828 protein-coding genes, 6 tRNA genes, 1 other RNA gene, 15 pseudogenes and 4 riboswitches (2 of these 854 cut by a window edge) are annotated in these 914,180 nt (G+C 62.9%); of the genes and pseudogenes, 406 read left to right on the plus strand and 444 right to left on the minus strand.

The features are described 5' to 3' along the window. The 4 genes from V1290_RS13860 to V1290_RS13875 form a co-directional block, all read left to right on the plus strand. Positions 1–1,514: the 3' portion of an AMP-binding protein gene (locus V1290_RS13860; protein WP_334364928.1), read on the plus strand. Its footprint begins 2,422 nt before the window's first position; only the last 1,514 of its 3,936 coding nucleotides appear in the window; its start codon lies off the left edge, out of view; its stop codon occupies positions 1,512–1,514. A gap of 10 nt (positions 1,515–1,524) precedes the next feature. Continuing rightward, positions 1,525–4,044: a condensation domain-containing protein gene (locus V1290_RS13865; protein ID WP_334364929.1), complete on the plus strand. Its 2,520-nt coding sequence runs from the start codon at positions 1,525–1,527 to the stop codon at positions 4,042–4,044. 492 nt (positions 4,045–4,536) lie between these two features. Further along, on the plus strand, positions 4,537–5,415 hold the full coding sequence (locus tag V1290_RS13870; RefSeq protein ID WP_334364930.1) for a Bug family tripartite tricarboxylate transporter substrate binding protein: 879 nt from the start codon (positions 4,537–4,539) through the stop codon (positions 5,413–5,415). 388 nt (positions 5,416–5,803) lie between these two features. Continuing rightward, positions 5,804–6,295 (plus strand): hypothetical protein, encoded by a 492-nt coding sequence (locus V1290_RS13875; RefSeq protein ID WP_334364931.1) that lies wholly within the window; start codon positions 5,804–5,806, stop codon positions 6,293–6,295. 1,379 nt (positions 6,296–7,674) lie between these two features. Here the strand turns inward: V1290_RS13875 and V1290_RS13880 are convergent. Further along, positions 7,675–7,953 carry a hypothetical protein gene (locus tag V1290_RS13880; RefSeq protein WP_334364932.1) on the minus strand — a complete coding sequence of 93 codons (279 nt, stop codon included), beginning with the start codon at positions 7,951–7,953 and terminating at the stop codon, positions 7,675–7,677. Between the two features lie 554 nt (positions 7,954–8,507). Here V1290_RS13880 and V1290_RS13885 point away from each other — a divergent pair. After that, positions 8,508–9,260, plus strand: a complete 753-nt coding sequence (locus tag V1290_RS13885) for a hypothetical protein (protein WP_334364933.1) — start codon at positions 8,508–8,510, stop codon at positions 9,258–9,260. A gap of 405 nt (positions 9,261–9,665) precedes the next feature. On the opposite strand, the gene V1290_RS13890 is transcribed toward V1290_RS13885, so the two are convergent. Together V1290_RS13890 and V1290_RS13895 are read right to left on the minus strand one after the other, a co-directional pair. After that, positions 9,666–10,748 carry a 5-methylcytosine restriction system specificity protein McrC gene (locus V1290_RS13890; RefSeq protein ID WP_334364934.1) on the minus strand — a complete coding sequence of 361 codons (1,083 nt, stop codon included), beginning with the start codon at positions 10,746–10,748 and terminating at the stop codon, positions 9,666–9,668. Next, the gene (locus V1290_RS13895; RefSeq protein WP_334364935.1) at positions 10,745–13,312 is read right to left on the minus strand and encodes an MrcB family domain-containing protein; all 2,568 of its coding nucleotides are present in this window, start codon (positions 13,310–13,312) and stop codon (positions 10,745–10,747) included. The genes V1290_RS13890 and V1290_RS13895 overlap by 4 nt, the downstream gene beginning before the upstream one ends. Before the next feature lie 753 nt (positions 13,313–14,065). Here V1290_RS13895 and V1290_RS13900 point away from each other — a divergent pair. Then, the gene (locus V1290_RS13900; RefSeq protein WP_334364936.1) at positions 14,066–15,844 is read left to right on the plus strand and encodes a hypothetical protein; all 1,779 of its coding nucleotides are present in this window, start codon (positions 14,066–14,068) and stop codon (positions 15,842–15,844) included. Positions 15,845–16,331: 487 nt separating this feature from the next. Continuing rightward, positions 16,332–17,357 carry a hypothetical protein gene (locus V1290_RS13905; protein ID WP_334364937.1) on the plus strand — a complete coding sequence of 342 codons (1,026 nt, stop codon included), beginning with the start codon at positions 16,332–16,334 and terminating at the stop codon, positions 17,355–17,357. Positions 17,358–17,597: 240 nt separating this feature from the next. Here the strand turns inward: V1290_RS13905 and V1290_RS36520 are convergent, their stop codons facing one another. Then, entirely contained in the window at positions 17,598–17,882 is a 285-nt protein-coding gene (locus tag V1290_RS36520) for an HNH endonuclease (protein WP_442894987.1), read from the minus strand. A gap of 215 nt (positions 17,883–18,097) precedes the next feature. Here V1290_RS36520 and V1290_RS13910 point away from each other — a divergent pair, with 215 nt between their 5' ends. Both V1290_RS13910 and V1290_RS13915 read left to right on the plus strand, forming a co-directional pair. After that, a complete protein-coding gene (locus tag V1290_RS13910; RefSeq protein ID WP_334364938.1) occupies positions 18,098–18,370 on the plus strand; it encodes a type II toxin-antitoxin system HicB family antitoxin in 273 nt (90 codons plus the stop codon). Then, positions 18,370–18,702: a hypothetical protein gene (locus V1290_RS13915; protein WP_334364939.1), complete on the plus strand. Its 333-nt coding sequence runs from the start codon at positions 18,370–18,372 to the stop codon at positions 18,700–18,702. The genes V1290_RS13910 and V1290_RS13915 overlap by 1 nt, the downstream gene beginning before the upstream one ends. Positions 18,703–19,864: 1,162 nt before the next feature. Here V1290_RS13915 and V1290_RS13920 read toward each other — a convergent pair. From V1290_RS13920 to V1290_RS13935, 4 genes are all read right to left on the minus strand, one after another. Continuing rightward, the gene (locus tag V1290_RS13920; protein WP_334364940.1) at positions 19,865–21,769 is read right to left on the minus strand and encodes a DEAD/DEAH box helicase; all 1,905 of its coding nucleotides are present in this window, start codon (positions 21,767–21,769) and stop codon (positions 19,865–19,867) included. Between the two features lie 188 nt (positions 21,770–21,957). Beyond that, positions 21,958–22,800 (minus strand): HamA C-terminal domain-containing protein, encoded by an 843-nt coding sequence (locus V1290_RS13925; protein ID WP_334364941.1) that lies wholly within the window; start codon positions 22,798–22,800, stop codon positions 21,958–21,960. Between the two features lie 1,549 nt (positions 22,801–24,349). After that, positions 24,350–24,424, minus strand: a tRNA-Glu gene (locus V1290_RS13930). A 126-nt stretch (positions 24,425–24,550) separates the two neighbouring features. Next, positions 24,551–24,889: a hypothetical protein gene (locus V1290_RS13935; RefSeq protein ID WP_334364942.1), complete on the minus strand. Its 339-nt coding sequence runs from the start codon at positions 24,887–24,889 to the stop codon at positions 24,551–24,553. Between the two features lie 70 nt (positions 24,890–24,959). On the opposite strand from V1290_RS13935, the gene V1290_RS13940 reads away from it, so the two are divergent. Both V1290_RS13940 and rpoH read left to right on the plus strand, forming a co-directional pair. After that, positions 24,960–25,973: an RluA family pseudouridine synthase gene (locus V1290_RS13940; protein WP_334369017.1), complete on the plus strand. Its 1,014-nt coding sequence runs from the start codon at positions 24,960–24,962 to the stop codon at positions 25,971–25,973. A 215-nt stretch (positions 25,974–26,188) separates the two neighbouring features. Beyond that, positions 26,189–27,085 carry an RNA polymerase sigma factor RpoH gene (gene rpoH / locus V1290_RS13945; RefSeq protein WP_334364943.1) on the plus strand — a complete coding sequence of 299 codons (897 nt, stop codon included), beginning with the start codon at positions 26,189–26,191 and terminating at the stop codon, positions 27,083–27,085. Positions 27,086–27,323: 238 nt separating this feature from the next. Here the strand turns inward: rpoH and V1290_RS13950 are convergent, their stop codons facing one another. The 4 genes from V1290_RS13950 to V1290_RS13965 form a co-directional block, all read right to left on the minus strand. Then, a complete protein-coding gene (locus V1290_RS13950) occupies positions 27,324–27,947 on the minus strand; it encodes a peptidoglycan recognition protein family protein (protein ID WP_334364944.1) in 624 nt (207 codons plus the stop codon). A 35-nt stretch (positions 27,948–27,982) separates the two neighbouring features. Next, entirely contained in the window at positions 27,983–29,206 is a 1,224-nt protein-coding gene (locus tag V1290_RS13955; protein WP_334364945.1) for a GGDEF domain-containing protein, read from the minus strand. 765 nt (positions 29,207–29,971) lie between these two features. Beyond that, complete coding sequence (locus V1290_RS13960; RefSeq protein WP_334364946.1) at positions 29,972–30,589, minus strand: LysE family translocator; 618 nt, start codon at positions 30,587–30,589, stop codon at positions 29,972–29,974. A 50-nt stretch (positions 30,590–30,639) separates the two neighbouring features. Next, positions 30,640–31,041, minus strand: a complete 402-nt coding sequence (locus tag V1290_RS13965) for a response regulator (RefSeq protein WP_334364947.1) — start codon at positions 31,039–31,041, stop codon at positions 30,640–30,642. A gap of 153 nt (positions 31,042–31,194) precedes the next feature. Here V1290_RS13965 and V1290_RS13970 point away from each other — a divergent pair, with 153 nt between their 5' ends. Next, complete coding sequence (locus V1290_RS13970; protein ID WP_334364948.1) at positions 31,195–32,040, plus strand: SDR family NAD(P)-dependent oxidoreductase; 846 nt, start codon at positions 31,195–31,197, stop codon at positions 32,038–32,040. 234 nt (positions 32,041–32,274) lie between these two features. Here V1290_RS13970 and V1290_RS13975 read toward each other — a convergent pair whose 3' ends face one another. The 3 genes from V1290_RS13975 to V1290_RS13985 all read right to left on the minus strand — a co-directional run bounded on the left by V1290_RS13975 (position 32,275) and on the right by V1290_RS13985 (position 35,562). Continuing rightward, positions 32,275–33,081: a lytic murein transglycosylase gene (locus tag V1290_RS13975; RefSeq protein WP_334364949.1), complete on the minus strand. Its 807-nt coding sequence runs from the start codon at positions 33,079–33,081 to the stop codon at positions 32,275–32,277. Between the two features lie 183 nt (positions 33,082–33,264). Then, positions 33,265–34,509, minus strand: a complete 1,245-nt coding sequence (locus V1290_RS13980; RefSeq protein WP_334368994.1) for an IS4 family transposase — start codon at positions 34,507–34,509, stop codon at positions 33,265–33,267. Between the two features lie 261 nt (positions 34,510–34,770). Then, positions 34,771–35,562: a lytic murein transglycosylase gene (locus V1290_RS13985; RefSeq protein ID WP_334364950.1), complete on the minus strand. Its 792-nt coding sequence runs from the start codon at positions 35,560–35,562 to the stop codon at positions 34,771–34,773. A 285-nt stretch (positions 35,563–35,847) separates the two neighbouring features. Between V1290_RS13985 and V1290_RS13990 the strand changes: the two genes are divergently transcribed. Further along, positions 35,848–37,404, plus strand: coding sequence for a hypothetical protein (locus tag V1290_RS13990; protein ID WP_334364951.1), 1,557 nt, complete (start codon positions 35,848–35,850; stop codon positions 37,402–37,404). Here the strand turns inward: V1290_RS13990 and V1290_RS13995 are convergent. Then, positions 37,367–38,320, minus strand: a complete 954-nt coding sequence (locus V1290_RS13995; protein WP_334364952.1) for a DUF817 domain-containing protein — start codon at positions 38,318–38,320, stop codon at positions 37,367–37,369. The genes V1290_RS13990 and V1290_RS13995 overlap by 38 nt on opposite strands. A gap of 75 nt (positions 38,321–38,395) precedes the next feature. Then, positions 38,396–39,742: an MFS transporter gene (locus tag V1290_RS14000; protein ID WP_334369018.1), complete on the minus strand. Its 1,347-nt coding sequence runs from the start codon at positions 39,740–39,742 to the stop codon at positions 38,396–38,398. Positions 39,743–39,893: 151 nt separating this feature from the next. Between V1290_RS14000 and V1290_RS14005 the strand changes: the two genes are divergently transcribed. Next, entirely contained in the window at positions 39,894–40,130 is a 237-nt protein-coding gene (locus V1290_RS14005) for a hypothetical protein (protein ID WP_334364953.1), read from the plus strand. 394 nt (positions 40,131–40,524) lie between these two features. Here V1290_RS14005 and rpoD read toward each other — a convergent pair whose 3' ends face one another. Together rpoD and dnaG are read right to left on the minus strand one after the other, a co-directional pair. Beyond that, positions 40,525–42,636, minus strand: coding sequence for an RNA polymerase sigma factor RpoD (rpoD, locus tag V1290_RS14010; protein ID WP_028350222.1), 2,112 nt, complete (start codon positions 42,634–42,636; stop codon positions 40,525–40,527). Between the two features lie 337 nt (positions 42,637–42,973). Then, the gene (gene dnaG / locus V1290_RS14015) at positions 42,974–44,974 is read right to left on the minus strand and encodes a DNA primase (protein WP_334364955.1); all 2,001 of its coding nucleotides are present in this window, start codon (positions 44,972–44,974) and stop codon (positions 42,974–42,976) included. A gap of 193 nt (positions 44,975–45,167) precedes the next feature. Here dnaG and V1290_RS14020 point away from each other — a divergent pair, with 193 nt between their 5' ends. Beyond that, complete coding sequence (locus tag V1290_RS14020; protein ID WP_334364956.1) at positions 45,168–45,734, plus strand: chlorite dismutase family protein; 567 nt, start codon at positions 45,168–45,170, stop codon at positions 45,732–45,734. A gap of 6 nt (positions 45,735–45,740) precedes the next feature. Here the strand turns inward: V1290_RS14020 and V1290_RS14025 are convergent, their stop codons facing one another. Next, positions 45,741–46,139 carry a gamma-glutamylcyclotransferase family protein gene (locus tag V1290_RS14025; RefSeq protein WP_334364957.1) on the minus strand — a complete coding sequence of 133 codons (399 nt, stop codon included), beginning with the start codon at positions 46,137–46,139 and terminating at the stop codon, positions 45,741–45,743. 153 nt (positions 46,140–46,292) lie between these two features. Here V1290_RS14025 and V1290_RS14030 point away from each other — a divergent pair, with 153 nt between their 5' ends. Beyond that, the gene (locus V1290_RS14030; RefSeq protein ID WP_334364958.1) at positions 46,293–47,144 is read left to right on the plus strand and encodes an N-formylglutamate amidohydrolase; all 852 of its coding nucleotides are present in this window, start codon (positions 46,293–46,295) and stop codon (positions 47,142–47,144) included. Positions 47,145–47,166: 22 nt separating this feature from the next. Here V1290_RS14030 and V1290_RS14035 read toward each other — a convergent pair whose 3' ends face one another. The 3 genes from V1290_RS14035 to V1290_RS14045 all read right to left on the minus strand — a co-directional run bounded on the left by V1290_RS14035 (position 47,167) and on the right by V1290_RS14045 (position 49,912). Continuing rightward, positions 47,167–47,784, minus strand: coding sequence for a LysE family translocator (locus V1290_RS14035; RefSeq protein ID WP_334364960.1), 618 nt, complete (start codon positions 47,782–47,784; stop codon positions 47,167–47,169). 93 nt (positions 47,785–47,877) lie between these two features. After that, positions 47,878–48,423: a hypothetical protein gene (locus V1290_RS14040; protein WP_334364962.1), complete on the minus strand. Its 546-nt coding sequence runs from the start codon at positions 48,421–48,423 to the stop codon at positions 47,878–47,880. Positions 48,424–48,466: 43 nt separating this feature from the next. Continuing rightward, a complete protein-coding gene (locus V1290_RS14045; RefSeq protein ID WP_334364964.1) occupies positions 48,467–49,912 on the minus strand; it encodes an LVIVD repeat-containing protein in 1,446 nt (481 codons plus the stop codon). A gap of 120 nt (positions 49,913–50,032) precedes the next feature. Here V1290_RS14045 and V1290_RS14050 point away from each other — a divergent pair, with 120 nt between their 5' ends. The 4 genes from V1290_RS14050 to V1290_RS14065 all read left to right on the plus strand — a co-directional run bounded on the left by V1290_RS14050 (position 50,033) and on the right by V1290_RS14065 (position 53,825). Further along, complete coding sequence (locus V1290_RS14050) at positions 50,033–50,347, plus strand: ArsR/SmtB family transcription factor (protein WP_334364965.1); 315 nt, start codon at positions 50,033–50,035, stop codon at positions 50,345–50,347. Then, positions 50,340–50,807: an SRPBCC family protein gene (locus V1290_RS14055; protein ID WP_334364966.1), complete on the plus strand. Its 468-nt coding sequence runs from the start codon at positions 50,340–50,342 to the stop codon at positions 50,805–50,807. Before V1290_RS14050 ends, V1290_RS14055 begins: the two co-directional genes overlap by 8 nt. After that, positions 50,804–51,316: an SRPBCC family protein gene (locus tag V1290_RS14060; RefSeq protein ID WP_334364967.1), complete on the plus strand. Its 513-nt coding sequence runs from the start codon at positions 50,804–50,806 to the stop codon at positions 51,314–51,316. Before V1290_RS14055 ends, V1290_RS14060 begins: the two co-directional genes overlap by 4 nt. Before the next feature lie 280 nt (positions 51,317–51,596). After that, positions 51,597–53,825 carry an ATP-binding protein gene (locus V1290_RS14065; protein WP_334364968.1) on the plus strand — a complete coding sequence of 743 codons (2,229 nt, stop codon included), beginning with the start codon at positions 51,597–51,599 and terminating at the stop codon, positions 53,823–53,825. 278 nt (positions 53,826–54,103) lie between these two features. Here the strand turns inward: V1290_RS14065 and V1290_RS14070 are convergent, their stop codons facing one another. The 3 genes from V1290_RS14070 to V1290_RS14080 all read right to left on the minus strand — a co-directional run bounded on the left by V1290_RS14070 (position 54,104) and on the right by V1290_RS14080 (position 57,930). Further along, positions 54,104–55,714: an acyl-CoA synthetase gene (locus V1290_RS14070; RefSeq protein ID WP_334369019.1), complete on the minus strand. Its 1,611-nt coding sequence runs from the start codon at positions 55,712–55,714 to the stop codon at positions 54,104–54,106. Between the two features lie 142 nt (positions 55,715–55,856). Further along, entirely contained in the window at positions 55,857–57,383 is a 1,527-nt protein-coding gene (locus V1290_RS14075; RefSeq protein WP_334364969.1) for an FAD-dependent oxidoreductase, read from the minus strand. A gap of 91 nt (positions 57,384–57,474) precedes the next feature. After that, positions 57,475–57,930, minus strand: a complete 456-nt coding sequence (locus V1290_RS14080; RefSeq protein ID WP_213288810.1) for a GatB/YqeY domain-containing protein — start codon at positions 57,928–57,930, stop codon at positions 57,475–57,477. A gap of 277 nt (positions 57,931–58,207) precedes the next feature. Here V1290_RS14080 and carA point away from each other — a divergent pair, with 277 nt between their 5' ends. From carA to V1290_RS14095, 3 genes are all read left to right on the plus strand, one after another. Then, positions 58,208–59,398, plus strand: a complete 1,191-nt coding sequence (gene carA, locus V1290_RS14085) for a glutamine-hydrolyzing carbamoyl-phosphate synthase small subunit (protein ID WP_334364971.1) — start codon at positions 58,208–58,210, stop codon at positions 59,396–59,398. 155 nt (positions 59,399–59,553) lie between these two features. Then, positions 59,554–60,054, plus strand: coding sequence for a PaaI family thioesterase (locus tag V1290_RS14090; protein WP_334364972.1), 501 nt, complete (start codon positions 59,554–59,556; stop codon positions 60,052–60,054). 145 nt (positions 60,055–60,199) lie between these two features. Continuing rightward, positions 60,200–60,733 (plus strand): hypothetical protein, encoded by a 534-nt coding sequence (locus V1290_RS14095; RefSeq protein WP_334364974.1) that lies wholly within the window; start codon positions 60,200–60,202, stop codon positions 60,731–60,733. Between the two features lie 12 nt (positions 60,734–60,745). Here V1290_RS14095 and V1290_RS14100 read toward each other — a convergent pair whose 3' ends face one another. Together V1290_RS14100 and V1290_RS14105 are read right to left on the minus strand one after the other, a co-directional pair. Then, the gene (locus V1290_RS14100; RefSeq protein ID WP_334364976.1) at positions 60,746–61,084 is read right to left on the minus strand and encodes a hypothetical protein; all 339 of its coding nucleotides are present in this window, start codon (positions 61,082–61,084) and stop codon (positions 60,746–60,748) included. A gap of 203 nt (positions 61,085–61,287) precedes the next feature. Then, entirely contained in the window at positions 61,288–62,397 is a 1,110-nt protein-coding gene (locus tag V1290_RS14105) for an HlyD family secretion protein (RefSeq protein WP_334364978.1), read from the minus strand. 248 nt (positions 62,398–62,645) lie between these two features. Between V1290_RS14105 and V1290_RS14110 the strand changes: the two genes are divergently transcribed. The 8 genes and pseudogenes from V1290_RS14110 (at position 62,646) to V1290_RS14145 (ending at position 72,961) form a co-directional block, all read left to right on the plus strand. Next, positions 62,646–63,311: a hypothetical protein gene (locus V1290_RS14110; RefSeq protein WP_442894988.1), complete on the plus strand. Its 666-nt coding sequence runs from the start codon at positions 62,646–62,648 to the stop codon at positions 63,309–63,311. Between the two features lie 123 nt (positions 63,312–63,434). Further along, the gene (locus tag V1290_RS14115) at positions 63,435–65,039 is read left to right on the plus strand and encodes a DUF1254 domain-containing protein (RefSeq protein WP_334369021.1); all 1,605 of its coding nucleotides are present in this window, start codon (positions 63,435–63,437) and stop codon (positions 65,037–65,039) included. Positions 65,040–65,367: 328 nt separating this feature from the next. Beyond that, positions 65,368–66,801, plus strand: coding sequence for a DUF1254 domain-containing protein (locus V1290_RS14120; RefSeq protein ID WP_334364979.1), 1,434 nt, complete (start codon positions 65,368–65,370; stop codon positions 66,799–66,801). A 77-nt stretch (positions 66,802–66,878) separates the two neighbouring features. Then, entirely contained in the window at positions 66,879–69,203 is a 2,325-nt protein-coding gene (locus V1290_RS14125) for a DUF3604 domain-containing protein (RefSeq protein ID WP_334364980.1), read from the plus strand. A 260-nt stretch (positions 69,204–69,463) separates the two neighbouring features. Then, a complete protein-coding gene (locus V1290_RS14130) occupies positions 69,464–70,165 on the plus strand; it encodes a peptidylprolyl isomerase (RefSeq protein WP_334364981.1) in 702 nt (233 codons plus the stop codon). 74 nt (positions 70,166–70,239) lie between these two features. Next, a pseudogene (locus V1290_RS14135) lies at positions 70,240–71,205 on the plus strand (HupE/UreJ family protein). 300 nt (positions 71,206–71,505) lie between these two features. Then, positions 71,506–72,495: a SphA family protein gene (locus V1290_RS14140; RefSeq protein ID WP_334369022.1), complete on the plus strand. Its 990-nt coding sequence runs from the start codon at positions 71,506–71,508 to the stop codon at positions 72,493–72,495. A 31-nt stretch (positions 72,496–72,526) separates the two neighbouring features. Then, on the plus strand, positions 72,527–72,961 hold the full coding sequence (locus V1290_RS14145) for a DUF2721 domain-containing protein (RefSeq protein ID WP_334364982.1): 435 nt from the start codon (positions 72,527–72,529) through the stop codon (positions 72,959–72,961). Positions 72,962–73,040: 79 nt separating this feature from the next. Here the strand turns inward: V1290_RS14145 and V1290_RS14150 are convergent, their stop codons facing one another. After that, positions 73,041–73,349 (minus strand): hypothetical protein, encoded by a 309-nt coding sequence (locus V1290_RS14150; RefSeq protein ID WP_334364983.1) that lies wholly within the window; start codon positions 73,347–73,349, stop codon positions 73,041–73,043. 181 nt (positions 73,350–73,530) lie between these two features. Beyond that, on the minus strand, positions 73,531–74,064 hold the full coding sequence (locus V1290_RS14155; protein ID WP_334364984.1) for a Dps family protein: 534 nt from the start codon (positions 74,062–74,064) through the stop codon (positions 73,531–73,533). Between the two features lie 122 nt (positions 74,065–74,186). Here V1290_RS14155 and V1290_RS14160 point away from each other — a divergent pair, with 122 nt between their 5' ends. The 5 genes from V1290_RS14160 (at position 74,187) to V1290_RS14180 (ending at position 80,365) form a co-directional block, all read left to right on the plus strand. After that, positions 74,187–74,891 (plus strand): class I SAM-dependent methyltransferase, encoded by a 705-nt coding sequence (locus tag V1290_RS14160; protein ID WP_334369023.1) that lies wholly within the window; start codon positions 74,187–74,189, stop codon positions 74,889–74,891. Positions 74,892–74,972: 81 nt separating this feature from the next. After that, positions 74,973–75,048: transfer RNA gene (locus V1290_RS14165), tRNA-OTHER, on the plus strand. Between the two features lie 252 nt (positions 75,049–75,300). After that, on the plus strand, positions 75,301–78,765 hold the full coding sequence (gene carB / locus V1290_RS14170; protein WP_334364986.1) for a carbamoyl-phosphate synthase large subunit: 3,465 nt from the start codon (positions 75,301–75,303) through the stop codon (positions 78,763–78,765). 209 nt (positions 78,766–78,974) lie between these two features. Next, on the plus strand, positions 78,975–79,448 hold the full coding sequence (gene greA, locus V1290_RS14175) for a transcription elongation factor GreA (protein ID WP_141686413.1): 474 nt from the start codon (positions 78,975–78,977) through the stop codon (positions 79,446–79,448). Positions 79,449–79,954: 506 nt separating this feature from the next. Continuing rightward, the gene (locus V1290_RS14180; RefSeq protein WP_334369024.1) at positions 79,955–80,365 is read left to right on the plus strand and encodes a DoxX family protein; all 411 of its coding nucleotides are present in this window, start codon (positions 79,955–79,957) and stop codon (positions 80,363–80,365) included. A gap of 154 nt (positions 80,366–80,519) precedes the next feature. Here the strand turns inward: V1290_RS14180 and V1290_RS14185 are convergent, their stop codons facing one another. Continuing rightward, entirely contained in the window at positions 80,520–80,999 is a 480-nt protein-coding gene (locus V1290_RS14185; protein WP_334364988.1) for an Lrp/AsnC family transcriptional regulator, read from the minus strand. Positions 81,000–81,277: 278 nt separating this feature from the next. Between V1290_RS14185 and trxB the strand changes: the two genes are divergently transcribed. From trxB to dapA, 3 genes are all read left to right on the plus strand, one after another. Then, positions 81,278–82,243 (plus strand): thioredoxin-disulfide reductase, encoded by a 966-nt coding sequence (gene trxB, locus V1290_RS14190; RefSeq protein WP_334364989.1) that lies wholly within the window; start codon positions 81,278–81,280, stop codon positions 82,241–82,243. Positions 82,244–82,245: 2 nt separating this feature from the next. After that, on the plus strand, positions 82,246–83,166 hold the full coding sequence (locus V1290_RS14195) for a LysR family transcriptional regulator (RefSeq protein ID WP_028350191.1): 921 nt from the start codon (positions 82,246–82,248) through the stop codon (positions 83,164–83,166). 581 nt (positions 83,167–83,747) lie between these two features. Continuing rightward, complete coding sequence (gene dapA / locus V1290_RS14200) at positions 83,748–84,680, plus strand: 4-hydroxy-tetrahydrodipicolinate synthase (protein WP_334364990.1); 933 nt, start codon at positions 83,748–83,750, stop codon at positions 84,678–84,680. A gap of 48 nt (positions 84,681–84,728) precedes the next feature. Here the strand turns inward: dapA and V1290_RS14205 are convergent, their stop codons facing one another. After that, positions 84,729–84,869 (minus strand): hypothetical protein, encoded by a 141-nt coding sequence (locus V1290_RS14205; protein ID WP_334364991.1) that lies wholly within the window; start codon positions 84,867–84,869, stop codon positions 84,729–84,731. Positions 84,870–85,104: 235 nt separating this feature from the next. Between V1290_RS14205 and V1290_RS14210 the strand changes: the two genes are divergently transcribed. Then, complete coding sequence (locus V1290_RS14210) at positions 85,105–85,239, plus strand: hypothetical protein (protein WP_334364992.1); 135 nt, start codon at positions 85,105–85,107, stop codon at positions 85,237–85,239. 64 nt (positions 85,240–85,303) lie between these two features. Here the strand turns inward: V1290_RS14210 and V1290_RS14215 are convergent, their stop codons facing one another. From V1290_RS14215 to V1290_RS14240, 6 genes are all read right to left on the minus strand, one after another. After that, the gene (locus V1290_RS14215; RefSeq protein ID WP_065743187.1) at positions 85,304–85,984 is read right to left on the minus strand and encodes a ParA family protein; all 681 of its coding nucleotides are present in this window, start codon (positions 85,982–85,984) and stop codon (positions 85,304–85,306) included. A 176-nt stretch (positions 85,985–86,160) separates the two neighbouring features. After that, positions 86,161–86,490, minus strand: a complete 330-nt coding sequence (locus V1290_RS14220; protein WP_334364993.1) for a hypothetical protein — start codon at positions 86,488–86,490, stop codon at positions 86,161–86,163. 99 nt (positions 86,491–86,589) lie between these two features. After that, positions 86,590–86,940 (minus strand): hypothetical protein, encoded by a 351-nt coding sequence (locus V1290_RS14225; RefSeq protein ID WP_334364994.1) that lies wholly within the window; start codon positions 86,938–86,940, stop codon positions 86,590–86,592. Positions 86,941–87,069: 129 nt separating this feature from the next. Then, positions 87,070–87,146, minus strand: a tRNA-His gene (locus tag V1290_RS14230). A 214-nt stretch (positions 87,147–87,360) separates the two neighbouring features. Further along, positions 87,361–87,795 (minus strand): phasin, encoded by a 435-nt coding sequence (locus tag V1290_RS14235; RefSeq protein ID WP_334364995.1) that lies wholly within the window; start codon positions 87,793–87,795, stop codon positions 87,361–87,363. A gap of 267 nt (positions 87,796–88,062) precedes the next feature. Then, positions 88,063–88,446, minus strand: a complete 384-nt coding sequence (locus tag V1290_RS14240) for a phasin family protein (protein WP_334364996.1) — start codon at positions 88,444–88,446, stop codon at positions 88,063–88,065. Between the two features lie 290 nt (positions 88,447–88,736). Here V1290_RS14240 and V1290_RS14245 point away from each other — a divergent pair, with 290 nt between their 5' ends. Then, on the plus strand, positions 88,737–91,778 hold the full coding sequence (locus V1290_RS14245; RefSeq protein WP_334369025.1) for a PAS domain S-box protein: 3,042 nt from the start codon (positions 88,737–88,739) through the stop codon (positions 91,776–91,778). A 36-nt stretch (positions 91,779–91,814) separates the two neighbouring features. On the opposite strand, the gene V1290_RS14250 is transcribed toward V1290_RS14245, so the two are convergent. After that, positions 91,815–92,534: a glutathione S-transferase family protein gene (locus V1290_RS14250; protein ID WP_334364997.1), complete on the minus strand. Its 720-nt coding sequence runs from the start codon at positions 92,532–92,534 to the stop codon at positions 91,815–91,817. 317 nt (positions 92,535–92,851) lie between these two features. Between V1290_RS14250 and V1290_RS14255 the strand changes: the two genes are divergently transcribed. From V1290_RS14255 to V1290_RS14265, 3 genes are read left to right on the plus strand one after another with little or no spacing between them, the layout of a single operon-like run. Next, positions 92,852–93,820: a Bug family tripartite tricarboxylate transporter substrate binding protein gene (locus tag V1290_RS14255; RefSeq protein WP_334364998.1), complete on the plus strand. Its 969-nt coding sequence runs from the start codon at positions 92,852–92,854 to the stop codon at positions 93,818–93,820. Further along, a complete protein-coding gene (locus V1290_RS14260; RefSeq protein ID WP_334364999.1) occupies positions 93,817–94,302 on the plus strand; it encodes a tripartite tricarboxylate transporter TctB family protein in 486 nt (161 codons plus the stop codon). Before V1290_RS14255 ends, V1290_RS14260 begins: the two co-directional genes overlap by 4 nt. Then, positions 94,302–95,801, plus strand: a complete 1,500-nt coding sequence (locus tag V1290_RS14265; RefSeq protein ID WP_334365000.1) for a tripartite tricarboxylate transporter permease — start codon at positions 94,302–94,304, stop codon at positions 95,799–95,801. Before V1290_RS14260 ends, V1290_RS14265 begins: the two co-directional genes overlap by 1 nt. A gap of 138 nt (positions 95,802–95,939) precedes the next feature. On the opposite strand, the gene V1290_RS14270 is transcribed toward V1290_RS14265, so the two are convergent. Continuing rightward, positions 95,940–96,839, minus strand: coding sequence for a hypothetical protein (locus V1290_RS14270; protein WP_334365001.1), 900 nt, complete (start codon positions 96,837–96,839; stop codon positions 95,940–95,942). A gap of 270 nt (positions 96,840–97,109) precedes the next feature. Here V1290_RS14270 and V1290_RS36525 point away from each other — a divergent pair, with 270 nt between their 5' ends. From V1290_RS36525 to V1290_RS14290, 5 genes are all read left to right on the plus strand, one after another. Beyond that, positions 97,110–97,466 (plus strand): CPCC family cysteine-rich protein, encoded by a 357-nt coding sequence (locus V1290_RS36525; protein WP_442894989.1) that lies wholly within the window; start codon positions 97,110–97,112, stop codon positions 97,464–97,466. Positions 97,467–97,697: 231 nt separating this feature from the next. Beyond that, positions 97,698–98,543 carry a metallophosphoesterase family protein gene (locus tag V1290_RS14275; protein ID WP_334365002.1) on the plus strand — a complete coding sequence of 282 codons (846 nt, stop codon included), beginning with the start codon at positions 97,698–97,700 and terminating at the stop codon, positions 98,541–98,543. Positions 98,544–98,818: 275 nt separating this feature from the next. Then, positions 98,819–100,129, plus strand: a complete 1,311-nt coding sequence (locus V1290_RS14280) for an adenylate/guanylate cyclase domain-containing protein (protein ID WP_334365003.1) — start codon at positions 98,819–98,821, stop codon at positions 100,127–100,129. A gap of 51 nt (positions 100,130–100,180) precedes the next feature. Beyond that, the gene (locus tag V1290_RS14285; RefSeq protein WP_334365004.1) at positions 100,181–100,306 is read left to right on the plus strand and encodes a hypothetical protein; all 126 of its coding nucleotides are present in this window, start codon (positions 100,181–100,183) and stop codon (positions 100,304–100,306) included. Positions 100,307–100,372: 66 nt separating this feature from the next. Next, positions 100,373–103,702 (plus strand): adenylate/guanylate cyclase domain-containing protein, encoded by a 3,330-nt coding sequence (locus V1290_RS14290; RefSeq protein ID WP_334365006.1) that lies wholly within the window; start codon positions 100,373–100,375, stop codon positions 103,700–103,702. A 21-nt stretch (positions 103,703–103,723) separates the two neighbouring features. On the opposite strand, the gene V1290_RS14295 is transcribed toward V1290_RS14290, so the two are convergent. Together V1290_RS14295 and V1290_RS14300 are read right to left on the minus strand one after the other, a co-directional pair. Then, entirely contained in the window at positions 103,724–104,209 is a 486-nt protein-coding gene (locus V1290_RS14295; protein WP_334365007.1) for a Crp/Fnr family transcriptional regulator, read from the minus strand. Positions 104,210–104,345: 136 nt separating this feature from the next. After that, positions 104,346–104,663: an ArsR/SmtB family transcription factor gene (locus V1290_RS14300; RefSeq protein ID WP_247518417.1), complete on the minus strand. Its 318-nt coding sequence runs from the start codon at positions 104,661–104,663 to the stop codon at positions 104,346–104,348. Positions 104,664–104,734: 71 nt separating this feature from the next. On the opposite strand from V1290_RS14300, the gene V1290_RS14305 reads away from it, so the two are divergent. The 3 genes from V1290_RS14305 (at position 104,735) to V1290_RS14315 (ending at position 108,777) form a co-directional block, all read left to right on the plus strand. Continuing rightward, positions 104,735–105,700: a threonine/serine dehydratase gene (locus tag V1290_RS14305; protein ID WP_334365009.1), complete on the plus strand. Its 966-nt coding sequence runs from the start codon at positions 104,735–104,737 to the stop codon at positions 105,698–105,700. A 196-nt stretch (positions 105,701–105,896) separates the two neighbouring features. Further along, complete coding sequence (locus V1290_RS14310) at positions 105,897–106,922, plus strand: Fe(3+) ABC transporter substrate-binding protein (protein ID WP_334365011.1); 1,026 nt, start codon at positions 105,897–105,899, stop codon at positions 106,920–106,922. Between the two features lie 208 nt (positions 106,923–107,130). Continuing rightward, positions 107,131–108,777, plus strand: coding sequence for an ABC transporter permease (locus V1290_RS14315; RefSeq protein WP_334365012.1), 1,647 nt, complete (start codon positions 107,131–107,133; stop codon positions 108,775–108,777). 384 nt (positions 108,778–109,161) lie between these two features. Here the strand turns inward: V1290_RS14315 and V1290_RS14320 are convergent, their stop codons facing one another. From V1290_RS14320 to V1290_RS14350, 7 genes are all read right to left on the minus strand, one after another. Beyond that, positions 109,162–109,815 (minus strand): GNAT family N-acetyltransferase, encoded by a 654-nt coding sequence (locus V1290_RS14320; protein WP_334369026.1) that lies wholly within the window; start codon positions 109,813–109,815, stop codon positions 109,162–109,164. Between the two features lie 4 nt (positions 109,816–109,819). Next, positions 109,820–110,470, minus strand: a complete 651-nt coding sequence (locus V1290_RS14325) for a 3-oxoacid CoA-transferase subunit B (protein WP_334365013.1) — start codon at positions 110,468–110,470, stop codon at positions 109,820–109,822. Beyond that, entirely contained in the window at positions 110,470–111,207 is a 738-nt protein-coding gene (locus V1290_RS14330; protein ID WP_334365014.1) for a CoA transferase subunit A, read from the minus strand. The genes V1290_RS14325 and V1290_RS14330 overlap by 1 nt, the downstream gene beginning before the upstream one ends. Before the next feature lie 83 nt (positions 111,208–111,290). Next, positions 111,291–112,064: a hypothetical protein gene (locus tag V1290_RS14335; RefSeq protein ID WP_334365015.1), complete on the minus strand. Its 774-nt coding sequence runs from the start codon at positions 112,062–112,064 to the stop codon at positions 111,291–111,293. Beyond that, positions 112,064–112,192 (minus strand): hypothetical protein, encoded by a 129-nt coding sequence (locus V1290_RS14340; RefSeq protein WP_256441645.1) that lies wholly within the window; start codon positions 112,190–112,192, stop codon positions 112,064–112,066. The genes V1290_RS14335 and V1290_RS14340 overlap by 1 nt, the downstream gene beginning before the upstream one ends. 77 nt (positions 112,193–112,269) lie before the next feature. Further along, entirely contained in the window at positions 112,270–112,722 is a 453-nt protein-coding gene (locus V1290_RS14345; RefSeq protein ID WP_334365016.1) for a hypothetical protein, read from the minus strand. A 26-nt stretch (positions 112,723–112,748) separates the two neighbouring features. Next, positions 112,749–116,018 (minus strand): CHAT domain-containing protein, encoded by a 3,270-nt coding sequence (locus V1290_RS14350; RefSeq protein ID WP_442895060.1) that lies wholly within the window; start codon positions 116,016–116,018, stop codon positions 112,749–112,751. 499 nt (positions 116,019–116,517) lie between these two features. Between V1290_RS14350 and V1290_RS14355 the strand changes: the two genes are divergently transcribed. Beyond that, entirely contained in the window at positions 116,518–118,458 is a 1,941-nt protein-coding gene (locus V1290_RS14355; RefSeq protein ID WP_334369027.1) for an AsmA family protein, read from the plus strand. A gap of 69 nt (positions 118,459–118,527) precedes the next feature. Here the strand turns inward: V1290_RS14355 and V1290_RS14360 are convergent, their stop codons facing one another. From V1290_RS14360 to V1290_RS14370, 3 genes are all read right to left on the minus strand, one after another. After that, positions 118,528–119,064: a hypothetical protein gene (locus tag V1290_RS14360; RefSeq protein WP_334365018.1), complete on the minus strand. Its 537-nt coding sequence runs from the start codon at positions 119,062–119,064 to the stop codon at positions 118,528–118,530. A 216-nt stretch (positions 119,065–119,280) separates the two neighbouring features. Continuing rightward, positions 119,281–119,493 carry a hypothetical protein gene (locus V1290_RS14365; RefSeq protein ID WP_334365019.1) on the minus strand — a complete coding sequence of 71 codons (213 nt, stop codon included), beginning with the start codon at positions 119,491–119,493 and terminating at the stop codon, positions 119,281–119,283. After that, entirely contained in the window at positions 119,483–119,869 is a 387-nt protein-coding gene (locus tag V1290_RS14370; protein ID WP_334365020.1) for a hypothetical protein, read from the minus strand. Before V1290_RS14370 ends, V1290_RS14365 begins: the two co-directional genes overlap by 11 nt. Before the next feature lie 97 nt (positions 119,870–119,966). Between V1290_RS14370 and V1290_RS14375 the strand changes: the two genes are divergently transcribed. From V1290_RS14375 to V1290_RS14400, 6 genes are all read left to right on the plus strand, one after another. Then, complete coding sequence (locus V1290_RS14375; RefSeq protein WP_334365021.1) at positions 119,967–120,146, plus strand: DUF3072 domain-containing protein; 180 nt, start codon at positions 119,967–119,969, stop codon at positions 120,144–120,146. Positions 120,147–120,391: 245 nt separating this feature from the next. Continuing rightward, a complete protein-coding gene (locus tag V1290_RS14380; protein WP_334365022.1) occupies positions 120,392–121,666 on the plus strand; it encodes an SDR family oxidoreductase in 1,275 nt (424 codons plus the stop codon). Beyond that, complete coding sequence (locus V1290_RS14385; RefSeq protein ID WP_334365024.1) at positions 121,666–122,142, plus strand: DUF2269 family protein; 477 nt, start codon at positions 121,666–121,668, stop codon at positions 122,140–122,142. Before V1290_RS14380 ends, V1290_RS14385 begins: the two co-directional genes overlap by 1 nt. 335 nt (positions 122,143–122,477) lie before the next feature. Further along, the gene (locus V1290_RS14390; RefSeq protein WP_334365026.1) at positions 122,478–123,863 is read left to right on the plus strand and encodes an ABC transporter substrate-binding protein; all 1,386 of its coding nucleotides are present in this window, start codon (positions 122,478–122,480) and stop codon (positions 123,861–123,863) included. A gap of 221 nt (positions 123,864–124,084) precedes the next feature. Beyond that, complete coding sequence (locus tag V1290_RS14395; protein ID WP_334365027.1) at positions 124,085–124,957, plus strand: carbohydrate ABC transporter permease; 873 nt, start codon at positions 124,085–124,087, stop codon at positions 124,955–124,957. Next, positions 124,954–125,805, plus strand: coding sequence for a carbohydrate ABC transporter permease (locus tag V1290_RS14400; RefSeq protein WP_334365028.1), 852 nt, complete (start codon positions 124,954–124,956; stop codon positions 125,803–125,805). Before V1290_RS14395 ends, V1290_RS14400 begins: the two co-directional genes overlap by 4 nt. Here the strand turns inward: V1290_RS14400 and V1290_RS14405 are convergent, their stop codons facing one another. The 3 genes from V1290_RS14405 to V1290_RS14415 are packed head-to-tail and all read right to left on the minus strand — an operon-like array spanning position 125,806 to position 128,716. Continuing rightward, entirely contained in the window at positions 125,806–126,624 is an 819-nt protein-coding gene (locus V1290_RS14405) for an ABC transporter permease (RefSeq protein WP_334365029.1), read from the minus strand. It lies immediately after the preceding gene. Further along, positions 126,621–127,535: an ABC transporter permease gene (locus tag V1290_RS14410; protein ID WP_334365030.1), complete on the minus strand. Its 915-nt coding sequence runs from the start codon at positions 127,533–127,535 to the stop codon at positions 126,621–126,623. Before V1290_RS14410 ends, V1290_RS14405 begins: the two co-directional genes overlap by 4 nt. Continuing rightward, positions 127,532–128,716 carry an ABC transporter ATP-binding protein gene (locus V1290_RS14415; RefSeq protein ID WP_442894121.1) on the minus strand — a complete coding sequence of 395 codons (1,185 nt, stop codon included), beginning with the start codon at positions 128,714–128,716 and terminating at the stop codon, positions 127,532–127,534. The genes V1290_RS14410 and V1290_RS14415 overlap by 4 nt, the downstream gene beginning before the upstream one ends. A gap of 169 nt (positions 128,717–128,885) precedes the next feature. On the opposite strand from V1290_RS14415, the gene V1290_RS14420 reads away from it, so the two are divergent. After that, the gene (locus V1290_RS14420; RefSeq protein ID WP_334365031.1) at positions 128,886–129,386 is read left to right on the plus strand and encodes a GlcG/HbpS family heme-binding protein; all 501 of its coding nucleotides are present in this window, start codon (positions 128,886–128,888) and stop codon (positions 129,384–129,386) included. Positions 129,387–129,424: 38 nt separating this feature from the next. Then, entirely contained in the window at positions 129,425–130,735 is a 1,311-nt protein-coding gene (locus V1290_RS14425) for a tetratricopeptide repeat protein (protein ID WP_334365032.1), read from the plus strand. A gap of 24 nt (positions 130,736–130,759) precedes the next feature. On the opposite strand, the gene V1290_RS14430 is transcribed toward V1290_RS14425, so the two are convergent. The 4 genes from V1290_RS14430 to V1290_RS14445 form a co-directional block, all read right to left on the minus strand. Next, positions 130,760–131,776, minus strand: coding sequence for an adenylate/guanylate cyclase domain-containing protein (locus tag V1290_RS14430; protein WP_334365033.1), 1,017 nt, complete (start codon positions 131,774–131,776; stop codon positions 130,760–130,762). 14 nt (positions 131,777–131,790) lie between these two features. Beyond that, complete coding sequence (locus V1290_RS14435; RefSeq protein ID WP_334365034.1) at positions 131,791–133,251, minus strand: glycerol-3-phosphate dehydrogenase; 1,461 nt, start codon at positions 133,249–133,251, stop codon at positions 131,791–131,793. 93 nt (positions 133,252–133,344) lie between these two features. Next, positions 133,345–134,862 (minus strand): ABC-F family ATP-binding cassette domain-containing protein, encoded by a 1,518-nt coding sequence (locus tag V1290_RS14440; protein WP_334365035.1) that lies wholly within the window; start codon positions 134,860–134,862, stop codon positions 133,345–133,347. 403 nt (positions 134,863–135,265) lie between these two features. Continuing rightward, entirely contained in the window at positions 135,266–137,971 is a 2,706-nt protein-coding gene (locus V1290_RS14445) for a sensor domain-containing protein (RefSeq protein ID WP_334365036.1), read from the minus strand. Between the two features lie 258 nt (positions 137,972–138,229). Between V1290_RS14445 and V1290_RS14450 the strand changes: the two genes are divergently transcribed. Beyond that, a complete protein-coding gene (locus tag V1290_RS14450) occupies positions 138,230–139,333 on the plus strand; it encodes an NAD(P)/FAD-dependent oxidoreductase (protein ID WP_334365037.1) in 1,104 nt (367 codons plus the stop codon). Between the two features lie 86 nt (positions 139,334–139,419). On the opposite strand, the gene V1290_RS14455 is transcribed toward V1290_RS14450, so the two are convergent. Further along, entirely contained in the window at positions 139,420–139,605 is a 186-nt protein-coding gene (locus V1290_RS14455) for a YdcH family protein (RefSeq protein WP_057858669.1), read from the minus strand. A 240-nt stretch (positions 139,606–139,845) separates the two neighbouring features. Between V1290_RS14455 and V1290_RS14460 the strand changes: the two genes are divergently transcribed. From V1290_RS14460 to V1290_RS14470, 3 genes are all read left to right on the plus strand, one after another. After that, positions 139,846–140,052 (plus strand): YdcH family protein, encoded by a 207-nt coding sequence (locus V1290_RS14460; RefSeq protein ID WP_028350152.1) that lies wholly within the window; start codon positions 139,846–139,848, stop codon positions 140,050–140,052. 217 nt (positions 140,053–140,269) lie between these two features. Beyond that, complete coding sequence (locus tag V1290_RS14465; protein ID WP_334369029.1) at positions 140,270–140,518, plus strand: hypothetical protein; 249 nt, start codon at positions 140,270–140,272, stop codon at positions 140,516–140,518. A gap of 28 nt (positions 140,519–140,546) precedes the next feature. Then, positions 140,547–140,798, plus strand: coding sequence for a hypothetical protein (locus tag V1290_RS14470; RefSeq protein WP_028350150.1), 252 nt, complete (start codon positions 140,547–140,549; stop codon positions 140,796–140,798). Between the two features lie 126 nt (positions 140,799–140,924). Here the strand turns inward: V1290_RS14470 and V1290_RS14475 are convergent, their stop codons facing one another. Further along, positions 140,925–141,611, minus strand: a complete 687-nt coding sequence (locus V1290_RS14475) for a GGDEF domain-containing protein (RefSeq protein WP_334365039.1) — start codon at positions 141,609–141,611, stop codon at positions 140,925–140,927. A 151-nt stretch (positions 141,612–141,762) separates the two neighbouring features. Between V1290_RS14475 and purE the strand changes: the two genes are divergently transcribed. Both purE and V1290_RS14485 read left to right on the plus strand, forming a co-directional pair. Continuing rightward, positions 141,763–142,251 (plus strand): 5-(carboxyamino)imidazole ribonucleotide mutase, encoded by a 489-nt coding sequence (gene purE, locus V1290_RS14480; protein ID WP_334365040.1) that lies wholly within the window; start codon positions 141,763–141,765, stop codon positions 142,249–142,251. Further along, the gene (locus V1290_RS14485) at positions 142,248–143,351 is read left to right on the plus strand and encodes a 5-(carboxyamino)imidazole ribonucleotide synthase (RefSeq protein ID WP_334365042.1); all 1,104 of its coding nucleotides are present in this window, start codon (positions 142,248–142,250) and stop codon (positions 143,349–143,351) included. Before purE ends, V1290_RS14485 begins: the two co-directional genes overlap by 4 nt. Before the next feature lie 25 nt (positions 143,352–143,376). On the opposite strand, the gene aqpZ is transcribed toward V1290_RS14485, so the two are convergent. Further along, positions 143,377–144,099, minus strand: coding sequence for an aquaporin Z (gene aqpZ / locus V1290_RS14490; protein ID WP_334365043.1), 723 nt, complete (start codon positions 144,097–144,099; stop codon positions 143,377–143,379). A gap of 245 nt (positions 144,100–144,344) precedes the next feature. On the opposite strand from aqpZ, the gene rpsU reads away from it, so the two are divergent. Continuing rightward, positions 144,345–144,647, plus strand: coding sequence for a 30S ribosomal protein S21 (gene rpsU, locus V1290_RS14495; RefSeq protein ID WP_028350145.1), 303 nt, complete (start codon positions 144,345–144,347; stop codon positions 144,645–144,647). Positions 144,648–144,844: 197 nt separating this feature from the next. Continuing rightward, positions 144,845–145,516 carry a tetratricopeptide repeat protein gene (locus tag V1290_RS14500; protein ID WP_334365045.1) on the plus strand — a complete coding sequence of 224 codons (672 nt, stop codon included), beginning with the start codon at positions 144,845–144,847 and terminating at the stop codon, positions 145,514–145,516. Here the strand turns inward: V1290_RS14500 and V1290_RS14505 are convergent. The 16 genes from V1290_RS14505 to V1290_RS14580 form a co-directional block, all read right to left on the minus strand. After that, the gene (locus V1290_RS14505; RefSeq protein WP_334365046.1) at positions 145,513–146,568 is read right to left on the minus strand and encodes a hypothetical protein; all 1,056 of its coding nucleotides are present in this window, start codon (positions 146,566–146,568) and stop codon (positions 145,513–145,515) included. The two genes, V1290_RS14500 and V1290_RS14505, sit on opposite strands and share 4 nt — an antisense overlap. Positions 146,569–146,761: 193 nt before the next feature. Continuing rightward, positions 146,762–147,046 (minus strand): cupin domain-containing protein, encoded by a 285-nt coding sequence (locus V1290_RS14510; RefSeq protein ID WP_057847321.1) that lies wholly within the window; start codon positions 147,044–147,046, stop codon positions 146,762–146,764. Between the two features lie 15 nt (positions 147,047–147,061). Continuing rightward, positions 147,062–148,159, minus strand: coding sequence for a calcium:proton antiporter (locus V1290_RS14515; protein WP_334365047.1), 1,098 nt, complete (start codon positions 148,157–148,159; stop codon positions 147,062–147,064). Positions 148,160–148,163: 4 nt separating this feature from the next. Then, positions 148,164–149,018 (minus strand): alpha/beta hydrolase, encoded by an 855-nt coding sequence (locus V1290_RS14520; RefSeq protein ID WP_334365048.1) that lies wholly within the window; start codon positions 149,016–149,018, stop codon positions 148,164–148,166. Positions 149,019–149,075: 57 nt separating this feature from the next. Then, a complete protein-coding gene (locus tag V1290_RS14525; RefSeq protein WP_334365049.1) occupies positions 149,076–149,513 on the minus strand; it encodes a serine hydrolase in 438 nt (145 codons plus the stop codon). Then, entirely contained in the window at positions 149,429–150,145 is a 717-nt protein-coding gene (locus V1290_RS14530) for a serine hydrolase domain-containing protein (protein WP_334365050.1), read from the minus strand. Before V1290_RS14530 ends, V1290_RS14525 begins: the two co-directional genes overlap by 85 nt. A gap of 14 nt (positions 150,146–150,159) precedes the next feature. Then, positions 150,160–151,557, minus strand: a complete 1,398-nt coding sequence (locus V1290_RS14535; RefSeq protein WP_334365051.1) for an NAD(P)(+) transhydrogenase (Re/Si-specific) subunit beta — start codon at positions 151,555–151,557, stop codon at positions 150,160–150,162. Positions 151,558–151,604: 47 nt separating this feature from the next. Beyond that, a complete protein-coding gene (locus V1290_RS14540; RefSeq protein WP_161850089.1) occupies positions 151,605–151,922 on the minus strand; it encodes a proton-translocating transhydrogenase family protein in 318 nt (105 codons plus the stop codon). Positions 151,923–151,933: 11 nt separating this feature from the next. Beyond that, a complete protein-coding gene (locus V1290_RS14545; RefSeq protein ID WP_057847316.1) occupies positions 151,934–153,061 on the minus strand; it encodes a Re/Si-specific NAD(P)(+) transhydrogenase subunit alpha in 1,128 nt (375 codons plus the stop codon). A 135-nt stretch (positions 153,062–153,196) separates the two neighbouring features. Further along, positions 153,197–153,349, minus strand: a complete 153-nt coding sequence (locus V1290_RS14550; protein ID WP_171709814.1) for an aa3-type cytochrome c oxidase subunit IV — start codon at positions 153,347–153,349, stop codon at positions 153,197–153,199. Positions 153,350–153,432: 83 nt separating this feature from the next. Beyond that, entirely contained in the window at positions 153,433–153,819 is a 387-nt protein-coding gene (locus tag V1290_RS14555; protein ID WP_334365052.1) for a type II toxin-antitoxin system death-on-curing family toxin, read from the minus strand. Further along, positions 153,816–154,076 (minus strand): AbrB/MazE/SpoVT family DNA-binding domain-containing protein, encoded by a 261-nt coding sequence (locus V1290_RS14560; protein WP_334369030.1) that lies wholly within the window; start codon positions 154,074–154,076, stop codon positions 153,816–153,818. The genes V1290_RS14555 and V1290_RS14560 overlap by 4 nt, the downstream gene beginning before the upstream one ends. 131 nt (positions 154,077–154,207) lie before the next feature. Then, positions 154,208–154,795 carry a dioxygenase family protein gene (locus V1290_RS14565; RefSeq protein ID WP_334365053.1) on the minus strand — a complete coding sequence of 196 codons (588 nt, stop codon included), beginning with the start codon at positions 154,793–154,795 and terminating at the stop codon, positions 154,208–154,210. A 100-nt stretch (positions 154,796–154,895) separates the two neighbouring features. Next, the gene (locus V1290_RS14570; RefSeq protein ID WP_334365054.1) at positions 154,896–156,758 is read right to left on the minus strand and encodes a M3 family oligoendopeptidase; all 1,863 of its coding nucleotides are present in this window, start codon (positions 156,756–156,758) and stop codon (positions 154,896–154,898) included. Between the two features lie 42 nt (positions 156,759–156,800). Next, positions 156,801–157,244, minus strand: a complete 444-nt coding sequence (locus V1290_RS14575; RefSeq protein ID WP_334365055.1) for a hypothetical protein — start codon at positions 157,242–157,244, stop codon at positions 156,801–156,803. Beyond that, positions 157,241–157,573 carry a helix-turn-helix domain-containing protein gene (locus V1290_RS14580; protein ID WP_334365056.1) on the minus strand — a complete coding sequence of 111 codons (333 nt, stop codon included), beginning with the start codon at positions 157,571–157,573 and terminating at the stop codon, positions 157,241–157,243. The genes V1290_RS14575 and V1290_RS14580 overlap by 4 nt, the downstream gene beginning before the upstream one ends. 147 nt (positions 157,574–157,720) lie before the next feature. Here V1290_RS14580 and V1290_RS14585 point away from each other — a divergent pair, with 147 nt between their 5' ends. From V1290_RS14585 to V1290_RS14605, 5 genes are all read left to right on the plus strand, one after another. Continuing rightward, the gene (locus V1290_RS14585; RefSeq protein WP_334365057.1) at positions 157,721–157,993 is read left to right on the plus strand and encodes a hypothetical protein; all 273 of its coding nucleotides are present in this window, start codon (positions 157,721–157,723) and stop codon (positions 157,991–157,993) included. 120 nt (positions 157,994–158,113) lie between these two features. Then, entirely contained in the window at positions 158,114–158,758 is a 645-nt protein-coding gene (locus V1290_RS14590; RefSeq protein ID WP_334365058.1) for a TerC family protein, read from the plus strand. Positions 158,759–158,860: 102 nt separating this feature from the next. Further along, positions 158,861–160,360, plus strand: coding sequence for a sigma-54-dependent transcriptional regulator (locus V1290_RS14595; protein ID WP_334365059.1), 1,500 nt, complete (start codon positions 158,861–158,863; stop codon positions 160,358–160,360). Positions 160,361–160,720: 360 nt separating this feature from the next. Then, entirely contained in the window at positions 160,721–162,865 is a 2,145-nt protein-coding gene (locus V1290_RS14600; protein WP_334365060.1) for a L,D-transpeptidase family protein, read from the plus strand. A gap of 253 nt (positions 162,866–163,118) precedes the next feature. After that, positions 163,119–164,762: a DUF882 domain-containing protein gene (locus tag V1290_RS14605; RefSeq protein WP_334365061.1), complete on the plus strand. Its 1,644-nt coding sequence runs from the start codon at positions 163,119–163,121 to the stop codon at positions 164,760–164,762. 168 nt (positions 164,763–164,930) lie between these two features. On the opposite strand, the gene V1290_RS14610 is transcribed toward V1290_RS14605, so the two are convergent. Together V1290_RS14610 and V1290_RS14615 are read right to left on the minus strand one after the other, a co-directional pair. Continuing rightward, the gene (locus V1290_RS14610) at positions 164,931–165,206 is read right to left on the minus strand and encodes a DUF2312 domain-containing protein (RefSeq protein WP_028351317.1); all 276 of its coding nucleotides are present in this window, start codon (positions 165,204–165,206) and stop codon (positions 164,931–164,933) included. A 189-nt stretch (positions 165,207–165,395) separates the two neighbouring features. Then, complete coding sequence (locus tag V1290_RS14615; protein ID WP_028351318.1) at positions 165,396–165,698, minus strand: DUF1244 domain-containing protein; 303 nt, start codon at positions 165,696–165,698, stop codon at positions 165,396–165,398. Between the two features lie 187 nt (positions 165,699–165,885). Between V1290_RS14615 and V1290_RS14620 the strand changes: the two genes are divergently transcribed. Both V1290_RS14620 and pyk read left to right on the plus strand, forming a co-directional pair. Beyond that, positions 165,886–166,470, plus strand: coding sequence for a DUF1036 domain-containing protein (locus V1290_RS14620; protein ID WP_334365062.1), 585 nt, complete (start codon positions 165,886–165,888; stop codon positions 166,468–166,470). Next, positions 166,467–167,903 (plus strand): pyruvate kinase, encoded by a 1,437-nt coding sequence (gene pyk, locus V1290_RS14625; RefSeq protein WP_334365063.1) that lies wholly within the window; start codon positions 166,467–166,469, stop codon positions 167,901–167,903. The genes V1290_RS14620 and pyk overlap by 4 nt, the downstream gene beginning before the upstream one ends. Before the next feature lie 159 nt (positions 167,904–168,062). Here the strand turns inward: pyk and V1290_RS14630 are convergent, their stop codons facing one another. From V1290_RS14630 to V1290_RS14645, 4 genes are all read right to left on the minus strand, one after another. After that, a complete protein-coding gene (locus tag V1290_RS14630) occupies positions 168,063–168,488 on the minus strand; it encodes an OsmC family protein (protein ID WP_334365064.1) in 426 nt (141 codons plus the stop codon). A 105-nt stretch (positions 168,489–168,593) separates the two neighbouring features. After that, the gene (locus V1290_RS14635) at positions 168,594–169,268 is read right to left on the minus strand and encodes a TetR/AcrR family transcriptional regulator (RefSeq protein ID WP_065743132.1); all 675 of its coding nucleotides are present in this window, start codon (positions 169,266–169,268) and stop codon (positions 168,594–168,596) included. Between the two features lie 268 nt (positions 169,269–169,536). Then, on the minus strand, positions 169,537–170,667 hold the full coding sequence (locus V1290_RS14640) for a ribonucleotide-diphosphate reductase subunit beta (RefSeq protein WP_334365065.1): 1,131 nt from the start codon (positions 170,665–170,667) through the stop codon (positions 169,537–169,539). A 25-nt stretch (positions 170,668–170,692) separates the two neighbouring features. After that, positions 170,693–173,599, minus strand: coding sequence for a ribonucleoside-diphosphate reductase subunit alpha (locus tag V1290_RS14645; RefSeq protein ID WP_334365066.1), 2,907 nt, complete (start codon positions 173,597–173,599; stop codon positions 170,693–170,695). Between the two features lie 116 nt (positions 173,600–173,715). Next, positions 173,716–173,935: riboswitch (cobalamin riboswitch) on the minus strand. Between the two features lie 132 nt (positions 173,936–174,067). Continuing rightward, positions 174,068–174,281: riboswitch (cobalamin riboswitch) on the plus strand. Positions 174,282–174,442: 161 nt separating this feature from the next. Here V1290_RS14645 and metE point away from each other — a divergent pair. Further along, on the plus strand, positions 174,443–176,785 hold the full coding sequence (gene metE, locus V1290_RS14650) for a 5-methyltetrahydropteroyltriglutamate--homocysteine S-methyltransferase (protein WP_334369031.1): 2,343 nt from the start codon (positions 174,443–174,445) through the stop codon (positions 176,783–176,785). A gap of 44 nt (positions 176,786–176,829) precedes the next feature. Further along, positions 176,830–177,030: a hypothetical protein gene (locus V1290_RS14655; protein WP_057847301.1), complete on the plus strand. Its 201-nt coding sequence runs from the start codon at positions 176,830–176,832 to the stop codon at positions 177,028–177,030. 131 nt (positions 177,031–177,161) lie between these two features. Here V1290_RS14655 and ftsH read toward each other — a convergent pair whose 3' ends face one another. The 3 genes from ftsH to ybgF form a co-directional block, all read right to left on the minus strand. After that, the gene (ftsH, locus tag V1290_RS14660; RefSeq protein ID WP_334365067.1) at positions 177,162–179,084 is read right to left on the minus strand and encodes an ATP-dependent zinc metalloprotease FtsH; all 1,923 of its coding nucleotides are present in this window, start codon (positions 179,082–179,084) and stop codon (positions 177,162–177,164) included. Between the two features lie 269 nt (positions 179,085–179,353). Beyond that, positions 179,354–180,385, minus strand: a complete 1,032-nt coding sequence (gene tilS / locus V1290_RS14665; protein ID WP_334365068.1) for a tRNA lysidine(34) synthetase TilS — start codon at positions 180,383–180,385, stop codon at positions 179,354–179,356. A gap of 50 nt (positions 180,386–180,435) precedes the next feature. Then, on the minus strand, positions 180,436–181,581 hold the full coding sequence (gene ybgF / locus V1290_RS14670; RefSeq protein WP_334365069.1) for a tol-pal system protein YbgF: 1,146 nt from the start codon (positions 181,579–181,581) through the stop codon (positions 180,436–180,438). A gap of 181 nt (positions 181,582–181,762) precedes the next feature. Between ybgF and V1290_RS14675 the strand changes: the two genes are divergently transcribed. Then, positions 181,763–182,686 carry an alpha/beta fold hydrolase gene (locus tag V1290_RS14675; protein ID WP_334365070.1) on the plus strand — a complete coding sequence of 308 codons (924 nt, stop codon included), beginning with the start codon at positions 181,763–181,765 and terminating at the stop codon, positions 182,684–182,686. A 4-nt stretch (positions 182,687–182,690) separates the two neighbouring features. Here V1290_RS14675 and pal read toward each other — a convergent pair whose 3' ends face one another. The 7 genes from pal to tolQ all read right to left on the minus strand — a co-directional run bounded on the left by pal (position 182,691) and on the right by tolQ (position 190,508). After that, positions 182,691–183,182: a peptidoglycan-associated lipoprotein Pal gene (gene pal / locus V1290_RS14680; RefSeq protein WP_057838504.1), complete on the minus strand. Its 492-nt coding sequence runs from the start codon at positions 183,180–183,182 to the stop codon at positions 182,691–182,693. Between the two features lie 302 nt (positions 183,183–183,484). Then, positions 183,485–184,225: an N-acyl amino acid synthase FeeM domain-containing protein gene (locus V1290_RS14685; RefSeq protein WP_334365071.1), complete on the minus strand. Its 741-nt coding sequence runs from the start codon at positions 184,223–184,225 to the stop codon at positions 183,485–183,487. Positions 184,226–184,378: 153 nt separating this feature from the next. Next, positions 184,379–186,718 (minus strand): putative bifunctional diguanylate cyclase/phosphodiesterase, encoded by a 2,340-nt coding sequence (locus V1290_RS14690; protein ID WP_334365072.1) that lies wholly within the window; start codon positions 186,716–186,718, stop codon positions 184,379–184,381. A gap of 182 nt (positions 186,719–186,900) precedes the next feature. Beyond that, positions 186,901–188,232 (minus strand): Tol-Pal system beta propeller repeat protein TolB, encoded by a 1,332-nt coding sequence (gene tolB, locus V1290_RS14695; RefSeq protein WP_334369033.1) that lies wholly within the window; start codon positions 188,230–188,232, stop codon positions 186,901–186,903. Between the two features lie 71 nt (positions 188,233–188,303). Next, a complete protein-coding gene (locus tag V1290_RS14700) occupies positions 188,304–189,227 on the minus strand; it encodes a cell envelope integrity protein TolA (RefSeq protein WP_334369034.1) in 924 nt (307 codons plus the stop codon). A 53-nt stretch (positions 189,228–189,280) separates the two neighbouring features. Continuing rightward, on the minus strand, positions 189,281–189,757 hold the full coding sequence (locus V1290_RS14705) for a biopolymer transporter ExbD (protein WP_065743115.1): 477 nt from the start codon (positions 189,755–189,757) through the stop codon (positions 189,281–189,283). A gap of 37 nt (positions 189,758–189,794) precedes the next feature. Continuing rightward, positions 189,795–190,508, minus strand: coding sequence for a protein TolQ (gene tolQ, locus V1290_RS14710; protein ID WP_028351338.1), 714 nt, complete (start codon positions 190,506–190,508; stop codon positions 189,795–189,797). An 806-nt stretch (positions 190,509–191,314) separates the two neighbouring features. Here tolQ and V1290_RS14715 point away from each other — a divergent pair. Next, positions 191,315–192,208: a ferritin-like domain-containing protein gene (locus V1290_RS14715; RefSeq protein ID WP_334365073.1), complete on the plus strand. Its 894-nt coding sequence runs from the start codon at positions 191,315–191,317 to the stop codon at positions 192,206–192,208. Between the two features lie 110 nt (positions 192,209–192,318). Here V1290_RS14715 and V1290_RS14720 read toward each other — a convergent pair whose 3' ends face one another. The 12 genes from V1290_RS14720 to V1290_RS14775 form a co-directional block, all read right to left on the minus strand. After that, on the minus strand, positions 192,319–192,693 hold the full coding sequence (locus tag V1290_RS14720; protein ID WP_334365074.1) for a hypothetical protein: 375 nt from the start codon (positions 192,691–192,693) through the stop codon (positions 192,319–192,321). Between the two features lie 26 nt (positions 192,694–192,719). Further along, complete coding sequence (locus tag V1290_RS14725) at positions 192,720–195,848, minus strand: efflux RND transporter permease subunit (protein ID WP_334365075.1); 3,129 nt, start codon at positions 195,846–195,848, stop codon at positions 192,720–192,722. Between the two features lie 14 nt (positions 195,849–195,862). After that, on the minus strand, positions 195,863–197,518 hold the full coding sequence (locus V1290_RS14730) for an efflux RND transporter periplasmic adaptor subunit (RefSeq protein ID WP_334365077.1): 1,656 nt from the start codon (positions 197,516–197,518) through the stop codon (positions 195,863–195,865). Positions 197,519–198,155: 637 nt separating this feature from the next. Then, positions 198,156–198,641: a DUF2852 domain-containing protein gene (locus V1290_RS14735; protein WP_334365078.1), complete on the minus strand. Its 486-nt coding sequence runs from the start codon at positions 198,639–198,641 to the stop codon at positions 198,156–198,158. A gap of 108 nt (positions 198,642–198,749) precedes the next feature. Continuing rightward, on the minus strand, positions 198,750–199,475 hold the full coding sequence (locus V1290_RS14740; protein ID WP_334365079.1) for a TetR/AcrR family transcriptional regulator: 726 nt from the start codon (positions 199,473–199,475) through the stop codon (positions 198,750–198,752). 120 nt (positions 199,476–199,595) lie between these two features. Continuing rightward, entirely contained in the window at positions 199,596–199,961 is a 366-nt protein-coding gene (locus V1290_RS14745) for a hypothetical protein (RefSeq protein ID WP_334365080.1), read from the minus strand. 80 nt (positions 199,962–200,041) lie between these two features. Further along, a complete protein-coding gene (locus V1290_RS14750; RefSeq protein WP_334365081.1) occupies positions 200,042–200,467 on the minus strand; it encodes a YciI family protein in 426 nt (141 codons plus the stop codon). A 153-nt stretch (positions 200,468–200,620) separates the two neighbouring features. Continuing rightward, positions 200,621–201,037, minus strand: coding sequence for a YciI family protein (locus V1290_RS14755; RefSeq protein ID WP_334365082.1), 417 nt, complete (start codon positions 201,035–201,037; stop codon positions 200,621–200,623). A 132-nt stretch (positions 201,038–201,169) separates the two neighbouring features. Beyond that, positions 201,170–202,378, minus strand: coding sequence for a serine hydrolase domain-containing protein (locus V1290_RS14760; RefSeq protein ID WP_334365083.1), 1,209 nt, complete (start codon positions 202,376–202,378; stop codon positions 201,170–201,172). Continuing rightward, complete coding sequence (locus V1290_RS14765; protein WP_334365084.1) at positions 202,320–202,778, minus strand: nuclear transport factor 2 family protein; 459 nt, start codon at positions 202,776–202,778, stop codon at positions 202,320–202,322. The genes V1290_RS14760 and V1290_RS14765 overlap by 59 nt, the downstream gene beginning before the upstream one ends. A gap of 11 nt (positions 202,779–202,789) precedes the next feature. Further along, on the minus strand, positions 202,790–203,443 hold the full coding sequence (locus V1290_RS14770; RefSeq protein ID WP_334365085.1) for a glutathione S-transferase family protein: 654 nt from the start codon (positions 203,441–203,443) through the stop codon (positions 202,790–202,792). A 54-nt stretch (positions 203,444–203,497) separates the two neighbouring features. Beyond that, complete coding sequence (locus V1290_RS14775) at positions 203,498–204,043, minus strand: dihydrofolate reductase family protein (RefSeq protein ID WP_334365086.1); 546 nt, start codon at positions 204,041–204,043, stop codon at positions 203,498–203,500. A gap of 115 nt (positions 204,044–204,158) precedes the next feature. On the opposite strand from V1290_RS14775, the gene V1290_RS14780 reads away from it, so the two are divergent. The 3 genes from V1290_RS14780 to V1290_RS14790 all read left to right on the plus strand — a co-directional run bounded on the left by V1290_RS14780 (position 204,159) and on the right by V1290_RS14790 (position 207,502). Further along, the gene (locus tag V1290_RS14780; RefSeq protein ID WP_334365087.1) at positions 204,159–204,656 is read left to right on the plus strand and encodes a winged helix-turn-helix transcriptional regulator; all 498 of its coding nucleotides are present in this window, start codon (positions 204,159–204,161) and stop codon (positions 204,654–204,656) included. Positions 204,657–204,865: 209 nt separating this feature from the next. After that, entirely contained in the window at positions 204,866–206,551 is a 1,686-nt protein-coding gene (locus V1290_RS14785; RefSeq protein ID WP_334365088.1) for a methyl-accepting chemotaxis protein, read from the plus strand. Positions 206,552–206,713: 162 nt separating this feature from the next. Next, positions 206,714–207,502: an SDR family NAD(P)-dependent oxidoreductase gene (locus tag V1290_RS14790; RefSeq protein ID WP_334365089.1), complete on the plus strand. Its 789-nt coding sequence runs from the start codon at positions 206,714–206,716 to the stop codon at positions 207,500–207,502. A 32-nt stretch (positions 207,503–207,534) separates the two neighbouring features. Here V1290_RS14790 and V1290_RS14795 read toward each other — a convergent pair whose 3' ends face one another. Further along, on the minus strand, positions 207,535–207,759 hold the full coding sequence (locus V1290_RS14795) for a hypothetical protein (RefSeq protein ID WP_334365090.1): 225 nt from the start codon (positions 207,757–207,759) through the stop codon (positions 207,535–207,537). 269 nt (positions 207,760–208,028) lie between these two features. Here V1290_RS14795 and V1290_RS14800 point away from each other — a divergent pair, with 269 nt between their 5' ends. Next, positions 208,029–208,466, plus strand: coding sequence for a hypothetical protein (locus V1290_RS14800; protein WP_442893678.1), 438 nt, complete (start codon positions 208,029–208,031; stop codon positions 208,464–208,466). A 181-nt stretch (positions 208,467–208,647) separates the two neighbouring features. On the opposite strand, the gene V1290_RS14805 is transcribed toward V1290_RS14800, so the two are convergent. The 5 genes from V1290_RS14805 to V1290_RS14825 all read right to left on the minus strand — a co-directional run bounded on the left by V1290_RS14805 (position 208,648) and on the right by V1290_RS14825 (position 212,162). Further along, positions 208,648–209,061 (minus strand): VOC family protein, encoded by a 414-nt coding sequence (locus V1290_RS14805; RefSeq protein WP_334365091.1) that lies wholly within the window; start codon positions 209,059–209,061, stop codon positions 208,648–208,650. 163 nt (positions 209,062–209,224) lie between these two features. After that, positions 209,225–209,761: an SRPBCC family protein gene (locus tag V1290_RS14810; RefSeq protein ID WP_334365092.1), complete on the minus strand. Its 537-nt coding sequence runs from the start codon at positions 209,759–209,761 to the stop codon at positions 209,225–209,227. Between the two features lie 32 nt (positions 209,762–209,793). Next, positions 209,794–210,207: a DoxX family protein gene (locus tag V1290_RS14815; RefSeq protein WP_334365093.1), complete on the minus strand. Its 414-nt coding sequence runs from the start codon at positions 210,205–210,207 to the stop codon at positions 209,794–209,796. Positions 210,208–210,525: 318 nt separating this feature from the next. Beyond that, a complete protein-coding gene (locus tag V1290_RS14820) occupies positions 210,526–211,797 on the minus strand; it encodes an RNA polymerase sigma factor (RefSeq protein ID WP_334365094.1) in 1,272 nt (423 codons plus the stop codon). After that, positions 211,794–212,162, minus strand: a complete 369-nt coding sequence (locus V1290_RS14825; protein ID WP_028349210.1) for a YciI family protein — start codon at positions 212,160–212,162, stop codon at positions 211,794–211,796. Before V1290_RS14825 ends, V1290_RS14820 begins: the two co-directional genes overlap by 4 nt. A gap of 335 nt (positions 212,163–212,497) precedes the next feature. Between V1290_RS14825 and V1290_RS14830 the strand changes: the two genes are divergently transcribed. Next, entirely contained in the window at positions 212,498–213,463 is a 966-nt protein-coding gene (locus V1290_RS14830; RefSeq protein WP_334365095.1) for a 2-hydroxyacid dehydrogenase, read from the plus strand. Positions 213,464–213,678: 215 nt separating this feature from the next. On the opposite strand, the gene V1290_RS14835 is transcribed toward V1290_RS14830, so the two are convergent. Next, positions 213,679–214,338 (minus strand): TetR/AcrR family transcriptional regulator, encoded by a 660-nt coding sequence (locus tag V1290_RS14835; protein ID WP_334365096.1) that lies wholly within the window; start codon positions 214,336–214,338, stop codon positions 213,679–213,681. Between the two features lie 107 nt (positions 214,339–214,445). Here V1290_RS14835 and V1290_RS14840 point away from each other — a divergent pair, with 107 nt between their 5' ends. Beyond that, a complete protein-coding gene (locus V1290_RS14840; RefSeq protein ID WP_334365097.1) occupies positions 214,446–215,090 on the plus strand; it encodes a glutathione binding-like protein in 645 nt (214 codons plus the stop codon). Between the two features lie 172 nt (positions 215,091–215,262). Here V1290_RS14840 and V1290_RS14845 read toward each other — a convergent pair whose 3' ends face one another. From V1290_RS14845 to V1290_RS14885, 9 genes are all read right to left on the minus strand, one after another. After that, a complete protein-coding gene (locus V1290_RS14845) occupies positions 215,263–215,829 on the minus strand; it encodes a TetR/AcrR family transcriptional regulator (protein WP_334365098.1) in 567 nt (188 codons plus the stop codon). A 4-nt stretch (positions 215,830–215,833) separates the two neighbouring features. Continuing rightward, complete coding sequence (locus V1290_RS14850; RefSeq protein WP_334365099.1) at positions 215,834–216,301, minus strand: nuclear transport factor 2 family protein; 468 nt, start codon at positions 216,299–216,301, stop codon at positions 215,834–215,836. A 121-nt stretch (positions 216,302–216,422) separates the two neighbouring features. Continuing rightward, positions 216,423–216,875 (minus strand): tol-pal system-associated acyl-CoA thioesterase, encoded by a 453-nt coding sequence (gene ybgC, locus V1290_RS14855; RefSeq protein ID WP_334365100.1) that lies wholly within the window; start codon positions 216,873–216,875, stop codon positions 216,423–216,425. Positions 216,876–217,091: 216 nt separating this feature from the next. Continuing rightward, complete coding sequence (locus V1290_RS14860; protein ID WP_334365101.1) at positions 217,092–218,003, minus strand: metallophosphoesterase; 912 nt, start codon at positions 218,001–218,003, stop codon at positions 217,092–217,094. 203 nt (positions 218,004–218,206) lie between these two features. Continuing rightward, positions 218,207–219,256, minus strand: a complete 1,050-nt coding sequence (gene ruvB / locus V1290_RS14865; protein WP_334365102.1) for a Holliday junction branch migration DNA helicase RuvB — start codon at positions 219,254–219,256, stop codon at positions 218,207–218,209. Next, complete coding sequence (locus tag V1290_RS14870; RefSeq protein WP_065726757.1) at positions 219,253–219,672, minus strand: cytidine deaminase; 420 nt, start codon at positions 219,670–219,672, stop codon at positions 219,253–219,255. The genes ruvB and V1290_RS14870 overlap by 4 nt, the downstream gene beginning before the upstream one ends. Positions 219,673–219,713: 41 nt before the next feature. Then, entirely contained in the window at positions 219,714–220,334 is a 621-nt protein-coding gene (gene ruvA / locus V1290_RS14875; RefSeq protein ID WP_334365103.1) for a Holliday junction branch migration protein RuvA, read from the minus strand. 292 nt (positions 220,335–220,626) lie between these two features. Beyond that, positions 220,627–221,154, minus strand: coding sequence for a crossover junction endodeoxyribonuclease RuvC (gene ruvC, locus V1290_RS14880; protein WP_334365104.1), 528 nt, complete (start codon positions 221,152–221,154; stop codon positions 220,627–220,629). A 231-nt stretch (positions 221,155–221,385) separates the two neighbouring features. Beyond that, complete coding sequence (locus V1290_RS14885; protein WP_065743088.1) at positions 221,386–222,132, minus strand: YebC/PmpR family DNA-binding transcriptional regulator; 747 nt, start codon at positions 222,130–222,132, stop codon at positions 221,386–221,388. A gap of 200 nt (positions 222,133–222,332) precedes the next feature. Between V1290_RS14885 and V1290_RS14890 the strand changes: the two genes are divergently transcribed. From V1290_RS14890 to V1290_RS14905, 4 genes are all read left to right on the plus strand, one after another. Next, positions 222,333–224,102 carry a methyl-accepting chemotaxis protein gene (locus tag V1290_RS14890; RefSeq protein ID WP_334365105.1) on the plus strand — a complete coding sequence of 590 codons (1,770 nt, stop codon included), beginning with the start codon at positions 222,333–222,335 and terminating at the stop codon, positions 224,100–224,102. A 294-nt stretch (positions 224,103–224,396) separates the two neighbouring features. Further along, positions 224,397–224,876, plus strand: a complete 480-nt coding sequence (locus tag V1290_RS14895; RefSeq protein ID WP_442895061.1) for a (2Fe-2S)-binding protein — start codon at positions 224,397–224,399, stop codon at positions 224,874–224,876. Continuing rightward, complete coding sequence (locus tag V1290_RS14900; protein WP_334365107.1) at positions 224,873–225,889, plus strand: FAD binding domain-containing protein; 1,017 nt, start codon at positions 224,873–224,875, stop codon at positions 225,887–225,889. The genes V1290_RS14895 and V1290_RS14900 overlap by 4 nt, the downstream gene beginning before the upstream one ends. A 5-nt stretch (positions 225,890–225,894) precedes the next feature. Beyond that, positions 225,895–228,102, plus strand: a complete 2,208-nt coding sequence (locus V1290_RS14905) for a xanthine dehydrogenase family protein molybdopterin-binding subunit (protein WP_334369036.1) — start codon at positions 225,895–225,897, stop codon at positions 228,100–228,102. Between the two features lie 13 nt (positions 228,103–228,115). Here the strand turns inward: V1290_RS14905 and V1290_RS14910 are convergent, their stop codons facing one another. The 5 genes from V1290_RS14910 to V1290_RS14930 all read right to left on the minus strand — a co-directional run bounded on the left by V1290_RS14910 (position 228,116) and on the right by V1290_RS14930 (position 230,720). Next, positions 228,116–228,937: a TIGR00282 family metallophosphoesterase gene (locus tag V1290_RS14910; RefSeq protein WP_334365108.1), complete on the minus strand. Its 822-nt coding sequence runs from the start codon at positions 228,935–228,937 to the stop codon at positions 228,116–228,118. Between the two features lie 3 nt (positions 228,938–228,940). Continuing rightward, complete coding sequence (locus V1290_RS14915; protein WP_334365109.1) at positions 228,941–229,516, minus strand: 5-formyltetrahydrofolate cyclo-ligase; 576 nt, start codon at positions 229,514–229,516, stop codon at positions 228,941–228,943. A gap of 195 nt (positions 229,517–229,711) precedes the next feature. After that, positions 229,712–229,872: non-coding RNA, 6S RNA (gene ssrS / locus V1290_RS14920), on the minus strand. Between the two features lie 141 nt (positions 229,873–230,013). Next, complete coding sequence (locus V1290_RS14925; RefSeq protein ID WP_028349229.1) at positions 230,014–230,397, minus strand: cell division protein ZapA; 384 nt, start codon at positions 230,395–230,397, stop codon at positions 230,014–230,016. After that, positions 230,394–230,720, minus strand: a complete 327-nt coding sequence (locus V1290_RS14930; RefSeq protein WP_334365110.1) for a DUF4164 domain-containing protein — start codon at positions 230,718–230,720, stop codon at positions 230,394–230,396. Before V1290_RS14930 ends, V1290_RS14925 begins: the two co-directional genes overlap by 4 nt. A gap of 287 nt (positions 230,721–231,007) precedes the next feature. Here V1290_RS14930 and tkt point away from each other — a divergent pair, with 287 nt between their 5' ends. From tkt to V1290_RS14970, 8 genes are all read left to right on the plus strand, one after another. Continuing rightward, on the plus strand, positions 231,008–232,993 hold the full coding sequence (gene tkt, locus V1290_RS14935; RefSeq protein ID WP_334365111.1) for a transketolase: 1,986 nt from the start codon (positions 231,008–231,010) through the stop codon (positions 232,991–232,993). Between the two features lie 140 nt (positions 232,994–233,133). Next, positions 233,134–234,141, plus strand: a complete 1,008-nt coding sequence (gene gap / locus V1290_RS14940; RefSeq protein WP_334365112.1) for a type I glyceraldehyde-3-phosphate dehydrogenase — start codon at positions 233,134–233,136, stop codon at positions 234,139–234,141. A 129-nt stretch (positions 234,142–234,270) separates the two neighbouring features. Further along, positions 234,271–235,467, plus strand: coding sequence for a phosphoglycerate kinase (locus V1290_RS14945; RefSeq protein WP_334365113.1), 1,197 nt, complete (start codon positions 234,271–234,273; stop codon positions 235,465–235,467). 50 nt (positions 235,468–235,517) lie between these two features. Continuing rightward, entirely contained in the window at positions 235,518–236,585 is a 1,068-nt protein-coding gene (gene fba / locus V1290_RS14950; protein WP_334365114.1) for a class II fructose-bisphosphate aldolase, read from the plus strand. 114 nt (positions 236,586–236,699) lie between these two features. Continuing rightward, positions 236,700–237,725 carry a class I fructose-bisphosphate aldolase gene (locus V1290_RS14955; protein ID WP_334365115.1) on the plus strand — a complete coding sequence of 342 codons (1,026 nt, stop codon included), beginning with the start codon at positions 236,700–236,702 and terminating at the stop codon, positions 237,723–237,725. 2 nt (positions 237,726–237,727) lie between these two features. Further along, complete coding sequence (locus V1290_RS14960; protein ID WP_334365116.1) at positions 237,728–238,438, plus strand: thiamine phosphate synthase; 711 nt, start codon at positions 237,728–237,730, stop codon at positions 238,436–238,438. Positions 238,439–238,447: 9 nt separating this feature from the next. Beyond that, entirely contained in the window at positions 238,448–239,593 is a 1,146-nt protein-coding gene (locus V1290_RS14965) for a tetratricopeptide repeat protein (protein WP_334365118.1), read from the plus strand. Between the two features lie 40 nt (positions 239,594–239,633). Continuing rightward, on the plus strand, positions 239,634–240,428 hold the full coding sequence (locus V1290_RS14970; protein WP_334365119.1) for an inositol monophosphatase family protein: 795 nt from the start codon (positions 239,634–239,636) through the stop codon (positions 240,426–240,428). 201 nt (positions 240,429–240,629) lie between these two features. On the opposite strand, the pseudogene V1290_RS14975 reads toward V1290_RS14970, so the two are convergent. Next, a pseudogene (locus V1290_RS14975) lies at positions 240,630–240,826 on the minus strand (transposase); the annotation flags it as partial. Positions 240,827–241,105: 279 nt separating this feature from the next. Here V1290_RS14975 and V1290_RS14980 point away from each other — a divergent pair. Then, the gene (locus tag V1290_RS14980; RefSeq protein ID WP_334365121.1) at positions 241,106–242,038 is read left to right on the plus strand and encodes a hypothetical protein; all 933 of its coding nucleotides are present in this window, start codon (positions 241,106–241,108) and stop codon (positions 242,036–242,038) included. A gap of 143 nt (positions 242,039–242,181) precedes the next feature. On the opposite strand, the gene V1290_RS14985 is transcribed toward V1290_RS14980, so the two are convergent. Then, on the minus strand, positions 242,182–243,393 hold the full coding sequence (locus tag V1290_RS14985) for a Crp/Fnr family transcriptional regulator (RefSeq protein WP_334365122.1): 1,212 nt from the start codon (positions 243,391–243,393) through the stop codon (positions 242,182–242,184). Positions 243,394–243,445: 52 nt separating this feature from the next. Continuing rightward, positions 243,446–243,691, minus strand: coding sequence for a DUF1127 domain-containing protein (locus V1290_RS36530; protein WP_334411814.1), 246 nt, complete (start codon positions 243,689–243,691; stop codon positions 243,446–243,448). A 139-nt stretch (positions 243,692–243,830) separates the two neighbouring features. On the opposite strand from V1290_RS36530, the gene V1290_RS14990 reads away from it, so the two are divergent. The 3 genes from V1290_RS14990 (at position 243,831) to V1290_RS15000 (ending at position 246,639) form a co-directional block, all read left to right on the plus strand. Further along, positions 243,831–245,381, plus strand: a complete 1,551-nt coding sequence (locus V1290_RS14990; protein ID WP_334365123.1) for a winged helix-turn-helix domain-containing tetratricopeptide repeat protein — start codon at positions 243,831–243,833, stop codon at positions 245,379–245,381. Between the two features lie 224 nt (positions 245,382–245,605). Continuing rightward, the gene (locus tag V1290_RS14995; protein WP_442894122.1) at positions 245,606–245,848 is read left to right on the plus strand and encodes a hypothetical protein; all 243 of its coding nucleotides are present in this window, start codon (positions 245,606–245,608) and stop codon (positions 245,846–245,848) included. A 236-nt stretch (positions 245,849–246,084) separates the two neighbouring features. Beyond that, positions 246,085–246,639 carry a thioredoxin family protein gene (locus tag V1290_RS15000; protein ID WP_334365124.1) on the plus strand — a complete coding sequence of 185 codons (555 nt, stop codon included), beginning with the start codon at positions 246,085–246,087 and terminating at the stop codon, positions 246,637–246,639. A 343-nt stretch (positions 246,640–246,982) separates the two neighbouring features. On the opposite strand, the gene V1290_RS15005 is transcribed toward V1290_RS15000, so the two are convergent. Then, positions 246,983–247,474, minus strand: a complete 492-nt coding sequence (locus V1290_RS15005; protein ID WP_334365126.1) for a peptidoglycan-binding domain-containing protein — start codon at positions 247,472–247,474, stop codon at positions 246,983–246,985. A gap of 418 nt (positions 247,475–247,892) precedes the next feature. Between V1290_RS15005 and V1290_RS15010 the strand changes: the two genes are divergently transcribed. After that, the gene (locus V1290_RS15010) at positions 247,893–248,138 is read left to right on the plus strand and encodes a hypothetical protein (RefSeq protein WP_334365127.1); all 246 of its coding nucleotides are present in this window, start codon (positions 247,893–247,895) and stop codon (positions 248,136–248,138) included. A 463-nt stretch (positions 248,139–248,601) separates the two neighbouring features. Here V1290_RS15010 and V1290_RS15015 read toward each other — a convergent pair whose 3' ends face one another. From V1290_RS15015 to V1290_RS15025, 3 genes and pseudogenes are all read right to left on the minus strand, one after another. Beyond that, on the minus strand, positions 248,602–249,024 hold the full coding sequence (locus V1290_RS15015) for a hypothetical protein (protein ID WP_334365128.1): 423 nt from the start codon (positions 249,022–249,024) through the stop codon (positions 248,602–248,604). Positions 249,025–249,035: 11 nt separating this feature from the next. Beyond that, positions 249,036–249,257 (minus strand): hypothetical protein, encoded by a 222-nt coding sequence (locus V1290_RS15020; RefSeq protein WP_334365129.1) that lies wholly within the window; start codon positions 249,255–249,257, stop codon positions 249,036–249,038. 121 nt (positions 249,258–249,378) lie between these two features. Then, a pseudogene (locus V1290_RS15025) lies at positions 249,379–249,642 on the minus strand (hypothetical protein). 377 nt (positions 249,643–250,019) lie between these two features. Between V1290_RS15025 and V1290_RS15030 the strand changes: the two are divergent. The 3 genes from V1290_RS15030 (at position 250,020) to V1290_RS15040 (ending at position 251,649) form a co-directional block, all read left to right on the plus strand. After that, positions 250,020–250,808: a mechanosensitive ion channel family protein gene (locus V1290_RS15030; RefSeq protein WP_334365130.1), complete on the plus strand. Its 789-nt coding sequence runs from the start codon at positions 250,020–250,022 to the stop codon at positions 250,806–250,808. Between the two features lie 2 nt (positions 250,809–250,810). After that, positions 250,811–251,140: a hypothetical protein gene (locus tag V1290_RS15035; RefSeq protein ID WP_334365131.1), complete on the plus strand. Its 330-nt coding sequence runs from the start codon at positions 250,811–250,813 to the stop codon at positions 251,138–251,140. Positions 251,141–251,373: 233 nt separating this feature from the next. Then, positions 251,374–251,649: a hypothetical protein gene (locus V1290_RS15040; protein WP_334365132.1), complete on the plus strand. Its 276-nt coding sequence runs from the start codon at positions 251,374–251,376 to the stop codon at positions 251,647–251,649. A gap of 303 nt (positions 251,650–251,952) precedes the next feature. Here the strand turns inward: V1290_RS15040 and V1290_RS15045 are convergent, their stop codons facing one another. From V1290_RS15045 to V1290_RS15055, 3 genes and pseudogenes are all read right to left on the minus strand, one after another. Next, positions 251,953–255,108 (minus strand): multidrug efflux RND transporter permease subunit, encoded by a 3,156-nt coding sequence (locus V1290_RS15045; protein WP_334365133.1) that lies wholly within the window; start codon positions 255,106–255,108, stop codon positions 251,953–251,955. Positions 255,109–255,117: 9 nt separating this feature from the next. After that, positions 255,118–256,323 carry an efflux RND transporter periplasmic adaptor subunit gene (locus tag V1290_RS15050; protein WP_334365134.1) on the minus strand — a complete coding sequence of 402 codons (1,206 nt, stop codon included), beginning with the start codon at positions 256,321–256,323 and terminating at the stop codon, positions 255,118–255,120. A gap of 308 nt (positions 256,324–256,631) precedes the next feature. Continuing rightward, positions 256,632–256,898: pseudogene (locus tag V1290_RS15055) on the minus strand (SAM-dependent methyltransferase); the annotation flags it as partial. A 289-nt stretch (positions 256,899–257,187) separates the two neighbouring features. Between V1290_RS15055 and V1290_RS15060 the strand changes: the two are divergent. The 3 genes from V1290_RS15060 (at position 257,188) to V1290_RS15070 (ending at position 259,941) form a co-directional block, all read left to right on the plus strand. Next, positions 257,188–258,183, plus strand: a complete 996-nt coding sequence (locus tag V1290_RS15060) for a flagellar motor protein MotA (RefSeq protein ID WP_334365135.1) — start codon at positions 257,188–257,190, stop codon at positions 258,181–258,183. A 175-nt stretch (positions 258,184–258,358) separates the two neighbouring features. After that, the gene (locus V1290_RS15065; protein WP_028349258.1) at positions 258,359–259,384 is read left to right on the plus strand and encodes a peptidoglycan -binding protein; all 1,026 of its coding nucleotides are present in this window, start codon (positions 258,359–258,361) and stop codon (positions 259,382–259,384) included. Positions 259,385–259,491: 107 nt separating this feature from the next. Continuing rightward, a complete protein-coding gene (locus tag V1290_RS15070; protein ID WP_334365136.1) occupies positions 259,492–259,941 on the plus strand; it encodes a GNAT family N-acetyltransferase in 450 nt (149 codons plus the stop codon). 18 nt (positions 259,942–259,959) lie between these two features. Here V1290_RS15070 and V1290_RS15075 read toward each other — a convergent pair whose 3' ends face one another. Continuing rightward, positions 259,960–261,813: an ABC transporter ATP-binding protein/permease gene (locus V1290_RS15075; protein WP_334365138.1), complete on the minus strand. Its 1,854-nt coding sequence runs from the start codon at positions 261,811–261,813 to the stop codon at positions 259,960–259,962. Positions 261,814–261,993: 180 nt separating this feature from the next. On the opposite strand from V1290_RS15075, the gene rpmE reads away from it, so the two are divergent. Beyond that, positions 261,994–262,221, plus strand: coding sequence for a 50S ribosomal protein L31 (gene rpmE / locus V1290_RS15080; protein WP_057833964.1), 228 nt, complete (start codon positions 261,994–261,996; stop codon positions 262,219–262,221). 188 nt (positions 262,222–262,409) lie between these two features. Here the strand turns inward: rpmE and rcdA are convergent, their stop codons facing one another. Further along, entirely contained in the window at positions 262,410–262,922 is a 513-nt protein-coding gene (rcdA, locus tag V1290_RS15085) for a protease adaptor protein RcdA (protein ID WP_334365141.1), read from the minus strand. Positions 262,923–263,425: 503 nt separating this feature from the next. Continuing rightward, positions 263,426–263,617 carry a DUF1192 domain-containing protein gene (locus tag V1290_RS15090; RefSeq protein ID WP_065726730.1) on the minus strand — a complete coding sequence of 64 codons (192 nt, stop codon included), beginning with the start codon at positions 263,615–263,617 and terminating at the stop codon, positions 263,426–263,428. Between the two features lie 121 nt (positions 263,618–263,738). Between V1290_RS15090 and V1290_RS15095 the strand changes: the two genes are divergently transcribed. Both V1290_RS15095 and V1290_RS15100 read left to right on the plus strand, forming a co-directional pair. Next, the gene (locus tag V1290_RS15095; protein WP_334365142.1) at positions 263,739–264,737 is read left to right on the plus strand and encodes an NAD(P)H-quinone oxidoreductase; all 999 of its coding nucleotides are present in this window, start codon (positions 263,739–263,741) and stop codon (positions 264,735–264,737) included. Positions 264,738–264,858: 121 nt separating this feature from the next. Beyond that, entirely contained in the window at positions 264,859–267,735 is a 2,877-nt protein-coding gene (locus V1290_RS15100) for an EAL domain-containing protein (RefSeq protein ID WP_334365143.1), read from the plus strand. Positions 267,736–267,829: 94 nt separating this feature from the next. Here V1290_RS15100 and V1290_RS15105 read toward each other — a convergent pair whose 3' ends face one another. After that, the gene (locus V1290_RS15105; RefSeq protein ID WP_334365144.1) at positions 267,830–268,114 is read right to left on the minus strand and encodes a DUF7662 domain-containing protein; all 285 of its coding nucleotides are present in this window, start codon (positions 268,112–268,114) and stop codon (positions 267,830–267,832) included. A gap of 133 nt (positions 268,115–268,247) precedes the next feature. Between V1290_RS15105 and V1290_RS15110 the strand changes: the two genes are divergently transcribed. Then, on the plus strand, positions 268,248–269,774 hold the full coding sequence (locus V1290_RS15110) for a GGDEF domain-containing protein (RefSeq protein WP_334365145.1): 1,527 nt from the start codon (positions 268,248–268,250) through the stop codon (positions 269,772–269,774). An 84-nt stretch (positions 269,775–269,858) separates the two neighbouring features. On the opposite strand, the gene galU is transcribed toward V1290_RS15110, so the two are convergent. Then, on the minus strand, positions 269,859–270,737 hold the full coding sequence (galU, locus tag V1290_RS15115; protein WP_334365146.1) for a UTP--glucose-1-phosphate uridylyltransferase GalU: 879 nt from the start codon (positions 270,735–270,737) through the stop codon (positions 269,859–269,861). Between the two features lie 231 nt (positions 270,738–270,968). Here galU and V1290_RS15120 point away from each other — a divergent pair, with 231 nt between their 5' ends. Further along, entirely contained in the window at positions 270,969–272,363 is a 1,395-nt protein-coding gene (locus V1290_RS15120) for a lytic murein transglycosylase (RefSeq protein WP_334365148.1), read from the plus strand. 160 nt (positions 272,364–272,523) lie between these two features. Continuing rightward, the gene (locus V1290_RS15125) at positions 272,524–274,239 is read left to right on the plus strand and encodes an SGNH/GDSL hydrolase family protein (protein ID WP_334365149.1); all 1,716 of its coding nucleotides are present in this window, start codon (positions 272,524–272,526) and stop codon (positions 274,237–274,239) included. Between the two features lie 139 nt (positions 274,240–274,378). On the opposite strand, the gene V1290_RS15130 is transcribed toward V1290_RS15125, so the two are convergent. The 3 genes from V1290_RS15130 to V1290_RS15140 all read right to left on the minus strand — a co-directional run bounded on the left by V1290_RS15130 (position 274,379) and on the right by V1290_RS15140 (position 276,121). Then, positions 274,379–274,753: a CsbD family protein gene (locus V1290_RS15130; protein WP_334365150.1), complete on the minus strand. Its 375-nt coding sequence runs from the start codon at positions 274,751–274,753 to the stop codon at positions 274,379–274,381. A 93-nt stretch (positions 274,754–274,846) separates the two neighbouring features. Next, the gene (locus tag V1290_RS15135; RefSeq protein WP_334365151.1) at positions 274,847–275,581 is read right to left on the minus strand and encodes an SDR family NAD(P)-dependent oxidoreductase; all 735 of its coding nucleotides are present in this window, start codon (positions 275,579–275,581) and stop codon (positions 274,847–274,849) included. 27 nt (positions 275,582–275,608) lie between these two features. Next, entirely contained in the window at positions 275,609–276,121 is a 513-nt protein-coding gene (locus V1290_RS15140; RefSeq protein WP_334365152.1) for a GNAT family N-acetyltransferase, read from the minus strand. Positions 276,122–276,217: 96 nt separating this feature from the next. Here V1290_RS15140 and V1290_RS15145 point away from each other — a divergent pair, with 96 nt between their 5' ends. Together V1290_RS15145 and V1290_RS15150 are read left to right on the plus strand one after the other, a co-directional pair. Then, positions 276,218–276,997, plus strand: a complete 780-nt coding sequence (locus V1290_RS15145; RefSeq protein ID WP_334365153.1) for an SDR family NAD(P)-dependent oxidoreductase — start codon at positions 276,218–276,220, stop codon at positions 276,995–276,997. A gap of 100 nt (positions 276,998–277,097) precedes the next feature. Beyond that, positions 277,098–277,985 (plus strand): TauD/TfdA dioxygenase family protein, encoded by an 888-nt coding sequence (locus V1290_RS15150; RefSeq protein ID WP_334365154.1) that lies wholly within the window; start codon positions 277,098–277,100, stop codon positions 277,983–277,985. A 138-nt stretch (positions 277,986–278,123) separates the two neighbouring features. Here the strand turns inward: V1290_RS15150 and V1290_RS15155 are convergent, their stop codons facing one another. Further along, positions 278,124–278,774: a YqgE/AlgH family protein gene (locus V1290_RS15155; RefSeq protein ID WP_334365155.1), complete on the minus strand. Its 651-nt coding sequence runs from the start codon at positions 278,772–278,774 to the stop codon at positions 278,124–278,126. A gap of 137 nt (positions 278,775–278,911) precedes the next feature. On the opposite strand from V1290_RS15155, the gene V1290_RS15160 reads away from it, so the two are divergent. Further along, positions 278,912–279,745: a protein-disulfide reductase DsbD domain-containing protein gene (locus V1290_RS15160; RefSeq protein WP_334365156.1), complete on the plus strand. Its 834-nt coding sequence runs from the start codon at positions 278,912–278,914 to the stop codon at positions 279,743–279,745. A gap of 135 nt (positions 279,746–279,880) precedes the next feature. On the opposite strand, the gene V1290_RS15165 is transcribed toward V1290_RS15160, so the two are convergent. Next, a complete protein-coding gene (locus V1290_RS15165) occupies positions 279,881–280,255 on the minus strand; it encodes a hypothetical protein (RefSeq protein ID WP_334365157.1) in 375 nt (124 codons plus the stop codon). A 4-nt stretch (positions 280,256–280,259) separates the two neighbouring features. Next, entirely contained in the window at positions 280,260–280,412 is a 153-nt protein-coding gene (locus V1290_RS15170) for a hypothetical protein (RefSeq protein ID WP_334365158.1), read from the minus strand. Positions 280,413–280,716: 304 nt separating this feature from the next. Between V1290_RS15170 and V1290_RS15175 the strand changes: the two genes are divergently transcribed. The 3 genes from V1290_RS15175 (at position 280,717) to V1290_RS15180 (ending at position 283,448) form a co-directional block, all read left to right on the plus strand. After that, complete coding sequence (locus V1290_RS15175; protein WP_334365159.1) at positions 280,717–282,075, plus strand: oligosaccharide flippase family protein; 1,359 nt, start codon at positions 280,717–280,719, stop codon at positions 282,073–282,075. Positions 282,076–282,129: 54 nt separating this feature from the next. Further along, entirely contained in the window at positions 282,130–282,420 is a 291-nt protein-coding gene (locus tag V1290_RS36535) for a type II toxin-antitoxin system RelE/ParE family toxin (protein ID WP_442894990.1), read from the plus strand. Between the two features lie 200 nt (positions 282,421–282,620). Then, the gene (locus tag V1290_RS15180; protein WP_334365160.1) at positions 282,621–283,448 is read left to right on the plus strand and encodes a sulfite exporter TauE/SafE family protein; all 828 of its coding nucleotides are present in this window, start codon (positions 282,621–282,623) and stop codon (positions 283,446–283,448) included. A gap of 160 nt (positions 283,449–283,608) precedes the next feature. Here V1290_RS15180 and V1290_RS15185 read toward each other — a convergent pair whose 3' ends face one another. The 12 genes from V1290_RS15185 to cysG form a co-directional block, all read right to left on the minus strand. After that, a complete protein-coding gene (locus V1290_RS15185; RefSeq protein WP_028349284.1) occupies positions 283,609–284,397 on the minus strand; it encodes a 3-hydroxybutyrate dehydrogenase in 789 nt (262 codons plus the stop codon). A gap of 5 nt (positions 284,398–284,402) precedes the next feature. Continuing rightward, complete coding sequence (locus V1290_RS15190; RefSeq protein WP_334365161.1) at positions 284,403–285,578, minus strand: patatin-like phospholipase family protein; 1,176 nt, start codon at positions 285,576–285,578, stop codon at positions 284,403–284,405. 137 nt (positions 285,579–285,715) lie between these two features. Continuing rightward, a complete protein-coding gene (locus V1290_RS15195; RefSeq protein ID WP_334365162.1) occupies positions 285,716–286,213 on the minus strand; it encodes a CAP domain-containing protein in 498 nt (165 codons plus the stop codon). A 91-nt stretch (positions 286,214–286,304) separates the two neighbouring features. Next, on the minus strand, positions 286,305–287,354 hold the full coding sequence (locus V1290_RS15200; RefSeq protein ID WP_213248446.1) for a sulfate/molybdate ABC transporter ATP-binding protein: 1,050 nt from the start codon (positions 287,352–287,354) through the stop codon (positions 286,305–286,307). Next, the gene (gene cysW / locus V1290_RS15205) at positions 287,344–288,321 is read right to left on the minus strand and encodes a sulfate ABC transporter permease subunit CysW (protein ID WP_334365163.1); all 978 of its coding nucleotides are present in this window, start codon (positions 288,319–288,321) and stop codon (positions 287,344–287,346) included. Before cysW ends, V1290_RS15200 begins: the two co-directional genes overlap by 11 nt. Before the next feature lie 10 nt (positions 288,322–288,331). Next, positions 288,332–289,138, minus strand: coding sequence for a sulfate ABC transporter permease subunit CysT (gene cysT / locus V1290_RS15210; protein WP_334369038.1), 807 nt, complete (start codon positions 289,136–289,138; stop codon positions 288,332–288,334). 69 nt (positions 289,139–289,207) lie between these two features. After that, positions 289,208–290,197, minus strand: a complete 990-nt coding sequence (locus V1290_RS15215; RefSeq protein WP_334365164.1) for a sulfate ABC transporter substrate-binding protein — start codon at positions 290,195–290,197, stop codon at positions 289,208–289,210. Between the two features lie 137 nt (positions 290,198–290,334). Then, a complete protein-coding gene (locus V1290_RS15220) occupies positions 290,335–291,057 on the minus strand; it encodes a phosphoadenylyl-sulfate reductase (RefSeq protein WP_442893781.1) in 723 nt (240 codons plus the stop codon). A gap of 5 nt (positions 291,058–291,062) precedes the next feature. Beyond that, on the minus strand, positions 291,063–291,578 hold the full coding sequence (locus tag V1290_RS15225) for a DUF934 domain-containing protein (protein WP_334365167.1): 516 nt from the start codon (positions 291,576–291,578) through the stop codon (positions 291,063–291,065). After that, positions 291,565–293,220 (minus strand): nitrite/sulfite reductase, encoded by a 1,656-nt coding sequence (locus tag V1290_RS15230; RefSeq protein ID WP_334365168.1) that lies wholly within the window; start codon positions 293,218–293,220, stop codon positions 291,565–291,567. The genes V1290_RS15225 and V1290_RS15230 overlap by 14 nt, the downstream gene beginning before the upstream one ends. Positions 293,221–293,233: 13 nt before the next feature. Further along, a complete protein-coding gene (locus tag V1290_RS15235; RefSeq protein WP_334365169.1) occupies positions 293,234–293,545 on the minus strand; it encodes a DUF2849 domain-containing protein in 312 nt (103 codons plus the stop codon). Then, on the minus strand, positions 293,542–294,978 hold the full coding sequence (cysG, locus tag V1290_RS15240) for a siroheme synthase CysG (RefSeq protein WP_334365170.1): 1,437 nt from the start codon (positions 294,976–294,978) through the stop codon (positions 293,542–293,544). The genes V1290_RS15235 and cysG overlap by 4 nt, the downstream gene beginning before the upstream one ends. A gap of 253 nt (positions 294,979–295,231) precedes the next feature. On the opposite strand from cysG, the gene cysD reads away from it, so the two are divergent. The 4 genes from cysD to V1290_RS15260 all read left to right on the plus strand — a co-directional run bounded on the left by cysD (position 295,232) and on the right by V1290_RS15260 (position 300,626). Further along, complete coding sequence (gene cysD, locus V1290_RS15245) at positions 295,232–296,026, plus strand: sulfate adenylyltransferase subunit CysD (protein ID WP_028349295.1); 795 nt, start codon at positions 295,232–295,234, stop codon at positions 296,024–296,026. Positions 296,027–296,050: 24 nt separating this feature from the next. Continuing rightward, positions 296,051–297,967 carry an adenylyl-sulfate kinase gene (cysC, locus tag V1290_RS15250; protein ID WP_334365171.1) on the plus strand — a complete coding sequence of 639 codons (1,917 nt, stop codon included), beginning with the start codon at positions 296,051–296,053 and terminating at the stop codon, positions 297,965–297,967. 200 nt (positions 297,968–298,167) lie between these two features. Beyond that, positions 298,168–300,330 (plus strand): malate synthase G, encoded by a 2,163-nt coding sequence (locus tag V1290_RS15255; RefSeq protein ID WP_334365172.1) that lies wholly within the window; start codon positions 298,168–298,170, stop codon positions 300,328–300,330. Between the two features lie 95 nt (positions 300,331–300,425). Beyond that, positions 300,426–300,626 (plus strand): CsbD family protein, encoded by a 201-nt coding sequence (locus tag V1290_RS15260; protein WP_028349298.1) that lies wholly within the window; start codon positions 300,426–300,428, stop codon positions 300,624–300,626. Between the two features lie 51 nt (positions 300,627–300,677). Here V1290_RS15260 and V1290_RS15265 read toward each other — a convergent pair whose 3' ends face one another. Then, positions 300,678–300,830, minus strand: coding sequence for a Thivi_2564 family membrane protein (locus V1290_RS15265; protein ID WP_156908724.1), 153 nt, complete (start codon positions 300,828–300,830; stop codon positions 300,678–300,680). Between the two features lie 205 nt (positions 300,831–301,035). Between V1290_RS15265 and V1290_RS15270 the strand changes: the two genes are divergently transcribed. Then, positions 301,036–303,129: a methyl-accepting chemotaxis protein gene (locus tag V1290_RS15270; RefSeq protein ID WP_334365173.1), complete on the plus strand. Its 2,094-nt coding sequence runs from the start codon at positions 301,036–301,038 to the stop codon at positions 303,127–303,129. Between the two features lie 45 nt (positions 303,130–303,174). On the opposite strand, the gene V1290_RS15275 is transcribed toward V1290_RS15270, so the two are convergent. Then, positions 303,175–303,813: a DUF2865 domain-containing protein gene (locus V1290_RS15275; RefSeq protein ID WP_334365174.1), complete on the minus strand. Its 639-nt coding sequence runs from the start codon at positions 303,811–303,813 to the stop codon at positions 303,175–303,177. A gap of 35 nt (positions 303,814–303,848) precedes the next feature. Then, a complete protein-coding gene (locus V1290_RS15280) occupies positions 303,849–304,607 on the minus strand; it encodes a L,D-transpeptidase (RefSeq protein ID WP_334365175.1) in 759 nt (252 codons plus the stop codon). Between the two features lie 296 nt (positions 304,608–304,903). On the opposite strand from V1290_RS15280, the gene V1290_RS15285 reads away from it, so the two are divergent. The 3 genes from V1290_RS15285 to V1290_RS15295 all read left to right on the plus strand — a co-directional run bounded on the left by V1290_RS15285 (position 304,904) and on the right by V1290_RS15295 (position 307,015). Then, positions 304,904–306,007 carry an AI-2E family transporter gene (locus V1290_RS15285; RefSeq protein WP_334369040.1) on the plus strand — a complete coding sequence of 368 codons (1,104 nt, stop codon included), beginning with the start codon at positions 304,904–304,906 and terminating at the stop codon, positions 306,005–306,007. A gap of 66 nt (positions 306,008–306,073) precedes the next feature. Beyond that, on the plus strand, positions 306,074–306,433 hold the full coding sequence (locus tag V1290_RS15290; protein ID WP_334365176.1) for a DUF883 family protein: 360 nt from the start codon (positions 306,074–306,076) through the stop codon (positions 306,431–306,433). Positions 306,434–306,565: 132 nt separating this feature from the next. After that, on the plus strand, positions 306,566–307,015 hold the full coding sequence (locus V1290_RS15295) for a hypothetical protein (RefSeq protein WP_334365177.1): 450 nt from the start codon (positions 306,566–306,568) through the stop codon (positions 307,013–307,015). Between the two features lie 264 nt (positions 307,016–307,279). On the opposite strand, the gene V1290_RS15300 is transcribed toward V1290_RS15295, so the two are convergent. The 5 genes from V1290_RS15300 to V1290_RS15320 all read right to left on the minus strand — a co-directional run bounded on the left by V1290_RS15300 (position 307,280) and on the right by V1290_RS15320 (position 312,494). After that, the gene (locus tag V1290_RS15300) at positions 307,280–307,696 is read right to left on the minus strand and encodes a hypothetical protein (protein WP_334365178.1); all 417 of its coding nucleotides are present in this window, start codon (positions 307,694–307,696) and stop codon (positions 307,280–307,282) included. A 229-nt stretch (positions 307,697–307,925) separates the two neighbouring features. Beyond that, positions 307,926–309,200, minus strand: a complete 1,275-nt coding sequence (locus tag V1290_RS15305) for an MFS transporter (RefSeq protein ID WP_334365179.1) — start codon at positions 309,198–309,200, stop codon at positions 307,926–307,928. Between the two features lie 450 nt (positions 309,201–309,650). Beyond that, complete coding sequence (locus V1290_RS15310) at positions 309,651–310,262, minus strand: LabA-like NYN domain-containing protein (RefSeq protein ID WP_334365180.1); 612 nt, start codon at positions 310,260–310,262, stop codon at positions 309,651–309,653. A gap of 295 nt (positions 310,263–310,557) precedes the next feature. Continuing rightward, on the minus strand, positions 310,558–311,556 hold the full coding sequence (locus V1290_RS15315) for a DUF808 domain-containing protein (protein WP_334365181.1): 999 nt from the start codon (positions 311,554–311,556) through the stop codon (positions 310,558–310,560). Between the two features lie 131 nt (positions 311,557–311,687). Next, on the minus strand, positions 311,688–312,494 hold the full coding sequence (locus V1290_RS15320; RefSeq protein WP_334365182.1) for a response regulator: 807 nt from the start codon (positions 312,492–312,494) through the stop codon (positions 311,688–311,690). Between the two features lie 313 nt (positions 312,495–312,807). On the opposite strand from V1290_RS15320, the gene V1290_RS15325 reads away from it, so the two are divergent. After that, positions 312,808–312,999, plus strand: coding sequence for a NepR family anti-sigma factor (locus V1290_RS15325; RefSeq protein ID WP_028349309.1), 192 nt, complete (start codon positions 312,808–312,810; stop codon positions 312,997–312,999). After that, entirely contained in the window at positions 312,999–313,547 is a 549-nt protein-coding gene (locus V1290_RS15330) for a sigma-70 family RNA polymerase sigma factor (protein WP_028349310.1), read from the plus strand. Before V1290_RS15325 ends, V1290_RS15330 begins: the two co-directional genes overlap by 1 nt. 116 nt (positions 313,548–313,663) lie before the next feature. Here the strand turns inward: V1290_RS15330 and V1290_RS15335 are convergent, their stop codons facing one another. From V1290_RS15335 to urtA, 15 genes are all read right to left on the minus strand, one after another. Further along, on the minus strand, positions 313,664–314,908 hold the full coding sequence (locus V1290_RS15335; RefSeq protein WP_334369041.1) for an IS4 family transposase: 1,245 nt from the start codon (positions 314,906–314,908) through the stop codon (positions 313,664–313,666). 268 nt (positions 314,909–315,176) lie between these two features. Then, positions 315,177–316,835 (minus strand): CHASE domain-containing protein, encoded by a 1,659-nt coding sequence (locus V1290_RS15340; protein ID WP_334365183.1) that lies wholly within the window; start codon positions 316,833–316,835, stop codon positions 315,177–315,179. 355 nt (positions 316,836–317,190) lie between these two features. Continuing rightward, positions 317,191–317,823, minus strand: coding sequence for an urease accessory protein UreG (gene ureG / locus V1290_RS15345; protein ID WP_334365184.1), 633 nt, complete (start codon positions 317,821–317,823; stop codon positions 317,191–317,193). A 166-nt stretch (positions 317,824–317,989) separates the two neighbouring features. Further along, on the minus strand, positions 317,990–318,727 hold the full coding sequence (locus V1290_RS15350) for an urease accessory protein UreF (protein WP_334369042.1): 738 nt from the start codon (positions 318,725–318,727) through the stop codon (positions 317,990–317,992). Beyond that, the gene (ureE, locus tag V1290_RS15355; protein ID WP_334365185.1) at positions 318,708–319,262 is read right to left on the minus strand and encodes an urease accessory protein UreE; all 555 of its coding nucleotides are present in this window, start codon (positions 319,260–319,262) and stop codon (positions 318,708–318,710) included. Before ureE ends, V1290_RS15350 begins: the two co-directional genes overlap by 20 nt. 51 nt (positions 319,263–319,313) lie before the next feature. Next, on the minus strand, positions 319,314–319,613 hold the full coding sequence (locus V1290_RS15360; RefSeq protein WP_028349315.1) for a putative quinol monooxygenase: 300 nt from the start codon (positions 319,611–319,613) through the stop codon (positions 319,314–319,316). A 46-nt stretch (positions 319,614–319,659) separates the two neighbouring features. Next, the gene (gene ureC / locus V1290_RS15365; protein WP_334365186.1) at positions 319,660–321,375 is read right to left on the minus strand and encodes an urease subunit alpha; all 1,716 of its coding nucleotides are present in this window, start codon (positions 321,373–321,375) and stop codon (positions 319,660–319,662) included. Between the two features lie 139 nt (positions 321,376–321,514). After that, on the minus strand, positions 321,515–321,820 hold the full coding sequence (locus V1290_RS15370) for an urease subunit beta (protein WP_334365187.1): 306 nt from the start codon (positions 321,818–321,820) through the stop codon (positions 321,515–321,517). A 9-nt stretch (positions 321,821–321,829) separates the two neighbouring features. Beyond that, positions 321,830–322,132 (minus strand): urease subunit gamma, encoded by a 303-nt coding sequence (locus V1290_RS15375; RefSeq protein ID WP_057841053.1) that lies wholly within the window; start codon positions 322,130–322,132, stop codon positions 321,830–321,832. Positions 322,133–322,172: 40 nt separating this feature from the next. Then, complete coding sequence (locus tag V1290_RS15380; protein ID WP_334365188.1) at positions 322,173–323,000, minus strand: urease accessory protein UreD; 828 nt, start codon at positions 322,998–323,000, stop codon at positions 322,173–322,175. A 36-nt stretch (positions 323,001–323,036) separates the two neighbouring features. Beyond that, positions 323,037–323,732: an urea ABC transporter ATP-binding subunit UrtE gene (gene urtE / locus V1290_RS15385; protein WP_334365189.1), complete on the minus strand. Its 696-nt coding sequence runs from the start codon at positions 323,730–323,732 to the stop codon at positions 323,037–323,039. Positions 323,733–323,925: 193 nt separating this feature from the next. After that, entirely contained in the window at positions 323,926–324,687 is a 762-nt protein-coding gene (gene urtD, locus V1290_RS15390) for an urea ABC transporter ATP-binding protein UrtD (protein WP_334365190.1), read from the minus strand. A gap of 4 nt (positions 324,688–324,691) precedes the next feature. Next, positions 324,692–325,858 (minus strand): urea ABC transporter permease subunit UrtC, encoded by a 1,167-nt coding sequence (gene urtC, locus V1290_RS15395; protein ID WP_334365191.1) that lies wholly within the window; start codon positions 325,856–325,858, stop codon positions 324,692–324,694. Beyond that, positions 325,855–327,468 (minus strand): urea ABC transporter permease subunit UrtB, encoded by a 1,614-nt coding sequence (gene urtB, locus V1290_RS15400; protein WP_334365192.1) that lies wholly within the window; start codon positions 327,466–327,468, stop codon positions 325,855–325,857. Before urtB ends, urtC begins: the two co-directional genes overlap by 4 nt. 186 nt (positions 327,469–327,654) lie before the next feature. Then, a complete protein-coding gene (urtA, locus tag V1290_RS15405; protein WP_334365194.1) occupies positions 327,655–328,971 on the minus strand; it encodes an urea ABC transporter substrate-binding protein in 1,317 nt (438 codons plus the stop codon). Between the two features lie 542 nt (positions 328,972–329,513). On the opposite strand from urtA, the gene V1290_RS15410 reads away from it, so the two are divergent. From V1290_RS15410 to V1290_RS15420, 3 genes are all read left to right on the plus strand, one after another. After that, entirely contained in the window at positions 329,514–330,956 is a 1,443-nt protein-coding gene (locus V1290_RS15410; RefSeq protein ID WP_334365195.1) for a DEAD/DEAH box helicase, read from the plus strand. 23 nt (positions 330,957–330,979) lie between these two features. Next, the gene (infA, locus tag V1290_RS15415; RefSeq protein WP_334365196.1) at positions 330,980–331,267 is read left to right on the plus strand and encodes a translation initiation factor IF-1; all 288 of its coding nucleotides are present in this window, start codon (positions 330,980–330,982) and stop codon (positions 331,265–331,267) included. Between the two features lie 269 nt (positions 331,268–331,536). Continuing rightward, positions 331,537–331,749, plus strand: a complete 213-nt coding sequence (locus tag V1290_RS15420) for a cold-shock protein (RefSeq protein ID WP_002714433.1) — start codon at positions 331,537–331,539, stop codon at positions 331,747–331,749. Positions 331,750–331,877: 128 nt separating this feature from the next. On the opposite strand, the gene V1290_RS15425 is transcribed toward V1290_RS15420, so the two are convergent. Further along, on the minus strand, positions 331,878–332,450 hold the full coding sequence (locus tag V1290_RS15425; RefSeq protein ID WP_334365197.1) for a TadE/TadG family type IV pilus assembly protein: 573 nt from the start codon (positions 332,448–332,450) through the stop codon (positions 331,878–331,880). Positions 332,451–332,469: 19 nt separating this feature from the next. After that, entirely contained in the window at positions 332,470–333,009 is a 540-nt protein-coding gene (locus tag V1290_RS15430) for a TadE/TadG family type IV pilus assembly protein (protein ID WP_334365198.1), read from the minus strand. On the opposite strand from V1290_RS15430, the gene V1290_RS15435 reads away from it, so the two are divergent. Then, positions 332,999–333,133, plus strand: a complete 135-nt coding sequence (locus tag V1290_RS15435; protein ID WP_334365200.1) for a hypothetical protein — start codon at positions 332,999–333,001, stop codon at positions 333,131–333,133. The genes V1290_RS15430 and V1290_RS15435 overlap by 11 nt on opposite strands. 72 nt (positions 333,134–333,205) lie before the next feature. On the opposite strand, the gene V1290_RS15440 is transcribed toward V1290_RS15435, so the two are convergent. The 3 genes from V1290_RS15440 to V1290_RS15450 form a co-directional block, all read right to left on the minus strand. Beyond that, positions 333,206–333,709, minus strand: coding sequence for a pilus assembly protein N-terminal domain-containing protein (locus tag V1290_RS15440; protein ID WP_334365201.1), 504 nt, complete (start codon positions 333,707–333,709; stop codon positions 333,206–333,208). A 136-nt stretch (positions 333,710–333,845) separates the two neighbouring features. After that, the gene (locus V1290_RS15445; protein WP_334365202.1) at positions 333,846–334,676 is read right to left on the minus strand and encodes a sterol desaturase family protein; all 831 of its coding nucleotides are present in this window, start codon (positions 334,674–334,676) and stop codon (positions 333,846–333,848) included. Positions 334,677–334,823: 147 nt separating this feature from the next. Continuing rightward, positions 334,824–336,269 carry a hypothetical protein gene (locus V1290_RS15450; protein ID WP_334365203.1) on the minus strand — a complete coding sequence of 482 codons (1,446 nt, stop codon included), beginning with the start codon at positions 336,267–336,269 and terminating at the stop codon, positions 334,824–334,826. A 383-nt stretch (positions 336,270–336,652) separates the two neighbouring features. On the opposite strand from V1290_RS15450, the gene V1290_RS15455 reads away from it, so the two are divergent. The 10 genes from V1290_RS15455 to V1290_RS15500 all read left to right on the plus strand — a co-directional run bounded on the left by V1290_RS15455 (position 336,653) and on the right by V1290_RS15500 (position 346,712). After that, entirely contained in the window at positions 336,653–336,820 is a 168-nt protein-coding gene (locus V1290_RS15455; protein ID WP_334365204.1) for a Flp family type IVb pilin, read from the plus strand. 310 nt (positions 336,821–337,130) lie between these two features. Next, complete coding sequence (locus V1290_RS15460; protein ID WP_334365205.1) at positions 337,131–337,655, plus strand: A24 family peptidase; 525 nt, start codon at positions 337,131–337,133, stop codon at positions 337,653–337,655. Positions 337,656–337,781: 126 nt separating this feature from the next. Next, on the plus strand, positions 337,782–338,573 hold the full coding sequence (gene cpaB / locus V1290_RS15465; protein ID WP_334365206.1) for a Flp pilus assembly protein CpaB: 792 nt from the start codon (positions 337,782–337,784) through the stop codon (positions 338,571–338,573). Between the two features lie 17 nt (positions 338,574–338,590). Continuing rightward, on the plus strand, positions 338,591–340,054 hold the full coding sequence (locus tag V1290_RS15470) for a type II and III secretion system protein family protein (protein ID WP_334369043.1): 1,464 nt from the start codon (positions 338,591–338,593) through the stop codon (positions 340,052–340,054). Between the two features lie 9 nt (positions 340,055–340,063). Next, positions 340,064–340,816, plus strand: a complete 753-nt coding sequence (locus tag V1290_RS15475) for a CpaD family pilus assembly protein (RefSeq protein WP_334365207.1) — start codon at positions 340,064–340,066, stop codon at positions 340,814–340,816. Further along, positions 340,813–342,084 carry an AAA family ATPase gene (locus V1290_RS15480; RefSeq protein ID WP_334365208.1) on the plus strand — a complete coding sequence of 424 codons (1,272 nt, stop codon included), beginning with the start codon at positions 340,813–340,815 and terminating at the stop codon, positions 342,082–342,084. The genes V1290_RS15475 and V1290_RS15480 overlap by 4 nt, the downstream gene beginning before the upstream one ends. Before the next feature lie 22 nt (positions 342,085–342,106). Then, on the plus strand, positions 342,107–343,573 hold the full coding sequence (locus tag V1290_RS15485; RefSeq protein WP_334365209.1) for a CpaF family protein: 1,467 nt from the start codon (positions 342,107–342,109) through the stop codon (positions 343,571–343,573). A 7-nt stretch (positions 343,574–343,580) separates the two neighbouring features. Beyond that, positions 343,581–344,558, plus strand: a complete 978-nt coding sequence (locus V1290_RS15490) for a type II secretion system F family protein (protein WP_334365210.1) — start codon at positions 343,581–343,583, stop codon at positions 344,556–344,558. Positions 344,559–344,568: 10 nt separating this feature from the next. Beyond that, positions 344,569–345,543 (plus strand): type II secretion system F family protein, encoded by a 975-nt coding sequence (locus tag V1290_RS15495; RefSeq protein ID WP_334365211.1) that lies wholly within the window; start codon positions 344,569–344,571, stop codon positions 345,541–345,543. A gap of 452 nt (positions 345,544–345,995) precedes the next feature. Further along, on the plus strand, positions 345,996–346,712 hold the full coding sequence (locus V1290_RS15500; protein ID WP_334365213.1) for a hypothetical protein: 717 nt from the start codon (positions 345,996–345,998) through the stop codon (positions 346,710–346,712). Between the two features lie 41 nt (positions 346,713–346,753). On the opposite strand, the gene V1290_RS15505 is transcribed toward V1290_RS15500, so the two are convergent. Beyond that, positions 346,754–347,590, minus strand: coding sequence for a tetratricopeptide repeat protein (locus V1290_RS15505; RefSeq protein WP_334365214.1), 837 nt, complete (start codon positions 347,588–347,590; stop codon positions 346,754–346,756). A 129-nt stretch (positions 347,591–347,719) separates the two neighbouring features. Here V1290_RS15505 and V1290_RS15510 point away from each other — a divergent pair, with 129 nt between their 5' ends. Continuing rightward, complete coding sequence (locus V1290_RS15510) at positions 347,720–349,102, plus strand: leucyl aminopeptidase family protein (RefSeq protein ID WP_334365215.1); 1,383 nt, start codon at positions 347,720–347,722, stop codon at positions 349,100–349,102. Then, complete coding sequence (locus V1290_RS15515) at positions 349,095–349,937, plus strand: C40 family peptidase (protein ID WP_334365216.1); 843 nt, start codon at positions 349,095–349,097, stop codon at positions 349,935–349,937. Before V1290_RS15510 ends, V1290_RS15515 begins: the two co-directional genes overlap by 8 nt. Positions 349,938–349,968: 31 nt before the next feature. Here the strand turns inward: V1290_RS15515 and V1290_RS15520 are convergent, their stop codons facing one another. The 6 genes from V1290_RS15520 to V1290_RS15545 all read right to left on the minus strand — a co-directional run bounded on the left by V1290_RS15520 (position 349,969) and on the right by V1290_RS15545 (position 358,515). Next, on the minus strand, positions 349,969–351,594 hold the full coding sequence (locus V1290_RS15520; RefSeq protein WP_334369044.1) for an ABC transporter ATP-binding protein: 1,626 nt from the start codon (positions 351,592–351,594) through the stop codon (positions 349,969–349,971). Positions 351,595–351,600: 6 nt separating this feature from the next. Continuing rightward, a complete protein-coding gene (locus V1290_RS15525) occupies positions 351,601–352,779 on the minus strand; it encodes an ABC transporter permease (RefSeq protein ID WP_334365217.1) in 1,179 nt (392 codons plus the stop codon). Further along, positions 352,779–353,891, minus strand: a complete 1,113-nt coding sequence (locus V1290_RS15530; RefSeq protein WP_334365218.1) for a microcin C ABC transporter permease YejB — start codon at positions 353,889–353,891, stop codon at positions 352,779–352,781. Before V1290_RS15530 ends, V1290_RS15525 begins: the two co-directional genes overlap by 1 nt. Beyond that, the gene (locus V1290_RS15535) at positions 353,891–355,774 is read right to left on the minus strand and encodes an extracellular solute-binding protein (RefSeq protein ID WP_334365220.1); all 1,884 of its coding nucleotides are present in this window, start codon (positions 355,772–355,774) and stop codon (positions 353,891–353,893) included. The genes V1290_RS15530 and V1290_RS15535 overlap by 1 nt, the downstream gene beginning before the upstream one ends. Positions 355,775–355,788: 14 nt before the next feature. Next, the gene (locus V1290_RS15540; RefSeq protein WP_334365221.1) at positions 355,789–357,684 is read right to left on the minus strand and encodes an extracellular solute-binding protein; all 1,896 of its coding nucleotides are present in this window, start codon (positions 357,682–357,684) and stop codon (positions 355,789–355,791) included. 282 nt (positions 357,685–357,966) lie between these two features. After that, positions 357,967–358,515, minus strand: a complete 549-nt coding sequence (locus tag V1290_RS15545; RefSeq protein WP_334365223.1) for a c-type cytochrome — start codon at positions 358,513–358,515, stop codon at positions 357,967–357,969. 201 nt (positions 358,516–358,716) lie between these two features. Here V1290_RS15545 and V1290_RS15550 point away from each other — a divergent pair, with 201 nt between their 5' ends. Further along, positions 358,717–359,463, plus strand: a complete 747-nt coding sequence (locus V1290_RS15550; protein ID WP_334365224.1) for a 3-deoxy-manno-octulosonate cytidylyltransferase — start codon at positions 358,717–358,719, stop codon at positions 359,461–359,463. Between the two features lie 119 nt (positions 359,464–359,582). After that, positions 359,583–360,443, plus strand: a complete 861-nt coding sequence (locus V1290_RS15555) for a prephenate dehydratase (protein ID WP_334365225.1) — start codon at positions 359,583–359,585, stop codon at positions 360,441–360,443. A 706-nt stretch (positions 360,444–361,149) separates the two neighbouring features. Here the strand turns inward: V1290_RS15555 and V1290_RS15560 are convergent. Next, positions 361,150–362,169, minus strand: a complete 1,020-nt coding sequence (locus tag V1290_RS15560; protein WP_334365226.1) for an LLM class flavin-dependent oxidoreductase — start codon at positions 362,167–362,169, stop codon at positions 361,150–361,152. A 381-nt stretch (positions 362,170–362,550) separates the two neighbouring features. On the opposite strand from V1290_RS15560, the gene metF reads away from it, so the two are divergent. From metF to maiA, 3 genes are all read left to right on the plus strand, one after another. Further along, entirely contained in the window at positions 362,551–363,465 is a 915-nt protein-coding gene (gene metF, locus V1290_RS15565; RefSeq protein WP_334365227.1) for a methylenetetrahydrofolate reductase [NAD(P)H], read from the plus strand. Between the two features lie 4 nt (positions 363,466–363,469). Next, complete coding sequence (metH, locus tag V1290_RS15570; RefSeq protein WP_334365228.1) at positions 363,470–367,330, plus strand: methionine synthase; 3,861 nt, start codon at positions 363,470–363,472, stop codon at positions 367,328–367,330. A 159-nt stretch (positions 367,331–367,489) separates the two neighbouring features. Further along, positions 367,490–368,152 (plus strand): maleylacetoacetate isomerase, encoded by a 663-nt coding sequence (maiA, locus tag V1290_RS15575; RefSeq protein WP_334365229.1) that lies wholly within the window; start codon positions 367,490–367,492, stop codon positions 368,150–368,152. A 135-nt stretch (positions 368,153–368,287) separates the two neighbouring features. On the opposite strand, the gene V1290_RS15580 is transcribed toward maiA, so the two are convergent. After that, positions 368,288–368,920 (minus strand): glutathione S-transferase family protein, encoded by a 633-nt coding sequence (locus tag V1290_RS15580; protein ID WP_334365230.1) that lies wholly within the window; start codon positions 368,918–368,920, stop codon positions 368,288–368,290. A 182-nt stretch (positions 368,921–369,102) separates the two neighbouring features. On the opposite strand from V1290_RS15580, the gene V1290_RS15585 reads away from it, so the two are divergent. Continuing rightward, the gene (locus V1290_RS15585; RefSeq protein WP_334365231.1) at positions 369,103–369,522 is read left to right on the plus strand and encodes a DUF6636 domain-containing protein; all 420 of its coding nucleotides are present in this window, start codon (positions 369,103–369,105) and stop codon (positions 369,520–369,522) included. A 150-nt stretch (positions 369,523–369,672) separates the two neighbouring features. On the opposite strand, the gene V1290_RS15590 is transcribed toward V1290_RS15585, so the two are convergent. From V1290_RS15590 to V1290_RS15620, 7 genes and pseudogenes are all read right to left on the minus strand, one after another. Then, complete coding sequence (locus tag V1290_RS15590; protein WP_334365232.1) at positions 369,673–370,266, minus strand: GNAT family N-acetyltransferase; 594 nt, start codon at positions 370,264–370,266, stop codon at positions 369,673–369,675. Between the two features lie 6 nt (positions 370,267–370,272). Continuing rightward, entirely contained in the window at positions 370,273–371,775 is a 1,503-nt protein-coding gene (glpK, locus tag V1290_RS15595; protein ID WP_334365233.1) for a glycerol kinase GlpK, read from the minus strand. A 201-nt stretch (positions 371,776–371,976) separates the two neighbouring features. Beyond that, positions 371,977–372,752, minus strand: a pseudogene (locus tag V1290_RS15600) (SDR family NAD(P)-dependent oxidoreductase). Positions 372,753–372,924: 172 nt separating this feature from the next. Beyond that, positions 372,925–374,064 carry a pimeloyl-CoA dehydrogenase small subunit gene (gene pimD, locus V1290_RS15605; protein ID WP_334365234.1) on the minus strand — a complete coding sequence of 380 codons (1,140 nt, stop codon included), beginning with the start codon at positions 374,062–374,064 and terminating at the stop codon, positions 372,925–372,927. A gap of 185 nt (positions 374,065–374,249) precedes the next feature. Then, a complete protein-coding gene (gene pimC / locus V1290_RS15610) occupies positions 374,250–375,440 on the minus strand; it encodes a pimeloyl-CoA dehydrogenase large subunit (protein WP_334365235.1) in 1,191 nt (396 codons plus the stop codon). A gap of 177 nt (positions 375,441–375,617) precedes the next feature. Then, complete coding sequence (gene pimA, locus V1290_RS15615; protein WP_334365236.1) at positions 375,618–377,309, minus strand: dicarboxylate--CoA ligase PimA; 1,692 nt, start codon at positions 377,307–377,309, stop codon at positions 375,618–375,620. Between the two features lie 198 nt (positions 377,310–377,507). Then, complete coding sequence (locus V1290_RS15620) at positions 377,508–379,604, minus strand: 3-hydroxyacyl-CoA dehydrogenase NAD-binding domain-containing protein (RefSeq protein WP_334365237.1); 2,097 nt, start codon at positions 379,602–379,604, stop codon at positions 377,508–377,510. Positions 379,605–379,771: 167 nt separating this feature from the next. On the opposite strand from V1290_RS15620, the gene V1290_RS15625 reads away from it, so the two are divergent. From V1290_RS15625 to V1290_RS15665, 9 genes and pseudogenes are all read left to right on the plus strand, one after another. Next, complete coding sequence (locus V1290_RS15625) at positions 379,772–380,635, plus strand: IclR family transcriptional regulator (protein WP_334365238.1); 864 nt, start codon at positions 379,772–379,774, stop codon at positions 380,633–380,635. A gap of 69 nt (positions 380,636–380,704) precedes the next feature. Next, the gene (locus tag V1290_RS15630; protein WP_334365239.1) at positions 380,705–381,502 is read left to right on the plus strand and encodes an ABC transporter ATP-binding protein; all 798 of its coding nucleotides are present in this window, start codon (positions 380,705–380,707) and stop codon (positions 381,500–381,502) included. Then, the gene (locus tag V1290_RS15635) at positions 381,499–382,212 is read left to right on the plus strand and encodes an ABC transporter ATP-binding protein (RefSeq protein ID WP_334365240.1); all 714 of its coding nucleotides are present in this window, start codon (positions 381,499–381,501) and stop codon (positions 382,210–382,212) included. Before V1290_RS15630 ends, V1290_RS15635 begins: the two co-directional genes overlap by 4 nt. An 11-nt stretch (positions 382,213–382,223) precedes the next feature. Further along, positions 382,224–383,102 (plus strand): branched-chain amino acid ABC transporter permease, encoded by an 879-nt coding sequence (locus V1290_RS15640; protein ID WP_334365242.1) that lies wholly within the window; start codon positions 382,224–382,226, stop codon positions 383,100–383,102. A 2-nt stretch (positions 383,103–383,104) separates the two neighbouring features. Continuing rightward, entirely contained in the window at positions 383,105–384,118 is a 1,014-nt protein-coding gene (locus V1290_RS15645; protein ID WP_334365243.1) for a branched-chain amino acid ABC transporter permease, read from the plus strand. Positions 384,119–384,354: 236 nt separating this feature from the next. Then, positions 384,355–385,584: an ABC transporter substrate-binding protein gene (locus tag V1290_RS15650; protein WP_334365244.1), complete on the plus strand. Its 1,230-nt coding sequence runs from the start codon at positions 384,355–384,357 to the stop codon at positions 385,582–385,584. Positions 385,585–385,745: 161 nt separating this feature from the next. Next, positions 385,746–386,972, plus strand: coding sequence for an ABC transporter substrate-binding protein (locus V1290_RS15655; protein ID WP_334365245.1), 1,227 nt, complete (start codon positions 385,746–385,748; stop codon positions 386,970–386,972). Between the two features lie 124 nt (positions 386,973–387,096). Beyond that, the gene (locus V1290_RS15660; protein WP_334365246.1) at positions 387,097–388,386 is read left to right on the plus strand and encodes a glycerate kinase type-2 family protein; all 1,290 of its coding nucleotides are present in this window, start codon (positions 387,097–387,099) and stop codon (positions 388,384–388,386) included. Between the two features lie 177 nt (positions 388,387–388,563). Then, positions 388,564–390,618 (plus strand): annotated as a pseudogene (locus V1290_RS15665) (EAL domain-containing protein); the annotation flags it as partial. Between the two features lie 153 nt (positions 390,619–390,771). Here the strand turns inward: V1290_RS15665 and V1290_RS15670 are convergent. Next, positions 390,772–391,290, minus strand: coding sequence for a MarR family winged helix-turn-helix transcriptional regulator (locus tag V1290_RS15670; protein ID WP_334365247.1), 519 nt, complete (start codon positions 391,288–391,290; stop codon positions 390,772–390,774). A gap of 172 nt (positions 391,291–391,462) precedes the next feature. Here V1290_RS15670 and V1290_RS15675 point away from each other — a divergent pair, with 172 nt between their 5' ends. The 3 genes from V1290_RS15675 to V1290_RS15685 are packed head-to-tail and all read left to right on the plus strand — an operon-like array spanning position 391,463 to position 395,006. Further along, on the plus strand, positions 391,463–392,503 hold the full coding sequence (locus V1290_RS15675; protein WP_334365248.1) for a branched-chain amino acid ABC transporter permease: 1,041 nt from the start codon (positions 391,463–391,465) through the stop codon (positions 392,501–392,503). Positions 392,504–392,508: 5 nt separating this feature from the next. Further along, the gene (locus tag V1290_RS15680) at positions 392,509–394,278 is read left to right on the plus strand and encodes a branched-chain amino acid ABC transporter ATP-binding protein/permease (protein ID WP_334365250.1); all 1,770 of its coding nucleotides are present in this window, start codon (positions 392,509–392,511) and stop codon (positions 394,276–394,278) included. Then, positions 394,275–395,006, plus strand: coding sequence for an ABC transporter ATP-binding protein (locus V1290_RS15685; RefSeq protein ID WP_334365251.1), 732 nt, complete (start codon positions 394,275–394,277; stop codon positions 395,004–395,006). The genes V1290_RS15680 and V1290_RS15685 overlap by 4 nt, the downstream gene beginning before the upstream one ends. A 68-nt stretch (positions 395,007–395,074) precedes the next feature. Here V1290_RS15685 and V1290_RS15690 read toward each other — a convergent pair whose 3' ends face one another. The 9 genes and pseudogenes from V1290_RS15690 to V1290_RS15730 form a co-directional block, all read right to left on the minus strand. After that, positions 395,075–396,226, minus strand: a complete 1,152-nt coding sequence (locus tag V1290_RS15690) for an ABC transporter substrate-binding protein (protein ID WP_334365252.1) — start codon at positions 396,224–396,226, stop codon at positions 395,075–395,077. A gap of 88 nt (positions 396,227–396,314) precedes the next feature. Further along, positions 396,315–396,734 (minus strand): acyl-CoA thioesterase, encoded by a 420-nt coding sequence (locus V1290_RS15695; RefSeq protein WP_334365253.1) that lies wholly within the window; start codon positions 396,732–396,734, stop codon positions 396,315–396,317. A 13-nt stretch (positions 396,735–396,747) separates the two neighbouring features. Beyond that, on the minus strand, positions 396,748–397,509 hold the full coding sequence (locus V1290_RS15700) for an SDR family NAD(P)-dependent oxidoreductase (RefSeq protein WP_213248619.1): 762 nt from the start codon (positions 397,507–397,509) through the stop codon (positions 396,748–396,750). Positions 397,510–397,543: 34 nt separating this feature from the next. Further along, on the minus strand, positions 397,544–399,433 hold the full coding sequence (locus V1290_RS15705) for a feruloyl-CoA synthase (protein ID WP_334365254.1): 1,890 nt from the start codon (positions 399,431–399,433) through the stop codon (positions 397,544–397,546). Position 399,434: 1 nt separating this feature from the next. Next, positions 399,435–400,235 (minus strand): crotonase/enoyl-CoA hydratase family protein, encoded by an 801-nt coding sequence (locus V1290_RS15710; RefSeq protein WP_334365256.1) that lies wholly within the window; start codon positions 400,233–400,235, stop codon positions 399,435–399,437. Positions 400,236–400,345: 110 nt separating this feature from the next. Then, a pseudogene (locus V1290_RS15715) lies at positions 400,346–400,806 on the minus strand (DUF3237 domain-containing protein). 16 nt (positions 400,807–400,822) lie between these two features. Continuing rightward, positions 400,823–402,139, minus strand: a complete 1,317-nt coding sequence (locus V1290_RS15720; protein WP_334365258.1) for a TRAP transporter large permease — start codon at positions 402,137–402,139, stop codon at positions 400,823–400,825. Positions 402,140–402,145: 6 nt separating this feature from the next. Further along, positions 402,146–402,655, minus strand: a complete 510-nt coding sequence (locus V1290_RS15725; RefSeq protein ID WP_334365259.1) for a TRAP transporter small permease — start codon at positions 402,653–402,655, stop codon at positions 402,146–402,148. Between the two features lie 78 nt (positions 402,656–402,733). After that, positions 402,734–403,750 carry a TRAP transporter substrate-binding protein gene (locus tag V1290_RS15730; RefSeq protein ID WP_334365261.1) on the minus strand — a complete coding sequence of 339 codons (1,017 nt, stop codon included), beginning with the start codon at positions 403,748–403,750 and terminating at the stop codon, positions 402,734–402,736. Between the two features lie 279 nt (positions 403,751–404,029). Here V1290_RS15730 and pobA (V1290_RS15735) point away from each other — a divergent pair, with 279 nt between their 5' ends. Continuing rightward, positions 404,030–405,199 (plus strand): 4-hydroxybenzoate 3-monooxygenase, encoded by a 1,170-nt coding sequence (pobA, locus tag V1290_RS15735; protein WP_334365262.1) that lies wholly within the window; start codon positions 404,030–404,032, stop codon positions 405,197–405,199. 230 nt (positions 405,200–405,429) lie between these two features. After that, a complete protein-coding gene (locus V1290_RS15740) occupies positions 405,430–405,855 on the plus strand; it encodes a PaaI family thioesterase (RefSeq protein WP_334365264.1) in 426 nt (141 codons plus the stop codon). A gap of 22 nt (positions 405,856–405,877) precedes the next feature. On the opposite strand, the gene V1290_RS15745 is transcribed toward V1290_RS15740, so the two are convergent. Then, on the minus strand, positions 405,878–406,771 hold the full coding sequence (locus V1290_RS15745; protein WP_334365265.1) for a LysR family transcriptional regulator: 894 nt from the start codon (positions 406,769–406,771) through the stop codon (positions 405,878–405,880). Between the two features lie 117 nt (positions 406,772–406,888). Here V1290_RS15745 and V1290_RS15750 point away from each other — a divergent pair, with 117 nt between their 5' ends. Further along, the gene (locus V1290_RS15750; RefSeq protein ID WP_334365266.1) at positions 406,889–407,521 is read left to right on the plus strand and encodes a pyridoxamine 5'-phosphate oxidase family protein; all 633 of its coding nucleotides are present in this window, start codon (positions 406,889–406,891) and stop codon (positions 407,519–407,521) included. On the opposite strand, the gene V1290_RS15755 is transcribed toward V1290_RS15750, so the two are convergent. Together V1290_RS15755 and V1290_RS15760 are read right to left on the minus strand one after the other, a co-directional pair. Further along, the gene (locus tag V1290_RS15755; protein ID WP_334365267.1) at positions 407,522–408,250 is read right to left on the minus strand and encodes a glutathione S-transferase family protein; all 729 of its coding nucleotides are present in this window, start codon (positions 408,248–408,250) and stop codon (positions 407,522–407,524) included. Between the two features lie 61 nt (positions 408,251–408,311). Then, positions 408,312–408,557: a hypothetical protein gene (locus V1290_RS15760; RefSeq protein WP_334365268.1), complete on the minus strand. Its 246-nt coding sequence runs from the start codon at positions 408,555–408,557 to the stop codon at positions 408,312–408,314. Between the two features lie 102 nt (positions 408,558–408,659). Here V1290_RS15760 and V1290_RS15765 point away from each other — a divergent pair, with 102 nt between their 5' ends. Beyond that, on the plus strand, positions 408,660–409,358 hold the full coding sequence (locus V1290_RS15765; protein WP_028351726.1) for a helix-turn-helix transcriptional regulator: 699 nt from the start codon (positions 408,660–408,662) through the stop codon (positions 409,356–409,358). A gap of 46 nt (positions 409,359–409,404) precedes the next feature. Further along, positions 409,405–409,794 (plus strand): YkgJ family cysteine cluster protein, encoded by a 390-nt coding sequence (locus V1290_RS15770; protein WP_334365269.1) that lies wholly within the window; start codon positions 409,405–409,407, stop codon positions 409,792–409,794. A gap of 51 nt (positions 409,795–409,845) precedes the next feature. On the opposite strand, the gene V1290_RS15775 is transcribed toward V1290_RS15770, so the two are convergent. Together V1290_RS15775 and V1290_RS15780 are read right to left on the minus strand one after the other, a co-directional pair. Continuing rightward, on the minus strand, positions 409,846–410,250 hold the full coding sequence (locus V1290_RS15775; RefSeq protein ID WP_065747542.1) for a hypothetical protein: 405 nt from the start codon (positions 410,248–410,250) through the stop codon (positions 409,846–409,848). 181 nt (positions 410,251–410,431) lie between these two features. Further along, complete coding sequence (locus V1290_RS15780; RefSeq protein WP_334369045.1) at positions 410,432–410,785, minus strand: DUF3307 domain-containing protein; 354 nt, start codon at positions 410,783–410,785, stop codon at positions 410,432–410,434. A gap of 424 nt (positions 410,786–411,209) precedes the next feature. On the opposite strand from V1290_RS15780, the gene V1290_RS15785 reads away from it, so the two are divergent. After that, a complete protein-coding gene (locus V1290_RS15785; RefSeq protein WP_334365270.1) occupies positions 411,210–412,616 on the plus strand; it encodes a TAXI family TRAP transporter solute-binding subunit in 1,407 nt (468 codons plus the stop codon). Positions 412,617–412,685: 69 nt separating this feature from the next. On the opposite strand, the gene V1290_RS15790 is transcribed toward V1290_RS15785, so the two are convergent. Both V1290_RS15790 and V1290_RS15795 read right to left on the minus strand, forming a co-directional pair. Next, entirely contained in the window at positions 412,686–413,549 is an 864-nt protein-coding gene (locus tag V1290_RS15790; RefSeq protein WP_334365271.1) for a DUF6537 domain-containing protein, read from the minus strand. A gap of 17 nt (positions 413,550–413,566) precedes the next feature. Then, on the minus strand, positions 413,567–414,232 hold the full coding sequence (locus V1290_RS15795; protein ID WP_334365272.1) for a Crp/Fnr family transcriptional regulator: 666 nt from the start codon (positions 414,230–414,232) through the stop codon (positions 413,567–413,569). Between the two features lie 263 nt (positions 414,233–414,495). Here V1290_RS15795 and V1290_RS15800 point away from each other — a divergent pair, with 263 nt between their 5' ends. Beyond that, positions 414,496–415,281 (plus strand): enoyl-CoA hydratase/isomerase family protein, encoded by a 786-nt coding sequence (locus tag V1290_RS15800; protein WP_334365273.1) that lies wholly within the window; start codon positions 414,496–414,498, stop codon positions 415,279–415,281. Positions 415,282–415,290: 9 nt separating this feature from the next. Here V1290_RS15800 and V1290_RS15805 read toward each other — a convergent pair whose 3' ends face one another. Then, positions 415,291–415,725 carry a DUF6157 family protein gene (locus V1290_RS15805; protein WP_334365274.1) on the minus strand — a complete coding sequence of 145 codons (435 nt, stop codon included), beginning with the start codon at positions 415,723–415,725 and terminating at the stop codon, positions 415,291–415,293. Positions 415,726–415,751: 26 nt separating this feature from the next. Next, a complete protein-coding gene (locus V1290_RS15810) occupies positions 415,752–416,393 on the minus strand; it encodes a glutathione S-transferase family protein (RefSeq protein WP_334365275.1) in 642 nt (213 codons plus the stop codon). A gap of 89 nt (positions 416,394–416,482) precedes the next feature. On the opposite strand from V1290_RS15810, the gene V1290_RS15815 reads away from it, so the two are divergent. The 3 genes from V1290_RS15815 (at position 416,483) to V1290_RS15825 (ending at position 419,725) form a co-directional block, all read left to right on the plus strand. Next, on the plus strand, positions 416,483–417,511 hold the full coding sequence (locus V1290_RS15815; RefSeq protein ID WP_334365276.1) for a helix-turn-helix transcriptional regulator: 1,029 nt from the start codon (positions 416,483–416,485) through the stop codon (positions 417,509–417,511). Positions 417,512–417,614: 103 nt separating this feature from the next. Then, positions 417,615–417,863 carry a hypothetical protein gene (locus V1290_RS15820; protein WP_334365277.1) on the plus strand — a complete coding sequence of 83 codons (249 nt, stop codon included), beginning with the start codon at positions 417,615–417,617 and terminating at the stop codon, positions 417,861–417,863. Between the two features lie 230 nt (positions 417,864–418,093). Then, complete coding sequence (locus V1290_RS15825) at positions 418,094–419,725, plus strand: ankyrin repeat domain-containing protein (protein ID WP_334365278.1); 1,632 nt, start codon at positions 418,094–418,096, stop codon at positions 419,723–419,725. 186 nt (positions 419,726–419,911) lie between these two features. Here V1290_RS15825 and V1290_RS15830 read toward each other — a convergent pair whose 3' ends face one another. The 8 genes and pseudogenes from V1290_RS15830 to V1290_RS15865 all read right to left on the minus strand — a co-directional run bounded on the left by V1290_RS15830 (position 419,912) and on the right by V1290_RS15865 (position 428,504). Further along, positions 419,912–420,610 carry a nitroreductase gene (locus tag V1290_RS15830; protein ID WP_334365279.1) on the minus strand — a complete coding sequence of 233 codons (699 nt, stop codon included), beginning with the start codon at positions 420,608–420,610 and terminating at the stop codon, positions 419,912–419,914. A gap of 154 nt (positions 420,611–420,764) precedes the next feature. Then, a complete protein-coding gene (locus V1290_RS15835) occupies positions 420,765–422,009 on the minus strand; it encodes an acyl-CoA dehydrogenase (RefSeq protein WP_334365280.1) in 1,245 nt (414 codons plus the stop codon). Between the two features lie 180 nt (positions 422,010–422,189). Further along, positions 422,190–423,434, minus strand: coding sequence for an acyl-CoA dehydrogenase (locus tag V1290_RS15840; protein WP_334365281.1), 1,245 nt, complete (start codon positions 423,432–423,434; stop codon positions 422,190–422,192). A gap of 155 nt (positions 423,435–423,589) precedes the next feature. Beyond that, the gene (locus V1290_RS15845; RefSeq protein WP_334365282.1) at positions 423,590–424,717 is read right to left on the minus strand and encodes an acyl-CoA dehydrogenase family protein; all 1,128 of its coding nucleotides are present in this window, start codon (positions 424,715–424,717) and stop codon (positions 423,590–423,592) included. 111 nt (positions 424,718–424,828) lie between these two features. Beyond that, positions 424,829–426,700, minus strand: coding sequence for an AMP-binding protein (locus V1290_RS15850; protein WP_334365283.1), 1,872 nt, complete (start codon positions 426,698–426,700; stop codon positions 424,829–424,831). A gap of 41 nt (positions 426,701–426,741) precedes the next feature. Beyond that, positions 426,742–426,825: pseudogene (locus V1290_RS15855) on the minus strand (enoyl-CoA hydratase/isomerase family protein); the annotation flags it as partial. Positions 426,826–427,001: 176 nt separating this feature from the next. Continuing rightward, a complete protein-coding gene (locus V1290_RS15860) occupies positions 427,002–427,760 on the minus strand; it encodes an SDR family NAD(P)-dependent oxidoreductase (protein ID WP_065747553.1) in 759 nt (252 codons plus the stop codon). 69 nt (positions 427,761–427,829) lie between these two features. Continuing rightward, positions 427,830–428,504 (minus strand): TetR family transcriptional regulator, encoded by a 675-nt coding sequence (locus tag V1290_RS15865; protein WP_334365284.1) that lies wholly within the window; start codon positions 428,502–428,504, stop codon positions 427,830–427,832. Between the two features lie 148 nt (positions 428,505–428,652). Between V1290_RS15865 and V1290_RS15870 the strand changes: the two genes are divergently transcribed. The 6 genes from V1290_RS15870 to V1290_RS15895 all read left to right on the plus strand — a co-directional run bounded on the left by V1290_RS15870 (position 428,653) and on the right by V1290_RS15895 (position 435,502). Next, positions 428,653–429,825 (plus strand): acetyl-CoA C-acetyltransferase, encoded by a 1,173-nt coding sequence (locus V1290_RS15870; protein ID WP_334365285.1) that lies wholly within the window; start codon positions 428,653–428,655, stop codon positions 429,823–429,825. Positions 429,826–430,009: 184 nt separating this feature from the next. After that, positions 430,010–431,551 carry an acyl-CoA synthetase gene (locus V1290_RS15875; RefSeq protein ID WP_334365286.1) on the plus strand — a complete coding sequence of 514 codons (1,542 nt, stop codon included), beginning with the start codon at positions 430,010–430,012 and terminating at the stop codon, positions 431,549–431,551. A gap of 165 nt (positions 431,552–431,716) precedes the next feature. Further along, complete coding sequence (locus V1290_RS15880) at positions 431,717–432,895, plus strand: alpha/beta fold hydrolase (RefSeq protein WP_334365287.1); 1,179 nt, start codon at positions 431,717–431,719, stop codon at positions 432,893–432,895. 106 nt (positions 432,896–433,001) lie between these two features. After that, positions 433,002–434,474, plus strand: a complete 1,473-nt coding sequence (locus tag V1290_RS15885; protein WP_334365288.1) for an amidase — start codon at positions 433,002–433,004, stop codon at positions 434,472–434,474. Positions 434,475–434,549: 75 nt separating this feature from the next. Further along, entirely contained in the window at positions 434,550–435,110 is a 561-nt protein-coding gene (locus V1290_RS15890) for a hypothetical protein (protein ID WP_334365289.1), read from the plus strand. A gap of 38 nt (positions 435,111–435,148) precedes the next feature. Next, the gene (locus tag V1290_RS15895) at positions 435,149–435,502 is read left to right on the plus strand and encodes a nuclear transport factor 2 family protein (protein WP_334365290.1); all 354 of its coding nucleotides are present in this window, start codon (positions 435,149–435,151) and stop codon (positions 435,500–435,502) included. Between the two features lie 158 nt (positions 435,503–435,660). On the opposite strand, the gene V1290_RS15900 is transcribed toward V1290_RS15895, so the two are convergent. Continuing rightward, positions 435,661–436,749: a Zn-dependent alcohol dehydrogenase gene (locus V1290_RS15900; protein ID WP_334365291.1), complete on the minus strand. Its 1,089-nt coding sequence runs from the start codon at positions 436,747–436,749 to the stop codon at positions 435,661–435,663. A gap of 50 nt (positions 436,750–436,799) precedes the next feature. Further along, complete coding sequence (locus V1290_RS15905; RefSeq protein ID WP_334365292.1) at positions 436,800–438,581, minus strand: acyl-CoA dehydrogenase family protein; 1,782 nt, start codon at positions 438,579–438,581, stop codon at positions 436,800–436,802. Between the two features lie 158 nt (positions 438,582–438,739). On the opposite strand from V1290_RS15905, the gene V1290_RS15910 reads away from it, so the two are divergent. Together V1290_RS15910 and V1290_RS15915 are read left to right on the plus strand one after the other, a co-directional pair. Then, positions 438,740–439,441, plus strand: coding sequence for an SDR family NAD(P)-dependent oxidoreductase (locus V1290_RS15910; protein WP_334365293.1), 702 nt, complete (start codon positions 438,740–438,742; stop codon positions 439,439–439,441). Between the two features lie 110 nt (positions 439,442–439,551). Next, positions 439,552–440,382 (plus strand): enoyl-CoA hydratase, encoded by an 831-nt coding sequence (locus V1290_RS15915; protein WP_334365294.1) that lies wholly within the window; start codon positions 439,552–439,554, stop codon positions 440,380–440,382. Positions 440,383–440,446: 64 nt separating this feature from the next. Here the strand turns inward: V1290_RS15915 and V1290_RS15920 are convergent, their stop codons facing one another. Together V1290_RS15920 and V1290_RS15925 are read right to left on the minus strand one after the other, a co-directional pair. Continuing rightward, complete coding sequence (locus V1290_RS15920) at positions 440,447–441,079, minus strand: GNAT family N-acetyltransferase (protein ID WP_334365295.1); 633 nt, start codon at positions 441,077–441,079, stop codon at positions 440,447–440,449. Between the two features lie 72 nt (positions 441,080–441,151). Next, entirely contained in the window at positions 441,152–441,355 is a 204-nt protein-coding gene (locus V1290_RS15925; protein ID WP_028351757.1) for a DUF1127 domain-containing protein, read from the minus strand. A 116-nt stretch (positions 441,356–441,471) separates the two neighbouring features. Here V1290_RS15925 and V1290_RS15930 point away from each other — a divergent pair, with 116 nt between their 5' ends. From V1290_RS15930 to tcuB, 4 genes and pseudogenes are all read left to right on the plus strand, one after another. After that, a complete protein-coding gene (locus V1290_RS15930) occupies positions 441,472–442,371 on the plus strand; it encodes a transcriptional regulator GcvA (protein ID WP_057841145.1) in 900 nt (299 codons plus the stop codon). Positions 442,372–442,565: 194 nt separating this feature from the next. Then, positions 442,566–443,957, plus strand: coding sequence for an FAD-dependent tricarballylate dehydrogenase TcuA (gene tcuA, locus V1290_RS15935; protein WP_334369046.1), 1,392 nt, complete (start codon positions 442,566–442,568; stop codon positions 443,955–443,957). A gap of 67 nt (positions 443,958–444,024) precedes the next feature. After that, entirely contained in the window at positions 444,025–445,056 is a 1,032-nt protein-coding gene (locus V1290_RS15940; RefSeq protein WP_334365296.1) for an esterase, read from the plus strand. 34 nt (positions 445,057–445,090) lie between these two features. Continuing rightward, a pseudogene (tcuB, locus tag V1290_RS15945) lies at positions 445,091–446,198 on the plus strand (tricarballylate utilization 4Fe-4S protein TcuB). Between the two features lie 63 nt (positions 446,199–446,261). Here tcuB and V1290_RS15950 read toward each other — a convergent pair. Both V1290_RS15950 and V1290_RS15955 read right to left on the minus strand, forming a co-directional pair. Beyond that, positions 446,262–446,852 carry a DedA family protein gene (locus V1290_RS15950; RefSeq protein ID WP_334365297.1) on the minus strand — a complete coding sequence of 197 codons (591 nt, stop codon included), beginning with the start codon at positions 446,850–446,852 and terminating at the stop codon, positions 446,262–446,264. A 340-nt stretch (positions 446,853–447,192) separates the two neighbouring features. Further along, positions 447,193–448,218: an AraC family transcriptional regulator gene (locus tag V1290_RS15955; RefSeq protein WP_334365298.1), complete on the minus strand. Its 1,026-nt coding sequence runs from the start codon at positions 448,216–448,218 to the stop codon at positions 447,193–447,195. Positions 448,219–448,543: 325 nt separating this feature from the next. On the opposite strand from V1290_RS15955, the gene V1290_RS15960 reads away from it, so the two are divergent. Continuing rightward, positions 448,544–449,425 carry an MBL fold metallo-hydrolase gene (locus V1290_RS15960; protein ID WP_334365299.1) on the plus strand — a complete coding sequence of 294 codons (882 nt, stop codon included), beginning with the start codon at positions 448,544–448,546 and terminating at the stop codon, positions 449,423–449,425. Positions 449,426–449,476: 51 nt separating this feature from the next. After that, positions 449,477–450,145: a DUF1326 domain-containing protein gene (locus V1290_RS15965; RefSeq protein WP_334365300.1), complete on the plus strand. Its 669-nt coding sequence runs from the start codon at positions 449,477–449,479 to the stop codon at positions 450,143–450,145. Positions 450,146–450,334: 189 nt separating this feature from the next. Here the strand turns inward: V1290_RS15965 and V1290_RS15970 are convergent, their stop codons facing one another. From V1290_RS15970 to V1290_RS15980, 3 genes are read right to left on the minus strand one after another with little or no spacing between them, the layout of a single operon-like run. Continuing rightward, positions 450,335–450,748, minus strand: a complete 414-nt coding sequence (locus V1290_RS15970) for a Rieske (2Fe-2S) protein (RefSeq protein WP_057860734.1) — start codon at positions 450,746–450,748, stop codon at positions 450,335–450,337. Then, positions 450,748–451,857, minus strand: a complete 1,110-nt coding sequence (locus V1290_RS15975) for an amidohydrolase family protein (RefSeq protein ID WP_334365301.1) — start codon at positions 451,855–451,857, stop codon at positions 450,748–450,750. Before V1290_RS15975 ends, V1290_RS15970 begins: the two co-directional genes overlap by 1 nt. Beyond that, complete coding sequence (locus V1290_RS15980) at positions 451,854–452,933, minus strand: amidohydrolase family protein (protein WP_334365302.1); 1,080 nt, start codon at positions 452,931–452,933, stop codon at positions 451,854–451,856. Before V1290_RS15980 ends, V1290_RS15975 begins: the two co-directional genes overlap by 4 nt. Positions 452,934–453,071: 138 nt before the next feature. Between V1290_RS15980 and V1290_RS15985 the strand changes: the two genes are divergently transcribed. Next, positions 453,072–453,554 carry a CinA family protein gene (locus V1290_RS15985; protein WP_334365303.1) on the plus strand — a complete coding sequence of 161 codons (483 nt, stop codon included), beginning with the start codon at positions 453,072–453,074 and terminating at the stop codon, positions 453,552–453,554. A gap of 141 nt (positions 453,555–453,695) precedes the next feature. On the opposite strand, the gene V1290_RS15990 is transcribed toward V1290_RS15985, so the two are convergent. The 3 genes from V1290_RS15990 to V1290_RS16000 form a co-directional block, all read right to left on the minus strand. Then, positions 453,696–455,003: an HlyD family type I secretion periplasmic adaptor subunit gene (locus V1290_RS15990; RefSeq protein WP_334365304.1), complete on the minus strand. Its 1,308-nt coding sequence runs from the start codon at positions 455,001–455,003 to the stop codon at positions 453,696–453,698. After that, a complete protein-coding gene (locus V1290_RS15995; protein ID WP_334365305.1) occupies positions 455,000–456,748 on the minus strand; it encodes a type I secretion system permease/ATPase in 1,749 nt (582 codons plus the stop codon). The genes V1290_RS15990 and V1290_RS15995 overlap by 4 nt, the downstream gene beginning before the upstream one ends. A 473-nt stretch (positions 456,749–457,221) precedes the next feature. Continuing rightward, positions 457,222–457,491 carry a GlsB/YeaQ/YmgE family stress response membrane protein gene (locus V1290_RS16000; RefSeq protein ID WP_171581084.1) on the minus strand — a complete coding sequence of 90 codons (270 nt, stop codon included), beginning with the start codon at positions 457,489–457,491 and terminating at the stop codon, positions 457,222–457,224. Between the two features lie 135 nt (positions 457,492–457,626). Here V1290_RS16000 and V1290_RS16005 point away from each other — a divergent pair, with 135 nt between their 5' ends. Next, positions 457,627–457,866: a hypothetical protein gene (locus V1290_RS16005; RefSeq protein ID WP_334365306.1), complete on the plus strand. Its 240-nt coding sequence runs from the start codon at positions 457,627–457,629 to the stop codon at positions 457,864–457,866. 226 nt (positions 457,867–458,092) lie between these two features. Here the strand turns inward: V1290_RS16005 and V1290_RS16010 are convergent, their stop codons facing one another. The 7 genes from V1290_RS16010 to V1290_RS16040 form a co-directional block, all read right to left on the minus strand. Then, a complete protein-coding gene (locus tag V1290_RS16010; protein ID WP_334365307.1) occupies positions 458,093–459,076 on the minus strand; it encodes an ABC transporter ATP-binding protein in 984 nt (327 codons plus the stop codon). After that, complete coding sequence (locus V1290_RS16015; RefSeq protein ID WP_334365308.1) at positions 459,073–460,485, minus strand: amidase; 1,413 nt, start codon at positions 460,483–460,485, stop codon at positions 459,073–459,075. The genes V1290_RS16010 and V1290_RS16015 overlap by 4 nt, the downstream gene beginning before the upstream one ends. Next, complete coding sequence (locus V1290_RS16020) at positions 460,482–460,679, minus strand: hypothetical protein (protein ID WP_334365309.1); 198 nt, start codon at positions 460,677–460,679, stop codon at positions 460,482–460,484. The genes V1290_RS16015 and V1290_RS16020 overlap by 4 nt, the downstream gene beginning before the upstream one ends. Further along, positions 460,676–461,767, minus strand: a complete 1,092-nt coding sequence (locus tag V1290_RS16025; RefSeq protein ID WP_334365310.1) for an ABC transporter ATP-binding protein — start codon at positions 461,765–461,767, stop codon at positions 460,676–460,678. The genes V1290_RS16020 and V1290_RS16025 overlap by 4 nt, the downstream gene beginning before the upstream one ends. Positions 461,768–461,770: 3 nt before the next feature. Further along, positions 461,771–462,649, minus strand: a complete 879-nt coding sequence (locus V1290_RS16030; protein WP_035728661.1) for an ABC transporter permease — start codon at positions 462,647–462,649, stop codon at positions 461,771–461,773. A gap of 12 nt (positions 462,650–462,661) precedes the next feature. Continuing rightward, positions 462,662–463,615, minus strand: coding sequence for an ABC transporter permease (locus tag V1290_RS16035; protein WP_334365311.1), 954 nt, complete (start codon positions 463,613–463,615; stop codon positions 462,662–462,664). Positions 463,616–463,827: 212 nt separating this feature from the next. After that, positions 463,828–465,486: an ABC transporter substrate-binding protein gene (locus V1290_RS16040; RefSeq protein ID WP_334365312.1), complete on the minus strand. Its 1,659-nt coding sequence runs from the start codon at positions 465,484–465,486 to the stop codon at positions 463,828–463,830. A gap of 204 nt (positions 465,487–465,690) precedes the next feature. Here V1290_RS16040 and V1290_RS16045 point away from each other — a divergent pair, with 204 nt between their 5' ends. Continuing rightward, positions 465,691–467,304, plus strand: coding sequence for an ABC transporter substrate-binding protein (locus tag V1290_RS16045; RefSeq protein WP_334365313.1), 1,614 nt, complete (start codon positions 465,691–465,693; stop codon positions 467,302–467,304). 181 nt (positions 467,305–467,485) lie between these two features. Here V1290_RS16045 and V1290_RS16050 read toward each other — a convergent pair whose 3' ends face one another. Together V1290_RS16050 and V1290_RS16055 are read right to left on the minus strand one after the other, a co-directional pair. Next, positions 467,486–469,711: a CHASE2 domain-containing protein gene (locus tag V1290_RS16050; RefSeq protein WP_334365314.1), complete on the minus strand. Its 2,226-nt coding sequence runs from the start codon at positions 469,709–469,711 to the stop codon at positions 467,486–467,488. Positions 469,712–469,800: 89 nt separating this feature from the next. Then, positions 469,801–474,459, minus strand: a complete 4,659-nt coding sequence (locus V1290_RS16055) for a VCBS domain-containing protein (RefSeq protein WP_334365315.1) — start codon at positions 474,457–474,459, stop codon at positions 469,801–469,803. Between the two features lie 671 nt (positions 474,460–475,130). Between V1290_RS16055 and V1290_RS16060 the strand changes: the two genes are divergently transcribed. Next, positions 475,131–475,934 carry a transglutaminase-like cysteine peptidase gene (locus V1290_RS16060; protein WP_334365316.1) on the plus strand — a complete coding sequence of 268 codons (804 nt, stop codon included), beginning with the start codon at positions 475,131–475,133 and terminating at the stop codon, positions 475,932–475,934. 249 nt (positions 475,935–476,183) lie between these two features. Next, positions 476,184–478,364 carry a PQQ-dependent dehydrogenase, methanol/ethanol family gene (locus V1290_RS16065; RefSeq protein WP_334365317.1) on the plus strand — a complete coding sequence of 727 codons (2,181 nt, stop codon included), beginning with the start codon at positions 476,184–476,186 and terminating at the stop codon, positions 478,362–478,364. 130 nt (positions 478,365–478,494) lie between these two features. Here V1290_RS16065 and V1290_RS16070 read toward each other — a convergent pair. Continuing rightward, positions 478,495–479,545, minus strand: a pseudogene (locus V1290_RS16070) (HD-GYP domain-containing protein). 277 nt (positions 479,546–479,822) lie between these two features. Beyond that, complete coding sequence (locus V1290_RS16075) at positions 479,823–480,170, minus strand: PilZ domain-containing protein (protein ID WP_334365318.1); 348 nt, start codon at positions 480,168–480,170, stop codon at positions 479,823–479,825. Between the two features lie 57 nt (positions 480,171–480,227). Here V1290_RS16075 and V1290_RS16080 point away from each other — a divergent pair, with 57 nt between their 5' ends. Continuing rightward, on the plus strand, positions 480,228–480,512 hold the full coding sequence (locus V1290_RS16080; protein ID WP_334365319.1) for a hypothetical protein: 285 nt from the start codon (positions 480,228–480,230) through the stop codon (positions 480,510–480,512). A gap of 442 nt (positions 480,513–480,954) precedes the next feature. After that, positions 480,955–481,893, plus strand: coding sequence for an AraC family transcriptional regulator (locus V1290_RS16085; protein ID WP_334365320.1), 939 nt, complete (start codon positions 480,955–480,957; stop codon positions 481,891–481,893). A 180-nt stretch (positions 481,894–482,073) separates the two neighbouring features. On the opposite strand, the gene V1290_RS16090 is transcribed toward V1290_RS16085, so the two are convergent. The 6 genes from V1290_RS16090 to V1290_RS16115 form a co-directional block, all read right to left on the minus strand. Continuing rightward, positions 482,074–483,273: an ABC transporter substrate-binding protein gene (locus V1290_RS16090; RefSeq protein WP_334365321.1), complete on the minus strand. Its 1,200-nt coding sequence runs from the start codon at positions 483,271–483,273 to the stop codon at positions 482,074–482,076. A gap of 90 nt (positions 483,274–483,363) precedes the next feature. Continuing rightward, positions 483,364–485,202, minus strand: coding sequence for an AMP-dependent synthetase/ligase (locus tag V1290_RS16095; protein WP_334365322.1), 1,839 nt, complete (start codon positions 485,200–485,202; stop codon positions 483,364–483,366). Positions 485,203–485,397: 195 nt separating this feature from the next. Beyond that, complete coding sequence (locus V1290_RS16100) at positions 485,398–486,177, minus strand: ABC transporter ATP-binding protein (protein WP_334365323.1); 780 nt, start codon at positions 486,175–486,177, stop codon at positions 485,398–485,400. A 10-nt stretch (positions 486,178–486,187) separates the two neighbouring features. Continuing rightward, positions 486,188–486,946, minus strand: a complete 759-nt coding sequence (locus V1290_RS16105) for an ABC transporter ATP-binding protein (RefSeq protein ID WP_028351788.1) — start codon at positions 486,944–486,946, stop codon at positions 486,188–486,190. After that, positions 486,943–488,094, minus strand: coding sequence for a branched-chain amino acid ABC transporter permease (locus V1290_RS16110; RefSeq protein WP_334365324.1), 1,152 nt, complete (start codon positions 488,092–488,094; stop codon positions 486,943–486,945). The genes V1290_RS16105 and V1290_RS16110 overlap by 4 nt, the downstream gene beginning before the upstream one ends. Next, positions 488,094–488,969, minus strand: a complete 876-nt coding sequence (locus V1290_RS16115) for a branched-chain amino acid ABC transporter permease (RefSeq protein WP_334365325.1) — start codon at positions 488,967–488,969, stop codon at positions 488,094–488,096. The genes V1290_RS16110 and V1290_RS16115 overlap by 1 nt, the downstream gene beginning before the upstream one ends. Before the next feature lie 288 nt (positions 488,970–489,257). Here V1290_RS16115 and V1290_RS16120 point away from each other — a divergent pair, with 288 nt between their 5' ends. Beyond that, complete coding sequence (locus V1290_RS16120) at positions 489,258–490,010, plus strand: ABC transporter ATP-binding protein (protein WP_334365326.1); 753 nt, start codon at positions 489,258–489,260, stop codon at positions 490,008–490,010. Then, a complete protein-coding gene (locus tag V1290_RS16125; protein WP_334365327.1) occupies positions 490,007–491,530 on the plus strand; it encodes a permease in 1,524 nt (507 codons plus the stop codon). The genes V1290_RS16120 and V1290_RS16125 overlap by 4 nt, the downstream gene beginning before the upstream one ends. Before the next feature lie 60 nt (positions 491,531–491,590). Here the strand turns inward: V1290_RS16125 and V1290_RS16130 are convergent, their stop codons facing one another. Next, on the minus strand, positions 491,591–492,475 hold the full coding sequence (locus V1290_RS16130; RefSeq protein ID WP_442894175.1) for an alpha/beta fold hydrolase: 885 nt from the start codon (positions 492,473–492,475) through the stop codon (positions 491,591–491,593). Between the two features lie 208 nt (positions 492,476–492,683). On the opposite strand from V1290_RS16130, the gene V1290_RS16135 reads away from it, so the two are divergent. Together V1290_RS16135 and V1290_RS16140 are read left to right on the plus strand one after the other, a co-directional pair. Then, entirely contained in the window at positions 492,684–493,502 is an 819-nt protein-coding gene (locus V1290_RS16135) for an MBL fold metallo-hydrolase (protein WP_334365329.1), read from the plus strand. 102 nt (positions 493,503–493,604) lie between these two features. Then, the gene (locus V1290_RS16140) at positions 493,605–494,654 is read left to right on the plus strand and encodes an amidohydrolase family protein (protein ID WP_334365330.1); all 1,050 of its coding nucleotides are present in this window, start codon (positions 493,605–493,607) and stop codon (positions 494,652–494,654) included. Here the strand turns inward: V1290_RS16140 and V1290_RS16145 are convergent, their stop codons facing one another. The 3 genes from V1290_RS16145 to V1290_RS16155 form a co-directional block, all read right to left on the minus strand. Next, positions 494,655–495,911 (minus strand): aminopeptidase, encoded by a 1,257-nt coding sequence (locus V1290_RS16145; protein ID WP_334365331.1) that lies wholly within the window; start codon positions 495,909–495,911, stop codon positions 494,655–494,657. It lies immediately after the preceding gene. 299 nt (positions 495,912–496,210) lie between these two features. Then, positions 496,211–496,498 carry a DUF1330 domain-containing protein gene (locus tag V1290_RS16150; RefSeq protein WP_334365332.1) on the minus strand — a complete coding sequence of 96 codons (288 nt, stop codon included), beginning with the start codon at positions 496,496–496,498 and terminating at the stop codon, positions 496,211–496,213. Between the two features lie 58 nt (positions 496,499–496,556). Continuing rightward, positions 496,557–498,443, minus strand: a complete 1,887-nt coding sequence (locus V1290_RS16155; RefSeq protein ID WP_334365333.1) for a DEAD/DEAH box helicase — start codon at positions 498,441–498,443, stop codon at positions 496,557–496,559. A gap of 305 nt (positions 498,444–498,748) precedes the next feature. On the opposite strand from V1290_RS16155, the pseudogene V1290_RS16160 reads away from it, so the two are divergent. After that, positions 498,749–499,470 (plus strand): annotated as a pseudogene (locus V1290_RS16160) (DNA-3-methyladenine glycosylase I). 34 nt (positions 499,471–499,504) lie between these two features. Here the strand turns inward: V1290_RS16160 and V1290_RS16165 are convergent. Next, positions 499,505–500,737: a rhodanese-like domain-containing protein gene (locus V1290_RS16165; RefSeq protein ID WP_334365334.1), complete on the minus strand. Its 1,233-nt coding sequence runs from the start codon at positions 500,735–500,737 to the stop codon at positions 499,505–499,507. A gap of 59 nt (positions 500,738–500,796) precedes the next feature. On the opposite strand from V1290_RS16165, the gene V1290_RS16170 reads away from it, so the two are divergent. Then, entirely contained in the window at positions 500,797–501,720 is a 924-nt protein-coding gene (locus V1290_RS16170) for a LysR family transcriptional regulator (RefSeq protein WP_334365335.1), read from the plus strand. 7 nt (positions 501,721–501,727) lie between these two features. Here V1290_RS16170 and V1290_RS16175 read toward each other — a convergent pair whose 3' ends face one another. Both V1290_RS16175 and V1290_RS16180 read right to left on the minus strand, forming a co-directional pair. Then, positions 501,728–502,327: a thiamine pyrophosphate-dependent enzyme gene (locus V1290_RS16175; RefSeq protein ID WP_334365336.1), complete on the minus strand. Its 600-nt coding sequence runs from the start codon at positions 502,325–502,327 to the stop codon at positions 501,728–501,730. Beyond that, on the minus strand, positions 502,324–502,890 hold the full coding sequence (locus V1290_RS16180) for a thiamine pyrophosphate-binding protein (RefSeq protein WP_334365337.1): 567 nt from the start codon (positions 502,888–502,890) through the stop codon (positions 502,324–502,326). Before V1290_RS16180 ends, V1290_RS16175 begins: the two co-directional genes overlap by 4 nt. 244 nt (positions 502,891–503,134) lie before the next feature. Between V1290_RS16180 and V1290_RS16185 the strand changes: the two genes are divergently transcribed. The 3 genes from V1290_RS16185 (at position 503,135) to V1290_RS16195 (ending at position 504,757) form a co-directional block, all read left to right on the plus strand. Continuing rightward, a complete protein-coding gene (locus V1290_RS16185) occupies positions 503,135–503,818 on the plus strand; it encodes an RNA polymerase sigma factor (protein WP_334369047.1) in 684 nt (227 codons plus the stop codon). Positions 503,819–503,902: 84 nt separating this feature from the next. Further along, positions 503,903–504,424 carry a DUF4142 domain-containing protein gene (locus tag V1290_RS16190; protein ID WP_334365338.1) on the plus strand — a complete coding sequence of 174 codons (522 nt, stop codon included), beginning with the start codon at positions 503,903–503,905 and terminating at the stop codon, positions 504,422–504,424. A gap of 9 nt (positions 504,425–504,433) precedes the next feature. Continuing rightward, entirely contained in the window at positions 504,434–504,757 is a 324-nt protein-coding gene (locus V1290_RS16195) for a cupredoxin domain-containing protein (protein ID WP_334365339.1), read from the plus strand. Between the two features lie 16 nt (positions 504,758–504,773). On the opposite strand, the gene V1290_RS16200 is transcribed toward V1290_RS16195, so the two are convergent. Beyond that, entirely contained in the window at positions 504,774–506,849 is a 2,076-nt protein-coding gene (locus V1290_RS16200) for a methyl-accepting chemotaxis protein (RefSeq protein WP_334365340.1), read from the minus strand. 137 nt (positions 506,850–506,986) lie between these two features. Beyond that, positions 506,987–507,060 (minus strand) — tRNA-Gly (locus V1290_RS16205). A 139-nt stretch (positions 507,061–507,199) separates the two neighbouring features. Between V1290_RS16205 and V1290_RS16210 the strand changes: the two genes are divergently transcribed. The 5 genes from V1290_RS16210 to V1290_RS16230 all read left to right on the plus strand — a co-directional run bounded on the left by V1290_RS16210 (position 507,200) and on the right by V1290_RS16230 (position 510,174). Next, positions 507,200–507,778 (plus strand): methylated-DNA--[protein]-cysteine S-methyltransferase, encoded by a 579-nt coding sequence (locus V1290_RS16210; RefSeq protein ID WP_334365341.1) that lies wholly within the window; start codon positions 507,200–507,202, stop codon positions 507,776–507,778. Between the two features lie 9 nt (positions 507,779–507,787). Next, positions 507,788–508,627, plus strand: coding sequence for a helix-turn-helix transcriptional regulator (locus V1290_RS16215; protein ID WP_334365342.1), 840 nt, complete (start codon positions 507,788–507,790; stop codon positions 508,625–508,627). 54 nt (positions 508,628–508,681) lie between these two features. Beyond that, the gene (locus tag V1290_RS16220; RefSeq protein WP_334365343.1) at positions 508,682–509,041 is read left to right on the plus strand and encodes a VOC family protein; all 360 of its coding nucleotides are present in this window, start codon (positions 508,682–508,684) and stop codon (positions 509,039–509,041) included. Positions 509,042–509,177: 136 nt separating this feature from the next. Further along, on the plus strand, positions 509,178–509,579 hold the full coding sequence (locus V1290_RS16225; protein ID WP_334365344.1) for an SRPBCC family protein: 402 nt from the start codon (positions 509,178–509,180) through the stop codon (positions 509,577–509,579). A gap of 127 nt (positions 509,580–509,706) precedes the next feature. Continuing rightward, on the plus strand, positions 509,707–510,174 hold the full coding sequence (locus tag V1290_RS16230; protein WP_334365345.1) for a hypothetical protein: 468 nt from the start codon (positions 509,707–509,709) through the stop codon (positions 510,172–510,174). Positions 510,175–510,307: 133 nt separating this feature from the next. On the opposite strand, the gene V1290_RS16235 is transcribed toward V1290_RS16230, so the two are convergent. Further along, a complete protein-coding gene (locus tag V1290_RS16235) occupies positions 510,308–511,747 on the minus strand; it encodes an MATE family efflux transporter (RefSeq protein ID WP_334365346.1) in 1,440 nt (479 codons plus the stop codon). Positions 511,748–511,954: 207 nt separating this feature from the next. On the opposite strand from V1290_RS16235, the gene V1290_RS16240 reads away from it, so the two are divergent. The 5 genes from V1290_RS16240 (at position 511,955) to V1290_RS16260 (ending at position 517,437) form a co-directional block, all read left to right on the plus strand. Then, positions 511,955–513,292 carry a PQQ-dependent sugar dehydrogenase gene (locus V1290_RS16240; RefSeq protein WP_334365347.1) on the plus strand — a complete coding sequence of 446 codons (1,338 nt, stop codon included), beginning with the start codon at positions 511,955–511,957 and terminating at the stop codon, positions 513,290–513,292. Between the two features lie 143 nt (positions 513,293–513,435). Beyond that, on the plus strand, positions 513,436–514,659 hold the full coding sequence (locus V1290_RS16245; RefSeq protein ID WP_334365348.1) for an acyltransferase family protein: 1,224 nt from the start codon (positions 513,436–513,438) through the stop codon (positions 514,657–514,659). 11 nt (positions 514,660–514,670) lie between these two features. Continuing rightward, a complete protein-coding gene (locus V1290_RS16250; protein WP_334365349.1) occupies positions 514,671–515,804 on the plus strand; it encodes an ABC transporter permease in 1,134 nt (377 codons plus the stop codon). Beyond that, a complete protein-coding gene (locus V1290_RS16255; RefSeq protein WP_334365350.1) occupies positions 515,801–516,526 on the plus strand; it encodes an ABC transporter ATP-binding protein in 726 nt (241 codons plus the stop codon). The genes V1290_RS16250 and V1290_RS16255 overlap by 4 nt, the downstream gene beginning before the upstream one ends. Before the next feature lie 14 nt (positions 516,527–516,540). Continuing rightward, on the plus strand, positions 516,541–517,437 hold the full coding sequence (locus V1290_RS16260; protein WP_334365352.1) for an alpha/beta hydrolase: 897 nt from the start codon (positions 516,541–516,543) through the stop codon (positions 517,435–517,437). Positions 517,438–517,456: 19 nt separating this feature from the next. Here V1290_RS16260 and V1290_RS16265 read toward each other — a convergent pair whose 3' ends face one another. After that, positions 517,457–518,563 carry a 2'-deoxycytidine 5'-triphosphate deaminase gene (locus tag V1290_RS16265; RefSeq protein ID WP_334365353.1) on the minus strand — a complete coding sequence of 369 codons (1,107 nt, stop codon included), beginning with the start codon at positions 518,561–518,563 and terminating at the stop codon, positions 517,457–517,459. Positions 518,564–518,682: 119 nt separating this feature from the next. Beyond that, a riboswitch (SAM riboswitch) is annotated at positions 518,683–518,762 on the plus strand. A gap of 71 nt (positions 518,763–518,833) precedes the next feature. Here V1290_RS16265 and V1290_RS16270 point away from each other — a divergent pair. After that, on the plus strand, positions 518,834–520,027 hold the full coding sequence (locus V1290_RS16270; protein ID WP_334365354.1) for an O-succinylhomoserine sulfhydrylase: 1,194 nt from the start codon (positions 518,834–518,836) through the stop codon (positions 520,025–520,027). A gap of 156 nt (positions 520,028–520,183) precedes the next feature. Here the strand turns inward: V1290_RS16270 and V1290_RS16275 are convergent, their stop codons facing one another. From V1290_RS16275 to V1290_RS16285, 3 genes are read right to left on the minus strand one after another with little or no spacing between them, the layout of a single operon-like run. Further along, positions 520,184–521,215, minus strand: coding sequence for an SGNH/GDSL hydrolase family protein (locus tag V1290_RS16275; protein WP_334365355.1), 1,032 nt, complete (start codon positions 521,213–521,215; stop codon positions 520,184–520,186). A gap of 12 nt (positions 521,216–521,227) precedes the next feature. Next, positions 521,228–521,989, minus strand: coding sequence for an SGNH/GDSL hydrolase family protein (locus tag V1290_RS16280; RefSeq protein WP_334365356.1), 762 nt, complete (start codon positions 521,987–521,989; stop codon positions 521,228–521,230). Then, positions 521,986–523,245: an OpgC domain-containing protein gene (locus tag V1290_RS16285; protein WP_334365357.1), complete on the minus strand. Its 1,260-nt coding sequence runs from the start codon at positions 523,243–523,245 to the stop codon at positions 521,986–521,988. The genes V1290_RS16280 and V1290_RS16285 overlap by 4 nt, the downstream gene beginning before the upstream one ends. A gap of 252 nt (positions 523,246–523,497) precedes the next feature. On the opposite strand from V1290_RS16285, the gene apaG reads away from it, so the two are divergent. Then, complete coding sequence (gene apaG, locus V1290_RS16290; RefSeq protein ID WP_028351829.1) at positions 523,498–523,890, plus strand: Co2+/Mg2+ efflux protein ApaG; 393 nt, start codon at positions 523,498–523,500, stop codon at positions 523,888–523,890. Between the two features lie 504 nt (positions 523,891–524,394). Here the strand turns inward: apaG and V1290_RS16295 are convergent. The 3 genes from V1290_RS16295 to V1290_RS16305 form a co-directional block, all read right to left on the minus strand. Continuing rightward, complete coding sequence (locus V1290_RS16295; RefSeq protein ID WP_334365358.1) at positions 524,395–525,396, minus strand: Hsp33 family molecular chaperone; 1,002 nt, start codon at positions 525,394–525,396, stop codon at positions 524,395–524,397. 197 nt (positions 525,397–525,593) lie between these two features. Beyond that, positions 525,594–526,520 (minus strand): ornithine carbamoyltransferase, encoded by a 927-nt coding sequence (argF, locus tag V1290_RS16300; RefSeq protein WP_334365359.1) that lies wholly within the window; start codon positions 526,518–526,520, stop codon positions 525,594–525,596. Next, positions 526,520–527,728 carry an aspartate aminotransferase family protein gene (locus tag V1290_RS16305; RefSeq protein WP_334365360.1) on the minus strand — a complete coding sequence of 403 codons (1,209 nt, stop codon included), beginning with the start codon at positions 527,726–527,728 and terminating at the stop codon, positions 526,520–526,522. The genes argF and V1290_RS16305 overlap by 1 nt, the downstream gene beginning before the upstream one ends. Before the next feature lie 496 nt (positions 527,729–528,224). On the opposite strand from V1290_RS16305, the gene V1290_RS16310 reads away from it, so the two are divergent. Further along, positions 528,225–528,734, plus strand: a complete 510-nt coding sequence (locus V1290_RS16310; protein ID WP_028351833.1) for a GcrA family cell cycle regulator — start codon at positions 528,225–528,227, stop codon at positions 528,732–528,734. A 574-nt stretch (positions 528,735–529,308) separates the two neighbouring features. Here the strand turns inward: V1290_RS16310 and phoB are convergent. From phoB to V1290_RS16360, 10 genes are all read right to left on the minus strand, one after another. Then, complete coding sequence (gene phoB / locus V1290_RS16315) at positions 529,309–530,013, minus strand: phosphate regulon transcriptional regulator PhoB (protein ID WP_028351834.1); 705 nt, start codon at positions 530,011–530,013, stop codon at positions 529,309–529,311. Positions 530,014–530,023: 10 nt separating this feature from the next. After that, positions 530,024–530,740 (minus strand): phosphate signaling complex protein PhoU, encoded by a 717-nt coding sequence (gene phoU / locus V1290_RS16320; protein WP_334365361.1) that lies wholly within the window; start codon positions 530,738–530,740, stop codon positions 530,024–530,026. Between the two features lie 11 nt (positions 530,741–530,751). Further along, positions 530,752–531,573: a phosphate ABC transporter ATP-binding protein PstB gene (pstB, locus tag V1290_RS16325; protein WP_334365362.1), complete on the minus strand. Its 822-nt coding sequence runs from the start codon at positions 531,571–531,573 to the stop codon at positions 530,752–530,754. Next, the gene (gene pstA / locus V1290_RS16330; RefSeq protein ID WP_334365363.1) at positions 531,570–532,415 is read right to left on the minus strand and encodes a phosphate ABC transporter permease PstA; all 846 of its coding nucleotides are present in this window, start codon (positions 532,413–532,415) and stop codon (positions 531,570–531,572) included. The genes pstB and pstA overlap by 4 nt, the downstream gene beginning before the upstream one ends. A gap of 1 nt (position 532,416) precedes the next feature. After that, entirely contained in the window at positions 532,417–533,415 is a 999-nt protein-coding gene (pstC, locus tag V1290_RS16335; RefSeq protein ID WP_334365364.1) for a phosphate ABC transporter permease subunit PstC, read from the minus strand. A 148-nt stretch (positions 533,416–533,563) separates the two neighbouring features. Beyond that, positions 533,564–534,574: a phosphate ABC transporter substrate-binding protein PstS gene (pstS, locus tag V1290_RS16340; protein ID WP_334365365.1), complete on the minus strand. Its 1,011-nt coding sequence runs from the start codon at positions 534,572–534,574 to the stop codon at positions 533,564–533,566. 139 nt (positions 534,575–534,713) lie between these two features. After that, the gene (locus tag V1290_RS16345) at positions 534,714–536,012 is read right to left on the minus strand and encodes an ATP-binding protein (RefSeq protein WP_334365366.1); all 1,299 of its coding nucleotides are present in this window, start codon (positions 536,010–536,012) and stop codon (positions 534,714–534,716) included. A 46-nt stretch (positions 536,013–536,058) separates the two neighbouring features. Beyond that, entirely contained in the window at positions 536,059–537,117 is a 1,059-nt protein-coding gene (locus V1290_RS16350) for a lysylphosphatidylglycerol synthase domain-containing protein (RefSeq protein ID WP_334365367.1), read from the minus strand. 277 nt (positions 537,118–537,394) lie between these two features. Next, on the minus strand, positions 537,395–537,691 hold the full coding sequence (locus V1290_RS16355; protein WP_334365368.1) for a hypothetical protein: 297 nt from the start codon (positions 537,689–537,691) through the stop codon (positions 537,395–537,397). 2 nt (positions 537,692–537,693) lie between these two features. Continuing rightward, positions 537,694–539,088: an OmpA family protein gene (locus tag V1290_RS16360; protein WP_334365369.1), complete on the minus strand. Its 1,395-nt coding sequence runs from the start codon at positions 539,086–539,088 to the stop codon at positions 537,694–537,696. A 168-nt stretch (positions 539,089–539,256) separates the two neighbouring features. On the opposite strand from V1290_RS16360, the gene V1290_RS16365 reads away from it, so the two are divergent. Together V1290_RS16365 and V1290_RS16370 are read left to right on the plus strand one after the other, a co-directional pair. Continuing rightward, on the plus strand, positions 539,257–540,315 hold the full coding sequence (locus V1290_RS16365) for a polysaccharide deacetylase family protein (RefSeq protein ID WP_334365370.1): 1,059 nt from the start codon (positions 539,257–539,259) through the stop codon (positions 540,313–540,315). Between the two features lie 203 nt (positions 540,316–540,518). Next, positions 540,519–541,319: an SDR family oxidoreductase gene (locus tag V1290_RS16370; protein WP_334365371.1), complete on the plus strand. Its 801-nt coding sequence runs from the start codon at positions 540,519–540,521 to the stop codon at positions 541,317–541,319. A gap of 146 nt (positions 541,320–541,465) precedes the next feature. Here V1290_RS16370 and V1290_RS16375 read toward each other — a convergent pair whose 3' ends face one another. The 6 genes from V1290_RS16375 to V1290_RS16400 all read right to left on the minus strand — a co-directional run bounded on the left by V1290_RS16375 (position 541,466) and on the right by V1290_RS16400 (position 548,263). Then, positions 541,466–541,750 (minus strand): hypothetical protein, encoded by a 285-nt coding sequence (locus V1290_RS16375; RefSeq protein ID WP_334365372.1) that lies wholly within the window; start codon positions 541,748–541,750, stop codon positions 541,466–541,468. Between the two features lie 27 nt (positions 541,751–541,777). Beyond that, positions 541,778–543,214: a benzoyl-CoA 2,3-epoxidase subunit BoxB gene (gene boxB / locus V1290_RS16380; protein ID WP_334369048.1), complete on the minus strand. Its 1,437-nt coding sequence runs from the start codon at positions 543,212–543,214 to the stop codon at positions 541,778–541,780. Positions 543,215–543,375: 161 nt separating this feature from the next. Beyond that, the gene (boxC, locus tag V1290_RS16385) at positions 543,376–545,064 is read right to left on the minus strand and encodes a 2,3-epoxybenzoyl-CoA dihydrolase (protein WP_334365373.1); all 1,689 of its coding nucleotides are present in this window, start codon (positions 545,062–545,064) and stop codon (positions 543,376–543,378) included. 106 nt (positions 545,065–545,170) lie between these two features. After that, positions 545,171–545,689 (minus strand): DUF309 domain-containing protein, encoded by a 519-nt coding sequence (locus V1290_RS16390; RefSeq protein ID WP_334365374.1) that lies wholly within the window; start codon positions 545,687–545,689, stop codon positions 545,171–545,173. 36 nt (positions 545,690–545,725) lie between these two features. Then, positions 545,726–546,544 carry an alpha/beta fold hydrolase gene (locus V1290_RS16395; protein ID WP_334365375.1) on the minus strand — a complete coding sequence of 273 codons (819 nt, stop codon included), beginning with the start codon at positions 546,542–546,544 and terminating at the stop codon, positions 545,726–545,728. Between the two features lie 171 nt (positions 546,545–546,715). Further along, complete coding sequence (locus tag V1290_RS16400; RefSeq protein ID WP_334365376.1) at positions 546,716–548,263, minus strand: benzoate-CoA ligase family protein; 1,548 nt, start codon at positions 548,261–548,263, stop codon at positions 546,716–546,718. Positions 548,264–548,356: 93 nt separating this feature from the next. Between V1290_RS16400 and V1290_RS16405 the strand changes: the two genes are divergently transcribed. Next, positions 548,357–549,295 carry a helix-turn-helix transcriptional regulator gene (locus V1290_RS16405; protein ID WP_334369049.1) on the plus strand — a complete coding sequence of 313 codons (939 nt, stop codon included), beginning with the start codon at positions 548,357–548,359 and terminating at the stop codon, positions 549,293–549,295. Between the two features lie 71 nt (positions 549,296–549,366). On the opposite strand, the gene V1290_RS16410 is transcribed toward V1290_RS16405, so the two are convergent. Both V1290_RS16410 and V1290_RS16415 read right to left on the minus strand, forming a co-directional pair. Further along, positions 549,367–549,855, minus strand: a complete 489-nt coding sequence (locus V1290_RS16410) for a GNAT family N-acetyltransferase (protein WP_334365377.1) — start codon at positions 549,853–549,855, stop codon at positions 549,367–549,369. A 3-nt stretch (positions 549,856–549,858) separates the two neighbouring features. Beyond that, on the minus strand, positions 549,859–550,650 hold the full coding sequence (locus V1290_RS16415) for an IclR family transcriptional regulator domain-containing protein (RefSeq protein ID WP_334365378.1): 792 nt from the start codon (positions 550,648–550,650) through the stop codon (positions 549,859–549,861). A 97-nt stretch (positions 550,651–550,747) separates the two neighbouring features. On the opposite strand from V1290_RS16415, the gene V1290_RS16420 reads away from it, so the two are divergent. Both V1290_RS16420 and V1290_RS16425 read left to right on the plus strand, forming a co-directional pair. Then, the gene (locus V1290_RS16420; RefSeq protein ID WP_334365379.1) at positions 550,748–552,106 is read left to right on the plus strand and encodes an aromatic ring-hydroxylating dioxygenase subunit alpha; all 1,359 of its coding nucleotides are present in this window, start codon (positions 550,748–550,750) and stop codon (positions 552,104–552,106) included. Between the two features lie 118 nt (positions 552,107–552,224). After that, on the plus strand, positions 552,225–553,661 hold the full coding sequence (locus V1290_RS16425) for a glutamine synthetase family protein (RefSeq protein ID WP_334365380.1): 1,437 nt from the start codon (positions 552,225–552,227) through the stop codon (positions 553,659–553,661). A 148-nt stretch (positions 553,662–553,809) separates the two neighbouring features. Here V1290_RS16425 and V1290_RS16430 read toward each other — a convergent pair whose 3' ends face one another. The 7 genes from V1290_RS16430 to V1290_RS16460 form a co-directional block, all read right to left on the minus strand. Continuing rightward, positions 553,810–554,538 carry an ABC transporter ATP-binding protein gene (locus V1290_RS16430; protein ID WP_334365381.1) on the minus strand — a complete coding sequence of 243 codons (729 nt, stop codon included), beginning with the start codon at positions 554,536–554,538 and terminating at the stop codon, positions 553,810–553,812. Next, positions 554,531–555,298, minus strand: coding sequence for an ABC transporter ATP-binding protein (locus tag V1290_RS16435; protein WP_334365383.1), 768 nt, complete (start codon positions 555,296–555,298; stop codon positions 554,531–554,533). Before V1290_RS16435 ends, V1290_RS16430 begins: the two co-directional genes overlap by 8 nt. Next, the gene (locus V1290_RS16440; RefSeq protein WP_334365384.1) at positions 555,291–556,238 is read right to left on the minus strand and encodes a branched-chain amino acid ABC transporter permease; all 948 of its coding nucleotides are present in this window, start codon (positions 556,236–556,238) and stop codon (positions 555,291–555,293) included. Before V1290_RS16440 ends, V1290_RS16435 begins: the two co-directional genes overlap by 8 nt. Beyond that, positions 556,235–557,152, minus strand: coding sequence for a branched-chain amino acid ABC transporter permease (locus tag V1290_RS16445; RefSeq protein ID WP_213289778.1), 918 nt, complete (start codon positions 557,150–557,152; stop codon positions 556,235–556,237). Before V1290_RS16445 ends, V1290_RS16440 begins: the two co-directional genes overlap by 4 nt. A 147-nt stretch (positions 557,153–557,299) precedes the next feature. Then, on the minus strand, positions 557,300–558,475 hold the full coding sequence (locus tag V1290_RS16450; protein WP_334365385.1) for an ABC transporter substrate-binding protein: 1,176 nt from the start codon (positions 558,473–558,475) through the stop codon (positions 557,300–557,302). Between the two features lie 412 nt (positions 558,476–558,887). Then, positions 558,888–559,775: a sigma-70 family RNA polymerase sigma factor gene (locus V1290_RS16455; protein WP_334365386.1), complete on the minus strand. Its 888-nt coding sequence runs from the start codon at positions 559,773–559,775 to the stop codon at positions 558,888–558,890. Further along, a complete protein-coding gene (locus V1290_RS16460) occupies positions 559,776–560,105 on the minus strand; it encodes a hypothetical protein (protein ID WP_334365387.1) in 330 nt (109 codons plus the stop codon). Between the two features lie 223 nt (positions 560,106–560,328). On the opposite strand from V1290_RS16460, the gene V1290_RS16465 reads away from it, so the two are divergent. Then, positions 560,329–561,603 (plus strand): NAD(P)/FAD-dependent oxidoreductase, encoded by a 1,275-nt coding sequence (locus V1290_RS16465; RefSeq protein WP_334365388.1) that lies wholly within the window; start codon positions 560,329–560,331, stop codon positions 561,601–561,603. Between the two features lie 35 nt (positions 561,604–561,638). Here the strand turns inward: V1290_RS16465 and V1290_RS16470 are convergent, their stop codons facing one another. The 4 genes from V1290_RS16470 to V1290_RS16485 form a co-directional block, all read right to left on the minus strand. After that, positions 561,639–563,309, minus strand: coding sequence for a tannase/feruloyl esterase family alpha/beta hydrolase (locus V1290_RS16470; protein WP_442894991.1), 1,671 nt, complete (start codon positions 563,307–563,309; stop codon positions 561,639–561,641). Positions 563,310–563,556: 247 nt separating this feature from the next. Further along, a complete protein-coding gene (locus V1290_RS16475; protein ID WP_334365389.1) occupies positions 563,557–564,771 on the minus strand; it encodes an ABC transporter substrate-binding protein in 1,215 nt (404 codons plus the stop codon). A 78-nt stretch (positions 564,772–564,849) separates the two neighbouring features. Further along, positions 564,850–565,173: a 2Fe-2S iron-sulfur cluster-binding protein gene (locus tag V1290_RS16480; protein WP_334365390.1), complete on the minus strand. Its 324-nt coding sequence runs from the start codon at positions 565,171–565,173 to the stop codon at positions 564,850–564,852. Between the two features lie 10 nt (positions 565,174–565,183). After that, positions 565,184–566,419, minus strand: a complete 1,236-nt coding sequence (locus V1290_RS16485) for a cytochrome P450 (protein ID WP_334365391.1) — start codon at positions 566,417–566,419, stop codon at positions 565,184–565,186. A gap of 80 nt (positions 566,420–566,499) precedes the next feature. Between V1290_RS16485 and V1290_RS16490 the strand changes: the two genes are divergently transcribed. Then, complete coding sequence (locus tag V1290_RS16490) at positions 566,500–567,030, plus strand: MarR family winged helix-turn-helix transcriptional regulator (protein WP_334365392.1); 531 nt, start codon at positions 566,500–566,502, stop codon at positions 567,028–567,030. Between the two features lie 236 nt (positions 567,031–567,266). Here V1290_RS16490 and V1290_RS16495 read toward each other — a convergent pair whose 3' ends face one another. Continuing rightward, the gene (locus tag V1290_RS16495) at positions 567,267–568,466 is read right to left on the minus strand and encodes an ABC transporter substrate-binding protein (RefSeq protein ID WP_334369051.1); all 1,200 of its coding nucleotides are present in this window, start codon (positions 568,464–568,466) and stop codon (positions 567,267–567,269) included. Positions 568,467–568,602: 136 nt separating this feature from the next. Here V1290_RS16495 and V1290_RS16500 point away from each other — a divergent pair, with 136 nt between their 5' ends. Beyond that, positions 568,603–569,130: a MarR family winged helix-turn-helix transcriptional regulator gene (locus V1290_RS16500; protein WP_334365393.1), complete on the plus strand. Its 528-nt coding sequence runs from the start codon at positions 568,603–568,605 to the stop codon at positions 569,128–569,130. A gap of 4 nt (positions 569,131–569,134) precedes the next feature. Here V1290_RS16500 and V1290_RS16505 read toward each other — a convergent pair whose 3' ends face one another. Next, positions 569,135–570,997, minus strand: a complete 1,863-nt coding sequence (locus V1290_RS16505; protein WP_334365394.1) for a feruloyl-CoA synthase — start codon at positions 570,995–570,997, stop codon at positions 569,135–569,137. 113 nt (positions 570,998–571,110) lie between these two features. Here V1290_RS16505 and V1290_RS16510 point away from each other — a divergent pair, with 113 nt between their 5' ends. Continuing rightward, positions 571,111–571,659 carry a MarR family winged helix-turn-helix transcriptional regulator gene (locus tag V1290_RS16510; RefSeq protein WP_442894992.1) on the plus strand — a complete coding sequence of 183 codons (549 nt, stop codon included), beginning with the start codon at positions 571,111–571,113 and terminating at the stop codon, positions 571,657–571,659. A gap of 220 nt (positions 571,660–571,879) precedes the next feature. Beyond that, on the plus strand, positions 571,880–573,688 hold the full coding sequence (gene atzF, locus V1290_RS16515) for an allophanate hydrolase (RefSeq protein ID WP_334365395.1): 1,809 nt from the start codon (positions 571,880–571,882) through the stop codon (positions 573,686–573,688). A 93-nt stretch (positions 573,689–573,781) separates the two neighbouring features. On the opposite strand, the gene V1290_RS16520 is transcribed toward atzF, so the two are convergent. From V1290_RS16520 to ugpB, 10 genes are all read right to left on the minus strand, one after another. Then, positions 573,782–574,486 carry a GntR family transcriptional regulator gene (locus V1290_RS16520; protein WP_247512078.1) on the minus strand — a complete coding sequence of 235 codons (705 nt, stop codon included), beginning with the start codon at positions 574,484–574,486 and terminating at the stop codon, positions 573,782–573,784. Beyond that, complete coding sequence (gene hpxZ / locus V1290_RS16525) at positions 574,483–574,911, minus strand: oxalurate catabolism protein HpxZ (protein ID WP_334365396.1); 429 nt, start codon at positions 574,909–574,911, stop codon at positions 574,483–574,485. Before hpxZ ends, V1290_RS16520 begins: the two co-directional genes overlap by 4 nt. A 2-nt stretch (positions 574,912–574,913) precedes the next feature. After that, entirely contained in the window at positions 574,914–576,311 is a 1,398-nt protein-coding gene (locus tag V1290_RS16530; protein WP_334365397.1) for an AtzE family amidohydrolase, read from the minus strand. 7 nt (positions 576,312–576,318) lie between these two features. After that, positions 576,319–576,501, minus strand: a complete 183-nt coding sequence (locus V1290_RS16535) for a DUF4089 domain-containing protein (protein ID WP_334365398.1) — start codon at positions 576,499–576,501, stop codon at positions 576,319–576,321. 19 nt (positions 576,502–576,520) lie between these two features. After that, the gene (locus tag V1290_RS16540; protein ID WP_334365399.1) at positions 576,521–578,308 is read right to left on the minus strand and encodes an ABC transporter ATP-binding protein; all 1,788 of its coding nucleotides are present in this window, start codon (positions 578,306–578,308) and stop codon (positions 576,521–576,523) included. A 244-nt stretch (positions 578,309–578,552) separates the two neighbouring features. Beyond that, positions 578,553–579,452, minus strand: coding sequence for an ABC transporter permease (locus V1290_RS16545; RefSeq protein WP_334365400.1), 900 nt, complete (start codon positions 579,450–579,452; stop codon positions 578,553–578,555). A 9-nt stretch (positions 579,453–579,461) separates the two neighbouring features. Continuing rightward, positions 579,462–580,475, minus strand: a complete 1,014-nt coding sequence (locus V1290_RS16550) for an ABC transporter permease (RefSeq protein WP_334365401.1) — start codon at positions 580,473–580,475, stop codon at positions 579,462–579,464. Between the two features lie 230 nt (positions 580,476–580,705). Continuing rightward, complete coding sequence (locus V1290_RS16555; RefSeq protein WP_334365402.1) at positions 580,706–582,328, minus strand: ABC transporter substrate-binding protein; 1,623 nt, start codon at positions 582,326–582,328, stop codon at positions 580,706–580,708. A 229-nt stretch (positions 582,329–582,557) separates the two neighbouring features. Then, a complete protein-coding gene (locus tag V1290_RS16560) occupies positions 582,558–583,511 on the minus strand; it encodes an aminoglycoside phosphotransferase family protein (protein ID WP_334365403.1) in 954 nt (317 codons plus the stop codon). A 108-nt stretch (positions 583,512–583,619) separates the two neighbouring features. Next, positions 583,620–584,933, minus strand: coding sequence for a sn-glycerol-3-phosphate ABC transporter substrate-binding protein UgpB (gene ugpB / locus V1290_RS16565; protein ID WP_442894993.1), 1,314 nt, complete (start codon positions 584,931–584,933; stop codon positions 583,620–583,622). Positions 584,934–585,571: 638 nt separating this feature from the next. Here ugpB and V1290_RS16570 point away from each other — a divergent pair. The 13 genes from V1290_RS16570 (at position 585,572) to V1290_RS16630 (ending at position 598,999) form a co-directional block, all read left to right on the plus strand. Next, entirely contained in the window at positions 585,572–587,578 is a 2,007-nt protein-coding gene (locus tag V1290_RS16570; protein WP_334369054.1) for a sensor histidine kinase, read from the plus strand. Next, a complete protein-coding gene (locus V1290_RS16575; RefSeq protein ID WP_334365404.1) occupies positions 587,548–589,293 on the plus strand; it encodes an ATP-binding response regulator in 1,746 nt (581 codons plus the stop codon). The genes V1290_RS16570 and V1290_RS16575 overlap by 31 nt, the downstream gene beginning before the upstream one ends. After that, a complete protein-coding gene (locus V1290_RS16580) occupies positions 589,290–590,027 on the plus strand; it encodes a response regulator (RefSeq protein ID WP_334365405.1) in 738 nt (245 codons plus the stop codon). The genes V1290_RS16575 and V1290_RS16580 overlap by 4 nt, the downstream gene beginning before the upstream one ends. 261 nt (positions 590,028–590,288) lie before the next feature. Continuing rightward, on the plus strand, positions 590,289–591,533 hold the full coding sequence (locus V1290_RS16585; protein WP_334368994.1) for an IS4 family transposase: 1,245 nt from the start codon (positions 590,289–590,291) through the stop codon (positions 591,531–591,533). 413 nt (positions 591,534–591,946) lie between these two features. Further along, positions 591,947–592,558 carry a sigma-70 family RNA polymerase sigma factor gene (locus tag V1290_RS16590; protein WP_334365406.1) on the plus strand — a complete coding sequence of 204 codons (612 nt, stop codon included), beginning with the start codon at positions 591,947–591,949 and terminating at the stop codon, positions 592,556–592,558. Between the two features lie 177 nt (positions 592,559–592,735). Then, positions 592,736–592,936 carry a hypothetical protein gene (locus V1290_RS16595; RefSeq protein ID WP_334365407.1) on the plus strand — a complete coding sequence of 67 codons (201 nt, stop codon included), beginning with the start codon at positions 592,736–592,738 and terminating at the stop codon, positions 592,934–592,936. 236 nt (positions 592,937–593,172) lie between these two features. Next, entirely contained in the window at positions 593,173–593,862 is a 690-nt protein-coding gene (locus tag V1290_RS16600; protein WP_334365408.1) for a cytochrome c biogenesis CcdA family protein, read from the plus strand. A gap of 16 nt (positions 593,863–593,878) precedes the next feature. Beyond that, positions 593,879–594,445: a thioredoxin family protein gene (locus V1290_RS16605; protein WP_334365409.1), complete on the plus strand. Its 567-nt coding sequence runs from the start codon at positions 593,879–593,881 to the stop codon at positions 594,443–594,445. A gap of 146 nt (positions 594,446–594,591) precedes the next feature. After that, positions 594,592–595,992: a cytochrome ubiquinol oxidase subunit I gene (locus V1290_RS16610; RefSeq protein WP_334365411.1), complete on the plus strand. Its 1,401-nt coding sequence runs from the start codon at positions 594,592–594,594 to the stop codon at positions 595,990–595,992. Then, a complete protein-coding gene (gene cydB / locus V1290_RS16615; RefSeq protein WP_334365412.1) occupies positions 595,989–596,999 on the plus strand; it encodes a cytochrome d ubiquinol oxidase subunit II in 1,011 nt (336 codons plus the stop codon). Before V1290_RS16610 ends, cydB begins: the two co-directional genes overlap by 4 nt. A 29-nt stretch (positions 597,000–597,028) precedes the next feature. Then, entirely contained in the window at positions 597,029–597,127 is a 99-nt protein-coding gene (locus tag V1290_RS16620; protein ID WP_334365413.1) for a DUF2474 domain-containing protein, read from the plus strand. 176 nt (positions 597,128–597,303) lie between these two features. Then, a complete protein-coding gene (locus V1290_RS16625; RefSeq protein WP_334365414.1) occupies positions 597,304–597,903 on the plus strand; it encodes a L,D-transpeptidase in 600 nt (199 codons plus the stop codon). Positions 597,904–597,958: 55 nt separating this feature from the next. After that, the gene (locus tag V1290_RS16630; RefSeq protein ID WP_028351901.1) at positions 597,959–598,999 is read left to right on the plus strand and encodes an amino acid ABC transporter substrate-binding protein; all 1,041 of its coding nucleotides are present in this window, start codon (positions 597,959–597,961) and stop codon (positions 598,997–598,999) included. 171 nt (positions 599,000–599,170) lie between these two features. Here the strand turns inward: V1290_RS16630 and V1290_RS16635 are convergent, their stop codons facing one another. After that, positions 599,171–600,310, minus strand: coding sequence for an acyl-CoA dehydrogenase family protein (locus V1290_RS16635; RefSeq protein ID WP_334365415.1), 1,140 nt, complete (start codon positions 600,308–600,310; stop codon positions 599,171–599,173). Positions 600,311–600,685: 375 nt separating this feature from the next. Between V1290_RS16635 and V1290_RS16640 the strand changes: the two genes are divergently transcribed. Beyond that, positions 600,686–601,930 carry an IS4 family transposase gene (locus V1290_RS16640; protein WP_334368994.1) on the plus strand — a complete coding sequence of 415 codons (1,245 nt, stop codon included), beginning with the start codon at positions 600,686–600,688 and terminating at the stop codon, positions 601,928–601,930. A 40-nt stretch (positions 601,931–601,970) separates the two neighbouring features. On the opposite strand, the gene V1290_RS16645 is transcribed toward V1290_RS16640, so the two are convergent. After that, the gene (locus tag V1290_RS16645; RefSeq protein ID WP_334365416.1) at positions 601,971–603,155 is read right to left on the minus strand and encodes an acyl-CoA dehydrogenase family protein; all 1,185 of its coding nucleotides are present in this window, start codon (positions 603,153–603,155) and stop codon (positions 601,971–601,973) included. Between the two features lie 163 nt (positions 603,156–603,318). On the opposite strand from V1290_RS16645, the gene V1290_RS16650 reads away from it, so the two are divergent. After that, entirely contained in the window at positions 603,319–603,864 is a 546-nt protein-coding gene (locus tag V1290_RS16650; RefSeq protein WP_334365417.1) for a carboxymuconolactone decarboxylase family protein, read from the plus strand. Positions 603,865–603,953: 89 nt separating this feature from the next. Then, on the plus strand, positions 603,954–604,448 hold the full coding sequence (locus V1290_RS16655; RefSeq protein ID WP_334365418.1) for a VOC family protein: 495 nt from the start codon (positions 603,954–603,956) through the stop codon (positions 604,446–604,448). Positions 604,449–604,459: 11 nt separating this feature from the next. Here V1290_RS16655 and V1290_RS16660 read toward each other — a convergent pair whose 3' ends face one another. Together V1290_RS16660 and V1290_RS16665 are read right to left on the minus strand one after the other, a co-directional pair. Beyond that, entirely contained in the window at positions 604,460–604,960 is a 501-nt protein-coding gene (locus V1290_RS16660; RefSeq protein ID WP_334365419.1) for a DUF2938 domain-containing protein, read from the minus strand. Then, a complete protein-coding gene (locus V1290_RS16665) occupies positions 604,953–605,816 on the minus strand; it encodes a class I SAM-dependent methyltransferase (RefSeq protein ID WP_334365420.1) in 864 nt (287 codons plus the stop codon). Before V1290_RS16665 ends, V1290_RS16660 begins: the two co-directional genes overlap by 8 nt. A 92-nt stretch (positions 605,817–605,908) precedes the next feature. Here V1290_RS16665 and V1290_RS16670 point away from each other — a divergent pair, with 92 nt between their 5' ends. After that, entirely contained in the window at positions 605,909–606,385 is a 477-nt protein-coding gene (locus tag V1290_RS16670; RefSeq protein ID WP_334365421.1) for a helix-turn-helix domain-containing protein, read from the plus strand. On the opposite strand, the gene V1290_RS16675 is transcribed toward V1290_RS16670, so the two are convergent. The 4 genes from V1290_RS16675 to V1290_RS16690 all read right to left on the minus strand — a co-directional run bounded on the left by V1290_RS16675 (position 606,348) and on the right by V1290_RS16690 (position 609,936). Next, positions 606,348–607,580 (minus strand): MFS transporter, encoded by a 1,233-nt coding sequence (locus V1290_RS16675; protein WP_334365422.1) that lies wholly within the window; start codon positions 607,578–607,580, stop codon positions 606,348–606,350. The two genes, V1290_RS16670 and V1290_RS16675, sit on opposite strands and share 38 nt — an antisense overlap. Positions 607,581–607,688: 108 nt before the next feature. Then, positions 607,689–608,048: a nuclear transport factor 2 family protein gene (locus V1290_RS16680; RefSeq protein WP_334365423.1), complete on the minus strand. Its 360-nt coding sequence runs from the start codon at positions 608,046–608,048 to the stop codon at positions 607,689–607,691. A 14-nt stretch (positions 608,049–608,062) separates the two neighbouring features. Beyond that, positions 608,063–609,307 carry an MFS transporter gene (locus V1290_RS16685; RefSeq protein WP_334365424.1) on the minus strand — a complete coding sequence of 415 codons (1,245 nt, stop codon included), beginning with the start codon at positions 609,305–609,307 and terminating at the stop codon, positions 608,063–608,065. Positions 609,308–609,441: 134 nt separating this feature from the next. Further along, positions 609,442–609,936 (minus strand): type II toxin-antitoxin system HicB family antitoxin, encoded by a 495-nt coding sequence (locus V1290_RS16690; protein ID WP_334365425.1) that lies wholly within the window; start codon positions 609,934–609,936, stop codon positions 609,442–609,444. Positions 609,937–610,029: 93 nt separating this feature from the next. Here V1290_RS16690 and V1290_RS16695 point away from each other — a divergent pair, with 93 nt between their 5' ends. After that, positions 610,030–610,899, plus strand: coding sequence for a protein-L-isoaspartate O-methyltransferase family protein (locus V1290_RS16695; RefSeq protein ID WP_334365426.1), 870 nt, complete (start codon positions 610,030–610,032; stop codon positions 610,897–610,899). 14 nt (positions 610,900–610,913) lie between these two features. Here the strand turns inward: V1290_RS16695 and V1290_RS16700 are convergent, their stop codons facing one another. Further along, positions 610,914–611,600, minus strand: a complete 687-nt coding sequence (locus V1290_RS16700) for a DUF938 domain-containing protein (RefSeq protein WP_334365427.1) — start codon at positions 611,598–611,600, stop codon at positions 610,914–610,916. Positions 611,601–611,636: 36 nt separating this feature from the next. Next, positions 611,637–612,026, minus strand: a complete 390-nt coding sequence (locus V1290_RS16705) for an ArsR/SmtB family transcription factor (protein ID WP_334365428.1) — start codon at positions 612,024–612,026, stop codon at positions 611,637–611,639. 218 nt (positions 612,027–612,244) lie between these two features. Here V1290_RS16705 and soxC point away from each other — a divergent pair, with 218 nt between their 5' ends. From soxC to V1290_RS16755, 10 genes are all read left to right on the plus strand, one after another. Continuing rightward, positions 612,245–613,489, plus strand: a complete 1,245-nt coding sequence (gene soxC, locus V1290_RS16710) for a sulfite dehydrogenase (protein ID WP_334365429.1) — start codon at positions 612,245–612,247, stop codon at positions 613,487–613,489. Further along, positions 613,473–614,147: a c-type cytochrome gene (locus tag V1290_RS16715; RefSeq protein WP_334365430.1), complete on the plus strand. Its 675-nt coding sequence runs from the start codon at positions 613,473–613,475 to the stop codon at positions 614,145–614,147. Before soxC ends, V1290_RS16715 begins: the two co-directional genes overlap by 17 nt. 59 nt (positions 614,148–614,206) lie before the next feature. Next, positions 614,207–614,527: a sulfur oxidation c-type cytochrome SoxX gene (soxX, locus tag V1290_RS16720; RefSeq protein WP_334369055.1), complete on the plus strand. Its 321-nt coding sequence runs from the start codon at positions 614,207–614,209 to the stop codon at positions 614,525–614,527. A 56-nt stretch (positions 614,528–614,583) separates the two neighbouring features. Beyond that, the gene (gene soxY, locus V1290_RS16725; RefSeq protein WP_057841278.1) at positions 614,584–615,078 is read left to right on the plus strand and encodes a thiosulfate oxidation carrier protein SoxY; all 495 of its coding nucleotides are present in this window, start codon (positions 614,584–614,586) and stop codon (positions 615,076–615,078) included. Positions 615,079–615,094: 16 nt separating this feature from the next. After that, the gene (gene soxZ, locus V1290_RS16730) at positions 615,095–615,406 is read left to right on the plus strand and encodes a thiosulfate oxidation carrier complex protein SoxZ (protein WP_057841279.1); all 312 of its coding nucleotides are present in this window, start codon (positions 615,095–615,097) and stop codon (positions 615,404–615,406) included. Next, on the plus strand, positions 615,403–616,269 hold the full coding sequence (gene soxA, locus V1290_RS16735; RefSeq protein ID WP_334365431.1) for a sulfur oxidation c-type cytochrome SoxA: 867 nt from the start codon (positions 615,403–615,405) through the stop codon (positions 616,267–616,269). The genes soxZ and soxA overlap by 4 nt, the downstream gene beginning before the upstream one ends. After that, positions 616,266–616,583, plus strand: a complete 318-nt coding sequence (locus tag V1290_RS16740) for a hypothetical protein (protein ID WP_442894994.1) — start codon at positions 616,266–616,268, stop codon at positions 616,581–616,583. The genes soxA and V1290_RS16740 overlap by 4 nt, the downstream gene beginning before the upstream one ends. 26 nt (positions 616,584–616,609) lie before the next feature. Next, positions 616,610–618,358 (plus strand): thiosulfohydrolase SoxB, encoded by a 1,749-nt coding sequence (gene soxB / locus V1290_RS16745; protein WP_334365432.1) that lies wholly within the window; start codon positions 616,610–616,612, stop codon positions 618,356–618,358. Continuing rightward, positions 618,355–618,816 (plus strand): DsrE family protein, encoded by a 462-nt coding sequence (locus tag V1290_RS16750; RefSeq protein ID WP_442893686.1) that lies wholly within the window; start codon positions 618,355–618,357, stop codon positions 618,814–618,816. Before soxB ends, V1290_RS16750 begins: the two co-directional genes overlap by 4 nt. Positions 618,817–618,939: 123 nt before the next feature. Then, entirely contained in the window at positions 618,940–619,980 is a 1,041-nt protein-coding gene (locus tag V1290_RS16755) for an MBL fold metallo-hydrolase (protein WP_334365433.1), read from the plus strand. Positions 619,981–620,197: 217 nt separating this feature from the next. On the opposite strand, the gene V1290_RS16760 is transcribed toward V1290_RS16755, so the two are convergent. From V1290_RS16760 to V1290_RS16770, 3 genes are read right to left on the minus strand one after another with little or no spacing between them, the layout of a single operon-like run. Beyond that, positions 620,198–621,031: an ABC transporter substrate-binding protein gene (locus V1290_RS16760; protein WP_334365434.1), complete on the minus strand. Its 834-nt coding sequence runs from the start codon at positions 621,029–621,031 to the stop codon at positions 620,198–620,200. Beyond that, positions 621,031–621,813 carry an ABC transporter ATP-binding protein gene (locus V1290_RS16765; RefSeq protein ID WP_334365435.1) on the minus strand — a complete coding sequence of 261 codons (783 nt, stop codon included), beginning with the start codon at positions 621,811–621,813 and terminating at the stop codon, positions 621,031–621,033. Before V1290_RS16765 ends, V1290_RS16760 begins: the two co-directional genes overlap by 1 nt. Then, positions 621,810–622,853 carry a FecCD family ABC transporter permease gene (locus tag V1290_RS16770; protein ID WP_334365436.1) on the minus strand — a complete coding sequence of 348 codons (1,044 nt, stop codon included), beginning with the start codon at positions 622,851–622,853 and terminating at the stop codon, positions 621,810–621,812. The genes V1290_RS16765 and V1290_RS16770 overlap by 4 nt, the downstream gene beginning before the upstream one ends. Before the next feature lie 134 nt (positions 622,854–622,987). Then, positions 622,988–623,187, plus strand: a riboswitch (cobalamin riboswitch). 113 nt (positions 623,188–623,300) lie between these two features. Here V1290_RS16770 and V1290_RS16775 point away from each other — a divergent pair. The 7 genes from V1290_RS16775 (at position 623,301) to V1290_RS16805 (ending at position 630,610) form a co-directional block, all read left to right on the plus strand. Next, on the plus strand, positions 623,301–625,595 hold the full coding sequence (locus V1290_RS16775) for a TonB-dependent receptor (RefSeq protein WP_334365437.1): 2,295 nt from the start codon (positions 623,301–623,303) through the stop codon (positions 625,593–625,595). Between the two features lie 468 nt (positions 625,596–626,063). After that, positions 626,064–627,050 (plus strand): methyltransferase, encoded by a 987-nt coding sequence (locus V1290_RS16780; RefSeq protein WP_334365438.1) that lies wholly within the window; start codon positions 626,064–626,066, stop codon positions 627,048–627,050. Between the two features lie 23 nt (positions 627,051–627,073). Continuing rightward, positions 627,074–628,252 (plus strand): 4-hydroxybenzoate 3-monooxygenase, encoded by a 1,179-nt coding sequence (gene pobA, locus V1290_RS16785; RefSeq protein ID WP_334365439.1) that lies wholly within the window; start codon positions 627,074–627,076, stop codon positions 628,250–628,252. A gap of 398 nt (positions 628,253–628,650) precedes the next feature. After that, positions 628,651–629,409, plus strand: a complete 759-nt coding sequence (locus tag V1290_RS16790; protein ID WP_334365440.1) for an ABC transporter substrate-binding protein — start codon at positions 628,651–628,653, stop codon at positions 629,407–629,409. Positions 629,410–629,548: 139 nt separating this feature from the next. Next, the gene (locus V1290_RS16795) at positions 629,549–630,058 is read left to right on the plus strand and encodes a methyltransferase family protein (protein ID WP_334365441.1); all 510 of its coding nucleotides are present in this window, start codon (positions 629,549–629,551) and stop codon (positions 630,056–630,058) included. 15 nt (positions 630,059–630,073) lie between these two features. Continuing rightward, complete coding sequence (locus V1290_RS16800) at positions 630,074–630,313, plus strand: hypothetical protein (RefSeq protein ID WP_051379883.1); 240 nt, start codon at positions 630,074–630,076, stop codon at positions 630,311–630,313. 6 nt (positions 630,314–630,319) lie between these two features. Then, on the plus strand, positions 630,320–630,610 hold the full coding sequence (locus V1290_RS16805) for a hypothetical protein (RefSeq protein ID WP_334365442.1): 291 nt from the start codon (positions 630,320–630,322) through the stop codon (positions 630,608–630,610). A 30-nt stretch (positions 630,611–630,640) separates the two neighbouring features. Here V1290_RS16805 and V1290_RS16810 read toward each other — a convergent pair whose 3' ends face one another. Continuing rightward, positions 630,641–630,883 (minus strand): hypothetical protein, encoded by a 243-nt coding sequence (locus V1290_RS16810; RefSeq protein WP_057841290.1) that lies wholly within the window; start codon positions 630,881–630,883, stop codon positions 630,641–630,643. 177 nt (positions 630,884–631,060) lie between these two features. On the opposite strand from V1290_RS16810, the gene V1290_RS16815 reads away from it, so the two are divergent. Continuing rightward, positions 631,061–631,222 (plus strand): hypothetical protein, encoded by a 162-nt coding sequence (locus V1290_RS16815; RefSeq protein WP_334365443.1) that lies wholly within the window; start codon positions 631,061–631,063, stop codon positions 631,220–631,222. 104 nt (positions 631,223–631,326) lie between these two features. On the opposite strand, the gene V1290_RS16820 is transcribed toward V1290_RS16815, so the two are convergent. Further along, a complete protein-coding gene (locus tag V1290_RS16820; RefSeq protein WP_334365444.1) occupies positions 631,327–632,628 on the minus strand; it encodes a hypothetical protein in 1,302 nt (433 codons plus the stop codon). A gap of 174 nt (positions 632,629–632,802) precedes the next feature. Here V1290_RS16820 and V1290_RS16825 point away from each other — a divergent pair, with 174 nt between their 5' ends. Then, complete coding sequence (locus V1290_RS16825; protein WP_334365445.1) at positions 632,803–634,017, plus strand: MFS transporter; 1,215 nt, start codon at positions 632,803–632,805, stop codon at positions 634,015–634,017. A 172-nt stretch (positions 634,018–634,189) separates the two neighbouring features. Beyond that, positions 634,190–635,932, plus strand: a complete 1,743-nt coding sequence (locus tag V1290_RS16830) for an N-acyl-D-amino-acid deacylase family protein (protein WP_334365446.1) — start codon at positions 634,190–634,192, stop codon at positions 635,930–635,932. Between the two features lie 312 nt (positions 635,933–636,244). Here V1290_RS16830 and V1290_RS16835 read toward each other — a convergent pair whose 3' ends face one another. Further along, positions 636,245–637,531: an MFS transporter gene (locus V1290_RS16835; protein WP_334365447.1), complete on the minus strand. Its 1,287-nt coding sequence runs from the start codon at positions 637,529–637,531 to the stop codon at positions 636,245–636,247. A gap of 257 nt (positions 637,532–637,788) precedes the next feature. Here V1290_RS16835 and V1290_RS16840 point away from each other — a divergent pair, with 257 nt between their 5' ends. From V1290_RS16840 to V1290_RS16855, 4 genes are read left to right on the plus strand one after another with little or no spacing between them, the layout of a single operon-like run. Further along, the gene (locus V1290_RS16840; RefSeq protein WP_334365448.1) at positions 637,789–638,475 is read left to right on the plus strand and encodes an ABC transporter ATP-binding protein; all 687 of its coding nucleotides are present in this window, start codon (positions 637,789–637,791) and stop codon (positions 638,473–638,475) included. Further along, a complete protein-coding gene (locus V1290_RS16845) occupies positions 638,472–640,934 on the plus strand; it encodes an ABC transporter permease (protein ID WP_334365449.1) in 2,463 nt (820 codons plus the stop codon). Before V1290_RS16840 ends, V1290_RS16845 begins: the two co-directional genes overlap by 4 nt. Further along, complete coding sequence (locus tag V1290_RS16850) at positions 640,924–642,009, plus strand: lipocalin-like domain-containing protein (protein ID WP_334365450.1); 1,086 nt, start codon at positions 640,924–640,926, stop codon at positions 642,007–642,009. The genes V1290_RS16845 and V1290_RS16850 overlap by 11 nt, the downstream gene beginning before the upstream one ends. Before the next feature lie 30 nt (positions 642,010–642,039). Then, complete coding sequence (locus tag V1290_RS16855) at positions 642,040–642,432, plus strand: MAPEG family protein (protein WP_334365451.1); 393 nt, start codon at positions 642,040–642,042, stop codon at positions 642,430–642,432. A gap of 148 nt (positions 642,433–642,580) precedes the next feature. Here V1290_RS16855 and V1290_RS16860 read toward each other — a convergent pair whose 3' ends face one another. From V1290_RS16860 to V1290_RS16870, 3 genes are all read right to left on the minus strand, one after another. Further along, a complete protein-coding gene (locus V1290_RS16860; protein ID WP_334365452.1) occupies positions 642,581–643,774 on the minus strand; it encodes an ABC transporter substrate-binding protein in 1,194 nt (397 codons plus the stop codon). A 146-nt stretch (positions 643,775–643,920) separates the two neighbouring features. Continuing rightward, positions 643,921–647,073 carry an efflux RND transporter permease subunit gene (locus V1290_RS16865; protein WP_334365453.1) on the minus strand — a complete coding sequence of 1,051 codons (3,153 nt, stop codon included), beginning with the start codon at positions 647,071–647,073 and terminating at the stop codon, positions 643,921–643,923. Then, on the minus strand, positions 647,070–648,281 hold the full coding sequence (locus tag V1290_RS16870) for an efflux RND transporter periplasmic adaptor subunit (protein WP_442894176.1): 1,212 nt from the start codon (positions 648,279–648,281) through the stop codon (positions 647,070–647,072). The genes V1290_RS16865 and V1290_RS16870 overlap by 4 nt, the downstream gene beginning before the upstream one ends. 402 nt (positions 648,282–648,683) lie before the next feature. Here V1290_RS16870 and V1290_RS16875 point away from each other — a divergent pair, with 402 nt between their 5' ends. From V1290_RS16875 to V1290_RS16905, 7 genes are all read left to right on the plus strand, one after another. After that, a complete protein-coding gene (locus V1290_RS16875; protein WP_334365455.1) occupies positions 648,684–649,838 on the plus strand; it encodes an iron-containing alcohol dehydrogenase in 1,155 nt (384 codons plus the stop codon). Between the two features lie 16 nt (positions 649,839–649,854). Beyond that, complete coding sequence (locus V1290_RS16880; RefSeq protein WP_334365456.1) at positions 649,855–651,405, plus strand: AMP-binding protein; 1,551 nt, start codon at positions 649,855–649,857, stop codon at positions 651,403–651,405. Positions 651,406–651,697: 292 nt separating this feature from the next. Beyond that, the gene (locus V1290_RS16885) at positions 651,698–653,293 is read left to right on the plus strand and encodes an ABC transporter substrate-binding protein (RefSeq protein WP_334365457.1); all 1,596 of its coding nucleotides are present in this window, start codon (positions 651,698–651,700) and stop codon (positions 653,291–653,293) included. Positions 653,294–653,475: 182 nt separating this feature from the next. Then, complete coding sequence (locus V1290_RS16890) at positions 653,476–654,423, plus strand: ABC transporter permease (RefSeq protein ID WP_057841301.1); 948 nt, start codon at positions 653,476–653,478, stop codon at positions 654,421–654,423. A gap of 4 nt (positions 654,424–654,427) precedes the next feature. After that, positions 654,428–655,321 carry an ABC transporter permease gene (locus V1290_RS16895; RefSeq protein WP_334365458.1) on the plus strand — a complete coding sequence of 298 codons (894 nt, stop codon included), beginning with the start codon at positions 654,428–654,430 and terminating at the stop codon, positions 655,319–655,321. Further along, the gene (locus tag V1290_RS16900; protein WP_334365459.1) at positions 655,321–656,334 is read left to right on the plus strand and encodes an ABC transporter ATP-binding protein; all 1,014 of its coding nucleotides are present in this window, start codon (positions 655,321–655,323) and stop codon (positions 656,332–656,334) included. Before V1290_RS16895 ends, V1290_RS16900 begins: the two co-directional genes overlap by 1 nt. Beyond that, complete coding sequence (locus tag V1290_RS16905) at positions 656,331–657,323, plus strand: ABC transporter ATP-binding protein (protein ID WP_334365460.1); 993 nt, start codon at positions 656,331–656,333, stop codon at positions 657,321–657,323. The genes V1290_RS16900 and V1290_RS16905 overlap by 4 nt, the downstream gene beginning before the upstream one ends. Before the next feature lie 140 nt (positions 657,324–657,463). Here the strand turns inward: V1290_RS16905 and V1290_RS16910 are convergent, their stop codons facing one another. The 7 genes from V1290_RS16910 to V1290_RS16940 all read right to left on the minus strand — a co-directional run bounded on the left by V1290_RS16910 (position 657,464) and on the right by V1290_RS16940 (position 666,154). Then, on the minus strand, positions 657,464–659,425 hold the full coding sequence (locus V1290_RS16910; RefSeq protein WP_334365461.1) for an acetyl/propionyl/methylcrotonyl-CoA carboxylase subunit alpha: 1,962 nt from the start codon (positions 659,423–659,425) through the stop codon (positions 657,464–657,466). 11 nt (positions 659,426–659,436) lie between these two features. After that, positions 659,437–661,053: an acyl-CoA carboxylase subunit beta gene (locus V1290_RS16915; protein WP_334365462.1), complete on the minus strand. Its 1,617-nt coding sequence runs from the start codon at positions 661,051–661,053 to the stop codon at positions 659,437–659,439. A gap of 92 nt (positions 661,054–661,145) precedes the next feature. Further along, the gene (locus V1290_RS16920) at positions 661,146–662,012 is read right to left on the minus strand and encodes a 3-keto-5-aminohexanoate cleavage protein (protein ID WP_334365463.1); all 867 of its coding nucleotides are present in this window, start codon (positions 662,010–662,012) and stop codon (positions 661,146–661,148) included. A 63-nt stretch (positions 662,013–662,075) separates the two neighbouring features. Further along, positions 662,076–662,897 (minus strand): AraC family transcriptional regulator, encoded by an 822-nt coding sequence (locus tag V1290_RS16925; RefSeq protein ID WP_334365464.1) that lies wholly within the window; start codon positions 662,895–662,897, stop codon positions 662,076–662,078. Positions 662,898–663,010: 113 nt separating this feature from the next. Then, positions 663,011–663,667: a glutathione S-transferase family protein gene (locus V1290_RS16930; protein ID WP_334365465.1), complete on the minus strand. Its 657-nt coding sequence runs from the start codon at positions 663,665–663,667 to the stop codon at positions 663,011–663,013. 35 nt (positions 663,668–663,702) lie between these two features. After that, a complete protein-coding gene (locus V1290_RS16935; RefSeq protein WP_334365466.1) occupies positions 663,703–664,857 on the minus strand; it encodes an acyl-CoA dehydrogenase family protein in 1,155 nt (384 codons plus the stop codon). A 142-nt stretch (positions 664,858–664,999) separates the two neighbouring features. Continuing rightward, a complete protein-coding gene (locus tag V1290_RS16940; protein ID WP_334365467.1) occupies positions 665,000–666,154 on the minus strand; it encodes an acyl-CoA dehydrogenase family protein in 1,155 nt (384 codons plus the stop codon). A 191-nt stretch (positions 666,155–666,345) separates the two neighbouring features. Here V1290_RS16940 and V1290_RS16945 point away from each other — a divergent pair, with 191 nt between their 5' ends. Further along, positions 666,346–667,893, plus strand: a complete 1,548-nt coding sequence (locus tag V1290_RS16945) for an acyl-CoA synthetase (RefSeq protein ID WP_334365468.1) — start codon at positions 666,346–666,348, stop codon at positions 667,891–667,893. A 251-nt stretch (positions 667,894–668,144) separates the two neighbouring features. Here V1290_RS16945 and V1290_RS16950 read toward each other — a convergent pair whose 3' ends face one another. Both V1290_RS16950 and V1290_RS16955 read right to left on the minus strand, forming a co-directional pair. Beyond that, a complete protein-coding gene (locus V1290_RS16950) occupies positions 668,145–668,354 on the minus strand; it encodes a cold-shock protein (protein ID WP_334365469.1) in 210 nt (69 codons plus the stop codon). Positions 668,355–668,531: 177 nt separating this feature from the next. Beyond that, complete coding sequence (locus V1290_RS16955) at positions 668,532–669,296, minus strand: helix-turn-helix domain-containing protein (protein WP_334369058.1); 765 nt, start codon at positions 669,294–669,296, stop codon at positions 668,532–668,534. A gap of 256 nt (positions 669,297–669,552) precedes the next feature. On the opposite strand from V1290_RS16955, the gene V1290_RS16960 reads away from it, so the two are divergent. From V1290_RS16960 to V1290_RS16970, 3 genes are all read left to right on the plus strand, one after another. After that, entirely contained in the window at positions 669,553–671,823 is a 2,271-nt protein-coding gene (locus tag V1290_RS16960) for a marine proteobacterial sortase target protein (RefSeq protein ID WP_334365470.1), read from the plus strand. 229 nt (positions 671,824–672,052) lie between these two features. After that, positions 672,053–672,631 (plus strand): class GN sortase, encoded by a 579-nt coding sequence (locus tag V1290_RS16965; RefSeq protein ID WP_334365471.1) that lies wholly within the window; start codon positions 672,053–672,055, stop codon positions 672,629–672,631. A 165-nt stretch (positions 672,632–672,796) separates the two neighbouring features. Then, positions 672,797–675,019, plus strand: coding sequence for an acetate--CoA ligase family protein (locus V1290_RS16970; RefSeq protein WP_334365472.1), 2,223 nt, complete (start codon positions 672,797–672,799; stop codon positions 675,017–675,019). A 304-nt stretch (positions 675,020–675,323) separates the two neighbouring features. On the opposite strand, the gene V1290_RS16975 is transcribed toward V1290_RS16970, so the two are convergent. Beyond that, positions 675,324–676,085, minus strand: coding sequence for a S1 family peptidase (locus V1290_RS16975; protein ID WP_334369060.1), 762 nt, complete (start codon positions 676,083–676,085; stop codon positions 675,324–675,326). Between the two features lie 108 nt (positions 676,086–676,193). On the opposite strand from V1290_RS16975, the gene V1290_RS16980 reads away from it, so the two are divergent. The 3 genes from V1290_RS16980 (at position 676,194) to V1290_RS16990 (ending at position 679,268) form a co-directional block, all read left to right on the plus strand. Then, a complete protein-coding gene (locus V1290_RS16980; RefSeq protein WP_334365473.1) occupies positions 676,194–676,829 on the plus strand; it encodes an HAD-IA family hydrolase in 636 nt (211 codons plus the stop codon). 107 nt (positions 676,830–676,936) lie between these two features. Further along, positions 676,937–677,884 carry an AAA family ATPase gene (locus tag V1290_RS16985; protein ID WP_213290194.1) on the plus strand — a complete coding sequence of 316 codons (948 nt, stop codon included), beginning with the start codon at positions 676,937–676,939 and terminating at the stop codon, positions 677,882–677,884. Positions 677,885–677,891: 7 nt separating this feature from the next. Next, positions 677,892–679,268 carry a vWA domain-containing protein gene (locus tag V1290_RS16990; protein WP_334365474.1) on the plus strand — a complete coding sequence of 459 codons (1,377 nt, stop codon included), beginning with the start codon at positions 677,892–677,894 and terminating at the stop codon, positions 679,266–679,268. Positions 679,269–679,274: 6 nt separating this feature from the next. Here V1290_RS16990 and V1290_RS16995 read toward each other — a convergent pair whose 3' ends face one another. The 3 genes from V1290_RS16995 to V1290_RS17005 are packed head-to-tail and all read right to left on the minus strand — an operon-like array spanning position 679,275 to position 683,346. Then, entirely contained in the window at positions 679,275–681,503 is a 2,229-nt protein-coding gene (locus V1290_RS16995; RefSeq protein WP_334365475.1) for a xanthine dehydrogenase family protein molybdopterin-binding subunit, read from the minus strand. Further along, entirely contained in the window at positions 681,500–681,997 is a 498-nt protein-coding gene (locus V1290_RS17000; RefSeq protein WP_334365476.1) for a (2Fe-2S)-binding protein, read from the minus strand. The genes V1290_RS16995 and V1290_RS17000 overlap by 4 nt, the downstream gene beginning before the upstream one ends. After that, positions 681,991–683,346 (minus strand): cytochrome c, encoded by a 1,356-nt coding sequence (locus V1290_RS17005; protein WP_334365477.1) that lies wholly within the window; start codon positions 683,344–683,346, stop codon positions 681,991–681,993. The genes V1290_RS17000 and V1290_RS17005 overlap by 7 nt, the downstream gene beginning before the upstream one ends. A gap of 243 nt (positions 683,347–683,589) precedes the next feature. Between V1290_RS17005 and recQ the strand changes: the two genes are divergently transcribed. Then, a complete protein-coding gene (recQ, locus tag V1290_RS17010; RefSeq protein WP_334365478.1) occupies positions 683,590–685,452 on the plus strand; it encodes a DNA helicase RecQ in 1,863 nt (620 codons plus the stop codon). 9 nt (positions 685,453–685,461) lie between these two features. On the opposite strand, the gene V1290_RS17015 is transcribed toward recQ, so the two are convergent. Then, positions 685,462–686,475, minus strand: a complete 1,014-nt coding sequence (locus V1290_RS17015) for a 1-aminocyclopropane-1-carboxylate deaminase (RefSeq protein WP_334365479.1) — start codon at positions 686,473–686,475, stop codon at positions 685,462–685,464. A gap of 160 nt (positions 686,476–686,635) precedes the next feature. Between V1290_RS17015 and V1290_RS17020 the strand changes: the two genes are divergently transcribed. Both V1290_RS17020 and V1290_RS17025 read left to right on the plus strand, forming a co-directional pair. Next, the gene (locus V1290_RS17020; protein ID WP_334365480.1) at positions 686,636–687,100 is read left to right on the plus strand and encodes an Lrp/AsnC family transcriptional regulator; all 465 of its coding nucleotides are present in this window, start codon (positions 686,636–686,638) and stop codon (positions 687,098–687,100) included. 95 nt (positions 687,101–687,195) lie between these two features. Beyond that, the gene (locus V1290_RS17025; RefSeq protein WP_334365481.1) at positions 687,196–687,756 is read left to right on the plus strand and encodes a hypothetical protein; all 561 of its coding nucleotides are present in this window, start codon (positions 687,196–687,198) and stop codon (positions 687,754–687,756) included. 68 nt (positions 687,757–687,824) lie between these two features. Here V1290_RS17025 and V1290_RS17030 read toward each other — a convergent pair whose 3' ends face one another. Both V1290_RS17030 and V1290_RS17035 read right to left on the minus strand, forming a co-directional pair. Then, positions 687,825–688,094 carry a hypothetical protein gene (locus V1290_RS17030; protein ID WP_334365482.1) on the minus strand — a complete coding sequence of 90 codons (270 nt, stop codon included), beginning with the start codon at positions 688,092–688,094 and terminating at the stop codon, positions 687,825–687,827. 17 nt (positions 688,095–688,111) lie between these two features. After that, positions 688,112–688,309, minus strand: a complete 198-nt coding sequence (locus V1290_RS17035) for a hypothetical protein (RefSeq protein ID WP_334365483.1) — start codon at positions 688,307–688,309, stop codon at positions 688,112–688,114. 255 nt (positions 688,310–688,564) lie between these two features. On the opposite strand from V1290_RS17035, the gene V1290_RS17040 reads away from it, so the two are divergent. Then, positions 688,565–688,870, plus strand: a complete 306-nt coding sequence (locus V1290_RS17040; protein WP_028351971.1) for a hypothetical protein — start codon at positions 688,565–688,567, stop codon at positions 688,868–688,870. Between the two features lie 417 nt (positions 688,871–689,287). Next, positions 689,288–690,268, plus strand: a complete 981-nt coding sequence (locus tag V1290_RS17045; RefSeq protein ID WP_334365484.1) for a Bug family tripartite tricarboxylate transporter substrate binding protein — start codon at positions 689,288–689,290, stop codon at positions 690,266–690,268. 60 nt (positions 690,269–690,328) lie between these two features. Here the strand turns inward: V1290_RS17045 and V1290_RS17050 are convergent, their stop codons facing one another. Then, entirely contained in the window at positions 690,329–691,198 is an 870-nt protein-coding gene (locus V1290_RS17050) for a tetratricopeptide repeat protein (protein ID WP_334365485.1), read from the minus strand. A gap of 117 nt (positions 691,199–691,315) precedes the next feature. Further along, positions 691,316–691,972: a FecR family protein gene (locus V1290_RS17055; RefSeq protein ID WP_334365486.1), complete on the minus strand. Its 657-nt coding sequence runs from the start codon at positions 691,970–691,972 to the stop codon at positions 691,316–691,318. A gap of 292 nt (positions 691,973–692,264) precedes the next feature. Between V1290_RS17055 and V1290_RS17060 the strand changes: the two genes are divergently transcribed. Next, positions 692,265–694,859: a VCBS domain-containing protein gene (locus tag V1290_RS17060; protein ID WP_334365487.1), complete on the plus strand. Its 2,595-nt coding sequence runs from the start codon at positions 692,265–692,267 to the stop codon at positions 694,857–694,859. Positions 694,860–694,904: 45 nt separating this feature from the next. Here the strand turns inward: V1290_RS17060 and V1290_RS17065 are convergent, their stop codons facing one another. Then, positions 694,905–695,918: a Bug family tripartite tricarboxylate transporter substrate binding protein gene (locus tag V1290_RS17065; RefSeq protein WP_334365488.1), complete on the minus strand. Its 1,014-nt coding sequence runs from the start codon at positions 695,916–695,918 to the stop codon at positions 694,905–694,907. Positions 695,919–696,131: 213 nt separating this feature from the next. Between V1290_RS17065 and V1290_RS17070 the strand changes: the two genes are divergently transcribed. Together V1290_RS17070 and V1290_RS17075 are read left to right on the plus strand one after the other, a co-directional pair. Continuing rightward, complete coding sequence (locus V1290_RS17070) at positions 696,132–697,046, plus strand: 2-dehydro-3-deoxygalactonokinase (RefSeq protein ID WP_334365489.1); 915 nt, start codon at positions 696,132–696,134, stop codon at positions 697,044–697,046. Between the two features lie 12 nt (positions 697,047–697,058). Further along, the gene (locus tag V1290_RS17075; protein WP_334365490.1) at positions 697,059–697,697 is read left to right on the plus strand and encodes a 2-dehydro-3-deoxy-6-phosphogalactonate aldolase; all 639 of its coding nucleotides are present in this window, start codon (positions 697,059–697,061) and stop codon (positions 697,695–697,697) included. 145 nt (positions 697,698–697,842) lie between these two features. On the opposite strand, the gene V1290_RS17080 is transcribed toward V1290_RS17075, so the two are convergent. Beyond that, the gene (locus V1290_RS17080; protein ID WP_334365491.1) at positions 697,843–698,781 is read right to left on the minus strand and encodes an MBL fold metallo-hydrolase; all 939 of its coding nucleotides are present in this window, start codon (positions 698,779–698,781) and stop codon (positions 697,843–697,845) included. Between the two features lie 113 nt (positions 698,782–698,894). Here V1290_RS17080 and V1290_RS17085 point away from each other — a divergent pair, with 113 nt between their 5' ends. The 3 genes from V1290_RS17085 (at position 698,895) to V1290_RS17095 (ending at position 702,384) form a co-directional block, all read left to right on the plus strand. Continuing rightward, on the plus strand, positions 698,895–699,890 hold the full coding sequence (locus tag V1290_RS17085; protein WP_334365492.1) for a LysR family transcriptional regulator: 996 nt from the start codon (positions 698,895–698,897) through the stop codon (positions 699,888–699,890). Between the two features lie 376 nt (positions 699,891–700,266). Then, positions 700,267–700,842: a TRAP transporter small permease subunit gene (locus V1290_RS17090; protein WP_334365493.1), complete on the plus strand. Its 576-nt coding sequence runs from the start codon at positions 700,267–700,269 to the stop codon at positions 700,840–700,842. A gap of 6 nt (positions 700,843–700,848) precedes the next feature. Further along, positions 700,849–702,384: a TRAP transporter large permease gene (locus tag V1290_RS17095; RefSeq protein ID WP_334365494.1), complete on the plus strand. Its 1,536-nt coding sequence runs from the start codon at positions 700,849–700,851 to the stop codon at positions 702,382–702,384. Between the two features lie 202 nt (positions 702,385–702,586). Here the strand turns inward: V1290_RS17095 and V1290_RS17100 are convergent, their stop codons facing one another. Both V1290_RS17100 and V1290_RS17105 read right to left on the minus strand, forming a co-directional pair. After that, on the minus strand, positions 702,587–703,696 hold the full coding sequence (locus tag V1290_RS17100) for a TRAP transporter substrate-binding protein (RefSeq protein ID WP_334365495.1): 1,110 nt from the start codon (positions 703,694–703,696) through the stop codon (positions 702,587–702,589). Positions 703,697–703,977: 281 nt separating this feature from the next. Beyond that, positions 703,978–704,067, minus strand: a tRNA-Ser gene (locus V1290_RS17105). Positions 704,068–704,263: 196 nt separating this feature from the next. On the opposite strand from V1290_RS17105, the gene V1290_RS17110 reads away from it, so the two are divergent. Continuing rightward, a complete protein-coding gene (locus tag V1290_RS17110) occupies positions 704,264–704,614 on the plus strand; it encodes a hypothetical protein (RefSeq protein WP_334365496.1) in 351 nt (116 codons plus the stop codon). A 173-nt stretch (positions 704,615–704,787) separates the two neighbouring features. Here V1290_RS17110 and V1290_RS17115 read toward each other — a convergent pair whose 3' ends face one another. The 5 genes from V1290_RS17115 to V1290_RS17135 form a co-directional block, all read right to left on the minus strand. Further along, positions 704,788–706,248 (minus strand): trehalose-6-phosphate synthase, encoded by a 1,461-nt coding sequence (locus tag V1290_RS17115; RefSeq protein ID WP_334365497.1) that lies wholly within the window; start codon positions 706,246–706,248, stop codon positions 704,788–704,790. A 196-nt stretch (positions 706,249–706,444) separates the two neighbouring features. Next, positions 706,445–707,281 carry a trehalose-phosphatase gene (otsB, locus tag V1290_RS17120; RefSeq protein ID WP_334369061.1) on the minus strand — a complete coding sequence of 279 codons (837 nt, stop codon included), beginning with the start codon at positions 707,279–707,281 and terminating at the stop codon, positions 706,445–706,447. A gap of 15 nt (positions 707,282–707,296) precedes the next feature. Next, complete coding sequence (locus V1290_RS17125) at positions 707,297–708,790, minus strand: MFS transporter (RefSeq protein ID WP_334365498.1); 1,494 nt, start codon at positions 708,788–708,790, stop codon at positions 707,297–707,299. A gap of 452 nt (positions 708,791–709,242) precedes the next feature. Beyond that, the gene (locus V1290_RS17130; RefSeq protein ID WP_334365499.1) at positions 709,243–709,578 is read right to left on the minus strand and encodes a transposase; all 336 of its coding nucleotides are present in this window, start codon (positions 709,576–709,578) and stop codon (positions 709,243–709,245) included. Then, entirely contained in the window at positions 709,575–710,192 is a 618-nt protein-coding gene (locus tag V1290_RS17135) for an IS110 family transposase (RefSeq protein WP_334365500.1), read from the minus strand. Before V1290_RS17135 ends, V1290_RS17130 begins: the two co-directional genes overlap by 4 nt. A gap of 368 nt (positions 710,193–710,560) precedes the next feature. Here V1290_RS17135 and V1290_RS17140 point away from each other — a divergent pair, with 368 nt between their 5' ends. Then, positions 710,561–710,911: a DUF3175 domain-containing protein gene (locus V1290_RS17140; RefSeq protein ID WP_334365501.1), complete on the plus strand. Its 351-nt coding sequence runs from the start codon at positions 710,561–710,563 to the stop codon at positions 710,909–710,911. A gap of 297 nt (positions 710,912–711,208) precedes the next feature. Here the strand turns inward: V1290_RS17140 and V1290_RS17145 are convergent, their stop codons facing one another. Further along, entirely contained in the window at positions 711,209–713,179 is a 1,971-nt protein-coding gene (locus V1290_RS17145) for a methyl-accepting chemotaxis protein (RefSeq protein WP_334369062.1), read from the minus strand. A gap of 525 nt (positions 713,180–713,704) precedes the next feature. Between V1290_RS17145 and V1290_RS17150 the strand changes: the two genes are divergently transcribed. From V1290_RS17150 to V1290_RS17165, 4 genes are all read left to right on the plus strand, one after another. Continuing rightward, positions 713,705–714,190 carry a (2Fe-2S)-binding protein gene (locus V1290_RS17150; protein ID WP_334365502.1) on the plus strand — a complete coding sequence of 162 codons (486 nt, stop codon included), beginning with the start codon at positions 713,705–713,707 and terminating at the stop codon, positions 714,188–714,190. An 83-nt stretch (positions 714,191–714,273) separates the two neighbouring features. Next, a complete protein-coding gene (locus V1290_RS17155) occupies positions 714,274–716,619 on the plus strand; it encodes a xanthine dehydrogenase family protein molybdopterin-binding subunit (RefSeq protein WP_334365503.1) in 2,346 nt (781 codons plus the stop codon). Between the two features lie 14 nt (positions 716,620–716,633). Continuing rightward, positions 716,634–717,434 (plus strand): FAD binding domain-containing protein, encoded by an 801-nt coding sequence (locus tag V1290_RS17160; protein WP_334365504.1) that lies wholly within the window; start codon positions 716,634–716,636, stop codon positions 717,432–717,434. Positions 717,435–717,609: 175 nt separating this feature from the next. Continuing rightward, on the plus strand, positions 717,610–718,722 hold the full coding sequence (locus V1290_RS17165; protein WP_334365505.1) for a CaiB/BaiF CoA transferase family protein: 1,113 nt from the start codon (positions 717,610–717,612) through the stop codon (positions 718,720–718,722). Positions 718,723–718,878: 156 nt separating this feature from the next. Here the strand turns inward: V1290_RS17165 and hppD are convergent, their stop codons facing one another. Beyond that, positions 718,879–719,997: a 4-hydroxyphenylpyruvate dioxygenase gene (gene hppD / locus V1290_RS17170; protein ID WP_334365506.1), complete on the minus strand. Its 1,119-nt coding sequence runs from the start codon at positions 719,995–719,997 to the stop codon at positions 718,879–718,881. 122 nt (positions 719,998–720,119) lie between these two features. On the opposite strand from hppD, the gene V1290_RS17175 reads away from it, so the two are divergent. Together V1290_RS17175 and V1290_RS17180 are read left to right on the plus strand one after the other, a co-directional pair. Next, the gene (locus V1290_RS17175; protein WP_334365507.1) at positions 720,120–720,584 is read left to right on the plus strand and encodes an Lrp/AsnC family transcriptional regulator; all 465 of its coding nucleotides are present in this window, start codon (positions 720,120–720,122) and stop codon (positions 720,582–720,584) included. Between the two features lie 111 nt (positions 720,585–720,695). Beyond that, positions 720,696–721,007, plus strand: coding sequence for a DUF1272 domain-containing protein (locus tag V1290_RS17180; RefSeq protein WP_334365508.1), 312 nt, complete (start codon positions 720,696–720,698; stop codon positions 721,005–721,007). A gap of 103 nt (positions 721,008–721,110) precedes the next feature. Here V1290_RS17180 and fahA read toward each other — a convergent pair whose 3' ends face one another. The 5 genes from fahA to V1290_RS17205 form a co-directional block, all read right to left on the minus strand. Further along, positions 721,111–722,382, minus strand: a complete 1,272-nt coding sequence (fahA, locus tag V1290_RS17185) for a fumarylacetoacetase (protein ID WP_334365509.1) — start codon at positions 722,380–722,382, stop codon at positions 721,111–721,113. Positions 722,383–722,604: 222 nt separating this feature from the next. Continuing rightward, positions 722,605–723,951 (minus strand): homogentisate 1,2-dioxygenase, encoded by a 1,347-nt coding sequence (hmgA, locus tag V1290_RS17190; RefSeq protein ID WP_334365510.1) that lies wholly within the window; start codon positions 723,949–723,951, stop codon positions 722,605–722,607. A gap of 3 nt (positions 723,952–723,954) precedes the next feature. Beyond that, complete coding sequence (locus V1290_RS17195; protein ID WP_334365511.1) at positions 723,955–724,911, minus strand: MBL fold metallo-hydrolase; 957 nt, start codon at positions 724,909–724,911, stop codon at positions 723,955–723,957. A 33-nt stretch (positions 724,912–724,944) separates the two neighbouring features. Beyond that, on the minus strand, positions 724,945–725,178 hold the full coding sequence (locus V1290_RS17200) for a DUF2783 domain-containing protein (RefSeq protein WP_334365512.1): 234 nt from the start codon (positions 725,176–725,178) through the stop codon (positions 724,945–724,947). A gap of 9 nt (positions 725,179–725,187) precedes the next feature. Next, positions 725,188–726,801, minus strand: a complete 1,614-nt coding sequence (locus V1290_RS17205) for an FAD-dependent oxidoreductase (RefSeq protein WP_334365513.1) — start codon at positions 726,799–726,801, stop codon at positions 725,188–725,190. A gap of 184 nt (positions 726,802–726,985) precedes the next feature. Between V1290_RS17205 and V1290_RS17210 the strand changes: the two genes are divergently transcribed. Next, a complete protein-coding gene (locus tag V1290_RS17210; protein ID WP_334369063.1) occupies positions 726,986–727,513 on the plus strand; it encodes a MarR family winged helix-turn-helix transcriptional regulator in 528 nt (175 codons plus the stop codon). A 24-nt stretch (positions 727,514–727,537) separates the two neighbouring features. Here the strand turns inward: V1290_RS17210 and V1290_RS17215 are convergent, their stop codons facing one another. From V1290_RS17215 to V1290_RS17225, 3 genes are read right to left on the minus strand one after another with little or no spacing between them, the layout of a single operon-like run. Next, on the minus strand, positions 727,538–727,882 hold the full coding sequence (locus tag V1290_RS17215) for a RidA family protein (protein WP_334365514.1): 345 nt from the start codon (positions 727,880–727,882) through the stop codon (positions 727,538–727,540). 14 nt (positions 727,883–727,896) lie between these two features. Then, on the minus strand, positions 727,897–728,778 hold the full coding sequence (locus V1290_RS17220; RefSeq protein WP_334365515.1) for an NAD(P)-dependent oxidoreductase: 882 nt from the start codon (positions 728,776–728,778) through the stop codon (positions 727,897–727,899). A 12-nt stretch (positions 728,779–728,790) separates the two neighbouring features. After that, complete coding sequence (locus V1290_RS17225; RefSeq protein ID WP_334365516.1) at positions 728,791–729,597, minus strand: N-acyl homoserine lactonase family protein; 807 nt, start codon at positions 729,595–729,597, stop codon at positions 728,791–728,793. Positions 729,598–730,061: 464 nt separating this feature from the next. On the opposite strand from V1290_RS17225, the gene V1290_RS17230 reads away from it, so the two are divergent. The 4 genes from V1290_RS17230 (at position 730,062) to V1290_RS17245 (ending at position 736,587) form a co-directional block, all read left to right on the plus strand. Continuing rightward, positions 730,062–731,546, plus strand: coding sequence for a caspase family protein (locus tag V1290_RS17230; protein ID WP_334365517.1), 1,485 nt, complete (start codon positions 730,062–730,064; stop codon positions 731,544–731,546). Positions 731,547–731,688: 142 nt separating this feature from the next. Next, entirely contained in the window at positions 731,689–732,366 is a 678-nt protein-coding gene (locus tag V1290_RS17235) for an OmpA family protein (RefSeq protein WP_334365518.1), read from the plus strand. Between the two features lie 145 nt (positions 732,367–732,511). Next, positions 732,512–733,435, plus strand: a complete 924-nt coding sequence (locus V1290_RS17240; RefSeq protein WP_334365519.1) for an efflux RND transporter periplasmic adaptor subunit — start codon at positions 732,512–732,514, stop codon at positions 733,433–733,435. After that, a complete protein-coding gene (locus V1290_RS17245) occupies positions 733,435–736,587 on the plus strand; it encodes an efflux RND transporter permease subunit (RefSeq protein ID WP_334365520.1) in 3,153 nt (1,050 codons plus the stop codon). The genes V1290_RS17240 and V1290_RS17245 overlap by 1 nt, the downstream gene beginning before the upstream one ends. Positions 736,588–736,700: 113 nt before the next feature. On the opposite strand, the gene V1290_RS17250 is transcribed toward V1290_RS17245, so the two are convergent. Further along, the gene (locus V1290_RS17250) at positions 736,701–737,375 is read right to left on the minus strand and encodes a Crp/Fnr family transcriptional regulator (protein WP_065747796.1); all 675 of its coding nucleotides are present in this window, start codon (positions 737,373–737,375) and stop codon (positions 736,701–736,703) included. A 217-nt stretch (positions 737,376–737,592) separates the two neighbouring features. Between V1290_RS17250 and V1290_RS17255 the strand changes: the two genes are divergently transcribed. Both V1290_RS17255 and V1290_RS17260 read left to right on the plus strand, forming a co-directional pair. Further along, positions 737,593–739,653 (plus strand): AsmA family protein, encoded by a 2,061-nt coding sequence (locus V1290_RS17255; RefSeq protein ID WP_334365521.1) that lies wholly within the window; start codon positions 737,593–737,595, stop codon positions 739,651–739,653. A gap of 230 nt (positions 739,654–739,883) precedes the next feature. Continuing rightward, entirely contained in the window at positions 739,884–742,331 is a 2,448-nt protein-coding gene (locus V1290_RS17260) for an adenylate/guanylate cyclase domain-containing protein (protein ID WP_334365522.1), read from the plus strand. Positions 742,332–742,666: 335 nt separating this feature from the next. On the opposite strand, the gene V1290_RS17265 is transcribed toward V1290_RS17260, so the two are convergent. Continuing rightward, entirely contained in the window at positions 742,667–742,933 is a 267-nt protein-coding gene (locus V1290_RS17265) for a hypothetical protein (RefSeq protein WP_334365523.1), read from the minus strand. Between the two features lie 233 nt (positions 742,934–743,166). Next, positions 743,167–744,747: a winged helix-turn-helix domain-containing protein gene (locus V1290_RS17270; protein WP_334365524.1), complete on the minus strand. Its 1,581-nt coding sequence runs from the start codon at positions 744,745–744,747 to the stop codon at positions 743,167–743,169. Positions 744,748–745,092: 345 nt separating this feature from the next. Between V1290_RS17270 and V1290_RS17275 the strand changes: the two genes are divergently transcribed. The 4 genes from V1290_RS17275 to V1290_RS17290 all read left to right on the plus strand — a co-directional run bounded on the left by V1290_RS17275 (position 745,093) and on the right by V1290_RS17290 (position 748,327). Continuing rightward, complete coding sequence (locus tag V1290_RS17275) at positions 745,093–745,968, plus strand: class I SAM-dependent methyltransferase (protein ID WP_334365525.1); 876 nt, start codon at positions 745,093–745,095, stop codon at positions 745,966–745,968. A gap of 82 nt (positions 745,969–746,050) precedes the next feature. Beyond that, positions 746,051–746,923, plus strand: coding sequence for an alpha/beta fold hydrolase (locus V1290_RS17280; protein WP_334365526.1), 873 nt, complete (start codon positions 746,051–746,053; stop codon positions 746,921–746,923). 71 nt (positions 746,924–746,994) lie between these two features. After that, positions 746,995–747,894, plus strand: a complete 900-nt coding sequence (locus V1290_RS17285) for an efflux RND transporter periplasmic adaptor subunit (RefSeq protein WP_334365527.1) — start codon at positions 746,995–746,997, stop codon at positions 747,892–747,894. A gap of 151 nt (positions 747,895–748,045) precedes the next feature. Beyond that, entirely contained in the window at positions 748,046–748,327 is a 282-nt protein-coding gene (locus V1290_RS17290) for a GIY-YIG nuclease family protein (RefSeq protein WP_334365528.1), read from the plus strand. Positions 748,328–748,492: 165 nt separating this feature from the next. Here V1290_RS17290 and V1290_RS17295 read toward each other — a convergent pair whose 3' ends face one another. After that, positions 748,493–749,329 (minus strand): caspase family protein, encoded by an 837-nt coding sequence (locus V1290_RS17295; RefSeq protein ID WP_334365529.1) that lies wholly within the window; start codon positions 749,327–749,329, stop codon positions 748,493–748,495. Positions 749,330–749,742: 413 nt separating this feature from the next. Between V1290_RS17295 and V1290_RS17300 the strand changes: the two genes are divergently transcribed. The 8 genes from V1290_RS17300 to V1290_RS17335 all read left to right on the plus strand — a co-directional run bounded on the left by V1290_RS17300 (position 749,743) and on the right by V1290_RS17335 (position 761,583). Next, the gene (locus tag V1290_RS17300) at positions 749,743–751,476 is read left to right on the plus strand and encodes a hypothetical protein (RefSeq protein WP_334365530.1); all 1,734 of its coding nucleotides are present in this window, start codon (positions 749,743–749,745) and stop codon (positions 751,474–751,476) included. 287 nt (positions 751,477–751,763) lie between these two features. Beyond that, positions 751,764–752,495, plus strand: coding sequence for a thermonuclease family protein (locus V1290_RS17305; protein ID WP_334365531.1), 732 nt, complete (start codon positions 751,764–751,766; stop codon positions 752,493–752,495). 78 nt (positions 752,496–752,573) lie between these two features. Next, a complete protein-coding gene (locus V1290_RS17310; protein WP_334365532.1) occupies positions 752,574–753,377 on the plus strand; it encodes an LssY C-terminal domain-containing protein in 804 nt (267 codons plus the stop codon). A 152-nt stretch (positions 753,378–753,529) separates the two neighbouring features. After that, positions 753,530–754,714, plus strand: coding sequence for a pyridoxal-phosphate-dependent aminotransferase family protein (locus V1290_RS17315; protein WP_334365533.1), 1,185 nt, complete (start codon positions 753,530–753,532; stop codon positions 754,712–754,714). 480 nt (positions 754,715–755,194) lie between these two features. After that, complete coding sequence (locus V1290_RS17320) at positions 755,195–756,265, plus strand: ABC transporter ATP-binding protein (protein WP_334365534.1); 1,071 nt, start codon at positions 755,195–755,197, stop codon at positions 756,263–756,265. A 25-nt stretch (positions 756,266–756,290) separates the two neighbouring features. Next, entirely contained in the window at positions 756,291–757,358 is a 1,068-nt protein-coding gene (locus V1290_RS17325; protein ID WP_334365535.1) for a substrate-binding domain-containing protein, read from the plus strand. A gap of 187 nt (positions 757,359–757,545) precedes the next feature. Next, on the plus strand, positions 757,546–759,258 hold the full coding sequence (locus tag V1290_RS17330) for an ABC transporter permease (protein ID WP_334365536.1): 1,713 nt from the start codon (positions 757,546–757,548) through the stop codon (positions 759,256–759,258). Positions 759,259–759,465: 207 nt separating this feature from the next. Further along, a complete protein-coding gene (locus V1290_RS17335) occupies positions 759,466–761,583 on the plus strand; it encodes a S9 family peptidase (protein ID WP_334365537.1) in 2,118 nt (705 codons plus the stop codon). Positions 761,584–761,706: 123 nt separating this feature from the next. Here the strand turns inward: V1290_RS17335 and V1290_RS17340 are convergent, their stop codons facing one another. From V1290_RS17340 to V1290_RS17365, 6 genes are all read right to left on the minus strand, one after another. Next, positions 761,707–762,426, minus strand: a complete 720-nt coding sequence (locus tag V1290_RS17340; RefSeq protein ID WP_334365538.1) for a ribonuclease activity regulator RraA — start codon at positions 762,424–762,426, stop codon at positions 761,707–761,709. A 134-nt stretch (positions 762,427–762,560) separates the two neighbouring features. Next, the gene (locus V1290_RS17345; protein ID WP_334365539.1) at positions 762,561–763,652 is read right to left on the minus strand and encodes an SMP-30/gluconolactonase/LRE family protein; all 1,092 of its coding nucleotides are present in this window, start codon (positions 763,650–763,652) and stop codon (positions 762,561–762,563) included. 135 nt (positions 763,653–763,787) lie between these two features. Further along, on the minus strand, positions 763,788–765,524 hold the full coding sequence (gene araD / locus V1290_RS17350) for an L-arabinonate dehydratase (protein ID WP_334365540.1): 1,737 nt from the start codon (positions 765,522–765,524) through the stop codon (positions 763,788–763,790). After that, positions 765,521–766,384: an ABC transporter permease gene (locus V1290_RS17355; RefSeq protein WP_334365541.1), complete on the minus strand. Its 864-nt coding sequence runs from the start codon at positions 766,382–766,384 to the stop codon at positions 765,521–765,523. The genes araD and V1290_RS17355 overlap by 4 nt, the downstream gene beginning before the upstream one ends. An 11-nt stretch (positions 766,385–766,395) precedes the next feature. After that, entirely contained in the window at positions 766,396–767,160 is a 765-nt protein-coding gene (locus V1290_RS17360; protein ID WP_334369064.1) for an ABC transporter ATP-binding protein, read from the minus strand. 5 nt (positions 767,161–767,165) lie between these two features. Then, a complete protein-coding gene (locus V1290_RS17365; protein ID WP_442895062.1) occupies positions 767,166–768,173 on the minus strand; it encodes an ABC transporter substrate-binding protein in 1,008 nt (335 codons plus the stop codon). A 108-nt stretch (positions 768,174–768,281) separates the two neighbouring features. Here V1290_RS17365 and V1290_RS17370 point away from each other — a divergent pair, with 108 nt between their 5' ends. The 3 genes from V1290_RS17370 (at position 768,282) to V1290_RS17380 (ending at position 773,195) form a co-directional block, all read left to right on the plus strand. Beyond that, complete coding sequence (locus V1290_RS17370) at positions 768,282–769,001, plus strand: GntR family transcriptional regulator (RefSeq protein ID WP_334365542.1); 720 nt, start codon at positions 768,282–768,284, stop codon at positions 768,999–769,001. 195 nt (positions 769,002–769,196) lie between these two features. Then, on the plus strand, positions 769,197–769,634 hold the full coding sequence (locus tag V1290_RS17375; RefSeq protein ID WP_334365543.1) for a response regulator: 438 nt from the start codon (positions 769,197–769,199) through the stop codon (positions 769,632–769,634). Positions 769,635–769,691: 57 nt separating this feature from the next. Then, positions 769,692–773,195, plus strand: coding sequence for a PAS domain S-box protein (locus V1290_RS17380; protein ID WP_334365544.1), 3,504 nt, complete (start codon positions 769,692–769,694; stop codon positions 773,193–773,195). Positions 773,196–773,286: 91 nt separating this feature from the next. Here the strand turns inward: V1290_RS17380 and V1290_RS17385 are convergent, their stop codons facing one another. From V1290_RS17385 to V1290_RS17415, 7 genes are all read right to left on the minus strand, one after another. Further along, positions 773,287–773,928: a response regulator transcription factor gene (locus V1290_RS17385; protein WP_057841383.1), complete on the minus strand. Its 642-nt coding sequence runs from the start codon at positions 773,926–773,928 to the stop codon at positions 773,287–773,289. Between the two features lie 343 nt (positions 773,929–774,271). Further along, positions 774,272–774,595: a PilZ domain-containing protein gene (locus tag V1290_RS17390; RefSeq protein WP_334365545.1), complete on the minus strand. Its 324-nt coding sequence runs from the start codon at positions 774,593–774,595 to the stop codon at positions 774,272–774,274. Between the two features lie 3 nt (positions 774,596–774,598). After that, positions 774,599–775,471, minus strand: coding sequence for a CheR family methyltransferase (locus V1290_RS17395; RefSeq protein WP_334365546.1), 873 nt, complete (start codon positions 775,469–775,471; stop codon positions 774,599–774,601). 29 nt (positions 775,472–775,500) lie between these two features. Then, complete coding sequence (locus V1290_RS17400) at positions 775,501–775,890, minus strand: response regulator (protein ID WP_334365547.1); 390 nt, start codon at positions 775,888–775,890, stop codon at positions 775,501–775,503. A 24-nt stretch (positions 775,891–775,914) separates the two neighbouring features. Continuing rightward, positions 775,915–776,388, minus strand: a complete 474-nt coding sequence (locus V1290_RS17405; protein WP_334365548.1) for a chemotaxis protein CheW — start codon at positions 776,386–776,388, stop codon at positions 775,915–775,917. Positions 776,389–776,422: 34 nt separating this feature from the next. Next, positions 776,423–779,131, minus strand: coding sequence for a hybrid sensor histidine kinase/response regulator (locus V1290_RS17410; RefSeq protein WP_334365549.1), 2,709 nt, complete (start codon positions 779,129–779,131; stop codon positions 776,423–776,425). Between the two features lie 253 nt (positions 779,132–779,384). Beyond that, complete coding sequence (locus V1290_RS17415; protein WP_334365550.1) at positions 779,385–781,664, minus strand: DUF1522 domain-containing protein; 2,280 nt, start codon at positions 781,662–781,664, stop codon at positions 779,385–779,387. Between V1290_RS17415 and V1290_RS17420 the strand changes: the two genes are divergently transcribed. Beyond that, positions 781,654–781,815 carry a hypothetical protein gene (locus tag V1290_RS17420; protein WP_334365551.1) on the plus strand — a complete coding sequence of 54 codons (162 nt, stop codon included), beginning with the start codon at positions 781,654–781,656 and terminating at the stop codon, positions 781,813–781,815. The two genes, V1290_RS17415 and V1290_RS17420, sit on opposite strands and share 11 nt — an antisense overlap. Before the next feature lie 74 nt (positions 781,816–781,889). On the opposite strand, the gene V1290_RS17425 is transcribed toward V1290_RS17420, so the two are convergent. After that, complete coding sequence (locus tag V1290_RS17425; RefSeq protein ID WP_334365552.1) at positions 781,890–782,306, minus strand: response regulator; 417 nt, start codon at positions 782,304–782,306, stop codon at positions 781,890–781,892. 459 nt (positions 782,307–782,765) lie between these two features. Here V1290_RS17425 and V1290_RS17430 point away from each other — a divergent pair, with 459 nt between their 5' ends. The 3 genes from V1290_RS17430 to V1290_RS17440 all read left to right on the plus strand — a co-directional run bounded on the left by V1290_RS17430 (position 782,766) and on the right by V1290_RS17440 (position 784,525). Further along, complete coding sequence (locus tag V1290_RS17430) at positions 782,766–783,491, plus strand: Crp/Fnr family transcriptional regulator (RefSeq protein ID WP_334365553.1); 726 nt, start codon at positions 782,766–782,768, stop codon at positions 783,489–783,491. Between the two features lie 271 nt (positions 783,492–783,762). Further along, positions 783,763–784,155: a response regulator gene (locus V1290_RS17435; RefSeq protein ID WP_028348548.1), complete on the plus strand. Its 393-nt coding sequence runs from the start codon at positions 783,763–783,765 to the stop codon at positions 784,153–784,155. A 124-nt stretch (positions 784,156–784,279) separates the two neighbouring features. Continuing rightward, on the plus strand, positions 784,280–784,525 hold the full coding sequence (locus V1290_RS17440; protein ID WP_334365554.1) for a hypothetical protein: 246 nt from the start codon (positions 784,280–784,282) through the stop codon (positions 784,523–784,525). A 101-nt stretch (positions 784,526–784,626) separates the two neighbouring features. Here V1290_RS17440 and V1290_RS17445 read toward each other — a convergent pair whose 3' ends face one another. Continuing rightward, positions 784,627–785,193: a response regulator transcription factor gene (locus V1290_RS17445; RefSeq protein WP_442894995.1), complete on the minus strand. Its 567-nt coding sequence runs from the start codon at positions 785,191–785,193 to the stop codon at positions 784,627–784,629. 465 nt (positions 785,194–785,658) lie between these two features. Between V1290_RS17445 and V1290_RS17450 the strand changes: the two genes are divergently transcribed. Further along, positions 785,659–786,057, plus strand: coding sequence for a hypothetical protein (locus V1290_RS17450; protein WP_442895063.1), 399 nt, complete (start codon positions 785,659–785,661; stop codon positions 786,055–786,057). Between the two features lie 8 nt (positions 786,058–786,065). Here V1290_RS17450 and V1290_RS17455 read toward each other — a convergent pair whose 3' ends face one another. The 4 genes from V1290_RS17455 to V1290_RS17470 form a co-directional block, all read right to left on the minus strand. Beyond that, positions 786,066–786,272 carry a hypothetical protein gene (locus V1290_RS17455; protein WP_028348539.1) on the minus strand — a complete coding sequence of 69 codons (207 nt, stop codon included), beginning with the start codon at positions 786,270–786,272 and terminating at the stop codon, positions 786,066–786,068. 98 nt (positions 786,273–786,370) lie between these two features. Further along, positions 786,371–787,375 (minus strand): glycoside hydrolase family 3 N-terminal domain-containing protein, encoded by a 1,005-nt coding sequence (locus V1290_RS17460; protein ID WP_334365557.1) that lies wholly within the window; start codon positions 787,373–787,375, stop codon positions 786,371–786,373. A gap of 232 nt (positions 787,376–787,607) precedes the next feature. Then, complete coding sequence (locus V1290_RS17465; protein WP_334365558.1) at positions 787,608–788,450, minus strand: DUF3313 domain-containing protein; 843 nt, start codon at positions 788,448–788,450, stop codon at positions 787,608–787,610. A gap of 29 nt (positions 788,451–788,479) precedes the next feature. Beyond that, positions 788,480–789,523 (minus strand): alpha/beta hydrolase family protein, encoded by a 1,044-nt coding sequence (locus V1290_RS17470; RefSeq protein ID WP_334365559.1) that lies wholly within the window; start codon positions 789,521–789,523, stop codon positions 788,480–788,482. Positions 789,524–789,693: 170 nt separating this feature from the next. Between V1290_RS17470 and V1290_RS17475 the strand changes: the two genes are divergently transcribed. Next, complete coding sequence (locus tag V1290_RS17475; protein WP_334365560.1) at positions 789,694–790,296, plus strand: TetR/AcrR family transcriptional regulator; 603 nt, start codon at positions 789,694–789,696, stop codon at positions 790,294–790,296. A gap of 34 nt (positions 790,297–790,330) precedes the next feature. Here V1290_RS17475 and V1290_RS17480 read toward each other — a convergent pair whose 3' ends face one another. Further along, the gene (locus V1290_RS17480; protein WP_334365561.1) at positions 790,331–790,558 is read right to left on the minus strand and encodes a hypothetical protein; all 228 of its coding nucleotides are present in this window, start codon (positions 790,556–790,558) and stop codon (positions 790,331–790,333) included. A 386-nt stretch (positions 790,559–790,944) separates the two neighbouring features. Between V1290_RS17480 and V1290_RS17485 the strand changes: the two genes are divergently transcribed. From V1290_RS17485 to V1290_RS17500, 4 genes are read left to right on the plus strand one after another with little or no spacing between them, the layout of a single operon-like run. Beyond that, positions 790,945–791,616 (plus strand): tetratricopeptide repeat protein, encoded by a 672-nt coding sequence (locus V1290_RS17485; RefSeq protein ID WP_334365562.1) that lies wholly within the window; start codon positions 790,945–790,947, stop codon positions 791,614–791,616. 15 nt (positions 791,617–791,631) lie between these two features. Then, complete coding sequence (locus tag V1290_RS17490) at positions 791,632–792,837, plus strand: efflux RND transporter periplasmic adaptor subunit (RefSeq protein ID WP_334365563.1); 1,206 nt, start codon at positions 791,632–791,634, stop codon at positions 792,835–792,837. Between the two features lie 5 nt (positions 792,838–792,842). After that, the gene (locus tag V1290_RS17495) at positions 792,843–794,081 is read left to right on the plus strand and encodes an ABC transporter permease (protein ID WP_334365564.1); all 1,239 of its coding nucleotides are present in this window, start codon (positions 792,843–792,845) and stop codon (positions 794,079–794,081) included. Further along, positions 794,078–794,797, plus strand: coding sequence for an ABC transporter ATP-binding protein (locus V1290_RS17500; RefSeq protein ID WP_334365565.1), 720 nt, complete (start codon positions 794,078–794,080; stop codon positions 794,795–794,797). Before V1290_RS17495 ends, V1290_RS17500 begins: the two co-directional genes overlap by 4 nt. A gap of 179 nt (positions 794,798–794,976) precedes the next feature. On the opposite strand, the gene V1290_RS17505 is transcribed toward V1290_RS17500, so the two are convergent. The 3 genes from V1290_RS17505 to V1290_RS17515 all read right to left on the minus strand — a co-directional run bounded on the left by V1290_RS17505 (position 794,977) and on the right by V1290_RS17515 (position 796,914). Beyond that, positions 794,977–795,363, minus strand: a complete 387-nt coding sequence (locus V1290_RS17505) for a hypothetical protein (RefSeq protein WP_334365566.1) — start codon at positions 795,361–795,363, stop codon at positions 794,977–794,979. Between the two features lie 52 nt (positions 795,364–795,415). After that, positions 795,416–795,505 (minus strand) — tRNA-Ser (locus V1290_RS17510). A 308-nt stretch (positions 795,506–795,813) separates the two neighbouring features. Further along, entirely contained in the window at positions 795,814–796,914 is a 1,101-nt protein-coding gene (locus tag V1290_RS17515; protein WP_334365567.1) for an ROK family protein, read from the minus strand. Between the two features lie 334 nt (positions 796,915–797,248). Here V1290_RS17515 and rplU point away from each other — a divergent pair, with 334 nt between their 5' ends. The 3 genes and pseudogenes from rplU (at position 797,249) to V1290_RS17530 (ending at position 798,786) form a co-directional block, all read left to right on the plus strand. After that, positions 797,249–797,629 (plus strand): 50S ribosomal protein L21, encoded by a 381-nt coding sequence (rplU, locus tag V1290_RS17520; RefSeq protein WP_334365569.1) that lies wholly within the window; start codon positions 797,249–797,251, stop codon positions 797,627–797,629. Between the two features lie 159 nt (positions 797,630–797,788). Further along, complete coding sequence (gene rpmA / locus V1290_RS17525; RefSeq protein WP_028348532.1) at positions 797,789–798,058, plus strand: 50S ribosomal protein L27; 270 nt, start codon at positions 797,789–797,791, stop codon at positions 798,056–798,058. A 124-nt stretch (positions 798,059–798,182) separates the two neighbouring features. Beyond that, a pseudogene (locus V1290_RS17530) lies at positions 798,183–798,786 on the plus strand (GNAT family N-acetyltransferase). 179 nt (positions 798,787–798,965) lie between these two features. On the opposite strand, the gene V1290_RS17535 reads toward V1290_RS17530, so the two are convergent. Then, positions 798,966–799,880 carry a DMT family transporter gene (locus V1290_RS17535; protein ID WP_334365570.1) on the minus strand — a complete coding sequence of 305 codons (915 nt, stop codon included), beginning with the start codon at positions 799,878–799,880 and terminating at the stop codon, positions 798,966–798,968. 217 nt (positions 799,881–800,097) lie between these two features. Between V1290_RS17535 and V1290_RS17540 the strand changes: the two genes are divergently transcribed. From V1290_RS17540 to V1290_RS17620, 17 genes are all read left to right on the plus strand, one after another. Then, positions 800,098–800,580: a MaoC family dehydratase gene (locus V1290_RS17540; protein ID WP_334365571.1), complete on the plus strand. Its 483-nt coding sequence runs from the start codon at positions 800,098–800,100 to the stop codon at positions 800,578–800,580. A 203-nt stretch (positions 800,581–800,783) separates the two neighbouring features. Then, complete coding sequence (gene obgE, locus V1290_RS17545) at positions 800,784–801,836, plus strand: GTPase ObgE (protein WP_334365572.1); 1,053 nt, start codon at positions 800,784–800,786, stop codon at positions 801,834–801,836. Between the two features lie 90 nt (positions 801,837–801,926). Further along, complete coding sequence (proB, locus tag V1290_RS17550; protein WP_334365573.1) at positions 801,927–803,069, plus strand: glutamate 5-kinase; 1,143 nt, start codon at positions 801,927–801,929, stop codon at positions 803,067–803,069. 106 nt (positions 803,070–803,175) lie between these two features. Further along, a complete protein-coding gene (locus V1290_RS17555) occupies positions 803,176–804,468 on the plus strand; it encodes a glutamate-5-semialdehyde dehydrogenase (RefSeq protein ID WP_334365574.1) in 1,293 nt (430 codons plus the stop codon). 31 nt (positions 804,469–804,499) lie between these two features. Beyond that, positions 804,500–805,132 (plus strand): nicotinate-nucleotide adenylyltransferase, encoded by a 633-nt coding sequence (locus tag V1290_RS17560; RefSeq protein WP_334365575.1) that lies wholly within the window; start codon positions 804,500–804,502, stop codon positions 805,130–805,132. A gap of 231 nt (positions 805,133–805,363) precedes the next feature. Further along, positions 805,364–805,717, plus strand: a complete 354-nt coding sequence (rsfS, locus tag V1290_RS17565; RefSeq protein ID WP_334369066.1) for a ribosome silencing factor — start codon at positions 805,364–805,366, stop codon at positions 805,715–805,717. Positions 805,718–805,824: 107 nt separating this feature from the next. After that, complete coding sequence (gene rlmH / locus V1290_RS17570) at positions 805,825–806,307, plus strand: 23S rRNA (pseudouridine(1915)-N(3))-methyltransferase RlmH (protein WP_334369068.1); 483 nt, start codon at positions 805,825–805,827, stop codon at positions 806,305–806,307. A gap of 148 nt (positions 806,308–806,455) precedes the next feature. Then, entirely contained in the window at positions 806,456–807,730 is a 1,275-nt protein-coding gene (locus V1290_RS17575; protein ID WP_334369071.1) for a murein hydrolase activator EnvC family protein, read from the plus strand. Beyond that, positions 807,727–809,082, plus strand: a complete 1,356-nt coding sequence (locus V1290_RS17580; protein WP_334365576.1) for a S41 family peptidase — start codon at positions 807,727–807,729, stop codon at positions 809,080–809,082. Before V1290_RS17575 ends, V1290_RS17580 begins: the two co-directional genes overlap by 4 nt. Positions 809,083–809,254: 172 nt before the next feature. Further along, positions 809,255–810,457, plus strand: coding sequence for a divergent polysaccharide deacetylase family protein (locus V1290_RS17585; RefSeq protein WP_334365577.1), 1,203 nt, complete (start codon positions 809,255–809,257; stop codon positions 810,455–810,457). A 96-nt stretch (positions 810,458–810,553) separates the two neighbouring features. Further along, the gene (locus tag V1290_RS17590) at positions 810,554–811,057 is read left to right on the plus strand and encodes an RNA pyrophosphohydrolase (RefSeq protein WP_057842610.1); all 504 of its coding nucleotides are present in this window, start codon (positions 810,554–810,556) and stop codon (positions 811,055–811,057) included. Positions 811,058–811,109: 52 nt separating this feature from the next. Continuing rightward, complete coding sequence (locus V1290_RS17595) at positions 811,110–811,607, plus strand: RNA pyrophosphohydrolase (protein ID WP_334369073.1); 498 nt, start codon at positions 811,110–811,112, stop codon at positions 811,605–811,607. 158 nt (positions 811,608–811,765) lie between these two features. Then, on the plus strand, positions 811,766–811,996 hold the full coding sequence (locus V1290_RS17600; RefSeq protein WP_334365578.1) for a hypothetical protein: 231 nt from the start codon (positions 811,766–811,768) through the stop codon (positions 811,994–811,996). A gap of 561 nt (positions 811,997–812,557) precedes the next feature. After that, positions 812,558–813,010 carry an Hsp20 family protein gene (locus tag V1290_RS17605; protein WP_213250974.1) on the plus strand — a complete coding sequence of 151 codons (453 nt, stop codon included), beginning with the start codon at positions 812,558–812,560 and terminating at the stop codon, positions 813,008–813,010. Positions 813,011–813,102: 92 nt separating this feature from the next. Continuing rightward, positions 813,103–813,603: an Hsp20/alpha crystallin family protein gene (locus tag V1290_RS17610; protein WP_334365579.1), complete on the plus strand. Its 501-nt coding sequence runs from the start codon at positions 813,103–813,105 to the stop codon at positions 813,601–813,603. Between the two features lie 75 nt (positions 813,604–813,678). Next, a complete protein-coding gene (locus tag V1290_RS17615; protein WP_334365580.1) occupies positions 813,679–814,002 on the plus strand; it encodes a hypothetical protein in 324 nt (107 codons plus the stop codon). Positions 814,003–814,141: 139 nt separating this feature from the next. Beyond that, positions 814,142–815,248: a trypsin-like peptidase domain-containing protein gene (locus tag V1290_RS17620; RefSeq protein ID WP_334365581.1), complete on the plus strand. Its 1,107-nt coding sequence runs from the start codon at positions 814,142–814,144 to the stop codon at positions 815,246–815,248. A 137-nt stretch (positions 815,249–815,385) separates the two neighbouring features. Here V1290_RS17620 and V1290_RS17625 read toward each other — a convergent pair whose 3' ends face one another. The 5 genes from V1290_RS17625 to V1290_RS17645 all read right to left on the minus strand — a co-directional run bounded on the left by V1290_RS17625 (position 815,386) and on the right by V1290_RS17645 (position 820,470). Then, a complete protein-coding gene (locus tag V1290_RS17625) occupies positions 815,386–815,793 on the minus strand; it encodes a F0F1 ATP synthase subunit epsilon (protein WP_334365582.1) in 408 nt (135 codons plus the stop codon). 116 nt (positions 815,794–815,909) lie between these two features. Next, on the minus strand, positions 815,910–817,352 hold the full coding sequence (gene atpD, locus V1290_RS17630) for a F0F1 ATP synthase subunit beta (RefSeq protein ID WP_028348512.1): 1,443 nt from the start codon (positions 817,350–817,352) through the stop codon (positions 815,910–815,912). Between the two features lie 54 nt (positions 817,353–817,406). Then, entirely contained in the window at positions 817,407–818,285 is an 879-nt protein-coding gene (locus V1290_RS17635) for a F0F1 ATP synthase subunit gamma (RefSeq protein ID WP_334365583.1), read from the minus strand. A 95-nt stretch (positions 818,286–818,380) separates the two neighbouring features. Then, on the minus strand, positions 818,381–819,910 hold the full coding sequence (gene atpA / locus V1290_RS17640; protein WP_334365584.1) for a F0F1 ATP synthase subunit alpha: 1,530 nt from the start codon (positions 819,908–819,910) through the stop codon (positions 818,381–818,383). Continuing rightward, on the minus strand, positions 819,910–820,470 hold the full coding sequence (locus V1290_RS17645) for a F0F1 ATP synthase subunit delta (protein WP_334365585.1): 561 nt from the start codon (positions 820,468–820,470) through the stop codon (positions 819,910–819,912). The genes atpA and V1290_RS17645 overlap by 1 nt, the downstream gene beginning before the upstream one ends. A 642-nt stretch (positions 820,471–821,112) precedes the next feature. On the opposite strand from V1290_RS17645, the gene V1290_RS17650 reads away from it, so the two are divergent. After that, complete coding sequence (locus V1290_RS17650; RefSeq protein WP_334365586.1) at positions 821,113–821,601, plus strand: septal ring lytic transglycosylase RlpA family protein; 489 nt, start codon at positions 821,113–821,115, stop codon at positions 821,599–821,601. A 290-nt stretch (positions 821,602–821,891) separates the two neighbouring features. Here the strand turns inward: V1290_RS17650 and V1290_RS17655 are convergent, their stop codons facing one another. Beyond that, complete coding sequence (locus V1290_RS17655; protein ID WP_334365587.1) at positions 821,892–824,102, minus strand: primosomal protein N'; 2,211 nt, start codon at positions 824,100–824,102, stop codon at positions 821,892–821,894. Between the two features lie 147 nt (positions 824,103–824,249). Between V1290_RS17655 and V1290_RS17660 the strand changes: the two genes are divergently transcribed. After that, entirely contained in the window at positions 824,250–825,221 is a 972-nt protein-coding gene (locus V1290_RS17660) for a tyrosine recombinase XerC (RefSeq protein WP_334369074.1), read from the plus strand. Positions 825,222–825,341: 120 nt separating this feature from the next. Then, positions 825,342–825,932 carry a DUF4337 domain-containing protein gene (locus V1290_RS17665; protein ID WP_334365588.1) on the plus strand — a complete coding sequence of 197 codons (591 nt, stop codon included), beginning with the start codon at positions 825,342–825,344 and terminating at the stop codon, positions 825,930–825,932. A gap of 113 nt (positions 825,933–826,045) precedes the next feature. Here the strand turns inward: V1290_RS17665 and V1290_RS17670 are convergent, their stop codons facing one another. From V1290_RS17670 to V1290_RS17725, 12 genes are all read right to left on the minus strand, one after another. Beyond that, the gene (locus V1290_RS17670; RefSeq protein WP_334365589.1) at positions 826,046–826,576 is read right to left on the minus strand and encodes a hypothetical protein; all 531 of its coding nucleotides are present in this window, start codon (positions 826,574–826,576) and stop codon (positions 826,046–826,048) included. Positions 826,577–826,700: 124 nt separating this feature from the next. Beyond that, a complete protein-coding gene (lpdA, locus tag V1290_RS17675; RefSeq protein ID WP_334365590.1) occupies positions 826,701–828,101 on the minus strand; it encodes a dihydrolipoyl dehydrogenase in 1,401 nt (466 codons plus the stop codon). Positions 828,102–828,136: 35 nt separating this feature from the next. After that, complete coding sequence (locus tag V1290_RS17680) at positions 828,137–828,883, minus strand: SDR family oxidoreductase (protein WP_334365591.1); 747 nt, start codon at positions 828,881–828,883, stop codon at positions 828,137–828,139. Between the two features lie 79 nt (positions 828,884–828,962). Continuing rightward, positions 828,963–830,204, minus strand: a complete 1,242-nt coding sequence (gene odhB, locus V1290_RS17685) for a 2-oxoglutarate dehydrogenase complex dihydrolipoyllysine-residue succinyltransferase (RefSeq protein WP_334365592.1) — start codon at positions 830,202–830,204, stop codon at positions 828,963–828,965. 150 nt (positions 830,205–830,354) lie between these two features. Next, complete coding sequence (locus V1290_RS17690) at positions 830,355–833,312, minus strand: 2-oxoglutarate dehydrogenase E1 component (protein ID WP_334365593.1); 2,958 nt, start codon at positions 833,310–833,312, stop codon at positions 830,355–830,357. A gap of 135 nt (positions 833,313–833,447) precedes the next feature. Next, a complete protein-coding gene (sucD, locus tag V1290_RS17695; protein ID WP_057842589.1) occupies positions 833,448–834,332 on the minus strand; it encodes a succinate--CoA ligase subunit alpha in 885 nt (294 codons plus the stop codon). A 39-nt stretch (positions 834,333–834,371) separates the two neighbouring features. After that, on the minus strand, positions 834,372–834,848 hold the full coding sequence (locus V1290_RS17700; RefSeq protein ID WP_065744742.1) for a DUF1579 family protein: 477 nt from the start codon (positions 834,846–834,848) through the stop codon (positions 834,372–834,374). Positions 834,849–834,850: 2 nt separating this feature from the next. Further along, a complete protein-coding gene (gene sucC / locus V1290_RS17705; RefSeq protein WP_334365594.1) occupies positions 834,851–836,050 on the minus strand; it encodes an ADP-forming succinate--CoA ligase subunit beta in 1,200 nt (399 codons plus the stop codon). A 130-nt stretch (positions 836,051–836,180) separates the two neighbouring features. Next, positions 836,181–837,149: a malate dehydrogenase gene (gene mdh / locus V1290_RS17710; protein WP_065744744.1), complete on the minus strand. Its 969-nt coding sequence runs from the start codon at positions 837,147–837,149 to the stop codon at positions 836,181–836,183. A 257-nt stretch (positions 837,150–837,406) separates the two neighbouring features. Continuing rightward, positions 837,407–838,591 carry a cell division protein ZapE gene (gene zapE, locus V1290_RS17715; RefSeq protein WP_334365595.1) on the minus strand — a complete coding sequence of 395 codons (1,185 nt, stop codon included), beginning with the start codon at positions 838,589–838,591 and terminating at the stop codon, positions 837,407–837,409. 200 nt (positions 838,592–838,791) lie between these two features. Further along, positions 838,792–839,328, minus strand: coding sequence for an RNA 2',3'-cyclic phosphodiesterase (gene thpR / locus V1290_RS17720; RefSeq protein ID WP_028348494.1), 537 nt, complete (start codon positions 839,326–839,328; stop codon positions 838,792–838,794). Between the two features lie 180 nt (positions 839,329–839,508). After that, entirely contained in the window at positions 839,509–840,219 is a 711-nt protein-coding gene (locus V1290_RS17725; RefSeq protein ID WP_442895064.1) for an arylesterase, read from the minus strand. On the opposite strand from V1290_RS17725, the gene V1290_RS17730 reads away from it, so the two are divergent. The 4 genes from V1290_RS17730 to V1290_RS17745 all read left to right on the plus strand — a co-directional run bounded on the left by V1290_RS17730 (position 840,218) and on the right by V1290_RS17745 (position 845,375). Beyond that, entirely contained in the window at positions 840,218–840,931 is a 714-nt protein-coding gene (locus tag V1290_RS17730) for an ABC transporter ATP-binding protein (RefSeq protein ID WP_334365596.1), read from the plus strand. The genes V1290_RS17725 and V1290_RS17730 overlap by 2 nt on opposite strands. Continuing rightward, the gene (locus V1290_RS17735; protein WP_334365597.1) at positions 840,928–843,498 is read left to right on the plus strand and encodes an ABC transporter permease; all 2,571 of its coding nucleotides are present in this window, start codon (positions 840,928–840,930) and stop codon (positions 843,496–843,498) included. The genes V1290_RS17730 and V1290_RS17735 overlap by 4 nt, the downstream gene beginning before the upstream one ends. Before the next feature lie 242 nt (positions 843,499–843,740). Continuing rightward, the gene (locus V1290_RS17740; protein ID WP_334365598.1) at positions 843,741–844,532 is read left to right on the plus strand and encodes a Bax inhibitor-1/YccA family protein; all 792 of its coding nucleotides are present in this window, start codon (positions 843,741–843,743) and stop codon (positions 844,530–844,532) included. A 312-nt stretch (positions 844,533–844,844) separates the two neighbouring features. Beyond that, on the plus strand, positions 844,845–845,375 hold the full coding sequence (locus tag V1290_RS17745; protein ID WP_334365599.1) for a GNAT family N-acetyltransferase: 531 nt from the start codon (positions 844,845–844,847) through the stop codon (positions 845,373–845,375). A 112-nt stretch (positions 845,376–845,487) separates the two neighbouring features. Here V1290_RS17745 and V1290_RS17750 read toward each other — a convergent pair whose 3' ends face one another. Then, positions 845,488–845,859, minus strand: a complete 372-nt coding sequence (locus tag V1290_RS17750; protein ID WP_334365600.1) for a DUF2794 domain-containing protein — start codon at positions 845,857–845,859, stop codon at positions 845,488–845,490. Between the two features lie 1,302 nt (positions 845,860–847,161). Between V1290_RS17750 and V1290_RS17755 the strand changes: the two genes are divergently transcribed. Beyond that, complete coding sequence (locus V1290_RS17755) at positions 847,162–847,368, plus strand: hypothetical protein (RefSeq protein ID WP_334365601.1); 207 nt, start codon at positions 847,162–847,164, stop codon at positions 847,366–847,368. Between the two features lie 2 nt (positions 847,369–847,370). Continuing rightward, a complete protein-coding gene (locus tag V1290_RS17760) occupies positions 847,371–847,751 on the plus strand; it encodes a DUF1036 domain-containing protein (protein ID WP_334365602.1) in 381 nt (126 codons plus the stop codon). Between the two features lie 233 nt (positions 847,752–847,984). Here V1290_RS17760 and V1290_RS17765 read toward each other — a convergent pair whose 3' ends face one another. Next, on the minus strand, positions 847,985–848,746 hold the full coding sequence (locus V1290_RS17765) for a DUF1223 domain-containing protein (protein ID WP_334365603.1): 762 nt from the start codon (positions 848,744–848,746) through the stop codon (positions 847,985–847,987). Positions 848,747–848,904: 158 nt separating this feature from the next. Further along, positions 848,905–851,625, minus strand: a complete 2,721-nt coding sequence (acnA, locus tag V1290_RS17770; protein WP_334365604.1) for an aconitate hydratase AcnA — start codon at positions 851,623–851,625, stop codon at positions 848,905–848,907. 225 nt (positions 851,626–851,850) lie between these two features. Between acnA and ccmA the strand changes: the two genes are divergently transcribed. The 6 genes from ccmA to V1290_RS17800 all read left to right on the plus strand — a co-directional run bounded on the left by ccmA (position 851,851) and on the right by V1290_RS17800 (position 855,573). Further along, complete coding sequence (gene ccmA, locus V1290_RS17775; protein WP_334365605.1) at positions 851,851–852,453, plus strand: heme ABC exporter ATP-binding protein CcmA; 603 nt, start codon at positions 851,851–851,853, stop codon at positions 852,451–852,453. 271 nt (positions 852,454–852,724) lie between these two features. Next, on the plus strand, positions 852,725–853,393 hold the full coding sequence (gene ccmB, locus V1290_RS17780) for a heme exporter protein CcmB (protein ID WP_334365606.1): 669 nt from the start codon (positions 852,725–852,727) through the stop codon (positions 853,391–853,393). Positions 853,394–853,472: 79 nt separating this feature from the next. Next, a complete protein-coding gene (locus tag V1290_RS17785) occupies positions 853,473–854,204 on the plus strand; it encodes a heme ABC transporter permease (RefSeq protein WP_334365607.1) in 732 nt (243 codons plus the stop codon). A 1-nt stretch (position 854,205) separates the two neighbouring features. Further along, on the plus strand, positions 854,206–854,370 hold the full coding sequence (ccmD, locus tag V1290_RS17790) for a heme exporter protein CcmD (protein WP_334365608.1): 165 nt from the start codon (positions 854,206–854,208) through the stop codon (positions 854,368–854,370). A 14-nt stretch (positions 854,371–854,384) separates the two neighbouring features. Next, positions 854,385–854,978 (plus strand): DsbE family thiol:disulfide interchange protein, encoded by a 594-nt coding sequence (locus tag V1290_RS17795; RefSeq protein WP_334365609.1) that lies wholly within the window; start codon positions 854,385–854,387, stop codon positions 854,976–854,978. 235 nt (positions 854,979–855,213) lie between these two features. Beyond that, positions 855,214–855,573, plus strand: a complete 360-nt coding sequence (locus V1290_RS17800; protein ID WP_334365610.1) for a ComEA family DNA-binding protein — start codon at positions 855,214–855,216, stop codon at positions 855,571–855,573. A gap of 132 nt (positions 855,574–855,705) precedes the next feature. On the opposite strand, the gene V1290_RS17805 is transcribed toward V1290_RS17800, so the two are convergent. Both V1290_RS17805 and ftsY read right to left on the minus strand, forming a co-directional pair. Then, entirely contained in the window at positions 855,706–856,308 is a 603-nt protein-coding gene (locus tag V1290_RS17805; RefSeq protein WP_334365611.1) for a septation protein A, read from the minus strand. After that, on the minus strand, positions 856,308–857,252 hold the full coding sequence (gene ftsY / locus V1290_RS17810; RefSeq protein WP_334365612.1) for a signal recognition particle-docking protein FtsY: 945 nt from the start codon (positions 857,250–857,252) through the stop codon (positions 856,308–856,310). Before ftsY ends, V1290_RS17805 begins: the two co-directional genes overlap by 1 nt. 220 nt (positions 857,253–857,472) lie before the next feature. On the opposite strand from ftsY, the gene V1290_RS17815 reads away from it, so the two are divergent. Further along, the gene (locus tag V1290_RS17815; protein ID WP_334369076.1) at positions 857,473–858,108 is read left to right on the plus strand and encodes an RluA family pseudouridine synthase; all 636 of its coding nucleotides are present in this window, start codon (positions 857,473–857,475) and stop codon (positions 858,106–858,108) included. Positions 858,109–858,294: 186 nt separating this feature from the next. Here the strand turns inward: V1290_RS17815 and mtaB are convergent, their stop codons facing one another. Together mtaB and dapF are read right to left on the minus strand one after the other, a co-directional pair. Continuing rightward, entirely contained in the window at positions 858,295–859,560 is a 1,266-nt protein-coding gene (gene mtaB, locus V1290_RS17820; RefSeq protein ID WP_334365613.1) for a tRNA (N(6)-L-threonylcarbamoyladenosine(37)-C(2))-methylthiotransferase MtaB, read from the minus strand. Between the two features lie 5 nt (positions 859,561–859,565). Then, positions 859,566–860,438 carry a diaminopimelate epimerase gene (dapF, locus tag V1290_RS17825; protein WP_334365614.1) on the minus strand — a complete coding sequence of 291 codons (873 nt, stop codon included), beginning with the start codon at positions 860,436–860,438 and terminating at the stop codon, positions 859,566–859,568. A gap of 180 nt (positions 860,439–860,618) precedes the next feature. Between dapF and V1290_RS17830 the strand changes: the two genes are divergently transcribed. Both V1290_RS17830 and V1290_RS17835 read left to right on the plus strand, forming a co-directional pair. Then, positions 860,619–861,329: a GyrI-like domain-containing protein gene (locus tag V1290_RS17830; RefSeq protein WP_334365615.1), complete on the plus strand. Its 711-nt coding sequence runs from the start codon at positions 860,619–860,621 to the stop codon at positions 861,327–861,329. 5 nt (positions 861,330–861,334) lie between these two features. Beyond that, the gene (locus V1290_RS17835; protein ID WP_334365616.1) at positions 861,335–862,030 is read left to right on the plus strand and encodes an SIMPL domain-containing protein; all 696 of its coding nucleotides are present in this window, start codon (positions 861,335–861,337) and stop codon (positions 862,028–862,030) included. Between the two features lie 156 nt (positions 862,031–862,186). On the opposite strand, the gene V1290_RS17840 is transcribed toward V1290_RS17835, so the two are convergent. Then, positions 862,187–863,251 (minus strand): MBL fold metallo-hydrolase, encoded by a 1,065-nt coding sequence (locus V1290_RS17840; RefSeq protein WP_334365617.1) that lies wholly within the window; start codon positions 863,249–863,251, stop codon positions 862,187–862,189. A 488-nt stretch (positions 863,252–863,739) separates the two neighbouring features. On the opposite strand from V1290_RS17840, the gene ffh reads away from it, so the two are divergent. The 8 genes from ffh to V1290_RS17880 all read left to right on the plus strand — a co-directional run bounded on the left by ffh (position 863,740) and on the right by V1290_RS17880 (position 869,695). Beyond that, positions 863,740–865,290: a signal recognition particle protein gene (gene ffh / locus V1290_RS17845; protein WP_334365618.1), complete on the plus strand. Its 1,551-nt coding sequence runs from the start codon at positions 863,740–863,742 to the stop codon at positions 865,288–865,290. A gap of 142 nt (positions 865,291–865,432) precedes the next feature. Beyond that, positions 865,433–865,765 carry a 30S ribosomal protein S16 gene (gene rpsP / locus V1290_RS17850; RefSeq protein ID WP_334365619.1) on the plus strand — a complete coding sequence of 111 codons (333 nt, stop codon included), beginning with the start codon at positions 865,433–865,435 and terminating at the stop codon, positions 865,763–865,765. 19 nt (positions 865,766–865,784) lie between these two features. Further along, complete coding sequence (gene rimM, locus V1290_RS17855) at positions 865,785–866,309, plus strand: ribosome maturation factor RimM (protein WP_334365620.1); 525 nt, start codon at positions 865,785–865,787, stop codon at positions 866,307–866,309. A gap of 10 nt (positions 866,310–866,319) precedes the next feature. Beyond that, a complete protein-coding gene (gene trmD, locus V1290_RS17860; RefSeq protein WP_334365621.1) occupies positions 866,320–867,039 on the plus strand; it encodes a tRNA (guanosine(37)-N1)-methyltransferase TrmD in 720 nt (239 codons plus the stop codon). 108 nt (positions 867,040–867,147) lie between these two features. Next, positions 867,148–867,528, plus strand: coding sequence for a 50S ribosomal protein L19 (gene rplS / locus V1290_RS17865; protein ID WP_028348467.1), 381 nt, complete (start codon positions 867,148–867,150; stop codon positions 867,526–867,528). Between the two features lie 233 nt (positions 867,529–867,761). Further along, positions 867,762–867,896: a hypothetical protein gene (locus V1290_RS17870; RefSeq protein WP_256470161.1), complete on the plus strand. Its 135-nt coding sequence runs from the start codon at positions 867,762–867,764 to the stop codon at positions 867,894–867,896. A gap of 76 nt (positions 867,897–867,972) precedes the next feature. Beyond that, positions 867,973–869,379 carry a 3-isopropylmalate dehydratase large subunit gene (gene leuC, locus V1290_RS17875; RefSeq protein WP_334365622.1) on the plus strand — a complete coding sequence of 469 codons (1,407 nt, stop codon included), beginning with the start codon at positions 867,973–867,975 and terminating at the stop codon, positions 869,377–869,379. 103 nt (positions 869,380–869,482) lie between these two features. Then, complete coding sequence (locus tag V1290_RS17880) at positions 869,483–869,695, plus strand: hypothetical protein (protein ID WP_334365623.1); 213 nt, start codon at positions 869,483–869,485, stop codon at positions 869,693–869,695. Between the two features lie 79 nt (positions 869,696–869,774). Here V1290_RS17880 and V1290_RS17885 read toward each other — a convergent pair whose 3' ends face one another. The 4 genes from V1290_RS17885 to V1290_RS17900 form a co-directional block, all read right to left on the minus strand. Further along, the gene (locus V1290_RS17885; RefSeq protein ID WP_334365624.1) at positions 869,775–870,413 is read right to left on the minus strand and encodes a hypothetical protein; all 639 of its coding nucleotides are present in this window, start codon (positions 870,411–870,413) and stop codon (positions 869,775–869,777) included. Between the two features lie 189 nt (positions 870,414–870,602). Next, positions 870,603–870,911: a hypothetical protein gene (locus tag V1290_RS17890; protein WP_334365625.1), complete on the minus strand. Its 309-nt coding sequence runs from the start codon at positions 870,909–870,911 to the stop codon at positions 870,603–870,605. 132 nt (positions 870,912–871,043) lie between these two features. Then, positions 871,044–871,313 carry a hypothetical protein gene (locus V1290_RS17895; RefSeq protein WP_334365626.1) on the minus strand — a complete coding sequence of 90 codons (270 nt, stop codon included), beginning with the start codon at positions 871,311–871,313 and terminating at the stop codon, positions 871,044–871,046. A 291-nt stretch (positions 871,314–871,604) separates the two neighbouring features. Continuing rightward, a complete protein-coding gene (locus V1290_RS17900; RefSeq protein ID WP_334365627.1) occupies positions 871,605–871,934 on the minus strand; it encodes a hypothetical protein in 330 nt (109 codons plus the stop codon). Positions 871,935–872,042: 108 nt separating this feature from the next. On the opposite strand from V1290_RS17900, the gene V1290_RS17905 reads away from it, so the two are divergent. The 3 genes from V1290_RS17905 to V1290_RS17915 all read left to right on the plus strand — a co-directional run bounded on the left by V1290_RS17905 (position 872,043) and on the right by V1290_RS17915 (position 874,043). After that, entirely contained in the window at positions 872,043–872,441 is a 399-nt protein-coding gene (locus V1290_RS17905; RefSeq protein WP_334369077.1) for a metallopeptidase family protein, read from the plus strand. A 110-nt stretch (positions 872,442–872,551) separates the two neighbouring features. Beyond that, complete coding sequence (leuD, locus tag V1290_RS17910) at positions 872,552–873,157, plus strand: 3-isopropylmalate dehydratase small subunit (protein ID WP_334365628.1); 606 nt, start codon at positions 872,552–872,554, stop codon at positions 873,155–873,157. A 58-nt stretch (positions 873,158–873,215) separates the two neighbouring features. Further along, positions 873,216–874,043 carry a hypothetical protein gene (locus V1290_RS17915; RefSeq protein WP_334365629.1) on the plus strand — a complete coding sequence of 276 codons (828 nt, stop codon included), beginning with the start codon at positions 873,216–873,218 and terminating at the stop codon, positions 874,041–874,043. Between the two features lie 127 nt (positions 874,044–874,170). Here V1290_RS17915 and V1290_RS17920 read toward each other — a convergent pair whose 3' ends face one another. Then, a complete protein-coding gene (locus V1290_RS17920) occupies positions 874,171–875,049 on the minus strand; it encodes an HpcH/HpaI aldolase/citrate lyase family protein (protein ID WP_334365630.1) in 879 nt (292 codons plus the stop codon). A gap of 101 nt (positions 875,050–875,150) precedes the next feature. On the opposite strand from V1290_RS17920, the gene V1290_RS17925 reads away from it, so the two are divergent. Then, positions 875,151–875,798, plus strand: coding sequence for a carbonic anhydrase (locus tag V1290_RS17925; protein WP_334365631.1), 648 nt, complete (start codon positions 875,151–875,153; stop codon positions 875,796–875,798). Positions 875,799–875,931: 133 nt separating this feature from the next. On the opposite strand, the gene V1290_RS17930 is transcribed toward V1290_RS17925, so the two are convergent. Further along, positions 875,932–876,966 (minus strand): aspartate-semialdehyde dehydrogenase, encoded by a 1,035-nt coding sequence (locus V1290_RS17930; RefSeq protein ID WP_334369078.1) that lies wholly within the window; start codon positions 876,964–876,966, stop codon positions 875,932–875,934. 189 nt (positions 876,967–877,155) lie between these two features. On the opposite strand from V1290_RS17930, the gene V1290_RS17935 reads away from it, so the two are divergent. Next, positions 877,156–877,887 (plus strand): hypothetical protein, encoded by a 732-nt coding sequence (locus V1290_RS17935; protein WP_334365632.1) that lies wholly within the window; start codon positions 877,156–877,158, stop codon positions 877,885–877,887. Positions 877,888–878,106: 219 nt separating this feature from the next. After that, positions 878,107–878,490, plus strand: a complete 384-nt coding sequence (locus V1290_RS17940; protein ID WP_334365633.1) for a hypothetical protein — start codon at positions 878,107–878,109, stop codon at positions 878,488–878,490. Positions 878,491–878,650: 160 nt separating this feature from the next. Here V1290_RS17940 and leuB read toward each other — a convergent pair whose 3' ends face one another. Next, complete coding sequence (gene leuB / locus V1290_RS17945) at positions 878,651–879,763, minus strand: 3-isopropylmalate dehydrogenase (RefSeq protein ID WP_334365634.1); 1,113 nt, start codon at positions 879,761–879,763, stop codon at positions 878,651–878,653. A 254-nt stretch (positions 879,764–880,017) separates the two neighbouring features. Here leuB and V1290_RS17950 point away from each other — a divergent pair, with 254 nt between their 5' ends. The 6 genes from V1290_RS17950 to V1290_RS17975 all read left to right on the plus strand — a co-directional run bounded on the left by V1290_RS17950 (position 880,018) and on the right by V1290_RS17975 (position 888,346). Continuing rightward, positions 880,018–881,214 (plus strand): YbfB/YjiJ family MFS transporter, encoded by a 1,197-nt coding sequence (locus V1290_RS17950; protein ID WP_334365635.1) that lies wholly within the window; start codon positions 880,018–880,020, stop codon positions 881,212–881,214. Positions 881,215–881,438: 224 nt separating this feature from the next. Continuing rightward, positions 881,439–882,608 (plus strand): saccharopine dehydrogenase family protein, encoded by a 1,170-nt coding sequence (locus V1290_RS17955; protein ID WP_334365636.1) that lies wholly within the window; start codon positions 881,439–881,441, stop codon positions 882,606–882,608. 148 nt (positions 882,609–882,756) lie between these two features. Next, complete coding sequence (locus V1290_RS17960) at positions 882,757–884,538, plus strand: Rieske (2Fe-2S) protein (RefSeq protein WP_334365637.1); 1,782 nt, start codon at positions 882,757–882,759, stop codon at positions 884,536–884,538. 638 nt (positions 884,539–885,176) lie between these two features. After that, on the plus strand, positions 885,177–886,250 hold the full coding sequence (locus tag V1290_RS17965) for a TRAP transporter substrate-binding protein (protein WP_334365638.1): 1,074 nt from the start codon (positions 885,177–885,179) through the stop codon (positions 886,248–886,250). Between the two features lie 133 nt (positions 886,251–886,383). After that, entirely contained in the window at positions 886,384–886,944 is a 561-nt protein-coding gene (locus tag V1290_RS17970) for a TRAP transporter small permease subunit (protein WP_334365639.1), read from the plus strand. A 19-nt stretch (positions 886,945–886,963) separates the two neighbouring features. Further along, positions 886,964–888,346, plus strand: coding sequence for a TRAP transporter large permease (locus V1290_RS17975; RefSeq protein ID WP_334365640.1), 1,383 nt, complete (start codon positions 886,964–886,966; stop codon positions 888,344–888,346). Positions 888,347–888,455: 109 nt separating this feature from the next. Here the strand turns inward: V1290_RS17975 and V1290_RS17980 are convergent, their stop codons facing one another. The 3 genes from V1290_RS17980 to V1290_RS17990 all read right to left on the minus strand — a co-directional run bounded on the left by V1290_RS17980 (position 888,456) and on the right by V1290_RS17990 (position 890,623). Next, positions 888,456–889,241 carry a molybdopterin-dependent oxidoreductase gene (locus tag V1290_RS17980; protein ID WP_334365641.1) on the minus strand — a complete coding sequence of 262 codons (786 nt, stop codon included), beginning with the start codon at positions 889,239–889,241 and terminating at the stop codon, positions 888,456–888,458. 17 nt (positions 889,242–889,258) lie between these two features. Then, positions 889,259–889,888, minus strand: a complete 630-nt coding sequence (locus tag V1290_RS17985) for a cytochrome b/b6 domain-containing protein (protein WP_334365642.1) — start codon at positions 889,886–889,888, stop codon at positions 889,259–889,261. 180 nt (positions 889,889–890,068) lie between these two features. After that, positions 890,069–890,623, minus strand: a complete 555-nt coding sequence (locus V1290_RS17990) for a fasciclin domain-containing protein (protein WP_334365643.1) — start codon at positions 890,621–890,623, stop codon at positions 890,069–890,071. A 429-nt stretch (positions 890,624–891,052) separates the two neighbouring features. On the opposite strand from V1290_RS17990, the gene V1290_RS17995 reads away from it, so the two are divergent. Continuing rightward, positions 891,053–892,327, plus strand: a complete 1,275-nt coding sequence (locus V1290_RS17995) for an IS4 family transposase (protein ID WP_334369079.1) — start codon at positions 891,053–891,055, stop codon at positions 892,325–892,327. Between the two features lie 36 nt (positions 892,328–892,363). Here the strand turns inward: V1290_RS17995 and V1290_RS18000 are convergent, their stop codons facing one another. Beyond that, positions 892,364–893,125, minus strand: a complete 762-nt coding sequence (locus V1290_RS18000) for an SDR family oxidoreductase (protein ID WP_334365645.1) — start codon at positions 893,123–893,125, stop codon at positions 892,364–892,366. An 88-nt stretch (positions 893,126–893,213) separates the two neighbouring features. Between V1290_RS18000 and V1290_RS18005 the strand changes: the two genes are divergently transcribed. The 11 genes and pseudogenes from V1290_RS18005 to V1290_RS36540 all read left to right on the plus strand — a co-directional run bounded on the left by V1290_RS18005 (position 893,214) and on the right by V1290_RS36540 (position 907,225). Continuing rightward, positions 893,214–894,740, plus strand: a complete 1,527-nt coding sequence (locus V1290_RS18005; protein ID WP_334365646.1) for a malonate--CoA ligase — start codon at positions 893,214–893,216, stop codon at positions 894,738–894,740. 520 nt (positions 894,741–895,260) lie between these two features. Next, entirely contained in the window at positions 895,261–895,659 is a 399-nt protein-coding gene (gene sdhC / locus V1290_RS18010; RefSeq protein WP_334365647.1) for a succinate dehydrogenase, cytochrome b556 subunit, read from the plus strand. A 14-nt stretch (positions 895,660–895,673) separates the two neighbouring features. Next, on the plus strand, positions 895,674–896,048 hold the full coding sequence (sdhD, locus tag V1290_RS18015) for a succinate dehydrogenase, hydrophobic membrane anchor protein (RefSeq protein WP_334369080.1): 375 nt from the start codon (positions 895,674–895,676) through the stop codon (positions 896,046–896,048). Between the two features lie 3 nt (positions 896,049–896,051). Next, positions 896,052–897,908 carry a succinate dehydrogenase flavoprotein subunit gene (gene sdhA / locus V1290_RS18020; RefSeq protein WP_334365648.1) on the plus strand — a complete coding sequence of 619 codons (1,857 nt, stop codon included), beginning with the start codon at positions 896,052–896,054 and terminating at the stop codon, positions 897,906–897,908. 24 nt (positions 897,909–897,932) lie between these two features. After that, complete coding sequence (locus V1290_RS18025) at positions 897,933–898,718, plus strand: succinate dehydrogenase iron-sulfur subunit (protein WP_334365649.1); 786 nt, start codon at positions 897,933–897,935, stop codon at positions 898,716–898,718. 148 nt (positions 898,719–898,866) lie between these two features. Next, the gene (locus tag V1290_RS18030) at positions 898,867–901,020 is read left to right on the plus strand and encodes a hybrid sensor histidine kinase/response regulator (RefSeq protein WP_334365650.1); all 2,154 of its coding nucleotides are present in this window, start codon (positions 898,867–898,869) and stop codon (positions 901,018–901,020) included. Between the two features lie 118 nt (positions 901,021–901,138). Then, the gene (locus V1290_RS18035; protein WP_334365651.1) at positions 901,139–903,133 is read left to right on the plus strand and encodes an ABC transporter ATP-binding protein/permease; all 1,995 of its coding nucleotides are present in this window, start codon (positions 901,139–901,141) and stop codon (positions 903,131–903,133) included. A 252-nt stretch (positions 903,134–903,385) separates the two neighbouring features. Further along, entirely contained in the window at positions 903,386–904,213 is an 828-nt protein-coding gene (locus V1290_RS18040; protein WP_334365652.1) for an FkbM family methyltransferase, read from the plus strand. Positions 904,214–904,255: 42 nt separating this feature from the next. Next, on the plus strand, positions 904,256–904,642 hold the full coding sequence (locus V1290_RS18045) for a VOC family protein (RefSeq protein ID WP_334365653.1): 387 nt from the start codon (positions 904,256–904,258) through the stop codon (positions 904,640–904,642). 83 nt (positions 904,643–904,725) lie between these two features. Beyond that, positions 904,726–904,957, plus strand: a pseudogene (locus V1290_RS18050) (hypothetical protein). A gap of 209 nt (positions 904,958–905,166) precedes the next feature. Further along, positions 905,167–907,225 (plus strand): annotated as a pseudogene (locus V1290_RS36540) (OmpA family protein). A gap of 55 nt (positions 907,226–907,280) precedes the next feature. Here the strand turns inward: V1290_RS36540 and V1290_RS18060 are convergent. Next, positions 907,281–908,237 carry a homocysteine S-methyltransferase family protein gene (locus tag V1290_RS18060; RefSeq protein WP_334365655.1) on the minus strand — a complete coding sequence of 319 codons (957 nt, stop codon included), beginning with the start codon at positions 908,235–908,237 and terminating at the stop codon, positions 907,281–907,283. 199 nt (positions 908,238–908,436) lie between these two features. Between V1290_RS18060 and V1290_RS18065 the strand changes: the two genes are divergently transcribed. Then, positions 908,437–909,072, plus strand: a complete 636-nt coding sequence (locus V1290_RS18065) for a TetR/AcrR family transcriptional regulator (protein WP_334365656.1) — start codon at positions 908,437–908,439, stop codon at positions 909,070–909,072. 128 nt (positions 909,073–909,200) lie between these two features. Here V1290_RS18065 and V1290_RS18070 read toward each other — a convergent pair whose 3' ends face one another. From V1290_RS18070 to V1290_RS18085, 4 genes and pseudogenes are all read right to left on the minus strand, one after another. Next, positions 909,201–910,955: an alkaline phosphatase gene (locus tag V1290_RS18070; protein WP_334365657.1), complete on the minus strand. Its 1,755-nt coding sequence runs from the start codon at positions 910,953–910,955 to the stop codon at positions 909,201–909,203. Between the two features lie 266 nt (positions 910,956–911,221). Next, positions 911,222–912,559 carry an argininosuccinate synthase gene (argG, locus tag V1290_RS18075; protein ID WP_334365658.1) on the minus strand — a complete coding sequence of 446 codons (1,338 nt, stop codon included), beginning with the start codon at positions 912,557–912,559 and terminating at the stop codon, positions 911,222–911,224. 211 nt (positions 912,560–912,770) lie between these two features. Beyond that, positions 912,771–913,532, minus strand: a complete 762-nt coding sequence (locus V1290_RS18080) for a phosphatase PAP2 family protein (protein ID WP_334365659.1) — start codon at positions 913,530–913,532, stop codon at positions 912,771–912,773. Positions 913,533–913,803: 271 nt separating this feature from the next. Continuing rightward, positions 913,804–914,180: pseudogene (locus V1290_RS18085) on the minus strand (hypothetical protein) (it continues 117 nt past the right edge of the window).

Consider the following 914,180-nt stretch of genomic DNA (forward strand, 5'->3'; position numbering starts at 1 on the left):
AGTGGCAGCGAGCGTGGCTGCGGACGCGGGCTGCCGAGGAGCAGCTGGGCTACTGGCGTGCGCAGCTCGAAGGGCTGACCGAGCTACCCCTGCGAACAGACCGGTCGCGCCCACGAATGTGGACCGGGCGGGGCACCCGGCATCCAGTGGAGCTCTCGATCAGATTGTCGCGTCGTATCAAATCTCTGAGCCGCGCCCACGGCGCCACCCTGTTCATGACGCTGCTCGCGGCATTTCAGTGCCTTCTGTACCGGTATACGCAGCACGAAGATATCGCGGTCGGGTCATTGATCGCCAACCGCAACCAGATCCAGCTCGAACGGCTGATGGGGATGTTCGCGAATACGATCGTTTTGCGGACTGACCTAACGGGCAATCCTAGTTTTAGCGAGGTTCTGCGGCGCGTCCGCCAAGTGACACTCGACGCCTACCGAAACCAGGATCTCCCGATCGAGGAGATCCTGAAAGCCCTCCGAGTTTCGCGCAATACGGATCGAAACACTATGTTTCAGGTGATGTTCATTCTACAAAACGCGTCGCCCAGAGTTCCAAAACTCCCGGAACTTTCCGTGCAGTTTGTAGATGTGGACCCCGGCACTGCCCGTTTCGATTTGTTGCTCGAGTTGATTGATGCCGATGAGCGTCTGGCTGGTTGGCTTGAATACAGCACTGACCTCTTTGAGGCTCCAACTATCGCCCGAATGGCGGCGCATTTTCGGACACTGCTGGAGGCAATCGTCGCGAATCCCGAGGAGCGAATCTCGCGGCTGTCCCTGCTGTCGGAGGGAGAAAGCAAGCGGATCCTGATCGATTGGAATCAGACCCGGACCGAGTTCGGCCGCTTCCATACTTTTTTCGAACGGTTCGCGCGGCAGGCCAAGCGCACCCCAAGCGCCACGGCGGTCTCCACCACGCAGGTTCGGCTCAGCTATCGGGAGGTTGCCCGTCGAGCCTCGGCGATCGCCGATCGGCTCGCCCTGGAAGAAGTTGGGCCTGACGTCGTCGTCATTTTGCTCGTCGAACGAGACGTCGACTTCCTGGCGGCGATGATCGCGGTGCACCAGGCCGGCGGGGCGTTTCTTCCCTTGGATCCAGCGTTTCCCGCGGCTCGGCTGGCACAGATCGTCCAGCACAGCCGCGCACCGCTTGTTCTCGCGGGAGAAGACATCGCCATGACGCTCAAAGAGGCGTTATCCGGTATGCATGCCCAACGGCGCCCGCGCATCCTGAGCCTCGAACAACTAGCTCAGACCATGCCGCGTCGACCCGCCCGCCAGGTCCCGCCGGGGCCTTCGAGCTTGGCCTACGTCATCTACACATCGGGCTCCACGGGCGTTCCGAAAGGCGCCATGGTCGAGCAACGGGGCCTTTTCAACCACCTCTGTTCCCAGATTTTCGACCTCCAGCTGTCCGCCTCGGACGTGGTCGCCCAGACGGCGCCGCAGAGCTTTGTGATCGCCGTCTGGCAGTTCCTCGCACCTTTGATGATAGGGGGCGCGCGCCCACATCTGTGACGACGAAGTCGTGCGCGACCCGGTGTTGCTTGCGCAGGAGATAGGGCGCGAGGGAGTGACGGTGCTGCAGATTGTGCCGGCGCTGTTGCGCAGCATTCTCGAGCGGACACCAAACGAGCCCGCCCTTCGCATGCTGAGCCGACTTCGCTGGCTGATGTGCTGCGGCGAGTCCCTCGCACCTGATCTCCTTCAAGATTGGTTCCGTCACTTTCCAAACGTTCCCGTGATTAACGCCTATGGTTCAACAGAGGTGTCCGACGACGTGGCCACGCATCACCTTTGGGCCCCAACGAAATCGCTCGCGACCGTGCCGATCGGCCGTCCTATAGCAAATACACGCTTGTATGTGCTGGACGCCCACCTGCAGCCGATGCCAATCGGGGTCGCGGGGGAACTCTTCGTCGGCGGTATCGGCGTGGGCCGTGGGTACCTCGGTGACCCGGAACAGACCCGGCGCCACTTCATTCGTGACCCGTTTTCAAAGTCTCGGACAGCCCGCTTGTACAGGACCGGGGATGCGGCCCGTTGGCGCGGAGATCGGACACTAGAGTTTCTTGGCCGCTTAGACCACCAGGTGAAAGTCCGAGGATGCCGGATTGAGCTCGGGGAGATCGAGCATGTTCTTTCGGGGCACCCGGATATCCAAGCCGCCATCGTGCTGTTGCGGGATGACCTCGCCGGCGAGGAGAGGCTGGTTGCGCATATTGTAGCTGTGGCCGGCCGGCAGCCGGAGGTCAATGAGCTCCGTGATTTCCTCAAGACGAAGCTTCCGCACTACATGATCCCTGCAGGCTTCGTCTTCCTGGAGCGCATGCCACTGACGACTCACGGCAAGGTCGATCGCCGAGCGCTAGTGGCGATCAGCCGGCAGCTTACGGTGGCGGCCGCGGAGTTCGTGGCGCCGCGCAACACCGTCGAGCAAATCCTGGCCGACATATGGGCCCTTTTGCTCGGAATCGATCAAGTTAGCGTCTTCGACAACTTCTTCGACTTAGGCGGTCACTCCCTCTTAGCGGGCCAGGTATTGTCCCGTGTCGCAAATGCCCTTGGAGTGTCGTTGCCGATAAAGGCGCTTTTCGAAGCACCTACGGTGGAGGCGTTGGCCCGGCAAGTGGAGAAGGCCCGCGAGACACAGCCGAACGACACGTCACTCGAGATCGCTCCATTTGAGCGAGGCGGTCCCCCTCTGGTATCGATCGTGCAGGAGCAATTGCTGAGGATTGAACGGGAAGTCCCTGGACTGCCTCAGTTCACCCTACCCTTTGCCTATCGGCTCCAGGGTGCGCTGGACATCCCGGCACTCGCGAGAAGCCTGACCGAGGTAGTGCGCCGGCACGACTCCTTGCGCACGCGATTTGCCTGGGTGGACGAACGGCCCGTCGCGCTCGTGGCGCAGCCATCCGAGATCGGTCCATTCCTCGTCGTCGAAGACCTTGCCGCTGGTACAAAAAACAATCACGCCGAGGCGCTACTGCTCAAGAAGGCCAAGTTGCGAGCCGAGCAAGAAGCCTGGACACCATTCGATCTGACGCGTGCGCCGTTGTTCCGGACGCGCCTCCTGCGGCTCGATGCCGACGACCACATTTTGCTTCTGATCCTGCACCACATCATCGTCGACGGTTGGTCGATCGGAATCTTCCTTGATGAGGTCTCGGAGCTCTATTCAGCTTTTGTAGGCGGTCAGCAAGCCCAGTTGTCAGAAGCAGTACTTCAATTTTCTGATTTCGCGCGCTGGCAGAGTTGGTGGTGCACTACCGATGGGCCGGCCCGGGAACTCGCCTATTGGAAGGAGTGCTTGCGACAAGCCTCAGCAATCTTTCCGCCCAACGGTGACCGTCGAGGCGCGCAGCTGAGCTGGCGCGTTGCTCATGAACCAGTTGATCTGCCGAATGACTTGGTCGCACGATTAAGCGCGTTGAGCCGCAGGCAAGATGGGACCCTGTTCATGACGCTACTGGCCGGCTTCAAGGCGCTCCTGATGGCTCGAAGTGGCCGCAATGACATTTGCGTCGCCACGCCAATGGCGAACCGCACTCAATTGAGGACGGAGTGCGTGATAGGCCCTCTGGCGAATACAACGCTGATCCGTACAAAAATCAATGCAGATATGTCGTTTGAAGAGGCGCTGCTTTGTGTGCGCGACTCGGTCTTGAATGCCTACGCTAGGCAAAGACTCCCTTTTGATATCCTTGCCGGCCGACTAGAAGAAGAAGCTCTGGATGCAGCATCGCTCACCCAAGTGTTTTTCGACCTTCGGAACGCATTTCGTCGGCCATTCAAACTGCCGGATGTGGCGGTCAGGTCGTTCGGAGACATTCATCGGGAGGGGCAACCGCGCCTCCCGATCGATCACACTTGGCTTACAGTGACACTCAAGGAGGCACCGTCGGGCATCACAGGATCGTGGAGCTACAAGACGGATTTGTTGGAGGCCAACAACCAAAAGCATTGGATAGCGGACTACAAAATGATATTGACCAAAGCAGCCGCAAACCCCGAGACGACAGTCGGCCAGTTGATCGGACGTTGAGCGTAAGTCGCGAGTCGGACTGCGCAGGTCATCAAGAAATTACCTGTGAGTAAAAGGGCCGAGGAGGAAGCAATGGCAATCCATCTTTTTCTAAGACAGATCGACCTCGATACGTTGACCGATCCCCAAAAGAGGGCCCTTAGAAAGATATTGTCTGATCGGCAGCGAGTGTTTGAATCGGACATAAAGCGTGTCGACCGCGCGCTCGGGAAGAAGCGGAAAACGAAGCGGCCTGCGAAACGGTAAACCACGAAGCACCCCAGCGATAGCTGATTGGTGCTGCAGGTTCGATTCTATTGCAGCGAAGCGCTGTGCGGCTTCCGGCGCCAAAGCTGCATCAGGACGCGGAGCTTTTCGAGTAAGCCTACAGATATCTAAGAGTATTATCGGACGGCGACTCGAATAGCTTTGTTTCTGGATGTCTAAGGTTTTGGGAGAAACAGCACAGGTATCGGCCGCATCGGCGCGGCCGCATTTATGGCGAGAGGCAGTTTGAAAGTCTTCTGCGATAATCGCGTCCCGAGATTGACGCCGCTGTTTTTTGCTGCGGTTCTGACGCTCTCTAGTCCCGCGCTGCCGGATGTGGGCCAGATCAGGTTGGTCGTGGGATTTGCCGCCGGCGGAACTTCTTCAACCGCGGCCAGAATCTTTGCTGAATCAGTAGAACACATTACGCGAAGTTCAACGATCGTGGAAAATCGACCTGGTGCGGGAGGAGCAGTAGCGGCGGATTGGGTACTGCGACAAAAGGGGACTCAGACGCTCTTACTCATGTCCTCCACGTCGGCGCTCAAAACAGCCCCTCAGAGCGGACTCGTCCCTATCGGAATTTTCGCGACCTTCCCATACGTTGCTGTCACGAGAAAGGATTCTCCCGCACATCTTTCTGAATACATGAACGAGGCGTCGCGCGAAGAGAAGTATCGCACCGTAGCGACCGCAGGCGCTGGAAGCATTTCCCACCTAATAGGTACAAAGCTTTTCAACGAGTACGGAGTGCCGATGGTGCATGTGCCGTATCAAGGATCGGCGCCAGCGATCCTCAGTGTCGCTGGGGGGCACGTAGCGCTTGCGATTATTCCTTTTCCGGATTTTCTCCCATTTCAAGACACGCTTCGCATTCTTGCGCGAACCGGCAGTGGGATTGAGACGGAAGGATGGGTCGGCATCTTCGCTCCGCCCGAAACAGTATCAGAGGAAGCCGCCCGACTCTCGGAGATTTTCCGGCAAGCATCCCAACGGTCCCGACAAAAATTCCAAAATCTCGGATTTGAGCAGGCATGGCGATCCGGCACTGAGGCGCGCGCGATGCATGAGAAAGATTACGCACAGTGGCTATCACTAATTGAAGTGCTCGGCCTTCAACCCTGACACAAAGGCGGCCGGCCATAAGTGACTACGGCCTGACATCATGCGTACGCATCCGGCGGCGGCCGCCTTGCCGGGTAAGACGGGGTGTTTAGAACTGCCCCTACGAACAGTGATGAGTTCAGTGCCCAGGTCGCTAATCGGCGTGGAGTCCGGACGCCGATCGGCGTATTAAGCATTGATCGGCCTAGCGATGGAGGGACGCTATCTGACACTTTTCACACCTGGTGCGATTGGGAACTACTCGTTTGCGTTAGGTGGTGAGCCAATCCAGCCAAAGGTACAACGATTGGCATTGGCGCCGCATCCGAATTGGTAACAGCGAAGCACCACTCGCGGTCGATCTGTGGTATCATTTCTCTTATGGGGCTCCGACAAAGGGAGGCCTGCTATGAAGACACGCGAGCAGAAGCGAAGCAACGCTATTCGCGAAGGCTTCGACTTAGTTTCCGAATTGCTGTCCAGGGACGTCCTACTGGAAATTCAGAACGGCTTGGTAAACGCCGACACCCGCAGTGCTGTGCGCTCGGACGTTCATGCGTATTTGGCATCTAAAGGTGTCTCCATCCCAGAAGGCATTCTTGTAACAATTGTGCAATCGCCGCCGGCTCAGGCCATGATTGCGCCTCCAGGCCTGGAACATCTCATCACACTGCCTCCCATAACTTGCCCGCCTGGCATGATACCAACATTGGTCACCGGCACCGTGCGGGTTTGCGCGGACTATGGGTATATTAAAATCTCAAATCCAAATCCGGACCGCCTGGAAGGCGAAGACCCCTATATTCTGAATGTATTTGGGTGTCTCCGCTTTGAAGACCGCGAGGAAGAGCGGTGGTATTGCAGGTGGCCAAATTTGACGCCGGCGATACCAATCAATTAGCCCAGTGTGGCTACACCCACGTGACAATGGTAACAACGTTGCGGCCGGCGGGAGTCACTTCCGACCGACCGCTCGTTCGCTTTGATGGCCCCGGACCGCTGATCTGAACGGTGCTGAGCCGCGTAAACTCCGGTAATGTCGGCTTGTTGGACAGGGACATCTCCGCCATCCCGCTCGGGTCGAGACTAGTGATCTGGGGGCGATATCCCGGCGGCCGCGTGTGAGCACAGTCGTGTCGAGCTGAAGGTGATTCGCTTCATGCAGCACCGCGCGCTTACTCATCCCCTCGCTGCGCCTTGACAGTCTTCCTGCTAACATATGTTGAGGATCTCGACCTTCGCCGCCCGCTTACCTCTGAGGCGCGCCCCAGATTTTGAGCCAGCCTTGTGTGTCGGTTGCTTGCAAGCACAGAGCACTCGGACGCGCACCGGGCGTGCTTTTTGCTTTCAAGGATAGAATCCGACCGACCGTGCCATTTTGATGTCCCGCAGAGGGGCTCGCTTTAACTAAAACTTTAGACAAACAGGTTGGCATTGTTGGACTGAGCCGACCAAGCGATTTTCTGGAAGCCGCCCCATGGATCGCGCTCTATCGCTCGATCTATTGCATTCTGGACTGACCCATGAAGTCCCATTTTTCGATTGGCGATCGTGTTCAAATGAGCGCCCTCGGCGCATCACGCTGCCCGCGGCATGCTGACAAGACAGGCACTGTTGTCGGGCGCAGCATCTAGGTTAATTGCGCCCGCGTCCTGCTTGACGGAAACAAGTCACCAATTTCCGTTCATTGCGACTATCTTGACGCGATTCCGCCGGCCAATGCAGCGATGCAATCTCGTTGATGTCGTGCCGCAATTCGTTGAACGCGATGGCGCTTGCTGGTCAGATCACCATACCACCGCCCACCTGTTCACGAAGGCAGCGGCATGTATGGCGGTAAAGATATGGGCTGAGAACAGGCAGGTAGGGGAGCTGCATCCAATTCGTGGAAGAGCGCGTGCGGACCTTCATCGCTTCGCATTCCTTCATAGCGTCCCTCAGGACCTCAACCTCCGCAGGGTTAAACTCCCGGGCAAAGCGTCGTGTGTTTTGAGCAATTCTGCGCGAAAAGCGCAGTAAGGGGGAGCTGTCGGGGAGCGAGCAGTTTTTCCATTTACTCCTCGGATACTAAAGCTAGATCGGAGGAAGCAGTTTCTCACTATCCGAACTCAATCTTCATCGAAAGACCCAGGTGCGTCGGTAATACGGCGAGGAGCGCTGCGGTGCAGAGTGATAACACAGCCAAACTCAGATGTGGTTGCGCCCCGCCCCACAATTAGATGAAGGTGCGGGCCGCGGATCTTCACCGTCGTCAGGGCGTGTGAGACTCAATCTCGAAGACTACTTGCGTCGGCGACGCCTGAGGGCAGGCCGGCCGGAGTTGAGCTTGCTGAGCCGCTTGGCATTTGCCGCGACGCGCCTTCGATACATGCGAATTATTTCGTCCGACGACGCACCTTCCAACATGCGCACGTTAGCCTTAAAGGCAGCCTCTAACTTTTCGGCAACCATCAACCTGGCTTCGCGTCGGGCGCCTCTATCGCCGCGCATCAATTTCATCAACCGCAAGCCGATCACCCGGTTGGCCTCGACACCCAACATTATCCACGGATGGAACATCGTTTTTCCCAGAACTAAACTGAGTGCTGACTGCCGCTCTACCGCACGCTCAAGCGGTGATTGGCCAAGAATTCGGAGCGCCGATAATTACCATCTCACGCAGGGTCCGCGGAATGCTGTCGCCGCCAACATCAAGTGTCATGCGCCAATTCTGTTCCTTGGTTACAAAGTCCGAGCTGCGGCGCGCTTGCATCAGCGCAGCGGGCGCGGCGCACTCCATCGGCGTAAGCTGGTGACGCGCTCTCGATGTTCATGGTGCAGCGAAAGGCGTGTGGCTTGCGCTGTAGCCGCTCTGTCATGCGCGAATATATATATATATATATATATATATATATATATATATATATATATAACGTACAGAACGAGCTGCAGCACTGCATCGGGGGACCCCCGTTATCCCGATGCGGGCCGTAACATGACTCTTGCATGAGCGGCTCTGGGACTCAGATCTGGCTTTCCAGGTCCAAATGAATCCACGCCGTCGCCAGATTTGAGCCGCATTGTGACCCAGGTCGCGGCCAACGGTCGTGCGGGGCGCAACACCGGAGTTTCCCATGTCCGGTCATTTGCGATTTTGCTTCCCGGCTTTTGTACTTTTCGCAGGTCTCTCGCCATCGCCTGCGTATTCGAATGCTTTGGCGAACTTTTTCAGTTTCAATTCCGCGCCCCAGCAAGCCACAGCGCCCGCTGCCGCGAAAGAAGAGTGCTTTCCGCTGCCGGGCACGCCCACCGCCGGCCTGCGCTGGGTATATCGTCTGGATGGCCACCGCAAATGCTGGTTCCAAACCTCTGAGGACATCGCGGTGAAAAAGCAGGTTCGATATCGCAGGGCGAAGCCTCCTGTCGCCGCTCCCGGTGAGACAGAGAGCACGCAACGCAAGCGCAAGGCCGTGGTGGATGCGCGTGCGGAGCTGCTGCGCTCCGCGCCGGCGGAAACATCTCTACCGATGCGAACCGCGCCCGAGCTCAAGGTGGTTGATGCTGCTCCGGTGCTAGCTACGGGGGCTGCAGCCTTCGTGCCACCGGCACCAATCGAAAAGCTAGAGATCGATCGGATCACGCCTGACCACCGCACGAGACGTCAAGTCGACGTGGAGACACTTCTGGCGGCTACACCGGCGACTAGAGACGCCGCCGCCTCCGTGTCTGCCGTGCCGGTCGCCTATCCCACCGCCGAGGAAGTTGATGACGGGCGGAGCTGGACGACAACTTGGCTTGGCGTGCTGCTGATGGCGCTCGGGCTCGTCTCCGTCTTAGGCTCGAGCCGGACCGTCCGGGCAAGCCTTGCTGTTGCGCGGTTGCGTTAGGCGGACCTGGCGGTCCTTAGGCGTGCTCCAAGGCGGAAAGTACCCCGCGAGCAGTGTTTTCCGCGTCACACCTGAAGGCTGACACCACTACCCTTGGAGCCTAACAGCCTAACCTGCGCAGGATCAAGCTCGGACTCAAGAACTCACACGGCGAGTGGCAGGTTTAGCCTCAATCATTCGGTTCACCGGCACCTCACGACAGATCAATCGCTATGAAACCTGTAGAACAGTTGACCTTGGTCACTCTTCACGGGGCCCATCATGGATCGACCTCGCCGAGAATCGCGTCAACACGACGGAATTACGCTTCGCGGTCTGTCTCAACTGACTTTCGCAACAGAATCTGCCAGCCACGGACTTCTGGATATCAGCCACTCCGCCCGCTTAAGGGCATAAGCATCCATTTTAGTTCGAAGCTTGCTCAAGCCCGTCGTGATGTGGAGGCATTTTGGTGCCCAAACCCTCAAGCAAACCGATCAGCGCAGATTGAACCTGTGTCCAAGGCCTTCTTAAGTCGATTGCGGCAACAGCTATCTCGTGTCCGTCCATGCGATACCTGTGCAAACATCCATCACCTGGCGAGGCATATACGAGAGCACCCCGAACAGGCAGCCCCGGGGCTCTATCTGACGCATGCTTCATGTAGGCGAAGAGCTGATATAGATGAGTAGATCGGATCTTCGGTGTCCCAGACGACCGCGGGAACGGATCAGCGTAGAACTTCGCGTCCATGACCACAGTACTGCGCGGAGATCGCAATACTATGTCGGTGCGCATAATCGGCACGAGGGTCGGATCGCCGCCTGGGCCGGAGTCGAGCCGCCATCGCATGTCCTCGCGGCGGACCGTGAAGGCGCTCTGTTCATAGAAGTAGAAGTTCCTCAGGAAATCCTCAAATACGCGCGACATCCGCTCCTCATCACGCAAGATATCGGAAAATCGACTGCCGGAACCAACCTCGTCCGGCAGCATCGCGCGGCAAACGAACTCGCAAAGTCTCATGAGCGCAGAATATTGAGCGTTGTTGCGCGAAAGTTGGACGCTACGGAAAAGGCCAGGCCTCAGTCTAAGCACTGACACCCCTCCCATTCTCCCGCAAATCAAACGCAGCTCGTGCGCAAGTGAAGGTTTGATCAGATGATGGTTGGCCAGTACGACAGCTGTCGACTTGATGATCTGGTTGTGTAGAACATCCTGACGAAGTTCATCGACCTGGCAGGAGATTGCGCCCCTTTGAAGCGTTTGCTCTTTGATTGTCCGATCAATGAGGAGGCGTCCGCGAGGCGATCTGAGTTCTTCCTCGAAGCTGATATAACCTCTGTCTAGGCCTCTCCGGAGGAGGCGACGAGCTCCATTGATCAATACCCGAGCAAAAAGATTCGGAAGATCCGGGCAATCATCGACCCCGGCTTCTGTAGATCCACCCTCCGGAAATCGTTCCCAAGCGTAGCAAAAAAGGTAGTAGATATTACGAATGGGGATTGTCACGGGTCAGCCTTGAGCAGACGTTCTCGCCAATCGGCCGCTTTCTTCGGTTCATCAAACCAGTACTCTTCGAGAAGAGGTCGTATCTCAGTTTCAATGATGCGTTCGTACCAATCGTGGGAGTATGAGCTCTCGTCGTAGGGTACAAAGAAGCTATGTCCAATTTGAAATCCTGGCCCAAGATTGATGGTGTCACTAGCAATCGCTTCATTCAACTCAATCATCCGCGACGTGATACGATCTAAAACGGCCTCCGGAATTTCCATAGCTGACAAATGTTCTCTGAATCGCGGAGATGAGAACTGCGGCTCGAGGGTTACAAACGCGAATCGGCGACGGAGGGCATAGTCAACCATGGAAAGGGATCGGTCCGCCGTGTTCATCATACCGATAATGAAGAGGTTATCTGGCACATAAAATTTCTTGTCATCGGACCGGGCATAAGTCAGCCGAGTTGCCCACCCCAAATCCCGCTTGTCCTGTTCGATGAGGAGCATCAACTCCCCAAAAATTTTCGAGAGGTTGCCACGATTAATCTCATCGATAATGAGTACGTAATCGCGACTCGGATCAGCGATTGCTGCCTGACAAAACCGCAGGAAGACGCCATCTCTGAGGTCAAAGCCCCCTGTGGCAGTGGGCCGATAGCCTTGGACAAAATCCTCATAGGCATAGGCCTGGTGAAACTGCACAGCTTCTATTCGGCTTGGAGCGTTGTGCCCCATCAGGGCAAACGCGAGTCGCTTGGCAACGAAGGACTTCCCGACACCGGGAGCTCCTTGGAGAATGATATTTTTCTTGGATCGCCAGACCGCAAGGATCCTCTCAACCTCTTCTTGCGACATAAACAGGCCTGACATGGCGTCGTGGATTGAATAGATCTCCTCCTCAATGGGAAGCGGGGCCGGATCCGGTGGTGACGTGAGATCTTGCGCGGCAGATCCTAGCTGGGTACCGACGATCTGATCATACGCTTTCAAGAGCACTTCCAGAACTTGTTCGAACTGCTCGTCAGACGGAAACTCGCGTACATCAAAACGCGCGTTCGCTATAGTGCCGGCCTTGTACTGTCGAACCCTCCACTTGTCCGACTTTAGATCGATATCGCTGCCGAGCTTGAGGCTACTTTCTGTCACCCAGCCGATCTGTGCCTGATAACCTTCAGATCGTTCGCTTAACGTCCGAACGGCGGCGCTTCGACCGAGCTCATTGGCAAGGGAGGTCATACCCTGCATGAGGGTTGCATAGATGATGGAGAGGTCTTCAGATACGAGAAGTGCAACATAGATTCCCGACTGGGTACTGGTCGTCACCTCTCGATTTAGAAGGGCAATCCACGGTACGGCAGCCCATACGCCTTTCCCAAGACTCCACTGCGTGGTGACGTGCGGACGTTTCGCAACACTGGCCAAATTATCTAATCGAGTTTGGATTTCCTCCATAAGATCCCAGAGATCTGGAACCTGGGAAAAGGGCTGCTGTCGAGCGACGTCGAGCTTTTGGCCCATCTCGCCGAATAGTGATGCGAAGGACCGTCCCACCGTAGCTGACTCATCGCGCTCCAGAATAGGCTGGCGACCAGGCTCCGCTCGTATCGAAGATATGAGCGGCCGGAAGGTGTGCGCCATGCCACGCACGACAGCTGAGAGGTCCGCTGCATCAAGCTCCTCGCCAACGAACCACCGTGTTACTCCCCCTCCACCTTCCTGAGCGCCTGCAGGAGATTTGAAGTAGCGGAGCCATGCTGAAAAATCGTCGAACTCACGTCGACCCGGTTCCAGCCGAGACTTTCGCCGGAAATCCCACCGGTTGCCGAGCGAGCGTTCGAATTCAACCGCGGCTGCACTGCCGGGATCCGGCAATTGCCGATAAATGGCAGGTGCTGCTGCCCGAAGCCTAGCTTTAAGCTTCGCATCAGAGAAATCCGATGGATGCGTTGACACGTAGAAACCTAGTTCAACGCCTTTGCCGGACACAATTGCGAATAGCTGAGGGTTGCCTAAAAATTCCGCAGCGTTCTCTCGACGATAAACGCCAAACCAAAGGTCCTTGGGAATCGCGCCTCGAACACCGCTCTTCAGGTGAAACCCGGAGGTGAGACGTACGTCATAATCAGCACTTCCTAGCTCCTCCTGGACCGCGCGCCCCAGTCGGCCCAACGCAGCATGTACCCTCTCGTAAGCAGCTCGCTCTTCTGAAGACAGGTCGGCGTATCTGGCGCGATCACGACTCAACCGCAGAAGTTCGACATCCCCAGATTGGATTTGAATGCGTTGAGGCTCGGAGGGACCTCTTACTTTGAATCCCAAGCTCTCGAGCTTAGTTCGCACCGTAGCGTCGCCCCCACTGAATTGATCAGACCGGAGCGGCCCCTCTGTTGGGAATTGCTTACCGACAGCGACACCTACAATGGCTTTGCTGTCATACTCCCTTCCCTCGTGCTCCAAATAGTAGGTTCGAGTGGGGCCGTAGCCGTAACGTGCGAGAAATGCCTCACGGCCAAGTTCATCGTATTCAGCGATGGCGCTGAGTACAGCGGACCTTTCGGTTAGTGCGGACAGCGACACGACTTGCCCCCAAATCAGTTCCTACGATCACTCTTGAGCAAAATCGAGCGTTCAGATCAAGTTTACGGTGTCTCAAAACGGTCTTAGGGCGGTTCTTGATGGAGCAGCGAAAGCCCACCAGCGTCCTAGGGTATTGGATGTCCGGGTATGCGCCACAACCGGACCTGAGCGGTCGGCTCGTTCATTCCCGATTATACCTCACAAGAAGACCGCGGCATCTCCGCAGCGAAAGTCACGAATGCTCGGAAGTGCGACGCCAAAGGCACCACGTGGCCTTAGCCGCCATTGGCAGTTCGGCTATGCAAGCGTCCCGGCAGGAGTTATCCGTTCGGCCTGTGGAGCACACTTCGGTAAGCTTGAATACTATGCTACAATCTTAAGTTAATTTCATAAATGAGGGCTAAGCGTCATGAGATCGAACCGATCAAAGCGCATCATTAAACCTCTCCACTCCGTCACAGTAACACCGCCTGAATCAGTACGGACGGAAGCTCCCCGCAGTGAGAGGAGAGTTAGCTTTCAGCCTGAGGAAATTGCGAATGAGCGTTGGGGCGAACGCAAACAATAACGATGGCTTACTTGCGGTTGCCACGCGAAAACGATTTTCGAGGTCCTTTTCAATCCGTTCGCTGGAGTTTCAAGCGCGGGCAATGGGCTTAAAAGCCTAAACTGTTATTTCGTTATACTCTGTAGCCCCGGCCCCAGGGCGTACCCAAGGCGATTCGAGGCCGGCTTCGTTAATGAGGGACATCGATGAAAGGGAATGACTTTTATGAGGCCCTGACGCCGTTCGTCTCGTTGACGCTGGGACGACCAAAGCCGGCCTTCAAGGAAGCGGCTCTGGCAAAAGCCGCTATAGATGGCGTCAAGGCATTGCTCGCATCAGCTGTGTCCGAAAAGATCGTACGCGATATTGTTGAAGCGTCCTCAATGGTTGATCCTAGGAGTGGGGCGGCTGTCAGCTCATTTCGATACAAGCGGCATACTTCGCCTGGATGGACATCGGATGCACGGATTGTCGACGTAGAAAATCACCTTGCCGTCGCGATAGCACTAAACGGACTTGTTGCGCTTCACTTTTCTGATGCGCGTCTTCGCGGCTCTGTACGACTCAATCTAATCGCTGACGTACATAAAGACCTGCCACTATCCTGGCTCTTTGCGGTCCCCCGAGGCATCATGAGCGCCGCCTTCCTCCAAGACGGTGAAGCTCGAACAATGTGGCTGTCGGGCACCCATCGGCGCAACGCCTTGAAGGCGGACACGAAGATCCTCTCAGGCCTTGACCTCGATTATGCGCTCGACCCCTTTGATGATCAAAGTTTCTTTTGGTCTGCGGCGCGCTCGCGAAACGCAAAATTGAACGCGATTATTGGCGTATCGCCTGGTAGTTCGCGAGTGTGGACTAGGAAAACAGCGAGCTTCGATGACTTCGTCAGTGTCACCGCGTCAGTTCTTGTTCAACTGAGAACCGCTAAAAACCCTCTTGACACGCCGTTTCGCTATTTGGCCTCGCCACTCACGACCATCGATCCGAAGGAGGTGCATTCCGCATTTGATGTCAGTCTGGTGCCGGACGAACTTTCGCCCGAGCGTGAAGATGATGAGTCTGAGAGCTCGGCATCTTCAGCCTTCGTTTACGAAACCAATTTAGTCATTGATCAAGGCCAACCATCTTCTCCCTCTTTTTCGATGGAAGCTAAGCGCAACGGTCAATCGCTTGGCACGCTCAGTGTCGAAGTTAAGCTGGATCCAGCTGGCAAGGTGAGATTTGCGGTCAAGTCGATCAAGACTGATCAGCCAGAGCTTCTCGACGCGATTGCGCACCATATCGTGGCTGGCGAGCGGGTAAACGTTCGATATGATTCAGGGCACAGCATTTCCGCAGGACACGTATTCACGTTACGGAATCGCCGCGTGCCGTTTCATGGGTTTGAGGGGCGCGATTTTTCACACTTTGATATCTCGAAGGAGAAGCCATCCAGCCTCGACCGAATCGGCAAAGAAGATAGCCTGTTCTGCTGGGTCCAACGGAACTTTGGTGGATGGCTGGCCTGCGATGACGGGTCGATGGAGAAGGCCGATTTCATCCACCTGGATAATCGCGCCAAACCAAACGTTCTATCACTGATCCATGTCAAAGGTGCGAACAGCACGGCTGCCCGCCGCGGCATTTCCGTCTCGGCGTACGAGGTTGTGACAGGCCAGGCGGTCAAGAACCTACTTTGGCTCGATCAAAAAAGGTTGGCTGAAGGCCTAGCTTCGTCCGTTCGCGCATCCAACTACTTTTGGCGAGATAAGAAGGGCATCAACAAGCGCGACTTTGTTCGACAGCTCGATGGCGTTGGCAGCAATTATGAGACGCGGGTAATCGTGTTGCAGCCTCACGTTTCCGCGGCCCGCCACCTGAACTCTTCTTCGGGCGCAGCTGCGCAGCGATTGCGCATGGATCAGCTGAATGTGCTGCTCGCAAGCGCTGAGAGAACCTGCGGCGCGTTGGGCGCGAAGTTTAGTGTCATTTGCGACGTCTAAAACGAAGCCGATCACTAGCCGTTAAGCCGCCCCTGATCTCCCATACCGAACCGAGAACCGAGCTATCGGCAGAACTCCTCGCCGCGCCTTCCGACGATACAGTTCGCGGGTCCCAACTTTTGCGTCGTCGATGCAGGCAATTCGGAGCCGCACCTCCTTTCGGCATTAGATTTATTAAGGGTCACGAACCACAACGCCCTTTCGTGGGCCTGGGGAATCACTCTGCGCGCTCATTTCGAAAGGGGTCCCGATCCCACACCATCGGACTTTCAAGCAATCGATAATTATCCCTTGAGAACACAATCGATGCGTGTATCTTAACCAAAAAGGGGGCGCGGATGGGGTTCATAAAGATCGTGCTCGCGGTCGTACTAACGGTGGTTTCTAGCTCTGCGATTTGGGCTCAAGACGCTTGCCGGTCTGGTCAGTTCTGCAGTTGGTGCCGGGTCAACGGAGGGAATTGCGCCGTAGGCGGAGCACCGCCCGATTGTGTCTGCAACTGTTTCCGGAAAGGTTTTGTGGAGCCGTTTACTCGAACGAGTTGCGACTTTACTCCGCGGCGTTCGTTTCAAGAGAAGATGAAAGCGCCCGCGCCTGGGGCAGAAAAATGAATGGGCGACCAACAACGCTACTGTTGCCATTGGTTTTAGCGACCACCCTGTCTGCTTGTGGCACCTACGTCCCGCAACTTCATGAAGCTTGGGAGCCCGCCGACGTCAGTGATCCTAGTTTGGTTCAGCGGATAAAGCAAAGCATCTACTGCGAACTGCGGACGGCTGTCTACAACCAGAAAGGCCAAGCCGCGACCGCCAACCCTGGAGGTGAAGCAATCCCAAATGACTGGGGCGCGCAGATTACACTTACCCTGCAAGTCGACGAATCCGGATCAATCAGTCCGGGTGCTACGTGGAACAGAAGTTTGGGAGGAACAGACCTATTCACACTTGGGGGAGGCGCCACAATTTCCTCCGATGCATCTCGCATAGACAAGTACTATTCGTACTTCAGCGCGATTCAGCTGAAGCAAAATTTGGGATCGCCAGATACATCCTGTATGGAATTTGATGAGAGCGGCCACCTTGTGGCTCTCGATAGGCGCGGTTCTACGCCTTTGATATCAGGAAAGCTTGGCATTGAGGCATGGCTTAAGGGCGCGCTTATCCAGCAGAACGCCATTCCGTCCTCACCAGAGCTTAAGGGATCGTTCAAAAAACTGGAGGTTCTCTCGTATGACGTCAAATTTACAATAGTAACTTCAGCCTCAATAACGCCGACGTGGAAGTTCGTGACCTTTACCGCTGGCGCATCCGGAGGGACTTTCGCGTCCGCGGGCCGAACACGCACGCATGAACTCCTTCTAACGCTCGGACCGGCCGACATTGCCGTAGTACCTGAAAAGGGGAAAAAGAAACTTGTCAGCGCACCTTCTGGCGCGGCACAGAATGTCCACTTTGCTAGTGAAATAGGACAGGCCGTAGCTGGCGCGCTGCGTGCGACGACGCCCGCGCGTTGAACTTATGATCACCATAGGGATCGCGCTTGGCAGAACATCTATTCTGACGGCTGATCGCGCGGCCTGCTGAAAAGCCAAATTGGTGAAGCTTTAGAAGAGCCTTTCAGTGCGCGTTTTGGGTCATGGACAATTTCGCGTTAGTCAGTATTTCGGTGATAGTCGAGCGGATTACAGATCGCGCTGGCGTCCTACCGAGCCGCTATGCGTCAAGAAGTGCGATCCGGCTATAGCGAGGCTGTCTCATAACGTGGTTTCAAGCTTAGCTTCCGTAGCCTTTACGTTCTGCTCAATAACGGCATTATGCTCCTTTGCGTCCCGGCCGTGAGTGACACGCTGATGGCAGTTCGGGCAAACAGCCGCCACGTTTAGCGGATGATCCGCACCTCCTTCCCTTGAGGACGATGTAATAATCTTCAGGTGGGCGCGGAACGATCGAGGGCATCCGTTCACGCATATACGCAAACTCCCGCAATGTGGCCGGAGACTACCGCGCGGGCGGAATTTTGGGACTCGTACTTTTTGCATGCAGGGCTATCTGCAACTTATATCGAAAGCATCAAGGCGGCAGGCCTGCCGATGACGGCGCGGCACCTCGACAGGATGCGCGTGCTGCTTGAAGACTAGCGCCAGCATCGCTGAGGACTGAGACGCGATCCTCGCTGAGCTGCTTCAAACGCCCGATAAATTCGATATATGTATTAGGCAAGTTGTCCGGTTCATCGACACGTCAGGGAACTCAAATGACCGAGCCGTCACAATATCCCGTCGTGATCTGGCCGCTCGATCCCGAGGACGGCGCCGGCTTCGGCGCGGTCGCTCCCGACCTTCCTGGCTGCACCTCCGATGGCGCACCGCCACAGGAAGCGCTCGCCAACGTGCAGGACGCCATTGTTTGTTGGATCGAAGCGGCGACCGACATGGGTCGCCCGATCCTACCGCCCAGCGCTTACTGGCCCTGGCAAGCACAAAGCAATTGCCTACCAGACCAAATTTGCGACCAAGGGAGACCATGATGTTTAAAGTCTATATTTCAGTCGTACTTGCCATGCTCGTTTGTATTTCGCCGTCTCTGGCCAGAGGTGTGATTATTATGGACGAAATATGGGATGCGGGCATCTATTGTCCCACTTCTAGCCCTGCGATTGATGGTTTTTACTCGATGGTTGAAAAGAAATGTAAGGGCAAGAGTTCCTGCCGGGTTAGAGCAACCATGGTCACGACAAAACAGGATTTGCTTCGGCATCGCTGCACGGGGTTTTTCGTGGCGCCACTTTGCCGCGGAACACCAGTGAACGTCGAGAGCCGCTACGACGTGTTCAAAACGCTACTGGTTTCTTGTAAGTAAGCACCGGCTGGCATGATCACCGCCGCGGCCTCTTTATATTTTCTTCGCAGGAGTATGTCGAAGCAGTCCGATCAAACTTGCACGTGAGACCGGCGCAACATTTGAGCGTTTGGTCAGTGGGAGAGCACCTGTCGTATTGGTCAACGCACTTTAGGTCCGCAGCAGGAATAACACGGTCCCACGGAGTGTAGAACTTCGGAGCGTAGCCCCTTGGAGAGAATTGTTGTGCGCCAGCCGGAAGCGTCGAAGCGACAACTACCGCGCAGATTGCTAATAGCGCCAATCTCATCGCTGACCTCCATCATTAGTCGTTCGAAGGTCGCATATTAATAAATTCGGGTCACTGGGTCACGGCCATCTTTGGCGGCTGGAACTTGAGCCGGATATCGGCACAACGCTTGCCGCAGCGCGAACAGGTGAGCTTGTCCTCGATGTCGGATCCCTCCGCCCAGCCGATCTCGCCCGCAATATCCCGAACTTTATAAGGTCGATCGATTATTTCATGCAGGGCCAGGCTTCAGCCAACGCCTTGGAAAAAAGGGCCGAGGCAGGTGGATGCCGCTCGCCGGCTTGTCGCGCAGGTACTTGCAGAATAGGTCGATAGACTGCCCAAATTTAACATTCGGCGGGCAGTAAGCCTCTACCGTAAACATCAAGGGTCGCGGCTAGTTTAGCGGCGGCGTCATATCACCTAGCGTATATGCTTGATCACGCAACTCCAAAATGCTCGGTGCCGACGCTTGATCCGTCGCGACCAATTCATACTCGTGCGCGCGGCCACTTATCGCTCCCGGCTTTGGCACAGCCATGACTTTTGGTTCGGGCGTGTAGGTAGTATCCCGGACGATAGATGACGGTCTGGCTACGAGATACCGCGGCCCCTTCGGAGTACCGTCACTCCAGTGTTTTTGACCGACCGTTACATCCGCGCGAAAGCGCGTAGCCATTGCATTCCGCTCGCGCAAGCCACGAGGGAATTCAACCCGCATTGATCTTGCAAAATACTCCAAAGGTCTTACGCGTGGTCTAGTAACTGATTTGTTTTCATCTCGGCAGGTTTCAAGCAGAACGCCTTCGTAATGGTCGCCTATCGAGAAATCCTGATCGTCGTCACCCAACAATCGTCTCCTTAGATCAGCGGCCGGAATCGATTGGCCGACATCTATGCAATGCCGCGTGCCAACAATTGTAGCTCAAACGGACTCAGCGAATTTCGAACTGGATTGCTTGGTACCTCCAGCGCTTTCCTAGAGGCACCCACATCGTCGACTGGAAGGTGGCGCGAAAGGCGCTGCACAAGCGGCAAAGGAACGCCGAATTCATCTAATGCCCGCAGTTCCCCTGGCAAAAAGAGATTTTGGAGTTGCGAAGCGTACACGCGATAATTTGCAATATCCTCACCGAGAACCGCGTCCACAACATCGTTCAGCGCTCGAAGGACTTGCGGAAATGTATACTCTGCTCCTCGCATAAAATTGAAACAGCGATCAATCTCTGGCTGGGCTTCTAGTCCTTTTTTGCTAACCAACCCGTCGAAATAGCTGCGAATCGAGCCGCTGGTACGCAATCGATTGGCGAACATAGCCAGTTGGCGGGGCGAACGGATATCATGCTTCTGGAATTCCAGAATGTTCCACGGGGCATTGAAAGTCGCTTCGATTTGATCAAACGTCGGCAGCCCCTTCCAAAATAACAACGAGTTGGAGTCGTCGGCTTCATCTCGGATACGATCTGCGAGTGCATTTAACCCGTCAATTCCAAACTCGGCCCACGTTGAAAGAACTCTTGTCGGAAGGGCGCTTGCTTCGGAGATTGCGCGCTTTCGTCGCCTCGCAACAGGCGTCAATGCATCATCTTGTAACTGGAGCAGCAATTCAGGAGCCATTAGTTCATCGGCATTGAATAGCGGAACGCGGACGTCAAATTGGGTTTGATCAGGAGGGACATTGTAGAGAAAAACTTTTCCAATATTGTGTTTAAACATTCGGCCTGCGCGTCCTTTGATGTTATCAAAGGTGAAGCGATCTAGCTTGCTCGTGCTAATATTGCGATCATATATAAATACGTTTTCAGCTGCGGTGTTAATGCCTTCGATCATCGAAGATGTGCAGATTATCGCGGCGATGTCAGTTTGGTTGAAAAGCGAAATCATCAGATGAGCGATTGAGCGAGGAATTCGACCGTGATGTATTCCTATGCCTTTAGCGACTGCGCCCGCCAATATCCATTCAGGGTGAAAGTTTTCACGCAGCCATTCGGACAGACTCACGCAAAATTCCGAATGGCGGATCAATTTCGACTTGATTAGATGATCTGCGAGACGTGCGGCCGCTGGCGGTGATTGCACGTAGATTAGAGAGCTGGCGCGTCCGACGGAGACAAGGTCCTCGACCAGCTTTTCAGGGCTTGGACCAACGTCCGTTCTGTCGATGATATCCGCCGTTACGGGGCTGTACCTTGTTTTGATGAACTCCACGCCCGGACGGAAGTTCGCGGCGTTTGGGACATCGTCTATCGACGGTCCGAGGAAGTAAATCTGCTTTGCTCGTTTTCCGTACCGGGCAAGGATTGTATTTAGCGCTAGTGATCGTTTGTCGTTACGATCCAAGTCAAGTTTGTAAAATTCATCGATGATGAAGAGATCGATCCGATCTAGGTCTTCCCGTTCTAATAATCGCTCTTGAGTTCCTATGAAAATTGCCTGTTTAGTCGAACGCTGTTCAGCGCTCCGAGTAATAACTTGATAGTCAGGAAACCGTTGCTCCATTCTGCGACGAAACTCATCTAGAAGTGCTATTGTCGGCACGACGGCAACAACAGTCGTCGGAGCGCGATAGGCCACCAACGCATCGATTAGAAGGCTTTTCCCGAAGCTAGTTGGAGCCGAGAGAATGACGCTTCGTCCCTCTGCGAGTTTATGAAAAACTACTGCCTGTTCGATATGGAAAACGATATCGGGAAGCCCCGGCGCTCGCATAGTTTCGATAGCAAGCTCATCGCGCCAGTTTGCACTACGCCCGACGATATATGGATATAGACCGGCTTCACGCGCAATTGCGTCAATCATACTGCCAACGCCGGGCAGCTTCTTATCGAACTCCGCTCGACGGTCAAGAAGGCGAATTATTAAGTCTAAAGCATCCGCCCGATTGCTGTCGGACCTCTGAAAGAAATACGCCACTGAGCGGGCTAGCGAGAAGATGTCATCGCTTGTGTAGTCCGTTTTAGCGAATCGAAGCAGCAACTCGTTATGGGTCATAGGAAGGATTGAACTCGACGGTTGACGGCTGACTCGAGTTTGCCCTTGCAATCGAGCGGGATGAAGATCACGACAAAATTAACTTCTGCCGGAATGCGCTCGGCAAAATATTTTTTAGCGGCGTTCAGTTCATCTGTTACTGACGATAAGTATTCCTTGCTCCGTTCGCTAGATAGCTTTGTAGCGTCGAAATCAGCCGCGATGCAGATCGGGACCACGATGCGCTTTATGATTTGGTCAAGTGAGGTTTCTTCCTCGAAGAGCCAAGCAAGTTCTCTTTCATAAGGAGCATGTTCATCAATCTTCGGCCCGATCAGAGCCTTCATTTCCGTGAGGAAATCAGGACTCCAGAGGGGCTCGACGGAAGCGAGCGCTTTGTACCGGGCAGCTTGAACGTCATCGTACAGCTTTGCCTCTCCGAGCCAAAGCTCAAGCTGCCCCTCTTCGTTCATTAGTACGTGCACAACGTCAACGCTTGTTACACTGTCGTTTGTACGCATCTTGTAGAAAAGGCGCGCAACGAAGGGCGCTGTGCCGAACTCCTGCCGACATGCTGCATGGAGCAGAATTTCACCGACCTCGCCGCGCTTTGAGGGATCATCAGTATCGAACAAGCGTCGGCAAGAACGCGCGAGCGTTTTACTTGGTTCGAACAAGAATGCTTCCCGTTCTTTCGGCCTAAGTGCGACATCTGGCAACCAATCGAACAAATGCTCTGCAAGCTGCCGGTAGCGCCACGTCCCCATTTCGAAATCGGGACACAGTACGATGCTATCGCGCTCTCCCGGAATTTCGGCAATCCGCTTGAGCAGCTTGGCAGGCAACGGAAAGCTGACCATTCGCTAACAATTCCGGGCTTTTAAAATCTGCAGACTTGCAATGTTATTGGGATACTACCCGCTGTTGCAGTTTCGGCAACTCCTGCTAGTGGAATACTTGTAGATGAGCTGCCTCGTTGCGCCGCAAAATGGCGACGCGTTCGCTCCTACCTTTGGGTCAAACCTCTGAAGGGTATGGCAGCGGCGATCGCGCTCTCGGTCTGCGCGGCACGGCTCCGTGCTGCGATAGAGATGTCTTGGGACATACCACATCGCTTACGCAGGGTTCTGCCCTGCGAATTCTGCTGCCGTTTGATCGTTAAACGAGCGCACGGGTGCGTACTCTTGAGTAGTATTCTCGGCGCCGCTCATAATATTCGCCGCTGCTGCCGACGGACTGAATCCAGATTGCCTCGGCATCGCAGGCAACGCAGCCCTTCGGCGGGACGCGGTGCGCGTTCTTCACGAAAGGATCGAATACGTGGTCGGGAATATAGACATTCAGATGGGCGTCAGGCCGAGGCGTCGCTGTGGTAGGACGCTCGCGCACCCATGTGCAGGTTAGGCCACGCGCGCCTCGTTCTCTCAAAAAGCGGCCAGCTGGCTTTCGTTACTCCCTCAGCGGGTCCCCGTGAATTTCGTCGCGTCCAGGGTGCGGGGCCAATTGATGTCCACGGCTGTGTTTAGCGGAGTTGATGCGGCGAAGTCCTGTGGCGCGAAGATTGGGGACACTCACCCCGAATGCAGTCCGACCACCCCTTCCGTGATCCGTATGGCATTCGGCACGCCAATTGCTCGCGCACGGTGCGCGAATCACGCCGGTCCAGTATGGGGGTAAGAAGTCTTTTAGGATCGAGAGGGGCTGCCGCTGGAGAACTAGGCGCGAACGGGTTAACCATTAAAATCTCACTCGGAATCCCCAATATGCGAACACAAACTTGGCAGGTTCCAGCTTGTGTTGGTTAGTTTGTTCTCGGTACTTTGTTGCGGGAATACCTCGCCGAGGTAATTTTTTGATGTCCCACGCGCCTTACCCCCAGCCTGCCCCCGCCGTAGATTGGGTTCACCGAATTTTCAGCTAAGTGCTGGGGCCGCAAACAAGGACTCGAACCTGTGACCCCTGAAAGGCTCGCGTATGCTCCAGACCCTTCGGTGGCTACTAAGCCGGCTACCTTCGGCTTCCTTGCAAATCCCGTAAAAGGCCAATAATTCTTGCACGGTAAGTAGTAGCTAAGTGTTGGCGCGCCCGAAAGGATTCGAACCTCTGACCCCCAGATTCGTAGTCAGGGGCTAATGGGATTGGCTCACTCTGCTCAATTTGGGCAATAGCGCTTGGATGCGCCGATGCAGAGGTTTCAGAAAGCCATATGAGACGCGGCCGCGACCCGGCGGGCTTCTTCGCGCACAGATCGGGTGCCCCTTCAGCGACCTTCCAAAGGCTCTCGGGGAGCACCACTTCGGATTTTGTGCGATGGATGCGCGCGTTGCGCAGCGTCTTCCGAGCGCCTGCCCGGATATTGGACTCGCGTTGGACTCGCGCGGTGAAGATCTTGCTAAGTCATTGAAATCATGGCGCTCCCTAGGGGAATCGAACCCCTGTTTCAGCCTTGAGAGGGCCGCGTCCTAACCGCTAGACGAAGGGAGCGTGTGCTTCAGGGAATAGCCTCGAAATGTGCGGTCGGCAAGGCAAGTCTGAAGCCTTCGCACGGGTGGTTAACCCTGTTGCTTCGGGTCCTCGTGCCGACCCGGCGCACACCCGATCCGCCCGGCCTCAGGGTTCATTGACGAATTTGAGCTTTCCGGCGGGTTTCAGCGTCTTGGCGTCGAAAGTGCGGATTTCGGTCGCCCCGCTTATATCCAGCGTCAGCACCAGCCGCTCGCCGGCCACCGCCGTCGAGACGATGCGGGCGCCCCTGGGCAGGGTTTCCGTGATGTCCGTCGTGCCAGGGGTGGGGCTTCCCTCGCCGCGGTAAAGACGGTACCCGACGGCGATCAGGACCACGGCCACCGCGAGCGCCGAGGTCAGGCCCGCGATCAGCATCATCCGCCGCACCCGCGCGATCAGCGCGGCCTGTTCGGGGGTCGGTTCGGGCGCAACGGTATCGGTCATGCAAGGCTCTTTAGAGCATGATCCGGAAAAGTGGAAACCGGTTTTCCGAGAGGATCATGCGTCAAACATGATGGAACAGAGATCATCGAACGGCGGTCAAAGGCTGGAGGTCACCGTCGGCGGCGACGAGGGATCGCCCCGCCTCGACCGCGTGCTCGCGGTGCTCCGCCCGGAACTGTCGCGCTCGCGGTTGAAGGCGCTGATCCTGGCCGGTTCCGTCACCGTCAAGGGCGCCCCCATCCGCGACCCCGCTTATCATGTCGCGCGAGGCGATACGATCACAATCGATGTCCCCGAAGCCGCTCCGCCGGAGCCTTTGGGCGAGGATATCGCGCTCGATATCGTCTATGAGGACGACGACATCATCGTCATCGACAAGCCCAAGGGGCTGGTCGTGCATCCGGCCGCCGGCCACGAAAGCGGCACGCTGGTAAATGCATTGATCGCGCATTGCGGCGCCAGCCTTTCCGGCATCGGCGGCGTACGGCGGCCGGGCATCGTGCACCGGCTCGACAAGGACACGACGGGCCTGATGGTGGTTGCCAAGAACGACCACGCCCATCAATCGCTGACCGTGCAATTCGCCGATCACGGCCGCACCGGTCCGATGCAGCGCGGCTACATGGCCTTCATCTGGGGCGTGCCCAACCGCCAGCGCGGCACGGTCACCGCCCCGATCGACCGGCATCCGTACGCCCGCGAAAAAATGGCGGTGCGCCCGGGCGGACGCGAGGCCGTCACCCATTGGGTATTGCAGGCGGCCTATCAGGGGCGCGACGGCAAACCGGTCGCTTCCCTCCTCGCCTGCCAGCTCGAGACCGGGCGGACCCATCAGATCCGGGTGCACCTTGCCCATATCGGCCACCCCCTGATGGGCGATGCCGTCTATGGCCCACACTTCAAGACCAAGGCGCGCCACCTCGGCCCCGAGGGCCAGGCGGCGCTGGCCGCCCTCGGCCGGCAGGCGTTGCACGCTTATCTGCTTGCCCTGGAACACCCCCGAACCGGAGAACTTTTGCATTGGGAGGCGCCCCTGCCGGAGGATCTCATCCTTCTGCAAAACGCCCTGGAAGCGGCCCTATGACGCAGGCCTTTCAGGAAACTTAAGCTATGCCAATAGCTTATGGCTGCCACACGGGGACGTGACGTCAGCATTCCTTCCCTATTTGTTCGTTTTTTGCTATGTTGCATATGCGTTGAATATCCAACGCGGAACATCGCAGCCTGATTGGCTTTAACACAGCGATCACCTGCCGGGCCCGCCGCTATCGGGGGCCTGAACCACTGGAGGGCGCTCAAATGGCCCGTACAGCTACGTTACCGGTTCTCAATGGAGAATCCGGTCTCTCTAGATACCTCGCCGAGATCCGCAAATTTCCGATGCTGGAACCCCAGCAGGAATACATGCTCGCCAAACGCTGGCGCGAGCATGACGATCGCGACGCGGCACATCACCTTGTCACCAGCCATCTCCGGCTCGTGGCCAAGATCGCCATGGGCTATCGCGGCTACGGCTTGCCGATCTCTGAAGTCGTTTCAGAGGGCAATGTCGGCCTGATGCAGGCGGTCAAGCGGTTCGAGCCCGAGAAGGGTTTTCGTCTCGCCACCTACGCCATGTGGTGGATCAAGGCCTCGATTCAAGAGTACATTCTGCGTTCATGGTCGCTCGTGAAAATGGGAACCACCGCGAACCAGAAGAAGCTCTTCTTCAACCTGCGCAAGGCGAAGAGCAAGATCTCTGCGCTGGACGAGGGTGATCTCCGCCCCGATCAGGTAAAGCTGATTGCCAAGCGTCTCGGCGTGACGGATCAGGACGTGATCGACATGAACCGCCGTCTCGGCGGCGACGCGTCGCTCAACGCGCCGATCCGCGACGACGGCGAAGCCGGCGAATGGCAGGACTGGCTGGTCGACAACTCGCCCAACCAGGAAGCCGTGATGGCCGAGCACGAGGAGTTCGATCATCGCCGTCAGGCGTTGAACGGCGCCATCGGCGTGCTCAACCCGCGCGAACGCCGCATCTTCGAGGCGCGGCGCCTGGCGGAAGAGCCGATGACGCTGGAAGACCTCGCCGCCGAATTCGGCGTCTCGCGCGAACGCGTGCGGCAGATCGAGGTCCGCGCTTTCGAAAAGGTGCAGTCGGCCGTCAAGGGCACGATTGCCCGGCAGGAAGCCGAACTCGAAGCCGCGCACTAATTCGCGGCAGAGGTATCAAGTAACGAAAGCCGGCGGCAACGCCGGCTTTTTGTTTTTGGGGGTGCTGCTCCACCACGCTGTCGTCCCTGCCTCCGTGCGCAATCGCGCACTTGGCGCAGGGACCCATACGCCGCGGCCCGCGGAAATGGCACATGCGGAGAAGGCTTTGCTTCAACGACGAAGTGCAGTGGTTATGGGCCCCTGCGTTCGCAGGGGCGACAAGCTTGATGCAGCCCGCCTACTCCTCCCACTCCCGCGCCATCTTGGCCAGGGCACAGCCTTCGCAATAGCGCGCGTCCTTGAAGTCGATCCAGTTGTGCGCATAGACGCGATCGATGGGAATGCCGTAACGGGCGCGCAGCACCTTCACCAGGATTCGCCACGCCGCTACTTGCGCATCCGTCGGGCCCCGCGTCACATCAGGATAATTGCCGGCGAATTCGACGCCGACTGAATTGCTGCCGACCACCTGGCGATAGGTCGGGCCGTTGTCGATGTACTTGTTGTCGTTGCGGTTGGCGCCGTCGCCATGCGTCGGAACGAGATGTTCGCCGACCGCCCAGTACACCGTGCCGTCGGTTTCGACCCATACCATGACGCCGCGCCGCGTCGGGTCCTTCGATTGCGCCAGCGCGCCACCGCGCGCGGAGCCAGCCGGCCCCTCGGTCTGATGCACGATGATGTTGCGCCAGGGATGGGCCTTTGCGAGATCGCCCCATGGCGCCAGCCAGACCATCTTCAAGCCGGGAATATCCGGCGTGCCCGACGAACGCGCGATCGCGGCGAGGTCGGGCGATTGCGCGCAGGCGCAAGCAGGAAGCGACAGAGCGAACAATACCGCCGCGACGACGCGAAAATTCATGACCGAGGTCCAGTGACGAACCTTAGTAGCACGCCTCAGGCCCGCTTGCGGAGGGCCACGTCCGCGGCCGTTTCGGCTTCAGGCACCAGCGGCGGCGCCGGATCGTAGACAGCAAAGCCGTTTCGGCCGGCCTTCTTGACGTCGTACAGCGCGTGGTCGGCGGCAGCGATCAGGCGATCGGGGAAGCCGCCCATCTCGCGGGTCCATTGGGCGACGCCGATCGAGACGGCGATCGGAATGTCGTTGCCGGTGCATTGTTCGGCGTCCGCGCGGCAGACCTCCAGTACGCGGCGCGCGATCATCGCGCCCTCGCGCAGCGTCGAGGACGGCAACACGATGCAGAACTCGTCGCCGCCGGTGCGTGCCAGCATGTCGCCGGGCCGCAGCCGGGTTTGCGCCATCAGGGTGAAATGCTGCAGGCAGGCGTCGCCCGCGGCGTGACCGTAGGTATCGTTGATGCCCTTGAAGCCGTCGAGATCGATCACCAACAGCGCGAAGGGCTGACCGCTGCGTTCGGAGCGCGCGCACTCTTCCGTGAGCCGCTGCACCAGATAACGGCGATTGCCGACGCCGGTAAGGTCATCGAGCAGCGCCAGATCCGCGACCTCGTTGCGCAACCGGTCCATCGCCATCAGCAGGAAGCCGAAATTCAGCGACATCGACAGGAACACCAGCACCAGGATGACGACCGACTGCGCCGGGGTGAAATGCATGTAGGAGAAGCCGGGCCCCATGCCGGTGACCGCGCCGGTCAACCGAGCCGCGAGAATGATCATGATGATGATGGTGACGACGCCGGCCAGCCGGGCGCCCGGATTGGCGCGCCCTTCGTGCGGAGTCAGCAACAGCTTCAGGCCCATCGCCATCGGCAGTACTTGGGCGATCGTAAAGACGGTCATCCGCGCTGGCACGCTGTCGTAGACAAAAATGAAAAAGGACAGACCGACAAAGGCAAAGCCGGTGGTCAACGCGGTGCGAAGCCACGAAACGGGCCGGGTGAAGAATTTCTGAATTCCCATCGTGGCAAGGCAGATCGCCAGTACCAGCGTGGTGCCGGCGAACAGCAACGGCACGAGAGAATCCGGGAAGACTACGCGCAGCATCGCCATCGCAGCGCCCGCCGCCGCCGTGAACGCCGAGCCGGTCCAGAACCGCGCGGCCTCGAACGACGGATAGCATCGCATGACGTAGGCCCAGATCAGGCCCAGCGCGAGAAAATTGATGACGAACACCGTCCACAGCGTAGGAACGCTCAGCATCGCGAACTCAGGACGCGCGCGCGTCCCGTCTCCCCTGTTATCTCACGACCGCCTGGGACTTTCGCGCGCCAGCCTTCTCCCACGACAATCCCCGTCGTCTTACGGACAAAATGCATCTGCGCCGCTTAACGGACCCTGAGGGCCGCCGGCCAATCCAAACCGTGGTTTTGAATTGATGAAGATCGCGCGCGTTCGGACATCGTTAAGCATGATGCGCGCGCATGCGAGCGGCAGCGGCGATGCTCGTTTCGGCAAAAATCGCATCAAAATGCATAACAACTGTGGATAACGTGATGACACCGCCATGACGGCACGCGGCAGCAGCCTGCGAATCTGCTGGGATCGTGTGCGAGGATGTTGCGAGGCTGGCCCTCCGCCAAGCATGCCTCGGTGTCGCGTTTCAATCCATGAAAACCTTGAGAGGATACTATGGCTAAGAAAGCGAAGAAGGCGAAAAAGGCGAAGGCCAAGAAGGCCAAGAAGTCGAAGAAGAAGTGAATTTCGGCCCGGGTGGAGTGCTCAGCTCCGCCCGGGCTCCCAACTCCGGGTTAGTTTTGGAGAATGGCGGGCCGCGGGTCCGCCTTTTTGATTCCGAATCTATTCGCCGTCGTCCCTGCGGACGCAGGGACCCATAACCACAATCCTTCGTAATAGATGAAGATGTCCGCCGCGGTGCCCGAAGAGAAGCCGCGGCGTATGGGTCCCTGCGTTCGCAGGGACGACGGAAGGGCAATGTTCGGATTGTCGCCGCGCGCGGCGCAGGCGTCACCGCTCCGCAAGCGCCAGCTTCGCCCCGAGCGCGGCAAATCCCGCCGCAAAGCTGCGGCGCAGCCATGCCATCACCTTCGGCCGGGTGATGACGCGGTCGCGCATCGCGGCCGCAAAGAGGCCGTAGAGCGCGAACACCGCAAACGTCATCGCCATGAACGCTGCGCTCAATTCCAGCATCCGCGCCAGCGGATGCGGCTCGTCGAGCGCAACGAATTGCGGCAGGAAGGCCAGGAAGAAGATCGAGAGCTTTGGATTGAGGATGTTGACCAGGACGGCGGTCACGATGACGCGCCGGCTGGAGCGCGCCTTCGCGGCCGGGCGCGTGTCGATGGCAAGCGCGCCCGTCTCGCGCAACGCCTGCCAGGCCATGTAGAGCAGATACGCCACGCCGCACCATTTCAGCGCGGCAAAAGCCAGAGCACTGGTGTGCAGCACGGCGGCGAGCCCGAGCATGGCGGCCAGCATATGCGGCACGATGCCGAGGGTGCAGCCGAAGGCCGCCGCGGTACCGGGCCGCGCGCCCAGCGTCAGCGCCACCGCCAGCGTGTACAGCACGCCGGTGCCGGGGGAAGCGACCACGATCAGCGAGGTCAACAGGAACGACAGGGTCATGCCCTGCTATTAACACGACGACATTTGGCGCGAAAGCAGGGCGGCGGCGCTCACGGGCGCGGTCCGCCGCCGTGCTCTCGTTGATAGACCATGCGCTCCGCCTCGCGGATCACGTCGAGCGGCGCCCAGGGCTTGGCCCAGAACTGCACGCCGTCGGGCAATTCCTGATGCAGCGGCTTGCCCGAGGTGACGATCACGCCCATCTCGGGATTGTACTTCCTTGCGATGTGCGCGAGTTCGACACCGTCCATGTTGCCGGCAAGCTGCACGTCGGTCATCATCAAGACCAGACTGCCGGCAGCGCGCTCCAGCACCAGTTCAGCGGCCTCGGCGCTCTCGCATTCGATGACATCGACCTCACTCTCCTCCAGCAGCAGGCAGATCATGTTCCGCTGCATCGGGTCGTCCTCGACAATGAGGGCCGTTGCGCGATGGGGTTTGGATTGTCCCATGTGAGCCTCCTCTCAGGATCGCGTCGGCTGGCGATGCCGCCCCTCTGTCGGGTATTCGACACTAAGCGCGGAAACCGCTTTATGGTTCGGTTCCAATTTGCGAAAGTTTGCGGGAACCTACCTGTTTTCGACCTGCAAGGAGTTCGATCCGACATGACTGCGATATCTGGAAGCACGGCCGCCGTGACCGGCGCCGCCAGCGGCATCGGCCGCGCGCTGGCGCTGGAACTGGCCGCGCGCGGCTGCGATCTCGCGCTCGCCGACCGCGACGAGGCCGGGTTGCAGCAGGTGGCTGCCGAGATCGGAAAAGCGAACAAGCGCAAGGTAACGATCCACCGCGTCGACGTCGGCGAGCCCGCCCAGATCCGGGAGTTTGCCGACGCGGCAATCGCCGCGCATCCGGAGCTGAACATCGTCATCAACAATGCCGGCGTCGCGCTGCTCGGTGCCTTCAACGAGGTCGACCAGGCGCAGATGGAATGGCTGATCAACATCAACTTCTGGGGCGTGGTGCACGGAACGCGCGCTTTCCTGCCGCATCTATCGAAGCAGCCCGAGGCGCATATCGTCAACCTCTCCTCGATCTTCGGCATCGTCGCCCCGCCCGGCCAGACCGCCTATTGCGCCGCCAAGTTCGCGGTGCGCGGATTTTCGGAAAGCCTGCGGCATGAGCTCGCGATGGCGAACAGCCCGGTGAAGCTCTCGGTGGTGCATCCCGGCGGGGTCCTGACCAACATCGTGCGCAACTCCCGCACCGGCAACGGCATCGCCGACAATGCGCGCCGCGCCGAATCGATCGAACGTTTCGACGCGATCGCCAGGACCACGCCGCCGGCCGCGGCGCAACGCATCATTCTCGGCATCGAGAAAAACCAGCCGCGCATTCTGATCGGCAACGACGCGAAGTTCATGGACCTCTTGCAGCGGTTTCGCCCGGCGACCTATTGGGCGGTGTTGGCGAAGCGGATCGGGAGGGTGGCGGAGGAGAAGGGGAAGTGAGCTTGAGGTGGCGCGCGATCTATCAAATGTCGTCCCTGCGAACGCAGGGACCCATACGCCGCGGCAGTTCTTGTTACAAAAGACAAGTTAACTACGACCTCGCAAAACAACTTCGGCCGGTGGCTATGGGTCCCTGCGTTCGCAGGGACGACGGAAGATTTTCATGTTTGAGATCGACGAGCTGACATACATCCGCGTTCTCGCGACGCATCTCGCCCGAGGCTTGCATCTTCGTCACCGCCCCGCCAGACGATCCGCAAAATACCCAATCGTCTTGCGGTAGATCGTCGCCCTGTTCCACTCCCGCATGGCTTCGAAATTCGCGGTGCCTTCGCCGTATGGCGCGCCGGGCTTGAAGCCCGACACGTGCAGCAGGTTCGCGGTGGAGGCGAGCACGTCGGGCACGCTGTGGCGCAGGTCGACATGGCCGTTGCCGTCGAAATCGACACCGTATTTGATGTAGGACGACGGCAAAAATTGCGTCTGGCCGATCTCGCCGGCGAAGGCGCCGATCAGGTCGCGCAGCGGGAGATCGCCGCGCTGCACGATCTTCAGCGCGGCCAGCAATTCGCCCTGAAACAGTTCGGTGCGGCGGCAATCATGGGCCATGGTCATCAGCGTGCGGACCACCGGCATCTTGCCGATGTCGCCCTTGCCGTAATCGCTCTCCAGCCCCCAGATCGCGACGATGATCTGCGGCGGCACACCGAACTTCTGCTCGATGCGGGCCAGCAGTGACGCGTGCCTCAGCAGCATCTGCCGCCCGATGTTGATGCGTCCGGGGCCGACGCGGGTCGAGACATATTGCTCGAACGTCTTGTTGAAGGTGCCGCGCTGGCGGCGGTCGAAAGCGAGCACCGCCGGATCCTGCGTGATGCCCGCGAACGCCTGACTGATCACCGCCTGCGACACTCCGGCCGCCTGCGCCTCCGCCGCCATCGCCGATACGAAGGTGTTGAAATCGCCGCCACAGCGGGCGGCGTAAGTGGGGGTGGAGAAGATGACGGCGCCGAGAAAAATGGCCCAACGAAATATGCGCATGCGAATCCCTTGTTGCGTCTCGGGCTAATCATGCCACGGGAAAGCGGCACACGAAACCTCGTCGTCCCCGCGCACGCGGGGACCCATACGCCGCGGCCGATATTGTTAAAGCGGACTGGTTGACGGCTTGGCTTCAACAATCGCCGCCTGTGGTTATGGGTCCCTGCGAACGCACTAGGGCATCTACACGCTTGCCGGGCCATATACGAGGAGTTGGAAGCGAGCCATTCCCATGTGGAAGGTGATTGGTCCAGGTGGGCGATGAGAGGCGTAACCGGTCCATCCGCCGAGCTTTGCGATGATCCATGCCGCCCAGGCGACAGTGTTGGGGCGATGGTGGTTCTTCTGGAGCTCGGTGCGGCCTTTCAGGGTTTTGTTGATGGCCTTGAGCGCTTCGATCTCGTCCGGCGTGAACACAAATTCGACCTGCAATTGTTCGCCGCCATTGCGGGCTTGAACGAGCTGGATGACGATACATGCTACTCTGGTGGCGATCGCCACGAGTTTGATCAGGCCTTCAGCGCTGTCGAGCTGACTATCCTCGATGCGCAGACCCTGGCTCTTCAGCGAGCGAAAGAGCTGTTCGATGATCCAGCGCTGCTTGTACCAGGAGACGATCCGCCAGGCATCGGCGGCGGTGACGACCGGATGAGTGGTCAGGAGCAACCAATGAATGGGCTTGGCGCTCTTCGGGGGGTGCAACTCGACGACCTCCACGAAGCTGACTTTGACGCCCTGTGGCAGGTCTTTCACGCCGGGGCGCTGCGGTCGTTTGAGCACAACGGTTCCCAGGCGCATGGAGAGGTGGGCCTGGCGACCGTGGCGATCCATTCGCTTTGGTAGATCGATCACCGCCTTGTCGCAGAAGCGGGCCCGCGCGACCGCCTGATAAAGCGTGCCGCCATCGACCAGCGCATGGTCGTGCATGGCGCGCGACAGGAGGTGGACATTGTCAGCGGGTGTCAGCGACCAGTGAGCAAAGAAATCCCCCTCGCGGTCGTTGACGACGGTGATCATACGAGCAGCGACCAGAACCTCGCAGCCTTGCTTAGCCGTCGTCACCCAGCGCGCCGATTCCTTGTCGGCCAAGGCGCGCTTCTCGTGAGCGATCCTGGCCTTGCGCTTGCGCGTCCACACCTCACCGCCGGTGAGCCCGAGACAGACCCCGCTATCGGCATCGACCGCCATCATGGCATGCAGCAGCACGCCGCGAGCATTGCCTTTGCCGACCTTGCCCAAGTCGCGCCGATGTCCCGGACGAGTGTGGAAGTTGATCTCGCTGGTGTCCTGGATCGACAGCACATGACGCCCGCTGACCGCCATCGACGTCTGCAGGCTCCAGCCTTCAATCAGCTTGTCGATCGTGACTTGCGGATTGTTCACAAACCGCCAGAACGCCATGTTCGCGGCCCAGTTGCCCTGCGCCATCTGGCGCAAACAGACACTGCGCGTGCAAAGCATAGCCCGGAGAAGCGCCGCCCCCTTTTATCGAGGCGAACGTCTCCAAACTTACCCAGGGACAAATCCGGTTCCTGCTGCATCTCTGGCGCTCCTTCGAATCAAAGCGCCAGAGAGAGAATCATACAAAACGCTGCGGCGAACGCACATCATGCCGCCCCGAGTCAATCTGTCGCGTCCCCAAGACGTGTAGATGCCCTAGTGCGTGCGCAGGGACGCCGCAACTGGCCGCTACTCCCCACCATCAATCTGGCGGCCCATCAGCGCGATCGCCTTCTGATAGACGCCCGCGGCATTCCAGGCCTGGATGGCCGCAAAATTCGGCTCGCCCGGCTGATAGCCGGCGCCCGCGCGCCAGCCATGCGCCTTCAAAAAGTTCGCGGTCGACATCAGCGCGTTGGCCGAGTTTTCGAGATTGCCGGTACCGTAAGCCAAAATGGCCTTTGGCATGAACTGCGTCTGGCCGACCTCGCCATGCATCGAGCCGCGCTGGCTGGCAGAGAGCGCGCCGCGATCGATCAATTGCAGCGCCGCGTAGAGGTGCTCGGTGAAATAGGCCGAGCGCCGGCAGTCATAGGCGAGCGTCGCGATCGAGGCGAGCATGTTCTGATTGCCGCGCTGGCTGCCGAACCCGGTCTCCATCCCCCAGATCGCAAGCAGCGGCCCCGGCGGCACGCCATAGCGGCTCTGAATGGAGGCAAACAGCGCGGCCTGCGATTGCTTGAGCTGCCTCCCCCTCGCGACGATGGTGGTGGCCCCGCGCTTCGCCAGAAACTGATCGAGCGAGAGATTGAAACTGCGCTGGCCGCGGTCGGCATTGATGGTCGCTTGCGCATAGTTCGTCGCCATCAGGGCGGAGATTGTGGAGGCGCCGATGCCCTTGGCCTGCGCTTCGGCGGCGAATTGCTGCTTCCAGGCGGCGTAGCCAGCGGACGAGCTGCCGCATTGGGCGGCGTGGGCGTGGGGGCTTAAGGACGCGAACAATGCGACGGTGGCGCTGAAAGCAAATGCGATACGAAGCATGGAAAGACCATTCCTGAGAGAGCACTGCAAGTACGCATCGGTTTCTAGCACGTCCTCAGCCGCGCTTCGAGAGTTGCGGCAGATGCATGGGCAGAATCTGCTAGCCCTTGGCCATCTCGAAAACGGCCATGATTGCGACTAATTTGAATCGATCGATATGCCGGCCGTTCGTTGAACCGCCGCGTCGAATTGGTGGCGCTGTAACGCCAACGCGTGGGCCGACGCCCGCCTTGGCGCTTCCCAGGGACAATGGCCATGCCCAGGTCCAGTGGTTTAAAAGTCGGAATGGCAATTGTGATCGCCGCGCTCTTGGCAAGCCAGAATGCGGCCGCCCAGGCGCCAACGCTTTCCATCGACCCTTCACGATTGCCCCGTCTCGGCACCATCGACGAACGCTTTCAATCGTACAATGTAGAAATGGTCGAGGTCACCGGCGGACGGTTCTGGAAACCCTACAGGACGAGTGCCTCGGCGCCATCTGCTCGGGGCGCCGGTAACGCCGAAAATGTCCCGGCGGGCGTGAACCCCGATCACTACGCGTATCGGGCGCCGATCGACCTGTCGAACCGCCGGCTGCGTATCTTGGCGGCCGCGCTGGCCCCCGCCTACCTGCGCGTCAGCGGCACCTGGGCCAATAGCACCTACTTTGCAGAAAGCGATGCGACGCCTGCGACGCCGCCTGACGGCTTCCGCGCGGTGCTGAGCCGCGAGCGCTGGAAAAGCGTGATCGACTTTGCCCGCGCCGTCAGCGCAGAAATCGTGACGTCGATGGCCATAAGCCCCGGTGTCCGGGACGCAGCAGGCCGATGGCGGAGCGATCAGGCGCGTCGGTTGTTCGCCTACACCAGATCTATCGGCGGCAGAATTGCCGCCACCGAGTTCATGAACGAGCCGACGCTGGCCGCCATGGGGCGCGCGCCGAAAGGATACGATGCGGCGGCCTACGGGCGGGACTTTAAAGCCTTTGTTGCTTTCATCAGGGCCAGCGAACCGGATGTGATCGTTCTGGGCCCCGGTTCGATCGGCGAGACAACGGCGTCACAATCGCCCCCGCAATCCAGCTCCGATTTTCTTGGTACGCGGGATCTGCTTGCTGCATCCGGTCCCGGCATCGATGCTTTTTCCTATCATCACTACGGCGCCCTCTCGCAACGATGCTCCGGGATTCCGGGCCAGACCACACCAGAGGCCGCACTTTCGGAAAGCTGGCTTAAGAGCACGGAGCAAACGCTCTCGTTCTACCGATCGCTCCGGGACGAGTTTGCGCCTGACAAGCCGATGTGGCTGACCGAAACCGCCGAGGCCGCCTGCGGCGGCAATCCCTGGGCTTCCACTTTCCTCGATACGTTCCGATATCTCGATCAACTTGGCCGGCTTGCCAGGGCCGGCGTCCAGATGGTGGCGCACAACACGCTGGCGGCCAGCGACTACGGCCTGCTTGACGAGACGACGTTGCGACCGCGACCAGACTACTGGGCGGCGCTGCTTTGGCGCAGACTGATGGGCACGACCGTTCTCGACGCCGGCGTGCACGCTGGCGTGCACCTCTACGCGCATTGCCGACGAGGCATGCGTGGCGCCGTCACACTGCTCGCCATCAATACGGACAAGACGAGCGCCGCAAAGCTGCGATTGCCCGCGGCCAGCGAGCGTTACACGCTGTCGGCGGATCATCTACAAAGCGCCGGCGTGAAGCTGAATGGAACGGTTTTGGAGCTCGGCCCAAATGACGATCTTCCGCCGCTTGCCGCGGTGACATCGCCGTCGGGTTCGATCGAGATTCGGCCGGCCACGATTGTTTTCCTCACGGTCGGGGATGCCAAGAATCCGGCATGCGCTTGAATTTCCTGCGGATGCCGGTCGCACGCTTGCGCGGCGGATTGATCAGGCTCACCAGCGTGTAGCTGATGATCAGCAGCAAAAACCATGATCCGAGCTTGCCGACGGACACCATCGACCAGCCGTGCCGCTGTGACGGATAGAGCCAGATTCTGGTGAACGTGCCGATGTTCTCCGAAAGCCAGATGAAGAGCGAGACCAGCACGAGCCCGAGCAGCAGCGGCATCGAACGGTGATCATGCCAAACCTTGAAGTAGACGCGAGTGTGCAAGAGCAGCCAGGCGGCCCAGGCGAACAGCAGCCAGCGCAGGTCGATCATGTAGTGGTGGCTGAAGAAGTTGACGTAGATCGCGATGCTGAGCACGACCATCGCGAGGCGCTGCGGATGACCGGTGAACTCGAAATCGAATAGCCGCCACGCGCGGCAGAGATAACTGCCGATGCAGGAATACATGAAGCCGGAGAACAGCGGCACGCCGCCGATCCGGAAGAAATTGGGCTCCGGATAGATCCAGGAGCCAACAGAGGTCTTGAAGATTTCCATCGCCGTTCCGACGACGTGATAGATCAGGATCACCTTCGCTTCCTCAAGAGTCTCGAGCCGGCCCGCGAGCAGCGCGGCCTGAACGGCGATCATGCAGAGAAACAGAAGGTCGTAGCGGGCAAGCGGCGCGCTTGCCGGATAGAAGAGCCAGGTTGCGACCATCAGGAAAACGGCGATGCCGCCGAACAGGCAGGCCCATGCCTGCTTCACGCCAAAGCGGAGGAATTCGTAAAGCGCTGAAGTCCAGCGACGGCGGGCCATGAAGCGGCCGAGCCGACGCTCGCCCGCGATGAAAGGGCGCAGCGGCGGCCAGATCGCGGCGGCGCTTGGGTTGGGATGCGGGGAAACGGCAGGCGCTTTTGCGAGGTCATGCACGCGGCGGAGCGTGGCTAGGGATCACGATCAAAGCTGGGCAAAGATTTGCAGATTTCGCCGAGATAAAGTGCAGTTTCATTCTGCGTTCAGCCGAAGGCAGAGCATGGCGCTCGCCAGCGCTGAAATGCCTAGCAGCACCAGCACGCCGGGAAATCCGGTCAGCGCGAAGACGATACCGCCAAAGGTCACCCCGACCGTGCCGCCGAGAAAGCTGCACGAATTGAGCATGCCGGAGCCCTTTCCCGCCTGCAGTGGTGGCAGTGTCGCAAGTCCGAGTCGCGGCGCCGATGCGTAGACAAGTGCTATCCCTGCGCCGGCGACAAACAGGCCGGGCATCAGCAGCGCGAACGTTGCGTTCGTCTGAAACGACAACCAGATGATGGCGCAGCCGACGGCGAGGAGGAGCGATCCGCCTGTCAGCATGCGCCGCATACCGATCCTCGTTGCAATCAAGGGAGCCGCGCGCGCGAAGGCAAACAGCGCAATCGAGAGCGGCACAAGGGAAAGGCCCGCCGCTACGGCGGACATGCCAAGCCCATCAACGGCCTGCGCAAAGAGGTTGTAGTAAAGCAGCAGCGTCATGATGTCGAACATCACGAGAAACAAGAGGCCGGCGGCAATCGCGAAATTCCGGTTCGCGAACAGGCCGAAGTCGACCAGCGGCTGAGGGCGCCGCGTCTCCGTCCGCAGCAATAGAGGAAACGCGATCACCGCCAGCGCAAGCGGGACGATGGCAGACAGCGGGTTGGTGCGGACATGTGCCAACGCCTGCAATCCCGATATCAGCGTCACCATGAAGAGTGCGAGAAGGCCAAGTCCGCCCCAGTCCATCGAAATCGCGCGCCGGCCGCCGGCGCCGGGATGCCGCAGCAGCATCAGGCCGGCGGGCACCATCGCAATGACGTTCAGCCAGAAGATGAAGCGCCAGCCCGCGTAATGCGTCACGGCTCCGCCGACGAGCGGCCCGATGCTGAAGCCGAGCATCAGAAAACCGGTCCAGGCGCCGATCGCCTCCGGGCGCCGCTCGTCAGGTGCGGCTTCGGTCACCGCCGCAAGCGTGCCGGCCACGGCAAACGCGGCTCCCAGCCCTTGCAGCGCCCGCGCGCCGACCACCACGAAGCCGGCCGGCGCCAGCGCGATGAGCAGCGACGCAAGTGCGAACACGGCGATGCCGGCAATCGAGGACCTTTGCGCGCCGAGCTGATCCGCCGCGCCGCCGCCGACAATGATGAAGATGGCGGCGGTCAGGAGATAGGCATTGACCACCCATTCGAGCTCCGCCGGACCAAGCTGCAGGCTGCCCTTCATGTCGGGAAGCGCCGCCATGATCGCCGTGCTGTTGTCGCCCACCCCCAGCATGGCAAGGCAGCAGGCCATCAGCACCGGTCCGAGGTCGCTCTTGGTGTTGGAGGCTGCCGGCATCACCAATGCCCTTTCCGCTTGTTCCAGGCGAACAGTATGCCGGCAAGGCGGTTATAGACAAATCGCCTCACCGGCGTGGCCGCGGGGCAGATCGGCGCGCAGCGAGGGTGATTTGCTTTGACAGCGGCGGCTCTATCGAGGACAAGCCCGCATGGCCAAGAAACCCGGGACCAATCCCAAAGGCGAGTTCGCCTTTTTCAATGTCGTCTATGAAGACGACTCGCAACGCTCCAACCGGCGCGTGCCTTCAGAGCTGCTCGGCGGGCTCGACGGCGACGAGCCGGCGCGCGGATACATCATGGAGCAGGACCGCGAAATCGCCGAGAAATCCGGCCGCGCGCCCCTGGCGATCAAGAGCATCAGCCGGGTTGGGGCGAAGAAGAAGTAGGCTCGCAGGCAAGGCCCGATTGCATCAACCAACGTCGCGATCGTCGGAGAGCGGTGTTGTCCACGTGCTCAACTACCAGCGGAGCAAGCGGCACCCCCTCCCTAACCCTCTCCCGCAAGGGGAGAGGGAACCCTACCGCCGATGCGTCCCTGACTCGTGCCAATCACATCAGGGATAGCCAAGATGTGAGGTGAGCAGACTGGTACGGCTCCCTCCCCCTTGCGGGGCAGGGTGGGGAGAGGGGTGGCCCCGGGCGCTGGCGTGAGAATTTGGCGCGACCTCAGCAAACAAAAACGGCGGGCTTTCGCCCGCCGTTCTTTGTCGATGGATCCCCCGGGATCCTGTCTTCGCCGAGGCTTCGCCGAGCAAGCAAGTCCGGCAATGACAGGCAGTACTAGTTATCGAGGAAGCTCCGCAGCTTCCGGCTTCTTGACGGATGCTTCAGCTTGCGCAGCGCCTTGGCTTCGATCTGGCGGATGCGCTCTCTCGTGACCGAGAACTGCTGGCCGACTTCTTCCAGCGTGTGGTCGGTGTTCATGCCGATACCGAAGCGCATGCGGAGCACGCGTTCTTCGCGCGGGGTGAGCGAGGCCAGGACCCGCGTGGTGGTTTCGCGCAGGTTGGACTGGATCGCCGCATCGATGGGCAGGATCGCGTTCTTGTCCTCGATGAAATCGCCGAGGTGTGAGTCTTCCTCGTCGCCGACAGGCGTCTCCAGCGAGAGCGGCTCTTTTGCGATCTTCAGGACCTTGCGGACCTTCTCCAGGGGCATGCCGAGCTTTTCGGCGAGCTCTTCCGGCGTCGGCTCGCGGCCGATCTCGTTGAGCATCTGGCGGCTCGTGCGCACGATCTTGTTGATGGTCTCGATCATGTGCACGGGGATGCGGATGGTGCGGGCCTGGTCGGCGATCGAGCGCGTGATCGCCTGCCGGATCCACCACGTGGCGTAGGTCGAGAACTTGTAGCCGCGGCGATACTCGAACTTGTCGACCGCCTTCATCAACCCGATGTTGCCTTCCTGGATCAGGTCGAGGAACTGCAGGCCGCGGTTGGTGTACTTCTTGGCGATCGAGATCACGAGACGCAGGTTGGCCTCGACCATTTCCTTCTTGGCCTGGCGCGCCTCGCGCTCGCCCTTCTGCACGCCGTGCACGATCTTGCGGAATTCGCCGATCTCAAGACCCGTCAGCGCCGCCAGCGACTGGATCTCGTGGCGCAGCTCCTTGATGCGGTCCTTCTCGTGATGGACGAAATTCTTCCAGCCCTTGGCCGACAATTTCGAGACGCGGTTGAGCCAGCGCGGATCGAGCTCCGAGCCCTGGTAGTTGCGCAAAAAGTCTTCGCGTGCGACGCCGTGGCTGTCGCCGAGGCGCAAGAGGCGGCCTTCGAACGAGACCAGCTTCTTGTTGATGTCGTAGAGCTGCTCGACGAGGCTGTCGATGCGGGCCTGGTTCAGGCGAAGCGACTTCACCTCGACGATGATCTCGTCCTTCAGCTTCTTGTACTTGCGCTCCTGCGAGGGCGAGAGCGACTCGCTCTGAAGCTGGTTGGCGATGTCCTGCTCCTGAAGACGCCGCAGCTTCTTGTATTCGGAGGCGATCTTGTCGAAGGTCTCGACTACCTTCGGCTTCAGCTCGGCCTCGATCGCGGCCAGCGACATCTGGTTTTCGAACTCGTCGTCATCCATGTCGCCTTCGGCGGCGGCTTCCGCCGGATCCTTCTCTTCCGTCTCCACATCGCCCGCGGGCGCTGCGCGGAACGGGGTCGCCGACGGGGGAGCAGCCGGCGGCGCGACATGCGCGGGCGCGGCCTCGCCGTTGGCGGCCTGGCCGTCGCCCGCGGGGGCGGCGATCATTGCCGGGTTCATGTTGTTCTTGGCGTCGGGGCCAGCATAGGTGGCTTCGAGATCGATGATGTCGCGAAGGAAGATCTTTCCTTCGTTGAGCTCATCGCGCCAGATGATGATGGCCTGGAAGGTCAAGGGGCTTTCGCAGAGACCCGCGATCATCGCCTCGCGGCCGGCCTCGATGCGTTTCGCAATCGCGATTTCGCCTTCGCGCGACAGCAATTCCACCGTGCCCATCTCGCGCAGATACATGCGGACGGGATCGTCGGTGCGCTCGCCGGGTTCGGATTTCTTGACCTCGGTGACAGCCTTCGCCGTGACCTCGACAAGCTCGTTGTCGGTGTCGTCGTCGGCCTCTTCCTTCTCGGCCTCTTCATCGGCCTCTTCGGCCTCGGAGACGTTGATGCCCATGTCCGAGAGCATCGACATGATGTCCTCGATCTGCTCCGGCGAGGTGGTGTCGGAGGGCAAGACTTCGTTGAGCTGATCGAAGGTCACGAAGCCGCGCTTCTTGGCCTGCTTGATCATCTTCTTGACCGCGGCATCCGTCAGGTCGAGCAACGGCGACGGCGCGTCGGGGCTATCCTTCTCAGGGGCGTCCGCTGCCTTGTCGTCTTTTTCCTTGTCCTTAACCTGCAGCGTCTTTGCCTTGGTGGCCATTCATCAAGCTCCCGAAACGCGCTTCATGCGGGCGTGCGTCGCCGCCCGCGCTCTTCAACTCAATTCGTTCGAGATGACGTCGTTCGATCGTCACCTTGCTCTGTTCATTCGCCTTCGCATGATCGGTCGAAAGCGGCACCCGCTTTTCCGCACCATGGTTACGACGCGCAAAGGGCGGCGCAGACCATCGCCACCCCTGCCTTCCGCATCACCGGTTCTGTCTTTCGTAGCCCGAAGGCCCTTAAGCTTTGCTTAACCCTGTTTTTGCCGCCAAATCATGGATTTGGCGAGTCTTTTCGCGGGCTCGGCCAAGGCCTTCCGCATCATTTTTTAACCGTCAAACGCTTTTGCGGAACCGGCCCGAAAGCTCGCCAAAACCCTCAATCAGGGCCTCGGTGCCATCGAGGGAGTCCAGCCGGGCGCCGACATCCTTCAGCCACGCCAGATTGGCCTCGCTGGTCTCCTCGGCCAATGCCAGTTCGGCATCTTTCTTCTCCCTAAGTAGGGCGTGCGTTTTCTGATGCAAGACAACGAGTTGCTGCCAAGTGGCCAAAACGTCCTCGCGCGCCGCGCCGGGGCGGGCGGCCCACACCGCCACCGTCGTGATCGCTCGCTCAACCCGTTGAAGAACCTCGCCTAATCCACGCGCTTCGAGATCCGCGCGCATTTTCTCGGCCTGCTCCTCGACGTCGGGAGAATGATGATGGTCGTTGGCGAAGGCCGTAATAATACCGGCGCGGAGCTTGGTGGCCTCGGGATGCGCCAGTTCCAGCATAGCCACCTCCTCCAGATGGTCGTGCAGCAGCCAAGGGTGGTTAATCAGGGATTGCAGGATCAAGGCCTCGCGGCGGGACATCGCGCTGCGCTGGCCGCGCATGATCGGGCTGGTCGCAAGCTGGGGGCTCGCCGCCTGGTAGGGGCCGGGGGCGATTCCTGAAGTTATCCCCAGCGGGCGGCCGCGGGGGGCGAATCGGCCGGCCGGGCTCGCTCCGCGCGGGGCAAACGCGCGGGGTGATTCGGGGCGGCCGGGCCGGTAATTACCGCGGCCGTAACCGCCGCGGCCGGCATCGGGCGCAAAGGTGCGCTGCAGGCGCTCGGCGAGATCCTGGCGATAGTAGCGACGCACGACCTCGTCGCGGATGCCGTTAGAGAGTTCGTTGATCCGCGCTTCCAGCGCGGCGCGCCGTTCGGGAGTCGCAAACGTGCCGCCTTCGATCTCGCGCGACCAGATCATGTCGGCGAGCCCGCGCGCGGCGCCGATCACCTCCTCGATCGCAACCCGGCCCCCGGTGCGGGCGAGGTCATCGGGGTCCTGTCCCTCCGGCAGCAGCGCGAAGCGCAGGCTTTTGCCGGGCGCGAGATTGGGCAGCGCCAAGTCGGCGGCGCGGTACGCTGCTTTTCGCCCGGCGCGATCGCCGTCGAAGCAGAGGATCGGCTCGTCCGCCATCTTCCAGAGCAGTGCGAGCTGGTTTTCGGTGAGCGCGGTGCCGAGCGGGGCGACGGCGCCGGCAAAGCCTGCGGTGACCATGGCGATGACATCGACATAGCCTTCGACCACGATCAGTGGCGAGCCGTCATGCGCCGCCTGTCGCGCGGGGCCAAGGTTGTAGAGATTGTCGCCCTTGTGAAACAGCGGGGTTTCCGGCGAGTTCAAATATTTTGCCGAAACGTCCTTTTCCAGCGCGCGGCCGCCGAAGGCGATGACGCGGCCTCTGGCGTCGGCGATCGGAAACATCACGCGGTCGCGGAAGCGGTCGTAAGGAACGGGAATATCGTCGCCGCCGACGAGCAGCCCCGCTTCCACCATGTCCTCGGTGGAAATGCCCTGCGCGCCCAGATGCTCCTTCAGCGCAAAACGCTCGCCCGGGGCATAGCCGAGGCGAAACTGCAATTGCGTCGCCGACGAAATGCCACGGTCGCCGAGATAGCCGCGCGCCTTGGCGCCGTTGCGTGAGGCCAGCGTATCGGCAAAGAATTTTGCCGCGAGTTCCATCACGTCATGCAGCGTCTTGCGGCGCTGCTCGTGGCGCGCGGCATCTGGCGTTGCCGCCGGCAACGGCAGGCCGGCCATGGCGGCGAGGCGCTCGACAGCCTCCGGAAACGAGACGCCTTCCGTCTCCATGACGAAGTCGAAAATATTGCCGTGCTTTCCGGTCGAGAAGCAGTGATAAAACTGCTTCTGGTCGTTGACCGTGAAAGAGGGTGTCTTCTCCTGTTGGAACGGCGACAGCCCCTTAAACTCCCGCCCCGCTCTCTTCAGCTTGACGCGCCGGCCCACGACTTCCGAAACTGAAAGCCGGGCGCGCAGTTCGTCGAGAAATTGGGGCGTGAAGCGCATGGGTGGAGTTTTGCCGAGTCGTAGGGCCGTGCCAACCGACCATGGATATAGGGCCGGGCCGCTAAAAGGCGAAGTCGGCCGGATTTCTCGCCGCTATTCACAGCCCCATCCGTCATTCTGGGGCGTCCGAAGGACGAACGCGGAATGACGGAGACAGCTTGAATCGCCGCCGGTTCCGCGCTTCCATAGCCGCATGTTCGCGATCTTCCGGGGTGGCAGGAGCGGGGCGTGGCGGGTGACGCGGTTTGCGCCGGTCAAGGGCGCGTCGCTTTCGCCGACGCCTTCGCTGTCGGTCGTGCATTCCCTGTCGATCACGCTGCCGATCCTGCCCTCGCCGACCTCGTGGCGGCTCGCCGGCTTCGCCAGCCATCTGCGCTATACCGAGCGCGCCGAGAAGACGCAGCTTGACGCCGTGCGGGCCGAGATCGGCCGACCTGAGGCAACCTTTGCGGCGCTGATCCCGATCAAGAAATCGGCGGCGTGGTGGGAGCTGACGCAGGAGGAGCGGCGGCAGATCTTTGAGGATAGATCCCACCACATCGCCGACAGCCTGAAATACCTGCCGGCGATCGCCCGCCAGCTTTATCACAGCCGGGACCTCGGCGAGCCCTTCGACTTCCTGACCTGGTTCGAATACGCGCCCGCACATGCGGAGGCATTCGAGGAGCTGGTTCGCACGCTGCGCGCGACCGAGGAATGGCGCTATGTCGAGCGCGAGGTGGATATCCGGCTGGAGCGCGAGCGGCTGGATGCGGGCTGACTCGTCCTACATCTCCAGAAACTTCCCCGAGGCGATGCGCGGCAAGCCGGCGACCGGCCAGTTGTAGACATAGGTCCACGCCTCGCCGGCGGTGCCGTCTTGCAGCGACAGCGGCAGCATGCGGCGGATGTATTCGGTCGGTTCCGGAAACCCGGCGCCACAGGCCTCATACATGTCGAACTCGGCCAGCAACGCGTCGCGATCGCGCAAACGATAGAGCTCACCGAACACGACGTCGTTGGCGTCATCCGACAGCACCAGCCCCGGATAATGCTTGATGAGATAAAGCCGGCCGCGGCAGGTGGCGGTGCCCAAAAAATCCGCACTACGCGACAATAGCTGCGCCATCGGATGGTCGAAGCCGCGCATCAGCGTGCCGTAGACGAACAGTCGATCTGAAATCATGGAATTTCTATGTCATTGCGCGCGAAGCGATGCAATCCGCCGGGCGGCCTGTCGCCGAAACGGCGTTGTGGGGAAGCATCCGGAGCGCATCGTCAACGATCATCGATTCTGATACGTCTCATCGAGCAGCAACGCTCTCCCGAGGGAACTACGTTGAACGACGCCGCCGGCCCCGCCCTGCTCCTCAGCGCCGAGGATGTTCCTCCGGTCCACGAATACAACACCGCAGGCCGCTCGCCCTTTCTGCTCACATGCGACCATTATGGAAGACTCATTCCGCGCGTGCTCGGCGACCTCGGCCTGCCCGAGAGCGAACTGACACGCCATATCGCCTGGGACATCGGAATTGCCGGCGTCGCGGAAGCGCTCTCAAAGCATCTCGATGCCCATCTGATCGTGCAGCGTTACTCACGGCTCGTCGTCGACTGCAACCGCCCGCCGCACGTCGCAAGCTCGATCCCACGCATCAGCGAGGCGACCACGATCCCCGGCAATGAAGGCATTTCGCGCGAGGCCGCCGCGATACGGCGGGCGCAGATCTTCGATCCCTACCACCGGCGCATCGACGAGATCATCGACCAGCGCGGAAACGCTGCCATGCCGACGGTGCTGGTATCGCTGCACAGTTTCACGCCGGTCTATGCCGGGATTGCACGACCCTGGCATATCGGCACGCTCTACCACCGCGACAAGCATCTGCCGCCGCGCTTGCTGCAAGCGTTGCGCGCCGAGGGCGATCTGGTGGTTGGCGACAACGAGCCTTATGCGGTCAGCGACGAGACCGACTACACGATCCCCGTGCATGGCGAGGCGCGCGGGCTGATGAATACAGGGATCGAAATCCGTCAGGATTTGATCTCGGATCCCGCCGGCGAGAAAGCCTGGGCGGATCGCCTGGCGCGGATACTTGGGGAAATTGGGGAGATGTTGCGCAAGCAGCAATTGATCGCGTCTCGCCAAGGCGAAGGTCGCGTTCCCTTGCAACTCGCGGCCGATCGGGACTAGCTACATCGCTTGGACCGCGAGCTCACCGCGCCCGCGTCAGTGCCAGCCAGATGCCGCCGCCGATCATGAAGCCGCCGGAGACGCGCGACACCAGCCGCGTCCGCTGCTTGGAGAAGAACATTCGCGCGCGTCCGGCCAGCAGCGCGTAGACCGCGTCGGTCGATGCCGCGATCATCATGAAGGTGACGCCGAGCAGCGCTACCTGCGGGAAGTGGTCCTTCTCCATATCCATGAACTGCGGAATGAACGCGCCGAAGAACACCAGCACCTTCGGATTGGAGAGCAGGACCAGCAGCCCCTGCAGAAAGAAGCCGCCGCGCGGCGGCGGTGGCGGCTCGTCGGCGTTGACGCCTTCGGCAGGCTGCCAGATCAGCTTGATGCCGAGCCATATCAGATAGGCAGCGCCGGCAAAGCGCACCCAGTCGAACCAGTAGCCCATCGTCGCCATCAGCGACGTCAGCCCGACCGCGACGATGCCGATCACGATGGCGAGGCCAGTTTGCGCGCCGGCGCAATTGATCAGCGCCGCGCGGGTGCCGTGCCGCAGGCCGTTCGCGATCAGCAGCGTGACGACGGGACCCGGCAACAGCGCGAGCGCAATGCAGGCGGCGACAAAGGCGAGATAGACCTGAAGGGACATGCGAGAACTCGGTGGGAGAGCGGGTACGTCATTATGCATGCGGGGGCGAAAGATGGAAGCCGCGCTTCCTGCTCCCTCTCCCCGTCTCAACCGTCATCGCCCCTCCATCGCGGCCATCATCCAGCGCGTCATTTCGCGGGTCGCCAGCAACGCCAGCGCCGCGCGCCGCGTTTCCCACGCGTCACCGTTACCGTGCGCGACGGCAACGAGGAGGTCGCAGCGGCGCGAGACGGCAATGCCGATGGCAGCGCGCCGCGAACCATCGGATGGTTTGAGATCATAGGCCCTGGTCCGCCCGGCCATATCGGCGACCTGCACGACCTCGCCCGGCGCGAGCGGCACGAAATATTGGCTGATCAAATCAACATCCGCGACGCGGTCGACTTCGTCGTCGTCGGCGACGCCGCGGTCGCAGTTGCAGAAGCCGATTTTCGGCCGAACGTATACCTCGATGCCGTCACCACACGACGCGCCGCGGCAACGAAAGGCGCGTCCCGCGGGCCAGCCATCGCGCGGGAACGACCAGGCGATCTCCTGCCACGAGCCTTTCTGTTCGCCTTGCTGTTCGTCTTTCTGTTCACCTTGGCGCGGCACGATGTGCTGGTAGGCCGCGGCGCCCGACAACGCACCGAGCGCCACGGCCGCAACAACGATGACCGGCCATCGGCGCATCACCGCCTCATCACGGCAGGCCGGCGACGGCGCGCGCCGGGCCGGTCAGTTCCAGGATGTGCAGACCGGTATTGGCGCGATCGACGATGTAGATGTAGCCGCGTTCGTCGGTTTCGACATTGTTGGTCTGGATCGCGACCTTGCAGCGATCCTTGCCGTCGATCTTGACGCAGCGCTTGTCGGTCGCGGCCGTGATCGACGGGATGAAATAGCCGACTTCCCTGGGATGATAGGGATCGCGAATGTCGAGCGCGCGGACGCCGGCATTGAAGAAGGCGATGAACGCCATCTTCTTGTAGAAGACCCGTGCCATGCTCTCGTTGGAAGAATGCGCGCCGAACCGCCCGCCCCGTTCGCAGAACGTTCCGCTCGCTTCCGGCACGGTGTAGCTCGAGATCATCATCGGCGCCTTCTCGACCGTGACGTCAGCGAACCACACCATCTGCCGCGGCTCGTTGCATTCGTTCAAAATCGCCTCATCGACGATCATCACGATATCGCGGGTTTTGCCGTCCTTGTCGCGCGCGAACTCCGCAATTTGCATGCCCGGCATCGGGAACGTCGTATGCGCACCGTTGAACGGCGACATGGTCAGCCGCGCAATTTCCGGGATCCGCAGATTGTCCGGGGTTGGCTCCTTGGGCCCGTTAAGCAGTTTCTCGCGATCGACGATCTGCAAGATTCCGCCCTTGTTGGTGCCGTAGCCGAAATAGACCCGGTTGCCGGAAGGTCCCGTCGAGATCGGCCCGTGCAATTCGGTCGGCACTGCACCGGTCGAGCCCGGCTCCTGGCCGGGCAGACCGAAATCGCGGATCTTTTGCGGGTGCGCGGGATCGGAGAGATCATAGACCTGCGTCATGCGGCGCGTGCGCCAGTCCGGCGCGCCCGACACCAGGAAGGCAATGCCGGTGTCGCATTCCCACCAGCTCTTGTGCGTGTCCTTTAATCCCGCAATCCGCCTGATCAATACGGGACTGGCGGGATCGGCAACGTTCCAGATTTCATGCGCCTCGCCGCCGTAGGTGCGCAGCATATAGACCGCGTTGCGATCGCCCTTCGGCAGCGCCTTGCCGTCGCAAATTCGCACCATCTGCGCGCCGCCGCCTTCATATTTGCCCTCCTGGCCCGGCAGGTGACGCAGATATTTCGGCTGCGAGGGATCGGTGACGTCGACGATCGACGTGCCGTTCGGCTCAGTCTTGCCGGTCTGCGGATTGAGCGGCGCGGGAATCTCGTCGCTGCCGCCGTGATGGCCGATATAGGCGATCCAGCGGTCGCCCTGATGATGGATGGTGGGCTGGTAGGCGCTGCGCGCCTGCAGGTCGCTGGTTCCAACCAGCTTCATGTTGAGCGCTTCAGGCGGCGCCCCGATCACTTGTTGCTGCGCAAAAGCGATGCCTGACGATGCAAGGAAACAGATCGCGAAAGAGGCTGCGAGTTTGAGGCGACCACTCATGTTCCACCCCGACTGTTTAAGGCCAGTCTGCGCTGGCTGACCGCACGATAACACAGGCTGTGGACCGCGCCCAACACACGCCCTTGACATGCAACCTTTTGGTTGCCTAATATCTGCCCCATGGATGAGGTCTTCAAAGCGCTTGCCGACGCGTCGCGGCGCTCGCTGTTGGACAGGCTTCACGCCAGAAACGGACAGACGCTGAACGAACTTTGCGACGGCCTCGACATGACGCGGCAGGCCGTCACCAAGCACCTTGGGATTCTCGAGGCGGCCAACCTCGTCACGACACTGAGACATGGCCGCGAGAAGCTGCACTACCTCAATCCGGTTCCGATCCATCAGATCGGCGAACGCTGGATCAAGAAATTCGAGCGCGGGAAACTCTCCGCGCTCTCTGAGTTGAAACGACGGTTGGAGAAGCGTGATGAGTAAGCCGGAATTCGTCTACGTCATCTATATCGAGACCACGCCGGAGAAATTGTGGGAGGCACTGACGTCCAGCGCGTTCTCCAAACGCTACTGGTTCGGCACCGAGCTGAAGTCCGACTGGAAGGTTGGTTCGCCGCTGGCGCTGGTCATGAACGGCACCACGACCGATACCGGGGAGATTCTCGAGGCCGATCGGCCGCGGCGGCTCTCCTACACTTTCAAGCACGTGACCAACGAGGCATACCGCAACGAGAAGGCTACGAAGGTGGTCTTCACCATCGAGCAGCACGGCAGATTAGTGAAGCTCACGCTCACGCATGAAGGTTTTGCGGAGGGCAGCAAGCTGTTGGACGGCATCTCCAAGGGATGGCCGGCCATTATGTCCAGCCTCAAGAGCCTGTTGGAATCCGGCACTGCGCTCGAAATTCCGGTTTCCGCTCTCGGCATCGAAGGTGTGTCATGAACATCAAAGACTTCAAACCCGCCATCGTCTACACCATCTACATCGCCTCGACGCCGGAGAAAGTGTGGGAGGCACTGACGCAAGCGGAGTTTTCCAGGCAGTATTTCTCCGGTCAGGCGGTCGAGGTCGATCTCAGGGTCGGCGGCGCCTTCATCATGCGCACCCCGGACGGCGCCCTGCATATCTCGGGCGAGGTGATCGAGTGCGAACCGCTGAGGAAGCTCACCGTCACCTTCAACGTCAACTGGCCGGCACTGCTCGAAAAGCTCGGGCCGACGCTCGTCACCTACGAGATCGAGCAGGCCGGCGATGTAGTCAAACTGACGATGCTGCAATCGCATGACCGGGAAATCAGCGACGACATCCTGTCCGGCGGACGTACAGGCTGGCCCGCAATCCTGTCGAGCCTGAAGAGCCTGCTGGAGACCGGCACCGCGCTGACAATCAAGATGCAGCCGCCGGAGCGGATGCTGGCCGCGCTGAAGGAACTGGGGATCGGGACACCGTAGGTCTCGCTGTCGTCAGCTGTTCGTCGTCCCTGCGAACGCAGGGACCATACTCCGCGGCCGTTGTTGTTGGAAAAGTTGGAACTACCGGCGTGCAAGTTATTGCCGCCAGTGGTTATGGGTCCCTGCGTTCGCAGGGACGACGGTGACCGGGATACAGTTCTCCGCGAGTGGACTCATGCCCGCCTAAGGGATATTGCAGCACGAGTCTAAGATGGCACGCAGATTCAACGTTATTCTATCGCAACACGAACCGCTGATTTAAGCGCGGAACGACGCACCGATGAGCCTGCGCACACGGTTATTGATACTGGTTATCGCCGCGATGCTGGTGCCGGCCATCCTTGTGGGACTGCGCTTCGTGCAGAATCGCGCAAGCGAAATCGAAGCCGCACGCGCCAGCCTGTCGGCGACCGCCAACGATATCTCAAGCGATCTCGATGAGAAAATTCAGGGCACGGCCCAGCTTCACTATGGTCTGGCCCGCGCCCGCGACCTCGATACGCGCGACAAGGCGGCTTGCTCCGCCTTCCTGTCCGCCGTGCGCGAAGAGTATCCGCGGTACACCGGCATCTTGACCATCAATCCGGACGGCAGCCTGTTCTGCGACTCGTTGCGAACCGACCAGACGCTCGATCTCAGGGATCGCGAATATTTCAAGCGGGCGCTGGTTGCACACGGCATCGTCACACTCCAGCCTGTGTTCGGCCGGTTGACGGGGACCTCCGTGTTGCAGATCGCCTATCCCGTTCGCTCGGAAACAGCAGAGCTGAAATTCATCCTGCTCGCCTCGTTCAATCTGAAGAAATTCGCCGATGACCACGACAAGCGGCTGTCGAACGACAATCAGATTCTGCTCGTCGACAGGAACGGCACGATCCTCGTCGCGCCCGAGGGCAAGGACTGGACCGAACCGCCCGGCACATCGATGGCAACTTCGGAGCTGTTCCGGTTTGCGACCTCACCGAATCATGAGTCGTTTCGCGAAGTAGCCGGGCGGCACGGCCGAACCCATGTCTGGACCGCCGCGCGCTCCCCCTCGGTGCGCGATGCCGGACTTTACCTTATGGTCGGGCGGGCCAAGGACGGTCTGGTGGCCGCAGCCAATCGCCGCCTCTACGAGGACCTGGCGATACTTGCGGTGGCCTCGCTGCTGTTGCTCGCAGGCGTATGGGTTCTGGCGACGATGAGCATCGGCCGTCAGATCGGACGCCTGGCTGCGATGGCGACGAAGCTCGGCGTTGGCGATCTGAGCGCGCGGATTGCTCCACCCCATCCGCGCGGCGAGCTCGGCGGGCTGATGACATTGCTCAACGGCACCGCTGAATCGCTCCAGCATCAGCGCGCCGCCATCGACGAGCTCAACCAGAAGCTCACCCAATCCCAGAAAATGGAGGCGATGGGTCAGCTCACCGGCGGCGTGGCGCATGATTTCAACAACCTGTTGACCGTCATTCTCGGCAATGCGGAGCACCTTGCCGAGAAGCTTGCGACACACAAGGAATTGCAAAAGATCGCCGAGAGCATCGCGACCGCCGCCGAACGCGGCTCGGACCTGACGCGCAGCCTGCTCGCGTTTGCGCGCAAGCAGCCCTTGATGCCGAAGCACATCGACATTGGCCAGAAGATCGTCGGCATGGAGCAGTTGCTGCGCCGGACGCTCGGAGAGCATATCGAATGTGAATTCCGGCTTGATCAAGAGCTGTGGCAGGCCAGCGTCGATCCCGGCCAACTGGCGTCGGCACTGCTCAACCTGGTGCTGAATGCGCGCGACGCCATGCCGCTCGGCGGCAAGCTGACGGTCGAGGTGCAAAATACGTCACTCGGTGAATCCGACGTGGACGTCAACGGTGAGGCGCGTCCCGGCTATTATGTCATGATCGCCGTGACGGATACCGGCACCGGCATGACGGCCGAAGTCGCCAGCCGCGCCTTCGAGCCGTTCTTCACCACCAAGGAGGTGGGCAAAGGCACGGGTCTCGGCCTGAGCATGGTTTACGGATTTGCGCAGCAATCCGGCGGGTCGATGCAGATACGCTCCGAACCGGGACATGGCACCGCCGTCAAGCTGTTCTTCCCCCGCGTTGGGGCAATTCAGACGACCGCCGCGCCGTCCGCCGGTCAGCCGGCCGCGCCCATAGGCAGCGAGACCATTCTCGTCGTCGAGGACGACGACATGGTGCGCCGCTATGTTGAAGGTGAATTGAAGGCGCTCGGCTATCGCGCCATCGTCACACGCAACGCGGCTGCGGCGCTCGAAATATTGCGCGGCCCGGACAGCATCCATCTCCTGTTCACGGATGTCGTGATGCCCGGCGGCATGTTCGGAACCGAGCTTGCGAAGCAAGCAGCCCGCCTGCGGCCTCAGTTGAAGATCCTCCTGACTTCCGGCCATAGCGAACATCCCGTCGAGGCGATCGATGGGGCCGGCCGCGACGTACGGATTTTGAACAAGCCCTACCGTCGGCACGATCTGGCATCGATGCTGCGTTCGGTCCTGAAGGCGAGTTGACCTCACTGTCGTCCCTGCGAACGCAGGGACCCATACTCCGCGGCCTTTGTTGCTGGAAAGGACAGATAACGACCGGCGTACAAAACAACTTCCGCTGGTGGTTATGGGTCCCTGCGTTCGCGGGGACGACGAAATAGAGGCGAGAATCCCTCAACTTGTCGCCCCTGCGAAGGCAGGGGGCCCATAACCACCGGCTTTCGTTGTGTGATAAGGTGTCTGCTACCGCGCTCTCGATAGATCACGCGGTATCGGCCCCTGCGTTCGCGGGGACGACGAAACTAACCCAGCGCCCGCAACTCGCGCCGCAACACCTTTCCGGTTGCGGTCATCGGCAGCGTGTCGGCGAACTGCACGAAGCGCGGGTATTCGTGGGCGGCGAGCTGCACTTTCACGAACTCCTGGATTTCGCGCGCCAGCGCATCGCTCGCGGCAAAGCCCGGGCGCAGCACGATCCAGGCCTTGATGGATTCGGTGCGGATCGGATCGGGTATGCCGACCACCGCCGACATCGCCACCGCCGGATGCTTCATCAGCGTATGTTCGATCTCGGAGGGGCCGACGCGATAGCCGGCGGTGGTAATCACGTCGTCCTCGCGGCTGACGTACCAGAAATAGCCGTCCTCGTCCTGCACGCCGAGATCGCCGGTCAGCAAAAATTCGCCGGCATATTTCTTCGCGGTCGCTTCCGGGTTCTTCCAATATTCGATCATGGTGCAGGGACAGGGCTGGCGCACGCCGATGATGCCGCGCTCCCCCCTGGGCAATTCCTCGCCGCGATCATTGACGATGCGGACGTCGAAGCCGGGTGTCGCCTTGCCCATCGAACCGGGGCGGATCGGAAACAGGTTCGAATTGCTGCCGATCACGAGGTTGCATTCAGTCTGGCCGAACACTTCATGCGCGTCGATGCCGAAGGTTTCGCGCACCCAGCCGAGCAATTCGCCGCCGAGCGATTCACCGCCGGTAAAAATGCTGCGCAGCTTTACGCCGGAATTCCTCACGCCGGCCTGCCGCATCAGTTTCAGCGCGGTCGGCGGCAGGAACGTGTTGCGGATGCTTAAGTCCGCCATCATCGCCATCGCTGCCTGCGGCTCGAACTTGCGCGCGCGATGGCCGACCAGGGGAATGCCGTGATACCAGAACGCCAGCAGGCCGTTGATCAGCCCGCCGATCCAGGCCCAGTCGGCCGGTGTCCACATCAGGTCGCCGGGCCGCGGCAGGAAGTTGTGGCACATCTCGACATTCGGCAGATGGCCGAGCACCACGCGATGCGCGTGCAGCGCGCCCTTCGGATTGCCTGTGGTGCCGGAGGTGTAGATGATCAAGGCGGGATCGTCGGCTGCGGTGTCGACGGTCGCAAAATCCGGCGACGCGGCCTTCAGCGAGGACCAGAACGGCTTTGTGCCGGGAGGCGCGCGGTCGCCGATGACGTAAACGTTCTTTAGCTCAGGAAGACGATTGCGTATTTTCGCAAGCTTCTCCCAACCGGCCTCGTCGGTAACGACAGCCTTGGCCTCGGAATTCGACAGGCGGAACTCCAGCGCGTCCTCGCCGAACAGCGCGAACAGCGGGATCGAGATCATGCCGGAACGAAACGCGGCGAAATGCGCGATCGGCAGTTCAAGAGATTGCGACAGGAACACCGCCACGCGGTCGCCGCGCGACAGGCCGTCGGCTTTCAGGACGTTGGCAAAACGGCGCGACTGCTCCGCGACGTCGTCGAAGGACGTGCGCGTCGTGGCGCCGCCCTCGTCGACATAGATCAGCGCCAGCCGGCCTGAGCCATCCCCATGCCGGTCGCAGCACGCGGTTGCCATGTTGAAGCGAGCGGGAATGTCCCAGCGGAAGTTGCGGTAGAGTTCGTCGTAGGTTGAGGCTTCGGTGAGCATGTTGGGCGACCCATCCCTAACGTCCGTCATGGCCCGGCTTGTTGCCGGCCATCAACGTTCTTGTTGCTTACCGCGAGTTTAAAGACGTGGATGCCCGGGACAAGCCCGGGCATGACGCGGAGCGAGGTTTTGCAGCCCTGACTTAAGGCGCCCGCGCCTTCTCCATCGCAAGCTCTGCCTCGAGGCTTGCGAGGTCCCGATAGATCGAGGCGACGGCGAGCACGCGGCCGTTGCGCTTGTACTGCAGCAGGCAATCCTTGCCGGCGATGTCGCCGTCGACGGTGATTTCGTCCCATTTCTCGGCGTAGCCGACATAATTGATCGGCACATCGTAGTGCTGGCTCCAGAAAAACGGCACCGCATGGAACGGCTCGCGTTGCCCAAGCATGTTTCGCGCGGCGGTCTGGCCCTGACGCTCGGCCACCACCCAATGTTCGACACGAATGGTCTCAAGGGAATGCGGATCGGGCCAGCGCGCAATATCGCCCGCGGCATAGATGCCAGGGACGCTGGTTTCCAGATAGGCATTGACCGTGACGCCGCGATCGATCGCCAGCCCGGCCTGCTCGGCCAATTCAAGGCGCGGACGCACGCCGACGCCGACCACCACGATATCGGCGTCGATCGCGCCGCCGCTTTTCAGCGTCGCGCGTTTGCCGTCGATCCCGGTTACGGTGTCGCCGAGATGGAAGATGACGCCGTGCTCTTCATGCAGGGCACGAACGAAGTCGCCCATCTCAGACCCCAGCACGCGCTCCATCGGCCGCTGCTCCAGGCCTACGACATGGACCTCGATATTTCTGGCGCGCAGCGACGCCGCGACTTCGAGGCCGATGAAGCTCGCGCCGATCACGACCGCGCGTTGCGCGCCGCCGGCCAATGCAATGATGGCGCGGGAATCGGCCAGTGAGCGCAGCACGTGGACGTGTGGCTGATCTGCGCCCGGTATCGGCAGGCGCACCGGCTCCGCGCCGGTCGCCAGCAGCAAGCGGTCATAGGGGATGGTCTCGCCGCCTGACGTGACGACATGGCGCGCGTTGGGATCGATTGACGTGACCTCGGTGTTGAGCCGCAGGTCGATCTTTGCCTCGGCGTAGAAATCATCCGGCCGCAACGGCACCCAGTCCTCCGGCGCGCTGCCGGCGAGATAGTCTTTTGACAGGTTCGGCCGGTCTACCGGTGCCGCTGCCTCATGGCTCAGCATCACGATGCTGCCGCGATAATCCTGCCGCCGCAGCATCTCGGCGGCGGCAAAACCTGCCGCGCCACCGCCTATGATCACGATTTGGCCGGGCGCATCGGTGACGCCCTTCACCTGCGGCTTGGGCTGTTCACGCTTCTCCCGTACAAAGATGCGACCGTTTTGCTGCTCGACCTTCCAGACCGCAACCGGGCTAAGCGCCGGCGCCCGGATCGCCTCGCCGGTGCGCAGGTCAAAACAGGCATGATGCCAGGGACAGCGGATTCCCTGGCCAGTCACGAGTCCTTCGGCGAGCGGCCCGTGATAATGGGTGCAATGCGCACCGACCGCGAAGAGCTCCGAGCCCGAACGCACCAGCAGCACTTCATCGTCGCCGACATGGCCGAGCAACATCTCCCCTGCGAATTCGGACGGGGCTATGCCCTTTGACAGATCGGGACCGGCGGGCAGAGCTTGCTGGTCAGCCATGCCTTCCTCCGCTCGCGTTGCGCTACGTCATCGCTCCGAGTTTGACTCAAACGATGCTTCATCCGCGCGAAGGTTCCCGAGCGTAGAAAATTTATCCAGTCAGCGCCGCCTTCACGAGGCCGCTGGCCTTGCCGAAATCCATCTGCCCGGCGAATTTCGCACGCAGCACGCCGATCACCTTGCCCATGTCCTTCATGCCGGCGGCGCCGGTCTCGGCGATGGCGGCCGAGATCGCGGCCTTCACCTCGTCGTCCGACATCTGCTTCGGCAGATAGGCGGAGATCACCGCGATCTCCTCGCGCTCCTGCGCGGCAAGCTCGGCGCGGCCGCCCTTGTCGTAGAGCTCGACCGATTCCTGGCGCTGCTTGATCATCTTCTGCAGCACGCCGAGCACGTCGGCATCCGACAGTGGTGGCTTGCCCTGCCCGCGCGCGTCGATGTCGGCGTTCTTGATGGTCGAATTGACCATGCGCAGCGTGGAGAGCTTGCGCTCGTCCTTCGCCCTCATGGCGTCCTTGACCGCATTGTTGATGTCGTCGCGCAGCATGGGTGCCTCACTGAGAAAGAATGGTGCCGCCGGAAAGATGCCGGGTTATGTAACGATTCCACCTATATAGGACGGGAACGACCAGGATCGGCAGTCGAATTGCCCTACCGGTTCCAGATTCGACCGGATTTGGTGAAAAACCGGAAAACCCGGCTCAAGGTCCATAGAACCGGCTGTCAAATATGCGGCAAACGCATGTGAATAGCCGGTTTTCTTTGGCTTTTCTTGGCCTTCCGGCTTTGACGCGCGGGGGTGCTTGCGACTATGAAGTGCGCTCATGACAACATCTGAAAACGCTTCAGCCTGGCCGGACCATAAACCGACCGCGCTCCTCGTGCTTGCCGATGGTACCGTGCTGGAGGGATTTGGCCTCGGCGCAGAAGGCCACGCCGTCGGCGAAGTCTGCTTCAACACCGCGATGACCGGTTATGAGGAGATACTCACCGATCCCTCCTATGCCGGGCAGCTCATCACCTTCACCTTCCCGCATATCGGCAATGTCGGCACCAACGACGAGGATATCGAGACGGTGAACATGGCGGCGACGCCGGGCGCGCGCGGCGTTATCCTGCGCACGGCCATCACCGATCCCTCGAACTACCGCGCCACGCGGCACCTCGATCAGTGGCTGCGCGCCCGCGGCATCATCGGGCTGTCGGGCATCGATACGAGGGCGCTGACTGCGCTGATCCGCTCCAAGGGCATGCCGAACGCGGTGATTGCGCATGCCAAGAACGGCGTGTTCGACCTGCACGGCCTGAAGGAAGAGGCGCGCGAATGGCCCGGCCTGGAAGGCATGGATCTGGTGCCGATGGTAACTTCCGGCCAGCGCTTTACCTGGGACGAGACGCCGTGGGCCTGGCAGAACGGCTTTGGCCGGCAGAGCGAACCTGAGTTCAACGTGGTCGCGATCGACTACGGCATCAAGCGCAACATTTTGCGGCTCCTGGCCGGTGAAGGCTGCAAGGTCACGGTGGTGCCGGCGACGACCTCGGCCGAAGACATTCTGGCGATGAAGCCGGACGGCGTGTTTCTTTCCAACGGCCCGGGCGACCCGGCCGCGACCGGCAAATATGCGGTGCCCGTGATTCAGCAGGTGATCCAGTCCGGCACGCCGACTTTCGGTATTTGCCTGGGTCATCAGATGCTGGGCCTGGCCGTCGGCGCCAAGACCATAAAGATGCATCAGGGCCATCACGGCGCCAATCATCCGGTCAAGGACGAAACCACCGGCAAGGTGGAGATTACCTCGATGAACCACGGTTTTGCCGTCGACCAGGCGACCCTGCCCGAGGGCGCGATGCAGACCCACATCTCGCTGTTCGACGGCTCCAATTGCGGCATCGAGCTCAAGGGCAAGCCGGTATTCTCGGTGCAGTATCATCCGGAAGCCTCGCCGGGGCCGCGTGACTCGCATTACCTGTTCAAGCGGTTTGCGGATCTGATGCGAGAGAAGAAGCGGGCGTAAGCCGCTCACTTGTCATTGCCGGGCTTGACCCGGCAATCCATCTTCTTGAAGAGCGATGGATGCCCGGGTCGAGCCCGGGCATGACGGCTGGTATGTGCCGAAAAGCGCTATGACTTCCTGCGCGGTTTATTATGATGGCCACAGGACGCATTCCCATGGATGACAAACCCGCCGCCACCAACGTCGAATACGGCGTAGCGCCGACCGACGTCATGGCCTCGATGTCCGGCCTCGACTTCGTGCGCGCCATCTTCGACGGCAAGTTGCCAGCGCCGCCGATCATGCAGAACGTCGAGCCGTTCGATTCCACCGCCGAGAAGGGACATGTGGTGTTCTACAGCGTGCCCGGCTTCCGGCATTACAATCCGATCGGCTCGGTGCATGGCGGCTATGCCGCGATCCTCTTGGATTCCGCGATGGGCCTTGCGGTGCATTCCGCCCTTCCCGCCGGCACCGGCTACACCACGCTGGAGTTCAAGATCTCTTTCATCAGGGGCATGACAAAGGATACCGGCCCTGTCCGCACCGAGGGCAAGACGCTCAATGTCGGCCGCCGCGCCGCCACCGCCGAGGCGCGGATCACCGACGCCAACGGCCGCCTGCTCGCGCATGCGACGACGACGTGTCTGGTTTTCGAGATTCCGAAGGGAACGTGAAGCGCGGAGGGCGGTTTTGAATTGTAGGGTGAGCAAAGGCGCACTTGCGCCGTGCCTACCATTCACGTCCCTGCTCGGATGGTGGGCACGTCGCTAGCGCTCCTTTGCCCACCCTACGATTTGCTGCGATTTGTGGAGAACACCCATGTCCATCGTCAGCGCCGATATCGAGCCGCTCACCTTCGTGTTCGAGGATGACGGCCTCGTGCCCAACAATCCCCTGCCGCTGCTGGTTTACAAAGGCGCGGTCTATGTCGCCAACGATCACCCGGAAAAGACCATCGAGGCGCTGTTCGGCGGCAATGGCTGGGGCGCGATGTGGCGCAACGGCGTCTACGACTATGTGCACTACCACGCCACCGTACATGAGGCGCTCGGCGTCGCCCGCGGCCGGGCCCGCGTCCGCTTCGGCGGTATCCGCGGCAAGGAGTTCGAGATCACGCCCGGCGATGTCGCGATCCTTCCCGCCGGCACCGGGCATCAATGCGTGTTCGCCAGCCCCGATTTCTGCGTGGTCGGCGCCTATCCGCCGGGACCGCCGATGCAGATCACGCGGCCGACGCCGGAGAACCACGCCAAGGCGCTGAAGACAATCCCGGAAGTGAAGCTGCCGAAGACCGATCCGGTGCTGGGCGAAGACGGGCCGCTGGTCCGGCTGTGGAAGCGCGGCACGCGATGAGGCGGGGCGCCGTCATCCGCGCCTGGCAATCGGGACATTAGGTTCGGAAAAAGCCTCCGGCATCGGTTCGCTCGACGAAACCCGCATCGCCGCGATCCGCGCGACAAAAAGCCCGATCACGAGATTTGTTCGTTCGATCTCCAGCTTGTCGCGGATCGGCCCATGCGGCTCGGTCGCGCACAACGTCTTGATGCATTCGAGGGTGCGGGACAATGAATCGACCACCGCCCAGATCGGCTCGATCGACGGCACCGCCGATTGTGAGCCCGGCGTGTGTCCGGCCGGCTGGCCGGAGGGGCTGACCCGATGGCCGGACGATGCCACGTCACGGAATTCGATAATTTTCTGCATCGCTTAATTTTTCCAAACCTGAGGAGCCGCGGCACACGACCAAGCTGTACCCGCATCATTCTGCTTGGGGTCGTTGGCCACCACCGATCATATTGGCGCCTCCCACACGCTCGCTTAAATTGATTATCGGAATCTTGCAGGCGACCATTTGTGCGCGCGGCTTTTTTTGCGCATCGCCAGCACTTGGCGCCGTCGTTCGACGGCTAGAGGTATGCCATGTAGGAGCTCACCCACACCAGAATTGACGCCAGCAGCCCGATCACCCCGGCGTTGTTGGCAAAGGCTGTGGCGTTGCCGGACATGCCCAAGCGCAGCGTATCACGATTTATCCCCTCGGGAATCGATATCTCCGCCGGAAACACCGTCGCGCCGCCGAGCGCATTGGTGCGAGCGAGCGTGCCCGACGCGGCGATCTGTCCCTGTCCGATGCCCTTTGGAATGCCGATGATTTTGGCGTGATAGATCCGGCCCGGCACGTTGTCGAACACGATGTCGACCGCGGTGCCTTCCTTGATGGTCTGGAAGCCGTTCTGCGAGAACATGCCGACCAGCGTGATCTCCTTTTCGACAATGAAGGACATTGCCGATCGCAACTGAAATGCGCGATCGCCGACGGTCAGGGCGACCACGGTGACATAGCCGTCGGCGGGCGCACGGATGGCCGTCTGCGACAATTCCCAGTTGGCGTGGTCGAGCTGCGCCTGAAGTTGCGCGACCGTGGTGTTGACGCCGCCGATCTCGGAGTCGAGCGCGAGCTTGGCGCTCTGCTGCGCCGCCTTGGCAGCGGTGAGCTGCGCCGACACGGTCTCGTACTGAACCTGCTTGTCCTGCGCCTGAAATTGCGTGTTGGCATCGTCGGCGGCGAGCGTCTCGATGTCGGCGAGACGCTTCTTGTTGTAGGCGGCCTGTGCGGCAAGTCCCTCCACATTCGCGGTTGCCTGTTCGTAATTTGCTTTGAGGATTTCGGTCTGCTGCTTCGCTGCCGCGAGCGAAGCCTGAAGCTGCTTGACCTTGTACTCAAACGGCGCCGGGTCGATCTGAAACAGCACGTCGTCCTTTTTCACCGGCACGTTCGGCTTGACCGGGATTGCAACAATTTGTCCGGTCACATTCGGCGTCACTTCCACGACGCGGCCAGTCACCGTCACACGCCCCGAGGGCGTGAGATAATTAAAAAGCGCCAAAAATGTCGCGAGGATAAATCCGCCGACGAGCAGCGAAATTGTCCCCGACACCCAGCCCCACCGCACGAGCTTGAATTTCGAGAACACGAGCCACATCGCAAGGATGTAGAGGCAAAAAATGATAACCATGGCTGGCGTCCCTTTGCCGGTTGTGCTAATATTTCCCGTGGAGGTAGCCGAAGCATCACTCTTCTAAAGTCAACCTTAGACTGCAAGAGACGGCAAGCTTAAGACCTTTAATTCCAGCGCGTTTTTGATTCTGCAGACGCCACACAGCGTAAACTGCAGCCGGAATTGTATTTCTTCATTGCCGACCTCTCGCTTGGAGCGAGAGCGCCGATCGAACTTCTTCGCGCAATTAGTAAGGAGTCGATGTCATGCGCACAAAAATGAATCAGATTTTCGGATTGCTGGCTCTGGCCACCACCCTATGCGGTACGGACGCAGCGCTTGCCCAGAACGCTGCAACACCGCCCTCCATGAAAACCATCGGCGCGCCGGCCAAGCCCGAGATCGTGCCCTCGCTGTTCGTGCTCAACTCCCGCGGCGCGACGCTGCTGGGCGACACCCTCACTCTGACCGGCGTGTCACCCAGTTCGATCATCTTTGCAGACCGTCCGGTGCGGGGCGCGGGCCATCAACCCACCGCCGACGTGATCGCGGAATGGGGATCGGGCGAGGACAGTTTTGCAAAGAATCCGCCGAACGCGACGGTCTCCGTGCTCGGCAAGGATGGTTCGGTGAAGGACGCCGTCGTGGTCCTGAAGAATCCGAAGCTCGAGGGCGACAAGCTCACCTTCAATGTCCAGACCCTTGAAGGCGATCTTGCCGGCGCCGACGGCGGGGCCGCGCTCTTCATCGACATCATCGGCCGTCCGTTCACGCCGCTGTCGTTTGCCGGTTTCGCCCGGCGCAGCGCATTCCGCGGCGCGATGTATGCCGGCGCGCTCGGTGCGGCAGCGTATGGTGCGGCTGCGTACTACCACCCCTACGCGTACGCCCGTCCGGCCTGCGGCTATTATCCGTATCCGCCCTGCTATTGAAACGAATGAAGACACGGGGAAGCACGCGCTTTCCCGTGCTCAATCGACTGGTCCGCCTTCGACCCGTGATTGAACGTATCAGTGCTTGAAAGGAATGCCGCCGTGAAACAGCTTGTCGAACTGATGACAGCAGCCGTCGTCTGCGCAACACTGGCGCTGCCTCACTTGGCCGTGGCCCAGACTGCCGCCGCAATCCCTCCTTCGCTCGTGACGCCGGACAAGGTCGAAACACGGATCGGCACGCTCGAGTTCAAGGACGGCGCGCCCACCATCGAAACCGCAGAGAAGGTCCGCGACACGCTGGACTTCACACGCGCCCTGAACGTGTACAACAACAGCTTCCGCGGCGCATCGGCGTATGCCCTGGGAAAGGGCTTCCAGAGTATCGGCGCCGAGGACAACACCCCGATCATCTTCTCCGATTTGATGGACGCAAAGTCGCTGTTTCTCACCGCCAACGCTGACACCATCTACTACATGGCGGTAGTGAACCTGTCGAAGGGCCCGATGGTAGTCGAGCAGCCCCCGTTGGGACTAGGCACCATCAATGACATGTGGTTCTCCTGGATCATCGACATCGGCTTCCCGGGGCCGGATCGCGGCGAGGGCGGCAAGTACCTCATCATACCGCCCGGCTACGACGGGCCGCTGCCCGAAGGTGGCTTCTACATCGCGCGTTCGAAGACCAACCGCGTGCTGTACGCAGCGCGATCGTTCCTGACCAATAATGATCCCAAGCCAACCGCTGAACTGATCAAGAAGCATCTCAAGATCTATCCCTACACGCCGGGCGGCGTGGGTACGAGCATCGCGACAGCCCTGGAAGGCAAGGTGCGGCTCGCCAAGAACCCGCCTGCTCCCGAGACCAAGTTTATCGAGGCCAGCGGCAAGTCGTTCAACACGATTCCGCCCGGCGATTACGGCTTCTTCGAAATGATCAATGAGAACGTCCAGCAGGAACCGGCCACCAGTTACGACGTAGAACTCGCCGGGCAAATGGCCGCCATCGGTATCGTGAAGGGCAAGCCGTTCAAACCTGATGCGCGGATGAAGAAAATACTCACCGATGCTGCCGCCGTGGGGAACGCGGCCGGTCGCCTGCTGAACTGGCGCTACGCCGTGTCCCATCCGGAATGGGCGTACTATCCCAACTCGATGTGGGGAAGCATGCTGTGGGAAGGTGGAGCCAACTTCGAGACACCGCCGCCGGAGTTCACCAGGGAGGGCATGTTCAAGCCGCTCCCGCCGACCGGCGCACGGACTCTGGATTCGAGGACGGCGTTCTATTACGGCTACACGCTCGATTCACCGGGCATGATCATGCGCATTCCCGACGTCGGCTCGCAATATCTCATGGGCTTTGTCGATTCCGCCAACAACCCCTTTGACGGCGGCAAAACCTACAAGGTGACGCTGCCCAAGGGCATCCCCGCGCGGGCATTCTGGTCGTTCACGCTTTACGACAACCAAACGCGATCGCTGCTCGACACGCCGCAGCGCTATCCGCGCGCCGGCAGCCAGACCTATCCATCGCCAGCCGCCGAAGCCAGTGCCGACGGCTCAACGACCGTCTATTTCGGCCCGACGCAGCCGCAAGGAGTGCCGCGCGGCAACTGGATTCAGACCATGCCCAACAAGGGCTGGTTTACGATCCTTCGTCTCTACAGCCCGCTTGAGCCCTTCTTCACCAAGGAATGGCGGCCGAGCGAGATCGGGTTGGTCCAGTGAGTCGTCTCCAATCCACGACCGCAAGTAACAACTGAATCAAATCGCTGAGTGGGAGGATTCGACATTGGAGGAATTGTGACGCTGACATTGTCTCTCTGCCTCGCACCGCTTTCGAAAGGATGATTCGAGAGACGAATATCAGCGCTTGATGGCGAGCTGCGCGCCAACATCGCGAACAGCCATTGATTTAGATCAAAGAATGCCCCGTTGCCGGTTTCATTCGGCAGGAATGAAAATCGTGCCAGACCTCTGCAAGAATTGTTGAAGGCCTGGAAGACAATCCATCGATCAGCACTGCTTCCACACGCTATTGTAACGGAGACGTCCCATGAAATTCACCCGTCGCAACGTCACGATTGGCGGCATGAGCCTGCTCGCCGGGGCCTCCATGAGCACCATGAGCCGGGCCGAGCTCGGTGAACTCCTCGGTATCGGTGAGGGACTTGAGGACTTCGCGCTCGCTACCGACGCCTACATCTTCGGCTATCCGCTAGTGACGATGGAGATGACACGCAGGGTTATCACCAACGTCGCGGCACCGGCGGGAACGCGAGCGCCGATGGGTCAGATCATCAAGCTGCGTCAATATCCCAACGCGGCATTCCGTGACGTAACAGCGCCGAACGCGGACACGCTTTACACCAGTGCGTTCTTCGACGTCGGCAAGGAGCCGTGGGTACTCAGCATCCCGGACATGAAAGGTCGTTACGCACTGTTTCCGATGCTGGACGGGTGGACCACCGTGTTTCAGGTGCCGGGCAAGCGGACTACCGGCACGGGCGCGCAGACCTACGCGATCACGGGTCCCGGATGGAAAGGCACGCTGCCCTCCGGCGTGAAGGAATATGAATCGCCGACCAGCATCGTGTGGCTGCTTGGCCGTATCTATTGCACGGGTACGCCCGAAGACTACGCCGAGGTGCACAAGCTGCAGGACGAATGCAAGCTGGTGCCGTTGAGCTCCTATGGCAAACCCTACACACCGCCGCCGGGCACCGTAGATGCGTCTCAAGACATGAAGTCGGCCGTGCGCGATCAGGTCAACCGCATGGACGCGGTGGCCTATTTCACGCTGCTCTGCAAGCTCATGAAGGATAACCCGCCTGCCGCCGCGGATGCGCCGGAGCTTGGAAAGTTCGCCAGGATCGGAATCGTGCCGGGGCAGGATTTCGATCCGAGCAAGCTCAAGGCGGATTTTGTCAAGCGCATTCCGGAAATCGCCAATGACCGGATCATGCTCCAGTTCAAGATCAACAAGGACATGAAGGACGAGAACGGCTGGGGCTTCACGACCAAGACCGGAATCTACGGCACCGACTATCTGATGCGCGCGCTGATCACTGCCATTGGCCTCGGTGCCAACCGCCCGCAGGATGCCGTCTATCCGACATCGCAGAAGGATGCCGAAGGGCGGAAATACAACGGCGCCAACAAATACGTGATGCGTTTCCCGAAGGGGCAGTTACCGCCGGCAGAAGGCTTCTGGTCGCTGACGATGTACGATTCCGGCTATTTCTTCGTCAACAATCCGATCAACCGCTACTCGATCAGCGCGCGGGAGAGCCTGAAATCCAATCCCGACGGCTCCACCGAGATCTACATCCAGAAGGATTCGCCGGGTAAGGATAAGGAATCCAACTGGCTTCCGGCACCAGCGGGCGATTTCGTCCTGATGATGCGGCTGTACTGGCCGAGCGAGAAGGACCCCTCGATCATCAATGGGTCGTGGAAGATTCCGGAAGTGAAGAAAGCCGAAGCCTGAAGCTGGCCGGCATCGGGGCGCGCGAAATGCGCGCCCCCTGTCGATCTGGAATTGAGACATGTGAACAGAGGCATGACATGAAGAGTTTCAATCATAGCAGCCGGATCGCATTGTTCGCTTTTGCAGCCTGCACAGCGTTGACATCGCCGGCCTCCGCGCAAACCACCCCGGAGCGAAACGCGTATTTCGGGGAGACCCACGTCCATACGGGCTGGTCATTCGACGCCTACATCTTCGGCAACACCAAGACCGGGCCGGAGGAAGCCTACAAATATGCGACGGGACAGATCATCCAACACCCAATGGGTTATCCGATCAAGATCACGACCCCGCTGGACTGGATGGGCGTGACCGATCACTCCGAATATGTCGGGACGGTGAAGCTGGCGAATACTCCTGGCTCGGCCCTGAGCAAGCTGCCGATCGCCGAGAAGCTGAAGGTTCGCACCCCTGCCGATATTCAGAGAATATATCTTTGGCTCGGCTATACGATCGTCGACAAGAAGCCGATCAAGGAATTGATCAGCCCGGAAGTAGCCGGCAACATCTGGAAAGAGAACAATGCGATCGCCGATCGCTTCAACAAGCCCGGCAAATTTACCGCGTTCTGTTCCTACGAATGGACGTCGACGCCCGACAACCGGAACATGCACCGTAACGTGTTTTTCAAAGACTGCGCCAAGGTGCCGGAGCTGCCGTTCAGCGCCATCGACTCGTCGGCTCCGGAAGACCTGTGGGACTGGATGGACGTCCAGCGCAAGGCCGGCAGCGAACTGCTAGCGATCTCGCACAACGCCAACCTCTCCGACGGAATCATGTTCCCGACGGAGGTGGATTTCAAGGGACGGCCGATCGACAAGGCCTGGGCCGAGTCGCGCGAACGCAATGAGAAACTGTCCGAGATCAAGCAGATCAAGGGGCAGTCGGAGACGCATCCCAGCCTGTCGCCCAACGATGAGTTCGCGAATTTCGAGGTGCTGACTTATCTGCTCGGCGATCCGGCGGGACGCTTCCCGACTATCCCGGGCAGCTACATTCGCGACGCCTACAAGACCGGCATCGCGATGCAGGATTCGAAGGGTTACAACCCCTACAAATTCGGTATCGTCGGCGGCTCCGACTCGCACAATACCGGCGTCCCCTATCGCCAGGATAACTTCTATGGCGGCCACGCCCGCAACGACGGGGATGAAAAGCAGCGCATGTCGGGTCACGTGTTCGCCGGCCTCGACGTTCGTCTCGAAAATCCCGCCGGCCTCACCGGCCTGTGGGCCGAGGAGAACACGCGTGCTTCGCTGTTCAATGCCATGCAGCGCAAGGAAACCTTTGCCACCAGCGGACCGCGTATCCAGCTACGCTTCTTTGGTGGATGGGATTACAGCCAGGACGCAAAGGACGTAAAGAACAGGGAAATCTGGAACATCGTTCCGGATTGGCTGAAGGACCGGCTGTGGGTCCGTACCGCCTATGCGCAAGGCGTGCCGATGGGCGGCGACCTGCCGTCGAAGCCGACCGACAAACAGGCACCGTCCTTTGCGGTCTGGGCGGTGAAGGACCCGACATCGGGCAATCTTGACCGCATTCAAATCGTCAAGGGATGGACCAAGGACGGCCAATCTTTCGAAAAGGTCTTTGATGTGGTGTGGGCAGGCAAACGCACGCCCGATCCGGTCACCGGCAAAGTCCCGCCGATCGGCAGTACCGTCAACATTCAGGAAGCGACCTACAAGAACACGATCGGCGCGGTCGAACTCAAGGGCGTATGGAGTGATCCGGAATTCGACCCCGGTCTCAACGCGTTCTATTACGCCCGAGCACTTGAAATCCCGACGCCGCGGTGGACCACGATTCAGGCCAAGAACCTCGGGATCAGACCTCCAGACATCGTGGCGGCCACGGTACAGGAGCGCGCGTGGGCTTCGCCGATCTGGTACACGCCAACCGAGCAGGCGCGCTTGGCCGCGAAACCGGGCACGACCATCGCGAGCCTTCAACAGCAGTCTGGTACGACCACGCTGAATGATGACCAACTCAAGGATCTGATCGTCGGCAAGTCGACATGGATTCGCAACAATGCGACCGGGAGCGTCTTCCAGGTCATCTGGAGTTCGGCCGGCCGGCGCCTGATCACCAATGTTGACGGAACGCTGCCGCAGCCGGGGCAAGTCGGCGACGTGCTGCATAGCGGTGAACTTGGCTCGCCATCGTCCTATTCAATCAAGGACGGCAAAATCGTCACCGCGTTCGGAAACCTGCCTTACGAGGTCACCGTCTATAAGGTGGGCGACAAATACTTCGGCGCGCGCAGCAATGAATACGGCTATGCCAATTATGAGATCGTTCCGACACCGGTAAATCTGGAGAATCTCAGTCTGGGTCAGGCTGAGCGTTCTCCGTTCTAATGGTACAGGTTGTCAGCAAGGGCCTGTGAGTGTTGCCAAATCGTCCAACGGATGGGGATGCTGCGTCCGGTAAGAATCCGGACGCAGCCGCGGCGGATCAGCCATCGCTGTTGCGACGATGGTCGCGTGAACCGCTGGTTCATTTTCTTCTGATCGGCCTGGCACTGTTTGTTGGCTACAGCGTCTTGCATCCCAAATCAGAAGCCACATCCGAATCCAACCGGATCGTTCTAACGCAAGACGATTTCATTCAGATGAGTGTGGCCTGGCTGGCGCAGGGCCGGCCTCCGCCAACTCCGGCGCAGATGCAAAACCTAATTGAACTCAAAGTTCGCGAGGAGGTGCTGTTTCGGGAAGCAATGGCGCTCGGGTTGGACAAGGACGACACGATCGTGAAGCGGCGCCTGGCGCAGAAAATGGAATTTCTGGCCGAGGGCGCTGCAATCGATAACGACCCTTCGACCGATACGCTCAGGGCCTGGTTCAAGGACAATCAGCAGCGATTTGCCCTGTTGCCACGCGTCTCGTTCCGTCATCTTTATTTTTCTTCCGATCGACACGGTGAACGTGCTCAGGAAGCCGCCGCGAAAGCCCTGGAGCAAATCTCGGGGAAGTCGGGCGATTCGAAGGATGCTGCGACGCTTGGTGATCCCTTCATGTACCAGGATTACTACGGCGATCGGTCATTCGACGATATGGCCAAGCTATTCGGGCTGAATTTTGCCCGAGCGCTCGCGAACATCAAGCCTGGCTCGTGGCAAGGACCGGTGGAATCCGGGTACGGCTGGCACCTGATTTTTGCCGACTCTTCCGCGCCGAGCAGGGTGCCCGCCTTCGAGGAAATCGAGTCGGACATCAAGGCAGGTTGGATCGCCGACCAGCGCGCTCAGGCGAAAGCAAAGGCCTACGAGACGATGCGGGCACGCTACGAGGTCGTGCTGCCCGAGAAGCCGCCAAACTAGACCACAACGGTTGCCCGATCCTGCGGAGAAAGTTCTTGAACTTGCGATCGGCATCTCTCGGCATTTTTTTCGCGATGCTCGCACTTCTGAGCAGCGCGTCCGCGCACGAATCTCGTCCAGCATACATGGAAGTGACCGAGATTGCGCCGCACCGCTATCAGATTGTCTGGCGCACGCCGCTGTTATCAGGCATGCGGCTTCCCGTAGCGCTCCGATTCCCGGAAAAAACCCGCAACGTCACCGAGCCGACGCTTCGCGAACTCCAGGATTCGCTGATCGAGCGCAGGCTGATCGAACTCGACAACGGGCTGACCGGCGCCCGCATCGAAATCGTCGGCCTGCAGGCGACCATCACGGATGCGCTGGTGCGCGTGCAGTTGCTCGACGGCACCTACTCCACGACCCTGGTGCGCCCGTCCAAACCGTGGATCGAGATCGCAACCTCGCGCAGTTCGCTTGAGGTCGCCACCACCTATCTGATGCACGGTGTGGAGCACATCCTGTTGGGCTACGACCATTTGCTGTTCGTACTGGCCCTGATCCTGATCGTGCGTCGCGGCCGGGTGCTTCTGATCACGGTCACTGCCTTTACTGTTGCACATTCGATCACTCTGAGCCTTGCCACATTGGGGGTTGTGCACATACCCGGTCCGCCGGTCGAAGCAACGATTGCGTTGAGTATTCTCCTTCTTGCCTGCGAGATCATTCGATCCGACCGGGGACAAGCCAGCCTGACCGCGCAATAGCCCTGGCTGGTCGCGTTCTCGTTTGGCCTGCTGCATGGATTTGGCTTCGCCGGCGCGCTGACTGAAATCGGCCTGCCCCAGGGAGATATTCCGCTTGCGCTGCTTGCGTTCAATGTCGGCGTGGAGGCCGGACAACTGGTCTTCATCGCAGCCGTCCTGGGCGCCCTGGCATGCGCCAAATGGATCAGATTACCGGCTTTCCTCGAACGTCATGCGAGGCCGGTGACGACCTATGCGATCGGGATCATGGCCGCATACTGGTTTATTGCGCGATTAGCTGGATTCGCCGCCTGAGCGGGCGAGCGATCACATACCGGACCTCGGACGTGGGTTCGTCCGCGAAACCCCCGTTGAGGTGCATAGCAGGCGATTGCCTCGTGACCTCAACGCAACAGTCGCGATGGATTTTCGATGTAGACCGTTTCGCAGAGCGATACCTTACGACGGGACATTCAATCTATGCCAATCTAGGGTTGATCACTGTGATCTCGAGCCATTAGGGGCAAACAGATGGCGCACAACATTCCTCAACGAGATTCAGGCCGTCGGCACATTTGGCGCGGCATCGGCGTGGTTCTGCTGATATTCGGCGCCATGCCGGAAGCCGCCTACGCCGACGAGAGCGGAATTTCCTACTGGCTTCCCGGACGCTTCTCGAGCTTTGCTGCGACACCGGCGGTGCCGGGCTGGTCCATGGCCGCGGTGTATTATCACACCTCGGTCGAAGCATCGGGCGCCGTCGCCGCGGCACGGCAGATTCAGATCGGCAGATTTCCGGCAACGGTGAACGTCGATTTCAATGCCAGCCTGAACGCACAAGGCGATCTTATTCTGCTCAATCCCACCTACACTTTCGCCACACCTGTGCTGGGCGGCCAACTGGCCATCGGCGTCACCGGCATATTCGGCCGGGCAAGCACCGGCATTGACGGAACGCTCACCGCGGCAGTCGGACCGATCGTGACGACCCGCACGGGAAGCATCTCGGATTCACTCACTTCCGTCGGCGACCTGTATCCGCAGGCCACGCTGAAGTGGAATGCCGGCGTGCACAACTTCATGACCTATCTGACCGGAGACATTCCGGTGGGCGCCTACAACCCAGCGCGCCTCTCTAACCTCGGCATCGGTCACGCCGCGATCGACGCTGGCGGCGGCTACACCTACTTCAATCAGGCCGCCGGGCACGAATTCTCCGCCGTCGCGGGTTTCACCTACAACTTCAAGAATCCCGACACGCAATACCAGAACGGGATCGACTTCCATGTCGATTGGGGAATCTCGCAGTTCCTCTCCAAGCAGTTCTTCGTTGGTTTCGTCGGCTACGGATACCAGCAGATCACTGACGACTTCGGCCAGCATCCGCAGCTCGGCGGTTTCCGGTCCCGCGTCTTCGGCATCGGCCCGCAGTTCGGATATCTGTTTCCCGTCGGCGACATGCAGGGATATCTGAATCTAAAAGGCTATGGCGAATTCGCCGCCGAGAACCGGCCGGCGGGATGGAATATCTGGCTGACATTCGCGATCTCGCCAATGGCTCCGACCAGCACCGTGACGCCAACGCGCCGGGTGGTAACGAAGTAAGGCATCAATCGCGCGCAGAAAGCGGCAACCGATGCTACCCGATACGCCGACCGTCAGTCAGCTATCCCATGTCATTTCGCAGGCGGCGGCGCCTGCGTTTCTTCTCGGCGCTTTGGCAGCTTTCATAGCCGTCCTGATTTCCCGCCTGAACAGAGTGATCGATCGAACGATTGTCCTCAACGGCATCTCCGAGGATGACACCGTCAGATGTCGGCTCAAGGCTGATCTTCCACGTTTGATGCGACGTGCGGTCATGCTGAATCGGGCAATCTTCTGGGCGGTGATCGGAAGTATTTCGGCAACGCTCGTTGTCATCGTCGCGTTCGCAAGTGCGTTCCTCCAGATTCAGCATGAGCGCGGGGTGGCCATCCTGTTCATGGTGGCCCTCGGTGCCTTCACGGTATCGCTTGTCGATTTTGCCCGGGAGGTGCGCATTGCGTTGAGCGAGTTCGATCATCACGCCTGACGCAGTGACGCTCTCGCCTCGCCATCACCCCATTAGCCGGCGGCAGCCAGCGCCAAGCGCGCTCGTGAAACCAGCGCAGCTAACGCGCCCACTGCCCCATCTGCAGGCACGTCTGCAAACTGACGTAACTTGGCGTACCGCCGATGCCCTCTTGCGAGATGCAGCTTGCCCGGCTTGGCGCGGGGAATTTCGACCATTGGCTTGCGAGCTGCCGCTTCGCCTTCTGTTCATCGTTCACGCAGCTCTTTATCGACTGATCAACGGTGAGGCCGGCAGTCGCGGCGACGTCGAGCTTGCAACTCCGGGCAATGTCGAATTTCGGCACGCCGTCTGCGACCGCAACAACCATCTGCGAGCTCAAAACGATCATCGAGAAAGAAATAGGCATGTCCAGCCCCCTTCCGATCGCAACCAAAGCTTCCGGGCGCAGCCGCTTCTATTTAGAGCTGCAGCGCCAGTCTATGCCAAAATCGGCCGGAACGCGACGGGAATGTCAAATTGGAAGGCAATCGCCGCAGAACGCAGGGACGGCAAAGCCCGCCCTGCGGATCTGCGAATCGCATCCGTGGTTAGGCCACGTTGGCGCCTTCCTGGCGGCTGGCCTCGAACAGGAACCAGGTGCGGCGCTCGGTCTCGTCGATGAAGGTTTCGAGCAGGCCCGCCGTGCCGGAATCCTCGTGCTCGTCGGCGAGCTTGTGCGCCTTGCGCATCGCCGCCGCCACATGCTTGTTGTCTTCCATCAGCTCGCGCAGCATTTCGCGCGGCGGCACGTAGTCCTCGTTATTGTCCTTGATGGTCTGCAGCTTGGCGACCTGCCCGATCGAGCGCAGCGTGGTGCCGCCAAGTTTGCGGACCCGTTCGGCGAGTTGGTCGGTGGTGGCGAAGATCGCTTCCGACTGCTCGTCCAGCATAAGGTGATAGTCGCGGAAATGACGACCGCTGACGTGCCAGTGGAAATTCTTGGTCTTCAGATAGAGCGCAAATGCGTCCGCCAGCAGCGTATTGAGCGAGGCCGATATCTTGTCCACGGCGGCCGGCGGCAGGTCGGTCGGCGTATCGAGGTCGGCGGATACCTTGTCGGATTTATTGCTGGTTTTGCTCACGTTGAACCTTCCTGTTAGGAAATGGGCACGACGGCATTGGCAGGGAGCGCCGGACCGTCTAACGCCCCACCTAGGTACCGGTTCCGTTACCGGAACCCCCAGTTTTGCCGGACCCGACTGCGATGGACGAATGGATCGACTACTACGACTCCACGCATACGATTTATGTGAGCAGGCTGCATCGCGACCTGCATTTCCAGGTCATCGCGCGCGATATCATCGGCTATATCGCTTCGCCCGACGCGGTCGTGCTGGACTATGCCTGCGGCGAAGCGCTGTCGGCTGCCAAGGTGGCGGACGCCTGCGCAAAACTCTATCTGGCCGAACCGGCGCCCGGCGTCCGCGGCCGGCTGATCGCGCGTTTTGCGCCGAACACCAAGATCCGCGTCCGCTCGCTCGAGGATCTCACGCGAATGGCGGAAAGCTCGGTCGACCTCGTCGTCATGAATTCGGTCGCGCAATACATGACGCCAGGGGAGTTGGATTCGGCGCTTGCCGTCATTCGCCGGTTGTTGAAGCCCAACGGTCGCTTGGTGCTCGGCGATATCCTGCGGCCAGAAGTCGGCATGGCCAAAGACGTGCTGGCGCTCTTGAAATTCGCCGCCGCGCACGGCTTCCTGAAAGACGCGCTTTATGGCCTTGCGAGTACGGCGCTGTCGGACTACCGCCAACTGCGCACGCGCGTCGGGCTGCAACGCTACCGTGAAGACGAGATGATCGAGAAGCTCGCCGCCTCAGGCTTCACCGCCTCCCGCGCGCATCAGAACATCGGCCACAACCCGTGGCGGATGACATTCGTCGCGCGGCACGCATTCCAGCGCCATTGAGCGCGACGCGCGTTGAGGTTGTTTTAACCCTAAAGCACGGTAAGGATGGTTCACCGCGCCGTGATGGGCAATGATTGCTACGGCCCGGTGGCGGAAGCGTCGACGCGGGAGCAGTGCAATGCTCTTTATCCTGGTTCAAATCCAGGCCGGGCCTCCAGCCTTCGCTGGCTTCGCCAGCTACGGCTCGGCAAGCCCGCCCAATACCCCTCCCCCTCCGAGGCACCCCTGCCGCTCCGCAGCTCGAAGAGCGAAGGCGGGAAAATCGCGGTTGATGAGGGGGTTTGGGGGTTTCGCGGGTGCGGAATCTGGTCTAAAGACCACCCGCGCGCGAGGGTGACCCGCGCTCTTGGCTTAGGGGACGCGCGGCTGCGCGCCCTTTTTTTGTGCCCAAAATCCAGTCTGAGAGCTGATGCCCAAAAGAACAGATATCTCCACCATCCTGATCATCGGCGCCGGTCCCATCGTGATCGGCCAGGCCTGCGAGTTCGATTATTCCGGCACCCAGGCGGTGAAGACGCTGAAGGAAGAGGGCTACCGCATCGTCCTCGTCAATTCCAATCCGGCCACCATCATGACCGATCCGGAATTGGCGGATGCGACCTATATCGAGCCGATCACGCCCGAAATCGTCGCCAAGATCATCGAGAAGGAGCGCTACGTCATCCCCGGCGGCTTTGCGCTGTTGCCGACCATGGGCGGGCAGACCGCGCTGAACTGTGCGCTGTCGCTGCGCCGTCAGGGCACGCTCGACAAATTCGACGTCGAGATGATCGGCGCCACCGCTGACGCGATCGACAAGGCCGAAGACCGCCAGCTCTTCCGCAACGCGATGGAGAAGATCGGTCTTCAGACGCCGAAATCGCGGCTCGCCAATGCCTCAGCGCTGAAAAAGTCCTATCGCGACAAATACCTCGCCGAACGCGAGAAGCTAACGGGCGACGCGCTGGATGAGCTCGAACGGCAATGGACGATCGGCGAAAACGAGCGCCGCAAGCGCTACCAGGAGCACGCGCTCGGCGAGGCGCTGATGGCGCTGTCCGAGATCGGGCTGCCGGCGATCATCCGCCCCTCCTTTACCATGGGCGGCACCGGCGGCGGCATCGCCTACAACAAGGAGGAATTCCTCGACATCATCGAACGCGGCCTCGACGCCTCCCCGACAAACGAAGTGTTGATCGAGGAATCCGTGCTCGGCTGGAAAGAGTTCGAGATGGAGGTGGTGCGCGACAAGAAGGACAATTGCATCATCATCTGCTCGATCGAGAACCTCGATCCGATGGGCGTGCACACCGGCGATTCCATCACCGTGGCGCCGGCGCTGACGCTGACCGACAAAGAATACCAGATCATGCGCGATGCCTCGATCGCGGTGCTGCGCGAAATCGGCGTGGAGACCGGCGGATCCAACGTGCAGTTCGGCGTCAACCCCGACGACGGCCGCATGGTGGTGATCGAGATGAACCCGCGCGTGTCGCGCTCCTCGGCGCTCGCATCAAAAGCCACCGGCTTTCCGATCGCAAAAGTCGCCGCCAAGCTCGCGGTCGGCTACACGCTCGATGAAATCGCCAACGACATCACCGGCGGCGCCACGCCCGCCTCGTTCGAGCCGACCATCGACTATGTCGTGACCAAGGTCCCCCGCTTTGCGTTCGAAAAGTTTCCCGGCGCCTCCACCACGCTGACGACCTCGATGAAGTCGGTCGGCGAAGTCATGGCGATCGGCCGCACGTTCCAGGAGAGCCTGCAGAAGGCGTTGCGCGGGCTCGAGACCGGACTGACCGGGCTCGACGAGATCGAGATCGAGGGGCTCGGCCGCGGCGACGACAAGAACGCGATCCGCGCCGCGTTGGGCACGCCGACGCCGAACCGCATCCTGCAGGTGGCGCAGGCGATGCGGCTCGGCTGGTCGAACGAAGACATCTTCAATTCCTGCAAGATCGATCCGTGGTTCCTCGCCGAGATGCGCGGCATCATCGACATGGAAACGAAGATCAGGACGCACGGCCTGCCGCCGAACGGCTATGGCATGCGCATGCTGAAGGCGATGGGCTTTTCCGACGCACGGCTTGCCGTGCTGTCCGAGTCCACCGAAGCCGAGATCACCGCGAAGCGTCACGCGCTCGGCGTACGCCCCGCTTTCAAGCGCATCGACACCTGCGCCGCCGAGTTCGCCTCCCCCACCGCCTACATGTATTCGAGCTATGAAGCGCCGTTTGCGGGCGCGCTGGCCGACGAGAGCGCGCCCTCCGACCGCAAGAAGGTCATCATTCTCGGCGGCGGCCCGAACCGGATCGGCCAGGGCATCGAATTCGACTATTGCTGCTGCCACGCCTGCTTCGCGCTCGACGATGCCGGGTATGAAACCATCATGATCAACTGCAATCCGGAGACGGTGTCGACCGACTACGACACCGCCGACCGGCTGTATTTCGAGCCGCTCACTGCCGAGGACGTGCTGGAAATCGTCGCCACCGAGCGGCAGAACGGCACGCTGCACGGCGTGATCGTGCAGTTCGGCGGCCAGACCCCACTGAAGTTGGCGCGCGCGCTGGAAGCCGCCGACGTGCCGATCCTCGGCACCTCGCCCGACGCCATCGACCTCGCCGAGGACCGCGACCGTTTCAAGCGCGTTCTCGACAAACTGAAGCTAAAGCAGCCGAAGAACGGCATCGCCTATTCAGTCGAGCAGGCGCGGCTGGTGTCGGCCGATCTCGGCCTGCCGCTGGTGGTGCGTCCGTCCTACGTGCTGGGCGGCCGCGCGATGCAGATCATCCGCGAGGAAACCCAGCTCGACGATTACCTGCTCGGGACGCTACCCGAGCTGGTACCGGCCGACGTCAAGGCGCGCTACCCCAACGACAAGACCGGGCAGATCAATACCGTGCTCGGCAAGAACCCGCTGCTGTTCGACCGCTATTTGTCTGATGCCACCGAGATCGACGTCGATTGCCTCTGCGACGGCAACGACACCTTCATCGTCGGCATCATGGAACATATCGAGGAAGCCGGCATTCACTCCGGCGATTCCGCCTGCTCGCTGCCGCCGCATTCGCTGGACGGAAAGATGATCGAGGAGCTCGAGCGGCAAACCCGCGAGCTCGCACTCGGCCTCGACGTGGTCGGCCTGATGAACGTGCAGTATGCGATCAAGGACGACGAGATCTACGTGCTCGAGGTCAATCCGCGGGCGTCGCGCACCGTTCCGTTCGTCGCCAAGGTCGTCGGCACGCCGGTGGCGAAGATCGCTGCACGGATCATGGCCGGCGAGAAGCTCGCCGATTTCAAGCTGAAGAAGAAGCAGCTCGGCCATGTCGGCGTCAAAGAGTCGGTCTTCCCCTTCGCGCGCTTCCCCGGCGTCGATACCGTGCTCGGTCCGGAGATGCGCTCGACCGGCGAGGTGATGGGCATCGACCGCTCGTTCGAGGTGGCGTTCGCAAAAAGCCAACTCGGCGGCGGCACCCGCGTGCCGCGCAAGGGCACCGTCTTCGTCTCGGTGCGCGAGATCGACAAGACCCGTATCGCCGAGGCGGTCCGGCTCTTGCACTCGCTCGGCTTCAAGGTGATGGGCACCTCGGGCACCCAGCGCTTCCTCGCCGACAAGGGCATTCCGACCGAGAAGGTTAACAAGGTGCTGGAAGGGCGGCCGCACATCGTCGATGCCATCACCAATGGCGACATTCAGCTCGTTTTCAACACCACCGAAGGGCCGCAGGCACTGGCCGACAGCCGTTCGCTGCGGCGGGCTGCCCTCTTGCATAAAGTGCCGTATTACACCACTCTTTCGGGTGCTGTTGCGGCCGCCCAGGGCATCCGCGCCTATCTGGGCGGGGACCTTGAGGTCCGCACGCTACAGAGTTATTTTTCCGAAAACTGATCGTTTGCCGGGCGAAAATGCCCGCGAAACGATTGGCAATAAGCCGGCATGGCTGGAACCCACCGCCCTTTGGATGTTGTAAGGCCCCTGACGGGGCCTAAAATCAACGGGCTGGCGGGTTCGTGTGTCGAGTTCCTGATCGAAATCGAAAGCGTGGCTCGTGCGCGCAACTTCTGGCGGCTCGCACGAGGGAAGGACGGAAAGAGATGATGGACAAGGTTCCGATGACTGCTAGCGGGTATGCCGCCCTGGAGGTCGAATTGAAGCAGCGCCAGTCGGTGGAGCGTCCGCGCATCATCGAGCATATCGCCGAGGCGCGCTCGCATGGCGATCTCTCCGAGAACGCGGAATATCACGCGGCCAAGGAAGAGCAGTCGCACAACGAAGGCCGCATCGCCGAGCTCGAGGACAAGCTCGCGCGCGCCGACATCATCGACATCTCGAAGCTGTCCGGCGACACCGTCAAGTTCGGCGCGACCGTCACGCTGGTCGACGAGGACACCGAAAAGAAAGCGGTGTGGCAGATCGTCGGCGAACCGGAAGCCGACGCCAAGAAGGGCCGCATCTCGATCACCTCGCCGCTGGCGCGCGCCCTGATCGGCAAGAAGAAGGGCTCGACCGTGGAGGTCGTGGCTCCCGGCGGCGCCAAGGCCTACGAGATCACCAAGGTTGAGTGGCGCTAGAGCGCTATGACGTTCTTCGAATCGTCATCACGCTCTATCTCGTTTATTTGAGCATGATCTGTTCGGAAAACCGGTATCCACTTTGCGCTGACGCGGCCCTCCGGGTCCGGATCATGCTGTAGTCACCTGCAAGTTACTGTTGCGACAAAGCCGCGTTTTTCACGCGGCTTTTTTGTTGCCGCGGTGGTGACAGGAATGTGAGTAGTGGTGCGGCGGATTTCAGAATATCCGAATCCCGGACGATGTTTATAGACTATAACTAACTGGAGCGGGGCGTGCCGGCGTTGCGAAACATCGGCATTTTGCGGCGATGAGCTGCAGGCTGCTGCCGAGGCGGCATCGTGCTGCGCTGCAATCGCAACAATGTCGCGAAGCTGTGCGGTGAAGGGGAATGATTCAATCTCAGGGGTGTTGTGTCGGCATCACACGCGATCCGACAAGACCGTGTAATCTCGTGGCGCTAAGTTTTAGCGCGTCAAACAAAGGGGGACTAGGACATGGAACAAATCGACAAGATGCTCGCGAAATGGCAACCGCCGGCGCTGAGCCTGTTTCGCTTCATCACCGGGCTGTTGCTGTTTCAGTACGGTGTCGCGAAGATTCTGAAGTTTCCGACTATTCCGGAGGGTAACGCTGCCGCGTTCCTCAACAAGGTGCAGTTGATGTCGCTACCGGGAGCCGCCGGTATGATCGAGTTGATTCTAGGCGGGCTTTTGCTGCTCGGACTGTTCACGCAGCCCGTGGCTTTCATTCTCGCCGGCGAGATGGCCTTTGCCTATTTCATCGGTCATGCGCCGAGGGGCTTCTTTCCGCTCATCAACGGCGGCACGCTCGCGATCCTGTTCTGCTTCGCCTGCCTTTATCTTTCGACTGCAGGCGGCGGTCCATACAGCATCGACGCGATGCGGAAGAAGTAAAGCTGAGGTCTCACCTCGTCATTGCGAGCCACCCGGTCGGCGCGAAGCGCCGCCGGATGACAGGCTCCGCGAAGCAATCCATCTCTCCGCGTGGGAAGAATGGATTGCTTCGTCGCTTTCGCTCCTCGCAATGACGGGGATAGGCTGGAGCACCTCACCCCGCCACCTTCATATCGAGCGGCACCGCCGCTTCATATTTCGAATTGTGCAGCACCAGCGACGTCCTGACGTTGCGCACATGCGGCGCGGCCGTCAGGTGCGTGACGAAATCCTGAAACGTCGCCATGTCGGGCGCGACGCATTTGAGGATGAAGTCGATCTCGCCCGACAGCATCCAGCATTCCCGCACCAGGGGCTCGGCGCGGACGAAATCCTCGAACGCACGCAAATCCGCATCCGCTTGGCTGGACAAATGGACCGAAGCAAACACGGTGACGTCGAAGCCTAGCCGACGCGGATCCAACAGGCCCCGATAGCCCTGGATGTAGCCTTCTTCCTCCAACGTGCGGACCCGGCGCAGGCAGGGCGGCGGCGAGATACCGACGCGCTTGGCCAGTTCCACGTTGGTGATTCGGCCGTCGGCCTGGATTTCGGCAAGAATTCGAAGGTCGATTTCGTCAAGATTCTTCGACACGCGCGTCGGGTTCCCTAATTCTGGCCGCGTGGGCTGGCCTTACTGGCAACTCTCTTAGCGCACGCCGTGCAGCTTGCGCAATTTTATTGCGCGCATGACGCCATATTTCGCGATTGTTACTTCAGTTCCGGGGAAAATTCGCTGGGATGAATTGCAATTCTTGCATAGCTACCCAGATATCTTAGACTTGGATTTGACACTTTCAGCGCCGTCGACCTCCTTCCGGGCGCTTTCTACTCAAGTCAAAACAAACCCCCGAATAAGAGAGGGATCCGCCGATGCCTGCGCCTATCCATGCCAAGGTCGTCATTATCGGTTCCGGCCCCGCCGGCTACACCGCGGCGATCTACGCGGCGCGCGCGATGCTGGAGCCGGTGCTGATCCAGGGCATCCAGCCCGGCGGACAACTCACCATCACCACCGACGTGGAAAACTATCCGGGCTTTGCCGACGTGATCCAGGGCCCCTGGCTGATGGAGCAGATGGAGAAGCAGGCGGCCCATGTCGGCACCAAAATCGTCACCGATTTCGTCAACAAACTCGAACTGGCGCAGCGGCCGTTCCGCCTGACCTGCGATAGCGGCGACGTCTATCTGGCGGAAACCGTGGTCCTCGCCACCGGCGCGCAGGCGCGCTGGCTCGGCATTCCCTCGGAAGAAAAGTTCAAGGGTTTTGGCGTCTCGGCCTGCGCGACCTGCGACGGCTTCTTCTACCGCGGCAAGGAGGTGATCGTGGTCGGCGGCGGCAATACCGCGGTCGAGGAAGCGATGTTCCTGACCAACTTCGCCTCGCAGGTCACCATCGTGCATCGCCGCGATCATTTCCGCGCCGAGCGCATCCTGCAGGACCGGCTGTTCAAGAATCCGAAGATCAAGGTGGTGTGGGACTCGGCGATCGACGAAATCTGCGGCACCGAGAACCCGAGCAAGGTCACCCATGTGCGCCTGAAGAATGTCAGGACCGGTGCACTCACGAGTGTTGCGGCCGACGGCGTCTTCATCGCCATCGGGCATGCGCCGGCCACCGACCTCGTCAAAGGCCAGATCAAGCTGAAGCCATCGGGCTATGTCGAGGTGGCGCCGAACTCGACCGCAACCTCGATACCCGGCCTGTTCGCCGCCGGCGACGTGGCCGACGAAACCTACCGCCAGGCGGTTACGGCCGCCGGCCTCGGCTGCATGGCGGCCCTTGAGGCCGAACGCTTCCTGGCTTTGCGCGCGAGCGATCGCGCAGCGGCTGAATAGTCATGCCTAGAACACGAGACGGATTTGACATGGACTGGGACAAGCTGAAGGTCTTTCACGCGGCGGCGGAAGCGGGAAGCTTTACCCATGCCGGCGAGCAATTGGGGCTCTCGCAATCCGCGGTATCGCGGCAGGTCAGCGCGCTAGAGCAGGAGCTTGCGGTGTCGCTGTTCCACCGCCACGCGCGCGGGCTCATCCTCACCGAGCAGGGCGATCTTTTGTTCCGCACGGCGCATGACGTCTTCATGCAGTTGCAGGCGGCGCGCGCCAAACTCACCGACAGCCGCGAGCGGCCGAGCGGCGACCTCAAGATCACGACGCCGCCCGCGCTCGGCATCAACTGGCTGATCCCGCGGCTCGACGAGTTCACCGCGCTTTATCCGGATATCCGTATCTCGCTGATCGTCACCGACGAGGATCTCGACCTGTCGATGCGCGAGGCCGACGTCGCGATCCGGACCCGCAAGCCGACCCAGCCCGACCTGATCCAGCGCAAGCTGTTCTCGATCGGCTTCCATGCCTATTGCTCGCCGGAATACATCAAGCGCTTCGGCACGCCGCGGACGCTGGACGACCTCGACTCGCACCGCATCATCATGCTCGGCGATGCGCAGGTGCCGCCGCATCTGCAGAACCGGAGCTGGCTGATCGATGCCGGCCGCAACGGCTCGGGCCCGCGCGAGGCCTACTTCAAGGTGAACAACATCTTGGGGCTCGTTCGGGCCTGCCAGCAGGGGCTCGGCATCGCCGCCCTGCCCGACTATCTGGTCGAGGAGAACAACCGCCTGGTGCAGTTGTTCGGCGAAACCGATTCGATCGCGGTGGACACGTATTTCGTTTACCCCGAGGAACTGAAGACGGTCGCACGCGTGCAGGTATTCCGCGACTTCGTGGTGAGCAAGGCGCAGCGCTGGCCCTCCTAGAGCATGATCCGGAAAAGTGGGGACCGGTTTTCCTCGGGGACAAACGCGAAGCGTTTGCCCGGAGATCATGCTCCAAAATAAGAGCTAGAACGGTGGCGCTTCGTCTTTCGCTTTCCGGATTAGCCTATTTTATGGAGGCCCCGCTCTTCGCATGACTGACATGCGGCTCGGACGGTTGCTGCAGGGCACTGATGAGGATCATAGTGCTCAAATGCTGAGCGGTCGCGTCGCGCATATGTCCCCCTCCTCCAGTGACGCGGCGGTTCAGTAATCCCTCTTGGAAGGTGATTGTGTCGGCCTCACGTGGCCAATACCTCAAGCCGGGCTCTTTCGGGCCCGGCTTTTTTTCGCGTCAATGTCATGTTCCCGCACAGATTGACATTGAGGTTCTCGGCCTCCATCATCTGCACATGATCACGAGTTCGTGCGCAGCACTGTCGTCGAAAAAAGGTCCCCATCCGGGGACCCGAGATCGACGCGCGCGCTAGTCTGTCGCGAACCCACGATCCCGAACCCCGCCGTCTGGACGGGGTTTTTTGTTGGTCCCGTCTCCGGCGCTTACCCCCAAAGGAGATGGAACGATGACTGCCCCTTCGACCAACGACCTGGCAAGCCGGCTGCAGGGCCTGTGGCTGCCGCTGATCACGCCGTTTCGCGACGGCGAACTCGACGAGGCGTCGCTGCGCCGGCTCGTCCGACACTATGCGGCTGGCCCCGTCGACGGCTTCGTTCTCGCGGCGACGTCGGGCGAAGGCATGTCGCTCCGCGCAGACGAACTCGAGCGGCTGGTGACGCTGACGCAGAGCGAACTCTCCGCCACCCGGCGTCACTTGCCGATCCTGCTCGGCCTATCCGGCGCCTCCACCGCGAAGATGCTCGATGCGCTGGATGAGACGGCGACCTGGCCGATCGACGGCTATCTGATCGCGAGCCCCTATTATATCCGGCCGTCGCAGCGCGGCCTCGTGCAGCACTTCACCGCGCTCGCCGATCACGCCTCATGGCCGATCGTGCTCTACAACATTCCCTACCGGACAGGCGTCAGCCTCACCAATGAGACGTTGCTGCAACTTGCCTTGCATCCAAACATTGTCGGCATGAAGGATTGCGGCGCCGACCGCGCGCAGTCGATTGACTTTCTGGCGAGACGGCCAGCAGGCTTTCGCGTGCTGACCGGCGAAGACGCGGAGTATCACGACGCGCTCGCCGACGGCGCCGATGGCGCAATTCTGTTGTCGGCGCATCTGGAGACCGAGGCCTTCGCATCGCTGCGGACGCTGCTCACGCAGGGCGACCGCGACGGCGCGCGGGCGTGCTGGAAGGAGCTCTCCCGGCTGTCCCGGCTGTTGTTCGCCGAGCCGAGCCCGGCGCCCGCAAAATACTGGCTGGCGCGCAACGGACTGATCGACAGCGCCGAGGTTCGCCTGCCAATGGTGGAGATAAGCGCAGAGTTGGCGGCATTGCTCGACGAGGAAGTCGAACAGCGGAGGCCACAGCTTTTGCGGCGGGCTTAAGCATGGCATCGGCTCCCTCTCGCCCGATGGCGAGAGGGAGAAATGGAATTAGCTCACCAGCAGGCGATAGGCCATCACGGGTGCGAAGCCGAGCAGCATCGCCCAGGCGGCGAATGACGACACCAGAAGAACGTCGTGCATGCTCTGGGCGTACTCGGCAATCGGAAATTTCTTGTCGTAAGTGCTCATCGTTTTTCCCCCGTCGTTTTTCTGAGCGGGAGATCCATACGCCTAAAATTCTAACGTTACGGGGGAGGCTTCGATCGACTTTGACGGCATGCGGTCACGGAAAGTTAACCAGACATGGCGGTGGTTAATCGGCGGTAGCAGGTGCGGTCAAATGCAAGCAAAATCGCAACCGGCTTTTTAAAACCGTTGGCGTATCAACATCCCCATATACAACAGAAAAACGCGGGGGCGCGTCGTGCATTTCGAGAACAACAGCATTCCTGGACAACAGGGCTTTTCAACCGAGGACATTCTGTGGGCTGTCGGCGTCTGGTCGGTGATCCTGACGCTGTCGCCGGTGGTCGTGTTCTACGTGCTGATGGTGGCGTAACAAAAAGAAAAACGCGCGGGGCCCGCGCGTTCTTTATCAGTCCGGCAGATCGAGAGCGGCGTTGTTACGCCGCCTGCTTGTGCATGGCGCCCGATGCCGACGCCGTTCCGCGGATCGCCTTGATCGAACGCTCGATCGCGCCCCACAGCCTGCTGATCTCCGCGGCCGCCCGGCCTTCCGCGTAATATTCGCGGGCGCCTTCGCCCTGGCTCAGCGCCATGATCAGATCGGCGCGGTTGGTGATCTGGCCGCTCCACACCGGCGCGCGGAATTTCGCCAGCGCTTCACGTGCGATGCTGACGATGCGGCTCTCGGCGCCGTCGCGTTCGGCAGGCGCACCGTTGATCACGACCGCGTAGGGCTTGCGCGCCGAACGGCAGGTCTGAATGGTTTCCTGCACCGCGTTGACGTCGAACACGCCGGGCCGCGCCGGAATGATCACCATGGTGGCGTTGCGGATCGCATCGTCGACGACGGCCGACAAATTCGGCGGCGTGTCGATGAACACCCATTCGATGCCATCGCGCTTGGCGGCAGCGACGATGCCGCTGACGGAATTCACCGCGGCCTTGATCGGCGGCTCGTTGGTGCCGCGCAATTTGTGCCAGAGCGTAAGCGAGCCCTGCGGATCGGCATCGACGAGCAGGATGGGCTTCGTTGCCTTGTGAACATGGGCAGCGAGGTGAGCAGCCAGGGTACTCTTTCCCGAGCCCCCCTTACGTGATGCGAAAACAATTACGTTCATATCTTGGCCTCCAGTTGACCCCAGAAGCCGAAAATGAATCAGCGCGGTGATTCGTGAAAGAAAAATTTATCACCCGCCGTGATGAAGCCACTTAATTGCCAATAAGGCTGGTTTTTGAGTCACACCGTGCAACCCCGGTGACCTTGAGAAGGAATCGAAAGCTCACCTTGCCTGGCTCACTGCGCGCCTTTTGTGCGCTCGCGTTCGAGCTTTGCGCGCTGGCGTTCGAGCCATTTGCGTTCGATCCATCCAAGCCCCAGCGACAACGGCTTCTGCAGTGGCGGGATGTCCTGCGCGAACAAAAGGAGTCCGAGCGGCAGCATCCAGAGCCCGAGCACAGGCAGGAAGCTGAGAAAGCCGCCGGCGACCAGCAGTATGGCAAGCGGTACTCGGACGTAGATCGACGACGGCTTGCGCACCCAGCCGACGAACTTCGCCGGCCCCGATGGCAGCTTCCTCTCGAACCAGGCAAAATGCCGGTCGAGCTCTTTACTGTGATCTATCAATGAACCCTCTCCTCTTCTCCATGGGAGATGTTCACTGAATCGGCCGCTGGCAAGCGTCAGTCTGTCGCGAAAAGCGACCTTGAAACGGGCGCGCTGCCGTCAGGTCGCAGGCTTTTTCGGCTTTTTTCGCGGCTTGGCCGCAGCGGCTTTGCGCGGGGCTGCCGGCCGGATGATGGTCGGCCGGCCCACCGGCCGGGCCGTGATTTCATCGGGCTCGGGACGGAAGTGCGCCCGGCAAGCCGGCGAGAGCTGCGACTTGTTGCGCACCATGCAGGCGGTGACGCGGCTGATGTCAGGGATATCGGAGCTGCAGAGGCGGAACGCGTCCCCGGTGCAGGCCTGCTCCTGTTCGGGTGTATAGGTCTGACTGACGGCGGGCGAGATCGAAACGGCTAGTGCGCCGGCAAGCAACAATCCGAGCTGAAAATTTTCGATCCGAAAAATCGCCATGAATTCCCCCAAGCCGCAATGATTCCCGGAATTGTGGGTGAACGAGTGGGGCTTGGCAAGCACGGCTGGACAACGCGCCACAGCACAAGTGTCACGACAGGTCGGGAGATAATTCAGCGACTGAAGGATTGGTACAGTTGGGTGGGCTCGAACCACCGACCTCCTGTTCCACAGACAGGCGCTCTAACCAACTGAGCTACAACTGCATCCCTCACGCGGGGCCCCAAAAGGGGGTCGCGAATGGGCCGGAAACTAGGTGCAACGCCGGCCTTTGGCAAGGCCGGGAAGCATCTGATTATAGTCGTTTCGGGCGCGTGTTGCGTTCAAACGCGGATCGCGCCGGGGCCCGCAAAATGGTCCCGTAACAGCAAAAAGCCCGGGCCGCTTCGCCCGGGCTTTTCGTTGGCGATGCGAGCCCGATCAGGCGGCGGGCTTGTAGTACTTCGAGGCGGAGGCCTTGATCGGCTCGACGGTCTCGGTCGCAACCTTCTGGCCAAGCTCGGCAAGCTCCTTGGCCTGCGCGGTGAAGGCCTCGTACTGCTTCTTGGCGTGCGCAGTCCACAGTTCGAGCGCTGCCGCCGGCGTCTTCACGCCGAGCAGCTCCTGCGCGAAATCGAGCGAGGACGAGGTGTTGGCCTTGAAGAACTCGATCAGCTTGGCGTTGTACTCGCTGGCGCCCTTGCTGGCGGTAGTGAACACGGCCTCGATGGTGCCATTGTGGGTTTCGGCTGCATCCTTGAACTTGGCGTAGTTGTCGCGGGCCTGCGAAACGCCTTTTTCGGCGAGTGCGCGCATCTGCTCGGGAACTTCGAAGGGAATGATGGAGGCGGAGAAGGGATCGGTGGAGCTGGTCACAGGTTGCATCCTTCACAATGGGGTTAATCGATGTTCCCCTGGCGGGTGCCGGGCGGACGACCGGAAGGAACGCCAAAAGGGATCACGTACACACACGCACTCACGGAAGTTTGCCCATCCACGGGCTCGCCCAATAAGCACCCATATCGTGTCAAATTTGTGCAACGCACTGCAATTTCTGGTGCGACGCCGCATAGGGAACCCGCACCGGATGCGCCTTCCAGCCGGTCCATTTGGCGGTTGCAGTACTGCCCGCTGCGGGCGGGGTCAGGCTTTCGGCTTCGCCGCATCCATGGCGGCCTTGCCGACGATCTGGCTCATCTCGCTGGCCTGCTCCGCCAGCACACGCATTTGCCCCTGCACATATTCGCTGTGCAGCCGCGTCACCTCGGCCAGGTCCTTGGCCTTCAGAAGTGACTGCGCGTAATCGAGCGACCCCTGCACGTTCTTCTCGGCATAGGCGACAGCCTTCTGCCGGACATCCTTGGCACCCTCGCGCATCGAGGCATTACGCTCCTCGATGGTATCCGCGGTGGTCTGCGCGGCGGCGACAAATTTCTCAAACGTCTTGCGGGCCTGCTCCAGGCTCGCTTCCGCCATCGATCGCATTTCCTTGGGTATCTCGAAACGGTCTCGCACTTCGCCACTCATGGTGCGTTCCTTTGCATTGGCTGGGATTGCGTCCGGATACTGTCAGGGGGCCGCTCCGGGGACGGATGCGGCGCCGGGAGGTTCCCCGTTGAACCCTTGACTGCCGTTTGCAACCACCCAACGCGGCGGCCAGCCAAAGGGTCCAGCCGGGGTTAAGGTTATCCGCCGCTTAAACCACGGCCGGACGGCCGGGCCGTGGACCTGCTGCCGCCGGCTTGCGATAGTAACGATCCCTTAAGGTTATCGGCATTTTGGTGCCGATCGTGGCGCCGGACGGTCATGTAGTTGCGATGAAGGACGCGGAATTTCAGTGGCGGATGCAGAGCGATCCGCGATTGGCGGCCTATGCGGCGAGCCGCCTGCCGGCATGGCTGTGGACGGCCGACGGCAGGCGGATCCTGTGGGCCAATCCGGCCGGCGCCCGCATGTTCGGCGCCGCCAGCGCCGCAGCCCTTGCTGAGAAGACCTTCGGACCGGCCGACCGGCACCGGCGGCAGATCGCGCGGCTCGCAGGACGGCTGCTCGCCAACGGCGCCATCCGCCTGGAGCGGTTACAGGGGTTTGGCGCAGCGCCCGGCATGCTTGCGACCTGCGGCTGTTCGCGGTTCGACTTTCCCAATGGCAGCCATGGTGTCTTGATCGCGGCCGGCGACATCGCGCTGATCGCGCCGCGGCCGGCGCGGGCGCATGAGCAGCCCGAGAACGAGATGCGGCCCGAGGCCACAGCGTCAAAACCAGCCCCGCAGCCGAGCGCGCCCGTCATGGAGCAAGTGGCCGTGCCGCAGCCGGCTCCCGATTACGAACAGCCCGCGCAATCGGGCGAAGCGCCCGCCGAGTTTGCATTGTTCGATGCGTTTGCCGAGCCAGCCGCCGCGGAGGAGCCGGCCGCGACTGAGCCCGCTCCACCCACCCCATTCCCGGCGATCGAAGCATTCGCCAGGCAGCCGACCCGCCGCCTGCCGCTGCGCTTCACCTGGCAGATGGATCGGGAAGGCCGCTTCACGCTCGGCACCGACGAATTCACCGGCCTGATCGGCCCGCGCACCACGGCCGGCTTCGGGCGGCCATGGCGCGAGATCGCCGAGAACTTTGCGCTCGATCCCGACGGGCGGATGATGAAGGCGTTCGCCACATGTGCTACCTGGAGCGGCATCGTGCTGAACTGGCCGGTCGATGGCGGCGGCACTCTGCCGGTTGAACTGTCCGGCTTGCCGATTTTCGATGGGCAGCGGAATTTCACCGGCTATCGCGGCTTTGGCGTCTGCCGCGATTTCGACGCCCTCGCCCTGCTCGCCGCCCTGCGCCTGGCGGAATTGACCGGCGAGATGGCAATGCCGCAAGAGCCGCCCGCCCCGGAATTTCCCAGCCCGACAGGCGTTGCACCGCCTTTGGTCGACGATTTGCCCGAACCGATTGCTGCCGAGACTTCACATCAAAACGATTTGGAAACGCCCGTGGAACCTCCCAAGGAAAGCGTGAAGGAAAGCGTCGAGCAAAGCGTCAAGGAAAGCGCCAACGAAGCCTTGAAGGACACCGTGACGGAATTGCCCACAGATGCTCCCAACGTGGTGCCATTCCGCGTCCCCGGCGAGGCGAAGCCGCTATCGCTGACGCCGGTCGAAAACAGCGCCTTCGACGAACTCGCGCGGCAATTGTCGGCGCGGCTCGTCACCGAGAATGGTAACGAGGCGGTGCCGAACGTCACCGGTGAAACGATCTTTGAACCAACCGTCGCATCGTTCGCGCGCGAACCAGCCGGCGGGCCGCCCGAATGGTTGGCCTCGCCCGAACCGCCCGCGCATGGCGAAGCCGCGCGCGACAAGGCGCTGCTCGATCTCTTACCCGTCGGCATCCTGATCTACCGCCTCGACCGCCTGCTGTATGCCAACCCCGCCTTCCTGACGCAGATGGGCTATGCCAGCCTGCATGCGCTGGAAGAGGCCGGCGGCCTCGACGCGCTCTATGTCGAACCCGGCACGTCGAATGCGTCCTCGACATCGGACACCGGGAGGCCGGTGACGATTTCCGCAAGCGGGCCTGCGGATGCAAACGCGCCGTCATCGGCCGCCGAGGCCCGCCTCCACACGATTTCATGGGACGGCGATTCGGCGCTGGCCCTGATCTTCTCGACCACGCGCCATGAGGGCGCGGCGATCGCCGCCGCCATCTCGCAAGCCGAGCCGGTAGCGGAGCTGGACATCCCCGAACCGTCCGATGTCGGCCATGCCAACGCCGAAGAACTCGCCGCCATCCTCGACACCACAGCCGAAGGCATCCTGATGTTCGATGCCGAAGGCAACATCCATGCAGCCAACCGCAGCGCCGAAGCGCTGTTCGGCTATGACGGCGACGAACTGGTCCAACGCAATCTCGCCGATCTCTTTGCGCCCGAAAGCCAGCACGGCGTGTTCGAATATCTCGCCGGCATCAAGGCCTCCGGTGTCGAAAGCCTGCTCGATCACGGCCGCGAGGTGCTCGGCCGCGAAAGTAAGGGCGGCATCATTCCGCTGTCGATGACCATCGGCCGCACCCGCCCAGACGGCCCGAATTTCTTCGCGGTGTTCCGCGATCTCTCGCAGGCCAAGAAGACCGAGAGCGAGTTGCGCGAGGCGCGACGGCTGGCGGAACGCGCCGCCAACGCCAAGGCCGACGTGCTGGCCCGGATCAGCCACGAGGTGCGAATGCCGCTCAACGCCATCATCGGCTTTGCCGAAGTGATGATCGGGGAGCGTTTCGGCGCGCTCGGTAACGAGCGTTACCGCGAATACATGAAGGACATCCGCGCCGCCGGCGAACACGTGATCGCCATCGTCAACGACCTGCTCGATCTCTCTCGGATCGAAACCGGCAAGCTCGATCTCGCCTTCACCAACCAGAATCTCAACAAGATGGTCGAGAGCTGCGTGGCGGTCATGCAGCCGCAGGCCAACCGCGAGCGCATCATCATCCGCACTTCGCTCGCGCACACGCTGCCGCCTGTGATCGCAGACGCGCAGGCGTTGCGCCAGATCACGCTAAACCTGATCGGCAATTCGATCCATCTCGCCAATGCCGGCGGCCAGGTCATCGTCTCGACCGCGCTGTCCGATTTCGGCGAGGTGATGCTGCGGGTCCGCGACACCGGCCACGGCCTCAACGACAACGAGGTTGCCGCAGCCCTCGAGCCGTTCCGCACGCGGGCGCCGTCAGATCAGTCCGAGAGTGCGGCCGTCAGCCTGTCGCTCACCAAGGCGCTCGTCGAAGCCAACCGCGCCAAATTCCAGATCAAGACCGGCGGCCGCTCCGGCACCCTGATCGAGATCGTGTTTCCGCCCGCGGTGGTGCGGGCGTAGCCGGAGACGAACGGGCGTGGGTAGCCGCAGCGTCGATCACGTCGCTATTGGCGAGAGAAACGCTGGAACGCTGCGGCCATCGCTGCGCAAATAGTCGGCCATCGGTCGAACGACCTTGATGACGGCCGGTCTCGTCGTCATGCGCTGCCGCCATTGCAGAAGTCTCGGCGTTTCGCCGGTCATGTCGGCACCCATGCGGGCACCGAAGAGCTGGGCCATATAGAACGCGATATCGGCAAAGGAGTATTCGCCGGCGAGAAACTCGCGGTCACCAAGGACACGCTCCATGGTTCGATAATAGGCAGCAGCGGCCTCGCGCGCGGGCGTCCCGGCGGGATCGCCTGGCCTATTCCAGAGCGGCATCAATTTGATGATATGCGGGAAATAGACCTCGTCCGATTCATGCTCCAATCGGCGAGCCCAGGCTCGCGCGGCAGGGGTCGCAGGCCACAGCGCAGGGCTCGGCTTGATGTCTTCGAGATACTCGAAGATCTGGGTGGAATCGAAAATCTCGAGATCGCCATCGATCAGCACCGGGACCTGGCGCTTCGGATTGATGCGCAGGACTTCCGGATGCTTCGGCGCATAACCCTCCTTCTGGGTGAAGGGGACCATGACCAGTTCGAAATCGATGTCCTTCTCGTGTGCAGCGATCTGAACCTTTGCGCCGAACATGCTCAGGGCGGCGGAGAACAGCCGCATCTTGGGGCCGCTGCTTCGATCGGCTTCTCGACCGGATTGAGCATTCTCGTGCATCGATTTCGCCTCAATCATCAGCGGCGCGTTCGCCTCCGAGGCCGTGGCCCCTTCGTCATCGCGTCTTATTCAGGCGCCACAGCCAGGCCAAGGCAACGCAAAGCACGCTGCCTGTTCGGACGTGTGCCGAGCAATTGGCGTTTCACTTTCGGTCAGGCAAGTGCCGAAGGCCAAAAACGCACGAGCTTCAAAGCCCTGACGAAATCTGAAAGATCCGGTCCGCCCCCACAAAGGTCCTTCTGGACAGCGGCGGGTTTTCCGGCTGATATGCGACGAATTGACACACAGCGGCTCCGCGTGAGCCTGGAGGAAATCCCATGATGCCGTTTCATACGCGCCTGTTCGGCGCGGTCGTCGCGTTGACGCTTGCAGCCACAGCACCTGCCCTCTCGCAGCAGCTCGAGCTCAAGATCATGGCGCCCGCAGCCCCCGGCGGCGGCTGGGATCAGACCGCCCGCGCGATGCAGCAGGCTTTGGTCGCCGCCAAGATCGCCCGTAGCGTCCAGGTCACGAACGTTGCCGGCGCCGGCGGCAGCATCGGCATCGCGCAGTTCGTCAATGGCGCCAAGGGTGACGGCAACCAGATGATGGTGAACGGCTTCGTCATGGTTGGCGCGCTCGCCATGAACAAGTCGCCGGTGACGCTCGAACAGGTGACGCCGATTGCGCGCCTCACCGAGGAAATCCAGGTGATCGTGGTGCCGGCGAATTCGCCGCTCAAGACAGCGCAGGATCTTGCCGCGGCCGTGAAAGCCGATATCGCCAAGGTAACCTTTGCCGGCGGCTCGGCCGGCGGCGTTGATCATGTGATGGCAGCGTTGTTTGCGGGAACGATCGGCGCCGACGCCAAGAAGATCAACTACATTCCATTTTCCGGCGGCGGCGAGTCGCTGGCGGCCATTCTCGGCGGCAAGGTCACCGCAGGCATTTCGGGCCTGAGCGAATACGAAGGACAGATCAAATCCGGCAAATTGCGCGCACTCGGCGTGACCTCAGAGAAGCGTATCGCCGGGATCGATATTCCGACCTTCAAGGAACAAGGGATCGACCTCGTGCTCGCCAATTGGCGCTCGGTCGTCGCGCCTCCCGGCATCACGCCGGAGCAGCGCAAGACGTTGAGCGAAACGGTCGAGAAGATGGTCCAGTCGGATGCCTGGAAGGACATCCTCAAGCAGAAGGGCTGGGATGACGCCTATCTTTCCGGCGATGCGTTCGCCGACTTCCTGAAGAAGGAAACCGCGCGTGTCACCGACGTCTTGAAGTCGGTCGGCCTCGTCAAATCATGACGGACCTTCCGCAGGCCCCGGCGGCGCGGCGCATCGATCGTGCGGGCCTGGTCGTTGCCGCGGCGCTCGCAGCGCTTGCCGCGGTGCTGGTATGGGACTCCAGGCAACTGCCGGCTACCACCATGTACGGCATGGGGCCCGAGGTGATGCCGGTCGTCGTCGCGATCGGGCTCGGCCTGCTCGCGATCGGCAATCTGATCGATGCGTTGCGCAGCAACCTGCCGCCGCGCGAGAGCGCCGATCCCAAGCCCGTGCTGCTGATCCTCGGCGGACTTGCGCTGCTGATCGCCATCATCGGGCTCGGCGGCGGCTTCATCCTGGCGACATCGGCGCTGTTCGTCACCACCTCGGCGGCGTTCGGGCGCCGCGCCATCCTCGCCGACCTCGTCATCGCGCTCGTGATGACCACGCTGATCTATCTCGCCTTCGATCGGCTGCTGACGTTGAGCCTGCCTGCCGGCCCTCTGGAAAGACTGCTGTAATGGAAACCTTCGCTGCGCTTGCGCATGGCATGGCCGTCGCCGTCCAGCCGATGAACCTGCTTTATGCGCTGATCGGCGTGTTCCTCGGCACTGCCGTAGGCGTGCTGCCCGGCATCGGACCGGCGCTCACCGTCGCGTTACTGTTGCCGGTGACCTACAAGCTCGATCCCGGCGGCTCGCTGATCATGTTCGCCGGAATTTATTACGGCGGCATGTATGGCGGATCGACCACCGCCATCCTCATCAACACGCCCGGCGAGAGCGCGTCGATGGCAACCGCGCTCGAGGGCAACAAGATGGCCAAGGCCGGCCGCGGCGGTCCGGCGCTGGCGACGTCGGCGATCGGCTCATTCGTCGCGGGCACCATTGCCACCATCGGCCTGGCTTTTCTCGCACCGTGGCTGGTGGATTTTGCCGTGCGCTTCGGGCCTGAAGATTATTTCGCGCTGATGTGCGTGGCCTTCGTGACGGTGTCTGCGACCTTCGGCGATTCGCCGATCCGCGGGCTGACCAGCCTGTTCATCGGGCTGACGCTCGGGCTGATCGGCATCGACAAGCTCACCGGCCAGGCCCGGCTCGCATTCGGCACGCCCGAACTGCTCGACGGCGTCGAGGTGACGACGCTGGCCGTCGGCCTGTTCGCCGTCGGCGAAGCGCTTTACGTCGCTTCGCGCCGCCATCACGCCGAGGAAAAGATCGAGCCGGTGCGCGGCTCGCTGTGGATGACGAAGCAGGACTGGATGCGGTCGTGGAAGCCGTGGCTGCGCGGGACGATGTTCGGCTTTCCGATTGGCGCGCTTCCCGCGGGTGGCGCGGAAATTCCGACATTCCTGTCCTACTCGACCGAGAAGCGGCTGTCGAAACATCCGGAGGAATTCGGCAAGGGCGCGATCGAAGGCGTCGCGGGGCCGGAAGCTGCCAACAACGCCTCCGCCGCCGGCACGCTAGTGCCGCTATTGACGCTCGGGCTTCCGACCTCGGCGACGGCTGCGATGATGCTGGCGGGCTTTCAGCAATACGGGCTGAACCCGGGACCGCTGCTGTTCGCCGAGCGGCCCGATCTGGTGTGGGGGCTGATTGCGAGCCTCTTCATCGCCAACGTGATGCTGCTGGTACTCAACCTGCCGCTGGTCGGGCTATGGGTAAAACTGCTCGCGATCCCGCAGCCGTGGCTGTACGCCGGCATTCTCGTGTTCGCGACCATGGGCACCATCGCTGCAAAGCCGTCGGTGGTCGAGCTGTCGATGCTGGCAGCCTTCGGCGTGTTGGGCTTTCTGATGCGCCGGTTCGACTTCCCGATCGCACCTGTCGTCGTCGGTCTCATCCTGGGGCCGATCGCCGAAAGCCAGTTGCGCCGGGCGCTCGCCATCAGCCTCGGCGATCCCATCGTGCTGCTGCAGAGTCCGATGTCGGCGACGCTGCTCGGCATTGCGCTGATTGCGCTAGTAGCGCCGTTCGTGCTGAAGGGGCTCGGCCGGTTCAAGGCGAGCGAGGACTAGGCTCAGTATTCATCAATCCAGATTCGTGAGCGCGGCTTGATCGATGTCCGCTATCCAGCGCTTTGCGGACTCGAATCAGACGTCGCCTGAAGTCCGAAAAGGGCCACTAGCGGACATGCTCATCTTGTTAATAGGTCCCTACCTCGTCGTGTGCGAAAAACTTTCGGACAGCGCTTGACTTGGGACGAGAGGACAATTCTCTGGCGCTCGATCATCGGGAGGGCGAGTGTCGAACGCAGGGTAGTTCACGTTAAAACGAATATCCCCGACGACTGAGGGAACCGGCCCGCGGTAGAAATCTCCCGGCCCAGTCAAAAGTGCCGAGATATACGTCGTCCGCCGAAAAATTAATAAGGGATTGAAGAGCCCAACGCCAAGCCGGTTGATGTCCAAATAATAGCTGAAACTTACAAATCCGCCCTTTCTTGCAACCGTCTCGTACGGGTCCGGGCGCACGTTGGTGTTTCGATATTGAGCCCCAAACGAACGAAGCAATGCGTGCGAGGCTGCAACCCTCTCGTAGACAGAGGGCTTTCCATCGATCAGCCTTTCGAACAGCTCATCGAAACGAGCCCTAGCTTCCTGGTCATTCGACGTAAAACTACCCGGCGTGTTTGACGATAGCTCCTTCGCACGCCGCAAATAGTCGCGATATTGGACGTTCGATACCGGACCAAAGGAGCACTCATCCTGTTCACCGTTCGTAATATAGGTAAGCAACAGCGGCCCGCCGTAGGCGGCCGCAAGAACCAGCATGATCGCCAAAGGTAGCCATTTCCGCACTCTCAATGTTCGTCGGCTAATCCAAACCCCGAGAAGTGCAGCCACCAAAAATGGCGGAAGATATAGGTAAGAGCCGGGCAAACCCTTCTGAATGGCGAAAATCGTCGCGCCGATCGAGATCATAACGGAAACTATAATGCCGCGCCTGTAGCCCAGCATCGCGCTAGCTACCCAGCCAATGACTACTCCCGGAATAGCGGCGAATAGGAAAACTATTATCCATACCCAAACGATAAAGATGACGGTCCCCGTCATGACGACCTCTCGCCTGTTGTCGCCGCCACTCGTAGATCAGAACCGTCGCTCATACGTCCATTGAAACGGTAAAACTTGAATCAAACGACTGCTTTGGGTCAAAATGCGACATCGCCGGCCTAAGAATGCGCATCCGCTTTTCCCCCAAGATCGGACTTTACAGGTCGATGCAGCCACTTCTGCCCAGGGCCAGAAGCCGAACCGAGACGGCGTCTTTTCAGCAAGGGCCCCATGACAAACCATCGGGCTTACAGGTAAACTCCCCTCCCAATGCCGCCCAGCCCTTTATTCCCTTGTCCGTGCTGTGGATTTCCCACTCTTTCCGAGAGGAGTGCATGGGAAATCTGCTGCGTTTGCTGGTGGGAAGATGATGGTCAGGGCGATGTAAGCGTCAATGAGGTTTGGGGAGGACCGAACGGGAGCTACTCGCTCGCCGCAACGCGCGCGAATTTTTTCTCGCATGGCCACATGTACGACCGGGGAAAAGGAATCCAGATCGTTGAGCGACCCTCAATAGAGCGAAGCGCATTGCTATCCTACGTTCGCGGCGTGCTTGACTCTCATGAGGCTCTCGACCCAGGCAAGCTTCAAAAGTTGATCAATGCTGATCGAGAGGCGCGCAATTGATTGGCCCTTTTTGGGGCGCACGCGAGTCCGTTCAGGGTCATTCGCGTCGATTTGCCATATCTACGATATGTCCGATATCCGGCCCATTTCGGACCTGCCAGTAATCTTTCTATCGGGGGACCGGTCCTGTCTGAACATCAGGGTCGGCACAAATCTTGCTCGAATCCCCTCTGCCTGAATGCATCCGACTGCGGATCGCCTGTTTCCCGGGCATATTTGGATTTGATCATCATGCGCTGCCTCGTTGTTGCCGATCTGCATTATTCGTTGCCGCAATTTGACTGGCTGCTCGCGGCGGCTCGTGAATTCGACGTGGTCATCTTTGCCGGCGACGCGCTCGATATCTCCTCGTTCGTCGACTTCCGCGCGCAGATTCTGGTGGTGAAAAAATACCTGTCGCTGCTGTCCCAAGAGACACGCGTCATTCTCTGCTCCGGCAATCACGATCTCGACGACCGCAGCGCCGAAGGCGAGAAGATCGCGCGCTGGATCGGTGACGTCCGCGAGCTCGGCATCGCCTGCGACGGCGACAGCCTCACCGTCGGCGATACGCGCTTCACGGTGTGTCCGTGGTGGGATGGGCCGCTGGTCAAGAGCCGCATCGAAACCCAGCTTCGTGATGCTGCGCTCGAGCGGGTGGATCGCTGGATCTGGGTGCATCACGCGCCGCCTGCGAATTCGCCAACGAGCTGGGGCGGCAAGCGGTTCTTCGGCGACGTCGAACTGGTGCAATGGATCGCGCAATACCAGCCGTCGATGGTGATATCGGGCCATGTGCATCAGTCGCCCTTCATCCCCGACGGCGCGTGGTTCGACCGCCTCGACACAACCTGGGTCTTCAACACCGGCCTGCAGCATGGCCGTCCGCCGGTCTATATCGTGATCGATCTCGACGAGAGCGCAGCATTCTGGATTGCCGCCGGTGAAGCGCAGCGCATCGATTTGCGCGCGCCCTTGCGGCGGCCGGCGAAAACGATCGAGACGCCGCCGCCTTGGCTTATATCCTTGGGTCGGATCGCCGATCCGCTTTTCTCCTCATCGACAAGCGCCGGAGAAGTTCGAAAAAGGCCCGTGTGACAGCGCAGGACTGCATCCATATCGTTCGTTGGACGCTCGTGGGTCCTGCGCTACGAAGTACGAGGCCCACCACTCGGCCACCGCGCGACCATGCACGGAGCAGCACATTGAAGCTGGCTTGTGTGATGGCTGTTCTGGTAAGCAGCAGCCGATTACCGCATGCCGAAGCCGAGCTACGCGGTTTTGGCTTCCGCGCACCGCGGCAAGCTGGTAAGATTTAGATCGCACCTGCTCACCGGAAGCCGATCACGCCACGTTATGTGAAGTGATGTGCAATGGTTCCGAAAACGCAATACGCAAAGAGCGGTGATGTTCGCATCGCCTATCAGGTTGTCGGCGAAGGGCCGTTCGACCTCGTGTTCGTTCCCGGTTTCATTTCCAACCTCGATGTCGCTTGGGAAGAACCCTATCGTGCGCGAGTCTGGACCCGCTTGGCGGCCTTCGCCCGCCTGATCATGTTCGACAAGCGCGGCACCGGGCTTTCTGACAGGACGGTTGGCGTGCCAACCCTGGAAGAGCGCATGGATGACGTTCGCGCCGTCATGGATGCCGTGGGCTCGGAGCAGGCCGCCCTGTTCGGCATCTCCGAAGGCGGCGCGATGTCAGTCCTGTTCGCGGCCACCTACCCGGAACGCACCCGAGCACTGGTCCTGTATGGCGCCTATGGCCACTTCCGCTCGTGGGTTTTGGCGCCGGACGAAATCGAAGGCGCCCTGGAACGCATGGAGAAGAATTGGGGGACCGGCGAGAGCCTCCGTTTGTTCGCGCCCAGCGTGGCATCAGATGAGACGTTCAAGCTGGCATGGGCCCGCTTTGAACGTCTCGGTGCAAGTCCCTCTGCGGTCGTCGCACTTATGAGAATGAACAGCGAAATCGATGTCCGTCCAGTCCTACCGTCGATCCAGGTGCCAACGTTAATCATTCATCGACAAGGGGACGTTCGCGTCAACGTTGAAGCCGGCCGGTTCATGGCCCGGCAAATCCCCAACGCAAAATATCTTGAACTGCCCGGCAGCGATCACCTGTTGTGGACTGGCGAAACAGAACGGGCATTGGATGAGGTTGAGGAGTTTCTGACAGGATCGCGGTGCGCAATCGAATCTGATCGCGTGCTCGCCACGGTTCTGTTCACTGACATTGTGAACTCAACCAAGCGTGCCGAGACGATCGGGGATCGCGCATGGCACGATGTGCTTGACCGGCACAACGCTCTCGTGCGGCGGGAGATCTCGCGACATAGAGGGCATGAAGTAAGGACAATGGGAGACGGCTTCCTGGCAACCTTTGACGGGCCGGCTCGATCAATCCGGTGCGCGCTGGCGATCAATGAGGGCGTTGAAGCGCTTGGGCTGCAGGTGAGGGCCGGCCTTCACACCGGCGAGATCGAAATCACCGATACTGATCTGAGCGGCATCGCGGTCCACATTGCATCACGCGTTGCGACGATGGCAAAGCCCGGGCAGGTTCTGGTGTCGAATACCGTCCGTGATCTTGTCGCAGGCTCGAACATCCGGTTTCACGATGAAGGCAGTCATTCCCTCAAGGGCATCACAGAAAGCGTCAGATTGTTCGCAGCCGAACGTTAGTGGCGCAACGCGCGTGTTGCGCAACGAGTTGTCGTGTTGCTTTGAAGACAGATGCTGCGCGAATTTTTGTCGCCGGCTCCCGTTCAATTTGCCGGCGTCGTCGATCATATCAGCCTGGTTGTTGCACGTGATTTTTCGATGAGCCCGCAGCCCAATACCGCATCCCGCAAATATTGAATGGCATTTTTTTAGCAGTAGTCCAAAATCCGGCCAGCCGCCAGCCAGAACAGTTCGGTGGAGCCAATGCAGCAGATTGCAGACTGGCTCGAGAAGCTTGGGCTTGGACAATACGCGTTGCGTTTTGCCGAGAATGGAATCGATATCGGTGTCCTTCCCGAGCTAACGGATCAGGACTTCGACAGACTCGGAGTCCTGCTCGGCCATCGCCGCAAGATGCTGCGCGCGATCGCCGAACTCAAGCAAGTCGAATTAGTCGACGAGCCGGCTCGTCAGCATAATGCCGAGCGACGCCACCTCACCGTGATGTTCTGCGATCTGGTCGGCTCGACTGAGCTGTCTGCTCGCCTTGATCCAGAGGACATGTGGGAGGTGATCCGCGCCTATCGGACGGCCTGCGCCAGAGTTATTACCACCTACGACGGCAGCATCGCCAGGTTTGTCGGCGACGGAGTGCTCGCCTATTTTGGTTACCCCCGCGCGCACGAGGATGACGCCGAGCGCGCCGTGCGAGCCGGGCTCGACATGATCGCCGCAATAAGGCCGCTCGAAACGCGCGCGGAACAGGTTGAGGTGCGGATCGCGATCGCGACTGGACTTGTCGTGGTGGGCGACCTCATCAGCGGAGGCGCGTCGGAGCAGCAGGCGATGGTCGGCGATACGCCGAACATCGCCGCCCGGCTCCAGGGCCTGGCTGAGCCGGGGGCGGTTATCGTCGCTGCTTCGACGCGCGAGCTGCTTGGAGAATTGTTCAATTTCCGTGGCCTCGGCATGCGCCAGGTCAAGGGCATCTCCGAACCCATCGCGGTCTGGGCGGTCGAAGGTGGGGCGGCGTCGGAGAGCCGCTTCGAGGCGGTGCGCACGGCGCGCTCGCTGGGCTTTGTCGGCCGTAAGGCAGAAATCGAATTCGCGCTCTCGCGCCAGCAGTTGGCGTGGCAGGGGCAAGGTCAGGTGGTGTTGATTTCCGGCGAGGCCGGGATCGGCAAATCGCGCCTGGTCGCAATGCTCTGCGAGAACCCTGTGTTGGGGGCACACTGCCGGGTGCGGTATCAGTGCTCGCCTTACCACATCAACAGTGCGCTTCATCCCTTTGTCGCTCAACTCGAGCGCGGCGCCGGTATCAGGTCACAGGACACGCCCGAGCAAAAGCTCGACAAGCTTGAGGCAATGCTTGCACTTGGAACGCAGCAGGTGGCCAACGCGGCACCGCTGATCGCAGCACTGCTTTCGATCGCAACGGGCGAGCGCTATCCGCCGATCGGCTTGAATCCGGTGCAGCAGCGGCGACAGACGTTCGCCGCCCTCCTCGATCAGCTCGAGGGTTTGGCCCGGCAGCAACCTGTGCTGATCGTCTGCGAGGATATGCATTGGGCCGACGCCACGACACTTGAGCTGTTCGATCTCGCGGTCGACCGGATCAGGGGCTTGCCGATCCTCGCGCTCATGACTTTCCGGCCCGAGTTCGAGCCGCCTTGGGCGGGTCTCGCCAATGTCAGCCTGCTGCGGCTCGACCGACTTGACCGGCAGGACGCGCGCACTCTGATCGAGCAGGTGACCGTCGGTCGACAGCTGCCAGGCGAAATGATGACGCGGATTATCGACAGGACGGATGGCATCCCGCTGTTTATCGAGGAACTGACCAAGACAATACTGGAATCCGGACTGCTGGTGGAAGATGCCGGGCGCTATCGCCTTGATCGTCCGCTACCGCCACTCGCCATTCCCGCGACGCTGCAAGACTCGCTGATGGCGCGCCTTGACCGACTGGCGCCGGTCAAGGAAGTGGCACAGATAGGCGCCGCCATTGGCCGCGACTTCTCATACACATTGCTGCGGTGTGTGGCAGGGCGCGATGATCTGACGCTGAACACCGCGTTGAGGCAACTGGAAGAGGCCGAACTGCTATTGCGCCGCGGGACGCCGCCGGATGCGAGCTACAGCTTCAAGCACGCGCTGGTCCAGGAAGCGGCGTATGAGAGCCTGCTCAAGAGCCGCCGGCAACTGCTGCACAAACATATTGGCGATGTGCTGCGCGATCAGTTTCCGGCCATCGCCGAGACCGAGCCCGAAGTCGTGGCCTATCACTTCACCGAAGCGGGACTCGACGGGGTTGCTCTCGATTGGTGGCTCAAGGCAGGCCAGCAGGCGCTCAAGCGCTCCGCCTATACCGAGGCAATCGCGCATCTCGGCAAGGCAATTGCAATTGCCGACGGGCTGCCGGATGACCCGGGCCGAACCATGAGCCGGCTTCATCTTCAAATCATCTACAGCCGCGCACTGCGGGGCAGCCTCGGGCACAGCGCGCCCCAAACCGTCGCCGCATGGACGCGCGCCCGGCAGTTCGCGGCTGATATCAATGATCCGGTTGAGCTGGCGCCGATCTATTCGGGATTGTTCAATGCCTGTCTGACGCATGGCGAGATCGCGCCGATGTGGGAGTTGGCGGATGCAACCATGCACGCCGCCAATAGACATCCGGACTCCCCAGTGGCCGCAGTTGTCGCGCATTGGACAAACGGGGCGACCTGCTGGTTCGGCGGCGACTATATGAACGCGAGAACGCATCTTGAGCAGGCGCTTGCGGCCTATGGTGCGGAACCGAATCTGGAGACCTTCAGGGCTTCAACGCTGGACCTGCCGTTCGTCATCATGAGATTTCTTGCTCTGGTGCTTTGGCCGATCGGACAGGTTGATCGCGCCCGCCGGCTCGCCGCGGAAGCGGTGCGTTCCTCGGGAGAAAAGCGAGCGCTCTCCCAAGCCAATGCGCTCGTCCATAAGGCGGTTTTCGACGGACTGTGCGGCGGGCCGTTACAGCAAACAGAGACAATCCTTGCGCTCGCCCTCGCTCGCGACCATACGATGCCGTTGTATGTAGCCGCGGGCACATACCTCACTGGCCTTGCAAAGTGGCGCGCCGGCGACCGAGAGGCCGGGCTTGCGGAAATGCGTCGAGGTTGGACCTTGCTGCATGAGAATGACTGTTACCTTTGCGAACCCTTTTGGGGAATGCAGGTTGCGATGGCGAATGCAGCGGCAGGACAAACGGACGCTGGGTTGGAGATACTGCGCGAGTTGATCGACGTGACAGAACAGTCTGGTCAGCATTGGCTCGATGCCGAACTGCATCGTGCTCGGGGTGAGCTTCTGTTGCGTCGCGACCCGACGAACCTCTACGGGGCCGAAGGCGCCTTTAACCGGGCGCTTGAGATAGCCCGAAGCCAGCAGACGAAAGCTTTCGAATTGCGCAGCGCAATTGGACTTGCGCGTCTTTGCATCAACAACGGCCGGGAAGCGGCCGGATCCGAGGTGGTCGCGCGAGCGCTCGTCGATTTTGAAACGGGGCAAGACTTCCCCGAAATCGAACAGGCGAAGAAACTGCTCAGGACAAGGCGCTAGCCGATGCTTCTGCCAATGCGGCTAGAGTCTGGAGTCGGATTGCCGATCCGAGCCTGGCGAAACCTGCGTCGGCGGCAGGTTGATCATGCTCTGCAGGAGTTCGCCGACCATCGAGAGATGGTTACCGTGGTCACCATACTGATGCATGAGATCGGCGAGATAGGTGGTCGCGACATTGAGGCGCTGCGCAAGCAACCGCGCGATCAACAGCGCCACCGCCGGCTGGTCGCGCAGGAACGCCGCGGCGTCGTCGAACTCGTAGACCACCGAATCGGAAGCGGCGCGCACGGTCGCTGTATGGGGCTGCTCGAGCAGCACCGACATTTCGCCCAGCATCGCCCCCGGCTCGCTGAGGACGGCCACGACGCTGTCGCCCTTGATGACCTCAAGCCGCCCTCGGATCAGGACAAAGAGATGCCCGGTCTTGCCGCCCTCGTCAATGAGAACGGTGCTGGCCGGCACCTCCCGTTCCACTCCTCCGGTGCAATAGTCCAGTACCGCGCGCATTGGCATCATCTCCGCTCTAGCCAAGACTAGGCACTGATGATGCCAACGTCGAACGGATAACGTGCGCTTCGCTGCTCAAAATGTCGGCACGGAGCGCCCAGCGTCGGCGCGCGCTGGCGCAGCCCACGACCGAACATCAGATCTTTTCGAGCATGGCGGCTTTCAGCTTGGCGATGCGCGCTTCGTCGCGCTTGTAGAACGTCCACTGCTTGACGCGCTTGGCGCTCACCAGTCCCGCCTGCGACAATATCTTCAGATGCTCGCTCACGGTGGGTTGGCTGACGCCGAGCTTTTCGGCAATCAAGACCCCGCACACGCCGTCCTTGACGAGGTCGCCGTCGACCTGCGGGCGAAAATGCGCCCGGGGGCGTTTCAGCCATTCCAGGATCAACAGCCGCCGATCGCTGGCGAGCGCGCGAAAAGCAGACTCGACGTCATCCTCGAAAGAAGCCATATTGCTAATTAGCTAAATGACTAATTCATGTCAATCGAGCCTTGATCGACAAAGCCTTGGGAGTCGTTGCAATGGATGCCTCAGCGGATGTCGTAACGTCGGAATTGATCGTCCAATGCGAGCGGCTGATCCGGCCCTTTATCCGGCGGACGCCGGTCGTCGAGGTCGATGGCGCCGAGTTTGGGCTTCCCGGCCGTCCGCTGACGCTCAAGCTCGAGCTTCTGCAGCACTCCGGCTCGTTCAAGGCACGCGGCGCTTTTGCCAATCTATTGACCCGCGATGTGCCGCAGGCCGGCGTCGTCGCGGCGTCGGGCGGCAACCATGGCGCGGCAGTCGCCTATGCCGCGATGAAGCTCGGCAAGCCGGCCAAGATTTTCGTTCCGAGCGTCGCTTCGCCGGCGAAGGTGCAACGCATCCGCGACTATGGCGCCGACCTCGCGATCGAAGGCGACCGCTATGCCGATGCGCTCGCGGCAAGCGAGATATGGGCGCAGCAAACCGGCGCATTGCCGGTGCCGGCCTTCGACCAGAAGGAAACCATGACGGGACAGGGAACGATCGGCCTTGAGCTCTCGGAGCAGGCACCGGACATCGATACCCTGCTTGTAGCGGTGGGCGGCGGCGGGCTGATCGCCGGGATCGCGGCCTGGTATGCCGGCCGCATCAAGGTGGTCGGCGTCGAGCCGCTTGCATCGCCCACGTTGACCAGGGCCCTTGAAGCCGGCCATCCAATCGATGCCGAGGCCGGCGGGCTGGCTGCGGATTCGCTTGCGCCGCGGCGCGTCGGCGAACAGGTCTTCCCGATCGTCCAGAAATATGCGCGACAATCCGTACTGGTTTCCGACGCCGCGATCGCCGACGCACAGGCGACGCTTTGGCGCGCCTTGCGCATCGTTGCAGAGCCGGGCGGCGCAGCAGCGTTCTCCGCGATCCTGTCGGGCACCTACAAGCCCGCCGCCGGCGAACGCGTTGGTGTCATCATCAGCGGCGGCAACACCGCCGCTGTCGATTTCGACCTCGCTGCTGACAGCCGATAGGTCGTGCCCCGGTTATCTGCGCCCCCGCCGTGCTTCACGGGTTGCATGGTGCGACAGCTCGCCATGTTTGGAATCGCTCTAAACTATAGCGTGGAATCCTTCTAAATCGAGCCGTTCGCGACATCCGGTCGCTGACGGCACCATGGCCGCTGCGCTACTGAGACGGGCATCTTCATCAGCTTAGTCGGGCAGCCCCATGATCAATATTCGCGCTACCGCCGCAACCGCAGCGTTGCTTTGTCTTACCGCGTTCGGAGCCTCGACGGCGTTCGCCGACGGCGAGGTCAACGTCTACACCTACCGCGAAACCAAGCTGATCCAGCCGCTGTTCGATGCCTTCACCAACGACACCGGCATCAAGGTCAATGTCGTCTCCGCGAGTTCTGGTCTCGAGCAGCGCATGAAGGCGGAAGGCGCCAACAGTCCCGCCGACGTACTGCTGACGGTAGACATCGGCCGCATCGACGAGGCCGTGCAGGCCGGCGTCACCCAGCCGATCAAGTCGGTGGTGATCGACGAGATCGTGCCGGCGCAATATCGCGATCCGGACGGCCACTGGGCCGGCATTTCGATGCGCGCGCGGGTGATCTACGCCTCGAAGGACCGCGTCAAGCAGGACAAGATCACCTATGAAGAGCTCGCCGATCCCAAATGGAAGGGCAAGATCTGCATCCGCTCCGGCCAGCACATCTACAACAACGGGCTGTTCGCGGCGTATACCGCCAAATACGGCGAGGCCAAAGCCGAGGAATGGCTGCGCGGCGTCAAGGCCAACCTGGCGCAGAAGCCCTCCGGCGGCGACCGCGAAGTCGCGCGCGATATCGCGGCCGGCAAATGCGACATCGGTGTCGCCAACACCTACTATTGGGCGCTGATGATGAACAACGATCCCGAGAAGAAGCCGTGGGCGGAAGCAACGAAAGTGGTCCTGCCGACCTTCGAAGGCGGCGGCACCCATGTCAACCTCTCCGGCGTGCTGCTGGCCAAGCAGGCGCCCAACAAGGCCAACGGCGTCAAGCTGATCGAATGGCTGGTCGGTGAAAACGCGCAAAAGATCTACGCCGACTCAAACTACGAGTATCCGGTTCGCGCCGGCGTCGCCGTCAATCCGACGATTGCAGGCTACGGCAAGCTCAATGCCGACCCGCTGCCGATCGCCAAGATCGCCGCCAACCGCAAGGCGGCCTCGACGTTGGTGGACAAGGTCGGATTCGATAATTGAACGGCTGCTATCTTCTTTGAAGTAGAACCGTGAGCACGCACCACGCACCGCTGCGTTCCCTCCCCCCTTGCGGGGGAGGGTTAGGGAGAGGGGTAAGCCACACGGGCAGCATCGCTCGCGGCCAGCCCTCTCCCCCGCCCTCCCCCGCAAGGGGGCAGGGAGCCCACCTGCACAAGCGGAGAGGCCTTAGCCCGCTTCGTGTGTCGACGTGAGTCCCGTCACGCGCCCGGGCCGCATCGCGGCAGCGATTGCGGTTGCGACCGCCATCCTCGTCGCAGCCCCCGTCATCTCGATCATTGCGCTCGCGCTGCAGCCGGCGCCTGACGTCTGGCAGCACCTGATCGACTACGTGCTACCGGCCACCATCCTCGACACCGCGCTCCTGCTCGGCGGCGTCGCTGTCCTGTCGCTTGCGATCGGCACCGGCACCGCGTGGACGGTTTCGCTGCATGAATTCCGCGGCCGGAAAATGCTGCTATGGCTGCTGCCGCTGCCGCTTTCGATCCCGACCTATCTCGCGGCTTACGTCTATGTCGACCTGTTCGAGCCGCTGGGCCTGGTGCACAAGACACTCGCGCACTGGCTTCCACTGCAGGACGCCGTGCGCATGCTTCCGAATTTGCGCTCGCTGCCGGGCGCGGTCGTTGTGATCGCGCTGGTGCTTTACCCCTACGTCTATCTTTCGGCGCGCACGATGTTCCAGTGCCAGAGCGCGGAGTTCGCCGAGGCCGCGAAGACGCTCGGCGCCAGCCGCTGGACCACCTTCTGGCGTATCTCGCTGCCGATGGCACGTCCCGCGCTGGCGGTCGGCGTCGCGCTGGTATCGCTGGAAACGCTGAACGACATCGGCGCCAGCGAGTATCTGGGTGTCCGTACCCTCACGGTGTCGGTGTTCACGACCTGGCTCAACCGCGGCAGCCTCGCCGGCGCCGCGCAGTTGTCCTGCTTCATGCTGGCGATCGTGGCCGGTCTGATCGCAGTCGAACGTTACGGACGCCGCAATGTCACGACGGAGTTTTCCGCCGAAAGCCCGCGGCTCACGCCGCGGACCCGACTCGCCGGCATCAAGGGCGGATGTGCATTCGCGGCCTGCCTGCTGCCGGTGGTGCTGGGATTCCTTGTGCCGCTATTGTACCTCGCGCAGCAGAGTTTCAAGCGCGGGCTTTTTGCCAATTTCGACGCAGCGCTGTGGCGCGATGCATTCAACTCGGTCGCCTTCGCAAGCATTGCCACGTTGACTGCGCTGCTGCTCGGCTTTGCGACCATTCTCGCGTGGCGCTGGCGGCCGAATGGGTTGCGCTTGGTCGCAATGAACATCGCGCAGACCGGCTACACGCTGCCGGGGCTGGTGCTGGCGCTCGGCCTGCTCGCACCGGTGCTCGCCATCGACAACGGACTGAACGCACTCGCCGGATGGCTTGGACGATCGCTGCCGGGATTGATCGTGGTCGGCTCAGGTGCTGCCGTGGTGATCGCCTATGTGATCCGGTTTCTGGCGGTGCCGACCGGATTCATCAAGGCAGGGTTCGAGCGGATCCCGCACGACTACGACGACAGCGCACGCGCCGCCGGCGCCGGCCAGACCACGACGATGCGGCTGATCCATCTGCCGCTCTTGCGCCCCGCCATGCTCGGCGCGGTCATCGTCGTATTCGTGGATTGCCTGAAAGAGTTGCCGGCGACGCTGCTGTTGCGGCCACTCAACGTCGAAACGCTGGCGACCTCGATCTACCAGTACGCCAGCCGCGGCAGTTTCGAGGAAGGCGCGCTTGCCGCGCTCCTGATCGTTGCCGCCAGTATCGGCCCGGTGGCGTGGCTGACGCGATTTTCGGACGTACCGGCCGGGCCGGCGTGAAGTTGAGATTTCCGTCGTCCCCGCGAACGCACTAGTGGATGCACACATGTTGCAGTGCGATTCAGGCTTCATATGCAATTTTAGAATCGAAGATGCGAGCTCATCGAAATTTTGGAATCGAGGCTGGCGTTTTCGCGCAAGATCGGAGTCCAGCGCTTCGGTGGGGTGGAGAGCGCGCGCAGCAAAACTACGTCGCAACACTTGAGAAGTGCAAAAACCCTTGGCTTTTCATGAGTATTTGCGGCGCAACAAGTGTGCATGCCCTAGTGCGAACGCAGGGACCCATAACCACCGGCCGTTGTTGTTACGAAGGCAACTGGCCCCAGCGCCAAAAACGAGAGGCCGCGGAGTATGGGTCCCTGCGTTCGCAGGGACGACACGCGTCTAAATTCCGCGCACAAATCGCCGGAAGCCCGGCGAACCGGTCAACGCTTCGAACGCCGGATCGCGTTTTTCTTCGGCGAATGCAAAACCCGCCTTCGCATAACACCGTTCCGCCGCCTCGTTGCCGATCAGAAACGAGATCGATGCGTGATTGAAGCCCGCAGTCTTTCCGGCAGCCAGAGCATGCCCGATCAGCGCCTGCACCAGCCCCCGCCCGCGATATTCCGCCAGTGTGGCGACATGTTCGATCAGCCAGTCGCCCTCGCCGCCCTGCACCCAGCAATTCGCTCCATAGGCGCCGCGCCGGAAGATCGCCTTCAGATCGACGGCGCTCAGCCCTATCGCGGTCGCCACCTCCTGGATCGCCGCCCGCGCGGCGGTCTCGGTGCCTTTAGCGGGCAGCGCGCAGAGCGATGCCGCCGGCTCACCCTCGACTTCAGCGACGATGAATTGGGTGATGTGCCACCACGATTGCGTTGGCGCGATCGCGATGCATTCGACGAACGCAAGGCATTGCGGCTCGTCCCAGCCAAGCGCGATGTCGAACCAGCCGCGCGGGAACGGGCCGCGCTGCGAGGACAGGATGTTGCGGGCAATGAAGCTTGCGTCTTCGGGACGCGCGGGACGGATCGCAAGTTGCGACCGCCCCGCCATCACGTTAAGCGTTCTTCAGCGCGACGCGGAACTCGGCTTCGGTCTTTGCCTTTACCTCATCCAGCGTCACGCCATCGGCGAGCTCGATCAGCGCCATGCCGTCCTTGCCGTGCTTGTCGATGGTGAAGACCGCAAGGTCGGTCACCACCATGTCGACCACGCGCTCGCCGGTCAGCGGCAGGTCGCATTTCTTCAAGAGCTTCGGGCCGTCCTTGGCGGAATGCTCCATCACCACGACGACGCGCTTGACGCCGGCGACGAGGTCCATCGCGCCGCCCATGCCCTTCACCATCTTGCCGGGGATCATCCAATTGGCGAGGTCGCCGTTCTGCGCCACCTGCATCGCGCCGAGGATCGAGAGATCGATATGCCCGCCGCGCACCATGCCGAACGAATCCGCCGACGAGAAATAGCTGGTCGACGGCAATTCGCTGACCGTCTGCTTGCCGGCGTTGATCAGGTCGGCGTCCACCTCGTCCTCATAGGGGAACGGGCCCATGCCGAGCATGCCGTTCTCGCTCTGCAGGCTGACGTCGATGCCTGCAGGGATGTAGTTCGAAACCAGCGTCGGAATGCCGATGCCGAGATTGACGTAATAGCCGTCGCGCAGTTCCTTCGCGGCGCGCGCCGCCATCTGTTCGCGGGTCCAGGCCATCAGATTTCTACTCCCGTTGCCGCCGCGGACGCGCTCGATGGGCGCGGGCGGGTGTTGCGGAACTCAATGCGCTTCTTGGCCGTGCCGACCTCGATGATGCGTTTGACGAAAATGCCGGGCGTGTGGATGTGGTCGGGATTGAGTTCGCCGGCCGGAACCAGGTGCTCGACCTCCGCCACCGTGATCTTGGCGGCGGTCGCCATCATCGGGTTAAAATTGCGCGCGGTCTTGCGGTAGATCAGGTTGCCGGCGGTGTCGCCCTTCCAGGCGTGGACGATGGCGAGATCGGCGAACAGGCCGCGCTCCATGATGTATTTATCGCCGTCGAACTCCTTCACTTCCTTGCCCTCGGCGATCAACGTGCCGACGCCGGTCTTGGTGTAGAACGCCGGGATACCGGCGCCGCCGGCGCGGATGCGTTCGGCCAGCGTGCCCTGCGGATTGAACTCGAGTTCCAGTTCACCGGCGAGGTATTGCTGCGCGAACAGCTTGTTTTCGCCGACATAGGACGAGATCATCTTTTTGATCTGGCGCGTCTCCAGCAGCCGGCTCAGCCCGATGCCGTCGACGCCGGCATTGTTGGAAACCACCGTCAGATTCTTGACGCCGGAATCGCGGATCGCGTCCGACAGGGTTTCGGCGATACCGCACAGACCGAAGCCGCCGGACATGATCATCATGCCGTCCTTGAGAACGCCGTCGAGTGCCGATTTGGCGTCGGGATAAACCTTGTTCATGCAAATAAGACCTGATGGAGGGAACGGCCGAAGGCCGGCATGAGCGGATTATTAGGCGAATTTTTCGCGGTGCGTCAATGCGCTCAGCCGCCAATAACGCCCTTCAGACCGGCATACAGGGACCCGGCCGCGGTCCCCAAGATACCCACCATGGGCCCGGCCGCCGTCATCAGATCCTGAATGATCCGAGCGCGGCGGCGCAGGTGCTCCGCGCCGACATGCCGACCGACGAGCAGGCCTGCGGCCTTGTAGGCAAGCGGGTTGGGCTTGCCGCCGCCCTGCGTCACCGTTTTCGGCAGCACATCGACAATCAGGAAGCCGAGAATGTTGCCGGTCGCGAAAGCGAGCGCGATGCTGGCGGTATATTCGATCACCTCTCGCCATTCGATCCAAGGTCCGGGCACGATCGGAACGTTGTCGTTGATGCCGGTTACGGTGAGCATGCATGTCACGGCGATCGCCGCCGTCAAAAGCCCGACCGCAATAGCGCCGCGCCATCCGATTTTCAGATGCGAATGCATCAGGAAGCCAAACGGCAGCGGAATGACCACCGAAGCAAGCCGGAGATAGAGCGGGGTAATGTCCAAGATGATAGTGATGAGGGTGTGAGCGGCCACCAGCAGGATGACCGGGATCAGGACATAGGCGAGCGAATGAACGCCGTAGTATCGCAAAGGGGACCGAATCCGCTCGATGCGGGCATTGGTCCGATCGAGTTCACGCTGCAGGGCGTCGAGTTCGATGACGATTTTCTCGATCTCGATGATGACAGGGCGTACGATCCGCAGATCCCGCGAGCAATGTTTGCAGACGACTGCCTCATCCTTGATCGTTTCGGCGCAGAACGGGCATTCCATCAGGCTGACCGATTTTTTCTGCGGCGCCTGAGCGCCTCGAGTTCGCTCTTCGCGCGCTCCAGTTCGAGGCGCAACGTGTCGCGCTTGCGCGCCAGTTCGTCACGCTCCACCATCAGCGATTGCGGCACCGCGATCTCCCGCGAGCAGGAGCCGCACACCAGCGCCTCGGGTGGATTTTCCCTCGCGCAGTATGGACAGGCGGCGCTCAGGGGACGACCTTCAGGATGAAGCTCGTAGTCCCGACACGCCCGTCGGTGTCCTTGATGTCGACCCGCACCATGTGCTCGCCAGCCGGCAGTTCGACCTCCGGCATATCAATCCCGCGCGGCCCAACGAAGGATTTGACCCGCGACGTGAGATCGACGTTCGGGGTCCGGAGATAGGTCATCTTGACCGAATCCGGATCGATCTTGGCCCCGCCATAGGGTTCGAATTTGAGCTGAAGCCGCATCGGAGACCGGAGCTGCCCGCCGCCGGTCAGGAGATCGACCTTGGGTCCCCGCGTGATTCCGCGCCGCTCGGCCGCGACCGCGCCTTTCGGCGGCGGCAGCGCGGCTTCCTCGGCCGTGATCAAAACCTGCGCCGCTTTCGCCGGCAGCGCTCCGGCGGCGATAATCGCAATACTTCCCAGCAAAAACCGCAAGCCGCAGATACGCACGATCGTTCTCCCCCTGCCCTTCAACATTATCTCACGCCGCCATCGCCGATGATGGTGTACGGCGCCCAAAACAACGGATGTGCATAAGCGAATTCGGTCTTGCCGTCGGCACCAGTGTAGCCGGGGCCGTCCACCAGAGCCATCATCGCCAGCCGCAGCGCTTCACCGCGCGTCAATTTGGGATCCTGCGCCTGGCGCCTGAACAGATCGGTCACCAGTTCACGCGCCGACTGCGAGTGAACCGACCAGTTGGTCACCAGCAGCGCGCGGGTGCCGGCGTAGAAAAACGCGCGGCCGAGGCCTGAAGCGGCCTCGGCACCGGCGCCTGCTCCGGCGCCGGTGTTGCACGCCGACAGCACGACCCAGTCGGCGTCGAGCTTCAGCCCAAGGATTTCCTCCATCGTCAGCAGGCCGTCGCCATCGCCTCCGGTAACAGTGGGCGATGACAGCGCCAGCGCCGGCTGCGACAAGCCGTTCAGCTCGCCGGGTACGAGACCGTGGGTGGCGAACGCCAGCACCTTGAACCCCGAAAGATCCATCGTCTTCACCGCCTGCTCGCTGGCCTGCTTGCCGAGGTTGAGGACTTTCGACGGATCGGCCTGCAGCGCCAGCGCGATCGACTTCAACTCGTCCGACGTATCGGGCAGCCGCGGCAACATCGCCAGTTCGGCGCTGTCGACGCCATCGAGTTTCGGGCTGTTGCGCCGCTTCAGTGGACCGCCTCGCGTCGTGTTGCCGGAGGCATCGGCGACCCTCACCTTGTCGGCGTTGTCAGCCTCAGCTTCCTGTTCCTTGCTGAAGTAAGGATCGCCGAACGCGATCAGTTCGCCGCGGTTGGGCTTGCCGGGCGGCAATTGACGCAAGGTACGCAGCGCCGCGGCCGATGGAACGGTCGTGACCGCGTGCGTCCGCGCCAGCCACGGCACATCCTTGTAGCTTGCAAACAGCGGATCGTCGTCGCCGCGGATCTCGGTCGGCGCCGTTGGCAACAGCGACAATGGCAACAGGCCGAGCGCGCCATTGGTCACCAGGATCAGATTCTTGGCTGGCCTCCATCCGCTCTCGACCGGCTGCAGCAGCAGCGAATAGAGCTCATGCGCGAGCTTGAGATCGAACGGCGGAATGTCCGAGATCATCGCCGCCTGCGGCTCCAGCGCCTCGCGCAGCTTGCGCACCTTGCTCTCGATGTCGCCGCTACTCGCCTTGATCGCAGCGAACGCGACCGGGCCGTTCTTCGGAACCGCCCAGACGAAACTGCTGCTCTGTCCGAAGTAGAACGACAGCATTGCTTCGCCATCGGCCAGTGTCTCCCTGATCTGCTCCACGGATGGCGATTTCGGCGCGACCAGGTCTGCATAAACCGGGAATCGCCGGCTGATCTCCTGGCGCGCTTTCAACCGTTCGGCGCGCAGTGCATTGATCGAGGCGTTGATCGCGTGAACGCCCTTGTCGTCGCGCTCGTGCGACGGCAGCGACAGCACGTTGTTCAGCGTTCCCAGTTGCGCATTCACCTGCTTGCCGAGGTCCTGTTCCTTGCGGACCAGTTCGGCCAGCGCCGGATCCTTGGCGGCGGCGCGCGCACTTGACGCCGCCAACGCCTGCTGCACCGAACGGCCGCGAATGGCGTCGGCTAGGCTGAAGGTTTCGACGCCGACATCGCCGGACAGGTTCTTCTCCTGCGCCAGCATGTTGAGATAGGCTTCGACGATGCCCTGCAGGCGCTGATTGCGCGCCGCCACCGCCGTGGTGTCGTCGTCATCGGCGTTCTCGCGCGACGACGCCATCAGGATCGGGATCGCCGTCCTGAGCTCGCGGATCGCATCCTGGTCGCGTCCGGCCCGCATCAAGCCGATCGCCAGCGTGCCGCGCGCCGAGGCGGTATCGAGATGATTTTCGCCGACCCGGGAAATCTGCTTCTTCAGGAGCTGTTCAGCCGCGGCAATGCCGGCTTCGATTTGGCCGGAGGCATAGAGCGAGTAAATGCGCCCGCCGTTGAGTTCAAAAGCCTCTCGCCGCGCCGGCTCCCATTTCGCGATCGCCTTGTCGATCTGCGCAAAGACCGCGATCGCATCCTTTCCCTTGCGCTGCAGATTCAAGATGTTGCCGAGCTGCGACAACAACTGCACAGTCGAAAGAGAATCTTCAGCGACGCCAACCGTCCGGGTAATGTCTAGGCTCACCCTGGCCAGTTGCTCCGCTTCGGCGTAACGGCCTTGCTCGACGAGAATGCCGGCCAATCCCGCGATAAAGCGCGGCGTGGTGGGATTGTATTTGCCTTGGTTTTTCAACTGCGACAGCAGCCCCCGGCGAGCATCGACCTCGGCTTCCGCAAAGCGTCCTTGCCGCGCTTTCATTCGGGCCTGGTTCAGGATGTTGAGATCGACGGCGAGCACCATGCTGGACTCGGAAGGCGGATTCTCCGCACCCGACAATATTGGCTTGATCGCAGCGCGCTTGCGCAGCTCGGCGAGCTTGTAGGAGGCCTCGGCATCGCGGAATTGCCCCCGCGCTTCGAACAGCATGGCGCGGCCGATTTCGACTTCGGCTTCCCAGTTCTGACCGTAGGTATTGTAGGTCGACCGCATGATCGGATGGCCGCTGGTTCGCGCTTCCTGGAGCAGCGGCTGGCTGCGGCGCAGGTAGGCCTCCGCCTGCGCGATATCGCCCATCTGGATCAGGATGCCGGCGATCGCGCGGTTCGCACCGACCAGGTACCCCCTGGCCCCCTTCTGATTGGATGTCTCGCGAAGCAGCCGCTGAAACAGTTCAAAAGCCTTCTTGGGATCGCCGGCGGCCATGTACTGTTGGGCGGCAAGCGAAATCAACCTTCCCATCATGTTGGCCGAAACCGCGCCGCGGCCGACTTCGATGGCCTTGTTGGCGTCGGCGATAGTATCGGCGAGCCGGCCGAGCTGGGCCCTGGCGTTGCCGCGATCGAAGTAGAACTGCGCCAGATCTTCGCGCGATTCCTTGCCGGTCGGCTTGGTATCGGCCTCGGCCTTCAGTTTCTCGATGGTCTTGAGATCGGGCTTCTCGCTGTCCAGGATCGCGGTGATGTCGGTGATGGTTCGCGGCGGAGCGACGAATCCAGCGGGCAGCGCGCTGCCGGGCGCAACTTTCGGTGCGGCTTCGGTTGGAATAGCGACGGCGACATTGGCGCGACCATTAGCCTTGTCGAGGGCGGCCATCACGCAGGCGCGGACTTGCGGCGTCGCCTTCTGGCGACAGGCTTCGATGTTTCCCGCTCCGCCGGAGGCTCGCATGCAAGCCTGAACGATGGGCCTGCCGACCGTCATGCGGCAGCTTTCCCGGGCGGTCTCGACGCTGAGCGCCTGCGCCGCCGGCGCGGTTACCGCAAGCACCGCCGTCGCGATGGCGCATCTTGACGTAGCGGCTTGGATTGCAAGGAAATTGGCAGCCCTAAAACGCAGGTGAGAATTAGTATGCGAGGACATTTAATGACCCCCAATAATAAAACATTAACGATGTGCAATAAGGAAATACTAGCAAGCCGGCCCAAGGCTGTCATGGAATTCCAAAGCCGGGCATGCAGGGACTTCTGGTCGCACCCGGAATCGTACGGGCTTTTGGGCGGAGCGGGCTGTAAAGGCCTGTGATCACGACCCAGGAACCGGCGTTGTCGGCCTTGAAAGCGTCAAGAAAACCCTTCAAGTTGCGAGGGTTGGCACAGGGTTACCATGCGTCGCCTGCCCTGATCGGCAGGACACTAATCAACAAGACCTTAAACACAGAAACCCGACTTCGGTTTAGCCAGATCCGGATATGTCACTGACGATGGCCCAAGGAATGAAGCGCCTCGGGATGCCGGTTGCGGCGCTGTTCGGCATGGCCGTGCTCGCCCTGATCGGAACCTCCTGGTTCATCAACCGCGACGCGTTGCGACAGGCGGTCGAGGCACAGATTCGCGCGGTTACCGGGCTCGATCTGGTCGTCACCGGCGCGATCGACGTATCGGTGTTTCCGGGCAGCTATGTCTCGTTCCACAATGTCGGGCTGAAGGGCGGCGGCACCACCGACCCCGCGCTGCAGGTCGATGTATTGACCGCAAATCTGCGCCTGCTGCCATTGCTGCTCCGCCGCTTCGAAATCGCAGACGTCATGATGTTGCGGCCGCATATCCGCGTCGTCAGAGAGGCCGGCGGCCAGAGCAACTGGACGCCGTTCGTCGAACGCATCGCGCGCACGATGAAGCCCGGCGCCGAAAACCAGGTGTCGTTCTCGGAAATCAGGATTCAGGACGGCGTGCTCAAATACGAGGATGCCGCCAACCGCGCCACCGAACAGCTCAGTGACATCGATCTCTCGCTGGCCTGGCCGTCGATCTCGCGCTCGTTCGCGGCGACCGGACAATTCGACTGGCGCGGCGAACGCGTCGACGGCTCGATCTCGGCCAGCGACTTCGTCGCGATGCTCTCGGGCGACCGCTCGGGTCTGAAGGCGCGGCTGGTCAGCGCGCCGCTGAAGCTGGCCTTCGACGGCTCCTTGGCCAACCGCACCAGCCTGATGATGGACGGCACGGTTACCGTCGACAGCGTGTCGCTGCGCAACGCGTTGCGCTGGATGGGACAGCCGGTGCCTGGCAGCGGCGGGTTCGGCCGCTTCGCGCTGAGGGCCCGCGCCAATGTCGTTGGAGCCTCGGTTGCGCTGACGAATGTGAATGTCGAACTCGACGGCAATGTCGCCGAGGGCGTGATGACGGTTGCCAATAACGGCCGCCAGACGCTGCAGGCGACGCTCGCCGCGGGCAACCTGGATTTCACGCCCTATATCTCGACCGTCCGCCTGCTTGCGAGCGGCGCGCGCGACTGGAACCGGCAATTGTTCGACCTCACCTCGCTCTCCGCCACCGACCTCGACATGCGCCTGTCGGCAGCGAGGGTGACGGTCGGCCCGACGAGACTCGGTCGCACCGCGTTCGGCGCCAATCTGCGCGGCGGCGCGCTGGCGCTCTCGGTCGGCGAAGCGCAGATGTATGGCGGCATCGCCAAGGGCTCGTTCGGCATCGCGCGTTCGGACGCGATCGCCGACGTCAAGGCGCAGTTCCAGTTCACCGATGTCGATCTGCAGACCTGCGCCAGCGAATTGTTCGGCATCACCAAGCTTTCCGGCCGCGGCAATCTCGGCGTCTCGTTGATGGCATCCGGCTCAAGCCCGTTCGGCCTCGCCTCCTCGCTCGACGGCACCGCCACGCTCACCGGTCATGACGGCGCGATCGCCGGCTTCAATGTCGAGCAGTTGCTGAAGCGGCTGGAGCGCCGCCCGCTATCCGGCGGCGGCAATTTCCGCTCCGGCACGACCCCCTACGACAACCTCATCGTTTCGGTGCACTTCAACGACGGCATCGCCACCATCGAGGATATCCGCGTGGACGGACCGACCACGCGCCTGACGCTGACCGGCACCGCTTCGGTGCCGAGCCGCGAATACGACCTCAAGGGCGTCGCCAGCCTGACCTCGGCCGCCGCCGGCGACAAGGGCTTCGAACTGCCCTTCGTGGTGCAGGGCCCGTGGGACGATCCGCTGGTGTTTCCCGATCCGGAAAGCCTGATCCGCCGCTCGCCGGGCGCAGCGCCCCTGCTCGATGCGGTGAAGGATCGCAAGACGCGCGATGCGGTGCGCTCGGTGATCGAACGGTTTACTGGTGGAGGATCGCGGCAGGCGGTACCGGAGGCGGCGGCGGACGCGCCGGCCAATGCACCGGCGAAGGCGAATTAACGTAGGGCGGGACTAGCGTCAGCGTAATCTGCCTTAACGCCCCGAGTTGGCGGATTGCGCCTGAGCCTGTCATCGGGCCGCGCCGTGCGCGGACCCGTTGGGCTCATCCGCCCGTCTACCGTACTGGCCTTGGTAGCTAGAAAACATAGCGACGACATCGACCAATGCGGCAGCTCCCGCCGCAATGACGATCGCCAACGTGAACGCGTGAAGGAGATACTTCTTATACGCAGGCCGCTTTTCGCGCTCGGCCGCAAATTCTTTTGCGAACGGTTTTGAGAAAACGAGGATCAATGCGGCAGCCAGACTCAGAACTCCCATTGTCGCGCCCCAGATGACGCCGACATGCACCCGGCCAGCAAAGCCCCAAAATGCAAAGGCGGCAGATCCCACAGCAAGAAAGTAAAATGCCGCACCTGCGTATCGCGCAATTTTGCTGAACAACCAGAGGCCCACCAAAATAACCAGCGCTGCCACCGCGTGGACCGCAAGACCAGAGCTAAAGCGTGGCAGATACCACTGCGAATAGATGAAAACGCTGCAATTCACCGCCGCGATCAAAGCCAAAAGGTAAAGCGCCGCCCTATAGCCGCATCGCTCGAACATCCAACCTCCTCCAAATTATTACGCTCAATTCCATCGCAAGCGATCTTCAGGGAATGTTGTTGCTGCGGCCACCGATGCTATGCGGCCTGTTGAGGAAGTAATCCCGATTGCCCAGCGCCGCCTCGGCATATTGATCGATTGCGACAACGATCGCCTGGACATGGGCATGGCACCATCCTTCCCGCGTCGCCCTGATCCGAACCTCCGCCAGGGCTTTTAGCCACGGCGGGTTATCTGCGTTGGGGTCGTACCATCTGAGCGGTCCTGACATCGCCTGCCTCTGTTGATGAAATCTTCCAACTCCGCCCGCTTGCGCGCGAGCAGGAGCTGCGCCTGCGCGTTATCCAGGCCGGATTGATTGAGCTGACGAGCAAGCTGATCCAGTTCGGCAATCTGCCGGCGCAGGGCCTGAATGGCATCATCGCTCACGGCGGCCTCGAGCCTTCTCCGTTCCGATTGAATCGGAACGGGGCTCTGGATTTTTTATTTGACGCGTTTTCTTGCCGCGAACCGGTTCCCATTTCGCTGGAAAACGCTCTGGCGCCCCGATCGCAGGCTTCCTGCTGACCGCACGGACATCGAGCTTCAGCAGCTCATCGACATTGAGCAGCCGCTCTTCGCCGCCGAGCCGGTTCCGCTCGCCGATGAGGCCGACCATGGTGACCCGCATGGCCATCAGACGCGTTGCTGTTTCCGAACAGTCCTCATCGCGGTTGAGCTGTTTGCGGATGTTATCCTCCACGCTCAGCATCTCCGATCGTAAGAACCTGATTTTCCTGCGAATTTCATTCAATTTGTTGTCCATGGGGCCACCTCGCTGCGGTAGAACCCCATAAGAACAAATAAAGAACAAATTTCAAGTTAAGAGTTCGCATCGAATCGAAGATTCTTTGGGGTTTCAGATGTCCCGGCTATCGGACCAGATGGATGCGCCGATGACGCCGCGCCAATTGGCTGCGCTGCGCACGCTCAGCGCCGAGGCCTACCAGCCAAAACTGCTCGAGAAAAACCTGACGGCCAGGGAAGCCGAGCGGCGGATTGCCGCGCTGAAGGCGGAGATCGAATTGGCGAATTCGTTCTGAGCCGCCTGCCCGGTCCCCGTGACCGGAACGAAGGGACATGGAGCGCCGCCATAGCCCAAACCGATGCGCCACCTTCAATCCAAAACCGACCTGAGCCCGGTTTGATCCAGGAACATTGCTCTTCGCTGCGTGCTTATCCCTGAATGAAGGAAAGCCGTCATGCGGTGCCGCGTGCAGGCCTGGAGGAATTCGTTCGGGGCGTACGTTCTCGGAAGCAGGTGTGACTTCTCGGCGCGGAGCCGGTCATGAAAATTGCCGTTGTAGGGGGGACCGGATTGATCGGATCGGCAATCGTGGCTCACCTGTTCTCGCGTGGTCATTCCGTCGTTTCAATGAGCAGAAGCGACCATTCCGGCCCTGGAGCTCACAGGGTCGATATCTCCGAGGCGAAGTCGCCCGCATACTGGCTGCCGCATCTCGATGGCATCGAGGCGGTTGTGAATTGCGCAGGCGTACTTCAGGACAGCCCCGGCGATTCCACCTCAATGGTGCATCATCACGGCATCGCAAATCTCTTTGCCGCTTGCGAGCAGCTCCAGATCCGTCGCGTCATCCATTTTTCCGCCATCGGCGTCGACCGCGAAACCCCGAGCGATTTTTCCCGATCCAAATTGGCCGGCGACAAAGCGCTGATGGAGCGCGATCTCGATTGGGTCATCTTGCGGCCTTCCGTGGTGATCGGCCGCGCGGCCTATGGCGCCAGCGCGCTGATGCGAGGCCTGGCGGCGCTGCCCGCCATTCCCGTGATGCCGAACACGGGACAGCTCCAGATCGTACTGCTTGAGGACGTGGTACGGACCGTGGAGCACTTTCTTGACCCCGCCGCGCCCGCGCGGCAGATTATCGAGCTGGTCGGCTCGCATCGCTATTCCTTCGGCGCGGTCGTTGCGCTGTTCCGCCGCTGGTGCCGTTGGCCGCCGGCGCGGGAGCTGCACCTGCCGCGGTTCGCTTCCAGCCTCATGTACAAGTTCGGCGACATGGTTTCATATCTCGGCTGGCGGCCTCCCGTGCGCAGCACCGCCGAACGGGAGATTGGCCGCGGCGCCGTCGGCAATCTTGAAGACATGCAGCGGCTCGGGCTGCATCCCAAAAGCCTTCCGGAATTCTTCGCATCCGAACCGGCTTCCGTGCAGGAACGCTGGTTTGCCGGCATGTACCTGGTCAAGCCCGCGATCTTTGTCGTTCTATCCCTGTTCTGGCTCTCGACCGCGTTTGTCTCGCTGGGGCCCGGCTGGGGTTATGGCATGGGCCTGATGGGCGAAGGCGGCGTGGAAGGAACGGCCGCCACGCTCACGATCATCGCGGGCGCCCTGGCCGATCTGGTCATTGGACTTGCGATCGCCTACAGGCCGACCAGCCGCTACGGCCTCTATGCGGCCATCGCGATTTCCTTCGCCTACGCGATCATCGGCACCATCCTGGTGCCGCGGCTCTGGGCCGATCCGCTGGGGCCGATGCTGAAGATCTGGCCGATCATCGTGTTGCATTTCGCGGCGCTGGCCGTGCTCGAGGACCGGTGATGCTGTATTTCGTCCTCAAATATCTCCATGTCGTCGGTGCCGCCGTGCTGCTCGGCACGGGCGCGGGCATCGCCTTCTTCATGCTGGCGGCTCACCTCGGCGGCAAGCCGGCCGTGATCGCAGGCGTCGCCCGCATCGTCGTGATTGCCGACTTCATCTTCACGGCGACCGCCGTCGTCGTGCAGCCCATCACCGGCACGCTGCTCGTGCTGAACGTCGGCTATTCGTTCTGGGACGGATGGATCGTCTGGTCGATCGTGCTGTACGTCATCACCGGCGCGCTGTGGCTGCCGGTGGTGTGGATGCAAATGCGCCTGCGCGACCTCGCCGTGATCGCAGCGGCGGAAGGCAAGCCGCTGCCGATAGAATATCACCGGATTTTTTGGCTATGGTTCGCGTTTGGCATTCCGGCGTTCACTGCGGTGGCGATCATAATGTGGCTGATGATCGCCAAACCGCAGATCGGGGTTTTCTGAAATGCGCCGGCAATCGACGAGGACATTGAGCGAAGCGATAGCCGCGGCTTTCATCTCCGCATCTTGGCTCGCTCCTGCGGGCGCTGAACCTAGCTAGCGCCTTCGACGCCAGGCGCTGAGCCAAACTCCCCGGCTTCCGGCATCCGAGGACGCAAAAATGATTGAACCAAAATGGTTGAACCAAAACGCCCCCGCGTGCGCAGACATCTTTGCCGCATTTGCGCCCTGAATATCCCCCTACAGAAGTTTGCATCGCCCCATCTGGATCGCGCCGCGCGCATGGGCTAGTCTTTTATCCAACCGGTTAACAAGCCGGCGTTTTCAGGGAGAACATCGTGATATCCAAAAAACTAGGTGGGCTTTCACTTGCGGTCGCTGCGGTCGGGCTGTTTTACGCCACTGCACCCGCACTGGCCCAGCAAAAGACCATCACCGTCTGGTTCGGCAAGGGCTTTTACAAGTCCGAGGACGACGCGCTCTTGGAGGCGATCAAGAAATTCGAGGCCAAGACCGGCATCAAGGTCGAACTGTCGCAATACGCCATTCAGGATATGATCCCGAAGACGGTGGCGGCGCTGGATTCGGGCACTGTGCCTGATGTCGCCTATTCCGACAGCTATGACGTGCAGGCGCAGGGCAAGTGGGCCTATGAGGGTAAGCTCGAGGATCTCTCCGATATCCTGCTGCCGATGAAGTCGGCGTTCGCGCCGAACACGCTGGAAACCGCGCTGCTCTATAACGACGTCGCCAAGAAGAAGGGCTATTACGGCTTTCCGCTGAAGCAGCAGAGCATGCACGTCCAGATCTGGAAGGACATGCTGGAACAGGCCGGCTTCAAGGAAAGCGACATCCCGACCAAATGGGAAGACTATTGGTCCTTCTGGTGCAACAAGGTGCAAGCCGCCAGCCGCAAGGCCACCGGTCAGCGCGTCTATGCCGTCGGCCAGCCGATGGGCGTGGAATCCACCGACTCGTTCCAGTCGTTCTACACCTTCATGGACGCCTACGACGTCAAGCTGGTCGATGACGACGGCAAGCTCCTGGTCGACGATCCTAAGGTGCGGGAAAACCTGATCAAGGCGATGAAGGATTACACCGACACGTACATCAAGGGCTGCACGCCGCCCTCCTCCACCACCTGGAAGGATCCGGACAACAACGTCGCCTTCCACAACAAGACGATCGTGATGACGCACAACTTCACGATCTCGATCGCGGCGAAATGGCTCGACGACGCCAACAACCCGGCGCTGACGCCGGAGCAGCGCGCGCTCGGCAAGAAGAACTACGATGAGACCATCATCACCGCGTCCTTCCCCAACAAGCCGGACGGCACGCCGATCAAGTATCGCTCCGACGTCAAGACCGGCCTGATGTTCACGGTCGCCAAGAACAAGGCGGAGGGCAAGGAGTTCATCAAGTTTCTGCTGCAGGAGGAGAACGTCCGGCCCTATATCGAAGGCGCGCTCGGCCGCTGGTTCCCGGTAACGACAGCCAGCCAGCAGAGCCCGTTCTGGCAGGCTGACCGGCATCGCAAGGCGGTGTACAATCAGTTCACGGGCGGCACCACGCCGTTCGACTTCACCAAGAACTGGAAGTTCACGATCTTGAACAACGAGAACGTCTGGGCCAAGGCGATGAACCGCGTGGTGAGCGAGAAGGTGCCGGTCGACAAGGCCGTCGACGAACTGATCGCCCGCCTCAAGCAGGTCGCGGGTTAGCGTAAGCAATGCCGGCCGCCGCGAACGTATGGTGCTTGTCGTCCCTGCGAAAGCAGGGACCCCCGCGTGAGCGCTTGCGCTCATCGCGAGGCCGCGGCGGTCGTTTTGCAAAATGCCGGTCGACGACCTTGCGCAATAACAACGACCTGTGGTTATGGGTCCCTGCGTTCGCAGGGACGACGGCGTAGCTGCGGCCGGCATCTCGTTCCAAGAGTATACGTATGGCAATCACGCTTTCGGGCGATCAGGCAATTCCAAGCCCGCCTTTGTCAGCCCGGCTGACCACACCGCAGGTCTGGGGCATCGTGCTGCTCGCCCCCTATCTGCTGGTGTTCCTGGCCTTCGTGGTCTATCCGGTCGGCTACGGGCTGTGGCTGGCGCGGCATCCGGCGAGCTATGTCGCGCTCTATCACGACCCGATCTTCGCGCGCGCCGCCGTCAATACGCTGATCTTCCTCCTGGTCGGCATCAATCTGAAAATGGCGATCGCGCTGTTCCTGTCCGGCTTCTTCGCCCAGCAGCGCACCTGGATCAAATGGCTGTCGGTGCTGTTCATCCTGCCCTGGGCGGTGCCGTCGATCCCGACAATCCTTTCCGTGCGCTTCATGCTCAATCCGGAATGGGGCGTCATCAACCAACTGATCTTCAAATTCACCGCCGAGGACGGCCCGAACTGGTTGAACGATCCGAGCGTCGCGCTCGCCATGGCGATCGGCGTGCACATCTGGAAATCGCTGCCGTTCTGGACGCTGATCCTGATGACCGGACGACTAGCGATCTCGCACGATCTCTACGAAGCCGCCGAGGTCGACGGCGCAAGCTGGTCGCAGAAATTCCGCTACATCACCTGGCCGTCGATGCAGACGCTCTACATTACCTGTACGCTGCTCTCGATGATCTGGACGCTGGGCGACTTCAACAGCGTGTATCTGCTCACCGGCGGCGGCCCCGCCGACCTCACCCATGTACTGGCCACGCTCGGCATCCGCTATCTCCGGCTCGACCAGCTCTCGCTCGCGATGGCCTCCATCGTCTGCGCGCTGCCGTTCGTGTTGCCGCTGGTCTATTTCATGATGAAACGGTTGTCGCGATGAAGCTGCCAACACTCCGCGAGATCGGCACCGAAGCAAAATTGCTGCTGATCGGCATCCCCGTGCTCATCTGGACGCTCGTGCCGATCTACCACATGTTCCTGTTCGCGATCTCGCCGAAGGAAGACGCGTTTTCCGGCAAGCTTTGGCCCACGCATCCGACGCTGAACAATTTCAAGATCGTGTTCTACCAGGAGCACTACTTCCTGCGCGATTTTTGGATCCAGTTCTTCAATTCGGTGGTGATCGCCCTTTCGGCGGGCGCGCTGACGCTCTTGATCGCGACCGCCGCGGCGTTCTCGATCTCGCGGCTGCGCGTTCCCGGCGGGCGCTGGGTGATGAATCTGGCGCTGTTCACCTATTTCATCCCGGCGGCATTCCTCGCCGTGCCGATGTATCGCACCATGGGCAATTACGGCCTCCTCAACAATCACTGGTCGCTGATTCTCGCGATGGTGACGATCGCGTCCCCTTACGCGATCTGGGTTTTGAAGCAGGCGTCCGACAAGCTGCCGGTCGAACTTGATGAAGCCGCCACCATGGACGGCGCTACCACCCTGCAACTGTTCCGGCTGGTGTATGTGCCGCTGATGATGCCCTCGCTGGTGGCGATCGGCACCTACGCGATCCTGCTCGCCTGGAACGAATATCTCTACGCGTTCCTGCTGCTGTCGAAGGATACCGAGATCACGCTCCCCGTGGCGCTTGGCAACTTCCTGGCCGCCGACGACTCGCCCTGGGAATTGCTGATGACCACCGGCTTCATCTACGCGCTGCCGCCGGCCGCGATCTATTACGCGTTCAAGCGCTACATGGTAGGCGGACTGACGGCCGGCGCGGTGAAGTCGTGACTACAGCGGCGCCGCGCTCTTAGCCTCCGAGCTCGACAGCTTCGCAGCGAGCGAAGCGAGCACGATGAGCACCGCGATCAGCGCGATCACCATGGTGCAGATCGCGTTGATCTCCGGCTTTACCCCCAGCCGCACCTCGGAATAGATCCGGATCGGCAGCGTTGCCGAGCCGGGGCCGATGGTGAAGCTTGCGATCACGACATCGTCGAGCGAGAGCGTGAAGGCCAGCATCCAGCCTGCGGCAATGGCAGGCACGATCAGCGGTAGCGTCACCCGAATAAACGCCTGCACCGGATCGCAACCGAGATCCATAGCGGCCTCTTCCAGGCTGCGATCGAGCGAAGCGAGGCGCGACTGCACCACCACGGTGACGAAGCACATCGTCAGCGTGGTGTGCGCGATCGTCACGGTCCAGAAGCCGCGCTCGGCGTTGAGCGCCACGAACAACAACAGCAGCGACAGCCCTGAGATCACCTCGGGCATCACCAGCGGCGCGTAGAGCATGCCGGAAAACAGCGTCCGCCCCCTGAAGCGCTCGCCGCGAACCAGCCCGACTGCCGCGAGCGTGCCGAGCAGCGTTGCGATCGTGGCCGATACCGCGGCGACGCGAAGGCTCATCCATGCCGCATCCAGCATCGCGCGGTCGTTGAAGAATTCATGATACCAGCGCAGCGACCAGCCGCCCCACACCGTGACCAGCCGCGAGGCGTTGAAGGAATAGATGACGAGGATCACGATCGGCAGATACAGAAACGCCATCCCCAGCGCGAGCGCGGTGATGTTGAATGGCGAGATCCTGCCGATACGTTGCGCCATCATCGATCGCCCTCCAATGTGCGGCGCTGCAGCCGGTCGTAGAGCAGTAGCGGCGGCACCAGCAGCACCAGCAAGGCGACCGCGGCGGCGGCGGCGACTGGCCAGTCCTTGTTGGTGAAGAATTCGAGCCACAGCGTCTGGCCGATCATCATCGAACCGGAGCCGGCCAAAAGATCGGGGATCACGAATTCGCCGATGATCGGAATGAAGCACAGCAGCGCGCCGGCGCCGACCCCAGGCAAGGACAACGGGAACGTCACCAGCCAGAACGCCTGAAGCGGCGACGAACCGAGATCGCTTGCGGCTTCCAAAAGCGAGGGGTCCATCTTCGAAAGCGTCGCGTACAGCGGGAGGATCATGAACGGCAGATAGGAATAGACGATGCCGAGATACATCGCAGTATCGGTCGAGAGCCACACCACCGGCGACGAGACCAGATGCAGCGCGAGTAGAATTTTATTGAGCAGCCCGTCATGCTGCAAAATATTGATCCAGGCATAGATGCGGATCAGGAACGAGGTCCAGAACGGCACGATCACCAGCATCATCGCGATCGGCTGCCAGCGCTGCGGTAGCCGCGCCATGCCATAGGCGATCGGATAGCCAATCAAGAGCAGGATCAATGTCGAGGTTACGGCAACAACGACGCTGCGCAAATAGGAGCTGATGTAGAGGCTGTCCGAGATCAGCAGCCTGAAATTATCGAAGGACAACTGCGCGAAGGCCGCGCTGATCGCAGCCCATCCTTCGGAGAAATCGAACACGGGCACATAGGGCGGCTGCGCGATCGCGGTCTGCGACAGGCTGATCTTCACTACGAACCCGAACGGCACCAGGAAGAACAGGACCATCCACAGGTAGGGCGCGATGGCGGCATACCGCGCCGGCTGCGCGAAGATGCGGCGCGTGCTCATCGCTCCAGCACCACGCAATCGTCGGGCGTGAACCACGCCACCACGCGCTGACCGGCGCTCAAAGTGTCGATATCAAGCCGCGCAGTATTGGCGATCGACGAGCGTACCACCGCGCCGGAATCGAGCTTGATCTTGTAGACGGTCGAGCCGCCGAGATAGCTGACATCGGCAACAACGCCCTCGAGCCGGTTGATTGCCTGCAAGGTGCCCGTATCCGATGCCGGGCCGCGGCGCGACAGCTTGACCTTCTCGGGGCGTATCGCGACCGAGACCACCGTCTTGCCGACGAGATCGCGCGGCTCGGCGACCACGATGCTTCCGCCGTCGCGGGTCGCAATCGTCAGGCGATGGTCTTCCTGCGAGGTGACCTCGCCGTCGAACACATTGACGTCGCCGACGAACTGGGCGACCCAGCGCGAGGCGGGCGCCTCGTAGAGATCGCGCGGGGTAGCGACCTGTTCGAGCCGGCCGGCATCCATGACGCCGATCCGATTCGCCATCGTCATCGCCTCTTCCTGGTCGTGGGTGACGACAATGAAGGTCATGCCGAGGCGGCGCTGCAGTTCCATCAATTCGAGCTGCGTGCTTTCACGCAGCTTCTTGTCGAGCGCCGCCAACGGCTCGTCAAGCAGCAGGACCTTGGGCCGCCGGGCCAGCGAGCGCGCCAGCGCCACGCGCTGCTTCTGGCCGCCGGAAAGCTGATCCGGCCTGCGCTTCTCCATGCCCTCGAGCTTGACCAGCGCGGCCATCTCGCCCACGCGGGTATCAATGGCGGCGCGCGCCATCCCGGCGCGCTTCAGGCCGAACGCGATGTTGTCCCAGACCGAGAGATGCGGAAACAGCGCGTAGTTCTGGAACATCATGTTGACGGGCCGCTCATGCGGCAGCACCGGCGCGATATCGCGGCCACCGAGCAGGATGCGGCCCTCGTCCGGGGTTTCGAAACCGGCAAGCATCCTGAGCAGCGTGGTCTTGCCGCAGCCGCTCGGGCCCAATAGCGCAAAGAACTCGCCTGCGTTGACGTCGAGCGAGAGCCGGTCCACGGCGCGGAAACTGCCGAATTTCTTGGATACGCCTTCGATGCGGAGCAGCGGCGTGTCGCCGGCCGGCGCCATCGGCGTCGCCTGCGCTACAGCCGTGTTGATTTTCGCTGTGTCGATCTCAGGCGATTGCCCGCTCATGTCATTTGCCTGCGCCATCATGGCCGCACGCTAGCGGCGGATCGCCATCCGCTCAACCGGCCCGGAACAAGCAGCCACAATATTCTGGATGCAGCTCCCGTCTCTGGTAAGGTTCGGAATTCGCAGAAAGCCGGCCGCCGCGCGCGATGGGAATGATCGGGAGAGATTGATGACCGTTCGAAATTTGGTGGCAGCGACGGCGATCTCTTGCCTGCTCGCCAGCTCGGCCGCCGCCCAGGAAGCCATCGTCACCTACAAATCGCTGAGCCCCGAGGTGGCGCTCGATCTGGCGCGCGCGACGCTGGCGGATTGCCGCAAACGCGGCTTTCAGGTGTCGGTCGCCGTGGTCGATCGCTTCGGCGTGACGCAAGTATTGCTGCGCGACCGCTTTGCAGGCGCACATACGGTTTCGACCGCTTCGGGCAAGGCATGGACGGCGGTGAGCTTTCGCACCAGCACGGCCGAACTCGTCGCCAACAGCCAGCCCGGAACGATGCAGTCCGGAATCCGCGATCTGCCGGGCGTCGTCATCATCGGCGGCGGGCTGACGGTCGAAGCGGCAGGTTCGCTGCTGGGCGCTGTCGGCGTCTCCGGGGCTCCTGGCGGCGACGCGGACGAAGCCTGCGCCAAAGCAGGCATCGATGCCATACGCGACAAGCTCGACTTCTAGACCTGACGATGTCATCGCACGCCCCTAGGACAAGAACGATGAACCGCGACAGATATGACCTCCAGCTGACAACCGCCTCGGATCGCGCCGCGGCGCATTATCGCGAAGGCGTCGACTGCATACTGTCGGCCTGGCACGGTGCCGAGGACGCCTTCGACAAGGCGATAGCGGAAGATCCCGGCTTTGCGCTGGCGCATATCGGCCGCGCCCGGCTGCATCAGCTCAACATGGAGGGCAGCAAGGCGCGTGCCGTGGCGGCGCAGGCCCGTGAACTGGCCGCCGGCGCGAGCCCGCGCGAAAAAAGCCATGTCGAGATCATGGCCGCCGTGATCGAGAGTAAGCCGAAGGTCGCGGTGACCGGCGCCGAGGCGCATCTCGAAGAGTATCCGCGCGACGCGCAGGTGCTGTCGATCCTGCTCGGCGCGTTCGGTCTCTACGCGTTCTCGGGCCGTCCCGATCACGATGCGGCCAAGCTCGCGATCTGCGAACGCCACGCACGCCATTATGGCGAGGACTGGTGGTTTGTCAGCTACCTCGGCTGGTCGCACACCGAGGCGGGAAATCTCTCCACTGGCCGGACGCTGTCCGAGCGCGCGATGGGGCTGCGATCGGCCAACGCCAACGCGGCACATGGTCTCTCGCATGCGATGTTCGAGCAGGGCGACATGGAGGCCAGCCGCGGCTTCCTTTCGCAATGGATGCCGGCGCATGAGCGCCAGAGCTTTCTGCATGGGCACCTGGCCTGGCACGGCGCGTTGACATTGCTCGACGCCGGCGATCCCGACGGCGCGCTTGCGATCTACGAACAGCATATCAAGCCGGCGGGCCGGCCATATCCGCCGCTGAACATCTTCACCGACGGCGCCTCGCTGCTGTGGCGGCTTGCGCTGGCCGGCCAGACCGGGCTGGAGGCGCATTGGCAGGATATCGCCGCCTATGGCGAAAAGTACTTTCCGCAAGCCGGTGCACATTTTGCCGACGTTCATTTTGTGCTGGCCACCGCAATGACCGGCAGCGATGCGCTGGAGACGCGATTGGCGCAGGTCGAAGCACGCGCAGCCGACGGCAAGCTGTTGCCGGGGCAGGCTGCCATCGACCTCTGTCGCGGCATCCGGGCGTTTGCGGAAGGCGACAATGCGGAAGCGATCCGCCTGCTCGAACCGGCCCTTGCCGACTTGACGCGGATCGGCGGCAGCCACGCCCAGCGCGAATTGTGGGAGGACACGCTGATCGTGGCGTACCTGCGCGCCGGTCGCGGCGAAGCGGCCGCGAGCCGCATCTCGGCCCGGCTTGACCGTAGGCCTTCGGCGCGTGACGAGGCCTGGTCGCGGCAAGCGCAGCGAAACTAGGCGAGGTCAAGCAGGTCGCGACGATCAGCCACGTCGCTCGACGGCAAACACCTCGATTGCCGCCGCCCGTCCCCGCAAGCGAACTTCGCCGAGCGCTTCGACGGCGAAAACCGGCTTCAGCTTCATGTGGCGCAGCAGGTCGGAAGACACCAGCAAGTTCCGGCCAACCTCCTTGCAGTGCTCCTGCAGCCGCGCCGTCACGTTCACGGTATCACCGAAATAGGCAAGCTGGCGGCGTGAGCTGCCGCACTCGCTGATCACCACGTAACCGGCATGCAGGCCAGCGCGGAAGCTCGGCACCATGCCGAACTCTTGCCGATAAGAGTCAGCTTTGTTCGCTATACTGTCGGCAATCGCGAAGAAGCATTCGATGCAGCGCGCCCCCGACATCCTGTCATCGAGCGGCCACGTCACGATGACCTCATCGCCGACATAGGCGTGAACCTCGCCGCCATGCGCGACGATCGCACCATCGATGTCGAAGAAGAAGCGGGTGAGCAGGCCCTGCACGCGCAGTTCGCCCATCGTCTCCGCGAGCGAGGTCGAACCTGCGAGATCGAGAAACATCAGCACGCGCGCTTCCCGCACCGGGCTTCGGTATCGCCCGAGCGCTACGTTGAACAGCACGCGGCTGCCGACCAGCCGTGTCAGTTCGAAGGTTGACAGGACGATCAGGGATGCGAAGAAGCTAAACGCAACGACAATGGGAAACTTCTCCATCAGCCACTTCGTCTCGATCCATTCCCAGTACAGCGTTACCTGCAAGACCAGCGCCGCGCTCGCGACCACGATGGCCATAGTCGCTGAGCGCACCGCCAGATCCATCAGTAACGGCCATTTGCTGATCCACGCACTTCGTCGCGACGTGAAGTAGAGATGAACACCCCAGGCGGCCAGCGTGATGCCCATCCCATGCAACATGCTCCGGAGATAGTACGGCAACGTTGCTTCGATCGGATCGTCAATGAAATAGCGATAGGCTATTCCCCCGAGCAAGCCGATGATCGCCAGGAAGACGGTTGGCCTGATCACGCCCCGCATGTCGCACCCATTCGTCAGACGGCCGCTGCCATGAACGCCGCCAGCGCGTCGCGGTCCTCCGGCAGCATGGTGAGGCCAAGCTTCGAGCGCCGCCACAAGACATCGTCCGGAAAGCGCGCCCATTCCCGCTGCATGAGATAGCGGACCTCTGCGCCCGTCAATTCCGGTCCGAAAGCAAGGCCGAGTTCGTCGCGCTCCTTGGCGTCGCCCAGGATCGCCTTGACGTTCGAGCCGTAGGCCGCGACCAGGCGCCGCGCTTGATCCTCGCCGAGAAATCGCCAGCGCTCGCGCACTTCGTCGACTTCGTTGTCGAAGCGGTCCCAGGCAAAATCACCGCCGGGCAGCGGCGCCGTCGCGGTCCAGCGCGGCGACATCGGATAGAACGGCGTCAGCTTCGAGACCGCCTGCTCTGCGCGCAGCCGCGACGTCGTGACGTCGCCGCCGAACACCGTGAGCAGCGGCGCTCTTCCGCGGCCGTGGTCGAGCGTCATCGCCCCGTCGCGTCCGCTCGCGGCGTTCCGCACCATGTTGGCCCCGGAAAGCGTACGCACCACATCGACCGTCTCGATCCGCTCGCGGAAATAGCGGTTCGCCGCATCGCAGAGATAGGCGACGTCACCGGCCGCCATCGCAACGATGGCTGGATCGCCCTTGAAAGCATGGTTGACGGTGCCGATCAGGGTAAAATCGCGCTCATAGGGGCTTGCGAAAATCAGTCGTCCATCGCTGTTCTGGAATACATAGATATTGTCGCTGTCGAACAGACGACGGACCACGATCTGGTCCATCTGCTCGGCGGCAACCTTCGGCGGCGGCACGCGCAACACCGTCTCGGCGACGGACGACGTCCAGGCGCCGCTGGCGTTGACGATCGCCCTTGCCGTGATCACCTGGCGAAAACCGCGATCGATCGTCACCAGCCGCCATTCCCTGCCCCGTTCGGCCCGGGTGCAGCGCGCGCCGGTGCGAATCACCGCGCCGCGCGCCGCGGCATCGACGGCCGTGAGCACCACCAGCCGGGAGTCGTCCACGACACAGTCGGAATACTCGAAGGCGGTGCCGAACGGGCGCTTCAGCGCGTTGCCGATCGGATGATGCGTGACGTCGACAGTCGCCGAGGCCGGCAGACCGCTGCGCGAGGCCAGCCGGTCGTACAACAGCAGCCATGAGCGCAACTGCCAGTCCGGGCGTTCATCCGAATGGGCGGGAATCGCAAAGCGCATCGGGCGGACCAGATGCGGCGCGATCCTGAGCCAGATGTCGCGCTCGGCGAGCGCCGTCCGAACCCGCAAGAAATGCCGGCGCTCAAGGCTTGCCAGATCGCCGTGAATCAGCCGAGGCGAGGCCGACGAGGCGCCCGCGGCGAGATCGCCCTGCTCCAGCAGGATGACGCGCAGGCCGCGGCCTGCGGCGTCCCGCGCGATGCTGACGCCGTTCAACCCGCCGCCAATGATCGCGAGATCGTAGTCCGCCATACGCTATGGGTGACTGGAGAGAAGCTGACTTCACTACACTAGGTCATGATGGCCAAAAGTGGATGGCGCTCCTGGAAATGAATCAAGCGCCGCTCAGCCGGTTGCGCCGATCGATGCGAAAAAGCGCTCCGGTCCTTCCAGTTCCACCAGCTTCTTTTTTTCGATCAGCCAGAACCGGTTTCCTACCGTTCGCATGAAGTTGCGATCATGTGAAACCAGCAGGCAGCTTGCCTGATGCTCCAGCAATTCGTCCTCCAGCACTTCCTGCCCCTCGATGTCCAGGTGATTGGTAGGCTCGTCGAGCAGATAGAAGTTTGGCTGGGCAAGCCGCAGCAAGAGCATGCCGAGACGCGCCTTCTGTCCGCCGGAAAGCCGGCAGATCGGACGGCGCTGCATCGCAACCGACAGGCCTGCTCCGGCGAGCAATGCGCGCGCACGCTGATCGCCGACATCGAATCCGCTGACGATCGTGTGCATCGGCGTGTCGGCATCGGCAAGATCCTGTCCGCAATAGCCGAGAGCAAGCGACTGCGTAACCTTGATACAGGCCCGCATGGCTTCCGGGTTTTCGATCGCTTGGCGCAGCATCGCCACGAACCGGGTCTTGCCCGCCCCGTTCGGTCCCAGGAGCACGATCCGGTCTCCCTTGCAGATGAACTGCTTGCCGGTCTTGAACAGCAATCTGCCGTCCGGGGCAGAGACGGCGGCATCGTTCAGCGCAATCAGAACCTTGGCGTGTGTTCCGCGATTGGCCAGCTTGATCATCCCCGCGGGTCGCTCCAGATGCGCGGGTTTTGCCGCATCTTCCAGCCTCTCCGCCCGCTGCTTTAATTGCTTGGTTTTTTGCAACAGAAGGTCGCTGCCGGAATTGATGCCGATATTGTTGAGCTTTGCGGCGCGTTGGCGAAGCTGCGCGGCCGCCTTTACGTCACGTTGGTAGCGCCGTTCGTCCGATGCATCGATCTCGCTAAGCGCGACGCGAGCCCGCGTGTAGGGCAGGGAAAATATTTGCGACTGCTCGGGTCTCAAGAATACCGTGCGGTTCGTGGTTGCGTCGAGAAAGGCCCTGTCATGGCTCGAAATGACGACCGGCATATCGCGCGGCAGCGCGTTCAGCCAATCTTCAAGCTGACGGATCCGGGCGAGGTCCAGATGGTTGGTTGGCTCGTCGAGCAACAACACGTCGGCCTCGGTCACCACGACGCGGGCAAGCAAGGCAAGCCGCTGCCAACCGCCGCTCAGTTGCTTCAGCGGCCTCTGCCGCAGCGCCTCGGGCACCTCCAGCGATTCCAGAGCAATTTCGACTCTCCAGCTCTCGCTTTGCCGTCGTTCGACGGGTAGCGCCTCGAGCACCGCCGCCTCAAACGGCGTATCCATCAGCACCGACGGCACGTCCTGCTCGACATAGCCGATGGTCAGTCCGCGCGATCTGGTGATCTCGCCTTCTCCTGGCTCCATCAGGCAGGCAATGCAGCGCAGCAGCGTGGATTTGCCGCGCCCATTGGCCGCGACGAGCCCGATACGGTCACCGGCATTGACGACAAGGTTCAGTCGGGAAAACAGCGGAGCATTCAGCGTCACGCCGAGATTGCGGATAGTGATAAGGGTCATGATCGTTTTCTGGTCTTGCCGGCGACCACGGCATCCGGGCATGCAGCCATCAGCGGATGTCCGTGTCGAAGCGCGGCGAGGTACTGAAATGCGGGCGTGAACGAGCAACCGTTCGACGCCGCAATTGCAACGAGGGCAGACCAGGAAGAGATTTGCGAAAGGTCTCTGGTCAGCCCTGCAAACGCATTTGCAGGGCGTTGACGGGGCCACGCTGGCGATAGTGCCGGAAAAATGTCGTCACCGCGCAGCCCTCCTTTCTCGATCAGATAGGCCGTCAAAGTAGCCGGGCAGGCAAAGGAAGGCAAGCAAAGGCATCGTCGAGCTCAAATCCGAAAAGCCCGAAAGGTTACGCGCTCAATGGCATCATTGGGTCGTGAGACATCGGTGACGCAGTTTGGCGAAATCAGGCGCTGGCGAGCTTGCGCGCAGCCTCGATGGCATTTGCGACGCTGCGGCCGACCAGCGCGGCGTAGTGCCCGATAGGTTGGGGCTTGCCGAGGAAATAGCCCTGCACCGCGTCGCAGCCCTCGTCGGCGAGGAAGCCGAGCTGTTCCTGGGTCTCCACGCCTTCGGCAACAATCGACATTTCGAGGCCGTGGCCGAGATCGATGACGGCGCGCACGATCGCCGCCGATTGCGGATTGCGCCCGAGATTCATGACGAAGGCGCGGTCGATCTTGATCTTGTCGAACGGGAAGGCCTGCAGATAGCTCAGCGAGGAATAGCCGGAACCGAAATCGTCCATCGAGATGCGCACGCCGAGCGCCTTCAGCCGCCGTAGCAGTGCCAGACCGCGGTCAAAATCCTCGATCAGCACGCCTTCGGTGATTTCGAGCTCGAGCCGGTCGGGCGCGAGGCCAGTCTCGAGCAGGATCGAATGCACCAGGCTGACCAAATCGCCGTGCATGAATTGCGCCGGCGACAGGTTGACGGCGATCTGCATCGGCACCGGCCAGGAGGCAGCCTCCCGGCAGGCTTCACGCAGGATCCAGACGCCCATTTCGACGATCAGGCCGCTTTCTTCGGCAAGTGGAATGAAATCGCCGGGCGACACGAAGCCGCGCACCGGATGTATCCAGCGCGCCAACGCCTCGAAGCCGATGACCTTGCTGTTAGCGATCGTCGGGCCCGCCGCGGCCTGCGGCTGGTAGTACAGCGACAATTCGCCGTTCCTGATCGCCATCGAAAGATCCTGGTGCAGCACGCGGCGATCGCGAATCTGCTGGTCCATCTCGGGCTCGAAAACATTGATCGAGCCGCGCGACTTCTGCTTGGCGCGGAACAACGCCGCGCCGGCATTGGCCAGCAACGAAGCGGCATCCGGACCGTTATGCGGAAAAACCGAGATGCCGGTCGTCATACCAGTCCGCACCGATTTGCCGTCGATCACGAACTCGTCTGACAGCGCCTGCGCGAGTTTTTCGGCAAGCGCCTTGCCCGCCTCCGGCTGCTTGCCGTCGATGATCAGGCCGAACTCGTCGCCGGAGAGGCGGGCCACCACGCCGCCGCGGGCACAAGCCTGGATGCGGCCGGCAACCTCGATCAACAGCTTGTCGCCGGTGGCGTGGCCGAATACGTCGTTGATTTCCTTCAGGCCGTCGAGGTCGACGCACAACACCGCGAATTCCTCGTCCGTGCCGGCACAGGCCTCGATCATCTGGGCCAGCGCCTGCAGGAAAGCGGCGCGGTTCGGCAGATCCGTCAGGCCGTCATGGTAGGCCATGTGCGCCATCCGCGACTCGGTCTGGCGGCGATCGGTGACGTCCTCATGGGTCTTGATCAGATATTGCGGCTCGCCGGCCTCGTCGAGCACCGTCATGCGGCGGGTCAGGAACAGCCGCAAGCCATCCTTGGTCGAGATCGGGTGCTCTTCGGTGAGCAGGCCACGCTTCTTGATCGCGGCCTCGTCGCGGGCGATGATCAATTTGGCTTCGCGCGGATTGAAGATGTCGGCGGCGGTCAGGCCGGTAGCATCCTCACGGCGGCGATTGAGAATGGTCTCGGCGCTGCGGTTGGCGAGCAAATACCGGCCGTCGCTGACACGCTCGACGATCAGCGACACCGGGATGTTGTCGACCACCAGTTCGAGGAATTTCTTGGTGTTTTCGAGTTCGCGCGACAGCGACCGGCGGTCGGTGACGTCGTCGAACAGCGTAATCAGGAATTCCGGCTTGTTGTTCTCGTTGCGCGCGACGACGCGGTTTGCGGAGACAACGCGCTTTTCGTCACCCCGTTCGACGACGTATTCGCTGCGGTGATAGCCTTCCGGCGCGGTCAGCGCCGCCTGGTCCGCCGCTTCGATGCTTTTCGCGGTTTCGGGCCGGGAGATCTCGTCGGCGCGCCTGCCGATGATGTGATCGCGGGAGAAACGCGAGAATCGCTCGAACGCTCGGTTGGCGAAGATATAGCGGCCGTCCTCGATGTTCTTGGCGGCGACGCAGACCGGAACGTTGTCGAGCACCGATTCCAGAAACTTGGTGGTCGATGCCAGCTTGCGCGACAATTGGCGCTGCTCGGTGCAATCCTCATGCGTTCCGATCGTCCCGCCATTGGGCAGGCGGAAGATCTTCGACAACACCGATCGACCGTTCGGCAGTTCGGTGACGACACCTTCCGGGCGGCGGGCAAGCTTGCCGAACTCTTCGGCGGTGTGATTGAGCAGTCCCCGCTCGCGCCGCAGTTCGAGCAGTTCGCGGCCGGTCATGCTGCTCGAAATCTCGGTGCGGCTCAGCCCGTACATTTCGAGGAAACGCTCGTTGCAGAAGACCACGCGGTTTTGCGCGTTGGTCATCATCACGCCCTGGTTGAGATTGTTGAGCGCCGAACTGATGAACGCGCTGCGCTGCAATTGCGCGCGCTTCGCCCCGCGCAGCGCCGACAAAATCCAGATGCCGATCGCGGCCAGGAAGGAGGTGACGACGATCCCGCCGAGCAGGAACTCCCAGGCCATAGTGGAATCGAATTCCCCGATATGGCTCGCCGGCGCAAAGCCGCTCGAGGATGCGGCCCCCCAAGCCAGCCCGCACGGCGCGGCAATGGCGAGCAGACAGACGAGGACCTGCGCCGGAATCCAATTCTTCCGTCCTGCCTGCCGGTTGCTGTCAGCCATTACCCACCCGAGGTTTGCGGGTGGAGTGTCTGGCTTGACGGGTTTGGATCGGGTAAACGACTACCCGCACAATTCTAAAATATGACCCAAATTACGGCAATTGGCCCGACATGATTAATGCTTCGTTAATGGGACTGCGTTTACTGCGTATTTCGAGGCAAACCAACGGGTTGTTCGACAGCTCCACCGAACCCAACGATGATTGCCGAGCGTGGCAAGCGCCGATTTCGGCGCCAGATTTCCGGGCCTGAAGCTGACATGGACAAGGTCGATTGCGTCGTCATCGGAGCGGGGGTGATCGGGCTCGCGATCGCACGGCGCCTGGCCCAGGCGGGCCGCGAAGTGATCGTGCTCGAGGCCGCCGAGGGTATCGGCACCGTCACCTCCTCGCGCAACAGCGAGGTGATTCATGCGGGCATCTATTACCGTGCCGGCAGCCTGATGGCGCAGATGTGCGTCAGCGGCAAGCGCGCGCTCTACCGGTATTGCAGCGACCACGGCATTCCGCATCGCAATTGCGGCAAGCTGATCGTGGCGACGACGCCGAAGGAAACCGAGAAGCTGCAATCGATCCGCGCGCATGCCGAGGCCAACGGCGTCGACGACATGCAGTTGCTGACGGGCGAAGCGGCGCGCGAACTGGAGCCGGCGTTGAATTGCGATGCGGCGCTGTTGTCGCCATCCACCGGCATCATCGACAGCCACGCCTACATGCTGGCGCTGCGGGGCGATGCGGAAGAAGCCGGCGCGGCTTTCGCATTCCACACCCCGCTGTTGCACGCGCGAACCAACGCCGGTCATATCGAAATCGAAGCCGGCGGCGATGCGCCGATGACCCTTGCGTGCAACCTGCTCGTCAATTCGGCCGGATTGGGCGCGCCCGCGGTGGCGCGCAGCATCGAGGGCATGCCGATCGAAATGATTCCCTGCGCTTATCTCGCCAAGGGCAATTATTTTAGCTGCAGTGCGAGGGCTCCATTTTCGCGCCTGATCTACCCGGTGCCGGAGCCCGGTGGGCTGGGCGTGCACCTCACGCTCGACATGGCCGGACAGGCCCGGTTCGGCCCCGACGTCGAATGGGTCGAGAGTATCGACTATGCGGTAGACCCTGCTCGCGCCGAACGATTCTATCCCGCGATCCGGCGCTATTGGCCGACGCTGCCGGACGGCGCGCTGATGCCGAGCTATTCCGGAATCCGGCCGAAAATCGTGCCGCCGGCCGTCGCCACGCAGGATTTTCTCATCCAGGGTCCTGCCGATCACGGCATCGCCGGACTGATCAACCTGTTCGGCATCGAATCGCCGGGACTGACTTCATCGCTCGCGATCGCCGATCACGTCGGCGCGCTGGCGGAGCTGTGACGGAGGCCGAAGCATCACCGACAGGCGGACGAGCGCATCGGCGCCCATCCGGCCGTGTGGGGATTTTCGATACTTTGCTGGACTACTTAGTGGAGGGTTTCGTCGGCGGTTTGCTTCAACCGCTCGATCTGATCCTTGACCATCAACTTGCGGCGCTTCAACTCGACAATTTGCAGGTCGTCTGTGGAAAGGTGCACGAGCGCTTCGTGCAATTCATTCTCGAGAATCTTGTGCTTACGTTCAAGCTCAACAAGATGCGCCTGTAGTGCCATACGAAATCTCCTCGGTGGGTGAAACCTCAGATTCGATCCGGACGTGCGAGTGTACACCAGCCGCCGAATCTGTCGATGGGTATCCAGAATCGGGGCCTCTCATATTTTCGGATTTATCTGTAACCAATCGTGACTATGGAACCCGATCAGCTTGCGGAGCGGCCTCGCAGGGACGATATTCACCGCCAGCTTCCGAAGAATCCGTTCGCAACCTGATCGCGCTTTCAGCTAACGTACGCCATGACCGACGATGATGAGCGCGAGCTTGAAACCGAGCTCGCCAGGCTGCAGCAGGAGCATCGCGATCTCGATGCGGCGATCGATGCGCTGCATCAGTCGCCGGCGCCGGACTTGTTGCGGCTGCAGCGGCTGAAGAAGCGCAAGCTGCAGTTGCGCGACCGCATCGCCTTCATCGAAGACCAGATCACGCCCGACATCATTGCCTGATCGTTGCGCTTGCCGCGCCGCGCTGGTTCGGCGCGCAAAACCGTGCGCCTTTCGGCAGATCCTTTTCCCCGACATCCACACCGCGGCGGCTTGTGGGCTTGGCGGACGGCCAAAAAACAGGCCTCCGGCTGGCGGATGCGGCTTGACTCGACTAGAACAAAAAGAGAACATATCTTCGTGCCAGCCTCGGGAGTCCAGCCATGTCCACACACCGCCCCTGTCCGACAACAACCGTTACGAGCAGGCCTGCGATCAGGCGATCGCGATGTGGGACGGCAATCTGCGCTCGACCATCAAGGCGCTGATCATGGCGAACGAGTATCTGGAAATCGAACTGGAGGAGCTGCAGGCCGCGATAGCAGCCGGCTGTGTGCCGGCGAAAGCATTTTCGAGCGAAGTGGATACCGGTTCGCGTGAAGAAAACGCGTCAAAACAAAGACCACGTGCGAGTAGCAACGCGGCCTGATCCGGAGCGATCACACTGGAGCGATACAATGGCCGATGTCACCTATTACGTCGCAATGCCATTCCTGCAGGACGATAGCGGCTCGCCGGTGGCGGGCGCCGCGGAAGAGTGTCAGAGCCCGACCACCGCGTTGCGGCGCGCCGAGACGATGTCGCGGATGGCCGGCAGCATCGGCGCCGTTGCCTTCAGCCGCAGTGGCGATCCCATGATGGGTGAATTCGGCGATGCGAAACTGCTGCGCAAGTTCGGCAACGTGCCGGACGATCTCAGCGGGCTTTAGCCAGATCGTTGATCGGAATTTGTAGGGTGGGCAAAGCGCAAGCGTGCCCACCAACTTTTCTTCCATGCTCGTCTGATGGTGGGCACGGCGCGAAGCGCGCCTTTGACTCAGTAGGATTGGCCCACACTACGCCTTCGCCTCATGCCGCCGCAGCGCCTTGCGCACATACATGGCGCTGTCGGCCGCTTCCAGCGCACGACCGGCTTCGGAGTGGGTATCGAGCACTGAGACGCCCGCGGAGGCGCCCGCGGTAATGGTGCGGCCATCGAACACGAAGCTGAGGCGATCGATCGCCTCCTCCAGCGCGGCCGCCTTGGCCCTGGCGTCGGTCTCGCTGAGATTCCACAACAGCAGCGCAAACTCGTCGCCGCCGAGCCGGCCCACCATGTCGGAAGAGCGCACCTGCGCCAGCAGCGCCGCGGCAACGGCCTTGAGCACCTGGTCGCCCGCGGCATGTCCGAAGGCGTCGTTGATCGGCTTCAGCCGATCAACATCGAGCACGACCAGGGCACCGGAGGCGCGATAGCGCTTCATATAGGCGATCGCGCGATTGAGCTCGCGCTCGAAACCGCGCCGGTTCGGGATGCCCAACAGGAAGTCGGTATCGGCGGAGGCCTGAAGTTCCTCGATCTGCGCCTGCGTCCGGGCCAGTTCGGCCTTGAGACGGCGAATCGTTGCCTTGGTGCCGTTGGATACCGCTGGCGGCCGGGACGCCTGGCCGGACGCCCGTCTTGGAGCGGTTTCTCGCCCGGAAGCCGCGCTTTTGGGGCGTTTTCCGGCCCTGGAGGCGGTCGCCCTGGTTTTCTTCTTCATGGCCTTCCCTGTGCAGGCACGCTTATGAAGGCTTGCCGGGATTCACCAAGACAGGATAGTCCATTCCTGATCCCTTGCCACGCCTTGGATGAGCCCCGGGCCGACCCTATAATCGGCCTATGTTTCTGGATTCCCGAACAGAATTGACGAGATGACCGCACCGATCGCCATCATTATGGGCAGCCAGTCCGACTGGGAGACCATGCGCCACGCCGCCGAGACGTTGGCGGCGCTCGGGATCGATTGCGAAAAGCGCATCGTCTCGGCCCACCGGACCCCGGACCGGCTGTTCGCCTTCGCCAAGGGCGCCAAGGCTCTGGGTTTCAAGGTCATCATTGCCGGCGCCGGTGGCGCGGCGCACCTGCCCGGCATGGCGGCGGCGCTGACGGAACTCCCCGTGTTCGGCGTTCCCGTCGAATCCAAGGCGCTGTTGGGGATCGATTCGCTGTACTCGATCGTGCAGATGCCGGCCGGCGTTCCCGTCGGCACGCTGGCGATCGGCAAGGCCGGCGCCATCAACGCCGCGCTGCTCGCGGCAAGCGTGCTCGCGCTGAATGACCCGGCGCTGGCGACGCGATTGGTCGCCTGGCGCAAGCAGCAGACGGATGCGGTCAAGGAGCGCCCGGAGGGTTCGGCGTGACGGTTTCAGACAAGGTGAAGCTGAAGCCGGGCGACACCATCGGAATTCTCGGCGGCGGACAATTGGGCCGGATGCTGGCCATGGCGGCGGCGCGCCTCGGCCTTAAATGCCAGGTGTTTTCGCCGGACCCGGACTCGCCCGCGTTCGACGTGGTGCTGAACGCAACCTGCGCCGAATATGCCGACGTCGAGGCGCTCGAATTGTTCGCCAATGATGTCGACGTCATCACCTATGAATTCGAGAACGTGCCGGCCGCCACCGCCATGGTGCTGGCTGCGCGCCGTCCGGTGTTGCCGGCGCAGAAAATCCTCGAAACCACGCAGGACCGGCTGATCGAGAAGGATTTCATCAAGCGGCTCGGCATCGATACCGCCGACTATGCCGACGTGTCGTCGGCGGAAACCCTGCAGAGCGCCATTGCCCGCATCGGCCTTCCCGCCGTGATCAAGACCCGCCGCTTCGGCTATGACGGCAAGGGCCAGGCGATCATTCGTGAGGGTGACGACCCCGACCGCGTTTGGGAAGAACTCGGCACCAAATCCGCGATCCTCGAAGCCTTCATTCCCTTCGAGCGCGAGATCTCCGTGATCGCCGCGCGATCGGCGGATGGCCATGTTGAATGCTACGACGTCACCGAAAACGAGCATCGCGATCACATCCTGAAATTCTCGCGCGTGCCGGCCGCGATATCGGATGAGTTGGCCGCACAGGCGCGAGCCGTTGCCGAGAAGATCGCTCATGCGCTCGACTATGTCGGCGTGCTCGCGGTCGAGCTGTTCGTCGTTGCCGGAAACGGCGGACCGCACGTGTTGGTCAACGAGATCGCGCCGCGGGTGCATAATTCCGGGCACTGGACGCTGGACGGCGCCTCGATCTCCCAGTTCGAGCAGCACATTCGGGCGATTGCCGGCTGGCCGCTCGGCAAGCCGGTTCGTCACGGCCAGGTCACCATGACCAACCTGATCGGCGACGATATCCTCGACTGTGAGCAATGGCTGACGGTTCCCGGCGCCACGGTTCATCTTTACGGCAAGGGCACACCGCGGCCGGGCCGCAAGATGGGCCATGTCACTGAGGTGGCTCCGGCAAGCAAGAAGTAGTTCGCCCGTCGGGCGCGTTTGCAGATCAGGCGGTCTTCAAGCCTTCCACGACGCCGGCCGGCTCCTCGCTGAGCCAGCGATAGATCGCGCCGCCGAGCGCACCGCCGATCAAGGGCGCAACCCAGAACAGCCAAAGCTGCGCCAGTGCCCAGCCGCCGACGAACAGCGCGGGCCCGGTGCTGCGCGCGGGATTTACCGACGTGTTGGTGACGGGGATACTCACGAGATGGATCATCACCAGCGCCAATCCGATGGCGAGCGGCGCAAAGCCCGCAGGCGCCTTGCCGTGGGTGGCGCCCATGATGATGAACAGGAACGTCATGGTCATCACCACTTCGGTGATGAAGCAGGCCACCATGCTGTACTGACCGGGCGAATGCGCGTCATAGCCATTGGAGGCAAAGCCCTTGGCCAGATCGAAGCCGGGCGCGCCGCTTGCGATCACATAGAGCAATGCCGCAGCAGCAACAGCACCGATCACCTGCGCGATCACGTAAGGAACGATCTGCTGCGCCGGAAACCGTCCGCCGGCCGCGAGGCCGATCGTGACGGCGGGATTGAGATGACAGCCGGAGATGTGGCCGATCGCATAGGCCATGGTCACGACGCTCAGGCCGAATGCCAGGGACACACCGACCAGGCCTATACCGACCTCCGGAAAACCGGCGGCGATGACCGCGCTGCCGCATCCCGCAAAAGTGAGCCAAAACGTGCCGATCGCTTCGGCGGTATATTTTTTGGTATTCATACTCGCCTCCCGCATGTTTTTGCGCTGCTGGATGTTAGGGAGGGGCCCGTGAAGGGCTCGTTATTTGAGGAAACGGGCCCGTATCAGCCGATTTTCGCAGCTTTCCGGGGCCGGAAACCGCCTTCTCAGGTGGACATCTGCGGTTTTGTCTGCTACATGCCCGCGCTCAGGGTTGAGGACCAGGCCTTTCGCCGGCCCTTCGCTTTACCAGAATTCCTATCCGATCAATTGAAAGAGGATGCCGCGTGCAGGTTCTCGTCCGCGATAACAATGTCGATCAAGCCCTCAAGGCGCTGAAGAAGAAGATGCAGCGCGAGGGTATCTTCCGCGAGATGAAGCTCCGCGGCCACTACGAAAAGCCGTCCGAGAAGAAGGCCCGTGAAAAGGCCGAAGCCGTGCGCCGCGCGCGCAAGCTGGCCCGCAAGAAGCTGCAGCGCGAAGGCTTGCTGCCGATGAAGCCCAAGCCGGTGTTCGGCGCCGGTCCCGGTGGCGACCGTGGTGGCGCCGGCGGCCGTGGCCCGGGCGCAGGTCCGCGCGGACCGCGCTAAGCAGTTCGCTAGGTTTGAATGAAAAACGCGGGCCCTTGGGTCCGCGTTTTGTTTTTCGCGCTTCTGTTCCACAGAATTCGGGCGCGCCCGAAAATCAGCGCTCTCGCGCGCGGCCTGCTCGATCACTCACATCGCCGTCGACGCCGTTGCGGCCATTTTGACCGATGCATTTTGCGAGCCTTCGGGTTACCTATGCCATGTTCGACGCGCGAGAATTCCGCCGCATGGCCGTTACCGATTGCAATACACTTCCCTGCGCTTCGCGCTTCACGGCCGCATCCATCGTGCTGCTCGCGATCGTTCTCGGCCTGCCCCTCGGCGGCTGTTCGTTCGACCTGGGATCGTGGGGATCGGACAAGGAAAAGCCACAGGCCGTCGAGCAGAAGCCGACCGGCACGATCAGCGGACAAAGCGTCAGCGATGCCCAGGGCCACGCAACGCGCGGCCAGACGCTCGCCAAATCCGGCAAGGCCGAGGAAGCGCTCGCGGAATTCGAGCGCGCGCTCGCACTCGATCCCTACAACGTGCAGGCGCTGTACGGCCGCGGCCTGATCTATCAAGCCGACAAGCAGCATGAGCAGGCGATCGCCGATTTCACAGCGGCCAATGGCCTGACGCCGCAACGGGTCGAGCCGCTGCTGGCGCGGGCGAGCAGCTACCTTGCCATCGACAAGGCAAAGGAAGCCGCTTCCGATCTGGACGAAGCGGTGCAGGCCGATCCCAACAGCGCGCCAGCTTGGTCGGCACGTGGCGTCACCTATGAGCGCCTGGGCGAAAAGGCCAAGGCGTTCACATCCTACGGCCGTGCGCTCGCGCTCCGCCCCAAGGACGAAGCCGCACGAAACGGGCTCGCCCGTACGGGCGGTTAGCGGCTTTCTGTCGAAGACCGCAGACTATTTCTCGGGAGCACCGCGTGGAAGATCGACTTCGCAGTCGACAGCGCGTCCTCGGCAGCCGCCGTGGCGCGTTCGCGGACGGAAGGCTCCGCAACTTCGGCACGCAGATCGAGCGGGCGCGAGACCGGAATTTCGGCGGGCGGGACTGGGCGGTTCGGGTCCGTGGCCTCAGCATAAGGCGGCCGTGCCTGCGGCGAAACCTGACCATTGGGTTCGCCAGCGGGTGAGCCCGAGACCATGACCGGCGGCGGCAGCGGACGAAGCGCGGGCGCATTCACGGCAGCAGGCGCACTTGCGACCCTGGGTGCTTCGGAAGCACGGGGTGCTTCGGGAGCACGGGCCGTCTCGGGGGCGCGCGGAGACGTTTCGCCATTGGCGCGCAGGCGTTCGATCGCGGCGCGCGCCAGATCGTTGGCGTCGCGCCGTTCATCCGGAGTAACCGCAGTCTCGACCGGGGCGGCCGGCGCAGCCGCCACAACCGGAGTGGCCTGGGACGCCGCCGGCTGCACGGGCGACGGCAGCACGACCCTGATCTTTTCCTTTTCGCGCGGCGCCGCTGCATGACGGCGCTGATCGGCCGGATTGCTGGTGGCGTCGGCCGGGTTCTCGGCCGATTTCACGTCGGACTTAGGATCGGAAGGCTTGGAATCGGAGGATTTAGCATCGGCTTTGGCGTCAGCCTTCGCTTCGGACTTTTCTTCGGCTTTCGCTTGGGCCTTTTCAGCCACCGCCGGTCGTTCGGCAGCGGTCTTCTCCATGATGGCCTTCTCGGAGATACCCCTCGCCTTGACGCCTGCGGCCGGAAGATTGCTGACGCTGGCCGTGGTCTCAGACGTCTTCGCATCGGACGTCTTGGCACCGGATTTGGCTTCAGCCTTGCCGGGATTGGCGGCCGACGCCGCCGCCGCGGGAGCGTCCGCGCTGGGCTTGGCCACGATGTAGTGGTTGACGATGTACGCCCCGATGACCGTCGCGGCCACCGAGGGGAAGATGTCCACCGCAAATTTCTTCACGTAATTCAGCATTCCGGCCACTCCCCGCGGCCCTTTAATTGCTGGAACTTTGAGGCACATTGAGGGATCAACTGCGACGGATCGGTGGCAATTCAGCAGTTCTCGTGCAGGTCGGACGACACCGGCTTGGGTCGGCTAAAGTTACCTAGCTGGTCCGGGTCACAGGGCGAGGCCCGGAAACAGCCTAGAACCCGCGGCTAGGTGGTCAGGGCTTCAGCTCGACCTCCAGGAACACAATCTCGCTTGCGGTCTCGTTCAGCACGTCGTGCTGGACCCCAGCTTTCCGGAAATAGGATTTGCCGGAGGCGAGCTGCGCCTTGGTGCGTTCGCCGTTGGGCGCCACGATCGTCATCTCGCCCGACGTCACCGGCACTATCACGTAATCCATTTCATGGGTGTGGTGGCCGGTGGCACTGCCCGGAGCCAGCCGCCATTCGGTGACGCGGACTTCTGATGTGTCGACCTGAACGTCGGATTTGGCGGCAAGCATTTCATTCTTCTCCGATTACGGCACGAACACCATAAACACGAACACGGCAAACACTACCATGTGCACCAGCCCGAACAGGATGTTGGTACGGCCGGTGCCGAAGGTGAGCATGCTCAGGAAGAACGTGAGCAGCAGCAACACCATGCCCTGACCATTGAGCCCGAGCACGAGTTCCTTGTCGAGCGCGTAGGTGGCCACGCCGACCGCGGGAATAGTCAGCCCGATGGTTGCCAGCGACGATCCGAGCGCGAGATTGATACTCTTCTGCAGATCATTGTTGCGCGCCGCTGCAATAGCGGTGACCCCCTCCGGAAGCAGGATGAGGACCGCGACCAGAACGCCCGCGAACGCCGGCGGGGCACCGATCATCGCGGTTACGACGTCGACCACGAGCGAAAATTTCTTCGCCAGAAGCACCACGGCAAGCAGGGAGATAAGCAGCAGCGCGACGCTGAGCGCCAGCATCCGGTTCGACAGGGATGATGCTTCGGTGGCAGCACCGTCGCCTCCCTTGATGAAATAATCACTATGCCGGATAGTCTGGGTATAAAGGAACACGCCGTAGAGCATGAGCGTGACCAGGTCCACAAAGCCAAGCTGCGCCGACGAATAGATCGGCCCGGGCGCCGTCAGCGTATAATTGGGCATGATCAGCGTAATGGTCGCCAGCACGAACAGCACGCTGAGATAAAGGTTGGCGCCCGAGACCTGAAAATCCTGCTCGCGGTAGCGCAAGCCGCCAATGAAGATGCAGAGGCCGACCAAGCCGTTGCACACGATCATCACCACCGCAAACACGGTGTCGCGCGCCAGCGCCGGCTGCGGCTTTTCGCCGAGCATGATGGTGGCGATCAGCGCGACCTCGATGATGGTGACGGCGAGCGTCAACAGCAGCGTGCCATAGGGTTCGCCGATCCGCTCGGCAATCACCTCGGCATGGTGCACGGCTGCGAATACGGTGCCGAACAGGATCGCCAGCAGCGTGGCCGCGAACAAAGACCCGCCAACTGACGGCGTAAAGTTGAGCCCGAGACCCGTGGCCGCGGCAAACAGCACCATCGCCAGCGCGGGGAATATCCAGGCCGATCGCGGCATCGGTTTATGTGCGCTCATGCGGTCAAGTTCCCCGGTTCGTGGACGGAAGATACGCCCGTCCATGCTGCGACCATCCCTGCGCAAGGTTGATAAAATTCCGCGCGATTTCAATCGCGCCGAAATTGTCCAGATCGTTGTGACCTCCCCGGGCAAGGCGGACAAACCGTTTCGGCTCGTTCGCCAGCGCGAACAGCCGTTCGCCAAAGGTAACGGGTATCGTGGGATCGAGCGCGCCATGCATCATGAGCAGCGGAACCCTGATCCGGGCGATGTGCCGGTCGGAGTGAAATCGATCGCGCATAAATAGCCGCACCGGCGCGAACCAGAACGCGGACGCGGCGACGTCCACAATGGAAGTATAGGACGATTCCAGGATCAGCTTTCCGACGGGCTGCTCGCCCGCCAGCGCAACTGCGACGCCGGTGCCAAGCGAGAATCCCCACGCAACGATTCTGTCCGCGCTGTATCGCGCTGCCGTGAAAGCATAGGCCGCCGCGGCATCCTGCAGCAATCCCTGCTCGCTCGGCTGCCCGCTCGAGCCGGCATAGCCGCGATAGGAGAGCGCGACGATTCCTATCCCGTCGGCGACCAGGCCGCGAAAACGGCCGAAGAAGCCGGCGAGATAATCGCCATTGCCGTGGAAGTAGAGGACGACCGGACGCCCCGGCTTGGCCGGAACATGCCAGACGATGACCTTCTCACCGTCGGTCGTGGTCAGGACATGTTCTTCTGCTTCGGGAAAGCCCGCCGCTTGCGGCGGCGTGCGCACGCTTGTCGGAGCAGGAAACAGCACGGCGCGCTGCGCGAAGAACAGCGCGAGCAGACCACAGATATAACCCGCCGAAGCGATGATGAGCAGCCATTTCAAGGTGGTCATGACTCTGCGATGCTTACAGGCAACATTGCCTATCGGCCAGTGTGATCTCCCAGGCTATTACAACACGCTCGCTAGCACGACTTCACGGATCACCCGGATCGGCGGCATCCACTGATTCCCGTCATTGTAGTTACCAGCCGTAATAGCTACCGAAATGTCGAGTTCAGGAAACACGAATAGTCTCTGACCTCCGTAACCGAATGCCCCAATCCAGTGAGCGATCGGGCGGTTCGGCGGTTTACCGTACTGGAGATCGCCAATGTACCAGAAATAGCCATAGCGACGCGCTTCATCGACAGCGACATAACTCTTGAATGATTGCTCGAGCCAACCCGCCGCCACGACCTGACGGCCTTCCCATTCTCCGCGATTGAGAATGAACTGGCCGACGCGCGCGAGATCGCGCGGCGTCATGCGCAGGCCCGAAGAGGGCGCGGGCTCGCCGTTGAAACCTTTGGTCCATTCGATCCGTCCAACGCCGATCGGGTCGAACAACGCGGTCCGGACAAAATCGGGCAGCGATTCCAGCGAGTGCCGGGCTTGGCCATGAACGGTCGACTGAAGATATAGCGATAACAATCTGGCGAGGCTTCCATCAATACCTCGCTGTTGTTCGGGTCTTCGTAGGGAATGTCCTCGTTCCAATCCAATCCGAGCGTCATCGTCAGGGCATGCGCCACTGTCATGCGCCCATGCCGCGGGTCGGTAGCGAGATCCGCGCATTCGGGGAACGACGCCAATATCGGCTGATCGAGAGTCGGGACCTTTCCGGCCGCTAGTGCTACGCCGTAGAGCAGGCCGAGAACGCTCTTGGTGACGGAGCGCAGGTCGTGCAGCGTGTCCGGCCCGAACGCGACGCGGCCGATGGAGCGACCCCAGTTTTCGTCTTCGCCGTCGAAATAGCGCTCGAACACCAGCTTGCCGCGACGCGCGACAACAACACTATGCAAGCCCCAAATGCGCCGGTCGGCAATCAGTCCATCGAGGCGCGATTCGATATCGGGAGCAAAGCCTGTTTCAGTTCGCGGTACTTTGCGCCACTCGAATGCCACTGCCGAGAGTGGACAGATGACGGCACTGCCGACCGTCGCCGCGGCGCCAATGATCATCTGACGACGCGCGAACATGGTGCCCCGATCGGTTACATCCCCTTGACGATGTTCTCGGTGACCTTCTTGGCGTCACCGAGCAGCATCATGGTGTTGTCGCGATAGAACAGCGGATTGTCGATGCCGGCATAGCCCGATGCCAGCGAGCGCTTGATGAACATCACGGTGCCGGCCTTCCAGACCTGCAGCACCGGCATGCCGTAGATCGGCGAGGTCTTGTCCTCTTCCGCGGCCGGATTGGTGACGTCGTTGGCGCCGATCACGAAGGCGATGTCGGCCTGGGCGAATTCGGAGTTGATGTCCTCGAGTTCGAACACCTCGTCATAGGGCACGTTGGCTTCGGCGAGCAGCACGTTCATGTGGCCGGGCATGCGGCCTGCGACCGGGTGAATCGCGTACTTCACCTCGACACCTTCCTTCTTCAGCATGTCGGCCATTTCGCGCAGCGCGTGCTGGGCCTGCGCCACCGCCATGCCGTAGCCGGGCACGATGATGACCTTGGAGGCGTTCTTCATGATGAAAGCGGCGTCGTCAGCCGAGCCGAGCTTGGCGGGCTTCTGTTCGCCGGAGCCGCCGCCCGCGGCCGCCGTTTCGCCGCCGAAGCCGCCAAGGATGACCGAGATGAACGAGCGATTCATCGCGTGGCACATGATGTAGGATAGGATCGCGCCCGAGGAGCCGACCAGCGCGCCGGTGATGATCAACGCGGAATTGCCGAGCGTGAAACCGATGCCGGCCGCGGCCCACCCCGAATAGGAGTTCAGCATCGAGATTACGACCGGCATGTCGGCGCCGCCGATCGGGATGATCATGAGCACGCCGAGCACCAGCGCGATGATGGTGATCAGCCAGAAGTCGAGCGCGCTGCCTGAGCGGACCAGGCCAAAAATGAAGAACACCAGTGCAAGCGCGAGCGCGATGTTGATGATGTGGCGGCCGGGCAGGATAATCGGCGCCCCGCTCATGCGCGCGGAAAGCTTCAGGAACGCGATCACCGAGCCGGTGAAGGTCAGCGCGCCGATGGCGACGCCGAGCGACATTTCAACCAGGCTGGATGCGTGAATCGCGCCGGGCTTGCCGATATCGAAGGCTTCCGGTGCGTAAAAGGCGCCGGCGGCGACCAGCACCGCGGCCATGCCGACCAGCGAGTGGAAGGCCGCGACCAGTTCCGGCATCGACGTCATCGGCACCCGCCGCGCGATGACAGCGCCGATGCCGCCGCCAATGGCGATGCCGAGCACGACCAGCAGCCAGGCCACGCCGTCCGCCGGCGGATGGCTCGCGAGCGTCGTGCCGATCGCGATCGCCATGCCGATCATGCCGAACAGATTGCCCTGGCGTGACGTTGCGGGGCTGGACAGTCCGCGCAGCGACAGGATGAAGAGCACGCCCGCCACGAGATACAGCAATGCAGCCAGATTGGCGTTCATCTCAGGTCCCCATTGTCTTTGTCACCCGCGAGGTGCACGCCGTCATTTCACTTGGCCTTCTTCTTGTACATCGCCAGCATGCGCTGGGTGACAAGGAAGCCGCCGAAGATATTCACACAGGCAAAGATCAGCGCGACGAAGCCGAAGCCGCGCGCCCAGCCCGAGCCGCTCGAGATCATCGGCACGCCGACCGCGAGCAGCGCACCGACCACGATCACCGAGGAGATCGCATTCGTCACCGACATCAAAGGCGTATGCAGCGCCGGCGTCACCGACCAGACCACGAAGTAGCCGACGAAGACCGCGAGGACGAAAATCGACAGCCGAAATACGAAGGGGTCGACGACTTGGGCGACATGCTCCATGGCTTCTCTCCTTAGGCTTTCGGCTGGAAGTTCGGATGGATGACGGCGCCATCCTTGGTCAGCGCGGTGGCTTTCACCAGTTCGTCTTCCCAATTGACCGCGAGCGCCTTGTTCGCCTTGTCGACCAGCGTCTCGATGAACGAGAACAGGTTGCGGGCGTAAAGGCTCGAGGCCGATTGCGCCACGCGGCCGGCGACATTGGTGTAGCCGACGATCTTGATGCCATCGAGATCGACGACTTCGCCGGCCTTCGCGCCCTCGACGTTGCCACCGCGCTCGACGGCGAGATCGACCAGCACCGAACCCGGCTTCATCGATTTGACCATCTCGGCGCTGACGAGCCTTGGCGCGGGGCGGCCCGGGATCAGCGCGGTCGTGATCACGATGTCCTGCTTCTTGACGTGCTCGGCGGTGAGCGCGGCCTGCTTTGCCTGATACTCTTTCGACATTTCCTTGGCGTAGCCGCCGGCGGTCTGGGCGTTTTTGAACTCTTCGTCCTCGACCGCGAGGAATTTGGCGCCAAGCGATTCGACCTGCTCTTTGGTGGCCGGACGCACGTCGGTTGCGGTAACGACGGCACCGAGCCGGCGCGCGGTCGCGATTGCCTGCAGGCCGGCAACGCCGACGCCCATCACGAACACCTTCGCCGCCGGCACGGTGCCGGCCGCCGTCATCATCATCGGGAACGCGCGGCCAAAGGACTCGGCCGCCTCGATCACCGCGCGATAGCCGGCGAGATTTGCCTGCGAGGACAGTACGTCCATAACTTGTGCGCGGGTAATGCGCGGCATCAGTTCCATCGCAAACGCCGAGACGCCGGCATCTGCGATCGTCTTCAGCGCCGCCTCATTGCCGTAAGGGTCCATGATGGCGATGACCAGCGCGCCGCGCTTGTACTTGGCGAGTTCTGAGGCCTCCGGCCGTTTCACCTTGATGATGATGTCGGCGTCCTTCAACGCGTCCGCGCTGACTGTGGCGCCGACGGCGGTGAATTCGGAATCCGGCAGGCCCGACTTGATGCCCGCACCCGGTTCGATCGCAACTTCAGCGCCCAGCGCCTTGAATTTCTTGATTGTGTCCGGGGAAGCGGCAACCCGCGGTTCGGACGGATCGATTTCCTTGGCAACGGCAATTTTCATGAGGCCTCCCCGGCGCGGCGGGCGCGCGCAAGCAAACTAGCGTCTTTTTCGCTTAGTTGGATACCGGTTTCGCAACCGGCATGCGTGCGAATTTTCTTGCCACCGCCGGGGCCCGGCGGTGCAGGCAGCGACGCGTCAGGTCAGGAAATAGCCCATCAGGGCGACAATGATTACGACGGCGGCGGTGCCGTATTTGACCAACATGATGAACCCTTCATAGGTCTGCTCATGGGCCGCGTAGTCGTTGCCGTCAGCGGTCGTGTAGGCCACTTCGTTATGGTCTGCCATCGGTATCCCCAGTCAAAATCCGCGTTTCTCGCGTGCAATTACCGCAAAGCGTTTGGGAGGGCAACGGCCCCCTGCCTATCGGGTCATTCGGAAGGCCAATTATCCCGGATCCAGCGGGCCAGGCTTTCTTCGCTGACCTCGCCCGCGGCGAGGGAGAGGATGATGGCGGTGGCGTGCGCCGGATCGGGCGCAAAGGGTATGTCGTTGACGCGCAAGAAGACCATCATGGCGTGGAACGCGATCCGCTTGTTGCCGTCCACGAACGCGTGATTACGGGCAAGACCGAACGCATAGGCTGCGGCGAGCGCTGCCATATCGGTCTGCCCGTAATTCCATTGGTTCACTGGCCGCAAAATCGCCGACTCAAGAAGGCCACGGTCTCGAATGCCTTCCGGTCCACCGAATATCGCCAGTTGCTCGGCATGCATGTCGATGACTTCATCGACGTCGAGCCAAATTGGCTCACTCATTTTGCAAGCGCTGCAAACGTATCGCGATATTCGTGCATGACCTTGCGGGCGATTTCCATGGTCCGCGCGTGCTTCGGATTGAAAGGTGAGAGCCGCAGACTGCCATCCGGTTGCTCGACCGGATAGAACTTGTCTCCCTCCTTGAGATTGAGCCGGGCAAGAAGCTCTTTTGGCAGGATCACGCCGACCGAGTTACCGATCTTCCGGATTTGAAGGGCGGTGTCCTCCAGCCTGTATTCGCGAGAGGCTTCTTCCATTCCGCGAGGGGTTTTGCTCATGACACCAGCTCCGTGTTGTACAATATGTATAACACGGCTCTACGGTCCGTTCAACGAATGTTTTACTCTGGGTTCTCCACTCGGTCGCTCGGCCGGAAAGCGAGCCGCCCCTAAGCCACCACGAAATCGAAACGCCCGGCGAGCCAGCCGGCGTTCTTGGCCGTGCGTACCAGCAACTCCTTGCGAAACAGGCCGTCAGTGCGGTTCAGCGCTTCGCCCGGGAAATAGAGCTGAGTGGTCAGCATGCGGCCGCCGCGCGGCTGCACCTTCACGTGGATATGGCGTGTGCGGCCGACATAGGCGCCGGGCACGATGCTGCGCAACCTGTAGCGCCCTTCCGCATCGGAGAACTGGTGACCGCGCAAGCGAAAACCGGAATTGTCATATCGGCCCTTGTCGTCGGCCTGCCAGAAATCCAGCAAGGCTCCGGCGACCGGCTTGCAGGCGCGGGTAAGAACGAAGCCGACCAGCTCGATCGGCTGTCCCGCCATGCCTTCTTCAATCAGCTCGACGCGCTCGGGCGAAGAGGGCTTGAAGAACGGCCCTTCGGTCTGCGCCACTGTTGCGGCGTCGCCGTCGTGGCATGCGGGGGTGAGGGCTAGCGGGGCCTCAGCAATGCTGGCGTCAATCGTGAGCAGCGAACCGGCGGCGAAGACGCCCGCTCCAAGCACCGCGCGCCGTGTTGGGGTGTCGATCATGGGGCACTCCCCTCTTGTCGCCCCTATCATGTAGGGTGACAGCGGCGGAAATTGTATCCGTGCCCATCACAATTCCGTTTCGTGCCAGCGGCCGAACCCGTCAGCCCATCGCTTCCAGCTCGTCAATCATGCCTGCGATGACCGACAGCCCGCCGTCCCAGAATTTGGGATCCTTGGCATCGAGCCCGAATGGCTTGAGCAGCTCGGAATAATGCTTGGTGCCGCCGGCGGCGAGCATGGCGAGATAGCGCTCGGCGAAACCCTCGGCGGCGTTTTCGTAGACGGCGTAAAGCGAGTTCACCAGGCAATCGCCGAACGCATAGGCGTAGACGTAGAACGGCGAATGGATGAAGTGCGGAATGTACATCCAGAAATTCTCGTAGCCCGGACGGATATCGATGGCCGGCCCGAGGCTTTCACCCTGCACGCTGAGCCAGATCTGGCCGATGCGCTCGGCGGTCAGTTCGCCGTTCTTGCGCTCGGTGTGCACGGCGCGCTCGAACGAATAGAACGCGATCTGCCGCACCACGGTGTTGATCATGTCCTCGACCTTGCCGGCCAGCAGCGCCTGGCGCTGCTTGGCGTTTTTGGTCTGCGACAGGAGCCTCTTGAAGGTCAGCATTTCGCCGAACACGCTTGCCGTCTCCGCAAGCGTCAGCGGCGTCGGCGCCATCAGCGCGCCGTTCTTCGCGGCCAGCACCTGGTGCACGCCATGGCCGAGCTCATGCGCCAGCGTCATCACGTCGCGCGGCTTGCCCTGGTAATTCATCAGCACATAGGGGTGCGCCGAGGGCGTGGTCGGGTGCGAGAACGCGCCTGGCACCTTGCCCGGCCGCACCGGTGCATCGATCCAGCGGTCGGTGAAGAAACGTTCCGCGATATCAGCCATCTCGGCGGAGAAGCCGCGATAGGCCGTCAGCACCATCTTCTGCGCCTCGGGCCAGGCGATCGTGCCGGCCGCCGCGAACGGCAGCGGCGCGTTGCGGTCCCAATGCGCCAGCTTCTTCTTTTTGAACCAGCCGGCTTTCAGATTGTAGTAGCGGTGCGACAGCCGCGGATAGGCCGCACGAACCGAGCCGACCAGCGCATCGACGACCTCGCGTTCGACGCGGTTATTCAGGTGGCGCGAATCCGCAACGTCCTGGAAGCCACGCCAGCGATCGGAAATTTCCTTGTCCTTGGCGAGCGTGTTGGTGACGAGGGCAAAGGTCCGCTCATTATCCTTGAACGTTTTCGCCAGCGCCTGCGCGGCGGCCTTGCGCTTTTCCGGCGCACGGTCCTGCAGCAGATTGAGTGTCGGCTCGATCGCGAGCTCCTTGGTCCCGACCTTGAAGCGCAGGCCGGAGATGGTCTGGTCGAACAGCCGGTTCCAGGCGGCATAGCCGCTCTGGGATTTTTCGTGAAACAACTGCTCGACGCGATCTTCGAGCTGATACGGCTTGTCCTTGCGCAGATCCTCGATCCACGGCCGGTAATGCGCGAGCTCGGGCGTTTGCATCGCGCGCTCGATCGCGGCGTCTTCGATGCGGTTGAGTTCGAGCGCGAAGAACAGCAGATGCAGCGAGGCCGCCGTCAGCCGCTCGGAGACGTCGCCGTAGAACTTGGAAATCACGGGATCGACGCTGTCGCCGGCATGAACGAGGCCTGCATAGGAGCCGAGCCGGCCGGCCAAATCGTCGATCGCCTCGTAGCGCCCGACCGCCTCCGCCAGCCAAAGACCGCCCTCGTCGCGGGCAACGCCTTCCGCCAGCTTGCCCTTGTAGTCCGTTTCAAACGCGACGCAGTCGGTATCCATCTTCTGCAGATCGCGAGCGATTTCAGGCGCGTCGATGCCGGAGTAAAGATCGGCGAGATTCCATTCCGGCAATTTGCCGGTTTTGGGTTTGGCTGCGCTCCCCTTGCTGCCCTTGACGGGCTTACGGGACGTATTGACGGCTCGGGAGGTCGCAGATTTTGCGCTCATGACACTTTCAAAATTGAGAGGTGATCAGGAAATTGGGCGAGATCAGGCGAAAGCCGAAAGCTGCGGTGCCAATTGGACAAGCAGTTCCTCGCTTTCGGCGAGCATCGGCTCGACCCTTTCATTCATCACGCTACGGATCGCGCACCACAACACGATCGCGCGCACCATAAGCCACGCCGTGCTCGGGACTGCCGCCCGCGCGTGCAACGCGACGAGATCGAGGTTTCGGTGCTCGAAGAGCAACCGTCCAAAACCATCCTCAAGGATATAACGTCCGCCGATCCGCGACACACACAACTCGCAAGCCTGATCCGGAAGCGGTCCCAGCAGGTAGAACTGGGCATCGCGCTTCTCCGTCATGCCGGTTTCCCATTCGCGTCCGGTGCCCGGCGCAAGCGCTGCGCTCAGAGCCGCGACAATGGTGCTGAGTTCTCGCTCACTCCACTCACCCGCGTCCTGTTTGCGCTCGAACGCAACCACGCTCATGTGCTTTCCGCTCCGAACAGCAGCCGGTGCAATTCCGGCTCGTAGTACCTTAACAGATGCCTAGCGAAGGCGGCCGGTTCAAGACCCAATTCGCCGGCCCAAGCTCCCATAATTTCAGTTGGAACTCGACTGAACCCGTTCTCGACCTGGGAGATGAACGTGTAATATTTCAGGCCGAGGCGAGCAGCGAGATCCGCCTGCGACAATTCGGCATCCGCCCTCCGCTGCTTCAGCCAATCCCCGGCCAGTTTCCGCAACTGCTTGGCGTCCGGCGCGGCCTTGGCCGGCTGACGTTCAGCGGAACCATCTTGATGTTTTACTCGTTTCATGATTACTAAACTATCTGGAATGAATGACCGGGTAGGTAATGTTCCCTACCACAATCTCAGCTCGCGAATAAGAATCCGATGGCATTCTTGGACCGCAGTCAGATTGTTGAAACGACCGCCCGCACCCCTGCGGCTCGCGGCAAGGAGTTGTTCGCCGGCATCCTGCTCGTGGCGCTGATTGCGACCGTGGGAATCCGGAACGTGGTGCCGGCGGAGGCGCTGGCGCCCGCGATCGTCACCCTGCTCTTCGGCGTTGCCGCATTGACGGCCGGCTTCGCGCTGCTCTGCCGGCGCGACCGATTCCGCATCATGTGGTTCGACCTCGCCGGAAGCCTGACGTTCATCGGCGTCGTTCTGTCCGTTCTGATCGAACCGGATCAACTCGTCGAGCTCTTCGCCCTTTCCGACCAACCTGAGTAACGGAAGCAGTTTTTCGCAGCCTGACTGCGCCCTTTTACATGTGTTCGTCCAAGCCCGGGCCCCTCTGGCAGTTCACGCAAACTGCGATGTCGGATTGGACACTTCAACGGAGTGGCCCAAATGCTAGAGTTGATCTCCTCTCAATCCCTGACAGCGCTTTTCCAGGTCGTGATGATCGATCTGGTGCTCGCCGGCGACAATGCGATTGTCATCGGCCTTGCGGCCGCGGGGCTACCCTATGATCAGCGCAGAAAAGCGATAGTGGTGGGCATTCTGGCGGCAACGGCGCTGCGCATCGGCTTCGCCTCCGTAACGGTCCAGTTGCTGCAGATCATCGGACTGCTGCTCGCCGGCGGCGTCCTGCTGCTTTGGGTGTGCTGGAAGATGTGGCGCGAGTTGCGTACGTCGCATCATGACGAACCGAAATTGCAGAGTCTCTCAGCTGCAAGCACGATCGATGCGTCCGCCCCTGAACGTCATCGGAAAACGCTTGGCCAGGCCGTCTGGCAGATCACGCTGGCCGACGTCTCGATGTCGCTCGACAACGTGCTCGCCGTCGCGGGCGCAGCGCGCGAGCATCCGATGGTTCTGATTTTCGGCTTGGCGCTCTCCATCGCGCTGATGGGGCTTGCCGCCAACTTCATCGCCCGCCTGCTGGAGAAGCAGCGCTGGATCGCCTATGTCGGCCTCGCCATCATACTCTATGTGGCTCTCGACATGTGCTATCGCGGCGCGCTTGAAGTGTGGCCGCACCTCAGCGTCTAGCCGCTTCTCAACAACGCCGTTTTTCAACGTTTAAGAGAACGTTAATCGGCATCGGCGAAATTGCCCCGATTCGGTACAATACAGTAGCGTGCGGGGAGAGCCATGGCTGCCACCATTTTGATTGCCGACGACGACGCCGTGCAGCGCCGTTTGGTTGAAAACATGGTGCAGAAGTGCGGCTATGAGCCCCTGGTCGTCGACAGCGGCGATGCGGCCGTGGCCTTGCTGACCCCACCGGACGCGCAAGCGATCGACGCGGTCGTGCTCGACCTCGTAATGCCCGGCCTCGACGGGCTCGGCGTGCTCGCAAAAATGCGTGAAGCAGGCCTGAGCATCCCCGTCATCGTGCAGACCGCGCATGGCGGCATCGACAACGTAGTTTCGGCAATGCGCGCCGGCGCGCAGGATTTCGTGGTCAAGCCGGTCGGCTTCGAACGGCTACAGGTGTCGCTGCGCAACGCGCTCAACACCTCAGCGCTCAAGGGCGAATTGCAGCGCATCCGCCACAGCCGCGAGGGACGGCTGACCTTTGCCGACATCATCACGCGCAGCGAGACTATGGCAGCCGTGCTGCGCACCGCGCAGAAGGCGGCGGCATCAAGCATTCCTGTTCTGATCGAGGGCGAATCCGGTGTCGGCAAGGAATTGTTTGCCCGCGCCATTCACGGTTCCGGCGAACGCAAGGCAAAACCCTTCGTCGCGGTCAATTGCGGCGCCATTCCCGACAATCTCGTGGAGTCGATCCTGTTCGGCCATGAGAAGGGCGCCTTCACCGGTGCCACCGAACGGCACATGGGCAAGTTCGTCGAAGCTTCCGGCGGCACGCTGTTTCTCGACGAGGTCGGCGAGCTCCCGCTTGCGGCGCAAGTAAAGCTTTTGCGCGCGCTGCAGGAAGGAACCGTCGAGGCGGTCGGGGGTCGCAAGCCGGTGAAGGTCGACGTCCGCATCATTTCCGCGACCAACCGCAAGCTGCTCGATCTCGTGAAGAGCGGCGCGTTCCGCGAGGACCTGTTCTACCGGCTGCACGTGCTGCCGCTGACCATCCCGCCGCTGCGGATGCGGCGCGAAGACATCCCGCATCTGTTGCGGCATTTCCTGGCGCGCGTTGCCGCCGAGGAGAACCGCACCATCACCGGCATCAGCGGCGAGGCCGTGACCCATCTCGCGCAGCTCGATTGGCCCGGCAACATCCGCCAACTCGAAAACACGGTGTACCGCGCCGTCGTCATGAGCGAGAGCGATCAGCTCGGCCTGTCTGATTTCCCGCAAGTCCTCGGCCAGGGCGTACCGGACGGCCAGATAACGCACAGCGAGCCGTTGGTCGTCGCGCCGTCGACGGCGCCTGCCATGGTTTCGGGTAGCGAAATACCAATTGCCCCGCTCGCCACTGCCGGCAGCCTTTCGATGCTAACGACCACCGGCGAGGTGCGGCCGCTCGAAGACATGGAAAACGAGATCATCCGTTTCGCGATCTCGCATTATCGTGGCCAGATGTCGGAAGTCGCGCGCCGGCTCAAGATCGGTCGTTCCACGCTCTATCGTAAGCTCGATGAAGCTGCCGCCAACGACCCGGCCGAAGGCGGCGCGCAGGACGCTAGTTGAGACGCGAGCAACGGGCGCTTACGCGATTACGGCGCCCGCGTGGCAAAGATCGTGGCAAACCAAGGACATCGGTCGTTCGGAAGCTTTTGAACCGTGGCTTGGCGGTGACAGACAAATGGCGGGTGGCGTGGCAAAAACTGCGTGACCCGAATGCAAACGGGTAGTTTGAGGTCAGTTTGTCGTGAGTTGTCCCGCATGGCGCTGGCTGCATGAGAGGGGCACATGTATCGTCTGCGTTTGAATCGCGACTGCAGGCGTACGACTGAGAAACCGACCGAAGCCAGCGCTTTCCCGCGCAAGCTATGAACCATTCCAACGACTGTTCCATGTCGGGGCAGTTTCGCCCAAGGGGGTGTGACGATGCGTGACTGTTCGAATCGTGCAGGATTTGACCGCGTGCTGATGGCCGTCGCGGCAACCTTCCTCACGGTATCAGCGACCTCAGCACTGGCGGCTCCGTCGGATACGCCGCGCGCCAGTGCTGCCGAACTCGCGATCGACGCAGCCATTCCCCGTCCCGAGCCCGCCAACGTTCCGCCTCCCACCATCGGCGATTTCAAGATGGACTCGACCGGCGCGGTGCCCGATGCGGCCAAGGCCACAGAGAAGCCGGTCGAACCGGGGACGGCTCCGAAGGCGGCTGAACCCAAGACGGATATCAAGCCGACGGAGAACGTCACCGCGCCGGCGGCCAAGCCGAGCGACGCCGCCACAACCACGCCTCCGGCTGCGACAGCCATCGCGCCCGCCCCCGAACCTGCCAAGGAGCCGGTGAAGGTCAGCACCGTCGCGCCGGCCGACCAGCCGGTCGCCGACCGGTTGCGCGACATGCTCGGCGCCAAATCGCTGCGCTATTTCGACCGCAAGAACGAGCGCGCTGCCGTCGAGAAGTTCTACTCGGCACGGGACTATGCGCCGCAATGGACGCAAGCCGGCAAATTGACCGACAGCGGCAAGGGCGTTATCGCCCGCCTGAAGGACGCCGCCGCCGAAGGCCTCAATCCGGCGGATTATCCGGTGCCGGATTTTGCCGCCACTTCGCCGGACCAGCTCGCCGAAGCCGAACTGAAACTGACCGCGAGCATGCTCGACTATGCGCGACAGGCCCAGAGCGGCCGGATGCACTGGTCGCAGGTCGCTGGCGACATCCTCTACCCCGAGCACCCGACCGACCCGGCGGAAGTGCTCGCCAACATCTCGACCGCCAAGGACGCTTCGGCGGCGCTCGACGGCTACAACCCGCCGCACAAGCTCTACAAGGATCTGAAGGCCAAGCTCGCCGAGCTGCGCGGCCAGGGCGACGGACCGATGATCCACATCGCCGAGGGTCCGGCGCTGGCGTACAAGGCCGCCACCAAGAAGCAGGGCGAGGTCGCGCCGGAAGACCCGCGCGTGCCGCAACTGCGCGCCAAGCTCGGCGTCACCGAAAATCCCGACGGCACGTATTACGACGCCAAGGTTGCTGCCGCCGTCCGCAAATTCCAGGAGAGCGCCGATCTCAAGCCGACCGGTGTGCTCGACGACCGCACGGTCAAGGCGATCAACAGCCCGAAGCGCGACCGGCAGATCGATACGGTCCTCGTCAATCTGGAGCGCTTGCGCTGGTTGCCGCGCCAACTCGGCGCTGCCTCGCTCGGCAACGCCTATGTCATTCTCAATGTGCCCGACTTCACGCTGAAGGTGATGCAGAACGGTCACCCGGTCTGGACCACCCGCGTGGTGACCGGTAAGCCGGGCAAGCACGCCACGCCGATGCTGACGGAAACGATGAAGTTCATCACCGTCAACCCGACATGGAACGTACCGCCGTCGATCATCTACAACGAATATCTGCCTGCCCTGCAGCAGGATCCGACCGTGCTGGATCGCATGGGTCTGCGGCTCGAGCGCAACCGCGACGGCAGCATCCACATTTCGCAGCCGCCCGGTGAAGCCAATGCGCTCGGCCGCATTCGCTTCAACTTCCCGAACAAGTTCCTGGTCTATCAGCATGACACCCCGGACAAGCACCTGTTCGCGAAGGAAGAACGCGCGTTCAGCCATGGCTGCATGCGCGTGCAGAATCCGGATCAATACGCCTCGACCCTGCTCAATATCGTGATGCCGAACGAGCGCTACACGCCGGAAAAGATCCGCAGCATGTACGGCCGCAGCGAGATCGACCTGAAATTCCCGACGCCGATTCCGGTCAACATCACCTACCAGACCGCTTTCGTGGACGACGCCGGCAAGCTGCAGATTCGCAAGGACATCTATGGCCGCGACGCCACGATGATCGCCCTGCTCAGGAACGGTCGCAGCAAGGATTTGGAAGCCATGGTTGCCCATTCGCAACCGAGCTATTCGCGCCCGTCCGGCTCAAGCCTGCCGGCCGGCGTCAACTTCGCCAGCGACAACACCTTCTCCTCCGGCCCGTCATTCTTCGAGCGCCTGTTCGGCGGTCCGTCGCCCATGACGCCGCCGGCCCCGATTGGTCGCCGGCCGCAACCGCGTTTCACCCGGTAATCCGGAGGACTACGGTCAGTAGCGCGGAATTGCCGAATGAAATCAACAATCTCTCTTCGGCGGAGAGATTGATTGGTTAACCATTAGCCATCCCGGATTCGGCAGGGCACGTTTTCGCCACAGTCCACGCGTTAGGTTAAGGCTTGCTTGGGGGCAGGACGGTAAACCTCGGTTAACCCTCCTGCTTTAAGAAAGCGTTCATCGTCTTTTGCCGGGGGTCTGCAAAAGAACACAGTGAACGCTCGTCGACTGGGTGGGCTCATACGTGCTGGCTGGTTTCGCGCGCCAATTCAATCCGCTTGCTCTGCCAAAAGCCGGATATCGGATCGGCTTGACGTCGCTTTTGCTGCTGGCTGGCGCGGGCACGGTGCATGATGCGACGGCGCTGAACGAAACCCGCACCCTCTCCTTCCACCATACCCATTCCGGCGAAGATCTCACCGTCACCTTCAAACGCGACGGGCGCTACGACGAAGAGGCGCTGAAGAAGCTCAATCACTTCCTTCGCGACTGGCGCAGCCAGGACTCCACCACGATGGATCGGCACCTGTTCGATATCATCTGGGAAGTCTATCGCGACGTCGACGGCAAGAAGCCTATCCAGGTCATCTCCGCCTATCGCTCCCCCGCCACCAACTCCATGCTCCGCCGCCGCTCCTCCGGTGTGGCGCGTTTCAGCCAGCATATGCTCGGCCACGCCATGGACTTCTACATTCCGGACGTGCCGCTGGAGCAGATCCGCGCCGCCGGCCTCCGCTTGCAGCGCGGCGGCGTCGGCTTCTACCCGACCTCCGGATCGCCTTTCGTCCACCTCGATACCGGCAGCGTTCGTCACTGGCCGCGCATGACCCACGATCAGCTTGCCAGGGTATTCCCGGACGGACGCACGGTGCACCTGCCGTCCAATGGCGGTCCGATGAAGGGCTATGAACTGGCCCGCGCCGACATCGAACGCCGCGGCAATGGCGACAGTGCCGCAACCATCAAGATGCCGAACCTGTTCGCAGCGCTGTTCAGGGGCGGCAAGACGACTGAAGAGGATGACGAGGCCGCCAGCGCCCCCGTCAAGAACGAGAAGCCTGCACCGAACAGTGTGGCTGCTGTGAAATCCGCCGAACCGGTCCCGACCCCGCGCGCAAAGCCGGTCGGCGCGACGATCCAGCTCGCCTCGGCCGACGCCCAGATCGTGTCGGCGCCCAAAGCTCGAGCCGAGCCCAAGCCTGAGACGAACAAGCCTGAGACGAAACAGGTTGCGCAGGCGTCCGCCGACAAGGCCGAGCCGAGGCCGCAAACGCCGGCCGATATCATCAATTCCCGCGGTTTCTGGGACGACGTACCGACCGCGGCGAACCAGGCAACCCCGGCGCAGGTTGCGGCCCTGCGCGCCCGCCAGGCGCTCGCCGCCGCCACCGATCCGCGGCCGACCGCCAGCGTCAGCGACGCGTTCAACAAGGCGATGGCCTATGCGCCGGCCGCTTCTTCGCCGCTCGATCGCTCCAACATCGTCGCCGCCTCCGCAGCTATCCCGCGCCCCGCCCGCCCGGTGCGCAACTCCGGCGCCGCTGCGACCGAAATCAACACCGTTGTCGCCAAAGGCACCCAGGGTCAGGACAGCGTGGTCGCCACCTCGACCCGCCTTGCCGCCGCACAGGGCAACAATGTCTGGATGAGGGTGGTGATGCTGGCGCCGAGCGCCAGCAGCGCGATGTCGACGACCGTGCTCGGCGACACCGAGATGACCCAGATGCGCGCCCACTTCGTCAAGCCGCAGGCCGCGGTCTCCATGACTTTCTCGGAAGATCCGATGATGGGCATGACCTGCGACCGTTTCACGGGATCGGCAACCGCGCAACTGCCGACGCAGTCGTTCGTGCTGCGCACCGCCGCGCTGCGCTAGGTTCCGGTCGTACTGCTTCCACAAGCTCCCTGTCGTCCTCGCGGACCCCATAACCACGAACGTACGCGTTGGAGCCGGCTGTAGCCTCGGCTTTGCTCAACATCACCATTTGTGGTTATGGCCCCGGCTCGCGCTCACTTCGTTCGCTTGGCCAGGACGACGGAAACCTCACAGCATCCCGAGCGCCTGCATGTAGGTTTCCAAAATGGTTTCCTGCTCGGCGCGCTCGTTGGCATCCTGCTTGCGCATCCGCACGATGGTGCGCAGCGCCTTGGTGTCGAAGCCGTTGCCCTTGGCTTCGGCATAGACGTCACGGATGTCGTCGGAGATCGTCTTCTTCTCTTCTTCCAGACGCTCGATGCGCTCGATGATGGCCTTGAGCTGGTCTTTGGCAAATCTTGTCGCGGGCTCGTCCTGGACGGCTGCAGCGGCGGAGGTGGCCATCGGATACTCCTGAATGGAACTGACGGTGATGCTGAAAGATCAAGCGCCGCACGCGTTACCGCACGGCGCTTTTTTCGCAGATGACCCTCAAGATCGGGGGGCCTCGCGTCAAGGCAGCATCGCGCTCATCCACAGCGCGCCCACAGGAAGGTAGGAATCGTAGCCCGGAAGAATCTCACCGACGGCCAATCAATGCCCGGGATGAACCTTCTTCATCGCGGCTAGCTGCTCGGGCGTGGCGGTGCCCTGATATTTCGCCTTCCACTCCTCATAGGGCATGCCGTAGACCGCCTCGCGGCTCTCGTCCTTGCTGACGGCGACACCTTTGGCGTCGGCCTCTTCCTTCATCCAGTTGGAGAGGCAGTTGCGGCAGAAGCCGGCCAGATTCATCAGATCGATGTTCTGGACGTCGGTGCGGGCACGCAGGTGGCCGACCAGGCGCCGGAAAACGGCGGCTTCCAGTTCTGTTCTGGTTTTGTCGTCGATCGTCATGGTCTTGGACCCCGCGTCACATTGATATCAGGTGGGAATCGTCACAGATTTTGCCATATCTGCGCGCAAAATTGGCTACCTCACAAGGGAGTCCCGGTTTCCCATAGCGCGGGAAAGGCGTTCCCGGCCGTTGACAGGGCCCGCCGGGTCACGCGAAATCGTCAATGATTTGATATAGCTTCGCCGCATGATCGGAAAAGATTCGCGCTGCTTGCCTTCCCTCCCCGCTCGCGTGACCGCCGCCGGCCTTGCGCCGCTGCTTGCACTGGCGGTGGCGTGTCTGTGGAGCAGTCCAGCGGCGGCCGATTTCCGGCTCTGCAACAACACGTCCAGCCGGGTCGGCATCGCGCTGGGCTACAAGGATGCCGAGGGCTGGACCACTGAAGGGTGGTGGAACGTGTCGTCACGCAGTTGCGAGACACTGCTGCGCGGAACTCTTGTTGCGCGCTACTATTACATCTACGCGCTTGACTATGATCGCGGCGGCGAATGGTCGGGGCAGGCCTTCATGTGTTCGCGTGATAAGGAATTCACCATCAAGGGTACCGAGAACTGCCTGGCGCGTGGCTATGACCGCACCGGGTTCTTCGAGGTCGATACAGGCGAACAGCGAGCGTGGACAGTGCAATTGACAGAAGCCAACGAGCAGCCCGCGCAGCGCGTGCCGGGAATTCCAGGAACAATGGGACCGGGAGGCCCCGGCGGGGTTCCCGGCCTGTCCAATCCGCCGGCCGGACCGGGTCTGCCGCCAGCCCCGGCGCCCAAGCAATGAGACGGCTTCGTCGTATCAAGATTCTCGCAACCCTCGGCCCGGCATCGTCCGACAGCGCGATGATCCGGAAGCTGTTCGAGGCGGGTGCGGACGTGTTCCGCATCAACATGAGCCACACGCCGCACGACAAGATGCGCGAGCTGGTCAATACCATCCGCAATGTCGAGAGCAGCTACGGCCGTCCGATCGGCATCCTCGTCGACCTGCAGGGACCGAAGCTGCGGCTCGGCGCGTTCACCGAAGGTTCGATCCAGTTGAAGAACGGCCAGAGTTTTGTACTCGATTCCGACAAAGCGCCGGGAGACAACAACCGCGTGCAGTTGCCGCATCCGGAAATCCTCGCAGCACTTCGGCCGGGCCATGCGCTGCTGCTCGACGACGGCAAGGTGCGGCTGATCGCCGAGGAAACCACGTCCGAACGCGCGGTAACGCGCGTGGTGATCGGCGGCAAGATGTCGGACCGCAAGGGCGTCAGCCTGCCCGATACCGACCTGCCGGTGTCGGCGATGACGCCGAAGGATCGGGCCGATCTCGAAGCAGCCCTGGTGACCGGTGTCGACTGGATCGCGCTCTCCTTCGTGCAGCGCGCCGAGGACGTCCATGAAGCCAAGCGGATGATCCGCGGCCGCGCCGCTGTCATGGCCAAGATCGAAAAGCCGCAGGCGATCGACCGGCTCGCCGAGATCATCGATGCTTCCGACGCGCTGATGGTGGCGCGCGGCGACCTCGGCGTCGAGCTGCCGCTGGAGCGGGTGCCGAGCCTGCAGAAACAGATGACGCGGATGGCGCGCCGCGCCGGCAAGCCGGTGGTGATCGCAACCCAGATGCTGGAATCGATGATCCAGGCGCCGGTGCCGACGCGCGCCGAAGTCTCCGACGTCGCGACCGCGGTTTATGAAGGTGCCGACGCCATCATGCTGTCGGCTGAGTCGGCCGCCGGCAAATTCCCGGTCGAGGCGGTTTCGACCATGAATCGCATCGGCGAAGAGGTGGAGCGCGATCCGACCTATCGCTCGGTGCTGTCGGCGCAGCGGGCCGAACCGGAGAATACGGTCGGCGACGCCATCGCGGACGCCGCGCGGCAGATCGCCGAGACGCTGGAATTATCCGCGGTCATCTGCTGGACCTCATCGGGCTCCACGGCGATCCGCGTGGCCCGCGAGCGGCCGAAGCTGCCGGTGGTGGCGATCACGCCGAACCTTGCGACCGGCCGCAAATTGTCGGTCGTCTGGGGCGTGCATTGCGTGGTGGCGGAAGATGCGCACGACCAGGACGACATGGTCGACCGCGCCGGCTCGATCGCGTTTCGTGACGGCTTCGCCAACGCAGGCCAGCGCGTGATCATCGTCGCCGGCGTGCCGCTTCGCATCCCCGGCACCACCAACATGGTACGCATCGCCACTGTCGGTGGGGAAGGCAAGCCGGAGAAGTGATGGCGCGTAGGTGATGGCGCGGCCGTCAGCTCCCGCCGTCCTTCCGGGGCGCGCGCACGCGCGAACCCGAAAATCCAGAGCTTGTGGCGCGAGAGATTCTCAGGTGCGCAATTGCGCACCATAGTTCGCCGCTTCGCGCCGCCCCGGAATAACGGAGAACTACTGCAGCTTCGCGTCCAGCGTGATCTTCGTGTTCAGAAGTTTCGAGATCGGGCAGCCCTCTTTGGCCTTACCCGCCAGCTCCTGAAATTTCGTGTCCTCAGCGCCCGGAATCTTCGCATTCAGCGTCAGATGAATCGAGGTGACGGCGAAACCATCGCCCTGTTTTTCCAGCGTCACGTCTGCCTTGGTTTCCATGTGCTCGGCGGTGAGCTTGGCTTCGCCTAGAATCAGCGACAGCGCCATGGTGAAGCACGCGGCGTGCGCCGCGCCGACCAGCTCTTCCGGATTCGAGCCGGCTTTGCCCTCGAAGCGGCTCGAAAAGCCGTAAGGATAATCATTCAGCGCGCCGCTCTTGGTCGAGATCGCGCCCTTGCCGTCCTTGATGCCGCCCTGCCATTTGGCGGACCCTGATGTCGTGCTCATCGCATGCTCCTGATCGCGGGTTGGACCGTCGATAAGCCGCAGCGTGGCAAATGGTTGCGACACAAATGGTTGCGGCAAAGGGCGTGTCGCAAAGGGGGAGGGTTTCTAGGCCCCGACCAGCGCCTTTGCCGGCAGCACCGCCTGCACCACGAGGCCGCGGGCGCGGGCATCCATCACGCCGACGGCGCGTAGCGCCAAAAGTGTGACCGTCTGCACGGCGTCGCGCAGCTTCGCGGGGTCATCCAGATTCTCGGGCGCCAGCGGGCCAACCAGCGATTCATGCAGCGCACCGAGCAGCGCGGTGGCGGCGAGCGCGGTATCCTGCGCCGGCAAATGGCCGGCGCGCACCGCGGCGTCAATTCTGGCAGCGATCTCGCCGGAGATTTCGCGGCGGCTGGCAAGCCGCGACACCGAGACGTCGACATCAACGGGTTCGGCCAGAATGCCCCAGGCGAGCTTGCGCTGCGACAGCACATGTACGGCAACCGTGGTGACGGCGGCGGCGAGCGCCGACGACGGTCCCGGCGCCGCATCCGCCGCGCGGCGGATCGCGGCCAGTTCATCCCGCGAGACCTCGGCGATCAGTTCGGAAATCAGTTCGGCCTTGGAGGGGAAGTAACGATAGACGGTGCCGGCCGCGACATTGGCGCGGACCGCAACCGGGGCGATCTGCACCGCCGCCATGCCGCCTTCGGCCGCAGCATCCCGCGCCGCCGCCAGTATGGCGCTACGCCGCGCCGCCAGTCGCTTTACGACCTGATGGGTTCGCCGATAGACCATGGCGCGTTTTCCGTCCCCGGCGCGCCCTCGAGCCCCGCGGAGCCTGCCAGAACGCGCACACCTTCAATGTCTTGAGCGATAAGAAGCGCTATCGCTTTGAAGAAGTGAACAACTATTCACGGCTGATGACAAGACGGTTTTGCAACGCGGATCTGCAGAGGTTTTGCCGGCGGGGCTTGCGAGCTATTTGCCTCAACACTGGCCGGTTTGGCATGCGCCGGGTTCCCCGCGTTCGCGGGGACGGCGTGTTGGGAGGGTATGGCTTCCCCTACTCCCAGCTCAGCGCACCGCCGTTCTGGTACTCGATCACCCGCGTCTCGAAGAAATTCTTCTCCTTCTTCAGGTCCATCGCTTCCGACATCCAGGGAAACGGATTCTCGGTCTCGTCGAACACCCGCTGCAGCCCGAGTTGCGCGCAGCGGCGATTGGCGACGAAGTGCATGTAGCTCTCGCACAGCGCCGCATTCAGCCCGAGAAACCCGCGCGGCATGGTGTCTCGCCCGTAGGCCGCTTCCAGTTCGGCCGCCTCGCGCACCATGGCGCGGACTTCGTCCTGGAACGCCTTGGTCCATAGATGCGGGTTTTCGATCTTGATCTGGTTGATGACATCGATGCCGAAATTCAGGTGAATGGACTCATCGCGCAGGATGTACTGGTACTGCTCGGCGATGCCGACCATCTTGTTGCGGCGGCCGAGCGAGAGAATCTGCGCGAAGCCCGTATAGAACCACATGCCTTCGAATATGACGTAGAAGGCGACGAGATCGCGCAGGAACGCCTGGTCGGCTTGCGGCGTGCCGGTCCTGAAATCCGGATCGTCGAGATGCTGCGTGTGCTTCAGTGCCCAGGCCGCTTTGTCGGTAATCGACGGCACCTCGCGATACATGTTGAACAGCTCGCCCTCGTCCAACCCCAAGCTTTCGACGATGTATTGGAAGGTGTGGGTGTGCACCGCCTCCTCGAACGACTGCCGCAGCAGATATTGCCGGCACTCCGGATTGGTCAGATGGCGGTAGATCGCCAGCACGATATTGTTGGCGACCAGGCTTTCGGAAGCGGCGAAGAAGCCGAGGTTACGCTTGATGGCGCGGCGCTCGTCTTCCGTCAGCCCGTCGCGCGATTTCCACAGCGCGATGTCGGCCTGCATGGAAACTTCTGTAGGCATCCAGTGATTGTTGCAGCCGGCGAGATATTTCTCCCAGGCCCATTTGTACTTCAGCGGCAGCAATTGATTGACGTCGGCGCGGCAGTTGATCATCCGCTTGTCGTCGACAGATACGCGTCCGCCGCGACGATCTATCATGCCGAGGCCGGTTTGTTCGGCCTGGGTAACGGATTGCACCACGACGGGCGGCGGCGTCTGACGCGGGGATGCGGATGGTTCGGACCAGTCGAGCATTGTGATTTCCTCTTGTTCTTGCTGCTTACTGGCAGGCTTCGCATTCGGGATTATCGATCGAGCACGCCACCGCACCGGTCAAATCCGGCGCGGTGGCGGCCGGCGCGACGATGAAGGGGGCTGGAGCCATCATCGCCGCGGACGCGACGCTGTTGAGCTTGCCGTCGGTCCCCCGGAGCGTGGACTTTTCGACATGCGTCGCGCTGCGCGAGCGCAGGTAATAGGTCGTCTTCAACCCGCGCGCCCACGCCAGCCGATAGAGCGCATCGAGCTTCTTGCCGCTAGGGTTGGCGATATAGAGGTTGAGCGACTGCGACTGGTCGATCCATTTCTGCCGGCGCGATGCTGCCTCGATCAGCCAGGCGCTGTCGATCTCGAACGCGGTGGCATAGAGCGCCTTGAGGTCGTCGGGAATGCGATCGATGGCCCCTAAGCTGCCGTCGAAATATTTGAGGTCGTTGACCATCACTTCGTCCCACAACCCGCGCGCCTTGAGGTCGCGCACCAGAAATTCGTTCACCACGGTGAAGTCGCCGGACATATTCGACTTGACGTAGAGATTCTGGTAGGCGGGCTCGATCGACTGCGCGACGCCGCAGATATTGGAAATCGTCGCGGTCGGCGCGATCGCCATCACGTTCGAATTCCGCATGCCGGTCGCCTTGACGCGCTCGCGCAAGCTATCCCAGTCGAGTGTCATCCCGCGGTTCATCGCGAGACTGCCGCGGGCTTCCGCCAATAGTTCGATCGAATCGATCGGCAAGATGCCCCGGCTCCACAGCGAGCCATCGAACGACGGATACCGCCCGCGCTCGGCCGCCAGATCGACGGAGGCCGAAATGGCGTAATAAGAAATCATCTCCATGCTGGTATCGGCGAACGTTACCGCCGCATCTGAAGCCATCGCAATCCGCATCGCCTGCAGCGCGTCCTGGAATCCCATCAGCCCGAGACCGACCGGGCGGTGCCGCAGGTTCGAACGCCGCGCTTCGGGGATGGTGTAGAAATTGATGTCGATGACATTGTCGAGCATCCGCATTGCCGTCGTCACACTGCGTTGCAGTCGCGCCTCCTCCAGCCGGCCTTCCCGCACATGATTGAGCAGGTTGATCGAGCCGAGATTGCAGACGGCGGTCTCGTCATCCGACGTATTGAGCGTGATTTCCGTGCAGAGATTCGAGGAATGAATCACGCCGGCATGGCGCTGCGGCGAGCGCAGATTGCAGGGATCCTTGAACGTGATCCAGGGATGCCCGGTCTCGAACAGCATGGTCAGCATCCTGCGCCAGAGATCGGTGGCGCGGATCTGCTTGAACACGCGGATCTCACCCCGCGCCGCCTTTGCTTCGTAAGCTGCATAACGCTGGGCGAACGCCTCGCCGTAGAGGTCATGCAGATCGGGCGCCTCGTCCGGCGAGAACAGCGTCCATTCGCCGTCGGCCTCGACGCGCTGCATGAACAGGTCCGGCACCCAGTTCGCGGTGTTCATGTCATGGGTGCGGCGGCGATCGTCGCCGGTGTTCTTGCGCAGGTCCAAAAATTCCTCGATGTCGATGTGCCAGGTTTCGAGATAGGCGCAGACCGCGCCTTTGCGCTTGCCGCCCTGGTTGACGGCGATCGCGGTGTCGTTGGCCACTTTCAGAAACGGCACCACGCCCTGGCTTTCGCCATTGGTGCCCTTGATGTGCGCGCCGAGCCCACGCACCCGGGTCCAGTCGTTGCCGAGCCCGCCGGAGTATTTTGCGAGCAGCGCATTGTCCTTGACCGACTTGAAGATGCCGTCGAGATCGTCGGCGATGGTGGTGAGGAAGCAGGACGACAATTGCGGCCGCAGCGTGCCGGAATTGAACAGCGTCGGGGTCGAGGCCATGAAGTCGAACGACGATAGGAGATCGTAGAACTCGATGGCGCGCGCCTCGCGGTCGATCTCACGGATCGCCAGTCCCATCGCGACGCGCATGAAGAACGCCTGCGGCAGCTCGATGCGATTGCCGTGCACATGCAGAAAGTACCGGTCGTACAGCGTCTGCAGACCCAGAAACTGGAACGCCAGGTCGCGTTCCGGCTTCAGCGCGACTGCAAGCTTTTTCAGGTCGAAGCGGGCCAGATCGGGATCGAGCAGTTCGGCCTTGATGCCTGCCTTGATATAGGCTGGAAAGTACTCGCCGTAGCGCTCGGCCATCTCGGCCTGCGACGCGCTGGTCGGCGCATCATGCACGAAAGACAGCACCTCGGTGCGCAGCTTGTCGAGCAAGAGCCGCGCGCTGACATAGGCGTAGTTCGGCTCCTGCTCCACCAGCGTGCGCGCGGCCATCACCGCCGCCAGCGCCAGTTCGTCCTCGCTGATGCCGTCATAGAGATTGCGCTGCGTCTCGGCGAGCACCGCCGTGGCGCCGACTCCCTCGAGACCGGCGCAGGCTTCTTCGATGATCAGCGTCAGCCGCGCGATGTCGAGCGGGACCTGCGCGCCGCTGGCCAGCGTGACACGTAACGAGGGCTTCCCCGATGGCTGGGCGGCCTTGGCCACGTCCTGTCCGGCGCGCTGGCGCGTGCGTTCCTCGCGATAGAGCACATAAGCGCGCGCGACCTTGTGGTGCTCGCTGCGCATCAGGGCGAGTTCGACCTGGTCCTGCACGTCCTCGATATGGAAGGTGCGGCCCTCGCTCATCCGGCGCGACAGCGCGCCGACGACGTCCGAGGTCAGTTGCTCGACGATTTCATGCACCCGGCGGGAGGCCGCCGCGCCATGTCCCTCGACCGCCAGAAACGCCTTGGTCATCGCGACCGAAATCTTGCTCGCGTCGAATTTCGAAACCGTGCCGTTGCGGCGAATCACCTGCATCGGCGGCTGCGCTTCCGAGGCGGCAAGCGATTCGGGGCGCAGTCGGATGAATGGAGCGACGTTGGCTTCGCGATCGGGAGAGAGTGACATCAAGAGACCCCGTGATGGTGTTGGGGCCGGATGTCGGAGAAGACGCTGCTTCAAATGCGCGGCGAGAAACGCCGGCATGAGTCCGCAAGCGCCGCCGGGACACCCCGCCCGTGGACGTTTTTTTCGGTGTCGCGGCAGGTCTCCTGGCTCGCAGGTCGCCGTCGTTCCCGTGTCTTCCCAATGCGATGCCGCATCAGTGACGTAAGATTCGGAAACAACTCACTGCTTACAGTTGCGGGGGCAGCGCCGGATTTTCGCGGCAAATACGCGATACACCGGCTTCCCTCTTAGCCACCATGTGTTGGGTCATGGCGGACCGTGACTGCTATATTTGGTGCGATTTGAACGAACGTGTCAATGGGGGAGCGGGCGATGTGCAAGAATTTCGGCGACGGAACCCCGCGGCTGTGAACAACGATGACAACGCGCCGGTGAATGTCGCCGAGTTGACGCGCCTGCCGCGTTGCCGATAAGTGGACCCGTCGTGGTTCTTCGGGAGACGTTCTTCCGAAGCTAAGAGGGAAGCCGGTGCGGCCGAAAAGCCAAAGCCGGAGCTGCCCCCGCAACTGTAAGCGGCGAGCCGCTGTCCAACAAAGTCACTGAGACCTCGCAAGGTTTCGGGAAGGCCGGACAGCAGCACTGACCCGCGAGCCAGGAGACCTGCCTCGACAACATACACGTCCTCGGGCGGGGTGTCCCGGTGGTGCGGTTGCGATTTTCCGCGCGCGCTCTGCCGTTCGCGAAAATCCAGACGTGTCACTTCGGCCTTTGCCCCCAACTTTTGGGGTTAAGCCAATGTCTACTTCCAATGCTACTTCTTCCAAAGCTACGTCTACTTCCACCATCTCCACTTCTTCGCTTCCCGTTGCCTCCCTCGGCGCGCCGCGCATCGGTCCGCGCCGCGAGCTGAAATTCGCTTTGGAAAGTTTCTGGTCGGGCGCAACCGACGAGAAGGCGCTGATCGAAACCGGCGTGGGGCTTCGTGCCGCCAACTGGGCGCGCCAGAAAAAACTCGGCGTTAGCGTGATCCCGTCGAACGATTTCTCGTTCTACGACCACGTGCTCGACACATCAGTGATGGTCGGCGCAATCCCGGAGATCTATCGCTGGAACGGCGGGCCGGTCTCGCTTGCGACTTACTTCGCGATGGCCCGCGGCGCGCAAGGCAAGCCGCATGAGGCGAGTTGCGGGCATGCCGGTCACGGACATGACGATGCGCACGGCGTGCCGGCGCTCGAGATGACAAAATGGTTCGATACCAACTACCACTACATGGTGCCCGAACTGACGAAGGATCAGAAATTTATCCTCGCCTCGCGCAAGCCGATCGAGGAATACGAGGAAGCCAAGGCGCTGGGCTATCAAACCCGCCCCGTGCTGGTCGGCCCCGTCACGTTTCTCAAACTCGCCAAGAGCAAGGATGCCGGCTTCAATCCGCTGTCCCTGCTTGATCGCTTGCTGCCGGTTTACATCGAGGTGCTGCGCGAACTTGCCTACCGGGGCGCGGAATGGGTGCAGATCGACGAGCCGTGTCTCGTGCTCGATCTCGATATCGTCGCCCAGCAGGCGTTGCATCATGCCTATGCGGAGATCGCGAGCGGCGTGCCGCAGCTCAAGATCATGCTGACGACCTATTTCGGCGCACTCGGCGCCAACCGCGACACCGCGATATCCCTGCCCGTCGCCGGCCTGCATCTCGACCTCGTGCGCGCGCCGGAGCAGATCGACGACCTCGCCGGAGTTCCTGATAACCGCGTGCTGTCGCTCGGAATCATCGATGGCCGTAACATCTGGCGCGCGGATTTGAGCCGGCTTCTCGACCGGCTCGAGCCCGCAATCGCCAAACTCGGCAAGCATCGTGTGCAGATCGCCCCCTCCTGCTCGCTGCTGCACGTCCCGATCGATCTGGCGCTGGAGACCGGGCTCGATCCCGAAATCAAGAGCTGGCTCGCGTTTTCGGTGCAGAAGCTCGAGGAACTGGCTACGCTCGGAACAGTGCTGGCCAGTGGGCGCGCAGCGGTCGAGGCCACGCTGAAAGCCTCGGACCAGGCGGCGACCTCCCGCAAGGTCTCGCCGCGCATTCACGATGCGAAGGTAACGGCACGCGTTGCCGGCATCAATGAACCGATGCGCTTCCGCTCCAGCATCTTCGCTGAACGCGCCACCGTTCAGCGCGAGCGCTTCAATCTGCCGGCGTTCCCGACCACCACCATCGGCTCGTTCCCGCAAACCGCCGACGTCAGGAATGCTCGCTCCGCTCACGCCAGGGGTGCCCTCACGGACGAAGCCTATAAGCTCTATCTGCAGAATCAGACCGCCCGCGCCGTGCGCTGGCAGGAAAATATCGGGCTCGACGTTCTCGTGCATGGCGAGTTCGAGCGCAACGACATGGTGCAGTATTTCGGCGAACAGCTCGCAGGCTTTGCCTTCACTACGCACGGCTGGGTGCAATCCTACGGATCGCGCTACGTTCGCCCGCCTGTGCTATTCGGCGACGTCTCGCGCCCAAAGCCGATGACGGTCGAGTGGTGGCAATATGCCCAGTCGCTGACGAAAAAGCCGATGAAGGCGATGCTCACGGGGCCCGTCACCATTCTGAACTGGTCGTTTGTCCGCGACGACATTCCGCGCAGCGAAGCCTGCCGGCAGATCGCGCTCGCGATCCGCGACGAGGTCGCCGATCTCGAAGCCGCCGGCGCTGGCATGATCCAGATCGACGAGGCTGCGCTGCGGGAGGGCCTGCCGCTGCGCAAGTCCGAATGGAAGGTTTATCTCGACTGGGCCGTCGACGCCTTCCGCCTCTGTTCGTCCGGCGTGCGCGACGAAACGCAGATCCACACCCACATGTGCTACTCGGAGTTCAACGACATTATCGGCGCGATCGGCGCGATGGACGCCGACGTGATCTCGATCGAGACCTCGCGCTCGAAGATGGAACTGCTCGATGCATTCAGGGATTACCGCTATCCGAACGAAATCGGCCCCGGCGTCTACGACATCCATTCGCCGCGCGTCCCCGAGATCGGCGAGATGACCGGCCTGCTGAAGCTGGCGCGAGAGCGGCTCCAGGATACCCAGATCTGGATCAATCCGGATTGCGGATTGAAGACCCGCAAATGGGAGGAGGTCCGACCCGCGCTCGCCAACATGGTTGCCGCGGCACGCGAATTGCGGGCGATGGCGTAACCTGCCCGCCCCGTCTCTCATCAAGGCAAATCAAGGAGGACGTCATGCGCTTCTGGATCGAATGTACGCGATTTGAGACGGGGCAATCTACCCACATCAACATTGCCCTCGTCGGCAGCATGTGGCGCGACGGCGAGCGCACGGTGCTCGCCTTTGTCGGCGGCGATGGGCAAAAGGTCGAAGTGGTCGAGACGCCGGAACACATTCTGGCCGTACACCTCGGGGCGCCGGCCGCGGCGCCATGAAGGTTCGAAGTCAATCCCGGTCTGCACCAGATGCTATTGGCCCGCGTCTATTCGCGACAAAGGGGCCGATCACAAGCACAAAAAAACGCGGCGTCACCGCCGCGTTTTCGTCGTTCAGAACTGACCGCCGCTTACGCCTGGGGCTGCGGCTCCAGACCCGGGTCCGGATCGGGACGCGGGCGCGGCTTGCCGGCCGGGGGTACGGCAGAAGCGCGCGGCGCGCTCGGCTCCAAGACCGATTCGCGGTTGGGCTTCTTGCCCTTCAACAGATCGATGATCTCGTCGCCGCTCAGCGTCTCGAATTCGAGCAGGCCCTTGGCCAGTGTCTCGAGATCCTCGCGCTTCTCGGTGAGGATCTTGGTGGCCTCGTTGTAGCCTTCCTCGACCAGCCGCTTGATCTCCTTGTCGATCTTCTGGACGGTCGCTTCCGAGGCGTTCTGCGTGCGCGACACCGACATGCCCAAAAACACCTCGTCCTGGTTTTCGCCGTAGGACACGGTGCCGAGCTCTTCCGACAGGCCCCAGCGCGTCACCATCATGCGCGCCAGCCGCGTCGCCTGCTCGATGTCGGAGGCCGCGCCCGAGGTGACCTTCTCGCGACCGAAGATCAGTTCTTCCGCGACGCGGCCGCCCATCATGATGGCGAGGCGCGAGGTCATCTGCTCGAGCGACATCGACAGCTTGTCGCGCTCGGGAAGCTGCATCACCATGCCCAGCGCGCGGCCGCGCGGGATGATCGTCGCCTTGTGGATCGGATCGGTCGCGACGACGTTCAGGCCGACGATGGCGTGGCCGCCCTCGTGATAGGCCGTCAAGAGCTTCTCTTCCTCGGTCATGACGAGCGACTTGCGCTCGGCACCCATCATCACCTTGTCCTTGGCCTCTTCGAACTCGGCCTGCGTCACCATACGCTTGTTGCGGCGGGCAGCCGTCAGCGCCGCCTCGTTGACGAGGTTCATCAAGTCGGCGCCGGAGAAGCCCGGGGTGCCGCGCGCGATGGTCTTGAGGTTGATATCGGGCGCCAGCGGCACCTTGCGAACGTGAACTTTCAGGATCTGCTCGCGACCGACGACGTCCGGGTTCGGCACCACAACCTGGCGGTCGAAACGGCCGGGACGCAGCAGCGCGGGATCCAGCACGTCAGGCCGGTTGGTCGCGGCGATCAGGATCACGCCTTCATTGGCTTCAAAACCGTCCATCTCGACCAGCAACTGGTTGAGCGTCTGTTCGCGCTCGTCATTGCCGCCGCCGAGGCCCGCGCCGCGATGACGGCCGACCGCGTCGATTTCATCGATGAAGATGATGCAGGGTGCATTCTTCTTGGCCTGCTCGAACATGTCACGGACACGAGAGGCGCCGACGCCGACGAACATTTCGACGAAGTCAGAACCGGAAATGGTGAAGAACGGCACGTTGGCTTCGCCCGCGACCGCCCGCGCGATGAGCGTCTTGCCGGTGCCGGGAGGACCGACCAGCAGCACGCCGCGCGGAATCCGTCCGCCGAGGCGCTGGAATTTTCCGGGGTCGCGCAGGAATTCGACGATCTCCTGCAGGTCCTGCTTGGCTTCGTCGACACCCGCGACATCTTCGAAAGTGACGCGGCCATGGGCCTCCGTCAGCATCTTGGCGCGCGACTTGCCAAAGCCCATCGCCTTGCCGGCGCCGCCCTGCATCTGGCGGGACAGGAAGATCCAGACGCCGATCAGCGCGATGAAGGGCAGCCACGAAACGAGCAGCGACACGAACCAGGGCACGTTGTCGCCGGGCGGCTTGGCGGTGATCGAGACCTTGCCGTCATAGAGACGCTTCACCAGCGTCGGATCATTCGGTGCATAGGTCTGGAACGAGGAGCCGTTGGTAAAGGTGCCGTGGATTTCCGGCCCCTGGATCACGACGTCGCGCACGCGGTTCTGATCGACCTCGCTCAACAACTGCGAAAACGTGATGTCCTGCGAGGACGTACGCTGACCCGGATTCTGGAAAAGCGTGAACAATGCCAACAGCAGCAAGACAATGATGACCCAGAGGGCGAAGTTGCGCAGATTGGCGTTCATTGATCTTCCTTCGTGGTCGCGCGGATCGCGGCCCTATGTCCTTGGTAGTAACCCTAGAATATTCCTTGGGTAGTGAGGCGAGAATCCCCGGTCCACTGCACCCAATCTAGGTGGCGCCCGGGTCAATGCCAAGGGAACCACACGGGACTATTTAACGCATCTTAACGCGATTCCCGGTCAAAAAATGGCGCAAAAGGCCAGTGTTTTTCCGGGGTGGTTAAGGCTCTCCGTCCCGACATTGCGGATATATTGGGAGATAGGAACGCTTCTCACGCCCGGCTACCCCGCGGCGGCGCTGCATCGACATAAATTCGGCCTCCGGTAAGGCTGATCGCGGCCCCGGCAAGCGTCTGCTTCAGTCTTGATTGCTTTTGGCCGTTCGCAATGGCGTTGTCCAGCACTGCCAGCAGCGCCTCGACCTTGCCGAGTTCCGCAGGTCCTTCGTGACCGGCCCGGTCAATCGCGCGCTTGAGCAGCCGAAGCCGGATTTCCTCGGGCAGACCGGCAAACGCCTGGGCATCGAACCCGAAGCGCGTGGCATCATCGCGATCTCTCACCGCGAGATAGCGCTCGGCGCCGTCGGCCAGCACTTCAATCGCGGCATTCGCCCGCGCCAGCCTTGATGCCAGCCGCGCCAGATTTCGGCTGTCACCGCCCTCCTCTGCCAAAGCCGGCATCAATGCACGCAGCCGCGGCCGCGTGAAACTCACGTCGCGATTGGTGGGATCATCGGCAAAGGCGATCTTTGCCTTGTCCAACGTCGCAACGAGCCGGGACTTCGGGATGTCCAGCAACGGCCGCGCCAGCCACACGCCCTCTCGCTCGCTCTCGCGCGCCATCGCCGCGAGACCGGCGATGCCGCTGCCGCGCAGCATCCGCATCAGCAGTGTCTCGGCCTGGTCGTCGCGGGTATGCGCGGTCAGGATGTGCGTCGCGCCGCTCGCCCGCGCAGCTTTCGCCAGCAGGCGATAGCGCGCCTCCCGCGCTGCGGCCGGCAAGCCGGTCTTCGGCTTGGCGCCGGTCCAGCGCAGCGTGCGATGGGGCAGATCGAGCGAGCGGGCGAGACGCTTGACCTCGCGCGCCTCGCGGGCGGCCTCCGGCCGCAAGCCATGATCGACTGTGACGGCGATCAACCGCGGCCCGCGCAACAGCGCACGGCGCCAGCGAGCGGCAAGCCACATCAGGGCAAGGGAATCGGGCCCGCCGGACACCGCCAGCACGAGCGCGGGCGCGGCCTTCCAGTGCGCGAACAGCTCTTTCGCTTGCTGTACCGAGATCGGCGCGTGGTCGTCATCAGGCATGGCATCGCCAGTCTATTCGAGACCGATGGCGGCCTCGACCGGCTTATGCTTTAGCACTTAACCCGCTTTTGCTCACGATCGACGGCGGCTTTGACGCCGGCAGATGCGCGCGGATATTTCCGCGTCACCTCGCCGAGCGCTGCGCAGGCGGCTTCCTTTTCCTTCAGCGCCGCCAGCGACTGCCCGAGCCGCAAGAGCGCGTCCGGCGCCTTGCCTGATTTGTCGAACTTGGTGGTCACGCCGAGGAACGCTTCGGCGGCGTCGCGATATTGCTGGCGCTGGAAATAGCTTTCGCCGAGCCAGTATTGCGCATCCCCAATCAGCGGATCGCTCGGATATTTCTGCGCAAAGTTCTTCATGGTCTCTTCGGCCAGCGCATAATCCTTGCGCTGCATGTAGCCGATGCCGAGATCGAACTCGTCCTTCGACGTGGCCGAGGGCGGCAACGGGGTCAGCGCGGCGCTGGCGCCGGGCCCCGGGCCGCGCGGCGGCGGTGCGGCTGCAGCGGGGGGCGGCAAGGCGCCACCGGGATCGCGCGGACCGCCCAGATTGAGCGGCTCACCGGGTCCGCGTCCGCCCGGCGCGCCGACCGAAGCTTCATTTCCGATCGGCAATTGGCCGCCGCCGAGTGCACGCGGCGCACCGGGAGCGTTGGGATTCTGGCTGGGGTCGAACGCGTCGCCGCGGCGGCGGCCGCCGACCGCCGGGGCTGCCGGCTCCTGCACGATGGGCGCCGGCGAGGCGATCTGCGGTTGCCGGTCATAGCCGGGTTGGGCCTGCGGATAGCCCTGCGGCTGACGAGCCCCCTGCTGCGGATAGGCTTGCTGGGGATAGCCCTGTTGCTGCGGCGGGCCGGGTTGAATTGGAGGCGGTGCGGCAGCCATGCTGGGCTGCGCCGCCGGAGGCTGGCCGCCCGGTGCCGGCGGCGCGGCGCCGAGCTGGCGCAGCCGCTCTTCGAGCTGGCGGTTGCGGTACTGCAGTTCCTCGTTCTGGCCGGTCAGTTGCCGGAGCTGGTTTTCCAGCCGCTGGATCCGCATCTCCAGATCGGCGTCGTCGGACTGCGCCTGGACTTGCGGGGAGCCTTGCGGAGAACGCTCCCACGGGAACGTGATCTGTGCGGCCGAGGGCTGCACAGACAAAGCCAGCATCGCGGCAATCGCCGCGGCGCCGGCAGCATTGAGGAATCTGAGTGACATTTTGCCCTGACGACGAAAATCACGTGTCAAACGAAAGCAGAACACATTGAGAGAGGGAGTACGCCAGAATTGTGACTGGCGTTTCCGAATCGGTTCGCTGCAGCCCGGTATGGTTTAGTATCCCCTTCAAGACAAGCCGCCCGACGCGGCCGACCGTTCACAAATCGAGGGAGACCCGCCGATGCACGTGTCCGTGAACGGGGTGCGGCTGTTCTTTGATGTCGAGGGCGCGAAACTCGTGCCCGACGGCCCGGTGATGCGGGAAAAACCGGTGCTGCTGATGCTTCACGGCGGTCCGGGTTTCGACCATTCGATCTACCGGCCGGCCTACTCCGCCTTGGCCGATATCGCCCAGATCGTCTACCTCGACCACCGCGGCAACGGCCGCAGCGAGGACGGCCCGCGCGAGCGCTGGACCTTGGCGCAATGGGGCGACGACGTGCACGCGTTCTGCGAGGCCCTTGGCATCGTCGATCCGATCGTCCTCGGCGCGTCGTTCGGCGGCATGGTCGCACTCGCCTATGCCACGCGCCATCCGGATCACCCGTCCAGACTGATCCTCATCAGCACCGAGGCCGCCGGTGGTTCCTATCGGGAACGGCGCGTAGCGCTGTTTGAGCGCTTCGGTGGGCCGGAAGTGGGTGCGCTGGCTCGGCGCCGGTTTCTGGAGCCTGAAGGCCCCCTGGATCAGGCAGAGCGCGACGCCTGGCTGAGGCTGGCCATGCCGGTCTATACGCGAATGCCGCGCGATCCGGACATGGCAAGGCGTGCGGTCAGCCGTCGAGAGGTGGCGCTGCACTGGTTCGCAAGACCCGACGGCGAGAGCGACAAGTTCAACCTGTTTCCGGATCTCGGTCGCATCCGCTGCCCAACACTCGTGCTCGGCGGCGAGGACGACCCGATACATCCGATCGAGAGCCAGGCGGATATCGCCGCCGCGCTGCCGCCGCATCTCGTGCAGTTCGAGCGCTTTGCCGGTTGCGGCCACGGCGTGGTCAATGATGACCCCGAACGCACGCTGGCAGTCATCCGCGATTTCATCCTGCGCCCAAAAATAAAGCCGGCGCCCGAAGGCGCCGGCTTTGAAACTCTGCGAAAGGCCTGACGGCTCAGGCGCCGGCGTTCAGCACCGTGACGGCGCGGCGGTTCTGCGACCAGCAGGAGATGTCGTTACAGACCGCCACCGGGCGCTCCTTGCCGTAGGAGATCGTGCGCATGCGGTTCGGGTCGATGCCGCGCGAGGCGAGATAGCTGCGCACCGATTGGGCGCGGCGTGCGCCGAGCGCGATGTTGTACTCGCGGGTGCCGCGCTCGTCGGCATGGCCTTCGATGGTGAAGGAGTAGCGGTTGTAGGTCTGCAGCCACTGCGCCTGCTTCTCCAGCGTGGCGATCGCCTGCGGGCTCAGATCGGTCTGGTCGCTCTCGAAGAACACGCGGTCGCCGACATTAACCACGAAGTCCTGCTGGCTACCCGGGGTTGCCGCGCTGGCCATCGCGCCATCGGCGCCGACGTTGTTCTTGGCGCAGGCGCCCATCGACAGCGCCACAGCGACCACAGCCGCCAGCTTCCATCCCTGGAGGATACGCATCTGGTATTTCATTCCGGAGCCTCCAACGCTCACGTTTTTCGACTGTTGTCTGGTCTACAGGTCGATGGTTAAGCAAACATTCCGTCAACCTTGATGGAACCTTGCCAGACCCGATCAAATGCCGACAAACCGTGAAAAGCGACTGCGATAGTTAATGGTTTGTAAATGTGGCGCGAGGGTGAAGGCAAGTGCGCAGGGGCCGAAATCACCGGATTTGCGGCGTTTGGGCCACGGTGACCCAGGAATGACAAGTCGCGGAATTCGGATAGGTCCCTAGGGGGCCGGATGGTCCGGTCCGTCGTTGTTCGGCCGGTTCAGGAAATCGGAACGATCGAGGCCTGCTCGAAAGATCTGACGACCCCGCGCGGCGTGGAATGGCGCTCACCGGCGCGCTGGAACAGCATCCGCCGCTCGACGGACGTCGAACGCATGATGGGAAAACGGGTCATGACCTTTTCCCGCACGGCCCGGTAATCGGACGCCATCAATGCCACCTTGGGCAAGAAGCCCGGAAACGAACGCGGTTCGGCGATGACCTCGGACATGAAGACCCGGCGATAGAACGCCTGGTGCTCGGCACGAACTAGCGCGAGCCCGGTATCAGCGTTGAAATGCTCGCATGCCATGTAGGCCAGCCTCACCGTCAGGTAGGGAAGGTCAGGGAACCGCCTCGCTTTTTCGGGGAGCGCAGCAAGACGAAGCGGATCGATGAGAACTTCACCTTGATCGAGGCGCGGGTGAAGAACATCGCCGAACAAGTCGGCTGAACCGGAAATCCGACATTCTGACGTCACGACGTTGAGGCGGATAGAACTACAGAGTTCTCCGTCGACATAGATTCCGAAAATCCAGGCGTTGGGCGCATCGTCGTAGTGATCGCTGACGCGCTGAGACTCTGACGGTGCGGTTACTCCGCCATGCAGATAGGCTTTGTACCGCATCAAATAGATGCAATCTTTTTCCTCGGGAGTTTCCATGAGTCGGTAATCGACTCGATCAGACAACCCTGACTCCGGCCCAAAGAGCGAAGTGCGCGGTTCGGCTCCGGCCTTCATCTGTACTCCTAACCTTCCACAACAACTTCCACGAGTGCGAAAGATTAACGGCTCCTTAACAAAATTGCAAAGGCTTAGACACGTTAGGGTTAACCTTGCAGCCCGCAAAAACCCGGAGTAGCCGTGTCGAGAGCACGAACATATTGGGACTGATTACGCTGACGCGATCGATCGCGAAGAAACAGCGATGAGCTGGTCGTCAGGCATGCGGCGACCGTGCGACGCATTGAGCAACTGCCGGACGCGCACGGCCGGGACCGGCGGGCTGAACAGATAGCCCTGCGCTTCGGTTACCGCCCCGTCGGCGCTGATCAATTCGAGTTGCTCGTTGGTCTCGATGCCCTCGACCACGACCGACATTCCAAGATCGGCTGACAGCCGCGCCACGCCGCGCAGGAGCGTCAGCGGACGGTCGCTATCGATCCCTTCCAGGAAGGAGCGGTCGATCTTCACCTTCTGCAATGGGAAGTTGTGCAGATAGCTAAGGCTCGAATAGCCGGTGCCGAAGTCGTCGAGCGAGATCCGCACGCCGAGCGAATGCAATTGCGACAGCACGTCGTGGGTCAACTGCGTGTTACGCAGCAGCGAGGATTCGGTGATTTCGATTTCGAGCCGGTTCGCCGGCAGGCCAGAGACCTCGAGTGCATAGCGGACTTCGCTGAGCACGTCGCGCTGATGGAACTGCTGCGGCGAGAAGTTGACGGCAACGCTGACGGCTTCGGGCCATTTCATGCATTCCATGCAGGCCTTGCGCAAAATCCAGCGGCCGAGATCGACGATCAGGCCCATATCCTCGGCGATTGGAATGATATCGGTCGGCGAAACCGTGCCGCGGACTGGATGATTCCAGCGTATCAGAGCCTCGCAGGTCGATATACGGCCCGACTTGAGGTTGACCAGTGGTTGGAAGAACAGCTCGAACTCCTCGTTGGCCAGCGCCTTGCGCAGGTCCAGTTCGAGGATACGGCGGGACTCGACGATTTGCGCCATCTCCTCCCGGAAGAAGCAGAAGGTGCCGCGGCCGTCGGCCTTGGCGCGATAGAGCGCCATGTCGGCATTCTTGAGCAGTGTGTCGGCGCTGACGCCGCGCGAGGTCATGGCAATGCCGACGCTGGCGCCGATCTCGACCAGATGGTTGTCGATCTTGTAGCGCTCGCTCAGGCGATCGACGATGCGCCGCGCGAGACCGGCGGCGTCGTCGGGAGACTGGATGTTCTGCTGGAACACCACGAACTCGTCGCCGCCGAAGCGCGCCACGAAATCCTCGGGCCGCAGCATCTCGCGCAGGCGAGCGGCCACCGCGCACAGCAACTGGTCGCCGCAGGGATGGCCGAGCGTGTCATTGACCTGCTTGAACTGGTCGAGGTCGACGAACAGCAGCGCTGACAATTGTTCGGCGCCCTGCTGGGCTGCCAGAAGATGTCCGATCTCGTCGCGGAAATTGACCCGGTTGGGGAGCTCGGTGAGCTCGTCGTAGCGGGCCAGATGGCTGATCTTGGCTTCGGAGTTGCGCCGCTCCGTAATGTCTTCCAGGAGCACCACCGCGCCGCCGCCGGCCATTGGCTGGAAGGTCCACGATAGCGAACGGTTTCTGGTGATGTCGGGGTCGGCGGTGATGACGTCCTTGGCCTGTGAATTCTCGATTTCGGCGAGGATCATTTGTCCACTCGCCGCCGAGATCGATCCGGCAATCACGCAGGCGGCGATGATGTCGGGCGCGCTCGCACCCTGCTGCACGAGATCTTCGGACAGATCCATCATTTCGCAGAAGCGGTGATTCATCACGGCAAGCTGTCCGTCGCCGCGGAACATGCACAGACCGTGGGGCATGTTGTTCAAGGCGGTATCGAACTGTCCGGCGAGCGCCGCCTCGCGCTCGCGCGCCAAGAGCGCCCGCAAGAATATGCCGTGCAAATTGGCCGACATCTGCATGACAACGATAAGGAATGCCGCGGTGATAACCGACATCGCGACGTAATAGGGCGTGCCACGCAGCGCCAGCGCGATCACGGTTGGACCGAAGGCAAGTACAGCCTGCAACTGGAATGTCCATTGCCGTCCATAGGCCCGGCCTGCGCCTCCCGATAAGACCCCCGTAATGACGGACAAACAGATCATATGGGCGACGGCATCGTCGCTGCTCAGCATGGTGACGGCGCCCCATATGCCGATTGCAGCGGCCTGGATAATCGCCCCGATCTGATATCGCTTTTTCCACCGCTCAGCTTCATCGGCCGTCAGGTTCGCTTTGCACGCTTGGTAGCGTTGCAAATCGAAAGCCCGGATCGCACCAGCCAACAGCAGAAGCCCGACGCACACCCAGATCAGATTTTCGCCGGTCTTCAGCGCCGTCAGGCTCGACGCGACGGCCAGGAAGAAGATGCCGACGTGCACCGGACCTTGAGTTTCGAACAGCGAATCGATCAGCGCCGCCGCAATCTTCGGCGATATCTGTCGCTGATCGGGCTCTCCGCTCTGATTTGCGAGCTGCATAGGGGGTGTACTGGCGTCCTGGTCGGATGCGTAGTTTTACCCTCTGGAGATGAAGTCTTTCTGAGGGAACATCGTTACCGAGACGTTGCCTTCGATGGACAAGCAACAAAATTGCCTGAAAAATCAGCAGGCTAGGCAATGCTTGCCGATCAATGACAGGTCGTCCGCGCGGCCCGGTTCCATTATGACAGCAGCGGAGACCACGCCGGGTCGGAGGCGAAACCGGGCGTTGGTACGCGCAATTCGTTGCGACCGGAGATATCGACCGTGTACAGCGACGGCCCGCCGCTGCCACCGGGATCGCGGAAGAACATGACGACCCGGCCATTCGGCGAAAAGGTCGGACCTTCGTTGTGGAAGCCGGAGGTAAGAATGCGTTCGCCCGAGCCGTCGGTCTTCATGATGCCGATGGCAAACGCGCCGCCGCCCTGCTTGGTGAAGGCGATGTAGTCGCCGCGCGGCGACCACACCGGCGTCGAATAGCTGCCCTCGCCAAACGAAATGCGCTGCGCCCCACCGCCGGTGGCCGGCATCACGTAGATCTGCGGCTTGCCGCCGCGATCGGATTCGAAGCAGATCCGGCTGCCGTCAGGCGAATAGGACGGCGAGGTGTCGATCGCCGGCGTATCGGTCAGACGCGTCGTCGATTTCGAACGCAAATCCATCACGAAGAGATTGGAGTTGCCGCCCTGCTGCAGGCTCATGATGATGCGCTGGCCGTCCGGCGAGAACCGCGGCGAGAACGACATGCCGGGGAAATTGCCGACGATCTCGCGCTGCCCGGTCTCGACGTTGAACAAATAGACGCGCGGATCGCCCTGGCCGAACTCCATGTAGGTGATCTCTTGCGTAGACGGCGAGAAGCGCGGCGTCAGCACCAGGTCGGAGCCCCTGGTGAGATATCGGACATTGGCGCCGTCCTGATCCATCAGTGCCAGCCGCTTGACGCGGCGCTCTTTCGATCCGGTCTCGTCGACGAAGACGACGCGGCTGTCGAAATAGCCCTTCTCGCCGGTCATGCGTTCGTAGATCTGGTCGGAGATGATGTGCGCGATCCGCCGCCAGTATTCCGGCGAGGTGAAGTATTGCTGGCCGGTGAGCTGCTGGTTGGTGTTGATGTCCCAGAGGCGAAATTCCGCTTTCAGGCGGCCATCGCCCTGCCGCGTCATCCGGCCCGTCACCAGCGCCTGCGCGTTGATCTGCTTCCAGCTCTGGAATTGCGGCGCAGTGTCGATGTTGGTGATGCGCTCGATATGAGCAGCCTGATCGATCGGCGCGAACAGCCCGCTGCGCTTGAGATTGTTGGTGATGACCTGCGCCACGCCGACGCCAACCTCGGCATCGCCGGGCGTGCCCGCCACGAAATTCGGAATCGCGATCGGCAGCGGAACGAACTCACCTTCAGGGATGGGGATCCGCTTCGGCGCCTGTGCGAAGGCATTGCGACCGCCGGCGACCGCGCCAAGCGCAGCCATTCCGGTAATGATCTGCCGGCGGTTCAGGCGGAACGGCATTTTTGGCAATCCATCTTTGTCAGTCATCGCTTCGATCTTGCTCATGTGTGATCGCCAACGGGCGAGCGCAATCAGACTTTTTCTTTGAACACCGGCGCGAAGTATTTCCATTCCTCATAAAACGCCGCCGGCAGCTTGTACGGCTGGCATTCGATGATCGCGCGTAACGCGCTCTCCTGATAGACCCGCAGGAACGGCGTCGCCGGAACGCCTTCCGGAACCGGCGCGCCCTCAAGCGTGCCGTCGCGCTTCAGACGGATAGCAAACGCGACTTCAGGCTTCTGCGATTCTATCCCGCCATAGGGCTTCTTCCAGCAGCGCTCGACCTGCCGCTGGAACATCGAACCCCAGGTTGCGGAATTATCCGCAGCTGCGCCCTTGGCCGTGCCGAGGGCCGCATTGGAATTCAACGTGTCGCCGGTCGTGGCCTGACGCGACGGATCACGCTTGTCGAGCAGGGCCGCGATCTGGTTCTGATCGAAGTGCCGTTCCACGATTCTCTGCTTCTGCGGCTCCGGCGGCTTGGCGGCCTGCACCGGCTTGGGCGGCGGCTTCTTCTCTTCCTTCTTGAGGGTGTCGCCGATCGGATCGACCTTCGGCGGATCGGGCTTTTTCTCGACCTGCTTCGGCTCTTCCTTCGGCTTCTCGACGACCTTTGGCGGATCGGGTTTCTTCTCGACCGGCTTCTCCTCGACCTTCGGCTGCGGAGGCGCCGCGGTCTCGGTCACGACAGGCGCTTTCTCGGTGACCTTGCCGACGGCGTCATCGACCGGCTTGGCTTCGGCGACCTTCTCGACCAGCGGCTTCGGGTTTTCCTTCTTGCCGGTCTTCATGCCCGCCATCACCTTGGCAAGCTGGTCGGACGAAACGACATCGACAGCCACCGACTCTTCCGGCGGCATTTCGAGCGCTTTGGTCGAGAACGACAGCATCACCCACCCCAGCACGAGGACGTGCAGGGCAACCGACGCCATCACCGTCTTGTCGACCTTGATCTTCACCTGCGCTTTTCCGCTCCGCCGTCAATCACCGCGCGCCGCTGCATGGCTCAGGAGCCCTGCTCCGGCACGATGACGATATTCGCCTTGAACCCTGCCGTCCGAATATACCCCAATAATTTCATCATATCCGTGTAACAGACGTCCTTGTCCCCCCGCAGGTATACCACCCTCTCGGCCTCCGACCGGGTCTCCTTGATCGCCGTTATCTTGGGCAGGAGCTCATTGGCCGGAATCAGCGTGTCCCCGAGATAAAGCTCGACGTTGGAATTGCAGGCACCGCCGGTGCGCTTGACCGACAGCGTCAGCGGCGGCGCGTTGGCCTGCAGTTGCTTGCCGCCGCCGGCGACGGGCAGATCGATATCGATGGTCGAGGTCATCAACGGCGCCGCCACCATGAAGATGATGAGCAGCACCAGCATCACGTCGACCATCGGCGTGACGTTGATCTCCGCCATCACCGCGGCACGACGCCGGCCGCGACGGCCACCACCGCCTCCGGCCGAACCTGCCATGTTCATCGCCATGATCTTGATCTCACGATGCGCTCGTCATTGGCCGCCCTCACGCCCGCTCGTCGATCTGGCGGGACAGGATGGCTGAAAACTCGTCGGCAAAACCTTCCAGCCGCTGCGCCTGCCGGTTCACCTCGGACGTGAACTTATTGTAGAAAATCGTCGCCGGGATGGCGGCGATAAGACCGATAGCGGTCGCAAACAGCGCCTCCGCGATGCCGGGCGCAACGACCGCGAGCGAGGTGTTTTTCGAGGCCGCGATCGACTGGAAGCTTGACATGATGCCCCAGACGGTTCCGAACAGGCCGACGAACGGGCCGGCGGAGCCGACCGTTGCCAGCACCAGAAGCCGCCGCTCCAGCCGCTCGACCTCGCGGGCGATCGAGACGTTCATCACCTTCTCGATCCGCATCTGCAATCCGGCAAAGGAGCGCGACTGGCTCTCGAACGAGCGCTTCCACTCGCGCATGGCGGCGACGAAGCACGCCGCCATCGATTGCGTCGGTTTCGCCGAAAGCGCGCGATAGAGCTCCTCGATCGACTGTCCCGACCAGAACGCCTGTTCGAAGCGGTCCATCGCGCGCTTGGTGCGCGAATAGAGGAAAATCTTGTCGATCGCGATCGCCCAGACCCAGACCGAGCAGGCGAGCAGGCCCAGCATGACCGACTTCACGACCCAGTGGGCCTGCCAGAATAACGCGATCAGCGACACGTCGGCCGAGACGAGCGGCAGAGCTGACGGAGCCACGTCGGCGGGATTCATGAGCAGTATCCTCTCAACGCAAGTGTCCCTAATTCCTCCGGGAGCAAATGGCCGCCGGTTTCACAGCCGCGCGTCGGGCGCGGCGATTTGCGCCAGCGCGAGAGCCTGTTTCCTGTCGCATGGGGGGCCCGCCGAAAGCCGGGCATTGCTTCCCCTGCCAACATGTCAAAACGAGGGCTGCCAGCGCGTCATTCCGTCCCTAACCAGACGCTAAGCTTAGTTAACTTTCGGTTACCAATAGGGAATTCCACTGCCGGAAGTCCAGTGCGGCCGGGCGGTTACGGGGCTCTGGGGTCCGAGTTCCAGGCCCGGATAGGTCGTGCCGGCCGGTGGCTTCGCTCTTCGAGACGGCCGCTCCGCGGCTCCTTCAGGGCGAGAGAACAAGGAATTTGCCGTCGTCCCTGCGAACGCATGCGAACGCAGGGACCCATACTCCGCGGCCGCTATTATTGGAAAGGACCAGATGACAAAGACCTCGCAAAACCAATTGCCGCCGGTGGTTATGGGTCCCTGCGTTCGCAGGGACGACGGAAGAGCTTTCGGACTCAATTTCAAAGAGATCAGAAGTGATTTGCCCATGGCGCATTCGCGCCTTTGTCCACTCTTGCATGCACAGGCCAAGCATGGCTCAGCGGCCTCACGACGTCGTGCCTGCCTGGTTTCGAGCTCGCTTGGAACGCGACCTGCCGCCTAACGTTGTACCGCCCCAGCACTGGCTGGGTACCGAGGTCGCGCCATGAGCGCCCTCAATAGCGCTGAACAGCGAGTGGCGCGGCCCCTCGATCCAGAACGGAGGAGGCTACGCCATGGATGCATTGCGCATTTCCCGCCGGCAATCGATCGCCGGCCTATCCGTCGCAGGACTCGCAGGACTGCTTATTCCACCTGCCTATGCCCAGCAGAAGCGCGAGACCACGGGCGTTGGGATCGGCAAGAAGGGAGCAGCGATCGACGACGAGGACATTTTCACCTTCGCGCTGAACCTCGAATATATGGAAGCCGAGTTCTATCTGCGTGCAACGACCGGCAAGGGCATCAGCGATACCGATGCCGGTATGGATGCCGGCAGGGTGGTGGGCGGCCACGAGGCCCAATTCAAAGAGAAAGCGATCCGCGAGTTCATTGAAGAGACGGCGGAGAACGAACTGGCCCACGTTCGCTTCTATCGCAAGACGCTTGGTCGAAGCGCCATTTCAAGACCAGCGATCGACTTCGACGCCGGCTTCAAGGCTGCTGCTCAGGCAGCCGGATTGCCTGCCGATTTCGATCCCTTTGCCGATGACATGTCGGTCCTGCTCGGCGGCATGCTGTTCGAGGACGTCGGCGTGACTGCCTATACGGGCGCGGCTCCCCTGCTCAAGAAAAAGGAATTCGTGGAGGCTGCGGCGGGGATACTTGCTGTTGAGGCCTACCACATGGGAATGGCGCGCTCCCAGCTCTACATGATGGGCGAGAAGGCATGGGACGCCGCCAACGCAATCTCGGATGCACGGGATAAGATTGACGGGACACCCGAAAAAGAAGACGAGGGGATCAGGGTCGACGGCAAAGCCAACTTCGTGCCTTCGAACCCCGACGCGATCGCCTTCCATCGCACGCCGCAGGAGGTGCTGCGTATCGTCTATCTGACCGACAAGGCCGGCGTCAGCAAGGGCGGGTTCTATCCCAATGGAATGAACGGAGAGCTCAGGAGCACCTGACGGTTCGCAGGTTGGCAAAGCAACGGGTCGCAACTACGGAAAACCAGGCGTCAGCACCTGCCGTTCGTCATGGCCGGGCAAGCAAGCCCAGCCATGACCGGCAAACGAGATTAGTCGAAACGCGCGTTCGTCGTTTTTCCGTCCGGCCCGGTGAGCTGAACCGCGCCCTTGACGGTTTGCTGAAGTGGCGAACCGGCCTTTCCTGCAAGCGCGCCCGACTCGCCCGGCCGTAGTTCGATCCTTTCCGCCCTGCCGCCAACCTGAAAGATGGCGACGCCTTTGAAGCCGGCGGCATTCATCGGCTTTTCGTCGGCGTCGCTGATGAAGATTTCAATACTATCGCCCTTGGTCACGAGTTCGGCGTGATAAGGTTTTGCTTCAGCAAGGCGCCCGCCATGCGGCCCCTTCGATGAGTGAGCCGCGGCTGGCGAGGCCATCAAGGCAATCAGAAGCGCAAAACGAACGACAACGCTTGTGTGTCTCATGTGAATTCTTCCTTTTCCGCGTTGCGTCAGTAGGAGTGAGCCGGAGCGGTTCGTTTGCCCGTGTCGTCGGCCTGCCGCTGCAACAAACGCGCAAGCGGCTTTTTCCCGAACCACAGGAACAGCACCGGCGTCACGACGGTATCGAGCAGTGTCGCGCTGACGAGGCCCCCGAAGATCGTCACCGCAACGGGATGGAGAATCTCCTTGCCCGATTCATCGGCGCCGATCAGGAGCGGCACCAGCGCCACCCCCGCCGACAGCGCCGTCATCAGGACCGGTGTCATCCGTTCGAGGCTTCCCCGGACGACCAGCTCCTTCCCGAACGCCATGCCGTCGTGCAGCGCCAGATTGATATAGTGGCTGATCTTGAGGATGCCGTTGCGCGCGGCGATGCCGGTGAGCGTGACAAAGCCGACCAGGCTCGCAACCGAGAGCGGCTGATCCGTGATGGCCAACGCGGCAACCGATCCGATCAAGGCGAGCGGAATGCCGCCCATGATGATCAGCGCCAGCACCGCGGACCGATAGCGGCTGTACAGGATCGAGAAGATCAGAGAGAGCGAGATGAGCGCGAGAATGCCGATGGTCCGGCTCGCTTCTTCCTGCGCCTGGAAGGTTCCTTCGAGGCTTGCGGTCACGCCCGATGGCAGTTTCGCCGCTTGCAGCTCGCCGCGAATTCCCTCGACCAGCTTGGCCATGTCGGCCTTGGCGTCGGAATTTGCGAGGATGACGATGCGCCGCCGTCCGTTTTCCCGCAAAATCTGATTGGGTCCGTCGGTCTCCGTGATATCGGCGATCTGCCGCGCCGGTATCCATCCGGTCGGCGTCTTGATCAGGAGATCGCCGAGCTTTTCCGTGGTTCGCAGACGGTCCGGCAGGCGCATGACAACGTCGAAGCGGCGATAGCCGTCGACGACGCGCGATATCACGCGGCCGCTTGACAGCCGCGACAATTGCTCGACAACCGCGCCCGGCTGAACCCCGTAAAGCGCGGCGCGGGTATAGTTGACGCGGATTTCAAGCTGCGGAATTCGCACCTGCTTTTCGACCTGGAGGTCCTTGATACCGGGCAGACCGGCGATCCGGCTCCGGATTTCCTCGGCGGTACCGCGCAGGGTGTCGAGATCCTCGCCGAACAGTTTCAAGGCGATCTCTGCCCGGACACCGGAGAGCAGGTGATCGAGCCGGTGCGAGATCGGCTGTCCGACGTTGGCGGATAGCGGCAGGACAGCGAGGCGCGAACGTATGTCGGCAACGATGTCCGCCTTCGCACGATCCGAATGCTTCAACGCGACCTCAAGGTCGGAGGAATGCACGCCTTCCGCATGCTCGTCCAGCTCAGCGCGGCCAGTCCTCCGGCCCACGCTGATCACCTCCGGGACGTCCAGCAGCAGCCGTTCGGCGATTGCGCCGACGCGGTTGGATTCTGCCAGCGAAACGCCGGGATTGAAGGCGAGGTTGATGGTGAACGTGCCTTCGTTGAATGCCGGCAGAAAGGCGCGCTTGAGCTGGAACGCGCCCCATCCCGCCGCCGCTACCGCGATCAAGGTCAGCGCCAGCAGAAGCTTCCCGCGGACGAAGGCCGCATCAAGTGCGGCGCGGTTGATGCGCTTGAGCTGTCGCACCAGCCAGCCTTCGCCCTCCGCCATGCGTTTGGCACCCGGCAGCAGGTAATAGGCCATGACCGGCGTGAGCGTGATCGACACCACAAGGCTTGCGAGAATGGAAATGATGTAGGCTTGGCCGAGCGGGGCGAACAGCCGCCCTTCGACGCCGGAGAGCGCGAACAACGGCACGAACACCAGCACGATGATCGTCGTCGCATAAACGATGCCGGAACGGACTTCGCTGGAGGCGGCAACGACGACGTCGAACACGCTCCGCGAATTGCCCTGCTCCCTGTTTTCCCGCAGCCGCCGAAAGATATTTTCGACATCGACCACCGCGTCGTCGACAAGCTCGCCGATGGCAATCGCAAGTCCGCCGAGCGTCATCGTATTGATCGACAGACCAAGAAGCTTGAAAACGATCGCCGTGGTCAGGATCGATACGGGGATGGCCGTGAGCGAGATGGCCGTGGTGCGCCAATTGAGAAGGAATGCGAACAGGATCACCGAAACGACGATGGCCGCCTCAATCAGAACCCGGCCGACATTACCGAGCGAATTCTCGATGAAGTCCGCCTGGCGAAAGACGACCTCGTCGGCCTTGATGCCGAACGGAAGCGACGGCGCGAGTTCGGAAAGCGCCTGCTCGATCTGACCCGTCAACCGCACGGTATCGATGCCGGGTTGCTTTTCGACCGAGACAATGACGGCGGGCTTGCTCATATACCCGGCATCGCCGCGCTTTATCTTGGGCGCGAAGTCGACATCCGCGACCTGACGCATGTAGACCGGCCTGCCGTCGATGGTGGCCACGACGATGCTTCGCAGATCCTCCAGGCTTGTCGTCCGTCCGATATTCCGGATCAGGTACTCGCGGGTGTTCTGGTCGGTGAAGCCGCCGCCGGTATTGGTTCCGAACTGGGCGAGCGCAAGCTCAAGCTGTTCATAGCTCACCGAAAGCGCTCGCAACGCCGAAGGCTGCGGCGCAATCCGGTATTGCCTGACTTCCCCGCCGATCGGGATCACCTGTGCGACGCCGGGGATGGCGAGCAGGCGCGGACGGATCGTGAAGTCGGCGACCTCGCGCACTTCCATGGGCGATGCCGTATTCGAGGTCACGGCCACGAGAAGGATCTGCCCCATGATCGAGCTGATCGGGGCGATCTGCGAGGTGACATTGAGGGGAAGCTGACTTTGAACCCGTGCCAGACGCTCGGCCACGAGCTGCCGGTTGCGGTAGATATCCGTTCCCCAGTCGAACTCGACGTAGACGATCGAAAGCCCGATTCCCGAAACCGAACGAACGCGGCTGACGCCGGGAACGCCGTTCATCTGGGTTTCGATCGGAAATGTGATGAGCTGCTCGACCTCGGGCGGCGCATAGCCTTCGGACTCCGTCATGATCGTGACCGTCGGGCGGTTAAGATCAGGAAATACGTCCACGGGGAGTTGTCGGGCGGTGTGGGCGCCGAGAACCACGAGCAGGCCGGCCAAGGCGAGCACGAAAAGCCGGTTGCGGAGCGAGGCGCTGACGAGAAGCGAAAACATCAAGACGCCTCCCTTCAGCGTACGTGTTCAAGGAGCTCGGCTCCTTGCGAGACGATTCGCTTGCCGGCGGCAACGCCCGACATGATCAGCACGTTCTCGCCGTCGAGCGGCTCCGCGCGCACGCTCCTCGGCGCGAACCGCTCGGGCCCGACATGCTCATAGACGAAGTCCTGGCCGTTCGAGCCGCGGACAAGGCTGGTACGCGGGACCGCGATTCCTTCTTTCTCTTCCCGCGTCGGGACAAGAACGGTCAGGAACTGCCCCGCCCTCAAGCCGGCGGTATCGCCGACGATGGAAAAATGCACCGGTACCGACTGGCTGCGGTCGGCAAAGCCGGCGCCGCGATATTCAAGGTCGAGGCTCCGGCCCGAATAGGTCGTGGCGCGCGCGCTCGTTGCGCCTTCGATGGTCTCAAAGCTCAATGCTTCGACCCACAGGCGCGACGGATCGACGATGTTGAAGACGATCGAACTCGGCTGCACGATCTGTCCGGCGACCGCAGTGCCTTCCGCGATCACGCCGGCCACCGGAGCGACGAGCGCTTCGGGTTCGCGACGGGCCTTCTCGATCGAGGCGCGGCGGTCGCGCAACCCTTCGAGTTCAAGGCGGGCCTCTTCGAGCTGTGTTCGGGACACGGCACCGCCCGCCGCGAGCTGCTCGTAGCGCGCCACGCGCCGCTCGACGATCGAGATTTGCTGATCCAGTTCACCCTGCCGCTGGCGCATGTCGGACAGATCGATGGCTTGCAAAGGCGGCGTGACGTAGCCCAGAATATCCCCCTGCTTCACGCGGGTGCCGAGCCGGGGAAAGCCGCCCGTCGACGCCGACAGCCGACCACCGACGGAAGACTGCACGTAACCGCTGGCGGCGGGGTCCGGAATGATACGACCGGGAAGCTCGGCGACCTTGGGATGACGCGCCTTCTCCGTCACCAGCGAGCGCAGGGCAAAGATGCGCTGGACGGACTTCGGAACGAACACCGTGCCATCCGAAAGACGTTGGGCACGTTCCTCCGAATTTGCCCTGATCGCGACCTGCCCCTTTTCCTCCTCGTGACCGTGGCCTTCATGCGCCCGGCCTTGCTGCACGCTGCCGGCGAGTGCCATGCAAGCCAGGGCGACAATGGCCGCGCGGCGGCGGCGCAGGGCAACCGCCGCGACAAGAAGACCCGCAACAAATCCGCCACCGACATGCAGAGCCGTGCGCAGGTCGGCTGACGATCCGGCCTGCGCAACCCGCGATGCAGATGTCTGCGGTGGCGTTTCGATGCTTACCGGCAGGATGTCGGTCAGGTCCCTGGCCGAGATCGAAACGACAAGATCGGTTCGGCCGCCCTTGGCGAGCCAGGGCGCCGCCAGCCGATAGGCGCCATCCGGCTGCTCGCTCGGCGTGGCAGGCCCGGCAGGCGTCTCAACGACCAGGCTGGCGCCGGTGACCGGCTCATTGGTCGCGAAACGGTCCACATAGATATCGATGGCGTCGCCGCGAGCGACCGCAACCAGCTCAAATTCTGCGGAGGCGGCTTCGCCGCGCGGCGCCGCACTGACGCTCGCCGGCGGCTCATCGGCGTGGTCATGGCCTTCATGGGCCGGTGCAGCCGTTGGCGTGGCGCAGGTCGCAACAACGGCAAAGGCGATGGCGCGCGAGATGCGCCGAAACTTTCGAAACATGGCAGTCGTCCTCACTCGAGATTCGTGCCGCGAGAAGCGCCACACGCGGGCGCGCTCACGCGGATTCAGCACTCAGAGGGACGTTCTGGGAGGACGCTCGAAAGATTCCGGGGTGCGGCGTACCCCCGCCTGCGACGGCGGAAAACCTAAGCGCGAGATTTTCTGCAGATAAGGAATGAACAGCGATGCACTGGGAAGTCCCGAAGGGCAACACGAGCCGAAGGCCGAGGAGCAGCACCCGCCCATGCAGGGTCTTTCCGGGGACGCTTGATCTCCATCCTGGTCCAGCTTCGCCTCCGCCGCGGCGGAGAGAGTGGCCTGGTGATGGGTGCTTGCCGTCGCAATGGATGCAACACTCGCGTGATGCGCGGCATGATGTTGATGACCAGAATGGGCCTTGGCTGCAGACGGAACGAACGAAAGCACGGCCAAGACGACCGCCATTCCGAGCATTCGCTGCATCATTCCAAGGAACATCATTTGCCGATTATAGGACGAACGCCGCCGCAGTTACAGCGTTTCAAGGTTGCCGTCCATGCAAAACAAACCGCCCACCTGCTTCTCGCAGATGGGCGGTTGTATCCGCCGTCAGGCGTCATGGGGGCATCACGCCCGCGGCTGAATGCGCATTTCGAGCTCAGCCCTGCTGCGGCTGGTCGTTCGGCGGGGTCGGGCGCTGCTTGTGCTGCGCCATGAAGGCGTCGAACTCTTCCTTGTCCTTGGCGTGGCGCAGACGCTCGAGGAAATTCTTGAATTCGACTTGCTCTTCCTCGAGCCGGCGCAGGGTTTCCATGCGGTACTCGTCGAAGGCGCGGTTGCCGCTGGACGGCGGGCCGAAGCCGAAGCCGCCAAAGCCGCGGCGCTCCATGCGGTCGCGCATCCGGTCCATCTTGTACTGCATCCGCTCCATCTTGTTCTGCCAGCGGTCTCCGTGGCTCCAGCAACCCATTTTTCTGCTCCCTAGTGTGAAAAAGAGAAGGGCAAGCCCGATCGGCCACCAGATGATGAAGCCGAGGATAGTCACCACGATCCAGCCGGGGTGCCAGGGGCTCTCAAGCATATGCGGTCGATAGGTCTGTTCCGTCGGACCGCGCCATCGATTGACATCTGCGGTGTAGGCCATTTCCCTCTCCATGACGGCGATCACGCCGTTGTGAATGTAAATAACATTTACATACCTAAACCATCCCGCGTTTTTGTCAAGCGCGCGGCTGGACGCACCTTCGAAAAATTATTTGCGGGTTCCCCAAGGGCCTGAGGGCGCGCCACCTTCCGGCGGCACCGGCGGCGGGCCGGACGGTTTCTGGTCTGACGGCCGGCGGTCGGTCGGGAAGCCGAGGCCGCGCAGATAAATCAGCACTTCCGCTTCCAACAGTTCTTCCGGCGACATCGGCAATTTGCGGCGCGCGGCGTCGCCGCGGCCGAACAGCGAGGCTATGCCGTGCGACATCGACCAGATATGCAGCGCCATCATCATCGCCGGCGGCCGCGGCGTTCCGGGCGGCGTCATCGCCGCCAGCCGCTCGGCGGCAGCGCGGATAATGGCGAATGCGCGCTCGCTCGCAGCCATCAATGTCGGGTTGGAATCGACTGGAATCCCGGATTCGAACATCGCCGAATAGAACGCCGGCTCGTTGCGCGCGAAGGCGAGATAGGCCTTGCCGACCCGCTCGAACGCCGTGACCGTGTCGGGGCGGCCGTCGTCCCAGGCCTGCGTCAGCAGCGCCTCAAACTGCTCGAAGCCGCGCTGCGCGATCGAGGACAGCAATTCGTCGCGGTCGCGAAAATGGCGGTAGGGCGCGGCCGGACTGACGCCGGCCATGCGTGCGGCGTCCGCAAAGGTGAAGCCGGCCGGGCCCTTTTGCGTAATCAGGTCGAGCGCCGCCTGCAGCAATGCCTCTTTCAGATTGCCGTGATGGTAGCCACGCTCGCCGCGGCGGTCCTTTTGCCAGCTCATGTTAAAGGCTTTTACATGAGGTGGCCGTAAAGGTCACTTAATTTGAGGCCGTTAACTGGTGTTCATCAAGATTAACGGCGTACGGGCGGCGCAAATTCCGACGATTCCAGCCGCCCCGGTCTAACCGCCCGGGATCGGAAGGACCGGCATGATCTCCACGCGCTCGCCGGGAAAGATCGTAAAGTGCGGGTGGTTCTCGAACATCTTTGCGGCGTCCTCATGCGAGCCGGCGCACACCACCGTGAAGGCGCCCATCTCGTTGGCGACGTCGGCAATACCGTTTGAATCGACCTTCTTGGTCTTGCCGAGCGGGCCGCCCATGGCGACGAGCGCCGCCTGGTGCTTTTCGACCCAGGCCTTCCATGCCGCTATTCCCTGCTGCTCCCTGGCGCGCCGCTCAGCCTCCGGCAGCGCATTCCAGGCCGCCATTTTCGCACTGGTCTTGCTGCCGAGGAAGACGGCGAGGAACGTATCGTTGGTGCTCATGAGGTTTCTCCTCCCTTGCGGTTGACGGATTGCGATAGGCCTGTCGACTTGACGGCGCGCGGAGCCCAGTTACTCCAGGTTCACCGCGCCTTGTGCGCATTTCCCTTCTGCAGCTCCTCGAAGCCTTTGGCGGCCTGCTGCACTTCCTCCGAGAAATCACCGATTTCCTGCACCTGGCGGATTTCGATGATCTCGTTTTCGGACGCCGGGCACTTCTTCGCCCACTCGATCGCCTCCTCGCGCGACTTCACGTTGATCATCCAGTAGCCGCCGAGCACTTCCTTGGCCTCCGTGAACGGGCCGTCGGTAACGACGGGCTTGCCGGTGGCGAAGGAGACCCGCGCACCCATCGAGGGCGGATGCAACCCGTCGAGCGCGATCAGCACGCCGGCCTCCTTCAGCGCCTCGTTGTATTTCATCATCGCCTTGACCCGTTCAGGGTCGAGCTGAACGTCCGGCGGCGCGGTCTCATAGCCCAAGGGGATCATCAGCATCATGAATCGCATGGTGGGTGTCCTTGTTCGGGTGTGGTCATTCCGGGATGGTCCGAAGGACCAGACCTCAGATGTGCAATTGCAGATCGGGGAATCCTTGGATTCTCAGGTGCGCAATGGCGCACCATAGTTCGATGGTTCGCATCGCCCGGAATGACGGGAGAATTATTTCTTCGCAGTCTGCGCCCGCAGCCGCTCTTCCTGCTCGCGAAGTTCAGGCGTGAGGGCTTCGCCGAAATCCTCGGTCGAAAACACCTGGCGGATCTCGACCTCGTCTCCATCGCCGAACGGCGCGCGCTTCATCCAGCCGATCGCTTCATCGAGCGATTTGGCGTTGATCAGCCAGAAGCCGGCGACGAGATCACCCGAGTGCGGGAACGGACCGCGGCTGGCACTGCCCTGCCCGCCTGCATACCTGATCCGCGCACCATTCGAGGTCGGATGCAGGCCCTCGCCCGCTTCCATCATGCCCGCCTGGACCAACTCCTCGTTGAATTTGCCCATCGCCGCCAGTTGTTCCGTAGTCGGCATCACGCCTGCTTCCGAATCCTTGTTTGCCTTCACAATCACCATGAATCGCATCGTCATTCTCCGTATTGATCTTCTTGGGCCAGCCACTTGCCGCGTCGGCCTTCGTCAACAAGACGAGCGGGCTTTTACGCCGCCGACATGTCCTGCAAAATTATTTCGGAAGTAATTTGACCAGCCGGCCGGTCAATCGTCGATCGCCTGATAGGCCGAGGTCCAGAAGTCGGTCATTACCCGCGGCGGCTGCGGCGATTCCAGCATTCGCTGGGTCAGGACGATCCCGGTGAGGCCTTCGCTGGGGTCGGAATACCAGGACGTGCCGTAGCCGCCGTACCAGCCGAAACGGCCGGGCGTATGAGCGAGATCGTCACGCCGGGTGAAGACCGAGACGCCAAAACCCCAGCCGCTGTTGTCGCCGAAAAAGAGTTCGGAACCCTGCTTTTGCTCGGAGGTGAGTTGATCGCTCGTCATCAGTTCAACCGACGGACGCGACAGAATGCGTTCCCTGCCGAGCCGGCCACCATTCAGCAGCATCTGGGCAAACGCGTTGAAATCGTCGGCAGTCGACACCAATCCGGCGGCGCCATTCTCGAACACCGGCGGGCTTGCATATTTGCCGGTGGCAGGATCATCGAACACTTTCAATTCGCCGCTCGCTTGATCGCGCGCATAGGCGGTCGTGAGCCGGGCGCGCTTTTCCTCGGGCACGTGGAAGCCGGTGTCTTTCATGCCGAGCGGCGCGAAGATGCGATCGCCCAGGAAATTTGCAAGGCTCATGCCCGCGACGCGCGCGATCAGCACGGAGAGGATTTCGCTGCCGCTGTTGTAGAGCCAGCGCTCGCCGGGCTGATAGATCAGCGGCAGCGTGCCGTAGCGGCGCATCAATTCGTCCGGTGGAAACGAGGGAAACACCGGCCCAGGCGCAAAGCCCGCTTCCGCAATCGCCTTCTGGATCGGATAGCGATCGGGAAATATCGGGATCATGCCAAGGCCGAGCCGGAAGGTCAGGAGATCGCGCAGCGTGATGGCGCGCTTCGCCGGCATCGTATCGTCGATGGCTGCGTCGATCGCACGCAGCACCTTGCGGTCGGCCAATTCCGGCAGAAAGGCATCGACCGGGTCATCGAGCCGCAATTTGCATTCCTCGACCAGGATCATCGCGGCCGCCGCCGTCACCGGCTTTGTCATGGAAGCGATGCGAAAGATGCTGTCGCGCTGCATCGGCGTGCCGCCGATCGCCATGCTTCCCATGGCATCGACATGAATTTCGCCGCGGCGGCTGACCAGCGCCACCAGGCCGGGAACACCGCCGTGCTCGACATGCCCCGAGAGGACCTCATGCAAACGGCCGAGCCGCGATCTCGACAGTCCACCGGCATTTGAATTTGTCGGCATGGCTTATGCTCCTCTCGGAATTGCAACCGGCCTCTCCGCCACGACGATCCGGCCTGCCATCCTGGTAGGCCGCGCCGAAATAGACATCGATGCGCTTTACCTTGTCGCCGTCGAACACGAAGAATTCGGTATTGCGGAAGCTCTTTCCGCCCTTGGCCGTGCAGCGGTAGGTCACAAAGGCTTGATCGCCGTCGACGAGAATCCGCTCCAGCTCGTGCCGTTCGATCCAGTCGCTGTTCTGCCAGCAGCGCGCGAAATAGGTCGCCTTATCGACGTTGTCATCGAACGGACTGGTGAAGCGGAAATCCTCGCTGAAGGCATTCTCGACGAATTGGCGATCGTTGGACAGATAAGCTGCGAAGATCTTGCGGATCGTCTCCGCCTTGTTTGCTTCGGCCATTCAGCGCTCCTTTAGGGCTCTTTGGGCACCATCTGGAAATACGGCTCGGCCTCCTTCAACACACGCGCGACGGAGGGGCGCACTTTCAGCCGTTCGAGATAGGCGCTGAGGTTTTTCTGCGCTTCGCCGAACGGCACCGCCATGTTGCCGTAGAACAATGACGGCACTGCCGCGCAATCGGCGAGGCTGAAATCCTGGCCCATCGCCCAGCCGCCGTTCTCCATCTGCTGCTCGATCATGGCATAGGAAATGTGCAACTGCGCCCGCGCCTCCTCGACGCCGTACGGGTCCCGCTTGCCCTCGGGCCGCAGCCGGTCCGTCACGATCTTCTGCATCGGCAGATGCACATAGAGATCGTAGAAGCGGTCGCGCAGCCGGGTCTGCAAGGCGCGGACGGGATCGTCGGGAATAAGCCGGGCGCGGCCGCGATAGTATGAATCGAGATATTCGACGATGATGCTGGATTCCGGCACGGTCTGATCCCGTGCATCGTCGCGCAGCACCGGGAACTTGCCGATCCCCCACAGCTTCAGCAGCGCGGCGCGCTCGGCCGGATTGCCGAGATCGACGAGATTCGGCCGGAACGGAATGTCGTTCTCGTAGAGCGCGATCAGCGCCTTCCAGCAGAACGAGGCCAGCGGGTGGAAGTGCAGCGTCAGCGACATGGAAAACTCCGGTTTGCCGTTTGCAAGACGATCCGCGTCTGGTGATGCCGACATTTATGGCGCCGGCACGTAGCGCAGGATCACGATGCCGGTCGACAACGGCCGGCTGTCGAGCAGCTTCAGCTTGACCTTTTCGCCCGGCTTGAACAGCGGCGTTCCGCCGCCGAGGATGACAGGGCTTACCGCGATACGGAACTCGTCGATCAGCCCATGCGGGATCAGGCTGCTGGCGAGATCGGCGCTGCCGAACAGAAAAATGTCCTTGGCGCTGTCGCGCTTCAGCCGTGCGACGGTCTCCGGCACATCGGCGCTGAACACCTGGGTGTTGTTCCAATCGGATTTCTTCACCGTGCGCGAGAAGACATATTTCGGCGCGGCATTCATGAAGTCGGCAACCTTGCCTGTCGCGCTCGGCCAGTGGCCCGCCATCAGCTCATAGGTGACGCGGCCGAACAGCAATCCGCCGGCGGCGGTCATCTGCTCGATCGACAATTGCTCCAGCTCCTCGCCCCAGACGTCGGAATGCCAGGAAATGTCGCGGTTCGGGCCTTCAACGAAGCCGTCCAGCGTCATCAGGTTCCACATGATCAAGTTCGCCATTGCGATCTCTCCCTAAACTGATTGCGAATTGCAACTGGTTGCAGGATGACCGAACTGGTGCAATATTGCAAGCAGTTTTTTGAGGGTGCCTTGGTGCCCGCCTTTGGAGACGACCATGACCGATGCCCAGCGCTCCGGCTGCCCGATCAATCTTTCGCTGGAAGTGCTCGGCGACAAATGGAGCCTTTTGATCATCCGCGACATGATGTTCGGCAACCGGCGGCATTTTCGCGAGCTTCTGACCAAATCGGAGGAAGGCATCTCCTCCAACATCCTCGCCGACCGGCTGAAGACCCTGCTTGAGCAGGGCATCATCACCCGCGAGGACGATCCCACGCACAAGCAGAAGGGAATCTATTCGCTGACGGAGCAAGGCATCGAGCTCTTGCCCGTTCTCGCGCAGATGGCGGCCTGGGGTTACAAATATCTACCCGTCACCGAGGAACTCGGCATCCGCGCACGGCTGCTCAGCGAGGGCGGACCGAAAATGTGGGCCGAATTCATGGACGAGTTGCGCGAGAGCCATCTCGGCGCCAAACGGCGCAGGCGTAGCGGTCCTTCGGTCGGTGAGCGACTGCAGGCAGCGTATGAAAGCGTCGTGAACGGAAGATAGCCAAGGGTCCCCGGCCGCATGCTCCTCGGCGCGGGCGTCGCGCGGGGGAACATTCCCTAAGATCAGCATTACGTCGCGATGCTATCCGTCATCTTACGGAGAATATCGTTAACGCATTCTTTTTTCATTTGATCAAACGTGGCTCGGACAAGGGGGCTCGGCGGCATTAACCAGCAGCCTCGTCATTTACCCATGCAATGAGGCCTACGGTGTTTCAATTTCTCAAGAGCTCCTCGACAGACAAAGCGCTTGCCGACGCTCTCGGCCGCTCGCAGGCCGTTATCGAGTTCGGCATGGACGGCACGATTCTCACCGCCAACAACAATTTCCTCAAGGCCCTCGGCTACTCGCTCGGCGAAATCAAGGGCAAGCATCACAGCATGTTCGTCGATCCGTCGCAGCGCGACAGCCAAGCGTATCGCGACTTCTGGACAGCGCTCAAGCGCGGCGAATACCAGGCCGCCGAATACAGGCGGATCGGCAAGGGCGGTAAGGAAGTCTGGATCCAGGCGACCTACAACCCCGTGCTCGACGGCAGCGGCAAACCCTGCAAGATCGTGAAATTCGCGACCGACATCACTGCCCGCAAGATCAAGAGCATGGAGGATGCCAGCCAGGTCGCCGCGATAAACCGTACGCAGGCGGTCATTGCGTTCGAGATGGACGGCACCGTCATCACCGCCAATGACAACTTCCTGAAAGCGATGGGCTACGCGCTCGCCGAAATCAAGGGCAAGCATCACAGCATGTTCGTCGGTCCGTCGGAGCGCGACAGCGCCGCCTACCGGCAGTTCTGGGCGGGCCTCAACCGCGGCGAAAGCCAACAGGCCGAGTACAAGCGGATCGGCAAGGGCGGGAAGGAAGTCTGGATTCTCGCCTCCTACAACCCCGTGCTCGATGAGAAGGGCAAGCCGTTCCGGGTGGTGAAATTCGCCACCGATATCACCAGCCAGAAACTTTCGACCGCCGATCTCGCCGGCCAGATTGCCGCCATCGGCAAGGCGCAGGCCGTGATCGAGTTCAAGATGGACGGTACCATCATCGGCGCCAACCAGAACTTCCTCCGGACAGTCGGTTACGCGCTGGACGAGATCCGCGGCCGGCACCACAGCATGTTCGTCGAGCAGACGGAGCGCGACAGCGCGGCCTATCGTGAATTCTGGGCGGCGCTCAACCGCGGGGAATATCAGGCGGCCGAATACAAGCGGATCGGCAAGAACGGCAAGGAGGTCTGGATCCAGGCGTCCTACAATCCGATCCTCGACCTCAACGGCAAGCCGTTCAAGGTGGTGAAATACGCCACCGACACCACCGCGCAGGTGCTGGTCCGGATGGGCAACGAGCGCGTGCGCGGCATGATGGAATCGGTGGCGGCAGGCGCCGAGGAACTGAACGCCTCGGTCCGGGAAATCTCCGAAGCCATGACCAAGTCGCGCGAGACGGCGGCGACCGCGGTCGGGCGGGTCGAGGCGGCCGACGCCCAGGCGCAGCGGCTGAACGAAGCGGCGCAGGCGATGAGCGGCATCGTGGAGCTGATCGGCAACATCACCGGCCAGATCAACCTCTTGGCGCTCAATGCGACGATCGAATCGGCGCGCGCCGGCGAGGCCGGACGCGGCTTTGCCGTGGTGGCTTCCGAGGTCAAGAACCTCGCCACCCAGGCCAAGCAGGCGACCGACAAGATCGGCCAGGAGATCAGCAATCTCAACGGCATCTCCGGCGACGTCGTCGGCGCGCTCGACAGCATCAAGAGTGCGATCCAGGGCGTCAGCGAATATGTCACCGCCACCGCGGCCGCAGTCGAGGAGCAGAGCACGGTGACCGGCGAGATGTCGGCCAACATGCAGCGCGCCGCCGCGGAAGCGAAGGCGATCGCGCAGCGCGCGGGCGGCTAGATACCATCATCGAATGCGTCAGGTACGGGACAGCCGCCCGTACCGGATTGCTATGCCGGGCTCAGCCGGCAGCGCTGAAGTCTGCATCACTGTCGCCGGGACATGCGACGGGGGCTGGGTTATAGGAGCGGGAAATCTTCTCTCTCGCAAACGGACCCGCCCATGCCCCCCTCCCCGCAAAAAGTTGCTCTCGTCACCGGCGCCGCGCGCGGCATCGGGCTTGCGACGGCGAAACGCTTTCTCGCCGAGGGCTGGCAGGTAGCGCTGCTCGACATCGAAGGCGAATTGCTGCGCGGCGCGGTCGAAGGCCTCGCCGACCCCGACAATACGCTGGCGCTGCATTGCGACGTCTCCGACGGCAAGGCGGTGGCGAACGCTGTGGCGGCGGTGAGCGAGCGTTTCGGCCGGCTCGACGCGCTGGTCAACAATGCCGGGATCGCGGTGTTCGCGCCGCTGCTCGACACCTCGGATGACGACTGGAACCGCATCCTGCAGGTCAACCTCACCGGCCCATTCCTGTGCACCAAGGCGGCGGCGTCCTTGATGCGCGAACATGGCGGCGGCGCGATCGTCAACGTCACGTCAATCTCGGCAGTGCGCGCCTCCACGCTGCGCTCGGCCTACGGCACCAGCAAGGCGGGGCTCGCGCATCTGACAAAGCAGCTAGCCGTAGAACTCGCTTCACTCGGCATTCGCGTCAACGCCGTAGCGCCCGGCCCGGTCGAGACCGCGATGGCAAAGCAGGTCCACACGCCGGAAATCCGCGCCGACTATCACGACGCCATTCCGCTCAACCGGTATGGCCTCGAAGAGGAACTGGCGGAAGCGATCTTTTTCTTGTGCAGCGATCGCGCGAGCTACATCACCGGGCAGATCCTCGCAGTCGATGGCGGTTTTGATGCCGCCGGCATCGGTCTGCCGACGCTGCGGGGCCAGCGGCGGAACGGGTAGTTCCTCGGTGGCTGTGTTGCTTGGAGTGCGGATCAGAGCCCAGTACGAATGACCTTGGCTGGCGGCCCGTCATTGCTGGATCGAGGAGGCAGATCATTGTTCAGCGCGCCGCGATGCAGCAACACCGTCCTTTCCAGTGGAACATCCGCTCGCATACTCGGCGTTCCCAGTGCGAACGCCGTCACGAGCAATAAAATGCCCGCACAGATAATGCTGAGAAAGAAATGATCCATGCGGTCCACAACGAAGGGCTGCACAGTTCGTTCCGCTGGGCTGCGCGGCAATTTCGATAAGCAGCGCTGCGCTTCTCGGCGACCGTAAGCCCGGTTCCGCGTGGCTCGTGAAGCTACGGTGGACACCGCCGCCTTGTTACCATGGATCCTGCTGGCGCGCGCCGCACTCACCTGCCACGCCGGGGTTGGCAACCTTACCGGGCCCGGGGGTCTCCGACGCGGACGCTTGACCAAACCTTGCCACATGTCCCAGCGTAACTGGGCCGGGGGCAGTGCTGACGGAGGAGCTGCACATGGGAATGGCGGTCATCAAGCTCATCGTTGTCGCCGCCGCGCTGTTGGCGGCAATTATGCCGGTGCGGGCCGAGATTCGCATTCTCGCCAGTCCCGGCGGACAGGTCGGGCCGTTTCTCGAACTGTTCGATCGCGTGCGCGAGACCGGGGAGCGGGTGGTGATCGACGGGCCATGCCTGTCCGCCTGCACGCTGGTGCTGATGACGGTGCCGGCCGAGCGCATCTGCGTGACGCGCCGGGCAGTCCTCGGATTCCACGCCGCGCGCTCGATCGACGGCCGCGGCCGGATCTATGCCGAGCCGGAAGCCTCGCGCGCGGTGCAGGCAGCCTATCCCGACCAGGTGCGGGATTGGATCAGCCGGCACGGTGGACTGACGTCGCGGATGTTGCTGCTGCGCGGGCGTGACCTGGCGGCGATCTATCCAAGGTGCAGATAGGATTCGTCGCTGTGTAGGGTGGGCTAAGGCGCACTTCGCGCCGTGCCCACCATCTTCCTTGTGGCGCGAATGGTGGGCACGCGGAGCCTGTCATCACTCCGCGAGCGCCCTTGCGCTCGTCGCTGGGCGCGCGTTCGCGCGACCCGTTGGCTTTGCCCACCCTACGGCTACGAATTTGCGCTCACATATCTTCCTTGGGGCAGTTCACCATCCAGGGAATGCCGAACTTGTCGACACACATGCCGAAGCCGTTGGAGAAGAAGGTCTTGCCGAACGGCATCCTGATCGTGCCGCCCTCGGCGAGCGCATTGAAGCGGCGTTCGGCGTCGGCGGGATCTTCGACCGCCAGCGCAACCGACATGCCCTGCGGCTGATGGTAATCGCCGGGCGTCGCGTCGGAGGCCATCAGCACTTCGCCGTCGATGGTGATGCGGGCATGCATGATCTTGGTTTTCCAGTCCGCCGGGACCGGCATGTCGGCGGGCCCCTCGCCATACGGCATCTTCGCTTCGATCCGAGCGCCCAACACCTTCTGATAATAGTTCAGCGCTTCCTCGCAATTGCCGTTGTAAAACAGATAGGGATTGACCTGCATCGGTGGCTCCTTTGGTTGTCGATCAGTCGCGTCCGCGGCGTTCCCCGGATGAAGTGCAGCGCGTTGGCGATGCGCTGCTGTTCCGGGGTCCATCAATTGGGTCCCGGCTCTGCAGCGCACCACTTCGCGGTGCGCCGCGTCCGGGACACGAGCGCGGCAACACTCATTTTTCGGTGAGCGTCTTCAGATTGGCGAGACCAGCTTCGAAATCCCTGCCGATCATGCGATCCAGGTTCATGAACACCTGGATCAGCCTCGACATGAAGTTCGCCGGACCATGCATCAGCCATGTGACATGGGTGCCATCGCCCTGCGGCAGCATTGTGAACTCGGCGGTGTTGTGGCCTTCGAACGGCTTGAAGAAATCGAGCTTGATGACGATTTTCTGCGGCGCCGCGGCCTCGAGAATTTCCATGCGGCCGGAACCGACATTCTTGTCGCCGTCCCAGGCATAGACGGCACCCTTGCCGCGCTCCGCACCGCTATAGGTGCGCTTCATCGCCGGGTCCTTCTGCTCGTAGGGCGACCAGCTCCGCCACTGCTGAAAGTCGGAGATCAGCGGAAATATCCTTTCCGCCGGCGCCTTGATGCTGATCGCGCGCTGTACCCGTAACGTATTCGGCTTGGTCGCGGCGAGAATGAGCACGATGGCGACGGCAATCGCCAATATGGCGGCGATAACGGTAATGACTTCCAGCATGTCGAGCTCCGTGAACAATCGGTTGAAGCTAATCAGCGGCGAAGGGGGATCAAGCTGCGCAGGTTCTTGTCGCGCAGCCACAGCCCGCCCCACAGCATCAGGCCGAGATAGAGCCCGAACAGCGTGTGCGTAAGCAGGGGGCTATCGATCCGCACATGCGAAGCGATCGCGCCGCCGAGATAGCCGGTGAGCAGGATGGCCCCTAGGATCGAGGTCGGCGGAATGGCGTAGAGCACGGTGCAGACGATGGTGATGGCGCCGAGGCCGCGCATCAGCGCGTCGCTCGAACCGTAACCCATTCGGTCCATGGTTTCGGTGACGACCGGCCACGGCACCAGCTTGATGGCGCCGTCGATCAGAAGGAACAGGATGACGAGGCCGGAGAGGATGCGGCCCGTCCAGCGTGCCGGGTTTGAGACAGGCGCGGTCTCGGCGATGACGGTCATGATCGGTCCCCGTTGTCTTGAATGGCTGCTCGGATTCAAGACGAACGGGGGTAGCGGAAACCGACAGGGTGAGCGAAATTTTTCGACAAGGACGCCGTAATGCCCCGGGCTAGTCCCGGCATGATCATTGCTCGCGGTGTGCATCACCCTCCCCTGGAAGGGTAGGGTCGGTTCGCATGTAGCGCAGCGAAATGCGAAACGGGGTGGGGTGATCTCTCAACTCGGGCTCTGTTGGATGCGGAGAGACCGTCACCCCACCTCGGTTCGCATTTCATGCGAACCGATCCTCCCCCTCCAGGGGAGGATAAGAGGAAGAGCTTACTTCCCGGCCTTCTTGCCGCGGGGCTGGCTGTCGCGCTGCAGGCGGTCGAGGTGCATGCGGATGTGGGCGGCTTCGGCCGAGGTGTTGGCGAGCGCGATGGCGCGGTCGAAGGCCACGCGGGCCTCGTCGTTGCGGCCGAGCTGCATCAGGAAGGCGCCGCGCACGCCGAAGAAATGAAAATAGTTCGACAGTCGCGCCGCCAAGGGCTCGATCATGTCGAGCGCGGCTTCCGGCCCTTTCACCTTGGACACCGCGACCGCGCGGTTCAAGGTCACCACCGGCGACGGCTGCATGATCTCCAGCGCGCCATAGAGCAGGTCGATCTGGGTCCAGTCGGTATCCTCGGGCTTCTCGGCGCGGGCATGCAGGGCGGCGATCGCGGCCTGGACCTGATAGGGGCCACTGCGGCGATGGCGCATCGCCTTGTCGATCAGCGCCAGCCCCTCGGCGATCAGAGCCTTGTTCCATTTCGAACGGTCCTGGTCGTCGAGCAGGATCACGGCGCCATCGGCATCGAACCGCGCATCTGCCCGCGCATGCTGCAGCAGCAACAGCGCGGTCAACCCCATGATCTCGGGCTCGCTCTGGAACAACCGCAGCAGCAGCCGCGCCAGGCGAATGGCCTCCTCGCACAAAGGTGCGCGAATCTCGGCGGTGTCGCCAGAGGCCGAGTAGCCCTCGTTGAAAATCAGGTAGATCATGGCGGCGACGGAGGCGAGGCGCTCGGAGCGCTCCGCTGCGCCCGGCGTTTCGAACGGCACGTTGGCATCGGCGACGCGCGCCTTCGCCCGCGTGATGCGCTGCTCCATCGCGGCTTCCGAGACCAGGAAGGCGCGCGCGATCTGCTTCACCGTGAGACCCGAGACGATGCGCAGCGCGAGCGCGATCTGCTGCGTCGCCGGCAGGTCCGGATGGCAGCAGATGAACAACAGCCGCAGGATGTCGTCGCGGTAATGCGAGCCGTCGAGCCGCTCGGCAAGCTCCTCCTCGGCGTCGTCGAGGTCGGAGATCGCCTCATCCTCGGGCAGCGCCGTCTGCTTCCTGCCGCGCCTGATGTCGTCGATCGCGACATTGCGCCCGACCATGATCAGCCACGCCGCCGGATCGCGCGGCGGGCCGTTTTGCGGCCAGCTCTTCAGCGCGCGCAGGCAGGCGTTCTGAAAAGCTTCCTCGGCGGTATCGAGGTTACGGAAATAGCGCAGCAGCGCGCCGACCGCCTGGGGGCGAGCCGAAGTCAGTGCGGCATCGATCCAGGCAGTATCGGTCATGGCTGCACGCTCCCCGCCGTGAAGTGGCCGACGGGACGGATCTCGTAGGCGCCGCCGGGATTGGCCGCGCCGAGATCGCGGGCGACGCCGAGCGCCTCGTCGAGGTCCTTGCAGTCGACGAGATAGAAGCCGAGCAACTGTTCCTTGGTTTCGGCATAGGGGCCGTCCAGCACCAGCGGCGGATCGTCCTTGCGCAGCGTGGTCGCCGCCGTGGTCGGCAACAGACGCGCGACCGGGCCGAGCCGGCCCTGTTTGGTCAATTTGTCCTGCACAACGGACAATTTCTTCATGACCGCGGCGTCCTGTTCCTTGGTCCAGGAACCGACGGTGTCTTCATCGTGATAGCAAAGAATGGCGTACAGCATGAGGCTCAAGCATCTCCGTTGTCTTGATGACGAACGATTATGCCCGGAGCCGACAGGCGCGTCGAAGAAATTTTGAAAATGCCCTGCCTGCCGTCAGGGACCTACAATCGGCGGCGGTGGTGGATTGAAATGCCTGTAGGCATGAATGGCCGCCTTGGAACAAAGGCTGCACACACCGAGAATGAGAACGATGCACCTGAGCGTTTTCATCCGACGGCCCCGACTCTGATTGACCATGCAAGGTCTCCCTTGTCGGATGAAAGGAGGCTAGAGAAACACCTCGGTCCGCGATGTGAGGCGGGTCACGCCGGGTTGGCGACGCGAAAGGAATGGCAATGACGAAGGGTGCGCTTGCGCTGCTGGTGCATGGCGGGACCGAAAACTGGTCGCCGCAGCGCTGGAAGAGCCGGTTCGACGAGGTTTGCGCTGGGCGGTCCGTGCTACTGTTGCCGGATGCGTCGTTCGATCCAGCGGAGGTGCATTACGCGGCGGTGTGGAAGCCGCATCCGGGCGAGCTTGCCGCCTTCCCCAACCTGCGTGTCATCTTCAATCTCGGCGCGGGCGTCGATGCGCTGATGGCCGATCGCTCATTGCCTGACGTGCCGCTGGTGCGCGTCGCGGTCGGCGACCTCACCGCGCGGATGACCGAATATGTCGTGCTGCATGTCCTGATGCACCACCGGCAGGAGCCGTACTTGCGGGAATCGCAGCGCGAAAAGCGTTGGGCGCCGAAATCGCAATGGGCGGCGGGCGCAATTACGGTCGGTATCATGGGGCTGGGTACGCTCGGCACTGACGCCGCCGACGTGCTGCGGCGGCTGGGCTTTCGTGTCGCAGGCTGGAGCCGCAGCCCGCGAACGATCGAGGGCATCGAATGCTTTCACGGCGAAGCGCAGCTCGAGGCATTCCTGCGGCGCACCGACATTCTGGTATGCCTCCTGCCGCTGACGCCGGAGACGCGGCACATTCTCAATCGCGGGCTGTTTGAGAAACTGAATCGCACGAGCCCGCTCGGCGCGCCGGTCGTGATCAACGCCGGCCGCGGCGGCCTGCAGAACGAGGCCGACATTTTGCAATGCCTCGATGACGGCACGCTCGGCGGCGCCTCGCTCGACGTCTATGCCACCGAGCCGCTGCCCGCCGACAGCCGGTTCTGGACCCATCCAAAGGTGGTGCTGACCCCGCACAATGCCGCCGATACCGATCCCGACGAGATATCGAAATACGTCGCGCAGCAGATCGCGCGGTTTGAGGAAGGCGGCGCGCTGGAGAATGTGGTGGATCGAAAGCGGGGCTATTGACGATGTCGTCGTCCCTGCGAACGCAGGGACCCATACGCCGCGGCCCGCGGAAATGGCACAAGGCGAGACGGCTTTGCTTCAACGACGAAGCGCAGTGGTTATGGGCCCCTGCGTCCGCAGGGGCGACGGATAGAGTGTCGGCCGATCTCAAACAATCAGGTCGCTAAGATCGCGCCACTCAAAAGTCCCTGCGTTCGCAGGGACGACGGAGAGAGTTATTTCGCCGCCCCGACCATCACGTCGATCGCACCGTTGACGATCGCCTCCAGTTCCTTGCGCGGCACCTGAGCGCGGGCGCGGATGGCGATGGTGTGAATGGTGGCGGAGGCAAGTTGCGCCAGCACGGTCGCGTCGGCGCTCACCGGTAGCTCGCCCTTTTCCTGGGCGAGCCGGAAACAGGTGGCAAATGCCTTGTCGAGTTCGGCAAAGCCTTCCAGCACCATCGCGCGGATATCGGGGTCGTGCACGGCCTCGGAGGCTGCGGTCATCACGGTGAAGCACCCGCGCGGACCGGATTCGCCGGACAGATAGATGTCGAGCGCCACCGCGTAGATGCGTTCGAGGCGTTTTCGGATCGGCAGTTCGTTCCGGAAGATGTCCCCCATCGCGACCCGCGCGTCGTCGCGATAGCGACGGTAGCTCTTGATGAAGAGTTCGCGCTTGTCGCCGAACGCGCCATAGAGGCTCGGCCGGTTCATGCCGGTGGCGGCGGAGAGATCGTCGAGCGAGGTGGCCGCAAAACCGTCCTTCCGAAACAGGTCAAGCGCCTTGCCGAGCGCCACGGCCGGCTCATAGGCGCGCGGGCGGCCCCGCCGCTTGGGCTGGACGGGAGCGTCGATCCGGGGGACCGAAGGCTTCTTCCTTTTTTGTACCATTTCGCAAATAATTCCTTGACCGGATCTATATTATGCGGAACAGTATAAAAATCAATCCTGCCCGCCTTGAACGCCGGCCGATTGATCAACCGCCAAGGAGGCAAATCATGGACCTGTATTTCTCGCCGCTCGCCTGCTCGCTGGCGACCCGGATCGCGCTGTATGAAGCCGGCGTCGATGCCAACTATCTCGAAGTCGATCCCAAGACCAAGGTGGTGCAGAAGGACGGCTCGGATTTCCGCACCGTCAACCCGCTCGGGCTGGTGCCGACGCTGCGCACCGACGACGGGACCCTGCTGACGGAGAACGCGGCGATCCTGCAATATGTCGCCGACCGCTTTCCGGGCGCCGGCATCTCGGCCAACTCCGCTGAGGAGCGCAGCCGCCTGCATCAATGGCTGTGCTTCATCGGCACCGAACTGCACAAGGCGCTGTTCGTGCCGCTGCTCGACAAAACGGCGCCGCAGGACGCAAAGACTTATGCACTGAACAAGAATATGTCGCGGCTCGACTATCTCGAGAACTACCTGAAGGGCCGCGAATTCCTGCTCGATCACTTCAGCGTCGCGGATGCCTATCTCGTCACCATCATCAACTGGACGATGGCGACGCCGCCGATCGAACTGGCGAAGTGGCCGGCAGTGAAGGCCTATCACGAGCGGCTGCGCGCCCGCCCGAGCATTGCAAAGGCGGTCGCCGAGGAGTTCGAACTCTACAAGGCCGAGCTGGCGCGGCATAAGGCAGCGGCGTAGGGCGCCGTCGTGTCCCGGACGCGGTGCAGCACCCCCTTGGTGATGCACCGCAGAGCCGGGACCTATTTCACGGCATGCAGTGGACCCCGGAACAGCAGCGCACCGCCGGAGTCGCGCGAAGCGCGATCCCGAGCGCGCTGCGCAGCATCCGGGGAACGCAGACGATAAGCCGTCACGCCGGCGGCGCCAGCAGCCGCTTCGTCAGATCGCTCAACGCGCGACGAAAAACTTTGGCGTCGCCCCGCGCCCGTGCCAGCACGAGCGCGCCCTGAATGGTGAGCAACGCATCCTCGGCGCGCCGCTGCGCCTGGCTGTTCGTGAGCCCGGATCGCCGCAAGAGCTGCGCCAGCGCCGTTTGCCAGCGCGCGAAATAGCCATCGACCGCTTCGGCAAAACTGTCGCGCGCCGAGCCGAGCGCCACCATGCCGACCAGGCAGACGCGATCGCCCGAGTGGAAATATTGATCGACGCCAGCGATCATCGCAGCGATGGCGCGCGCGGGATCGTCGGCGGTGCGCAAGGGGGCGAAGATATGAAGTTCGAACCAGCCATCGATCTCGGCCAGCACCTCGGCGGCCATCTGCTCCTTGCCGCCGGGGAACAGATGATAGAGGCTGCCCTTGCCGAGCCCGGTAGCCTCCGTGATCAGCGTCAGCGAGGCGCCCTCGTAGCCATGCGCGCGAAACACCTCGCCGAGCGCGCGCAGTACCTCTCCACGTTCGACACCTCTTTTCAGCATCTGATCATAGCGGGTTCTCGCTCAGTCCCGCGACATCCGCCGGGCGCGGACCCGGGGCCGGCCAATGGAAGCGACGCTCGCTTTCCTTGATGGCGATATCGTTGATGCTGGCCTCGCGCCGCCGCATCAGGCCGTGTTCGTCGAACTCCCACTGCTCGTTGCCGTAGGAGCGATGCCACTGCCCGGCATCGTCGTGCCACTCATACTGGAAGCGCACGGCAATGCGGTTCTGATCGAACGCCCAGAGATCCTTGATCAGGCGGTAGTCATGCTCCTTCGCCCATTTGCGGGTGAGGAATTCGACGATCGCCTCGCGGCCCTGGAAGAATTCGGCGCGGTTACGCCAGCGGCTGTCCTCGGTATAGGCCAGCGATACCCGGACCGGATCGCGCGAATTCCAGGCGTCCTCGGCCATGCGCGCCTTCTGGGCTGCGGTTTCGCGGGTGAAGGGCGGCAGCGGCGGACGCGACATGAGGTTTTCTCCGGGTTGGCGCCGGAAGATTGTACCGATCGGTACAGAGAGTCAATATCCATAGCGTTTTCGAGCGAAGTGGACGCCGGTTCGCGTAAAGAAAACGCGTCAAAACTAAGGTTTACTCCGGCGCCAGATCGGCCTTCATCAACAACCGCAGCGATTTCGGGATCGGCTTCGCCCGTCCCTCGCTGATGAAGGCAACGCGCACCGCGGCCTTGATGAGGACATCCTCACCTCGCCGCACCTCCTGTGCCAGCGTGATGGAAGCGCCCTTCACAGCAACTGGCCATGTCACCACGTCGAGGACGTCATCCATCCGCGCCGGCCGCAGGAAGTCGAGCTGCATCGAGCGCACCACGAACGCAAAGCCCGGTGTCTCCTCCTGCGCCTGCTCGAACAGCGCATGCTGCGAGGCGCCCATCAGCCGCAGATGATTGGTGCGGCCGCGCTCCATGAAACGCAGGTAATTGGCGTGGTAGACGATGCCGGAAAAATCAGTGTCCTCGTAATAGACACGGACCTGCATGTGATGGCGGCCGTCGCGGATCTCGCCGTCGAGGGAGGGAATCATTTCAAATGATTTACTTGCTCGCGAGCCAGCCTGAGAAACTCTTTCAGATCCCAAGGCACAACACGCCCCGCCTCCACGTCAGCCATACCCTCTTCGATAAGGCTCTTGAGCACAGCGAACTTCCTAGCTTGTTCAGCGGATGAATCCATAAGGTCCAAAGTAACAGCTTTGGTACCGAATGCACAGATGGCGCAACTGTTACGTTGAGCAGCAAAACTACGCCACCGCCGGCCGCCCCGCCCCCAGCGTCACCAGCACGATTTCCGGGGGCACCCCAAGGCGGAACGGCATGATGCTGCAGCCGAGGCCGCCGGAGACGACGACGTCGCAGTTCATCTTGATGTGGCCGTAGGCGAGCTGCTGGCCGGACGGCGAGATCGGCGACCAGCCCAGCATTCGCACCTGGCCGCCATGGGTGTGTCCGGAGAGCTGCAGCGCAACGCGCGAGGGCACGCGCCGCGCGACGTCAGGCTCATGCGCCATCAGAACCACGGGCGCGTCGTCGGTGATCTTCGCCAGCGTCGCGCCGAGATCGTCGACGCCGATCCGCTTGAGCGGCCTGAAGCGGCGCGCCGGCACATAGGCGAGCTGGTCACCGAGACCGGCGAGCCAGAACGAGTGACCATTCTTGCTGAGCTTCTTCGCGTCGTTTTCGTACACCGGGATACCGACCGCTTCCAGCGCACGGCCCGCGCTCGGCAGCCCCTGCCCGTTGCGCTGCACTTCCTTGTCTTCCCACCAGTCGTGATTGCCGAGCACCGCATGCACGCCGAGCGACGCCTTCAGTCCGGCCAACGCTCCCGCCCATTCGGCGTCGGGAATGAAGCGCGTCACCTTGCGATGTCCGGCCACGTAGTCGCCGAGCATGACAACGATGTCAGGCTTGAGCGCATTGGTGCGTTCGACGATCTCACCGATATGATCGAGCGACATCCAGGGATCGCAGGCGTGGAGGTCGGCGATGGCGGCGATCCTGAGCTCGAGACCTTCAGGCCATTGCGGCGGCGAGATATTGTACCGCTCGACGCGAAGCCGGACGACCGGCGCGCTGAAACCGTAGGCGGTGGTTGAGGCGCCCAGCGCGCCCAGGCCACCCATGGACTTCAAGAAATGACGGCGTGTTAACATGTGATCCAATCGTGATGCAGCGCCAACATGGTGGCGGATTGGGCCCGAATTGGGGTGCGTTTGTGCAGAACGTTAGCAGACCTCCAGCAGCTTCTCACCAGCGATTCTGCCCCGCCAGCGCGTCCAGCCACGCCTTCAGTTCATCGGGGGCGCACGGGCTATTTTGCCCTTCGTGCACCGCTGGAAGGATTGGATTCGAACGCTCAGTCGTCGCTATCGCCATTGCCGAACAGGCCGAACTGGGCGGGATCGCGTGCGGGCTCTGCAAGCCCCAGGTGGCGGAAGGCGTGCGAGGTCAGGAGCCTGCCGCGCGGGGTGCGCTGCAAATAGCCGCACTGGATCAGGAACGGCTCGATGATGTCCTCGATTGCATCGCGTGGTTCGGACAACGCGGCCGCCATGGTCTCGACGCCGACCGGGCCGCCGCCGTAGTTCAGCGCAATGGTCGTGAGATAGCGCCGGTCCATGGCGTCCAGGCCGGCGGCATCGACTTCCAGTGCGCTCAGCGCGTGGTCGGCGATGGCGCGGTCGACCGAGCTGGCGTCGGCTGCGGATGCAAAATCGCGTACGCGGCGCAGCAGGCGGCCGGCGATACGCGGCGTGCCGCGGGCGCGGCGCGCGATCTCGTTGGCCCCGTCAGGCGTCATGCCGATGTTGAGCACGCGGGCGCCGCGGCTGACGATCTTCTCCAGCTCTTCCTCGGTGTAGAAGTTCAGCCGGATCGGAATGCCGAAGCGGTCGCGCAGCGGATTGGTCAACAGCCCTGCGCGCGTCGTGGCGCCGACAAGAGTGAACTTTGCGAGATCGATCTTCACCGAACGCGCCGCCGGCCCCTCGCCGATGATGAGGTCGAGCTGAAAATCCTCCATCGCAGGGTACAGCACCTCCTCGACGGCCGGGCTGAGGCGATGGATTTCGTCGATGAACAGCACGTCGCGCTCTTCGAGATTGGTGAGCAGTGCGGCGAGATCGCCGGCCTTGGCGATGACGGGACCGGAAGTGGCACGAAATCCTACGCCGAGCTCGCGCGCGACGATCTGCGCCAGCGTGGTCTTGCCGAGGCCGGGAGGCCCGACGAACAGCACGTGGTCCAGCGCCTCGCCACGCTTTCGCGCGGCCTCGATGAAGATTGAGAGATTCTTGCGCGCCTGCGCCTGGCCGACGAACTCGGACAGCAATTGCGGACGCAGCGCGGTGTCGCCGACATCGTCGGACCGGCGCTCGGGCGTGACGATGCGGGAGGGGGTGTTCACCCGTTGCCCCTCCGGTACTTGTTGGGCAAAAGCTCGCCGATGGTGACGACCTTCGGCTCGCGACCATTGTCGGGAACGATGACCCGCGCCTTTGCATCGTAATCGTGGATCAGCTCGCGACAGATGCCGCAGGGCGATACCACGGCGATACTGCCGGGCTCGTCCGGCTTCGGATGGCGCACGGCGACGATGGTCTCGATGCCGCGATCGCCGGTTTCGGTGATGGCGCGCCCAATGGCGATCGCCTCCGCGCAGACGGCGATCCGACCAATATAGGCATCGATATTCACACCGGTGACGATGCGGCCGTCGCGGGTGCGCATCGCAGCGCCGACCTCCTGCCACTTGTTGCGATAACGCGGCCTGATTGCGTCAATCGCGGCGGCAATTAGTTCCTGGTCTTTCTCGCTCAACATGGCAGCAACGCATTCCTTCGACAGTCAGTGGCGAACATAGCCTATTTCGCCAGTTCCTTCAGGCCCAGCCGGATCAGTTGGGCCGTCTCGGCATTCTCGCCCGCGCTGCGCGAGGCGGCGGCGATGGCGGCGGCGGCCTGCGGCTGGCCGTAGCCGAGATTGACCAAAGCCGAGATCGCGTCGGTGACCGGGCGCGGCGCGCGGTGGCTGTCGATGGCGCCGGCGAGATGCACCACGGCGGGATCGACATTGGCGAACGCGGGCGCCTTGTCCTTCAATTCAGAGACGATGCGCTCGGCGACCTTTGGCCCGACGCCGGGGGGTGTGCGCGACACCGCGGCCTTGTCGCGCAGCGCAATCGCATTGGCGAGTTCAGCCGGCGGCAGCGTCGACAGCACGGCGAGCGCGACCTTGGCGCCGACGCCCTGCACGGTCTGCAGCAGGCGAAACCACTCGCGCTCGGTATCGGTGCGGAAGCCGAACAGTTTTATCTGATCCTCGCGGACATAGGTCTCGATCGACAGCACCGCAGCCTCACCGGGCGACGGCAGCGCCTGCAGCGTGCGCGAGGAACAATGCACCTGATAGCCGACGCCGCCGACATCGAGGATCACGTAATCCTCGCCGTAAGAATCGATCAGGCCTTTGAGTTTGCCGATCATTGGGGCAACTCGCTCGCGATGGTGGACCCAACGTTAGCGAGGGGCGCACTAGCGGACGGGTTCCCTCCCCCCTTGCGGGGGAGGGTTAGGGAGAGGGGTGCCGCTTGCTCAGTTGTCTGAGGCGAAGCACTCGCATCCTCACTCATCATCTTGCGGCGTTCGTTGATGGATTGTCGCCGCACGACTTTGATCGGAGCCCGGGGCTTACCCCTCTCCCCAACCCTCCCCCGCAAGGGGGGAGGGAGCCTGATGAGTGTGCTCTCCTCACTTGGCATTACATGGCCACGGCTCATCATGCGCTCGCCACTTTCATCCGCAGCGCCGCGCTCTGGCGGTGGTGGGCATGGGTGATGGCGATCGCCAGCGCGTCGGCGGCGTCGGCGGATTTCGGTTCGGCCTTCGGCAGCAATATCTTCAGCATCACCGCGATCTGGTTCTTGTCGGCGTGGCCGGCGCCGACCACGGTTTTCTTGACCTGGTTGGGCGCATATTCCGCAACCGATATGCCGAACATCGCGGGCGCCAACATGGCGACGCCGCGGGCCTGGCCGAGCTTCAGCGTCGCCACGCCGTCCTTGTTGACAAAAGTCTGCTCCACCGCGGCTTCCGCCGGCCTGAAATCGCCGAGCACGGCGGCGAGCCCCTCATGGATCGCGAGCAGGCGGCTCGCTATGGGCAGGTTGTCCGGCGGCTCCACCGAGCCGCAGCCGACGAAGACGAGCCGGTTGCCCTCGGTCTCGATCACGCCCCAGCCGGTGCGGCGCAGGCCGGGGTCGATGCCGATAATCCGGACGGGGTGGCGAATCGGTGGGGATGTCATGGCGTAGTGATAACGCCAGAGCCGGATGAACGAAACATAAAGAGAACGGAAATCCCCTGGATGCGGGCTGTCGTGCCGGAGGGTTAATGCGCCTTAATCGTCGAACCATCGTCGTCCCTGCGAACGCAGGGACCCATAGCCACCGGCTTTGATTGTTTCACGAAGTAACTATCCCATCACGCTACGGAGAAGCCGCGGCGTATGGGTCCCTGCGTTCGCAGGGACGACAGCCTACCCGCCCATCTTGGCGACCAGCGCGTCGGAGACTTCGAAATTGGCGTAGACGTTCTGCACGTCGTCGTGCTCGTTCAAGAGATCCATCAGCTTCAACAGCTTCTCGCCGGTCTCATCGTCGACAGCGACCGTGTTCTGCGGCTTCCAGGTCAGCGCTGCCTTGCGGGCTTCGCCGAACTTGGCTTCCAGCGCTTTCGCAACCTCGCGAAAGGTTTCCTGCGAGGCGTAGATCTCGTGGCCGCTTTCGCTGGATACGACGTCGTCGGCGCCGGCCTCGATCGCGGCTTCCAGCATCGCGTCGTCGGAGGCCTTGCTGGCATCGTATTCGATGATGCCGGTGCGGTCGAACATGAAAGCGACCGAGCCGGTTTCACCGAGATTGCCGCCGGACTTGGTGAAGTAGGAGCGGATGTCGGAGGCGGCGCGGTTGCGGTTGTCCGTCAGCGCCTCGACGATGATGGCGACGCCGCCAGGGCCGTAGCCTTCGTAGCGGATCTCGTCATAGCTCTCGCTCTCACCGCCGATCGCCTTCTTGATGGCGCGCTCGATATTGTCCTTCGGCATGTTTTCCTGGCGCGCCGCGATCACGGCCGCGCGCAACCGGGGGTTCATCGCCGGGTCCGGCGTTCCAAGCTTGGCGGCGACCGTGATTTCGCGGGCCAGCTTGCTGAACAGCTTGGACTTCTGCGCATCCTGCCGGCCCTTGCGGTGCATGATGTTCTTGAATTGGGAATGACCGGCCATGCGGAGTCTCTTGGATTCGTCCCGGGGATGTAGGGGGTGAAGCGCGGCCTTATAGGCCGACAATTGGCCGAAATCAAAGATTTACAGCCCATCCGGGTATGCCGGTACTGCCGCGCGCCGAAATATCAGGCAGTTGTTAACCATGATTTCATGCTCGGATGAGAGGATTTCGCACCGATGCTCAACTTTTAAGAGACGTCATGGCCTTCGGTTTGTTCAAAAAGCGGGTGCCGGAACCGGTCTTGCCTGCCGTCCGGCCCAAGGCTCAGACGGCGGCTCAGCCAGCCGCCGCCGTGACGGAGGCCGGCTCTGGCGATGGCGAGTCGGCCAGGGCGATCCTCGAACTTCTGGAACTCGAACTCGGCGCGATGATCCGCCAGCTCGAGCGCGCGGCCAATTCGGTCGCCGGCGGCGCCGAGGCGACCGCTGCGACGCTCACCACCATTCGCCAGCGCACCGGCGCCCTGACGAGCCGCACCAGCGCTGCACAGGACACGGCGACGACATTTTCGCACGCCGCCGATAAGTTCACCCAATCGGCGCAAGGGATCGGCTCCCAAGTGCGCGACGCCGGCAAGCTCGCCGACCAGGCCAGCGAGGCCGCCCGCGAAGCCGGCGCCAATGTCGACCGCCTGAGGGAATCATCGGCAGCGATCGGCAACGTGGTCAACCTGATCGCGCAGATCGCGCGGCAGACCACACTCTTGGCGCTCAATTCCACCATCGAGGCCGCACGCGCCGGCGAAGCCGGACGCGGTTTTGCCGTGGTCGCCACCGAAGTAAAGGCGCTCGCGGTACAGACCCAGAACGCGACAGAGGAAATCACCAAGAAGATCGAGGCGCTGCAGCGGGATGCCGCGGGCTCCGTCGATGCCGTGCATCGCATCACGCAGGCGATCGAGGCGATCCGCCCGGTGTTCGAGACCGTCAACGGCGCGGTCGCCGAGCAGAGCGCGACCACCGGCGAGATGGCCGACAATGCGGCCTCCGCTTCGAGCTTCATCGCTTCCGTCGGCGCCAGCGCCGCCGAAATCGACAGCGCCACCAAGGAAGCCGAGGCCCATGGCGAAAGCGTCGCCAAGGCCGGACGCGCCGTCACCACCTTTGCGCAGAAGCTCAAGGCGCGTTGCGCGGTGCTGTTGCGGCAAGGCGAGCGCCCAGAGCGCCGCGAACAGCAAAAGCTACCTTGCAGCCTCAAGATCGAAATAAAGACCCCGCATGGCGTGATATCGGCGCCGGTCTACGAGATTTCGATCGACGGCATCCTGGTCAGCGGACCGGACGCCGAAAGGCTCGTGCAGGGCCAGAGTTTTGAGGCGACGCTGCAGGATATCGGCGCTTGTCGCATTCGCGTCAGTGAGCGCTCGAAGGCCGGCACGCAGGCCCGGTTCGAGCGGTCGAATGCCGCGCTGACCGAGAAGATCGAAGACAAGCTGTGGTCGATTCAGGACGACAACACCGAAGCGGTCACCCGCGCGATGGAAGCCGGCGCAGCACTGAAGAAGATTTTCGAGAACGGTATCGATAGCGGCGCCATCTCGATGGAAGACATGTTCGACACCAACTATGTCGAGATAGCCGGCAGCAACCCGGTGCAATACCGCACCAAAATCCTGGACTGGGCCGATCGCGCGCTGCCGCCGTTCCAGGAAGCGTTCCTTGCCAGGGACAAACGGATGGCGTTCTGCGCGATGATCGACACCAACGGCTATTTGCCGGTGCACAACAAGATCTATTCGCACCCGCAGCGGCCGGGCGACGTCACCTGGAATACCGCCAACAGCCGCAACCGCCGCATCTTCAACGATCCGGCCGGGCTCGCCGCCGGGCGCAATCAGCGCGCCTATCTGATCCAGAGCTACGCCCGCGACATGGGCAACGGCAACACCGTGATGATGCGCGAGATCGACGTGCCGATCCGCGTCAAGGGCCGCCACTGGGGCGGCTTCCGCACGGCCTACCGGCTGTAACCACACTCGCCCTCACCGCGCATATTGCATCAAATTGCATGCGCCGTTTCGCGCCATTGCGCCGATGGCTGCCTGAAAAGCGTGCCGTGAAGCGGATGCGCCTATCGCGCTTTCGCCCTGAACCTTCCTTGTTCGAACTCGTTGATAGCCAGGGTTGGAACCGCGGCTGACGGCTCCCCCAGTCCCGCGCGACCCCACGCGCACCAGCCAAGGCAGGCGGAGATAGGCAGGCGGAGATCAAGCAGGCGGAGGTCAAAAATGGCCCGATCTGGCACAGCAAAGCGTGTAACGCGGATGGCCACCGTGCCGGAGAAAATTCCGATCAGGCTGACCGTCAACGGCAACCGTATGGAACTGACGGCCGCCCCGTGGACGACGTTACTCGACGCGCTACGCGATCATCTCGACCTGACGGGCACCAAGAAGGGTTGCGACCACGGACAATGCGGCGCGTGCACCGTTCTGGTCGACGGGCGACGGATCAATTCCTGCCTGACGCTGGCGGTGATGAAGCAAGGCGCCGAAATAGTCACCATCGAGGGCCTTGCACACGACGGCGAGTTGCATCCGCTGCAGCAGGCCTTCATCGATCACGATGCATTTCAGTGCGGCTACTGCACGTCGGGACAGATCTGCTCGGCCGCCGGGCTGATCGCCGAGGGCAAGGCCAAAACGGCCGACGAGATTCGCGAACTCATGAGCGGCAACATCTGCCGCTGCGGCGCCTATCCGCACATCGTGGCGGCGATCCAGCAGGCGATGGAGCGATCATGACCCCGTTTCAATATGCGCGCGCAAACGACGTCGCCGACGCCATCAAGCAGATTGCCACCGACCCTTCCGCAAAATTCATCGCGGGCGGCACCAACCTGATCGACCTGATCAAATATGATGTCGAGGGACCAAGCCGGCTGATCGATATTTCGCACTTGCCGCTCAGGGGCGTCGAACCAACCTCCGCCGGCGGCGTTCTGATCGGCGCGATGGTGCCGAACACCGACCTCGCCTACCACCCCCTGATCGAAGGGCGCTATCCACTGCTCTCGCGCGCGATACTATCAGGCGCGTCGCAGCAGTTGCGCAACATGGCCTCGACCGGCGGCAACCTGCTGCAGCGGACGCGCTGCTTCTACTATTACGACACGGCGACGCCGTGCAACAAACGTGAGCCGGGTAGCGGCTGCTCGGCGATCGATGGCGTCAACCGCATCAATGCGATCCTCGGAACGAGCGAGGCCTGCATCGCCACGCATCCTTCCGACATGTGCGTGGCACTCGCGGCGCTCGAAGCCACCGTGCATGTCACAGGTCCGGCCGGGAAGCGCACCATTGCGTTTGCGGATTTCCATCGCCTGCCCGGCAACACGCCGCAGCGCGACACCAATCTGGAGCCCGATGAGATCATCACGGCCATCGAGCTTCCGCCGAAAGGGTTTAGCGCGAACTATTCCTACCTGAAGATTCGCGATCGTCTGTCGTACGCGTTCGCGCTGGTATCGGTGGCAGCAGCGCTCGAACTCGACGGCGACACGATTAAGGAAGCCCGCCTGGCGCTCGGCGGCGTTGCACACAAGCCATGGCGCAGTACCGCGGCCGAAGCGGCCCTGCTCGGACAACGCACTGACGCGACCGCATTTGCGAAGGCCGCGGATTGGTTGCTGCACGGCGCCAAAGGCTACGGACACAACAACTTCAAGATCGGCCTGGCGCGGCGCGCCATCATACGAACGCTCGGCCAGGCCGCGCAGGGCACGCCGCAGTCGACCTCCGACAAGAAAATACGGTGAGTGCCATGGCAGCCTATATCGGATCGGCGACATCCCGCGTCGACGGCAGGGCCAAGGTCACCGGCGAAGCCAAATATGCCGGCGAGTTCAACGTCCCCGGCCTCGTCCGTGGCTATGTTGTCGAATCGACGATTCCGAAGGGGCGGATCGTGCGCATCGACACCAGCGGGGCGCTGGAGGTTGACGGCGTGATCGACGTGCTGACCCATCGGAATCGGCCGCAGATGGCCGACAAGGACGACGCGTACAAGGACGAAGTAGCGACGGAAAAAGGCTCACCCTATCGCCCGCTCTATGACGACATCGTCCTTTTCAGCGGACAACCGCTCGCGCTGGTACTGGCCGAGGATTGGGAAACCGCGCGCGTCGCCGCCTCAATGGTGAAAGTCGAGTACCAGAAGGAGCCGCACGTCACCGACTTGCACGCAGAGCGCAGCAGGGCGTTTGCCATCGACGCGCCGGAGAAGCCGCGCGGCGATGCCGAAAAGGCATTCGCGTCCGCCGCCCTGCGTCACGCGGCCGAATATTTCATTCCGACCGAGCATCACAACCCGATGGAGCTGTTTGCCTCGACCGCGATCTGGGAAGACGGCCGGCTCACCGTCTACGACAAGACGCAGGGCGTGCAGAACGTGCAGCAATATCTCTGCGGCGTGTTCAAGATGAAGCCGGACGCGGTTCGCGTCATGTCGCCGTATATGGGCGGTGGCTTCGGCTCCGGCCTGCGCCCGCAATATCAGGTTGTTCTGGCTGTGCTGGCGGCGCGCGCGCTCAAACGTCCGGTTCGCGTCATGCTCAGCCGGGCACAGATGTACGCCCTCGGCCACCGGCCCGCGACCATCGAGCGCCTTGCGCTCGGCGCCAACAGCGACGGCACGCTCGACGCGATGACGCACGAGGCCATCGCCGTGACCTCGCAGTTCGAGGAATTCGCGCGCAACGATACCGGCTGGGGCAATCTGCTTTACAAGAGTCCCAACGCGAAATTCGAGCACAAGCTCGTGATGCTCGACGTGCCGACGTCCTGCGACATGCGCGCACCGGGGGCTGCGACCGGCGTCTACGCGCTCGAATGCGCGATGGACGAACTCGCCGTCGCGCTCAAGATGGACCCGGTGCAGTTGCGGCTGCAATGCTATTCCGACCGCGATCAAGGTACGGATATTCCCTATACCAGCAAGCAACTGCGTGAGTGTTACCGGCAGGGCGCGGCGGCGTTCGGCTGGGACAAGCGCGAAGCGGAGCCGCGCTCCATGCGCGAGGGCAACGACCTGGTCGGCTGGGGCATGGCATCAGGCGTGTGGGAAGCGCTGCAGATGCCGGCCACGGTGCGCATCGTGCTGACGGCGAACGGCCATGCGGAAGTCGCGACCGCGGCCTCCGATATCGGCACCGGAACATATACGATCATGGCGCAGGTCGCGGCCGACATGCTCGGCCTGCCGATCGACAATATCAGCGTCAAGCTCGGCGATTCCACGCTGCCGCAATGTCCGCTCGAAGGCGGCTCGTGGATCGCGTCCTCGGTGTGCAACGCGATTGCCAATACCGCCCGTGCGGTTCGCGGCGACTTGCTGAAGCTTGCAATCGGCATGAAGGATTCGCCGCTGGCAGGCACCGGCGAGGCCGACGTCGCGGTGATCGACGGCAAGATCGTCAGCAAGCGGGATGCGACCCGCGCGGTCTCGATTGCCAGCGCGATGCAGTCCGGCAACGCCGATCGCATCACGCGCGAGGAAGCCAACAAGGTTGCCGAAGACAAGTCTCACGCGCGCAACGTCCACTCGGCCATCTTCGCGGAGGTCAAGGTGGACGAACAGCTTGGCGCGATCCGCGTGACCCGTGTGGTCAATGCCGTCGCCGCGGGCCGCATCCTCAACCCGAAGACCGCCTACAGCCAGGTCATGGGTGGCGTGGTCTGGGGAATCGGCATGGCGCTGCACGAGGAAACGCTGTTCGACCATCGCTTCGGACGCGTCATGAACGCCAATATCGCCGAATACCATGTGCCCGTGAATGCCGACGTGCACGACATCAAGGTGATCTTCGTCGACGAGCCGGACGAGATCGTCAACCCGCTCGGTATCAAGGGCCTCGGCGAGATCGGCATTGTCGGCGTGGCGGCGGCGATCGCCAACGCGGTCTATCATGCGACGGGAAAGCGCGTGCGCGACCTGCCGATTACGCTCGACAAGGTGGTTCAATTCAATTGAACGCCGCGCGGCCTCACGCCCAAAAAGCCGGCACAGCCGGCTCGAGTCTGCCGCCGGCACGCACCGGCGCAACACGCAGCGCGAGACCGGTTAAATCATCGGTCTCGACCGCAACACCGCTGAGTGTCGCCGCGCCTGCGGCCGGCTCGAAACGGGCTGATGGAATACCCGTCGTAAAGCGCCGCAGCGGCTCTTCCTTCTGCATGCCGATGATGGAATCATAATCGCCGGTCATGCCGGCGTCTGTCATGTAGGCGGTGCCGCCGGCGAGGATCTGATGGTCGGCGGTCGGCACATGGGTGTGCGTGCCGACGACAAGGCTGGCGCGGCCATCGCAGAAATAGCCGATGCCTTGTTTCTCGCTCGTCGCCTCGCCATGGAAATCGACCACGATCGCATCCGCGGCTTCGCGCAGCGGACAGGCCTCGAGTTCCTGATTGAGCACCGCGAAGGGATCGTCGAACGGCGTCATGAAGATGCGGCCGATCGCGTTGATAACGAGCGCGCGCTTGCCGTTCTTGGTATCGACCAGCGCCGCTCCACGGCCCGGCGTGCCCTTTGGATAGTTCGCGGGCCGGACCAGTTTCGGCGCGCGCTCGATGAACACCAGCGCCTCGCGCTGATCCCAGGCGTGATTGCCGAGCGTGATGGCATCCGCCCCGGCGTCGAGCAATTCCTGATAGACTGCCTCGGTGATGCCGAACCCGCCGGCGGAATTCTCGCCATTGACGACGACGAGGTCGAGCGCCCAGTCCCTGATCATGCCGGGTAGATATGCCGCGACCGCGGTGCGCCCTGCTCGGCCGACCACGTCACCAACGAAGAGAATACGCAAAGTTCAGCTCCGGAAATCGAACACTTTCTTGTCCGTTAGCACATAATCCAGCGCCACGTCGTGCGGAGCTGCGGGAACGGCTTTTATTTCCTGCACGGAAAAGGCGGTGCCGACAGCCGTAATGGCCTTCGCCTTGCGCAAGTGGGCGAGCGTGAAATCGTAATGTCCGGCGCCATAGCCGATGCGGTGGCCGGCGCGATCGAACGCCGCCAGCGGCACCAGCATGATATCGGGCACGAGTTCGGCCGCCGCTGGCGACGGTTCGAGAATGCCGAGCGGCCCCATCATCAGCCTATCGTCGGGCGACCACGCGCGAAACGCCAGCGATTTGCCGCGCGACAGCACCGCCGGCAGTGCGAGCTTTGCGCCCTGCTCGGCGAGCTTGCGCATCAGGGGCGCGGGATCGATCTCGCTGCGGATCGGCGAATATCCTGATACGACGAGCCCTGGATCGATTTCGAACGGCAGGCCGCGCTTCGCCATCGCCTGCGCCGCAGCCGCGCGCTGTTCGTCGTTCAACGCATCGCGTTTCGCCAGAGCTGCGGCGCGGAGGTCGGCTTTCGAAAGGGTTGCCGTCATGCAGTATCTTTCCGCTGTCATCACCCGCGACCTGTCCGCCGAAGCTCAACGAGCGAAGGCGAAAGGCGGGTGATCCAGTATTCCAGAGACTTCAGTGATTCAACCGAGACGCCGCGGCGTACTGGATACCCCGCATGCGCGGGGTATGACGGGACGTGCGCGGGTAGGACGAGGTCGCAAGCAACAAAACGAAAGTGCGAGGCCGCGAACGCCGTTGAAGCACTCGATCCCGGAGTTCCCTACGAAAGTAGGTGGGCACCATATGTCCGGATCCACGGACCCGGCCAGGGACAGTTCCCTAAAGGATCGATAAGGCCCCGGGGATATATGGCTCCTGACGCACGACGCAGCTTCGCGAAGCCAATGTAGGCGTTACGGACCGAATCCGCCAGCGGTAATGGGTACAGTTGCGATCGCCCTTAGATTGCGCTTCACTTCACCCTCCCCTGGAGGGCCCTCCAGGGGAGGGAAAAAGAAACCAGCGCCAACGCTCGGTCTTACCCGATCGCGACGCCGCTGCCGATGGTGCGGTTGATGACCTGCGTGGTTTTTTCGATGCGGTCGGCGGCGGCGTTGAGCGCGTTGGCGACGGCGACCTGGGTGGCCTTGGCGCGGTCGGCGGCGGCGGTGCGGACGTTGCGCAGGGTTTCGAGTTCGCCCTCCAGCGCGCGGATGCGCGCGTTGGCATCCAGCAGTTCGTCGCACACGGTGAGCGCGGCCATCACGGTGAGACGCGCATCGCCGATTTCGCCGAACTTGCCGCGCAACTCTCCGACCCGCGATTCCAGGCTCTCGGCGAGCTTCAACAGCCGCACCTCCTGCCCTTCCTCGCAGGCCATGCGGTACTGCCGGCCGTTGATGGTGACGTTGATGTGACTCATTCACTCTCCCCGGCGTCGGCATCGAGCACCGCACGGATGGTGCCGATTGCGGCATCCAGCTTTTCCGATATCTCGCGGTTGGCGCGCTCCAGCCGCCGCGTCTTCACCAGCGAACCGTCGAGTTCGTCGGCGAGCCGCGAGCGATCGGCGCCGAGCGCCTGGATCCGGCTCGCCAGCTCGTTCTCGTCGCGGTCGGCGTCGCGCCGCCGCTCGGCCGCAGCCTCGAGCGCATCGAGCGCCATCATCAGGCGCCGTGTGGCGGCGTCGATGTCGGCATAGACCGGCTCGGCATTGCCGGCCCCGTTGGTGTGACGATCGCTCATGAGAGACAGCGCGCACCCTCGCGGTAGGCCCGCCGCGCGGCAGCAAAATCCGCGGTTCGGCAAGCGGTTAGAGCACGAAATTTACGTGGCAAGCGAGCCAAGCGCAACGCCCGCGCGAAGCTATGCACTGCTAAGCAACTTTTCGCATGGCAAGGGCGTTTCCACGCCTTGGACTCCCGGGGATTGAGGTGCTATCCAGCCCGCACTTTCCCTCAAACACGCCCGTATTGCGGCCTTCGCCCGGTACATACCCTAACCAAGCACCTCATTTCAGGCGGATTTCCATCATGACGCAGGTCGATCATACCCGTATGGCCAATGCGATTCGCGGGCTTGCCATGGATGCCGTCGAAAAGGCGAAATCCGGCCATCCCGGCCTGCCAATGGGCGCCGCCGACATCGCGACCGTACTGTTCACGCAGTTCCTCAAATTCGATGCGGCGGCTCCGACCTGGCCCGACCGCGACCGCTTCGTGCTCTCGGCCGGCCACGGCTCGATGCTGCTCTATGCGCTTTTGTACCTGACCGGCAACAAGGACATGACGCTCGATCAGATCCGGAATTTCCGTCAGCTCGGCTCCAAGACGCCGGGACATCCGGAGAATTTCGAGACCAGCGGCGTCGAGACCACCACCGGCCCGCTCGGCCAGGGCATCGCAACCTCGATCGGCATGGCGCTGGCGGAAAAGATGCTGGCCGCCGAGTTCGGCAAGAAGGTGGTGAGCCACCACACCTACGTGCTCGCCTCCGACGGCGACCTGATGGAAGGCGTATCGCAGGAAGCGATCGCGATGGCCGGGCACTGGAAGCTGAACAAGCTGATCGTGCTGTATGACAACAACGGCATCTCGATCGATGGCCCGACCTCGCTCGCCGATTCGGTCGACCAGGTTAAGCGCTTCAAGTCCGCGGGCTGGGCGGCCGAACTGATCGATGGCCAGGACCCGAAGGCGATTGCCGCCGCGATCGCCCGCGCGCAAAAATCCAACAAGCCGTCGCTGATCTCCTGCAAGACCACGATCGGTTACGGCGCGCCGACGCGGGCCGGCACGGCGAAGGCCCATGGCGAGGCGCTCGGCGCCGACGAGCTCAAGGGCGCCAAGGAAAAGCTCGGCATTTCGCTCGACGCCTTCTCGGTGCCTGACGATGTGCTGAAGGCATGGCGTGCCGCCGGTAGCCGCGGCGCTGCCGCGCGCGAGGAATGGGAAAGCGTTTTCGCCGAGCTCGGCCCGCGCAAGCGCGCCGAGTTCGAGCGGCGGATGCGGCACGAGCGGCCGGCCGCGCTCTCGAAGGCGCTGCGGGCGCACAAGAAGGCGCTATTGGAATCGCCGCTGAATGTTGCCACGCGGAAATCTTCGGAAGCCGCGATCGAGGCGATCGCCGCTGCGATGCCGATGGAATTCCTCGCCGGCTCCGCCGACCTCACCGGCTCCAACAACAACAAGGCGAAGTCGGCCGTGGCGTTCTCGGCCAAGGCGCCGAAGGGCCGCTTCATCCATTACGGGATCCGCGAGCACGGCATGGCCGCGGCGATGAACGGCATCTTCCTGCATGGCGGCTTCGCGCCGAACGGCGCGACCTTCCTGGTGTTCACGGACTATGCAAGGCCTGCGATGCGGATCGCCGCGCTGATGGGCGCGGGCGTCGTCTACGTGATGACCCATGATTCGATCGGGCTCGGCGAGGACGGGCCGACGCATCAGCCGGTCGAGCATCTCGCGGCGCTTCGCGCCATTCCCAACATGCGCGTGTTCCGCCCGTGCGACGCCGTCGAGGTCGCGGAATGCTGGGAACTGGCGCTCAACCGGGTCGATGGCCCGACGGTACTGGCGCTGACCCGCCAGAACCTGCCGCAGCTTCGCACCAGTGCCCCCAACGATAATCCTTGCGCGCATGGCGCCTATGAGCTGGTCGCGGCGCAGGGCGAGGCAAAAGTGTCGCTGTTCGCCTCGGGCTCCGAGGTCGAGATCGCGGTGGCAGCCCAAAAGCAACTGAGCGAGCGTGGCATCGCGTCGCGGGTGGTCTCGGTACCCTCGCTCGAGCTCCTGCTGGCGCAGCCGGCGGACCGAAAGAAAGCCATTATCGGCAATGCGCCGATCAAGGTCGCCATCGAGGCCGCGGTACGCTGGGGCTGGGACGCCGTGATCGGCCAGGATGGTGAATTCATCGGCATGCACGGTTTCGGGGCCAGCGCTCCGGCCAAGGACCTTTTCAAGCACTTCGGAATTACAGCCGAGGCTGCGGTTAACGCTGTCCTGAAGCGCGTGGGCTGACGGTTGAGCTGTGGGGGAAAAAGGACTACCTAAACCCCCATATTGACCGTTCCCGCCCGGCCGAACCGGGCGTTCCGCCGTCAGCACCTCCGTGGAACGTCTTCGCGGGGCGGGCACCGGCTATCAGAGGAGAAACCAGCATGGCAGTCCGCATCGGGATCAACGGATTTGGCCGCATCGGCCGCAATATCTTGCGCGCCATCGCAGAATCCGGCCGCAAGGATATCGAAGTGGTCGGCATCAACGATCTCGGCCCGGTCGAGACCAACGCCCACCTGCTGCGTTTCGATTCCGTGCATGGCCGTTTCCCCGGCACCGTGACCGTCGACGGCGACTCGATCAGCCTCGGCAACGGCAAGATCAAGGTTTCCGCCGAGCGCGACCCGTCGAAGCTGCCGTGGAAGGCGCTCGGCGTCGACATTGCGCTGGAATGCACCGGCATCTTCACGGCCAAGGACAAGGCCTCCGCACACCTGACCGCCGGCGCCAAGCGCGTGCTGGTCTCGGCGCCCGCCGACAACGCCGACGCCACCATCGTCTACGGCGTCAACCATGACACGCTGACCAAGGATCACCTGGTCGTCTCCAACGGCTCCTGCACCACCAACTGCCTGGCGCCGCTCGCCAAGGTCTTGAACGACACCGTCGGCATCGAGACCGGCTTCATGACCACGATCCACGCTTACACCGGCGACCAGCCGACGCTCGACACCCTGCACAAGGATCTCTATCGCGGCCGTGCGGCGGCGATGTCAATGATCCCGACCTCGACCGGTGCGGCGAAGGCGATCGGCCTCGTGCTCCCCGAACTGAAGGGCAAGCTCGACGGCGTCGCGATCCGCGTGCCGACCCCAAACGTCTCGGTGGTCGATCTCAAGATCGTCGCCAAGCGCGCAACCGATGCCAAGGAAATCAACGCGGCGATGAAGCGCGCCTCCGAGCAGCAGCTCAAGGGCATCCTTGGCTACACCACCGCGCCGAATGTCTCGATCGACTTCAACCACGATCCCCACTCGTCGACGTTGCACGAGGACCAGACCAAGGTGCAGAACGGCACGCTGGTGCGCGTGATGTCCTGGTACGACAATGAATGGGGTTTCTCCAACCGCATGGCGGACACCGCCGTGGCGATGGGGAAGCTGCTGTAAGTCTCGTGTCCCGGACGCGGCGCGGCACGAAGTGGTGCGACGCAGAGCCGGGACCCACTCCAGCGTAGAGGTCCCGGTTCTGCACAGCGGCGCTTGGCGCCGCAGTGCGCCCGGGACAAGAGAGCGCAAATGCCGAAAACATTCCGCACCCTCGATGACGTCGACGTGAAGGGCAAGCGCGTGCTGCTGCGCGTCGACCTCAACGTGCCCATGGAGAACGGCCGCGTCACCGACGCGACCAGGCTCGAGCGCGTCGCGCCGACCATCACCGAAATTTCCGACAAGGGCGGCAAGGTGATCCTGCTCGCCCATTTCGGCCGCCCGAAGGGGCGCGACGCCAAGGATTCGCTGAAACCCGTCGCGGCAGCGCTCAGCCACGTCATCAAGAAGCCGGTTGCGTTTGCCGACGACTGCATCGGCGAGGCTGCCGCCAAGGCCGTCGGCGCCATGAAGGACGGCGATATCCTCTGCCTGGAAAACACCCGTTTCCATAAAGAGGAAGAGAAAAACGATCCGGCGTTCGTAGCCGAACTGGCAAAGCTCGGCGACATCTGGGTCAACGACGCCTTTTCGGCGGCGCACCGCGCGCACGCTACGACCGAAGGTCTTGGCCACAAGCTGCCCGCCTACGCCGGCCGCACCATGCAGGCCGAACTCGACGCGCTGGGCAAAGCACTGGAAGCGCCGACCAAGCCGGTTATCGCGATCATTGGCGGCGCAAAAGTCTCCACCAAGATCGACCTGCTCGAAAATCTCGTTACCAAAGTCGATGCGCTGGTGATCGGCGGCGGCATGGCCAACACCTTCCTGCACGCGCAGGGCGTCGGCGTCGGCAAGTCGCTGGCGGAAAAAGACCTCGCCGCAACCGCGCTGCGTATCCTGGAAAAAGCCACCGCTGCGAACTGCGCCATCATCCTCCCCGTCGATGCCGTGGTCGCCTATCACTTCGCCGCCAACTCGCCCTCGCACGCCTATGGTCTCGACGCTATCCCGGCCGACGGCATGATCCTCGACGTCGGGCCGCAATCGATCGCGCGGATTCACGCCGCGATCGACGACGCCGCGACGCTGGTCTGGAACGGCCCGCTCGGCGCGTTCGAAATGACACCGTTCGACCGCGGCACGGTGGTTGCGGCCAAGCACGCAGCGGAGCGCACCAAGGCGAAGAAACTGATCTCGGTCGCCGGCGGCGGCGACACGGTCGCGGCGCTGAATCAGGCCGGCGTGGCCGATGATTTTTCCTACGTCTCGACGGCCGGCGGCGCGTTTCTCGAATGGATGGAAGGCAAACCGCTTCCTGGCGTCGAAGTTCTCAAACTGCGTTAGACCTGGACTCAATGAAGCGCCGAAGGCGCGGCAAATACAGGAGAATTTGAATGGCTCGCATTACCTTGCGTCAACTGCTCGATCATGCGGCAGAGCACGATTACGGTGTGCCGGCGTTCAACATCAACAACATGGAGCAGGCGCTCGCCATCATGGAGGCTGCCTCCTCGGTCGACGCGCCCGTCATCATCCAGGCCTCGCGCGGCGCGCGCTCCTATGCCAATGACGTGATGCTCAGGCACATGATGGACGCGGTCACCGAAATCTATCCGCAGATCCCGGTCTGCGTGCATCTCGACCACGGTAACGAGCCCGCGACCTGCATGACCGCGATCCAGGCCGGCTTCACCTCGGTCATGATGGACGGCTCGCTCAAGGCCGACGGCAAGACCCCCGGGGATTGGGACTACAATGTCGGCGTGACCAAGACGGTCACCGACATGGCCCATCTCGGCGGCATCTCGGTGGAAGGCGAGCTCGGCGTGCTCGGCTCGCTGGAGACCGGCATGGGCGACAAGGAGGACGGCCATGGCGCCGAGGGCAAGCTCTCGCACGACCAGTTGCTCACCAACCCCGACGAAGCCGTGAAGTTCGTCAAGGAGACCAAGGTCGACGCGCTGGCGATCGCGATGGGCACGTCGCACGGCGCCTACAAGTTCACGCGCAAGCCGGACGGCGACATCCTCGCCATGAACGTGATCGAGGAAATCCATCGCAAGCTGCCGAACACGCATCTGGTGATGCACGGCTCGTCCTCGGTACCGCAGGACCTGCAGGAAATCATCAATGCCAATGGCGGCAAGATGAAGCCGACCTGGGGTGTGCCGGTATCCGAGATTCAGCGCGGCATCAAGAACGGCGTGCGCAAGATCAACATCGATACCGACAACCGCATGGCGATGACCGGGCAGATCCGCAAAGTCTTCAAGGAGAATCCTGAAGAGTTCGACCCGCGCAAATATCTCAAGCCCGCGATGGAAGCGATGGCCAAGCTGTGCAAGCAGCGGCTGCAGGAATTCAATACCGCAGGCCAGGCCAGCAAGATCAAGAAGGTACTGACGACGGCCGAAATGGCCAAGCGGTACGGCAAGGGTGAACTGGACCCGCGGGTCGCCTGAGCCGGCGCCCCGCGCCTTGCAAACACCCGGGGTGCGACGAACGTTTTCTAGGCAATTGCCCGAGAACCGCCTATTTTGGTGCGCAAGGGCATGATGTTTTCGGAGAACGTTCCCATGAATCTTGCTGACCTCAACAAGGTTGCCCTCGCCATGGTCACCCCAGGCAAGGGCATTCTCGCCGCCGACGAATCCTCGGGCACGATCAAGAAGCGTTTTGACGCCATCAAGGTCGAATCCACGGAGGAGAACCGCCGCGACTACCGTGAAATGCTGTTCCGCTCCACCGAGGCGATGAGCAAGTACGTCTCGGGCGTCATCCTCTACGACGAAACCATCTGGCAGAACGCCAAGGACGGCACGCCGCTGGTCAAGCTGATCGAGCAGTCCGGCGCCATCCCCGGCATCAAGGTCGATGAAGGAACGCAAGCGCTGCCGCACTGTCCGGGCGAACTGGTGACCGTCGGCCTCGACAAGCTCGCCGAGCGCCTGAAGAAATATTACGAGCGCGGCGCGCGCTTCGCCAAGTGGCGTGCAGTGATCGATATCGGCAGCGGCATCCCCACGCAGACGGCGATCCAGGTCAACGCGCATGCGATGGCGCGCTACGCCGCGCTGTGCCAGACGGCGCAGATCGTGCCGATCGTCGAACCGGAAGTGCTGATGGACGGCGATCACGATATCGACCGCTGCTACGACGTGACCCAGCGTGTGCTGAACAAGACATTCCAGGAATTGCGGGTCCAGCGTGTCGAGCTCGAGGGCATGGTGCTGAAGCCCAACATGGCCATTTCAGGCAAGAAGTGCGGAAAGCAGGCTTCCGTCGAGGAAGTTGCGGAGAAAACCGTCCGTCTCCTGAAGGCGTGCGTTCCCGCGGCCGTGCCCGGCATCGCCTTCCTCTCTGGCGGACAATCCGATGAGGAAGCGACCGCGCATCTGAATGCCATGAACCGGATCGGCGGCCTGCCCTGGCGGCTGACCTTCTCCTATGGCCGGGCGCTGCAGGCGGCGCCGCAGAAGGCGTGGTCGGGTAAGGCCGAGAACGTCGCCGCAGGCCAGCGCGCGTTCACACACCGTGCGCGGATGAACGCGCTGGCGAGCAAGGGCGAGTGGGACACCGGCCAGGAAAAGAAGGTCGCCTAGACTTGTCCAACAAACCCGTTCCGCCGCGCCCGGCGCCGCGCCTCTATCTCGCGACGCCCGAGGTGGACGATCCATCGCAGCTCGCAAACCAGCTTCCGGAGCTGTTGGCCGCGGCCGACGTCGCGGCGGTGCTGCTGCGGCTGAAGCAGACCGACCAGCGCACGATGATCGCGCGCGTGAAAGCACTCGCGCCCGCGATCCAGAATGGCGGCGCGGCGCTGTTGCTCGACGGCCATGTCGAGTTGGTGGCGCGTGCTGGCGCCGACGGTGCGCATCTGACCGGCCTCGCCGCGCTGGAAGACGCCTGGCCGTCGCTGAAGCCGGACCGCATCGCCGGCATCGGCGGCCTTGCCACGCGGCACGATTCGATGGCCGCGGGCGAAGCGGGCGCCGACTACGTGCTGTTCGGCGAGCCCGATGCCAAGGGCCAGCGGCCATCGACTGAAGCGATTGCCGAACGCCTGCAATGGTGGGATGAACTGTTCGAGCCGCCCTGCGTCGGCTTTGCCGCCTCGCGCGAGGAGCTTTTCGAATTTGCGGCTGCCGGCGCCGATTTCGTGCTGGTCGGCGATTTCATCTGGGCCGACCCGCGCGGCGCCAAGGCGGCGCTGATCGACGCCGCGCAGGTAATCGCGCAAGCGTACGAAGCGGCGTTCGGAAAAGCCAGAGCTGGTACCGATAAGTCCGGCACGGATAAGGCCGGGCACGGATAACGCCGGATAATGAAACTCCTGCGTCCCATATCGCTGCTTGCGGGCCTCTTGATGACGATGGCCGGCGCCTCCGCGCAGGTCTCGCTGACGCCGCCTGCCGCGCAGCCGCCCGCCAGCCCGCCGCCGGCGAAAAAGGAAGCGCCGCCCAAGCCAAAAGCTCCGCCTGCGGCGAAGCAGCCCGCCGCGCCGCCGAAGCCAGCGGCAGCACCCAAACCGGCGGCAACGCCCACGCCCGCCCCCTCGCCCACGGCGGCCTTCGAGGATCCCAACGTCGATCTCGTCTACGGCGCCTACCAGCGCGGCATGTACAAGACGGCGTTCGATCTCGCGACGACGCGCGCGCAATATAACGGCGACCCAAAGGCGATGACGATGCTGGGCGAGCTCTACGCCAACGGGCTCGGCATCAAGCGCGACTATGCGAAGGCCGCTGATTGGTACCAGCGTGCGGCCGATGCCGGCGACCGCGAGGGCATGTTCGCGCTCGCTATGATGCGGCTGTCCGGCCGCGGCGGGTCTACCAATCGGGAGCAGGCCGTCAAGCTCCTGGCCTCCGCGGCCAAGCTCGGCAACCCGAAGGCGGCCTACAATCTGGCGCTGCTCTACCTCGACGGCAACACGCTGCCGCAGGATGTCCGGCGCGCTGCCGAACTGCTGCGCGTTGCAGCCGACGCAGGCAGTCCGGAAGCACAATACGCGTTAGCTACCTTCTACAAGGAGGGCACCGGCGTGCCGAAGGACATCGACAAGGCGGTGCGGCTGCTGCAGGCGGCATCGCTAGCCGACAATGTCGACGCCGAGGTCGAGTACGCGATCGCGCTGTTCAACGGCACCGGCACGCCGAGGAACCAGGTTGCGGCGGTCGCGCTGTTGCGGAAGGCAGCGCGGCAGAACTCGCCGATCGCGCAGAACCGCCTCGCCCGCGTGCTCGTGAGCGGCTTGGGGGTGCAGATGGACAAGATCGAAGGCCTGAAGTGGCACCTTGTCGCCAAGACCGCCGGCAAGGGCGATCCCGAACTGGATGAGAGGCTCTCGGAGCTCAATCCCGAGGATCGCGCCAAGGTAGAGGCGGCGGCGCGGAAATGGACCGGTACCGCCGACAAATCACGCCTTGACGGCGGCATATCAGCAGGGCACCCAGTCCCTAAACCCTGACGGCATTGCGCCGTTCCCTCTCACTATAAGCGCTCGCATCATGCTGTATTCAGCCCTTATCAACGTCATGGTGAAAGCCGCGCGTCGCGCCGGCCGCAGCCTCAAGCGCGACCTCGGCGAGATCGAGCATCTGCAGGTGTCGCTGAAGGGGCCGGCGAACTTCGTCACCAAGGCCGACAAGCGCGCCGAGGAAATGCTGTACGAGGACCTCGCCAAGGCACGGCCCGGCTACGGCTTCATCGGCGAGGAAGGCGGCACGCGCGAGGGCGCCGACAAGACCCACACCTGGATCGTCGATCCGCTCGACGGCACCACCAACTTCCTGCACGGCATTCCGCAGTTCGCGATCTCGATCGGCCTGCGGCGCGAAGACACCGTCATTGCCGGCGTGATCTACAACCCGGCCAATGACGAGTTGTACATCGCGGAGCGCGGCAAGGGCGCGTTCCTCAACGACCAGCGGCTGCGCGTCGCCGGCCGCCGCCAGCTCAACGAATGCGTCGTCGCCTGCGGCCTGCCGCATATCGGCCGCGGCGACCATGCGCTGGCGCTGAAGGAAATGGCCGCGCTGCAGAACAAGGTCGCCGGCTTCCGCCGCTTCGGCGCCGCCTCGCTCGACCTCGCCTTCGTCGCCGCTGGCCGCCTCGACGGCTACTGGGAACGCAACCTGTCGCCGTGGGATGTCGCAGCAGGGCAGATCATGGTGCGGGAAGCAGGCGGCACGATCTCTGATATCGGCGGCAATGACGATGCGCTGAAGACCGGGCACGTGGTCTGCGGCAACGAGTTCGTGCACGGCGAATTGGTGAAGATACTCGGGCCGCTGGGAAAATAGGGCGACGGTTCCAAGCCGCGCGCCGTCGCTTCATCCGCGATCGGGTGATGCAGCCTTCCGGAGGCGGCGGAAGCACACGGAGGAGCCTCGGCGCTCCCAGCCAAAAATATTGAAAACAACCCCATGCACAGTAGCCGGCACTCGTCGAGTGCCGAAGTAGCATTTGACACGTCGGGCAAATCAGCGAGACAAGACCATCATCCACCGATGGTAGCGATTATAACAAGTCGTGCGGGGGCCATAGGTCGCGGGCATGTCGCGCCATGGCGCACCTGAACGCAGGACCCAACGATGCCATCGAGCACGCGGCGGCCATCTACTCGCCGAACGCCGCGCGGCTTGTTCGGCAATATCGGCTTAATGGCGGTCCACTCATGTTCGCTGAATTCGTAGCGCATGATTCGAGGCTTCGGTTTCGAAGCTTGAATGACGTCCAAGGTAGCGCCATCAATCCGCCCCGGCCCCTAGCGAAACCGCCAATGCTCTGAATTTACTTCCGCTTTCGGAGGCATAGCCGACATGGCCGGACTTGCCGCTGGGTCGCCCGTGTTGCGATCGACCCGTTGCGGACATCAGGAGTCGCTCAACGAACGGTAGCTGAGGCCATCCCCTGGCCCTTACAGTGTGCTACCTTGAGCCGGCACGATCCCCTGTCTTCGGCCCGGAGCCGTTGCACCGTGACCCATGATCATAACCTGGCATGGACCGAGGAAGGCCGCTTCCGCGGTGCCCTCGACGATGTGATAATCATCCCACTTGTTTTTGTCGCGCTCGCTGCAAACAAAATCCTGCGTTTCATTCTTTCGATCTTGATGCGGCTGCTCGACTACGCCTTCCCTTTAGCAATGCAGATTGTTTGGCTTCCGCTCTTCGCGGCCAGGGTTCTTGGCAATGTCATCGTTACTGTCATAAACGGCGCGTTGCGCTTCCTTCCCCTTTCCGAGACGAAACGTCGACAGTGGAGTCTATCGATCCGCCGGAACTGGTGGTGGCTCCGGCGGAAAATCAGCTATCGGGCGTTCGAACATGCTGTGTACATTGCCTTTGAAAGCGGCATGGCATGGGTGTTCCGAAAATGCCGACATCTCACTCCGAACACCGCATTGCTCGTGATCCTGGGTGCGGTACTTTGGCTCCCGATCTCTTTCGGGGCTGCAACGGCAATGCACGCGATATTGTTTGCCAAGGTCACGTCCTGGCCGGCTTGGATGCAACTCTTGCATCCGCTGGCAACGGTCATCGCCAAGAGCAAGCTTTTGGTGCTGCCGGTGTACCCGGCCGCCTGGCCACAGGCCAAGAAACATCCGTTCGTTCAGCGCGTATTCAAGAGCTATGAAACCATCAAGCGCCTGTATGTGATCAAAAAGGTCGGTTTTCGCTATCGGCAGGCAGATACCGCCGGCGTCGCGGCGGTTGAAAGGCTCGAGCGCACCGCCGGCCTCGCATCGGCGGTAAGGTGGCTGGGCAACGCGCATGTCGCCGAACATTTCGGCGTCGAAAGGCCCACTCAGAAATTGCGTTCGTTCTTCTCGAGATGGTCAATTCAGTTCTCTGCCGAATACTACGAAGCGAAGGAACGGCAAGCCTCAGGAGCAAGCGACGAACGCTGAGATGATCATTGGGCTGAACCGGACTCCGCGTGGCCATCGCGGAATCGACGCGAATGACCCGAACCGGAAATTGTTGCCTCGCGAGACCCGCACTGCGTCGGGATGTCCTGTTACCAAAAGTGCGGGACATCAAGAGCCAAAGGTTAAGCTATGTCATCCGTAGCTAGAGTCTGCCGCGCGGCTTTCTCTTGTGCGATAATTCCTTCGAGCCGCGAGATGTTTTCCAGCAGGCGCTGGCTGGTCAGGACGAGAAAGTAATAGCCGAATTGCGGATTTTGAAAGTAGATTTCGAGCAGCCTTTCATAAGTTATGGTCAGGACTTGTCCGTCTTCTATGCATTCGACGGTCGCGGTTCGCCGTTTATTGGGAGTAAGGAAGCCAAGTTCGCCCATGAGACGTCCCGGCGGAATTTCGACGCTGATCTCCGTGACCAGGAACTTTCCAGTGACCGTCAGGAACATCTCGGTGGCCGCATCATCTTTCTTGAACAATTTATCGCCGCTGCGATATTTGCGCTCGGTCATGAACGGTTTGAGCCATTCCAACGAGGTATCGCCCTCCGTCGCGATGCGTGCCCTCTTGATCAGATTGAGCATCTGGCGGAGGCGAATTGCATTGATCGGCAGCAACAGCAGATACAGGATAAAAGTCCCGACGTTTCCGGAGAGCGCGCCAAAGGCGACGAAGAATGTACAGCCGGCCATGTTCGCGACGCGCAGCGGCACCATTGTATGCATCAGCAAGGTAGCGACAAGAAAGATGGCGCCAACCAGGGCGAACATATTGGCAAGCGTGATGTTGGCCAGCACAATTTCCAGCAGCCGGTTGAATAGTGCGTCGTAGGTGATGTTGTTCGGATCGAGACCCATCTGAACCAGAATCTTTGCGATCCTGAGATTGTCCGCCGCCGCATCAAGAATGCGGTCTAGTATCGTTGAAGAATCCGCACTGCTGGACTCCATCGGATCATCCTCCGCGCAAAGCCGTCGGTATTCGTCGGATATCCCGGATACTGATAATTGAAGTCGGATAACGACCGTTTGAGTAAGATTACCAGCGGTCTCGGTGCAATCGATCGATTTTACCTCGGGCGGTGAATTCGGCAATTGCCCGCTCTCTAGTTCGCTTTGCCGTTGCATCTGCCCTGAGCTGAAGAGAGGTAATGCCGGCTCCCAGGCGGCTTTCGCAAGTGCAGGGCAATAGTGTCGCAAAAATCGGGAACTTCCGAGTCTGGCACTTTTCGGACCTGACAGGGTTTGGCTGACGATGCCCGTTGTTGAGGGCAAAGCGGGCTTCCCAGTTGCGCACTCAGACTTCTGAGTTTGACCCATATCGGAAGTCAGCGTCTGCGCCACGACGCCTCGGTAGTGACCATTCCGACCGTCCACCGCTGCCAGATATCGACATTCATTTACCGGATAGGATGCCTCGCGGATCGCAATCTCGGTGCGAGGCGACGTAGTCGATTTCGCCGCGCGTAATACCGATATCCATAAGCTCCCTGTCACTTAAGTCGCACAAGTTGGCCAGTAATCTCCGGCGTTTGCGCCACTCCTGAAATGCATTCCAATATGTTTCGAGAGGACTGTACGCCTGCCGCCTTGCGGTTACCGGCCCCAGCTCAGTGGTCTCGCGGATCGTGCTCATTAGCATGTGTCCTGTCTGGACTGTTCACTAGGCAGAAGTTGCCGCAAGATGCGCGGGCGGGCTTAACTGGTGGCTTACATTTCTCTTACCGGCGGCTTACTCTTCATGCGCTAGTACAGAGGCGCCACCGAGAAGGAATGGCAGCTTGCGCTATCTTTTCGAGGAATGCGCATTCGACACCGACCGGCGCGAGCTGCATCGGGGGACCGATGCGGTGTCGATCACACCGCAGGTTTTTGACCTGCTCGCTTACCTGATCCGCAACAGGGAGCGGGTTGTCAGCAAGGACGACCTCATCAAAGCCATTTGGAATGGGCGCAGCGTCTCTGACGCGGCGCTGACGACCCGCCTGAATGCCGCCCGGGGTGCAATCGGCGATTCCGGCGAGGAACAGCGCTTCATCAAAACACTACCGCGCAAGGGCTTCCGCTTCGTCGGACAGGTGCGGGAGGCGCGAGAAGTTGCGGGCCCAAATCCGGGCGATGCGCCCGAGAGCGCTCTTGTTCCCGACAGGCCCTCCATCGCCGTGCTGCCGTTCGCGAACATGTCTGGCGATCCCGAGCAGGAGTACTTTGCGGACGGGATGGTTGAGGAGATCACTACCGCGCTTTCGCGGTTCAAATGGTTGTTCGTGATCGCTCGAAATTCGAGTTTCACCTTCAAGGGCAAAGCCGTCGACATCAAGGAAGTCGGGCGCAGGCTTGGCGTGCGCTATGTCCTTCAGGGGGCGGTGCGCAAGGCGTCGGGGAAAGTTCGCATCACGGGCCAGTTGATTGAAGCGGCTACGGGCGCACACATTTGGGCGGACAAGTTCGAGCGTGACATGACAGAAATTTTCGCGCTGCAGGACGACATCACGGTCGCCGTTGTCTCAGCTATTCAGCCAAAGTTGTTTCAAACAGAAATTGCAATGGCGACGCGGCGGCGACCGGAAGACCTCACCGCGTATGATCTTTTGCTCCGGGCTATACAGCAAGCCGTCCCATTGACTCGCGAAGGGTTGGCCGAGGCACTCCGACTGGTCCAGCGTGCCTTGGAGCTTGACCCTGGGCTTGCTGGTGCTGCCGCTCTGGCAGGCGCCTGTCACGCGGAAAACGTGGTTAGGAACTACGCCATCGATCTTCAATTCGAACGCAAGGAAGCCGTTCGGCTCATGCGCTTGGCATTGAGCCTCGACGATGGTGATCCAGACACGTTGGCAAGTGCTGCCTTGATCTCGGCACTTCTGGTCGGCGATTGTGAGACTGAGATCGAGATGTCCGACCGGGCGGTTAAGCTCAACCCAAATTCATATCGCGCGTGGCACTGCAGAGGCTGGGTCTATAAGATTGCGGGGCAGCCAGAGGAAGCGATCCGGAGCTTTGAACGTGCCATGCGCATGAGCCCAGTAGACCCGCAACTATACACAGCGTTTACCGGGATGGGATTTGCCTTTATTGAGCTTCGTCGCTTTGACGAGGACATCGTTGCAGGGAAGAAAGCCCTGCGGCAGAACCCTGGCTATCCAGGACCGTACCGCTGCCTCGCGTCCGCTTTCGCCCATCTCGGACGCGACGCTGAGGCCCGTGAGGCGGCGGCTCGTGCGGTTGAGATCGACCCCGCTTTCACAATATCGGCGTGGATCGCTCGGAGCCGGATATCAACAAATGCGAAGCTGATGATTGAGGGTTTTCGCAAAGCGGGGTTGCCCGAGTAGTTCTCCAATGTCCACGAGGTGATTGAATAGCGGCACTCTTCTGCGGCGCACGAGTCCGGTTATGGCCCCGATTCGGACATTGAGGACGTCGGCTTCGGCCGCAACCATCTGCGCTTCGATATGGGTGTTGACTCGCAGGCACGCGCACCATGCATGGGGCCTTGGCGCGGAACCGCCGCGCGCAGTAGGCGTTGTTGTCGCGGCCGCACCGACGGGAGAACGCGATGAAAATGTCCTTGTGCACGGTACTATGTGCGGCCGCATTGATGTTCGCGGCCGGTGCTGCCTCCGCTGATCCCTGGAAGGACGAGAGTGGTAAGGGCCGCTGGCGCGGTGATACCGGGTGGGGCGACTCGGAGCGCAAATCCAAGTTTCGCACCGCCGGCGGCTGCGAGGTCGAGTGGAAAAAGGGCGAATACGAAGAGAAGGTGAAGTGCAAGCCCGGCCGCTACGGCTACCGATACTGATCCGCATTGCCCACTCTACCTGCAAGGAGTAGTGCCGCGCAATGCACGGGCGCCATCGTGTCAATCCGCAATGGCAGCTTTTGGCCCACACCGACGAAATCCCGCGCTCGTCCAAATGTCGGCTGTTAAGGGTCGACCGGAAATGCCTGACGTATGGCCAAAACGACGCGACTGGCGAGCAGGCTTTGGAAACTGTGCCCCCCGTCAGCATATATTTGGGCACAAGGAGGTGCGATATGGCGACAACAGCTACTCAAGTCGTTCTTGATACGCCTGCGGCGGAGTTTCGGCTTCCGGCCACCGACGGCAAGACTTACGCACTGGACGACGTTGCGGGCGAAAAAGGCACGGTCGTCGTCTTCATCTGCAACCATTGTCCCTATGTTAAAGCGGTGATCGACCGCATGGTTTCGGACGCCCGCGTGCTGATGACGGAGAGCATAGGCTTTGTGGCGATTTGCTCGAACGATGCGGCGAGCTATCCCGAAGACTCATTTGAGAATATGAAGCGTTTCGCGAAGGCTCATGATTTCCCGTTTCCATATCTCCACGACGAGACCCAGACAGTCGCTCGGGCGTATGGAGCGGTCTGTACGCCGGACTTCTTCGGTTACAATGCCGACCGCAAGCTCAAGTATCGCGGCCGGCTCGACGAAGGCCGCACAACTCCGCCTCGCGCGGGGGCGCCCCGAGAGCTTGTCGAGGCCATGCGCGCGATTGCGACCACCGGTCTGGCGCCGGCTGACCAAAAGGCGTCTATTGGCTGCTCGATCAAATGGAAGGACGAGTAAAGCCGAGCCCTGTCACCATGTTTCGTATCTAAGACCGCCGCGTGCGGCAGCATTTGCTGCACATGTGCGATTTTGACTAGCGGCATCACGAGGGCCCAACGGCGGCTGCCGGAGTCGCATTTCGCCCCTTCTGCTTCAGGTCTGCTTCCAGGGCAACACGGACATCAACCGGTGAGATACCCGGCTAAGTCGGTCGGAAAATGGACCCATCTCCGACATAACGCTCCGGCCCCTAGCCACGCGCATGCCCTGAGTTCGCCCTAGGCGATTCGATCGTCACAGCCGTCCTACAAAGTGCTAGGCTGCTTAGGACGTATTTCCAACTATCTTGAGGCTGGGCGAGTCACCTGCGGAATAGTCCGCCCACCACACCCCCCACAACGCCGTGCACCGCGCCGCCGAGCGCGCCGATTGGACCGCCGACACCACGCGAATGGCGAGTATGGCTCCCAGCGCGACGACGGTCTTGACGGCCGGATTTGCTAGCCTCTGCCGCGGCGTCCGTTAGTACCCTGTGCTGGGCGGCGTTGAGGAAGCCAGTGGTAGGGTAGCCGTGCTCCTCCTGCCAGCGCGCGATGACGGCACGAGTCGATTCGTCGAACTTCCCATTGACCTTGGTCTTGAACCCGAGCTTGGTTAGCCCACGTTGCACTCCACGACGCTTTGCCTTGGTGAGGCCGATCTGTTCCTCGGTCTCCTGAGTCGCTTCGTCGGTAGCGATTGCCGTTTCGGCGGGGGCCAACGCTTCGCGAGGCGTGCTGCTCAGACCAGCCTTAGCAAAGTGCGCGCTGTCGACGATCGCTAGGATGCACAATGCCAGGATCAAGGCGCGCATGGCCTTCCTTCGCCCCCAAGTCTGCCGATGGTTCGGTCTAGAAAGTAAAGATACACCGCGCCGTCCTGAACTATCAACGTCCGACGGCGCCACTCCGCTTCGTCGCAGAGGTAACTGTTGCCCGCGGCACACGGTTCCCTAGCCTCGCGCCGATTGTTACGCCGCATTGCACGCGGGGGGCATGGGATCGGCGCATCGCCCTTGCAGCTTAGAGACGTCTAGAGCAAGCGCCGCCGAAGTCAGCTTCTGGCCCCAAGCCGCCGGTAAAGGCCGATTAACTGAGTGACCCACTTTGATTTTGCGAGCATTTTTTGCGAGATCGATGCGCGAATGAACACTGCATGAACGCCGGTTTCAGCCAATGAACAACCGCACGGCGCTAAGCGTAACCAGATCAGACGCCAGAGGAGGATGGGCAATGAAATACGCACTCGCCGCGCTCTGCGCACTCACAATGCTGGCGGCTCCGGCCGCTGCCGATCCATGGAAAGACGAGAGCGGCAAAGGCCGCTGGGGCTACTATGATCGCGGGCACCGCGCCTACGGTTATGACCGCGAATACAAGCAGGAATTCCGCCAAGGAAACTGTAAGATCGAACGCAAGTGGGAGCGCGGCGGCGAGTATAAGGAAGAGATCAAGTGCAAAGGCGGATACCGCTACTAGCTACACTACCGCAGAGCGTTGTCGTCCTGCTCGCCTTCGGTGTCATCTGGCTAGCAGTGGTAGCCGCAATCATCGGTACATTCGCCTTGTTCAAGTAAGGCCGCCTCAGTTGGCGGCCTCTTTCGTTTCGAATGTCACCTGTTGGCCCATAGCGTCGTTTCGCTGCTATGCAGCGGCACGTCGGCTATCGGGGCCTAGCGGACTCTGGCGCGGCGTCAGCCCGGCAAATTTATGGGTGCACGGACTGGATGCATCGGCCGCCGCCTGCGCCAAGACTTCTCGACGGCCCGAGACCGCAAGTCCCTGCCAAGCCCTGCGCGTCGCGGGGTCACGGAGCATAACAGCGTCTCTTCAGAGGAAAAAGTCATGAAAAAGCTTGGCATAAACATCGCCCTGGTTGCCAAACACCAGCGTAAGTCGGCATAGAGCGGCTCCGCCACAGCAACGACGCCGATTTGCGTTCTCAGCCGAGAGGTCGGCTTTGCCTGAAATGGAAATTGTTCGGAGTGAACCTCCTGGCCACGGCGCGCGCCTGGCCCTCGCATGTCTCCAGCGCGATCTTCTGGGCAAGCATGACGTCTCCGATCGGCAGAGCGCCGATCGGCATGAAACACAGCCCCTCCTGCAGGCGACCTCTTTTGTCGATCTCGCACACATTCACCGAGGCCCCGGCGTGGATCCTGTACCGCTTTCCGCTGTCGCTTCCGACGACCTCGAAGTAGCCCTTTCTGGCGAACTGCTCTCGCTGTGCCGGCGACAACCATTCTCGCAAGAGCCGCAGCGAGCGGCCCTCCGCCGTGCCCTCGGCGCCGTGCCTGATGAAGAGGGCTCGCGTCGCGCTTATGCGCGAGCGGCCGCCCGGCGGCCACGGTCGAAAGCCGAACATGGCCGGGCCGGTTACCCGCCGACCAGCCTGGGGAAGAAGACAGTTTCTTCCGCAGTGGGGTCGAACGATCGTAGGTGCGAGGTCTGACCCGGACCCGTCCTAACTGCCGCGGTGAAGCCGGCATTGGTGAGCTCGTAGAACCGCTGCTCCGCTTTCGCCAGTTCTTGTGCGTCATCCGAATTGAAGGGGTGACGGCGGTCGCCGCTGCGGTCCATCACGATCTGGATCGGCATGATCGTCCTCCTGGGATTGCTGGTGGCAAGGACCTGCTCCAGTATCCGACCGACCTCACGGACTTTCAAGAAGAACATTCCATCGCAATCGCCGGTCGTCTGCCGATCGCAGCAAGCGCAATCAGGCTGGCAGACACTCCGGGCAGGTGTCGCCGAGCGAGTCCAGGACGTCCCGAACTTCAGCGACGGCCGCCTCCGGAGAGACGCCGGACGGCGGATCCTGACGGGCGATGACGAGAGCGCGCTCTTGGGCATGGGGGATCAGCGCGGGCCTGCATCCAGCCATGCTCCTCGCATCGCGGATCGCTCCGGCTTCCTGCAACACGGAGACGGCCCAGCCCCGCAGCGTCCTCATGGCGGGCTGCCGTTCCTTCGTCATCCGCATCGAAATGGCTCCTGCCGAAGACCAATCTGACCGAACCGTCTTCCGTTCCGGGGACCGGTTCTGACCAAGCGCGTGATCCATCGCGATCCGAATTCCGCTGGCGCCATTCAACGGTGGAAGCTGGCGAACGCGTCATCCGGATGCTGGCCGACATGCGCCGCTAAGGCGGCGATCGCGCGCGGCGATGCATGGTCCGGCTGCTCGCCGGGATGGGATCGGTGCCGCCTTCGCAGCTGCAAAATCCCCGTCTCACCCCAAAGTTCTGACTTAGAACTGCAAGCGTCAGAACCTTTCCGGTGTTCACGGTGTTGACTTTGTGAGTTCCGCGCGCTGGACGGGGACGAAGCCGTCCGCGCCCTCACCGGGAGGAAGTCACCATGAATACGACGTTTACGAGCATTCGGGATTGGAGCGAGGCTTTGCTCACATCCCTTGCGGCCGCGATGGCCGTATTCTTCGCCGCCATTCCCAAGATCCTTGCATTTGCCGCGATCCTAATTATCGGCTGGTTCGTCGCGGCCTTAGTGGCAAGCGCAATCGCGGCGGTGCTTCGGCGAGTCCGCTTCAACGAACTATCCACGCAATCGGGGTTCACCGGCTTCGTTCATAACATGGGGCTGGAGACTGATGCCTCGGGAGCGATTGCCCTCACGACGAAATGGTTCATCAGGCTGATCGCGCTTGTGGTTGCGTTCGACGCTTTGGGTCTACCGGCTGTTTCGGACGTGTTGCGACAACTCCTGTTGTGGATTCCCAACCTTATCGTCGGAATCGTCGTTCTCGTCATCGGTGGCTTGGCGGCGAATGCCCTGGCTAACTTGGTCCGAGGCGCCACGGCACAGGCCGACCTGGGCAATCCCGACCTCCTCGCCAAGATTGCAAAGGTCATGGTGTGGGCCTTCGCCATCGTCATAGCCGTGAACCAGATCGGTGTTGCACAGACGTTGGCCAACACGCTGTTCACGGCTGTCGTCGGCGCAGCAGCTCTCGCGCTCGGTCTGGCCTTCGGGCTCGGTGGACGAGAGACTGCAGCCGAGATTGTCCGTCGATGGTACGACTCGTCGCGAGGTGTCGCGTCGAAGCTCGACGAAGCTGCTGAAGCCGGCCGTCGCTTGGGCGAACACGCGGCAGGTACTTCCCAACCGCCGCGCCAGTCCAGCAGGTGAACATGATGATACCGGAAGACGCGAAGGCGACGATTGAGCATGTTCCGCAGAACACTGGACGCGATGGTGCCGTCGACCTTGTTGCCAAGATGCACGAGTTCGGCGTCTTCTCGCATTCTGCCGCCGCCAGGGAGCTATACTGCAGCTCGAACGGGGCACGCTGGTACCTAGCCTGTGACGCTGACAGAGTTTCTGTTGTGCACGTGCCCAACGTCTCTTCCGGCGGACGCACGGAGAAGTTAGAGATCAGGGAATTCTTAGCGCGAGGCGGAGACGGACCGGAGCATCAAGAGTTGTTGCGTCTCATTGGGACGCTGGTGGAGGCTATTTAGCCCGAGGGCGCTGCTGTCTTGATCTCGCTGCTGCGCCATAGGCCTAGCCTCCAATCACAGGGCCAATGGTGTGAGGTGGCCCGGCCTTGGCTCTCAAACCTCGTACAGGGGCAGCTACGCACGCATTCATGAGTACAAGCGAAGCGGACGTTGTTTCGATATGCTGTCCTCAAAGGGACTGAAGACAACCGCTCGGTGAGTTCGCGGCCATCATTGCGCGCATTGGAGGCCTCATGCGATTCATTTTCCGTGTTCTCGCCGCATCCGCGGTTCTCGTCTTCTATCTCCCCGTGATCTCGGGAGTCATGCTTGCGACTGCTGATGCGACTGGTGGGTTGCCGGGCACTCTCACCGGCTGGTGGAAGTATATCGGCGATGTGATCGCCGAAGGCGCTGGCTTTTCTGCAAGCTACAAAGAGAACATGTTCACTATATGGGGCATCGCCGCGCTCCTCAGCGTCATCGGTCACACACTGCTTTCGATTTCGAGGGCGTGGATGCATCGATGAGGAATTTCGGAAACCCCGCTATTTGCCTTAACGCAACCCGAAGGGAATGACTGCGCGGTCGTGCACCAGATCGCTCGCGGCCTGCGCGGCTGTCCGCTTCCGGCACATAGCGTCGTTTCGCTGCTATGCAGCGGCACGTCGGCTATCGGGGCATGGCGGGGTCTGGCGCGGCGTCAGCCCGGCAAATTTATGGGTTCACGGACTGGATGCATCGCCGCCGCCTGCGCCAAGGCTCCTCGACGGCCCGACGCCGCAAGTCGCGGCGAAGCCCTGGCGTCGCGGGGTCACGGAGCATGACAGCGTCTATGACTTCACCGGCGCCGGCGGGCCAGCCACCTCGGCTGCCGCCGCTTCCTCCACCTTCTCCCGGTCCCCCGCCAGCACGCGCTGCACAGAGACGAAGAACACCGGCACCATCAACAGCGCCAGGATCACCACCGCGATCATGCCGCCCATCACGCTGGTGCCGAGCGCCTGCTGGCTGGCGCCGCCGGCTCCCGTCGCAATCGCCATTGGCAGCACGCCGCAGACGAAGGCTAGGCCGGTCATCAAAATCGGGCGGAAGCGCAACGAACAGGCTTCGACCGTCGCTTCAATCAGCGGCTTGCCCTGCGCGCGCAAATCCTTGGCGAATTCGATGATGAGGATGGCGTCTTTCGCCGCCAGGCCGATGATGGTGATCAGGCCGACGGTGAAGTAGACGTCGTTCGGCAGCCCCCGCATGGTCGCGGCAATCACCGCGCCGCAGATGCCGAGCGGCACCGTCAGCAAGACCGCAAGCGGAATGGTCCAGCTCTCATAGAGCGCGGCAAGCAGCAGGAACACCACCAGCACCGAGAGGCCGAGCAGGAACGGCGCCTGCGAGCCCGACAGCTTTTCCTGCAGCGATTGGCCGGTCCATTCGAAACCGAAGCCGCGCGGCAGCTTGTTGGCCAGCCGCTCCATCTCGGCGATGGCATCGCCGGAGGTGAAGCCGGGCTTGGCTTCGCCTGAGATGCGCACGGCGGGATAGTAGTTGAAGCCCGCGATCTGGGTCGGGCCCTTCGACCACTGGACCGTGGCGAAAGCGGAGAACGGCACCAACTGACCGCGGCTGTTCTTGACGTTGTAGTTGAGGATGTCGTCGGCGTTCATGCGGCTGGCGCGGTCGGCCTGCACGATCACGCGCTGCATCCTGCCGCGGTTCGGAAAGTCGTTGATATAGTTCGAGCCGAGATTGGTCGAAATCGTCTGATTGATGTCCTCGAAGGTGACGCCGAATGCGCCGGCTTTTTCGCGGTCGATCATCAGATTGACCTGTGGCGCCGGCGGCAGGCCCTCGACATAGACCTTCTGCAGGATGGGGCTGGCGTTGGCTTCCGCGATCAGCCGGTCGGATGCGGCAACCAGCGCCGGATAGCCCTTCTGGCCGCGGTCCTGCAGGCGGAATGAGAAGCCGGAGGAATTGCCGAGGTTGTCGATCGGCGGCGGCTGCAGCGCCGAGATCCTGGCGTCGCGGATCGACGAAAGCTCGCGGTTGATGTCGGCGACGATCGCGGCGGCGGAATCCTTTTTGCCCCGTTCCGACCAGTCTTTCAACGTGATGAAGGCCTGCGCGGTGTTCATGCCCTGGCCGAGGAAGCTGAAGCCGGTGAGGAACGTGACGTCCTCGACGCCGGCGCGATTGAGCAGATACTTCTCCACGGCCCCGACCGCCGCTTCGGTGCGGGCGTAGGAGGAGTCGGACGGCGTCTGCACGTCTGTCGTGATGAAGCCCTGGTCGTCGACCGGCAGGAAGCCGCCGGGCAGCCGGACGAAGGCCCAGCCGAGGCCGATGAGCAGCGCAGCGTAGATCAGCATCAAACGCCCGGTGCGCTTCAGCGAGCCCTGCACCGTGCGCGAATAGCCGCCACGGCTCGTCTCGAGCACGCGGTTGAACCAGCCGAACACGCCCTTGCGCGCATGGCCGTGGCCGGCCTCGACCGGCTTCAACAGCGTCGCGCACAGCGCCGGCGTCAGCGAAAGCGCCAGCAGCGCGGAGAAAGCGATGGCCGAGATCATGGTGACCGAGAACTGGCGATAGATGATGCCGACCGAACCCGGGAAGAACGCCATCGGCACGAACACGGCCATCAGCACCAGCGTGATGCCGATGATGGCGCTGGTGATCTGCGACATCGCCTTGCGGGTCGCTTCCTTCGGCGGCAGGCCCTCTTCCGCCATGATCCGCTCGACGTTCTCGACCACGACGATGGCGTCGTCGACGAGAATGCCGACCGCCAGCACCATGCCGAACATGGTCAGCATGTTGATGGAATAGCCGGCCGCCATCAGCATCGCACAGGTGCCGAGCAGCGCCACCGGCACCACGATGGTCGGAATGATGGTGTAGCGGATGTTCTGCAGGAACAGGAACATCACGATGAAGACCAGCACCACCGCTTCCACCAGCGTCATCAACACCTTGTTGATCGAGGCCTTGACGACGGGCGTGATGTTGTACGGGATTTCGTAACCGATATTGGCCGGAAAGAATTTTGACAATTCCTTCATCTTGGCTTCGACGGCGCTGGCGGTGGCAAGCGCGTTGCCGGTCGGCGACAGCAGCACCGAAAGGCCCGCCGTCGGCTTGCCGTTGAGCCGCGTGTTGAACTGGTAGCTCAGGCCGCCAATCTCGATGCGGGCGACGTCGCGCAGCCGCACCGTCGATCCATCCGGATTGGCGCGCAGCGTGATGGCGCCGAATTCATCCGGCGATGAGAGCTGACCCTTGACCAGCACCAGCGCGGAAATCCTCTGCTCCGGCGTGCTCGGCTCGGCGCCGACGCTGCCCGAGGCGACCTGGGCGTTCTGCGCCGAGATCGCCTTGTTGACGTCGTCGGCGGTAAGGCCGTAGCCGACCAGCTTGGCCGGATCGACCCAGATCCGCAGCGAACGTTCGGTGGAATAGAGCGTGGCGCGGCCAACGCCGGGAATGCGCCTGATCTCGCCGAGCACGTTGCGGATCATGAAGTCGCCGAGGCCGATTTCGTCGAGCGAGCCGTCGGCCGAATTCAGCGTAATGATCTGCAGCACGGCAGAGGAGGCCTCCTCGACCAGGATGCCCTGCTGGATCACCGCGCGCGGAAGCCGAGCCTCGACGCGCTTGAGTCGGTTCTGCACTTCGACCGACGCCGCACCCGTCTCCGTGCCGGGCACGAAGTTGGCGATGATTTCGACCTGTCCCAGCGAGTCAGAGGTAGATTCGAAATTGAGGATGCCGGAGGCGCCGTTGAGTTCCTCCTCGATCAGCCGCGTGACGCTGTTGTAGAGGTTCTCCGGCGACGCGCCGGGATAGCTGGTCGAGATCGAGATCGAGGGCGGTGCGATGATCGGATATTGCGCGACCGCCAGCAACGGGATCGAGATCGCGCCGATCAGGCAGATGAAAAGCGCGACCACCCAGGCGAAGATCGGCCGGTCGATGAAGAAGCTGGGCATGTCCCGGTCTCAGCGGGACGCTTGCGCTGCCGGTGCTGGCGGTATCGAACCAACCGAGGCATCCGCATCGATCCACGCCTCCGCCTTGACCTTGTCGCCGGCAACAAACTTCTGGAACCCGTCGACGATGACGCGGTCGCCCTCCTTGAGGCCCTCGCTGATCAGCCACACGCCGTCCTGCATCGGGCCGGTGCGGACCGGCTGCGTCGCGACGCGGCCGTCGTCCTTGACCACGAAGACTTCGCTGCCGCCGCCGGCATCGCGCTGGATCGCCTGCTGCGGCACGGCCATGGCATCGGAATCGATGCCCTGTTCGATCAGGACGCGGACATACATGCCGGGCAGTAGTTCGCGATTCGGATTCGGAAACTGTCCGCGCAGCGTGACCTGCCCGGTATAGGCGTCGACCTTGGCATCAGAGAACAGAAGCTTGCCGGGAATCGAATAGGCCGGACCATCGTCGAGCACGAGGCGGACCTTGGCCACGTCGGGCGCGATCCGGTCGAGGTCGCCGCTTTCGAGCGCACGGCGCAGCTTGTTCATCTCCGCGATCGATTGGGTGAAATCGGCGTAGATCGGGTCGAGCTGTTGGATCGTGGCAAGGCTGGTGGTCTCGTTCTGCACCACCAGCGCGCCTTCGCTGACCAGTGCGGCGCCAACGACGCCGCTGATTGGCGCACGAATCGTCGCATAATCGAGATTGAGCTTCGCGCGGGCGACATCGGCCCTGCGGCTTCCAACTTCGGCTTCAGCCTGGCGTTGGGCTGCGATGGCCTTTTCGTTCTCTGCCTCGGGCGCCGCGCGCTGGCTGGTCAGCGTCGCAATGCGCCGGGCGTGCTGGGTGGCGAGATCGAGCGCAGCTTCCGCCTTGTCCAGCGCGGCTTCGCTCGCCTGCAGTTCCACCTCGAACGGTTTGGGGTCGATCCGGTAGAGCGGATCGCCGGCCTTCACCTCGGTGCCCTGCTGGAACAGGCGCTCGACGACGATGCCCGAAACCCGCGCACGGACTTCCGAGACCCGGGTGGGTGCGATTCGGCCGGGCAATTCACGAACGATGGCGCGGGGCTGAGATCTGACGGTGAAAGTGCCTACTTCAGGCTCGGGCGGCTTTGCCGCTGCGGTCGCGGCGATCGGTTCATTGCAGCCAGCCAAAAGCGGCGCCATCGCAGTCAACATCACAATGATGCATGCCGATTGCGTTCGTAGTCCGGACATTGAAAGCATTGCCCCAGTTCAGGTTGGAAGGCGCGAGTTGAGCATTCGCGACGTTGTCGTACGAGTCTTGGGAACTCACGGTTGGTGGAAGATAGGATAGGGACAGGCTGCTGCGACGCAATACGATTTCGCGGCGGCCCAATGTCACACAACGCTATCACACTGAACTACCGCTCATTTTTCCAGATTCACTTGATTGTGAGACGGTTCCATTGCGTTTGGCCGGAAACAGACGGCCGGGAACCCGCCGTTTCGCTGCAGCAGATGACCGCGCGGGAGGCATCCGGCACGAATCGGTTAACTTCGGGCTAAGGCGCCTTGAGCCGGTAATGGCTGATGCCCCACTCGCTGCCACCGGCGTAACCGAACAGGCCTGCGGTGGCGAGCAGGAACCAGCGCCAGCGCCGCATCCACAGCGCAGTCTCGCCGCCATAGACCTTGCGAAGCACGCGCTCGATTTCGTCGCGATGTCGGTCGAAGTTCGCCAGCCGGTCCTGCACGTTGCGCTGACAATGCATGCCGCTCCAGCGCCATTCCTTTTCGACCCCGAACAGATCGGCATATTGCCGGATCAGATGCAACCGGCAGTCGCGATACCGCCACTGCTCCTGCACCACCCAGGCGCCCGCCATCAGAACCGGGAAAGATGCGGCAATGGCCAACCACGCCTCGGGATATAAGAACGTCATGAAAAATCTCGGTTGGACATCGAACCGTTCCAAAATACGCTGATGTCAAAGCCGGGTTTCGGGAAGATGTTCCACCACCGTCGGCCCGAAATCGCGGCTTGCCAGCTTTTTTCTCCAGCCCGCTGTGCCATATTGGCGCCAGCGCGGCTTTTCGTAACCGGATGACACCCCGCAAATGCCTTCAGGCCCCTCCTCCCGCTCCGAAATGGAGATCGAGCTGAGCAAACTGTCCTCGCCACGGATTTTCCTGGTGCGGATGCTCGTGTTCCTGGTGCTCTGCGCGCTGGTCACGGTCGTGCTCTACAAGCAGATCACCGTGGCGTTCTTTGCCAACCCTGGCCTTAACGCGCTGATCGGCGGGGTGCTCCTGATCGGCATCATCCTGTCATTCCGGCAGGTGGTTCGGCTCTATCCGGAGGTGGCCTGGGTCAACAGTTTCCGCATCGCCGATCCGGGGCTCGCAATCGACCGGCGCCCGACCCTGCTGGCGCCGATGGCGGCAATTCTCGGCGGCGAGCGTACCGGGCGCATGACGATATCGCAGCAGACCATGCGGCACTTGCTGGATTCGATTGCGACGCGGCTGGACGAAGCCCGTGATATTTCCCGCTACATGACAGGCTTGCTGGTCTTCCTCGGCCTGCTTGGCACCTTCTGGGGCCTGATCGAAACCGTCGGTTCCGTCGGCAAGGTGATCGACGGCCTGAAAGTCGGCGGCGATGCCGGCTCGCTGTTCGACACCCTCAAAGAGGGCTTGGCCGCGCCGCTCGGCGGCATGGGCATTTCGTTCTCGTCCTCGCTGTTCGGCCTCGCGGGCTCCCTGATCCTGGGCTTTCTCGACCTGCAGTCGAGCCAGGCGCAGAACCGCTTCTATACCGACCTTGAAGACTGGCTCGCCTCCACCGTGCGCGAATATGGCGATGGCAGTTCCGGGATCGGCGGTGAACTGCAGCATGCAATGGAACGTATCCGCGCGGTGGTGGAAGAGAGCGGCGGCAGCCGCAACACCACGGCGGCGATGGCCAATCTGGCCGAGGCGATCCAGGGCCTGGTTGCGCATATGCGCACCGAGCAGCAGATGATCCGCGAATGGGCCGACGGTCAGGGCGAACAAAACCGCGAGATCAAGAAGCTCCTGGAACGGATCGCCAGACAGCCCGAGAAGAGCTGAAGTGGAAAGTTCGTGTCCCGGACGCGGCGCAGCAGGCAAAAGCGCGTTTACGCGCGTCTTCGACACGCTATGGTGATGCGACGCAGAGCCGGGACCCAGCACGAATAGGTCCCGGCTCTGCGGCGCAGCGTTTCCACGCCGCGCCGCGTCCGGGACACGAGATTGGAGACGACAAATGGCCCTCGCCCGTGCACGCCGCAGTGAATCCGGTTTCAACTATTGGCCGGGCTTCGTCGATGCGCTGTCGACGCTGGTGCTGTCGATCGTGTTCCTGCTGTCAGTGTTTTTGGTGGTGCAATTCTTCCTGTCGCAGGAGGTCACCGGCAAGGACAAGGCGCTCGAACAACTCAACGCCAAGATCGCGCAGTTGAACGACCTGCTGTCGCTGGAAAAGCTCGGCAAGATCACGCTCGACGACCAGCTCGCGCAATTGCGCGCCGGCCTCGCCGCCGCGGAAGGCGAACGTGACCGCATCAAGGGGCTTTACGAGGGGTTGAGTGGTGCCGGCGACGCCCAGGGCCGCGCCAATGAGCTCAACAAGGCGCTCGAATCCGAAAAGGCGGTGAGCTCGCGCGCGCTCGCCCAGATCGAGGTGCTGAACCAGCAGATCAGCGCGCTGCGTCGCCAGCTTGCGGCGCTTGAGGAAGCACTGGAAGCCTCCGAAAAGCGTGACAAGGAATCGCAGGGACGGATTGCCGATCTCGGCCAGCGCCTGAACGTCGCGCTGGCGCAACGCGTGCAGGAACTGTCGCGCTACCGTTCGGAGTTCTTCGGCCGTCTGCGCGCCATTCTGGGCAATCGCCCCGATATCCGCATCGTCGGCGACCGCTTCGTATTCCAGTCGGAAGTGTTCTTCGATACCGGCCAGGCGGTGCTGCTTCCCGAGGGCCGCTCCGAACTCGACAAACTCGCCACCGCGCTGATCGATCTGGACAAGCAGATACCGAGCGAGATCGGCTGGGTGCTGCGGGTCGACGGCCACACCGACATGCGCCCGATCAACTCGCCGCTGTTCAAGTCGAACTGGGAATTGTCGTCGGCGCGCGCCATCTCCGTGGTGCAATATCTGGTTTTCCTCGGCGTTCCCGCGCAACGGCTGGTCGCCGCCGGTTTTGCCGAATTCCAGCCGCTCGATTCAGCACCCAACGAAGACGCCTACAAGCGCAACCGCCGCATCGAGCTGAAGCTGACGGAGCGTTGAGGTGATCGAGCCCGTCATTGCCGGGCTTGACCCGGCAATCCATCAAGAGAAGGGTTTCTCTAGTAGATGGATGCCCGGATCAAGTCCGGGCATGACGAGTATGTAGTATGAGCACCTCCTTCAATCTCCGCTTCTATCGCGCAGAGGATGAAGCTGCGGCAATCGCGCTGTGGCATCGCAGTTGGCAAGAAGCCTATCCCCAGATCGACTTCGCCTCGCGGCTGAAATGGTGGCGTGAGCGCTGGCGCAAGGATATCGTACCGAAGGCCGAGATTATGGTCGCGGAACAAGACGGCGCGCTAATCGGCTTTGTCACCGTCGACCGCGATGGCTATCTCGACCAGCTTGTGGTTGCACCGGAGCACTGGGGCACCGGCGTTGCGTACATGTTGGTCGACGAGGCCAAAGACCTCTCGCCGAAGGGCATCACGCTTCTGGTCAACAAGGACAACGCCCGCGCGATCCGCTTCTACGAGCGCAACGGCTTTGAACATGCCGGCGAGGATGTAAACCCGACGTCAGGCAGGCCGGTGTTGAAGATGGAATGGAAGGCGTAACACCCTCACCCAGATCGGCTACACGCCCTCGAACTGCAGCCGCGCCAATCGCGCGTACAGTCCGTTCGCCGCGACCAGCTCGGCATGCGTGCCCTGCTCGACGATCCTGCCCTGGTCCATCACCATGATGCGGTCGCAGGAGAGCACGGTGGCGAGGCGATGCGCGATGACGAGCGTGGTGCGGTGGCGCATCAGCTCTTCCAGCGCGGTCTGCACCAGCGTCTCGCTTTCGGCATCGAGCGCTGACGTCGCTTCGTCGAGCAGCAGTAGCGGCGCGTCACGCAGGATCGCACGCGCAATCGCGATGCGCTGGCGCTGGCCGCCGGACAGCGTCACGCCGCGCTCGCCGAGTTGCGCCTCGAAGCCGCCGGGCAGCTTGCGCAGGAATTCGGTGGCGTGCGCGAGATCGGCGGCGCGCTCGACCTCGGCGTCGGTGGCATCGGGCCGGCCGAAACGGATGTTTTCGCGCGCCGTGGCCGCAAACACCACCGAGTCCTGTGGCACCAGCGCAATCCGCGAGCGCACGTCAAGCGGATCCGCCGATTTGATCGGCACGCCGTCAAGCGAGATCGTGCCCTTGGCCGGATCGTAGAACCGCAGCAGGAGATGAAACAGCGTGCTCTTGCCCGCACCCGAGGGACCTACGATCGCGACCTTCTCGCCGGCCTTGACCGAGAGCGAAACCTGATCGATCGCGAGCACATCCGGCCGCGCCGGATAGGCAAAGCTGACGTTCTCGAACCCGACGTCGCCGCGCGCAGGCTGCGGCAGCGCGACGGGCTGCGGCGGGGCCGTGATCTGCGACTTGACCCGAAGAATCTCGAACAGCCGCTCGGCGGCGCCGGAGGCGGCCGAGACTTCGCCCCATACCTCGCTAAGCTGTCCGAGACCGGCGGCGGCGAACGCCGCATACAGTACGAACTGACCGAGCCGGCCCGGCGTGATCTGGCCGGTCAGCACGTCGTGCGAGCCGACCCAGAGAATCGCCACCACGCTGGAGAACACGATGAAGATGATGATCAGCGTCAGCACCGCGCGCGCCCGTGTCGAGCTGCGCGCCGCCTCATAGGCCTGTTCGACATCGCCGCCGAAGCGGGCGGTGGCCATCCGTTCGCTGGTATAGGCCTGCACGGTCCTGATCGCGCCGACCAGTTCGGAAGCGTACGCGCTGGCATCCGCCAGCGTATCCTGCGCGTTGCGCGACAGCCGCCGCACCCAGCGCCCGAAGGCGACCAGCGGGATCACGATCACGGGGATCGCCAGCAGCACGAAGCCTGAAAGCTTGGGGCTCGTGATCACCATCATGGTGGCGGCGCCGATGAACAGCATCATGTTGCGCAGCGCGATGGATACCGAGGCGCCGACCGCGGACTTGATCTGGGTGGTATCGGCCGTCAGCCGCGACACCAACTCGCCCGAACGCGCGGAATCGAAAAATGCGGGCGAGAGTGAGATCAGATGCGCGAACACGTCGCGCCTGACGTCGGCAACGATGCGCTCGCCGATCGTCATGACGAGGTAGTAACGCGACGCGCTGGCGGCGGCGAGCACCGCGACGACCGCGATCATGACGCTGAAATAGCTGTTGATCAGGGCGATGCCTTCGGGACTGAAGCCGAAATCGATCATGCGCCGGATGGCGATCGGCACGACCAGCGTGGTGATCGCCGCGACCGTCAACGAAATGAAAGCGAGCGCCGCACGCCCGCGGTAGCGCGCAACATAGGGCGCGAGCGCCAGCAGCGGGCGCAGCCTGGCGCCGGTCCTGGCCGGCGATTGCGTCAACTGGCGCTCGATGAAGGCCTCTTCCTCGAGCAGGGCGTCACGCGGCGGCGTGCCGCGGGGGGCTTCAATCTGTTCCACTGCGCTCATGAAATCCGACCCGTCTTTTCTGCCCCCAGATAGGCCTCCGCGCCCCCCTCTGGCAAATCGGGAGATTCCCAATCAGGACATATACGTAGCTTGTTTTGACAGGCTTCCTGAGCTATAGAGCCGGCAAATCCCGTATCCCCTGACAGTTGAGACGGGCGCCGGCGCGCCGAAGGATATGCCATGAAAGCCGAAATTCATCCGAATTATCATACGATTACGGTCGTGATGACCGACGGGACAGAGTACCAGACCCGCTCCACCTGGGGCAAGGAAGGCGACAAGCTGAACCTCGATATCGATCCCAAGTCGCACCCGGCCTGGACCGGCGGCTCGCAGCAGATCCTCGACCGCGGCGGCCGAGTGTCGCGCTTCCAGAAGAAGTTTTCGGGCTTCCTCAAGAAGGACTGAGGCCGTCCGGTCCTGCTTTCTTTGGGTTCAGAAATGCGAAACGCCCCGGTCAGCCCGGGGCGTTTTTATTTTGGTGCTGCGGCCTATCCTCATCATCGCGAGGAGCAAAGCGACGAAGCAATCCATCGCTCCGCATGCGCTGAGAGATGGATTGCTTCGCTACGCTCGCAATGACGGCGGAGAGAACCTTACTGCTCGAACGCCGCTTTCAACCTGTTGAGCTGCGGCACCAGCGGATTGCCGATCGGCCCGCGTTCCGCGGGCGCCGCGTGGATCGAGATATCGAGGCGACGGACCCGCGTCTGCAGGCTCATCGATCGCGCAATCAGATCCTGCAATTGCTGCGGGAGCTTCTCGATCATGTCCTGCGGCCCGGGATCGGCGGCCGTGAGCTTGACCTTGGTCTTTTCCCGATTGGCCTGGGTCAGCGTCATCTCGCCTTCCTTGACCGCGCGATGCAGCAACAGCCATGACGCAAGCTGCATCAAGCGGGTGGTCAGGCGCATGCTTTCGGTTGCGTAAGTAAGGCTGACAGAACGTTCGAGCGCCTTGGCTTCGGTGCGGCCGTCGCCATCGAGATAGGCGGCGGTTTCCTCGACCAGATCCATGCCTTCCCGGAAGAGAGTTCCGAACGCCACCGAATTAGTCAGCCGCTCGCTGAACAGAACGAGCGCGGATTCGCTTTGCGAACGGTCCGCCATGGTTAACGCCCTCACGCCACTATTTGCCCCAACCGGCTGTGAACCACCGGCTTATGATGAACAAATCATTGCTCGGGCGAAGTCGAGAGTCCAGCGGCAACCGGATTTATGGTTTCCAGCTCGTGGGGGCACAAAATAGCCGTGGAAAGCACAAAAAAGAGCCGCCGTTTCCGGCGGCTTTTGAAGTTGATAACAGGGAGGCGTCAAACAGAGTGGACAGGAGCCACTCGGTGTCCAAACGAGGACGATGACAGTCATAATCGAGAAAGCTTAACGGACCGTAAACGAACGATTTTCTTTAGAGATTGTTTGCCATGTCGGCCATTGGCCGAGTTTGTGATTGACTTCATCCACGGGTCGTCCCTGCGAACGCAGGAACCCATAACCACCGGCAGATGAAATTGAGGGAAAGTCGGCCAGCGGCCCTGCCACAAGATGGGGCCGCGGCGTATGGGTCCCTGCGTTCGCAGGACGACCAGGAATGAGCGCGCGTTCTAAAAATCCTACGATTTGAAGAAACTGTTCGCGGCGTCCTTTGACGCGCGCTTTTTGGTGACGGCCTCTTGCAGCCGCGCGATTTCCGAATTCAAGAGCGCGATGCGCTCCGTCAGTTCCTCGACCGAGAGCAGCGACAGGTCCTGGCCGATCTCATGGCTGATTTTCTTCCGTGGCTTGTCGTCGTCTTCGATGGCCATGCGTTTCCTCCTTTCGGCATTTCCCTGCAGATCTGGCCGTCCCTTCTCGCGGTTGCCAGCCGCAGCCGGGCTGGCTAATCAGAGGCTGCCTTCAATTCTCAGCCTTTCGCAAGGACAAATCATGGAAAAGCTGCCCGCGCAAATGACCGTCATCGGCATCAGCAAGCCAGGCGGCCCCGAAGTGCTGTTGCCCGAAACCCGCAGCGTTCCAGCGCCCGGCCCAGGCGAGATCCTGGTCAAGGTGATGGCGGCGGGTGTCAACCGCCCCGACGTTGCGCAGCGGTCGGGCGCTTACCCGCCGCCGCCCGGCGCCAGCGACCTGCCCGGCCTTGAAATCGCGGGCGAAGTGGTGGCGCTTGGCGAAGGCGCCAAAAAGCACAAGCTCGGCGACAAGGTGATGTCGCTGGTCGCGGGCGGTGGCTACGCCCAGTATTGCATTGCGCAAGACGCGCAGGCGATGGCGGTGCCGCCGTCGCTGTCGATCCAGGAAGCCGGCGCGATCCCGGAAACGCTGATGACCGTCTGGCACAATGTGTTCGAGCGCGGCGCGCTCAAGCCCGGCGAAACGCTTCTGATCCACGGCGGCTCGTCCGGCATCGGCACCATGGCGATCCAGCTTGCGAAAGCGTTCGGCTCCAAGGTGATCGTGACCGTCGGCTCTCAGGACAAGATCGACGCCTGCCTCAAGCTCGGCGCCGACCGCGCGATCAATTACAAGACCGAAGACTTCGTCGCCGTGGTCAAGGCGGAGACCAACAATGTCGGCGCCAACCTGATCCTCGACATGGTCGCCGGCGACTATGTCGATCGCAACTATGACGCTGCCGCGGTCGATGGCCGTATCGTGCAGATCGCGACGCTCAACGGCCCCAAGGTCACCGTCAACATTGCCAAGGTGATGGTGAAGCGACTGACCCATACCGGCTCCACGCTGCGCCCCCGTACTAATGCGGATAAGGCAGCGATGGTCGCCGCGATCGAGGCCAAGGTGATGCCGCTATTGCGCGAAGGACGTGTAAAACCGCTGATGGACAGCTCATTCCCGCTGGAAAAAGCGGCCGACGCGCACCGGCGGATGGAGACCTCCGCACATATTGGCAAAATTGTGTTGTCGGTCTAGCCGATCGCGAGCGAAGCGCGGGTGGAAACCCTTTGATTTGCTTCGCTTTCATGTCATTTATCGCGGCAACGCCGACCCCGTTCGCTGGGCCGGGAGAATCGTTGGTCGCGGAGTACTGACATTGCGTCTGATCAGGTGCCTTGCGCTATTCGCGCTGGGCCTCATGATTGTTATGGCCGCGCCTGCGGCGCATGCCATCGACGCGGTCAGCGTCCGCAGCGACGCGCCTGCCATCGATCTCACCGCAGTGCTCGACCATCAGCGCAGCGAAACCGATCGTATCCAGGTTTCGACAGCGCCGGGAACCGATGGCATCGTCCGCCGTATCGAAGTGCGCGCCCGCGAGGGCGGACAGAACTGGGTGGTGTTCGCGCTTGCCAACAATACCGACGACCAGCTCGATCGTCTGATCGTCGCGCCGCACTATCGGATCGTGTCATCGGGTCTGTTGTGGCCCGACCTCGGCCTGTCGCGCATCGCAACCATCACGCCATCGACCGGCGATCGTCCCGAGCGCCAGGAAAGCGCAACGGCCGACATCTTCCGCATCACGCTCGACCCCGGCGCCGTCATCACCTTCGTGGCGGAGCTGCGCACCGACAAGCTGCCGCAGCTCTATCTCTGGGAACCCGACGCCTACAAGGACAAGGTCAACTCGTTCACGCTCTACCAGGGCATCGTGATCGGCATTTCCGGCCTGCTGGCGCTGGTGCTGACGATCCTGTTCGTGGTCAAGGGCAGCATCATGTTCCCCGCCGCAGCCGCGCTGGCCTGGGCGGTGCTGGTCTATATCGGCGTCGATTTCGGCTTTTGGGGCAAGGTGCTCGACATGTCGAACAATGCCGAGCGCGTCTGGCGCGCGGCCGGCGAAGCGATCCTCGCAGCGACGCTGCTGGTGTTTCTGTTCGCCTATCTCAACTTGAGCCGCTGGCATGTGCGCTATTCCCACATCACCGTCGGCTGGCTGGCCTTCCTGGGATCGCTGGTAGCGCTGGCGCTGTTCGATCCCGCGGTCGCCTCGGGCATTGCGCGCATCTCGCTGGTCTTGATCGCCTTCGCCGGCTTTGCGCTGATCGTCTATCTCTCGACGCATGGTTTCGACCGCGCGGTGTTGTTGATCCCGACCTGGTTCCTGCTGGTGGTCTGGGTGATCGCCGCCGGCATGACGGTGGCGGGAAGCGTCACCAACGACATCGTAGGTCCGGCGCTGCTCGGCGGCCTCGTGCTGATCGTGATGCTGATCGGATTTACGGTGATGCAGCACGCGTTCGCCGGTGGCGGCGCGACAACCGGCATCGTCTCCGACATCGAGCGCCGCGCGCTGGCGCTGACCGGCTCTGGCGACCTGATCTGGGACTGGGACGTCTCAGCCGACAAGGTGTTCACCAGCCCGGAGACCGAAAGCCTGCTCGGGCTGAAGCGCGGCACGCTGGAAGGTCCGGCCGCAAAATGGCTGGAGGTGCTGCACCCGCTCGACCAGGATCGCTTCCGTGCCGCGCTGGACAGCGTGCTCGACCAGCGCCGCGGCCGGCTGGTGCAGGATTTCCGCCTGCGCACGCCTGACGGCCACTTCATGTGGTTCGCGCTGAAGGCGCGCCCGGTGGTCGGCTCCGACGGTGAAGTCTCGCGCGTGGTTGGAACGCTGACCGACGTCACCGAAATCAAGAACGCCGAAGAGCGCATGCTGCACGACTCCGTGCATGACAACCTCACCGGCCTGCCCAACCGCAAACTGTTCATGGATCGCCTCGGCGCGGTGGCGAATTTCGCCAAGAGCATGCCGAACCTGCGGCCGACGCTGATGGTGATCGACCTCGATCGCTTCAAGCAGGTCAACGATTCCGTCGGCATTGCGGTCGGCGACTCCATCCTGCTGACGCTGGCGCGTCGGCTGACGCGCATCCTGAAACCGCAGGATACGCTGGCGCGGCTGGCCGGCGACCAGTTCGGCCTGATCCTGATGTCGGAACAGGACCCGGCACGTATCACCGCCTTCGCCGAAACCATCCGCAAGACCATCCGCGCGCCGATCGCCTTCAACGACCGCGAGATCTTCCTGACCGCGTCCATCGGGCTCGCGCTGTCGGATCCGCAGACGCAATTGTCCGACGAGATCATCAAGGACGCCGAGCTTGCGATGTATCACTCCAAGCGCATCGGCGGCGACCGCATCGACGTCTACAAGCCGGCGATGCGCGCGCGAAAGACCGACCGCCTGACGCTGGAAAGCGAATTGCGCCGGGCCATCGAGCGGCAGGAAATCACCATTCTCTACCAGCCGATCGTACGGCTGGAAGATCGCTCGATCGCCGGCTTCGAGGCCCTGGCGCGCTGGGATCATCCCAAGCTCGGCCGGATGTCGCCGTCGGAATTCATCACGATTGCCGAGGAGATCGGCCTGATCGTCGATCTCGGCATGTTCGTGCTGGACCAGACGGCGCGGCAGCTCTCGGTATGGCAGCGCGCGATGCGCTCGCGCGAACCGATCTTCGCCTCCGTCAACGTTTCCTCGCGGCAGTTGCTGCGCCATGACTTGATCCACGATATCCGCACCGTACTGTCGCGCTCGTCGGTGGCGCGCGGCACGCTTAAGCTGGAGCTCACCGAGTCGCTTGTGATGGAGAATCCGGAGCATGCCGCGCAGATGCTGGCGCGCATTCGCGAACTCGGCACCGGACTATCGCTGGACGATTTCGGCACCGGCCATTCCTCGCTGGCATACCTGCAGCGCTTCCCCTTCGACACCATCAAGATCGACCAGTCCTTCGTGCGCACCACCAGCCGCGGCACGCGGCCGGTGATCCTCAAATCGATCATTGCGCTGGCGCATGACCTCGGCATGGACGTGGTGGCTGAAGGCGCGGAGACGGATTCGGATGCGGTCGAGCTCTATCAGTTGGGCTGCGAATACGCGCAAGGCTTTGCCTTCGGCGAGCCGATGGACGCCGACGCAGCGATGCGGCTATTGACCGAAGAACGGCTGGAAGCGGCGAGCTAATGTCTTCGTCGCCCCTGCGAAAGCAGGGGCCCATACGCCGCGGCTTTTCCGTGAAACGATGGGGCTAATTGCCTTCTACAACAACGCCCGGTGGTTATGGGTCCCCACGTTCGCGGGGACGACGGCGGTCTTGAGGCATTCTCTTGAACTTCACGCTCGTTCCATCCGCCTGCCGCGTTGCGATGTAGCCGGCTTCGAGGCAGGCCTCGCGCTGCGGCATCTTCTCCTGCGGGCTCCGCAACGTCTCCCACCATGACGCACGGTGCGCGGCGCGCGGCAGCGCCGCATCGATGATCTCCTCGATCTCTTCGAAGCTCAACACGAATTCGGTGCGCGTCTGCGCCTTCAGATAGTCCCGCAACGGATCGTAAACGTTCACGCGTGTCCTCTTAAGCGAATTGCACAAAACCGTCGGCGCCGGCAACTGAATGTTAACTGTCTACCATATCGCCGTCGCCGCTTAAGACCGCAACAATTTATCCGGCGCATACCGGAAGGCTTGGAGCGGATGAATGCTATTCGAGCGGCAAAGCGACGTAGCCAGAAAGGGTTGGTTCAGGAAAGACTTCGGCCGCCGCCCCTGGCGATTGTCCGTAAAGCTGTTGATCGCGTCGTCGGTCGCGGCCGTGATCGGCTTCTCCGCGATTTGCACCAGCGTCATGTTCGACATGCGCCGCGGCGAGGAAGAGCTGGCGCGGCAGACGCTGGAAAATCTGGCCTCGAGCATCGACGCCGATATCAGCCGGAATATCGAACTCTACGATCTGTCGCTGCGTAACGTCGCCACCAATCTGGTGATGCCGGAGATCGAAAAGGTCAGCAAGGAGATTCGCCATCTGATTCTGTTCGATCATGCCGCGACTGCCAGGCATTTCGGCGCGATCCAGGTGTTCGACGCGCAGGGCAAGCTGACCATCGATGCGGCAAGCCTCGACCCCGTGCCGGAGGATCGCAGCGATGAGGAATACTTCTTCGTCCATCGCGACAAGCCCGACGTGGGCTTGTACATGAGCCGTCCGATGCTGCATCGCAGCGCCTATTCGATCGTGCTCAGCCGACGCGTCACCGACGCCGATGGTGGTTTTCTCGGTGTGGTCGTGGGCTCGATCCGCTTCAGCTATTTCCACGATTTGTTCGGGCGGCTGACACTCGATCCCACCGATACGATCACGGTATTGCGCCGTGACCGGACGATCATCATGCGCAAGCCGTTCGACCTCGACATCGTCGGCAAAAATCTGGCAGAGCGAAAAAACTGGAATCCGGCAAATCTGACGCAAGGCGGGTCCTACGCCGGGGTCGGACCGGTGGACCCGACACCGCGGCTTTACGTTCGAAGCGCCAATACGAGCCTGTTCTTTGTCGTAGTTGGAAAACCGCTGGCGAGCATCCTGAGCCTCTGGCACCGGGAGGTGATCCGGATCGGCGCGGTCATGGTGGCCCTGATCCTGTTCGTGTTCGGCACCACATTGTTCCTCGCACGCGAGATCGGCCGCCGCGCCGAGGCTGAGGAAAAGCTGGAAGAGCTTGCGACCACCGACGCGCTCACCGGCCTGAAGAACCGGCGCAAATTCGATTCCGAGATCGACCTGGAATGGCGGCGGGCGACGCGCAACCAGACCCCCGTCGCGGTGCTGATGATCGATGCCGATCATTTCAAATCGTACAATGACACGTTTGGACATCAGGCCGGCGACCAGGTGCTGGTCGGCATTGCGATCTGCATTTCGGATTCGGTGGGGCGAGCCGGCGACTGTCCGGCCAGATACGGCGGCGAGGAATTCGCGGTACTGCTGCCCGGCCTCTCGGCGGTGGAAGCGCTCACCGTCGCCGAAACCATCCGCCTCAAAGTCGAACAATGGGCCGAAGACCCCAGCGTGACGACGGTGAGTATCGGCGTGGCGAGTATGACGCCCACGGCAGCGATCGATTGGTCCTATCTGATCGAAGCGGCCGACAAGGCCCTCTACGCGGCCAAGGCCAACGGCCGCAACCAGTCGGTGGTCGCCGCCATCCCGCAGCTCGCGCTGGTGGCTTAAGGCACAGTCTCGTCATGCCCGCCACCCGGTCCGGCCGCTGGCCGACCGGATGACAGCGGAGAAATGCGGAATGCGTCCTCGCCCCTATTCCACCAGATACTTCTTCATCTCCGCGCGCAGGCCTTCGCGCAGCTCGGCGCGGGCCATGCCGTAGGCGATGTTGGCGCGAAGGAAACCGGATTTCGAACCGCAGTCGTGCCGCTCGCCCTCGAATTCCACGCCGTAGAACTTTTGCGTCTTGGCGAGAGTTTTCATCGCATCGGTGAGCTGGATCTCGTTGCCTGCGCCGCGCTCCTGGGTTTCGAGGATCTTGAAGATTTCCGGCTGCAGGATGTAACGCCCGGTGATCGAAAGGTTTGACGGCGCGGTGCCCTTCGGCGGTTTCTCCACCATGCCGTCGACCTCGAACATGTTTTTGGCCAGGCGCTTGCCGACGCCGCAGATGCCATACTGGTGGGTGAATTCGTCGGGCACCGCCTCCACCGCGAGCAGATTGGATTTGGCGCCGAGTTTCGCTGCGGCCTCGATCATCTGCTTCAGGCAACCCGGGCTGTTGAGCACCAGTTCGTCCGGCAGCACCACGGCGAACGGCTCATCGCCAACAATATCGCGTGCGCACCAGACCGCGTGGCCGAGGCCGAGCGGCGCCTGCTGGCGGGTGAAACTCATGGCGCCGGCTTCGGGCTGGTCGCGCGCCAGGATGTCCTGCTCGGCCTTCTTGCCGCGCTGAGCCAGCGTGGTGTCGAGTTCGAACATCCGGTCGAAATGGTCCTCGATCACCCCCTTGTTGCGCCCGGTGACGAAGACGAAATGCTCGATGCCGGCCTCCCTGGCCTCGTCGACCACGTATTGAATCAGCGGCTTGTCGACGATGGTCAGCATTTCCTTCGGCATCGCCTTGGTGGCGGGCAGGACGCGGGTGCCGAGGCCGGCGACCGGGAAGACGGCTTTACGGATTTTCATGGGATGTCGGGCGCCTTGATATTGAGATTTGGAAATGAGGAAAGTGCTTTGATTGCACGTTGATAGCCGGTTTGCACCCTTGAACAAAGGCGGATGTATGGTGGCGTTCCCGCCCGACTTGCGCCTCCCCTTGCGCGCGCCGGGCGGGACAACAAAATGCCCTCTGTTAAGCTATTGGAAACCGTGTCAGGGCCTTCTGGCACGGGGTTGGTTTCGACGGACGGGTACGGCATGGGCCTCTTGGAACGAGTGACGAGTAATCGAACCGGCGCGATCTTAATCGCCGCAGCGCTGTTGTGTTCCAGCGGCCAGTCCCAGGCCCAATCTCAAGCCCAATCCTCCGGCAACGGGGTTTCGAACTTTTTCGGCAACATCTTCTCAGGTCAGAAGGCCGTGGCGCAGCAGGCTACGCCCGGCCCGGACGGCAGTCCGCCGCCCTGGAGCGGCGAAGACGGCGCCTCCGGCCATCCGCTGATGACGGCATCCGCGATCCGGCAGGCGGCGGCGAATTTTCAAAATTGCATCGCCTCGATGTGGCCGGATGCTGCGCGCCGCAACATCACCCAGCAAAATTTCGAGCGCTTCACCGCCGGCCTCGAGCCTGATTTGCGTATCATGGACCTGATGGACTCGCAGCCCGAATTCACCAAGGCGATCTGGGACTATCTCGACATCCTCGTCAACGACAACCGCCTTGCCAAAGGCAGCGAGATCCTCGCCCAATACAAGCCGCAATTCGACGCGGTGGAGAAAGCCTATGGCGTCGACCGCTACATCATCGCATCGATCTGGGGCATCGAATCGAACTACTCGACGCAAGTGGGCGACCGCAACGTGGTCCGATCGACCGCGACACTGGCCTGCATCGGCCGCCGCCAAGCCTATTTCAAGGATGAATTCCTCACCGCGATCGAGATCCTCAACCGCGGCGATCTCAGACCCGAACAGATGCGCGGCTCCTGGGCCGGCGCGTTCGGGCCGACGCAGTTCATGCCGACCGCCTTCAAGCGCTATGCCGTCGACGCCGACGGCGACGGCCGCCGCGACGTCGTCGACAACGTCGCCGATCTGATCGCCTCCACCGCCAACAACCTCAAGAAAGACGGCTGGCAGACCAGCCGGAGCTGGGGTTACGAGGTAGTGCTGCCGGAGGGTTTTAATTTCATGCTGGCGGACAAGTCCAAGGCGATGACGATTGCGCAGTGGCAGAGCCAGGGACTGAAGCGGGCCGATGGCAAGCCGTTTCCCGACACAACCGAGAGGGCCTATCTGCTGGCGCCGGCCGGCATGCAGGGGCCCGGCTTCCTGATGCTGCAGAATTTCCGGGTGATCATGAAGTACAACCCGGCCGAGGCCTATGCGCTGGCGATCGGCCATTTTGCCGACCGCCTGCGCGGCGGGCCGCCGTTCGTGCAACCCTGGCCGCGGCAGGAACGGGTGCTGTCGCGGGCGGAGCGACTGGAACTGCAGCAGCTCCTGGCGCAGCGCGGCTTCTACAAGGGCACGCCGGATGGCCAGTTCGGTGGCCAGACGCGGGAGGCGCTCCGCAGCTTCCAGGCTTCGATCGGAGCGCCAGCGGACGGATTTGCCTCTTCCGACGTGCTGGAGCGGCTGCGGGGCCGTTAAGACCTGTTTTCAGCGCCTAAATGACCCTGAAAACCACGATTCGGCAGGAGCCTTGACGCTGGGCCTGGAACCTCGGTTTATGGGATGTGAAATCTGCCCGCTTGCGGCCCGATTCCGCTGCTATATTTGACGCTTCACGATCCATTTGCGACCGAGCCGGATGCGAAAGCCAACGTCCTTCTTGCGCGTGTTTACCGAGACCGGGCCACTGGTGGCGCTGGCGGTTGCGATCGCGCTTCTGATCGGGATCGTGGGACCCGCGTCGGCGCAGTTTTTCAATTTCGGCGGCTTTGGCGGGCCGCCGCAGCGGCAAGCGCCGCAGCGCGGCTGGTTCGGCGGCGATATCTTTTCGCCATTCCAGCAGCAGGCCCCGCAGGCGCCGCGCCAGGATTTCTCACGCGCGCCCGCGCCTGCCAAGCGAGACACGGTGCCGGAACGTAACGTTCTGGTGCTCGGCGACGCCATGGCCGACTGGCTCGCCTATGGCCTGGAAGACGCCTATTCCGAGCAGCCCGACATGGGCGTGATCCGAAAGCACAAGACCGTCTCCGGCCTGATCAAGTATCAGCCGCGCGGCGAGCCCGCCGATTGGACCGCGGCCGCCAAGGGCATCCTCGCCACCGAAAAGCCCGATGCCATCGTCGTCATGCTCGGCCTCCACGACCGCCAGGCCATCCGCGAGGCGGTCACCGAGAAGAAGACCGACAAGAAGGAAGACAAGAAGGACGCGCGCGGCAAGACAGATACCAAGACAGATACCAAGCCGGCGGAGGCAAAGAAGCCGGAAGGCTTGGCTGACACGGCAAAGCGCGACGATAAGCCGGCCGATGCCGAATTGTCGCCTGACGATGCAGCCGATAACGACACGCCACAAAACGCCGCACCCGCGCGATCTGGCGGCGGACTTTACGAATTCCGCGACGAGCACTGGGTCGAGCTCTACACCAAGAAGATCGAAGAACTGATCGGCGTGCTGAAATCCAAGGGCGTCCCGGTGTTGTGGGTTGGCCTGCCGGCGATCCGCGGGCAAAAGGGAACGGCCGACATGCTGTTCCTCGATGCGCTGTATCGCGACGGCGCCGGCAAGGCTGGCATCACCTATGTCGATATCTGGGATGGCTTTGTCGATGAAGCCGGCCGGTTCCTGCAGAAGGGTCCCGACTTCGAAGGCCAGATCCGCCAGCTCCGCACAGCCGATGGCGTCTTCTTCACCAAGCCCGGCGCCCGCAAGCTCGCGCATTATGTCGAGCGCGAGGTGACGCGCCTGCTGGCTGCCCGCTCCGGGCCGATCGCGGTGCCGATCGAACCGGCAACGCCGGAGGCCAATGTCGCGCCCGGCCAGCCGGCGCCGCGTCCGCTTGCCGGACCGGTCATGCCGCTGGTGGCCTCTTCCGTCGGCACCGATCAACTGCTCGGCGGTCCCGGCTCGCGTCCGGCAGCAGTCGACGCGCTCGCCGCGCGCACGCTGGTGAAGGGTGAAGCGTTGGCCGCGCCGGCCGGCCGCGCCGACGACTACGCATGGCCTCGTCGCGAGATCGGCCGCGAGCCGGCGAAGGGCGATACGCCGATGGCGGCCACCTCACCGAGCGGAACCGCGGCAGCCGCCCCGCCACAGAAGCAGCTTTTACTGCCGCCGCCGCAGCAAACGCTGCAGCAACAGAAGAGACCACTGCCGCCGCCGATGCAGATCCGCCCGGCGCAAAACAACGGGCCATCGCTACGTGACTTCTTCGGCGGCTTCGGTGCGGCGCCGCGGCCGCCTGCACCACCCGCGGCTGCACCGCCGCGTGGACCCGCTGCTCTTCCGGGCGCGCCGCGGCCGCCGGGCAATGTCGGGCGCTCGGCAGAGGTTCCGCCGGGCAATTTCACGCGATGATTTAGATGGTCCTCACCATGGTGAGGAGCGCGTCTTCGCGCGTCGGCGGACGATGCTTCACATCGCCGCGCGAACCATGAAGCCGCGATGCCGCCATCCTTCGAGACGCGGCCAAGAGGCCGCTCCTCTCAGGACGAAGTTAGCCGTAATAGCGCCAGCGCGGCGGCGGGCGGCGCGGCGGGCGGGTCATCAACAGCGCCAGCGCAAAGCCAATTCCGGCTGCGACCAACAGCGCACCGAGCGGATTTTCCTGCACAGTTTTCGCTACCGTCTGCTGGCCGCTACGAATGGTTTCGCCGCTGTGCTCAATGGCGTCCTTGGCATAGCTGACGGCGGTGTCAGTGGCGTCGCGAGCGGCGTCCTTGGCCTGGCCGTAGAGATTTTGCACGGTGCCCGCCGCTTCGCGCACGCGGCCCTCGGCTTGCGTCTTCGCATCGCCAGCCATGTCGCCGACGGTGCTTTCGACCTTACCCGCAAAATCCTCGGCCGAGCCTGCAATCCGATCCTTGTCCATCGCGGTCACTCCTGTTTTCCGAGGACGTAACCGGAGAGACCCCGTTCGGGTTCCTACCGCGATCGAAACGCACTTCTAATCAAGATGCCGGGCTTACAGGATCAGACCACCGTCGACCACGATGGTCTGGCCGATGATGTAGGACGCAAGCGGCGAGGCCAGGAACAGCGCGGCACCGGCCATGTCGGCCGGCGTGCCGAGCCGTTTCAACGGGATCCGCTCGAGCGCGCCTTCGAGGCGTTTCGGATTGGCGGTGGTGGCCTTGGTCATCTTGGTGTCGACCAGGCCGGGCGCGATGCCGTTGACGCGGATGCCATCCCCGGCCCACGCCTCGCCGAGCGTGCGCGTCAACCCGACCGCGCCGGTCTTCGAGGCGTTATAGGCCGGATTGCCCATGGTCGAGTGATAGGCGGCGGTCGAACTGACGATGATGAGCGAGCCTTTGCTGGCACTCAGCATTGCATGGAATCTTGTCGCACAGGCCATCAGGCTCATCAGGTTGACTTCAACCACCTTGCGAAAGCCATCCATCTCGAATTCGCCGCGGCGGTAGATCACCGCGCCCTGCGCCAGCACCAGCACGTCCAGTTTCGTGAAGGATGGCTGGAAGGATTCAATGGCCTGCGCGTTGCTGACGTCGAGTTGAAAATACTCCAGCCCGTCAAGATGCGAGCCTTCGCCGGGCGAATAGTCGGCGGCGCTTTCGCGGGTACCGCAAACGGCGACACGCGCGCCCTTGGCACTAAAAGCCTGCGCGATGCCATTGCCGATCCCGCTGGAGCCGCCGACCACCAGCACCTGCCTGCCGCTGAAATCCAGTTCGCTCATCCCTGCGATCCTCCTTTGTGCTCTAGTTCAACCTTCGTCGAGGAATTCGACCATCAGGACCTGGTCGTAATATCGCCCGTCATACTTGAGGCCCCTCTTTTCATAGCCGTATTCGACGAAACCCGCGGCGCTGTAAAGGCGGCGCGCGCCTTCATTCTCACTCGCCACAGTCAGTTGAACCATCTCCACGCGTCCGCGTGCATGGTCGAGTACCGCCGCAACGAGCTTCTTGCCGAGCCCCAAGTTTCTTGCAGTGTCTCGAACATACATGCCCCAGAGGGTCGCCCGATGCGCTTGCTTCGTACCTTCCTGCGCAGCATAGGCCGCGACGCCTCCGAGCGTCTCCTCAATGAAAGCGCCGAAGATGGCGGTACGGCCAAGGACGGCTTCGAACCACGACAGCGGTAACGCGCTTTCCTTCTCAAACGTGCTGCCGAAGGCTTCCGGATTTCGCTGCAGGCCTTCCAGCCGGATATCCCTGAATAGCGCAGCGTCCGAAGGCTCCAGGCGGCGGATCTGCAGGCCGCGAATATTCGTCACGTTTGCACCTCGCTCGCCTCGTTTGACCTGTCTGCGGATCGGTGCCAGCCTTGTCAATCCTGCAACGCGCACCTCGCATCTTTGTCCGGATCCGCCATGTCAGATTTCAAGGAGCTCAGTCGTTCGGTCAAAGGTTTGACCGTTCTCGTCACCGGTGCTGCCAGCGGCATGGGCCGCGCGACCGCGCTCGTGTTCGCGGCCGAGGGCGCCAACGTCGCGGTTACCGATTTAAACGCCGAGCTTACCCAGGTGGTTGCCAGCGAAATCGCAGCAAATGGCGGCGCGGCGAAAGCGTGGACGCTCGACGTCGCGAAGCCCGACGACATCATCAAGGTGGTCAATGAGGTTGCCGCACATTTCGGTGGACTCGACATCGTCATCAACAATGCCGGCATCTCCGTGCACGTGGCGATCGACGAGGAAGGTTATGAAGCAGCCTGGGACAAGGCGCTGGCCGTGATGCTGAGCGCGCATCCACGTATCATCCGCGCCGCGTTGCCGCATTTGCGCCGATCGAACTGCCCGCGGATCGTCAATATCGCCTCCACCGAGGCGCTCGGCGCGACCGCGCTACACAGCCCCTACTCGGCAGCGAAAGCCGGCGTCACCGGCTTGACGCGCTCGCTCGCCGTCGAGCTCGGCCGCGAAGGCATCACCGTGAACTGCATCTGCCCGGGCCCGATCCGCACCGCGATCACCGAGCGGATTTCCGAAGAGCACAAGACGATCTATGCCAAGCGCCGCACCGCACTCGGCCGCTACGGCGAGCCGGAGGAAGTGGCGCACATGACGCTGAGCCTCTGCCTGCCGGCGGCTTCGTTCCTGACCGGCGCGGTGATCCCGGTCGATGGTGGCTTGATGGCGCGGAATGCGTAGCGGGCATGCGTCCGCGGCGTTGACTTGGACATTTCGGCGAGTAATTTTTCTTACAAACAGAGCGGGCAAAACCGCCCGCCGCGCTTTCGGGAGAGACGCCATGGTGATCGCAATCCGGCAATTGCATCCGCATTTTGTCGGCGAAGTATCCGGGCTTGATCTGCGACAACCCCTGACGCCGCAGGAAGCAGCCGACGTCGAAGCCGGCATGGACAAGTACGCCGTGCTGCTGTTCCGCAACCAGGACATCACGGACGAACAGCAACTCGCATTTGCGCTGAATTTCGGCAAGCGCGAAGACGCTCGCGGCGGCAATATCGTCAAGCCTCAGGATTCGCGCCTCTCGACCGGCCTCAACGACGTCTCCAATCTCGGCAAGGACGGCAAGCCGTTGCCGCGCGACAGCCGCGCGCATCTGTTCAACCTCGGCAATTGCCTGTGGCATTCCGACAGCTCGTTTCGTCCGATCCCGGCGAAGTTCTCGCTCTTGTCGGCGCGGGTGGTGAATCCGAAGGGCGGCAACACCGAATTCGCCGACATGCGCGCGGCCTATGACGCGCTCGACGACGACACCAAGGCCGGGATCGAGGACCTGATCTGCGAACATTCGCTGATGTATTCGCGCGGCTCGCTCGGCTTCCTGGATTATACCGACGAAGAAAAAGAGATGTTCAAGCCGGTGCTGCAGCGGTTGGTGCGGACGCATCCGGTGCATCGTCGCAAATCGCTGTATCTGTCATCGCACGCGGGCGCGATTCTGGGCATGAGCATGCCCGAGGCGCGGTTATTGCTGCGCGACCTGACCGAGCACGCCACGCAGAAGGAATTCGTCTACGTCCACAAATGGACCGTGCATGACCTCGTGATGTGGGACAACCGCCAGACCATGCACCGGGTGCGGCGCTACGATCAGTCGCAGCCCCGCGACATGCGCCGCGCCACGGTTGCCGGTACCGAGCCGACGGTGACGCAGCAGGCCGCGGAGTAAGTAGCCACAAAAATCGGTGTCGTCCCTGCGAACGCAGGGACCCATAATCACCGGCTTCGGTTGTTTTGAACGGCAACTGCCCCATCGGCTCACGGATGGGCCGCGGCGTATGGGTCCCTGCGTTCGCAGGTACGACAACTAAGCGTGCCCGGCCTCGTTCGACAGCATGCCGGGGTCGATGCCGATCTTGCGCAACGCGCGTAGATATTTGTCGTCGACGTCGTCGCCGAAGATCAGATCCGGGTCGGCGTCGCAATGCAGCCAGCCATTGTGCTGGATCTCGTCCTCGAGTTGCCCGGGCGCCCAGCCGGCGTAGCCGAGCGCCAGGATCGCGTGCTTCGGCCCGGTGCCCTTGGCGATCGCCTTGAGGATGTCCACCGTCGCGGTCAGGCAGATGCCTTCGTCGATGTTCAGCGTCGCGTCCTTGATGAAGAAATCGCTCGAATGCAGGACAAAACCGCGGCCGGTATCGACCGGACCGCCCTTCAGCACCTGCATGGTCTCGGCGTTTTCCGGCAGTGTGATCTGGTCGGCCTTCTCGATGATATCGAGCTGCACCAGCAGCCCTGGAAAATCGATGCTGCCGGCCGGACGGTTGACGATGATGCCCATCGCCCCTTCCGACGAGTGCGCGCACATGTAGATGACGGAGCGCTCGAAGCGCGGATCGCCCATGACCGGCATGGCGATCAGCAGCCGGCCGTCCAGATAGCCCTCGCCGGCCGAATTATCGCCAAAGCCAGCGGTTTTGCGGCGGACAGGCTTCGATGTCTTGCCTTCAGGGCTCATCCGCAAAGGCCTTTCTCTTGCAGGTTCATATCCTGATATCGGGTGCGGTTTCTGTCAATCAAGCTTCCGGCATCATTCGGCTGCCGATCACACGCAATTCAATGGTTTGCCTCGAAACTTGCCTGTAAAGACGTGCCATGAGCGTCCTAGTTCCCCTGCGCGCCGCACTCGGCGTCGCCGCCTTGAGTGTCGCGTGTGCGGCGGCGGAGGTTCGCGCCCAGGATGCCTCGCCGTGGCAACACGACGCCCATTCCGCGGTGCGGTTGCTGGCGGGATCACGCAGCGGCGCGGTGTTGCTCGGCGGCGTAGCCATCCAGTTGCAGCCGGGATGGAAGACCTATTGGCGGACGCCCGGGGATTCCGGCGTGCCACCCCGCTTCGACTTCTCCAAATCCGACAATGTCGAAGCTGTGACGGTGCTGTGGCCGGCACCGATGAAATTCGACGACGGCGCAGGCGGCACTGCGCTGGGATACAAGCAACAGGTCGTGCTGCCGTTGCGGATCGTCGCCAAGAATGCCGACAAGCCGGTGACGCTGCGCACCCACATCAGCTACGCGGTTTGCGAAAAGCTCTGCATTCCCGTCGAAGCCCATGCCGAACTCGCTTTTGCCAGCGTGGCAAGCACCGAGGACGGCACCCTGTCCGATGCGCTCAATGCGGTGCCAAAGCCGGCCAATGTCGGGGACCCCAATCCGCTGACCATCCGCGACGTCAAGCGCGAGGGAAAGAACGTGCTGGTCGACGTGACCGCGCCCGAGGCCAGGGAGGTCAACCTGTTCGCCGAGGGGCCGACGCCCGACTGGGCGTTGCCGGTTCCCAAGCTCGTGGAGCAAGGCCCGCCCGGCGTCAAACGCTTTGCCTTCGAACTCGACGGCCTGCCGCCCGGCGCCAGTCCGGAAGGCGCCGCACTCAAACTGACGCTGGTCGGCGGCGACCGGGCCTACGAGTTCAACGTCAGTTTGAATTGACGCGACCTGCCGACCCTGCGGACGTGCTCAGCCGCGCCACGATGCCGCAAGGTGTTTCCACCCGGTGCAGCGACGCTTTCCAGTCTAAGGAGAGCCGGCGCTTGGCAGCTCTCCTCTTCAGCAACGTGTGTCCTCCTAGCTCTTCTGGCCGCTCATCTGCTGAGCGCGCATATAGCTCTTGCAAGCGCTACGCATGTCGCCCTTTGACATGGCGGCATTCGCCGCGCCCATCTCTTTCATCATCGCAAATTTGCCGGGGCTATCAGGCATAGCGTTACCGGACGCGACGAGCTTGGCCATGTTTTCGCTTGTGCAACCCGTCTTCTGGGCAGCAGCCTTCTGGGCAGAAGCCTTCTGGGCAGAAGCCGGGCTGACAGCCAGCGCGGTGGTGATCGTTACGGCGGTGACAAGCAGTAGTTTCATATCTTTCCTCCCCGGCCGCACCATGCGGCCGAAGCTCAAGTTATAAAAAGCCAGAAAAGTTCCGCCAACCCCGGGGCCAACCGACATGAAGCTACGAAACCGGGGATACCTGCACGGCTGGCGGGGGCCTGTCGGTCGGTATGGGATCGGGCGCGTTGATGACGTAGAGCGCGCCAGCCACCAGCATGATGGCAGCGATCACCAATCCCAACATGGCCAAGACCAGATCGTTCGGGTCATCCATCTCGCGGCCCGGACATGCGGGCGTTCGGGTGCGATGGCAGCCATCGCCTTTGGCTATCCGCGCGAGCGCCTGTAATGAATAACGGCGGGTCCGAAGACCTTTGGCTATCCGCGACATGCGCCGTTGTGAACGGCGGGCGATGGCTCCGCGGCATCAAACGACGGCTTAGCTGTTTTGTTCCTGACTTCGTCGTTTCGCAGCTTCAGGCGGCAGCACACCCAACCGAATCTTAACGAATGGTTGATACATCCGATCGTCGCCGCCGCCTCGCGGCACGTTTCGGGGATGTACTGTTGTGGCCGTAATGGATTCGCAATCCGCAACCGCTCCGCCTGGTGGCGTGATCGCGCGCCTCCGTGCGCTGCTTGGCGGCTCCAGTGAAGCCTCCGTTACAAGGCGGCTGGCCGGCACGATCTTCGTGATCCGCGTCTTCAGCGCAGCGCTTGCCTATTTCTCGCAGATCCTGCTGGCGCGCTGGATGGGTGGCTCGGACTACGGCGTCTACGTCTATGTCTGGACCTGGGTGCTGCTGCTCGGCAGCATGATGGATTTCGGCATCTCGGCATCCGCGCAGAAGCTCATTCCGGAATATCGTACACGCGGCGAACATGCGCTGCTGCGCGGCTTTCTCTCCGGCAGCCGATGGATGACGTTCGCAGTCTCCTCCACCGTCTCGCTGCTGCTGGCGGGCGCGGTGAAGGGATTGTCGCCGTGGATCGACGGCAACGCGATCGTTCCCCTCTACATCGGTTGCCTGACACTGCCGGCATTCGTCGTCGCCAACACCCAGGACGGTATCGCCCGCTCGCACGACTGGATGCGGCTTGGCCTGGTGCCGCAGTTCATCGCACGCCAGTCGCTGATCATTGGCCTGACCGCCGGCGCCTTCGTGCTCGGCTTCAATCTTGGCGCCACCGCCGCGATGTGGGCCAGCGCCGCGGCGGTATGGATCGCGATGATCGGCCAGATGATCGTGCTCAACCGCAAGCTCGGCGGCCACATCGAACCCGGCCCCCGGGCCTACGACTTCCGCGGCTGGCTCGCGGTCTCGCTACCGATCCTGATGGTGGAGAGCTTTTATCTGCTGTTGTCATACACCGACGTACTGGTGCTACAGCAATTCCGCTCCTCGGAAGAGGTCGGCATTTATTTTGCCGTGATGAAGACGCTGGCGCTGGTCTCCTTCATTCACTACGCGATGGGGGCTTCGACTGCGCATCGCTTTGCCGAGTATCACGCGCAGGGCGACAAGCCGCGGCTGTCGGCCTATGTGGCGCATGCGATCCAGTGGACGTTCTGGCCGTCGCTCGGCGCGACCATTCTGCTGCTGGCGCTGGGCAAGCCGCTATTGTGGCTGTTCGGACCGCAATTCGTCGTCGGCTATGACATCATGTACATTGCAGCGATTGGCCTTGTGGTGCGTTCCGCCATCGGCCCGGTCGAGCGGCTCCTGAATATGCTCGGCCATCAGCACATCTGCGCGCTGGCCTATGCACTCGCCTTTGTCATGAACGCTGTGCTGTGCGTCGTCCTGGTGCCCCACTTCGGCGGCCATGGCGCGGCAGCGGCGACCTCGATCTCGCTGACGTTCGAGACGGCGCTGCTGTTCTGGATCGTGCGCCGGCGGCTCGGACTACATGTGCTGGCGTTCGGGAAGCGCTGATCCTGGAGGCCACTGGAGCGGTTGGAAGACGGCCTTTGCAAAATTTCGCAAAGCATGAAGCTCGTCTATTCAAGACGAGCGCTCGCTGATCTCGATGGAATTTCGGCCTATTACGCGGCCAACGCAAGCTCCGCGATAGCTGATTCCGTCGGACGACAGCTGAAGATGTCATCGACCGCATTTGCCGCGCCCCTGATTCTGCTCCGAGAGTCTCGCAGAGATCTCCGTGTCGTAACCGTCCTGCGTTATCCGTTCCGGATTTTCTATCGTGTGCGCAAGGACCCGATCGATATCCTGCACATCCGACATACGTCGCGACGGCCCGTTAACGAGGTTGACCAGTAGGGCTCAGCCAGGCGGCCCAACAGCATCGGCGAGGCAGGACACCGGTTTCGCTCTGCACCGCCAAATTGGGGAAAATAACCACCGGATTCCGATGTGCGCATGAAATATTCTTATTTCACCCGATGCGCCGCCATCGATAGGACGTTTATCCCCTGCGTTGATATATACTCGCACATGCCAAATGGAACTTGCACCCGGAAATGATTGATCCCCTTTACGTTGCGTCGGGATTCGGCGTCGGCCTGCTGGTCGGAATGACCGGTGTCGGCGGCGGCTCGCTGATGACGCCGTTGCTGATTCTGCTATTCGGCATCCACCCGTCGACCGCTGTCGGCACCGACCTTCTATATGCCGCGGCCACCAAAACGGGCGGCAGCCTGGTGCATGGCTTTGCACGCAGTATCCACTGGCCGGCAGTGATGCGCCTTGCCAGCGGCAGCATCCCGGCAAGCGTCGTTACCTTGCTCGTGCTGTGGCAACTCGAGCTCAAGGGGGAGGCCGCGCGCAGCCTGGTCAATCTGGTGCTGTGCTTCGCGCTCCTCCTCACGGCGACATCGTTGATCTTCCGCAGGGCGATCATGGATCACTATCGCCGCCGCATGGAAGGGTTCGATGCCGCGGCGACCGGCCGCGCCACCGTGATGGTCGGCGTGGGGCTTGGTGTGCTGGTCTCGATTTCATCCGTAGGTGCCGGCGCAGTCGGCGTCACCGCGCTCTTGCTGCTCTATCCGCGCCTGCCGATGGCGAGCATTGTCGGCTCCGACATCGCGCATGCGGTGCCGCTGACATTGGTAGCCGGCATCGGACACTGGGCGCTGGGTTCGGTCGATTGGGCGCTGATGAGTGTGCTGTTGATCGGATCGCTGCCCGGCATCGTGATCGGCAGCTACTGCGCGGTTCGCGTGCCGGAGACGGTGCTGAGGGTGGTGCTGGCCTCAGTCCTAATTCTGGTGGCCAGCAAGCTCGGCTTCAACGAGCTGCATTTTTCCCAGAGTATCGCAGCCGTGACCGGGAGCGTCGCCCATTAGCGCGTTTTCCAGCGAAAGCCTGCCCCGGACTTGATCCGGGTGGACACCGGTTCGCGTCAAGAAAACGCGTCAAAACAAAAACCCAGAGCCGGTTCTGATTGAATCAGAACCGGCTCTGGGCGCGCTTCCCGGGCCGTTCGAAATTCCTCGTTCGCAATTGCTATGCAGCGGTCCATCCGCCGTCGATCGACAGATTGGCGCCGGTGATCTGGGCGGCATCGTCGCTGCACAGGAACAGCGCCAGTGCGGCGACCTGTTCGGAGGTCACGAACTCCTTGGTCGGCTGCGCCTCCAGCAACACGTCGTTGATGACCTGCTCCTTGGTCAGGTTGCGCGCTTTCATGGTGTCGGGAATCTGCTTCTCCACCAGTGGCGTCCAGACGTAACCGGGGCTGATGCAGTTGCAGGTGATCTTGAACGTCGCAAGCTCCAGCGCCACCGTCTTGGTGAGGCCGGCAATGCCGTGCTTGGCCGAGACGTAGGCCGCCTTGAACGGCGACGCCACCAGCGAATGCGCGGAAGCCGTGTTGATGATACGGCCCCAGCCGCGCTTCTTCATGCCGGGGACTGCGGCACGGATGCCGTAGAACGCCGACGACAGGTTGATGGCGATAATGGCTTCCCACTTCTCGGGCGGAAACTCCTCGATCGGCGACACGAACTGGATGCCGGCATTGTTGACGAGGATATCGACCGAACCAAACGTCTTCTCGCCAAGCGCGACCATTTCGGCAATCTCGGCGGGCTTGGTCATGTCGGCGGGCGAGTGCACGGCGCGGACCTTGAAGTCGGTCTCGATGCCGGACCGCTCGCGCTCGATATCGGCCGGCACGCCCATGCCGTTGAGGACGACATTGGCGCCGGCGGCGGCAAAAGCGCGCGCGTAAGCCAATCCGATGCCGCTTGTCGAGCCGGTCACGACAGCGGTCTTGCCTTTTAACGTACCCATTCCATTCACTCCTGCTTGCCTGCGGCGGTCTTCGAAACATCCGCCGTCATATCGTAGGCCATCATGGTCTGGCCGGATTGCGGACGCTCCAACACATCCTTGTGACGCATCGACAGATGAACGTCGCGGACGCCTGCGTTCCAGTGTTCGACCATGGCGACATGCGAAAAGTCGTAATCCTTGGATGACGTTTCGTAGTTCTTGCTCTTGTAAATCAGATGCACGACGGTGACGGTGTTTTCCTTGGCCGCGTTGCAGAGAACTGCCACCGACGGATCGTTCTTGAGATCATCGGGCAGCTTTTCGAGCAGCTCGCGCAGCGCCTTCCGCGCGTTGTGCACCTGCTTGTTCTTGTCGGTAGCCATCCGGGTGCGGCTGGAATAGCGGATGTCCTTTTCCCGCTCCGCGGCCTCCAGCAGCGACGTCGGCAATTCGCCGCGCGCGCTGAACAAATCGACCTGAAAGATCAGGAGATCGCGATTGGTCTCCTCGCCCAGCACGTAATCAAGCGGCGTGTTGGAGGCGATGCCGCCGTCCCAGTAGTGCTCGCCTTCGATCTCGATGGAAGGAAAGCCGGGCGGCAGCGCGCCGGAGGCCATGATGTGCTCCGGGCCGATCTTCTTGCCGCGCTTCCTGAAATCGAAATTGTCGAAATATTTCAGGTTGCCCGAGGTTACCCCGACCGCGCCGACGCTGAGCCGCGTCTTCAGATCGTTGATGCGGTCGAAGTCGACCAGCCGCTCCAGCGTTTTCTTCAGCGGCGCAGTGTCATAATAGCTTTGCGATTGCCGGCTGCCCGGCGGCCACAAAGGGGCAGGCGGAATGCGCGGCGTGAAGAAGCCCGGTACGCCGAAGGTCGCAATCAGCGCGGCGCTGGTTTCGTTGAACAGCGAGCGCGCGCGGTCACCTGATGCGACAGGCTTCCATGGCACCGGAGATGACACCAGCTCCCAAAATTCCTTCAGCCGATCGACGCGCTTTTCGCCTTCGTTGCCGGCAATGATCGCGGCATTGACGGAGCCGATCGAAATGCCCGCGATCCATTCAGGTTCAAACCCCGAGCGGCACAGCGCCTGAAAGGCACCTGCCTGATAGGAGCCGAGCGCGCCGCCGCCTTGCAGGACCAACACACGCTGCGCTTTGGCGGGCGTGGTTGCCGGCGCAGTATCGGAATAATCCATCGTGACCGTCGGCTAGTGGACAATGACCGGGGCACCGTGGCGGCAGTTCGCGACGGCGTCAATCAGGCAAGATCGAAGCCGGGATCACGCCGAGTTTATCGGCTTGTGAGACGTCGAAGCCCGAATCCGGCGTTGCCTCAGGTTGATGCAAGGATCAGCGTCCAGAACACTTTGTATTTGGTATTTGGAGAGTAAACTGCCGCGATGCCCAATTTTGTGACACCGTTCTTGAGCATATTGGCCTTGTGCGGCGGCGAGTCGCGCCAGCCGGAAAAGGCTTCCGCCATCGTGTGATAGCCGGCCGAGATATTCTCGACGGCAAGCTTCGCCGGATAGCCTGAGGCCCCCAGCCGCTTCTCCAGCGGGCCCTTCACATTGTGGTCCATCTTGTTGCGGGCCGCCATCGCCTGGGACTGCTGCTCCGCCAGCTTGATCAGATCGGGATCGACCACGACGGCGCCGAGGCCGTTGTTCTGGCGATATTGCGAGATCAGGATCGCTGCCGCCACAGGGTCGAGCGTGGCGCCGGGTTGGGCCATGTCGAGATACATGGCCGGTTGTTCCGGAATTTTGACGTCTGCCGAGCAGCCGGCAAGCAGCAATAGGCCGATAATGGCGGTGGTCGCCCGTTTCACTGAAAGAATCCCCCGAAGAGCCCCTAAGCCTGGACGGACGCTTGTTGCATACCAACCGTGGCTGAATGGTGAACGGGCCGTCGTTTCGACGTCATTCCTGCGCGGCAAAGATCCGGTAGCGGCGGGGTTGCAGGCTGATGATTTCGCCGGCCTGGAGTTCCCGGTCCCGGGGGGCGTCGATCTCGATCACGGTCTTGCCCTCCCCGCCCGTCAAGGCGATCTCCGCCCGCTGGATCGGGCCGAACGAGCGGACATGGCGCACCGCGCCCTCCAGCGAGCCGGTTCCGGCGGGCCCGATCTGCATGTCGTGGCGACGGACGAACAGCTTTGAGGCGCCGGAGGCCGCACCATCGGCGGCGATATTAAGCGGCCGGCCGCCGAGCCGCACCGAGCCACCTGAGACCTCGACCGGCAGCACGATGGATTCGCCGATGAAGCCGTGGACAAAGGCGGTCGCCGGATTGTCATAGACATCGCCGGGCGTGCCGATTTGCTCGATGCGCCCCTTGTCCATCACCACCACGCGGTTGGCGACTTCCAGCGCCTCTTCCTGGTCGTGGGTGACGAAGATCGAGGTGACATGGATTTCGGAATGCAGCGAACGCAGCCATTGCCGCAGCTCTTTGCGCACCTTCGCGTCGAGCGCGCCGAAGGGCTCGTCGAGCAGGAGAATGCGCGGCTCGATCGCAAGCGCGCGGGCGAGCGCAATGCGCTGCCGCTGGCCGCCCGACAACTGGCTGGGATAGCGGTTTGCCAGCCAGTCGAGCTGCACCAGGTCGAGCAATTCCTTGACGCGGGCACGGATCGTGGCCTCGTCCTTGCGGACGGCGCGCGGCTGCACGCGCAGGCCAAAGGCGACGTTCTCGAACACCGTCATGTGGCGGAACAGCGCGTAGTGCTGGAACACGAAGCCGACGTGGCGCTCGCTGGCGCCGTGTCCCAGCGCATCCTCGCCATCGATCCGTACCTCGCCTGCATCGGGCCAGTCGAGGCCTGCGATAATCCGCAGCAGCGTGGTCTTGCCCGAACCGGATGGCCCAAGCAGTGCCAGCAATTCGCCCTTGCCGACCTTCAAATCGACATTGTCGAGGGCTGCGAACGCGCCGAATTTCTTGACGATGTTTTTGACTTCAATGGTCACTTGGATTGTCCCTTGGAATCTGTCCTTCGTCGTCCAGACGCTGCTCGAGAACGGTCTTCACGACCAGCGTGATCAGGGCCAGCATCGCCAGGAGCGAGGCAATCGCAAACGAGGCTACGAATTGATATTCATTATAGAGGATCTCGACCAGTAGCGGCATGGTGTTGGTCTCGCCGCGGATATGGCCCGACACCACCGACACCGCGCCGAACTCGCCCATGGCGCGCGCATTGCACAGCAGTACGCCATACAACAGGCCCCATTTGATATTGGGCAGAGTGACGCGGAAGAAGGTCTGCAGGCCTGACGCTCCCAGCGAGATCGCAGCTTCCTCCTCCTGCGTGCCCTGCTCCTGCATCAGCGGGATCAGCGAGCGGGCCACAAACGGAAACGTCACGAAGATGGTCGCGAGCGCAATGCCGGGCACAGCGAACAGAATATGGACGTTGTGGGCCTGCAGCCAGGTGCCCCAATAGCCCTGCGCGCCGAACAGCAGCACGAAGACGAGGCCCGAAATGACCGGACTGACCGAGAACGGCAGGTCGATCAGCGTGACCAGGAAGGTCTTGCCGGGGAAATCGAACTTTGCGATCGCCCAAGCCGCGATCACCCCGAACAGCAGATTGAGACCGACCGAAATCGCCGCCACCAGCAGGGTCAGCCGGATTGCCGACAGCGCCTCCGGCTCGGCCAGCGCGGCGAAATAGGCACCGAAGCCTTTCGACAAGGCCGATGCGAACACCACAACCAGCGGCAGCACGACAAAGATGGTGAGGAAGCTTACGGCAAGCGCGACGATGACGAAGCGGACCGGCCCCGGCTCTGTCCGAAAATCATTGGGTGAAGCAATCGCCCGCGGACGCTCGCGAGCTTCGCGGCGCGACAGCGAGGAAATGGCCGCCCCCGCCGTTGACGCGTAGGCCTTTAGCGGCGCCTCCGGAGTCACAAAGCTCGTTTGCGTCGACATCGATCGGCTCTCAATGCGCGGGAATGCGGATTTGCGCCCAGCGTTGCAGGCGATTGACGGCAAAGATGATCACGAACGAAGCCAGCAGCATGACGACGGCAATCGCCGTCGCATCGGCGTAGCGAAATTCGGATAACCGGATCACGATCAGCAGTGGCGCGATCTCCGATACATTGGGCAGATTGCCGGCGATGAAGATCACCGACCCGTATTCGCCGACCGCGCGCGCGAATGCCAGCGCAAAGCCGGTCAGCAGCGCCGGAATCAGGCTCGGCAAAATCACCCGGAACACGGTGTGCCAGCGGTTGGCGCCGAGGCTTGCGGCCGCTTCCTCGATTTCCGGATCGAGATCGATCAGGACGGGCTGAACCGTCCGCACCACGAAGGGGATGCCGATAAAGACCATCGCGATAAAGATCCCGATCGGCGTGAACGCCACCTTGATGCCGAGTTCAGCCAGCGGCGCGCCGAGCCATCCCTTCTGTGCGAACAATTGCGTCAGCGCCACACCCGCAACCGCGGTCGGCAGCGCAAAGGGAATATCGACGATAGCATCGAAAATTCGCCGGCCCGGAAAGCGGTAGCGCACCAGCGCCCACACGATGATGGTGCCCATCACCAGGTTGACGCAGGCTGCGGCAAAGGAGAGACCGAACGAAATCTTCAACGCATTCAGCGTGCGGCGACTGGTGAGAATTTCCCAGAACTGCGCCGGCGAAAGCTCGAGCGTCTTGAGGAACAGGCCGGCGAGGGGAATGAGGATGATAACGGAGAGCCACGTCAGCGTCAGGCCCATGGTGAGACCAAACCCTGGCAGGCTGCTTTGCCGCGCGACCGCTGTGTTCACAAATCCCCCTGCTTCCGCTACGGCCGCCCGTTGGCCAGATCAGTTCTTGTAAATCTGGTCGAAAATGCCGCCTTCGCCGAAGTGATCTTTCTGCGCCTTGGTCCAACCACCAAAAACTTCGTCGATCGTAAAAAGTTCGACCTTGGCGAAGGATTTTTCATGCTCCTTCGCAATTTCCGCATCGCGCGGACGATAGGAATTGCGCGCGGCGATTTCCTGGCCTTCCTTGGTATACCAATACTTCAGATAGGCTTCGGCGACGGCTCGCGTGCCTTTTTTATCGGCAACCCTGTCGACGACCGAGACCGGAGGCTCAGCGAGAATCGACAATGGCGGCGCCACGATCTCGAACTTGTCCTTGCCGAATTCGCGCTGCGCCAGGAACGCCTCGTTCTCCCACGCCAGCAACACGTCGCCGACGCCGCGCTCGACGAAAGTTACGGTCGAGCCGCGCGCGCCAGTATCGAGCACCGGCACGTTTTTGAAGAGATCGGCGACGAACTTCTTCGCCTTGTCGGCGGAACCGAATTTCTTTTCGGCAAAGCCCCATGCCGCCAGGTAATTCCATCGCGCGCCACCCGAAGTCTTCGGGTTCGGCGTAATCACCTGCACGCCGGGCTTGATCAGATCGTCCCAATCCTTGATCGCTTTTGGGTTACCCTTGCGCACCAGGAATACGATCGTCGAAGTATACGGCGATGCATTGAGCGACAGGCGCTTCTGCCAATCCGGCGCCACCAGCCCTTTCGCAGCGATGGCGTCGATGTCATAGGCCAGCGCCAGCGTGACAACATCGGCCTGCAGCCCGTCGATTACCGCGCGCGCCTGCGAGCCCGAGCCGCCATGCGACTGCTTGATCTCGACGCTCTTGCCGTTCTCTTTCCGATAGGCCGCCGCGAACGCCTTGTTGAAATCGGCGTACAGCTCGCGCGTCGGATCGTAGGACACGTTGAGCAACGTGTAGTCGGCAGCGAAGGCCGAACTCGCCCAGAGCAATCCGGCAACAAGCGGCAGAATGCGACGGATCATCGTTGATCTCCATTCGGCTTGACGAAGCATATCATCAACCACGAATGCATAAGTCGCGACGAAAGGCCGCTTAGTCAATGAAACCACATTTCAATGTTTGCGGTTCCGCGGCTTCCTTGTCCTATGAAGTCCGGACTCTAGGAAGTTTTGGTCGTATGGATGCCGCATTCCGTCTTGGGCCTGCCGCGCCAGCGACCGGCGCGGGCGTCCTCGTCCGGCGCCGTGCGGCTCGAACACGGCATGCACCCGACCGACAGGTAGCCAGAGGCGACCAGCGGATGCGGCGGCAATTTGGCGAGCTTGTAGATCGCCTCAATCTCTTCGCGCGACACGTTGGCAAACGGATTGAATTTCAGCTTATCGCCGTCGTCCTCGACAACGGGAATCTCAGCGCGCGCGCCGCCCTGAAAACGCTTGCGTCCGTTGATCCAGGCCGAGAACGGTTTGAGCGCCCGCGTCAGCGGCTCTACTTTACGGATACGGCAGCAGGCGTCGGGGTCGGAAAACCACAATTCACGATCGGGATCCTGGCGTGAGACCGCTTCAGCCAGCGGCTTGATCGAGCGGACGTCGCGGAGACCAAGCGCAGCAATCAGCGTATCGCGATAGGCGAGCGTCTCCTCGAACAGCCAACCTGTATCGAGGAAGATCACGGGAATCGCGGGATCGACGTCCGCCATCACCTTTAGCAGCGCCGCCGATTCCGTACCGAACGACGACACCAGCGCAAGCTGCGCGCGGCCGATGGTCTTCAGCGCGGTTTCAATGACATGCGCCGGCGAAGCGTCGCGCAAGGTATGGTCGAGCGTCTGCGCCGAATGAAGGATCGCTGGACCCGCAGCGACCACCTGCTGTGAAATCGTGCTCACTGGCCGGCACTCTCCGAATGACGCAACTGCATCCGCCGATTGAGCGCCGTGACGCGGCCATCGCCGGTCGGCTGGTAGAACACCGAATAGCGCTTCACGGTCTCGGCGAAGGCATCGGCGTCGGCATCCTTCTTCACCTCGAACGCGTCGAAGCCGGCACGCGACATGAACACGAACTGGTCGCGCAGCACCTGGCCGGTGGCGCGCAGCTCGCCGTCATAGCCATGCCGCTCGCGCAACAGGCGCGCCTGGCTGTAGGCACGGCCGTCGCGGAAGGTCGGGAATACCAGCGCGACGGCGGCCAGGCGATCGAGATGGGGCACGAGGTCGTCGACGGCACGGCTGTTCGGCCAGATCACGCCGGTTTTGCCGGCGCGCTTGAGAATGGCTTCCGGATCTTCGAGGAACCGCGCCGACGAAATGAGCACCGCTCCGTCGCCCGGCAATTCGGCGCCATCGGCAACATGGACGAACAGGTCGGTGGTGATTCTTCCGTTCTTAACGAGTGGCATAGACCCGCTCCTTGAATGGCTCGACGCCCAGACGCTTGACCGTATCGACGAACAGTTCTTCGGGACGGTCGCGGAGCGCGAGATAGGCTTCGACAATGTCTTCGATCACGTCGGCAACTTCCGCATAAGGGACAGCCGGGCCGATCAGCGCGCCCATCTGCGCGTTCTCGTCGGCGCGACCGCCGATCGTGATCTGGTAAAACTCCTCGCCGTTCTTCTCGACGCCGAGGATGCCGATGTGGCCGACGTGGTGATGGCCGCACGCGTTGATGCAGCCGGAGATGTTGATGTGCAGCCGGCCGATCATGTCGGCGGTGTCGTGGTTGGCAAAACGCCGGGTCAATTCCTGTGCGATCGGAATCGAGCGCGCGTTGGCGAGCGAGCAGTAGTCGAGCCCTGGGCAGGCGATGATATCGGTGACCAGATTGACGTTCGGCGTGGCGAGCCCGAGACGGTCGAGCGCCTTCCACAATTGCGGCAGGTCGCGCTTGGCAACATGCGGCAACGCCAGGTTCTGCTCGTGGCCGACGCGGATTTCGCCGAAGGAGTATTTGTCGGCGAGATCGGCGATCGCGTCCATCTGGTCGGCGGTGGCATCGCCGGGCGGGCCGCCCACCGGCTTCAGCGACAGCGTCACGATCGAGTAACCCTGCACCTTGTGCGGGGCCACCGAGTTCTTGCGCCAGCGCTCGAACAGCGGATCATGCGCGGCCTGCTTCAGCTCGTCCGGCATGTGCGGAAGCTTCTCGTAAGCCGGATAGGAGAAGCGCGAACGCACCTCCTCGATGACGGAATGGTCGAGGGTCAGGGCGCCGTGGCCCATCTGCCTCCATTCCTCGTCGACCTCACGTGCGAACTTCTCGATGCCGAGCTCATGCACCAGGATCTTGATGCGCGCCTTGTAGATGTTGTCGCGGCGGCCGTACTGGTTGTAGACGCGCAGGATCGCCTCGACGTAACTGAGAATGTCGCGGCCGTGAACGAACGGCTTGATGGTCTTGGCGATGAACGGCGTGCGGCCGAGGCCGCCGCCGACCAGCACCTCGAAGCCGGTCTCGCCGTCGGCGTTCTTGTGCAGGCGCAAGCCGATGTCATGGATCTTGATCGCGGCACGGTCGTGCTCGGATGCGGTGATCGCAATCTTGAACTTGCGCGGCAGGAACGAGAATTCCGGGTGCAGCGTGGTGTGCTGACGCAGGATCTCCGACCAGATGCGGGGATCCTCGACCTCGCCGGGCGCGACGCCCGCCCATTGGTCCGAGGTGACGTTGCGCATGTTATTGCCCGAGGTCTGCATCGCGTGGATACCGACCTCGGCAAGCTCGGCCAGCGCATCGGGCAACTCGGCAAGCTTGATCCAGTTGAACTGGATGTTCTGCCGCGTGGTGAAATGGCCGTAACCGCGGTCGTAGCGGCGGGCAATATGGGCGAGCCGGCGCAACTGCTTCGACGACAACGTGCCATAGGGGATCGCGACGCGGAACATGTAGGCGTGCAATTGCAGGTACACGCCGTTCTGCAGCCGCAGCATCTTGAATTCGTCCTCGGTGAGTTCGCCCGAGAGGCGGCGCTTCACCTGATCGCGGAATTCCGAAACACGCTCGTTGATAAGCGTGCGGTCGAGTTCGTCATATGCATACATGATGGATCAGCCTTTAGGCCGGAAGAAGGTCGATGGTGAGACCCTTCGACCGGATGTGTTCGCGGAGATTGCCGGGCTTGACCACCCCGCCCTTGAGCTCGACCGGCGCGATATAGGCACCGACTGCGCCGACGTCATCAGCAGCGCTTTCGGCGAGCAACGCACGCGCATCGTCCGATGTGCTCACGATCGCAGCGTCGGACAGAGCGGTCGACCAACCCTGTTGTGCGGTCCGGTAGACCACGACGCCATCCCAGGTGCGGTTGGCAGTCACTACCGACGGCCCGGTGATTCTGATTTTCTTTTGTTCGAGCGGAGAGGTCATTCGGCAGCATCCAATAGTTTTGAGATGACTTGATTGAGGTTGGACTGGCGCCACGGCGCGGAATGCGCGACGACGTCGCCGATGATGAGGACGGCGGGGCCGCCATCGATTTTTTCGACCAGCGCGGGAAGATTTTCGAGCGTCCCGACCACGGCCTGCGCATCCGGCCGCGTTACGCGCGCGAACACGCCGACGGGCGTTTGCGGCAACCGGCCGGCAGCCAACAGGCCCGCGCGGACCGCCGGCGCGGCGGTCATGCCCATATAGACCACGATGGTCATCTTCTTGTCTGTCAGCACCGACCAGTCGACGTTCTCGGCATCCTTTGCCTTGTGCGCGGTCAGGAAAGTGATGCGCAGCGCTTCATGCCGATAGGTCAGCGGCGCCTCGAACTGCGCGGCAGCGCCGAGGCCCGCGGTAATGCCTGGCACCACCGAAAAGGCGACGCCAGCGGCGCGCAGCACTTCGATTTCCTCGCCGCCGCGGCCGAAGATGAAGGGATCGCCGCCCTTCAGCCGCACCGCGCGCTGTCCAGCCTTGGCAGCCTCGATCAGCAGTTTGTTGATCGCATCCTGGCCGATGCCCGGCTTGCCGACACGGCGGCCAACGGGAATGCGCGAGGCGTCGCGGCGCACGCGATCGAGAATTTCCGGCGACACCAGCTCGTCGTAGAAAACCACGTCGGCATCCTGCAGCGCACGCAGCGCCTTGATGGTCAGCAGATCCGGATCGCCCGGCCCCGCGCCGACCAGCGTCACCCTGCCCTCGGCCTTGCCGTCCTTGCTCGCGCCAGCGAAGACGGAGGGATCGGCGATTTCATTCAGCGCGGCTTCCGCCTCGGCCTTGCGCCCGGCCAGAACCAGCGCACCGATCGGACCGTCGATCACGCGCTCCCAGAAGCGGCGGCGCAGCGCAAATTCGGGAATGCGCGCATGCATCGATTTACGAAAGCTGCCGATGAGGGCGGCGAGATCGCCGATGCGCGCCGGCAGCACCGCTTCGATGCGCTCGCGCACGCGACGCGCAACCACCGGCGACGCGCCGCCGGTGCCGACGGCGACGACGACGTCGCCGCGATCGACGATCGCGGGAAAGATGAAAGTGGAATGAGCGAGATCGTCCATCACGTTGACGGGCAGACCGACCGCCTTCGCGCGCACTGACATCGCAACGCCGATATCACCAGCACCGGCGCAGAGCACTGCGATGACGCCTGAGAGATCGGCCGTGAGCGGATCGCCGGCTGCGCGTTCGATCCGTGCGGCAGCGGCCGCATCGAGTCCCGAAACGTCATGGCTGCCGTCGGTCGCATACCAGCGAATGTTTGCACCGGCCGATGCCAAGAGGCGCAGCTTCGCGCGCACGAGTTCGCCGGCTCCAACGAGCAGCACCACGCCGCTTTGCAGATCGAGAAACACGGGCAGAAATCGCATGCGAAACTCGCTTCCCCCACTTCGGGGTTGACTGGAATTATTTTCTATATATGTGTCGTTCAGCGCCCGCAAAGAGAAAATTTTTTCTTCTCTGTTGCATCGCGACTATAGAATTTTCGCCCACCAAGGCCAAGGCCCAGAGATGCATCTTCTCAACTCCGACTCCGCCAATGACCGGTTGCGTGGCGCCGACCGCAAAAGCGGCGCCACCGTCGAACAAATTTTCACCGATCGACGACTGCCGCCGCCCTCGATGGATCATCTCGACGAGCTCGAGGCACAGAGCATCTACATTCTGCGCGAGGCGTTCGCGCGGTTGAAAAAACTCGCGCTGCTGTGGTCGCTCGGGAAAGATTCCAACGTGATGATCTGGCTGGCGCGCAAGGCGTTCTTCGGCCGCGTGCCGTTTCCGGCGCTTCACGTCGATACCGGCAAGAAATTTGCCGAGATGTACGCCTTCCGCGATCGCTTCGGAAAAGAGTGGGACCTCGATCTGAAGGTCGAACCCTGCCCGTCGATCGATGCCGTCGATCCAACGCTGCCGCCGGCCGCACGTTCGGCTGCCCGCAAGACCGAAGGGCTGAAGTGGGCACTGACCAAATATGGTTTCGACGGATTGATTGCCGGCATCCGCCGCGATGAGGAGGCCACGCGCGCCAAGGAGCGCGTGTTCTCGCCGCGCGGACTCGAAGGCGGCTGGGACGTGCGCGACCAGCCCCCGGAGTTCTGGGACCAGTTCAACGCATCAGTGCCGCAAGGCGCACATTTACGCGTCCATCCGATCCTGCATTGGACCGAGGCCGACATCTGGGCCTACACCAAGCGCGAAAACATTCCGATCATTCCGCTCTATCTCTCGAAGGACGGCAAGCGCTATCGCTCGCTGGGCGATCAGGACATCACCAATCCGGTAGCGTCGACCGCCTCCAGCATCGACGAGATCCTCGCCGAGCTCGACGGCACCAAGGTGCCGGAGCGCGCCGGCCGCGCGCTGGATCATGAAACCGAAGATGCTTTCGAGCGGCTGCGTGTCGCCGGCTATCTCTAACGGACATTTGCTGTGAGCGTTGCAATGAACATGATCCTGCCTGCCAGCGTTTCGGCAACACCGAACGGCACCACCCGCCCGCAAGTCCGCATCGTCATCGTCGGTCACGTCGATCACGGCAAATCCACGCTGGTCGGCCGCCTGCTGCACGAAACCGGCAGCCTGCCCGAGGGCAAGCTGGAGATGCTCAAAGCCGTCAGCGCACGACGCGGCATGCCGTTCGAATGGTCGTTCCTGCTCGATGCGCTGCAGACCGAGCGCGACCAGGGCATCACCATCGACACCACGCAAATCCGCTTCCGCACCCGCTCGCGCGACGTCGTACTGATCGACGCGCCCGGCCATGCCGAATTCCTGCGCAACATGATCACCGGCGCCTCGCAGGCCGACGGTGCGGTGCTGATCATCGACGCGCTGGAAGGCGTCCGCGACCAGACCCGGCGGCACGGCTATCTGCTGCATCTGTTGGGCATCAAGCAGGTCGCGATCGTCGTCAACAAGATGGACCGCGTCGATTTCAGCGCTGATCGCTTCAAGGAGATCAGCGACGAAATTTCGACGCATCTCATCGGCCTTGGCGTGACGCCCTCGGCTGTGATTCCGATATCCGCACGCGACGGCGACGGCGTTGCGGAGCAGACACCACGGATCGGCTGGTACCAGGGACCAACCGTCGTCGAAGCGCTTGACGCGCTCGAGCCGGCGCGGCCGCTGGAGCAACTGGCGCTGCGGCTGCCGGTGCAGGCGATCTACAAGTTCGACGACCGCCGCATTGTTGCGGGCCGCATCGAGTCCGGACATCTGAGTGCCGGCGATGAAATCGTCATCATGCCCGCCGGCAAGATCGCGAAGATCAAGACGGTGGAGAGCTGGCCGGTAACGCCGCTGAAGGGCAGTCATGGCGCCGGTCGTTCGGTCGGCATCACGCTCGACCGCGAATTGTTCGTCGAGCGCGGCGATGTCATCGCCCATGCGGGAGCTACCCCGCGCGACACGCGGCGGATTCGCGCGCGCATTTTCTGGCTGCACGACAAGCCGCTGTCGAAGGGCGACCAGATCCTGATCCGCCTCGGCACGCGGGAAACCCGCGCCAGCGTGGTAGCGATCGAGAAGGCAGTCGATCCCGGTGAACTCTCCAACGAGGAGACCACGGCGATCGCGCGCAATCATGTCGGCGAAATCGACATCTCGCTGGCGCAGCCGATCGCGGCCGATCCCTATCAGGAAAATTCCCGCACCGGTCGGCTGGTAATCGAGGTCAATGGCCGCATCGCCGGCGGCGGCCTCGTGCTGTCGGTCGACGCCGGACAGCGCGCCGTTCCGATCGACATCGTGCCGGTGGAATCCGCATTGCGCCCCGAAGAGCGCTCAGCGCGCTACCGCCACAACGGCGCGGTGATTTGGCTGACCGGCTTGCCGGGTTCGGGCAAATCGACGCTGGCGCGCGCACTCGAGCGACGGCTGTTTTCGCGCGGCGGCTCGCCCATCCTGCTCGATGGCGACACGCTGCGCGCCGGCCTCAACGGCGATCTCGGCTTCTCGGCGCAGGACCGCACCGAGAACATCCGCCGGCTGGCGGAAGTTGCGACCCATCTGGCGCGCAACGGGCACATTGCCGTCGTCGCGGCGGTCTCGCCGTCGGCGGACGATCGCGCAGCCGCGCGCCGCATCGCCGACGCTTCGTTCCGCGAGATCTACGTCGCGACGCCTGCCGAAGTCTGCGAGAGCCGCGACCCCAAGGGCCACTACGCCAAGGCGCGCGCCGGCACGCTGCAGGCGTTCACCGGGATCGGCAACGACTACCAGCCGCCGGCCCAGGCGGAGCTGCGCATCGACACCTCTGCGCGCTCAGTTTCGGACGCAACCGACGAGATCGAGCGAATGCTGGCGGAGACCGGCATTCTGTTCGACGAATTGGTGGATCTGGCGGCCAATATCTAAAAGCGTTTTCGAGCGAAGTGGACACCGGTTCGCGTGAAGAAAAACGCGTCCAAATAAGGCCTTCCACTTCTTTTTGGGGCCTTCTCATCGACCCGGCTTTAGGGCTAAAAGGGCGGCCAATGCCGCCCCTTTGGTGCGTTTTCTGCTGCTTTTCACCGGAAAACAGCCTGTAAACGCCATTTCTTTTGAGAAAGCCCATCATGAATCGTGTCGACGCCCACGGATTGAAGATCGCCCCTGTCCTGTTCGACTTCATCGCCAAGGAGGCGACCCCCAAGACCGGAATTTCGCCCGATGCATTCTGGGCCGGCGTCGCCGCCATCGTCAAAAAGCTCGGGCCGAAAAATCGCGAGCTGCTCGCCCTCCGCGACGCGCTGCAGGTCAAAATCGACGGCTGGCATCGCGCCAACAAGGGCAAGGCGTTCGACATGAACGCCTATACGGCGTTCCTGAAGGAGATCGGTTATCTCCTGCCCGAGCCGGCTACGCAGAAGGTCGAGACATCAGATGTCGACGAGGAGATCGGCAAGATTTGCGGACCGCAGCTCGTCGTTCCCCTGACCAATGCCCGCTACGCGCTGAACGCCGCGAACGCGCGCTGGGGCTCGCTCTACGACGCCTTCTACGGCACCGACGCGATTCCGCATGATCCGAGCGAGAGCGGCAAGGGCTACAACAAGGCGCGCGGCGACAAGGTGATCGCCAAGGCCAAGGCGTTCCTCGATTCCGCCGTGCCGGTCGCGACCGGCAGCCACACCGATGTGACGTCGTACAGCGTCATCGCCGGGCAGCTTGCGGTGAAACTGAAGAGCGGCAATGCCACCGCGCTAAAATCTGCTTCGCAGTTCGCCGGCTACCAGGGCGACGCCGCTCAGCCTTCCGCGGTCCTGCTCGTCAACAACGGCATGCATGTCGAAGTCAAGATCGACCGCAATCATGCGATCGGCAAGGACGATCCGGCCGGTGTCGCCGACATGATTCTGGAATCGGCCGTCTCGACCATTCTCGACATGGAAGACTCGGTTGCCGCGGTCGACGCCGAAGACAAGGTGCTGGTCTATCGCAACACGCTCGGCCTGATGAACGGCACCCTTTCCGCCGATTTCGAGAAGGGCGGCAAGACCGTTCAACGATCTCTCAACCCTGACCGCGTCTACAAGACGCCCGACGGCAAGGAGCTGACGCTGCACGGACGCAGCCTGCTGCTGATGCGCAATGTCGGCCATCACATGTTCACCGACGCCGTGCTCGATGAAAAGGGCGAGGAGATTCCGGAAGGGCTTCTGGATGCTGCGGTGGCCGGTCTGCTCGCGATCCACGATCTCAAGGGCAATTCGAAGGTCAGGAATAGCCGCACCGGCTCGGTCTATATCGTCAAGCCGAAGATGCACGGCCCCGATGAAGTCGCGCTGACCTGTGAATTGTTCGGCGAGGTGGAAAAGCTGCTCGGACTGCCCGAGAACACCATGAAGGTCGGCATCATGGACGAGGAGCGCCGCACCACGGTGAACCTGAAGGCCTGCATCCAGAACGCCTCGAAGCGCATCTGCTTCATCAACACCGGCTTCCTCGACCGCACCGGCGACGAGATTCACACTTCGATGGAAGCGGGTCCGATGATCCGCAAGAACGACATGAAGGCGCAGCCCTGGATCAAGGCCTATGAGGACTGGAACGTCGACATGGGCCTGATCGACGGCCTGCCCGGCCATGCCCAGATCGGCAAGGGCATGTGGGCGGCACCTGACAAGATGGCCGACATGCTCAGCCAGAAGCTCGGCCATCCACAGGCCGGTGCGACCACGGCATGGGTGCCGTCGCCGACGGCGGCCACGCTGCACGCGCTGCATTATCACCAGATCAACGTGATCGCGCGACAGGAAGAACTCGCCAAGGGCGGCCAGCGCGCAAAACTCTCCGACATCCTCACCATTCCGGTTTCGCAGTCGAACTGGGCGCCCGATGACGTGAAGCAGGAGATCGACAACAACTGTCAGGGCATCCTCGGCTATGTCGTGCGCTGGATCGACCAGGGCGTCGGCTGCTCCAAGGTGCCCGACATCCATGATGTCGGGCTGATGGAAGACCGCGCGACGCTGCGGATTTCCAGCCAGCATCTGGCGAACTGGCTGGCGCATGGCGTCGTCAGCAAGGATCAGGTGATGGAATCGCTGAAGCGCATGGCCGTCGTGGTCGACAAGCAGAATGCCGGCGACCCGCTCTACAAGCCGATGGCGCCTTCGTTCGACGGCGTTGCCTTCCAGGCCGCCTGCGATCTCGTCTTCAAGGGCCGCGAGCAGCCGAACGGCTACACCGAATACATCCTCACCGCGCGCCGCCGCGAGGCAAAGGCGGCAGGCTGATCCCGCCGCGACACGTCACGATGCCGCATTGGTTCTGGCGGAACGCCTGAGCTTTTTGTCCGTTGATCGCCATACCAACAGAGGAGGAGATGGCGATGGATTGGAACAGGGTTGAAGGCAACTGGAAACAGTTCAAGGGCTCCGCCAAGGAGAAGTGGGGCAAGCTTACCGATGACGATCTGAACGTCATCGAGGGCCGCCGCGAACAACTCGAAGGCAAGCTGCAGCAGCGCTACGGCTTCGCCAAGGACCAGATCCGCAAGGACGTGGACGACTGGTTCCGGACGTTGAAGTAGGCCCTCGCTTTGCGAACACCAAAAGCCCCGCATCCGTCGGGGCTTTTCGTTTTAGACCGAGATGTATCTCAACAGGGAGATCACGCCGAGAATGATCACGACGACACGGGCGATCTGCTTGGCGCGGCCGTCGATCGGCAGGAGGTTGATGAGATAGAGGACGAGGATAACGACCAGGAACGTGATGAGTATACTGACAAGCATGCGAAGCCCTTCGGCGTTGGCCGGAAAATGCGCTGGTAGCGTTTTGTTAACGTGAACAAGCGCGCCGGGTTCCGCGGGACGGAACCGACCCCGCTTGGAAAAATCGCAGCCATTTCAATGAATCCTCGTAGTACTACGCGGCTCTCACTCGATAAGTCTTTACCGTTTGCCCCCCAAATGGCCCACGACGCCTCGGGGGAGCATCATGTTGAACCGTCTGACCGTATCCGCGCTGCTGAAAACCGTCATCCTCGTCACCTCATTCTGCGTGGTGGTCGGATTTTCGCTCAACGCCTGGGACTCCTGGGGCCGCTTGCAGGCGGCGAGCCGCATTGCGGTCATCGCCGACGCCTCCGCAAACATGTTCAAGGCGATGCACAATCTGCGCACCGATCGCTCCACGACCAACCGGCTCTTGAATTCCGATGCGCCGATGGATGCCGATATCGAGAAGTATCTGCGCAACATCCGCGACACCGAAATGCCGGCGATGGGCAACGCGCTCGGCCTGCTCGGCAGCATCGAATTCGCGCAGAAGCAGACGCTGGTGCCCGAGTTCGACCGCCTGCTCAAGGCGATGACCTCGCTGCAGAAGGAGTTCTGGGAAGCCATGGGCAAGCCGAAGGCCTCGCGCCGCCCGACGCTCGCCAAGGAATACTTTGATAGTGCAAGCGCGATGCTGGAAACGCTCGACAAGCTGTCCGGCTCGGTTGCCGCCGCCATCAATCACCAGGACGCGACGATCGACCAGTTGCTGGCGATCAAGCAGATCGCCTGGCTGTTGCGCAACACCGCCGGCGAAGCCTCGCTGATCGTCTCGACCGGGCTCAGCACCGGGAAGGTCTCGCCCGAGGGGAGGCTCGCCTACACGAAATATACTGGCGGCATCGACGCCGCCTGGAGCGCGCTGGAATTGACCGCAGCGGGGATGCAGTTGCCTCCAGCGATCTCGAGCGCCATGGCCGCAACCAAAACCGCCTATTTCGAGCCGCAATATCTTGCTCTGCGCGACCGGCTGCTGACGCAGGTTGCGGCCGGCGAGAAGTCGGAACTGACCGCCAACCAGTGGACCCCGGTCACGGTCGGGCGTCTCGCTGCCGCCGTCATCGTGGCCGAGGCCGCACTTGACGCCGCCAAGGATCACGCCGCGCACCTGCGCTCCACCGCCCAGCGCTCGCTGACGATGCAGCTCGCATTGCTGACCGGCGCGCTGGCGCTGGCGTTCGGTGCCATGGCAATCGTTACCCGCCGCGTCATCAAGCCGCTGCACGCCATGCGCGACGCCATGCTGAAGGTCGCAGCCGGTGACCTCCAGGTCGATACCGGCTACGCCGCGCGCCACGACGAAATCGGTGCGCTGGTCGGCGCGCTGGAGACGTTCAAGCAGCAGGCCGCCGACAAGGCGCGGATCGAGGCGCAGGAGCGCGAGCGCAACGCCGGCGCGATGGCGCGGCAGCAGGCGATCGAGAGCTATGTCGGCGAGTTCGAGGGCATGGTGCGCGAGACCCTCACCCAGCTCGGCGATGCTTCCGGCCAGATGCGGACCACCTCGACTGGCCTCTCGACGATTTCGCGCCAGACCAACGAGCGCGTCCAGGTCGCCGAGAAGGCCTCCGGCGACGCCTCGATGAGCGTCGAGACGGTCGCTGCGGCTTCCGAAGAGCTCAGTGCCTCGATCAACGACATCAGCCAGCAGGCGGCGCATGCCGCCAGCATCGCCAGCCGCGCCGTTGGCCAGGCGCGCAATACCGACGGCACCGTTCAGGGGCTGGCGCAATCGGCAGGGCGGATCGGCGAAGTCGTCGGCCTGATCAATACCATCGCCGCGCAGACCAACCTCTTGGCACTCAACGCCACCATCGAGGCCGCGCGCGCCGGCGAGGCCGGCCGCGGCTTTGCGGTGGTCGCCTCCGAGGTCAAGTCGCTGGCGAGCCAGACCGCGAAGGCGACCGAGGAGATTTCCGAACAGATCTCGGACATCCAGCGGGTGGCAGGCGAAGCCATCGACGCCATCAAGGGCATCGGCAGCATCATCGGCGAGGTCAACGAGGTCGCGACCGCGATTGCCGCCGCCGTGCAGCAACAGGGTGCCGCGACGCAGGAGATCACCCGCAGCACCCAGTTTGCCGCGCAGGGCACCAAGAACGTGTCCGACAACATCACCGGCGTGAAGGCCGATGCCGACGCGGCAGCGGCCGCCGCCGAGGACGTCAAGCAGGCTTCCCAGACGCTGGAGACGCAGAGCCAGCAACTCGGCAATCAGGTCACCGCGTTCCTCGGCAAGATCCGCGCGGCGTAATTCACTATACTCGTCAAGCCCGGCCATGACGGCCGGCAATCATTCTCAATCCCGCGCCACCACGGGCACGCGCCCATACTTGGCGCGGACCTTGCCGGAGGCGGGTGAGAAGTTCAGCTCAGTGCCGCGCCTGTCGCCGCTGCGGCCCGCGACCAGGAGTCCGTTCTCGCCGGCGACGATGTCGCCCTTGCGCAGCGTCGTGTCGTCCTCGATCTTGACCTGCGCCAGCCCGACCTGGTCCTTGCCGTTGCAGGTGCAGCCGCTGACGAGTTCGTTGCGATAGCGGAACGCGTTCGGCAATTCCGAATAGGCCTTTCCGTTCTCGGCGGCCGCGTCGTCGATGCTGCTGCCGTAGAACACCCTGGTCTCGCTCGCCGGGCATAGCTTGTTGCAGGAGGTCCCCCGGCTTGCGTTGTCGGACGCTGTGAGTGGGAAGTAGCGCCCGTCGCAGGTCCGCACGCAATAGGCCTGGCCGCCGCCGTAACGGATGCGCCCCTCGCCGCGCGGCGCATACACCTGGCCGTCGTCATTGGGAAACGGCATCTGGATAGTGGGCTGATGGCGCGGGCGGGCGAATCCGCCAAATAGTTGCGAGAAGAAGTCCTGCGCCTGCGCGGCAGGCGCCAGCGCCGACGCGCAGGCCAGCGCGGCTGCTCCCCATGCCGCCCGTTTTCCCGATCGCATCAGCGCTCTCCTCTCACGCAATATCAGTCATCACTTCAGTTGAGCTGCGGCGTCAGGTTCATCGCCTGGCGGCCCGACGGAGCGGCGGCGACCGGACGCGGATGCGCCGCGGCCGGACGCGCCGTGATGCCGGTCCCGCCGCGCGCCATGACCGGGGCCCTCTTCGGCAGCACCACGACCTTGGTGCCGACATCGACACGGTTGAACAGGTCGATGACGTCCTCATTGAGCAGGCGGATGCAGCCGGACGAGACGAATTTCCCGATCGTCGACGGATCGTTGGTGCCGTGAATGCGGTACTGGCTGGTGCCGAGATACATCGCCCGCGCGCCGAGCGGATTGCCGGGACCGCCGGCCATGAAGCGCGGCAGATAGGGCTGGCGCGCGATCATCTGGCTGGGTGGATGCCAGTCCGGCCATTCCGCCTTGCGGCTGATGGTCTGCACTCCGGCCCAGGTAAAGCCTTCGCGGCCGACGCCGACGCCATACCTGACGGCGCGGCCCTGGCCGAGCACGTAGTAGAGCGTGGTGTTGCCGGTATCGATGACGATGGTGCCCGGCGCCTCCGTCGTACCGAAGGGGACGACGGTCCGGCGAAGCCGTTCGGGCGTCGCGCCCTCGTCGGACGCAATCACTTCATCGGCGGGATAGCCATTCGGCTGGGTGGACGCGTAGCCGAGCGTTTGCGCGTTCGCAGCGCTCGAGAGTGCCGACGGCGTCAGCAAGACGGCGGCGACGAGGACAAATGCGCTCGCCACGCGCGACGAAGGCCGGCGATCGGAGGACTGTGTCATGGGACCTGCCCCGTGGGATGTGTGCATCATTGGATGCTCTGCACCAACAAACGCGGCCACAAGCCGGCGGTTCCGAACCGCCGATGTCGCGTCGCATCACGTCAAGTGCGACACCGCTCACGCCTGCGCGATTGGAACTCGCACCTTGGCGTCACGTTATGATCGCAGTCCGGTTTGCGACGTCGCTTTTGCCGTGTCACCGCCGCTTCGGGCGAGGGAAAACCATTGTGAGCGTCATTCCCACCAGGCCTTCGCCCACCAAGCCTTCGTCCGCCAAATCCCCGCAGGCAAAGCCGTTGCCCGGTGAACGCCAGCCTCCCCACGAGCAGGAAGGTACGCCGGTCCCCGAGAGCAAGCTCGATTTGGCGCCGTTCATCCGTCGCACGGAAGTAGTTGCGATCTGCCTCGTGGGCCTTCTGACCATCTGCATCATCACCGGCCTCTATCTTGCCAAGGCGTTCTTTCTGCCGATCACGTTGGCTTTCATCGTCGGCACCATGCTGTCGCCGGCCGCCAGCTTCCTGGAACGCTACCGCATTCCGCGCGCGGTCGCCGCGGTGCTGATCGTGGCGGCCGCCAGCACCGCGACCGCTTTCATGGTCGGCCTGATCGCCTCGCCCGCGATCGAATGGAGCGGCAAGCTCCCGGAGTTGGGAGCGCTTTTGAAGGACAAGCTGCACGTGTTCGACCGGCCGCTCGCGCAGTGGCAGGAGCTGCAGAGCATGCTCGGCGGGCCCGATACGCTGACGACATTGTATCTGCCCAAGGTCGACTGGGTGCAGCCGACACTGGAATTCCTGTCGCCGACCTTTGCCGAATTCCTGCTGTTCATCGCAACGCTGATCCTGTTCATCGCGAGCTGGCGGGACCTGCGCCGGGCCCTGATCCTGAATTTCGGCGAGCGGACGTGGCGGCTGCGGGCGCTGCGGATCCTCAACGAGATCGAGGAGCATCTCGGCAACTATCTGTTGGTGGTGACCACGATCAATGCCGGCGTCGGCATCGCCACCGGGCTGATCTGCGCGGTCACGGGCATGCCCAACCCGGCCAGTCTCGGCGCACTGGCGGCGATCCTGAATTTCATTCCGATCATCGGCCCGGTGGCGATGTTTGCCGTGCTGGTCGTGGTCGGCCTTGTCGCATTCCCGACCATCGGCGCCGGGCTGCTGGCGCCGGCCATGTTTGCCGTGATGACTTTCCTGGAAGGCCATTTCCTGACACCGACGATCGTCGGCCGCCGGCTGGCGCTGAATGCGCTTGCAGTATTCCTGGCGGTGGCGTTCTGGACCTGGCTGTGGGGCCCGATGGGCGCGTTCCTGTCGTCGCCGCTTCTGATCGTCGCGCTGATCGTGAAGGAGCACTTGATGCCGCCGGCTTCGCCGCAACTGCCGGAGGACTAGGGCGAGGAACTTCCCATTCGGCGGAGCGTTTGTTCCGCGAATGAACTCAGTACCCGGGAGCTTTCGATGTCTGACGCCGCAATGAAGAATCTGACGGACAAAGCGACCTACGAGCGCTTGCAGAAAGACGTGACCGCTGTGAAAAACGATATCGCAGCCCTGACCGAGCAGATCACCGACGCGCTGAGCAGTTTTGCCGGCACCGCCGGCAAGCAGGCGCGGCATGGCTACAGGCAGGCGCGCGCCAATGCAGAACAGGTGGTCGACGACGTGTCGGAGCGCGGCAGCGCGATGATGGACGCAGCCCAGGACGCCGCCTCTTCGATCGAGGAGACGCTGGAAGACGCCATCACGCAGCGTCCGCTGGCAACCGTCGCCGTGGCGCTGGGGATCGGCTTTCTGATCGGTGTGGCGTGGCGTAGGTAGGTTTGGCGACGGATCGCGTGCGCTGGGCAGCCATGCCTCGCATCGCCTCTTGGATTCCCGTGGCGACGGAGCGCTGCGGCGTGTTTCGTTGACGCGATTTTCAGATCGAGGCTTTCAGATCGAGGCTTGGCCATGTTTCAGCGACTGATCGACGATTTCAAGGAATCGACCGGCACCGCGTTACGGCTGACTTCGCTGGCGGCAGCGGCGGGGATGGCATTGCTGGTCACGGCTGCTTTTCTGTGCGCGGCGGCCTTCGTGTTCGTGCTGGAGCGGTACGGTCCCGTGCAGGCTTGCCTCACTGGTGCCGCCATCTTCTTCGTGGTCGCGCTCATCGCGGCCGGCTGGTACATGGTGCGCAAGAAGCAGATCGAGGCGCGCGCCAAACAGGCGGCAAAGGCGAAATCCACCGCGCAGGCCGTGCTGTCCGATCCGGTGCTGGTTGCGACCGGCATCCAGGTAATCCGCGCCATCGGCGTCAGAAAGCTGATTCCGATTCTCGCAATCGGCGGACTGGCGCTGGGATTTTTGGCAAGCCGCGCCAACGCCAGCAGCGGCGAGAGCGAAGCGCCGGCGGAGTAGGCGAGCTCCATCCACTCGTCGTCAATCCACCCGTCGTCCCTGCGAACGCAGGGACCCATAACCACGGTCGCCAATTATCGAAGGAAAGTCGTCGCCCATCGCAGCAAGACAACATCCGCCGCGGCATATGGGTCCCTGCGCCGAGTGCGCGATTGCGCACCGAGGCAGGGACGACGCGCATCAGAGAAGTGCGATCGCCGATAGATGATGGGCACGGCGCTATCGCGCCTTTGCCTACAGATCTTGCTTGGCGGATACGATACCTCAGGTCACGCAGCGGCCGGGCTGAAGCAGTTTTGCGACTTCGGTCAACACGCTGACCGGCGGTTCGCAGGCGATCGTGGTCTGGGATTTGCCGGGCTTGTTGTCTGGCTTGGCCGGTGGCGCCGGGCGGTTCCGCGCCTCCTCTTGCACCACGGGAACACGTACCACCACGGATGTGTCCTCGAGGCCGACGGTCCGGATCGTAATCGTCTCGGTCTGACCCGCCGCGGCTTTGACCGCCGCGCGGTCGGCCTTGGCGGCACGGTTGATGTCTGCTCCGCGGTTGATGTCTGTTCCGGGTGAGGTCGCGGCGAGTTTCAGCCGGCTGGCGAGGTCGTGACCGGAAGCAAACTGAACGGCGCCAAACGTGGCGAAGACGGCAAGAAGGGCAAAAATTGCTTTGAAAATCTGTGACATGGCTCTGTGTCCCTCGCCCCATGGCGATCACGGACACAACCCGAACCGAGTAACCATAGGTCCGGCGCTTATCGATCACTTAACCGTGTATGAAAAATATTTGCGGCACCATGGAACGACTCCGGGGGGCTTGGAGTCATCTCGGCAGCCGGTTATTCCCCCTGCCCCATTGACCGGCGACGTAGGGTGCGACCGTGGTGATGCCGGTCGCACCCTGCTTTTTTTGTAACTACCGCCCAGCCGCCTTCATCTCCTCGCTCGGCTTCACATCCTGCGAGCGACTGTAGATCGCAACCGCGACGATCAGCACCAGCGTCAGCGTGCCGAACAGTGCGCGATAGGCCTCCTCCGTGCGCGCGCCGTTCGCCAGCGGCTCGAACGCGCCGATGATGATGCCGGAGAGCGTCTGGATGCAAGCGACGCCGAGCATCACTGAGGTGTTCATGGTCGAGATACCGCGGCCGATCAGGCGGTCGGGGAAGATGCCGCGGCCGTGGGTCATCACCATGGTGCTGGAGGCGGAGAAGAAGCCCATGGCGACGATGACGCCGACCGGTAGCCAGGCGGGCGGGTGGGAGAACAGCGCCAGAATCGCGAGCAGCAGAATGATCGCCGAGGTGCCGCCAATCGCGATCCATTTGCGGGTGTCGAGCCGGCGGTCGAGCGGGCCGAAGGCGAGCATGCCGGCCTGGTAGGCGATCACGGCGCAGAGCAGGACATTACCGGCCGCGATCGGGCTCAAGCCATGCACCTCGCGCAGGAACGCGCCGCCCCACAGGCCCTGCACGGTGAAGGTGCAGGCATAGTTGCAGAAGTTCAGCGCCAGGATCGGCTTCAGGTGCGGATTGCGCAGCACCTCGATCAGCCCGTTGAGCATCTCGCCGGGCGGCTCCGCCTTTCGGCTCAGGAAGGGATGGCCGGGCGGCGCGTCGCGCACCACCAGAAAGATCGCGACCGTAGCGAACGCGGTGAACACGACGACGGCGCCGAATACCGGACGCCAGCCGACCGCCTGCGATGCCCAGGCGAGCGGCGTGGTGGCGGCGAGGTTGCCGAGCAGGCCGATCGACAGCACGAGCGCGGTCAGCGTGGAGAAACGATCCGGCGGAAACCAGCGCGAGATCACCACCATGCTGCCGATCAGCATCACGCCGCAGCCGGCCCCCATCAGCGCGCGGCCGGTGAGTAGCACCGGCCAGCTCGGCGCCAGCGTGAACATCGCGCCGCCGATGCAGGCCACGATCAGCATGCCGACCACGGTATAGCGCGGCCCGAAACGGTCGAAGAAGAAGCCGCACGGGATCTGCATCGCGGCGAAGCCGAAGAAGAACGCGCCGGTCAGCGCCCCCAGCGCTTCCGGTCCGATCGAGAGATCGCGCATCAAATCGAGGCCGATGGTGACGTTGGAGGCGCGGAAAAAATGGCTGGCGACATAGGCGGTCGCCAATGTCGCAACGATGATGAGGCCCCGGCGGTGGGGGAAAGGCCGCTCGGCGGACTGCATCGGTGAAGGGACGTTTCCGTTTGTTTTCTCGTTGCAACGAGCCTATGCGGGCGCGGCGCGCAGTTCAACCAGCAATCGATCCGATTGCTAGCCTCTATGTCAGTGCGCGCATGGCCCCTTGCCCGAAAAAAAATCCGGCGCGCTGGTGGCGCGCCGGATAGTCCGACCAGCTTTCACATCGAAGCTGGTGGCCCTAGCCAGGGGGAGGTGCCTGGCCGAGAACACGGTAAACGCCAGCGATCGCCGATCCCCGCGTGTGGAATTCCGGGATCGGCGGCGTGTCAGGAGAAGCAATCATACCGCCGGCCTCGCAAGCCGGAGGTGAACTGCTTCACAGACCGCGTGCACAAAAAGACAGGCCGTGCAGCGGGAACGCCGAATCCATTTCAACTCTACGCAACAACAACTCGGATCAGTCCGCAGCCCGCGGTCCAACGGACCAATCAGAAATCATCCCGCAATGCCACCGCCATTGATCGCTCCGCGCGTCGCGAACGGCGGCACTTGCTGGCGGATGTCGCGTGCCGGCGGCCGCTCGGACGGATCGCGCCCGATCGTTGCCCTCAATTCCGCAAGGTCGAGAAAAGCGTCGGCCTGCCGCCGCAGTTCGTCAGCCACCATCGGAGGCTGGCTGGTCAGGGTCGAGACGACGGTAACGTGCACGCCGCGGCGCTGCACCGCCTCCAGCAGCGGGCGAAAATCCCCATCGCCGGAGAACAGAAACATCCTGTCGATACGCTCGGCGAGTTCCATCGCATTGACGGCAAGCTCGATATGCATGCTGCCCTTCACCTTGCGGCGGCCGCTGGCGTCAGTAAATTCCTTGGTGAGCTTGGTGACGACGGTGTAGCCGTTATAATCGAGCCAATCGATGAGGGGACGGATCGATGTATATTCCTGATCCTCGATAACGGTCGTGTAGTAGAACGCGCGCAATAACGCGCCACGGCCCTGGAACTCCTTAAGCAGACGCCGGTAGTCGATATCGAATCCGAGTGTCCTGGCGGTCGCGTATAGATTGGCGCCATCGATAAAGAGCGCAATTCTGTCGGACGGCATCATCAGACACGGGCCTCTCATTTAGGGGACGCCGATCGAGCGAGCATTCGCTAAAGGCTTGCCCGCACGCTCTAGGTACCGAAGCTGACCGAGGTGACGAGGCAGGTGGCGCCGACGACCGGGAGGAACAATCGCGCGCTGCGCCAGTAGTTTAGTCGATATGCATCCTGCCTCGACACGCCAACGTTAAGGTGCATGCGCGCCGAGCTCAATTGTACCGAGGTAAGCCGCCGGTATCGAAACGGATGGACCGGCTATACGAAGGTTTAATGTCTCCTGCCCGCAAACCGGCGGCTCTTCACTGAGCCGCCCCATTCTGACGGCGTTGCAGAAGATGCTTCAGCCATTTCCACGCCGGCGCGACGACAAATCCGACGACCGGAATCGATGCGGCGCCGACCAGTAATCCGATGACACCGGAGATGGCGGCCTCAACCACCCATTCGAGAATCGCGGCGACGGGCGGCACCGCGTGCGCCGCAGCCTCCGCCGCCGCCTTGACGGCGTGTTCGATCACAGGCGGGCCGTAGACCTCGAGGCCATGCAGGATGATGCCACCGCCCACCCAGATCATGGCGGCGGTGCCGACGACGCTGAGGATTTTCAGCAGCACGGGCATGCTGCGAACGATGCCGCGTCCGAGCGCGCGGCCAACAGCCGAGGCGCGGTCGCTCCGCGCCAGACCCACGCCGACATCGTCGGCCTTCACGATCAGCGCGACCACGCCATACACGGCGACGGTGATTCCGATCGCCACGACCGCCAACACGAGCGCCTGCTTCCAAATGCTCCCCGCTGGGAGCGCCGCCAGGGTGATCGCCATGATCTCGGCTGAGAGGATGAAGTCGGTCTTGATCGCGCTTGCGACCTTCTCGTCTTCCACCGACTGCGCGTTCAAGGCAACCGTGCCGAGCTGGGCCTCATGCTGATGCGCGCTGTGCGGCATGACAGCCTCTAGCACTTTCTCCACCCCTTCGTAGCAGAGATAGGCTCCGCCCAGCATGAGGAGCGGCGTAATCGTCCAGGGAACGAAGTAGCTCAGGAGCAAAGCCGCTGGCAGCAGCACCAACAGTTTGTTGCGAAGCGATCCCGCCGCGATCTTGCCAACCATCGGCAGTTCGCGCTTCGGCTCGAACCCGATCACGTAACCGGGCGTGACCGCGGTATCGTCGATCACGACGCCTGCGGCCTTTGCGCCCGCCCTGGCGGCCTGGCTGGCGACATCATCAAGGGAGGCCGCAGCTACCTTCGCGATACCAGCGACATCGTCGAGAAGGCCGATCAGCCCAATACTCATCGATTTCCAACCCGCGCCATTTGATTCGCCGCCCCAAGCCTTGGTCCCAAGCCTTGCGGTTTATGACCGCAAAAAATCCGGCGCGCTAGTTGAGCGCGCCGGATCATTACTGCTCTCGCACAAGGCTCCCGTCAGCCGGTGGCTGCGCGCGGGGCGCGATTGCGCGAGTTGCGCTGGAAGAACAGCGCCTGGCTCGCCACCGCCGAAACCATTGCGGGCTGGAACGGCTTTGAGATCAGGAACGCGGGCTCGGGGCGTTCGCCTGTCAGGAAGCGCTCGGGGTAAGCGGTGATGAACACCACCGGCACCTCGAACGCGCGCAGCAATTCGTTGACGGCATCGAGGCCCGACGAGCCGTCGGCGAGCTGGATGTCGGCGAGGATCAGGCCGGGCTTTTTGTTCTTGGCGAGCGCGACCGCGTCGGCATGGGTGCGGGCGACGCCGATGACGTTGTGACCGAGGTTCTTCACCAGGCTCTCGAGATCCATCGCGATGAAGGTCTCGTCCTCGATGATCAGGACGTCGGTGGCGATTTCCGCCGCCATCTCGCGGCCGGCAGTATCCGTCAACTGCCGGGTCTCGGCGATGTCGGTATTGAGAATGAACGCCACCTCTTCCTCGGAGAAGCCCTCGAGCGACAGCAAGAGGAACGCCTGCCGCGGCAGCGGCGTGATGTTCGACAGCCGCCGCTCCGGCGGCAGCGCCAACGTCGCGACATCCGGATTGTCGTTGAGCGAGACCGAATTCCAGATCTGGGTGAACAGCTTGAACAGCCCGGCGCGCGGGCCGTACCGTTCATCCAGCAGCGAGGCATCCTGCAGCAGGGCCTCCAGCATGGCGCCCACATAAGCATCGCCCGAGGCCTGGTTTCCGGTGAGCGCACGGGCATAGCGCCGCAACAGCGGCAGATGTTCAGCAACGAGCTGTGATCGGGACATCCCCATTCATCCTTGTCTTGGGCCGTATCCTTGGCCGTTACTTAGGGTCGCATCTGGGCGGACGTAACCTCAAGCGCCGCGTCCGGCGCCATTTAAGACTTTTTAAACCATTTGAGTCGGGGGGACCCGGTTCCCCTGTCACCCCGACTACTCGCGGAAGCCAAAAAAGTTCCAAAAAAGGTTCCCAGATTTCGGAACCATCCGCAGATATTCGCATTAGCCTCTGACCTATAACGCGGCGGCCTAGGCCCAATTTCGAGGTAACCTCTTGAAACCACAGAGAATTAACTCTCGGGGAAGCGTGGATCAGACCATGAAGGAAGCAAAAAAGCAGGGCGGGCTCAATGCCGAGATTCAATCGAGGATCGGCCACCAGCTCCGTGCCATGTACGACGATGTGGTCCGACAGGGCGTGCCGGACCGCTTTGCGGAGCTGATCCGGAAGCTCGATGGGCCGGAGGCGGCGGCGGCCCAAATCGACAAACAAGAAGACGGGAGGGACTAATGCCTCTCACAGACTCTCTTCGCGACGACATTTTGGCGTCGGTACCAAGCCTCCGCGCGTTTGCGATCTCACTCTCGGGTAATGGTGATCGTGCGGACGACTTGGTGCAGGAGACGTTGCTGCGCGCCATTGCCAACATTGACTCGTTCCAGCCCGGCTCGAACCTGCCGGCCTGGTTGTTCACCATCCTGCGCAACCTGTTTCGCTCGGACTATCGCAAGCGGCGGCGCGAGGTGGAGGACGCCGAGGGCAATTACGCGAAAACTTTGAAGACCCAGCCGTCGCAAAACGCGCATCTGGAGTTCGAGGAGTTTCGCACAGCGCTAGACAAGCTGCCGCAGGACCAGCGCGAAGCGTTGATCCTGGTCGGCGCCTCTGGCTTCTCCTACGAGGACGCCGCCGCCATCTGCGGCTGCGCGGTCGGCACCATCAAGAGCCGCGTCAACCGCGCGCGCTCGAAACTCTCCGCGTTGCTCTATGTCGAGGGCGCCGAGGATTTCGGACCTGACGAGACCGTGCGCGCCGTGATCGGCGGCAATGGCGGCTGATGACGCGATCGAGACGACACGGAAGAGGCGGCCCGAGCGGGCCGCCCTTTTTGTCGCTATCGTAACCTGGACGTGATGCCTTCAACGTTGTCGTCCCTGCGTGCGCACTAGGGCATCTACACGCTTGCCGGGCCATATACGAGGAGTTGGAAGCGAGCCATTCCCATGTGGAAGGTGATTGGTCCAGGTGGGCGATGAGAGGCGTAACCGGTCCATCCGCCGAGCTTTGCGATGATCCATGCCGCCCAGGCGACAGTGTTGGGGCGATGGTGGTTCTTCTGGAGCTCGGTGCGGCCTTTCAGGGTTTTGTTGATGGCCTTGAGCGCTTCGATCTCGTCCGGCGTGAACACAAATTCGACCTGCAATTGTTCGCCGCCATTGCGGGCTTGAACGAGCTGGATGACGATACATGCTACTCTGGTGGCGATCGCCACGAGTTTGATCAGGCCTTCAGCGCTGTCGAGCTGACTATCCTCGATGCGCAGACCCTGGCTCTTCAGCGAGCGAAAGAGCTGTTCGATGATCCAGCGCTGCTTGTACCAGGAGACGATCCGCCAGGCATCGGCGGCGGTGACGACCGGATGAGTGGTCAGGAGCAACCAATGAATGGGCTTGGCGCTCTTCGGGGGGTGCAACTCGACGACCTCCACGAAGCTGACTTTGACGCCCCGTGGCAGGTCTTTCACGCCGGGGCGCTGCGGTCGTTTGAGCACAACGGTTCCGAGGCGCATGGAGAGGTGGGCCTGGCGACCGTGGCGATCCATTCGCTTTGGTAGATCGATCACCGCCTTGTCGCAGAAGCGGGCCCGCGCGACCGCCTGATAAAGCGTGCCGCCATCGACCAGCGCATGGTCGTGCATGGCGCGCGACAGGAGGTGGACATTGTCAGCGGGTGTCAGCGACCAGTGAGCAAAGAAATCCCCCTCGCGGTCGTTGACGACGGTGATCATACGAGCAGCGACCAGAACCTCGCAGCCTTGCTTAGCCGTCGTCACCCAGCGCGCCGATTCCTTGTCGGCCAAGGCGCGCTTCTCGTGAGCGATCCTGGCCTTGCGCTTGCGCGTCCACACCTCACCGCCGGTGAGCCCGAGACAGACCCCGCTATCGGCATCGACCGCCATCATGGCATGCAGCAGCACGCCGCGAGCATTGCCTTTGCCGACCTTGCCCAAGTCGCGCCGATGTCCCGGACGAGTGTGGAAGTTGATCTCGCTGGTGTCCTGGATCGACAGCACATGACGCCCGCTGACCGCCATCGACGTCTGCAGGCTCCAGCCTTCAATCAGCTTGTCGATCGTGACTTGCGGATTGTTCACAAACCGCCAGAACGCCATGTTCGCGGCCCAGTTGCCCTGCGCCATCTGGCGCAAACAGACACTGCGCGTGCAAAGCATAGCCCGGAGAAGCGCCGCCCCCTTTTATCGAGGCGAACGTCTCCAAACTTACCCAGGGACAAATCCGGTTCCTGCTGCATCTCTGGCGCTCCTTCGAATCAAAGCGCCAGAGAGAGAATCATACAAAACGCTGCGGCGAACGCACATCATGCCGCCCCGAGTCAATCTGTCGCGTCCCCAAGACGTGTAGATGCCCTAGTGCGTGCGCAGGGACGACGGGCGGATGGGACGAGTCCTACCGCGCGGGCCGTACCGGCGCGGAAATCTCGCCCGTGCGGTCGCGCTCGGTCATGTCGACCACCGTGGCCATCGGCGCGATGAGTTCGTAGACATAGCTGACATCGGTGAAGTAGCGTTTTGCGGTGCCGCCGAGCGCTTCGGGGGCGACGCGGTCGAGCAGGATGAGGCCGAAATCCGAGTCTTCGCGCCGTGTCGCCGCGCTGGTATTGAACTCTTCCCAGCGGAAATGAAAGATTGTGTCGGGCTCCTCGCCGGTCACTTCCCAGTTCGCGACGATATGCGGATGCTTGCCGACCAGCGACAGGCCCTCGTCGGAGTGTGAGGCCAGCTCGAAGAACAACAGCGAGAGCGACTGCGCGGCGCGCGCGCTGACGGCGATATCTGGGCCGTTGACGACGATGCGGTCGGCATGCGGGATCGCGCGCGACTCGAACAGGCCCTTGAGCTTGACGCCCTGCCACTGGCTTTCGCTGAGCAGCGTCACCACGTTCGACATCGCGTGAATGCGGCCTATCAACAGCTCGCGTGCCACATCCATGTCGGAGCCGTGACGCAGCGTGCGCGTCACGATCGACTGGATCACGGCCAGGATGTTCTTGACCCGGTGGTTGAGCTCGTCGATGACGGCGGTCAAGCGCCGCTCGAAGCCGATCCGCACCTGGATCTCGCGGCTGAGCCGCAGATTGTTGTAGGCGACGTAGCCGAACAGGCCGCAGACGATGCCGGTGAGCGCCAGCCCAATGGCCGCGACGACGATCGCGGTCTGCTGCGCACGCTGCGCGGCGTTGTTCTTGGCGTAATAGCCGAGCGACCAGTCGCGGCCGCCGAACGTTACCGTCCGCACCACCGACGGCAGCGGATCGCCCTGCCTCACCGCCCGCAGCGTGACGACGCCCTGGTCGTTGGCGACATATTCGTCGTTGGCGTCATCAGGGTCCTTCAACACCACCGAGAACAACGAGCGGTCGTCATCGGTCAGCATCAGCGGCGCCAGCTCGTAGGAAAAGGTGACGAAGCCGGCCGGCTCCGAACTGCCCTCCAGCAGAATCGGAGACGCCAGCACGAGACCGATCGGCCCGTTCTGGCGCAACAGCGGGATCGGGTCCGACGCCAGCGGCTTGCCGGTTGCCGCCGCCTGCGCCAGCATCGGCCCGATCACCGAGTGCCGGTCGTAGGCGCGGCCGGGAAAACCGAGCGTGTCCGGACTACGCGGCTCGAGATCCATCAGCACGTCGATCGGCTTGTTGATGGTCCGTAGATCCAGCGGCTTGTCGTCGAAATCCCTGATCGTCGGATTGGTGAAGCCGGCCCCCTTCAGCTCCGCCTGCGCCGCCGCCAGATCGCCTGGCTTGAGACGCGCGATCCAGAATGCGCTCACGAAATCGGTCTTGAAGGCATAGATCGCTGAGCGCAGCGGCTGCAGCATGTTGGCCTTCACTACCGAAGGTGAACGAAACAAACCAGATGCAACGCGTGCGAGCAATTCGCGCTCGGTCAGCCGGTCCTGCGCCAGGCTGGCATGAACGTCGATGGCGCGCGACAGCGCGATGCCGTCGATCGCCAGTTCCTGCTCGTGGACGCGATAGGCTGCGAGACCGGAGAGCAAAACTCCGATCAGGGCAATAAAGCCGATAATGAAGCCCAGCCGAACCACTCGCTTACTCAGGAATGACGTGTTGGCGAAGACGTATTGGAAGCATTTCGGGGTCTGCCGGGGCAGAGACACGTGGCAAAAGCGCGAAGGCCAAGCGCGGCAAATATGGCGGAGCGATCATCAGCACGCAACTGACAGCTTGGCAGCGGGCAAACAACACGGCAGCCGTTAACGCTGATTTGGCGGCGCCAGAAGTTGATAATCTGACAGCGTCGATTTGGTTCCGGCGCGGACGGACAAATCCGCGGGCTGCGGCGGCGGACCGGATATTAATCTTAATACGGGACTCACCGGGCCGCTGGGCCTGCCCCTTATCCGCCCCGCCCGGCTGGACCGTTCATCTAGCTTACATGACCTACCTGGCCTTTGCGGCCGGGCGCAGGCCGCCCTTGGTCTCGATGAAGCCGATGATGCGATCGAGCCCCTCGCTCTTCTTCAAATTGGTCATCACGAACGGCCGCTCGCCGCGCATCCGCTTGGCGTCCACCTCCATCTTCTCCAGCGACGCGCCGACATAAGGCGCCAGGTCGATCTTGTTGATGACGAGCAGGTCCGATCGGGTGATGCCGGGACCGCCCTTGGAGGGAATCTTGTCGCCGGCGGCAACGTCGATCACGTAGATCGTGAGATCGGCGAGTTCGGGAGAAAACGTCGCGGCAAGATTGTCGCCACCGGATTCGATCAGCACCAGATCGAGATCGGGAAATTTCGCGCGCATGTCGGCGACCGCCGCGAGATTCATCGAGGCGTCCTCGCGGATCGCGGTGTGCGGGCAGCCGCCGGTCTCGACGCCGGCGATGCGGTCCGGTGTCAGCGAGCCCGAGCGCACCAGGAATTCGGCGTCCCATTTGGTGTAGATGTCGTTGGTGATGGCGGCGATGTCGTAGTGCTCGCGCATCGACTTGCAGAGCAGGTCCATCAGCGCGGTCTTGCCGGAGCCGACAGGACCGCCGACGCCGATCCGAAGCGGGCCGTGAGAGGTTGCCATGTTATGCACTCTTTCGGTTTCGTCGTCCCTGCGAACGCAGGGACCCATAGCCACTGAATTTGATTGTTGTAGCAGGCTGGAGCTCCAACCCGGCATAGCCACGAACATTTGTGGTTGTGGGTCCCCCGCGTTCGCGGGGACGACGGGTGGAGAGCGGGGCGCGCAGTCACGACCGGAACAGCCGCGTATACTGCGCCTCGTGGCGGAGGCTGGCGAGATCGGCGCGGAAGGTGGCGCTGCCGAGATCGTCGAGCGAGCCGGCGAGCGCGCGCTTCGCCGTTGCCGCGACCTCAGTCTCCAGGCTCGCGAGAATGCGCTGGCTGTCGGTTTGCCCGAGCGGCACGAGGCGCGCGCCGGCGGAAATCCAGTTCGACACCACGGCATGCAGGAAGGCATGCATTGCCGGCGGAAGCGGAACGGCATGGGTGGCGCTGACGACGCCAACCGCGACGGGATAAACGATCGCGCTGCCGCTCGCAGCAACCATGCTGTCGAGCCCGTCGCGGGTCCAGGCGGCGCGCGCGATATCGATGAAGGCGCGGCCCTGCGTCGTCGTCTCGAGCTGACGCTCGCGCGAGGGCACGAAGGCAGCCGCGAGTTCGGCAACCTCGCGCAACGCCGTGGCGTCCCGCACGGACGCGGCGCGATACGCCTGCGCCAGAAACACGGCGTCGCAGAAGCCAGAACCGTCAACCAGCATCGCGGCCAGCCAGTCGCGCAGCGATGCGGCGTCGGTGATATCGCCCGCCTCCACCGCCCATTCGATGCCGCTGGAATAGGAGAATGCACCGACCGGGAAGGACGGCGACAGCCAGGTCATCAGCCGGTACAGCGCCGCTGACTCCTCCGCATTCATTCCGCTGCTCGCGTCGGCTGGCGCAGGCTCACTTGTGGTCATGAGCATGGGAATGATCGTGGTCGCAATGTTCGTCGTGATGGTGATGGTGCGCATGATCATCATGATGGTGATGATCATGGCCGTGGTGGTGCGCGGCATGATCATGCGAAGCCTGAGCATAGGCGCCGCCCTCGGGATCGAACGGCGCCTCGATCTCGATGATGCGCGCACCCAGCCCCTTCACCATCGCCTCGATGACGTGATCGCGGCGGATGCGCAAGCCCTTCGGCATGATCTGCGTCGGCAGGTGGCGGTTGCCGAGATGCCAGGCGATGCGGACCAGATGCAAGGGATCGACACCCCGGATCTCGATCAGGGGCTCGGCGGCCGCGACCACCTCGATCAGCCTGCCGTCCTCCAGCACCAGCGCGTCACCGCCGCGCAGCGCCACCGCACTCTCCAGGTCGAGCAGGAATTCGAGCCCGCGCGTTCCCGTCATCGCCATCCGCCGCCGGTGCCGGTCGTCGAAATCGAGCACGACGGTATCGGCGGCTGCTTGTGTCCAGCGATGCTGGCCCAGGACTTTGGTCGCGCGGATCATGACGTGGGCCTCAAAGCTTCTCCACAATTTGTCTCCCGTTGGCTTTTCTTGCTAGCGGGTCTCGACCTTTTCGGGCGTGATCACTTCGATCTTCGGCGGAGCCGACATGCATTTCACGGCCACGCGACCGAAGGTCTTCATGTGTTCGGCGCCACGATGCGGCACCAGCGCCTCGGCATTCTCCCACTGCTCGACGAACACCATTTTCGAGGGATCGGTGACGCTCTCATGCAGGTCGTAGGCGATATTGCCCGGCTCTTTTCGGGTTTCCTTGATGCAGGCGGTGGCGGCGGCGATGAAATCGGCGCGCGTTTCGGGCTTGATGGTCAGCGTGGCAACGACGTAGATCACTAGATCCTCCCGGACTTTTGTTCAGACTAACGTTTCGGGCCAGACCTTAGAACATGAAATACCTCTGCGCCATGGGCAGGACCTCGGCGGGCGCGCATGTCAGAAGCTCGCCGTCTGCGCGCACCTCATAGGTCTCGGCATCGACCTCGATCTTGGGCGTCGCGCCGTTGTGGATCATGCTCTTCTTGGAAATGCCGCCGCGGGTGTTTTTCACCGGGTAGAGCGTCTTGGCAATGCCGAGCTTGCGCGCCAGCCCGCCGGTAATGGCGGCCTTCGAGGTGAACACCACTGAAGATGCGGTCAGCGACTTGCCGAAGGCGGCGAACATCGGCTGGTAATGCACCGGCTGCGGCGTCGGGATCGAGGCGTTCGGATCGCCCATCGGCGCCGCCACGATCGACCCGCCCTTGATGATGCAATCCGGCTTGACGCCAAAGAAGGCCGGCTGCCACAGCACGAGGTCGGCCAGCTTGCCCTTCTCCACCGAGCCGATCAGTTTCGAGACGCCATGCGCGATCGCGGGGTTGATGGTGTATTTGGCGATGTAGCGCTTGACGCGGAAATTGTCGTTGTCGTTGCCCTTGTCCTCGGCCAGCGCGCCGCGCTGCTTCTTCATCTTGTCGGCGGTCTGCCAGGTGCGGATGATGACTTCGCCGAGCCGACCCATCGCCTGCGAATCCGACGACATCATCGAGAGCGCGCCGAGATCGTGCAGGATATCTTCCGCCGCAATGGTTTCCTTCCGGATGCGGCTCTCGGCGAAGGCCAGGTCTTCGGCGATCGAAGGATCGAGATGGTGGCACACCATCAGCATGTCCAAATGCTCGTCGATCGTGTTGCGCGTAAAAGGGCGCGTCGGGTTGGTCGAGGACGGCAGCACGTTCTTCAAGCCGGCAATCTTGATGATGTCAGGCGCATGACCGCCGCCGGCGCCTTCGGTGTGGAAGGCATGGATCGTGCGGCCCTTGAAGGCTTTCATCGTGTCCTCAACGAAGCCGGATTCGTTCAGCGTGTCCGAATGCAGCATCACCTGGACGTCGTAATCGTCGGCGACGGCGAGACAATTGTCGATCGCCGCCGGCGTGGTACCCCAATCCTCGTGCAGCTTCAGCGCGCAGGCGCCGGCCCTGATCATCTCGACCAGCGCAGCGGGACGCGCGGCATTGCCCTTGCCTGATATGCCGAGATTGACCGGGAAGGCGTCGAACGACTGGATCATCCGCGCCATGTGCCAGGGGCCGGGCGTGCAGGTGGTCGCAAAGGTGCCGTGCGAGGGCCCGGTGCCGCCGCCGAGCATCGAGGTGACGCCACTCATCAACGCATGCTCGATCTGCTGCGGGCAGATGAAATGGATGTGGCTGTCGAAGCCGCCCGCGGTGAGAATTTTCCCTTCGCCGGCGATGACGTCGGTGCCGGGACCGATGATGATGGTGACGCCGGGCTGGATATCGGGATTGCCGGCCTTGCCGATCGCCGCGATCATGCCCTCCTTGATCGCGACGTCGGCTTTCACGATACCCCAGTGGTCGACGATCAGCGCATTGGTGATGACGGTATCGGCCGCACCCTGCCGGTTGGTGACTTGCGATTGTCCCATGCCGTCGCGGATCACCTTGCCGCCGCCGAACTTCACCTCCTCGCCATAAGTGGTGAAGTCTTTTTCAACCTCGATGATGAGATCGGTATCGGCCAGCCGCACTCTGTCGCCGGTGGTCGGCCCGAACATGTCGGCATAGACGCTACGTTTGATTTTCACGGACATGACGGACTCCAGGCTCTAGATCTGAATTGGTGCCAATTGCAGGCATGGCGACTCGGGGCCACCCCTCTCCCGCAAGGGGAGAGGGAGCCTGAAGAGTGTGCTCACCTCACTGCAACTCATCGCAGCGTGTCCCTGCAGATCACAGCTTGCCCATCACATCGCCGCGAAAACCGTAGATGGTGCGTTTGCCGGCAAGCGCCACGAGTTGCACATCACGAGTTTGCCCCGGCTCGAAGCGCACCGCGGTGCCGGCGGCGATGTCGAGGCGCATGCCGCGGGATTTCTTGCGGTCGAACTTCAGTGCGGGGTTGGTTTCGAAGAAGTGATAGTGCGAGCCGACCTGGATCGGGCGGTCGCCGGTATTGGCGACGGTGAGCGTCACCGTCTTGCGGCCGGCGTTGAGTTCGATCTCGCCGTCCTTGATGAAGCGTTCGCCGGGGATCATGCGGTGCTCCTATCTGATCGGCTCATGCACGGTGACGAGCTTGGTACCATCCGGAAATGTCGCTTCGACCTGAATGTCGTGGATCATCTCGGGAATGCCATCCATCACCTGCGCGCGGGTCAGGACCTGCGCGCCTGATTGCATCAGTTCGGCGACAGTGCGGCCGTCGCGGGCGCCTTCGACGATGAAGTCGGAGATGATGGCCACCGCCTCGGGGTGGTTGAGCTTGACGCCGCGCTCCAGCCTGCGGCGCGCCACCATGGCCGCCATCGAGATCAAGAGCTTGTCCTTTTCGCGGGGGGAGAGATTCATGCGGGCACTCTGGTGATTGTCTCTAATTGAGCCACAGCGGTTAATTAAGCCAAAGTCTTGGTAGCGCTGCGCGGCCGAGCACCGTCATCATGTCGGCGCGGAGCCGGGCCGCATCTTGGGCACAGAAGCGCGCCATTGCAAATCCATTCCAGCAGGAGATGCCGACCTCGCCGCCGAACGCTTCCGAGGTTTCGCGGATGCGCTCCACGACTGCCTCATCGCCGGGCACGATCAATGCGGTGCCGATGGCAACGCCGCCATTGGCCACGGCCGGCCGCGCCAGCTTTGCGCCGATGTCGCCGTCGAGTCGGATGGTCTCCGCAAACACCAGCTTGCCGCCGCGGCGCAGGCGCCAGCGGTCGACGAACTCGCCGTGCCGCATCGTTTCACCCATCGCGGCGCGGCCGAACACGACGATTTCGCAGAGCAGAAGCGAGGCGTCTTCGGCCAGGTCGATGTCGATGCGGCGGATAATCCGAGCACCGTCAAACAGGATGGTCTCCTGCGGCAGCCAGGCGAGCTGCGCGCCCGCTTCCGCCTTCAGAGCGATGCCGAGCTGCGCGGCGGGACCGGGGGCGCGATAGACCTTTTCGGCCGCCGCCGTCGTCAGCGTCAGCCGGGTGTCCTCGCCTGCCCTGATGTCGATGTCGAAACGGTCGCCGCCGGCAATACCGCCGGCGGTGTTGACGAACACGCCGAACAGTCCTTCCGCTTCAGGAGAAGGAAAGCGGACGCGCAGCGAACCGGATTCGTGCAGGTCGCCGCGGCGGGTGACGCCATCCTGCAGATGCACGCCGAACCTGACAGCGCCCTGGGCCCGGTTGGCAGCGAACGTTGCTGAAGCCGTGCGCGTGATATCGGTCCGCATCCGTCCCCCAAACGGTTTATGCCGCGCTCGAAAACGTTACAGCGCCATCTGGCGACTGATCTCCGCGGGATCGAGATTGGCGCGGTCGCAGGCATATTTCACGGCGCCGCGGTCCATGACCGCGAAATTGTCGCCGAGCTCGCAGGCAAAGTCGAGATATTGTTCGACCAGCACGATCGCGATGTTGCCGAGGCTGCGCAGGTAAGAGATCGCGCGGCCGATGTCCTTGATGATCGAGGGCTGAATGCCTTCGGTCGGCTCGTCCAATAGCAACAGTCTCGGCCGCATCACCAGCGCACGGCCGATCGCGAGCTGCTGCTGTTGGCCGCCGGAGAGATCGCCGCCGCGCCGCCCCAGCATCGTATTCAGCACCGGAAACAGTGAAAACACGTCGTCGGGGATATGGCGATCCTCGCGCTTGAGCGGCCCGAAGCCGGTCTTGAGATTTTCCTCAACCGTGAGCAGCGGAAAAATTTCGCGACCCTGCGGCACGAAGCCGATGCCGCGCCGGGCGCGTTCATAAGGTTTCAGACCGGTGATATCGTGACCATCAAGCGCGATCGAGCCACTGGCGATCGGATACTGGCCGACCATCGCGCGCAGCAGCGAGGTCTTGCCGACGCCGTTGCGGCCCAGCACGCACGTCACCTTGCCGGGCTCGGCGGACAGCGAGACGCCGCGCAGGGCTTGCGCCGCGCCGTAGTAGAGATTGATGTTGTCGACCTTCAGCATTTGGCACTTCGCTCCGGCTGAGAGGTGGCGTCATACCCCGCGAAGGCGGGGTATCCAGTACGCCGAGCCTCCGTGGCAAAGCTCACCGTCTCGGAGTACTGGATCGTCCGGCCGGAGCCTGTCATCGGGCGGCCATTCGGCCGACCCGGTGGCGGACCATGACAGCTTTCACGAGGAACCGTCAGCATATTCCTCATCTTCCCAGATACACTTCGATCACGCGCTCATTCGATGAGACTTGATCGATGCTCCCCTCCGCCAGCACCGTGCCTTCGTGCAGGCAGGTGACCTTGACGCCGAGTTCGCGCACGAAGGTCATGTCGTGCTCGACGACCATAACGGTCTTTTCCTTGTTGATTTCCTTCAGAAGCTCGGCGGTCTGATGCGTCTCGACGTCGGTCATGCCCGCGACCGGCTCGTCGACCAGCAGCAGTTTTGGGTCCTGTGCCAGCAGCATGCCGATCTCCAGCCACTGCTTCTGGCCATGTGACAGGCTGCCCGCAAGACGGTTGCGTGCATCGGTCAGGCGGATGGTCTCGAGCACGCGGTCGATCCGCTCGGATTCATCCCTGCTGCCGCGCCAGAACAGCGTGCCCCTGACGCTGTGATCGACATTGAGCGCCAGCAACAGATTGTCCTCGATGGTCTGGCTCTCGAACACCGTCGGCTTCTGGAATTTGCGGCCAATGCCGAGTTCGGCGATATGGGTCTCATCCAGCCGCGTCAGGTCGGTCATGCCATCGAACAGCACTGTGCCTTCGTCCGGCTTGGTCTTGCCGGTGATGATGTCCATCATCGTGGTCTTGCCGGCGCCGTTCGGGCCGATGATGGCGCGCATCTCGCCTGGCTCCAGGGTGAGCGACAGATTGTTGATGGCGTGAAAGCCGTCGAACGAGACATGCACGCCGTCGAGGTAGAGCAGCGCCGAAGTGGTCCTTCCCTCCATGACACTCATGCGCTCACTCCGCCGGCTTCGGTTCGCCGACGCCGTCTTCGAGCGCAGCGCTTTCGGCATTGGCTTTCTCGGCCGCCTTCCGGGACTCCCGCCAGGCGTTGAAGGTGCCGACGATCCCCTTTGGCAGCAGCAGCGTCACCAGGATGAACAGCGCGCCCAGCATGAACAGCCAGTACGGCGCCAGCGGGCCTGAGGTGAAGTAGGTTTTTGCGTAGTTGACGACGACAGCGCCAAGCGCGGCGCCCACCAGCGTGCCGCGGCCGCCGACGGCGACCCAGATCACCGCTTCGATGGAGTTGCCCGGTGCAAATTCGCTCGGATTGATGATGCCGACCTGCGGCACGTAGAGCGCGCCGGCGACGCCGGCCATGCAGGCCGACAGCGTGAACACGAACAGCTTGTAGGATTCGACGCGGTAGCCGAGGAAACGGGTGCGGGACTCGGCGTCGCGGATTGCAATCAAGACCTTGCCGAGCTTCGACGTCACGACCGCCCGGCAGATCAGGAAGGCCACGATCAGCGCCAGGCAGCTCAGCGCGAACAGAGCGGCGCGGGTGCCGTCGGCCTGCACGTTGAAGCCGAGGATGTCCTTGAAGTCGGTCAGGCCGTTATTGCCGCCAAAGCCGAAATCGTTGCGGAAGAACGCCAGCAGCAGCGCATAGGTCATGGCCTGGGTGATGATCGAGAGATAGACGCCGGTGACGCGGGAGCGGAACGCCAGCCAGCCGAAGCAGAACGCGAGCAGGCCGGGAACAAGAACGACCATCAGCGCCGCAAACCAGAACATATCAAAGCCGTGCCAGTACCAGGGCAGCGCCGGATAGTTCAGAAACACCATGAAGTCGGGTAGGATCGGATTGCCGTAGACGCCGCGGCTGCCGATCTGGCGCATCAGGTACATGCCCATGGCGTAGCCGCCGAGCGCGAAGAACGCGCCGTGGCCGAGCGAGAGAATGCCGCAATAGCCCCAGATCAGGTCGATTGAGAGCGCCAAAATGGCGTAGCAGGCGTATTTGCCGAACAGCGCGACCAGATAGGTCGGCACTTGCAGCGCCGAGCCTGCAGGCAGCAGGAGATTGGAGAGCGGGATCAGCACGCCGAGGCCGGCGACCACCACCAGGAAGACGGTGGCGCTGCGATCGAGCGAGCGCGTGAGGATATGCGGCGTCATGCTTCCACCGCCCGGCCCTTCAGCGCGAACAGGCCGCGCGGACGCTTCTGGATGAACAGGATGATCAGCACCAGGATGGCGATCTTGCCGAGCACGGCGCCGGCCACCGGCTCCAGGAACTTGTTGGCGATGCCGAGCGTGAAGGCGCCGACCAGCGTGCCCCAGAGATTGCCGACGCCGCCGAACACGACGACCATGAAGCTGTCGATGATGTAGCTCTGGCCGAGATTGGGGCTGACATTGTCGATCTGCGACAGCGCCACGCCGGCAATCCCGGCGATCCCCGAGCCGAGGCCGAAGGTCAGCGCATCGACGCGCGAGGTGGCGATGCCCATCGAGGCCGCCATGCGCCGGTTCTGCGTCACCGCGCGCATCTCGAGCCCGAGCGCGGTGTAACGCAGCATCGCGAGCAGGATGACGAACACCGCGAGCGTGAAGCAGAGGATCCAGAGCCGGTTATAGGTGATGGTGATCTGCCCGAGCTCGAACGCGCCGCTCATCCAGGAGGGATTGCCGACCTCGCGGTTGGTGGGGCCGAACGCGGTGCGCACGGCCTGCTGCAATACCAGCGACAGGCCCCACGTCGCGAGCAGCGTTTCCAGCGGGCGGCCATAGAGGAAGCGGATGATGCCGCGCTCGATCGCTACGCCGACGGCGCCCGCGACGAGGAACGCCAGCGGCACCGCGATCAAGAGCGAATAATCGAACAGGCCGGGATAATTGCTGCGAATGACCTCCTGCACCACGAAGGTGGTGTAGGCGCCCAGCATCACCATCTCGCCATGGGCCATGTTGATGACGCCCATGACGCCGAAGGTGATGGCGAGGCCGATCGCGGCCAGCAGCAGCACCGAGCCCAGCGACAGGCCGTACCAGGCATTCTGCACCATCGACCACATCTGCAGATTGCTCTGGATCGAGGCGATCGCGCTTGCTGCGGCGCGCGCGACATTGGGCGGCAGGTCGTTGCCCAAGCCCGTCAGCAGCGCCATCGCCTCCTGATCGCCGCGCGCCTTGACGACGGCGACCGCCTCGAGCTTCTCGACCTCGGTCGCGTCAGACTTGTAAAGCAGGATGGCGGCGCGGGCTTCCGCGAAGGCGGCCTTGACGGACTTGTTGGTCTCTTTCGCCAGGGCGCCGTCGATTACGGGCAGCGCGCTCTCCTCATGGCTCTTGAACACCGATTGCGCCGCCGCAATCCGCTTGGCCGTATCGGGTGACAACAGCGTCAGCCCGCCGAGCGCGGCCTCGACGGCGCGGCGCAAGCGGTTGTTGAGGCGCACGGCAGCCGCATTGTCCGGTAGCTTGTCTACGGCAGCGCCGGTCGCGGCATCGATGACCTTGCCGTCGGTCTGCGTGATGAAAACCTTCTTGGTATCCGGATCGGCGGACAGCCTTCCGTCCTGCAGCGCACTGATGATCGGAAAGGCCAGCGCATTGCCCGAGGTCGCGACCGCGCCGATCGCCTCATCGGTATCGGAAAAATCGTCGTTGGCGAACTTGGCGACCGCGTCCTCGAACGGGCCCGCCAGCGCCGGCGCTGCAAAGGCTACGGCGAGAGAAATCGCGAGCAAAAGCGCGCGAAGGCGATCAAGGAAATTGGCAGACACAATACGACCCCGGCAGGAGTATGGGGAGAAGGCGGCGGCAGCGCCGCCTTCTCCCATCGTTCTCTTCGAAGAACTCTTGGAAGTTCTTTATTGCAACTCAGGCGATCCTGATTCTGTCGGATCAGATCGGGGTCATGATCCTGTCGGATCAGACCGGGATCATGATCCAATCGGATCAGATCGGGATCAGGAGCCCTGACCGCCGCACTTGTTGGTCTTGGTGTTGTAGTTGCCGCACTTCTTGCCAACCCAGTCGCCGATCAGGTCCTTGGAGCCCTCGAGCTCCTTCGACCAGGCGTCGCCAGCGACAAGGCCCGGGGTCTTCCACACCACGTCGAACTGGCCGTTGGCTTTGATTTCGCCGATGAACACCGGCTTGGTGATGTGATGGTTAGGCAGCATCTTGGAGGTGCCGCCGGTCAGGTTCTTGGCTTCGATGCCGGGCAGCGCGTCGATCACCTTGTCCGGATCGGTCGACTTCACCTTCTCGACCGCCTTGACCCACATGTCGAAGCCGATGACGTGCGCTTCCATCGGATCGTTGGTCACGCGCTTCGGATTCTTGGTGTAGGCCTGCCAGGCCTTGATGAACTTCTCGTTCTCGGGCGACTTGATCGACTGGAAGTAGTTCCAGGCGGCGAGATGGCCGAGCAGCGGCTTGGTGTCGATGCCGGCGAGTTCTTCTTCCCCGACCGAGAACGCGACCACCGGAATGTCGGTCGCCTTGATGCCCTGGTTGCCGAGCTCCTTGTAGAAGGGAACGTTGGCGTCGCCGTTGATGGTGGAGACCACGGCGGTCTTCTTGCCGGCGGAGCCGAACTTCTTGATGTCGGCCACGATGGTCTGCCAGTCACTATGACCAAACGGCGTGTAGTTGATCATGATGTCTTCTTGCTTGACGCCCTTCGACTTCAAGTAGGCTTCGAGGATCTTGTTGGTGGTGCGCGGATAGACGTAGTCGGTGCCGGCCAGCACCCAGCGCTTCACCTTCTCGTCCTTCATCAAATAGTCGACGGCGGGAATCGCCTGCTGGTTCGGCGCAGCACCGGTGTAGAACACGTTGCGCTCGCTCTCCTCGCCCTCGTATTGCACGGGGTAGAACAGGATCGAGTTCAGTTCCTTGAATACCGGGAGCACGGACTTGCGCGACACCGAGGTCCAGCAGCCGAACACGACCGAAACCTTGTCCTTGGTGATCAGCTCGCGCGCCTTTTCGGCAAACAGCGGCCAGTTCGAGGCGGGGTCGACGACGACAGGCTCAAGCTTTTTGCCGAGCACGCCGCCCTTCTTGTTCTGCTCCTCGATCAGGAAGAGAATGGTGTCCTTCAGCGTGGTTTCGCTGATGGCCATGGTGCCGGAAAGAGAATGCAGGACGCCGACCTTGATGGTCTCCTGCGCCTTGGCGTTCGAGAACGCAGCCAGACCCAAAACCAGGCCGGCAGTGGCCGCTAGCCAGCGGCGGCGGCTCAGCGTCGCTATATCGTGAGTCAATTTTGTAAGCATGAAATGTCATCTCCCTGACGCAGGCGTTGAACGCTGCGAACGGCCCCACGGCCGCCTGCGTTTAAGGGAATCGCAAGAACCATGCCATCGCTCGATGGCCGGATAAACTCCTGTAATCGCTTGGAAATTCCGGCTATGCGAAAACCGCCGGCGAGAAATCTGCCTACTTATTAGACAGCGTAAATGTATGCTTTGGCGGCAAACCATCTACTTTTTGTGCAAATGTCGCAATTTGGCTAAATTTCTTGCACGAATTTTGATCGTTTGGGCTGGCCGCGCGGCACGGCGCGACCTGGCCGATCGGTTTCTTTTAACCGAGCTGGCGAGGCGCGCCGAATTCACCTTGAAAGCGGCGCACAGGTGATCCATATGACTGTCGTGACCTAGAGAATCATCAGGTCCCTGCGAGCCGCGTGTTCTGATCCCGTTTTGCGGTTTCTGGCTTGCCCCCTTCAGCTAGCAAAACCGACGCCCCAAACACGCGGGTGTCTCTGACACACTCGCGCGCTCCTGGCTGACATCGCCGGGCGCCTGCTTTTTTAATGGAAAGAACCACCCTTTTGACCTCCTTTCAGGATTTCGGCCTTGCCGATCCCATCTCGCGTGCGCTCAAGGAAGAAAATTACCACACGCCCACGCCCATCCAGGCCCAGACCATTCCCATCGCATTGACCGGCCGTGACGTCGTCGGCATCGCCCAGACCGGTACCGGCAAGACCGCGGCGTTTGCGCTGCCGATCCTGCACCGGATCCTGGAGAACCGCATCCGGCCACAGCCGAAGAGCTGCCGCGTGCTGGTGCTGTCGCCAACCCGCGAGCTGTCAGGCCAGATCCTCGACAGCTTCAACGCCTATGGCCGCCACATCCGCCTGACCTCAGCGCTGGCGATCGGCGGCGTGCCGATGGGCCGCCAGGTCCGCTCGGTCATGCAGGGTGTCGAAGTAATGGTGGCGACCCCCGGCCGTCTGCTCGATCTCGTCCAGAGCAACGGGCTGAAGCTGAACCAGGTCGAGTTCCTGGTGCTCGACGAAGCCGACCGTATGCTCGACATGGGCTTCATCAACGACATCCGCAAAGTCGTCGCGAAACTCCCGATCAAGCGGCAAACGCTGTTCTTCTCGGCCACCATGCCGAAGGATATCGCGGAACTCGCCGAATCCATGCTGCGCGACCCCGCGCGGGTGGCGGTGACGCCGGTGGCCTCGACGGCCGACCGGATCACCCAGCGCATCATCCAGGTCGATTTCGCGGCCAAGCCGGCGGTGCTGGCGCAGCTTTTGAAGCAGGAACCGGTCGACCGCGCGCTGGTCTTCACCCGCACCAAGCACGGCGCCGACAAGGTGGTGAAGGTGCTGGCCAAGGCCGGTATCGAAGCCAATGCCATTCACGGCAACAAATCGCAGAACCACCGGGAACGCGTGCTGGCGGCGTTCCGCTCCGGCGAGATCCGCACGTTGGTCGCCACCGACATTGCCGCCCGCGGCATCGATGTCGACGGCATCAGCCATGTCGTGAATTTCGACCTGCCCAACGTTCCCGAAACCTACGTCCACCGCATCGGCCGCACCGCGCGCGCCGGCGCCGAGGGCGTGGCGATCTCGCTGATCGCGGGCGCCGAGGAAATGGGCTATCTGCGCGACATCGAGCGGCTGATTCGCATCGCGCTGCCGCGGGAAGACCGCAGGACGCCGGGCCACCGTGATGCGGCGCCGGCCCCCGCCCAGCACCGGGGCGGACGGCCTGGAACACGCGTCCATGCTAGCCGTTCTCATGAACCGGCCCCAAGCGCAAAAGGCCCTCGCCGACGCCGCCGCGGTGGTGGTAATAATGCGCAGCAGCCGAACAGGCACGAAGCGCCGCGTCCGGCCCAGCAGGCCGGCAAGAGCCAGGCCGGCCAAAGCGAGGGCATTCAGGGCGTCGCCTTCTTGCATCGCGAGAGCCGTCCGAATAATCAACCGAACCGTAACCACCGACCGCAGCGCTAGCCTCGATCGACCTGGAGACCACCATGGCTAAAGAAGAGCTGATCCAGTTCGAAGGACTGGTGACCGAAATTCTCCCCGACGCGCGCTATCGCGTGCAGCTCGATGCCGGACACGAGATTGTTGCCTATACCGCAGGCAAGATGAAGAAGAACCGGATCAAGACGCTGGCAGGCGATCGCGTGACGATCGAGATGTCGCCGTATGATCTGGAGAAGGGTCGCCTGATCTTCCGACACAAGGACGAGCGTCCGTCGACATCGGGCGCCCCGCGTGGTGCGCCGCCGCGCGGCGGCCAGTTCCGCCGCCGGTAAACAGATCGTAAACGCCCTCGAAATCGCGCCCGACGCGACTGCGTCGCGCGCGAGCGAGGGCGGCTGGCCGCCCCGAATCAAAAAATCGCACGTCAGGATTGTTTTGAACCCTACTATCGAATAATATTAGGTATCGATTTTCGGCCGGACGACATTAGCTATCCACCGGTACAGCCGGTTTAGACGCTGACGACCCTTCCAAAAATTCGATCTCACCAGCCCATCGAAAGGTGGGCTACGACTTGTCTATCTGAGAAGGGACTACCCCCGTGAGCATGGGAACCGTGAAGTGGTTTAACGCTACCAAGGGCTATGGCTTCATCCAGCCGGATGACGGCGGCAATGACGTGTTCGTGCACATCAGCGCTGTCGAGCGTGCCGGCCTCGGAACGTTGCGTGAAGGCCAGAAGATCTCCTACGAAATCGTGGCAGATCGCCGCTCTGGCAAATCTTCGGCCGACAATCTGCGCGCCGCCGGATAAGCGATTTTCGGGCGCACGCGACAGCGTCCCGAAGACCGCTCCTGAATAAATCAAAAGGCCGCGCCAATGGCGCGGCCTTTTTCTTTGCGATCCTTTTCGATGCAGCCATCTGATCGGGCGCAGCCGCCTCACGTCTGGGTGCAGACCGAGGTCTTGTACATCACGCAAAGTCCCTGGCGCGGACGGGTGAGGCTGTAGTCTTTCAGCTCCATGCCGTCCTGCTTATTGATGAACCAGGCGACGCTCGGGATGTAGTTATAGCTGACCTCGCTTAGGATCAGGTAGGTGCCGGGGATCCGGAGCGCCTCCGGGATGTCGATGATGTCTCCTGCCTTATGCGGTTCGATACCCTCGCTCCACTGCACCCGCGCCTTCTTGGTATCGGGATCGAAGTACAGCTCCGTGATCTTCCCCTTCACCTCCGCCGACGAATAGGGAGTCATGATCGCCTTGCTGGCTTTGAAGAAGTTGGTCAATTGCGTATCGCTCACCGTGGTGTTCTGGGACGTCAGGTCCGATAGCGTGCGCGCCATCAGCGTCACCTTGCGTTTGATGGCGAAGCCGGCCGAGAACTCGTAGGTACCAATGAACAGCGCTGCCATGAGCGGGATGATCATCGCGAACTCGACGGCTGCAAGACCGCTGTTGTCGCCAAGCAGTTCGAACGCCCGGCGGCGCATGCGAAGCCAGATTGTGCTCATCGGTTCATCGCCTTTGGTCCTAGTAAGGTTCGTTCTGGAATGCGGCGGTCGCCGTCAACAGCCGCTTGCTACCGTCGATATTCGAGATATCGAAGCCGAGGCTGGTGACGAACAGCGGCCATTTGTAGAACAGCCGCACCATGACGATGTCGCCGGGGCCGCCGGGGAGATAATTGTTCGGAGGAACGAATTTTTTCTTCCCGTCTTTCGGGTCGGTGACGATCGGGGCGGAGACGTCGACGATGTCAAACGCGGGGTAATTTTGCACGTCGATCGAGATTCCGTTCTCGCAATCGAACATCACGACGAGCTTGGCGCAAACGGCGTCCTTGAACTGGCTCTGGGTGAATTTCGCATTTTGTGCCTGGCCGGTCATGATCAGACGCGCCGAGTCCTGCGTCACGGTCTCGAGAATCTGGCTGGCAAAGAATACCAGCGCCAGCTCGATGATCGCGAACAGAACGGCAAAGAATATCGGTCCAACCAGCGCAAACTCGACGGCGGCCGAGCCCCTTCGGTTGTGACGAAACCGGCGCAGGATATTTTTCTTGGGAACCATGGAAGGCGGCATCGAAGAGACCTCAGAGCGCGAGGGAATTGCCGCAAAAACCTATCCGAAACTGATTGTTGAATTGTTTCGGCCGTTCCAGACAGAACGACCCGCGCCGTTAACCGAATCTTGACCGTGCCGGGAGACCGGCGCCGAGAGCCCGGTTCTGATTCAATCAGAACCGGTAGGCTCTAGCGCAAACGGCTCAGTCCGCCTTGCCGCCGGCCGCCGCGCCAGCGGCCTGGCTGGAGAGCGAGCCGGCCTGATCGATGGCGGTCTTGAAGTAGCCGACGCCGTCGCCAAGGGTGATGCGGCGCTGGCAGACCGGCATGCAGCTATAGGATTCCCGTTCGACGCCGCGGTAGACGGTGACGAGCTGATCGGTCGGGCCTTCGACCTGGATCTGGCGGTCCACCAGTACTTCGCCATTGCGGTCCATTGCGATGAAATTGGTCGCGCCGTAGCCCTTGCCTGTAACGACCACGATGCCGCCGCTCTGCAGCGTAACGTCCGCAATCAGCGGGTTTCCGACCACGATGGTGGAGACCTTGGCAGGAAGCTTCACGAGCTTTGCCTGGTCGACATAAACGGCGATTCGGTCTGGATCGGGCGAGGCCAGACCGACGGCCGGCCACAGCAGGATTCCTGCAGCGAGGGAACGCAATCCAAAACGCGCGCGTGCGCGAATACGCGGAAACTTGAACGACATACTTTACCCCGGGGCATCAACAAGCCGGCGATGGGCCATACCCAGCGGAACCGGCGCCCGACAAGGTGAATCTGACGACAATTCATGAACAAACGGCAAATAGGCCCCGCCATGCGGCAAGAAATCCGACGCCGGCCTATTTGCGGAATGGGTAAGCCAGTTGCCCAATGATTTCACGCGGGAACGAGGACTGATCGTCCACGCCGTACTGCTCCGGCAGGCGATCCGATGGCATTCGGAAAGTCCCAAACAGCAGGTCCCAGAGTGGAAAGGTGCCGGCAAAATTGGTGTCCCCGCCCTCCTCGCGGGAGGTGTGGTGCCAGCGGTGAAACACCGGCGTCGCCACGACATATTTGAACGGGCCGAGCGTCCAGTTGAGGTTGGCGTGGACGAACGCCGAGTGGAAGATGTTGAACGGGCCGAGCCACAGCATCACGCCCGGCGAAATGCCGGCCATCAGCAACACGACGTCGACCCCGATGGTACCCAACAGCAGGTTGATGGGGTGAAAGCGCGCCGCCGAGATCCAGTCCACATCTTCCGACGAATGGTGGATGGCGTGGTATTTCCAGAACCCGCCGCCGTGAAACATGCGGTGCAGCCAGTACATCATGAAATCGGCTGCGACCAGGAACAGGATCGTCTGCAGCCACAATGGCAGCCTCGACAACGGACCGTGGCCGTTGTCGTAGAAGGCGATCAACTCGTCGGCGTCGTGAATTCCAACCAGCAAAGCAGCGCCGAGCACCAATAGTCCGATGCGGAATACCCGCGCAAACAGCGGCACCAGGAACCAGTAGCAGATGTCGGTCACGAGTTCGCGCTTGCGCCACCAGGGCCTGCCGGGATTGCAGGCCCAGAAATGCGCCAGCAGCGAGAACACCAACGCCAGCGCGACCGTGACCGGCACCACCTTGGCCATGGTCTGGCCCAGCATCTCCAGGACTTCGATCGGCAGGTTGGACATGTCGGCTGCTTGCGGTCTGATCGGCGACCGTCAACCGCCGCTCGGGTGCATTCAACTGGTTCCCCGTAGCAGAATCCCCGGCCGCCCGCCAGTTCACGTGCCCCTCAAAGCATCCAGGCGGACGTGGCGACAGCCATCGGGCAGCGCTCAATTGGCGGTACGAACGTGCAGCACGGCGTTCTCGTCGGAATACACGCGCTTCCAGCCACTGACTTGATCGAGCAGCCCAACGGCCGGCGTCGACGGCTTCAACAGCACGGCATCGATTTCCCAGGTCTTTAGAATATCGAGGAAGTGGTTGGCGTCCTTGAGCGTCAGCGCGCGGTAATAGGCCATTTCGAAGGCTTCGCCGTAGAGTTCGGCGCGCCCGTCGATGAACACGGGAATCTGGCGCCAGATCAGGTATCCGCCGAACGGAAGGTCGTTGAGAACCCGCTTGGGATTATGCGCCTGCAAGGCATCGACGGCCGCGGCGGGCGATTGCCCTTCGGGTGGCGCAATCCTCGCATTGGCCGCAAACACCCATGTCAAGCCGCCGAGCAAGACGGCCAGCATCGCCACGGAGGGCGCACTTGTCCGGACGAGCCGGGCCGGCTGCAGCGCGAATTGCGACGCCACCGGCGCGAGCAACACGATCGGCAGCAGCAGCGCAAAGATCTCGAGGTTCCTGATATGCGACAGCGCCATGTGCAGGAGGCCCAGCGCCAGCGCGATCCGCGGCGGCGACAGCTTTACGCCGCTGTAAAGTCCGCCCCCGATCAGGGCAAGCATCGACAACTCGAACGGACCGAGACTGCTGAAGTCCGCCGGCCTCCATTCATTGATGAGATGCAGCAACTCCCCCAAATCGAGAATCTTGAATGAAGCGAGGATCGAACCCCATCCGTACGGCGTAACGCAGCATGCGGCCACGGCTCCCACCCCGAACGCGATCCAGCGCACAGTCAATGGCTCTCGTTGCGAAGGCTTCGCGTTCCATACGGCATCAAACGCGAATGCTCCGATCAAGACGAGGCCAAAGATGAATCCGCCGTGCAGGTTCGCCCAAAGCAAAATCAGCGGCAGCAACCAAAATGACGGCGGCTCCCGGCGCTCGCTTGCCGACATCAGGCCGTACGACCACGCAACCATGACCGGCAGCGCGAGTACGTGAGGGCGCGCAAAAAAATGTGGCCATGAAAGCACCATTGCCGCCAGCGCGATCAGGATCGCGTAGGTCGACGGAATGCGGCAACCCAGGACATAGGTGAGAAGCGCAAACGTTGCGGCGATCGAAATTGCCGCAAGTACGACTGGTCCGCTCCAGCCGGCCAGATGATAGCTCGCAGCGTACAGAACCTGCGCGAACCAGGACGATGACGTCCATGGCTCGCCAATTCGCGTGAAGGAATACAGGTCGACGCGCGGCAACGCGGCATGCTCGAGGATCGATCGACCCACGACGATTTGCCAATAGGTGTCTGAGTCGCGCAGCAGCGTGCTTCCGACGATCAGGAGAAGCGCATACACGCCGGCGCCAAGCCAGAGCCAGGCGGGGATCCTGCCAAGGCTCGAGGCTTTCTCCTGGGAGATCATTCCGACGTTTGCGGTCATGTCGTCACGCTCGTGCCCGGACGCTATTTTTCGTCATCGTTCGGCCGGTGAGTTTCGATGACTTTCGGAGGCCGGCTGGACATGGCGCCTCTGATCGGAGAACTCGTGTGTAACCCCTCGCGCTTAAAGAGCCGTGAATTCGGGCGCCCCGCTCCGGCAGGCGGAGACCATAGACCGCATGCGCGGCAATCTCGAATCTTACGCAACTGCTTAGTGCCAAATTTACTCTGCTTCGGAACCGTCCGGTTCCTCGGGCTTTTCGGCAATCGAATTAACCGCCTCGCAATTCTCGGGGCCCTAGGGTCATGCCATGGTCGCGGTGCTGAGAACGCCGGTGAGACCAACGTTAGTTTGACCAGCCACGTGTACATGGAGCTTATCTGATGAAGAATCTCGTTTCGCGTTTCTTGAAGGACGAATCCGGCGCGACCGCTATCGAATACGGCCTGATTGCCGCGGGTATTGCTATCGCGATCATCACCGCAGTTAACGGCGTCGGCACCGGCCTGAACACCAAGTTCCAAGCGGTATCCACCGAGCTCAACAAGTAAGCGTCACCGCCGAAGCATAGCAAAGGCCTCGGGTATTCCGGGGCCTTTGTAGTTTTCGCCTGAGTTAAGTTTCGTAAGACAGTGCGCAAATCCGCTTTCACATTCCTGGCCGCAAGAACGCGCTTCGCCGGTGACGGGGACGACGCGTCCGTGAGAGCGGTCTGTCTTGCACTGACGCTGGCGCTTCTTACGCTTTCGTGTCGAATTGCAAGCGTCTGGTGATGAGCGAAGCCGTTTTCTGCTTGTTCATCTCTCGTGTGTAGTCTCGACGCTTCGACGTCGCGATTAGCAGCACGGGCTTCGTAAATCCATGATCCTCGACATAGCACGACTCCTGCTCTTTCCCGCACTGATGGCGTTCGCAGCCGCGAGCGACCTCTTCACCATGACGATTTCGAACCGATTGTCGCTGGCGCTTATCGCGGGCTTCCTGGCTCTTGCATTGCTGGGCGGCATGGCCCTGCATGACATGCTCATGCACATCGGCGCCGGCGCAGCCGTCCTGGCGGTGGCCTTTGCCTGCTTCGCGATGGGCTGGGTTGGCGGCGGCGACGCCAAGGTCGCAGCCAGCGTGGCGCTCTGGTTCGGCTTCGACCACCTCCTCAACTACCTGGTCTACGCCTCACTGTTCGGCGGGGCTCTGACGTTGTTGCTGCTCCAGTTCCGGCGGTGGCCGCTGCCTTATCCGCTTGCGGCGCAAGCCTGGCTGAACCGGCTGCACGACAAGCAGAGCGGAATCCCCTACGGCATCGCGCTCGCGCTTGGCGCGCTGATGGTCTATCCGGAGACCGAATGGATCAAGGCGATCGACCTGACCCACCTCGCCATGCGTTGATCCAGCACCGCTAACTTTCCGTTAAGGCAATTTACACACGCCTCATTAACCATGCTTTGACGAATAGCTGGTCAACTCCCATCACGGCGGCGGAAGCGTCGCGGCGTAATGTGGAAAGTGAAGCGTATGAATAAGCCACGCATTGTGGTCTTGACCATCGCCATCGGCGCTGGCGGCGTTGCCGCATATCTCGCCAGCGGGTCCGGCGACAGGCCTGCCCCGGCCCAGCCGGTCGCGCAGCTTCAGACCGTCGATATTCTCGTCGCGAAATCGGATATCGGCCTCGGCAAGTCGGTCAAGCCCGACGATCTGCAATGGCAGACCTGGCCGGCCACGTCGGCCAGCAGTAACTTCATCAGCCGCGCCAGCAAGGCCGACGCCGTCAAGGAGATCACCGGCTCGATCGCGCGCGCGCCGTTCATCGCGGGCGAGCCGATTCGCGAGCAGAAGCTGGTGAAAGCCGATGGCTCCGGCTTCATGGCGGCGATCCTGCCCGCGGGCTACCGGGCCATTTCCACCGAGATTTCGCCGGAAACCGGCGCCGGCGGCTTCATCCTGCCGAACGACCGCGTCGACGTAATTCTTACCAAGCGCGACAAGAACCCGGACAGCAAGGGCCCGGATATCTCCAGCTCGGAGATCATCCTGACCAACGTTCGCGTGCTCGCGATCGACCAGGCGCCGAAGGAGAAAGAAGGCGCCAGCTCGCTGGTCGGCAGGACGGTCACCCTCGAACTGAAGCCCGAGCAGGCCGAGACGCTGGCGCGATCGCGCCAGAGCGGCACGCTGACGCTGGCGCTGCGCAGCATTGCCGACGTCAACGCAGTCGAGAAGCCGGACGAACAATTCAACAAGCGTGGCGAAAGCCTCAACGTCATTCGTTATGGCGTTGCCAGCCAGCAGACGATGCAGAAGTGACCGAAAGGACGCACGATATGAAGTGCAGGGAAATTCAGCCGATGATGCGAACGTTCATCGTCCGCGCCCTGTCGTTTTCGGCCGTGACTGCTCTCACGCTCAATCCGGCGCTGACGCCGGTGATGGCGAGCGACTATCGCGTGGCCCCGGTGGCCGCCGACGGGCAGATGAACGCCCGCTTCGTTTCGCTCGGGATCGGCAAGTCCTTCGTGATCGACCTGCCGCGCGAGATCAAGGACGTGCTGGTTGCGGATCCGAAGGTCGCCAACGCCGTGGTGCGTTCGACCCAGCGCGCCTATATCATCGGCGCCGCGGTCGGCCAGACCAATATCGTTTTCTTCGATTCCACCGGTGCGCAGATCGCGGCCTATGACATCGCGGTCAAGCGCGACCTCAACGGCGTGCGCGCGGCGCTGAAGCAGTCGCTGCCGAATTCGGACATCCTGATCGAAGGCGTCGGTGACGGCGTGGTGCTGAGCGGCACCGCGGCAACCCCGATCGAGGCGCAGCAGGCCGCCGAAATCGCCGCCCGCCTGGTGGGCGGCACTGAAAAGGTCGTCAATTCGATCGCAGTTCGCGGCCGTGACCAGGTGATGTTGAAAGTCACGCTCGCTGAAGTCCAGCGCTCGGTCATCAAGCAGCTCGGCATTGATCTCAGCGCCAGCATGTCCTACGGCACATCCGTTGTTAGGTTCACCAACAACAACCCGTTCACCGCAAACAGTGCGCCGCTCGTCGCCAACAACGCCCTTACCGGGAGTTTCGGCTCGACGCCATCCGTGCAGGCGACGCTGCGCGCGATGGAAAGCGCCGGTGTCGTGCGAACCATTGCCGAACCTAACCTCACAGCCATTTCCGGCGAGTCCGCAACCTTTATCTCCGGCGGCGAATTTCCAATTCCGACCGGCGTGACCTGCCAAACCACAGTGGGTGGTGCCGTCGGACAATGCGTCCAGACAGTCAGCTTCAAGAAATTCGGCATCTCTCTCAACTTTACGCCGGTCGTGCTGACCGAGGGACGGATCAGCCTTCGGGTGATGACCGAGGTGTCGGAAGTCTCGACCGAAAACGCTCTGACCGGCGGTGCCGGTGGAACGACCATTCCCTCGATCAAGACCCGCCGCGCCGAGACGACACTGGAAATTCCGTCCGGCGGCGCGATGGCGATGGCCGGCCTGATCCAGGAACAGACCAAGCAGGCGATCAACGGTCTGCCGGGGCTGGCGCAACTGCCGGTTCTCGGCACGCTGTTCCGCAGCCGCGACTTCGTCAACAACCAGAGCGAACTGATGGTTCTGGTCACGCCTTATGTGGTGCGCGCGGTGGCACAGAAGGATCTGTCGCGCCCCGACGACGGCTTTGCCAGCGCGTCGGATCCGCAGGCCGACCTCCTCGGCAGCATCAATCGCATCTACGGCGTTCCGGGCCGCGTCGAAAAGGCACGGAATTATCGCGGCACCTACGGCTTTATTACGGACTGAGGCGGGACGATGACACCGAAGACGAAATCCACGAAGCCCGCCGATCCAAAGCGCACGCTTGGCCTGGCAGGAGCGCTGATCGGACTTTCCGTGGCGCTCAGCGCCTGCAAGCACACCACCGATGTCGTGACGACGGCGGCCGTGCCTGACGACTATCGCCAGCGCCATCCGATCGCGGTCCAGGAAGCCGACCGCTCGATCGTCGTTTTCGTCGGCCGCGGACGCGGCGGCCTTTCCGCCTCGCAGCGCGCCGACGTCATGGACCTGGCCCAAACCTGGCTTCGCGAAGGTACCGGCGCTATCAGCGTCGACGTGCCCGTCAATACCCCGAACGCACGGGCGGCCGAGGATTCATTGCGCGAGATCCAGGCAACCTTCGCCGCCGCCGGCGTGCCGCCGCGCGCGATCAATGTCCGCCAGTATCGCCCCGAAGACCCCAGGCACATGGCCGCGATCCGCCTCAACTATCCAAAGATTTCGGCGGTGGCCGGCCCATGCGGGCTGTGGCCGGAGGATCTCGGACCGTCGATCCACAACAAGGGCTATTTCGACAACAAGCAGTATTACAATTTCGGCTGCTCCAATCAGCGCAATCTGGCGGCGATGGTCGACAACCCGTCCGACCTCGTGCAGCCGCGTCCCGAAACCCCAGCCTATACGCCGCGCCGTGGCATGGCCCTCGAGAAATATCGCAAGGGCACTTCCACCGCGACAACCTATCCCGAGAGCGACAAGGCCAAACTCAGCGATACCGGCAAATGATCAGTTACGCGCGCCAGAGTACAGAACCGCAGCCTGACGGCACCGCGCCGTCAACGGACGATCATATCGCGCCAGCGCCGCGGGTGTCGGTGCAGGCTTTCTGCGAGACGCTGGAAACCGCGGCTGCTGTGCAGTCGGCGGGCGAGGACCGCCGCCTCGGCAAGGCTCATCTCAAGATCCAGATGGGCGGCATGGCCGCTGCCATCGAGGCCTACCGCTCGGCGCCGACGCCGAACGTGATCATCCTGGAGACCGAAGGCCGCAACGATATCCTTGTCGGCCTCGACCAGCTCGCCACCGTGTGCGACGCCGGAACACGCGTGATTGTGATCGGGCGCATCAACGACGTCATGCTCTATCGCGAACTGGTCCGCCGTGGCGTCAGCGACTACGTCATCGCGCCGGTCAGCGCCATCGACGTCGTGCGCTCGGTCTGCAACCTGTTCTCCTCGCCGGAAGCCAAGGCCGTCGGCCGCATCATCGCCGTCGTCGGCGCCAAGGGCGGCGTCGGTGCGTCGACCGTCGCCCACAACGTCGCCTGGGCGATCGCGCGCGACCTGTCGCTGGATTCCGTGGTCGCCGATCTCGACCTCGCTTTCGGCACCGCAGGCCTCGACTACAACCAGGACCCGCCGCAGGGTATCGCGGATGCGGTGTTCTCGCCTGACCGGGTCGATACCGCGTTCCTCGATCGCCTGCTGTCGAAATGCACCGACCATCTCAGCCTGCTGGCGGCGCCGGCCACGCTGGACCGGGTCTACGATTTCGGCGCGGAAGCCTTTGATTCGATCTTCGATACGCTTCGTACCACGATGCCCTGCATCGTGCTCGACGTTCCCCATCAATGGTCGGGATGGACCAAGCGCGCTTTGATCGCGGCCGACGACATCCTGATCGTCGCCGCGCCCGATCTCGCCAACCTGCGCAACACCAAGAATATCTTCGACCTCCTCAAGGCATCGCGGCCGAACGATCGTGCGCCGCTCTACTGCCTCAATCAGGTCGGTATCCCGAAGCGGCCGGAGATCCCCGCCGCCGAGTTCGCCAAGGCGATCGAAAACCACCCGATCGCCACGATCCCGTTCGAGCCACAAATCTTCGGCTCGGCCGCCAACAACGGCCAGATGATTGCGGAGATATCCGCAACGCATCGCACCACCGAGATGTTCCTGCAGATTGCGCAACGGCTCACCGGCCGCGGCGAGACCAAGAAGCCGAAGAGTTCGTTGCTGTCGCCTTTGATCGAGAAGTTACGGGCCAAGAAGTAGACAGCCCGCGTGGAGTGCCATCGTGTTCGGTAAGCGTAGCGGAAATGATAGTGATACGCGGGTACTCAAGCCCGCCATTCAGGCGCCTGAGCCGGCTTCTGCGCCGGCCGTTTCGCGCGAGATGGCCGCGCCGGCCGTCGCTTCGCCTCCAATAGCGCCCATGAAGGCGCCACCGCCCGCCCCCACCATGGAGGCGCGGCGGTCGGATAACTACTACCAAGTCAAGGCGACCATCTTCGGCGCGCTGATCGAGGCGATCGACCTTGCCCAGCTCGCCAAACTCGACGGCGAGTCCGCGCGCGAGGAAATCCGCGACATCGTCAACGAGATCATCGCGATCAAGAACATCGTGATGTCGATCGCCGAGCAGGAAGAGCTGCTCGACGACATCTGCAACGACGTGCTCGGCTACGGCCCGCTCGAGCCGCTGCTGTCGCGCGACGACATCGCCGACATCATGGTCAACGGCGCCGGCACGGTGTTCATCGAAGTTGCCGGCAAGATCCAGAAGACCGGCATCCGCTTCCGCGACAACCAGCAGCTTCTCAACATCTGCCAGCGCATCGTCAGCCAGGTCGGCCGCCGCGTCGACGAATCCTCGCCGATCTGCGACGCCCGCCTCGCCGACGGCTCACGCGTCAACGCCATCGTTCCGCCGCTGGCGATCGACGGGCCTGCCCTCACCATTCGTAAGTTCAAGAAGGACAAGCTGACGCTCGACCAACTGGTCAAGTTCGGCGCGATCTCGCCGGAAGGCGCGGAAATCCTGCAGATCATCGGCCGAGTCCGCTGCAACGTGCTGATTTCCGGCGGCACCGGCTCCGGCAAGACCACGCTGTTGAACTGCCTGACCCAGTTCATCGAGCATGACGAGCGCGTCATCACGTGCGAGGACGCCGCCGAACTTCAACTGCAGCAGCCTCACGTGGTGCGGCTTGAAACCCGCCCGCCCAATATCGAGGGCGAAGGCCAGGTCACCATGCGCGAGCTGGTCCGCAACTGCCTGCGTATGCGCCCCGAACGCATCATCGTCGGCGAAGTCCGCGGACCCGAGGCGTTCGACCTCCTGCAGGCCATGAATACCGGCCACGACGGCTCGATGGGAACGTTGCACGCCAACAACCCGCGCGAAGCCATGTCGCGCTGCGAATCCATGATCACGATGGGCGGCTTCTCGCTGCCCTCGCGCACTATTCGCGAGATGATCTGCGCCTCGATCGACGTCATCGTGCAGGCCGCGCGCCTGCGCGACGGTTCACGCCGCATTACCCACATCACCGAGGTGATGGGCATGGAAGGCGATACCATCATTACCCAGGACCTGTTCGTCTACGAATTGCTCGGCGAGGACGCCAACGGCAAGATCATCGGGCGGCACCGCTCGACCGGCATCGGTCGCCCGAAGTTCTGGGAACGCGCGCGATATTACAACGAAGAAAAGCGGCTCGCGGCAGCGCTCGATGCCGCCGAAGTCGTCGACAAGACGTGAGGAGGCGATGAGCATGCAAGCGCTCGCACTGGCGTTTCTCGCCGCCACCGCCATCGGCGGCCTGGCATGGGTGTTCATCTATCCGGCCCTGTCGGGCGAGAAGAAAGCCGAGTCCCGGCGCGCCTCGATCGCACGCACCGACGTTCCGGCGCGCCAGGCCGAGAAGAGCCAGCGCTCGCGCCGCGAGCAGGTCGAGGGCTCGCTGAAGGAACTCGAGGCCCGCCGCAAGAAGGAAAAGTCCGTCTCGCTCAGCATCCGCCTGGTTCAGGCCGGCTTGACGGCCTGGACGCCTCAGAAATTCTGGATCGTTTCCGCCGTTCTCGCGGCGGTGGGCTTCGGTGTCGCATTCATCGTCGGCGGCTCGCTATTGGGCGCTGCCGTGATGGCGTTCGCCACCGGCCTCGGCCTGCCACGCTGGCTGCTCAGCTATCTCAAAAAGCGCCGCGAGAAGGCGTTTCTGAAAGCGCTGCCTGACGCCGTCGACGTCATCGTGCGCGGCATCAAGGCCGGCCTGCCGCTGTTCGAATCGATCAAGGTGGTCGCCGCCGACGCGCCGGAACCACTCAAGGGCGAGTTCATGGCTATCATCGAGACCCAGACGATCGGCATGCCGCTGGGTGAGGCCTGCGCAAGGCTGTATGAGCGGATGCCGCTGCCGGAAGCCAACTTCTTCGGCATCGTGATCGCGATTCAGCAAAAATCGGGCGGCAACCTGTCGGAAGCGCTCGGCAATCTCTCCAAGGTGCTGCGCGACCGCAAGAAGATGGCGGAGAAGATTCAGGCGATGTCGATGGAAGCCAAGGCTTCCGCAGGCATCATCGGCTCGTTGCCGCCGGTCGTGATGCTGCTGGTCTGGATTACGACCCCCGACTACATCGCGCTGCTTTGGACCCATCATATCGGCCAGTTCATGCTGGTCGCTTGCGTTACCTGGATGACGATCGGCGTCCTGGTGATGAAGAAAATGATCAACTTCGACTTCTGACGGTGCGCCTATGATTGAGTTTCTGATCGCCAAGATGCACGACGCGCGGTTCATGACCATGCTGCTTGCCGCCATCGCGGCGAGTGCGACGGCCTATACGCTGATCATGCCGCTGTTTGCCGGCGAAGGCCTTGCCAAGCGCATGAAGGCGGTCGCCAACGAGCGCGAACGGCTCCGCCAGCGCGAGCGCGACCGCCTCAACAAATCGGAGAAGGTGTCGCTGCGCCAGACTCCGAAGCAGCTCGTTTCCAAGGTTGTGGAAGACCTGAACCTGACCAAATGGCTGGCACAGGAAGCCGCGCGCGACAAGCTGATCATGGCCGGCTACCGCGGCCACGCGCCCTACGTCACGTTCCTGTTTGCCCGTGCGGTGACGCCGGTCGTGCTGTTTCTCGGGGCGGCCCTCTACGTGTTCGTGATCACCAACATGGACAAGTCGTTGACGGTCAAGCTCGGCATCTGCATCGGCGCCGCCTATCTCGGGCTGCAGGCGCCGATGCTGTTCCTGAAGAACGCCATCAGCAAGCGCCAGCTCTCCATCAGGCGCGCCTTTCCCGACGCGCTCGACCTGCTCTTGATCTGCATCGAGTCCGGCATGTCGGTCGAAGTCGCCTTCCGCAAGGTCTCCACCGAGATCGTGTCGCAATCAGTGGCGCTGTCGGAGGAATTCGCGCTGACCACGGCGGAATTGTCCTATCTGCAGGACCGCAAAATGGCCTACGAGAACCTCGCCAAGCGCACCGGGCTGGAGGGCGTGAAATCGGTCTGTCTGGCGCTGATGCAGTCGGAACGCTACGGCACCCCGCTCGGCCAGAGCCTGCGCGTGATGGCGCAGGAAAACCGCGACATGCGGATGAACGAGGCCGAGAAGAAGGCGGCGGCGCTGCCGCCGAAACTGACCGTGCCGATGATCCTGTTCTTCCTGCCATGCCTGTTCATCGTCATTCTCGGACCGACCTACATCAAGATCCAGGCGTTGCACTGAGGCGAGCGGCCTGGCGGGCCGGCGCCATTTGGACCTTCCTCGCGCGGGCTCCCTCGAAGCTTCGACAAGCCGGCACGGGAACAGCGCATTTGCTAGTCTCCTTTGGCGTTCGTAAGCGGGCTTATCGGCTGACCCGCCGCGGATTTCCGCTTGCTGCGGGCGTTGAGCCGTCGTCGCTCTATCTTCGTCTTTTGCCGAATTGGCTACGGCTCGCACAAAAGGGACTGCCATGGGCTTGTATGTCGCGGTTCTCTACACTGGCCTTGCAGCCAACCCCGCGTTCTTTGGACGAATTATCGGAGCCAAGGGCTTTGGCAGCGGGTTCCTTTGCTGTGCCGCAACCGCTGCTAGCCTCGCGATCGTTGCGCTAGCTCTTTGGCGTTACGAAGCTCAGGGGGCAAATCAAGGAGTCAAATCAAGGTGAAGGATTCGATTAAAGCAATGGGCGTTCCTTGAGCGCGGACATCCCATCGCTCGCAATGTTGCGGTTCTGGGGTCTGCGGACCGTCGCGACGGCTTCGTTGCGGCTTTCCGGGAGACGAGGACAAATCCACGCACTGCCGCCGATGGGATCTGCGGCGCATTTCACGCTGATTGCGCGCATGCCGGCCGTCGCCGATACGCAGGTCGGTCAGATCTTGGCCGAGCTTCAACGTGTTTCTCCGAGCCACCACTACTATCCGGCAGATACCGTCCACGTGACGATCAGGAACCTCGACGAAGCGGCACGGGAGGAATGCGATCGACCATCACTTTTCAGGAGGATACGGGGCCTTGTTGCGGATAGCGGATCATTTGCTTTGAAAGGAAAGGGCCTCGGTGTTTCACCGAACTCGGTCTTTCTCCAACTGTATCCGGAAGATCAAGGTTTGGCGGATCTTCGGCGCAAGCTTTCGATAGCAACCAGCGATGGCGATCATCGCCGCCGTGAAGGCTTAGGCATATTGGACGACTTGGCGCGTCGCTATCTATTCGACAAAATGGCGTTTGCGACCCTCATCCGATTTTCAGGTCCGGTCACGCCGGCGTTCCTCGCTGAGATCGCCCGTCATCGCGAAACAGATTTCGGCACCTTCCCGATCGACGCATTTGAAATCGTCAGAACCGATAAGTTCCTGTCGAGCACTGGAACCGAAATAATTGCTCGCATAGTTGTTGGGCCCGACTAATGGACTCGTTGACCCGCAGTCGCGCGTGACCGCTGTGATGCTCAGTCCGGCCGGTTGAGGGCGGCGACCGGGACGGTCGCCTTGTTGCCGGGGGGACGCGAATGGTCCTTGTCCTTGCGGCTCAGCATTTCCCGCAGGTAAGCCACGTTGGCAGCCGCCTCGTCGGCCGGCAGATCGCCCTTGGCGATGGTCTCGGCTTCCGCGAAGCGGCCCTGCAGGCCGACGACGAGAGCGAGATTCTGCCGCACCCTTGCGTCGGCACGCGGATTGGAATAGGCGCGCCGCAGCGTTTCCTCGGCTTGCGGCAGCTCCCGCGTCAGCATGTAGGAGAGACCGAGATTGGACAGCACCGACGGCTCTTCCGGCGTGATCTTCAGCGCGCTCGCGTAATAGCGGCGGGCCTCTTCGTGCTTGCCCATCTTGTCGAGCGTGGTGCCCTGCACCGAAAGAATGCGCCAGTCGGGATTGGCGGGCGTATGGGCGCGGCTGAGCACGTCGAAGGCAGCCTGCGAACTGCCGTTGTCGGCGAGCGCGCGGCCGTAAGCAGCGAGCAGCGTCTTGTTGCCGGGATGAGCGATGGTGGCCTGTTCGAGCACGGCAGCGGCCTGTGCCCGCTGGCCGGTAGCGCGGAGCGCCTGGCCATACCCCAGCGCCGCCTCGGCATCCTTGGGATTGGCCCGATAGCGTTCGCCATATATCTCGGCCGCGCGGCGCGGATCGTCGGGAACGCTCTGTGCCTTGGGTGACGATGAGCTCAGCGATCCCGTTATGTCGGACATGGTCTGGCAGCCGCCAAGGCCCGCGGCCAAAACCGCGGTTACCGCGGCTGAGGTCAGGAACCGGGCAAGGGACCCGGCGTAGCTGGACGATCGACGCATGGCACTTCAACTCACGGGAATGGCGGACAAATAGAGCCGTATGAGAAAGCAATAGACTGTTAACCCTAACGGCCGGTTAATTGGCCGTGCTATGCCAGCCAGACACGCCCCGATCCCCGCGAGACATGCATGCAATCGCCGTTCGAGACCGCGCCCATCGCCCCCGCCATTCCGATTACGTTCGCCACCAAAGCGACCTGGAGCGCGATCGCCAAAGACCTTCCCGAACCGGCCCGGCAGTTTGCGCTCGCCAATGATTTTACCGCCAAGCCCGGCAAGTGCCTGACGCTGCCCGCCCCCGACGGGAAGATTGCGCAGGTCGTGTTCGGGCTTGATGAAGAGACCGCCAAGTCGCACGACCTGTTCCGGCCCGGCGCGCTGCCCGGCCTGCTGCCGCCGGGCGTCTATCGCTTCGCCAACGTGCCGCACGACCCGCGCCTGGCGACGCTCGCCTTTGCGCTGGGGAGCTACCGCTTCGGCCGCTACCGCAAAGCCGAAAAGCCCGAGGTCCGGCTGGTGCCGCCCGATGGCGTCGATATCGCTGACATCGCGCGGATGGCGGAAGCGGCGGCGCTGGCGCGCGACCTGATCAATACGCCATCGAACGACATGGGGCCGGAGCAACTGGCGGACGCCGCACAAGCGCTCGCGGCGCGTTTCGGCGCCAGCTTCGACTGCATCGTCGGCGACGAACTCGTGAAGCAGAACTTTCCGCTGATCCACGCGGTTGGCATGGCCTCGGCGCGTGCCCCGCGCCTGATCGACCTGAGCTGGGGCGATCCCGCCCACCCCAAAGTGACGCTGGTCGGCAAGGGCGTCTGCTTCGACACCGGCGGGCTCGACCTAAAGCCGTCCAGCGGCATGCTGATCATGAAAAAGGACATGGGCGGCGCCGCCAACGCGCTGGCGCTGGCGCAGATGGTGATGGACGCGAAGCTGAAGGTCCGCCTGCGCGTCCTGCTCCCCGCGGTCGAGAACGCAGTCGCCGGCAACGCCTTCCGTCCGCTCGACATCTTCAAGTCGCGCAAGGGACTTAACGTGGAGATCGGCAACACCGATGCCGAGGGACGGCTGGTCCTGGCGGATGCGCTCGCCTTGGCGGACGAAGACAAACCGGATCTGTTGATTGACTTGGGCACACTGACCGGCGCGGCGCGGGTGGCGCTGGGGCCGGATTTACCGCCCTTTTACACCCATGATGAGACGCTGGCCGAAAGCGTCGCAGAACATGCAAAGCGGGAGAACGATCCGTTGTGGCGAATGCCGCTGTGGCCACCCTATGATTCGTGGCTGGATTCGAAGGTCGCCGACATCAACAACGCGCCGTCGGGCGGCTTTGCCGGCTCGATCACCTGCGCGCTGTTCCTGCACCGCTTCGTCACCGATGCCAAAAGCTGGCTGCATGTCGATATCTACGGCTGGACGCCTTCCGCAAAACCTGCGCGTCCCGAAGGCGGCGAATGCCAGGCCGCACGCGCGATCTACAAACTGTTGAGCGAACGCTATGCATGATCCGCGCCTGACGCCGGCACGGCCCGAAATCGCCGCGAAATATCTCGAAGGCAAGGTGAAGGCCGCGCGCTATGTGCCCGGCGAGGAATTTTGCGTGTGTGAGGCGATCGCGCCGCTGTGGGAGCGACCTGCCGCGGGCGCCATGATGCTGACGCAGGCGCTGAAGGGCGAACGCGTCACGATCTACGACCGCAATGACGAAGGGTTTGCGTGGGGCCAACTCGCGAGCGACGGCTATGTCGGCTGGATTCCGGATGCCGCGCTGGCAAAGCCTGCGGCCGCACCGACGCACAAGGTCACGACGCTGCGGACCTTCGCGTTTCCGGGCCCCTCGATCAAGCTGCCGCCGGTCGAGACGCTGACGACGGGAGCAAGGGTGACGGTCATCCGCGAAGACAGCGCGTTCGCCATTACAAGCGACGGCTGGTATCTGCCGCGCCATCATCTTGGCAGCCTCGACGCGGTGGAAAAGGATTTCGTCGCGGTTGCCGAGCGCTTTATCGGCACGCCCTATCTCTGGGGCGGCAAGAGCTCGCTCGGTATCGATTGTTCCGGCCTCATCCAGGTATCGCTGGCCGCCGCCGGCACCGGCTGCCCGCGCGACAGCGACATGCAAGAGGGAGGCCTCGGCCGGGCATTGAGTCCCGCCGAGATGACGAAGCTCCAGCGCGGCGATCTGATCTTCTGGAAGGGCCACGTCGCGATCGTGCGGGACGCCGACAGCATCGTACACGCCAACGCGCACCACATGGCGACGGTGGTGGAGAACACACATGACGCGATTGCACGGATCAAGGCCGTCGGCAGCGAGGTAACGGCGATCAAGCGGCTGTAGCCACAAACTTCATCGTCATCACCAGCGCAAGCTATAGGTCCGGAACCGCCTCGATCCGGAACGCGGCAGCGAACAGGGCGCGGGTGTAGTCGCTCTTCGGGTTCTTGAAGAGCTCCGCGGCCGGGCCCTCCTCCACCACCTTGCCGTGACGCATCACGATCAGATGGCTGGCCAGCGAGGCCACGACGCGCAAATCGTGCGAGATGAACATGTAGGTCAGATCGCGCTTGCGCTGCAGCTCGCGCAGCAGGTCGACCATCTGCGCCTGGAACAGCATGTCGAGCGCGCTGGTCGGCTCGTCCAGCACGACGAAATTCGGCTCCAGCACCACCGCGCGCGCAATCGAGATACGCTGGCGCTGGCCACCGGAAAATTCATGCGGATAGCGGAAGCGCGTCGCCGGATCGAGACCGACGTCTGTGAGCGCCTTGACGACGCGCGCCTCGCGCTCTTGATGCGACAGCGACTTCTGATGCACGCTCAGGCCTTCGGCGACGATATCTCCGACCGACATTCGCGGGCTGAGCGCGCCGAACGGATCCTGAAACACGATCTGCATGTCGCGACGGTGCGGCAGCATGGCCTTGAAGCGCAGGCCCTGGATGTTGTTGCCGAGGAACACGATTGGGCCGTCGGAGGAAATCAGCCGGAGCAGTGCGAGACCCAGCGTGGTCTTGCCGGAGCCGGATTCGCCGACGACGCCGAGCGTCTCGCCCTTGCGCACCGCGACGCTGACGCCATCCACCGCCTTGATGTGGCCGACGGTCGAGCGCAACAACCCGCGCTTGATCGGAAACCAGACCTTGAGATTGTCGGCCGACATCACCACCGGCTCGTTGGGCCGCGGCGGCGCCGGGTCGGGCTTGGGCTCGGCCGCGAGCAGCGCGCGGGTATAGGCATGTTTCGGCGCGGTGAAGACCTGTTCGACCGGGCCGTGCTCGACGATCTTGCCCGAGTTCATGACGCAGACCACGTCGGCGATGCGGCGGACGATGCCGAGGTCATGGGTGATGAACAGCATGCTCATGCCGAGCCGGGACCTGATCTCGGCAAGCAGCGCCAGGATCTGGGCCTGCACCGTGACGTCGAGCGCGGTGGTCGGCTCGTCCGCGATCAGAAGATCCGGCTCGTTGGCGAGCGCCATCGCGATCATGACACGCTGACGCTGGCCGCCGGATAGTTGGTGCGGATAGCTTTGTAGCCTCGTTTCCGGATCGGGAATGCCGACCTGCGTCAAGAGCTCGAGTGTGCGCGCCCGCGCCATCTGCCCGCCGATGCCGCTGTGCAGCGAAAGAATCTCGCCGATCTGCGCCTCGACCGTGTGCAGCGGATTGAGCGAGGTCATCGGCTCCTGGAAAATGATCGAGATGTCGTTGCCGCGGATCTCGCGCATCTCGCGTTCCGAGGCATTGAGCAGCTCTCGGCCCTTGAAATGGATGGTGCCGGAGGGATGCGACGCGGTCGGATAGGGCAGCAGTCTTAGCACCGACAGCGCGCTGACCGATTTGCCGGAACCGGACTCGCCGACCAGGGCCACGCACTCGCCGCGCTTGATGGAAAACGAGACGCGGTCGACCGCAATCGTGGCGCCGCTCGGCTGGTGAAACGCCACCGAGAGATCGCGCACATCGAGCAAGGGCTGGTTGACGGCGTCCATCATGCTCTACCGGAACGTTTTGCGCGGATCGAAGGCGTCGCGCACGCCCTCGCCGATGAAGATCAAAAGCGACAGCATGATCGCGACCGAGAAGAAGCCGGTAAAACCGAGCCAGGGCGCCTGCACGTTGGACTTGCCCTGCGACAGCAGCTCGCCGAGTGATGGCGAACCCGGCGGCAGGCCGAAGCCGAGGAAGTCGAGCGCGGTCAGCGTCATCACCGAGGACGACACGATGAATGGCAGAAAGGTCATGGTCGCCACCATCGCGTTCGGCAGCAGATGCCGGAACATGATCACGCCGTTGGAGACGCCGAGCGCGCGCGCCGCCTGAATGTATTCGAAATTGCGCCCGCGTAAGAACTCCGCGCGAACCAGGCCAACCAACGAGGTCCAGGAGAACAGCAGGAGAATGCCGAGCAGCACGAAGAAGCCGGGCACGAGCACCGATGACAGGATCAGCAGCAGATAGAGCGAGGGAATCGCGCTCCAGATTTCGATGATGCGCTGGAAGATCAGATCGGTCCAGCCGCCGAAATAGCCTTGCACGCCGCCGGCGATGACGCCGATGATCGAGGACAGGATGGTCAGCGTCAGGCCGAACAGCACCGAGATGCGAAAACCGTAGATCAGTCGCGCCACCACGTCGCGGCCCTGGTCGTCGGTACCGAGCCAGTTGTATTCGAGGTCGCTACAGCTCTTCAGGCCCTTCTTCTCCACCACGGGCTTGCACTGCTCTTCCGTCAGCATCCATGTCGGCTTCGACGGCGCCGGCGTCGGCAAATCGAGATTGTGGGTGGAGTAGGAATAGCGGATCAAGGGCCAGATGATGGTGCCGCCCTTTTCGGCGATCAGCTTTTGCAAATAGGGATCGCGGTAGTCGGCCGCGGTTTCGAAATCGCCGCCGAAAGTGGTCTCGGAATAGCTGACGAAAGCCGGCCAATACAGTTTTCCGTCATACTTGATAAGGAACGGCCGATCGTTGGCGATCAGTTCGGCAAACAGCGAGATCAGAAACAGCGCAAGGAATATCCAAAGCGACCAGTAGCCGCGGCGGTTCGCCTTGAAGTTCTGCCAGCGCCGGCGGTTCAGCGGCGATGGCGCGAACACGTGCTGCGTGGCCGGGACGACCTCGCCAAGCGGCGACCTCGCGGTGGTTTCGACCGGTTGTGGAGCGAGCAGCGCCATCAGACTTCCCTCGCCTCAAAATCGATCCGGGGATCGATCCACATGTAGGCGAGGTCGGAGATCAGACCCACCACAAGGCCCACGAGGGAGAAGATGAACAGCGTGCCGAACACGACCGGATAGTCGCGGTTCAGCACGCTTTCGAAGCCGAGCAGCCCGAGCCCGTCGAGCGAGAAGATGGTCTCGATCAGCAGCGAGCCGGAGAAGAATGCACCAATGAACGCACCGGGAAAGCCTGCGATTACGATCAGCATGGCGTTGCGGAAGATATGCCCGTAGAGCACCTGCCCCTCGCTGCAACCCTTTGCACGCGCGGTCATGACATACTGCTTCCTGACCTCATCGAGAAACGAGTTCTTGGTCAGCAGCGTCATGGTGGCGAAGGCGCCGAGACCCATCGCGATCAAAGGCAGGGTGAGGTGCCAGAAGTAGTCGATGATCTTCCAGTACCAGGGGAATTGCGACCAGCCGTCCGAGGTCAATCCGCGCAGCGGGAACCAGTTGAAGAACGAGCCGCCGGCAAACAGGATGATCAGCAGGATCGCGAACAGGAAACCGGGGATCGCAAATCCGACGATGATAGCGGCGGAAGTCCAGGTATCGAATCGCGTTCCGTCCGCCACCGCCTTGCGGATGCCGAGCGGGATCGAGATCAAATAGGTCAGCAGCGTCAACCAGAGGCCGAGCGATATCGAGACCGGCAGCTTCTCCTTGATCAGCTGCAACACGGTGGTGTCGCGAAAGTAGCTCTTGCCGAAATCGAAGCGAGCGAAATTCCATACCATCAGAGCAAAGCGCTCATGCGCCGGCTTGTCGAAGCCGAACTGCTTTTCCAGGTTCTTGATGAACTCCGGATCGAGCCCCTGCGCGCCGCGGTATTTCGAATTGACAGCATCGGCGGAGGCGCCCGCCTGGGGCGTACTGCCGGCAAAGTCACCGGTGGAAGAGCCAGAGATGCGCGAGGAGCCGCCGGTATCGGCGCCGGAAAGCTGTGCGATCACACGTTCGACCGGGCCGCCCGGCGCGAACTGCACGACCACGAAGGAAATGAAGAGGATGCCGAGCAAGGTCGGAAACATCAAAAGGATGCGGCGGGCGATATAGGCGGTCATTATTGCTTCGCCTGCTCAAGTTTGCCGGCCTTGGCAGCGTCATACCACCAGATAACTCGCTCGCCGGAGCCCGATGCGTCGATCTGATAACGCGGCAGGTTCTTCGGGCGGTCGAAGATGTCCCAATAGGCCAGCCGATGCGTCTTGTTGTACCACTGCGGCACCCAGTAGCGGCCGGCGCGGAAAACGCGGTCGAAGGCATGGCAGGCAACCGTCAGCTCGGCGCGGGTATCCGCCGCAATGATCTTTTCGATCAGCGCGTCGATGGCGGGATTCTCTATACCGGCCAGGTTGTAGGAGCCCTTGGTTTTGGCAGCGTGCGAGGAGAAGAAGGCACGCATTGCGTCGCCCGGCGTCGTCGACATCGAGAAGCGCGTGATAGTCATGTCGAAATCGAAATCTTCCACCCTCGCGCGGTACTGCACGGCATCGACCATACGCGGACTCGCCTCGATGCCGAGCGTTCCCAGATTCTTGATATAGGGCGCGTGATGCGGATTCAGCGAAGGCTCATCGTACAGGAATTCGATGCGAAACACTTCGCCGCTCGGCGTCATCCGCTTGCCGTCCTTGATGACGAAGCCGGCTTCGTTGAGCAATTGCTGCGCCTTGCGCAGCATGGTGCGATCCTGCCCCGAGCCATCCGAAACCGGGGGCACGTAGGGCTGGGCGAACACTTCGTCGGGCACTTGGCCGCGGAATGGCTCGAGCAGCTTCAGCTCCTCCGGTGAGGGCGGCCCCTTCGCCATCATGTCTGAATTCTGGAACGGCGAATGCGTACGCGCATAGGCGTCGTACATAATGGTCTTGTTGGTCCACTCGAAATCGAAGGCGTTGATCAGCGCCTCGCGCACGCGGGGGTCCTTGAACTTGTCGCGGCGGGTATTGATGAACCAGCCCTGCGCGCCGGACGGCCTTTCGTCCGGTACCTGCTCGCGCTTGACGCGGCCGTCCTTGATGGCGGGGAAGTCGTAGCGCGTCGCCCAGATGCGCGCGGTGAACTCTTCGCGGAACAGATAGTTCTTGCCGGTAAAGCCTTCGAAGGCGACGTCGCGGTCGCGATAGAATTCGTAGCGGACCACATCGTAATTGTAATAACCGCGGCAGACCGGGAGGTTCGCCCCCCACCAGTCCTTGACGCGTTCGTACTCGATGAAACGGTTGACCTCGAACTTGCCGACCTTATAGGGCCCCGAGCCCAGCGGCATGTCCAGCGTTGATTCATCGAAGGGCCGCGTCTCATAATATCTCTTCGAGAAGATCGCCAGGCCCGCGACGAAGAGCGGCACGTCGCGCGCGCGCTTCTCGGCGAAGGTGACGATCACGGTCGCATCATCGAGCGCCTCGGCCCCCTTGACGTCACGCATCTGCACCTGGATCAGCGGATGGCCCTTGGCCTTCAGCGTGTTGATGGACCAGGCGACGTCATGCGCCGTGATCCTCGAGCCGTCGTGAAACTTGGCCTCGGGGCGCAGCGTAAAGCGGTAGATCAGCTTGTCCGGCGAGATTCGCACCGACTTTGCGACGAGCCCGTACATCGCATCCGGCTCGTCGCCGGCCCGCACCATCAGCGCTGAGAAGGTCAGGTCCATGCCCTGCGCGCCCTCGCCCTTGAGGATGTAGGCGTTGAGCGAATTGAAGGTGTGGTAGGACTGATTGTAGGAGCGCGTCGAGGGGATGGTCGAGAACACGCCGCCCTTGGGGGCAGAGACGTTCACATAGTCGAAATTCTTGAAGTCGGCCGGATACTTCAGATCGCCGAACGCTGAGATGCCGTGCATCTCAGCGCCGTTTTCCTCTGTGGCGCGAACGGGGCCAAGCCGCAGAACGCTCAGCGCGCCGACACCGAGACCGAGTACATGCCGGCGAGAGAATTGCGCCATGCGCAGGATATCCTTCAAGACCGTCTTCCGATCTTTGCCGCCTTGTCGGCATCATACCACCAGATCGCGGGGAAGCCGGACAGGCCGTATTTGGGCAGTTCGGTCGGACGGCCGAAACGGTCCCAACGCGCCGTCCGGACCTTGGGATAATTCCACTGCGGCACGACATAGTGATTCCACAGCAGCACGCGGTCCAGCGCCTTGGTCGCTGCAACAAGGTCTTCCCGGCCCTTCGCATAGATCACCCGCTCGATCAATTTGTCAATCGCGGGATTCTTGATGCCGATGATATTGCGCGAACCCGCCATGTCCGCCGCCTGCGAACCCCAATATTCGCGCTGCTCGTTTCCGGGCGACAACGATTCCGCCCACGACGAGACGACGACATCGAAATCCCAGCTACGAAGGCGGTTTTCATACTGTGTCGGATCGATCGTGCGCACGCTGACCGCGATACCTAGCCGCTCCAGAGAAGGTTTGAAAAACAGCATGACCCGTTCGAAGGTCGGCTCTGCACCAAGCAATTCGAGCGCAAATGGCGCTCCCGTCTTACTATCGACCAGCTTGCGCTCGCGCACCTCATAGCCGGCTTCCTTCAGTAGACGCAGCCCCTCACGAAGATTTTCGCGAACCGCTTCGGGACTGCCGCCGACCGGATTGGTATAGGGCTTGGTGAATACCTCGGGTGGCACTTCCGCGCGGACGGCCTCGAGTATTTCCAACTCTTTGCCTTGCGGCAGGCCGCTTGAAGCCAGTTCTGTGCCGTCGAAATAGCTGCTGATGCGCTTGTACTGACCGAAGAATATCTGCTTGTTCATTTCCTCGAAGTCGAACGCATAATTCAGTGCGCGACGCACCCGCGGATCCTTGAACTGGTCACGCCGGATATTCAGCGCGAACGCCTGCATGATTCCGGAACTGCGGTTCGGAAACTCCTCGAGCAGCACGCGCTTGTCATTGACGGCCGGAAAGTCATAGGCCGTTGCCCAGTTCTTGGCGCTGTTTTCGGTACGCCAATCAACCTGGTCGCCCTTGAACGCCTCGAGCGCGACCGTCGAGTCCCGGAAATATTCCAGGCGCAGCTCGTCGAAATTGTTGCGGCCGACATACGTGCTGTGATCGCGTCCCCAATGGTCCTTCACCCGCTCCAGCGTCAGCGTCCTTCCCGGGACAAACTCCTTGATGCGGTAGGGGCCCGAGCCTAGCGGCTTCTCCAGCGTTGTCGCGGAGACGTCGCGCTTGCGGCCTTCGCTGTCGGTGCCCTCCCACCAGTGCTTCGGCAAGATCGTGAGTTGTCCGACGATCAGCGGGAGTTCGCGATTGCCGGGCGCGTCGAAGCTGAATTTTATGTCGCGATCACCGACCTTTTCAGCTTTCACCACATGGCGATAGTAGGCCGAGTACTGCGGATGATGTTGCTTGAACGAATTGAGGGAGAAGATGACGTCGTCAGGCGTGACGGGATTTCCATCATGCCATTTGGCCTCTCGCCGGAGGCGATAGGTCACCCAGGAGAAATCCTCGGGGTGGCTTACGGCTTCGGCCAATTCGCCGTACTCGGTCGAGACCTCGTCCAGCGACTGCGTCATGAGAGATTCGTAGATCAACTGAACGCCGGCTGCCAGCGCGCCTTTGACGCCGGCAACCACAAGGTTGAAGTTGTCAAACGTACCGATCTGGATCTGGCGTACGGTGCCTCCCTTCGGAGCCTCCGGATTGACATAGTCAAAGCGCTTAAAGTCGGCCGGGTATTTGATCTCGCCGAACAGCGACAGCGCGTGCCGAAAGACCGGTTCGCCCGCGTCCGATTGCGCGTGAGCCGGCGAAATTTCGGGGATGCCTAGCCCCAATGCGGGTGCCATGGCGGCAACTGCGCTGCCCTGGAGAAGATGTCGTCGGGTAATGGCCAAATGCAGAATTCCTGTTGCTGACGCCAGTATCCGTTGTTTCGAAGTTCGCCGCCCCTGCCACGAACCACGCAAACAACAAGGCCGAGCTAGTGAGGACCTAATATAAGGCAAGGGTTCGACGAATTACGTTGCTTTTTCCTCATGATAGCAGCTTGGGAACACCGCCGCTGCGGCGAAAAGTCCCGGTAACAACTCCGATAGCAACAATGCGATCCCTCATATGCAAACGGCCAGGCAATGCCTGGCCGTCATGTCGTGGCGAAGTCCCGAACTGACGAAATATTACTTCGCCGCCGTCGGGAGCGGAGCCGGGCTGTCCGAGAGGCTGCGCAGATAGGCGATCACGTCGGCGCGCTCGCTGTCCTTCGGGATACCGGCAAAGCCCATCGCCGTGCCCGGAACGAAGGCCTTGGGATTGGCGAGGAACTTGTTGAGGTCCTCGTAGGTCCAGGTGCCGCCCTTGCCCTTCAAGGCGGCCGAGAAGTTGAACCCGCCGCGACCCTGACCCTTCGGCTCGTTCAAGACGCCGTACAAATTGGGTCCGACGCGGTTGGGGCCGCCCTTTTCGAACGTATGGCAGGCGGCGCATTTCTTGGCCGCAGCCGTGCCCTTCTCGACGGACGCGGTCTGTAAAAGCTTCTCGATCGGCTCGGAGGGAGCTGCCGCTTCCTTGGCTGCGTGAGAGGTGTCTTCCTTCACGGCGATCTCGAAGCCCGGCTTTTCCGGCTTCGCGGGCGCAAAAATCGCCTGGGCGGCAAAGCTCGTCACCAGAAGAAGAATGCAGGTGCCAAGGACGGCACCAAGAATCTTGTTGAGTTCGAAGGAGTCCATAACGGGATCAGGCTCCAGGCCGGAAAGGTCGACTGAAGGCCGGCAAAACGGCCGCGGGTGGGCGTGAGGAATCAGCCTTTCGCGCCGCACCCTCAGCAGGGGTTGAGATATCGGTTTGCCCGGGCTCTGGCAACCCGTATAAACGCGCCGAATTTCGTCCCATCCCCATCAAAACCAGCTATCCCGCCGGGCCTTCAGACGATGACCGATTCCCGCATTTTGGTGCTGATTCCCGCCCGGATGGCGGCGACCCGGCTACCGGGCAAGCCGCTGCTGGATATCGCCGGCCTGCCGATGATCGTGCACGTGCTGCGGCGGGCGGAAGAAGCCAAGATCGGCCGGGTTGCGGTGGCGACCGACACGCCGGAGATCGCCGACGCGGTGCGGGCTGCCGGCGGCGAGGCGGTGATGACCCGTGCCTCCCACGCTTCCGGCTCCGACCGCATCCACGAGGCCATGCTGGCGCTCGACCCGGCCGGCAAGGCGGAGATCGTGGTCAATTTGCAGGGCGATTTCCCGACGATCATGCCGGACACCATCCGCGCCGCGCTGCCGCCGCTCGACGACCCCGCGGTCGACATCGCGACGCTAGCCTCGCAGATCCACACCGAGGAGGAGGACCGGGCGCCGAGCGTGGTGAAGGCGATCGGCTCGCCGATCGGTCCAAACCGGCTGCGCGCGCTGTATTTCACCCGCGCCACCGCGCCTCACGGTGACGGACCGCGCTACCACCATATCGGCCTCTATGCTTACCGCCGCGCCGCGCTGCAGCGGTTCGTGACCTTGGCTCCCTCCCCGCTGGAGCAGCAGGAAAAGCTCGAACAGCTCCGCGCGCTGGAAGCCGGGATGCGGATCGACATCACCATCGTCGATAGCGTGCCGCGCGGCGTCGATACCCCGGCCGACCTCGAAACCGCCCGTAAGATACTAAAGCCTCATTCTGATTGAACGAGGCTTTATCCTTTTGTTTTGACGCGCTTTCTTCACGCGAACCGGTATCCACTTCGCTTGAAAACGCTATAGCCAAGGCCTGATCGGCTGCTAAAAGGCCCGCCAGGAAAGACAACATGACCAAAAAGCTCAAAATCGCATTCCAGGGCGAGCCTGGCGCCAATTCCCATATCGCCATCGTCGAGGCCTATCCCGACGCCGAGCCGATGCCGTGTGCGACCTTCGAGGACGCGCTGTCGGCGATCGCTTCGGGCGAGGCCGATCTCGGCATGATCCCGATCGAGAATTCGGTGGCGGGGCGCGTCGCCGACATCCATCATTTGCTGCCGGCGTCCGGTCTGTTCATCGTCGGAGAATGGTTTTTGCCGATCCGCCATCAATTGATGGCGCCGAAGGGGACAAAGCTCGCCGACATCAAGACGGTGGAGAGCCACGTCCATGCGCTCGGCCAATGCCGCCGCATCATCCGCAAGCTCGGCATCAAGCCGATCGTCGCCGCCGACACCGCCGGCAGCGCGCGCGACGTTTCCGAACGCAACGACAGAAGCGTGGCCGCGATCGCGTCCCGGCTGGCGGCACAGATCTACGGGCTCGATATCCTGGCCGAAGACGTCGAGGACGAAGCGCACAACACCACGCGCTTCGTGGTGCTGGCGCGCGAGGCCGACTGGGCGAAACAAGGCTCGGGCCCGCTGGTCACCACTTTTGTTTTCCGGGTACGCAACCTGCCCGCTGCGCTCTACAAGGCGCTCGGCGGCTTTGCCACCAACGGCGTCAACATGACCAAGCTGGAAAGCTACATGGTCGACGGCAATTTCTTTGCGACGCAGTTCTATGCCGACGTCGACGGCCATCCCGAGGACAAGGGCCTCGCCTTCGCGCTGGAAGAACTAAAGTTCTTCTCGCGCGAATTCCGCATCGTCGGCGTCTATCCCGGCCACCCGTTCCGCGCGACCTTTAGCGAGAAGCAGGATTAAGGGACGCACAGGCATCTGTTCGCGTCTCCCGGCGCGACTGCTGCCGTGGGCGCGGAGAGCGCAGATTCGTGACGTGCAGCGGCCAGACGCTTACCAGCGAGCGGCGAGTTGCGCGGCATTAGCGGTGCAGCGGATACGGATATATTTATGAAAGCGGTACTCGCGGCGTTATCAGCCGGCGTACGCCCCCTCTCCGATCACCACCGGCCGTTCCAGCCCCACCCTGGACGCGGCCCCCATCCTGGACGCGGACCCCACACCGGCCGCGGGCGCCAAACTGGCCCGCCCCAAGCATAGGCGCCGCGCCATCCCGGGCGCCACACGGGGCGCGGGCCCCAAGCGCCATAGGCGCCATACCATCTCGGACCCGGACGCCACCAGCAGCGACCCCAGGCATTGCAGACCCAGCGGACCTGCTCAACATCAGCGGCCTGGCGTGAGATCTGGTCGGCATTTGGAAGCCCGTTCGGCATCGCGGCGGAAGCTGAGCCGGCGGCGAGCATAACGCCGCCGAGGGCGGCCAACCCAACAACTGCAGATTTCAGTTCCATGATTTGTCTCCTTGGCTGGAGACTTCAACAACTTCCTTGACAACGCTTGGTTGCTTTTGAGGCTCGAACAAACGCAGGCATGCAGATCGGGAATGCTGAAAAAGCAGGAATGCTCAAGAGAATGAGATACAGATTCGCAGAAAAGTCATCACGATCTAGGCGGCGGCTTTCTCGCTCGGCCCGAACGCTTCCGCGAGCAGGCTGTACGACTTCTTCCGCGCGTCGTGGTCGTACACCGCCGTGATGATCATCAGTTCATCCGGCTGGCTGGCGGTAATCATCGGCTGCAGCTTCGCCATGATGGTTGCGGGGCTGCCGACAAACAGGCGCGAACGGTTGCGCATGACCGAGGCGCGCTCGGCGTCGGTGTAATCATAGGCCAGCGCTTCCTCGACGCTCGGCAATGGCAGGTATTGCCCGCGATCGCGGCGCAGGCGGTTGAGGTCCATCGAGGAGGCGAGCTTCTCAGCCTCCGCATCGGTCTCGGCGGCGACCGCCGCAACGGCGAGAATGCCGTGTGGGGTTTCCCGCCAGCCGGACGACTTGAAGTGGCTGCGGTAGTTCGTCATCGCCGCAATCGCGTCGTAGGAAGCAAAATGATGTGCGAACGCGAAGCCCATGCCGACTTGCGCCGCCAATTCCGAACTGTAGTCGGAGGAGCCGAGCAGCCAGATCGGCGGCAGCGGCGTGTCGTCCGGCATCGCCACCACATTGTTGTAGGGATGGCCGGCCGGGAAACCGCGGGTCTCCCACAACACCAGTTCGCTCAGCCGTTCAAGAAAATCGTCGCCCTCGCGGCGGTCGAGCCGGCTGCGCAGCGCATGGGCGGTCGCGCCATCGGTGCCGGGCGCACGGCCGAGCCCGAGATCGATGCGGCCGGGAAACAGCGCCTCCAACATCTTGAAGCGCTCGGCCACCACCAGCGGCGCATGGTTGGGCAGCATCACGCCGCCGGAGCCGACGCGGATGTTTTTGGTCACCGCGGCGATCTGCCCGATCATCAAATCAGGCGCGGGGCTCGCCACCGACGCCAGATTGTGATGCTCGGCGAGCCAGTAGCGGACATAGCCGAGCCCATCGACATGGCGCGCGAGATCAACGCTGTTCTGCAGCGCGGCGGCGGGTTTTGTGCCTGTGGTGACGACGGAGAGGTCGAGGACGGAAAGCGGAATCATGGCGCTAAGCTAATGCGGCAAGCGAAGCCAACAAAGGCCTGGCCGGCGCAGATCAGGCCCGCGCTTGTGGGGAAAGGCGCGCCACATCGCAGCACTAGAGTGGGATGAAATGTGACAAATTCCACCATTGCGCCATTGCCCACCGCCAAATACACCTCCTCCACAACCAACCTTTTTATTACTAATTGTTTTTGCTGTGTAATTTAGTATAAGCACAGCCCACTCACTCCTTCTACCAAGACCAGAATTTCGTGTATTTTGCACATATTGGGCTACTTCCCATCTCCAATGGGCTGTTTGGCCCGCCCTATTTCGCTTATTTTAGCCCATCGTCGCTACGGCTGACGTCCGGCCCATTGTTTCGGAGCTTTGTGAAGTGCCATGACCGAGGTTACGCCCCCCGCTTTCGACGGCCATCGCGCGCTGCATTCGCCAAAGATCTCCTTTGAGTTCTTTCCGCCCAAGACCGAAGAGATGGAGCGGAGCCTGTGGGAGACCATCAACCGGCTGGCGCCGCTCGCCCCCAATTTCGTCTCGGTGACCTATGGCGCCGGAGGATCGACCCGCGAGCGGACCCATTCGACCATTGCCCGCATCCTGAAAGAGACGCGGCTAACGCCTGCCGCGCACCTGACCTGCGTCGGCGCGCCCAAGGGCGAGATCGACGACGTGGTAGCGCGCTATCACGAGATCGGCGTCCGCCATATCGTAGCGCTGCGCGGCGATCCCACCACCGGCATCGGCACCGACTATCGTGCACATCCGGACGGCTACCAGAGTTCGCCTGATCTCATCACAGGCATCAAGAAGCGTTATCCAGATATCGAAATCTCGGTGTCGGCCTATCCGGAAAAACATCCGGAGAGCCCGACCATCGACGCCGATATCGATACGCTCAAAGCCAAGGTCGACGCCGGCGCGGCGCGAGCCATTACGCAAGTATTCTTCGATAACGATCTCTACTTCCGCTACCTCGATCGCGTCCGCGCCCGCGGCATCGATATTCCGATCGTCCCCGGCATCATGCCGATGCACAATTTCAAGCAGGCGCGGAGTTTTGTGACCCGCGCCGGCACCACGGTGCCGGCCTGGCTGGCGGACAAATTCGAAGGCCTGGATGACGACGCCGAGACCCGCAAGCTCGTTGCCGCCACCGTGGCCGCCGGCCAGGTGCAAAAGCTCGCCAAGCACGGCGTCGACACCTTTCACTTCTACACCATGAACCGCGCGGACCTCGTGTTCGCGATCAGCCATTTGCTGGGCATTCGCCCCAATGGCGCACAGAAAGCCGCCTGATCCGATGAGTGTTTCGATTCCGAAGGTTTCGCCGAAGCGAACTGCCCTGCTCGCCGCCGCCCGCGAACGCATCCTGGTGCTCGACGGCGCCATGGGCACCATGATCCAGGGCCTGCAGTTCGACGAAACAGCGTTTCGCGGCGAGCGTTTCAAGGACTTCCATCGCGACGTCCGAGGCAACAACGACCTGTTGATTCTGACGCAGCCCAAGGCAATCGAGGACATCCACGCCGCTTACTTGCGCGCCGGCGCCGACATCGTCGCGACCAACACGTTTTCGTCCACCTCGATCGCACAGGCCGACTACGACATGTCGGACCTCGCCTATGAGCTGAACCGTGACGGCGCAAAACTCGCCCGCGCCGCAGCGATGCGTGTCTCGGCCGAGGACGGCAAGCCGCGATTCGTTGCCGGGGCGCTCGGCCCGACCAACCGCACCGCCTCGATCTCGCCCGACGTTTCCAACCCCGGCTATCGCGCCGTCACCTTCGACGATTTGCGCAAGGCCTATGGCGAACAGGTCAACGGCCTGCTCGACGGCGGCGCCGACCTGCTGCTGGTCGAAACCATTTTCGATACGCTGAACGCCAAGGCGGCGCTTTACGCGATTTCGGAGATCACGGAGGAACGCGGCATCGACGTGCCCTTGATGATCTCCGGCACCATTACTGACAAATCCGGCCGCCTGCTCTCCGGCCAATTGCCGGAAGCGTTCTGGAATTCGATCCGCCACGCCAAGCCGATCACCGTCGGCTTCAACTGCGCGCTCGGCGCGGAAGACCTTCGCGCCCATATCGCCGATATCGGCCGCGTGGCCGACACGCTTATCTGCGCCTATCCGAATGCCGGCCTGCCCAACGAATTCGGCCAGTACGACGAGACGCCGGAATACATGGCGCGGCTGATCGGCGAGTTCGCGGAAGCCGGCCTCGTCAACATCGTCGGCGGCTGCTGCGGCACCACGCCGGACCATATCGCCGCGATTGCGGCTGCGGTCGCTCCGCACAAGCCGCGTATCGTTCCCGTGATCGAGCCGCGGCTGCGGCTGTCAGGGCTGGAGCCGTTCGAACTGACGCCGGCGATTCCGTTCGTGAACGTCGGCGAGCGCACCAATGTCACGGGCTCAGCGAGATTCCGCAAGCTGATCACCGCGGGCGATTACGCCGCGGCACTTCAGGTGGCGCGCGACCAGGTCGAGAACGGCGCGCAGATCATCGACGTCAACATGGACGAGGGATTGCTGGATTCGGAAGCCGCGATGGTGACGTTCCTCAACCTCGTTGCCGCCGAACCGGATATCGCGCGCGTCCCTGTGATGGTCGATTCCTCGAAATTCCATGTGATCGAGGCCGGCCTGAAATGCGTTCAGGGCAAGCCGGTGGTGAACTCGATCTCGATGAAGGAAGGCGTGGAGAAATTCATCCACGAGGCCCGCATCGCGCGCCGCCATGGCGCGGCCGTCGTGGTGATGGCGTTCGACGAGATCGGCCAGGCCGACACGTTCGCGCGCAAGACCGAAATCTGCAAGCGCGCCTATGACATCCTGGTTAACGAGGTCGGCTTTGCGCCCGAGGACATCATCTTCGACCCCAATATCTTTGCGATCGCGACGGGCCTCGACGAGCATAACAATTACGGCGTCGACTTCATCGAGGCAACGCGCTGGATCCGGACGAACCTGCCGGGAGCGCATGTCTCCGGCGGCGTCTCGAACCTGTCGTTCTCGTTCCGGGGCAACGAGCCGGTGCGCGAAGCGATGCACTCGGTATTTCTGTATCACGCCATCCACGCCGGCATGGACATGGGCATCGTCAATGCCGGGCAGATGATCGTTTATGACGATATCAATCCCGAGCTGCGCCAGGTGTGCGAGGACGTGATCCTCAACCGCGACCCCGGCGCGTCCGAGCGCTTGCTGGCGCTGGCGGAAAAGTTCCGCGGCAAGGAGAAGCAGACAAAAGAGCAGGACCTCGCCTGGCGCGAATGGCCGGTCGAAAAGCGGCTGAGCCACGCGCTGGTGCATGGCATCACCGAATTCATCGAGGAAGACACCGAGGCCGCGCGGCTGACGGTCGAACGCCCGCTGAACGTCATCGAGGGCCCGCTGATGGCGGGCATGAACATCGTCGGCGACCTCTTCGGCGACGGCAAAATGTTCTTGCCGCAGGTGGTGAAGTCGGCGCGCGTGATGAAGCAGGCGGTCGCCTATCTGATGCCGTTCATGGAAGAAGGGAAGGCGCGCAACCTCGCCAATGGCGTGACCGGCGACGGCCGCAATGCCGCCGGCAAGATCGTGCTCGCTACCGTGAAGGGCGACGTCCACGACATCGGCAAGAACATCGTCGGCATCGTGCTGCAATGTAACAATTTCGAGGTGATCGACCTCGGCGTCATGGTGCCGGCGACCAAGATCATCGAGACGGCGAAAGCCGAAGGCGCCGACATCATCGGGCTATCGGGCCTGATCACGCCTTCGCTCGACGAAATGAGCTTTCTGGCCGGCGAGATGGAACGGCAGGGCATGAAGATGCCGCTGCTGATCGGCGGCGCGACGACGAGCCGCGTCCACACCGCGGTCAAGATCGACCCAAACTATCCGGGCGGACCGGTGGTGCATGTCAACGACGCCAGCCGCGCCGTCGGCGTCGCGTCGTGGCTGCTCTCGCCGGACAGGCGCGAGGCCTATGCCGCCGACATCCGCGCCGAATACGCCAAGATTTCGGCCGCGCATCTGCGCGCACAGGCCGACAAGAAGCGGCTTAAGTTGGCGGATGCCCGCGCCAATGCGGTCAGGGCGGACTTTGTGAAAACGCCACCGAACAAGCCATCGTTCCTGGGGCTCAAGACTTTTGACGCCTATGATCTGGACGAGCTTGCCGAGTACATCGACTGGACGCCGTTCTTCCAGACCTGGGAATTGACCGGGCGCTTCCCGGCCATTCTCGACGATCCCAAGATCGGCGAGGTCGCGCGCTCGCTCTATGACGACGCACGCAAGATGCTCGACCGCATCATCAAGGAGAAATGGTTCACCGCGCGCGCAACGATCGGCTTCTGGCCGGCCAATGCGGAAGGAGACGATATCGCGGTTTATGCCGACGACAGCCGCAAGCAGAAGATCGCGACGTTCCATACGCTGCGCCAGCAGTTGGAGAAGCGCGAGGGCCGCTTCAACGCCGCATTGTCGGATTTCATCGCGCCTGCGTCGTCCGGCGTATCGGATTATGTCGGCGGCTTTGTCGTCACGGCAGGAATCGGCGAGGACGCGGTTGCTGACCGCTTCAAGAATGCCAATGACGATTACTCCTCGATCCTGTGCAAGGCACTGGCCGATCGCCTCGCCGAAGCCTTTGCCGAGCGGATGCACCAGCGCGTCCGCAAGGAATTCTGGGGTTATGCGCCGGACGAGGCGCTGAGCTCCGACCAGTTGATCCTGGAGCAATATGCCGGCATTCGCCCGGCGCCCGGCTATCCCGCGCAGCCCGACCACACCGAGAAGGCGACGCTGTTCCGCCTGCTCGATGCGGAAAAGACTGCCGGCGTGAAGCTGACCGAGAGCTTTGCGATGTGGCCGGGCTCGTCGGTATCAGGGCTTTACTTCTCCCATCCCGAAAGCTTCTATTTCGGCGTCGGCAAGATCGAGCGCGACCAGGTCGAGGACTATGCCGCGCGCAAGGGCATGAGCGTCGCCGAGACCGAGCGCTGGCTGGCCCCGGTGCTGAACTACATCCCTTCGCAGCAGCAGACGGCGACGAAGGCACCGGTGGCGGAGATCGTCCCCGCCAACGACGTCGCCTCGCATCCCCCCGGCTGCACCTGCGCCGTGCACCTCGCCTGGCGGAAGAAGGCCGTGGGAGCTGGATAACTCGCTTTCTTCCCTTCTCCCCTTGTGGGAGAAGGTGGCGCGAAGCGCCGGATGAGGGGTTCTATCCGCGGAGAGAACCCCTCACCCGTCTCAATCGTGCTTCGCACGATTGATCCACCCTCTCCCACAAGGGGAGAGGGGAAGAGAGACGGAGGCCCCATGAAATTCTTCTCCTTCTGGCGATCGCTGGCGAGCTTTCGCGTTCGCATCGCGCTCAATCTGAAAAATGTTCCGGTCGAAGTGATCTTCGTCGACCTCGACGCCAACGCACATCGCGATCCCGAGTATCGCCGGATCAACCCGCAGATGGCGTTGCCGGCGCTGGTGGAAGTTGACGGCACCACGCTGTTCCAGTCGCTCGCCATCCTCGAATATCTCGACGAGAAATATCCCTCCCCGCCGCTATTGCCCTCCGACCTCGCCGGCCGCGCCCGCGTCCGCGCACTGGCGCTGATGGTGGCGTGCGAGGGCCACCCGCTGCTGACGCCGCGGGTGCGGCGCTATCTCGACCACGAGCTGAATCTGCGCGACACGCAGCAGGCGGCGTGGCGGCGGCACTGGATCGCCGAGACGCTGGCAGCGCTGGAGGGACATCTTGCCGACCATAAGGGCACCGGCAAATTCTGCCATGGCGATGCGCCGACCATCGCCGACATCTGCATGGTCGGCCATGTCACCGCTGCGCTGAATCAGCAGGTCAACCTGGCGACCTATCCGACCGTGAAACGCATCTTCGAGACCGCGATGGCGCTGCCGGAATTTGCGAAAGCCCATCCGCTGGCGCAGCCGGACACGCCGGAGGCGATGCGGCCTAAGGTGTGAAAGCGAGGCTGGCCGCCCGGCGGCGCGACTCCCCGGACGCGCCGCACCCGGCCTGAAAAAATCGCGAAAACAACCCCATGCAAAGTAGGATTAGGCGCCGCTCCGCGGCCGTGGCCGGGCGCGGCCCCGTCCAGCTCAATCGCCGCTCGGCGGCGCCAGCGGCTGGACGATTTCCTGGAACGACGGCAGCGCCTCGCACCGCTCGGAATGCGCCTTCAGCGCCGGATAGCGGGCATCGAACAGCGCGGGATGCGCCTCGCCGGTGAAGCGCAGCACGCAGGCGACCGCGATATCGGCATGGCCGATGTTCTCGCCGAACCAATACGGCGTCTTGACCGCCGCGCGCTCCTTTTCCAGCACGTCGAGCACGCCGGATATCTGCGACTTGCAGCGCTCGACCCAGAGATCGAGCTGCTTCTCCTTGCGCAGCACGCGCTCGTACAGCAGGCTGACGCCCTTGTCGCCGAGCCCCATCGCCAGCGCCGCGATCCGCAAATGCCGCCGCCGCGTCTCGCCGCGCGAGGCGATCATTGCTTTCTCGGGGCCGACGCGATCGTCGAGATGATCCAGGATCATCGCGCTTTCGATCAGCGCCTCGCCGTCATCCAGTACCAGCGTCGGCACCCGCCGCAGCGGATTATAGGGCGCGATCTTGTCGGCGTCGCCGAAGGTCGACCACGGCTTGTGTTCGAAAGAGATGTCATACAGCCGCATGGCGATGGCGACGCGGCGGACGAAGGGGGAGTCGAATTGGCCGATGAGGATCATGGTTGTTGTGCTCTCCGCTCGTCATGGCCGGGCTTGACCCGGCCATCCATCCTCCGTGGAAGGATTCTTCCAAACAGTGATGGATGCCCGGGTCAGGCCCGGGCATGACGAGGTTGCTCTGGGTTGCGCTGCACGTCATCCTAAGTACGTTGAAGCCCATTGCAACCCACGAGTCACACATCATGCTTCGCTTGCGGCCGATCTTTCCCGCGCTCTCGCTATTGGTTCTCGCCGCACCAGCGCACGCCCAATCCGCCGTCACCGGCTTCCAGTCGCCATCCAAAAACATCGCCTGCCAGTATTTCGACTACGACAAGCAGAACGTGCTCCGCTGCGACCTCAGCGTCATGGAAAACAAGCCGCGGCGGCCTGCCGATTGCGACCTCGATTACGGCCAAGCCTTCGAGATGAACGCCAAAGGCCCCGCCGCCCGCATCTGCCATGGTGACACCGTGATGGACAAGTCACTGCCGGTGCTGGCCTACGGCGAGGTCTGGCAGCGCGGAGGATTTACGTGCACGTCGGGGCAAGCCGGCGTGACCTGCTTCAACACCGACCGGCGCGGATTTTCGCTGGCGCGGGCGAAGCAGGAGATGTTTTGAGAGATGTTCTGACGACGCCACACGCAAGTCGTCATACTCCGCGAAGTATCCAGTGCGCCGCGGCGTTTCGGTTCTGTCGCACCGTCTCTGGAATACTGGATCCCCTGGGTTCGCGGGGGTGACGACCGAGGATGAGGATGTGCTACTGATTCACTCAATCACTGGCACATGCTTCCCCACATCGCGCGACGCGGTGCCGTCGAGCCGCGGATCGTCGACGACCTCGACCTGCCGTCGGAACGCGCGAAACCCCGAGCGCTGGTAGAAGGCGAGCGCGGCGGGGTGATCGAAGGTGCAGGTGTGCAGCCAAACGCGGTTAATCGGCCGCGACCATGCGAGCTCCAGCGCGCGGTTCATCAGCCAGCGGCCGGCGCCGGTGCCAACCAGTTTTGCGGTGACCCCGAACATGCCGATCTCGCATTGGCCAGGCTCGCGAAAATTCAACTCCAACAGACCCTCGTCACGGCCGTCATCGACCAGCACGTAGACTTCGAGCTGCGGCGAATGAAGCCGTGCCGCGAGTTCGGCGTCGGGCATCTGCGTTCGCGAGAACCACAGCCATTCCTCGCCGACGCGACGATAGAGATCGCGAAACCAATCGAGCGGCGGCATCTCCACCCGACGCAGCGACCAGGCTCGGGGCGGATCGGAACGCGGCGCGGGCCGTTCGGTCATCTCCAGATGCGTGACGACGGCCGCGATCTTGCCGGCGGGAACGTCCGAATAGCCATCGGGCACGATCAACTGACGTCACTCCCCTTCATCGCTTGCCAGCACGCCCCTGACGGCCCTCGCCCAACCCGCCAGTTTCCGCTCGCGCGTCGCCTTGCTCATCGCCGGCTTGAAGCGGTGCTCCAGCCGCCAGTTGTCGGCGAACTTTGCGGGCTCGGGGTAGACGCCGGCGCTCAATCCGGCGAGATAGGCGGCGCCTAACGCTGTGGTCTCCTGGATCTTCGGCCGGTCGACCGGTGCATCCAGCAAGTCGGCGAGCCGCTGCATGGTCCAGTCGGAAGCGGTCATGCCGCCGTCGACGCGGAGCACGATGTTGGCGGCGGTGGCGTCCGGCCAGTCGGCGCGCATCGCGGCCCAGAGGTCGAAGGTCTGGTAGCAGACGCTTTCGAGGGCGGCATGCGCGAGTTCGGCCGGACCGGTGTTGCGGGTCAGGCCGAACAGCGCGCCACGCACGCGCGGATTCCAGTAAGGCGCGCCGAGCCCGACAAAGGCCGGGACCAGATAGACGCTTTGCATGGAATCGGACTTGTCGGCGAGTGGGCCGGTTTCGGATGCCTGCTTGATGATGCCGAGGCCGTCGCGCAGCCATTGCACCGCCGAGCCCGCGACGAAGATCGAGCCTTCGAGCGCATAGGTGCGCTTGCCGTTCAATTGATAGGCGATGGTGGTGAGCAGCTTGTTTTTGGAGGCCACCGGCGTGGTGCCGGTGTTGAGCAGCGCAAAGCAGCCGGTGCCGTAGGTCGATTTGATCATGCCGGGCGTGAAGCAGGCCTGGCCGATGGTCGCGGCCTGCTGGTCGCCGGCAATGCCGGAGATTGCGATCGGGCCGCCGAACAGGTCGGGTACGGTTTCGCCGAACTTGGCGGAGGAATCCTTGACCTCGGGCAGCATCGAGCGCGGCACGCGCAGGATTTTCAGGAGCTCGTCGTCCCAGTCGCCGGTGTGGATGTTGAACAGCAGCGTGCGCGAGGCGTTGGTGGCGTCGGTGACGTGCACCTTGCCGCCGGTCAGCCGCCACAGCAGGTAGCAATCGACAGTGCCGAACATCAGTTCGCCGCGCCCGGCGCGTTCGCGCGCGCCCGGGACGTGATCGAGGATCCATGCGACTTTGGTGCCGGAGAAATAGGGATCGATGATCAGGCCGGTCTTGGCCGAAATCGTGGGCTCATGGCCTTCGCTCTTCAACCTGGCGCAGATATCGGCGGTGCGACGGTCCTGCCAGACGATGGCGCGGTGCACCGCCTGCCCTGTGGCGCGGTCCCACACCACCGTGGTCTCGCGTTGGTTGGTGATGCCGATCGCGGCGATGTCCTGCGCCTTCAGTCCGGCCTTTTCCAGCGCCTCGCGGCAGACCCGTAACGTCGAGGTCCAGATGTCCTCCGGCTCGTGCTCGACCCAGCCCGACGCCGGGAAATGCTGCGGGAATTCCTGCTGCGCCGTGGCGGCGATGGAAATATCGCTGCGAAACACCATGGCGCGCGAGGACGTGGTGCCCTGATCGATGGCCAGCACAAAGGACATGACGTTGCTTCCCCGAAGGATTGTTGGTTGCGGAGAGGCAATCCGATTGGGAGGCGAAGGTCAATATCTCCATGGTCGTCCCTGCGAAAGCAGGGACCCATAACCACCGGCTTTGGTTTGACGAAGAACGTCTGCCATCTCGTGCTAACCGAGGGCACAACGCGGTATGGGTCCCTGCGTTCGCAGGGACGACGGTGGAAACTACGTCGCCGCCGTGGTCACGCCGCCGTCCACCACGATGGTCTGGCCGGTCATGAAGGTGGATGCATCGGAGGCGAGGTACGCCACGGCGCCTGCGATTTCATCCGGCTCGCCGATCCGGCGCAGCGGCGTGGTGGCGGTGCGGCGTTTTAGGTTTTCGGCGTCTTCCCACAGCGCGCGGGCGAAATCGGTTTTAACGAGGCCCGGCGCGACGCAATTGACGCGGACGCCCTTTGGGCCCCATTCGCCGGCAAGGCTGCGGCAGAGCGCGAAATCCGCCGCTTTCGAAATGCCGTAGGCGCCGATCACAGTCGAGCCGCGCATGCCGCCGATGGACGAGATGATCACCACCGAGCCGTTGCCGCGCTCCGCCATCTGCAGGATCGCCAGCGCGCAGAGCCAGATGTTGCTCTTGACGTTACTGCCCATGATCTTGTCGAAGGCCTCGTCCTTGATATCGAGCAGCGGGCCGTAATAGGGGTTCACCGCGGCGTTGCAGACGAGGATATCGACCTTGCCGTAATGCTTTGTCGTGCCCGATATCAGCACCTCGACCTCCTCGCGGCGCGAGATGTTGCAGGGGATGACATGGGCGCGTCGCCGCCGGCCTTTTTGATGCCTTCGGCCACTTCCTCGCAGGCATCCGCCTTGCGGCTGGAGATCACGACCTTGGCCCCGAGCTTTGCCAACAGTTCGGCGGAGGAACGGCCGATGCCACGGCTGGAGCCGGTGACGACGGCGACTTTTCCGGTGAGATCGAACGGGGTGTTTTTCATTGTTGTTTTCTCCCCCTAACTCTCGCCCCGTCATTGCCTGCGACAAACGCGAAGCGTTTGTGCAAGGGAGCGCAGCGACGAAGCAATCCATCTATCCCAGCGCGGCACTATGGATTGCTTCGCTTCGCTCGCAATGACGGGGCAACACAGTGCCCCGCAATGACAATTTGGCTTACACCAGCCCACCTTCCGCGACGCGGCGGAGGTGGTAGTCGGTGTCGCCAAACATATTCTCGATCATGGCCAGGCGCTTGAAGTAGTGGCCGATCTTGGCTTCCTGGGTCATGCCGATGCCGCCGTGGAGCTGGATCGACTGCTGGCCGATGAATTTTCCGGACTTCCCGATCTGCACCTTGGCAGCGGCAACTGCGGTCGCGCGCTCCTTGGCGTCTTCGAAATCGGCCGCCATGGTCGCGAACATCGACATGCTGCGGGCCTGTTCGAGGGCGACGAACATGTCGGCGGCGCGATGCTGCAGAGTCTGAAAGCTGCCGATCGGAACGCCGAACTGTTTTCGCGTCTTGAGATACTCGACGGTCGTCTTCAGCGATTCATCCATCGCGCCGACGGCTTCCGCGCACATCGCGGTGCGGGCTTCATCGACCACGCGCTCGATCAGCGGCAAGCCGTTCTCGGGATCGCCGATCGCGGCGTCGCTGCCAACCTCGACGCCGGTGAAGGTGATGTCGGCGGCATGCAGCCCGTCCTGGGTCGGATAGCCCTTGCGGGTGACACCCTTGGCGTTGGCTGGCACGAGGAACACACCGATGCCGGTCTTGTCGTGCCGGCTGCCCTTGGTACGCGCGGTCACGATCAGCGTGTCGGCATTCTCGCCGTTGAGCACGACGAATTTTTCACCGTCGATCACGTAAGCCCCGCCCTTCTGCTTGGCCGTGGTCGAGACGTCGGCGAGATCATAGCGCGAGTTCTTCTCGAGCTGCGCGAAGGCAAAGGTCTTGCTGCCGTCGATGATGCCGGGGATGTGCGCGGCCTTCTGCTCGGCCGAGCCGCCATGGCGCAGGAAGCCGCCGCCGATCACGACGGTGGCGAGATACGGCTCCAGCACCAGCGCCTTGCCGAGCGCTTCCATCACGATCATGGTCTCGACCGCGCCGGCGCCGAAGCCACCGTCGGCTTCCGCGAACGGCAGGCCCAGCAGGCCCTGCTCCGCGAGCTTGCCCCAGACAGCCTTGCTCCAGCCGCCCTTCTCCTTCTGGTACTTCTTGCGCGCATCGAAATCGTAGGAATCGGTCAACAGACCGTCGATGCTTTCCTTGAGAAGCCGCTGCTCCTCGGACAAATCAAAATCCATGTTGTTTTCTTTCTCCGGCTAACCAAATTCGTCGTCATGCGCGGGCATCCGCGCCCCCCACCGTCGTCATCCCCGCGAATGCGGGGATCCAGTATTCACCGGCGTCTTCGTAAATCGCGACCGCCGCGGCGTACTGGGTCCCCGCTTTCGCGGGGACGACGTGCGTTGTTCTGGCGCTATCTTGCCTACAGTCCCAGCACCGCCTTGGTGATGATGTTGCGCTGGATTTCGTTGGAACCACCGTAGATCGAGACCTTGCGGTTGTTGAAGTAGCTTGGCGCGATCTGGGCGGTCCAATCCATGGTTTCGTTGGAGGCGTCGTCGCCATGCTCGTCGTAAGGCGCGGCGAACGGGCCGATCACTTCCATCAGAAGTTCGGTGGTGGTCTGCTGGATTTCCGAACCCTTGATCTTCAACACCGAAGACGCCGGGTTGGGCTTGCCCTTGCCGTGCTTGCCCTCGTCGGCGACAACGCGGAGCTGCGTCAGTTCGAGCGCCTTCAGCTCGATCTCACAGGCCGCCAGCTTCTCGCGGAAACCTTGGTCCTCGATCACGGGCTTGCCGTTCTGTTCGACCTTGGAGGCGAGCTCCTTGATGCGGCGCAGCCGCTCCTTGGAGACACCGACGCGGGCAATGCCGGTGCGCTCGTTGCCGAGCAGGAATTTTGCGTAATCCCAGCCCTTGTTTTCCTCGCCGATCAGGTTCTCGACCGGCACCTCGACGTCGTCGAAGAACACTTCATTGACCTCGTGGCCGCCGTCGATGGTCTCGATCGGCCGCACCGTGACGCCCTTCGACTTCATGCTGAACACGATGAAGGAGATGCCCATCTGCTTCTTCGCTGACGTGTCGGTGCGGCACAGGCAAAAGATCATGTCGGCGTGCTGGGCCAGCGTGGTCCAGGTCTTCTGGCCGTTGATGATGTACTTGTCGCCCTTGCGCTCGGCCTTGGTCTTGAGCGAGGCGAGGTCCGATCCCGAGCCGGGCTCCGAAAAGCCCTGGCACCACCAGTCGTCGACATTGGCGATGCGCGGCAGGTAGTGCTGCTTCTGCTTCTCGTTGCCGAAGGTGTAGATGACCGGGCCGACCATGCTGACGCCGAAGGCGAGCGGCGCCGGCGCCGGATGCATCTGCAGCTCTTCGTTGAAAATGTACTGCTGCACCGAGCTCCAGCCGGTGCCGCCATATTCCTTCGGCCAGTGCGAGACGCCCCAGCCCTTCTTGTTCAGGATGCGCCACCAGGCGACCATCTCATCCTTGGAGAGATGACGGCCCTCGACCATCTTGCGCCGCGTTTCCGGCGGTACCTTGTCCCGGAAAAAGGCTCTCACTTCTTCACGAAACGCGATTTCTTCCTTGCTGAAAGCGAGATCCATCGGATCCTCCTGTGAGCGAATGCTTCCTGTAACGCGAACTCTTGTTTCCGTCGTCCCTGCGAACGCAGGGACCCATAACCACCGGCTTCTGTAATTGGCAAAGCCGTCCCCTCCAAGTGCCCGAAGCCAGGCCGCGGCGTATGGGTCCCGGCTCAAGGCCGGGACGACGGCGGAGTTTTAGGAACGACCTCCTGATGCGGCTTGTTGTTTCGATGGCGCAGCCTGCGACGGCTGCTGCTGCATGCGCAATTCATGGCGCGACAACTTTCCGACCGGCGTGCGCGGCAGTTCGCTGACGAAATCGAGCGCGGCGGGCAGTTCGTGCTTGCCGAGCTTGCCGGTGAGGAAGGCACGCAGTTCATCCAGCGTGAATGGCTTTGCGTCCGCGCGCAGCTTGATGAACGCCTTTGCGGCCTCGCCGCGGTAATCATCGGGAATGCCGATCACGATCACTTCCTGCACGGCAGGATGCGTATAGATCGCCTGCTCGATCATCTGCGGATAGACGTTGAAGCCGCCTGAGATGATCATGTCCTTCTTGCGGTCGACCAGATAGAAATAGCCATCGGCGTCCATGTAGCCGATATCACCGGTAAGAAAACGGTCGCCGACAAAGGCTTCCGCGGTTTCCTTCGGCCGGTTCCAGTATCCCTTGAAGACGTTCGGGCCGCGGATGCGGATCTCGCCGGTTTCGCCCACCGGCATCAACTTGGTCGGATCCTCCAGCGACACCACGTCCATCTCGATGCCGGGCAGCATCAGGCCGATCGAGCCTGGCTTATCGGGCCCCTCCTTCGGGTGTGCTGTGCCGGGCGAGCAGGTCTCGGTCATGCCCCAACCGCTCTTCAGCTTCATGCCGACCCTCTGCTCCAGGATCCGTGCGACCTCGACCGGCAGCGGTGCGCCGCCCGAGCCAACGCTGACCAGCGAGGACAGATCGCGCTTGTCGAGGTCCGGCAGCGCTGCGATCGCGATCCACATGGTCGGCACGCCGGGGAAAAAGGTGGCGCGCTTGACCTCGATATCGCGCATCACGGCCTCGACGTCGAAACGCTGATGCAGCGAGATCAGATGACCGCGCCGGATCGACGACAGCAGCACCACCGTCAGCGCATAGATATGGAACAGCGGCAGCACGCAGATCACGCGCTCGATCGCATTGCGCTCGGCGCGCGAGGGCTTGCCCCAGACGTCGTAGACCGACACCGCCGACGTCAGATTGCCGTGGCTGAGCATCGCGCCCTTCGGCAATCCGGTGGTGCCGCCGGTATATTGCAGCAACGCGACGTCGTCGGCCGAGATCGCGGGCCATTGCGCCGGTTTTGCTGCACCGTCAGTGAATTTTTTGTGGGTGACGATCTTCGGATTATCGGGCAATGCCGTCTGCGGCGTCCCGACCTTGCCCCAATGATCGTCCTCGCAAACGATCAGGCGATCGAGCAGTCCGTGAGCGAGAAATTTCAGCGCAGTCGGCAACAGCGCCGACAGATTGCTGGTAACCAGTACCCGCGCGCCCGAGTCAGTAAGCTTGTGCGACAGCGCGATCTCGCCATCGAGCGGCGACAGATGCACGACGCGGGCGCCGGCCTTCAGCGCACCGAAGAAATTGATCGGGTGATCGGGCGAATTGCCGAGGAACAGCGCGACCGAACTGTTTTTGCCGTAGCCCGTGCGGAGGAAGGCGCTGGCGGCGGTTTCCACCAACGCTCCGAGTTCGCCGTAGCTGATCGGCCGGTCGCGGAATTCGATGGCCGGCCGCGAGGCGAACTCGGCGGCGGCTGTCGACAATAGATCCGGCAGCGTACCGCGCGCGATTTGATCGTCCCAGCGGACGCCTTCCGGATAGAACTGCTCGCCGGGGTGGGTCATCGGCGTTCGTGCAAACGAGGCGCGGCACCATCTCTCCGCACGTCGTCCCTGCGAACGCAGGGACCCATAACCCCCGACGTCGATCTTGAAGAAAGGTCTCTACCCGAGTGCCAAATCGCGGGTCCCCGGCGTATGGGTCCCTGCGTTCGCAGGGACGACGCGTTGAGGAGCGTGACGGACCACATGCGCTTCATCAACTCAAGCCGCTTTCGACTGCTGGGCCAGCGACGCAAACGTCTTGCCTTCCGCGGCAAGACGCTTGAGCAGCGGAGCCGGCTCGAGCGAGGGATCGTTGGTCTCCTTGGCATAGTACGACAGCCGGTCGGCAATATGCTTCAGCCCGACCTGGTCGGCATAGAACATCGGGCCGCCGCGATAGATCGGCCAGCCATAGCCATAGAGCCAGATCACGTCGATGTCGCTCGGCCGCGCCGCGATGCCTTCCTCCAGAATGCGCGCACCCTCGTTGATCATCGGGTACATCATGCGCTCGAGGATCTCGTCATCGCTGACGACGCGCTTCTTGCGGCCGAGACGCTGCAGCGTCTCGTCGATCAGCTTCTCGACGTCCGGATCGGGCAGCGGCGCGCGCGAGCCGCCTTCATACTTGTAATAGCCCTTGCCGGTCTTCTGGCCGAAGCGGCCGGCCTCGCACAGCGCGTCGGCGATTTCCGACTTGATGCCGCGGTCTTTTCGCGAACGCCAGCCGATATCGAGGCCGGCGAGATCGCTCATCGCGAACGGGCCCATCGGCATGCCGAACTTCGTCACCACGGCGTCGACCTGCTGCGGCAACGCGCCTTCGAACAGCAGCTTCTCCGACTGCTTGCCGCGCTGGGCCAGCATGCGGTTACCGACAAAGCCGTCGCAGACGCCGACCACGGCCGGCACCTTTGCGATCTTGCGCGCAATCGACACTGCAGTCGTCAGCGCATCCGGCGCGGTCTTGTCGGCACGGACGATCTCGCACAGCTTCATCACGTTGGCCGGCGAGAAGAAATGCATGCCGAGCACGTCCTGCGGACGCTTCGTCACCTTCGCGATCTCGTCGATGTTGAGATACGAAGTGTTGGACGCCAGCACCGCACCGGGCTTGGCGTATTTGTCGAGCGCCTCGAATACCTCCTTCTTGACCGCCATGGTCTCGAACACGGCTTCGATCACAAGGTCAGCGTCCTTGACGTGCTCGAGACCGACCTTGCCATCGATCAAGCCCATGCGCTTGGCCGGCGCATCCGCTGGGATGCCACCGCGCGCCGCGGTCGCCTCATAATTCTTCTGCATCACGCCCATGCCGCGCTTGAGCTGCTCTTCGCCGGTCTCGATCAGCGTCACCGGGATACCGGCATTGGCAAAGGACATCGCGATCCCGCCGCCCATGGTGCCGGCGCCGATGATGGCGACGCGTTCGACCGGGCGCGGCTTGGTGCCATCAGGCACGCCGGCGATCTTGGCGGCTTCGCGCTCGGCGAAGAAGGCGTAACGCTGGGCCTTGGACTGGTCGCTGGAGACCAGCTTGAGGAAACCTTCACGCTCCTTCTTCAATCCTTCATCGAACGGCAGCTCGATCGCGGCGCGCACCGCATCGGCCGCGGCGAACGGCGCTTCCAGCCCGCGTGCCTTCTTGGTCAATGCGGCGACTGCATTGGTAAAGATCGAGATGTCGGCCTTGGCGGCAGCGAGCTTTGAGTCATCGTCGCGCAGCTTGCGCAGCGGGCGCTTCTCCGCCAGCACCTTCAGCGCAAAGGATTCGCCACCTGACGCCGGCTCCTCGACGATCTCCTCGATCAGGCCGTTCTTGAGCGCCTCCGCCGCGCTGATCGGGTCCCCGCTGACGATCATCTTGACCGCCAGCTCGGGCCCGACCGCGCGCGGCAGGCGCTGGGTGCCGCCGGCGCCCGGCAACAGGCCGAGCTTCACCTCGGGCAGGCCGAGGCGAGCGTCCTTGGTGGCGACGCGATAGTGGCATGCCAGCGCGACTTCGAGACCGCCGCCGAGCGCCGTGCCGTGAATGGCAGCAATGATCGGCTTCGGCGACTTCTCCATGAGATCAAGCACCTCGGCGAGGCCCGGCGGCTTCGGCGGCTTGCCAAATTCGGTGATGTCGGCGCCGGCGATGAAGGTGCGGCCGGCGCAGGTCAGCACGATCGCCTTCACTTCCGAATCCGCGATCGCGCTCTTCATGCATTCGAAGATGCCGCCGCGCACCGCGGCACTCAGCGCGTTGACGGGAGGACTGTTGACCGTGACGATGGCGATGACGTCATGACGCTCGAGTTTTACCACTTCGCTCACGGGACTCTCCCTGGATCGTTTGTTCTTGGATGCCGCCCAACTTGCGTTGAGTAGCTACGGCCATTTCACCAATTTCGCACTGCGAAATTTAATTCCACATCTTGACAGGGAGGGTTATTTTGAAGCACGTCCCTTGTCAACGAGCTCATCAGCAGCAGTAGCGGGTAATGAAACGTCCAGGGAAAAAAGCGGCGACCGATCGCAGCTTCGTCGTCGCACTCTCCCGCGGACTGGATGTGTTGCGCGCATTCCAACCCAATGACGGGCTTCTTGGCAATCAAGAACTCGCCGCCCGTACCAAATTGCCGAAGCCAACCATTTCCCGGCTGACTTACACCCTGACCAAACTCGGTTATCTTACACCCGTTCCGCGCTTCGAAAAGTATCAGCTCGCGCCATCAGCCATGGCGCTGGGGTATGCCGCCCTTGCCAATCTCGGCGTTCGGCATTTGTCCGAGCCTTATCGCGAAGCGCTGATGCGCGAGACCGGCGGTGCCGTAGCCGTCGGCGGACGCGACCGTCACAGCATGATCTATTTCGGCCAGAGCCGCACCGGGCTGCTCGGCGTGCAGCTTGACGTCGGCTCACGCGTTCCGATCGCGACCACCGCGATGGGACGGGCCTATCTCTGGGCCCTGCCCGACGACGAGCGTGCCTCCTTGTTGCGCGAACTGCGCGACCACTACGGCAATCGCTGGCCCAAAATGCGTGACGGCATCGAGCGCGCGGGCGAAATGCTCGCGCGTCACGGATTTACTATCTCTGCCGGCGAATGGCAGGACGATGTGCACGCCGTAGGTGTGCCGCTGAAGCTCAGTGACGGAACCGGACCGTATGCCTTCAATTGCGGCGCGCCTGCTTTCCGTTTCACGGAAGACCGTTTGATCAACGACATTGGACCTCGCCTTGTCACGATGGTAAGGAACATCGAAGCAGCGCTGGGCGGCGCAGCACCACAATCAAAAAAATCAGAGAACAAGAAGTCGAAAGCAGGAGGAAGAGTTGCACGTTTGGCCGAGGGGATCAGATAGCCTTCACCATGACCGGCAAAAACATTTGCGCGGTCATGCCCGCTCCGTGATCAGGGCGGGCGGGACGCGATGACGCAGGCACAGCTCGCGCAGGGCAATGCTCCCCTGCTCGCGGTCCGCGACGTCAGCGTCGTGTTCGGCGGCATCATCGCGCTCAACGGTGTGTCCTTTGACATGCACAAGGGAAACATCCTCGGGCTGATCGGGCCAAACGGCGCCGGCAAGACGACGCTGTTCAATTGCCTCTCCAGACTCTATCAGCCGTCTTCCGGCGACATCCTGATGGAAGGCGCGAGCATCCTGACGCGCCCGCCGCACCGGATCGCCGAGATCGGCATCGGGCGCACCTTCCAGAACGTCGCGCTGTTTCCCAATCTCTCGGTGCTCGACAACGTTCGCGTCGGCACCCACGCCCGCACCTCCAGCGACATCATCTCGGACTCGCTGAAGCTCGCCTGGGTTCGCCGCGGCGAGGCCAAGGTCAACAGGAAGGTTCACGAGATTCTGGACTACCTGGATCTCAATGACGTCGCCCATACCGTGGTCTCGGGCTTGCCGTTCGGCACGCAGAAGCGGGTCGAGCTGGCGCGCGCGCTGGCCGCCGATCCGAAGATCCTGCTGCTTGACGAACCCGCCGGCGGCCTCAACCACGAGGAAGTGTATGTGCTCGGCGATTTGATCCGTCGCATCCGCGACGAGCGCCACATGACCGTGCTGCTGGTCGAACATCACATGGGCCTGGTGATGTCGATCGCCGACCACGTCGTCGCTCTCAACTTCGGCCGCAAGCTCGCCGAGGGAACGCCGGCCCAGGTCCAGGCCGACCCGGATGTCATTAAAGCCTATCTGGGGAGCAAGGACCAATGACCTCGATGCTCAACGTCAAGGACCTCCGCGCCTATTACGGCCAGGTCCAGGCACTTCACGGCCTCTCCTTCGCCCTCAACGAGGGCTCGCTGACTACCCTGCTAGGGGCCAACGGTGCCGGCAAGACCACCACCTTGCGCGCGATCTGCAACATGGTGCGCTCGACCGGAGCGATCGAGTTCGAGGGCAAGCCGCTCTCCGGCCAATCGACCGAAAACGTCGTTCGCCTCGGCATCGCCCATGTACCTCAGGGCCGCGGCACCTTCACCACCATGACGGTGGAGGAAAACCTGCAGCTTGGGGCCATCACCCGCAACGACAGGAAGAACATCGTCTCCGATATCGAGCGCATGTACGACCACTTCCCGGTGCTGAAGGAACGGCATACCCAGCAGGCCGGAACGCTATCCGGCGGCGAGCAGCAAATGCTCGCGGTCGCGCGCGCGCTGATGCTGCGTCCGCGGCTGATGCTGTTGGACGAGCCGTCGTTCGGTCTCGCCCCCTTGATCGTGCGCGACCTGTTCAAGATTCTCGGCAAGATCAACCGCGAAGACAAGGTCACGATCCTGGTGGTCGAGCAGAACGCGCAATTGGCGCTGGAACTCGCCGACCAGGCGTACGTGATCGAAACCGGACGGATTGTGATGTCGGGCAACGCCAAGGACATCGCGACCAACGAAGACGTCCGTAAATCCTATCTCGGCTACTGAGGAGCGCGGCCATGGAGCTATTTACCAACCAAGTCCTGGCCGGCATCGCCACGGGCGCGATCTATGCCTGTATGGCGCTCGCGGTCGTGATGATCTACCAGGCGATCGACCATCTGAATTTCGCTCAGGGCGAAATGGCGATGTTCTCGACGTTCATTTCCTGGCAACTCATGCAGTGGGGCATACCCTACTGGTGGGCGTTCCTGCTCACGCTGGTGATCTCCTTCGCCGGCGGCATCATCATCGAGCGGTTGCTGTTCAAGCCGCTCGCCAAGGCGCCGATCCTCACCAACGTCGCGGGCTTCATCGCGCTATATGGAATCATCAACTCGTTCGCCGGCCTGATCTGGGATTTTACCATCAAGCAATATCCGACGCCATTCGGATCATCACCATTCCTCGGCAGCCAGCTCATCTCGACCCACCAGGCCGGCATGATCGGGGTGACCGTTTTGTTGCTGATCGCCCTTTATCTCTTCTTCCAGTTCACGCGGATCGGGCTTGCGATGCGGGCGGCCGCCGCGCTGCCTGAATCGGCCCGCCTGGTCGGCATCAACACGTCCTGGATGATTGCGTTGGGCTGGGGCATGGCTTCCGCGATTGGAGCGATCGCCGGCATCCTGATCGCACCCGTCGTGTTCCTGGAGCCGAACATGATGTTAGGCGTGCTGCTCTATGGCTTCGCCGCGGCCGTGCTCGGCGGCTTGACCTCACCGCTCGGTGCTGTCGTCGGCGGGTTCCTGGTCGGCATCTTTGAAAATCTCGCTGGGACCTACATTCCCGGCGTCGGTAACGAGCTGAAACTGCCGATCGCGCTTGCGCTGATCATCACCGTATTGGTCTTCAAACCGGCTGGGCTGTTGGGCCGGCCCATCGTGAAGCGAGTTTGATCATGAGCGCTGCTGAAGAAGTCGTCGCAGAAGCCCCGGCCGTCGAGGCCGTTCCAAAGCGAGCCATGACGCTCGGCCTGGGGACCTCGCTCGTGGTACTCGCCGCGCTCGTGCTCGCGCCGCTGTTCGTCAAGAATTTCATCGTCTTTCAGTTGACCCAGTTGCTGTATTTAGGGCTCGCTGTACTGGCGTTGAACATCCTGACCGGCGGAAGCGGCCAGTTCTCGCTCGGTCAAAGCGCGTTTTACGCCATCGGCGCCTACACCTCGGCGATCCTGATGGAATACGCCGGCATGAACTATGCGCTGACGCTGCCCATCGCGGCGCTGATATGCTTCGCCTTCGGCTTCCTGTTCGGGCAGCCGGCGCTGCGGCTTTCCGGCGTCTATCTCGCACTGGCGACGTTTGCGCTCGCCACCGCCATGCCGCAGTTGCTCAAGCTTGGATTTTTCGAGCATTGGACCGGCGGCGTGCAGGGACTGGTCGTGACCAAGCCCGATGCGCCGTTCGGACTGCCGATAGGACAGGACAAGTGGCTATATTACTTCACGTTGGTGATCACGATCGGGATCTACGTCGCCTCGGTCAACCTGCTGCGGTCGCGCTCGGGTCGCGCCTTCATGGCGATCCGCGATAACGAGATCGCGGCTTCCGCCATGGGCATCAACGTCGCGCTGTACAAGACGCTGGCGTTCGGCGTCTCCGCCGCCATCACCGGCGTGGCCGGCGGCCTCGGGGCCATCGCCGTGCAGTTCGTGGCGCCGGATAGCTTCACCATCGTGCTCGCGATCCAGCTATTCCTCGGCATGGTCGTCGGCGGCGTCGGCTGGCTGCCGGGATCGATCGTCGGCTCCGCCTTTATCATCTTCGTGCCGAATATCGCGGAGAGCATCTCCAAGGGCCTCTCCGGCGCGGTGTTCGGCGTGCTCTTGTTTATTGTCATCTTCCTCGTGCCGCATGGCGCAAGGCAGGTCGCAATTGTCGCGCAGCAGATGCTCGGTAAATTGAAGAACTAACTTCACGCCACGGGATCTGTTCGGCGACATCATCAGCGGCGAACTCGGCCATTAACCAATATTCCGCCGGGCGGTAGTTTCCCGGAGCGTCCGACTAAATATCGCCCTCCGCGACGCCGTCGCGGGGGGCTTTTTGTTGCTGGACGCAGCCGAAAGGTATTCAATGAAGCCCAAGAGCCGCCAAGCGCTCCAATCAAAAACAATGACACAGTCACCGATCCCAGGGAGATCAAAAAATGTCCGCCATCAACTTGCGACTGGGAGCCTTTGCGGCCGCCCTCGCATTGCTTGCCGCGACCAGCAGCGGCGCATTTGCACAAAAGAAATACGACACCGGCGCCACCGACACCGAAATCAAAATCGGCAACATCATGCCCTACAGCGGACCAGCTTCCGCTTACGGCGTGATCGGAAAAACCGAAGAGGCCTATTTCAGGAAGATCAACGCCGAGGGCGGCATCAACGGCCGCAAGGTCAACTTCATCAGCTATGACGACGCCTACTCTCCGCCGAAGACGGTGGAGCAGGCGCGCAAGCTGGTCGAGAGCGACGAAGTGCTGCTCGTGTTCAATCCACTGGGCACGCCGCCGAACACGGCGATCCAGAAATACCTGAACACCAAGAAGGTACCGCAACTGTTCGTGGCCACCGGCGCCACCAAGTGGAATGATCCGAAGGAATTTCCGTGGACGATGGGCTGGCAGCCCAATTACCAGAGCGAGGGGCGCGTCTACGCGCAACACGTCCTCAAGGAGAAGCCGGACGGCAAGATCGCCGTTCTCTACCAGAACGACGACTACGGCAAAGACTACTTAAAAGGCTTCAAGGACGGCCTCGGCGCCAAGGCCACATCAATGATCATCATCGAGGAGAGCTACGAGGTAACGCAGCCGACCATCGACTCCAACATCGTCAAGCTGAAGTCGCTGAATGCCGACGTATTCTTCAACGTCACCACGCCGAAGTTCGCCGCCCAGGCGATCAAGAAGATGAACGAAATCGGCTGGAAGCCGCTGCACATCCTCAATAGCGTCTCCGCCTCGATCGGCAGCGTCATGAAACCGGCCGGCTTTGAGAATTCGCAGGGCATCATCTCCTCGCAGTACCTCAAGGATCCGGCAGATGCGGAGTGGAAGAACGATGCGGGCATGAAGGCCTGGACTGAATTCCTGGACAAGTATTACCCTGAGGCTAATCGTGTAGACGCATTCGTGATGTATGGTTACACGGTGGCACAAACCCTGGAGCATGTGTTGAGGTCCAGCGGCGACAATCTCACACGCGAGAACGTCATGAAGCAGGCCGCGAGCATCAAGAACCTCGAGCTCGGAGGCCTGCTGCCGGGCATCAAGGTCAACACGTCGGCGACCGACTTTGCTCCAATCTCGCAAGTGCAACTGATAAGGTTCAAGGGCGACACTTGGGAACGCTTTGGCGAGATTCTCTCGGGCGACGTCGGCGGCTGAGCGCTGCTGCTAGCTCTGCTGAAGATGCAGCCCCTGCGGCTTTTGCCGCAGGGGATTTTTGTTTGTGAGGCTTCCGGCAAGATGCTAATCACGACGCTGTCAAAAGAGCCTCGTTAAGCGGCACGGCTGTTACATTAAGAAATGAAAAGGGAGAGACAGAAATGTCCACAATGAAAAAACTTGCGGTTGCTTCGACCGCGTTTGGATTGCTCGCTGCATCATCGAGCGGCGTTCTCGCGCAGAAGAAATATGATCCCGGCGCGAGCGACACCGAGATCAAGATCGGCAATATCATGCCCTACAGCGGACCGGCTTCCGCCTATGGCGTGATTGCCAAGACCGAGGAAGCCTATTTCAGGAAGATCAACGCGGAAGGCGGCATCAACGGGCGCAAGATCAACTTCATCAGTTATGACGACGCCTACTCTCCGCCGAAAACGGTGGAGCAGGCGCGCAAGCTGGTCGAAAGCGATGAAGTGCTGCTGGTCTTCAATCCGCTGGGCACCCCACCGAACACGGCGATCCAGAAGTACCTGAACAGCAAGAAGGTGCCGCAACTATTCGTCGCCACCGGGGCCACCAAATGGAACGATCCGAAGAGTTTCCCATGGACGATGGGCTGGCAGCCGAACTACCAGAGCGAAACGCAGATTTATGCCAAGTACATCCTGAAGAACAAGCCGGACGCCAAGATCGGGATTCTCTACCAAAACGACGATTACGGTAAGGACTATCTGAAGGGCTTCAAGGACGGGCTCGGCGCCAAGGGCGCATCGATGATCGTGCTGGAGGAAAGCTACGAAGTTTCCGCACCGACGATCGACTCCCACATCGTGAAGCTGAAGGCGAGTGGCGCCGACGTGTTCATCAACATCACCACGCCGAAATTCGCGGCGCAGGCGATCAAGAAGAATGCCGAGATCGGCTGGAAGCCGCTGCACTTTCTCAACAACGTCTCGGCCTCGATCGGCAGCGTGATGAAACCGGCCGGCTTCGAGAACGCGCAGGATATCATCTCGTCCAATTACCTTAAGGATACTTCCGATCCGGAGTGGAAGAACGACCCCGGCATGAAAGCTTTCGACGAATTTCTCGCCAAATACTACCCCGAGGCCAACAGGATCGATAGCTTTGTGATGTACGGCTACACGGTCGCGCAGGGCCTCGTACATGTGCTCAAAGCCAGCGGCGACAATCTCACCCGCGAGAACGTCATGAAGCAGGCAGCCAGCATCAAGAACCTCGAGATCGGCAGCTTGCTGCCGGGTATTCGGGTCAACACCAGCGCTACCGACTTTGCCCCCATTTCGGCGGTCCAGCTTCAGAAGTTCAAAGGTGAGACCTGGGAGCGCTTCGGCGAAGTGATTGATGCCGAGGTCGGCGGCTAATCGCAAAATGCTATCGACCGATTGTTAGCCAGCAACGCCCCCGCGGCCCGTCCGCGGGGGTTTTCTTTTGTAGCGATTGGAGGGATAACAAGACCTCCCGCCCCGTAACAGCCCCGTGCCGATCATGACCGACCGACGTTCCCTCCTGCGTGCGATCTTTGATGCGGCCGTTGCGGCCGCGCATCCCGACGTCGTGCTCTCGGCGCATCTGCGTCCCGCGCCCAAGGGCAAGGTGATCTGCCTCGCCGCAGGCAAGGGCGCTGCAGCGATGGCGGCCGCGGCCGAACGGCACTACCTCGATACACTCGGCCTCGATCCGTCGCGGCTGACCGGCCTTGCCACCACGCGCCACGGCCACGGCGTGCCGACGCGACGCATCAGGGTTGTCGAAGCCGGCCATCCGGTGCCCGACGAAGCCGGGCTGAAAGCCGCCGACGAGACGCTGCGTCTCGCCGTGGAGGCGACTGCGGATGACCTTTTGCTGGTGCTGTTGTCCGGCGGCGGCTCGGCAAACTGGATCGCACCCGCAGATGGCGTTTCGTTCGCACAGAAGCAGCAGGTTAACCGCGCGCTGCTGCGGTCGGGCGCTCCGATCGGCGAGATGAACGTCGTGCGCAAGCATCTGTCGCGGATCAAGGGCGGCCGGCTGGCCCGCGCCGGGCAGCGCGCCGCCGAGATCGTGACGCTTGCGATCTCCGACGTACCGCACGACGATCCGTCCGCGATTGCATCGGGACCGACGGTACCCGATTCTTCCACGCTGGCCGACGCCCGCGCCCTGGTCGCAAAGTATAATCTCACAGTCGACGATGCTGTCAGGCGCGCGCTCGACGATCCCAGGAACGAGAGCTGCAAGCCCGGCGATCCCGCCTTTGCCCGCGCGCAATTCGAGATGATCGCAAAACCGAAGGCTTCTCTCGACGCGGCGATCAAGGTCGCGAAGGACGCAGGGTATGAGGTTGTCGGCCTCGGCGCGGATCTCGAAGGCGAGGCGCGCGAGGTGGCAGCCGATCATGCGCGACTGGCGCTGAAAGCACAGAGCGAGGGCAAACGAACCGCGATCCTGTCGGGCGGCGAGCTCACGGTGACCGTGCGTGGCAATGGCCGCGGCGGTCCCAACCAGGAATATGCGCTGGCGCTGGCGGATCTTCTGAAGGATACGTCCGGCATTGTGGCACTGGCCGCAGACACCGACGGCGCCGACGGCGGCGCCGGTAGCGCGACCGACCCGGCCGGCGCCTTGATCGATCAGGCGACGTTCGCGAAGATGAAGTCGCTCGGCCTCGATCCTGCGGCCTATCTTGCCAACAATGATGCGACCGCGTTCTTTTCGGCCACCGGCGATCTCCTGCTGATCGGCCCGACCCTCACCAACGTCAATGACATCAGGGTGATCTTGGTGGACCCAGCGTAGATCTCCGGGCAGTCCCGGAACCTCGCACGTACCTTAGCGGCATTAACGCTTTGTTGAGCAGTTTGCGAAGAACCCGCGCGCGGTTTGCCTATCTCGAAGGTGCGATTCACCAGCCTGGCATCTAATGGCCGTTCTCCTGGAGGAGGAGAGCCGCCAGTGGCGGCTGGGGAACGCTCGATGACGGATCACATCCCGACAACCGCGCCGCGGTCAGCGCATTTGAGTGCGCGCCTCGAGGACGCGATCAACCATATGTCGCTCGGAATCGTCGTATTCGACGAGAAGCGCGAGGTCGTTTTCTGCAACCGCCGCTACAGGGAGATGTACGGGCTCTCGCCTGAACAGGTGAAGCCGGGAACACCGACCCAGGAACTGATCCGGCACCGGCTGAAACTCGGGCTGAAGGTGCAGGTCGCGGTCGATGATTATATCCGTGAGCGCGTCGGTCGCGACATCGCACTCGACACCACGGTGCAGGAGTTCACCGACGGCAGGATCGTCGCCTACACCGTCTACCCGATGCCGGACGGCGGCGGGATGGCGACCCACGAGGACATCACCGAGCGCGAAGCGCTCAATGCCCGGCTGAAGAAACAATACGAGCTCGGCAAGGAGCAGGAAGAAGCCCTGCGCGTCAGGAACTTCCAGTTCGACACCGCAATCAACAACATGTCGCAGGGGCTTTGCTTCTTCGATTCCGACCATCGCCTGATCGTCTGCAACGATCGCTTCGTGGAGATGTACGACATTGCGCCCGAGCGCGTCAGCCCCGGCATGTCGCTGGTCGAGATCGTCGACCTGCGCTTCGAAGCCGGCAGCTTCCCCGCCATGACGCGCGACGAATATCTGCAATGGCGCACCAACGTGGCGGTTTCCAATGAAGCGAAAGACAGCATCGTCGAACTGAAGAACGGGCGTACCTTCAAGATCCGCCACCGCCCGATGCCCGGCGGCGGCTGGGTCGCGACGCATGAGGACATCACCGAGCAGCGCCAGTCCGAGGTCAAGATCGAATACATGGCGCATCACGATGCGCTGACCGATCTTGCCAATCGGGTGTTGTTGAACGATCGGCTCGAACATGCGCTGGGCAGGGTTTCGGACGGGGAAATGGTGGCCGTCCATCATCTCGATCTCGATCAGTTCAAGGCCGTGAACGATACGTTCGGCCACCCCTGCGGCGACAAATTGCTCAGGAGCGTCGCCGAACGGTTGCGCCGGCTCGTTGGCGATTCCGACACGATCGCGCGGAGGGGCGGCGATGAGTTCGTCATCGTGCAGGCCACGATCTCGGACCCCGCCGATGCCACTTCGCTGGCGCAGCGCGTCATCGATGCGTTGAGCGAGCCCTATGAAATCGATGGCCAGCAGGCCGTGATCGGCGTCAGCATCGGCATTTCGGTCGGTCCCGGCGACGGATCGAACCCCGACAAATTGCTGCGCAATGCCGACCTCGCACTCTACCGCGCCAAGAGCGACGGCCGCAGCACGTTCCGCTTCTTCGAGCCTGCGATGGACCTGCAGATGCAGACCCGCCGCATCCTGGAGCAGGATCTGCGCAAGGCGCTGCCGGCGGGCGAGTTCGAACTGCATTACCAGCCGGTCGTCAACTTGGCGAGCAAGGAAATCAGCGGCTTCGAGGCGCTGATACGCTGGAATCATCCAACCAAGGGAATGATCTCGCCGGCCGCCTTCATCCCGCTGGCCGAAGAGATCGGCTTCATCGTGCCGATGGGCGAGTGGGTCATCAGGCAGGCTTGTGCCACCGCCGCGCTATGGCCCGACAACCTTCACGTCGCCGTCAATATTTCAGCGATCCAGTTTCGCAGTCCCGGCCTGATGCCGGTGATCGTCGGCGCGCTCGCCGCCTCCGGTCTCGCGCCGACGCGGCTGGAGATCGAAATCACCGAGAGCGTGTTGCTCCACAACAAGGAAGCGACGCTCGCGCTGCTGCATCAGTTGCGCGCGCTCGGAATCCGGATCGCCATGGACGATTTCGGCACCGGATATTCGTCGCTGACTTATTTGCAAAGCTTTCCGTTCGACAAGATCAAGATCGACCGCTCGTTCGTCAAGAACATCACCGAGAATTCGAGCTCGCTAAACATCGTGCGCGCGGTTGCCGCGCTCGCCAATGGAATGGGCATGACGGCGACCGCCGAGGGTGTCGAAACCGCGGAGCAACTCCACAGCATCGCATCCGAGGGATGCACGGAAATGCAAGGCTTCCTGTTCAGCAAGCCGCTTCCCGCCGCCGAGATCGAGCGGCAGTTTCTGTCGGGCGGGGGCCGCGAGGGGCTCAAGGCCGCATCGTCGCGGCGTGATTGCACGGTTCGTCATTCCGGAGCGCGCGAAGCGCGAATCCGGAATGACGGTGTTAGTCCCTCAAAACTCCGCCGCGATCTTCGACAGCATTTCGAGCAGCGCGACGCGGTTGGCGGGACCCAGCAACTCGTTGAGACGCGCCTCGTGCTTGCTGGCAACGAGCTTTTTGGCGCGCGCCAGCACCGCCCTTCCCTTGTCCGTCAGAACCAGGATGTGCGAGCGACGGTCGTTGGTCGAGCGCATCCGGGCGCAGAGGCCGCGGCTCTCCAGCGCATCCAGCATCGAGACGAAATTCGGCCTGAGGATGCCGAGCGTGTTGGCGATTTCGGTCTGGTTGCGCCCGGGATTGCGATCGAGCAACAATAGCACCGAGAATTGCGCCGGCGTCAGTTGCAGCGGCGCGACACAGCGCAGGAAGTCCTCGAATACCTTGAGCTGCGCGCGCTTGAGCGAATAGCCGAGCAGGTCGGCCAGCTCGCCCAGTTGCAGCCCGGCATTCTCCGCGGCGCCATCGGCGATTTCCTTGCCGTTGCCGCGCGACGACTTGACGACATCGGTCGCTGCCTTGGAAACTGTCATGGCGTGAGGCTCGCCCCGAAAAAGCTCGGCCGGTTGACCGGGCCTTGATGTTATATTTGATAATTGTTATTGGATATATCAAATATCGGCGCCTTTCAACTGCCGAGATATGGGACGGCCGGCGGACCGCGACAGGTCAGGACCGGCGACGCTTTTAGGGGGAGCGCCAGTCTTGAATACGACGATCATGCTGTTCCTGCTGCAGGACGGCATCACCAATGGCGCGATCTATGCGCTGCTCGGGCTTGCGCTGGTGCTGGTGTTTGCCGTCACCCGCGTCATCCTGATTCCGCAGGGCGAATTCGTGACCTTCGGCGCGCTGAGCTACGCCATGCTGGCAACCGGTCAGGTGCCGGGCACCGCAAAGCTGGCGATGGCCATGGGCGTGGTCGCGTTCGGCCTCGACCTGTTTGAGGCGCGGCGATCGCTACGGCCCAAGCGGGTCGCGGGCGCCTTTGCCCTCAACATCGCTCTCCCCGCCGCGATCCTGGCCCTGACCTACGGCCTTGCCGGTCCCAAGACCCCGATTGCGGTCAACATCGCGCTGTCGCTTTTGATCGTCGCGGCGATCGGGCTGTTCCTCTACCGCATCGCGTTTCAACCGATCGCCCATACCTCGGTGCTGGTGCTGCTGATCGCCTCCGTCGGCTGTCATCTGGCGCTGCAGGGCCTGGGCCTCGTGTTCTTCGGTGCCGAGGGCCTGCGCGGGCCGGCGCTGTCGAATGCCGCGCTGACGATCGGCCCACTGCGCTTCACCGGCCAGAGCCTTGCTGTGTACGGTCTAACCGTCGCCTTCATTGTCGCGCTCTGGCTGTTCTTCGGCTTCACGCTGATGGGCAAGGCGTTGCGCGCTACCGCCGTCAACCGCCTCGGCGCCCGCCTCGTCGGCATCCGCACCACGCTATCGGGGCAGATTGCTTTCCTGCTGGCATCCCTGATCGGCGCGATTTCCGGGATCCTGATCGTGCCAATCACCACGCTCTATTACGACACCGGCTTCCTGATCGGCCTGAAAGGTTTTATTGCCGCGATCATCGGCGGGCTCGTCAGCTATCCGCTTACGGCCGTCGCAGCCTTGCTGGTCGGCAGCGTCGAGGCATTCTCATCGTTCTACGCCAGCAATTTCAAGGAGGTCATCGTCTTTACGCTGATCCTTCCCGTGCTGGTGCTGCGTTCGCTTGCAGCGCCCGCGGTCGAGGAAGAGAAGGATTGACGACGATGAACCAGCGCACCCCTCTCATCATCTTCGCGCTCGTGATGGCAACGATCCCGTTTATTCCGGGCATCCCGCCATTCTGGATCGTGCTGCTCAACAATATCGGCCTCGCCGCACTGGTGGCGATGGGCCTCGTGCTCTTGACCGGCGTCGGCGGCCTCACCTCGTTCGGCCAAGCCGCCTTCTGCGGTTTCGGCGCCTACACCACGGCGGTATTGACCACGGCCTATGGTGTCTCGCCATGGCTGACGCTGCCTCTCTCGCTGGTGGTCAGCGGCATCGCCGCGGTCCTGCTCGGCATCGTCACGGTACGGCTGTCCGGCCATTATCTGCCGCTCGGCACCATCGCCTGGGGCATCGGCCTATTTTACCTGTTCAGCAAGCTGGAATTCCTCGGCCGCAATGACGGCATCTCCGGCATCCCGCCGCTCTCGATCGGCAATTTCCGGATGCTCGATCCCGGCACGATCTATTTCGCGATCTGGATCGCGGTGCTGGTCTCGGCGCTCCTCACCATCAACCTCCTGGACTCCCGCACCGGCCGCGCGATCCGCGCGCTGCGGCGCGGGCATATCGCCGGCGAAGCGTTCGGCGTGCAGACGCCGCGCGCCAAGCTTCTGGTATTCATCTATGCGGCGGTGCTCGCGGGCTTGTCCGGCTGGCTCTATGCGCATTTCCAGCGCGCCGCCAATCCGACGCCGTTCGGCGCGCAGGCCGGCATCGAATATCTGTTCATCGCAGTGGTCGGCGGCGCCGGCTATGTCTGGGGCGCGGTGCTCGGCGCCGGCATCGTCGTGATCCTCAAGGAGATCCTGCAAAGCTATCTGCCCTATATCTTCGGCGGCCAGAGCCAGCTCGAGACCATCGTGTTCGGCATCCTGCTGGTCGTTCTGCTGCAGCTCGCGCCGACCGGCGTCTGGCCCTGGCTGATGTCGCGACTGCCGATCCAACCGGGCCGCAGGATGCCCGATGCGTCGCTTCCGCTTGCCACGCCCGTGCGCGCACAGGCTTCGTCCGCCGTCCTGCTGCAGATCGAGAAGGCGCGCAAGCAGTTCGGCGGCGTGATTGCCGTCAACGACGTCTCCTTCGACGTCCAGGCCCGCGAGATCGTCGCCCTGATCGGCCCCAACGGCGCCGGCAAGAGCACGACCTTTAACTTGATCACGGGCGTGCTGACGACCACCGGCGGCACCATCTCGGTGCTCGGCAACAAGGTCGACAACGCTCCGCCGCAGGAGGTTGTCAAACTCGGCGTCGCGCGCACCTTCCAGCATGTCAAGCTGGTCCCCGACATGACCGTGCTGGAGAACGTCGCGATCGGTGCGCATTTGCGGGGGTCTGCGGGAGCGATCTCCAGCATGCTCCGGCTCGACCGGGCCAACGAGGCGAAATTGCTGGCGGAAGCCGCCCGCCAGATCGAGCGCGTCGGCTTGGGCGACCAGATCGACCAGTTGGCGGGAAGCCTGTCGCTCGGCCAGCAGCGCATTGTCGAGATTGCACGCGCGCTGTGCGTCGATCCATTGCTGCTGCTGCTCGACGAGCCGGCCGCGGGACTGCGCCACATGGAAAAGCAGCGGCTCGCTGCCCTGCTCCGTCAACTGCGCGACGGCGGCATGTCAGTGCTGCTGGTCGAGCACGACATGGGTTTTGTGATGGATCTCGCCGACCGCGTCGTGGTGCTGGATTTCGGCACCAAGATCGCCGAGGGCACGCCGGATGCGATCAAGACCAATCCCGATGTGATCAAGGCCTATCTCGGAGCTACCGCATGAGTGCGCTGTTATCGGTCTCCGACGCCCACGTTTCCTACGGCAAGGTCGAAGCCGTGCGCTCGGTTTCGCTCGACGTCGCCGACGATGAGATCGTCACCATCATCGGCGCCAACGGCGCCGGCAAGACCACGCTGCTGAATGCCATCATGGGCGTGCTGCCGCTCAAGGGCGCCACCGCCTTCGCCGGCACCGACATGACCCCGCTCGACATCGAGGATCGCGTCGCGGCGGGCCTCTGTCTCGTGCCGGAGCACCGCGAATTGTTCGGCACCATGAATGTCGAGGACAATCTGCAGCTCGGCGCCTTCCGGATTCCGAAGGCAACCGCGGCAAGGTCGTTCGAGCGGGTCTACACGCTGTTTCCGCGGCTCAAGGAGCGGCGCAAGCAATTGGCCGGCACGCTCTCCGGCGGCGAGCAGCAGATGCTGGCGATGGGTCGCGCCCTGATGGGCGCGCCAAAACTGTTGATGCTGGACGAACCGAGCCTTGGTCTCGCGCCGATCATCGTGGCCGACATCTTCCGCACCATCGGTGAGTTGCGGGCGGCCGGCGTCTCGGTGCTGCTGGTCGAACAGAATGCGCAAGCGGCGCTTAAAATCGCCGATCGCGCCTACGTCATGGAACTCGGCGAATTCATCCTGTCCGGATCGGCCAAGGATATCGCCAGCAACCAGCGCGTCGCGGCGAGCTATCTCGGCTTCCAGCACGAGGGCGTAAGCGGGATTTAGGGACTGGATGGGCGCGCTTCCGCGCAGCCCATCTAGCCTGTCAGACCTCATCTATGAGGGTCACGATCTCACTTCGCCGGGACGTACTTACCGTCCTTCACGGTCAGGATGATGCGCGAGCGGTCGTCGAGGCCGTAGCGATCCTTTTCGGTGAAGTTGTAGACGCCTTGGCTTGCCGCGATTTCCTTCTCCGAGATCAGCGCCAGACGGATCGCCTCGCGGAATTCCGGCGTGCCCGGCTTGGCCTTCTTCAGCGCCACCGGTATCACGCGCTTGAGCACCTCAAAGGCGTCGTAGGAATGGCCGGCGAACTGGCTGCGGCTGTTGGCACCATACTTGGCTTCGTAGGCGGTGTTGAGCGCGAGACCCGGCTTCTTGGTCAGCGCGCTGTCGGGCTGGGACTCCGGCGACATCACCGGACCGGAAGCCATGATCACGCCTTCCGCCGCAGGACCCGCGATGCGGATGAAGTCCATGCTGGCGGCGCCGTGGGTCTGGTAGATCAGGCCCTTGTAGCCGCGCTCGCGCAGCGTGGTCTGCGGCAGCGCCGCTGCGGTGCCGGAAGCGCCGATGAGAACGGCGTCGGGATTGGCGGCGACCAGCTTCAGCACCTGGCCGGCGACCGACGTATCCGGACGGGCAAAGCGCTCTTCGGTCGCCATGGTCAGGCCCATGGGCACGGCCTGGGTCTTGAAGTCGTTGACCCAGAGATCACCGTAGGAATCGGAGTAGCCGATGTAGCCCACTGTCTTGATGCCGTGCGCCTTCATGTGCTCGTACAGCACCTTGCCCATGATCGGGATCGGCTGCGGCATCGCGACCGACCACTTCATGCGCGCCTCGTTGATCGGGAGCGGCGCCAGGCCGAAATGCGGAATCCCCGCCTCGTTCGCAACCGTGGAGACCGCAACCGTCGGAGGTGTTGTCGAGGAGCCCATGATGATGTCGGCCTTCGACTCGGTGACGAAGCGCCGTGCATTGGTGGTAGCCGTGGTCGGATCGCCGCCGTCATCGAGCACGATGATCTTGATCGGCACGCCGCCGATTTCCTTCGGCACGAAATCGAGCGAGTTGCGTTCGGGAATGCCCAGCGCCGCCGCGGGCCCGGTCGTGGTGACGGTGATGCCGATCGTGATTTCATTGGTCTGTGCAATGACCGGCGCCCCCGGCAGGGCGAGGGCCGCGATGACGGCCGCCGCGGACAGAAAAGCCTTCTTCATTCATTCCTCCCTTGGATTATTATCTGCAGTCTTAAGCAAAACCGGGCCCTTAATTCAGCCCCTTCTTTAGGTCATGCCGGATAGTAAGTCAGCCCCGCATGAAACGCTCGATGATCTCCGGCGGCATCGGCGCCGATTTCAGCTTCGCGGGATCGTCCGGGTGCTTGCCGACCAGCACGCGGGTTTCGAACGCCTCGATCGCCAATGCCTCATCCTTGAACACGTTGTGGACCACCTCGAAGCTGGAGCGCTTGAAGCTCTCGATCCGGCTTTCGATCCGGATCCAGTCGCCATGGGTGGACGGGATATGAAATTTGGCCCTTGTGTCGACCATGGGAATGCCGACGAGGCCATATTTGCGGATGAGATCCTGTTTCGAAAAGCCGGCGGCTTCGAACATGATCGAGGTGGAATCGTCGAACATCGCGAAATAACGCGGGTAGTAAACGATGTTGGCGGGGTCGCAATCGCCCCACTGGATCTGCACATCGCGCCGGTTGACAAACATGGGATGAAATACCCTAGCGCGGCGCCATGCGAAGCGCGGCATCGAGCCGCACTACTTCGCCGTTCAGATAAGGGTTGTCGATCATGTGCAGCGCGAGCGAGGCAAACTCGTCGGCCTGGCCGAGGCGGCGCGGGAACGGGATCGAGGCGGCAAGCGAATCCTGCGCTTCCTGCGGCAGGTTGGCGAGCAGCGGCGTGAGGAACAGGCCCGGCGCGATGGTCAGCACGCGAATCCCGAACTGCGCCAGTTCGCGCGCGATCGGCAGCGTCATGGCGACGATGCCGCCCTTGGAAGCCGAATAGGCCGACTGACCGATCTGGCCGTCATAGGCCGCGACCGAGGCGGTCGAGATCACCACGCCGCGCTCGCCGGTCGCAAGCGGCTCGAGCTTCGACATCGGAGCGGTCGCCAACCGCAGCATGTTGAACGAGCCGATCAGGTTGACCTTGATCACCTTGTCGAAATCGCCGAGCGCCATCGGGCCGTCCTTGCCGATCACGCGCTTGGCGACGCCGATGCCGGCGCAGTTCACCAGCACGCGCGCCGGACCATGGGCCGCCGCCGCCTTCGCGATCGCGGCTTCCGCGGAGGCGGCATCGGAAACGTCGCAGATCACGGCGACGCCGCCGATCTCGGCCGCGACGGCCTCTGCCAGGCTGGCGTTGAGATCGCAGACTGCGACCTTGGCGCCCTGCGCCGCGAGGCGGCGCGCGGTCGCCGCGCCCAATCCCGATGCGCCGCCGGTGACGATGGCGGCCTGGTCCTTCAACTGCATGGTGCTCTCCCTGACAAGCTTTGCACGAATTCGGTTACAGCGTGATCACCTGCGCTGGTGGCGCGGGCGAATAGATCTCCTCGATCAGCGCGCTGCGGTTCTCCAGAACCGCGCGCTGGTTGATCGAACCCTTGTCGGTGACCTCGCCGCGATCGATCGACAGCGGCGTATCGAGCAGCACCGCGCGCGTGATCCTGGTCGATGAACCCGTTGCGCCCGCGACGAGCTTCTCAAAGCGTTCGCGGAAGGCCGCGACGATCAGCGGATCGGACGCCGCAGCAGCGAGGTCGTCTTGCGGAAGCGTCGGATTGATCAGGCGGCACCCGTCGAGGTCGAGCACCACCAGCGCCGATATTTCGTCGCGGTTAATGCCGGCAATGACGACGTCTCGCACCAGCGGCGCGCAGCCCGCGACGAAGCGCGCCCGTAACGGGCCGACGCTGACCCAGGTGCCGCTGGCAAGCTTGAAGTCCTCACCGATGCGGCCGTCGAAATCGAAGCCGGCGTCGAAATCATCTGCAACGGCCGGCTTGAGCGCATCGCCCATCTTGTAGAAGCCTTCCTCATCGAAAGCCTTCGCCGTCATATCGGGCTGACGCCAATAGCCGGGCATCACGTTCGGCCCCTTGGCGCGAACCTCCAGCTTGCCATTATTGGGCACGAGTTTCGCATCATTGCCCAAAACCGGCAGCCCGACATGGCCGGAGCGGCTGGTCACCGGATTGACCGACATGAAGAACGGCGCAGTCTCGGTGGCACCAAGCCCGGTCAGCATCGGCACGCGATAGCCGGTTTCCTGGACCGACAATTCGTCGAGGCTGTTCCAGACGAAGGCCGACAGCGCCGCGCCCGAAAAGAACATCGCATGCAGCCGCGCAAAGAACTTTTTGCGCAAGGCCGAATCGTCGCGCAGATAGGGCAACAGCGATTCATAGCCCTTGGGCACGTTGAAATAGACCGTCGGCGAAATCTCCCGGAGATTGCGCACGGTCTCCTCGATGCCGCCGGGCATCGGCTTGCCCTCGTCGAGATACATCGAGCCGCCATTATAGAGCGTCAGCCCGATATTGTGATTGCCGCCGAAGGTGTGATTCCACGGCAGCCAGTCAACGATGACCGGCGGCTCGTCCTTCAGGAACGCCAGCGTCTCGCGCAGCATCACCTGATTGGCGCAGATCATGCGTTGCGTGTTGATCACGGCCTTCGGGTTGCCGGTCGAGCCCGACGTCAGCAGGAACTTTGCGATCGTGTCCGGGCCGATCGCCTCGTGCGCCGCGTCGAGCCGCGGATGCAGTGGCGTCGCCATCAGATCTGCAAGCGTCGTGACATCGCGGCCGGGCACCACCGCACCGCGCGAGGCGGCGATCTCGGTCCCGAACGACACATTGGCGGCGAGCGCATCGGCGAATTTCGTCGCGTCGTCGACGAACACGAGGCCGGGAGTCAACAGCTTCATCAGATAGCTGAGCTTGCCGTAGTCGCGCGATACCAGCGAATAGGCCGGCGATACCGGACAGAAGGGAATGCCGGCATAGAGCGCGCCGAACGCTATGAGCGCATGATCGACCGAGTTGCCGGACAGGATGACGACTGGCCTTTCTGCCGAAAGGCCGCGCGTCAGCAGCGCAGACGCGATATGCCGCGACGACGTCAACAGCTCCGCATAGGTGATCTGCCGCCAGCCCCGTGCCGCGTTGCGCTCCGCCATGAAGACCCGATCGGGCGCCGCTGCGGCCCAATGATGCAGCCGATCGGTGATGCGCACCGGATAGTCGCGCAACTGCGCTTTCGGGCGCAGATAGATGGTGCCGTCGTCGCGGCGCTCGACATGCACCGCGGGCGTGCCGAACGAGATCGGGCGCAGCGGATGACCGGCGCGCGCGGCTGAATCGGTCGAGGCGGACATGCTGGGCTTGGCGCTCATGTCAGGTCGGCTTCACCTTTGCGGTCTTGTGGTCGAGAAACGCACGAATGCGGCGCTTGGCCTCTTTGTCGCTTTGCGCCACGGTTGCCATCAGGGATTCCATCAGCAGACCAGTTTGCGGGTTGGCCTCCGCGATCATCGGCAGCGCCTGCAGCACCGCAAAATTGGTCAGCGGCGCGTTCGCCGCCACGCGTTCCGCCAGTTCCAGCGCCTTCGGCAGTGCGCCGCCGGCCTCGGTGAGGTATTGCGAGAAGCCGTAGGCCGAGCCTTCGGTCGCCGAATAGACCCGCCCCGTGAGCATCATGTCGATCATCCGCGCCACCCCGATCAGCCGCGGCAGCCGCACCGATCCGCCGCCGCCGACGAAGATGCCGCGCTGGCCTTCGGGCAGCGCGAAATAGGCCGATGGTTCGGCGACGCGGATATGCGCGGCGCAGGCCAGCTCCAGCCCGCCGCCGATCACCGCGCCCCTCAGCGCCGCGATTACGGGGACCCGGCTATACTGGATGCGATCGAACACCCGGTGCCACATCTGCGAATGGCGCAGGCCCTCAGTGGCGTCGTGCTCGGTCAGTTCGGACAGGTCAAGGCCGGAAGAAAAATGGTCGCCGACGCCATGGATGACCACCGCGCCTGTGCCATCGGGGAGATTGGAGAAGCAATCCTGGATCGCGAGGATGATGCCGTCGTTCAGTGCATTGCGCTTGGCCGGACGGTTGAGGCCCACGGTCAGCACCGCGCCCTTCTGCTCGATCTTGAGCAGGTCGGATTGACCCGCGGTGGCGGTGGAAGCGTTTCCCATGGGGTTATATTGTTTCCTCTCGAGAATAGTTATGTTTTATAACGATTTTGGCGCGAGTCAATATGACGTTTGCTTACCCTCCCCTGGAGGGGGAGGGTAAGAAACCCCGCTCACAGCACCTGATGCACGTCGATGACGACGCGGTCGGCGTGGCGGGCGGCGGAGGCGATGAAGAGGTTTTGCATCAGCCAGCGATATTCTCTGCACCCGTCTCGAATTTCGGCACGGTGCGGAAATAGATCAGCTTTGGATCGACCGGCTCGCCGCGCTTGAGCTTCTGCAGGAGTTCGACCGGACCGAAGCGCAGGCCCTTGTTCTCGACATAGACCACCGCACCGTCGTCGGTCTCGAAGGCGTATTTGGCTTCCAGCTCGATCAATTCGTTCGGGCGGATGATCTGGAAGTCCGCCCCGAAGGGAAGAACCTTGCCGTTGATCCTCTCCCCCTTCACCTCGCCGCCGATGATCGGAATGATCCGGCGCACGCCGGTGCCGATCTCGCCGACCGAAGTCACCTCGCCGATCCGGGCCGTGATGGTGAAGACGTATCTGGTCTCAAGCTGCGGGCTCATCGGCGCCACCCATGCTCTATCCGGCCATGCGCTGCGGCAGCCACAGTGCCAGTAGTGGAAATGCGATCAGGATCACCAGCCGGATCAAGTCCGTCACCACGAAAGGCATCACGCCACGGAAGATCGTGGAGAACGACACGTCCTTGACGACGCTCTTGATGACAAAGACATTCATGCCAATCGGCGGAGAGATGAGGCCAAGTTCTACCGTCATCACGATGATGACGCCGAACCAGATCGGATCAAAACCGAGGTGCACGATCACTGGAAAGATGATCGGCACCGTCAGGATGATCATGGCCATGGCATCCATCAGGCAGCCCAGCACCAAATACATCACCATGATCAGCGCCAGGATGCCGTAGGGACCGAGCCCGAGGCCGGTGAGCAGTTCCGTCACCTTCTGCGGAGTCTGCGTCACCGTCAGGAAATAACCGAAGATCAGCGCGCCAATCAGCACCGTGAACACCGCGGCTGCGGTGCGGGTCGCCTGCAGTAACGAGCCCAGGATCTTTTGCTTGTCCAGCCTTCCCGTCACTATGCCAATCAGGAACGCACCGGTGGCGCCGACGCCGCCTGCCTCCGTCGGCGTAAAGCGCGGCAGAAATGGCAGGCCGTACAGCCCACCGATCACGAAGATGAACAGCAGCACCGGCGCCCAGATGTTCTTCAGGCCGGCCAAGCGATCGCGCCATTTGGTTCGCGGACCCGCCGGCAGGAAGTCCGGCCGGAACCAGCCGATCAGCGAAATCGTAAGCATGTACATGGCAATGGCGAGCAGGCCGGGGATGATGCCGGCGATGAACAGCTTGCCGATATCCTGTTCGGTAATGATGCCGTAGACGGCGAGCACCGTCGATGGCGGTAACATGGCGCCCAACGTGCCGCCGGCCGCGATCACGCCGGTGGCAAAGGATTGCGGATAGCCATAGCGCCGCATTTCCGGATAGGCGACGGCCGAGAACGTCGCGGCAGTCGCCACCGACGAGCCGCAGATCGCGGCAAAACCGCCGCAGGCCCCGACGGTAGCAATGCCAAGCCCGCCGCGCAGATGGCCGACAAAGCCGTTGGCGGCGCGGAACAGTTCGCGGCTCATGCCGGAATTGCTGACGAATGCTCCCATCAAGAGGAACATCGGAATCACGCCGAAGGTGTAGTCGGTCACCGTGCGCATCGAGGTCTGGCCAACCATCTTGAGCGCCGGCGTGAAGCCGACCACATAACCGAAGCCACAGACGCCGACGAGGCCCATCGCCATGCCGACCGGCACGCGCAGCAGCATCAGCACGAAGAGCGCGACAAATCCCAGAACCGCGACGGTATCGGTGTTCATCCCGTCCTACTCCACGGTCTTGATCTTGGCGTCATGGATGTCTTCCGGATGGAAGACCAGCCGCCAGGTGCGGATCGCAATCAGGAGCACAGCGGCGGCGTCGCCGGCCCAGGCGATCGCGAAGAACGGCCAGGTTGGCATATGCACTTCATACGTCAGGACATTGTCGTTGTAGGTGCCGCGCACCTTGTCGAACAGGGTATAGGTCTGCGCGGTGACGACGAACAGCAGCACCAGCGTCGCGAACACGTCGATCATGCGCTGGTATTTTGGACCGACATTGGCCCAGATCAGATCGACCGTGATGTGGCCGCCGCGATAGCTGGTCGCGGCGATGCCCCAGAAGATCAGGATGCCGAGCAGCATGCGCCCGATGTCGAACGAATCCGGGATCGCGTAGTTCAGCGTGTTGCGTAAGAGGACGCCGATGAAGATGTTGAGCGCCACGATGCCGACAAAGCCGGCGGCGATCCATTCGATCGTATCGATGAAACGATCCATCCACGCGCGATTCATGTCCGCTCCGAACGGCTGGCAATGGCGGGAGTAACGGCGGCAGGAGAATTCCTGCCGCCGGCAAGAGCGCTTGCGTTTCTACTGCGCGAGCGCGTTGTACTTGGTGAGCGAGGCCTTGAGTTCGGCCAGCGCCGCGTCCGGATCGCCGCCATTCTTCTTGACGCCCTCGCCCCAGGTCTTGACCAGCGGCTCGGCCGCCTTCTTCCATTGCGCGGTCTGCTCCGGCGTCAGCTTGTAGACCTCGTGACCGGTCATCGCCTTGATCTTTTCGACACCGGCATCCTCGTACTTGCCCCAGGGTTCGCCGACGCGGCCGGCGGCTTCCGTGTTGCAATTGTTGTCGACCGCCTTCTTTTGTTTGTCGGACATCTGGTTGTACTTGTCCTTGTTCATCACGAAGGCAAAGGTCGTGACGTAGATCGGCGCTTCGATGTGATACTTCGTCACCTTGTCGATGCCGAACAGCACCACCGACCCCCATGGGAAGGTAACAGAGTCGGCGACGCCGCGTTCGATGATGTCGCGCACCTCAGGCGCCGAGGACTGCACGTTGGTGCCGCCGAGCTGGGTGACGAAATTCGCCATTGTGGCGTGGGCGGGCCGGATCTTCATGCCCTTGATGTCCTCGGGCGTAACGATTTTCTTCGTCCGGGAATGGAAGGTCGACGGCGAATGGATGAAGGCCAGGCAGAACTTGACGTCCTTCATCTCCTTCTCGGCATATTTGCGATACCAGGCGTCGAGCGCCATCGAGCCGCCCTTGGCGTCCGACATCAGGAAGGGCAATTCACCGGCGCCGATGAGTGGAAACCGCCCCGGCTGATAGCCCGGGTTGATGTAGGTGACATCGGCGATGCCGTCGCGCGCCATGTCGTAATGATCGAATGCCTTGCCGAGCTGCTGCGCCGGGAACACCTTGTATTTGATGGTGCCGCCGGATTCCTTCTCGACCGCCGCGCCCCATTCCTCCAGCGCCTTCTGCAGCGGATGCGACGCCGGCACCCAATGCGACAGTTTCAGTTCGAAGGTTTTTTCCTGCGCCAGCGCAGGTGTCACGCTGGCGGCCAGCAGCATCGCCAGAAATGCTTTCCTCATCGGCATCCTCTCCCTTGGCACGCGGGCTGTTCGATCGCCCGACCTCGTTAATTAACATGTTATCTAACTCGCCCGCCTTTTCAAGGCGAACGTTCAGCCGCGGCGTCTCCTCTTCTCCTGGTCGCCATGTGCACCGCCGCGAAGTACACTCATACTGCTTCGCGCCAATGTCCTTTGCCAAAACCGTTATATGATATAACTACCATTGCAAGATAACTACCATTGCAAGCCTGGGGGCAACCGCCGGCTTGAAACCTATAATACCGGGAGGAGCGGGTATTGAGGACAAAAGTCGCAATCATAGGTGCAGGTCCGGCAGGATTGTTGCTTGGGCAACTACTTCACCGCTACAGCATCGATAACGTCATTCTCGAGCGCCAGACAGGCCAATACGTGCTCGGCCGCATCCGCGCCGGCCTGCTCGAGGAAGGCACGGTGGCGCTGCTCGACGAGGTCGGCGCCGGCGAGCGCGCCCATCGCGAGGGGCTGGTCCACCATGGTCTGGAATTGGCGTTTGGCGGCGCGCGGCACCGCATCGACTTGCACGGCGCCACCGGCAAGACCGTCATGATCTACGGCCAGACCGAGGTGACGCTCGACCTGATGAACGTGCGCAAGGCGGCTGGCCTCACCACCATCTACCAGGCCGCTGACGTCAAACCGCTCGATTTCGAGACCGACCGCCCACGCGTCAGCTACGTCAAGGACGGCGTCACCCACGAGATCGAATGCGACTTCATCGCCGGCTGCGACGGCTTTCATGGCGTCAGCCGCGCCAGCGTAAAGCCGTCCGCGATCCAGAGCTTTGAACGGATCTATCCATTCGGCTGGCTCGGCATCCTCTCGGAGACGCCGCCGGTCAGCCCCGAGCTGATCTACTCGAATCATGCGCGTGGGTTCGCGCTCTGCACCATGCGATCGACCCGGCGCAGCCGCTATTACGTGCAGTGTCCGCTCGACGATCATATCGACCAGTGGCCGGACGAGCGCTTCTGGGACGAACTGAAGCGCCGGATCGACCAGAAGGCGGCCGACGAACTCGTCACCGGCCCCTCGATCGAAAAAAGCATCGCGCCGCTGCGCAGTTTCGTCGCCGAGCCGATGCGGTTCGGCCGGATGTTTTTGGCCGGCGACGCCTCCCACATCGTGCCGCCGACCGGCGCCAAGGGCCTGAACCTTGCCGCCAGCGACGTGCATTACCTCTCGCAGGCGCTGCGCGAATATTACGATGAGAAGTCTTCGGCCGGCATCGACGGCTATTCCGCCAAGGCATTGTCGCGCATCTGGAAGGCCGTGCGCTTCTCCTGGTGGATGACCTCGATGCTGCACAAATTCCCCGACCAGGGCGAATTCGGCGCACGGATTCAGCTCGCCGAGCTGGATTACGTCGTCAACTCGAAGGCGGCGTCCGCGTCGCTGTCGGAGAATTATGTCGGGCTGCCGTTTTAGACGTTTGCGCGCAATATTTTCTCCGTCATTGCGAGGAGCGAAGCGACGAAGCAATCCATGCACCCGCGTATGCGGGACGATGGATTGCTTCGCTCCGCTCGCAATGACGAATGAAGAGCCCCGTGCATTTCAAACACCCGTCGTAATCCCGTTTAAAACTTTGTAGGTGGTGACTTCGATTGGCGCCTTGCGTTCAATGATTGAAAACATCGTCACACCGCGAGCCGCCAATGACCGCATCCGACATTCCCCAAGGCTTCGAGCCGCACACCCGCAAGAGCCCGCTTACCGATCCCTGGGAGCCGCTGTATTCGAAGAAGACCGACAAGGCCATCATCATCGGCCTGCGGCTGGCAAAACCGCACACCAACGGCCGGGGGCTGATTCACGGCGGACTGATTGCGGCGCTGGCCGATAATGGCATGGGCCATAGCTGCGCGCATGTGATGGGCGGGGTGTCGTCGCTGGTGACGATCGGGCTGGCGGTCGATTTCGTCGGCACCGCGGAGGTCGGGCAGTGGCTCGCGGTCGAGAGCGAGGTAGTCAAGACTGGCAGGACGATCTGTTTCGCGCAGAGCCTGATCAAGGCCGACGACGTCGTGATCGCGCGGGCCAATGCGACGTTTCGCGTGGTGCCGAAGAAGGAGCCGGTGTAGCGCCGCGTCCGGGGCACGGTACCTACCCGAAATGCCAGTCGGCTATTTCAGTCACCAGATCGACGAAGGTACGCACCTTCGCCGACAATAGCCGCGAGGTCGGATAGACGATGTGGATCGGCATCGCGGGCTGTTCGAACGGCGTGAGCACGATTCTGAGGCGCCGCGCTTTCAGCGATTCGGCGGCCTGATAGGCCATCACCCGCGTCAGCCCGCCGTCCTGCTCGGCATACTGGATCGCGGCATCCGAGCTATTGGTGGCGAACCGCGGCGTGCTGGCGACACGTATTTCGCGGCCGTCCTCGACGAAACGCCAGTCGAGCGCCGCCGTCATGGCGCCGAACTGGATCGTGTCATGCGCGGAGATGTCCCGTGGCCGCTGCGGCTCGCCGCGCGCCCGGAGATAGCCGGGCGAAGCCACCACGATCCGCCGCATCTCGCCGACATGGCGCGCCACCAGCGTCGAGTCGGGCAGGTGGCCGATTCTAACAGCGAGATCGACGCCGTCCTCAACGAGGTTGATCATGCGGTCGGACAGACGGAGATCGACGGAGACCTCGGGATAGCGCTTCAGGTAGGCGGTCACGATTGCGCTGACATGCAGCCGGCCGAACCCGACCGGCGCCGAGATGACGAGCTGCCCCTCGGGGCGCGTGCGCTCGCCCGCGACGGCGCCCTCGGCCTCCTCGACGTCGGCAAGGATCCGCCGCGCCCGCTCCAGATAGCGTGAGCCGGCGTCGGTCAGCGTCACCTGCCGCGTCGTCCGCTGCAGCAGCCGTGCGCCGAGACGATCCTCCAGCGCCGCAATCAGCCGCGTCACGCCGGACGGAGACAGCCCGAGTTTGCGCGCCGCGGGGGCAAAGCCCCGCAGGTCGGCCACCGCAACAAAGGCCTGCATGGCATCGAGCCGGTCCATGCCTATTATTGCATATCCAGCAATAGTGAAGTGTCAATTCCAAAGATTGTTTAAGTTACGGGAACGTCCATCTTGAAGCCCAAGGACGGTCGTTTAGGCGCTCCGCGGGAGGCTCAGATGTCTGACGTTCACACCTATTCCAGCGATGTCGCCTTCACGCCGGCGGTGAAGGCGATCCAGACCCGCAAGGGCTCGCGCGAGGCCTATGCCAGCGTCGAGGCGCGCGGCGGCTGGCGCGTCGAGATCGACGAAAACCTCGCCAGCTTCCTGGCGGAAACCACGAGCTTCTATCTCGCGACCGCTTCGGCCGACGGCCAGCCTTACATCCAGCACCGCGGCGGGCCGAAGGGCTTTGTCAAAATTCTCGACAACAACACCATTGCGTTCGCCGATTACAGCGGCAACCGGCAGTACATCAGCCAAGGCAATCTATCGGAGAACCCGAAGGCACATATTTTCGTGATGGACTATGCGCATCGCCGGCGCGTGAAGATCTGGGGCGAGGCGCGCGTGGTGGAGGACGATCCGGCGCTCACGAAATCGCTGATGCCGCACGGCTACAAAGCGCGGCCTGAGCAGGTCATCCTGTTCAAGATTGCGGCGTGGGAAACCAACTGCCCGCAGCACATCCCGCAGAAGTTCGACGCCGCCGACGTCGCACAGGCGCTGGCCGTGCGCGACGCCCGCATTGCCGAACTTGAGAGCGAGCTGGCCGCTTTGCAGGGCCGGCCCGCAGCGGCAACGTCGTAATCAGGCGGCCTGCTGCACCGGCGCCCAGGCGAATTCCGGATAGTACAGCAGCATCATCCGGTCGACATAGGCCGTGAGATTGGCGAACTGCTCGGTCCGCTGCCGTAGTGCCGACTCGAAGAACGGCGTCAGGATTCCGGCGAGCGCGCCGAACGCGGTGGCGTCCATGCCGCAGGGTGTTTCGCCCATCAGGAACGGCTTGTCGCCGAGCTGGACCGACAAAGCAAACAACGAGCGCGCGGCAAGATCGATGTCTTCATCCGGCGCATGGCGGCCGAGGCCGCTGAGCAGGTAGTTCTCGGCGACGCGGAACTGGGCGTCCTCGCGCATCTTCTCGCGTAAGTGCGCCGGCGCGCTATCGAAGAAATGCGCAGGGCCCTTGGCAAAATTGTCGCCATCGACCCAGCGCGCGCCGACCAGCGCCCAATAGATATGATGCTCGATCATCCGCTCGAACGCCCAGGCCTGTGCCCGCGCCTGCAGGCTGAGCGGCGCATCGAAATCGAAACCATATTTGGCTTCCAGATGCGCGCGAATGAAGGTGGAATCGGCGATCGTCTCGGCCTCGTCGACGATGTACGGCAACTGCCCCTTGGGCGAAGCCGGCGGCTTGGCCTTCTCCTTGCGATAGGCAAGACCGGCCATCTTGAGCTGGACCTCGGTCTTGGTCACAAAGGGGCTGATCTCCGGCAGGCCGAAGCCGGCACCGAAGCCGAAAAGGGTAATCATGCTGGTCTCCCGATCTCAAAAACGCGCCCGAGGCTAGCGCCCCCCTGCTGCCACCATGGTGTCAGCAGCAGCAGTGCCGGCCGCCTTCCTCCTGCCGCGGCGAACGGGGCTTGCGCGCCCACGACGCAAGCTGCTCATGCGCCAGGGCGCACACGGCGACGAGCGACCGCCATGCCAGCTCAACCATCGCCCAGCGCAGGTCGGTGGTGACGCAGTGGATGGAAACGAGCTGTTCCAATGCAAATCGGTGGGTATTCACGAGGGGTCCGCGGCTTTGCCGGAAGCCGAATTCGCTGAAAATCGTCATGGACAAGTTCCCTTTAATTGAGGTGTTGTCCCGATATACAAAACCCCTGCTGCCAACATGCTGTCAGCATCGCGGGCCATCGATCAGGAAAAGAGACGAGCCATGAGACGGGCCGACCGGCTGTTTCAGATCATTCAGGTGCTCCGGCGCACCCGGAAGCCTTTGACCGCGGACGCGATCGCGGCGGAGCTGGAGACTTCGAAGCGAACCATCTACCGCGATATAACGACCCTGATCGAACAGCGCGTGCCGATCCGCGGCGAAGCCGGCGTCGGCTACATCCTGGAAAAAGGCTTCGACCTGCCGCCCTTGATGCTCACGCCAGATGAGATCGAGGCCTGCGTGCTCGGCGCGCAATGGGTGGTCGGCCACGCCGATCCGGCATTGGCGCGCGCAGCCCAGGACCTGATGGCGAAAGTCGCCGAGACGGTGCCGGAGCGCTTGCGGCCATTCGTGCTGGAGCCGGCCAGCCGCGCCCGACGGGCATGGAACCGGGAGCCCGACCGCATCGACATGGTGCGGACACGGGCGCAGATCCACGACGGCAAAAAGATCACGCTGAACTATCGCGACGAGCATGGCCGCGACAGCCAGCGCACGATCTGGCCGATCGCGGTCGGCTATCACGAGGCGGTGCGGATACTGGCGGCGTGGTGCGAACTGCGGAAGGATTTCCGCAGCTTCCGTACCGACCGCGTCGTCGACGCGGTCTATCACGACGAAAAATATCCGGAACGCCGCGATATCCTGCGGGCGAAATGGCGGCGGAGCCTGGTCTGGGAAGCGCCGAAGGATACCTGAGGCCGGTCGCTGGTCGCGGCCGTCATTCCGGGCTAAACGCTGAAATATGCAAGGAATCGCCGCCGACAACCAAAATCCCTGCCAAGCCTGCGGCGCCTGCTGCAGCTACTCGCAGAACTGGCCGCGTTTCACCACCGAGGACGATGCCGCGCTCGACCTGATCCCGGAACAATTCGTCAACGAACGCTTGTCGGGAATGCGCTGCGAGGGCGATCGCTGTTCGGCGCTGTCAGGCAAGGTCGGCGAGACGACGTCGTGCCTGGTCTACGCGGTGCGGCCCGAGGTGTGCCGCACCTGCATGCCCGGTGACGTGGAATGCGCGATGGCGCGAAAGCGGCACGGATTGCCGGTGTTGGACGTCGTTTCTGCGAACGCAGGGACCCACAACCACAGGGTCGCGTTGTTGAAGAAGGCCGTCGACCCGCGTGCCCAATAACCGCGGCCGCGGCGTATGGGTCCCCGCGTTCGCGGGGACGACGGATAGAGCCTACGCCGTCACCGCTTCGGCAAAATCTTCGTCGTCGATCTCATCCTCGATCGGCTTGAAGGTCGAGAGCGGTTTGGTCGAAAGGGTGATCGGCTTGCGGCCGCCGTGCGATGACGATGAGGCGGAACGCGCGGCGGGTTCGCGCGACAACGCGTAGAGCGTGGAGCCGACCCGGCCGCCGAAATGGATCAGCTCGCGTTCGGTGCAGCTCGCCGCGATGGCGATGGCCAACGCGTGGAGGTGGCTGCGGCGGTAGCAGAACAGTGCCAGCATGGCGCGGACGTCGGATGAAACGCTTTCCACCAGCAGCGACAGCCCGTGCGGATTGGCGCGATACATCTCGCCCAGCAGCTCGTCCCGGACCGGACAGAAATCGTTCTCGAAGGCGTCGCGGCTTGAAAACATTGCGGTTCTCCCTTTTCGGAAGATGCCGTGTAATTCTCTAATGAAGGGTTAACCACCTGCGCCAGTAGTGTTCCGGGGCGCTTGCCAGTGAAGCCTGAACCGGAATCAGAACGTGATTCGTGCCAGCGTGGGTGCGCCTTCCGAATTCGGAGAAGATTGGACTGATGCCCGCCAGGCGGGGTCAGTTCGCCGCCATGAAAATTGCCAGGCCGAAACCGGTGAGATGATGCAGCGCCTGATCGACGCCGATCAGCGTCCAGAACCACGGATGCTCGTTCTCGAGGGTGACGCCGAACCGGGAGGCGATGATCCCCTTGAGGCGGTCGACGGTGATGTGGATGAAGAAATCGATAAACGCGATGAACCAGAATCGCGGCGCGACGATCAGGATCAACGCCAGCGATACCGCGAGGTGCACGAGGCAATGCGCAAGCAGCGGCATCGCCCAGCCGGTCTTTTGATCCTTGCCGATCGCCATCCAGGAAGTTTGCAGCATGAAATCGGCAATGACGTGCTTCACCGTGAGAAGCAGCATCCATCCGATCAGCGCACCTACCGGGATCGAGGACGACATCGAAGGAAACAACAAAGCTGACGCCCTTTGGCTGGGACTGACGAGATGGCGAAAAACCGGGGCCTAGGCTGTCAGCGCAATGTTCTTGTCAAACCCGGACTATTCGAACGTTGCATTATTTATGACATCTCCCGCGGCGGAATGCACCTGTGGGTAGTCTGAAAATCGCACGGTGTGGCGGAACTGCGATACTGCGGCAACCTCCCGCAGCGTGGTCCCCGGGGTTAAGGTTACCCGGCCGGCGCGGTTTGCAATCCCATGGGAGACGGCTATCATCGGCCCGCGGGCAAAATTATCATCCTTTTGTATATATTTACGAATTCATTCGGACGGCCCGCGGCGCCGGCTCGGCCGGCGACACGTCCCTGATCCCCGGGTACGCGCCATGAGTGCTGAAGCCGCAACGCCGCATCCGAAAATGCCGCGTCGCCGCATGCGGGCCGTCAAAAGCAACCGGACCCAGATCCTGCTGTTTTCCATCCTGACGCTAGTCCTGACCGCCGCCGTGGTGTGGGGTGGCCGGACGCTGCTGCGCAATTCCGAGACGCTGGTATTTGCCGTCGGCGATACCAGCGGCCCGGAGGCGCGCTTCGCCGCCCGGCTGGCGACGGTGCTGAAGAACAACTCCTCGCGGCTGCGGCTCAAGATCGTGCCCAACGGCGACAATGCCAGGGCGTTGTCGCAGTTCGACCGCAAGGAGGCCAACCTTGCGATCTTGCGCACCGACGCCAGGATTCCGCCCCGCGCCCGCGCGCTGGCGATCCTCGAACACGACCTGCTTCTCTTGATCAGCCCGAACGGCAAGAAAATCAAATCCATCGCGGAACTGAAGAAAAAGAAGATTGCCGTCATAGCCGACAACGAGAGCGGGCCGGCGCTGGTGCGCAACATTCTCGAGCTCTCTGACACCCCGGATGCGGCGCGGGTCCAGATGGCCCCGCCGGGCGCAACCTTCGACCAGTTGTTTGCCGCAGGCTTCGGCGCCGTGATCAAGATCGCGCACGCCTCGCAGATCGTAAAGGACAAGAGCTACGCGCAATATGCCAGACGCGGCAGCTTTACACTGAACGCGATCGAATCGGCAAAAGCGATCGCGAGGAAGTACCCGGCGATCTCGGAGGAGACGGTGGCGACCGGAATGCTGTCCGCCTCCCCCGCCGTCCCTGCGGAAGACGTCGAGACGATCGGGCTCGAATGGCTGCTGGTCGCCCAATCCAAGCTCTCGACCACCACCGTGGGCGATCTTGCGCGGATCATCTACGAGAACAAGGCCGAGCTTGCGCTACCCGACGGCTTTGCCTCAAAGATCGAGCCCGCAGAGACCGACAAGGACGCCTTCGTCGTGGCGCATCCGGGCGCTGCCGAATACATCAACGACGACACCAAGTCCTTTGTCGAGCGCTACAGCGATTTGATGTATGTGGCGCTATTGGCGCTCAGCATCATCGGCTCGATCTTTGCCGCCATCTACGCCAAGATCACCCGGATCGCGCCGGAGAAGGCCAGCCAGCTCGCGACCGCGATTCTCGATATCGGCGAACGCGTCGAATACGCCAACTCTCTCGACGCGCTCGACGAACTGCAGGACGAGCTGGAAGCGATCCTGCGCGGCGTGGTGATCGGCTTGCGCGACGGCACCATCAGTAGCGACGGGCTGGATACCTTCAAGCTCGGCTATGAATTCGTGCGCGACGAAATCGGCCTGCGCCGCGAACATCTCAAGCGGCATGCCGCGCAGGACCTTCCGCAGGACGACAAGGTCGTGGTCGTAAAGACGGCGCAGAGCGCGTAAGCATGCCCACCATCAGGACCTCGCGCATGGATAGATGGTGGGCACGTCGCTCACGCTCCTTTGCCCACGCTACACGTTAACGGACACCCGTGCCCTTATCTCGGCGATCTTGCGCTTGAGCGCGGCCTGCCGCGGGTCGGGCGAGACGGCGGCGCGCGCTTCGGCTATCGCGCCGGCGAGATCTGACAAGGCCAGCACGCCATCGAAGGTCGGCTTGGCAAGCCCGTCGATGATCGCGTTCCAGTCCGCCATGCCCTGCCGATAGACGTCGCCATAGCCCTCGATCATGGTCGCGGTCCGGATGATCGTGGGCGCGGCTTGGGGTTGTTTGGTCAGGCTGCGGTCGATCATGTGCAGCCAGCGTTCGACCCAGACCCGCTCCTTGGCATAACGCACCGAAAGCAGCCGCCATCGCCGCAGCCCGGCCTCGATCTTGAGGCGGCGAATGCCGAAGCGGCTTTTCGTACTGAAGCGGATGGAGACACGCTTGTGCGACCATCCGGCCCATTCCAGCGCATCCAGGACGTATTCGGCAATGACGGCGGGAAGCACGCCGATCAGCTCTTCAAGCCGGAATTTCCTGATATCCACGGACCCGGCCGACGCGCCGGGCGGGCCATTGAGTTCGGCGAGCTTGAGCTGCGCGATCCGGATCGGGTCCTGATAGCTCATGCGCACCGCCATCAGCCGCGCTATTTCGCCGAGCATCACGTCGTCGACGCCTCGTTTGCCGATGAACCGCCGCAGCCGGTCGACATAGAGCCGGGCGTAGCTCGGGCCCTGATAGTCGATGAGGAGATGGATGGCCTCGCTCGCCACCGCCATCACCGGCTCCGGCAGTCCTTCGGGCAGGAATGGCGGCTCGTCGTCATCCTCGCCGATGAAATCGGCTAGGAGATAACGTAAAGACGACAGGAACCCGCGGTCTGACACTCTCCGTGCTCCGGCCTCTACGCAGGCTTCGGCTCGGCGGTGGACGCCAAATGCTGAGCCAGCCGCTTTTCCGCCGCGTCCAGGTTCTGGAACAGGCGAGCGCTGGCAAGGCGAAGGAAGTAGAAGCCGAACGCGGGGTTCTGCACGTAAAGTTCCTCGACCTTGGTGTAGCTGACGCTCAGGATGAGGCCGCTCTCGATACATTCCAGCGTCTGGGTTCGCGTGTTCGAAGGCGACAGCATGCCGAGTTCGCCGACGATGGCGCCGACCGGCAGCACGATGCCTGATTCAACCAGCTTGAATTTGCCGCTGACGATATAGAGCATGTCCTCGGCCTTCTCGTCCTTGTAGAACAGGATCTCGCCGGCCGTGCAGTTGCGTTCGGTCATGAACGGCTTCAGCCATTCCATCGACAGGTCGCTGTTGACTGATTTCTTCACGTCGCGCACCAACTGCAGCATCTGATGCAGGCGGTAGGAGTTGACCAGCAGCATGGCGAGCTGCACCACCATGACCAGGTAGTTGCGGGCCGGGATCGCCGTCAGGATCAGGATGACGTTGGCGAGAATACCGAAGACCCGCAACGGGATCATGGTCTTCATCGTGGTGGTGGCGACCACGAAAATTGTTGCGAACAGCGCGCCCGCCGTTCCTGCGTGTTGTGCCAGATGAGACGTATCCATTGGAAGCCAACCAAATTCTTCAGGGCGTGAATTTTTCGCGATTCTGCCGCGGCGCCCACTATCGTAATGCCCGCAGGGCCCTTTTGGTATACGAGGAAAAGGCGACGTTTTGTCGGGATTCTCACTATTCCCGGGTAAAATTCACGTCCATATAGCGGCCCGAACCCGACCGCCTGGCGCAGCGGGCGCGAGGGCATCGTTGACGGCCTTCCCGGCGGCAGGCACGGTTCGTTCGCGATGACGGCTGAACAATGGAGCGAATAATGTCCGATACAGCCGAGGCGGCAAGCGCGCCCATCCTCGAGATCAGCGGCCCGCGTGCCACCATCCGCCTCAACCGGCCGAAACATCTGAACCGGCTGCAGAGCGAGGACCTCGGCGAACTCATGAAACTGTTCGACCGGATCGAGGCCGATCCCGCGATCCGCGTGCTGGTGCTGACCGGCACCGACCGCGCGTTCAGTGCGGGCTATGATCTCAATTCGGTCGCGGACCGAGCGACCAGCGAGAAGGAACAGCCGAGCGCGGGATCGGCATTCGAAGCAGTGGTCGACCGGCTGGAGGACCTCGGCGTGCCAACGATCTGCCGGCTCAATGGCGGCGTCTATGGCGGCTCGACCGACCTGGCGCTGGCCTGCGATTTCCGTGTCGGGGTCGATACGGCCGAAATGTTCATGCCGGCGGCGCGGCTCGGCCTGCACTACTACAAGAGCGGAATTAGGCGCTACGTCTCGCGGCTCGGCGTCGACAATGCAAAGATGCTGTTTCTCACCGCGCAGAAAATTGCCGCGCCGGAAATGCTGCGGATCGGTTACCTCACTGCCATGGTGCCGGTAGAGATGCTGGACGAGGAAGTGGATGGTCTCGCCGCTATCCTGGCCGGCAACGCGCCGCTGGCGATGCGCGGCATGAAGCGCGCCATCAACGAATTCGCCCGCGGCAAGCTTGACGAAGCGGCCGCCGACCTGCGCCATCGCGAAAGTATGCGCAGCGCCGAGATCAAGGAAGGCATCGAGGCGTTCGCGGAAAAGCGGCCGCCGAAGTTCTGAGCGAAAAGTTCAGGCACGCCTGGTACGCATCGCCCGGACCTGCTGGATAGCAGGATCGCGCGCAAGCGCCTGGTAGCGCTTGCTGTCAACCGCATGGATCGCGACGCGCCCCTCGTCATCGGCGTGCACGCCCCAGCCGAAGCGCTTGCCGAGGCCCGACGCTCTCAGGCATGCCTGCCCTTTTGAGAAGAATTCCTCGCGGGCAAGGCTTAGCTCCTGCTTCGTCGCCTTGGCACCGAGCTGCCGGCCGCGGGCGGAGGTCGCGAATATCACGTCGTCGGACGTGTATTTGTAGGGCGCTTCCACAATCATCTTGTACTGCAGGCCGGCAACCGTCGGATTGCCCGCGCGGGCCGGCGGTTCCTCGCCGCTACGCGCGGGACAATCCTCCGCGACCTGGATGAAGGTGTTGAAGCAGTTGGTGGTGTAAACTGTCTTTGTCATCCAGCGATCAAACCTCGTCGCGCCATTCACCCGCAAGCCGCGGCGTGCTGCGCCGCCATGGCATCATCGGCGGCGCTGATCCGCTGGAAGGCGGGCCGCGACGTAATGCGCTCGGCATAGGCCTTGAACACGTCCTTTTCGGGCACGAGGCCGAACATCATCGTCCAATTGAACGCGACGCCCCAGAGAATATCGGCAGCCGTCATGCGGTCCCCGAGCAGATAAGGCCCCCTGGAAAGCTGCGTCTCCAGGACGCCCAGCATGGAGTCGTAGTCGGAATAGGGCGATTGCGTCGGCGGTGCCGGTTCGTGCTTCATGAACTTGTCGATCAGAGCTGGCTCGAAGGACGAACCATAGTAGGCGATCCAGCGCAGATACGGGCCACGCCTGGGATCGTCAAGCGCGGGCGTCAGCCCGGCTTCCGGAAACAGGTCGGCGAGATAGATGTAGATGGCGACCTGTTCGGTCACCAGCGCCTCGCCATGGCGGATCAACGGCACCTTGCCCAGCGGATTGATGGCGAGATAGGCCGGCTGCCGCTGCTCGCCCGCCTTCATGTTCAGGACATGAAGATCGTAAGGCGCCCCCAATTCCTCCAGCAGCACCCGCGTGCCGGTCGCGCGGGTCTGCGGCGAGTAGTAAAGGGTGATGCGATCCTTGCTGGTCATTGGCAGTCTCCTTTTCCCCCCACGGGTGTCCCCCCCTCTATGCCCGACCATACCTGACATCCTGTGTCAGGTATGGTTTAAGAGAAGCCATGCGCGCAAGCCGGTTGCTTTCCATCCTCACCACCTTGCAGGCGCGGGGACAGGTCACCGCGCCTGAACTCGCTGATACCTGCGAAGTTTCGGTGCGTACCATCTATCGCGACATCGATGCACTCGCCGCCGCCGGCATCCCCATCTATGCCGAGCGCGGCGCGGAAGGCGGCTATCGCCTGCTTGACGGCTATCGCGTGCGGCTGAATGGCCTGTCGCAACCGGAGGCCGAGGCGCTGTTCATGACGGGACTGCCAGGGCCTGCAGCCGCGCTCGGCCTCGACGCCGCAATGATGGCGGCGCAGACCAAGCTGATGGCGGCGCTGCCGGCCAATCTGCGCCCGAATGCCGGCCGGATGCAGGAGCGCTTTCATCTCGATGCCCCAGGCTGGTTTGGTGAGGCCGAGCAGCCCAAACATCTGCGTGCGATTGCCAGCGCGCTGCTGCGCGAGTGCCTGATCGAAATCCGCTACCAGAGCTGGAGGGCCGAGAAGCGCCGCCGCGTCGCGCCGCTCGGGCTCGTGCTGAAGGGCGGAAGCTGGTATCTCGCCGGACACATCGACGGCAGCGTGCGCACCTATCGCGTCGCGCGCGTTCTGGATTGCAACGTTCTGGATGAGCGTTTCGTCTGGCCCACCAATTTCGATCTCGCTGCCTATTGGCAAGCCGCAACGCTTCGGCTCGAAGCCGAGATGCATCCGGACTCCGCCACCGTCCGGCTATCGCCGTTTGGCGTAAAACTGCTCGACGCCTTGAGCCAGCCCTATGTGAGGACGCGCACCCGTATCGAGGAGACTGCCGATGCGGCCGGCTGGCGGATTGCCGTCGTGCCGATCGGGAAAACGGTGTGGCATGCCGCCGCCGAACTGCTGCGCCTCGGCGCGGAGGCCGAGGTGCTGGCACCAGCCGAGCTGCGCGACAAGATGGCCGAGCTCACACAAGCCATGGCCGCCCGCTATCAGACAGTGCGGAGCGCACATCCTGATCGAAAGAATGTCCGAAAATCTCGTCCCACGAAACACTCCTGAAACACGATTCTCCCCTTCGCACGTGAACGCAAGCCGCGCCTGATCCGACTGATGCGCAGGGACGCAACAACGGCCTCGTGCCAAGCAACTGGAGAGAATGAGTATGTTTCGCAAGGTTACCCTCGGACTGATTGCCGCCGCCTCGCTGACCATTGCCGCTGCAGCGCCCGCTTCCGCCGGCGGCTTCTACCACGGCCATCACTGGGCCCATGGCTACGGCTGGGGTCCTGCCATCGGCGTCGGCTTCGGCGGCGTCTATGTCGACACCGGTTTCAACGGCTGCCTGCAGCAGCGCTGGGTCGAAACCCGCCGCGGCATGCGCCTGCGCACCGTGAACGTCTGCGCCTACTGATCAAACCAGCGCTTGTAAGAAAGATCCCGGCCGCGCCAGCGACCGGGATTTTTCCGCTTGCCTGACACGTTGACCCCTGCCCGCTGCAGCCATATTGTGGCGCCTGCGGTGCAAGCCGCGCCCGGGCCCGCGGGAAGGGTTGAACCCACTTGCAGCTTTCGAGCGACAGCTAGAGCCTTTGTGCAGCCGGTATTGCGGGCCGTCGGCGATGTCATGCACGGAGGTGTCTGATGAACCGGTCTCCCGATCGATTGAATCTCGATCATCTGAAGAAACAAGCCAAGGAATTGATCCGCCTGTATCGAAGCCGCGATCCGGCGGCGATGGCGCGGTTTCGCCATGCGCTGCCGGCGGCGGCCAGCCGCAGCGATGGCGACATTGCGTCCCTCGAACTTCGCCTGCACGACGCGCAATCATGCATCGCGCGCGAGGACGGCTTTGCGTCATGGCCTGACCTGAAACAATACGTCGAAGTGCAGATGGCAGCGCGCAACGAGCGCGCCGCTCGCGTCCTGCACTGGGCGCAGCTCATCTATTCCGGCGACGTCAGCGGCGCGGCCAACCGCGCCAACCCGCGCGTCGCGCTGCGCATCCTGGCCGATGATCCCGAACTCGTCGCGGGCGATCCTTATCTCGCCTGCGCGACCGGCGACGAAAGCGCGCTGCGGCGAGCGACACAGGCCGATCCGGACTGGATCAACCGTCCCGGCGGCCCACTGCGATTGCCGCCGCTGTTCGCGGTCGCGCATTCGAGCCTGCTGCGCGTGGAAGAACTTCGCGAGCGCCTGCATCGCTGCGCGCAATCGCTCATCGCGGCAGGCGCCGACGTCAACCAGCACATCTACAGCCGCTGGCCGCCTGGATCGCTGAACGAGCCCGACCAACGCTATCCGCTCTCGACGCTCTATGGCGCGGCCGGCAGCAACCATGATCCGACGCTGACCAAATTGCTGCTCGAAACGGGAGCAGATCCCAATGACGGCGAATCGCTTTATCATTCATTGGAGAATCCGGCGTGCACGCGGCTATTGCTGGAGCACGGCGCACGGATCGCAGAGAGCAACGCGATCTACCGCTCGATCGATCTCGAAGACGATACCGCGCTAAAACTGTTGCTGCAGCATGGCGGCGATCCGAACGAGCCGGCGCGGAATAAGCCGCTGACCGATTGGGGTTCACCGCTCGCATGGGCCATCTACCACCGCCGCCCCCGTCACGTGAAGGCCCTGCTGGATGCGGGGGCCGATCCATCGCGCTCCACGCCGGAAGGCCTCAGCCCGTACCGGCTGGCGCTGCAGTTCGGGCTTACCGAGGCTGCCGCGCTGCTGCGAGCGCGAACCGATGCGCCTGAGATTTCCGACGATGAACGCTTTGTCGCCGCATGCGCGCGCGGTGACGAAGCCGAGGCACGTGCGGTGGCTTCGCACCGCCCCGATCTGCCGACCTCGCTGTCGCCGGCGCAATTGCGACTGTTGCCTGATATGGCCGCGGCAGGCGCCGACGACGTCGTCAAGCTGATGGTCAGGCTCGGCTGGCCGATCGCGGTGCGCGGCGGCGACTGGGATGCATCCGCGCTCAATCTCGCGGTGTTCCGCGGCAACGCCGCGCTGACGCGCTTCCTGCTCGAACACGGCGCTGATTGGACCGAGCGGCACGGCCACGGCGACAATGCATCCGGCACGCTCGGCTGGGCCTCCTGCAACGAGCCGGTCGAGGGCGGCGATTGGCTCGGCTGCGCACGCGCCCTGCTCGATCACGGCATGCCGGGCGCAACGGCCATCCCAGGCGATCCCGAGTGGGTGATGATCGCAGGAATCAAGAAGCGGTTTTCGGACGAAGTCGCCGAGCTATTGCTGGGTTAGGCTGCCGCTTGCGCTTTCTTCGTCATGGCCGGGCTTGCCGCCTTCGCTAAAGCTTCGGCGGGCCGAGTGCGCTCGTGGCCCGGCGAAGCCATGGCGGACACGGGTCCCGGCCATCCACGTCTTACTTGGGCAACAGTGGCAAAGAACGTCGATGCCCGGGTCAAGCCCGGGCATGACGATCGAGTGTTACGCGTCCACAAACGTCACCGTCTCGGCTACGCTCGCCCGCGACGTGCGGTAGCTGTTGACCTTGTGAGCGTGGTCGGCATAGCCGAAGGAAATGCCGCAGACCACGCGCCGATCATCCGCCAGATTGAAGTGACGCCGGATCAATCCGGAATGCCGCGCCAGCGCGGCCTGCGGAATGGTGCCGAGGCCGAGCGCCTGCGCCGCCAGCATGAAATTAGAGACATAGGCGCCGCAATCGACCGCGCCATAGATGCCAAGCGGCTCGTCGGTATGAATGATCGCGACATGCGGCGCGCCGAAGAAATTGTAGTTCTGCAGCGCCTGTTTGGCGTAGGCCATCTTGTCGCCGCGCGCGATGCCGAGCGTGTTGTAGAGCTGAAAGCCGCTCTCGCGGCGGCGTTCGAGATAGACGCCGAGATATTCGCGTGGCGGCGTGAAGTCATGATCGTCCTTGGCGCCGGAAGCGGCCTCGGCATAGATCGCCTTGCGGAAGCGCTCCTTGGCCTCACCGCTCGCGATCAGCACCTGCCAGGGCTGGCTGTTGCACCATGACGCCGTGCGCTGCGAAACCTTGAGGACATGCTCGATGGTCTCGCGCGGCACCTCTTGCGGGAGGAACGCGCGCACGGAGTATCGCTCGTTCAGGAGGTCTTCGAGCACGTCGATGCGGTCTTGTTGGTTCACGGCAGTATCCATGGCCTTGCTCGCTTTCGTGCCCCTGACGCAGCGCAGCGCAAAGCGGTGCGCTGCTGAGCCGGGGCCCGTCCAGTGTAGGTCCCGGCTCTGCGGAGCGGCACTGCGCGCCGCACCGCGTCCGGGACACGAGAAATCAACGCACCTTAGCGAGAGATCAGCGCCCCTTGGTCGGGATCTTGTTGAACGGCACGTCCTTGTCGACACGGATGTCGCCGGGGAGGCCGAGCACGCGCTCGGCGATGATGTTGCGCAGGATCTCGTCGGTACCACCGGCAATGCGCATCGAGGGCGAAGAGAGCAGCATCTGCTGGAACTGACCGCGCGCCATTTCCTCATCCGCGCCGGTGAGCGCGCCGGCCGCACCCTGCAGATCCATCGCATAGGTCGCGATATCCTGCAGCATCGAACCCGACACCAGCTTGCCGATCGAGTTTTCCGGGCCCGGCCGTTCGCCCTTCGACAGCGACGAAATCGCGCGGTAGCTCGTGTATTTCAGCCCGCTCGCCTTCACGGCCCAACTCGCTAGCTTGGAGCGCGTGGCGGGATCGTCGATTGCAAGCCCGTCATCGGTCATCAGGTTCGAGCAGAACTCGAACATTTCCGGAAAACCCGTCGCGAGCCGCGAGCCGATCGACATGCGCTCGTTCATCAGCGTGGTCAGCGACACGTTCCAGCCGTCGCCGACCGCGCCAAGGCGCTGGCTGTCCGGAATCACTACATCGGTGAAATAGACCTCGTTGAACTCCTGCATGCCGTTGGCCTGCTTGATCGGCCGCACCTCGACGCCCTTGCTCTTCATGTCGAGGAAGAACATCGTCAGGCCCTTGTGCTTGGGCACGTTGGGATCGGTGCGCGTGATCAGCAGGCCGTAGTCGGAATAGTGCGCGCCAGAGGTCCAGATCTTCTGGCCGTTGACGATCCAGTTGTCGCCCTGCTTCTCCGCGCGCGTGCGCAGCCCCGCGACATCCGAGCCGCCGGCGGGTTCGGAGAAGAGCTGACACCAGATGTGCTCGCCGGAAGCGAGTTTCGGCAAATAGTAGCGCTTATGCTCCTCGCTGCCGAACGCCATCACCGTCGGGCCGCACATGCCCTCGCCGATCTGGAACGGCTGCGTCAGCTTGCCGTAAACGCCCTCTTCCTGCTGCCAGATCACCTTCTCGATCGGGCTGGCGCCGCGGCCGCCATATTCTTTCGGCCAGTGCAGGCAGGCCCAGCCGCCCTCGGCCTTCTTCTTCTGCCAGGCCTTGCCGACATCGACGATATCTTCCTTCTCGAGCCGGATGCGGCCGAGCGAGGATTTTGAGAGCTCCGCCTCGTATTGCTTCGGCGCGTTGGCATCGATCCATTTGCGAGCCGTGGCTCGGAATTCGGCTTCCTGTGGCGTATCGTCGAAGTTCATTGCGGCTTTCTCCTTTGTCTCCGGAGACGTGCCCCGGACGCAGCGCAGCGCGGAAGCGGTGCGCTGCAGAGCCGGGGCCCATCAAACTGGCATCGTGTGGGTCCCGGCTCTGCGGAGCGGCGTACCGGACGATGCTTCGCATCGCCGGGGGAACGCCGCACCGCGTCCGGGACACGTGATCTATCTTCCCTTGGTCGGGATCTGATTGAACGGCACGTCCTTGTCGACCCGGATGTCGCCGGGCAAGCCAAGCACGCGCTCGGCGATGATGTTGCGCATGATCTCGTCGGTGCCGCCTTCGACGCGGGTGCCCGGTGCGCGCAGCAGCATCGCCTGGAATTTGCCGGCAACTTCGGCGTCTTCCGGCCCGCTCAGCACGCCGGCAGCGCCCTGCAGGTCGAGCGCATACATCGCGACTTCCTGGACCATCGATCCCGCCACCAGCTTGCCGATCGAATTCTCCGGGCCCGGACGCTCGCCCTTCGAGAGCGCCGAGATCGCGCGCATACTGGTGTATCTCAGGCCGCTGGCCTTCACCGCATAGTTCGCCAGCCTCGAACGAACGCTGCGATCCTCGATTGCAGGCCCATCTTCCAGCATCAGGCTGTTGCAGAACTCGAACAGTTCCGGAAAGCCTGTCGCCACGCCTGCTCCGATCGACATGCGCTCGTTCATTAGCGTGGTCAGCGAGACGTTCCAGCCGTCATTGACGGCGCCAAGCCGCTGCGAGTCCGGGATCTTCACGTCGGTAAAATAGACTTCGTTGAAGTCGGACTGGCCGCTGGCCTGCTTGATCGGCCGCACCTCAACGCCGGGGCTCTTCATGTCCAGGAAGAACATCGTGAGGCCCTTGTGCTTCGGCACATTGGGATCGGTGCGCGTGAGCAGGATACCGTAATCCGAATAGTGCGCGCCCGAGGTCCAGATCTTCTGGCCGTTGATGATCCAGTCGTCGCCCTTCTTCTCGGCACGGGTGCGAAGCCCTGCGACGTCGGAGCCGCCGGCGGGTTCGGAGAACAACTGACACCAGATCTTCTCGCCGGAAGCGAGCGGCGGCAGATATTTGCGTTTCTGCTCCTCGCCGGCATAGGCCATCATGGTCGGCCCGCACATGCCGTGGCCGATGATGAACATGCCGCTGAGCTTCCCGAACGGCCCCTCTTCCTGCTGCCAGATCACCCGCTCGATCGGCGAGGCGCCGCGGCCGCCATATTCCTTCGGCCAGTGCAGGCAGGCCCACCCCGCTTCGGCCTTCTTCTTCTGCCAGGCCTTTGCGACCTCGAGAATGTTCGTGCCCTTCAGCACGGTGCGGCCGAGCGAGGACTTTCGAAGTTCTTCCTCATATTGCTTCGGCGCGTTGGCTTGTATCCATGCACGGGCCTCGGCGCGGAATGCGGCTTCCTGCGGAGTGTCGTCGAAGTTCATCGGTTTCGTCCTTCAAACTTGGCCCGTCGTCCCTGCGAAAGCAGGGACCCGTAACCACCGGCCAAAATAGTAGTCCCGTCTCTCGCAACTTGATTCCAACCGAGGGGCCGCGGAGTATGGGTCCCCGCTTTCGCGGGGACGACGCCGGGTGAATCCTACGCCGCGTTCTTCTTGCGCATGCGATCGATCAACTGATCTTCCCAGTACGACAGGCTGCCGAGCGTCAGCGCTGACGCGTTGGCGCGGCGGTAGTACATGTGGCAGTCGAACTCCCAGGTGAAACCCATGCCGCCGTGAACCTGGATGTTGTTCTTGGAGCAGTGCTGGAACGCCTGCGTCGCGCTGATGCGCGCAGCCGCTGCGGCTTCCGGCAATTCCGACGCATTGGTCGAGAGCGCCCAGGCGCCGTAATAGCAATTCGAGCGCGCCAGCGTCGCCGAGACGTACATGTCGGCGAGCATGTGCTTCACTGCCTGGAACGAGCCGATCGGCCGGCCGAAAGCGATACGGTCGAGCGCGTAGTCGCGGCCCATCTCGAGCGCGCGATCGGAGCCGCCGACCTGCTCGAACGCCAGCAGCACGGCGGCGCGGTCGAGCACTTGCGTGAGGATGCTCCAGCCGTCGCCGGCCGCTCCCAGCGGTTCGGCCTTGGCTTTCGTGAAGGTAAGCTCGGCTTGCCCGCGGGTCGGATCGACGTTGGTCAACGGCTTCGCCTCGACGCCGCCGGCCTTGAGGTCGACCAGGAACAGCGAGATGTCGGAATCGCGCCCGGTCGAACCGGTCCGGGCAGCGACGATGGCGAAATCGGCAATTGCGCCATCCGGCACCGGCTTCTTGATGCCGTTGAGCGTGCCGCCGGAAGCCTGCAGCTTGATCGCCTTCGGCGACGGATTGCCCTTGCCCTCGAACAGCGCCAGCGTGCCGATCGCCTCACCGGAAGCGATCTTCGGCAGCCATTTCTGCTTCTGCGCATCGGAGCCAGCCAGCAGCAGCGCCTCGGCGGCAAGATAGACCGTGGAGGAGAACGGCACCGGCGCATTCGCGCGGCCCATTTCTTCCGCGATCACGCAAAGCTCAAGATGGCCCGCGCCGGCGCCGCCGAACTGTTCGGGAATTGCGACGCCGAGAAAGCCCATTTCGGCGAGGCCTTTCCACAATTCCTTGTCATAGGGCGCCTTTCCGTCGAGCACCTCGCGCACGGCCTTCGGCGGGCACTTCTCAGTGAGAAATTTCCGCGCCGCGTCGCGCATCTGTTTTTGTTCGTCGGAGAAATCGAAGTTCATGGCGTGTTACTCGCGTTGGTGATGGCTCTGTAGGATGGGTGGAGCGAAGCGATACCCATCAACGGCTTGGTCGCGGCTGATGGGTTTCGCTGCGCTCTACCCATCCTACGATCAGTTCAAAATGATCACGTCCTCTCCCGGCTGATCGGCATAAAGCTTCTCCACCAGCGCGGCGCGGCGTTCGAGGCCGGCGCGCTGGTTGATGTAGCCCTTGTCGGTGAGTTCATTGCCGTCGATCGAGGGCGGCTCGACCATCAGCATCGCCCGGCCAATCCGCATGCTGCTGCCGGTGGCGGAGGCGTTATGCGCCTCCAAGCCACGCTTCAGGCAGGCGATCACCTGGGGATGCTTGACCACCTGCTCAAACGTCGCATCGAGACTCCCCACGATCTGCCGGCAGGCGTGCAGATTGGGCCAGGCCAAAAGTCCGATGAACGGACGATCCTGCCCCGTGACCAGCGCGTCGTGCACCACCGGCGTCGCGGCCGCGATGGCATCGGTGCGCAATGAGCCGACATGGACGAAGGTGCCGGTCGTGAGCTTGAAGTCTTCAACCACGCGGCCGGCGAAGATGATGCCCTGCAGCGGATCCTTCTCATCGACGAACACGCCGGCGTCGCCGATGCAGTAAAAACCTTCCTCGTCGAACATCTTCTTCGTCAATTCAGGCTGGCCGAAATAGCCCGGCGTGACGTTGATGCCGCGCAGGCGCAATTCGTATTTGGAGCCGCACGGCACCATCTTCAGCTCGACGCCAGGAAACGGCAGGCCGATCAGGCCGACGCGCTCAGTGTCCCAATAGGTGCCGGTCGAGGTCGGCGCGGTCTCGGTCGAACCCCAGCCGGTGTAGAACACGATGCGCTCGCCGGTGGTCTTCACCGCCAGCGCCTGCATACGGTCGTAAAGATCGTCCGGCAGCCGCGCGCCGCCATAGGCCATCACGGTCAGGTTCTTGAAGAAGCTGCGGCACAGCGCGTCGTCCTTCTCCATCGCAGCAGCTAGCGCCGCGTAGCCGGCGGGGACGTTGGCGTAATAGGTCGGCGATATCTCGTGCAAATTGCGAATGGTCTCCTCGAACTGACCGGGCATCGGGCGGCCGTCGTCGATATAGAGCGTGCCGCCGTCGATCAGCGCCGGGTTGAACAGCGCATTGCCGCCCATGGTGTGATTCCAGGGCATCCAGTCGAGATAGGTGGAAACCGGCCCGTTCGGGTCGCGCGGGCGCACCTGCATCATCATCGCCGCGTTGGCGCACATCATCTCCTGGGTGTTGATGACGGCCTTCGGCATGCCGGTCGAGCCCGAGGTGAACAAGAGCTTGCCGACGGTCTTCGGCGTGATCTTTGAAATCGAGTCTTCGACATCTTTGGTAGCCGGCGTTGCCGCGAGTTCGGCGAACGACACACTCTTGATACCTTCGCGGGGGCGCGCGACATGAACCACAGTGACGCCGGCCAGGTCGATCGCCCTGAGCGCCTTCTCAAAGGTCGGAGCGTCCTGCACCATCACGACCGCAGGCTTGATCAGGCTGAAGAGATATTTGAGCTTGAGATGATCCTGGCTCATCAGCGAATAGGCCGGCGACACCGGCGCCGCCGGCAGCCGCGCCTGCATCGCGGCCTGCGTCATCAGCGCGTGCTCGATCGAATTGCCTGATAGGATCGCAACGGGACGGCCTTCGGCGAGGCCAAGGTTGAGCAGGCCCTGCGTCAGTCCGTCGACGACGCGCTTGGCTTCGCCGTAGGAGACTTTCCGCCATTGCCGCTCAGCGCCGCCGCGTTGCGCCAGCCAGGTACGCTCCGGCGCTTCCCTCGCCCATTTCGAAAGCGACGCCGGAATATGCTTCTCGTAAGGCTGCAGCGGAATGCGCGACTTCAGGATGATGACGCCATCGGGACGACGCTCGACCGCGATGTCGCGCGGCAGCCATTCGATCTTGCGGAAGGCCGGCTTTGTCAGCACCTTTGCTGCACTCCCACTCATATTGCGTCTCCCGGAATTCTTGTCCTTTGCGGATCTTGTCGTCATCGCCTGATATAGACAGGCTTTCGTTTCTCAAGGAAGGCCCTGATGCCTTCGTTGAAATCTTCCGAGCGGCTGCACAACACCAGCGGTTGAGTCACGAGGCGCTCCGCATCACCGTCGTCCCGGCCAAGCGAAGCGCGAGCCGGGACCCATAACCACTGGTCTTCGTTGTTGCGCTACGCTGGGGACCCATCGCGCTTCAACGAGAGCGCTGTGGTTATGGGTCCCCGCGTTCGCGGGGACGACGACCGAGTTTGCCCTACCGCGGCGCCATGCGGATGGCGCCGTCGAGGCGGATGGTCTCGCCGTTGAGCATCGCGTTCTCGACGATGTGCACCGCGAGCGCGCCATATTCGTCAGGCTCGCCGAGGCGGGCCGGATGCGGCACCTGGGCGCCAAGGCTCTTGCGGGCTTCCTCGTTCAGGCCCATCAGCAACGGCGTGAAGAAGATGCCGGGGGCAATCGTGTTGACGCGGATCTTCAGGCTCGCGAGATCGCGCGCCGCCGGCAAAGTGAGGCCGACGATGCCGCCCTTCGAGGCGGAATAGGCGATCTGGCCGATCTGGCCTTCATAGGCCGCCACGGAAGCGGTGTTGATGACGACGCCGCGCTCCTCGCCGACGGGGGCCGCGGTGGCGAGCCGCTCGGCGAACAAGCGCAGCGCGTTGAAGGTGCCGATCAGATTGACGTTGATGATGCGGACGAACTTTTCCAAGGGATAGACGCCGTCCTTGCCGACCACGCGCTGCGAGCCGCCGATGCCGGCGCAGTTCATCAGCACGCGCGCGACACCATGAGCGGCTTCCGCCTTGGCGATCGCCGCCTTCATCTGCTCCTCGCTGGTGACGTCGGCATGAAGGGCGACGCCCTTCACTTCGGCCGCGACCTTCTCGGCATTCTCCTTGTTCTGGTCGAGCACGCCGATTTTCGCGCCCTTCGCGGCCATGGCGCGGGCGGTCGCGGCCCCTAAGCCGGAGCCACCGCCGGTGATGAGAACGGCAACGTCTTTCAACTGCATTTTGAGAACCTTTCCTTGGGTGTTTTCTTCTCTAGTTGGCGAATGGCGAATAGCGAGCGGCGAATGGGTCTATTCGCTACTCGCTATTCGCCCCTTCCCTTCTTCCAGCATCCCGCCGCAGATCAGCGCTTCCATGTGCTTGATGTATTCGCGGCAGACCTCGTCGGTGACCGGACCGACCCCGGTCGCGCGCGACATCGCGTGGCGGCCGAAGAACAGGTGATCGCAGGCACCGATCAGGCTGGTGTAAAACATGACCGGATCGACCTTGCGGAACTCGCCGGCCTTGATGCCTTCGGCGAGCAGGCGGCGGTGAAAGTCGAGCAAGGGCGCGACAAAGAATTGCGAGACTTCGTCGGCGGCTTCCGGACTGCTCTCGTGCAGGAGATAGTGGATCAGCCGGTTCATGTAGGGGAACTGGTGATAGGCGCGGATGATGCCGCCGATATGGAGGCGAAGCTTTGCCGTCGGCGAGATTGGCTGGCTGATCAGATATTCGAGCTGCGACATCTCGGTCGCGGCGTCCCTGGCCAGAAGCGCCAGCAACAGCCCGTCCTTGTTGCCGAAATGGTATTTCACCAGCGCGGCATTGACGCCCGACTTCTGCGCGATGTCGGACAGCGACACTTCGATCGAGGCGCGCTCGATCATCAGCTCGCTCGCCGCCACAAGCAGCTTCTCGGCGGTGCTATTTTTGCCGCTCGGGAGCCTGGCCGGTACGCTGGTATTCAACGGTGATCCCATCACTGCTGAGGGGCGGGAAATCTGGCCGCACATAAGCGCATGCCGCGGCTGCACTCAAGAGTTAATTGATTGATTGACTAAATCCCGCAGCCCCCCTTAAATCCGGCCCATCTTTCCAAGCCACAAACAACATTCAGGGAGAACAGACATGGCCGAGGCCTATATCGTCGCCGCCGCACGCACTGCCGGTGGCCGCAAGGGCGGACGTCTCGCAGGCTGGCACCCGGCCGATCTCGCCGCTTCCGTGCTCAATTCGCTGGTCGACCGCACCAGCGTCGACCCGGCCCAGATCGAGGATGTGATCATGGGCTGCGTGATGCAGGCCGGCGAACAATCCAACAATATCGCCCGCAACGCGGTGATGGCCTCGAAGCTTCCCGAGAGCGTGCCCGCCACCTCGGTCGACCGGCAGTGCGGCTCGTCGCAGCAGGCGCTGCATTTCGCTGCGCAGGCGGTGATGGCCGGTTCGATGGATATCGTCATTGCCGCCGGCGTGGAATCGATGACGCGGGTGCCGATGGGGCTTGCTTCGTCGCTGCCGGCCAAGAACGGCTTTGGCCATTACAAGAGCCCGGGTATCGAGGCGAAATATCCGAACATTGTGTTCAGCCAGTTCACCGGCGCGGAAATGATGGCGGAGAAGTACGGGCTCTCCAAGGACCAGCTCGACGAGTACTCCTACAACAGCCATCAGCGCGCGATTGCCGCGACGCAAGCCGGCAAGTTTAGGGATGAAATCGTTCCGCTGCAGATTACCCGCGCCGACAACTCGACTGACACCCACCATATCGACGAGGGCATCCGCTTCGACGCCAGCCTCGACGGCATCAGGGGCGTCAAGCTGATTGCCGAGAACGGCAAGCACACCGCCGCCAGCGCCAGCCAGATCTGCGACGGCGCCTCCGGCGTGCTGGTGGTCAACGAGAAGGGCCTGAAGTCGCTCGGCGTCAAACCGTTGGCGCGCATCCATCACATGACCATGATGGGCGGCGATCCCGTGATCATGCTGGATGCCCCGCTGCACGCGACCAAGCGGGCGCTGGAAAAGGCCGGCATGTCGATCAATGACATCGACCTGTTCGAGGTCAACGAAGCCTTCGCGGCCGTGCCGGTGGCGTGGCTGAAGACGACGGGCGCCGATCCTGACAGGCTCAACGTCAATGGCGGCGCGATCGCGCTCGGCCATCCGCTCGGCGGCTCCGGCACCAAGCTGATGACCACGCTGGTCAATGCGCTGAAGCAGAACAACAAGCGCTACGGCCTGCAGACCATGTGCGAAGGCGGCGGCATGGCGAACGTGACGATCGTGGAAAGGCTTTGAGCTGGAGGAAGGGTTCGCGTCTGCGGCCACACCAACGAATGTCGTCCCGGCCTTGAGCCGGGACCCATAACCACAGATATTTGTGGTTGTGCCGAGTTGGAGCTCCAGCTCCCTTCAACAAATCAAAACTGTGGTTATGGGTCCCTGCGTTCGCAGGGACGACGCATCACCCGAGGAAACGGTTGTGACTCACCCCTCGATCCACGCCCGGAATACGCCGAACAAGATCGCCTACCAAATGGCCGGCACCGGCAAGGCGATCACCTATCGCGAACTTGACGAGCTATCGAACCAGGGCGCGCAATTGTTCCGCAAGCTCGGCTTGAAGGCCGGCGACCACATCGCATTCCTGATGGAAAACCGCCTGGCGTTCATGGAGATCTGCTGGGCGGCACAACGCGCCGGGCTCTATTACACCGCGATCAGCCGCTATCTCACTGAGGAAGAGATCGCCTATATCGTGAACGATTGCGGCGCCAAGGTCTTCATCACCACGCCGCAATGTGCCGACAAGGTCAAGGGCCTGATCAAGGGCGAACCCGGCGAGCCGCTGTTCTTCATGGTTGACGAGCCGGCGCCTGGCTTCCGTTCCTTCGACAAGGAAGCGATCGCGATGCCTGTGACGCCGATTGCGGACGAGGTCGCCGGCTATGACATGCTGTATTCGTCCGGCACCACCGGCCGGCCCAAGGGCATCAAGAAGGAGTTCGAGGGCAAGGCGATCGACGTGCCGAACCCGCTGTTGAAAATTCTCTGCGCCGACATGTGCGGCATGTCGTCCGACAGCATCTATCTGTCGCCGGCGCCGCTCTATCACGCAGCTCCCCTGCGCTTCAACATGATGGCGATCACGCTCGGCGGCACCTCCATCATCATGGAGCACTTCGACGCCGAGGAATTCTTAAAGCTTGTCGAGAAGTACAAGGTCACGCAGTCGCAGCTCGTGCCGACCATGTTCGTGCGGATGCTGAAATTGCCGGACGAGGTGCGCGCGGCTTACGACGTCTCGACGCTGAAAGGCGCGATCCACGCCGCCGCGCCCTGCCCGGTCGACGTGAAAGCGAAAATGATCGAGTGGTGGGGGCCGATCCTGATCGAATATTACGCCGGCTCCGAAGGCAACGGCGTCACCGTTTCAACTTCGCAGCAATGGCTGACCCACCGCGGCACCGTCGGCCGCGCCGTGGTCGGCAAGGTTAAAATCCTCGACGAGAATGACGAGGAGAGACCGACCGGCGAAATCGGCACGGTCTATTTCGCCGACGCGCCTGTTTTCACCTATCACAACGATCCCGAGAAGACCAAGAAGGCCTACAACGCCAAGGGCTGGTCGACGCTCGGCGACGTCGGCTACCTCGACGAGGAAGGCTATCTCTATCTCACCGACCGCAAGAGCTACATGATCATCTCCGGCGGGGTGAACATCTACCCGCAGGAGACCGAGGACATCCTGATCACCCATCCTGCCGTCTCCGACGTCGCCGTGTTCGGCGTGCCCAACGATGAAATGGGCGAGGAGGTCAAGGCCGTGGTGCAGCCGCACGACATGGCAAAAGCCGGCAGGGATCTCGAGGCCGAACTGATCGCGTTCTGCCGAAAACATCTGTCGCCGATCAAGTGCCCCAGGAGCATCGACTTCGAAGCCGAGTTGCCGCGCACGCCGACGGGAAAATTGGTGAAGCGCCACCTGCGCGACAAATATTGGCCGAAGCCGGTGAAAGCGTAATCTCTCCATTGTCGTCCCTGCGAACGCAGGGACCTATAACCGCCGCTGTTGATCGCTTTACAAAGCTGGGGCCACAGCCTTTTATCGCGGCGAACATTTGTGGTTATGGGTCCCGGATCGCGCTCGCTACGCTCACTTGTCCGGGACGACAAGGGAGTGCGCCAGATGAACAAAACAACTTCCCTCCCCGAAATCCCCCTCCCCTCCACCATCCGCTCCCGCTACGTCGATGGCATCAACGGCCTCCGCATGCACGTGCTGGAGGCCGGCTTCGAGACACCCGGCCGTCCGTGCCTCCTGCTCCTGCACGGCTTTCCCGAACTCGCCTATTCCTGGCGCAAGGTGATGCCGGTTCTCGCCGGCGCGGGCTATCACGTGATCGCGCCGGACCAGCGCGGCTATGGCCGCACCACCGGATGGAATCCGGACTATAACGGCGACCTCGCCTCGTTCCGCCTCACCAATCTGGTGCGCGACGCGCTGGGGCTGGTGTCGGCGTTCGGCTACGCAAGCGTCGATGCCGTGATCGGACATGATTTCGGCTCGTCGGTCGCGGCCTGGTGCGCGCTGATACGGCCCGACGTGTTTCGCTCGGTCGTCATGATGAGCGCACCGTTCGGCGGACCTCCATCGCTGCCGTTCAACACCGTGCACGAGCCCGCCAAGCCGGCCGATGATCCCATTCACCGCGAGCTCGCTGCGCTGCCACGCCCGCGAAAACATTACCAATGGTATTACTCGACGCGCGAGGCGAACAACGACATGCACCGCGCGCCGCAGGGCGTCCATGATTTCCTGCGTGCCTATTACCACCACAAGAGCGCCGACTGGAAAGCCAACCAGCCCTACCCGCTGAAATCCTGGAGCGCAGACGAGATCGCAAAGCTGCCGACTTATTATGTGATGGACCTCGCCAACGGCATGGCGGCCACCGTTGCCGAGGAAATGCCGTCGGCCGCCGAAATCGCCGCCAACAAATGGCTGCCGGACAATGAGCTTGCCTTCTACAGCGCCGAGTACCAGCGCAACGGATTCCAGGGCGGGCTGCAGTGGTATCGCTGCGGCACCTCCGGCGCGTTTGTGCCGGAATTGCAGATATGGTCCGGCCGCACCATCGACGTGCCGTCCGCTTTCATCTCGGGCAAGCAGGACTGGGGCACCTATCAGCGCCCCGGCGTCTATGAGGCGATGCAGTCGCGAGCCTGCACCAACATGACCGGCTGCCATCTTGTCGACGGCGCCGGCCACTGGGTGCAGCAGGAGCAGCCCGGCGAAGTGAGCCGGTTATTGATGCAATTCCTGCAACAAGCAGAGGACAACGCAGGGACAAAGGCGAGCCAGTAACGTACCGGCAAGAGACGACCGCCGCTGTACAGCTATTGCTCTTGCCGCACGCACCCAAACTGCGCATCATCCGCGCCGTATTCGGAAACAGAGCGGAGCGTACGCCTTGGCCAAATCGCAATGGAGTTTCAAGACCGCCGTTGAACTATCGGCCGCGCTTGCCGCAAGGAAAGTCTCCGCGGTTGAACTGGCCGAGGACGCGATCGGCCGGATCGAGCGGCACGATGCGAAGATCAACGCGATTTGCGTGCGCGATTTCGAACGCGGCCTTGCCGCCGCCCGCGCGGCCGACGCCGAACTTGCGCGCGGCGTGAAGAAGCCACTGCTCGGCCTCCCGCTGACCGTGAAGGAATCCTACAATATCGCGGGGCTGCCGACGACGTGGGGCATTGCGGCGCAAAAGGATTTCACGCCGACGGAGGATGCGCTGTCGATCTCGCGCGTCAAAGACGCCGGCGGTGTGATCCTTGCGAAAACCAACGTGCCGCTCAACCTCGCGGACTGGCAGAGCTACAACGACATCTACGGCACCACCAATAACCCTTATGATCTCGGCCGCACGCCGGGTGGCTCGTCCGGCGGCTCCTCGGCCGCGCTCGCGGCCGGCTATGGCCCGCTATCGCTCGGCTCCGACATCGGCGGTTCGCTGCGCGTGCCGGCGTTCCATTGCGGCGTCTATGCACACAAGCCGACCTTTGCGCTGGTGCCGGGGCGTGGCCACACCCCGCCGCCATTCCAGCCGCTGCCGCTCGACCGCGACCTTGCCGTGATCGGCCCGATGGCACGCAGCGTCGCCGATCTCTCGCTGCTGCTCGACACCATCGCCGGTCCCGATCCGCTGGAGGCCGGCAAGGGTTACAAACTTGCCCTGCCGCCGCCGCGCCACGGCGCGCTGAAAGATTTTCGCGTGTTGGTGGTTGATACCGACCCGGTCATGCCGACCGACGAGGTGGTGCGCGGCACGATCCACAAGCTCGCCGCCAACCTCGAAAAGGCCGGCACCAAGGTCGATCGCAACAGCCCGTTGCTGCCAAACTTTTCCGAGACGTCCCGGCTCTACATGCGGATGCTGATGTCGTTCCTCGCCGCTTCCTTCCCGCCGGAAATCTATGCCGGCGCGCAGGCCGCCGCCGCCGCGCTACCGCCGAGCGATGTAAGCCTTGCTGCCGAACGCCTGCGGGGCATGGCGCAAAGCCACCGCAACTGGTTGATGGACGACGTCGCGCGTGCGCGCCTGCGGGCGCAATGGCGCGAACTGTTCAAGACCTATGATGCTGTGATCTGTCCGATCATGCCGACCCCGGCCTATCCGCACGACCATTCCGTCGATCAGGAAAAACGTCGCATCGAGATCGACGGCAACGAGCACGTCTATCCCGATCAGCTTTCGTGGCCGGGCATCGCCACCCTACCCGGCTTGCCCGCGACCGCGATCCCGACCGGCTTTTCGCCGGACGGATTGCCGGTCGGTGTGCAGATCGTCGGGCCGTGGCTGGAGGATCGCACAACGCTGAAGCTGGCGGAACTGATCGAGCGCGAATTCGGCGGCTTCAAGCCGCCGCCGATGTTTGATGATTGAAGATCCCTCGTGCCGGGGAGTTGCGCGCAAGCGTATCTCCTCGCCGGGAGGTGAAGCGGTATCGTTGAAAGCGCCATGCGGACTTTCATTCGAAGCGTCATCGCCGTCGTCGCCGGCTTCCTGCTGATGTGGCCGCTTGGCTATGCCTATGCCGCGCTCGGCTGGCCAACGTTCCACTTGTGGGGGCTGATGCATGGCACCTTTGTCGCTGCCTGGCCTACCCTGTCGATCCTGGCATTCCTGGCACTGGGGTATCTGCCGCTTTTCCCGCGCATCGACGACGCAGCGCTTCTGATGGCCGGCCTTGTTTGGGGTCTGTTGCTGGCCACTGCTTTCAACATCCGCCACGCTCTCGGCTTTGAGATTGCCTATGGCCTGTTCAGCGTCACGGCGGTTATCGTTGCAGTACTATGCATCTTTGCCAAACGCCGGCTCCGTTTGGCGCTGCTCGTGGTATCGCCGCTTGTTTTCCTGAACTTGGATCTTCTGCTGGTGCCGCCAGCGCTTGAACAACTCGTGTCTCGAGCCATCTTTGATCTCAAGCAGCTCTTGCCGCCTGTCGCCTTCTCGCTCGCGGGTTACGTGCTTGGCTCGCTCGCCCGTGTCGTGATCAAACGCTCGCCGAGAACAGCGTGATAGCCGCTCTGCAGTGACGAACAAGAACCGGAGGAATCATGAACAACGACCTCGCCGAGCTGACAGAGCTCAACCGCGATTATGTCGCTTCCGTGCAAAACTCCGACGTCAAGCGCTTCGATGAAATCCTTGCCGCCGACTTCTATTGCTCAAATCCCGACAAGACGCTGGTCGACCGCGCGACGTTTCTGAAGCAGACGGCTGTGCCGGTCACGATCAAGAATCTGACCGCGCACGACGTCAAAATCCGTGTGCTCGGCGACTTCGCCATTATCCACGCCGCGACGAGCTATACGACCGCGGACGGCCAGCAGGCTCACGGGCGCTATACCGATTGCTGGGCGAAGCAGAATGGCAAGTGGCTTGCGGTGTCGGCGCACGTGTCGCGGTGAGCAAACATCCAACCCCGCGTCGTCCCTGCGAAAGCAGGGACCCATGACCACTGACGCCGGTTGGGAGAGAAGCCGTCTCACCTTGTACCCATTCCGTGGGCCGCGGCGTATGGGTCCCGGCGTTCGCCGGGACGACGGATGCAATTGCGAACTACGCCTCACGCATCAAACACGATCACGCTGCGTAGCGTCTTGCCGGCTTTCATGTTGGCAAAACCCTCGTTGATTTCGGAGAGCTTCAGCTTGGCCGAGATCCAGTCCTCCAGATGCAGCTTGCCGCGCATGTAGAATTCGACCAGGCGAGGCATGTCGACGCGGAAATGGTTGGAGCCCATCGACGAGCCCTGAATGCGGCGCTCGCGTAGGAAGTCGAAGCCGTGCAGCTCGATCTTCTGGCCGAACGGGATCATGCCGACGATGGTCGCGGTGCCGCCGGCCGCCAGCATCGCGAAGGACTGTTCGGCGGTCTCCTTGCGGCCCAGCACCTCGAAGGAGTGATGCACGCCGCCGCCGGTGAGTTCGCGCACCTGCTGCACCACATCGCCGCGGGAGGGATCGACGATGTCGGTGGCGCCGAGTTTTGTGGCCAACTGCAGCTTGGCCGGATTGGTGTCGATCGCGATGATGCGGCCGGCGCCGGCGATCGCGGCGCCATTGATCGCGGCCATGCCGACGCCGCCGCAGCCGATCACGGCCACCGTTTCGCCAGCCTGCACCTTTGCGGTGTTCACGACCGCACCATAGCCGGTGATGACGCCGCAGCCGATCAGGGCCGCGAGCTCCAACGGCATGTCCTTGCGGATTTTGACGATGGCGTTCTCGTGCACCAGCATCTGCTCGGCGAACGACGAGAGATTGAGGAACTGATGAAGCTTCTCCTCACGCGCCCAGGACAGCCGGTTCGACTGACCGGGCAGCATCTTCACGGTCGTATCAGTGCACAGCACGGTGCGGCCGGTGGTGCAGTTATCGCAGGTGCCGCAGAACACCGAAAGACACGTCACGACGTGATCGCCGGGTTTTACATAGGTGACGTCGGAGCCGACCTTTTCGACCACGCCCGCCGATTCATGCCCAAGCACGGCAGGCAGCGGGTGCGGATACAGTCCCTCCATGAAGTGCAGGTCGGAATGACAGAGGCCGGCGACGCGCGTGCGGATCAGGACCTCGCGCGGACCGGGATTCGGCACGCTGACCTCCTCTATCACCAGCGGCTGGTTGACTTCATGCAGAACGGCGGCCTTCATCGGTGCTTCCCCATCAATTCTGTTATTTTTGAACCAGTACTGGCTGCAGCCTACGCTGCGACAAGCAATTCGCCAACCTCGGCCATGCCGACGCTGCGTTCGCCGAGCAGATGGCCGGTGAGCGCGCGCTGGGCGGCATTTTCCGCAAGCCGGAACGGATCGCTCGGCGTGACGCGATGGTCGACCACCATCCGCGACAGCAACAGCCGCCTGGCGTCGCCGCGCATCTCGTGGATACGGCCGCCCTCCCAGGCCAGCGCAACGGCGCTGGCGACATGGTAGAGCAGGCTGGTGGCGCGCCGCGCATCGCCTTCATTGTCGGGCCGGCTGGCTACCTCGCGGGCAAAGCCGACCGCGCTGTCGGTCAGTTCACGTAAGCGATTGCGCCAGGCCTGCGGCACGTTGGTGCTGTCGTCGAGGCGGGCGTGCAGATCGGCCGCGAGCGCGGCGTCGGCGCCGTGGCGGCCGACCGCGCGGGTCAGCGCGTCGATTGCGACGATGTTGCCGGTGCCTTCCCAGATCGAGCCGAGATGCGCGTCGCGCAGCAGCCGCGCGGTGGCAAACTCCTCAATGTAGCCGATGCCGCCGCGCATCTCCAACGCATCGCCGCAGACTTTTCGCGCGTCGCGCGTGGCGCGGAATTTCAGCGTCGGCGTCAGGATACGCAACAAAGCCGCCGCATCCTGGCTGCCGGCTTCCGCGCGATCGAGCGCGTCAGCCGTGAGAAAACTCATCGACAGCGCCTGCTCGGTCGGCAGCATGATCTTCATCAACTGCCGCCGCGCCAGCGGCAGGTCGATGATGCGCTGCCCGAACACCACACGGTTCTTCGCCACCGTCATCGCGTCATGGTGCGCGCGCCGCATCAGCGCGGTGGACTTGACGCCATTGGACAACCGTGAGGAGTTGACCATCTCGGCCATCTGCACGAAGCCGCGGTCGAGCTTGCCGACGGCGTAGGCAATCGCGCCCTCAAACTTGATCTCGCCCGACGCCATCGAACGGGTGCCGAGCTTGTCCTTCAGGCGAACGATCCGGTACTGATTCTGCGAGCCGTCATCGAGATACCGTGGCATCAGGAACAGGCCGACGCCGCGCGTGCCGGGCCCCGCTCCTTCCGGCCGCGCCAGCAGCATCACAATCTTGGCGTCGGCATTGGAGCAGAACCATTTCTCGCCGTAGAGACGCCAGTGATCGCCTTCCTGCACGGCCCGCGTCGTCAGCGTGCCGACGTCGGAGCCGCCTTCCTTCTCGGTCATGAACTGGCCGCCCTGAGTCAACTTGCTCATGTCGGTCTGGGTCAGGCCGTCGAGATATTTTGCCTTCAACGCGTCGCTGCCGAAACTGTTAAGCAGTTTCGCGCAACCATCCGTGACGTTGATCGGACAGCCCATGCCGAATTCGGTCTGATTGAACAGGAACGTGAAGGCATGCTTGGCGACGACGGGGTATTTATCCGGCCACCCCATGATGCCCTTGCGGATCGACATCGCGTGAATGCCGAACTCGCCGAACGCGGCTTTTTCCAGCTCGCGATAGGCCGGGTGATATTCGATATACTGGATATCGCGGCCGAACTTGTCGCGCTGGTGCAGCACTGGTGTGTGGCGGTCGGCAAGCCGCGCGCATTCGTCGAGATAGCCGCCGGCCAATTCGCCGAGCCGGTCGAGATGCGGCTCGATATGGCGAAACAGCGCGTCCGGCAGATGCAGGCGAAGCAGATCCGTCAACGCCGGATCGGCGCGGTAGAAATTCATCCCCGTCGTATCAGGTGCGAGCAATCCCGGCTGATTGGCTGACGCGGCTGCACGGTCTCGCATGAGTGGATGCATTTTTAGCCCTTGTTCGTTCCGCCCGATGTTGGTCAACTATCAATAACGCGGGCGGACGTGCCGTCAACAACCATAATTGGAGGGCCGCCATGGCGGACGATTGCCAGGCGGAATCGGGTTCCTAGATTACCTAATCCCCACCATCGAGGACTGCGCCCATGGAATTGCCAAGATACAAGATTGCCCTGATCGTCGGTGTCGGCGAGGGATTGAGCGCATCGCTGGCGCGACTGTTCGCGCGCGAAGGCATCAAGGTTGCGCTTGCCGCGCGCAAGATCGAGAAGCTTGGCGCGCTCTGCACCGAAACCGGCGCCCGCGCCTTTGCCTGCAACGCGACGGAAGCCGATGAAGTCGAAAGGCTGTTCGGCATGGTCGAACGCGAGATCGGCACGCCCGATCTCGTTGTCTACAACGCCAGCGGCCGCGCACGCGGCGCCTTCACCGATCTGGTTCCGGCCGAAGTTGCGAATGCGATCGCAGTCTCCGCCTTCGGCGGCTTTCTGGTGGCCCAGCAGGCGGCGACACGCATGCTGCCGAACAAGCACGGCGCGATCCTGTTCACCGGCGCCTCCGCCAGCGTGAAAGGCTATCCGCAGTCGGCGCCGTTCGCGATGGGCAAGTTTGCGCTGCGTGGGTTGGCCCAAAGCATGGCGCGCGAATTGTCGCCGCAGGGCATCCATGTCGCGCATTTCGTCATCGACGGCGGCATTCGCAGCGCTGCGCGTACGGAGCCTGCCGATCGGCCGGATTCGATGCTCGATCCCGACGCGATTGCGCTGAGCTACTGGAACGTGCTGCAGCAACCGCGCAGCGCCTGGACGTGGGAAGTGGAGCTGCGGCCCTGGGTGGAGAAGTTTTGAGGCAGCCACCGCCGTCATTGCGAGCGCAGCGAAGCAATCCACCGCGCCGCATAAAGGAAGACGGATTGCTTCGTCGCTTCGCTCCTCGCAATGACAGGAATGGGGAAACCATGACAACCGAAACCAGAATCGACACCGGCACCGACGAGCTGCTCTGCGTGATCCGCGACCGCGTCGCCATCATCACGCTGAACCGCCCTGAAGCGCGCAATGCGTTCTCGGATACGCTGACGCCGGCGCTTCGCAGCATGATCAAGAGCTGCGGCGAAAACCCCGAGGTCGGAGCGCTCCTGCTCACCGGCGCGGGCACCGCGTTCTGCGCCGGCGGCAATGTGAAGGGCATGGGCGCGCATCGCCACAAGAAAAAGCTCGAAATGGCGTATGACGAGAAGGTCGCCGACCTGCAGGAGCGGCAGCGCCTGCTTACCGGCGCGCTGGCCTCGGTGCGCAAGCCGACGATTGCGGCGCTGCCCGGCCCCGCGGTCGGCGCTGGCCTCGCGCTCGCGCTGGCCTGCGATATCAGACTAGCGGCGCAATCCGCCTTCGTCTCCACCGGCTATGTCCGCGTCGCGCTCTCCGGCGACTACGGCATCGCCTGGCTGCTGACGCGGCTGATCGGCACCTCGCGGGCGCGCGAACTGATGTTTACCGGCGACAAGGTCGATGCCGCCAGATGCGAGGCGATCGGTCTCGTCAACCGCGTGGTGCCCGACGACAAGCTGCAGACTGAGGCCTTCGCGCTTGCCAGATCCATGGCCGAAGGCCCGACGCTCGCGCTGCGCTACATCAAGGACAATCTCGACGAAGCGCTCCAATTCGATTTCGCCACCGCGCGCGACCACGAGGCCGAGCGCCTCGTCCGCCTGACCACCACCGCCGATCACAAGGAAGCGGTGCAAGCCTTCATCGACAAGCGCAAGCCGGTGTTCAGGGGAAGCTAAAGTTCCTTTCCGCGGGTAGCGGAAAATGGCCCGGTTCTGGAGCGGCCAGAACCGGGCTCAGTGGTCAAACCGCAGGCGAGGACATTGCGCGGGGAGAGACGGCGGCAAGCCGCCAACTGGCGCATGGGATTTCCTGCGGTTCGATACGAACGTGATTTTGGATATCTTTCTGGAAGCGCGTCAGCTTCCAGTCGCCGGGCGTATTGGTAAAGCCGTAGCCGGACTTGCGGGCGAGCGCGATCATGGCATCGTTGGAACGCAGCGTGTCGCCGAAGATGCGCTCGGCACCGAACGCGGCCGCGCGGCATTCGAGGTTCTTCAACAGCGCCTTGCCGATGCCATGGCCCTGCCAGTGATCGTCGATCGACAGGCCGAGTTCGATTGCAGCAGTCTGGCTGTCGAAGGCATAGCGCGCTTCGCCGACAATGATCTCGCGGCCGTCGACCGGCGTGGTCGCGACCACACTGAACCGATCCGCCTCGCCGACATGGATGAAGCGATCGAGTTCGGACGGCGGCAGTTCGCTGGCGGCGCCGAGGAAGCGGTTGTAACGGGAGCGCGCCGAGAGCGCGCGGAAATAGTTCTGCAGCGCCTCGGCGTCGCGCGGCTCGACGAAGCGCACGGTCACGGCCTGGCCATGCCGCGAGCGCAGCACGTCCGAATACTGCCTGAGATCGTCGAAACGCATCGTGGTCATGGCGCGCTCCCGCCGGTCCTCAATGAAAATGGCCGGCGTCCCCCAGACGAGGCGGCGCCGGCCGGCTGCTACTCAAGCCCGCCAGAACGGTTTTTCTGCCTCGTAGGCGACGTCGCTCCAGGAGACGCCGATGTCGTGCAGCTCGCGCTCGGACCACTTGGCCAGCTCGCGGCGGGACTGGTAGCGCTGCCGCCAGACATGGAGGGTCTCGGCCAATTGGCTCAAAATCCCTGGTCCATGATGATTTATCATCGATTCATGCGTGTAAGTGGACATTTTCGGCTCCTGTAGTAATCTGTTGGCGCTAATATCTGCGCTCCTGGGGCCGTTCACAAACGACACTTTGTACCGCTTCGGATGATATAAACTCATGCATTAGGGAGAATCCGGCAATGACCGGCAGACTGCCGTCGCTGAATGGTCTGCGCGCCTTCGAGGCAGCCGCCCGGCATCTGAGCTTCACGCAGGCCGCCTCCGAGCTGAACGTCACGCAGACCGCGATCAGTCACCAGATCAAGCGGCTGGAGGAAGAGCTGGGGGTTCGCCTCTTTGTCCGTCAGAACCGCTCGCTGACGCTGACGGCGGAAGCGCAGGATTACCTTCCCGGCATTCGCGCCGCCTTCAACGATCTCCGGCTCGCGACCGATCGACTGCTGCGCAAAGATGACGACCATGTGCTGACGGTGTCGACGCTGGCCTCGCTGGCCGCCAAATGGCTGCTGCCGCGCCTCACGGCCTTTCAGGAAGCGCAACCGGGGATCGACGTTCGCATCACGACCTCGATCAACCTCGTCGACTTCCAGCGCGACAAGGTCGATGCCGCGATCCGCTACGGCCGCGGCCAATGGCCTGGCGTTCGCGCCGACTGGCTGATGGCGGACGAACTCTTTCCGGTGTGCAGTCCGGCGCTGCTCAAGGGGAACAAGCCACTGAAATGCCCCGAAGACCTCCGCGATCACGTGCTGCTGCATACCAGCAACGCGAATAGCGACGACTGGCGGCTGTGGCTGACGGCGGCCGGGCTGCCGGCCGATTTTTCGAAACAGCCGGGCGTGACCTTCGACATGATCTTCATGACGGTGCAGGCCGCGATCGACGGCCTCGGCGTTGCGATGGGCCGCACCGCCTATGTACAGGAGGACATCGCCAAGGGACGCTTGGTCGTTCCCTTCAAGATGGCTTTCCCGGTCGATGCCGGTTTCTATCTGGTCTCGCCGGCGGGTAGAGCCGATCCGCCAAAGCTCGCGGCCTTCCGGCAATGGCTGCTCGCCTCCGTTCAGAACCGCGCCTGAGCGTGCAGATATTCCGCACAGCCAGGTGCATGCGACATCGTCGCATGCGGCCATGCTGACGACTGATGCAGGCGCACGAGAGGCGTGACGCGGCCGCTGCATCAGGCTAGAAAATCGCGGGCGGATGGATTTGCCTGGCCGAGCGCCGGTTTGATTTTTGAGGCCAACAACGACAACAAGAGCGCATGGCCGATTTGACAGTCAAGTTCGATGTGCTGGTGATCGGCGGCGGCAACGCCGCTCTCTGCGCCGCCATCAGCGCCCGGCGCGCAGGTGCTTCCGTGCTGGTGCTGGAAGGCGCTCCGAAGTTCTATCGCGGCGGCAACACCCGCCACACCCGCAACATGCGCTGCGCGCACGATGCCGCGACCGACATTCTCACCGGGCCTTACACGGAAGAGGAGTTCTGGGACGATCTGTTGCGGTTGACCGGCGGTCAGACCGACGAGGAACTGGCGAAATTCATGATCAGGGAGTCCAAGGACATTCTGAACTGGATCGTCGAACAGGGCGTGCGCTGGCAACCCTCGCTCGGCGGCACGCTGAGCCTCGGCCGCACCAACTCGTTCTTCCTCGGCGGCGGGCGGGCGATGCTGAACGCGCTCTATCTCACCGCGGAAAAACTCGGCGTCGAAATCGTCTACGATGCCGAGGTGATCGACCTCGATATCGAGCACGGCATGTTCCTGTCGGCGAAGCTGAAGCAGCCGATCGACGGCACGAGCGAAATCCGCGCTTCCACACTGGTCGCCGCCGCCGGCGGCTTTGAAGCCAATATCGAATGGCTGAAGGAATATTGGGGCGAGGCGGCGGACAATTTCCTGATCCGCGGCACGCCCTATAACCGCGGCTCGATCCTGAAAATGCTGCTCGACAAGGGCGTGCAGGACATCGGCGATCCCACCCAATGCCACGCGGTCGCGATCGACGCTCGCGCACCGAAATTCGACGGCGGCATCATCACCCGCCACGACTCGGTCGTGTTCGGCATCGTCGTCAACAAGCACGCCGAGCGCTTCTACGACGAGGGCGAGGATATCTGGCCGAAGCGTTACGCGATCTGGGGGCGGCTTGTGGCCGCGCAACTGGACCAGATCGCCTACATTGTGTTCGATGCATCCGTTCGCAACAGTTTTATGCCGACGCTGTTTCCGCCGCTCGAGGGCGGGAGTATTGCCGAGTTGGCCACCAAGCTCGAGCTCGATCCGGCGGCGCTGGAGAAGACCATCGCCGAATTCAACGCCGCGGTTAAGCCCGGCACGTTCGATCACACCATCCTCGACGATTGCCGCACTGAAGGCATCACGCCGCCGAAGACGCATTGGGCGCGCCGGATCGAGACGCCGCCTTACCTCGCCTATCCGGTGCGGCCCGGCATCACCTTCACCTATCTCGGCACCCGCGTGAACAGGCAGGCGCGCATGGTGATGAAGGACGGCACGCCTTCGGCCAACATGTTCGCGGCCGGCGAGATCATGGCCGGCAACGTACTCGGCAAGGGCTATGCGGCCGGTATCGGGATGACCATCGGCAGCGTGTTCGGTCGGGTCGCGGGACGGGAAGCGGCGAAGAATGCGCGGAATTAGACACGCGCTCGGTTTACCTCGCCCCGCCCTTTGCGGGTAGAGGGAGAGAACAACGAAGGGAGGACTTGTGATGCGGCTTGCGATCACTACTGCTGCAGTCGTTCTGATGAACGCGACGCTGGCCCACGCCGCCGAGCCGATCGCGCTACGCGACATGGGTTCGTTCCATGTCGGCGGCCGGCTGGTCGAAATTTCAGGCAAGCCGGTAAAGGAAGTCACCTTCACCCCCGGCGGTGTGCCGGCAAAAGTCGATCCCAACGGCACCTATCAGGTCGAGCAGATGTACGTGCAGTATTTTCTGCCCGCGAACGAAAAGGGCGCCTATCCACTTCTGATGTGGCATGGCGGCGGGCTCACCGGCGTCACCTACGAAACGACGCCCGACGGGCGCGAGGGCTGGCTGAACTATTTTCTACGCAAGGGCTGGGCCGTCTACAATTCCGACGCGGTCGAGCGCGGCCGCGCCGGCTGGGCGCAATACCCAGATATCTTCAAGAGTGAGCCGGTATTCCTCACGACGGCCAATCCGTTCGAGCGGTTTCGGATCGGCGACGGCGTCGGCTCCTACAATCCCGATCCGGCCAAGCGGAAGCTGATACCGGGCAGCCAGTTTCCGAACGAAGGCTACGAGAATTTCGTCAAGCAGAACGTGCCGCGCTGGACCACCACCGACGATGCCATCATCGCCGCCTATATCGCCGAGATCGACCGCGTTGGCCCTTCCGTCATCCTGTTCCACAGCCAGGCCGGCAGTTTCGGCTTCAAGGTGGCGCAGGCGCGGCCCGACAAGGTCAAGGCGCTGATTGCGATCGAGCCGGCCGGCGTCGGCGATCCCGCCAAGATCGACGTGCTGAAGAACATTCCAACGCTGATCGTCTATGGCGACTACATCGAGAAGGATTCGCGCTGGCCGAAGATTCGCGCCAACGGCCTTGCGTTTGCGGACGCGATCAAGGCGGCGGGCGGCAGCGTCGATGTCGTCGATCTGCCGCAAGCAGGCATCAAGGGCAATTCGCACATGGTGATGATGGACAAGAACAACGCCGAGGTCGCCGCCCTGATCCAGAAGTGGCTGGAGGGCAAGGGGTTGACGAAATAACCGGGTTGGCCGCGAGGGCAGGAAGCAGCACGTCATGCACGGAACGAAGATTCTGGAGGAAGCCGACCGCCTGATGACGGTCTGCAATTCCTGCCGCTATTGCGAGGGGCTCTGCGCAGTGTTTCCGGCGATCGAAATGCGCCGCGCTTTCTCCGACGGCGATCTCAATTATCTCGCCAATCTCTGCCACGCCTGCGGCGCCTGCTACACCGATTGCCAGTTCTCGCCGCCGCACGAATTCAACGTCAATGTGCCGAGGACGCTTGCGGTGGCGCGCGCGGAATCTTATGCGGCCTATGCATGGCCACGCGCTTTCGCGGGCACGTTCGCACGCAACGGACTTGTCATCAGCCTCGTTGCCGCGCTCAGCGTTGCTGCATTCATTTTCGGCTTCGCCGCTTTACACGATCGCCAGGTGCTGTTTGGCACGCATACGCGGGCCGGGCGCGTTCTACAAATTGATGCCTCACAATGCGATGGCAGCCCTGTTCGGCGCGGCGTTCCTTTACGCTATCGCAGCGCTGGCGATGGGCGTGCGCGCCTTCTGGCGCGACATCGGCGAGCCCATCGGCATGAAGACCGATGCACGCGCGCTGATGCAGGCCATCCGCGACGCCGGCGAAATGCGCTATCTCGACGGCGGCGGCGTCGGCTGCTTCAACGAGGACGACCGTCCGACCGACCGCCGCCGGCTCTATCATCACCTCACCTTCTACGGTTTTGCGCTGTGCTTTGCCTCGACCTGCGTCGCAACGCTCTATCACTATCTGCTGGCGCGCGAGGCGCCGTATCCGTGGTGGGATCTGCCCGTGGTGCTCGGCACGCTCGGCGGCATCGGGCTGTTGATCGGGCCGATCGGTTTACTCGCTGAACGATGGAAGCGCGATTCCATCCTGGTCGATGAAGCGCGTTACGGCATGGATGTCGCGTTCATCGCGATGCTGCTCCTGACGAGTCTCACGGGCATGGCGCTGCTGATCTTGCGCGAGACGGCAGCGATGGGACCGCTGCTGGCGCTGCATCTCGGCGTGGTGTTTTCGCTATTCGTCACCATGCCCTATGGCAAGTTCGTGCACGGCATTTATCGTTTCGCCGCGCTGGTGCGCTATGCGATGGAGCGGCGGGAGATGGAGCATGTCTGACATCGTCATTGCGAGCCAACGGCTCAGCGGCTTCTTGTGGGCCTTCAGCGCTAGCGTCTAGCGTCAGTACCGTTCCACGATCTGATCGAGCTTCCTGCTGAGCAACCAGGACAGGCCGAGGAATGCGACCAACATCACGATACCCAGGCCCGAAGAGGCATTGTTGATCGACTTCTCCGAGAACTGACCGAAGGCATAGCCGGCCGAGACAACGGCGCCGGACCAAAGACCAGCCGCAACGAAGTTGAGCGCAAGGAAAGTCGACCAGGGCAACCGCGATATCCCGTAGGCAAACCCCGCAAGCCCGCGGATGCCGTGCGGGAAACGATGAAACAGGATCATCCAGACATAGTGACGGTCCGTCAGGCGGACGACGGTCTGCACGGGTCGTTCGAACCGCGGAAAACGATCGAGCAGGCGGGCGCCATAACGCCGCCCGATCCAGAAGCGAATGACGTCGCCGGTGAAACTGCCGAACCAGCACATCACGATGAGCGGGCCAAGACCCAGCGCACCCGAGTGCGCCGCGTAGCCCGCAAATAGCGCTAGCAGCAGGCTATGCGAGGCCGCATAGGCAAACATGAGACTGTAGGCCACATCGCCGTGTTGGCGTATGATGTCGAGGAACGAGGTGAGGTCCGTCGGAAACAGCAATGTAAGCCCGCCCAAACTGGTTCATATGAATATTCCCCCGATTAGCGGGTTCGGGTTGAACGCTAGCACTTCGAAGGACAAGGAAGCCAGTGGGCATACCCACAGCCGCCAGCTTGCACGCCGAGCGTGTTTGCAAGTGAGGCGGGCCGTACAACGGGTTAGGACGCGCACCCATTAATCGAGCTTGATCGGTGCGGCTTGATCGATGTCCACCATGCCCCGATCGCGACCAAATTCCAGAGCACAGCAAAATGACCCGATGTGCCAGAAGGAGACCTCAGCACGAAACTACTCGGCTGCCTTGGTGGATCGACTGAACTCAGCAAAACGCATTGCTGGCCTAGAGCTTCCCAAACTTCAGTTGCTTCCGAAGCTGCTGCGTCTGACCTCTCAGCGTCTCCGAAGGACTTTCTCCAAAGTGCGTGCGGTACGTGACTGAGAACCGGCCCATGTGGGTGAACCCCGTGCTCATGGCAATGTCGGTGACATTCGCTTCCGGATCGGCTCGCAGCAAGGCTTGGCGAACTTGCCTCAAGCGGGCGTTCCGTAGGTAGCGCATCGGCGAGACGCCCTTGAAATCCCTGAAGTGCATATAGAGTGTTCGGCCCGCAACGCCGGTCGCCGTAACGAGGTCGGCCACTGTGACTGCCTGGTCGAGGTGGGCTTCGATATAGTCGACCGCACGCTTCACGTCACGCGGCGCAACCGGCCTCTCGAGACGTCGCAGCGCGTTGCTGTAATTGTGGGGGTGCGACAGCAGCAGCGCGGTAATAATGAACTGCTCGAATTGGCTCATCGTCGTCGGGCTCCAGAGCACCGATCCCGCCTGTTCCAGGTCCGCGACGGCCATCAGCACGTAGCGTGCCAGGCTGCGGCCGTACCCCGCGGCGAGGTCGATGGTGGGCGCAAAGTCGAGGGGGGCGGTTGGTGGCTCGCCGAGTAGGGCGGCAAGCTGACCGGTAAGGCTGGATTTGGTCAAAGACAGTTGGATGCGGCTGCTATCGGCCTCCGATACCAGCCGACAACTCTCGCGCATCGGCGAGATGATCGTGGCGAGGTTCGGATTGCAAACGATGTTGTCATGGCCAATGGTAGCTTCAAGTTGCCCGCGAAGCGGCAGGTGGATCCAGGTGTCCGTGCGGGCGGGGCTCGGAGACAGGACGACCGATGCGCCGCCGTACTGCACGTAACCCACGTAGAAGCCCGGCATGTAAACGCCGTTGAGGCGCGCATCGAGCTGGCGGGCCTGCCGCGCTGCGATGTCGAAGCGGTAGCCTTTCGCGCGCAGAAATGCACCGGTTTCTTCCACATTGCGGCTGTGGAAGATGGGGAGCTGCTCCAGAAGCGGCGCTGTGCCAAGCTGCATGCTCGCCTCCGTGTTGATCGAACATACCACGCATACCGGGGCATGGGCACCGGGGCCGGCAATGTTCCGATCATTCTTGCAGTTTTTGGATAATGATCGTTGGTTCCCGGAGGCGATTTACGCGCCTTGCGGATAGACCCTCGCGGCAATCGGATATCTAGCACCCAAATGCGCCAGTTAAGCTTCGCGCCCAATGGGGCGGTGCCTATCGACAGAGTGGCCCATCAAGGAGGGAAGCGTCGTGACTGCAGGGCATGTTCACAGAATAGCTCGGCGCCAATTTCTGGGTGAATCGGCTGCAGCGGCTCTGGCCGCAGCCGCGTGCGTGTCTTCGCTGCGACCGACAAGGGCAGCCGTCCATACGGTACCGGTCCACAAATCAGGCAGCCTCGAGACTCTGGTCGTAAGCGACGGCCATTTCTTCCTTCCAGCGGGCTTCCTGGTGACGCCGGACTCTCCGCCCGCCGAGCGCGAAGCCGCCCTGAACGCAGCCGGACAAACCGGCGAACAGCTCCAGCTCGTGAACACTGTCGCGGTGATCCGTAGCCAGTCCGATGTGGTCCTGGTCGACACGGGCACCGGCCCGCGCCACCAGCCCACGGCGGGAAAGCTTGCGGAGAATCTCAAAGCTGCCGGCATCCCACCTGCGGCCGTGACCAAGATCGTTCTGACCCACGGCCATCCCGACCACCTCTGGGGCATCCTCGACGCGAATGACAACCCGATCTATCCGAATGCGAGCTATCTCGTTTCGGCCGCCGAATGGAACCTTTGGGCCAGCCCGGATGTGATGCGAAGGTTGCCGCCAGTGTTGGCAACCAGCGATCGCATCATCAATGGCGCCAAGAACCATTTCTCGCACGTCAAGGACAAGATAAGGACGGTACGGGATGGCGAGGAGATCGTCAGTGGCGTCCAGGTCATCGATACGCCAGGGCATACGCAGGGCCACATCTCGGTCGAAATCGCCGGTGGGGATGGTCTCGTCGTCGTTGCGGACGCGCTTACGCACGCTGTGATCTCGTTCCAGCATCCGTCGTGGCCGGTGCCAGCCGACCATGAGCCCGATCGCGGCATCTCGACCCGCCTACGCCTGCTTGATCGACTCGTCATCGATAAGCGCCGGCTGATCGGCGCGCACCTGCCATTTCCTGGCACGGGCTTCGTCGAGCGCAAGGACGGCGCCTATCGCTTCGTTCCGACCTGAAGTTCGCGCAAAGTCACGTTGAGCGTCATCGCTTTCGGAAGGCGCAGTGAGATGACTGATCAATGGCTGTTCAAGAGCGAGACTTATGACAACTGCAACTGCGCTATGAATTGCGGTTGCCAGTTCAACTTGCCGAGTACCCACGGCTATTGTCAGTCGGCCTTCGTCGGCACCATCGTCGAGGGCCACTTCAACGATACGCCGCTCTCAGGCTTGAACTGGGCGGCGCTGTACAAGTGGCCTGGCGAAATCAAGGACGGAAACGGCCGGCGCCAGATCGTTATCGACGAGCGTGCGGATGAAGCTCAACGGATCGCGCTTGAAACGATCGTCTCAGGCGAGGCATGCGAACCATTGAGCAATCTTTTCGCCGTATTCGCGTCCACATGCTCGGAATTTTGCGAGACGTTGTTCCTGCCGATTGATCTCGATGCGGACTTGGAACTCAGAACCGCAAGGGTAGAGATACCCGGCGTCATGCGGAGCATCGGCAGGCCGAAGATCGACGAGTTTACTGGTCAACCATTCCACATTGCGCTTGCGCGTCCTAGTGGCAGTTTCGAGTCTACCTACGCAGAAGTCGGGCTAGGTACCACGTCGGTCACAGGTGACATGGAAATGGCGTTCGACGATTCATGGGCGCACTTTTGTGTTCACCACTTCAATCAGGATGGCTTGGTCAGGGAGAGATCAAGGCTCACGAAATGGCTTGGCACATGACCGCGCGCTCCCGTGAATGACGCCAGCGTTACCGTTCTGGAAGCGTGACTCCGGAGACGCTTTGAACGCTCACTCGCTGGAGACTCTGTATTGGGTCAAAAGTGGAAGTGGCGGCATTTCCAGAACATGTCGGGTTGGAAAACTCAGGACAGCTTTGCTTGATCGAGAAATGGTTTCCAGCAGAGCGCCTCACAAATCCACCACCACGTAATCGCTCTCCACCGAGACCGCGATGGTCTCTGCCACATACGGTCCCTTCACCACGGCTGATCCCGGCTCGACATTGACCGGATAGGCGCGGGCGCGGAAGCGTTTCGGGTCGCAATAGGACTGCCCGGTGCGGATGTCGAACTCCCAGCCGTGCCAGGGACAGCGGATGATTTCGCCGAGTTTTGTGTATTCGATTTCGCCGGGGTCGGAGGATTGCGCGAGGCCAATCAACGGGCCCTCGCACAGGGCCGCGCCCTGGTGCGGGCAGCGGTTCAGCAGGCCGAAGAACTCGCCCTTGATGTTGAAAATCGCGATCGGCCGGCCGTCGATGTCGAGGAATTTTCGTGTCCCCGGCGGCAATTCGTCCACCGGCGCAATGACGTGCCGAACCATCAAGAAATTCCGTACAGCTTCTTGGCGTTGCCGAGATAGAACGCTTCGCGGTTGGTATCGCTGACGCCGGCCGGCAGGACGCGCGACGGCTCATCAAAGTCCCAATGCGGGTAGTCGGTGGCGAACAGCAGCTTTTCCCAACCGATCCATTCGATGGTCTGGAACAGGTGATCGCGGCGCTCCGGATCTTCCATCGGCTGCGTCGTCCACCAGATGTGGTCGCGGATATATTCCGACGGTTTTCGCTTGAGATGCGGCACCTCGCTGTGCAGCCTCTCAAATGTCTTGTCGAGCCGCCAGCTAAGTGACGGCGCCCAGCCGAAGCCGGCCTCGATCATGACCATCTTCAGTTTCGGGTACCGCTCGAACACGCCTTCGAGCACGAGGCTCGCCAGCGCGGTCTGCTGGCACTGCGAGTGGCCGACCATCTCCTCGATGTAGAAGCTCGGCCAGCCGGACGGCGTGAGCGGATTGCCGCCGAAGCCGAAGGCGTGGACGCCGACCGGCAGCCCGATCTCGTGCGCGGCCTCGTAGATCGGCCAATAGCGGCGCTGGCCGAGCGGTTCGACATTGCGCGAGAGCAGCAGCACCTGAACGAAATTCGGATCGCCCGCGCGCTTGCGGATTTCGACGGCCGAGGCAGGACCGTCCTCATTGGGAACGACGATCGAGGCCTTCAGACGCTTGTCCTTGCTGGTCCATTTCTCGATCTGCCAGTCGTTGATCGCGGAGCAGATCGCGCCGGCCAGATCCTGGTTGCGCAGGCCCTGCCCGCTGGCGAGCGGATTGAGCACCCCGAGTGCTACATTGTAGGGATCGAGAAGCTGTTTCTGCATGAAGGACAGCGAGGAGCCCTGTGGCCCGCCTTCCGGCGGCCAGGCATCGCGGCGCGAGGCGTTGGGCTGCGCCTTCGGATAGGGCGGGCCCTCCATCATGCCGTGATAGGCCTGCTTGCCGTAGGCCTCGAGGTGTTCGTGCCAGCGTTTTGCGAGGAAGGGATAGAGTTCGGTCGCGGTCGCGCGCGCCGGATGGATATCGCAATCGGCGATCGCGGTTTTGAGGCTGACCGGTGATGCGGGCTCCGGACGGTCGCGGAACTGCACATTCATGGCGTCGTCTCCTTCGCGAATTCCAACCGGCCGTAGGTCGCGAGTGGATTATCTATCATAATCTTGCGCACCAGATCGGGCGACAATCCCGGCGGCAGCACCTCGTCGCCATCGAACTGCCAGTGCGGATAGTCGGTCGAGAATAGGAGCAATTCGTCCGACTGCATATGGTCAAACAGGCGGTTCAGGGTTGCGGGATCCGGCGGCGCATCTACCGGCTGAAGCGAGAAGCGGATGTTGCTGCGCACAATCTCCAGCGGCGCGCGATCGACCCACGGCGTTTCCATCCGAATGCCGCGCCAGAATTTGTGCAGCCGCCAGAGATAGGCCGGCAACCAGGTGAAGCCTGATTCCAGCATCACCATTTTCAGATTCGGATGGCGCGCGAACACGCCTTCGACGATCAGGCTGGTGAGCTGAGTCTGGAACGCGGTCGCTTGGGCCACGTAATCCTCGATGTGGTAGGAGCCCCAACCGATCGATGTCGGCGGGTTGTGATAGGCGCTGCCGGCATGGATGCCGACGGCCAGGCCCAACCGTTCGGCGGCGGCGTAGATCGGCCAGTAGGCGCGTTTTCCGAGCGGCATGTCGCCCATGACCAGCATCAGCACCTGGACGAAGCGCTTATCCTCAGCGCAGCGTTCGATCTCCGCGACCGACTTCTCGACGCTTTGCGTCGGGATCACGATCGAGCCGCGCAGCCGATCGTCCTTGTCGAGCCATTCTTTGGCCAGCCAGTCATTCAGCGCGCGGCAGAACGCGTCCTGCATGTCCTCGGAGAACACCATCTGCACGCCGTAGAGCGGATTACAGATGCCGAAACGAACGCCGAACCGGTCGAGCGCCTGCTTCTGCATGTCGGCCAGATCGGCGCCCGGCTTGCCCTGCGCCGGCCTCCAGTCCGGCCGCGACGAGATCGGCGAATGGGTGGGATAGGATTGCGAGACCAGATCGGTCATGCCGCGGGTCGTCACCTGGTCGCGCCAGTAGTCGTTCATGTAGGGCAACAGGCTGGTCAGATGCGGAACGGCGGGATGCAGGTCGCAGTCCACGCCACCCGCGATCGGCGACGTCATGGTGTTTCCTCGTATGGCCGCGTCGACGCAGTTGTTTGAGGCATTCAATCAGGGCGGCCCGCGTGCCGCAACTCGGCAAACGTGAACCTCCTGTGCTAGGAGGACATGACTGGCAAGTGGCTACGCGCAGGAGTTGAAATGAAAGAGCTTGTTACGATCGCCGAAAAGATCGCGACCCAAATGATCGCGCGGAAACAGACGATTTCGGTGGCGGAATCCTCTACCGGCGGGCTGATCTCGGCGGCGCTATTGTCGGTGCCGGGCGCATCGGCCTATTTCCTCGGCGGCGCCGTGGTCTATACCCGCGACGCGCGTCGGCTGCTGATGGATATCCCGGACGAGGCGATGACGGGCATCCGCTCGGCGTCCGAACCATACGCGAAATTGCTCGCCGCCCAAGTCCGCCAGCGCTTTGCGACCGACTGGGGATTGTCGGAAACCGGCGCGACGGGACCAACCGGCAACCGCTACGGCGATGCCGCGGGCCATAGCTGCATGGCGGTAGCGGGTCCGCAAAACGAAGTGTTCACGCTGGAAACTGGGAGCGGCGACCGACAGGCGAACATGCAGCAATTTGCGAGCACGGCGTTGAATTTGCTGTTGGAGAATTTGTCCAGGTGACACGTCGTCCCTGCGAACGCAGGGACCCATACGCCGCGGCGATTTTTTGAGACACGCTGTTCGACGGCTTCGGCTCAACAACCAGACCCGGTGGTTATGGGTCCCTGCGTTCGCAGGGACGACAGCACCTACGCGACAACCTCACCTCTCCCGGAACGAGCGCATCAATTGGTCGCTGAACGGCTTCATCAGATAGGAGAGCATGGTGCGGTCGCCGGTTTGCACGAAGGCTTCCACCGGCATGCCCGGGATGATCTTTACCTCGCCGAGGCGGGCGACTTCGTCCGGCGGCATCGAGACGCGGATGGTGTAGTAGCTCTGACCGGTGCGCTGGTCGGTGGTGACGTCGGCGGAGACGCGGGTCACCACGCCGTTGAGCTCCGGCGTGGTGCGCTGATTGAAGGCGGATAGCCGCAAGAGCGTCTTCTGGCCGATCTGCAGCTTGTCGATGTCCTGCGGGTTGACCTTGGCCTCGACCGAGAGATCGTCGGCCTTCGGCACGATCATCATGATGGCGTCGCCCGCGGTGATAACGCCGCCGACGGTGTGCACGGTCGACTGCAGCACCACGCCGTCCTGCGGCGCGCGGATGTCGATGCGGCGCAGTTGATCCTCCGCGGTGACCTTGCGCTCGACGAACTCGCCGATCTTGTCGTTGGTCTCGCGCAGATCCTTGGAGACTTCGCTGACGACGTCCTTGTCGACCTGGATGATCTGCAGTTCGGTTTCGGTGATCTTGCCCCTCGCCTGCGCGCGCGCGGCGATGTATTGCGCACGCTCGCCCGACAGCCGGGCGAGATCGCGCTCCAAAACCGTCAGGCGCGAGATCTGGATCAGGCGCTGCTCGTAGAGCTGACGGACGCCGATCAGCTCTTTCTCGACCAGCGCGATTTCCTTTTCCTTGGCCTGTTCTTGTGCGGTGAGGCCGGCGATTTCCTCATTGAGCTGGGCCACGCGCTCGCGCAGTTGCGATTTCTGCCCCGCGCGCCCGAACACGCGAACCTCGAACAGTTTGGTTTCGCTCGCGATGATGTCGCGGACGTCAGGGTCGTCGGCGCGATCGGAGAGCTGCGGCGGGAACTTGATCTTGTCGAGGCCGCGCTGCTCGGCTTCCAGCCGCGCCGCCCGCGCCCACAAGCCGTTCAGCGTCTTGACCACGATGGCCAAGCTCGCCTTGACCACGGTCTCGTCGAGCCGCACCACGACGTCGCCCGCCTTGACCACGTCGCCGTCGCGCACCCGGACCTCGCCGACCACGCCACCGGTCGGGTGCTGCACCTTCTTGACGTTGGAATCGACCACCACCGAACCCGGCGCGATCAGCGCGCCCGAGATCTGCACGGTCGAGGCCCAGCCGCCGAACCCGCCGGCAATGACCAGCATCAGCGCCAGACCTACGATGAGATGCGAGCGTATCGAGCGGCGCGCGCCTTTCAGGTCCGCGGTCATGATTTTTTCGCAGCTCCCGCTTCGGACACGATCTTGATCGGCGGCGGCGCCGGGACGCGCTGCAGCACCTGGCCGAGCACGGTTTCCTTGGGACCGAACGCGTGCATACGGCCGTCCTTCAAGACCAGCAATTGATCGACGGCCTCGATGCCGATCGGCCGGTGCGCCACCACAACCACGATGGCGCCGCGCTCGCGGGCGGCGCGCACGGCGCGGGTCAGCGCCTCGTCGCCCTCGCTGTCGAGATTGGAGTTCGGCTCGTCGAGCACGATCAGGAACGGATTGCCGTAGAGCGCGCGCGCCAGCGCCACGCGCTGCGCCTGACCGGCGGAGAGAGCAGCCCCCTGCTCGCCGATCTGGGTATCGTAGCCCTCGCGCATCTTGATGATCATCTCGTGCACGCCAGCCTCCTTGGCGGCGGCAATGATCGCCTCCGATTTCGCCTCGGGGTCAAAGCGGCAGATGTTCTGCGCCACGGTGCCGGCGAACAGTTCGACGTCCTGCGGCAGATAGCCGATGTGGCGGCCGAGTACGTCCGACGACCATTGGTCGAGCGCCGCGCCATCGAGCCGCACCTTGCCGCGGCCAGGTGTCCAGACGCCGACCAGCGCACGCACCAGCGACGACTTGCCGGAACCGCTCGGACCGATGACGCCGACGCCGGACCCGGCCTCGACGGCGAAGCTGACGTCCTGCACGATGACGCGCTGGTCGCCCGGCGGCACGATACTGACCGCCTCGACCGACAGCCGCTTCGTGGGCGCCTGCAACAGCGTCTGTTCATTTGCCGGCGGCATTTGCTGCAGGAGTTTTGACAGGCGATGCCAGCTCTGGCGCGCGGCGACAAAACCTTTCCAGTGGGCGATGGCGAGATCGACCGGCGCCAGCGCCCGCGCGCTCAAGATCGAGCCCGCAATGATGATGCCGGCGGTGGCTTCCTGGTGGATCACGAGGTAAGCGCCGACCGCGAGCACCGCCGATTGCAGCATCATGCGCAGGACCTTGGCGACCGCGCCGAGACCGCCGGCGATATCGCTGGCGCGCTGATTGCCTGCCAGATAGGTCTCGTTGGCCTCGCTCCAGCGCTTCATCAGCCGTCCGGACATGCCCATCGCCACCAGCACTTCGGCGTTGCGCCGGCTGGTGGCGGCGAGGTCGCTGCGCCGCGCGGCCAGCGTCATCGCCTCCTTCGCCGGCGTGCGCGACAGGAACTCGGTGATCAGCGTCAGCGTCACCAGAATGACGGCGCCGACCAAAGCGGTGACGCCGAGCAGCCAGTGGAACAGAAAGCAGATCGCCAGATAGAACGGCAGCCACGGCAGATCGAAGAACGCGCCCGGCCCCATGCTGCCGAGGAACGACCTGACATTGTCGAGATCGCGCAAGGGCTGCAGGCCTTCGTTACGGGCGCCGACCATCAGCGGCAGCCGCACCACGGTTTCGAACACGCGCGCATTGATGGCTTCGTCGAGCGCGGTTCCAATACGCCCGAGAATGCGGCCGCGGATCAGGTCGAGACCGCCCTGGGCGATGTAGAGTCCGCCAGCGAGAATCACGAGGCCGACCAGGGTGGGCACGCTGCGGCTGGGCAGCACGCGGTCGTAGACCTCCAGCATGAAAATCGAGCCGGTGAGGTACAGCAGATTGATCATGCAACTCATGACGCCAACGCCGATAAAGGCGTTGCGGCAGGCGCGCAGCGCCTCACCGAGCTCTGAACGCCGGACGCCGGGAGCGGCTGCCATAAATGCGTGTCTCGCCAAAAGGATCAGGTGACGTGCAGGTTTTACCGATGTTTTCGGACACCGTCCATTTAAGTCACGTTAACCCCGATCCAGTTCACCCCCCCATGACGCGGCCGGAGGCGGCATTCGCGTGATTGGGCAGCTAGTTTGACGGGTTCAGCCTTCGCCTGGCGCGGAAACGGCACCAGAATCACCGAATCGAGACCCGGCCGATCTCGCCGTTGGTATCGAGAAGGACGCCGCTTCCGGCGCCCAGCCCGCCCGTCGGCCGCCATCGGGCTTGCGCGCGAACGCCGACCCATTCGCCAGCAGGCCGGCGGAATGGGCGATGCCGTGGGAACGGTCCGCCGGGCCGGCGATGCTTGAGGTTGCCGAACAGGGCTTGGCGTGATGCTCGGCATGGCGCCGCTGATCAAGGCACGGCCCTTCTGCAGTGGATCGCAGATGTGGTGGCCGCGCCAAATAGCGCCGCGCTAGAACCGCCCGCCGGTCCGCAATAGCCGGACGATCAGCAGCAAGATGACGGCGCCGATGGTGGAGTAGACGATCTCGGACACCAGTCCGGTGCCGAGACGGATGCCGAGCTTGGGAAACAGCAGGCTCGCAAGCAGCGCGCCGGCGATGCCCACGAGAATATCGCCGATGATGCCAAAGCCGGTGCCGCGCACGATCTTGCCGGCGAGCCAGCCGGCCACCAGGCCGACAAACAGAATGACGAGAATGCCTTCGTTGGAAATCTGCATGTGAAGCCCCCGGGTTTGCGGCGCAGGCCGTACGACAGCCTATCCACGATTGTCCGATGTGACGAGCCGCAATCCGCGCGCCGGTCAACTGCACCTGCGAAGTGAACTTTTTTATGTCACGCGCGTTATGTCGGCATGAAACAGGGCGATATTTGGTATGTGACTTTCGGTCCGGACAAGACGGACGATACTGCGGAGAGCACGGCCCGCTCGACCCGCACCTTCAAATCTGAAATTGACGCCAAGCTGTTTGCAATGCAAATTTTGGCCAAGGGCTGGTCCGCCAGCGCCGGCACGCTCAATCCGCATCAGCCAAAGCAGGTGGTCGGGCCGTCGCAAATCGAGCAGTGGGCTGATCCCGGATTGGGTGGGTGAATCAAATCAGTGTATCGCTTCACCTCTCCCGCTTGCGGGAGAGGTCGCATCGCATCGGAGATGCGATGCGGGTGGGGCTCTCTCCATACGAAGGATGCGACTCGCGGCGGCACCCCCACCCATAGCCGATGCTACGCATCGGCGTTCTTAAATCAAGGACGGCGGCCCATCGGCCGCCTACGCCTCCCCCGCAAGCGGGAGAGGGAGTGCAGCGCCCGTGTGGCGATCAGGTCGCAGCAGAAACTTCCGCCGCCTCCGCCAGCACACAACGCGCCGTTCGATCCGGCGATACCTGCACATTCGGCGGCAGACGCTCGCTGCAGCGCGGCTGCGCAACCGTGCAGCGTGGCGCGAACGAACAACTGACGGGCGCCTTGTCGAGCGAGGGCGGCGTGCCCGGGATGGTCTCCAGCCGCTGGCCGCGTTTTGCGCCGTGGACGGTAGCAGCCAATAGCCCCTTGGCATAGGGATGCACCGGGGTGCGGACGATGTCGCGCAGGCGGCCCTGCTCCACGATCTGGCCGGCATACATGACCGCGACGCGGTCGCAGATTTCGATGGCGACGCCGATATCGTGGGTCACGAAAATCACGGACATGCCGAACTCGCGCTGCAATTCGCGGAGCAGCAGCAGGATCTGGATCTGCACGGTGGCGTCCAGCGCCGTGGTCGGCTCGTCCGCCAGCAGGATTTTCGGCTTGCACGCCAGCGCCAGCGCGATCATGGCGCGCTGCCGCATGCCACCGCTCATTTCGTGCGGATAGGCCTCTAAGCGGCGCTTGGCGGAGGGAATCCGCACCACCTCCAGCATTTCCAGCGCGCGCGCGAGTCCCTCCTTTTCGCTCTTGCCTTCGTGGCGGATCACGGTTTCCGCAATCTGGCGGCCGATCGTGTAGACGGGGTCGAGCGCCAGCGCGGGCTCTTGAAAGATCATCGAGACGGTCTGGCCGCGAAACGCCGACAGCTCCTCGTCGTTCATTGCGAGCACGTCGCGTCCCAACACCTTCACGGTGCCCGAAATCTGCGTCCGCTTCTTCGGCAACAGCCGCATCAGCGCGCGCAGCGTCACGCTCTTTCCCGAGCCGGATTCGCCGAGCAGGCCCAGCACCTCGCCCTCGCCAAGCGAGAGCGAAATGTCGTTGACGGCATGAACCGTACGTTCGCCGGTGAAGCGGATGTTGAGGTCGCGGATATCGACGAGGTTGCTCATGCCAGTTTGGGTACCTGCTGGTGATAGTCGGTGGCGCGCTGGAACGCCGCGCCGATCCGCACCAGCCCGGCCTCATCGAAGGGACGACCGATCAACTGCATGCCGATCGGCAGCGCCTTCTTGGTGAAGCCCGCGGGAATCGAAAGCGACGGCAGGCCGAGATAATTGATCGGGCGGGTGAACCGCGTGATGCGCTGAATCACGGCTTCCGCCTCCAGGCTGTTGCCGACATCGCTCTCGGCAATCGTCGCCGCGGGCATCGGGGCCACCGGCGCGATCACGGCGTTGGTGCCTTCGACCGCGGCGAGGTAGGCGGCCAGCGCCGGACCGCGCCAGCGCATCGCTTCGAGATAGGTCACGGCCGGAATGGCGAGCCCGTTCTGCAGCCGCATCAACACCTGACCGCCGTAATCCTGCGGTCGCTCGATCATCCAGCGCTTGTGGAAGGCAGCCGCCTCGGTGGCAAGCACGATCTGGCAGGCCGCCGTGAGCTGGCGCTGGTCCGGCAGTTCGACCTTGACGATCTCGGCCCCCTCGCCCCTGAGTGTAGCGATGGTCTGGTCCAGCACGCGCGCCACCTCGGGATCGAGGTCGTCTACATAGAAGGCTGTCGGTACGCCGATCTTCAGGCCCTTCATCGAGCCCGTGGTCGCGGCCATGTAGTTCGGCACCGGCCGCGTGGACGTGGTCGGGTCCTCGGGATCCGCACCCGCCATCAGCCCTACGAGCAGCGCGCAGTCCTCGACCGTTTGCGCCAGCGGGCCGACGGTGTCGAGCGATTGCGACAGCGGCATCGCGCCGGCGCGGCTGATCAGGCCGACCGTCGTCTTGAAACCGGTGACGCCGCAGAAATGCGCGGGCATCCGGATCGAGCCGCCAGTATCGGAGCCCAGTGCGGCAAAGGTCAGCCGCGCCGCGACTGCGGAGCCCGAGCCTGATGAAGAGCCGCCGGTGATGTGATCGACATTCCAGGGGTTGCGCACCGCGCCGTAATGCACGTTGTGGCCGGTCGGCCCGTAGGCGAACTCGACCATCTGCAGCGAGCCGAGCCTGACGGATCCGGTATCTTTCAGGCGCTGCAACGCGGTCGAAGTCGTCGTCGCAACGAAATCGCGCCGGATTTTGGAGCCGCAGGTGACGACCTTGCCGGCCTCGTAATACATGTCCTTGTGCGCCATCGGGACGCCGTGCAGCGGGCCGAGATTTTGGCCCTTGGCGAGCGCGGCGTCAGCGGCATCAGCCGCGGCAAGTGCCTCCTCCGCCTCGATCGCCATGAAGGCGTTGACGCGCGGTTGCCATTGCGCGATGCGGTCGAGGCAGGATTGCGTCACTTCGCGCGAGGACAACTTCTTGCCGGCGATCGCCTTGGCGACCGCGACCGCTGACATCAAGGCCGGTTCGCCGCTCATTTCGACACCTTCGCGTTCTGCACCAGCAGGAAGCTCGCGGGCTCAAGATCCATCGGCAGCGTGCCGGCAATGGGCGCAAACCCGTCAAAGGCCGGGCCGATGGAACTGGCGATGCGGGCGGACACTTCCGCACCCTGCGGCACGCCGGCGACGTCGGTCATTACCTTGACCTGCTTGGGATCGGGTCTTGTCATGCAGCGGTTACTCCCATGTCACTTTTCTTGGCATTTTCTTTGGCCGGCGCGCGACTGTGCCCGGAGCCAGGTATGGCCATGTAGCACGCCGCCTGATGGCCCATTGTATCGACATCGCTGAGTTTTGGCGTCGCATTTGCGCAGAGCGGCTCCGCAAACGGGCAACGGGTGTGAAACCGGCACCCCGACGGCGGGTCGATCGGATTGGGCGGATCGCCGGAGATCGGCGGCGTCTCGGTGCGGTTATCGGGGTCGGACGACGGCATCGCCGCCAGGAGCGCCCGCGTGTAGGGATGTGCCGGCGCATCCCAGACCTTGTCGACCGGGCCGAGTTCGACCACCTCGCCGAGATACATCACCAGCACGCGATCCGAGATGTAGCGCACCACGTTGAGATCGTGGCTGATGAAAAGATAGGTCAGGCCGAATTCGCGCTTGAGGTCCGCCAACAGGTTCAGCACCTGGGCTTCGACCGATTTGTCGAGCGCAGACACCGCTTCATCAAGAATCACCAGCCGCGGCGACAACGCCAGCGCACGCGCGATATTGACGCGCTGGCGCTGGCCGCCGGAAATTTCGTGCGGGTAGCGGTTGGCGAAAGTTTCGGGACGCAAGCCAACTTTGCCGAGCAGCTCGCGCGCCAGCGTGCGCGCGGCAGCGTCGGCCATGCCGTGCACCTTGGGGCCGAAGGCGATCGATTCCTCGATGGTCAGGCGCGGATTGAGCGAGGCGTAGCTGTCCTGAAACACCATCTGCATGCCGCGACGCAATTCGCGCAGGGACAACGCGCGGCCGACCTGCATGCCGTCATAGACGATGTCGCCGGCATCGCGCTTCATCAGGTGCATCAGAAGCCGTGCCGTGGTCGACTTGCCGCAGCCGGATTCGCCGACGATGCCGACCGTTTCGCCCTTGGCGATCGAGAACGACACATCATCGACCGCACGCACCGTTTTACGAGGGCTGAACAGGTCGCCGCGCACCGGGAAATGTTTGGTCAGGCCGGTGACCTGCAGCAGCGGTTGCGCCGCCCCGCCGATGTCCTCGACCTGTTCCAGCAATTCGACTGAGGTGGACGTCTCACCCATGCGTCAGTTCCTGATGTCCATGGCGCTGCGCATGCCGTCGCTCAAAAGATTGAAGCAGATCGACACCGCAAAGATCATCACGCCCGGCAGCGCCGCCACCCAGGGATTGATATAGATCGCGGTGCGCAGCGTGTTCAGCATCAAGCCCCATTCCGGCTCCGGCGGTTTGGTGCCGAGCCCGAGGAATGACAGGCCGGCGGCGAGGATCATCGACACCGAGATCAAGCCTGTTGCGTAGACGAAGATCGGGCCGAGAACGTTTCCGAGCATATGCACGCGCATGATGGTAAAAGGTCCGGCGCCGGAGGCGCGCGCGGCTTCCACAAAATCCATGTTACGCACGCCGGTGGTAACGCTTTCGGCGACGCGGGTGATCTGCGGCACGAACACGATGGTCAGCGAGACGATGGAATTGACGATACCCGCGCCCAGCGCGCCGGAGATCGCGATTGCCAGCAGCACCGACGGGAAGGCGTAGAACACGTCCACCGTACGCATGATGGCAGTGTTGAGCCGGCCGCCGACATAGCCGGCGACGAGACCGAGCGAGGTGCCGATCACGAAGGCGAAAATCACCGGCAGGATGCCGATGATCAGCGACAGCCTTCCGCCATAGATCAGCCGCGCCAGCATGTCGCGGCCGAGCTCGTCGGTGCCGAGCGGATAGTTCGGCGTGCCGATATGGCGAAGCCGGCGGATCATCGAGCCCTGATAGGGATCGGCAAGGCCGAGCCACGGCGCCAGCAGCGCGGAGGCGAAGATCAGCACCAGCACGAAAGCGCAGACCATGCTGACCTTGTCGCGCGCGATGCGGCGACCGACGGTGGCCCAATAGCCGCGCGCCTTGGTCGCAGGCGCGGCTTGCAGGGCGGTATCCGACATCACGGTCATGGATCAACCCCGCTTGATGCGCGGATCGATCGCGGCCTGCGCGATATCGACCAGCAGATTGAGCGTGACGAAGAACAGCGCCAGCACCAAAATCGTGCCTTGCAGCAGCGGCAGGTCGCGCTGGAAGATCGCGGAATTGAGCAGCAAGCCCGAGCCGGGCCATGAGAATACGGTCTCGATCAGGATCGAGCCGCCAAGCATGTAACCCAATTGCAGGCCCATCACCGCGAGCGCGGTCGGCGCGGCGTTCTTGATGACGTGGCGGAACACGTCGAATTCGCGCAACCCTTTGGCGCGCAACGCTTCGACAAAATCCTGGCTCAGGATATCACCGGTCAGCGCGCGGACCGTGCGGGTGATGATGCCCATCGGGATCACCGAGGTCGTGATCGCCGGCAGGATCAGGTATTTCATGTGCTCCCAGTCCCAGCCCCACGAACCGGAGCCGCCGGGACCGGCGCCGACCGCGGGCAGCCAGTTGAGCTGCACCGAGAAGATGATGACCATCACCATGCCGAGCCAGTAATGCGGCACCGAGACGCCGGCGATCGCGATGGAGGTCGCGACCTTGTCGATCCAGGTGTCGCGGAAATAGCCGGCGATCAGGCCGAACATCAGCCCGAGAGTAAAGCCGATCAGCGCGGCGGCAACCGCAAGCGTGACGGTGTTGCCGACGGCGCGCAGGACTTCCGACAGCACCGGGCGGCCTGTCGCAATCGAGCTGCCGAGATCGCCATGGAGCGCGCGCCATAGCCAGAGGCCGAATTGCACCGGCAGCGGCCGGTCGAAGCCGTAAGCCGTGCGCAGTTGCGCCGCGAGTTCCTGCGACGCATCCGCCGGCAGCACCGCGACCAGGGGATCGCCGGGCGTGATGTGCACCAGCAGGAAGCACACCAGCGCGACGCTGATCACGATCGGAATGACGTAGACGATACGCCGGGCAATGTAAGCGAACACGGGTTACCTGACTTGATGCAACACGACGAATGCGCAGGTTACAGTAAAGGACGCACGATGCGAGGGTTCCCTCCCCCCTTGTGGGGGAGGGTTAGGGAGAGGGGTGGCCGCACCGGGACTGCCCGTGTGGACCCCTTCCCCCAACCTCGAGAGCGAGCTTCGCTCGCCTCGGACCCCGCAAGAAGGAGGGGAGCCTAACCAGTGTGCTCACCTCACGGCGCCATCGACACCGGCGAGAAGTCGACGAACCAGCTCTTCGGCTGCACGAAGCCTTTCACCTTCGGGCTCATGGCCCGCGGCGAGACGTCGTGGGCGACGTAGAGGAACGCCGCATCGTCCACCGAGGCTGCGTGCAGTTCGGCCAGCGCCGCGTCACGCGCGGCGGGGTCGAAGGTCTGGCGCGCCTTGGTCACCAGTTCGTCGAACTTGGGATTGTTGATGTAGCCCCAATTGTTCGAGACGGGAGGTGCCATCGACGATTGCAGGAAGCGCACCAGAGCGAAGAACGGATCCATCGCCGCGTAGGTGACGTTGGTGGCGTTGGCGCCGTTGGCGGTCGGATCCTTGGCGCCGCGGCGCCAGTTGGTAAACAGCGTGTTCCACTCGATGACGTCGAGCTGAACGTCGAAATAGCATTCCGCCAATGCCTGCTGCAGATATTCGTTCATCGGCAGAGGCTGCATCTGGCCCGAGCCTGACGCGGAGGTCTGGGTCTTCACCGTCAGCTTCTTGTTCGGGCCGTAGCCCGCCTCTTGCATCAGCTTCTGAGCGGCCTTCAGGTCATATTTGATCTCGAAAGTCGGCTTTCCGCGCCAGGGATGGCCGGGCTCGAACGTGCCGGTCGCCGGCACCATCAGGCCGGCAAGCAGGCCTTCCTTGAGCCCTTCGCGGTCGACGCAGAGATTGGCGGCCTTGCGGACGCGGATGTCGTTCCAGGGCGAGCCCTCGATGCGCGAGAACTGCCACGGCCAGACGTGCGGCGATTCATTGGCCTGGAGCTGGAAGCCCCGCTGCTTGATTTCCCTGACCGCGTCGGGTGCGGGCGCCTCGACCCAGTCGACCTGGCCGGACAGCAAGGCCGCGGTGCGGGCATTGGCCTCCGGCATCGGCAGCAGCACCATCCGATCGACCTTGGGCACGCGGCCCTTGTCCCAATAGCCTTCGTTCTTGACGAGTTCGAGCCGCTCGCGCGGCGTGAACTTCGACATCTTCCAAGGGCCGGTGCCCGAGGCGTCCCTGGCGAACGCCGCCCAGGCGGCCTGCGATTTCGCCTTGGCGTCGGCGCCTTCAGCCTTGTCATAGAAGGCCTGCCACTTGGCAGGGCTCGCCATGAACAGGTTGGTCAGATTGATCGGAAGAAAGCTGTCCGGCTCCTTGGTGGTCAATTCCACCGTCATGTCGTCGATCTTGCGTGCGGAGGCCAGCGTCGGCATGCGCGAGGCAGTGACGCCGACCTGGCTGGCGTCAAAATGCGGCGCATCCTGCTTCAGCACCTTCTCGACGTTCCAAACCACGGCGTCGGCATTGAAGTTGCTGCCGTCATGGAATTTGACGCCGGGGCGCAGCTTGAAGGTCCACTTCTTCTTGTCGGCCTCGTCCACCTTCCATTCGGTCGCGAGGCCCGGAATCATGACGCTTGCCTTGTCGCGGGATGAGAGGTCCCACATCGTCAGGCCGTCATACATCGTCAGCCCGGTGAAGCGGTTGCCCTCAAAACCCTGATCGGGCTGGCCGAGGGTGCGTGGAATATCGGCAGCCGTCATGCCGATCCGCAGCACCGTTTCGGCGCTTGCGAGTTGTGGCAACCCGACCACCAGCGCCGTTGCCAGCAGCCACGCGGTGGCCGTCTTCTTCGATTTGTCGTTACGCATATGCAGCAATCCTCTTTTCAACGCCTGGTGACTAATTCTTATGCAGCCGTATGCAACGCCTGTGCCAAACGGCATGCTTCCCTTCGGGCTATGCGTTTGACCGCACAACTCCTTGTGAAGCGCGCATGCAAGTCAAGTCCAATGCCTAAGCTGGCACCAAGCTTGCATTTTTAGCTCCAAACCCTGCCCGATGGAGCCTAATTCATGCGCACCCGAAATTCGATGCTTCTTGCTGCCGCAACTCTGGCCGTAGGCTTGGCTCTTGGCATCTCCGCGATTTCGGCGCAGGCCGAGACCGTTGTGCGCTACGGCATTTCGATGGCGGACATCCCGCTGACGACCGGCCAGCCCGATCGCGGCGCCGGCGCCTATCAGTTTTCTGCCTATACGATCTACGATCCGCTGGTCGCGTGGGAGATGGACGTCGCCGACCGGCCCGGCAAACTGGTGCCGGGGCTCGCGACCGAATGGAAGGTTGACGAGCAAGACAAGAAGAAATGGCGCTTTTCGCTTCGCAAGGGCGTCAAGTTTCACGACGGCAGCGAGTTCAATGCCGACGCGGTGATCTGGAATCTCGACAAGGTGCTCAACGACAAGGCACCGCAGTTCGACAAGCGGCAGAGCGCGCAGGTGAAGACCCGCCTGCCCTCGGTCGCGAGCTACGCCAAGATCGACGACGCCACCATCGAGATCACGACCAAGGCGGTCGACTCCTTCTTTCCGTATCAGATGCTGTGGTTTCTGGTTTCCAGCCCGGCGCAATATGAAAAGCTTGGCAAGGATTGGGACAAGTTCGCCAGCCAGCCCTCCGGCACCGGGCCGTTCAAACTGACAAAACTCGTGCCGCGCGAACTCGCCGAGCTGACCGGGAATGCCGACTATTGGGACAAGAAGCGGCTTCCGAAGGCCGACAAGATCGTGCTGATCCCGATGCCGGAAGCGCTGACGCGCACCAACGCGCTATTGGCCGGCCAGGTCGACTTGATCGAGACCCCGGCGCCGGACGCGGTGCCGCAGCTCAAATCCGCCGGCATGAAGATCGTCGACAACGTCACGCCGCATGTCTGGAATTATCATTTGAGCGTGTTGCCCGGCTCGCCCTGGACCGACATCCGCCTGCGCAAGGCGCTCAACCTCGCGATCGACCGCGAGGCGGTGGTCGGGCTGATGAACGGTCTGGCGAAACCCGCCAAGGGCCAGGTCGACCCGTCGAGCCCGTGGTTCGGCAAGCCGTCCTTCGAGCTCAAATATGATGTCGCGGCGGCGAAGAAGCTGGTGCAGCAGGCCGGCTATTCGAAGGAGAAGCCGCTGAAGACCACCTTCGTCATCGCGCAGGGCGGTACCGGACAGATGCTGTCGCTGCCGATGAACGAATTCTTGCAGCAAAGTTTCAAGGAGATTGGCATCGAGATCGACTTCAAGGTGGTCGAGCTCGAGACGCTATACACGGCCTGGCGCAAGGGCGCGGCCGACGAGATGAACGCCGGCATCACCTCCAACAACATCGCCTATGTCACGTCAGACCCGCTCTACGCCATCGTCCGCTTCTTCCACTCCGGCCAGATCGCGCCGGTTGGCGTCAACTGGGGCGGCTACAGAAATGCGAAGGTCGATGCACTGATCGACGAAGCCAAGCAGACTTTTGATGTCGCCAAACAGGACGAGCTGCTGGCGCAGGCGCACGCGCAGATCGTCGACGACGCCACGCTGGTATGGGTCGTGCACGACACCAACCCGCATGCGCTGTCGCCGAAGGTGAAGAAATTCGTGCAGGCGCAGCACTGGTTCCAGGATCTGACGCAAATCGGGCTGGAGTAATCTTGTCGTTCCTGCGAACGCAGGGACCCATAACCACAGGACTTAGTTGGAGAGAAGCAAACGAGCTGCAGCGCAAAATAGCTACATCACGCGGTGTGGGCTCCTGCGTTCGCAGGGACGACAGATGAACGCTCTGCAGGATTGTATCGCTTCGCTCCACCATCCTACACTCTTCCGCGCGTCACTTCGTCAGCAGCGCGAAGGCGCCGTTCCAGTCTTCCGGTGGCGGATTTTCGAGATAGCCGCGGATGCGCGCTTCGTAGAGATTGTAGAGCAGCTCCAGCGCGTTTGCCTCGTCGGTCTTGCGGCCGCGGGCTATGACCGCCAGCGCGCCGTCCCAGTCGCGGTTGCGATAGCAGGCGAGCATCTCGATCGTCAGGTTGCGCAGGCGCTGGAAGCGGCCGGACTGCGCGGTGTCCTCGCGGCCAGCGATGGCGTAGATCACCTCCGGCTCCTTCTTGCCTTTCACCATGATGAAGTCGAGCTCGAGAATGGCGAACTTGTCCTTGACCGCGAGCGCGGTCTTGGAGCCGACAATGATAGGAAAACCATATTCCTTCGACTGCCCTTCGAGGCGCGAGGCGAGATTGACGCTGTCGCCGAACACCGAATAATCGAAGCGCTGGTCGGAACCCATGTTCCCGACCACGCAGACGCCGGTATTGAGCCCGATGCCGGCATTGAGCGGGATGAACGGACGTCCCTCTTGCTTGGCCTCCTGCTCGCGCGCCTGGTTGAGCTCGTCGACGCGGTCCAGCATGTCGAGCGCGGCTTCGCAGGCATTGAGCTCGTGGTCCTTGTCATCCAGCGGCGCATTCCAGAACGCCATGATGGCGTCGCCCATGTATTTGTCGATGGTGCCCTTGCGGTCGAGGATGGCGTTGGTCAACGGCGTCAGGAAACGGTTCATCAGCGCCGTGAGGCCCTGCGGGTCGTTCTTGTAGGTCTCCGAGATCGAGGTGAAGCCGCGCATGTCGGAGAACATGATGGTCATCTCGCGCTCCTCGCCGCCAAGCACCAGCTTTTCCGGCGACTGCGCGAGCTGTTCGACCAAGGCCGGCGACAGATACTGGCCGAAGGCGGAGCGGATTTGCCGCCGCTGCGCCTGCTCGCGCACGAAGCTCGCAAAGATCAGCGTCAGATAGATCGACGTGGTCGACATCAGGGGATAGGTGAAATCGATCAGCAGCCGATGCTGCGCGTAGAAATACACCGACGTTCCGATCAGGGCGGTGGCAAACGCCGCACCGAGGGCAACCAGCGTGACCGGTCCGAACAGCGGCGCAAACGCGATCACCAGAAGCCCGAACAGAAGCGCGGTCGCGAACTCGACGGCGATGCCGTAGATCGGCGTCGAGATCACCTCGCCGGTCAAGGTGGTCTCGAGCACCTGGGCGTGGATCTCCACACCGGGCATGGCGCGCGATACCGGAGTGGTCTTGATGTCATTGAGGCCGACCGCCGAGGTGCCGATCAGCACCAGCTTGCCCGCAATCATGTCGGGCGCGACATTTTTCTCCAGCACATTGATCGCGGGGACATAGATGGAGGCATCGTTGCGGGCATAATGAACCCAGATCTGGCCATTACGGTCGGTTGGAATCTGAAACCCCTTGACGCCGATGCTTTTGATGCCGGCCTTTTCGGCCTTGATCAGGATCGTGCCCGAACCGCTGGCGACCCGCAGCATCTCGAACGTGAGCGACGGCAAGGTCTGGCCCTGCGCCTGCATGATCATCGGCACTCGCCGGATGATGCCGTCGCGTTCGGGCTTGATCGTGAACAGGCCCCGCCCGGCGGCGGCGTGCTCCAGCACCGGCACGTTGCGCAACAGGCCGGGGAAATCGAACATGAAGCGCTGCGGCTCCTCGCCCAACATCGCAAGCCCCGTGACCGGCAGCGTCTTGTCGAGCGCCGTGACTTCCTCCGGCAGGCCGGATTCGCCGAGCACGACGCGAGAAGCCTTGATGGCGTCGGCAAAGACCTGGTCGTTGCTGGGCAGCGCGCGCAGCCTGGCGCGGGTTTCCTCGTCGAGATTGCGGAAAGTATCTGCCGCCAAGGCAGGGTTGAGACGGTCGGGCTCCGAAAACACCGCGTCGAACGCGATCACGACCGCGCCGAGCTGGGTCAGTTCGTTGATGAGGTCAGCAAGCCGGGTGCGCGGCCACGGCCACTGCCCGAGTTTTTCCTGGCTCTTCTCGTCGATATCGACGATGGTAACCGGCCTTGCCGTTTTCTTGCGCGGGTCGATGCGCTGGAAAGCGTCAAAAGTCCTGATACGAATTTCCTCGACCGGCGCCGGGTCGGCAATGCGCAGCCAGGCAAACCCGATCAGCAGCGCAAGGCACAGCAGCCGGGCGTAGCCGACGCGCCGCTTGAACCACCTCGGTAGAGCGCGGAGCTTCATGGCTTCGATTGTTGGCTAACTGACGGCGCCAGACAAGCCAGAAGATGGCATCGAAATCCCTGAGTTAGCACGGGTGGCGAAGCGCCATATTAGTGATGCGGCGACACGATGAAGTCGCTCGCATGGAGACCCGCGGTGGCAAGCCCCTTCAAGGTGATGGTGTCGCCAGTATCGAGCGTGATCAGCTTGTCATCGCCGCTGGTCGTCACATGGACTGGATTTGCAAGCCACGCAGTGATGTTCTCGGCGTTCACGAACTGGGCGAACGCACGGAGATCGATATGGTCCTCGCCGACCACGAAGTCCATAATCGTATCGGCACTCGGGTCGTCTTCCGGCGTGAAGACAAACGTATCGGCATACCCGGTCGCAAAAATGACGTCCTTGCCGGACGTGCCGTTCAAGATCACTTCCGGGCCCGTTCCAGCGTGGTTGAAAATGAAATTGACCGTATCGGCGCCGCCAAAACTATCGGCAACCGTGAGCGTGACTATGTCGGTCTGCGGTTCGGCAGCGTCGTGCATGTAGGCGATACCGCTGTCCAGCACCGTGTTGATTTCCTCAAAATCAAGGTCGCTGCCATTTGCCGGCGTCACACTAGTTACCGGGCTGGCACCGGTCGTCGCTGACATCGCAAAGGTGGTGGATCCGGTAGCATCGACATCCGTGACGTAAAGGCCCGAAAAAGTCGTCGTTTCATCAACATCCTCTGTGACGACGACATCGGTTCCGATTACGGGCGCATCGTTCGCTCCCTCCACTTCCACCGTCAGCGTCGCAGTGCCGACAGCACCGTGCACATCGATGGTCTGCACCGCGAAGGTATCCGTATAACTGCCTGCCAGCAGCGCATCGATGGCGGCAGCATTGGGCACATAGACGTAGCTGCCGTCGGCGTGCACCGTGAGCCAACCGTAGAGGCCGGCGACCGCGGTGTTCACCGCACTGGATCCGTCGAGCGCAGCATAACGCAGCGAGGCGGTGTCGTCGCTGTCGCGGTCATTGCCATCCAGCGTGCCCGTAAGATCGGCGAAACTGTCACCGGCCGCGGTATCGGTGAGTTTGCCCGCGATTTCCGCAGTCAATGTCGGCGCGTCGTTGGCGCCGTTCACATCGACGGTGAGAATGGCGGTGCTGACGGTGCCGTGCACGTCGGACGTTTGCACCGTAAACATATCGGTATGGCTGCCTTCGTGTAGCGCGTTGATCGCGGCGGCATTGGCAACGTAGGTGTAGGTGCCGTCGACATTCACCGTGAGCGAACCGTAGAGGCCGGCGACCGCGGTGTTCACCGCACTGGATCCGTCGAGCGCAGCATAGCTCAGCGAGGCGGTCTCATCGTGATCGACATCGTGCCCGGTCAGCGTCCCCGCGAGATTGCCAAAACCGTCATTCGCCGCGCTGTCGGTGAGCTCGCCCGCGATCTCGGCGTCCAGCGTCGGCGCGTCATTGGAGCCGATGATAGTGACGGTGACCGGCGTGGTGACAACGCCGCCATGATGGTCATTGACCTTGGCGGCGTAGGTCAGCGTCAGCGTTTCGCCATAAGCGAGGAAATCGAACTGGCTGTCGGCCACGTCATAGGACCAATTCACCGAACCATTGTTGGTGTTGCCGAGAACCGGTGTCAGCGTCAGGGCGACCCCGATGTCGTCTTGCTGCTGTGCGGTCAGCAGCAGATCGGTGGTGCCGTCCGCAGCCTTGTAGGTGTAGCCGGCGTATGACGCGGATACGTCCGGCCGGTCGCTGAGATCGAGATCGGCAAAGGTGATGCTGCCGCCGGCGTGGTCCATCGTGGCGCTGCCGGTGCCGGCCATTTCGGTAAAGGTGCCGTTGGTTGTGGTAACCACGGGGTCATCATTGGCGCCGTTGACGGTAATGACCACGTCTTTGGTGGTGACGCCGCCGTGGTGGTCGTCAACCTGCACCGTGTAGGTGAGCGTGATGGCCTCGCCGTCAGCGAGATAGTCGAAATAATGATCCGGGGCCGAGAAGGTCCAGTTCTGGGAACCGGTCGCGCCGCCCGTGGAATCGGTTAACGCGCCCAGCGAAAGCCAGCCGAACTGGGTGTTGTAGTCGATTAGATCCGTCTGGGTGCCGGTTGCGACCACATTGGTAATCGTGACGGCATGCGTATCGGTCCAGTCGACATCGGTGAATGTGATCGCGCCGTTGGCGTGATCCGGCGTCGCCGAGCCAGAGGTGTCGGCGATCTCCAAAATTGCTGCGGATTGTGGACTGCTGGCGATGACGGCCGTATCGTTAGCGCCTGTCACGGTCACGGTGAGCGGCCTGTTGATGATCCCGCCGTGACCGTCATTGACGGTCGCGGTGTAGGTCAGCGTCAGGACTTCGCCATCTGCGAGAAAATCGAACGCGCTATCGGCGACGCTGTAGGTCCAGCTCGCCGAACCGTTGTTTGTGTTGCCGGCCGCCTGCGCCACCGTCAGCGCCGCATCGACCGCGTCGAGTTGCCCGGCCGTGAGCGTGAGACTGGCGTCGGCTGCGCTCTGATAGGTGTAGGAAGCAAAGGCGGCGCTCGCCACCGGACGATCGGTCAGGTCGACGTCGGTGAAGCTGATCGTGCCCGATACCGTATGAAGCGCCGGGGATCCGGTCGGATTCGGCTGGCTGGGATTCACCAGCTCGGGGAACGCAGCGTTCGTCACCTCGATGGTCGGAATGTCGTTGGTACCGGAGACGGCGACATCCGCGCCGTCGATCGAGACCGTGATCGACGTCGTAACGACGCCGCCATGGCCGTCATCGACCTGGGCGACGTAGTTGAGCACCAGCGTCTCGCCCTTGGCGATAAAATCGAACTTGTTATCCTCGATGCTGTAGGTCCAGGTTGCCGTGCCGTTGTTGCTGTTTCCGGGAGCCTGCACCACGCCGAGCGGCACCTCGACGGCCAGGATCGCCGCCAACTGTTCCGGCGTCAGCGTCGCGGTGATGTCGTTGCCCGCTGCGTCGTAGTAGCGGAACGGATCGGTCGTGGAGATCGCCACGCTGACGACGGGACGATCGGTCAGGTCGACATCGCCGAAGGTAACGGTGCCGGACACGGTATCGATCGTCGTATTGCCGGTGCCGATCCGCTCCGTGATCTCGCCCCCGATCGAGGAGATCGTCGGCTTGTCGTTGGTGCCGGTGATGACGATCGTAAACGGCACAAACGTCGTCTCGTTGTTCGGCGCAAAATTGTTGTCGACCCGCGCCATGTAGGTCAGCTTCAGCGTCTCGCCGGTGGCGAGGAAGTCGAACGCGCCGTCGGCGACGTTGTAGGTCCAGGTCGCCGTACCGATGTTCTTGCCGTTGGGATCCTGCATCACGGACAGCGGCACTTCGACCGCCTTGATCGCAGCCAGTTGCTGCGCCGTCAGCGTGGTGGTGACGTCGGCGCCCTGCGCGTCCTGATAGACGAAGGAAGAAAACTGCGTACTGACGCTCGGAGTGTCGCCGACGTTGACGTCGATATAGTTGACGATACCCGAGATGCTGTCGAGCGCGGAGCTCGCGGTCACATCGATTCGTTCGGTAGCCGCGCCGCCGAACGCCTCGGCCCGCGGCGGCCCCGGAATATGTACGAGCCTGGGGGGCGGCCCCGGATCCACGGGGGGAGTAGCCCCGCGCGGGATGTTGAGTAGCTGAAGCGTCACGGGAATGAACTCCCCGCCGGTCAGCTTGACGAACAATGTTTCCGGAACGATCGAATCGGTAAAATTGGTAGTGAGCTTGGTGTTCGGATTGTTCAGGTCGGTGAACTTCAGCGAGAACACGTCGCTGATGATCTTCTGCGCGTCGGGCGATAGCTGCACCGACGATTGAAAGCTGACCGTGCCTTGGCCGCTGACGATCGTCTGCGTGCCGGCCCGGTTGACGGTCGCGATCGGCGTCAGCGTGGTCTTGTCGAACAGGATGTAGGAGCCGGTGGTGCCGTCGGGCTCGACCAGCACCTGGAATTTCGCCGGCGGCGCGATACCCGAGCCGGGCACTTCGAAGTCGATCTCGACCAGCACAGCGGTGCCGCGGATGCCCATGGTCGCGACCGGGGTGTCGACCTTCATGTCGCCTTTCTTGGCGGTGGCGCCGGCGACGAACGAGATCGTGCCCTGCACCAGGCTAAGCAGCGACTTGTTGTCCGACCCGTTGGTGTCGTAGACCATTTCGTTCAGCACCATCCTGGCATTCGATGCGAGACCGAACACGCTGCCGTCGATGAAGGTGATACCAAGTGTCGAATCGGAGCCGGACTGGACGACGTCGCCCTTATGGACGGTTTCGCCCTGGTTCAGGATAATCGAGACGCCGTTGCGGATCGCGGTCGCATTGCCCGTCAGCTTGGTGACATGCCCGATCACAGGTGGCGCGACGCTGGCGCTGCCGTCAGCTTGCGCGAACTGGGTGTGCCCGCTCAGCGCGTTGACGATGTCGCCGGTAAGATGGGCGCCATCGGGCGAGGCCAGCGCAGCGCGCTTCTCGCCCTTGAAGTAATCGCGCAGCACGAGCTCGCGGTCGCCGCTGCTGAGGATCAGATCGATGCCCGATCGCTTGAAGTCGCCGCTGAAGAGCAGATCAGCATCAGAAATAATTATGGCGTCGGACGGTGCATGTGTCGAAACTTTGTCGACATTGAACTTGCCGGAAGACGGAAGATGGCCGTGCGATGACAGCAGAGACCCAGAGCCAATATCCGCGCCGGAAAAAGGGTCGAGGGCGCCCGATCCGAATTTGCCGGCGTAGTTCAATGGAACACCAATCTAAATGGTTAAGAAGTATGAAATTTCCCTGCGGGGTTTTCATACCACGCAGGTAAGGAACACAAAAGCAGGCATGCCGCGAATACCCTCGATATGGGGTATGTCGGCAACAGGACCGAAAAGGTCCGGAAAAAGTGTCCGGCGAAAGTGTGGCAAGGAAAAGGCCGGAACTTACTCGGGCTGATCGAAAAATGAGCACGGCCTGCCGCGGCATAAAGATAAGCAGTCATAATCATTTATCTCTGCCGCAGCGCAGCGAATGCCGCTTCCTAGTCGCCTTAAGACTGATCACCTCGCGGATCCATTCGAAGCCGTCATCGCCTTCAAGGCGTCCGGGACAGGTTGCAATCGCGCACCGAGCGATCCCGCGGGTAAGGTTAATTCGGTGACCTGTGACCCTTCCGCAACCGTAAACTTTTGCGCCGTGTCCGCCTCCTGTCTCGGATAGCTGAGCGGCCCCGATGAGCGCCGATCTGAGTGGATCGATAAAATCCTCTGCAAACCGGCAAGGCCACGTTCACGCTCCTTCGCAAACTTCCGATAGGCCTCCCCTCGTTTTAAACGGATCAAAAGCGCCGTTGCCCATCCTGCCCGTTCTGAAATGATCCGGGTACGAGCAGGCAGAGCAAGCCCGCCGATGCCCGGACAAGGGGTGTCAGATGGGGTTGTCAGTCTACGCGCGCGCATGGCGCGCGGGCATCGTCGCGTGCGGCCTGGCCTGGTTCGGGCCTGTCGACCTGCGCGCGGAGACGGGCGAGCCATCCGCGCCGGTGGAGATGATCCAGCGGTCGGCCGAGCCGTTCGGACTTGCCGCATCTTCCCTCGCCAGCGGCGGACTGCGCGACAAATGGCTTGGCGTGCAGCGCCGGCTCGACGACGAAATGGTGCAGCTTGCGCTCTGCGAAGGTGACCGTGACGGCTGCGTGTCTCCGGCCGCGCTGAAATTCCTCGACATTGTCGACGCCGCGCGCTTGCGCGAAGGCCGCGCGCGGCTCGGCGAAATCAACCGCGCCGTCAATCTCGCCATCCGGCCGATGAGCGATCTCGCCGAGCACGGCCAGATCGACGTCTGGACGCCACCGCTCGCAACGCTCGCGCGCGGCGGCGGCGACTGCGAGGATTATGCGATCGCGAAATTCATGGCCTTGCGCCGCGCCGGCCTCGCGCCCGACGATCTCAGGATCGTGGTACTGCACGATACCATCCGCGGCGAGGACCATGCGGTGGCTGCCGCGCGGCTGGAGGGGCGCTGGTTGACGCTCGATAACCGCCGCATGGCGATGGTCGAGGACGCCGACGTTAGAAACTTTCAGCCGACATTCGTCATCGGTCAGCACGGCGTGATGCGATATGCCGATGCTCCGCTGCTCGCCGACGCCTCGGGCAATATGATTGCGGCTCCGCTTGTCTTGAGCTCTCTGGCCGCTCCGCCGACCGGTCATTCGAACGTGCCAATGGAATGACCGCGCGCAATTGTTGCGCGGCGACGGCGGGCAACAATCTGCTTTCCTTATCTGATCTTTCCTGCCTCACGGCCAATGGTGCGCTGCAGCCGGTATGCCAGCTTGCATTCGTTCGGTGAAAACGCTCGCGCAAAAACATGCGAGACAAATTTTCTCTTTTTCGTTTCGCGCATCGCGTTGATTGACGCGATCCTTCTCACCGGCATAGCATTCCACCAGATCCGCTAGAGATCACTGGGAGGGAATGAGATGACACGTTTGCCGCGCGTTGATTCCGCTTGCCTTTTATTTCCTGAAATTGCCGTTACTTCCCGTCGGCCGGCGCGCCTTGCGCAGGCCGTGATCGCAATCGGGCTGGGCCTGACGCTGGGCTGCAGCACAGCCCCTGCGCAGACACCCGCCAAGGGATCGCCCGAGCACATCAAGGCGGTCACCTCGGCGGTCGACGGCGCATCGATCAAGGCCAACACCGCGACCTCGAGCGACTGGCCGACCATCGGCCTCGATTACGCCGAGACGCGCTTTTCCAAGCTCAACCAGATCAACGCCGACAACGTGAAGAAGCTCGGACTGGTGTGGAGCTATCCGCTGGAATCCTCCCGCGGCGTCGAGGCGACGCCGGTCGTTGTCGACGGCGTCATGTATCAGACCGCGTCCTGGAGCGTGGTGCACGCCATCGATGCCCGCACCGGCAAGCGGCTCTGGACGTACGATCCGAAGGTCGATCGCACAAAGGGCTACAAAGGCTGCTGCGACGTGGTCAATCGCGGCGTCGCGCTCTGGAAAGGCAAGGTGTTCGTCGGCGCCTATGACGGGCGGCTGATCGCGCTCGATGCCGTCACCGGCAAAGTGGTCTGGGAAAAGGACACGCTGATCGACAAGGAGCATTCCTACACCATCACCGGCGCGCCGCGCGTGTTCAACGGCAAGGTCGTGATCGGCAATGGCGGCGCGGAATACGGCGCCCGCGGCTACGTCACCGCTTACGACGCCGAAACCGGCAATCAGGCCTGGCGCTGGTTCACGGTGCCGGGCGATCCGTCAAAACCGTTCGAAGATGAATCAATGGCGGCTGCCGCCAAGACCTGGGACCCCGCCGGTAAATACTGGATCAACGGCGGCGGCGGAACGGCGTGGGATACCATCACCTTCGATCCGGACCTCAACCTCGTCTATATCGGCACCGGCAACGGCTCACCGTGGAATCGGGATGTGCGCAGCCCATCCGGCGGCGACAACCTCTATCTGGCCTCGCTGGTCGCGCTGAACGCCGACACCGGAAAATACGTCTGGCACTATCAGGAGACGCCCGGCGACCACTGGGACTACACCTCCACCCAGCCGATGATCCTCGCCGACCTCACCATCGATGGCACGCCGCGCAAGGTGATCCTGCACGCGCCGAAGAACGGCTTCTTCTTCGTCGTCGACCGCACCAACGGCAAGTTCATCTCGGCCAAGAACTTCGTTGATGTGAACTGGGCGACCGGCTACGACGCCAACGGCCGGCCGATCGAGGTGAAGGAGGCGCGCGGGAGGGAACAGTATGACAGCATCCCGGGCCCGTACGGCGCCCATAACTGGCATCCGATGTCGTTCAATCCGCAGACCGGGCTCGTCTATCTGCCGGCGCAGAACATTCCGGTGAACCTCACGCCGGAAACGGCGTTCAAGCACAACGCGCAGGAGCCCGGCAAATTCGCTTCTGCGGCGGGCTGGAACCTTGGCTTCATGCTCAACGCGACGCCGCCGAAGAGCGCGCCGTTCGGCCGCCTGATCGCCTGGGATCCGGTGAAGCAGAAGGAAGCCTGGCGCGCGGAATACGTAGCGCCGTGGAACGGCGGCACGCTCACCACCGCGGGCAACCTCGTTTTCCAGGGCACGGCGGACGGCCGCTTCATCGCCTACAACGCCACGACGGGCGAAACGCTCTGGGAGACGCCGGTCGGTACCGGCGTGGTTGCAGCCGCCTCGACCTATCTGGTCGACGGCAAGCAGTATGTCTCAATCGCGGTCGGCTGGGGCGGTGTGTTCGGAATTGCCGCCCGCGCCACCGAACTGCAGAGCCCTGGCACGGTCTATACCTTCGCGATCGATGGCAAAGCGCCACCGCCGGCCTTCGTGAAGTACCAGACCGAAGGCCTGCTCGCCGGCGTCAAGTACGATCCGAACGACGTTCCCGAAGGCACTGCGCTCTATGTCACCGCCTGCGCGCAATGCCATGGCGTGCCCGGCGTCGACAAGGGCGGCAATGTCAGGAACCTCGGCTACGTCTCCAAGGAGACCATCGAGAACCTGAAGAACTTCGTGTTCAAGGGCCCGTTCCACGATCAGGGCATGCCCGACTTCACCGGCAAGCTGACCGAAGCCGACGTGGTGAAGATCCAGGCCTTTATCCAGGGTACCGCCGACGCGACAAGGCCGAAGTGACGACGACCGACCGGGGCGCGCGCCAGCGCGAACCCGGGATCTCGAGATTCTCAGATGCGCAGTTGCGCATCTGAGGTCCGGTTCTTCGGACCATCCGGAATGACGGGATGGATTGCTCTTTTCGCTCGGGCTACCTGCTCAGTGCGACCTCCTTGAACGCCGCCACGAGGGCCCTTTCCAACTTTCCCTGCATCCTGGACAGAATGCCGTAGGCCTCCGCCCGGGGCATGGTGGGCTTGTAGTGCCGATGCTCAATCAGCGCGGCGAAGATATCGGAAATGGTCAGCACGCGAACGATATCGGGGATACTCTCGGCACAGAGCGCATCCGGATATCCGCTGCCATCGAGATACTCGTGATGATGCCGGACAGCATCCAGGATCTCGGCGGAAATACCTGTCTGGGCTTTGAGAAAATCGTATCCAGCCACCGGATGGCTCTCGATAAGTGCGCGCTCCTCGGCGTCCAGCCGTCCGGGCTTGTCCAGGATCGCCAGCGGGATGGTTGCTTTGCCGATATCATGAAACATGGCGGCAGAGTGCAGCCGCTCAAGATCGGTTCTCCGCAGTCCCAGGCTGAGCCCAAAGTCAATGGCCACGCCGGTTACGAGGAGGCAGTGCTGGTAGGTCCCCCTCGTGATGGCGCCGCACAGTTGTGAGCCATTCAGTGAGCCCGCGCTCTGTGATGCGATCGGCGATTTTCCTGCCAGCTTCTTTCGTCCCGATCACATCTATCGGCTCGCCTAACGACGCCGCGGTGAACATCGATCCAATGGCGGCAGCCGCGACCTCAACCGCGTTGTCTTGCTGCGGCGCCCCGGGTGGAGAGGCGCGTTCCGGGTCGGCCGGATCGGCTAATGCAGCGAGCAATTTGGACTGGTTGATTGTGCTCGGTACAACGAGCGTCGCTCCTAGGGCATAGGCCTGCGAGATGCAGACGTGAGATGGTTCTTCGACAAGGAATATACGCTTTGGGACCTTGGCCATGCGGACACTCCTCTTCTTGAGCGCCGCGATGTTTCTGACGACACGTAGATCGGCGCAGACAACCACCGCGTGAGGCGCCTGCGAGAGATTTGCGTCGACATCAAGCCGTTCCGCTGCCACGCGACATCTGCGGTCAAGGATGCCGCAAAGGTCGGACAACTTGGCAGCATCATCAGCCAGAACATGCACAAGCATGAGGGCCGTCTCCGTTGAGCGACTTACTTGCGCGTCTTCAGGCCCAAAACGAACCCCGATCCTCAGGGGGCTCGTTCAACCATATCAGCGCCTCCCGCAATTCCAGGAACACGACTCGCTCTTTTGCGGTTGATGATACCTCTCCGCCGGAGAGGTAGAGAAGGAAGCCTTACCCTCGTCATAAAACAGAGCTTCCTTGGCCTCAAAAACTGCGAGGGAGGGGACTTCGATGAAGGAGATCGTTCGCGAAGAGACTAGCTGCATGTGAGATCGCTGGTCATCCAAGGTCCAGCCCTGCAATACTGACTTGATGCGCACCAGCAAGACGATCATTCTTGCCCGAGTGCCCTTTCCCCTTCTCCGTGCGGAATCGAACGCCTGCCTGTGCCCCGTTGACCCAAACCAACTCGCACCGGCGAAACGCCATACCGGTGGAGGACAGAACCAGGAAAAATTCCTGTGTCTTGAGTACGTCGGTAGAGCCCTCCACCTCAAGCTTGGCGCCGCTAGCAGAAACGTCGAGAAGAGTGCAACTTCGTCGCCATGTCCCATCGACACCCATGATGTTAACGAGATGCTTGCATTCAAAGTGAACGCGGGCTGCCTTTCGATTATTCCACCTCATTGCAATCCCCCGGAATAGAGGCACCAAGTTTAACTAAAGCAATTTTGGAGCTCGGAGATGAGCGGCCTCACCACGCGCGGCTTCGATGAGCTGATCGATCCTCGCGGACTGCGCGAGCAAATGTTCTCTGGCCGCCCCACTCCCGATCTGCCTGATGAAAAATTGGATGCACATGTTTGCGAGATCAAGAATGAGGATGGCGCGGCGCAAATCCTCCGTTTGGTGAATTTGCACACCTTCAATGCTCGACAGCAGCGCGGCGGCGTTGGTCAGAACGTCAAATGGTCTCTCACGCACGGAGCCTGGTCGAGGTTTCCGCTGGTGAGGCTGATGGGACTCTAGGACCGTAGACATTTGAGTGTCGCAATTCGTCTGAAGCGATCAAAAAGTAAAATGAAACCGACATGCCACGCACAAGCATACCACTGGGGCAGCCCAGCCTTGACTAGCTTTGCGCAGGCCATGACAAACCGGAGCTGCGCCGATCCGCTGTTGCCCGCGCATGTGTTGAATTCCACGCCATCGTTCTTAATGCGCGGTTATCTATTCGGCAGGATTGGTGGCTTGGCACCGAAAATTCGACGGAAAAGATGTCGAAATTCGGCAGGCCCGAGGCGAACCGCTGAGGCTGTTGTTTTCCGCCAAGCCAGCTCGACCCGTAATACTCCGGGGGTCAGAAGCTCGATCCGTAATGCTCCGGGGGTCAGAAGTTGATCAAAGTCAAACTCCGTTCTGGCGTCAATGATATGCTCATCATGTCGTTACCGGGGACGCCTACTACCTGATGAACAGCGACGCTCTGCCAACACTCGCGCCAAAAGCATTTCGCTTCAGCGACATTGATCAGTTTCGAAGTTCTGTACGAAATCTGGCCGTGGAATTCACCCCGCTTGTGCGGAAAATCTCGGCTGCGCAAATCATCCTGAATCTGCCGGGCTGCGACATCAATTCCACTCGGTCCTTCCCCCGAATTGTGGAAGGCCAACTTGCCCCAAATTGCACCGCCGTCGGATTTTCGATGGACGACGGTGTACCCATTCGCTTCAACGGGGTCGAAAGAGATCGGTCGGCCATTGCGATCGGAAGTAATGGTGCTGCATACACCACGGTCGAACGGGCCGAACGGCAGTACACATCGGTTATCTTCACGCAGGAAATGCAAGATCGTGGATGGCCCCAGGCGGGCCCGAATTGGAAGGTGTTTGAAACGAGCGTATCAGCGCACCATCGGCTCCGCGAGCTGGTGAGGCAGATCTTATCAAACACCTCGGGTTTCGACGCCTCCGAAGTGAGCGAGGTTTCCTCTGCGATGCGTGAGTCGCTGGTTGCCGCCATCGATGCCGCGTTCGCCAATGTTGTCGATGCAGAATGGGCGTCTCGTGCGAACTCCATCAGGCATTTCAAGATTTTTCGAGACATCCAGGCAGTATTGTCCGGTAGCATCGGGCGGCCGGTCTACAGCGGAGAACTTGCGAGACATGTCGGTGTCTCGGTGCGAACTATGCACGATGCGGTTCAGCGATACCAGGGAATGAACCTCCATCGATATCTACGCATCAGAAGGCTATGGCTCGCGCGCCAGCGATTGCTGGCAGGGACGGGCAGCGTCAAGGCGTGCGCACTTGCCTGCGGCTTTTGGCACCTCGGCGATTTCGCCAGGAGCTATCGCTTGCAATTTGGCGAGTCGCCCTCAGAAACCCTGCCCAAATCGCTTCAGCGATGAAGCCGGCATGAGGTACTCAGTACCGGCCGCCGCCGGCCCTGAGTGGTTCTGCAGCCGCGCGAGCAGAACTGCAGGTCAGGGTGTAGCGCGCCATGCTTCACCGGCAAAAGATAAGGGCTGCGCGATCTTCTCGCGCAGCCCCCTTTCACGTGAATCCCTGTCGTTAGAGCAAAGCGCCGCTCAGAACATCAGGCCTTCCTTGACCAGCACCCAGCGGCCGTTCTTGATCTGCTGAACCTGGGTAATCGTGTTGGCCAGATGGTCGGTCTTTGAGAACTTGGTCGGCGGCGAGTTGAAGATGTCGCGGAACTGCTCGCCTGACTCCAGCGCGCTCATCATCTTCTGGCCGGTCAGGTCCTTGCCAGCCTTCTCGGCGTAGAACGCAAACGTCATCATGGCGTTGTAGCCGATGATCGCCTGGGTGTTGGCGTCCGAGCCGAACATCTTCTTGTAGTTGGCTAGCCAGTCCTTGACCTTGCCCTTGGCGGTGTCTTCGTACGGAATTTCGAAACCGGAAGCCGCGTAGAGGCCTTCCACCGCGTCCTTGCCGAGCGCCGGCACTTCCAAAACGTTAGTCGGCGTCGCACCGAGGAAGGTGACGTCCCAACCAAGCTTCTTGGCCTCGCCCATCGCGCCGATGGTTTCGCGGATCACCGTGCCGAGCACGACGACATCGCAGCCGTCGGACTTCATCTTGGCGATCTGCGCACTGAAGTCGGAAGCGCCGCGCTTGTAGCTGGTGACAGAGGCCGGCTCCAGCTTCATCGCCTTGACCTGCTGCGTGAAGCCGTCAAGCACGTTCTTCCCGTACTCGTCGTCCTGATGCAGGATACAGGGCTTCTTGAAACCCTTGGTCTCCAGCATGTACTTGACGGCGGCGCGGGTGCTCTCGACGTAAGGCAACAGGTTGTTGAACTTCAGTCTCTCCTGCGGCTTCGCCGGATCGAACTTGAAGGTGAATTCGGCCGCTGTCAGCGGGAAGAGCTGCATGACACCGGCGTCGAACAGGATGTCCTGCGCGGCGAGCACGGTGGGCGATCCCATCGGGCCGACCATGGCGAAGACCTTGTCGCGCTCGACCATCTTCTGCGAGGCCAGCACGGCGCGCTTCGGATCGTAGCCGCTGTCTTCGATGATCAGCTTGATCTTGCGGCCGTGGATGCCGCCGGCAGTATTGATCTCTTCGGCTGCCATCTTCATGCCGTTGGATACCGGCACGCCCCAGACCTTGATCGGACCGGACAGGTCCTGATGGGTACCGATGACGATCTCATTGGCCGAGATGCCTTGATCGGTAACCTTGGTTTGGGCTGCGGCCGGCAATTGGGTCAGCGCAAGGGCGCTCACCGCAAGGCCCAGCACCTTGAACGATTTCGACATTGCAGTCTCCTCTTCCTTGGCCCGTGTTGCGCGAAGGGTGGGCCTTCTCAGTCCTTCGCCGTTTTCAAATACTTGGTTCCAAATGTTCGCCTACGCCACCGCCCGTTCGCGATACATGGCGTCGATCTCGGCGGCGTAGCGCTTGTTCACGAAGCTGCGCTTCAGCTTCATGGTCGGCGTCAGCTCCTCGTCCTCGGGAGTCAACTGACGCTCGATGAGGTAGAACTTCTTGATGGTTTCGACGCGCGCGAAGTTGGCGTTGACCGCCTCGATCTCGCGCTGGATCAAGTCCTGGATCTCCTGCGCACGGCACAGGCTGGCATAATTGGTGAAGGGAATATTGTGGTCCTGCGCGTATTTCTCGACATTCTCCTGGTCGATCATGACGAGGCAGGTCAAATACGGCCGCTTGTCGCCGATCACCACGGCATCCGAGACATAGGGCGAGAATTTTAGCTGGTTCTCGATCTCCGACGGCGTGATGTTCTTGCCGCCCGAGGTGATGATGATGTCCTTCATCCGGTCAGTGATCTTGACGAAGCCTTCATTGTCGATCGAGCCGACGTCGCCGGTGTGCAGCCATCCCTTGGCGTCGATGGTCTCGGCGGTCTTCTCCGGCTGGTTCAGATAGCCCATGAACAGGAAGTCGCCACGGATCAGGATTTCGCCCTGCGGCGATATCGCAACCTCGCCCCACGGCGCGGCCTTGCCGACCGACCCGAGCTTGATGCGATCGGGCGGCATGATGGTCGCGACGCCGCAATTCTCGGTCTGGCCGTAGACTTCGCGCATGTCGAGGCCGAGCGCGAGATACCAGCGGATCAGGTCCGGCGCGATCGGGGCCGCGCCGGTAAAGGCCAGCCGGCACCGGTCGAGCCCGAGCATGCGGCGGATGTTGCGGAACACCAGCCAATAGGCGGCGCGGTTGGCCAGCCGCAAGGACAGTGGCGGCGTATCGCCCTGCAGCTTGTACTCGGTCATCCGATTGCCGATGGCGAGCGCGTTGCGGTACATCCAGTTCTGGAACGTGGTCGCATCCTTCAGCGCGATCGTGATTCCGGAATAGAACTTTTCCCAAATTCTCGGCACCGCGAGGAAGGCGGTCGGCTGCACCTCGCGCAGATTGTCCGGCACGGTCTCCGGGCTCTCGGCGAAATTCATCACCGATCCCAGCGCCAGCGAGACGTAATAGCCGCCGATCCGCTCGGCGACGTGGCAGAGCGGCAGGAACACCAGCCGTTCCTCGTTGTCGGTCGACGGAAACAGGTCATTGGCGTGGCGCATCTGGTGCGTCACGCTGCGGTTGGAATGCATGGCGCCCTTGGGTGGGCCGGTGGTGCCCGAGGTGTAGACCAGGATGGCGAGATCGCCTGCGCTGCGGCTTCCGATCATCTCGTCCCACAGCCCCTCGTTGCCCAGCGCATGGTTGCGACCGAGCGCCATGAACTCGGCCAGCGACAACACCATAGGGTCGCTGAAACCGGTCAGGCCTTCCATGTCGAACACGACGATCTTCTGCAGCGTCGGGCAACGCGAACGGCAGGCGAGTATCTTGTCGAGCTGTTCCTCGTCCTCGGCGAAGATCACCTTGGTCGAAGAATCGTTGATCAAATATTCAACCTGCGACGAGGAGTCGGTCGGGTAGATGCCGGATGAAACGCCGCCGGCGCAGAGGATGCCCATGTCGGCATAGACCCATTCCGGCACGGCGTTGGCGATGATCGAGGCGACGTCCCCGGGCCGGAACCCGCTGGCATGCAGACCATAGGCCACGTCCTTGGATATCTGCAGCCATTCGCGCCAACTGGTCGGCTGCCAGATGCCGAACTTCTTTTCGCGGATCGCCGGCCGGTCGCCGCGTGTTTCCACGGACAGCAAGAAGCTCTTCGCGATCGTGTCGGCGACCGTCAGCACTGCCGGTCTGGCCATGCGCATCTCCTCCCTCTGTCGCCTGCCTCCGGTGCCGGTGTTCGAACCGGTCTTGGTTTTCGAAGCAGGCTCGAATTTAGCTCTAACTCGTTCTTAACGCCATGCTTTTGACTGCGACGGTTAACGCCAGATCTTCTGACGCCAGATCTTCTGACGCCAGATCTTCTAACGCCAAGTCTTCTAACGCCAAGTCTTCTAACGCCACGTCTTCTTCTTTTTCCAGCGCCGCTCGCCGCGGGCGCCCTCTTCCTTGGCACCGAGATAGAATTCCTGGATGTCCTTTGAACTCATCAGCCGCTCACAGGTGTCGTTCATCACGACTCGGCCGATTTCCAGCACGTAGCCGTAATGCGCGGTCTCCAGCGCTACCTTGGCGTTCTGCTCGACCAGCAGGATCGACATGCCCTGCTCCTCGTTGACGCGCTTGATGATGGTGAAGATCTCTTTCACCAAGATCGGCGACAGCCCGAGCGAGGGCTCGTCCAAAAGTAGTAGGGTCGGACGGTTCATCAGCGCCCGCCCGATCGCCAGCATCTGCTGCTCGCCGCCGGAAAGTTGCCCGGCCGGCTGGTTGATGCGTTCCCTCAGCCGCGGGAAATAGCCGTAGACGCGATCGAGATCCTCGGCGACGCCGGCCCGATCCTTGCGCGGATAGGCGCCCATCATCAGATTTTCGCGTACCGAGAGGAATGGAAACACCTCGCGCCCCTCCGGCACGTGGCTCAAGCCCAGCCGGACGATCTTGTCGGCTTCCATGCGCTGGATCGGCTTGCCCAGAAACTCGATCGAGCCTTTTTGCGGATCGAGAATGCCGGAGATGGTCTTGAGCACCGTGGTCTTGCCGGCGCCGTTGGCGCCGAGCAGGGTGACGATGCGGCCGCGCGGCACCTCGAGGCTGATGCCGCGGATGGCCATGATCGGCCCGTAATAGCTCTCGATATTGCTGAGCTTGAGAATGATGTCGGAAGCGCTCATGGCATCATCCTCATGCGCCGAGATAGGCGGCGACGACGTCGGGATGGCGCTGCACCTCGGACGGCGAGCCCATTGCCAGCACGCGGCCGTAGTTAAGCGCAATCACACGGTCGGAGACGCGGTTGACCAGAGTCATGTCGTGCTCGACCATCAAGACGGTGATGCCAAGCTCGGTCTTCATGTCGCGGATCCAGAACGACATGTCCTCGGTCTCCTCGACATTGAGCCCGGAGGACGGCTCGTCCAGCAGGATCAGCTTCGGCTCGGAGCACAGCGCGCGCGCCAGCTCGATCACCTTGCGGACCCCGTAAGGCAGCCCCGAGATCAGCTTGTCGCGATAGGCTTCGAGATCGAGGAATTCGATCACCTGCTCGACGCGGCGGCGATGCATCTTTTCGCCGGCGCGCACGCTCGGCAGGAACAACAGTTCCTGCCAGAGCCGCGTGGTGGAGTGGCGGTGCCGGCCGACCAGGAGATTGCTCAGCATGGTCGCATTCTCGAACAATTCGATGTTCTGGAAGGTGCGGGCGATGCCGAGGCCTGCGATATCGTAGGCCGGCTGATTGGTAATATCCTGGTCCTCGAAGAAGATCCTGCCCGAGGTCGGTGGATAAATCCGCGAGATCAGGTTGAAGATTGAACTCTTGCCGGCGCCGTTCGGGCCGATGATCGAGAGTATCTCGCCCTTCTCCACAGCGAAGCTGACGGAATCGACAGCTTTGAGGCCGCCGAAGTGCAGAGAGAGATTTTCGGCACGGAAATAGCTCATCGGTTCCGCTCCGATTTCACGTAGATCTTCTGGCGTTTGAAGGTAGCGCGCTTGTAGAGCGGGAAGAGCTGGAAGAAGAGTTTTATCTTCAGCCAGCGGCCGTAGAGACCGAGCGGCTCGAACAGCACGAACAGCACGATGATCACCCCGTAGATGGCGCCCTTCAAGCCATTGGCGGACGCAATGGCGGCGACATTGTCGTGAATTTTGCCCGCCGCAATGCTGTCGGTGCCAAAGGTCGCTGCGATGCCGGCGATGATGCCGGGCAGGTCGTCCTTCAGGTACGTCAGGAACGGATCGATCATGACCAGAAAGATTGCACCTAGCACCGCGCCGTGCAGGCTGAAGGCGCCGCCGATCAGGATCACGATGATGAACTCGATCGAGAGCTGCAGCGTGAACATTTCCGGCGAGATGAAGGAGAGCTTGTGCGCGAACAGCACGCCGGCGAGGCCTGTGATCGCCGCGCTGATCGCAAACGACTTCACCTTGTAGAGCGACACGTTGACGCCCATGCTGCGCGCCGCGGTTTCGCTGTCGCGTATCGCGACGAAGGCGCGTCCTGTCGGCGAGCGCAGCAGATTGAGCGTGCCGACGATGGTGAGGATCAGTACGGCAAGACAGAGATAGTAGAAGGTCGGGCCGTTTTGCGGCACTGCCTGCCCGAACAGGCTCAGCGTCTTGACCCGCATGCCCTCGTTGCCGTGGGTTACGCTTTCCCAACGCGCCAGCACCTCTTCAACGATGAAGGCGAAGGAAATTGTCGCGATGACGAGATAGATGCCCGTCAGCCGCAGCGCCGGGAATCCGACCAGCGCGCCGACCACGCCGGTCAACAGGCCGCCGGCCAGGAAATAGACCGGAAACGGCACGTTGAACTGCTGCAGATAGGCCGCCGTGTAGGCGCCGATCGCCAGAAAGGCGGCGTGCCCGAGTGAGGCCTGCCCGGTGAAGCCGGTGAGAATCATCAGTCCCACGCCCACCGTCGCATAGATACAGACGAACACCAGTTGGCTGACGAGGTAGCTGGAAAGCACAAACGGCGCGATCAGGAGAAACGCCAGCAGGATACCGTAGGAGACGACGTAGCCGCTGTGCGGAAACAGTTTGATGTCGTCTTCGTAATCCGTCTTGAAGAGAAAACGCATTAGACCTTCTTCCGCATGTGAACACCGAACAGGCCTTCGGGCTTGAGCAGCAGCACCACCAGAAGGACGATGTAGGGAGCGACGTCTTTCCAGCCCTGCGGCAGGTAGAAGCCGGCCATGCTCTCGATCACGCCGATCAGCACGCCTCCGACCACGGCGCCGGGGATCGAGCCGAAACCGCCGAGCACGGCGGCGGGAAATGCTTTCAGACCCAGCACCAGTCCGACATTGGAGTGAATGAAAGTGATCGGCGCCAACAGCACGCCGGCTGCGGTCGCGACCGCCGCAGCGATCGCCCACACGATCGACACCACGCGCTTGACCGGAATGCCCATGTAGTAGGCAGCCAGCATGTTCTCCGAACTGGCGCGCATCGCGGTGCCGAGCGTGGTACGGTTGAAGAATAGGTACAGCAGCGCGCAGAGGATGATGGTGGCGGCGATCACCGACAGCTTGTCGTATGCGAGCACCAACGAGCCGATTCGCAGCACACCGTCGCTGAACGGCGTTTCGATCTTGAAATCGTCGGTGCCCCAGATCATGCCGACGATCGAGCGCAGGAAGTATCCGAGCCCGATCGTTGCCATGATGATGGAAAACTGCGGATAACCGAGAATCGGGCGCACGACGACGCGTTCGGCCAACATGCCGAACAGGGCCATGGCGATGACGGCACCGGCGAATCCGAGCCAGTAATTGAGACCAAGCATGCCGATGAATGTGAAGGCGAAGAATCCGCCCAGCATCATCAAATCGCCCTGGGCGAAATTGACGACCTCGGTTGCCTTGTAAATGAGCACGAAACCGAGCGCGATCAGGCCATAGACGCAGCCGAGCGCGATGCCACTCACGAGCTGCTGAACGAAGTCCAGCATCATTTCCCTCCCCGATGCCGGGCGATTCTGTCGATCGCCTCTTTCGCATCTTGTGTCTACACGCTGCCCCGCATCCACGATGCCTGCAGCCGCATATGTCCCGTCGCATTGAGCCCAAAGCGCCGACCGCTGTCAACAAAGCGCTGCGAGCGGCGCCGTTAACAATTGCGGAGAAATGCCGCAGCCCCGGGAAGTTGCGGGGTCGGCGCGATTTGGTCCACCAGATTCACCGCGCCGAAAGTTCTTCGGTTCATGGTCCGCGACGAACAACTGGATCGTTCCGAAATCATGAAAGCGGATGTATCGGCGCTCGAGGTGCGAGGGTTAACGAAGCGTTTTGACCGCCCGGCGGTCGATGCGCTCGATCTCACCGTTCGCACCGGCGAGTTCTATGCCCTGCTCGGCCCCAACGGCGCCGGCAAGACCACGACCTTGCGCATGGTCGCCGGTCTGCTTAAGCCCGACGCCGGCTCTGTATCCATATTGGGCATCGATGCGCTTGCCGATCCCGTCGCCGCCAAGCAGATCATGGCCTGGGTTTCCGACGAGCCGATGATCTACGACAAGCTAACGCCGCTGGAATATCTCGAATTCGTCGCCGGCCTGTGGGGCATCGATCCCGCAACTTCCGAAACTTCCGCTCACCAGCTTCTGGCGTCGCTCGGACTGGAGCCGCATCTGCACGAACGCTGCGAGGGATTTTCCAAGGGCATGCGGCAGAAGGTGGCGCTCGCCGGCGCACTGGTTCACGATCCCCGGCTGATCATCCTGGACGAGCCGCTGACCGGGTTAGATGCGCTGTCGGCGCGTCACGTCAAGGGATTGCTGCAGGAGCGCGTCCGCTCCGGCTGCACCGTGATCATGACGACGCATATTCTCGAAGTCGCCGAGCGGATGGCCGACCGGATCGGCGTCATCGCCGCGGGACGGCTGGTGGCCGAGGGTACGCTCAGCGAGCTGCGCCAGCAGAATGGTCGCGGCGACACCAGCCTCGAAGACATGTTCATCGCGCTCGTCGACGCCGGGGCGGCAGCCGCATGAGTTCGGCCGCGGCGCTCACCTGGTTTGCCCGGCACGAAATCCGGCTGGCCTGGCGCGAATGGCTGGCCATGATGACCGGCAGCCGGGGAAAGCGAAAGCGCGCGATCATCGTCCTGGTCGGGTTCGCCGCCATCATGCACCTGCCAGCCTATGCCGTGATCGGCCGCTTTGCCGATTTGCAGGCGCCGCTAGGCAAGCCCGAACTGATCGTCATCACCGCGACGATCTTTCTCGCCTGGGCATTGATGCTGTCGCAGGCGATCGAATCCGTGACGCGGGTGTTTTACGCCCGCGCCGATCTCGACCTCCTGATGTCGTCACCGGCCAACCTCGCCAACGTGTTCTCGGTGCGGATCGCGGCGATCGCGCTGTCCGTCATCGGAATGGCGCTGCTGCTGTCGACGCCCTTTGTCGACGTTCTCGTGATCGGCGGCGGCGCGCGCTGGCTCTCGGCGTTCGGCGTCGTCGTCGCCATCGGCCTTTCGGCTGCAGCGGTAGCGATCGCGATCACCGTGCTGCTGTTCAGGCTGATCGGCCCGAGCCGTACCCGCCTCGTCGCACAGATCGTGGCCGCCGTCATCGGCGCCGGCTTCGTCATCGCGCTCCAGGTCGCGGCCATTCTTTCCTACGGTACGTTGTCACGCTTCGCCGTGCTGACCTCCGATGCCGCTTCAGCCAATGCGCCTGATCTCGACAGTCCGCTGTGGTGGCCGGCGCGCGCGGCGATCGGCGACGGCATGGTGCTGTCATGGCTCATGGCCGGCGGGCTCCTGCTGCTCGGCGCGGTGATGGCGGTCTTTTCGCCGCGATTTGCCGATACCGTCGTCCGCGTCGCCGCAACCACGCGCGCTGTCCGTCGCGGGCCGCACGCTACTGCATTTCGCGGCGGCTCGCGGCAACGGGCGCTACGCACCAAGGAGTTCCTGCTGCTGCGGCGCGACCCATGGCTGCTGTCGCAAAGCCTGATGCAACTGCTCTATCTGGTGCCGCCAGCCCTGATGCTGTGGCGAAGCTTTTCCGATAGCTCTGACGCGATCGTGCTGATCACGTCCGTGATCGTGATGGCGGCGGGCCAGCTTGCCGGTGGCCTCGCATGGCTGACGATCTCAGGAGAAGATGCCGCCGACCTGGTCGCAACCACACCGCTGCCGCCCTCGCGCATGATCCGCGCCAAGGTCGAAGTGGTGCTGATCGCCATCGGCGCCATCTTCACGCCGCTGATCGCAGCCCTTGCGTTTGCTTCCTTGACGCAGGCGATCGTCACCGCGCTCGGCGTCATTATCGCGACCGTCTCCGCCGCCGCGATCCAGCTCTGGTTCCGCGTGCAGGCCAAACGCACCCAGTTCCGCCGCCGCCAGACCTCGTCGCGACTGGCGACCTTCGCGGAAGCCTTCTGCTCGATCGGCTGGGCTGCGACGTCAGCTCTCGCCGCCACCATTCCAGTTGCCGCCGTGATCAGCGGCGCGCTGACCGCCGGTATTCTGGCTGCGACATGGAAGATCAGCCCGCGGCGGGGCTGAGCGGCCTCCACCAATGTGCTAGCATCTCACGGTTGCGTTATATACCGCGGCGAAGTCGACTTATCGGCGAACCAGCTCCATCACAGCCGCCGCAAACGCCTCCGGCGCTTCCTGCGGCAGATTGTGCCCGACGCGCGGCACCACGCGATGGACGCGGCGGCCGGTGAATTTCGGTGCGCTGGCGGTGCCATCGGTTGCGGGGGCCACGCCATCGTCGGCGCCATCCAGCGTGATTGACGGCACGGTGATGGGAGGAAGTGCCGCCAGCCGGCGCTGGATGTCGGCATATTGCGGATCGCCTTCGGCCAGACCGAAGCGGTGGCGATAGCTGTGGATCACCACATCGACGTAATCGGGATTGTCGTGGGCCATTGCAGTCCGCTCGAAGCAGGCATCGTCGAACGACCAGTTCGGCGACCACTGCGTCCACAATATTCGGGCGATCTCGCGCCGGTTGGCGGCAAGGCCGGCGCGGCCGCGCTCGAGCTGGAAGTAATACTGGTACCACAGCGCCACCTCGCGTTCGCCGCGCATCGGCACCATGGCGTTGGCAATATCCTGGATCAGATAGGAATTGACGCAGACGAGCCCGAGGCAACGCTCCGGCCATAGCGCCGCGCCGACGCAGGCCGCGCGGCCACCCCAGTCGTAGCCGGCGAACACCGCGCGCTGGATGCCGAGCGCCTCCATCAGCGCCATCATGTCCGCGCCGACCGCCGCCTGTTCGCCCGAGCGCGGCGTTGCGGCATCGCGAAACCGGGTCGGACCATAGCCGCGCAGATAGGGAGCGATGACACGGCAGCCCTGGGCAGCCAGCTGCGGCGCGACGTCGACATAGGAATGAATGTCGTAGGGAAAGCCATGCATCAGCATCACGGCGGGGCCATCCGCCGGGCCCGCCTCGTAATAGGCGATGCTGAGCGGGCCGGCATCGACCTGCCGCAGCGGCTCCAGCCGCTTCGATGACGGGGCACGCGAGGCCGGGGCGGCGGGTTCTTCAGTCACGGCGAACTCCCAGGTTGTTTCTTACAATATGTCATAGCCCGGCCCCGATGAAGCAAATCCGGCGCGCTGCCGTGCGCGAATGCCATGACCTCTCCCGAATTCGGCGATACAGTGTCGCTCACGGCCTTCACCGCTGACGGGTCATGCCATGTTGCGATCCCTTGCTGTCGCCCTCGCCTTCCTCGGTTCGCTGATCGTCCCGGCGGCCGCCCAACAGCAGCCTTTACGCAGCGAATGCCTCGCGATGGCTAATGCGCCGCCACGCGCCGTTCCGGTCAGCCTGCGCCGCACCGCCGCCAAGGTGGAAGAGGTCGCGATTACCTATGTCGGACATTCCACCTACTACATCGACACGCCCGACGGCGTGCGGATCGCGACCGACTTCAACGGCGCCTACCGGACCGGCCGCCTGCCTGATGTCGTTACCATGAACCGCGCGCACTCGACGCATTACACGTTGTTCCCTGACCCGAAGATTGCGCACGTGTTGCATGGCTGGGGCGAGAATGGACAGGCGGCGCATATCTCAACGCGCGTCGGCGACGTCCATATCCGCAACGTGCCGACCGACATCCGCCGCTACTATGGCGAGGGCTCCAGCGGCGGCATGATCAAGGACGGCAACTCGATCTTCATCTTCGAAGTCGCCGGCCTCTGCATCGGCCATCTCGGACATCTGCACCACAAACTCGACGAGACGCATTTTGCGGCGATCGGCCGGCTCGACATCGTGATGGTGCCGATCGACGGCACCTATACGATGTCGCTCGACGGCGTTTCCGAGATCACCCGGCGGCTGCGTTCCTCCATCGTGCTGCCGATGCATCGCTTCGCCACTCCGCTCGACGAATTCATGCGTCTGATCGGGCAGCAATTCCAGATCGATCAGCGGAGCGAGCGAACCTTGAAGATTTCGCGCGACACGCTGCCGGGCACGCCGACGGTGATCATTCTGGAGGGCGTGTAGGCGCATCGCTAGTAACGCCGTCATTGCAAGCCAACCGGGCGCGCATTCGCGCGATCCGTTGGCACGCAACGACGGGCAACAACAATCAAGGGAGCGACGTCCATGGCCAGCACTGCACCCGCCTCCAGGAGCGGGCTCTATGCCGATCCGCGCGAAGACTGGCTGGCGCAGCACACCGAAGAGATCATCGATCCCGCCCTCCCGATCGTCGACCCGCATCACCATCTCTGGGACCGCGGCGGCCTGCGCTACGTGATCGAGGAAATGGCTACAGACATTGCCTCCGGTCATAACATTATCGCGACCGTCTATGTCGATTGCCGCTCGATGTACCGCGCGCAGGGGCCGGAAGCGTTTCGCCCGGTCGGCGAAGTCGAGTTCGCCAATGGCGTTGCGGCGATGGCGGCGAGCGGCGGCTATGGCAAGGCCGCGATCTGTGCCGGCATCGTCAGCCACGTCAACCTGCTGCTCGGCGAAGGCGCAAGAGCCGTGCTGGAGGCGGAGATCGCTGCCGGCAACGGCCGCTTCCGCGGCATCCGGCATTCCTCGGCGTGGGATGCCGATCCCAATGTCGCCGGAATGTATGCGACGCGGCCGCAAGGGTTGTTGCTCGACAGCACGTTTCGCAGAGGCTTTGCCTGCCTCGCGCCATTGGGCCTGAGCTTCGACGCCTGGCTGTTTCATCCGCAGATCGGCGAACTCACCGATCTCGCCCGAGCTTTCCCTGACACCAAAATCGTGCTCGATCATTGCGGCGGTCCGGTCGGCATCGGCCGCTTTGCCGGCCGGCGCGAGGAGGTGTTCCCGGAATGGAAGGCCTCGATCCAGGAAATCGCGCGATGCCCGAACGTCGTGGTGAAGCTCGGCGGGCTCGCGATGTGTCTGCTCGGCTACGACTTTCACCTCTGGCCGAAGCCGCCGTCTTCGGAACAGACCGCCGCCGCGTGGCGTCCCTACATCGAAACTTGCATCGAGGCCTTTGGGCCCGATCGATGCATGTTCGAAAGCAATTTTCCGCCTGATAAAGGCCAGTGCAGCTATCAGGTGATCTTCAACGCGTTCAAGCATATCGCCGCACAATACAGCGAAGCCGAGAAGACCGCGCTGTTTTCGAAGACGGCGACCGACTTCTACAGGCTCTCGCTGGGTTAGTTACGCCCACTCGCCCTTGCGGAATACCGGGACGCGGCTTCCGTCGGCGTGAATGCCGTCAATGTCGGTTTCGGCCGATCCGATCATCCAGTCGATGTGAATGAGGCTCTTGTTGCCGCCCTGTGCCGCAATCTGTTCCGGCGTCAGCTTGTCGCCGCCAACGAAGCATTTCGAGTAGCACTGGCCGAGCGCGATATGGGAGGCCGCGTTCTCGTCGAACAGCGTGTTGAAGAACAACAGCCCGCTTTTCGAGATCGGCGAGGAATGCGGCACCAGCGCCACCTCGCCGAGACGCGCCGCGCCCTCGTCGGTGTCGAGCACCTTCTTGAGCACCTCCTCGCCGCGCGAGGCCCTTGCCTCGACGATGCGACCTTCCTCGAACCTGACCGCGATGTTGTCGATCAGCGTGCCCTGATAGGACAGCGGCTTAGAGGAGACGACATGCCCGCTGACGCGCCGGCAATGCGGCGTGGTGAAGACTTCCTCGGTCGGGATGTTGGCATTGCAGGTAATGCCGTTCTTCGCGGTCGAGGCGCCGCCTTCCCATTCGTGGCCGTCGGCAAGGCCGATCGTCAGATCAGTGCCCGGGCCGGAATATTTCAGCGCGTGGAAGCGCTGGCCGTTCAGCCATTCGGTGCGCTCGCGCAGCACGGCGTTGTGTTTTTCCCAGGCGGCGACGGCGCCATCCTGATCGACGCGGGACGCCGCAAAAATCGCATCCGCCAGTTTTTCCACCGCGACGTCCTCGGGGACGTCAGGGAAAACCTGTTTGGCCCAGGACGGACTCGGATAGGCGATGATGTTCCAGTTGGTATCGAAATTGACGATCTTCTCCAGCGCCGGCTGATAGGCGATCGAATTGGCCTTGCTGGCACGCGCCACCTTCACGGGATCCTCGCCCGACAGCAGCATCGGATTGTCGCCGACGATGGCCAAGCGCGCGGTGTTGGCGCCGAACGCCTTCGCCATGCCCTCATAGAGCCAGTTGGCGGCACGATCGAAACCGGCCTCGTGGCCGTAGCGGTAGCGCGCCAGCGTGATCGCCTCGTCCGACAGTAACGGCGTCACCAAACCCGCGCCGGCCTGGTACGCATGTACGGCAATCCGGCGCACCAGCGGCAGCGCGACCGAGGGCGCGGTCAGCAGCAGGTCCTGCCCCGGCTGTAGCCGCAAGCCGACCTTGACCGCGACTTCGGCGAGGCGGTCGAGCTTTACGGGATCAATCGAGACGGAAGCGTTTCGCTCAGGTGCGGTCATGATTCTTTCGGCCAATGCTGAAGGATTTTTAAGGCTTCGCAACCTTCGACCATGATGACGCAATCATGTCAAAAGCGAGCGAAGCGCCTGACAGCAATAGCACAAGAATGGTCGGGCGAAAGTCAACCTCGTTAATGTTCCGGAGTGCAATAATGCCAGGCACGGAACCTGCAGCCAGCGCCGGCAGGCTCGATTCCGGGTGTCCCGAGATGCCTTGCGATCGGCGCGGACGGGCGCGTTATTTCCGTGGGCAGCCGCGGCTTGTTACCGCCGGGCGATCAACTCAACGCCGCGCCATGTCACAACCCCCTCACCGCCAGCACGATGGCATCGGCGCCGGCTTTGCGATCGACTGCGATCTCCTGATACTCCGGCGAGTTCTGAAATTCCTTTGCCGCGGCGTCATCGGGAAATTCCATGATCACGACCTTGTCGCGCGGCCATTCGCCTTCCAGTACGACCGGATCTGCGTCCGCTACCAACAGCTTGCCACGGAATTTCTGGAATACGCCCATAAAGCGCGCCTGATAGCGATCGTAGAGTTCGCGGCGGGTGAACTTCAACTGGGCGATGATGTAGACGCTCATGACGGCTCCTCATTTGAGGGTTGCGCGGCGAGGGCCGTTGAGGTCTCGATCATGCCGGTCAGCCGCGAAACTTCTTCTTTTTCTTCTTACCGAGTGCAGGTGCCTCCTTCTTACCGAATGCGGGCGCCTCGCGTTCATGCCGCGGTTTTCCGGCGTGAGCCGGCCTGTCCCGATGCGGTTTCTTCCTATCGTAACGCACTTCCTTGTCAAACCCTGCCCGGTCAGGGCTCTTTGCGTTTTTGCGGTGCGGTTTCGGTGTCCGTTCCTGCTCGCGTGCCTCGTCGCGCGGCGGAGCATTCGTCATCGCCTCGATGCGAATGCTGTCTTCCTTGTCGGGACGGCGGATTCGCGCGGCGAAGCGGTCGGCGACACGCGCGGAAATCTCGAACTCGGTGACGCTGTCCAGAATGCGGATGGTGCCGATATCTTCCTTCTTGATGCTGCCGCGGCGGCACAGCATCGGCAGCAGCCAACGCGCTTCCGCGTTCTTCCGGCGTCCGATCGCCGCGCTGAACCACACGGTGTCCTCCGCCATGCGGTGGCGCGCCGCGGATTTCGTTGGCTTCACTCCCCTTCCAGCCTCGCGATCGGCCCGCTCGCGGGCGCGCTCGGCACGAGATTTGACGCGCTCCTCGCCGGGATCGACGATGTCCTCGGGAGAGGGCAACCGCGCGCGATAGAGCCGTGCCAGCGCGGTGGCGATCTCTTGCGACGACCGTTCCGCAAGCAAGGTTTGCGCGAGTGCCTCATCCTCCGCCGTTATTTCGCCTGCGAACACATCATCGCGCAGCAGCCGCTCCTGATCCAGCTTGCGAATTTCATCCGGCTGCGGCGCCAAGCCCCAGGCCGCGTCGATCCCGGCGAGCTTGAGCAACATATCCGCGCGACGCCGCCGCGCCGGCGGCACCAGCAGGATACTGACGCCCTTCCGACCGGCCCGCCCGGTGCGCCCCGAGCGATGCTGCATGACTTCCGGATCGTTCGGCAGATCGGCGTGGATGACGAGGTCCAGGTTCGGCAAATCGATGCCGCGCGCGGCAACGTCGGTCGCAACGCAAACGCGGGCGCGGCCGTCGCGCAAGGCCTGCAGCGCCAGCGTTCGCTCGTTCTGGGTCAACTCGCCCGACAGCGCCACCACGGAGAAGCCGCGCTCCAGCAGCGTTGCCTGCAGATGCCGCACGGCCTCGCGCGTGTTGCAGAACACCAGGGTGCCAGGCGATTCGAAATAGCGGAGGAGATTGACGACGGCGTGCTCGACATCACCGGCGGCGATCCGGATCGCGCGATACTCGATATCGGCATGACCGCCCTCGTCGCCGGCGACTTCTACGCGGAAGGCCTGCTGCTGATATTCCTTTGCCAGCGCGATGATACCCTGCGGCAGGGTCGCCGAGAACAGCAGCGTGCGGCGGTCGTCCGGTGTGGCCTGCAGGATGAATTCCATATCCTCACGGAAGCCGAGATCGAGCATCTCGTCAGCCTCGTCGAGCACGATCGCCTTCAACTCGCTGACGTCGAGTCGGCCGCGCCGCAAATGATCGCAGAGCCGCCCCGGCGTGCCGACCACGATATGGGCGCCCGCGGCCAGTTCGCGCTGCTCGCGGCGCGGATCCATGCCGCCGACGCACGAAACGACGCGCGCCTCCGCATGCTGATAAAGCCAGCCGAGTTCGCGGTGCACCTGAAGCGCAAGCTCGCGGGTCGGCGCGACAATCAATGCAAGGGGCGCGGCAGCCCGCTCGAATCGTTCGGCGCCATCCAGCAGGTTCGTTCCAATCGCCAGACCATAGGCGACCGTTTTGCCGGAACCGGTTTGCGCAGAAACGAGCAGGTCACGGCCATCAGCTTCGTCGGCCAGCACCGCCGTCTGCACCGGTGTCAGCCGATCGTAGTTGCGTTCCGCCAAAGCTCGGGCGAGCGGCGCATTTGCGGGCAGTAATGTCACGAGATGTCAGACCTTGGTTGGCGTTGTCGGCCGGGAATATGAAAAGGGCGCCTCGAACCGAAATGACTTAAAAAGCTGCGCATTGACGACGCGCAGCCGCACGGCCTGACGGATTTGAATGAGGTGGGGATGCTTTAGGCGAAATCCAGCCGGGACGCCATCCATTCTTTGCAGGTCAGCCGATCACTTCTGCGACGGTTAACCTTCCACGCTGCCGGCTGGGAATTCCGGGATGATCCGCTACACTAGGGCTTTCCGGGTATTTCAGCCGTGGTTTTCAACTTAAGCTTATGGGGCCATGCACCGTGACCGCGTTCAAGACCATCCGCGCCCGCGCCGAAAAGCGCAAGGGCGGGCCGAAAGCACTCGCCAAGCTGCTGCCGGCCAAGCCGGACCCGAAGGCGCTCGCCAAGCTCGGCGACGACCGGATTCTCGCCGAAATGACCAAGCGGGTGTTCTGCGCGGGCTTTGCCTGGAGCGTGATCGAGAGCAAATGGCTGGGCTTCGAGAAAGCGTTTCTCGGCTTCAAGCCCGGGCCGCTGACGCTGCAGCCGGATGATTTCTGGGACGGCCTGATGAAGGACACCCGCATCGTGCGCAACGGCGCCAAGATCATGTCGGTGCGCGCCAATGCCGGCTTCGTCCGCGACGTTGCGAAGGAGCACGGCCGTTTCGGCAAGTTCCTTGCGAACTGGCCGTCGTCGGACCAGGCCGGATTGCTGGAACTGCTGGCCAAGCGCGGCAGCCGGCTCGGCGGCAATACCGGGCAGATGATGCTGCGTTTCCTCTCGGCTGGGACGGATTCGTCACCTCCAGAGACGTCGTGCTGTGCCTGCGCGATGCCGGGCTCGACATTGCGGAGACGGTCACCTCCAAGCGCGATCTCGCGAAGGTGCAGGCGCAGTTCAATGCCTGGGCCGAAGAGACCGGCCTTCCTTATGTGCAGCTTTCGCGGATTTGCGCGCTGTCGATCGGCGAGAATTACGCCGCGGAGAAGCTCGCGAGCATGATGGGCGCCGACGATTGATGGGTATCGCTGCGCTCCATCATCCTACGCGATCTCAAATCACGAAAAATCCGTGCGTACCGTCGCGACGGAGCTGCTCGACGAGGCCGTATTCCCAGTCGAGATAGGCCTGCATCGCGCTTTCCTTGACATCGGTGCCCTCATAGGGCCGGCGATAGCGGTGTGACGGATCGGGTTTTGGGATCACGCGCGGCGGCCCGATTTCCAGCGTGGCGTCGTAGCCCCCTTCAAGCACGTAAGTTTCCCAGCCCATTTGTGCCAGCCAGGACGCCGTCATGTCGGCGCGCACGCTCATGTTGTCCGTCAGCACGATCCGGGCGCCGCGCACCGGCGCCGCCATATCGATTTCCTGCACCAATTGCCCGCCGGCGTAATGGCGGAAGCCCGTGATATGGCCAGCCGTGTATTCCTGCTCCGAGCGGACGTCGAAGCAGTAGAGCGTACGGTTGGCCTGCGCCTGCAACGCCACCATTTCCTCTGATCCGATATGCCGGACGCCGGCGCGATAGGCGACGTCGCGGGCATTGGCTTCGCCGCCTTTGATAGCACCGACCTCGCCGCGCCTGTCACTGCCATGTTCGAGATGTTGTTTGGCCAGCGTCCAGCCGATGGTGCCGTTGCGCAGCGCCCGCACCTTGTTCGCGACGCCGGCATTGATCAGCGACTGGGTGCCGATGATCGAGCGGGTGCGGCCTGCGCAATTGACGATGATGGTGGTCTCGGGATCCGGCGCGGCGCGGCCGGCGCGCAGCACCAGTTCGGCGCCGGGCACGCTGATGGAGCCCGGGATGTTCATGGTGGCGTATTCATCGAAGCGGCGGACATCGAGGATTTGGATATTGGCGCCACTCGCAATCAAGGCGCCGACTTCCTCGGCGGCGAGTGAAGGCGTGTGGCGGCGCGACTCAACTAATTCGCCAAAGGCCTTGGCGTAGGAATTGACGTCCTCGAACACCTCATAGCCCGCCGACTTCCAGCCCTGCAGCCCGCCGTCGAGCTGGCGGACATTGGTATAGCCCAACGCTTTCAGGTGGTCCGCCGCTACGGTGACGAGGCCTTCACCGGCGTCATAGAGCACGATCGGCACATCCTTGCGCGGCAGCCGCGTCTCCGCTTCGAGCGCGATCCGGTCGGCCGCCATGTTGGCGGCAAACAGGGGATGGCCGCTGGCGAACACGGCCTCGTGCCTGACATCGAGCAGCGCGATTTCCTCGCGCAGCAGCAGCGCGGCGCGAACTTGCGAGGGAGTAACGGAGGGTACGGTCATGGACGGAGATTCCGAAAACGGCATATGATCGCTTGCATAACAGGCACTCTGGGCACTCGATGGATCTCAAACAATTGCGGACTTTCCGGGCCGTAGCCGAACTTGGAAGCCTGAGCAAGGCCGCGGACCGGCTGCGTGCCGCGCAGCCGGCGCTGAGCCGCCACATCAAGCTGCTCGAGCATGAGCTTCGCGTCGAACTGTTCGTCCGCAACGGGCGCGGCATGCTCTTGACCAGCGCGGGCCGGATGCTGCTCGACCGCACCACCGGCCTGATCCGCCAGATCGAGCAGGTCAGCGACGACCTCAAATCGGCGAACGGCAATCCGGCGGGCCGCGTCATCCTCGGGCTGGTGCCGACGGTCAGCGCCGTCCTGTCCGGACGGTTTGCCCGCCGCGTCCTCAACGAGTTTCCCGACGTCTCGCTGCGCATCGTGGAGAGCTATGGCGGGCATCTGGTCGAATGGCTGCACCGCGGCGAGATGGATCTCGCGATCATCTATGGTCCTGCCGTCGATCTCCATCTTCAGGTCCAGTCGATCGGCCGTGAGGATATCGTCGCTGTCGGGCCGCCGGGGTCGGGGCTGAACAAGCGCAAGCAGGTCGATCTCAAATGGCTGGTGAAGCAGAAGCTGATCCTGCCGAGCATCTCGCATGGTCTGCGGGCGCTGTTGGAGAAGGCGCTGGCGCGCGAAAAACTGAAGTTAGAGGCCATGATCGAGGTCGATTCCTACCGCGCCCAGATCAGCCTGATGGAGGAAGGGCTCGGCTACACGCTGCTGCCGCCTTCCGCCATCCGCACCGAGGTGGCGGCGAAACGGCTGGAGATGGCTGCGGTCAGCCCCGCCGTGTCGCGCGAATTGATTCTGGCCTCGCCGATCGCCCACCCGCCGTCGATCGCCACGACCACGATCGCGACGCTGATCGTATCGGAGATTCAACAGCTTTCCAGGGAAGGACGCTGGAAGATCAACATGACGGCGTAGCTGCGCCTCAATTATACAGCGCCTCGTCTCCCAACACCGATTGCCGGAAGCGCGTCGTCAGGATGACGCCGTCGGCAGGCGGCATCACGAACACCAGCGCCTCGGGATTGATCTTGATCTGCGCGAAAACCGTTCCTCGCCCTTCATGCGCGAGGTCGCGCAGTTCGGTGACTTCCGCCATCGTGCGAACAATGCGCGAGGTGCGGATGCCGCAGGCGGTCGCGATGGCGGCAAGGTCAACGCCAGAGGCGGTGGGGGTTTTCTGCATGCCGGTCTCGCCGAAGCACTCGTTGTCGAGAACGGCGATCGTGAGATTCTTCGGCGCCTCCACCGCGATCGTGGCGAGCGAGCCGATATTCATCAGCATCTCGCCGTCTCCGGTGATGACGAGCACCTTGCGCTTGGGCTGCGCCAGCGCCAACCCAAGCCCGATCATCGAGGCGGCGCCCATGGCGCCCCAGAGCGGAAAATTGTTCGGATGGTCGCCGGCGGCGGAGACGTCCCAGTTCGGCGCGCCGAGCCCGGCGATGGCGAGGAGGTCGGCGCGGTCGCGCAACAATTCGTTGACGACATCGCGGCGATGCAGAAGCGCGTTCGGATTGCTCATTTGCGGGCAAGCTCCTTGAAATTCTTGGCGCCAAGCACGCGCTGGCCGATCAGGACCGCCACCGGCTTCCAGGTGTTGAAGGCGAGGTTCGCCGCGCCCTGCACGGTGGAGGCGACGAGATCAGGCTCGTCGACCTTGTTCACGATCACGCCCATGGCCTCCAGCGAGGGCCGCGTGCCCTGCCCCATCGGGATCTGCCACGGATTGAACTCGCCCCAATCGCCGCGCATGGTGACGATCATCAATAACGGCATATGGCAGATGACGGGCAGCGACAGCATGTTGATGCAATTGCCGACGCCGCTCGACTGCAACAGCAGCGCTCCGCGCTCGCCGCCGAGCCACGCGCCCGCCAGCATCGCTACGCCTTCTTCCTCCGTCGTCAGCGTGACGACGCGAGTCTCGGGATCGGCCTCGAAGGAGCGGATCAGGCGGCTGTGGCCGGCGTCCGGAACCATCGCGACCTGGCGAATGCCGGTGTCCTTGAGCACGCGGTAGATCTCGTCCGGCCACGTCGGCGGCGCCGGTGCGGCCTCGGCGCGTGATTTTGCTGCTTCCGCCATCGGGCTCAATTTCCTCCGCGATTCCAAGGGTTGGTTGACGTGCAGAATAGACCTCGATGAGAGTTCGAGGAATTTGAATGTGGACATGGCTTCTATCGCAAAATTGAAAGGCTCGGTGGAGCCAAAGCGTCATGCCGCATGGCTGGCACGCCGACGTTTGGCCCGTCCACGCAGCCGAAATTATTTCGGGAACCTGCTGGCTCCTGCAGCATCCAACCCCAATACCCTGTTATTGGTGGATATCATGCACCAGGCCCACATACCCGACATCGCGCGCCTCGATACCGGCGACGCCGAGTTGGTGCGCCGCGCGCTGGCCCGCGACGAGGCGGCGGTGCGCGCGATCATGCAGGCGAATAATCGCAAGCTGTACCGGCTCGCCCGCGGCATTCTGCGCAACGATGGCGAGGCCGAAGACGTCGTGCAGGAGGCCTATGTCCGTGCCTTCACCCATCTGGAAAACTTTCGCGGGGATTCCAGCCTGTCGACGTGGTTGTCGCGGATCACCATGAATGAGGCACTCGGCCGGCTGCGCCGCCAGCGGCCCACCGTCGAACTGGACTCATTGCCGCAGGGCGCGCTGGAGGCCCAGATCATCCAGTTTCCTCTTGCCACCGACGATCCGGAAAAATCCATGGCCCAGCGTGAAATTCAGCATGTCGTCGAACACGCCATCGACGAATTGCCGGAAGCGTTCCGTCTCGTCTTCATCACCCGCGTGATCGAGGGGATGAATGTGGAAGAGACCGCCGAAATTCTCGGGCTGAAGCCGGAGACGGTAAAAACCCGACTGCACCGCGCCCGCACCATGCTGCGCGACATCGTCGAGAACAAGATCGGTCCCGTGGTGATGGAGGCGTTCCCCTTTGCCGGCCGGCGCTGCGAGCGCCTGACGGAGGCCGTGCTGAAGCGGCTGGGCTTCGACTAACTTTTCCGGGAACCTCTGCACCCCACGCCCATCCAACTCCTGTTCATCAACGCGCGGTCCGCCGCGCCACAGGAGTATCAAACCATGTTCATACGATTGAGCGCGGCGATCGCCGCATTGAGCCTTCTTGGCAGCGCCGTGGTGGCGCAAGGCGCAAAACCCACCGATCCCCAGATCGCGCATATCGCCTACACGGCGGGCGTCATCGACATCAACGCCGCCAAACAGGCGATCGCGAAAGCCAGCAACAAGGACGTCAAGGCATTCGCTCAAGACATGGTGCGCGACCATGAGGCCGTGAACAAGCAGGCGCTCGACCTGGTCAAGAAGCTGAAGGTGACGCCGGAGGACAACGACACCAGCAAGACGCTGTCGAAGCAGGCCACCGAGAAACTCGCCGAGCTCGACAAGCTGAAAGGCGCCGAATACGACAAGGCCTATCTCGCCAACGAGGTCGCCTACCACAAGAACGTCAACAGCGCGCTGGAGGCGCAGTTGATTCCGTCAGCCAGCAATGCCGAGCTGAAGAGCCTGCTACAAACCGGCCTGAGGATTTTTCAAGGCCACCAGCAGCACGCCGAACAAGTCGCCGCCAAGCTGAAGTAGGAGGCCGCCATGCGTCCGGGACGATATCTGCCCCTCGTCGCCGTCGCCCTGCTGCTTGGCGCGGCGGCCGTCCCGGCGCATGCAGCGACGATCCAAATCACGATCGACAATCTGGTGTTCGCGCCGGTCGAGGTGTCTGCCAAGGTCGGCGACACCATCGAATGGATCAACAAGGACGTGTTCGCCCACACCGCGACCGCGCGCAACGGCGATTTCGATGTCGCCACGCCGCCGAACAAGACAGTGACGTCGGTGCTAACGAAGGCCGGCAGCGTCGAATATTACTGCCGCTACCATCCCAACATGAAGGCGGTGCTGACGATTGCGCCGTAGCCGCTGGCGAGGCGGCTCAGGCGGCGCGCACCGAGCTGAGGAATTTGCCGACCTCGCGCTTCAGCCGGTCGCTTTCGCCGGACAGCGATTTTGCCGCTGATAGCACCTGCGCGGAGGCGGAGCCGGTCTCGCTGGCACCGCGCTGCACGTCCGTGATGTTGGCGGAGACCTGCTGCGTGCCGTTGGCGGCCTGCTGCACGTTGCGGGATATTTCCTGGGTCGCCGCGCCCTGCTGCTCAACGGCGGCGGCGATGGTGGCGGCAATCTCCGACATCCGTCCGATGGTATCGCCGATCTCCTTAATGGCGCCGACCGATTCCTGCGTCGCCGCCTGGATGCCCGATATCTGCTGGCTGATCTCGCCGGTCGCTTTCGCGGTCTGCTCGGCCAACGCTTTCACTTCGGAGGCGACCACCGCAAAACCGCGCCCCGCCTCGCCCGCGCGCGCCGCTTCGATGGTAGCATTCAGCGCCAAGAGGTTGGTCTGGCCCGCGATGGTGTTGATCAGCTCCACCACGTCGCCGATGCGGGCGGCAGCCTTGGCGAGTTCGGCGACGCGGTCATTGGTCTTCTGCGCCTGCTCCACCGCCTCGCTGGCGATGCGCGCCGAGCCCTGGACCTGACGGCTGATCTCGTTGACCGACGATGCCATCTCTTCGGTGGCGGATGCCACCGATTGCACGTTGGTGGAGGCTTCTTCGGATGCCGCCGCAACCATGGTGGTCAGCTCTTCAGAACGTTCCGCGGTTGCCGTCAGCGTGCCGGCGGAGGCTTCCAGCTCGGTCGACGCCTGCGACACGATCTCGATGATCTCGCCGATCATCGCCTCGAAATCGCTGGTGATCCGATCGACGCGCTGGCCGCGCTGGATTTTTACATCGGCTTCCACCGCGGCCGCCTCGTCGGCGGCCGTCTTGGCGATAAGGGCGTCCTTGAAAACCTGCAGCGAGCCCGCCATGGCGCCGATTTCGTCGGCACGCTCGATGGTCGGGATCGTGACGTCATGCCGGCCGGCAGCGAGTTCGCCGACCACGCCGGTCAAGTTTGCCAGCGGCGTGATCACGCGCCGCCGCAGCATCACCGTGACGCCGGCAAGCACGGCGAGCAGCGCCGCGACGGCGATGCTTGCCAGCGCCAGCATCGTGAGCGCGCCATCGCGCGCGGCCCCTGCACGCTCCGCGGCTTCCGCGAGCGCCGCATCGCGCACCGCGAAGAAGGCCTGCACCACAGGCACGATCGTTCTGGCAAGCTGATCCGAATTGATATTGTAGTTGCCGTCGGCGCGCCCCGCCGCCATCTCCTTTTCAAGCCATGGCGCGGCCTTGGCGAAATAGCCCTCGATGGCATCGTTCATCGCTTTCGCAAGCCGCGGCGGACTGCCGATCTGATCGACGCCGGCCTCGATCCGCTCGCGGTCGAGATCTACGCGGCCCTGGGCGCGGTCGGTGCTGGAAATTTCAGCCGCCGTGAGCGGGCGGCGCGTGCTGATCGCAAGCGACATGGTGGCGGCGCGGCCTCCGGCGGAGATCCGCAGATCCTGCGCGGTGCGGGCGACATTGAGCAGCGCCGTCAGCGACGCATCCGCCATCGCCACCTGGTTTTCCAGCCGGTTCAACAGCGGCTCGAGGATTCCGACAACGGCGGCAATGCCCGGCAGAAAGCCCTTGACCGCCGCCGGGTCGCGCCCGCTCATCGGCAGGCTCAGCGCGCGATCGCTCGCCGCGCGAACCTCGGCAAGCTTGGCCGCCGCCTGGTTCAGACCCTGGACAATCGCTGCGCCATCGTTGAGCGCGCCAACCACCGTTCGCGCCCTGGCGAACGCTGCATCGGCCGCCTGCACCGCTTTCGCGACGGTCTCCATCTGCTCGGGTGTCGCAGCCGTTTCCTTGAACAGCGGGCCGACATAGGGCGCCCGATAGCCGGCGACCTGCTGGCCAACCGCCAGCACCGCGCCATAGGCCTCCACGGTCTTGATCGCCTCGCTCTTGCTGGCAAAGGTGCGGTATTGCGGGACAAGGACTCCGGCGCCAAGGACGACCGCCAGGACCGTCACCGAGAGCATCGATAGTGCAAAAAGCCGACCGATCCGCATTTTTTGTTTCCGCTCTGCCAAGGAGAAGCGGGAAACGTAGGCAGGACGGACTAAGGCCGGCTTAAATCGAGGCCGGTAGTACTACGGGGTTAGCGTCTCAAATGTCGTGGTGCGGCTAGCTGGCAAGGCGAGAAAATTGGAGCGGGCGAAGGGAATCGAACCCTCGTATGCAGCTTGGGAAGCTGCCGTTCTACCATTGAACTACGCCCGCGGGTCGCATCTCATGATTAGCCGACCTTGCGCGATCCGCCAAGCTGTTCCATTGGCCGTCTTGCTCGCTGTCGACTTCGCCAAAATTCCATGCGATTCGTCAGGCCGGTGGTATGATTCGCGTCCGGGGCTGGTGGCGTATGACGGGGCGTGGCTACAGCATTTTCGATACCGGAATCGGCCGCTGCGGGATCGCATGGGGCCCGGCGGGGATTATCGGCGTGCAGCTCCCGGAAGTCCGCGAGATCGACACGCGGCGGCGGCTCTATCAGCTCTATCCTAATGCCCGCGAGCTTCGCCCGCCAGCGAACGTCCAGGTCGCGATCGAAGGCATCATCGCGCTGTCGCGCGGGGCGGCGTGCGATCTGTCCGACGTTGCGCTCGATCTGACCGGCATTCCTGCCTTCAACCAGCGCGTCTATGCCTATACGCGCGCGATCCCGCGCGGCGAAACGCGGACCTATGCGGAAGTGGCCGCCAGCCTTCGTGCTTCAGGCGCGGTCTCTTCGGTGGCGCGGGTGATCGGCCGCAACCCCTTCATGATCATCGTACCTTGTCATCGCGTGCTCGAAGCCGGCAATTATGCCGACAAGATCTCAGCCTTTGGCGGGGCGATCTCCAAGCGGCGGCTGCTCTCGATCGAGGGCGCCAGCCAGACCTCCGGCAAGACATTGTTCGACGTGCTGCTGCCGGTTGCACCGCCGCGCCCGCATCCTTAAGTAGGCGGGATGATCGCGACCACGCTTCTCGAACGCAAATCCATATCCGTCTTCGACTTTCGCTGCACCGCGGGACCGGGCGACAAGCCGTTCGCGGAGCAGCATGGCGGTCATTCGATTTCCTATGTGCGCAAAGGCAGTTTCGGCCTGCGCAGCCGCGGCAAGTGCAGCGAACTGGTGGTGGGATCGGTGCTGATCGGCCATCCCGGCGACGAATATACCTGTACCCACGAGCACGTCTGCGGCGACGAGTGCCTGTCGTTCTTCTTCGCCCCCGAGCTGGTGGAAACCATCGGCGATAGCCGGTCGCCATGGCAGATCGGCTCAGCGCCGCCGCTGCCGGAGCTCGTCGTGCTTGGCGAGCTGGCGCAAGCGGCAGCAGATGGCAGCAGCGACATCGGCCTCGACGAGATCGGTCAGGTGCTGGCGAGCCGCTTTGTCGAGGTAGTTTCCGGCAGGTCCCGCAAATCCGGTCCTGATGCGGCGCGCGACCGCCGCCGCGCGGTGGAAACCGCACTGTGGATCGATGCCAATTCGCACCGTCAGATCAATCTGGAGGACGCCGCGGCCGAGGCCGGGATCAGCCCGTTCCATTTCCTGCGGCTGTTCTCGCGAGCGCTCGGCGTCACGCCGCACCAATATCTGGTGCGCTCGCGGCTGCGCCATGCCGCGCGGCGCTTGGCCGACGACGACAGCCCGATCACCGACATCGCCTACGACGTCGGTTTTGCCGACCTCTCCAATTTCGTGCGCACCTTCCATCGCGCCGCCGGCGCCTCACCGCTGAAATTCCGCCAGGCCTCGCGGGGCATGCGCAAGATTTTCCAAGAACGGCTGGCCCTCCACTGACTAGGCTTTCTCCAGGCCGCGCGAGTTCGCGGCACTTTCTTGCTGGAGAATGTCATGTACGACCACATCGGATTACGCGTCGGCGATCTCGACGCCAGCGTGCGCTTCTATACGGCAGCGCTCGCGCCCCTTGGCTTCGTGCTGTGCTCGCGGGATGATTCCGGCGCAGGCTTCGGCCCAAAGGGCGCGCCCGCGCTCTGGCTGCATCTGCACAAGGGATCTTCGGGCTCGGCCGCGCATGTCGCGTTCCGCGCCCAGGATCATGCGGCGATCAAGAAATTCCACGCCGAGGGCCTGAAGGCCGGCGGCCGCGACAATGGCGGCGCCGGACTGCGCGCGGATTACAGCCCAACCTATTACGCCGCGTTTTTGATCGACCCCGACGGCAACAATGTCGAGGCGGTTTGTACGTAAGGCGCCGCTCTCTCCACGTCATTGCGAGGAGCGAAGCGACGAAGCAATCCATGTCTCGGCAGGTGGCGAGATGGATTGCTTCGCTCCGCTCGCAATGACGGCGGAACATCCATCCTCCTACAACAAGGAATCATCCATGGCTTCCATCCACAAAGAAATCCTCATCGACGCGAACCCTGCCGACGTCTGGGACGCATTGCGCGATTTCGGCGCGCTGCATACCCGGCTGGTACCCGGCTTCGTCACCGACACCAAGCTCGACGGCGATGCGCGCATCGTCACCTTTGCCAACGGCACCGTCGCGCGCGAGACGCTGGTCGATTGCGACGACGAGCGAAAGCGGCTGGTCTATGCGATCAACAGCGAGCGTGTGAAGCATTATAGCGCGTCCGCCCAGGTGTTTGCTGATGGCGACGCGCGCAGCCGATTGGTCTGGATCGTCGACGTGTTGCCGAACGAGATCGCGCCCTACGTCTCCTCACAGATGGACCAGGGCGTGCTTGCCATGCAGAAGGCGTTCGGACGAAGCGCGGCATGATGCGTTACCGGCACTAGCTAGCTGGCGTGATCCTTCTCACAGATTGACTCCCTGCCCACTCCTAGCCTCGGCGCGTGCGTCCGAATGGCGCCGCGCCCGCGGCCGCCGGCGCATGAGGAGCAGAACCATGACGGGAGCTGACAAGGTGGTGTGCCAGGCGGCCACGCTGCTGTTGCTGTTCGCCCTGACGTCGACGCCGGCAAAGGCGCAATTTGCCGGCTTCGGCGGCGGCGGTGACGGCTCAGACATGATGACGCAGATGGCGCCGATGCTGGAAATGATGAAGGCCAAGATGGGCAAGCGCCGCTTTGCCATGATGATGCAGACCATGGGCCCGATGATGAGCCGCATGATGGAAGGCGGTGGCGGGTTCGGCGGCATGATGGGCGGTGGTATCCCCGGCGGCTTTGGCGGCGGCTACGTTCCCGAGGGTTACGGCGTGAACGCCGGTGGAATGAATTTCGGCGGCGGCGGCGATTTCATGGGCCTGCTCGGCGGCGCTGGCGGCGGCGAGCTGATGAGCATGGTCCCGCAACTGATGCGCATGGCCAATGTCGGCAGCGGCCGATCAGGGCGGCGGCATCGGCGAAGGTAGTTGTTCTCGTCATTGCGAGCCACCCGGTCGGCGCGAAGCGCCGCCGGACGACAGGCTCCGCGAAGCAATCCATCTTTCCGCGTACGAGGCTAGATGGATTGCTTCGTCGCTTCGCTCCTCGCAATGACGATCGTTACGACAGCGCCGGACTAACCGCGGGCACCCGCTGCTTCGGCCCCCAGCGCGTCAGCACCACGCTCGCGCATGAGAGCACGCCGAGCAGCACCATGGAGGCCGCCGCCAGCATGAAGAAGTTCTGCGCGGTGGCGTCATGCGTCAACAGCCACCAGCCACCGACGCCGATGAACAACAGCCGCGCGGTCTGCGCCATCACCGGGCCGATCACCTTGGCCGCGCCCTGCGACGAAAAGTACATCGCGGTGGCAAGGCCGAGGAAGGCGTACATCGGCGCCGCCGTCGATAGATATTGCCGGCTCGCGGCACGCACGGCCGCATCGTCGGTGAAGAGGTTGACCCAGATGTCGGGGAAGATTGCGATGAAGGTCGCGAATGTGCCGACCGAGGCGAATGCGACGAGCCCCGCCGTCCAGGCAATCTTGCGGGCCCGCGCGATGCGCTGCGCTCCGACGGCCATGCCGACCATCGGAACCGAAGCGATGCCGACCGCAAACGAGATCGAGGTCAGCATGAATTCGAGCCGCGCGCCGATGCCGTAGCCGGCGAGGACTTCGGTGCCAAAACTAGCCAGCATGTGGGTGAAGATACCGATCGTCAGCACCGACTGAAGCGGCGAGAAGCAGGCGATCGCCCCGACCTTCAGGATGTCGATGAACATCGACCACTGAATACGAAGGCCCCTGACCTTGGGAACGACGCGCGCACGGCCGGAAAACAGATACCAGGACATCACGGAGATGCTGATCAGGTAAGCGATCAGCGAACCGGCCGCGACACCGCTCATGCCGAACTGCGGGATCGGGCCGAGCCCCAAGCCCAGCGTGCCGCCGAGAATGATCTGGCAAATCGCCGACGACAGCATCAACAGCGACGGCAGCTTCATGTTGCCGGTGCCGCGCAAAATGCCGGACATCGTGTTCATCAGCCACGGCACCACGGCGCCGCCGAAGAATATCTGCGTGTAGGCGATCGCTTGGGTCAGCACGTTGCCGCGGCCGCCGAGCAGTTCGAACAGTTTGGGGCCGAAGATCAGCATGCCCAGCATGAAGGCCAACCCGAAGCAGAGGCCGATCAGCAGCGCATGCGCGGCAAGGGTCGAGGCGCGATCGAGGTCACCGGCGCCGAGCGCACGCGCGATCGCGGATGCCACGCCGCCCCCCATCGCTCCACCCGACATGGTCATGGTCAGGATCACGGTAGGAAACACCAGCGCCATCGCGGCGAGCGACTCCACGCCGAGCCGTCCGATGTAGGAGGTCTCGGCGATGACGACGCAGGTGCCCGCGGTGAGCGCGATTACATTCGGCCAGGCCAGCCACAACAGCGTGCGCAGGATCGGGCCGTCGAGCAACGCGTTTTTCGCCGGCGCCGCCGGTGGCGGAAGCGGACGCTCGTGCTCGTCTACGGGAATTTCGGCAACGCCGAGATCGGACATTTCTGCTCCCAGCGCGCGGACTTGAGGAGCCGCGGCGCGCTGCTTCCTAGCATGGCGGAGGCTGAATCCACGTGCACGGGGCGCAATGGGGGCCTGCGGGATTGCGTGGCGGGCCTTAGGCCGGCTGTTTCACAGGGAATTCATGCCGGAACACGAACGTTCGGGCCCGCACGGCATTGTACGGGCGATATCCCGGAGAACCCTGCCATGCGCAAGACCCTCCTCCTGGCCATTGGCGTCGGCGCGTTGGCGCTGCCGCTAGCCGCCTGTAGCGACCCCAAGGAGACCGCGACCGTGGCGCAGAGCTATGGTCCTTCGCCCAACCTGCCGCCACCGGAACATTCCTGGATCCCGACGGTGGACATCGCAACCGTCAAGCGTTGGCCGAACGGCGCCACGCCGACCGCCGCAAACGGCATGACGGTCAGCGCCTTTGCCCTCGACCTCGAACATCCGCGTACCGTCTACACACTGCCGAACGGCGACGTGCTGGTTGCCGAGAGCAACGCGCCGCCGAAGCAGGGCGGCGGCATGAGCATCAAGGGCTTCATCTACAAGCAGGCGCAGAACTGGGCGGGCGCCGGCGTTCCCAGCGCCAACCGCATCACGCTGCTGCGCGATGCCGACGGCGACGGCGTTGCCGAGCTAAGAACCACTTTCATCAGCGGGCTGAATTCGCCCTTCGGCATGGTGCTGGTCGGCGACGAGCTCTATGTCGCCAATTCCGATGCGATCATGAAATTCCCTTATCGCGAAGGCGACACCAAGATCGGCGGACCCGGCGTCAAGCTTGCGGACCTGCCCGCCGGCAACCTCAATCATCACTGGACCAAGGATCTCACCGCCAGCCCCGACGGCACCAAGCTCTATGCAACGGTCGGCTCCAACAGCAATGTCGGTGAAAACGGCATGGATGCCGAGAAGGATCGCGCGGCGGTGCTGGAAGTCGATCGCGCCAGCGGTCAATGGCGCGTGTTCGCTTCGGGCCTGCGCAATCCGAATGGCCCGGCCTGGAATCCAGTGACCGGCGAACTCTGGGTCGTGGTCAACGAGCGCGACGAACTCGGCAACGATCTAGTGCCGGACTACATGACGTCGGTGAAGGACGGCGCGTTCTACGGCTGGCCATACAGCTATTTTGGCGACCATGTCGACACCCGCGTCGAGCCGCGGCGGCCTGATCTCGTGCAGAAGGCGATGGCCCCGGATTATGCGTTGGGCGCGCACACAGCCTCGCTCGGGCTGACGTTTAACACCGGCAAGCTGTTTCCTGCCGAGATGGAGGGCGGCGCCTTCATCGGACAGCACGGCTCCTGGAATCGCAAGCCCCCCTCCGGCTACAAGGTGATCTTTGTCCCCTTCAAGGACGGCAAGCCATCCGGACCGCCGCAGGACGTGCTCACCGGTTTCCTCAACGACAAGGGCCAGGCGCAGGGCCGCCCGGTCGGGGTGCGGCTCGATAAGCAGGGCGCGCTGCTGGTGGCTGACGATGTCGGCAACACGATCTGGCGCGTGACGCCGGCGGCGAGGTCGGCATCGCGGTAAAAGCAACACAGTTTCCCACGGCCGGCCCGGCTGGGGACAACGCTCCCGAAGGGGCGAGTTCCGCACGTTAGCGGGAACGAGCGCGCCGGCTCCACGTTGACCCCCTGCCGGTTCCCAGATCAGTGGGATGGCAGCGTGGACGAATGGCCGTGTTATCACAGGTCAACGTGCCCCTTAGCAACTTGCGCGCGATTACCATCGTCATCGTGGTCGCGTTTCACTCCGTGCTGCCGTACCTCGCATCGCAACCGGCCGATCCCTTTCCGTTCGACGCACCGCCCTATCGCTGGATTGCATTCCCAATCCTCGATAGCCAGCGCTGGTTCGGCTTCGACCTGTTTTGCGCGTGGCAGGATGTCAGCCTGATGTCGCTGATGTTCTTGCTGGCCGGTCTGTTCACGCCGTCCAGCCTTGGCCGCAAGGGGCCTCGCACCTACACCTTGGAGCGCTCGTGGCGGATCGGCCTGCCGTTCGTTTTTGCCGTCGGCGTTCTCAGCCCTCTCGCCTACTTCGCGTCCTATCGGCTGACCGCGGCCGATCCCTCCTTCAGCGCCTTTTGGCAACACTGGCGCGCGCTTCCGATGTGGCCTGCCGGGCCGCAATGGTTTTTGTGGCAGATCTTTCTGCTGGGCGCCGTTGCCGCCGCCCTCCACGCGTTCGCCCCGCATTGGCTTCGGGCATTGAGCACGCTGGTCGCCCGCGTTGCCGATCGCCCGCTAATGTTCTTCATTGCGCTGGCGGCGCTCTCTGCGCTGGCCTATGTGCCGCTGGCGATGGCCTTCACACCGTGGGAGTGGACTTTTCTCGGCCCATTTTCATTTCAGCTGAGCCGGCCGCTGCACTACGTGGTCTATTTCTTCGCCGGATTTGCGATTGGCAGCCACGAGCACAGCATACTGCGTCCCGATGGTCCGCTTGCACGTCATTGGCTGGCCTGGCTTGCGGCCGCCATCGCTAGCATGTCCGTATGGGGCGGGTTCACATCGCTGACCTTGCCGGAGTGGCAGGCGAGCGCGCCGCTCTTTCGTCTGGCTTCGGCGCTGGCGTTTCCAGTTGCTTCCGCGGCCGCCGCTCTGTGTCTGCTCGCGATCTGCCTTCGGCTGCTGCAATCGCGCGACCGCCTGCTCGATAGCCTCTCCAGCAATGCCTATAGCATCTATCTGCTGCACTACGCCGTGGTCGTGTGGCTGCAATACGCGCTGCTTGATGTCGATCTCAACGCGATCGGCAAGGCGACGATCGTTTTTGCCGCTGCGCTCGCCGCAAGTCTGGCTGCAAGCGCCGGAATAAAAATCGGCGTGAGAGCGCTGGTTTCGCGCCATTCCGAGCCGCAAGACGAGAGAGCCATCGCCAATCAACCGCGATAACGGATGCCGACATGTCGCTGGTACTGACACTTGCGTCCCGCAACCTGTTCCACGATCGGCTTCGCTTCGTCGCGACCATGGTCGGAATCGTCTTCTCGGTCGTCCTCGTCATGATCCAGATGGGCCTGTTCCTCGGGTTCGGCCGAATGGTCACGACCATGATCGACAATGCCTCCGCCGATTTGTGGATCCTGCCCAAGGGCGCCAAATGCTTCGAGGATCCTTCGCTGCTCGACGTCAAGCTGCGCGACCGCGTCGCCACCATGGAGGGCGTTAGTTGGGCCGTCCCGCTCGTGATCGGCTTTTCGGACTGGCGCCTGGAGCGCGGCGAGGTGACGCCGGTCTTCATTGTGAGCGCCGACCTGCGCGACGGCAGCCTGCAACCGTTCAACGTCGTGGACGGCAACGTGCAGGCGTTGACGCAAGGGGCGAACGTTGCGGTCGACCGCTCCTATTTTGACCGGCTCGGTGTCAGCGGCGTCGGCTCGACGGCAGAAGTCCGTGGCCGCAAGGTGCGCGTGGTCGCGGTCACCGACGGCATCCGCTCGTTCGCCACGACGCCGTACGTGTTTGTGGATCTGAAAAACGCGCGCAACTACACCGGAACGCCGCGTGATCGCGCCAGCAGCGTTCTGGTTCGGCTGAAAGGCGATGCCGATCGGGAGAAGGCGCTCAGCGCCATTCGCGCGGAGGTCGGCGATGCAGAGGTTCTCACGTCGGACGATTTCCGCAGCCGCAGCCGGTCGTTCTGGCTGTTTGGCACGGGGGCCGGAGCCGCGCTGTTTGCCGGCGCATTGCTCGGAGTGATCGTCGGCACCGTGATCGTCGCGCAGACGCTTTACTCCAGCACCAAGGATCATCTGAATGAATTCGCCACCCTGCGCGCGATGGGTTCCTCGAACGCCTATATCTACACCGTGATCATCTATCAGGCACTCATCAACGCCGTGATCGGATTTGCGATCGCCGCCGGGATCGGCTCGATCGTCGTCCAGATCACCGCCAAAAGCGCGTTGCCGATTGTCATCACGCCATGGCTGATGGCGGCGTTGTTCGCGCTGACGGTGGTGATGTGCGTAGCATCCGGCATTGGAGCAATCATCCGTGTCGTTCGTATCGACCCAGCCACGGTGTTCATGCGATGAATGACCATGTAGTCGAAGCCAAGTCGGTCGAGAAGAGGCTGGGTCGCGGCGCCGGCGAGGTGCACGCGTTGCGCGGCATCGACCTCTCGCTGCGGCGGGGCGAGTTGACGTTGCTGATGGGCCCTTCGGGGAGCGGCAAGACTACGCTGCTTTTAGTCCTCGGATGCATGCTGACGCCGAGTTCAGGCAGCGTCACCATATGCGGGACGCCGACAGCCGACGCCGACAAGGAAGCGCTCGCCAGGATTCGGCGCGAGCATATTGGTTTCGTATTCCAGTCCTATCATTTGTTCCCGACGCTGACCGCGACCCAGAATGTGCAATTGGCGCTGGATATTCGTGGCGAGCACGGCAGGCGCGCGGCGCAGAAATCGCGGGAGGCCCTAGCAATGGTCGGGCTCGAGCAAAAGGTGGACAGTTTGCCGGGAGGTCTCAGCGGCGGCGAGCAGCAGAGGGTCGCCATCGCGCGGGCTCTCGTCGCAAACCCTTCCGTCGTTCTTGCCGACGAGCCGACCGGGGCACTGGATGGAAAAAACGGCCAGAGCATCATGCGTATTCTCGCCGAGACCGCCCATGAGCGTGAGCGGGCGGTGCTGGTCGTCACCCACGATCCGCGCGTCCTCCCCTACGCCGATCGCATTGTCGAGATCGAGGACGGTCTTATCGTGCAAGAGCCTACCGACCGTCCGCGCATGCCCACAGCCGTGCCGTTCAGGGCCTGAGCGCAAGGGCCGCCATGAGCCTGCGAGCCGAACTTTTGCGCATCGGTATTCGCATGTTGCTCAAGCGGCGCGGCGGGAGTCTCGATGTCGAGCAATGGCGGCGAAACATGCGTGCGATGGAGCGGTTTGTGCCGCATCCGCCCGCCCGGAGCACAACAGTCGAGATCGAGGCCGGTCGGGTGCGATTTCACCGGGTTACCACACCGGCATCCCGGCGCGGACGTAACGTGCTCTATCTTCATGGCGGCGCCTATGTTTCCGGCGCGCCGGTCTACTACCGGCACTTCCTCTGGCGGATTGCCGACGCCTTGCAAGCCCGCGTCTGGGCGCTCGAATACCGCCTCGCTCCGGAACACGCTTTTCCGGCAGCGCTTGAGGATGCCGTGGAGGGCTGTCGTTGGCTCGTCGATCACGCGCCCGATAGTCGCCAGTTGTTCGTAGTGGGAGATTCGGCCGGCGGCGGCCTGGCGCTGGGCCTGCTGTTGAGGCTCCGTGACGATGGCAAGCCGCTTCCGGCCGCGGCCGTCGCCTTGTCGCCCTGGACCGATCTGGCCCTGACCGGCGCTTCGCTGAAGACGAATGCAGCGGCCGATCCGATGCTGAATGTCGAGGATCTTCCCGATCTGGCGAAGCTCTATCTCGGCGGAGCCGATCCGCGCACGCCCTACGCTTCGCCGCTCTACGGCGATCCCGCCGGATTGCCGCCGGTACTTATTCAAGTCGGCAGCGATGAAATTCTGAAGGACGACGCCGTCCGCATGGTGGAGAAGCTGCGGTCGCACAATCCGCGCAGCAAGCTCGAGATCTGGCGGCGCATGCCGCACGTCTGGCAATTATTCGTGCCGGTGTTGCCGGAAGCCCGTCAGGCGATTGCGCAGATCGGCGAGTTTATCTCTGACGTGCGCGGCTGAGGCGCGCCGGCGCAGGCGATCACACCCGGAAGTGCTTGGAGAGCTTCAACCCCTGCGCCTGGTAGTTCGAACCGATGCGCTGGCCGTACATCGCGTCGGGCCGCGACAGCATTTTCTCGTAGACCAGACGGCCGACGATCTGGCCGTGCTCGAGGATGAACGGCACCTCGCGCGAGCGCACTTCGAGTACGGCGCGCGCGCCCTGCCCGCCGGCACCGGCATAGCCGAAGCCGGGATCGAAGAACCCCGCATAGTGCACGCGGAATTCGCCGACCAGAGGATCGAACGGCACCATTTCCGCAGCGTAATCCGGCGGCACCTGCACGGCCTCCTTCGAGGCCAGGATGTAGAACTCGCCGGGATCGAGGATGAGGCTGCCGTCTGACCGTGCCGGGATCGGCTCCCAGAATTCATCGACTGCATAGCCGCCGCGGCGGTCGACGTCGACCACACCGGTGTGGCGCTTGGCGCGGTAGCCGACGAACCCGCCTGTGTTCTCACCGGACAGATCGACCGACAGCGCCACGCCATTGGCGAGATCGGCGTTATCGATATCGACCAGGCGCTCGGCGCCATGCAGCGCGTCGAGCTCGTCGGCATTGAGGATGGCATCTCCAGTGCGGAAACGCACTTGTGATAGCCGCGAGCCCTCCCGCAGCAGCACCGGAAACGTCTTCGGGCTGATCTCGGCATAGAGCGGGCCGTGATAGCCCGCGCCGATCATATCGAAGCGACGGGTGCCGTCGGCAATCACGCGGGTGAAGACGTCGAGCCGTCCGGTCGAGCTCTTCGGATTGGCGGCGGCCACGATCTCCGGCGGCAGCGCGAGGCTTTCCAGGAGCGGCACGATGTAGACGCAATTGGTCTCCAGCACCGCGCCGTCGGAGAGATTTATTTCATGCAGCTTCAATTCGTCGATGCGCTCGGCGACGGTCGCGCCCGGCCCAGGCAGGAAGCTCGCGCGCACCCGATAGGCAACGTCGCCGAGGCGCAAATCGAGGCTTGCGGGCTGGATCTGGCTCTCGACAAACGGATAGGCCGGCAGGATCAGGCCCGCATCCGCCATCGCCGCGATCATGCGGTCGGGGAGAATTCCGTTACCGTCGGGCGGAAGCGTGAACGACACGGCGCGGTCCTCTGAGGTGGCCCTGGATGCCCAAATGTCATCCAAACCTCGTAAATATGGGCTTTTAGGGGTTATCCGATGGTTGCCTTGACTGAAAGGGCGCAAGCGAATATCAGCATGACTTATCCCGTGGTGATTTGAGCCGGCCGGCTTGCAGCCACGTTAAATAAGTAGCTAAACAGGCCGGGGACACGTGTGATCCCGGCCTGTGGAAATTCTTCCAGGCCGGTTTTTTTGTGACCATTTTCCGGTGGTCACGACGGAGGTCACATGTCTGAAGTTGGTTCTACCAAGCGTTTTCGTCCCGAAACCCGCCTCGTCCACGGCGGCACGCTGCGCTCACAATTCGGCGAGACGTCGGAAGCGCTGTTCCTCACCCAAGGCTATGTCTACGACAGCGCGGAGCAGTGCGAGGCGCGCTTCAAGGGCGAGGATCCCGGCTTTATCTATTCGCGCTATTCCAATCCTACGATTTCAATGTTCGAGCGCCGCATGATCGAGCTCGAAGGCGCGGAAGCTGCTCGCTCCACCGCCACCGGCATGGCCGCGGTGACGACCGCGATCCTCGCACCGCTCAGAGCCGGCGATCATGTGGTAGCCTCGAAAGCCCTGTTCGGCTCGTGCCTTTACGTCGTGCAGGACCTCCTGCCGCGCTACGGGATCGAAACGACGCTGGTCGACGGCCTAGATCTCGACCAATGGCAGCACGCATTGCGGCCTAACACCAAGACCTTGTTTCTGGAGAGCCCGACCAACCCGACGCTCGATGTGCTCGATATTCCGGCGATTGCCGAGATCGCGCACAAGGGCGGCGCACGGCTGGTCGTCGATAACGTCTTTGCCACGCCGATCTGGCAGAGCCCGCTTTCGCTCGGCGCCGACGTCGTGGTCTACTCCGCAACCAAACATATCGACGGTCAAGGGCGCTGCCTCGGCGGCATCATTCTCTCGTCCGAAGCCTTCATCGCAGAGCACATTCACAACTTCATGCGCCAGACCGGGCCATCGCTCTCGCCCTTCAACGCCTGGGTCCTGCTCAAGGGACTGGAGACGTTGGGCGTGCGGGTACGCGCGCAGACCGACAACGCGGCGAAAATCGCCGAGGCGTTGGCAAGCCATCCGAAGATTTCGCGATTGATCTATCCCGGCCGCGCCGATCATCCGCAAGCGGAGCTGGTGAAGAAGCAGATGCGCGGCGGTTCAACGCTGATCGGCTTCGAGGTCAAGGGCGGCAAGGCCGCCGCCTTCCGCGTCCTCAATGCGTTGCAGATCTCGCGCATCTCCAACAATCTCGGCGATAGCAAGAGCCTCGTCACCCATCCTGCGACGACGACGCATCAACGGCTGACGCCAGAGGCGCGCGCCGAGCTCGGCATCAGCGAAGGCTTTATCCGCTTCTCGGCCGGGCTCGAGCATGCGGATGATCTGATCGAGGATTTTGCACAGGCGCTGGAGAAGGCGTGAGCTCGCTACGCGCGTAGCCACACAACAGGTGTCGTCCCATAACCACAGGGTGTGGTGGGTTAAGCAAGGCGTCAACCACCGCCTCTAATCACCAGGGCCGCGGCGTATGGGTCCCTGCGCCGAGTGCGCGATTGCGCACGGAGGCAGGAACGACGGCTACATCGGCCGATAGGCTCGCACGTCCGACGGCACGGCGACGCCGAGCTTGATCTGGCCGACCGACTTGATGATGTCGTCGCCGAGCAGTTGGGCGAAGCAGGCATAGCCCCAGTCGCTCATGTGCAGGCCGTCGGCGATCACGAAATTCTCGATCGGAATCGCCTGCCGCTCGTGCCAGTCCTTCATCACCGCGAAGCGCGGGAAGATGCCGACCTTGCGAAGCTCGGCCGTCTTGTTCAAGAGCTTCATCATCTTGCCGGCACTTTCGGCGTGCTCGTTGACCCGCGGCGAATATTGCGGATCGATCAGCACGACGTCGGAGCCCGCAGCCTGAATGCGTGCGATGCCTTCGTCGATGAGCTTGACGGTCTCGGCGGGATCGAGGTTGCGCAGCACCGCATTGGTGCCGACCTGCCAGATCACCAGATCCGGACGCAAGTCGATCACGGAGGTCTGCAGCCGCTTCATCATTTCCGGCGCGTCCTCGCCGCCCTTGCCGGCATTGACGACGGAGATGTCGGCCGTCGGATATTTGCGGCGTAGCTGCGCCGCGAGCCTGTTCGGATAAGTGAATTCCGGTGAACTGGAGCCGTACCCCTGGGTCGATGACGATCCGAAAGCGACGATCACCACCGGCTGACCCGCGACGAGCTTGTTCGCGACACGCGGCAGCGATCCCATCGATTTGGAAGCGCCCTTCGGCGGCAGGCAGGGAACGCGGCTGAAGATGTCGCCGGCCGATTTCGCGACTTCCTTCACCTTGTCGATCGCTTTGCCGGTGACGCCCTTCTGCGCGGCCGGATTGCCGGCGGCCGCCGGCGCGGCCTGCGGCGGGGTGCCTTCAGCCGCGGGTTTTTTGTCCGGGTCGTTTTCCGCTTTGGCGCCATCGGATAGCGCCGCCTGCTGACCGGCTTGCTGCGAAGCCGTCTGGGCATGCAAGGGCGCCACCGCGGCAGGCATCAACAGCGCGAGGCCCGCGGCGAAGACAGTCAGCAATGTCGACAAACGAAAAGGGCAGTGAGAACTCATTAACGCCAGTTCCTAATTCTGCTGCGCCTGATCGAGGCGGGCCGCATCGAGCACGAATTTCGACAGCGCCCGGCCTAGGCAGGCATGAACCCTTTTGGCCATGTCGGTGCCATGAAAGGTACTGAACAGATCGAAATCTCCGGCGTCGTTCCAGTGGCGCATGATGGCGAACCGATCGAACAGCGGAACATTATGCTGCTGCGCCACCACGCGCATATTATCTAGGTACGGCGGCGCGGAAATCATGGTTTCGGTGCGCGGGCTGTATTGCAGATTGACCAAAACCACGTCGGCTCCCGCATTTTGCAGCGCAGCAACCCCTTCGTCGACGGCGCCGCGAAAATCGTCAGGATCGATGGATCGCATAGCATCGACGGTTCCCGTCTGCCAGATGACCAAAGTAGGCCTTTTTGCTTCCACCAGCTTAACGAGGCCGGCGTCCACCTCCTCGGCGGTCTTGCCGGTTTGTAGTTCCACGGAGAGGTTGATTGGGGTGGAGGGCAGCTTCTCCTTCAGCGCCGCCTGCAGCCTGGCCGGATAGGCGCTGTTTTCAGAGGACAGGATGGTCGATGAGCGGCTCCCCACCACTAGGACGGTCAGCGGCCGGGCGTTCTTGACGGCCTCGGCCACCTTGGGAAGCGTGCTCTCGGTGGAGAGGAGGTAGGGGGGAACTTCGCAAGCCTGGGGGGCGGCATCCTGGGCGCGAGCCAATCCGGCCGCTGCAAGACCCGCAAGCAGCGCCAGGACCAGCACAGTTCCCGAGCCGGGCCTCATGCGCTTCCTCCCGCCATATCGGCGTTGATTGCCGTGCTTTTCGTTTTTGAGGCTCCTTTGTCGGCCGAATGCTTGTACCACGAAATCACCCACGCCATGCCCCACATGATGAGGATACCGGCAAGACTGACCAGGGCGTGCGTGAGGGCACCCCCACCGACTTCGGCCAGCACAAAGTGTCCCGCAAAGGCCAGGAAGACGCCGAGACAGAATATCTCAAGCGAATGCTGGCCACACAGGATCAATGGTCGCAGCCAGCGCGATTTGAGGCCCGACCAATCCTTGGGCAGGAAGCGCACGGTGAGCGCGGCCAGCGCCAGGAAATGGGCAAACCGCAGTACGTCCAGATCTGTCTTGGTGATCGGGTACATCCACTGTTCGATCCGCTTGGGCATCAGGAAGCTGAGTTGCGGAATGTGCCAAGTGAGTGTGACGAAGAACGCCGCCGCCAGGTAGGTGATGCAGATCCACATCGTCACCGGCGACGACAGGATGCGGGACATGCGCTGTGCCCCGCCCAGTGCGCACCAGGCGCCGAACACGAACAGCAACTGCCAGCAGAACGGATTGAATATCCAGAAGCCGCTCGGATAGGCCGTCAGATACCAGTCGAAGTGCCAGGTCAGCGCATAGAGCAGCACCGATAGTCCCAGCGCGACGTCGGCCCGCCACTTCATCAGCCACAGGATGATGGGCAGAAACAGCATCAGCACGATGTAGAGCGGCAGCACGTCCATGTTGACGGGCCGGAATCTGAGCAGCAGCGCCTGGACGATCGTGACATCCGGCTGCTTGAGGAAATCCATGATGCCCATTTCCTCGCTGTAGAGCGGGTTCTCGAAACGGGTGGCGACGTAGGAGATTTCCGCCAGGAAGATCGTGAACAGGAACACATGGGCGACGTAGATCTGCCACACGCGCCGCATGATGCGCGCGGTCGCCACCACGAAACCGGCCTCGAGCATCGCGCGCCCATAGACGAAGGCGGCGGTGTATCCGGAGATGAAGATGAAGATCTCGGTGGCGTCGGAAAATCCGTAATTGCGGATCGTGAACCAGGTCAGGATGTTGGTCGGCAGATGGTCGATGAAGATCAGCCACAGCGCCATGCCGCGAAACAGATCGAGCCGCAATTCGCGCTCGCCGGCTACCGGGAACGCAATCGCCGGCGCGGAAGATGCAGCGGCGGCCTTGGCATCGCTGGCCTTGGCATCGCTGCGAGGCGTTCCGGCGACTGGATCGGCAATGGACGACATCTGGCACCGTTTGGGCAATTGAGCTTTTGCGCGTGCACTGTCCGGAAAAGATAACATCGGCCCGCAACTTGCACACCAGATACGCAAGGGGTACGCAAGCGGAAGGTCCGGGGCCGGGCAGCGCGGCTGCGCTCTAGAACGGAACTATGTTGAAACCGCGATCAAGCAAGCGGGCAACCCGGCGCAGCGGAGATTGGTTCCCCCGGCATTCCCGGCTATGATGCGACACAGGATTCCCGGAAGCTTGCTCGCATGTACCGCGCCGTCACCCGCCAGATCGAAGTCACCGTCGAACCGAACTTCCTCCCCGAGCGCTCGTCGGTCGACAAGGGCCAGTATTTCTGGTCCTACACCATCGTCATCACCAATACCGGCGCCGAGACCGTGCAGCTTCGTACCCGGCACTGGATCATCACCGACGCCACCGGCCGCAAGCAGGAAGTCCGCGGCGAGGGCGTGGTCGGCGAACAGCCTGTTTTGGCGCCAGGCGAGCGCTTCGAATATACCAGCGGCGTGCCGCTGCCGACCGCATCGGGCTTCATGACCGGGCGCTATCAAATGGTCAGCGAAAGCGGTGAGCGTTTCGAGATCGACGTGCCGACGTTCTCGCTGGACAGCCCGGATAATAAGCGGGTGTTGAATTGACGAGCGCTCGCGCTTGTCATCACCGGGCTTGACCCGGTGATCCATCTTTCTTCGCATGATTCTTCCGAGGGTGACGGATGCCCGGGTCCCGGCTACGCCAAGGCTTCGCCGAGGCTTTCCCGTGCTGGCGCGCCGAAGCTTCAGCGGAGGCGGCAAGCCCGAGCATGACGAATGTGTTTGCCGTGGCCTTATCCCTGTCATTGCGAGCGAAGCGAAGCAATCCACGCCTCAGCGCGGGGATAGATGGATTGCTTCGCTGCGCTCGCAATGACGCGGTGGTAGCGACGCAACATATCACCGTCATACCCCGCGAACGCGGGGTACCCAGTACGCCGCGACTTCTCGATTTCGATCACTGCTGTCTCTGGGATACTGGGTCACCCGTCTTCGCGGATGACGACAGTCCGTGGGCTGGGCAAAGCAAAGCGTGCCCACCATCATCAAGCGCGATCGAGGATGATGGTGGGCACGGCGCTATCGCGCCTTTGCCCACCCTACGGTCCCCTACTCCTCCACGCCCGCTTCATGCGGGGTGAACTGATAGACCGAGGAGCAGAACTCGCAGGTCACCACCACCTTGTCGTCCTTGACCATCTCGGCGCGGTCCTTGGGCGAGAAGCTTTTCAGCATCGCGGAGACTGCCTCGCGCGAGCAGGAGCATTTTGCGCGCAAGGAGAGCTGTGAGAACACGCGCACGCCGCGCTCGTGAAACAGGCGATACAGCAGGCGCTCGCCCGACAGATCGGGATCGATCAGTTCGACATCCTCGACAGTGCCGATCAGCGACTGACCTTCCACCCATGCGTCGTCTTCCGCCACCTGATGCGTAACCGCGCCTTCCGGCGCGTTGCCCGGATGCAGGTCGGCCTGCCGCGCCCGCTCGGGCGCCTGCGGCAGGAATTGCAGCAGCATGCCGCCGGCGCGCCAGCGATGCTTGCCGCCGTCGCCGCCACGCCATTCTTCGCCGACCGCAAGCCGCACGCGGGTCGGAATCTGCTCGGAGCGCAGGAAATATTCATGCGCGGCATCCTCAAGGCTGCCGCCGTCGAGCGCCACCAGTCCCTGGTAACGGCTCATGTCCGCGCCCTGATCGATGGTCATCGCGAGATGGCCCTTGCCGAGCAGGGCGCCTGAATCCTGCCCGTCCTTCAGCCGCCTTGCGTCGTAGCGCGCATAGGCGCGGAGCCGATCCGGCGACTGGAAATCCACGATCAGAAACGACACCGGGCCATCGGTCTGCGTCTGCAAAATGAACCGGCCGTCGAATTTGAGCGCCGAACCGAGCAGCGTCGCCAGCACGATCGCTTCGCCAAGCAATTTTCCGACCGGCGCCGGATAATCGTGCTTGGTCAGGATGTCGTCGAGCGCGGGGCCGAGTCGGGTCAGCCGTCCGCGCAGATCGAGCGAGGCGACCTCGAACGGCAGCACCGCATCATCGACGGGAACGGACGAGGGCGCGCGGATTGGCGCCTCGGTCATGATTTTGATGTCTGATTGTGAATCCATGGCGCCTTATCTGGGGGCTCGGAATGCAAAACAAAAGGGGTTGACGAGCCGGCGAAACCATCTCCACGCGTCGTCCCTGCGAACGCAGGGACCCATAACCACAGGGCGTTGTGAGTAAGGCAAGGCGTCAACCACTGCCTTTAATTATTGGGGCCGCGGCGTATGGGTCCCTGCTTTCGCAGGGACGACGGAGAAACCTATGCCACCGCGTCAAAACACCAGGCCAGAATGCCTTTCTGCGCATGCAGGCGATTTTCGGCTTCGTCGAACACGACCGACTGCGCGCCGTCGATCACTTCATCGGTGACTTCCTCGCCGCGATGGGCGGGCAGGCAGTGCATGAAGATCGCGTCCGGCTTGGCCAGCGACATCAGCTTCGCATTGACCTGATAGGGCTTCAGCACATTGTGGCGATGTTCGCCGTCCTTGTCGCCCATCGAGACCCAGGTGTCGGTAACGACGCAATCGGCGCCGCGCACCGCGGCTTCGGGATCGGTGCCGAGCACGATCGGCGCTTGCGTCGCCTTGATCCAGTCCTTCATCGCCTTGTTCGGCGCAAGTTGCGGCGGGGTTGCGACATTGAGCCTGAACTTGAAACGCTCGGCTGCATGCGCCCAGGATGCCAGCACATTGTTGTCGTCGCCGGTCCAGGCTACGGTCCTGCCCTCGATCGGCCCGCGATGCTCCTCGAAGGTCATCAGGTCGGCCATCACCTGGCAGGGATGCGAGCGCCGCGTCAGGCCGTTGATCACGGGCACCGTGGCGTGCGCGGCCAATTCCAGGAGCGCGTCGTGGTTGAGGATGCGGATCATGATCGCATCGACATAGCGCGACAGCACGCGCGCGGTGTCGGCGATGGTCTCGCCGCGGCCGAGCTGCATCTCGGCACCGGTCAGCATGATGGATTCGCCGCCGAGTTGGCGCATGCCGACGTCGAACGACACCCGGGTGCGGGTCGAGGGACGTTCGAAGATCATCGCCAGCGTCTTGCCTTCGAGCGGCTTCTTGCCCTTCTCATGCGCTTTCAGCTTCGCCTTCATGGTGGCGCTCAGGGTCAGCATGCTGCGCAATTCATCTAACGGCAGTTCATTGATGTCGAGGAAGTGACGGACGGATTTGCTCATCAGCCCGCCGCCTTCTTCAACTGGCCAGCGGACAGCGCGACACAGGCGCGCTCCAACCTTTGCACGGATTCCTCGATCTCGGCCTCGGTGACGATCAGCGGCGCGAGGAACCGCACCACATTGTCGCCGGCGCCGACGGTGAGCAATTTCTCGTCGCGCAACGCATTGACGAGATCGCCCGACGGCACCACGGCCTTGACGCCGACCAGAAGCCCCTCGCCGCGAACTTCCGACAGCACGGCGGGATAGCGATCGACGACGGAGGCCATTTTCTGTTTCAACAGCAGCGACATCTTCTGCACGTGATCGAAGAAGCCCGGCTCCAGCATCACGTCGAGCACGGCATTGGCGGCTGCGATCGCCAGCGGATTGCCGCCGAAGGTCGAGCCGTGCGAGCCCGGCGTCATGCCGCTTGCGGCTTCCGCCGTCGCCAGCACCGCGCCGATCGGGAAGCCGCCGCCCAACGCTTTGGCCAGCGACATCACATCCGGTGTCACGCCGACGCGCTTATAGGCGAAGAGATCGCCGGTGCGGCCCATGCCGGTCTGCACCTCGTCGAACGCGAGCAACAGGCCCTTCTCGTCGCAGAGCTGGCGCAGCGCCTTGAAGAAAGACTGCGGCGCCGAGCGCACGCCGCCCTCGCCCTGCACCGGCTCGATCAGGATCCCCGCGGTCTGCGGGCCGATCGCTTTCTTGACCGCTTCGAGATCGCCATGCGGCACCTGGTCGAAACCGTCCATCGGCGGCCCAAAGCCTTCGAGATATTTGGCGGAGCCGGTTGCTGCGAGCGTGCCCAGGGTGCGGCCGTGGAATGCGCCCTCGAAGGTGACGAGACGATAGCGCTCGGGATGGCCCTTGGAGAATTGATAGCGGCGCACGACCTTGATCACGCCTTCCATCGCCTCGGCGCCGGAATTGCAGAAGAACACGAGGTCGGCAAAGCTCTGCTCGCAAAGCCGCGCGGCGAGCTTCTCGCCATCCGGCGACTTGAACAGGTTCGACATGTGCCAGAGTTTCGTCGACTGCTCCTGCAGCGCCGCGATCAGGTGCGGATGGCAGTGACCGAGCGCATTCACCGCGACGCCCGAGGTGAAGTCCAAATAGCGCTCGCCATTGGTGGCGGTCAGCCAGCAGCCCTCGCCGCGTTCGAAGCCGAGATCGACCCTGGCGAAGACCGGGAGCAGATGCGACGTGGCACTATTGGTCATGGCAATCACTGAGGTTTGAGACCTGCCTTTGAGACCTGCCGCGGGCGTGCATTGGCGCGAACGCGGCAACAGCCGGTCTTGCGAAAACGAAACGTGCCGCCTCTTAAGGGCGGCACGTGAGAGGCATTCTATGTGGGCGTGGGGCGCTGTCAACACGCCACGGAGCCGCCTTTCCTGCAGTGCAAGATGCTGAAATCCGTAAGATTGCGGTGTGGTGGAAAACACGCAGTGAAATGCCTAGATGTCAGAACATGTGGACGTTCGGGCCCGGACTCTTGCGCCCGAGTCACGCCATATTGTAGCGTTTGGGCTGTCGGGTACGACATCTCGTGCGGCAGTTCTGATCCCTAAGAGTCCATTTTGTGCAGGCGTAAACGTTCGGCGCGGTTAGCGCGTCCGGCGAGGGCTAAGGGATTCTGACCGCAGGGATTTTTGAGACGAATGACTCGCCAGCGCTGCCCCCGATTGGCCGGCGCGATGCGAAGGGAAGATTACGATGACGGTTTTGACCTGGTCCGACGATCGCGTCGAACAGCTTAAGAAGCTCTGGGAAGCCGGATTGTCGGCGAGCCAGATCGCCGCGGAACTCGGGAATGTGACGCGAAACGCCGTAATCGGCAAAGTGCACCGGCTGGGCCTTTCCGGCCGTGCCAAGAGCCCCTCCTCGGCCGCCCCGCGGCAGCGCAAGGCACGCCCCGCCCAGCCGATGATGCGGGTGTCGCGCCCGGTCTCGCGCGGCAACACCGCGCTGGCACACGCCTTCGAAGTCGAGATGGAGCCGGATCCGATCGCCTTCGACAACGTCGTGCCGATGAGCCAGCGGCTGTCGCTGCTCGAACTGAACGAGGCCACCTGCCACTGGCCGGTCGGCGATCCCTCGAGCCCGGAATTCTTCTTCTGCGGCGGCAAGGCGCTCACCGGCCTGCCCTATTGCGCCCACCACTCGCGCATCGCCTACCAGCCCGCCGCCGATCGGCGGAGGCAGCAGCCGAAGCAGACGCGGTAAGGGGCGCGCGCCGCTATCTCAACGATGTCGTCCCTGCGAATGCAGGGACCCATAACCACAAGTGCAGGTGGTTATGCTGAGCTGGAGCTCCAGCGCATTTCAACAATCGAGATTGGCGGTTATGGGTCCTCGCGTTTCGCGGGGATGACGGAATAGAGGCGAGAACCCCTCAACTTGTCGTCCCTGCGAACGCACTAGTGGATGCACACATGTTGCAGTGCGATTCAGGCTTCATATGCAATTTTAGAATCGAAGATGCGAGCTCATCGAAATTTTGGAATCGAGGCTGGCGTTTTCGCGCAAGATCGGAATCCAGCGCTTCGGTGGGGTGGAGAGCGCGCGCAGCAAAACTACGTCGCAACACTTGAGAAGTGCAAAAACCCTTGGCTTTTCATGAGTATTTGCGGCGCAACAAGTGTGCATGCCCTAGTGCGAACGCAGGGACCCATAACCACAGGTGTCTGTGGTTACGCTGAGCTGGAGCTCCAGCACGTTTCAACAATCGAGATTGGTGGTTATGGGTCCCCGCGTTCGCGGGGACGACCGAGAAGTTCGCGAGGACGGCAACGGAGCGTTACGGCTCCACCTTCGCAAACCGGTCATCCAGCGCGTAACCTGCGCCGCGGACGGTGCGGATCGGATCCTGCTCGCGGCCGGGGTTGAGCAGTTTGCGCAAGCGGCCGATATGGACGTCGACGGTGCGCTCGTCGATATAGATGTCGCGGCCCCAGACGCTATCGAGCAACTGCTCGCGGCTGAAGACGCGGCCGGGGTGCTCGAGGAAAAATTCGAGCAGGCGATACTCGGTCGGGCCGAGATCGATCTGGCGGCCTGAGCGCGCGACGCGGCGCTTTTCGCGATCGAGTTCGATATCGCCATAGGTCAGCACGGTGGCGAGCCGCTCGGGGCTCGCCCGCCGCAGCAGGCCCTTTACGCGCGCCAGCAGTTCCGGCACCGAGAACGGCTTGACGATGTAATCGTCGGCGCCGGTCGCAAGCCCCCGCACCCGCTCGCTCTCCTCCCCGCGCGCGGTCAGCATGATGATCGGCAATTGCTTGGTTTCGGGGCGCGCTCTCAAACGGCGGCACAGCTCGATGCCGGAGAGGCCCGGCAGCATCCAGTCGAGCACGACGAGATCGGGCACGCGCTCCTTCAGCCGCGTATCCGCATCGTCGCCGCGGCCGACGGTCTCGACCTCATAGCCTTCAGCGTCGAGGTTGTAGCGCAACAGCGTGGTCAACGCTTCCTCGTCCTCGACCACCATAATGCGCGCGCTCATTCTGCTTTCCTCAAGTGTTGGAGACGGTCGTGGCAAACGTCGTCATGTCGCCCTTCGGGCGCTTGTCGAGCATCTGCTGACCCTCGATCATGTAGAACACGGTTTCGGCGATGTTGGTTGCGTGGTCGCCGATCCGCTCGATATTCTTGGCGCAGAACATCAGGTGGATGCAGAACGAGATGTTGCGCGGATCCTCCATCATGTAGGTGAGGAGTTCGCGGAACAGCGAGGTGCAGATGGCGTCGACTTCTTCGTCGCCCTTCCACACCGCCATCGCCGCCGGCAGATCGTGCGCGGCATAGGCGTCCAGCACCGACTTGACCTGCGATTGTACCAGATCGGTCATGTGCTCGAGGCCGCGCATCAGTTTCAGCGGCTGGAAATCGTTCTCCAGCGCCGCGACGCGCTTGCCCATGTTCTTGGCGAGGTCGCCGATCCGCTCCAGATCGGTGGCAACCCGCATCGCGCCGACGATCTCGCGCAGATCGATCGCCATCGGCTGGCGGCGGGCGATGGTCAGCACCGCGCGCTCCTCGATCAGATGCTGCAGGCGGTCGATCTCGACGTCGGTGGCGACGACGTGCTTGCCGAGCGCGACGTCGCGGCGGACCAGCGCGTCGACGGATTCGGTGATCATGCGCTCAGCAAGGCCGCCCATCTCGGCGACCAGACGCGTCAATTCCTGGAGGTCGCTGTCAAACGCCTTGGCGGTGTGCTCAGAAGCCATCTGTTATCTCCTTAACCAAACCGCCCCGTGATGTAGTCCTGGGTACGTCGATCGCGCGGCGAGGTGAAAATCTTGTTGGTGTCGTCGAATTCGACCAGCTCGCCGAGATACATGAAGGCGGTCTTGTCCGAGACGCGCGCCGCCTGCTGCATATTATGGGTGACGATGGCGATGGTGTAGTCCTCTGCCAGTTCCTGGATCAGTTCCTCGATCTTGGCGGTCGAGATCGGATCGAGCGCCGAGCAGGGCTCGTCGAACAGGATCACCTCGGGCCTGACCGCAACGGTGCGCGCGATGCAGAGCCGCTGCTGCTGGCCGCCGGACAGCGAGAGGCCGCTTGCATTGAGCTTGTCCTTGACCTCGTTCCACAGGGCGCCGCCGCGCAGCGCCTTCTCGACCCGGCCGTCCATCTCCGACTTGGAGATCTTCTCGTAGAGACGGATACCGAAGGCGATGTTCTCGTAGATCGTCATCGGGAACGGCGTCGGCTTCTGGAACACCATGCCGACGCGGGCCCGCAGCAGATTGAGATCGAGCTTGGGGTCGAGGACGTTGGTCTGGTCGAGCAAGAGCTGACCGGTGGCGCGCTGACCAGGATAGAGATCGTACATCCGGTTGAATATCCGCAGCAACGTGGATTTGCCGCAGCCGGACGGGCCGATAAAGGCGGTGACGCGGTGGGTGCCGAGCGTCAGGTTGATGTTCTTCAGCGCATGGTGCTCGCCATAGTAGAAGTTCAGACTGCGCGCGGTCACCTTCGGCGCAGCCTCGGGCAGCGTCGCCTGCGGAACGGGCCCGCTCGCGTTACTCACGGATACGGAGAGATCGGTCATTTGGATGTCCTCTCGGCGCCAAGGATGCGCGCGCCAATATTCAGGGCCAACACGGTGAGCGTGATCAGAAGCGCCCCGCTCCAGGCGAGCTGCTTCCAGTAGACGTAGGGGCTCTGCACGAAGTTGTTGATGGTGACCGGCAGGTTCGCCATCGTCTTGGTCAGGTCCAGGCTGAAGAACTGGTTGGACAGCGCGGTGAACAATAGCGGCGCGGTTTCGCCGGCGACACGGGCGGTGGCCAGCAGGACGCCGGTGATAAGGCCGGCGCGCGCGGCGCGGTAGGCGATCCGGCGGATCACCAGCGAGCGCGGCAGGCCGAGCGCAGACGCCGCCTCGCGCAGGGGATTGGGCACCAGCCCCAGCATGTCCTCGGTGGTGCGGACCACCACGGGAATCACGATCACGGCGAGCGCCAGGCAGCCGGCAAAGGCCGAGAAGCCGCCCATTGGCACCACGATCGCGCCGTAGATGAACAGGCCGATGATGATCGACGGCGCGCTCAACAGAATATCGTTGATGAAGCGGATCACCGAGGTGAGCTTGTCGTGCTTGCCGTATTCGGCGAGATAGGTTCCGGCAAAAAGGCCGAGCGGCGCACCGATGCCGACCCCGATCACGGTCATCATGATCGAGCCGATGATGGCGTTGCGCAGGCCGCCATCGGTCGAACCGGGCGGCGGCGTATCCTGGGTGAAGACGGCGAGGTTGAGGCCGGCGAGGCCGTTATAGAACAGCGTGAACAGGATCAGTGCCAGCCAGGTCACGCCGAACGCTGCAGCGCCCAGGCACAGGAACTTGACGATGACATTCTTGCGGCGGCGGGAGACGTAAATCGGGTTCATGTCAGTTCCCCGCCTTCTTTTCCAGCCGCATCAGCATCAGCCGCGCGGCAGCAAGAACGAAGAACGTCAGAATGAACAGGAGCAGGCCGAGCAGGATCAGGCCGGACTGGTGCAACCCGTCGCTTTCGGCGAATTCGGATGCGATCGCGGCCGAGATCGTGGTGCCGGGCGCAAAGATCGAGGACTGGATCTTGAACGAATTGCCGATGATGAAGGTCACCGCCATGGTCTCGCCCAGCGCACGGCCGAGCGCCAGCATGATGCCGCCGATCACGCCGACGCGGGTGTAGGGGATGACGACGTTGCGAACGACTTCCCAGTTGGTACACCCCACCCCATAGGCGGCCTCTTTGAGCACCGGCGGGACCGTCTTGAAGACGTCGACCGAGATCGCGGTGATGAACGGCAACACCATGATCGCCAGAATCAATGACGCGTTGAACAGGCTGAGATAGGACGGCGGCCCGGCGAAGATCGTCCCCAGCACTGGAACGCCGTCGAACACGCTGATCATGAACGGCTGGAAGTTGTTGGCCAGAAACGGCCCCAGCACGAAGAAGCCCCACATGCCGTAGATGATGGAGGGAATGCCGGCCAGCAGTTCGATGGCAAGCCCGATCGGACGGCGCAGCCAGATCGGGCAGATCTCGGTCAGGAACACAGCGATGCCGAGGCCGACCGGAATGGCGATCGTCATCGCGATCACGGAAGTGATCAGCGTTCCGTAGACCGGGCCGAGCGCGCCGAGCACTGGCGGGTCGGCAGACGGCGCCCAGCGCTGCGTCCACAGGAAGGCGGCGCCGTATTCCCGGATCGCCGGCCAGGCGCCGATAATAAGCGAAATGATGATGCCGCCGAGGATGAGCAGAACCGAGATCGCGCAGGCGCGCGTAATCCAGTAGAAGGTGACGTCGCCGAGCTTGAACGCGCTGAGAGCTTTTGCGCGATCGTAAGGTCCGGCAGCGTCCATTACGTCGCTTTCAACCGCCATTTCTGCCACGCCAATCCCCTGTACTTACAGCCCAATGACCCGGACTTCGGTGCACGGCTTTTTCGGCTCGCGCATTGTTCTTGCCTCTCTTGCCCGAGAGGGGTGCTCAACCCGGGCATTCCGGGTTGAGCGATCGTGTTGCGTAGCGCTGGACCGATCAGCTCTTGATCTCGGAGGCCCAGGTCTTTTCGATCTGCTTGACGACCGAGTCCGGCATCGGAATGTAATCGAGCTCTTCGGCCATCTTGTCGCCCTTCTCGAACGCCCATTTGAAGAACTTGATGGCTTCCTGGGACGCCGCCTTGTCGGTTGCATCCTTGTGCATCAGGATGAAGGTCGCGCCGGTGATCGGCCACGACGCATCGCCGGGCTGATCGGTCAGGATGACGAAGTAGTTCTTGGCACTGGCCCAGTCGGCATTGGAAGCCGCGGCCTGGAATGCACCAATCGTCGGCTGCACGGTCTTGCCGGCCTTGTTGACGACTGCACCGTAGGTCAGCTTGTTCTGCTTGGCATAGGCGTACTCGACGTAACCGATGGAGTTCTTGGTCTGGCTGACGTTTCCGGCGACGCCTTCGTTACCCTTGGCGCCAACGCCCGTCGGCCACTCAACCGCGGTGCCGGCACCTGCCTTGGTCTTCCACTCGGCATTGGTCTTGGAGAGATAGTCGGTCCAGATGAACGTGGTGCCCGAGCCGTCCGAACGGCGCACCACGGTGATCGCGTCGGAAGGCAGCTTCACCTTGGGATTGAGCTTGGCAATCGCGGGATCGTCCCACTTCTTGATCTTGCCGAGATAGATGTCACCGAGCAGTTCGCCCGAGAACACCAGCTCGCCCGGCTTGATGCCTTCGAGATTGACGACCGGCACCAGGGCGCCCATCGCCTGCGGCCACTGGATCATGCCTTCCTTGTCGAGCTGCTCCGGCTTGAGCGGCATGTCGCTGGCGCCGAAGGTCACGGTCTTGGCCACGATCTGCTTGATGCCGGCGCCGGAGCCGATCGACTGGTAGTTCAGGCCGTTACCGGTCTCCTTCTTGTAGGCATCGGCCCACTTCGAATAGAGCGGGAACGGGAAGGTGGCGCCTGCGCCGGTGATGTCGGCCGCGAAGGCCGACGTCGAAGCGGCGAGCAAGCCGGCAGCGACGACTGTCCTGACGAAATTCATGGTTGATCTCCATATCCTGAGCGAAGCGCCGTTGCGCCCGATCGCGCTCATGCCGCCCGTGTAGGCGCGGTCGATAGAGCTTTTACGAAGGTTTGATGACAGTTGGATGACACATCCAAGCGACTGAAATCGCTTGCATTTATGCCGCCGCCGGGGGTTTCGCCGGGGGAAAACAGGCGGTAAAGGTGGCGCCGTTTTTCGGCACGCTTTCGATCAACAGCCGGCCGCGATGGCGGTTAAGAATATGTTTCACCAAGGATAAACCGAGCCCGGTTCCGCCCTGCGCGCGGCTGTCGCCGACATCGACGCGGTAAAAGCGTTCTGTCAGCCGCGGCAGATGCTCGGGCGCAATGCCCGGGCCGAAATCGCGGACCGTGACGCGCACTTCGGGCGCGCCCTCTCCCGAGGCGACCTGGCTCAGCGAGACGATCACCTTCCCGCCGGACGCGCCATATTTGAGGGCGTTCTCGATCAGGTTCTCGAACAGCCGCAGCAGTTCCTCGCGATCACCCGCAATCGAGACCGGTGTCTCCGGCAGATCGATCTCGATCGCGACCTGGCGTTCCCTGGCCAACGGCTCCAGCCCGTCGGCGACCTGGCGAATGATCGGCACGATATCGACACACGCTTCGGGGCGGACATGCGCCGACAGCTCGACCCGCGACAGCGACAGCAGGTCGTCGATCAGCCGCGCCATCCGGGTCGCCTGTGTATGCATGATGGAGAGAAAGCGCTCGCGCGCCTTGGCGTCGTCCTTGGCCGGGCCCTGCAGCGTATCGATGAAGCCGGACAACGCAGCGAGCGGCGTGCGCAGCTCATGGCTGGCATTGGCGACGAAATCGGCGCGCATCTCCTCGACCCGCCGCAGCGGCGTCTGGTCGTGGAAGGTCATCAGCATGCATCTTTCGGTCCCGCCGAACAGCGTCGGCACCGGTACCGGCGTGATGACCAGTTCCATCCAGCGGTCGACCGGCACCTGGTCGAGATAGTTGGCGCGGCGCGGCTCGCTGGTCGCGATCGCCTCGCGCAATGCGGTGATGATCTCGGGAGAGCGCAGCGCGAACTGGGCGAGTTCGTTCTTGCGCAGGGCTGGCGCGAGCTGGGCGGCCGCCGCATTGAGATGAATGACGCGGCCGGCGCGGTCGAGCAGCACGGCCGGGTCCGGCATGCCGGCAACGACCGCGCTGACGGCAGCAGATTCAACCGGACTGACGGCGCGGACATCCTCGCGGGAACCGGTGGTATCATGCAGCCGCCACGGCACCAGCGCTGCGGCGGCGATGCAGATGAAGACCGCTACCGCACGCGCCAGCGAGAGATCGGCCAGCAGCACCAGCGCGCAAAGCGCCAGCCCGGCGGCCAACAGGATAATGGCCGAATGCCGCAACCGGTCCGGCCACGGTGCAAAGAAGGAGGAGTTCGAATCGTCAATCGCCATGGACGCAGGCTTTCCTTCCGCTATTCGCGAGGCGCCCGCCACATCATCAGGCGCCGGTGTCTCCACGCTCGCGCACATAGACGGGGGCCTCATGCCTCGGCTCGGGGTCGGCGGCAGACGCCAATTGGCGCAGGCGCTTCGATCGCGCGCCGATGATAATCTCCCGAAGCGTCAGCAAGATTACAGATATGACAAAAGGGCCGATATAATAGAGGACCCGGAACAGCAGCATGCCGGCGAGCAGTTCCTCCCGGTCCATCTGCCAGAGGCCGACCAGCATAGCGGCATCGAACACGCCGAGCCCGCCCGGCGAATGGCTGGCGAATCCCAACAGCGTGGCCGAGACGAAGATGACCGCGACGACGATAAAGCCGATATCGGGCTCGTCCGGCACCAGCATGTACATCGCCAGCGCACAGAAGCTGAGATCGACGATGCCGATGGCGATCTGCAGGAGCGTCAGCGGGCCGCCCGGCAGGGTGACCGTCCACGGTCCGCGGCCGACGCCGCGCGGCTGGGCCCAGACCCAGGCGACATAGCCGACCAGGGCGATGATGATTCCGAACGCCGCAACGCGGTTGAGCCAGGCCGGCAGTTGATCGATCGAGGCGGCGGCTTCCGGGTGGTAGGCGATGCCCAGTCCCAATACCGCGGCATTGCCGAGCCAGAAGGTGAGCCCGGCCAGGAAGCAGATCTTGGCGACGTCGATCGCATTCAACCCCCAGGCCGAATAAATCCGGTAGCGCACCGCGCCGCCGGTGAAGACGCTGGCGCCGACATTGTGCCCGATCGAATAGGAGGTGAAGGCAGCCAGCGCGTTGATGCGGTAGGGTATGTGGTGCTGGCCGATGGCGTGGACGGCGAACCAGTCATAGAAGGTCAGCGTGAAATAGCCTGCCGCCACGAACAGGGCCGCCAGCGCGATCCGGCGCGGCTCGGTGCCCTTGATGGCGTCGATCACCTCGTTGGCGTCGATGCCGCGTAGCATGTGATAGAGCACGTAGCACGCAACGGCGATGACCGTGATGCTGATAAGGACCCCGAGCTTATGCAGGACCTGTTTCTGGCGCAGAAACGAAGTTGCCCTGCGTATTGCTTCCAGCATCTACACCTCGAATTGCGCTTCTGCGACGACGGCAATGGCGCGAACCCCGCCGCCGCTACGCGGCTCCCTTGCCCCTCTGGTAGCGCGTTTTGGGCCGGAGTGGAATTCGCCGTACGACAATAAAACGCGCTTCTTCAACATATTAGGTATCGTTGATGACGGCGGTAGCACAGATTTACTGTATTCCCGCCGCCCGATGGGGGTTTCGGACCATAGCCAGGACCGGTCAACAACCCGTGACAGTGACGGCGGTAAAGCTGGCCGGCTCATGATGCAGTCAACCCGGCGGCGCACTGCGCGAGACCACCCAATCGCGCAACCATGACCCGACCGCACAGCCGCAGAGGTAGAGCGCGAACATGATCAGGCCGAGATCGAGCCAGTAGCCGAAACGGCCAGGCACGACGCGCGCGAGCGCGGCCGCGACCAACGCCGCGACCAAAACCGAAAGCACCCACCGCCATTTCCGCGAGACGCCTTCGCCGTACTGAACCACGGATATCCAGCCCATGGCGAAGCCGAGCAGCACCGATGCCAGGAGCCAGCCCCAGTAGAATGTGGTCAGATAGGCCATGCTCACTTCACCACGAAATCGATGCGGCGGTTCTGCGCCTTGCCCTGGTCGGTCTCGTTACCCGCAATCGGCTGCGTCGAGCCATAGCCGACCGCGCTGAACCGGTTGGCGGGTAATCCCGCCTTGACCAGATAGTCGGCGACCGCCTGCGCACGCCTCTCGGACAGCGCCTGGTTGGCCGCCTCGTCGCCGTCGGCATCGGTATGTCCCGCGATCTCGATATTGGCGGCCGGACAGCGCAACGCGGTTTCGATCAGGCGGTCGAGCAGACCGGCGGAATCGGTGACGATGTCGGCCTTGCCGGATTCGAAGCGGATCCGGGCCTTGCCGAGCAGTTCGGTAAACAATTGCTGGCAGACGGTCGCATCCACCGGCGCGGCGGCCGGCTTGACGGAGATTTCCGGCTTGAACTGCCAGCCCTGCGGAAAGTCCTTGCCGAGGCCGGCGCGGATCTGACTGGAGGCGGCTTCATAGAGCGCATCGCCCGACAGCTTCACCTCGCGGTCGGAGACGACGAGCGTACCGGTCGACAGCCGCGACAGCGCGCCGAGCGCTGATACCACCGCGTTGGCGAAGCCTGCGGGCGCGCCGATGCTCGTCTTGAGGTTATCGACGACTTTTTCGCTGAAGAACTTGCGCCCTGCCGCCCCCACCAGCCCGGCGTGGACGTTGTTGTCGGGCACGTTGCCGGTCAGCGTCAGCGTTACCGCGACGGGATCCTTGTAGGCCTGGAAGATGTAGGGCGGTGCCTTGACCTCGTTGGCTGCGACCGAAAAACCCTCGGGAAGATTTTTCAGTGCGGCGGCGATGGCTTCGCGGCCGCCGAGTTCGCGTGCCATGCCGGACAGGCTGACCGTGGTGTCCGACAGCGTGATCTTGCCGTCCTTCAGCTTGCCGATCTGGTCGAGCAGCAACAGCGCAGCATTGTCGAAACGCGGCGGCGCCCCGCGCGCAAGATTCGTCCGGTCGACCACCTCGACGCCGCCGAGGCTGGCGCGAGCCGCCTCCATCAGCCGGACCTTGCTCGCGGGCAAGGGCGAACTGCCCGATAGCGTTACCCGAACGACGTCGCGTTCAGCCGACCAGACGAACGGCTTGGCTTCGGGAACGAGCCGGGTTTCGTCGTTAACCAAACGCACCCCCGGCACCGCTTCGACCGAAGCCACCGCACTCTGCCGGCCGTCTTCCGAGAATGCGTCTGCGGCCAGGGTCACGTCGCGGCCTTCGACCGAGATTCGCCGTTTATCGAGGATGGTGCCCTTGAGGGCTGCGGCCGAACGCTGCGCCAGGTCGATTTCCAGCGGTTCGGTGCTCGTCCAGGCCGCGATCGCCCAACAGATGACCAGCGGAATGACACCCGGCCACCATTTGCTACTCCACCTGAAAAGTCCGCGCATTCGAGTTCCCGCCGGGTCCGGAACGGAGAGAAAACAAACCCTTGCGGGGCTGTCAAACCCGAAATGTCGCAGGCGCGAAAGGAGACGGAAATCGGTCCGGCTAACAGTTTCTTCAGCCGTCTGTCGCTAGTTTCGTCCCCGTAATTAACCGGGCAGCCCCGCATCTCGATGAAACAGCTTCGCAACACCGTCATTCGCGCCGGGCTGGAAGCGCTGTACTTCTCCGGGGCGCATCACCTGCTGCGACCAATCTTCGCAGGCGTCGGCATCATTTTCATGCTGCACCATGTCCGTCCGCGCCGCGACGGCGAGTTTCAGCCCAATCATCATCTCGAAGTCGAGCCGGAGTTCTTGCGGGCGATGCTCGCGCATCTTCGCGCGCTCGACGTCGATATCGTCACAATGGACGAGGTGCATCAGCGACTCCAGAAGCGGAATTTCGCGCGGCGCTTTGCCTGCTTTACCTTCGACGATGGCTATCGCGACAACCGCGATTACGCCCTGCCGGTGATGCGTGAGTTTGACGCGCCCCTCACCGTTTACGTCACGAGCGATTTCGCCGAAGGCACTGGTAGGTTGTGGTGGGTTGCGCTCGAAAAGGTGATCGCCAAGGCTCCCTCGATCGAAGTCCCGATCGGCGGCACAGTAATCCGCCTCGATAGCTCGACGCCATCAGCCAAGCAGGTCACCTTCGACCGCATCCACGATTGGCTGCGCCGACTGCCGGGCGAACACGACCTGCAGCGCGAAATCTCCGCGCTATGCACGCGCCATGACGTCGATGATTATCTCATCGCCCGCGATCTCTGCATGTCCTGGGAGGAATTGAAGGGGTTCGCGGACGATCCGCTGGTGACGATCGGCGCGCATACGGTTACGCATTGCCATCTGGCGCGGCAGAGCGAAGAGACCGCTTGGCTCGAACTGACCGAAAGCCGCGCGCGGATCGAAGCCAAGTTGCAGCGGCCGGTGCTTCATCTCGCCTATCCCTACGGCGACCGGATCGCCGCGGGCCAGCGCGAATTCGCCCTGGCGAAGGCGGCAGGATTCAAGACGGCAGTCACGACGCGGCCCGGCATGATCTTCGCCGAAAGCGCCGGCCACCTCACGGCGCTGCAGCGGGTCTCGCTGAACGGCAACTACCAGGACGAACGGATCATCCCCGTCCTGACCTCCGGCGCCGCCACCGCGATGTGGAACGGCTTTCGCCGCATCGACGCGGCCTGAAATCTCTCCATACGTCGTCCCTGCGAACGCAGGGACGGACCCATACGCCGCGGCTCATCAGTTAAGTGATGTAGTAGTCATCTACCAAAACAATTATCGCTTGTGGTTATGGGTCCCTGCGTTCGCAGGGACGACGAACTGGCGTCCTTGACTCGCCCTGCTCCCACGCCCAAAACCTCCGGCAAAGCAAATGGAGGAACGCAATGTTCAAGGATCTGTTCTCGCTCAACGGCCGCATCGCGCTGGTGACGGGTGGCTCGCGCGGCATCGGCAAGATGATCGCGGCCGGATTTCTCGCGCAGGGCGCGGCGAAGGTTTACATCACCGCGCGCAAGGCGGGACCTTGCGAGGCGACCGCGCAAGAACTCACCGCCGCCTATGACGGCGAATGCATCGCGCTGCCGATCGACATCTCGACCGTCGAAGGCTGCGAAAGGCTGGCATCCGAAATCATCAAGCTGGAGCCGAAGCTCGACATCCTCGTCAACAATGCCGGCGCGGCGTGGGGTGCGGAATTCGACGAGTTTCCGGAAAGCGGCTGGGACAAGGTCATGGACCTCAACGTCAAGTCGCTGTTCTTCCTGACCAAGGCGCTGGCGAAACCGCTGCGCGCAGCGGCCTCGCCCGATCGCCCCGCCAAGGTCATCAACATCGCCTCCATCGACGGCATCTTCGTCAACCCGACGGAGACCTATTCCTATGCGGCAAGCAAGGCTGCGGTGATTCATCTGACGCGGCGCATGGCGACCAAGCTGATCAAGGACAATATCAACGTCACCGCGATTGCGCCGGGCGCCTTCAAGTCCGACATGAACCGCGCCGCGCGCGATCACGCCGATGAAGTGGCAAAGCGCGTTCCGGCACGGCGCGTCGGCACCGACGAGGATATGGCGGGTGTTGCGATATATCTCGCCTCGCGCGCGGGTGATTATGTCGTCGGCAATACGATCGCGGTGGACGGCGGCGTGGTGTACGCAAGTGCGGGGCTCGAGATCGCGGGGTAGTCACAGCCCGCGATGCCACGTCGTCCCGGCGAACGCCGGGGCCCACACCGTGTGATTCATCAATAGCGCACGGCGGCAGACGCCGTGCCAAAACAACGACGGTCGGTGGTTATGGGCCCCGGCTCAGGGCCGGGGCGACGGAGAAATCACGGCTCGTCCTTATCATATTCGACATCAGCCTCGGGCGCGTTGGGCAATTCGCGCTCCAGTGCCTCCCGATAGCGCAAACACCCGCGCAAAAATTTCGGCCAGGGCGGGACGGCCACTTCAGGCGTGATGCGCTCAGGCAACAGCCCCCAGAGATCGGGATGATGCCAGCACAGGTCGTGACCGGTGCTGTCGCGGTGCGCGCGGATGCCCGCCCTGAGACGCTTCACCTCCGCGACCAACTGGTCGCGGTTCAGTGCTTCGAGGTCGCGATCGGGGTCCATGCTGCTGCTCCCCGATTGCGGGGCGGTTCAGGTTTCGATCTTCACGTACTCGAAATCGCCGGGCTTGTTGTCGATGCCGACTTTCGGCGGCGAGATCCAGGAGGCGTACTGGCCGGCTTCGGTGACCGGCTTCATCAGCGAGGCGATGAAGTCGCCGTCCTGCGACGAAGGCAACCATTCGCCCTTGCGTTGGTTCCAGGTGGCGTCGTCGATCAGGACGCCGTCGGGCGTGGCGTGGACGTCCTTGAACTCGCCGATCTGGCGGTGGAACGCGACGTTCGGCAGGGTCAGCTTGTACTGATAGCCCGCGGTCGAGATCACCTTGTTCCAGCGCAGCATGCCCTTGACGCAATCCTGCGTGTAGTCGTCGCGCAGCCGCATGTTGAGCGCCGTCAGCGCCGGCTCGTCGACCCGCTTGATCACGCCGTCGACCAGCTTGAGCACCGGATAGGTGGCGTTCTTGAGCTGGTGGTCGTCGTCGATCTGGGTTTCCTTGTAGCGGCCCTTGATGCCGGCGTTGAAGGCATTCGCCGCGTTGGTGGAGACTTCCGAACCGAACAGATCGAGCGACAGCGAATAGTGCAGGTTCAGCTTCTTCTGGATGGTCGGCAGGTCGATCACGCCGAGCGCGCGGACCTTGGCGATGTCGGTCGGATCGCTGATGCCGGCTTCTTTCATCGCCTCGCAGGTGCGCTGCACGACGCGGCTGATGCCGGTCTCGCCGACGAACATGTGATGGGCCTCTTCGGTCAGCATGAAGCGGCAGGTGCGCGACAGGGGATCGAAGCCGGATTGCGCGAGGCTGTGCAACTGCATCTTGCCGTCGCGGTCGGTGAAATAGGTGAACATGAAGAACGACAGCCAGTCCGGCGTCGCCTCGTTGAAGGCACCGAGCATGCGCGGGGAATCCGCATCGCCCGAGCGGCGGCGCAACAAATCGTCGGCCTCCTCGCGGCCGTCGCGGCCGAAATATTTCTGCAGGAGATAGACCATCGCCCAGAGATGGCGGCCTTCCTCGACATTGACCTGGAACAGGTTGCGCAGGTCGTAGAGCGAGGGCGCGGTCTTGCCGAGATGGCGCTGCTGCTCGACGGAGGCGGGCTCGGTGTCGCCCTGGATCACGATCAGGCGGCGCAGCGTGGCGCGGTGCTCGCCCGGGACTTCCTGCCAGGCCGGCTTGCCGTAATTCTCACCGAAGGGAATGACGCGGTTCTCTTCCTGCGGCGCCAGCAAGATGCCCCACCGATACTCCGGCATCTTGACGTAGTCGAACTTGGCCCAGCCGCGCGGATCGACCGAATAGGCGGTGCGCAAGTAGACCAGCGACTGCTGAAAACCTTCCGGCCCCATGTCGCCCCACCAGTCCATGTAACCGGGATGCCAGCCCTCCAGCGCCTTCAGCACCTGGCGGTCTTCGCTGAGATTCACGTTGTTGGGGATTTTGGTCGAGTAGTCGACGTTCATGTAATTCATTGGGGCCTCCCGTGGTTCGGTCTCGTGTCCCGGACGCGGTGCAGCGTTCCTCACGATGCACCGCAGAGCCGGGACCTATTTCGGTGGCTAAGGTGGGTCCCGGTTCTGCGAGCCGCGTCACAAGCGTGCCGCGCAGCGCCCGGGACACGGGCTTAAACTCTCGTCATATCGAATTGCGCCTTCTGGCCGGTGCCGTAGCGGCGCAGCGCGCCTTCTTCGCCGACCGCGTTGGGGCGCTGGAAGATCCAGTTCTGCCACGCCGTGAGGCGCGAGAAGATTTTCGATTCCATGGTTTCGGGACCAACAAAGCGCAGATTCGCTTCCATGCCGGTGAGGCCGTCGGGCGAGAAGGAGGTGCGCTCTTCCAGGAACACCCGCACCTCGTCGTCCCAATCGATGTCGTCGAGCGCGAAGGTGACCAGGCCAAGCTCTTCGGCTTCCTCAGCGTCGAGCGTGGTGCCGATGGTGGCCTCCGCGCGTTCCAGATCGGACGGATCGGCCTGGAAGCGCGATTGCAGGCGGGTCAGGCCGTGGCTCATCGGATAGGGACCGAAATTCAGCGCAGTGAGCTGGATCGCCGGTGGCGGCCGGTTGTCGCCCTGGCGTGAGCCGATCAGCATGTAGGAACGGTCGGCGGCAAACACGAGTTCGGCGAGCGTGCCGGCAAAGCAGGAGCCGGGCTCGACCAGCGTCACCAGCGTGCGCGAGGTGACGTCGATGCGCTTCAACACCCGTTTCCAGTAATGCCTGATCTCGTTGACCAGCCAATGCGCCTTGTTGGCTTCGAGGAAAGCGTCGCAAGCGACCACATTGGCGGGGTCGCCGTGCGACTTGAACACCAGCATCGCGATTTCGAGTTCGTTGATGCGCAAGTGAAGGATTGCATCGTCGAGTTCGCGCGCCACCTGGAGCGACCAGAACGACGCGCCCTGCCCGATCAGGCCGTCGATATCATCAGGCGGCGCCGCCTCCGGCGCCTTGATCGAAATGGTCGCGATGCGCGCCGCGCGGTCGATGTCGACGCTGACAAAGCCGTAGCGGATGCCGGTCTCGTCGATGGTGCGGTTGAGCGGCGCAAGCGTGATGCCCTTGCCGCTGCCGTTGCGCTTCGAGCTTGCGGCGAATTCCTTGGCGCGCTCGGCAACCTTGGCCTCGAGCTTACTGTTCGGCGCGATTTCATCGACCAGCCGCCACGCGACGGCGCGCTTGCCTTTAATTCCTTCCTCGATGGTGCAGAAGAAGTCGGCATGGTCGCGGCGCACCTTGCGCTTGTCGACCACGCGGGTCAGGCCGCCGGTGCCCGGCAACACCGCGAGCAGCGGCACTTCCGGCAGCGCCACGGCGGCGGCGCCGTCATCGGCCAGGATAATGTGATCGGTTGCGAGCGCCAGCTCATAGCCGCCGCCAGCCGCGGTGCCGTTGACGACGGTGATGAAGCGCTGCCCGGAGTTTTCCGATGAATCTTCCAGGCCGTTGCGCGTCTCGTTGGTGAATTTGCAGAAATTGACCTTGTGGGCGTGGGTCGCGCCCGCCAGCATGCGTATGTTGGCGCCGGCGCAGAACACGCGGTTCTTGCCGGAACGCATCACCACCACTTTCACTTCAGGATGTTCGAAGCGCAGCCGCTGCACGGCGTCGGCCAGCTCGATGTCGACCCCGAGATCGTAGGAATTCAGCTTGAGCTGATAGCCCTCGAACAGACCGGCATTCTCGTCGACGTCCATGGTCAGGGTTGCGACCTCGCCCTCGACCGCCAGCTTCCAGTGATGGTAGCGCGACGGATCGGTTTGAAAATCGATGTATTTCGCTCCCCCCGCAAGGACGCGATCTTCACCGGCCATGAGCCACCCTCTGTCGTTTTCTCAGGATTTGTTTGGTTCGTTACATGCACAATAATGCATGTTTTCAATTGAGTCTAGCCTAAAACGCCGGAACATGCATTTTGTTTCATGTTCGGCCGGCAGCCGCAAAGGCCACGCAATCGGCCTTGGCGAACTGCGGCTGCTCCAGTTTGGTCTTGATGAGGCCCGCCAGGGCCGCAACCGGAAAGCTGTCGGCAAAGCCGTCGCCGCCGACATTGCGCATACCGAGCGCCTCGAGTCCGCCGAGCGCTTCACCAAATAGCCGGGCCGCGACGTGCGGCTTTTGCATGCGCAGCCGCAGATTGGCGGTCGTGATCAGGATGCAGGCGCGCAGCAATATCCGCTCGCGGCCGCCCTGCGGCGCCGCCGCCCATACCGCTTCCAGGATCTCCTGCGATTCCCAGAAGTAGCCGTGGTCGTTGAGCGCCATGCCGTAGCGCAGCGCCGGGTGGCGCGCCGGCACGTAGCCCTGGAAGCGCGCCGGCACCAGCGCTGCGATCTGCGCCAGCGTTTCGTAATCGGCGGCGGCTTCCTTGGACTGGCCGGGCACATAAGCCCATCGCGGCAGCGGCAGATGACCGATGCCTGAGGGCGGCGCGGTCATCCGAACAGCGCCTCGGCACGCGCAGGAGAAAATGCGCTACGCGGCCCGTCCTTGCGAGCCATTCTCGACGTGCAACACCGCCTTTGCGAAATCCGAAATCGCATCGAGCGTCGCCTCCGGCGCTTCGCGATGCGGCTGATGTCCCGCGCCCGGAATCACAGTCACATCGACCGGACAATAGCATTCTTCCCTGGCAATCTCGACCTGCCGCATGGTCCCATACTGATCGTCCACACCTTGAAGGATCGCGATCGGCACGCGGATATAGGCGAGGTATTCGGAAATATCCCAGTTGCGGAAATCAGGATCGAGCCATGCGCCGTTCCAGCCATAGAAGGCGTTATCGACGTCCCTGTGCCAGCGCGAAAGCTTGCCCTTCAGGTTCGTGGTCTCGTAGGCGCTCCGGATATTCGCAATCGACGCCACCGAAATATCCTCGACGATGAAATGCGGGGCGATCAGCGCGAGGCCCTGCACGCGGTGATCCTGATGCGAGCCCGCATAGATCGCCGCGATCGAAGCGCCATCGGAATGGCCGAGCAGCAGGCCGCGGCGAAAGCCGATCTTGTCGAGCAGTTTTGGCAGCACGTCGAGCGCCTCGACGTGCATGTAGTCGAGCGGGCGCGGCAGTTTTACCGGCGTCGATGCGCCATAGCCCGCGCGCGAATAGACGAATACGCCCGCGCCGGTCGCGGCCTGCAGCTTGTCCGGAAAGTCGCCCCACAGGCCGGTCGAGCCGAGCCCCTCATGCAGCATTACGATAACAGGCGCGTGCTCGGGCGACGGACCGATCATGCGGTATTCGAGATGGGAGGCGCCGACCGTGAGGAAGCCGGAGGCAGTGAGGGTTGTCATGCTGTAAGCTTTCGAAAGTGATCCAGACGTCGCATCCTGCTCACGTCGTCCCTGCGAGCGCAGGGACCCATAACCACCGGCCTTCGTTGTGACCAAAGGTCTCGCACATCGCGCGTTAACGGATAAGCCGCGGGCGTATCGGTCCCTGCGTTCGCAGGGACGACGAGAGAGTTACGATGCACCATCCCGCAGCTTGAACCGTTGAATCTTCCCTGTCGCCGTCTTCGGCAGGCTGTCCACCACGTCGATCCAGCGCGGATATTTCCATGGGCCGATCTTCTGCTTGACGTGTTCCTTCAACGCTTCATGCAAATCATCCGTCCTGGCGCCGGCGCGCAGTACGACGAAGGCTTTTGGCTTCAGCAATCCTTCCGGATCGGCCTCGGGCACGACGGCGGCCTCGAGCACGGCCGGATGGGTGATCAGCGCGCTCTCGACCTCGAACGGCGAGACCCAGATGCCGGAAACCTTGAACATGTCGTCGCTTCGGCCGCAAAAGGTGTAACGGCCATCGGCGTCGCGCGTGTATTTGTCCCCGGTGCGAGTCCAGTGGCCTTCGAAGGTCGCGCGGCTCTTGGCGCGCTGGTTCCAGTAGCCTTCGGCGGCCGAGGGCGCTTCCACCAATAGCTCTCCGACCTCGTCATCGGCCACGTCATCGCCCGCCTCGTTCACCAGCCGCACCTTGTAGCCCGGCACAGGCTTGCCGGATGAGCCATATTTGATGTCGCCCGGCGCGTTCGAGAGGAAGATGTGCAACAGCTCGGTCGAGCCGACGCCGTCGAGAATGTCGACGCCGAAGCGCGCCTTCCAGGCATTGCCGACAGGCTCGGGCAGCGCCTCGCCCGCGGACGTGCAGATGCGCAAGCGCGTGCCGGCGCGCTCGTTCTTCGTTGTTTCGTCATTGAGCATCGAGGCAAACAGCGTCGGCACGCCGTAGAAGATGGTCGGGCTGTACTTATTCAGCAGCTCGAACATGCGTGCTGGCGTCGGCCGGTCGGCATTGAGCACGGTGCTGGCGCCGACCGACATCGGGAAGGTAAGCGCATTGCCGAGCCCGTAGGCGAAAAACAGCTTTGCCGCGGAAAGACAGAGGTCGTCTTCCCTGATGCCGAGCACCTGCTTCGCATAGGTTTCCGCTGTGGCCTGCAGATTGGAATGCAGATGCCGCACGCCCTTGGGCATGCCGGTCGAGCCTGACGAATAGAGCCAGAACGCCGGCTCCTCGGCATGGGTTTCCACGGTTGGGAAAGAATCGCCCTCCTTCGCCAACTCTTCGGAAAGCAGCTTGTGGCCGAACGAATTCTTGCCGGAGACCACGACACATTCGAGATCCGGCATGCGGCCGACAATGTCTTTCACGGTCGGGTACAGCGCCTCTGAGACGAACAGCACCCGCGCGCGGCTGTCGGCCAGCACATAAGCATACTGCTCCGACGTCAGCAGCGTGTTGAGCGGCACCGGCACGACGCCGGCGCGGATCGCGCCGAGGAACACCGCGGGAAAGTCCACGGTGTCGAGCATGATCATTGCCACGCGCTCTTCGCGGCGAACGCCGAGCCGGCGCAGCATGTTGGCAACGCGGCGGGTCTGCCGCTGCAGCTCGCCATAGGTGAATTCGGCGACGGTGTCGGTGAAGGCGAGCTTGGCGCCGCGCCCCTCCTCGACATTGCGGTCGAGCAGCCAGGTCACCGCATTGTACGAACCGGACGTGCCGCTCACGACGCTTCTCCCTGAGCTTTTAAGAATTATAATTCATACAAAGACACCGGCTACGCTTGCTGTCAATCCTCATCGGCATTATGTTTCCGAAATCTGTTCACCCCGACGCAATGCCGAACGAGGGAAATGACCGAGGCCAGCGACCCCGAATCCGGCTTTCTCGAGCAGCTTGGCCAGCGTGTGCGCACCATGCGCGCCCTTCGCGGCATGTCGCGAAAAGTGCTCGCAAAAGTTTCCGGAATTTCGGAGCGCTACATCGCGCAGCTCGAAAGCGGCAAGGGCAACGTCTCGATTGTGCTGCTGCGACGCGTGTCGAACGCGATGGGCGCGCATCTCGAAGATCTCATTCCCTCGGCCGAGCCCGCGCCGGATTGGGCCGTGATTCGCGATCTCTTGCGCAAGGCAACGCCGGCGCAGATTGCGCAGGCCAAGGATGCGCTGGCCGGCGGCGGCCTATCGGCGCAGCGGCGGATTTCCTTTGCCGGCATCGCCCTGATCGGCCTGCGCGGCGCCGGCAAATCCACCCTCGGCAGGATGCTGGCGAAGAAGATCGGCTGGAAATTCGTCGAGCTCAACAAGGAGGTCGAGGCGCAGAACGGCTTGTCCGTCGCCGAGATCATCGCGCTCTACGGCCAGGAAGGTTTTAGGCGCATGGAGCAGGCGGCGCTGACGCAATTGCTGGCGCGCAAGGAATTGATGGTGCTGGCGACCGGCGGCGGCATCGTCTCCGAGCCGTTGACCTTCGACCTGATCCTATCATCGTTCTATACCATCTGGCTCAAGGCCGAGCCGGAAGAGCACATGGCCCGCGTCCGCCGCCAGGGCGATTTGCGCCCGATGGCCGACGATCGTTCCGCGATGGCGGAATTGCGCAACATCCTGGTCAGCCGCGAACCGCTCTATGCGCGGGCGTCAGCCGTGGTCGATACCGCGGGCCTCTCCGTCGATGCGGCGGCGGCGCGCTTAAGCGATGTGGTCGCGCCGGTGCTGCACGACAAGCACGCGTTCGGCCTGCGCAGCGCGGCCTCCTGATTTTTTCTGCGAAAGTCCTCGCAATAGCGGAGGAACGCTTCACCAGACTCAGGCGCATTGTTCGCCTTGCCCTAGCCGAGCTTCGCAAAGGCGGGAGCATGCGCAATGATTCCCGTCGCCGTCGGAAGTTCGTTGCCTCCAAGCGGAAGGGCCATCAGATGCGGTCCGGCATAAGGTGAGATGAACCCGCTCGCCTTGCCGGCATCGAATCCAAAACGTCGATAGAAGGCAGGATCGCCGAGGACGAAGATTCCGGCCCAGGCGGCGGCCTCGCTGCGGGCGATTCCCTGGCGGATCAACCGACTGCCGAAACCTGTCCGCCGATATTCAGGCAGTACCGCGACGGGTGCGAGCGCGAGCGCTGGAAACGGCGCTTTCATCCTTGAGAGCATGATGTGGCCAACGACCGTTCCGTCATCAACGGCAACCAGCGAGAAAACGGAATCGCCGGCATCGCGGAGATCATCGACCAACCGCGCCTCGGCTGACCGACCGAACGCTACTTCTTCAACGAAGCGGATAGCCGCAACATCGCCGGGCGTTTCGGATCGGACAGTCATCGGTCACACCAGCATCGATTTGACCGATGCCGCCGCCTCGCGCAGGCGCGGCAGAAATTTCTCGACCATCTCTTCCGCGGACACGCGGTCGACATGCGCGCCCATGTTGATGGCGGCGATGATCGCGCCGTCGTAGCGGCGGACCGGCACTGAGACCGAACGGAAACCCGGCTCGGCCTCGCGATCGACCAGCGAATAGCCTTGCGCGCGATCGGCGACGATCGTCTTCAGGAGCTGCTTCTTGTCGGTGACAGTGAACGGTGTCAGCGGCGCAAGCTCCATCCGGTCGAGCGCGGCGGCCACTTCGTCATCAGCCAGCCGCGACAGCAGGACGCGGCCGACCGAAGTACAAAAAGCCGGCAGCCGGTAGCCGATATCGATGCCTGACGAGAAGATTCGCGTCGGGCTCGCGCGCGCGATGAAAACGACGTCGTTGCCGTCGAGGATCGCCATCGACGCGATCTCCTGCGCCTCAGCCGACAATCGATCAAGCGCTGGCTGCAGCACCGAGACGACATGGTTGGAGGCGAGATAGCTTGACGCCAGCACCAGCACGCGCGGCGTCAGGCGGAACAGCTTGCCGTCACTTGCGACAAAGCCGGCGCGTTCGAGCGTGAAAAGGATGCGCCGTGCGGTGGCGCGCGGCAGCTCAGCCGCCTTGGCGAGATCGCTCAGCGTCATCGGCTGCCGGCTGCCGCCAAATATTTCGAGCACGCGCAGGCCGCGGTCGAGGCTTTCGATGAAATCGGTCGCACTGCGGTTGTCAGCGTCCGCCGCGCGCTTAAGCTTGGGCATCGCTGCCTCCATAATCCGCTTGCCTCACGCCAAGCATACGTTAAAATCGCACAAAAGTTCAATAGGCGAACAAATCCAGCTAGCGGAGATCCTCGCCATGATGAGCCAGGAAGCGAACGACCTGATCACCCGCACCGGCCGCAAGGACCCGTGCGGCAAGCTGATGCGGATGTACTGGCAGCCGGCGGCGCTGGTCGACGAGTTGCAGGGACCGCGGCCGGTTCGCCCGGTCAAGCTGCTCGGCGAAAACCTCGTGCTGTTTCGCGACGAGCAGGGCCGCTACGGCCTGATCGACCGCCACTGTGCCCATCGCGGCGCCGACCTCGCGTTCGGACGGCGCGAGAATGGCGGGTTGCGCTGCGCCTTCCACGGCTGGCTGTTCGATGTCTCCGGCCAGTGCCTGGAGACGCCGGCGGAGCCGAAGGACTCAAAGCTGTGCCAAGGCATCAAGCAGCGCTCTTACCCCGTGGTCGAGAAGAGCGGCATCCTCTGGGCTTATCTCGGCGAAGGCGAACCGCCGGCGTTTCCGGAGATCGACTGTTTTGTGGCGCCCCACAGCCATACCTTTGCGTTCAAGGGGCATATCAACTGCAATTGGCTGCAGGCACTGGAAGTCGGCATCGATCCGGCGCACGCCTCCTTCCTGCATCGCTTCTTCGAGGACGAAGACACTTCCACCGCCTACGGCAAGCAGTTCCGCGGCGCATCCGCCGGCAGCGACATGCCGATGACGAAGATTTTGCGCGAATACGACAATCCGATCATCAACGTCGAGCACACCGAATATGGCCTGCGCCTGATCGCGCTGCGCGAACTCGACGAAGAGCGCACCCATGTGCGCGTCACCAACCAGCTTTTCCCGCACGGCTTCGTCATCCCGATGAGCACGGAGATGACGATCACGCAGTGGCACGTGCCGATCGATGACGAGAACTGCTACTGGTATGCGATCTTCACCTCTTACACGACGCCGGTCGACAAGAAGAAGATGCGCGACCAGCGCCTCGAACTGTACGAGTTGCCGGATTACAAGTCGCGCAAGAACAAGAGCAACGATTACGGCTTCGATCCGCACGAACAGGCGACCGCGACCTATACCGGCATGGGGACCGACATCAACGTCCACGACCAGTGGGCGGTGGAATCGATGGGCCCGATCCAGGACCGCACCAACGAGCATTTGGGACAATCGGACAAGGCGATCGTGCAGTATCGCCGCATGCTGCGGCAGGAGATCGAGAAGGTGGTCGGCGGCGAGAAGCCGATGCTGTTCCTCGACGCGGCACACGCGCGCAGCATTCAGGGTCCTGCCACCATGGACGGTATTGGACCGACGTTAGGGTGGGAAATCTACTGGATGGAAATTGACGTCAAGCGCCGCCGCGGCGCGCCTTGGGCGGCGCCGGTGCCGACCGAGATTGCCGGCAAGGTGCCCCACCTTACGGCGGCCGAATGATGATGCTCCCTCTTCCGTCATTGCGAGCGAAGCGAAGCAATCCATCGCGCCGCACGTGGAGGCATGGATTGCTTCGTCGCGTGGCTCCTCGCAATGACGGCTACCTCGGAGCAACACGTTGAGTTTCGTCGAACGTCACGGGCTGTGGTCGAACGAGCAGCAGGAGGCCGCGAGCCGCCTGCGCAAGATCGTCGAGGAGAAAAACCTCGAAGTCGTCCGCCTGTCATTCCCCGACCAGCACGGCATCCTGCGCGGCAAGACGTTGGTCGCCAGCGAGGCGATTGCCTCGCTGGAAAGCGGCTGCTCCATCACCACGACCATGCTCGCCAAGGACACCTCGCACAAGACGGTGTTTCCCGTATTCACAGCCGGCGGCGGGTTCGGCATGAAGGAGATGGAAGGCGCCGCCGACGTCTTGATGGTCGCCGACGCCACCACGTTTCGCGTGCTGCCGTGGGCGCCGACCACCGGCTGGCTGCTGTGCGATCTCTACTTCAACGATGGCCGTCCGGTGCCGTTCGCCACGCGGCATCTCTACCGCAAGGTGATCGATCTGCTCGGACAGCGCGGCTACGATTTCGTTGCTGGCCTCGAAGTCGAATTCCATCTCTTCAAGCTCGACGACGCGCATATGGCGCCGGAGGATGCCGGCCAGCCCGGACGCCCGCCATCGGTGAGCCTGCTGTCGCACGGCTACCAGTATCTCACCGAGCAGCGCTACGACCAGATGGAGCCCGCGCTGGAAATCATCCGCCGCGACGTGCTGGCGCTCGGCCTTCCCTTGCGATCGGTCGAGGTCGAGTTCGGGCCGAGCCAGTGCGAATTCACCTTCCAGCCGACCAAAGGCCTCGTGCCCGCCGACAACATGGTGCTGTTCCGCTCGGCCGTAAAACAGATCGCGCGCCGCCATGGCTATCACGCGACCTTCATGTGCCGGCCGAAACTGCCGAACGTGTTCGCTTCGGGCTGGCACCTGCACCAATCGCTGGTGTCACGCGCGAGCGGCGAGAATGCGTTCATGGCCGGCGACAAGGGCGAGGTGCTGAGCCCGTTTGGACGCGCCTATCTCGCGGGGCTCCTGGAGCACGCCCGCGCATCCACCGTATTCACGACGCCGACCATCAACGGCTACAAGCGCTACCGCTCCTATTCGCTGGCGCCGGATCGCGCGATCTGGGGCCGCGACAACCGCGGCGTCATGATCCGCGTGCTCGGCGGTCCGGGCGATGCGGCCACACGGCTGGAAAACCGCATCGGCGAGCCCGCGGCGAACCCGTATCTTTACATGGCCTCGCAGATTCTCTCAGGCCTCGATGGCGTCGACCGCAAGCTCGATCCGGGGCCGTCAGCGGATGCACCGTACGAGACCAAGGCGGCGTTGTTGCCGAAGAGTTTGCGCGAGGCGGTGTTCGCGCTGCAGGACGATCCGTTTTTCCGGCAGGCGCTGGGGGCGGAGTTCGTGGACTATTACGTCCACATCAAGAACGCGGAGATCGAGCGGTTTCAGGCCGAAGTGTCGGACTGGGAGCATCGCGAATATTTCGAGATGTTTTGAGGCTGGGGATTCTCTCGTCGCCCCTGCGAACGCAGGGGCCCATACGCCGCGGCCGGTGGAATGGGCACGCGGGGAGACGGCTGAGTTTCAGCAATGTATGGTAGTGGTTATGGGTCCCTGCGTTCGCAGGGACGACGGCAGAGGTAGCTTAAATCCCGAGATACCGGTGCTGCAGGTCCGGCTCCGCAATCAACTGCTCTGATGTCCCCGTCCACACCGTTCGCCCGCGCTCGATGATGTAGTGGCGATCGGCGATGCGGGAGAGGTTGGCGACGTTCTTGTCGATCACCAGCACAGATTGGCCGCGGCCCTTCAGCATCGACAGGCAGTTCCAGATCTCCTCGCGGATCAGCGGTGCGAGGCCTTCGGTGGCTTCGTCGAGGATCAGAAGCTTCGGGTTGGTCATCAGCGCGCGGCCGATCGCCAGCATCTGCTGCTCGCCGCCCGACAAAGTCACGCCCATGTTGTTGCCGCGCTCGGCGAGCCGTGGAAACAGCGCGTGGATCTTGTCGATGGTCCAGGGATCGGGATTGCCTGAGCGGTTGCCCGAAGCCGCCACCAGATTCTCGTAGACTGTCAGGTTCGGAAAAATCTGGCGGCCTTCCGGCACCAGACCGATGCCGAGTTTTGCTATTCTGTAGGATGGCAGGCTGCGCACTTGCTCACCCGCGAAGCGGATCGTGCCCGCGCGAGCCGGCGTCATGCCCATGATGGAGCGGATGGTCGTGGTCTTGCCCATGCCGTTGCGGCCCATCAGGGCGACCATCTCGCCCGACTTTACCTTCAGCGACAGGCCGAACAGCACCTGGCTGAGACCGTAGCAGGTCTCGATGCCTTCAACTTCGAGCAGGGTTTCGGCGGTTTTTGATTCAGCCATGGCTGACCACCACATGCTGGTCGCCGAGATAGGCGCGCTTGACTTCCTCGTTGTTGCGGATGGCATTGGGATCGCCTGAGGCAATGACGCGGCCATAGACCAGCACGGTGATGCGGTCGGCCAGCGCGAACACCGCTTCCATGTCGTGCTCGACCAGCACGATGGTGACTTCCTTTCGCAATTCCTTGAGCAGCGCCACCATGCGCGCGGATTCGGTGACGCCGAGGCCGGCCATCGGCTCGTCGAGCAGCAGCAATTGCGGCTTGGTGGCGAGCGCCACCGCAAGCTCGAGCTCGCGCTGTTCGCCGTGGCTCAATTCCGACACCAGCACGTCGGCGCGCCTGGCGAGCCCTACTCGCGCGAGAGCCGCCTGCGCCGCGTCGCGCAGATGCCTCTCCTTGCGCGCCGAGCCCCAGAAGCGGAACGAGTGGCCGTCATGCGCTTGCGCCGCCAGCGCGACATTATCGGCTGCGGTAAAATCCGGCAGCAGGCAGGTGATCTGGAACGAGCGCGCCAGGCCAAGCCGGCTGCGCTGATAGGACGGCAGCCGCGTGATCTCGCGGCCGGCGAAGTGAATGGTGCCGGAATTCGGCATCAACTGTCCGGTCAACTGGCTGATCAGCGTGGTCTTGCCGGCGCCGTTGGGCCCGATGATGGCATGCAGTTCGCCCGGCACGACATCGAGAGACAGATTGTCGGTGGCTTTGATGCCACCAAAACTTCGGACCAGGTTGTCTACACGGAGCAGAGGATCAGCCACGGCTCAACCTCCCGAGCAGGCCCATGATGCCGCCGCGCGCGAACAGCACGATCAGCAGCAATAGCGGGCCCATGATCAGCGCCCAATATTCGGTGAATTGCGACAGGACTTCTTCCAGCAGGAGGAACACGATGGTGCCCAAGACGGGACCGAACAGCGAGCCCATGCCGCCGAAGACCACCATCACCATGAGTTCGCCGGAGCGGGTCCAGTACATCCCGGCCGGGCTGATGAAATCGGTGTTGTTGGCGAGCAGCGCCCCGGCGAGGCCGCAGATGGTGCCCGAGATGACGAAGCAGACGAGCCTGTAGCGGTTAGCGTGGAAGCCGATCGCCTGCATGCGTTGTTCGTTGGAACGGACGCCCTGCACCACCATACCGAATCGGGAATTGACGATGCGCCAGATCAGATAGACGCCACCGAACAGGCAGGCCAGGCAAAGGTAGTAGAACTGCACGCGGTTCGACAGGTCGATCAGGCCACCGAAAGTGCTGCGCTTGTAGATGGTGAGGCCGTCGTCGCCGCCATAGCGAGAGAGGCCCGAGGCGATGTAATAGGCCATCTGCGCGAAGGCGAGCGTGATCATGATGAAATAGACGCCGCGTGTGCGGAGGCTGAGCGCACCGATCACGAGCGCATAAAGCGCCGACAGCGCCAGCGCAACCGGCCACTGGATGAAGCCGGAGCCGATGCCTTCATGGGCGAGGATGCCCACCGCATAGCCGCCAATGCCGAGATAGGCGGCGTGGCCAAAGCTCATCATGCCGCCATAACCCATGATGAGATTGAGGCTCGCGGCCGCCAGCGCGAAAATGACGATGCGGGTGAACAGCGTCAGGATGAAGATGTTGCCGGTCAGTGCCGAATAGGCCGGCAGCAAGGTGAGGCCAAGCGCGACGAGCGCCACGATGACGTTGCGGGCGTTGATGTGAGATTTCATCGCTTGGCAGCCGGAAACAGCCCCTCAGGCCGCACCACGAGGACGATGGCCATCAGGAGATAGATCAGCATCGACGACAGTGCGGGCGCGGCGGTGGAAGCGGCGGCGGAACTCAGCACGGTGCGCAGGAGATCGGGCAGGAAGGCGCGGCCGAGCGTATCGATCATGCCGACGAAGATCGCGGCCATGAAGGCGCCGCGGATCGAGCCGATGCCGCCGATCACGATGATAACGAAAGCGAGGATCAGGATATTCTCGCCCATGCCGATCTGCACGGTCAGGATCGGCGCCTGCATCAGCCCGGCAAGGCCTGCGAGCGCCGCGCCAAGTCCGAACACCAGCGTGAACAACAGTTTGATGTTGATGCCGAGCGCGCCGATCATTTCACGGTTGGAGGCGCCGGCGCGGATCAACATGCCGATCCTGGTCCGCATCACCACGATATAAAGCAATGCCGCAACCGCCAGCGCGACCACGATGATCGACAGCCGGTAGGCCGGATAGAACACGCCGGGGACGATCTGCACCGGGACGGTCAGCCAGGCCGGCAGCGGCAGCGACAGGCCGGCGGGGCCCCAGATCAGCCGCACCGCGTCGTTGAAGAACAGGATCAGCCCGAAGGTCGCCAGCACCTGATCGAGATGGTCACGGCCGTAAAGATGTCGCAGTGCGATGAATTCGAGCGCGATGCCCAGTAGCAGCGTGGCGCCGAGCGCCAGCAATATGCCGAGCACAAAACTATTCGTCCAGGCGACAAAGGTCGCCGCGAAATAGGCGCCCATCATGTAGAGCGAGCCGTGCGCCAGATTGACGAAGTCCATGATGCCGAACACGAGCGTCAAGCCGGCCGCCAGCAGAAACAGCAACAGGCCGAACTGCAGGCCGTTCAGCGATTGTTCAACGAGGACGAGCATGAACCTAAAACTCTAGACCTAACAAAACAGCGGCAGCACATCTGCGCCGCCGCCATTTTTCTTGTTGGGCGGATGATCTGTCGTTAACCGCCCCCGGGTCAAGCCCGAGGGCGCGCTCCGGCGATCATGCACCGGCCATGCCAACAATCACTTCTTCATCGGACATTTGTCGTGGAAGCGATCCTGGTCGTCCTTGACGATGGTCGCCACCGTCTTCAGCGAGAGCTGGCCGTCGGCGTCCTTGACCACGTCCTGCAGGTAGAAATTCTGGATCGGAATGTGGTTGTTGCCGTATTTGAACGGGCCGCGCACGGACTTGAAGTTGGCCTTCTCCATCTCGGCCTTCATCTCGTCCTTCTTCGAGGTGTCGCCCTTCACCGCGACCACCGCGCTGTTGATCAGGTTCGCGGCGTCATAGGACTGCGCGCCGTAGAAGGTCGGGCGCAGGCCGGTGTGCTTCTTGCGGTAGTCCTCAACGAACTTCTTGTTCTCGGGGAACGGCAAATCGTTGACCCATTGCTGCGCGCCGGGCACGCCGATTGCATTGTCCTTCTGCAGCGGCAGCGACAATTCGTCGATCGTGAACGCAGTATAGAGCGGGATCTGCCCCTTGAGGCCCGCCTGGGCGTATTGATTGAGGAACTGGACGCCGGCCGCGCCCGGATAGAACACGAAGATCGACTCGGCCTTGGAATTCTTCGCCTTGGTGAGCTCGGCGGAGAAGTCGAGCTGGCTCGGCCACACCGTATACTCCTCGCCGACGACCTGGCCCTTGAAGGTGCTCTTGACGCCGGCCAGCATGTCCTTGCCGGCGGCATAGTTCGGGCCGATCAGGAACACTGACTTCACGCCCTTCTGGTTCATGTAGGTGCCGACCGCCTGCGGAGTCTGGTCGTTCTGCCAGGAGGTCGAGAACACGTAAGGCGAACAGAGATCGCCGGCGAGCTGCGAGGGACCGGCATTGGACGTGATCAGGAAGGTCTTGCTGTCGACCGCGGTCTTCAGCGACGCCAGCAGCACGTTCGACCAGATGTAGCCGACGACGAAATCGACCTTGTCGGACTGGATCAGCTTCTCGGTCTTCTGCTTGCCGACATCGGGCTTCTGGCCGTCGTCTTCATAGATCACCTCGACCGGCTTGCCGCCCATCTTGCGGCCGAGATGGTCGAGCGCCAGCTCGAACGAGTTGCGCATGTCGTTGCCGATCACAGCGGTCGGGCCGCTGAAGGTCGAGACAAAGCCGATTTTGATGGTGTCGCCAGCGAGCGCGGGCTGCGCCAGCGCCAGAATTGTTGCGCCCGCCAGCCAGAATGCCTTTTTCATAATCACTCCCCTCCTGTTTATCACTCAAAACCCGGTCAACCGGGCGACCGGCAACGCTTGCTCCGCGCGCCTCTTATCTGTGAGGTATTTTGTGCGCGAAATCGCCGGTCAGCGGCAAGCATGAACCCAAGGCTCCGGTTAGAACCTTCGGCGCATGCTTAAGCCACCTGCACCATAATTCGTGGATGGCGGGGATGGCAAGAAATATAATGCCGGTTGCCCCGGACAGACCAAGGGACCGGCTGGGGGCTACCTGACATTTTCAATCTCCCCTCGCCTCCATCCATGAAAGGCTCGAGATCAATATCGAGGACGCCCGGCAGCGCCGTCTCACAAATCATTTTAGGCTTAAAACAATTTTTCGCAAGGGTGGAATCGCGTATTCCCACCTTCACCATCCAGAAGCGCTCGTTCAGATCAGATATTCAGCGCCATCGATGACGTAAGGCGCGTGGCGGAAATCCCTGATGGTCGCGACCTTGCCGGCCGACCAGCCCAGCAGCACGAAATATTTCGGCTTGGCATCGCCTTCGTTGGGATCGAACACCAGGATCGCGGGACGTCCCTCCACCAGGCCCGGCACCAGGTGCCAGTCGCTCACTTTGTCGTAGTTGCCGAAATAGCGGGACACTTCGGCCTTGCCACGCAAGTGGGTTCTGCTGACGAGATCGAGCCTGACATCGTCTGTAATCATAGCGCGGATCGCGTCGAAATCGCGGGCGTTGAAATGGGCAACATAGGCGCCGAGCCGCTCGCGATCGGCGTCGGATAGTTTTTGTGGCGGCGCGTCGTCCGGCTCGTCGGCGATTTCCCGCAACTGCGCGCGGCCGCGATGCAGCGCGGCCTTGGCCGCGGGCAGGCTGCAATCCATCACCTCGCAGACTTCCTTCAGCGAGCAGCCGAGCACGTCCATCAGGATCACGCTCGCACGCTGTGGCACCGGCAATCGCATGAAGGTGCGCAAGGAGGTCGCGGCGATCTGGCGGCTCGCCACGGCATCGAGCTGGTCAACGATCATGTCCACCTCCGCTGGTCCCCGGAGCGCCTCCTGGCGCTTGCGCCGGCGCAGGAAATCCAGCGCGGTGTTGTGCGCAATGCGAAACAGCCAGCCTTCGGGATTGCCGAGCGTGCCGGCGGAGGCATGCGCCTCCACCGCCTTGATCATGGCATCCTGCAGCACGTCCTCGCCGTCGATGACGGAGCCCACCATGCGCGCGCAATAGCGATGCAGCTTTGGGCGCATCGCCACCAACAGGCGCTCGATGTCGAAGGCGGCGGACGTCTCGGGAACCACTGTCATTCAGACTCCGGCAAGCGCGTTCTCGGTCTCGCGCAACATGCGATAATTGCCGACGACGGTCACGCCTTTCGGCAGTGGCGGTTCGGCGCAACGCTCGCGAATGCCGTTCTGGAATGCCTGAAACGCCGCCAGTTTCGGCAAGGCGCTGGAGCCGTCATCGGCTGCGGTCTCGACGAAATGGATGAACGTATCATCCTCCAGCCGCAGCGACAGATAGCGAAAGCCCTCCGGCTGGGCCGCCTGCAATTCGGCGAACACCGCCGCCACCAATTCGGCGTTCCTGTCGCTCATTTCCGGCTTGGTTTTGTACCTGATCACGGTTTGTCTCATGGCTTTCTCCTCATTTTGCGGCCATCTCGACCCCAAGGACGTTTGGGAACGGGCAAAGGATGCTGTGGCAGGAAATTTATTTTGCCGTCGTCCCTGCGAACGCAGGGACGACAGCGTGATACGCTTTCGCTATCGACCGATTGACAAAGGCGTATTGGAGCGGAGCCGCAAATGGCTACATAGTCCAAGGCGTTGAGACATCTGAAACCGGGGTCGCATTCCCATGACGACAGTGCCGAAAGAACCCCATCACGTCGTGATCGTCGGCGCCGGTTTCGGCGGTCTGGAGACCGCCTTTGGCCTCGCCGGGGCGCCGGTCCGGATCACGCTGATCGACCGCCGCAACCATCATCTCTTCCAGCCGCTGCTCTACCAGGTCGCGACCGCTTCGCTGGCGACGTCGGAAATCGCCTGGCCGATCCGCTATCTCTTGCGTGACCGCCCCGAAGTGACGACGCTGTTTGCCAACGTGAATGGCGTCGATGCCGCGGGAAAGCGCGTGCTGCTTGAAGACGGCGAAACGATCGCCTACGACACGCTGATCCTCGCCACCGGCGCCCGCCACGCCTATTTCGGCCACGATGAATGGGAGCCGTTCGCACCGGGCCTGAAGACGCTGGAGGATGCCACGACACTGCGGCGGCGCATCCTCGTCGCCTTCGAGCGCGCCGAGCGCGAGAAGGATCCGGCGCGGCGCGCGGCGCTACTCACCTTCGTCATCATCGGCGCCGGCCCGACCGGCGTCGAAATGGCCGGAACGATCGCCGACCTCGCCAAGGACACGCTGCCGCCGGACTTTCGCAACATCGATACCCACAAGACCCGCGTTATCCTGATCGAGGCCGGCCCGCGCGTGCTCGCGGGCTTTCCCGAAGACCTCTCCTCCTATGCGCAGCGCGCGCTGGAGGAACTCGGTGTCGAGGTGGTGCTGGGGCAGCCGGTTACGGAATGTGCGATCGACGGCGTCGTCTATGGCGGCAACCGGCTCGAGGCCAGGACCATCGTCTGGGCGGCCGGCGTGCGCGCCTCGCGCGCGGCGGAATGGATGAACGCGCCCGCCGACCGCGCCTACCGCCTGAAGGTCGAGCCTGATCTGACCGTGCCCGGCCATCCCGATGTCTTTGCCATCGGCGATACCGTGACGATCGCCGGCCCCGACGGCAATCCCGTGCCCGGCATCGCGCCGGCAGCCAAGCAGCAGGGGCGCTATGTAGCGGCGCTGATCAAGGCGCGCCTCTCCGGCGGCACGCTGCCACCGTTCCGCTACAAACATGCCGGCAGTCTCGCGCAGATCGGCAAGAAGAAGGCCGTGATCGACTTCGGCCGCATCAAGCTGCGCGGCAATCTCGCCTGGTGGATATGGGGCATCGCCCACATCTACTTCCTGATCGGCCTGCGCAACCGCCTCAGCGTCGCCTTGAGTTGGCTGTGGATTCACGCCCGCGACCAGCGCGCCGCGCGGCTGATCACGCAGGGCTCGAGCAAGGTCACGGGATAGGTTTCGCTCCGCAGGGATCGCGCGGGCGGAACTCCTCACGGCGCACAGGCAAAACTGGCCGCACTACTCGTCGGCCCCGATTCGTAGTGCGGCCATGCCGGCCATTGGCACAACGGCAGTGCGCGCGTGGTCTCGAACGCCGGCGCTTCGACCTTCTGCTCGATCACCTCGAGATCGCCGGGCGCCTTGCCGTTCTCGACCCAGTCGACCAGCACGGCCAGCATATCGACATTGGCGGGCGCGCCGGAGCCGACATGGTCGACACCGGGCGCCGTGTAGAGGCGGGCGAACTCTGCGGTCTTCTCCTTGCCCAAGGTGCGCTGCACGTTTTCGAAATAGCGGATTCCTGCGTAAGGGCTCTGGGCGTAGTCGGCCATGTTTTCGAGAACCACGAGCTTGCCGCCGCGCGCGGCAAAGCGGCTGAGGTCCGGATTGGTCGAATCCATCAACCGCGATACCCGCAGCAGCCGCTCCTTGTGATCCTCGGGCCTGTAGGTCGTGACGTCGAGCTTCGGGTCGCGCGCGAAGACATATTGGATGCCGCCCGCGCCGTAGATCCAGGCGATGCCGTTGGCAGGGGCCGGCGGCTGCGCCGGCGCCGCCTTGCCGAGCCACCAGGCGATCCAGCCGCCGGTCGGACCGAAGGCGGGAATGTTTTCGCCGGAAACGCCCCAGCCGGGATAATCGTCGAGGCCGTTCTCCAGCGGGAACGAGAACTTGTACGTCGAATGCAGCGTCCTGATCGCCGCGATCTGCGCCTCGCTCAGGCACTGATCGCCGCTTTGGCCCGCCGCGCAACGCAGTGTGTCCGGCTGGAATTTCGCCTTGCAGCCGACGGGGTCCAGCACCAGCGAATCCTCGGCGCCGTCCGCCTTGTCGCAGGCAGCAAGCACCGCCTTGGCCACGAGCTCGACCTGCGCGGGACGAATCCAGCCCTCGCCCATGGTGGCCAGCCCCGACCGCGTCCCGGCATGCTGCAATCCGACCCAGTTGATGACGGGCACGCGGGCAAAGATGCCGTCGAAGTCATCGGGATAGCGCTGCGCCATCGTCAGCCCCTCGCGGCCGCCTTCCGACGATCCCATGAAATACAATTTGGCCGGCGGGTTGCCGTAGGCGCGCAGCATCAGGGCAACCGCGGCGTCGCGCACGCGCTTGTAGGAACGATGGGCGAAATTCTCAAAGGCCTCGTCGTTGAGCGCAAACGTCTGCGGCGGCTCGCCCGGCTTGGTCTCGTGGCCGGAATCGGTGCCATAGGTGACGAACCCGCGCGCCAGCGGCGACGGCGCGCCGAATGGATACGCCGGCGGCAAGGCAAGCCCGGTAATCAGCACGCCGTTGAAACCGCCGCCACCATATTGCAGCGAGCGGCCGTTCCACTCGACCGGAAGATTCACCTGAAATTTGATCGGCGGCGCCTTGGGATCGGCCGGCGCGATCTGGCCGAGGACCTTGCAGAATTCCGGATTGGCAGGCGTGATGCGCGCCGCCGGCGTCGGTGCTCTTTCGGCGACGGCAAGCGGCGACGGCGCGACCATGGTCGCAGAATCAATCCGCACGGCATTGTCGACCGGCCGGATAAGGTCGCCGCAGGTCGCGGCGGGATCGCCGACCATCTTTGCGGCCGTGGCGTCGACGGCAAAGAACGAGGTCGCAGCCGCCAGCAAAGCCAATTGGATGCGAATTTGGAATCTGAGGCGTTGCATCGTTTCTCCCTTCGCTGTCGCAGCCGTGTTCTTGACCGGCCATCAGGCTTACAATGGTTCAGACCACGCGGGCGTCAATCGAAATAAGACGAGGCAAGATTAGCGTCGACGTTTGACATCCGTTGTGCCGCGGCACCCCAACCATAGCGGATGCTTCGCATCGGCGTTCTTCGAAAGAACGGCGGCCACAGGCCGCCTATGCCTCCCCGCAATTACCCGCAAGCGGGAGAGGAAGGGCAGCGGAGCATTACTTCACCAGCGAGCAGCCGCCGTCGGCGAGCGGGCGGAAGGCCTGGTCGGCCGGAATGGTCGAAACCAGTTTGTAGTAGTCGTAGGGATATTTCGACTCTTCCGGCTTCTTCACCTCGAACAGGTACATCGGGTGAATGACGCGACCGTCCTGGCGGATGGTGACATCGCCGAACAGTTTGTCCTTGCCCTTGAACTTCTTCATCTCAGGCACCGCATCCTTGGCATGGTCGCTGCCGGTCGCCGCCACCGCGTTGAGATAGGCGAGCGTGGAAGCATAGACGCCGGCCTGATTGCCGCTCGGCATCTTGCCGTTCACGCCCGGCCGCGCTGCGAAGCGCTTTGCAAACGCGCGGGTGTTTTCATCCATGTCCCAGTAAAACGCCTCGAACAGTTGCAGGCCCTGGCCTACCTTCAGCCCCATGCCATGGACGTCGTTGATGAACAGCAGGAACGCCACCATCGTCTGTCCGCTTTGCTGAAGGCCGAACTCGGCCGCCTGCTTCACCGCGTTGACGGTGTCGCCGCCGGCATTGGCGAGACCGATGACCTTGGCCTTGGAATTCTGCGCCTGCAGCAGAAGCGAGGCAAAGTCCGGCGTGTTGAGCGGATGCTTGGCCGAGCCCAGCACCTTGCCGCCGTGCTTTTCGATGTAGTTGGTGGCCTCGGCCTCGATGCCCTGGCCGAGCGCAAAATTCACCGTGATGAAGTACCATTCCTTGCCACCGCGCGCCATCATCGCCGCCGCGGTCGAGTTGCCAGTCGCCCAGGCGTCATTGACCCACTGGATCGTGTTCGGCGAGCAGGCCTTGCCGGTCAGGTCGGAGCTCGCCGTCGACGACGCAAGAAACGTCATGCGGCTATCGCGCAGCAGCGAGTTGATGGTGAGCCCAACGGCGGAATTCGGCACGTCGACCACTGCATCGACGCCATCGACGTCGAGCCATTTGCGCACGATCGCCGAACCGACGTCGGCCTTGTTCTGGTGATCGGCATAGACGATCTCGACCTTGATACCCTTGCCACCGCCGTTGAAATCTTCCGCCGCCATGCGCGCGGCTTCCACCGAGCCCATGCCGTTGGTGTCCTGGAAGATACCGGAAATGTCGTTCAGCACGCCGACGCGCACGACATTGTCGGAAATTTCCGCGCGCGCCGCGCCCGACGCCACGCAAGACAAGGCAAGCGCGAGACCTAACCTTAAACCCCTCATCGTTCTCTCCCTTTCGAATTTGATCTTGAGCGTTCCCGGACTTCGCCGGGTTTGACTTCAGTTCAGGTGATTAGGCCGTCACAATTGCCGGTCCGGCAGATTGAGAACCAGACCATCGAGGTCGGCAGCCAACTTGATCTGGCAGGACAGCCGGCTGTTGGCCCGCCGTTGGGCCGCGGCGCCGTCCAGCAACGCGTCCTCGTCGTCGCCCATGGCCGGCAGGCGGGCGAACCAGCCCTCGTCGACATAGACGTGGCAGGTGGCGCACATCGCGTTGCCGCCGCATTCGGCCAGAATTCCACCGACATCGTGGCGCGTCGCCGCCTGCATCGCGCTTTCGCCGTCGCTGGCATCGATGCGCTGCGCCCGGCCGTCAGGGTGAACAAACGCGATGCTCGGCATGGGTGGTCCGTCAGGCCGGAGAAATGGTGATAGGGAGACTTTCGAGGCCGCGCAGCGTGTTGTTGTAGCGGCGCTTCACCGGGCCTGATATCTTGATACTTGCAACCTTGCGCGCGATCGCCGCCAGCATCACCTCGCCTTCGAGGCGTGCGAGGAGCTGGCCAACGCACATATGAATGCCCGAACCGAACCCGACATGGCCGGAGGTGCGGCGGGTGATGTCGTAGCGATCAGGATTTTCCCAGCGTCGCGGATCGCGGTTGGCGGCACCAAGGAACATCAGAACCTTTTCGCCTTCGCCGATGCGACGACCTGCGAGTTCGACCTCCCGCGTCGTGGTGCGGAAAAAGGTCTGCACCGGGCTCTCGAAACGGATCGCTTCCTCGAATGCGTTGCGCGCCAGCGTCGGATCGCTGCGCAGCCGCGCAAGCTGATCGGGAAAGCGCGCCAGGCAGTACATCGCAGCGCCGATGCCGTTGACGGTGGTGTCGAGCCCGGCCGAAAGCAGCGAGCGCACCAGCAGTGGCGCCTCTTCCGCCGTGATGTCGCCGGCGTCGGCGCGCGCATGGATGCAAGCGCCGAAGCCGCCGGGCGCAAGATTTTCGCGCTGGCACTGCGCGGCGACATAGGCCTGATGGGGCGCGGAACGCTCGATCGCCTCCTGGCGCAACTGGTTCGGCGGCCCAAACGCGTTGAAGACCAGGCTCGCATAGGGCAGCAGATTCTCCCGCCCCTCCTGCTTCAGGCCCATCGCATCAGGAAATACCGAGAGCGGATAGGCCTCCGCGAGATCGGCAACCGCATCGAACCTTCCGCGCGCCAGCAGTTCGTCGACCTTGGCCGCGGCCATCGCCGTGAATTGTTCGCGGACCTGCTTCATGGCGGTCGGCGACAGCACCTGGGCGAGCACCGCGCGTGTCCTGGTATGCGCCGGCGGGTCTGCTTCAAGGATGATGCTTTGCGGTCGCCACGGCTTTTCCTTGGCAAAATCGCTCAAGCCGACGCCGCGGCTCGAGCAGAAGGTCAGGGGGTCGTTGAGGACGGCGTGCACCTCGGCATAGCGGGCGACGCCATAGACGCCCCACTTCTCGAGCCAGACCACCGGCCCGGCCTCGCGGAGAACGTCGTGGATCCGGTGCGGATCCTCGAAAAACTCGGTCGAGAACGGGTCCACGTCCAGACGGGGCACGCCGGCCGGCGCACTCCGCTCCGGGGTTGCAGAATCTATCCGGGATGTCGCGCTCATGTGGGTCTCCTGCATAATGTCCTTGCAGAGCGGTGTGCGCTGTCTCTATGTCTGGAACGCTGGAGCAGCGTCGGAAAAGCATGAGCAGGAACAGACAGGCGCGCGCGCCCCGTGTGGGCGCGGCAGGCAGGAGCGGACGGGCCGAGCAGGTGCTCGACCTCGACCGTTACGTTCCGGCCCTCATCACCTTCATCGCCAACAAATTGTCGCGTAGCGCGACCGTGGTCTATCAGAAGCGCTTTGGGGTCAACGTCACGGAATGGCGGATATTGTCGCTGCTCGCGATCGAGCCGGAAATTTCGGCGGCGCGGATCTGCCACGTGATCGGTTTCGACAAGGGACCCGTGAGCCGGACGCTGGCCGGCATGGAAGAACGCGGGCTGGTCAGCATCAGGGCCGACCGCGAGGACGGCCGCACCCATTCGATCTCGCTGACCCCGAAGGGCTATGCCACCCATGATCAGGTCATCGCGGTCGCGCTCGAACGCGAACGCCGCCTGCTCTCCTGCTTGAGCAAGCCGGAGCGGGAGACCCTGATCGCGCTGCTGCTGCGGGTGCACGGCAATCTCGACGCCGTGAAGGGCGCGGGCGAAGTCGATACGCGGAGCTGAGCGGCGCGCATTAGCCGCGCCGCGGCGACCACACTGCGCGCGCGACATCGCATTGCGTCGTGACGATCCGACACACCCAAACATCCGTTTCTCCCTGTGCGGCCCGGCACTCTCCGTGCTCTGCGATCGGCCGCCTTGTGGAAATACGCTCGCACAAATTAGTTGCCTTGGCAACATACACACTCGACGATCGATTTTCGGACCCGGCCGATTCCTGCCGGCCGCCGCCGGTCAGATCATCTCTTGACGAGTGGGCAGTTGCCGTCGCTTTCGGGACGAAACGCCTGATCGCCCGGAATCATAGCGACGACCTTCAACAGATCCCATTTCGACGTGGATTCGTCAGGCTTCTTCACCTCAAGCAGAAACAGCGGATGAATCTTACGCCCGTCTGCGCGGATGGTTCCCTTGCCGAACAGCGGATCGTCGGTCGGCATCGCCTTCATCGCCGCGACAACGGCCTTGCCGTCGGCGGCGCCGCCGATCTTGTCGACGGCCTTCAGATAATGCAGCACCGAAGCATAGACGCCGGCCTGCATGTCGTTCGGATAATTCTTTTGCGGATGGCGTTCGGCGAACCGTTTTGCAAAAGCGCGCGTGCCTTCGTTCAAATCCCAATAGAACGGATTCATGATCTGCGCGCCCTGGGCTGCCTTCAGGCCGAGCGCAGGAATTCCGTTCATGCCGAGGATCAGCCCGACCAACTTCTGCTTTTGCGTCAGCCCGAACTCCGCCGCCTGCTTGATCGAGGTGATGGTGTCGTCACCGGCATTCGCCACGCCGACGATGTCGGCGCCCGAGGCCTGCGCCTGCAGCAGGAACGAGGCATAGTCGGCTGTGCCGAGCGGATGGCGCACGGCGCCGAGCACTTCGCCGCCGGAGGCCTTGACGCCTTCCATCGCCTGCTTCTCCAGGTCGTGGCCGAAGGCGTAATCGGCGGTCAGAAAGAACCATTTCTTGCCGCCTTGGGCCACCACGGCTTTGCCAAGGCCGCGGCCATAGGCGTAGGTGTCGTAGGTCCAGTGCACGGTATTCGGCGTGCATTTCTCGCCGGTGAGAAGCGCGGTGCCGGCGCCGGAGCCGATGAAGACCTTGTTCTTCTGCTCGCTCATATTGGCGACCGCGAGCGCAATCGCCGAGTTCGGCAGGTCGAAGATGGCGTCGATGCTTTCGGTATCGTACCAACGCCGCGCGATGCCGACGCCGACGTCGGTTTTGTTCTGATGATCGGCGGTGATGACGTTGACCGGCTTGCCGGCGGCCTTGCCGCCATAGTCCTCGACCGCCATTTGCGCGGCGATGACCGAACCGATGCCCTGGTAGGTCGAGAACACGCCCGACTGGTCGTTGAGCACGCCGATCCGGACGCGGTCCTGGGCCTGGGCTTGGACTTGGGAAGCGCCTGCGAAGACTCCGCCGAGCGCGACCACGAGCATTCCTGTGCGAAAAAGCTGTCGCATGCGTTCCCTCCTGTATGGAAAAGGCGGCCTTCTCGGCCGCTTCAAAATTACTTATAACTTATAAGCATTTTGAGGATTGTCAATTCACGTGATGCCGTGCGAGCTTTTGCCCATGGAACGAATCGGAAAAATTTCGGCGCGCAACGGCAACGGAGCGGCCAGACCGGCCGAGCCGGACTCGGCGCGAAAACTCGATCTCACCGCGCTGCAGCAGACCCCGGGATTCATGATCCGGATCCTGCAGTTGGAGAACTTCGAGGCGTTCTATCCGTATTTCGAGTCCCTGAACCTTTCGCCGCTCGAATATGCCATCCTGGTTACGGTGCGGGACAACAAGACGGTGACGCAGAGCGAACTCGCCGCCGTGTTGAAGATGCAGCTCCCCAACCTCGTGAAAATCCTGTCACGGATGGAGGAAACCGGCGTCTTGAAGCGGAAGCGATCCGCGCGGGACAAGCGCGCGGTCGAGCTCAGCCTCAGCGCGGCGGGCGAGAGGCGCGCTGACGAGGCCAGCCGGCTTGGCGAGAGCTTTAATGCCCAGACGCTTTCCGCGCTCAGCAAGAGCGAGCAGACGGCATTTCTCCAGATGCTGGTGCGGCTGGTCGAGGCGCACAAGCACGCGGCGTCCCGACGCTCCTAGCGTTTCAGCCAGCGCAGCCGATCCATTCGGTTGATGAATCGTCATCCAGCGTTACCACTGCGCTCGCGCGCCGCGTCAGCACCGCACGCTGGTTGATATAGCCCTTGTCGGTGATCTCGCCGCCGTCGACGGACGCGGGTTCGGCCAGCAGCAGCGCGCGCGTTGCGTGACCGGACGAGTTGCCGCTTTGCGCCTTTAGGTTCGCAAGGCCCTGCGCGATCGCTGCGCGAACCCGGTCGTGGCCGATCACATCTTTCACGTCGGCGCTGTCGGGCAAGCCGGCATGTGCACGGCAGGCCGCAATATTCGGAAATACCAGGAAGCGAACCTCGTCGCCGCCATGGCCGGTCACGACGATATCCTGCGCCAGCGGCGCCAGAGCAGCGATGCCGGCGATGCGCAACGTGCCGACGCTGACCCAGGTGCCCGAATTGAGCTTGAAGTCCTCGGCGACGCGGCCGTCGAAGAACAGCCCGAGTTCGGGACGCGCCGGATCGGCAAAGGTCACGGCGTCGCCGATGAGATAAAAACCCTCTTCGTCGAACGCCTGCGCGGTCAATTCCGGCGCCTTCCAGTAACCGGGCGTGACATTCGGACCGCGCACCCGCACCTCGAGCTTGTCGCCTGATGGCACCAGCTTTAGTTCGGTGCCTGGGATCGGCACGCCGATATTGCCGGAACGTTTCGCCTGGAAATGGCAATCGGTGGCGAGCGGCGAGGTTTCGGTCGAGCCCCAGGCCGACACCATCGACAGCGCCCGCCCCACCGTCTCGATCGAGAGTTCTTCCAGCGCGTCCCAGAGATTCTGCGGCAAGGCTGCGCCGGCGTAGAAAGCGAACTTCACCTCGCTGAAGAACTTTTTGCGCAGTTCGTCGTCGCTGCGCAGCGCCGCGATCAGCATGTCAAAACCGCGCGGCACGTTGAAATAGACAGTCGGCATCACGCTTCGCAGATTGGCGAGCGAGGTCGCGAACAACCCCGGTGCCGGCTTGCCGCCGTCGACATAGAGCGTGCCGCCGTTGCGCAGCACCAGATTGAAATTGTGGTTGGCGCCGAAGGTGTGGCTCCAGGGCAGCCAGTCGAGGATCACGAGATCCTCGCCGATATTTTCGAGGAACGTCCAGGTCTGCGCCTTGGCCTGCTGGCTGGAGGTCAGCATGCGCTGGGTATTGATCACGGCCTTCGGCGTGCCGGTCGAGCCCGAGGTGAACAGGAATTTTGCGATCGTGTCCGGCGTGATCGCGGCAAAGGCCTTTTCGACATCGGGCGTTTCCGGCGTTGCCGTGATGGCGCGGAAGGAGATCGCGTCGCCCGCGTCCGCACTGCCGCTAACGATGGTGGACGAATGCAGCGGCTTGATCGCCGCCAGCGCCGCGGCAAACGGCTTTGTGCCGGAAACATAGATGGCGCCCGGTCCGAGCAGCGTGACCATGCTCTTGAGCTTGTCGAAATCCTTGGACATCAGCGAATAGGCCGGCGAAATCGCGGCCGACGGCACGCCGACATGCTGGGCGGCGAGCGCGAACAGCGCGTGCTCGACGCTGTTGTCGGAAAGGATCACCAGCGGACGCTCGGCGCTCAAGCCTCGCGCAAGGATCCAGGCGGCTGCCGAGCGCACCTGCTTCAACGCATCCTTGTAGGTAACGGTGTTCCACGGCGTATCAACGCTGGCGCGATCGGCGAGAAAGATTCGGTCCGGCGCCTGCCGCGCCCAATGCTCCAGCCAGTCGCCGATACAGCGCGCACTCGGCCGCAGCGGCGTGGTCGACCTCACCAAGATGCTGCCATCGGTCCGGCGATCGGCAACGATCGCCGGCGTCGCGAATAGATTTTGGGAATCGGCACCGCTGATGGCGGCGATGGTCATGGGCTTCCTCCTGCCGCCTCGAAAGGGCTGGCTTGACGCCAATGTTGAGCACAACAATTGTTGTCGTCAACAACAATCTTCCCCTTGGCCGCGTGAAGCGCTAGAAGGGAACGATGGCGAGGAACAGTCAGGCACCCAGAATTGCCAAGTCACGAATAGCCAAGTCACGCGCTGGTATTCGGCCGCGCCCCGGCCGCGCGCGAAGCGAAAACGGCAACGCGCACAGCGATCTGATGAACGGCGAAATCGGCCTCGACGCGCTGGCGGGCCACGCCGGCTATGCGGTGCGGCGCTTTCAGATATGGATCTTCCAGGATTTCATTCGTACGCTCGGCGCCGTCGATATCCGCCCCACGCAGTATTCCGTGATGACGGTGATCGGCGCTAACCCGGGGCTGAGCCAGATGGCTGTTGCAAAACGGCTCGGCATCGAGCGCGCCCGGCTGGTGCACCTCCTGGATAGTCTTGAACAGCGCGATCTCGTCAGCCGCGTCAAATCCGCCACCGACCGGCGCTCCCACGCGCTGCACCTGACCGCGCGCGGCCGGACGGCGCTGGCGCAGTTCAAGCGGCTTGCCGCCGAACATGAGCGCCATGTGGCCGAGAAGATCGGCAAGGAGAACCGGGAGAAACTGCTGCAGATACTCTCGGACTTCACCTGATCGCGGCTGGCGCCAGGCCTTGGGCTGAGTCGCCTAAGTTTTAGGCAGTCTCCAGTAACGGCCGGCGCTCATGGCATGCGCAGTCGTCCCGTAAGTGCATGAAACTGCAAATCTATATTTGAGCGTTGGCTCGACTAAGCGATTGTACACAATGGCACATCGCTTGCTTCAGCTTGGTAACCTTAGTCCGGGTAACCTTGCTCGCTGGAGTTTTGCTGCCATGGGGTCCGACGCGCCTGAAACCGTTGCTGCCATTGTCGCCGCGCACCGCGCCGGCGCGATCACCCCGGCCCAAACCGTCGCGCGCTGCTATCAGCGCATCCGCGACCATAATGATCCCGCCGTGTTCATCAGCCTGCGCGACGAGAAGGATGCGGTGGCGGAGGCCGAAGCGCTGGCCTCGAAAGATGCGGCATTGCTTCCGCTGCTCGGCGTCCCGGTCGCAGTGAAGGACAATATCGACGCGCTGGGCTTAGCGACCACGGCGGCCTGCCCGGCCTTTTCCTTTTTCCCCGCGCAGGACTCGACGGCGGTCGCAAAGCTGCGGGCGGCCGGCGCCATCGTTATCGGCAAGACCAATCTCGACCAGTTCGCGACCGGCTTGGTCGGCGTCCGCTCGCCCTATGGTATTCCCGTCAATCCGATCCGCGCCGATCTCGTGCCGGGCGGATCGAGTTCAGGATCGGCGGTGGCGGTTTCCGCCGGCCTCGTGCCGCTTGCGCTCGGCACCGACACCGCGGGCTCGGGCCGCGTGCCGGCGATGCTCAACAACATCGTAGGACTCAAGCCGAGCCTTGGGCTGATCTCCAACGCCGGGCTGGTCCCGGCCTGCCGCACGCTGGACTGCGTTTCGGTTTTCTCGCTCACCGTCGACGATGCGATGACCGCACTGGCTGCGATGGCGGGCGCCGACTGTGCCGATCCGTTTTCGCGCGACCGGCCGCTGGGACCGATGTCGGCATTTCCCGAGAAACTCCGGCTCGGCGTGCCGCGCAATGGCCAATTGATCTTCTTTGGCGACGCGGCTTCCGAGAAAGCCTATGGCGAGGCGCTCAAGCGCTGGACGGCGCTCGGCGCCACGCTGGTCGAGTTCGACCTCGAACCCTTTTATGAGACCGCGCGGCTGCTTTACGAAGGCCCGTGGGTCGCCGAGCGATACCTTGTCATCCGCGACCTCCTGGCATCCTCGCCGGATTCGATTCATCCGGTGACCCGCGAAATCACCGCCGCCGGCGCGCGGCTGACCGCCGCCGACACCTTTGCTTCACTCTATCGGCTGCAGGCGCTACGACGCACAGCCGAGCGCAGCTTTGCCCATTTCGACGCGATGGTGCTGCCGACGGCGCCGACCGCCTATTCGACCGCGCAGGTGCTGGCCAATCCGATCGAGCTCAACAGCCGGCTCGGCACTTACACCAATTTTGTCAACCTGCTCGACCTCTGCGGCCTCGCGTTGCCGGCCGTGATGCGCGCGGACGGCATTCCGTTCGGCATCACGCTGCTGGCGCCCGCGGGACGCGACGCGCAGCTCGCCAGCATCGGGCGGGTGTTTCATGCCCACACCCAACTGAAGATGGGAGCCAAGGGGCTGATGCAGCCGCCGCTCGTTTCGTTGCCGGCAGCCGCGAGCGGCGATGAAATCACCCTCGCGGTGGTCGGCGCGCATCTTTCCGGCATGGCGCTCAATGGCGAGTTGCAGGTGCTCGGCGCCCGCCTGATCGAGGCGACCGCGACCGCGCCGGACTACAAGCTCTACGCGCTCGACACGGTGCCGCCGAAACCCGGCATGCTGCGCGTGGAGCAAGGCGCGGGCAGTTCGATCAAGCTCGAGCTTTGGGCGCTGTCGGCGACAGCCTTCGGCAAATTCGTAGCCGCAATCCCGCCGCCGCTCGGGATCGGCACGATCCGGCTCGCCGACGAAAGAGGCGTGAAGGGATTTCTGGTCGAGCCTGCCGCCATCAACGGCGCGCGCGATATTTCAACCTATGGCGGCTGGCGCGCGTTCATGGCGGAGAAGGCGACGGCTTGAGCCGTCATTGCGAGCGAAGCGAAGCAATCCACCCCTCCGCGTATGCGGAACGATGGATTGCTTCGTCGCTTCGCTGCTCGCAATGACGAGCGTCTACACCGACACCGCGTAAATTTCGTACTCCCCGCGCACCAGTTCGATATGCGCGCGCATCGCGGCCGCAGCGCCCGCCTTGTCGCCGCGCATGATCGCGACCACGACGCGGTCGTGCTCGGCATGCGATTTTGCCAGCCGCCCGAGATTGCGGAATTGAGCGCGGCGGAATGGCTGCACGCGCACCCGCGTCGCCAGCGTCATCTCGGCGATGTAGCTGTTCTGCGAACCGGCATAGATCGCGTTGTGGAAACGCTCGTTGACTGCGTGAAAGCGTTCGGGATTGCCGGCATGGCTCAGCACCCGCAATTCTTCATGGATCGCCTCCAGCTTCTGACGGTCCCCTGGCGGCATCCGTTCGGCCGCGAGCCCCGCGCACAACGCTTCCAGCTCCGCCATCGCTTCGAACATTTCGGTCAGGCGGTCCAGCGACGGCTGCGCCACCACCGCGCCGCGATGGGCCCGCGCCTCCACCAGGCCGCTCGCCACGAGTTGTCGCAGGGCCTCGCGCACCGGCGTGCGCGACACGGCAAAGCGCCGGGCGATATCGGTCTCGTCGAGCGCCGATCCCGGCGGCAGCACACCGCGCACGATCTCGTCGGCGAGCTGCAGCCGCAGTTCTTCTGCGCGCGTGACCTTGTCCCGCTGCGACGAAGGGCGATCGACGCGGCGAACCGTGGCTTCCGGCAGATCTTCCAGACTCATGCCTTTTGATCCATTTGCTTGGAAGACGTTTGCTCGCAAGATTCGGGCTCGTCGATCATGCTGACATGGGCCGCGACGATCTTCCAACCTTCGGGAAACCGTATCCAGGTTTGCATCTGCCGCCCGACCCTTCCGGGTGCTCCGTCGCGATAGAACAGCGTGGAGGCGACGGCGGTATCGCGGCCATAGGTCGTGATCACCGTCTTGTCGGTCCGCCGCATCAACCCGACCGGCGAGCGCGCGGCGCGGAACGCCATGATGGCGTCGTAGCCGTAGAGATTTTCGCCGATGCCATAGCGCAGCGTGCGGGGATCGTCGCGGAACAATTCGTCCAGCACCGCCACGTCGTTCGACACCAGCGCCTTTTCGTAGCGTTCGAACTGCGCGGTGACTTCGGCGAGCACGTCGGGAAGATCGATCTCCATGCTCACAATCCTCTCGGCGCGGGTGCCGCGGCGGCGCCCATCCGCTCCAGCGCATGCGCAACCCGCAAGGCGATATCTTCCCGCCACGGCGCGGCGATGATCTGCACGCCGATCGGCATCGGCTCGAGCGGCACCGGTACCGCCACCACCGGAAGACCGATGAACGAAATCGGCTGGGTGTGGATGCCGATATTGGCGCGCACCGGCAATTCGACGCCATCGAGCGTAAAGGTTGCCTGGCCGAGCTTGGGCGCGATGCAGGGCGTCGCCGGTGCGATGATTACGTCCACCGATTGGAACAGCTCCAACACCCTTGCCCGATACCAGCGGCGGAATTTCTGCGCGCGGTCGACCAGCGGAGCCGGGACCATCGCGCCCGCAATCAGGCGGTCGCGCACCGCGGGATCGAAATCGTTCGGACGCTGGCGCAGGCGATCGAGATGCAGCGACGCGCCCTCGGTCGTAGTGATGACGTAGGCCGCGGCGCGGGCGCGCGCGGCTTCGGGAATTTCGACCGTCTTGGTCGCGTTCAGCGCCTTGGCGATGCGCGCCACGGCCTCGACCGCTTCCGGAAAGACGTTCTTCTGAAAATACCCGCCGGCCACCGCGACCCGCAGGCCGTCGACGCCTTTCGCCAACAGCGGCGCAACCGGTTCGACCGGCCGTGTCGTGCAGGCGGCGTCGTCAGCGTCGGGGCCCTGCATGGCGTCATAGGCCAGCGCGAGATCGTCGACATTACGCGCCAAGGGACCCAGATGATCGAGGCTTGCGACAAAGGGGAACGAACGGGCGCGCGAAAGCCGGCCATAGGTCGGCTTCAAGCCGAAGACGCCGCAGAACGACGAGGGCACGCGGATAGAGCCGTTGGTATCGGATCCCAGGGCGATCGGAACAAGAGCGCTGCCGACCGCACTGCCAGAGCCGCCGGAGGAGCCGCCGGTCATCCGCGTCGGATCGTGCGGATTGCGCGACGGGCCGTCATGCACGTTCTCGCCGGTGAAGTCATAGGCGTATTCGCCCATGTTGAGCGCGCCGACCAGCACGGCGCCGGCCGCTTCCATGCGCTCGATCAGCGTGGCGTCGCGCGGTGATGGGGCGAGATCGCGGTTGATCTTCGATCCAGCGCGGGTGGCGAGACCCTTGACGTCGAACAGGTTCTTCACCGCGAACGGCACGCCGGCGAGCGTGCCGACCTTCTGACCGGCGGCGACGGCGGCATCGACCGCGCGGGCTTTCGCGCGCGCGCGATCGGCGGTGATGTCGGTAAACGAGTTCAGCACGGAATCATATTTGGCGATTCGCGCCGTTGCGGCTTCGGTCGCGTCGAGTGCGGATAGCTTGCCGCCTGCGACGGCCTGCGCGATTTGTTGGGCCGATAGCCCATCACTGTTCACGGTCATGGCCTTGTCACGCTGTGTAGACGCTGGCCGGCTCGATCTCGTCCGGCAGCGGGAATTCGTCGACCAGCCGCGCCAGCCTCAGCGACACTTCGAGGTTCGCCCGCACCGCCGGCCGCCAGGCTTCTTCAACCGGCAGCGCCAGCGCCTTGGCGACGGCGTCGATGTAATTATCCAGGGGATCGGCGGCCATTTCGCTTCCATTCGAGTTTCTAGTGAACTGGCAACGGCGGATGCGGGATCGCCGTCAGCAATTCCTTGGTGTAGGCGTCCTGCGGATCGCCGAGCACACGCTCCGACGAGCCCTGCTCGACGATTCGCCCCGCCCGCATCACGATGACACGATCGCAAAGCAGACGCACCACATTCAGATCATGCGACACGAACAAATAGCTCATGCCCATCGACGCTTTCAGATCCTGTAGTAGATTGAGCACCACGGCCTGCACGGAGACGTCGAGCGCCGCGGTTGGCTCGTCGAGGATCACGAGTTTCGGATGCAGCGCGATTGCGCGAGCGATGCCGACGCGGGCTTTTTGGCCGCCGGACAGTTGATGCGGGAAACGATCGAGCAGATCGACGGGCAGGCCGACCAAACCGGCGAGCTTCTCGCAGCGAGCGCGCAGCGCGTCGCGCCCCTTGATGTCGCCGAGCTGCAGAAGCGGATCGGCAATGGCGCGTGCCGCGGTGAAGCGCGGGTTGAGGCTGTCGGTCGGATCCTGGAACACCATCTGAATGCTCTTGCGCAGCGGCAGCCGCGCAAAGGCCTGCGGCAGGATGGCGCCGATCTCCTCGCCGTCGAAACTGATGCGCCCGGAGGTCTGATCCAATAGCCGCATCACCATCATCGACGTCGTCGATTTGCCGCAGCCGGATTCGCCGACGAGGCCAACGCTCTCGCCGTGGCCAACGGTGAAGCTGATGCCGTTAACGGCGCGGAATACTTCCGCCTCCACCGGCGGCTTGCGAGAGAACAGTTTTGACAGCACCGCACTCGCGCCCTGGCGCGGGTATTCCTTGACCAGCTTTTCGACGAGGAGGAGAGGCTTTGGAAGGTCGTCACCCTCGGGCTTGACCCGGGGGTCCATCGCCTCTGAGGAAGAGTCTTTCGAAGATGGATGGATGGCCGGGTCAAGCCCGGCCATGACAGCGGATGGGCGGGGAGAGGCTAAAACCTCCTCCTCCGGAAGCAGATCCCGCAACGACACGCCGAGCCGCGGCGTCGCGCGCATCAGTTTCTTGGTGTAGGCGTGCTCGGGCTTTGCAAAGATGTCCGCCGACCTCGCGGTCTCCACCACGCGGCCCTTCTCCATCACCACCACGCGATCGCAGTAGGCGGCGGCGAGGCCCAGATCGTGCGTGATCAGGATCGTCGACATGTGCCGGCGCTTCGTCAGCTCCACGATCAGGTCCATCACGGCTTTCTGAGTGGTGACGTCGAGTCCCGTCGTCGGCTCGTCCGCGATCAGGAGCTGCGGATTGCAGGCCAGCGCTAGCGCGATCACGACGCGCTGGCACATGCCGCCCGAAAGTTCGAACGGATAGGCATGATAGCGCTCGCGTGGACGGGCGATCTTGACCTGCTCCAGCGCCTCGATCGCCTTCTCGCCGCGATCGCTGGCTGCGCTCTGCACGTGCTGGCGCAGCACGTCCTCGATCTGGTCGCCGACCTTGCGGATCGGATTGAGCGCGGCGCGCGGGTTCTGGAAGATCATCGAGATTTCACGGCCGCGCAAATCGCGCATCTCGTTTTCGCTCGCGGCCTTGACGTCGATGCCGGAGAACATCACCGAACCGTCGGCGATCCTGCCGGCGCGGTCGAGGATCCGCATCACGGCATATGACGTCACCGACTTGCCGGAGCCGGATTCGCCGACGATGCCGAGCGTCTCGCCCTTGGCAACTGAAATGTTGACATGCTGCACGGCCTTGACGATGCCGCGTCGCGTGGTGAACTCGACGGTGAGGTCGTTGACGTCGAGCAGGGGCTGGGCGGTCATGACGACCTCCGCAAAAATATCGAAAACAACCCCATGCAAAGTAGAACGAGGTTGGATTCACTGGATAATCTTCGAGAGTGATTCGCGCGTAAGTTGGGCACAACTCTCTCATTCCCTCCCCCCTTGCGGGGGAGGGGCAGGGAGAGGGGTAGCCACAAACTCCCATCTCTCCCGCGGCCACCCCTCTCCCCAACCCTCCCCCGCAAGGGGGGAGGGAGCGCAGCTGCGAGCGTGGAGACACCCATCACGTCCTCCGCTGCGGATCGACGATGTCGCGCAGGCCGTCGCCGAGCAAATTGAAGCAGAACACCGCAATCATCAGCGCCAACCCCGGGAACAGCGCGATCCACCATTCGCCCGACACCATGAAGGTGGCGCCTTCCGCGACCATGATGCCCCATTCCGCCGTCGGCGGCCGCACACCGAGCCCGATGAAGGAGAGGCCTGCGGCGTTGAGGATCGCGTAGCCCATGGTCAGCGACATTTGCACGATCATGATCGGCATGATGTTGGGCAGGATGTGCACCAGCAGGATCCGCATCTCGCCATTGCCTGACAGCCGCGCCGCCTGCACGAAGCCGGCGTTGCGGCGCACATTGGCTTCGGCGCGGGCGACGCGGGCATAGAGCGGAAAGTTCACGATCGCGGTGGCGAAAATGATGTTCTGCACGGTATTGCCGAGTGCCGCCACGATGCCCATTGCCAGCACGAACAGCGGAAACGCCATGATGGTGTCGGCGATGCGCCCGACGATGCGGTCGGTCCAGCCGCCGAAATAGCCGGCGGCGATGCCGGCCAGTCCGCCCATCAGGAACACCAGCCCCACCGAGGCGACCGCGATGAAGGTATCGAGCCTTGTGGCGACGATGACGCGGCTGAAGATATCGCGGCCCAATTGGTCCGTGCCGAACCAATGCGCCGCCGACGGCGGCTTCAACGCCGCAGCGGTATCGCTGGCGAGCGGATCGTAGGGAACGATGTAGGGGCCGAAGATCGCGGCAAACAGGATGATGACGAGCAAACCGAAAGCAAAGGCGGTGACGCGGTTCTCGCCGAGCACGTAGCCGATATGCTCGAACATCGCCGCCAAACCCGAGGTGCGGGCGGGAGCAGCAGGTTCAACGGCAGGCGCAACGCTACTCATCTTTGAACCTCACCCCTCAAGCCGCACGCGTGGATCGATCACGCCGTAGAGAATGTCGATGACCAGATTGAGCAGCACGTACATGACCGCCATGGTCAGCACGAAGCCCTGCACTGGCGCGAAGTCCGACGAGATCAGCGCTTCCACCGCATAGGAACCGATGCCGGGCCACGCGAACACCTTCTCGACCAGCACGTTGGCCCCGAGCAGAAACGAGAACACCATGCTGAGCGTGGTTATGACGGGCAGCATCGCGTTGCGGAACGCGTAGGTGACGATCACGGTCGATGGAGAAAGCCCGCTGGCGCGCGCGGTGCGGACGAAGTCAGAGGCCAGCACCGCCAGCATCGAGGCCCGCGTCATGCGCGCAATCGGCGCCAGCGAGAAAACCGCCAGCGTCGCCGCCGGCAGGATGAGCTGGCTCAGCGCCGAACGAAACGTCTCGAACTCGCGCGCGATCAGGGCGTCGATGAGATAGAGACCGGTCACGGTCGGCGGCGCGCTGTAGAACACGTCGAGCCGGCCGAGCGGTGCCGGCGACCAGCCGAGCCTGAAATAGAACAAGTACACCAGCACGAGGCCAGTAAAGAACACCGGCAGCGATACGCCGGCCGTTGTCGTGATCCGGCAGAGGTGATCGATCCACGAGCCCGGCCGGGTCGCGGCGAGCACGCCGAGCGGAATCGCGATTGTGATCGAGACGATGAGGCCGAGCAGCGTCAGTTCGGCGGACGCCGGCAGGCGGTTGCGGATTTCGGTGGCGACCGGCTGGCCTGTCGTCAGCGAATTGCCGAAGTCGCCATGCGCGAGATCGTTGGTGTAGCGGAAGAACTGCTCGATCAGCGGCTTGTCGAAGCCGAGCTTCTTGCGGATCTGCTCGATCGCTTCCTTGCTCGCCGCGGGCCCGGCGAAATAGGCGGCCGGGTCGCCCGGCAGCGCGCGCGTCAGCAGGAAGGTGACGATCACGACCCCGATGAGCGAGGGTATAGCAAACATCAGCCGCTTGCCGATCATGGTCAGCATGATGCGCTCCCGGTGATGAGACGAGGTGCTGCCGCAGGCGCAATTGCGCTCCCTCCCCCCTTGCGGGGGAGGGCTGGGGAGAGGGGTGGCGGCAACGGCGGTGCGTGTGGCTTACCCCTCTCCCCGCCCCTCCCCCGCAAGGGGGGAGGGAGTGAGAGAGCATTGCGTCCCTCACTGGATCGGGAGACAATGGAGCAAGCCAGTGTTTCACCCGCACGCAGCATGACAATTCACGCCTTCACCAGCGCGCGATAATCCAGCCTCCGGTGGAACCAGTATTGATAGCCGGACACGTTCTTCTGCATCGCGACGTTGACGTAGGGCTGATACAGCGGGATGCGCGGGATGTCCTTGAAGGCGAGATCGACGAAGCCTTTGACGTCAGCATCGTATTTGGCCGTGTTGCCAATTGCCGCCGCGTCGACGGCGCCGTGGATGAATTCGTCCATCGGCTTCGACTGGTAGCTCATGGTGTTGAAGATCGAATTCTTGCCGTCGTAGCACCAGATGAAGAAATATTCGGGATAGTCGAGCCAGCCGGAGAACACGTTGGTGTAGAGCGGCAGCACCTTCTTGTTCAGTTCGGTGCGCCAGTTGGCGCCGGGGATCTTGTTGATCGTGGTCTTGATGCCGATTTGCGCCAGGCTCTCCTGCACCAGAACGCAGAGCGGCTCGTTGACACCGGCAAAGCCGAGATCAAACGACAGCGTGGTCTCAAAACCGTTGGGGTAGCCGGCCTCCGCCAGCAATGCCTTGGCTCTTGCGATATCGGTGACGTATTTGGTCGGCTGCGGCCAGGCCACCTCGGTCGCCTTGTCGGCTGCGGCGCCGAACATCGGCTTGGCCAGGCCGAACAGCACCGCATCCATGATCTTCTGATAGGGAATCGCGCAGGCGACGGCCTCGCGGACCTTGACGTTGTCGAACGGCGCGATCTTGACGTTCATGCCGATATACTGGACGCCGTTGGAATAGGGCACCGAGACGATGTTGAGCTTGCCGCTGTCCTTCAGCTCGACGAAATCCTTGTTCGGCAGATCGTAGGAAATATCGGCATCGCCGCGCTCCAGCAGCGCGCGGCGGTTGCCGGCCTGCGGCACCATGCGCCAGATCACGCGCTTGACCTTCGGCAAGGGACCGCCGACCCAGGCGTCGTTGCGCTCCATGATGACTTCGGTGCCGGCCGTCCACTTCACCACCTTGTAGGCACCGGAGCCCGCGGTCTGCTGCTTGGTGTATTCGAGGCCCCACGGATCCTTCTCGGTGGCGTTCTTCTTCACCAGCTCGGAATTGACGATGCACGGCACGATGACCGCGAGATCGGGGATGGTGAGGCGGTCCTTCTTGGCGAAATCGATCCGCACCGTGTTGTCGTCGACGACGACGAACTGCTCGGTCTTGGTCAGCGAGCCCGCGCCCATCTGGAACGTCGGAAAGCCGCCGACGCTGACGGCGCGATCGAGCGACCATTTGACGTCCTTCGCCGTGACCGGCGCGCCGTCGTGGAATTTCGCGTTCTTCTTCAATTTGAAGGTCACCGACATGTCGCCGACCTTCATGTCCTCGGCGAGTTCGGGCTTGAACTTGTCGCGGTCGTAATACGGCACGCCGCCCGGACCGCTCTTCATCTCGTGGCTGATCAGGCGGTCGTAGCAATTCCACGACACCTCATAGCCGGGCACGTTGGTGCCGACGCCGTGAATGTCGAGATTGTTGGGGCCGCTTTCCGAGACGATCAGCAACGTTTCCGACCGCGCTTGCGCCTTGGCGGAGGACCAAATCGCCGGAGCCGGCGTGAGCGCGCCGGCGGCCGCCAACCCCGACACGGATTTGAGGAAATCGCGACGCTTCATGGGTGATGCTCCAACGCCCGAGGGAAAACGGCTTTGGAACTGGAATCGCAAGGTTCGTGCCAACGTTTAAGGAAAACTTACTTTCACGCCAACTCATTGATGCTGCTGGCGAATGCGTCCGAAGCGAAATGGCGTCCGGGGACGCAGCATCCTGGCGGATTGCATACAGAGATGCATATTTGCTCAATTAGTGTGCAGTCGTTTCGAGCGCTCCATTGCTGTGCTCCGCTCAAATTGGCCAGAGCAAATCCTGCAATTCATGGAGGTCCGCGGCCTTCTCCTGCCATCCCTCGATGCAGAATGCCCTGACCGGATCGCTGGCCCGATGCAGCAGCATCAGCGCCATCAGCCGCCGTTTCAGCTCGGGTGTGATATCAGCGGCTGAATATCCGAAGCCCTCGAACAGGCTTCGGACCCGCCGCGGCATGCCGGCGGTCATGAAAGCGCTGGGGCCAAGCAGGTCATATTCGCCCCTGCCCGTCATCACGTCGCCGAAATCGATCAACCCCGCGAGCCGCCAATCTGGACCGCTGCGGGTTAGCAGGAAGTTTTCCGGGATATATTCGCCGGTCAGGATCACCGCTGGCCCCTCCAGCGTGACCAGCGGGGCCGCATCGCGCAGCAATTCATCCAGGCCATCGAGAAATTTCTGCGGCAATCCAAGACGCGCGTGCCGGGCGCGGCATCCTTCGATCTGCCGGCGCATGAAGACATCCCAGCCCGGCTCGATCTGCCCAAGCGGTCCGACGGGGACGCGCTGCACCTCGGCGATGGTCTCGCCGACTTCGGCAAGCACGCGCTCCTTGTCCGCTTCCGGCAGCGATGGCCAGGCATCCACGCCCAACACGCCCGACAGCCGCGTGATAACGAGATATGGCCATCCGTCGCGCTCCCCTTCGGCGACGATTTCAGGGATCGCAGCGCGAAGCCGTCCATGAAGCTGCGCCAGCGCGCCACGCTCCGACACGAATTGGGCGCGAAGAAATGGCGGAAAGATTTTGAGGATGAGTTTTTCGTCGAGGGCCATGACGAGATTGGTGCCGGTGGAGAAAACGTGCGGCGCTGCGCACGCCAGGCCATGGCCGCGAGCGATATCGCGCGCGATCGGCAGCCATTGCGCCGGATCGGCGCGAAAGGCGCGGAAGGGCTCGTAGCCGGTAAATGGCGGCAAAGATGCGGTCATGCGGGCACTGAACTTTGTTTGTCGTCATTGCGAGCGAAGCGAAGCAATCCATACCTCAGCGCGGAGACAGATGGATTGCTTCGCTGCGCTCGCAATGACGCTGTGAGATTACCGATCCGGGTTGGCCCGCTCGAACTGGCGCAGCAGGCGGTTGCCGCGCTCGACGGCGGCGTCGAGCGCCGCCTGCACAGTGCGCTTGCCGCTGAAGACCTGCTCCAGCTCGTCTTCGATGGCGTCGCGGATCAGCACAAAGGACCCAAGCCGGATTCCCTTCGAATTCTCGGTCGGCGGCTTCAAAGTCATCTGCTCGATTCCGATCGCAGTGCCCGGATTGCGATCGTAGAAGCCCTGCGCGCGGGTGAGATCGAAAGCGGCGCGGGTAATCGGCAGATAGCCGGTGTTCTGGTGCCAGGCGGCCTGAACCTCGGGCTTGGAGAGATAGGCGAAGAACCGCGCAACGCCGGTGTATTCGGCGTGCGGCCGGTCGCGCAGCACCCATAGCGTGGCGCCGCCGATGATCGAGTTTTGCGGGGCGCCGGCGATGTCGGGCCGGTATGGGATCATGCCGTAGCCGACCTCGAATTTGGAATTGGCCTTGATGTCGGCGCGAGTCCCGGAAGAGCCGATGAAGATGGCGCATTCGCCCTTTTGAAAGCGCGGCTCGGCCAATTCCCCGCGGCCGCTATAGTCGAAAACTTTCGTCGTCTGCCATTCCGCGAGTTGCGCGATGTGCCGAACCACGTCCGGATTGTTGAAGGTCAGCTCGGCATCGAGACCGCCAAAGCCGTTGCCCCGGGTTGCCAGCGCCAGATTGTGAAAGGCGGAAAAATTCTCGACATGGACCCACGACGGCCAGGATGTGGTGAGCCCGCAGGGCGAGCCAGCCGCACGCAGGCGCTTCGCCGCGGCGCCGACCTCGGCCCAGGTCTTCGGCGCCACCTCAGGGTCGAGGCCGGCGGCGCGGAACAGATCCTTGTTGTAGTAAAGGATTGGGGTCGAGACATTGAACGGGAACGAGAGCATATTGCCGGCGACGTCAGAATAGTAGCCGGTCACGGCCGGCAGATACGCCTCCGGCGAGAACGGCTCCGACTGGTCGCGCATCAACTCGAACACCGGATAGATCGCCCCTTTTGCCGCCATCATGGTTGCGGTGGCGATCTCGTTGACCTGAACGATGGCGGGCTGGCTTCGCGATCGGAATGCGAAGATCGCCGCCGTCACCGTCGCGGTGTAGTTGCCCTTGTAGGTCGGCACGATCCGGTAGTCGGACTGCGACGCATTGAAATCGGCCGCCAGCTTTTCGAGTTGCTTGCCGAGTTCCCCCGACATCGCGTGCCACCACATGATCTCGGTGGTGGCGGCGTGGGCGGGGGACGCAAGCGCCATGGCGGCGAGCGCTGCGAGTTGCAAGAACCTCAAGGCCGATTTCACCGGTGATCACCCTGCTCTGCCGCGCGAGCGATGTACCCGTTCGCCGCGCCCTCATAAATCCCCGCGACCGCGGTTTCAATCCGCCGACATCACTGCAATGCACAATTAAAGATTGCAGCCGGCGCATCAGGGTAACCCCAGGATAGACCCCGCACCGCCATGCTACCAATAGCCAAGCATCGGCAAATTCTGCTAAAATTGCGTTGAACCTTTTCTTCCCGCTGCAGACTCCATCTCTAAGGGGATTTGTCGCCTGTGTATCGCCGCGCCAACCTTTCGCGGACCTTGGTGCTTGTTGTCGCGCTGTTGCTTACGGCGGTCTCAACGGGCGTTTTTGCGCGCGGATTTCCTGCCGCCGATCCCCGAAACGACAGGTATCGGATCGAAATGTTCCATTCCCGCCCGTGCGGCACGGAACAGGACCGTTCCGGACAGACCTGGACCGGTGCGATCGATCTCCACCGTACCAACGTTGCATTGATCGGGACGGTGGCGCCGTTATTGGTCGGGCGCCTTCGCAGAGTGGAGTGGATTTGACCGGCGCGCCGCAACAGCAGCGACCAGCGGAACGGCCGGCGAGCTTCGCCGCGCGCGGGCGCTTTCACGTCGTCCAATGGCTCCGCGCGGTGCCGATCCGATGGCGGATTCTGTCGATCGCGGGATTGAACTCCGCCGTCGTCATGGTGCTCGCCGTCTTGATCTGGAACGGCGCCAACGTGCTGGGCTCTGCATGGGACGACGTCCGGCAGGTGCGGGAATCAGACAAGATCCTGGCGCACCTCGAAAGCGAAACCAGCCGGCTGCACAACCTGATCCACCGCTACATCAACCAGCCAAGCCCTGAGCTGTTCGCCGAGATCCTGCTGCTGCGAGAGGCCGTACTGGGCACGCTCACGACGCGCGCCTCGAACGACCCGATGCTATCGGGGTCAGTCGAGCGGCTCGAACAGGTCACCGACCGTTTCCTCAACGGCTTCGGCGAATTGCGCGCCGTGCAGGCCACCATCACCAAGACCTATGAGCAGCAGGTGCTGGGACCGGCCCGGGAGATGGCCGGGCTGTATTCGATCATCGAAGGCGCCACCGGGCATCGCGACGCGCAGATCTGGCCCGCGCTCGGAAAGTCGCGCGAGGCGTTTACGGCCATGCTGGTTGCCGCCAATGCCTATTACCTGTCGCCCGCCTCAGGCTCCGCCGAGGACGCCCGCAGGAATACCGAGACGATCGAGAAGACCATCCCCGTGATGACCGATCTGGCAGATAATGATTTGCAGCGCATGGCGCTGACGCGGTTGCAGGCCCGGACCGTGGCGCTGCGCGAGGGCATGGCCAAACTGACCGAACAGCTCGCGGTCCGGACCGAACTGTTGCGCAATACCATCGATGCCAGCCAGGCCGAGGCCATTGCGGTCATCGACGAGCTATCGGACAAGATGCGCCAGCGCGAGCAAAAGGCGCAGGAGACTTTTGACAAGACGCTGTCAGGCATCTCGCGCCGGGTGCTGTCGATCGCCGTGATGTTCCTCGGCATCATCCTGTCCGCCGGCGTCTTGATCGCGCTCTCGATCCGTCTGCCGCTGCAGCAGATCCTGGCGGCGATGCATGCAATCACGTCGGGCAATTACGATCGCCGGGTGCAGGGCACCACCGCGAGAGACGAGGTCGGCGCCATGGCGCGTGCGGTGGACGTCTTCCGCGAGAACGCCATCGCCAAGCGCAAGACCGAGGACGAACTGCGCGCCTCGAAGGAAAGAGCCGAGAGCGCGCTGCTCGAGCTCAACACCGCGCAGCAGAACCTGATCGACGCCGAGCGGCTGGCGGCGCTCGGCGGGCTGGTCGCCGGCGTCGCCCATGAGGTGAACAACCCGATCGGCATCAGCCTGACGGTGGCGTCGAGCTTTGCGCGCCGGGCTGAAACCTTCGAATCCGAGTTGCGGACCGGGCCGCTCCGTCGCTCCAAGCTCGACGAATTCGTCAAGAGCTCGCGCGACGCCGCCCAGCAACTGGTAGCGAACCTGCACCGCGCCGGCGAGCTGATCCAGTCGTTCAAGCAGGTGGCGGTCGACCGCTCGCACGCCGAGCGCCGGCAATTCAACCTGAGCGAGGCCACCGACCAGATCGTCGCGAGCTTAAGGCCGGTGTTGAAGAAAGCGGCGATCACGCTGTCGGTCGAGGTGCCGGAAGGGCTCGTCATTGACGGCTATCCCGGCTCGTACGGCCAGATATTAACCAATCTTTTCCTCAATGCCGCCAATCATGCCTTTGCTGATGGCCGCTCCGGCGCGATCACGATCTCGGCCCGGGCGCGCGGCAGCGACGATGTCGAGATCATCTTTGCCGATAACGGGGCCGGAATGACGCCGGACGTGCAACGGCAGGCATTCGACCCGTTCTTTACGACGCGCCGCAACGAGGGCGGCACCGGACTGGGCTTGCATATCGTCTATAATCTTGTCACTCAACAGCTCGGCGGCCGGATGATGCTGGAGTCAAGGCTGGGACAAGGCACCACATTCCGCATTATCATGCCGAAAGTCGCCAGGGGCGGATCGACAGCCGTATCCACGAGTACAGACCAGACAGCAGCCGACGGAACTTCGCAATGGCCGAACAGGACGATGTCCTCCACCTGATCGACGATACCGGATTGGCTCCGGAGGACTCGTCCGCGCGCAAGTGGAAGATCGCCGTCATCGACGACGATGCCGCCGTGCACGAGGGCACGCGCTTTGCGCTCAGCGATTACAGTCTCAACGGCGCGACGCTGGAGATCCTGTCGGCCTATTCCGCGGCCGAAGGCCGCATCTTGATGCGCGACAATCCGGACATCGCGGCCGTGCTGCTCGACGTCATCATGGAGACCGACGTCGCGGGCCTGGAGCTGGTCGAATACATCCGCAACGAGATCAAGAACGAGACCGTCCGCATCATCCTGCGCACCGGCCAGCCCGGGCAGGCGCCCGAGCGCCGCGTCATCGTCCAGTACGACATCAACGACTACAAGGCCAAGACCGAGCTGACAGCCGACAAGCTGTTCACCTCGCTGACCGCGGCGCTGCGCAGCTACCAGCAGCTCGAGCGCATGGTGCAGACAAGGCGCGGGCTTGAAATCATCATCGACGCCGCCTCGACGCTGTACGATTTCAAATCGATGCAGCGGCTGGCGGAAGGCGTGCTGACGCAGCTCGCCTCGCTGCTCAATGTCGACTGCGCCGGCATTCTGGTGCTGCGCGACGACGGCGCCCCGGGGAGCGAATTCTCGGTGCTGGCGGGCTCGGGCTGTTACAGCCGGTTCATCGGCACGACCAGCTCCAAGGCGCTCGATCCGGACTTGCGGCAAATGGTGGAGGCCGCCTTCCAGCGCCGCAAGAACGAATTCGCCGACCACCGCAGCGTGCTGTACTTGCGGACCGGCAGCGGCCGCGAAGTGGTGGTGCTGTTGCAGGCCGAGCGCCAGCTTTCCGATACCGACCGCGCGCTGGTCGAGATTTTCTCCAGCCGGCTGTCGATCGCGTTCGACAACGTCATCCTCTATCGCCAACTGCATGAGGCCAACACCCAGCTCGAGGACCGCGTCGCCCAGCGCACCCGCGCGCTGATGCAGGCCAACCGCAGGCTCTCGGCGCAGTGGCTGCGGCTGCAGCGCGCCAACGGCTTCAAGAACGAAATTCTCGGCACCGTGGCGCACGATTTGAAGAACCCGCTCGGCGTGATCCTCGGCCGCACCGAGATGTTGACCGAATTGATCGGCGCGGGCTCGCCGAAGGAGAACGTCACCGCGCAGGTCGAGCACATCAGGGATGCCACCAAACGCCTGACCTCGATGGTCGATCACCTGATTTCGGATGCAATGGCGGATGCCTTCGACATCACCATCCGCCGCGAACCGGTCGATGTCGCCGCGCTCGTGACCGAGGTCGCCGATTCCAACCTGCCCTCGGCCGTCAACAAGCAGCAGGCCGTCACGGTGTCAGCCCCGCCGAATATCGTTACCATGTGCGACGCCGACCGGATCCGCGAGGCGATCGACAACCTCGTCAGCAACGCCATCAAGTATTCGCCGATCGGCGGCAAGATCACGGTCACTGTGAGCCATGAAGGCAGCGACACGGTGATTCGCATCGCCGACCAGGGCGCCGGCCTTTCGCCGGAGGATCTCGGCCGGCTGTTCGGCCGCTTCCAGCGGCTCTCGGCCAAGCCGACCGCCGGCGAAAGCTCGACCGGCCTCGGTCTGTCGATCGTCAAACGTATTATCGACATGCATGGCGGCCATGTGACTGCGGAAAGTGCCGGACCCGGGCAGGGATCGACATTTACGGTTACACTGCCTGCGACAGAGACGACATGACCCAGAGCCCGCATATCTTCATCGTCGACGACGAGGCGCCGGCCCGCGAGATGGTCGGTGATTACCTCAAGATGCACGGCTTCGGCGTCACCTTGTGCGACGGGGGAAAGAGCCTGCGCAAGGAGATCGAGAACGCCGTGCCCGACCTCGTCGTGCTCGACCTCAACATGCCCGAGGAAGATGGGCTTTCGATCATTCGCGACCTCAAGAGCCGCATCAACGTCCCCGTCATCATGCTGACGGCGACCGCAAGCCCGATCGACCGCGTCGTCGGCCTCGAACTCGGCGCCGACGACTACATCGCAAAGCCCTGCGAGCTGCGCGAGCTGATGGCGCGCATCCGCTCCGTGCTTCGCCGCAGCACGCCGGCCAAGACGGCGACGCCCGAGCCCGCGGCAGCCAAGGCGGAGAAGGAACAACTGGTGCGGTTCGGCACCAAATGGCTCGACCTCGAAGCCCAGGCGCTGCGCGACGACGAAGGCAACGAGCATCCGCTGACGGCCTCCGAATTCGGCCTCTTGAAAGTATTCGCGGCGAATCCGAAGCGGGTGTTGTCGCGCGAGCGGCTGTTGGAATTGGCCAATGCGCGCGACGCCGAAGCCTTCGACCGCGCCGTCGATCTGCGCATCATGCGTATCCGCCGCAAGATCGAAATCGACCCCACCAAGCCCGCCGTGATCCGCACCATCCGAGGCGGCGGCTACCTGTTCTCGCCGACCGGCGAGAAGGGTTAGGCTTTCTTTGTCGTCCCTGCGAACGCACTAGGGCATCTACACGTCTTGGGGACGCGACAGATTGACTCGGGGCGGCATGATGTGCGTTCGCCGCAGCGTTTTGTATGATTCTCTCTCTCTGGCGCTTTGATTCGAAGGAGCGCCAGAGATGCAGCAGGAACCGGATTTGTCCCTGGGTAAGTTTGGAGACGTTCGCCTCGATAAAAGGGGGCGGCGCTTCTCCGGGCTATGCTTTGCACGCGCAGTGTCTGTTTGCGCCAGATGGCGCAGGGCAACTGGGCCGCGAACATGGCGTTCTGGCGGTTTGTGAACAATCCGCAAGTCACGATCGACAAGCTGATTGAAGGCTGGAGCCTGCAGACGTCGATGGCGGTCAGCGGGCGTCATGTGCTGTCGATCCAGGACACCAGCGAGATCAACTTCCACACTCGTCCGGGACATCGGCGCGACTTGGGCAAGGTCGGCAAAGGCAATGCTCGCGGCGTGCTGCTGCATGCCATGATGGCGGTCGATGCCGATAGCGGGGTCTGTCTCGGGCTCACCGGCGGTGAGGTGTGGACGCGCAAGCGCAAGGCCAGGATCGCTCACGAGAAGCGCGCCTTGGCCGACAAGGAATCGGCGCGCTGGGTGACGACGGCTAAGCAAGGCTGCGAGGTTCTGGTCGCTGCTCGTATGATCACCGTCGTCAACGACCGCGAGGGGGATTTCTTTGCTCACTGGTCGCTGACACCCGCTGACAATGTCCACCTCCTGTCGCGCGCCATGCACGACCATGCGCTGGTCGATGGCGGCACGCTTTATCAGGCGGTCGCGCGGGCCCGCTTCTGCGACAAGGCGGTGATCGATCTACCAAAGCGAATGGATCGCCACGGTCGCCAGGCCCACCTCTCCATGCGCCTCGGAACCGTTGTGCTCAAACGACCGCAGCGCCCCGGCGTGAAAGACCTGCCACAGGGCGTCAAAGTCAGCTTCGTGGAGGTCGTCGAGTTGCACCCCCCGAAGAGCGCCAAGCCCATTCATTGGTTGCTCCTGACCACTCATCCGGTCGTCACCGCCGCCGATGCCTGGCGGATCGTCTCCTGGTACAAGCAGCGCTGGATCATCGAACAGCTCTTTCGCTCGCTGAAGAGCCAGGGTCTGCGCATCGAGGATAGTCAGCTCGACAGCGCTGAAGGCCTGATCAAACTCGTGGCGATCGCCACCAGAGTAGCATGTATCGTCATCCAGCTCGTTCAAGCCCGCAATGGCGGCGAACAATTGCAGGTCGAATTTGTGTTCACGCCGGACGAGATCGAAGCGCTCAAGGCCATCAACAAAACCCTGAAAGGCCGCACCGAGCTCCAGAAGAACCACCATCGCCCCAACACTGTCGCCTGGGCGGCATGGATCATCGCAAAGCTCGGCGGATGGACCGGTTACGCCTCTCATCGCCCACCTGGACCAATCACCTTCCACATGGGAATGGCTCGCTTCCAACTCCTCGTATATGGCCCGGCAAGCGTGTAGATGCCCTAGTGCGAACGCAGGGACGACGGGATAGAGGCGAGGACCTCTCAACATGTCGCCCCTGCGAACGCAGGGGCCCATAACCACAGGCGTTCGTAATTTCGCCTGGCTGGGGCTCCAGCGTATTTCGATAATCAACATCGGTGGTTATGGATCCCGGATCGCGCTCGCTACGCTCGCTTGTCCGGGACGACGGGATTTGTTCCGGGACCCAAATCTCATCTCTTCCAATTTTCCGCATATTGAAATTACTGGCATTTTGTCCCCGAATGTTTCGTCGCGGGCCCTGCAACGAAACAATTCTCTGCCGCACGAAACCATTTTCCCCTTTTCGAGCAGACATCCCGAAACGGAGGCTCATTAACAATTCTCCCAACGGAACGCCGCACCTCGTGGCGCAAGGGGAGCCTGTCATGTCGAACGTCATCGCCATCAACGCCGCAGCCAAGAAGTCGATTGCCGCCGCCCGCGCGACATCGGACGAAACGCTGCTGCAGAGTATTGCCAAGGGCGACCGCACGGCGATGCATGTGCTTTACTCCCGTCATAACGTCCGGGTTTACCGCTTCGTGCTGCGCATGGTGCGTGACACCACGATGGCCGAAGACCTCGTCAGCCAGGTGTTCCTCGACGTGTGGCGGACCGCCGCCCAGTTCGAGGGCCGCTCGCAGGTTTCGACCTGGCTGCTGTCGATCGCCCGCTTCAAGGCGCTGACCGCGCTGCGCCAGCGCAAGCATGAGGACATCGAGCAGGACGACGTGCTGGAGATCCCCGACGAGGCCGACACGCCGGAAGCCTCGCTCGACCGCAGCAACACCAGCGCCATCCTGCGCGCCTGCGTCGCCAAGCTGTCGCCGGCACATCGCGAGATCATCAACCTGGTCTACTACCACGAGAAGTCCGTGGAAGAGGCCGGCGCGATCATCGGTATCCCCCAGAGCACGGTGAAGACCCGCATGTTCTATGCCCGCAAACAATTGGCCGAGTTGCTTAAGGGCGCCGGCGTGGACAGCATCGCCGCCTAAAGACAAGCGATTTCAAACAGTTAGATTGGCGATAGGGACGGAAAAACGGGGCGGTTTCGACGGACAAAGATTACTTCCGACGAAACAAATGAAACATTTCACGACATCACCCGGAAAAGCTCACCCCTATACCGATCACCACCGACGTAAACGCCAACGCCGAACAGGAGAGCGAACATGCTGAAGCCGTCCTTCCGCTTTTTCATCGTCCCGCTCGGCGCCGTCGCAACCCTGGCCACCCTGTCGGCCCAGAACGTTCAGCCTCGCGCTCAGCGCGACGCCGGTTCGACGTTCGTGCGCGAACAGGTGGTCGATTGCGGCACCAAGAGTCCCAAGGAGATCTGTGTGATCTCCTACGACAGCGAGACCCCCCGCTGAATGCTTCTTTACCTCCCAAGCTCCAGACTCCCAAGCGACCTCCAACGACCCGGCCGGGATGCCCCCCAGCCGGGTCGCTCTGTTTTGGGCTCCGGATTCCGTGTACGCGGGCCGAACGAGTCTCACACGGACGTGACGCCGGCTGAAGCGCCGCTGGCGTAACGCCCCGCCCCGTCACCGCGAAGTCCATCATGCACCCGGCAATGTCTCGCCGGGACTGGTGATGGATGCTTTCGATGCTCAATCTCGTACTCGCGCTGCTCGCAGGCGTCGTCACTGTGGCCGCGCCTTGCACGCTGCCAGTGCTGCCTATCCTCCTCGGGGCATCGGTCGGCCAGACCGGCAAGGCGCGGCCGGCAATGATCGCGCTCGGCTTTGTGATGTCATTCTCGATGGTGGCATTGCTGCTGGGCGCGATCACGCGCGCATTCGATTTCGATCCCAATCATCTGCGCAACGCCGCCGCGATTCTTCTAGTCGGCTTTGGATTATTGATGATCTGGCCGGCGCCGTTCGAATGGCTGTCGGTTCGCATCGGCGGCTTCGCCGGCGCTGCGGCGGCCTCCCGGCAGGGAATGATCGGCGGCTTCGTGCTCGGCACGACACTCGGCCTGGTCTGGACGCCTTGCGCCGGACCGGTCCTCGGCTCGATCCTGACCGTCATCGCCACGTCGAACGACACCGCCTGGGCCAGCCTGCTGCTGGTCGTCTACGCAATCGGCGCGGGCTTGCCAATGCTCGCGATCGCTTATGGCGGCCAGGCCGTCACCACCCGCGTTCGCAGCGTCGCACGGATCGCGCCGCGGCTGCAGCAGGGATTCGGCATCGTCGTCATAGCCTTCGCGCTGCTGTCTTACTTCCAATACGACACGCTGATCGTGTCGTGGCTGACCGGATTTTACCCCAACGGCCAGATCGGCCTCTGATGCAATGGAGATTGCCATGAATCTACGTTCGCTCGCCGCATCGGCTGCCATCGTTGCAGCATCTCTCGCGGGTTCAGCGTTACCTGCCGCCAGTGGCGAGGCGCCACGCGCGCTGGAAACGCCGCTTACCGTCGCCGCGGCGCCAGCCACCGCGCCCGATTTCGTCGGTCTCGGCAACTGGTTCAACTCGGCGCCGCTCAAGCTCGCCGATCTCCGCGGCAAGGTTGTGCTGGTGAATTTCTGGACCTATGGCTGCGTCAACTGCGTGAACACGCTGCCGCATGTCACCGCGCTCTACGCCAAATATAAGGACCGTGGCCTCGTCGTCGTCGGCATTCACACGCCGGAATTTCCGTTCGAGCGGTCTGCGTCCAACGTTCAGGCCGCGCTGAAGCGGCACGGCATCACTTATCCGGTGGCGCAAGATAACGACTCGCGAACCTGGAACGCTTACCGCAACCGCTATTGGCCGGCGCAATACATCGTCGACCAGAACGGAAAGATCGTATTCCAGCACGATGGCGAGGGTCAATACGAGCAGATCGAGCGCACGGTCGCCGGGCTCCTGAACGCGAATAGCTGAAATGCCGATCCGCGCAGCGCGCGCGGGTACTATCGTCGCACCCGGCGTGGTAGGCTCCGCGCCGGGTCCGGGCGCGATCTCCGAAAAACTGTCATCCAGTTTTAAAAAAAGATTGCGGCCGGCGAAACTAGCGACGGGTGGTGTCGATGTTCGAAGGCTGGGATGCGGTCGTATTGGCCCGGGCGCAGTTTGCTTTCACGATGTCGTTCCACATCATATTTCCCGCCTTCTCGATCGGGCTCGCCAGCTACCTCGCCGTGCTCGAAGCGCTGTGGCTCGCAACCGGGCGCGAGGTCTACATCAACCTGTTCAACTATTGGCTGAAGATCTTCGCCGTCGCCTTCGCGATGGGCGTGGTGTCGGGCATCGTGATGTCCTACCAGTTCGGCACCAACTGGTCGGCCTTTTCCGACAAGACCGGCCCGGTGATCGGGCCGTTGATGGCCTATGAGGTGCTCACCGCATTCTTCCTCGAAGCGGGTTTCCTCGGTGTGATGCTGTTCGGCCTGAACCGCGTCGGTCCAAAACTGCATTTTCTGGCGACGCTGATGGTCGCGATCGGGACGCTGATTTCGGCGTTCTGGATTCTGTCGGCCAATTCCTGGATGCAGACGCCGACCGGCCACACCGTCAATGAGGCCGGTCAGTTCATCGCCGCCGACTGGCTGAAAGTGATCTTCAATCCGTCGTTCCCATACCGTCTCGTGCACATGGTGCTGGCGGCGTATCTGACCACGGCACTGGTGGTCGGCGCAGTCGGTGCCTGGCACCTGTTGCGCGATCGGCACCTCGCCGGCCCGCGCGTGATGTTTTCGATGGCGATGTGGATGGCGACGCTGGTGGCGCCGATTCAGATCATCGCCGGGGATCAGCACGGGCTCAACACGCTGGAGCACCAGCCGGTGAAGATCATGGCGATCGAGGGCCACTTCGAGAGCCACAAGGACGGCGCGCCCCTGATCCTGTTCGGCCTGCCCAATCAGAGCGCCGGCAGGGTCGACTATGCGGTCGAAGTGCCGAAATTGGGATCGCTGATTCTAAAACACTCGACGGACGCGCCGATGGCCGGCCTCGACACGGTCCCGCGCGAAAACTGGCCGCCGGTCGCCATCACGTTCTGGTCGTTCCGGATCATGGTCGGCATGGGACTGCTCATGCTGGCGCTTGGCTTGTTCAGCCTGTTGATGCGTATTCAGGGCAAGCTCTACGATTCCCGGCTGTTGCACATGTTCGCGGTCGCAATGGCCCCCGCGGGCTTCATCGCCGTGCTCGCGGGCTGGATCACCACCGAAGTCGGCCGCCAGCCGTTCACGGTCTATGGATTGCTGCGCACGGTTGAATCCGCCTCGCCGCTGGCGGCACCGGCCGTCGCCTCCTCGCTGATCGCCTTCATCATCGTCTATTTCGCGGTGTTCGCCGCCGGCGTGATCTACCTGCTGCGCCTGATGGCGGCGCCGCCGCATCCGGGTGAAGAGGGGCCGTCATCACACGAGGCGCCGATCCGCACCGCCGGCATCACGCCGGCTGCCCAGGGGGTCGGCTCATGAACATCGCGGTCGACCTCGCCACCGTCTGGGCCTTCATCATCGCCTTTGCCGTGTTCGTCTATGTCGTGATGGACGGCTTCGATCTCGGGCTCGGCATTCTGTTTCCGCTGTTTCCGGACAAGCGCGACCGCGACGTCATCATGAACAGCGTCGCCCCGGTGTGGGACGGCAACGAAACCTGGCTGGTGCTCGGCGGCGGCGGCCTGATGGCGGCCTTCCCGCTCGCCTATGCCGTGCTGATGCCGGCGCTGTACACGCCGATGATTGCGATGCTGCTCGGCCTCGTATTCCGCGGCGTCGCCTTCGAATTCCGCTGGCGCACGACCAAGGCGCGAAACAGGTGGGACATCGCCTTTTTCGGTGGGTCGTTGCTGGCGACGCTGGCGCAGGGCATCGCGCTCGGCGCCATCCTGCAGGGCGTGCACGTCGAGGGGCGGCACTATGCGGGAGGCTGGTGGGACTGGCTGACGCCGTTCAGCATCCTGACCGGCATCTCGCTCGTGATCGGCTATTCGCTGCTCGGGGCGACATGGCTGGTCATGAAAACCGAAGGCGAGTTGCGTGACCGCGCCTATCATCTGAGCTGGATATTTTTGCTCACGATGCTGGGCGCGATCGGCGCGGTCAGCATCGCGACGCCGTTCCTCCATATACAGTACACCGAGCGCTGGTTCGCCTGGCCGAACGTCCTCATGACGGCACAGGTACCGATTTCGGTTGCTGTAGTCACCGCCCTGTTGCTGCGCAGTCTCGCCAACAAATACGACTACCAGCCGTTCTTCCTGACGCTGGCGTTGTTCGCGCTGTCCTATGCCGGGCTCGGCATCAGCATGTATCCCTATATCGTGCCGCAGAGCATCACGATCTGGCAGGCGGCGGCGCCGGAAAACAGCCAGCTCTTCATGCTGGTCGGCGTCGCCGGGCTGATCCCGCTGATCCTCGGCTATACCGCCTGGGCCTATTGGGTGTTTCGCGGCAAGGTCAAACCCGAGAGTGGATACCATTGAAGCCCAACGAGCCGGCCCGTCGTCCTCTGATGCAGCGCTTGCTGTGGTTTGCCGCGCTCTGGCTCGGCGGCGTCGGCACCGTCGTGCTGTTTTCGTTTTTGCTGCGGCTGTGGATCGCGCCGAAATAAGGCAGGCGGGATATCCCATGAATTTGGTGGACCACGAAAATGGACGACATTTCAGTCACGTATCCGCCGCATTCGCCCTAAACTTGCCATCAAGCCAGCCCTGAGATTTGATGGTTCCGCTGATTTGCCAAAGCGCCAACCATTTGGCCGCCGCGCCAACAAGGAGAATTTTTGCGATGACAAAATTTCGGCACCTGATCTGGATGGTGATCGCCGCCGGCGGTCTGGTCCTTTCGGCCTCGCAGAGCCAGGCGCAGATGCGGCAGCCCGACGTCGGCGACCAGCCCGGTCTGCTGCCCGATGAATCCGTCGAACTCGATCCGCAGTTCAGGAAGACCGCGGTGCTCTATCGCACCAACGAACCGCCGGGCACCATCATCGTCGTCACGGCCGAGCGCCACCTCTACCTGATCCAGGGCAACGGCCGTGCCCTGCGTTACGGCATCGGCGTTGGCCGCGAAGGATTTCAATGGCAGGGGCTTGTGAACATCACCCGCAAGGCGGAGTGGCCGGACTGGACGCCACCGCCGGAGATGATCGCGCGCCAGCCCTATCTGCCGCGTTTCATGGCTGGCGGCCCCGGCAACCCGCTCGGTGCGCGCGCGATGTATCTCGGCACCACCGTCTACCGTATCCACGGCACCAACCGGCCCGACACCATCGGCACCGCCGTCTCGTCCGGCTGCTTCCGGCTGGTCAACGCCGACGTCACCGATCTCTATGAGCGCGTGCCTGTCGGCACCAAGGTGATTATCCGGCAGAAGCCGGAACTGTAATTGCGACGCGGCCGCTCTGGCCGATCCATTCCCTCCGACTTAGTGAGTTCAAAAAATGCTACGGACATTTCGAGGCGGCCTCCTGATTGGGCTGGCTGTCGCAATCGCGATTGCGGCTGGCGCGATCACCTATGAGCGTTACGACACCAAGACGCTGAAGCGGACCATCCGCCGCGGCGAAGTGCTGTGCGGCGTCAACAAGGGCTTGCCCGGCTTCTCGATCCCCGACGACAAGGGCGACTGGACCGGATTCGACGTCGATTTCTGCCGCGCAGTGGCCGCGGCGATCTTCGACGATCCCAAGAAGGCGAAATTCGTAGCGCTGGATGCCAACGAGCGCTTCAAGGAGCTGCAGAGCCGCAAGGTCGACATCCTCTCCCGCAACACGACCTGGAGCATGTCCCGCGAGAGCAACTACGCCCTCTATTTCCCGGCGGTCGCCTATTATGACGGCCAGGGCTTCATGCTGCCGCGCTCGCGCAACATCGATTCCGCGCTGGACCTCAACAACAGCAAGGTTTGCGTGCAGGAGGGCACAACGACGGTGCTCAATGTCGCCGACCATTTCCGCGCCAACAACATGAAGTATACCGAGGTCAAGTTTCCCAAGCTGGAAGACGTGCTCAAGGCCTATGAGGGCGGCAAGTGCGACACCTTCACCGCCGACGTTTCCCAGCTCTACGCGCTTCGCTTGAACCTGATCCAGCCGAGCGATCATGTCATCCTGCCCGACGTCATCTCCAAGGAGCCGCTCGCGCCCGTGGTGCGCCAGCGCGACGACGACTGGATGATGCTCGTGAAGTGGACGCTGTATGCAATGATCAACGCCGAGGAGCTCGGCATCACCTCGAAGAACATCGACGAGGCGCTGAAGTCGAAGAAGCCCGACGTGATGCGGTTGGTCGGCACCGAAGGCGCCTATGGCGAAGACCTCGGCCTGCCGAAGGACTGGGCCGCCCGCATCATCCGCCACGTCGGCAATTACGGCGAGATGTACGACCGCAATGTCGGCGAGGGATCGAAGCTGAAGATCCCGCGCGGCCTGAATTCGCTGTGGAGCAACGGCGGAATTCAGTACGCCCCGCCGATACGGTAGGTCTCTCAACCACCATAAAATGTCGTCACCCGCGAAGGCGGGTGACCCAGTACGCCGCGGCCCATCGGCTCAAGCATTGCCGTCTCTGGAATACTGGGTCGCCCGGTCCCAGTGCGCAATTGCACAAGGCCGGGCGATGACAGCGGTGCATGACGCGCCGCTTCGGGACGATCAATACCCCTTCATCCGCGCCAACTGATCAGCGTGGTAATTGCTGTCGCCGAACAATTCCTGGCAGACGCGGGCGCGCTTCATGAAGAAGCCGATGTCGAACTGGTCGGTCATGCCCATGCCGCCGTGCATCTGCACGCCCTCTTGCACCGCCAGCGTCGCCGTGGTGCCGGCGCGTGCCTTGGCAACCGCGACCGCGGCGCCAGCGCGCTCGAAATCGCCGTCGAGGGTCTGCAGCGCCTTCAGAACGGCCGCGCGGGTGATCTCGATATCAATATAGAGCTGGGAGGCGCGGTGCTGCAGTGCCTGGAATTCGCCGATCAGTTTGCCGAACTGCTTGCGTTCCTTGAGATAGGTGACGGTGCGGCCGAACACCTCTTCGCTCAAGCCTACCATTTCGGAAGCTACCGCGCCGCGGCCGATATTGAGCACGCCCTCCAATAACGCGCCGCCCTGGTCGACCTCGCCGAGCACCTGATCGGCATTGACGTCGACATTGCTGAATTCGATCCGCGCCGCGTTATGCGCATCGACCATCACCGTGCGTTCGATCGCAACTCCCTTCGCCTTGGGATCGACCAGAAACAGCGTCAGACCATCGCGCTCGCCGGCCGCGCCGCCGGTGCGTGCCGCGACGATCAGGAGATCGGCGGTGTGGCCGTCGACCACGAGCGCCTTCGCGCCGTTCAGCTTGAAGCCGTTGCCGGAGCGCACCGCCTGCAAATTGATCTGCAGCGGGCGATGTTTTGCGCCTTCATCGATCGCGAGCGCCGCCAGCAGCGATCCGTCCGCAATCTTCGGCAGATGTGCGGACTTTTGCGCGTCACTTCCACCGCGCGACAGTGCCGATACCGCCAGCACCGCGGTCGACAGGAACGGCGACGGCATCAAAGTGCGACCGATTTCCTCCATCACGATGCCGGCCTCGACGCAGCCGAGCCCGCTGCCGCCGAAATTTTCGGGCACCAGCAGGCCGGAAAAGCCCATCTCGGCAAACGCCTTCCAGAGCTCGCGGGAAAAGCCCGTTTCGTCCTTGCTGTCGCGCAAGCTGCGCAGATGCGACACCGGCGCCTTGTCGCTGATAAGGCCGCGCGCGCTGTCGCGCAGCATGGATTGTTCTTCGGTGAGGACGAGGGGCATCGATGAATTCCGTTTCAGAAGAGAATTAAGCTACTTCGTCGTCCCTGCGAAAGCAGGGACCCATACGCCGCGGCTTATCGATTATGAATGGTGCTAGCGTCACAGTACTCAGACAGCGGTGGTTATGGGTCCCTGCTTTCGCACTAGGGCATCTACACGTCTTGGGGACGCGACAGATTGACTCGGGGCGGCATGATGTGCGTTCGCCGCAGCGTTTTGTATGATTCTCTCTCTGGCGCTTTGATTCGAAGGAGCGCCAGAGATGCAGCAGGAACCGGATTTGTCCCTGGGTAAGTTTGGAGACGTTCGCCTCGATAAAAGGGGGCGGCGCTTCTCCGGGCTATGCTTTGCACGCGCAGTGTCTGTTTGCGCCAGATGGCGCAGGGCAACTGGGCCGCGAACATGGCGTTCTGGCGGTTTGTGAACAATCCGCAAGTCACGATCGACAAGCTGATTGAAGGCTGGAGCCTGCAGACGTCGATGGCGGTCAGCGGGCGTCATGTGCTGTCGATCCAGGACACCAGCGAGATCAACTTCCACACTCGTCCGGGACATCGGCGCGACTTGGGCAAGGTCGGCAAAGGCAATGCTCGCGGCGTGCTGCTGCATGCCATGATGGCGGTCGATGCCGATAGCGGGGTCTGTCTCGGGCTCACCGGCGGTGAGGTGTGGACGCGCAAGCGCAAGGCCAGGATCGCTCACGAGAAGCGCGCCTTGGCCGACAAGGAATCGGCGCGCTGGGTGACGACGGCTAAGCAAGGCTGCGAGGTTCTGGTCGCTGCTCGTATGATCACCGTCGTCAACGACCGCGAGGGGGATTTCTTTGCTCACTGGTCGCTGACACCCGCTGACAATGTCCACCTCCTGTCGCGCGCCATGCACGACCATGCGCTGGTCGATGGCGGCACGCTTTATCAGGCGGTCGCGCGGGCCCGCTTCTGCGACAAGGCGGTGATCGATCTACCAAAGCGAATGGATCGCCACGGTCGCCAGGCCCACCTCTCCATGCGCCTCGGAACCGTTGTGCTCAAACGACCGCAGCGCCCCGGCGTGAAAGACCTGCCACAGGGCGTCAAAGTCAGCTTCGTGGAGGTCGTCGAGTTGCACCCCCCGAAGAGCGCCAAGCCCATTCATTGGTTGCTCCTGACCACTCATCCGGTCGTCACCGCCGCCGATGCCTGGCGGATCGTCTCCTGGTACAAGCAGCGCTGGATCATCGAACAGCTCTTTCGCTCGCTGAAGAGCCAGGGTCTGCGCATCGAGGATAGTCAGCTCGACAGCGCTGAAGGCCTGATCAAACTCGTGGCGATCGCCACCAGAGTAGCATGTATCGTCATCCAGCTCGTTCAAGCCCGCAATGGCGGCGAACAATTGCAGGTCGAATTTGTGTTCACGCCGGACGAGATCGAAGCGCTCAAGGCCATCAACAAAACCCTGAAAGGCCGCACCGAGCTCCAGAAGAACCACCATCGCCCCAACACTGTCGCCTGGGCGGCATGGATCATCGCAAAGCTCGGCGGATGGACCGGTTACGCCTCTCATCGCCCACCTGGACCAATCACCTTCCACATGGGAATGGCTCGCTTCCAACTCCTCGTATATGGCCCGGCAAGCGTGTAGATGCCCTAGTGCTTTCGCAGGGACGACGGAGGAGGCGGTGCTACGCCCCCGGCAGATCGAGGATGCGCTTGGCGACGATGCCGAGCATCACCTCGCTGGTGCCGCCCTCGATCGAGTTCGCCTTGGTGCGCAACCAGGCGCGTGGACGTGCGCCGCCTCTGGAGCGCTCGCTTTCCCATTCCAGCGAATCAATGCCGCCGGCTGACATCAGGATTTCATGTCGGCGCTTGTTGAGCTCGGTGCCGTAATATTTCATCGCCGATGAAAACGCCGGATGCGACTGGCCGGCCTTGGCGAGATCGATCGCGCGCTCAGCCACGGCCGCAAACGCCGCCTCGTCGATGTCGAACGCCGCAATCTGGCTGCGCAGCATCGCATCGTCGAGCCGACCGGAATCATCGCTACCGACGGAGTCGGCGGCGACCTGCCCGAGCGGACGGCCGATGCCGCGCTCTCCAGTGCCCGAGATCATCGCGCGCTCATGCTGCAGCAGATATTTTGCAACATCCCAGCCGCGGTTGACCTGGCCCACCACATGCGATTTCGGCACCCGCACATTGTCGAAGAAGGTTTCGCAGAACGGCGAATAACCGGAGATCAGAAGAATCGGCTTGGTCGAGACGCCCTTTGAGGCCATGTCGAACAGGATGAAGCTGATGCCGTCATGCTTCTTCGCCGTGGGATCGGTGCGCACCAGGCAGAAGATCCAGTCGGCATAGTTCGCATAGGACGTCCAGATCTTCTGGCCGTTAATGATGTAATCGTCGCCGTCGCTGTCGGCGCGGGTCTGCAGCGAGGCGAGGTCCGATCCGGCGTTCGGCTCGGAATAGCCCTGGCACCAGCGGATCAGGCCCGCGGCGATCTTGGGCAGATGTTCCTTCTTCTGCGCCTCGGTGCCGTACTTCAACAGCGCTGGCCCAAGCATCCAGATGCCGAAGCTCGAGAGCGGCGAGCGCGCGCCCATCGCCGCCATTTCTTCGCGCAGCACCTTGTGCTCGGCAGGCTCCAGCCCTCCGCCACCATATTCCTTCGGCCAATCCGGCACGGTCCAGCCCCTGTCGCGCATCCGCTCAAACCAGACGCGCTGCGGTTCGGAGGAGAATTTGGCGTTGCGACCGCCCCAGTAGGTATCGCTTTCGGAGGTCATCGGCCGTCGCATTTCCGGCGGACAATTGGCCTCCAGCCAGGCGCGGGTTTCACGGCGGAATGTTTCCAGATCGGACATATCAGGCGTTTCCATGTGGGAATGTTTGGAAGCGACCTTAGCCCTCGCGTTGCGGAATTCAATATATGTCTGACATCAGCCCATGCCGCTCTGGCGGTGGTCACGCTGTCCGATCGGGTGTATGCGCTAGGCGATAACGATTGAAAAACAAGAGGAAACCGGCATGCGGCTGAAGTTGCTTTCGCCTGGCGAAATGAGCGCCGACCAGAAAGAAACCTACGACGAGGCCATCGCCGGCAAGCGCGGCGCCCCGCCGGCACCGATGATGGCCTGGCTCAATAGCCCGGAGATGGCGCGGCACGCCACGCGGCTTGGCGAACAACTGCGTTTCAACACGATCTTTCCGGCAAAGCTTTCCGAGATTGCCATTCTCGTCACCGCGCGGCACTGGACGTCGCATTACGAATGGTATGCGCACAAGCGCCTGGCGCTGAAGGGCGGCATGGACCCGAGAATCATCGAGGACATCCGCGACCGTCGCACGCCCGCCTTCGATGACCCCAAGGGCCAGATGATCTATGATCTCGCCAAGTCACTGCATGAGGGCCATGGCGTGTCGCAGGGACTGTACGATGAGGCGGTGAAGGTGCTCACCGTGCGTGGCGTTGTCGAGGTCATTGGATTGTGCGGCTACTACACGATGGTCTCGATGACGCTGAATACGTTCGAGTTCGGGCTGCCCGATGGAGAAGTGTCCGATCTTGTGTGACGAGAATCCGCGCTTACGTGTCCCGGACGCAGTGCACCGCTTCGCGCTGCGCAGCATCCGGGGCACGTCATCTTCCGAATGGAGACAACATGCCCCAATCCCCACCCATCGTTGCCGGCACGCGGATCGGGCAAGTCCATCTCAAGGTCGCCGATCTCGAACGCGCGCTCGGCTTCTATTGCGGCGTGCTCGGCTTTGAGGTGATGCAGCGGATGGGTTCTGGCGCGGCATTCATTTCGGCCGGCGGTTATCACCATCACATCGGCCTCAACACCTGGGAAAGCAAAGGCGGCCATCCGCCGCCGCCGGGCACCACCGGCCTGTTTCACACCGCCATTCTCTATCCCACCCGCGCAGCGCTGGCGGATGCGCTGTATCGTGTGATCCAGGCCGGCATCGAACTCGACGGCGCCAGCGACCACGGCGTCAGCGAGGCGCTCTATTTGCGCGACCCCGATCAGAACGGCGTCGAACTCTATCGCGACCGGCCGAAAGAAGAATGGCCCCGCGCGCCCGACGGATCGCTCGCGATGTTCACCAAGCGGCTGGATCTGGAGGATCTGCTGCGGCAGCGGGAGGCGTAGGCCAACGCGATTCACCGTAGCACCAGGTGCGTAAGCCAGCCGCCGGCATAGAGACCGCCGCCAAACACCGCATGCGTGACGAGACTGTGCAGTCGGGCGGCTGCCGGATGAGACGTGCGGCTCGCGGCAATGCCGAAACCCATGGCGGGTTGCATCACCAGAAACGGCGCGGCCACGCTGCCGATCCCGACCAACAGTGCCGGGCCGATCGTCGGATCGCGCGCCCAATCGAGGCCGAAGAACGCAAGCAGCACGCCGGCAAACACAATCCCGATCAGGTAATGCGCTGACCAGCCGATCAGTCGTTCGCCCCGCAGCGGCGGCGACGCGGCAATCCGGTCGTGGCGCAGGCGCCCGCGCGCAAGGTGGCCGAGCCAGCGGCCCACCAGACCATAGTCCAGGGACGGAATGCCAAGCAGCCGCTGCCGGATCATCGTCCAGATGTCCATCACGACGGTTGCACCCGCCCCGATCAGCACCGCTGATGTCAGATAATCTGCCGCTTCAGTCATGCATGGCCTCCGTTGGAGCCTGCGCTGCCACCATCCAGCACGCCGCGGTGAAGGAGACCGCTGGCCCGCGTATATAGGGCTCGAAGGCGGTGCTGACGGTTTCGATCACCCGTGCACGGGTGCCTTCATCCGCCCCCTGAAGGAACAGGCCGACCGGTCCAAGCCAGCCGACGTAGCGGGCGAGTTCCGTCTTTTGAAAGCTGCAGACGATATCGATCGGCCGGATGTCGATCGCTGTCCAGCCACTCGCCGCCAAAATGGTCTCGATTCGGCGCCGGTCCGCGAAGGCGAACTGCCCCGGCCCTTCGGCTCGACGCGCGGGAAGGTCGGGCAGCAACGGCTTTGCCGCCCGCTCGGCCGTCGTCATGAATGGATTTTCCGCCGCATCCCGCCAGGCGATGAAGCGCAGCCTCGCGTCAGGCCGAGCCGCCTGGCGCAGATTGGCGAACGCCTGCACCGGGTCGGCAAAGAACATGACGCCGAGGCGCGAAATGATCATGTCGAAACTTGCGGGCGCGAAGGCGTGTGCTTGGGCGTCGGCGCAGATGAAACTTGCAGGCTGGCCGTCCCGCGCCGCTCGGGCGCGTGCCACGGCGATCATCGGTTCCGAGAGGTCGATGCCCGTGCAGTGTCCCTTGGTACCGAGTGCCCGGGCGACGGCGAGCGTCGTGGCACCCGTGCCGCAGCCGACGTCGAGCACGCAGCTCGCTGCGGCCTCGGCGACCACCTGGACCAGCAAATCCTCGAAGGGATTGAACATCTCCTCGAGCACGTGCCGTGCCTCGACCCAGCCACGTCCGGCGGGGCCGTTCCATAGTCTTGCCTGTTCGTCATCTGGCTGCTGCGCAACATTCATGATCTCTTCCTTTTGTTGGAGCTGTTTCCTGGCTTGCCAAATGGGCGCGGATGGCTGCACTCTGCCAGTTCAAGTCAACTTGAGGTCAAGGCATGAGAGACATCGATATCGCAGAGGCGGCTCGATTGTCGGGCGTTCGCGCCTCGACCCTGCGCTTCTACGAGGAGAAGGGGTTGATCGCCTCTCACGGAAGGCGGGGCCTTCGCCGGCTGTTCGATCCGGCCGTGTTGGACCGGCTGGCGCTGATCGCGCTCGGGCGTGCCGCCGGCTTCTCGCTCGATGAGATCGCCAGGATGTTCGCACCCGACGGCCGGCCGCGCATCGACCGGCGGATGCTGGCGGCCAAGGCCGAGGAGCTGGAGCGGACGATCCGCAAGCTCAACGCCATGCGCGACGGCCTGCGCCACGCCGCCGCCTGTCCCGCCCCGAGCCACATGGAGTGTCCCGCCTTTCGCCGCCTGCTGCGGGCCGCGGCGTCAGGCGCTATTGGCGAAAGCAAGACGCGGCGGCCGCCGCGCAAATCGTTCGCCGCTACTGGACGCGCGCAGGGCCGCGCCCGCGGATCATGATCAACACCGCCGCCGTCAGCTCGACTCCGATGCAGCCGTAGAACGGCAGCGAGTAACTACCCGACAGGTCCCGCAGCAATCCCACCACGCCGGGACCGAACGCATAGGTGATCTGGTTGATCGCCGTGATCAAACTGACCAGCACGCCGAACGAACGCGGATCGAATTCGCGCTGCACGATGAGGGCCGGCAATGTGATCAGGTTGCCGACGGAAAAGCCGAACAGCGCGCAGGCGGCGATCAGCACGTAATCGTTATGCACATTGATGACAATGAGCAGCGCCACCGCCTGGCTGACGAACGACAGCGAGGACGCCAGCCGCTGGTTCATCCGGTCGATCACGAAGGAAAACAGCACACGGCCAACCACCGCCATTGCCGTCAACAGAGCCACCGCAATCGCCGCCTGCTGCCGCCCGATCACCGAATCCAGAAACGCGATCAGGTGGACGATGAAGCCGACCTGCGCGAACAGCACCAGGGCGAACGCCGACGAGACCGAGAGAAAGCCGATGTCACGAAAGGCGCGTGCGCGAATTTGCGTCGGCGACGGCGCGTCGGCAGCCTCTAACCCGCCCGTACTCAGGTGAAGCGGCGGCCGTCCGACCAAGAGCAGGATCACCGGCACCATCAACGCAACCATTACGACGGCCGACGCCATCATCGCGCCAGAGAAACCGAAATAGCCGATCGCGGACACCAGCAGCGGCACGCCGACGATGCCGCCGAAGCTCGCGCCATTCAACGCCAGGCTGATCGCCATGCCGCGCTTGTTGTCGAACCACAGCCCCAGCGTATTGGTGATGATGCCGAGGCTGGTGCCGGCCCAGCCGAACGCCAGCACGGCATTGGCGAGGTAAAGCTGCCAAGGCTCGCGCACCTGACCGATCGAGACGGCCGCCACGGCCATCGCCAACGTGCCTGCGATCAGGCAGTTGCGCGGACCGACCGCCTTGATGGCTTCGCTGACGAACGCGACCAGCAGCGCGCCGAACAGATAGAAGAACGTGGTGCCGGACGAAATCAGCGACGCCGGCCAGCCGTGCAGCCGCTGCAACTCGGCGACGTAGACGCTCTGGCCGTAGAAGCCGAGCCCCCAGCCGAAGGTTGCCAGCAGGAAGCACACGACGACGATGCGCCAGCCGTCGTAGCGGATCGAGGTCTCGTCGATCGGTGTGAAATTAGAGGCGTCCAAATCTTCTTGTTTCTTTTGCTAGTCGTGCCGTCATGGCCGGCATGACGAGGTTTAGCAGACCCGCACGCCAATTGCTTCGGTGCCGGCCGAACTGTCAGCAGATGGCAGCTAGTCCGGCTTCGACGGATCGTAGAAGAACCGCTCACGAAACACGCGGTCGCCGCGCCATTCCTGCAAGGCGACTTCGTCGAACCGGCCGGTCTTGCCTGAATGAAAGACAAAGTCGAAAATCCAGTGGATCGCGACATGATCGCCCTCGACGATCGAGGTCACGCAGGTCGAGGTCACGCTTTTGACCCGCTCCAACACCGCGCGCTCATGCGCCACCAGCACGTCGCGGCCGACCCGTGGCGGGGCGGCGTTCTCCTGCATGCTGGCGTCCTCGGTGTAGAAGCGCTCGATCGCGCCGGCATGATCGCCGGAGACGACGGCGGCGATGAACTCATCGAGACGGGCGCGCGACGGCATGGGACCTCCGGTAATCAGACACTCGTACCTGGAATCTCGTTGACCGCCTGCAACTTCGCGCGACGCTTGGCAAATGACGCAAACGACAGCACCGCAAGGCCGAGCAGCACCGGCGGGAACACCACCATGTTTACCATCGACCAGCCGTAATACGCCAGCAACTGACCGGACGAGAACGACCCCAGCGCCATCATCCCGAAGATCAGGAAATCGTTGAACGCCTGCACCTTGTTGCGCTCCTGCGGCCGATGCGTCTCCAGCACCAATGCCGAGGCGCCGATAAACGCGAAATTCCAGCCGACGCCGAGCACGATCAGCGTCGCCCAGAAATGCAGCGCGGTGATGCCGGAAAGGCCGATCGCGGCGGCGGCGGCTTCCAGGGCCAGGCCAAGTGCCACGATTGTCGGTGCGCCGAAACGCGCGATCAGCGAGCCCGTGAAGAAGCTCGGGCCGTACATCGCCACGATGTGCCACTGGATTCCGAAATTGGAATCGCTCACCGTGAGCCCGCACATCTTCATGGCGAGCGGCGCAGAAGTCATGACGAGATTCATCATGGGGTAAGCAATCACGCCGCACAGCGCCGCGGCAATGAAGCGCGGTTGCCGTGCAATCTCGAACAGTGGCCGCCCGCCATGCATGTCCGACGGTGCCGGCTTCGGCGCGTCGACGCCCCACAGCACCGCCGTTGCCACCAGTGCGACGAACGCCTGCACCACGAAGCTGAACGCAAACAGATAAGGCGGCCAGATATCCATGGTCCACTGCACGAGTTGCGGACCGAGCACGCCGGCGAACACGCCGCCGGCCATCACCCAGGAGACGGCCTTCGGCCGGAACGCTGTGCTGGCACCGTCAGCGGCGGCAAAGCGATAGGACTGCGCGACTGCGCCGTAGAGGCCCCCGAGGAAGGTCGCGAAGCAGAACAGCCAGAACGAGGCGTAGAGAACGGCGGCGGCGGCGAGCGCACCGGTGAGGATTCCGCAGAAGGTACCAATGATGTACGCAACGCGGCGGCCATAGGCGCGCGAAATCGCGCCCGTCGGCAGCGTTCCGGCGGCGAGCCCCAGCACGTACATCGAAAGCGGCACGGTGGCGAGCGATATGGTCGGCGCCAGCGTCGCGCCGACGATCGAGCCGGTCGCGAAAATCACCGCCGAATTGGCGCCGGTCAGCGCCTGCGCCGCGGCGAGCCGCAGCACGTTGGCGCGCGCGCGGGCGTCGTTTGATACCTGTTCGGTGGCTGTCGTATCCAGCATCGGCATTCCCGCCCGGCAGGCCCCGGGCCGGGAGCCTCATTGATTGATTCCGCGGCACTATGAAGACACGGGGCGGTGCGATCAACCGACGCAAACGGGCGCGCGCTATGCGACGGGCGCAAGCAACTGTCGTATCACGACCGCTTCTTGCCTGCTCGTTTCCCAGCTTGCACTGCGCCTGTCTTGTGGACCTTCGAACGAGGATGCCCGAGGCCACCATGCGGAAAGCCCGGACTCCAATCAAGTGCAATCGTGGCAGCGAAGCCGAAGAAGCTGGAACGACTCATGCCAAGCTCCGTGGCGCGCTTGTCGATCCGCGCAATCAGGCTCTTCGGCAGATAGACGTTCACGCGTTCGGACGGATCGGGCGGATCGACCCCGACAATGAAGTAGGCGACGACGTCGGCACCCCTCGGCAGCGCGATCTGTTCGATCGGCGTTGGCTCCGGTAGCGACCTGCCCTGCTCCGCCATTTCGTCCACCGCTCGCGCCAGCGCGGCCTCCGCTTTCTCGATCGCCTCTTCCTGCGATCGCCCGCCAGCGACGCAACCCGGAAAATCGGGAAACCACGCGCCGAGCGCTCCGCGCGGACCGCGTTCCAGCACTGCAGGATAGAGCCGCTTCTTCACTCTGGCTTCCCCATGGTAGTTGTGCTATTTAACACACAAGATGGTGTGTCAAATCACACATCAATGTTAACATGATCCAGGAGGAGAGGCAAAATGGACGCGCAAGCCGAACTCCGCATCATTCGTGCGGCCTACGCCAAGCAGGTCCTTGCTGCTGCAAGCGTTGCCGATGCGCGCCTGGCTCAGGCGTTTGCGACCATTCCCCGCGAGGACTTTCTTGGGCGCGGTCCGTGGCTGGTGCGGCGCTGGCTACGCGACTACGTTTCGACACCCGACGCCGATCCCGTTTATCTCTATACCGACGATCTGGTCGCGCTTGTGCCCGAGCGGGGCGTCAACAACGGGCAGCCGTCGTTGCACGCCCATCTCATTCACCAGGCCTCACCCGCCATCGGCGAGCACGTGGTGCATGTCGGAACGGGCACAGGCTATTACACCGCCATCCTCGCGCACCTGGTCGGACCGTCAGGGCGGGTTACGGCCATCGAATATGATGGAGCCCTCGCGGCCCGCGCCAGAGCCGGCCTGACGCCCTACCCGAATGTCGCCGTGATCGAGGGCGACGGCGCACAGGTGCCGTTCGATGCCGCAGATGTCATCTATGTCAATGCCGGCTGCGCACGACCTGCCACGCGTTGGCTCGACGGCCTTGCCGATGGCGGTCGCCTGATCGTGCCGATAACGTCAGATCAGGGATTTGGCGGTACTGCGCCGGAGCGCATCGCGAGTGCCGGCGCAGTGTTTCGAATTGAGCGAAGAGCTGCGAACTATCTTGCAAACTGGATCTCGCCAGTTGCGATCTTCCCCTGCGCCGGCAGCCGCGACGAGACGTCCGAACGAGCTCTCGCCGAAGCTTTTGCCCGCGGCGGCTGGCAGAAAGTCACGCGACTGTACCGCGACCAATCCATTCCGGATGAGCGCTGCTGGCTTCGCGGAGTTGGGTGGTGCCTCGCCTATCAATGATGTGCGGAAAGCGCCTACGCTGACCCGTGCAATCGCCGAAACGTCAGAATCATGTTGTTGGCGGGCATCCGCTCGGTTTCGACCAGCGTGAGGCCAACGCTTGCGGCGAGTTGCTCGAGGTCGGCTATATCGCGCACGCCCCACTCGGCGTCCTGCTCGCGCAGGCTGGTGTCGAACACGGCGTTGCTCATCGCGGTGTGCTTGCCGTCGCGCTTGAACGGGCCATAGAGAAACAGCCGTCCGTCATCGCGGAGATAGCGCGCCGAGCCGGCGAACAGGCCCTCGGCGACGCGCCAGGGCGCGATGTGGATCACATTGGCGCAGAACACCGCCAGCAGTTTGCCCGGTCCGCTGCCGTCATGCATCGCTGGGCACCAGGCTGGATCGGCGAGATCGACCCGCAGCGGCGAGCGAATGTTCGGAAAGCCGGCATGCGCGCGCCACGCCTCGATGCTGTTGAGATGTCGTTCATTGAGATCGCTCGGCCACCAAATGATGTCGGGCGTGCGCTTTGCGAAATGCACCACATGCTGGCCGGTGCCGCTGCCGGCCTCCAGCACGTCACCGGATTTGCCGGTGAGGAATTTTTGCAGCACCGCCCAGATCGGTTCGTGATTACGGTGGAAAGCCGCCGCGTCGAGCCGGCCGTCGGGCTCGACCGGCCGGCCATCCTTGCCGAATTCCACCGCATGCTTAGCCATCGCAGTTCGGTCCCCGAAAAAATCTGTGTCGCAGCGTCACTTCAGATCGCCGCAGAAGATCTCCTTCAACACCCCAAGCAGACGCAGCGTGCGCTGGTCCGCAACGCGATAATGCAGCGTCTGCGAGGTTCGCCGAAATTCTACCAGGCCGTCGGCGCGCAATTTCGCCAGATGCTGCGACAGTGCGGACTGACTGAGATTCACGACAGTGACCAGCTCGCCCACCGTCATCTCGCCGCGCACGGCGAGAAAGCACAGGATCAGCAGACGCTTCTCATTGGCGAGCATTTTCAGGAGCTGCGCGGCGAGACCGGCCTGCTTTGCCAGCTTCTTCAGCGCCGCCGCGTCGTCGGCGCCGGGGGCGACGGCGGTCTCTTGCGTAGTCGGTTGCTCTGTCTCTTGGGCTGCCGGGGCGGCTGCTCTCATCGCTGCAAATCCGGTATCGTTTTCCGCGCCTGCGAAGCACACAGACCACACTAGCGCGTCAGCCATTCTTTAGCATTGACTAAATTAGCAAATGTGGATATCGGTTGCAAAAAGCAAAAAATGATGCGGCGATGCGACCGCGAGGGGAAGAAAACGTGCGGCCAGACCCGTTACGCAGCAAAACTGTTCTCTCCGATCCCGCCGCCCCGGATATCCCGATGGGACGCCGACGCTTTCTTGGTCTCGGCGCAGCCCTGACCGGCAGCCTTGCCGTTGACGGCAAACTGGCCATGGCGGACCCGGCGCAGGAGTCTCCCCCCGCAGACGCGCCCTGGTCGCAATCGATCGGCGCCGGCGTGGTCGACCGGCCCTATGGCCGCCCCGCCGATACCGAAGCTTCCGTCATCCGCCGCAACGTGCCCTGGTTGACGGCGAGCGCGGAATCGTCAGTGAGCTTTTCGCCGCTGCAGGACCTGCACGGCATCATCACGCCGAACGGATTGTTCTTCGAGCGCCATCACGCCGGCCGCCCTGATATCGACCCGGCGCAGCACAAGCTGATGATCCACGGCCTCGTCGAGCGCCCGCTGCTTCTCACGATGAAGGACATCATGCGTTTCCCGTCCGTGTCGCGCATCCATTTCATCGAATGCCCGGCCAATGGCGGCATGAACTGGCGCGCCGCGCAGATGAACGCGCTGCAGTTCAGCCACGGCATGGTCAGTTGCGCGGAATGGACCGGGGTCAAACTGTCGACGCTGCTGGAGGAAACCGGCATCAAAAATCAGGCGAAGTGGGCGATGGTCGAAGGCGCCGACGGCGCGCATATGAACCGCAGCCTGCCGCTCGACAAATGCCTCGACGATTGCCTCGTGGTCTACGCGCAAAACGGCGAGGCGCTGCGGCCCGAGCAGGGCTACCCGCTGCGGCTGGTGGTGCCGGGCTGGGAAGGCAATGTCAACATCAAGTGGCTGCGCCGGATCAAGCTCGGCGAAAAGCCGTGGCACACCCGCGAGGAAACCTCGAAATACACCGACCTGATGCCGGACGGCACCTCGCGCGGCTTCACCTGGCTGATCGACGCCAAATCGGTCGTCACCTTTCCCTGCCCCGAGAAGCCGCTCGATGGGCCCGGCCTCTATGAAATCCGGGGACTGGCCTGGACCGGCAACGGCAAGGTCAAGCGCGTCGATGTCACCATGGACGGCGGCGTCAACTGGCAGACCGCGCGGCTGCACGAGCCGGTGCTGTCGAAGGCGCTGACGAAATTCACCCTGCCCTGGCGCTGGGACGGCCGGCCCGCGCTGGTCGCATCCCGCGTTATCGACGAGACCGGTTATGTGCAGCCGACAATTGCACAACTGCGCGCACAGCGCGGCTCAAACTCGGTCTACCACAACAATTCGATCCAGACCTGGCAGGTCAAGCCCGACGGAAGCGTCTTCAATGTACAGCTCGCGTAAGATTTGCCTGCCGATCATAGCCATTCTGCTTGCCTGCGCCGCAAGCCTCGCCGGCGCGGCCGAACCCGGCTCGTTCGGTTACGGCAGCGTGGCCACGCCGGCGCAGATCGGCGGATGGGACATCGACGTGCGCGGCGAGGACGGAACGGGCCTGCCGTCCGGCAAGGGCACCGTCGACCGGGGCGCGGTGGTTTATGCCGAACAATGCGCGGCGTGCCATGGAACCTTCGGCGAGGGCGAAGGCCGGTTTCCGAAGCTGGTGGGCGGCGTCGGATCGCTCCGGGACGAGCGCCCGGAGCCGACGGTCGGCAGCTACTGGCCATTCGCCCCGACCCTGTGGGACTATATTAACCGCGCCATGCCGATGCAGGCGCCGCACACATTGTCAGCGGATGACGTTTATGCTTTGACCGCCTATATTCTGAACCTGAACGATCTCGTTCCCCATGAATTCGTTGCCGATCGCAACAGTTTGCCGAAAGTCAAAATGCGCAATCGCGACAATTTCATCTGGACCGATCCGCGCCCCGATACGATGACAAAACCCTGCATGAACGACTGCGTTAACGCCGCCGATGTCAGGATATCGTCGACGGCTGAGGGCAGGAATCTGACGCCGCGCACGACCGGGCCGCTCGACACGATGCAACAGAAGTAGAAATTACGGAAACGCCTGTGACCGATCATTTTCCGACGAAATCCGCAAAGCTTCCGGCGTTGGCGCTGCTCGTCGCTCTGGCGTCCGCGGGCGCCGCGCAGGCGCAGTCCGCGGTGGATGAAGGCCGCAAGCTGGCCTTCGACCGCAGCAAGGGCAATTGCCTGACCTGTCATGTCATCAAGGGCGGCAACCTTCCCGGCACGATCGGGCCCGAACTGGTCGACATCAAGAGCAAATATCCGAAGCGCGAGGATCTCGTCGCCATCCTCAACGACGAGACCCTGCGCAATCCGCTCACCGTGATGCCGCCCTTCGGACGGAACCGGATTCTGACCGAGAAGGAAATCGACGCGGTGGTGGATTTCCTGCAGACGCTTTAACGCAAGACGAGAGATCAAGCCTGTGACGTGCCAACGCAGGCTTTAGGAGATTTTCGATGAATAAGATTGATGTTGGATTTTCGGCCACGCGGCGACTGATCCTGCAGGGTGCAGGCGCAGTCGCGCTCATCGGCCTCGGCAACCTTCCCTTCGGCCTGACGCCGGCGCTCGCCGCGGCCAACGACAAATACCCGGAAGAGGCGTTCAAGCAGAAGAGTGACGCTGACGTCATCAAGACGCTCTACGGCAAGACCGCTGAGCCATCGGACAAGGTCAAGATGGACGCGCCCGAAATCGCCGAGAACGGCGCCGTGGTGCCGATCTCGGTCTCTACAACCCTTGCCGACGTAACCTCGGTTGCGTTCCTCGTCAGCGAGAATCCGAACGTGCTGATCGCAAAGTACAACATCCCGGCCGGCACGCTGCCGAGCGTCGCCAACCGCATCAAGATGGCCAAGACCAGCAACGTGACCGTGCTGGTGGAAGCCGGCGGCAAGCTCTACAGCGCCTCTAAGGAAGTCAAAGTCACTGTCGGCGGTTGCGGCGGTTAAGGCAGGGAGAACTCACATGGCATCCACCATTCGCGTGCGCGCTTCTTCGAACGGCGATATCACCGAGGTGCAGGCACTGATCCAGCACCCGATGGATTCCGGGTTCGTCAAGAACGCCAAGGGCGAGACCATTCCGCCGCACTTCATCCAGCAGCTCACCTTCGAGCATGACGGCAAGAACGTGTTCGCCGCCGATTGGGGCGGTGGTATCTCCAAGGACCCCTACGTGAAGTTCGCGTTCAAGGGAGCCAAGAAGGGCGACGAACTGAAGATCAGTTGGGTCGATAACAAGGGCGCGACCGACACCACCACGGCGAAGATCCAATGAAGCTGCGATCCGCGATCTTTCTGGCATCCGCCGCGATTGCGCTGGCCGCGCTGACGCTGGCGGGCGCGCCGCTGTTGGCAGCTGACGACAAGATCGATCCTGTCGCCGACGCCAAGGCGTTCCAGAAGTTCTTCAGAGACAAATTTCCCAAGGTAAAGTTCGAGGACTTCGTCAACGGCCCCTATTCGATGAACGAGGACCTTTATCGGCAGTGGCAGGAGAAGGAACAGTTCCCGCCCTACGAGTTCTCGCTCGAAATGGGCAAGGAGATGTTCTCCAAGCCGTTCAAGAACGGCAAGACCTATGCGGACTGCTTCCCGAACGGCGGCATCGGCATCCGCCAGAACTACCCTTACTTCGACGAGAAGGAAGGCAAGGTCATCACGCTTGAATTGGCCTTGAACCGCTGCCGCGAGGCCAATGGCGAACCGCCGTTCTCCTATGTGAAGGACGAAATGGCGGCGCTGACCGCCTACATGGCCTTCACCTCGCGCGGCAAGCCCATGGACATCAAAATCCCGAACGATCCGCGCGCGCTCGCGGCTTACGAAAACGGCAAAGAATATTTCTACACCCGGCGCGGACAGCTCAACTTCTCCTGCGCCACCTGCCATGTGCAGAGCCCGGGCGAGCGCATCCGCGCCGAAATCCTGGCGCCCGCGCTTGGCATCGTCAACGCGATGCCGATCTACCGCTCGGAATGGAGCGGCATGGGCACTACCAGCCGGCGCTTCACCACCTGCAACAGCCAGATCCGCGCAGTGCCGCTCAGCCCGCAGGACGACGAATATCGCAACGTCGAATATTACCTGTCCTATGTCAGCAATGGACTGCCGATTTCAGGTCCGGGAGCGCGGCCATGAGGAACTTGATGCAGAAATCCGCATTAGTTCTGGCGCTGTTTGCCGCGGGTGCTGTGCCCGCGCTCGCCTTGGGCTCCGAGGACGAATTCAAGGCAGCCTACGCCGCGGCTGAAGCCGCCAACAAGGAGGCCGGCAAGCTACGCAACCAATGGACCACCACGGCGAACACGCTGGCGGCGGCGAAGAAGGCGGCGGATGCGGGTGATTTCGATAAGGCCACCGCGTCGGCCAAGGAAGCGGAGGCGCTGGCCAAAGCTTCGATCTTCCAGGCCACCAGCGAGAAGACCCGCTGGAAGGATCTGGAAATACGCTGACACCGTTACGACGCGCGAAGACCCGCATGACCATCCGCCGCCGCGATTTTCTGACGCTAGCGGGCGCTGCCACCCTGTCCGGCAGCCTGCCACGGCTGGCGCGCGGCGCCGACAACGCAGGCGTTTACGACCTCGAGCGGTTCGGCAATGCACGTATCCTGCACATCACGGATACGCACGCGCAGCTTCGGCCGGTGTTCTTCCGCGAGCCGAGCGTCAATCTCGGCGTTGGACCGATGCAGGGCAACCCGCCGCATCTGGTCGGACGCGCCTTTCTCGATCGCTTCGGCATCCGCCCGGACAGTGCCGATGCCTATGCTTTCACCTGCATCGAGTTCGAGAAGGCCGCCGGCCGGTTCGGCAAGCTCGGCGGCTTCGCGCATCTGAAGACGTTGACTGATCGCATGCGGAGCGAAGCCGGCTCCGGCCGCTCGCTGCTGCTCGACGGCGGCGATCTCTGGCAGGGCACCGGCCTCGCCAATACCATGCGTGGCGTCGACATGGTGGAGGCCGCCAACCTGCTCGGCATCGAGGCGATGACCGGCCATTGGGAATTCACCTATGGCGAGAAGGCGCTGCGCGCCAACCTCGAACGCTTCAAGGGCGAATTCCTGGCGCAGAACGTCTATCTCACTGAAGAAGCCGCCTTCAATGACGCCAAGGCGTTCGACCCGGCATCGGGGCGCGTGTTCAAGCCGTCCGTCATCAAGGAAATCGGTGGCCATCGCGTTGCCGTAATCGGACAGGCGTTCCCCTACGTGCCGATCGCCCATCCGAAGCGCTTTACGCCGGACTGGAAGTTCGGCATCCGCGACGAGGAGCTGCAGAAACTCGTCGATACGCATCGTAACACCGACAAGGTCGACGCCGTCGTTCTGCTCTCGCACAACGGCATGGATGTCGATCTCAAGCTCGCCAGCCGCGTCACCGGCATCGACGTCATTCTCGGCGGTCATACCCATGACGCCGTGCCGCAGCCGATTGCCGTCACCAACGCAGGCGGCACCACGCTCGTCACCAATGCCGGCTCGAACGGCAAGTTTCTGGCGGTGCTCGACCTCGACATCGGCAAGGGCAAAATCAAGGATGTGCGCTACCGGCTGCTGCCGGTGTTTTCCGAATTGCTGAAGCCCGATCCGGCGATGCAGGCGCTGATCGACAAGACTCGCGAGCCCTATGCGGCCACGCTCAACGAGAAGATCGCAGCAGCCGACCGACTGCTCTATCGCCGCGGCAATTTCAGCGGCAGCATGGATCAACTGATCTGCGACGCGCTGCTCGGCGAATTGAACGCGGAGATCGCGCTGTCGCCGGGTTTTCGCTGGGGTACCACGGCGCTGGCCGGCCAGCCGCTGACGATGGAGGACGTGATGGCGCAGACCGCCGTCACCTATCCGGAGACCTATGTCCAGACCATGACCGGCGGCCAGATCAAGGACGTGCTGGAAGACATCTGCGACAATCTCTTCAACACCGACCCCTATTACCAGCAGGGCGGCGACATGGTCCGCGTCGGCGGGCTCGCCTACACCTGCACGCCGACTGAAACCGTGGGCAAGCGGATTTCCGAACTCAAGCTCGACAACGGCCGCACGCTGGAGGCCGACAAGCATTACAGAGTGGCGGGCTGGGCCTCGGTCAACGAACAGACCGGCGCGCCAGTCTGGGATGTGGTCGCAAGGTATCTAAGGTCGGGCAAACCGCCCAACCGCTCGCCGCCGGGCGTAACGCTGAAAGGCGTTGAAGGCAATCCGGGCATTGCGGGACAGGCATGACGGGCTTTTCGACCATCCTTCGCGCGATGGCCGCGGCGCTTCTGATCGCAACCGCCGCGCCCGAGGCCCGTGCCCAGCAGGCGCCACTGCAGGACAAGCCGTTCGCGGAGCACAAAATCGTGCTGCAGCTCTCCGACAACGATCCGCGCAAGCAGGGCCTCGTGCTCAGCGTCGCCAGCAACCTGATGAAGCATTACGATCCCGACAAGGTGGCGATCGAGGTCGTCGCGTTCGGCCCCGGCATCGACCTGCTGCGCCCGGAAAATCCCAACCGCAAGATGGTCGAGAGCCTGGTCGCGCAAGGCGCGCGTTTCGACGTCTGCCTCAACACCGTCGATACGCTCGAACGCGAGGCCGGCAAACGGCCGGAGTTCATCGCCGCGGCCACGCCGGTGCAGGTCGGCGTCGCACAAATTCTGTTTCTGACGGAGAACGGGTACACGCTGGTACGGCCGTGACCGCCTGCGAGCGAGCCGTAATTTCATCGCGCCCTCAGGCGTGGTAAAGTGGATGGAATTGCAGGAGCGGGCTGGAGCTACGTCCGGCCCTGATCCAACCTGAGTTAACGCGGACGTGTAGCCATGATCTTTCGTCAACTCTTCGACAGCGTGTCCGGCACCTACAGTTATCTGCTGGCGAGCCGCGCCGGCGGCGAGGCGTTGATCCTCGATCCCGTGCTGGAAAAGGCCGATCGCTACTGCCAGCTTCTGCGCGAGCTCGATCTGCGGCTGGTGAAGGCGGTCGACACCCATCTGCACGCCGACCACGTCACCGGCCTCGGCGAATTGCGCGACCGCACCCAGTGCATCACCATCATGGGCGAGCAGAGCAAGGCCGACGTGGTGTCGATGCGGGTGTCCGACGGCGATAAGGTGACGATCGAGGGGTTGTGCCTGGATGTCATGTACACGCCCGGCCACACCGACGATTCTTACAGCTATTTGATGGGCGATCGCGTCTTCACTGGCGACACGCTATTGATCCGCGGCACCGGCCGCACCGACTTCCAGAACGGCTCTTCCCGGGCGCAATATGAATCGATCTTCAACCGGCTTCTGAAACTGCCGGACGAGACGCTGGTATTCCCCGCCCATGACTACAAGGGCGACACGGTTTCCACCATCGGCGAGGAGCGCCGCTATAATCCGCGGCTACAGGTACGCAGCGTCGACGAATACATTGAGCTGATGGCGAACCTGAAGCTGCCGAACCCCAAGATGATGGACGTCGCGGTGCCCGCCAACATGCATGTCGGCCTGCACCAGGAGGAGCTTGCCAAGCAGGGACTCGCGCTCTGTGCCCGCGATGCGATTGCGAGCCTTGGCCGGCCCGATATCCTGCTGGTGGATTTGCGCGAGACCAGCGAGCGCGCCAAGCATGGCACCATCTCGGGCGCGCTGCATGCGCCCTACCCCGGCATCGCCGAGAGCCTCAAGCCCGGCGGCATGCTGCGCGAAGTCGCCGCCGCCACCGGCCGCCGGGTCGTGTTCTTCTGCGCCTTCGGCGAACGCTCGGCGATGGCGGTGGCCGCGGCAAAGAACGCGGGGCTCGCCAACACCGCGCATATCGAAGGCGGGCTGGACGCGTGGAAGAAGATAGGTGGGCCGGTGGTGCACGAGTAGTCTTTATGGTGTCGTCGTCCCTGCGAACGCATGCGAACGCAGGGACAACGGGATAGAGGCGAGAACCTCTCAACGTGTCGCCCCTGCGAACGCAGGGGCCCATACACCGCGGCCCGCGCAAAGGGCACAAGGGGCGACGGCTGCGCTTCAACAATGTAGGCTGGTGGTTATGGGTCCCTGCGTTCGCAGGGACGACGGCCCCAGTTTTACCCGGACATCACCGCCCCACCCGCTTCAACTCCGCCGTCAGCGCATCCAGCGCATCGGCCAACATGACGCCGCCGCATTCGGTCAGCCGCTCCGGAATCACGATGCGCCGCTCCGGCGGGTAGAAGCGCTCCAGCGCCGGATGGACCAGAAACGCCTGGCCGTCGTCTCGCGCATAATCGCCGGCGTTCGAAACCACGACGAAGTCGGGCCTCAGGGAAACGATCGCCTCCAGCGAGGCAAATCCGCCGAAGGTAAAGCCGAGATCGCCGGCGGCGCTGCGCAGCCCGACTTCGCTCAGCAGCGAACCGAGAAAGCTGTCGCTGCCCGCCACCCAGCCGCGCCGCGACAGCGGCAGCACGCGATAATGCCGCTCGGCGGCGGCACGGCGGGCGCGCGCCAGCGCGGCGTCGAGCCGCGCGATTTCGGCGGCCGCGCGATCGGGGTGCCCGGTCATGTCACCGACCTCGCGGATCTGCGCGCGGGCTTCTTCGAGGTTTCGCGGCACGGCGAGCTCGGCAAGATGAAGGCCCTTCGCCTTCAACAGCTCCCGCGTTGAGCGCTTGTCAAACGCACTGGCGATGACCATGTCCGGCTTGAGCAGCAGCACGTCCTCGGCCGCGCCTGACAGTACCGGATAGCGGCTGATGTCGCCCGCCTGCGATTGCCAGCCGTCGCGCGCGAAGCGGCTGAGGCCCAAAATCTGCTCGGGGTCGGCCAGTGTCAGCAGCAACTGATCGCTGCACACATTCATCGACACCATACGCGGAGGGCCGGCCGCGAATACTGCGCCGCCTGACATCGCCAACGCGGCGATCGCGACAAGAAAGCCGAACCGTCGCATCAGATATCCGCCCAGGGCACGATGACCGCCTCGTGCTGATATTCCGCGCGATAGGCGCTGATCCGAAACACGTCCGCCATCACCCGCTCCGATAGCCCCTCGCCTGGCGTGCCCCACGACACTAGATTGCCTTCCTTCAGCACCAGCACATGGTCGGCAAATCGGGCTGCAAGCCCGAGATCGTGCGTCACGACGATGACCAGCACGCCCTTGTCCGCGGTCGCGCGCAAATTCTTCATGACGTCGATCTGGTGCCGCGGATCGAGCGAGGCGGTCGGCTCGTCGGCCAGGATGATCGGCGCCTCCACCGCCAGCGCACGCGCCAGCGCGACGCGGCTGCGCTCGCCGCCGGACAGCTCGGTGACGCGGCGATCGCTGAACTCCATCACGTCGACCGCCTGCATCGCGCGCAGCACGGCCTCGGCGTCCTTTGGCGACAGCCGCGCCGGATCGGTTGCGCCATGCGGGTAGCGGCCGAGCGCCACGATATCGCGCGCCGGCAGCGGCCAATGCACGAGATGCCCCTGCGGCAGATAACCGAAGCGTTTGGCGCGCTCGCGGAGCGGCAGCGAGGCCAGCGCATCGCCGCCGACCGCGATCTCGCCTTCGGAGGGGATTAGGCCGGCCAGCGCTCGCAACAACGTCGTCTTGCCGGCGCCGTTCGGGCCGACCAGCGCCACCAGGTGTCCGGCCGACAGCGCCAGCGAAACGTCCTTCAGCACGACGCGGCCGGCAAGCCGCACGCCGATCCCCGTTGCGGTCAGTAGCGCCGCCTCGCTCATGCGACGCCTCCACCGAGCGCGCGGCGTTCGCGCATGATCAGATAGAGGAAGAACGGTACGCCGATGATCGAGGTCAGCACGCCGACCTTGATGTCCGACGTCGAGGGAATGATGCGCACCGCGATGTCCGCCGCCAGCAGCAGCGCCGAGCCGGCGAGTGCGCTCGGGACCAGCAGACGCCCGGGGTCATGGCCGATCAGGGGCCGCATCAGATGCGGCGCAACCAGGCCGATGAAACCGATGGTGCCGGTGACGGCGACCGCGCCGCCGACGCCGAGCGCGACGCCCGAAATCACGAACAGCCGCAGACGCCCCACATCGACGCCAAGGCTCTGCGCGGTTTCCTCGCCCAGGCTCAGCGCCCGAAAGGCATGGCGCTGGCTGAACAGCATCAGGGCGCCGGCAATGATGAAGGGAAATGCCAGCATTACATGCTGAAAGCTACGATCCTCCAGCGAGCCGAGCAGCCAGAATGCGATCTCCAGCACCAAGAAGGGATTGCTGGAGAGGTTCATCACCAGCGCGGTGGCAGCGCCTGCAAAGCTCGAAATCGCCAGTCCCGACAGAATGAGGATCAGCAGCCCGGCGTTGCGGCCGGCAATCGAGAGCAGCACGAACACCGACGCGAATGCTGCGACGATCGCCGCGACCGGGAGCGCATAGGAGCGCACGTCGGCGAGCCCGAGCGCAATCACCAGCACGGCGCCGAACGCGGCCGATTGCGGCGCGCCGAACAGCGAGGGCGAGGCCAGCGGATTGCGGAGCAAGCCCTGCAGCGACGCGCCCGACAGCCCGAGAATGGCGCCGATCGCCAGCGCCAGCAGCGTCCGCGGCAGGCGGATTTCCCGCACGATCACCTGCGCCACCTCGCTGCCGCCGCCGAACAGCGCTTCCGCCACCGCAAGCGGCGACAGCCGCACCGGACCGATACCGAGCGAGATCAGCATCAAGAGCACCACGAGGGCAGCAAGCGCTGCCGTCGTGCCGATCCGCCGGCGCGCGGCTTCCTCATTGGTCACGGTTACGGCCTCAACACTCATCGATCGTCCTAAAGCAGGTTTACCCGCCCCGGTACAGGTGGCGGGCAGGCGTGCTCATGCGGCAAAAATAGCGCACTCGTCCAGTGAGGATCGCCGGACGCCCCGGGGCGCATTGACTCGGACTTTGACAAACTTCTACCATAGTTCCCGACGGTTCCCATTTTGGGGATCAAAAGGGAATGCGGTGCGGGGAAATCCCCCAATTCCGCGGCTGCCCCCGCAACTGTAAGCGGCGAATCCTTCGTCATAAGCCACTGGGCATCTCGGTCCTGGGAAGGCGACGATGGGGTAACGACCCGCGAGCCAGGAGACCTGCCGTCAGCCGTGGTCACACGCGAAGATGTCGGTCGGGGAGTACAGACATTAGCTTCACCTGAGCTGCTGAAAGCACATGGTGAGACTTGGTTCGCTGTGACGTGCCACTGACGTCATACCGAGGTCCAAGTCATGTCTTTCACCAACACAGCCACGCGGCGCCGCCGCTTTTGGCTCACCAGCAGCTTCCTGATACCCATCTCGCTTGGCATTTCCGGCGCACAGGCGCAGCAAACGGCGCCCGAGCAACTGCCACCGATCGAGGTAACCTCGCCCACTGACGCGAACCGGACCCGCGCCAAACCGACCTACGATGAAGGATCGACCTCGCGCCGCATCGTGCCCGCGGCTGCGCCGTTGACCGGCACGCGACCTGCGGCGGGGACCGGCTCGAACGTCGCATCGCAAAGCGCCCCGCAAGGCGCGGGCGCAGGCGGCGGACGGCAGTTCTCCGGCATCGTCGGCACGGCGTCGACCGTTATTACCGCCGAAGAGATCGCGCATTCGCCCGCACAAACGTTGCAGGAAATCATCGCGCAAACGCCGGGCGTGCAACTGACTAGCCTGTTTGGCGGCGTCAACGGCGCCAAGACCAGCGTCGACCTCCGCGGTTTCGGCGCTTTCGCGACCTCAAATACCCTGGTGCTCATCAACGGCCGAAGGCTCAACGACATCGACATGGCCGGCGTCGATTTTTCGACCATTCCGCGCGATTCGATCGAGCGCATTGAAATCACCCGCGGCAACAGTGGCGCGGTACTGTATGGCGACAACGCGGTCGGCGGTGTCATCAATATCGTCCTGAAGAACGGCGTCGGCGGCCCACCAGTCGCCATTCGAAGCGAGGCCGGCGTCGGCTCGTTCAATCAACGACTTGCGAATCTCTCGGCCACGACCAATTACGGACCGTGGTCGACATCGTTCTATGGCAATGCAATCAAGTCCGACGGCTATCGGGAAAACAATGCGCTCGACCAGCGCAACGGGGTCGGCAATCTCAATTACTCCACGCCCGACCTCAAGGCCTTTCTCACGGTGACCGGTGACGACCAAAAGCTCGGATTCCCCGGCGGCCGCTTAGTCGATCCCTCGATCGGTCTCAACGAACTGGTCACGAACCGCCGGGGCGCCGCCACGCCGTTCGATTACGGCAATCAGCAGGGCGCCAGCGCCACCGCCGGTTTCACAAAAACGCTGTGGAACGGCGCCGAACTCATCGTCGACGGCGGCGTGCGGAAGAAGGATACGCAAAGCGGTTTCTTCGGTGCGGTACCGTTTGCTTCGCCGCTGCCGAGCTTCTCCTCGACCTATAACGATGCGGCACTGCAGACCTGGTCGATCACGCCGCGACTGAGTGTCAAGAACTCGATACTCGGGATGCCCTCACAGATCCTGACCGGCATCGATTATTACGATGCGACGTTCAACCAGGAACGCGGGGCGTTCAAAGGCCTTCCGCCCACCCACATCTACGATCTGTCGCAACAGTCGGTGGCGGGCTATTGGCAGCAGACCGTCGGTCCGCTGCCGACGACGGATTTCTCCTACGGCGCCAGGATTCAAAATACCAGCCTGAGTGCCCGGGATCGGTACGACCCCAACGCGCCCGGTTGCGCCATGTTCTTTAACTGCAGCGCTCAGGCCTTCCCGTTGGACAGCAACGAAACGCAATATGCGCTGCATGCTGGCCTCGAGCATCGCTTCAATGGCGTATTCTCGGTGTTCGGCCGCGCCGCACGCGCGTTCCGCACCCCGACCGTGGACGAGCGCGTCGCCTCGGGTCCGGCATTCGACCCCTTCTTCACCCCGCTGCCCGGCGACTTCAATTTGAAGACCCAGACCTCGCACGACATCGAGGGCGGCTTCCGCATCAAGAGCGGTGCCTTCCAGATGCAATCGAGCATCTACAACATGGACCTCGAGAACGAGATCCATTTCAATCCCGTGCTGTTCCACAACTTGAACCTCGATCCCACCCGCCGCTACGGCTCCGAGACCAGCGCTTCGCTGCGCGTCAGCGACAGCGTGCTGCTGCGGGGTGGCGTCGCCTATACGCGCGCTGTCTTCCGCGAGGGTGCGTTTGCGGGGAACGACGTGCCGCTGGTGTCGCGCTACACCGCGAGCGGCGGCGTGACCTGGAACATCTGGCAGAACTATCTGGTGTTCGACGCCACGGTGCGCGCCTGGAGCGAACGCTTCATGGACAACGACCAGGCCAACACCCAGCGCCGCATTCCGGCAGACGCCACCGTCGATTTGAAACTGAGCGGCGCCTACGATCGTTTCTTCTGGTCGGTGGGCGTGAACAACCTGTTCAACGCGCTCTATTACGACTACGCCATTGCGAGCTCGTTCACGCCCGGCCGTTTCTCGGCCTATCCGCTGCCCGGCCGCACCTTCATGGTGAAGGCTGGCGCGACGTTCTGACCGATATAGCCGGTTCGGCTTATGTCGAACTCGACATAAGCCGAACTATGTCGAGCACGAAGTTATGTTGCGACGGCCATCCGGCCCCTGACCGTTAAGGGTCAAAGGGGCAGGTCGCTTTACATAACTAATTGCCTGCTGCCGCTGTCCCCGTGAGAATATTCGCGTGGAGCTTTCGCGGACAGCGCCTCCGGCCAAGCATGCAAACGTCCAGCCGATTGCCGCCGCGCCCGAGCTTTCTTCCGTCGCTCCGCTGAAGGCGCAGCGACGCCAAACGAGAATTGGACTGGCCGAGAATCCATGAATTGGCACTTCTACCAGTCTTGTAATTTCTTACGATACTAGGATGGCAATGTTCGCCAACACGGTCATGCAAGCCACGGTCCTTAGTCTGGAACATGGGAGGCCGAAATGCCTCGAACAAAAACTCTTGCCCCCACGCTGGAGCTTCCTTCCGCCGTCCCGCTGATGGCGCTTTCGACCGGTTTCTGGGCCTTCAAGACTCTGGCCGCTGCGCACGAGTTGGACCTCTTCAGCCGCCTTGCGGGCGGCGCCGGCATCACGGTTGCCGGGCTGGCGGAAGCCCTCGGTCTGCATCCACGTCCGGCCGAGATGCTGTTGACCGGCTGCGCTGCACTCGGGCTTTTGGAGAAAACGGACGGCCGTTATCGCAATACGCCGTTAAGCGAAGCCTATCTCGTGCGCGGGAAACCGTATTACTTCGGTGGCTTCGTGCAGATGGCTGACAAGCGGCTCTACGCGGGCTGGGGGAGGCTTACAGAGGCGCTGCGCACGAACCGGCCAACCACGTGGGACCCGGCAGTGCAATCCTCGATGTTCGACGGCGAGGATCCGACGATGCTGGCACTCTTCTGGGAGGCGATGCATTCGCTCTCCACGATGACCGCGCGCAAGCTCGGCGAAGCCGTGGATCTCAGTCATTTCCGCCGCCTTCTGGACATCGGCGGTGGATCCGGCGCGTACGACATCGAGCTTTGCAAACAGTATGGGGCGCTGCGTGCGACCGTGTTTGACTTGCCGCATGTGGCCGCGATCGCCGCGGGAAAGATTACCGAGGCCGGCTTGACCGACCGCATCGAGACCGCCGGCGGCAACTTCTTCGAACAGCTTCCCGGGGATCACGACGTGCATCTCCTGTCGATGATCCTGCACGATTGGGACGAGGCGAAGAACCGCGCCCTGCTGCGCCGGTCCTTCGAGGCTTTGCCGAGCGGCGGCGCAGTCGTCATCAGCGAGCTTCTCGTCAATAACGAAAAGACCGGGCCGGCGCCGGCTGCGCTGATGAGCCTCAACATGCTGATCGAGACGGAAGGGCGGAACTACACGCCGGCCGAATACTCGGCGTGGCTCGAGGAAGCCGGATTCCGGGACATCGAGACGGTCTGGTTCGACGCACCCGCCGCAAACGGCGCCGTGATCGGCCGTAAGCCGTAACTCAAGGGAGGCCTCATGCGGCGATGACGCGAACGCAGGTTGCCATCATCGGCGGCGGTCCCGCCGGTCTACTACTCTCCCACATGCTCGCCCGCAACGGCGTCGACAGCATCGTGCTGGAGCGGCAGAGCCGCGGCCATGTGCTCGAGCGCATCCGCGCCGGGGTGCTGGAAGCGGGAACGATCGAACTCTTGCGCGAGGTCGGCCTCGGCGCACGCATGGATCGGGAGGGACGTGTCCATGACGGCTCGGGCATCGCGTGGGAAGGCAAGCCGCACTTCTTCATCGACACCCGCAAGTTCACCGGCCGACCGATGATGTCCTATGGCCAGACCGCGATCACCGAGGATCTCTATGCCGCGCGCGACGCGGCTGGCGGCGTCGTGATCGATGACGCGGCAAACGTCGCGCTGCACGAGCTGACGTCGGACCGCCCGCACGTGACCTACGAAAAGGGCGGGCAGACCCGCCGGATCGATTGCGACTATGTCGCTGGCTGCGACGGCCACCATGGCGTGAGCCGGCAATCGATCCCGGCGTCGGTGCTGCGCACGTTTGAGCGCGGCTATCCGTTCGGCTGGCTCGGCATCATGTCGGAGACGCCGCCCTATCCGGAGATCTGCTATTGCTATCATTCGCGCGGCTTCGCGCTCGCCTCGCAGCGCAGCCCGATGCTGAGCCGCTACTACATCCAGTGCGATCTCGACGCCCGCATCGAGGACTGGCCGGACGACCGCTTCTGGGAGGAATTGAAGGCGCGCTGCCCGAAGGACATGGCCGACAGCATCGTGACCGGTCCCTCGATCGAGAAATCGATCGCGCCGCTACGGAGCTTTGTCGCCGAGCCGATGCGCTATGGTCGCCTGTTTCTGGCGGGCGACGCAGCGCACATTGTCCCTCCCACAGGAGCGAAAGGTCTCAACCTCGCGGTCTCCGACGTGTTCTACCTCTCGCGCGCGTTGACCGAGGCCTTGAAGGCCGGCCGCACCCACTATCTCGACGGCTATTCCGATATGGCGCTGCGCCGGGTGTGGAGCGCCGAGCGCATGTCGTGGTGGCTGACCACGTTGATCCACCAGTTCCCTAATGAAGCGCCGTTCGACCGGCGCATGCGCGAGAACCAGTTCGATTACCTTCTTGCGTCGGAGCGTGCGCAGGCATCGCTCGCCGAGCAGTATGTCGGCCTGCCATTTGAGAGCTGATGCCGCGAGCGCTACGCTTCGCTGCCGCAATCGCTCGCAGCGCCTTATCGGCAGCGGGGCCCGCACGAACTCTGGAATCGAAGGACACTGGCAACTCGTTGATTCCAGTGTGGCTTGGTTCAGAAGTCCGTATGTCCGACTCGCCGCGAGAATGGTGCGGACTTCTGAACCGCCACACTAGTGATGCACACGAAGCCTGTTGACCACATGCAGAAGAACAGCCGTCTTATGCGACTGCCGGCCCGCATCTAGGAGTCTGGTGACCGGACTGATCGCCGCAGCCTCGACCGCCTTGATCCTCTCCAGCACCTGGGCACCTGCGCAGGAGGTGAAGGTCGGCGTTCAGTTGCCTTATACCGGCGTGGGCGCGGAGAACGCGCAGCAAATCGATCGAGGTCTTGATCTCTACCTCAAGCTCAACCCCCGACAAGGTCAAGCCATACACGATCAAGCTGATCAGACGCGACGCCAAAGATCTCGCCGGCGCCAATGCGTGTGTCGCGGTGCAGGAGCTGCTGACCCAGGACAATGTCGATATCCTCACCGGCTGGTACGATTCGCCGAGCGCGATCGCCAGCGCGCCGCTGGTCAACGCAGGAAAGAAGCCCGCGGTGATCCTGAACGCAGGCGCAGCGCACATCCCGAACCTCTCGCCCTATTATGTCCGCGTGTCGTTCAGCAATTGGCACGCTGGATTCTCCATGGGCGAGGCCGCCGCTAAGACACTGCAGGCGAAGACCGCGGTGGTCGGCTATAAATCAGCCAGGACAGCAAGTTGCAAAGGATGGGAGAGGCAGCGGCCGGGCTTGTCACCGCCTACCACTACAATGCCGAAGAAGGAATACGGTGCCGACGCAGTTCCGGACTTCTTCGCCGTCGGCGGCTACGACGGCATGGCGGCAATCGTGCACGCGATCCATGCAACGAACGGCAAAAGCGACCCAAGCGAGGCGCTTGCGGCGCTCAAGGGCTGGACGCATGACAGCCCACGCGGGCCGATCGAAATCGATCCGGTTACGCGTGACGTGGTGATGAACGAGTATCTCTCGGAGGGGATCATGCAGAACGGTCGTCTGCATCAGAAGGTGATCAGGACCATCGAGCGCGTCAAGGATCCGTGCAAGGAGCTGAAGATCGATCCGTGCCGCCCCCATTGAGCACGTTGCGCAGCGATGACCGCGTTGGGTATCGGTCCGTTTCAGCCGTAACCGATTGTCCGAATCCCGAAATCACCCCGTAACCTGGCCTGCTGAGATTTGAAGCTGCGAACTAACCGTCAACACTGAGGAATGCGCCATGCTCAACCATCTCCAGCGCGCTGCTGCGCGCACGACAACGCTTGCCCGCCAGCCCGGTTCGATTTCGGGCGAGACAAAGCTGCGGGCGGTCGATCAGCCGATTGCCGCCACGCTGGAGCTTCCTTCCGCCGTCCCGCTGATGGCGCTTTCGACCGGTTTCTGGGCCTTCAAGACTCTGGCCGCTGCGCACGAGTTGGACCTCTTCAGCCGCCTTGCGGGCGGCGCCAGCATCACGGTTGCCGGGCTGGCGGAAGCCCTCGGCCTGCATCCACGCCCGGCCGAGATGCTGTTGACCGGCTGCGCTGCACTCCGGCTTCTGGAGAAAACGGACGGCTGTTATCGCAATACGCCGCTCATCGAAGACCGGCTCGACCTGCCGTGTTCCCGCAACCTTTCATATCAAGGCAGATTCTGTCAGAAACTGCGCCATTTTCGACCGAAAATAACATCCTCTGCGCGCCGATCCGTGGTAAATGGGCCACAGACCGCTCGACGATATCAGTCGTGATTTCAGAGGTATGACATGAATGATGAGCCGAAGAGCGCCGCCGAGCTGAAAGAAATGAGGCTCAACCGCAAGCGCGCCCAGGAAGTCGACGGCATCAAGGCGATGGCCGAGATCGCGGCTGCCGATATTGCGATCCGCCAGCGAACCGAGAAGCTGCGCGCGCTGCGCCTGGCAAAGGAAGCGGCCGACCGTGCAAATCCGCCGGAATCGAAGGTCAAGGGCAAGACCAAAGCCAGGATTGCGAAAAGAGGCTGACTTGAAATGACGAAAGAGGATCGCGATCGCGCCCAGGCGCGCTTCGACAAGGCGGCCAAGGCCGTTCAGGACGCCAAGTCCGGCAAAGCCGAACGCGACGCAGCGGCGAAAGCCGTGCTCGACAATATGGCGAAGCTGAAGGCGTTGCGGCTTGCGCGCGAAGCAGCCGAGCCGCAACGTGCGCCCGCCGCAAAGGCCGCAAAGAAGGCGCGCAGCAGCACAAAGCGGGCCGACGAGAAGCCGGTGGCCCTGTCCGAGTGGCTGGCGAGCCAACAGAACGGCGGACGGCGAACCTGAGATCGGCCGATCGAACTCGAAGATTCGGCGTTACGCCGGCCCCGGCCAATCGATCATCGATCGCGTCTTGTTCTCGGCATCGTAAACCTGCACCTGAAGCATCTGGAAGCGGTTCTTCAACGCCATGCCCGCTTCCTCAGCCGCCTCCACCGTATCGTGATGCGACTTGAAGTGGCCATCCACGACCAGCGAATAACCGGCGGTCGGAGCCTTGTCGGCGCGGAGGATCTTGCGCTGTTGCGGTTCATCGAGCGCAATGCGGGGCTTCTTCATACTGGCTCCATGTGATGCCCTTCGAGCTGAAGCCGCAAAAAGGGCGGGAAGAAACGTTTGACCGGCGCTAGGATATCTTCCGGGCGCGATTAGATTGAGGTCATGCCGTTACCCTGAGTCGGCATGCAGCGCAAACGCCGATTGATCCGGCGAGAATCATCACTTTGGTGAAATCATATGGGCGGAACAGGCAGGAAGAACAGCGAGCCTCCGAAACAAGGCGATGCCAAGCCGAAGAAGCCACCGCGCCCGCCGGTTGAGGAGGAGGAGGACTACGAGGACGGCGACATCGCTACGCCGAAGCGGGACCGTTATGGCCCCGACGATGAGCCGTTGTAGCCTCATAAAAGTTGTCATCGCCCGCCAACGGGTCGCGCGAAGGCGCGCCCGATGACAGGCTCCGGGGCGGGCGACCCAGTACGCCACGGCCTTTCTGCAGAACATCAGCGCTGCGGAGTACCGGATCGCCCGGTCAAGCCGGACGATGACGAGCTGTGTTGGTAGAAGCCTTCGCTTTCAATCACCCGAATACTCGCTGCATCGAGCAGATGCGCGCCAAAGCCGCCGCGTGCTAGTTTGACCGCCAGCTTTGGCGAAACCAGCAGCGCGGCTGCCGTCAGCGCCAGCGGCACGGCGCTGATCCAGTCCGACTGCACCGGTGTGAGTTCTTCGCTGCTGCTGGCATAAGGCCCGCGCGCCGCAGCGAGATGCAAGCATTCCCTGAGAATGTCGGGCCGCGTTCCGCCGCGCGCCGCACATCCGAGCAACGCCTGCATCGCCAGGTGCGTGAGCACGCCCTCGCGGCTTGCAAGCAACGGAGCCGGCGTCTCGCCCAGCGAGATCAGAAGCAAAAGTCCGACGAGGTCGACGCCGGAGCGATAGGCATTCATCGGCTCGACCAGCCGCGGATTGCAATCGATCAGCAATGGCGCGGTATCGACGTCCGGCATGATGTAATCGACCGATAGCGCGCCGTGCCAATCGAGCGCCCGGCCGATCTGCTCGACGTAAGCGCGAACGACCGGCCGGCTCACGCTCTGCTTGATCGCCTCGCCGCCACCAACACCCGCCGCGATCTGCCGATAGGCATGAAAGCCGAGCATCCGGCCGCGGCAGAATACCGATTGCGCCTTCTCGGTAGTGCCTACGACGAGGTCTTGCACCAGCACCTCACCGGCGAATGCGTCGCTGTCCTCGAGATCGTGTAGCGCGCGGGTCAGGTCGTCCGCGCTGCGCACGAACCAGATGCCCCGGCTGGCGGTGCCGACAGAAGTCTTCACGACGGCCGGATAGCGAACCGCATCGCGCACCCCTTGCGCGGATTGCACGATGCGCGTCGGCGGCTGCGGCAATCCCAACCGATCGAGCAGCCGGCTGAAGCCGGCCTTGCTATGCGCCTCGCGATAGCTCTCGAAGTTCGGCAGCGCGAGACCGGCGCGGCCTTCGATGCGCTGCGCGACCCGCGCAAACAAAAATCCCTGCTCGTGCGTCGGCAGCAGCACGTCGAATTTTCCGCCGGCCAGTCGCTGCTCGACGAAGGTCAGGTAACCGGCGGGGTCGTCCCGCAGTCCAGGGCAGCGATGAAATTTGCGGACGAAGCGCGAGAACCGCGATAGACACCAGGGCGAGGGATCGCAGACCTCGACGTGATGGCCCGAAAGACCGAGAATCGTAATGGCCTCCCGGGCCGAAGTCGAGGAACCTTCGGAGACCAGTACCCGGAGCGGTGTTGCGGGATCAGGCATGCCGGATCATTGCCGCGTAAACCGCCTTTGTCTCCTGATTTAATGGCGGCATTTCGTGCGCCCTGCCCTGCGCCGGGGCAGCCATGCAGCGGCATTCATGGACAAATAACGGCCTGCCTATATTTTCAGCCCCGCCCAGCCGGGCCACAAGTTTCACAGGATTTTTGAGCTGACATGGTCGACATTCTGGCCGCACCGCAACAAGCCAAAGTGGACACCTCGCTGCGCACGCTCGCGGCGATTTCGGTCGCCCATTGGGTCAGCCATTTCCATCTGTTTGTGCTGCCGATGCTGTTTCCGTTCCTGAAGGAGCAGTTGGGCGTCGGCTACATTGAGCTCGGCTTCGCGCTCACGGTGTTCGGCGTCGTCTCCGGCCTGACGCAGGCCCCGATCGGTTATCTCGCCGACCACATTGGCGCGCGAAAAGTGCTGCTGATCGGCCTCACCGTCGGCGGCCTCGCGCTGATCATGCTTGGCCTGCACCTGAGCTACGTCTCGCTGATCATCTCGGCCGCGCTGCTCGGCCTTGCCAACAGCGTTTATCACACCTGCGACTATGCGATCCTGTCGACGCATATGGATGAAGCGCGGATGGGCCGGGCGTTTTCGGTCCATACCTTTGCGGGTTTCCTTGGCGGTGCGGTGGCGCCCACGATCATGCTCATGCTGGTGACAGCCGTCGGCGGGCTCGGCGCGCTGATCGTGGCCGGTGCGGTCGGCCCTGCGGCAGCGCTGCTATTGATCGCGGTCAGGATTCCCGATGCCAGTTCGGCCGATCGCAAGGCCGATGACCCTGCAGCGCCGCAGCAGAGCATCGTGACGCCTGCGATCATCGTGCTGACGATCTTCTTCATGCTGCTCGGCCTGTCCAGCGCCGGCATCAGCAATTTCGGCGTCGTTGCGCTGATGAGCGGCTTTGGCGTGACGTTCTCGGCCGCCAACGTCGCGCTGACCGCCTATCTCGGCGCCAGCGCGGCCGGCGTGCTCGCCGGCGGCTATCTCGCCGACCGCACCACGCGGCATGGCAATGTCGCCGCTGCGTGCTTTGCCATCAACGCCGTCATCATAACAATCATTGCGACGATCAATCTGCCGTCGGTGGTGCTGACCGCCGCGATGGGGCTGGCCGGATTCCTCGGCGGCGTCATCGCCCCTTCGCGCGACATGCTGGTGCGCAACGCGGCTCCTGCGGGCGCCGCGGGCCGCGCCTTCGGTATCGTCTCCACCGGCTTCAATTTCAGCGGCATACTCTCCCCGCTATTGTTCGGCTGGATCATGGATCAGAACCTGCCGCATTGGGTGTTCGGCGCCTCCGTCGCCTTCATGTTGCTGACGGTCCTGCTGGCGCTGGTGACCGACCGCAAGCCTGCGGAACCCACCAGAACGTAACAGCATCGGTCTTTTATTTTGACGCGTTTTCTTCACGCGAACCGGCGGCCACCCCCGGATCAAGTCCGCTCGAAAGCGCTTTGATGCATTCCTGAACCTCATCCCCGGCGGTTGACAGTGTCCGGGGACGCCGGATGATGCGTCAACAAAAGCCAGATCCGGGATGGAAGCCATGACCTCGACCCCCGACCTCGTGATCCGCGGCGGCACCGTTGCCGATGGCAAGGGTGGCGACTTGTTCGAAGCCGACGTGGCGATTGCAGGCGGCCGCATCACCGAAGTCGGCAAGATAGCGGCAAAGGGCAAGGAAGAAATCCACGCCAAGGGCAGACTGGTTACGCCAGGCTTTGTCGACGTCCACACACATTATGATGGCCAGGTCACCTGGAGCCAGGACATCACGCCCTCCTCGCAGAACGGCGTCACCACAGCGATCATGGGAAATTGCGGCGTCGGCTTCGCGCCGTGCCGACCGGCCGACCATGTCCGACTGATTCAATTGATGGAAGGCGTCGAGGATATCCCCGAGCCGGTGTTGAGCGCCGGCATCCCATGGGCATGGGAGAGCTTTCCGGATTACATGGAGTGGCTGTCGAAGAGAAGCTTCGACATGGACATCGGCGCGCAACTGCCGCACGCGGCTTTGCGCGTCTATGTGATGGGCGAGCGCGGCGCGCGCCGCGATCCCTCGACATCAGACGACAACAAGGCGATGGCAGCACTGGCTGCTGATGCGGTGCGATCAGGCGCGCTCGGCTTCTCGACCTCGCGCACGCTCAACCACCGCACCTCGACCGGCGATTTTACGCCGACGCTGAAGGCCGGCGAGGACGAACTGACCGCGATTGCCGCTGCGATGCACGCGCACGGCCGTAGCGTCTTTCAGTTCGTCCTCGATCTTTCCGGAATCGACGAAGATCTGCCGATGATGCTGCGGGTGGCGGAGAACACGAAGATCCCGGTATCGTTCTCGATCACGCAGAACGACAGAGCGCCGCAGCGCTGGCGCCAGACGCTCGACACCATCAGGGATGCTTCGGCGCGCGGCCTGTCGATTACGGCACAGATCGCGGCCCGCCCGGTCGGATTGATGCTCGGCCTCGAATTGTCGCGCAACCCGTTCCAGACTCATCCGAGCTACCAGGCGATTGCACATCTGCCGCTCACCGAGCGGCTCGCGCGGCTGCGCCAGCCGGACGTACGCAAGGCGATCCTGAGTGAGCACGCCACCGCGACCGACGATCCGCTGTTCTTCCGGCCGAACTACGACAAAATGTACCTGCTCGGTGATCCGCCGGACTACGAGCAGCCGCCGGAAAACACGCTGGGCGCCCAGGCCCGTCGCCAGGGCAAGCAACCGGAAGAACTCGCCTATGATGCGATGCTGACGGATGACGGCCGCGGCATGCTCTACGTGCCGTTCCTCAATTATGCCGACGGCAATCTCGATGCTGTCAGCGAGATGCTGCGCGATCCCAATGCCGTGCCGGGGCTCTCCGACGGCGGCGCGCATTGCGGCATCATCTGCGATGCCAGTTTCCCGACCTATCTCTTGACGCACTGGACGCGCGACCGCACCCGCGGCGAAAAACTGTCGATCCCGTTCGTCGTCGCCGCGCAATCGCGCAAGACCGCGCTTTCGGTCGGCCTCTACGACCGCGGCGTGATCGCGCCCGGCTTCAAGGCCGACGTCAACGTGATCGATTACGACCGTCTGCATCTGCATCCGCCAAAAGTGCATTACGACCTGCCGGTCGGCGGCCGCCGCCTGATGCAGCAGATCGATGGCTATGACGCCACCATCGTCTCCGGCGTGGTGACGCAGCACGCCGGCAAAGCCACCGGCGCGCGCCCGGGCAAGCTGGTGCGCGGCGCGCAGGGCTCAAAGCCGCAGATGGATGCGGCGGCGAGTTAAGACGGGGCCGTTTCGTCGTACTCGGTGTCGTCCCTGCGAACGCAGGGACCCATACGCCGCAGCCTGCGGAAATGGCACACGGCGAGACGGCGGCGCTTCAACAATGTAAGCTGGTGGTTATGGGCCCCTGCTTTCGCAGGGGCGACAAGTTTAGGGGTTCTCGCCTCTATTCCGTCGTCCCTGCGAACGCAGGACCCATACGCCGCGGCTCATCGTTCAGGGCGATGTGGCAGACGTCTCGCTTAGACAATCAGCATTCGTGGTTATTGGGTCCCTGCGTTCGCAGGGACGACGGATGGATTTGTTATTTCCTCAGGCGAATTTCGGTTGTGCCGCTGCTTGCGCCATCAGCCTTGCGCGTTCCGTGTTCGGCCACAGCAGCAACAGGCCGAGTAACCCTGACGCCGCCATGATCACGGCGTTGATGGTGAAGCCGGTCATGTAGCCGTCGAGCGGCACCGCCGCATTCTGAATCACGGCGCCCATCACGAACGGCGCGATCATTCCCGCCAGCGTGTAGATCGCGCCATAGATTGCGATCACGGCGCCGCGCTGCTGCACCGGGGTGAATTCGCCGAGCATCGGCGGACAGACCACATAGATCGAGCCGCACAACCCGGACCCGACGACGAGGAACGCAATCTGCCATCCCGCGCCGTTGACATAGGGTAGCACGGCAAGAATCGCCCCGCCGACGATCAGCGGCACCGAGCCGAGCACACCGCGCGCACCGCGCGTGGTATAGCCGCGCGTCAGCATCACCTGCGAAACCCAGCCCGTCAGCAGCACGATGGCCGCGCCGAACACCCAGGGCAAAACCGAAATCCAGCCTGCGTCTTGTTGCGAGAAGCCCAGCCCCTTGACGATGAATGGCGTGAACCAGGTGAGGCCGAGCGACAGCGCCCAATAGGCGCCAAAGGTCGCGGCGCAGCAGCCGATAAAGGTTCGCGAAGTTAGAAGCTGGAGATAGGGAACGCGCGGGTCGGCAGCGGCCGTTGTAACGGTCTGAACCAGCGGTCCCTCCTTTCCCATGACCAGCCACGCCGCTGCCCACATCAGGCCGACGATGCCGAGCGCGCCGAACGCATAGTGCCAGCTATGATTGACGATGATCCAGTTCAGTGCGGGCACCGCGAGGATCACCCCGAACGCCGAGCCCTGCGAAAGGATCGCGGTGGGCAGCGTCCGCTTTTCGTCGGGAAACCACTTGTAGACCGCGTGCGCCGCTACCGCGAACGCAGGTCCCTCCCCTGCACCAAGGATGATGCGGCAGATCACGAGCGTCGTAAATCCGACGGTGCCGACCATCGGAAACTGCGCCACCGACCAGATCACCGCCATCGCGAGCAGCACCCAGCGGGTATCGATGCGATTGACGATAAAGCCCACGACGATGGCCGAGATGGAAAACAGGAAAAAGAACGAGGATCCGAGAAAGCCGAACTGTTCCGGCGAGAGCTTCAGCTCATCCATGATCGGCGCGCCGGCAAGCCCGACGACGATCTTGTCGGCAAAGTTCACCAGCATGAACAGAAACAGCAAGAAGGTAATTGTCCAGGCGCCCTTGGGCGTCCCCGTGGGCGTCGCTTGCGCGGTCATGGCTGGTTTCCCCGTATCTTTGCTGATTCTGTAGGATTGGCCGGTTTCGATGCTACAAGGGGGCTTGCGGGCAAGGCAACCGGGATTTCCGCAAATGCCCGCCGTGCAACTGCCGGCTGGTGCGACAGGCGCACGCCACAACCGGATCACGATCGCGGCGCGGCGCGATTGAGGCCGTGATCGGGGACGCGTGCCCTGATATGTTGCATGCCATCACGTCGGGGGATTTTCATGGTCAGATCGGTCCATCGTCTCGCATGACCAAATACAATCCCAGTGCGACCGGCCCCGTGCTGCACGTGGCCGGCCTGACCAAGAGCTACCGCACCGCCGGCGAAGAGGTCGCGGTGCTGCGCGGCGTGAACCTGACGGTCGCTGCCGGTGAGAGCGTCGCACTCACCGGCGAATCCGGCAGTGGCAAGAGCACGCTCTTGCACCTGATCGCCGGGCTCGATGCGGCCGACGGCGGCGAGATCAGGTTGGCGGATGCCGCAGTCGCCGAACTCAGCGATGCCGAGCGGGCGGAAATGCGCCGCGACCGGCTCGGCTTGGTGTTTCAGCAATTCAACCTGGTCCCGAGCCTCACCGTGGAAGACAACCTCGTTTTCCAGTCGCGCATCGCCGGTCGTCACGATGCGGCCTGGCACCACGAACTGGTGGAGCGGCTCGGGCTCGGCCGCTTCCTGAAGCGCTATCCCGAGCAATTGTCCGGCGGTCAGCAGCAACGCGTCGCAATCGGCCGGGCATTGGCGGTCAAGCCGCTATTGCTGCTCGCAGACGAGCCGACCGGCAATCTCGACGAGGACACGGCGGACGAAGTGCTGGCGCTGGCGCGCGACCTGGTGACGCGCAGCGGCTGCGGTTTTCTGTTGGTGACGCACAGCGCGCGGCTCGCAGCAACGCTCGACCGCCAGGTCAACCTCCACGCCGGGGTGATCGCGTGAAACGCGCGCTGTGGACGCTGGCCGTGCTGCTGAGCCACTGGCGGCGGCACCCGATGCAGTTGGCGACCCTGCTGATCGGGTTGATCTCGGCGACCGCGCTGTGGAGCGGCGTGCAGGCGCTCAATCAGCAGGCGCGCACATCCTATGATCGCGCCGCCGCTACGTTTGGCGGCACGCGCACCGCCATGCTGGTCGCCCGCAACGGCGTAACTTTTCCGCAAGAACTTTTTGTCGAGTTGCGCCGCGCCGGCTGGCCGGTCTCGCCGATGCTCGAAGGCCGCATCCAGATCGAGGGACGGTCGTTGCGGCTGCTCGGCATCGAACCCGTTACGCTGCCCGCTGAAGTCGGCAACGCGCCGACGATCGGCAAAGCCGGCCTGCAATCCTTCATGACGCCGCCGGGCGAGATCCTGGTGGCGCCGGAAACGCTTTCCGACCTCAAGCTCGCGGAGGGCGCGCGTCCACGAGGCGATGGCGGCGCACCGCTGCCGCCGCTTCGCGTGCAGCCAAACCTGGTGCCCGGCGTGCTGGTCGTCGACATCGGCATTGCGCAGAACCTCCTGAAAATGCCGGACCAGCTTTCGCGGCTCCTGATCGGCAAGGCGACCGGGAGGCACGCGCCGCTTGAAAGCGTTGCCGGCGACAAGCTTCGGCTGGTCGAAGCCGATGCGGAGACCGATCTCGAACGTCTCACCGACAGTTTTCACCTGAACCTGACCGCGTTCGGGCTGCTGTCGTTCTTTGTCGGCCTGTTCATCGTCAATTCGGCGATCGGGCTCGCCTTCGAGCAGCGGTTGCCGACCTTGCGCACCTTGCGCGCCTGCGGCGTCTCGGCGCGGATGCTGAACGCCGTGCTGGTGCTTGAGCTGGTGGCGCTGGCACTGGCCGCGGGGCTGATTGGACTCGTGTGCGGTTACTTCATCGCCGGCGCGCTACTGCCTGACGTCGCCACATCGCTGCGCGGGCTCTATGGCGCGCAGATTCCGGGACATCTCACGCTCAAGCCGCAATGGTGGATCGCGGGCATCGCCATCAGCATCTTGGGCGCGCTCGCAGCGGCCGCTGCCAGTCTCACCAAGGCGCTGCGGCTGCCGTTGCTCGCCACCGCCCAGCCCTTCGCCTGGCAACAGGCGCAGCGGCGCTGGCTCATTTACCAGAGCGCGCTGGCCCTCGTCGCGTTCGCAGCGGCCGGCGGCTTTTTGTGGTTTGGCGATTCCCTGATTTCTGGCTTTGCCGTGCTCGCTGCAATAATGCTCGGCGCAGCGCTGATCCTGCCGATGTTTCTGGAAATCGTGCTGTCGCTTGGCCAGCGCTATGCACGAGCCCCGCTCGGAATCTGGTTCTGGGCCGACAGCCGCCAGCAATTGTCGGGATTGTCGCTCGCCCTGATGGCGCTGTTGCTCGCATTGGCGGTGAATGTCGGCGTCTCCACCATGGTCGAGAGTTTTTCCCGCACGTTTCTGGTCTGGTTGGACGGGCGGCTGGCCGCAGAAATTTATGTCAACGCCGCCAACGACGCGCAGGCACACGAGATCAAGGCGTGGCTTCGCGAACGCCCCGAGGTCGAGGCGATCCTGCCCGGCGGCCGTGCCGATACGCAATTGGCGGGCGCGCCGATCGAGGTGCTGGGCCTGCCCGATCACGCCACCTATCGCGACAACTGGCCGCTGCTGCAATCGACTGAGGATGCCTGGGTCAAGCTTCGCCCTGGCGATGCGGCCCTTGTCAGCGAACAACTGGCGCGACGGCTGCATCTCTCCCTTGGCGACCGCATCGAAGTGCCCGCGTCAGGCGGAAACTGGACGCTCAACGTGGTCGGCATCTATGCCGATTATGGCAACCCCAAGGGCCAGATCGCGGTGAACTTCGCCGCGCTGACGCGGCGCTTTCCGGAAATCCCGCTGACGCGCATGGGACTGCGGGTCGCCTCGCCAAAGATCCCGGCGTTGATCTCGGCGCTGCAGGAAAAATTCGGCCTCGACGATCGCAATGTCGCCGACCAGGCGGCGATGAAGGCGGAATCGACGCGGATCTTCAACCGCACTTTCGCGGTCACGGCGGCGCTGAACGCCTTCACGCTCGGCGTCGCCGGCGTGGCGCTGTTGACGAGCCTCTTGACGCTTGCCAATTCCCGCCTGCCGCAACTGGCCCCGTTGTGGGCGATCGGCGTCACGCGGCGGCGGCTCGCGGCCATCGAGCTGTTGAAGACGACCTCGGTGGCGTTGATCACCACCATCTTTGCGCTTCCGCTGGGTTTGCTGGTCGCGTGGTGCCTGCTCGCGATCGTCAACGTCAAGGCGTTCGGTTGGCGGTTGCCGTTTCATGTCTTTCCGCTGCAATTGCTGTGGCTCACCGGCGTCGCGATGGCGGCAGCGGTTGCGGCTTCCGCGCTCCCCGTTATCAGGCTGGCGCGCATGCAGCCGACCAGCCTGATCAGGATCTTTGCCAATGAACGGTAGCGACCTCATTACCCGCCGCTGCTTCATTGGCGGTACACTCTTGGCCGGATTCGGCGGCGAGGCACTCGCGCAGGGCTTTGCCGGGCTTGGCGATAGCGCGGATGGATTTGCGCCGGTCGTGCCGGGCAGGACATTTGGTTTTCCTGCCGACCACGGCCCACATCCGGAATTCCGCATCGAGTGGTGGTATGTGACGGCCAATCTCAGCGATGTCAGCGGAGCAGCCTACGGCGCCCAATGGACGCTGTTTCGCCAAGCGATCGCGCCGGGCGGACCGCGAGAGGGCTGGGCCAACCAGCAGATTTGGATGGGCCATGCCGCCGTCACCCGCGAAGATACTCATCGCTTCAGCCAGACGTTCGCGCGCGGCGGTGTCGGCCAGGCCGGCGTCGAGGCCAACCCGGTTCACGCCTGGATCGATGCCTGGGAGATGCGCGCCCTCGATTCCGTGAATGACGACAATATCGCACCGCTGGAACTGAAAGCATCGGGCGCCGACTTCAGCTACACGCTGCGGCTTGACGCGGATCGGCCGCTGGTGCTGCAGGGCGAAGGCGGCTACAGCCGCAAATCGCTGCGCGAACAGGCCTCCTATTACTACAGCCAGCCGCATTTTGCGACGACGGGCATCCTCACCATTGACGACAGGCCCATCGACGTCACCGGCATGGCCTGGCTCGATCGCGAGTGGAGCAGCCAGCCGCTGGCCGCGGATCAAAGCGGATGGGACTGGCTCTCGCTGCATTTCAACGCCGGCGACAAATTGATGTTGTACCGGATGCGCCAGACCGACGGCCAGCATTATGGCTCGGGCAAATGGATCGCGCCCGATGGCACGGCCGAGCAACTCGCCTCCGCGGATATCGCCATGACGCCGCTCGCGTTCACCGAGATTGGGGCGCGAAAAATTCCGACCACATGGCGCATCGAGGTTCCGAGCAAGGCGCTCAGAATCGAGTGCACGCCGCTCAATCCCCAGAGTTGGATGGGCACGAGCTTTCCCTATTGGGAAGGCCCGATTCGCTTCGCAGGCAGCCACACGGGGGTGGGCTATCTGGAAATGACGGGCTATTAAGCCCGCGCACGAAACAGGGGAGTTTCAGCGATGTATCATCTCACCGCGCTCGTCAGCTTGCTGGCGATCCTGGTCTACTTCTACTCGTCCGTTCGTGTGTCGCAGGCGCGCGGCAAATTCGGCGTCAAGCTGCCGGCGATTTCGGGCAATCCAGATTTCGAGCGCGTGTTTCGCGCGCAGATGAACACGCTGGAATGGCTGCCGATCTTTTTGCCGGCGCTATGGCTGTTCGCGATTTATATCAGCGACAGCATCGCCGCTGCGCTGGGGCTGGTCTGGGTGATAGGCCGCATTCTCTATATATTTGGCTACGCGAAGTCGGTCCCACAGCGCAGCCCCGGCTTTGCGACTCAGGCGCTGGCGACGATCGCGCTGTGGGTCGGCGCATTCGGCGCCATCGTGTGGCGGTTGGTGCAGGGGTGACGGAGCGCTAACCCCATCCCCTCGTCGTCCCTGCGAACGCAGGGACCCATACGCCGCGGCTTCTCAATGGAGCAGATCGTCAGACGCCCGCTTTAACAACAACCGCCTGTGGTTATGGGTCCCTGCGTTCGCAGGGACGACAAAAAGCTTACTTCACCAGCGGGCAGCCGGAATCCTTCGCCGCCGGGAACGCCTTGTCGCCCGGCACCACGGCGAGCTGCTTGTAGTAATCCCACGGCTTCTTCGATTCAGATGGCTTCTTGACCTCGAACAGATAGAGGTCGTGCACCATGCGGCCGTTTTCCAGCACCTTGCCGCCTTGCGCAAAATCGTCGTCGACCGGGAGCTCCTTCAGCTTCTTCGCCACCGCCTCGGTATCCTTGGTGCCCGCCGCTTTCACCGCCTTCAGATATTGCAGCGTCGCCGAATAGGTGCCGGCCTGGATCATGTTCGGCATGCGGCCGGTGCGCTTGAAGAAGCGTTCGGCGAGATTGCGGCTCTTGGCGTCTCGGTCCCAGTAGTAGCCTTCGGTCAGCACCAGGCCCTGGGCGGCGTCGAGGCCGAGGCCGTGCACTTCGGCAAGCGTCAGCAACAGGCCGGCGAGCTTCTGGCCGCTCTTGACGATGCCGAATTCCGCCGCCTGCTTGATCGAGTTGGTGGTGTCGAGGCCGGCATTGGCGAGACCGATGATCTTGGCTTTCGAACTCTGCGCCTGCAGCAGGAAGGAAGAGAAGTCCGACGAGTTCAGGGGAATGCGGACTGCGCCGAGCACCTTGCCGCCCTTCGCCCTGACGAAATCGCCGGTGTCTTTTTCCAACGCATGGCCGAAGGCGTAGTCGGCGGTCATGAAGAACCAGGTATCGCCGCCGGATTCCACCAGCGCACCGCCGGTGCCGTAGGCGAGCGCGTGCGTATCGTACGCCCAATGGAATCCATACGGCTGGCAGGAATCGCCGGTGAGGCGCGAAGTCGCAGCACCCACGACGATGTCGATCTTCTTCTTCTCCTTAGAAAGCTCGTGAATCGCGAGCGCGACGGAAGAGGTCGTCAGCTCCGTGATCATGTCGACGCCCTCGACCTCGTACCAGCGCCGCGCGATCGCGGTGGCGAGATCCGGTTTGTTTTGATGGTCGGCGGAGACGATTTCGATCTTGTGGCCGAGCACCTCGCCGCCAAAATCCTCGATCGCCATCTTGGCCGCTTCGAACGACCACTTGCCGCCGTAATCGGCGTAGACCCCGGACTGGTCGTTCAAAATGCCGATCTTGACGCCCTGCGCCGATGCCGGCGCGGCGAGCAAAAGACCAACTGCCGCAGCGGCGGCCAACAATCCCGACTTCATTCTTTTCTCCAGGAATTTTTTGTCAGAGGAACCTCGCGACTTTATTCAATAACCCCGCGAGTGCCCATCCATTTCAGATCAGCCAAAAGTATTGGGGAACTTTGATCGAAACTGCGCCGTCATTGCGGGGCGCGACGAGCGCGAATTCACACCGCCGCCCGCTTCTTGCCCTTGCCCTCGGCGAGGTTGCGCACGATCACGTAGAAGATCGGCGTGAACACCAGGCCGAACAGCGTGACGCCGATCATGCCGAAGAACACGGCGACGCCCACCGCCTGCCGCATCTCGGAGCCGGAGCCCGACGAGATCACCAGCGGCAACACACCGAGGATGAAGGCAAACGACGTCATCAGGATCGGCCGCAACCGCAGCCGGCAGGCTTCGATCACGGCGTCCAGGCGCGCCTTTCCTTCGAGTTCGATATCGCGCGCGAACTCAACGATGAGAATGGCGTTCTTGGCCGCCAGCCCCACCAGCACCACGAAACCGATCTGGGTCAGGATGTTGACGTCCTGCCCCATAATCCGCACACCGACGGTGGCAGCGAGCAGGCACATCGGCACGATCAGGATGACCGCGAACGGCAGGCTCCACGAGCCATATTGCGCCGCCAGTACCAGATACACGAACAGCACGCAGATCGGGAATACATAGAGGCCCGCGCTGCCGCCGGTAACCTGCTGGTAGGACAGATCGGTCCATTCGAACGAGAAACCGCTCGGCAGCGTTTCTTCGGCCAGCTTCTTCACGGTCTCGATCGCGGTCGCCGAGCTGGTCCCCGGCAACGTGTCGCCCTGCAGCTCGGACGCCGGATAGAGATTGTAGCGCGCGACGCGGTCGGGGCCGGAGATGTCGCTGAAACTCACAACGCTGCCGAGCATCACCATGTCGCCGGCGGCGTTACGGGTGCGCAGGCGTGCGAGATCGGACGTCTCCTTCCGGAACGGCAGATCGGCCTGCGCCGTGACGCGGTAGGTGCGGCCGAACAGGTTGAAGTCGTTGACATAGGACGAGCCGAAATAGGTCTGGATCGTATCGTTGATGTTCGCAATCGGCACGCCGAGCTTCTGCGCCTTGACGCGGTCGATGTCGACGAACAGTTGCGGCGTGTTGGCGGCAAACGGCGAGAACACCTGGGTCAGGCCGGGCGCCTTGCGCGCGGCGCCGACCAGTTCGTCGGTTGCGGCCGCGAGCATTTCCGAGCCGCGGCCCTGACGGTCCTGGATGCGCATCGTGAAGCCGCCGCCGGTGCCGATGCCGGGCACCGCCGGCGGCGGGATGACGATGATGAAGGCACCCTGGATGCTCGCCAGCCGCGTGCGCAGATTGTTGGCGATCGCGCCTGCGGAAAGCCCCTTCTTGTGGCGCTCTGCCGGATCTTCGAACACGGGGAATAGCGCGGCGGCATTGCCCGCCTGCGTCCGCGTTGCGCCCGAGAAGCCGGCAAATGCCGCGACACGAATGATGCCCGGCGTATCCAGCGCAATCCGCTCGATCTCGCGGACCACTTCGGTCGTTCGCGCCAGCGAGGCCGCACCCGGCAATTGCACGGAAACGATCACGTAGCCACGGTCCTGCGCCGGAATGAAACCTTGCGGCGTCGTCATCAACAGCCATCCGGCGCTGCCGATCAGCGCCGCATAGAGCACCAGCATCACTACCGCGTGCCGGATCACGAAATCGGCGGTGCTGGCATAGCCATGTGCCAACCGGTCAAAGCCGCGATTGAACACGCCGGTAAAGGCGCCCCAACCGCGGGCGATGAAATTCCAGCGTGCCGGCGGCCTCTTGTCCTCATGCGGCTGCAGGATCAACGAGGCCAGCGCCGGCGACAGCGTCAGCGAACAGAAGCAGGAAATCGCGGTCGCGACCGCAATGGTGACGGCGAACTGCTGGAAGAACTGCCCGGAGATGCCGCCGAGGAAGGCGGTCGGCACGAACACAGCGCACAGAACCAGCGCGATCGACACCAGCGCGCTGCCAACCTCCTGCATGGTGCGGAGCGCGGCGTCGCGCCGGCTCATGCCATGTTCGAGGTGGCGCTCGACGTTTTCGACCACCACGATCGCGTCGTCGACCACGATGCCGACCGCCAGCACAAGGCCGAACAGCGTCAGATTGTTGATCGAGAACCCGAGCGCCGCCATCACCGCAAAGGTGCCGACCAGCGAGACCGGAATCGCGATGATCGGGATGATCGCCGGCCGCCAGCCTTGCAAAAATACCAGCACCACGATCACGACCAGCGCCATCGCCTCGTAGATCGTCTTGATCAGCTCGCTGACGGACTGCGCGATGAATTCGGTCGGGTTGTAGCCGATGTTGTAGTCGAGCCCCTTCGGGAAGCTCGCCTTCAGTTTCTCCATCGTGTTGGAAATACTCTTGGCGGTCGCCAGCGCATTCGAGCCCGGCCGCTGCGTCACCAGCATGGCGACAGCGGATTTGCGCAGCAGAAAACTGTTGGTCGAATACGCCAAAGCACCGAGTTCGATCCGCGCAACATCGCGCAGCTTGACCGTGCGCCCGTCGGCGCCGGCCTTGACCACGATCTCCTCGAATTGTTTCGGGTCTTTCAGCCGGCCGGTAAAGGTGAGATTCGGCGAAAAGGCGCGGTCGCCGATCGGCGGCTCCGCGATCTGGCCGCCCGCGATCTGCACGTTTTGCGAGCGGATCGCCGCCACCACTTCGCCCGCGGTCAGGCCGAGCGTCGAGATCTTGTCGGGATCCAGCCACAGCCGCATCGAATAGTCGCGCGCGCCGAAGATCTGAATGTCGCCGACGCCGTCGAGCCGCAGCAACTCGTCCCGGACCTGCAGCAGCGCGTAGTTGGAGATGTAGAGCTGGTCGAACGTATCATCCGGCGACAGCATGAACACGACCATCAGGATGTCGGGGCTGTTCTTGCGGGTGATGACGCCGTTGCGCTGCACCTCTTCGGGCAACCGCGGCTGCGCGATCGCGACGCGGTTCTGCACCAGCACCTGGGCCTTGTCGAGATCGGTGCCGAGCTTGAAGGTGACCGTGATCGTCAACTGCCCGTTCGAGGTGGCCTGGCTGTAGAGATACAGCATGTCCTCGACGCCGTTGATCTCCTGCTCGATCGGAGCGGCGACGGTGTCGGACACGGTTTGCGCAGAGGCGCCGGGATATTGCGTAGTGACCGTCACCGTCGGCGGCACCACCTGCGGATATTCGGAGACCGGCAGCGTGGTGTAGGCGATCGCGCCGACGATCAGAAGCACGATCGACAACACCATCGCCAGGATGGGCTGGTTGATGGAGAGGCGGCCGAGATTCATGTCTTGGCACCGGCCGGCTTGATCTCACCCGGCTGCGGGCTGACCTTTGCCCCCACCCGTGCCCGTTGCAGGCCGTCGATAATGACGCGGTCTTCCGGCTTCAGGCCCTCACGGATCACGCGCAGGCCTTCATCGAGCGGTCCGAGCGTCACCGGCTTCGCCTCGACCGTATTGTCGTCCTTGACGACAAAAACGATCTTGCGCGACTGGTCGGTCGCAACTGCCGTGTCCGGCAGCAGCAGCGCCTCATAAGGCCCGCTGCCGACGATCCGGACGCGGCCGAACTGTCCCGGCAGGATCGAGAGATCCTTGTTCGGGATCACGGCGCGGCTGCGCAGCGTACCCGTCGAGACGTCCAGGCGATTGTCGAGGAAATCCATCTTGCCCTCATGCGAGGGCTTGGTTTCGCCGGTCAGCGTCACCTGGACCGGGTTCGGCGTGTCGCGCGAACTCGGCCGCCTGCCTTCGAACCAGAGCCGGCTGTTTCGCAAGTAAGTCGCCTCGTCGACATCGAAATAGATGTAGATCGGGTCAAGCGAGACGATCGAGGTGAGCAGCGTGGCGCCGCCCTCGGAGCCCTGCACGAGATTGCCTGGCGTCACGAGATGGCGGCTGACGCGGCCGGTGATCGGCGCCATCACATGGGTGAATTCGATGTTGAGCTTGGCGGCCTTGAGCGCGCCTTCGGCCTGCATCTCCGCGGCGCGCGCCGCCTGCAGGGTCTGGCGGCGCTGGTCCACGACGGAATCGGACACCGCCTGGGTTTGATTTAATGTCAGCGCGCGGTCGAGTTCGCGTCTAGCGAGTTCCGCTCTCGCGCGCGCATCGGACAACTGCCCGTCGGCCTGTTCGGCGACCGCCTCGAACGGACGCGCGTCGATCACGTACAGCAGATCACCTGAGCGCACGATCGCGCCGTCGCGGAATTCGACGCTGGTCACGAACCCGCCGACGCGGGCGCGAACCTGGACCTCCTGGATGGCCTCGAAGCGGCCGGTGAATTCGTCCCAATCGGTGACGGTGCGTTTCACCGGCTGCGAGACCGTGACCGATGGCGCCGCGGCGGCTGGCTGTTGCGGCGGCTTGTCGCCACAGGCGGACAGCGCAAGCGCGAGCAATGGGGGCAACCATTTGAGACCGCGAAGTGAGTGACCATCACGGCTTGCCGCAGCCGGGCGTCTCAATGGCTCAGTCGTGCTCAATCCCATCTCCCCCTGCATTCTCAACATCCTGATCGATGGAAAAGCTTGCCGTGGAACTTAGTTGCGGAGGCCACAGATGTGATTGGTTCCCAGTCTCGTCAAGAACCGGCTGGGATCAAGCACAATCGTTATGCATCAGCGTAGTCAACGCTCTTCGCAACGCACGATTTCGCGTTTTCGCATTGCGATGAAAGCGGAACCCGTTGCGACGAATGGCCAGCTAATCGCCGCCTGATGACGAAAACGTGACATCGTGCAGAGACTCTCGCCCCGCCCCGCCCTCGTCATTCCGCGGCGCGCCTCTTGGCGCAGGCTTGCCGCCTTCAAGCATGACGTCGCCGATTTCCTCGGCTAACCTCGCCGCAAGGCCCGCCACAAGGGCCAGAAAAATGTCCGGGGAGGACAATCGTGCACAGAGGGCGTGTCGTATTCGGCGCCATGGACGAGGTCGTGTTCGGACGGCCGGCGTCCGAGGCGCTTGTCGCGCAGGTGGATCGGCTCGGCACGAGGCGCGCCTTCCTGATGATCAGCGGCACGCTCAACCGCGAAACCGATGTGATCGATACCATCCGCCGTGCGCTGGGACCGCGCTGCGTCGGCACGTTCGACGCGATGCCGCCGCACACGCCGCGCTCAGCCGTGATCGCCGCCAGCGAACAGGCCCGCGCAGCGGATGCCGATCTCATCGTCACGATCGGCGGCGGGTCGATCACCGACGGCGCCAAGGCCGTGCAGCTCTGCCTCGCCAACGACGTCCGCAGCGCGGATGACATCGACCGGATCAAGGCCGGTCGCGGCGGCTCACCGCAACTTGCCGCGCCGACGGTTCGCCAGATCAGCGTGCCGACGACGATCGCCGGCGGTGAATTCTCCTCCACGGCCGGCGTCACCAACGAGAAGACGAAGGTCAAGGAAGCGCTGCGCCATCCGCTGCTGATACCGCGCGCCGTGATTCTCGACCCCTGGCTTGCCCAACACACGCCGGAATGGCTGTGGCTGTCGACCGGTATCCGCGCCGTCGACCATTGCGTCGAAGGCATCTGCTCGCGCGAGGCTCACCCATATGGCGATGCGCAGGCGCTGAAGGGCCTATCGATGCTGGCGCAGGCGCTGCCAGGCGTGAAGGCCGCGGCCGGCGACCTCGACGCGCGGATGGATTGCCAGATCGGGACCTGGCTTTCGACCGGGCCTCTCGCTTCCGGCGTGCCGATGGGCGCCAGCCATGGCATCGGCTACGTGCTCGGCGCGGAGTTCGGAGTCCCGCACGGCTACACCTCCTGCGTGATGCTGCCATCGGTGATGCGATGGAACAAGTCAGCGAATGCCGAACGTCAGGCGCTGGTCGCAGCCGCCATGGGCCATCCGAACGAGGACGCCGGCGACGTGCTCGATCGATTCATTCGCAATCTCGGCATGCCGCGCAGCCTGCGCGAGGTCAAGGTTGGGCCTGAGCACTTCGACCGCATCGCGCAACAAGCGATGGCAACGCCGTGGGTGCCGCGCAATCCGCGCAAGATCGATGAACCGGCGCAGGTACGCGAGATTTTGGACATGACCGCGTAAGGAGACCGAAGCCAATATGTACACCGGCACACATGCTCACCTTCGTCCGCTGCAGCCCGCCTTCATCATGGCTTCCACCGGAGAGGCCGTAACCTATCGTGAACTGGAGGCGCGCTCGAACCGGCTGGCGCACTTGTTTCGCAACCGCGGACTCAAGCGCCTCGACCACTATTCGATCTTCATGGAGAACAACAGCCGCTACCTCGAGGCCTGCGGCGCCGGCGAACGCAGCGGGCTTTATTATACCTGCGTGAACTCCTACCTGACCGCGGGCGAGCTTGCCTACATCCTCACAAACAGCCAGTCGCGCATTCTCATCACCTCGAAGGCAAAGCTCGACGTCGCCCGCGAGGCGCTGAAGGAATGCCCCAAGGTCGACTTGTGCATTGTCGCGGACGGCGACGGCGAGAGCGACCGCATCGTCGGGCTTGAGCAGGCGACGGCAGGCCTCCCGAAGACGCCGAGATCGGACGAATGCATCGGCACCGCGATGCTCTATTCGTCGGGCACCACGGGCCGGCCGAAGGGCATCCTGCGGCCGCTGCCCGAACAACCTCCGCTTCAGAACCTGGCGATCTTCGATTTCCTGCACGGCGTCTGGCACTACCGCGAAGGCATGATCTACCTTTCGCCGGCGCCGCTGTATCATTCGGCGCCGCAGGCGGCGGTCAATCTGACGATCCGCGCCGGCGGCACCGTCATCATCATGGAAAGTTTTGATCCGGAAAGATATCTGGAGCTGGTTCAAAGATGGGGCGTTACCCACACCCAGCTTGTGCCGACGATGTTCTCGCGCATGCTGAAGCTGCCAGAGGATGTCCGCAAGCGCTATGACCTCTCATCGCTCGAGATCGCGATCCACGCTGCCGCGCCCTGCCCGGCTGCGGTGAAGGACGACATCATCAAATGGTGGGGGCCGATCATCCATGAATATTACGGCGCCACCGAAGGGCTCGGCTTCACCGCCTGCAACACCGAGGAATGGCTGGCCCATCGCGGCACCGTCGGCCGGGTGATGCTCGGCGACCTCCATATTCTCAACGAGGACATGCAACCCTGCCCCCTCGGCACGCCCGGCACGGTGTGGTTCAAGACCGCAACCCCCTTTGAATATTTCAACGACCCGGCCAAGACCCAGGAAGTGCGTTCGCCGGACGGCAGCATGAGCACGGTCGGCGACGTCGGCTATGTCGACGAGGACGGCTTTCTCTATCTGACCGACCGCGCGACCTTCATGATCATCTCCGGTGGCGTCAACATCTACCCGCAGGAATGCGAGAACCTCCTGATCACTCACCCCAAGATCGCCGATGCGGCGGTGTTCGGGGTGCCGAATCCCGACCTTGGCGAGGAAGTAAAGGCCGTGGTGCAGCCGATGCCGGGCGTCTGGCCGGGACAGGAACTGGCCGACGAACTGATCGCCTTCTGCAGCCAGTCGCTGTCGCGCCAGAAAGTGCCGCGCTCGATCGATTTCGAGGCCGAACTGCCGCGGCTGCCGACCGGCAAGCTCTACAAGCGCCTGTTGCGCGATCGCTATTGGGGCAACAAGACCTCGCGGATCGTGTGAGCATGCGACGATGTGAGATGGCGAGCCCGAACACAGACGTCGCGACACCCGGTGGTGCGGTGCATCATCCGGCGAGACATTCCAGCGCGAGCCGCAACATGACGGCTACGCTGCAACCAATCCGCCGCTTTCGCAGCGAACGGCCGGTTGGCGCGCATGTTCCGCCGCACGGATTTCGATTAGTTCGAATTGCCGATCTGTGCATTGTCTTGGCCGGTTGCCCGGACGCGCGGGCATGCTATCGTCTGATGCAATCGGCCGTTTCGAGACCGAGCACATATGGGAGGGGACCATGCGGAGCGTTCATGCGCTTGCCGCGGCAGCGCTGTTGTTGCTGCCGGCTTATGATGTTGCATCGGCCGGCGAGTCCAAACAGGGTGGCATCCTCAGGGTCTATCATCGCGACAGCCCGGGCAGCGCCTCGATCCATGAAGGCGCGACCTTCTCGATCAACGTTCCCTTCATGCCGGTCTTCAACAACCTGGTCATGTTCAAGCAGGACGTCGCGCAGAATAGCGTCGATTCCATCGTCCCGGATCTGGCGGAGAACTGGGCCTGGAGCGACGACGGCAAGAAACTCACCTTCAAATTGAAGCAGGGCGTCAAGTGGCATGACGGCAAGCCGTTCACCTCAGCCGACGTCAAGTGCACCTTCGACATGCTGATGGGCAAGTCGCAGCAAAAATTCCGTCAGAACCCGCGAAAGTCCTGGTACAACCAGGTCGAGGACGTGACGACAAACGGCGATTTCGAGGCATCGTTCAGCCTGAAGCGGCCGCAGCCGGCATTGTTGTCGTTACTCGCCTCCGGCTACACCCCGGTTTACCCCTGCCACGTCTCCCCGGCCGACATGCGTACCAAGCCGGTCGGCACCGGCCCGTTCAAATTCGTCGAGTTCAAGGCCAACGAATCGATCAAGCTCACGAAGAATCCCGACTACTTCAAGAAGGGCCTGCCGCACCTCGACGGCATCGAGTTCACCATCATCACCAACCGTTCGACGGCCATTCTCGGATTTGTCTCCGGGAAGTTCGACATGACTTTCCCGACCGAAGTGTCAATCCCGCTCTTGAAGGAGGTCAAGTCGCAGGCGCCGAATGCAGTATGCGTGGTCGAGCCGGTCAACGTCTCGACCAACATCATCGTCAACTCGTCCGCCCCGCCGTTCGACAATATCGACATTCGCCGCGCGCTGGCACTGGTGCTCGACCGCAAGGCCTTCGTCTCGATCCTGTACGAGGGACAGGCCGACATCGGCGGCACCATGCTCCCCGCACCGGGTGGCTTGTGGGCGATGCCGAAGGAAATGCTGGAATCGATTCCGGGTTACGGTCCCGACGTCAACGCCAATCGGGAAGAGGCGCGCAAGCTGATGCAGAAGGCGGGCTATGGACCGGACAAGCGCCTCGCCGTCAAGGTCGCCACGCGCAACATCCCGATCTACCGCGATCCCGCCGTCATCCTGATCGACCAGATGAAGAGCATCTATATCGACGGCGATCTCGACGTCGTCGATACCGCGCAGTGGTTCCCGAAGGTCGCCCGCAAGGATTACTCGCTCGGCCTCAACCTCACCGGCAATGCGGTCGACGATCCCGACCAGTCATTCTACGAAAACTATTCTTGCGGCTCGGAGCGCAACTATACCAACTACTGCAACAAGGAAATCGAGAAGCTGTTCGACGAGCAGTCGATGGAGAAGGATGCCGCCAAGCGCAAGAAGTTGGTCTGGGAGATCGACAAGAAGCTGCAGGAAGACGTGGCGCGGCCGATCATCTTGCACGCCCGCCAGGGCTCGTGCTGGCAGCCTTATGTCAAGGGCATCACCATCATGGTGAACAGCTCCTACAACGGCTACCGTTACGAAGACGTCTGGATGGACAAGTAACGTTCGGCCGAGAGAAGCCGGTGTGACGGTAAATTTCGAGCGCGCAGTTTTGTGTCCGTCATTGCGAGCGAAGCGAAGCAATCCACCTCTCTGCACGAGGATAGATGGATTGCGTCGTCGCTATCGCTCCTCGCAATGACGGAGGGGTTCGAGAATGACGGATAGTCAGGGAGAGTAGCCGGGTGTTTGCTTATATCGTGCGACGCCTCGCCTTGATGCTCGTGACCCTGATCGGGATCTCGATCATCATCTTCGTGTTGCTGCGGGTCGTCCCCGGCAACATCGTCGACATCCTGTTCGACGCCGCCGGCTTCGTCGATCCCACCGACAAGGCCAACCTGGAAAAGGAACTCGGCCTCAACCTGCCGATCTACCAGCAATATCTGAACTGGATCGGCGGGCTGCTGCACGGCGATCTCGGCTATTCCTACGTCTCGGAAAAGCCGGCGCTGCAAGAGATCCTGCCGCGCATTCCGATCACCGCCCGGCTGGCGGCGCTGGCGCTGTTGTTCTCGGCCTCGATCGGCATCCCCTTGGGCGTTCTCAGCGCAGTCCACCAAGGCTCGCGGCTGGATTACACCCTCCGTGTCGTCAGCCTGAGCGGCCTGTCGCTGCCTTCCTTCTGGCTCGGGCTGCTTATCCTGATGGCCTCGGTTTCGCTGTTCGGCCACATGCCGATCTACAATCCGAACCCGGCAACCTGGACGGAGGCGTTCGCGATCTATGCCGTGCCGGCGATGGCGGTCGGCTTTCGCAGCGCCGCGCTGACCATGCGCATCACGCGCTCCTCGATGCTCGAAATTCTGCGGCAGGACTACATCCGCACCGCGCGCGCCAAGGGTGCGTCCGAGGCTTCGGTCAACTATCGCCACGCGCTGAAGAACGCGATTCTCCCTGTTATCACCGTGATCGGCATCGAGGCGGCGTTCCTGATCGGCGGGCTGATTGTCACCGAAACCGTGTTCAATATTCCAGGCGTGGCCCGCTTCCTGGTCGAGGCGTTGCGCTGGCGCGATTACCCGATCGTGCAGAATCTCGTGATGCTGATCGCCGTGGTCGTGGTGGTCGCTAACTTCACCGTCGACATGCTTTACGCCGCGATCGATCCGCGCATCCGGTATGGGGACTAGCCGCGTGACCACGATTAACTTCGAGAGCGAGTTGAGGCGGGCCGGCGCCCATTCGACGCATGGCTGGCGCCGGCTGGTGTTCCTGGCGCAGCGTTATCTGCTCGGCACGATCGGCCTTGTCATCATGGTGATGTTCGTCTGGATGGCGATCTCGGCCGACCTCATTGCCCGCTACGATCCGCTCAGTGTCGATTCGGCGCAGCGGCTGGCAGCGCCGAGCGCGGCGCACTGGATGGGAACCGATTCATTCGGCCGTGACGTCTGGAGCCGGATCATTCACGGCGCGCGCATTTCGCTCGCCGTCGGTATCGGCGCCACCGCGCTGGGATCGTCGATCGGCGTCATCGTCGGCCTCGTATCGGGCTATCTGTCCGGCTGGGTCGATCTGTTGTTCCAGCGCGTCACCGACATCCTGCAGGCCCTGCCCTTGCTGGTGCTGGCGCTGGTGATGACGGCGGCGCTCGGTCCCTCGCTGCCGAACGTGATTATCGCGATTGCGATCCCGTTGATCCCCACCGTCGCCCGCGTGATCCGCGCCAATACGCTGGCGCTGCGCGAGCAGCCCTTCGTCGAGGCAGCAAAATCGATCGGCATGAGCGAGACCCGCATCGCGCTCCGCCACGTGCTGCCGAACACGCTCGCGCCCTTGATCGTGCTGGCGACCGCGCAGCTCGGTTCCACCATCCTCACCGAAGCCTCGCTGTCGTTCCTCGGCCTCGGCATTCCCGAGCCCTATCCGTCCTGGGGCCGCATGCTGTCGGAATCGGCGGCCGAATATGTTCGCACCGCGCCGTGGCTGGTGATTTTCCCGGGCGTCGCCATCTCCCTTGCCGTATTCGGCACCAATCTGTTCGGCGACGCGCTCCGCGACATCCTCGATCCGAGGCAACGCGGCTGATGAGCGAGGCGCGCAAGGACGACACTATTCTCGATGTGAAGAACCTGCAGACGGTGTTCTTCACCAATTCCGGGCTGTTCCGCGCGGTCGACGACGTCTCGTTCACCGTCCGCCGCGGCGAGACGCTCGCGATCGTCGGCGAGTCCGGCTGCGGCAAGAGCGTGACCGCGCTGTCGGTGATGCGGCTGGTGCCCGACCCGCCGGGCCGCGTGGTCGGCGGCTCGGTGACGCTGGAAGGCACCGATCTGCTCAGCCTCGACGAGGCCGAGATGCGCGATATCCGCGGCAATCGAATCTCGATGATCTTTCAGGAGCCGATGACCTCGCTCAATCCGGTGATGCGGATCGGCGACCAGATCACGGAAGTGCTCCGCCTGCACCAGGAGATGACCGCGAAGGAGGCCTGGGCCAAGGCGGTCGAGATGCTGCGCCTGGTCCGCATTCCCGAACCGGACCGGCGCGCGCACGAATATCCGCATCAATTGTCCGGCGGCATGCGGCAGCGCGCGATGATCGCGATGGCTCTGGCGTGCCGGCCGGCGCTGTTGATCGCGGACGAGCCGACCACCGCGCTTGACGTGACGATCCAGGCGCAGATCCTGGCGCTGATCGTCGATCTGCAAAAGAGGCTCGGCACCGGCTTGATCCTCATCACGCACGATCTCGGCGTCGTCGCGCAGACCGCGCAACGCGTCATCGTGATGTATGCCGGCAAGAAGGTCGAGGAAGCGACGGTAGAGGACCTGTTCGAAAATCCAAAGCATCCCTACACGCGCGGGCTGATGGCCTCGATGCCGGCGGTGATCTCGTTTGGTGCCAAGACCGATGCGCGACTGAATGAGATTCCCGGCATGGTGCCGTCGCTGACCAACTTGCCGCCGGGCTGTGCCTTTGCGCCGCGCTGCCGCCTTGCCGTGGACCGATGCCGCGCCGAATATCCGCCGCTGCAGGAAGTCGATGCCAATCATCTCGCGGCGTGCTGGCGCGCAACCGAATTGGTGGGCGCGCCATGAGCGACCAACGCCCCCTCCTTGAAGTCACCGACCTCGTCAAGCATTACGCGGTGCGCGGCGGCGTCCTGCGCCGGCGCGTCGGCACTGTGCATGCGGTCGACGGCGTCAGCTTCTCGGTCGGCAAGGGCGAGACGCTCGGGCTGGTCGGCGAATCCGGCTGCGGCAAATCGACGGTCGCACGCGCCGTGCTACGGCTGGTGGAGCCGTCCAGCGGCGCCATCAAGCTGAACGGCACCGACATCACCGGGCTCAGCAAGGCCGAGATGCGGCCGCACCGTCGCTCCATGCAGATCGTGTTCCAGGATCCGTTCGCCTCGCTCAATCCGCGCATGACCGCGGGCGATATCGTCGGCGAGCCGCTCGCCGTGCATGGGCTCGCGACCGGCCGCGCGCAGCAGGAACGCGTCGCGGAACTGTTCGCGCAGGTGGGATTGCGGCCCGATCAGATGAAGAACTACCCGCACCAATTCTCCGGTGGCCAGCGGCAGCGCATCTGCATCGCGCGGGCACTGTCGCTCGGGCCGAGCCTGATCGTATGCGACGAGCCGGTCTCGGCGCTCGACGTCTCGATCCAGGCGCAGGTGATCAACCTGTTGATCGACCTGCAGCGCAAGAACGATTTTTCTTACCTGTTCATCGCCCACGATCTCGCCGTCGTCGCCCATATCAGCCATCGCGTCGCCGTGATGTATCTCGGACGCATTGTCGAAATCGCGGACAAGTCGGAATTGTTCGCCAACCCGCGGCATCCATATACGCAGGCGCTGCTGGCGTCAGTCCCGGTCGCTGATCCCAAGGCAAAGCGCCTCGCGCCGATGGTCGACGGCGACGTCCCGAGCCCGATCAATCCACCTTCAGGCTGCGCCTTCCACACCCGCTGCCGCTATGTCATGGACCGCTGCAAGGTGGAGCGGCCGGCGCTGGTGGAGGCCGGCGAAGGACATCAGGTAGCGTGCTGGCTGAACGACGGCACGGGACGACCGGAATAAGTCTATCGTCGTCCCTGCGAACGCAGGGACCCATAACCACCGCTGCTACTTACGAACCAAAGTTATCGCCCCAACTTCGCACAAATCGAACGTTCGTGGTTATGGGTCCCGGGTCAAGCCCGGGACGACAGAGATTTTTGTCACGCCGCCGCAATCTCCACGACGATCCGTCCCGTCGTCACCTGCTCGCCCTCGGTGACATCGATCGACGAAACCGTGCCAGCAACACCTGCCATGTGCACGTGCTCCATCTTCATCGCTTCCAGCGTCATAACCGGCTGGCCGACGGCAACCTGCTCGCCGGGCTTGACCAGCACCGCGACCACACGGCCGTTCATCGTCGCGCGCACCTTGCCGTCGCCGTCCGCCGCCACAGCGGAGGCCGGTGCAGCCAGCGTCAGATCGCGGGCGGCAATCGAGGCTCCGCGATGCAGAACATAGAGCTGGTCGCCATCGCGCAAGAATCTCGCTGACTCCATCATGCCGTCGGCACGGAAGCGGATCGTGTCGGGGCCGAGCTCGTCGATCTCGAAACGCCGCTCGTCGCCCTCGAAGCCCGCGACATAACTCCCGTCGCGGTTCCGAACGATATCAACCTCGAACGCACCGTGGCCAAGGTCGATCCGCATCGTCAGCGGGAAAGTCGCCGCCAGACTGCGTCCGCGGCGCCAGGGCGGCGCATGCGGATTGGTGACGTAAAGCAGCAACGCTGCCAGCGCAGCTTCCGCCTTGCCCTTCACACGCGGCGCCAGCAATTCGTCGCGGTGATTACCGATGAAGGCCGTGGTCGCTTCGCCCCTCGCAAAGGCAGGATGGCGCAGGCAGGAAATCAGGAATCCCTGATTGGTGGTGACGCCGAACGCCGCGGTCTGCTCCAGCCCGCAAATCAGCCGACCGCGGGCCTCATTGCGGTCGGCACCATGGCTGATGATCTTGGCAATCATCGAATCGTAGAACGGCGGAATCTCCGAATCTGAACGCAGCGCGTGCTCGACGCGGATGCCGTCGGGCATCTGCCACAGCTCTATTCGCCCCGATTGCGGCATGAAGTCATGGTCCGCGTCCTCCGAGCACAACCGCACCTCGATGGCGTGGCCGGAAAATTTGACGTCTTCCTGCTTGAGCCCGAGCGGCTGGCCGGCCGCAATGCGCAATTGCAGTTCGACCAGATCGAGCCCGGTAATCGCTTCGGTGACGGGGTGCTCGACCTGCAGGCGCGTGTTCATTTCCATGAAATAGAACTCGCCGGACGGATCGAGCAGGAACTCCAACGTACCCGCGCCCTCATAGCCGATCGATTTGACGGCACCGACCGCAACGGCGCCCATGCGCGCCCGCAAGTCCGGCGTCACTTTTGGCGAGGGCGCTTCCTCGATCAGCTTCTGGTGTCGGCGTTGCACCGAGCAATCGCGCTCGCCGAGATGAATGGCATTGCCGTAGCGATCGCCGAATACTTGGATCTCGATGTGGCGGGGATCGACGATCGCGCGCTCCAGGATCACCGTGGGATCGCCGAACGCGCCCTGCGCCTCCGACCTTGCGCTGCGCAGTGCATCGGGAAATGCCGCGGCGTCCTCGACCAGCCGCATGCCGCGCCCGCCACCGCCGGCGACCGCCTTGATCATCACGGGGAAGCCGATCTTCCTGGCCTCTGCCAGCATTACCGCGTCGCTCTGGTCCGCGCCCTGATAGCCGGGCACGATGGGCACGCCAGCCTCTCGCATGATGTCCTTGGCGCCGGCCTTGTTGCCCATCGCCCGGATCGCCTCCGGCGACGGCCCGATGAAGACCAGCCCGGCATCGCGGCAGGCCTGCGCAAAATCCTCGTTTTCGGCGAGGAAGCCGTAGCCCGGATGCACCGCGCCGGCCCCGCTGGCTTTGGCGGCGGCGATGATCGCATCGATCCGCAGGTAGGATTGCGCCGGCAGCGCCTCCCCGATCCGCACCGCCTGGTCCGCCTCACGTACGTGCATCGCATCACGATCGGCATCGGAATAGACGGCAACCACCCCATAGCCGAGGCGGCGCGCGGTGCGCATGACCCGCAGCGCGATCTCGCCGCGATTGGCGACGAGAATCTTGAAGAATGGCGTTCGCTTCATCTCGATCCCGCTCATGGCCGGGCGACCGAGAATTGCATGCGCTGCGGCGTGCGGGCTTCGGCCTCACGGCAGATCGCCAGCACTTCCGCAAGCACGCTGCGGGTATCGCGGGGATCGATCACGCCGTCGTCGAGCACCCGCGCACTGGTCGAGAACACGTCCATCTGGCCGTCGAACACGCCCGTGATCTGCGCCTTCATCGCTTCCAGCTTTTCCTTCTCGATCGGCTTGCCCCGCCGCGCCGCCGCAGCCTCTGTCACGATCGCCATGGTTTCGGCGGCCTGCTCGCCGCCCATCACGGCGGTTTTGGCATTGGGCCAGGAGAAGCAGAACCGCGGATGGAAACCGCGCCCGCACATGCCGTAATTGCCGGCCCCGAACGACGCCCCGCAATAGATCGTGATCTGCGGCACGGTCGCCGACGTCACCGCCTGGATCATTTTGGATCCGTGCTTGATCATGCCGGCTTCCTCATAGGAACGGCCTACCATGTAGCCGGTGGTGTTATTCATGTAGAGCAGCGGCGTGCGCGACTGGCAACAGGCCTGGATGAAATGCGTCGCCTTGTTGGCGCCGGGCACGTCGAGTGGGCCGTTGTTGGTGATGATCCCGACCGCCTGTCCTTCGATGCGGGCGTGGCCACAGACCGTCGCCGGGCCGTAATTCGCGCCGAACTCGGTGAAATCGGAATCGTCGACGAAGCGCGCGATAGCCTGGCGCATATCGACAGGACGCTTGTGGTCCATCGGCATGATGCCGAGCAGTTCCTCGGCGTCATAGCGTGGCGGCTTGAAGGACAGCGCCGCAGCCTTCGGCCGATCCCATTCCAGGTTGGCCATGATATCGCGCGCGATGCGGAGCGCGTCGCGATCGTCCTCGGCGAGATAGTCGCCAAGACCCGAAATGGAGGTGTGCATCTCGGCGCCACCGAGTTCCTCCTCGGTTGCGATCTCACCCGTTGCCGCCTTCAAGAGCGGCGGGCCGGCCAGGAATGCGCGGGTACGGCCGCGGACCATGACGATGTAATCGGAGAGCCCGGTCTGGTAGGCGCCGCCCGCCGTTGACGATCCATGCGTCACGGTGACGACGGGCAGACCGGCGGCCGACAGCCGCGCGAGATTTCGAAAAATGTTTCCGCCGCGGATAAAATCCTCGACGCGGTAGCGCAGCAGATTGGCGCCCGCGCTTTCAACCAGTTGCACGTAAGGCAGCTTGTTTTCCAGTGCCAGTTCCTGCACCCGCAGCGTCTTGTCGAGGCCAAACGGCTGCAGCGCGCCGGCATCGATGCCGGAATCATTGGCGCTGACCATGCAGCGGATGCCGGAGACGAAGCCGATACCCGCGATCACGCCGCCGCCGGGAACGCTCTTCTCCGCGTCCGGCACGTCGAACATGTAGCCGGCGAGCGTCGATAGTTCGATGAACGACGAGCCGGGATCGAGCACCAGCGCCACGCGCTCGCGCGGCAGCAATTGCCCGCGCTTGTGGAAGCGATCTTTGGCTTGGGCCGATGCTGCGCGCGTGCGATCTTCCAGCGAGCGCATGCGCGCGATCAGCGCCAGCATGCCGTCGCGATTGGCCCTGTAGGCGGCACCGGAGGGGGAGATGGTGGATTCGAGGATAGCCATAAACTAACTCACTCCGTCATTCCGGGATGGTCCGAAGGACCAGACCCGGAATCTCGAGATTCCGAGTTCGCTTCGCGCCCCGGAATGACAGCTCAATGCCTTGTCCCAAATATCTGCCGCGCTTCAGCCGGGCTCGCGATCTCACGGCCCGCACGCCGTGCGCAGGCGGCGATGGCTTCGATCAACTGCCCGTTCGAGGTCACCTTGGTGCCATCGGCAAGATAAAAGGTATCCTCCAGCCCAGTGCGCAGATGTCCACCAAGATCGGCGCAGCGCTGGTGCAGCGGCCAGATTTCGGCACGGCCGATCGCAGTGACCTGCCAATGCGCTTGCGGCAATTTCAGCTTCAAGAGGATCGGCAGCAACTCCGGATCCGCCGGCATGCCTGACGCCACGCCCATCACGAAATTATATTCGAGCGGTCCGGAATACATGCCGGTCTGCACGTACATGCCGACACAGCGCACGATGCCGACGTCGAAACATTCGAACTCGGGAATCGTGCCCGCTTCCTTCATGGCGTCGAGATAGTCCTGCACCTTCTCGACCGCATTATCGAACATCATCGGCGGCCAGGCCCAGGTGTTGTCGGACTTCACCTTGAGATAGTTCAGCGAGCCGGCATTACACGCGGCAATCTCGGGCCTGGTTTCGCGCACGCAGTCGAGCGCTCCCTGATATTTCGGACCCGACGTGCCTGTCGTGTGATTGATGATGACGCCGGGGCAGGCTTCACGGATGGCTTGCTGGATCTCTTTGGAGACGTTGACGTCCCAGGACGGCAGATGCCCCTTGTTCGGCTCCTGCTGGCGCAGATGGATGTGCATGATGCTGGCGCCGGCGTTGACGGCGGCCCTGGCCTCACGCGCCATCTGCTCCGGCGTCACCGGCACGTTGTGCTGCTTCGGATCGGTCAACACGCCGTTCAGCGCGCAGGTAATGACGGCCTTGTCGCCCATGGATCAACCTTCGAAACGGGACGCGAGAGATCGCGAACATCCGGCGCGATCATGCGTGCCGCATCAGCCGGCTTCTTGCGTCAACCCGCTATTGTCGGCGCCGGCACGGCCGTGGCTATAGATCGCGAGATCGCGCGAGCCTGAAAAGATTGCGCGCGGCTTCAGCCCGTAGAAGCGGCGGATCGAGTGGCTGAAATGCGTCGAATCGGGATAGCCGATATCCTGCGCGAGATGCGCAAGGTTGATGTCCTGGTTTGCGAAATGCAAGAGATGCCGTGCCCGCTTCCAGGCGCGGAACGAGCGGAAGGATATCCCGGTCTGCTCTTTGAATAGATGCAGGAACCGCGACGGCGATAATCCGGCCTCCGCGGCGCAGCTTGCCGCCGTCACCGGCTCGCCGGAGAATTTTCCGATCTGCACAATCGCGTGTGCCACGCGGGGATCGAGCTCACGTTGCGGCAAGACTTCGCCAAGGCACAGGCAATCGAATTCGGCGCTGGAAAACTCACAGCCGGCGTGATGCTCGCGCAGTTCACGATAGGCGGCCCGAATGCGGCTGGCGAAAGCCGCGCCCTCAGGCCCCGCGAGGCGCGTCGCGAGATCGTCGAGCACACCGGGACGAACGCTCTCCGGTTCGATGACGACGCTCAGCACCGAGCGATGATCGCTCGCGATGGTGTGCCTGACGTTCGGCAACAGAGCGACCATGTCGCCATGGGTTTCGCGGCCATCGGCCGTGGTGAGCCAGAGACCGCCCTCGATCGCAACATAGATGTTGAAGGCGCCCGAGCAGCGTTGCCGGGGCCGACCGAGCAGACCGGCGTAGAACACGCGTTCCGGGGTGATCAGCATCAGATGGCCGGATTTGTGGCCGGTACCGTCCATGGCTCGTCCTCCTCGCGCGGCTCTTTGGCCGCTGCGATGGGTCAACCATAGCGGAAATTCGTGGGCTGTCACCGATCGGCAAAGGTTAATTCGCGGCCCGAATTGGCTCCATTTCAAGCCCGTACCCGCGGCGCCACGTTCTGCTCGACGCCGGCCTTGCGTTCCGCCGCAACCGCGCGCTGGTAACCCTCGCGCTCCTGCAACCGGGCCCAATAGGCCCTGACATTCGGCCCGAAATCCTGGTCGAGGCCGATATTGCCGGCCAGCCGCAGCGCATAGCCGTTAACGATATCGGCCGCGGTGAAGCGGCCGGCGCACAGGTTTTCGGCATTGGCGGTCGCTGCCTCGACCGCGCGCAGCCGGCCCAGGAACCATTTCGCGTAATCGCCGGCAACCTGCGGGTTCCGCCGTTCCTCCGGCTCGAGCTGGCTGTATCTCAGCACCAGCGTCTGCGGAAAGGTCAGCGTGGCGTCGCTGAAGTACATCCAGTTCAGGAAGGCGCCATAGGCCGGATCATCCTGCCCTACCACCAGCGGCGTCGGTCCGTATTTGGTGCCGAGATAGTAACAAATGCCGGAGGACTCCGTCATTTTGGTCTCGCCATCGATCATGAACGGAATGGTCCCGAGCGGATTGATCGCGAGATATTGCTTGGCGAGCACGCGCGGCGGGAACGGCAGCATCTTCAACTCGTAGGGCAAGCCCATCTCTTCCAGCATCCAGAGCGGGCGGAACGAGCGCGCGCCGTCGCAGTGATAGAGCGTGATCATCAACCGTTCCTCATCGTTACTTTTCTAACTTGTTCTTATTGGTTTTTCGGTAGCGTGCCCATCATCTTGCATAGCACCGTCAGCATCACCTCGTCGGCGCCGCCGCCGATCGAGGTCAGGCGGCTGTCGCGATAGGCCCGGCTGACCGGCGTCTCGTTCATAAAGCCCATGCCACCCCAGAATTGCAGGCAGGCATCGGTGAGTTCGCGCCCCAAGCGCCCGGCCTTCAGCTTGGCCATGGTAGCAAGCCGCGTCACGTCCTCGCCCGCGATCAACGCCTCAGCGGCGCGGTAGACCAGCGCGCGCAACAGCTCGACCTCGGTCTGCATCTCCGCCAGCTTGAAATGGACGGTCTGGTTGTCGAGGATCGACTTTCCGAACGCCTTGCGGTTGCGAGTGTACTCGATCGTCTCTGATATGATGAATTCATGGGCCTTGAGGCAGGCCGCCGCGCCCCACAGCCGTTCCTCCTGGAACTGCACCATCTGGTAGGTAAAGCCCTTGCCTTCCTCGCCGATCCGGTTGCGCTTGGGCACCCGGACGTTGTCGAAGAAGATCTGCGCGGTGTCGGATGAGCGCATGCCCATCTTGTCGAGCTTGCGCGCGACCTGCACGCCCTTGGTCTTCATGGGCACGCAGATCAGCGACTTGTTGTGATGGACCTGGTCGTCGCTGGTATTGGCGAGCAGGCAGATCCAGTCGGCCTGCACGCCGTTGGTGATCCACATCTTGCCGCCGTTGATGACGTAATCGTCGCCGTCGGAGCGCGCCTGCGTCTTGATCGAGGCGACGTCGGAACCGGCGCCCGGCTCCGAGACGCCGACGCAGGCCACCGCATCACCGGCAATCGCCGGCGCGAGAAATTCACGGCGCACCTCATCAGAACCGAACCGCGCCAGCGCCGGCGTCGCCATGTCGGTCTGCACCCCGATCGCCATCGGCACGCCGCCGCATTTGATGGCACCAAGCTCTTCCGCCATCATCAGCGCGTAGGAATAATCGAGTCCTTGGCCGCCGTATTCGACCGGCTTGTTGAGGCCGAGAAAGCCGAGGTCGCCAAGCTTCTTGAACAATTCATGCGCCGGGAAGATGTCGTTCTTCTCCCATTCGTCAACAAAGGGATTGATCTCGGCGGCGATGAATTTTTGCAAGATACGGCGGGGTTCGTCGTGGTCGGCGATGAAGAGCATGTTTTAATCTATCCTTCGTCATTCCGGGGCAGCCCAAAGGGCTGAACCCGGAATCCATTTCGCGACAGTACTTGCGGCCCAATGGATTCCGAGCTCGCTCGCTTCGCTCGCGCCCCGGAACGACCCGGGCTGAGCGAAATTGTCACAGCCCCATTTGCCGCGAGGCGAGATCCTTCATGATCTCCTCGGTGCCGCCGCCGATGGCGTTGACCTTGACCTCGCGATAGATGCGCTCGACCTTGACGCCGCGCATGAAGCCGGCGCCGCCGAAAATCTGGACAGCCTCGGAGGCACAGAACGCCATGGTTTGGGTCGCCTGGTTCTTCATCATGCAGATTTCGGCGACCGGGCTCTCGCCCTGCCCGAGCCGCCACGCCAACATTTCCAGCATCGCCTGCGAGGCCGTGACCTTCTGCGCCATGTCGACGATCTTGTGACGGATCACCTGGTGCTGCGCAATCGGCTTGCCGAAGGTCTTGCGCTGCTTGGCATAAGCCATCGCCTCCTCGACGCAGACACCGGCATAGGCCGTGCAGCTCGCCGCCATGCCCATGCGCTCGCTGTTGAAATTCTGCATGATGAGCTTGAAACCCTGCCCCTCCTCGCCGATCAGGTTCTCGGCCGGAACGCGGCACTCGTCGAAATGCAGGGTTGCCGTATCCGACGCCCACCAGCCCATCTTCTTCAGTTTCGTCCGCGACAGGCCCGGCGTATCGCCTTCAATCAGCAGCAGGCTGACGCCGCCCGGCCCCTCGCCGCCGGTGCGCACCGCGACCGTCAGGTAGTCGGCCCGCATGCCCGACGTGATAAAGGTCTTCTCCCCGCTGACGACATAATGGTCGCCATCGCGCCGCGCCTTGGTGCACAGATTGGCGACGTCGGAGCCGCCGCTCGGCTCGGTGATCGCAAGCGCCGAAATCTTCTCGCCCGACAGCACCTGCGGCAACACCCTCGCCTTGACCTCGGGCCGCGCGGCGCGCGCAATCGGCGGCGAGCCGATGGTGTGGCTCATCAGGCTGGAGCTGACCCCGCCCGCACCGGCGCGCGCCAGTTCCTGCGACGCCACGATCTTCATGAACTGGTCGGCGGCCACACCGCCATACTCTTCTGGAAAGCCGAGCCCGAGCAGCCCGATATCGGACGCCTTGCGATAGAGCTCGCGCGGAAATTCGCCGGCTTCGTCCCATTCATGGGCATAGGGCTCGATCTCTCGCGCCACGAAGCGGCGCATCACGTCGCGGAACGCTTCGTGATCCGCCGTGTAGAATGGGCTTTGCACCCTTGTGCGCTCCAGCATGGCTTTCCTCCGCAAGGATTACGATGCCCCGATTTGGCCCGCGCAAACTTGCGTTGAGCGGCTGCGGCCTACCTGGCGATGCGGCCAGCCACACAACGCAAGACATTACACCGATATGCCGGCTTCATCAGATAAAACGAGATAAGATCGCCGGTATCGAGCGGCGCAAGACGTTCCACCCTGGAGGAAGTATGCCCTCGGTTCGCTATTACGACTGGATCGCCCATTTCGGCCGCCGCACGCCGGGCAAGATCGCAGCCATCGACCTCGCGAGTGACCGCCGCCTCTCCTACGCAGAGTTCGACGGCCGCATTTCGCGTCTTGCCACGCATCTGCGCGATGCGCTCGGCGTCAAGCGTGGCGACCGCGTCGCCGTGCTGGCACTGAACACCACCGATACGCTCGAAGTGCAGTTCGCCTGCGGCCGGTTAGGCGCGGTCTTCCTGCCCTTGAATACGCGGCTTACGGTTCCCGAATTGCAGTTCATTGTCGGCGATTCTTCGCCGAAGGTGATGGTCCATGACACGGATCTCGCGGAAGTCGCGCTGACCGTCGCGACGCTCTGCAACGTTTCATCCGCGCTGCTGCTTGGCCCCGGCGGCTCCTATGAAGCGGCGATCGCGGCATCCAAACCGCTCGACCGGTTCGAAAGCGTCACGCACGACGACATCTCGACCATCATGTACACCTCGGGCACGACGGGCCAGCCCAAGGGCGCGATCATCACCCACGGCATGACATTCTGGAACTGCGTCAATCTCGGCGGCCCTGCCTATGTCTCGCCGTCGACGGTTCTGCTCACGGTGCTGCCGCTGTTCCATACCGGTGGACTCAATTGCTACACCAATCCCGTGCTGCATGCCGGCGGCACCGTGCTAATCATGCGCGCGTTCGATCCCGGCCAGGCGCTGCAACTGATCAGCGACCCATCCTACGGCATTACGCAATTCTTCGGCGTGCCGGCGATCTACCAGTTCATGGCGCAGCATCCTTCGTTCGCGACCGCCGATTTCAGCCGCCTGGTGATCGGCGGCGTCGGTGGCGCGCCGATGCCGGTTCCGCTCCTGAAAGTATGGGAAGAGCGCGGCGTCGCCCTGCAGCAGGGCTATGGCATGACCGAGACGTCGCCGGCCGTGCTGGCACTCGACCGCGAGGACGCCGCGCGCAAGGCCGGCTCGTCCGGCAAGCCGGTGCTGCATACGGAAGTGCGGATCGTCCGTCCCGACGGGACGGACGCGGATGTCGGCGAGCTCGGCGAGCTCTGGGTCAAGGGGCCGAACGTCACGCCCGGCTACTGGAACCGGCCGGACGCCAACCAGTCGTCCTTCACCGACGGCTGGCTGCACACCGGTGACGCCACGCGCGTCGATGAGGAAGGTTTTTACTACATCGTCGACCGCTGGAAGGACATGTACATTTCCGGCGGCGAAAACGTCTATCCGGCCGAAGTCGAGAGCGTGCTGCATCAGCTCGAAGGCATCGCCGAAGCTGCCGTCATCGGGATTCCCGATGAGCAGTGGGGCGAGGTCGGCATGGCGATCGTGGCGGTCAAGCCGGGCCATACGCTGACGCCTGCCGAAATTCACGCGCACTGCGCGGCCAATCTGGCGCGGTTCAAATGTCCCAGGTTGATCGAGTTCGTCGATGCGCTGCCACGCAACGCGACGGGCAAGATTCACAAGCCGACGCTGCGACAGCAGTTCAACGCGCCGAAGGCGACGGACAAGCTGGCGTCGTAGTTCGTCATGGCCCGCCACCCGGTCCGGCCTCCGCCCGGCCGGATGACAGGCTCCGTCGGGGCATCCAGTAGACGCTAGTGGCAGTGATTGAACCGAACGCTGCGGCTTGCTGGATCATCCGCTCCAGTGCGCAATGGCGTGCCAGGCGAAGCAGAAAGAGAAAACCCGCCGGCTCATCGCCAGCGGGCTTGATTGCTCAGAGGCCGATCGAAGGATCCCAGTACATCCGTGGTGATCCCCCGTCGATCGCCTTAACCGACGCGAAGGTTTTCCGCGCTGGTCTTGCCGCGCATGCGGTCGACCGTCGCTTCATATGAAAGCTTTTGTCCTTCATTGAGCGAGCTCAGACCTGCACGTTCGACGGCGCTGATGTGGACGAAAACGTCGGTGCTGCCATCATCGGGCTGAATGAAGCCGAAGCCCTTGGTCGCGTTGAACCACTTAACTGTTCCGGTAGTCATGTAACTATCTCCAAGATGCGCGAAAGCGCTTTGCCCGCACGACCTCCGTGCAGGTTTGATCCGATTTCAACGATGTCTTGGGGATTGGAGCCGGTTCGGCGTAGTCAACAAGGCAGAGTGATAATTCGAATAAGGCTCATATAGTCTGTCTCGCCGGGAATGCAAGGCCGGTGGGCACTACCCCGGCAAGAACAGCGCGAACGGTTCTTCCGTCGTCCGTCGCAGATGCTGGCGGTACAGCACGTAGTTGGCATCATCAGACGAAACCCTGCCAAAGGTCGGGTTCGCGACCATCTTGATCGGGAGATAGGCGATTGGGGCCGCGATCGGCGTCAACAATGAGCCGCGGCCAGCAAGCAGCGTCGTGATGATGCCGTACATCTCGCCCGAAATCGCCAACCGCGCCACCGTGATCAGGCGATGCTGGCCGTGCCGGTTGGTGACGAGGTAGATGTGGCCGGACTGGTTCGGCACCGCCACTTCGCCGAACTGGGTGAACGCCGCGTCCTGCCGCTCGCTCTCGTGAAACACCAGGGAAGACGCCGCATCGTCCCAGGTGATCTCGGTGCGGTAGGCGAAGATCGCGTCCTTGTCGCCGAACGAGGGACGCACCGTGACATAGGTTCCCTCGATCCAGGCGACCGCACGGCGCGAGTAGGCGCCCAGTCCATCGGGTGCAACCTCGCCGTTGACGGCAGGCAGGCGCGCTGGCGCCTCCGGCGTCTTGCGCAGGGAAACGCCGAGCGCCTGCTCGAGCCGCACGGTGGTGGCGAGGGTGAACGGGCGGCGGCCACCCAGCACTTTTTCCAGCGTCGATAGGCTGAGTTTTGCAAGCTCTGCCAGAGACTGCCGGGAGATGCGGCGGCGGGCGATCTCCTCACGAATCGTGTCGGCAATCTGCCGGCTTTGTTCGGCGGAAAGCTGCTTGTCCGGCGCTGGCATCGTCACCCCTGCTTGCCTCCTTTGGGCATGATCTTTTCCGAAAACCGGTACCCACTTTGCGCCAACGCGGCCCTTCGGGTCGGGATCATGCTCAGTGTAACAGACGCACAATCCATCACAAACCCGCACAAGGCCGCCTCGACCGTGGCGGGCCGCGCTGGCCGGCGGCGGAACAATGCCGATCATTCCGCTCGCGCCAAATCGCTGAATTCCACACCCTTTCACGCGGCAAATTCGCCGTGCGGGAGAGAGCGACATGACGACATGCGACGACATCGAGGCCGACAAACGCAACGAACGGCCCAGCCTGGTCAGGCTGGTGCTGTTCTTTCTGATGCAAGGCGTTGCCGTAATCCTCGTCGGGTTTGCGGCATTATTTTTGAGCTTCGAGCCGGTGTGGTCGGCGGAGCGCCTGCAATCCAATTTCCTCAAGCCCGGCGATGCACGCGCCGGCTCGCTGCTCCTCAAGATCGACGAGGGATATGCCGATGCATCACGGCTCGGCATCGACGTCGATCTCACCGTATCGGGTCCGACCGTTCGCGCCCGCGTCACCCAGATTTTCCGCAACCCTTCGAAAGATTGGGTCGAGGCGGTTTATGTGTACCCGCTGCCGGCCGGCGGCGCGGTCGATTCGCTGAAAATGGTGATCGGCGACCGCGTCGTGGTCGGCGACATCAAGGAGCGGCAGCAGGCGAAGACCATCTACGAACAGGCGAAGCAGAACGGGCAGAAAGCGGCGCTGACCGAACAGGAGCGGCCGAACATCTTCACCAACTCGGTCGCCAATATCGGCCCCGGCGAAACCGTGCTGGTGCAGATCGAGTATCAGGAGCCGGTGCAACAATCCGGCGACGCGTTCTCGCTGCGGGTGCCGATGGTGGTGGCCCCGCGCTACAATCCCGCGCCCGTCGTGCAGAGCGTCGATTTCAAGCCGGGTGGCGGCTGGGGGGCGATCAAGTCCGATCCCGTTCCGGATCGCGATCGCATTTCACCCGAAGTGCTCGACCCCGCGACCAACGCACCGATCAACCCGACCCGTATCACCGTGCGGCTGCAGGCCGGCTTCCCGCTCGGCGAAATCAAGAGCCACCATCACGCGATCAAAACCGAGAAGCCGGACGCGAATACGAGCATTCTTCGATTGGCCGAAGGCCCGGTGCCGGCGGATCGCGATTTCGAACTGACCTGGAAGCCCGTGGCCGAGACGGCGCCCTCGGTTGGATTGTTCCGCGAGCGTGTCGGCGACAGCGATTATCTGCTAGCCTTCGTCACGCCACCGTCGGTCGAGCAGGCGCAGCAGAAGCCGCTGCCGCGCGAGGTGATTTTCGTGATCGACAATTCCGGCTCGATGGGCGGCGTCTCGATCGTTCAGGCCAAGGCGAGCCTCATCTACGCGCTCGGCCGCCTGCAGCCGAACGACCGCTTCAACGTGATCCGCTTCGACCACACCATGGATCTGTTGTTTCCGTCAGCCGTGCCGGCCGACAGCGAGCATATCGGCCGGGCCACCTCTTTCGTCGGCGCACTGCAGGCCAATGGCGGCACCGAAATGGTGCCCGCGATGCGCGCGGCGTTGTCCGACAAGGCCGGCGATACCAACTACGTCCGTCAGGTCGTGTTCCTCACTGACGGCGTCATCGGCAACGAGCAGCAATTGTTCGAAACCATCAGCGCGCTGCGCGGCCGCTCGCGCATCTTCATGGTCGGCATCGGCTCGGCGCCGAACACCTACCTGATGACGCGCGCCGCCGAACTCGGCCGTGGCACCTTCACCCATATCGGCTCGGTCGAGCAGGTCGAAGAGCGCATGCGCAGGCTGTTCGCCAAGCTGGAGAATCCCGCGGTGACCAATCTGGTCGCGAAATTCTCCGACGCCAGTGCCGACATGACGCCGGCCGCGATTCCGGACGTCTACCGCGACGAGCCGCTGGTGCTCGCGGCAAAGCTCGACAAGCTCGCAGGCTCGGTCGAGATCAGGGGCCGCATTGGCGACCGCCCGTGGAGTGTCACCCTGCCGCTGGCAGATGCGGCCGAAGGCAAGGGGCTCTCGAAACTCTGGGCGCGCCACAAGATCGCGGACGCCGAAGTCGCGCGCACTACACGGCAGGCGACCCCGGAAGATGCGGATAAGGCGATTCTGGCGCTGGCGCTCGAGCATCAACTCGTCACGCGGCTGACCAGCCTGGTCGCCGTCGACAAGACGCCGAGCCGTCCGCAAGGGGAGCCGCTCAAGGTCTCGGAACTGCCGATCAACCTGCCGGCGGGTTGGGATTTTGAAAAAGTGTTCGGCGAGCGCCCACGCGCCCCCGCAATGCCGATGGAACGGCGCGCGGATACGGAGGAGGCGCGGGTCCAGATCGCGGCGCTGAAGCGGGTCCAGCCTGTCGCCACCGCAGCGCCCAGCACGGTTACGCTGCCGAGGACGGCGACCGATGCCGAACTGAAGATGATTGCGGGCGTGATCCTGCTCACGTTCAGCCTGATCGTCTTGGTGTTCAATCGACGTCAGATGTCACTGCGTTGACGTCGGCTGAAAGGAGGAGGGACCCCCGACCTCCTCTTTCCAGAGCGCGCGCGGCTTCCACCCGTCCCCCCAGAGCCGCGCGCGCCGCTTTTTCTCCAACCACCGTCATTGCGAGGAGCAAAGCAATCCATCTATCCCCGCATGGAGAGGTGGATTGCTTCGCGGAGCCTGTCATCGGGCGCGCATTCGCGCGACCCGTTGGCTCGCAATGACGGGGGAGAGTGTCCCGATGCTTCGCTTCATCCTCCCTCTCCTTCTCGCACTCATCGGCCTGATCCTGTTCGGCCAAGGGGCGTACATCCACGCCAAGGCGCTGCTCGCACAGGTCCTGCTCGAACGCGCCTTCGAGGAAACCGTCGCAACCGGGCGCGAGACAAAGCCATGGTCGTGGGCCGACACCTGGCCGGTTGCTCGTGTCGAGGTAAAGCGGCTCGGTGCCCGCGCCATCGTGCTCGCAGGCAGCAGCGGTCAGGCGCTCGCCTTCGGCCCGGGTCACGTCGAACACACGCCCGACGCCGGCGAACGCGGCGTCGCCGTTTATTCGGCGCATCGCGATACGCATTTTGCCTTCCTGAAGAACGTCATTGTCGGTGACGAAATCGACGTCACCAGACGTGACGGCCGGAGGTTCCGCTATCAGGTGGATACGACCTCGGTCGTTCGCTTCGATGCCTCCGGCATCGATCCGCTCGCGGGCGGGCATGAGCTGGTGCTGTCGACCTGCTGGCCGTTCGACGCGCTGACTCAGGGGCCGGAGCGTTATCTTGTGCACGCCACGATGATCGGACCCGTATCAGATACGCACTGAATTCTGTGAGCCGGGAAATCTTGCGCGGCGCGAATGGCGCTCATCGCGCAACGCGTGTTGCCACCCTCGCCAAGGCTCAATAAAAAGGTCCTAATCAAAAGAAAATCACGGCGGGACGATCATTCTCGATCGCCGCGGCCAAGAACAACAGAGTTAGGGATATCCATGGACGCTCAGGCAAGCACCGCATCGCACACGGTCGAAAAATGGTCGCCATCGCCTGACGCCAGCGACATCGTCAAGAGCATCCATGCGATGCTGCACCCACGCAATATCGTGCTGGTCGGCGCCACCGACAAGCCCGGCAACTATGCCGAGCGCATCTGGAACAATCTGATCAAGTACGGTTACGAAGGCGGACTGTTTCCAGTCAACGCCAAGCGCGAAACGATCTGGGGCGTGCCCTGCTACAAGGATTTTGCAAGCCTGCCCGAAAAGCCCGATCACGTGCTGGTGCTGGTGCCGGCGCGTTTTGCGGTGCAGGTGATCCGCGACGCCGCGGCGGCCGGCGCCCGCTCCGCCACCATCGTCACCTCAGGCTTCAGCGAGTTGCAGGACGAGGAGAGCCAGCGGCTGGCGATCGAATTGAAAGAGGCGGTGCGCGAAACCGGCCTTGCGGTCACTGGGCCGAACTGCCTCGGCAATTTGAGCGCGGGCGAAAAACTGTTCACCAACATCGACGACCGTATCGTCACGATGGAGGCTGGACCGGTAGCAATTGTCGGCCAATCCGGCGCGATCGTGATGGCGATCCGGCAGACGCTGGAGGATCGCGGCGTCGGCGTCGGCTATATGGTGACGACCGGCAACGAGACCGGGCTCGAGTCGCCGGACCTGATGACCTATTTCGCGGCCGATCCCTCGATCCGCGTCATCGTCGTCTATCTCGAAGGTGTCCGGAACACGAAAGTGTTCCGCGAAGCCTGCAAGGCCGCGCGGGCTGCCGGCAAGCCGGTCATCGCGCTCAAGCTAGGCGCCTCCGAAGGCGGCCGCGCTGCGGCAATGGCGCATACCGGCGCACTCGCGGGCTCGATCGAAACCTTCGACGCGATCTCGACCCGCGAAGGCGTGATCCGCGTCCGCGGATTGGACGAACTGATCGAGACCACCGAATGTTTCGTCCATGCCGATCCACCGAAGGGCAATCGGCTCGCCGCGGTATCGCTCTCCGGCGGCAAGCGCGGCCTGTTGATCGACGCGTTCTATTCGGCCGGCATGAACTTCGCGCCGCTCAGCCCGAATGCGACGGCGCAATTGGCGCAAATGCTCGGGCCCGGCAGCATTGTCGGCAATCCGCTCGACGCCGGATTTGCCGCCGTGGTCGACCCCTCCGTCTACATCAAGTCGATCAAGATCATGATCGACGATCCCGACACCGACATCGTCATCATCGACGCCGAATTGCCGAAAGCGCCGCACGAATTACGCGAGCGCAACCTGCGCCTCGTCAACGAGATGGCGGGAACCGCCAACAAGCCCGTAGTCTATATCAGCGCGATGTCGATCGGGTTCACCGAATTCACCAAGGCCCTGCGCAAGTCGCTGCCGAACATCGCCGTGATGCAGGGTCTCGATCGCGCTGTTGGAGCAATCAAGTCGCTGATCGAATATGCGTCCTTGCGCAAGGAGGTGCCTGACATCGTCTCGAGCTCGAAAGCTTCCGCGCGCGCAATGCTGGAGAAGACGCTCAAGGCCGCCAACGGCGCCGCCGCGCTGGACGAGGTCGCGTCGAAGAAACTGCTGAAAGCCTACGGCATCCCGGTTTCGAAGGAAGAGATTGCGCAGACCGCGGCGGAAGCCGTCAAGATCGCCAAGAAGATCGGCTTCCCCGTGGTGGCTAAGGTGGTCAGCGCCGACATCCTGCACAAGTCGGACATCGGCGGCGTGGTGCTGAACCTCAACAGCACGGCCGAAGTGAAGAAGGCTTTCAACGAAATCACCGCGCGGGTGAAGAAGATCAAGAGCAAGCCGAAGCTCGAGGGCATTCTGATCGCGCAGCAGGTCAAGGCCGATCTCGAACTCGTGGTCGGCGCCTCGCTCGACGCCGAGATGGGTCCCGTCGTGCTGTTCGGCACCGGCGGGGTTGATATCGAACTGATGAAGGACGTGGCGCTCGCCGGCGCGCCGCTGGACGAAGCCGAGGCGAAACAACTGATCGCCAAGACCAAGGCCGGAGTGAAGATGAAGGGCTATCGCGGCAAGCCGGCGCTGCACGAGCCTTCCGCCGTGAAGGCGCTGGTCGGCCTCTCCAACCTGATGGCCGATGCCGGCAACCGCATCGCCTCGATCGACGTCAATCCGTTTTTGATCAACAGCAAGGTCGGCGTGGCTGTGGATGGCCTGATCGTGCTGAACAACGCCGCCGCGAACAAGGCGGCGGGGCATTAGGTGACTGGTTCGGCAGTTTTCGTCGTCCCTGCGAACGCATGCGAACGCAGGGACCCATAACCACCGTTGCCAGTTGTTACGAAGATAACTAGCCCTGTCGTCTTGCCGATAGGCCGCGGCGTATGGATCCCTGCGTTCGCTGGGACGACAGAATAGAGGCGAGAACCTCTCAACATGTCGCCCCTGTGAACGCAGGAGCCCATACGCCGCGGCCGGCAGAATGGGCACTCGGGGCGACGGCTGCGTTTCAACAATGTGGGCTGGTGGTTATGGGTCCCTGCGTTCGCAGGGACGACGGATGTAGTTACAACCCCGCGCCCCACTTCTGCGCAGACTGCACTATCCAGCCCCGATACAGCGTCAGCGGCGTGACGCCGGTCATGCCGCCGCAGCCTGCGCTGCCGTTCGGCCCGGTCGACCAGCTCACCACGCCGACAATGACGGGACCGCCTGGCTTGTCCTCGAACACCGGCGCGCCGGAATCTCCCGTGCAAGCGCCAAGCCCGTCACGCGTGCCCTGCCCCACCGGATCGACCAGCCTGATCTGCAACGTTCCCGGCCTGCCGGTCGCGATCAGGCTGCCGAGGCGGATGGTGCCGCCGCTCTTGCCGTCGCCGCGGACGGTTACGCCGATGCCCGCGATCGTAAAACGGCTGCCGACGCTGATTGGGATATTCGGCAATCCGAGCACGGCCGCCGTCTTTCCCTTGGGTGGCGCCGCCAGTTGCAGCAACGCGACGTCCGCCGTCGCACGATGTCCTGAGATCGCCTGCATGTTGAAGCCAGGATGAATGGCGATGCTCTTCACATCCTGCAGCGAGGGTTGCCTGTCCGCACCATATTCGACGATCTTGTATTCTGCGCCGGGCTGCACGCAGTGCGCCGCCGTCAACACCAGCCTTGGCGCAATCAAGGCCCCGGTGCAGAAATTACCGCGCGATCCGACGATGGTGATGATGGAGCGGGCCACACCTTCGGTGGACGGCGCACCACCGCCCACGATGGCATGGGCAGGAACAGGGAGCAGCAGCACCAGGCCGGCTATCATTCGAGGCAGGATCTTCATCGGCGCAGCAATAGCTTGTGCGGCGCGCATCGCCAAGCGCGGCGATCGGGCTGGTTCGGGCAGTCAATCCGTGTTAGCCGCTCCCCGGAGTGCTACTTCAGGCAGGGCATGATGATCGAGGCAGTGATCTGGGATTTCGGCGGGGTGCTCACCACCTCGCCATTCGAGGCGTTCACGCGGTTTGAGACCGAGCGCGGGCTGCCGGCCGACATCATCCGGCGCACCAACGCCGCCAATCATTTGGAAAATGCCTGGGCAAAATTCGAGCGCGCTGAGGTCGATATCGAAGCCTTCGACGAATTGTTTGCGGCCGAATCGCTGGCGCTGGGCGCGGCGGTTCGCGGCAAGGACGTGCTGCCGCTACTGTCCGGCGATCTGCGGCCCGAAATGGTCGAGGCACTGAAGCGTGTGAAAGCAAAGTTCAAGACCGGCTGCATCACCAACAACTTGCCCGCCAACGCCATCGGCAGCCACAGCGGGCGCACACTCTATGTCGCCGAAGTGATGGCACTGTTCGACCATGTCATCGAATCCGCGAAAATCGGCCTTCGAAAGCCCGACCCGCGCATCTACCGGATGATGGTTGAAACGCTGAAGGTCGACCCCAAGAACTGCGTCTATCTCGACGACCTCGGCGTCAATCTGAAGCCGGCGCGCGAGATGGGCATGACCACGATCAAGGTGGTCAATGCGGCGCAGGCGATTAATGAACTGGAAGCAGCGACCGGGCTGGCATTGCGCTAGGCGGAAAATAGCGGAACTGCGCGCTCGTTATGACCAAACGGCGCTTGTTCTTTGCCGGGAACGCAGGCAGAACATTCCGAAATCATCGAATTCGGAGTTGAAACCCGGTGGCTGATATCAGGCCTTCGGCCTCGATCGAGGCAGTGGAAAGCGGTCTTGCGGCGCAAGGCTATATTGCGAGCCGCCAGATCGCGACCGCGGTCTATCTGGCGCAGCAGATCGAAAAGCCCATTCTGGTCGAAGGTCCGGCCGGCGTCGGCAAGACCGAGCTGGCCAAAGCGATCGCCGCCTGGCGCGGCATGAAGATGATCCGCCTGCAATGCTATGAGGGGCTCGACGAGGCGAAAGCGCTCTACGAGTGGAAATACGCCAAGCAGCTTCTGTACACGCAGATCCTGAAGGACAAGCTCGGCGAAGTGCTCGGCGGCGCGCCGACGCTGGAAGCGGCGCTGAACCAGCTTCACGATTTCGGCGACGTGTTCTTCTCCAAGGAGTTCGTCGAACCGCGGCCGTTGTTGCAGGCGCTGGAGCAGCCCGCGGGCTGCGTATTGCTGATCGACGAAATCGACAAATCCGACGCCGAATTCGAATCGCTGCTGCTCGAAATCCTCAGCGATTTCCAGGTCACGATTCCGGAACTCGGGACGGTGGTCGCGGTCGCGCCGCCGACCGTGATCCTGACTTCAAACAGCGAACGCGATCTCGGCGACGCGTTGAAGCGACGCTGTCTGCATCTGCACATCGGCTTTCCCGAGCAGAAGCTGGAGGAGCGGATCGTCGAGAGCCGTGTGCCCGGCATTTCGCAGACGCTGCGCAAGCAAATGGTAAGCTTCATCCACGAGGTCCGCACGCTCGACCTGAAGAAATTGCCGTCGGTGAGCGAAACCATCGACTGGGCGCGCGTGCTGGTGCTGCTGCAGGCGCCCGAGCTCGGCCACGAGATGGTCAAGGACACGCTCAACGTTCTCCTGAAATACGAGGCGGATATCGAGGCCACCATGCCGCAGGTCTCTACCTTCATCGCCAAGGCCTCGCGTCAAAACGTCTTCGGGTGAGGCGTGAATGCGCGAGAACCTGCATCGCTTCTTTCGTGCGGCGCGGGGCGCAGGCGTCAGGCTCTCGCCGGCGGAAAGCATCGATGCAATGCGGGCCGTCTCCAAGGTCGGCTTTACCGACCGCGCCATCCTGCGCGACACTTTTCTGCTGACGCTCGCCAAGACGCAGGATGAGAAGAAGGCGCTCGGCGATTGCTTCGATCTATTCTTCGACCAGCCCGAGCCGCAATCGCCGCCCAAAGATGGCAAGCCGGACGAGCAGGATGCGGACGGATCCAACGCGGCATCCGATTCACCGAGCCAAACGAGCGGCGGGGACGAGCAAGCCGAAGGGCTTGGCGAACTCGCGCAAATGCTGCTGGCGCAGGACCGCAACCAGATTTCGGCGGCGATCGCCAACGCGGCGAGCGCGGCCTCGCTGTCCGACATCCGATATTTCACCCAGCGCGGCATCTTCTCCGGCCGCATCCTCGATCAGATGGGCATCCAGCGCCTGCGCGACGATCTCGATAATCTCGCGGCGACCAACCCGGCGCTGGCGGAGCGGCTGACCAACGCGCTGGACGGCCTGCGCGGCACGGTGCGCGACACGGTCTCGCAGGCGCTGATGCTGTACGGCCGCGAGGAGGCGGAAAACCTGCGCAACGAAATTTTGCGCAATGCGCCGCTGTCGCGGATCGAGCCGCGGCAGGTCGAACAGATGCGGCATCTGATCCGCCAGATCGCGCGCCGCCTGCGCGAGCGCTATTCCAAGCCGCGCAAGCGCCAGCGCCGCGGCCATCTCGACGTCCGCCGAACCATCCGCCGCAACGCCGCCTGGGGCGGCGTGCCCTTCCTCACCGCGTGGAAGCGGCGGCATCGCGACAAGCCGAAGATCGTGGCGCTGTGCGACGTTTCGGGCTCCGTGGCGCGGGTTTCGGATTTCTTCCTGCTGCTGATCCATAGCCTGCACGAGGTGGTGGACGACGTCCGCTCGTTCGCGTTCTCCGGACACCTCATCGAAGTCAGCGACATCCTGGAATCCAAATCGCCGGAAGAGGCGATGGCCGAGATCATGTCCAAAGTCGGTTTCGGCTCCTCCGACTACGGCAGTTCGCTTGCTGACTTTGAGGATGAGTGGATGAGCGCGATCACGCCACAGACAACCGTGATCGTGCTCGGCGATGCCCGCAGCAACAATCTCGATCCGCGCGCGGATATCCTTCGTCGAATTGCCGAACGGTCGAAACGGCTGGTCTGGCTCAATCCCGAGGGACGCATGGCCTGGGGCTGGGGCGATTCCGAAATGCCACGCTATTCGACCTTTTGCACGGTCGTCCGCCAATGCGCTACTGCCAAGCAGCTTGAACGCGCGGTGTCCGACATCGTGGCGAGCTATCAGTAGCCGCCTTCATGCATCGATCGCTTCCTTGATGCGCTTGCGCGTCAGCGGCAAATTCCGCAGTCGCTTTCCCGTGGCGTTGGCGATGGCGTTGGCAATCGAGGCCGCCGCCGGGCCCTGCCCGGTTTCGCCGCTGCCGAGGAACGGCTGCCCTGGACGGTCGATGATGTGAACCTCGATGCGTTCGGGCACCGAATTGAAACGCAGGATCGGATAGGTCTGCCAGTCGATGCTGGTGATCCTGGTCTCGTCAAAGGTTACGCTTTCATAGAGCGTCCAGCTCATGGACTGCACGATTGCGCCTTCGATCTGGTTGATCAATCCGTCCGGATTGACCACCTGGCCGCTATCGACCGCCGCCGCCGCGCGGACCAGGCGCGGGCGACCGGTTTCGCGGTTCACCTCCACTTCGGAAGCGACGGCGCAATAGGCGGCCAGATTCTTGTATCGCGCAAAGGCAAAGCCGTAACCGCGATCCGGCGGCGGCTTCTGATCAGGTTTCCATCCGAAGGCTTGCGCGGCCTTTTCGATTACGTCGCGGCCGCGCCGATCGTCGAGATGTTTCAATCTGAACTCGACCGGATCGGCGCCAGCGAGAATGGCGAGCTCATCGATAAAGCTCTCGATCGAGAACACATTGTGGTAGGCGCCGAGCGCCCGCATCGCCGAAATCCGCAAAGGCATCGCGGAAATGAAGTGATGCACCACACGCGCATTGGGGAAATTGTAGAACGGGATTGCGTTGCGGTCGCCGCCGCCTTCCGGCAGCGGCAACGGCCTCGGAGCCGGCACGGCAAAGGGTTGCGCCATGTGCTGCGCCGCCAGCATCGACCCGGCGCCGCCCGGCCGCATCGAATGCGTATTGCTCCAGACATCGAAATTCCAGTCGGCAATCCTGCCATTGCCGTCGAGCGAGGCCTTGAGCTTCGTCACCATCGCCGGGCCGAACGGCTCCCAGGCATGTTCCTGTTCGCGCGTCCAGTGCACGCGAACGGGTCGGCCGGGTAACGCACGGGCGATCAGCGCGGCGTCGGCCGCGGCATCGTCGGCGCCGTTATGGCCATAGCAGCCCGAGCCTTCGACATGGATCAGGCGAACGCTGGCCGGCGGCATGCGCAGCATTTCGGCAATGGCCTGGCGATCAGGAAAGACGCCTTGCGTATGCGTCCACACCGTCATCGCACCGTCGACGAATTGTGCGACCGCGCAGGACGGCCCGATCGATCCATGCGCTTGATAGGGCCGCGTGTAAGTCGCCTCGATGGTCTTCTGGCCAGCGACCGCGGCATTGTTGCGCTCGAAGATCGTCGTGTCCTGCGAAGGCAGGCTGGTCAACACGTTAAGCAGATCATCCTGTTTCGGCAGGCGTGCGGTTTCCTTCCACTTCGCGGCAGCGGCAAGCGCGTTCATCGCTTTGATCGACTGGAATTCCTTTTCTGCAACCACGGCCAGGAAATTGCCGTCACGCACGACCTTGACGACGCCGGGCAGGTTCTCGACGGCGGCGGTATCGCATTCGGTTAGTTGCGCGCCATAGCTCGGCGGCCGCACGACGCGGGCATGCACCATCCCGGGCAGCCGCATGTCCTGAACATAGGCATCCCCACCGGTCACCTTGGCAGGGATATCGACGCGTGGCACCGGCTGGCCGATCACCTTGAATGCCGCGGGGTCCTTCAATTTGGACGTCGGCTGCGCCTGAACATGCAACATCTCGCCTGCGACGAGCTCACCATACGACAGGCGCTTGCCATCCGGCGCGATCACCGCGCCGTCTGCCGTGCGCAGGCTCTCGGCCGACAGACCAAGCCGCCGCGCCGCTTCCGCGATGAGCAGCGCACGGACCTGTGCCGCCGCGTTCTGGATCGCGGTGCCGCTGTCTTTCATGGAGTTGCTGCCGGCCGTATATCCTTCGTTTGCGGTGAGGCGCGTGTCCGCCGTCGTCACCTTGAGAGATTCAAAGGCGATATCGAGCTCCTCGGCCGCGATCTGCTGAAACGCCGTCTTGAAGCCCTGGCCGAGTTCGGCCTTGCCGGTGAACACCTCGACGCCATTGGCATCGATGCGGATCCACGCGTCGAGATAGGGCGATGTTTTCAAGCTGCCGGGCGGGCTCGGTGCGGCAGCCGCAGGCGCGTCTTGTTGCTGCGCCAAGGCACTGCCGAGCGAGAAGCTGACGATCAGCGCGCCGCCGCCTGCCAGCACACGACGGCGATCGATAATGACGGCGGCGTTCATCGGGCACCCCCGTTGGCTGCCGGTGACGCATCCGCCGTGTCCATCAGCCGCGCCGCCCGGTGCACCGCACGCAGAATCCGCATATGGGTGCCGCAGCGGCACAGATGCGGTTCGAGCTCGGCGCGAATTTGTTCGTCGGTCGGTTTCGAATTCTTCTGCAGCAAGGCCTGCGCTCGCATCATCATTCCCGGAATGCAATAGCCGCATTGCGCCGCCTGCTCTTCCATGAACGCCCGCTGGATCGGCGCGGGCTCGGCGATCGTGCCGAGCCCCTCCAGCGTCGTTACTTGCTTGCCTTCGAGCAGCACCATCGGCACGACGCAGGACAGCACCGCCTTGCCGTCCACGATTACCGTGCACGAGCCGCATTGTCCCAGTCCGCAGCCGTACTTGGCGGCGTTGAGCTTGAGGTCGTCGCGCAGCACGTAGAGCAGCGGCGTATCCGCCTCCGCATCGACCTGATGCTCGCGGCCGTTGACCTTCAATGTCACCATGGCTTTTCTCGCTGCTGAGGGTCGGCAGGCGCGTTGCGTGGCGCGGGCGACGTCTGGAGAAATACAGTCTGGGTGCGTCGCGCGTCCGCGATGGTTTTCTTGAGGTCGGTCCATGCCGGCTGGTCGCTGAACCGCGCCCGCAAATAGTTCAGCAAGGCCGAAGCCTGATCATCGTTCATGCTGGCGGCAAAGCCCGACATGATCGGGCTGCGCTCGCCTTCCACCGCGTCAATGCCTGAAAGGACGATGTTGGCGAGATTGCGCGGATCGGGGCTTGAGATCGCGGTGCTGAGGCCGAGATCGACCCCGCCATAAGGAAGCGGCCTGCCGCCCTCGTGGCATGATGCGCAGGCGGCAGTATAGATCGACGCGCCGACGGGGTTTGCCTGCGAAGCCGCCTTGGCGCGCGTCAAGGCATCCTCGCCTGGTCCCGCGCGGCCAGGCGTCGGTGTACCGGAAACGCTGGCCATGTAGACCGCGATGGCGCGGACGTCGCTTGCCGGCACCGAGGACAGGTTGCTGACCACCTTCGCCATCGGCCCGCGCGCGGTGCCGTGATCGGGATGCCAGCCTTCGCGCAAATAGGTGAACAATGCATCGGCGGTCCAGGGCACGGGTGAGCGGGACTGGTCGTTGATCGCATAGGCGTGCCAGTCATCGACATCGCCGCCGGCAAATCGTGCGCTGACGCGCTCCGCGCCCAGCGCATTTCGCGGCGTATGGCAGGCCCCGCAATGGGCGAGCCCTTCGACCAGATAGGCTCCGCGGTTCCACTCGGCGCTCTGCCTGGGATCAGGCCGATAGGTGTCGTGGCGAAGGAAAAGCAGTTTCCATCCCGCGATGGCGAGCCGCTGGTCGAACGGGAAAGAAAGCTGGTTTTCGCGTGGCGCTGCGCGAACCGGCTGCCGCGTCATCAGGAAGGCATAGAGCGCCCGGTCGTCCTCATCGCTGACGTTGGTGAAGTGGTCGTATGGGAATGTCGGATAAAGGTGCTGGCCTTCACGGTTGACGCCGGACCGCATCGCGCGGCGGAATGCCGCTTCCGACCATCGGCCGATTCCCGTCTCCGGGTCCGGCGTGATGTTGGTGGAAAAGATCGTGCCGAACGGGGTCGGCACCGGCAGACCGCCTGCAAAGTTCTTAGCCCCACGCGGCGTATGGCAATCGCTGCAATTGCCGATCGCCGCCAGGTCGCGGCCTCGCTTGACGAGGGCGGCATCGAAGGATTGCGGGTCGGGAGGATCGATTGCCGCGATTGCCGGGCGCCACGCAATGGCAAAGGCTGCGACCGCGGCAGCAATCAGCACGGCGGCAACGATGCCCGCGATGATCCGCGTCGATGCCCGCATGCTCTCGCCTCGGGTTTTTGTTGCTTGGGTTGCCTTCTAACACAAATCTCCCTCCGTCGTTCGCCCCCGGACGCGCCGATCACCGGCAGTTGACCCCTTGCTGCCGTTGCCGAAACACGCCGCGGGAACATCAAAATCAGGCATAGACTTGCCACGATGTTTTTGGCCTATTGATCCCTCAATTCCGCGGTGCCTGCCCCAAAGGCTGGCGCCACACGCCTTCAACCGGACGACCTCACTCTCATGCCTGCCCCTGCAGCCCGGCGCTCTGAATCCGGCAATGTGCCCGATGCGCTGTCCGTCCTGAATTCCGTGTTCGGCCTGCCCGCCTTCCGCGGCGCGCAGGAAGAAATCGTCCGGCACGTGACCGATGGCGGCAATTGCCTGGTGCTGATGCCGACCGGCGGCGGCAAGTCGCTGTGCTATCAGTTGCCGTCGCTGCTGCGCGAGGGCTGCGGCATCGTGGTGTCGCCGCTGATCGCGCTGATGCGCGACCAGGTCGCGGGACTTCTGGAGGCCGGCGTCAACGCGGCCGTGCTGAACTCGACGCTGTCATTCGACGAGGCGTCGGAGGTCGAGCGGCGGCTACTGGCCGGCGACCTCGACCTGCTCTATGTCGCGCCGGAACGGCTCTTGACGCCGCGCTGCCTTTCCCTGCTCGGCCAGGCCAATATCGCGCTGTTTGCGATCGACGAGGCGCATTGCGTGTCGCAATGGGGACACGACTTCCGTCCCGAATATATCGGCCTGTCCGCGATCGCCGAGCGCTTTCCCGACGTTCCGCGCATTGCTCTGACGGCAACCGCCGACGAGATGACGCGCAAGGAGATCGTGACCCGGCTGGGGCTATCAGGCGCACCGAGCTTCATCTCGAGTTTCGATCGTCCGAATATTCGCTACGAGATCGTCGAGAAGCAGAACGCCCCAGCCCAGCTCAAGGCCTTCATCAGCGAACGGCACGCGGGCGACGCCGGCATCGTGTACTGCCTGTCGCGTGCCAAGGTCGAGGATACCGCCGATGCGCTGAGCAAGGCCGGCATTCCGGCCCTGCCCTATCACGCCGGTCTCGACACCAGCGTTCGGGCCCGCAACCAGGATCGTTTCATCAACGAGGATGGCGTCGTGATCGTCGCCACCATCGCGTTCGGCATGGGGATCGACAAACCGGACGTGCGCTTCGTGGCGCATCTCGATCTGCCGAAAAGCATCGAGGCCTACTATCAGGAAACCGGCCGCGCCGGACGCGACGGCAAGCCGTCCAGCGCCTGGATGGCCTATGGCCTGACCGACATCGTGCAGCAGCGCCGCATGATCGACGAATCCACTGGCTCCGATACGTTCAAGCGCGTGTCGATCGGCAAGCTCGACGCACTGGTGGCGCTAGCCGAAACCGCGGGCTGCCGGCGCAGCCGCCTGCTCGGCTATTTCGGCGAGGAGGCGACCTCCAGCAATTGCGGCAATTGTGACAACTGCCTGTCGCCGCCGCAGCTTCGCGACGGCAAAGTCGCCGCGCAAAAACTGTTGTCCTGCGCCTACCGCACCGGACAACGTTTCGGCGCTATGCACCTAATCGACGTGCTGGTGGGTCGGCTAACCGAGCGCGTCACGCAATTCGGACATGACAAACTGTCCGTGTTCGGCATTGGCCGAGAGCTCAACGAGAAGCAATGGCGTGCCGTGATCCGCCAGTTGGTCGCCATGGGCCATCTGCGGGCCGACAGCGAGGCCTTCAACGCACTGAAGCTGACCGAGAGCGCGCGCGGCGTCCTGAAGGGCGAGACCGAAATCATGCTGCGCGAGGCGGCGCCGGGCACGCGCATTCGCGCCAGCCGCGCCAAATCAAGGCGTGGCGATCTCGCGCCACGCGCCGAAGCGAGGCCCGCCGACGCCCCGCTTCAGGCCGCGCTTCGCGCGTGGCGCTCGGAGATCGCGCGCCAGCGAGGTGTGCCGGCCTATGTCGTGCTGCATGATTCCACGCTCGGCGGCATCGCCGCCGCGCGGCCGATGACGCTGAACGCGCTTCGCGATATTCCCGGCATCGGCGACAAAAAGCTCGAACATTACGGCGACGAACTGCTGGCGGTGGTGCGGGCAGCCGACGCGTAAGTCTCGACCTCATCCGTTGCGGAAGGTGTAAGCGTATCCGTTGATCGCGGGCGCGCCACCAAGATGGGCGTAGAGCACTTTCGATCCCTTCGGGAAGTAGCCCTTGTTCACGAGGTCGATCATGCCCTGCATGGATTTTCCCTCGTAGACGGGATCAGTGATCATGCCTTCGAGGCGCGCGCAGAGCCGGATGGCCTCCTTGGTCTCTTCCGACGGAACGCCATAAGCCGGATAGGCGTAGTCCTCGATCAGGACGACGTCGTCCTCGACGAGCTCCCTACCCAGCTCGACGAGACTTGCGGTATTGCGTGCGATGTCGAGCACCTGGGCCTTGGTCTGGGCCGGGGTGAAGGATGCGTCGATACCGATCACCTTGCGCGCGCGGCCGTCCTTGGCAAATCCCACCAGCATGCCGGCATGGGTCGAGCCGGTGACCGTGCAGACCACGATGTAATCGAAGGCAAAGCCTAGCTCTTTCTCCTGCGCGCGGACTTCTTCCGCAAAACCGACATAGCCGAGCCCGCCATATTTGTGCACGGAGGCGCCGGCGGGAATTGCATAGGGCTTGCCGCCCTTGGCCTTCACATCCGCGATCGCCTCTTCCCAGCTCTGGCGGATGCCGATATCGAAACCTTCGTCGACCAGCCGCACGTCCGCGCCCATCACGCGGCTGAGCAGGATGTTGCCGACCCGGTCGTAAACCGCATCCTCATGCGGCACCCAGCTTTCCTGCACTAGGCGGCACTTCATGCCGATCTTGGCCGCCACCGCCGCAACCATGCGAGTGTGGTTGGACTGCACGCCGCCGATCGAGACCAGCGTATCAGCATTGGAGGCGATCGCGTCGGGCACGATGTATTCGAGCTTGCGCAGCTTGTTGCCGCCGAAGGCCAGCCCCGAATTGCAATCCTCGCGCTTGGCATAGAGCTCGACCTGGCCGCCGAGATGCTGCGACAGCCGCTCCAGCTTTTCGATGTGGGTAGGTCCGAAGGTGAGCGGATAGCGTTCGAATTTCTCCAACATGGTCATCCCCGTTGATGGTCTGATGTCGGGGGATGGCTCTATCACCACGGACCAGATAGGTGCTTTCAAAATCGATACGCTGCTAGCGTTATTATTGCATCATTTTTGGATTATGATGCATTATCGGCCATCACTCAGGGCAATCGCGGAATATTCTTCCATGTCAGGCAGGCTCGACCGCATCGATCTTAAGATATTGCGATTGCTGCAAAATAGCGGCCGGCTGACCAATGCGGAGCTGGCCGAAACGGCCGGTGTCAGCGCCGCAACCTGTCACCGCCGCACCCAGCGCCTGTTCGACGAGGGATTCATAGCAGGGGTCAGGGCGATGGTGGCGCCGCGCAAGGTCGGCAAGGGTGCGCTCGTCATGGTCGGTGTCGTGCTCGACCGCTCCACGCCGGAAAGCTTTGCCGCCTTCGAGCGGGCGATCGCACAACTCAAATTCGTGCTCGATTGCCATCTGGTGGCTGGCGATTTCGACTATTTCCTCAAGATCCGCGTCGGCGACATGGAGGATTTCAACCGCATCCACGGCGAACGATTGATCGCGCTGCCGGGCGTTCGCCAGACCCGGACCTTCTTCGTCATGAAGGAGGTAGTCGACAACGCGCCGCTCGACTTCTGATGGCCTGAGGTATCACCAAACCGGCGCTATCCTCTTCCGATGTCCGGACTCCGCCGGTCTGGCCAACACGGCGCTCGATGTCGTATCAACCGAACATGACCACGCGCCCTGGCCGTCGGGCTTTCGCCCTTGCCATCCTTCTCACGACAACGCCGGCGCTCGCCTCTGACGAGCCCGATACCATCATCTTCGCACTGATGTCCGGCAAGTGCAGCACGCTGAAGGTTGCCGGACGGGACTTTGCCTGCCGGGCCGTGGCGTTCTTCCAGACCGAGGAAGGCCGCGCCAATTTTACCGTGGCTCTCGACGATCCCAGCGACGGCAGTCACACCATCACGTTCTCCGGTGACAACGGGCGAAGGCCAGAGGCCAACCTGTACGAATTGCCGATTGACCGGATGCTGCTGAAATCCAAGGACAGGCCGAAGGCCGACGGGCTACCGATACCATCAGTTGAATTGACGGCCGGCCTCTGCAAGCAGGTCGGAAACTTCGTGACGCTCGAAGTCTCCAGCATTTCCTGCACCGCGAGCGACAAGAACGGCAAGAAATACGAGCTGCAGTATCAGTCCGACGGCGCGCCGATGGCAGTGCGCCGCATCAAGCGGACGCGCATTGGCCGTCCCGCGGTGTCGCCGTTCGACGATGTTAAATGAAAAGGCCAGCGGCGGAAGACCGCCGGCGGCCGGTGTCGATCCACACATGGCTCGCGACTGCGCCGGCTTTACCGTGCCCTGCTTCGCTCGCGCCCGCTCCGCGTCGGCAGAATGGCGGCTGCGATATCAAACGCGATCGCCCATCTCGGCTTTTCTTCCTCCGCGCCGGGCACGTTGATCTGAACGCCACCGCCGTCGCTGACGGTATAGGAGGCGGCCAGCACGGCGGCCTCGAGGGCGGCGCCCCGCGAATCGTAGACGCCGCCGATCTTGACGTTGTCGGCAAACACCGACCAGCCCAGCGGCGCCTTCACGACTTCGAACACCGATCGCTCCATGTGGCCTCCTATACGCGTCACCTGTATCGCTTCCGCCCCTCGCCGACGCGGCGAATCCGGACGAAGGGAGCGTGGCGTCGGGACGCTGGCTTGTCGCCCATGGTCTTCGCTCTTCCCTCGGAGGCCCGCAGCTCCGTCAGCGAATTCGCCGCCGGCGCCAGCGCGATTTCCTTCCGCACAGCATCGACAATTCGATCGAACTCAACTTCGCTCATCGCACGCTCCATTGCTCCGGGCCGGCATTCTGCCGCCTGGACGATAAGAGGGACCGCGCTGACCACAGATCGCCACGCAAGTTTGTTGTTAGAAGGCTCGCCCGCGGTCGCTTCGATGGCAAAAAAGGGTCGAAATCGGGAAGCGGCCGCCTCCCGCCATGCAAAATCGGTGGGCCCGATGCCCCGCCCGGGGGGCCCCCTTGGCCCAACTTGCCCCATGCGTGCTAGATTCGGCCACGAATCAGGAGGGTTTGCATGCCGGTAGATAGTGACAGCGCCATTGCGTGGCACCGCGCCCAGCTCAAGAAGCTTCGCGAGACGTTGAGGGGCATCGAGACCGCCAGGTTCACGGTGGGCGAGTCCGCACAGTCGAGCAGGACCGGCAAGACCCAGAAGACCATTGCCGAGCTCGAGCAGAAAATCCGGCAGTCGCAGCACATCATCGCCGCCTATGAGCGGCAGACCCGGCGGCCGCTGGCGACCGACCAGCGAAGCCTCGCCAGTGTGAGCTGGAGCGCCTGGAACGCCCAGACTGCGGCAGCAATTCGCGGTAGGCGTTGAAGGAAGTGGGGGCGCAGTTTCTAGTTCTCCGCCGTCTCTTTCTCCTTTGCCTTCGCCTTGCAGGAAATCAGAAACGTAAACCCCCGCGCATTGCGGGCGATTTCGGCCGTCTTCAACTCGGCCTTGGCGTCCGAGATCTGGCGCGATAGCGGCAGTCCGGGCCATTTTGGTACCCTTTGGCGCGGCCGTACGGGAAACGAGCGGTGCCGGCGCCCGCGGGAACGACCATACGCCCCAGGGACTACGACCATTTTCCCCCGGCCAGCCGCTCATTTTGATGGATCGCGCCTGGCATCTTGCATACGGTGCGGGCTCGTTGCCCTGGCCGTCTCCGGAATAAAGCCGGAATCAGGGACGTAAAAGACAATCGCGCCGCCGAGGGCGGACGCCAATTTGCAATACCCGGAGGAGAATACCGTGAAGTCAAGAGTTGTCCGGTACGCCCTGTTTACAGTTCTGGCGGCGGTATCCGCCGTGGCCGGTCAGGCCCGAGCCCAGTCATGGCCGGAGAAGCCGATCACCTTCATCGTGCCGTTCGCGGCCGGCGGCGGTACCGACGCCTTTGCCCGCCCGCTCGCGGCCCAGCTCGACGCCCAATTGGGCAAGCGCGTGCTGATTGAAAACCGCGCCGGCGCGGGCGGCACGGTTGGCGCATCGCTGGCGTCGAAGGCCGCGCCGGATGGCTACACCTTCTTCATGGGCGCAGCGCATCACGCCATTGCACCGTCGCTCTATCCCAATCTCGACTACAATTTCGAGAAGGACTTCGTTGCAGTTGCCCTGGTCGCGCGGCCGCCCCAGGTCGTCGTCGTCAATCCCGAGAAGGTCGCTGCCAAAACGCTGGCTGAATTCATCACCTACGCCAAGGCCAATCCGGGCAAATTGAACTACGGTTCTGCCGGAGCCGGCACCACGCATCACCTAGCGGGTGAGTTGTTCAAGATCCTGACCAAGACCAACATCCAGCACGTCCCCTATCGCGGGGCCGGGCCCGCGATGCAGGACCTCATCGCCGGCCACGTGCCGGTCGTGTTTGACGGGCTCGGCTCGTCAGCCGGGCCCGTCAGGGCCGGACAGTTGCGCGCGCTTGCGGTCGCCGCGCCGAAACGCGTGGCTGCATTCCCCGATCTTCCGACCGCCGCGGAAGCAGGCCTGCCCGGTTATGAAGTATCGACCTGGTATGGCCTGTTCGCACCAAAGAACACGCCGCCGGCAATCGTCCAGCAGATGGCCAAGGAAGTGCAGAAGGCCATGCAGACGGCCGCCATCAAGGAAGCCTGGGAGCGCAACGGCTCCGACGTCCCCGATGTCACGGGTCCTGCGTTCGCGAAAATGGTTTCATCGGAAATCGAGCGCTGGCGTAAGGTCGTGACCGAGGCGAACGTGAAGCTGGATTAGCCTAGTAGCGCAGGCGCGGCACCCGCTTTCATGGCGAGTTCGCCGCGCCGAGCGCGCTGATCAGTTATCAGCGCGCACCCCATAGCGCACGAAGTCGTCGTCGACACCGGACTGGATTGCCTTTGCTGCGGAAATGTCGGCGTCGCCGCCAGCCTTGTCGCCGCTCCTGAGCTTGGCAAGCCCGCGCCCATAGAACGCACTCGCCAGCTTCGGATCTACCCGCAGTGCGGCACTGAAATCATCTATTGCCGCGGCAGCTTCTCCTATCTTCAAGTGAATCAGTCCGCGCGAGTCATATGTGGCGGCGTCGTTCGGCCATGACTGAAGCACCTTGTTGCAGTCCTCAAGCGCCGCCTGCAACGAGCCGATGATGGCCCGGGTCCAGCAGCGCCCGCTCCACGCGGCTTCCAGATTGGGCTCAAGACGAATTGCCTCGTCGTAATCCCGCGCCGCGCGATCGTACTCATGCTTTTTCAGGAAGACCCCGGCCCGGTTGACGAAAGCTCGGCCATAGTTCGGCTTCAGCCTGATCGCCTCGTCAAGAGCTTGGAGGGCGAGGTCGTATTCACCCTTCCGTAGGTAAGCCCCGCCGCGGTTATTGAATGCCTTGGCATAAGTTGGATCGAGCTTGATCGATTTATCGAAATCCAGGAGGGCGCGGTCGACGTCTCCGTTTATCGTATGGGCATTGCCTCGGTTGTTATAGGCAATAGCAAGTGCGGTCTTTGTACCTTGCCCGGAATCGATGAACGCCGTGCAACCACCGATCCGGGCTGCAAGCGAAGTGTGTCCCGGGCCGTTGCACAGCGCGATGTTCTCGAGATAGTCGCTCTTCTTGGGACTCTGTGCCGCAGCGAGTGAGCCGAGCAGCAGCAAGGCAAAAGCGGGCGCGAAGCCGTGGATGATGCGCTTGCTTGCACTAAATTCCATATCAGGCCTTCCGATGTTGGAACTAGCGAATGGGCCCCATTGACGTGATGGTGGCACGCCCGGACTGGTTAACTGATGAATTTCTCGCACCGGAAGCGGCTTGCACCGGAGCGGCGCTTAGCACCCCCGACAGATATTCAGATTTGACTTCGGGAAAGGCTTTTGATCGGGTTGCTGCGCCGCTGGTGCCGTCGGCTTTCTTGCGACTCTGCTCTTGCCCTCTTCAATGAGAGTAGAAAATCTGACTGTCCCGTCATCCGAAATTTCGACACGTGGCGTGGTGCCTCTAACGCCCATGGTTGCGACCGGGGTGTCGACCTTCATGTCGCCGGTCTTCGCGACTTTGCCTGCGACAAAGGTGAAGGTGCCCTTTGTCAGATTGAACAAGGACGCGTTGGACGTACTATTTGGATCGTACACGAACTCGTTCAAAACCATGCGCGCGTTGTTCGACAGATTGAAGGAAGTGCCATCGGTGAAGTTGATACCGACCCGGCCGTCGGCGCCGGTTGCAACTGCATCGCCCTGATAGACGAGATCACCGACCTTCGCCTGACCGGCTTGACCTGAGGTGCTGGCCTGAACGACCATCGCACTCGCGCGTTCAAGCGTGACCGAACCTGTGGCGACAACAATTTTTCCAATTGGTTTTGACGCTAGATCCTGAACGGCGGGCCTGGCGGAATCGCGTTGCGCGTGAGCCGGCCCAGCAAAAAGCCCGGCGGTCGCCAGAACGAAGCCTGTCACCAATGCAGCAATAGCATGCGTGCACATGATCCCCCCTTCCTGAGAAGATCTTGTCCGAGAGAGCGCTCACGGTCGCTTTGAACCGTCGGCCAGGGCGACATTAGACCCGATGTCGGGGGAAGGCATTATTCTATTACCCGCTCAAAAGGATTACTCCTTTTGAGCCTAAAGCCTACCGCCCATGGACTGGGGTAGCTTGGAGTCTTGGCGGCTAGCCTTCGGCTGGCCGCGCTAGGCTATTTTGACCTGAATATTTTGACCTCATGGGCTGGGCAAAGCCAGACCACGAAAATTTCGCACGAGGGGCGGGGTTGAAGCCATGCTTGTCGGGTCCCACGCCGAGACTGGGGACGAACGTAAGGCCGCGGCAGCTCCGCTTCCCCAAATTATCGGCAACGTTCAGGCCGCGGCCGGCTTCGGCACCGTTAGGCGCGCGGCCTGCACGGCCGCTCAAGCCGCGGCCGGCGATCCGCAAACTCGAGCGCATGCCGGCAGGTTCGGCATGCTGTGGCTCACGGCACTGACCTTCTCGCTTGTGAAGGAGGCCCGGGCCGCCGATCCGAACGTCGCGCTCCTGGACGACGGCAACATCACATACAAGGACCTTGAGCACGGCGCATTCGAGCTGGTCACCAAGGATGTGATCCCTCGACATATCCTCGTTGACGATCCCGGACAGACCATCATCCTGCGTTCGCAAGGGTCCACGATCAGCGTCAGTCAGAGCACAAACTCCGCTGCGCGAATGGCTGAACTGCAGGCGGCCCAGCAGGAGGCGCTCGCCATCTACGAGAAGGGACTGGGGTCGACGGGATCGAGCACGCCTCCTCCCCTTGAGCAGCTACCGGTGCAACCGATCAATTTCATTCAGATTGATGATTCTTCCCCGGAGCAGGAACTGCCTGCTTTGCCCGCGGTGATCCTCGCATCGGCCCCGGAGATGATTATCGGACAACTGCCGCCTCCGCAGCCGACGCCACCGACGCTGAATGCGGGGATCGGGCCGACCGAAATCGACACCACGGTCTTTGACCTCTTCACCGCGACAAGCGGCACTTTCCTTGCCAGTAGCCCCAACAGCGACGCTACGCTGACCTTCGGCATCAGCGGGGGAACCCCCGGCAGCACCGTCATCGACGGGGTGACGTACGATGTATCGAAACCTGGTCCCTACGGCACGCTTTACGTCGACAGCACGACCGGCGCCTATACGTTCGTTCCGGACAATAACGCGATCAATGCGCTGACCGAGCCCACCAGCACGGACTTCATGGTCACCGTATCCGACGGCACGCTCTCGGCCAATCAACTCTTTACGATCGCCATCAACGGCAGCAACGACGCGGCCATCATCTCCGGCGCAACCGATGGCACGGCGATCGAGGCCAGCGGCGTCGCCAACGTCGCGCTCGCCACGCTGAGCGCCACCGGGACGCTCACCAGCGCCGACGTCGATGACGCGCCCAATACTTTTACGACGGTTGGCACTCCGACCGCGAGCGCGCAGGGCTTTGGCACCTTCACGATGACGGCGGCCGGCGTATGGACTTACACGGTCAACGACTCCAACGGAGCGGTGCAGGCACTCAATGTCGGCGATAAACTGACCGACTCCTTCACGGTGACCACGATCGACGGCACCCCCCAGGTCGTGACAGTCACCATCAACGGCACCAACGACGCAGCAGTCATTTCCGGCACTACGACCGGCTCCGTGACCGAGGACGGCGGCACCAAGTGCGATCTGCCGACCGCGACCGGCACGCTGACCGCTACGGACGTCGACAACGCGTCCGGTTTTACGGCGGTCAATTGCCCGACGGCCAGCGACGCCGGCTATGGCACCTTCACGATAACGCCGGACGGCGTGTGGACCTACATGCTCGACGACAGCAATTGCGCGGTGCAGGCACTTAATGTCGGAGACACGTTGACCGACACTTTCAAGGTGACCGCCCTGGATGGCACCGAGCAACTGGTGGCGGTTACCATAAACGGTACCAACGACGCCGCCATCATTTGCGGAACCAAGCAAGGCTCGGTCATCGAGGCTGGCGGCGTGGCCAATTCGGTATCTTGCAAACCAACCGCGACCGGCACACTGACCGACACTGATGTCGACAACGCTCCCAACACATTTACGGCGATCGATTCGCCGAAGCCGAGCGATGGCGGCTATGGCACTTTCACCATGACGACGGATGGCGTCTGGACCTATACGCTCGATAACACCAGCTCTACAGTGCAGGCACTCAATGTCTGCGACAAGCTGACCGACTGCTTTACGGTGACCACCATCGACGGCACCCCGCAGGTGGTGACGATCACCATCAACGGCGCCAACGACGAGGCCGTCATTTGCGGCGCCACGACCGGTTCAGTAACCGAAGCTGGCGCCTGCACATACGGTACGCCGATCGCGACCGGCACGCTCACCGACACCGACGTCGACAACACGCCCAATACGTTCACGGCGGTGTGCAGGCCGAAGGCGAGCGATGGCGGCTATGGCACCTTCACAATGACGGCGGATGGCGTCTGGACCTACACGCTCGACAACGCCAATTGCGACGTGGAGGCGCTGAACGACTGCGACACGTTGACCGACACCTTCACGGTAACCACCATCGACGGCACCGCACAGGAAGTGACGATCACGATCAACGGCGCCGACGACACGTTCCACTTCAAGGACAAGATGTCCGACGTCAAAACTTCTGACGTCATCGACCTTTCAGGGGACATCTCATCGTCTGTCAGTTCCCCCGAAGACACTTCAGGAGCCAGTGTACCGCCGGCGACGACAGAGACAGCCCAAACGATCGAACTGTCTGCACAATGGTCCGACGGTTTCAGTTGGAACCAGCCGGGTATCGCTGTCACTACCCAAGCGCCGCACGATCTGATCGTGTGACGGAGCTGCGCCGGATTCTAGCGCAGCCGTTCCACGCCGCACGCCCTACTTCGCTTCGCTCGCCTTGATTCCCGAGCTTTCAACGAGCTTGGCCACCCGCGTCAGATCGCTGGCGAACAGGCGCGCGTGCGCCTCGGGCGACAGCTCGTTCTCGGGAAACGGCAGCGTACCGAGCTGTTTCAGCTTTTCCAGCAGCGTCGGGTCGGCCAGTGCTGCGCGGAGCGCTGAATTCAGCGCGCCGATGGTTTCCCTGGGCGTGCCCTTCGCGACGTAGAGTCCATGCCACATCGAGTAGCTGACCTCGGGCATGCCAAGCTCGGCGGTGGTCGGCACGTCCTTCAATTGTTCGAGCCGTTCCGGCGAGGTAATGGCGATGCCGTGAAGCGTTCCGGCCTGAATCTGCGGCAGCGCGTTGGTCACCTGATCCCACAAAAGATCGATCTGCCCCGCCAGCAGATCGGAGATCGCTGGAGCTGATCCACGATAAGCGACAACTGTGGGCTTGAAGCCGAGCACATTGCCCATCATCACGGCGCACAAATGGCTGTTGGTCCCGAGCCCACCATGCGCGAAGTTCGCCTTGTCGCGTTGTGCCTTGATCCAGTCCACAAAATCCTTCGGTCCCGCGCCGGGGATCGACTTGCGGCCAATCAGAACCATCGGCGCGTTGTTGACGAGGCCGACTGCCTCGAATGCCGTTTTGGTATCATAGCGCAGGTTGGTGAACAGGCTGGGAGCCGCAAGCAGCGCGACGTGATTGATGAGGATCGTGGTGCCGTCAGGCGCCGATCGGGCCACGCGATCATTGGCCAGCGTGCTGCCGCCTCCGACCACGTTCTCGATAATGACGGACTGGCCGAGCGTGCGCGACATCCGCTCGCCGATCAGACGCGCGACGGTGTCGGTGCCGCCGCCGGCTGCAAAGGGCACCACCAGCGTCACCGTCTTGGCGGACGATTGCGCGTGCGCCTGCGGCGAGAGTGCCGCAATCAGCAGGCCAAGGCCCACGATTACACGTCTGAAGGAGAAATTGATCACGACGGCGTCCTCCCAAGTCATTCTTTTTCAAGTCATTCTTTTTGTTGTGATGCCGCGTTGTCGCGGACGTGTGCTCGTTGGCAAAGCCACGCCGCAGCAACTGCCTGGCTTCGCATGACCTCGGATCATGCTGATTGCGCTGCCGCAAATCAAATGGAAAGCGAGCGTAGCTCGCCGGCGGATTGGCGTGATACGATGTCCTCAAGGCGCAGATAGCATCGGGACGGATCTGAAATGAGCGAGGCTGCATATGTTGCGGTCGATTGGGGTACGAGCAGTTTTCGGCTTTGGCTGGTCGACCGGACCGACAACGTGCTGGGGGAGCGGCGCAGCCACGAAGGCATGATGGCGGCAGGCAAGCTTGGCTTCGCAACCGTGCTGCAATCGCATCTGGAAGCCGTCGGCGCCGCGGATGGCCTGCCCGTTGTCATCTGCGGCATGGCCGGCGCCCGGCAGGGGTGGGTCGAGGCCGGTTATGTCGAGACGCCGGCGCGGCTTGCATCGATCCTGAAGCAGGCCGTGGCGGTGCCGGGACAGGACCGTGACATCCGCATCCTCCCGGGAATAGCGCAACGAGACCCCAAGGCGCCGGACGTCATGCGGGGCGAGGAGACACAGTTGCTCGGCGCCTTGGGCGTGGACGCGGCTGACGAGGCGCTTGTCTGCATGCCCGGCACCCATTCGAAATGGGTCAGGGTGAAGGGCGGCACCGTCGAGCGCTTCGCCACCTTCATGACGGGCGAGCTTTTCGACGTCGTGTCGCGCGAAACGATCCTGTCCCACGCGGTGGCCGGCGCCGATGAAGCGGAAGATGTCGAGACATTCAGGTCGGCGGTCACCGCCGCGTTCGAGACGCCTGCGCACGCTGCCAATCTGCTGTTTCAGGTGCGATCGGGTCAGCTCCTCTACGGCGGCACGCCATCCTCGGCCCGCGAAAAAATATCAGGCACGCTGATCGGTCTCGAATTAGCGGCGGGGCTCGCCGGCGAAGCTCCCAAGGCGGGCATCACGCTGGTGGCGTCAGGAAGGCTCCAGATGCTTTACCAATTGGCGTTTGACACGGTTTCCGTTCCCGTCCGATCAATCGGTGCCGAGGATGCGGTCCGTCGCGGTCTTGCGATGGCCGCTCACTCGATTTGGAACGTATGAAGGATCAGACGAATGAGCGTTGTCCCATTTCCCCCGATGAAGCGTCCACTGGTCGCGATCCTGCGCGGCGTGCGGCCCGAGGAGGCGACGGATATCGTCAGCGTGCTGATCGACAGCGGCATGACGGCGATCGAGATCCCGCTCAACTCGCCGGAGCCGTTCCGCTCCATCGAGATCGCCGTCAGGAAGGCGCCCGCCGAAATCCTGGTTGGGGCTGGCACGGTCTTGACGCTGGAAGCTGTCGAGCGGCTCCACGATGTTGGCGGCCGGCTTCTCGTAACTCCCAACGTCGATCCCGAAATCATAGCCGGCGCCCGGGCACGCGGCATGGTCACGATGCCCGGCGTCTTTAGTCCAACGGAGGCGCTGCTTGCCGCCAAGGCTGGCGCCTCAAGCCTCAAATTCTTTCCCGCGAGCGTGCTTGGCGCGGCGGGCATCACCGCGATCCGCGCCGTTCTTCCCGCGGACCTGATGATCGCCGCTGTCGGCGGCGTCTCCGACAAGAACTTCGCGGATTACACGAAGGCCGGCATTCTGGCGTTCGGCCTCGGCAGCAGCCTCTACAAGCCTGGCATGACGGCGGCGGAGGTAGCCACACGCGCCAAGGCGACGATTGAGGCGTACGACATGGCTGTTCAACGGGTAGCGTAGATTAGCGAGAGTCGGTCCCGCCCGCCGTCGCTTGCCCTCCGTCGCGGACATGCCGCGTGCCGAAGCGCACGCGACGGCGGGCTGACGGAGAGAGTGTCAGTCGTCGAAAGGACTCCCGTATCGCCTCGATCCAACTAGGCCAGACTCAAGGCTGATGACCCAACTTCACGATCATCTTCGGGTGACGTTCGCTCAAGGCCTTCAACGCGAGCAAACTCTTCCGATTGCGTTCCCGGTCGTCAATGAAGCTTCCCGGCTCAACGCCGTTCTCCCAACCCCAGCGCGTGTGGCAAGTGTCGCCGGTCAGGAGCACCGGACCTGTCGTGGTGCGCGCGACAAACGCCATGTGGCCCGGAGTGTGTCCCGGACTCTGGATCGCAAAGAACGAACCGTCACCGAAGACGTCGATCACCCCTTCGAGCTTCCCGCCCGGGTCTTTCGAGAACTGGAATTCCTGAAGTGCGGGTCTTCCCTCAAGGAAGCGATCTTCCATCCCCTGGACGAACATGTTCTCGAAGTTCGAGTACTCAGGTTCGCCGGGTCCCGTGTAAATCGGAACGTCCTTGGGAATATCCGGCATCCCGGAGATATGGTCGAAATGGAGATGGGTCATAAAGACACCTTTGAGGGGCATACCTGCCGATTTGATAACCGACAAAGTGTCTTGCCGGACTTGCATCTTGTCTATTTTAGCGAACGTTCTCAGCACCCATCCGACCCCGACACCCGCGGGATTCTCCACCAACCGCTTTGAAACACCTGTGTCGATCAGGAACAATCCCTGCGTCGGGTGCCGCAAGAGATGCGCATAGATCTTGATCGGCTCCTCGCGATCCTTGAGCCCCGCTTCAACGGCTTTTGGATCTTTCAGATTGAGCAGTCCCGAAAGATCGGCAACCCAATCCGCGCCGACGACCGTCTTGAGTTCAATTGGTCCCGGCTGATCAATCAAAGCCTCCATGGCGGCCGAGCTGATTGGCTTGCCGATATCTGCGGGCTTCGCCGGATGGGTCGTCTGCGTGCATGCCGAAAGCGCCGAGATGGCAAGGGCGCCAATGAAAAGCAGTCCAGACTTACGGAGCATGATGTTTTCCTCATTTCTGCTGCCGCTTTTGCCCTGGACGGGTAGAATAGCAATCGTCTAAATTCCTATATAGCCATACATAAATGAATGGCCGCTAGCTGGGAGGAGTGAACGTGGACCTCCAATGGGATGACCTGCGGATTTTTCTCGCCGTTGCGGATGCCGGCAGCCTGAGCGGCGCCGCGCGACGCCTCAAAGTGAGCCAGCCCACCTTGAGCCGCAGGATCGCGGATATGGAGTACGGGCTGGGCCAGCCGCTCTTCGTCCGCAAGAACCAGGGCATCTCCTTGACCAAGACCGGAAGAAGGCTGCTCCCCGCCGCCCAAGGCATGGCGCAATGGGCGACGGAAGCCAATCGTTCACTCGACGCGAAGGACTCGCCCGTGAGCGGCCGCGTGCGCATCACGGCGGCACCATCGTTCGCCTTCGATTTCCTGGCGCCGATCGCGGAAAAGCTCAAGAGGAAGCATCCACAGATCACTCTCGAGGTTCTGGCCAGCACGGAGCGCCTCAATCTCTCGCGCGGCGAGGCGGACATCGCGCTCAGGAAATACCCGTCCGATGATCCTGATCTGATCACAGTCGATGAAGTTATCGTTCCGATCGGCGCCTACGCGAGCAGGGACTACGCACGGAGACTGCCCGCGAAATACGATTTCCGCGACCTCGACTGGATCGCATGGGCGGGAGAGCGCGAGATGGTGAGCCCGAATCCGGAACTCGCGGCCCGGATCCCGGACTTTCGTCCCGCTTTCACATCTGACGATTACAGCGTGCAGGTCGCAGCCTGCCAGGCCGGTGCCGGTGCGATGATCCTTCTGAAGACTTCCCATCGGCTCAAGCGACCGGGCGAGCTCGTGGAACTCAAGCTCGAGCTTCCAACCTCGCTCCGCGCAGAACTCACGATCGTTTGCCACAAGCGCATGGCAGATCTCCCCAAGGTCAGAACCGTCGTGGACCTGCTCAGGCAAGAGTTTGCCGACCTGAGGAAGAGCCAAGTTGCGGAGAGACTTCGAACGGTGACGCCAACAATCCCAAAGCAAGCCAGAGATAAGAAGGAAGCCTCATCCAAACATTCGAGGCGAGAAGTTGAGACAGGAGCGGATTGAACGCGCCCCAATCGAGACCAGTTGCGCGCAATCGTGCGAAATCGTCCAAAATCGTAGGCTGGCCGAGGGAGAGGACCTGCGATCCAATATTCTCCACCCCCGGGCGCTCGTTTATCCCCCGGCAGAGACCGCGCTGGCGAAACGTGTGAGTCTGAGAAGTGCCCACCAGACATTCGGTCCCGGGCGCCTATCTGTTTGTCGCCGTGGAATTGCTTTTCTGCCTAATTGTGCATCGCAATCCTGAACCGATCGCCGCGGCCATTCATCCGCTGGCACCCGGACGGCCGCTAAGCTAGCATTGGGATCATTTGAATGGAGCGGTGGCGCGCACTCCTATAGGGAAGTCCAAGGCCGGGCGCCGTCTGGGCATACTGCAATGGCCAACATATCTGCTTCGCCAAAGCCCATGCCACCGCGCGGCTATTTGGCCGTCATCCGTAGCATCGACAAGTTCACGGAACTGACCGGGTACCTCTTCGTCCTCTCGATCATTCCCCTGATTTGCGCCAATGTGGTCGAGGTTTTTGCCCGCTACGTCCTGGGGGATCCGACGATCTGGGCCCTCGATGTGACGACGATGTCCTACGCGACCTTGTTCATGCTGGGCTCGGCGTTGGCGCTCCTGAAGGGCGCTCACATCCGCACCGATGTACTGTGGGAAACATTCTCGGATCGCACGAAAGGCATGATCGACAGCCTGGCGTTCCTGCTGTTCTTCCTGCCGACAATGGTCGTGCTGTTCTTTCTCTCGATAGACGATTTCCTCTACTCGCTCTCGATCAACGAACGCGGAAGCTCCGGCGCGTGGACGCCGGTCCTGTGGCCGCTGCGCGGGGTTATTCCGCTGACGGCCTTCATGCTGTTCTTGCAGGGCATCTCGGAGTTGATGAAGAGCCTCTGGGCTTGGCGAACCGGCGCATTTCTGGCCAAACACGAGAAGATCGAGGTCTGAACAACCATGACCGCCGCCGAAGCTCTCGGACTTGCCATGCTCGTCGGTATGGTCTTCGTCATTTTCATCGGTTTCCCGATTTCCTTCACGCTGCTGTTTCTCGCCCTTGTTTTTGGTGGCATTGGCCTCGGGTGGGAACAGACTTTCAATCTCGGCTACCTGCAGATCTGGGGCACGATGAAAGACGAGATCTTTCCCGCCGTGCCGCTGTTCATCTTCATGGGTTACATGACCGAACAGGCCGGACTCATGGAGCGGCTGTTCGTGGCCTTGCGCAGCGTTCTCGCGCCGGTGCGCGGATCGCTGTATTTGGCCGTAATTCTAACGGCGACTATTTTTGCGATGGCGACCGGCATCGTGGGCGCCGCGGTGACCGTGCTCGGCATCATGGCCGGATCGATGATGATCAAAACCGGCTATGACGCGCGGCTGTCAGCGGGTGCAATCGCCGCCGGCGGTACGCTCGGCATTCTGGTCCCTCCGAGCGTAATGCTGGTAGTCATGGGCCCGGTCATGGGCGTGCCCGTCAATCTTCTCTATTCAGCGGCGTTCGGCCCGGGCTTTCTGCTCGCTGGCTGTTATATCACCTATACCCTCGTCCGCAGCTTGATCAATCCGAAGCTCGGTCCAGCCATGACCATGGAGGAGCGCACAGCCACCTATGACGCGATGACCACTGAAAAGGTAGGCTCTCCTGTAGTCGGATTGGGCCTCGTGTGCTTGGTCGCATTGGCGTATTTGCTGCTCGATTTGTTGTTGAGCCAAGCGCGTGTGCCGCGTCTGGCGTTTACGATCGGACCGTTTGGCCTATCGGCCGTCGCTTCGGTGTTAGCGATTCTGACGGCTTACCCCTACTTCCGGAACGCCTACTTCCGCGCCGTCATGCTCGGCGTTGCACCTCTCAGCGCGCTGATTGGATTTACCCTGGGAACCATCGTCGGTGGAATCGCCACGCCGACCGAGGCAGCCTCGTGCGGAGCTTTCGGCGCTGTCCTCCTTGCACTCTTTTACGGCCGGCTCAGCATGCAATCGATCACCAATGCGGCCATCGGCACGATGGTGACCTCGGCCATGGTGCTGTTTCTGGCGGTGGCCTCGACGGTGTTCGGCGCTGTCTTCACCAAGCTGGGTACGGCGAACTTGATTACCAACTATCTGCTCGCCCTTCCGTTGAGTGACTGGTGGAAGCTGGCGTTGATCATGGTGATCTTTTTCGTCCTCGGCTGGCCGTTTGAATGGCCCGTGATCATCCTGGTCTTTCTTCCGATCGTTTTGCCGGTGGTCGAAAAACTTCAGTTCGGCTTGAACAAGCTCGACCTGCTGATCTGGTTTGGCGCACTGACCGCCGTCAATATGCAGACGTCGTACTTGAGCCCGCCCGTTGCAATGTCGGCGTACTACCTGCGGAACGTCGTTCCGCAATGGAGCTTGAGCACGATTTACCGGGGCATGTCCGACTATATGGTGATTCAGGTCGTAGTTCTGGCGCTGCTGCTGTTGTTCCCGCAAATCGCACTGTGGTTGCCGAACCTTGTCAGGTAAGCGCGATCGGCTGCTTATCATACCACGAAGGGCGGCCGAGGCCGCCCTTCCAGCTATGTCCTCCATTCGCCTGAACATGATCCGGAATAGTTGGTACCGGCTCTCCCTCGGGACAAACGCGAAGCGTTTGCCCGGAGATCATGCTCAATCAACCTGGAGCGCGATGGCGATTCAATAGAATGCCATCGCGTTCAAGGCCGTCTTATTCTTTAACGGGCCAATAGTGGTCCGCCTGCAAAGCGTAGGGCGGGAACATGAAGCGCTTGGCGGGCACGACCTTGGCGGCATAGGCCTTCTGAGATTCGTAGACTTTCTTGAAGAACGGGTTCTTCGCGGCCTCCGCAGCGGCAAACTCATCCCAGACCTTGAGGAAGGCCTGATTGACCTCGGGCGGTGTCGTCAGGAGCTTAACTCCGTGCTTCTCCTTAAACTCTGCGATCGCGTCCGCGTTTTGTCTCTGGAAGCTGGCCCACCAGCGCAGGAACGTCTCTGATGTGGCCGACTTGATGGCTTCCTTGTTCTGATCCGGCAAGCTGTCCCACACGTCCTTGTTGATCGCGATCTCGGCGACGGAGGCGCTCTCATGCATGCCGGGTGTGTAGTGGTATTTCCAGACCGTATGCAGACCGAGGCGCTGATCCTCAATTCCGCCGACCCACTCGGCACAATCGATCGTGCCGCGCTCTGCGGCGGGCAGGATCTCACCACCCGGCATGTTGACAACCGCCATACCCATTTTGGCGTAGAGCTGGGAGACGATGCCGGTCTGGCGGCACTTCATTCCCTTGAAGTCGGGCAGGTCCTTTATCGGACGCTTGAACCAGCCGAGTGCCTGCGGGCTCGGCGGAATGCTCGGAAATGCCACTAGATTGAGCTTGAGCTCCTTCTGGTAGAACTCGTTCCACAGATCGAGGCCGCCACCCTCGTAGACCCATCCGATGAAGTCGACGGCATCCATGCCGAAGATGCCGGCCGGTGTATTGGCGAACAGCGTCGCGGTGACGCTCTTGCCGTACCACCAGTAGGAGATGCCATAGGCACCGTCGATCACCTTCTTGTGCGTGGCATCGAGGATCTCAAACGGCGGAACGACCGCGCCGCCCGGCAGCGCCTCGATCTTGAGATTGCCGCCGGTCAACTTGTCGACGCGGTCGGCAAAAAACTTGAGAGCATCGTGCGTGGTGGACGATGGCGGAACCGCCGATTGTATCTTGAGGACTCGTGGCTGTTGGGCGAGCGCTGTGCCCGCAAACGCCAAGGTGGCGGAGGTTGCTGCGATCAGAGCGAATTGACTAAGCGAACTCATTTTCATCGGACGTCTCCCTCCCTTTTGCTTTTCTCCCTTTTGGCAGAGTGTGGGGGCGAGCTCAGTGGCTGGCCAGCACACGAATAGCCTACAGCGGTAGGGTGCTGTCAGCCAGTGCGGCGCTCTGGAGTTCGCTGGCCTCCAATAAGATGAACCCGCGGGCCGTTAAAATAGCCGTCCGGCCACCCCGGTTGGTGATTAGGCTAGACAGCCGCTTGCGGTGGCAAAAAGGGCCCTCTGGGCAGCGGCGAAGCTGTTCGAATAGATGGGCCGGACATTTTGAGGTATGGCGGAGAGAGTGGGATTCGAACCCACGGTACGGTTTCCCGCACACACGCTTTCCAAGCGTGCGCCTTAAGCCACTCGGCCATCTCTCCGGAGGCCCTCTCTTGAAGGGGCAGCACTGATTTTGCAAGGGACGCCGGGCACAGCCGTCAAAATTTCCCCAATTCCTTGAATTTATTTGGCAATTTGGCACGTTCAGCGTCGGACGATCAGTGCTTTCCGGGCCCTTGAACCGGAATCCGGCCACGATCGACGACCACAGTGGCAACGCAATCGGTGGAGGACGGCATGATCATCGCGCGGGCGCTTCTGTTCGCTATCCTTTTATCGGCGTATGCGGGCGCCGCGGCGGGCCCGGCGATGGCACAGGCCTGCATGCGTCAGGGCGTGGATGTAAGCTGCGATGACGGCCGGCGCGGCGTCTTCGCGGGCGACGCCATCGTGTGGGCCGACGGCTCGCGATCGAGGCTGGCCTCGCCGCATCCGAGCGTCATCATCGGCAACAAATCGTCCGTCGTCATCGGCCCCGGCGTGTTCGCCGGCTCAGGCAAGGGCGGCGGCATGGTGCCGATGGAAAATCCGAGCGCGCCGAACAAGGCGCGCTGCCCGGTGCTGGATGGCGTGTCATATTGCCATTAAGTGCGGCTTGGGTTGCCGGGCACTTTCATTTCGGACCTCAGGATGAGACGTTGGCTCGGTTGAGCCGGGTCCCAGAGCCTTTTCGGTTCTGATTGAATCAGAACCGGGCTCTAGATTCCTGTTTTGACGCGTTTTCTTGACGCGAACCGGTGTCCACTTCGCTGGAAAACGCTCTAATGATACCGCGCGGTGTTGTTGCTGGCGGAACGAAGCGGCCATAGCGGGGGCTCCGCCAGGACAGGCGCCAGTTCGCTGCGATCGAGCTGACTTTCGCGCAGCGCGTCGGTGAAGTCGGCGAACCATTGCTGGATGGTATGGCCGCGCAGCTTCGCCATCATCGCCTCCCAGCGCATCCGCCGTTCAGTCAGCGGCATCGACAGCGCGATCGCAATGGTGCGCGCCATGCCGTCGATGTCGTGCGGATTGACCAACAGCGCAGTGTCGAGTTCGTTGGAGGCGCCGGCGAATTTCGACAGCACGAGCACGCCGGGGTCGACCGGGTTTTGCGCGGCGACATATTCCTTTGCGACGAGATTCATGCCGTCCTGCAGCGGCGTGACCACGCCGACCTGCGCAGTGCGATAGAGGCCGGCGAGCACGGCCTGGCCGAAGCCCTTGTTGAGATAACGGATCGGCGTCCAGTCGACTTCACCGTGAACACCGTTAACGTCGCTGACCAACCTTGCGACCTCGCTCTGCAGATTGCCGTAGGCCTCGATCGCACCGCGCGACGGCGTTGCGATCTGCAGCAACGACACCGTGCGCGCCAGCGACGGGTGCAAGGTCCACATCCGGTCGAACGCCTTGATGCGGTTGATCAGACCCTTGGAATAATCCAGCCGGTCAACCCCGATCGCGAGCTTCTCGCCATTCAGGCTGCGCCGCAGCCGCGAGACATCGGGATGGGTCGACGCCTTCGTTGCCAACTGCGCGAATAGCTGGGGATCGATGCCGATCGGAAATACCGCAGCGCGCGTTCGGCCGTAGCGCGAAATGATGACGCCGTCATGCACGACGAGGCCGAGGTCGGACTGCGCGTAAGCCAGGAAATTCTCGCAGTCTTCCTCGGTCTGGAAGCCGATCAAATCATAGGCCAGCATCGCCTCGACCAACTCGCGATGGTGCGGCACGCCGCCGATCACCGAACGGGCCGGCCATGGCGTATGGAGGAAGAAACCGATCGGCTCGGTGACGCGGAGATCGCGCAGTTCGGCGCCGAGCGCGAGGAAATGGTAGTCCTGAATCCAGAACGCGGAATCCGCTTTTCGGAATCGCAACAGCGCGCGCGCCATGAAGGCGTTCACTTCGCGATAGCTGAGATAGTCCTCATGCGACGCGCGGATCAGATCGGCGCGCGAATGCAGCGCCGGCCATAATGCGGAATTCGCAAAACCTTCGTAATAGCCGCCGTAATGCGCGGCCGGCAGGTCCAGCATCGCCAGTGCGCCGGCGCCAAGCGCTTCGATCTCGGCAAATGGTTCCTTCTGGTTCCCGTCGCGAACCCGTCCGCTGGAACCAACCCAGATAGCACCCGACTTCTCTACGATCGGCAACAACGCCGCCGCGAGTCCCCCCGTCATGGGTTCGTTGGGTTTTCCGCGCGAAACGCGGTTAGAAACGACGACGAGGTTCACAGGTCCCCTCCCGTTGGTACGCTCGCGTTAACAACCGTTCATCAATATGGTTCCTGATCACCCTTTCAACGAATTGAAACCAAATTCGGGCTGCAGCGTGCAGGAACTCACCGGAACTCACGAAAAATAAAATTTGCCGCGAACCTCGGCGCCAAGCGCGAGAATCTATGTTCGAAACTCGACGGGACGAAAAACATTATGGCAGAGATGCGTCCCTTTCGTCATCAAGCAGGTGTGTAAGGAATTCCCTGACGTCGCTGGGCGCATCGAAGTGTCCGGCCACGCCTTTGGCACGGCGGCCGACGGAGAAGGCGAGGCCATCCAGGTCGGGCATGATCGCAAAGACGCTCTCGTCGGTAACGTCGTCGCCGATGAAGAACGGACGGCGCCCCTTGAACGGCTCGCGCGTCATCAATTCGCGCACCCCGCTCGCCTTGGTGAAGCCGGAGTGCTTGATCTCGCAGACACATTTGCCGGGCAACACTTCGATCGGCGCATTGGGCAGATCGGCCCGGATCAGCGACACCGCGGCATAAATCGCCTTCTCGGCATGCGGCGCGAGGCGATAGTGCAGCGCCAGCGAGTAGCCCTTGTCCTCCAGCAATATTCCCGGGCTCAGCTTTGCGATCGCCGCCAGCCGGCGCTTCAACTCCTTGTCCATCGGCGGAGCGTGGGCGGCCACCGCCTCGCTGTCCGGTTCGATCCGCATTTCGGCGCCGTGGCCGCCGACGGCAGGGAATTGATCGGGCGCGAAAATCAGGTCGATATCGTTGAGCGAACGGCCGCTGACCAGCGCCAGCGCGCCGTTGGTCCTGACCAGCAGGCGGTTCAATGTCTTCGCCAGCCCCGGCGGCACCCACACTTCGCGCGGCGTCGGCATCAGATCGAGCAGCGTGCCGTCAATGTCGAGCAGAATGGCGGACTCGCTTAAGTGCGGCACCATCGAGCGTGGCACCGGAACTGTTTCCAGCGCGGCATCGTCTTCGCGGGCGATATCGTCTTCCAATGACATTTCGGCCAGATCCTGATTCATGTCGTCCATCTCATCCTACTCCACACATGCAAGCGGCCGTGCGACAGATTCGAGCGATTTGCGCTCGGCCGCAACGGCATACCGCCACGCGACAGCGGCGGCCACGATCATCAATGCCGACCCGAACAGGTAGCCGGCGAAAACGCTGTTGCGCGATCCGGTATCGACCAGCGCACCGAACAGCGCCGGTCCCGCTACGCCGCCGATGCCCGTTCCAATCGCGTAGAACAGCGCAATCGCGAGCGCGCGCACCTCCAGCGGAAACGTCTCGCTGACGGTCAGATAGGCCGCACTCGCCGCTGGCGAGGCAAAGAAGAAGATCACCATCCAGGCGATGGTCTGGGTCTGCGCGCTCAAGGCGCCAATCGAGAACAGGTAGCCCGATAGCGCTAGCAACAGGCCGGAAATGCCATAGGTCGCCGCAATCATCGCGCGGCGGCCGAGCGTATCGAAGAGACGGCCGAGCAACAACGGCCCGAGGAAATTGCCCGCCGCAAAGGGCAGGATGTACCAGCCGACGTCGTTTGACGGAATGCCGAAGAAATCGGTCAGCACCAGCGCGAAGGTGAAGAAGATGGCATTGTAGAAAAACGCCTGCGAGGCCATCAGCACCAGTCCAACCAGCGAACGCTGCCGATAGGTCGTGAACAGCGTTTGCGCCACCTCGCCAAGCGGCGTGTGGCTGCGCATCCGTAAGCGGATCTTCGGGAATATTTCGTCGGCCTCATGATCAGGATGTCTCTTCGACGACCTCTCGATGCCGTCGACAATCGCGTGCGCCTCCTCGGGACGGCCATGGATCATCAGCCAACGCGGGCTTTCCGGAATCCACATCCGCATCACGAAAATGACCAGGCCGAGCGCGGCGCCGATGAAGTAGGCCATCCGCCAGCCGAGATCCGGCGCGAGCACGTTGGGATCGAGCAGCACGATGGCGGCGACCGCGCCGATCGCAGCCCCGATCCAGAAACTGCCGTTGATCACGAGATCGGTCCAGCCGCGATAGCGCGCCGGCACCAGTTCCTGGATCGTCGAATTGATCGCGGTATATTCGCCGCCGATGCCGGCCCCGGTCAGGAAACGAAACAGCGCGTAACTCGCGACATTCCACGACAGCGCGGTGGCCGCGGTTGCGCTGAGATAGACCGCGAGCGTGATGAAGAACAGTTTCTTGCGCCCGATCCGGTCCGTCAGCCAACCGAAGCCGAGCGCGCCGAGCACGGCGCCCGCGAGATAGGCGCTGTTAGCAAGACCGACATCGAAATTGGAAAATTGCAGTGTCGGGCTTTCCTTCAGCGCGCCCGACAGGGCGCCCGCCAACGTGACTTCCAGCCCGTCCAGAATCCAGGTGATGCCGAGTGCGGCCACGACGCGGGTGTGAAAGCCACCCCAGCGCAGGCAATCGAGCCGCGCCGGTATGCTGGTCTCGACGATGCGAGCATTATCCTGCTGCGTAATGGACGCGCTTTCAGCCACCGCCGCCCCTCGCCGTATCGCTTTCACATCCATCGGATTTGGCCAATGAAAAAACACCCCGGAACGCCCCAGCCCCAGGGTTTTCACGCTCAATTGCGGCAAACATGGTGCCCGCCGTGAAGACAACGCCTTTCAGAGGTTGCGGTTCCAGAGACTTTCGCATGGCGAAATTGCATAGCTGTTACCGTGCTCTGCGTATCGTGCGGGGCCGACCGACGTCATTGCGAGCGCAGCGAAGCAATCCACCTTTCCTTATGCGGCGGCATGGATTGCTTCGCTGCCGCTCGCAATGACGACGAGTGCCGAAGCACCACAAGCTGTCATCCTCCGCGAAAGCGAGGGATCTACCGTGATGTTCGTCAAGAGGTCGATCATGGGCGAGAATGCGGCATCGTGCTCGCCGGTCAAGGCGACCGCTGCGCGGCGGCGATGCCGGCCTTGACCGGCTGCGCTCGCTGCCGCGTTGGCTTGCCATGATCGAAGGCTCATGCCGCAGGCCTGGCTGCGTGTCTCCAATCTGATCGGTCACGGATCATGGCGTTGAGCGTCACCAGCATTTTGCGCATGACGGCGGTGAGCGCGACCTTGCCCAGGCGATGATTGTCATCGACCAGATGTCGGTAGAAGGCCTTCATGACCGGATTGTGCTGGATCGCGCTGCGGGCGCCGTTGAAGAGCACTTTGCGCACGCTGGAGCGGCCATGACCAATGGACGCATGCCCGTGCTGCTTGCCGCTGTCGCGCGTGTGCGGGGCAAGGCCGCAAAGGGCCGCGATTTTCTTGCCTGACAGATGTCCGAGTTCCGGCAGGTCCGCGATCAATGTTTCCGCGATGGCGGGGCCGACACCGCAGAAGGTTTGCGCCGCCGGCTGGTCTCGGCATGCGCGGAGCTTGCGATGCGTTCGGCGATGGCCTTGTCGACCGTAGCGAGTGAACGCTCAAGGGCGGCAATGACCGCCCGCAGGCTCTTGCGCACAATGGCGCTGTCTGCCACGTCGCAGCGGCAGGTCTCGGCATGCAGCAGAGCCTGTAACTGCCGGCGCCGCGATGCGAGTTCACGTAAGACCTCATCGGCCTCTGGAACCGACTCGATGTCGCGGCGAGCGAGCTCCTCGGCGGCAAAGTCGGCCAACAATTTGGCGTCGATGCGGTCCGTCTTGGCCTTGATGCCACGCCGCCTGCGATAGGCGACGACTTCGTTCGGGTGCACCTGCTTGAAGGCGACCTTCGCGCGGCGGAGACACCGTCGCAGAAGCCGCTCATAGCCGCCCGTCGGCTCGAACGCGACCAGGCCGATCGAGCCGGCCCCGATCTGCATAAACCAAGCGTCAATCGCTCGCTCACTGTTCGCGATCCGCTTGACCCGACTGTCACCCGCGATCGCAATGTCGATCCACTCCTTGGCAACGTCCACCCCGATCACCATCTTGTCCATGTGGCTGTTCTCCGACAGAATATGCATCTGGTCGGCACGCCGGATTGCAATGCGGGCTCAGGCCCTCTCTACCGTGCGCGTGTCAGACCGTAACGCCGGCGGTCCTAAGATTCCCACGGTCTTGCAGGACCTGACCAGTACTCGAGGGGCCGCCGGCGCCCCATCCAACAGGATGGCGACGCCATCATGCAATCCAGTACGCCGAGGCCTCTCGATTCGATCGCTGCTGTCTCTGAATGCTGGGTCACCCGCCTTCGCCTTCGCGGGTGACGACGACCTAGTATGGGTTCGCGATCTCGCGGCATCACAATTGAAGGGAACCGAATAATCGGGCGACCGTTTTCGGCAAAACAGCAATGGAGTCGAACATGGCCGAACGGCGAAAAACCACACCACGGAAGACCGCAGCCCGGAAGAGCAGCCGCACGACAACGGCGAAGAAATCAACGCCGAAACGGTGGTCGCAACGCGTGACACAGGAAAGCGACGCGCTCGATCTGAAGCGCGGCGTCTTCAAGCAGACCAGCGCGAAGAAGATCGCGGCATCGCTCAAACGCTCCGCCGAGCACAGTACGCGTCGCAAGTCAGGCGCCTATCGCTCGGCACTCTCGATGCTGACCTTCTACATCAACCGCGCCGGCAAGACCTTGCCGAAAACGCAGCGCGCGCGGCTGGAGCGCGCGAAGGTGGAGCTGAAGCACCAGTTCGGCAGGGAGTAGTTTCGCGTCGTCCCTGCGAACGCAGGGGACCCATACGCCGCGGCCGCCGTAAAGGGCACGCGGTGGACAGCTTTGCTTCAACGACTCCGAGCGGTGGTTATGGGCCCCTGCGTCCGCAGGGGCGACAAGTTGAGGGGCTTTCGCCTCTATTCCGTCGTCCCTGCGAACGCAGGGACCCATGCGCCGCGGCCGGCGTAAGGGGCACGCGGAGAGACGGCTTTGCTTCAACGACTCCGAGCAGTGGTTATGGGCCCCTGCGTTCGCAGGGGCGACGATGACGAGAGAGAGTGGCGACGGCTACGCCGCCCTGATATTCGCCATGAAGCGGTCGAGCTCTTCGCGAAGGCGCGTGCTTTCGCTGGATAGCGTGCGGGCCGAATTCAGCACTTCCTCGGACGCCGATCCGGTTTCGGTCGCGCCGCGGTTGACGTGCATGACGTTGGCGGCGGCCTCCTGCGTGCCTTCCGCGACGTTCTGGACGCTGCGCGCAATTTCCTGCGTTGCCGCGCTCTGCTGCTCGACGGCGCTCGCGATCGTCGCGGCGATGTCTGAGATCCTGCCGATGGTGCCGCCGATCTCCTTGATCGCGGCGACCGATTCCTGCGTCGCGTCCTGCATGCCCGAGATGTGACTGGAAATCTCGTCGGTCGCCTTCGCGGTCTGGCTGGCGAGCGATTTGACTTCGGATGCAACTACGGCAAAGCCGCGGCCGGCATCGCCCGCGCGGGCGGCCTCGATGGTGGCGTTCAGCGCCAAAAGGTTGGTCTGCTCGGCAATCGCCGTGATCAGCTTGACCACGTCGCCGATCTCCTGCGCGGCACGCGACAGCTTGCCGATCCGCCCGTCGGTCTGTTCGGCCTGACGGACGGCGGCCTCTGCAATCTGGCTGGATTCCTTGACGCGCCGCCCGATCTCGTCGACGGAAGTCGACAGCTCCTCGGTCGCGGAAGCCACCGACTGCATGTTGGTGGAGGCTTCTTCCGAGGCGCCGGCGACCTGGCTCGCGAGGCTCTGGGTGGTTTCCGCCGTCCGCGTCAATTTGCCGGCAGCGGATTCGAGCTGCACGGCCGAGGACGACACGTTGGAGACGATGGCGCCGACCGCGGCTTCGAATTCGTCGGCGAAGCGAATGAGTTCGGCGCGGCGCGCGGCACTCGCCGCCTTGTTCTGCGCTTCCTGGGTGGCGGCGTCGCGCTCGGCGCGGGCGATCGCCTGCACCTTGAACTCCTCGACCGCGCTTGCCATCTCGCCAAGTTCGTCCTTGCGGCCGAGGCCGGGCAGCACGACTTCGAAATTGCCGGCGGCGAGTTCGCGCATCGCGTTGCACATCGCAATCATCGGCCGGGAAATACCTTTGCCGAGGAAGAAGGCCCAGACACAGCCGAGCAGAAAGCCGCCGGCGGCAAGGATCAGGATCAGCCGCTCGGTCTCGCCGATGGTCGCGTCCGACTCCGCTTCGAGCCTCTTCTGATCGGCCAGGAGGTCCGACTTCATGGCGCCCGAGCCCTTGTTGATAGCGGCGGCCGATTCCGTCATTTCCAACGTCAGCTCGTCGATCTCCTTGGAATTGTCGACCAGCTTGGCGAGCGACTTCTGGTACTCCTCCAGCATGCCGGAGATTTCCTTGATCCCCTCGCGGATCTTTTCGTTGTTCGACGAAATCGCCTTGAGCGCGTTCTCGACGAATTTCAGGCGCGCCATCGCACTGGCAGCGACCGTCTTGTCCGAATTGACCACGAACGTATTGGCAAGCGCAGTGACCGCCTGAAACTGCTCGGTCACCTTCTTCGTGCCGAGCGTGATCACCGGCATTTCGTCATCGTCGGCATTACTCGGGAGATCGTCCAGCTTGTAGCGCAGCGAGTTGCCGGTGCGGGTGAGCTGGTTCTGCGTGATGCGCGCACTCTCGTCCTTGACCTTGACGATGTCGGCGAAAATCTTGGTGAAGGCGCGGAACTCCCGCTCCAGTTTCGCGACCTGCTCGAGCCGCGTCGGATTGGTGGTCCCCTTCATCGAGGCAATGATTGCGTCCTTCAGGCCGGCTTCGGCGGCTAGCGCCGTCTTGCTGTCCTCTTCCTTTCCGGTCGCCACGAAATAGCGGGCGAGAGACCGGTACGAAATCAACTCGCGGTCGATGTCGCGCGACAGGTCGGCCTCCAGCACGCTGCGCCGGTAGGACTCCACGCCGGCCGAAACCCGCTCGAACCCGAGATAGGCAAACCCCATGCTGGCGGCCGAAATCGCCAACACGACGGCAAAGCCGAGCATGATCTTGGCGCGGAACCGCAGGGTCGGGAGCTTGAAAGACGAGCCGCCACGCTTGAGAAATCGCACGTCACCCCCCGTTTTCGTTCTGAAAAACAGGCATCGGAGGCCTTGGCCCCCGATCCGGTGCGCAAAGTTAAGGCAGAATGGATAAGGGCGGGTAAATCTGGGTAAAACTTGCAAGGTGCCGCCGTCGCCTACCCTCCCCTGGAGGGGTCCGAGGCGAGCAAAGCTCGCTCGTGGGTCGACGCTCATGTAATGAGCGGCGGGGTGGGGTGACGGTCTCTCCCTGCGAGCAGTACCCGAGTGGAGAGATCACCCCACCCCGTCCCACATTTCGCTGCGCTCCATGCGAACCGACCCTCCCCGTCCAGGGGGAGGGTAAAGAAATTCGCGTCGAGAGTCTTCGGCACGAAGCACGCCGCGCCAATGTCATCACAATGACAGCGCCGACCAAAATCCTAGTTGCAAGTTCCTTCGCCGCTGTTTCTAATTGGAATAATTATAAAACATCGGGAGGTACCACGCGTGTCTACAGTCAAGCTGACGGTAAACGGCAAGGCCGTCTCGGCCGAGGTCGAAGACCGGACCCTTCTCGTCCATCTCCTTCGCGACCATTTGAACCTGACGGGCACGCATGTCGGCTGCGACACCAGCCAGTGCGGCGCCTGCGTCGTCCATATCGACGGCCAGGCGGTGAAATCCTGCACCGTGCTGGCCGGCCAGGCCGCGGGCTCGACCGTCACCACCATCGAGGGCATCGCCAAGGGCGGCGAACTGCACCCGATGCAGGCGGCGTTCCGTGACAATCACGGCCTGCAGTGCGGTTACTGCACCCCGGGCATGATCATGTCGGCGATCGATATTGTGCACCGCCACAACGGCAATCTCGACGAGGCGACCGTCCGGCACGAGTTGGAAGGCAATATCTGCCGCTGCACCGGCTACCACAACATCGTCAAGGCGGTGCTCGACGCGGCTGGGCGCATGAAGGTCGCGCAGGCGGCAGAATAGCCGCCGCAGGCCAGCATTTTCCGAATTCAATACCGCGTTTCGCTGGAAATCGCGGAAACAACAATTCCGGTCGGGAGGACACAATGGGCGTTGAAGGCATTGGCGCAAGCGTCGTGCGCAAGGAAGACCGCCGTTTCATCACAGGCAAGGGCCGTTACGTCGACGATATCAAGCTGGTGGGCATGACCCACGCACACTTCATCCGCAGCCCGCATGCACATGCGAAGATCAAGAGCATCGATACGTCAGAGGCGATGAAGATGCCGGGCGTGGTCGGCGTGCTGACCGGCCAGCAGGTCGTCGACGACAAGATCGGCAATCTGATCTGCGGCTGGGCCATTACCTCCAAGGACGGCACCGGCATGAAGATGGGTGCATGGCCGGCGATGGCGCCGGAAACCGTGCGCTTCGTCGGTCAGGCGGTCGCGGTGGTGATCGCCGAGACCAAGAACCAGGCCCGCGACGCGGCTGAGGCCGTGGTCGTCAACTATGAGGAATTGCCTGCCGTTCCTGACATTCGCGCCGCGATCGCGCCGGGCGCGCCGCAACTGCACCCGGAAGCGCCGGGCAACGTGATCTACGACTGGACCATCGGCGATGAAGCCGCGACCGATGCTGCCTTCAAATCGGCGGCGAATGTCGTCTCGCTCGACATCACCAACAACCGCCTGGTGCCGAACGCGATGGAGCCGCGCGCGGCGATCGCGGAATATAACGAGCCCGAAGAGCACTTTACGCTCTACACGACCTCGCAGAATCCGCATGTCGCCCGCCTCGTGCTGTCGGCGTTCTACAATATCGCGCAGGAGCACAAGCTGCGGGTGGTGGCGCCTGACGTCGGCGGCGGTTTCGGCTCAAAAATCTTCATCTACCCCGAGGAGATGGTGGCGCTGTGGGCCTCCAAGAAGGTCGGTCGTCCGGTGAAGTGGACCGGCGACCGCACCGAGGCCTTCCTGACCGACGCGCATGGCCGCGATCACCTCACCAAGGCGGAGATGGCGTTCGACAAGGACAACAAGGTCACCGGCTTGCGCGTCAAGACTTACGCCAATCTCGGCGGCTACATGTCGCTGTTCTCCTCCTCGGTGCCGACCTATCTCTATGCGACGCTGCTGTCGGGCCAGTACAACATTCCCAACATCTTCGCCGAGGTGATCAGCGTCTACACCAACACTGTTCCGGTCGACGCCTATCGCGGCGCGGGCCGGCCCGAGGCAAGTTTTGTGGTCGAACGGCTGATGGAGACGGCGGCGCGGCAGTTGAAGGTCGATCCGGCAGAGTTGCGGAAGAAGAATTTCATCACGCAGTTTCCGCATCAGACGCCTGTGATCATGGCCTATGACATCGGCGACTTCCACGCCTCGCTAGATGCGGCGATGAAGGCGATCGACTATGCAGGCTTCGCAGGCCGCAAGGCGAAAGCGAAGTCCGAGGGCAAGCTGCGCGGCATCGGCATCTCCTGTTACATCGAGGCCTGCGGCATTGCGCCGTCAAAGGCGGTCGGCAGCCTCGGCGCCGGCGTGGGCCTGTGGGAATCGGCGGAAGTGCGCGTCAATCCGGTTGGGACCATTGAGATCCTCACGGGATCGCACAGCCACGGCCAGGGCCACGAGACGACGTTCTGCCAGCTCATTGCCGAGCGGCTCGGCGTGCCCATCAGCCAGGTCCAGATCGTCCATGGCGATACCGACAAGGTGCAGTTCGGCATGGGCACCTACGGCTCGCGCTCGGCGGCCGTCGGCCTCACCGCCATTCTGAAGGCGATGGAAAAGGTCGAGGCGAAAGCCAAGAAGATCGCAGCGCACCAGCTTGAGGCCTCCGAGAACGACATCGTCATCGAGAACGGCGAGTTCAAGGTCGCCGGCACCGACAAGTCGCTGGCGCTGCCGATGGTCGCGCTCGCCGCCTACACCGCGCACAACCTGCCTGATGGCATGGAGCCGGGCCTGAAGGAGGGCGCGTTCTACGATCCGACCAACTTCACCTTCCCGGCCGGCGCCTATATCTGCGAAATGGAAGTCGATGCCGGCACCGGCAAGAGCACCTTCGTCAACTTCGTGGCGGCGGATGATTTCGGCCGGCTGATCAACCCGATGATCGTCGAAGGCCAGGTCCATGGCGGCCTCGCCCAGGGCATCGGCCAGGCATTGCTGGAGGGCGTGGTGTACGACGCTTCCGGCCAGCTCGTGACCGCGTCGTTCATGGATTACACCATGCCGCGCGCGGATGACCTGCCGTCCTTCAAGCTGTCGCACACGACGACGCTATGTCCGGGCAATCCGCTCGGCGTCAAGGGCTGCGGCGAGGCGGGCGCGATCGGCGCTTCGGCTGCCGTCATCAACGCGATCACGGATGCGATCGGCAACAACAAACTCGAAATGCCGGCGACGCCCGATCGCGTCTGGCATGCGATCCACGGCAACGCGTAAGAGGGAGCACAGCCATGTACCAGACAACCTATCACCGCCCCTCTTCGGTCGACGAAGCGGCAAGCCTGTTCACCAAGGGTTCGGATGCGAAATATTTGGCGGGCGGCCACACGCTGATTCCGGTGATGAAGCAACGGCTAGCCTCGCCATCCGACGTGATTGATCTCTGCAAGATCAAGGAGCTGGTCGGCATCGAGCCAACCGGGGACGGAATCATGATCAAGGCGGCGACGACCCATTCCGACGTGGCCTCAAGCGAAACCGTGCAAAAGGCGATCCCGGCATTGGCTTACCTCGCCTCGCTGATCGGCGACCCGGCGGTGCGGCATCGCGGCACCATCGGCGGCTCGCTCGCCAACAACGATCCCGCGGCCGACTATCCGGCGGCGGTGCTGGCGTGCGGGGCCACCGTGAAGACCAACAAGCGTTCGATATCGGCGGATGATTTCTTCAAGGGCCTGTTCTCGACGGCGCTGGAAGATGGCGAAATCATCACTGCGGTATCGTTCCCGGTTCAGGACAAAGCGGGCTACGCGAAGTTCAACCATCCGGCGTCGCGCTTCGCGCTGACCGGCGTGTTCGTCGCAAGAACCCCGGCGGGTGACGTCCGCGCCGCAGCCACCGGCGCATCGCAAAACGGCGTGATGCGGGTGCCCGTGATCGAGGCGGCGCTGAAGGCCAACTGGTCCGCCGCCGCGCTCGATAGCATCAACATTTCCGCCGACGGCCTGATGAACGACATCCACGGCACCTCGGACTATCGCGCCAACCTGGTTAAGGTGATGGCGCAGCGCGCGGTGACCGCGGCGGGCTGATCAGCACCTGGACGCGACGTTGATATTGAGCGGCGCGCAGCGATGCGCGCCGCTTTCGTATTTTGGCTCGATTTTCGGCAAAAGAAGCTTGCCAGGGCCTCGCTTCGGCGGGACAATTTAGCTAATCAACTAATTAAGGCGTTCCCTTCGACGTTTCTTTGGGAGAGAAAACAACGTGCTCGATCAACCAGCCACCCAATCCGCCACCCGCACCTCCGGCCCGCTCGCAGGCTTCCGCATCGTCGAATTCGCCGGCATCGGCCCGGGCCCGTTCGCCTGCATGATGCTGGCCGACATGGGCGCGGAAGTCGTGACGCTCGACCGCATCGGCGCGAAGAAGAATTTGAAATCGGTGGCGGGGCGCGGCCGGAAAGTGGTCGAGCTCGACCTCAAGGACAAGGCCGCGGTCGCGCAGGTGTTGGATCTGCTTAGCCATGCCGACGCGCTGATCGAGGGCTTTCGCCCCGGCGTGATGGAGCGGCTGGGCCTCGGACCCGATGTGGTGATGGCGCGCAACCCGCGGCTGGTGTTCGGCCGGATGACCGGCTGGGGCCAGGAAGGCCCGCTGGCGCACGCGGCCGGCCACGACATCAACTACATCTCGGTCACCGGCGCGCTTGCGGCGATCGGACCTAAGGAAAAGCCGGTGCCGCCGCTCAATCTGGTCGGCGATTTCGGCGGCGGCGCGCTCTATCTCGTGGTCGGCGTGCTGGCGGCGCTATTGGAAGCGTCGAAGTCCGGCAAGGGCCAGGTGGTGGATGCGGCGATGTGCGACGGCGCGGCGTCGCTGATGTCGATGTTCTTCGACATGACCGCGATCGGCCGCTGGGTGGAAGGGCGCGAGCAGAATTTTCTCGACGGCGGCGCGCATTTCTACGGCATCTATGAATGTTCCTGCGGCAACTTCATTTCGATCGGCTCGATCGAACCGCAGTTCTACGCGCTGCTGCGCCAGCATGCCGGCCTCACCGACGCCGATTTCGACGCCCAGATGGACCGCAAGGCCTGGCCGGCTTTGAAGGAGAAGCTGACCAAGGTGTTCAAGAGCAAGACGCGCGAGGACTGGTGCAAGATCATGGAAGGCACCGACATCTGCTTCGCGCCGATCCTGACCATGACGGAAGCGCCGAAGCATCCGCACATGGCGGCGCGTCAGGTGTTCGTCGAGCGTCATGGCGTGACGCAGCCCGCGCCTGCCCCGCGCTTCTCGCGCACGCCGTCGGCGATCAGGGATGCGGAGAAGGTGGAGCTGGCGGAATTGGCGAGCGCGTGGAAGGCGGGGAGGTAAACTCTCTCGTCGTCCCCGCCTAGTGCGCAATTGCGCACGGGGCGCGGGGACCCATAACCACAGGATTTGATTGTTGGACGAAAGCCGTCGAACGGCGGCTCTCAATACAAACGACACGGCGTATGGGTCCCGGCTCAAGGCCGGGACGACAACAGCTTACGCCGCATTCCCCACCTTCAACACGCCTCGCCGGATCTGATCCTCCTCGATCGATTCGAACAGCGCCTTGAAGTTGCCCTCACCAAAGCCGTCATCGCCCTTGCGCTGGATAAATTCGAAGAAGATCGGCCCGATCGCGTTCGCGGAAAAGATCTGCAAGAGCACCTTGGTGTGGCCACCATCGACCACGCCCTCGCCGTCAATGAGAATGCCGTCGCGTTGCAGGCGGGCGACATCCTCACCGTGCTGCGGCAGGCGCGCGTCGATCTTCTCGAAATAGGTGTCCGGCGGCGACGGCATGAACGGTAATCCGGCTTCGCGCAGCGTCTCGACGGTGCGGTAGATGTCCCGCGCGCCGCAGGCGATGTGCTGGATGCCCTCGCCGCGATAGATGTTGAGATATTCCTCGATCTGTCCGGAGTCACCGGCATCCTCGTTGATCGGGATCCGGATCTTGCCGTCCGGGCTGGTCAGCGCACGCGAGAACAGGCCGGACGCGCGGCCCTCGATGTCGAAGAAGCGAATCTGGCGGAAGTTGAACAGTCTTTCGTAGAAGCCGGTCCAGACGTCCATGCGACCGCGATGGACGTTGTGGGTGAGGTGATCGATGTAATAGAGCCCGGCGCCGGCGGGCCGAGGATCGCGCGTATCAAGCCATTCGAACTCGAGATCATAGGCCGATCCCTTGGCGCCGTAACGGTCGGTGAAATAGAGTAGGCTGCCGCCGATGCCCTTGATGGCGGGAACGTCGAGCGTCTTTTGAGCGGACGAAACATCAGCCGGCTCCGCGCCGAGCGAGAGCGCGCGATCGTAGGCTTGCTTGGCGTCGACCACGCGGAACGCCATCGACGGCGCGCAAGGCCCATGCGCGGCAACAAAGCCATGGCCATGGGTGCCCGGCTCCTCGTTGACGAGATTATTGATGTCGCCCTGGCGATAGACCGTGATCTTCTTGGTCTTGTGGCGGGCGACAGGAGCATAGCCCATCAGCTTGAACAGCGCGTGCAGCTCTTCCGGGTTCGGATGCGCATACTCGACGAACTCGAAACCGTCAGTGCCCATCGGGTTGTCGGCGCTGATGGTGGCGGCTGGCGCGTCATGCGGAAACGGACCCATGGCTAAACTCCCGTAAATTGATCTAGATCAATATCAGGCGAAGCGGGCGCAAAGTGCATGCAAACCGAGGGACATTAGGCTATCATCTCGCACAATTCGTGCACGAAACCGGCAATTGACGCATGATCCCCGTGGACGCCTTCGACCTCAAAATGCTGGCCGCGCTGCAGGATGACGGCCGGCTGACCAACCAGCAACTGGCCGACCTCGTCGGCCTGTCCGCCTCGCAATGCTCGCGGCGGCGGATGCGGCTCGAGGAGGAAAAGGTCATCGCCGGCTACCACGCCGACCTCGCCGGCGAGGCGCTCGGCTTCAACCTCATCGCCTTCATTCACATTACGCTGGCGACGCATTCGCCCGACAACGCCAAGAAATTCCGCGCACTGGTCAACCGCGTCGACGACATCCAGGAGGCCTATTCGCTCACGGGCGACGCCGATTATGTGCTGAAAGTGGTGCTGCGCGACCTCAAGGACCTCTCGGATCTCGTCAACAACGTGCTGATGCCGCACCAGAGTGTCGCGCATGTCCGCTCGTCGGTCGTGCTGGACCGGCTGAAGGAGAGCGTACGGCTGCCGTTGAAGTGAAGCGGTTCGATGAGGCACTGGGGCCGCATGGCCCAAATCGAGGGAATTTCGTCATTCGCGTTCCCGATCCCATTTGCGATGATCTGCAGGAATCACCCCACGAGACCACGCATGGCGCTGCAACTCCGACCGAACTGCGAATATTGCGACAAGGACCTGCCGCCGAATGCGATGGATGCGCGCATCTGCTCGTATGAATGTACGTTCTGCGCGGATTGCGTCGAGACCAAGCTGCATAATGTCTGCCCGAACTGCGGCGGCGGTTTTGAGCGGCGGCCGATCCGGCCCGCGACCGAGCGACGGCCGGGCGTGTGCGTCGTCAAGCACCCGCCGTCGGACAAGCGGGTGCATTTGAAGTACAGCCTTGAGGATATTGCCGCGCACTGTGCGCGGCTGCGGGATATACCGCCGCAGGAGCGCTGAAGTCTCCACGTCATTGCGAGCGGAGCGAAGCAATCCATCCCACCGCGCGTGAGGAGAGATGGATTGCTTCGTCGCTTCGCTCCTCGCAATGACGGGGAGGGAGTTACCCCGCCGCCAAGATCGTCCCCTCGACCTCGCCAAAACCGACGCGATAGCCGTCGCCCTGGCACCAGCCGCGCATCACGAGCGAGTCGCCATCCTCCAGGAACGAGCGCTTCACGCCCTCGGCCAGTTCGACCGGCTCGGTGCCGTTCCAGCTTATCTCCAACAGGCTGCCGCGCTGGTCCTTCTCCGGACCGGAGATGGTGCCGGAGCCTAAGAGATCGCCGACATTCATGGCGCAGCCGGATGAAGCATGGTGCACGAGCTGCTGCACCGACGACCAGTACATGTATTTGAAATTGGTGCGGCTGATGTTTTTCGGCGCGTTCATCGGCGCGGCGCGCAAGTCTACCTCTAGCGCCATGTCGTAATTGTTCGGCTGCGTCTGCTGCAGGTACGGCAGCGGCTTCGGATCCTGCGCAGGGCCATGAAGACGGAACGGCTCCAGTGCCTCGCGCGTCACCACCCACGGGCTGATCGAGGTCGCGAACACTTTTGCCTGGAACGGGCCGAGCGGGACGTATTCCCACTGCTGGATGTCGCGCGCGCTCCAGTCGTTCAGGATGACGAAACCGAAGATCATCTCTTCGGCCTGCTTCTCGGTGAGCATTTCGCCCATCACCGATGGCTGGCCGATCACCACGCCCATTTCCAACTCGAAATCGAGCCGCTTGCAGGGGCCGAAACTCGGCATGTCGGCCGTCGGCGGCTTCAATTGGCCGCGCGGCCGGCGCACCGGCGTGCCGCTGACGACAACCGTCGATGCGCGGCCGTTATAGCCGATCGGCATGTGCAGCCAGTTCGGCTGCAGCGCATTGTCCTTGCCGCGGAACATCACGCCGACATTGGTGGCGTGCACCTTGGACGAATAGAAATCGGTGTAGCCGGAGACCGCGAACGGCAGGTGCAGCTTCACGTCCGCCATCGGCACCAGCGCGCGCTTGCGGAGTTTCTCATTGTCACGAAGTTCGGGATGATCATCCCGCAGAAGCTCGCTGATCCGCGCCCGCGCGCTCGACCAGACCTTTGGCCCCATCGCCATGAACGCATTGAGCTGCGGCGCGGCGAATACCGCCGGCTCAACGAGATCGAAGCGGCAGTCCTGCGCGAGCTGCCAGAGGTCGAGCACGTAATCGCCGATCGCTACACCGATGCGTGGGGCGAGCCCGTCCTTGGCGGAGAACACGCCGTAAGGGAGATTCTGGATCGGGAAATGGGAAGTGGGATCGACGGGGATGAAGGAGCGGAGTTTGGGATCGTTGGGGTGGGGCATGGTTTTCCCGAATATCACTAGGGCTGGTTCTTTCACCCTCCCCTGGAGGGGTCCGAGACGAGCGAAGCTCGCTCGTGGGTCGACGCTCATGAAATGAGCGGCGGGGTGGGATGACGGTCTCTCCTCTCGAACAGTGCCCGTGTTGAGAGATCACCCCACCCCGTCTCGCATTTCGCTGCGCTCATGCGAGCCGACCCTCCCCCTCCAGGGGAGGGTAAGCGATCACGGCTTGTTCGGATCGAACCGCTTCTCGAGGCCCTTCCAGCAATTGGCGTAGTCGTCCTGCAAGGTCGCCGACGTCGCCGCGTGCTGGGTCACCCGCTGCGGAAAACGCGTTTCGAACATGAAGGCCATGGTGCCCGTCAGCTTTACCGGCTTTAGCTCGCCGTTGCTGGCATGGTCGAAGGCCTCGCGGTCGGGGCCGTGCGGCAGCATGCAGTTGTGCAAGCTGATGCCGCCCGGAACAAAACCCTGCGGCTTGGCGTCATACACGCCGTAGATCAGCCCCATAAACTCACTCATGATGTTCATGTGATACCAGGGCGGGCGGAAGGTGTTTTCGGCGACCGCCCAGCGCTCCGGGAAGATGACGAAGTCGATGTTCGCGGTGCCCGCGGTCTCCGACGGCGAGGTCAGCACCGTGAAGATCGAGGGATCGGGATGGTCGAAGCTGATGGCGCCGACCGGCGAGAAGGTGCGCAGGTCGTATTTGTAGGGCGCGTAATTGCCGTGCCAGGCCACCACGTCGATCGGCGAATGCGGCAGCGTCGTCTTGAACAGCGAGCCGCCCCATTTCACGTACAGTTCCGTCGGCGTGTCCTTGTCCTCATAGCTAGCGACCGGCGTGAGGAAGTCGCGCGAATTGGCGAGGCAGTTGGCGCCGATCGGCCCGCGTTCCGGCAGCGTGAAGGCGCCGCCGTAATTCTCGCAGAGATAGCCGCGCGCAGGTCCATTCGGAATCTCCACCCGGAATTTCACGCCGCGCGGAATCACCGCGATCTCGCCCGGCTCGATATCGATGCGGCCGAATTCGGTGACAAGGCGCAGGTTGCTCTGCTGCGCGACAAACATCATCTCGCCATCGGCATTGTAGAAATGCTGATCGACCATTGACTTGGTGATGAGATAGACGTGCGCGGCCATGCCTCCTTGCGTATTGGCGTCGCCCGCTGTCGTCATGGTCTGCACGCCCTGCAGGAAAGTCTTGTCTTCCTTCGGGATCGGCGCCGGATCCCAGCGCAGTTGCGCAATCGGCAAATCATATTCGTGGCACGGCGCGGTGCGCCACAGTCCGGCATCGACCTTTTCAAAGCGGCCCGAATGCTTCACCGATGGGCGGATGCGATAGAGCCAGGAGCGCTCATTGCTGCCGCGTGGCGCGGTGAACGGCGAACCGGAGAGCTGTTCAGCGTAGAGCCCGTAGGCGCAGCGCTGCGGCGAATTGCGGCCCATCGGCAGCGCGCCGGGCAAGGCCTCGGTTTCAAAACTGTTGCCGAAACCGGACATATAGCCCGGCGTCAGTTGTGCGCTGCTGCGAACGATCTGATCAGGCGAGGTGTTGATATTCATGGTCTATCCTCCTCCTTGCAGGGCGGCCCACATTTCCTGGTCGCGCTTGTCGGTCCAGATCACGGGATCGTCTATTCCCGAAGCCTCGTCGAACGCGCGCGAGACGTTGAACGGCAGGCAGTGCTCGTAAATGGCGAAGCTGGAAAATTTTGGATCCATCACCTCGCGCGTCGCGGCAAAGGTCTCTTTCAGCGTGCGGCCCTTGGCAACCGAGCTTTCCGCGGCGCCATAGAGCGTCGTGACGAAGCCGCGCGTCATCGCGATCGCGTCGCGCCCGGTCGACAGACCTTTCAGCGCGTCGCCGCGGCCCGGCGCGATCGCCTTCGGATTGAAGGCGCGGATTTCGTTCAGCGTCATCGGCCATTCGCGCAAATGCGCATCGCCGCAATAGCAGGCCGAGTGATATTCGATGAGGTCGCCGGAAAACATCACTTCGGCATCCGGCACCCAGGCTACGATATCGCCCGACGTATGCCCGGCACCGAGTTGCATCAGCCGAACCTCGCGTTTTCCTAAGTAAATCGACATCTCGCCTTCAAAGGTCAGCGTCGGCCAAGTCAGCCCGGGAATGCTTTGCGCATCCTGGAACAGGCGGGGAAAGCGGCCGTATTCGGAATCCCAATCCTGCTGGCCGCGCTCCTCGATCAGCCGATAGGTTTCGGCCGACGCCACGATGCCCTGCGCCTTGTAGGCGGAAGCGCCGAGCACGCGCACGGCGTGATAATGCGACAGCACGACATATTTGATCGGCTTGTCGGTGACGGTCCGAACCCGCTCGATCACCTTGTTGGCCATCGCCGGCGTCGCCTGCGCGTCGAACACAAGGCAGCCATCGTCGCCAACGATGATCGCGGAGTTCGGATCGCCCTCGGCGGTGAACGCGTAGAGATCAGTGCCGATTTCGGAGAAGGTGATTTTCTTCTCCGCGAGATCGGTGGTGGACGCGAAACCTTTAGCCATCAATTCGATTCCTGACTTCGTTCGAGACGCGAATTATTGTTGCTGTTGCTGCTGCTGTTGCTGGTGGCTTGCATCGAGCATCCGCCGAGCGGCGAGCGCGATCGCCTCCTTCAGCACATCGAGGTCGCCGATGTGATTGGCGAGGATGAGAACCAGTGCCGCATCGAGATCGGCGCTTTGCTCGTCGTTCAGTCCACGATGCGCCTCGACGACGGCGCGGAACGCGTCATCAGGCTTGGCAAAGTTCGAACTGGTTGATAGCGCCATGACGAAACCTCAGTTATGACCCGCAGCACGCGCGAGCGCGGCGTCGAGTGCCGCCCGGGTCGGACGCCGAAAGCGCGCCGCGACGTAGCCATCGGGACGCAGCAGATAGGCCGTGCCGGGCTCGGCGTCGTAACGCGTAGCAGCAAGACCTGCAGAATCGGCCAGACCGCCTTTGCCGCCAATCCGGATTGTGGCTATTTCCTCAGGCAGCTCCGGCATAGCTCCATTGCTAAACTCCAGCAGCGTGAACCCCGTTCCCGCCCCGATGAAAGCATCGGTGAGATACATCGGTTCGCCGCTCTGGCCTGCAACCGGCGCGTCCGGCATCGAGGCGCCGGGACGCGGGCCGCCGCGCCATGAATCGCCATCGGCGGTCGAAAGCGGCGTTTCGTAGATCGAGGGCGTCGAGAGACGGCCGGCATTCACCATCCGCTTACCGAACTCGGTTTCCCGGGCGAGCGATAGCACCGCCTTGCGCAACCGCGCCTCCTGGTGGGAGTTGGGCGCCATGAAATCGGTCGAGCGGGTGGATTCGCGGATGTTCTCGTCGGCCGCGGCGCTGCGCTCGATATGATAACTCTCGAGCAGCGCCTCGGGCGAGATACCCCGCAGCACGCGATCGAGTTTCCATGCCAGATTCTCGGCGTCCTCGAGCCCGGAATTGGCGCCACGCGCGCCGAACGGTGAGACCTGATGGGCGGCATCGCCGGCAAAGATTACCCGGCCATGGATGAACTTGTTCATCCGCCGGCACTGGAATTTGTACAGCGATATCCATTCGAAATCGAACTTGTCATGACCGAGCATGCGGGCGATGCGCGGCCGCACGTTTTCCGGCAGCTTTTCAACCGCCGGATCGGCATCCCGGCTGAGCTGCAGGTCGATCCGCCAGATATCATCGGGCTGCTTGTGCAGAAGTGCGGAGCGTCCAGCATGGAACGGCGGATCGAACCAGAACCAGCGCTCGGTCGGAAATGCCGCCGTCATCTTGACGTCGGCAATCAGGAACTGGTCTTCGAACACCTGGCCCGCAAACTCCGCTCCCACCATTTGCCGCAGCGAGGATCGGGCACCGTCGCAGGCGACCACGTATTGCGCCGCCAGCCGATAGGGGCCGTCCGGCGTCTGGATCGTCAGCACCACATGGTCGTTGTGCGGCTCGAGCCCGGTCACCTTGTTGCGCCAGCGCAGGTCGATCTCGGGGAGTTCCTCGACACGATCGACCAGATAGGCTTCCGCGTAGAATTGCTGCAGGTTGATGAAGGCCGGCCGCTTGTGCCCCTCCTCGGGCAGCAAATTGAATTGATAGAGCTGGGAGTCGCCGTGAAAGATCTTGCCGACGCTCCACACCACGCCCTTGTCGACCATGCGCTGGCCGATGCCGAGCCGGTCCCAGAATTCGAGCGAGCGTTTCGAGAAGCAGATCGCCCGCGAGCCCTCGCCGATCCGGTCAGCGTCGTCGAGCAGCACGACCGCTTGCCCGCGCTGCGCCATACCGATCGCAAGCGACAGCCCCACTGGACCAGCGCCCACAACGACGATCGGGTGCTCGGCCACGTTCGCACCCGCCCGATCCTGGTCGGAGTGGCGACGATAGCCGAATTGGGTCTTAGTCAGCGCCATGCGGGTCAACCCGTGACTAGAGATCTTGTTTTGACGCGTTTTCTCGACGCGAACCGGTATCCAGTTCGCTCGAAAACGCTGGCTAGCGGCCTGCAACCCTGCTAATTAGTCTCACATGCAACTATCTTAAACCCCCGGCCGGGTCCGGCGTCAACTCAAATCGAGGCGATTCTTGCCAAAAGCGATGTCAGGCGAAATGGCGGCTGGTCCGCGGGAAGAGAGCGCGCAGAAAAGGACCGCACGACTGGACCTCTTCAAGTTCGTGCCGTTCCGGCTTAACCGACTGGCGGCCGAAGTTAGCTCCGCACTCTCGGCCGAGTATGCGGCGCGCTATGGGCTCGATATTCCGGAATGGCGCGTGCTGGCGACGCTCGGCTTCCGCCACGATGCCTGCAGCGCGCAATACATCGCCCACTGCACCCGCACCCACAAATCCACCATCAGCCGCGCAGTCACGTCGCTGATGAAGCGAGAGATCATCGAGCGCGTCGAGAACGAGGACGACCGCCGCGAATTCCGCCTGCGTCTGACGCACAAGGGCGAAGCGCTCTATGAGGAGTTGATCCCACGGCTACTGCGCAGGGAACAGGAGATTCTCTCCTGCCTGTCCACGCAGGAGCGCAAGGATTTCGCAAGGCTGCTCGGAAAGGTCGAGGCGAGCCTCGATCTGGTGCAGACCAGCGAAGAGGCGGACGCGAAAGAGGCTTACTGACCCGCTTGAGCGCTGTGCCGAGGCTCACTTCACGGCCGTCACCACGATCTCCACGATATGCGGCGGCTCGAGATCGACGCCGATGCAGGCGCGCATTGGCGGATTTTTCGTATCGACCCATTCATCCCAGGCACGGTTCATCTCGCCTTTGCGTTTGATATCGGTGATGTAGACGATAGCCGAGAGAATCTTGCTCTTGTCCGTGCCGCACAGCGCGAGGCTTTCGTCGATCCGGGCGAGCGCCTTTACGCTCTGCTCGTACATCGACGGGGTGACCGGGTCGGGCGCGACAGCCACCGTGAATACCAGATCGTCGTGAGCGACGGCACGGCTACGGGTTGGCGTAAGCCCGGGAAAACGTTGAATCATGATTGTCTCTCCGATTAGCGGCCGCCAATATGTTTCGCGATGACAGGGAAATAATTGTCCCCTGAGCCGGCATCGATCGCTTCCTGCAGAATCGTGCCGACCAGCTCCGCACCACGGATTTTCAATCCCGCATCGGCCGCGAGCTCCAGCGCATAGGAAATATCCTTCAGCGCATATTCGGTCGAGAACGCGCGCTCCGGAAAATTGCCCGGCACGATCGCCTTCATGCCGTGATTGCGCAGCGCAAAACTGTCGGCCGAGCCCTTGGAAAGCGTATCAAGCAGCAGCTTTGGGTCGACACCATTATGCTTCGCGACAGCGACCGCTTCGGCGAGCGCGTTGACGGTTTCGAACAGCACCATGTTGTTGAGAATCTTCGTCACCTGCCCCGCACCAACGTCGCCGCAACGGGTGACGTCAGTGGCAAAGCAGCGGATCAGTGGCTCGATATCGGCATAAAGCGCGGGCACCGCGCCAACCATCACGCTCAGCGTGCCGTCCTGGGCCGCCTGGCGCGTGCGCGCGATCGGCGCGTCGGCCCAAGATGCACCCTTGGCCTGCAGCAGCTTGGCAAACTCACGCGTTTGGCCGACTGACGACGTACCGAGATCGACGACGACCTTGCCGCTGCGGATGTTCGCCAGGATGCCGTCGCCCTCGAACACCGCGCGCACATGCTTGGCGCTGGGCAGGCAGAGGAACAGCAAGTCGCTTTGCCGGACGATGTCGGCGACGGAGCCTGCGGCCTCCGCGCCCTCGGCCTTCAGCCGCGCCAGCGGCTCGGCCGCAAGATCGAACGCGATCACGCGCTTACCGCTCTTCTTCACGAGATTGCGGCAGATCGGCTCGCCCATCACGCCGAGGCCGATGAAGCCGATCGTGTTGTACGCTGGCATCATGACCGCCCGCTATTTCGCGAAAGAACGCGACGGCGCTAGGTGCAGCGCGAACGCATCGACCTTGTCGCTGGCGCGCGGGTAGATCTCGCTCACGATCGGATCGTGGCCGGGAATGAAACGGTCGGGATGGCCGGCCAGGCGCTCGACGATTTCCCAGCCCTGCGCCATGTCGCCGACATTGTAGACGATCGGAAACGGGCTGCGCTTGTGCAAATTGGCGTAGTAGTGCGAAGCGTCCGACGCCAGCACCACCGGCCCCCGCGCAGTTTCGACGCGCACGACCTGCAGGCCATCGGAATGGCCGCCGACGCGATGCACCGTCACGCCGGGGGCGATCTCGCCGTCGCCGGAATGGAAAGTGACGCGCTCGCCATAGACGTGGCGCACCATGGTGGTGACGTGCTCGACCGAAAACGGATGCCGCAACATGCCGTTGCACATGCAGCGCCCGGTCGCGTAGCTCATCTCGCGGTCCTGCAGATGAAACCGCGCGTTCGGGAAGCGATCGAGATTGCCGGCGTGATCGTAATGCAGATGGGTGACGATCACGTCGCGAATCGTATCGGCGGCAACGCCGAAATCCGCCAGTGCGTCGACCGGATTGAGCGTGAGTTTGCGCGAACGCGCCTTCGCCTCCTCGGCGTTGAAGCCGGTGTCGACCAGGATGTCGCGGCCGCCCCCTCGGATCAGCCAGACGAAGTAATCCAGATCCTGCGCCGTGGTTTCGTGCGGATCGGGGATCAGAAAATTCAAATGAGGAGTGCGGGGCGACATCGTCGCATAGCGCAGGGCGTAGATCTCGTAGGCGTTTCCCATCGGTGTCGCTCTTCTTTTGTGCTGAACTTTTCTTTGCTGAACTTGGCCGGTCCCGGCAGCAAGCCATTGTCATCTGCGAAGGTCAAACGCGGTGCGCGAATGACGACCGCGCGGCATTGCAGAGCATTATGTGAGAAGAGTCACATTTCCATGGTGGCCGTCAACCGCGGGTGACCCAGGTATGACCGGCATATTCGGACGCAGCCGGGCATCACGAAAGGATGGTCGAGCAGATCGGGAACCGATCGCGCGGACCAGGTCCGCGCGCCGAGGTGTTGCCGCCCGTCAACATTGTTTATTCCCCTTCATCCACGCGGTGCGGTCGCGGTTAATTCCCGCAATTAGTGCCGAGATCGCAAGCGGTTGACGAGCTGTGCGCGCGGTTTGATAATGCAGAGTGCGTAGAGTAAGGTCGCCGCGGCGCAAGCTGGTATCGGCGCCATTTTGGCTGGATTGCCGTCAATATGAAAACCCGCCTTGTATTGCTCCTTTCCCTGATTTTTGCGGTCGCGTCGGTAGCCCCGTCGCTCGCAGCCGGCGAACGTTATGCGCTGGTGATCGGCAACGCGAAATATCCGGACGCCGAGGCGCCCCTGAAGGAACCGATCAATGATGCGCGCGACATCGCCGAAGAGCTCAAGCGCGACGGCTTCAATGTCGATATCGGCGAGAACCTGACCGGCGAGCAGATGCGCCGCGCTTTCGAGCGGCTCTACGGCAAAATCAAGCCCGGCTCGGTCGCGCTGATCTTCTTTTCGGGCTTTGGCGTGCAGTCGAGCCGCCAGAGCTACATGATCCCCGTCGATGCGCAGATCTGGACCGAGGCCGACGTTCGCCGCGACGGTTTCAGCCTCGAAACCGTGCTGGGGGAGATCAACAGTCGCGGCGCGGGCGTCAAGATCGCGCTGATCGACGCCAGCAGGCGCAATCCGTTCGAGCGCCGGTTCCGCAGCTTTTCCGCTGGCCTTGCGCCGGTTATCGCCCCGAACGGCACGCTGGTGATGTATTCGGCCGCGCTCTCGTCCGTCGTTTCCGACAATGGCAGCGACCGCAGCCTGTTTGTGAAAGAGCTGCTGAAGGAAATCCGCACCCCCGATTTGATGGCGGAGGAAACGCTGAACCGCACCCGCGTCGGTGTCACCCGCGCCTCGCGCCAGGAGCAGGTGCCGTGGATCTCGTCGTCGCTTGCCGAGGATTTCTCCTTTATTCCCAGCGGCGGCCCGCGGCCGGCGAGCCCGCCGCCAGCTCCGGTGGCCGCAGCGCCAACCACTCCCGCGCCTGCTCCCGCTCCTTCCCCTGCTCCCGCTCCCGCACCTGCCGCGCCCCAGGTGGCCGCGCCTGCTCCGCCACCGCCTCCTCCGGCGCCGCCGAAGCCGGCTGAAGCCGCGATTCCTCCGCCTCCGCCGCCCGCCAAGCCAACCGAGAGCCCCAGCCCGACGGCGGTTGCGCTGGCCGACGACCCGACCATCAAGAACCTGACCACCAGGCTCAACGACAATCCGGACGATGCCGCCGCGCTGTACCGGCGCGGACAGGTCTATGCGAGCAAGGGCGCCTACGAGCTCGCCATCAAGGACTTCAACAATTCGCTGCGGCTGAATCCGAAGGATGTGGAAGCTTACAACAACCGCTGCTGGGCCCGCACGGTGATCGGGGACCTGCAGGCGGCACTGAAGGATTGCAACGAGGCGTTGCGGCTGCGGCCGAATTTCGTCGACGCGCTCGACAGCCGCGGCCTCGTTAACCTGAAAAGCGGCCAGAACAAGAATGCAATTGCTGATTTCGACGCCGCCCTCAGGATCAACCCGAGATTGACGTCGTCGCTGTACGGCCGCGGTCTTGCCAAGAAGCGCAACGGCTCGATTTCGGAAGGCGATCTCGATATTAACAATGCGAAGGCGATGGACCCCAATATCGTCAAGGAATTCGCCGATTACGGGGTGCAGTGACGATTTTTAGGTATGAAGGCTGGCGGCGCCTCGAACCCTGCGGCGGGCGCCCAGACTAAAGTAAAGCAGCCGGCCGCAAACCAAGGTGCGGCAGCTCATTTGGATGACCTTAGAACCGCGTGCCCGCAGGAGGGGACTGGCAATGGCAAATTTCTCAGCAACGAAGATCCTTACAGCAATCGTCTCGGTTGCGGCGCTGGGCGCCGCAATCGACTTAAGTGCGGGAACTGCCCTCGCGCAGGAGAGGAACGTCACCGAAGATCAGATCGTCCGCGCGCTGGCGCCGGAGAAGAAGCCGCTCACCCGCGGCCTTTCGGTCGGCCCGCACCAAACCGTCGATCCGACCGCGGCCGCTACCGAAACCAAATTCGTCCAGAAGATCCGTGGCCGCTCCACGCGGTCGCTCTCGACCGCCGAGCGCGAGGAAATCGCCACCATCGTCAAGGACAAGCCGAAGATCGATCTGGAGATCAATTTCGACTACAACTCGGCCGACATCAGCGCGAAGTCGCTGCCGTCGGTTCAGGCGCTCGGCCGCGCGCTCACCAACAATGATCTGAGGGGCTCGACCTTCGTGGTCGCGGGCCACACCGACGCGGCCGGCGGCGAAGCCTACAACCAGGATTTGTCCGAGCGCCGCGCCGACGCGATCAAGCGCTATCTCGTCGACAAATACGGCATCAACGGCACCGATCTCGTCACCGTCGGATACGGCAAGAGCAAGCTCAAGGACCCGAGCCAGCCGATGGCGGAAGTGAACCGCCGCGTTCAGGTCGTCAACATGGAAAACAAGGCCACGGCGTCGAACGCATCCAAGTAAGGGCGTGGCGCCGAGCATTGGTTTCCGGCTACAATAACGTCCCGCAGCACCCGTGCGGGACGTATTCGTTTTGGGCGAGATCGCAGGCCTTCGGCCAGCCAATGCGCCTTGTTTGATTTGACTTCCAGTCTGGATTGATCCGGCGATGAAATTCTCCGAATACTTCAAACCCGCGCTCGGGGTGGCCTTCGTTGCCGTTGTGGCCGTCGGCTATTACTGGTTCGAGCACCGTCCGCGCGCGGAAGAAAAGGAAACGCCGGGCCAGGCGTTGGTGATCGTGACCAAATCCACCAATGCCTGTTTCTCCGACATGGTGCGCGTCACCGGCTTTATCGTGCCGCGGCGCGAGGCCCAGATCGGCGTCGATCAGGAGGGCTCGAGGGTCACTGATCTGTTCATCAAGGAAGGCGATACGGTTACCGAAAATCAGGAGATGGCGCGCCTCACCCCGCCGCCGCAACAGCCGGGAGCCCCGGGAGGCCGGTCTGGACCGATATCTCTTCGCGCGCCGGCTGCCGGTCTCGTTACCGAAGTCAGGACTGCGGTCGGCGCGCCGGCTTCGCCGCAGGCCGGCCCGATGTTCCGTGTCTCCGTGAACAATGAAATCGAGCTCGAAGCCGAAGTGCCGAGCGTTCATCTGCTCAAGCTCAATCCGGGTGCGACGGTACGCATCAGCCGTGACGATGCGCCCGATGTCGTCGGCAAGGTCCGGCAGATCTCGCCGCAGATCGACCGCACCACCCAACTCGGCAAGGTCCGGATTTCGCTGAACAACAATCCCTCGCTCAAGGTCGGCATGTTTGCCCGCGCCAATATCGATGCCAAGCGCTCCTGCGGCGTAGCTGTCCCGCGCACCGCCATCGACCGCCTGACCCTGCAGGTCGTGAAGGGCAACACCATCGAGACGCGAAAGGTGCGGGTCGGCCTGACCTCCGAAACCTCAACTGAAATTCTTGAAGGCCTCGACGTCGGCGAAACCGTCGTGGCCGATGCTGGCACCTCGCTGCATGACGGCGACCAGGTCAAGACCATGTTCGCCGATGAACTCGAGCGCACGCGGGCACGCTAATGGCTTTGAACATCTCGGCTTGGTCGATCCGGAACCCGCTTCCTTCGATCGTCTTTTCAATCATTCTCCTGGTCTTGGGCTGGGTCAGCTTCACCAAGCTCGCGGTGACGCGGCTGCCGAGCGCCGACATCCCCGTGATCTCGGTCGCTGTCGCGCAATTCGGCGCTGCTCCCGCCGAACTGGAAGCGCAGGTCACCAAGACCATCGAGGACGGCGTATCCGGCGTCGAAGGCGTTCGGCACATTTCGTCCTCAATCACCGACGGCCTGTCGGTGACGACGATCCAGTTCGCGCTCGAGACCAACACCGATCGCGCGCTCAACGACGTCAAGGATGCCGTCACCCGTGTACGCGCCAACCTGCCGCAGAACGTCAACGAGCCGCTGATCCAGCGCGTCGACGTGATCGGCCTGCCGATCGTCACCTATGCCGCGATATCGCCGGGCAAGACGCCGGAGCAGCTTTCCTATTTCGTCGACGACGTCGTCAAGCGCGCGCTGCAGGGCGTCCGCGGCGTTGCGCAGGTCGAGCGCATCGGCGGTGTCGAGCGCGAAATTCTCGTTTCGCTCGATCCCGACCGGCTGCAGGCGGCGGGGCTCACCGCCGTCAATGTCAGCCAGATCCTTCGCGGCACCAATGTGGACCTCGCCGGCGGCCGCGCCGAAATCGGCAAGAACGACCAGGCGATCCGCACGCTGGCCGGCGCCAAGACGCTGAACGATCTCGCCGGCACGATGATCCCGCTGTTCGGCGGCGGCGAAGTCCGGCTCGACGACCTCGGCACCGTCACCGACACCATTGCCGATCGCCGGACCTTTGCCCGCTTCAACGGCGAACCGGTGGTGGCGCTCGGCATCAAGCGTTCCAAGGGCGCCAGCGACGTCGTGGTGGCGGAGGCCGTGCAGAAGCGCATCGATGCGCTGAAGGTCGCCTATCCCGACGTCGACCTGAAACTGATCGACACCTCGGTCAACTTCACCAAGGGCAATTATGATGCGGCGATCTCGACCTTGTTCGAAGGCGCGATCCTCGCGGTAATCGTCGTGCTGCTGTTCCTGCGCGATATCAGAGCCACCATCATCGCCGCGATCTCGCTGCCGCTGTCGATCTTCCCGGCATTCTGGGCAATGGACCTGCTCGGCTTCTCGCTGAACCTCGTCTCCTTCCTCGCCATTACGCTGTCGACGGGCATTCTGGTCGACGACGCCATCGTCGAAATCGAGAACATCGTGCGCCACATGCGCATGGGCAAGTCGCCCTATCGCGCCGCGCTGGAGGCCGCCGACGAAATCGGCCTCGCGGTGATCGCGATCTCGCTGACGATTATTGCGATCTTTGCTCCCGCCAGCTTCATGTCCGGTATCGCCGGACAGTTCTTCAAGCAGTTCGGCATCACCGTGTCGGTGCAGGTGTTCTTCTCGCTGCTCGCCGCGCGCTTCGTCACGCCGGTGCTCGCGGCCTACTTCCTCAAGGATCACCCGCATGAGGACCCGCCCCCCGGGCGCATCCTGCAGACCTACTCCAAACTCGTGACCTGGTCGGTGAAGCACTACTTCATCACGGTGTTGATCGGCTTCGGCGTCTTCGCCGCTTCGATCTGGAGCATCACGCTGCTGCCGCAGGGCTTCCTGCCCGCGCAGGACACCGCGCGCTCGCTGCTGGCGATGGAGCTGCCGCCGGGCTCGCAGCTTGCATATACCGAGAAGGTGACGGAAGAAATCGTCGCCCGTCTGCGCAAGCGTCCCGAGGTGAAGAGCATCTTCGTCGATGGCGGCCGGGTGCCGCCGGGGACGCAGGAAGTCCGGCGCGCCGCGCTGATCATCAACTACACGCCGAAGGCTGATCGCAACATCACCCAGCGGCAGCTCGAACTCGAGATCGGCCAGGAGCTGGAAAACGTTCCCGATATCCGCTTCTGGTTCCTCGACGAAAACGGCCTGCGCGCGATTTCGCTGGTCGTGACCGGCACCGACAGCAACATTGTCAACAACGTCGCCAGCGAGCTGGCGACGCAGATGAAGCGGATCCCGATCATCGCCAACGTGATCTCGGAAACCGCGCTCGATCGCCCCGAGCTTCGCATCCGGCCGCGGGCCGAACTGGCGGCACGTCTTGGCGTTTCGACGGAGAGCCTGTCGCAGACGATTCGCGTCGCCACCATTGGCGACGTCGGTCCGGCATTGGCAAAATTCGACGCCGGCGACCGTCAGGTGCCGATCCGGGTCCAGCTCGAGGACAGTGCGCGCAGCGATCTGCAGATGCTGCAGCAATTGCGAGTGCCGCTCGGCCAGCGCGGCGAACGCGGCGGCGTGCCGCTGTCTGTCGTCGCCGACATCCAGCTCGATCAGGGCCCGACCAGCATCAACCGCTATGATCGGGAACGGCAGGCAACCGTCGCCGCCGACCTCGTCGGCACTGCGGCACTCGGCGACGCCACAAAGTTGATCTACGATCTTCCGGTCATGAAGAGCCTGCCGAAGGGCGTGAAGGTGAGCCCGTCGGGCGACGCCGAAAGCCTCAACGAATTGTCGGAGGGCTTTGCGACTGCGATCACCGCCGGCCTGATGATGGTCTATGCGGTGCTGGTGCTGTTGTTCGGCACTTTCCTGCAACCGATCACCATCCTGTTCTCGCTGCCGCTGTCGATCGGCGGCGCGATCGCAGCCTTGCTGCTGACCGGCAAGCAGCTCACCACGCCGGTATGGATCGGCATCCTGATGCTGATGGGCATCGTCACCAAGAACGCCATCATGCTGGTCGAATTCGCGACTACGGCGATCCGCGAGGGCAAGAAGCGCGAAGACGCCATGATCGACGCCGGCATGAAGCGCGCGCGCCCGATCGTGATGACGACGATTGCGATGGCGGCGGGCATGATGCCGTCAGCGCTGGCGTTCGGCGCCGGCGGTGAATTCCGCTCGCCGATGGCGCTCGCGGTGATCGGCGGCCTGATCTTCTCCACCATCCTGTCGCTGGTGTTCGTGCCCGCGATGTTCATGGTGATGGACGATTTCGGCGCCCTGTGCTGGCGCCTCGGCAAGAAGCTGATCGTGTCCAGCGCGGAGACGGAGCACGGCGGCCAAGGATCGGATCATCACGGCGAGCCGCCGGCCAAGGGCCCGCCGCCAGCGATGTCACCTGCGGCGGAATGAGAAGCAGTCTTGGCCGATCCGAGCGCTTGCCGCTACCTATTGTCCGCGCGGTCGGCTTCTGTCAGTCCCTTCCATCATACCACAGCAGGCAATGCCTGACGATGGATGGGAACCTACTCGTTCCTCGCCACCGCCGTCAGCTTGGTCATGTTCTGCAGCAGGATTCTCCCTCGCTGCAGGTCCAGGATGCCGTCCTTGCGCCAGAGCTGCAGTTGCCGGTTGACGCTTTCGCGAGCGGCGCCGACGAAGACGCCTAGCTGCTCCTGCGAGATGTGAACTTCGGAACCGAAATCGGAAGCGAGCGCAACGAGCCTCCGCGCCAGCCGGACCGGCAGCGGCTGCAGCACGGATTCTTCCATCCGTTCGCTCTGCCAGCGGATGCGCTGACACAACAGCGTGATGATCTTGATCGCGACCTTGGGCTCGCGCTCCAGGAAGGCGAGGAAATCCTCACGCCGCAGCACGAACAGTTCCGACGGCTCGCCGGCGGTAGCGTCCGCGGTGCGGCTCTGGCCGTCGAGCACGGCGACTTCGCCGAAGAGATCGCCGGAGCCCATGAAATTCAACGTCAGGCGGCTGCCGTCGGAGGCGCCGGTTTCGATCCGAATCTGGCCGCGGCGGACGCCGTACAGGGCGTCGCCGGGATCACCCTTCTGGAACAACATTTCGCCGACGCCGAGCTGCTGGGTATGGCAAAGGCCGGAGATACGCTGCAATTCGTCGGCGCCCAAATCCGCAAACATCGGGTTCATTTTCAAAATGACCGCAAATTCGGCCTGTTTAGTCATTGTATCGCCTTCCAGATCGGCTCCACCGCCCCCGAACGCCGTTAGCAGGATTCCCCTGCCGGCAAGTGTGTCATAAGTCACATAACTTTGCAGTACCCCCGGATTATTTTTGGCTGCTTTGGGCGCTATCCCTTTCCGGGATAAGCTCGCCCGACCGGTTGCGACGGCGTGTCGAGCCACCGAAATAAGAGCCGTTTGCGCGGTCTGGAATGTCGATATGAGAGCACTGAAAATTGCCGGCGCCATCATTGCCGCCGTGATCGTCGTCTTCGCGCTGCTGCTGGTGATCGGCATCCCCTCGGGCTACCTGAAGGCCGAGATCCAGGAGCGGATCGAGCGCGAGACCGGCTACAAGCTCGCCATCAATGGCGGTGCCAAGATCGGCTTGTGGCCACAGCTCAACATCCGGCTGAACGATGTCACGCTGCAAGATCCAAAGGATCGCGACATCAACCATCGTTTCACCGCCTCAAGCATCGAGGCGGACGTGACGCTGGCGAGCCTGTGGGCCGGCCGGCCGCAGATCACCGAGCTCGTCATCATTCGCCCGGTGGTGAATTTGCCCCTGAAGCGCGAGCGCGTGAGGGAGGCCAATCCTCCCTCGAAGCCCGCCGGCGGCAAGGCGGCGGATGCCTTTTCGATCGAGCATGTCAGCGTCACCGGCGGCACCATCGTGTTCTCCAATTTGCGCGACCGCGTCGAGAACAGGATCGAGACCGTCAACGCCGACATCACGATTGACGCCGACCGCAAGGTTACGCTGACCGGCAGCGCGCGCAGCGGCGGCCATCCGCTGAAAGTCGAAGCCAAGGCGGCGCTGCCCGCCGCCCCGCTCGAACGGCAGAATATTCCGGCCGAGATCAAGATCGACGCGCCGGGCCTGTTGCACGCGCAGCTCATGGCCAAGGCCGAAGCCCGGCTCAACGGCTCGGTCGTGATGATCAACGGCGTCACCGGCACCCTCGGCGACGGCGCGTTCAACGGCTGGGCCTCGGTCGATCTGTCGAGCAAGCCGCTGGTCAAGCTCGACCTCGATTTCCAGAAGCTCACGGTCGCGATGTCGCGCAGCACCGATTCTTCCTCAGGCCAGCCCTGGAGCAACGCGACGATCGACGTCAATGGGCTCAACTACGTCGACCTGCAGGCGCGGATTTCCGCGGCCGAACTCAAGATCGGCGACGCGCGCTTCACCCCTGCCGCGATCGACGCCACGCTCGCAAGCGGCGTCCTGAAGGCACAGGTTTCCAACCTTGGCGCCTATGACGGCAACGCCAATGGCGACCTGACCGTCGATGTCTCCACCGCCAATCCCATTTATGCGATGCGGGCCGATCTCACCGGCGTGCGCGCGCTGCCGCTGCTGGATGGTCTTGCTGATTTCGACAGGATCGACGGCAGGATGCAGGCGAAGATCAGCGTGCGCTCCTCCGGCACCAGCCAGCGCGCGATCATGTCGAACATGGCGGGCACCGCCTTCGTCGTGTTCCAGGACGGCGCCATCAAGGGGCTCAATGTCGCGCAGATGATCCGCTCGCTGACAGCAAGCACCTTGTCCGGCTGGCAGGCGAGCGATGAGAAGGCGACGGATCTTTCGCAGTTGTCGGCATCGTTCAAGATCGACAAGGGGCAGGCGCAGACTACCGATCTCAACCTCGTCGGCCCGCTGGTGAAGATGACCGGCGTCGGCACGATTGACCTCGGCACCAAGCAGATCGGCTTCCGTGTCGAGCCGAAACTGGTGATGACCACCGAAGGCCAGGGCCGCGTCAGCGATCCGGTCGGGCTCGGCATTCCCGTGATGATCGAGGGACCGTGGGGGAGCCCACGGATCTATCCGGAGATGCAAGGCATCCTCGACAATCCGGAGGGTGCCTATGCCAAGCTGAGGGAAATGGGCAAGGGCCTGTTCGGACCGAACGGCGCCGGGCTTGGCGCTGCGATCGGCAACCTGCTCGGCGGCGGACAACAGGGTGCGGCCGGCGGACAGGGCACTGCGCCCGGCAGCGGCCAGACGGGCGGCAAGCCGAATGATCCGCTCGGCGGACAGCTTGGTGAGACCATCGGCAATCTCATTCAGGGCTTGGGTGGATTGGGCCAGAATCAGCCTCAAGGCGGCCGCCCGGGCGGTCAACGGAGCCTGACGCCGACCTCGCCCGCCGAGGCGCCGACGCAAGCCGCGCCGGCCGAACCGGCAACTCCCGCGCCGCCGAGCGATACAACCGCGCAGCAGGACAGCCAGCCGATGAACGAGGTGTTGCGGCAGTTGTTCAATCGGTGAGGTTGATACTCCCTCGCCCCGCTCTTCGCGGGGCGAGGTTAAGCGGGGCCTGCGCATGACGACGAATCTGCGGATTCCTGCCTAAAATCGGGGCTAACCATGCTGGCGGAGGGCCCGCCGGCCCCCCTCAATTCGTGCTAAACAGGCCTCATCCGGGGCTCCCCAATAGCGCCCCGTGGCAAGCGACGAACGGATGCGCATGCTTAAGGGCGTGGCGCACGAGGGTCCGGATGAGCGAGGGCAACGATAGAGCAAAGTTTCTGCGCGAGGGGCTGTTTGCCAAATACGTCGTCGCGCTGGTCGGGCTTGTCGTGTTCGTGCTGGCCATCAACGGCGCGATGGAAATCTGGATCACCTATCGCGGCATCAAGAGCTCGCTCCACGACGGCATGTCCGACAAGGCGGAGGCGACCGCGAAGCGGATCGCGCAGTCGATCTCCGAGCTGGAGCGGCAGATCTCCTGGGTGACGCGCGCTTCCACCAAGACGATCGAGGATCGCCGCGCCGACTACTCCCAATTGCTGCGGCAGGTGCCGCAGGTCAGCCAGCTCTCGCTGCTTGGCAGCAACGGCCGCGAGCAGCTCCGCCTGACGCGACAGACCGTCACGCTCGGCAGCAACGCCGATTTCTCCCGCGATGTCCGCTTCACCGAAACCGTCTCGCGCGGCACCAGCTTTGCGCCGGCCTATCTGCGCGACCAGCAGCCATTCATGTCGATCGCGCTGTCGCATGCCGACGGCAGCATCACGATTGCCGAAATCGATCTCGATTTCCTCTCCGAATTCCTGATCGACGCCCAGGTCGGCAAGGTGGCGTACGCCTATGTCACTGACGCCAAGGGCGAAGTGCTGGCCAGGTCCTCGAACGGCCCCGAGGTCGGCAAGAATCTGTCGGCACTGCCGCAGGTCGCCGCTGTCAGCAAACCCGGCGGCGTGGCGCCAGCGTCAGGCCTGGATGCCAGTGGCGACGCCGTGCTGACGACGTCGAGCCTGGTGCCGAAACTCGGCTGGCGCGTGTTCTTCGAACAGCCGACGGCGCAGGCGCTGACGCCGATCCGCGATCAATTGGTGCGGATCGCGCTTCTGATCGCGCTTGGCCTCGTGGTCGCGATCATCGCCGGCACCATCATGGCGCGGCGCCTGCTGGTGCCGATCACGGCGCTGCAGGCCGGCGCGCGGCGGCTCGGCGCCGGCGATTTCGGCCACCGCATCGAGGTGAAGACATCAGACGAACTGGAGGAGCTCGCCAACCAGTTCAACGGCATGGCCGGGCAGCTCGCCGAAACCTATTCGAACCTCGAAGCCAAGGTGAACGAGCGGACGCGGGACCTGGCGCAATCGATCAACGAGCTCAAGGTGCTCGAGGAGGTCGGCCGCGCGGTCGCCTCCTCGCTCGATCTCGACGCCGTGCTGCCCACGGTTGCCGCGCGCGCGCTCGAGATCACCCACGCCGACGCCGTGCTGATCTATGGCTATGACGCCGGCAATCACCAGTTCAGCCTGACCGAAGCCATCGGCATCGACAAGGCTGCCGAAGGCCGCCATCGCGCCATCGACGCCGACCATTCGCCGCTCGGCGAGGCCGCGACCTCAGGCGAGCCGATCGCCATTCCCCAGCTCGGCGCAACGCCCGAACATCCGCTTCGCGATGTCGCGATGGAAGCCGGCTTCCACTCGGTGCTGGTGGTGCCCTTGGTCGACCAGACCGGCATCTTGGGATCGCTGGTGGTGCTGCGGCGGAACCAGGGCGAGTTTTCCGCCAACCTGATCGGCCTGATGAAGACGTTTGCGCACCAGGCGGTGCTGGCGATGCGCAATGCGCGCCTCTTCACCGAAGTGGACCACAAGAGCCGCGAGCTGCTCGCCGCCAATGACATTGTGCGCGAACAGGCGAGCAAGCTGCAGGAGCAGACCGACCAGCTCCGCGACTGGAATCGCTCGCTGGAGGAGCGGGTGGAAACGCAGCTCGGCGAGATCGAGCGCATCCGGCGGCTGGAGCGTTTCCTGGCGCCGCAGGTGGCGCAGCTTATCGCCTCCTCCGACGGCCATGAGGGCCTGCTCGACAGCCATCGCCGCGAGGTGACGGTCGTGTTCTGCGATTTGCGCGGCTTCACCGCGTTCACCGAGACCACCGAGCCGGAAGAGGCGATGAACGTGCTGCGCGAATATCACGCAGCGCTCGGCGAGCTGATCTTCAAGTATGAGGGCACGCTCGACCGCTATGCCGGCGACGGCGTGATGATCCTGTTCAACGCGCCGATCCAGTTCGAGGACCACACCGCGCGCGCGGTGCGGATGGCGGTGGAAATGCGCGACACCATTGGCGGGCTGACTGAGAAGTGGCGCAACCGCGGCCACAATCTCGGCTTCGGCATCGGCATCGCCCTCGGCTACGCCACCCTCGGCCAGATCGGTTTCGAGCAGCGCCTGGAATACGCCGCGATCGGCAGTGTCACCAATCTTGCCTCGCGTCTCTGCGACGAGGCCAAGGCCAACCAGATCGTGGTGAGCCGCCGCGTCTATGGCATGGTCGAGCCTTGGGTCGAGGGACGGCCGATCGACGATTTGAATTTGAAGGGATTCAACCATCCGATTTTAGCGGCCGAGATCACCGCCTGGCGCGAGTCGGTCGACAACGTGGTCGATGCCGCTGCGGCGCGACGGAAGAAGATGCAGTAGCCGCCGTCCCCTCCTGTCGCCCCTGCGAACGTTTCCGTCGTCCCTGCGAACGCAGGGACCATAACCACCGCTCCCAGTTATTGAAGCAAAGCCGTTTCCCCGTGTGCCCCTTACACCGGCCGCGGCGTATGGGTCCCTGCCTTCGCAGGGACGACGGTGAATGTGCCGCGCGTTCGCTTCGAAATTTCAAACAGCGGAAATCCTCCCGCAGCGCCGTTGCGCCCGAGGATTTTCTTCATTCATTCGCCCATGAAAATCAGAGGGCGCTGGGAACGACCGGGTGCTTGCAGCCGTTGCGGCCGCCTGACGACAAGCCGCGTCGGCGCACGCGCCTGTCAGTGCCAACCGGGCTGCTGCATTCGCGCGCGGGTCTGCGCCAATTCTTCGAGGCTGCTGTCGATCTGCGTGCGGTACATGCCGAGATCCTCGAGATGGCGATCGTCGAGCTTGCGCAGGGCCTCGCGCATGGCGTGCCGTTCGTGGCGCGCAATGATCGCTGCGAGGAAGCTGTTGACGAGACGGCGCAGGCGCGCGAGCCAAACGGCACTTCGGCAGGCAAATGGCCTGGTGGCGGAGGTCGGAATGGTGGTCAGCATAGTCATGGCTATTTTCTTTCAAACAGCAGCCGGAACCTGGTGAGCTTGCCTGGCACCCTTTCTATCGAAGGCCTGCTGCCAGCATGGTGTCAGCAGGCTTCGGTACGTACGCCCGAAGGCGCGAGGAGCACCGACCTCGCGGCAGCGAGGGCAGCATCAAACATGCCCATTGCGACCGGCCAAGACTTTCAGACCGCTCTGATTTACCGTCCAGACTCTCTTGAGATATCGCCGCGAAGCTATTGCAGACCGGCGCGCCGAAACCCTTCCAGGTAATGCGCCTTGTCAGCCTCGTGCTCGAACGGCAGTCCGCTGGCCAGCCAGGCGAGCGAGAAGTTGGGCTGGGCGCCGCGGAGGCCCTCGACGGCTGCTTTGGCGGCGTCAGTGTCGCCGGCCATGCCGAGGGAGGCCGTCAGCACGCGGTGGGCGCCGACGAAGTCGGCGCGCTGCCGCAGCGCTTCACGCGACAGGCGGATCGCCTCTGCGTAGTTTTTGCCGACATACTGGCAATAGGCGGCGACGCCGCAATAGATCGCGGCAAAGGGATCGCGGGGTGAGAGTTTCAGCGCCTCGCGCGCCGCGCGATCACCGTCTTCCCAGCGCCCGCGATAGGACAGCGCAACACCATAGATGCCGCGCGCGGGCGAAAAATTCGGATTGAGCCGCAGCGCCAGCTCGAATTCGGCGATGCAATCATCGAAGCGCCGGTTGAACAGATAGACGCTGGCCAGCGCATAATGCGCCCACGCGTCCTCGCTGTCGGCCCGGATCGCTGCCAGCGCCGCGCGCTCCGCCGTTGGTACGGCCCTGGACATTTCCTGCCAACCCATATGGGCGCCGAACGTATGGCAGGCAGCCAGCAGGCTGAGCGCCTGGCCGTAAGAAGGATCGACGCTGATCGCCTTTTCCAAGAGCGCCTGCGCGACCAGATTGTCCTGCCGCGTCACGCGCCAATAATGCGATAGCGCCCGCATCACCAGATCCCAGGCATCCATGTTGTCAGGCGCCTTGCGCCGGGCCCGGAAATCCTCGGCAGCGTAGAGTTGCGGCTCGATCGCCGCGACGACTGCCTGCGTGATTTCGTCCTGCACGGCGAACACGTCGGCAAGATTGCGGTCGTAGCGCTCCGCCCAGAGGTGACTGCCGCTCGCCACGTCGACGAGCTGGGCCGTGATGCGCACATGGTCGCCGTCCTTGCGCACGCTGCCTTCGACGACATAGCCGACGCCGAGCTCCTCGCCGATCTGCTGGTGGTGGACGGATTTCCCCCGGTAGATGAACGAGGAATTCCGCGCGATCACATAGAACCAGCGCAGCTTCGACAGCGCGGTGATGATGTCCTCGCTGATGCCTTCCGAAAAATACTCCTGCTCCGGCTCGCCAGAGAGATTGGCAAACGGCAGCACTGCAATCGCGGTGCGATCGAGCGCCGGGAGGGGCGGGTGCAGCGGCTCGCCGGCGAGGTCGAGCGGCTGGGGCGCACCGGCACGCGCTCCGCGGCCGTTCGCGGCTTTCGGCTGCACGTCACCGACGAAGCGAAAACCTTTTCGCGCGAGCGTGCGGATCATGATTTGATCCTTGCCGCTGTCCCCGACCGCCCTGCGCGCGGCGTTGATCCGGCTCGTCAGCGTGGATTCGGAGATAATGCGGCCGTCCCACACCTTCTCGATCAGATCGTCCTTGGTGACGACGCGGTCGCGGTTTTCGATCAGATGAACCAATAGATCGAACACCTGCGGTTCGACCGCCACGCTCTCGCCGCCGCGGGTCAGCTCGCGAAGGTCGACATCCAGGACATGGTTGGAAAAGTGAAATTGCACGGCGTCATCCCGGTTAAATCGTCATAAGTCATTTCGGATCGGCACGTAAATTTCCGGTCACTTTGTCCCGCACTTCTTGTTTGACCATGATCTCCGGGCAAACGCTCCGCGCTTGTCCGAGGGAAAACCGGTATCCACTTTTCCGGATCATGCTCCCGGAGGAGGTAGAGCGAATTTCCCGGCGGGACCCTGTGAAAAATCTCACAGAAACAGGCATCTCACTGAAAAATCAGGGTCCCCTCAAGGCAAAATCAGCCCCGCATCACAGTCTTTAGGTCCGCCCAAGGCCATGTTTGGTTCATCGCGGCCCTTTCCGTGGCCGCAGCATCCCAATAGGAGACATCGATGGCCGCCCAGAGCGCGATCGCAGCGACCCAAACCCAAGCCGATTCTGCCCAAGCCGATTCTGCCCAACCTGCCCCCGACCTTGCCGCCCTCAAGACGCGTCAGCAGGCCGCATGGTCGTCAGGCAACTACGCCATTGTCGGCTCGACGCTGCAGATCGTCGGCGAGGAACTCTGCGAGGCGCTCGATCTCAAGGCCGGCTCAAAGGTGCTCGATGTCGCCGCCGGCAATGGCATGGCGAGCCTCGCTGCGGCTCGGCGGTGGTGCGACGTCACCTCGACCGACTATGTGCCGGCGTTGCTGGAGCGCGGCCGGGCGCGCGCAGCGGCGGAAGGCATGCCAATCGAATTCAGGGAAGCTGACGCGGAAAACCTGCCGTTCGATGATAACAGTTTTGACACGGTGCTCTCCACCTTCGGCGTCATGTTCACACCGAACCAGGACCGCGCGGCCGCCGAGCTGATGCGGGTCTGCAAGCCCAAGGGCCGGATCGGCCTGGCGAACTGGGCGCCGGACGGTTTTATCGGACAGGTCTTCAGGACGCTCGGCAAATATCTGCCACCGCCCGCCGGGACCAAATCGCCGGCGCTGTGGGGAACGAGCGCGCGGCTGACCGAAATGTTCGACGCTGACGCGCGCTCGATCCGAGCGGAATCGCGCCTGTTCAGGTTTCGCTATCGCTCGCCGGCGCACTTCCTCGACGTGTTCAAGACGTATTACGGCCCGGTGCTGAAAGCGTTCGCAGCCCTCGATCCGGCGAAACAGGAAGAACTGCATAACGACCTGCATGCCCTGATCGTTCGCATGAACCGCTCCGGCGACGGCACGATGGTGGTGCCCAGCGAATATCTCGAGGTCGTCATCACCAAGCAGTGAAACGTCGCGCCAGCAATATCTTAGCGGAGCCATTGGCGTGGCTCCGCCGGTGGCGTCCCGCATAAAAATCAGCAGCATTTCAATGACCAATGTGATTCCAATCTCGCGCGCAGAGCGCGAAAAGGCTTGCGTCGTGGCGCTGCATTGCTCGCTGGGCTCGGGCCGCCAATGGAAGACGCTCGCCGATGAACTCGGGCGCGCGCATCGATTCTTCGCCCCTGACATCGCGGGCTATGGCACCAATAGCTGCTGCGCGGCGGATCTGCCGCTGACGCTCGCGGAGGAAGTTCGATGCCTGAGCGGCCAGCTCCACGATGCGGACGGCCCCATCCATCTCGTCGGCCATTCTTACGGCGGCGCGATTGCGTTCAAGATCGCGACCTGCTCCCCGTTCGCGCATCGCCTGCGCAGCCTGACGTTGATCGAGCCGGTGCTGCCGACACTGCTGTGCGAAAGCGAGGCGGACCGGCGGCTTCACGCGCGTTTCGCCCAGGTCGCGCGTGACGTTTCCGAGGACCTCTGGAATGGATCGGCGCTGGAAGCGATCGACATGTTCATCGAATTCTGGAACGGCTCCGGCCCGCAGGATCCGCTGCCGGCCAGCGCGCGCCTGCGCATGATCGAGCGCGCCGACAAGCTTGCATTCGATTTCACGGCGGCGTTCGCCGAAGCGAATGTCGCCACCGCGGCGGCCTCGCTTCGCGTGCCGACGCTATTGTTTTCGGGAGGGCTGTCGCCCTATCTCACCCAACGCATTGTGCAGCGGCTCGGCGCGATCATGGACTGCGCCGAGGTGCAACATTTGCCGGCTGCCGGCCATATGCTCCCGCTTACCCATGCCTCGTCAGTCAATCCCGCGATCGCGAGACACATCGCCCGCGCGGACGAACTGGCCGGCGTTCCGCTGGCGCTCGAAACGGCGCTGGCAGAGGCCGGCAGCCGGGCGGAGGGGTGACATTCTTGGCGCTTGGCTCTCCCGCCGGCCTTCTGGTATCGGTTAAGGCCGAAACCGGGAACGAAATGCAGATGACCATCTTCCGCACGCGCGGCCTTTCACTTACGCTGGCCCCCCTGATTGCCGCAGGCTTGATCTGCCTTTCGAGCTCCCTCCGCGCCGCCGAGGACACCGACCCCGCCGCCCCGAAGGGCGCCGCGGTCACCGTGCTCAAGGCGCAAAAATCCTGCTTCGCCAATATCGTCGAGGTGTCCGGCACCATCATTGCGCGCGAGGAGACGCAGGTGCGGCCCGAGCGGATGGGGCTGAAGGTGGCCGAGGTGATGGTGGATGCGGGCGACAGCGTCACCGCGGGGCAGGTGCTGGCGCGGCTAGCTTTGCCGGAAGGCGGGCAGATTTCGGTGCAGGCGCCGGTGGGCGGCGTGATCTCGGCCACGACGGCGTCGGTCGGCGCGATGGCGTCGGGCAAGGGCGAAGCGCTGTTCTCGATCATCGCGCGCGGCGAGTTCGACCTGGTCGGCATGGTGCCAACGCGCGATATCGCCAAACTGCAGATCAACCAGACCGCGCGGATCAAGGTGATCGGCGCCGGCGAGGTCGATGGAAAGGTGCGGCGGCTGTCGACCACGGTGGAGCCGAACAGCCAGCTCGCGCAGGTGTTCGTCGGCGTCACCACCAACCGGCGGCTGCTCGTCAATTCGAGTGGCCGCGCGCAGATCAGGACCGGACAGAGCTGCGGCGTCGCGGTGCCGCTGACCGCGATCCTCTACGGCACCGCCGGCACCGTGGTGCAGGTGGTGCGGCGCGCCCGCGTCGAAACGCGGCGGGTGGAGACCGGGCTGATGTCGGCCGGCCAGGTCGAGATCACCTCGGGCCTGCAGGAAGGCGACATCGTGGTGGCGCGCGCCGGCGCGCTCTTGCGCGAGGGCGATCCGGTGCGCGCGGTGACGGCGAGCGCCGACGCGAAGTAGCTGGGCGGCTGCAACTCTCACCGTCGCCCCTGCGAACGCAGGGGCCCATAACCACCGGCTTTCGTTGTGTGATAAGGTGTCTGCTACCGCGCTTCCTCGGTAGATCACGCGGTATAGGTCCCTGCGTTCGCAGGGACGACGAGAGCCGCGCATGTACTACGTCTACATCCTCGCGAGCCGGCGTCATGGGACGCTGTATATCGGGGTGACCAATTCGCTGGCGAAACGGATGGAGCAGCATCGCAACGGCGAGGGGTCATCGTTCGTCAAAACCTACGGCGTTTACCGGCTGGTTTATGTCGAGGCGTTCGAGCGAGCGGATGAAGCGATTGCGCGGGAAAAGCAGCTCAAGCGCTGGAAGCGCGATTGGAAGATTGAGCTGATCGAGCGGGAAAATCTGGAGTGGCGGGATCTTAGTGATTTGATTGTTTAAGGCTCGCTATCGCCGCGTAATCGTTGTCGCCCCTGCGAACGCAGGGGCCCATAACCACTGCACTTCGTCGTTGAAGCAAAGCCGTCTCGCCGTGTGCCATTTCCGCGGGCCGGGGCGTATGGGTCCCTGCGTTCGCAGGGACGACGATGTGGAGAGGTCTTGGCCTTACCCCCCGAGGCGGACGTCTTCCAGCAAGGACGATGACACCTGCGGCACCTGCTCGCCGTCGGAGGCGCGGGAGATGGAGATGCGGGTCTTGTTGAATGCGCTGGCGACGCCGGACTGCGAATTCAGATTGTTGAGCAGCTCGGTGACCAGCACGCTGTACTGGCCCTTGCCGTCGTCGGCCACCTTGCCCGGCGTGGCCGAGGTCAGGATCAGCGCGTTCTCCGGTGTGGAGATCGGGGCCAGCCCATGGGAATAGGAGCGGAAGCGGCGCTCGTAAGGATTGCGGCGGGAGGCGTCGACGACGACGAGCTTGGCGCTGGCGCCCTTCTCGGTCATCGCATCAAGCACCTGCTCGATCGAGACGCCGTCGCGGCGGACGTCGGCTTCCTTCCAGATCGCGGCGTCGACCGGGATCATAAAGCTCTCGCGTCCGACCTGGACGCCGTAGCCGCCGAAGAACAGCAGCGCGACGGTGTCCGGCTTGATCTTGTCTTTCAGGCGAGCGACGGCGCGAGCCATGTCGTCCTTGGTGGCGTCTTCGACCACGTCGACATCGAACCCCTTGGCGCGCAGTGCGGCGGTGAGGCCGCGGGCATCGTTGATCGGCTGGGACAAAGGCGCTGCGGCATCCGGATAATGGCCGTTGCCGATCACCAGGGCGACGCGGGCGGAGGTGCCGATCACGCCGGTCTGCTCGGTGCCGATTGCCTTGGCGGCGTCGAGCGAACGCTTGTTCAGCGCGGCATGGGCGCCGATCGCCAGCGACACCAGGCCGATAAAAGCAACGGCAATGGTGACGGTGCGGCGGGAAATGCAGAGCTGACCAAGGTTCATCGCGTTTCCATTCCCAAGTTTGTCCATAGCGCCAAGCAAGACCGCGCCAGTTAGTCGCGTGCGGACCGTTCAGGTTTGATGGGGTTGCCGGGTGTGTGCCGTCTAATTGCGCTCAATTTGCGGCACCGCAACAACAGTCTTTTAGCCTGTCGGGCCCATCCGGACAACCTCATTCGACGCATGGAACCAATTGCAGCCGATTATGGGAGAGGGTTAACGCCAGGTAAGTGACCCATATCACATTGTGTTCCCCCCCGGATTTGGTTAGTTCTCAAGGGCTTGCAGGCCCATCCGGCCGGCGGTGGCTGCGTGGACTCCCCATCGAGCCCGTTCCAAAACCCCGGGACTACCGGGGTTTTACGGATCGTGCTCAACGTGGCCCTCCCTTCACCGTTCCGGCGGAAAGAAACTGCATGGGCTTTTCTACCATCGCCGGCGCCGCATTTCGGGCGCTGACCGCGCGGAAAGACGGCCCGTCGCTCTACGACGTCTGCGACCCCGTGCTGCTGAAATACCGCGGCGGCGACCCCCATCTGGGAAAATTCTATCGCACGGCGCTGGGCAACCCGGCGCTGCGGCCGCTGTTGCGGCGGACCGGGCACCCGGCCTTGCGCGACCAGAAGCGGCTCGGCACCTTGCAGGAGGCGCTGCGAAGGGCGCGCGACGATGCCGAGCCGGACTGGGCCGCGGTGGGGCAGCCGATTGCCGAGCTGATGGCGGATATTAATGTCCGCCACCCCGCCCCCGGGCCGGTGGCGGCACTGGGCCGGGTGCCCGATGATGCCGAGATCGACCGGGTGATCCGCCGCTGCGGCGCGCATCTGCTCGGCTCTTTCGCCAAAAGCGGGTTCATCCCGACCTATGCCGCCTTCAACCTGATCGGCGACGCCGACATGGGCGGGCGCGAGATGCTGATGGCGCTGACCGGGCTGAACTCGCGCGGCTACAAGAACTCGACGCTCCTGTTCAGCCTGGCGCGGATCTTCATCGCGCATTCGCCAGCGCGCGCGCTGATCAACCCGCCCTGGCGAGGGATTGCCGAGCCGATGTGGCAGCCGATGCAGATCCGCCACCGCTCGGCCTATTACGACGCCTTCTTCACCGAGGCGCTGCTCAGTTACGTCGAGACCGGGCTGGCGTCTTCGGACGAGGCCGCGGCCTCAAGGCGCGCGATTTCGGAGATGGTCGATTTTTGTCTCAAGACCTCAGCCGAGGAAGTGCCCGCGCATGACGGCACCACCGTGAACGTGATCACGGCCTTGGCGCCGCTGCCGCATCCGCGCTTTTCAAAATTCTTCTCGCAGATCAAGCAGGATTTGGGCTTCGGCATCTACGTGCCGGACTGCGACACCACGGCGTGCTCGTTCTCGGCCGCCACACAAGCCGGCTGCACCGATCCGATCCTCGACCAGCCGCTGCTCGACTTCTATCACGGCTACCAGGTGCGCGAGGGCGCCAACGAGCCGCGCGTCACCGTGCCCTTGAACGACAATATCGATTACGAGGGCGGCGTCGTCACCTGGATCGATAATCTCGCGGGCGACCGGCCCTATGGCAACGATCTAGATCCGACGCTCAACCTCGATATTCTCGAGGTAAGTTTCCGCAACCTTTCGCGCTGGAAGATTTTGGAGACGCCGCAGCGGCTGCAGACGGTGCATCGCATCCTGGGTTTCCAGCGGCGGCTCGCCGAAAGCGGCGCGTTCAAGAACCCGCGCTCGCACATCTATTACCTGCCGGAACTCTACTCCGCCTATTTCGGCCGCTGCCATGCCGCGTTCATGGCATTGCCCGAGCCCGCGCGGCAGGCGATCGATCCTGACGGCACGTTTGCGTTGATCCGCGAGAAGGTGCTGGCCTATGTCGAGGGTGAACTGATCGCGCGCGAGATGAACCCGTTCGACGCCGCGCTGGCGCTGATGGCGCTGGCGCATCTCGGCGCCGACGTTTCGACATTCGCGCCGGCGCTGCACTGCATCGTCGCAAGTCTCGGCGAGGGCGGCAGGCACGGGCCGTACCGGGCGTACGAGTGGAACAAGATGAAGACGCCGACGCGGATTCTGGTCGGCGGCCCGGAAGTGACGTCGGCGTTCGTGCTGATGGGGCTGGCGTTGGCGCGGCGGGCGATGACGAAGGGCAATGCGTGACACGCGGTGCTTACCCTCCCCTGGAGGGGTCCGAGACGAGCGAAGCTCGCTCGTGGGTCGGCACGGATCGAGCGAAGCGAGATGCGTGACGGGGTGGGGTGATCTCTCCACTCGGGCACTGATCGAAACGAGAGACCGTCACCCCACCCCGCCGCTTCGCGGCGACCCTCCCCCTCCAGGGGAGGGTGAGTATCTCGCGGGAAGTTGAAAGCGGTGCGACACCCCCGCTCTGGCAAGACGGCTCCATTGTCCGCACAATCCGCATCATTTCGCCACCGGGATTGCCGATGAAATTACGGACGTTGCTTTCTGCGTTCCTGCTGCTGTCACTGCCCGCCACCTCACACGCGGCCGACATCACCGGCATTCCAAAAATCCGCGAGGGCGATCAGCTACAGATCGGCAACCATCGCATTCGCCTCGGCGGCATCGACGCGCCGGCCGTCGATCAGCTCTGCCTCAACACGAGGGCTGAGCGCTGGACCTGTGGCGCCGCCGCGCGCGACGAGCTGATCAAGCGCTTCGGGGCTAGGAGCTGGACCTGTCATACAAGGGCGGTGGCGGATCGCCGCGGCCGCACGGTGGCGCGCTGCGAGGCCGACGGCGAGGACATCCAGAAATGGCTGGTGTCGAACGGCTGGGCGCTGGCGCAGACGCGCCTCTCGCGCGACTACGAGGCAGACGAGAAGGCCGCGCGCGAGGCCAAGGCCGGCATGTGGCAGGGCGCGTTCATCGCGCCATGGGATTGGCGCATCCGCAACAAGAAAACCGCCGTTCTCGGCGCCGTCACGCCGCCGGAGAATGCCCGGGCGGTCCTCTTGGCCTCGGCATCCGGACCGGTGGCGCCCTCGCCCGACTGCACCATCAAGGGCAACGTCAATCGCTCCGGCGAGTGCATCTATCACCAGCCGACAAGCCGCTGGTATGCGAAGATCGAAATGAAGATCTCAAAAGGCACGCGCTGGTTCTGCTCGGTCGAGGAGGCCGAGGCCGCCGGTTGTCGCGAGACGCGGCGGTAGCGGTGCTCTTCAACTGCGCCCCGCCCGCGGGGAGAGGGAGCGGCATCTACGGTGTCCGATCAACGCATCGAAAAACGAATGCGGCAACGACGCGGCTTGCGGCGGGCAATGTTGCTCGCGCTCGTCATCCTCGGCGGTTACGGCCTGCTCGCCTATCTGGTGCTGCCGGGCTTCTGGACGCATTACGAGCATCAGCGCGGGCTGACCAGCATGCCGATGGTGACGCGCACCGCGCAGGGCATTCCGGGCGATCCCATGAATGTCGGGCTTATCGGAGACCAGCGCGACGTGGTCTGCGCCATGCACGCGGCGGGCTGGTATCCGGCCGACCGGATTACGCTGAAATCCTCGATCGAGATTATCGGCAGCGTACTGCTCGATCGCCCCTACAAGGAGGCACCTGTGAGCAACCTCTATTACCTCGGCCGCCGCGAGGATCTCGCCTATGAAAAGCCGATCGGGAGCAGCGCCGACCGCCGCAACCATGTGCGCTACTGGAAGGTGCTGGAGAGCGGCGAGGAAAAGCGACCGGTCTGGCTCGGAGCTGCGACGGAGGATCGCGGCGTCGGCGTCAGCCGATACACCGCCGCCGTCACGCACCACATCTCGCCCGATCTCGACGCCGAGCGCGCGCTGCTTGCGACTGACCTGGAAAATGCCGGCATGGTGGACGCGAAATACCAGGTCACCGGCATCGGCCCCACGATCGCAGGGCGGAACGGCGGCGGCGACGCCTATTACACCGACGGCGAAATCTGGGTGCTGCGGCTGGTCGAGGCCTGCAAGAAGCGCGAGGGGCCTGCGGTGACGATCCCGAGCCCGCGGGCGACCGAACTCAAGGATCAAATCTGGCGCGCGATCGCGAATGCCGTCGGCAAATAGCCCGCCAGGCGCGGAGCAATCAGAGCAATTTGATCTTTTTGCGACTCTGGATTGCTTCGCTGCGCTCGCAATGACCGCTGCGATCCAATATTGTGTTGCCAAGTCTCCAACGCCTCCATTTCGCGTATCTGCCGATTAAGGAAAACCAACAAATGACCGTTCGTGCGGGCCGGGAATTTCTGGCCATCCCGGGACCTACCACCATGCCCGACGAAGTGCTGCAGGCGATGCATCGCCCGGCGCTCGACATCTATTCCGACCAGATGCTGGAATTGACCGACGGCCTGCTCGCCGATCTCTCAAAGCTGTTCGCCACCAAAGGCAAATCCTACATCTACATCGCCAACGGCCATGGCGCGTGGGAAGCGACGCTTTCCAACGTGCTGTCGCGTGGCGACAAGCTGCTGGTCCTGGAAAGCGGACGGTTTGCGATCGGCTGGGGCCAGGCGGCGGCGGCGATGGGCGCCGAGGTCGAGGTGCTCAGGGGCGACTGGCGCCGCGCGATCCGCGCGAGCGAGGTCGAGGCGCGGCTGCGGCAAGACAAGGACCGCACCATAAAGGCCATCGTCGCGGTGCAGGTCGACACCGCGTCCGGCGCCTATAACGACATCGAGGCGATCGGCAAGGCGATCAAATCGACCGGGCATCCCGCGCTGTTCATGGTCGACACCGTGGCTTCGCTCGGCTGCATGCCGTTCGAGATGGACGCGTGGGGTATCGACGTCGCGATGTCCGGCTCGCAGAAGGGCCTGATGACGCCCCCCGGCCTAGGCTTTGTCGCCGCCAACGACCGCGCCCGCGAGGTGCATAAAAAGGCCAACCTGCGCACGCCCTATTGGGACTGGACCGAGCGCGAGGGCAGCGAGCATTACCGCAAATATGCCGGCACTGCCCCGGTGCATCTATTGTTCGCGCTGCGCAAGGCGATCGACATGCTGCAGACGGAAGGGCTGGAGAACGCGTTTCAGCGCCATCGTTTGCTCGCCGAGGCGGTGCGCCGCGCGGTCGCGGTCTGGAGCGAGGGTCAGGTGATTGGCTTCAACATCGCGGAGGCCAATGAGCGCTCCAACACCGTGACGACCGTGACCATGAACGGCTACGATCCGGCCGCGCTGCAGCGCTACTGCAAGGAGAAATGCGGCGTGGTGCTCGGCACCGGCATCGGCGATTTGTCCGGCCAGGCTTTCCGCATCGCCCATATGGGCCATGTCAATGCGCCGATGATCCTGGGCACCCTCGGCGTCGTCGAGGTCGGCCTCAACGCGCTGAACATTCCCCACGGCAAGGGCGGAACCGAGGCCGCAATCGAGTATCTCGGCGAGAACGTGGCGGCGTAAAAGTTGTCGTCCCTGCGAACGCACTAGTGGATGCACACATGTTGCAGTGCGATTCAGGCTTCATATGCAATTTTAGAATCGAAGATGCGAGCTCATCGAAATTTTGGAATCGAGGCTGGCGTTTTCGCGCAAGATCGGAATCCAGCGCTTCGGTGGGGTGGAGAGCGCGCGCAGCAAAACTACGTCGCAACACTTGAGAAGTGCAAAAACCCTTGGCTTTTCATGAGTATTTGCGGCGCAACAAGTGTGCATGCCCTAGTGCGAACGCAGGGACCCATACGCTGCGGCCCGCGGAAATGGCACGCGACGAGACGGCATCTCTCACCATGTGAAATTGTGGTTATGGGTCCCTGCGGTTCGCAGGGACGACAAAGTCGTCAATCATGTCCCTCGGCGCGTCGGCTCTCTTTTCCAAGCCGCATTAGTGCGTATACTGGCATACCAAGCCGGGCGCTGATCCGTGCAAGAACAAGAGTGGGAGTGAGGCGATTGGCGTCCGTTGATTTGCGCGGCCTGACCAAGCGATTTGGCTCGCTTGCGGTGGTCGATAACGTCTCCCTGAAAATCGATCACGGACAACTGGTCTGCCTGCTGGGGCCGTCGGGCTGCGGCAAAACCACCACGCTGCGGCTGATCGCGGGCTTTCTGGAGCCTTCCGACGGCGAGATCCATGTCGGCGAGCGGCTGGTGTCGTCGCGCGCGCGCACGCTGCCGCCCGAACAGCGCAACATGTCGATGATTTTTCAGAGCTACGCGCTGTGGCCGCACATGACGGTGACCGAAAACATCGTCTACGGCCTGCGCCTGCGCAAGCTCGACCGCGACACCATCGCGAAAAAACTGGCGGCGATCCTGGCCACGACAAAACTCGATGCGTTGGCGCAGCGCTATCCCGGCGAGCTCTCCGGCGGGCAGCAGCAGCGCGTGGCGCTGGCGCGCGCTCTGATCGTCGAACCGGAGACGCTGCTCCTCGACGAGCCGCTTTCGAACCTCGACGCGAATTTGCGCGAGGAGATGCGGTTCGAAATCCGCCGCCTGCACGACGAATATCGCTACACCACCGTCTACGTCACCCACGACCAGTCCGAGGCCATGACCACGGCCGACCTGATCGCGGTCATGAACGGCGGCCGGATCGACCAGCTCGGCACGCCCGAAGACATCTACGCACGTCCGGAGTCCGAATTCGTCGCCCGCTTCATCGGCGCCAGCAATGTCATCAAGGGCACCGCGCGCGATGCCAACCATGTTGCCTTCGCGGGCGCGACGCTGAAGGTGGTCGGCGCACCGCTCACGGCAGGTGAGGGCGCCGTGGTCGCGATCCGCCAGCACGATATCGGGCTTTCGACGCAGGCGCCGGCTTCACCAGAGAATGCGGTCAAGGCGGTCGTCACGCGGCAGGTCTATCTCGGCGCAGTGCGGGACTACATGGTCGAGGTGGCCGACGGCACCAGTTTGCGCGCCACCACGCCGACCGAAACCAGCGTGCAAAAGGGCAGCGAGGTCTGGCTGACGCTGCCGCCCGAGCGCTGCCGGGCATTGAGCCGATAGCCACGAAACGAGACGGGAGGACGCGATGAAGGGACGAAAGCTTTCAAGACGCGACATCCTGCAAGGCTCGGCGGCGCTGGCGGTTGGCACGGTATTCGCCTCCCCTGTTCGCGCCCAGGCGCCGGAGCCGGTCGCGATCACATCAGCGCTGGTGGATGCGGCGAAGAAGGAAGGCAAGCTGATCTTTTATTCGTCGATGGACCTGCCGGTCGGCGAAAAGCTCGGCAAGGCATTCGAGGCCGCCTTTCCGGGCGTAACCATCCAGATCGAGCGCTCCGGTTCGGAGCGGCTGTTTCAGCGTATCGACCAGGAATTTGCGAGTAACATTCGCGCCGCCGACATCGTCAACTCCTCCGACGCCTCGCACTTCATCAGTTGGAAGAAGAACGGCTGGCTGATGCCGTTCGTGCCGGAGGACGTCGCAAAACATTTTCCGGAAAGCTATCGCGATCCCGACGGCATGTTTGCGACCTCGCGGGTGTGGCTGTCGTCGATCGCCTACAACACCAATCTCGTCAAAGCGGAAGACGCGCCGAAGAGTTTTGCCGACCTGCTCGACGCCAAATGGGCGGGCAAGATGGTCAAGGCCCACCCGGCCTATAGCGGCACCATCATGACCGCGACGTTTCAGCTCGTTCGCGAACTCGGCTGGGAGTACATGGAAAAACTGGCGAAGCAGCGCGTGATGCAGGTGCAGTCGTCGACCGATCCGCCGAAGAAGCTGTCGCTCGGCGAGCGCGCCGTGATGGCCGACGGCAACGAATACGGCATCGTGCTGTTGAAGGAAGCCGGCCAGCCGGTCGAGCCGGTGTACCCGACCGAAGGCACGCCGACGATTTCGGGGCCGACCGGCATCTTCAGGAGCGCGCAGCATCCCAATGCCGCGAAGTTGTTTCAGGCATGGCTGCATACGCGCGAGACGCAACAATTCTTCATCGACTTCAGCGCGCAATATTCGGTTCACGCGCAGGTGCAGTCGAAGCCGGGCCGGCGGAAGATTTCCGACATCAAGCTGATGAAGGAGGATGCCGAGGGCGTGGAGAAAATGACGGAAGAAATCAAGACGCGCTATGCGCGGCTGTTCAGGGTTTGAGGATGCAAGTGGCGACGCTCTCTGTCTTGCCTCGCCCCGCTTGCGGGGAGAGGCCGACGCGCATCGCCAGATGCGCGGCGGGTGAGGGGGCTCTCCGCGAGTCCGAATCCGCGGATAGAGCCCCTCACCCCAACCTTCTCCCCGCAAGCGCGGGGCGAGGGGGCTGCACCGCGCCTGCGGGAATAACATGACCGCCATCACCACCGACACCCCAAGATCCCGCCTCGACCTCACCCGCCCTATCCTGTGGCTGTTCGCAGCCTTCATGATCGTGCTGATCGTGCTGCCGCTGTCGTGGCTGGCGGTCTTTGCATTCACCGACAAGGCGCGGCATCCGACGCTGCAGAATTTCGTCACGCTGTTCACCGACCCCGCTTTCCTTGATCCATTGCTGACGACGGCGATCATCGCCACCACTTCCGCGGTGGCCTGCTGCCTTGTCGCCGCCCCGATCGGCTGGCTGGTGTCGCGCACCGACATGCCGGGGCGGCAGATCATCCGCGCGCTGGTGACGGCTTCCTTCGTGACACCGCCGTTTCTGGGCGCGGTTGCCTGGGAACTGCTGGCGGCGCCCAACAGCGGCATGCTGAACCAGCTCTATCGCTACCTCACCGGCGCCGAAGATCCCTTGTTCGACATCTATTCGCTGACCGGGCTGATCTTTGTGATCTCCTGCTACACCTTCCCATTTGTGTTCGTGCTGGTCGCCAATGCGCTCGACAACATGCCGGGCGAACTGGAAGATGCCTCCGCCATTCTCGGCGGCAAGGCCTGGACCACGGCGCGGCGCGTCACGATTCCGCTTGCGCTGCCGGCGCTGATCGCCGGCGCGCTGATCGCGTTCCTGCAGGCGATGACGCTGTTCGGATCGCCCGCGATCCTGGCGCTGCCGGCCGGTTTCCACACCATGACGACGAAGATCTGGAGCCTGTTCCAGTATCCGCCAAAGCTCGAACTGGCGGCTGCCGCCGCCGTGCCGCTATTGCTGCTGACGATCCTGCTGCTGCAGGGCCAGAAAGTTTTGCTCGGCCGCCGCGGCTACTCCGTGCTCGGCGGCAAATATGGCCCGCCGCGGCCGATCGAAATGGGAGCATGGCGCTGGGCCGCGCTAGCATTCTGCCTCCTCGTGCTGCTCAATCCGGTGTTCCTGCCCTATTTCGCGCTGCTCAACGCAGCGTTCTCGCCGAACGCGACCACGCTGGTGACGCCGGCGACGGCGACGCTGCACAACATCGTCTTCGTGTTCACCGAATTGTCGTCGACCCAGCTCGCGCTGAAGAACACGGTGATCCTGGGTGCATCGACGGCGACCATCGGCACCACGCTCGCGCTCGTGGTCGCCTATGTCACGACCCGCCGCGTCATCGCAAGCCACCGGGTGCTCGGCTTTCTCGCCACCGCCCCGGTGGCCGTGCCCGGCATCGTGCTCGGCGTCGGATTGTTCTTGAGCTACACGCGGCCGCCCTTCGTGCTCTATGGCACGCTGTGGATCCTGCTGCTGGCGTTTCTCACCATCAACCTCCCTTCGGCCTATCAGCAATTGCAGGCGGCGTTCGCGACCATTCATCCCGAACTGGAGGACGCCAGCCGCATTCTCGGGGCGAGCCGGCTGCAATCGCTGCGCCAGATCACCGCGCCTTTGTTGCGCACCGGCGTGATCGCGACCTGGTGCTTCATCTTCATCGGCGTGATGCGGGAGTTATCCGCGGCGATCGTGCTGTTCACCTCGCAGACCAAGGTGCTGTCGGTTTTGATCTACGACCTCAATGAAAGCGGCGACCTCGCCGCGATCTCGGTGCTCGGCATCGCGATGCTGGTGATCACCTTTGCGGTGGTGCTCGCGGTGAACCGGATCCCGATGTTCGGCGGCGGCGCCGGGGCGAAGCTGCGGAATAGTTAGGATCGGCTCTGTCGGCTCGTCGTCCCTGCGAAAGCAGGGACCCATAACCACCGCTCAGCGGTGTGAGAGAATCCGTCTCCCCTTGTGCCACTTTCGCAGGCCGCGGCGTATGGGTCCCTGCGTTCGCAGGGACGACGGTTAGCGCATCTGGTAATCCGCCACATTTGCCCCGATATAAAGCGCACCATTGAGCCATATGAGGACCGCGTGACACAAGCCGCCGCCAAAAAGCCCGCCCTCTCGCCGCCGGTCGCCCCGCGCCGGCCGCATACTTTCACCACGCACGGCATCACCGTGCAGGACGACTATGCCTGGCTGAAGGACCCGAAATGGCAGGAAGTGCTGCGCGACCCCTCGATCCTCGACCCGGACATCCGCAAATATCTGGAAGCCGAGAACGATTACACCGAGAGCCTGCTCGGCCACACCGCCGTCCTGCAGAAGAAGCTGGTCGCGGAAATGCGCGGACGGATCAAGGAAGACGATTCCAGCGTGCCGTCACCGGACGGCCCGTTCGCCTATTTGCGAAAATTCCGCGAGGGCGGGCAGCATGAAATGTTCGGCCGCACGCAGCGCGATGGCGGCGCGGTAAGAATCGTGCTCGACGGCGACGCCCTCGCCAAGGACCATGAGTATTTCAAGTTCGGCGGCGCGCGGCATTCGCCTGACCACACACTGCACGCGTGGAGCGCCGATACCAAGGGCTCGGAATATTTCTCGATCCGCGTGCGCGACTGGGAGACGGGGATCGACCGCGACGATCTCGTCGAGGAGACCGACGGCGGCATCGTCTGGAGCAAGGATTGCCAAAGCTTCTTCTATGTCAAACTCGACGACAACCATCGCCCGATGCAGGTGTGGCGGCACCGGATGGGTACCAAGCAGGCCGACGATACGCTGGTCTATGAAGAAAAGGATTCCGGCTGGTTCACCCATCTGCACGAGAGCTCTTCCGGGCGCTTCTGCGTGATCGCCGGCGGCGATCATGAGACCTCGGAACAGCGGTTGATCGATCTCGCCAATCCCGAAGCGCCGCCGCGGCTGGTGGCGGCACGCGAGGAAGGCGTGCAGTATTCGATCGCCGACCGCGGCGACGAATTGTTCATTCTCACCAATGCGGATGACGCGATCGACTTCAAGGTCGTCACCGCGCCGCTCGCCTCGCCCGAGCGCGCCAACTGGCACGATTTGATTCCGCATCGCGCCGGCATCTATGTGCTCGATGTCGAACTCTATGCCGGCCACATGGTGCGGCTGGAGCGCGCCAATGCGCTGCCCGCGATCATTATCCGCGATCTCGGTAACGGCGAGGAACATGCCATCGCCTTTGACGAGGCGGCGTATTCGCTGGACACCATGGGCAGCTACGAATTCGAGACCACCAATCTGCGGTTTTCCTATTCGTCAATGACGACGCCGTCGGAAGTCTATGACTACGACATGGCGAAGCGAACGCGCGTCTTGCGCAAGCGCCAGGAGATTCCGTCAGGCCATGACCCGGCCGACTATGTCACCACGCGGATCATGGCGACGTCGCATGACGGCGCGCTGGTGCCGGTCTCGATCCTGCACCGCAAGGACCTCGTGCGCGACGGCAAGGCGCCGCTGTTGCTCTACGGCTACGGCTCCTATGGCATGGCAATGCCGGCCTCGTTCTCAACCAACCGGCTGTCACTGGTCGATCGCGGCTTTGTCTATGCAATCGCGCATATCCGCGGCGGCGCGGACAAGGGCTGGGGCTGGTATCTCGACGGCAAGCGCGAGAAGAAGACCAATTCATTCGACGATTTCGCTGCCGCGGGCCGCGCCCTGATCGAAGCAAAATACACCAGCGCCAAACGCCTCGTCGGCCATGGCGGCAGCGCCGGCGGCATGCTGATGGGAGCTAGCGCCAACCGCGCCGGCGAATTGTTCGCCGGCATCGTCGCCGAAGTGCCGTTCGTCGACGTACTCAACACCATGCTCGACGACACGCTGCCGTTGACACCGCCGGAATGGCCGGAATGGGGCAACCCTATCGAGAGCGAAAAGGATTTTCGCACCATCTTGTCGTACTCGCCCTACGACAATATCGCGGCGAAGGAATATCCCGCTGTGCTCGCGATGGGCGGCCTGACCGATCCGCGCGTCACCTACTGGGAGCCGGCGAAATGGATCGCGCGGTTGCGCGCGACCATGACCGGTGGCGGGCCGGTGCTGCTGCGCACCAACATGGGCGCCGGCCACGGCGGCGCGTCGGGCCGCTTCAACCGGCTCGATGAAGTGGCGATCGCTTATGCGTTTGCGCTATGGGCGGTGGGGCTGGCGGAGAAGGGTGAGGCGTGAGGCGCTCGTGTCCCGGACGCGATGCGGCGTGCAACGTTGCATCGCAGAGCCGGGACCCACCAACGCATGGGCCCCGGCTCTGCAGCGCATCGCTTTGCGCTGCGCTGCGTCCGGGGCACGCAGTTAACGCCCGTTCTTCTTTCGCCACTCCGCGAAATCGGTCAGCGTCTGCGGATCGGTCGCCGGATAGAGCCCGAAAATGCCGCGGCCGTTCTGGACCTGCTCTGTCACGAAATCCTCAAACGCCGTCATCTCGACCGCCTCGTCGGCGATTTCGTCGGCCAGATGCGCGGGGATCACGATCACGCCGTCGGCATCGCCAAGAATAACGTCGCCGGGAAACACCGGCGCGTCGCCGCAACCGATCGGCACGTTGATCTCGATCGCCTGATGCAGCGTGAGATTGGTCGGCGCGCTTGGGCGGTGGTGATAGGCAGGGAAGCCGAGCTTTGCGATCTCCGCGGAGTCCCGAAAGCCGCCGTCGGTGATGACGCCGGCGCAGCCGCGCTGCATCAGCCGCGTCACCAGGATGGCGCCGGCGGACGCGGCGCGGGCGTCCTTGCGGCTGTCCATCACCAGCACCGCGCCGGGCGGGCAATCCTCGATCGCCTTGCGCTGCGGGTGGCTGCGGTCGCGAAACACGTCGATCTTGTTGACGTCCTCGCGCGCCGGCATGTAGCGCAAGGTAAAGGCCTCGCCGACCAACACCGGTTGATCGGGACCCAAGGGGTGCACATCCTGGATCATCTGAATGCGGAAGCCGCGCTTGAACAACGCGGTGGCGACGGTGGCAGTGGAAACCGTCTTCAGCTTGTTGCGGGTGACGTCGCTCAGTTTTGTCATGGTGTTCTCGCTTTCTTGGTCGTCATTCCGGAGCGCTCGCGTCAGCGAGCGAATCCGGAATCTCGAGATTCCCCGGTGCGCAATTGCGCACCTGAGGTCTGATCCTTCGGACCATCCCGGAATGCCAACATCAATCACACCGCCCCGTGCGCTTCCACGTACAGTGCATAGACCGAGTGGCAGCTTGTCATGTAGAGGCGGTTGTTCTTCGGGCCGCCGAAGGTGAGATTGGCGCACCGCTCCGGCAGGCGGATGTGGGCTAGCGGCTTGCCGGCGGGGCTGAATACCATCACGCCGTCGAGATCCTCCGGCTTGCCCTTGAGCTGATACACCCGGCGGCCGCCAACCTCCGTCGGCTCGGGCTGCAGCGCGCCGTTGGAGCCCCAGCCGCACCATAGATTGCCGTCGCGGTCAACGCGGAAGCCGTCGAGTGCGCCTTGATCGGCGGCGTCGATCAGCTTGGTCTTGCCGCCCACCGTGCCGTCGGCGTTGACGTCAAAACTCCAGATGCTGCGGTTCGGCGTGCCCTTCCATTCCACGACATAGAGCTTCTTCTCATCCGGCGAGAAGGCGAGCCCGTTGGGATTGACGATGTCGGTAATGACGGCGGTGAGCTTGCCGTCCTTGGTCAGGCGATAGACGTTGGTAGTCGCCTGCTCGGGCTTTTCCTTTTTGCCTTCCCACTCGCCGTTGATGCCGAACAAGGGATCGGTGAACCAGATGGTGTCGTCGGATTTCACCACGATGTCGTTCGGCGCGTTCAACCGCTTGCCCTCGAACTTGTCGGCCAGCACGGTGATCTTGCCGTCCTTCTCCGTGCGGGTGACGCGGCGGGTGACCGAATGCTCGCAGGTGACGAGGCGGCCCTGACGATCGCGCGCGTTGCCGTTGGCGTAGTTGGCATTAGCGCGGAAGACCGAGGTCTGGTTGGTCTTCTCGTCGAACTTCATGATGCGGTTGTTGGGAATGTCGGAGAACAGGAGATAGCCTCCTTCCGGAAAATACGCCGGCCCTTCGGCCCAGCGCATGCCGGTCGCAACCTGTTCAATGGTCGAGGAATAGATCCGATACTTTGCAAAACTCGGATCGAGGATCTGCACCGCCGGATCGGGATAGCGCTGGTTCGGCGTGAACGGGAACGATTGCGCGAGGGCGATGCGCGCGAGCAGCGTCGTGGCGGCAGCGGCGCCGGCGCCTGCAAGCAGGTTGCGTCGAGACATGGTCATTAGTGGTCCTCCCCTGTGATGCTTTTTGTTTGGTGTCGTCTATCCCGTCATTGCGAGGAGCGAAGCGACGAAGCAATCCATTCTTTCTTTGGGTCGTGAGATGGATTGCTTCGCTGCGCTCGCAATGACGGAGGGCTAGTAAATCGGCGGCTCACTCACCGGTTCTCCAAATCCGGTCTCCAGAAAATCGAAGTCGCAGCCTTCATTGGCCTGCTTGATGTGGCGGGTGAACATCCAGCCATAGCCGCGCTCGTAACGCGGCTCCGGCGCCTTCCACTCGGCGCGGCGCATTGCGAGCTCCGCCTCCGGCACATCGAGGTTGATGGTACGGGCGTTGACGTCGAGCGTGATCTTGTCGCCGGTTCGCACCAGCGCCAGCGGCCCGCCGATGTAGGATTCCGGCGAGACGTGCAGGATGCAGGCGCCATAGCTGGTGCCGCTCATGCGCGCATCCGACAGCCGCACCATGTCGCGCACGCCCTGCTTCACCAGTTTCGTCGGGATCGGCAGCATGCCCCATTCCGGCATGCCCGGCCCTCCCTGCGGACCGGCATTGCGCAGGATCAGCACGTGATCCGCCGTGACGTCGAGATTGGGATCGTCGATCGCTTTCTTCAGCGAAGGGTAATCGTCGAACACCAGCGCCGGCCCGGTGTGCTTGAGGAAGCGCGGCTCACAGGCACTCGGCTTGATCACGCAGCCATCGGGCGCGAGATTGCCCTTGAGCACCGCAAGCGCACCTTCCTTGTAGATGGGATTCTCGATGGTGCGGATAACGTCGTCATTATAGACTTCGGCGCGCGCGATGTTCTCGCCGAGCGTCTGGCCGGTGACCGTCATGACGTCGAGATGCAGATGCTCCTTGATGCGGCTCATCAGGCCCGGCAGGCCGCCGGCGTAGAAGAAATCTTCCATCAGATATTTGTCGCCGCTCGGCCGCACATTGGCGATCACAGGCACCTTGCGGCTGGCCTTCTCGAAATCGTCGAGCCCGATGTCCTGGCCGGCACGGCGCGCCTGCGCGATCAGATGGATGATCGCATTGGTCGAGCAGCCCATCGCCATCGCGACCGTAATCGCGTTCTCGAAGGCTTTTCGGGTCTGAATCTTCTCCGGCGTCAGGTCCTCCCACACCATCTCGACGATGCGGCGGCCGCATTCGGAGGCCATGCGGATGTGGCCGGCATCGGCTGCGGGAATCGAGGAGGCGCCCGGCAGCGTCATGCCGATCGATTCCGCAATCGCCGTCATGGTCGACGCCGTGCCCATCGTCATGCAGGTGCCGTAGCTGCGGGCGATGCCGGCCTCGACGTCAACCCAGTCCTTGTCGGAGATTTTTCCGGCACGGCGCTCGTCCCAGTATTTCCAGGCATCCGAGCCCGAACCCAGCGTCTTGCCCTTCCAGTTGCCGCGCAGCATCGGCCCGGCCGGCAGATAGATCGTCGGCAGGTTCATGCTGGTGGCACCGAGCAGCAGGCCGGGCGTGGTCTTGTCGCAGCCGCCCATCAGCACCACGCCATCGACCGGATGGCCGCGCAACAATTCCTCGGCATCCATCGCCAGCATGTTGCGGTAGAGCATGGTGGTCGGCTTCAGGAACGATTCCGACAGCGACAGCGCCGGCAGTTCCATCGGGAAGCCGCCCGCCATCAGGATGCCGCGCTTGACGTCGTCGACGCGGCTCTTGAAATGCATGTGACAGGGCTGCGCATCCGACCAGGTGTTGAGGATCGCTATGACAGGCCGGCCCTTCCATTCCTCCGGCGCGTAGCCCATCTGCATGGCGCGCGAGCGGTGGCCGAAGGCGCGGAGATCATCAGGCGCGAACCAGCGCGCGCTGCGGAGATCAGCGGGGTTCTTCTTGTTGCTCATGACTGAGTCCCCCATTTCTGGACGGTGTTGCGCTCGATCGTGCGGAAGATCAGGTTCTCCACGATCAGGCCAATGACGATCACGGTCAACAGGCCGGCGAACACGGCGGGGATATCCAGCAAGTTGCGGTTCTCGAAGATGAACCAGCCGAGGCCGCCCTGCCCCGACGACACGCCGAACACCAGTTCGGCGGCGATCAGCGTACGCCAGGCAAACGCCCAGCCGATCTTCAGGCCCGTCAGAATCGAGGCGAATGCCGCGGGGATCAGGATGCGGAATACGTAGGGCAATCCGCGCAGGCCGTAATTGCGGCCGACCATGCGCAGCGTGTTCGAGACGCTCTTGAAGCCGGAATGGGTGTTGAGCGCGACCGGCCACAGCACCGAATGGATCAGCACGAACACGAGGCTGCCGTTGCCGAGACCGAACCAGATCAGGGCCAGCGGCAACAGCGCGATTGCCGGCAAGGGATTGAACATCGCCGTGATGGTTTCGAGGAAATCCGTGCCGACCCGGGTCGAGATCGCGAGAATCGTGAAGATGGCGGCCAGCGCAATGCCTGCGGCATAGCCCATGAACAGCACCTTCAGCGACGCCCAGGCACGCAAGGGGATGGTGCCGTCGCGCACCTTGTCGAACATGGTGACGATGGTGTCGTGGAAGGTCGGGAACAGCAGCGGATTGTTCAGGATGGTGCCGTAGGCCTCCCAGGCCGCGGCGAGGAAGATGATGATCACGGCCTTGCGTACAAAGCCGTCGTTCCACAACAGCTCCAGCACCGTCAACTTGCGCTCGACCTCGGCCGGCACCGCCGCCGTCAGTTCGGCGGCATCGCGCAACAGAATTCTGGCCTCACCCATCGCGCGCTCCTTTAGTGTGCCGTGACAGCGTCGGCGAACAAGAGATCATGGATCTGCTTTTCCAGCCGCGCCGCGCTGCCGTCCTCGCCGGAAACCTTGTCGACGTCGATCACCTCGGCCTTGACCCGGCCGGGATGCGGCGACAGCAGCAGGATGCGGTTGCCGATCTTGATTGCCTCCGCGATCGAATGGGTGACGAACAGCACGGTGAATTTGGTCTCCGCCCAAAGCTGCAGCAGTTCGTCCTGGCAGGTGCGCCGCGTCAGCGCATCGAGGGCTGCGAACGGCTCGTCCATCAGCAAAATATCCGGCTCCATCGCCATGCCGCGCGCGATCGCGACGCGCTGCTTCATGCCGCCGGATAGGGTGTGCGGATAGGCATCGACGACGCGGGTGAGGCTGACTTTTTCGATATAGGCGCGCGCCCGCATCTCCGCTTCCTTGCGCGGCAGTTTCCGTGTCATCAGCAGCGGAAACATCACGTTCTCCAGCACCGTTTTCCACGGCAGAAGCTGGTCGAACTCCTGAAAAATCATCATGCGGTCGGCGCCGGGCTCGGATATTTCGCGGCCCGAGATCCGCATCTTGCCCTCGCTCGGCCTCATGTAGCCGCCGACGGCTTTCAACAGCGTCGACTTGCCGCAACCGGAGGGGCCGAGCAGCACGAAGCGATCGGAACGATCGACCGTGAAGCTGACCCGCTCGGTCGCGGTCACGACTGCGCTCGAGGTCTTGTAGCGCAGTGTTACGTCACTGACGTCGAGAAGCGCGGCCATGTCGATCAATTGCCCTTCAGGTCGTGCACGACCGGCAGGTAATAATCGGTCCACGCCTTGGGCATGGTCTTCAGCGTGCCGACCTTGAACAGATGCGCGGCGAACTTCATGGTACCCTGCGGCTGCAGGTTCCATTCCATCATGCCGGGCTCCTTCAGCCAGGCCAGCAGGTCCTCGACGCTGGTCTTGTCGCCGGTGACTTCCTTGTAGATCTCAACCGCGGCCCTGGTGTCGCTGCGGATCAAATCCTGCGCTTCCTTGGTGGCGTCGCGCACGGCCTGCACGATCTTCGGATTGGCGTCGGCGAATTTGGTCGTGGTGAAGAACTGGGCCTGGCTGAGCGGGCCGCCCATCACGTCCGGCGACGACAGCACCACATGCGCGCCGGGGACGTTCTTCAGTTCGAGGAAGGTGAACGGCGGGATCGCAAAATGGTTGCGGACCTCGTGCTGGGCATTGGTCATCGCCACATAGGCGTCGGGATGGCCGAGCTGTACCGTGCTGGCATCGAGCTTCGACCACTGGTCGGCGCCGAAGATCTCGCTTGCCGCGATCTGCAGCACGATCGCCTGGGTCGAGACCTTCACCGTCGGCACCGCGATCTTGTCGTTCGGGCCGAAATCCTTGATCGACTTGATATTCGGATCGCGGCTGATCAGCGTCATCGGTTGCGCCGAGGTGGCGACGATGCCCTTGACGCCGCCGCGGGTGCGATCCCACAGCAACAAGAGATTGCCGGTCCCGGTGTTGAGGATATCGACGCTGCCTGCCAATAGCGCGTCGGTCTGCGCGCCGCCGCCGCTTAAGTTGATCCACTTGGTGGTGACGCTGGGCACGCCGAGCGAAGCTGCGTGCTTCTCGATCAGCTTGTGTTTTTCCATGATGTGCGAAGGCATGTAGAAAATGCCCGGCTGCCGCGACAGCGAAATCTCCGTCTTCTGCTGGGCCGCGGCCTGAGAGCCCGGCAGCACCATGGCAAGCGCCGCGACGGCGCCCGCGCAGGCGCTCCACATTCTGTTTCTCATTGTGCATCTCCTCCGGCGTTTCATTGACGCCTCGAAGGAAATGCACTAATGTATTAGTGCATTTGAAGCAAGCGCCTTCTGAGGCCGATTCGTTCGATGGCTGCATCCCAGATCGTTTCCCGCCGGACCGTTCCGCGCTCCGCCGATCGGCTCGATCGCGATCGTCAGGCCGCGCCGCAGGTGTTCGAGCGCCTGCGCGGCATGATCATTTCGCTGGAGCTGCCGCCGGGATCGCCGCTATCGCGCGCTGCGCTGGCCGGGCAATTCGGGGTGAGTTCGACACCGATCCGAGATGCGCTGATGCGGCTCGAGGAGGAAGGGCTGGTCGACGTCTTTCCGCAATATGCCACGGTGGTCAGCCGGGTCGACGTGCGGCTGGCGCAGCAGGCGCATTTCCTGCGGCAGGCGGTCGAGCTCGAAATTGTCCGCATGCTGGCAATGCGCCATGACGAAGCCTTGGCGGCCGAGCTCCATGCGACCATCGTCCGCCAACAGCAATTCGCGAAAGCCGGCGACTTCGAAAAATTCATGGCCGCCGACAACGAGTTCCATGCCCAGCTCTACGCCGCCACCGACAAGCAGGACATCTGGTCGCTGGTGCGCAGCCGCAGCGGACATATCGACCGGCTGCGCCGGTTGCATCTGCCCTCCCCCGGCAAGGCGCAGGATATCCTGCGCCATCACAAGCTGATTGCAAAAGCGATCGAGGCCGGCCAACCCGAAGAGGCGCAGAAGCACCTGCGTACCCATTTGTCGGGAACACTGAGCGAACTCGACCAAATTCGCTCGCGCTATCCGGAATATCTCAGCAACTGACTGCTGCGACATCAGGAATCACGCTCGCAGGCGCGAGGTTCCGAATCTGCTTGCCATACCGGCATTTTGCGCCGGCTTTTTTGACCGCCCAACCGGAACGTTCCTGCCGGGGGAGCAGTTGCGGCAATACGAGGATTCGGCAAAACTCGCAGCCTGCCGTGACTTGATTCCAGCGGGGCCGGATAACCTTTCAATTTGGCAAAGATTCTCGTCGTGGATGACGATGTGGCGGTCCAGATGACCGTCCGCCTGCTGCTGGAGCGCGCCGGGCATAGCGTGGTCACCGCCGGTGACGGGCGACACGGCCTCGCATTGTGCCAGAGCGGCGATTTCGATTTGCTGTTCCTCGACATTTTTATGCCTGGAATGGACGGATTTGAAACCATGCGGATGGTTCGCCAACAGCGGCCGCACATGCCGATCATTGTCATCTCCGGCCGGCCGATCTCGCCCGAAGCGGAATCGGCGCCCGACTTCCTGACCATGGCGACCAAGCTCGGGGCGATTTCCAGTCTGCAGAAGCCGTTCCGGCCGGCCGACCTTCTGGCTGCCGTCACGGGCTGCCTGGAAGCCGTTGAACGTGGCTCGCCGCCACGCCCCGCGGTGTTGCGTCCTGCCCGTAATGCGCCATAGCATCCGATTCGTCCGGTGGATTGCTGGATTGGAGCGGGAGGGCGAGCGAACACCGACATGACGCTCACAACCAGGCTAGCCATCGCGATGATTGCGTTGGTCGCGATCGCGGTTACCGCGGTCGGATGGCTGAGCTATCACAACCTGGAACAGGCGCTCCTGCAGCGTGCCCGCGACCGCATCGAGACGCATTCACGGCAGCTTGCGACCGATCTGGAATATTACGCGGCGAGCGCGACCGGAGATGTTGCTGGCTTTCGCTCGGCGGTGGCGTTGCACGGACTGGTCCGCGCCCGCCAGGCGGGCGGCATCGATCCGGTCGATGGCGTCTCCGAAAAGATCTGGCGCGACCGGATAGCGTCACGTTTCGCTGCGGAACTTGAAGCCAAGCCGACATACGCGATGTTTCGAATTGTCGGCCTCGACGACGACGGCCGCGAGCTGGTCCGCGTCGACCGCAATGGACCGAACGGCACGGTTCGGATCGTCCCTGAAGCGGGCCTGCAGAAGCGAGGCGATCGCGGCTATTTCCAGGAAACGATCCGGCTCGGTCCTAAACAGCTCTACGTCTCGCCGCTCGATCTCGGCCGCTTCAACGGTCTGATCGAAGAGGTGCACCGGCCGACAGTCCGCGTCGCGACGCCGATTTTCACGACCGACGGCAAGCCGTTCGGAATTTTCATGATCAATGTCGACATGCGGCGCGCGTTCGACCGTATCAGAGCATCGGCGTGGCCGGGCGAGACGATCTACGTCGTCAACCGGCAGGGCGACTATCTCATTCACCCCGACCGGTCGCGCGAATTCGGCTTGTTGCTCGGCAAACCCAACGACTGGAAAGCTGACTTCCCGCATCTGGCGTCGCAGGCCGGAGCAAAACAAGGTAGCGCCGAAATCGTTGCGGACCAGGCTGGGCGATCCAACGGTGTCGCGTTTGCTCCCGCCGTCCTGGCCGGTTCCGAATGGGTTGGGGTCATCGAGACCGCCCCGAACGCTGTGATCATGGCGCCGGCAGCAAGCATCCAAAATACCTCGTTTCTGGTCGGGGCGATCGCGGTGTTGTGCGCAGCAGTGCTGGCGCTGCTGATCGCGAGGTCGCTGGCCCGGCCGATCGTCCGGCTGACCGAAGCCGTTCAGGGCGTGGCTAAAGGGAAGGCGGCCATCCCGGTCGATGCGCGCGGCGAGACCGGCGTGCTCGCGCGGGCGTTTGCGCACGCGATCGAGGAGATCAATGCAAAAACCGCAGCGCTCCAACAGGAGGTCGAGGAGCATCGCCGCACCGTAGCTGCGCGCGATCATCACGCGGAACGGGAACGGCTGTTCAGCGCAGCGGTCGAATCCTCCAGTGACGCCATCGTCACGACGTCGCTCAATGGCACGATCACCGGCTGGAATTCGGCCGCGGAGCGGCTGTACGGGTACACGGCTGCGGAAACTGTGGGCAAGAGCATCACCCTTGTCGTTCCGATGGACCGGCTGCCCGAGTTGCATGACACGTTACGCCGGATCGGCTCGGGCGAACGGATCGAGCAACATGAAACCGTCCGCCTGAAAAAAGATGGCAGCCGGATCGAAGTCTCGCTCAGCGTCTCCCCAATCAAGGCCCCCTCAGGCGCGACCATCGGCATCTCGAAGGTGGCACGCGACATCACCGAAACCAACAAGACCAGGCAGGTGCTGCGGCAACAGACCGAAGAGCTTCGCCGCATCTTCGAGACCTCGCAGGATCTGATCATGGTGATGGATTCCCGAGGATTCCTGGTTCAGATCAGCCCGAGCTGCGAGGCCATATTGGGTTATCGGCCGGAAGAAATGATCGGACGCAGCGGCGAGGATTTCATCCACACCGACCACCTCGAGACCTCGCGTCGGGAAATGCGTGCAGCACGGCGCGGGCTGCGCCCGAAGATGTCCGATACCCGCTGCATTCACAAGGACGGACGAGAGGTGTGGTTGTCATGGCTCGGGACATGGTCCGAGCCGGTCAAGCGCTTCTTCTTCGTCGGCCGCGACATGACCGAGGGCCGGTTGGCGCAAGAGACGTTGCGCGAAAGCGAACAGCTCGCGCGCGGCATCATCGACACCGCGCTCGATGCCTTCGTGCAGATGGACGATCAGGGCATCGTCACCGACTGGAACTCGCAGGCGGAGAAGATATTCGGCTGGTCGCGCGCGGAGGCGATCGGCACCAAACTGAGCGAGCTGATCATTCCCGATGTCCATCGCGCCGCGCACAAGGCCGGCCTGGAGCGGTTTCTGCGCACCGGCGAGGCCGCCATCCTCGACCGCCGCTTCGAAATCGAGGCGATGCGGCGAGATGGAAAGGAAATCAAGGTCGAGCTCAGCATTACCGCGCTTCGGCGACGCAACGGATTCGTGTTCAACGGCTTCATGCGCGATCTCACCGACAGGATCGCGGCCGAGGACAGGATCCGGCAGGCCGAGAAGATGGAGGCGATGGGACAGCTCACCGGCGGCATCGCGCACGACTTCAACAATATCCTGACGGTGATCACCGGAACGATCGAAATTCTGGCCGACGCCGTCAAGGGCGAACCGCAGCTTGCCGCCATCACGCGAATGATCGACGAGGCGGCCTCACGCGGCGCCGACCTCACCCAGCACCTGCTCGCCTTCGCGCGCAAGCAGCCGCTGGAGCCGAAGGTAACCGACGTCAACACGCTGATCATCGACACCGCGAAACTGCTGCAGCGGACGCTCGGCGAGCATGTCGAGATCGAATCCGTGTTCGAAGACGAAACGTGCGCTGCGATCGTCGATCCCAATCAACTCGCCACCGCGATCCTCAATCTGGCCCTAAACGCCCGCGACGCGATGCCCGATGGCGGCAAGCTCATCATCGAAACCGGCTTCGTCATGCTCGACGACAATTATGCGAGGATGCACAGCGACGTCCGGCCCGGTCGCTACGCCATGATTGGGGTGAGCGATACCGGAACCGGCATTCCGACTGCGATGCTCGACAAGGTATTCAATCCGTTCTTCACCTCGAAGGGGCCCGGCAAAGGTACCGGCCTCGGGCTGAGCATGGTGTACGGCTTCATCAAACAATCGGCCGGCCACGTCATGATCTACAGCGAAGAAGGCCATGGCACGACGATCAAGATGTATCTGCCGCCGGCCACGGGCGCATTGCCGGCGGCCGAGGCTACACTGGCGCCGGCTGTCGAGAGCGGCCATGAAACAATTCTGGTAGTGGAGGACGACAAGCTGGTGCGCGACTATGTGCTGGCGCAACTGCATTCACTCGGTTACGTCACGCTGGATGCGGCGAACGCCACTGAAGCCCTCGCGTTGGTCCATACCGGCCGTCCGTTTGATCTGCTGTTCACCGACGTGATCATGCCCGGCATGAACGGCCGCCAGCTCGCCGACGAGATAGCGAAGGCCAGGCCCGGACTAAGGGTACTGTTCACCTCGGGCTATACCGAGAATGCCATCATTCATCACGGGCGACTCGACGAAGGCGTATTGCTGCTCGCCAAGCCCTATCGGAAATCGGATATGGCGATGATGATCCGCAAAGCGCTCGCCGATTGATCGCAACGGTGGCACCTGCATCCAGCGCAAGGCTACGGTGGATCCGGCCTGCGATCAGCCTTGACCAGCCTTGGATCAGACCAGCCTTGGATCAGATCTGGCCCTGTCGCTGGGTGGTCATCACGATGCGAACCAGATCGGCGGCATTCCGCGCGCCGAGTTTCTTCATGATATTGGCGCGGTGGTCCTCAATCGTGCGCGGGCTGATCCCGAGATGCCGCCCTGCTTCCTTGTTGGAAGCGCCGGCGGTGAACTGCTCCAGCACCTCGCGTTCGCGTCGCGTGAGCGGTTCCCGTCCCGGAAAATGCAGGGCCGCGATGCGCGACGACGTACTTTGCGCCTGCCGGCGAGCATAGGCCTCGATCGCCTCATCGAGTCTTGCCACGATTTCGCTGCCGCGAAACGGCTTTTCGATGAAGTCCAGCGCGCCGTTCTTGATGGCGCTGACCGCCATGGCGATATCGCCCTGCCCCGAGACCATGAAGATCGGTGCAGGGTAGTCCTCACCATGAAGCTCTTTCAGAATATCGAGGCCGGACTTACCGGGGATATGCACGTCGAGCAGGATGCAGGCTGGCGTCCGTGTTCGTGCAATCGCCAGCAGCGCGGCGCCGTCGGCGAAACAGATGACCTGATAGCCGGCTGCCGACAGCACCATCGAAAGCGTGTCGCGAACGGCTGGATCGTCATCGACTACGAAAATTTCCCCGCGGGAGGGGGCTTTTTCAGCCATGTTCCATCGTCCATGCGTGGTTGAATGTGACGCACACTCGGATAACGGTATTGAACTTCATACCGGACCGTATTTGTACGGGACCGCGGCTTAACGCACAAGTAGCAACGCATCAACTTGGTCGAACACGTCCAGAACAGCCTGCGACTGATTGAACAAATGATTGGAAGTTTCGCCCGGCGCTCCCGAGAGTTCCATCAACGTCATCGTGCTTGACGACGTATCTCCCCGCTACACAAAGGCGGCAGGCACCGCCTATCGCGACCTCGGACAATACGGATCGAAACTGCTGACCAAATCGTCTGCGCTCTCCGGGGCCTTTGGCCCCGCAGAGCCATCCGCTTCAGCTCATCGCCTCTTCGGATTTTGACGACGCGCCTGACTTTTTCTTGCTGTGCTTGCCTCTCAGGAAGCGGATGTCCATTTCCGTGCCGTTGACACGAACGAGCTCGCACCGGCGATAGGCGAGGCCGGTCGACGACAGCAGCAGGAAGAACTCCTTGAGATTGAGGCCTTGAATGGAGCCTTCCACAGTCAGTTCGGCGTCGGTGTCCGAGATCGCGTTGAGCTGGCAGTCCCTGCGCCAGGTCCCGTCAATCGCCATGATGCAGACATCATAGCCGCGGCTGAATGTAACCCGCTCCGTGCCTTTGCCGTCCTCTGTCATCGCTCACCGTCCCGCCATTGCCGCGATTTTTGGCATTGCCGCTGCGCCCTGCGGAGATGCGGCACGCGCGCCGCTCGGCCGATAGAGGCCGCGCCTGTCCGGGAACGGCTTGAAGACATCAGTCAGGCCGACGACCGTTTCCGCCGCGCCCAGCACCAGGAAGCCATCGCCTTCCATTGTCTTGGCGAGGCGGCCAAAGATATTGATCTTGGTCTCCTGATCGAAATAGATCAGGACGTTCCGGCAGAAGATGACGTCGAAAGTGCCGAACTGGGAGAAATCGTGCAGCAGATTGAGCTGGCGATGCTGCACCATGCCGCGCAGTTCCGGACTGATCTGCCACAGTTCGCCGTTCTGCTTGAAATATTTGACGAGAAGCTGAATCGGAAGGCCGCGCTGGACCTCGAACTGGCTGTAGACGCCCGACTTCGATTTTTCGAGCACTTCCTGCGACAGGTCGGTCGCGATGATCTCGATCCGCCAGCCGGCAAGCGCCGCGCCCATTTCCTTCAGCGACATGGCAAGCGAATACGGCTCCTGGCCGGTCGAGCCGGCGGCACACCATATCCTGATGCTCCTGCGGCTGGCGCGCGCCTTCAACAGCTCCGGCATGATCGTATCGCGGAAGTGTTCGAAGGGCACCTTGTCGCGAAAGAAGAAGGTCTCGTTGGTGGTCATGGCCTCGACCACCTGGACGGTGATCGATGACGATCCGCCCTTCATTTTCTGCACGAGTTCGCCGATGCCCGACACACCGCATTTGCGCGAGAGCGGAAGCAGGCGGCTTTCGATCAGGTATTGCTTGTCTGCGGACAGGTCGAGACCGGAATGATCCTTCAGGAGCTTGCGCAGATACTCATAGTCTGGCGGGGTCACGGGAGCCTCTCAAGGACAAGCGATAAGATTTAGATCGGGCTCTGTTCCGAGAGCGCGACCAGGCCGACTTCCTGGAATTTTGCCGCGACGATGTCCTTGTCGAACGGCTTCATGATGTATTCATTAGCGCCGGCATGCAGCGCACGAGAAATATGATCCATGCCGTTCTCGGTGGTGCAGAACACCACCTTGGGCGCGTCGCCGCCGGGCAGGCGGCGCAGATGGCCGAGGAATTCGTAGCCGTCCATGACCGGCATATTCCAGTCGAGCAGAACTGCCGTGGGCATGGCATTCTTGCAGGCTTCAAGCGCCTGCTCGCCGTCCTCGGCTTCAGTAATTTGGAAGTCCAGCTCTTCCAGGATGCGGCGCGCGATCTTTCGCACGACGCTGGAGTCATCGACGACAAGACAGGTTTTCATCTCGGCCTCCTTGCTTGACGAGCGCTACGCTGCGAGGGTTGTTTTCGGCATGATTTCGAGAACGCGATCGACGTCGAGGACGACCATGAGCTGGCCGTCGAGGCGGTGCACGCCGCCGGCGAGCTTGGCGAAGCGGGGGTCGAGGTTGACGGGGTTTTCCTCGCGGCCATTGTCGGGCAGCCGCAGCACCTCGCCGATCTGGTCGATCAACAGGCCGTAGGACTCGCCGCGCAAGTCGACGCCGACCGCCATCGGCGGCTTGCCGTCGTCGTTCTTCGGCAAGCCGAGCCGGGCGCGCATGTCGACCACGGTGACGATGCGGCCGCGCAGATTGAGCACGCCGGCGATCTCGGCGGAGGACAGCGGCACCCGCGTCAGCCGTTCCGGCATGAACACGTCCTGGACGCGGGAGATCGGCAGGCCGAACAATTGCCCGCCGATCACGGCGGTGACGTATTCGGCCACGGTGCCCTCGATGGTCTCGGTCTTGGTTGTCATGGTCTAACTTCCTTAATGCCCCGGCCAGGCTTGCTTAGGCCGCGCGCCGGGTCTCGGCGGTCTGTTCCTTCAGCGCCGCGATCAGGCCGGGGCGGTCGAACTTGGCGACGTAGTCGTGGAAGCCGGCCTGCCGGCCGCGCTCGATCGCCGCCGGCGACACCAGCGAGGACAGCGCGATGATCGGCAGCGTGCCCAGATTGTTGTCGGCGCGGATGACTTCCGCGAACTCGAAGCCGTTCATGTCGGGCATCTCGATGTCGGTCAGCACCACGTCGAAGGTCTGGCCCGAGCGCAGCGCCGAGAGCCCCTCCTGGGCGTTGACGGCGACCCGCACCTTGTAGCCGGCGGCTTTCAAGACCGGCGCCAGCATGTTGCGGAAGAAGGCGGAGTCGTCGACCAAGAGCACCGATTGCGCGGTCGAGGAGGCCCGCATCTCCTTGCGCGAGAACCAGTCGGCAAACGCCATCGGCAGGAAGTGGCCGACGTCGATCACCTCGGTGGCCTGGCCCTTGATCACGGCGGAACCCAGAATGCCGTCCTGCTGGCCGGCGACCTCGATGTGCAGCCGCTCCTCGACGATGTCGATGATCTCGTCGACCACGAGCCCCATCGAGCGGCCGTCGTCGGCGAACACCAGGATCGGCTGCGCGCCGGTGCTCTGGACCGTGACGCCGGCCATCTGCACCAGCGGCATGAGCTGGTCGCGGTACTGCACCATGTAGCGGCCGTTGGAGAGCTCGATCTTGTCGGTGGCGATCTCTTCCAGCCGGGTGACGAGGCCGAGCGGCACCGCCTTGGGCTGCGAGGAGCCGGCGCGGAACACGAGCAGCGAGGTGAGCTGCTCGCCGGACATGGCATGCGCCGCGGAGGCCTCGTCGGCCATCTCATGGGCCGAGGCGCCGGAGGCGCCGAGCGCCTTGGCAATCCCGTTGGGGTCGATGATCATGATCACGGCGCCATCGCCCAGAATGGTGTTGCCGGAGAACATGTCGATGTGCCGCAGCTTGGTCGACATCGGCTTGACCACGATTTCTTCGGTGTGAAACACGCCGTCGACCACGATGCCGAAGGTCTGGCTGCCGACCTGCGTCACCACGATGAAGCCGTTCTCGGGGTCGCTGGACGAGCCGTCGTCGATCTTCAACAGCTTCTTCAGGTGCATCAGCGGCAACAGCTTGTTGCGCAACCGCAAGACCGCGGTGTCCTTGATGCGCTCGATGCGGTGTTCGGAGTTGGCGCGGGCGCGCACCAGCTCGACCACCGACAATTGCGGGATCGCAAAGCGGTCGCCGGCGGCTTCCACGATCAGGGCCGAGACGATCGCCAGGGTCAGCGGGATCTTGATGGTGACGGAAGAACCTTCGCCGGCCACGCTCTTGATGTCGATGGTGCCGCCGATCTGGTCGATATTGGTGCGCACCACGTCCATGCCGACCCCGCGGCCGGAGACCGAGGTGACGGCGGCGGCGGTGGAGAAGCCCGGCGCGAAGATGAACTTGTGGATCTGGGCTTCGGTCATCTTCTCCAGTTCGGCCTCGGTGACGAGACCGTTCTGCAGCGCTTTGGCCTTGATCCGCTCGGTGTTCAGCCCGCGGCCATTGTCGGCGATGCAGATGATGATGTGGCCGCCCTCGTGGTAGGCGGACAGCCGGATCGTGCCCTGCTCGCCCTTGCCGGCGGCGAGCCGCTCGGCCGGGGTCTCCAGGCCGTGGTCGGCGGAGTTGCGCACCATGTGCGTCAACGGATCCTTGATCAAATCGAGCACCTGGCGGTCGAGTTCGGTGTCGGCGCCGTGCATCTCGAGTTCGATCTGCTTGCCGAGTTCGCCGGAGAGGTCGCGCACGATGCGCGGCAGCTTCTGCCAGGCATTGCCGATCGGCTGCATCCGCGTCTTCATGACGCCTTCCTGCAGCTCGGCGGTGACGTTGGAGAGCCGCTGCAGCGGCACCTTGAACTCGGTGTCCTCGTTGCGGCGGGAGATTTCCAGGAGCTGGTTGCGGGTCAAGACCAGCTCGGAAACCATCGTCATCAGATGTTCGAGGGTGTCGACGTTGACGCGGATCGACTGGTTGGCGACCTTGTCGGCGACCTCGCCGTCGACTTCGACGGCAGCGGCGCGCTTGGCCGGTTTTGCCTTTACTTCCCTGGCCTCCGGCGCCGGCGCAGCCTTGGCGACGGGAACCGGCGCGGCTTCGGTCGCGGTCTCGCGGAAGGCGCGCTCGAGGTCGTCGAGCGAGACTTCGCCCGGACGCAACGGGCGTTCCAGCACCTGCTCGACCAGCGTGCCCTTGGTCATCGCGGGCGCAACCGGCGGCGCCGCCACGACAGGCGCGGGCACGGGCTCAGGCGGCGCTGCCGCCGCATGGTGACCGCCTTCGGCCATCGCATGCAGCTTCTCGATCAGGTCTTCGTCGGTGCCCTCGGGCTCGGTCTCGGTGGCTTCGAGACCTGCAAGGATCTCCTTGATGCGGTCGATGCTCGACAGGATCAGCGTCACGGCTTCGGCCTTGACCGGCATGCCGTCGCGGAACTTGCCCATCAAGGTCTCGCCGGCATGGGCCAGTGCTTCCAGTCGCGGCAGGCCCAGGAAACCGCAGGTGCCCTTGATGGTGTGGACCAGGCGGAAGATGTTATCCAGAATCTTCGCGTCGCTCGGGTCCTGCTCGAACCGCACCAACTGATTGTCGACCGTATCCAGGCTCTCGCTGGTCTCCGTCAGGAACTCCCGCAACAGATCATCCATATGAGCACGCCCTCTAAATCAGATACTGGCCTTCTGTAGAAATAACCCTTCGGTTTTCACGGCTGCGTTAATTTCACCGTCCGTGCTAATACGGATATGGTGAATAATTTCGTGAGCTGTGCGTTTGCGGTGATGCGACTGCGCGATCGAGAGACGATCGACGACGCGCATCCCGTGCGGGATAACAATATTGAACGCTCATAAAAAAACGGCGGGGAGATCCCCGCCGTTTTGATCTTGTATTTGCCGCTTATTAGCGGAGCAACTGCAGCACGCTCTGCTGGCTCTGGTTGGCCAGCGCCAGCGCGGACACCGCGATCGACTGGCGGGTCGACAGCGCCTGGCTGTTCGCCGCTTCCTCGTTGGTGTCGGCCAGCGTCAGGTTCGACGAGCCGGTCTGCAGCACGTTGATCAGGTTCTTCGAGAAGTCCTGACGGATCTGCACGATCGACAGGTTCGAACCCAGGGCAGAAGCCTGGGAGCGCAGCAGGGTCGAGGCCGAACTCAGGTTGGCAATGACCTTGTTGGTGGCGGAGTTGTCGATGAAGTCGACGCCGCTCGTCAGGTTCGCCAGACCGAGACCGGCGGCATCGAAGTTGACGCCGGTGATGCTCAGGGTCGACTTGCCGGTCTCGTTGAACGTCAGCTTGAGCTGATCGCCGCCGAGCAGGTTGACGCCGTTGAACGACGCGTCCGCTGCGGTGGTGGTGATCTGGGCCAGGATGCCATTGAACTGGTTGACCAGACCGCTGCGAACCGTCTGCGCCGCATTATCGACGACGGGAGCCGACGCGGTGGTGAAGCTGATCGCGCTGGTGAGCGTGCCGCCGATAGCACCACCCGATGTCGCCGAACCGATGGTGGTCGACGCATAGTCGTTGGTGGCCGAGATCGTCAGCTTGCCGGTCGAGTCCAGCGTCGCACTGAGGTTGTTAGCCAGCAGCGCGGCGTTGAGCTGGTCGAGCGTCTTGACCGTGCCGTTGGAGCCGTCGCCGAAGGTGACGTTGACCGCCGTGCCGCCATTGAAGGAGGTGAAGGACAAGGTCTTCCCGGCGACGCCGCCAGCGAGAGCAGTACGGGTGGCCTCGAAGCTCGTAGCCGTGCCCTGGTTGCCGCCGAGGCCGAGCGCGGAGAGCGCATTGCCCGTGCCGGTGATGTTGAGGTCCGAGGCAGTGCCGGTGCTGATCTGCAGCTGGCCGTTGGCGGCGATCGAGGAGGCTGTCACACCTTGTGCGGTCGACAGCGTCGCGGTGCCGCCTGCGTTGACGGTCGTCTTGACGCCGGTCGCCAGGTCGATGGCGTTTAGCACGTCAGAGATCGCCGCGCCCTGCAGGTAGACGGTCGAGTTACCGGCGCCATCGGTCACGATGTTGCCGCTGACGCCGGAGCCGGCCGGGACGGCCGCTGCGGCAGGCGCCTTCGCCGACGTAAAGGTGATGGTCCTGCCGTTGACGTTGAGCGTCGAGCCGTCCTGCACCAGGTTGGCCGTCGTGTTCGAGCTGGTCACGCTGCCCACCGTGACGGTGCCGGTGCTGGAACCGGTCGCGCTGGTCAAGCCGAAGAACTTCAGAATGTCGTTGGCGCCGGTGATAGTGGTGGTGCCGCCGCCTGTGGACGAGATCGCCAGTTCGCCTGCCGCGGTGACGCTGCTGGCCTGGGTGTTCGAAGCCGTCGTATATGCCGCCACACCGGCGGTGTTGACTGAGGTCTTGACGCCACTGGCAAGGTCGATCGCGTTCAGGATGTCGCCAACGGTCGTGGCGCTGGTCGCGGCGGTGCCGAGATGAACGGTCGAATTGCCGTTGCCGTCGTTCACGACGTTGCCGAGCACACCCGAACCGGCGGGGAGAGTGGCGGCAGCGGGGGTAGCCGTTGCCGAGAACGTAATCGTCTTGCCATTAACGGTGATGCTCTTGCCGGCCAGGCCGGTCGCCGCAACGGTATCAGCAAGGGCGTCCGACGCAACGGCGGAAGTCGCAGCAATCACGGTCGCGGAGGTGATCGCGGCCGGCGTCGAGTTGTTGTTCAGCTTAACACCGAACGCAGTCGATCCGCCGACACCGCCGATCAGAGCTGTAGAGCCTGCTGCAGTGGTGCCACCCGCGGCACCAGTATAGAGCACGTTGCTGCTCGCGGTCGCATTGGTGTAGCTGTTGGTGCCGCGCAGGTCGGTGGCGGTGGCGCCGGCGATCGTCGCCGACACGTTCGACTTGGTGGAGTAACCAACCGCGCTCTGCAGCGCCTGGTTGGCGATCGACTTTGCGGTATCGACCAGCTTCTGCAGCGAGGTGATGCCGGTGTTGGCGGCCTGCAGCACCTGCACGCCGTTGCCGATGCCGTCGAGGAGGTTGTTGATGTCACCGGCGCGCGAATCGAGCGACTGCGCGGTGAAGAAGTTCGTGGGATTGTCGAGGGCCGTGTTGACCTTCTTGCCGGTGGCAAGGCGGTTCTGCGTGGTGGCGAGCAGATCAGCGGTCGACTGGAGGGAGAGGAGGTTCTGGCGAACCGACGCGGAGAGGACAATGCCTGACATGTCTATTTCCTTCTGGTTTCGAAGCCATTTCTTTGGCCATGCCAGCAATACAGAGCGAGATTTAACAATGCCTCAACTTGGCGGCTCTGATTTGCAGCAATCGGACACTGAACTGCCGATGGTTAAAGCTGAGCTAAGCAGCAAACCGTAAAAGTACGGTTAAGTGGCCGTGACCGCGGCTTGCAAAAATTCTGGCGATTGCTGCGGAGAGAAATTCGCCGGCCGCTAGTTCGACTGGGCGATGCCGCTGAAACGGGAGCGGGCTTCGGCGAGACATTCGTTGACGACCGCCAGCAGCGCGCCCGGCGTGAACGGCTTGCGCAGGCAGCGCGTGGCACCGAGCTCGAGCGCCATGCGCAGGAAGTCCGGCGCCGGCGAATCGAGATTGGCAAAGGCGTATCCCGACATCGCAACCAGGGGAATCGTCGGCGCACGCTCGTGAAAAATCCTGATCGATTCGAAGCCGCGCATGTGCGGCATGAAGATATCGACGAGCATCAGGTCGAAGCCGGAATCTTCCAGCGCGCGCAGCCCAGCTTCGCCGCCATCGGCTACCGTCACCTCAAAGCCGTGACGTTCGAGATAGACCTCGATGGCCGAGCAGACCATGGGATCGTCATCGACCACCAAGATGCGACGCATGATCCATCTCCCTCGCGGCGTAGGACGCGCTCCGTCCACCGGCGGTTCCACAAAGGGAACCTCTCGGCTGATCGTGCGGCAGTTTTATCTTGCGAATCAGTGCACTACCGCATCTCCGTCGAAAACAGGCCACTCTGTCTGCCCTCTACAGTGTATAAGGTCGGTTCCACAACCTGGGCTGATCCGGATTGGGAATTTGTAGCTCGCCTGCCAGGGCAACTCGCGCGGCCGCTGCTTCGAAGATGTTCGCAAGGTTGCCGGCGGCGAGGTCGCATCGCCGTGCTTGCATCGCGAAGCGTCGGAGCGGTTAAAGCCCACCTGGCCGAGCCGATGCGCCGGTGCCATCGATCCACGTTTGCCAGTTTTTCTTGCCAATATAATGTGCGAGGATCATCCTGCAGTTCGGACTGTACGCAGCAGACGCCAGAGACCGGCTTGGCCGTAAGGCAGGAGACTGCTTTGGATTCAGCTCCTCGTTCTCCGAATGGATTCTTGTCCTCGCTGACCGCGGATGATTTCGAATTGATCCGCCCGCATCTGCGCGCCGCCGATCTCAGCCAGGAGATGGTGCTGGTCGAAGTCGACGAAACGCTCAAGCGTGCGTACCTTCCGCACAAGGGCGTCATCTCGCTGGTCGTGAAGCTCGCGCGCGGCGAGCACGTCCAGATCGCGATGATCGGCCGCGACAGCATCTTCGGTGCATTCGCCGCCCTCGGCGACGCCGTGGCGTTGAACACCGCCGTGGTGCTGGTGCCGGGCGCGGCCTCGACGATCGATCTCGACCAGCTTCGTGCTGCCGCCGACCAGAGCGCGACGTTGCGCACCGCGCTGACGCGGCACGGCCTCGCCGTCTATGCGCAAATCCAGCAGACCGCCGGCTGCAATGCCTCGCACACGGTGGAATCCCGGCTGGCGCGATGCCTGTTGCATACACGCGACCTCTCCGGCAGCGACAAGCTGGTCCTGACCCAGGAAGCGATGGCCCAGATGATCGGCGCACGCCGCAACAGCGTTTCGCTGGTGGCCCATACGCTGCAGCAAGCGGACTTCATCCACTACAGCCGCGGGCATATCGAAATCACCAACGTGGACGGCCTGATCAAGACGTCCTGCGAATGCTACGCGACGGTCAGGGCGCAGTACACGAGGCTGCTGCATCCGCGCATCCACAGCGCGGCTGCGTAATCGCTTTGCTGCGATCGACCACGGCCGCAGCCCGATCTGCGGTACGCCTCGCATCGCCGTTGCGCGCGAAGATTGCGACGCCCCCCTGCCTCACCGTATTACTACGGCCAATCGCGACTTCTGCGGCGTTTCGGTCCCGCAGGGGATTAACGCGCTGTTCAACGAGCCCTGATAGTTGTCACGGTGCTGACGGGTGCGGGTTCGAGACTCTTTCGCGTGCAACGCGCATTCACCTGGGTTCGGCGGCATATTGTTTGCGCGGAGTACGAACATGGCTTTTGATCTGTCGATGCCGATCCTGGTAGTCGATGACTACAGCACCATGATCCGCATCATCCGCAACCTTCTCAAGCAGCTCGGATTCGAGAATGTCGACGAGGCCAGCGATGGATCGGCTGCGCTCGCCAAGATGCAGACCAAGCGATACGGCCTCGTGATCTCCGACTGGAACATGGAGCCGATGACCGGTTACGACCTGCTCAGGGAAGTCCGTGCCAGCCCGGAATTCTCCAAGACGCCCTTCATCATGATCACCGCTGAATCCAAGACCGAAAACGTGATCGCCGCGAAGAAGGCCGGCGTCAACAATTACATCGTCAAGCCGTTCAACGCCGCAACGCTGAAGACCAAGATGGAAGCGGTGTTTCCCGACGCAGCCGGCTGACACCATCCCGGAAGAGCGCGCTGCACACCGCAGACGCGCAGTTAGCCGTACTTCTACGGTTTGAGATTTTCACCTCCGGATAACGTTGACTGAGGATAGTTGCGTGGACCAAGGGAGTGCCCTCATGTTCACGTTTGAAACGAGCGATCAGAAAGAAGTGCGGCGTCTCCGTATCGCCCAGTTCAATGGCAGGACTGCAACCGTGCATTCGGCCGGATCGGCGGTCACCGGCCACGTTCGATCGATCGTGGCAAGCAAGTCGAGCGTTCCGGCGGCGTGGACCATCACGATCATCCCGGAAGAGCCCAAGCCGACGCGCTCGCCGCGCCCCGCGGCGCGCAGTCGCTCCTTGATGGAAGATTTTTGCTGAACGGCAGAACGGCCCGATCGCGCAGAATCGCAAGCCTCCGATTCCGGCAGCGCAAAACCGCGCCGCTTAGCCGCGCATCGCAAGCTTCGCTTCGGGATAGATCAGGCGGGCTGCAGCAGCGCCTTGCGAACCAGATCCGCGGTGTTGCGGGCGCCAAGCTTGCGCATGGCCTCGGCGCGATGGCTCTCGAATGTTCTTGGGCTGATATTCATCCGCAAGGCGCCTTGCTTGTTGGAGCAACCTTCGCTGATCAGGCTCAGCACCTCGCGCTCGCGCCTGGTCAGAGGCTTCTGGCCTGATCCCGGGGCCAACATCAGGCCCGGCCTGCGGGCGCCATCCGCGGAGCGGCCGGCCTGGCCCTCGCCCGCCTGCTTGCGAACGGCGTCGGACACCGGATGATTGTCCGACATCTGCTTCACCAGAGCGCAGACGCGCTCGGTTTGCTGAAGCGCGTTCTCCACCACCTGTTGCAGGTAGAGCCGGTTGCCGGATCCCTGCGAAAGCTGGTGGCTGTGCTGCTTGATTTCATTCATGTAGAGCAGCAGCGCTGTCAGCGGTCCGTTCAATTGCCGGGCGATCGCCGCTCCCGCCTCTTCCGCGGCACGCGAGCGCGCGGCGGATAGCTGGACGATCTCAGGATTCTCTTCGAGAGGTGTGACGTTTTCCATCCACTTCGTGAAGTGCGAATCAGCGGCGCGATGATCTTGTCCCGACATATAACTATTTTATCGGTTCCACCCTCTTTCATGGTTAATTTCTTAACTGGTAAGAATACGGAGAAATCCGCCAACCCGTCTCGCCGCCGGACTAAATCGGGCCAAAATCATTCGAAATCAGGGTGTCTTCAGCCGAAATACGTGCTCCGAACATAAAAGCCGTTGCGCGCCAGCCCCGTATTTTAACGGTGAGCGCATTTGCTTTGTTAATAGACCTCCGCCGGTTCTCGGTGTGATTTCCTGTCGGCGCCCCAAGCCGGCGTCTCCCTTCCCCCTCGACGCCCGTTGCGCGCGACGGCTTGCTCGCGGCATCGCCCTGATTACATGCGCCGGCAGCCCCGCAATGATCGAGGCCCAAATCATCCCGCAACGAATCCAAAAAGGGAGACCGCGATGTCGCAGGCAAAGGGATTATGGATGGCGATGGCCGTGCTGGCCGGCGTCCTGACGTTCAGCTCGGGCGTGGCGGCGCAAAACCCACCGGCAGCGGCGGAGAACGCCCCGCCGACGGCCGACAACGCCGTGATGCTCACCGTATTCCTCAAACATGACCAGTCGCGGCCCCTGAGCGAACTCAACGCGCAGCTTCACCGGCAGGGATACTACAAGGCTTTCCCGCCTGACGGCGTCGAAGTCGTGAGCTGGTATGTCATGATGGGGATCGGACAGGTGGTCACACTGCGGCTGCCGGCGTCGCGATTGCGCGAGGTCAACCGCATCCTCGAGAACACGGCCTGGGGCAGTTACCGCACCGAGTTCTATCCGACCTACGATTACAAGGCGATCGGCACCGCAGCGCACGAGAAGGCGCAGTAGGCTTGAGGTCAGCCGAGCCTGGAGATCTGCTCCTCGGTCACGACGCGCTCAACATTCTCGGATTTGCTCCTGATGCGATAGCGCGGGCGGCCGTCGGCTTCGATCGGCAGGCAGGAAACGATGGTGTAGACGCTTCGTTCCTTCGCCACGGCGCGGCCCTGCGGCCCCTGCTGCTGGTGATGAACGTCGTCGTTGATCGCGAAATTATGGGCCATCGTCGGTCTTTCCGCTGAAAAAGCGCTTGTAGTCTCAACGGCCTGGCAACGCAACACCTTGTGGGCCTGATGTGCTTCGGATTTCGGGGTCCACCGCGTCAGGCCGTCAGGAGCGCCTTTCGCTTGCCGACGCGCGCGATCGATTTCTCGATCGCCGAACCGGACAAGGTTCCCTCGCGCAGGCTGTCTGCGATGTATTCGGCAATCCCGGCCATCTGCTGTTCCTGATCGAACAAATTGTTGCCGATGCAGAGCATGTCCATGCCGGCTTTGAGCGATTGCAGGCTGGCTTCCCGCGTGCCCAACGCCTTCTGCAATCCCTGCATCTGCATGTCGTCGGTGATCAAGAGCGTATCCGGAAGGCGCTTGCGCAAGCGGCCAAGCCCCGCCGCGGACAGCGTCATCGGGCAATGGTCCCATTGTCTGACGATGGCGTGGCTGACCAGCACCGCATCGCCGAACATTGCTGGCGCAAGCGAATAGAACAGCTCTTCCTGCTCACCGCGAAGGGCCTCGGAGATATCCATGAATTCCTGATGCGAATCCACCACCGCGCCACCGATGCCAGGGAAATGCTTCAGGCACAGGCCGATGCGCTGCGCCCGCGCCACCTCGCTTGCCAGCAACGCATTGGCTTCCACCTCGGCGATGTCGGCGGAGTAGGAACGCTTGATCCTGCCGATATTGGGGTTGTCGGGATTGTAGTCGACGTCGATGACCGGCGCGAAATCATAGTGGATGCCGAGCCGCCGCATCTCGGCAAAGCTCGTGGTGAGGATCGCGTGCTTTTGATCCGATGCGAGGAGATTGAATTCCCTCGCACTGGGAAGCGGCGCAAACCCGCGGTTTTCCTTCAGCCGCCGTACCAATCCACCTTCCTGGTCGATGAACACCATCGGCCGCGACGGCAGCGCGGAAATCTCCGCGCAAAGGCGTTGCACCTGTTCAGGCGATTCAATGTTGTTGTCGTATTCTCGCGTCCGGCAGGAATAATCGAACAGGATCACCCCGCCGAGACCGTAGCGAGCCGCAAATTCCTTCAGCCAATTGGGAACGATCTTGCCGAAGAAGCCGAGAATGAAGAGTTCGCCGATGTCATTCATTGTGGCGGCCCTCCTTCGACAATGCACGTCGGCGCGCGCCCGATCTCGATCAACCAAACCCCTCAAGCGAGAGGCAACTCAGGCACTATCAGCGCGTCGAGGTCGATCTCGGTCAATATCCCGTTCGTGTCTCCACCATTTTTTTCGTTGAGCGGGCTGATTGCCGGGCCTTGAATAACGGGCCACCGGAGTTTCCGGTCGAGAATCTCGAGGTCGCCTGCAGACGGTCCGCTCAATTTCCTCTCGAGGGATCGCGAGCAGAATCCGTATCAGGCGCTTCCGGCGCTGCGTTCGCCGACGCACCCCGGTCGGTCCAATCCGGCGGCAGCCCTATCCGCTCGCCGATCATGCCGGCCAACCCCGGCGCTCGCCCGAATGCTTCACAAATCGCCTCTTTCGGCGCGCCACCGAGAGAGGCCTTCAGACTGCCGATGGATGGCGGCGCCGAGACCTTCCCGAACGGACTCTCGGCGGTAACAAGCAATTTCCCGAAATCGTCTCCGAAAGCGCTGGCGAGATCATAGGCATCCCCGTCGCTCGATACGCGCGGAGCGCTGGTGAAGGAGTTCGCTCCGCGCGCCCAGATCATGGCAGCCTTTTGATTGCCGCTGCGATCACGGGCCTCGGCCTCTACGGTCAGGCTCCCGAGTCCGATCGGAAGCCGCGGCACAGGGATGGGTACACCGGGAGCAACGACAGACGGTACGACGCTCGCGACCTTGGAGACGCCGGCTGCCGTCGCATCGGTCGGCGCAATGTGGGTAATGACTGCCCGGACACTCAAGTCCGCCGCTTCCGTCGGTGCCACAATTCGGAAACGCTCGCTCAGCGCAAAACACATCGCTCTGTTTATCGCATTCTTGATCAGGCTGCGCTGCTGGTCCGAGAACGGCTGGTTTGCCGCGGCCACCGTGAATGCGGTTGGCTCGATCCGCGCGGTCTTCGCGGCGAGAACATCAGCCTTGCTGACCCGAACCTGCGACTTGGTTAGAAGCCCATCGGACGGCGTCAGATTGTCGTAAGAGACTAGCGACCCGGACCGTTCCAGCGGTGCGGTCGCGCAACCGGCAGCCATCAAGCTCAACGTCGCTACTACAGGCCATCTCACGGCGAGGGAACAAGACCGATCGCCGCCCCCTGGACCATGCGCCGGGAACGCGCGACCGGAACGGGAGAAAGTGCGGCGCCGGGCGCCGATGCCAGGATTGGCTGCCATGTCGCATTCCAGCGCGTCAGCGTCGTCCCGTTGCCGTCGAAGGCCAGGTCGAGGAAAGCCAGAGTGAGTTCCGCCGTCGCAGCCTTCACTTTCGGATTTAGAGTCGGACCACCTGTGAACGAGCGATCGGTAAAGATGCTGTGCGAGCCGCCCTCAAACACGGCAAGCAGCTTGCGCGGTGTGGCAATGGCGTTGAAGACGGCTAATCGATCGGCAGCGGGCGAGTGGTATCCGGGGATTTCGATGACGTCGTTGGTCGCAGTCACGTGCAGGTTCGGAACCGCGATCTTGCTCAGTACCGAAGCAAGATCGGACTCGCCGTAGAACGGCGGCGCAGAGATCACGATCGCCGCCGCAAAGCGCGGATCGCGGGCCTCGACCCACTGCCCTTCACGCATCACGCGGGCGCCAACCGCAAGAAGGGCGGTGTTCGCGCCATATGAATGTCCGGCCGCTACGATACGCCGACGATCGATCTGGGCGCCGTAGGGGCTCGACAGCACGCGGTCCAGGGCGAAGCGCAGATCCCAGGCCCGCGCCAGCGCCTCGCTCTCATGAGCTGCTCGCTGCAAACGGTCCACGACGGTGAGAGGATTGCCCACCCAGAGCGACGAATCGCTGCCCGCATGCTGAACATGCAAACTCGCAATGCCGCGGGCAGCCCAATGTCGCCCCAGATAGCTGTAGCCCCGGCGGGAGCCGCCAATGCCATGGGAGAACACGATGAGCGGCACGCGCGACCCCGACGCGATATTCGTGGGCCAATGCAGGCGCGCCGGAACGGCACGCGAACGTGAGGAGTCGACCCAGTCGAGATCAATGAAAGAGGGCGCGGCGGACTGCGCTCGCGCTGGATCTACCGAAGCGGCGGTCGTGATTGCGACAGCGAGCAACATGGCACCGAGACGCCGTCGCGTCATGTTGCCCGCCACGATTGCGTCGCGCCGGCCACCGGCGAGAGCGGATTGAACACGCCGCGAGGGAGTATCGCCGCCCACCTTGCTCTCCATGAACACATCTTGAACAAAATTTGCACTTGGTGTAATCTTGTATTGCACTGAGTGTAATTTTGCAAGAGAATAAATTTATGCCAGAGCTGGCTATGGAAAGTTCGCCCCCGAAGAAGGAAGGCCTGCGCGAGCGGAAGCGGCGCGAGACGCTGCATCGAATCGCCGAGGAAGGCCTGAGGCTGTTTCTGTCCAACGGCTACGAGGCGACTACGCTTGACGCGATCGCGGAGGCAGCGGGGATCTCGCGGCGGACGTTCTTCTACTATTTCAAGTCCAAGGAAGAGATTCTGCTGGCGTGGCAGGACGGTGGTTTCACCGAGACCCTGCGAGCCGCCGTGCTGGAGCAATCGACCAAACAATCGCCACTCAACGCCGTGAAGAACGCCTTATTGGAGCTGACGATCCGCTTTCAGGCCGATTACAAGCAAGCCAGGGTGATCGAACGCCTGATGTGTGCGAACGAGTCGCTTCGCATACGACACCAGGCGAAATATGTAGAGAAAGAACAAGCGGTATTCGACGCGCTCTGCCAGATGTGGCCGCAGCCCAAGCGGCAGCCCGCGCTCCGCATCGTCGCCATGATGTCGATCGGAGCACTACGTCTTGCGATCGATAACTGGAATCGCGACCAGGGGAAGCGACCTATCGCCATTTGCCTCAAAGAGGCTTTCGCCGACCTGAAGTCGGAGGCTTGAAACGCCCGCGCTGGCCCGTTGCCATGGCCCAGGGTCAGCGCAGCAGCACAAAGGGCGGCGCGTCGGCAATCTTTGAGCAGCAGGCCACGAGGATTTGATCCTTGGGAGGCCGTCCATGTGGATCGTGCACTTCCACCTTGTGGGTAATCGCCACACCCTTCAACGCATTTGCTTTGGCTTCGAATTCAATGCGCGTCGAACGGAACTGGCAAATAAGCCGAGTTCCGGCTGCAGCAAGCCAGATATGTGACGCGTCGCACATTTGTCGGCGCGCAGGTGGGCTAGAGTTCAGCTCGTGAGAGGTGCTGTGGAGAGACTAAACCCGCATCAGCCGCTCGACCTCGTTTGAGATGTGCTGCTTGCGTAACAATCAGGCGATCATCGACTCCAATTGAGAAATTCCGGCTGCCAGCGCGGCTCGGACGCCTCAGGTGCCTTTCTGGCACGAAAGAACAAAGCGGAAAGTGTGTAGCAATGCGGCGCACCCTGAATTTCCAATCGATCAACCCGGTCTCAAACCGATCATTGCGGCCAGCATTTCGTTGCGCAATTTCGGCGGCCAAGCGAGCAGTTGTCGTAATTGCCTGCTGCTCCGCTCTGCTGACGGCCCCCCACGCCGCGCTTGCCGACGCCGCGTCCGATCGGGACATGGCCACTCGCTACGAGCAGGCGGCGCAAGCGGGCGATGATGAGGCCCAGTTCTATCTCGGGGCGCTCTATTCGTCAGGCGTCGGTCGTCCGCGCAGCGACCAGGAGGCATTTCGCTGGTTCTTGCGCGCGGCCGATCAGGGGCATGCCCACGCCATGCTGATCGTTGCCGGCCTCTACGCGAGCGGGCGCGGCGTAGCGAAGGAAAATGTGAAGGCCTATTCCTGGGCCCACATCGTCGCTTCCGCCAGCAAGCTCGACGAGGACCGCAACGGTGCGCGGCAACTGATGTCCCTTCTCATGAAGAAGATGACGAGCGACGAGATCGGCCGTGCCGTGGTGGCAGCAAGAGAATGGCGCGCCGTTCGGGTTGCTGGCGCGCCAAAGGACTCCGTCAAGGCTTCCGACAAGGCGTCGAAAATCGAAAGAGCACTGGACAGCCCGGACCAACCCGCGCCGGCCGCGCCCCCACCTGCACCCGCCGTCGTGCAGCCGGCGCCCGCCGCCACGCCGTCGCCTGCTATCCCGCAGCCGGCGCCATCCAACACCACGGTATTGCAGGCATCTCCCAAGGCCACGTCGGCAGCTCCAATGAAGAATGCAAAGAAAGAAGACGTTCGTGATCTGCTCGACCAGGTTCCATCGGGCCTGCGCAAGCGGTTTGGCTTCTGAGTCAGGGGACGCACCATGAAGTTGCAGCATCTGATCGCAACCGGCATTCTGGCCGTCGCCACGGCAGGGGTTGGCTATTACGCCTATCCCCACTTGCTTCGTGCACCGTTGGTGACCACCAGCATTGCGGGCCTCGCGCCGGTTTCCGAAGCGGTTTACGGAACCGGCACCGTCGAGCCCGAGCGCTGGGCCAAAGTAGTGCCGCTGCAGCGCCGCCGGCTGGTCGAGCTTTGCAGATGCGAGGGACAGGTGGTGAAGGCCGGCCAGGTCCTCGGTCGCCAGGACGACGCCGAGGAGCGCAGCGCGCTGGATCAGATGGAAATCAATCGCGGCCAGCTCGAACGCGATCTGGCGCGCGCCGAGAAGGATCGCGACAAGAGCGACGCCGCGCGCACCGACTACGAGCAGCGCTGGACCAAGCTCGAGGAAACAAAATCGCGGATCGCCGCGCAGAAGGTACGGCTCGACTCGCTGCTGCTGAGGGCTCCGCTCGACGGCATGGTGCTGCGGCGCGACGGCGAGGTCGGCGAGATCGCCGGCCCCACCGATGTCTTGTTCTGGGTTGGACCGCCTGCGCCGATGCAGGTCGTTGCCGAAATCAATGAGGAGGAAATCAACCGCATCGCGACCGGCCAGAAGGCTTTTCTGCGAAGCGAAGCTTTCCCCGGAAGGGCCCTGCGAGCCACGGTCTCCCAGATCACGCCAAAGGGCGACCCGACCCGCAAAACCTTCCGCGTCTATCTGCGGCTGCCGCAGGACACGCCGCTGCGAATTGGCATGTCGGCCGAGGTCAATATCATCTTCCGCGAGAAGCAGGCGGCCATTGTCGTACCGGCGGAGGCCGTCGCAGCCGGTTCGGTTCAGATGGTCGATGACGGCCGGATCAAACGTGTGCCGGTGACGGTCGGCATCCGTGGCAACCGCAACATCGAGATCCTCGGCGACATATCCAAGGGCACCTCGGTGCTTTCGCCCGCCCGCACGGATCTCGCCGAGGGCGCCAGGATTCGCATCGACAGCAACTCGGCCAAAGTTGTGGAGCCGGCGCCCACGAGTGAACCGACCGATCAGCCAGCCGGGACACCCGAATCTGTCGCGGTAGCTTCGGCCACCACAGCTCCTTCGGATCCCGATGATGCGGTGATCTCGGCAGCCATGACCGCCCACATCGATTCCGTCGTCAACGACGCCCGTCGCAACCTCATCAGCAACAGCCGGTAAGTGCCGTGAAGCTTCTGTTCAACATCGCATGGACCCATGTCAGCGCCCGGGTACGCCAGACTCTGGTGGGTATGGCCGGCGTCGCCATGGGGGTCGGCTTCACCATCATGATGGCCGGCCTGATGCAGGGCTCGCAGATCGATTTCCTGCGGCAGCTCGTCGACACCATGCCGCACATCACGGTCGATGATGAACGGCGCTCCGTGCCCACGCAACCCGCAGAGCAGGAATATGCAGCGGTCCAAATGGCCGACATCGCCAATGTCGGCAAGCGTCCCGGCATCAAATATCCGGAATCGGTGATGAGCTCGCTGCGCTCCTGGATACCCGGCGACGTGACGCCCTCGGTGACGACCAGCGCGATCATCGATCATGGCGGCGCCCGCATCGGGATCACCTTGACCGGCATCGACCCCCGCCGTGAGATCCAGGTCTCGAAACTCGGCTCGCAGATGCGCGAGGGAAAGCTCGACGATCTTTCACGCGCGCCGAACGGCATCATCGTCGGCGAGGCGCTCGCCGAAAAACTCGGCGTGAAAACCGGCAACACTGTCCTCCTGGTCGGCGGCCAGGGCACCCGGCTGAATTCGACGGTGGCCGGGCTGTTTCGCTCCGGCTTGAAGCGCGTCGATGAGAGCCAGATCTATTCGCTGGCCGGGACGGCGCAGCTCATGATGGGGCAAAGCGGGGTCGTCAACCAGTTGCGGCTGCGGTTGAACGATCCGATGTCGGCGCAAAAGGTTGCCGCCCAGGTCGAAGCGCAAACCGGTTACAAGTCGGTGTCCTGGCAGGAAGCCAATGCCGACTTGCTGTCGACCTTTACCGTGCGTGATTTCATCGTGCTCACGGTGATGGCAGCGATGCTGCTGACATCGTCCTTTGCCACCTACAACATCATCTCGACGATCACGCACGAGAAGCGTCAAGACATCGCAATCATGAAATCGCTGGGCATGCGCGAGTATGCAGTGCGGCGGATCTTCATCATCGAATCCATCATTATCGGCGTGGTCGGCATCCTGTTCGGGTGGATCCTCGGTTACCTGCTCTGCTACGGCTGGTCGAAGATCACGATCTTCAATCCGCTGACCGGCACGACCGTTCCGCTGCAAATCTATTACTCTGCGATGCACTATGTGGTCGCCGGCGGCATATCGCTGCTCTGCTGCGCAGGCGCGGCCTATTTCCCCGCACGCAAGGCAACGCGCGTGCATCCAGTCGACATCATCCGGGGGGCATCATGACCGAAGTCGCTTTGCAAGCAGTGGAGCTGGTTCGCCGCATCGAAGGCGTCGTTTCGCACACCCTCGTCAACGGCATTGATCTTGCGGTGAACAAAGGCGAATTCGTCGCCATTACCGGGCCGTCGGGATCGGGCAAATCGTCGCTGCTCTATCTCCTGGGCCTGCTCGATGCTCCCAGCGAAGGCGAGATCATGATCTGCGGCCAACCGACCTCGAAATTGTCGGAGACGGAGCGAGCCGACGTTCGCCTAACCAAATGCGGTTTTGTGTTCCAGTTTCATTTCCTGCTGCCGGAGTTCACCTCGCTCGACAATGTGCTGCTGCCGATGCGCGCAGCCGGCAGGATGACCGAAGGCGAGATGCGCGAGCGCGGCCTTGCGCTGCTGGGCTCGCTTGGGCTTGGCGAGCACGCCAACAAGCGTCCCAACCAGCTCTCCGGCGGCCAGCGCCAGCGCGTCGCGATCGCCCGCGCGCTTGCCAACCGCCCCGAGATCATCGTCGCCGACGAGCCGACAGGCGCCCTCGACACGGCATCGACGGAACAGGTGTTTTCGATCCTCCGCGACATCGCCGACCAGGGCCAGACCGTGGTTGTGGTAACCCACGATCCAGCGCTCGCCGCCCGCGCCGACCGCCGCATCCACATCGTCGACGGCAAGGTTGCGGAGATCATCGGACAGGGTGAAGGCGGGCGGGTGTGCGAGATGGCGAGTTAGTCGGAGGCAGCCCACCGTCGCGGCTCCGTCGCCATGGTACGGCCAGCTTCAGCCTGGCTCGTTGCGCCGAAGAGCAAGCGAAGGAGGGTAGCGGACCGAGGGATTCTCAAGCTCCTCTTCGGATGAAACGCTCGCTATCGAGTCGTTGCACGTCCAGGCGGAGATAGTGCCTGCGACCATCAACCTTGATCCAATTCCCCGGTCCACCGATCTCGTCCCTTCCAATACGGGCATCGGGGGCAAGATTCGCCCATCGGATAATCGATCCCTTCTTCGTGAGGACAGCCCATGATTCCATCCGCCATCGCTACCGACCGCGCCGAATGCTGGCGCAAATACGCGGTGATCTCGGCGAGAATAGTCTTGTCCGTCCGCACATCGCCGGCTTCCGAAAACCACCGGTGCAGTTTGGGCTCGGCTCCTTCCTGCGGAATGACAGAAACGGCAACTTTCGAAGCGCGCTGGTTGTCAGGACCATAGAAGGCGATCGTGCCGACGGGATAGCCGCGCATGCCTTGCTTGGCTTTCTTTCGGAGCCATTTGTCCGGCTGCGGTCCAATCTTCATTGCCGCTCCGTGCATTCGGCTCGGACAATTTGCTTGGAAAGAACCAGCGCGCTGGCGGAGAGGGAGGGATTCGAACCCCCGATAGGCTTGCACCTATGCCGCATTTCGAGTGCGGTGCATTCAACCACTCTGCCACCTCTCCAGGCGCCAAGGCGGGCCGGATTCGGCCCTGCGGTCGGGGCGTGTTCTAGGCGAGGAAGCCGGGGCAGACAAGGCGCAGGGTGGAGAAATTCGCCAAAAGCGGCCCCAGTCGGCTGTTGGAAAAGAGGTGGGACCGCCAGACGCGACAAAAACTGACGGTCCCGTGCCGCTGCTTTGAAATCCTGGCCGGGAAGTGCGGCTTCGCCGGTCAGCCGGAGCGACGAAATGACGGTAGCAAGGCGGCGCGAAACGGCAACGCGAACCCGGTTTTAACCTAACCAGTCAACCTTACTACCCGCGTAAAAGCTACTAATCCCGGCCCTTCTTGGCCTTCTTCTCATCCTTGCCATTGTCCTTTCGCCGGTTGGTGAAGCGCGCATTGCCGAGGCCGGTGCCGATGGTCAACACGCCCCAGTGCTCGACATCCTGCATGAAGGGAACTTCGGAGAGGCCCTGCACCACGCCGTCATTGTGCATCACCACGGCGGTGTCGTGATCGCCGATCTGCGGGATCGCTTCCACCAGGCTTGTCGGCAGGTTGAACGTGCTGCTCTCCCAATTGCCGGGCAGGTTCTGCGCGCCCTTCTCGATCGAGCCGTCCTCGTCGATCACGCCGGGACAAGCGATGCCGATGAAGGGCGCAAGCTTCAGGCCTTCGGCCTCTGTGGCCGCGATCAGGTCCTTCAGCATCTTGACCAGCCGCTTCACCGCACCTTCGCGCGTCGGCTCATCGTCGGCATGCCGCCACAGTTCGGACGTCCACACTTCAGCCCTGGAAAGATCGGGTGCTTTCTTCCAGCGCGTCTCGACCACGCCGCAACGGATGTTGGTGCCGCCGATATCGACGCTGAGGATGCTGTCATGGGCCTCGAAAATCCAGGACGGCGCCAGATGCAGCGTGCCGATCAGGCCGGCATCGTCGGGATGAAAGCGGATCGGCACCACATCGACCTCAAGCCCCTCCGCCTTGAGGATGATGTCGGTGCGGGCGATCGCGAGCTCGCCTACCCGGCTCTGCCTGAAGCCACCGCCCACCACTATGCGCTCGGTATCGGCCCACGCTTTGGTCTTGAGGAACCGCCGCGTCACATAGGCCAGTTCCTGGGCGAATTCCTCGATCGCGCTATGCACCAGCGCGGCGGCGCCGACATCGGCGCCGACCAACGCCTCATCGAGATCGTCCTTGGGAATCTCGCCGGCGGACTTCTTGCCCAAGGGATCGTCGCCGTTCTTCCTGAGCGGCTTGCGCAAGCTGTCCAGGATCTTGCGGAAGGCTCCCTTGCTGGCGCGGTCGCCGAGAAAGCCCTCATCGTCCTTCAACTCGATGTTGAAACTGTCGACCTCGACCGACGGCAGGCGGGTGGCCCCGTGGCGGGCAATCCCCGTGGTCGTTATGCTGTCGTCTGCCATGTGCCGAGCCCCTGCCGGATCTTCGCTGGCGACAACGGGCGGGGAACCCATTGGTTTCATGGAAGGGCGAGTAGCCATTCGCGCTTTTTTGGCCCAAATCCTTCATTGTTGGCCGGTTTTGGGGCCTCTTTGCCTTGACTCACGGCATTCTGCGGCTATAAGTCCCCGCATCCGGCGCGGGATTTCTCGCGCCGCTTGTTTTGCGCGAAATCTTAAGGGGTTTGCTCCCCGGCCGCGCGAAAATCGTACCCATAACGACTGACCAAAAAGCCGACCCGGACAGCCCTTTCGGGAATACGTCCGAGGCCGGGATCGAACACGAAGGAAAAAAACGATGTTCGCAGTCATCAAAACCGGCGGCCGGCAGTACCGCGTCGTTCCGGATGATGTGCTCGAGATAGGCAAGATCGCCGGCGAAGTCGGCACGATCGTGCAGCTTGGTGAAGTTCTGGTGGTCGGCGGTGACACGCCGATGCTGGGCGCGCCGACGGTGGCAGGCGCTTCCGTTGCGGCCGAAGTGCTGGACCACAAGCGCGGCCCCAAGGTGATCGCGTTCAAGAAGCGTCGCCGCAAGAATTCGCGCCGCAAGCGCGGCTATCGCGACGAGATCACGGTGCTTCGCGTCACCGAGATCCTGACCGATAACGCCAAGCCTTCGATCGGCCCGCGGCCGAAGAGGGAAAAGGTCGCCGCACCGGCTGCCAAGGACGACTAGGCGGCGAAGGCCGCCAAGAAGTAGCGGCCAGGAAAGCCGCCGCGAACGGCTAGAGCGATCGCAAGTAATGCGCCTCGACGAAAGTTGAGGCGTGAGAAAAAGTGAAATGATTCCGTCAAGGAATTGATCTAGAAATATTCGAGAGATCGGAGACGGGCCATGGCTCACAAAAAAGCAGGCGGTTCATCGCGAAACGGACGCGATTCAGCGGGCAAGCGCCTTGGTATCAAGGCGTATGGCGGCGAACACGTGATTCCCGGCAACATTATCGCGCGTCAACGCGGCACCACCTGGCATCCCGGCCTTAATGTCGGCATGGGCACCGACCATACTCTCTTTGCCAAAGTCGAAGGTCATGTCGAATTCCGTGCAAAAGCCAATGGCCGCACCTTCGTATCGGTAGTTCCGATGACGGAGGCGGCCGAATAGACGGTGGACAAAATTCGAGTCTGCCGGATCCTGTTGAACCGGCGGAGTCGAAATGGGCTCCAGGGGAGGCGGGAAACCGGCCTCCCCTTTTTAATTTGCGCATATTCGCAATCAGGAGCCCGACATGTTGCAGGACATCCCGATCCAGACCCCGACGCTGTGTCAGACGAGTAGTTGCGTCCTCGAGACCGAACGGCTGACACTGCGCCGGCCGACGCTCGCGGACGTAAAAGCGATTGCGCATCTCGCCAATGATCGCCGCATTGCGGAAAACACCCGCCGCCTGCCGCATCCCTACCTGCAGGACCACGCGGTCGAATTCGTGCGGGCGAACGCCACCGATAACAGCGAGACGGTGTTTCTGATCGAACACAACTATTCGCCGATCGGCATGGTCGGCATCGACCGCGCTGACCCGGATGCACCGGAACTCGCGCTATTGGCTCGGCGTCGCGCATTGGGGCCAGGGTTTCGGCACCGAAGCCGCACGCGCCGTGATCGATTTTTTCTTCGAGGAGTTCGACGCCGAACATCTGATTTCGGGCGCCCGCTGCGCCAACCCGGGGTCGCGAAACATCCTGGAGAAATGCGGCTTCCAGTGGAGCGGTGTCGAGTTGCACCGCTTCGAAGCGCTGGGATGCTCGACCCCGGTCGACCGCTTCCGCCTGACACGCAGCGTGTGGGCATCACTGAAGAACTGGGGAAGTTCGACGCGAAGGGAGCGATAGGCTCGCTCGACAACAACACCGTCGTCCCTGCGAACGCAGGGACCCATAACCACAGGACCACGTTGTTGAATCAAGCTGTTGAATCAAGCTGTCGCTCCGGCTCGCTTCTACAATTGATGATGGTGGGTATGGGTCCCGGCTCGCGCTTCGCTTGGCCGGGACGGCGGCTGTGGTGGATCTCACGCCGGCGGATTGACCACCGCTTCTTCACGCCCGAGCTTCTGTTCTCGCAGGAAGATATAAATGCCCGCGCCGATGATGATGGCGGCGCCGACGAGGGTCGAGATTGACGGCACGTCGCCGAACACGACGAAGCCGAAGATCACTGCCCACACGATCATCGAATATTGATACGGCACCACGACGCTGGCCGGCGCAAGTTTCAGCGACCGGTTGATGCACAAGAGTGCAACGACGGAAACCACGCCCGCCGCGGCAAACAGGCCGAGACTGCCGGCGCTCGGCGTCACCCAGCCGATCGGCGACATCAGCGCGCCGAGCAGGAACGTGCCGCCGAACTGCGTGGTCGTCAGCACGATATCCGGCGTGTCCCGCAGCGAGCGCGTGATCAGCATCAGGAACGCGAACGACAGGCTGCCGCCGAGCGCGATCATTGCCGGCCAGCTTACCGTTTGCGTGGACGGGCGCAGCGCAATCAGGACGCCGCAGAATCCGACCAGGATCGCGGTCCAGCGCCGCCAGCCGACCCGCTCGCCGAGCACGATGCCGGAGAGCGCGGTGACGAAAATCGGCGAGGCCAGATAATAGGTGATGACGTCGGCGAGCGGCAGATAGACGGTGGCGAGAAAGAACGCCGCAACCTCGAGCGTCGAGAGCGTCACGCGCAATAGCTGCAGCCACGGCCGCTCGAGGCGCGAGAACTCGGCGCGCTGCTTCCAGATCACCGGCAACAGCACCAGCAGCGCCGCGCAGGCGCGCAGCCACAGCAACTGCCCGACCGAATAGGTCGCGACCATGAATTTCCCAAGCGCATCGCCGAACGAGAACATGAAGATTGACAGCAGCATCAATCCAATGCCGGCCAAGCGCGCGGAGCGCTCGTCATAGGTCGAGATTTTGCCGAACAGGCTCATGACGTTTCCTGCTTGTTGCTCTTCGTCATGGCCAGCGCGTCCGGCCATCCACTTTCTTTGTGCTAGCCACGTTGTCGAGACGCGGATGCCCGGGGACATTTAGCGCGAAGACGCGCTTCGCGCTATTGCCCGGGTATGACCAATTGAGATGGATCGATTTGCCGCAGCTACAGCGCTGCGATACCGGTATCGCTCCAAAAACGGCAGGAAATCCGAGATGACCGAGTTCGACCCCGCCCAGCATCGCATGGTGAGCGAACAGCGCTGGTTCGAGGATTTCGTGCTCGGCGAACGTTTCGTCATTCCTAGCCGGACCCAGACCTCGGCGGTGTTCGCCGCGTTCCAGACCGCGAGCGGCGATACCCATCCGATCCATTACGATGTCGAATATTGCCGCGCCCGCGGCATGCCTGACCTGCTCGCCCATGGCTTCCAAACGCTGGTCCACACCGCGCCGGGTGCAGGCCTGTTCCCCTATCTCGTCGAGGACTCGCTGGTCGGCTTCCTCGAGCAATCGAGCAGGTTCCTGAAACCGGTCTATGCCGGTGACACCATCTACCCCGCGCTCGAGGTGATCGAACTCGTCCCCGGTCGCACCACCGGCGTCGTGACGCTGCGCTCGACGGTGTTCAATCAGCGCAAGGAGCTCGTGCTGGAAGGAATGCAGAAATTCCTGGTTCGCCGGCGACCGCCCTCATAGGAGGCCGTGGCTTCCGGTTCCGAAAAAGGCCCGAAAATTAAGGCTTTTCGCCAATGTTGCGGTGCTTGAGGGTTGCCGCGCGGGAGCCCCTGCCCTAACTACAGACTGGTTCTGATTGAACCAGTCTGTAAAGTCTTTGTTTTGACGCGTTTTCTTGACGCGAACCGGTGTCCACTTCGCTCGAAAACGCTATAGTAGAAATCATGAAATTCCTTGACGAGGCAAAGGTCTATATCCGCTCCGGCGACGGCGGCAACGGCTGCGTGGCGTTCCGCCGCGAGAAGTTCATCGAGTTCGGCGGGCCCTCCGGCGGCAATGGCGGTCGCGGCGGCGACGTCATCGTCGAGGTGGTCGATGGGCTGAACACGCTGATCGACTATCGCTACCAGCAGCACTTCAAGGCGCAGAAAGGCACCAATGGCATGGGCAAGGACCGCCATGGCGCCAACGGCAAACCGATCGTTCTCAAGGTGCCGGTCGGCACGCAGATATTCGACGAGGACCGCGAGACGTTGATCCACGACTTCACCGAACTCGGCGAAAAATTCGTGCTCGCCGAAGGCGGCAATGGCGGTTTTGGCAACGCGCATTTCAAATCCTCCACGAACCGCGCACCACGCAATGCCAATCCCGGGCAGGAAGGCGAGGAGCGCTGGATCTGGCTGCGGCTGAAGCTGATCGCGGACGCCGGCCTCGTCGGCCTGCCCAATGCCGGCAAGTCGACTTTCCTTTCCGTCGTCAGCGCGGCCAAGCCGAAGATCGCCGACTACCCCTTCACCACGCTGCATCCGCAGCTCGGCGTCGTGAACGCGCAGGGCCGCGAGTTCGTGCTCGCCGACATTCCCGGCCTGATCGAAGGCGCGCATGAAGGCGCCGGCCTCGGCGATCGGTTTTTGGGCCATGTCGAGCGGTGCCGCGTGCTGCTGCATTTGATCGATGCAACCTGCGAACACGCCGGAAAAGCGTACAAGACGGTGCGGACCGAGCTCGAAGCCTATGAGGGGCATCTCGCCGAGAAGATCGAGATCGTCGCGCTCAACAAGATCGATGCAGTCGCGCCGGATGAACTGAAGAAGCAGAAAGACCGGCTGAAACGCGCGGCGAAGAAGGCGCCGCTGTTGCTCTCCGCCGCCACCGGCGAAGGCGTGCCGGAAGCGCTGAAAGCGCTGGTCGAAGTCATCGGCGAGGCCCCGGTTTCTCTGAAGGCCAAGGGCGGTCAGGACCCGTGGGCGCCGGCCCCGCCGCCGCAGGGCTGATACAAAGTTAGCCTTCCCGCGGCCGCGCCACTTCCAAATCAGGGGACTGGCGCGTATTGCTTCCGACCATCCGCATCAGCCGACCGCATCATGAAACGCCCCGCGCTCAAAAACTTCCGCCGCATCGTCGTCAAGGTCGGCTCCTCGCTGCTGATCGACTCCAATGCTGGCGAAGTCCGTTCGGCATGGCTGTCGGCGCTGGCCGCCGATATTGCCAAGCTGCACGGCGAGGGCCGCGATGTTCTCGTCGTCTCGTCAGGCTCGATCGCGCTCGGACGCAGCCGGTTGAAACTGCCGCGTGGCCCGCTGAAGCTGGAAGAAAGCCAGGGCGCCGCCGCCGTCGGGCAGATCGCGCTGGCACGGATCTGGTCGGAGGTGCTCGCCGCTCATGGCATCGGCGCCGGGCAGATCCTGGTAACGCTGCAGGACACCGAGGAGCGCCGCCGCTATCTCAACGCGCGCTCGACCATCGCCAAGCTGCTGGAGTGGCGCGCAGTACCCGTGATCAACGAGAACGACACGGTCGCCACCAACGAGATCCGCTACGGCGACAATGATCGTCTTGCCGCGCGCGTCGCCACCATGACGAGCGCCGATCTGCTGATTCTGTTGTCCGATATCGACGGGCTCTATGACGCGCCGCCCGGCGCCAATCCCAACGCAAAGCTGATTCCGATCGTCGAGTCCGTCACCTCGGAGATCGAAGGCATGGCGGGCGCCGCCGAATCCGAACTGTCGCGCGGCGGCATGTTCACCAAGATCGAGGCGGCGAAAATCGCGACGACATCAGGCACGCATATGCTGATCGCGTCGGGCAAGATCGAACATCCGCTGCAGGCGATATCAGACGGCGGACGCTGCACCTGGTTCCTGACGCCGGCCAATCCCGTCACCGCGCGCAAGCGATGGATCGCGGGCTCGCTGGAGCCGAAGGGCACGCTGACCATCGATGCAGGTGCGGTCGCAGCGCTCCGCGCGGGAAAAAGCCTGCTGCCGGCCGGCGTGATCCGGATCGACGGCCAGTTCGCCCGCGGCGATGCGGTGGTGGTGCGCGGCCCCGATACCCACGAGATCGGCCGCGGCCTCGTCGCCTACGACGCCGAGGATGCGGAGAAGATCAAAGGCCGCTCCTCGCCGGACGTGATGGCAATCCTTGGCATCAGCGGCCGGGCAGAGATGATCCACCGCGACGATCTGGTGGTGGGCCCTAGTGGAGCCATTCCAGCCAAGTAGGCCAATGGCCGAGTGGTACCGGCAGCCAGCCATGCCGGTTCCGGACCTCGCAAAAGCGGGATTTCCGTGCTAGCACATAACCTTACTCTTGACCCTGAGACCTCCGATGACCGCGCCGCTCAAGGCTATCGACGGTAACGCCGATTTGCCCGCTTTGATGACCGACCTCGCCTCCCAAGCGCGCGACGCCGCGCGGATGCTGGCGCTGGCGCCGCCGGAGCAGAAGGACCGGGCGCTGGAGGCGATCGAGCGGGCGATCCGCGCCAACGCGGCAAACATTCTTGCGGCCAATGCCGAGGATGTCGCGGAAGTCCGCGCCACAGGCGCGACCTCGGCCTTCATCGACCGCCTGACGCTGACACCGGCGCGCATCGACGCGATGGCCGATGGCGTTGCGACTGTGCGCGGCATCCCCGATCCGGTCGGCGCCGTCACCGAAAGCTGGCAGCGGCCGAACGGCATGACCATCGAGCGCGTGCGCGTGCCGCTCGGCGTGATCGGCGTGATCTTCGAGAGCCGCCCCAATGTCGCGGCCGACGCCGGCGTGCTCTGCCTGAAGTCCGGCAATGCGGTGATCCTGCGCGGCGGCTCAGACAGCTTCCGCTCCTGCCGGGCGATTCACGAAGCCTTGGTACAGGGCCTGCGCGAGGCCGGTCTGCCGGAAGCCGCGATCACGCTGGTGCCGACGCGCGACCGCGCGGCGGTCGGGCTGATGCTGTCAGGCCTGAACGGCGGCATCGACGTCATCGTGCCGCGCGGCGGCAAGAGCCTGGTGGCGCGGGTTGAAACGGAAGCGCGCGTGCCGGTGTTTGCGCATCTCGAAGGCGTCAACCACGTCTATGTCGACGGCACCGCCAATCTCGATATGGCCAAGTCGATCGTGTTGAACGCCAAGATGCGACGGACCGGCGTCTGCGGCGCCGCCGAGACGCTGCTGGTCGATCGCGCGGGCGCCGCCGCCAATCTGAAGCCGCTGATCGAAATGCTGATCGCATCCGGCTGCGAGGTACGCGGCGACGACGCCGTGCAGAAGGTCGACGCGCGGGTGAAGCCGGCGTCCGACGATGACTGGGATACCGAGTATCTCGATGCCATCATCGCCGCGCGTGTCGTCGACGGCGTTGACGGGGCCATCACGCACATCCGGAACCACGGCTCGCGCCACACCGATGCGATCGTGGCCGAGGATGCCAAAGCGGCCGAGAAATTCCTCAGAGAGGTCGATTCGGCGATCGTGCTGCATAACGCGTCGACACAGTTCGCCGATGGCGGCGAGTTCGGCTTCGGCGCCGAGATCGGGATTGCCACCGGCAAATTCCACGCCCGCGGGCCGGTCGGAGCCGAGCAACTGACCAGCTTCAAATACCGCGTTCACGGCACCGGGCAGACGCGGCCGTGACCGCAAGCCCGCGCCCGCGGTGACCCGTCCGATGAAGTTGCAATCCGCCGCGCAAGCCATTCCCTTCCATACCAATGGCATGCGCGTCGGCCTGCTCGGCGGCTCATTCAATCCGCCACACGCGGCGCATCGCGCCATCAGCCTGTTTGCGCTGAAGCGCTTGAAGCTCGATCGCGTTTGGTGGCTGCTGACCCCCGGCAATCCGCTCAAGGATACCGGCCGGCTGCACGGCCTTGGCGAACGGGCGAGTGCCGCGCGCGACGTCGCCGACGATCCGCGCATCGATATCAGTTGTCTCGAAGCTGTCATCGGCACCAAGTACACTGTCGACACGATCATTCATTTGCGTCGCCGCGTTTCCGGCGTGCGCTTCGTCTGGATCATGGGCGCCGACAATCTCGCGCAGTTCCATCGCTGGAAGGATTGGCGGCGTATCGCTGCCGAGGTGCCGCTCGCCGTGATCGATCGTCCGCCGCAGAGTTTCCGGGCGCTCGCCGCGCCGGCTGCCCAGGCGCTGGCGCGGTATAGGTTGCCCGAGAATCAGGCGGCCCGGCTAGCCGATCAGCAGGCGCCGGCCTGGGTTTTCCTCCCCGGCATGAAACTGAACCTGTCGTCGACGGGCCTGCGGAACTCCGACGGGAGCTGGAAGGCAAAAAAGAAGTGACAGTTCGGTCTGAACCGGCGGGTGGGGTCACTGGAATATTGAAACCATTAACCCCACATGCCTAATATGGTCCGCGGACGTCGGGATTCGGCGTTCGCGATACAGTGAAAGGAATGGTCCCTGGCCACATCTGTATTGTCCAAGTCCAAGTCTGTTTTACCCAAGGCAACTAGCAAGACTTCTGGCAAGTCCGCCAAGAACACGGGTAAAACATCGACACAAGCTGCAGCCTTGAAGGCGCAACCCGACGCCGACAAGACGCTGAATATGATCCTCTCCCGCCTCGACGATATGAAGGCGGAAGAAACGATCACCATCGACCTTCGCGGCAAATCCGCCTTTTCCGACTACATGATCGTCACGTCAGGCCGGGCCAACCGGCATGTCGGCGCGATTGCGGAAAACGTCACGAAAGCCCTGAAGGAAACCGGCATCAGGAACATCCATGTCGAGGGCTTGCCCAATTGCGACTGGGTGCTGATCGATTCCGGCGATGTGGTCGTGCACGTGTTCAGACCCGAGGTGCGCGAATTCTACAATCTTGAAAGGTTGTGGACGCAAAACCCGGCGGCGGCAGCGATCTGAAACCTCGGCCGATGCGAATCGGCTAAGGCGCACGTAGTTTGCCAGCGCGCGCGAAAAGCGCGCGCGCCGAAACGCGTGCCGGAAAGTGCACGCCAGAAACAGCATTGATGCGCCTCGTCGTGGTTTCAATAGGCCGGCTGAAGCAGGGCCCGGAGCAGGAGCTGGCCGAACGCTACCGCGAGCGCTTCGAGGACATCGGCCGCAGGCTCGGTTTTCGCGGTCTTTCGATCCATGAAATTCCCGAAAGCCGCGCACGCGATACTGCGACCCGGATATCGGAGGAGGCCGCCGCGATCGCGGCGGCGATACCGGAGAAATCCATGCTAGTGGCGCTGGACGAGCACGGCAAGAACATCGATAGCGCGACCTTCGCCCGACAGCTCGGCGATTGGCGGGATGAAGGGGTCGCCAACACAATTTTCGCCATCGGCGGCGCGGACGGACTTTCGCCCGATTTGCAGCGCAAGGCTAAATTACGCATTGCGTTCGGCTCGGCGACCTGGCCGCATCAAATGGTTCGCGTCATGCTTCTTGAACAGATTTATCGGGCCGCCACCATTCTGGCCGGCCACCCCTACCACCGCGCGTAAGGCACGGTGACGTGAATACAGAGAACGCTGAATAGGCCGGATGCATTCAACGCAGCACATTCATTCATACCCTGACACCGGCCATCGCGGCGCACCGCTGATGTCAGCCGTCTCGCTTCCCGTGATCCTGCTGTCCGCAAGCTTTGCCATGACGTCGCTTTTGCCGGCGGCGGCGCAACCCGCCGCAACCGCGCAGCAAGCAACTGCCGTTTCGCCTGATGCCATCAAGCAGCGTGAGCAGGAGCTGGAAGCCGCGCGCGAGGAGCAGCGCAAGGCGGCCGAATTGCAACAGAAGCTAAAGGCCGACATCGCCGCGATCGGGCAGGACCGCTCCAAGCTCAACCAGCAACTGATCGACATCGCTACCCAGGTGCGCAACATCGAAACCCGCATCGGCGAGACCGAGGGACGATTGCGTCCGCTCGACAACCGCGAGCAGCAGGCCCGCGCCTCGCTCGATTCACGCCGCGCTGAAATCATCGAGGTGCTGGCGGCCTTGCAGCGCGCCGGCCGGCGCACGCCGCCGGCGCTGCTGGTCCGGCCTGAGGACGCACTGCAGTCGCTGCGCACCGCCATGCTGCTCGGCGCGGTCGTCCCCGAGCTGCGCGGCCGCGCGGAGAAGCTTGCCGCCGACCTCGGCGAGCTCGTGACCCTGCGCAAGAACATCGCCACCGAGCGCGACATACTTGCGCGGGACCGCGACAGGCTGAAGGATGATTCCATCCGACTGGCGGCGCTGGTGGAAGAACGACAGCGCAAGCAGAGCGCGATCGAAAAGGACATGGAGGCCGAAGGCGCACGCGCCATCAACCTGTCCAGGCAGGTCGACAGCCTGCAGGGTCTGATCGGGAAAATGGAACAGGATCTGAAGAGCGCCGCCAAGGCGGCCGCGACCGCCAGCCTGCAGGGCGCCCCGGCTGCCCCGGGCGGCAAGCCCAATCTGGGAGCATTGAAAGATCCCGCCCGGCTGAGCCCGGCCATCGCATTCGCTTCTGCGAAGGGGCTGTTCGCTTTTCCGGTCAATGGCCGCAAGATTCGCAATTTTGGCGGTTCCGACGGCGCGGGCGGCGTGGAAAAAGGCATTTCTTTGGCGACGCGCGCCGGGGCCCAGGTCACAACACCGTGTGACGGCTGGGTTGTTTACGCCGGACCCTTCCGCAGCTACGGACAACTCTTGATCCTCAATGCCGGGGGCGGGTATCATGTCCTGATCGCCGGGATGGAGCGCATTTCGGTAAACATCGGCCAGTTTGTACTTACGGGAGAGCCGGTCGCGACCATGGGAACAACATCCCAAGTCGCATCCATCCTCGCGACGACCGCGAGCCAGCCGGTGCTCTACGTCGAGTTCCGCAAAGACGGCACTCCAATCGACTCAGGCCCATGGTGGGCCGCAAGTGAAGGCGAAAAGGTTCGCGGATGATGCGCAAGACTTCTGTAATTCTTCTCAGCGCCGCCACCGGTGCGGCTTTGACGCTCTTCGTCACGCAGCCTCGTTCCGTGCTGATGGGATCGAGTGCGCGTGCGGCGACGTCGGACACCTACCGCCAGCTCAATCTGTTCGGCGACGTGTTCGAACGCGTGCGCAGCGACTATGTCGAGAAGCCCGACGACTCCAAGCTGGTCGAATCGGCGATCTCGGGCATGCTGACCGGCCTCGATCCGCATTCCAGCTACATGGACGCCAAGAGCTTCCGTGACATGCAGGTACAGACCCGCGGTGAGTTCGGCGGGCTCGGCATCGAGGTCACGATGGAAGACGGGCTGATCAAGGTCGTCTCGCCGATCGACGACACGCCAGCGTCGAAGGCCGGCATCATGGCCAACGATATCATCACCAATCTCGACGACGAAGCCGTGCAGGGTCTCACCCTCAACCAGGCGGTCGAGAAGATGCGCGGACCGGTCAACACCAAGATCCGTCTCAAGATCATCCGCAAGGGCCAGGAAAATCCGATCGAAGTGACGCTGGTGCGCGACAACATCCGCGTCCGCTCCGTACGCGCGCGCGTCGAACAGGACGACATCGCCTATATCCGCGTCACCACCTTCAACGAGCAGACCACCGAAGGCCTGAAGCGCGAGATCGGCAACCTCTCGAACCAGATCGGCGACAAGCTGAAGGGCTACATCATCGACCTGCGCAATAATCCCGGCGGCTTGCTGGAGGAAGCGGTCACCGTTTCCGACACCTTCCTGGAGCGCGGCGAGATCGTCTCGACCCGCGGCCGCAATGCCGAGGAAACCCAGCGCCGCGCCGCCCATGCAGGTGACCTGACCAAGGGCAAGCCGATCATCGTGCTGGTCAACGGCGGCTCGGCTTCGGCTTCCGAAATCGTCGCCGGCGCGCTGCAGGACCACAAGCGCGCGACGCTTGTCGGCACGCGCTCATTCGGCAAGGGCTCGGTGCAGACCATCATCCCGCTCGGCAGCGGCAACGGCGCGCTGCGCCTCACCACCGCGCGCTACTTCACGCCGTCGGGCAAGTCGATCCAGGCCAAGGGCATCGTGCCCGATATCGAGGTGCTCCAGGACGTGCCGGACGAATTGAAGGCGCGCACCGACACCAAGGGCGAGGCCTCGCTGCGTGGCCATCTGAAGACCGACGGCGACGAGAAGACCGGCTCGCAGTCCTACGTGCCGCCGGACGCCAAGGACGACAAGGCGCTGAAGACCGCCGCCGACCTGCTGCACGGCATCAAGTCGACGGCAAGCAGCGCACCGGCGCCCGGCGACAAGGCGGCAGTCGACAAGCCCGCCAAGGCGGCGAACTGATCATAGCCCCGTAAATTTCCGTGAAGAGAAGGCGGCCTCCGGGCCGCCTTTTTGTTGCGCTTCGGGCCGTCAGCTTGCCCTGGCGAGGCCAGGCGAGGTCCTTTTGCGCGCGGCGCAGCGCTCGAATCCGACTCCTCGTGGTATCGTCAGCGCGGTTGATTCGGGGAGGTCTATGACGGAAACGGCCGACGAACTGAGCACGCCGCTTGGACAGAAGACGGAGCGCCAGAAGCGGCGGTTTCGGCTGCCGTTCACCGCGGTGCAGGCGCTGGCCATGCTGCTCGGCCTGTTCCTGATCGCCTTCCTGACGATCGCTCTGTTTACCGACAATCCGTTGGGTGGCGAGCCCGTCGCCCACGTCGCATTGCGCGGGCCTGTGGGGGACGACAAGCAGCCGGCGGCTTCCGGCCACACCGAACAGGCCGCAAAAAGGCCATCCCCGGCCGCCGACAATAGGGGCGATAACAAGACCGTCACCATCATCGATGGCTCCAGCGGCAAGCGCCAGGACGTCGTGATCGGCAGCGATGCCGCCGACAAGTCCGGCTCGGACTCCGCGCCGGCAACCGCGATGGCCGGCATCGATCAGCGGCTCCTCGAAAAGTCGCGCTACGGCATGATCCCGGCGGTTGCCGACGGTCTGAAACCCTTCACTGTCTACGCGGCCGACGCCGACCGCACCAAGGCCGCGAAGATGCCGGTGGTCGCCATCGTCATCGGTGGCCTCGGCGTCGGCGCTGCCAAGACGACCGATGCCATCATGAAACTGCCACCGGCCGTGACCCTGGCGTTTACGCCGTATGGGGCAGATCCCGCCAAGTTGGCCGAGCGGGCCCGCGCGCAGCGCCACGAGATCCTGCTGCAGGTTCCAATGGAGCCGTTCGATTATCCCGATAACGACCCCGGCCCGCAGACCCTGCTCACCACGCTGACGTCAGAGCAGAACATCGACCGGCTGCACTGGCACCTCAGCCGGTTCCAGGGCTATGCCGGGATCGCCAATTTCATGGGGGCGCGTTTCACGGCCACTGACACAGTGATGCAGCCGATTATCCGGGAGGCAGCCAAGCGCGGCCTCGGCTATCTCGATGACGGCTCCTCGCCGCGAAGCGCCGCGCCGTCCCTGACGGCAGCCCAATCGATGCCCTTCGCCACGGCCGATTTCACCATCGATGCCGTGCCGACTTCGGCCGAAATCGACCGGACGCTGGTGAAACTGGAAACGCTCGCCAAGGAGCGCGGACTGGCTGTGGGCGTCGCCTCGGCGCTACCGGTTTCGATCGAGCGGATTGCCGCCTGGATCAAGACTCTCGAGGCCCGCGGCATCATGCTTGTGCCATTGACAACGGCGATGCTGAAATCAAAATCAGGCTAGAGATCAACCTGATGGCAGCAATCCGGGCTCCCTCGGATTGCGCCGCCCCGGCCGGTTTGCGGGTGACTTGCTGCAGCTATAGGAGTCCTGACGGAAATGGCGCGCTACGAGGACCTGCCCTACCGGACCTGCGTCGGCATGATGCTGATCAATGCAGCCGGGCTGGTTTTCATTGGCCGGCGCGCTGGCGGCATCGAGCATGTCGACGAATCCCACGTCTGGCAGATGCCGCAGGGCGGGGTCGATCCCGGCGAGGATACTTGGGAGGCCGCCAAGCGCGAGCTTTACGAGGAAACCAGCGTTCGCTCGGTGGAGAAGCTTGGTGAAGTCCCGGATTGGCTGATCTACGACATTCCACGTACGGTGGCCGGCCGCGCCTGGAAGGGCCGTTATCGCGGGCAACGGCAGAAATGGTACGCGGTGCGTTTCACCGGCAAGGATAACGAGATCAACGTCGCCAGCCCCGGCGGCGGCCACAAGGCCGAATTCGTTAGCTGGCGCTGGGAGCCGATGAAGAATCTCCCGAACCTGATCGTTCCGTTCAAACGGCCAGTCTATGAGCGTGTGGTCAAGGAATTCGCCAGCCTAGCGGGCGGCTAGCCACTTTCTTTGTGACGCGTCTATCGTGACGCGAACCGGCACTTATCAGGACATGTCCGACAAGCCCTATCGCCCCAACGTGGGAATCGCGCTGTTCAACACCTCGGGTCAGGTGCTGATCGGCCGCCGCTTCCGTGACGACGGGCCGGAAATCATCTTTTCGGGTCTGGAATGGCAGATGCCCCAGGGCGGCATCGACGCCGACGAGAACCCGCGCGATGCTGTCATGCGCGAACTCTGGGAAGAGACCGGGGCGGTCAGCGCCGAATACCTCGGCGAGACCGATTGGATGAATTACGAATTTCCGCCGTATGATGGGCCGGTCGACCATCGCTTGGCGAAATTCCGCGGCCAGCGGCAGAAATGGTTCGCATTGCGGTTCACCGGCCGCGACGACGAGATCGACCCGCTGACGCCGCGTAACGGCCAGCCCGCCGAATTCGATTCCTGGCGCTGGGAAAGGCTCGACCGTGTCGCGGACCTCGTGGTGCCATTCCGGCGCGACGTGTACCGGATGGTGGTGCAGCAGTTCGCGGAATACGCCCGCTAGATTCTATCGAACCGAAAGGCTCTAGACTGCGTCTAACCACACGGTGGATGCGAGGCGCTTGACAGTGGTTTGTCGCTGAATATTTTTTGCGCAAAGCGGATTCTCCGCCGTAACCCACTCAGAGGAAACGATAGAGCGACCGTCAAGGGATGACGAAGATGATCGACGAAAAACTGGCCCGTTTGCGTACACATCGCAACAATATCGACCGTTATCGCCGTCTTCTTAAAACCAGGCTGACAGAGCTTGAACAACAGTACATCGAAAAGCGGCTCTCCGAAGAACAGTCGGCTCTGGAAAGACTCGCTGCCTCTACGTTTCCGCTCACCTTCCAGGCCCCGGAACAGCATTCTCACCGACCGGAGCCGCCGATCTCGTCGGCGGCCTGAGATGCCCGTTGCGGCGCGGCGCTTGTCAGCCGATCCGGCCACGGCCGGGAATGGCGAGCGTGATGCGATGTTTGCCTGACATGAAGGACGTGACCGTAACCAAGCGCCGCCGGAGTTGGGAATGGCGGGTAACAGACGAGAGCGGCAGGCTGATCATGAGCGGCCGAGAACGCAGCCGGCCGGCTGCCCGCTATCAGGGCTACCGAGCCTTGTTCATGCTGCTCGCCGTCGGCCAAAGGCCGGGTGAAATGCAGGCCCAGCCCGCGGGCCGCAATATCGGGCAAATGGCTGCGCGCGCCCGGCCTCACCCGGTTGTGCGAACGGCGCCTTCGACATCGGCAGGACCGGGGTCGGGCGGCTTAACGCCCGACTAAGCATCCGACTACCGCGTGACGGTGCAAAATTTGGCCCGCCGGTCTTGAAACTTTTCGATCGATTTCTAATTCGATTTCTGCCGCCGACAGCGGTGCCGGATGCCAGCCTGGGTCCGGCGAGTTGAGCGGGCGCCGGACGGTGTCCGACGCTCCTTCGTATCCATCTTGCTCTTAGGAGGACTTGGTTATGAGGACCTTTGACTTCTCGCCCCTGTGGCGTTCCACGATCGGCTTCGATCACCTGGCCGACCTGCTCGACAGCAGCTTGCGGCACTCGGCCGACGACAATTACCCGCCCTATAATGTCGAACGCTGCGGCGAAGACGCCTACCGGATTTCGCTCGCGGTTGCCGGTTTCGGCATGGACGATATTGCCGTAACCGCAGAACGCGACACACTGATCATCGAGGGCAAGAAGCCCGACGCCGAGCAACGCGAATACCTCTATCACGGCATCGCGGCCCGGCCGTTCCGGCGGGTGTTCAATCTCGCCGACTATGTGCAGGTCAAGCAGGCCTCGTTCAAGGACGGGCTGTTGATCGTCGATCTCGTTCGCGAAGTGCCCGACGCGATGAAGCCGCGGCGCATCCCGATCGGCAACGCCGGCGCTTCCCACCAGATCGAGCAGAAGGCGGCCTGAGCCGCTTCGGCAATGCCGGCTCGGTGCGCGGATAACCGGCCGCGCCGCGAGCCAATGCAAAGCAACATGGCAATCTCTGTGAGGAGGATATTATGGCTTTTCGTGATTTGATCCCCTGGTCGAGAAACCAGGAGCTTGTGCCTACGCGCGACAGCTTCGATCCTTTCTTCACCCTGCACCGGGAGATGAATCGGCTGTTCGATGACGTTTTCCGTGGCTTCGCGACGCCTGCCCGTTTCGGCACGCCGCTGATGGAAGGTCGCTTCGGATGGCCAAGCATCGAGCTCAACGAAACCGACAAGGAGCTGAAGGTATCGGCTGAGCTGCCCGGACTGACCGAAAAGGACGTCCAGGTCGAGATCGCCAACGGCGTTCTGACGCTGCGCGGCGAGAAGAAATCCGAACGGACCGATAATGGCGGAAGGTACTTCACCGAGCGCTATTACGGTGCGTTCGAGCGGCAGATCCCGCTCGATGGCGTCGTCGAGGATAAGGCTGAAGCCAAATTCCATGACGGTGTCTTGACCATCACGCTGCCGAAATCCGAACAAGCCCGTTCGGCCATCAAGCGTATCCCCATCGTCAATCAGTGACGAGAATGGCGGCGGCGCAGTGCGCCGTCGCCACCACCAACGTCTCGATCGAAAGGAGAGCAAGGAGACGCGTCGATGAGCAAGGCCGATCTGAGCACCACTGAATTTGCGTTATTTCATCCCGCCGCACATTACGGCTCCCCAAATGAAGTATTGAACGACCAGCAGCTTTCCGACGCCGAGAAGCGGGTGATTTTGTCGTCGTGGGCATCCGACATCTTCGCGGTCGAATCCTGCCCGAGCCTGCGCGAGATTCCGGGCATGGGTCACACCATCCGCCTCGCCGACATCCTCGCCGCTCTGCGCCAGCTTGACGGCGATGAAGAACTCCGGCCGCGTGCCGAAATCAGCACGCGATGGCGGCCGCGTTGGAAATTGCAGGGGCTCTCATCATGCTAACACCCGCCATTCTGGCCATTGCATGGATCAACCACGCAGCCGCCTTGTGGGCGGCGCCATGGCTTGCCTCGCAGCACGGCGCGGCACCGCATGCCGGCTCCTGATCCGAACCCTTCTTAATCCGCGGACGAGAACCCACGTGAACCGACTTTTCGCGATTGTGCTGGCGGGCCTGGTCGGCGCCGCGACTATTGCAGCTCCGGCCTCGGGACAAATTCCGAACCTGCGAACCGGCGGCACAGTACCGACGCTGGCGCCCTTGGTGCGCGATGTCACGCCGGCTGTAGTCAACATCGCCGTGCACGGCAAGATCCGCCAGGACAATCCGCTCTATCGCGATCCGCTGTTCCGGGAGTTTTTCGACGTCCCGAAACAGCTCGAGAAGGAAATCAACGCCACCGGCTCTGGCGTCATCGTCGATGCGCAGAAGGGCTATGTCCTGACCAACAACCATGTTGTCGACCAGGTCGCCACGGTTCAGATCAAGACCAAGGACGGTCGGCAACTCTCGGCCAAGGTGGTCGGGCGCGATCCCGGCACGGACATTGCGGTGTTGCGGATTCAATCGCCGGCCGCGCTGAAGGCGATCGCATTCGGCGACAGTGACGCGCTCGAAGTCGGCGATTTCGTCCTCGCCATCGGCAACCCCTTTGGCCTTGGCCAGACCGTGCCCTCGGGCCTTGTCAGCGCGCTTGGCCGCACCGGGCTCGGCAAACAGGGCTATGAGGATTTCATCCAGACGGATGCGGCGATCAATCCCGGCAATTCGGGTGGCGCGCTGGTCAATCTGAAGGGCGAGCTTGTCGGCATCAATTCAGCGATCATTTCGCCGGCCGGCGGCAATGTCGGCATCGGCTTTGCGATCCCCGTCAATATGGCGCGTCGCGTAATGGAACAGATTGTCGAGAACGGCCGCGTCGAGCGTGGCCGGATCGGCATCTCCCTGCGCGAACTAAATCCCGCGACCGACGGCGGACGCGGCGCGGGAGCGCGGATTGCCGAAGTCAGCCCGGGCTCGCCGGCCGAATTGGCAGGCCTGCGTAAGGGCGACATCGTGCTGAAGGCGGACGACCGCCCCATTCACTCTGCCGCGCAGTTGAGAAACCGGATCGGACTCGCGCGGATCGGCGAACAGGTGCGATTGACCGTCGAGCGTTCCGGCGCGCCGCAAACCGTTACCGTTGCGGTTGGACCGGCCACCGAAGCAAGCAGCAGCCACAGCAGCGGCTCGGTTCAGCGACGTTAGCTGGAGCGATGCCGAGCCGTGCCCGGGCAGCAGCGTTACGAGAGAAATACTGCCACAAAAAGCTCAGCGCCCGTCACGGTGTGACGAGCGCTGGCGTTTCAGGGCCTTCACTAAGCCCCGGAGCGGTGCCCCGGGGCTTAGTGCATGGCGGTGGCGTTGAGCTCGATCTGGATGCTCTTGAAGTGGTCCAGCCGCTCGATGGCGTGATCGAGCTCGGTGCCTTCCTTCTCGGCAAGCTTGGCTTCCATCTCGGCGATGGTCTCGGCGAACTGCGCGCGGTCGACCTCGGCCATCGAGGTAGCGACATCGGCCAGCACGGTCAGTCCGTCTTCCGACATTTCAGCAAGGCCGCCGAGCACGATGATCTTCTGATGTGCGTCGCCTGACGTGATGGTCAGGATACCCGGGCGGATCGCCGCCACGACGGGCGCGTGGCCGGCCAGCACGCCGAAATCGCCTTCCACGCCGGGAACGTCAACCTGATCGACCTCGCCGGAGAAGGCGAGCTTTTCGGGGGAGACGAGATCGAAATGGAAGGTAGCCATGGTCTTTCCGTTCTTTTCTGCTGTCACCCGCTGGCAGTGACCAGCGGGTCCATCAGACGAAAGTTTTCTTGGGCCGATGGACTGCCGGGTCAAGCCCGGCAATGACGGCATCAAACTTAGGCTGCCTCGGCAGCCAGCTTCTTGCCCTTCTCGACGGCTTCCTCGATGGTGCCGACCATGTAGAACGCCGCTTCCGGCAGATGGTCGTACTTGCCTTCGCAGAGGCCGCGGAAGCCCTTGATGGTGTCGGCGAGATCGACGAACTTGCCCGGCGAGCCGGTGAAGACTTCGGCGACGTGGAATGGCTGCGACAGAAAGCGCTCGATCTTGCGGGCACGGGCCACCGCGATCTTGTCCTCTTCCGACAGCTCGTCCATGCCGAGAATGGCGATGATGTCCTGCAGCGACTTGTACTTCTGCAGCACCTGCTGAACCATGCGCGCGGTCTGATAGTGCTCCTCTCCGACGACGAGCGGAGAGAGCATGCGCGAGGTGGAGTCGAGCGGGTCCACCGCCGGGTAGATGCCCTTTTCCGAAATCGCGCGGCTCAGCACCGTGGTCGCGTCCAGATGGGCGAACGAGGTGGCGGGCGCCGGGTCGGTCAAGTCGTCGGCCGGCACGTAGATCGCCTGCACTGAGGTGATCGACCCCTTGTGCGTGGTCGTGATGCGCTCCTGCAGCGCGCCCATGTCGGTGGCGAGCGTCGGCTGATAGCCCACCGCCGAGGGGATGCGGCCGAGCAGCGCCGACACTTCGGAGCCTGCCTGCGTGAAGCGGAAGATGTTGTCGACGAAGAACAGCACGTCCTGGCCCTGGTCGCGGAAGTGCTCAGCGACCGTCAGACCCGTAAGGCCGACGCGGGCGCGGGCGCCCGGCGGTTCGTTCATCTGGCCGAACACCAGCGCGCATTTTGACTTCACGCTCGGATCGGGATTGCGCGGGTCGGCGTTGACCTTGGACTCGATGAACTCGTGATAGAGGTCGTTGCCTTCGCGAGTGCGCTCGCCGACGCCGGCGAACACCGAGTAACCGCCATGGGCCTTGGCGACGTTGTTGATCAATTCCTGAATCAGCACGGTCTTGCCGACGCCGGCGCCGCCGAACAGGCCGATCTTGCCGCCCTTGGCGTAGGGGGCGAGCAGGTCGACGACCTTGATGCCGGTCACAAGAATTTCGGCTTCAGTGGACTGGTCAGTGTAGGTCGGCGCTTCCTGATGGATGGCGCGCTTGCCTTCGGACTTGATCGGACCGGCTTCGTCGATCGGTTCACCGATGACGTTCATGATGCGACCGAGTGTGCCATCACCGACCGGAATTGCGATGGGCTCGCCGGTGTCGGTCACTTCCTGACCGCGCACCAGACCTTCGGTAGCGTCCATCGCAATCGTGCGCACGGTGGACTCACCAAGGTGCTGCGCGACTTCCAGCACCAGACGGTTGCCCCCGTTCTTGGTCTCCAGCGAATTGAGAATGGCCGGCAGGTGACCTTCGAACTGCACGTCGACAACGGCGCCCATGACTTGGGTGACCCGACCGATCTGGTTAGCTGCTGTGGCCATGAATTGCTCTCCTTCGAAATTCTGTACTTGAACGACCGTCGGTTGGTTCGTGCGCTAGACCGCCTCGGCGCCGGAGATGATCTCGATCAACTCCTTGGTGATCTGGGCTTGACGGGTTCGGTTATAGACCAGGGTTTGCTTGCGGATCATTTCGCCGGCGTTGCGGGTGGCGTTATCCATCGCGCTCATCTGCGCGCCGTAGAAAGAGGCGTTGTTTTCCAGGAGCGCGCGGAAGATCTGTACCGCAAGATTGCGCGGCAACAGCCGGGCCAGAATCTCGTCTTCTTCCGGCTCATATTCGTAAGCGGTCGACGGACGGGCATTGGCGGCCGGCTCTTCGACCACCAACGGAATGACCTGCTGGGCGGTCGGGATCTGCGCGATGACGGACTTGAAGCGCGAATAGAACAGCGTGCAGACGTCAAACTCGCCGGCTTCGAACCGTGTCAGGATCTTCTTGGCGACATCCTCGGCGTTGACGAAGCCGAGCTGGCGAACCCCGCGCAGATCGACGTGCTCGACGATCTGCTTATCGAAGGTGCGGCGAAGCTGGTCGTAGCCTTTGCGGCCGACGCAGAAAATCTTGACGTCCTTGCCCTGGTTGATCAGGGAGAGCGCGCGCTCACGGACCAGACGCACGATCGCCGAATTGAACGCACCGCACAGGCCGCGTTCGCCGGTGCAGACGAGCAGCAGATGCACCTGGTCCCTGCCAGTGCCGGCCAACAGCGGCGGCGCGCCGGGCGAGGCGGCGGCAGCAGCGGCGATGTTGGAAATCACCGCATCCATCTTTTCGGCGTAGGGCCGGGCCGCTTCGGCGGCGCTCTGCGCGCGCCGCAGCTTCGACGCCGCGACCATCTGCATGGCCTTGGTGATCTTCTGCGTCGCCTTGGTCGAGGCGATGCGGACCCGCATGTCTTTAAGTGAAGCCATTCTCAGTTCACCCCGGCGATCAGACCTTGAGGATCCGACCGCAAGCCACTCTTTCGTCGGACCCGGCTAGCAGCCGGGCCTCAACGGCAAAATCGTCAAGAAAATGTCTTGGCGTAACCTTCGACCACGGTCTTCAGCTTGCCGGCGAGATCGTCAGAGAGATCCCGGCTGTCGCGGATGCCGTTGAGGATCTCGACGTTCTTGCCGCGCAGCAGCGACAACAGGCCGTCCTCGAAGGCGCGCACCTTGTTGAGCGGGAGCGGGTCGAGATAGCCGTTAGTGCCGGCCCAGATCACGCAGACCTGCTCTTCCATCTTCAGCGGCGAGAACTGCGGCTGCTTCAACAGTTCAGTCAGGCGCGAGCCGCGGTTGAGCAGGCGCTGGGTCGAAGCGTCGAGGTCGGAGCCGAACTGCGCGAAGGCCGCCATTTCGCGGTACTGCGCCAGCTCACCCTTGATCTTGCCGGCGACCTTCTTCATCGCCTTGGTCTGCGCCGAGGAGCCCACGCGCGACACCGACAGACCGACGTTCACCGCGGGACGGATGCCCTGGAAGAACAGGTCGGTTTCCAGAAAGATCTGACCGTCGGTAATCGAAATCACGTTGGTCGGGATGTAGGCCGACACGTCGTTGGCCTGGGTTTCGATGACCGGCAGCGCCGTCAGCGAGCCCGAGCCCTGGTCCTTGTTGAGCTTCGCCGCGCGCTCGAGCAGGCGGGAGTGCAGGTAGAACACGTCGCCCGGATAGGCTTCGCGGCCCGGCGGGCGGCGCAGCAGCAGCGACATCTGGCGGTAGGCGACGGCCTGCTTGGACAAGTCGTCATAGATGATGACCGCGTGCATGCCGTTGTCGCGGAAGTACTCGCCCATCGTGCAGCCGGTGAACGGTGCGATGTACTGCATCGGCGCCGGGTCGGACGCGGTGGCGGCGACAACGATCGAATATTCCAGCGCGCCCTGCTCTTCCAGCACCTTGACGAACTGGGCAACGGTCGAGCGCTTCTGGCCGATCGCGACGTAGACGCAATACAGCTTGATGTTCTCGTCCGGCTGCGCGTTGAGCGGCTTCTGGTTCAGGATGGTGTCGAGCGCGATTGCGGTCTTGCCGGTCTGACGGTCGCCGATGATCAGCTCGCGCTGGCCGCGGCCGACCGGGATCAGCGCATCGATCGCCTTGAGGCCGGTCGCCATCGGCTCGCTCACCGATTTGCGCGGAATGATGCCGGGTGCCTTGACGTCGACGCGCTTGCGTTCGGCAGCCTGGATCGGGCCCTTGCCGTCGATCGGGTTGCCGAGCGCGTCGACGACGCGGCCGAGCAGACCCTTGCCGACCGGCGTGTCGACGATGGCGCGGGTACGCTTGACGGTCTGGCCTTCCTTGATCTCGCGGTCGGCGCCGAAGATCACGATACCGACGTTGTCGGTTTCGAGGTTCAGCGCCATGCCGCGGGTGCCGTTCTCGAACTCGACCATTTCACCGGCCTGGACATTGTCCAGACCGTAGACGCGGGCGATACCGTCACCGACGGACAGCACCTGCCCGACTTCGGTAACCTCAGCCTCCTGGCCGAAATTCTTGATCTGGTCCTTGAGGATCGCGGAAATTTCCGCGGCGCGGATGTCCATCAGCCTGCCTCTTTCATCGCGTGCTTGATCGAATTGAGTTTGGTGCGAAGCGAGCTATCCACCATGCGGCTGCCGAGCTTGACCACAAGGCCGCCAATGATGGAGGGATCGACTTTCACGTTGAGCGCGACGTCCTTGCCCGTCACCGATTTCAGTGCGGTCTTCAGCGCGTCGAGATTCTTGTCACTGAGCTGTTCGGCGACGGTGACGTCGGCGGTCGCCTCGCCTTTGAACTTGGCCACCAGCGCGCGGAAGGCGCGGATCACATCGGCCACGGCGAACAGCCGGCGGTTGGCGGTCAACACTTTAAGGAATTTGGCGGTGATGCCGGTAATTCCCGCCTTATCGAGCAGGGCATTGAGCGCCTTGGCCTGCGCATCTGCCGAGAAGACCGGGCTGCGGACGAGGCGCTTGAGATCGGCGCTTTCGTTCAGCATGGCCTCGAATTTATCGAGATCGGCCCTTACCGCGTCGACGGATTTCTCCTCGCGCGCCAACTCGAACAAGGCCGTAGCATAACGGCCGGACACTCCCGAAACGGACGGATCTTCAGCAGCCACAGAGACGCTCTTTTCAGATGTCAAACTCGCAAGGGAAAAACCGTCGCCACGGGTAGCGGCGCCTAGCGATCCAAGCCCTTGGAATTCAAGCGGGACTTCGATTTTCGACCGGCACGAGAGGTGCCGGGATCGTTAAAATCGCGGCTTTGCTAACATAGCAAGCGCGCAGGTGCAACATGACGCCGCATGCGGGCGATGCCTTGTCGCACGTCAGTTTTCAGGCCCGGTCGAATGCAGCTTGAAGGGATCAGCGCGCCGGAATTTCGACTCCCGCGGTTGCAGGCGATCTGGAGTGTCCCCGACCAGCCAATTTGTTCCACCCATATTTGCATGGCCGCTATGACCGCTAGCGTTCGGAACGAATCGCGCGGCTCGCCTCCATTCGATCATTACTTGCGCAAATCTTTACTCGATGTGCGATGACTGTATTATTAAGTAATAATGAGTATTGATTTTGTTAAAAGTCTATTAATGCGCAAGATTACGGAATATCGCTCGACGGTAACAAGATATGTCAGCGCGATACATTCCCGATTTACTGCCCAATTCATGCCTCATTGCCTCATCAAACGGCCCCCTGAAGTTGGGACGGGGGTTCCATTTGTCACGTATGTGGCAAATACTATCTGAGGGACTAGTTTAATGTTGCATACCAATAATGTGGTGCCGGGAACTCTAACCCGGTCGCGTACGGCGCTCGCCTTGATCGCCGCAACTCTCCTGGTCGGTGGCGCCGTCACCGAAGCTTCTGCAAAATCCAGGCATCATCGTCATCACCACCATCACGCCAGCAAGGCCAAGGCCGCCGGCAACTGGCTGAACGCCAACGCCTCGATCGGCCAGAGCACCGGGCGCGGCTTCTCGGGAAAGGCCTCGTTTTACGGCAATGAATCCGGCAGCAAGACCGCCTCTGGACAGCGCTTCAATCAGAACGCCATGACCGCGGCCCACCGCTCGCTGCCATTCGGCACCAAGCTCCGCGTCACCCATCGCGGCCAGAGCGTAATCGTCACGATCAACGACCGTGGTCCCTTCATCAAGGGACGCGTGCTCGACCTGTCCACGGGTGCTGCCCGGGCCATCGGCCTGACCGGCGCCGGCGTCGGCCACGTCACCGCCGAGGTCATCTAAGGCGCGCGATCGCGCGCCGTTCATCAGATCGCGTAAGCGTTGCGTTGCGTAACTGCCTGCGGAACTTTCCGCGGCAACAAAGGCCTGCCGTCGCAAATGACGGCAGGCTTTTTGTTTACCCTTCCCTGGAGGGGGAGGTCGGCTCACATGAGCACAGCGAATGTGAGACGGAGTGGGGTGATCTCTCCACTCGGGCACTGATCGAAAGGATGGACCGTCATCCCACCCCGCCGCTTCGCGTCGACCCACGAGCGAGCTTTGCTCGTCTCGGACCCCTCCAGGGGAGGGTGTTACAAAAAGCTCTGCGGATCGACGTCGACTTCGAGTTTGAGATTGCCCTTGGTCTTCGGACCCGCGGCGAGCCACGCGCGCAAATATTCCGAGAGGTCGACATTGCGCAGCGACTTCACCAGTATCCGGAACCGATAGCGACCCTTGATCACCGCAAGCGGCGCTTCGGCAGGTCCCAGCACCTGGATGCGCTCGTCGATCGGCGCCACAGCGGCAAGGCGGCGCGCAAAGCCTTCCGCGGTCGGCCGGTCGCCTGCGGAAATGATCAGGCTGGCGAGCCGGCCGAACGGCGGATAGCCGGTGCGCTCGCGGGAGTCGATTTCGCTGGCGTAAAACGCCTCACGGTCGTTGGCGACCAAGGCCTTCATCACGGGATGTTCGGGCTGATGGGTCTGCAGGTACCCGACGCCGCGGCCCTGATCGCGCCCCGCACGCCCGATCACCTGATTGAGCAGTTGGAACGTGCGCTCAGCAGCGCGCGGATCACCATTGCCGAGGCCCAGATCCGCATCGACCACGCCGACCAGATTGAGCCGCGGGAAATTATGGCCCTTCGCGACCAGTTGCGTGCCGATGATGATGTCGACGCGACCTTCGGCGATTTCGTTCAGCTCGCTGCGCATGGTCTCGATCGAGGTGATGAGATCGCTCGACAGCACCATGGTGCGCGCTTCCGGAAACAGCGCAGCCGCCTCCTCCTGCAGGCGCTCGACACCGGGGCCGACCGCGACCAGCGATTCCTCAGCCTGGCAATGCGGGCAGATATTCGGGCGCGGCATCGAGAAGCCGCAATGGTGGCAGACCAGCCGCTGGCGAAACCGGTGATCCACCAGCCAGGCGTCGCAGATGGTGCAGGCAAAGCGATGGCCGCAGGCGCGGCATAACGTCAGCGGCGCGTAACCGCGGCGGTTCAGGAACAACAGCGCCTGTTCGCGTTTCTCGATCGCGAACCGAATCTGCTCGGCGAGCGGCGGCGAGATGAAGCGGCCGCGCGGCGGCGGCGCACGGCGCAAATCGATCGCCTCGATATGCGGCATGTGCTGGCCACCGAAACGCGACGGCAGCGCGACGCGCTGATAGCGCCCCTTGCGTGCATTGACTTCCGATTCGACCGACGGCGTCGCGGACGCCAGCACGATCGGGATTTTGGCGATATGCGCGCGCACCACTGCCATGTCGCGGGCATGGTAATGCGCGCCGTCATCCTGCTTGTAGGCCTGGTCGTGCTCCTCGTCGACAATGATGAGACCCAGATCCGCATAGGGCAGAAACAGCGCCGAGCGCGCGCCGACCACGACCGGCGCTTCACCCGCCGATATCGCCGCCCAATTGCGCTGCCGTGTGCGCGGCGTCAGTTCGGAGTGCCATTCCAGTGGACGCACGCCGAAACGCTGGGCGAAGCGGTCGAGGAATTGCCCGGTCAGCGCGATCTCCGGCATCAGGATCAGCGTCTGCTTGCCGCGCCGGACGACTTCCGCAATCGCCTCGAAATAGACTTCCGTCTTACCCGATCCGGTGACGCCGTCGAGCAGCGCGACGTGAAACGTGCCGTTGGCGGCAAGCGCGCGCATCATGTCGACTGCCGCGCGCTGCTGGTAGGAAAATTCCGGCTGCGCAAACGACGGATCGGGCGCCGGCGGCGCCAGCGGCGGCGGCATCGCCTCGACGGCAAGGGTTCCCTCATCGACAAGGCCGTCGACCACGCCTGAGCTGACGCCCGCCTCCCGCGCCGCATCCGACTTGCCGTGCAGCAGGCCGTCCGACAGCACCTCGATCAGCCGCCGTCGCGCCGGTGTCAGGCGCTGCGGCGGCTCGCCTACCAGCCGCACGCCGAGGCGCATCCGTTCGGGCCCGAGGTTTTCGCCCATCCGCAAGGCCATGCGCAGCACCATGCCGCGCGCGGACAGCGTGTAGTTGGCGACCCAATCGACGAGACTGCGCAATTCCTCCTTAAGCGGCGGCACGTCGAGCTTTTCGCCGACGTCCTTCAGGCGGTTGTGCAGGCGCGGATCGGGATTGGCGTTCTCCGCCCACACCACCGCCACCACCTCGCGCGGCCCGAGCGGCACGCAAACGACATCGCCTGCCCTCAGCTCCATGCCGCGCGGCACGCGGTAGGAATAGTTCTGATTGAGCGCGACCGGCACCAGCACGTCGACGACGCGGGTCGACGAGGCCGATGAGCTGGTTTGGCGGGTGGCGTGGTCCATCAGGGGGAATCGGGCTTGAGGTATCCGGAGCGAAGCTAGCGCCGCCCCGGCCGGTTAGCGAACGGTAAACGAAAGAGGTGCGATATAATGCGCTGAATCACCGTCTCCAAGACAAGCTCTCAAGGCTAGCTCTCGAAAGCAAGGATGATGGCCAGGGAAGTTCCGCCACTGCAAGCGATCGAGCTCGAATGCGCCGACGAAGGTCTCGCGCGGGAGATGACCCGCTGGCTGACGCATCTGCGCGCCGAACGGCGGCTATCGCCAAAGACGCTCGAAGCCTACGCCCGCGACCTCCGCCAATGCCTCACTTTCCTTGCCGAACACTGGGGTGAGAAGGTCACGCTGAAACGATTTGCAGCGCTGGAGGCCACCGACGTCAGGGCTTTCATGGCGATGCGCCGTGCCGACGACATCGCCGGGCGCTCGCTGATGCGGGCGCTGGCGGGGTTGCGGTCGTTCGGCCGCTACCTCGAACGGGAGGGCAAGGGCAAGGTCGGAGCTCTGTCCGCGATCCGCGCGCCGAAAATTGCAAAAAGCCTGCCGAAGCCGATCCAGATGGCCGCCGCCAGGCGCTTTGCCGATGCCGACGAGCGCGCCGGCGAGGAACGTGATCCCTGGATTCTCGCGCGCGACGCCGCGGTGATGGCGCTGCTCTATGGATCTGGCTTGCGTATCTCCGAAGCGCTGGGACTGAAACGCCAGGACGTGCCCAAACCGGGCGAAGGCGACGTCATTATCGTCACCGGCAAGGGCAACAAGACCCGCATGGTGCCGGTGCTCCAAAACGTGCTGGCGCTGATCGCCGATTACGTTGCGATGTGCCCGCATTCATTGCCGCCGGCCGGCCCGATCTTCGTCGGCGCGCGCGGCGGACCGCTTTCCCCACGGATCATCCAGCTCACCATGGAGCGACTGCGCGGCGCGCTGGGGCTACCCGACAGCGCCACCCCGCACGCGCTGCGGCATTCTTTCGCAACCCATCTGCTCAGCCGCGGCGGCGATCTGCGCGCGATCCAGGAACTGCTCGGCCACGCCTCGCTCTCGACCACCCAGATCTACACCGGGATCGACAGCGAGCGGCTCTTGGAAGTGTACAAGAGTGCGCATCCGCGCGGCTGAATCTCGGCGCTCGGCGTCGACATACTCCCGTCACATCGGTGGCTTCCTTAGCTGACCTCTTGCGCTCGCGTTGCGGTTCCGGCAATCGTGCGCGCGTCAACCGACAGGAGGGGAATATAAATGGGCGCACATGAAAGCATGGAGCATGCGGAGCATGCCGAGCACGCTTCGGGGTCGAACAAGAAGATCGCGTTGCTGATCGCGGTGATCGCCCTGTTTCTGGCGCTGTCGGAAACGCTGGGCAAGGGCGCACAGACCGAAGCCATCAGCAAGAATGTCGAGGCTTCGAATCTCTGGGCATTCTTCCAGGCCAAGAGCATCCGCCGCACCGTGGTGCAGGCCACCGCCGAACACGCCAAGCTCAGCCTCGGCACCGTCGGCGACGATGGCGCAAAGGCGGCACTGCAGAAGCAGATCGACGACTGGAACAAGACTGCGCAGCGCTATCGCTCGGAGCCGGACACCGGCGAAGGTTCGGAAGAGTTGGCAAAACGCGCCAAGCACGCCGAGCACGAGCGCGACGAGGCGACCGCAAAATATCACCACTACGAAATCGCTTCAGCCGCCTTCCAGATCGGCATCGTGCTGGCGTCCGCCACCATCATCACCGGCATGATCGTGCTGGCCTGGGTCTCCGGCATATTGGCGATCGCCGGCATCGGCATCACCGCGCTCGGCCTCTACGCCCCGCATCTTTTGCATTTGCATTGAGTGTCATGCCCCGCGAAGGCGGGGCATCCAGTACGCCGCGGCTTCTCGACTCAATCACCGGCGTCTCTGAAATACTGGGTCGCCCGGTCAAGCCGGGCGACGACAGCAAGAAGCTACCGCGCTTCGTGCACGCTCCTGCGGAAGCGCGCGATCGTGCGCAGCATGCGCGATGACCAGCCCTCGCCGTTGCCACGCAGGATTTCGCGGATGCGCTGCTTGATTGGATGGACCAGGGCGGCCGCCTTGGCGCGCATCGCCATGACGAATTCATAGGTCTTCTTGAACCACGCCATCTGCAGCAGCTTCGGCCGCGTCACGTCGAAGATGAACGCGGTGACGCCGACGCCGAGCAATTTGCCGAACACGATCACAACCGCCGCGCTGAACCAGTATTGGTGCGCCAGTAGCCAGAGCCCGGCCAGCTTGAGCGGAAACAGCGGGATGACAGGCACGGCAAACACGATCAGCGTCATCGCCGGCGACAGCGCATCGACCCGATCGGACAGCCATCGCTTGAAGGCGCGAAGCGGAATCAGCGCAACGATGCGCTCGACGATCGGCTCGAGATGATCCCACAGCCAGGCTTCGATCAGGAAGATGACCGCAAGCAGGACCCAGAACGGCTGAAGTAGGCGGCGCATCATCGATCGTGATCTTTAGAGAGGAATGACATTCTTGATTGGTCGCTCCGCTCTATCTCTACGTTCCAAGCATGGTCTTTTCGAGAATGGATAGCCGCTTCTTCAATCATGCTCTGCCGGACGTCGATCACATATGGATGGCGCGTTTGCCGACCGCAAGCGCGGCTTCCTTGATCGCTTCCGAGCGGGTCGGATGCGCGTGACACGTCCGCGCCAGATCCTCGGCAGAACCGCCAAACTCCATGAGAACAGCAGCTTCCTGAATCATTTCGCCGGCCTCGCGGCCGACAATGTGCACGCCGAGCACGCGATCGGTCTTCGCATCCGCGAGAACCTTCACAAAACCGTCAGTGGTCTGGTTGACCTTGGAGCGGCCGTTGGCGGTGAACGGGAATTTGCCTGAGGTGTAGGCAACGCCGGCCTGCTTCAGCTCTTCCTCGGTCTTGCCGACCGATGACACTTCCGGCGTCGTATACACGACGCCCGGGATGACATCGTAGTTCACGTGGCCCGCCTGCCCTGCAATGATCTCGGCGCAGGCAACGCCTTCATCCTCGGCCTTGTGCGCGAGCATCGGTCCCGCCACCACGTCGCCGATCGCATAGACGCCTTTCAGGCTGGTAGCGAAATGCGCGTCGATCTGCACGCGGCCGCGGTTGTCGAGCGCGATGCCGGCTTCCTTGCAGCCGAGCCCTTCGGTGTAGGGCACGCGGCCGATGCAGACCAGCACCACGTCGGTCTCAATCGTTTCCGCTGCGCCGCCCGCCGCCGGCTCCACCGTTGCCTTCAACGTCTTGCCGGAAGCGTCGACCGCCGTCACCTTGGCGCCGAGCTTGAATACAAAGCCTTGCTTTTCGAGGATGCGCTGGAATTGCTTGGCGACTTCCCCATCCATGCCGGGCAGGATGCGATCGAGGAATTCGACGACCATGACGTCAGCGCCAAGCCGTTTCCAGACCGAGCCGAGCTCCAGCCCGATCACGCCAGCACCAATGATGAGCAGCCTCTCCGGCACCTTCTCAAGCGACAGCGCGCCGGTCGACGACACCACGCGCTTCTCGTCGATCTCGATGCCCTTCAGCCGCGCGATGTCGGAGCCGGTGGCGATGACGATGTTCTTGGTCTCGACCGTCTGCGACTTGCCGTTAGCGCTGACCTCGACCTTGCCGGTACCGAGAATCTTGCCGGCGCCGTAGAGGACGTCGATCTTGTTCTTCTTCATCAGGAACTCGACACCCTTGACGTTGCCGTCGATGCCCTGCTGCTTGAAATTCATCATCGACGGCAGATCGAGCTTTGGCGCGGAAATGCTGACGCCCATCTTGGCAAAGGAATGCGCGGCCTCCTCGAACATTTCGGAAGCATGCAGCAGCGCCTTCGACGGCATGCAGCCGACATTGAGGCAGGTGCCGCCCAGCGTCGGATTCTTCTCGACGACAGCGACCTTCATGCCGAGTTGCGCCGCGCGCACCGCGCAGACATATCCGCCCGGACCGGTGCCGATGACGACGAGATCGTAGGAAGCCATGATGAAGTCCTGTAGCTGAGATAAGGTGTCAGGTATTACCGGCCGCCCGATACATCCAGGATGGCGCTGGTGACGTAGGAAGCCTCGTCCGAAATCAACCAGACGATGGCATTGGCGATTTCTTCGGCGGTGCCGACGCGCTTCATCGGCACCATATGTGCGAGCCGATGCGCGCGGTCGGGCTCGCCGCCGGAAGCATGAATATCCGTATCGATCAGTCCAGGCCGGATCGCGGCGACCCGAATGCCCTCTCCGGCAACCTCATAGCCAAGGCCGATGGTGAAGGAATCAACCGCGCCCTTGGACGCCGCATAATCCACATATGTATTGGGCGAGCCGAGTTTCGCCGCGACCGAGGAAAGATTGACGATGACGCCGCCCGCGCCGCCGTTGCGGGTCGACATCCGCCTCACGGCTTCGCGCGCGCATAAAATGCTGCCGGTGACGTTGACTGCCATCATGCGCTGGATGCGCTCGGCCGACATCTCCTCGACACGTATCGACGGGCCGACAATGCCGGCATTGTTGACGAGCGCCCCAAGCGTCCCGAAGTCGTCGGCGGCCTTGAACAGCGCGAGAATGTCCGCCTCGCTGCCAACGTCGCACTTCACGGCGATCGCCTTGCCATTCTTGCGTTCGATCAGCGAGACGACCTCATCGGCCGCCGCCTTGTTGCTGGCGTAGCCGACCACGACGCGAAAGCCGCGCGCGGCGGCGGCGATGGCGGCCGCACGGCCGATGCCGCGGCTGCCGCCGGTGATCACAACAAGCTTGTCCGTCACATCAGGCCCCACAAATCAACGTGCATGATCCACGGCTTGCGGCGCAGGCATGAGCGCCGACGCCGGCAAGCGTGTTGTGTCAGAGATCCAGCACCAGCCGCGCGGGATCCTCCAGGCTCTCCTTGACGCGCACCAGGAACGTCACCGCCTCCTTGCCGTCGATCACGCGGTGATCATAGGACAGCGCCAGATACATCATCGGGCGCACCTCGATCTTGCCGCCGATCACCATCGGCCGCTCCTGGATCTTGTGCATGCCCAAGATGCCGGATTGCGGGGCGTTGAGGATCGGCGTCGACATCAGCGAACCGTAGATGCCGCCATTGGTGATGGTGAAGGTGCCGCCCTGCATCTCGTCGATCTTGAGCTGGCCGTCGCGGGCGCGGCGGCCGAAATCGGCGATCGATTTTTCGATGTCGGAGATCGACCTGTGGTCGCAGTCGCGCACCACAGGCACGACCAAACCCTTGTCGGTGCCGACGGCGACGCCGATGTGGTAATAGTTCTTGTAGATCAAATCGGTGCCGTCGATCTCGGCATTGACGGCCGGGATGTCCTTCAGCGCCTGCACCACCGCCTTGGTGAAGAAGCCCATGAAGCCGAGCTTCGAGCCATGCTTCTTCTCGAACACGTCCTTGTACTGCGCGCGCATCGCCATGATGTGGCTCATGTCGACCTCGTTGAAGGTCGTGAGCATCGCGGCCGTGTTCTGCACGTCCTTCAGCCGCCGCGCGATGGTCTGGCGCAGCCGCGTCATCTTCACGCGCTCTTCGCGCGCGGCATCATCGGCCGGCGACGGCGCGCGGACCTGCACGGAAGCGGCCGGCTGATTGACCGGGGTCGGCGCCGACGCCGCCTTCTCGATCGCGGCCAACATGTCGCCCTTGGTGACGCGGCCGTCCTTGCCGGAGCCGGGTACAGTCGCCGCATCGATGCCGCTCTCGGCGGAAAGTTTGCGAACCGACGGCGCCAGCGGCGCATCTGCTGCCGCAGCCTTCGGAGCCGCAGCAGGTGCCGCGGCGGGCGCTGCAGCCGGAGCGGTGGTCTTGGCGGGTGCGGCCGCGGCCGGCTTGGCGGCGCCGGCGGCACCTTCATTGATCTGCCCGAGCAGCGCGCCGACGGCGACGGTCTCGCCGTCCTTGGCCGCGATCTCGCCGAGCACGCCGGCGGATGGCGCCGGCACTTCGATGGTGACCTTGTCGGTCTCGAGCTCGACCAGCGGCTCATCCACCGCCACCGCCTCGCCGGCCTTCTTGAACCAGCGGCCGATGGTGGCTTCCGTCACGGACTCGCCGAGCGTCGGAACACGAATTTCAGTCATGGTATTTTTCCTCTTTGCGTCATGGCCGGGCTCGTCCCAGCCATCCACGCCCTAAGACAATTTTGACAAGCAAGACGTGGATGCCCGGGACATTGGGGCGAAGACGGCACTGCGCGCCTTTGCCCCGGGCATGACGACTTGGGGCAATTGCTAGTTCAGCGCCTCATCCAGCATGGCCTTGAGTTGCGCCAGATGCTTCGACATCAAACCGGTGGCGGTTGCCGCCGAGGCGGCGCGGCCGGCGTAACGCGGACGCCGGTTCGGCGCGTGGATCTGGTTCAGCACCCATTCGAGGTAGGGCTCGATGAAATGCCATGCGCCCATGTTGCGCGGCTCTTCCTGGCACCACACCACTTCGGCGTTCTTGAAGCGGACGAGCTCCTGCACCAGCGCCTTCAGCGGCACCGGATAGAGCTGCTCGACGCGCAGGATGTAGATGTCGTCGATGCCGCGCTTCTCGCGCTCCTCGTAAAGATCGTAATAGACCTTGCCCGAGCACAGCAGGACGCGGCGGATCTTGTCGTCAGGCGCCAGCTTGATCTTCTCGTCGGGCAGCATCTGCGCGTCATCGTACAGAATGCGGTGGAACGTCGTGTCCTTGCCGAGCTCATCGAGCCGCGAGACCGCGCGCTTGTGGCGCAACAGCGACTTCGGCGTCATCACGATCAGGGGCTTGCGGATCTCGCGATGTAACTGGCGCCGTAGCACGTGGAAGTAATTCGCCGGCGTGGTCGGATACACCACCTGCATGTTGTCTTCGGCGCACATCTGCAGGAAACGCTCAAGCCGCGCCGAGGAGTGCTCCGGTCCCTGCCCTTCATAGCCATGTGGCAGCAAGCAGACGAGACCGGACATGCGCAGCCATTTGCGTTCGCCGGAAGAGATGAACTGGTCGAACAGCACCTGCGCACCGTTGGCGAAGTCACCGAACTGGGCTTCCCACATCGCCAGCGCCTTCGGCTCGGCCAGCGAATAACCGTACTCGAAGCCGAGCACCGCCTCTTCGGACAGCAGCGAGTTGATGACCTCGTAGTGGCCCTGATCGTGGCCAAGGTGGTTGAACGGCGTGTAGCGGCTCTCGTCTTCCTGGTCGATCAGCACCGAATGGCGCTGCGAGAAGGTGCCGCGTTCGGAATCCTGGCCGGATAGCCGGACGTGGTGGCCTTCCTGCATCAGCGTGCAGAACGCCAGCGCTTCGCCGGTCGCCCAGTCGATGCCGACACCGTTGTCGATGGCCTTGGCGCGGTTTTCCAGGAAACGCTGGATCGTGCGGTGAACCCGGAAACCGTCCGGCACCTTGGTGATCTTGCGCCCGATATCCTTGAGGATACCGACATCGACGCCGGTGACGCCGCGGCGAGCGTCTTCTTCCTGGTCGGCGGATTTGAAGCCGGCCCATTTCCCGTCGAGCCAGTCGGCCTTGTTGGGCTTGTAGCCGGAGCCTGCCTCGAGCTCGGCATCGAGCCGCGCGCGCCAGTCGGCCTTCGCCTTCCCGACCTCGCCTTCGGTCAGCACGCCGTCGGCGACCAGGCGCTTGGCGTAGAGTTCGAGCGTCGACGGATGCGAGGCGATGTGCTTGTACATCACCGGCTGGGTAAACGCCGGCTCATCGCCCTCGTTATGGCCGTGCCTGCGATAGCAGAACATGTCGATCACGACCGGCTTGTGGAATTTCTGCCGGAACTCGATCGCGACCTTCGCCGCGAACACCACCGCTTCCGGATCGTCGCCGTTCACGTGGAAGATCGGCGCATCGATCATCTTCGCCACGTCGGACGGATATGGCGAGGAACGCGAATAGCGCGGATAGGTGGTGAAGCCGATCTGGTTGTTGACGATGAAATGCAGCGAGCCGCCGGTGCGGTAGCCCTTCAGGTCGGAGAGGCTGAAGCATTCCGCCACCACGCCCTGGCCGGCGAACGCGGCGTCGCCGTGCAGCAGCAGCGGCAGCACCGAGATGCGCATGTCGGGCGGATCGCCGTGCTGGTCCTGCTTGGCGCGCACCTTGCCGAGCACGACGGGGTCGACGATTTCCAGATGCGACGGGTTGGCGGTCAGCGACAGATGGATCTTGTTGCCGTCGAACTCGCGGTCGGACGACGCGCCGAGGTGATACTTCACGTCGCCCGAGCCTTCGACGTCCTCGGGATTGGCGGAGCCGCCCTTGAATTCATGGAACAGCGCGCGGTGCGACTTGCCCATCACCTGCGTCAGCACGTTGAGGCGGCCGCGATGCGGCATGCCCAAAACGATCTCCTTCACGCCGAGATTGCCGCCGCGCTTGATGATCTGCTCCAGCGCGGGGATCAACGACTCGGCCCCGTCGAGGCCGAAACGCTTGGTGCCGGTGAATTTGAGATCGCAGAATTTTTCGAAACCTTCGGCTTCGATCAGCTTGTTGAGGATGGCGCGGCGCCCTTCCGGCGTAAAACTGATTTCCTTGTCCGGCCCCTCGATGCGCTCCTGGATCCAGGCCTTCTGCGCCGCGTTGCTGATGTGCATGAACTCGACGCCGAGCGTCTGGCAGTAGGTGCGCTCGCAGATCGCGACGATCTCGCGCAGCGAGCCGTATTCGAGCCCGAGCACATGATCGAGGAAGATCTTGCGGTCGAAATCGGCCTCGGTGAAGCCATAGGTGCGCGGATCGAGCTCTTCGCGATCGCGCGGCGCTTCGATGCCGAGCGGATCGAGCTTGGCGTGGAAATGACCGCGCATGCGGTAGGCGCGGATCAGCATCAGGGCGCGAACCGAATCGCGCGTCGCCTGGTTGACGTCGGCAGGGGATAGTTCGGCGCCCTTGGCCTGCGCCTTGGCGGCTAGCTTGGCGCCGACGGCCCTCTCGACGGTGACCCAGTTACCGTCCAGCGCCGAGGTCAGTTCGTCCTGCGGCGTGATCGGCCAGTTGTCGCGGCCCCAGGAAGGCCCCTCGGCGTTCTTCTGGACGTCGGCCGGGGTGTCTTTCAGGCTCTTGAAGAATTGCTGCCAGTCGCTGTCGACCGAGCCGGGGTCCTGCTCGTAGCGGGCGTAGAGCTCGTCGATATAGGTGGCGTTGGTGCCTTGCAAAAATGAGGAAAGGGCAAATGCTGCGTTCGCGTCCTGGCGAGACATGATGGCGTCCTGGTGAGTTTCGCTTTGCGCGTGGAAAACGGCGCTGTAGCCGGTCCGGGAGGCCCGAACCAGCTCGGTAAGAAGCTTTACCCTATTTAAGACGGATATTCCCGCCTAAAAGGACCAAGAACTGAATTAAGATTTCAACTTTTCGGCAAGGGTATGTCCGAGCCGTGCCGGCGACGGAGACACCGTAATTCCGGCCGCCTCCATGGCCGCCGTCTTGGAACCTGCGTCACCCTTGCCGCCGGAAATGATGGCACCGGCATGCCCCATGCGGCGGCCGGGAGGGGCGGTGACGCCCGCGATGAAGCCAACCATCGGCTTTTTCCGGCCGCGCTTGGCTTCGTCCTTGATGAACTGGGCGGCGTCTTCCTCGGCCGAGCCGCCGATTTCACCAATCATGATGATCGAGGTGGTTTTCTCGTCCTTGAGGAACATCTCCAGCACGTCGATGAATTCGGTACCCTTGACCGGGTCGCCGCCGATGCCGACCGCGGTGGTCTGACCGAGGCCCTCCTGGGTGGTCTGGAAAACGGCCTCATAAGTCAACGTGCCCGAACGGGAAACGATCCCGACGCTGCCCGGCTTGAAGATATTGGCCGGCATGATGCCGATCTTGCACTCGCCCGCCGTCATCACGCCCGGGCAGTTCGGCCCGATCAGGCGGGATTTCGATCCCGACAACGAACGCTTCACGCGCACCATGTCCAGCACCGGAATGCCCTCGGTGATGCAGACGATCAGCGGAATCTCCGCATCGATCGCTTCGCAGATCGCGTCTGCCGCACCCGGCGGCGGGACATAGATCACGCTGGCGTCAGCGCCGGTCTTCTCGCGCGCCTCACGAACGGTGTCGAAGACGGGCAAGCCGAGATGCGTCGAGCCGCCCTTACCCGGCGAGGTGCCGCCGACCATCTTGGTGCCATACGCGATCGCGGCTTCCGAATGGAACGTGCCGTTCTTGCCCGTAAAACCCTGGCAGATGACTTTGGTGTTGCTGTCGATCAGAACGGACATGATTGCGAACGCTTTCTTCGGTGACCGTGAACGAGGGGGTTAATGAATGCGACGGTACGTGCCGGTGAGCACGTCGGCCCATCCTTCGGCATCAGGCGAGAACTGGATCTTCATGGTGTAGTTGTTGTCGTCGACGACTTCGTAGACGTGGCGCGCATTGCCGCGCAGCGAGCCGCGCACCAGGGTCAGCTTGTTGCCGACCCAGGCGCCCGAGGCCGGCGCCGGCGAATAGTAGCCGAGCGAATCGTGCCAGAATAATTTGTAGGTCCGGTCGTCGCGGTCATAGGTGAACACGCCGTGGGTGGCGAAAGCCTCCTTGCCGTCGCGCATCTGACGGGTGTCCTGAATCAGGTAAAAGCCGTTGAGATCGACGCGCGCGACCACATGCGAGGTCGCCGGACCGCCTGCGGTCCAGCGCGACGGATAGACCATTTCCTCGCCCGCCCACTCGCCCGCAAAAACCGCGAGCCGGCGGTGTTCTTCCAGCGGTGTCGGTGCGGCGAGATGGTCAGCCATCGCTAGCCTCCCTTGACGGCTTTCACGATTTTCTGTGCGGCATCGTCGAGATTGTCGGCAGGTACCACGTTGAGGCCGGATTCGCGGATGATCTGCTTGCCGGCGTCGACATTGGTGCCTTCGAGCCGCACCACCAGCGGCACTTTCAGGCCGACTTCCTTCACGGCGGCGACCACGCCTTCGGCGATGATGTCGCACTTCATGATGCCGCCGAAGATGTTGACCAGGATGCCCTTCACGTTCGGGTCGGCGGTTATGATCTTGAACGCCGCCGCCACCTTCTCCTTGCTGGCGCCGCCGCCGACGTCGAGGAAGTTGGCGGGCTCCATGCCGTAGAGCTTGATGATGTCCATGGTCGCCATCGCAAGGCCGGCGCCGTTGACCATGCAGCCGATGGTGCCGTCGAGCGTGACGTAATTGAGGTCGTACTTCGACGCCTCGACCTCCTTGGCATCTTCCTCGGTCAAATCGCGCAACGCCACCGCCACGTCGGGATGGCGGAACAGCGCGTTGTCGTCGAACGACACCTTGGCATCGAGCACGCGCAGTTCGCCCTGCTTGGTGACGACGAGCGGATTGATCTCCAGCATCGCCATGTCCTTGGCAACGAAGGCCGTGTAGAGCTGCGTCACCAGCTTCTCCGCCTGCTTGGCAAGATCGCCGGTGAGCTTCAGGGCCTTCGCGACCGTGCGGCCGTGATGAGCCATGATGCCGGTTGCCGGATCGACGGAGAATGTCACGATCTTCTCAGGCGTGTTGTGGGCGACGTCCTCGATATTGACGCCGCCTTCGGTCGAGACCACGAACGCGACTTCGGAAGTTTCACGGTCGACCAGGATTGAGAGATAAAACTCCTTGTCGATGTCGGAGCCTTCCTCGATGTAGAGGCGATTGACCTGCTTGCCCTGCGGCCCGGTCTGCACCGTGACCAGCGTCGCCCCCAGCATCTGCTTGGCGAATTCGTTGACCTCGGCGACTGATTTCGCGATGCGGACGCCGCCCTTGTCGCCGGCGGAAGCTTCCTTGAATTTGCCCTTGCCGCGGCCGCCGGCATGGATCTGGCTCTTCACCACCCAGATCGGGCCGGGAAGCTGTTTGGCGGCAGCTTCCGAATCCGAGGCCTTCAAGACAGGCACGCCACGCGAAATCGGCACGCCGAATTCATGCAGCAGAGCCTTGGCCTGGTATTCGTGGATATTCATTTGGACGCTCCCCAAAACCCTTAGCGGCGAGTTTTACAGTTCACCGGCATTGGTAGTTGGCATACCATATACCAAGATAACTGCAACCTGAAAAACTTTCGCCCCGGCAAGGGGCGAAAGCTGAGTAAAATCAACGACCGAGCAAGTCGGGCGCGATCTTCTTGCAGGCGTCGACCAGGCCCTGAACCGCGCCGACCGACTTGTCGAAGGCTTCGCGATCCTTGCCGGCCAGCTCGATCTCGACGATGCGCTCGACGCCCTTCGAGCCGATCACGACGGGGACGCCGACATACATGTCCTTCACGCTGTACTCGCCGTTGAGATAGGCGGCGCAGGGCAGCACGCGCTTCTTGTCCTTCAGATAGCTCTCGGCCATCGCGATCGCCGAAGCGGCCGGGGCGTAGAACGCCGAACCGGTCTTCAGGAGATTGACGATCTCAGCGCCGCCGTTGCGGGTGCGGTCGACGATCTCGTCGATGCGGGTCTGCGAGGTCCAGCCCATCTTGACGAGGTCGGGCAGCGGAATGCCGGCGACCGTGGAGTAGCGCGTCAACGGCACCATGGTGTCGCCATGGCCGCCGAGCACGAAAGCGGTGACGTCCTCGACCGAGACGTGGAATTCGTCGGCCAGGAAGTAGCGGAACCGCGCGGAGTCGAGCACGCCAGCCATGCCCACCACCTTCTTGTGCGGCAGGCCGGAAGCCTTCTGCAGCGCCCACACCATCGCATCCAGCGGGTTGGTGATGCAGATGACGAACGCATCGGGCGCATACTTCTTGATGCCGGCGCCGACCTGCTCCATGACCTTGAGATTGATGCTCAGGAGGTCGTCGCGGCTCATGCCGGGCTTGCGCGGCACGCCGGCGGTGACGATGCAGACCTTGGCGCCATCGAGCGCCTCATAGGAATTGGCGCCTGTCAGATGGGCGTCGAAACCGTCGACCGGCGAAGATTGCGCGATGTCGAGCGCTTTACCCTGGGGGACGCCCTCGGCAATGTCGAACATCACGACGTCGCCAAGCTCCTTCAGGCCGACGAGGTGAGCCAGCGTTCCGCCGATCTGACCGGAGCCAATCAAAGCAATCTTGTCGCGCGCCATGGGAAATTTGTCCTTCTGAGACGAAGAGTGAGGGTGGATAATCAGTCGGATGGCTGGTTATCCCTTTCGAATGGCCGGTTCAAGCCGGGGCATGCCCGATTCTAAGGCCGCGCCTTGAATTCGGTCAGGTATGCCACGACCGTCATCCCCGTCATTGCGAGCGAAGGGAAGCAATCCACCTCTCCACTCGGGGATAGATGGATCGCTTCGTCGCTTTGCTCCTCGCAATGACGGGGAAAGACCAATGACGGAAGAGACTACGTCTCCACCAGCCCGGTGCTCGATCCGCTGGCCGCGGAATCCTTCCTTCCGTGTGGAAGCGCCAAATAGGATTCGGAACTCATTTCGATCAGACGCGACGCGGTCCGCTTGAACTCGTTGGCTTCAACGCCCTCGGCAGCGACATACAGCGACACCGGATCGGCCTCGGCCGAGGCCATCAGCTTCACCGCGTTGTCGTAGAGCGTGTCGATCAGCGAGATAAAGCGCTTGGCGGCGTTGCGCTCGGCGTAATCCATCACTGGAATGCGATCGATCAGGATGGTGTGATAGTCGTGCGCCAGCCGCAGATAGTCCGACGCGGCCAGCGGCTTTTCGCAGATATCGGCAAAGGAAAATCGCGCCACGCCGTGCGCCGAACACGGCACCCGCAGGACGCGGCCCTTGATCGCAATGTCGCGCGGCTTGCACGGCGCGTTGCCGGTCATCTTACGCCAGGCGCGGTCGAGGGCGGCGCCGGCTTCATCATCCGGCGGCACCAGCCACATCTTGACACCGGCCAGTTTTTCCAACCGGAAATCGGTGCGGGCATCGAGCCGCAGGACATCCATGCGGTCTTCGATCTGCGAAATGAACGGCAGGAACAGCGCGCGGTTGAGCCCGCCCTTGTAGAGGTCTTCGGGCGCGACGTTGGAAGTCGCGACCATGACGGTGCCGAGTTCGAATAGTTTTGAGAACAGCCGGCCCAGGATCATGGCGTCGGCGATGTCGGTGACATGGAATTCGTCGAAGCACAGCAGCCATGCCTCGTCGAAGATCGCGTTGGCCGTCAGCTCGATCACGTCGCTATCTTCGATTTCACCGCGCGCGATGTTCTGGCGGTAGGCGTAGATCTTCTCATGCGCCTCGGCCATGAACTCGTGGAAGTGGGCGCGGCGCTTGCGCTGGACCGGGCTCTGCTGAAAGAACAGGTCCATCAGCATGGTCTTGCCGCGGCCGACCTCGCCGTGAATGTAAAGCCCGCGCGGCGGCGGCTCGCTTTTGTCGCCGAACAATCGGCCGAGCAGGCTCACCTTGCGCGCCGGCTTGTAGCTCGACAGCCGCTCCTCAAGTGCGGCAAACGCCTCGGCAGCTTCCGCCTGCGCGGGATCGGCCTCGATCGCGCCGGAGGAAACCAGAGCCTGATACTGTGCGCGGAACGAGGTGGGGTCAGTCGACAGCATGGCCCCTTTCGGCCTCAAGCGAGCGGAAATTGCAAGCCGTGAATTGGTGCTGGGGGTATGCAAACATGGACCATCATACCCGTGAACCCAGGGTATCCAGTACGCCGCGGCTCCTCGGTTCTATCGCAGGTGTCTCTAGTATACTGGATCATCCGCTTTCGCGGATGATGACAGCGGTGGACGTGACGCGCACCAAGCCCTCACGCACTCAGCGCATAGGAATCCTCGACCACATAAGGCCCGCCGCCGGTGGACGCGCGGGACGAGAACAACACGAAGCGCGAAGCCCAGAACGTGCGGCTCGGGAAATAGCCGCGCACCGAGAGATAATCGGCAACGTCCTGGCTGGAGGCGTCGTGCAGCCGCGCCAGCGTCACATGGGGAATGAATTTGCGCCCCTCCGGGTCGAGCCCGAGCCGCTGCATCAGCCGTTCGAGTTCGGCCTGCAGCTCGATCAGCGGCCGGCTCGGCTCGACGGAAGCGACCACTGCGCGCGGTTTCTTGCCGCCAAAGCTCTGCAGGCCCTGCACCTTGACCTCGAACGGCTTGCGGTTGACGCGAAACAGCATCGAGGCGATTTCATTCGCCGACATGCCGTCGATATCGCCGATGAAGCGCAAGGTGACGTGATAATTTTCGGGATCGATCCAGCGTGCGCCGGGAAGGCCGCCACGCAAATTGGAAAGGCTCTGGCCGATCTCGGCCGGAATTTCCAGTCCAGCAAACAAACGTGGCATCGCATGACTCCCGATGCTTGGGCATGACCTTAAAAAGGACCATGTCCTGTAACAGCGCCCGGTGACGAATCACCGATAGTTATTTTCTATCCGACTTATGTGACTCTGCGAAGCACGCGGGGCGAGCACTCCGCAATGCTACGGGAAAACCTTGGGGTAACCTCATTCGTTGCTGCTTTTTCAACTCCGCTGCCCGGAGATCGTGCCGATAAATGCCTCCACCATGGGCAGAATATTCTTCACGATGACATCGATACCCTCGGCGGTCGGATGAATTCCGTCGGCCTGGTTGAGCTTGGCCTCACTCGCAACCCCCTCCAGGAAAAATGGGTAGAGCGGCACGCCGTACGATTTGGATAGCTCCGGATAGATGGCGTTGAAGCGCGCCGCATATTCGCTGCCGTAATTGGGCGGCGCCAGCATCCCGCACAAGAGAACCGCGATCTTGCGCGCCTTCAGCCGGGTCAGGATATCGCTCAGCGCCGCTCGGGTGACGGCGGGGTCGATGCCGCGGAGCGCATCGTTGGCGCCGAGTTCGAGAATCACCGCCTCGGTTCCCTCCGGGATCGACCAGTCCAGCCGGTCGCGACCGCCGGACGTGGTATCGCCGGACACTCCGGCGTTAATCATATCGACCTTTATCCCCTTGTCGCTTAACGCTTTTTGCAGGCGGGCGGGGAACGCTGCCGGCGCAGACAGGCCGAGGCCAGCGCTCAAGGAATCACCGAGGACGACCATTTTGACCGGTTTGGCGGGTGCAGTGGCCGGGGCTTGAGTCTGGGCCAAAACCGGCCCGGCCGTCATCAAAGCCACAATCAACACGCGTATGTGCGCAAACATCCGTTTCAAGCCCTCGACCCGAGCGGTGGAAGTGCCATATGACCGAGCCATGGACAGTCTCATCGAACCCTCTTCACTCACCGGCGTCGGGCCGGACACCATTTCCATCTCCAACGTCAACCTCTCGCTCGGCACAGGCGCCGCCCGCGTTCATATCCTGAAAGATATCAGCCTTCGTGTGGCATCCGGCGAGGCGATCGGCCTGATCGGGCCGTCAGGTTCGGGCAAATCGACCTTGCTGATGGTGATGGCGGGGTTGGAACGTCCTGACAGCGGAGAGGTGGTGGTCAACGGCACGCCGTTCAATGCCCTCGACGAGGACGCCCTCGCCCGCTTCCGCGGCCGCCGGGTCGGCATCGTGTTCCAGTCGTTTCATCTGATCCCGACCATGACGGCGCTGGAAAACGTGGCCGTGCCGCTGGAGCTTGCCGGTAGCCCCGACGCGGCGGAGCGCGCGGCGAAGGAATTGGCGTCGGTCGGCCTCGGCGAGCGCCTGCATCATTACCCGACCCAATTGTCCGGTGGCGAACAGCAGCGCGTGGCGCTGGCTCGCGCCCTGGCACCCGATCCCGCCATTCTCGTCGCGGACGAGCCGACCGGCAATCTCGATGAAACCACCGGCAAGCAGATCGTCGACATGCTCTTCACCAAACACGCCGAGCGCGGCATGACGCTGGTGCTGGTGACGCACGACAGCTCGCTGGCGCAGCGCTGCGACCGCGTGGTGCGGCTGCGCTCAGGCCGGATCGACGGGCACTCATGACCGCGATTTCCGAGCCGGTCTACAAGAGCCGCGCATCCTCGCTGGCGCCGCGTTACGCGCTTCGCGAATTGCGCGGCGGCTTGCGCGGCTTCTACGTCTTCATCGCCTGCATCGCGCTCGGCGTCATGGCAATTGCCGGCGTCGGCTCGGTGGCGGCAAGCCTTAGCGAAGGTCTGACCCGCGAGGGCCGAACATTGCTCGGCGGCGACGTCGCATTCTCGCTGATCCAGCGTGAGGCCAAGCCGGAGGAGCTCGCTTTCCTGCGCGCGCGCGGCCAGGTGTCGGTCGCGGCCGCGCTGCGGGTGATGGCCCGCGCCAGCGACGGCAAGCTGGCGCTGGTCGAGCTCAAGGCGGTCGACGGCAACTATCCGATGCTCGGACAGTTGACGCTTGATCCCCAAATGCCGACGTCGGATCTGCTGGCTGAACGCGATGGCGCGTTCGGCGCGGCGGTCGATTCCACCCTGCTGGCGCGGCTCGATCTCAAGCTCGGCGACCGCATCGGCATCGGCAATGCCACGGTCCAGATTCGCAGCGTGGTTGGCGCCGAGCCGGACAAGCTCGCCGGCAATGTCGGCCTGGGCCCGCGCGTACTGGTCAGCGAGCGGAGCCTGCGCGCCAGCGGATTGCTGCAGCCGGGCAGCCTGGTGCGCTGGATGTACCGGGTTAAATTGCCGGACAATGCGGCCGACGAACGCGACGCCGCCCAATTGGTCAACAGCGCCCGGAGCGCCTTGCCGGAAGCCGGCTGGTGGATCCGCAGCCGCGACAATGCCTCGCCGCAGCTCGAACGCACCATCAACCGCTTCACCCAATTCCTGACGCTGGTTGGCCTCGCGGCCCTTCTGGTCGGCGGCGTCGGCGTCGCCAATGCCGTCAAGAGCCATATCGATCGCCGACGCGACGTCATCGCCTCGTTCAAGGCGCTTGGCGCCACCGGGCGCGACGTCTTCACCATCTACCTGACGCAGGTGATCGTGCTCGCCGGGATCGGCTCGATGATCGGGCTTGCCGCCGGCGCGGCCTTGCCGTTTGTCATCGTCGGCCTGTTTGGCAAGCTGCTGCCGCTGCCGGTGATCCCTGCCCTGCACGCCGACGAACTGGCGCTGTCGTTCCTCTACGGCCTGCTCACCGCGCTCGCCTTCGGGCTGTGGCCGCTCGGCCGGGTCCATGATGTCCCGGTCGCGGCATTGTTCCGCGAAGAGGTCGCCCGCGAATGGCACCGTCCGCGCTGGAGCTATCTCGCGCTGATGGCCGTGGTGATCGTGCTCCTGGTCGCGGTCGCGATCGGGCTGGCCTATGACAAGCGGGTCGCCGCCGTGTTCGTCGTCGCTTCGGTTGCGGTGTTTGCACTGTTGCGCGGCGTCGCTGCCGGCCTGATGGCGCTGGCGCGGCGCCTGCCGCGGTCCAGCATCACCATGCTGCGGCTGGCGATCGCCAATATCTACCGGCCCGGCGCGCTGACGCCGTCGGTTGTGATGTCGCTCGGGCTGGGGCTCGCGGTCCTCGTCACCATTACCCAGATCGACGGCAACCTGCGCCGGCAGTTCCTGGCCGCGCTGCCGGAGCGGGCGCCCTCATTCTACTTCATCGACATTCCGACCGCCGACGCCGACCGCTTCGGCGCCTTCCTCAAGCAGATCGCGCCGCAATCCACCGTCGACGACGTGCCTATGCTGCGCGGGCGCATCGTTGCCGCCCGCGGCGTCAGGGCGGACGAACTCAAACCCTCGCAGGATACCGAATGGGTGCTGCAGAGTGACCGCGGCCTGACCTATACCGGCGAAGTTCCAAAAGGCTCGAAGGTGGTCGAAGGCGAATGGTGGAGCGCGGACTACAAGGGGCCGCCGCTGGTCTCGCTGGAGAAGAAGATCGCCGACGGGCTGAAGCTCAAGATCGGCGACGAGATCGTCGTCAACGTGCTCGGCCGCGACATCGCGGCCAAAATCGGCAATCTGCGCAACGTCGACTGGCAGGGGCTCGGCATCAATTTCGTGCTGGTGTTCTCACCCAACGCCTTCAGGGGCGCGCCGCACAGCCATGTCGCGACCCTATCGGAGCTCCACCCCGACCCGGCAGGCGACGCCCGAATCATCAAGCAGGTGGCGGACGCCTTTCCGATGGTGACCAGCGTTCGGGTCCGCGAGGCGCTCGATACCGTCGGCACCGTCGTCACCAACCTCGTGCTCGCCATCCGCGGCGCCAGTGCAGTGACGTTGATCTCGGCGATCCTGGTGCTCGGCGGCGCGCTCGCCGCAGGCCATCGCCACCGGGTCTATGACGCGGTCATCCTGAAGACGCTCGGCGCAACCCGGGTGCGTCTGCTCGGGGCCTATGCGCTCGAGTACCTCATGATCGGCCTCGCGACGGCCATATTCGGCGTGATCGCGGGCTCGATCGCGGCATGGCTGATCGTGACCAGGCTGATGACGCTCAGCTTCATCTGGCAGGCCGGCAGCGCGGCCGGGGTGGTCGCAGCCGCCCTGATCGTCACGGTGGGGCTGGGGCTCGCCGGAACGTTGTTGGCCCTAAACCAAAAGCCGGCCAGCGTGTTACGGAATTTGTGACAATTTGTAGCGGCGGAAGGCAGGGGTTAACACTGCTTTTACCCGGAAATCGTCGCGAGAAGCGACATTCAGCCGCGCGTGGAAGCTTGCATCGAATGTGCTAGTTTCCCACATACCAGCCAAGATCAGTGGCCGGGTTGATGACGTAAGATTAACGTCGGCAGATCGGGACATCTGAGATAGAAATCTAACCGGCGCCGCAAACCCTTGCGCTCCGCCGGGCAACCAACGGGAATTCGACCATGTCGGACCTAGACCGTAATTACGCTTCTCCTTTCGGCCGGGCTGCCGGACGCGTTGACGCTGCGGCCGTCGATGCCGGTCTGCGCGCCTACATGCTGCGCATCTACAACTACATGAGCATCGGCCTGGCGATCACCGGCCTTGCGGCGCTCGGCGTCTACATGGCCGCGGTGACCACCGACCAGGCCGGCGCCGTCGCCAGGTTCGGCAACGCCTACCTGACGCAGTTCGGCTACGCGATGTATGTCAGCCCGCTGAAGTGGCTGTTCATCCTCGCGCCGCTGGCGATGGTGTTCGCGATCTCGGCGGGCATCAACCGGCTGCGGCCCGCGACCGCCCAGATGCTGTTCTGGGTGTTCTCGGCGCTGATGGGCATTTCGCTGTCGTCGATCTTCCTGGTGTATACGCACACCTCGATCGTTCGGGTGTTCTTCATCACCGCGGCGACCTTCGGTGCGCTCAGCCTTTATGGCTACACCACCAAGCGTGACATGAGCGGCATGGGGTCGTTCCTGTTCATGGGTCTGATCGGCGTCATCATCGCGAGCCTGGTAAACCTGTTCCTGGCGAGTTCGATGCTGCAGTTCATCGTCTCGGTGGTCGGCGTGCTGGTGTTCGCGGGCCTCACCGCCTGGGATACCCAGCGGCTGAAGAACGAGTACATCTACGGCTACGCTTCGGGAGGCGCTGACGTTGAAGAGCGTGCGGCGATTACCGGCGCACTGTCGCTCTACCTGAACTTCATCAACCTGTTCACGCTGCTCCTGCAGCTCCTCGGCCAGCGCGACTAAGCGCTGCCGATCAGGTTCAAGGGTTAAAGCCCCGGCCTCGCGGCCGGGGCTTTTGTTTTGCTCAGTGACCGTCAGTCCCGGCTTGCCGCCTTCACTAAAGCTTCGGCGACCGGGTGCGCTTGGGCCCGGCGAAGCCTTGGCGGAGAAGCCTCGGCGGAGACGGGACCCGGGCATCCACGCCCTGCGCCGTGGCGACAAAGACGTGGATGGCCGGGCATAGGCGAGCGGAAGCGACGCCGTCCTTCAGACGGCTATGCCCGGCCATGACGGAAAGAGCGTTGATCCAGATTTGTCGCCTGATATCCTTTCCCCATGTCCGCTGCCGAAATCCGGCCCGCCACCGAGGCCGACCTCCCCGCCATCACCGAGATCTACGAGCACGCGGTGCGCTACGGCACCGCCACGTTCGAACTCGTCCCGCCCGACCTCGCCGAGATGACCCGGCGATTCAGGACGCTGTCGGATGGCGGCTTTCCCTATTTGGTCGCCGCCGTCGAAGGCCAGGTGATCGGATACGCCTATGCCGGCCCCTACCGGCCACGGCCGGCCTACCGCTTCACGGTGGAGAATTCGGTCTATTTGAAACCGGCCACGCACCGGCGCGGTATCGGCCTGCAACTGATGCAGCGGCTGATCGCCGAATGCGAGGCGCGCGGCTACCGGCAGATGATCGCGGTCATCGGCGACTCCGCCAATGCCGGCTCGATCGGCGTTCACGCCAAATGCGGTTTCCAGATGATCGGGACGCATCCCAGCGTCGGCCTCAAGTTCGGCCGCTGGCTGGACACGGTCATGATGCAGCGCGCGCTCGGCGAAGGCAGCACGACGGTCCCCGCTTCGTAGTCTGACCAAGCGTGGCACCTCTTTGGCGGTACACCGCAGGGCCCAGACTGAAAATCGCGAAAACAACCCCATGCAAAGTAGAATGGGCCCCGGCTCGCAGTAGCCCGGCCGATTAAACCACCGCCAGCTTGCGGTCGATCACCAGCAGCACGCGCTCAAGTTCGTGGCCGCGGCGCAGGATCAGTCCGGTCGCCGAGATCACGCTGTACATGCCCTGCTTGCGCACGAGCCGCGGATCTTTCTCGATGCGATAGATCGGAACTTCGGAAGCGCGGCGGAATACGGAGAACACCGCGCGGTCTTTCAGAAAGTCGATGGCATAGTCGCGCCACTCGCCGTCGGCGACCATGCGCCCATACAGATTGAGGATACGGTTGAGTTCGAGACGATTGAACGTGACGCGATTCGGCGGCGTGCTCGCAGTGGCGACGCGCGCCACTGCGCGGCTATCGCTTGGATCGGTGTCCTCCGATATCAGGGTCATGGAGCGCCTCCTGTCATCCAATTTACATGATCGCGCTAACCGCGGGGCGCCGCAAGGGGGTGCAAATACGAAGGAAACTGCGGCGGATGGCCCGATATCGCTGGAAATATCGATTCACGGGATCGTTAGCGGAATCTTATTGCTGCCCTACTTCCGCCAACCGTCCGCCCCGCTAGATTGCGAAAAGAAAATCCTGCGTTGGCCCGGTCCTTTCGGTTCCGGATTCCTCAGCCCCCAGCCCCCCGGGGCCGTCGGGATCGGGCCTGTTCGCAGAGGGAGTTAATCCCGATACTGGGCCAACGAAAGTTGGTCCTTTTTCGTTTGGGGGACTGTTCTCGCAGATGTCACGCGCGGCCCTGACTTCGCCGATTATGCGACCGCTAATTCAGAGAAAAAGTTAGGCCGCGTAGTCCGGAGCTAACTAATGTAATCACAATAGCTGCAGCGAAGGTTGCAGGCGCGAATGGCCTTGATCACCACCAAGTTGATCATGATGATGCCTCCTCCGCTCGCGGACGGACACCTTCGAAGCCATAGTAAAAGGCAAATGCTGGCGGGCGACAACCCACAGGTTAGGACCATGGGCCCCTCAACCCCGGCTTGGAACTCGCTAAAGCCGCTTTGCTTGACCGCGCCGCTGTTACAAATCAATCAGGCGCGACTGGTGCTCCGACCTATCCTTCTGCGATCTTGTGGTTACGGCGGAGTCGATTTAAGCAAACCGTAAGGTCAATTGCCGCCGATCAGGCCCATCATGGCGCTCGACAGAATCTGAGAGCGAGGAGGGCAGTTCGCGCATCTGCAGATCGCACCGGCGGCGTAATTCTCTGGCGACATCTTCGGGCCACCGCTCGGCAGTATTGAAGGCAATGACGTCAAGGGATTGCTGTATTGGCCGCTCATCAGATCCTGAATGACCGTTCGAGATCGGTGGCTTCGTAGTCGGCTTCCCGCAAAGCCCGTCCCAGTCGGCCGGAATAATCTGCCATCAGGTAGATTGTTTCGTCAAACTCATGGGGCAATCGATGGCGTCCAGTTGGACCTACGCATTTCGAAACTCCACGCCACTCACAATGCCGCCTCAACTCGCCAGTGCCAAATCGTTCCCGCAACGCCGGCTCGCTATGCGTAAGTGAGCTCCGCGTCAGTCACGCTTCCGCGAAAGGTCTATTTGATTGACGACCTCGTTGATTTGACACACATTAAAGTTGTGCATTAGCTCGCTCGGGTTCGGGGCGCAGCCCGGAATTCTTCTCTCGATTGATCACTCGCCTCCGTTCCCATTTTAAGAGGAGAGATGTGATGGCAAGGACGACAAGAGAAAGTGATGCTGGAAACGAAGCTTTCGGAATCAGCAAAAACGTCGCACAGCACAAGCCAGGCGTGGATGTCGCGGCCGAAGTGAAAGACGAAGGCGCCGGCAACGATCGGTTCCAACGCAGCGAAAAAAAGGATATTCCGCGCGGCACACTTGCAGAACGCATCGCCAAGTCCACAAAGGGACGCTGACGATGGGAACCGGCCATTCTCAAGTGACCTTCACCAACTCGTATGGGAAAAAGTTGTTCGTCGCTTACATGCGGCGCGATTTTGCCTGCCAGGACCAGTGCGGCGGCATCTGGGACGTTCTCGGCTGGATCAATCTAGATCCGGGCGAGACGGAGACCCGCGCGAACCCGACTAGTAATCGGTGGTATTATTACTACGCGGAAGCCGTGGACGGGGCGGTATGGAACGGTCCATACGTGGCCGAAGTCACGCAATCAAAATTCGAGAAATGCACGTGTCTTGGCGTTGTTATCGTCAACGGACCATCTACTAACCCCTACCACGACGTGGGTTTCCGAGAACTCGACAATAAAACCTATTCTGGCGTGAATTTTGTTCCCTAGCGATGGTTGAGCGGGTCGACCCCACCAACGCGGCACTCTTTCGGGGAAACACTTTTCGGGGAATACGGCCCGACTGTCTCTGAGGAGTCAGAGTGAGCAGCCAGAAGTGATAATCGGCCTCGGCGGGCACGCCGGCGCGCCGCCCGATGGATATGGACGTCGTGGAAGAAGAACTATCATGGAAGTCCGGCCGCACGTCCGCGCCGCGCTTGCCGCAGGCTTGGCAGACATAACTAGCGCAGCGCCGTCATGGCGGCGCCGAGCATCGCGCCCGGCTTGTCGCGACTGCCGTCCTGCACGTAGACGACCGCGGCGTCCACGCCGTCGCGGGAAATATTTTCAAGCGGAATGGTCCAGCTTCCCGAACCGCCGTTCCAGTCGCCGACCTTCACGAGGTTGCGCACCACGTTGTAGTAGGTGAGCTGTTGGCCGCGATTCTCGCCGCGCCCGATCGAGATCGGCACCGCCTTTGAGACCGAGCAGATCCAGACTTCGCCCCGGCCCGCCGCCGGCACCTTGCTCGCCTCTACCGAGACATTGAGCAGCTTACCCGACAACGTCATCTTGACCGGCACCGACATCACGCCTTCAGTCTTGCTGGTATTCTTGATGGCGCTTTCGATGGCGGCGCGATCGCTGCCGATCACCTGCGCCGAGCCGTTGACGATCATCTGCGGCGTGTAGAGGTTACGATCGCCACGCACATGCGAATAGGCCTTCTGACGCGCGCTGAAACGCGAGTCCGCCAGCGTGTCCTTCCAGCCAAGATAGTCCCAGTAGTCGATCGGCATGCTCAGCGCGATGATGGACGGGTCCTTGGCGAGTTCGCCGACGATCTGGTCGGCCGGCGGACACGACGAACAGCCTTGCGAGGTGAACAATTCGACCACGGTGCGCGGATCGGCATGAGCCGGACGGATGATGGCGATGATCGCGCAGACGCCGAGCGCACCAGACCATCGCGATATGCAGTTGTAGGCCATCATCGCTGTCATCGTGCGAACCAGGCGTAGCGTTTTCCATCCGTAATTGTACGGGGCATGATTTATTATCCCAAAGGTGTGCCCCAGACGCACGAAAGCGGCCCTGTCATAGGCCGCCTTCTCCTTGCTCGCTACTCACTTCGAAGTGAGGCACCGATCACAAATCCGCGTTAAGCCGCGAGTTTGCGCAGTACGTAATGCAGAATGCCGCCGTTTCGGTAGTACTCCAGCTCATCGAGGGTATCGATGCGGCAGAGCAGCGGCACGCGCTGCAGCGAACCGTCGCCGGACACGATCTCGGCCGTCAGGGTCTGGCGCGGCTTCAAATCACCCTGGAGCCCGCGAATCGTCACCGTCTCGTCGCCCTTGAGGCCGAGCGATGTCCACGACGTGCCGTCTTCGAAGGTCAGCGGCAACACGCCCATGCCGACCAGGTTGGAGCGATGGATGCGCTCGAAGCTCTGGCAGATCACGGCGCGGACGCCGAGCAGACGGGTGCCCTTCGCCGCCCAGTCGCGCGAGGAGCCGTTGCCGTATTCGGCGCCCGCGAACACCACCAGCGGCACGCTTTCCTGCTGATACTTCATCGCCGCGTCGTAGATCGACATCTGCTCGCCGTCGGGCCAGTGCTTGGTTAGTCCGCCCTCCGGAATATTGCCGTCAGCACCCTTCAGCATGAAATTCTTGATGCGGATGTTGGCGAAGGTGCCGCGCATCATGATCTCGTGGTTGCCGCGCCGCGTGCCGTACTGGTTGAAGTCGGCGGGGCGCACCTGATGCTCGCTGAGGAATTTTCCAGCCGGCGAAGTCAGCTTGATCGAGCCGGCCGGCGAGATGTGGTCGGTGGTGATCTTGTCGCCGAACATCGCCAGGATCCGCGCGTCGACCACGTCTGAGATCGGATCGGGCTGCTTCTTCATGCCTTCGAAATAGGGCGGATTCTGCACATAGGTCGAGCTCATGTTCCAGCGATAGGTCTCGCTCTCGACCGTCTTGATCCTGCGCCAGTTGGTGTCGCCCTTGAACACATCGGCGTAGCGCTTCTTGAAGATCGTGGCTGTCACGAACTTCTTCATGAAAGCATTGATCTCCTTGGTGGTCGGCCAGATGTCCTTCAGATACACCGGCTTGCCGTCCTTGCCGGTTCCGATCGGCTCGACCGCGAGATCCTTGGTCACCGTGCCCGCCAGCGCATAGGCGACGACCAGCGGCGGTGACGCCAGATAGTTCGCCTGCACGTCCGGGCTGACGCGGCCCTCAAAATTGCGGTTGCCGGACAGCACGGCTGCGGCAACGATGCCGTGGTCGTTGATCGACTTCGAAATGTCCTCCGGCAGCGGACCCGAATTGCCGATGCAGGTGGTGCAGCCGAAGCCGACGAGGTTGAAGCCGACCTTGTCGAGATCCTTCTGCAGGCCGGAATTGGCCAGATATTCCGCAACCACCTGGCTGCCGGGAGCGAGCGAGGTCTTCACCCACGGCTTGGCCGTCAGCCCCTTGGCGGCGGCGTTGCGCGCCAGCAGGCCCGCGCCGATCAGCACGCTCGGGTTGGAGGTGTTGGTGCAGGAAGTGATCGCGGCGATCACCACGTCGCCATGGCCGAGATCGAAACCCCGGCCCTCGACCGGATAGCGGCTCGCAGCCGCGTCGGGCTTCTTGTACTCGCTGGTGAGCGCGGTCGCGAAGCCAGTGGAAACCGCCGGCAGCGCAACACGGCCTTCGGGGCGTTTCGGGCCCGCCATCGACGGCACGACATCCTTGAGGTCGAGCGTCAGGGTTTCCGTGAACACCGGATCGGCCGATTTCGCCGTGCGGAACAGGCCCTGCGCCTTGGCGTAGGCCGCCACCAGCGCGACGCGATCGGCCTTGCGTCCCGAGGTCTTGAGATAATCGATGGTCGCGGCGTCGACCGGGAAGAAGCCGCAGGTGGCGCCATATTCCGGCGCCATATTGCCGATCGTCGCCTTGTCCGCCACCGAGAGATAGTCGAGGCCGGGGCCGAAGAACTCGACGAATTTGCCGACCACGCCCTGCTTGCGCAGCATCTGCGTCACCGTCAGCACGAGGTCGGTCGCGGTGACGCCTTCCTTGAGCTGACCCTTGAGTTTGAAACCGACGACTTCCGGTAGCAGCATCGACAGCGGCTGGCCGAGCATGCAGGCTTCCGCCTCGATGCCGCCGACGCCCCAGCCGAGCACGGCAAGGCCGTTGACCATGGTGGTGTGCGAATCGGTACCAACCAGCGAATCCGGGTAGGCGACCTCGAAGGTGCCGGTCTTCTTGCCGACCGTCATCTTCTCCTTCTTGGTCCACACCGTCTGCGCGAGATATTCGAGATTGACCTGGTGGCAGATGCCGGTGCCGGGCGGCACGACGGAGAAATTCGAGAACGCCTTCTGGCCCCACTTCAGGAATTCGTAGCGTTCCTGGTTCTGCTTGTATTCCTCGACGACGTTCTTGCCGAACGCCTTGTTGTCACCGAAGAAGTTGACGATGACCGAGTGGTCGATGACGAGATCGACCGGCACCAGCGGGTTGATCTTCTCGGCATCGCCGCCTAGCGCCTGCATCGCGTTACGCATCGCCGCGAGATCGACCACCGCCGGCACGCCGGTGAAATCCTGCATCAACACGCGCGCCGGGCGGAATGCGACTTCGTGCTCGAGCTTGCGCTTCCGGAGCCACTTCGAAACTGCGACGATGTCAGCCTTCTTGACCGTGCGGTCGTCCTCGTTGCGCAGCAGGTTTTCGAGCAGCACCTTCATCGAATAAGGCAGCTTGGAAATTCCCTTCAGACCGTTCTTCTCGGCGGCGGGCAGGCTGTAATAAACATAGGTCTTGCCGCCGACCTTGAGGGTCTTGCGGCATTTGAAGCTGTCGAGCGAGGTCATGTCAGAGAATCCCAAATTCTAGTTATACCCGGCAAGGGTATTTAAACACCGTCAGCGGAAGGCTGGCTTCTTGGCTTGCAGCCGCCGATTGAGTGCTGCATCAAGTTCCGGGCTTATAGAATCTTTCTAGAAGCGCCGCCACAGCGACAAACGTGCTGCAGCAATGCGGTACCCACAAATTCTGACGCGGTACCCATCAATTTCAGAGGGCTGTGACGAAGCAAAATGCGGCTCTCGGGGCGCCAGATCAGTTGTGTCAGAGGCGGCCGAGAGGTGTTCTCGGGCCTCGATTTCGAGGCCGCTTCCGGCGAAGTGCTGGCCGTGGTCGGCCCGAACGGCTCGGGCAAGACCTCGTTGCTGCGGCTGATCGCGGGTCTCCTAGTGCCGGGGGGCGGATCAATCGGCCTGGAAGGCGGCGAGGCCGAGCTGACCTTGCCGGAGCAATCCCACTATCTGGGCCACCGCGATGCATTGAAGCCTGCGCTGAGCGTTGCGGAAAACCTGTCGTTCTGGCGGGATTTTCTGGGTGGGGCGACCGGCGACGTCAGCCAATGCCTCACCGCTGTGGGGCTCGGCCACGCCACCTATCTGCCGGCGGCCTTTCTCTCGGCCGGTCAGCGGCGCCGGCTGTCGATCGCGCGGCTGCTGGTGCTGCGGCGGCCGGTCTGGCTATTGGACGAGCCGACCTCGGCGCTCGATACCGCCGGACAGGAACTATTCGTTGGTGTGATGCGCGAGCACCTGGCCAGCGGCGGGATCATTGTTGCGGCCACCCACACCCCACTCGGGATCGAAGCGAGCGAACTGCGGATGGGGGGCGCGAAGTGATGGCCTCGAACTTCTCACCACCGAGCACAATTCTCACCATTCCCTCCCCCCTTGCGGGGGCCGAGGCGAGCGAAGCTCGCTCTCGAGGTCAGGGAGAGGGGTGCCACACGACGAGCTCTCTCGACCTGGCTTCTCGCGACGCACGCACCTCTCAAACACCTTTTACGGGGCCACCCCTCTCCCCAGCCCTCCCCCGCAAGGGGGGAGGGAGCGCACCGTCTTCGCGGCAATCGCCACGGGCTCCAGGCACCCATTCGAAGCTGCGCCCCGCATGACCGCCCTTGCCGCGCTGATTCGCCGGGACATCAAAATCGCGCTCCGCGTCGGCGGCGGCGCGCTGATCGGCGTGCTGTTCTTCCTCACCGTCACAGTGCTGATGCCGTTTGCCATCGGGCCCGATCTGCCACTGTTGGCCCGGCTCGGCCCCGCCATCCTCTGGCTCGGCGCGCTGTTGGCCAGCCTGCTCACGCTCGACCGGCTGTTCACGGCCGATCATGAGGACGGCTCGCTCGACCTGATCGTGATGGGCCGGACACCGCTGGAACTCGCGTGTGCCGCGAAAGCGCTGGCGCATTGGCTCGCGGCCGGCGTGCCGCTGATCGCGGCGACGCCCGTGCTCGGGCTGTTGCTCAACCTCGACGCCGCGGCGACCTCGGCGGTGGCGCTGACCCTGCTGGTGGGGACGCCGGCGCTGACGTTCACGGGCATGATCGGCGCGGCGCTCGCCGTGACATTGCACCGCGGAGGCCTGTTGCTCGCGGTACTGGTCCTGCCGCTATCGATCCCGGTGCTGATCTTCGGCGTTGCGGCGTCACAGGCGGCCATTACCGGCCCGCTGTCGTTTGGAACTCCTTTTTCGATCCTTTGCGCGCTCTCGCTGGTTAGTTTCGTGGTCGGACCGTTTGCCGCTGCGGCCAGCCTGCGGCACGGTCTGGACTGAATTCGTTGACACCGATCAACTCTGGCGGAGGGGACCATGCCGCATTGCCTGCTCCGCCGCTGACGACTATCAGGATGCCATGACGCTGATCGACCTCGCCAATCCCTCGAAATTTCTCGTGCTGACCGCGCGCGTGCTGCCGTGGCTAGCAGGTGCAACCGCGATCCTGTTGCTGGTGGGCCTCTATCAGGCGGCGATGGCCCCCGACGATTACCAGCAGGGCGCCACCGTGAAGATCATGTTCATCCACGTGCCGAACGCGTGGCTTTCGATGTTCGTCTGGGGCGTCATGAGCATTGCCGCGCTGGGCACGCTGGTATGGCGGCATCCGCTCGCCGACGTCGCGGCCAAGGCCGCCGCGCCGATCGGAGCGGCGTTTACGTTTCTGGCGCTGGTCACGGGTTCACTGTGGGGGCGGCCGATGTGGGGCACCTATTGGGAATGGGACGCGCGACTCACATCGGTGCTGATCCTGTTCCTGATGTATCTCGGCCTGATGGCGCTATGGCGCGCGGTGGAGGACCCGTCGCGGGCGGCACGGGCCGCCGCCGTGCTGACGCTGGTCGGCGCGATCAACCTGCCGATCATCAAGTTCTCGGTCGACTGGTGGAACACGCTGCATCAACCGGCATCGGTGATGCGGATGGGCGGACCTTCGCTCGACAAGGCGTTCCTGATTCCATTGCTCGTGATGGCGGTCGGCTTCTCGCTGCTGTTCATGACGCTGCACCTGGCGGCGATGCGCAACGAGATCCTGCGCCGCCGCGTGCGCAGCTTGCAGATGATGCAAGCCAGCCAGCAGGCGGCATGACGTGACCTCGCTCGGACCCTATGCCTCGTTTATCGTGACCTCCTACGCGCTGGTCGCAGCGATCGTGCTGATCCTGATCGGCTGGATCGCGCTCGACTATCGTCATCAGAAGGAGCGCCTGCGTGAACTCGAGGCCTCTGGCGTGACCCGGCGCTCTGGCCGCTAAGCGACGGAGATTTGATGAGCGCGCCTGCAACATCCGATCAACCGCGCAGCCGGCGCTGGCTGGTGGCGCTGCCGCTGATCGGCTTTCTGGCGGTCGCCGGACTGTTCCTGCTGCGGCTTTACGGCGGCGATCCCTCAAAAATCCCTTCCGCCCTGATCGGCCGGCCGGCGCCGCAAACCACACTGCCGGCGCTGGAGGGTCTCGTCCATAACGGGACGCCCGTGCCCGGCCTCGACCCGGCCGTGTTCAAGGGCAAGGTCTCCGTCGTCAATGTCTGGGCCTCCTGGTGCGTGCCCTGCCACGATGAGGCGCCGCTGCTGACCGCGCTGGCGAAGGACACACGGCTGCAGATCGTTGGCATCAACTACAAGGATTCCCCTGATAACGCCCGCCGCTTCCTCGGCCGCTACGGCAATCCGTTCACCGCCGTCGGCGCCGACAGCAACGGCCGCGGCTCGATCGAATGGGGCGTCTATGGCGTGCCCGAAACCTTCGTGGTCGGCCGCGACGGCACCATCCGCTACAAGCTGGTCGGGCCGGTAACGCCAGCCAATCTCGATAGCGTGCTGAAGGTCGAAATCGAGAAGGCGCTGAAGGCGGGATCGTAATCACTCTTGTCATTCCGGGGCGCATCGCAGATGCGAACTATGGGGCGCCCTTGCGCCCTGAGAATCGCGAGATTTCGGATTCATCGCTGCGCGATGCTCCGGAATGACGAACGAGAAACCGACTCCAAATATTCTTCCGCTTTTATCTATCGTTCATTTCGCGGCCATGGCGCCGCCATGAATTCGCAGCTAGCTTTGGTGCGTTACTTGAACCGTCCTTGGGAGGGACACCCATATGCGTCATTTCACGCTCGCTTCTCTTCTCGCCACCGCGCTCACGCTGGGCATGCTGACGGCGACGCCGTCGATGGCCCAGACCGCGCAGCCCCCGGCCAAGTCCGACAGCAAGATGGCTCCCGCGCCAAAGGCCTCGGAGTCGAAGATGGCACCGGCGCCGAAGGCCGAACTGCTGGACATCAATTCCGCGACCGCTGAGCAGCTCGATGCGCTGCCGGGCGTCGGGAAGGCCTATTCGGAGAAGATCATCAAGGGCCGCCCGTACAAGGGGAAAGACGATCTCGTGCACAAGAGCATCGTCCCGCAGGCGACCTACGACAAGATCAAGGACAAGATCATCGCCAAGCAGAAGAGCTGATCTCGTGCCCCGGACGCGGCGCAGCGCGGTAGCGGTGCGCTGCAGAGCCGGGGCCCACGCTCGAGCGGAGATATGGGTCCCGGCTCTGCGGTGCATCGTAAAGAACGCTGCACCGCGTCCGGGACACGCTACCTAGCCCTTGCTCACATCCCCGGCTTCCGCCTCGCTGACCTCCAGCGAAGCCGGTTCCAGATGATAGCGCTTGATCAGCGGCATCTGTGTTACGGCAAACAGCATCGTCAGCGGCACCATGCCGAAGACCTTGAAGGTAACCCAGAAGTCGGTGCTTTGCGTGCGCCAGATGATCTCGTTCAGCACCGCCATCGCGAAGAACCACAGCGCCCACCGCGCGGTCAGGATGCGCCAGCCGTGCGGGGTGAGATTGAACATCTGGTCGAACATGATCGCGATGAAGGAGCGGCCGAACAGCAAGCCGCCACCGAGAATGGCGGCAAACAGCGTGTAGACGATCGTTGGCTTCATCTTGATGAAAGTCTCGTCATGCAGGATCAGCGTCAGCGCGCCGAACACGACGACGACGACCGCAGTGACGATCGCCATCATGGGCACATGCCGCGTCACCATGTAAGACGCGATCATCGCAGCCACCACCGCCACCATGAATGCGCCGGTGGCGACGAACAGGTTGGACTTGGCATTGGCGACGAAGAAGATGAGCAAGGGACCGAGTTCGGTCGCAAGCTTGAACAGCGGATGCGGTACTTTCTTGTCCATTACTCGATTCCTGCAATCGCGTTCGCAAAGTCCCGCGCCGTGAAGGGCGCGAGATCGTCGATGCCTTCGCCGACGCCGATGAAGTGCACCGGAAGTTTGAATTTCTCCGCGAGCGCCACCAGAATGCCGCCGCGCGCGGTGCCGTCGAGCTTCGTCATCACAAGACCGGTGACGCCAGCGGTACGATGAAACGCTTCGACCTGCGACAGCGCATTTTGTCCCACCGTCGCATCGAGCACGAGCAGGACTGCATGAGGCGCCGACGCGTCGACCTTCTTGATGACGCGAACGACCTTTTCCAGCTCGTTCATCAGCTCGGCCTTGTTCTGCAACCGCCCCGCCGTATCGACCAGCAGCACATCGAGCTTTTGTTCCTTCGCCGCGCTCAGCGCGTTGAAGGCGAGGCTCGCCGAATCCGAGCCCTGCGCACCCGCAACGACCGGCGATTTGGTGCGCTCGCCCCACACCTTGAGCTGTTCGATTGCGGCGGCACGAAACGTATCGCCCGCCGCCAGCATCACCTTGCGGCCCTCGGCGCTCAGTTTCGCGGCAAGCTTGCCGATGGTCGTGGTCTTGCCGGAGCCGTTGACGCCGACCACGAGGATGACGAACGGCTTTTGCGCCGCGTCGATCTCCAGCGGCTTCGCCACCGGCGCCAACACCTTCTCGACCTCGGTCGCGACAACCGTCTTCACTTCGTCGGCGGAAATCGCCTTGTCATAGCGGCCGGTGCCGACCGCATCCGCGATCCGCACCGCAACCGCGGTGCCGAGATCGGCGCGCAGCAGCACATCCTCGATATCGTCGAGCATGGCGCGGTCGAGCTTGCGTTTGGTGACGAGGTCGGCGACGGCCGACCCAAGCGAACTCGAAGTCCGCTTCAGGCCGCTCGAAAGCCGGCGCCACCAGCTCAGTTTGGGGGTTCCAGGAGTGGTATCGCTCATGTCGGGGACGTGTTAGCGGTTTCGCGCCATGAGCGGAAGTCACAACAAATCCTTTGCTGTTCCCGGGCCATCTCTTGATGTGCCCGGGCCATCCCTTGATGTGCCCGGGACAGCCTTTGATGTTCCCGGAGCATCCCTTGATGTCTCCCGGACATCAATTGACGTCCAGGGATTAACGGCGGACGAAATCCTGGCCCGCGTGCTCCATCGCGACGGGCTGATGCTGGTCATCGACAAACCGGCCGGCCTGCCGGTGCATCGCGGCCCCAAGGGCGGCGCCAATCTGGAGGCATCGTTCGATGCCTTGCGATTCGGCCTGCCGCGCCCGCCGGTGCTGGCCCACCGGCTCGACAAGGACACCTCAGGCTGTCTCGTGTTGGGACGCCACCGCAAGGCCACCGCCTCGCTCGGCCTTTTGTTCAAGCACGGCAAGGTCGGAAAGACCTATTGGGCCGTGGTCGAAGGCGGACCTGCCGAAGATGAAGGCACCATCGACATGCCGCTCGGACGGCTGAACGCCGAGCGCGGCTGGTGGCAGAAGCCGGACCCGGAGGGCCAGAAAGCCGTCACCACCTGGAAAGTGCTGGGCCGCGGCGACGGTCTCGCCTGGCTGGCGCTGGAACCGGTGACTGGCCGCACCCACCAATTGCGCGTGCACACCTCAGCGATGGGCTGGCCGATTGTCGGCGACAATATTTACGGCAATGGTCCGCGCTTCGGCGAACCGATCCTGCATCTGCATTCCCGTGAGATCGTGGTTCCAATTTCGAAGAACAAGCAGCCGGTGCGCGTGGTGGCGCCCGCCCCGGAGCATATGCGCGAGCGGTTGCGAAAGTGTGGGTGGAACGGGAAGTAGTCGTTCGTAGCCGAGCACGCGCCCCAACTACCGCTGTCGTCATCCGCCAACGGGTCGCGCGAATGCGCGCCCGATGACAGGCTCCAGCAGATGATCCAGTATTCCAGAGGCATCTGTGATGAACTGAGAAGCCGCGGCGTACTGGGTTGCCCGGTCGAGCCGGGCGATGACAGCGGAATGTGCGGTTCAAACCGTCAACCGTGCGCCGTCCTGACCTTTAATCGCAATCGGCATCACGGCACCCGGCTTTTCGCCTGATATCGCAACCGGCAGAAAATGCTCGGTGCGCCCCTGTTTGTCGCTTTCGATCAAGACCTGACGCGTGGCGCCGACCTCTGCCGACAGCCGGCGCTGCAATGCGGCCTCGCCCGTCGCGCGCAACCGCTTCGTCCGCGCCTTGATAACCTCACCCGCCACCTGCGGCATCCGTGCGGCCGGCGTACCCGGGCGCTTGGAGTAAGGAAACACGTGCAGGAAGGTGAGATCGCATTCCTCCACCAGGTCCTGCGAGCGCGCAAACATTTCTTCCGTCTCGGTCGGAAAACCCGCGATGATATCGGCACCGAGCGTCATGTCCGGACGCAGCCGCCGCACCTGCGCGCAGAATTCGATCGCATCCTGCCGCAAATGCCGCCGCTTCATCCGCTTCAAAATGAGGTCGTCGCCGGATTGCAGCGACAGGTGCAGATGCGGCATCAGCCGCTCATCCTCGGCAATGACGTCGAGCAGATCGCGGTCGGCCTCGATGGAATCGATCGACGAAATCCGCAGGCGCTTCAACTCCGGCACGTGGCGCAAAATCTGCTTTGTCAGTTGCCCGAGCGTCGGCGCCCCCGGCAGATCGGCGCCGTAGCTCGTCAGATCGACACCGGTCAGCACGATCTCGGCATGGCCGCGCTCGGCGAGCGCCCGCACCTGATCCACCACCGCCCCCATCGGCACCGAGCGCGAATTGCCGCGCCCATAGGGGATGATGCAGAAGGTGCAGCGATGGTCGCAGCCGTTCTGCACCTGCACGAAGACGCGCGGCAGGCCGGCCTTGAACCCGTCAAGCAGATGCGGCGCCATCTCCTTGACCGCCATGATGTCGGCGACCGCGATCTTTTCGCTTGTCCCGACGCCAAAGCCCAGGTCGAACGCCGCGCGCGCATCGCGCCAGGCATCGCCCCGCATCTTGTCGTCATTGCCGACGACGCGATCGACCTCGGCCATTTCGGCAAACATTTCTGCTTGCGTCTGCGCCGCGCAGCCGGTGACGACGATGCGCACATCCGGCCGTTCGCGCTTCAGCCGACGGATCGATTGCCGCGCCTGGGCAACGGCCTCATTGGTGACCGCGCAGCTATTGATGACGACGGTATCGCAAAGTCCGGCGCGTTCCGCCTCGCGGGCGATCACCTCGGATTCGAAGGCGTTGAGGCGGCAGCCAAACGTGAGGACGTCGACGCTCATGGCGCTCAGGCGACGTTGGCGAACAGCGCGGGATCGAAGCGGCCTTCATACTCGAAATCGGCCGTTCCCGTCATCAGCACGTGGTCGTCGCGCTCGCGCCATTCGATCGCAAGCTTGCCACCGGGAAGCGTGACCTCCACCGTGCGGTTGGCGCGCTTCAGCCGGGCGGCGGCGACCGCGGTCGCGCAAGCGGCCGAGCCGCAGGCCTTGGTCAAGCCGACGCCACGCTCCCAGGTGCGGATCGTGATGTGATCGCGATCGACGATATGGGCGAGCGTGATGTTGGCGCGCTCCGGAAAGATCGGGTGATTTTCCAATAGCGGCCCGAAGCGCTCGAGATCATGGGCGTTGACGTCGTCGACCCAGAAGATCGCATGCGGATTGCCCATCGAGACCACCGACGGCGAATGCAGCACCGGCGCATCGATCGGCCCGACCTGCAATTCGATGTAGCGTGTGTCGCGAAATTCTTCCGCCAGCGGAATGTCCTGCCAGCCGAACTTCGGCGCCCCCATGTCGACGGTGTAGAGGTCGGGCGCCGGGCCCTGCCAGCAATTCAAAAGCCCGGCACGGGTCTCGAAGGTCACGGCGGTTTGGCCGGTCTTCTCGAACAGGCGGCGCACCACGCAACGCATGCCGTTGCCGCAGGCGCCGGCCTCCGAGCCGTCACTGTTGTAGATGCGGATGAAGGCCTCGGTGCCCGGCAGCCGCGGCGGCTGCAATACCATCAACTGGTCATAGGGCACGCCCGCGGGCGAAGCGACCGCACGCGCCTCTTCGGCCGTCACGGCTGCCTTGGAATCGCGCAGGTCGACCACGACGATTTCGTTGCCGATGCCGTTCATTTTGGCAAATGCGTGGTTGGCCAGCGCGCTCATGGAATTTCCCAATTTATGCCTGCCTTATATGGCGAATGGTGGCGCGTTGACCAGTGCAAGGGCCTATGACGCATCTGTCATGGGACGAAAACGGCCCTCGCGTGTTAGGAATACGCCCATCCTGGCGGGCGCGGACCCGGGACATGCCGCCGCCAGGTGGGGTGGATGGAGAATACCTGAATGAACCGTATCAGCACTTTCCGTGCGGCCGTGGCCGCGCTCGCCATGGTTGCGCTTGGCGGGGCCGCACTGGCGCAGTCGCCGGCACCCGCAGCCCCTCCGGCCACAAACCCGGCGGCGACGCCCAGCCCGGCACCATCGGCGGTGCCGGTCCCGCCGCCGGCCGAAACCAAGTCTCCGGCGGACGTCCCAACCGCAGAGAAAGCCCCGACGCCCGTACCCCCGCCGCCCGCCGCCAGCGTCCAGAACGCCGACCCCTTCGGCGAGGAGTTCATGCTGGAGCCCAAGAAAGTCTTGGTGATGAAGGGCACCGCCAACTGGGATGCGGCGTTCGACACCCTGATCGATTCGTTCAAGGCGCTGACCGCGTTGCTCGACAAGCAGGGCATCAAGGCCACGGGCAATTCGATGATCGTCTACACCTCGACCGACGATACCGGTTTTACGTATCTGGCACAGATTCCGGTCGACCAGGACGTCAAGAACCTGACCAAGGACATCAGCATGGGCAAGTCGCCCGAGGGCAAGGCGCTGAAATTCGTCCATCGCGGCTCCTACGACAACATGGACAACACCTACGAGGCGATCACCAACCACCTGGACGACAAGAAACTGGAAGCCAAAGACACCTTCATCGAGGAATACATCACCGATCCCCTGAAGACGGCAGAGGACAAGCTGGTGATCAACGTCTATGTGCCGCTGAGGTGATCGGGATGAAACACCCGCTTGCCCTTGCCGTCGTCGCCGCTACGTGGCTCGCCGCGCCGGCATTGGCGCAGACGGTGCCGCCGCCCGCGATCTCCGTGACCGGCGAGGCGAACGTATCGGTGGCGCCTGACCAGGCCCAGATCGACGGCGGCGTGACGTCGGACGCCAAGACCGCGCGCGAGGCGTCGGACGCCAACAACGCGGCGATGGGCAAGGTGCTGCTGGCGCTGAAGGGCGCCGGCGTCGAAGAGAAGGACTACCAGACCTCGCGGCTGTCGCTGCAGCCGCAATTTGCGCCAAATCGCGCCGGCCCCTCGCCCATCGTCGGCTATCGCGCCAGCAACCGTGTCACGGTAAAGATCCGCGACGTGACCAAAGTTGCGAACGTAATCGACGTGCTGGTCGCCGCCGGCGCCAATGACATCGGCGGCATCCACTTCAGCGTGACGCAGGCATCCAAATATCTCGACGAGGCCCGCGAGAAGGCGGTCGCGGACGCCCGCCGCAAGGCCGAGATTTACGCCAAGACTGCCGGCGTGACGCTCGGCGAACCCATCAGCATTACCGAGGAAGGTGCACCCGTGCCGCTACATCGCGGCAAGATGGCAGCCCCCATGGCCGCCGGCGCACCGGTGGCGCAAGGCGAGGAGACGCTCTCGGTGACGGTGCTCGTGTCCTGGGCGATCAAGGGAAAAGAATAGTAATTCCCGCCGTCCCTGCGAAAATTGCTGTCGTCCCTGCGAACGCAGGGACCCATAACCACAGGAAGATGTGGTTATGCTGAGCTGTGGCTCCAGCCTTTTTCAACAATCAGCAACGGTGGCTATGGGTCCCTGCGTTCGCAGGGACGACAAGAGTTAGATCTCGTAAACCTGACCCGGCTTCAGCGCGCAGAACCGCTCCGGCGGAATCTTCGCTTCCTTCAGCGCGTCGGCCAATGCATTGACCGGCGCGTCGATCGCCTCATCGGTGAGCTGGAACGTGCCGTGATGATGCGCCAGCGCTTCCTTAGCGCCGCAATCGGCCAGCGCCTTCACCGCATCATCCGGATTCATGTGCTGATCCTTCATGAACCAGCGCGGTTCGTAGGCACCGATCGGTAGTATCGCCAGCCGCAGCGGGCCGTGCTGCTCGGCCACGCGGCGGAAATGCTTGCCGTCGCCATAGCCGGAATCGCAGACGATGTAGAGTTTGCCGGCCGGCGTCTCCAGCACAAAACTCGCCCACAGCGCCTTGTTGCGGTCGAACAGGCCGCGCGCCGACCAGTGCCGCGTCGGCACCAGCGTCACCGCTATGCCATTGCCGAGCTCGACGCGATCCTGCCAGTCGAACGCCTCGGCTTTGATCGCTGCATCCGCATCGCGCATGGTGACGTCGTTGCCGAGCGGCGTGATCACGCGCGGCAAAAACTTTTCGGCGAGTTTGGACAGCGTCGCGATATCGAGATGGTCGTAATGGCCGTGTGAGACCAGCACCACGTCGATCTTGGGCAGCGCGTCGAATGCAATGCCGGGATCATTGTGCCGGTGCGGCCCGGCCCATGAAAGCGGCGAAGCCCGCGGCGACCACACGGGATCGACGAGAATATTGAGATCCCGCGTCTGGATCAGCCAGGAGACATGGCCGACAAAGGATAGCCGCACCTTGTCGCCGGAAACGCGCGGCGGCGGCGTATCGCTCTGCGCATTCGGCACCCAATCCGGCCAGCTCGCGCGCTTGCGGTCGGTGCCGAACTGCCAGCGCAGCACCTCCGCCAATGATTTTGGCGGCACGCCGTCGGGATCGAAGAAGCGCATGCCGTCGAAATGATCGGAGACAGGACCCTCATAGGTTTTCATATTGCTGATCCAGACAGACGGCACGCCGATGGCCGTGGCGGCTCCGGCGAGCACTGCAAAGACGCGGCGGCGAGTAATGGACATCACGACAGGCGGGACAGAACAAGAGACATGGGGCCTTATATGGCGTGTGCGGGTTCAACTTGGAACATGCGACGAAAGAAGCCTGATCGCCCACCGCCTTCATCTTGGATAATGCAACCATGTCAAAGCCTTACGCCTCAATCGCAGGGCATTATGCCCTAGTTTCTCCTTGACTTTCACCCCATCCGAGGGTTTAACCCGCCCACTTTCTCGGAAAGACGTTCTTTTCGACCCGCCGCCCGGCCCATGAGACCGGAGGCCAACGCCCGACAGCGCGATGCGCCCTCGGGCGCGAAAGTGTTTGGAATATCGTTTTGGCGTTTGGCGCCAGAGCGCATACGTCGTCACCCGCGCAGGCGGGTGATCCAGTATCCCAGAGCAGCTCGTTTAAACCGAGAGGCTGCGGCGTACTGGATACCCCGCTTTCGCGGGGTATGACGGCGGTGGGTTAGGCAGCGCCTGCAACCGCAGGACAAAGGACAACGGCATTGTTCGACAATCTGTCGGAAAAGCTTGGTGGAATACTCGATCGGCTGACGGGCCGCGGCTCGCTGTCGGAGGCCGACGTCGACGCTGCGATGCGCGAGGTGCGCCGCGCGCTGCTGGAAGCCGACGTTGCGCTTGAGGTGGTCCGAAGCTTCACCGAGCGCGTCCGCGAGCAGGCGGTCGGCGCCACCGTCGTCAAGTCGGTCACGCCCGGGCAGATGGTGGTCAAGATCGTCCATGACGAGCTGATCGCCACCCTCGGCGCGGACGGACAGACCATCGATCTCAACGCGGTGCCGCCGGTCGCCATCATGATGGTCGGTCTCCAAGGCTCCGGCAAGACCACCACCACCGCAAAGCTCGCCCGCCGCATGACCCAGCGCGACAAGCGCAAGGTGCTGATGGCCTCGCTCGACATCTACCGCCCGGCGGCGATGGAGCAACTGGCCGTGCTGGGGCGCGACCTCGACATCCCGACGCTGCCGATCGTGACGGGGCAAAAGCCGGCGCAAATTGCCAAACGCGCACTCGAAGCCGGCAAGCTCGGCGGCTACGACGTGGTGCTGCTCGACACCGCCGGCCGCACCACGCTCGACGAAGAGATGATGAGCGAGGCGGCCGAGATCAAAGCCACGGCCAATCCGCATGAAGTGCTGCTGGTCGCGGACTCCCTGACCGGCCAGGACGCGGTCAACCTCGCGCGCGCCTTCGATCAGCGCGTCGGCCTCACCGGCATCGTGCTGACGCGCGTTGACGGCGACGGCCGCGGCGGCGCCGCGCTGTCGATGCGCGCGGTCACGGGAAAACCGATCAAGCTGATCGGCACCGGCGAAAAGACGGACGCGCTGGAAGACTTTCACCCCAGCCGCATTGCCGGCCGCATCCTCGGAATGGGCGACGTGGTGTCGCTGGTCGAACGCGCGGCGGCGAATATCGACGCCGAAAAGGCCGCGCGCACCGCCGAGCGGATGCGCAAGGGCCAGTTCGACCTCAACGACATGCGCGAGCAGTTGCTGCAGATGGCGAATATGGGCGGCATCAGCGGCTTGATGGGCATGATGCCGGGCATTGCCAAGATGAAGAACCAGATTGCGGCAGCCGGCATCGACGACAAGATTTTGAAACGCCAGGTCGCGATCATCGATTCGATGACGCGGGCTGAGCGCAAAAACCCGGACATTTTGAAGGCCAGCCGCAAGAAGCGCATCGCCGCCGGCGCCGGCCAGAATGTCGAGCAGGTCAATAAGCTCCTGAAGATGCACCGGAACATGGCCGACGTGATGAAGGCGATGGGTTCGGGCAAGCGCGGCCCGCTCGCCGGCATCGCGCAGGCGATGGGTTTTGGCGGCGGCATGAAGCCGCCCTCGCCGGAAGAGATGAAGGCGCTGGCGGACAAGATGCAGGGCGGCGCCGGTCCAGGCGGCCTGCCGAATTTGCCCAAGGATCTTCCCACCGGCCTGCGCCAGGGATTGCCGAATCTGCCGGGGCTTACCGGGCTGAGCGGCAAGCCGAACCTGCCGGGCCTCGGCGGCTTTCCGGGGAAGAAGAAATGAGGACACCGTCATTGCGAGCGAAGCGAAGCAATCCATCGATCCGCGGAAAGAAAGAGTGGATTGCTTCGTCTCTTCGCTCCTCGCAATGACGCCAATTCACACCGTTCAGATCATCGAGTTTTACATTTAACAGGAGAACTAAATGTCAGTCGTTATCCGCCTCGCTCGCGCAGGCACCAAGAAGCGTCCGGTCTATCACGTCGTCGTCGCCGACTCGCGCTTTCCCCGCGACGGCCGCTTCATCGAGCGTCTTGGCCACTTCAATCCGCTGCTGCCGAAGGACAATGAATCGCGGCTGAAGCTCGACATGGACAAGGTGAAGTCCTGGCTCGCCAAGGGCGCGCAGCCGTCGGATCGCGTGACGCGCTTCCTGGATGCGGCCGGTGTCGTCAAGCGCGCCGCCCGCAACAACCCGGAAAAGGCCGTGCCGCGCAAGGAGCGCAAGGCTCGCGCCGAAGCCGCCGCGAAGGCGTAAGGCTTAGCGGCGCGCGACGGTGAAAACACCGATTTGCGTCGCCCGTATCGGCGCCGCGCATGGCGTGCGCGGCGCGGTGAAACTGTGGACGTTCACCGAGGATCCGCTGGCCGTAAAGCAATACGGCCCGCTGATGACCAAAGACGGCGCGCGCCAGTTCGAGGTGACGCATGTCCGCGAGGCCAAAGACCATCTAGTGGCGACGCTGAAGGGCATCGCCACCCGCGACGACGCCGAGCGGCTCAATGGCCTCGAACTCTATGTCGCCCGCGACAAATTGCCTGAGACCGACGAGGGCGAGTATTACCACGCCGACCTGATCGGACTTGCCGCCGTCAACGCCGCGGGCGAGCCGCTCGGCCGCGTGATTGCGATTCACAATTTCGGGGCCGGCGACATTATCGAGATCGCGCCTCCGCAAGGCGCCACTATGCTGCTGCCGTTCACCAATGCAGTCGTGCCGACGGTCGATCTGGCGAATGGCCGCGTGGTGATCGAGCTGCCGCAGGAAATCGAAGGCGACGACGCTCCGACGCTTACGTGATGGGTTTTGTATGACCTGGCGCGCCACCATTCTCACCCTCTTCCCCGAGATGTTTCCCGGGCCGCTCGGCGTCAGCCTGGCCGGCAAGGCGCTGGCCTCCGGGCTGTGGGAGTTGGAGGCGCGCGACATCAGGGACTCCGCCACGGACCGTCACCGCAGCGTCGACGACACGCCGGCCGGCGGCGGTCCCGGCATGGTGCTGCGGGCGGACATTCTGGCCGCGGCGATCGACGCCGCGGATATCTCTCCCGACCGACCGCGCCTCCTGATGAGCCCGCGGGGTCGGCCATTGACCCAGCCCATGGTTGCCGAATTTGCCACAGGACCCGGGCCCCTGATCGTCTGCGGCCGGTTCGAGGGGGTCGATCAGCGGGTCATCGAGGCACGGAACCTCGAAGAGGTCTCGGTCGGTGACTACGTTCTGTCAGGAGGCGAAATCGCCGCGATGGCCCTGATCGACGCCTGCGTCCGGCTTTTGCCGGGGGTGATGGGCAAGCAGACCTCGGGAGTAGACGAAAGCTTCTCCGAGGGACTACTGGAATACCCCCAGTTTACGCGGCCGCAGGAGTTCGAGGGCCGCGGCATCCCCGAAATCCTGACCTCCGGCGATCATGCCAAGGTGGCGGCATGGCGGAGGGCCGAGGCCGAGGCGCTGACCCGGGCGCGGCGGCCGGATTTATGGGCGGCGAGGGGCGGCCAAAAAGGCACAAAAAGCACGACAGACGGGTGACAAGCGGCCGCCTATGCCTTATACGAGCGCCAAATCCGCACACGCGCAGGATAGATGGACGTTTGCGCAGCCCCCGAAAGGCTGGGCGCGCCGCCGATGGAGATTTCAATGAACCTCATTCAACAGCTCGAAAAAGAGCAATTCGAAAAACTGTCGGCGACCAAGTCGATCCCCGAATTCGGCCCCGGCGATACCGTGATCGTCAACGTCAAGGTGGTCGAAGGCGAGCGCACCCGCGTGCAGGCCTATGAAGGCGTCTGCATCGGCCGTTCCGGCGGCGGGCTCAACGAGAGCTTCACCGTCCGCAAGATTTCCTACGGCGAAGGCGTGGAGCGCGTGTTCCCGGTGATGTCGCCGATGATCGACTCGATCAAGGTGGTGCGCCGCGGCAAGGTGCGCCGCGCCAAGCTGTATTACCTGCGCAGCCTGCGCGGCAAGTCGGCCCGCATCGTCGAGAAGCAGGACCGCGCCGCCGCCGTCGGCGAGTAACTTTTCCCGAACGGGATGCGACAAAAGCGCGGGGTTTTGCCCCGCGCTTTTTTGTTGCGCCTCCACGTCATTGCGAGCGCAGCGAAGCAATCCATCTATCCCCGTTCCGAGAAATGGATTGCTTCGCTCCGCTCGCAATGACGGGGAGAGACCAAGGCCGGACCCAATCCTCGCAATGACGGTGGCAACAAACGCATATCGCACTTAGATGTGCCATGTGATATGAAGCTGGAATGGTTCTAGATCGCACCAGCGCCGCCTTCGGCACCGCTCAACTCGTCGTCATCGACGACCGCTCGCGGCTGCCTGGCCGCTTCTTCGGGCGGTTCGCGACGTCGGCCACGTCCGAGCTTACGCGCGCAGCCTGATGCTGCGCTGACGTCTGTTGCTTGCGCCTTTCGCGCTTAAACCGCTCACACAGAATTTCCTTTGGAGCTTACGCTCATGCCCAAACCGACCACGCTGTACGACAAGATCTGGAATGACCATCTGGTGCACGAAGCCGAAGACGGCACCTGTCTGCTCTATATCGACCGCCATCTGGTACATGAAGTGACTTCGCCGCAGGCGTTCGAAGGCCTGCGCGCGACGGGGCGCAAGGTTCGCGCGCCGGAGAAGACGCTCGCCGTCGTCGACCACAACGTGCCGACGACCGATCGCACAAAGCCCAATCCCGACCCTGAGAGCGCCGAGCAGATCAAGGCGCTGGCGGAGAACGCCAAGGAATTCGGCATCGAATATTACAACGAGTTCGACAAGCGCCAGGGCATCGTGCACGTGATCGGACCCGAACAGGGCTTTACCCTGCCCGGCACCACCATCGTCTGCGGTGACAGCCACACCTCCACCCACGGGGCGTTCGGCGCGCTGGCGCATGGCATCGGTACGTCCGAAGTCGAGCACGTGCTGGCGACGCAGACGCTGATCCAGAAGAAGGCGAAGAACATGCGCGCGGTGGTCGACGGCAAGTTGCCCGACGGCGTCACCGGCAAGGACATCATCCTCGCGATCATCGGCGAGATCGGCACCGCCGGCGGTACCGGCTACGTGCTGGAATATGCCGGCGATGCGATCCGTGCGCTGACGATGGAAGGCCGCATGACGGTCTGCAACATGTCGATCGAAGGCGGCGCCCGCGCCGGCCTGGTCGCGCCGGACGAAAAGGCGTTCGAATTCCTGAAAGGCCGCGCGAAATCGCCGAAGGGCGCCGATTGGGACGCCGCGATGCGCTATTGGGAAAAGCTGCGTTCCGACGAGGGCGCCCATTTCGATCACGAGATCCGGCTGGATGCGGCAAAGCTGCCGCCGATCGTGACCTGGGGCACCTCACCCGAGGACGTAGTGTCGATCTCGGGCTTCGTGCCCGACCCCGACAAGATCGAGGACGAGGCCAAGCGGCTCTCAAAGCACCGCGCGCTGAAGTATATGGGCCTGACGGCGGGAACGAAGATCACCGACATCAAGCTCGATCGCGTCTTCATCGGCTCCTGCACCAACGGCCGCATCGAGGATCTGCGTGCCGCCGCAAAGATCGCCGAGGGCAAGACCGTCAGCGCCAACGTCAATGCGATGATCGTGCCGGGCTCAGGCATCGTGAAGGAGCAGGCGGAAGCCGAAGGCCTCGACAAGATCTTCATCAAGGCAGGCTTCGAGTGGCGCGAGCCGGGCTGCTCGATGTGCCTTGCGATGAACCCGGACAAGCTGAGGCCGGAAGAGCGCTGCGCCTCGACCTCGAACCGCAATTTCGAGGGCCGCCAGGGTTTCAAGGGCCGCACCCACCTGGTGTCGCCCGCGATGGCTGCGGCGGCGGCGATCGCCGGACACTTCGTCGACGTCCGGGACTGGCGCTAACGCTTTCCTTTGTCTCGATAGCGAGACATTCCGGAAACGGCCCGTTAACAGGCAAAGCGCACACTGGTCCCTTGCGGAGCGCTTTCGCGAGGGACTTTTGGCCGTGACCGACAAGTCTGAATTTGTCGATATGATCAGCGAGGCGACGCGGCAGGTGCGGCGGCGCACGACGCCGCGCATCGTCGACCTCCAGCCTGTCGCGACCAAGGAAGCCTCGCGCCTCAGTCACTGGCCACCGGAGCACTGGCAGCAATGGCGGATGGAGACGCTGACGCCTTGGAAGCTCAAGCCGTGGCGGGGCAAGGATTGGGATTGAGCCAGTAGTGTTACCTGAAAACAGGAGCGTTACCTGAAAACAGGCGCCCTTTCGGGCGCCTGTTTCATTTCAACCTGTCTCACCAATAGGCGTAGTAGCGGTGGCGCCACCACCAAGGCGGCCTGCAGATCCTGCGCGGCCCATAATAGGTCCAGATCACGCGGCAGCGCAGCGGATAATAGTAGGCCGGATACGCATAATAGGCCGGCGCGAAGTAGAAGCGGCTGTGGAAGTGACGCCGGTGGTGGAAGTGTGGGCGATGAAAGGCGTGACGATGTACGAAGCGGGGTCCGCCGCCATGGAAGACGGGTGCCGGACGAAAGCCGCCACGGTGGATCGCCAACCCACCGCCTCTGAACCCGCCGCCGTGAAAGGCCGCGCCGCCACCGCGGAAGCCGCCGCCATGAAAGGCCGCTCCGCCGCCGCGGAAGCCGCCGCCATGGAAACCGCCGCCGCCACCACCGCGAAAGCCGCCGCCGGCGAAACCGCCACCGCCGCCGCCGCCGCGGAAGCCACCGCCGATCGTCGGGCTGCGGTGTTGAACTTCGGTCGTCAGTCCGTCGGTTGCATATTTCGCTGACGGCGCCGTTCCGGGGGTTGCTAGCGAAAGCGCCTCGGCGCGCTGTTGTGATGCCGCTGCGAGCGCGAATACTGCCGCAGCCGTAACGCCCAGACGGCGGACCAGGCCGCGTCCGGGTTCGGGTTCGGATGTTGTCATGGATTATCCTCCCTAACCGGCGACGCGCGCTGCTCTGCACCTGCTCGCGTCGCGTCCTCTGCGATCGCTCCCAACGTGACGTTAGAGACAGACACGTGAACGCGCCATGAATGCGCCGACCTCAGCGATGAATGCGCAGGAAAGTGCGTTGAAGAGATTTCTGCGGCTGACAGAAGTTATGCACGCTCACTACCAGAACGGTCCAAACCCGATGCCGAAGGTGAACGGCGCGGGCGCGTAATAGGGATACGGCCGATAGTAGACCGGCCGCACGTAATAATAGGGCCGGTAGTAATAAGGGCGATAATACGGACGGTAGTACGGACGATAATAGCCATAGTGACGATAGTAGCGGCGTTGCGCGCTCAAATCGGTGGCGTCGGATGTGCCGGCGCTTTGCGCCTTCGCCTGCGGCGCCGCGGCGGCCCTATCAATCGCCGCCGGCCCGGCGATCGCGAGCGCGCCGACGACAAGGGCTGCAGAGATCAAGCTCCTCATGATGGACTCCTCTTGCTGAAGCTGATGTCAGAGATAACGGGCGGTAATCTCGCCAGTTTCAAGGCGACCGCTGAAATCGAAACAGGCCCGCGATGAAGCGGGCCTGTTGGCATCTGCGCCAAGTTGCCGCAATCACCAGCGGTGCCAGTGACGATGATGATGGTGGTGATGGCGATGATGGTGGTGGTGCCAGCGATGCCACCGATGATGATGGTGATGGTAGCCGTGATGGTAGCCGTGATGTCGCCAATGCACTTCTGTCGTCGCCAACCTGGCATCCTCCTGAACCGCCGCGGCGGCGCCGGGATTGCTGAGCGACAGCGCATTGGCACGCTCGGCCGGAGCGGCAAACGCCAGCAAGGCACCAACGGCGGCAAGCCCAAAAACCTTCACTACCTGCATATCCAGTCTCCTCGGGTCGTCGGATGCACGTCTGCGCCGAATGGCTTGCATCAACTAACGGCATCGCCGCGACACGTGCACAGACTGAAGCAAGTGACTTGAATGCGGTGTGAATGAGTGCGCCATGAACATGAAGAATGCGCCACGAACATGAACGGATGCTGCTTGCCGCGATCTCGCGCGCACGGTTTGCGCAGACCGCCGTCAGCAACATCAACAGCGTTTGTCCACAGGGCCCTACTCGGCGCCTGTCGGAAAAATGCTCGACAGAAAAATAGAGAGGGGACGAATCTAGCCCGGCCGCCACCAGCAGTTCATGCGCGGGGTGATTACCGTGCCGCTCGGCCGGTACTCCTGCACGTAATGTGCGGTGCAATCGCGCACGGCGTTCGGCCCTGGGTTGTAGCGCGGATAGACACTGGGAGCCCACGGCTCGCTGCGATAGATCGGCACGCGCCGCAGCGGGCGCCGGCGCTGGGCGGAAACATCCGTGACGATCGGCTGCGGCGCCTGCGCGGTCCGCAGCACTGATGACGCCGTCTGCGCCTGCGCAGCCGCCACGTCAGGGAGCAAAAGCCCGGCCAAGGCAGCCGATATGGCGACCGTCACAATCCGCTTCATTGAAGTCCACCCAAAACTGATCCCCCGGTACGGTCACCGATTGGCGCGTCAAAATCAACTCGCAAAACTAGTATGCGCCTGGGCACAACACACGCTAAATACGACGTGATGTGGACCGAAGCAAAAGCGCCCTCGCTCGCCGAAATGGAAGCCATGGCGCATGAGGTGTTCGAGCGCCTGCCCAAGGGATTTCGTACCCTGTGCGAGGGCGTGATCATCCGCGTGGACGATTTCCCGACCGACGAGGTCCTGGACGAGATGCAGGCGCAGAGCGAGTTCGACCTGCTCGGCCTGTTCCAGGGCATCGGCCTGCCGCAACAGAGCAACCAGGACATAGCCCGCCTTCCCAACATGATTTGGCTCTACCGCCGCCCGATCCTCGACTACTGGGCCGAGCATGAGGAAACGCTGGGCCATATCGTCCGCCACGTCCTGATCCACGAAATCGGGCATCATTTCGGGCTGTCGGACGCCGATATGGAGGCGATCGAGGCCGCCGCAGACTAGGCCGGTTCGCGCCAAAACAGGCGGCCTATGCGCAAATTGGCCTTTTGCCGGGGCCACATTCGCGATAAATCACTGGCCCGTCCCACCTTTTCAACCGGGAAGTGCGATCGATGGAAAAGTTCACCACACTGGAAGGCGTCGCGGCGCCCTTGAAGATCATCAATGTCGACACCGACATGATCATTCCGAAGCAGTATCTGAAGACGATCAAGCGCACCGGCCTTGGCAAGGGTCTTTTCTCCGAACAGCGCTACAGGGACGACGGCAGCGAAAACCCGGATTTCGTCCTCAACCAGCCGGCCTATCGCAACGCCAAGGTGCTGGTCGCCGGCGACAATTTCGGCTGCGGCTCGAGCCGCGAGCACGCGCCGTGGGCGCTGCTCGATTTCGGCATCCGCTGCGTGATCTCGACCTCATTCGGCGACATCTTTTACAACAACTGCTTCAAGAACGGCATTCTGCCGATCCGCGTCTCACAGGACGACCTCGACAAACTGTTCGACGACGCCGAGCGCGGGGCGAATGCAACGCTGACCATCGATCTCGCCAACCAGGAGATCCGCGGCCCCGACGGCGGCAAGGTCAAGTTCGAGATCGATCCGTTCCGCAAGCACTGCCTGATGAACGGCCTCGACGACATCGGCCTGACCATGGAAAAGAAATCCTCGATCGACGATTACGAGGCCAAGCTTAAGAAAGAGCGCGCCTGGGCCTGATTGTGCTACGAGAGCCCCGGCGAAAATCGGGGCTCTTTTGTTTAAGGAGGCGGCGCGGATGCGGCCTGACGTCGTCACCTTCTGGCACGGCCGCCTCGACGGGCTGCGACTGACCTGCCTCAGATCGCAGGTTGCCGCCGGCCACAAGGTCACCGTCTACAGTTTCGATCCACTGCCCGGCCTGCCCGACGGCATCGGCAACGCCGAAGCCGAAGCGATCCTGCCGCATTCCTTTTCCGAGCGGCTGCGCCCGCCCGAGGCTGATGGAAGCTGGCGCGACTGGACCATCCTGCAGTTCAGCGATTTCTTCCGCATGCGGCTGATGGCAGAAAACGCCGGACTGTGGCTCGACGCCGACGTGCTGCTGCTCAAACCGATCGAGATCGATCCGGCAAAGCCTTACTTCGCGTGGGAGCGCCGGCGCCAACTCGGCAACTCGGTGTTGTACCTGCCGGCAAACGATCCGATCGTACGGGCGTTCGAGGAACTGATGGAGCAGGAGGACCTGACGCCGGACTGGCTGGCGCTGCGTCATCGCCTCACCTTCATGCTGCGTCAGTTACGTCGCCGATCGAGCCGTCTCTCCGACATCCGCGTCGCGATCTACGGCCCCGCCGCGCTCACGGCGCTGGCGCGCCGCGCGGACGAGTTGCAGCACGCGCTGCCGAAGCAGTCGTTCTACGCGGTGCACGCCGAGCCAAAGCTGTTCTTCGAGCCTTCGGATTTTTCAGGCCTGCTTGCCGCCCCCGAAATCATCGGCCTGCACATCTCGCCCAAAGGCCGCGGCGGTGAAAAGCCGATCCCCGGCAGCCTCTATGCCTGGGCGGCGGAGAGGTTCGGCTCCGCACTCCACCCTCCCCTGGAGGGGGAGGGTCGGCTCGCATGAGCGCAGCGAGTGCGAGACGGGGTGGGGTGATCTCTCCGCTCGGGCACTGCTGGATGTGGAGAGACCGTCACCCCACCCCGCCGCTCATTTCATGAGCGGCGCCCTCCCCCTCCAGGGGAGGGTAAGATCAATGCCCCATCGCCGCGATCGCATCCGCAATCGCGATCGTCCGCCGCGCCATGTCGGCGTGCAGCCGTTCCACCATCCGCCCGTCGAGCTGGATCGCCCCGCGCGAGGCGTTTTCCGGCTTTTCGAAAGCAGCAATGATCTTGCGCGCCTGCTCGACCTCCTCGGCCGGCGGCGTGAAGATCGCGTTGCAGGCCTCGATGTGGCTCGGATGGATCAGCGTCTTGCCGTCGAAGCCGAGATCGCGGCCTTGCGCGCATTCGGTCGCAAAGCCATCGATGTTGCTGATGTCGCTGTAGGGACCGTCGAGAATTTCCAGCCCGTGCGCGCGCGTCGCCAGGATGCAGTGCGTGATCATCGGAATCATCGTGGCGCGGCCCGGCTGCATGCGGATCCGCGTTTCCCGCGAAATGTCGTTCGGCCCGAACACGAATCCCGCAAGCCTGGTTTCGGAATCCCGCGATGCCGCGGCGAGCTTGTCGGCGTCCAGCACCGCGCGCGCGGTTTCGATCATGGCCCAGACCCGGATCGAGGTGGGCGCGTTGATGTCGCTGAGGCGATTGGCGATCGCGTTGAGATCGCCGACGGTGGAGATCTTGGGAACCAGAATGCCGTCGGGCCGCGCCTTGCCGGCCATGGTGACGTCCTCGACCCACCAGGGCGTATCGAGACTGTTGACCCGGATCAGCACCTCGCGCTTGCCGAACCCGCCCGCCGCGATCGCCTTGGCGATCTGGTCGCGGGCCATTGCCTTGGCGTCCGGCGCCACCGAATCCTCGAGGTCGAGGATGATCCCGTCGGCCGGCAGGTTGCGCGCCTTTTCCAGCGCCCGCGCGTTGGATCCGGGCATGAACAACAGGCTGCGGCGCGGACGGATCATGGGCTGGTTTCCTTGGTGACCTTGAGGCCTCCGCGATATCATCTCGCGCGGCGGCCTGAAAGCCTTGTTCCCGTCATCGGCTTATGGTTAGGCATGGCACCATGACCTCTTTCCCGCAACATCTGCTCGACGGTTACAGGTCCTTCACCTCGCAACGGCTGCCGACCGAACAGACGCGCTACCGGGAACTCTCCGAGCGCGGCCAGTCGCCCGCCGTGATGGTGATCGGCTGCTGCGATTCCCGCGTCTCGCCGGAAGTGATTTTCGACGCGGGCCCTGGCGAGTTGTTCGTGGTGCGCAACGTCGCCAACCTGGTCCCGGTCTACCAGCCCGACGGCGGCGCCCATGGCGTCTCCGCGGCGCTGGAATATGCGATCAACGTGCTGCGCATCAAGCATATCGTCGTGCTCGGCCATGCCCAGTGCGGCGGCATTCGCGCCTTCATCGACAAGATCGACCCGCTGTCGCCGGGCGACTTCATCGGCCGCTGGATGGCGATGTTCATCAAGCCGGGCGAGGTCGTCGAACAGCGCGAGCGCGAGACGATGCAGGAGTTCACGATCAGGATCGAGAAGGCCGCGATCTTCCGCTCACTGGAAAATCTGATGACGTTCCCGTTCGTGCGCGCCCGCGTCGAGCGCGGCGAGATGGAATTGCACGGCGCCTATTTCGGCGTCGCCGAGGGCTCGCTGTTCGTGCTCGATCAGAAGGCGAAGGAGTTTCGCAGCGTCAGGGACATAGTCGCGTAGGGTGGGCAAAGGCGCAACGCGCCGTGCCCACCATGCATCCCGAACTTCGATGAGAATGGTGGGCACGCGGAGCCTGTCCATCGCGCGCGCATTCGCGCGACCCGTTGGCTTTACCCACCCTACGAATTCTCCCCTACGCCGCCTTCTTCTTCGCGGTGATCAGCTTGCGGTTGATCAGGGATTCGGCGATCTGCACCGCGTTCAGGGCGGCGCCCTTGCGCAGATTGTCGGAGACGCACCACAGGACGAGGCCGTTCTCCACCGTCGCGTCCTCGCGGATGCGGCTGATATAGGTGGCGTCCTCGCCGGCTGCTTCGTAGGGCGTGACGTAGCCGCCGGGCTCGTGCTTGTCGATCACGAGGCAGCCCGGCGCGTTGCGCAGGATGTTGCGCGCTTCATCGGCTGTGATCGGATTCTCGAATTCGATGTTGACGGCCTCCGAATGGCCGACGAACACCGGCACCCGCACGCAGGTGGCGGAAAGCTTGATCTTGGGATCAAGAATCTTCTTGGTCTCCGCCATCATCTTCCATTCTTCCTTGGTGTAGCCGTCCTCCATGAACACGTCGATCTCGGGGATGACGTTGAAGGCGATACGCTTGGGGAATTTCTTGTTGATCAGCTCGTCATTGGTGTAGACGGCCTTGGTCTGCGAGAACAGTTCGTCCATCGCATCCTTGCCGGCGCCCGAGACCGATTGATAGGTCGCGACCACGACCCGCTTGATGGTGGCCTTGTCGTGCAGCGGCTTCAGCGCCACCACGAGCTGCGCGGTCGAGCAGTTCGGGTTGGCGATGATGTTCTTCTTGGCAAAGCCCGCGGCCGCATCGGCGTTCACTTCCGGCACAATCAGCGGCACGTCCGGGTCCATCCGCCAGGCTGACGAATTGTCGATCACGACCGCACCCGCCGCGCCGATCTTGGGCGACCATTCCTTCGACACCGCACCGCCTGCCGACATCAGGCAGATGTCGACGTCGGAGAAGTCGTAGTGCTCGAGCGCTTTGACCTTCAGGGTGCGGTCGCCATAGGACACTTCGACGCCGACGCTGCGGCGCGAGGCCAGCACCACGACCTCGTCGGCGGGGAATTTGCGCTCGTCGAGAATATTGAGCATTTCGCGCCCGACATTGCCGGTCGCACCGACGACAGCGACTTTGTAACCCATCATTCACTCTCCGAGGAAAAATGCCGCCCTGCCGCGTCAAGCGGAAAGGGAGAAGGCAGCGCTTCTATGCGAGAAACGCCGATATGACAACGTTTGGCGGTTGCGTTTGGGCGTTTGATGCATTCGTTTCCGGCCGGTTCGGCCGATTCCCATCATAGGACGACAATTCACCCGGCGCTGGTAAGCTTCGTGGACGAGGTCTACGGCACGCTGGCACGGCTCTGCGCCTATCTGATGACGCTGGCGCTGATGGCCATTGGCGGTATCGCGCTATGGCAGCATTTGCCCGATATCACGGCGATGGAGGCGCCGCCGAAGGCCTGGAGCCAGGCCGGAGGCATGGCTCCGGCGTTCGCCGTAAGCCAGTTCATTTTTCCAGGCAAGATAGAGACTTACGAGGTTTTTCGGCATCCCGAGGGGGGCCGCAAGGACGTGTTCCGCTGGAGCGGGCCCGGCGGCACGCCGGTCGCCGAACTCGAAATCTATCGTCCGGGCGAAGAAATCGATCAGGTCGGCTCGGCGGCCGGCTACCTTGCCGCAAGGATGGACCCGGCTGGCCCGCGCGAGCTGGAGGCTGCCGCGATCATCGACAGCAAGTTCGGCCCCGTGAGGCTGTTTCGCCGGATCGGCGGCACGGAGGCCGCGAGCGCATGCCTCCGATTTTTCAAACACATCGATGAGCCGAAATTCCGTCTCTCGGGCTGGTCATGCCTGGCCGAGGGTGTCCCGGCCCGCCGCGCCGCGATCGGCTGCATGCTGAACCGGCTGATCCTGCTTTCGGCCGGCAACGATACGAAACTTACGGAATTGTTCGCCCGCGACGAAGTCAGGCGCAGCGATTGCGCGGCGTCAGGCGCGCCGGCGCTGTCTGCCGATTGGGTGATGGACGCCGATAACCCGCGACTGCGCGGCACCCTTTAGGCCCCGCGTTGGCGGCGTCAAATTCCGCCGCACCTCACGATTGTGGCAACAAGCGGCCAAGACACTTGTTTTCATGAAACTTTTTCGCTTCGCACCGCATTATTCGGGCGCGGTGTGGCGCAATTGACCTAGCGACGACGATCCCACCCCGGCTAGAATACACGCAACCAGATTTGGCGATCCGCCAGCCCGTCACGGGCGGACAATGACGAGGATGCAATGACCCGAAAATTCCCCGCTGCGAGCAAGCTCGCGACGCTGCTTACCGCGGCCGCCCTCGTCGCGGTCGGCGCGACCGCCGCCAGCGCTCAGTCCAAGCAGCAGCGATATGACCGGGACGGCCGTCCCTATTACGGCGCAAACGGTCCCAACCGGGTGTACCAACAGGGCCCGCGCACCCGCGTCTACGTCACCACGCGCTCCTGGCTCGATGCCGGCACCGAAGTCTTGCCCGGCGACCGCAAGTTCATGGACTACGCCTTCCCGTCGCCGTACGGGTACCCAACGTTCGCGCGCGAAAACCTCAACCGGCCGATCGACCGCCAGCCGCTCAACCCGCCTTCAGATTTGGGCGGCCAGCCGACCCAGTTCCCGCTGTATTGATTTAGATCGAATAACCACGCCGTCGCCCCTGCGAACGCAGGGGCCCATACGCCGCGGCTTCTCGATTCAGGCACACTGGTCGACGGCTTTCGCTTCACCACCAACGGCTGTGGTTATGGGTCCCTGCGTTCGCAGGGACGACAACGATTTTGTTGCTCGCTTACGCGTGCAGCTTCTGCAATTCCTTCAAAATCGCTTCGCCCATCTGCGTGGTTGAGGCTGCCGTCGTGCCCTCGGACTTGATATCCGCCGTACGCAATCCACTCGCCAGCACCGCTGCGATCGCCGCGTCGACCTTGTCGGCCAGCGCACCCAGATCGAAGGAATAGCGCAGCGCCATTCCGAACGACGAAATCATCGCGATCGGATTGGCCAATCCCTTGCCGGCGATGTCGGGCGCCGAGCCGTGCACCGGCTCGAACAGCGAGCGGCGCTTTTTGGTCTTGGCGTCGATCTCGCCGAGCGAAGCCGAGGGCAGCATGCCGAGCGATCCCGTCAGCATCGCCGCGATATCGGACAGCATGTCGCCGAACAGATTGTCGGTCACGATGACGTCGAACTGTTTTGGCGCCTTCACCAGCATCATGCCGCCGGAATCGGCGAGCTGATGCTCCAGCGTCACGTCGTTGTATTCGCGCGCATGGACGGCCGTCATGACCTCGTTCCAGAGCACGCCCGACTTCATGACGTTGCGCTTTTCCATCGACGTCACCTTATTGCGGCGCTTGCGCGCCAAATCGAAGGCGACGCGGCCGATGCGCTCGATCTCATAGGTGTCGTAGACCTGGGTATCGATGGCGCGCTTTTGGCCGTTGCCGAGATCGGTGATGGTTTTCGGCTCGCCGAAATAGACGCCGCCGGTCAGTTCGCGCACGATCATGATGTCGAGGCCTTCGACCGCCTCGCGCTTCAGGCTGGAAGCATCGGCGAGCGCCGGATAGCACACGGCTGGGCGCAGATTGGCGAACAGCCCGAGATCCTTGCGCAGGCGCAGGAGACCCGCCTCGGGGCGCACCTCGTAGGGCACGCTGTCCCACTTGGGACCGCCGACCGCGCCGAAGATGATGGCATCGGCCGACTTGGCTTTGTCCATGTCGCCTTCCGAGATCGACACCTTGTGCGCGTCATAGGCGGAGCCGCCGACCAGCCCCTGCTCGGTCTCGAATGACGCGATGCCTGCCGCGTTCAGCCAGTCGATCAGGCGCTGCACCTCCCCCATCACTTCGGGGCCGATACCGTCGCCGGGGAGAAGCAGCAGTTTATGGGTCGCCATGGAAGATCCTTGCTATGTTCGTCATTCCGGGACGGCGCAACGCGCCGGGCCCGGAATCCCGAGATTGGATGCAACGCGCTTCCTCGATGCGCAATTGCGCATATGAGGTTCGCGGCTTTGCCGCGCCCCGGAATGACGGGGCCGGCGGGAGTGCTAGAGCGGCATTGCGCGATTGGCAAGACACCATTGCGGCCGCAGAGCCTGTGCATCCCCCTGCCGGCCTGCCACAATGCCGTTCCGCCGGAGCAAATTCCTTGCACGCCCCCGACCGTCCCGCGAGTTACGCGCATCCCGCACGGCTGATCCTCATTCTGTCGCTGGCGCCGACCGTCGGTCTCGGCATCGGCCGCTTTGCCTATGCGCTGGTGCTGCCTGACATGCGCGACACCCTGGCCTGGAGCTATTCCGCGGCCGGTTTCATGAACACCATCAACGCCGCCGGCTATCTCGCAGGTGCCCTGCTCGCCTCGCGCATGATCCGGCGTTTTGGACTGGCCGCTTCGGTTCGATGGGGCACGCTGGCCTGCGTGCTATCGCTGGCGCTCTGCGCCACCACAGGCGATTTCTACGTCCTGAGTTTCGCGCGGCTTCTGGCGGGGGTCGGCGCCGCGGCCGGATTCGTCGGCGGCGGCGCGCTGGCGGCGACGATTGCGCAGTCGCGCCCCGAGCGGGCGAATTTTCTGCTCAGCCTGTTCTATGCCGGCCCCGGGATTGGCATCCTGGCGTCGGGACTGGTGGCGCCGTTCGTGCTGCAGGGCTTTGGGCCGGGCTCGTGGTGGATGGTCTGGTGGGCGATGACCGCGCTGGCGGTCGTCATGACGATTCCGGTCCTGCTCGCACCGTTTCATGCCGGTGCTGCCCTGACCGAAACGACGGCGGCCAAATTCGCCGTCGCGCCGGTCGTGGTCTATCTCGCCGGCTACTTTCTGTTTGGCGCCGGCTACATTGCCTACATGACCTTCATGATCGCCTATGTCCGCGACGCCGGTGGCGGTGCCGCGGCGCAGAGCGCGTTCTGGAGCCTGATCGGTGTCAGCGCTTTCATCACGCCTTGGGTATGGCGCCGCGTGCTGGCGCTCGACCGCGGCGGCCTCGCCACCACGATCATTCTCGGTGTCAACGCCATCGGCGCGGCGATGCCGATCTTCGGACACTCGGTGTGGCTATTGGCGATATCCGCGCTGGTGTTCGGCGTGGCCTTCTTCGCCGTGGTCGGATCCACCACTGCCTTCGTCCGCTTCAACTACCCGCCGCAAGCCTGGCCCACCGCGATCGCGGCGATGACGATTTCATTCGGCATCGGTCAGACGCTAGGTCCGATCGTGGTCGGCGCGATCACGGATGCGCTGGGCAGCCTGTCGTTTGCGCTGAATGTTTCCGCGGCGATGCTGGCGCTGGGGGCGGTGCTCTCGGCGTTTCAGAGGAAGGTGATGCAGAAACCCTCGACGTGATGGTTCTCCACCCGCGGGTCGTCCTGCGAACGCAGGGACCCATAACCACAGGATTTCGTGGTTATGGGAAGCTGTTCCTCCAGCCTTTTCCAATATTCAGATCCCGCGGTATGGGTCCCTGCGTTCGCAGGGACGACGGGAGTGTGGCAGTTTGCGCCATAAAGTGACGTCGCCTGATGGTAAGGTGTCTGCTCGACAGCGGGAACTCGAGGAGGACCAACGTCGTGAAGCGGGACTTCGACCTCATCGTCTATGGTGCGACGGGTTACACCGGCCGTCTCATCGCCGAATATCTGGCGACGTCCTATCGCGGCGACGATGCTCCATCCTGGGCGATCGCGGGACGCTCGACCGACAAGCTCCAGAAGGTGCGTGTCGACATCGGCGCACCGGATGATTTGCCACTGCTCAAGGCGGATGCCGACGAGCCGGCGAGCCTGCGTTCGATGTGCGAGCGTGCGGCCGTGATCATCACGACCGTCGGGCCCTATCAGCTCCACGGTCCCGGGCTGGTGGCGGCCTGCGCAGCCGCGGGAACGGCCTATGTCGATCTCTGCGGCGAACCGGTTTGGATGCGGCGCATGATCGACGCCTATCACGAAGAGGCGAAACGGACCGGCGCGCGCATCGTCTTCTCCTGCGGCTTCGATTCCATCCCGTTCGACCTCGGCGTGCTCACGGTGCAGGAGAAGGCGCGCGAGAAATTCGGACGCCCGGCGCGGCGGGTCAAAGCCCGCCTGCGCAAGGTAAAAGGCGGCATGTCTGGCGGTACCGCGGCGAGCGCCCAGGCGACATTGGCCGCCGCCGCGCGCGACCCGGCCCTGATCGGGCTGCTGACGGACCCCTTCGCGTTGACGCCGGGGTTCACCGGGCCGTCTCAGCCGTCGGGCCTCATCCCCGAATACGATCCACACATGAACGCATGGCTCGTGCCGTTCCCCATGGCGCCGGTCAACACCAAGAACGTGCACCGCACGAATTTCCTGTTGGGTCATCTCTACGGCAGGGATTTCGTCTACGACGAGATGATGGTCGCGCCTGGACTGGGGGAAATCGCCGGCGTGACGACGGAGACGTTTGCCACGGTGTTTTCCTTGTTCAGGACCGGCGGTCTCAAACCCGGCGCAGGCCCGTCCCGGGAAGAGCGCGAGAAGGGCTTCTACGACATCCTTTTCCTGGGCGAGTTGCCAGATGGCAGACGGGTCGAGACGGTCGTCAAGGGCGACCGCGATCCGGGCTACGGCTCGACCAGCAAGATGATCGCCGAGAGCGCTCTCTGCCTCGTGCGCGACGTGCAGGGCGAGGGCGGCATATGGACGCCGGGCGCGCTGATGGGTCCGGCGTTGCGCAAGCGTCTGACGGAGCGCGCCGGCCTCACCTTCAGTGCGCGTTGAGGTAACGCTCAGAACGGCAGCGGCGTGATCCAGTGCGGTTACTTTCGCGCAGCCCCAACACCACCGCATCCTCTCGCCTTTGCGCGAGAGGATGCCTATGTTGCGGAGTACCTGCAGCGCCCCCAAAGCGACAATGGGAGGTATGCTCATGGACGCGCCGAGCAAGGAATTTGCGCTGGCGGGCAGCCTTGAGGAGCTGAAGCTCAAGGGGCGGCTCGTTGTGCGCGGTGACCATCGTCCGATCCTTGTCATCTACGACCGCGGACGTGCCTTCGCCCTCGACAATCGGTGCCCGCATATGGGCTTCCCGCTCGATCGCGGCAGCGTCGAGGACGGTATCCTGACCTGTCACTGGCACCACGCGCGCTTCGATCTCGAAAGCGGCTGCACCTTCGACCTGTGGGCGGACGACGTGCCGATCTGCCCGGTCGAGGTGCGCAATGGTGACGTCTGGGTGAAGACCACGTTCACGCATGCCGATCTCGCCGCGCACTGGCATCAGCGGCTTGCGAACGGCCTCGCCCACGACCTCGGCCTCGTCATTGCCAAGGCCATACATGGTCAGCTCGCGGCCGGCGTACCGCAGACCGAAATCGTACGGGAGGTGGCGCTGTTCGGGGCGCAAAATCGCGACGGATGGAGCGTCGGTCTTACGATCCTTACGGCACTCGCCAATATCCTGCCTTTGCTGCCGGAGGATGAAGCCTATCTCGCTCTATTCCACGGCGCGCGCCGCGTGGCGGCGGACTGCGACGGCGAGGCGCCGCGGCGGGAACGCGCGCCGCTTGGAAGCCGACCAGATCCGGCCGCGCTCAAACGCTGGCTGCGGCGTTGGACAAACGTGCGCCATCGCGAGGCGGCCGAGCGCACCCTGCTCACGGCGATTGCTGCCGGCTTCTCCCCGGCTGAACTCGCCGATGTTCTGTTCACCGCCGAGACCGAGCGGGCTTTCGCCGACACTGGGCACTCGCTCGACTTCATCAACAAGGCATTTGAGTGCCTCGACCTGATCGGTTGGCAACACGCGGCAGCTCTGCTGCCGACTGTCGTCGGTCAGATGGTAGCGGCCCGTGGCGCCGAGGAATCGACTGCCTGGCGCCAGCCCGTTGACCTTGTTGCGTTGTGTGAGAAATCAACCAGCGAACTCGCGGACCTGTTCGCTGCCGGACGCGGCTCGCGCGACTGGTCGGGCCACGCCGCACTGGCTCAAGAGCTGCTCGGTGACGATCCGGCCAGGATCGTTGACGCGCTCAAGGGGGCGATCCGCGCCGGTGCCGCTCCTGCTGACCTTGGCCAATCCCTCGCCTACGCGGCAGCGCTCCGGGTGGCGCGCTTCGGCAATGCCAACGAGCACGCCGACTGGGAGACGGCGCATCACGTTTTCACCTACGCCAACGCAGTCCACCAGATGCTGATCCGCATCGGGACTGCCAACATCGACACTCACGTCACGGCCGCGCGCGGCGTATTGCACGGGGCGATGGCACTCTACCTTGCTCGCTATCTCAATGTGCCGCCGGCGCGCATCCCGGGCGACGGCGGCGAGCAGCTCGATGATCTGCCCGCGGATCCAGAGACGATCAGCGCCGCCTTGCTCGATGCCTTCGACCGGCAGAGACAGGTCGATCTCGCCGCACGCCTGGTGGCACGGCATCTCACGCTCGGCCATTCGCCGCAGGCGCTGATCGCTACGCTCGCGCATGCGGTGCTGCGAGAAGATGCAGGCTTCCATGCGTATCAGATGCTGGAGGCCGGAGTCCGGCAGTTCGGCGCGTGGGGTGACACGAACGAGGGCCGACACATCCTGATCGCGGTTGCCCGCTATCTGGCGGCCCATTCACCGACAGAACGCGCCTCTCTGCAGACAGCCGACATCGCCCGCCGCTTGATGCGGGGTGGCGAGCTGCATCAAGAGGCTGGATCGTCCTGAGGTCACGCGCTGAGGGCGCACTAAGGGCGATCTGAAGTGACAAAGGCCTGCGCGCCTCAAGGGCGCGACCTCGCGCAGGCGCTGGCGGAGATTCCGATCGAGCCATCCTGCTTCTGCCGACGAATGGGCATGGCAGCCGCGTAGTCGTTCTCGGCTCCAGTTTGGATTGGGCCTTTGGCCGAAACCAGCCTGTCGTCGCATCGGTTGTCTGCGGCAGAGCGAAGATCGGTCCGCGCTCTCTTCGCGGCTGCTTTTGGACCCGAGTCGGACATCGGGGCACTGGCTTGTACTAGTTGTTTGTGCGGCACCCTGGCCAATGTGAGCTCTTTTGGATGGGCGTGGGATCGTGTAGTCTTGTTTAGAGCTGCTCTTCGAGACGGGACGTGCCGACGTCTTCGTTCGAGGCGAATTGGCAGCGGGGAATGCCGTCGGCAGGCATCGCACTCTCAATAGAACCGACAGTCCTTTTGTGCCGGTATCGAGCACTCGCCGTGCCGCACGGGCACGCGAAATGCTTGCTTTGACTGCGACGAGGGAGCGGCACGCAACCACCTTAACGAACGTACCGTCGAGCAACCATTGCGGCCGTGTGGGCTGCGGGAGTGGGCATTGCGCGCAACGAAGGGAGGAGCTGCAACATGATGAAATCCACACTGTTAATGGGACTCGCGGGGCTATCCGCCTTGGCGCTCACCGCGGTGTCTACAGATGCAAACGCGCAGGAAAAAGTCCGCTGGAAGATGCAGAGCGCGTTTGGCAGCCAACTGCCACACCTGGGGCCCCCGGGCGTGCGCTTCTCGAAGAATGTCGAACGGTTGTCGGGCGGAAAATTGGAGATCAAGTTCTACGAGCCCGGCGCGCTGATCCCGCCGCTGGAGTGCTTCGACGCGGTATCGAAGGGCTCGATCGAAGCGTGCTGGACGACGCCGGGCTACCACACGGGCAAGTACCCCGCGCTCGCCTTCTTCACCACCGTGCCGTTCGGTCCGCCCGTCGGCGAGTTCTTTGGCTGGAAGTGGTTCGGCGGCGGCAACCAGTTGCGCGATGAGATCTACGCCAAGCACGGCCTGATTGCGATCGACTCCAGCGCCATCGCACCCGAGACCTCCGGCTGGTTCCGCAGAGAGATCAAGTCGGTCGAGGAGTTGAAGGGGCTGAAGATGCGGTTCTTCGGCCTTGGCGCACAGGTGATGCAGAAGCTCGGCGTCTCCACTCAGTTGTTGGCAGCGGCTGACATCTATCCTGCGCTGGAGCGCGGCGTGATCGAGGCGACCGAGTTCTCAATGCCGACGATGGACACCAAGTTGGGCTTCCATCAGATCGCCAAGTTCAACTATTTCCCGGGCTGGCACCAGCAGGTCTCGGTGGGCGAGCTTCTGATGAACAAGGCGGCGTGGGATGCGCTGTCGGATCAGAACAAGGCGATCATCGAGATCGCCCTCGGCGAAAACATCATGCGCAACTACGCCGAGAGCGACCACGCCCAGTTCGCGGCGATGGCCGAGATGCGCGACAAGTATAATGTTCAGGTCAAGCGCTGGAGCGACCAGGACCTGGCCACGCTGGAGAAGGCCTGGCTGGAAGTGCTGGCGGAGGAATCGGCCAAGGACCCGCTTTTCAAGAAGGTCGCCGACCACTACCTGGACTACCGCAAGAAGTTCAAGGTTTGGGGCGACTCGCAGACGATGAAAGCCACCTACCTGAAGGATTGAGCGGAGGCAGCCGGTGCAGCGCGCGGCTGCGCCGGCTCCCGCCGGGGAGGTTTGCCTCGCCGGCCGGTGATGAGATCTGCCGGTTGCGCACGGCGCGCTGCCGCGGGATGCGCCACAGCAGGACTTTGTCGCGATGACTGCATTGCTGAAGCTGTCCGAGAACATACGGCGGGCGCTCGAGTTTGTTGCCCTGGCGTCCGGTTGGCTGCTGGTCATCATGGCGTGCGTGACCACGTTCGATGTCGTCGCGCGGAAGTTTGGCTTGCAGCTGCCGTACACCAAGCTGCAAGAGCTGGAATGGCACTTCCACGCCGCGATCTTCTCGCTCTGGATGGGCTACTGCTACACGATCAACGCGCATCCCCGGGTCGACACGTTCACCGACAAGATGTCGTATCGCAACAGGGCATGGATCGAACTCGCCGGCTGCCTTGTGTTGGCGCTGCCCTACATGGCGCTGGTCGCCTACTACAGCCTAGATTTCGTTACGCAGTCCTATCGGCTCGGCGAGCAATCCGACAGCACGGTCGGGTTGACCCACCGATGGATCATCAAGGGCGTCTACGCTGCCGGCCTGTGGATGGTGGTGCTCGGCATCCTCAGTGTACTGCTCCGCGTGATCGTCTTCCTGTTCGGTGAAAAGTCGGAGCGGGAGGTCAATCTGCAAATCGGACACGTGATTACGGACGTCTAGTCCAACGGAGGACTCCAACGTGCTCGACTGGCTGGCCGACAATCTCGCTCTGATCATGTTCGTGTCGATGTTTTTCTTCATTTTCATCGGCTACCCGGTCGCCTTCATCATGGGCGGGCTGGCGCTCGTCTTTGCTGTCCTGGGCGCTTGGCTCGGCACGTTCAACCTGATGGGCTTATCCGATATCGTACTGCGCATGTGGGGCGGGGTCGCCAACGATCCGGTCCTGGCGTCGGTCCCCATGTTCATCTTCATGGGCGCAATCCTCGAGCGATCGGGCTCCGCGAAGGACATGCTGGACGCAGCCGAGGTCCTGCTCAAGCGGTGCCCAGGCGCGCTGGCGGTCTCCGTGATGGTGATGGGCACGATCCTGGCGGCGCCGATTGGCGTGGTCGGCGCGGCTGTCATCACGCTGTCGGTGATCGCCCTGCCGCAGATGCTGGCCGCGGGTTACGACAAGCGGCTTGCCATTGGCACCATCGCCTCGGCCGGAACGCTCGGCATCCTGATTCCGCCGGCGATCATGCTGGTGGTAATGGCGGATATGCTGGCGATCTCGGCAGGCAATTTGTTTCTCGCCGCAATCATGCCAGGCTTCCTGCTCTCTGGCCTCTACCTCGTCTATGTATTGCTGGTCGCCATCTTCAGGCCGGGCGCCGCGCCCAAGCTGCCGCCCGGCTACGGGCCGCAGACCCGCCGTGCGTTCTGGTACGCCGTCTGGCGGGGGCTGTTCCCCATGACGGCGCTGCTGGTGATCGTGCTCGGCTCGATCTTCGCCGGCTGGGCCACACCCACGGAGAGCGGTGCTGTCGGCGTGCTCGGCTCCATGTTCATCGCCGTGCTGAACAGGCGCCTGACGTTCAAGGTGATGAACGAGGCGATCTATTCCTCCTGCCGCGCCAACGGCCTGGTGTTCCTGGTCTTCCTCGGTGCCACCGGCTTCTCCTACGTGTTCCGAGTGCTCGGCGGCGACGACGTGATGATCTCGACGCTTACCCATTTCGGCATCGACACCAAGTGGGAAATGCTCACCTTCATCATGGTTCTGATCTTCCTGCTCGGCTTCCCGTTCGAGTGGATCGAGATCTGCCTGATCGTCCTGCCGGTGTTCGCGCCGATACTGTTGAAGTACGACTTCTCCGACCACATCGGCAGCAACGCTGCCCTGATGACCTGGTTCGGCACGCTGGTTGCGGTCAATCTGCAGACCGCATTCATGACGCCGCCGTTCGGGGCGACGCTGTTCTACATGAAGGGCACGGCGCCGCCGGGCATCACCATGAGCGACGTGTTTACGGCCATGTATCCGTTCGTTGCGCTGCAGGTGCTCGGCTTGATGCTGTGCATTTATTTCCCAGCCATCAGTCTGTGGCTGCCGAGACTGGCCGGCTTCGTCGAATAGTCGCCATTCGTGGAAATTCGGCTTCGGCAATGGCCCGAAGCGGACTTGCGGGACATGTTCGCTTCGCGCCGATTTCGGACGACATCAAACGCGGCTGATCCGAACGTCTCTAACTCCCGCTAAACGAATTATACCCCTGGTCTTCCCAGAAGCCGCCCTTGTAGTCGTTGGTGACTTCCATCGACATCACGTATTTCGGGTTCTTGAAACCGAGCTTGGTCGGCACCCTGATCTTCATCGGGAAACCATAGGCGCGCGGCAGGATCTCGTCACCGAATTTGAACGTCATCTGGGTCTGCGCATGCAGTGCGCTCGGCATGTCGAGCGGCGAATTGTAGCCGTCTTTATCGGCGCACTGGAACCAGACATATTTCGCCCGCGTATCCGCGCCGACCAGTTTGAGGAAATCGCGCAACGGCGTGCCGGTCCAGCTTCCGATCGCGCTCCAGCCTTCAACGCAGATATGGCGCGTCACTTGCTTGACCTGCGGCAGTTGATAGAGCTCGTCCAGCGTCCAGGACTTCTTGTTCTCGACCAGGCCACGCACTTCGAGTTTCCAGGTCTTGCCGTCGACTTCCGGCGCCTCGTCGAGGTCGTAATAGGCGTTGAACGGGAACGGCTTTGTAATTGCGCTTTCCGGGAACGTCGGCGCCATCGCATTGGGATTGAACATCAATGCTTGCACGCCGTCATTGAATTTCGAGACCTGCTTCAGCATCTCCTCGGCCGAGAAACTGTCCGTCACATCGCAGCCGGTCAGAAGCGTCAGCGCGCCGAGGCTGGCGCCGCCCGAGATGAAGCGCCGGCGGGTGAGATCCGGCATGGACTTGACGGCGTCTCTGACGAGAAGCGTCTTGTCGACGCCGGGGATCAGAAGCTTGCGCATGCGGCCCATGGTCGCTCTCCCTTGAACTAGCGGCCGATGATCATGGCGCGCAGGCTCTTCGGTACCAGAAGGGCGAGCGCGACATGAACCACCATGAAGGCGACGATCGCCGCCATGCAGAAGAAATGGACGTAACGGGCGCCCTCGTAGCCGCCGAACAACGCCGCCAGGTATTGCAGTTGCACTGGCTTCCAGAGCGCCAGTCCCGACAGCACAATGAGGATGCCGACGACGATGATGCCGGCGTAGAGCAACTTCTGCACATAATTGTATCTGCTGAGGTCGTCGTGCGACAGCTTACCAGTCAGCGCAGCTTTCGTATCTGAAATCACGCCCTCCGGCGTGATCGGCAGCAGCTTCTTGCGGAAGCGGCCGGTGACAAAGCCCATCACCAGGTAGATCAGGCCGTTGACCATCAACAGCCACATCGCGGCGAAATGCCAGAGCAGCCCTCCGGCGAGCCAGCCGCCCAGCGTGACCGAACGGGGAAACGTAAAGCCGAATAACGGCGAGGCGTTATAGATCTGCCATCCCGACATGATCATCAGGACCATCGCGAAGGCGTTGGTCCAATGCAGCGCCCGCACCCAGGCCGGCTGAATGACCTTTGCCTTGGTTGACGCGGCGTGCTCGTCGCTGGCTGTTACGGCCGACATGGCTCATCCCCGCTTGCAATTCGTATCGAATATACGCCCGGAACCGTGGTTTCGTTACTGCCATGATTCTATCAGAACGATGCATGGCGCGTATCGACTTTCACGAAAAAGCGAGCCGGGTTGCCCCGGCCCGCCAATCCACACGCCCCTGTTGGGACCAGTTCAGGGACGCGCGGGAGCTCAGGACGCCGGCATCAGCACGGTGTCAACCACATGGATCACGCCGTTCGACTGATTGACGTTCGAGATCGTAACCATCGAGGTTCCGCCCTTGGCGTCGACGATCCAGGTCTTGCCGTCCTGGAGCTTGACGGACAGTTGTTCGCCTTCGGCAGTCTTGAGCTTCATGCCGTCCTTCAGGTCGGACGCGGCGAGCTTGCCGGGCACGACATGGTAGGTGAGGATCTTGGTCAGGGTCGCCTTGTTCTCAGGCTTCACCAGCGTCTCGACCGTGCCGACCGGCAGCTTGCCGAAGGCGGTGTTGGTCGGTGCGAACACCGTGAACGGACCCTTGCCTTCCAGCGTCGCGACCAGGCCGGCGGCCTTCACGGCGGCGACCAGCGTGGTGTGGTCCTTCGAATTGACGGCGTTCTGAATGATGTTCTTGGACGGGAACATCGCCGCACCTCCGACCATCACGGTCTTTTCTTCTGCGCTAACTGGCGCGGTGATGGTGGCGGTGAAAGCCAGCGCGCTGAAGACGGCGGCGGACAGAAGTGCAATACGTTTCGACATGGAATCTTCTCCCGAGGATTGCTGTGCCCGGCGGGTATCGCCGGTGATGAAAACAACGACGCTGGCCGATGGACCGGTTGATTTCGTCGTCGTTGGCCTGAGCTACGGGAGGTTTTTGGGCCGGTTTCGGCGAATAATTTATCGTGATGCTTGAAACTTTTGGGGACGTCGTCCGTGCGGTGATACGCCCCGTCGCCCCTGCGAAAGCACTAGGGCATGCACACATCTAGTTCAGGTGCGGCGGATTGACTCAGGCCTGCTGCAAGGATTCCAGAATCGGGAAGTCGTGTGATTCCTATTTCGGCACTTCGGCTTTGGCAGAGGTGTCGGCATGTTGTCACAGATTAATTGGACGCTGGGTCGGTTCGGGGATCTCCGCCTTGATAAAGGGGGGCGGCGCTGCTCGAATGCATGGTCGCGGGCAAAGATGTGTGTTTGCGGCGACTTTCGAAGGGCGATCGGGCGCTCGAGGTGCGGTTCAACCGCTTCCTGCGCAATCCCAAGGTGACAACGGAGCAGATCATCGAAAGCTGGAGTGAAAGCACAGTCGCAGCGGTCGAAGGCCGCCACGTATTGGCGATCCAGGACACCAGCGAGATCAACTTCCATACCACGGCGCGGCGCCGCCGCGGTCTCGGAGAGACCGCCAAGGGCAACGTCCACGGCGTGCTACTCCATCCCCTGCTGGCAGTGGATGCCGACGACGGCACCTGCCTTGGCCTGTTGAGCGGCCAGGCGTGGACGCGCAAGGGCCGCCGCACCGTCTCACACGACCGGCGCGACTTGTCGGACAAGGAATCGCAGCGCTGGATCAGCACCGCCCTTGCAGCCAAGCCGTTGCTGGCCGGCGCTGCCATGGTCACCGTGATTGGCGATCGCGAGAGCGACATCTTCGCGCTTTATGCGAGCGCGGCTGAGGAACACTTCCATGTGATCGTCCGCAGCATGCATGATCGCAAGCTCGCGGACGACACCAGTTTGTACGCAGCCATTGAGCGCATAGCTGTGACAGACCGGCGTGCCGTCTGGCTGCCCGCGCGAGTGCAACGGCCGGAGCGTGTCGCAAATCTCGAACTGCGCTTTGGTGTGATCGAACTGGCTCGACCGCAGACCAAGTTCCTGCGCCATCTGCCTAAGAGCTTGCCGCTATATGTGGTCGACGTCCGTGAACCCAATCCCGAAGCTGGCGTCGAGCCCCTTCATTGGCGGCTTCTCACCACCCACCCGGTAACCGGCAAAGAAGAGGCCTGGCGCATCGTCGAATGGTACAAGCGGCGCTGGCTGATCGAACAGTTCTTCCGCGTCCTCAAGACGCAAGGCTTCAAACTCGAAGACAGTCAGATCGGCTCAGCCGAGCGTCTCCTCAAGCTGGTCGCCATCGCCGCCAAGGCGGCGGTCATCACCGTCCAACTCTTGCAGGCGCGCGATGGCCGCGGCAAGCAACCCGTCAGCCTCGCCTTCAATGCCGATGAAGTTGCGGCGCTCACTGCCCTTAACGCACAGCTTGAGGCCAAAACCATACGCCTGAGCAACCCGCATCCATCCGATAGCCTTGCCTGGGCTGCCTGGATCATCGGTCGGCTCGGCAGCTGGGACGGCTACCCGTCATCCAAACCGCCCGGTCCAATTACCTTCAAACACGGCCTGGAATACTTCCACGCCGTCGCTGCCGGATGGAGCCTCAGAAATGTGTGCATGCCCTAGTGCGAAAGCAGGGACGACAATTGGAGAGAGTTCGCTTTAATCCCGGCTATTCGGCGTCTGGATGAAGCCGCGGTTGTGCGTCGGACTGATCAGGATCTCGTTGACGCAGACCCGCGGCGGCAGGCTGGCGACGAAGGCGATGGTGCGGCCGCAATCTTCCGGCTGCAGCATTTTCGCCTGCTCCTCTTCCGACGGCACGACCGGGCGCGATTTCAGGATCGGGGTGGCGACCTCGCCCGGCGACAGGCAGCAGGCGCGCAGGCCGTTGACGCATTCGTCCATGTTGAAGGAATGGGTTAGTGCCAGCACCGCATGTTTTGTCGTGGTGTAGGCTGGGCCCGGCATCTTTGACACATGACGGCCGGCCCAGGACGCGACGTTGATGATGCAGCCGTCCTTTTGCTTGCGCATCGCCGGCAGCACCGCGCGCATGCAGTAGAGCACGCCGTTGAGGTTGATATCGACGACCTTGTCCCAGCCCTCCAGTTCCATGTCGGCCCAGCTTCGCTTGGGCACGTTGATGCCTGCACTGTTGACCAAGAGGTCGATCCGGCCGTGTCGGCTGAGGATCTGGTCCGCCGCCTTGTCTACATCCGCCTTGTTGCTGACATCGAGCGCGATCGCCTCGGCCTTGCCGCCTTTTTGGGTGATATTGGCCACGACCTTGTCGAGGGCATCTTTCCGCCGCCCCGAGACCACCACCGTCCAGCCATCGGCTGCCAGCGCCTCGGCGCCGGCCTCGCCAATCCCGCTGCCACCGCCCGTCACCCAGGCCACGCGTTTCCCGCCATTTGTCATGCAAACTGTCTCCGTTGCTTTTTGAAGGGCGTTCTTGCTATTCCAGCCTGCGAAATTCGCAGGCCAGCGCCCTCTAGGGGAAGTTTGCATGAACACGACTGCCAACGCCAACCTGTTTTCCCGCCTGTTCGACACGCTCGACGATCCAAACCGGCTCGCGATCGAGATGCTCGATGGCACGCGCATCAGCTATGGCGAGCTGATCGCCCGCGCCGGCCAGACGGCGAATGTGCTGGTCTCGCGCGGGGTCAAGCCCGGCGACCGTGTCGCAGCCCAGACTGAGAAATCGGTCCCGGCGCTGGTGCTCTATCTCGCAACCGTACGCGCCGGCGCGGTGTACTTGCCGCTCAACACCGCATATACGCTCAACGAGCTCGACTACTTCATCTCCGACGCCGAGCCGTCGCTGGTCGTGTGCGATCCCTCGAAGGCCGAAGGCATCGGCGTGATCGCCGCGAAGGTGAACGCAAAAGTCGAAACGCTTGGGCCCGACGGCGAGGGATCACTGACGGACGCCGCCGCCAAGGCCGATGCCGCCTTCGCAACGGTCGCCCGCAGCAATGACGATCTGGCTGCCATTCTCTACACCTCAGGCACCACCGGCCGCTCGAAGGGCGCGATGCTGACGCACGACAATCTGGCGTCGAACTCCTACAGCCTGGTCGACTACTGGCGCTTCACCGACAAGGATGTGCTGATCCACGCGCTGCCGATCTATCACACCCACGGCCTGTTCGTGGCGAGCAACGTGACCCTGTTCGCCCGCGCCTCGATGATCTTCCTGCCGAAATTCGACCCTGAAATGATCATCAAGCTGATGGCGCGCGCCACCGTGCTGATGGGCGTGCCGACCTTCTACACGCGGCTGTTGCAGAGCCCGGCGCTGTCGAAGGAATCGACCAGCCACATGCGGCTGTTCATTTCCGGCTCGGCGCCGCTGCTCGCCGACACCCATCGCGAATGGGCCGCGCGCACCGGCCACGCCGTGCTGGAACGCTACGGCATGACCGAAACCAACATGAATACCTCCAACCCCTATGATGGCGAGCGCGTCCCCGGCGCCGTCGGCCATCCCCTGCCCGGCGTTTCCGTCCGCGTCACCGATCCCGAGACCGGCAAGGAGCTCGCGCGCGACGAGATCGGCATGATCGAGGTGAAAGGGCCCAACGTGTTCAAGGGCTACTGGCGCATGCCGGAGAAGACAAAAGCCGAATTTCGCGACGACGGCTTCTTCATCACCGGCGATCTCGGCAAGATCGACGCCAAGGGCTACGTGCACATCCTGGGCCGCGGCAAGGATCTGGTGATTTCAGGCGGCTTCAACGTCTACCCCAAGGAAATCGAGAGCGAGATCGACGCCATGCCGGGCGTGATCGAATCCGCCGTGATCGGCGTGCCGCATGCCGATTTCGGCGAAGGCGTCACCGCGGTGCTGGTCTGCAACAAGGACGCAGACGTCACCGAGGCGGGCGTGCTGAAGGCGCTCGACGGACGACTTGCCAAATTCAAGATGCCGAAGCGCGTGTTCATCGTCGACGAATTGCCGCGCAACGCCATGGGAAAAGTGCAGAAGAACATTTTGCGGGATACGTACGCCAAGATCTACGCCAAGTAATTCGATGTCGTCCCTGCGAACGCAGGGGCTCATACGCCGCGGCGGGAAATGCCGAACGCCATCTCCAGCGCGCGCTTGGACATAGGCACTCTCGCGCGGACCCATCCGACAGCGCTGAATGGCGCTTCGCCGGCGGCCGCAAAAACCGCATATCCGGTCGGCTCTGGATGAATAGCCACGGCCGCGAAGGGCGGCGCCGGCACCGCGCGCGCCATCGTGGCAAGCCGAGCCGATCTGGCCCGCCTGCCACTGGTGCGGTTGCTCGCCTATTACGAGCCAGAGCCCGCCCGTTGCGCTCCTCAATGAACAGAATACTTATTCAATTCTTCAGGCAGATCGGCATCGGTGGTATACCAAGCCGCTGAATGGTCGCGTTTCGTAGCTCCATAGCAATGAACGATGATTCCATTCCGAGCGATTTGATCGTTGCGCGGACTGACTCGACTCCGTAAATAGAATTCATCTACCGCGTTCCCCGATGGGCCCGGCCGCGGTCCACACAACGTAAAAAAGCCGCCGAATGACCGCCAGGATCGAACGACCGCTATCGCCCCATTTGCAGACCTATCGCGTCACCCTGACGATGGCGCTTTCCGTCGTCCACCGCGCCACCGGGATTGCGCTCTATTTCGGTACGCTACTGCTGGCCTGGTGGCTGATCGCAGCGGCGTCCGGCCCCGGAGCCTACGCCAACGTCCAGGCCTTCACCGGCAGCATCATCGGCAAGCTGATCGTGTTCGGCTACACTTGGGCGCTGCTCCACCATCTGGTCAGCGGTATCCGCTACTTCTTCTGGGACCTCGGCTACGGCTTCAAGGCCAACGAGCGCGAAGCCCTCACCTGGGGCGCGCTGATCGCGGGCATTTCGCTGACCGTCCTGGTCTGGATCATCGCCTACACGGTCGGAGGCGGACCATGAGCCGCCCCTCCTCGATGCGCACGCCGCTCGGCCGCGTCCGCAATCTCGGTTCCTCGCATTCCGGCACCACCGATTTCTGGCGCCAGCGCCTCACGGCGGTGGCGATGACGCTGCTGATCGTGCCCGTCATCGTGATCGTGCTGATGCTGATCGGCCGCAATCAGGCCGGCGCTGCGCAAATCCTCGGCTCGCTTCCGATCGCCATCATCCTGGTCCTCTTCATCATCGCCAGCGCCTGGCACATGAAAATCGGCATGCAGATCATCATCGAGGACTATGTGCACAACGAGACGGTGAAGCTCGTGAGCGTGATGGCCAATAATTTCTTCTGTATCGCGGTCGCCTTGGCGTCGATCTACGCGATCGTCAAATTGTCATCGGGAGTGTAACCCATGGCTGCTCAAGGTTCGCCCGCCGAAGGTAACGGCAAAGCCACCAGGGCCAGTGGCCCGGCCAGCAACGGAAAAGCCTATCCGATCGAGGACCACACCTACGACGTCGTGGTCGTCGGCGCCGGCGGCGCCGGCCTGCGCGCCGTGGTCGGCTGCAGCGAGGCTGGCCTGCGTACCGCCTGCATTACAAAAGTGTTCCCGACACGCTCGCATACGGTCGCGGCCCAAGGCGGCATTTCGGCTTCGCTCGGCAACATGCATCAGGACGACTGGCGCTGGCACATGTACGACACCGTCAAGGGGTCGGACTGGCTCGGCGACCAGGACGCCATCGAATACATGGTGCGCAACGCGCCGGAAGCCGTCTACGAGCTGGAGCATTGGGGCGTGCCGTTCTCGCGCACCGAGGACGGCAAGATCTACCAGCGTCCGTTCGGCGGCATGACGATGGACTACGGCAAGGGCCAGGCGCAGCGCACTTGCGCCGCCGCCGACCGCACCGGTCACGCCATGCTGCACACGATGTACGGCCAGGCGCTGCGCCATTCGGCCGAGTTCTACATCGAATTCTTCGCCATCGACCTGATCATGGACGACCAGGGCGTCTGCCGCGGCGTCATCGCGCTCAAGCTCGACGACGGCACGTTGCACCGCTTCCGTGCCCAGACCACGATTCTCGCCACCGGCGGCTATGGCCGCGCCTACGCCTCCTGCACTTCGGCGCATACCTGCACCGGCGACGGCGGCGGCATGGTGCTGCGCGCCGGCCTGCCGCTGCAGGACATGGAGTTCGTCCAGTTCCACCCGACCGGGATTTACGGTGCCGGCTGTCTGGTCACCGAGGGCGCGCGCGGCGAAGGCGGCTATCTCGTCAATTCCGAGGGCGAGCGCTTCATGGAACGCTATGCGCCCTCCGCCAAGGACCTCGCTTCGCGCGACGTGGTCTCGCGCTCGATGACCATCGAGATCCGCGAAGGCCGCGGCGTCGGCAAGAAGAAGGACCACATCTATCTGCACCTCGATCATCTCGATCCGAAGGTGCTGCAGGAGCGGCTGCCCGGCATTTCCGAATCGGCGAAGATCTTCGCCAATGTCGACGTCACCCGGGAGCCGATTCCGATCGTGCCGACCGTGCACTACAACATGGGCGGCATTCCCACCAATTATCACGCCGAAGTCCTGACCAAGAAGGACGGCGACGACAATGCCGTGGTGCCGGGCCTGATGGCGATCGGCGAAGCAGCCTGCGTGTCCGTGCACGGCGCCAACCGGCTCGGCTCCAACTCGCTGATCGACCTCGTCGTGTTCGGCCGCGCCGCTGCGCTGCGGCTGGCGGAAAAGCTGACGCCGAACGGCAAGCAGCCCGAACTGCCGAAGGATTCCGCCGACATGGCACTCGGACGGCTCGATCATTACCGCCATGCCTCCGGCGGCACGCCGACTGCGAAGCTGCGGGACAGCATGCAGCACGTGATGCAGAACAATTGCGCGGTGTTCCGCACCGGCGAAATCCTTCACGAGGGCCAGAACCTGATTCACAAGGTGCATGGCGGCATCGGCGACATCGCGACCACCGACCGCTCGCTGGTGTGGAATTCCGACCTGATCGAGACGCTCGAATTCGATAATCTGATCGTGCAGGCGGTGGTTACCATGGATTCGGCGGCGAACCGCACCGAAAGCCGCGGCGCCCATGCGCGCGAGGACTTTGCCGAGCGCGACGACAAGAACTGGATGAAGCACACGCTGGCCTGGATCGATCCGAACGGCAAGACCGTGATCGATTACCGCCCGGTGCACGACTACACGATGACGAACGACGTCCAGTACATCCCGCCGAAGGCGCGGGTGTATTGATGACGACAGCGAAGGCTTGCAAGCATGGCTGAATTCACGCTTCCGAAAAATTCGAAGATCACCGGCGGCAAGGCCTGGCCGAAGCCGGCAAGCGCGACCGAGACGCGCGAGTTCCGGGTCTATCGCTGGAATCCGGACGACGGCAAGAACCCGAGCATCGACACCTATCATGTCGACATCAACGATTGCGGGCCGATGGTGCTCGACGGCCTGATCTGGATCAAGAACAACATCGACCCGACGCTGACCTTCCGCCGCTCCTGCCGCGAAGGCGTCTGCGGCTCCTGCGCCATGAACATCGACGGCCAGAACACGCTGGCTTGCACCAAGTCGATGCACGACGTGGCCGCAGGTGGCGCGGTGAAAGTCAATCCGCTGCCGCATCAGCCTGTCGTGAAGGACCTGGTGCCCGACCTCACGAACTTCTACGCGCAATATGCCTCGATCGAGCCGTGGCTGCAGACCACGACGCCGACGCCGCAGAAGGAATGGAAGCAAAGCCACGAGGACCGTGAAAAGCTCGACGGCCTTTACGAGTGCATCCTGTGCGCCTGCTGCTCGACGTCCTGCCCGAGCTACTGGTGGAACAGCGAACGCTTCCTCGGGCCCGCCGCGCTGCTGCAGGCGACGCGCTGGGTGAAGGATTCCCGCGATGAAGCGACCGGCGAACGGCTCGACAACCTCGAAGACCCGTTCCGGCTCTACCGCTGCCACACCATCATGAACTGCGCCAAGGCCTGCCCGAAGGGCCTGAACCCGTCGGAAGCCATTGCCGAACTCAAGCTGAAGATGGTCGAGCGCCAGATCTAGCCGTAGATTTGGGGAACGCGAACGGCGGCCGGATTTGAATCTATTATGATCAATCCGGCTTGACCGCCCGAAGCGCAAGTTCCCTTCGCCGCTCCGCTTTATTCCTCGCACGACTTTGCGTTAAGCTTGGCACGAAGCCGGAGCGAGCGTGCAGACCGCGCAACCTAATTCGCTGAGACTGCTGCAATGGATGATGGTCGCCTCATTGGCGCTTCCGTTGGCGCTCTTTGTATTTGCATCCGCTGTCTCCTGGGTCTCGATCCGCGAAACGGCCGACCGTGAAATCGAGCGCACGCTGGATGTCGCGCACGAGCATGCGCTGAAAGTATTCGAGACCATCGACCGCAGCCTGTCGGAGATCGCCGAGATCATCCGCGACCTTCCCGACGCTGACATCGTTGCCCGCGAACAAGCGCTGCATTTGCGGCTGAAGCAGTTGGTCGCCTCCCTGCCGCAGGTGAAGTCGGCCTGGATATTCGACGCCAAGGGCCACGCGCTCGTCAACAGCCTCGTCGTCCCGGCGCCCGAGATCGATTTTTCCGACCGGGACTATTTCAAAGCCCACGTCGCCGGCGATATCGGAACCTATATTGGCGAGGCGCTCACGCCACGGCCGCCCTATCAGGGCGCGGCATTCTTCGGCGTCGGCAGACGGCGCCCGAGCGAGGACGGCAGCTTCGCAGGTGTGATCCAGACCTCCGTGCTGCCGGAATATTTCGAAAATTACTACGCCCGGATCGGCCGCGAGCCGGGCAGTTTCTTCGCGGTCGGTCGCGCGGACGGCGCCGTGCTAGCTCGCTTTCCCGCTGCAGGCCGCGAGGTCCGTCTCGACCGCAACAGCCCGATCGGAAAACTGCTCGCGGCCGATCCCAAGTCCGATCCCAAGGCCGGCCTCGTCACCGTGACCTCATCGACCGACGGCATCGAACGGCGCCTCGGATATCAGCGGCTGGCCGAATACCCGATCTATGTCAGCGCCGGCCTCGAGACGTCGGTGATCCGGGCGCGCTGGCTGTCCACCATGAGCCAGCACCTGATTTTCGGTGCGCCGGCCACCGCGCTGCTGTTTGCCCTTCTGGGGCTGGCCTTGCGCCGGACGCGCCACCTTTATTTCGAGGCCGAGAAGCGCCGGGTGGCCGAGGAAGCGTTGAAGCACGGTCAGCGGCTGGAGGCGCTGGGCCAGTTGACCGGCGGTGTTGCGCACGACTTCAATAATCTGCTGACGGTGATCCGCGCTTCCGTGGACCTGTTGCGGCGGCCCGACCTGCCGGAACAGCGGCGGCTGCGCTATATCGATGCGATCTCGGATACGGTGACCCGCGCCGCCAAGCTGACCGGGCAATTGCTGGCCTTCGCGCGGCGGCAGACGTTGAAGCCGGAGGTGTTCGACGTCGGGCGGACCGTGCAGATGCTGAGTGAAATGATCGGCACCCTGATCGGTTCGCGCATCGAAATTGTCATCCTTGGGCCGGAAGAACCGTGCTTGGTCAACGCCGACGCCGGCCAGTTCGAAACCGCCATCATCAACATGGCCGTGAACGCGCGGGACGCTATGGAAAGCCGCGGACGGCTGACGATTGCGGTCGGAATGGCGGCCAGCCTGCCCAATGCCGCCCCGCAGCCGCAGCATCCATATGGTTATGTGACCGTATCCGTCGCCGATACCGGCAGCGGCATTCCGCCGGACCAGGTCGAACGTATTTTCGAACCCTTCTTCACGACCAAGCAGGCCGGCCATGGCACCGGGCTCGGCCTGTCGCAGGTATTCGGCTTCGCCAAGCAATCCGACGGCGAAGTGGCTGTGTCCAGCGAAGTGGGCAAGGGCAGCATTTTCACGCTGTATCTGCCGCGCACCGCCGGCAGCGGCAAATCGCGACAAACGCCGGCAGCAGATGCCGCGGCGATCGACGGAAGCGGGATGTCGGTGCTCGTGGTCGAGGACAATGCCGAGGTCGGACGCTTCGCCACCGACGCGCTGGCCGAACTCGGCTACGCCACCAGGCTCGTCGGCAACGCCGTGCATGCACTCGAAGAACTGGCGGCCGGCGCCGAGCATTTCGATGCCGTGTTCACCGACGTCGTGATGCCCGGCATGACCGGCATTGAACTCGCCCAGGAAGTCCGCCGCCGCCATCCCGACCTGCCGGTGGTGCTGACCAGCGGCTACAGCCACGTGCTGTCGGAGCACGGCAGCTACGGTTTCGAGCTGCTGCAAAAGCCCTACTCGATCGAGCAGCTCTCCCATGTGCTGCACCGGGTTGGCCGGCGGAAGGTAGAGCCGAGCGCGGAAACGCGAGCGTGATCCAGGCGCCGTAAGTGCCAATGATTGGCTTCGGCGTTTTCCACGTCATTGCAATGACGGCGGAGGGATACTCGGACAACCAGCGGGAACCATCTGATTTCCCTTACGTTATCGCGGCATGGCCAGACCCGATGTGAAGCCCAAGCCATCTGTCAGGAAATCCTCAGCCAAGAAATCCCCTGAGAAACAAGAAGATTCGGAGTTCGTGGACGTCACGGCGGAAGGCGGTGAACGTGTCGAACCGCCGCCGCCGGAGGTCGTCGAGCCCGATCCGGAAATGTCTCCGGAGGAGGCCGAGCAGGCCCGCAAAAATTATCTGCTGACGCGGTTCTGGATCAGCGCGCGCGGCTATTGGGGCAGCGGCGGCGACCGGCTGGCGTGGCTGCTATCGATCGGCCTGCTGCTCCTGATCGTCACCAATGTCGGATTTCAGTACGGCATCAATGTCTGGCATCGCGCAATCTTCGACGCCATCGAAAGGCGCGACGCCGCGACCGTCTATTTTCTCACCGCGGTGTTCTTTCCGCTGGCCATCGGCAGCGCGTTACTCGGCGTGGCCCAGGTGTTCGCCCGCATGGGCATTCAACGGCGCTGGCGCGCCTGGCTCACGAATGCGGTGATCTCGCGCTGGCTGGCCAACGGCCGCTACTATCAACTCAACCTGGTCGGCGGCGATCATCAGAATCCCGAATACCGCATCGCCGAGGATTTGCGGATCGCGACCGATTCGCCGGTGGATTTCGTCGCCGGCGTCACATCGGCGTTTCTGTCAGCCGCCACCTTCATCGTCGTGCTCTGGACCATCGGCGGCGCTCTCACGATCACGCTGGTCGACTCGACCGTCACCATCCCCGGCTTCCTCGTGATCGCCGCGATCGTCTACGCTGCGATCGCTTCGGGCTCGATCACGGCGATCGGACGAAGCTTCGTGCAGGTGTCCGAAAACAAGAACCAGGCCGAGGCCGAATACCGCTATGTCCTGACCCGCGTGCGCGAGAACGGCGAGAGCATCGCGCTGCTCGGCGGCGAAGAGGAAGAGCGCGACGGCATCAACAAGACATTCTCAAAAGTGCTGCAGCAATGGGCGCGGCTCGCCGGCCAGCACATGCGCACCACGCTGGTGTCGCAGGGATCGCACCTCATCGCTCCGGTGGTTCCGATACTATTGTGCGCGCCAAAATTTCTCGAGGGCAGCATGACGCTGGGCCAGGTGATGCAGGCGGCATCCGCCTTCACCATCGTGCAAACCGCGTTCGGCTGGCTGGTCGATAATTATCCGCGGCTGGCCGACTGGAACGCCTGCGCGCGCCGCATCGCTTCGCTGATGATGTCGCTCGACGGCCTGGAGCGTGCCGAGCAGGGCGACGGCATCGGCCGCATCCAGCGTGGGAAGACGGAAGGCGGCGCCATGCTGAGCCTCAACGATCTCTCGGTGACACTGGACGACGGCACCGCCGTCGTCGGCGAGACCGAAGTCGTGATCGAACCCGGCGAGCGATTGCTGGTGGCCGGCGAGTCCGGCACCGGCAAGAGCACGCTGGTCCGCGCGCTCGCCGGGCTGTGGCCCTGGGGCGGCGGCAGCGTCAATTTCCATCCTGACCGCCGGCTCTTCATGCTGCCGCAAAAACCCTACATCCCCTCCGGCACGCTGCGACGCGCGATCGCCTATCCCGGCGCGGCCGACGACTGGCTCGCCGAGCAGATCTGCGATGCCCTGCACAAGGTCGGCCTCGACCATCTCAGGGAGAAGATCGAGGAAGAGGGACCATGGGACCAGACGCTGTCCGGCGGCGAGAAGCAGCGGCTGGCGTTTGCGCGCCTCCTGCTGCACAACCCCGATATCGTGGTGCTTGACGAGGCGACGTCCGCGCTCGACGAGAAGAGCCAGGACAAGATGATGGAGCTCGTTATCAAGGAATTGCCGAGCGCCACCATCGTCAGCGTCGCCCATCGCGCCGAGCTGGAGGCGTTCCATAGCCGCAAGATCGTGCTGGAACGACGCAAGGGCGGCGCCAAGTTGGTCAGTGACGTCGACCTGATTCCGCGCAAGGACAGACAGCGCCTGCTCGGCCGTTTCCTGCGCCATCGGAAAGCTGCGAAGAAAGCGGCGTAGATCTCTTTCTCGCCGAGTGGCGCGCACGATCCATCCAGCCCGTCATTGCGAGCGCAGCGAAGCAATCCAGCTCTTCACTCGCCGCGCTATGGATTGCTTCGCTGCGTTCGCAATGACGCAGATAGGCCGCAACGTACCGGTGCCCCGCCTTTGCAAGGACATAGCAGACCGATCGATCGCGACAGAAATTGAACCTGTTTCGCTGCCGTAAAACCGGCTATGCATGCGCCGCTTCTATCCGAGGACCACCGTTTGACGCCCGATAACGACCCTTCGCCCGCGCCGTTCGGCGCGTTCGCCCCGAATGCCGCACAAGCCGCTATTATCTCGCTGGCCCACCGCTCGCGGCTGAAGCGCGGTGCGTTCCGGCCGATGCTGTCGCGGCTGGTGAACCTGTTGCGGACAGGGCCTGTCGACGTGCAATACCAGGGCGCTTCGTTCCGCTTCTATCACCAGGCCAGCGCCACCGAGCGCGGCGCGCTGTTCAATCCCGACTACAATCTCGAAGAACTGAATTTTCTCCGCGCGCATGTGCCCGCTGGCGGCGTATTCGTCGATGTCGGCGCCAATGTCGGCACCTATGCGCTTGCGCTGGCGCGCCATGTCGGCGCCGGCGGCAAGGTGATCGCGATCGAGCCGCACCCCGTCACGCATGCGCGGCTTGCCTTCAACAACGCCGCCTCCGGCTACAGGCAGGTGCGGCTGGTCGCGGCCGCCGCCGGTCCCGCCGATGGCGAGTTGATGATCGAGACCGATGGCGACAATCTCGGTGCCAGCCACATCGTGTCAAGCGGGGCCTCCGGCAAGGCGATCAAAGTGCCGTCGCTGCGGCTGCAGCGCATCCTTGACGAGGCTGGTGTCTCACATGTCGACGCGCTCAAGATCGACGTCGAAGGATTTGAGGATCGCGTGTTGACCGGCTTCTTCGCCGACGCACCGCAGGCCTTGTGGCCCCGCGCGATCGTGATCGAGCATCTGTCGAAGGACGAATGGCAGCAAGACTGCATCGCCGACATGCGCTCGCAGGGTTACGCAGAGACCGGCAAGACCCGCAGCAACACGCTGCTGATGCGAGGCTGAATTTCCGTTGCGAACCCATCTCTCAAACCGCAGGAGGGCTTGATGATCGATCACATCGGATTTCCGGTTTCGGATTATGAACGTTCCAAGGCCTTCTATCTGAAAGCCCTGGCGCCGCTCGACTACACCCTCGTGATGGAAGTCAAGCAGGACCGCCCAGGCGAGCAGCCCGCCGCAGGTTTCGGCGCCAATGGCAAGCCCGATTTCTGGATCGGCGGCGAGGGCGGAATGGACAAGCCGCTGCATGTCGCGATCGCGGCGAAGAACCGCGCCACGGTTGACGCCTTCTACAAGGCGGCAATGGCCGCGGGCGGGCGCGATAACGGTCCGCCCGGGATCCGCGCGATCTATCATCCGAACTATTACGGCGCGTTCGTGCTCGATCCCGACGGGCACAACATCGAGGCTGTCTGCCACGCACCCGAGTAGCTCGGTTCCATTATTGGATCATGCGGGAACTTGACGCCCGCGTCGCCGTTATCGCTCCCGGAACTTGTAGTCCGGGAGATGCGATGCCGATTGAACCGCCGGAGGTACCGCCGGCGACACCGGGACAACCGACGGAGCCGCCGCGCGAGGAGCCACCGGGCCGTCCTCGTCCGGAGGTGCCGCCACCGGTGCATGAACCGGGCCGGCCGCCCCAGCCGCGGGAATTGCCGGGGCGAGATGCCAGACGAGCTACCGGTGCGTGGGCCGAATGGCCCGCGAACGCCCAACCCAGCCACCGATCCGGAGACCGAATGATACAAACCTTGAAACAAACTTTGAAAGCACCGTCTGAACGCGCAATGAACGAGGGACCACGCAACCCTTTGCTTTCATGAAATAAAAAGCTACGGGCGATTTGTAAGCCGCCATAATCCGGCCTAATGATTAGCTGCTGATCGACCAACTGATACGTCAACACGGCACTTCCGTTACTGCCAGGCCTTTTCCGGGGACCAAAGGACATCATGACAAACCTTCGCATCGTGCTGCTCGCCACAACTGCCCTGTCGGTAACGCAGCTAGCGAGCTTCGCATCGCATGCGCAGACCGCTCCGCTTGTCCTGGCGCAAGCCAAGGAAGAGGAGGGCAAAGCCAAGGGGCAGCAGCCGCCGCCGAAGGGAGCGCCGCCACCGGCGGCCGCCCCCACTCGACCGGCGCCTACTCCGCCGCCTCCGGCCGCGGCGCCGCCTCCACGTCCGGCGCCTGCCCCACCGCCGCCGGCGGCTGCCCCACCGCCACGCCAGGCACCGACGCCCCCACCACCGGCGGCTGCACCGCCGCCACGTCCAACAACCGGCGCCGCCTCCTCCGGCAGCCGCACCGCCGCGTCCAACACCGCCTCCGCCGCCGCCTCCTGCGGCCGCGCCTGCGCGTCCGACTCCGACACCGCCACCTCCCGCGGCGGCGCCCGCGCGTCCGACTCCACCGCCGCCTCCGCCACCAGCGGCAGCTCCCACTGCGCCGAAGCAGCCGGCGGCACCGACGCCGACACCTACGCCGCCTTCCGCTCAGAAGGGGACTCCGTCTCCCGTGCCGCCACCCCCAGCGGCCGGCGCGAGACCTTCGCCGACGCCGGCTCCAGCCGCGTCGCCGACGACCGCTCCATCGCCCGGCACGGCCGCACCGCCGGCGCGTCCCGGCGCGCCGCCCGCGACGCCACCAGCCGCGGGTACTCCGACGACACCACCGGCTGCGGGCGCTCCGACGACCGCGCCAACGACACCGCAGGGACGCCCCGGCACACCGCCTCCAGCCGCGGGTGCGCCAACGCCGGCGCCAACACCACCGACGGGCCGCCCCGGCGCGCCGACTCCCGGCGCCCCCGCTGGAACGGCGCCGGCCGCGACACCCGCGCCGACGGCACCCCCGGCTGCTGGAACTCCGGCGGCTCCGGGCACCACGACCGCTCCCGCGGCGCCAACCGCCGTGCCCGGTGCCCCGGCCGCCACGCCGCCGGCAGGCCGGGTCCAGAACGCGCCGCCAACGGTCGCGCCGGCCTTCCAGCGTGCGCCGCAGGTCACGGCACCACTGCCGGCGCCGCCTCCGCCTCAAGAGGGACTCCGGGTGATCGCCCCGGGCACTCGGGCCGCAGGACCGCAACGTCTCGACGACTTCCGCGGCCAGCGCCGCGAAGTTCAGGAAGGCGGCCGCACGGTCATCACCGAACCCGGCCGGATCATCATTCGCGATCCGGGCGGACAGACATATGTCCGTCACAGCGAGGTGGACCGCTTCCGTTACGGTGCGCGTGATATCCAGACCCAGACCGTCGGCGGCGAGACCCGTACTGTCGTCATCAGGCCCGACGGCAGCCAGGTCATCACCGTGATGGGCCGCGACGGCCAGTTGCTGCGGCGTATCCGCCGCGACGAGCGCGGCCGCGAGATCATCATCATCGACAACAGCTACCGCGATCCACGGGCGACCGGCGGCTTCTTCGTCGCGCTGCCGCCGCCGACGATACGCATCCCGTATAACCGCTACATCGTCGATGCCGAGGAGGCGGAGCCGGAGGTGATCTACGACACCTTGATGGCGCCGCCGGTGGAACGGATCGAGCGGCGTTATTCGCTGGACGAAATCCGTTACAGCCCGACCGTGCGCCAGCGCATGCCGAGCATCGACGTCAACACCATCAACTTCGAAACCGGATCGTGGGAAATCCCGCCCGATCAGGCGGCGAAACTGCAGGTGATCGCCGACGGCCTCAACCGCGCAATCCAGCAAAATCCGCGCGCGGTATTCCTGATCGAGGGCCACACCGACGCGGTCGGCAACGACGTCGACAATCTGTCGCTGTCGGACCGCCGCGCCGAATCGGCGGCCACCTTGCTGACGCAACAGTTCAACGTGCCTGCGGAAAACCTGACATCGCAGGGCTATGGCGAGCAGTACCTGAAGGAGCAGACCGACGGGCCGAGCCCGATCAACCGGCGCGTCACCATCCGCAACATCACGCCGCTGCTCACTGGCGGTCAGGCGTCGCTGCCGCCGCCCCCGCCCGGCACCGCGCCGCCGCGCTGAGCTGGCAGTCGATCAACATGAAAATGGCCGGGAGCAATCCCGGCCATTTTTTGAATCAAGCGCTGATGGCCCGCGGTGGCACGCACGCTTCGCAAATGGCGGCGGCGTGCCGATGATCGGTGCCGCAGCAGCCGCCAAGAATGCGCATCGTCGGAAATGCGCTCGTGAGCGCAACATAGCGCCGCCCGAGGTCAGCCGGATCTCCCGAATCCAGAGTGACTGACTCGTCGAGCTCGGCGTGGCTCTTTGTCGAGGCGTTGGCCCTGATGCCATGGATACGTTCGGTCCAGGCTTCGCCCGCCTTCAACGCGTCTTCGAAATGCGTGGGGTGCGCACAGTTGATCAGGAAGTATTCGGGCGCACCATCGGTCTCGCGATCCACGGTCTCGATCGCCTCACGCAACGTTTCTCCTTTCACCAGGCGGCCATTGGTCTCCACAGTGAACGAGATGGCCGCCGGTATCCCTTGCGACCGCGCGGCGCGCGCGATGCCGATCGCTTCATTGATGCTGGTAAGGGTATAGGCGGTGACCATGTCAGCGCCGCCTTCGACGAAGGCCGCAATCTGCGCCCGATGATAGGCCTCGGCTTCGTCAGCCTGCATGTTGCCTGCCTTGTAGCCGTCGCCGCGCGGGCCGATGGCGCCGCTGATGACGCAGGGTGCGCCTGGCCGCTCCCAGCCGGTGCGCAGCTCCTCGAGGAATGCAATCGAACGGACATTGATCCCAGCGAGCGCGGACGCGTCATAGCCGAGCTTGGTGCCCCAATCCGGATTGGCACGCCATGTCGGGCTGTCGAGCACGAAGCCAACCCCATGCTCGCGCGCGACCGCGAGATAGGCGGCATAGTACTGCTTCAGCTTCTCCCGCCCTTCGGCGCTATCGAGCAGCACAAAGGCCGCGAAATGCGGCAGCTCCACGCCTTCGTGGAAGATCAGCGTGGTTTCCATGCCGCCATCGGTGAGGAAAACGCCACCGCGGCGCTGCGGCAGGGCGTGTCGGTATTTGGCCATTTCAACATCTCCGCGAATTCGAGGACCTCGACACGTCTCGCGCATCGGCCAGGTCCGGCGATGTTGGTGCCTCATAGTGTCGCGGCCGCCTAGGCGGCTCGTGGTGCGGATGAACCTTGAGCTGCAAAATGATACGAAATCAAATGGTTGCCAGCAGGACGCAAGCTCCTGCGGCTTTCGGCCGTGGAGAAACCGTACCATGAGTGCAGTTTTGGAGGCCCCGAAGGGCAAGGGCGAAGCCACCCGCGAGCGCATTCTCGAGATCGCGGAGGCAGCCGTGCTCGCCAAAGGCTTCGGCGCCACCTCGATCGAGGAAGTGATCGCCGAGGCCGGCCTGACCAAGAGCGGCTTCTTCTACCACTTCAAGGACAAGAACGCGCTCGCCCGCGAAATGGTCCGGCGATATGTCGCAACCAATGATCGCCTGTTCGACGAAATCTTCGGGCGCGGCCAACAGCTATCGGACGATCCGCTGCAGGCGTTCCTGATTTCACTGAAGCTGCTTGCGGAAACGATGGCCGATCTGCCGAACGGACATCCCGGCTGCCTGATCGCCAGCATCTGCTATCAGGAACGGCTGTTCGACCGTGAGATACGCGATCTCACCGCGCAGTCCGTGCGGGACTGGAATGCGCGCTTCCGCACGATCCTCGACGGCATCGCGGCGGTCTATCCGCCGAGAGAGCCGGTCGACCTCGACGATGTCGCCGACATGCTGTCCTGCATCGTCGACGGCGCCATCATCATGTCCAAGACGCTGAACGATCCCGGCCGACTGGAGCGGCAGATCATGATCTTTCGAAGCTGCATCAAACTGATGTTTGCACCAAACTAGGCCGTCGCCCCGGCGAACGCCGGGGTCCATAACCACAAATGCCGGTTGTTGAGAGAAAGCCATCGACCAGTGGTTCAACAATATCCGCCGCGGAGTATGGGTCCCGGCTTTCGCCGGGACGACAGGGACTACCGTCCCGCCGCGGCAAGGCCGAGCGCCTCCGCCATCACGCGAAAGACTTCGGTATTGTCCATCGAGCCTCGCACCCGTTCGCTGCCAGGCCCAGCCGCGGTCAGGATGACGTCCTCGCCGGAATGCACGCTCGCGCCGATCATCGCCGGCAGGTTGCCCGGCCGCAGCACCGCGCCGGGAACGTCCTTGTATTTTTCATTGGCCTTGAAGGTTGCGGGATCGTCGCCCTTCACGGTCGGTGCGTTCGGATCATCGAGCTTGGGACGGAAGGTCTCGTAGTGGTCGGGAAGGCTGGCCGAGAAGATGGCAAGCCGCCGGCTAACGTCGACGCGCGACGGATAGCCGTCCGCATCAGGCGCCGGATAGTTGGGGAAGCCGGCTTTGTCATAGACGCCGACGCGCTCGCGGAACGGCACGTTCGGCGTCGTGCTCATATCGTCATTGATGGTGCCGACCAAGCTGTTGGGATGGCTGTGGTCCGCCACGACCAGGATCAGGGTGTCGTCGCCGCGCTTGCTGGCCCAGTCGCGGGCAAGGCGCACGGCGTTGTCGAGCATGATGGTGTCATAGACCGCGCGCTCCATGTCGAGCAGATGGGCGTATTTGTCGATCATTCCGGATTCCACCATCAGGAAGAAGCCGGCTTCGTTTCTCGACAGCACGTCCAAGGCGGCCTGAACCTGCTCGGTCAGGTCCGGCTGTTCGGGAAACTTCTTCACGCCGCCACCCTTGAGGAATTTGCGGTCGAGCGCGCCGTCCATGTTTCCGGAGGCAAACAGGCCGAGCAGCCGGCGCGTCTCGGGCTTTGCCGAGAGCGCGTTGAGTTCGCTTGCGGTGGTCGCCACGGGATAGCCGGCCTCGCGGAAACGCGCGATGTAATCGACATCGTCCTTGCGCTTTCCGGACGCAGCCTTTGGCAGGAAATTGGCGCTACCGCCGCCCAACAGCACTTCGGGCTTCGCCGCGAAAAACTGCTCGACGATAGGATCATACTCGGCACGGCGACGGGTATGGGCCACCATCGCCGCCGGCGTTGCATCCTCGATTTCGGTGTTGCTGACGATGCCGATGCTCAAATTGAGCCGGCGCCTGGCGAGGCTTGCGATAGTCTCGACCTTGGGATCGTCGAGCGGGTCCCTGGTGCGGTCGGCATAGACGCCCATTGCATTGACGGCGCTCTTGTGGCCGGTTGCGTAAGCACTAGCCGAATTTGCGGAGTCAGTGATGATCGAATCGGAACCCGCGGTCGCCACCAGCGCCATATGCGGCATGTCGTCCATCGCAAGCTTGCCGAGGCTTTTCCCTTCAGCGATGCCCTTGGAAAGCAACCGCGCCCCGACGCGATGGGATAGCGACATGCCGTCGCCGATGAACAGGATGACGTTCTTCGCCCTGCGCGGGCCGGTGTCGTAAACGGTCCATGTCACCTTGCGGCTGCGCGTGCCGTCTCCGGCTTCGACAACGACAGGGCCGGGCGCGGTCACCGCGACGTCGCGGAGCATCAGCGCCGACTGGTCCTTGCCGTCCTCACGGTCGACAAACGTTCCGGCGCGGCCGAAGGCAACGGCGTAGTCCTGACCGTTGACCGTCACCTTCAGCTTGGCCGGATCGACCTTGTCGGGAAATTCGACCTTGAAGTCGAACTGCGCACCGGAAAGGATTTCGGCGCGGTCGATGGGATAAATCGTCTGGGCATCGGCCGCCGATGCCGAAAGCAGGAGAGCGAGGGTGAGAGTGACAGGCTTGATCATGATCGAGGCTCCGGTCGGACACACGGTACGGGCAGCGTGCGTGGCTGTTCCGAGAGAATTCAGGCGGGCAAAATCTAGCTGTCCCGGATGACGTATCCATAACGGCGACCAACCCGCGTGGCTCTCGTGCCCCGGACGCAGCGCAGCACGCAGTGCTGCGCTGCTGAGCCGGGGCCCAAAAAGTGCGTATCGGCTATGTGGTCCTGGGTCCCGGCTCTGCGCCGCACCGCTAACGCGCTGCGTCGCGTCCGGGACACGAGAGTTTCTCAGCCTTTGTCGCTCTCTAGCTTGAAAATCTCCGAGCCTTCGCTGCCCGCCAGCAGGCCCGTGTCCGAATAAAGCTTCAGCTTGGCGCGGGTATCGGCGATGTCGAGGTTGCGCATGGTGAGCTGGCCGATGCGGTCCGCCGGCGAGAACGCGGCGTCCTCGACCTTCTCCATGCTCAGCCGCTCCGGCTGATAGGTCAGGTTCGGGCTCTCGGTGTTCAGGATCGAGTAGTCGTTGCCACGGCGCAGTTCGAGCGTCACTTCCCCGGTGACCGCGCGCGCCACCCAACGCTGGGCGGTTTCGCGCAGCATGAGGGCCTGGGAATCGAACCACCGCCCCTGGTACAGCAACCGTCCAAGGCGCATGCCGCTGATCCGGTACTGCTCGATAGTGTCTTCGTTGTGAATGCCGGTGACCAGGCGTTCGTAGGCGATGTGCAGCAGCGCCATGCCGGGCGCTTCGTAGATGCCGCGGCTCTTGGCCTCGATGATCCGGTTCTCGATCTGGTCGCTCATGCCAAGGCCATGCCGGCCGCCGATGGCGTTGGCCTCGAGGAACAAGGCGACCGGATCGGTGAATGTCTGGCCGTTCAGCGCGACGGGCTGGCCCTCCTCAAAACGCACGGTGACCTGTTCGGCCTTGACGGCGCAGTCGTCGCGCCAGAACGGCACGCCCATGATCGGGTTGACGATCTTGATGCCGCTGTCGAGACGCTCGAGATCCTTGGCCTCGTGGGTGGCGCCGAGGATATTGCTATCGGTCGAGTACGCCTTTTCGGCGCTCATCTTGTAGGCGAATCCGTTGGCGGTCATGAATGCCGACATTTCCGCGCGCCCGCCCAATTCGTCGATGAACTGCTGGTCGAGCCAGGGCTTGTAGATCCGCAAGTTCGGATTGGTCAGCAGGCCGTAGCGGTAGAACCGCTCGATATCGTTGCCCTTGAAGGTGGAGCCGTCGCCCCAGATGTTGACGCCGTCCTCCTTCATCGCCGAGACCAGCATCGTGCCGGTCACCGCGCGCCCGAGCGGCGTGGTGTTGAAGTATGCGATGCCGCCGGTAGAGACGTGGAAGGCGCCCGATTGGATGGCGGCAATACCTTCGTGGACCAGTTGCGTGCGGCAATCCACCAGCCGGGCTTTTTCGCCGCCGAACTCCAGCGCTTTACGCGGAATCTCGTCGTAGTCGGCCTCGTCAGGCTGGCCGAGATTCGCGGTATAGGCAAAAACGCGCGCGCCCTTTTGCTTCATCCAGAGCAGCGCCGCGCTGGTGTCGAGACCGCCCGAGAAAGCGATGCCGACTTTTTCCCCCTTGGGCAGGCTTTTCAGGATCGTACTCATCGAGCTTCCAATCGGTCGAAATGGCGCATGTCGTTATAGCGTTTTCGAGCGAAGTGGATACCGGTTCGCGTGAAGAAAACGCGTCAAAACAATAATTTAGAGTTTCGGTTCTGATTCAATCAGAACCGAAACTCTGGCGGCTTGAGGCGGCGAATAACAAATTTCGCCGCAATGGGCACGCGTTTAATGGCGCCTGGCTGCTGAGGACGGACTATCCTGCCTCGCGCCCGCGCCAGCGCTGCCACAGGCGGTAGCCGGGCCAGCCCCAGCGCGCCAGCGCGGCTTCGATTTGCGCATCGGTGAGCCTGGTCGACGGCCAGCGGTAGATCCAGGCATAGGCCAGCCAGATCACGAAAAAGCTGACGAGACCGGCGGCTGCGACATCGGTGAAGAAATGTCCGCCGAACGCCATCCGTAGCACGCTGGTCGCGATACCGAACAGGGTCGCCGCCGTATAGGCCAACGGCCGCCACGGCGGCGGCGTCAGCGCCGCGGGCGCGTAGGTCCAGAATGCGGTGGCGCCCTCGCCCGAGAAGAACGAGCAATTACGCCCGCAGGCCCCGCGCGGATCCCACCACGGCACGAATTCCCAGGGACCGTTGAACTCCGTCACCACCACCGGCCTTGGCCGTCCCCAATGGCTCTTGAAGGTCAGATTGGTCAGCACGACCGCGGAGAGCAGGATGGTGACCAGGAGGAACACTGCCGCGCGTCCCGGAACCAGCATCGGCCGATCCGGCCGCAGCAGCTTCGCGACAATGGCGATCAGGGCAGGCAGCGCCAGCGCCCAGGCGATCCACATCGCGGCATCGCGCGCGAAAGCGTAAAGCCCGTTCTGTTTCGATGGAAACGAGGTGCTCGCGGGATCGTAGAACAATGCCGCCAGCTTCAGGTCGAGTTCGGGAAAGATTCCAAACAGCAGTCCGAAAACGAGCGACAGGCCCAATGCGATGACAAGTCCGGTCCGGTTCATGGCGCGGGGTTTAGCCGAGGCGATTGGGGATGAAAAGGCCCGTCATTGCGAGCCACCCGGTCGGCGCGAGGCGCCGCCGGATGACAGGCTCCGCGAAGCAATCCATTTTCTCATTCGCGGACAGAATGGATTGCTTCCGCCTTCGCGCAAAGCGCTTCGGCGGACTCCCGGCCCTGCGAAGCTTGCGCAGCAAGCGGAGAAGGGTCGTCGCTGTCGCTCCCTTGCGCAAACGCTTCGCGTTTGTCGCTGGCAATGACGGCCGTACTCTGCATCATGACAGCGGCCGTGACTGCGATGGCAGCGGCGGCGGCGGCTTTATCGGGGGCGGCGGTTCGCGCCAGGCGCCGGCGGTGCGGCCTGCGATCAACCAGTAGACGAGGCCGGCGACGATGCCTGCACCGGTCATGATTTCGAGATGACGGCGCACGATACCATCAAAAGTCAACGTCTCGGGGTCGAAGGGGGAACGAGGCCGAGATAGCAGGCCGCGCCAACAATCCCGCCGCCGACCGCGTAAGCGAGCACGCTGCGGATGTAGAACGCTTCGGTGATGAGCACGACCACCAGCGCAGGCAGCAGCGCAAAGCCGGACAGGAAGATGAAGCCGAAGCCGAGCACGACATTCAGCGCGCCCTGGTCGATCGGTCC

The organism is Bradyrhizobium sp. AZCC 1578, assembly GCF_036924675.1.
In the GTDB taxonomy this organism is placed as follows: domain Bacteria; phylum Pseudomonadota; class Alphaproteobacteria; order Rhizobiales; family Xanthobacteraceae; genus Bradyrhizobium.

What these genes read in the sequence shown, in the direction of transcription:
- V1290_RS16395 (WP_334365375.1), bottom strand. Translation starts at nt 546,544, where the DNA reads ATGACAACCCTCACTGCCTCCGGCTTCCTCACGGTCGGCGCCTCCCAT.
- V1290_RS17365 (WP_442895062.1), bottom strand. Translation starts at nt 768,173, where the DNA reads ATGTGGAGCGCCTGCGCGGGCGCCGTCGCGGCGCTTGCCATGGTGCTG.
- V1290_RS14925 (WP_028349229.1), bottom strand. Translation starts at nt 230,397, where the DNA reads ATGAGTCACATCAACGTCACCATCAACGGCCGGCAGTACCGCATGGCC.
- V1290_RS16970 (WP_334365472.1), top strand. Translation starts at nt 672,797, where the DNA reads ATGGACGCTCAGGCAAGCACCGCATCGCACACGGTCGAAAAATGGTCG.
- V1290_RS15635 (WP_334365240.1), top strand. Translation starts at nt 381,499, where the DNA reads ATGACCTCGATGCTCAACGTCAAGGACCTCCGCGCCTATTACGGCCAG.
- V1290_RS16955 (WP_334369058.1), bottom strand. Translation starts at nt 669,296, where the DNA reads ATGCCAGCGCCGGACAAGCAGCTTTCCGCCGAACAAAGCCGGCAGATT.
- V1290_RS15810 (WP_334365275.1), bottom strand. Translation starts at nt 416,393, where the DNA reads ATGACCAGCAAGGATCGCATCACCCTTTACTACTCGCCGCAGACCCGC.
- ureG (WP_334365184.1), bottom strand. Translation starts at nt 317,823, where the DNA reads ATGGCAACCTCTCACGGCCCGCTTCGGATCGGCGTCGGCGGTCCTGTC.
- V1290_RS16780 (WP_334365438.1), top strand. Translation starts at nt 626,064, where the DNA reads ATGGCGCTTTCGACCGGTTTCTGGGCCTTCAAGACTCTGGCCGCTGCG.
- V1290_RS18070 (WP_334365657.1), bottom strand. Translation starts at nt 910,955, where the DNA reads ATGATCAAGCCTGTCACTCTCACCCTCGCTCTCCTGCTTTCGGCATCG.
- V1290_RS14160 (WP_334369023.1), top strand. Translation starts at nt 74,187, where the DNA reads ATGGACGAATGGATCGACTACTACGACTCCACGCATACGATTTATGTG.
- V1290_RS16865 (WP_334365453.1), bottom strand. Translation starts at nt 647,073, where the DNA reads ATGAATCTCGGCCGCCTCTCCATCAACCAGCCCATCCTGGCGATGGTG.
- V1290_RS17410 (WP_334365549.1), bottom strand. Translation starts at nt 779,131, where the DNA reads ATGGATGATCTGTTGCGGGAGTTCCTGACGGAGACCAGCGAGAGCCTG.
- V1290_RS15030 (WP_334365130.1), top strand. Translation starts at nt 250,020, where the DNA reads ATGAATACGACGTTTACGAGCATTCGGGATTGGAGCGAGGCTTTGCTC.
- V1290_RS16960 (WP_334365470.1), top strand. Translation starts at nt 669,553, where the DNA reads ATGACGACATGCGACGACATCGAGGCCGACAAACGCAACGAACGGCCC.
- V1290_RS18000 (WP_334365645.1), bottom strand. Translation starts at nt 893,125, where the DNA reads ATGACAAATGGCGGGAAACGCGTGGCCTGGGTGACGGGCGGTGGCAGC.
- V1290_RS15320 (WP_334365182.1), bottom strand. Translation starts at nt 312,494, where the DNA reads ATGTCCCGATCACAGCTCGTTGCTGAACATCTGCCGCTGTTGCGGCGC.
- V1290_RS14460 (WP_028350152.1), top strand. Translation starts at nt 139,846, where the DNA reads ATGACCGACGATGATGAGCGCGAGCTTGAAACCGAGCTCGCCAGGCTG.
- V1290_RS14730 (WP_334365077.1), bottom strand. Translation starts at nt 197,518, where the DNA reads ATGTTTCGAAAGTTTCGGCGCATCTCGCGCGCCATCGCCTTTGCCGTT.
- V1290_RS17805 (WP_334365611.1), bottom strand. Translation starts at nt 856,308, where the DNA reads ATGGACAAGAAAGTACCGCATCCGCTGTTCAAGCTTGCGACCGAACTC.
- V1290_RS15070 (WP_334365136.1), top strand. Translation starts at nt 259,492, where the DNA reads ATGAGCACCTCCTTCAATCTCCGCTTCTATCGCGCAGAGGATGAAGCT.
- V1290_RS16825 (WP_334365445.1), top strand. Translation starts at nt 632,803, where the DNA reads ATGGTCGACATTCTGGCCGCACCGCAACAAGCCAAAGTGGACACCTCG.
- V1290_RS14405 (WP_334365029.1), bottom strand. Translation starts at nt 126,624, where the DNA reads ATGATGGCGCAACGTATCGGCAGGATCTCGCCATTCAACATCACCGCG.
- V1290_RS15550 (WP_334365224.1), top strand. Translation starts at nt 358,717, where the DNA reads ATGACCGATTCCCGCATTTTGGTGCTGATTCCCGCCCGGATGGCGGCG.
- V1290_RS13990 (WP_334364951.1), top strand. Translation starts at nt 35,848, where the DNA reads ATGGCAATTGTGATCGCCGCGCTCTTGGCAAGCCAGAATGCGGCCGCC.
- V1290_RS17290 (WP_334365528.1), top strand. Translation starts at nt 748,046, where the DNA reads ATGTACTACGTCTACATCCTCGCGAGCCGGCGTCATGGGACGCTGTAT.
- V1290_RS15925 (WP_028351757.1), bottom strand. Translation starts at nt 441,355, where the DNA reads ATGTCCACTTACACGCATGAATCGATGATAAATCATCATGGACCAGGG.
- V1290_RS13975 (WP_334364949.1), bottom strand. Translation starts at nt 33,081, where the DNA reads ATGCGCATATTTCGTTGGGCCATTTTTCTCGGCGCCGTCATCTTCTCC.
- V1290_RS14530 (WP_334365050.1), bottom strand. Translation starts at nt 150,145, where the DNA reads ATGTTCGCGCGTCGTCAGATGATCATTGGCGCCGCGGCGACGGTCGGC.
- maiA (WP_334365229.1), top strand. Translation starts at nt 367,490, where the DNA reads ATGAAATTCTTCTCCTTCTGGCGATCGCTGGCGAGCTTTCGCGTTCGC.
- V1290_RS15380 (WP_334365188.1), bottom strand. Translation starts at nt 323,000, where the DNA reads ATGCGGACCGATATCACGCGCACGGCTTCAGCAACGTTCGCTGCCAAC.
- V1290_RS13980 (WP_334368994.1), bottom strand. Translation starts at nt 34,509, where the DNA reads ATGGCGCAGGGCAACTGGGCCGCGAACATGGCGTTCTGGCGGTTTGTG.
- V1290_RS15820 (WP_334365277.1), top strand. Translation starts at nt 417,615, where the DNA reads ATGTTTCGCAAGGTTACCCTCGGACTGATTGCCGCCGCCTCGCTGACC.
- dapA (WP_334364990.1), top strand. Translation starts at nt 83,748, where the DNA reads ATGACTGCCCCTTCGACCAACGACCTGGCAAGCCGGCTGCAGGGCCTG.
- V1290_RS15985 (WP_334365303.1), top strand. Translation starts at nt 453,072, where the DNA reads ATGAAAGAGCTTGTTACGATCGCCGAAAAGATCGCGACCCAAATGATC.
- ureE (WP_334365185.1), bottom strand. Translation starts at nt 319,262, where the DNA reads ATGATCCGCGCGACCAAAGTCCTGGGCCAGCATCGCTGGACACAAGCA.
- phoB (WP_028351834.1), bottom strand. Translation starts at nt 530,013, where the DNA reads ATGAGCGCGCGCATTATGGTGGTCGAGGACGAGGAAGCGTTGACCACG.
- V1290_RS17245 (WP_334365520.1), top strand. Translation starts at nt 733,435, where the DNA reads ATGGCTTTGAACATCTCGGCTTGGTCGATCCGGAACCCGCTTCCTTCG.
- pal (WP_057838504.1), bottom strand. Translation starts at nt 183,182, where the DNA reads ATGAAATACCAGATGCGTATCCTCCAGGGATGGAAGCTGGCGGCTGTG.
- V1290_RS17940 (WP_334365633.1), top strand. Translation starts at nt 878,107, where the DNA reads ATGACCCGAAAATTCCCCGCTGCGAGCAAGCTCGCGACGCTGCTTACC.
- V1290_RS14120 (WP_334364979.1), top strand. Translation starts at nt 65,368, where the DNA reads ATGAAATTCACCCGTCGCAACGTCACGATTGGCGGCATGAGCCTGCTC.
- V1290_RS15440 (WP_334365201.1), bottom strand. Translation starts at nt 333,709, where the DNA reads ATGTCGTTCAAGTTTCCGCGTATTCGCGCACGCGCGCGTTTTGGATTG.
- V1290_RS14735 (WP_334365078.1), bottom strand. Translation starts at nt 198,641, where the DNA reads ATGGCCTACACCGCAGATGTCAATCGATGGCGCGGTCCGACGGAACAG.
- V1290_RS17725 (WP_442895064.1), bottom strand. Translation starts at nt 840,219, where the DNA reads ATGGCTCGGTCATATGGCACTTCCACCGCTCGGGTCGAGGGCTTGAAA.
- V1290_RS17535 (WP_334365570.1), bottom strand. Translation starts at nt 799,880, where the DNA reads ATGAGCCTGTTCGGCAAAATCTCGACCTATGACGAGCGCTCCGCGCGC.
- V1290_RS15655 (WP_334365245.1), top strand. Translation starts at nt 385,746, where the DNA reads ATGTCCACAATGAAAAAACTTGCGGTTGCTTCGACCGCGTTTGGATTG.
- V1290_RS16975 (WP_334369060.1), bottom strand. Translation starts at nt 676,085, where the DNA reads ATGAAGATCCTGCCTCGAATGATAGCCGGCCTGGTGCTGCTGCTCCCT.
- V1290_RS15495 (WP_334365211.1), top strand. Translation starts at nt 344,569, where the DNA reads ATGATTGAGTTTCTGATCGCCAAGATGCACGACGCGCGGTTCATGACC.
- V1290_RS15515 (WP_334365216.1), top strand. Translation starts at nt 349,095, where the DNA reads ATGCATGATCCGCGCCTGACGCCGGCACGGCCCGAAATCGCCGCGAAA.
- V1290_RS15890 (WP_334365289.1), top strand. Translation starts at nt 434,550, where the DNA reads ATGCGGACTTTCATTCGAAGCGTCATCGCCGTCGTCGCCGGCTTCCTG.
- V1290_RS14245 (WP_334369025.1), top strand. Translation starts at nt 88,737, where the DNA reads ATGAAGGACGCGGAATTTCAGTGGCGGATGCAGAGCGATCCGCGATTG.
- V1290_RS16680 (WP_334365423.1), bottom strand. Translation starts at nt 608,048, where the DNA reads ATGCCGTCGCGCGCCCGTCTCGATGAGTTCATCGCCGCCGTCGTCTCC.
- rcdA (WP_334365141.1), bottom strand. Translation starts at nt 262,922, where the DNA reads ATGGCGGACCGTTCGCAAAGCGAATCCGCGCTCGTTCTGTTCAGCGAG.
- V1290_RS17255 (WP_334365521.1), top strand. Translation starts at nt 737,593, where the DNA reads ATGAGAGCACTGAAAATTGCCGGCGCCATCATTGCCGCCGTGATCGTC.
- V1290_RS14270 (WP_334365001.1), bottom strand. Translation starts at nt 96,839, where the DNA reads ATGACGGGGACCGTCATCTTTATCGTTTGGGTATGGATAATAGTTTTC.
- V1290_RS16885 (WP_334365457.1), top strand. Translation starts at nt 651,698, where the DNA reads ATGCGGAGCGTTCATGCGCTTGCCGCGGCAGCGCTGTTGTTGCTGCCG.
- ftsH (WP_334365067.1), bottom strand. Translation starts at nt 179,084, where the DNA reads ATGAACGCCAATCTGCGCAACTTCGCCCTCTGGGTCATCATTGTCTTG.
- V1290_RS16285 (WP_334365357.1), bottom strand. Translation starts at nt 523,245, where the DNA reads ATGTCGTCCATTGCCGATCCAGTCGCCGGAACGCCTCGCAGCGATGCC.
- V1290_RS15650 (WP_334365244.1), top strand. Translation starts at nt 384,355, where the DNA reads ATGTCCGCCATCAACTTGCGACTGGGAGCCTTTGCGGCCGCCCTCGCA.
- V1290_RS15695 (WP_334365253.1), bottom strand. Translation starts at nt 396,734, where the DNA reads ATGTTTGTCAACCGGCGCGATGTGCAGATCCAGTGGGGCGATTGCGAC.
- V1290_RS14455 (WP_057858669.1), bottom strand. Translation starts at nt 139,605, where the DNA reads ATGGCACTACAGGCGCATCTTGTTGAGCTTGAACGTAAGCACAAGATT.
- rpmE (WP_057833964.1), top strand. Translation starts at nt 261,994, where the DNA reads ATGAAAGCCGAAATTCATCCGAATTATCATACGATTACGGTCGTGATG.
- V1290_RS16915 (WP_334365462.1), bottom strand. Translation starts at nt 661,053, where the DNA reads ATGGCTATCCTCGAATCCACCATCTCCCCCTCCGGTGCCGCCTACAGG.
- V1290_RS14545 (WP_057847316.1), bottom strand. Translation starts at nt 153,061, where the DNA reads ATGAAAATTGCCGTTGCCAAGGAAATCGATCCGTCCGAACCGCGGGTT.
- V1290_RS16950 (WP_334365469.1), bottom strand. Translation starts at nt 668,354, where the DNA reads ATGACTACCGGAACAGTTAAGTGGTTCAACGCGACCAAGGGCTTCGGC.
- V1290_RS17315 (WP_334365533.1), top strand. Translation starts at nt 753,530, where the DNA reads ATGACCGTTCGTGCGGGCCGGGAATTTCTGGCCATCCCGGGACCTACC.
- pyk (WP_334365063.1), top strand. Translation starts at nt 166,467, where the DNA reads ATGAGACGGCTTCGTCGTATCAAGATTCTCGCAACCCTCGGCCCGGCA.
- V1290_RS15535 (WP_334365220.1), bottom strand. Translation starts at nt 355,774, where the DNA reads ATGGCGCAATTCTCTCGCCGGCATGTACTCGGTCTCGGTGTCGGCGCG.
- V1290_RS15015 (WP_334365128.1), bottom strand. Translation starts at nt 249,024, where the DNA reads ATGTTCGGCTTTCGACCGTGGCCGCCGGGCGGCCGCTCGCGCATAAGC.
- thpR (WP_028348494.1), bottom strand. Translation starts at nt 839,328, where the DNA reads ATGCCACGTTTGTTTGCTGGACTGGAAATTCCGGCCGAGATCGGCCAG.
- V1290_RS16105 (WP_028351788.1), bottom strand. Translation starts at nt 486,946, where the DNA reads ATGAGCTATTTCCGTGCCGAAAATCTCTCTCTGCACTTCGGCGGCCTC.
- atpD (WP_028348512.1), bottom strand. Translation starts at nt 817,352, where the DNA reads ATGGCCACAGCAGCTAACCAGATCGGTCGGGTCACCCAAGTCATGGGC.
- V1290_RS16050 (WP_334365314.1), bottom strand. Translation starts at nt 469,711, where the DNA reads ATGAAGCTCCGCGCTCTACCGAGGTGGTTCAAGCGGCGCGTCGGCTAC.
- V1290_RS15150 (WP_334365154.1), top strand. Translation starts at nt 277,098, where the DNA reads ATGGTGATCGCAATCCGGCAATTGCATCCGCATTTTGTCGGCGAAGTA.
- V1290_RS16220 (WP_334365343.1), top strand. Translation starts at nt 508,682, where the DNA reads ATGTACGACCACATCGGATTACGCGTCGGCGATCTCGACGCCAGCGTG.
- V1290_RS14045 (WP_334364964.1), bottom strand. Translation starts at nt 49,912, where the DNA reads ATGAGTGGTCGCCTCAAACTCGCAGCCTCTTTCGCGATCTGTTTCCTT.
- V1290_RS14820 (WP_334365094.1), bottom strand. Translation starts at nt 211,797, where the DNA reads ATGACCGATACTGCCTGGATCGATGCCGCACTGACTTCGGCTCGCCCC.
- V1290_RS16060 (WP_334365316.1), top strand. Translation starts at nt 475,131, where the DNA reads ATGGGGTTGTCAGTCTACGCGCGCGCATGGCGCGCGGGCATCGTCGCG.
- V1290_RS15130 (WP_334365150.1), bottom strand. Translation starts at nt 274,753, where the DNA reads ATGGACAAGGATCGGATTGCAGGCTCGGCCGAGGATTTTGCGGGTAAG.
- V1290_RS17330 (WP_334365536.1), top strand. Translation starts at nt 757,546, where the DNA reads ATGACCGCCATCACCACCGACACCCCAAGATCCCGCCTCGACCTCACC.
- V1290_RS17025 (WP_334365481.1), top strand. Translation starts at nt 687,196, where the DNA reads ATGACCACGCGCCCTGGCCGTCGGGCTTTCGCCCTTGCCATCCTTCTC.
- V1290_RS16810 (WP_057841290.1), bottom strand. Translation starts at nt 630,883, where the DNA reads ATGAAGAAGCCCCGCATTGCGCTCGATGAACCGCAACAGCGCAAGATC.
- V1290_RS17445 (WP_442894995.1), bottom strand. Translation starts at nt 785,193, where the DNA reads ATGGAAAACGTCACACCTCTCGAAGAGAATCCTGAGATCGTCCAGCTA.
- V1290_RS17515 (WP_334365567.1), bottom strand. Translation starts at nt 796,914, where the DNA reads ATGGCAGACGACAGCATAACGACCACGGGGATTGCCCGCCACGGGGCC.
- V1290_RS14720 (WP_334365074.1), bottom strand. Translation starts at nt 192,693, where the DNA reads ATGAGACACACAAGCGTTGTCGTTCGTTTTGCGCTTCTGATTGCCTTG.
- V1290_RS14070 (WP_334369019.1), bottom strand. Translation starts at nt 55,714, where the DNA reads ATGCTCACCGAAGCCTCAACCTACGACGAACTCTACCGCAACTTCCGC.
- V1290_RS14140 (WP_334369022.1), top strand. Translation starts at nt 71,506, where the DNA reads ATGCCGGAAGCCGCCTACGCCGACGAGAGCGGAATTTCCTACTGGCTT.
- V1290_RS17670 (WP_334365589.1), bottom strand. Translation starts at nt 826,576, where the DNA reads ATGATGCGCCGCCTACTTCAGCCGTTCTGGGTCCTGCTTGCGGTCATC.
- V1290_RS14890 (WP_334365105.1), top strand. Translation starts at nt 222,333, where the DNA reads ATGGCCTTCGGTTTGTTCAAAAAGCGGGTGCCGGAACCGGTCTTGCCT.
- V1290_RS14055 (WP_334364966.1), top strand. Translation starts at nt 50,340, where the DNA reads ATGAGTAAGCCGGAATTCGTCTACGTCATCTATATCGAGACCACGCCG.
- V1290_RS15770 (WP_334365269.1), top strand. Translation starts at nt 409,405, where the DNA reads ATGCAAGGAATCGCCGCCGACAACCAAAATCCCTGCCAAGCCTGCGGC.
- V1290_RS14020 (WP_334364956.1), top strand. Translation starts at nt 45,168, where the DNA reads ATGTTCGCGATCTTCCGGGGTGGCAGGAGCGGGGCGTGGCGGGTGACG.
- V1290_RS15430 (WP_334365198.1), bottom strand. Translation starts at nt 333,009, where the DNA reads ATGGTTCCCAAGAAAAATATCCTGCGCCGGTTTCGTCACAACCGAAGG.
- argF (WP_334365359.1), bottom strand. Translation starts at nt 526,520, where the DNA reads ATGAGCAAATCCGTCCGTCACTTCCTCGACATCAATGAACTGCCGTTA.
- boxC (WP_334365373.1), bottom strand. Translation starts at nt 545,064, where the DNA reads ATGGCCGGTGAAGATCGCGTCCTTGCGGGGGGAGCGAAATACATCGAT.
- V1290_RS16625 (WP_334365414.1), top strand. Translation starts at nt 597,304, where the DNA reads ATGACAAAATTTCGGCACCTGATCTGGATGGTGATCGCCGCCGGCGGT.
- V1290_RS36535 (WP_442894990.1), top strand. Translation starts at nt 282,130, where the DNA reads ATGAAGCTCGTCTATTCAAGACGAGCGCTCGCTGATCTCGATGGAATT.
- V1290_RS15765 (WP_028351726.1), top strand. Translation starts at nt 408,660, where the DNA reads ATGAGACGGGCCGACCGGCTGTTTCAGATCATTCAGGTGCTCCGGCGC.
- V1290_RS17575 (WP_334369071.1), top strand. Translation starts at nt 806,456, where the DNA reads ATGACGTCGCTTTTGCCGGCGGCGGCGCAACCCGCCGCAACCGCGCAG.
- V1290_RS17280 (WP_334365526.1), top strand. Translation starts at nt 746,051, where the DNA reads ATGACCAATGTGATTCCAATCTCGCGCGCAGAGCGCGAAAAGGCTTGC.
- V1290_RS15980 (WP_334365302.1), bottom strand. Translation starts at nt 452,933, where the DNA reads ATGACGTCGCCGATCGCGGGTGGCGTGGACTGCGACCTGCATCCCGCC.
- V1290_RS17230 (WP_334365517.1), top strand. Translation starts at nt 730,062, where the DNA reads ATGAAAACCCGCCTTGTATTGCTCCTTTCCCTGATTTTTGCGGTCGCG.
- V1290_RS15910 (WP_334365293.1), top strand. Translation starts at nt 438,740, where the DNA reads ATGGAATTGCCAAGATACAAGATTGCCCTGATCGTCGGTGTCGGCGAG.
- V1290_RS17690 (WP_334365593.1), bottom strand. Translation starts at nt 833,312, where the DNA reads ATGTCTCGCCAGGACGCGAACGCAGCATTTGCCCTTTCCTCATTTTTG.
- V1290_RS13880 (WP_334364932.1), bottom strand. Translation starts at nt 7,953, where the DNA reads ATGTTCCATCCGTGGATAATGTTGGGTGTCGAGGCCAACCGGGTGATC.
- V1290_RS17405 (WP_334365548.1), bottom strand. Translation starts at nt 776,388, where the DNA reads ATGACAACCAAGACCGAGACCATCGAGGGCACCGTGGCCGAATACGTC.
- ruvC (WP_334365104.1), bottom strand. Translation starts at nt 221,154, where the DNA reads ATGACATCCCCACCGATTCGCCACCCCGTCCGGATTATCGGCATCGAC.
- V1290_RS15905 (WP_334365292.1), bottom strand. Translation starts at nt 438,581, where the DNA reads ATGCATCCACTCATGCGAGACCGTGCAGCCGCGTCAGCCAATCAGCCG.
- V1290_RS17345 (WP_334365539.1), bottom strand. Translation starts at nt 763,652, where the DNA reads ATGACCATGTCTCGACGCAACCTGCTTGCAGGCGCCGGCGCCGCTGCC.
- V1290_RS17700 (WP_065744742.1), bottom strand. Translation starts at nt 834,848, where the DNA reads ATGGCTGACCATCTCGCCGCACCGACACCGCTGGAAGAACACCGCCGG.
- V1290_RS14760 (WP_334365083.1), bottom strand. Translation starts at nt 202,378, where the DNA reads ATGCCGACAAATTCAAATGCCGGTGGACTGTCGAGATCGCGGCTCGGC.
- V1290_RS14845 (WP_334365098.1), bottom strand. Translation starts at nt 215,829, where the DNA reads ATGCTGAAAAGAGGTGTCGAACGTGGAGAGGTACTGCGCGCGCTCGGC.
- V1290_RS17660 (WP_334369074.1), top strand. Translation starts at nt 824,250, where the DNA reads ATGGCCAGGGAAGTTCCGCCACTGCAAGCGATCGAGCTCGAATGCGCC.
- V1290_RS14715 (WP_334365073.1), top strand. Translation starts at nt 191,315, where the DNA reads ATGGATGCATTGCGCATTTCCCGCCGGCAATCGATCGCCGGCCTATCC.
- V1290_RS13920 (WP_334364940.1), bottom strand. Translation starts at nt 21,769, where the DNA reads ATGATTGACGCAATTGCGCGTGAAGCCGGTCTATATCCATATATCGTC.
- V1290_RS14775 (WP_334365086.1), bottom strand. Translation starts at nt 204,043, where the DNA reads ATGGCGAACTTGATCATGTGGAACCTGATGACGCTGGACGGCTTCGTT.
- V1290_RS16470 (WP_442894991.1), bottom strand. Translation starts at nt 563,309, where the DNA reads ATGCAACGCCTCAGATTCCAAATTCGCATCCAATTGGCTTTGCTGGCG.
- V1290_RS16080 (WP_334365319.1), top strand. Translation starts at nt 480,228, where the DNA reads ATGAGCGGCCTCACCACGCGCGGCTTCGATGAGCTGATCGATCCTCGC.
- V1290_RS17480 (WP_334365561.1), bottom strand. Translation starts at nt 790,558, where the DNA reads ATGTGCGACGCGTCACATATCTGGCTTGCTGCAGCCGGAACTCGGCTT.
- V1290_RS14095 (WP_334364974.1), top strand. Translation starts at nt 60,200, where the DNA reads ATGTCCATCGTCAGCGCCGATATCGAGCCGCTCACCTTCGTGTTCGAG.
- V1290_RS17215 (WP_334365514.1), bottom strand. Translation starts at nt 727,882, where the DNA reads ATGATTCAACGTTTTCCCGGGCTTACGCCAACCCGTAGCCGTGCCGTC.
- V1290_RS15310 (WP_334365180.1), bottom strand. Translation starts at nt 310,262, where the DNA reads ATGATGCCGTCCGACAGAATTGCGCTCTTTATCGATGGCGCCAATCTA.
- V1290_RS15785 (WP_334365270.1), top strand. Translation starts at nt 411,210, where the DNA reads ATGAGTGCTGAAGCCGCAACGCCGCATCCGAAAATGCCGCGTCGCCGC.
- V1290_RS15730 (WP_334365261.1), bottom strand. Translation starts at nt 403,750, where the DNA reads ATGAGGAAAGCATTTCTGGCGATGCTGCTGGCCGCCAGCGTGACACCT.
- V1290_RS15175 (WP_334365159.1), top strand. Translation starts at nt 280,717, where the DNA reads ATGGATTCGCAATCCGCAACCGCTCCGCCTGGTGGCGTGATCGCGCGC.
- V1290_RS14430 (WP_334365033.1), bottom strand. Translation starts at nt 131,776, where the DNA reads ATGCGGGGCGTGATCAGGCCAACCGTCTTCCTGGCGATCATCGGCTTG.
- V1290_RS14325 (WP_334365013.1), bottom strand. Translation starts at nt 110,470, where the DNA reads ATGGCCTGGACCCGCGAACAGATGGCGGCGCGCGCCGCGAAGGAACTG.
- V1290_RS17765 (WP_334365603.1), bottom strand. Translation starts at nt 848,746, where the DNA reads ATGACAGCGATGATGGCCTACAACTGCATATCGCGATGGTCTGGTGCG.
- V1290_RS17260 (WP_334365522.1), top strand. Translation starts at nt 739,884, where the DNA reads ATGAGCGAGGGCAACGATAGAGCAAAGTTTCTGCGCGAGGGGCTGTTT.
- V1290_RS14945 (WP_334365113.1), top strand. Translation starts at nt 234,271, where the DNA reads ATGCCGAAAACATTCCGCACCCTCGATGACGTCGACGTGAAGGGCAAG.
- V1290_RS16815 (WP_334365443.1), top strand. Translation starts at nt 631,061, where the DNA reads ATGGGCGGAACAGGCAGGAAGAACAGCGAGCCTCCGAAACAAGGCGAT.
- V1290_RS16145 (WP_334365331.1), bottom strand. Translation starts at nt 495,911, where the DNA reads ATGACCGCACCTGAGCGAAACGCTTCCGTCTCGATTGATCCCGTAAAG.
- V1290_RS16860 (WP_334365452.1), bottom strand. Translation starts at nt 643,774, where the DNA reads ATGAAGTCGGGATTGTTGGCCGCCGCTGCGGCAGTTGGTCTTTTGCTC.
- V1290_RS17440 (WP_334365554.1), top strand. Translation starts at nt 784,280, where the DNA reads ATGTTCACGTTTGAAACGAGCGATCAGAAAGAAGTGCGGCGTCTCCGT.
- pimA (WP_334365236.1), bottom strand. Translation starts at nt 377,309, where the DNA reads ATGACCCACCCCGGCGAGCAGTTCTATCCGGAAGGCGTCCGCTGGGAC.
- V1290_RS16500 (WP_334365393.1), top strand. Translation starts at nt 568,603, where the DNA reads ATGGAACGAATCGGAAAAATTTCGGCGCGCAACGGCAACGGAGCGGCC.
- V1290_RS13910 (WP_334364938.1), top strand. Translation starts at nt 18,098, where the DNA reads ATGACCGAGCCGTCACAATATCCCGTCGTGATCTGGCCGCTCGATCCC.
- pstB (WP_334365362.1), bottom strand. Translation starts at nt 531,573, where the DNA reads ATGACCGATCTCTCCGTATCCGTGAGTAACGCGAGCGGGCCCGTTCCG.
- V1290_RS14150 (WP_334364983.1), bottom strand. Translation starts at nt 73,349, where the DNA reads ATGCCTATTTCTTTCTCGATGATCGTTTTGAGCTCGCAGATGGTTGTT.
- V1290_RS14125 (WP_334364980.1), top strand. Translation starts at nt 66,879, where the DNA reads ATGAAGAGTTTCAATCATAGCAGCCGGATCGCATTGTTCGCTTTTGCA.
- V1290_RS15850 (WP_334365283.1), bottom strand. Translation starts at nt 426,700, where the DNA reads ATGAGTGGGAGTGCAGCAAAGGTGCTGACAAAGCCGGCCTTCCGCAAG.
- V1290_RS17460 (WP_334365557.1), bottom strand. Translation starts at nt 787,375, where the DNA reads ATGAATGACATCGGCGAACTCTTCATTCTCGGCTTCTTCGGCAAGATC.
- V1290_RS17235 (WP_334365518.1), top strand. Translation starts at nt 731,689, where the DNA reads ATGGCAAATTTCTCAGCAACGAAGATCCTTACAGCAATCGTCTCGGTT.
- V1290_RS15145 (WP_334365153.1), top strand. Translation starts at nt 276,218, where the DNA reads ATGTCAGATTTCAAGGAGCTCAGTCGTTCGGTCAAAGGTTTGACCGTT.
- V1290_RS14895 (WP_442895061.1), top strand. Translation starts at nt 224,397, where the DNA reads ATGGCCACCGTGCCGGAGAAAATTCCGATCAGGCTGACCGTCAACGGC.
- ftsY (WP_334365612.1), bottom strand. Translation starts at nt 857,252, where the DNA reads ATGAGCGATACCACTCCTGGAACCCCCAAACTGAGCTGGTGGCGCCGG.
- V1290_RS17890 (WP_334365625.1), bottom strand. Translation starts at nt 870,911, where the DNA reads ATGAGGAGCTTGATCTCTGCAGCCCTTGTCGTCGGCGCGCTCGCGATC.
- V1290_RS15160 (WP_334365156.1), top strand. Translation starts at nt 278,912, where the DNA reads ATGAGCGTCCTAGTTCCCCTGCGCGCCGCACTCGGCGTCGCCGCCTTG.
- V1290_RS15800 (WP_334365273.1), top strand. Translation starts at nt 414,496, where the DNA reads ATGTCCGATACAGCCGAGGCGGCAAGCGCGCCCATCCTCGAGATCAGC.
- V1290_RS16390 (WP_334365374.1), bottom strand. Translation starts at nt 545,689, where the DNA reads ATGACCGCGCCGCCCTCAGGCATCGGTCATCTGCCGCTGCCGCGATGG.
- V1290_RS15060 (WP_334365135.1), top strand. Translation starts at nt 257,188, where the DNA reads ATGCCTTCAGGCCCCTCCTCCCGCTCCGAAATGGAGATCGAGCTGAGC.
- V1290_RS16215 (WP_334365342.1), top strand. Translation starts at nt 507,788, where the DNA reads ATGATCGCGACCACGCTTCTCGAACGCAAATCCATATCCGTCTTCGAC.
- V1290_RS15185 (WP_028349284.1), bottom strand. Translation starts at nt 284,397, where the DNA reads ATGGGTACGTTAAAAGGCAAGACCGCTGTCGTGACCGGCTCGACAAGC.
- V1290_RS14860 (WP_334365101.1), bottom strand. Translation starts at nt 218,003, where the DNA reads ATGTTAACACGCCGTCATTTCTTGAAGTCCATGGGTGGCCTGGGCGCG.
- V1290_RS16230 (WP_334365345.1), top strand. Translation starts at nt 509,707, where the DNA reads ATGACGGGAGCTGACAAGGTGGTGTGCCAGGCGGCCACGCTGCTGTTG.
- infA (WP_334365196.1), top strand. Translation starts at nt 330,980, where the DNA reads ATGGCTAAAGAAGAGCTGATCCAGTTCGAAGGACTGGTGACCGAAATT.
- V1290_RS15215 (WP_334365164.1), bottom strand. Translation starts at nt 290,197, where the DNA reads ATGATCCGTCGCATTCTGCCGCTTGTTGCCGGATTGCTCTGGGCGAGT.
- V1290_RS17580 (WP_334365576.1), top strand. Translation starts at nt 807,727, where the DNA reads ATGATGCGCAAGACTTCTGTAATTCTTCTCAGCGCCGCCACCGGTGCG.
- tilS (WP_334365068.1), bottom strand. Translation starts at nt 180,385, where the DNA reads ATGCCTGATGACGACCACGCGCCGATCTCGGTACAGCAAGCGAAAGAG.
- V1290_RS15795 (WP_334365272.1), bottom strand. Translation starts at nt 414,232, where the DNA reads ATGGATACGTCTCATCTGGCACAACACGCAGGAACGGCGGGCGCGCTG.
- V1290_RS17610 (WP_334365579.1), top strand. Translation starts at nt 813,103, where the DNA reads ATGGCTTTTCGTGATTTGATCCCCTGGTCGAGAAACCAGGAGCTTGTG.
- V1290_RS15475 (WP_334365207.1), top strand. Translation starts at nt 340,064, where the DNA reads ATGACACCGAAGACGAAATCCACGAAGCCCGCCGATCCAAAGCGCACG.
- soxA (WP_334365431.1), top strand. Translation starts at nt 615,403, where the DNA reads ATGAAGCTGCGATCCGCGATCTTTCTGGCATCCGCCGCGATTGCGCTG.
- V1290_RS16990 (WP_334365474.1), top strand. Translation starts at nt 677,892, where the DNA reads ATGCGCGAGAACCTGCATCGCTTCTTTCGTGCGGCGCGGGGCGCAGGC.
- rpoD (WP_028350222.1), bottom strand. Translation starts at nt 42,636, where the DNA reads ATGGCCACCAAGGCAAAGACGCTGCAGGTTAAGGACAAGGAAAAAGAC.
- leuD (WP_334365628.1), top strand. Translation starts at nt 872,552, where the DNA reads ATGGAAAAGTTCACCACACTGGAAGGCGTCGCGGCGCCCTTGAAGATC.
- pimD (WP_334365234.1), bottom strand. Translation starts at nt 374,064, where the DNA reads ATGGATTTTGATTTGTCCGAGGAGCAGCGGCTTCTCAAGGAAAGCATC.
- V1290_RS16185 (WP_334369047.1), top strand. Translation starts at nt 503,135, where the DNA reads ATGCACCAGGCCCACATACCCGACATCGCGCGCCTCGATACCGGCGAC.
- V1290_RS17990 (WP_334365643.1), bottom strand. Translation starts at nt 890,623, where the DNA reads ATGTCGAAACGTATTGCACTTCTGTCCGCCGCCGTCTTCAGCGCGCTG.
- V1290_RS17745 (WP_334365599.1), top strand. Translation starts at nt 844,845, where the DNA reads ATGTCCGCTGCCGAAATCCGGCCCGCCACCGAGGCCGACCTCCCCGCC.
- V1290_RS14970 (WP_334365119.1), top strand. Translation starts at nt 239,634, where the DNA reads ATGCTGTATTCAGCCCTTATCAACGTCATGGTGAAAGCCGCGCGTCGC.
- V1290_RS16240 (WP_334365347.1), top strand. Translation starts at nt 511,955, where the DNA reads ATGCGCAAGACCCTCCTCCTGGCCATTGGCGTCGGCGCGTTGGCGCTG.
- V1290_RS16905 (WP_334365460.1), top strand. Translation starts at nt 656,331, where the DNA reads ATGAGCGACCAACGCCCCCTCCTTGAAGTCACCGACCTCGTCAAGCAT.
- V1290_RS13900 (WP_334364936.1), top strand. Translation starts at nt 14,066, where the DNA reads ATGAAAGGGAATGACTTTTATGAGGCCCTGACGCCGTTCGTCTCGTTG.
- V1290_RS16945 (WP_334365468.1), top strand. Translation starts at nt 666,346, where the DNA reads ATGCCCTCGGTTCGCTATTACGACTGGATCGCCCATTTCGGCCGCCGC.
- soxZ (WP_057841279.1), top strand. Translation starts at nt 615,095, where the DNA reads ATGGCATCCACCATTCGCGTGCGCGCTTCTTCGAACGGCGATATCACC.
- V1290_RS14425 (WP_334365032.1), top strand. Translation starts at nt 129,425, where the DNA reads ATGAACCGCGACAGATATGACCTCCAGCTGACAACCGCCTCGGATCGC.
- V1290_RS17060 (WP_334365487.1), top strand. Translation starts at nt 692,265, where the DNA reads ATGCTTGTCGGGTCCCACGCCGAGACTGGGGACGAACGTAAGGCCGCG.
- atzF (WP_334365395.1), top strand. Translation starts at nt 571,880, where the DNA reads ATGGGGTCCGACGCGCCTGAAACCGTTGCTGCCATTGTCGCCGCGCAC.
- V1290_RS14300 (WP_247518417.1), bottom strand. Translation starts at nt 104,663, where the DNA reads ATGGCTTCTTTCGAGGATGACGTCGAGTCTGCTTTTCGCGCGCTCGCC.
- V1290_RS14830 (WP_334365095.1), top strand. Translation starts at nt 212,498, where the DNA reads ATGACGAAGGGTGCGCTTGCGCTGCTGGTGCATGGCGGGACCGAAAAC.
- argG (WP_334365658.1), bottom strand. Translation starts at nt 912,559, where the DNA reads ATGAGTACGATCCTGAAAAGCCTGCCCAAGGGGGAAAAAGTCGGCATC.
- V1290_RS14380 (WP_334365022.1), top strand. Translation starts at nt 120,392, where the DNA reads ATGAAAATTGCCGTTGTAGGGGGGACCGGATTGATCGGATCGGCAATC.
- trmD (WP_334365621.1), top strand. Translation starts at nt 866,320, where the DNA reads ATGACCTGGCGCGCCACCATTCTCACCCTCTTCCCCGAGATGTTTCCC.
- V1290_RS17755 (WP_334365601.1), top strand. Translation starts at nt 847,162, where the DNA reads ATGGCAAGGACGACAAGAGAAAGTGATGCTGGAAACGAAGCTTTCGGA.
- V1290_RS15870 (WP_334365285.1), top strand. Translation starts at nt 428,653, where the DNA reads ATGGCCGAGGCCTATATCGTCGCCGCCGCACGCACTGCCGGTGGCCGC.
- V1290_RS14745 (WP_334365080.1), bottom strand. Translation starts at nt 199,961, where the DNA reads ATGAGCACCAACGATACGTTCCTCGCCGTCTTCCTCGGCAGCAAGACC.
- V1290_RS18080 (WP_334365659.1), bottom strand. Translation starts at nt 913,532, where the DNA reads ATGAACCGGACCGGACTTGTCATCGCATTGGGCCTGTCGCTCGTTTTC.
- V1290_RS15690 (WP_334365252.1), bottom strand. Translation starts at nt 396,226, where the DNA reads ATGAAGAAGGCTTTTCTGTCCGCGGCGGCCGTCATCGCGGCCCTCGCC.
- V1290_RS16870 (WP_442894176.1), bottom strand. Translation starts at nt 648,281, where the DNA reads ATGGGATTGAGCACGACTGAGCCATTGAGACGCCCGGCTGCGGCAAGC.
- V1290_RS16820 (WP_334365444.1), bottom strand. Translation starts at nt 632,628, where the DNA reads ATGCCTGATCCCGCAACACCGCTCCGGGTACTGGTCTCCGAAGGTTCC.
- V1290_RS17500 (WP_334365565.1), top strand. Translation starts at nt 794,078, where the DNA reads ATGACCGAAGTCGCTTTGCAAGCAGTGGAGCTGGTTCGCCGCATCGAA.
- V1290_RS17485 (WP_334365562.1), top strand. Translation starts at nt 790,945, where the DNA reads ATGGCCACTCGCTACGAGCAGGCGGCGCAAGCGGGCGATGATGAGGCC.
- V1290_RS14630 (WP_334365064.1), bottom strand. Translation starts at nt 168,488, where the DNA reads ATGAGCACGACATCAGGGTCCGCCAAATGGCAGGGCGGCATCAAGGAC.
- V1290_RS15035 (WP_334365131.1), top strand. Translation starts at nt 250,811, where the DNA reads ATGATGATACCGGAAGACGCGAAGGCGACGATTGAGCATGTTCCGCAG.
- V1290_RS15845 (WP_334365282.1), bottom strand. Translation starts at nt 424,717, where the DNA reads ATGAACTTCGATTTCTCCGACGAACAAAAACAGATGCGCGACGCGGCG.
- V1290_RS17090 (WP_334365493.1), top strand. Translation starts at nt 700,267, where the DNA reads ATGGCCAACATATCTGCTTCGCCAAAGCCCATGCCACCGCGCGGCTAT.
- V1290_RS14145 (WP_334364982.1), top strand. Translation starts at nt 72,527, where the DNA reads ATGCTACCCGATACGCCGACCGTCAGTCAGCTATCCCATGTCATTTCG.
- V1290_RS15630 (WP_334365239.1), top strand. Translation starts at nt 380,705, where the DNA reads ATGACGCAGGCACAGCTCGCGCAGGGCAATGCTCCCCTGCTCGCGGTC.
- V1290_RS16410 (WP_334365377.1), bottom strand. Translation starts at nt 549,855, where the DNA reads ATGACTGTCCGATCCGAAACGCCCGGCGATGTTGCGGCTATCCGCTTC.
- V1290_RS17195 (WP_334365511.1), bottom strand. Translation starts at nt 724,911, where the DNA reads ATGGCTAAAGGTTTCGCGTCCACCACCGATCTCGCGGAGAAGAAAATC.
- rplU (WP_334365569.1), top strand. Translation starts at nt 797,249, where the DNA reads ATGTTCGCAGTCATCAAAACCGGCGGCCGGCAGTACCGCGTCGTTCCG.
- V1290_RS17340 (WP_334365538.1), bottom strand. Translation starts at nt 762,426, where the DNA reads ATGACAAAACTGAGCGACGTCACCCGCAACAAGCTGAAGACGGTTTCC.
- V1290_RS15970 (WP_057860734.1), bottom strand. Translation starts at nt 450,748, where the DNA reads ATGGTTCGGCACGTCATTGCGCCGGTGGACGAATTGCCGCCGGGGACA.
- V1290_RS16980 (WP_334365473.1), top strand. Translation starts at nt 676,194, where the DNA reads ATGATGATCGAGGCAGTGATCTGGGATTTCGGCGGGGTGCTCACCACC.
- V1290_RS14375 (WP_334365021.1), top strand. Translation starts at nt 119,967, where the DNA reads ATGTCCCGGCTATCGGACCAGATGGATGCGCCGATGACGCCGCGCCAA.
- V1290_RS17915 (WP_334365629.1), top strand. Translation starts at nt 873,216, where the DNA reads ATGCGGCCTGACGTCGTCACCTTCTGGCACGGCCGCCTCGACGGGCTG.
- V1290_RS14290 (WP_334365006.1), top strand. Translation starts at nt 100,373, where the DNA reads ATGCAGCAGATTGCAGACTGGCTCGAGAAGCTTGGGCTTGGACAATAC.
- V1290_RS17385 (WP_057841383.1), bottom strand. Translation starts at nt 773,928, where the DNA reads ATGGCTGAAAAAGCCCCCTCCCGCGGGGAAATTTTCGTAGTCGATGAC.
- V1290_RS15445 (WP_334365202.1), bottom strand. Translation starts at nt 334,676, where the DNA reads ATGTCCAACCTGCCGATCGAAGTCCTGGAGATGCTGGGCCAGACCATG.
- V1290_RS16545 (WP_334365400.1), bottom strand. Translation starts at nt 579,452, where the DNA reads ATGAGTAGCGTTGCGCCTGCCGTTGAACCTGCTGCTCCCGCCCGCACC.
- V1290_RS16840 (WP_334365448.1), top strand. Translation starts at nt 637,789, where the DNA reads ATGACCAAATACAATCCCAGTGCGACCGGCCCCGTGCTGCACGTGGCC.
- tolB (WP_334369033.1), bottom strand. Translation starts at nt 188,232, where the DNA reads ATGCCGTTCCGCCTGAACCGCCGGCAGATCATTACCGGAATGGCTGCG.
- V1290_RS15155 (WP_334365155.1), bottom strand. Translation starts at nt 278,774, where the DNA reads ATGAGCCCTGAAGGCAAGACATCGAAGCCTGTCCGCCGCAAAACCGCT.
- urtA (WP_334365194.1), bottom strand. Translation starts at nt 328,971, where the DNA reads ATGCTTACAAAATTGACTCACGATATAGCGACGCTGAGCCGCCGCCGC.
- atpA (WP_334365584.1), bottom strand. Translation starts at nt 819,910, where the DNA reads ATGGACATCCGCGCCGCGGAAATTTCCGCGATCCTCAAGGACCAGATC.
- V1290_RS15000 (WP_334365124.1), top strand. Translation starts at nt 246,085, where the DNA reads ATGGCGACAACAGCTACTCAAGTCGTTCTTGATACGCCTGCGGCGGAG.
- V1290_RS14105 (WP_334364978.1), bottom strand. Translation starts at nt 62,397, where the DNA reads ATGGTTATCATTTTTTGCCTCTACATCCTTGCGATGTGGCTCGTGTTC.
- V1290_RS16170 (WP_334365335.1), top strand. Translation starts at nt 500,797, where the DNA reads ATGGATCTCAAACAATTGCGGACTTTCCGGGCCGTAGCCGAACTTGGA.
- V1290_RS14255 (WP_334364998.1), top strand. Translation starts at nt 92,852, where the DNA reads ATGATGCCGTTTCATACGCGCCTGTTCGGCGCGGTCGTCGCGTTGACG.
- V1290_RS16630 (WP_028351901.1), top strand. Translation starts at nt 597,959, where the DNA reads ATGCTACGGACATTTCGAGGCGGCCTCCTGATTGGGCTGGCTGTCGCA.
- phoU (WP_334365361.1), bottom strand. Translation starts at nt 530,740, where the DNA reads ATGGCTTCTGAGCACACCGCCAAGGCGTTTGACAGCGACCTCCAGGAA.
- V1290_RS15270 (WP_334365173.1), top strand. Translation starts at nt 301,036, where the DNA reads ATGTTGAACCGTCTGACCGTATCCGCGCTGCTGAAAACCGTCATCCTC.
- V1290_RS15560 (WP_334365226.1), bottom strand. Translation starts at nt 362,169, where the DNA reads ATGATTCCGCTTTCCGTCCTCGACCTCTCCGTCGTCACCACAGGCACA.
- V1290_RS16250 (WP_334365349.1), top strand. Translation starts at nt 514,671, where the DNA reads ATGTCGCTGGTACTGACACTTGCGTCCCGCAACCTGTTCCACGATCGG.
- V1290_RS17585 (WP_334365577.1), top strand. Translation starts at nt 809,255, where the DNA reads ATGACGGAAACGGCCGACGAACTGAGCACGCCGCTTGGACAGAAGACG.
- V1290_RS18060 (WP_334365655.1), bottom strand. Translation starts at nt 908,237, where the DNA reads ATGGCCAAATACCGACACGCCCTGCCGCAGCGCCGCGGTGGCGTTTTC.
- V1290_RS15505 (WP_334365214.1), bottom strand. Translation starts at nt 347,590, where the DNA reads ATGCGTCGATCGTCCAGCTACGCCGGGTCCCTTGCCCGGTTCCTGACC.
- V1290_RS17795 (WP_334365609.1), top strand. Translation starts at nt 854,385, where the DNA reads ATGAGCGCGCCTGCAACATCCGATCAACCGCGCAGCCGGCGCTGGCTG.
- V1290_RS16455 (WP_334365386.1), bottom strand. Translation starts at nt 559,775, where the DNA reads ATGACAGTGGTTCCCGAGACGTCCGCCGCCTTCGACATCGAGCGCCTG.
- V1290_RS15095 (WP_334365142.1), top strand. Translation starts at nt 263,739, where the DNA reads ATGGAAAAGCTGCCCGCGCAAATGACCGTCATCGGCATCAGCAAGCCA.
- V1290_RS15865 (WP_334365284.1), bottom strand. Translation starts at nt 428,504, where the DNA reads ATGGGATCACCGTTGAATACCAGCGTACCGGCCAGGCTCCCGAGCGGC.
- V1290_RS16225 (WP_334365344.1), top strand. Translation starts at nt 509,178, where the DNA reads ATGGCTTCCATCCACAAAGAAATCCTCATCGACGCGAACCCTGCCGAC.
- V1290_RS16505 (WP_334365394.1), bottom strand. Translation starts at nt 570,997, where the DNA reads ATGACCATCGCCGCCATCAGCGGTGCCGATTCCCAAAATCTATTCGCG.
- cpaB (WP_334365206.1), top strand. Translation starts at nt 337,782, where the DNA reads ATGAATAAGCCACGCATTGTGGTCTTGACCATCGCCATCGGCGCTGGC.
- V1290_RS16590 (WP_334365406.1), top strand. Translation starts at nt 591,947, where the DNA reads ATGTCGAACGTCATCGCCATCAACGCCGCAGCCAAGAAGTCGATTGCC.
- V1290_RS14410 (WP_334365030.1), bottom strand. Translation starts at nt 127,535, where the DNA reads ATGAGCACGCGCCGCATCTTCGCGCAGCCGGCGCGGTATGCCGCCATC.
- V1290_RS16495 (WP_334369051.1), bottom strand. Translation starts at nt 568,466, where the DNA reads ATGCTCGTGGTCGCGCTCGGCGGAGTCTTCGCAGGCGCTTCCCAAGTC.
- V1290_RS16650 (WP_334365417.1), top strand. Translation starts at nt 603,319, where the DNA reads ATGCGGCTGAAGTTGCTTTCGCCTGGCGAAATGAGCGCCGACCAGAAA.
- cysC (WP_334365171.1), top strand. Translation starts at nt 296,051, where the DNA reads ATGAACATGATCCTGCCTGCCAGCGTTTCGGCAACACCGAACGGCACC.
- boxB (WP_334369048.1), bottom strand. Translation starts at nt 543,214, where the DNA reads ATGAACGTCGACTACTCGACCAAAATCCCCAACAACGTGAATCTCAGC.
- leuC (WP_334365622.1), top strand. Translation starts at nt 867,973, where the DNA reads ATGCCCAAACCGACCACGCTGTACGACAAGATCTGGAATGACCATCTG.
- V1290_RS16540 (WP_334365399.1), bottom strand. Translation starts at nt 578,308, where the DNA reads ATGACCGCCCAGCCCCTGCTCGACGTCAACGACCTCACCGTCGAGTTC.
- V1290_RS17980 (WP_334365641.1), bottom strand. Translation starts at nt 889,241, where the DNA reads ATGGGCCGCATGCGCAAGCTTCTGATCCCCGGCGTCGACAAGACGCTT.
- V1290_RS15235 (WP_334365169.1), bottom strand. Translation starts at nt 293,545, where the DNA reads ATGACCTCTCCGCTCGAACAAAAGAAAATCAGAATCACCGGGCCGTCG.
- V1290_RS17415 (WP_334365550.1), bottom strand. Translation starts at nt 781,664, where the DNA reads ATGTCAGGCATTGTCCTCTCCGCGTCGGTTCGCCAGAACCTCCTCTCC.
- V1290_RS15135 (WP_334365151.1), bottom strand. Translation starts at nt 275,581, where the DNA reads ATGAGCGAACTGGATTTCAGCGGCAGGCAGGTGCTGGTGGTCGGCGGC.
- V1290_RS14395 (WP_334365027.1), top strand. Translation starts at nt 124,085, where the DNA reads ATGGCAATCACGCTTTCGGGCGATCAGGCAATTCCAAGCCCGCCTTTG.
- ybgF (WP_334365069.1), bottom strand. Translation starts at nt 181,581, where the DNA reads ATGTCACTCAGATTCCTCAATGCTGCCGGCGCCGCGGCGATTGCCGCG.
- V1290_RS14805 (WP_334365091.1), bottom strand. Translation starts at nt 209,061, where the DNA reads ATGCAGGTCAATCCCTATCTGTTTTACAACGGCAATTGCGAGGAAGCG.
- V1290_RS14615 (WP_028351318.1), bottom strand. Translation starts at nt 165,698, where the DNA reads ATGACGATCGACGACAAAACCAGAACAGAACTGGAAGCCGCCGTTTTC.
- V1290_RS15725 (WP_334365259.1), bottom strand. Translation starts at nt 402,655, where the DNA reads ATGAATCGCGCGTGGATGGATCGTTTCATCGATACGATCGAATGGATC.
- V1290_RS17870 (WP_256470161.1), top strand. Translation starts at nt 867,762, where the DNA reads ATGGTTCTAGATCGCACCAGCGCCGCCTTCGGCACCGCTCAACTCGTC.
- V1290_RS14815 (WP_334365093.1), bottom strand. Translation starts at nt 210,207, where the DNA reads ATGACCGTCATCGCCGAGACCGCGCCTGTCTCAAACCCGGCACGCTGG.
- V1290_RS14370 (WP_334365020.1), bottom strand. Translation starts at nt 119,869, where the DNA reads ATGGACAACAAATTGAATGAAATTCGCAGGAAAATCAGGTTCTTACGA.
- V1290_RS15660 (WP_334365246.1), top strand. Translation starts at nt 387,097, where the DNA reads ATGACCGACCGACGTTCCCTCCTGCGTGCGATCTTTGATGCGGCCGTT.
- V1290_RS16260 (WP_334365352.1), top strand. Translation starts at nt 516,541, where the DNA reads ATGAGCCTGCGAGCCGAACTTTTGCGCATCGGTATTCGCATGTTGCTC.
- V1290_RS17310 (WP_334365532.1), top strand. Translation starts at nt 752,574, where the DNA reads ATGCGGCAACGACGCGGCTTGCGGCGGGCAATGTTGCTCGCGCTCGTC.
- V1290_RS14550 (WP_171709814.1), bottom strand. Translation starts at nt 153,349, where the DNA reads ATGGCAGACCATAACGAAGTGGCCTACACGACCGCTGACGGCAACGAC.
- V1290_RS14780 (WP_334365087.1), top strand. Translation starts at nt 204,159, where the DNA reads ATGACCGATGCCCAGCGCTCCGGCTGCCCGATCAATCTTTCGCTGGAA.
- V1290_RS15830 (WP_334365279.1), bottom strand. Translation starts at nt 420,610, where the DNA reads ATGGATACTGCCGTGAACCAACAAGACCGCATCGACGTGCTCGAAGAC.
- V1290_RS16610 (WP_334365411.1), top strand. Translation starts at nt 594,592, where the DNA reads ATGTTCGAAGGCTGGGATGCGGTCGTATTGGCCCGGGCGCAGTTTGCT.
- V1290_RS14930 (WP_334365110.1), bottom strand. Translation starts at nt 230,720, where the DNA reads ATGAGCGATCGTCACACCAACGGGGCCGGCAATGCCGAGCCGGTCTAT.
- V1290_RS16705 (WP_334365428.1), bottom strand. Translation starts at nt 612,026, where the DNA reads ATGAGAGCAGCCGCCCCGGCAGCCCAAGAGACAGAGCAACCGACTACG.
- obgE (WP_334365572.1), top strand. Translation starts at nt 800,784, where the DNA reads ATGAAATTCCTTGACGAGGCAAAGGTCTATATCCGCTCCGGCGACGGC.
- V1290_RS14360 (WP_334365018.1), bottom strand. Translation starts at nt 119,064, where the DNA reads ATGTTCGAGCGATGCGGCTATAGGGCGGCGCTTTACCTTTTGGCTTTG.
- V1290_RS15045 (WP_334365133.1), bottom strand. Translation starts at nt 255,108, where the DNA reads ATGCCCAGCTTCTTCATCGACCGGCCGATCTTCGCCTGGGTGGTCGCG.
- V1290_RS16550 (WP_334365401.1), bottom strand. Translation starts at nt 580,475, where the DNA reads ATGCTGACCATGATCGGCAAGCGGCTGATGTTTGCTATACCCTCGCTC.
- V1290_RS14575 (WP_334365055.1), bottom strand. Translation starts at nt 157,244, where the DNA reads ATGAGCGTGGTTGCGTTCGAGCGCAAACAGGACGCGGGTGAGTGGAGT.
- V1290_RS17285 (WP_334365527.1), top strand. Translation starts at nt 746,995, where the DNA reads ATGACCATCTTCCGCACGCGCGGCCTTTCACTTACGCTGGCCCCCCTG.
- V1290_RS14955 (WP_334365115.1), top strand. Translation starts at nt 236,700, where the DNA reads ATGAATCTTGCTGACCTCAACAAGGTTGCCCTCGCCATGGTCACCCCA.
- lpdA (WP_334365590.1), bottom strand. Translation starts at nt 828,101, where the DNA reads ATGGCTTCCTACGATCTCGTCGTCATCGGCACCGGTCCGGGCGGATAT.
- V1290_RS15545 (WP_334365223.1), bottom strand. Translation starts at nt 358,515, where the DNA reads ATGGACTCCTTCGAACTCAACAAGATTCTTGGTGCCGTCCTTGGCACC.
- V1290_RS15555 (WP_334365225.1), top strand. Translation starts at nt 359,583, where the DNA reads ATGACCAAAAAGCTCAAAATCGCATTCCAGGGCGAGCCTGGCGCCAAT.
- V1290_RS14385 (WP_334365024.1), top strand. Translation starts at nt 121,666, where the DNA reads ATGCTGTATTTCGTCCTCAAATATCTCCATGTCGTCGGTGCCGCCGTG.
- V1290_RS36520 (WP_442894987.1), bottom strand. Translation starts at nt 17,882, where the DNA reads ATGCAAAAAGTACGAGTCCCAAAATTCCGCCCGCGCGGTAGTCTCCGG.
- V1290_RS16415 (WP_334365378.1), bottom strand. Translation starts at nt 550,650, where the DNA reads ATGCCCAAGCTTAAGCGCGCGGCGGACGCTGACAACCGCAGTGCGACC.
- V1290_RS17390 (WP_334365545.1), bottom strand. Translation starts at nt 774,595, where the DNA reads ATGACAGAGGACGGCAAAGGCACGGAGCGGGTTACATTCAGCCGCGGC.
- proB (WP_334365573.1), top strand. Translation starts at nt 801,927, where the DNA reads ATGAAACGCCCCGCGCTCAAAAACTTCCGCCGCATCGTCGTCAAGGTC.
- V1290_RS14825 (WP_028349210.1), bottom strand. Translation starts at nt 212,162, where the DNA reads ATGCTGTACGCCATTCTTTGCTATCACGATGAAGACACCGTCGGTTCC.
- V1290_RS15700 (WP_213248619.1), bottom strand. Translation starts at nt 397,509, where the DNA reads ATGCAGTTGAAGGACCAGGCCGCCATCGTCACCGGCGGCGCATCGGGA.
- V1290_RS16740 (WP_442894994.1), top strand. Translation starts at nt 616,266, where the DNA reads ATGAGGAACTTGATGCAGAAATCCGCATTAGTTCTGGCGCTGTTTGCC.
- V1290_RS14445 (WP_334365036.1), bottom strand. Translation starts at nt 137,971, where the DNA reads ATGGCTGACAGCAACCGGCAGGCAGGACGGAAGAATTGGATTCCGGCG.
- V1290_RS14635 (WP_065743132.1), bottom strand. Translation starts at nt 169,268, where the DNA reads ATGGTCTATCGGCGAACCCATCAGGTCGTAAAGCGACTGGCGGCGCGG.
- V1290_RS17080 (WP_334365491.1), bottom strand. Translation starts at nt 698,781, where the DNA reads ATGCTCCGTAAGTCTGGACTGCTTTTCATTGGCGCCCTTGCCATCTCG.
- V1290_RS17815 (WP_334369076.1), top strand. Translation starts at nt 857,473, where the DNA reads ATGCTGGTCATCGACAAACCGGCCGGCCTGCCGGTGCATCGCGGCCCC.
- tolQ (WP_028351338.1), bottom strand. Translation starts at nt 190,508, where the DNA reads ATGAATCCCGCCGACGTGGCTCCGTCAGCTCTGCCGCTCGTCTCGGCC.
- rpmA (WP_028348532.1), top strand. Translation starts at nt 797,789, where the DNA reads ATGGCTCACAAAAAAGCAGGCGGTTCATCGCGAAACGGACGCGATTCA.
- V1290_RS15645 (WP_334365243.1), top strand. Translation starts at nt 383,105, where the DNA reads ATGAGCGCTGCTGAAGAAGTCGTCGCAGAAGCCCCGGCCGTCGAGGCC.
- V1290_RS17030 (WP_334365482.1), bottom strand. Translation starts at nt 688,094, where the DNA reads ATGGAGCGATCGGTGTTCGAAGTCGTGAAGGCGCCGCTGGGCTGGTCG.
- V1290_RS16760 (WP_334365434.1), bottom strand. Translation starts at nt 621,031, where the DNA reads ATGCGACGGTTCGGCTTTCTTGTCGCGATCGCCGCGTTGGCGATGTCA.
- V1290_RS15670 (WP_334365247.1), bottom strand. Translation starts at nt 391,290, where the DNA reads ATGACAGTTTCCAAGGCAGCGACCGATGTCGTCAAGTCGTCGCGCGGC.
- V1290_RS16355 (WP_334365368.1), bottom strand. Translation starts at nt 537,691, where the DNA reads ATGGCCTATCTGACCACATTCTACTGGGGCTGGCTCCTGGCATCGGTG.
- V1290_RS16005 (WP_334365306.1), top strand. Translation starts at nt 457,627, where the DNA reads ATGAAACAGGGCGATATTTGGTATGTGACTTTCGGTCCGGACAAGACG.
- V1290_RS14770 (WP_334365085.1), bottom strand. Translation starts at nt 203,443, where the DNA reads ATGTCGCTGACGCTGCACTTCCACCCGCTGGCCTCGTTCTGCTGGAAG.
- V1290_RS17225 (WP_334365516.1), bottom strand. Translation starts at nt 729,597, where the DNA reads ATGGGAAACGCCTACGAGATCTACGCCCTGCGCTATGCGACGATGTCG.
- ccmB (WP_334365606.1), top strand. Translation starts at nt 852,725, where the DNA reads ATGACCGCCCTTGCCGCGCTGATTCGCCGGGACATCAAAATCGCGCTC.
- V1290_RS17040 (WP_028351971.1), top strand. Translation starts at nt 688,565, where the DNA reads ATGCCGGTAGATAGTGACAGCGCCATTGCGTGGCACCGCGCCCAGCTC.
- V1290_RS14580 (WP_334365056.1), bottom strand. Translation starts at nt 157,573, where the DNA reads ATGAAACGAGTAAAACATCAAGATGGTTCCGCTGAACGTCAGCCGGCC.
- V1290_RS36530 (WP_334411814.1), bottom strand. Translation starts at nt 243,691, where the DNA reads ATGCTAATGAGCACGATCCGCGAGACCACTGAGCTGGGGCCGGTAACC.
- V1290_RS16085 (WP_334365320.1), top strand. Translation starts at nt 480,955, where the DNA reads ATGAACAGCGACGCTCTGCCAACACTCGCGCCAAAAGCATTTCGCTTC.
- greA (WP_141686413.1), top strand. Translation starts at nt 78,975, where the DNA reads ATGGACAAGGTTCCGATGACTGCTAGCGGGTATGCCGCCCTGGAGGTC.
- V1290_RS15840 (WP_334365281.1), bottom strand. Translation starts at nt 423,434, where the DNA reads ATGAACTTCGACGACACTCCGCAGGAAGCCGCATTCCGCGCCGAGGCC.
- V1290_RS16640 (WP_334368994.1), top strand. Translation starts at nt 600,686, where the DNA reads ATGGCGCAGGGCAACTGGGCCGCGAACATGGCGTTCTGGCGGTTTGTG.
- V1290_RS16925 (WP_334365464.1), bottom strand. Translation starts at nt 662,897, where the DNA reads ATGGACGGTACCGGCCACAAATCCGGCCATCTGATGCTGATCACCCCG.
- V1290_RS14320 (WP_334369026.1), bottom strand. Translation starts at nt 109,815, where the DNA reads ATGGCGGGGCGGTCGCAACTTGCGATCCGTCCCGCGCGTCCCGAAGAC.
- V1290_RS15165 (WP_334365157.1), bottom strand. Translation starts at nt 280,255, where the DNA reads ATGTCGGTTGGCCCCGGGGTTGGCGGAACTTTTCTGGCTTTTTATAAC.
- V1290_RS14305 (WP_334365009.1), top strand. Translation starts at nt 104,735, where the DNA reads ATGGATGCCTCAGCGGATGTCGTAACGTCGGAATTGATCGTCCAATGC.
- V1290_RS15530 (WP_334365218.1), bottom strand. Translation starts at nt 353,891, where the DNA reads ATGACCGCCTATATCGCCCGCCGCATCCTTTTGATGTTTCCGACCTTG.
- V1290_RS16900 (WP_334365459.1), top strand. Translation starts at nt 655,321, where the DNA reads ATGAGCGAGGCGCGCAAGGACGACACTATTCTCGATGTGAAGAACCTG.
- V1290_RS16245 (WP_334365348.1), top strand. Translation starts at nt 513,436, where the DNA reads ATGGCCGTGTTATCACAGGTCAACGTGCCCCTTAGCAACTTGCGCGCG.
- V1290_RS17305 (WP_334365531.1), top strand. Translation starts at nt 751,764, where the DNA reads ATGAAATTACGGACGTTGCTTTCTGCGTTCCTGCTGCTGTCACTGCCC.
- V1290_RS16075 (WP_334365318.1), bottom strand. Translation starts at nt 480,170, where the DNA reads ATGAGGTGGAATAATCGAAAGGCAGCCCGCGTTCACTTTGAATGCAAG.
- V1290_RS14685 (WP_334365071.1), bottom strand. Translation starts at nt 184,225, where the DNA reads ATGAAGGCCGGAGCCGAACCGCGCACTTCGCTCTTTGGGCCGGAGTCA.
- V1290_RS17005 (WP_334365477.1), bottom strand. Translation starts at nt 683,346, where the DNA reads ATGCGGGCATCGACGCGGATCATCGCGGGCATCGTTGCCGCCGTGCTG.
- leuB (WP_334365634.1), bottom strand. Translation starts at nt 879,763, where the DNA reads ATGGCGACCCATAAACTGCTGCTTCTCCCCGGCGACGGTATCGGCCCC.
- V1290_RS16750 (WP_442893686.1), top strand. Translation starts at nt 618,355, where the DNA reads ATGACGGGCTTTTCGACCATCCTTCGCGCGATGGCCGCGGCGCTTCTG.
- V1290_RS16045 (WP_334365313.1), top strand. Translation starts at nt 465,691, where the DNA reads ATGCGCACCCGAAATTCGATGCTTCTTGCTGCCGCAACTCTGGCCGTA.
- V1290_RS16210 (WP_334365341.1), top strand. Translation starts at nt 507,200, where the DNA reads ATGACGGGGCGTGGCTACAGCATTTTCGATACCGGAATCGGCCGCTGC.
- V1290_RS16115 (WP_334365325.1), bottom strand. Translation starts at nt 488,969, where the DNA reads ATGCTGGACTTCGTTCAGCAGCTCGTGAGTGGCATCGCGCTCGGCTGC.
- V1290_RS16685 (WP_334365424.1), bottom strand. Translation starts at nt 609,307, where the DNA reads ATGCTGGATACGACAGCCACCGAACAGGTATCAAACGACGCCCGCGCG.
- V1290_RS14435 (WP_334365034.1), bottom strand. Translation starts at nt 133,251, where the DNA reads ATGGCGGACTACGATCTCGCGATCATTGGCGGCGGGTTGAACGGCGTC.
- V1290_RS17135 (WP_334365500.1), bottom strand. Translation starts at nt 710,192, where the DNA reads ATGGACAAGATGGTGATCGGGGTGGACGTTGCCAAGGAGTGGATCGAC.
- V1290_RS15120 (WP_334365148.1), top strand. Translation starts at nt 270,969, where the DNA reads ATGGGCCTCTTGGAACGAGTGACGAGTAATCGAACCGGCGCGATCTTA.
- V1290_RS17275 (WP_334365525.1), top strand. Translation starts at nt 745,093, where the DNA reads ATGGCCGCCCAGAGCGCGATCGCAGCGACCCAAACCCAAGCCGATTCT.
- fba (WP_334365114.1), top strand. Translation starts at nt 235,518, where the DNA reads ATGGCTCGCATTACCTTGCGTCAACTGCTCGATCATGCGGCAGAGCAC.
- galU (WP_334365146.1), bottom strand. Translation starts at nt 270,737, where the DNA reads ATGAAAATCCGTAAAGCCGTCTTCCCGGTCGCCGGCCTCGGCACCCGC.
- V1290_RS17095 (WP_334365494.1), top strand. Translation starts at nt 700,849, where the DNA reads ATGACCGCCGCCGAAGCTCTCGGACTTGCCATGCTCGTCGGTATGGTC.
- V1290_RS17110 (WP_334365496.1), top strand. Translation starts at nt 704,264, where the DNA reads ATGATCATCGCGCGGGCGCTTCTGTTCGCTATCCTTTTATCGGCGTAT.
- V1290_RS14415 (WP_442894121.1), bottom strand. Translation starts at nt 128,716, where the DNA reads ATGAGCGGGCAATCGCCTGAGATCGACACAGCGAAAATCAACACGGCT.
- V1290_RS16110 (WP_334365324.1), bottom strand. Translation starts at nt 488,094, where the DNA reads ATGCGTTTTCTCTTCAAGACGGATTACGAAGACGACATCAAACTGTTT.
- V1290_RS17140 (WP_334365501.1), top strand. Translation starts at nt 710,561, where the DNA reads ATGGCCGAACGGCGAAAAACCACACCACGGAAGACCGCAGCCCGGAAG.
- V1290_RS14555 (WP_334365052.1), bottom strand. Translation starts at nt 153,819, where the DNA reads ATGAGTGAGCCAATTTGGCTCGACGTCGATGAAGTCATCGACATGCAT.
- V1290_RS17750 (WP_334365600.1), bottom strand. Translation starts at nt 845,859, where the DNA reads ATGACCCTGATATCGGAGGACACCGATCCAAGCGATAGCCGCGCAGTG.
- V1290_RS14610 (WP_028351317.1), bottom strand. Translation starts at nt 165,206, where the DNA reads ATGGCCACCTCCGCCGCTGCAGCCGTCCAGGACGAGCCCGCGACAAGA.
- V1290_RS15065 (WP_028349258.1), top strand. Translation starts at nt 258,359, where the DNA reads ATGGCCCTCGCCCGTGCACGCCGCAGTGAATCCGGTTTCAACTATTGG.
- V1290_RS15265 (WP_156908724.1), bottom strand. Translation starts at nt 300,830, where the DNA reads ATGCTTGTCAGTATACTCATCACGTTCCTGGTCGTTATCCTCGTCCTC.
- V1290_RS15460 (WP_334365205.1), top strand. Translation starts at nt 337,131, where the DNA reads ATGATCCTCGACATAGCACGACTCCTGCTCTTTCCCGCACTGATGGCG.
- V1290_RS16255 (WP_334365350.1), top strand. Translation starts at nt 515,801, where the DNA reads ATGAATGACCATGTAGTCGAAGCCAAGTCGGTCGAGAAGAGGCTGGGT.
- V1290_RS16295 (WP_334365358.1), bottom strand. Translation starts at nt 525,396, where the DNA reads ATGGATTCACAATCAGACATCAAAATCATGACCGAGGCGCCAATCCGC.
- V1290_RS15710 (WP_334365256.1), bottom strand. Translation starts at nt 400,235, where the DNA reads ATGGGAAACGCTTCCACCGCCACCGCGGGTCAATCCGACCTGCTCAAG.
- V1290_RS16645 (WP_334365416.1), bottom strand. Translation starts at nt 603,155, where the DNA reads ATGTCCGATCTGGAAACATTCCGCCGTGAAACCCGCGCCTGGCTGGAG.
- V1290_RS14900 (WP_334365107.1), top strand. Translation starts at nt 224,873, where the DNA reads ATGACCCCGTTTCAATATGCGCGCGCAAACGACGTCGCCGACGCCATC.
- V1290_RS16585 (WP_334368994.1), top strand. Translation starts at nt 590,289, where the DNA reads ATGGCGCAGGGCAACTGGGCCGCGAACATGGCGTTCTGGCGGTTTGTG.
- V1290_RS16670 (WP_334365421.1), top strand. Translation starts at nt 605,909, where the DNA reads ATGAGAGACATCGATATCGCAGAGGCGGCTCGATTGTCGGGCGTTCGC.
- sdhD (WP_334369080.1), top strand. Translation starts at nt 895,674, where the DNA reads ATGCGCACGCCGCTCGGCCGCGTCCGCAATCTCGGTTCCTCGCATTCC.
- V1290_RS14110 (WP_442894988.1), top strand. Translation starts at nt 62,646, where the DNA reads ATGCGCACAAAAATGAATCAGATTTTCGGATTGCTGGCTCTGGCCACC.
- V1290_RS14885 (WP_065743088.1), bottom strand. Translation starts at nt 222,132, where the DNA reads ATGGCCGGTCATTCCCAATTCAAGAACATCATGCACCGCAAGGGCCGG.
- V1290_RS17055 (WP_334365486.1), bottom strand. Translation starts at nt 691,972, where the DNA reads ATGTGCACGCATGCTATTGCTGCATTGGTGACAGGCTTCGTTCTGGCG.
- V1290_RS16995 (WP_334365475.1), bottom strand. Translation starts at nt 681,503, where the DNA reads ATGAACGCCGCCGTCATTATCGATCGCCGTCGTGTGCTGGCAGGCGGC.
- V1290_RS17965 (WP_334365638.1), top strand. Translation starts at nt 885,177, where the DNA reads ATGATGAAATCCACACTGTTAATGGGACTCGCGGGGCTATCCGCCTTG.
- V1290_RS14620 (WP_334365062.1), top strand. Translation starts at nt 165,886, where the DNA reads ATGATCGGAAAAGATTCGCGCTGCTTGCCTTCCCTCCCCGCTCGCGTG.
- hpxZ (WP_334365396.1), bottom strand. Translation starts at nt 574,911, where the DNA reads ATGGAGATCGATCTTCCCGACGTGCTCGCCGAAGTCACCGCGCAGTTC.
- V1290_RS14100 (WP_334364976.1), bottom strand. Translation starts at nt 61,084, where the DNA reads ATGCAGAAAATTATCGAATTCCGTGACGTGGCATCGTCCGGCCATCGG.
- V1290_RS17900 (WP_334365627.1), bottom strand. Translation starts at nt 871,934, where the DNA reads ATGAAGCGGATTGTGACGGTCGCCATATCGGCTGCCTTGGCCGGGCTT.
- V1290_RS15455 (WP_334365204.1), top strand. Translation starts at nt 336,653, where the DNA reads ATGAAGAATCTCGTTTCGCGTTTCTTGAAGGACGAATCCGGCGCGACC.
- V1290_RS17065 (WP_334365488.1), bottom strand. Translation starts at nt 695,918, where the DNA reads ATGACTTGGGAGGACGCCGTCGTGATCAATTTCTCCTTCAGACGTGTA.
- rpoH (WP_334364943.1), top strand. Translation starts at nt 26,189, where the DNA reads ATGGCCCGTACAGCTACGTTACCGGTTCTCAATGGAGAATCCGGTCTC.
- V1290_RS16235 (WP_334365346.1), bottom strand. Translation starts at nt 511,747, where the DNA reads ATGTCCGATCTCGGCGTTGCCGAAATTCCCGTAGACGAGCACGAGCGT.
- V1290_RS16535 (WP_334365398.1), bottom strand. Translation starts at nt 576,501, where the DNA reads ATGGCCGCCGATCCCCTGGATAATTACATCGACGCCGTCGCCAAGGCG.
- V1290_RS14995 (WP_442894122.1), top strand. Translation starts at nt 245,606, where the DNA reads ATGAAAATGTCCTTGTGCACGGTACTATGTGCGGCCGCATTGATGTTC.
- soxB (WP_334365432.1), top strand. Translation starts at nt 616,610, where the DNA reads ATGACCATCCGCCGCCGCGATTTTCTGACGCTAGCGGGCGCTGCCACC.
- araD (WP_334365540.1), bottom strand. Translation starts at nt 765,524, where the DNA reads ATGAGCAACAAGAAGAACCCCGCTGATCTCCGCAGCGCGCGCTGGTTC.
- V1290_RS14240 (WP_334364996.1), bottom strand. Translation starts at nt 88,446, where the DNA reads ATGAGTGGCGAAGTGCGAGACCGTTTCGAGATACCCAAGGAAATGCGA.
- V1290_RS15915 (WP_334365294.1), top strand. Translation starts at nt 439,552, where the DNA reads ATGACAACCGAAACCAGAATCGACACCGGCACCGACGAGCTGCTCTGC.
- V1290_RS15170 (WP_334365158.1), bottom strand. Translation starts at nt 280,412, where the DNA reads ATGGATGACCCGAACGATCTGGTCTTGGCCATGTTGGGATTGGTGATC.
- V1290_RS16040 (WP_334365312.1), bottom strand. Translation starts at nt 465,486, where the DNA reads ATGCGTAACGACAAATCGAAGAAGACGGCCACCGCGTGGCTGCTGGCA.
- V1290_RS14080 (WP_213288810.1), bottom strand. Translation starts at nt 57,930, where the DNA reads ATGCTGCGCGACGACATCAACAATGCGGTCAAGGACGCCATGAGGGCG.
- V1290_RS15815 (WP_334365276.1), top strand. Translation starts at nt 416,483, where the DNA reads ATGCGCGCAAGCCGGTTGCTTTCCATCCTCACCACCTTGCAGGCGCGG.
- V1290_RS17590 (WP_057842610.1), top strand. Translation starts at nt 810,554, where the DNA reads ATGGCGCGCTACGAGGACCTGCCCTACCGGACCTGCGTCGGCATGATG.
- V1290_RS16360 (WP_334365369.1), bottom strand. Translation starts at nt 539,088, where the DNA reads ATGCGCGGACTTTTCAGGTGGAGTAGCAAATGGTGGCCGGGTGTCATT.
- V1290_RS17985 (WP_334365642.1), bottom strand. Translation starts at nt 889,888, where the DNA reads ATGTCGGCCGTAACAGCCAGCGACGAGCACGCCGCGTCAACCAAGGCA.
- V1290_RS18065 (WP_334365656.1), top strand. Translation starts at nt 908,437, where the DNA reads ATGAGTGCAGTTTTGGAGGCCCCGAAGGGCAAGGGCGAAGCCACCCGC.
- V1290_RS16010 (WP_334365307.1), bottom strand. Translation starts at nt 459,076, where the DNA reads ATGAGCAACCTCGTCGATATCCGCGACCTCAACATCCGCTTCACCGGC.
- ruvA (WP_334365103.1), bottom strand. Translation starts at nt 220,334, where the DNA reads ATGATCGGCAAACTCAAAGGCCTGATCGATTCTTACGGCGAGGATTAC.
- cydB (WP_334365412.1), top strand. Translation starts at nt 595,989, where the DNA reads ATGAACATCGCGGTCGACCTCGCCACCGTCTGGGCCTTCATCATCGCC.
- V1290_RS16450 (WP_334365385.1), bottom strand. Translation starts at nt 558,475, where the DNA reads ATGAAAAAGGCATTCTGGCTGGCGGGCGCAACAATTCTGGCGCTGGCG.
- trxB (WP_334364989.1), top strand. Translation starts at nt 81,278, where the DNA reads ATGCCTGCGCCTATCCATGCCAAGGTCGTCATTATCGGTTCCGGCCCC.
- V1290_RS15370 (WP_334365187.1), bottom strand. Translation starts at nt 321,820, where the DNA reads ATGATCCCCGGCGAACGCTTCATCAAGGACGGCGAGATCGAACTCAAC.
- V1290_RS17665 (WP_334365588.1), top strand. Translation starts at nt 825,342, where the DNA reads ATGGGCGCACATGAAAGCATGGAGCATGCGGAGCATGCCGAGCACGCT.
- V1290_RS15780 (WP_334369045.1), bottom strand. Translation starts at nt 410,785, where the DNA reads ATGCTGCTTCTCACGGTGAAGCACGTCATTGCCGATTTCATGCTGCAA.
- V1290_RS17540 (WP_334365571.1), top strand. Translation starts at nt 800,098, where the DNA reads ATGACCGAGTTCGACCCCGCCCAGCATCGCATGGTGAGCGAACAGCGC.
- V1290_RS16065 (WP_334365317.1), top strand. Translation starts at nt 476,184, where the DNA reads ATGACACGTTTGCCGCGCGTTGATTCCGCTTGCCTTTTATTTCCTGAA.
- V1290_RS16510 (WP_442894992.1), top strand. Translation starts at nt 571,111, where the DNA reads ATGGCGAGGAACAGTCAGGCACCCAGAATTGCCAAGTCACGAATAGCC.
- V1290_RS17895 (WP_334365626.1), bottom strand. Translation starts at nt 871,313, where the DNA reads ATGCAGGTAGTGAAGGTTTTTGGGCTTGCCGCCGTTGGTGCCTTGCTG.
- sdhC (WP_334365647.1), top strand. Translation starts at nt 895,261, where the DNA reads ATGACCGCCAGGATCGAACGACCGCTATCGCCCCATTTGCAGACCTAT.
- V1290_RS15520 (WP_334369044.1), bottom strand. Translation starts at nt 351,594, where the DNA reads ATGGACGCCGTCAACCAGCCCTTGCTCGATGTGCGCGATCTCTCGGTG.
- V1290_RS14420 (WP_334365031.1), top strand. Translation starts at nt 128,886, where the DNA reads ATGACCGTTCGAAATTTGGTGGCAGCGACGGCGATCTCTTGCCTGCTC.
- V1290_RS14250 (WP_334364997.1), bottom strand. Translation starts at nt 92,534, where the DNA reads ATGCACGAGAATGCTCAATCCGGTCGAGAAGCCGATCGAAGCAGCGGC.
- ccmA (WP_334365605.1), top strand. Translation starts at nt 851,851, where the DNA reads ATGCGGCTCTCGGGGCGCCAGATCAGTTGTGTCAGAGGCGGCCGAGAG.
- V1290_RS14470 (WP_028350150.1), top strand. Translation starts at nt 140,547, where the DNA reads ATGGCCGATGTCACCTATTACGTCGCAATGCCATTCCTGCAGGACGAT.
- V1290_RS14655 (WP_057847301.1), top strand. Translation starts at nt 176,830, where the DNA reads ATGCGCTTCTGGATCGAATGTACGCGATTTGAGACGGGGCAATCTACC.
- V1290_RS16765 (WP_334365435.1), bottom strand. Translation starts at nt 621,813, where the DNA reads ATGAGCGAGGCGGCGCTACTGACCGCAACGGGGATCGGCGTGCGGCTT.
- urtC (WP_334365191.1), bottom strand. Translation starts at nt 325,858, where the DNA reads ATGACGCCGCATATCCTCACGCGCTCGCTCGATCGCAGCGCCACCGTC.
- cysW (WP_334365163.1), bottom strand. Translation starts at nt 288,321, where the DNA reads ATGTCGACGCAAACGAGCTTTGTGACTCCGGAGGCGCCGCTAAAGGCC.
- V1290_RS17125 (WP_334365498.1), bottom strand. Translation starts at nt 708,790, where the DNA reads ATGGATGTGAAAGCGATACGGCGAGGGGCGGCGGTGGCTGAAAGCGCG.
- V1290_RS16755 (WP_334365433.1), top strand. Translation starts at nt 618,940, where the DNA reads ATGATCTTTCGTCAACTCTTCGACAGCGTGTCCGGCACCTACAGTTAT.
- V1290_RS16575 (WP_334365404.1), top strand. Translation starts at nt 587,548, where the DNA reads ATGGCCGAACAGGACGATGTCCTCCACCTGATCGACGATACCGGATTG.
- V1290_RS14520 (WP_334365048.1), bottom strand. Translation starts at nt 149,018, where the DNA reads ATGACCACCTTGAAATGGCTGCTCATCATCGCTTCGGCGGGTTATATC.
- V1290_RS16135 (WP_334365329.1), top strand. Translation starts at nt 492,684, where the DNA reads ATGTTGCGATCCCTTGCTGTCGCCCTCGCCTTCCTCGGTTCGCTGATC.
- V1290_RS17070 (WP_334365489.1), top strand. Translation starts at nt 696,132, where the DNA reads ATGAGCGAGGCTGCATATGTTGCGGTCGATTGGGGTACGAGCAGTTTT.
- V1290_RS14515 (WP_334365047.1), bottom strand. Translation starts at nt 148,159, where the DNA reads ATGAGCGCACATAAACCGATGCCGCGATCGGCCTGGATATTCCCCGCG.
- V1290_RS14310 (WP_334365011.1), top strand. Translation starts at nt 105,897, where the DNA reads ATGATCAATATTCGCGCTACCGCCGCAACCGCAGCGTTGCTTTGTCTT.
- V1290_RS15720 (WP_334365258.1), bottom strand. Translation starts at nt 402,139, where the DNA reads ATGAACACCGATACCGTCGCGGTTCTGGGATTTGTCGCGCTCTTCGTG.
- V1290_RS15470 (WP_334369043.1), top strand. Translation starts at nt 338,591, where the DNA reads ATGAAGTGCAGGGAAATTCAGCCGATGATGCGAACGTTCATCGTCCGC.
- V1290_RS14500 (WP_334365045.1), top strand. Translation starts at nt 144,845, where the DNA reads ATGTTCGACGCGCGAGAATTCCGCCGCATGGCCGTTACCGATTGCAAT.
- V1290_RS14690 (WP_334365072.1), bottom strand. Translation starts at nt 186,718, where the DNA reads ATGCAGCTCGCAAATCAGAGCGGAGAGCCCGATCAGCGACAGATATCG.
- V1290_RS17835 (WP_334365616.1), top strand. Translation starts at nt 861,335, where the DNA reads ATGAAACACCCGCTTGCCCTTGCCGTCGTCGCCGCTACGTGGCTCGCC.
- V1290_RS15350 (WP_334369042.1), bottom strand. Translation starts at nt 318,727, where the DNA reads ATGCTCATGACCACAAGTGAGCCTGCGCCAGCCGACGCGAGCAGCGGA.
- V1290_RS17655 (WP_334365587.1), bottom strand. Translation starts at nt 824,102, where the DNA reads ATGGACCACGCCACCCGCCAAACCAGCTCATCGGCCTCGTCGACCCGC.
- V1290_RS16430 (WP_334365381.1), bottom strand. Translation starts at nt 554,538, where the DNA reads ATGGCTGAATCAAAAACCGCCGAAACCCTGCTCGAAGTTGAAGGCATC.
- V1290_RS16275 (WP_334365355.1), bottom strand. Translation starts at nt 521,215, where the DNA reads ATGAGTTCTCACTGCCCTTTTCGTTTGTCGACATTGCTGACTGTCTTC.
- V1290_RS16025 (WP_334365310.1), bottom strand. Translation starts at nt 461,767, where the DNA reads ATGGGTGAGACGTCCACCTCAGTCGAATTGCTGGAACAGGTCGAGGAC.
- V1290_RS17200 (WP_334365512.1), bottom strand. Translation starts at nt 725,178, where the DNA reads ATGGCGCTATCAACCAGTTCGAACTTTGCCAAGCCTGATGACGCGTTC.
- V1290_RS14035 (WP_334364960.1), bottom strand. Translation starts at nt 47,784, where the DNA reads ATGTCCCTTCAGGTCTATCTCGCCTTTGTCGCCGCCTGCATTGCGCTC.
- carA (WP_334364971.1), top strand. Translation starts at nt 58,208, where the DNA reads ATGACAACATCTGAAAACGCTTCAGCCTGGCCGGACCATAAACCGACC.
- metH (WP_334365228.1), top strand. Translation starts at nt 363,470, where the DNA reads ATGAGTGTTTCGATTCCGAAGGTTTCGCCGAAGCGAACTGCCCTGCTC.
- V1290_RS17210 (WP_334369063.1), top strand. Translation starts at nt 726,986, where the DNA reads ATGTCAGGCGAAATGGCGGCTGGTCCGCGGGAAGAGAGCGCGCAGAAA.
- V1290_RS16795 (WP_334365441.1), top strand. Translation starts at nt 629,549, where the DNA reads ATGCTCAACCATCTCCAGCGCGCTGCTGCGCGCACGACAACGCTTGCC.
- V1290_RS15050 (WP_334365134.1), bottom strand. Translation starts at nt 256,323, where the DNA reads ATGTCCGGACTACGAACGCAATCGGCATGCATCATTGTGATGTTGACT.
- V1290_RS15425 (WP_334365197.1), bottom strand. Translation starts at nt 332,450, where the DNA reads ATGAGCACAATCTGGCTTCGCATGCGCCGCCGGGCGTTCGAACTGCTT.
- V1290_RS17465 (WP_334365558.1), bottom strand. Translation starts at nt 788,450, where the DNA reads ATGGCTGCCGGTTGCGCGACCGCACCGCTGGAACGGTCCGGGTCGCTA.
- V1290_RS16965 (WP_334365471.1), top strand. Translation starts at nt 672,053, where the DNA reads ATGCTTCGCTTCATCCTCCCTCTCCTTCTCGCACTCATCGGCCTGATC.
- odhB (WP_334365592.1), bottom strand. Translation starts at nt 830,204, where the DNA reads ATGACTGAAATTCGTGTTCCGACGCTCGGCGAGTCCGTGACGGAAGCC.
- V1290_RS17050 (WP_334365485.1), bottom strand. Translation starts at nt 691,198, where the DNA reads ATGGAATTTAGTGCAAGCAAGCGCATCATCCACGGCTTCGCGCCCGCT.
- V1290_RS16775 (WP_334365437.1), top strand. Translation starts at nt 623,301, where the DNA reads ATGTCTTTCACCAACACAGCCACGCGGCGCCGCCGCTTTTGGCTCACC.
- V1290_RS17000 (WP_334365476.1), bottom strand. Translation starts at nt 681,997, where the DNA reads ATGGTGACATTGAAGGTCAACGGCCGCGAGCATCAGGTCGATGCGGAG.
- V1290_RS14590 (WP_334365058.1), top strand. Translation starts at nt 158,114, where the DNA reads ATGCTAGAGTTGATCTCCTCTCAATCCCTGACAGCGCTTTTCCAGGTC.
- V1290_RS13885 (WP_334364933.1), top strand. Translation starts at nt 8,508, where the DNA reads ATGTCCGGTCATTTGCGATTTTGCTTCCCGGCTTTTGTACTTTTCGCA.
- V1290_RS17730 (WP_334365596.1), top strand. Translation starts at nt 840,218, where the DNA reads ATGGACAGTCTCATCGAACCCTCTTCACTCACCGGCGTCGGGCCGGAC.
- V1290_RS14835 (WP_334365096.1), bottom strand. Translation starts at nt 214,338, where the DNA reads ATGGTACAAAAAAGGAAGAAGCCTTCGGTCCCCCGGATCGACGCTCCC.
- V1290_RS17960 (WP_334365637.1), top strand. Translation starts at nt 882,757, where the DNA reads ATGGACGCGCCGAGCAAGGAATTTGCGCTGGCGGGCAGCCTTGAGGAG.
- V1290_RS17370 (WP_334365542.1), top strand. Translation starts at nt 768,282, where the DNA reads ATGGCTGCATCCCAGATCGTTTCCCGCCGGACCGTTCCGCGCTCCGCC.
- cysD (WP_028349295.1), top strand. Translation starts at nt 295,232, where the DNA reads ATGGATCATCTCGACGAGCTCGAGGCACAGAGCATCTACATTCTGCGC.
- V1290_RS17295 (WP_334365529.1), bottom strand. Translation starts at nt 749,329, where the DNA reads ATGAACCTTGGTCAGCTCTGCATTTCCCGCCGCACCGTCACCATTGCC.
- V1290_RS17450 (WP_442895063.1), top strand. Translation starts at nt 785,659, where the DNA reads ATGGCGATGGCCGTGCTGGCCGGCGTCCTGACGTTCAGCTCGGGCGTG.
- V1290_RS16460 (WP_334365387.1), bottom strand. Translation starts at nt 560,105, where the DNA reads ATGAGACAAACCGTGATCAGGTACAAAACCAAGCCGGAAATGAGCGAC.
- V1290_RS14505 (WP_334365046.1), bottom strand. Translation starts at nt 146,568, where the DNA reads ATGCTGAATTACGTGAAGAAATTTGCGGTGGACATCTTCCCCTCGGTG.
- V1290_RS17905 (WP_334369077.1), top strand. Translation starts at nt 872,043, where the DNA reads ATGTGGACCGAAGCAAAAGCGCCCTCGCTCGCCGAAATGGAAGCCATG.
- V1290_RS13875 (WP_334364931.1), top strand. Translation starts at nt 5,804, where the DNA reads ATGAAGACACGCGAGCAGAAGCGAAGCAACGCTATTCGCGAAGGCTTC.
- V1290_RS16530 (WP_334365397.1), bottom strand. Translation starts at nt 576,311, where the DNA reads ATGACCGTGAACAGTGATGGGCTATCGGCCCAACAAATCGCGCAGGCC.
- V1290_RS17740 (WP_334365598.1), top strand. Translation starts at nt 843,741, where the DNA reads ATGTCGGACCTAGACCGTAATTACGCTTCTCCTTTCGGCCGGGCTGCC.
- V1290_RS16830 (WP_334365446.1), top strand. Translation starts at nt 634,190, where the DNA reads ATGACCTCGACCCCCGACCTCGTGATCCGCGGCGGCACCGTTGCCGAT.
- V1290_RS15965 (WP_334365300.1), top strand. Translation starts at nt 449,477, where the DNA reads ATGACTGATCAATGGCTGTTCAAGAGCGAGACTTATGACAACTGCAAC.
- V1290_RS15760 (WP_334365268.1), bottom strand. Translation starts at nt 408,557, where the DNA reads ATGACGATTTTCAGCGAATTCGGCTTCCGGCAAAGCCGCGGACCCCTC.
- metF (WP_334365227.1), top strand. Translation starts at nt 362,551, where the DNA reads ATGACCGAGGTTACGCCCCCCGCTTTCGACGGCCATCGCGCGCTGCAT.
- V1290_RS15990 (WP_334365304.1), bottom strand. Translation starts at nt 455,003, where the DNA reads ATGACCGCGGACCTGAAAGGCGCGCGCCGCTCGATACGCTCGCATCTC.
- V1290_RS16305 (WP_334365360.1), bottom strand. Translation starts at nt 527,728, where the DNA reads ATGACCAATAGTGCCACGTCGCATCTGCTCCCGGTCTTCGCCAGGGTC.
- V1290_RS17490 (WP_334365563.1), top strand. Translation starts at nt 791,632, where the DNA reads ATGAAGTTGCAGCATCTGATCGCAACCGGCATTCTGGCCGTCGCCACG.
- V1290_RS15125 (WP_334365149.1), top strand. Translation starts at nt 272,524, where the DNA reads ATGCGAAAGCCAACGTCCTTCTTGCGCGTGTTTACCGAGACCGGGCCA.
- V1290_RS14205 (WP_334364991.1), bottom strand. Translation starts at nt 84,869, where the DNA reads ATGAGCACTTACGACAAGAAATTTCCGATTGCCGAGTACGCCCAGAGC.
- V1290_RS16180 (WP_334365337.1), bottom strand. Translation starts at nt 502,890, where the DNA reads ATGGCGGAAGCAGCAAAATCACGCGCCGAGGCCGCACCGGCGCCGCCG.
- V1290_RS15180 (WP_334365160.1), top strand. Translation starts at nt 282,621, where the DNA reads ATGATTGATCCCCTTTACGTTGCGTCGGGATTCGGCGTCGGCCTGCTG.
- V1290_RS15040 (WP_334365132.1), top strand. Translation starts at nt 251,374, where the DNA reads ATGCGATTCATTTTCCGTGTTCTCGCCGCATCCGCGGTTCTCGTCTTC.
- V1290_RS17920 (WP_334365630.1), bottom strand. Translation starts at nt 875,049, where the DNA reads ATGATCCGTCCGCGCCGCAGCCTGTTGTTCATGCCCGGATCCAACGCG.
- V1290_RS17265 (WP_334365523.1), bottom strand. Translation starts at nt 742,933, where the DNA reads ATGACTATGCTGACCACCATTCCGACCTCCGCCACCAGGCCATTTGCC.
- V1290_RS14025 (WP_334364957.1), bottom strand. Translation starts at nt 46,139, where the DNA reads ATGATTTCAGATCGACTGTTCGTCTACGGCACGCTGATGCGCGGCTTC.
- V1290_RS14905 (WP_334369036.1), top strand. Translation starts at nt 225,895, where the DNA reads ATGGCAGCCTATATCGGATCGGCGACATCCCGCGTCGACGGCAGGGCC.
- V1290_RS16580 (WP_334365405.1), top strand. Translation starts at nt 589,290, where the DNA reads ATGACCCAGAGCCCGCATATCTTCATCGTCGACGACGAGGCGCCGGCC.
- rpsP (WP_334365619.1), top strand. Translation starts at nt 865,433, where the DNA reads ATGTCAGTCGTTATCCGCCTCGCTCGCGCAGGCACCAAGAAGCGTCCG.
- V1290_RS15330 (WP_028349310.1), top strand. Translation starts at nt 312,999, where the DNA reads ATGCCTCTCACAGACTCTCTTCGCGACGACATTTTGGCGTCGGTACCA.
- pstA (WP_334365363.1), bottom strand. Translation starts at nt 532,415, where the DNA reads ATGAACCCGATTTACGTCTCCCGCCGCCGCAAGAATGTCATCGTCAAG.
- V1290_RS16940 (WP_334365467.1), bottom strand. Translation starts at nt 666,154, where the DNA reads ATGCTGGAGCGCACAAGGGTGCAAAGCCCATTCTACACGGCGGATCAC.
- V1290_RS15680 (WP_334365250.1), top strand. Translation starts at nt 392,509, where the DNA reads ATGAACCAGCGCACCCCTCTCATCATCTTCGCGCTCGTGATGGCAACG.
- V1290_RS16480 (WP_334365390.1), bottom strand. Translation starts at nt 565,173, where the DNA reads ATGCCGAGCATCGCGTTTGTTCACCCTGACGGCCGGGCGCAGCGCATC.
- V1290_RS15110 (WP_334365145.1), top strand. Translation starts at nt 268,248, where the DNA reads ATGCTATTCGAGCGGCAAAGCGACGTAGCCAGAAAGGGTTGGTTCAGG.
- V1290_RS15290 (WP_334365176.1), top strand. Translation starts at nt 306,074, where the DNA reads ATGTCTGACGCCGCAATGAAGAATCTGACGGACAAAGCGACCTACGAG.
- V1290_RS14870 (WP_065726757.1), bottom strand. Translation starts at nt 219,672, where the DNA reads ATGTTGAGCGAGAAAGACCAGGAACTAATTGCCGCCGCGATTGACGCA.
- V1290_RS13950 (WP_334364944.1), bottom strand. Translation starts at nt 27,947, where the DNA reads ATGAATTTTCGCGTCGTCGCGGCGGTATTGTTCGCTCTGTCGCTTCCT.
- V1290_RS17180 (WP_334365508.1), top strand. Translation starts at nt 720,696, where the DNA reads ATGGCGCTGCAACTCCGACCGAACTGCGAATATTGCGACAAGGACCTG.
- V1290_RS18045 (WP_334365653.1), top strand. Translation starts at nt 904,256, where the DNA reads ATGATCGATCACATCGGATTTCCGGTTTCGGATTATGAACGTTCCAAG.
- V1290_RS14645 (WP_334365066.1), bottom strand. Translation starts at nt 173,599, where the DNA reads ATGTCACTCTCTCCCGATCGCGAAGCCAACGTCGCTCCATTCATCCGA.
- V1290_RS16445 (WP_213289778.1), bottom strand. Translation starts at nt 557,152, where the DNA reads ATGCTCGTCCTCGTTGAACAATCGCTGAACGGCCTGCAGTTCGGCCTG.
- V1290_RS15480 (WP_334365208.1), top strand. Translation starts at nt 340,813, where the DNA reads ATGATCAGTTACGCGCGCCAGAGTACAGAACCGCAGCCTGACGGCACC.
- V1290_RS17425 (WP_334365552.1), bottom strand. Translation starts at nt 782,306, where the DNA reads ATGCGTCGCATCTTGGTGGTCGATGACGATCCCATGGTCTGCTCGGCC.
- V1290_RS14225 (WP_334364994.1), bottom strand. Translation starts at nt 86,940, where the DNA reads ATGGCGATTTTTCGGATCGAAAATTTTCAGCTCGGATTGTTGCTTGCC.
- V1290_RS14265 (WP_334365000.1), top strand. Translation starts at nt 94,302, where the DNA reads ATGGAAACCTTCGCTGCGCTTGCGCATGGCATGGCCGTCGCCGTCCAG.
- V1290_RS14350 (WP_442895060.1), bottom strand. Translation starts at nt 116,018, where the DNA reads ATGACGGTCGGCAGGCCCATCGTTCAGGCTTGCATGCGAGCCTCCGGC.
- V1290_RS15450 (WP_334365203.1), bottom strand. Translation starts at nt 336,269, where the DNA reads ATGACCGCAAACGTCGGAATGATCTCCCAGGAGAAAGCCTCGAGCCTT.
- pobA (WP_334365439.1), top strand. Translation starts at nt 627,074, where the DNA reads ATGACGCGAACGCAGGTTGCCATCATCGGCGGCGGTCCCGCCGGTCTA.
- V1290_RS15260 (WP_028349298.1), top strand. Translation starts at nt 300,426, where the DNA reads ATGGATTGGAACAGGGTTGAAGGCAACTGGAAACAGTTCAAGGGCTCC.
- V1290_RS14565 (WP_334365053.1), bottom strand. Translation starts at nt 154,795, where the DNA reads ATGATCGACACCCCAACACGGCGCGCGGTGCTTGGAGCGGGCGTCTTC.
- V1290_RS17560 (WP_334365575.1), top strand. Translation starts at nt 804,500, where the DNA reads ATGAAGTTGCAATCCGCCGCGCAAGCCATTCCCTTCCATACCAATGGC.
- V1290_RS14285 (WP_334365004.1), top strand. Translation starts at nt 100,181, where the DNA reads ATGCTGCGCGAATTTTTGTCGCCGGCTCCCGTTCAATTTGCCGGCGTC.
- V1290_RS15255 (WP_334365172.1), top strand. Translation starts at nt 298,168, where the DNA reads ATGAATCGTGTCGACGCCCACGGATTGAAGATCGCCCCTGTCCTGTTC.
- V1290_RS13925 (WP_334364941.1), bottom strand. Translation starts at nt 22,800, where the DNA reads ATGGTCAGCTTTCCGTTGCCTGCCAAGCTGCTCAAGCGGATTGCCGAA.
- V1290_RS15375 (WP_057841053.1), bottom strand. Translation starts at nt 322,132, where the DNA reads ATGAATCTCTCCCCCCGCGAAAAGGACAAGCTCTTGATCTCGATGGCG.
- V1290_RS16695 (WP_334365426.1), top strand. Translation starts at nt 610,030, where the DNA reads ATGGACGCGCAAGCCGAACTCCGCATCATTCGTGCGGCCTACGCCAAG.
- V1290_RS17635 (WP_334365583.1), bottom strand. Translation starts at nt 818,285, where the DNA reads ATGGCTTCACTTAAAGACATGCGGGTCCGCATCGCCTCGACCAAGGCG.
- V1290_RS16660 (WP_334365419.1), bottom strand. Translation starts at nt 604,960, where the DNA reads ATGACTGAAGCGGCAGATTATCTGACATCAGCGGTGCTGATCGGGGCG.
- V1290_RS17555 (WP_334365574.1), top strand. Translation starts at nt 803,176, where the DNA reads ATGACCGCGCCGCTCAAGGCTATCGACGGTAACGCCGATTTGCCCGCT.
- acnA (WP_334365604.1), bottom strand. Translation starts at nt 851,625, where the DNA reads ATGACCTCGCTCGACAGCTTCAAATGCCGCAAGACCCTCAAGGTCGGC.
- V1290_RS17220 (WP_334365515.1), bottom strand. Translation starts at nt 728,778, where the DNA reads ATGCCAGCGTACAACACGATCGGCTTCATCGGCCTCGGCGTGATGGGC.
- V1290_RS15745 (WP_334365265.1), bottom strand. Translation starts at nt 406,771, where the DNA reads ATGGACCGGCTCGATGCCATGCAGGCCTTTGTTGCGGTGGCCGACCTG.
- V1290_RS17420 (WP_334365551.1), top strand. Translation starts at nt 781,654, where the DNA reads ATGCCTGACATGTCTATTTCCTTCTGGTTTCGAAGCCATTTCTTTGGC.
- V1290_RS15190 (WP_334365161.1), bottom strand. Translation starts at nt 285,578, where the DNA reads ATGGATTATTCCGATACTGCGCCGGCAACCACGCCCGCCAAAGCGCAG.
- ybgC (WP_334365100.1), bottom strand. Translation starts at nt 216,875, where the DNA reads ATGATTCCCTCCCTCGACGGCGAGATCCGCGACGGCCGCCATCACATG.
- V1290_RS16805 (WP_334365442.1), top strand. Translation starts at nt 630,320, where the DNA reads ATGACGAAAGAGGATCGCGATCGCGCCCAGGCGCGCTTCGACAAGGCG.
- dapF (WP_334365614.1), bottom strand. Translation starts at nt 860,438, where the DNA reads ATGAGCGCGCTGGCCAACCACGCATTTGCCAAAATGAACGGCATCGGC.
- V1290_RS14640 (WP_334365065.1), bottom strand. Translation starts at nt 170,667, where the DNA reads ATGCTCGACTGGTCCGAACCATCCGCATCCCCGCGTCAGACGCCGCCG.
- V1290_RS15300 (WP_334365178.1), bottom strand. Translation starts at nt 307,696, where the DNA reads ATGTCACAGATTTTCAAAGCAATTTTTGCCCTTCTTGCCGTCTTCGCC.
- V1290_RS17380 (WP_334365544.1), top strand. Translation starts at nt 769,692, where the DNA reads ATGACGCTCACAACCAGGCTAGCCATCGCGATGATTGCGTTGGTCGCG.
- V1290_RS17615 (WP_334365580.1), top strand. Translation starts at nt 813,679, where the DNA reads ATGAGCAAGGCCGATCTGAGCACCACTGAATTTGCGTTATTTCATCCC.
- V1290_RS14595 (WP_334365059.1), top strand. Translation starts at nt 158,861, where the DNA reads ATGGCTGCCACCATTTTGATTGCCGACGACGACGCCGTGCAGCGCCGT.
- V1290_RS16125 (WP_334365327.1), top strand. Translation starts at nt 490,007, where the DNA reads ATGAGTTCGGCCGCGGCGCTCACCTGGTTTGCCCGGCACGAAATCCGG.
- V1290_RS14535 (WP_334365051.1), bottom strand. Translation starts at nt 151,557, where the DNA reads ATGAACGCCAATCTGGCTGCATTGCTGTATCTCGTGGCGGGCGTGCTC.
- V1290_RS16030 (WP_035728661.1), bottom strand. Translation starts at nt 462,649, where the DNA reads ATGTCGGATACCGCCCTGCAAGCCGCGCCTGCGACCAAGGCGCGCGGC.
- V1290_RS16800 (WP_051379883.1), top strand. Translation starts at nt 630,074, where the DNA reads ATGAATGATGAGCCGAAGAGCGCCGCCGAGCTGAAAGAAATGAGGCTC.
- V1290_RS15920 (WP_334365295.1), bottom strand. Translation starts at nt 441,079, where the DNA reads ATGACCACGATGCGTTTCGACGATCTCAGGCAGTATTCGGACGTGCTG.
- V1290_RS14195 (WP_028350191.1), top strand. Translation starts at nt 82,246, where the DNA reads ATGCCTAGAACACGAGACGGATTTGACATGGACTGGGACAAGCTGAAG.
- V1290_RS16015 (WP_334365308.1), bottom strand. Translation starts at nt 460,485, where the DNA reads ATGAGCGGCGAACCGGCCTTGATGTCAGCGGTCGCGGTCGCCAAGGCG.
- V1290_RS17400 (WP_334365547.1), bottom strand. Translation starts at nt 775,890, where the DNA reads ATGAAAACCTGTCTTGTCGTCGATGACTCCAGCGTCGTGCGAAAGATC.
- V1290_RS16270 (WP_334365354.1), top strand. Translation starts at nt 518,834, where the DNA reads ATGTCTGAAGTTGGTTCTACCAAGCGTTTTCGTCCCGAAACCCGCCTC.
- V1290_RS16600 (WP_334365408.1), top strand. Translation starts at nt 593,173, where the DNA reads ATGCTCAATCTCGTACTCGCGCTGCTCGCAGGCGTCGTCACTGTGGCC.
- V1290_RS17625 (WP_334365582.1), bottom strand. Translation starts at nt 815,793, where the DNA reads ATGGCTACCTTCCATTTCGATCTCGTCTCCCCCGAAAAGCTCGCCTTC.
- V1290_RS16350 (WP_334365367.1), bottom strand. Translation starts at nt 537,117, where the DNA reads ATGCTGGAAGCAATACGCAGGGCAACTTCGTTTCTGCGCCAGAAACAG.
- V1290_RS13935 (WP_334364942.1), bottom strand. Translation starts at nt 24,889, where the DNA reads ATGACCGATACCGTTGCGCCCGAACCGACCCCCGAACAGGCCGCGCTG.
- V1290_RS16605 (WP_334365409.1), top strand. Translation starts at nt 593,879, where the DNA reads ATGAATCTACGTTCGCTCGCCGCATCGGCTGCCATCGTTGCAGCATCT.
- V1290_RS17735 (WP_334365597.1), top strand. Translation starts at nt 840,928, where the DNA reads ATGACCGCGATTTCCGAGCCGGTCTACAAGAGCCGCGCATCCTCGCTG.
- V1290_RS14570 (WP_334365054.1), bottom strand. Translation starts at nt 156,758, where the DNA reads ATGAGCGCAAAATCTGCGACCTCCCGAGCCGTCAATACGTCCCGTAAG.
- V1290_RS13955 (WP_334364945.1), bottom strand. Translation starts at nt 29,206, where the DNA reads ATGCTGAGCGTTCCTACGCTGTGGACGGTGTTCGTCATCAATTTTCTC.
- V1290_RS15075 (WP_334365138.1), bottom strand. Translation starts at nt 261,813, where the DNA reads ATGAGCGCAGTGGAACAGATTGAAGCCCCCCGCGGCACGCCGCCGCGT.
- V1290_RS14280 (WP_334365003.1), top strand. Translation starts at nt 98,819, where the DNA reads ATGGTTCCGAAAACGCAATACGCAAAGAGCGGTGATGTTCGCATCGCC.
- V1290_RS16120 (WP_334365326.1), top strand. Translation starts at nt 489,258, where the DNA reads ATGAAAGCGGATGTATCGGCGCTCGAGGTGCGAGGGTTAACGAAGCGT.
- V1290_RS15740 (WP_334365264.1), top strand. Translation starts at nt 405,430, where the DNA reads ATGACCGCATCCGACATTCCCCAAGGCTTCGAGCCGCACACCCGCAAG.
- V1290_RS17970 (WP_334365639.1), top strand. Translation starts at nt 886,384, where the DNA reads ATGACTGCATTGCTGAAGCTGTCCGAGAACATACGGCGGGCGCTCGAG.
- V1290_RS14750 (WP_334365081.1), bottom strand. Translation starts at nt 200,467, where the DNA reads ATGCGATTCATGATGCTGATGATCCCCTTGGGCTATGAGACCGCGCCG.
- V1290_RS16200 (WP_334365340.1), bottom strand. Translation starts at nt 506,849, where the DNA reads ATGCGGATCGGTCGGCTTTTTGCACTATCGATGCTCTCGGTGACGGTC.
- V1290_RS16880 (WP_334365456.1), top strand. Translation starts at nt 649,855, where the DNA reads ATGTACACCGGCACACATGCTCACCTTCGTCCGCTGCAGCCCGCCTTC.
- V1290_RS16420 (WP_334365379.1), top strand. Translation starts at nt 550,748, where the DNA reads ATGATGAGCCAGGAAGCGAACGACCTGATCACCCGCACCGGCCGCAAG.
- V1290_RS15005 (WP_334365126.1), bottom strand. Translation starts at nt 247,474, where the DNA reads ATGCGCGCCTTGATCCTGGCATTGTGCATCCTAGCGATCGTCGACAGC.
- V1290_RS14005 (WP_334364953.1), top strand. Translation starts at nt 39,894, where the DNA reads ATGGCCAAGAAACCCGGGACCAATCCCAAAGGCGAGTTCGCCTTTTTC.
- V1290_RS14560 (WP_334369030.1), bottom strand. Translation starts at nt 154,076, where the DNA reads ATGGAAGAAGCCTCTCGCGAATACAGGCTGGAGGACACCGCCCTTCAA.
- V1290_RS17155 (WP_334365503.1), top strand. Translation starts at nt 714,274, where the DNA reads ATGGGCGTTGAAGGCATTGGCGCAAGCGTCGTGCGCAAGGAAGACCGC.
- V1290_RS16140 (WP_334365330.1), top strand. Translation starts at nt 493,605, where the DNA reads ATGGCCAGCACTGCACCCGCCTCCAGGAGCGGGCTCTATGCCGATCCG.
- V1290_RS15295 (WP_334365177.1), top strand. Translation starts at nt 306,566, where the DNA reads ATGTTTCAGCGACTGATCGACGATTTCAAGGAATCGACCGGCACCGCG.
- V1290_RS14440 (WP_334365035.1), bottom strand. Translation starts at nt 134,862, where the DNA reads ATGACCCTTATCACTATCCGCAATCTCGGCGTGACGCTGAATGCTCCG.
- V1290_RS17600 (WP_334365578.1), top strand. Translation starts at nt 811,766, where the DNA reads ATGATCGACGAAAAACTGGCCCGTTTGCGTACACATCGCAACAATATC.
- V1290_RS16190 (WP_334365338.1), top strand. Translation starts at nt 503,903, where the DNA reads ATGTTCATACGATTGAGCGCGGCGATCGCCGCATTGAGCCTTCTTGGC.
- pstS (WP_334365365.1), bottom strand. Translation starts at nt 534,574, where the DNA reads ATGAATTTCGTCAGGACAGTCGTCGCTGCCGGCTTGCTCGCCGCTTCG.
- V1290_RS14810 (WP_334365092.1), bottom strand. Translation starts at nt 209,761, where the DNA reads ATGCTGGAAGTCATTACCGTTATCGCCGCCATATTGGCGATTGCCGTC.
- V1290_RS14400 (WP_334365028.1), top strand. Translation starts at nt 124,954, where the DNA reads ATGAAGCTGCCAACACTCCGCGAGATCGGCACCGAAGCAAAATTGCTG.
- V1290_RS16635 (WP_334365415.1), bottom strand. Translation starts at nt 600,310, where the DNA reads ATGCCCCTCGTCCTCACCGAAGAACAATCCATGCTGCGCGACAGCGCG.
- V1290_RS14295 (WP_334365007.1), bottom strand. Translation starts at nt 104,209, where the DNA reads ATGCGCGCGGTACTGGACTATTGCACCGGAGGAGTGGAACGGGAGGTG.
- urtE (WP_334365189.1), bottom strand. Translation starts at nt 323,732, where the DNA reads ATGCTGAAGGTCGACAACATCAATCTCTACTACGGCGCGGCGCAAGCC.
- V1290_RS17355 (WP_334365541.1), bottom strand. Translation starts at nt 766,384, where the DNA reads ATGGGTGAGGCCAGAATTCTGTTGCGCGATGCCGCCGAACTGACGGCG.
- V1290_RS14330 (WP_334365014.1), bottom strand. Translation starts at nt 111,207, where the DNA reads ATGAACAAGGTTTATCCCGACGCCAAATCGGCACTCGACGGCGTTCTC.
- V1290_RS15880 (WP_334365287.1), top strand. Translation starts at nt 431,717, where the DNA reads ATGAACAAAACAACTTCCCTCCCCGAAATCCCCCTCCCCTCCACCATC.
- V1290_RS16440 (WP_334365384.1), bottom strand. Translation starts at nt 556,238, where the DNA reads ATGAAATCTCACATCAACGCCCGCAACGTCATCGTGGCGCTCGTCGCG.
- V1290_RS15335 (WP_334369041.1), bottom strand. Translation starts at nt 314,908, where the DNA reads ATGGCGCAGGGCAACTGGGCCGCGAACATGGCGTTCTGGCGGTTTGTG.
- V1290_RS15325 (WP_028349309.1), top strand. Translation starts at nt 312,808, where the DNA reads ATGAAGGAAGCAAAAAAGCAGGGCGGGCTCAATGCCGAGATTCAATCG.
- glpK (WP_334365233.1), bottom strand. Translation starts at nt 371,775, where the DNA reads ATGTCCTTTGTGCTGGCCATCGATCAGGGCACCACGTCCTCGCGCGCC.
- V1290_RS15230 (WP_334365168.1), bottom strand. Translation starts at nt 293,220, where the DNA reads ATGTATGCATATGACGAACTCGACCGCACGCTTATCAACGAGCGTGTT.
- V1290_RS17925 (WP_334365631.1), top strand. Translation starts at nt 875,151, where the DNA reads ATGACCTCTTTCCCGCAACATCTGCTCGACGGTTACAGGTCCTTCACC.
- V1290_RS16465 (WP_334365388.1), top strand. Translation starts at nt 560,329, where the DNA reads ATGACGACAGTGCCGAAAGAACCCCATCACGTCGTGATCGTCGGCGCC.
- V1290_RS16935 (WP_334365466.1), bottom strand. Translation starts at nt 664,857, where the DNA reads ATGCTCTTCATCGCCGACCACGACGAACCCCGCCGTATCTTGCAAAAA.
- V1290_RS15525 (WP_334365217.1), bottom strand. Translation starts at nt 352,779, where the DNA reads ATGGCGCTGCTCGCTCCACAACCGGTCGAAACCACCGCGAGGTCGCCG.
- V1290_RS17250 (WP_065747796.1), bottom strand. Translation starts at nt 737,375, where the DNA reads ATGACTAAACAGGCCGAATTTGCGGTCATTTTGAAAATGAACCCGATG.
- V1290_RS14675 (WP_334365070.1), top strand. Translation starts at nt 181,763, where the DNA reads ATGCACGTGTCCGTGAACGGGGTGCGGCTGTTCTTTGATGTCGAGGGC.
- V1290_RS14215 (WP_065743187.1), bottom strand. Translation starts at nt 85,984, where the DNA reads ATGAACGTAATTGTTTTCGCATCACGTAAGGGGGGCTCGGGAAAGAGT.
- dnaG (WP_334364955.1), bottom strand. Translation starts at nt 44,974, where the DNA reads ATGCGCTTCACGCCCCAATTTCTCGACGAACTGCGCGCCCGGCTTTCA.
- V1290_RS14740 (WP_334365079.1), bottom strand. Translation starts at nt 199,475, where the DNA reads ATGAGCTGGCAAAAGGACCGCCGCGGCGAGCGTGGCTACCATCACGGC.
- ureC (WP_334365186.1), bottom strand. Translation starts at nt 321,375, where the DNA reads ATGTCCGTGAAAATCAAACGTAGCGTCTATGCCGACATGTTCGGGCCG.
- V1290_RS15900 (WP_334365291.1), bottom strand. Translation starts at nt 436,749, where the DNA reads ATGAAGGCCGCCGTTCTGCATGAAGTCAACCAGCCGCTGGTGATAGAG.
- tkt (WP_334365111.1), top strand. Translation starts at nt 231,008, where the DNA reads ATGACGCAGGTCGATCATACCCGTATGGCCAATGCGATTCGCGGGCTT.
- V1290_RS16000 (WP_171581084.1), bottom strand. Translation starts at nt 457,491, where the DNA reads ATGCAGATTTCCAACGAAGGCATTCTCGTCATTCTGTTTGTCGGCCTG.
- V1290_RS16095 (WP_334365322.1), bottom strand. Translation starts at nt 485,202, where the DNA reads ATGGCCAGACCGGCAGTGCTGACGGTCGCCGACACGATCGCGAAGAGC.
- mtaB (WP_334365613.1), bottom strand. Translation starts at nt 859,560, where the DNA reads ATGAGCGTCGACGTCCTCACGTTTGGCTGCCGCCTCAACGCCTTCGAA.
- cysG (WP_334365170.1), bottom strand. Translation starts at nt 294,978, where the DNA reads ATGCGATTTCTGCCCGTGTTTCTCGATCTGCAAAGCGGCGTGGTGCTG.
- V1290_RS14275 (WP_334365002.1), top strand. Translation starts at nt 97,698, where the DNA reads ATGCGCTGCCTCGTTGTTGCCGATCTGCATTATTCGTTGCCGCAATTT.
- V1290_RS17100 (WP_334365495.1), bottom strand. Translation starts at nt 703,696, where the DNA reads ATGAAAATGAGTTCGCTTAGTCAATTCGCTCTGATCGCAGCAACCTCC.
- V1290_RS16195 (WP_334365339.1), top strand. Translation starts at nt 504,434, where the DNA reads ATGCGTCCGGGACGATATCTGCCCCTCGTCGCCGTCGCCCTGCTGCTT.
- V1290_RS16920 (WP_334365463.1), bottom strand. Translation starts at nt 662,012, where the DNA reads ATGGGCGACAAGGCCGTCATTACCTGCGCGCTGAACGGCGTGTTGACC.
- V1290_RS17145 (WP_334369062.1), bottom strand. Translation starts at nt 713,179, where the DNA reads ATGCTCGGCTTTGCCGTCGTGTTGGCGATTTCGGCCGCCAGCATGGGG.
- V1290_RS15585 (WP_334365231.1), top strand. Translation starts at nt 369,103, where the DNA reads ATGCTTCGCTTGCGGCCGATCTTTCCCGCGCTCTCGCTATTGGTTCTC.
- V1290_RS17435 (WP_028348548.1), top strand. Translation starts at nt 783,763, where the DNA reads ATGGCTTTTGATCTGTCGATGCCGATCCTGGTAGTCGATGACTACAGC.
- urtD (WP_334365190.1), bottom strand. Translation starts at nt 324,687, where the DNA reads ATGAGTGTCATGGAGGGAAGGACCACTTCGGCGCTGCTCTACCTCGAC.
- V1290_RS17830 (WP_334365615.1), top strand. Translation starts at nt 860,619, where the DNA reads ATGAACCGTATCAGCACTTTCCGTGCGGCCGTGGCCGCGCTCGCCATG.
- V1290_RS16345 (WP_334365366.1), bottom strand. Translation starts at nt 536,012, where the DNA reads ATGGCGATTGACGATTCGAACTCCTCCTTCTTTGCACCGTGGCCGGAC.
- V1290_RS17205 (WP_334365513.1), bottom strand. Translation starts at nt 726,801, where the DNA reads ATGGCGCTGACTAAGACCCAATTCGGCTATCGTCGCCACTCCGACCAG.
- V1290_RS16930 (WP_334365465.1), bottom strand. Translation starts at nt 663,667, where the DNA reads ATGATCACGCTCTATCACTGCGACGGCGCGCGCTCGTTCCGCCCGCTC.
- V1290_RS16620 (WP_334365413.1), top strand. Translation starts at nt 597,029, where the DNA reads ATGCAGCGCTTGCTGTGGTTTGCCGCGCTCTGGCTCGGCGGCGTCGGC.
- V1290_RS14475 (WP_334365039.1), bottom strand. Translation starts at nt 141,611, where the DNA reads ATGAAGAAGAAAACCAGGGCGACCGCCTCCAGGGCCGGAAAACGCCCC.
- V1290_RS16370 (WP_334365371.1), top strand. Translation starts at nt 540,519, where the DNA reads ATGTTCAAGGATCTGTTCTCGCTCAACGGCCGCATCGCGCTGGTGACG.
- V1290_RS15835 (WP_334365280.1), bottom strand. Translation starts at nt 422,009, where the DNA reads ATGAACTTCGACGATACGCCACAGGAAGCCGAATTCCGAGCCACGGCT.
- V1290_RS17800 (WP_334365610.1), top strand. Translation starts at nt 855,214, where the DNA reads ATGCGTCATTTCACGCTCGCTTCTCTTCTCGCCACCGCGCTCACGCTG.
- V1290_RS14725 (WP_334365075.1), bottom strand. Translation starts at nt 195,848, where the DNA reads ATGTTTTCGCTTCTCGTCAGCGCCTCGCTCCGCAACCGGCTTTTCGTG.
- V1290_RS17300 (WP_334365530.1), top strand. Translation starts at nt 749,743, where the DNA reads ATGGGCTTTTCTACCATCGCCGGCGCCGCATTTCGGGCGCTGACCGCG.
- V1290_RS17020 (WP_334365480.1), top strand. Translation starts at nt 686,636, where the DNA reads ATGTCAGGCAGGCTCGACCGCATCGATCTTAAGATATTGCGATTGCTG.
- V1290_RS14510 (WP_057847321.1), bottom strand. Translation starts at nt 147,046, where the DNA reads ATGCTTGCCGCCAAATCCGACGTTCAGGTCGACACATCAGAAGTCCGC.
- V1290_RS17595 (WP_334369073.1), top strand. Translation starts at nt 811,110, where the DNA reads ATGTCCGACAAGCCCTATCGCCCCAACGTGGGAATCGCGCTGTTCAAC.
- V1290_RS16150 (WP_334365332.1), bottom strand. Translation starts at nt 496,498, where the DNA reads ATGAGCGTCTACATCATCGCCCAGTTGAAGTTCACCCGCCGCGAACTC.
- V1290_RS15930 (WP_057841145.1), top strand. Translation starts at nt 441,472, where the DNA reads ATGACCGGCAGACTGCCGTCGCTGAATGGTCTGCGCGCCTTCGAGGCA.
- V1290_RS16855 (WP_334365451.1), top strand. Translation starts at nt 642,040, where the DNA reads ATGTATCATCTCACCGCGCTCGTCAGCTTGCTGGCGATCCTGGTCTAC.
- V1290_RS14060 (WP_334364967.1), top strand. Translation starts at nt 50,804, where the DNA reads ATGAACATCAAAGACTTCAAACCCGCCATCGTCTACACCATCTACATC.
- soxC (WP_334365429.1), top strand. Translation starts at nt 612,245, where the DNA reads ATGGGACGCCGACGCTTTCTTGGTCTCGGCGCAGCCCTGACCGGCAGC.
- V1290_RS18025 (WP_334365649.1), top strand. Translation starts at nt 897,933, where the DNA reads ATGGCTGAATTCACGCTTCCGAAAAATTCGAAGATCACCGGCGGCAAG.
- V1290_RS14755 (WP_334365082.1), bottom strand. Translation starts at nt 201,037, where the DNA reads ATGCGATTCATGGTGATTGTGAAGGCAAACAAGGATTCGGAAGCAGGC.
- V1290_RS18005 (WP_334365646.1), top strand. Translation starts at nt 893,214, where the DNA reads ATGAACACGACTGCCAACGCCAACCTGTTTTCCCGCCTGTTCGACACG.
- V1290_RS14705 (WP_065743115.1), bottom strand. Translation starts at nt 189,757, where the DNA reads ATGGCGATGAACATGGCAGGTTCGGCCGGAGGCGGTGGTGGCCGTCGC.
- V1290_RS14765 (WP_334365084.1), bottom strand. Translation starts at nt 202,778, where the DNA reads ATGGCCGAAGCAAACAAGGCGGAGACGATCCGCAAGATCTTCGCAGCT.
- V1290_RS15895 (WP_334365290.1), top strand. Translation starts at nt 435,149, where the DNA reads ATGAACAACGACCTCGCCGAGCTGACAGAGCTCAACCGCGATTATGTC.
- V1290_RS13960 (WP_334364946.1), bottom strand. Translation starts at nt 30,589, where the DNA reads ATGACCCTGTCGTTCCTGTTGACCTCGCTGATCGTGGTCGCTTCCCCC.
- V1290_RS17475 (WP_334365560.1), top strand. Translation starts at nt 789,694, where the DNA reads ATGGAAAGTTCGCCCCCGAAGAAGGAAGGCCTGCGCGAGCGGAAGCGG.
- V1290_RS17035 (WP_334365483.1), bottom strand. Translation starts at nt 688,309, where the DNA reads ATGAGCGAAGTTGAGTTCGATCGAATTGTCGATGCTGTGCGGAAGGAA.
- V1290_RS14065 (WP_334364968.1), top strand. Translation starts at nt 51,597, where the DNA reads ATGAGCCTGCGCACACGGTTATTGATACTGGTTATCGCCGCGATGCTG.
- V1290_RS15685 (WP_334365251.1), top strand. Translation starts at nt 394,275, where the DNA reads ATGAGTGCGCTGTTATCGGTCTCCGACGCCCACGTTTCCTACGGCAAG.
- V1290_RS15860 (WP_065747553.1), bottom strand. Translation starts at nt 427,760, where the DNA reads ATGCAGTTGAAAGACGTTGCCGTTCTCATCACCGGCGGTGGCTCCGGC.
- purE (WP_334365040.1), top strand. Translation starts at nt 141,763, where the DNA reads ATGACCGCACCGATCGCCATCATTATGGGCAGCCAGTCCGACTGGGAG.
- V1290_RS15955 (WP_334365298.1), bottom strand. Translation starts at nt 448,218, where the DNA reads ATGCAGCTTGGCACAGCGCCGCTTCTGGAGCAGCTCCCCATCTTCCAC.
- V1290_RS17605 (WP_213250974.1), top strand. Translation starts at nt 812,558, where the DNA reads ATGAGGACCTTTGACTTCTCGCCCCTGTGGCGTTCCACGATCGGCTTC.
- V1290_RS14840 (WP_334365097.1), top strand. Translation starts at nt 214,446, where the DNA reads ATGGACCTGTATTTCTCGCCGCTCGCCTGCTCGCTGGCGACCCGGATC.
- V1290_RS17160 (WP_334365504.1), top strand. Translation starts at nt 716,634, where the DNA reads ATGTACCAGACAACCTATCACCGCCCCTCTTCGGTCGACGAAGCGGCA.
- V1290_RS13970 (WP_334364948.1), top strand. Translation starts at nt 31,195, where the DNA reads ATGACTGCGATATCTGGAAGCACGGCCGCCGTGACCGGCGCCGCCAGC.
- rlmH (WP_334369068.1), top strand. Translation starts at nt 805,825, where the DNA reads ATGCGCCTCGTCGTGGTTTCAATAGGCCGGCTGAAGCAGGGCCCGGAG.
- V1290_RS17075 (WP_334365490.1), top strand. Translation starts at nt 697,059, where the DNA reads ATGAGCGTTGTCCCATTTCCCCCGATGAAGCGTCCACTGGTCGCGATC.
- V1290_RS16715 (WP_334365430.1), top strand. Translation starts at nt 613,473, where the DNA reads ATGTACAGCTCGCGTAAGATTTGCCTGCCGATCATAGCCATTCTGCTT.
- V1290_RS16090 (WP_334365321.1), bottom strand. Translation starts at nt 483,273, where the DNA reads ATGTCGAAATCGTTCAAGGTGCTGGGCCTTGCGGTGAGCGCCCTTGCG.
- V1290_RS16555 (WP_334365402.1), bottom strand. Translation starts at nt 582,328, where the DNA reads ATGAAGCGTCGCGATTTCCTCAAATCCGTGTCGGGGTTGGCGGCCGCC.
- V1290_RS15490 (WP_334365210.1), top strand. Translation starts at nt 343,581, where the DNA reads ATGAGCATGCAAGCGCTCGCACTGGCGTTTCTCGCCGCCACCGCCATC.
- V1290_RS16835 (WP_334365447.1), bottom strand. Translation starts at nt 637,531, where the DNA reads ATGACCGCGCAAGCGACGCCCACGGGGACGCCCAAGGGCGCCTGGACA.
- V1290_RS16560 (WP_334365403.1), bottom strand. Translation starts at nt 583,511, where the DNA reads ATGACCGCATCTTTGCCGCCATTTACCGGCTACGAGCCCTTCCGCGCC.
- V1290_RS15975 (WP_334365301.1), bottom strand. Translation starts at nt 451,857, where the DNA reads ATGAATGTGCAGTTCCGCGACCGTCCGGAGCCCGCATCACCGGTCAGC.
- V1290_RS13915 (WP_334364939.1), top strand. Translation starts at nt 18,370, where the DNA reads ATGTTTAAAGTCTATATTTCAGTCGTACTTGCCATGCTCGTTTGTATT.
- V1290_RS16365 (WP_334365370.1), top strand. Translation starts at nt 539,257, where the DNA reads ATGAAACAGCTTCGCAACACCGTCATTCGCGCCGGGCTGGAAGCGCTG.
- V1290_RS16520 (WP_247512078.1), bottom strand. Translation starts at nt 574,486, where the DNA reads ATGAGTCTGGAAGATCTGCCGGAAGCCACGGTTCGCCGCGTCGATCGC.
- V1290_RS14075 (WP_334364969.1), bottom strand. Translation starts at nt 57,383, where the DNA reads ATGGCTGACCAGCAAGCTCTGCCCGCCGGTCCCGATCTGTCAAAGGGC.
- V1290_RS17760 (WP_334365602.1), top strand. Translation starts at nt 847,371, where the DNA reads ATGGGAACCGGCCATTCTCAAGTGACCTTCACCAACTCGTATGGGAAA.
- V1290_RS16655 (WP_334365418.1), top strand. Translation starts at nt 603,954, where the DNA reads ATGCCCCAATCCCCACCCATCGTTGCCGGCACGCGGATCGGGCAAGTC.
- V1290_RS16910 (WP_334365461.1), bottom strand. Translation starts at nt 659,425, where the DNA reads ATGAAGCGAACGCCATTCTTCAAGATTCTCGTCGCCAATCGCGGCGAG.
- V1290_RS17885 (WP_334365624.1), bottom strand. Translation starts at nt 870,413, where the DNA reads ATGACAACATCCGAACCCGAACCCGGACGCGGCCTGGTCCGCCGTCTG.
- hmgA (WP_334365510.1), bottom strand. Translation starts at nt 723,951, where the DNA reads ATGAATATCAACACCTCGCCTGATCAGATCGTTCGCAGCAGCGCACAA.
- V1290_RS14850 (WP_334365099.1), bottom strand. Translation starts at nt 216,301, where the DNA reads ATGTCGCGTCCGCCGCTGCCGCCCTTCACCCGCGAAACCGCAGCCCAG.
- V1290_RS16100 (WP_334365323.1), bottom strand. Translation starts at nt 486,177, where the DNA reads ATGAGCGCTTCCGACATCATTCTCAAGCTCAGCAATATCGAGAGCTAT.
- V1290_RS15755 (WP_334365267.1), bottom strand. Translation starts at nt 408,250, where the DNA reads ATGATTACCCTTTTCGGCTTCGGTGCCGGCTTCGGCCTGCCGGAGATC.
- V1290_RS14600 (WP_334365060.1), top strand. Translation starts at nt 160,721, where the DNA reads ATGCGTGACTGTTCGAATCGTGCAGGATTTGACCGCGTGCTGATGGCC.
- V1290_RS14450 (WP_334365037.1), top strand. Translation starts at nt 138,230, where the DNA reads ATGGACAAGGTCGATTGCGTCGTCATCGGAGCGGGGGTGATCGGGCTC.
- sdhA (WP_334365648.1), top strand. Translation starts at nt 896,052, where the DNA reads ATGGCTGCTCAAGGTTCGCCCGCCGAAGGTAACGGCAAAGCCACCAGG.
- V1290_RS36525 (WP_442894989.1), top strand. Translation starts at nt 97,110, where the DNA reads ATGCCGCCCAGCCCTTTATTCCCTTGTCCGTGCTGTGGATTTCCCACT.
- V1290_RS14000 (WP_334369018.1), bottom strand. Translation starts at nt 39,742, where the DNA reads ATGCCGGCAGCCTCCAACACCAAGAGCGACCTCGGACCGGTGCTGATG.
- recQ (WP_334365478.1), top strand. Translation starts at nt 683,590, where the DNA reads ATGCCTGCCCCTGCAGCCCGGCGCTCTGAATCCGGCAATGTGCCCGAT.
- V1290_RS15580 (WP_334365230.1), bottom strand. Translation starts at nt 368,920, where the DNA reads ATGATCCTCATCGGCCAATTCGACTCCCCCTTCGTCCGCCGCGTCGCC.
- V1290_RS18035 (WP_334365651.1), top strand. Translation starts at nt 901,139, where the DNA reads ATGGCCAGACCCGATGTGAAGCCCAAGCCATCTGTCAGGAAATCCTCA.
- V1290_RS14335 (WP_334365015.1), bottom strand. Translation starts at nt 112,064, where the DNA reads ATGGAATGCCCGTTCTGCGCCGAAACGATCAAGGATGAGGCAGTCGTC.
- V1290_RS14800 (WP_442893678.1), top strand. Translation starts at nt 208,029, where the DNA reads ATGGGAATGGCGGTCATCAAGCTCATCGTTGTCGCCGCCGCGCTGTTG.
- V1290_RS14790 (WP_334365089.1), top strand. Translation starts at nt 206,714, where the DNA reads ATGCCCCCCTCCCCGCAAAAAGTTGCTCTCGTCACCGGCGCCGCGCGC.
- soxY (WP_057841278.1), top strand. Translation starts at nt 614,584, where the DNA reads ATGAATAAGATTGATGTTGGATTTTCGGCCACGCGGCGACTGATCCTG.
- V1290_RS15825 (WP_334365278.1), top strand. Translation starts at nt 418,094, where the DNA reads ATGAACCGGTCTCCCGATCGATTGAATCTCGATCATCTGAAGAAACAA.
- V1290_RS16490 (WP_334365392.1), top strand. Translation starts at nt 566,500, where the DNA reads ATGAGCAGGAACAGACAGGCGCGCGCGCCCCGTGTGGGCGCGGCAGGC.
- V1290_RS14115 (WP_334369021.1), top strand. Translation starts at nt 63,435, where the DNA reads ATGACAGCAGCCGTCGTCTGCGCAACACTGGCGCTGCCTCACTTGGCC.
- pimC (WP_334365235.1), bottom strand. Translation starts at nt 375,440, where the DNA reads ATGGATCTCGCTTTCAGCAAGGAAGAAATCGCGTTTCGTGAAGAAGTG.
- V1290_RS17015 (WP_334365479.1), bottom strand. Translation starts at nt 686,475, where the DNA reads ATGTTGGAGAAATTCGAACGCTATCCGCTCACCTTCGGACCTACCCAC.
- apaG (WP_028351829.1), top strand. Translation starts at nt 523,498, where the DNA reads ATGTACCGCGCCGTCACCCGCCAGATCGAAGTCACCGTCGAACCGAAC.
- V1290_RS14355 (WP_334369027.1), top strand. Translation starts at nt 116,518, where the DNA reads ATGGCCCAAGGAATGAAGCGCCTCGGGATGCCGGTTGCGGCGCTGTTC.
- V1290_RS13940 (WP_334369017.1), top strand. Translation starts at nt 24,960, where the DNA reads ATGGAACAGAGATCATCGAACGGCGGTCAAAGGCTGGAGGTCACCGTC.
- V1290_RS15805 (WP_334365274.1), bottom strand. Translation starts at nt 415,725, where the DNA reads ATGACAAAGACAGTTTACACCACCAACTGCTTCAACACCTTCATCCAG.
- V1290_RS16595 (WP_334365407.1), top strand. Translation starts at nt 592,736, where the DNA reads ATGCTGAAGCCGTCCTTCCGCTTTTTCATCGTCCCGCTCGGCGCCGTC.
- V1290_RS15090 (WP_065726730.1), bottom strand. Translation starts at nt 263,617, where the DNA reads ATGGCCATCGAAGACGACGACAAGCCACGGAAGAAAATCAGCCATGAG.
- V1290_RS16770 (WP_334365436.1), bottom strand. Translation starts at nt 622,853, where the DNA reads ATGAGTGTTGAGGCCGTAACCGTGACCAATGAGGAAGCCGCGCGCCGG.
- hppD (WP_334365506.1), bottom strand. Translation starts at nt 719,997, where the DNA reads ATGGGTCCGTTTCCGCATGACGCGCCAGCCGCCACCATCAGCGCCGAC.
- V1290_RS13985 (WP_334364950.1), bottom strand. Translation starts at nt 35,562, where the DNA reads ATGCTTCGTATCGCATTTGCTTTCAGCGCCACCGTCGCATTGTTCGCG.
- V1290_RS16665 (WP_334365420.1), bottom strand. Translation starts at nt 605,816, where the DNA reads ATGAATGTTGCGCAGCAGCCAGATGACGAACAGGCAAGACTATGGAAC.
- rplS (WP_028348467.1), top strand. Translation starts at nt 867,148, where the DNA reads ATGAACCTCATTCAACAGCTCGAAAAAGAGCAATTCGAAAAACTGTCG.
- fahA (WP_334365509.1), bottom strand. Translation starts at nt 722,382, where the DNA reads ATGCCCCACCCCAACGATCCCAAACTCCGCTCCTTCATCCCCGTCGAT.
- V1290_RS16850 (WP_334365450.1), top strand. Translation starts at nt 640,924, where the DNA reads ATGAACGGTAGCGACCTCATTACCCGCCGCTGCTTCATTGGCGGTACA.
- V1290_RS15705 (WP_334365254.1), bottom strand. Translation starts at nt 399,433, where the DNA reads ATGAGCGCCAAGCCCAGCATGTCCGCCTCGACCGATTCAGCCGCGCGC.
- V1290_RS14540 (WP_161850089.1), bottom strand. Translation starts at nt 151,922, where the DNA reads ATGGAGCATGTCGCCCAAGTCGTCGACCCCTTCGTATTTCGGCTGTCG.
- gap (WP_334365112.1), top strand. Translation starts at nt 233,134, where the DNA reads ATGGCAGTCCGCATCGGGATCAACGGATTTGGCCGCATCGGCCGCAAT.
- V1290_RS15020 (WP_334365129.1), bottom strand. Translation starts at nt 249,257, where the DNA reads ATGCCGATCCAGATCGTGATGGACCGCAGCGGCGACCGCCGTCACCCC.
- carB (WP_334364986.1), top strand. Translation starts at nt 75,301, where the DNA reads ATGCCCAAAAGAACAGATATCTCCACCATCCTGATCATCGGCGCCGGT.
- V1290_RS17455 (WP_028348539.1), bottom strand. Translation starts at nt 786,272, where the DNA reads ATGGCCCATAATTTCGCGATCAACGACGACGTTCATCACCAGCAGCAG.
- sucD (WP_057842589.1), bottom strand. Translation starts at nt 834,332, where the DNA reads ATGTCCGTTCTGATCGACAGCAACACCAAAGTCATCTGCCAGGGTTTT.
- sucC (WP_334365594.1), bottom strand. Translation starts at nt 836,050, where the DNA reads ATGAATATCCACGAATACCAGGCCAAGGCTCTGCTGCATGAATTCGGC.
- mdh (WP_065744744.1), bottom strand. Translation starts at nt 837,149, where the DNA reads ATGGCGCGCGACAAGATTGCTTTGATTGGCTCCGGTCAGATCGGCGGA.
- V1290_RS14965 (WP_334365118.1), top strand. Translation starts at nt 238,448, where the DNA reads ATGAAACTCCTGCGTCCCATATCGCTGCTTGCGGGCCTCTTGATGACG.
- V1290_RS17240 (WP_334365519.1), top strand. Translation starts at nt 732,512, where the DNA reads ATGAAATTCTCCGAATACTTCAAACCCGCGCTCGGGGTGGCCTTCGTT.
- V1290_RS17840 (WP_334365617.1), bottom strand. Translation starts at nt 863,251, where the DNA reads ATGTCCATTACTCGCCGCCGCGTCTTTGCAGTGCTCGCCGGAGCCGCC.
- V1290_RS14915 (WP_334365109.1), bottom strand. Translation starts at nt 229,516, where the DNA reads ATGACGGCAACCCTTTCGAAAGCCGACCTCCGCGCCGCAGCTCTGGCG.
- V1290_RS14050 (WP_334364965.1), top strand. Translation starts at nt 50,033, where the DNA reads ATGGATGAGGTCTTCAAAGCGCTTGCCGACGCGTCGCGGCGCTCGCTG.
- V1290_RS14260 (WP_334364999.1), top strand. Translation starts at nt 93,817, where the DNA reads ATGACGGACCTTCCGCAGGCCCCGGCGGCGCGGCGCATCGATCGTGCG.
- V1290_RS15305 (WP_334365179.1), bottom strand. Translation starts at nt 309,200, where the DNA reads ATGCAGTCCGCCGAGCGGCCTTTCCCCCACCGCCGGGGCCTCATCATC.
- V1290_RS17505 (WP_334365566.1), bottom strand. Translation starts at nt 795,363, where the DNA reads ATGAAGATTGGACCGCAGCCGGACAAATGGCTCCGAAAGAAAGCCAAG.
- V1290_RS15750 (WP_334365266.1), top strand. Translation starts at nt 406,889, where the DNA reads ATGTCTGACGTTCACACCTATTCCAGCGATGTCGCCTTCACGCCGGCG.
- V1290_RS15775 (WP_065747542.1), bottom strand. Translation starts at nt 410,250, where the DNA reads ATGTTTTCAAGCCGCGACGCCTTCGAGAACGATTTCTGTCCGGTCCGG.
- zapE (WP_334365595.1), bottom strand. Translation starts at nt 838,591, where the DNA reads ATGCTGTCGACTGACCCCACCTCGTTCCGCGCACAGTATCAGGCTCTG.
- V1290_RS15625 (WP_334365238.1), top strand. Translation starts at nt 379,772, where the DNA reads ATGAAACGTCCAGGGAAAAAAGCGGCGACCGATCGCAGCTTCGTCGTC.
- V1290_RS16475 (WP_334365389.1), bottom strand. Translation starts at nt 564,771, where the DNA reads ATGAGGGGTTTAAGGTTAGGTCTCGCGCTTGCCTTGTCTTGCGTGGCG.
- V1290_RS16280 (WP_334365356.1), bottom strand. Translation starts at nt 521,989, where the DNA reads ATGAGGCCCGGCTCGGGAACTGTGCTGGTCCTGGCGCTGCTTGCGGGT.
- V1290_RS15640 (WP_334365242.1), top strand. Translation starts at nt 382,224, where the DNA reads ATGGAGCTATTTACCAACCAAGTCCTGGCCGGCATCGCCACGGGCGCG.
- V1290_RS17785 (WP_334365607.1), top strand. Translation starts at nt 853,473, where the DNA reads ATGACGCTGATCGACCTCGCCAATCCCTCGAAATTTCTCGTGCTGACC.
- V1290_RS14090 (WP_334364972.1), top strand. Translation starts at nt 59,554, where the DNA reads ATGGATGACAAACCCGCCGCCACCAACGTCGAATACGGCGTAGCGCCG.
- V1290_RS17175 (WP_334365507.1), top strand. Translation starts at nt 720,120, where the DNA reads ATGATCCCCGTGGACGCCTTCGACCTCAAAATGCTGGCCGCGCTGCAG.
- V1290_RS13965 (WP_334364947.1), bottom strand. Translation starts at nt 31,041, where the DNA reads ATGGGACAATCCAAACCCCATCGCGCAACGGCCCTCATTGTCGAGGAC.
- V1290_RS16310 (WP_028351833.1), top strand. Translation starts at nt 528,225, where the DNA reads ATGACGGTTTTGACCTGGTCCGACGATCGCGTCGAACAGCTTAAGAAG.
- V1290_RS15225 (WP_334365167.1), bottom strand. Translation starts at nt 291,578, where the DNA reads ATGCCACTCGTTAAGAACGGAAGAATCACCACCGACCTGTTCGTCCAT.
- V1290_RS16175 (WP_334365336.1), bottom strand. Translation starts at nt 502,327, where the DNA reads ATGAGCAATCCGAACGCGCTTCTGCATCGCCGCGATGTCGTCAACGAA.
- V1290_RS17650 (WP_334365586.1), top strand. Translation starts at nt 821,113, where the DNA reads ATGTTGCATACCAATAATGTGGTGCCGGGAACTCTAACCCGGTCGCGT.
- V1290_RS15410 (WP_334365195.1), top strand. Translation starts at nt 329,514, where the DNA reads ATGGAAAGAACCACCCTTTTGACCTCCTTTCAGGATTTCGGCCTTGCC.
- V1290_RS16165 (WP_334365334.1), bottom strand. Translation starts at nt 500,737, where the DNA reads ATGACCGTACCCTCCGTTACTCCCTCGCAAGTTCGCGCCGCGCTGCTG.
- V1290_RS15010 (WP_334365127.1), top strand. Translation starts at nt 247,893, where the DNA reads ATGAAATACGCACTCGCCGCGCTCTGCGCACTCACAATGCTGGCGGCT.
- V1290_RS15275 (WP_334365174.1), bottom strand. Translation starts at nt 303,813, where the DNA reads ATGCGATCGGGAAAACGGGCGGCATGGGGAGCAGCCGCGCTGGCCTGC.
- aqpZ (WP_334365043.1), bottom strand. Translation starts at nt 144,099, where the DNA reads ATGAATACCAAAAAATATACCGCCGAAGCGATCGGCACGTTTTGGCTC.
- V1290_RS15280 (WP_334365175.1), bottom strand. Translation starts at nt 304,607, where the DNA reads ATGACACAGTCCTCCGATCGCCGGCCTTCGTCGCGCGTGGCGAGCGCA.
- V1290_RS17325 (WP_334365535.1), top strand. Translation starts at nt 756,291, where the DNA reads ATGAAGGGACGAAAGCTTTCAAGACGCGACATCCTGCAAGGCTCGGCG.
- V1290_RS17930 (WP_334369078.1), bottom strand. Translation starts at nt 876,966, where the DNA reads ATGGGTTACAAAGTCGCTGTCGTCGGTGCGACCGGCAATGTCGGGCGC.
- V1290_RS16485 (WP_334365391.1), bottom strand. Translation starts at nt 566,419, where the DNA reads ATGAGCGCGACATCCCGGATAGATTCTGCAACCCCGGAGCGGAGTGCG.
- V1290_RS15510 (WP_334365215.1), top strand. Translation starts at nt 347,720, where the DNA reads ATGCAATCGCCGTTCGAGACCGCGCCCATCGCCCCCGCCATTCCGATT.
- V1290_RS16375 (WP_334365372.1), bottom strand. Translation starts at nt 541,750, where the DNA reads ATGGACCCCGATCGCGACCTCGAAGCACTGAACCGCGACCAGTTGGTC.
- otsB (WP_334369061.1), bottom strand. Translation starts at nt 707,281, where the DNA reads ATGAATCAGGATCTGGCCGAAATGTCATTGGAAGACGATATCGCCCGC.
- V1290_RS15995 (WP_334365305.1), bottom strand. Translation starts at nt 456,748, where the DNA reads ATGGCAGCCGCTCCCGGCGTCCGGCGTTCAGAGCTCGGTGAGGCGCTG.
- V1290_RS16020 (WP_334365309.1), bottom strand. Translation starts at nt 460,679, where the DNA reads ATGACAAGACCCGATCCCAAGCAGGTCAAGGTAATGACCGACGTCGCC.
- V1290_RS16700 (WP_334365427.1), bottom strand. Translation starts at nt 611,600, where the DNA reads ATGGCTAAGCATGCGGTGGAATTCGGCAAGGATGGCCGGCCGGTCGAG.
- V1290_RS17360 (WP_334369064.1), bottom strand. Translation starts at nt 767,160, where the DNA reads ATGGCCGCGCTTCTCGACGTCAGTGACGTAACACTGCGCTACAAGACC.
- V1290_RS15315 (WP_334365181.1), bottom strand. Translation starts at nt 311,556, where the DNA reads ATGAGTATTGGGCTGATCGGCCTTCTCGACGATGTCGCTGGTATCGCG.